Origin of the sequence: Flavobacterium sp. N502536, from assembly GCF_025947345.1 — a bacterium.
Lineage (GTDB): Bacteria > Bacteroidota > Bacteroidia > Flavobacteriales > Flavobacteriaceae > Flavobacterium.
Map to the genome: position 1 here is coordinate 4,094,672 of NZ_CP110011.1, position 875,329 is coordinate 4,970,000.

Below are 875,329 nucleotides of genomic sequence, written 5' to 3' on the forward strand. Positions count from 1 at the left end.
AGATTTCGGGTATTTGCTTTACAGGCATCCAGATCAGCTTGCAAAGACAACGCAAGTGAATCATCACCTTTAGAATTCATTTTTCCCAGTAAGTAACCCAAAATTCCACAGATTAATCCCACTAGGGCCGGTATTAAGATACAAGGTATATTCATGATAGTATATTTTGATTAGTTATTTAATTGTGATAACAGTTCTTCTATTGGTTGCTTTGCCTTCAGCAGTGGTATTTTCGCCTATAGGTTCATCAGGGCCTTTTGATTCGGTGGTAATGCGGTTCCCGTCAACTCCTTTTTTAGACAAATAACTCTTAGAAAACTCTGCTCTTTTTTGACCAAGAGTTACGTTCGAATCCCGATTTCCAACATTATCGCTATGGCCAACGACCAGAATAACGGCTTCTTTTACGTGTTCCATATACTTCACTAAATCGGCTACTTTTTGTTCTTCGGCAGCTGTTAAGTGATCACTGGATTTATTGGTGTTGAAATGCAAAATGAGCGGATCGCCATTGATTTTTTCTTTCAAAATCACCCATTCATCGGTTACTGCTGGAGCAGCTTCGGGAGCATCAAATGCATATTCAGCAGGTCCTATTAGCGTGTCTTTTATCGTTTTCCATTTGTCGATCACTTCACCTTTTGTATTTAACTGTGCCTCAGCGATGCCTTGTGATACAAAATACTTTTTGATTTCATTCGCTCGTGCCAGACCCAGATTTTCCGCAGCAGTTGTGTTGGTTTCATCTGAAGTTGCATAACCTGTTATCGTAATTTTTTGCTTCGGATTAGCGATCAAAAAGGTTTTAAGGTTTTGAACTCCAATTGATACAGAATCACTCACAGGCAGTACGACTGCAAAACTGTTTTTAAGGAACTTGAGGTTATCATTGGTATGATAGTCAATTCCCGAACCATTTAGAATAAAAGGGACAGAAGTATCGTCCTGAGCCACAACTGTCGATACTTTTTCGGTATCAACCGCAGGTGTTTTCATAGTACAATTGCAGCAAAATTTCAAATATAAAAAGGTACCTAAAATAATGGTTATTGCAATGCCTAGTAGATAAAGTGCTTTTTTAGACATAAGTGATGAAGTTAAGATTCTATCAAATTTAACAAAAAAATAAATACATAACCGATTAATAATCAGTTATTTTAAAGTTATTTCTCTAATTATGAGGGCGTTGTATCAATGAAGATCAAAACATAACGATTCCTGTAATTTCAATTCTCAGGCCAGATTAAATTGAGTAACTTGCATAAAAATTAAATTCAGGCATCAAAATGGTCGAAATAGAAAGAAAGTTTCTTGTAAAATCAGCTGATTTTAAAGAGCAGGCTTTTGCACACAATAAAATTGCCCAGGGATACTTAAGTGCTGTTCCTGAAAGAACGGTTCGTGTGCGTATTAAAGGGGAAAGAGGTTTTATTACCATAAAAGGAATCAGCCATCAGGGCGGAATGTCCCGTTTTGAATGGGAAAATGAAATCCCGCTGGATGAAGCACTAGAATTGCTTAAATTATGTGAAAAAGGAAAGATTGAAAAGACACGTTACGAGATAAAATCAGGCAAACACATTTTTGAAGTAGACGAATTTTACGGAGAAAATGAAGGCTTGGTGATGGCCGAAGTAGAACTGGAATCGGAAACAGAACTTTTTGAAAAACCGGATTGGCTGGGGGAAGAGGTAACGGATGATCCACGATACTACAATGCTTATTTGAGTAAGAATCCTTTTAAAGAATGGAAGAAGTAAAGTTTATGGAAGTATATGATTTGATCATTGTAGGGGGCGGTCCAATTGGTCTGGCCTGTGCAATCGAAGCTCAGAAAAAAGGTTTGCGTTATCTGATTATTGAAAAAGGCGCTCTTGTGAATAGTATTTTCAATTATCCTTTGTACATGACTTTTTTCTCCACTGCTGAAAGACTTGAAATTGGAGATATTCCGTTCAGTTGTCTGGCACCAAAGCCAGGCCGTCAGGAAGCATTGGAATATTACCGAAACATTCACCGATACTTTAATTTTTCGATTCAATTGTTTGAAAGGGTGACACAGGTTGAAAAACAGGCTGATGCTTCTTTTAAAATTACCACCGACAAGACGGTTTATGAAGCCAGGAATGTCGTGATTGCAACCGGTTTTTATGATATTCCGATTGAAATGAATGTAAAAGGGGAGCGGTTGCCAAAAGTGCGTCACTATTATAAAGAAGCGCACGAATATGCTTTCAGGAATGTTCTGGTTGTAGGAGCAAATAACTCTTCGGTAGATGCAGCATTGGAATGTTGGCGAAAAGGAGCAAATGTGACGATGGTTATCCGAAAAAACGTGATCAACAGCAGGGTTAAATACTGGGCGAAGCCCGATATTGAAAACCGAATTGCCGAAGGCAGTATCAAGGCTTATTTTGAATCGAATATTACTGAAATTCGTGAAAATGAAGTCGAAATAGAAACTCCTACGGGGAAAATTACACTCGAGAATGATTTTGTACTTGCGTTAACCGGTTACAAGCCAGATTTGACTTTTCTGGAAAAAATGGGGATACAATTAGCGGAAGACGAACTAAGAACTCCAACCTACCATCCGGAAACGATGGAAACGAATGTAGAGGGTTTGTTTTTGGCTGGTGTAATTTGTGGAGGCATGTACACACACAAATGGTTTATCGAAAACTCCCGTGTTCATGCTAATATGATTGTGGATTATATTACTTCAAAATAAATTTATAGTCCCGAATTCACGAATTTTACTTTTGTCAACTTATGAAAGTAAAATTCGTGAATTCGCGGCTATAAAAACTAAGAGCTACAGGAAAGCATAGAACAACCCACTTTAGACCTGGCCCAATCCGGGCGCTTAGCGAACCATTTTTGGTATTCCGGCTGTTCGTCATAAGGCTTCTGCAAAAGAGTATAAAGCTCATCGATTAGTGAATAATCTTCTTGGTCGGCTGCATCAATCGCCAGTTGCGCCATATAGTTTCGCAGTACATACTTCGGATTTATGGTATTCATTTTTGCAGCGCGCTCCTGGTCAGTGAGTAATTCAGTTTGAAGCCTTTCAAGATAGGTCGTAAACCAGTTTTGCCATGATTCTAAAACAGTACCTGAAATTTGTTCCGGAATATAAAATGCCTCCTTAATTTTTTCTATTGCTTTTTCTGCAGCATCTGATTTTTGAACGTTGCTCAAATTTCGGAAGAAAATAGTCATATCCGTCTCCGATAATTGCAGCGTACTTTCTAAAGCAGTAATTAGCTCGCTATCAGTTTCGGTTGAAGTGAATAATCCTAATTTACTTAAAAACATGGTTTTGTAATCGGAATCAAAATCAATTATAAACGATTCCAGTATTTTTTCTAAAGGTTCGGCTTCATTGATTAACGGATAAATAGCATTGGCCAATTGGTACAAATTCCATTGTGCAATCTGTGGCTGATTCCCAAAACGATACCTTCTGTATTGACTGTCGGTTGTATTGGGTGTCCAGTTTGGATCATAGTTTTCTAGCCAGCCGTAAGGGCCATAATCAATTGTGATGCCGTGAATCGACATATTATCGGTATTCATCACACCGTGTACAAAACCTACACGCTGCCAGTGCAGAATCATTTCACGAGTTGTATCGGCTACGGTTTTAAAGAATTGTAAATACTGTTCTTTAGGTTCTCCCTTAATTTCAGGGAAATAATGTTTGATGTTATATTCGACAAATTGTTTTAGATTTCGAAGTTCATTTCGGGCTGTCAGCATTTCGAAGCTGCCAAAACGGATAAACGAGGGAGCAACACGGCAAACAATCGCTCCTTTTTCATAAGCTGAATTTCCGTTGTATAAGATATCGCGTAAAACCTGATCCCCCGAGGTTATAAGCGAAAGCGATCGGGTAGTGGGAACTCCTAAATGAAACATGGCTTCGGCACACAGATACTCCCTTACAGACGAGCGCAAAACAGCCAAACCATCAGCGGTTCGCGAATAGGGCGTTTTTCCTGCGCCTTTTAATTGTAGTGTAAATGATTCGCCATTGTGTTCGACTTCTGTTAAATTAATGGCACGACCATCACCCAATTGTCCGGCCCAGTTTCCAAACTGATGCCCCGCATAACACATGGCGAACGGACACGTTTCCGGAAGAATTTCTTTTCCCGAAAAGACATTCAAAAACGATTCAGACTGAATTTCAGTAGTCGAAATTCCAACCGATTCTGCTACTTCTGCGGAAGCATGAATAAGTTTAGGATTTGATGGTTTTGTTGGATTTACATAAGAGAAAAGCGCATTGGAGACCTGACGAACTTCATTGGTTTCGTTTGGATCTGCAGGCAGTTCAGCGGTAAATCGATTATTTATTTTTAAATTTTTCATTAGGATTGTTTTCTTTGCCACAGCTTGGAATGACTTAAACTCTCTTTTTAAGCTGTAGAAAAAAGGTTTATTTAGTCAACTAGTCTGTCAGCGTACATTTTTTTCAGTTTGTGCACTTTAGGATCAATTACGATTTGACAGTAACGCGCTTCCTGATTGTTGTTGTAATAATTTTGATGATCGGCTTCGGCTTCATAGAAAACTTCAAACGGAATGAGCTGTGTCACAATCGGATCCTCGTAGAAAGCTTTTACTTCCTCAAAAACCTGTTCTGCCACCGCTTTTTGTTCGTCATCGTGATATAAAACGATCGAGCGGTATTGTGTTCCGCTATCCGCGCCCTGACGGTTTAAAGTGGTTGGGTCGTGGCTTGTCATGAATATAAAAATCAAATCGTGGTATGAAATTATGTCAGGATTAAAGGTTACTTGTATGACTTCTGCGTGACCGGTTCTGCCAGTACAAACTTCACGATAGGGCGGGTTTTTAATAAAACCTCCTGAATACCCTGATTTTAAGGATTCTACTCCCTTTAAACGCTGAATTACAGCTTCAATACACCAAAAACATCCTCCACCAAAAGTGGCAACTGATAAATTTCCCATAAAATAGTATTGTTAAAATTTTTAATGCCTATTAATCCGATAGAATATTGTGATAAATTATTAGTAAAAAGATAATTTAAATAAAGAAACTAAGCAGTTATTTATCTTTTGAAGTTTACAATTGATAAATTCGCAATTCTATAAAAAAGCAATATATTTGCAATCAAACTCAGGCACACTAATGAACAGCAAAAATAGTACCATCACTTTAGAAACCTATTTTCAGGATTTTAGAAAGAATATTGTAGGAATTAATCAGGAATTTACCTCTCCTTACGGCAAAAAACAGATTATTTATACCGATTGGACTGCCAGCGGAAGGTTATACCGACCTATTGAAGAGAAAATTCTCAATGAATTCGGGCCTTTTGTTGCCAATACGCATACCGAAACTACCGTGTCAGGTACTGCCATGACAAAAGCGTATCATCATGCCAGATCGATCATCAAACGTCATACAAATGCCAGTAACGACGATGTATTGATCACAGATGGTACCGGAATGACAGGTGTTGTTAATAAATTTCAACGTATTTTAGGTTTAAAAATCCCTGAGAATTTAAAAGATTGTACGGTTGTTCCTGCTGAAAAACGTCCTGTTGTTTTTATTTCTCATATGGAACACCATTCCAATCAAACGTCGTGGTTAGAAACGATTGCCGATGTTGAAATTATTCCATCTTGCGAAAAAGGACTTTTTTGTCTGGATAATTTAGAGCAATTACTGGAGAAATATAAAGACAGAACGATCAAGATTGCTTCTATCACCTCCTGTTCGAATGTTACAGGTTTAAAAACACCGTTTCATGAGGCTGCAAAGTTAATGCACAAGCACAATGGCGTTTGTTTTGTTGATTTTGCCTGTTCGGGTCCATATGTAGAAATCGACATGCATCCCGAAGATCCGGAAGCGTATTTGGATGCTATTTTCTTTTCACCGCACAAATTTTTAGGAGGCCCAGGAACTTCGGGTGTTCTAATTTTTAATAAAAAGTTATACAACAATATGATCCCGGATTGTCCCGGAGGAGGAACAGTGAGCTGGACCAATCCGTGGGGCGAACATAAATATATAGATAACATTGAGGATCGTGAAGATGGCGGTACTCCCGGGTTTCTTCAGGTTATTAAAACCGCACTGGCTATTGAGCTAAAAGAGGAAATGGGAATCGAAAACATCCTGCAACGCGAGCATGAGATTGTTGACTACGTTTTTAATGAATTAGATTCTGTTTCCAATATTAAAATCCTGGCGGGACAGCATAAAAACCGTTTGGGAGTTGTTTCGTTTTTTATCGAAAATCTTCATTTTAATTTAGGAGTGAAATTACTGAACGATAAATTCGGAATTCAAACCAGAGGAGGATGCAGTTGTGCCGGAACTTACGGACACTTTTTATTGCACGTAGATCAGGAAACTTCCAATAAACTGGTAAACGAAATTACTATTGGCGATTTAATCAAAAAACCGGGATGGATCAGAATGTCAATTCACCCAACTACTACTGATAAAGAAATTGCTTTTGTTTGCGAAAGCATCAAAGATTTGGCTAAAAACCATACAGAATGGGCTTTGGACTATACTTATAACAAAAATACCAATGAGTTTGTTCACAAGGATGCCACTTCGTTTGAAGACGAGTTAGTAGCCGGCTGGTTCAAATCGTAAAACTTATATTCGTAATGAATACTAAACCCGACAGGTTTCAAAAACCTGTCGGGTTTGTTGTTTAGTAAATGTTTTTAAAAAGGACGTCACTTCGTTTGAAGACGAGTTAGTGGCCGGCTGGTTCAAATCGTAAAACTTTTATTCGTAATGAATACTAAACCCGACAGGTTTCAAAAACCTGTCGGGTTTGTTATTTTTAAATTACATAATCAAGCGAACTCCACCCAGATCTGAAATACGGTAAGAGAATTTGTTTCCGGGTGAACCAATGAACATAAAGTTTTTAGGGATATTCCATTTTATAGAAAGCTCATCGATAATTTCAGGGCCAAAAACTCCTTGTATTTCAAGGTATTCAATGTCAATATCATCGTAGGCACGATCCAAAACTTCCAGGTCTTTGATTAATTCTTCGTTATTGGAAGGGCCATTTTTGACGTAAACGATTTTAAGTTTTTTGGTCGTTTCGTTGTTTTCAACATATTGTAAAACTTTGTTCAGGATGGCAATATCGTCTCCTTTGGTAAAAAAGACAAATTCCTGCGAGTTGATCTGTACACTCATTTTTTGTAAATACCGATTGCTGATGATTACCATTCGTCGTAAGGGCTGATAAAAATACTCCAGAGCTTCGATTAAAAGTCTTATCAGAATGACACGATTTAACATGATGCCAATGAAGAGCAGCGAGGGAACCATGTATTTCAAAAAGGTATAGAAAGCATTGATGTTGAGTTCCATGTTTCCAATAAAAGCAGCGATAATGAAAGAAACGGCAATAACTACAGATATGCCCCGTGCACGCTCTGGTCGGGGTAGTTTTCGACGTTTGAATTTGAGTAGTAAATTCCCGATTCCAAATAAAGCCATTACCGCCAGAAAAGAGAACGTATAAACTCCTGCTAAGGACTCTAAATGCCCATTGGTTGCAAAAAGTACCGAAATGCACAGTACTAAAAAGCTAATCACAATGCGATAGTGAGAACCTCGTTGGTTTTGTTTCAGGAAATAATTGGGTAGAATCCGGTCTAAAGTCATTCGATTTAATAAACCTGAAACTCCCACGAAGGAAGTTAACACGGCTCCGCATAAAACTAAAACGGCATCAATAGAAATAAGCCATGCCAGCCAGGAACCTCCTGTAGTTTGCCCTAAATGAGCCAGTAGTGATTCTTTATTGGCACCCACCTCGGTTAACGGAATGATACTGATTAACAAAATGGCAATTACCGGGTTGAAAAAACTAACAATGGCCCACATGTTGCGCAACGTCTTCGGGAAAACTCCCGATTGCTGTTCTTCTACAAAGTTGGCGGAACTCTCAAAACCCGAGATCCCAAGCATAGCGGCTGAGAAACCTAAAAACAAAGCTGTTTTAATGTTTCCGTAAGCGATGGGAGTCTGCCAGTTGATGTGAAAAGTTTCTAAACCGTTATTCAGGATAAACCAAAGCGAAGCTAGTACTAGTAGGCTTAAAGTGGCTAAATGGGTAATAAAGATAATTACGGCTACAAAAGCCGATTCTCCAATTCCCAATATGGCGAGCCCTGTAAAAAGAACCAAAACAATGATGGTTGCCACAGTCACATTTAAACTTTCAAAAATCCCGTGTAAATAGTGCATGCCTTCTGAAGCCGAAATCACGGCTGTTGCCATATAAGACAAGACAGTTAAGGTAGCAGCCAAAGAAGCCAAACGTTTGGTAGAAGTGTTGAGCAGAACGTTGTATGCTCCTCCGTTTAGCGGAATTGCGCCTACAACTTCCCCGTAAATTTTTCGGAATAAGAATAAAACAACCGCAACAATTAAAAGAGAAATCCAGGCGTACTGCCCGGCATATAAAATGGTAAGCGCTGAAACGTATAAACAGGAAGAACTGATGTCATTTCCGCAAATTGCTGTTGCCTGTAATTGATTTAATTTTTTGTGTACAATTTCTTTCATAGAGATTCAAGATTTACAACACGATTAACTCCAAAAAATAGTAACAGACAAGCGAATTCTAATAAAAGAGGCGGGTAGTTGAATAGAAACTAAAAGGAAATTTTAGCTAATGTGCATATTTGAATTTTCAATTTAAGAAAATTATTTGGATTCCTGAAACTTTTTTAGGGACAACAGCGCCTGTTCCTGAATTTTGCTTTGAAAAAATCCTGTCCAGCCCATTAAATATCCGGTTAAACCAAAAGCCTGTTTCGACCATTTCCAGACGTCAAAACTGTCTGTATGCTTGATGATTAAACCGTCCTGAAAAGCAAATTCAGCCGAAATACGATTGATTACTTTTCTGTTGGTTTTACTAAAATTATAAGTCGCAACCCATTTGGCAGTACCCGAAAAATCGTCTGCTTTAATAGCTGAAAATTCAATTTTGATGTTGCCTTTGCTTTTCAAAAGCAGCATTTCCCACATTTTAGAAACCTGATCTTCTTTTAGTAAACCAAAAGCAGGGTCAATAAAATGAATTTTAGGATGGTAACATTCGCTCATGGTTTTAGCATCGGCATTGGCAAAAGCGGTATAGAATTTTGTAATTAAGGCTTCATTCGGATTCATGGAGGATACTATTTAGATTATAAATATAAGATTTATTATACTAATATAAAGCAGTGGGGGCTAATTAACAAAAAATGATTTAACAGATTTTAAGTCTGTAAAGAGTGTGAAAAAAGAAGTCTATTTGTTTTGCCTCAAAGGATGTGTTTAAATGAAATACAATCATTGGTTAACATAAGAACCTATAAAGCGCTAATTGCGGCTGCGGTATCAAAGGTTTTTTTTGATTTATCAAATGCTGTCGAAAAGTACGCCATCCTGTTCAGCGCCGTAAAATAGCCGGTTTGATCTCCAAACGTTGTAGCATTACCTTTGATGATAAAACGGATCGCTTTAATATCCGTTTTTTTCAATTTATTCATTTCGGCAGGAGTGAAATAGTAATAAGAAGTGGTTTTTCCGTCAAGGGTTTCTTTGCTGTTTTTGTCCACGCAGGCAATCACATCTCCATTGACTAAATCAACGTATACACCTCCTGAGATTTGAGTTTTGTCGTTAGAAATTCCTATACTTAGTTTTAAAACCCCTCCTTTATCTGTTTTGGCAATCTGAACTTCAGTTTCTCCGGTAAAAACATACTTTTCACAAATAAAAGTATAAGCTGTTGTTGCCGGAAATGGTTTTGAGCCCTTTATACTTATGGTTTGCTGTGCGTTTACGAAACCGGTAATTAACAGTACTATTAAAAGAGGCAGTTTTAAATTCATAGTTTTTACTTTATTGTTCGGTTATTTTGGCATCAAATTTCTCGTCCCAATCCATTGATTTTATAGCCGAAATCAAATTGTCTTCGTTTACAAAAATGCGCAACTCTTTATTGGCCACTTTTTTGGAATACAGTGCATGATAGCGATAAATGACCTCCTGTTTGGCTCTGTAAACACCATCAAGTTTTAAATCGATAAAACTTCCGTAGTATTGTCTGAATCTCTGACAGGTTTTGGTCAAACGTTCTTCAGTCGTATTTTCCATAACCGACTTGGTAACTTCAGTTTCATTAAAAGGCTTAAATTTTGAGGAATTACAGGTTTCTAATACCCTTTTCCCCAATTCGTACGCTTTTTTCTGCTGATTGGAATTTATTTCGGCAGCAGTGACTCTTTTAATTTTTAAATCTTCAGTGTCTCTATTGATCGTTTTCGATTTACATCCAATTAACAATAACAAACATATAATCAATCCTGCTTTCTTCATAACTATTTAAGTAATTTTTAATAATAAGTTGGGGTCAGGGCAGTTTTCGATGTAAAAATTCAGGTCATTTGTATTGCAGACGCCGGGATAATCGCCGGAATACGTTTCGATGTTTCGTATAATCTGAAAGTGTACATGTGGAGCGTAATCTCCATTAACAGAGGAGCTTCCTAAAGTTCCAATTTTTTGGCCTTTATGAAAAAATGTCCCAACACTAAGGTTTTCTATACTTTCTAACGATAAATGTCCGTATAAAGTATAAAATTTTTCATTTTCTATACGATGCTCTAAAATTATAGTCGGACCATAATCGCCCAAACCTATATTATTTTTAAAGCTGTGCACTTTTCCGTCTAGAGGCGCCAGTACTGGGGTATTTACTTTTGTCCATAGATCTAATCCGATATGGATGTTGCGTTCCGGTATCGAACTGTTTTTAAAAATGGTACTGCGCTGGTAGATTGTTCGGCCTTCGATATAACCGCCATAGGCTACTTCGGCATCATTTTTTTCTAAGTAGGCAGTAATAAAATCTTCAAATTCTTCGGTGTTAGCAGGTTTACATTCGGCAAGTTCCTGATTGGTTACGGACAGGTCTAAAGGAATGTATTTTGAAATGTCAATGTTGGAATCAATTACTTTAGTAGGTGGTAAGGCTTTTAAGATAGAGGCAAGAGGTTTCATAGGTTTAAACTACTTTTTCAATAATTATTAATTCGTTGTGAACTTCTACTCGTGGGAGCATTTTGGAAGCAAACAGTTTGGGGTTAATTTCAGAAATGTATTTTCGGTTTCGAACATTGTGCGCTTCGTCTAAAATCATGGTGTTAAACAAAACAAATCCATGACTTTGCAAAAGCGAACAAACCCGTTCGCTAAAAAAGCTTTCAAACAGAAAATTGGGCATCTTGATGTCTTCAAAAATATCAATAATAATTAGATTATATTTATTTTTTGTTTTTAAAACAAATTCGAAAGCATCATCAATTACAACTTCCAGTTGTTTAATCTGGTCAAGATTGAAGTATTCGTTGGCAATCTTAATAATATCGGGGTCAATCTCTACACCGGTAATTTTTCCTTTGTACTGAATTTCATCTACCAGTGTTTTAATGACGCTTCCGCCGGCAACACCTAACAGTAAGATATGATCCATTTTAAGAATGTTGTCATAACCGATATTTCGAAGTCCGTATCTTAAAATACGCTGTAAACTTCCGTAGGAATAATTGGTGTTTTCAGAATCAAGAACTAATTCGCCATTAGCCCAGGTAACTTCGATGATTTTGCTTCTTTGTGATTTTTTTTTGAATATTTTTATAGGAACAATATAACTGAACAATTTTTGGATCATTTTAAATGCTTTTACTCAAAAATACCACTTTAAATCTTTTATTTTGCAGGAAAAAACAAATTAATGAAAAAGCGATTGTACAAATTCATCTTTTTTAAGCTAATGGGCTGGAAAATTGTGGGAATCGAAAATGCTGAAGTAAAAAAATGCGTGATGATGGTGATGCCGCATACCAGCAACCATGATTTTTATTTGGGAATTTTTACGCGCGGCATTTCCGGTTTGGAAATGAACTGGGTAGGAAAGAAAGAATTATTCCGTTTTCCTTTTGGCTATTATTTCAGAAGCGTAGGAGGAGAACCTATAGACCGAACTGGCGGATTGAATAAAGTAGAGTCGATTGCTGCAATTTTTGAAAGAAAAGAAGTTTTTCGCTTAGCCGTAGCAGCTGAAGGAACCCGTAAAGGAGTAAAAGAATTAAAAAGCGGTTTTTATTACATCGCTCTTAAAGCAAATGTGCCAATTGTGCCGGTCGCTTTTGACTGGGGCAAAAAAGAAGTCAACTTAGGGAAACCATTTTCTCCAACCGGAGATTATGAGGCTGATTTGAATGTTTTAAAAAAACACTATGACGGGGTCGTGGGTAAAATTCCGGAAAACGGATTTCAGTTGTAATTTTTTGCTGTTGCCCCGGTTGTCCAGAAATCGCTTAAATGAAAAATAATTTTAAAAATTTTCAAATACGCGAAATTTCAAATTTAAGGAACGTAAGTCTTAAAGGTTCCGTTTTTATAAAAGACCACTATTTTTTCAATTTCATTTTCTGCAGGACTTAAACTTTGAGTTTTAATTTCTGCAGAAGATGTGTTTTTGGATTTTTCATTTTCTGAAACAAAATTTTCTTCTGATGGAATAGGAGTAAGAGGTTTTGCAAATTCAGAGAGCGATTCGTTTTTTTTTAGATCAATGGTATCTTCCGTTTTTGGAAAACTCCCTTTACCATTTAAGATCCAGTACAAATCAATATCGGGAAAAACCTCCAGAATTTTTAGTACAAAATCCAAACTGGGTTTGTTTCTGCCAGAAAGCAGGTGAGACATACTGGAACGCTGCACCCCAATTTTATCCGCAAAAGAAGAGGCGTTTAAAGCATAATAATCCAATATAATTTCAAGTCGTTTTACAAAATCATCTATGTTTACCATTGTAAATTACTGTTTAGAAAATTGCTGTTTACAAATGTAATCAAAAGCAGACTCTAAAACAATTTTACAGTTGTAAATCGTAAAATTAATCTTTAAATTGTGTATTTAAGACTTTAGATGATTGGTTTTAACTTGTTGAAATATATAAAATTATATTTTAGTATTTCAACTAATAACAAATGTCAATTAGTAATGAGCAAAATCAATTCTATTACCAGTAAAAACTGTTTACAATTCTAAATTTATTACTTTACAATTTATTTACAATTGTAAAAATAAAGATGTTTACTTTTGTAAACTAATCAAAACACGATGAATTTAGAAGAATTATTCAGCCAGCACAAAGAGCAATCAATAGAGGGACGTTATTTGACTTTGGATCATATTCAGCCCTTATTAGATAAATTAAATACAGACAATCAGGTATCGATTATTGGTCATTCAGTCTTAGGAGAACCGATCTATAGTTATCAAATCGGAACCGGACCAACGCGTATTTATCTATGGTCTCAAATGCATGGAAATGAAAGTACGACTACAAAAGCACTTTTTGATTTTATAAATGTCTTAAACAGCGGTTCTGAGTTTGCACAGAAAATGCTTAAAACGTTTACCTTTTATAGTATTCCGATATTAAATCCTGACGGAGCAAGGCTTTACACGCGTGAGAACGCTAATAAAGTAGATTTAAATCGTGATTCTCAAAATTTAACCCAACCGGAAAGTACTATTTTGAGATCGGTATTTGAAGCTTTTAAACCGCATTTTTGTTTTAATCTTCACGATCAGCGTACTATTTTTGGGGCTGGTTCAACCGGAAAACCGGCAACACTTTCCTTTTTAGCGCCTTCGTACAACGAAGAAAGAGAGGTAAATGAAAACCGTTTAAAAGCGATAAATGTCATTGCCGGGATCAATGATGTTTTGCAAAAATACATTCCGGGACAGGTGGGGCGTTTTGATGACTCGTTTAATATCAACTGTATAGGAGACACCTTTCAATTCCTGGGAGCTCCTACAATCTTATTTGAAGCAGGTCATTACCCGAATGATTACGAACGCGAAATCACACGAAAGTTTCTGTTTTTCTCATTGGTTTCAAGTTTCGACCTGATTAGCGAAAACGATTTAGTTGATAACAGAATTAATGATTATTTGAATATTTCACAAAATAAAGTGGTTTTTTATGATTTTATGTGGAAAAATATCAAAATAAATTATGATGGTATCGAAATTATTACGAATTTTGTCGCACAATACAAAGAAGAATTGATTGAAAATAAGATTCACTTTAATGCCTACATAGTTGAAGTAGGCGATTTGGAAAATTATTTTGGACATTACGAATACGATGCAAAAGGGGCTAGTTATTCGGATGACTTTGGTACTTTTCCGAAATTGAATCAAAAAGTAGATTTTTATTTAGATAAAAATGTTAAATTTGTTAACGGATTGATAAAAAGTTAATTTTTATGTGAATTTGTTGTTTTTTATATATATTTTTATACTTTGTAATAGCAATTAGTAATATTAATTAAAGAATTATGAGTAAATTTCGTTTAGATGAAGTAGATCACCAGATTTTAGATATGTTAATAGACAATACGAGAGTTCCGTTTACTGACATTGCTAAAAAACTATTGATATCTGCTGGTACAGTGCATGTTAGAGTAAAAAAGATGGAGGACGCAGGAATAATAATGGGATCTTCATTGGCCTTAGATTACGATAAGCTAGGGTATTCGTTTATTGCTTATGTGGGTGTCTTCCTTAATAATACGTCTCAAACAAAATTTGTATTAGAGCGAATCAATCAAATTCCATTCGTAACAGTAGCTTCTGTAACGACAGGTAAATTCAATATTTTTTGCAAAATCAGAGCAAAAGATACTAAACACGCAAAAGAAGTAATCTTCATGATCGATGATATCGATGGTGTTTACAGAACTGAAACTATGATTTCATTAGAAGAAAGTATAAACGATAAGAAGCGTTTGATGCATACTATTTTTAAAAATATGTAATATCTTCTTGAATGCTATATCAAAATATAACCTCAAGTTTATTCTTGGGGTTTTTTTATGACCAATTAACCAACCAACTACAAATAGATTATGTACACGTTACCAAAAATTGAACGTTTTAATCAGGATGTTCTTTCAAAATACCATATTTATAATAGTGTTTTTATAACACTGCCTTTTGATTCCATTGACAATACAGGAGTGTTACTTCCTTTGTTTACAGAGACTTGTGAAACGGGATTTAAAAAACAGGAAACACCTAAGGAAATTGTCAATTTCTTCTCCAACAAATACCTGAATGATGCTTCTGAAAAGGATAAAATCGATCTTATGTTTCGATTCATTCAATACATTGAACGTCAGATCGTATTGTTTGACGCGATCGAGGATGCAGCATTTCCGGAAGTCAATAATATGGAAGGACGCGGTTCGTTACGCGATATTAAAGAAAAATCAGATGCAAAGGAAAAGAATGATGAGCTGATTGAATTTTTGGAAAGCTTTAATGTCAGAACAGTCTTAACGGCGCATCCAACGCAATTTTATCCGGGTCCGGTTTTAGGGATTATCAATGATTTGACAGATGCTATTCGTTTAAATGATTTGTTGAAAATCAAACAATTGCTGGCGCAGCTTGGAAAAACTCCTTTTATTCAGAACGAAAAGCCAAATCCGTATGATGAAGCAGTAAGTTTGATCTGGTATTTAGAGAATGTGTTCTATGCAACTTCGGGTGAAATTGTTCATTATTTACAGAAAAATATCCTTCAGGGGAATGCGATTCAGAACCAATTGATCAAATTAGGTTTCTGGCCAGGAGGGGATCGTGACGGAAATCCTTTTGTTACTACCGAGATTACTTTAAAAGTAGCGGAACGTTTGCGTACGTCAATTTTGAAGTGTTACTATGTTGAAATGAGAAACTTAAAACGTAAGTTAACATTCTCAGGTGTAGATACTTTGGTGTCAGAACTTGAACATAAACTTTATCGTTCGGTGTTCTATTCGAAAGGAGAAATTTACATTACTTTAGAGGAGTTATTGACGCAGTTAAATAAAATCAGAACCATTATTATTGAAAAACATCAGTCTCTTTATTTAGATGAACTGGAAGCTTTTTTAGTAAAAATTAATTTGTTTGGTTTTCACTTTGCCACTTTAGATATTCGTCAGAATAGTAAAATTCACAATGCTGTATTTAAGGATGTGGTGAATTATTATTTGAAGTCTGGTTCGCAGATATTTCCGCAGAATTATTTTGATTTGTCGGAAGAAGAGAAACTGGGAGTTTTGTCAAAAGTAAAAGGAGACTTGAATCCTGCTGACTTTGAAGATGAAATTACAAGATCTACTCTGGAATCAGTTCAGACGATTAAAACAATTCAGCAAGGAAACGGTGAGTTTGGCGCCAATCGTTACATTATCAGTAACAATGAAAGTGCTCTGAATGTCATGGAAACTTTCGCAATGATTCGTTTGAACAATTGGGAAAACCCAACGGTTGACATAATTCCGCTTTTTGAATCGGTTGATGATTTACAGAATGCGCATCAAATTATGGAACAATTGTACAACAATCCGGAGTACTCTAAACACCTTGAATCCAGAGGAAATAAGCAAACTATTATGTTAGGTTTCTCTGATGGAACGAAAGACGGTGGTTATTTAATGGCTAACTGGAGTATTTATCAGGCAAAAATATCGCTGACCGAAATTTCAAGACAATACGGTATAAAAGTAATTTTCTTTGATGGTCGTGGTGGACCTCCGGCTCGCGGAGGTGGAAAAACACATAAGTTTTATGCTTCTTTAGGTCCAAAAATTGAGAATAACGAAATTCAGATTACCGTTCAGGGACAAACGATCAGTTCTAATTTTGGAACTTTGGATTCCTGTCGTTATAATATTGAGAACTTATTGAGTGCCGGAGTCACCAATCAGGTTTTTAGCAAAGAAAAAAATGAGCTGAGTGTGGAGGAAACGAAAATTCTAACGCAACTGGCTGATTTAGGGTATGAAAAATACCTAAGTTTTAAGAATCACCCTAAGTTTATTCCATATTTGGAAAAAATGAGTACGTTAAAATATTACTCTAAAACCAATATCGGAAGCCGTCCGTCTAAAAGAAGTAAGTCAGAATCATTAGATTTTGCTGACTTAAGAGCGATTCCTTTTGTGGGGTCCTGGAGTCAGTTGAAGCAAAACGTACCAGGATTCTTCGGAGTTGGATCGGCTTTAAAATATTTTGAAGAAAGTGGACAATGGGATAAAGTACATGACCTGTATCAAAATTCTTTATTTTTCAAAACACTGTTGGAGAACAGTATGATGTCATTGGCAAAATCATTTTTACCATTGACGGCTTATATGAAAAATGATCCTGAGTTTGGAGAATTCTGGCAGATTATCTACGATGAATTTTCAGAAACCAAACGTCTTTTACTGAAAATTGCAGGACATAAAACCCTGATGGAAAATTATCCTGATGGTATAGCATCGATTCAGATAAGAGAGCGTATTGTGTTGCCATTGTTGACAATACAACAATATGCTTTATTGAGAATTAACGAATTGAACAAAGAAAACATTGTAGACGAAGAGCTGATTAAAGTTTACGAAAAAATCGTAACAAGATCCCTTTTCGGAAATACCAATGCCAGTAGAAACTCAGCTTAAAAACTATAAAAAATGAACGTAGCCCTATTAACAGAAAACGAATATTCAGGCGGATATGCCAATTATATCAAAGCAGTTGGAAATGGAGATTTGTTTGAAGAACTCGAAATTTCATTGCACGAGTTTATCAAATTTGTGCAAAATATTCCAATGGATAAATTTGACTATCGTTACGCAGAAGGAAAGTGGACGATAAAAGATATTATTCAGCACATTCTGGATTGTGAGCGAATTTTTGCTTACCGCGCTTTGCGATTTTCGAGAAATGATTTAACGCCTTTGCCAAGTTTTGAGGAAGATGATTACGCAAACAGCACCGATTCAAATAGCAGAAGTATTCAGGGTTTACTAACAGAATTGTCTGCATTAAGACATTCTAATTTGTTGTTTTTTAAGAGTTTATCTGAAGAGCAGCTTAAAAGAATCGGGACAGCTTCAAATATTCAGATTTCTGTTCGCGCTTTGGGATTTGTAATTATCGGCCATCAAAAACACCATCAAAAAGTTTTTGAAGAGCGTTATTTGTAAATTTCTTTTCATTATAAACAAAAATCCTGTGGAGTAAATTTCAGAGGATTTTTTTATTGATGTCATTTCGACCGTAGGGAGAAATCACATACGCTGAATCCAAACTGAATTTCTACACCGTTTGTCATTTCGACCGAAGGGAGAAATTACACGCGCTGAATCCAAACTGAATTTCTACACCGTTTGTCATTTCGACCGAAGGGAGAAATCGCATGCGCTGAATCCGAATTGAATTTCTACACCGTTTGTCATTTCGACCAAAGGGAGAAATCACATGCAGAATTTGACAAAGATTGAGATTGTAGGAGCGGAGTTTCTTGTGTGATTTCTCCCTACGGTCGAAATGACAAAGTAGCGGGTTTTACTTGTTCTTCTCAACAATAGCAAGACCCAGGCGAATTTTATCATACGATATTTTTTCATCAAAATAGTCAAAATACGGTTTTAAGCCAGAGGGGTATTCGAGTTCGATCTGAGCTTTGTGCAATTGTTTGACTTCGTCATTTGTTACAAACGAACTTAAATCAATCTCCTCACCATCAAGATAAAGTTTGGCTAAGTGTGATATAATGGTGGTATATCCTAAATTTCTTTTTCCGGCGATTTCTGTTACCGTTTTGCCATTTTTAAAAAGTTCTAAAGTAGTCTTATACGTATTACTTTCTTTTTTGGCTTTTGCATTTGTTTTTTTTGCTTTCTGAAATGCTATAATGGCATTTATAAATTCGGAACCGTATTTTTCAAGTTTTGCATTTCCAACGCCATCGATGGCAAGAAATTCTTCATCGCTCATTGGTCGTAAGGTTTCCATTTGCCTTAAGGCTGCATCACTGAAAATTACATAAGCCGGAACTTCTTCTTCCTGGGCAATTTCGTAACGCAGTTTTCGAAGAAGTTCAAAAAGTGAATTTTTTGCGGTTTTTGTTTTGGTCTCTGCAATTTCGTTTTTGTCGATTGCTTTTTTAACGACCGTATTTAGTTTTACTTTCTCTCCTTCAAACAGTACTTTTTTTGCAAAAGACGTTAGCAAAATTTTATTGTGCTGATGGAAGGCAATTTCAAGATAGCCCAAATTAATGAGCTGAATTAAGTACTGATTCCAATCGTACCACGAAATGTCGGAGCCAATTCCGTACGTTTTTAAGCTTTGATAATTTTTTTCGTAGATATACGCGTTTCTCGAGCCTCTTAAAAAATCAACAATTACAGCCAATGGCTCTGATTGCTGTAAACGGACAATTGCTGAGAGTGCTTTTTGCGCTAAAATAGTTCCGTCAAAAAAAGTGGGAGGATTTTTGCAGATATCACAGTTGCCACAATTTTCTTTTACGAGTTCACCAAAATACGAAAGCAGAATTTTTCGGCGACAGCTTAAGGCATCGGCGTATTGTTTCATTCTTTCTAATTTGGCCAGCTGAACATCAGAGTTTAATCCTTCGGAGGCAAATTTCTGAAGTTGAATGACATCGGCATAACTTTCAAACAAAACGGTTTCGGCTGCCAATCCATCCCGACCGGCACGTCCAATTTCCTGATAATAACCTTCGATGTTTTTCGGTAAATTGTAATGAATGACCCAGCGGACATTGGATTTGTCAATTCCCATACCAAAAGCAATGGTAGCGCAAACGACCTGACAGTCGTCGTTGATAAATTCATCCTGAGTTTTTGCTCTCACTTTATTATCGAGTCCGGCATGGTAGGCTTTGGCGGTGATTCCGTTTTTCTTTAATTTTTCAGCCAGTTCTTCTGTGGTCTTTCGGCTTAAGCAGTAAACAATTCCGGATTCATTGGGTTTATTGGCAATGAAATCAATTATTTGTTTTACTCTGTCAAGAGCCGGGCGAACTTCGAGACTTAGATTTTTTCGGTCAAACGAAGCAACGAATGTTTTTGGATTTCTAAGTTTTAACTGTTTGACGATATCGGTTCGGGTCGCTTTATCAGCAGTAGCCGTTAAAGCCAGGACCGGAGTAGAAGGGAAGCGACTCTTTAAATATCCCAAATTGGTATAGGCCGGACGAAAGTCATGACCCCAGGAAGAAATACAATGTGCTTCGTCGATCGCAATCAGGCTGATGGTCAGTTCGTTAAAGACAACATCCAGATAAGACAGGCTCTCCGGTGCGATGTAGACTAATTTGAAAGTATTTGATTTTAAATTGTCAATATAAAATTGCTGTTCCTGACTGGTTTGGCTGCTGTTGATGTAACAGGCATTAATACCATTTGTTTTTAAGCTGTCGACCTGATCTTTCATTAAGGCAATCAAAGGCGAAATGACAATGGTGATTCCGGGCAAGACTAAGGCCGGTAATTGAAAACAGATTGACTTTCCTCCTCCGGTGGGCATAATAGCTAAAGTATCCTGACCCGAAAGTATCGTATTAATGATGGTTTCTTGGTTGGGTCTGAATTTTTCAAATCCAAAATTTTCTTTTAGTTTGGCGTGTAGGATTTCTGAGGTCATGGCGTTGGCAATTACGGAAAAAGAATAAAAACAAATATATAGTATTTTTCCTATATTTAGATGAAGTGATTAGGGAATAATAAAAAAAGGAACCCGCATAGAGTTCCTTTTATTTATTTTGAAAAAGATTGCTTAATCTTCGTCTTCATCATCTTCGTCGTCAGCAATATCTTCTTTGTCTTCGTCATCGTCGTCGTCATCTCCACCGTCAACATCTGGTTTGTCCTGATTGTCATCGTCGTCGTCATCGTCGATATCATCATCAAGATCAAGACCTTTAACCGGTTCGATTGTATCCACGTCTACGTCGATATCGTCATCTTCATCATAATTTTCGATTCTGTCTGCAAGTTTAGTACTAATTTTTACCAAATAAATAGTGTCTTCAGTACGAACTTCAACGGCTTCTACTAATTCGTTTTTAGCATTTCTAAAACGGATTACATCCGAATCATCATAACCATCAGGAAATTTCTCTACCAAAAGGTTTAAAATTTCGTTGGTAAGTTTAGCGTAGTCTACTATAACTCTTTTCATAAATATCCTATAAATCTAATAAATAAGCAAAAATTAATGGAGCAACAATTGTAGCGTCCGACTCAATAATAAATTTAGGGGTTTTAATATCTAATTTACCCCAAGTGATTTTTTCGTTTGGAACTGCTCCAGAGTACGAACCGTAACTGGTTGTTGAATCTGAAATTTGACAGAAATAGCTCCAGAATGGAACATCGTGCATTTCCATATCCTGGTACAACATTGGTACCACACAAATAGGGAAATCTCCTGCAATACCACCACCAATTTGGAAGAATCCAATTCCGTTAGTGCTATTTTTTGGATACCAGTCTGCAAGGAAAGTCATGTACTCAATACCTGATTTCATCGTAGAGGCTTTTAATTCGCCTTTGATTACATATGAAGCAAAGATATTTCCCATTGTACTGTCTTCCCAACCCGGAACAATAATAGGTAAATTTTTCTCGGCAGCGGCATACATCCAGCTGTCTTTTAAATCAATTTCGTAGTATTCTTCTAAAACGCCTGATAACAACATTTTGTACATGAATTCATGAGGAAAATAACGTTCTCCTTTATCATCGGCATCTTTCCAGATTTTGTAAATGTGTTTTTGTAAACGACGGAATGCTTCATGTTCTGGGATACAAGTGTCAGTAACACGGTTTAATCCTCTTTCTAATAAAGCCCATTCGTCTTCAGGTGTTAAATCACGATAGTTTGGCACTCTTTCGTAGTGTGAGTGTGCCACTAAGTTCATGATGTCTTCTTCTAGATTGGCTCCAGTACAAGAAATAATTTGTACTTTATCTTGTCTAATAATTTCGGCAAAAATTTTACCAATTTCTGCTGTACTCATAGCGCCAGCCATACTTACCATCATTTTAGCTCCGTTTGCCAATTGTTGCTCGTATGCTTTTGCAGCATCGACTAAAGAGGCAGAGTTGAAGTGTAAATAATGTTTTTCAATAAACTGACTGATTGGTCCTTTCATTTGTTCTTGTTTTTTTATTTTTTTTTGAATTAAAAGTTTAACCTTTTAGTGGTACTGCAAATTAATAATTTTATATTTATTAACTTTTATTTGGCAGGTTTTTTTTTATACTTTTTTAGTGTATCCTAAAATCTTTAACACATCGTCAGAAGTTTGCTGTTCTGAGAAAACTTCAGTGGCTAAAATACCATTTTCGTCACGATCTATTAAGATATGTTTAGGTTGTGGAATCAGACAGTGGTGTAAACCGCCATAACCTCCAATGGTTTCCTGATACGCACCAGTATTAAAGAAACCAATATACAAAGGTTTTTCTTTGTTATATTTAGGCAAATAAATGGCGTTCATGTTTTGCTCTGAGTTGTAATAATCGTCACTATCACAAGTCAAACCGCCCAATAAAACCCGCTCGTAAGTATCGTTCCAGCGGTTTACGGCCAGCATGATAAAACGTTTGTTTATAGCCCAGGTATCTGGTAAAGTGGTAATGAATGAAGAATCAATCATGTTCCATTTTTCCCTGTCATTTTGTTGTTTTTGATATAAAATCTGATAGATCGCACCACCGCTTTCACCTACTGTAAAAGATCCAAATTCTGTAAAGATATTCGGTACATCTACTTCAGCCTCATCACATGCAATTTTAATCTGATTGATGATTTCATCAATCATATATTGATAATCATATTCAAAGGCAAGAGAGTTTTTAATTGGGAAACCGCCTCCGATGTTTAATCCGTCAAGGGTAGGGCATTCCTTTTTAAGTGCAATGTATACTTTGATACATTTCACCAACTCATTCCAGTAATATGAGGTATCATTTATTCCGGTATTGATGAAAAAGTGAAGCATTTTAAGCTCTAGTTTATCATTCTCCTGAATTTGTTTTTTATAGAACGAAACGATGTTTTTATATCCAATTCCTAATCTTGATGTATAGAATTCAAATTTAGGCTCTTCTTCCGCTGCAATACGAATTCCGATTTTGAATTTCCCTTTGATTTCCGCCTGAAGTAAATCTAATTCTTCGTAGTTATCAATGATTGGAATAGTGTTTTTATGTCCGCTGTTGATTAATCTTGCAATATTGGTAATGTATTCGTCTCTTTTGAAACCGTTGCAGATAACATAAGTACTTTTGTTGATTTTGCCATTTTCAAGTAAATTCTCTACGATATTAACATCAAAAGCTGATGATGTTTCGATGTGAATGTTGTTCTTGAAAGCTTCATTCATGATATATTCAAAATGAGAGCTTTTTGTGCAATAACAGTAGTAGTACTTTGCATCGTACTTATTTTTTTCCATTGATTTTCTGAACCAGGCTTTTGCCTTGTTGATGTTCTCTGAAATCTGCGGCAAATATGTAAACTTTAATGGCGTGCCATATTGCTCTACCAATTTCATCAAATCGATGTTGTGAAATTGAAGATTGTCTTTGTTTAATTTGAATTCCGCTTGTGGAAAGTAATAGGTTTGATTGATTAGATCTGAATATTTTGTATTCATTTATTTTTTAATATTAAGGATGTGAATTTTATTTTATAGATGACAAATGTTTAATCTATAATTCAAACCCTAATATTAGCAAATACAATTTGCAGTTTTTCGTGTTCCGCTTTTGAGCACAAAAAAACATCAAAACAAAACGGACTTTTACTATTATAAAAACGATTCAACATTCTTAATAAAGAACTATTGAGCCGGTTTCTATAGGAGTTAAAATGTCTTTGTTTACTGTTTGTTTTCATCGTGGCAAATGTAAAAAATAATATATACCTAAAGCAAAGCTTTTTTATTAAAAAAAGTTTAATACTTATAATCCTGAAACGCGTCTAGAATTAATTTATTTTCAACCGATTGGTTAATTTTTATTTTTCCGATTCCTTCGATTAACGCAAATTGAATTAAACCGTACTCATTTTTTTTGTCGTGAATTAGCAATTCAAGGATCGGATCGATATCATTTTCTTCGATTTCTACATCGTCATAAATGCTTTTAAGATTGCTTTTAATTTCGGCATACTCTGTTTCCGTAATTAGTCCTTTTTGCAGGGATATGTAGCTTTCAAGGATCATTCCAATCGCTATGGCTTCACCGTGCAACAAGGTTGTTTTGGTTTCACTTTCCAAAAAGTAACTTTCAATAGCATGTCCTAACGTATGTCCGAAATTCAATGCTTTACGAATGTTTTTTTCAGTTGGATCCTGAATTACAATGTCGTTTTTAATTTCAACAGAGCGATAAATCAACGCATCAAGACCGTCATATTCAATTGCTTTTAAATCTAAAAACTGTCTCCAGTAGGCTGCATCGTAAATCAAACCGTGTTTTAGCATTTCGGCAAGTCCTGAACGCATTTCGCCTTGCGATAATGTTTCAAGATAGTTTATATCAATCAATACCATTTGAGGTACGTTAATTACACCGATCTGGTTTTTTAAATTGCCTAAATCTACTCCGGTTTTTCCTCCAACAGAAGCATCCACCATAGATAATAAGGTAGTAGGGATATTGATAAAATCAACTCCGCGTTTAAAGGTCGAAGCGACAAAACCTCCTAAATCTGTTACAACACCACCACCCAGATTAATGATAAGCGACTTTCTGTCGGCACCAAGCTCTGTCAATACTTTCCAGATTTCGATACAGGTTTCAATGTTTTTATTGATTTCTCCGGCTTCAAATTCAATAATTTCTATTGTCAAATCAGTTTCAAGCAAAGGCAGGAACTTTGGCAAACAATACTCATTGGTTTGGGTATCAACGATGATAAACAAATTAGAATATTTATTTTCTTTTAAGTGATTGTTTAAAGCTTCGTATGCAGTTTGGTTAAAATGCACAAGATAATTATTGGCTTGGATGGATTGCATATGTCTGTAGTTAATTGAAAGCGCAAAATAAGGCATTTTTCACTAAATAATATCCAAAGTTTTACTCTTATTTGTTTTAAAATGAATCATTCTAGATAAGGACCAACGCGTTTGTTTCGAATTTTCTTTCAAAAAAAAGGAATCGACTAGGCTTCTAATGTTATAATTTACAGAAATGTAACAATGTTGTTGCCGATACTGAAAAATTGGGTATCGATTAGTGAAGAATATTCAAAACTCTATCTATATTTGCATAAAAAACTGACCTTAATGGAAAAAATATTTGATAACACTCAGGTTGCATTTTCACTAAAAAGTGATACGGAACTTGACAGAGCTTATTTTCTTTTTAAAATGATCGACAGCCAGCCCTTGGTGAGGATAGGAACCGCTGTTACCAATTTTGCAATTAAAGCAAATCTTCCGGTAGAAGGATTGATTCGCGCAACTGTTTTTGACCATTTTTGTGGTGGTGTAAACGAAGACGATTGTATTACAGTGGTAGACAAAATGTTTACCAAAGGTGTTTCATCAGTGTTGGATTATTCAGTTGAAGGAAAAGAAGAAGAAGAGCAGTTTGATGCTGCTTTAGAAATGACTTTAAAAACCATTGAATTTGCTAAAGAGCGTTTGGCGATTCCGTTTGCTGTATTTAAGCCAACAGGTTTTGGTCGTTTTGAATTGTATGAAAAACTAGGAGAAAAACAAACGTTGACTCCAACAGAACAAGCAGAGTGGGATAGAGTAGTAGCCCGTTTTGATAAGGTTTGTGGTGAAGCTCACAAAAAAGATGTGGCTTTATTAATTGACGGTGAAGAAAGCTGGATGCAGGATGCAGCCGATGATTTGGTTACAGATATGATGCGTAAATACAACAAAGAGAAAGCGATTGTTTTTAATACTTTGCAAATGTACCGTTGGGATCGTTTGGATTATTTGAAAAAATTGCATGAAGTAGCTAAAAATGAAGGTTTCTTTATTGGAATGAAATTGGTACGTGGTGCCTATATGGAGAAAGAAAATAAGCGTGCAGAAGAGAAAAATTATGTTTCGCCAATTTGTGTCTCTAAAGAAGCTACAGATATTAATTATGATGCTGCTGTACATTATATGGCAGAACACCTGGATATTATGTCGATTTTCGCAGGGACTCACAACGAATTGAGCTCTTATAAATTGATGGAAATGATGCAGGAAAAAGGAGTTGCCAAAAACGATACTAAAATCTGGTTTGGACAATTGTACGGAATGAGTGATAATATTAGTTATAATTTAGCTGAGAATGGCTATAATGTGGCGAAGTATTTACCATTTGGACCTGTGAAAGACGTGATGCCGTATTTAATTCGTCGTGCAGAAGAAAATACTTCTGTTGCGGGGCAAACAAGCCGCGAATTGTCTATGATTAAAGCAGAACGCAAGAGAAGAAAAGGAAAATAGTAGTAAAAATTCCAATAAATTTAAAAATCCCAAATCCCAATTGTTATGATTGGAATTTGGGATTTTTTGTATTTGGAATTTAGGATCTCCTAATCGATCGCTTAAATCGGATAGGTTTTTAAAACCTGTCGGGTTTAAATCTTCAATAAAAAAAATCCAAATCCCAACTGTTACGATTGGAATTTGGAATTTGTATATTGGAATTTCATTTTTTTAAAAAGAGACCTGGCATTGCAACACGACCATGCCCAATCGATCGTTTTGTTTGTAAGCGCCTAGTAGTGTTTTATCAAACACCGCTCTGTTTTGATAGTTTAAACTGAATTTTGGTCCCAAAGTACCTGTAGTGTAATAATTTACGCCTAATTCGTACATAGTCATTGGTGTGTCTAAAGCTTCTAAATCGGCAATTTGTGTAGCGGCATAAGGCTGAAAACGGCCTTTCTGGGCTGGATTGTCTGATTTCCCAAAAAGATACCCTAGCTGTGCGTAATAAATATTTCCGGTACCTACACCAATAAACCCTGCGCCTGAACCATTTATTAAAGTATTGTCTCCAATAGCGGGATTCGGGGTGTTAACGGACTGAATGTAGTTTTTACCATAATTATTGTTGTTGAAAGCGGCGTAAGCTGTTATAGCAGCTCCTTTGTTATTAATCTGACTGTCGTAAAAAACATCAAGACCTAAGATTTTCATGTCGTCATACGCAACTGTTGCATCGGGTGTTAGACGCCACATGGCTTTGGCCTGGGTCATATAACCTAAGGCAACATTCAGGATTTTCTTTGTGCCTAAGTAAGTTCCTTTATGGTAGGCATCTTCAAGCGATTCTTTATCGAAGAAAGAATAAGTTAGAATCCCCGAGTATTGTGCTCTTGGTGTTTGCGTGCTTACCGAAGAATTTATTCCCAGATTGTCTGCTGTATTTCGATACGGATTTGTGATAGCCGCACGGTAATTAAACTTGCCCAAATATCCTTTAGCATAAATGCTTAAATTTCGATTTCCGAAGGTTGATGATATGTTTGTAAACTGCTGGTACATTGGAGTGTCCAGCGTAAGGTGTGATGAAGAACTGTTTGCCGAATAACGCGTGGTTCCTGCTCCCCAGGCTGTCAATCCACCACCGATATGAAGTTTTTCGTTGAAATGGTACTCTCCCAATGCGTCCATAACCGAAAGAGGTGCATTTGAAGGACCGTTATTTTGAGTAAAATTAATATTGTTCTGACCTAACTGAAGATGAAAGAAAATATTCTCAGTCAGCATTCCCATAGCCTGCAAACGCAAACGTCTGATTACAACATCATAAGTATCGCTAACTTCATTTGTGCCAATTTTACTGCCTTCGTTCAATTCTGCATATCTTCCCCAAACCTGAAGGTTCATTCCGAATTTGATGTATTGCGCTCCGTCTTTGGAAATGTTAACTACGTTAAAAGGTTTTTCCTGAGCCAGAACACTGATGGTATTTAAAACAATAAACAATAAAATTAAAACGATTCTTAAATGTGGCATTACTTTAAAATTAAAATGAGTTAGTACTATTTACATTTCGGTTAAGAGTTGCTGAATTGAAGATTACTTAAGTTTTTATAAGTTCCGTTCTCCAAATTGATTAATTCCTGGTGTGTACCTTCTTCTGTAATTTTTCCATTATCGAGAACCAAAATTTTATCAGCATTTCTAATAGTCGAAAGACGGTGAGCAATAATAATACTGGTTCTTCCTTCCATTAAAACTTCTAAAGCTTCCTGAACCAGTTTTTCACTTTCACTATCCAAAGAAGACGTGGCTTCATCTAAAATTAAGATACTTGGATTTTTAAGCAATGCTCTGGCTATAGCGATACGCTGACGCTGTCCGCCAGACAATTTAACACCGCGTTCTCCTACCAGAGTCTCGAATTTTTCAGGGAAACCTTCAACAAAATTAAAGGCATTGGCTTGTTTTGCAGCTGCTATAATTTCTTCGTTGGTAGCATCCGGTTTTCCGTATGCGATATTTTCTTTAATCGTTCCTCCAAACAGAATAACATCCTGAGGAACAATACTCATATTGCCGCGTAGATCTTCCAAATCGTAATCATAGATGCTTTTTCCATCCACAATTATTTCGCCTGAAGTTATGTCGTAAAAACGTAAAAGTAAGGAAGATATAGTCGATTTTCCGGCACCACTTGGGCCTACAATCGCAATTTTCTGACCGAATTCGGCTGTAAAATTCACATCTTTTAAAACCTCAATTTCCTTTCTTGAAGGATAGCTGAAGGCAACATTTTTGAAGGCAACATTTCCTTTGATTTTTTCGATAGGAGTAGTTCTCGCTTTTGCATTGATCTCTTCCGGAGTTTCTTCCAGTAATTCAAAAACACGTTCGGTTGCACCTACTGCTTTTTGAATCTGAGCATACATCTCGGCAATACCTCCAAAAGAGGCTCCGATAAATGTAGTATAAAGTACAAACGAAATTAAATCTCCAACACCTTCAACTTCGCCTTTAATGGTTAGGGTGATTCCGTACCAAACTACAGCAACCACGCAGCCAAAAAGACAAAGGATAATAAACGAAGCAAAGTAACCTCTGTACTGTCCGCCTTTAATAGCGATTTTTACAATTTCTTTGATTTTATTTTTATAACGCTGGATTTCGTACCATTCGTTGGCAAAAGCTTTTACATTGCTGATTCCTTGCAGCGTTTCTTCAACAATTACCTGACTTTCGGCTACTTTATCCTGTGTTTTCTTTCCGTATTTACGAATGAATCTTCCAAAAACAACGGCTGCTACCGCTACAATTGGCACGATGGCCAACATCATCAGGGTTAGTTTTGGACTGATGTTTCCTAAAATAACAAATCCACCAATAATTAAAATCAGCTGGCGTAAAAACTCAGCAATGGTAGTGGTGAAGGTGTCTTGCAGTTGAGAAATGTCAGCGCTGATTCGGCTGTTTAATTCCCCAATACGTTTTTGGGAATAAAAAGACATCGGTAATTTTACTAAATTCTCATATAACGCAAAACGAATATTAGAAAGCGAATTTTCGGTAAAATTTACAAAAAGTGAAATTCTGAAAAAAGAGAAGATCGCCTGTAGTGTCAGGATAACCATAAGACCAACGGCAATTTCGTTGGCTCTGTTCAGGTTTTTATTTGTCACACAATCCACCAGCATTCCCATTAATTTTGGAAAGGCGAGGGCAGTGGCACTGGTTAACAAGAGAAAAACCAAACCCAGGAAAAATTTCCATTTGTGGTTTTTACCGTATTTAAAAATTCGAAGTGCTTTTTGAAGTGAATTAGAGTCTAATTTAGCTTTAGGTAAATCGTTTTCTTGATATCTAGGCATTTGAGTATACTATTAAGGTATGCAAATGTATGATTCTAGCCAGTGAATACAAAAGAATATTCGAAATTACCCCTTGAGATTTCATTTTTTAACTAAATGGGAAAGAAAGCTAAAAAATATTTGTTTTTTAAGGGGTTGATAAATAGATTGCTAAGAATTATTTTGAAAAACTATTTCATTTTTTTTCAAAATAAGCTTGTAAATGCAAAATCTAACTGTATATTTGCACTCGCAATCACAAACGATAGCAACCTAGTAAAATAGGGCGATTAGCTCAGCTGGTTCAGAGCACCTCGTTTACACCGAGGGGGTCGGGGGTTCGAACCCCTCATCGCCCACAAAAATACAACCTTCAAAGTCATATGATTTTGGAGGTTTTTTGTTTTATGGAAGATCTATGGTGTTGTTGTTTGTATTTTATTTAGCGAAAGCGGGTAGGGGTTTAAATCCTTGGTCGCCTACAAATAACACCACCTCTAAAGTCGTTTGATTTTGGAGGTTTTTTATTTTATGAGGACCTATGAGTTGTTGGTTACATTCTATTCGGTGAAAGAAGGAATAAATTAATCATTAACTTAGCTTGTTCAGATCAAGTAAATTAAAGTAGGAAAATATAGTTTATAAATCAATAAAAAAAGATAATATGAGTGCACATAACAATGCAAAAAAAGGTGATATAGCAGATTTTGTTTTACTTCCTGGTGATCCAAAAAGAGCAAAGTTGATAGCGGAAACGTTTTTAACAGATGTAATATGTTATAATGAGGTGAGAGGAATGTTGGGCTATACTGGTTATTATAATGGTAAGAGAGTTAGCGTGCAGGGTACAGGTATGGGGATGCCATCAATTTCTATTTATATTACAGAATTGATCGAAGAGTATGGTGTAGAAACATTGGTTAGAATTGGGTCTTGCGGTTCTATTCAGGAAGATGTAAACATGATGGATATTGTTTTGGCCATGAGTGCGTGCACGGATTCCGGATGAATAAGCTTCGATTTAATGGGAGTGATTTTGCTCCGACAGCCAATTTTGAATTATTAAAAAAGGCTAATGAAATTGCAGAGAAAAGTACGGTAAAAACCCATATAGGGTCGGTATTGACCTCTGATTTTTTCTATACTGAAAGTCATTTAGGTGATCCTTTTTTAAATTGGAAAACTTACGGCGTATTGGGTGTTGATATGGAAACAGCTGCGTTGTATTCTATTGCTGCTAAATACAGAAAAAAGGCGCTGTCTATTTTGACGGTATCCGATCATATTCTTAGAAAAGAGTCTTTATCGGCAGATGACAGGCAAAATTCTTTTAAAGAAATGATGGATTTAGCGTTGCAGTTAGCTTAGTTAAATTGTGTTGAAATATTAGGTTGCAGAGGTTTTGTTTTAATCCCTCATCAACCATCAAGTAACTCCTTAAGAAATTAAGGAGTTTTTTTATGCGTTGCATTTTTTAATTTTCTTTGGACGAATAGGTAAATGGAATTACTTTAAAATAGACTTTACTTAATTACCATTTCAAAAAAAACGATTTCTCTAAAAAGCCAATTCCGGTATTGTTTTTTTGTGTAGTATTGTAAAATCGTATGCTTGATAGAAGTGAGTTACCGCTTCGGTTAAGGAGCAGCTGTACACAGAAAATAAGTGAATTGCAAGTAGATCAAAACCTATGGCAGACAGGAAATGAAAGAAATTATCGAACTTTCGGAGAAGACAATAACTATCGACAGAAACGAATTTCTGAAGGTGAAAGGCAGCATTGATACCAATATGTATTTTATAGTAAGCGGAAGTCTGAGGATTTTTGTTTTAGACGAATATGAAGAACGAACAATCCGATTTGGTTATAAAGAAAATTTGATCGTTTCATTGGATTCATTCTTGACAGGTAAACCTTCTGATTTGTTTATTCAGGCGATCAAAAAAACGGTGCTAAAAGTGGTGGACAAACAACAAATTGACCGATTTTTAGAAACAGAAAGCAATAGAAATCTATGGATAAAAATTCTGGAAAATTTGGTAGTGCAGCAAATGGAACGCGAGATTGATATTCTGACCAATTCGCCAAAAGAAAGATATGAAAGGGTTTTAAAAAGAAGTCCACAGCTTTTTCAGGAAGTTCCAAACCGGCATATTGCCAATTATTTAAGAATGAGTGCCGAAACTTTATCCCGGCTAAAAAAGTCTTGACTTCGATCAAGATTTATTGAAAATGCTTTTTACAATTTTGCATAAAGAAAAATAAAACTATGCAATCAGAGAAATTAATACAGACGCTTTTAGAGCAGACAAGGCAAATTATCAATCAGGCAGAAAAATTAAAAAATTATGACTTGAATGCTTTAACTTGGAGGGAAAACGAAACTTCCTGGAGCATTCTGGAATGTTTGGAACATTTGAATTTGTATGGTGACTTTTATTTACCGCAAATAGAAAGCGAGATAAAACAATCAACCACCAAAGCTGATGTTGAATTTAAAAGTGGATTTTTAGGGAGTTACTTTGCAAAAAGCATGTTGCCAAAAGAAAAGCCAAACAAAATGAGAACTTTTAAAGACAAAAATCCGTTGAATACTAAACTGGATCAATCGGTAATTGACAGGTTTGTAAATCAGCAAATCAAACTTTTAGACTTGTTAAATCAATCGGGAAAAGTGAGTTTAAACAAAGTGAAGATTAAGATTTCAATTTCAAACTTTATTAAGTTAAAACTGGGAGACACTTTTCAATTTTTGATCAATCACATGATTAGACATTTCAATCAGATTGACAAAATACAGATTGCGATGAAAAATGCCTGACAGCCAATTGCAGAATTAACAAAAAGATTAGACACCACTTTTGAACACTATAGGATCATGGACAGATATAAAGAAACATTTGAAACCTGGAACAAAATTGCTTTGCCCTATCAGGATAAGTTTATGGATTTGGATCTGTATAACGACACCTATGACTTTGTTTGCCATTCACTTGATAAAGCAAATCCCAAAATTTTGGAGATTGGTTGTGGTCCCGGAAACATTACAAAATACCTGTTATCAAAACGACCTGACTTTGATATTTTTGGGATCGACATCGCCCCAAATATGATAGAACTTGCAGCTAAGAACAATCCAACGGCGAGTTTTACTGTGATGGACAGCAGGCAAATCGATGAAATTAAAGTAAAATACGATGGGATAGTTTGTGGTTTTTGTTTGCCATATCTGTCTGAGGCAGATAGTAGGAAGCTTATTAAGGACTGTTTTAATTTACTGAATGAAAATGGATTGGTTTATATGAGTTTTGTAGAAGGTGACTCCAGTAAATCCGGTTTCCAGGTGGGTAGTAGTGGTGCCAGGAGTTATTTCTATTATCATAATTTAAATGATTTAAAAGAACTTTTTGCCGAGAATCAATTTGGAGAATTTCAAATATTTAAAGTAAAATATAAAAAATCAGAGACCGAAATGGATGTTCATACCATAGTAACGGCCAGAAAAAAATGGAGCACTTAAACCGATTTGACTTATTTTTAAAGTTTATAAGCATTCCTGAAATGCCTTCAAACTCTAGCAACTTTGCACAGAAGGCTTGTAGAGGGGATTGGCTAAAATTATTTGATTTTTTTTCAAAATAAACTTGCAAATACAAAATCTAGCTGTATATTTGCACTCGCAATCACAAACGATAGCAACCTAGTAAAATAGGGCGATTAGCTCAGCTGGTTCAGAGCACCTCGTTTACACCGAGGGGGTCGGGGGTTCGAACCCCTCATCGCCCACAATAACTCCTTATTTTTCTAAGGAGTTTTTTTATGGCTTACCGAACTACCACGGATTTCAAATCTGTGTTAACGGACTAGGGGAGATACTCAAGCGGCCAACGAGGGCAGACTGTAAATCTGCTGTGTGAACTTCGCAGGTTCGAATCCTGCTCTCCCCACAAAAGGGTAAAAGAAGTAAAAGGAAACTTTTCAATCTTTTAAAAACCGAAAAATTTCAAAAACCTGTAAATCGAAAGATTCACAGGTTTTTTGTTTTTAAGGCTATTTGAAACTTAATAAAATAGGATTAGGTTCAAAAAACTGCAGGTTTCCAGCTTGTTTTTTGCGGCTACAGCCAATCAAAATTTTATTTACCCTTAAGAGTATTGTGAATTGATAAAATTTTATATTTTTGCACTTTTTTTATTCATTCTAAATAAGAATAGTTCGTAATTCTAAGTTTATTTCATGAAGCTCAAAATAGTATTGCTCTTTATATTCTCGACGACATTTTTAATCGCACAAAACACAATCTCTGGTAAAGTAAATGATGAATACGGAATTCCGTTAAGCGGGGTTAATATTCAGCTTTTAGGTACAGAAACAAATGTAAAAACTAATGCTGACGGACTTTATCAGATAGAGAATCTGGCAAAGGGCAGCTATACCATTGAAGCGAGCTTAGATGGATATGTCTCCAGGAAACATAAAATTGTTTTAGAAGATTCTTTCAATTCTTCGGTTGCCATAACTTTAGAAAAGGTTCATAAAACGCCGAAAGAGGCAGAGAAGTTAAATGATGTAGTAGTAAAGGGGGTATCTGAAAAAAAGAAAAAAGAACAATCGGCACAAGCAGTTTCCGTAATAGAAATGCGGGAAGCCAAGTTTAAAACTGCTGATTTAGGTGAAGTACTTGCTCAAACGCAGGGTATCAGTGTTAGACGCAGCGGTGGTTTAGGTTCCAGAACAAATTTTTCGATGAATGGACTTACAGGAAATCAAATCAGGTTTTTCTTAGAGGGTATTCCATTAGAGTATCACGGTTATACTTTCGGGATTTCAACAATTCCTGTTAATTTGATTGATCGAGTTGAAGTTTATAAGGGAGTTGTTCCTATCGAATTTGGAGCAGATGCTCTTGGTGGTGCTGTCAATTTAATCACTCCAAAAATAAAGCCTGGTTTTAGTGGATCTTTCTCAGCTCAGGCTGGCTCTTTTGGAACTTACCGAACATCACTAATACTTAACAATTATAATGAAAAGACGGGCTTTTTTATAAGAGGAAGTGCATTTTACGACAGCTCTCAAAACAACTATAAAGTAGATGTTGATGTTCCGGATAATGCCGGGAAAATCAAAAAAGTAACCGTGCCGCGATTTCATGATGCATACAAAGGCATTGGAGTGCAGTTAAAAACGGGTATAAAAGACAGAATCTGGGCAAAGGAATTGAGTATTGAAGGATTTTATACCGATTATACAAAAGAAATTCAGCACAATCAGTTAATGGTTGGAGTTCCTTACGGGGAGGTGATGACTTATCGAAAAGCAGCCGGATCGGTTCTTACCTACCGCAATGATTTTGGTGAAAACTTTACACTCGATTTTATTTCGGGATATAATTATAGGGAGCGCCAGTTTACCGATGTATCTGATTTTGTATACAATTGGTATGGCGAGCGTATTGAGGGGTCTGCAGGGAATATCAGCGGCGAAATTTCAGAATCTACTGGTCCGAGTGACACGTATACCTGGAACAATGATGTTTTTTCACGACTGAAAGCTTCATGGAAAATTAACGATCGATATGCTTTGAGTTTTACTTCAGCGCCTACCTATTCGAAACAAACCGGAGACGACCGACTTATTAACGGTTATGATCCGGCCAGTGCTGCAAGGCAAATGTTTACGTGGATTAATGGTGCAGACTTTAAAATAAATGCTTTTAATGAAAAATTAGAGAATGTTTTTTTTGCTAAAAATTATTTGCAAAAAATCAGTTCTGAGGAGAAAATTCCCTCTAATAATTCCGTAATAAAAGAAAAGAATAGTGTGAACTATTTTGGTTTTGGAAATGGATTTCGTTTTAAATTCAACGAGCAGTTTTCTACCAAATTAACGTATGAATATGCTACCCGTCTGCCTCAAACCGATGAGTTGTTTGGAGACGGACAATTCATACAAGGGAATATAAACTTAAAACCCGAACGCAGTCATAATGTCAATTTTGAGCTTTTTTTCAAGTCAAAAGGAAATTATGAAAGCAGCAACTGGCAAGTGCAAACCAATGTCTTTTTGAGAAAGATAGACAATCAGATCTTATTTGTGCCGAGTGTGGATCGCAATAATGTTTATCAAAATGTATTTGCAGCCACTTCTAAAGGAATTGAAGTTTCGGGCAGCTGGACTTCAAAAGACGACAAACTCTCTTTTCATGCGAATAGTACGTATCAGCATTTTTATAATGACTCAAACGAAGGAATATTTGCAGCTTACAAAGGAGACAGAGTGCCTAATCAGCCTTATTTTTTTGCCAACGGCGGGGCTAATTATTCTTTTCACAACATAATTGGCAAGACAGATAAATTATCTCTTTTTCTCGATGTTAGATATGTATATGAATTTTTCAGAAGCTGGGAAAGTGCTTCAGTAAATCCGTTTGTTATCCCGAGCCAGAAGACTTTTGATTTTGGTACAACCTATCACAATAGCATAAAGGGAGCCAAGTATGCTATTACAGCAGAAATACAAAACTTAAGCAATGAAAAAAATTATGACTTCTTTGGAGTGCAAAAGCCGGGAAGATCATTTAATATCAAACTAGTAACTCAATTTTAATTATATAACCAAACAGCAATGAAAACAAATCGATTTTTTATAAAACATGCAGTATTAGCCCTAATGTGTTCGGTATTTGCCTTAACATCATGCAGTTCAGAGGATACCAAAACAGATGAAGGTCAAGGTAAGAATCCTGCGGTTATTGCATCAGTTCGTGTAAATACGCCTGGCGGCAGAGTTTTTTATTTAGGAGCATACGATAAATTTCCTTCGACTCTTGATTATAAAACAATGACAGAGATAGGCCCGGGGCAACAGTGTATTCGTATGGTGAACATCCTTATGTTTGGAATGGTACAGCTTCAACCTTAACCAAGTATAATGTAAGTACTGAAATGAAAATTTCGAAGGCAGACGCTTTAAGTCTTGCAGGTACCGGAGTTAGTGGTACATTTGGTCCTCCTGCTTTCGTGTCTGAAACAGAGGCTTATTTTTTCGCCTTAAATGATGGGAAAATTATTAAGTTCAATCCGGCAACGATGACCATCACCGAAACTATTTCAGTGACTCCATTGCCGTTGAGTAACGATGCTGGTATAAAAACATCTACTTACATGAGTTATGTTACCTCTGCAAAAAAAATCATTTTACCGGTTGCCGCAACGCCTACAGATTTTAATAAATTTCCACAATACGCACAAATTGCAGTTTTTGACATCGCTTCAAAAGCGGTTTCTTATGTTAAAGATTCTCGTATGTCAATGGGATACGATACGTTTGCTAAAGGAAATGACGGTACTTTGTACTACAGACCTTCACGCGCTACATCTTTGTCATTAGATTACAGCACTGTAAAAGATGCTCCTCCGGCTGGTGGATTGTTAAAGGTAAATCCTAACGGGACATTCGACCCTAACTTTTTTGTGGATTTAAAAGTTGCTTTAAAGGCACATTCGGTAAATGTAGTTGCTTATGTTCACGGAGATAAAGCCCTTGCTCAGTATCTGGACAATACGTTTACTCCACCAGCAAAGCCTGCTGACTGGTACAATGCTCCAACAAAATTTGCTCTTGTAGATTTAAAAACACTAAAGGTAGAGCCTTTTACTTCTTTTGAAAAATACGGAACCGTTTATACGGTAGGTACAATTGACGGTGTAGAATATTATGGTAACATCACTGCTCCTGATGGAAAATTCAGTCTTTTGAAGCAAAAAGGAGCTGCTGATTTTGAAGCCGTTTCCGAAGCGATTGGCGGTAGTGTGATATTCGTTGGAAAACTAAGATAGTCACTGTATTAAACCAATAATACCACCTCCAAAGTCATTTGATTTTGGAGGTTTTTTAATTTACATCTATTTCTATTTTAGACTTCAATTTTCAATTCATACAAGTCGAAACTTCCAAAATGCTATAATAATTTTTAACTATATTTGGCAGAGATATTGATTGAGGTATTGCGTTAAATAAGTTTAATTTCAGTGTTTTAATCCGTATTTAAATGATCTTTTTTTGCGTCCTACCGCTAAAAAAGAAATCAAATCATTAATCCCAAATTTTAAAAATGAAAAAAAAGCTCATCACTCTTTTGTTTGTAAGTACTGTTGTAAATATGTTTGGACAGCTACCAACCTTAGCACAACCTGATAAAACTTCTTATGCTACTGATAAGGTTTCTAATAAAGTCTTAAAACCGCTAACAAAAGTTCCATTAGACAAAGAGTCAATTCTAATCTATGATTACGACGGTTCACTTTTTTCTTTTAATCTGGAATCTGAAAAAATCAATTGGACGGTAAAAGCTACTGATTCGAATACGGAAATGTGTGCAAACGCCATCACTATGCAAGATGGAGTGGTGTACATTCCGTTTATTAACGGTGAAATTTTTGCCATAAACAACCAAACCGGTGCCATTTTTTGGAAGTCAAGATTAGGTAATACTACAGATCAGATTGTAATAAAGAACCAAATTCCAACTATAAATGGAGGAAAACTGTATCTAACTACACAAAGTCCCAATAATAGTATTTATGCCCTTGATATAAAAGATGGTAGTTTAGTATGGAACTACAAGCTGGAGTCCACAAATAATGATAGTCCGGTTCTTGTTTTCGACAATAAAGTTTTTACTCAAAGTGCAACTAATTTATATAGTTTTGAAGCCAATACAGGGAAACTTCTTGCTCAAAAAAGCTTTGAGGGCGTTATGTCCGGAAAAGTGGTGACGGATGGTGAATATGTGTTTATAGCAAATGAAAAAAACGAGCTTTATGCTTTAAGTGCCAATAAACTTGATATACTTTGGCTGTTTAAATTAGATGAAAATCAACAGAATATCAAGGAGCGCATATTTTGCAAAGACAACAAAGTTTATGTAGGTGCACAAGGACCGGAAGTTTCTTCGATATATGCTCTGGAATCAAAAACGGGAACTCAGATTTGGAAAAGGGATTTTAAAGACGACAATGTCGAGTATATGGTTGAAGAAAGTGATAATATTTGGGGATATACCCGTAAAGGAAAGCTTTTTCAAATAGACATCACAAATGGGGAAATAGCATTTGAAACAAAATTGACGACCAGACCCATTTCAAATTTTGAATTTGGAGGCGATGATTACTTCTTTTATTATTCGGATGCTGCTTTGATTCAGTTTGAGTTTAAAAGTAAAGACGAAAACGAAGTTTATCTGCGAACCACCATTAAAGACGACGCTTATAGTGCTTATATAAAGATAATTAGATAGCAACTTCAACTATAAACTCCTTAAGCAATTAAGGAGTTTTTTTTATGTCTTTTTTGAAATATTTGTGCTTCCTCTAAAATTTTAGATTTTTTTTATTGAATGATTTGTAACAAATTAATTAAAACACTACAAATACTACTAGTATCATAGGTCGCTTGATGTTAATTGTAGTTTTATTTGTTAAAAATATAAATTAATTAACAGGTTGCTTCTCAGTACCTATAAGCCCAATTAGCCCTCAAAAAAAGTATAAAAAACAACTAAAAATCAAAAGTATGAATGTATTAGAATGGCTCTTTTTTATTTTAATTATGCAAATTATTCATGGTGTGTCTACCTGGAGGTTTTATGTAAAAGCGGGGAGAAGAGCGGTAGAATCCTTTATACCAATTTATAATTTAGTAATTCTATTGAAAATTATACATCGCCCTGTTTGGTGGATTTTGATGCTTTTTGTTCCTATTATCAATCTTTTAATGATTCCCGTAGTTTGGATCGAAACTATTAGAAGTTTTAGGAAAGATACTACGCGAGATGTTGTATTGGTTGTACTAACATTAGGGTTTTATATCACTTTTTTAAATTATTTTTCTAAGGATCTAACCTATGTTGAAAACAGAGATTTGGGGCCAAAAACCAAAGCAGAAGATACTGTACGATCTCTTTTATTTGCTGTTATTATAGCAACATTGGTGCATACTTATCTTATACAGCCATTTACCATTCCATCTTCATCATTGGAGAAAACATTGTACATCGGAGATTTTTTATTTGTTAGTAAGCTTAACTATGGAGCAAGAACGCCAATGACTTCGGTTGCATTGCCCATGGTACATGATTCAATTCCTTTTTTGGGTACAAAATCATATTTATTTAGCGATGATTTTACTAAAAAAGGAACGTCAATACTAAACAAATTTCAATTACCCTATTTTAGATTTCCTGCACTAGAAAAGATCAAACGCAATGAAATTGTAGTTTTTAATCAGCCTGCTGATACGTTGCGTGACATGGATAATTTTCATCCGGATAGAAATTATTACAAACCAATAGATAAAAAAACAAATTTGATAAAACGATGCGTCGGAATGCCGGGGACTTTCTGGAAATTCGCGAAGGGGATGTTTATATCAATGGTAAAATAGAAAAACTGCCGCAAAGTGCTAAAGTTCAGTATAACTTTTTAATTGATACCAAAGGACAACCAATTAACCAAGATGTCCTTGTAAATCATTATGGAGCCAGAGAAGGCATGAAGTATGGAAATGGGAATTTTGCCTTAACCGATACTGGACAATATTTCCTGACATTGACAAATGAAGAAGCTGCATTAATAGCCCGTAATCCGGTTGTAAAAGGAGTTAAGAAACATTTAATGGCAAAAGGAGAAGGGGAAGGCGTGTTTCCTCAGGATCTTTCTTTGGGTTGGAACATAGACAATTTTGGACCTATTTACATTCCCAAAAAAGGAAAAACTATAGAATTGAATAGTAAAACACTTCCATTTTATAAACGAGTTATTGAAGAATACGAACACAACAGTTTAAAAGTTATTGGTAATCAGATTCTAATCAATAGAAAAATAAGTACAACCTATACTTTTAGACAAGATTATTATTGGATGATGGGAGATAATCGTCAAAACTCTTTAGACGCAAGATTTTGGGGATTTGTTCCTTTTGATCATGTAGTTGGTAAACCCGTATTTATCTGGTTCAGTTGGGATAAAGACGGAAAAGGATTCAACAAGGTAAGATGGAATCGTGTTTTTTCTTTTGTAAATGAAAAAGGAGAATCTAAGTCTTATTTACTGCATTTTTTAGCGTTAGTTGCAATTTATATGATCGTAAGCAATGTATTAAAGAAACGAAAAAAAGTGTAGATTCAAATTCCAAATCTCAAATTCCAAATTCCAGTGCTCGATTAAGAAGTATTGGAATTTGGAATTTACAGTTTGGAATTTAATTATTGTTTTACCAGTCGCGGCTATCGTTAGTATTAATTCCCCATCTGATGCCAAACAAAGAAACAGATTCATCATTTAAGGCAGATTCAAAATTCTTTCCAAATCCACCCGTTACATAAAGGTTATCAGATACTTTATATTGAACAAAACCAACTGATCTGTAATTTTTGCCCTCTCCATTTCGTTTGATATATTCATAGCCTACAGCGATTTTGTTCCAGTCAAACTGTGCTTTTGATCCTACGTCAAAAAAGTTAGTATGGTTGGTGAATCGGTTGTTTTTTGCATCGTAGTCCGTATTATCCTGTATGTATCTGCAAAAACCATATAGTTTTAAAGATTGGTCTCCTTTGCCTATTGTAAAGGTAAGTGTAGACCACGCACCAAAGCGGCCAGATTGGGACTTGTTGAAATCTTTAGCAGGCATTAACATGCTGTAAGCCGATGCTATGTCTAATGTTAGTAAGGGCGCTTTTAGAATGTCTGCGAAATTTTTTGCTGCAACTTCTTTGTTTGTGGTCTCTTTTTCAGTTAATTCCCTTAATACTTGTGCATAACGCGTATAGTAGTTTCCTGTTGTGTCCCTTACGTAACCTTCCTGCTGTAACTGGGCACGAGCCATCGCACTCAAATCTTGCATGTCCGCCCGCATTGAACTATATTTTTTTCTCATGTCTTCAGATGAGGAATTATACAGCGTAAAAACATTAAACTTAATTCCGATGGCTACTTTAGAAATTGAATCATTTTTATTGTATGCTCCCGAAACGGTTGGCATTTGTATTTTTTGCATCGTAAAAGACTTGATGTTATCTGTTCCGCTTCCTAAGCCATAGTATTCAAGACCTTTCATATTCGCTGAAAATAAATTCCCGTCAAACGAGATACTTTCAAGGCTTTCTGTATTAATATTGAATTCTTTAACATTTGGATTCGACGTGATAATGGCTGCAGAATTATCTAATAGAGACAAAGCAGACGAGTTAAGTAATTCTACTTTTTTTAAATCAGTCTTGTCATACGATTGGGCCAGAACAGAAGAGGTGACTAGCAATGCGAGTAGGTGTAATGTTCTCATACGATATCGATTAAAGTAACGAAAAAAACAATTTTTCTACTTTCTATAAAAGTTGGGCCAAGGTCAATTCCTTTAAATTTATTGTCTTTGCCATCACAGTTGTTGATGATGGTGTAGTTAAACAAAAGTTTTTTTGCGGCCGTCTTTGCTTGTTCAAGTCCTCCATCCATGGCTTCATAAGACAAATAATGCTCAAAAAAGAGTAGTCCGCCATGATGTTGAAAGCCCGGTGTTAAAGGAATGGAAGCGTCAGTTAAATATTTTGGAGTAGTAAAGATAGGTTTGTCTTCGTTCCTGCCATTTTGCAAATCCAGAAAAACTTCAGTATAAAGCGGTATAAAACCAAAGTTGTTCAGAATAGACGATTCTAGTTTTATTTCTGGATATCCATTAGATTGAAATATTTTTTTCATAATATAAAAAATTAAGCACTGCCTATTTTTTTCGGCTGTTTTGGTTATAATTCATTTTTAGATTTAAGTTTTTCGGTATGGTTTAGAATCGTGAAAGGATCCTGAATTCTGGTATAAAAATAGGGATTTGACACTGCTGATTTTAGCGTACAACTACGCGATTTAAACGGGAAATGCTAAGAAAAAGAATAAGAAAAATCCTCATTTTTAAAGCTGTGATTTTGGAGTGACTCATAAATTCTAAATCCCGGTAATGTTGTGAGCCGTATTTGAAACTTGAAACTTGGAATTTGAAACTTGGAATTTGAAACTTGGAATTTGAGATTTGGAATTTTTTATTTAGAATTACTCTATTGTAAAAGATAGTTATATATTTGCGCCAGATTTTGGTCTGTTTTTTCTTAAGAAAAAACAGTTAAAAGGGAATCAGGTGCAAATCCTGAACAGACCCGCTACTGTAAGTTCTATTCAAGTCTTTAAACGTTACTCATGCCATTGTTCGCCGCGGCGGATGAGAAGGTTGTTTTAAAGATGGAACAAGTCAGGAGACCTGCCACAATCACATAGTTTAAGACTTTCGTGGAATAAAGTTGAACAACAATAAACAGACCTGTCATTTTTTATGACGGGATTCTCTCTTATTGCTTTTTTAATTATTACATCCCGGAGTTTACTTAATTCATTTAGTGATGTATAATACAGAAAAAGGACTCTTATTTATTGTTGCATTTGTTTCTACTTTACTTCAGTCGCGAGTATTACATCGTTGTTCTCCCATTTTAAAAGCATTTCGCCCGGAAAGTGAATGTTATAAAAAATCAATCCTGGCACAATGCTCTTTCGTAAAACTATGGGATGCATTCGGTACGGCATCCGGTTGAAGATTAAAAATGAAAACCTCATTGCAATTACTTCAATTTTAATTGCCTTATCAACTCCCAACTTAAATAATACCACATGTTTTACAACACTTCCCAATATTTCCGGTTCTTATTCTTTTGTATTCTGGCACTCTGCTTAAGCAACTGTTCTGAGGATAATGCTGCCAAAGAGGATAACAATCCGCCACCGGTAAGCTCTGATTTGGCTCTTAACACGCAGCGATTTGCAATCTTGGCTATAAATTCTACTATCAATACAGCTACAGAAGCTACCTACAGTTGGAGTGTTACAAAAGCGACATCAGAAAACTATGCTCTAACTAATACTACAGAAAAAGAAGTGCTGTTTGCAGCAGCAGAAAGCGGGGTTTATGAATTAACAGTAGCGGTAAATAACAAAGGGAGTATACAAACACAAAAAGCAGTTATTACAGTAACAAAAGAAACGAAGGAGTATAAAACCTATATCGCAAAGGTATTTGAGTTTAGACCCGCTCCGGGACAGTTTATAAATGATCTACCGGCTGCCAATGACGGGGATACTGCCGAAAGAATTTTATCAAGAGCCAATACCTATCTGGCTAAGAAAAATGGAGACCTGGTTTCGCTTGGAGCCTTTGGAGGTTATATTGTTTTTGGGTTTGATCATACTATTGTTAACGTCAAAGGCAAACGCGATTTTAGAGTGCTGGGCAATGCATTTTGGGCAGAAGCCAATCCTAATTCGAACAGTACAATGCGAGGCGGAAGCAGTGAGGCAGGGGTTATAATGGTGGCTTACGATAAAAATAAAAACGGACTTCCGGACGATGAATGGTACGAAATAGAAGGAGGCGGGCATAAAATACCTAAAACGATTCAGCATTATGAAATTACGTATTATCGTCCAGATCCAAACAAAAAACCGGTACCGGGAGGAACTACAGGTACGGTAGGTTTTGTTGATATGGAATACATTTATTGGAAAGACAATCAGGGTAAAAGCGGTTATCTGATACAAAATAACGCTTACAATCATTCTTTAGATTACTGGCCAAAATGGCTTAGAGATCAGGCTTCTATTACTTTTAAAGGAACAAGGTTGCCGGATAATGCAGTGGATGAAAGCGGAACCGGAAGTTACTTTGTGCAATATGCCTTTTTATACGGATATGCTGATAATGCTCCAAACGGCGATGACGATTCAGCCATAGACATCAACTGGGCTATAGATAAAAACGGAAACAAAGTAATGCTTCCGGGGATCGATTTTGTTAAAGTATACAACGGTCTTAATCAGCAGGCGGGGTGGCTGGGAGAAACTTCGACTGAAATCATGGGAGCAACCGATTTGCACCTGTCAGGAGAAAGTATTCCAACGCGATAACGCCAATCAAAAATGTATTAAACTAAATTATTATACCAGAATTATGAAAAAAAACTTTGCCCATTTATTATTATTTGCTTTGGCATCGGTATTTACCGCATGCAGCGATGACGATAAAAATGATGCCAACTCAGGAGAAGGACTAGTTATACCAATAGCAGTAAAACTTCAGGGGAAATTTGAAGTAGCTACCTTTAATGTTTTGAATATTACCGCTTCTGCCGAAACGACTAACCCTAGTTATGAGTGGGTACTTAAAAAAAATCCTTACAACCAAACCAAAGATTCTGTAGTAGGGACTGCCAAAGATTTGCGATTTATTGCCCTGTATCCGGGAGCTTATGAACTAACGTTAAATGTTACCGAAGGAGATAAAAAAGGAACAAGTGCGACTACCGTGAATGTAATAAATGAAGCTCAGAATTACAATCCGTACATCACAAGCATTTTCGATTTTAGCCCGGCACCGGGTATGTTTGCCAATGATTTGTACAAAGACGGATTTGCGAAAGCTGATGTTATGAAGTTAGCATTGGGAAGGATAAATGAAACCAGTGTAGGATATCCAATTGACTTGGGAGGCTTTGGAGGCTCGATCGCTGTTGGATTTGATCATATGGTGATTAATATTCCCGGAAAGAAAGATTTCAGAGTTTACGGGGCAGATTTGACCGATAAAGCCAATCCACCGGCTCCCGGATTAATTTATGTAGCCTATGACAAAAATGCAAACGGGAAACCGGATGATGACGAATGGTACGAGATTATAGGAAGTCAGCACGCCAAAGAAAATACCATTAAGAATTTTAAAATAACCTATCAGAAACCAGCAGCAGGCAAAAAAGTTGTGGTAAGCGGACCAAATGATCCCTTTTTAGATCGTGAGCACCTTTATTGTGAGAACAACCAGTCCCAGACTTACTTTTTGCCAAGATCAAAAACTAAAAAAGAATACTATCCTGCCTGGGTAACGCAAACTACCGCTGTTTATGAAGGAACAAAGTTGAATGTAAATTTCGCGGCAGTACGCCCCGGACAAACTACTTTGTGGAATTTCGATGCTCCGGAATGGGGGTATGTCAATGCTAAAAATCCGGATATTGATATTGACTGGGCGGTTGATAAAAACGGCAACAAAGCCAATCTTCCGGGAATTCATTTTATAAAAGTGGTGAACTGTGTGAGTGAGCCAATGGGACTTTGCCACCAGCAATCGTCAATGGCTACCCGATTTTCGGGAGCTGCCGATCTTCAGATCATAAAAAAATACAATCTAAAAAAGTAAGAGAATAAGAATATGAAAAAGTTTATCAAATATACTTTATGCCTAATGGCCATTAGCGTTTTTTACAATTGTAGTAGCGATGATGCAAAACCGGATCCTGTAGTAGAAGAACCTAAACCCGAACCGGTTAAAGATCCGTCACTTACTTTAAAACTGCAAGCCGATTTTAAGACAGAACGATACAATGTGGTAGCTATTGACCCGGAGGTGGTTATTGAGAATGCCAACGGTGCCGCTGCACAGTACAAATGGACTGTAAAAGTAACAGGAAAAGACGGTGTTGCTAAAGACTCTGTTATTGGCGATACTAAGACTTTAAAATTTATAGCACCAAAAGCTTTGAGTTATGCTGTAGATCTTACGGTAACCCTGAACAAAGTAGTAAAACAGGCATCGACAAAAGTAACCGTTGCCGAAACGGGGAAGTCTATACGTCAAAAGCCTTTTCGATTATCGATTATGTACCGGCTCCGCATTACAATAATGACAGCTTTGAATTTGCAACAAAAGCAGAAGCGATAGAGAATGCACAAACCAATCTTGCCGACGGAAATCTGGTTGATCTGGGGACTTTTGGAGGGTATATCGTAACAAAATTTGACCATACAGTAATTAATGCTTATGGCAAAAGAGATTTTACAGTTCAGATGAACGCGATCTCTAACGTTTCAAAATTCTCTCCTGTAAGTATCGCTGTTGCGTACGATGCAAATAAAAATGGCATTGCGGAAGACAATGAGTGGTATGAAATAGCAGGAAGTGAGTATTATAAATCGTCTACAGTAAAAAATTACGAGATTACGTATTACAAGCCAGATGTCAACAAAACTGCTGTAGCAGGAAAATCGGATTGGCAGTTTGACAAGGAATATCTTAAATGGACCAATAATAAAAAGGAGACTGGTTTTATTACCAGGACAAAAAAATGGAGACGTTACAACTATTACCCGCAATGGCTTGGAGATTCTTATACACTGAAAGGAACAAAAATCAATTTACCAACAAAAGACATAAGTGACGGAGAAGGTACAGCCTTCAATGTAGGGACTTTTGAATGGGGTTACGGTGGTATCAAAGATCCTTCTATAGATATCAGCTGGGCTGTAGACAGCAATGGCGTTAAAGTACAACTGCCGGGAATAGACTTCGTAAAAGTATATGTACCTACATTCACAGAGATCGGGGCGTTAGACCTGGTAACGAATTCTTTCAAACAAGCTGAAGATTTAAATTTTGCTACTGGCAAATAATCAAAAAGTTTGAATAACACTGTTTTATTAATTAACCAAGTATATTAATCCTAAATTTTATAAATAATGAAAAAAGTACTTTATTTTTTGACAGTAGGTTTGATGCTGGGACTTTCGTCTTGTAGCAATGAAGAAAACCTTTCAAACAACGAAAACGGCAACGCAGCAGTAAAAAGCTCAGGCTCAACTTCTAAAAGTGCAGTGACCGATCCTTCGATAGGAACAACTTCTACGCTTAACCTGACCAGTTCTTTGTTGACTAGCGGAACATCAACAACAGGAGGGAAGTATTGGCAAAATACCTATGTGGCAAATACCAATTTAACAGTTGACATATTTAAATTTTCACATAGCGGAACATCATCAGGTTACAACTACTGGGACGGTTTTATTGTATCAAATGTAAATGATATTACAAATTATGGTTCAGGAGCAGGTTCTGGCGGATCTAACGGATGGGTTGCCAATCAGTGGGGAACTATGGCAGGAAGTGGTTTTGGTACTTCATCGACCATTGCTGCTGGAACTCCGGGAACAACAGGAGATCCCTATATTGTAGCGTATTGGTCAAGCTACACCGACCCAAAAAATCCACAGGGAACTACTTTTACAGAAGCAGGTTTCTCTAACTGGATTAAAATTGGAAACACAGGATTGTATCAGATAAAAGGACTTAAAATCAACAATCATCCGTGGCCATATTACGGCTGTTTATACGGAGACGGTTTTGCTCAGGCATTTTCTTCAGGAGATCATTTCGAATTGTTGATCTACGGTGTAGATGCCAGCGGAACAATTAGCGCTCCAATCACACAATCATTGGCAGATTACACAGGAGGTTCTTTGGTAATGCCAACAGGATGGATCAATGTAAACACTACAGCACTTCAAGGTTTAGGAGATGTAAAATACCTTGTTTTCCAAATGGCTTCAACAGATTCACACCCGGTTTACGGAATGAATACTGCGGCTTATTTCTGTTTGGATAAACTGTCTGTAAAAAGAATTCAATAAACAAACACATCAGTTAAAAAAAAGGAGCCATTTTTCGATGGTTCCTTTTTGTATATATGCGGTAAATAAAAATCTGCCAGATCCACAAAATCTGCGAGAAAAAAAATCAATAAACGATCATCACTTATTTTTTCTTTAAACACCTTCCTCTTGGTTCATCGCCTTCATGAAGCACTATTTCCGAATGCAGGAACTCCGCTGCATCAGCAGAATCTTTTACCTTTTTAGCGCTTCGCTTCAACATTTCCGATTCATATTCCGTAAGCACACTTTCCCGTATTCCACTTTTTCTCCACTGCGATAACGGTCGGCATCCTTTTACGATTCCACGTGCCAAAGAAAGTGCATCCAGTAAGGCCTGATTTGCCCCCTGACCTTTAAAAGGACTCATAGGGTGGGCTGCATCGCCTATTAAAGTCGCTTGCCCGTTTTTAGACAATAATTCGGAATGAAGCAACTCGCGATCGTACACCGGATAACCGGAAATTTGAGTGGACAAAGTTGCCGATAATATTTCAGGAATAGGAGTATGCCATTGTGTTCTGCGGCATGCTTCTTCTTTTAATGCCTGTGGTCCCTGAGCACTAAGCGCTTTGGCTTCTTCTTCTGACATTGGAAAGCTCAGCTGCCACATTACAGCATCAGAAGAGTAAGGCATCATATAAATGCGTTCATTGCCATTGGCAGTTTGAAACACAGTTGCCGAATCCAGTAAAGAACTGTCAAGACCTTCAAGAGCAGACAAAGGACAAATCCCCAATATTACAATACATCCCAAATAACGCAAAGGAGTAATTTCATCACCAATCAATAGTTTTCGTACTGAACTTCGAATACCATCGGCTCCAACCACTAAATCGGCTGTAGCGTTTTTTATTTTACCATCTACTTCAAATTTCAAAGTAACCTTTTGATCATCAGATTCCTTAAAATCGATTAGTTGATGTCCCCATTGTACCACCGCATGTTCGCCTAATTGTTTTAGTAGTGCCGAGCGCAAATATTGTCGGGCAATGTGCATATTGGTTCGTTTTGGAGCTGTTTTTGTATCGGATGGAATCCATTTTCGGATTCCCCATTCGCCAATTACTTTTCCTTCTGTAGTATGCACCAAATGTCTTGTTGAAATCACTTTTTCTTCCAAAGAAAAAATACCAAAACCTTCGATTGCTTTACTGGCCTGCTGTAAAGTAAGCCCATAGCCTTGTGATCGGGCGTCAAAGTTGGTATCGCGCTCGTATAGTGTAAAAGGAATCCCACGGTGCAGGCAGGCGACAGCCAGGGCTACACCTCCAATACCGGCACCAATAATCGCAACATGCGGATAGTTTTCGGTATCCACAACTGTAGGGGTGACAGAAGGAACCAATCCCGACCCGTTACAGTTGTTGCAGCTGTTAAGATGCGCTTTAGGACGAGGCGGGGGAGTTCCTGAGCCCGCTGCTTTTTCAAATTCCTCAAGTGCGATCTGATAACGGAGTCGTACTTTTTTGCTGAGCCTTTGGCTTTTTTTGCCGCGTCCCAGACATTCCGGACAAATCGTCCAGTTTCCTGCTGTATTTTCTACCGTATTCACTTTCACTTTTTTCACTTGATTTATATTCTTCATTAATAGAAGAACTTTGCTATGCGGGTAGCAAGGGTACAAATTTAAGACAAAAGATGGCCAGTGCAAAATGATTGGGCTTTAGATACTAAAAACGGTTTATAAGAGTTATTAAGGATTGTATCAAGCGAGTTGATTTTTATGTAGGGTGTAGGTATTTGTTACCGGGTTATTTTGTTACTTCTAATGCTAATCTAAACCAATCTTAATTCATAAATGATAAAAATTACAATGAAAATCAAAGTTTTAGTCTTGATGCTGTGCGCGGTAACACATTTATCCTTTGCTCAAAAACCAGCATTTAATATTAAGTATTCCGAACAATTGGCTGTTTTTGTTTTTCTTCAGAATTTATCTGAGAACTATCCGGATAATGTTTTTAAAACGGAATTTCAAAAATCAAAATACAATACGGAAGAGTTTCAGAAATTAGTAACAGCGTTTGACCAGCTGGCATTAGACTACAGTTACAAATTTGAGGAATTTCCGGAAGGTTCTAAAAAGCCAATGCAATCCATTGATTTTTTGAGAAAAAACTTAATTGAGACGCAGAATCTGAAAGACTTTAAAATACGCTCTATCGGAATTGTCACAAACAAAACACTGAACGATCTTACCAGCATCATTGCTGTTTTTACTCCAGTTTACAACGAACTGATATACAATCCCAATAAAGAAAAATTCGAGAAACAGCTTGTTGAAATCACCAGATATGCCAACGAAAATGACATGGAGAAGTATTTTGAAACAGGTTTGGTTTTCTATAATTCGAGTTGGGACGCTACAATTCCCTTTGAAATCGCATTTTATCCGTTGCCCAATTCCAAAGGCTTTACAGCACAGTCGTTTGATAACAATTTTATCAGTGCCATTCAGACCGATTTAACAGATTACAAGGATCTTTTTAGTGTAATGCTGCATGAAACGTATCATATTATTTACAACGAACAGTCCTTGGAGCTTAAAAAAACTATTGACAAGAGTTTTAAAGAAAGTAAATCAAAATGCAGCAATTATGCCTATCATTTACTCAATGAGGCGCTGGCAACTTCCTTAGCTAATGGTTATGTATATGAAAAACTGAACGGAAAAGCAGATAGCGGTGATTGGTACAACAAAAAATACATCAATCTTATGGCAAAGGAAATTTACCCCATGCTTAACGAGTATCTTTCTCAAAAGAAAGCAATAGACGGAAACTTTATCGATCGTTATATTGAAATTTATGAAACAAAATTTCCAAACTGGATCGATGAGATGGATAACCTTATGGCTTACAGATATGTTATTTCTGAAAATGAAAAAGATTTTGATGTCATCAAACAAAAGTACCGTTACCGTTCCAGATCAGAGGATGAAACCGAAATAAGCATAAATGCACTTGAAAAGATGCAAAAATCAAACCTTACCAAAATGATCATTGTATCGAAAAATAATGCTGAACATCTAAAACTAATCAAGAGTAGTTTTAAGGAGCTGAAAAACTGGAAGTTTAATGCTGCTAAAGAATTTAAGTATAAAATTTTATTAGAAGATAAAAGCCAACTGTTCATCATCAATCAAAAAGATTCTACGTTAAAAGCGCTGCTTGATTAGATAAGAAAACATAAAGTCCGCAAAGCTTTCTCTTAAACTTTGCGGACTTTGTATCAACTTTTGCGGTAAAAAAAGGAATTTACTTGTTCACTCTTTTTAGATCCAGATCCTGAAAATCAAAACTGAAATCAATATTAGGCGAGATGCCTTTCATTTTAATGGATTGTGCTTTACCGGTTTCATCTAATGAAAACATGGCAAAAGCATCACAATTCATTGCCTGATATTCCCATTTTATAGCAAATGTATTAGCGTTGTAAAAAGCCATAGGACCGTTTAACTTTGGTGAGCGATAGGATCTGAACCATAACTGCTTGTTTTTTTCAAATACTTCGATTTCTCCAAACCAATTGTCAGCGTAAACACCAATAAAATCTTCGTTTTTTACTTTCACGTTTTTTGCCGACTTTACTTTTTCCCAAACATTCTTGGTAACATCATCTCCGGTATTTCTGCCTTGTTTCATCCATTCCACAAATTTATTGGTCCAGTCAAAATCGTCCAGTCCTAAATAACTGTCAGAAATAGTATTACTAACGGCAGTAAAAAGTCCGCCACCGCCATTCTCTGTGTTGGTCAAAATCACGATGCCCAGGTTTAGATCCGGATACATGATCACAACGGATAACATTCCTGGTAAACCTCCTGTATGAGATACTTTTAAATTTCCTTTCACATCAGTTAATCCCCAGCCCAAGCCGTAACCGCTAAAATGCGAATTGTACCTTGGATTACGATCTACCTCTTCAACCGTATGGATACGCCACATTTCGTTGTGATTTTTCTCCGAAAACAATGTTGATTTCAAATCACTTCCATACTGCCCTTTGTTTAGGCATAAAGTCATCCATTTTGCCATATCGGCTGCGTTTGAAATGATTCCTCCCGCAGCACCGTTTATCTGTACTCCAAATCCATCAATTCGTTTTATAGTTCCGGATTCTGATGAATGTGATACCGCCAGATTGCTTTTATCTTTTATCCTGTCGCTTTGTGCAAAAGAATTGCTCATTTGCAAAGGATCAATAATTCGTGTTTGTATAAAATCTTCATAAGTCATACCACTTACTTTGGCAATTAATTCGCCTGCTACTAAATACAGTAAATTGTCATAATCAAACTTAGTTCGAAAAGCAGATACCGGTTTAAAATGCTGAAAACCTGTCAGAACATCATTTATTGTAAAATTGGAACCGTCAGGAAAAAACATCAAATCACCCACACCTAATCCAAGTCCGCTGCGATGCGTTAGTAAATCCTGTATGTTAAAATTCTCCGTAACATAATCGTTATACATTTTAAATTTTGGAAGATGGTCTTTCACTTTATCCGTCCATTTCAATTTGCCTTCGTCTTCTAGTATTGACAATGCTGCGGTAGTGAAAGCTTTACTGTTGGAGGCTATCTGAAAATTGGTGTTTTCATTTACGGCTTTTTTGGTTTCGATAGAGGCGACACCATATCCTTTTTGATGAATTACTTTCCCGTCTTTAACAACCGCAATTGAGGCGCCTGCCACTTTAAATTTCTCTAAAGCATCCTGCATTAAAAGATCGATTTTTTCAGATGTAATTTGTGAATAGAGAGGGGGAGAAGCGTAACAAATAAAGAGCATTAATGTAAACAGACGGGTTACTTTTTTCATAATTTTTTTTTAAGGTTAGGGTATTTTTTGATAGTTAGTTAGAAGTGTTAAAAATTAACTTCCCTGTCGACGAATATAGGAATTATCTTTGTAATTAAAGCATTGTTTAGTGGGCTAAACAATGCTTTGGCTGCATCTTTTATAAGTTTCTTTAATTTTGAGAAGATTGGTTTTTCAAAGAGCTATGCAATGGATATTTTTCATGAAACTGAATTGCATGTTTATAACGCCCCTATGTCTGTCAAAATAGTTTTTAAGCTATTTCAGCCTAGAGGCAATTGGATACTTCGATCGAATATCATTACTAAGAAAAATTTTCAGCATAAAAAATCTGCCAAATCTGCGAGATCTGTGTGAAAAAAACGAAACACATAGAAACATAGTTTTTCTATGTGCTGAGAAGGACAAATAAAAGGAACACATTCCTTCCGCATAGCTAAGAACTATTTCAGCATAAAAAATCTGCTAAATCTGCAAGATCTGCGTGAAAAAAAAACACATAGAAACATAATTTTTCTATGTGCTGAGAAGGATAAATAAAAAGGAACACATTCCTTCCGCATAGCTAAGAACTATTTCAGCATAAAAAGTCTGCTAAATCTTCGTGAGAAAAAAAATAGTTTATTTGTGCTGAGAAGGCTAATACACCCTATGACGGCTCCCAAAGCTCAATTTTATTGCCTTCGGTATCCATAATGTGTACAAACTTTCCATAATCGTAGGTGGCAATATCATCAAGTACAGTTACTCCGTTTTCTTTAAGCTGAGCGACAAGAGCTTCGATATGCTGTACCCGATAATTAATCATAAACTCTTTTTTGGAAGGCAAAAAATAAGCATCATCTTTTTTAAATGGGCTCCATTGAAGTGATTCTACAACGTCGGGCGCATCTATTTTACGCGATTCAAAAGTAGATCCCCAATCGTTGACTTCAATCCCTAAATTTTTGGCATACCATTCTCTGGTTTCCTTCGGATTGTCTGAAAAAAAGAATATACCTCCAACTCCGGTTACTTTCGGAGTTTGGTCAGCAGAGGAGTGGTCGGTTTGATTTTTTTGGTCTTCCATAAGATTTGTTTTTAATACTAAGATAAAACTAATTTCTTTTGGTAAAGTCAAAATTTAGTCCCTTTCTCGAGCATCCCTTCTGTCAAAAAAAATGGAAAGCAGAGATTAGTCAACGGATTTAATAAATCTGACACTATCATTCCTGATTGAATTCCAATCCCAAAGTTGTATTTGATCTAACAGAAAATCTTTTGTAAAAAAGGCATCCGCTTGTTCAAAACCAATCCAATCGTAGCCGTCGTGTTCCTCTGATATTTTAATTTGATTTGTAAGGAGCTCACTATAGTAAATAATCCCTGTAATCTGACAATTGTCGGTAGGCCTATAATTCCAGGTGTCGATTACCTTAACGGGTCTGATCTCGAGATTTAATTCTTCTTTAATTTCTCTTTTCAATGTTTCCCCGGCTGTCTCTCCAAATTCCATTCTGCCACCAGGTAAATCCCATATTTTAATTCCCTCTACAAGGTTGTAAACAGCTAAAAAAGCATCGTTTTTTATAATCAAAGTCTTCACTGAAAAGAACATTTCTTTCTTCATATCAATTTATTTTCGACAACATCAGTAGTTGTTTTCCCAAAGAGATCAGTCTTTTAGTCCCTTTCCTTCAAGAATCTGATCGATGACTTTTTCAACTCTTGACGCTCTTGTTGTGGAGTTTTTAGGAGCTGAAAAATACAGTAAATAAGCACGTTGACGACCCGGACTTAAAGCTTTAAAAGCAGTTTCTAAAGCCTTGTTTTCGTCTAACTTCTCTTGAAATTCTTCGGCCATCTTAAACTCGTCAGTTTTCTTTAGTTTAACTTTTAAACCTGCTCTTTCTACTTCAATAGCCTGATAAATATAGGTTTTTAAGATTGATCTTTGAGTAATAATCTCTTCAAGACTTGTAAAGCGAATTTGTCGCGCGGCCTGCACATTTTCACTTTGATGTACTAGAATCTGATCGGTATCTTTTAGTAAAGCTCCCTTAAAAAACAGAAACGCGCAATACTCCTTAAAAGAATGGATTAAAACGATATTGCTGTTATGAAGGGTATAGCAGGCAGTACCCCATTTTAACTCTTCGGTCAACTGGCAATCCAAAGCGATTTTTCGCAATTCTTGCAGCTCTGCCTGCCATTTCTCGGCATTCTCAAAATAAAAATCAACTTTTGGATTCATAAGCACAGTTGTTAAAATTCATTAAACGTTCAAAGCCCTCTAAAACCTCTTGCAGCATAATAAGACTCTGCACCATTGTGATACACAAATACGGTATTGTAACGAAAATCAGAGAATAGCGCGCCTCCCAGTTTGCGAATTTCAGCAGGTGTCGCGATCCAGCTTGAGGTTTTAGCATCAAACTTACCGAGTTTTTGAAGCTGTTTGTATTGTGCTTCATTCAAAAGTTCAATTCCCATCTCTTCGGCCATGTTTATAGCGCTTCCGGCTGGTTTGTGTTCTTTTCTTTTTTCTAAGGCTTCATGGTCAAAACACAAACTTCTGCGGCCTTTAGGGCTTTCGGCTGAACAATCGAAGAAAATATACTCGTTTGTTTTTGAATCAAACCCCACAACATCCGGTTCTCCTTCTGTTCTTTCCATCTCATCGAGGGACCAGAGTTTCCCCGGATTTGCTTCCAGTTTTTTCTGAACGTCGTCCCAATCCAGGCCTTCGTGTCGGTTCATGTTGTTCTCAAAACGAATTCTTAATACTTTCAATAATTCCTCGCTTTGTTCTGCTGAGAGTTTGTTTTTCATTTCTTTATATTTTAGGGGATAAATATTTTAATAAATGTTTTTGTTTCGTGCTTACCAAGTCTTAAAAAATTACGCACTCACTAAAGCCGTTTTTCTTTCTGTAGGTCTGTAGTACCAGGAAACAATCGTAAGAACGATAAGCAATACCGGGCCGAATAATTCTTTTGGATGATCTCCAACAGCAAAATGAGAAAAAACAGCTCCGCTCATGGCAAAAAAGAACCCGGCATAAGCCCATTCTTTTAGTAAAGGAAATTTAGGTATCAAAATAGCGATAGTACCCAATATTTTCCAAACTCCAAGTAGTGTTAAAAAATACAGCGGATAACCCAAACGTTCTATCATACTGGCTTCTTCTTTTATTTGTAACAATTGTACAACTCCTGTTGATACCATTCCTAATGCCAACCATACTGTGGCAACCCAATAAATAATTTTGTCTCTTTTTTTCATGATTTTTAGTTTAAGTTAGTTTAGTCTATTGATGTAATTATTTTAAACACATAGAAACATAGATTTAATATTCTTAAAAAGGCGTTTCACTTATTCAAAGCACACAAAGATTGCTATGTGTTAGAAACTTGTATCTTTTTATGTTCTTTAAATACACAAAACCTATGTTTCTATGTGTTAAATGGTTTTTTATTAATTACTTGCATCCAATGGTTTTAGTTTATTAGCAGTTTCCTGTAATCTGTTGTGCGCCATATTGATTCCTTGGGCAAAAGGCAGTTTTAACATCTGATCTCTGAGTGCAGCAGATTTATAAATGATATGCATTCTTAAGAGGCTGGTTTCAGCGGTTACGGCTTCAAATTCAAGAAACTCAAGCTGCGGCGGAAAAGGGGAGCCCTCCATTTCAAAGGTTCGTGTGATTTTCTGCTCGGGAAAAAATTCGTGAATCACTCCGTTGGCTTTAAAAACAACATTTCCTTTGTTATCTGAAGTTTCAAACTGCCAGCTGCCGTACTTTTTATTCTCAAGCTTCAGTACTTTAGTTCCCATCCATTGTTCGACAATCTCGGGTTCGACATAAGCCATAAACAATAATTTCAGCGGAAGATCAAATTCCCTTGTAATCACCAGGTCCTGTTGGCCGTCCTCGGCACTAATTTTTGTTTTTCGTTCCATAAATAAGGTTATTCTTTTGGTTTATAGTTTTTCATGATGGTTTCCAGTTTGTTAAAACGATCGTCCCACATCTGGCGGAAAGGTTCTATAAAATCTGCTACTTCTTTCATTTTTTTAGCATTAGTGAGGTAATGGATTTCTCTTCCGTTTTGTGTTTGCTCTAATAATTCACATTCGGTTAGTATTTGAATGTGTTTTGATATCGTTTGCCGTGAAGAATCAAAATTTGCAGCAATAACACCCGGTGTCATTGACTGAATCGCCACTAAGCTTAAGATTGCCCTGCGGGTAGGGTCGGCAATTGCCTGAAATACATCTCTTCGAATTTCCATTGTGCAGTTATTTGACTGCGAATATAATGCAGTTATTTGACTGCACAAAATTTTTAGAGATATTTTTTTTAACTATTTTTTTTGCAATCAGAAGATTATCAGTGATTTCAGGGTTTCCGAACGGAAAGTCTGTAAGGAAGAAATGGTGTCGATGGCGCTAACGACTTGCAATTTTTAGTTCGGTTCTGGCCAGAAAAAGTATAATTGCAATTTCTGCCAGAAAATAAAATACCGCTAAGGAGGTGATATGGGTATAAAGATATAGCAACAGACCTGCCGTGAAACCACAATATAACAGGTTGGCAAAGGCAATAATTTTAAGACAGCCGCGCCAGTTTTCTTTTGCAAGCCAATAACTCGCAAACGAAGAAGCCATAAGCAGGCAGGCTAAGGCAGCAAGAAGATAGAGTGTTTTTTGGGGAACCCCAAAGTAGATTTCCAATTCAACCAATACGACGCCCAACAAAAGGGTAGAGAATAAGGCTCCTAAACCGTCGATTAGAAATATTTTTTTCGAATTTAAAGACATAGGTTCAATTAAGGTTTAATGATTTGGGTGCATTAAAGTTAGCCTTAAAATGCTAATTCACAAAAGCTAAGCAAAATAAAAACCACTCTTTGCGGTTAAAAAAGAGTGGTTTGATTGTTTTAAAGTATAAAACATTATATTTTTTTGAGGGTAATTTTCATTTCTTTACTGTCCAGAGTCAGTTGATCTTCTGTAATAGTACTTTCGCAAGGATAAGGAGTGCCGGTTTCATCTTTAATTACTAAATTTTTTCCACCTTTTGTCAGCGCATAAGTACCATCGTTGATTTCTTGAGTCAGAAATCCGGTCACGTGCCCATCCTCCGTAAAAGTTAGTGTGCCCTGAGTTAGAATTACATTTTTCAGAGAATCTGAAAGCGGCTCTTTAGGCTCTACAGCAGTAATTTTCCAGGAGTTCACTAATCTATTTCGACCTTTGTGACAAGAAACCATTAGCACTGTCAGTAATGCAATTCCGAAGATAAGTAATTTAGATTTTTTCATGATTTTGTGATTAGATGTTAAACTACAGAAAATTACAAAATTTATTTTAATTAAAAATCTAAAAATCAAATATTTATAAAAAATGAGATGTCAAACACCCGACTGTACGCTAAAAGCTTTTAAACAGTACGATTGTAGGAAAGTGTCAGTGTATGAATGGCTTATGATTTTGACGAGTTTTTGGTAACTAGTTTAGTGTCAAAGCTCCCAGAATTTCTTCATACATAAATGGGCCGCCAGGGTATTTGGCAGTATAATCCAGATTCATCCAAACCTGACCACGCTCGTCCATATGGTAATGAATTTTTTTACCGTAACTCTCTTTAACAAAAAGTACGTTTTTAATCAGGTAGTTGACTTTTTCTAAGTCGATGGCTGAACCAATAAGGATTTCAGGGTAAATGTGTCCTTTGGTATGAATTAATCTCGGAGTTCCGCCAATAGACCGAATGGCTGCTGCCATCAAAATGGAATGATCGTCGCAATCGCCCGAGAAATATTCTAAAGATTCACTGGCTGTTGCAATGTAATCGCCTTCTTTAGGATCGTTGACATAGTTCCAACGACTGTTGATTTCCTTAAACACAGCAAAACACTGAATGATAGTTCTGTAGTCGGAATATCCTTTTAAACCTTTGAAATGTTTGGTAGTAGCCATTATAGCAAAGTTTCGAACCTTTGGATTCTGATACTCTATCGCATTGATGATTTTTGACTTATTGGGAAAAGGCAACAGCTTAGCCACGATAATATCCTGCGGAAACGGATTATCAGACATGGTATAAACCATTGAATTGTAATCTTCGGAGATTTCACTAAAACCATAATTTCCAATAACACTTCCGTAGAACAAAACCAATAAATACACCGCGATACAAAGGATGATGATCGTTCTGAGTAACATTAAAAGAAAGAAAACAGCAGCAAAAACAAATAAAAAGATAAAAACACGATCCAGATTGAATTTCCATTCTAAATCGATCAGGTTTTGATGTAATATGATAAAGATCGGAATCGTTATTAAAAGACTCAACAGCATAATAATAATCCTATCCCAAGGTGATTTCACCTGTAATTTGGATTTTAATTGCGGAAAGTCAATTTTAGGAAAATTTATCATAAGAATCAAAAGCAGTTTTTACAGCGCTTTTACGGTTTCAACAAAAGTACTTTTTTTATCAATAATTCCGAGATCAAATAACTGATTTTGAATTTTATCAAAAGCTTTCTCTGTTAGTTGCTTCTGAGACCATTGTGTTAGTTTTAACCATTCCTGAATGTCTTCGGGTTTTTGATTGAAAAGTTCCGACAAGGTTTTGTCAATATTTGGAATCTCAGCAAAATCCTGAGTTGTTCTATTGATGATCTCCAGTATTTTTTCGACAATTTTCGGATTCTTTTTCAAAAATTCGTCTCTAACCGTTATGACAAAAGAAGGCCATGGAGTAGGGCAGTCACCAACTCTTCTGAAGATACCCTTATCAACCAGTGGTTTGGTCATAAAACGTTCCCACATAAAATAATCGGCAGTTTCGTTGGTCAAAGCTTCAACGGCACCATCAATGGTATTGATAATTTCAAACTCTAAATCATTGGTTTTCCAGCCTTGTTCGTGTGCGTTTACATACGCCATCAGCTGCGACCCCGAACCTAGTCTCGAAATGGCTGCTTTTTTCCCTTTAAGGTCCTTCACCGTTTCAAAGTTTGACTTTGCAGCGACGTGAATTCCCCAAATCAAAGGAGATTGTACGTATATCTGAACTATTTTGCTGGGGTTTCCTGCGATAATGTCTTTTATGATTCCTTCGGTTAAAATAACAGCAATGTCAGCTTCATCATTTCGCAGCATCTGACACATTTTGCCGGTGCCTTCCGGAATATCTTTCCATTGCAAATCTATGTTTTCGGCTTCAAATTCACCACTTTCAATGCAAAGTTGCCATGGTAAATTGAAGTGTTCAGGAACACCTACAATTTTTACAGTTTTCATTCTGATATAAGTTTAAGTTGGTTAAGCGTATTCTAAGTTTATTCGGGGAATTAATTTTTTAACAAATCTGTTCTGTGTTTATCAGAGAGACAAGGCTCGGCAAATTCAATTATAGCATTCGATTCATACTCCGATAATACATTTTTCACAAGCGAATAATCGGTGTTTTTTGCGATTTCAACAGCCAGAAAGGTGTCGTTTAGTCCTTCTGACAGACAGTTTATCGCTTTTAATTTTTCACGTATAATTTCCTTGTCAAATCCTTTTTCTAAAATCAGAACCTGAACGATCGAGTTTCCTGAATGCTCTATGGTTTCTTTGTGAATAAAACACTTTTCATTTTCATCATATTCTGCCCGAAAAGTGTCATCCGTTGCAATTAAAGGCCCAAAAAAGGGAATATTATCCAGTTTGAAATACCCTTTTTCTAAATCTATAATTTCAGCCCACATGGTTTCTGAAACTATTTCTTCGAGATAAGTGCTGTAGTATTTAAACAGGATTTTTTTATGCGTTTCTGCCATGGTTTAATTTTGTAATTGTGTTGTATCAAGCTAGTTAATTTCGCTGATTACTGCTTTTAAGGGCGATAATACAATGCGATAACCATCAGGATCTAAGAACATTTTTCCATTCTCATTCCAAAAAGGATTGGTTGCAGTTAAGATTGAGATGTTGTTGCGTTCTACTCTGTCTACCAGCTCGTTGTAATCTATGATTGTTTTTGGATAAAGCACAATAACATCATCCTCGTCAAACGTATGATTTGCTTTTGTTTTAGATTGTGTAAATTCAAAATGCCAGTCCAATCCGAGCATTCCAAGAAAAACACCATCGTAATTCTTATGATTCTGAAAGCTGCCCAAAACTTCAAAGCCAAGGATATTGACATAAAAATCAACCATTTTTTCAATATTATCGGTATGTCGGGCAACTCTTAAAAACATAAGCTAGGATCTTATTTGATGAATATGATGTTCTAAATGTTCTACATAATCGGTCATTAAAAATTTTAAATCAATCTCAGACCCATCACTTAAAATGATTGCATACTCTAAAGCCTTTTCATCAACCGATTTCATGATTCTTACGATTTGTCGGTTGATAGAAAGCCAAAGCTGTGTCAGATCATAAATGTCCATGGTCTGATACTGATTTAAATTTACCAAATCCATTTGGTTATAAGGTCTGTGATGGTAAGGTTTTTCCAAATAATTAATTTCTGTAAACCGAACCAGATTATGAATTCCTGAATCAACCAAATGTCCAATAACTTCTTTCTTAGACCATTTTCCCGGGATTTTCGCCTCTAAAATTTCACTTGCCAAAGAAGGGAAATAAGTAGCATTTTCATTCAGTAATAGTTCAAATTTTATAATAGCGTTTTCCATGAAGTACCCAATAGTGGACTAAGTTATTGAATTAGTTTGTTGCTAGTTTATCTAAAGTATAAGCAATAAGCGCATCTACCGCTTTATAAGGATCTTCGCTGAAAGTTCCTGAAGCACGATTGGCGATAATAGCATTTAAAGACAAGGCATTATGTCCTAAAAGTGCTGAAAGCCCATAGATAGCAGCAGTTTCCATCTCTAAATTGGTAATTCTTTGCTCGTCAAAATTAAAATTATCCATTTTACTGTTTAATTCCTCATCCTGGATGTTCAAGCGTAAAACACGTCCTTGTGGTCCGTAGAACCCTCCGGCTGTAGCAGTGATTCCTTTAAACATTTGATCCGATTCGATAATTTTTTCCAGCTTTTCAGAGCAGGCAATTGCATACGGTTTTCCTTTTTTAATGTCCCAGTTGGTATGCGTGATAAAAGCATCCTCGATGGCAGCATTCGAAACTTCGTCAATTAAATAAGAGCGAAGCATATTATCTAATCCCAGTCCAAATTTAGACATAACAAAACTGTCTACCGGAATATCAGCCTGTAATGAACCTGAAGTTCCAATTCGGATAATATTCAAAGAAGTTAAGTTTTCTTTTGGTTGGCGTGTTTCCAAATCGATATTCACCAAAGCATCAAGCTCGTTTATCACAATATCAATGTTGTCAGGACCAATTCCGGTTGACATTACAGAGATTCTTTTTCCTTTGTAAATCCCGGTTTGGGTTTTAAATTCTCTTTTTTGTGTTGAATATTCAATAGAATCAAAAAACTGAGTGATTTTTTCTACTCTGTTTTGGTCTCCTACGAAAATAATATCGTGTGCTATATGTTCAGGACGAAGGTTTAAATGGTAAACACTCCCGTCTGGATTAAGTATTAATTCTGAATTATGTATCATGTTTTTTAATGTTTCTTAGTTTTTTTTTAAGGTTCTGAGGGGCTAAGGTTCTGAGATTTTTTTTAAATTCGGTAATCTAAAATCTACAATCTGCAATCAGAAATCATCATCCGCCGACTCTTTTCGTTTTGAATCCTTTAGCTTTAAGGATTTCCATTATTTTGTCGCGATAATCGCCCTGAATGATTATAGCCGCGTCTTTAAAAGTGCCGCCAACGCTAAGTTTGGTTTTGATTTCTTTGGCCAAAACTTTAAAATCTTCATCAGATCCTTCGTAGCCTTCGATTACGGTGGTGGCTTTTCCTTTTCGTTTTTCGAATTTGCAGATCATAGGCTCTTTTTGAATGAAAAGAACATGATCCTGCTCCTGAATTTCTTCAGGTTCGTTGGATTCGACATGATCCGGAAACAAATTTTTTAATTGATCTTGTAAGTCCATGGGTTTTATGCTTCAAATAAATTCCAATAAATATAGGATGTAAAAATTAAATTCCAAATCCCAATGATGAGTTTGGAATTTGGAATTTAAAGATTGGAATTTAATTTATGTTTATTTTTTGATTAAACCTAAATCTACCAAGCGTTCGTATAAATAATCTCCCGCTGTAATATCTTCGAATTTCTTAGGATTCTCGTCATCAATACAGTTTTCCAAACAATCCAGCTTCATATCGCTTACCGGGTGCATAAAAAACGGGATAGAATAACGTGAAGTTCCCCATAATTCTCTTGGCGGATTAACTACCTGATGAATCGTCGATTTTAATTTGTTGTTGGTATGTCTAGACAACATATCTCCAACATTAATCACCAACTGATCGTCTTCTGCGATAGCATCAATCCACTCGCCATCATGATTTTGTACCTGTAGACCTTTACCCTGAGCACCCATCAATAATGTGATAAGGTTGATGTCTCCGTGAGCAGCTGCGCGAATCGCATTTTCCGGCTCAGTAGTAATAGGAGGGTAGTGAATTGGTCTTAAAATAGAGTTTCCTTCTTGCGCATACTGGTCAAAATAAAACTCATCTAAACCTAAATGTAAAGCCAGGGCTCTTAATACATAAACACCTGTTTTTTCAAGCATCTGATACGCTTCTTTACCTACAACATTAAAACGAGGTAATTCGGCAACATTTACATTTTCAGGGTACTCTGCCGCATACTTAGAAGAGGCGTCCACATACTGGCCAAAGTGCCAGAATTCTTTTAAATCTCCCTCTTTGCGTCCTTTAGCATGTTCTTTTCCAAAAGATACATAACCTCTTTGTCCGCCAATACCGGGAATTTCATAATTATGCTTAGTTTCTATTGGCAAAGCGAAAAATTTTCTAATTTCGCTATAAAGCTCGTCTACTAACTGGTCGTCTAAGAAGTGACCTTTTAGGGCTACGAAGCCAATGTTTTCAAATGCACTGCCGATTTCATTTACAAATTTTTGTTTACGTTTCGGGTCGTCCGAAAGGAAATCACGTAAGTCTACACTAGGAATGTTTTGCATACTTTACATTTTTATTTAAAGATAAAAGGCGTTGTAAGACCTTTCAATAACAAAGGTAGAGAATATTTTAGAATTGAATTTTAAAAGTTATACTAAAATTAAATTTTTCTAACAAAAAGAAATAAAATTGTTATATTTTTCTATATTTGAAATACTTAAAACAACGCGCTAATGATCTTTTACAGACAAAACCTAACTGACGCTCAATTATTAGACTTATATAAAAAAATTCTCAAGCCCCGACTCATCGAAGAAAAGATGCTCATCTTAATTCGTCAGGGGAAAGTTTCTAAATGGTTCTCCGGAATCGGGCAGGAGGCAATTGCAGTAGGGGTGACCTCTGTTTTAGATGACTCCGAGTATGTGTTGCCCATGCATCGGAATCTAGGGGTGTTTACCAGCAGAAACATTCCGTTACACCGTTTGTTCTCGCAATGGCAGGGAAAAGCAAATGGTTTTACAAAAGGAAGAGATCGTAGTTTTCATTTTGGTACTCAGGAATACAATATTATTGGAATGATTTCGCATTTAGGCCCTCAATTAGGGATAGCAGACGGAATTGCTCTGGCACATAAACTTCAAAAGGACAATAAAATAACAGCTGTTTTTACAGGTGAAGGCGCTACCAGTGAAGGTGATTTTCATGAGGCATTGAATATCGCTGCCGTTTGGAAATTACCCGTAATGTTTGTGATTGAAAATAATGGTTACGGATTGTCGACACCAACAAACGAGCAGTATTATTGTGAGAACCTGGCCGATAAAGGCATTGGGTATGGTATTGAAAGTTATATTATTGATGGAAATAACATACTGGAAATCTATAATAAGCTGGCGCAACTGAAAGAGGAGATGCAGAAAGATCCGCATCCTGTGCTGTTGGAGTTTAAAACGTTCAGAATGCGTGGTCATGAAGAGGCGAGTGGTACAAAATATGTTCCGCAGGAGTTAATGGACGAGTGGGCGGCAAAAGACCCTGTTGTGAATTACAAAAAATATCTGATCGAAACAGGAGTACTTACTCCCGAATTGGATGAAGAACTACATAGTGCTATTAAACAGGAAATTGATGAGAATTGGGCAATTGCAAATGCAGAGCCGGAAATTGTTCCCAGTTATAGTGGTGAATTAAACGACGTTTACAAACCCTATACTTATGAAGAAGTTAAACCGGATTCAGAAGTAGAGAATATTCGATTTATTGATGCCATAAGCAGCAGTTTGAAGCAATCTATGGAACGACATGAGAATCTTGTTTTAATGGGACAGGATATAGCCGAATATGGTGGGGCGTTTAAAATTACAGATGGTTTTGTAAAGGCGTTTGGAAAAGAGCGTGTGCGGAACACTCCAATTTGTGAGAGCGCAGTAGTTTCGGCCGCGATGGGATTGTCGATCAACGGTTTCAAAGCGATTGTCGAAATGCAGTTTGCCGATTTTGTTTCTACAGGTTTCAATCCTATTGTTAACTTACTGGCAAAATCGCATTACCGCTGGGGTGAAAAGGCTGATGTTGTCGTGCGAATGCCTTGCGGAGGCGGAACTCAGGCAGGACCTTTTCATTCGCAGACCAATGAAGCTTGGTTTACCAAAACACCAGGTTTAAAAGTTGTTTATCCGGCCTTTCCGTATGATGCAAAAGGCTTATTGAATACTTCTATAAACGATCCCAATCCGGTATTGTTTTTCGAGCACAAACAATTGTACCGAAGCGTATATCAGGATGTCCCGGCAGGTTATTATACCATTCCGTTAGGAAAAGCAGCTCTATTAAAAGAAGGAGAATCAGTTACCATCATTGCTTTTGGTGCCGCGGTTCACTGGGCATTGGAAACCTTAGGGAAAAATCCTGAAATAAAAGCCGATTTAATTGATTTGCGAACCTTACAGCCATTGGATACTGAAACTATTTTTAATTCGGTTAAAAAGACAGGGAAAGTGATTATTTATCAGGAAGACACTATGTTTGGCGGCATTGCCAGCGATATTTCGGCTCTGATTATGGAGGAATGTTTTGAATATCTGGATGGTCCAGTAAAAAGAGTAGCCAGTTTAGATTCGCCAATTCCGTTTACAAAAGCACTGGAGGATCAGTTTTTATCAAAAAATCGTTTTGAAGATGTTTTATTAGAATTATTGAAATATTAATTACAAATAGCAAATTGTTTTGCAAAAAGAACATTTTTTTTATCTTTAAACCATAAAAAAATAACTTATGAAAAAACTGTTTGCTTCAATTTTTGCAATTACCTTACTTTTTTCCTGTAATAAAAATGGCAAGTCTAACGGAGATAAAGCGTTAGATGTAAAATTCGATACCTACAAGGATCGTTTTGTTACCGATTTGTGGAAGGTTAACCCAGGCTGGGCTTCTGGTGTTGGTTACCATAAACTGGACAGCGTTTTGGTTGTTCCCGATGCTGCTGAGGAAAAAAGACAACTTGATTTTGCTAATGCACAATTGGATTCCTTAAAACAATTTAATCCTGAAGATTTGTCTGATAACAATAAGACCGATTTTCAAATGATTAAAAATCAACTGGAGGCTACTATTTTTAGTGTAATAGAACTAAAGTCTTCTCAGTGGAATCCTTCTGATTATAATGTCTGCGGATCATTTGCAGAAATTTTGAATGGCAAATACGATACTCCGGAAATTCGTTTGCGTGCTTTTAATGCAAAAATGAATAATGTTCCGGCTTATTATGAAGCGGCAAAAAAGAACATTAAAAATCCAACTGTAGAGCATACAGAACTTGCTATAGCGCAAAATCTTGGCGGTTCTACTGTTTTTGACGTTGATTTGGCTGCAGCTTTGGAGAAAAGTAAACTAAGTGCTGCCGAGAAAAAAGAAATGCTGGATAAAGGTATCGTTGCTAAAAAAGCAATTACTGATTATGTGGACTGGTTGAAAAAACTATCCAATAAAACACCTCGTTCTTTTAGACTTGGGGCGGAATTGTACGCTAAAAAATTCAATTTTGATATTCAATCGGGTTATACAGCGGATGAAATTTTTAAAATTGCAGTAGATCACAAAAAAGATTTGCACGAAAAAATGTTTGTTCTGGCAGACAAACTTTGGAAAAAATACAAAGGAAACGAGCCAAAACCTGCCAATAAACTGGATTTGATCAAACAGGTAATTGATAAAATCTCTTTACAGCACACTACACCGGAAAAATTCCAGTCGGAAATTGAAAAACAAATTCCGGAATTAACGGCTTACGTAAAAGCAAAAGATTTATTGTATATTGACCCTTCAAAACCGTTGGTAGTTCGTAAAGAACCTGCATATATGGCGGGAGTTGCAGGAGCTTCTATTTCAGCACCGGGTCCTTATGATAAAAATGCCAATACGTATTATAATGTTGGAAGTATGACAGGCTGGACAGCTGAGAACGCAGAAAGCTACTTACGTGAATACAACGATTATATTTTACAGATTTTAAACATTCATGAAGCTGTTCCGGGGCATTACACCCAATTGGTATACAGTAATCAATCGCCAAGTATCATTAAGTCTATTTTAGGAAATGGCGCTATGGTAGAAGGCTGGGCAGTTTATGCGGAGAAAATGATGTTGGAAAGCGGTTATAAAAATTCGGATGAAATGTGGTTGATGTACTACAAATGGAATTTAAGAGCGACTTGTAATACCATTTTAGATATTAGTGTTCATACTAAAAACATGTCTAAAGAAGCGGCTTTGGATTTATTGATCAAAGAAGCATTCCAGCAACAGGCTGAGGCAGATGGAAAATGGAAACGTGTTACTTTATCGCAAGTACAGTTGTGTTCTTATTTTACGGGATATACTGAAATCTACAATTTAAGAGAAGAACTTAAAAAGAAAGAAGGAGACAAATTCAATTTGAAGAAGTTTCATGAGAAATTCTTAAGCTTCGGAAGTGCTCCGGTAAAATACATTAAGGAATTAATGTTATCTGAAGAATAAAAATAACGATGATTCTGAATGTATAGAATCATCGTTTATAAGGTTTTGTTTTATCTGTGTGTAAAACATTTTTTTTGAGAACTGCGTCCTAACGGATGCAAAGTAAAAAGACTAACAGGTTATTGCAACCGTTAGTCTTTTTTATTTTAAACAGTAATTTATATTTATTTAAACCCGACAGGTTTTTAAAACCTGTCGGGTTTGTTTTAAGTTATGACTCTTTTTCAATGAATTTTGCAATTCTAAAACTGTTTGTCATTAATAAATAACCAATTACAGCCTTGCAAAAATAGAAGATAATCCAACCAGATTTTGGGTAATCTTTAAATAAAGTTTTATCTTGAAAGAACATGAAAAACTGCTGTAATAATATGGGTACGTTCTGAATAAGCATATAGCCACCTATCACAATAATAGCTATTGAAATTATTTTATTCTGACTTGAATTCAGCTCTATTGTATTGTTTTCAAAACCTTTATCAAGTTTTAGTTTGTCAATTATCCAATTAGCTTTAAAAAGAAAAAATCGAGAGATTAAGTAAAAAATAAAAAGAACAAGCAAAATACAAAAAATGAGAATAAGTAAGTCTTTATTATCTTCATTTTCATATATAAAATAAATTGAAGAAATCCATTCCGGGATTATACTTACAGCTTGAAGAATTAAAATTAGGCCTAAAATCTTAATTAAGATGATCCAAAAGGTTTTTATTGACATTGAAAAATATATTTAATCATTAGGGTCAGCAGTTCTTGTTGACAAAATATTTAAACCCGACAGGTTTTTAAAACCTGTCGGGTTTGTATTTTTTATTGGTAGTAATTAATTCGAATTCGACTCCAATTCAAACAATTGCACCTGACTTTTCAAGCGATCGATCAATAAATTCATCATTCGTTTGTTTAAACTCGAGGAGTTTTTAATATAAGTATCGTATTCTTCAATGGTAAAAAGAGCGATTACAATTCCCTTTAGAGAATTTCGAAATTTGATGTCTTTTTGAATGGAGTTTTCGATGGTTTGGAGTTTTTTCTCGACTGTGTAGGAGTAAAAATCAGCTTTGTTTTTATTGACATAGTTGATAAAAACTGCGATAAATAAATCGTTTTGAAGTTTTAAAATAGGTCTAATAGTCTGATTTTGAAACAACTCATCTGCTGAAGATTGAGCACTGATTGTTCCTAAAGTTTCGCCTCTGAATTCTTTTAAAAAAGTGTCTCTCGCTTCCATGTTTTTTCTTTAAATTTAGAAAAAAATCCGATACAAAATTTTTTATTCAAACTAATATTATGCGATTCCACACCAGAAAATGGGTAAAACCCGAAGATTTAAATCCAAACGGAACATTATTTGGCGGAAAGCTACTCGCCTGGATCGATGAAGAGCTGGCGCTGTACACGATCATTCAATTGGAGAACACCAGAGTCGTGACCAAGTACATGTCGGAAATTGATTTTAAAAGTTCTGCCCGACAAGGCGATATCGTCGAGATTGGAATTGATGTTGTAAAATTCGGAAACACTTCACTCATTTTAAAATGTGCGGTACGCAATATGATGACCCGCGAAATCATCATTACCATAGACAAAACTACAATGGTGAATCTCGATGAAGACGGAAAACCTAAAGCCCACGGAAAAACTCAAATTGAATTCGTAAAAGACCGTTTATAATTCTTTATATTATGTACCGGTTTAAAACTTCAAAAATGACTAAAAAAAATATACTTGTTTCTTTATTGTTTGTTCTGCTGTTGTCCTGTAATTCAAAAGAAAATAAAGACAGTTATAACCATGCTGTTTATCGTGCGGTTCACAAAGGAGATACCGCTGTTCTCGACATTCATATCAACGACAAAAGGTTTTTCGGTCGTTATGAAGTGTTTTATCATAAAATAGGTAAAGATTCCGGCGATGTAAGGGGAGATATTAAAGGAGATACTTTTAGAGGTGATTTTCATTTTATCTCTAATGGAGGCAGCTGGAAAAGGGTTCCTTTGGCTTTACTTAAGAAAGACAACAAACTGTTTTTAGGAAAAGGAGTAATTGGTACCTATTTCAATCTTCCGCTTTTTTTACCCGAAGTACCCATTGAGTATGACAATTCGCAATTTGTTTTTGAAAAAATTAAAGAATAGTTTTCAGTCGCAGTCGCAGTTTCCAGTTTTAAACTGCGACTGAATACTGAGACTGCGACTGAATACTGAGACTGAAAACTACTCAAATCGCCCAATCTTCGAAGGCAATTCAAATATTTCAAGATCAAAATATTCTACTGAAGCCATCACATGGTCAAAAATATCGGCCATAATATATTCGTAGTTGGCCCAGCGTTTATCGCTCGAGAAAGCATAAATCTCTAAAGGAACTCCATTTGCGGTCGACTGCAACTGACGGCACATCATGTGCATGTCCTTGTTTAGGCCTGGGTGTGTTATTAAATACTGCATGATATACTTACGGAACAATCCTAAATTGGTCATATTACGGCCATTGAGTGCCAAAGTTTTGTCAACACCACGCAGATCGTTGTATTTATCGATTTCGGACTGTCTGGTTTCGATATAGGAAGCAATCAATTGTACTTTTTTCATCTGATTCAAATCTTCATCATTCAGAAAACGAATACTGCTGCTTTTAATCAAAACGTGTCTTTTGATGCGTCGTCCATCAGACTTCTGCATACCGCGCCAGTTCTGGAAAGAATCAGAGCTTAGAGCATAAGTAGGTATTGTGGTAATCGTGTTATCAAAATTTCGAACCTTAACAGTCGTCAGGTTAATCTCGATTACATCCCCGTCTGCGCCAAATTTATCCATGGTAATCCAGTCACCAATACGAACCATGTCGTTGATGGCCACCTGAACGCTCGATACAAATCCGAGGATTGTATCCCTGAAAATTAAGATAATAATAGCCGAAAGCGTTCCTAAAATAGTCAGCAGTTCGCCTTGCTTGATTCCAAACAACTTGGAGATAATAATCGCAACCCCAAAAATCCAGAGCACAATCATAATAACCTGAACGAAGCTGTCGATTGGTTTGTCGCTGTATTCCGGTTTTTGTTTTAAATAATCGCGTAAGGCATTAAAAATAGTCCTGGTAATCCACAATCCGAGCAAAACGATATAAACCCCAACTATTTTTCCAAAAACCGACTCCCAGTACTCGTATTTGTCGAGAATAATTGGAACGGCTTTGTAAATAAAGAAAAACGGAATTAAGTATGCCGTGTATTTGGTCGTTTTATTGTGAATCAGATAATCGTCAAATTTTGTTTTGGTACGCTGCGCAAAAACGGCAGTCAGCGTAACCAAAACAAACTTTGCCAGATAATAAATGGCGTAGGCCAGTATCACCATGATGGCGATATTAAAGATCAAGCTGACATAAGACGCTATGTTACGACTCATGCCCCAATCTCTAAAAATAGGGTATAAAAAATTAAATATTTTATCCAAAAGTCTAGGCATTATTCTCCAGGTATTTTTTCTCTACATAAAAAGTTCCAAACGGAATAAGTGACGCGATCTGTATAATGGCAAAGGTTTTTAAATCCCAATTTTGAGGTTTTTTAAGTAAAAACGCCAGTAATACATAACCAATAAATAAAACACCATGAGTCATTCCCAGCGGACGTAACAGGGTGTGATAAAGTTCGGGATTATTGGTTTTGATGAAAAGCATATTGGTAAATAATACTAGGTAAGAGATTCCCTCTAAAATTGCAGTAACTTTGAAAATCTTGAGCATATTCTATTTTTTGAGTTTAATACCAGCAAAATTAAGTATTATCGTTGGTATTTGAAGTATGAATCAGGAAAGTAATTTACTTTTGTAATCTTAAACTTTGATAATGAGTAAACGCGATTTAAAAAAATATCTTGCCGAATTAAACAAAGAGCAGCTCGAAGAGCAGATTGTCGAATTGTATGAAAAGTTTAGTCCGGTTAAAGTGTATTACGATTTTGTTTTCAATCCAAAAGAAGATAAGCTGCTGCAGGAATGTAAGGTGAAGATTTCGCACGAATACTTTCCAATTAAAAAAGCAGGAGCCAAAAGACGTCCCAAAGCAAAACTGCGTCGCTCAGTGGCACAGAAATACATCAAACATTTTATTTTATTGGGAGTTGATCCGTTTGTTGTCGCCGACATTATGCATTACAACATAGAGATCGCGCAAACGTATTCATCACAAAATCCGGTTAAGCAGGAATTGTTTTACAAAAGCATCCTGAATTCATTTGAGCAGGCCGTAAATTTTTCTATTTCCAATGGAATTTTAGCTGATTTTAAAGAAAGAATTATAGCCATTCAACAAGAAACTCTTCAACAAAAATGGAAAAACAAGTATGATTTTGAGGCAATTTTAGAGAAAATCGATTAATAAAAGCAGTTCTCATAAAAAATCTTATTTAAAAAAAACATTTATTTTAGGTTAAAATAAAGTGAAAAACTGTTTTTTCGGTGTATTTTTGCAAAAATCCAAAAAATAACAATGTCTCAAAACACTTTAGAAATAGAAAGAGAAGAGAAAAAAGAACTTTATGCATATCAGAAAGGCGACATCGATGCCATTTTTGAACGTTTAGACAATGCTCCTCAGAAACATCATTTATTATATCAATTGCCTACTGGTGGTGGAAAAACAGTGATTTTTTCCGAAATCGTTCGTCGTTATTTAGCTAATAATGATAAAAAAGTGGTTGTTCTAACACACCGTATCGAACTTTGTAAGCAAACCTCTAAAATGCTGAAAGGGTTTGGTGTTTCTAACAAAATCATTAATAGTAAAGTAAAGGAATTACCGGATCAAAACGATTTTTCATGTTTCGTAGCGATGGTAGAGACCTTAAAAAACCGTATCAATGACGAAAAGTTACATTTAGACAATATTGGTTTGGTTATTATTGATGAGGCGCATTACAACTCATTCCGAAAACTATTAAACTCATTCAAAAACGCTTTTATTCTTGGAGTAACAGCAACACCTTTGAGTTCAAACATAAAATTACCAATGCACCAGAGTTACAATGAACTTATTGTGGGAGACACCATCAGTTCATTGATTGACAAAGGATTCCTGGCACGTGCCACTACTTATAGTTATGATGTTGGATTAACCTCTCTTAAAGTAGGTATCAATGGAGATTATACCGTAAAATCATCAGATGATTTATATACGAATACCATTATGCAGGAAAAATTACTGCATGCCTATACCGAGCGTTCATTAGGTAAAAAGACTCTGATTTTCAATAATGGTATCCACACTTCGTTATACGTATATGAAACGTTTAGAGAAGCGGGGTATGACATCAGACACCTTGATAACACCAGTAGTTCTGAAGAACGTAAAGACATCTTACAGTGGTTCAAAAAGACACCTGATGCGATTTTGACTTCTGTGGGAATCTTAACAACCGGTTTTGATGAACCAACAGTTGAAACAATTATTCTAAACAGAGCAACAAAATCATTAACTTTATACTACCAGATGATTGGGCGTGGTTCTCGTAAATTACCTGGAAAAGATGAATTTACAGTAATTGATTTGGGTAACAATGCCGCACGTTTTGGTTTGTGGAGTGAGCCGGTAAACTGGCAGCACATCTTTAAATCACCTGAATTTTATTTGGAGAATTTACGTGATGATACCGAGATTGAAATGTACTTCAAATACAGTATGCCACCGGAGTTGCGTGCTAAATTTAGCAAAACGGCCGATGTTACTTTTGATGTAGATGAAGAGCATAAATTAATCATCAAACAAAATTTACGTTCTAAGGTTGTATTGGATAAATCATTAGAGCAGCATGCTTCAATGTGTGTTGACAATACCGAAACTTTACAAGAAGCAAAATCATTAGGCAGAGAATTGGATGACGATATAGATTGCCGTATCAAGCGTTATGCAAAATGTTTGAGCCAATGTAGTAAAAACTACCGCGAATGGCTGGTTGAAGACTATAAAAAGAACCTGACCTTATTAATAGGCAAGAAGTATCGTGAAAAAATCATGAACGAGCCGGACGAATAGAGATATTTTGTTTCAGCTTGTCGCGCTGAGCGAAATAAATGTTACAATATGTCATTTCGACGAAGGAGAAATCGCACTGGTATTACACAAAGTTTGTCGAATATTGGATGCGATTTCTCCTTTGCAACTTACTAGAAACTCATTTTTAAGTTCTCAAAGCAACCTGAAACTTGAAACAAATAAAAACAAAATAAACAAAATAAAAAGTATGTCTAAACAATTCTCATCATTAGGAATTTCAGCACCAATTTTAAAAGCGTTAAGCGAATTGAATATTGTTGAACCTACGGAAATCCAACAAAAAACAATTCCGTTACTTTTAGCTGAAACTCACGATGTAGTTGGTTTAGCCAAAACCGGAACCGGTAAAACAGCTGCCTTCGGATTGCCATTGCTGCAATTAATCGATACAGAATCTCCTGTAGTTCAGGCCGTCATTTTGGTTCCAACAAGAGAGCTTGGACAACAAATATTCAGAAATTTAGAAGGTTTCGGAAAACACCTTCCAAACGTTTCTATCGCTTCCACTTGTGGAGGAATTCCAATAAAACCACAAATCGAACGCTTGACTCAGCCTACCCATATTGTAGTAGCAACACCGGGACGTTTGATCGATTTGATTCAGCGCAAAGCCATTGATTTAAAACAAACAGCCTATTTAGTACTGGATGAAGCCGATGAAATGGTCTCTATCCTTAAAGAGAGTTTGGACGAAATTGTTGCTGAACTTCCTAAAAAACACCGTACTTTATTGTTCTCCGCTACTTTACCGGGAACAATCAAGCAGTTGATTCAGAATTACTTAAATAAAAATGTTGTTCAGGTTAGCGCAAGCATGGAAACTGTTGGGAACCAAGGGATTGATCACGAATATATTGTAGTAGATCCCATTGAAAAACTGGATGTTTTGATGCATTTTTTAAATTCAAGAGAAGGCGAACGCGGTATTATTTTCTGTAAAACCAAAGCAGCAGTCAATAAACTGGCCAAGAATCTGGCCATCAATCGTTTTTCTTCTGGAGCGCTTCACGGTAGTTTGTCACAGGGAATTCGTGACAGGATTATGGAGCAGTTTCGTGAGGGGCACATCAACATACTGGTCGCTACCGATTTAGCTGCAAGAGGAATCGACGTAAAAGAAATTTCTTATGTAGTCAACTATCATCTTCCTGACACCTACGAAAACTATGTTCACCGTAGCGGAAGAACCGCGAGAGCAGGAGCAAAAGGGCTATCATTAACCGTTTTGCAGGAAGAAGAAGTAGTAGAAATTCCTGAATTTGAACAAGAACTGGGGATTAAATTTACTAAATTTCAAAAACCTTCGGTAGCAAGTCTTGAAGAAAACAATACGCTTTTATGGGCCAAACAAATTTTCAAAACAAAACCGAATCATGATATTTCAACAGAATTAAAAACTAAGGTAAAAACAGTTTTTCATCATCTGACTAAAGACGAACTGATTGAGAAATTGTTAGCCAATTATGTTTTACAGAACAAAGTTGAAGTGGCCGAAAAACCTGTTAAAAAATTCAAAAAGTAATATTTGCGGCAATTAACTTTGCTAATTTATGTTGTATATTTATAAGGTAATTTTAGTATAATCTTACTTAATAAACAGCATATATGAAGATAGTCATCATAGGAGGTGGTTTTGCAGGAATCAATCTTGCAAAAGAGCTTGTACACCATCCTCAAATACAGGTAACCCTTGTAGACAAGAACAATTATAACTTTTTTCCACCACTTATATATCAGGTTGCAACCGCATTTTTAGAACCTTCGAGTATCAGTTATCCTTTCAGAAAATTCTTTGCAGGCAAAAAAAACCTGCAATTTCGTCTGGGGGAATTGCTTTCAGTAGTTCCGGCTGAGAATAAAATTATCCTGAATAACGGAGAATTAACATACGATCATTTGGTTTTTGCAACCGGTGCAGAAACGAGTTATTTTGGAATGGAAAACGTTATGAAAAACGCCATTCCGATGAAAACATTAAACGATGCCATCGAAATGCGTAATGCACTGCTTAAAAACCTTGAAAAAGCAGCAATTACCAAAGATATCCGTAAACGACGCAAACTGCTAACCATTGTGGTAGCAGGAGGAGGGCCAACAGGAGTGGAGGTATCCGGGATGTTTGCCGAAATGCGAAAAAGCATTCTTTTAAAAGAGTATCCGGAACTGGAAACCTCTGCGAGTAATGTTTATTTGGTCGATGGGGGAGACGCACTCCTCTCGCCTATGAGCAAAGCTTCTCAGGAAGATACTCTGGATGCACTTACCAAACTTGGTGTTGTGGTAAAACTTCAAACACGCGTTGTTGACTATGTTGATGATACTGTTCATTTTGCAAATGGAGAAACAATTAAAACCAAAAATCTGATTTGGGCAGCCGGAGTTTCTGCCAAAACTTTTGAAGGAATCCCAACAGAAAGTTATGGCCGCGGAAAACGCATGGCAACAGATCAATACAATAAAGTAAATGGACTCGTAAATATTTACGCTATCGGTGACACGGCCATCACAGCCGGTGATAAAAATTTCCCTGACGGACATCCGCAGGTAGCGCAGGTTGCCATTCAACAAGGATTGAATTTAGCCAAAAACTTTAAAGCAATGATACAGAACAAACCTTTAAAGGCATTCCTGTACAATGACAAAGGTTCAATGGCTATTATTGGAAAAAATAAGGCAGTTGTAGATTTACCTAGTCCGAAATGGCATTTTAAAGGATTTTTTGCGTGGATTATCTGGCTGTTTATCCACCTGATATCCCTGATTACTTATAGAAACAGATTAAATACATTCTGGAACTGGATGGTGGCTTATTTTGCAAGAGATCAGTCTTTGAGAATGATTATCAGACCAGATAAAAGACAACAAAGAGAATAGATAAAATTCAATTTTTAAATTCCAAATTCCAATGAACTGGGAGTATTTAATTGAACATAAAAAAGCCAGAATTATTAAATTCTGGCTTTTTTTTATACAATCTTGTCATTTCGACTGAAAGGAGAAATCACACAAAAATTCCGCAAAGTGAATCTCCAATCTTTGTCGAGCTACTAGTGTGATTTCTCCTTTCAGTCGAAATGACAAAGCGGAGTATCTTTGTTAATGACCAATCATAACATCATCTTCCTTAGTCAATTCTACTTTTTGCTTAATAAAACGTTTTCCAATATTTAAAACAATAAAAGCGGTAATCGTAGTTGTTGTCATGATCGCCACCATTGGCGCAACAGAATCTTTTACAAAAATTCCAACCGCAAATGAAGCTAAAGCCCCAATTCCAAGCTGAATAGCGCCCATTAATGCTGAGGCACTTCCTGTATTCTTAGCAAAAGGCGCCAGAGTAAGACCTGCGGTATTTGGATTTGAGATTCCAAGACAAGCCAGGAATAAAAACAACATTCCAATAGTTTCATACAATCCTAAAAGGTTGTTTAAAGCCAAAATCAGGAAAACAATACTAATAACGGACTGCGAAATCAACGCACCAAAAATCATTTGTTCGCTGGAGTATTTTTTCAATAAAGCTGAATTTAACTGACTTGAACCAATAAAACTAACCGACATAAAAGCAAAAATCCAACCGTAGGTTTTAGCGTCAACATGGTAAATATCCATAAAAATTATAGGAGAGGCCGCAACGTACGAAAACAGCCCTGAAAAAGCAATTGCCCCTGTAAAAGCATACGTATAAAACTGAGGCTCTCTAAGTACTTTTAAGAAATTGGTAATAATAGGTTTTGGCTTCAAAGATATTGAAGTGTCTGGTTTATAAGTATTAGGCAAACCAAGCTGTGATGCTATGAGAATTGCAATTCCCATACACATTAAAATAAAAAATACAGTATGCCAGCCGTAATCTTCTGTAACATAACCTCCAATTGTAGGCGCCAGCATAGGAGAAAGTCCAACCACAAGCATTAATAAGGAGAATACTTTCGGAATATCTTTTACAGGAAATAAATCTCTTACCATAGCAACAGAAGCTACTGTTGCAGCGCAACTTCCAACGGCCTGAACAAATCTTAAAAGGATAAACGAATCAATTGTAGTTACATAAATACAGCCCAAAGAAGCCAAAATATAGACCATTAACCCAATAAATAAAGGTTTTTTTCGACCAAAACGATCCAATAGCGGTCCGTAAAGTAATTGTCCGGCTGAAATTCCAATAAAATAACTCGATAAACTCATCGAAACTTTGGCGACTGAAGTGTGTAAATCCTTTGCTATACCTGAGAAACCAGGCAGATACATATCAATTGAAAAAGGGCCAAGTGCTGTTAAAGAACCTAAGATAAGGATGAGCTTAATGTATTTTTTTGTTGTCATTTTCTTAAAAAATTGCTTTTCATTTTTTGCAAAGGTAAAGATTTCATATCTTGTAGTGTAATTTAAACCTTTTTTAATAAAAGTTTGGGTGTATTACGCATGAATGGATTGCCAAAAATCATTTTAATATTAATCTTAAAAATTTAAAATTATGAGAAATTACATTGTACTATTTACACTTATTTTTACCACAATTTCATTTGCACAAACGATTACTTCTAAAAAAGAAGATGCAACTCCGGCACAATATGCCTTGCTGGAAAAAGTCAATCAGTATTATCCGGATATTACTTTAAGTAAAACGGTTACTAATTTTTATGCCGACGGTAATATCATTGACACGCATCAGGAATTTGATTTAACAAATTCTAAATTCACGAGTTACAAAATTGGACTTGAACCGGATAATAAAAAACTCCTGTTTGAGTATGTTTCTGACGCAACCGGAAAAGTTTACGGTGACGTTACCATTTTTAAAGGAAATGCGCTGAGAACAACTTTTACAGAAAAGAACAATGAGATCAGTGTCGCATTGAACGGAAAATCGGTTTATTTGAAAAAATTAAAATAATTTTTCAAATACGGGAAATATGAAGCACCACATATTTTGTGGTGCTTTTTTTCGTTTATATTTGATTCATAAATTTCACATATTTTAAAACGCATGAAAAAAATTCTCTTATTATTGATTCTCGTAAGCTTTCAATCGTATGCACAGGCCAATAAATTTACCGGAACCTGGAGCACTGAAAATTGTAAAAGTTGCAGCAAGGAATATGTACTGAAATTAAACCTGGCGCAATCCAATAACAAAATTTTCGGAACGGCCGAAATTACAAGCAGCAATGAAAAATTTGTTAGCGGTGTTATGGAGGTTGACGGTAATGTGTATGCACTTGGTGAAAAAGCTCAAATTAGCATCAAAGGCAAAGACGGTTCTGCAAGTGCAGTTTTATTTGTAAAGGAAGATCTTTTACAATTTGCCAAAAGAGGCGGTGATGATTTAGTTCCCAAAGAAACAGTTCTAACGAAGTTATACTAGAGAAATCAAGGCAAAAGACGCAAATTTGCCCTATTTTAGTATAGTATATTTTGAACTATAATTTATATTATGTAAAATAGAGAATTCAGGAAACTTCTCGGCTCTCTGTAGATTCTTTATAAAATATTTTTTTATAGATGCTCTCAAATACTTAAAAATGAACGGTTTGTATTGTATCAAACCTATCTCGGTTTAAATCGTCTGTCAAAAACAAACCAAAATTGTGTTTTTGAATCGTAATAAATCATTTTAAAGGCTTTAAAATGACAATATTTAACATTTCTTTAAAATAATTAGATTCTGTGTAAGATGCTTTCATTGTACCACATTATTTTATTATTTTTACATTCGATACTTTAAAAAAATTATCAAACATATGAATACAATTGCTGAGCATATTGCAGATTTTTTAAAAGAATACCCGCCATTTGATAATTTAACTTTCCAGGAATTATCTGATATTGCAACGAACATTCGTGTTATCAATTTAGAAAAACATGCAGTATTGTTTCAAAACAATGACCTGCTTCACGACAGCTTTTATGTTGTGGCTTCGGGTATTGTAAATCTGACTACAATTGCTGATGCTGAAGAAACGATTATAAACAAATGTCATGAAGGTGATATTTTTGGTCTACGCCCGTTTTTTGCCAAAAATAACTATATGATGACGGCTAAAGCGCGTGAAGAAAGTATTATTTATGCTATTCCAATCGCGGTTTTCAGACCATTTGTAGCGAATAATTCAGACGTTTTGAACTTTTTACTCGAAAATTTCGCAGTAAATTCAAGACATGCGAAAGACAATGTACATTCTAATGGAAAATTGATTTCTGATACTGCGTTTTATGTTGATCAGCAATCAGAAATGCAGTACATTCAGTCTTTAGCGTACAACAATTCGCCTTTAACAACTGAATCGAACCATATTATTAAGGATGTCGCTATTTTGATGACCGAATCAATGGTCGACAATATCGTGATTTGTGAAAAGAATAATCCGATTGGTATAGTAACCAATGCCGATTTATCTTCAAAAATTGCTACAGGCCGCTATCCTATTACCGAAACGATTGATAAGATTATGTCTTCGCCGGTAGTTACTGTTATTGAAAATGTATCGTTGGCTGAAGCACAATTGCTGATGTTAAAACATAATGTTACCCATTTATGTGTTACCAAAGACGGTACCAGTAAATCTGCGGTAAAAGGAATTATTTCTGAGCACGATTTAATTGTGGCACAGGCCAGTAACCCTGGTGTTTTAATTAAAGAAGTGAAACGTTCGCAGTTGCCAAAAGATCTAAAACAAATACGAGATCGTTTGTCTGATTTGATTCAGAATTCGATTCAGAAGAATATTCCAATTTCACATGTCAGTAATATTGCGAGCGAAATTAACCTGGCCATTATTAAGCGTGCGGTAGAGCTTTCTATTTTAGATTTAGGCTCCCCTCCTGCTCGTTTTGCATGGTTAAGTATTGGTAGTCAAGGGCGTAAAGAACAGCTTTTGCTCACCGATCAGGACAGCATTCTGATTTTTGAAGATGTGGCACCGGATAAATACAGAGAGGTTAAAGATTACTTTTTGAGATTGGCCAAAAGAACCACTTCGATCCTTGAAAAAGTAGGTTACGAACTTTGTCCAAACGGACATATGGGAAGTAATATGCTTTGGTGTAAGTCATTGACCGACTGGACAAAACAGTACAACAGCTGGATGAATACTCCAGGTGAAAACAGTAACGATCTGAGCAGTATTTTCTTTGATTATGAAATTGTTTTTGGAGAACCAAAAATTGAAGAAGTCATCGAAAATGTGATCTTTAAAAATGCGGTGAACAATACTTTGTTTTTTGACTTTTTAGGAAACGACGCTTTAAAACGTAATTCTCCTTTAAGTTTTTTCAAAAAGTTTATTGTTGAAGAAGAAGGACCACATAAAACAAAATTTGATATTAAGACCCGCGCATTAATGCCTTTGATTGATTCAGCTCGTTTGCTGATTTTGAATGCTAATATAAAGGGGATTAAAAATACTTATTTGAGATTCAAACAATTGGCTATTACAGATTCTAAAAATGCCGAAATTTATTTAAGCTGTGCCGAGGCCTTTCTGACCTTGTCAAAGTTTAGAACTGTTGAAGGTTTGAAGAATGATGATTCCGGACAATATATTAATTTAAGGGAATTGTCTAAGACAGACAAAGAAAAGTTAAAAAATGCCTTAACCCCAATGAAAGACCTTGAGGAATTAATTAAGAGTAAATTTCAACTTACACAATTCTCATAAAGTATGCTAGACTGGATTAAAAATATCAACAAAGAGTATCCGGACTTTTGGAAGGAGTACTTGACGAAATTTGAAGTTAAACCCAACAGGTTTGTGGTGTTGTCTACAGAGACTTCCGGATTAAATCCCAATAAAGATGTTATTTTGTCTTTGGGGGCTTTTTCGGTTATTGATGACAGCATTGTGATTAAAGACAATTTTGAAGCTGTTTTACTACAATACAAATTTTTGCAGGATAACGGACTTTCGAATGAGTTTATCATTGAGAGCAAAATGATGAAGATGCCGGAACCTGATGCAATGGAAGCTTTGATTAATTTTATAGGAAATTCGATCTTGGTTGGACATCATATTAATTTTGACATTGAAATGCTGAATGCGGCATTAGAACGTCTGGATTGTGGAAGATTAAAAAACGAAGCTTTGGATGTTGATATGATGTATCGAAAATTAATGGATATTAACGACAAGCAATTTTCTTTGGACGATTTAAGTGAGATTTACAAAATTCCAAAAAGTGACAGAAATTCTTCTGCAGAAGACGCGTATAAAATTGCCCTATTGTTTCTTAAACTGAAATCCAGATTGGGAATTAAATAGGAAGTTTGATTCATCATATAAAAAGAAGTAAGGAAATCACTGAAAAGTATTTCCTTTTTTTTTGGCTAAACATATTTGGTGTATTCGAAATAAAGGATAATTAATAAGTATTGTAAATCCGACAATCCCGAGGCTTTGGGATTGTCGGATTTGTTATTTTAAAGATTTTTTGATAGATCCATAGCTGTGAGGCTAAGCGTAATCAACGTTTTTTAGTTTTGCAAGCTTTTGATTTTGCTTGTTTTTCGTGGTGGTAAAAAGAAATGACGTAAATCCCCCCTATTGTTGTCATTTACGTACAGTATTGTCTTTTGTAAGTAATCGCATCTTTGTCTTGTTAGTTTAATTAAAAATTAACAGAAAAAGTAGAACAAAATGACAACTATAAATTCTCATCTGGCTTTCAACGGTAATTGTCTTAAAATAAAGACGTTCTGTAGAAAATGTCTGAACAGTCAGATTATATTTCAAGTGATTGGTGAATCCCCTGGATGTTTGACTTCGCCGCAAATCAAAATTACCAATAAATACAAAGACTTTTTTAATTAACCAATTTAACAAAAATGAAAATGATATTCGTAAAAATAATAACGGTATTGGTAGCTATAGTTTCAATAGCTTTAGTAGTAGCCATGTTTACTAAAAATAAATACACTATAAGAAGAGAAATAATCATCGATAAACCCAAAACGGAAGTTTTTGATTTTATAAAACTGAATCGCAACCAAAAATTGTACAGTAAATGGCTGTTGCTGGATCCTGCTACAAAAATTGAGATAACAGGTACTGACGGAACTGCGGGTTCTGTTCTGACTTTTGAAAGCAAACACCATAAGACTGGTAAAGGAGAATGGGAAATAAAAAAATCTGAAAATGACAGAATCGATTTTGAACTTCGTTTTCTGGCGCCTTATGTATTTACGGCAAATGGGCATATGGAAACAAAAAGTTTAGCTGGAAATCAAACAAAGCTTATCTGGATTTATAATAGCGGAATGAACTGGCCTAAGAATTTTATGCTTATTTTCTTTGATATGGATAAAATAATTGGAGCTGATGTAGAAGAAAGCCTAACGAATATAAAAACGATTGTAGAAAAATAAACGATAACCTTTAAAATTACAAAATTATGTCATTTCAAGCTTATTTAACCAATATTAAAACAAAGACAGGAAAAGGTCCTGATGATTTTAAAAAACTTTCAGATGAAAAAGGTTTTTCAGTCAGTGGAGAATTAAAACCTGAAGTAAAAGCAACCGAAATTGTGAGCTGGCTAAAAACAGATTTTGATTTAGGTCACGGACACGCAATGGCTATTTATGCGCTTCTTAAAGGATTAAGGAAGTAAAAAAATAATTGTTATAAAAAAAAGCTGTCGAATGGACAGCTTTTTTTTATTTTGTGAAGATACTAGATCTTACCTTTTGTAATCTCTTCTACAATTTCAGGGTTCAATAGCGTTGACGTATCTCCAAAATTAGAAAGATCGCCTTCAGCTATTTTACGTAAAATTCTACGCATAATTTTTCCGGAACGTGTTTTTGGTAAACCGGAAACGAACTGAATTTTATCAAGTTTTGCAATTGGTCCGATGTGATCAGAAATATACTGATTGATCTCTTTACTAAGATTCGATCTGTCTCTAACTTCTCCTGTCTCCTTCAGAATTACAAAACCATATAGTGCATTTCCTTTGATATCGTGTGGGAATCCAACAATAGCAGATTCGGCTACAGCAGGATGCTCGTTGATCGCGTCTTCAATAGGAGCTGTTCCTAAATTATGACCGGATACAATCACAACATCATCTACTCTACCGGTGATTCGGTAGTAACCTACTTCGTCTCTTAAAGCACCGTCTCCTGTGAAATATTTTCCTGGGAAAGCAGAGAAATAAGTGTCTTTGTAACGTTGGTGATCTCCCCAAATGGTTCTGGCGATTCCAGGCCATGGAAATTTGATACACAAACTACCAACAACCTGATTTCCTTCGATTTCATTGCGTTTTTCGTCCATCAATACAGGCTGAATTCCAGGTAATGGCAAGGTTGCGTAGGTTGGTTTTGTTGGCGTTACAAATGCAATTGGCGAAATCATAATTCCACCCGTTTCCGTTTGCCACCAGGTATCGACCACCGGACATCTTTTGTCTCCAACGTGATCGTTGAACCAGTGCCAGGCTTCTTCGTTGATTGGTTCTCCAACGGATCCAATTACTTTAAGTGATTTTAGAGGATATTTTTGGATATAATCTAAACTTTCTTTGGCAAGCGAACGAATTGCTGTTGGTGCGGTATAAAATTGTGTGATTTTATGTTTTTCGATAATGTCCCAAAAACGACTGAAATCAGGATAAGATGGAACTCCTTCAAAAATTACGGTAGTTCCTCCATTTAATAAAGGTCCGTATAAAATATAAGAGTGTCCCGTAATCCATCCAATGTCAGCGGTACACCAGAAAATATCATTTTCTTCGTGATTGAAAACATTTTTGAAGGTATAGGCAGTATAAACCATATATCCGGCTGTGGTATGTACCATACCTTTTGGTTTACCTGTTGAACCAGAAGTGTACAGAATAAATAACGGATCCTCAGCGTCCATTATTTCAGCTACACTATTGTCCATTGCGCTATTCAATAAAGGTTGTAACCATTCGTCACGACCTTCTTTCATTTTAATTTGAGTATTGGTTCTTTTTACGACCAAAACTTTAGTAACTGACGGACAGGTATCTAATGCCTCATCAACAATACCTTTAAGGTCGATGGTTTTATTACCTCTATATCCTCCATCAGCTGTAATAACCATTTTACATTCGCAATCATTTATTCTGGCAGATACAGCTGAAGCTGAAAATCCTGCAAAAACAACTGAGTGAATGGCTCCAATTCTGGCGCAGGCCAATACTGCCACAGCCAGTTCAGGAATCATTGGTAAGTAAATACAAACTCTGTCTCCTTTACGAACACCCTGCTCACGCAAAACATTCGCCATTTTTGAAACTCTTTCGTATAGTTCATTATACGTTATATGTAAGGCACTTTCAGACGGATCGTTCGGTTCAAAAATGATAGCCGTTTTTTCTCCTCTTTTGCTTAAATGCCTGTCAATGCAATTTTTGGTAATGTTAACTTTTGCCTCCGTAAACCACTTTACTTCTGCATCCCCCATATTAAAGTCAACTACTTTTTCCCATTGTTGGTACCAGGTAAAATTTTCCTCAGCTATCTTTCCCCAAAATTTCCTGGGTTCCCTTATTGACTTATTGTAATGTTTAAAATATTGTTCTAAATTTTCAATTTTATAATAACTCATACGTTTTTGGAATTTTTTTATAAATGTATTAAATATCAGTCTATTCTTAAAATTATTTAATTCATAAATAATAGCAAAAAAAAACACATATAGAAAAAAATATCGCGTTTTAATGGCTATAATTTAAAAAATAGCTTTTTGAAGAAAAAAAGCATATTTGCGAAAAAGGCACGATAAATGAATACCATGCCTTTTCAATTTTAACAATTTCAATAACAATTAATTTTGTAATTCTGTACCAAAGTACACTGTCATATTTTGAAAATAGTAGCAGCTTTATTAATTAAAATGAAACTTTCAACAGGTATATTTAGTGCTAAATATACTCCCCTTCATTAGGGATTAGCTTCACTTAACTTACATGTGCTTACTCACAGAAGTTAAGTGAACGCAATTTGCATCTATATCCATTTTTCTTAATAAGTGCTTACTAATTCAAAATATTACATAGAACAGAGATACAGTGCAGATTCCACAAGCGAATATGTGGTAATTCCCAATTTATTATCCAATTTTTTTCATTGCCGTCATTGACTCTCTCAACCATGCCCCTACTTCTTCGATAGGATGTTGACGAACTTCTTTGTTTACAGCAATTAAGGTCGCATTGTCTACTCCATTTGTGGTAGAGAATGGTTTTCCTATTACATTTGTTTCAACAGTTTTCATGAACTCGGTCAATAACGGTTTGCAGGCATGATCAAATAAATAACAACCGTATTCTGCTGTGTCTGAAATCACGCGGTTCATTTCAAATAATTTTTTTCTTGCTATAGTGTTGGCAATTAAAGGTAATTCGTGTAATGATTCGTAATAAGCTGATTCTTCGATGATTCCTGCCTCTGTCATGGTTTCGAAAGCTAGTTCAACACCGGCTTTTACCATAGCGATCATCAAAACTCCGTTGTCAAAGTACTCCTGCTCTGAAATTGGCGCTTCCTGAGGAGCTGTTTTCTCAAAGTTAGTTTCACCAGTTGCAGCTCTCCATTTCAATAAGTTAACATCATCATTCGCCCAGTCGATCATCATGGTTCTGGAGAATTCACCCGAGATAATATCATCCTGGTGTTTCTGGAACAATGGTCTCATGATATCTTTTAATTCTTCAGCAATTTCGTAAGCTTCAATTTTTGCAGGATTCGAAAGACGGTCCATCATATTGGTGATACCACCATGTTTCAAAGCTTCTGTGATGGTTTCCCATCCGTATTGAATTAATTTTGAAGCATATGCTTTATCGATTCCTTTCTCCACCATTTTATCAAAACATAAAATAGAACCGGTTTGCAATAATCCGCAAAGGATGGTTTGCTCTCCCATTAGATCTGATTTTACTTCAGCAACAAATGACGATTTTAATACTCCTGCTTTATGACCTCCAGTGGCTACAGCGTAAGCTTTTGCCTGATCTAGACCAAAACCGTTTGGGTCATTCTCCGGGTGAACAGCGATAAGTGTTGGTACACCAAATCCTCTTTTGTATTCTTCACGAACCTCAGAACCCGGGCATTTTGGAGCGCACATAATTACAGTGATGTCTTTACGAATCTGCATTCCTTCTTCAACAATATTGAATCCGTGAGAATACGATAAAGTTGATCCGTTTTTCATTAAAGGCATAATGGCAGTAACTACAGCAGTGTGTTGTTTGTCTGGTGTTAAATTACAAACTAAGTCAGCAGTTGGAATTAATTCTTCATAAGTACCTACTTTAAATCCGTTTTCAGTAGCATTTTTATAAGATGCTCTTTTTTCAGCAATTGCATCTGCGCGCAATGCATATGAAATGTCTAAACCAGAATCTCTCATGTTTAAACCCTGATTCAAACCTTGTGCACCACAGCCCACAATGACAACTTTTTTTCCTGCTAATGCCGAAATTCCGTCTGCAAATTCTGATTGCTCCATAAATTCGCAAACTCCTAATTGTTCTAATTGTAATCTAAGTGGTAATGTGTTGAAATAATTTGCCATTTTTTTTAAAAATATTTAATGAATGTTGTAATTTAATAATTGGTTAATAGATCAGATAATACTATTTGAATGTTTCTAATAGTGTTGAAATTTCCATTTTTTCTTTTGAGACCGATATTCTGCCGGAACGTACAAACTGCATAATGCCGTAAGGTTTGAATTTTGCGTACAATTCTTCAATTTCAGAGCGTCTTCCCGATTTTGAAATCACGAAGAAGTCACGGGATACCGTAACAATTGTAGCCTGACTGTCTTTGATGATGTTTTGAATTTGTTTTTCATCAAATAACAGACTTGAAGCAATTTTAAACAAAGCATTTTCAAGATAAATGGTTTCTTCATCGGTATGATAAAACGCTTTTATAACTTCGATTTGTTTTTCAATTTGTCCTACGATATTTTGAACCCACTTCTCTGTTGTTTCCACTACGATAATGAATCGCGAAACACTGTCAATTTCTGATTCAGAAACGTTTAGACTTAATATGTTGATGTGACGCTTTAAGAATATTCCGGATATCCTGTTTAACAGCCCCACATTATTTTCTGAGTATACCGATATGGTAAATGTTCTGTTTTCCATTTGTTTTTTAGTTTATTTTGTTTCAGGTTTCATGTTACACGTTCTCAGGAGAACTTGAAACTTGAAACCTGAAACCTGAAACTTTTTTTTTAGCTTAATCTAATTTCAGAAACACATGCTCCTGTTGGAATCATTGGGAATACGTTGTTTTCTTTTTCTACCATAACTTCCAGGAAGTAAGAATCTTTTGAAGCCAGCATTTCTGCAACGGCAGCGTCTAAATCTTCTCTTTGTGTTACTTTTTTAGATTTAATATGATACCCTTCAGCAATAGCAACAAAATTTGGATTGATCATTTTTGTGGATGCATATCGGTTGTCAAAAAACAATTCCTGCCACTGACGTACCATTCCTAAAAATTCATTGTTTAAGATGACAATCTTTACGGGCACCTTAGTCTGAAAAATTGTTCCCAATTCCTGAATGTTCATTTGGAAACCGCCATCACCAATAATAGCCACTACTTCGCGATCTGGTTTTCCCATTTTAGCACCAATGGCCGCAGGTAAAGCAAATCCCATAGTTCCTAATCCTCCCGAAGTAATATTACTTTTGGTCGAATTAAATTTAGCATAACGACAGGCAAACATTTGGTGCTGTCCAACATCCGAAACGATAATAGCATCTCCTTTTGAGTGCTTGTTAATCATTTCTACGGTCTCCCCCATTGAGATTCCTTTATTATTGGTCGGGTTTAATTCTTCTTTAATGACAGTATCGTACTCGATTTGCTGTAGTTCTTTAAATTCGTTGTGCCATGAATCATGTGTTTTTGCTTCGAGTAAAGGCAATAAAGCGGTTAATGACTCTTTTACATCTCCAAGAACTGCGATTTCGGTTTTTACGTTTTTGTCAACTTCCGCAGGGTCAATTTCGAAGTGAATTACTTTTGCCTGTTTGGCATACGTATTTAGGTTTCCGGTAACACGGTCGTCAAAACGCATTCCAAGAGCGATTAAAACATCACATTCGTTTGTTAGTAAATTGGGTCCGTAGTTTCCGTGCATTCCTAACATTCCTACGTTTAAAGGGTGATCTGTTGGTAAAGCCGAAAGTCCTAAAATGGTCCAGGCAGCAGGGATTCCTGATTTTTCAAGTACAGCTTTAAATTCAGCTTCCGCCTGACCTAGTATGATTCCTTGACCAAAAACGATAAATGGTTTTTTGGCGCTATTGATTAAAGCGGCAGCTTCGGCAACTTTGTCTAATTTCAATTTTGGAACCGGTGTATAACTTCTGATTCCGGTGCATTTTTCATAACTAAAATCAAGTTTGTCAAACTGTGCATTTTTAGTAATGTCGATCAGTACAGGTCCCGGACGTCCGGAACGTGCAATGTAGAATGCTTTTGCAATTACTTCAGGAATCTCTGAAGCTTCGGTAACCTGATAATTCCATTTGGTAACCGGAGTCGAAATTCCGATGATATCGGTTTCCTGAAAAGCATCAGATCCTAACAAATGTTTCCCCACCTGGCCTGTAATACAAACCATTGGTGTCGAATCGATCTGCGCATCTGCGATCCCGGTAATCAAATTAGTGGCTCCCGGTCCTGAGGTTGCGATGGCTACCCCTACTTTTCCTGTCGCTCTGGCATATCCCTGAGCGGCATGTGTAGCACCTTGTTCATGGCGTACCAAAACGTGGTGCAGTTGATCCTGAAATTTATATAATTCATCGTAAACTGGCATGATTGCTCCTCCCGGATAACCATATAGCAAGTCTACTCCTTCTTCTAACAAACATCTTATAACGGCTTCAGCCCCTGATATTTTCATAGTATCTTTTTTTTCAAAAATCAATTTCAAGTTTCAATTTTAAAAATCCATGGCAAGTATCAAATCACAGTTGATCTGTTTCTACTTTTTGTTGCTTTTGATTTTTAGTATTGTCATTGCTATTGTAATTGAGATTGTTATTTTTTAATTTATTTATCGGTAACGCAACCTGTCGAAGCGCTTGAGACTGATCTGGCGTACTTTAGCAAAACTCCTTTGTTTACTTTTAAAGGAGGCTGAATCCAACTCTCTTTACGAGTGGCAAATTCTTCGTCAGATATTTTGAGGTTGATTGTATTTTTTACGGCATCAATAGCGATTAAATCACCATCTTTTACCAGTGCAATACCTCCACCATCATAAGCCTCTGGTGTAATGTGTCCTACCACAAAGCCATGTGAACCTCCAGAGAACCTGCCGTCAGTAATAAGAGCACAGCTGCTTCCTAATCCGGCTCCAATAATGGCCGATGTTGGTTTTAGCATCTCAGGCATCCCCGGACCACCTTTTGGTCCACAATACCTAATGACGACTACATTACCGGGTTTTATTTTTCCGGCTTCAAGACCAGGAATTACCTCAAACTCACCTTCAAAAACTACAGCCGGACCTTCAAAATATTCTCCTTCTTTTCCGCTGATTTTGGCTACAGCACCTTCAGAAGCAAGGTTTCCGTATAATACCTGAATGTTTCCGGTTGGTTTTAAAGCTTTTTGTATTTCATGAATTACTTGTTGTCCATCTTGTAAATCGGGTGTGGAAGCTAAGTTTTCAGCAACTGTTTTTCCGGTTACGGTTAAACAATCTCCATGAATAAGTCCAACTTTCAGTAAATATTTCATAACCGAAGGAATACCTCCTGCTTCATGAATATCTTCCATCATATATTTACCGCTTGGTTTCATGTCCGCAAGTACAGGAGTTCTGTCGTTAATGGCCTGAAAATCGTCTAGTGTAATTTCAATATCCACGGCATGTGCCATCGCAATTAAATGCATCACGGCATTTGTTGAACCTCCTAAAACGGCAACAATTGTAATGGCATTTTCAAAAGCCTTACGAGTCATAATGTCTCTCGGCTTAATATCTTTTTCCAATAATGTTTTAATGGCTTTACCTGCCGCAAGACATTCATCTCTTTTTTCCTGACTCAAAGCCGGATTTGAAGAACTGTAAGGCAAACTCATTCCTAAGGCTTCGATTGCCGAAGACATGGTATTGGCTGTATACATACCGCCGCAGGCACCAGCACCCGGGCAGGCATTTTGAATAACTCCTTTAAAATCTTCGGGAGTAATTTCATTTTTTACTTTTTTTCCTAAGGCTTCAAAAGCCGAAACAATATTGAGAGATTCTCCTTTCCATTTTCCGGAGTGGATTGATCCTCCGTACACCATAAGTGACGGGCGGTTTAATCTTCCCATTGCGATTAACGCTCCGGGCATATTTTTGTCACAACCGGGAATTGCGATGATACTATCGTACCATTGTGCTCCGGCAACGGTTTCGATAGAATCAGCAATTACATCACGGGAAACCAATGAGTAACGCATTCCTTCAGTACCGTTTGAAATACCGTCACTAACACCAATGGTATTAAAAATAAGTCCGACCAGATCTGCATCCCAAACACCTTTTTTAACATCTTTTGCTAAATCATTCAGGTGCATGTTGCAGGTGTTACCATCGTAACCCATGCTCACAATACCCACCTGTGCTTTTTTCAAATCTTCTTCAGTTAAACCAATACCGTACAACATGGCTTGCGCCGCAGGTTGTGTTTGATCTTGAGTGATGGTTTTGCTGTACTTATTTAATTCCATTATTGTGTTATTTGTTTTAATTTTTGTTCAAAAAAAAACCTTCCAGTATTTGGAAGGTTTGTAATATAGTTTTTCAATTATATTTATACCATTCCCCGTGCAGATGTGATAATCACATTTACAGTAATGACAGAAATAATAATAATTGAGTTTTGCACTTTCTTTTTTTTTAGTTTGACAAAAGTATGAAAACTTAAAGGACTAAAAAAACAAAATCTCAACATTTTACATACTTCTTGTTATTTATTCTAGTTTTTAACAGAAAACCTTAAACAATTGTCGATTGTCCGATATGAACGTTGTCATTATTAAAATATAGTAAATCGTCTTTGCTGAAGATAAAATTAGAAACAAACTCCCCTACTTCGTTTGTACCGAACTTTGAATCTGGTTTTAAATCAACCGTAACGACTTTAAATTCGATGGCTTTTTCAACGGCTTTATATATCATATTGGCTTCTTTAAACAGACCAAAATGTTCCAGCAACATGGCTGCTGATAAAATTGACGCAATCGGATTGGCAATATTTTTTCCTTTTGCCAGAGGATAGGAACCGTGAATAGGTTCAAAAAGGGCATTTTTTTCTCCTAAAGAGGCAGAGGCCAATAAACCGATAGATCCTGTTATGACGCTCGCTTCATCAGAAAGAATATCTCCAAAAAGGTTTTCCGTCAAAATCACGTCAAATTGCTTTGGATTTAAAATCAACTGCATGGCTGCATTATCGACAAACAAAAAGTCTAAAGCTACATCGGGATAATTTTGACCTACTTTTTGAACCACTTTTCTCCATAATCTGGAAGTTTCCAAAACGTTGGCTTTGTCTACCATGGTTAGTTTCTTGCGTCGGTTTTGTGCCGATTTGAAAGCTAAATGTGCTATTCGGGTAATTTCTTCTTCTGAATATTCACATAAGTCTGAAGCGTGTGTTCCTTCTTCGTTTAGAGTTTTTGCTCCAAAATAAGCTCCTCCTGTTAATTCTCTGAAAATAGTAAAATCAGCACCGTCGATAATTTCTCTTTTTAAGGGAGAAGCATCGATGAGAGATTTATAAGGTTTTATAGGTCGAATGTTGGCAAACAAACCCAATTCTTTACGCAGTTTTAATAATCCCTGCTCCGGACGAACCTTTGCCGACGGATTATTATCATATTTAGGATCTCCAATGGCTCCAAACAATACAGCATCTGTGTTTAAACAAAGGTTTAAAGTCTGTTCTGGCAGTGGATTTCCTGTTTTGTCGATGGCAATTGCTCCCATGAGCGCCTCTTCAAAAACAAATTCATGATTGTATACCTCACCAATAGCATATAAAGCTTTCTTGGCTTGTAAAATTACCTCTGGTCCAATTCCGTCTCCTGGTAAAACTGCTATTTTCAAATTCATAACGTCTCGTTCTTTATGTATTTAAATCCTTTTTTTTCTCTTTTTGTTCTATTCTCTTTATTCTATTGAACTAGTTTCTGATTAATTCTCCCTGAATTTTAGAAGCTTCAATGATTTGATGAATATCAGCATCGATTACTTCTTTTTTAATATCAGCGAATTTCAAAAATTCAATGTAAACCAAATCCAGTTGTACTTTTGTAAGTTCATAACCTACTTTTTTAGCACGGTAGGCCAATGCTGCTCTTCCGCTTCTGGCTGTCAGGATAATCGAAGATTCATTTACTCCGACATCAAGCGGATCCATGATTTCATAGGTTGCTCTGTTTTTGATTACACCATCCTGATGAATTCCTGAGCTGTGTGCAAAAGCATTTGCTCCAACAATAGCTTTATTAGGCTGTACAATCATTCCCATGCTTTCAGAAACCAAACGGCTCATTTCGTTCAGTTCTCTTGTGTTGATGTTGGTATCTAAGTTTAGGTACGGATGTTGTTTGAAAATCATTACTACTTCTTCAAGTGCTGTGTTTCCGGCTCTTTCTCCAATACCATTGATCGTACATTCTATTTGTCTTGCTCCGTTTATAGCTCCTGCGATCGAATTGGCAGTAGCCATTCCTAAATCGTTATGACAGTGGCAGGAAAGGGTCACATTTTCGATACCTTTTACGTTTTCTTTTAGGTATTTGATTTTTGCTCCGTATTCTTCCGGCAGGCAGTATCCTGTTGTATCGGGTATGTTTAATACGGTTGCTCCTGATTTGATGACTTCTTCGCAAACTTTTGCCAAGAAAGCATTATCGGTTCTTCCGGCATCTTCTGCATAAAATTCTACATCTTCTACATAGGATTTTGCATGAGCTACAGCAAATTTTGCTCTGGCAATAATATCTTCTCTGGTCGTATTTAGTTTATGGAGTATATGAGATTCAGATGTTCCGATTCCGGTGTGGATTCTAGGTTTCTTAGCATGCTTGAGGGCAGCTGCAGCAACATCAATGTCGTTTTTTACGGCTCTTGTTAGTCCGCAGACGGTTGCATTTTCTACAATTTTACAAATCTCAGAGACCGATAAAAAATCGCCGGGACTTGACACAGGAAAACCTGCTTCGATAATGTCAACTCCCATTTTATCAAGTCGTTCTGCGATAACTAATTTTTGTTTCGTATCTAACTTACATCCTGGAACCTGCTCACCATCGCGCAAAGTGGTGTCAAAAATTTGAACTTTCTCTCTATTCATATTCGTTTATTTAATGTAATTTCACATCTCGATAACAAATATATATTGTACTTTGCCGGCACCAAATTCATTTTACTGAAATTATACTGTTCATAAAACAATTTAAAGCAGGTTAATTAACTAAAAATCAATAAGTTATATTATTATATTTTACAATGGCTAACCATCAAAAAGATTTCTTATTTGTATTAATAAAATCACTTTCTAAATCCGAAAAAAGACAGTTTAAGATTTTTGCAAGCCGTTTAGAGACGAGTTCGAATACTAAATTCATCGAGTTATTTAACATCTTAGATAAATCTGAAACCTATGACGAAAAGCTCATTTTAAAGAGCGGAATCATCAAAAAAGTGCAGTTATCTAACTTGAAATCATACTTATACAAACAAATTTTAGTAAGTATACGTTTGAATATTCCGAGTCAGAATATTCGGTACCAGTTGCGGGAGCAAATAGATTTTGCCGTTATTTTATACAATAAGGGTTTGTACAAACAGAGTTTAAAAATTCTGGACAAAACAAAACTTCTGGCTCTTGAAAATGACGAGAAATATATGGCTTATGAGATTGTAGAGTTCGAAAAACTAATCGAATCACAATACATTACCCGAAGTATTCAGGGCCGTGCCGACGAATTGGTGATTCAGGCCAAAGAGCTGAATTATCGCAATACCATTTCGAGTAAATTATCCAATTTATCGTTGCAGTTGTATGGAATTATGCTAAAAACCGGCTATGTCAAAAGCGATGAAGAGTACAAATATATTGACGATTATTTCAACAAACATATTGCAAAATTAGACGAAAGTAAGTTTGGTTTTAGAGAAAAATACTGGTTTTACAATGCCAATCTTTGGAGAAGTTTTCTGGTTCAGGACTTCTTAGCGAGTTACAAATATGCTTATAAATGGGTGAGATTGTTTTATGACAATCCTAATATGATTTATTTGAATCCGGTTTTTTTCTTAAAAGGGAACCATTATTTCCTAGAGTCCTTATATATGCTGAAGTATCAGTCGAATTTCAGAAAGTATCTGACGCTTTTAGAAGAGACGATTGCAGATCCTAAGTTTCCGGTGAATGACAACATTGCCTCGCTGTCTTTTTTATATGTGTATAACAATAAATTAAACCTGCACATACTGGAAGGTACGTTTGCCGAAAGCGAATATTTGATTCCGGAGATTTTAGAAAGGATAAAACTTCACAGTGAGCATCTTGACGAGCATCACGAGATGTTGTTTTACTATAAAATTGCCTCTATCTATTTTGGAGTTGAAAAGTACAACGAGTGCATTAATTATTTAGATAAGATCATTAACAATAAGAATCTATCGATGCGTGAGGATTTGATGTGTTTTGCAAGACTTTTGTCATTGATCGCACATTATGAATTGGGCAAGGATTATTACCTCGAAAATCATTTAAAGAATACGTATAAGTTCTTATTGAAAATGAATGATTTACACGAAGTTCAGAAGGAGATTATCAAGTTCCTGAAGAACCTGAACAACTTCTACCCTGCCGATATTAAAAAAGAGTTCATCAAGATGCGTGCGCGTTTCATCGAACTCGAGAAAAATACGTATGAGAAACGAGCTTTCCTCTATCTGGATATTATTTCATGGCTGGAAAGTAAAATCGATAATAAAAAGATTGCTGATATTATTAAAGAAAAAGCAAAGCTGAATAGTCGATGATAATTAGGGAATTAGTCAATTAGATAATTGTTTTACACTCATTTTAAACTAACAAACCCGACAGGTTTCAAAAACCTGTCGGGTTTACTTTTTTTATTAGATACAAAAAATCCCAAATTTCATAGATTGGAATTTGGGATTTTTGTATTGAATTTTATCGATTTTTATTCGACAATATTAGAGGTTGTTACATAGAAATTCTTATCCACTTCAACCTTTCTGTTTTCATTAATTGTTTTCTCTGACTGCCATTCTGTGGTAGGTTTAAGCCAAATTTCCTCACCGTTTAAGGTTACTTTTACCGGCATATCAAACTTCGCTACACAATTGGTCCAATGGTATCCAAAAGTTCCGTTTTTAAACATATATTCAAAAACCGGAATTTGAGTTGTTGTCAAATATTGAGCATATACTCTATTAAAGTTAATTCCCGATTGTGTATTGATATAATCTTCAATCTGCTTGCTTGTTACCGTTTGATGGTAGAAAGTTTTATTTAATCCTCTCAAAATCGATTTCCATTTCGCATCATCGTTTATAACCTGACGCATCATGTGCAGCATATTTGCTCCTTTTGGATACATATCGCCTGACCCTTCGTTGTTTACGTCGTAATTACCAATGATAGGTTTGTCGTTGCTAATCCCTCTTCTGCAGCCGATTACATATTCTGCTGCGGCATCTTTTCCATAATAATACTCCAAAAATAAACTCTCAGAATAGTTGGTAAAGCTCTCGTGAATCCACATATCAGCAATATCCTTGTAGGTAATATTGTTGGCAAACCACTCATGACCAGATTCGTGAATAATGATAAAATCAAACTTTAATCCCCAGCCTGTTCCGCTTAAATCACGGCCCAAATAGCCATTTTTATATTGATTCCCGTATGTTACAGAACTTTGATGCTCCATTCCTAAATACGGAACTTCCACCAGCTTGTAACTGTCTTCGTAAAAAGGATACGGTCCGAACCAATTTTCAAACGCTTTTAGCATTTTAGGTACGTCTTTAAACTGTTCTTTTGCCAAAGCCAGATTGTCTCTTAAAACATAGTAATTACAATCTAAATCTCCTTTTTCACCTTTGTATACCTCTGAGAAATTAACATAATCCCCAATATTGATATTTACCCCATAATTGTTGATTGGGTTTGAAACGTACCAATTGAATGTTTTTGTACCGTCTTTTTCCTTTTTAACGCTTTTTAATCTTCCGTTGGAAACTTCCGTAAGATCTCCCGGAACATTAACGCTGATCAACATGTTTTCGACTTCATCATACATATGATCCTTGTTTGGCCACCACACACTAGCACCCAATCCCTGGCAGGAAGAAGCAATAAAATCTTTTCCGTTTTTATCTTTTTTCCAGCTGATTCCGCCATCCCACGGTGCCTTAACCGCTTCTCTCGGTTTTCCTCCAAAAGAAATTACAATTTCCTTAGTATCGCCAACTTTCTGTTTTTCAATTAAAGTGATAAAAAAAGCATTTCCATCTCTTTTAAATTTCAATTCCTTTCCGTTTTGCGTTACTTTCGAAATCTGCATCGGCTCCTGCAAATCAATCTGCATGGTATTGTATTCCGTTAAAACGGTATAACGAACTGTGTTTGAACCTGCAATAGTTCGTTCCTTAGGGTCAACTTTTACATCCAGGTGATAGTATTTTAAATCCCACCAGGCTCTTTCTTTTGTGATGCTTCCGCGTAAAGTGTCCTGATGTGTAAAAACAGTTTCTGACTTATTTAAAAGTCCTTGAGCGTTGGCCGTAAAACCAAATAAAAAGGCGATAAAAACGCCACCGAAGTATTTTTTCATACGTAGTAGATATTTTCTTTTGTCGAAATAAAGAAGGCTTATAAAGCCGCTTATACTTTAACAAATGTAAACATTCGAATCAAGTTTTGACTGATTTTATATGGGTGATTGCGAAAATTTAATGTTAAAATTTGCTTATTCTTCTGTATTTTAGCGAATCAAATTCAGATCTGCTATTTATGAGAATCCTTAAAATCACCGTTCTACTCTGTTTGATGTGCTCGATCACAACTTATTCGCAAAATATTCTCATCCCGAAAACAACTCAAAAATTAACTATTGATGGTAATTTATCCGACTGGAAAACTCCTTTTATAGGCCCCTTTGTCATTCACGATTCTGGAAAAAAAGCAACTCAGAATACGTATGTTTCTTTTTCATGGAATGAGGAAAACCTGTATGTGGCCTATCGTGTAGCAGATTCTAAAATCGTTGGTAAAGCACAACAAAAAGATAGCGAGATTTTTAGCACAGATGATTTGGTTGAAATTTTTATAGATCCTGATGGCGATGGCCAGAATTACCTCGAAATAGGAGTCAATGCCTATTCTTCGTATTACGATTTACTGCTAAAATGCATCTCTCCGCTTTGTGGTGGCTGGAATACTAGTATGGCTTTTGATGTTTTGGGAATAGAAGCAAAAAGCCAAATAACTGCCGAAGGTTTCAACACCGAAATTAAAATCCCATTCTCCAGTCTGAATACCATCAAAAATGGCAACTTTTTAGCTCCAAAAGAAGGTACAAAATGGAAAGGAAATGCTTTTAGAATTGATTACGGTACCACAACTGAATTCCTTGCCTTACAGCCTTATAAAAGTCTCAGGTTTGGATTCCATCAACCCGAAGAGTTTGCAGTTTTTGAGTTTGTAGAATAGAGGGATTTTCGATTCCATCCATTTTAATTCCGTTAGGAATGAAATAATTATAGTAAATTTTAATGCATTTTGAGAAAGCTCCATCGGAGCGTTATATCTGATGATCTATAGGTAATATACATGTCGCCCCGCTGGGGCTCTCGTGAGAGGGATAGTTTTTTTTAGAAATATTTCGCCCCGTTGGGACTTTTGTTTCAAGTTTCAAGTTGTGTGCGGTAACCTGAAACTTGAAACCTGAAACTAAACTTTTTACTTCTGACGTTTTTTTAAAACATCAACAACATCTTTTAGTTCAAAACCTTTTGCTTGTAGTAGAATTAAATAATGAAACAACAAATCAGCACTTTCACTTAAAAACAGATCATCGTTGTCATCTTTGGCTTCAATAACCACTTCTACTGCCTCCTCGCCTACCTTTTGGGCAATTTTATTGATGCCTTTTTCGAACAAAGAGGCTACATAACTTTTTTCAGAATCAGCATTTTCACGTCGCGTTTTAATGGTGTTTTCTAATTGAGAAATAAAGCCAAAATTGTCTTTATTTTCTTCCTGCCAGCAGGTATCAGCACCTGTATGACAGGTTGGTCCCACAGGTTTTGCCTGAATTAGAAGGGTGTCCCCGTCACAGTCGTTTTTAATACTCACGAGTTCTAAAAAGTTACCACTCTCCTCACCTTTCGTCCAAAGTCTTTGCTTGGATCGGCTAAAAAAAGTTACTTTTTGAGTTTCTACTGTTTTCTGAAGCGATTCTTCGTTCATATACCCCAGCATCAGAACATTTTTGGTCTCTGAATCCTGAATGATTGCCGGAATTAATCCGTGTGCGCTTTTTATATCTACGTTCATAGTTATTTTAGATTTTAGATTGCAGAGTTCAGATTGTAGAACTCTTTACTCTTACGTTTATTTTTAAATTCTGACTTCAACACCATTAGTCCTAAGCTCTTCCTTCAAAGTTTTGATCTCAATCTCTTTAAAGTGAAAAACACTTGCCGCCAGTGCTGCATCAGCTTTTCCAATTTTAAAGGAATCCACAAAATGCTGAATATTACCTGCACCACCCGAAGCAATAATCGGAATATTGATAAGTTCGGAAAGCCTCGCTAAAGCTTCATTGGCAAAACCATTTTTTGTACCGTCATTGTCCATCGAAGTGAATAGTATTTCGCCTGCCCCGCGTTCCGCTACTTCAATTGCCCAATCGAATAAGTTCAGTTCGGTTGGTACTTTTCCGCCGACCAGATGAACAATCCATTGTCCGTTAATTTGTTTGGCATCGATAGCAACTACAACGCACTGACTCCCGAACTTCTGAGCCAAATCATTAATAAGCTGCGGATTCTTGACTGCCGACGAGTTGATTGAAACTTTATCTGCTCCATTGTTCAGTAATATTTCAACATCTTCGACACTCGAAATCCCGCCTCCCACGGTAAAGGGAATGTTGATTTTCTCCGCAACACTGCGTACCATATTAACCAATGTCTTACGGCGTTCTTCGGTAGCCGAAATATCGAGAAAAACCAGTTCATCTGCTCCTTCCGCTGAATAAATTTCTGCCAGTTCCACAGGATCACCCGCATCGCGTAGATCAACGAAATTCACTCCTTTTACCGTTCTTCCGTTTTTTATATCCAAACAGGGTATGATTCTTTTTGCTAACATTTTATTAATGTGTTAATTGGGTAATTAGGCAATTAGATAATTAGTCAATTTTATACTATTCGAATACAGGGCGAAGAAAAGTTCTCTCGTAACTTAGTATACAACGGGAATCTTCCGCAATTTTAAAAGTTTCAATACATTCCTGATCTTCCAAAATTAATCTTCTATAGTTTTCATATTCAGCTAAACTCGGGAAAGAAAACATTGCGAACGCAATATTATTAGCTCCTTCAGAAGGCATGAAGTAACCATGATGCTGACCGCCAAATCGGTTTACGAGTTTAATCCATCTTTTTCCATAATCTTCGAAAACAGCCAGTTGGAAAGGATCTATTATGTATTTTAAATGACAAGTAATCATATGTTTTTATTTTCTAATTATATAATTTTCTAATTGTTTTAAGCTAATTCTTCCTTCGTAAATTGCCTTTCCGATAATAGTTCCTTCGCAGCCCAATTCAGCCAGTTTAGGCAATTCGTCGAACGTTGAAATACCTCCGGAGGCAATTAGTTTTACACCATTGGCTTCACTTAGTATTTTTTCATACAAATCAAAACTTGGACCTTCCAGCATCCCGTCTTTTGCAATATCCGTGCAAATAACGTACTGAATTCCTTTGGTTTGATATTGCTGAATAAACGGAATCAAATCTTCATCAGAATCTTCTAACCAGCCCGAAACGGCTATTTTCTCTTCTTTGGCGTCTGCGCCCAGGATGATCTTCTCAGAACCATATTCCGAGATCCATTTTTCAAAAATGGTCCTGTTTTTCACGGCTATACTTCCACCTGTAATCTGACTCGCACCGCTTTCAAAAGCAATTCTTAAATCATCGTCTGATTTTAAGCCGCCTCCGAAATCAATTTGCAGACTGGTTTGTGTCGCGATTTGCTCCAGAATTTTATAGTTTACAATTTTACTTGATTTTGCACCGTCTAAATCAACTAAATGCAAATATTCGATTCCATGTGCTTCGAAGGATTTGGCTACTTCCAGTGGATTCTCGTTGTAAATTATTTTGGTATTATAATCGCCCTTCGACAAGCGAACACATTTTCCGTCGATGATATCTATGGCTGGTATTATTCTCATTTGATTTTTGATTGTAAATTAACAATTTTAGATTTGTGATTTTTTAAAATTGATATTGTCGTCCTAATTGGAATTTGGAATTTATTCTTTGTGATTTAACTTAAGAAAGTTTTCTAATATTTTCTCCCCAACAGCTCCACTTTTCTCAGGATGAAACTGTGTTCCGTAAAAATTATCCTTTTGCAAAGCCGATGCGTATTCTGCTTCATAATTGGTTGTTGCAATAGCCTGCAAACAATCAGGAGCATAAAAACTATGAACCAGATACATGAATTCGTTTTCAGGAATCCCTTTAAACAAGTCCGATTTTAAGTTGTAAATCTGATTCCAGCCCATTTGAGGAACTTTTACTTTTGATGTAAATTTAAGGACATCGACATCAAAAATCCCTAAGCCTTTGGTGTTTCCCTCTTCTGTTGATTTGCACATTAATTGCATGCCCAGACAAATGCCTAAAACGGGTTGTTTTAATTTCGGAATCAAGCGATCCAAACCGCTTTCCTTTAGTTTTTGCATTGCTGAGCTTGCTTCTCCCACTCCCGGGAAGATTACCCTGTCGGCCTTTTGAATTTCATCTGGATTATTGCTCAAAATGGCTTTATAACCAAGTCTTTCAATGGCAAACATGATGCTCTGAATATTTCCTGCTCCGTAGTTTATGATTACTATTTTCATTTGTTTTTGTTTGTTTTGTTTCAGGCTTCAGGTTTCAAGTTCTGTAGCGTAACTTGAAACTTTAAACTTGAAACAATTTTAACCTTGTTAAAGCATTCCTTTCGTTGAAGGCAAAATCATTTTTTCAGTGTCTCTTTTTACCGCTACTTTTATGGCTTTTGCGAAAGCTTTAAAGATCGCTTCGATTTTGTGGTGCTCATTGGTGCCTTCTGCTTTGATGTTGATGTTTGCTTTTGCTCCATCTGAGAAGGATTTAAAGAAGTGGAAAAACATTTCTGTTGGCATTTTGCCGACCATTTCACGTTTAAATTCTGTTTCCCAAACCAACCAATTTCTTCCGCCAAAATCTATTGCTACCTGTGCCAGGCAATCATCCATAGGCAAACAGAAGCCATAGCGTTCGATTCCGAGTTTATTCCCTAAGGCTTTTGCAAAAACTTCTCCCAACGCAATTGCCGTGTCTTCAATGGTGTGGTGTTCATCTACTTCCAGATCCCCTTTTACCAGAATTTCTAAATCCATTTGTCCATGACGCGAAATTTGGTCTAACATATGATCAAAAAAAGCAATTCCGGTTTCGATTTTACTTTTCCCTGTTCCGTCCAGATTTAAGTTAATAAAAATGTCGGTTTCATTGGTTTTACGCGTAATCGAAGCTGAACGGGCTTCCAGTTTTAGAAACTCGTAAATCGTTTTCCAGCTCATGGTTTGAAGAATGATGGTTTTATCTAACTCCTCACGTTTCAATGAGATTTCATTGCTTCCGATGCCGTCATTGTCATTGATAAAAATTGCTTTTGCTCCCAGGTTTTTGGCCAGTTCAACATCCGTCAAACGATCTCCTAAAACAAAAGAATTGGTCAGATCATACTCCGGATTATCAATATATTTGGTCAACATTCCGGTTCTTGGCTTTCTCGTGGGAGCATTATCTTCCGGAAATGACCTGTCAATAAAAATTTCATCAAACAAAACTCCTTCATTTTCAAAGGCTTTTAGAATAAAATTTTGTGTTGGCCAGAATGTATCTTCAGGAAAACTATCCGTTCCTAATCCATCCTGATTGGTAACCATTGCCAGTTCATAGTCTAATTCATTGGCAATTTTAGCCAGATACTGAAACGCTTTCGGATAAAATTCTACTTTTTCTAAAGCATCTAACTGGTAATTTTCAGGTTCTAAAACAATCGTTCCGTCGCGATCGATAAAAAGTACTTTTTTCATATTTTATATTTTTTAGACCCGACAGGTTTCAAAAACCTGTCGGGTCTGCTGACTTTATAATAATTTCAATTCTTTAATTAAAACAGCATTCTCTTCCGGAATACCAATAGTCAGACGCAGACAATTTTCGCATAGTGGCTGGCTGGTTCTGTTTCGAATTACGATTCCTTTCTCAATAAGCTGATTGTATCTTTTATTGGCGTTATCTACTTTTACCAAAACAAAATTAGCTTCGGTAGGATATACTTTCTCAACAAAACTAACCTGAAGTAAAACTTTAAGTAATTCTTCTCTTTGTTCAATAATTGAAGCTATTTCTTCTTTTATTTTAGCGGAATCATTCAAACGACTTACAGCTCTTTGCTGTGTTAGTTCGTTTACATTATAAGGAGGTTTTATTTTGTTCAAAACTGAAATTACAGCTTCAGAACCATAACAAATTCCGAGACGGATTCCGGCTAATCCATACGCCTTTGAAAGGGTTTGTGTGATGATTAAGTTTGGATATTCGTCAATCTCTGTCAGCCAGCTTTCTTTTTGGGAGAAGTCAATATAAGCTTCATCAATCACCACCAGACCTTTAAAGTTTTGCAATAATTTTACGACACTCTCGTCTGAAAAAGAATTCCCGGTAGGATTGTTTGGCGAACATAAAAAGATAATTTTTGTTTGCTCATCGACGGCATCTAAAATCTGATCTACTTGAGGCTGAAAATCGGCTGAAAGCAACACTTCTCTGTTCTCAACAGCATTGATATTGGCCAGTACGCTGTACATTCCGTATGTGGGTGGCAACGAAATAATATTGTCGATTTTGGGCTCACAGAAGGCTCTGAAAAGTAAATCCAGGACTTCATCGCTCCCGTTTCCTAGTAAAATCTGACTCGTTTTTACTTTATTATTCTTTGCCAATATGGCTTTAACGGAGTTCTGTTGTGGATCCGGATACCGATTCACTCCATTTTGAAACGGATTTTCATTCGCATCGAGAAAAATCATTTCGGCAGTATCAAAATCTTCAAACTCATCACGTGCCGATGAATAAGGCTTCAAAGATTTTACGTTTTCTCTTGTTATTGTGTTGATATCGAATTTCATTTCTTTCTTTTTTTTCTAGAGAATAGAGTCAAGAGCCAAGAGAATAGACTTTTTGTCTGATCTGTATGTTGTACTCTTGCTTCTATGTTCTTTGCTCTACTGTCTTTCTTCTATTCTCTTGGTTCTATCCCCTCTTCCCTCCAAACTCTTTAATCGCAGCGTCACTGCATTCTTATGCGCTTGCAACCCTTCGGCTTCGGCCATAATTTCGATCGCATTGCCAATGTTTTGAATTCCTTTTTCAGAAATTTTCTGAAAGGTCATTGCTTTCATGAAACTATCCAGATTTACTCCGCTGTAATTTTTAGCGTAGCCATTTGTCGGCAAGGTGTGATTCGTTCCGGAAGCGTAATCTCCGGCACTTTCAGGAGTATAATTCCCAATAAAAACAGAACCTGCATTTACAATTCCATTGCAATAAAAATCATCGTATTGGGAACAGATTATAAAGTGTTCCGGCCCATATTCATTGATTAAATCCAAAGCAATTTGATCGTTTTCGACATAGATTAGTTTTGAGTTTTCGATGGCTTTTACGGCAATCGCTTTTCTCGGAAGCTCTTCAATCTGAATTTGTATTTCTTTTTCAACGGCTTCAATTAGTTTTTTTGAAGTGGAAACTAAAATTACCTGACTGTCCGTTCCGTGTTCTGCCTGTGACAATAAATCTGAAGCTACAAAGGCTGGAACCGCGGTATCATCAGCTACTACAAGCAATTCTGAAGGTCCTGCAGGCATATCGATTGCTACTCCAAATTGAGTAGCGAGTTGTTTTGCCACGGTTACAAATTGATTTCCAGGTCCGAAGATTTTATACACTTTAGGAATTGATTTTGTTCCGAATGTCATTCCGGCGATGGCCTGGATTCCGCCTACTTTTAATATTTTGGTTACGCCGCATAAATTAGCCGCATATAAAATAGCCGGATTTATCTTTCCAGATTTGTCTGGTGGAGAGCATAATACAATTTCTTTGCAGCCTGCAATTTCAGCCGGAACGGCCAACATCAGCACAGTTGAGAATAAAGGTGCTGTTCCGCCCGGTATGTATAAGCCAATTTTCTGAATCGGTCTTTTTTCCTGCCAACAATTCACGCCTTCCGTGGTTTCAATTAGAATTTTTTCTGTTTTTTGAGCGCTGTGAAATTTATAAATGTTCTCTTTTGCTAACTGAACAGCTGATTTTAATTCACTTGAAACAGAGTCAATAGCTTCCTGAATTTCTTCCGGTGAAACTTCGTAATTCTCTAGAGCGATTCCGTCAAAAATTGAAGTATATTTTGATACGGCTTCGTCTCCTTTTTTCTGTACTTCTTTAAAGATTTCTTTCACTGTGACTTCGATATCATCGATCGTTTTAGTGGGTCTCTTTAGTATTTCGGACCAGGTATCTGGTTTTGGATTGTTTATTTTATTCATTTTTTTTATGCTTTATGCTTTAAGCTGTAGGCTATAAGCAAGTTTATTGTATGTGTTTTTAGCTTAAAGCGTATTGCCTAAAGCCTAAAGCGAGCAAAGCTCTAAAGAACCATTTTTTCGATTGGGCAAACTAAAATTCCTTCGGCTCCGGCATCTTTTAATTTGTCAATGACATCCCAAAAAGTATCTTTGTCAATTACTGAGTGAACACTGCTCCATCCTTCCTGAGCCAACGGCAGTACGGTAAGGCTTCGCAAAACAGGCAGGATTTTTCCAATTTCATCGATCTTGTCATTTGGAACGTTCATCAGTATGTATTTTGAATTACGCGCTCTTAAAACGGACTGAATTCTAAATTTTAAGGTGTCGATGTGTTTTTGGATTTCCGGAGATACTTTTGGAGAAACAGCCAAAACGGCTTCACTTTTCAGAATTACCTCTACCTCTTTTAGATTATTTTTGAACAAAGTACTTCCGCTCGAAACGATATCTACAATGGCATCGGCCAACCCAATATTTGGGGCAATTTCGACAGAACCTGAAATTTGGTGAATATCGACTGTAAGGCCAAAAGAATTAAAATATTCGTTTACGGTATTGGGATACGAGGTGGCAACGCGTAGGCCTGCCAAATCTTGTATCGAATTGTATTCAAAGGCTTTAGGGACGGCTACAGAGACCTTGCATTTAGAGAATCCGAGTTTTTGAATCACTTCGATGTGTTTGGCTTTTTCAACAAGCAGGTTGTCACCAACGATGGCTAAATCTACGACTCCGTCAATGAGATATTGCGGAATGTCTGAATTTCGAAGGTATAAAACTTCTAGAGGAAAATTGGAAGCCTCGGCTTTCAACTGATCGTTTCCGTTGTTGATTGAAATACCACAATCTTTAAGGATTTGAATACTGTCTTCGTTTAATCGACCCGATTTTTGAATTGCAATTTTTAATGTACTCATTTTTTAGTTTTTTATAAATTAATAGTCTGAGTACAAAGAAGTGGTATAAAAAAACCCGTTTGATGTACTCAAACGGGTTTTAAAATATGATGATTTACACACATACCATTAACACATCGCCTGAGAGCAATAATGAAAATGATGATGATGTAATTGAATAGAAATCATGACTTGTTTTGTTTTTTAATTCTTTGATTCGGTTGCAAATATAATAGTTATTTTCATAAAAAAGCATTTTTTAATTTAACTTAACGATAGTTTATTGTTAAATAAATGTCCAAGCCTTGGTTTTATTGGATTTTTAGAATTTACGGCAGCGTATTTTTATTTTGATTGAAATACAAAATAACCGTTGTTCCCACCCCTATTTCGCTTTCAATTTTAAACTTAATATGAAGTAATTCTGTTATTCTTCGTACAATTGAAAGTCCTAATCCTGTTCCTTTGATTTCCGGATGTTCTGTAGAATTTGATCTGAAAAACGGACTAAAAATAGCATCTAAATCCTGTTTTGCTATGCCGATTCCATTATCCGAAATGGAGCAGACTACTTTTTCATTCTGTTCCGAAAGTAAAACGGTCACTTCGCCTCCGCTATGTGAATATTTGATTGCATTCGAGATAATGTTTCTAAGTATGGTAATCACTAAAAAATTATCCGATTCGATATAATAATCCTGTGAAACATCAAATTTGACTTTGATTTTTTGGCTGTTAATCTTCTCCGAATTTAATCTGAAAACATCTAAAATGACTGAATTTAGGTATACTGATTCTGTGTTGATGTTTTTTTTCTGGTTTTCAAAACGTGCCATTAACAAAAGCTGGTCGACAAGCATATTTAGATGGTCAACTTCTTTGATGCAATAGTTTATTTTATCTTCATATTCCTTGTTATCACGAGGTTTACGAATTAAAACTTCAAGTGTTCCTTTAATAACAGTAAGAGGTGTTCTGAGTTCATGAGAAGCATCAGAGGTAAACTCTTTCTCACGCTCAATTGCATCTTCAATTCGGTTTAAAAGGTTGTTTATCGTTTTTGAAAGCGTGTACAATTCGTCCTTTGTTTTGGGCAGCGCAATACGTGTTTTCAGATTGTCTTTGGTGATGACCTTTGAGGTATTAATTATGGCATTAATGGGTTTGATACTCCTTCCGGCAAAGAATCGGGCAATGAAAAACAGCAATATTAAAATCCCTAGAAAAGAAAGACACATGATGTCGAACAGGTTGTTGAGCACCATTTTGGAATCAGCCAATGACATGGCTACAATGACATATCCTATTTTCTTGCCTTTGAGGTGAAGGGGAACCTGAGTTTGTCTAATGGCATGGTCTCCCATTTTGGCGTCAAACAGTTCAAAATCTTCAACGGAATCATTAAACTTGAGCGTTTGCGTTTTTAGATTCGGTGCTTTTTCAATGATTTTTTTGTTCAGATCCAAAAACTCAACAAATACGGGGTTTACATCTACCGTATTATGCTCTCTTTCGTTCCATTCTTCTTCGTCTATTAGTATAACTTTGCCGTTGACCTCTTTGATTTCTTCGAGATGATTCTGAATTTCAACTTTAATTTTTTCATCAATATGGCTGTAAACGGTGTGTTTTACAATAGAATAGATAACAGAAAAAACGGCTACGATTAATAGACCGGTGGTAATAATATAGTTTAATGCAATTCTGTTTTTAAAAGAAAGCTGTGTCATTTATAGATCGTTAGCGATATAGCCGATACCGCGAATTGTTTTAATATAATCTTCTTCAATTTTTAAATTGAGTTTCTTTCTGATGGCGTTCATAAAAACATCAATTACGCCTGTGTCGTATTCGAAATTAATTTCCCAAACATCCTTTAGAATTTGATTTCGCGTGCAGACTTTTCCTTTGTTCTGAATTAAATATTTTAAGAGCTCAAATTCTCTTTGGGTCAATGCAATTTCTTCATTGTTTTTAAGGACAATATGTTTCAATAAATCGATTTTGATTGTTCCCAGCGCAAGGTTTTCCGGGCCTTTCTGATTTCTAAAGTGAACTTTAATGCGTTCTACCAGTTCTTCAAAGCTAAATGGTTTTTTGATGTAGTCATTGGCTCCGGCCTTTAAGCCTTCAATCGTTTCCTGAACGGTATCTTTCGCCGTTAGAAAAATGATTGGCGTTTTCTGATCCTTAACTCTAATGGCTTTACATAAATCCAATCCGTTAATTTTAGGCAGCATCCAATCTAATAAAATTAAATCAAACTGCTGGCTGTGTATCAACTCAAAGCCTTTAGAACCATCATTGGCGGTCGTAATTTGATATCCCTCTTCCTGTAGGCCCTGTTGCAAAAACTGAACAATACCTAACTCATCTTCAACTATTAGAATGTGCATTTTACTGATGAAATTTAGATTAAACGGTGATTTTCTAACCTCAAAGATAAAACTTTTGAAGTCAGAAAAGCTTTAAAACCATGAGAATAGGCGAAAAAAGTCACACTTAAGGAAACCTTAAGTTAACACTAAGCAAGGCAAAAGCATAACTTCATCCCGAATTAATTTAATGGAATTAATTTTGCCATAAAAGAAACAGTATTTTCATAATATGTGTTAAAACAGCTTAAATATTGCGTAAAGACAAGAAAAATTATACTATTTTCGCCAATTTTATAATCTTATTAAATGTTTTGGTATTTAAAATTTATAGTTATTTAAATTAAAAAAAGAATTAATGACCCTTTCAAAAAAGTTTTCCCCATTCTACAACCTTGGTCTGTTTTATTTTATTGTTAGCTTTCTGTTAAGAATTATCTTGTTTTTTCATCCCATAACACAAAGTTCATTTACCATTTTGCAGAGTTTAAAAATCTTCGTCTTAGGACTTGTATCTGATTTTTTTGTCTTTATTCCCGCCTGTATTTTTTTATGGCTGTATTTGATTTTTATATCCAATTCTAAATACAATAAACCTTCCGGTTATATCATTTTAGGCATTTTTGCTTTACTTTTTATTTATGTGGCTTCCGGAAAAAGTATTTTTGACGAATACGGTGGCGCATTGCCGCTAATTGCCCTGATTTTTATCGGAATCAAGATGGCCCTTTTTGCAGTTTTACTATTTCTTCCCAAACTAAGAGCTAAAATTAGATACTGGTTGTTTGCATTTGTGATTTTCTTATATGTTTTACTAATTCTGCAAAACGGATTAAGCGAGTATTTCTTTTGGAACGAGTTTGGTGTAAAGTACAATTTCATTGCGGTAAATTATTTAATTTATACCAATGAGGTTATAGGTAACATTATGGAGTCCTACCCTGTTATTCCGATATTTTCTGCATTGTTTTTGGTGACCGGAACCGTTACTTACTTTCTTCTGAAGAGATCCAGAAACTATATCGATGCTATTCCAACATTAAGTGAAAAAGTAAAAATTACGGCTATTTACCTTGGTTTATTGGCTGTTTCTTTAATTGCGATTCCAACGTTGGCAAAAACAGAAAATTCAAAGAACGTGTTTGTTAATGAATTGCAGGCAAACGGATTATATAAATTTTACCTCGCGTTTGAGAACAGCAAACTGGATTATTTTAAATTCTACAAAACACTTCCGAATGAAGAGGCTTTTGCACTTTTGAAACAACAGTTTCCAACTATTAAAGGGCAAACAACACAAAGAACTATAACCGGTGATTCCACAGAAATTCATAAGAATGTGGTACTGATTACCATTGAAAGTTATAGTGCTGATTTCATGAAGATGTATGGAAATGAGCAGAACATTACTCCTTTTCTGGACAGCTTGGCTCAAAAGAGTCTTCTTTTTACCAATTTGTACGCTACAGGAAACAGAACGGTTCGCGGATTGGAAGCCGTAACCCTGTGCTTGCCTCCTACTGCCGGGGAAAGTGTGGTCAAAAGAGAAGACAACAAAAATAAATTTTCGACCGGAGCTATTTTTAAGAAAAAGGGCTACAATGTGAAGTATTTGTATGGGGGAGATGCTTTCTTTGATAATATGCAGGATTTCTATTCCGGAAATGGTTATGAGATTGTAGACAAATCGAGTTTTTCTCCGGAAGAGATTGCCTTTTCAAACGTTTGGGGTGTTTGTGATGAAGACATGTACAACAAAGCCATAAAGGTGATGAATGCGGAAGAAAAGCAAAACAAACCATTCTTTAATCACATCATGACGGTAAGTAACCACAGGCCTTTTACGTATCCGAATAATAAAATTGATATTCCGGGTGATGCTAAATCCCGTGAGGGCGGTGTAAAATATACCGATTATGCCATGAAGAAGTTTTTTGAAATGGCCAGCAAACAATCCTGGTTTAAAAATACGATTTTTGTGATTGTTGCCGATCACTGCGCGTCAAGTGCCGGAAAAACACAGCTTCCGTTAGACAAGTACAGGATTCCGGGATTTATTTATGATCCGAGTGCAAAACCTCAAAAATACAATCAGTTGATGTCGCAGATCGATGTGATGCCTACTCTTTTTGGATTATTAAACTTTAGTTATGAAAGTAAGTTTTTTGGTCAGGATGTTTTAACACCGGATTACAAACCAAGAGCTTTTATAGCAACTTATCAGGATATGGGACTGATTAAAGACAATGTTTTAACGATACTGTCGCCTAAGCAACAAGTAAAACAATTTGATCTGCAAATCAATACAAAACCAGGCATTGCTCCGGAATTTCAGATTGATTACAATGAAATACCTATGAAAACAGAAAGAACTGACCTGGTAAAGGAGACTATTTCTTTTTATCAGACGGCTTCAGATATGTTGAAAAATAAGAAGTATCAGCGTTAGTCTTCAGTCTCGGTCTCAGTTTTCAGTTACAAAGTAAGACCTAAAAATAAAACTCTAAATAGGAAACTAAAAAAGCCTCAAATTCTATGGAATCTGAGGCTTTTTTAGTTTTGAAAAGGACTGAATTATTTAGTCATTTTGATTTTTCATTCCAAATAAGTCACCTTGTTGAAACAATTTTAAATCGTCTCTTAAAGGCTGGTAGTTTCTTTGTGTAACTGCCGGTGCATCTAACTCGCTTAAATCAGGTTTTCCTGCATTTACCCATGCCGTGTACCAAAAACTTGCTGTTGCTGTAATGGCTTTTCTCATTTGACTTTCAACCATTCCGTTTAACTCTTTGTGCAGTTTCTTAGCGTAATCATCAGAGAAAACAGAAGTGTTGTATTTGCTTTTTAGTACTTTTCCTTCTGCATCCATTTTAAATACCTGATTCTCCGGTGTTGCAGTTCTAAGTTTTTTATCTACATCCAATAACGGCTGAACTAAACTATGTGTATCGTTAATCATGTCCCAGGTTGCTTTATGAACATCTTCATAATATTGTGCCTGCGGAACATTTAACTTGTAGTTTTTAGCAAATAACTCCGGAAGTCTGCTTTCCCAAAGAGAGTGAATCCCTTTTTGATCCGTCAACTGTCCGTCATGATTGGAAGAGGTATGCAACGGCATGTGTGCGTCACCGATATAATGACCTAAATCAGCTGCAAGAAACAAGATTTCTGCTCTGTTTTTGTCTTTAAAAGCTTTGGTTAATTTTACCATCATATCTTCGATATACCAAGGCAAGATTCCGTTTTCGTTTAAAAATTTAGCATCGTATTTTTTCTTTGCTGCCTCTAAAGTTTGTGGAATGCTGTCTACTCTGCCAAAACTCTCCATGTCAAAATAATGTCTTGGATTTTCGTCTTTGTAATTCAGGGCATATTTTCGGATATCTGGTACAGAAGCTTCTTGAGTAATAAAATCAATGTGGTTGTAAAAGAAAATTAAAAGCGGCTGTGGCAAAGCCATAACTGCAGCTTTATTAATACGTTCGTGACCAACAATCCCCCAGGATAGTGTCAAAAAACCAATTGCTATTGCAAACAATGCAATTAGTCTTGGTTTCATTCTTAAGTTTTTCATTTTTATTTTTGTTAGAGGTGCAAATTTATTTTATTTATGTACATTTCAAAGGGAATAGCAGTAAAGATTATGAAATTAAGTTTGTTTTATTTTTTTGATGCTGAAATCATAGAAGTTACAATTAAAAGTTTCTTTGTAAATTCGTTCCGTTTTACCCTAATTTCTAAAATATGCGCCTGATCCGACTTAGCCTTCTTTTCTTTTTCTTTGTTTCCGTTTGTTCCGCTCAGGAAGATATAGTAGAATTAAAGAATGTTTCCGATACTATTCTTAACTCCAAAAGAACGTTGCAGGTATCTGATCCGTTGGAGGCCGTTAAAACCATGCAAAAGCTGTTTCCGGGAAAAGTATACAATCTTTCGGATCACAATACTTTTATAAGCTGGAAATGCAAAACCTGCAAACCAGCTCCCTACAATGATGTTAATGGTCTCGAAGGCGATCAATTGTTTCCCTACGAGGATGGTGTTGCGACACGTGTTCTGGGGAACCTTGATTATACCGATTCTAAAGGAAATCAGTTTAAATTATTGCTTTTCAATCACTCTTTTTATGACGCGGACGGATTGCAGACCGGAAGATTTTCGGGAGGACTCGCCGGAGTCGCCAAGTTTGCAAAAAATGGTACAGTCTGGCAAATGAGATCGTTTCAGCCTGCCATTGAAGCCTTTGGTTCTTTTGCTCAGGCGCCCTCGCCTAAATTAGTACAAATTGGAGAAGATCAGTATGCCTTTACCTTCACCCATGTCAATGGTGGTGCCGGAGGTCCGTTTGAAGGAATTCTTTATCTGGTTGCCGGATTTGATGGTAAATACCAGCCTATCCTGGAGGTTTACAACTACAAACTTACCAATGTTGCCAGTGTGGAATGGTCGGGTTCCTATGCGGTCGTAAACGATACAACGAAGAAACACTTTAGAGATATTATTGTCAAAACAACTGGTTCTTTTAATAAAGCTGAAAAAGCCAATGATGAATTTGAAGTGAATTTACCCGAAGAAATAGCGGCTATGGCCAAAACAAAAAAACAGTTTGATTTTGTAATTGAGAGACGTTTTTCATTTAAAGGCAACCGCTATAAGATGATTGATAAGCCAACTGTTAAATTTTCTAAGGTAAAATAGCCATTTTCTTTAACCTAAGTACAAAATTGAGGCAAGACCCAGGACAGCGATAAATATCCAAAGTAGAATTCCCTGTAACAGAGGCATCACTCCTACTGATTTTAAAGTGTTCACATTCAAAGTAGCACCGATCAGGAATAAAGTTATCGTTAAACCCACTTTAGCGATAGCCACAATATGTGGTGCAACGATAGCCGTTTGTGGCACATAGGTATTGAAAAGCATTGCCAGAATAAATAAACCGATAAAGTACGGAATCTTAATTTTAGAATTTTTGTTCTTGAAAAGCACCGCTGTTAAAAGTGATATTGGAATGATCCATAGTGCTCTGGCAAGTTTTACGGTAGTAGCAATCTGTAAAGCTTCAGCACCGTATTTATTGGCCGCTCCTACTACAGAACTAGTGTCGTGAATGGCAATAGCGCACCACAATCCAAAATCTTTTTGTGACAAATCAAGTTGGTGACCAATATAAGGGAACACAAACAAGGCTATCGAATTGAGTATAAAGATAACGCCCAAAGCAATTGAAGTCTGGTTTTCGTTTGATTTAATTACCGGTGAAATGGCTGCAATGGCACTTCCCCCGCAAATTGCAGTTCCACAAGAGATTAGGTGTGATGTTTTCTTTTCGGTTTTGAACCATTTCCCTAAAAAAGTCCCAAGAATTAAGGTGCTGAAAATAGAAAAGATAGTAAGTACAAAACCTTCTTTTCCGGCAGATAACGCTGCCGTGGCATTCATTCCAAAACCTAAACCTACAACCGAGAATTGAAGTAAAAAAGTTATGGCTAGAGCATTGAATTTTACAAAAGGATTTCCAAAAACATTAACAAGCACTACCCCCAGTAATAAAGCTATTGGAGGTGAAATGATCGATAATACACACAATACAATTATAAAAGCAAATAGTGCCTGTTGCAGGTGTTGATTGATTTCAAATAAATGAGCCGAGGTATGTTGTGTTGTTTTCAAAATAAGTAATTTGATATTTCTTGTACAAAGGTCAGTCGTTTATATCATAATTACCAATCGTAAAACACGATAGGCTATAACTCTAAGTTATAGTAAGAGGAGATGTTTTGAATAAAAAGCTCTGATAGTGCGTTTGGTTTTCCAAGTAAAGTAATGATGTAGAAGTAACGTTCTACTGTTAAACCAGCTACATCCAGAACCATTAATTCGTTATTTTTAAGCTCTTTATCTACGGCGTGTATGGACATAAAAGCCAGACAGTCTGAATTTAATAAGTAGGATTTAATGCTTTCGGTGCTACCCAATTGCATTTCGATTTGTAAATCACTTATTTTTACATCGAGCTGCTTTAAAGCATATTCTATAACTTCAAGTGTTCCTGATCCTCGTTCCCTGGTGATGAATTTCATCGATTTCAGATCTTCCAATGAAATTTCATTTTGTCTGATCAAAGGATTCTTGGTGTTGCACACTAAAACGAGTTCGTCTTTTAAAAACGGAGTATATTTAATAGACTGGTTTTTAGATTGTCCCTCAACAATTCCAATTTCTATTTCTTTATTGATCAGCGCATTCTCAATTTGCTCTGTATTTCCATTCAGCAAATTGACTTTGATGTCTTTCTGTTTTTGATGAAAACGCGCCAAAACAGGAGAAATAATGTACTGAGAAATCGTTGTACTCGCTCCTAGCCTCAGTAAACCCTGGCGCTCGCTGATAAAAGAGCTCATTTCAAAGTCTATTTCGCGATAGATTTCAAAAATGCTTTTGGTGTGTTTCAGCAGGATTTCGCCGGCCGGAGTTAAAGCAATTTTGGAGCCGTTACGTTCAAAAAGTTTGGTTTTATAGGTTTCTTCGAGTTCCTGAATGTGTTTGGAAACTGCTGGCTGGGAAATATACAATTCTGTTGCCGCTTTAGTAAAGTTAAGGCGGATCGCTACAGTGTAGAATACTTTTAGCCTGAAATCCATTGTATTAGTTAGTTTTGTTTCATGTTTAAAGTTTCAAGTTACGTAAAAAAAATGTTTTTTTCTGCGTTGCGAAACTTTTCGACTATTTAAAGTAATCCATTGTATTTACGGATGAACCATTCTGCGGTTAATACTAAAGCAATTAAAATCAATAGCCAAACCCAATCAATCAAAGGCGTTTTGGTGGAAACATTCTTTTCAATTGATTTGTATTCTTTATTCTCTAAAAGCTGTTGAATTAAGTCGTCTGCCTGGTTTTCAAAGAAGGCTTTTCCATTGGTTTGAAGTGCCAATTGTTTTAATTTCTGAACATCCGGATTTACAAATTGTTTTTCGATATCAAAATCTAAAATTTCAAAATGTCCTGAATAAGCCGTGTTTGTATTGAGTTCTTTTACGGTAAAGTTATACTTCCCAGTTGATAATCCGTCCAGATTGACCGAGAAGGAATTGTTTCCTTTTAGTAAATCATAGTTTTTTGCTTGTTTCGTTTCGGCATTTGTTACGGTAATCGTTAGTCTTGCCTTTTCGTCAAACTCATAGTTTTTATTAAAGTACTGAGCGTTGATGACAATGGCTTCGCCAGAATTGTAAAAGCTTTCGTGCGTAACAACCAACGATTTTTTGGTGGTTGTGGAAGCCAGGTACTGAATGATTTTATCGATAAAGACATCGTATTTTTCAAACGATTGGTTGTCGATATGGCTTTGTAATCGCCACTTCCAGCTGTTTTCTCCTAAAAGAAAAGCGGTTCTTTTTCCATGATCTTCAGTAAAAGCCAGTAAGGGGGCATTTGTAGAAACGTTTCTAATTTTTGAAGAAAGCAAAACAGATACATTTCCGCTGGTTGTAATTGTTCCGAATAAATTTTGCAGCGGTGGATAGTTTTCAAAACCAATATTGTCTACCGCAAATAGATTAAATTGTGATTGAAATTCGCAGAGATAATCTTCTCTTTGTCCGCTCATTTTAAACAGCAGATTTTTTTGCTGTTGGTTCAGATAGTTGAAATCGGTGTTGTTACCGGTTATGATAAAGGTATTTGTTGCTGCCAGTTTGTTGTTGTCGAATATTGCTTTAAAGGCAGTTGTCGGCTGGTACAAAACTAAAACAGATACTTCCTGTAACTGATTGACATCATTCGGTTTAACTAGAATCACTTTACGTTGTGCATTCACTTCAATAGCGCGTTTCAGAGCTGCAATATCAGGATGATTTATAGCCGAAACGATTGCAATGGTCGATTTTTGATCGATGATTTCAACGGCAAAATTTTTGATGTTATTGTAGCTGTTCTTCTCTTTGGTATTGGAAGTAACCGCTGCTTTAAAAACCTGAAGTCCTACTTTATCGGCCGGTAAAAGCAAGTTTAAGGTTGCTGTTTTCTTAGCAGGAGAGAAAGAAACTTTCTCTTTTGCAATAACTTTACCGCCCTGCGAAATGGTGAAATCGGCATTTGTGGTTTTATCCCCTGCGTACTGAAGAAATACTTCGACCGGGAATTTGTTTTTGTGAAATGCGTATTTGTTTACGTTGAGCTGATTGATTTTCAGGTCTAAAAAAGTAGTTGTATCTCCCACAACCAAAGGATAAACTTTATTGACAGGATCAAAACGATATACATAATCGTTTCCTGTAGTCTGATTTCCATCTGTAATAATTACGGTTGGAAAGATCAGGTTTTTGTTGATGCTTTTTAAATTTTTAGCAACTTCATCAAGATTGGTTTGTTTTCCTTTAAAGTCAAATTTCTCTGAAGGCTTAAAATCGGCATCAAACTGATAGGACTGAATTTCAAACTTTTCGCGTAACGCAGGATTTGAAATTAATTTCTGATGCAGTTCGACCGCTTTTTGATCTGATTTCAAAGCGGTAATTGAACTTGAATTGTCAACAGCAATTGCAAGCGGTGTTTTGGTAATCTCAAGCGAGTTTTTGGTCATGATTGGGTTTATCAATAAAACCAGCAGTCCAAAAATGGCTAAAAAACGTAAAAAAGCCAAAAACCAAATCACATTGGATTTGCTTTTGGCTTTAAAAAAATATTGAAAATACGACAAACCAACTGCGATTACTAAAGAAAGTAATATTAATAGAATCGTGCTTGTAGTCATATTTAGTTTGGTTTATGGTTTGTAGTTTTTTGTTTATAGTTTATGGCTGCAGAACAATAAACAACAAACCATCAACAATCAACTTATTAGGTAAGCATTCCTCCGCAAACATTAAGTACTTGTCCTGTAACGTAAGAACTTAGGTCTGAAGCTAAGAAAAGACAAGCATTAGCAACATCTTCTGCACTTCCACCTCTTTTTAATGGAATACCTTCTCTCCATCCTTTTACTACATCTTCATTTAATTTTGCAGTCATCTCCGTTTCAATAAAACCAGGAGCAATTGCATTACAACGAATATTACGTGATCCTAACTCTAATGCTACAGATTTAGTAAAACCAATTGCACCTGCTTTTGAAGCTGCATAATTCGTTTGTCCTGCATTTCCTGAAACTCCTACTACTGAACTAATATTGATAATAGAACCTGAACGTTGTTTCAAAAAGGTTTTTTGAATTGCTTTTGTCATATTAAATACAGATTTCAGGTTTACATCGATAACCTGATCAAAATCTGCTTCAGACATACGCATTAACAGGTTGTCTTTTGTAATTCCGGCATTGTTAATTAAGATATCTACTGTTCCGAAATCAGCCAAAACAGCATCCACAAAAGTTTGCGCTTCATTAAAATCGGCCGCATTAGACTGGTATCCTTTTGCTTTAATTCCTAAACCGTTCAATTCAGCCTCTAAAGCTTCTGCAGAAGCTACAGATGAACTGTATGTAAAAGCAACATTTGCGCCATGTTTAGCAAAAACTTCAGCAATTCCTCTTCCAATTCCACGACTAGCGCCCGTAATAATGGCAACTTTTCCTTCTAGTAATTTCATAATCAAAAATAATGTTAATATTTATTTGTAGCTAAGCTGTTCTTTAGGTCTCTTTTTTTGTGAAAAATGACGTAAAAAACAGGGCTATGAATGACTTGTCAAATATATGATAATTCCCTTTTTAAAAAAATTACTCTTGGTATAATTTATGATTTAAGCGGATTGTTTAGAAATAATCATAAAAAAACCGTTTCAAAATTATGAAACGGTTTTCCGTATTTATAGCTATTTAAAGTAAGATTTAAAGAGCATTACAACATCATTTTATTAAGAAATAGACCTACTCACAAACCACGCCGTCTATTGTTGCTCTGCAGATTGGTTCTACCGGTTGTTCAGGGGAAGCATGATACAAGGTCCGTTATAAGGAAAAGGTGTCCAGGGAATAGTACATCTCGTTCCACCGCTACCGTTTACTCCTTTTAGTTCTTCTTTACTTAGTACTTCCACTCTTGAGAAGTTTAAAATGGTTTTTAACATAATAAAATTGGTTATTTAATAGGTTTTGTTGTCTCAATCGTTTTTTGTCCGTTGAGTTTCAGACATAAAATCAGTATTAAATTACGTATATTTTTTTTGCTTAAAAAAGCAGCCCAAATTTGAGCTGCTTCCTTCAAAATAAAAAAAAACTAATAAAAAAACTTATATGGGCAACTTTGTTCACTTGCTCTAAATCGTAAACTCTTTTGTTGTAATTTATAGTCCCCAAAAGCTTTTTCTATTCAAAATAATATTATTAATGTTTACTGGAATGCCCAGGTTGTGAATCTAAATGGTCCTGATGCCGATGTAAACGTAAATACAGGATTTGTGGCTCCCACAGTAAAACTTTCTCTTTTAAAGTATAATCCTCCCGGGTTCATGATCTGATCGTCGAGATCCTTTAAATAAGCCGGTGCAGGAATATCAACTGCTGCTGCAAAAGTACTGCCTGAAGTCCACTTAGTTGTTGGCGTTAAGTATATAATTTTCTTTGTTTGATCTGCCGATAAGGTAAAGAAGTGATATACTCTTGTTATGACTCCTGTAGCGCTTGTAAATCGGTATTCCACATAACTTCCGTTAGGAGTGTTAAACCAAGGTTGTACTCTGCTTAATGTTGTACCGGCTGGTCTGGAAGCCTCAACAGCTCTGAATAATGCAAGAAATGAAGCTGAATTTGTGGATGCAAGCGTTAATATCGACCTGTCATGACCGTATACTAAATTTGAGTTTGCTGGTAGCAATATCTTGTAATCATCAGTCAATGCTAAAGGTTGGTTACCGTATTTAATGGTTGCAGTAACGCCACCAGTTCCGGTTGCGGTAAAACTGCCATCTGTATCATTATAAGTAAAGGCTGATAATTTCTGACCAGCTACGGTTACTGCAGGACTTACTACAATACCTGTAGGCGTATACCCTACTCCCATACTAATAACTGATTCAGAACCATCAACAGCTCTTGAAACTGCATATCGGGTAGCTGTTGTAAATGAAAAATCATATCTGGTAACTTTTGCACCATCATTAACCTCCAATGATCTGAATAATGGTCTGGTTGAAGCTCCTATAACATTTTTTTCTGTTGCAAGATTTTTAGGTAAGTCAGTCCAGTCCTGAGCAGTTGCTTTTACAAAACGTACTTCTCTTACCAATCTGTTGCTTCTAAAAACAAGATCTCCGTTTTCCTGCCCGTAATACAAAAACTGAAAATCTCCTAAATATCCTTTTCCTCTCAAAGCGGGAATTGGAAAGCTGTTTGAATCCGATAAAAGGTGAATTCTGTTGTACGTATTAAACAATAAACTCATGGTGCTCCCCAAAACAACAGAATATTCACTGGTATAAACTTTAGTATCGCTATTAAAATCGGATGCCATTTCTACTTTATTGTTTGGAAGAAACTTAATCAAATGGGTATATCCGCCCAATTGAGTATCGTCTGTAAAATACACTGCTTTCCATCCAAATTCTGACGAAAGTAATGCGGTGTTTAATTCACTTTTCTGCTCATTCAAACGTTCTGCCGGTGTTTTATCAAACTTTGGTTCCGCATCGGTATCGTTTGCGCAGGCACTGAATAACTGTATGGTCAGGAATCCAATTATCAGATACTGTACTATATTTTTTAATTTCATAATTTGCGATTTAAATGAATGGCTTAATTATTTATAACATTGGTCGTGTTTACTTGTGCTGCATCTCTCAAAGCATAGAAGTCCATATTAAAAGCGTCTTTGTAATACTGAACGACCATGGCTTCTTTTTGTTTGATTTTTGCTCTTCCGCTATCACTTGCGCTGGCAAGCAATGCATCGTATTCTGCTTTAGAACTGATCAGTATTACCGAAGCAGTTTCTGCAAAATCTTCAATAATATTACTTCTGGCATAATTCGTCACAAACCCAAGATTTTTAGAGGTTTGGAGATTTTCTAAGTGCCAGGTTGCCGTATAATCTGCAGGAGTAACTTTTTGCCACGCTTTTTCGTCAAAAGGTTTATTCTGGTTCAAAATATGTACATATTCGTGCTGAATGGTGTGAATGAATTCGGTAACACTTGCACGGTTTTTTCTATTCAGGTAGTCTACCTCGAACAATGTAATTCTTTGTCCTGAATCTGCAATCCCTAAAGTTCTGGTTCCATTAGTATTAGAGTTTACCCCTCCTACCAGAACAATTTCTCTTGGAGCCACTTTTTTTACAAAATCAGCACCACCAATGGTAGAATAACTGTTGATCCAGATTTGTTTCACTACCTCCAATGCCGGTTGCACACTATTGACAGCCGGAGGAAAAAGAAATCGGTTATTGTCTACTGTATTCTGATTCCATTTGTATTGCGCGTTGATATTATACGGATTTAGGTAATTGGTATCAATCCAGGTGTCTAAAGCCGTTTTCACAGGCTGCTTATAATCTAATTGACTGTCACCTGGCCTGTCTTCATGCGTACAGGCTCCTAAAGTTAAAACTCCGGCTAGTAGTACTATTGCTTTATATTGTTTTATTGTTTTCATATTTCTAAAATTTTGATTCGAAATTTTATCTCGGATTTTTTACTACTCCGTAGTTAGATGCGCTTAACGGTATTTGCAATGCGCGACGCTTATCATCTTTAGTTAATGTAATTGTCGGCTTACCAAAAGTCGCATGGCTTACAACAATATTAAAGCGTTTTACATCAAGCCATCTTAATCCTTCATGAACAAAATCTCTTCTACGCGTCTCTGCAATTGCTTTTACATAAGAAGTCTGTACAGGGGTCATTGTATAAAACGGAGTAAGTTCGTCTGCTATTACAGGATATAATGTCGTTATTCTTGCTTCAGTCAGTTTATCTGTTGTAGCGTTATAACCTGTTGTTCTGGTACCTAAAAAGAACTCCAATTCTGTATTTGCTTCTGCTGTTCTGCCTTTCATTACTAATGCTTCGATACGATTCAGATAAAATTCGTCGTTAGATAAAAGCACTATTCCCGCGTAAGCAATTCCAATATTGGCTGTTAAATTGGTGTATTTAAAGTATTCTTCAAATTTTGGTGTAAACAATGTTCTACTGCTATTGTAGCTATAAAAGTCATATACCCATGCCTTTCCAAAAGGATTTGTACCTCTAAAAAGCTCTGTCTGTTTAGGATCAGTTAGGTAAAAGTTGCTTCCACCAGCAGATCTTCCAATTAGTGTATTTGGAGAGGCTACTAATAAATTGGATGTTAATGACGATCTGGAATACTCTATAAATTGTACATCCGGAGCCAAATTTGCTAAGGTTGCATAATCTTTAATTTTTGTTACCGGTTTAGAACCAAGACCTTCTGAAATTTTGATAACATTGTCCCAGTCTCCCTTTACCAAATAAAAACGGCTCGCAAATGCTTTAGCAGCTTCTATGTTAAAGTGAAATTTTGGTTCTTTGTAGTTGTTTGTTACCAATGGAAGACCTTCTTCTATATCTCTCTGAATAAAATCAAATACTTCCTGTACCGTATTTCTGGTGTAATTTTTTAATAAGGAAGTTTCCGGTTCTTTAACATAAGGAATTCCCAGGTCAGTTCCAGCGGTAGCCGGATTGTATCGCTGCGACCAAAAAGTAACCAGCATAAAGTGAGCATAAGCTCTGGCAATTAAAGCCTCGCCTTTTTGTGGATTTAAAGTTGCAGGGCTTCCTAATTCCTCAATCGATTTTAGAGCCTGATTAGCATGTGCGACAGCTCTGTAACAAGCGTCCCAATAAAACGCCTGAGTATCTATGTTGGTCTCGTCCTGCATTTCCCAATTGTAACTTTGCGTGCTTTTTACACTTGCGTTGTTCAATTCGGCATCTGCTACGTTATCCGACATTGTTTCTGCCAAATCCATATAAGAAGCCTGAGGGTAAGCATTTACTAATAGTTCTGAAATTTTTTCAGGTGTATTAATTTGTGTTCTGTTATCAGGTACTTCAGACAGGAATTCATCACAACTACTAAGACTGATCAGTAATAGTAAAGCAAAAAGCACCTTTATATTTTTTATATTGTTCATAATCAACTGTATTAGAATGAAAGGTTTAGTGAAAAACTGTATTGTGTTGTGATTGGAAAAGCAACACCTCCCGTATTACGGAACTCAGGATCTTGTCCGTTTAATTTCTTATCTGAATAAATTAACCAAGGGTTAACCGCAGAAGCTTTTAAGGTAAAATTGCTTACTCCTAATTTTCTTTGAAAATCTTTAGGAAATTCCCAGCTTAACGATACGTTTTTCAATCGTACAAAATCTCCATCAGCAATTCTCACATCAGAATAATTATACGTATTGTAAGCACGTCCTAAAGTGTTAATTCCGCCATAATTTGTAATTAAACGTTGATCAGCAATTACAGGTACATCTGTATATTGTTCGTCACCCGGATTGATCCAACGGTTGGTAAAATCTTTTGTAAATACTGTTAAATCATCGTATTGGCTGCTATAAGAAGGATTTAAACGAACTTTGTTTCCTCCTGATCCCACGATAAATACATACAATGACCATCTTTTGTAAGTAAAGGTGTTGGCTAAACCAACTGATTTGTTTGGTTCGATAGATCCTTCATATTTCAAATAATCCGTAACATTTTCGGTATCCTGAAAATTAGATCCTGTAACATTACTTGTTGCTCCATCCTGTAAAAGAAAGGTTGGAAGTCCCTGATTGTTTAATCCTGTAAACTGGTAAGAAAAGATTGAATTTCTTGGGTGTCCAATAGCGTTTCCACCGTTTCCGTCTACTAAATCAAATGCCGATGGTTTGTTCTCTAATTTTGTAATTTCCTGGTTGAACACAGAGAAGTTAAGTGTAGTCGACCATTTGAAATCTTTTGAAACGATGTTTTGAGTGGTAATACCCAATTCAAGACCTTTGGTTTCCATGTTGGCATTGTTACCTTGTTTAACTCGCTGCCCTCCGATTCCGGAAGTCACCACATAATCAACTAAATCAAATGCTTTACGGCTGTATACATCTGCAACAAACTGAACTCTGTTGTTAAACATTCCTAAATCAACTCCGATGTTTGTTTCAAATTGTTTTTCCCAGGTTAAATCGCCATTCTGCAATTCATCAATATTAATTCCGTTTTCTCTGTCAGGAATTCCTAAACGATCTGTAATAAAACTTCTGTAAATGGCTAATGAATTGGTTGCAGGACCCGCAGTTGCAGTTAAACCGTACGACGCTCTCAAAGCCAGGTTGTTAATTTTTGGAAGGTTTTTCATGAACTGCTCTTCAGTAACATTCCATTTACCACTAAAAGTATAGGTTGGCAGCCATCTTGAAGACCCGCTGTTTCCTTGTCTGTTAGATCCGTCATAACGTCCGGTAATAGACCCCGTATAACGACGATCGTAAGTATATCCTACTTTTCCAAAGAAACCAACAGTACGCTCTCTTTCTGCATTAAATCCGTAGTAAGAGTTTCCTTCGTTGATGATTTTTTCAATCAATTTTGGATCTGTAAAAGCTGTTAAGCCTTTATCGTACTGAAGTCCGGCTGCAGTAAAATTGTCACTGTTTCTGTCCAATGAACGCAATTCGGTACCAAAGAAACCTTCTAACTCATGTTTTTCGTTTAGTGTATTTCTGTACGTTATGCTGTTTCGGATATTATAAGAAGTAAGTCCGTTTGTAAATTTTCTTAAGAATCCTCCATGAGGCAATACCGAAATTGGCGGTGCAGTCAAATCTTCAGGATCTTTGTATAAAAAGATATTGGCATTTCTAACCGTTGTATTTACTCCGTCAGCTCCGTATTCTGTACCGGCTTTATAAGCACCCACTACGTTAGAGTTTTCATAAATCTTATGCTCTCTTGTTGTATTGGCATAACGGGCAGATCCTGTAAGGTTATAACTCAGGTTTTTGTTGATTTTATAATCTAAATCCAATTGAAAACGAATGTCTTTTACTTTAATATCCAGAATATTATTTTGAAGTTCATTGATAATATTCATCGGAGCCCAGTTGTTTCTGTAGTACTCCAGATTACGATTTTCATCATAAGGTCTTAAAGTTCTGCTGGTGCTTAAAACATAGTTAAACGGGTTGATATCAAAATCTCTCGTTACATTTCCAAACACCACATCCTGTTGGCTCTCATAGGTTCCGGGAGCTTGCTGATCACGCACAGATGCCAGTGTTGACATCGTAATATTTAAATTGTCATTAATGTAAAATGTCCCTTTAATGTTTGATGACAATTGTTTAACGTTATCAGCAATAGTCCATCCCGGATCGGTATAATAACCTAATGAGGCATAAAAAGTATTGTTTTTTCCTCCACCCGAAAAGCTCAAAGAGTGATTTTGGGTAATAGAAGGTCTGAACAAAACTTTAAACCAGTCTGTATTAGCTAATTCATATTTTCTTAAGAAATTATTTCTGCTTACCGGATCGTTGTTTACTAAATAACCTCCTGTTTCAGGCACATAAGTATTAATAGCACGGCTTAAAATGTTGTACACTCCTCCGTATCTTCCCTGTAAGGTTGATGGCACATCCAGAAATCCTTTTTGTTCCATTTCTTTTAAGATACTCATAGATTCCTGAGAATTTAGAATATCGTACTGGGAATAATTAGGAACTGTTCTTACCGTGTTTTCAACAGAATAAGCCACTTTTAAAGGAGAATCTCTACGTCCTTGTTTTGTTGTTACTACTACAACACCATTTAACGATCTTGATCCGTAGATAGAAGTTGCAGAAGCATCTTTTAAGATTTCTATACTTTGAATATCATTTGAATTCAGTCCTGCAACAGATGAACTTAACAAGGTTTCTGAATTTCCGGAAGCCAAATCTGCAAAAGAGATGTTGATAATATCTTCCTGAACAACACCATCAATTACCCATAAAGGTTTTGTATCTCCAAAAATAGAAGAAGATCCACGCACAGTAATTTTAGGAGCAGTACCAAATGTTCCCGTAACGTTTTGTACGGTAACTCCGGCAGCCTTTCCTTCAATCATTCTGCTGATATCTACAACTCCGTCTACTTTTAATTCAGCTCCTGAAATTTTACTTATTGCTCCTGTAAAAGTCCTTTTTGATGTTTTTTCATAACCTGTAGTCACTACAACTTCTTTTAGATTTTGTCCTGCTTCATTCAGAACAACTGTTGGTGTAGTATTCCCGATTCCTATTTCTTTTGTCTCCATTCCCACATAAGAAATAACCAAAGCAGTACTGTTTGTTGGCATTTCGATCGAGAACTTACCATCAAAATCCGTCAGCACCGCTATTTTTGTTCCTTTTACCAGTACAGTAGCTCCCGGAAGCGGACTTCCGCTCACATCAGTAACAGTACCTTTGATAATTGGACCCGCAGCCGTTAAAATTTCAAACAAAGAATTTCCTGCTTCAGTACCCGCAAAAGGATCTGCTGCTGTGCTTTTTTGCAGGATAATTTGGTTACTAACTTCGGTATAAGTAATATTAAATGGTAATAAAATTCGATTCAGGACACTTGATAATGTTTCATCATTAGCGTCTATACTCACTTTTTGATTTAGTTGTGGTAGTCTTGAATTGTACGAAAATTTTACGTTTGCCGATTTCTGTAATTTAGACAAAGTGTTATCTAAAGTTAAATTTGTAACATTAATAGTAACTTTAGTATCTAGTTTTTTTTGCCCATTTACATCATTTGCCATGGCAACACTTGAAAACACAAGTGCCAGAATAAACTGAAATAGTGTTATTTTCATGATTCGATGGAGTAATCGTTGTTTAACAACTGGTTTTTTCATAATTTTGGTTTGTTTTGATTAATACTGTTCGAGTGTATTTTAAGAAACGTACTCAGTTGCTCTTTACAGAGAGCAATTTGATTCCTTTAAGTGTCGATAATGTTACAGCATTTCGGCACTTTTTTTCTGCATTCTCTTTTACATAGGCATAATTTTGGTTTTGGTTATTTTTGGTTGTTTTTATTTTTAAAATCCAACTTTACAATTACAGTTGCAAAGCAGGATTAGTTACATCCGTCAGATGTTATAATGATTTGATTTCCATTCATTTCAAAAGTGGTGTTGTTGCCAATACTATTACAAACAATTTTCAGTTTTTCCATCAAAGGCTGATCGCTAAGAGAAGTTGTAAGGTGACAGTCTTTTAGTTTGTTTTTTGGATAATCAATATCCACGAGATAAGCCTGTTCTATCGTTTCAAAAATTTGCGATACCGGAATATCCGTAAATTCAAAACTCAGCTGTTCGATATTCCCTACGCTACGGGTAAGAACTATATCCTGAGTGATATCTGTAATTTTATTGAAGCTCAGATCTTTTCTTTGAAAACGAAGTGCCTGATTGGGTAATAGAACAACTTCGTCCTGATCTGATTTAGAAATTAAATCATTTGATTTTACCCTTACTTTACCGGTGCGAACAAGAACTTCAACATCAGGTTGATCGGAATACGCCTTGACTCTAAAACTAGTTCCGACTACCTTCGTTACAATTTCGTTTGCATAAACGAAAAAAGGCTTTTTAGGATTTTTACTAATTTCAAAGAAACCTTCGCCGGATAAATACACCTTTCTTTCGTTTCCGGTAAAGATCTTAGGATAACTTAATTTACTTTTAGGCTGGAGCAAAACAGAACTACCGTCAGATAAAGTAATAATTTGTGCTTTGTCTGAATTGTTCGTTTGTTCTACTAATCCTTCATTATTTTCATTAATCAATTCGTTGTAGGTTACAACTTTACTTTCAGGAGTAATAATTGGGTTGTTAAAAATCCAAAGTGATCCTAAAGCGATCACTAAAGCCGCAGCAATACCGCTAAGAAAATATTTTTTAAGGAATCTTATCTTTGAGTTTTGGCTCGAATTGATTTCGTTTTCTTTCTCTTCAATTTTAATCCAGGTAGTCTGTAAGGCTTTATAAAGTTCTGGTTGAGTTATGGTTTGCTCAGGCACTTTCATGGCCAATAACAATACTCTCGCATCTTGTACCAACTTAGCGCGTCGGCGGCTCTCTAATGTCCATTCCTCCCAGCCATCATTGTCAATTTTAGACAAAATCCATGACTGGAATGATTCATCAGATAAGAAATCTTCAATTTCGGTATATTTATTACGTTTTTGCATCTAGAAATAGGGTTACAAAAACAATAGAGGACAGGTTCTTTATTATATACTCACTAAATTGTGATTTTTTTTAATTCTATATAAATAAAATTAAAAAGTAGTTGAATAAAGCAGAAGAATTAACGAAATACTACCCTTCCATTCTTTGCGAAGCGTAAGTAAACCGCGGTGTAACAAGTTACTTGCCGACTGATAATTGACATCGAGCATTTCGGCGATCTGATCTACCGTTAAGCCCTGATGGTATCTTAAATACAAAGCTTCTTTTTGTCGTGCAGGTAAATTGTTTAATAATTTATTCAAATGAATCACTTTTTCTTTTGTAGCATAATCGTCATCTATAAGATCATGTTCTACAGAGAATTCCAAAAGAAAAGCAATTGAATCTGTGCTGGCCGATTTACGAAAAATGTGATCACGCTCGTACAAACGTGCAATTCGTTTGCGCACACTCGAAAGCAAATAGGCTTTTACAACAACCGAGCTTTGCAGCCCGTGTCTGTAAACCCAGATATCTGTAAAAACATCCTGAATACAATCCTGTACTTTTTCGGCATTAGGAGAGAGAGAATTTCCATAATTTACCAGACTGGCGTAGTATTTTTCAAATAAAAGAGAAAATGATTTTTCATCTCCATTTTTCAAGTTAGTCCAAAGCGTAAGGTCGTCAGAAGTACTGAATGGTAGAGTTTTGGTATTCATATAAATCGCAATAGAATTCTTGAAAATAAGCAGTTGTTTTTAACATAAAGAATACGATTATTTAACATAATTCTTTACATCGATGCGATAAATATATAAAAGCAAATATATAAAACAAATTTTTTAACTAAAAAAAGACCGCTATTCCTATAATGAAAACGGCCTTTTTTATTGACTTCACGGGGTTTAGCTTAATTTTTTTTAAATGTACGGGTTCAAATGTTTTTGCAAATTGTCAGATTTTATTGCTACAGTTTCTTAGCTTTTTTTAACATTTATTTATGACTGAGTTTACCCTGTGATTTCATTTAAGATTGTTTTGCGAGACAAACTGTTAACTCTTTTGGCGTTTAAAAATGTCATCAATCCTAAATAATTGAAGCGCTAAGAACAGGTTTGAATCTGACTTTAAAATAAAAAAGCCCTGCTAAAGTATAGCAAGGCTTTTCCTAATATTTACGTTAGGAAGCAGCTACTAGAAAGCTACATTCCATCTTGGTAATTTTGCGTTTTCATCTAAGAAGTTTTGCAAAACCTGTCCTTCTACAGTGGTTGGAATTCCTTTTACATCTGCGGTAAAAGTTTCGTACCAAACTACTTCAAGAGCACTAATATTTTCAAGCTTCATTTGTGCTGGCCATGAATATTTTCTTCCGGTTTTAGCAAATTGGTGTCCGTTTACGATTTTATCATATAAACCACCGTTTTTACTTTTTAAAGTACCGTCGTTTTGAACAGTTCCTGTAGAACCAACCATGATTAATTCTTTTGCATCTCCCTCAACTGCATAGACTACAAAAACACCTGCACCTGCTTCAGGAGCATTGCAAACTTGTTCTAAACTGTCTTCAATCGTAAAAGTAAAACTGTTGCTTACTTTAAATTTTTCTAATTCTTTGTACATATTTCTTTTTTTAGCTTCTAAGGTACTGAGGTTCTTAGCCGCTAAGTTTTTTCTATTTATACCCCAGCATTTTAAAATGTAAAAAAGTCTCAAGTAATATTGAGACTTTTTTTGGAATTTATTATTTCAAATATTGGAGATTATCCAAGTACTTCTTTTACTTTTTTACCAATTTCAGCTGGTGAATCAACAACGTGGATTCCGTTGTCTCTCATGATTTGTTTTTTAGCAGCAGCTGTATCGTCAGAACCACCAACAATAGCACCTGCGTGACCCATTGTTCTACCAGCAGGAGCAGTTTCTCCAGCGATAAAACCAACAACTGGCTTACGGTTACCATCAGCTCTTACCCATTTAGCAGCATCAGCTTCTAATTGTCCTCCGATTTCACCAATCATAATGATGATTTCAGTTTCAGGGTCGTTCATTAATAATTCAACAGCTTCTTTAGTTGTAGTTCCAATAATTGGATCTCCACCAATACCAATAGCTGTAGTAATTCCTAAACCTTGTTTTACAACCTGGTCAGCAGCTTCATAAGTTAAAGTTCCAGATTTAGATACGATACCAACTGTTCCTTTTTTGAAAACGAAACCTGGCATAATACCAACTTTAGCTTCACCCGGAGTAATTACTCCCGGACAGTTTGGTCCGATTAATCTTGAATTTCTTTCTTTAACATAGTTATTAGCTTTAATCATATCTGCTACAGGAATTCCTTCTGTAATAGCAATAATTACTTTAATTCCAGCGTCAGCAGCTTCCATAATTGCATCAGCAGCAAAAGCTGGCGGAACAAAAATGATAGATGTATCAGCTCCGGCTTGCTCTACAGCATCTTTTACTGTGTTAAAAACCGGACGATCTAAATGGCTTGTTCCCCCTTTTCCAGGAGTTACACCACCAACAACATTAGTACCGTACTCAATCATTTGAGAAGCGTGGAAAGTTCCTTCGCTTCCTGTAAATCCTTGAACAATTATTTTGGAATCTTTATTAACTAAAACACTCATGATATATATTTTATGTAGTTTTTAAAATTGTGATGCAAAAGTAAGGTTTTGTAACGTATTTTAACCTTTTTGTCTTCAAAAAAATTAAGAAAATTGACTCATTTGATAACCGCGATATAATTTATCATCTTTTATTTGCCAAATTGTCGCAAAATGAGCTAATAACATCTCTTCTCTTGGGTTTTCAATCGTTTTCACAAAATGAGAATATCGGATTGAAACCAAGTCATCTTCTGCAATAATGTGACTAATTCTGACCTTAGAACGAACATAAGCACGGCTTAGTTCGTTTGCCATAGCGGTCATTGACTCATAATCCATCTCGATCAGTCCTTTAGTGCTGTTCCAATCCAACTTTACATCGGGATGTAGGTAAGTTTTCATGATTTCGCTATCAATTAAGGCATCTGATTTGTAAAATTTTTGAACAAACTCTTTTATAGACATATTACTTCAATTTATTTAGAATTTCAGGAATCTTTTTGATATTGGCCAATTGTTTTAACTTTTCTCTTGATTCTTCGATTGGAGTTCCGAAATAAGACTTTCCTCCTTCAACCGATTTGGTAACCCCCGTTTGTCCCATAATAACAGCTTTCGCTCCTATAGTGATGCCACTGGTTGTTCCTACTTGTCCCCAAATTGTAACTTCATCTTCGATTACAACACAACCCGCAATACCCGTTTGTGATGCAATTAAACACTTTTTACCAATGACAGTATCGTGTCCAACATGTACCTGATTGTCCAATTTTGTACCTTCACCGATAGTAGTGTCGCCGGTAACCCCTTTGTCAATCGTACAAAGCGCTCCAATACCTACATTGTCTTCAATTACCACACGTCCACCTGAAATCAACTGATCAAAGCCATCCGGACGTTTTTTATAATAAAACGCGTCGGCTCCTAAAATGGTTCCGGCGTGAATCATTACATTATCTCCAATTACGGTATGATCGTAAATCGTAACATTTGGATGTATCAAACAGTTTTTTCCAATTGTTACATGATTCCCAATAAAACAATTGGGCTGAATCACGGTACCTTCGCCGATAGTTGCAGAAAGTGCAATCGATACGCTGGTGCCTTGAAAAGGTCTGAAATGTTTAGTTAGGGTATTGAAATCTCTGAAAGGATCATCAGAAATTAAAAGTGCTTTACCTTCGGGGCATTCTACTTTTTTATTGATTAAAATTATAGTAGCTGCCGATTGTAAGGCTTTGTCGTAATATTTGGGATGGTCAACAAAAACAATGTCTCCAGATTCAACGACATGAATTTCGTTCATGCCTAAAACTGGAAAGTTTTGGTCACCTATAAATTCGCAATCCAGCAAATTTGCAATTTCTTGTAAAGAGTGAATCTTTGGAAATTTCATATATTTATTTAGTTTTCAGTCTCAGTTTTCAGTCTCAGTTTTCAATCTGCATTAACAAACTGATAACTGCGACTGAAAACTGAAAACTTATAAAAACTACTCTTTTACACGCTCCATGTAAGAACCTGAAGCCGTATCAATTTTAATTTTATCACCTTCGTTGATGAATAACGGAACGTTTACAGTTGCTCCGGTCTCTACTGTAGCAGATTTTGTGGCATTTGTAGCAGTGTTTCCTTTTACTCCCGGTTCAGCATAAGTAATTTCAAGAATTACAGATGTTGGCATATCCACAGATAAAGGAAGATCAGTCTCTGTATTAATCTGAACCATTACGTTAGTTCCTTCTTTCAACAATCCCGGATTGTCCAAGATGTTTTTATTCAAAGAAATTTGCTCAAAAGTTTCAGCATTCATGAAGTGAAATTCGTCACCTTCAGCATATAAAAACTGAAAAGTATGTGTTTCAACACGAACGTCTTCGATTTTATGTCCTGCAGAAAATGTATTGTCCAATACTTTTCCTGTAGTTAAGCTTTTTAATTTCGTTCTTACGAAAGCAGGACCTTTTCCTGGTTTTACGTGAAGAAATTCAATAATTTTATAAATATCGTGGTTGTATTTAATACATAACCCGTTTCTAATATCTGATGTAGATGCCATTTGTTTTTATTTTTTTATTTTTTGTTGAATCGTTAAACCGTTTATTCGATTAAACGATTAAACAAATAAACAGTTAAACTTATTTTAATAATTTCCTGAATAACCTTTCATGATTCCTCGTGATGAATTTCGGATAAAATCTAAAATTTCATCTCTCTCAGGAGTAGCTTCCATTTCGGCTTCAATAATACTTAAAGCTTGCGTTGTATTGTAATTTTTCTGGTATAAGATTCTGTAAATTTCCTGAATTTCTCTAATTTTTTCAGTGCTAAAACCTCTTCTTCTTAAACCAACTGAATTGATACCTACATACGATAACGGCTCTTTTGCCGCTTTTGTATATGGCGGAACGTCTTTTCTAACCAAAGATCCACCAGAAATCATAGCGTGATCTCCGATATGGATGAATTGATGAATCGCTGCCAAACCACCAATTACTGCGTGATTTCCAACTACAACGTGACCTGCCAATGCAACTCCGTTTACGATAATGGCGTTATTCCCAATTTCGCAGTCGTGCGCAATGTGAGCATATGCCATAACCAGACAGTTGTTTCCAAGAATCGTTTGTCCAGAGGCAACTGTACCTCTGTTGATGGTAACACATTCTCTAATCGTACAATTATCGCCTATGATAGCAAGAGAATCTTCTCCTCCGAATTTTAAGTCTTGTGGTACCGCAGAGATAACCGCACCTGGAAAAATATTGCAATTTTTACCAATACGAGCTCCTTCCATGATCGTCACATTTGAACCAATCCAGGTACCATCACCAATAATTACATTATTGTGAATTGTTGTAAAAGGCTCAATTACAACATTTTTAGCGATTTTAGCGCCAGGATGAACATATGCTAATGGTTGATTCATATGTATTTTTTATATTTTAAATTAAAATAATCTAATTTGGGCAACAAACCTAAACAATAAAATTGATTAATTATTATTGTTTTCTTGCAATTTGAGCCATTAATTCTGCCTCGGTCACTAATTTCCCATTTGCGTAAGCATTTGCCTGCATATGACAGATTCCTCTTCTGATTGGAGAAATCAACTCACATTTGAAAATTAACGTATCACCTGGCAATACTTTGTGTTTGAACTTAACATTGTCAATTTTCATGAAATAAGTCAAGTAATTCTCTGGATCCGGAACGGTACTTAAAACTAAGATCCCTCCCGTTTGCGCCATCGCTTCAACAATAAGAACTCCGGGCATAACTGGTGCTTCCGGGAAATGTCCAACGAAGAAATTTTCATTCATTGTAACATTTTTCAAACCAACCACATGACGATCCGACATTTCGATGATTCTGTCAATCAACAAAAATGGAGGTCTGTGAGGAAGCATCGCCATAATTTTATGAATATCCATCAAAGGCTCCTGGTTTAAATCGTAAACAGGAACATGATTTCTTTGCTCTATTTTAATGATTTTTGCCAATTTTTTAGCAAACTGAGTATTTACAAAATGCCCCGGTTTATTCGCTATAATTTTACCCTGAATACGAACTCCAATAAGAGATAAATCTCCAATTACATCAAGAAGTTTGTGTCTTGCTGCTTCGTTTGGATAGTGTAAAGTAAGGTTGTCTAAAACGCCGTTTGGTTTTACAGATATTTCATCTTTTCCAAAAGCTTTCTTTAAATTCGCCATTGTAGCTTCAGAAATCTCTTTGTCTACATAAACAATTGCATTATTTAAATCACCTCCTTTAATTAAACCATGCTCTAATAAAGATTCCAATTCATGTAAAAAACTAAAAGTTCTTGAACTCGCAATTTCTGTTTTAAAATCGGCAATACTTTTTAAGGTAGCATTTTGAGTACCTAAAACTTTAGTCCCAAAATCTACCATTGTAGTTACTTGATAATCATCACTTGGCATTACAAGAATCTCGCTGCCAGTTGCTTCATCGGTAAACGAAATTACTTCTTTCACTACATAAACATTACGGCTTGCGTCTTGTTCTTCTATCTCCGCTTTTTCAATTGCTTCAACAAAATATTTTGAAGAACCATCCATAATAGGAAGTTCTGAAGCATCTAATTCTATAATAACATTGTCCAGATCACATCCAACTAATGCCGCCAAAACATGTTCTGGAGTTTGAATTTTTACGCCTAGTTTTTCTAAATTAGTACCTCTTTGCGTATTCACAACATAATTAGCATCAGCCTCAATGACTGGCTGGCCTTGCAAATCTACTCTTACAAAAGTGAAACCGTTATTAATTGGAGCTGGTTTAAAAGTCATTGTAACTTCTTTCCCAGTGTGTAATCCAACGCCTGTTAGTGAAATTTCATTTTTGATGGTCTTCTGTTTAACCATTATTTCCATTTTTTGGGTTTATTATTTGTTTTTTTAATTCTTCTACTTCGGCAACTATTTTAGGCAGATTTTTGAAATGAACATACGATTTATTAAAATCGGTATATCCAAGAGACGGTGTCCCTTGTAATATTTCATCATCCTTAATGTTTCTTGCTACTCCTGACTGAGCCTGCAATCTCACATTATTCCCTATTGTCAAGTGTCCTGCGATACCTACTTGCCCGCCAATCATACAGTTTTCGCCAATTTTTGTAGAACCGGCCACACCAGATTGCGCTGCAATTACGGTGTTTTTGCCAATTTCAACATTATGTGCAATCTGAATCTGATTGTCTAATTTAACTCCTTGTCTTATGATTGTCGAACCAAGAGTTGCTCTGTCTATTGTTGTATTGGCACCGATATCAACGTTATCTTCGATAATAACATTACCAATTTGTGGTACCTTACTGTAAACTCCTTCTTCATTCGGAACAAAACCAAAACCATCCGCACCAATGATAGTACCGGAATGAATAGTACAATTGTTACCAATTATAGTTTCAGAGTAAATTTTAGCGCCTGCAAAAATATACACATTATCGCCAATAACAACATTATCGCCAATAAAACTGTTTGGGTAAATTTTTACATTATTACCTAAAATCACGTTTTGTCCAATATAACTAAAGCTTCCTAAGTACAAATTGTCTCCGTATTTAGTGCCTTCTGTTATATAAGACTGCGGTTCTATGCCGTTTTTGTTTAATTTAACCTGATTGTAAAACTCTAAAAGCTTAGAAAAAGAAGCGTAGGCATCTTCTACTTTTATTAAAGTTGTGGTAATTTCCTGCTCAGGCACAAAGCTATCATTAACAATAGTTACAGATGCTTTAGTCGTATATATGTGGTTGATATATTTTGGATTGGCCAAAAAAGTAAGCGATCCCTCCTCACCTTCTTCTATTTTAGATAATCGAGAAACTTCTACATTGGGATTCCCAACAACTTCTCCTTCTAAAATTCCCGCTATTTGTTCTGCTGTAAATTTCATTGCGACAAAAATATAAAAAATAGATTTTAAATGTTAATTTTAGATAAGTTGTTTTGGGAAACAGATGTAATATTTTGTCACCAATTTAGATAAAGACCTTAAATTCAACTGATCAGATGCTTCTACAACATCTTCAATTGTTTTGTCTTTTTTCAAAATTCGTATCGGTTCAGCTTCTTTACTGTAGGCCTGATTTTTAATTTTTCCGCCAAAAATAAAATAACCCGCTTCTAATTGTGTAATATGGTGCTCGTTAGCGAATTCTTCTTTCAGAGATTGTAATTCTTCGGCCGGTATTTTTTCTGCAGTAAGCTTAATTTTAAGCAAATCTCTGTTAATAAGCATTTTGCTTAAAGTGGAAAGAATAAAATCATCCTGTTTCTGCCAGGCTTTTAAGGCGCTGATAATATCAAAATCATCAAGTTGAGAGAATAAATCTAATTTTTCGGCGTCAAAGTCCTCTAAAGTTACCCTGTTCTTCATAAAATACATAAGAGGCTCGCTGCAAGGCAAAGACACTCCTTTTAAAGTCAGTTCTCTTGCTCTTTTCAGTACCCTCATCAAAATCAATTCAGCCACCAGACTTGTTTTATGCAAATAAGCCTGCCAGTACATCAGCCTTCTTGAAAGCAAAAACTTTTCGACTGAATAAATCCCCTTTTCTTCAATTACCAAAATACCATCGACTACATTCATCATCTGAATCAAACGTTCAGAGTTGACATTTCCTTCCGCTACACCAGTATAAAAACTATCTCTTTTCAAATAATCCATTCGGTCCATATCCAACTGACTGGAAATCAATTGCAGCATGAATTTTCGATGATAATCCCCTTTAAAAACCTGAATGGCGAGACTCAGTCTTCCTTCAAATTCTTCATTTAACTGGTTCATAAACAACAATGAAATAGCTTCATGGTTCACATCTTCCACAATACTCTTCTCCATCGCGTGTGAAAAAGGGCCGTGACCAATGTCATGCAGTAAAATTGCAATGTACAACGCATTCTCTTCTTCAGCTGAAATTGCTACTCCTTTAAAACGAAGTGTGTCTACAGCCTTCTGCATGAGATGCATACAGCCCAAAGCATGATGAAAACGTGTATGATTAGCACCGGGATAAACCAAATACGACAATCCCATTTGCGAAATGCGGCGTAAACGCTGAAAATACGGGTGCTGAATTAGGTCGTAAATAAGTTCGTTCGGAATGGAAATAAACCCGTAAATGGGATCATTAAATATTTTTAACTTATTGATATGAGTCACTATTTGGTTATTTTTAAGTCAACAAATATAAGTAATTAACTATAACGAAGTTTGCGTTTTTTGCTTAAAAATTGCTAAACCTTTAGTCTGAATATCAATTTAATAGCGATACCTTAAAAACTTATTCTGTAAAAATTACCATTCTCAATTCTGAAATTTATACTATTTTTAATACTTTTTAAGTTCTATACTTCTAAATTGCATTAAAATAAAAATCGTTTATGGACAAGATAAAAATACTTTGGGTCGATGATGAAATCGATCTTTTAAAGCCACATATATTATTTCTGGAGAAAAAAAACTACACCGTAACAACTTCTAACAACGGCTTAGATGCTATTGCTTTGTTTGAAGAAGACAATTTTGATATTGTTTTTTTAGATGAAAATATGCCCGGAATGAGTGGTCTGGAGACGCTTTCTGAAATGAAAGAGAAAAAATCGGCAATCCCGATGATTATGATTACCAAAAGTGAAGAAGAATACATCATGGAAGAAGCCATTGGTTCTAAAATCGCTGATTATCTGATCAAACGGTTAATCCAAATCAGATTTTACTGAGTTTGAAGAAAAACCTGGACCATTCGAGGTTGATTTCTGAAAAAACAACCTTAGATTATCAAAAAGAGTTCAGAAAGATCTCTATGGAATTGGCGATGGTAAATTCTTTTGAAGACTGGATAGAACTGTATAAAAAATTGATTTTCTGGGAACTGGAACTTGAGAATATTAACGATCAGGCGATGATTGAAATTCTTGAATCTCAAAAGGTTGAAGCCAATTCGCAATTCGGAAAATACATCGAAAGAAACTACGAAGACTGGTTTGCTCCAAAAGCTGATAAACCTATTCAGTCACACAATTTGTTTAAAGAATTAGTGGTTCCCGAAATCAAAAAGAAAGATAAACCAATTTTGTTTGTCGTAATTGATAATCTTCGTTACGATCAATGGAAATCTTTTGAAACTGTGGTTTCTAATTATTACAAACTGGAAAAAGAAGTGCCTTATTTCTCTATACTTCCAACAGCTACCCAGTATGCACGTAATGCTATTTTCTCTGGTCTTTTACCAATAGAAATGGAAAAACAATTTCCACAATACTGGAAAAACGACGTCGAAGATGGCGGTAAAAACCTGTATGAAGCCGAATTTCTTTCAGCACAATTAAAACGTTTGGGTCTAAACATTAAGGAAGATTACTTTAAAATTACCAACTACGCTGGTGGAAAAAAACTGGCAGAAAATTTCAAAGCCCTAAAAGGCAACGATTTGGTAACTGTTGTGTATAATTTCGTCGACATGTTATCGCATGCTAAGACCGAAATGGAAGTCGTAAAAGAATTAGCTTCTGACGATAAAGCGTATCGTTCGCTCACGTTAAGCTGGTTTAAAAACTCCCCTCTTCTGGAAATTATTCAGCAAGCACAGTTGTTAGGATTCAAACTAATTCTAACCACCGATCACGGTACTATTAATGTAAAAAATCCTTCGAAAGTTGTTGGAGATAAAAATACAAGCTTAAATTTGCGCTACAAAACCGGGCGTAGTTTAACGTACGAACAAAAGGATGTTTATGTCGTAAAAGAACCTAAAGTGATTGGTTTGCCTGCCATAAACATGAGCAGTTCGTTTATTTTTGCTAAAAATGATTATTTTTTAGCTTACGTAAACAACTACAATCATTATGTGAGTTATTACAAAAATACCTATCAGCACGGAGGAATTTCATTAGAAGAAATGATTATTCCGTTTTTAGTATTTAATCCGAAGTAAAAAGATTTCGGTCGCAGTTTTCAGCAGAGACTGTAAACTGCGACTGAGACTAATCAAAATAAACAAGAAATGAATATCGTTTTTTCATTAGATCAAATCAAAGAAGTAGCAGAGCAAATTTTAGCCTCAAATCCAAAAAAAATCATCCTTTTTAATGGAGAAATGGGCGTTGGAAAAACTACTTTAATCAAGCAATTGTGTAAAAGCCTGGGAGTTCAGGACGCGACCAGCAGTCCAACTTTTTCTTTAGTTAACGAATACTATACTGCTAATAATCAAATTGTTTATCATTTTGACTTTTACCGATTAAACAAAGAAACCGAAGCTCTGGATATGGGCGTTGATGATTATTTGTACTCTGGAAACTGGTGTTTTATAGAATGGTCTGAAAAAATTGCGAATCTGCTTCCGGAAGAAACTTCTGTGATTTCAATTGAGTTACAGGCAGATGGACAAAGAAAACTTGAATTAAATTAATTACACAAAGATTCGCATAAGCAGCAATAAAAATGCTTAAAGAATTTTTGAGAAACAAGATTGAAAATGAATACCCAGGACACAGTCGAAATAATTCCTTTCTCTTCCGATCTGAAAGAGCATGTAAAGATCTTAAATATAGAATGGCTTCAAAAGTATTTTAGAGTTGAAGAAAGAGACGAAGTCGTGCTTTCCAATCCACAGGAAGAAATTATAGACAAAGGAGGGTTGATTTTTTATGCCAGATACAAAGGCGAAATCATTGGAACGGTCTCTTTGATGAAAATTAATGATACCACATTTGAATTGAGTAAAATGGCGGTTTCAGATAAAGCACAAGGTCTGGGAGTTGGAAATAAACTATTAGAACACTGCATGACCGTTGCCGAAAACAATAATATTAAAAAGTTATTCCTGTATTCCAATCGCATACTGCTTCCCGCGCTTCATTTATATGAGAAATTTGGTTTTATAGAGGTTCCTTTAGAAGATGTAAGTTATGAAAGAGCAGATATAAAGATGGAGAAAATTCTGTCTTAATTCTTAAACAAGTATTAGCAGAATTTTTACATTGATTTTAAAACTTTTTACGTAATTTGTACTCTTAATTTTTCGCACCACCCATGTCAATTACCTTAACCCCATTTACGAAACAGCAATTGTTGCCACAAGAAGAAAAACTTGAAATTGGCCGATTCAAAAGCGAGCTTTTTATAGGAATTCCTAAAGAAACGAGTTATCAGGAACGTCGTATTTGCCTGACACCGGATGCAGTAAACTCTTTGACTTATGAAGGTCACAGAGTAATGATTGAGGCCGGAGCGGGAGAAAGTTCAAGTTATACCGATAAAGAATACTCAGATGCCGGGGCTGAAGTAACAAAAGATACTAAAAAAGTTTTTGGATGTCCGTTGTTGCTTAAAGTTGAACCCCCGACAATAGCTGAAATCGAAATGATTAATCCGGAAACGATTATAATTTCGGCCATTCAGTTAAAAACGAAGAAAAAGGGATACTTTGAAGCTTTGGCTCAAAAAAAGATCACAGCACTTGCTTTTGAATATATTAAGGACGAAGACGGATCCTATCCTGCGGTGAAATCATTGAGTGAGATTGCCGGAACAGCTTCTATTTTGATTGCTGCTGAATTAATGATCACAGATGAATTTGGAAAAGGTCTTTTGTTTGGAAACATTACCGGAGTCCCTCCTACTGATGTTGTCATATTAGGAGCCGGAACTGTTGGTGAATTTGCTGCCAAAACGGCTATAGGTCTTGGAGCGAATGTTAAAGTTTTCGACAATTCGATTACCAAATTACGTCGTTTACAAAACAATCTGAACCAACGCATTTTTACATCAACCGTTCAGCAAAAAGCCTTATTAAAAGCATTAAGACGTTGTGATGTTGCGATTGGTGCTATGCGTGGCAAAGAACGTTGCCCGATTATTGTTACGGAAACCATGGTGGAACACATGAAAAAAGGAGCAGTAATTGTCGACGTGAGTATTGATACCGGCGGATGCTTTGAAACTTCGGAAGTTACCACTCATGAGAAACCAACTTTTATTAAAAGCAATGTGCTTCATTATTGCGTACCTAATATACCTTCACGATACTCTAAAACAGCTTCGTTGTCTATAAGTAACATTCTGACTCCCTACTTGCTTCAAATAGCGGAAGACGGTGGCTTGGAAAGCGCGATCAGATGTAATAAAGGTTTAAAAAACGGAATTTACCTGTACCACGGAATCCTTACTAACAAAGCAATTGGCGAATGGTTCGATTTACCGGATAACGATATTAATTTACTTGTATTTTAAGGGAACTTTAGTGTACCTTTGCAAAAAAAATATTTCATGAAGTTCGTACATCGTTTTGCTTATTATTTGATTGGTTTGGTTATAGGATGTTTTTTTGTAGCCCTTGTGTTCAGTGGAAAAGATACACGTTGCAATTACTTTCCAAACGCCAGAGTTTTAAACAATTTACGTACGAAGCCTTTTCAGTATTCTGATAAAGCAATTCAGACTTTAAATGAAAAATGGGTTGACACTGCTGATATTAAAAGTACACTAACCTATGGAGATGTTGATTTTGATAAAAGTAATGTACCAGTAAATAAAGGAAAGCTTTATATCATTGAAGGTAAAACTGCGAAAAACCAAGAGATTATCTTAAAAGTAGTTAACTACGAGGATAAAGCGATTTTAGAGGAGATTATCAAAAAAGATAAAGAGTAATCACTGTTATCTCCAATAAAACTTTATTGGTTATTGTTTTTTTTTACAACCATTCAATGGCTGTTATTCCTTTAGATTTCAGGAATTCATTTGTTTTACTAAAATGCTTGTTTCCGAACCATTTTCCCTGGTTAGCACTCATTGGTGAAGGATGTCCGGATTCTAAAATGCAATGTTTCGAACGATCTATTTTAGCCCCTTTTTTCTGAGCAAAGCTTCCCCATAATAGAAAAACAACATTTTCTTTCTGATCAGAAATGGCTTGAATTACGGCATCCGTAAACAAATTCCATTTCAGGTGTTTATGACTATTTGGACTGTCTTTACGAACGGTTAATGAAGCATTTAAAAGCAAAACACCTTGCTCTGCCCATTTCTCAAGATTCCCTGAAGTTGGCATAAAAATAGAATCGAGATCATCATTTAATTCCCGATAAATATTGCGTAGTGATGGTGGAATTTTGACCGAATCATTTACAGAAAAGCTTAAGCCATTGGCCTCTCCTTCTCCATGGTAAGGATCCTGTCCAATAATAACTACTTTTAAGTCTTCAAAAGCACAGCTGTTAAATGCTGAAAAAATCAATTCTTCTGGTGGGTAACAGGTATGTGTCTGGTATTCTGTTTCCAGAGCTGCTGTTAAGGCTGTAAAATAGCTTTTTGAGTTTTCTTCTTTAAGTACCGCTTCCCAGCCTAGAGAAAGATTGATTTTCATTTTTTGATTTTTATTACAAATTACGCAAAGTTTTCTTCAAAGTACTAATTAATAGTGCTATTTCGTTTTAAAACTTTGTAACTTTGAACCTTTACAACTTACGATATATAATGATATCTATTACCGAAAAAACATTACAAGATTTACAATTTCCAACAGTACTCGAAACCATTTCTGCAGGCTGTAATACTGATATTGGAAAAGAAAAAGCTTTACAAATAACTCCTTTTAGAGATAAAGAAACATTGATGCAGGCTTTAATGCAAACATCAGAATATGTTTCCTCCTTTCAAAATAACAACGCCATTCCCAATCATGGGTTTGACGCGATCACGCACGAAATTAAGTTTCTGGCTATCGAAGATAGTTTTCTGGAAGTGGGCAGCTTTAGAAAAATTGCAACCCTTTCTTCAACCTCCAACTTTTTATTAAATTTCCTTAAAAAGTTTGATGATTATTATCCGAATCTAAACGCCAGAGCTTCACGTGTTGAATATACCAAAGATATCGTAACGACCATTGATGCAATTGTAGACAAATACGGAGAGATCAAAGACAATGCTTCGCCGGCTTTGCTGAGCATACGACAAAATATGAATCTGGTTCGTGGTAAAGTAAACCAGAGTTTTGGAGTAGCCCTGACACAATACAATAGCCTTGGTTATTTGGATGATATTAAGGAAAGTTTTGTACAAAACCGTAGAGTTTTAGCTGTTTTGGCCATGTACCGCCGAAAAGTGAAAGGTTCTATTTTAGGAAGCTCAAAAACCGGAAGTATTGCTTATATCGAACCTGAAGCTACTTTAAAATACTCGAGAGAACTGGCAAATCTGGAATACGAAGAGAAAGAAGAGATTACCCGAATTTTAAAGCAATTGTCGAACGCGATTCGACCGCACTTACCTTTGTTAATCGAGTATCAGGAATTTTTAAGTGATATTGACGTTGTTGCCGGAAAAGCAAAATACGCCAATAGAATTAACGGAATTTTACCTGCCATTACCGAAGAGAGAAGATTGTTTTTCAGAGAGGCTTATCATCCTATTTTATACCTGAACAACAAGCAGAAAAACGAAGTTACGCATCCTCAGACCATTGAATTAAAGCAAGATAACCGAATTATTGTCATTTCGGGACCAAATGCGGGTGGAAAAACAATTTCTTTAAAAACGGTTGGTTTGCTGCAACTGATGTTACAATCAGGAATGTTGATTCCGGTTCATGAACGAAGTGAAACATTCTTGTTTGACCGAATTTTAACGGACATTGGAGATAATCAATCCATTGAAAATCACCTAAGTACCTATAGTTACCGTTTGAAGAATATGAATTACTTCCTGAAGAAGTGCAACAAGAAAACCATGTTTTTGATTGACGAATTTGGTACAGGTTCTGATCCTGAATTAGGAGGTGCTTTAGCAGAAATATTTCTTGAAGAATTTTACCACCGTGAAGCTTTTGGAATTATTACCACGCATTATTCCAACCTAAAAATTCTGGCCAACGAATTGCCTTATGCAACCAATGCGAATATGATGTTTGATGAAAAAACATTAGAACCGATGTACAAGTTGGCATTAGGACAGGCCGGAAGTTCATTTACTTTTGAAGTCGCGCTGAAAAATGGAATCCCTTTTGGATTGATTAATCGTGCCAAAAAGAAAATTGAAGTGGGTAAAGTTCGTTTCGACAAAACCATTGCAACACTTCAGAAAGAACGTTCTAAGCTTGAAAAGACATCTCTTAATTTAAAAGAGGAAGAAACCAGAGCTCGTGAGGAAAGCAAGAAGATGGAAAACATCAATGTAAAAATCAAGCAAAAACTAGAAAGCTATCAGGAATTGTACGACAGCAACCAAAAGACGATTTACATTGGCCAAAAAATAGAAGATATTTCAGAGAAATACTTTAACAATAAAAATAAAAAAGAGCTTATTGGAGAGTTTTTGAAAATTATAGAAATTGAGAATTCAAAACGCAAAAAAGCAACCCCGAAAGAAGTCAAGGCCATAATCGAAAAGAAAAAAGAAGTAATTGCCGAGATTACGGTAAAAGTAGAGGAAATTCGAAAAGAGAAAAAAGAAAAGAAACTTAAGCCTGTAATCGAAAAACCAAAACCAATTTTAAAAGTGGGTGACAGAGTCAGAATGCTTGACGGAAGATCTGTTGGAAGTATTGATGCCATCGAAAAAAATAAGGCAACAGTCAACTACGGAATTTTTACTTCAAAAGTAAGTTTGGATGAATTGGAATTGGTGGAAGCTGTTAAAAAGTAAATTTTAAGCTCTAACCCTGTTTTTGAACCTTTAAAAGTTTAAAAAAGAAGCAAAAATTAAAATAAAGCGATTTACGCAACGATTTCTTGAAAGACAGTTGTGAAGATGGATATTTTTCAAAAACAGCTTATATTTAATTTATGTAAGCTGTTTTTGATGTGTAAAATTTATTGATTTTGTCATTTTAATAAACAAAACTAATACGGAGTGATTGTCATCATTTTTGATATTCCCTGAAACTTAAAACCTGAAATTTTTCGTCAAATGCAAAATCTTCCAAAAAACAAAAAAATAATCCTCTTTGACGGTGTTTGCAATTTATGCAACGGTGCTGTTCAGTTTATCATCAAACATGATAAAAAAGATAATTTTCGTTTTGTGGCTTTGCAATCTGAGTTGGGAATTGAAATTTGTCAATATATTGGTGTGGATCCGAATAAAATCGACAGCATTATTTTATACGATCCCGGTGTTGCCTATTATCTTAAATCATCTGCTGCAATTGAAATTGCCGATAACCTGGGTGGAATTTACAGTTTACTTTCTGTTTTTAAAATTTTACCAGAAAAACTTCGAAATTACCTTTATGACTATGTTGCGAAAAACCGTTACAAATGGTATGGCAAAAAAGAAAGCTGCATGATTCCAACTGTGGAATTGAAAGCTAAGTTTCTTTAAATAATAAAAATTCCAATATTTTAAATTCCAATGCTTAGTGTAATACTTGTCATTTCGAGGAACGAGAAGTCACATTCGCAAAGCAACAAAGATTGGAGAAATACTTTATGGAGTTTCTAATGTGATTTCTCGTTCCTCGAAATGACATACTTTGTCAAGATAAAAAATCCCAATAGTTAACGCAATATTTGTCACTTCGACGGAGGAGAAGTCACATGTGCAAATCGACAAAGATTTACTGTAATAAAAAATCCCAAATTCACTATAGTTGGAATTTGGGATTTTTTTATTGAAAATTCAGATCTTATTATCTAATCAATTTTCTGTATTTCAAACGTTTTGGAGTTAAATCACCACCTAAACGTTTCTTTTTGTTTTCTTCATAATCAGAGAAACTTCCTTCAAAGAAATATACTTCTGAATCACCTTCGAAAGCTAATATGTGTGTACAGATTCTGTCCAGGAACCATCTGTCGTGTGAAATAATTACAGCACAACCAGCAAAATTCTCTAAACCTTCTTCAAGTGCACGTAGTGTATTTACGTCCAGGTCATTCGTAGGCTCATCCAGTAAAAGAACATTTCCTTCTTCTTTCAACGTCATGGCTAGGTGCAAACGGTTACGTTCTCCACCAGACAACATTGATACTTTTTTGTTTTGCTCACCACCTCCAAAATTGAAACGTGATAAGTATGCTCTTGAATTTACCTGCTTACCTCCCATCATCACCAATTCCTGACCGTCGGCAAAATTCTCCCAAATCGATTTGTTTGGATCAATGTTTGAGTGTGACTGATCAACATAAGCAATTTTTACCGTTTCACCAACTGAAAATTCCCCACTGTCGGTAGCCTGCTCTCCCATAATCATTTTGAAAATGGTCGATTTACCAGCACCGTTTGGTCCAATGATTCCAACAATACCCGCTTGTGGCAAAGTAAAGTTCAGATTGTCATATAATAATTTGTCTCCAAAAGCTTTGGCTACATTTTTTGCTTCTATAACATTCGTTCCTAAACGCGGACCATTTGGAATGTAGATTTCCAAGTTTTCATCCAGTTGTTTTTGGTCTTCATTTAATAATTTGTCGTAGTTCTGTAAACGGGCTTTTTGTTTGGTCTGACGACCTTTTGCTCCCTGACGAACCCATTCCAACTCGCGCTCTAAAGTTTTTCTGCGTTTAGAAGCAACTTTTTCTTCCTGAGCCATACGGCTTGATTTTTGATCCAACCAAGAAGAATAGTTTCCTTTCCATGGAATACCTTCACCTCTGTCTAACTCTAAAATCCAACCCGCAACATTGTCTAAGAAATATCTATCGTGCGTTACTGCAATTACAGTTCCTGCATATTGAGCTAAATGCTGCTCTAACCAAAGAACTGATTCAGCATCAAGGTGGTTGGTAGGCTCATCCAATAATAATACATCAGGCTGTTGCAACAACAAACGACATAAAGCTACACGACGACGCTCACCCCTGAAAGGTTTTTGATAGGTGTATCTCCCTCCGGAGTACGCAAAGCATCCATCGCGATTTCAAGTTTGGTGTCAATTTCCCAAGCCCCAAGAGCATCAATTTTATCTTGTAAAGCCGCCTGACGATCCATTAACTTGTCCATTTTGTCCTGATCTTCGTAGTTTTCAGGTAAACCAAACAAATCATTAATCTGATTGTACTCTTCAAGAACAGCCATAGTTTCAGCAGCTCCTTCACGAACAATTTCGATTACAGTTTTAGAATCATCAAGAATTGGTTCCTGCTCTAAATAACCAACGGTATAACCCGGTTGAAAAACAACATCACCCTGATAGTTTTTATCAACTCCGGCAATAATTTTTAAAAGTGATGATTTTCCGGAACCATTAAGACCTAAAATACCAATTTTAGCTCCGTAAAAGAAACTCAGGTATATATTTTTAAGTACTGGTTTGTCTGCTCCCTGATAGGTTTTACTCAATTTTTGCATTGAGAAAATTACTTTCTTATCGTCTGACATATTATGTTTATTGTTATTAGTTTATTTTTTAATTTGATAGTGCAATTGACGGTGAATTAAACTCTTCCTTTCAAAGCGTTAAAAACCCAGGCGATAGAGAAAAAACCAACTCCAACTGCAACAAATCCCCAACCGGAAACGTCTCTGTATCTAAAAGCGCCAAGACCTATAAGTAACAATCCCATAAGTACCATTATAAAAGTAGCCCATCCTAAAATGGTATTTTTATTCATTCCCATAATTGCGTTATTAGTATTTTAAATGTAGTATTTTTTTAGAGATGCAAATATCGTGAATTTTCGTAAATCTTAGAGCGTTTTTAGTGCAACATATTTTAAAATTGTTTTGCACAAAATATCAGGATTTATTGGCTTGTCTAGTTTTTCTAAAATTTTAGCTTTTTGAAAATTATTACTACATATATTTTCTGAAATGGCTGTCAAAGCTACAATTGGTATTTCAGGTTTTAAACCGCTAATAATTTCTGAGGCTTCAAACCCATCCATAATAGGCATCATAATGTCCATCAGTATTATGGCGTATTCTTTTTCTTTTACTTTCTCTATTGCTTCAAGACCGTTATTGGCCACATCACAATTAAAACCTTTGCTGATTAAAATTTTACTAGTTAACAACTGATTTATTTTATTGTCTTCCACTAGCAAAACTTCAATATTTGAGAGCTCCTCTTTTTGTTCCTGATGATTTGCAAAACAGGATTCATTTTGAATTTCTTTACAGATGTCAAAATCGATTACAAACGAAAAAGTAGTTCCTTTATCCTTTTTAGATTTAACTTCAATCGTGCTATTAAAAAGTTCTAAGGTTTTTTTGATAATCGACAACCCTAATCCGCTCCCGCCATAATTAATATTGATTTCTGTAGATTCCTGTATAAAAGGTTCGAATATTTTATTTTGAACGTTTTCTGAAATTCCAATTCCTGTATCAGAAATGTCAAATTTAACACTGGCTTTATCGTTGTTAACGTTAATCAGTGCTGCTTTTAAAGTTACTGTTCCATTTTTCGTAAATTTTGTAGCATTTGTCATCAGCTCCATGATAACCTGAGTGAATCTTATCTCATCACTCTTTAAAGTCTGTGGAATTCTGTCATCAAAATCAAGTAATATGGTATTGTTATTCGTCGTATTTATTTTAAACATTTCAATAACAGCGGTCAATATCTCTTTAAGATTAACATCTTTAAACTGTAAATTAATCCTATCGTCTCGTTTTAGATTTTTAAAATCTACTATATTATTGATAAAGCCTAAAAGGTAATCGGAAGAAAAGTTTAAATTTTTGATATAGTCTTTCTTCAGTTGTTCCGATTCTTCGTTTTCGAGTAAATAGGCTGTTCCTCTTATCGTATTTAAAGGAGTTTTTAATTCGTGTGTTACGACATCGAGAAAATTATCTTTTATTTTTGAGGCTTCGTTCAACTCTTTGTTTATTTTTTCCAACTCCGAATTTTTCCTTTCCAGAATCAAATTAACCTTCATTTTATACTGATAGGCTCTAAATTGAATCATAAATAATACGATGAGTATTGTAACTAGCAGCAATGAAAAAAATAGCAGATAATTTTTATAAGACTCACTTACGCTTTCAAGTCTGGCTTCATTAATTTTTCTCCTATTTTCAATATTTTTTATTTTCAAAGTATTATTCAATTTGTTTGACTTTTGAATAAGCCTCATTCTGTATTGATTGAGTCTGATATACTTTGATACTGAGATTTGATAAAATTTTGTTGCAGTCGCCAAATCGCCCGTATTGTAATAATACATTGCCTTTAATTCATTCAGCTTTGCGTCATAAGGAACTCTTCCATCAGCATAGGGTACCTGAGTTTTCTCTACAAGTTGCAGATACTTATAAACGCTATCATTTTCTTTCAGGTGGTAATAATCTTCGGAAATGAAGAGGTATAAATTAGGAATTTTAAAATTATTCTTCTTCGAGGTATTGCTTTTTCTAATGTTTTCAAGTGAAATCATAGCAAAATCTATCGATTTCTTGTAGTCTTTATGAGACTTATAGTACGCCGAGAGGTTGTAGTTTATGTTTATATTGTCCTCATGGTTGCCGTATTTTTTTATTAATCGTTGCGCTTTCAAATCATACTGGTGAGACAATGACTTGCTGCCTTCGTAATATCTTAAATCGCCAAGGGCTTCGTACAATAGCGCCAACTCCCGCTTGTTATGGTGTTTCTTTAAGATCTGAAAATTTTCAAAGAGATACGCATTCGGGGTTCCAAAACTTCGTAAATAAGAGATCAGCTTGATACTTTCTCTGTGAAAAAGCAAAAGACCTGCAGTATCTTTTCTTGACTTTAAGGAAGCTTCTGTTGCATTTAAGAGTTTAAGCCCCAAAAGATGATTTTGAACATTCTCCGTTCGGATTAGTTTTTTGATACTATCAATCTTTGACACTATAGCATCCGGGTTTGTTTTTAAGAGTATTTGAGACTGGGCATAACTCTTAAAAACAGTAGATAGGCAGACAAATAACACAAGAATGACTTTTATTCTTGTGTTGCATAGGTTTAAGGTAGATGGGGTCACCGAATTGTTTTATGTAAATAATATTCAGGAAATATAATAAAATTACATTGTCTTTGCTATAATTATAGTTAATTAATTATATGTTATTTTGATAAATCAGTTAAAGAACTCTGTTAGTTTTGAGTATTTAACAACAAAGGACTAAATATATCTCATTAAGTAAGATTTTAAACAATACTATTTCAGCCTAATAAATCAGGATAAAAGGATACATTCGCTTCAAACGAAGACACTTGCAGCAGTATGTTATCTTAAAATTATTTAATTAAATATTTTATACAGCATTTCTTTTAATAAATCAGATTGTGGCAATGCATTGGCTCCTACTCCTTTGCTTTTAATATCAACATCACGCAAGGCTCCTACAATCTGACTTACTTTACGCATAGGATAATTTTTTATGGCCAAATCATACTCCTTTAAAAAATAAGGATTTACACCAATTGCTGCCGCGACATTTTTAGGGTTTTTATCTTTCAGTCCGTGATATTTTAGAAGCTGAACAAAGAATCCAAATACTAATCCAGTTGTCATTACCAGTGGATATTCCTTCGGATTGTGTGCAAAATTCTCTGCAATTTTATAGGCTTTCAGCTGGTTTCGCTCCCCTATGGCTTTTCGAAGCTCAAAAACATTATAATCTTTACTAAAACCAATATTCTCCTCAATATGCTGTGGAGTTATCATGGTGCCTTGCGGTAAAATAATCTGAAGCTTTTCGAGTTCGTTATTAATCTTACTCAAATCGGTTCCTAAAAATTCAACCAGCATGGCATTGGCTTTTGGATCAATGGTGTATTTTTTTCCTGCAAGAACACGCTTTATCCAGTCACCAACCTGGTTTTCATATAATTTTTTACTTTCGTAAACGACTCCTTTCTGAGCGAGTAGTTTGGTTACTTTTTTTCGTTTGTCGAGTGTTTTGTATTTGTAACAAAAAACCAATACGGTTGTTTGCATTGGATTGGCGACATAAGATTCAATTTTATCAATTGTTCTGGATAAATCCTGTGCTTCTTTTACAATAACAACCTGACGATCAGCCATCATCGGATAGCGCTTGGCCGTTGCTACGATATCTTCAACAGAGACATCTCTTCCGTACAAAACGGTTTGATTGAATCCCTTTTCTTCTTCAGCAAGCACATTTTGTTCGATATACTCCGATAATTTATCAATATAATAAGGTTCCTCCCCCATTAAAAAGTAAATTGGTTTTATATCTCCCGCTTTTATCTCATTAACAATTTTTACAACTTCGTCCATTAAAATTTTGTTTCAAGTTTCAGATTTCTGCTTATGGTTTCAAAACTTGAAACTTTAAATCAGAAACCTAAAACTATTTTATATTTTTGTCTTATGTTAAAACTTAATTTTCCAACATATACTTTCCGATTCAAAAATAGCGAAAATAAAGTGTCTATTTTTGATGAAATCAGGAAAAAATTTATCATTCTTACTCCTGAAGAATGGGTTCGCCAACATGTTGTTCGGTTTCTGATGATTGAAAAAAAGTACCCAAAATCGTTAATAAACGTTGAAAAAGTACTTACGGTCAATGGCTTGCGAAAAAGATACGATGTAGTTGTTTTTAATTCTGATGGCTCTATACATATATTGGTAGAATGCAAAGCACCCGAAGTTAAAATCTCGCAGACAACTTTTGATCAGATTGCGCGTTACAATATGACAATGCAGGCACGGTTTTTGAACGTCACAAACGGACTTAGTCATTTTTACTGTCAGATGGACTTTGAAAATGAAAAGTATCAGTTTTTAAGAGGCTTACCGGATTATAACGAATAAAATAATATTAAAATAAATAAAAATTACTTTTGGATAAAATAGCTGTTGTAATTTTAAATTGGAATGGAGTAAAATTGCTGGAACAATTTTTACCTTCCATTATTCAATTTTCTGAGGGAGCTCAAATATATGTAGCTGATAATGCTTCAACAGATGATTCTATAAGTTTCGTTAAGAACAATTTTCCCACCATCAAGATCGTTCAAAACAATGGCAATCATGGCTTTGCAAAAGGTTATAATGATGCTTTAAAACATATTGATGCTGAGTTTTATGCTTTGGTGAATTCAGATATAGAAGTAACTCAAAATTGGCTTAATCCTATTATTGAAACTTTTGAAAATGAAAAGTTAACCGCTATTATTCAGCCGAAGATTCTGGACTATAAAAACAAAGAATACTTTGAATACGCAGGTGGAGCCGGTGGTTTCATTGATAAATATGGATTTCCATTTTGTCGCGGACGTATTTTTGATACTATCGAAAAGGATAACGGACAATACGATGACAACTGTGAGTTGTTCTGGGCGTCAGGGGCTTGTTTTTTTATCAGAAGTGAAGTCTATCATGACCTGGGAGGTTTTGATGAAAGCTTTTTTGCGCATCAGGAAGAAATTGATTTGTGCTGGCGTGCTGCAAATGAAGGACACATCATTAAGTACAATTCGGCTTCAATTGTCTATCATGTAGGAGGGGCTACTTTGCAACAGGGAAATCCGAAAAAGACCTTTTTAAATTTTAGAAATTCATTATTAATGCTTGTCAAAAATTTACCAAAAAAGGGATTGTTCTTTGTGATTTTCTTCCGAATGGTTTTAGATGGTATCGCCGGTATTCGTTTTCTTACACAAGGAAAGTTCGGGCATACTTTTGCCATTTTGAAAGCGCATTTCTCTTTTTATTGCATATCTTTAAGATACCTTAGGAAACGTAAAGATTTCCAGATACAACAATACTATACCGTGAAAAGTATCGTTTACTTGTATTACATAAAGAAATTACTTGTATTTAAAGAAATCTTTAACAGTAATCAAAATATTAAGAACTAAATTTGTAATCAACGTTTAATTAAATATAATACCTATGAGAAAAATAGTTATCGCACTATCAGTATTAATGGCCTTAACTTCGTGTGTATCGAAAAAGCAATATGCTGCTTTAGAAGCTAAGAACAAAGAGATACAAGATTTATTAAACTCTTGCACAGTTAAATTAAATACTTGTCTCGAAGAAAAAGCAGGATTGGCAGCAACTGCTGAAAGCTATAAACAACACAATCAGGACTTGATCAGTACTTCTAAGGATTTAACTGTTTTAACTACTAAAGGAGCTGAGAACCTTGAAAAATCTTTAGAAAGCTTAAAAGAAAAAGATTTAAAAATATCTAGACTTCAGGATGCTTTAACTAAAAAAGACAGTGTAACATTGGCTTTAGTTACAAGCTTAAAAGGAGCTGTTGGAATTAATGATCCGGATATCGAAATCAACGTAGAAAAAGGAGTTGTATTTATTTCTATCGCAGATAAATTATTATTTAAAAGCGGAAGTTATGACGTAAGCGACAAAGCAAAATCTGTTTTAGCTAAAGTTGCAAAAGTTGTAAACGACAAACCAGATTTCGAATGTATGGTTGAAGGTCATACAGATGACGTTCCATACAAAAGCAACGGAATTATCTTAGACAACTGGGATTTAAGTGTTAAACGTTCTACTTCAATCGTTCGTGTATTAACTAATGATCTTGGTGTAAACCCTGCAAAATTAATCGCAGCTGGTAGAAGTTCTTACGTACCATTAGTAGCTAATGATACTCCGGACAACAAAGCTCGTAACAGAAGAACTCGTATTGTGGTTATGCCAAAAATCGATCAGTTCTATGATATGATTGAAAAAGAAATGAAAAAACAAGCGAAATAATCTCGTTTTTACATAGTTCATTAAACAGAAAAAGCAGGTCAATCGACCTGCTTTTATGTATTCCTAATTTTTTAATAACCAATTAAATATAAATCAAGAATAGCATTATCTTTAAATTAACTAACTAAATTTTAACTAATCTAAAGTTAGTTAATTATTTTAGATTATTATATCATTTAAGTTTTTTTTTACAAATAGCCCGATTGGCTATTTTTTTTGCCTTTTAACGACTCTATATCGTAATTAAGAGGCAACATATCAGCCACTTTCTTTTCTTTAATTTTCCCTAAATATCACGTTATTTAAAGAACATCTCAGAATTTCTATTTTATCGCATAATTTAAAGGTAACATTTCTGCTACTCTTTCTTCTCCAATTTGACCTAAAAATACAATATCAGATATGTTAGAGTTATTTCCATATTTATAAACGTAAAAAGTATCTGTCTCAAAAATAACACTTGATTCTTCTTTATTTTTAAATAAAAGATCGTAGGATGCAATATAACTTTCATTCTTATTTTTCTCTTTTGGCTGCTTTACCACTTCTACCTTTGTATAAAATTCACCTTTGGATATTTTGAAACAATTTTCAGAAAAAACTTTATCGTAATTTTTAGACATTAAAAACTCATCTTTACTCCATACGTTATTGACTAAATTTCTAAAGAAGTTAATTTGGGAGCCTTTGAATGCTTCTTCCCTTTTTTTAGAAATAACTTCTGAATTGGCAGTTTCTTCAAAAAGACTCATACCAACGTAAAAATTTTTGATTACATCCCTCGAAAATATACTTAGATTGCTAAAGGTAATTTCAAACTTTTGCAATTGATAACTAATTTTATAGCCTAAAGAAGGATTTAAAATTATTAATGGTTTATCAGAAAAAGCTTTTAAAATAAAATTTTGCTTATCATATTTAAAATAAATATCATTTTCATTTTGAATGACAACTTTTTCACTGTTTACTGTTTTTCCAATAAAATACTCTCTGAATATTTTTAATTTCTGACTTCTTGAAAACTTATCTTTTCTACTTACCACTACTTCGTTAAGCGAATTTTTAGCAGCATGCAAGTGTATGTTAAAATTTTCCGGGGAATCAAAATCCGATATATACTCATTTTCGTATCCGTCGATACTTACTACCAGAATACGATTGGCACTAGGCTCGAATTCAATGGTATAATTTCCTTCTGCATCGGAAATCGTTGAAATGGTTGTTCCGTCAAAGTAAATATTTGCGCCTTTAAGCGGAATATCGTCTTTTCCAGTGATCTTCCCTTTGAGGGTGTTTTGCGAAATTACACTGATTGAAACCAATAAGAATAAAAATAGAAAGTGGTTTTTCATAAAATAATAAAGGTTTGATTAATTATTAGCTAATTACTCAAACCTTTATCTATAAACCTAAAAAATATTTAGTTTTTTCTTATAAAATATCAACATCTCCTTTTCCTTCTCTCACAATTACCGGCTCATGTTCAGACAGGTCTATGATTGTTGACCCTATATTATCGCCATATCCGCCATCAATGACCAAATCTACGAGATTCTGCCATTTTTCAAAAATCAATTCCGGATCTGTTGTGTACTCAATTACATCATCTTCATCTCGAATAGAAGTCGATACCACGGGATTTCCCAACTGACGTACAATTTCAAGGATGATGTTGTTGTCAGGTACACGAATACCAACGGTTGTCTTCTTTTTAAACTCCTTAGGCAGGTTATTATTTCCTGGCAAAATAAAGGTATAAGGCCCCGGCAACGCTCTCTTTAGAATTTTAAAAGTTGACGTATCGATTTGGCGCACATAATCGGATAAATTGCTTAGATCGTGGCAGATGAACGAGAAATTTGCTTTCTCCAGCTTAACCCCTTTTATTTTTGCAATTTTTTCCAAAGCACGCGAATTGGTAATATCACAACCTAAACCATAAACAGTATCGGTTGGGTAAATTACCAAGCCTCCATTCTGAAGTACTTTTACCACTTTGGCTATTGCAGCTTCACTGGGTTTATCCGGGTATATTTTTATGAACTCAGCCATTTTTTTAGTTTAAAGTTTGTTTTTTTTAGGCTACACTTTTTTTGTTTCAAGTTTCAGGTTTCAGGTTTCAAGTTTCAGGTTGCTGTGGAGTAACTTGAAACATGAAACTTGAAACAAAAGATTTCCTATCCTACAACATCTAATTTAGCAAATCTTAGCAACAATTTCTTGATTCCGCCTACCTCAAATTTTATTTCGGCTTTTTTATCGGCACCAACACCTTCCAAATTCACCACTTCTCCTTTTCCAAAGCGTTCGTGCATCACCACATTTCCGATTGTTAGTTTGTTATCAAACAAATTCGGAGCAGCACCATTTGGATTGACACCCCCAACGGGTTTTAATTTTCTAATATTCAAATCCGGTTTTGGATCATTGCCTGTAACATGTTTGGGCGGAGTACTTCCGATCGGTTTTGCCAAACGCAATTTGGATTTATCGATATCTCCAAAAATATCTCCGTCGATTGGTGACTTATAACGATAATTGGTTTCTGAGGGTGTTAAATACTCCAGATATTGACCGTCAATTTCTTCAATAAAACGTGATGGTTCACTATCCGTCAGTTTTCCCCAACGGTAACGCGACTGCGCATAAGTTAGATAAGCCTGATGCTCTGCACGGGTTAAAGCTACGTAAAATAAACGACGTTCTTCCTCTAATTCGCTACGGGTGCTCATACTCATGGCGCTCGGAAACAAGTCCTCTTCCATCCCCACCACAAAAACATGAGGAAATTCAAGTCCTTTAGCCAGGTGAATGGTCATCAACGCTACACGATCTTCATCAGAAGTATCTTTATCCAAATCTGTAGCCAGTGCCACATCTTCCATAAATTCTGATAAAGCTCCTCTTGCACCGTCAATTTCTTTTTGTCCTTCAGTAAAATCTTTCAGACCGTTTAAAAGCTCTTCAATGTTCTGAATCTTTGCCATTCCTTCCGGCGTAGCATCTTTCTTCAATTCCTGAACAAGTCCTGTTTTTTTGGCTACATAATCTGTAATATAAAAAGCATCCTGATTCTGGTCGATCACTTGAAAACTCTGGATCATGGTAACAAAGTCTTTTACTTTATTCTTTGTACCGGCATTTAATTTCAAATCGATTTTGTCAATATTAACCATCACTTCCCAAATCGAACGTTTGTAATGATTGGCTGCAATGGTCAGTTTTTCAACCGTTGTATCTCCAATTCCACGCGCAGGATAATTGATTACACGAACCAAAGCCTCTTCGTCTTTTGGATTGATTACCAGACGCAGGTAACACAATACATCTTTAATTTCTTTACGTTGATAGAAAGACAATCCTCCGTAAATTCTGTATGGGATATCGCGTTTCCTTAAGGCATCCTCCATCGCACGGGACTGTGCATTGGTACGGTACAAAATTGCAAATGAACCGTTATGCAGCTGGTTTTGCATTTTCTGTTCAAAAATGGTACTGGCAACAAAACGCCCTTCTTCGGCATCCGTAATGCTTCTGTGGACTTTAATTTTTGCACCAAAATCATTTGCCGTCCAAACTACTTTATCCAGTTTGGTCTTATTGTGCTCCATTACCGTATTTGCGGCTTCTACTATGTTTCGGGTAGAACGGTAATTTTGCTCCAAACGAAACATTATTACGCCTTCATAATCCTTCTGGAAGTTCAAAATATTATTGATATTCGCTCCACGGAAGGCATAAATACTCTGCGCATCGTCTCCAACCACGCAAATATTCTGGAATTTATCCGATAACGCTCTTACAATCAAATATTGAGAATGGTTTGTATCCTGGTACTCATCAACCAAAATATAACGAAAACGATTTTGATATTTCGCTAAAACTTCCGGAAAACGAGTTAGTAATTCATTGGTTTTAAGCAGTAAATCATCAAAATCCATGGCACCTGCTTTAAAACAGCGCTCTACATACTGCTGATAGATTTCACCTAAACGTGGTCTTTTGGCCATTGCATCGGCTTCGACTAGTTCAGGGTTATTAAAATAGGCTTTTACTGTAATCAAACTGTTTTTGTAGTTTGAAATACGACCTAAAATCTGCTTTGGTTTATAGATGTCACGATCCAGCTGCATTTCTTTTATAATAGAAGAAATCAATCTGGCAGAATCCTGAGAATCGTAAATAGTAAAATTTGAAGGATACCCTAAATGATCCGATTCTGCACGAAGAATACGCGCAAAGATGGAGTGGAAAGTTCCCATCCAAAGATTCTTAGCTTCGCTGGCTCCTACGATATCTGAAATCCTGTGTTTCATTTCGCGGGCCGCTTTGTTGGTAAAAGTTAGTGATAAAATATTGAAGGCATCAATCCCCTGAGCCATCAAATAAGCAATTCTAATGGTTAAAACACGAGTTTTTCCTGAACCTGCACCAGCAATAATAATCATTGGCCCGTCTTTCTTTAAAACCGGCTGTCTTTGTGCTTCATTGAGCTGGTCAATGTACTTTTGCATGAAATTTTTCTCCATAATGATGCAAAAATAGCAATTATAGATGTAAAAAGAAATTAGTTCGTGAGTAAGTTATTAAGGTTTCAAGTTAGTTATAGTTTATAGTAAAAACTCTATATTTTTCTGATTGCCCCTCTTTTAAATAGCGAAAAAACGAAGATCAGATATTGAACCTAGTTCTTAGTTTTTCTTTAAATTCTGAATAGTCAATAGTACGACCTGCTTTAATGTTTTCTTCGCTTTTTTGAAACTCTTGGATTAATATTTCTTCTGGAAATAATATTGCTGTAATAAGCTTTACTTCCTGATGTGTGAAATTTTTAGATTTCAATTTCCGATAATAAGTCGCATGTTTTAAGCCCAGTTTTTGCATGAAAAACTCTGCTTTATAATAGGATTTGCCAATTAACTCGGGTAGGCTATTGATGTAATTCTCATAATTTTCAACTATTTCTATCATATTATGATCTTTTAAAATAATAAAGTATGATACAAAAATAGCATTTGTCGCTACAACAACATCATAATCTGCTAATTATAACTTATTAGCCTCAGAAACTTAGTGCCTTAGTATCTTAGAGCCTTACTTATAAAATACATCGTACGAGAATCGGATTAAAGTACCGATTACCACAATTAGAAAGAATACCCGAATAAAGCCATTACCTTTATTTATGGCAAGTTTTGCTCCAAGCCATCCCCCTAGTCCGTTGCTTACTGCCATAGGAATAGCGATTGTCCAAATGATTTTTCCTTTAATTGCAAACAAACAGATCGAGCCAAAGTTGGTTGCCAGATTCACCATTTTTGCATTTGCGGAAGCATGTAAAAAATCAAATCCCATCAAAGCAATAAAGGCTACGACAAAAAAACTTCCGGTACCCGGACCAATAAATCCGTCGTAAAAACCAACAATTATACTGATGAGAACTGCATACAAGATTTGTGTTGCAAAGGAATGATCTTTGGCTTCATGTTGTCCAAAGTTTTTCTTGGCGTAGGTATAAATCAACAACAGCGATAAAACCACCAATAAAAGCGGTTTCATAAAATCGTTGCTTACATAAGTCAGTAAAGTAGAACCCAAAAATGCCGACGGGACCGCCAAACACATCATAATTAAAAGGAGCTTCCACTGAATCACCACTTTTTTGAGATATTGAAAGGCCGCAAAAGCAGTTCCTGTAAAAGCGGGCAATTTTAAAGTACCTATCACAGTAGAAACGGGCAAATTGGGCAATAGTATCAGTCCCATTGGGGTTTGAATTAATCCGCCGCCACCTACTATAGCGTCGATAAATCCTGCTGCAAAAGCTGCTAAACAAAGTAAAATGATGATGTAGGTTTCCATTATGATTGTATTTGAAGTCGTTTTAAGTAGACTGCACAAAAGTAAACTTCCAGATTGTTTATTACAATAATTTTAAAGTGGATTTCTCCTCAAAAAGTATATTTTTGCTGAAAATTTAAACCCAATGGATTTTACAAAAATTATAGAATTAGCCAGTTATACTTTACCTGCTGTTGTTACCGGATTTGTAGCCTACAGTTTTTTTGAATTGCACATTAAAAACTTCGATAAAAAACGCAATTTTTTATTGAACAAAGAGGCTCATAAAGAATCATTGCCGATACGTTTACAAGCTTATGAGCGCATGACTTTATACTTAGAGCGTATCAACTTGACTAAATTATTAATCCGTGTTGCGCCTATTTCAAACGAGAAGCACGACTATGAAAATTTTGTAATCGACCAAATCGAACAGGAATTTGAGCATAATTTAACGCAACAAATTTATATGTCGGATGAATGCTGGACGATTATTACAACAGCCAAAAATTCAACGATACAAATTATTCGCAAAGCTGCTATGAGTGACCGTGTTGACAGCGCAGACAAGTTACGTGAAGTAATTTTGAATGATTTACTGGAGAAACAATCCCCTAGTAATGCTGCTCTGGCGTATATCAAAAACGAAGTAGCGGATCTTTTCTAGATTTTTAGACTGACTTAGACTTCTTAGATTGTTAGACAATTGGATCATTCGATTCTTAGATCTTTAGATTTAAGAATCGAATGATTTTTTTTTGATTTTTCCCTTCCAAATAATCCAAAAAAGTATAAACCAGTCTAAAAATCTAAGAAGTCTAAGTAAGTCTAAACTATCTATTATCACTCATAACTTCCGATTTGTTCTGAGCGTATTCATACCCTTGCTCCCACCACTCTTTCATGACTTCCTGATTAAAAATTAGGGCGTTGTCGGTTAGTTTTGTTGGGGTGTAGTAAAGATTTAGTTTTACATTTTTATTGTTTGCCAGCAGTTTGCCTATGGTAATATCATGTTTTTCAACCTGATCTAAAGCAATTCGGAACAAATCAATCATAAGGGAGAATGGGTTTTTACCAATAACCGTTTTATCCATATTAACTTCTGTTTCCAGAATGATGACGTCGATTTCTGTTGCCCCGCGGTTGATTGCTTCCCGAATTGGCACTAAACTTGCAAATCCGCCATCGCCATATTCGTAGTTGTTTTTCTCAACCAAACTCATAAACGGAACATAATTGCTCGAAATCCAGGACCATTCGCAAAACTCCTCGTAAGTACAGTCCTTTACAGATTTATACTCGGCTTCATTTTTAGTAAAATTGGTTACGGTTATTACCACGTCACTGTCCAACTTTTTGAGTTTGTTAAAATCTGAAAGGGAGAAATTGTTCTTAATGTATCGCTTGAGTCCTTTGCTTTCGCCAAAAGTTCTCTTGCCCTTAAAAAACTGACGTAATACGTTAAAGTGATTGATGGTTACAATATCTACCCCATCTTTAGTTTTGACCACAAATGGACATATATTAAAAATACTGGCCATGGTAACATTGGTGTAAACGGAGTGAATTTTTTTAATATGCCCCAATGCCAAATGGGGTATCAGCAAGCTTCCAGTCGAAGTTCCTATAAACAAATCATATTCATGATTCTTTTCTTCGATTAGATATTGTGCTACACCGCCGGCAAATGCCCCTTTACTTCCTCCACCAGAAATAACCAATGCTCTCATATTTTTAAATTGTGCTTTTGGAGTTATGAATTAAATGTATCTGCAAGTACTGCTTTTACACGTATTATCACTCAGTTTTCTATTCTTTTATTTCCAATAATTAACTATTATTTCTTTACTTCCTCAGCCAGTAAACGCTTTAGTTGAAATTGCTCGTCGGGGTTTAAATTAATCAAAATTCTTTCAAACGAAGTACGCATCTCCTGATTTTTTAATAATAATCGGATGGTATCTCTTCCAAACTTTGAAAATTGCCACATATGATGGGTGGTTGCCGAAACTAAATTGCTTAAAACAGCATCGTTGATAATCTTAAATGCGACTAGTTTTTCAAGAGCATTTTGTCTGGTTGTTGCTTCGTATTTTGTAGAAGAAAAGGCAATCAGTTCAGTAATTAGAGCTTCTGAGTTTTCTGTATAATTTGGCGTTGACAGTGCTAACGAAAGCCATAATGTTCTCAGATTGTAGTCATTAAAACCAATCCAGTTTATTGTTTTGTTTAAATATCGGGTACGGTGCTCCGGAAAATTTCTCCACAGCCAATACAAAGCAACTTCCTGTGTTTGATACGATTTATCATCGAGCAAGGTTTCATATTCCGTTCTAAAATCTTCCGGAATTTTACTTAAACTACCGGCAACTGCTTGTCGAACCTGAATATCATTGGTTTGCATCGCAAGTAATAAAAGTGCTTTTTTGGTTTCGTATTTTTCGTTCTCCAATTGATTTACAATGGCTTCTTTTACAGTATAATAAACATCCGATTTTAAAGTTTTACTTAAGAAATTTTCTTTCTCCGTTAAAGCTGTCTTTTTTAATTTATCTACCTCCAAACGAACCTGAATTGATTTGTTTTTACTCAATAAAGTATTTGCGGTCGGCGTATCAAAAATGGTAGATTCCAACCAGGTTTTCTGAAATTTCTCCAGATCAAAATCGGCTACTTTTTTAATTTCATCAAAGAAATTCTGCGTATTTACGGTTTGGTAAGCATATTTCTTGAGATAGTTTTTTATCGCTTTTTTGAATGCTTTATCGCCAATGGATTCATGTAATACAAACAGTGCCCAGGCCCCTTTCTCGTAAAAAGTCAACGAACTTGCTTTGGCATTTAAAACCGGAATAGAATCGGTTCTGGAAGCAAATTTAAGCTGTTGCGCCGTATCGTATAATTTGGAATAAAAGAAATCATCGCCGTAAATCTCTCTTTCTGCCAAGGCTGCAAAATAAGTCGCAAAACCTTCCTGAAGCCAATGATGCGTGCTGCTTTCAGCTGTAATTAAATCGCCAAACCAATGATGGGCCAATTCGTGTGCGTCTACATTGGTGTAATTACGGTCTTCAAAACCTATTGAATCTACCACATAACGTGTAGCAAAAAGCGTTGAAGTTGTATTTTCCATCCCGGCATATAAAAAATCACGAACCGGAATCTCTCGGTAGACTTCCCACGGGTATTTAACGCCTATTTCTTTCTCCATAAAATCAAAAATACGCTTAGAATAACGATAGGTCGGTTCAAAACGATTGGCATCTTTATGTTCTAAATAATATTCTAATGGGATCTTAGATTTTGCACGGAATTCTTTTTTGTCATACTTTCCTATCGCAAGCATTAAAAGATAGGAACTCATTGGCTTTTCCATTTTGTACTGCCAATAGGTCTGTGTATCTGTTGTTGTTTTATTTTCGAGAATTCCATTCGAAACTACCTGATAAGCGGCATCGTAGGTTATTCCTAAGCTGAATACAATTTTCTCGTTCACGTCATCAAAACTGGGAAACCAGTTGCTGGTATATCTTCCCTGCCCCTGTGTCCAGATTTGAACTTCAGAATGCTCCATATTTACAAAATACAAAGCCTGTTTTGGTTTGGCGGTGTATTGAAAAGTCAGGTGATTTTCTCCTTTCTGAAAATTACCAATAATTTGCAGTTCTTTCCCGGTGTTTACAAAAATAGCTTCTTTGTTATCGACCTGGACATGAAAAAAATCCATGTTTTTCGCATCAATCTTAATCGTATCAATAGGTTTCAGGACTTCAAATTGATAATCAACCGTACCGGAAATTGATTTTTCTATGGCATTTAAGGACAGTTTTCCTGAAACGGTTTTAAAATCAACAAATTGCGTTTGCTGTGCAAAAGTAAAAGTGGTAAAAAACAGTAGGATATATTTCATGGAAACAAAATTGAAGGCGAAATCCCAAAGTTACAAAGGTTTGATCAACAAATCGAATGAAATTTGTAAGTTTACGACACAAAATTACAGCAGCGTGTCAATATCTAAAAAAGCCTTATTTAACTGGAGTAGCGGAAAAGATTCTGCTCTTGCTTTATACAAAATTCTACAAAATCCTGATTTTAAAATTGAGTGTTTACTCACAAGCGTCAATCAAAAATACCAGCGTATTTCGATGCATGGTGTTCGTGTTGAACTGCTCGAAGCGCAGGCGAAAAGTATTGGTTTGCCGCTGAAGGTTATGGAGATTCCGGAAATGCCTACAATGGAAGCTTACGAGAGTGTTATGACGGAAACCCTGACGGAATTAAAAGAGCAGGGAATCACACATTCTGTTTTTGGGGATATTTTTCTGGAAGATTTGCGCAAGTATCGCGAAAGTCAATTGGAAAAGATTGGGTTTAAAGGAGTTTTTCCCCTTTGGAAGATCCCTACGAGTGATTTAATACAGGAATTCATTTCTCTGGGTTTTAAAACGATTGTAGTTTGTGTTAACGAACGTTATTTGGACAAAAGTTTTGTGGGCCGAATTATCGATGCCGATTTTATCAGGGATTTACCTGAAAATGTCGACGTCTGTGGTGAAAACGGCGAGTTTCATACTTTTACTTTTGACGGGCCGATTTTCTCAACACCTGTACCTTTTGAGATTGGCGAAATTGTTTACCGCAAATATGAAAAACCTAAAACACAAGAGTCCTCAGACACTGCTTGTGATACGAGTTCCAGCGATGCTTTTGATTATGGGTTTTGGTATTGCGATTTGATTTAAAATGAGAATATGTTCACGAAAGAAAATTCAGAAGTAAAGAAAATTTTATCTTTTCTTAATGAAATTGGGATAGATGTAATTGAAAAGGAACTGAATGACACTTTTCTTCCCGGTTTGGATTTGGGCCCCAATTGTATCTTTATTGATTACGGCAAATTATTATATCCGGGTGATATTTTACACGAAGCCGGACATCTGGCTGTTGCCTCTCCTGCTGATAGACAAATTGTGGGTACCGACAAAATAGCTTCTAACTGGCCCACTGAAGCCGAAGAAATGGCTGCAATTTTATGGTCGTTTGCGGCATGTACTCATTTAGAGTTGCCTCTCGAACTGGTATTCCATCCTAACGGTTATAAGAACGATTCCGAATGGCTGATTTCCAGTTTTAAGGCTAAAAACTACATCGGACTGCCTTTTCTCGAATGGATCGGACTTACTTTAGGAAATGATCGCGCTCGTGAAGAAGAAAAACCTCCGTTTCCGGCTATGCTAAAATGGCTAAGAGGTTAATGAAATAATTAGATAATGTGGCAATTAGTCAATTAGAAAATTACTTCATTGACACATTATCTCATTGGCACATTATCTAATTGACTAATTAAGAATACATGTTCAGTAAGTTAGTAACGGTGTTCCAGTTTCTAATTGTGGCTGTTACATTTAGTTTTTTCTCTATATATTTTTGATCAAATCTCGTTTTTCCGGCTCCAACGGCATACTTAATAAAAATTTTATTCCCGTCGATACTTGCTTCATCCGGCTTGAACTGGCTAATTTTAAGATCGTTTATATTTTCGTTTTTTAAGGCAACTGAAACAAAAGCGACATAGAGTTTTTTGGTATCAATATCTTTTTCTTTCAAAAATGGGTTGTTTTCAAAACACAATTCTAAATCTTTTTTAGTAATAACGACCACAGGAACTTCGTGTCCGAAAACCTTAAAAATTTCCTGTTTGATCATGAAACCTACTTTAGAAGCGCTTTCTTCTTCTGTATCAACAAATACATTGCCGGACTGTAAATACGTACGTACATTTTGAAAGCCGATATTTTCTAACATCGCTTTCAAAGCCTCCATTTTCATCATGTTGTGACCGGAAACATTAATACCACGCAAAAGTGCTAAATGTGTTATCATTCTTTTTGTTTTTTGTTCAAAGATAAAGATTTCAATTCTTTTCTGCTCTTTCCAGGAAGACTTAGATCTATCTCAACTATTCGTCCTCTTCGCCTACTTCGATACCAAATCGTACTAAAAAATCATTTAGTTGTGTTTTGTACTTCTCTTTTGCCTGGTTTACAATTTCATCCGTTTCTTCGGTTGATGTTATGGTGTCAAGATTAAATTCTTTTTTAACCCATTGTTCAAAAGCTTCTTTATTCTCACTTTCTTCATAATATTCTTCATCCTTATAAAAATAAGCCGAATCAAAATCAACTGAAATTTCGGTATCAAAAGTTAACAGATGAATTAATTCACGAGTGTTTTCTGCCACGACATGAATTCCGCCTTCGTCACCAAAAACCACTATCGGACACTTATTTAAATCATCGTCTATGAGCCAGTACGCATACGAACTTCCTGATCCGTTTGCTCCTGCAAATTCAATAAAACTGTTGTAAAATTCTTCTTCTTCCGACCATGTTTTGATACCGGTCTTGTCCTCAGTTATGGTCAAACCAAAACATTCTGAATAGCTTTCTACACCATATTCCTGCTCGAATTTATATAATTTCACTAAATCTGCAGGTAAAACATACTTACCAAACTGAGCTGAGTATTCTTCTAATGAAAAACTGCCGTCGTATTCAGCATATTCGGTTTCGTCGCTTTCTTCTTCTTCAACGGGTTCTTCCACAAGCACTTCAAAAGCTTTTAAGACTCCACGTTTTATACCGTAAAACTCAATTCCGACCGCAGTTTCGTCGTTCATCCATTGGTATTTTGGATCTCCCTCTTCATCAAGATATTCCAAAAGGAGTGTAATTTTCTCCGTATCATGACACCACAAACCGCGCATTCTGATATTAAAACCATTTTCAATTTCTTCTGAAATCTGACTGTATTTCATTCCTTCATAATCAAAAGAAATAAACAAGTACGTGGTACCATCGATGTGGCGATAAAGCCTTTCGTCGTTTTTAAACTCTTCTTTTTCGGATAAAACTTCAATTAAATTTACAAATTGATTGCGGAAATCACTGTACTGATACTTTTCAGTTTTGTCATAATCAATAATGGATAGCCCTTTTTTAAAGGCTTCCTCATAATAATTATTTCCTAGAATCTCTGTATCATATTGGGTTTGCTCTATAAGAGAATCGTTTGCAATATCGCTTAGTTTATGCGTTGATGGCAGATAATTTTCTACTGTTATAATTGAACCTTCAGCTGTAGTTAGATTGCTGCAAATTAACACATCAGGTCGGCTTACATTAACAATTGCCTGAACATTGGTAAACCGTTCAAAATGCATCCACATATCATCGCTGTAGATAAGCCAGGCTGTAACATCGCCTTTAACAAAGAGCTCTCCATGGTTGTATTCGCCTATAAGCGAATCGCATTTTAAGCCACCACCCAAATAATGAACACTTCCAAACAAAGTAATATTTACAGTAGTTGTTTCTCCTAAAACAATTAAGGCCGGTGAGTTATCAGTATCATAAGAGCTTATACATTTCCCCACTGTTAGATTTCCTTTGAAAATAAATCCAAGTATAAAAACATCCGAATGTTCTTCTGTACTATAATCCATCTCAAACGAATCCATTTCTACATTTTCTTCAGCTAGTAGAAATATCGAATTTTCTTCGTAGTCGGGAAAACGCCAGCTGTCTTCAAAAACGTTGTATATTTTCTGATTGTTAAAATCGGTAAGATCTCCAATAATAGTATGTGCTTCGTGTCGATTGATCACTTTGAATGCAACACCTGCAAAGGTCATGGTTTCAAAAGGAACTTTTTCTTCGTTAGTCATAATAAGGGCAAATTGTCTTAAACATCTTAACAAATCTACTTATTATCTTTGTTTTTCAAAATAGCAAACCGACAATTTCGACTTTCAAATTTCCCAATTAAAATATATCTTCGCAGTTAGGAAAGAAAATAGATCAAAAAAATAGAATCAAGAACAAAGAAGATAGAGTAAATTCTACATCTTGTAGTCTTTGTTCTATAATCTTGAATCTTGGCTCTATTTTCTTGACTCTACAATCTAAAATCTAAAATCACTACATGTCTAATAATCTCCTTGAAACCCCAATCGAATACTTAAAAGGCGTTGGTCCGAGTCGTGGACAGCTGCTTCGTAAGGAATTGGGAATTCATAAGTATGGAGATTTAGTTAATTTTTACCCCAACAGGTATATCGACCGGACGCGTTATTATAAAATTAATGAACTTCAAAATACCGGTTCTGAGGTGCAGATTATTGGAAAGATAATCAACATTAAAACGGTTGAATTTGCGAAGAATAAAAAACGTCTGGTGGCTACTTTTGTAGATGATACAGGGCAAATTGACTTGAATTGGTTTCAGGGACACAAATGGGTTCGCGAGAGTTTGAAACTGAATGAAGTTTGTGTGATTTTTGGAAAATGTTCGTTGTATGGAAGCCAGTTCAGTATGGCGCATCCCGAAATCGAATTGTGGAGCGAGCACGAAAGAAGCCTTCGCTCGGCCATGCAACCGGTTTATCCTTCAACAGAAACTCTGGCCAATAAAGGCATCTCAAACCGAACCATTAACAAATTAATGGAGCAATTGTTTCTGGAGACTCAGGCTTTGTTTACAGAGACTTTTCCAGCCTATTTAATCGAAGAACTAAGACTTATTTCAAAGAGAGCGGCTCTGTTTAACATTCATTTTCCAAAAAGTACCGATGCTTTGGCTAAAGCCCAATATCGCTTAAAATTTGAAGAGCTGTTTTTTATACAACTGCAGTTAATAACCAAAAATCTAATTCGGAAACACAAAATCAAAGGACATCCTTTTGTAAAAGTGGGTGAATTTTTCAATGAATTTTACCAGCATCACCTGCCCTTTCAGCTAACAAACGCTCAAAAAAGAGTGGTGAAAGAAATTCGCTCCGACATGGGAAGTAATGCCCAAATGAATCGATTGTTACAGGGAGACGTAGGTTCCGGAAAAACGATTGTCGCTTTTATGAGTATGCTTTTGGCCATAGACAACGGTTTCCAAGCCTGTCTGATGGCTCCGACAGAAATCCTTGCCAATCAGCATTTTATCGGATTGTCGGAATTAGCTAAAACACTAAATATCAACATAAAACTCCTAACTGGTTCAAGTAAAACTGCAGCCAGAAAGATCATTCATGAAGAACTCGAAAACGGAAGTTTACAGATCTTAATTGGTACACATGCACTTTTGGAAGACAAGGTAAAGTTTCAAAATTTAGGTCTTGCTGTAATTGACGAGCAGCATCGTTTTGGTGTAGAACAACGTTCGAAATTGTGGAAGAAGAATGAAATTCCGCCGCACGTTTTGGTGATGACCGCGACCCCTATTCCGCGAACTTTAGCGATGAGTTTGTACGGTGATCTGGACATTTCGGTAATTGACGAATTACCTCCGGGACGAAAACCCATTCAAACCGTTCATCGCTACGACAGCAATCGTCTGAAAGTATGGAAATTCCTGCGCGACGAAATTGCCCTGGGAAGACAAATTTATATCGTTTATCCGTTGATTCAGGAATCGGAAAAAATGGATTTCAAAGATCTGATGGACGGTTACGAAAGTATTTCCCGTGATTTTCCATTGCCGCAGTATTCGATTTCGATCTTACATGGAAAAATGAAACCTGCCGATAAAGATGCTGAAATGAAACGCTTTTCGGAAGGTAAAACCAATATTATGGTCGCAACAACCGTAATTGAGGTGGGTGTTAATGTGCCTAACGCGAGTGTAATGATTATCGAAAGTGCCGAACGTTTCGGATTGTCTCAGCTGCATCAGCTGCGAGGACGTGTGGGACGTGGAGCAGAACAAAGTTATTGCATACTTATGACGAGTTTCAAGTTGAGCTCTGACAGTAAAACCCGAATGGAAACAATGGTTCAGACTAACGATGGGTTCGAAATTGCCGAAGTAGATCTTAAGCTGCGCGGCCCGGGCGATTTAATGGGGACTCAGCAAAGCGGTGTTTTAAACCTTCAGATAGCCGATATAGTCCGTGACAGGGATATTTTAAGTACGGCTCGTAATTATGCCATGAAGATTTTAAAAGAAGACGGCCCGCTTCAAAAACCGGAACATGCCATCCTTAAAGCTGTTTTTATCGAGCTGACTAAAAAGAAGAATATTTGGAATTATATTAGTTAGCAAGGTACTGAGGTGCTAAGATGCTAAGGTTCTGAGGTTCTGAGGTTTTTTTTTTCTTTTTTTATACCTGATTACTAGTGTTTTACTGCATTTGGGTAAAAAAAAATACTTCACTGTAATAAAGAGTAAAAATTCAACGACTGATGTTTTTGGTGATTTAAATTCGTTGGGGGACAAATTTTTGGAAGTCGAATATGTTAATCTCTTACAATGAAGTATATAATTCTGCTAAAGCTTATTTTTTAGGGGCTGATTTCTTTTCGAAAAGACCACTAAAAAGCCCTTTGCTTATTTTGTTTTTATCGTCTTTGCCTGTAGCGATCAAATGATCTACATACTCGGTGTATGTTTTTTTGCGCTCTTCTAAAAAGCCAATCAAATAGTCTTCGGCAGCGCCCATTCCGCTTGCTTCTTCGATATGCAGCAATTTTTTGTACAAAGGCTCAATAAACTTTGTAATGATTTCGTCCGGTACCGCCTTTCTGGTTCCGAAATAGCCAACAATTTCTCCGTCACCATCAGCTATAATTTTAAAATCGGTTACAACCCAATAATAGCGCCCTGTTTTAGACATATTTTTGATAATGACATGGATATTCTGACTCGATTTAATACTGTCCCATAAGAATTTAAAAATCACTTTGGGCATATCAGGATGTCGCACTATATTATGAGCGTGACCGATTAATTCATGCTCATCATATCCCGAAACGTCAATAAACGCTTCGTTTGCATATAAAATAGTTCCTTTTGTATCGGTTTTACTTAATAATACTTTGGTTCTGATCCAGTCGACCTCTCTGTCTGATGGAATCGGGCGGGTAATTCTGTTGTCCATAAGTCCTGTATTTAAAATTAATAAGCAATCATCCTTTTGCCTTGGGCCTGTATTTTTTCTTAAGTGTATTTAATAAATAAGTAACTGACTTTTAACACACTAGCTATCTTTATTTTAACTTCTGGTATCGGTCGATTTCACATGAATATCGTTTACCAGGTCGTCTATTTTCTTGGCACTTTCACGCATCATTTCAAGATAACTCAACAATTTATCATTGTCTGTATGTCCTTTCGAAACATCAATAAGTTTAAGCACTGAGCTTACCGGTAGTTTTAAATCGAGCGTAGTTCTGTGAATAAAATCGTTGTAATCTTTAGTAGCGGTTAACGAACTGTATTTTGCCGAAGCCAGCTTCATGTTCTCTAATTCGTATTCGTCTGATATTTTAGAGATGTGATTCTGGCTGTGTTCTTTAAAATAATACGCCCAGTAGCCGTTCATAAAAAATACAACTGCCGCCAGAACAACGTGGATCAAGAAGGTTTCCAAATCAAAATTAACCTGCGAAAAGTACAGCTGTAGTCCTTTTGGATCGTTGAAAACCGTATTTTGCATATAGGCCAAAGCCCCGTGATGCAATACCACTAAAAGCGTTAAGGGAATCTGCAATTTCCAGTTTTGATAGATAATCAAAATTGTACTGGCGATAAAAACGGTAAAATGCATTTCGAACAAACCGTGCATCTGATAAATATACTGCGCCATAAATATAGCCAAAACAATGGCCAGCACATATTGATAAAAGTTGGATTTTTTGAAGAAAAACTTTGCCGAATAATACAGTAATAAATTCAGAAGACCTACTCCCACTCCAACCTCAAACGTATCGTATTTAAAGGCCAAAGCAATTCCGAGAAGAAAATAAATCGCTAATACATAATTGATAATGGTGTCTGATCTTTGTGTCATTGTCGACATAAAATTGTGCAAATAATCTTGTTCATTCAAACTGGCTCTTGTTTTCATAAATTAAAATGATTTAGGTTAAGAATTTGGTTTATTTATTGCATTTTGGTAGCGAACATCCGTAGGCTCTCAGAGCCAAAGCATCAAACGAGGGGGAGTGATTTTGTTTTAATAGAGCATCAATTGCCATTTGAGCATAATTACTGTCGGCATTCGTGCAGTACCTGGTTTTATTGTAGTTTCCGCGGTAATACAACTGCTGTGAACCGTCCAGTAGCACAGCCTGCGGAGTAGAGAATACACCACAGTTTTTGGCGATACTCTGATCAAAGTAAACCGGAATCTTAGCGTCAAACTTATCCTGAATTTCTTCTATGGTAAATGTTTTTTCTTTGTTGAGTACTACGATTTTAAAATTAATCTGATCACCATATTTCTTAATGAGCTCGCTTACATGAGGAATGTTAAAACGCGAACAAGGACAATCGGGATTAAAAAAGTGGATAAAAATAGGTTTTCGGTCTGCGACGCAGCACTTTAAGTCAACTCTACTTCCTACGGCTATCTCTTTGTAGTTTTTAGGAACCGGTGTAGGTAAACTGTATTTAAATTCGTTTTGCCAAAACAAAAACGATATAGCGGCAACTAACAATGCCATCCATAAACCAACTAGTAATTTTTTTAGCATAAACAGGTGAATTTGGGGTGAAAACTTAAAAAATGTCTAAACAATTGTTAACTAACTGCTTTACTATTTAACTATTTTAACTTTGAATAAAATAAAAAATCTACATATTTTAACGCTTAACCCTCAAAAACATTAGCCGTCAGATAAAAAACATGTCATTTTGTTTAAGCTTATCAATGTTACAAATAAAATCGATAAACTGCAAATAAAATCGGACAAAATACACAAAATTGTAGCTTTGTGCGTTTTTTTCTATTTTTGAAACCCGTAGTTCTACGTCTTTTGTGCGTAAAACCATAAAAAAGACTTTTGCGAACCTTATTTTACTCCCATGTAATTTATTTTCATTTTTTTTCACTTCTACATTAAACCATTGTAAAGGAAAACAGTCTAATCAGGGCCTTGTTTAAAATTTGTACGTACAAATGTTAAATAAAAGCTAAGCTCTTCAGATTTCACAACAAAAAGTTAAATTTGTGAGCTTACTAAAAACATACACCAAAAATACATTTACCTCAAGTTTATGAAAGTAAAAAACCTTGTTTACGCCCTTTTAATCATTGTATTGGGAGGATTTATTGCCTACAGAGTCGTATCGAACAAAAAGAAGAACGACGAATCAAAAAAGTTTGGAGACAAAGACACTCCTACGACTGTAACCGGAATTATTGTTAAAACTTCCACTTTCGATAATAATTTATCGTTATCAGGGTCTATTGAGGCAAACGAGCAAATCGAAATTCGGAGCGAGGTTTCGGGAATTGTGGAAGGAATTTATTTCACAGAAGGTACTTTTGTAAACAAAGGTCAGGTGCTTTTTAAAGTAAATGATATTGAACTGAAAGCGCAACTAAGACAAGCGGTAACCAGAGAAGGTCTGGCTGCTGAGAATGAAAGAAGAGCCAAACTGTTACTTCAAAAAGAAGCAATCAGTCAGGAAGAATTTGATGTTGCCAGAGCCGATCATGCGTCTGCACAGGCACAAAGTCAGTTAATCAGAGCTCAGATTGCAAAAACTTCGGTTAAAGCTCCTTTCTCAGGAAAAATCGGTTTGCGTTCTATTTCGCCGGGAACTTACATCACCCCTACTATTTTGGTGGCTAAACTGGTAAACACCGGTAAACTAAAAATTACATTTTCTATTCCTGAAAAGTACGCTTCACAAGTAAAAACAGGATCATCGATTGATTTTACCGTTTCAGGTTCTGACAAAGTCTATTCAGCAAAAACATACGCTATCGAACCGGAAGTTGAAGTAGCTACACGTACACTGCAAGTTCGCGCTATTGCTGATAATATTGACGGAAAACTTTTTCCAGGAACTTTTGCCGATGTAAAATTGCCTTTAAACATTATAAAAGACGCTATCGTAGTGCCTTCAGAAGCAATTATTCCGGTACAAAGCGGTAAAAAAGTATACATCGCCAATAATGGTAAGGCCAAAGAAGTTATGGTGGATGCTACTACAAGAACGGACTCTTCTATTTTAATTTTATCGGGATTAAAAGCCGGAGATACTTTAATTACAAGTGGTGTGATGTCGTTAAAAAATGAAGCTCCCGTAAAAGTTAACGTAAAAAAGTCGTAAAGCCGAAAGTTCAAAGTCTTACAGTCATAGGTTTAAAAATTAGAAAACTAAAATTTAAACGCTAAAACCCAAAAATCTCATATGAGTTTATCAACCACAAGTATAAAAAGACCTGTTTTAACCATCGTACTGAATCTTTTAATCATTCTGTTCGGTTTTATTGGTTATACGTTTTTAGGGGTGAGGGAGTTTCCTTCGATCGACCCTGCGCAGGTTTCTATCCGAACCAATTATACAGGAGCCAATTCTGATATTATTGAGTCGCAAATTACAGAACCTCTCGAAAAGGCAGTAAATGCGATCGACGGAATCCGAAACATCACTTCCTCCAGTAATCAGGGAAGCAGTAACATCACCATCGAGTTCAACCTTGATAAAAATTTAGAAGAAGCCGCAAACGACGTTCGTGATAAGGTTTCTCAGGCTATCAGAAGTTTACCGCAGGATATCGATGCTCCTCCGGTAGTCTCGAAAGCAGATGCTGATAGTGATGCTATTATTTCGATGACGGTACAAAGTGATACCCGAAATTCACTGGAATTGAGTGATTATGCCGAAAATGTCATTTCACAACGTCTGGAAACCATTCCGGGAGTCAGCGGAGTTCAAATCTGGGGACAAAAACGTTATGCTATGCGTTTGTGGATTGATCCTGTAAAGCTAACAGCCTATAAATGTACCGTATCTGATGTTCGTAATGCGTTAAACGCCCAGAATGTCGAATTGCCTTCAGGAAAACTAACCGGAAACAATACCGAATTAACCGTAAAAACGGTCGGAAATCTTTCAAAACCCGAAGAATTCAACAACATTATCATTCGTACTAACGGTGATAAAATTGTTCGTTTAAGCGATATTGGAGGAGCTGAATTAGGGCCGGAAAACATTGAAACGAAACTAAGTCAATCCGGTCTTCCAATGATTGGTTTGGCTATAGTACCGATGCCTGGAGCCAACTATCTTGACATTTCTACAGAATTCTACAAAAAATACGAAGCCTTAAAAAAGGATCTTCCAAAAGACATCAAGCTGAATATTGCACTTGACAATACCATCTTCGTAAAAAAATCAGTACTCGAAGTTGCCGAAACTTTAGGGATTTCGATCATACTGGTAATCATCATTATTTACTTATTTTTTAGAGACTGGGCCATCGCGTTCCGACCTTTAATTGACATTCCGGTTTCGTTAATCGCTACGTTTTTTATCATGTGGCTTTTCGGATTCTCGATCAACGTATTAACCCTGTTGGCAATTGTACTGGCAACCGGTCTGGTGGTGGATGATGGAATTGTGGTTACCGAGAATATCTTTAAAAAAGTGGAAGAAGGAATGTCGCCAATTGAAGCGGCAATCAAAGGATCTAATGAGATATTTTATGCGGTAATTTCGATTTCCGTAACGCTTGCAGCAGTGTTCCTTCCGGTAATATTCTTAGAAGGTTTCGTAGGCCGACTCTTTCGGGAATTTGGGGTCGTCATCGGGGCAGCTGTATTAATTTCAGCCTTTGTATCCCTGACATTAACACCAATGCTAAACGCCTATCTGATGAAAGGCGGAGAACAGAAAAAATCTAAGTTTTATGTCAGAACTGAACCTTTCTTCGAAAAACTAAACAGTGGTTATGCAGACTCTTTGAATCGTTTTATTGCCAAAAAATGGCTTAGTTTCCCAATTCTGATCGCGTGTTTTGGATTGATTTATCTATTCTTTACCATTTTGCCAAAAGAAACCGCTCCGTATGACGACCGTAGTTCTGTAACCATGCGTATGACCACTCCTGAGGGATCGACTTACGAATACACAGACCGTTTTATGCAGGAAATTTCAAGATTAGTAGACGATTCGATTCCGGAGAAAAAAGTGAGTTTGGTGATTACCGCACCCGGTTTTGGTGCTTCGGCGACCAACTCGGGTTTTATACGACTTTCATTGGTTGAACCTGATCAGAGAAAAAGATCTCAGAAAGATATCGCCGATCAATTGACCAAAATGACGAAACGATATCCTGATGCAAAAACATCTGTCATTCAACAACCTACAATTGCTGTAAACCGACGTGGTGGTTTGCCGATTCAATATATCATTCAGGCTCCGAATTTTGAAAAACTGAGAGAAAAAATTCCAGTTTTTATGGAAGAAGTGGGTAAAAGTGATGTATTCTCGGTTACCGATGTCAATTTAAAATTCAACAAACCGGAAATCAACGTTAGTATCGACCGTGAAAAAGCAGAAAGTCTTGGTATATCCATTATTGATATCGCTCAGACTTTACAGCTTTCTTTAAGTGGACAGCGTTTTGGCTATTTCATTAAAAACGGAAAACAATACCAGGTAATTGGTCAGTTTGATCAAAAAGACCGTTCAAAACCGCTGGATCTGACTTCGATGTTTGTCAAAAACAAAAGCGGAGAATTGATTCAGATGGATAACGTGGTTAAAATTGAAGAACAAAGTAATCCACCGCAATTGTACCACAATAACCGTTACATGTCTGCAACCGTTTCTGCAGGTTTGGCTCCGGGAAAAAGTATCAGCGACGGTATTCAGGAAATGGACAGAATCAAAGAGAAAGTGCTGAACGATACTTTTACCACTGATTTAAGTGGAGAATCGAGAGATTTTGTTGAAAGTAGCTCAAACACTTCTTTTGCTTTTGGATTAGCTTTATTATTGATCTTTTTAATTCTTGCTGCACAGTTTGAAAGCTTTATCGATCCGCTTATTATTATTCTAACGGTACCTATGGCGGTTGCGGGAGCTTTATTTTCGCTATGGCTTTTCAATCAGACCTGGAATATTTTTAGCCAGATTGGAACGGTAATGCTTATCGGACTGGTGACCAAAAACGGGATTCTGATTGTTGAATTTGCGAATCAGCTGCGCGAACAGGGAAAACCAAAATTAGAAGCTATTTTAGAAGCCTCAGAAGCACGTTTGCGTCCTATTTTAATGACGAGTTTGGCGATTGCTTTAGGTGCTTTACCAATTGCAATGTCGCTTGGAGCAGCTTCCACAAGTAGAATTGGTATGGGAGTTGTAATTGTTGGAGGTACTATTTTCTCATTGGCCCTGACCCTATTTGTAATTCCTGCTATCTACTTAATGTGGTCTAAAGCCAGAAAACATTATCCTGAATTTGACCATATTGAAGAATATGAAAGAGATACAAAATAATTGATATAAATTTTGAAACCTATAGAAGCTGCGGTCTTCTTTTTAAAGAACCAACCGCAGCTAATCCTTCATCACATGAAAGCTAAAATAATAGTAACAAGTCTCGTTTTATTTTTGTTTTGCACAGCAAAAACGCGCGCGCAGGAAGTCTTAACGATCGAAGACGCCATGAAGATCGCCTTAGAGAATAATTTCGAAATTAAGATTGCCAAAAACAACTCTAAAATAAGCGAAACCAATGTAACCATTGGAAATGCCGGAATGCTGCCATCGGCTACTGCTTCGGTAACAGACAACAACAGTGTTACCAACTCCTCACAAACACGTCAGGACGGAACTTCTACCTCCTTAAAAAATGCCAAAAACAACAGTTTGGCCTATGGAGTAAGTCTGGGATGGACGGTTTTTGACGGAATGAAAATGTTTGCCCGACTGGATCAGCTTAAAGAATTACAAAAGCTGGGCGATTCTGAATTAAAAAGAACCATATTGGTAAAAATTGGTCAGGTAAACACCGCTTATTTTGATCTGGTACAGCAACAACAGCAATTATCGGCACTCGATACTACAATCGTAATTTCGAAACAGCGACTAACACTGGCGCAAAATCGCTTTAGCATTGGAAAAGCTTCCAAACTGGAAGTTTTGAACGCTCAGGTGGATTTAAACTCCGATCAGGTTGCTTTACTGAGACAAAAAGAATCTTATGCTAATGCTAAAATATTACTGAATCAGTATTTAGCCCGTGATGCCAAAATAAACTTTACCGTAACCGATGTAGTTACTGTAGACAATAAACTGGTTTTGGTTGATTTAATCGATTTGGCACAGAAACAAAATCCTGCTTTGGAAGCACAAATTATCAACAAACGCATTGCCGAACTTCAGTTAAAACAGGTCAAAGCAGATCGTTATCCGGTGGTAAATCTGACTTCGGGCTACAACTTTAACGAAAGTCAGTCGAGTCTTGGATTTACGAGTCAAGCTTCTTCCAAAGGTTTTAATTACGGTTTTAATGCTACTTTAAACCTGTTTGATGGTCTAAATCAGCACCGAAATGAAAAAGTAGCCAAACTGCAGATCGAAAATTCGCAGATTGCCATAGAACAGCAAAACATGATTTTAAGTACGCAATTAAGCACTGCTTTTCAAACCTACTTAACCAATCTGGAACTGATTGGATTAGAGGAAGACAACGTAACCATTGCAAAGCAGAATTTAGATATTACTTTAGACAAGTTTAAAATAGGAACCATTACCACTATTGATTTCAGAACAGCTCAGCTGAATTATGTGAATGCAAAAGTACGCTACAGCAACGCGCAATTTCAGGCAAAATTATCTGAAATTGCCCTGAAAGAATTAGCCGGAAATATTAATTTTTAAAGTAAATTTGTTTCAAAACAGATTCAAATGATTTCATACAACACCAAAGATTGGTTTACTTTTATCTTTCATTTTCATAAATCGGATACCGTTAGAAAACTGCTGCCGATCATGATTGCTATCGGAGTTTACTCCTCAATAGTTGGGTATCTTGAAGTCTCTTATTTTAAAATTGGTAAAAACGATTATATTCCCAACATCCCGATCATGCACGGGATGTTGGGTTTTGTTATATCCTTGTTATTGGTTTTCAGAACCAACACGGCGTACGATCGCTGGTGGGAAGGCCGCAAACTTTGGGGAGCCCTTGTTAATAATAGTCGAAATCTGGCTATTAAACTTTCGGCCATGCTCAAAGAGGAAAACGATCGTAAATTCTTTCGAAAGTTTATCCCTGCCTATGCCTCTGTTTTGCACAAACATCTGCACGATGCTGATACCGGCAAACAGCTTTTTGAAGATGTCGATTTAGAAATTGACCATCACAAACACAAACCAAATCAGGTAAAAAAAATAATTTTTCAAAAAGTAAACGACCTGTACGAAGCTAAAAAAATTAGCGGAGAGCAACTCATTATCCTAAACGAGGAATTACAGTCTTTTACAGACATCTGTGGTGCGTGCGAGAGAATCAAAAACACCCCTATTCCCTACTCTTACAGTGCTTTTATTAAAAAGTTCATCTTCTTTTATACCATGACATTACCCTTTGGTTATTCTGTAAGTCTAGGATATTATGTGGCACCAGTCGTGGTTTTTATTTTTTATGTATTGGCAAGTTTAGAGCTTATTGCCGAAGAAATTGAAGATCCGTTTGGTGATGATGAAAACGATCTGCCAACAAAAAAGATCTCGGAAAACATCAAAAAACACATTGAAGAACTGATTTAACTAAAATGAGTTGTTTGCTCATTTTTCTCGCAGATTTAGCAGATTTAGCAGATTCTTTTTCCTTGGATTGTGTTTCTTTTGATAGCTTCAATTAATACGAAGCAAAAGTTTTATATGTTTAGAATAATAATGTTTTAAGTGAACAACTATAAAACAGTCTGAAAAAAGCAAATAAATTGTTTCTTACTACAATGTGCAATCCTTATATTTGTAACCTCATACAAGAACAAAAAAAGTCAAAATGAAAATATCTTACAATTGGTTAAAACAATTTATAAAAACGGACTGGCCATCTGATCAAACTTCAGAATTACTAACAGATTTAGGGCTTGAAGTAGAAGTTGTCGAAAAATACCAATCGATCAAAGGCGGTTTGCAAGGTGTTGTTGTAGGACATGTATTGACTTGCGAAAAACATCCTGATGCCGACAGATTAAAAGTTACAACTGTAAATATTGGTTTAGAAGCGCCTATACAAATTGTTTGTGGTGCTGCTAACGTTGCCGCAGGACAAAAAGTACCTGTTGCTACGATAGGAACCGTTTTATATGACAAAGAAGGTTCTGAGTTTACCATTAAAAAAGGAAAAATCCGCGGAATGGAAAGCCATGGAATGATTTGTGCCGAAGACGAATTAGGCTTAGGAACAGGTCATGACGGAATTATGGTTTTGGCTGAGAATCTGGTTCCAGGAACTGCAGCTTCAGAAGTTTTTAAGGTTGTTAATGACGAAGTTTTCGAAATCGGATTGACTCCAAACCGTGCTGATGCCATGAGTCACCTGGGTACTGCCCGTGATTTAAGAGCGGGTATGCTACAACGCGGTGTAAATATTGAGTTGATCACTCCTTCTGTAAGCAATTTCAGAGTAGACATGCGTACGCTGAAAATTGACGTTAATGTTGAAGAACCACTTTTAGCACCAAGATACTGCGGAGTAACGATTTCAGGAATTACAGTTCAAGAGTCTCCGGCATGGTTACAAGACCGTCTAAAAGCGATCGGACTGACTCCAAAAAATAATATTGTCGATGTTACTAATTATGTTTTACACGAATTAGGACAGCCTTTACATGCATTTGATGCAGCAAAAATCAACGGAAAAGTAATTGTAAAAACACTTCCTGAAGGAACTAAATTTGTGACTTTAGACGATGTGGAAAGAACTTTACACAAAGAAGATCTGATGATTTGCGATGAAAAAGGACCACTTTGCATCGCAGGGGTTTTTGGAGGTAAAAAATCGGGAGTAACAGAAGGAACTACCGCTATATTCCTTGAAAGTGCTTATTTTGATGCTGTAAGCGTGCGTAAAACTGCTAAAAGACATCAACTGAATACCGATGCTTCTTTCAGATTTGAAAGAGGTATTGACCCAACGATTACCGAATATGCTTTAAAACGTGCTGCACTTTTAATTCAGGAAGTAGCCGGAGGAAAAATCACTTCTGACGTTATTGAGGTTTATCCTAAAAAAGTAGAAGATTTTTCAGTTTTATTGAATTTCAGCCACGTTTCGAAAATTATCGGTCAGGAAATTCCAAAAGATACCATCAAAAAAATCCTGGTTTCATTGGACATAAAAGTAAATAGTGTTTCAGATTCAGGTTTAGGTTTAACGATTCCTGCTTACCGTGTAGACGTACAGCGTGAAATTGACGTAATCGAGGAAATTTTGAGAGTTTACGGATACAACAACATTAATTTTTCTAAAAAATTCAATGCTACGGTAGCTAACGCCCCAAGAACCGAAGATTATAAAGTGCAAAATGTAATTGCCTCACAACTGAACTCACAAGGGTTTCACGAAATGATGGCGAACTCTTTAACTACAGCCGCCTATGCAAAATTATCGACTGCATTAAAAGAAGAGCACAATGTTACGATGCTAAATCCTTTAAGCAGTGATTTATCGACCATGCGTCAGTCTTTATTGTTTTCAGGATTGGAAGCGATCTCCTATAACATCAACAGAAAGAACTCGGATTTAAAATTGTTTGAATTCGGAAAGTCGTATCACAAATATCTTAACGGATATGAGGAGCACAAACACCTTACTTTGTTGATTTCAGGAAACCGAAACAAAGAAAGCTGGACCAACCCTCAAAAAGCTACTGATTTCTTTTTACTAAAAGGATATGTAAAAGGAGTGTTGTCGCGTTTGGGAATTGATAAAATCACCAATGCGCCTGTGCAATCTGATGTTTTCTCAGAAGGAACGGCAATTTGCTACAATAACGAAACTTTAGTAGAAACCGGAGTGATCAAAAAGTCGATATTGAAACATTTCGGAATCAAGCAGGATGTTTATTTTGCTGATTTCAACTGGGATCTGATTTTAAAAATCATTACCGGAAAAATTAAGTATACCGAAATTCCAAAATACCCTGAAGTTCGCAGAGATTTGGCCTTATTGATTGATAAAAGCACGACGTACGAAAGTATTTTTAATCTTGCCAGACAAACCGAAAAGTCTCTTTTAAAAGACATCAACCTATTTGATGTTTACGAAGGAAACAAGCTTCCGGAAGGTAAAAAATCATATGCGTTGAGTTTCACCATTCAGGACAATACCAAAACGCTTACAGATGCTCAAATTGACAAAATCATGTCGAAACTACAGCAAACGTTTGAAACTGAACTTGGAGCAACTTTAAGATAAGTTTTTAAATATCAAATTCCAAATCCCAATTCTGAATATACTTTAGAATTGGGATTTTTTTTATCTGTTTTTAGATTCTAGCTCCTAAGATTTTTGATTAACTATTGATGGTTTCTGATGTGAAATGTTAGATGTTAGAGACAATATAAAATCGGAAATCAAAAATCGTTAATCTACATTCTAAAATCAAATTAATAGGTGATAGCGGCAAAGATGGGATGTTTGCTTATTTTTTCTCTTCCGTTAAGGAAACCAAGCTCCATTAGGAAGTTGCATTGCACGATCTCCCCTCCTAGTTGCTCCACCAATTCACAAACGGCTTTTGCGGTTCCGCCTGTTGCCAAAACATCATCGTGAATCAAAACCCTGTCTCCTTTCTTTATCGCGTCTGTGTGCATCTCTAAACTGTCTGTACCGTATTCGAGTTCGTAAGAAGCCGAAATCGTGTCGTAAGGCAGCTTATTTGGTTTTCTTACGGGAACAAAGCCCGCATTCAGTTCCTGCGCCAGTAAAATCCCAAAAAAGAAGCCCCTGCTTTCAGCTCCGACTACTTTATCGATTTTTTGCCCTTTTAAAGATTCTGCCAGAATAGAAACTGCCTCTTTTCGGGCAATGGGGTCATTTAGCAGCGGAGTGATGTCTTTGAATAAAATTTCTTTTTTTGGAAATCCCTGAATATCACGTATGTAATTTTTAATCTGCATTTATTTTTACTTTTATGTTATTTTATGCTTGTATATCTCACATTTATGTCTATCTTTGCACCCGCAAACAGCAATCAACAAAGCTACTAAAAAATAGCTTATTGATAATAAAAAAAAGGCCTCGTGGCGCAACTGAATAGCGCATCTGATTACGGCTCAGAAGGTTACTGGTTTGAATCCAGTCGAGGTCACGAAAATCCCATTTCTTTCGAAGTGGGATTTTTTTTTTTGCCCTTTAGAAAATAATTGTCCTAAACAGTAACGGTCCAGATTAAGCGTAGCACTTAAATTCTTTGAGTAAAAATTGGCATCTAATCTCTCCCTCTCTTCAGATCTTTCCCCGAATGCATATAAACACTTTAACTTGTAATTATTTTTATTTAGAATAGTTAAATATTATCTTGTTTCTCAATAGTTTTAATAATAGTTTTGCAGACCAATTAAATCTTTTGAAGCTGAAACAACTTACGTGGTTTCCTTCTTAATATAATTGTACTTAATGCTTTTATATAACTAAATGAGAAAATTTCTAAATAAAATACATTTATGGCTCGGGCTTGTAACCGGATTAGTTGTATTTGTAAGTATGCTGGCGGCCAGTATTTTTGTCTGGGAAGAAGAATTATCTGCCTGGTATCATAAAGATAAAATTTTTGTTCCTGAAGTGAAGAGTACTGTTCTACCCCTTGACAGTCTTTATGCTACTATAAAACTAAAATATCCATTTGCAGATTATGCTACAATTAGCCATAATCCAAAAAAAAGTTATGTATTTAACAGCTACGAAGAAAATACAGCACCGCATTGGACAGCAGCTTCAGATTGCAAAAGCTACAGTAACATTTATATTGATCAATATACAGGTAAAGAATTAGGGGAAGTTGATTTAAGATACGATTGGATCTTTAATCTCAGAGTACTGCATCAAAATTTGCTGCTTACTTATGATGTAGGTCATTATATAGTTGGATTTTCGACCTTATTTATTTTCGTTTTAATTTTAACCGGAATCTATTTATGGTGGCCAAAAAATAAAGCAGCTTTAAAACAAAGGGTCTGGTTTCGTTGGAAAAGCACCACAAAGTGGAAACGCAAAAATTATGATTTCCACAATATAGGCGGTATTTATACTTTTATATTTATTCTGATTTTTGCCATTACTGGATTGGTCTGGACATTTGACTGGTGGACCAACGGAATATATAGAATTCTGGGTAATGATCCTGAAAAGGTATGGGCCAAAACCCCTGAAATTTCCAAAGTAAACACTGTGAATACACAAAATCCTTTTGAGTACATGGTTCAGGACATTAAGGTTAAAATTCCTAAATGGACTTCTATTGGTTTATCACTACCTGAAAAACCTACTAAAGAAGCTGTTCCGGTTGCGACTTTTATCAAACACGAAGGAAGTTCGGGCTGGGACGAATCTGATATTTATACTTATAACAGTGTCTCAGCAAAAAATTATTATACCGTTAAGCATAAAGACAAAACGCTGGGAGCAAAATGGAGAAACAGCAATTATGCAATTCATACGGGAAGTATTTATGGCTTTCCCACTAAATTGTTAGCTTCTTTAGTTTCTTTGTTTTGCGCTTTACTTCCAGTCAGTGGTTTTTTGATTTGGTGGGGAAGAAATAAGAAAAACAATCGAAAATCAAATTAGAATGGTTTGTAAACTGTTCAGTAACGGTCACAAAAAATCCCACTTCTTTCGAAATGGGATTTTTTTTTATCCTTCTTCTTCTATAACTGCATTTTAAAGTTTGAAAGATCTGCAAAGTCAAAAGGCATAAACCATTAACTACTTTAAGCATTTGAATTTTGTAAATTCAGGGGATAAAAATGTGGCAGAACCTCTTGTCCAATCAATTTTAAGGCTTCTTCCAACGGAACTTCTGATTTTCTTAAATGAAGTGCCATGTGGTTTACCCCTGCCAATTCATATAAACGCAGTAATTTCGTTAATCCATTAATACCAACAGCGCCACCAAAACGATGCGGTGTAAAAGGAGCATCAGGATTCTTTAAAAGATTTAAGTGGAAAGCTGATATATAAGGTTTCGATGCCTGATTGTTATCATAAAGTGCATTTTTCCATTCTCTTACCAAAACTTCCGTGTCTGCAACATTTCTTGGATAATTGAACCAGCCCTGCATGTTTTGAGCGATCCAATCCATACTTTGTTTTGCTCTTCCGGCTAAAATCCACGGAATTTCATTTTTAGGTTTTGGGTAAACTTGAATTTCATTGGATAAACCTTCATAATATTGATTCAGCTCGCTTTGCTCTTTCCATGCTTCTTTGATTATCTCATGGTTTAAAGCAAATCTTTCTGCTCTGGTTTCAAAATCAAATCCAAACAAAGGAAATTCTACAGGACGATCGCCTAAACCAACACCAAAAAGATAACGGCTTTCAGATAAATTTTCGATAGTTGCAATTGCTTTTGCCAATTGAAGCGGATCATGCAAAGGCAGTACAACCGCCGCAGTCCCAATGGCAATAGAATCGGTAATGGCAGCAACATACCCCAGATACGATAAGGTGTCAAAAATTTGAGCGCCATCTCCAAAACCCGGATCATATACCGGAACTTCGCGCATCCATAAAGCAGCAAATCCAAGTTTGTCTGCCAGTTTAATAAGTTCTGTGTGTTTGCTTATATCAGGAATCCCAAAAGGACGTGCTTGTTTTTTTCTTTTTTTCTCTCCTTCAAGAGACCAGTCGTTGTCTAATGGAAATTCTAGTCCAAGAGTCATTCGGCCGGGTATATGTATTTTACAAATTGTTTTCATTTTTAAATTAAATTAACGGTTAACAGATTACGAGTTATTTTAATTATTTGCTTTCTTTTTTACTTGATATTTTTGAGCTCAGTAAGGTTGCACCTATCGCAAGTACTACAAACAAAGCACCAACCCAAGGAGTAGATTCGAGTCCTAAAGTAGATTCTACTACTAATCCGCCTACATAGGCCCCAATGGCAATCCCCACATTAAAAGCTGCGATGTTAAAGGCAGATGCCACGTCTTCGGTTCCGGGCAGGTAACGTTCTGCCAGTTGAACCACGTACAATTGTAATCCCGGAACATTTGAAAATGATAAAGCTCCCATGATAAACAAAGTAATAATTCCAAAAAGAGAATCACTTGCCGTGAATGTAAAAACCAGCAATGCAATCGCCTGTAAAACAAACATCCACAATAATGCTTTCAGCGGATTTTTATTTGCTGCTTTCCCTCCTATAAGATTCCCGAAAGCGATCGCTATTCCGTACAATACAAGCACTACATTCACCATTGATTCAGAAAGCCCCATGATTTTTTGAAGTATTGGAGACAAATAAGTAAAGGCAACAAAAGTTCCTCCATACCCCAGCGTAGTCATTAAAAAAGCCAACAGCAATCGACCGTTTGCTATTACTTTAAACTGGTCTTTTATTGCGATTGTTTTTTCATTTTCGATTTTATTTGGGAGTAAAATCCAACCCGAAATCAAGCCAATCAGTCCTAAAACAGCAACTCCAATAAAAGTAGCACGCCATCCAAATTCTTGTCCAATAAAGGTTCCGAAAGGTACTCCGGTAACAATAGCAACCGTTAAACCTGTAAACATAATAGAAATTGCCGATGCTCTTTTATCAGGTGATACTAATGAAGCGGCAATGGTAGAACCTATCGAAAAGAAAACCCCATGAGCCAATCCTGTAATGATTCTTGCCATAACCAAGGTATAAAAACCAGGTGCTATTGAAGCAAGACCATTTCCTATAATAAATACAATCATTAACCAGATGAGTAATTTTTTTCTTGGAATACTTCCTGTTAAGGCTGTTAGTATTGGTGCTCCAATGGCAACACCAATGGCATATAAACTCACCAGTAATCCTGCTGATGGAATACTAATATTTAAATCTGTGGCAACTGTTGGCAATAAACCCACAATAACAAACTCTGTGGTACCAATTCCAAATGCGCTTATTGTTAATGCCCATAGCGCTGCAGGCAGTCTTTTTCGTGTAGTGGCAGTTTGTGCTATAACTGCTGTTTCATTTGTTTTCATATCGTTGTTTCAAATAAAATTATAAATGATTTAGGAGGGGAAAGGTTTAAAAAGGCAAGAGAAATAAGAGAATGCCCCGAAGGACATCCTCCTATCCTACAACCAGTTTAATCAATCTTAATGTGTCCTATAGGGTAAAGGAGAATGTTATTATTTAATCCCGCTGGATTATGAATTTCAATGCCGGCTATAAATGAGGAATGTTTCCAGGAATTGCTTCCAGAACTATTGACATTCTTTCTGATTTATTTTGTGCATTATTTGCAGTACCTAAAAAAGCGGTAACTGCCTGCATAAAATAGTGGATCGTTTTCATAATTGCATTGTTTAAAATTAACAGTACAAAGTTCTAACGATAACACAAGATATGCGAGGAGGAACATCACAGTTTTGAAGTGATGTAGATCACACTTTTTATCCCTTAAAGCGGCTGAGGGTTTCGCGGGTAACACCTAAATAAGAAGCCAAAAGCTTTTTAGGAACACGCTGAATTAGCAAAGGAAGTTTTTTGATAAGATTATTATAGCGTTCTTCGGCTGTTTGCGTCAGTAAAGACATGATGCGTTGCTGCAGAGCGATATAACCATAATGCGATTTAATTCTGAAGAAATTAGTCATTTTTGGAATTTCACTACACAGTTTTTCCCTGTTTTCTAATCGAAGACAAAAGAATTCTGAATCTTCAATACAATCAATAAACAAAGTGGCTGGAACCTGATTCTGAAAAGCATGAAAATCGCTTGTCCAGTATTGTTCCATTGCAAACTGCAGGATATGCTCCTTACCTTCATTATCAATAGCATATGTTTTCAACAAACCGCTTATAATCCAGTATTCAGAAGGAACAAGTTCATCTTTTTGCACTAAAAACTGATGCTTTCTTAATTTCTTATAAGTAAAACAAGCTGCGACAGTTTCCCATTCTTCATCAGTTAATGGACTTATTTCTTCTATATGTTTTCTTAATTGTAAATAATGGTTCTCCATAAACTGCAAATTCTTTTAGAACTACCTGATTTAATCCTTACGAAAGTAACAAAAAACTTTTTACTGATGATGAAACAAAACTCACACGATTGGTGTGAGTTTTGAAAAACCAATTACTGCCCTCCTCCCAAAGCTCTGTAAAACTCTATATAAGCCAAAGCTTCCTGCCTTTTTAAACTCGATAAATTCAGTTCGTTTTCTATTAAATTTTGCTCTACCAGAATTACTTCTAAATAATTGGCCTGTCCATTTGTAAACAAAAGACCGGCATTGTTTATCGCTGTTTGCAACAATTCATTTTTTGATGCCGTAATTATAATTTTCTCTTTCAGTTTTTCGACTTTAACCATCGCATCCGAAACTTCTTTTGTAGCCTGCAAAACTGTTTTTCTAAATTCTTCGGTCTTTTGTTCGTAGGCAATTTTACTAACGTTAAAAGCCGTTTTTAGTTTTCGTTTGTTAAAAATAGGTTCGGTAAGTCCGCCTGCTAAAGTTCCAAATAGCGAACCCGGAATGTTTAACCAATTAGAAGATTGAAAAGAATTGAGACCGCCCGCAGCTGTTATATTCAGGGCCGGATACAAACCCGCCTGAGCAACACCTATTCGCGCCGAAGCTGCCCGTAACTCAAATTCTTTCTGACGCACATCCGGACGATTCGACATCAATGAGGCCGGAACTCCCGATGTTAATTGTTCTGGAGCCGTAAAATTAGCTTTACTTTCTGATAGTACAATTGGATCAGGCTGATTGCCCATTAAGACATTTAAAGCATTTTCCTGAATGAATTTTTCCTGTTCTAAATCGGGAATAAAGGCTTGTGTCGATTTGTATTGAACTTCGGCTTGCTGTACCGCCAGTGCAGTCGCTTCGCCGTTTTCAAACTGAACCCGGATTAGTTTAACTGTATTGTCGCTTAAAGCTAAATTTTTACGCGTTATGGCTAATTGTTCGTCGAGCATTAATAAAGTGTAATAAGACGAAGCGGCCGATGCAATCAATCTGGTCTGCAATATTTTTCTGCTTTCAAGACTTTGCAGCCATTCGTTCAGCGCCGCTTTTTTCTGATTTTTTACTTTTCCCCAGATATCAATTTCCCAGCTTAAACCTGCATTTAAGGTGTAATCTTCTACCCTTTTTGTTCCAATGGTATTGCTTAAATTAAAACCGTTCAGACCGTTTAGACTATTATCAGAATAGTAATTTCTCGAAGTTCCAATTCCTGCAGAAACTGATGGAAGCCAGGCTGCTTTTGATTCTTTCAGGTATTCCTCATTAATCTGAATCGTATTCAGCGCTATTTTCATATCATAGTTGCGCTGTAAAACATTATCAATAATATTTTGCAAAGCAGGATCTGTAAAAAAGCTTTTCCATGGCAGTAAAGTACTGTCCTTACTTTGCTGCAGTGCATTATTCCCTCGAAATTCCTGAGGCATTGCAAGGGTTGGGCGCACATAATCTTTCCCAATCTGACAGCCGGAAAACACGGCCAGAATAAGTATGTAATATAGTAGTTTCGTCATTTTAATGATTGGATTGAATTAAATGTTGATCGGTTGCAGGCGTAATTTTTAAACCAAAAAAACGTTCGTGTAAAGATTGGAATACGATAAATAAAACTGGTATTATAAAAATTCCCAGTACCACACCAAAGAACATTCCTCCTATCGTTCCCGATGCAATAGAACGGTTTCCCTGCTCTGTAGCACCTCCGGCAAAAAGCAACGGCAGTAATCCCGCAATAAAAGCAAAAGAAGTCATTAAGATTGGGCGCAATCGCAATGCCGAAGCCTGTACGGCAGATTCTACCAAAGATTTTCCTTTATGTCTCATTTGTACCGCAAACTCAACAATAAGAATGGCATTCTTGGCCAAAAGACCAATAAGCATAATCATCCCAATCTGCACATAAATATTATTAGTTACGCCTATTAAATTGATAAAAACAAAGACTCCAAATATTCCGGTTGGCAAAGACAAAATTACGGCCAGTGGTAAAAGATAACTTTCATACTGCGCTGATAACAAAAAATAGACAAACAGAATACAGATTCCGAATATAAAAATGGTTTGGTTTCCGGCCTGCTGCTCTTCTCTTGCCATTCCGGTATATTCATGCGAATAACCTAATGGAAGCGTCTCGGCAACCTCATTTATGGCTTTCATGGCATCTCCGGTTGAATACCCTTTTTTAGCCTGAACATTCAAATTAATAGAAGTCGACTGGTTCAAATGCGTAACCACTTCGGGACCAAAAACACGTTTTAATTGCACAACAGATTTAAGTGGCACCATTTTGCCCAGATCATTTTTAGCATATACTTCATTCAATGCATTTTCATCTACTCTAAAAGGCGCTTCGGCTTGTACTACCACACGATAATATTTTCCAAATCGGTTAAAATCAGAAGAATATATACTTCCAAAATAAGCCTGCATAGTTTCTAAAATCGTACTAACATCAAGTCCCAGCTGTTTGGCTTTAACCGCATCAACATCAAGCATGTATTGAGGGAATTTTGCATTAAAAGAGGTAAAAGCCGCTGCAATTTCCTTTCTTTCTTTTAACGATTTTATGAACTCATCATTTACCTGAGCCAGTTTATCGATCGAGCCTCCGGCATTGTCTTTAAGCACAACATCTAAGGCATCCACATTTCCGAACCCCGGAACGGTTGGCATCGAATACGTAAACGAAGATCCTTCGGGCAAACCATCAAATACAGTTTTGATAGAATCCATAATTTTATTGATGTCCTTAACTTTTCCCCTGTCTTCCGGCTGTTTTAAAATGGTATAAGAAGCAGCGTAGGATGGTGAAACCGTATTGGCCAATAAATTACTACCGTTCACTATCGCATTAAAATATACGCCTTCAAATTTACTCAGCTTTTTACTTGCCTGTGTGGTTACTGTCTTGGTACGTTCCAAAGAAGTTCCCGCCGGCATGCTTAAAGCGGTCATTACAAAACTTTGGTCTTCTGTAGGAATAAATGCTTGTGGCGTGCTACGTGCCAATACTATTGTTAAAATAGTGACCAAAACTAATCCGCCCAAGGCAAGCCATTTTCTTTTAATCAGAAAAAGAACAGCACTGGTATATCTTTTTGTAGCGGCATGAAAACCAATATTAAAGAGCTCGTAGAAGCGCTGTAATCCTTTTTTGTGTTTGTCCTGATACAATTCGGCATGCTTGTTTTTAAGCAAAACAGCGCATAAAGCAGGACTTAAGGTTAAAGCATTTACTGCCGAAATTACAATAGCAATAGCAAGTGTAAAAGCAAATTGTCTGTAAAACACACCAACCGGACCTTCGATTAAACCAATAGGTAAAAATACCGCCGACATTACCAAAGTAATAGATAAAATGGCTCCTGTAATTTCGCCCATAGCACTGATTGTCGCTTTTTTAGCATCGGTTGAATGGTGTTCTAATTTATGATGAACCGCCTCGACGACGACAATCGCATCATCGACCACCACTCCAATGGCCAGAACGAGCGCAAAAAGCGTCAACAAATTGATGGTGATGCCAAAAACTCCCATAAAAAAGAAGGTTCCGATAATCGCCACTGGTACTGATATGGCCGGAATCAGTGTAGAACGGAAATCCTGAAGGAAAATAAAAACAACAATAAATACCAGTATAAAAGCTTCAACCAAAGTATGCTCTACCTGATTGATAGAAGCATCCAGAAAGCGTTTTGTACTATAAGTGGTTCGATAACTAATTCCCTTTGGAAAACTCTTTTTGGCTTCTTCCATAAACTTCAGAATTTCAATCTGAATATCATTGGCATTAGAACCCGGAGTCTGGAAAATAGCCACTCCAATTCCAGGATGCCCGTCCAGTGTTTGTGCCGATGCATACACATGATCTAATGATCCTAATTCAATCTTGGCAACATCTTTTAAACGCAGCACAGAACCATCCGGATTTGCCCTGATTACAATATCTTCATAATCCGGTTCTTTGTTCAGTTTTCCTTTGTATTTAATAGTGTATTCAAAAGCCGTTGCGCTTCCTTCTCCTAATTTACCAGGAGCGGCTTCGATATTTTGATGGTCAATAGCCTTCATGACTTCCTGTGCTGTCATTTGATAACTTGCCAATTTTCCCGGATTCAGCCAGACACGCATGGCGTAATCCTTGCTTCCAAATACCTGTGCTTTTCCAACTCCCTGAATACGCTGAATTCCCGGAACAATATTAATAAGATCGTAATTGTTCAGGAAAGCCGAATCGTAATTGGGATTGGTGCTTTCGAGATCAATAATCATGATCATACTGTTGTTTTGTTTCGAAGTATTAATACCGGTTTTTACTACTTCCTGAGGCAGTTGATTGGTGGCCTGCGAAACTCTGTTCTGCACATTAATTGCCGCCTGATCCGGATTGGTTCCCAGTTTAAAATAAACAGTAATCGTTAAAGTACCATCGTTTGAAGAAGACGATGTCATGTAGATCATATTTTCTACTCCGTTAATTACCTGTTCTAAGGGCGTGGCTACAGAACGGGCAACGGCTTCGGCGCTGGCTCCGGGGTAACGTGCGGTAACCACCACAGACGGTGGTGCAATTTCCGGAAAGGTTTCCATAGGTAATTTTTCCAGAGCCAAAAAGCCTAAAATTACCAATATAAGTGAGATGACAGTAGCCGTAACCGGCCTGTCGATTATTTTCTTTAACATAATTTAAAAAGGCTAGATTATTATTTTGAAACTTTTACCTGTATGCCTTCATGCAAGCGTTCAAGTCCTTTGGATACCAATATATCTCCAGGTTTTAATCCTTCGGAAATGATATAATTTAAAGCTGTTTTTTGTCCTATTTTTAAGGAGACACTTTTCAGTTTATTGTTTTTTTCGACCACATAAGCCATTACTTTGTTCTGCAATTCATAAGTAGCCGACTGTGGAATTTGAATTACATTTTTGTTGTATTGTGACATGATAATTTTGCCTGTATTTCCGGAACGTAAAAGCCCTCCGACATTAGGGAATGAAGCTCTAAACGTAATTGAACCTGTAGATTTATCAAATTGTCCCTGAACAATATCAACTTTGCCCTGCTCCTCGTAAACTGAATTATCAGGAAGCATTAAACGAACAGAAGGAATTCTTTTAATTTTTTCCTCTATGGTTTTTCCCGGATACTGCTGTTTAAACTGAAGAAAAGCTTCTTCACTCATCGAAAAATAGGCATACATGGTATTGATGTCTGAAACCACAGATAAGGGTTCCGGTTCGTTATGCCCTACAAGGCTTCCAACTCTATAAGGCAGTTTCCCGATATATCCGTTTACAGGAGCTTTTATCAGTGTAAACCCTTTGCTTATGGCAGCGCTTTTCTTTGCTGCCTCTGCTTGTCGAACAGCTGAATTTGCTGCGCTGAGTTCGGCTTGGGCATTTTTAAGCTGTACATCTGAAACTACTTTTCCGTCCACCAGTTTTTGGATTCTTGTGGTTTCAATTCTGGCTTTTTCCCTGTTCGCCAATGCGGTTTGCAAAGATGCTGTTGACTGATTTAACTTTTCGCTGTAAGGCGTATCGTTAATAAGAAATAACGATTGTCCTTTTCGTACATACGCCCCTTCGTCTACAAATATCTTTTCGAGATATCCTTCTGCCTGAGGTCTTATTTCAATATTGCTGATTCCTTCGAGCATACCCGAAAACTCTAATTCTGTTGTAACCGATGTGGTATCAACTGTAACGGTTGTCACTAAAGGCGCTACTGTTTTTTCTTTTTCTGCTTTGGATGTACACCCTTGTAAAACCAATAAGCAATAACCGACCATGGACGTTCGGAATATAGTACTAAGCAAAGCTTTTAAATGTTGCTGCATGACAATAAATAATTTTTAATGGATTAATAATGAATTGGATGGAAACCTCAATCTTGTTCTTTTAAATTAAAGTTTCACAAATTGCATGCAAAGGTGTATCGGAATTAATTATAAAGGAAATAGCATAATTTATAGATATCTATAAATCAATTTATACTTAATATGATAAGGAAAATAAAAAACAAGTAACTTTGCAACATGGTAGACATGGAATGGTACAGAACGTTTAAAACGATATATCAGGTGGGCACTCTGACAGGTGCTGCACAGGAACTGCTTATTTCACAACCCAATGTAAGTCAGCATTTATCGGCTCTTGAAGCTCATGTGGGCAAGCAGTTATTCGAACGTAAACCACGCCGAATGGTGCCAACAGATTATGGCAAATTATTTTATACTCAGGTAATTGATGCCATTGAGAAATTGGAATATATTGAAGCTGAATTTAGATATACACGTTCTTCCAATATTCCGCTAACTTGTATTGGTACCTCCAAAGAGTTTTTCTACAGCATGCTGTCTTCAAAAATCAGTCAGGCTCCTGCAAATCTTGTTTTTGAATTTTGTCCCTCCAAAGAATTAATGCAAAAACTAAACTCAGGAAAACTGTATTTTGTGATTACTTCGAATCGGAATGATGAAAAAGATATTGTTTATGAACCTATTCGTACTGCCAATTTGCTTCTTGTTGGCAATAAGGAATTTGACACAACCGAATTTGATCATTTTATAACCAATTCTGAATTTGATAAAGCCGAAAAATGGCTTTGCGATAAAGATTGGTATGCTTACAGCAGTGATTTGGCCATCATTAGACGATTTTGGCTGGAAAATTTTAAAAAACGCCCCACCATAAAACCCCGATTTGTTATTCCTGATTATAATTCGATTCTGAAAGGAATTCGTTTTGGTTCGGGTATTACCATAGCATCCGATTATTTAGTGCAGGATGATATAACACAAAATCATATTAAAGAAATCTGGAAAGGCCACCACCCTACTCATAATACAATTTACCTTGCTTACAATAAAAATAATGTCACAACAGATCAAATCGAAATGGTCAAAAAACTATTGAAATAATCGTTTATTTTTCAAAGATTTATTCTAAAATACATTCGTCTTTAAAACAGATATAGTTTCATTGAAAAAAAACTTTCTGTAGCATTATAAAAATCAATACATTTGTCGCACATCAAAAACACAAAATGAAAAACTTAATTAACATCTCTATTATTAGCAGCATTATTATCATTAGATAATGATCAGGGATGTTATATAAATAAGTACACAGATACCATTTAAAACCTCCCACTTCGGGAGGTTTTTTTATTTAAAATATACATGAAAAATTCAGTACAAATTATCATTATCGCAATTATCATTATTCGTCTACTCTGACGAGACAGGATTCTATTGCATAATAAAAACCTTTCTCAGTCATAAATGAGAAAGGTTTTTTTATTTCTAAAAAACACTAACTATAAATAATTGAAACAATACAGACACCCCTTTCAAATGAAACAAGAATATACTTTAACTGCGTACACAGAAGATCAAATGGGATTACTAAACAAAATAACTATCATACTTACGAGAAGAAAAATCAGTATAGAAAGTATCAATATCTCTACTTGTGAAATTGACAAAATGTACAGATGTACTCTCGTTATAAAAGAAACTTCAGAAACCGTTAGAAATATTGCGCTTCAAATCGAAAAAATTATAGAGGTTTTCAAATGCTACTACCACACCAACGAAGAAATCGCATGGAAACAAATGGGATTATTTAAAGTAATGACTTCTAGTTTCATCAACGACGCAAATATGAATCATTTACTTAAAAAATATAACGCCAGATCTATAATCATTGAGAAAGATTTTACTGTTTTTGAAGCAACAGGACAAGAAGACACCATCAATGATTTGGCGGTCGAATTAACTAATTTTGGATTAATCGAATTTATAAAAAGTGCCCGAATTGCCGTAACTCTGAATACGGAATCTTTTCATGTATAGTTTTGTTTAGAGGTATATATCGAAAACAGAGGATAACTGGCTACATCGGTGCTTATTTCAACAACATTCGTTCCGTAATTGTTTTATTGGAGGAGGCATCGATTCCGGTAACTTCGGCATACTTTACATTGGGTAACCAAAAAGAACCTCCTTCAATGCGTACAAATATTTTTTCTACTTGTATTTTCTTCTGATTTACACTTGCAAAAACACGGTACTTTTGATCGGACTCTACCTTTTTCAAGGTTAAGGGTAACTTCTTATAGGACACAAATTGAAGCTCAAACTCTTCATTATTTAAAGTTTTACTTTCGATTCCGTATGCAAATTTACGCTGTAAGTAGCTAAGATCCTTTTTTTCTCCTTTCTCAGCATATCGAATCCAATATGCTTTTACAGGATTACTTTTGTCTATTTTTCCATTCTCCTGATAGTTTATGGCATAAATAGCAGTGTTTATATTGGGGTCACGCTGAATATAAAATAGCATATTATCTATATTTTTTGGCGTTGGAAAATTTAAAGGCGATGGATTTTTGGATTGCGCCAATAGATTTTCAGAATTTATAGTGACTAAGAGCGTTATAACGATTAGTGATTTTATAAAATTTTTAAATGATAATTTATTCATAACAAAATATTTATGTAACCTGATAGCTACAATTACTTTAATATATTTCAATATAGATTTGGTGGCTAAAAAAAAGCGTTTCACTTGTTTATTGGCTATGCGTTGAATAGAGAAAACACGACCTGAACGAAGTGAACAGACAAAGTAATTACACCAAACTAGTTATTTAAATACTAATTTGACTCGACTGCATTCTTTTTTTCGTTTGTCTTAAAAACCCAATATTTAATCAGAGGATAATTAAAACCATAGGAAACAAAACTATCGGTGATTAATCTCCCGATTCTATAATCGATTTGAAATCCTTTTTGCAAAATAAGCGTACCAAATGATTTTAGGGAGATGCTTCCCAATACAACCAACGCAAATTTAAAAAGCTGACTGTTGATGCGGTTCCTGTAACCCGATTGATTTTTAAATACCCAAAATCTATTGATGCTGAAATTGATAATGGCGCCAACGGCTCCCGAGATTAGAATAGAAAAGGTAAAATGCAATTTGAATACTTCTGTCAATAAAATCATTAAACCATAATCGGTAATACCTCCTAAAAATGCCGCAACTTGTGCTTGTAGAAAAGTTAGAATGGATTTTTTCCTGAGCATATCAGTCCTGGTTTTTATCTCTTAAATCTCCTAATTTTAAAAGTTTCAAACTATCCATAGTATTGATTACAAATAGAATAATAGAGATTAAGACCGCCAGATATGTAATTGATCCATCAAATAAAACTTCAATAATTAAAATTAAAGCAATAATAAATCTAAGTTCTGTTGGACCAACAAAGCCGGAATCGATACTGTATTCATTGGTGATTTTGTAGCGCAACTGACTGATGATAATAGACCAGCCATACAGCGCGACAAAAGCAAAAGCTACTACTTGTGTACCATTTTTAGCATAAATGTAGTAGCCAAAGCCTATCAGTACAATACCGATCCAATCGGCAATAATATCGAGTGCAAAACCATACCAACGACGTGGAATGTTTCTATAATAAGCCAATCTTCCATCTAAAGAATCGCCTAACCAATTTATAACCAAACCAATAATACCAAAAAGCAAATACCAATCTGTTAAATAGGTACCTAAAACAAAAGCCAGAAAAATGAATCCCGAACCAAGTGTACCAATTAAAGTGAGTACGTTTGGCGAAATAAATCCAGGCACTTTTGGAAGTAAAAATACAATGGTTAACTGTTCTGCTCTTTTTAAAATATTAGTTCGCTTACGGTCAGAAAATGTTCTTTGTGCAATTGCACTATAATCTTCAACCTCTGTTTCTCTTCCCATTAATAGCCCAATGTTTGTAAACCAGATTGTATAACCAATTCTAGTTTAGTAATTTTTAATTTTATTTTTCCTTGGGTATTTCTAAAAAAATCGGTGGTTCTTTTTAGCTTACCTGATCTAACCAGATAACTAAATGCGATAATAAACAGCATACTATTTAACAATTCCCGCAAAACGTTGATAGAAAACCGTTGGGCTATTCTCATTTTTAGGAGCATATTTTCCAGCTATAATTGGAATATAGATAACCCTCCTTCTACTCTCTTCGCCACGGATAGTTGATTCTGCAACTCTGTGCCACAAACGGCCGTCGTGAATGGTTAAATCTCCGGCTTCCGGAATGATGGAAACTTCCTCTGGATCGGCGTTATGATCTAAAAAGTATTTTTTACGGAAGAGCATTTGATAAATGCTTTGTTTGTGCGTACCCGGAATGATTTTAAGGCCGCCATTTTCAGGTTTTAAAGTACTTAAATGGATACCCACATTGAGCATAGGGTTTAATTTTGCTCCATAAAAAATATCTCGCAAACCATCTGTATGCCAGCCCATCTTACTAAACTTACTTTCCGGACCATTGATATAATGATTGAAAACCATTCCGTCTTTTTCTTCAGTGCCTAGTCTTGCGTCATCGCCTGCCAACTGTAACAAACTATTAAATCTCGGATCAAGTAAAAGACCGCTTAAGGTTTGATGATGCTGATTGATAAAAGCAAAACGCTGTACAATCGGAGAGCCATCTAAATCTTTTCCGTATTTAATTGGAACACCATTTATTTTTTTAAGGTCATTGTCAATCCATTTTTGCTCCACTTGTTTGGAGGCATCAATGATAGATGAAACCGTTTCCGGATTTATAAATTTTTTGAAGTGGATGAAGCCGTATTGGTTAAAAAAGTTTATTTGCTCATCAGTTAATTGCTCAGTAAGGGTAAAAGTTTTATAAGAAGATATCATAATAAATAGATTTAATAAATGAAAGATTTAAGTTTTTAATTTTATCTGAAAGATTTGCAACAGCAACAACAGCAACACATTCGCATGTTGTCGTGCATTCGGTCTTTAGGAAAATTAAATTTATTTCTTTTATTATACATACTCTATAGAATTAGTCGATATTTAAAACGAAGATAATATAAATTCTCTTTTACAAAGATTTTTTTTTTATTTTTTTTTGAAAAAAAGTTAAATTTTATAGATCCCGGCTGCCGTTTTTTCGATGAATGCCTTTGGTAGTAAGCGGTTGGCATAGACCGAAATGATATTTGTAAAACCCGGAATAACTTCCGATTTTTTGCTAAACATGGCTTTTACGGCAAGTTTTGCAACTTCATCAGGCTGCATATTAAACTTTTCGGCCATTTTGCTAAAGGCATTTAAACCAGCTCTTGCAGCAAAACCGGTATCAACCGGACCCGGACTAAAACAGCTTACCGAAATTGAAGTTTGGGCAAGTTCGAAACGCAAGGCACGCGTAAACGATAAAACAAAAGCCTTTGTAGCCGAATAAACTGCCAGCGTAGGTACAGCCTGGTATGCAGCAGTACTAGATATGTTTAAAATGTAAGCTTGTTTTTGTTGTGAAAGAATGGGAACTAATAAATGGGAAAGCTCTACCACTACATTCATGTTAAGCTGCATCATGCCAAGCTGATCGGTTAGCAAAGACTGACTAAAATCGCCCCATACACCATAACCGGCATTGTTTACTAAAAGGCCAACCGGATAGTTGTTTCTTTTTATCCAATCGGCTACTTTTAACGATGCATCATTTATCGAAAGATCAATCGATAAAACAGCAGTGTTGATGCCGTATTTAACCTGAAGATCCTCAGATAGTGCTTTTAATTCTGCTTCACTTCTTGCAACAAGTAACAATGAATACCCCTGCTTAGCCAATTCATAAGCAATAGATTTCCCAATGCCTTTGCTGGCGCCAGTTATTAAGGCATACGGTTTCGTTTTTTCGCTCATTTTATTAGTTTAAGCACCAAATATAAAAATTAATTGCAAACGGTTTACTGTACAACGTACATAATGGTCTCCCTCTTCTTCCCTACCCTCTGGGACTTATTGCACTGCGCATTCTTTAAGCAGGCCATTATAAAGAATAAAAAAAAGAGACACAAAGTCTCTTTTTTTATACAACTTGGCTATTGTTTCAACAGGAACTCGGTTAAAAAACAGCTTCTTATTTTCTTATTTAAAAATGTTCATTTGCTCATTATAAACAGGGCTTTGAATGTTTAAAAAATTTAAAACACTATGAAACACATGATTTTGTGATACAGTCTTATTTGCCTTGAGCTGTTTTGAATTGTCCGATACCCAAACGATGAAAGGGATCTCATACTGCTCTTTTGGAGCAAAACTTATGGGCACTCCATGCATGTACAAATTCTTTTCTCCTAAGGATTCTCCATGATCTGAAACAAAGATCATAGCACTTTTATACTCTTTTAACTCCTTTAGGTCTTCGATTACTTTTGATAAAATATAATCGGTATAGACAATGGTATTATCATAAGCATTAAAGAGTTCTTCCTGCGAACATTTTCCGAGTTCAACACTATTACAAACCGGTTTAAAAGTTTCAAACGCAGCCGGGTACTTCTTGCTGTAAGTAGGTCCGTGGCTTGTACTGGTGTGCAATACAATTAATATTTTATTTTTTTTGCTGGATAAAATCTGCTCTTTTAATCCTTTTAAAAGAACTTCGTCATAATTGCATTCTTCCCCTTTACAATCCTTCTTTAAAATATCTCTGTTTTGATATTTCTCTATATGCACCGGAGGTTCTCCCCAGTTTGTTGTTCTCCAGACAACCTCTACATTGTTTCTGTAAAGGTAATTTGGCAAGATTTCATATAAATCATCTGAATTGGTATGCTCCAAAATACATTTTACACCAGCTGTTGTATAAGTAGCACAGGAATTGGCGTTAAAATGAAATAGATTCTTTGTTTTGGAAAGCAGTGGATTGGTATTTTTCTTATAGCCGTACAGAGAAAAGTTCTGACTTCTGGCAGACTCTCCAATAACTAAAACAACAACCGACTTCTGATTGTCTTTTATTACAGCATTTGGCAATAAAATTTCCTTTTCATTCTTCTTGTATTTATGAATATAAAAAAGTGATGTGTTTACCGAATAAGACCACGGCATTGCAAGACCTCCCAACTGTTTCGAGTTTTTATCAATCCACAGCCAATTGCTTGCATTGGCGAATACCAAAACGATAATGAACAATAAAGCTAAAGAAGAAAGAGTTAAAAATTTCTTCAAAGCAACTTTTATGATATTGACTTTTATAATATAAATACTGGGAATAATCCCAAGAAAGATTAAGTACAGTATTAATTTAAAAGAAAAAAAACTGCTGGACTCTTCAAAATTGGTATTGAGTACATTGCCAATCATGCTTTCATCTATTATTACACTATAAGTATTAACAAAATAAACAGCAACTGCATTGATCATAAAGAATAAAACCAATAAAAACTTTCCAACATACCGGGACAGCGAAAATATCAGGTAGAAAACAAAGGCGTTTAAAACCAGCATGAGAATGATGAGGCTAAAAATCAAAACAATACCATTCAGACTTTTATAATCGACATGATTAAAAACATAGGTATAAAAAGGCAAATGAAAGAACACAAAATTCAGAAAACTCATAAGCAAAACAAAATGAGTCAGTCTTAAGTTACTTTTTAACATAAACGGCGGTAATTTCATAGAATGAAAGGCTAATAATTTTAAATAATGAAACAGCTAAACTAATGAATGCTAGATAAAATATGATTAAATCCTCATCAATTATTCTGTAGACTAAGCAAATACTGCAAATAAGAAACAAGGCAATAATTATTGGATAATACTTTTTATTATTAATCCAACCGAAGATTCTATATTTTCGGCTTATAAAAATACCTAATAATCCCGCAATATATCCTAAAGTTCCTCCTATAATTACATCAAGAGGATAATGTGCTCCTACTCCTACTCTGGTAAAACCTATAATCAATCCGGTAATTAAGATTGCAGAAAACCATAAAATTTTCATTTTTAACCCCTTAGGCATAAAAGAAAAAAGCAAGACAGTAACTATGGTGAAAAGCACAATGGAATGTCCTGATGGCAGACTATTGTGCCCGCATAATGCTTTGCCAACAATAAAGAAACTATCATTGTTGAATGTTGCTGCCGGTCTTGGGACAGAAAATATATTTTTTAACGGACAAGAAAATAAAAGAGAAAATAGTAAGCCTGATAGTAAAGCTTCCCACAATTTAGGAGCGTAAACAATTAAAATACTTAGAAATGATAAAAAAATAGAAGCATCTCCTAACTGAGTAAGATTGTATTCAAAACTTGGATAATGCCCCAAATGATGATTAATAAAATAGAAACTGTCCTTTTGAATTTGTATATACCGCTCTGTATTTAAAGCATCTAAATTGTACAAGAACAAAACTATAATTGCCAGAAAAAGTATAGGGAGAGAAAACAAAAAAGGTTTAAGTCTTGAATAATTAGCGATAATATAGGCATTCATAGTGTTTTCTTTTTAATTTTTTTTTACTCTATTTAGGTTCTCAAATAATTTTCATATCACAATACTGTTCTTCTTTACCTTAAGAAGAAAATGACGAAGAACGATCTAAAAGCACTAAAAATGATAATTCTTCTTACCTATAAATTTACTCGGCTGCAAGATTAACTAATCTCATTTTACTGCTTGTGTTCTACACATTAATAAAAAGTAAATTAATTGGTCAATTTTGAATAAATTTAGAATTTCTGCCGAATTAGGATTTTTTTTACATAATTTCTTCTTAAAAAAAATCAGTTCATTGTATCAGCTTGACATATGTTTAATTTACAACACCATATAACGCAAGATTACACTGGTGTTCATAGCAATTATATAAGCTAAAAACACTATCTTAGATTTTACTAGAAAAGAAACACAATGCATTTTAAATTCAACTTTTCTTCAAAATTTGTATCTAAACTTGCAGCATGAAGATTTTAATTATAGAAGATGAGCTGGAAATTGCTCAAAGCATTAAAAATTATTTTAAAACGAATGGAGTCCAATGCGAGACGGCCGAAAACTATAGTTTGGCCCTTAGCAAAATTGATTCCTATGATTATGATTGTATACTTCTGGACCTAATGCTGCCTGATGGTGACGGATTTGATATATTAAGACAACTAAAAAGAAAAAACAAAACAGACGGAGTTATCGTGATTTCAGCCAAAGAAACGCTCGAAACACGTCTGGAAGGATTCAATCTTGGCGCTGATGATTACCTCACCAAGCCTTTTCATCTCTCAGAACTTTTGGTGCGAATGCAGGCTCTCATCAGACGAAAGAATTTCAAGGGATGTAATAGTGTAATCTTTAATGAAATCGTAATTGATCTGTTTTCTAAATCTGTAGCGGTAAACGATATCAAATTAGATCTGACCAAAAAAGAAATAGATTTGCTTCTTTTTTTAATTGGTAATGAAAATAAAGTGTTGTCCAAAGGGGCTATTGCGGAGTATCTTTCCGGAGATATGGCTGATATGCTCGACAACCATGATTTTGTATATGCACATATTAAAAATCTGAAAAAGAAACTCCAACAAGCAGGAAGCGGCGATTATATTAAAACAGTTTACGGCTTGGGATATAAATGGGAAAATGAATAAAAAAAAACTGCTTAATAAAACAACCAATAGCTTTCTTACTTTTGCTATCCTTATTCTATTGATAGCAGCTCCCTTATTCTACTACATAAGCGAGCAGCTTTACATTTATGAAACTGATGAAGTACTTCACTTTCATAAAGGTGCCTTTATCAAGGAAAGTCATAAGGATTTTACCCAAAAAGATATCGACTTATGGAACAAATACAATCATGACGTAATGATTGTACCCGATATGGGCGTTAGCAGTGATTCTATTGTTGGAAAAATGCTCTATGATCCTATTGCAAAAGAAAAAGAACCTTTTCGTGTACTTTATGCGCCTCTGAACATAAATGGAAAAAAGTACACCTATACCGAGAAGATTAATCTATTGGAAATGGAAGGAATGGTTTTGAGTATTGCCGTCATGTTTCTATTTATCATTATCGTACTTATGATCGGAATTATCTGGATCTCAAAAACTACCGCGGCTAAAGTATGGAGTCCATTTTACGATACTTTAAAACAGATTCAGTATTTTGAAATTGACAAAAACAAACCACCGCATTTTATTCCTACTGATATTGATGAATTTGATCGTCTTAACAAAAGTCTGGAATGGCTGATTGAAAAAAATACAGTCATTTATAAAAATCAGAGAGAGTTTGTCGAAAATGCCGCACATGAACTTCAGACACCATTAGCTTTATTTCAAACTAAAATTGATACACTGACGCAACTTGATCTCACCAAAGAACAATCGGATCTTGTTACTTCATTAAATAAGGACGTTTCAAGGCTCAACCGACTTAACAAAAATTTATTGTTGCTTTCTAGAATTGACAACGAGTGTTTTCTTGAAAAAGACACAATTGTTCTTAACGATTATATTAAAAAACATCTGGACTTTTTTACAGAACAGGCAAATGCTAAAAACCTGACTATCAAAACTGAATTTAGTGCCACTTTAACTGTTACTGGAAATCAAGCCCTTATTGAGGTTTTGATCAATAACTTGTTTTTGAATGCTATTCGGCACAATGAAAAAAATGGCAAGATCATTATTACGACTCTCAAAGATGAATTGATATTTCGCAACAGTGGTCAAACAACAGCTTTGCAAAAAGAGAAACTCTTTAACCGTTTTTCAAAATCTAACCCTTCTTCTCAGGGCAATGGACTTGGTTTGGCAATCGTTAAAAAGATTACAAAACTTAACCATTGGAAAATAAGCTATAGTTTTTATAATAATTTGCACTGTTTTAGCGTCAAATTTTAGAAAATTCAAACTTCCTACAGATTCGTATTTCAACTTTGCACTATGTTTTTTATCAATTAAAAGAATAGTACAAATGAAACATTCAATCCTGACATGCTTAGTTCTGCTTTTTTCTTCCTTTGCCATAGCGCAGCGTGTAAGTGAGAAAGAGATTCCTAATAGTGTAAAATCAAAGTTTTTAATTTCCCATCCTGGCCAGGCCCATGTGAAATGGGAAAAGGAAAAAGAAAATTATGAAGCTAGTTTTACAAGTGGCAAAACAAAACATTCGACACTTTTAGATCCTAATGGAAATATTCTCGAAACTGAAGAAGAAATCAGTGTGAAGCAACTTCCGGCCAATGCTCTGGCCTATATTCAAAAGACATATAAAAACAAGAAAATCAAAGAAGCTGCAAGGATAACCGATGCTCATGGTACGGTTACATTTGAAGCTCAGGTCACTTCAATTGACCTCATTTTCGACAAACAAGGAACTTATATTAAAAGCATAGCAGATTAAACCCATAAAAATGAAATTAAAGATAATTTTAGTATTGTCGTTTCTTGTAATGAAAATTTACAGCGTAACGGCACAAAACAACCCCGCTACAATCTCAGGATTAATTAAAGATAAAACCTCAGGAATCACACTTCCTTATATTAATGTAGTTCTAAAAACGGCAAAAGATCAAAAAATGCTTGCCGGCACAGTAACCAATGAAGAAGGTCGTTTTACGATACCCGCTGTGCCATCCGGAAATTATATTCTTGAAATTACTTCGATAGGTTATAAAACCAAATCCCAAAAAATCTTCGTTGGCTCACTATCCGATTTTCTGGATCTTAATAGCATCGAACTCGAAGAAGATATCAATACCTTATCTGAAGTAGTTGTGACTTCAAAAACCTCAGAAGTAAGCGCCAAAATGGACAAAAAAGTCTTTTCTGTGGCCGATAATATTGCCCAAAGCGGAGGCTCCGTGCTTCAATCTATGCAGAGTCTTCCTGGTGTGACGCTTCACGAAGGAAAAGTACAGCTGCGAGGCAATGATAAAGTAATGGTGCTTATTGACGGAAAACAAACCGCGCTGACTGGTTTTGGAAACCAGTCAGGTCTTGACAATATACCAGCATCGGCCATTGAGAAAATTGAAATCATAAACAATCCCTCTGCAAAATTTGATGCCAACGGAAATGCTGGGATCATCAATATCATTTACAAGAAAAACAAACAAGAAGGATTCAACGGAAAGGTAGGAATTAGTTCCGGATATGGTGCGCTTTGGGAGCGCAAAGCCAACCTTCCCGGCATTCGCCCGCAGTATCAGATGACACCAAAAATGAATCCATCGCTCTCACTGAATTACCGCAAAAATAAAATCAACACTTATGTTCAGGCAGATTATTTATATACTGAGACACTCAACAAAAATGAATTTGTAACACGAATATATGACGATGGTACTGTTATCAATCAGCAGACGGTCAGAAATCGTGATACCCACTATACCACCATCAAATCAGGAATCGACTGGAATTATAACGAGCAAAATAGTTTCTCTTTTTCGGGGCTTTTTGGGAGTGAAAAAATTATAGATAATGGAGACGAGCCCTTCTTTAATCAGGATTATTCCCAACGCTTGCGTCTTTGGTCATTTCTGGAAGATGAACTAAAAACTACAGTGATGGCCAGCGCTTCGTACGAACATAAATTCAGACAGCCGGGACATAAATTAAATGCTGGAATCAACTACACCTATCATCGTGAAGATGAAAAGTACTTTTTTACCAATACCCTGCCCGCTTCTGTTGGACAGGATTCTTTTAAACTTTTATCAGATGAAAAAGTAGTTGATATAAATCTTGATTACATTAAACCTTTAAAATATGGCCGATTTGAAACCGGATTTAAATTCCGAAACAGGGAAATCCCAACCAACATGCAATTTTTTCCGGGGCAAAATTCTCCTATTGATGCCAATGCCGGAGGCTGGGCCAATTATAAAGAAATAATTCCTGCCCTGTATTCGAATTATGTCTTTGAATCCGATAAAATTGAAGCCGAACTTGGACTGCGTCTTGAATATGTCAAACTGCAATACGATGTTAATCCGAATCATCCAACCTATAAAAGCAACGGTTATAATTATACAGAGCCTTTTCCTAATGTTCGTTTTGGTTATAAAATCGATGACAAAAACAAAATCACGGCTTTTTATAACCGCAGGGTCGACAGACCGGCAGAAGTTGATATTCGTATCTTTCCGAAATATGATGATGCCGAAATTATAAAAGTTGGAAATCCTGCGCTTCGTCCGCAATTTACCAGCGCCTTTGAAGTAGGCTATAAAAAGACAATGCCAAAAGGATATTTGACCACAGCTGCCTATTATAGAATTATAAACGGAACCATAGCACGTATTGCGACTACTGTTCCCGGAAGCAGTTTGATTTACAATGTATTCCAGAATGCCGACAAGAGTACTTCACTTGGAATCGAAGCAATATACTCACAAGAAGTAACTCCCTGGTATTCTTTTAATATCAATGGAAACCTGTATCAAAATACTATTGATGCTTTTACGGTTACCAACCTGTACCCTGTTCCAAGCCTCTATAACGGCAATCGTCAGCAGCTGGTTTCAGGAAATTTAAAATGGAACAATACCCTGCAACTCGATAAGACATTAAAAGCACAAGTTTCTGCTATTTATCTGGCTCCTGATGTTGTTCCGCAGGGAAAAATAGACTCGAGATTCTCTGTTGATTTGGGAATTAAAAAAACAGTTCAGAAAGAAAAAGGTGAAGTATTTTTAAATGCTACAGATATTTTTAATACACTGGTGCTACAAAAAGAAATAACAGCAGATGGTTTTAGGTATAACAGTAAAGATTATTACGAAACGCAAGTAGTACGATTTGGCTATAGTTATAAATTTTAATCAAAGATCAAAACCAACCATATTTGTAATTTTTACATACCACTTTCTGCCTAGAAGCAAAATACTCCCGTAAACAGGGGATTTTATATTTGCATATCTCACATTTATGTCTATCTTTGCACCCTCAAACAACAATCAACAAAGCTACTAAAATAGCTTATTGAAAGTGAAAAAAAGGCCTCGTGGCGCAACTGAATAGCGCATCTGATTACGGCTCAGAAGGTTACTGGTTTGAATCCAGTCGAGGTCACTTAAGGAGACAACTATGTAATAGTTGTCTCTTTTTTTATACACAAACATGCAGGTTTTTCAAGCCTTGACGACCTAAAATTTGTGGTTCGATTTTTTCAAAAGGAATTCTTCGTCTGTTTGAAATAAACAGTCTAAAAGTGGCTTTATTTGAGATTTATTGGGAACTGAACGATGGTTCGAAGTCCCGTTAAGGATATAGGATTTTTTTCTCTTTTGGTTTATCGTAATTTTTTGATACTAAATACAGTAATTCCAAAATAATTTTAGCTTCCTTCACATCTACCTGAATGCCGTTTTTGGAAAGAATAATAACGGCTTTTTCTACTGAAACATTCTTCTCAATGAAATTCATTTTTTCTATTAATTTTTCGATTACTTTTTTTTGATAATATTTTTAAAAATGCTTCATTTAAATCTAAAGATAGATCTCCTGTTTTAAAATTAATATCAGTCGGCGGAATAAGATTTACAAGATGTCTTTTATCTGAAGTCTCAAATTCAGAAAATCTTTGAAAGATTTCAACTAATGCTTTTTCTTCTATTTGATTTTTTCTATCAATAGTTTTTAATTTAACAGCAATATCACGCGCTTCCTTTTTAAGATTTTTGATACTGACTTGATTCTCTTTTTTTAATTCGTTGTAGTCATCAATTTTAAATATTCCAGCTATATATAATTTTCTACCTCGAGAAAGTGTCAACTCCTCCTCATTTATTTTCCTCTCTAACACTTTTTGAGCGTATAAATAACTTGCTTTCTGCGTCTTTATATTCCTGTCTTCCAAAATGCCCTTAAATAATTCTATCGCATTATTTGAAAGTATCATTTGTTGAAGCTTATTTTCGTAGCAAGCATTAAGAAATCTTGCATTTATCCTTGTTCTGCAGCCATTATGGCAATGATAATATGGATATTTTTTCGATCTCCCATTTGATAAACTTCCGCCAAGCTTTCGATCACAAACAGGACAGGTTAAAAAAACTCTAAGAAAAAATAATGATTGTAAATCATCTCTTTTTGAAGTAGTTTTTCTTCTTTTATTAATAACAGACTGAATCTGATTAAACAAAGACTCTGATATCAATGGCTCGTGTAATGCTTTTACGACCCCCTCTTCACCAGAGTCAAGTGTGACCGGTATAAGCCCGCAATAAACAGGATTATGTAAAATCCTAAAAAAGTGTGACCTTGAACATACTAAGCCTTTATCATTAACTATTTTAATGATTTCGGATATTTTATGATCGTTCTTGGCAACTTGATAAAAAGCCCATTTTATAATTTCGGCTTCAGGCTCTTTAGGAGCGATACCCTTTTTACCATCCATTAATGTCAAATTAATAAATCCTAATGGTGCCTTACTAGGATGTCTGCCCATCAACTTCGCTCTACGAATGCCATTTGCCGTGTTTTGAGCTCTCCGGGTATTTTCTGCCTCAGGAACAGCTAAATATACAGCCAGCATAACAGTGCTTTCCGGCACAGTGAAGTCAATTGGCTGATCAATAGACTTTGCTGTCGTCTTGTATTTCCGAAGTTTTCCAATCATTTCATAAGCATACTCAACATTACGACTGAATCGATCCCATTTTATAAATAAAATATTTTTATCTTCTCCTGATGATTTCTTTTTTATTTCTGAAAATAATCGGTTCCATTCTGGCCTATTAAAATTCTTCGCAGAGAAATCTTCCCGATAAATTCCTTTGACTTCGATATCGTAGTATTTACAATATTTCAATAATCTGTCCTCCTGCTCCGGCAAGGAGTAACCTTTTCTTTTTTGTTCGTCCGTACTTACACGAACGTATAAATAGGCTGATTTCATATTATTAATGTATTTGTTATTTCAGCTGTATTTGATGCTGCAAAACCAAAAAACATAAGATAATTTTTATGTTAACTTCAGAAGCGGCGATCATAAACCGCATTTTGGAATTCGCTACGTTTCAGATTTGTCTTGCTCATAAGTGACATTAAGCTTGAGATTATTGATGGTTTCATGCTTTACAAACGCCTCCACACGCTCGATAAGCATCAGATTGAAGCGGTCTGCACTTCCCCTTGCGTGCCCCACATACTGCATGAATTCAGCAAGATCCATCACATTGAGATAAATTCTGTTCTCTACCATGGCGCTGCATATTTCTACTATTGTCTTCGTCCAGTCCCCGAATGCGAAAAGCTCGGACACTAGCACTATACAGTGCGGAAACTCCCTCTTTTCATACTTGATCTCCTGCAGTTTTTTATCGTATATTTTTGCCCCTTCATTGATTTTCCTTACCGCCCCCGCCACTTGCGCAATGCCTGAGGATATCTGCTTCTGGAGTCCGCTGACTTTCTTTCCTATGCTCTTACCAGCCACCCTGTCTATAACTCCCAATGCTTTGCTTTCGATCAGAAAAAGGCCGTTGCCATAAAATGCAAAAATATCGGTAAGCTCCCTGTAGCCCTTTGCACAGGCAATCTGGGGATTCAAATAAAGATTTTCTTTGAAAAGTCCATCCAGGACAGTAGCCACTTCCTTTTCAAGGATACCTCCCTCATCCCTGTCGTCGATCCTAAAATGATTAGTATCCCCATGGGTGATCACCGAATTTTTCCATATTTTCCATTCGCTCAGCTCAGTCTGAACCGCAAAGGTCTCAATTTCATATACGGCATCATTTTTGGTTTCCAGCTTGATACTATGCACAAAACAGTCTATGGAATCAAGAACCTTCTGATCCATCCTGCCGCAATATAGCTTTTCAGTGGCGCCCAACATATTAAGTACCCTCAGCTGGGTCGCCGTGGTAAAGGCTAGTTTTGCAGTTGCCATGGAGAAGCCAAGCTCGTTATGAAAATGGATATAGGTATAGCTCCTGTTCATGATCCCCTGCAGCGAGACATGCTGGTCGTCCATGCAGTCGGTTCCAAGAACCGCTGTATAATTTACAGGATCGTCATGGATCTTCAACCCGTAATGGAATATAGCAGGATCCTTGGAGCTGTCCTTGCCGAAAAGAAATTCCACGGGACAACCCTTCATTATCTCTTTGATTACTGGCGAGGTCAGCTTCACCATTATTTTGGCTCCAAACTCATCGTTGATGAACCATACTGATGCCTGTTCATGCCGAAGCTCTTTGGCAATTCTCTCTGCAATTGTCATAGTCCACTATTAGTTTAACAGTTCTATAATCATATTGGTCACGCATGTAAGGAATTATCCAATACAAGATTTTTGATTTTGTGGGTATTTATTACAACAGCAACTTAAATGTTGTATTAGCTCAATTTAACGAGTAGAATACAAAAGCTCTTTAGGCAAAATAATTTAAAATGCTGGAAGAACATAACATAATATTACTTGTATTATTTATGTTATTTATATTATTTTTTTGAAGTGCTAAAACACAGTTTTGTTCCTCTGGTGGGAACAAAATCAAATTTTTAAAAAATTGACATGTTGTCTTCATATCCAAATTGCAAAATGAAAATATTCCCAAAATGGAAGATGCCGCGCCGATTATCTCAATTATGTTCATAGAGCTAATGTAGAAAAATAATTGCAAAAGCGCAAAAAATCCAAATCTGTCTTTTCCTTCAGTTTATTCTTCCAATTTGTAAAGCCTTTTGACTTTCAGCAGCTCCTGCTTTTGCTCATCAAGCAACTTTTCCATTTCATCAAACATGAATTTTAATTTCTCCCTGTTGTTTTCCGATAATTCATAATTTGTCAAATCCACAACGCTGCCTCTATCAGTCTTGTATTTGTTAAGAATATCAATGACTTTAAGAAATTCCCCCTCTTGCCTGCTTAGGAACGCCTTGTTTTCCTTCATCCATTCTTCGTCCATTCTTAGTCCCTGATAAGAATCTCTTCATGCAGGTTCATCCGGATGATTTTTTCGAAAATTTCCTCCGAATTGACTACTACTGCATCGGCAAAATTGGCCCATTGATTATCACCGTTATGCAGTCTTCCCAGCCATTTTGGAAATTCTCCCCGCACTTTCTATCTCCCGCCTGTTAACCCCGTACTTTCCACTTTCTTTCCCATCCTGCTTTATTTCTTTTTCCCTTCCCCGCCCCGCCTTTCCGCTTCCCGCCCCGCGCTTTTATTTTTTATTTTTTTCGAAATTTATTCGGCAATGAGAGCCGGCGCTTGTTTTGTTTCATCATGTGTTTTTCCAATATTTCAATTCCCGTTTCTGACATTTTTTTTATTCGTCTAAAGAGCCGCCATATGCTGTGTTTTGTTTCATGAGCATAAAAAGGTTAGTGTCCGCCAAAAGCAAGGCTCTGCTTGAAAATACTACCCGAAGGCGTGGAGATTTTCAGGACAGACCAAAGGCCCGGCCTTGCTTTGGGGATAAGGCACGGAGTACCTTTGCTCCTGAAAAAAAACAGAAGCATACCGGTCTTTGATCAAAAGCAAAAGGGAAGCAATCGGGATGCTGTTGATGAATAGCTGCTATGGAAAAAAGAAGCAGACAGCGGGATGAATTCGAAAAACGGTCCTCTGACAATGGTTACTAGCGCAGAAACCGCCCGCTGGAATTCATTAGTGAAACAACTGCAGCACAGCTTAAAAGATTTGGCAATTATTGTTATATTCGCTTAAAAATCTTACTAATTGACTAACCCGTTAAAAAGCTGCGCTGAACCAATTTTATCGCAGGCATAACTTGATAAGCAGTGAGCGTACAAAGACAAATAACCAATAAAAAACCATGAGCGAATTATTCAGAAAATATCATTTAGGTCATTTTGTAGGGGAATACAGAAATAATCTTTTCGAGCGAATTGATAAATTGGAAATAACTGACAGTACGAATATTTCCGAACTTGCCGCAAGGCTAAAAACTGAATTTACTATCTATCCCATTGTCATCGGGCAGCCAGAACCTTCACAGCCAAAAGAAACAACAAAAAAAATGCACGACCACTGGGGACGATTGATCAACCAGGGTGTTCTTGAGATTATTGTGACAATTCCATTTGAGGGCAACCATAAGTTATTTTACTGTATGGCTTCGCGATCCACTATTGTTTACCTAGAGGATAATGTTGTCATCGGCAATTCTGATATTAAGGCGACAATCACATTAACGCAGTTTGACGAGAAGGCTTATTTTTCAGAAGTAAACGAAATTATCAGCACTGTAAGCGTAAACTTACCTGCAATACATGATGAAATTAAACCTTGGAATGACAGACTTGAAAATTTAATCCAGCAGGCATTGGAAAACAGAAGAGGAATTGTATCAAAGAAGTTTGATTTTATGGAAAAAATCGGACTGAAAGTCAATCCAAAATCTACAGAATATTTAGTTCCTCCGACTATTACAAAAAAAGCGATTCCAACTCCGGCAACAGAAACAAGTAAAACAGTATCAAAAGAAAAGGTGCCAATACTTCAAGAAGAGGTTTATAAGGATATTAGAGAAGTTTTGTATAATGTGGGAAAAGCAATTGAACGGAAACCCTCATTATACAAGGATAAACATGAAGAAGATCTGCGGGATATTTTCCTGCTGTTTCTTGAAACAAGATATGAGGCGACAACCGGTATAGGCGAAGCGTTTAATAAAAAAGGAAAGACAGACATTCTTCTAAAATATGCAAAAGACGGAAGCAATCTCTTTGTAGCCGAATGCAAGTTCTGGAAAGGACAAAAAAAATTAACTGAAGGCATTGACCAATTATTAGGTTATTTGACGCATAGAGACACTAAAACAGCACTGCTATTTTTTGTGGACCAAAAAGAAATGACTAGTGTTGTAAGGACAATAAAAACTGAAATCAGCAGCCATAAAAATTACAGCAGACATATCAGGGACACATATGAACATTCAATAAACTACGAATTCACTTTACCTGACGACAGCGACAAGAAAATTCAGGTTGAAGTAATGCTTTTTCACTTTCCGAAAATATAGTAATTAAAACTTCATATAGTTACCAGTGGTTAAAGCAGATGTGTCCTTTGGTATAACGGGAAGCAGGTTTTGTATTCTTAATAAATTGCTAAACCTATTGGAGAAAAGTCTTAATTTAGTAACAACCGCACTTTGGCATTAAAACGTCCGCAGAAATAAAAAAAAATGATATTGAATATGAAACAATTAATTGAAAAAATTGAACTTGCAAACAACCAGCTAAATATAGCAAAAGCTAAAGTTGCATATCCTCAACTTTATCCGTATTCCGAAACCGAGGTTGAACTTTTAAAATTTACAAATGAATTCCTTGATTTAAAAAAAGAAGCTGTCCAGCAAACAAATATAGAAAATCAGAAAAGTTTAATATTCCAGCAGCTTTCCGAATATATCAGAGTAATAGAAAAAGAACACATACATGCATTTTCTAAAAAACAGGGATTGAGTTTTGATTTATTTTATATTGCTCCCTTAATGAACATAAGGGACATTGTTTTTTTTTCTCAAAATGGCCTAGCAGGCGTCATCTATAACTTAACTTTAAACGAGGAAGATGCAGTAAATAATAAAGAACAGTTTTTAGACTTTTTAAAAAATAAAAAATTAGAAGTCCAAAAATTAAATAATTTATCTGAACTGTATGATTTTTATACGGTATTTAGAGATACTATTAAAAAAGATTTCAGCTAACAGATTTTAGCCGAAATCAAAAAAAAAAAAACTATATGGAATGGTTAAACGCAGTTTTAAAAGCTATAAATGATTTACAAACTTTATATAAAGCAGAAAAAGGCTTAATCCTTACCGAAGGAGATTTAGATGCCAGCTCTTTCTAAAACTTTCTCAATCGGACCTATTCTCAAAGACTAAGCCCACAAAATCTGATGGATGGAAAAGTGGATTCATCCATTCTCAGGTTACCTGGTTTAAACCAAACCAGAATAGTGGATTTGAAGTTGATTTGACAATTTGCGGTCCTTCTAACATTGATATAAATACTTTGGAAATGGTAAAAGATTATCCCAACAAAGGTTTTTTCCAAGATGGACCGGCAATAGCGATTGAATTAAAGTTCATTAGAGACCAATATAAAGCCAGTAAAGTGTCTAATGATGCTCAGATGGATTATATTAAAATAGTAGACAGTCTAAAAATTGCCAAGGAAACAGCAATAGTTGATGGGAGATATAAAAATGTCAGCAAAGACGATATCTGGTATGTTCAGCTAGTAGTATGCAAAAACAGATAAAATATTCGAATATGCTGTTGAAAAACTCAAAAAAGCAATTGAAAAAAGGCCATGTCCAGAAAATGTTATTTCAATTATGTTTAGCCACAATCATTTCGAAAAAATAACTTCAGAGAAATAATTTATTCTATTACCTGCACTAAAATATTGTATGTAAACTAGAGTAGAATAGCTTACAATAAATTGGAGCAAAGATTAAACCATTTTCTAATTTAATAATTTATATTGAATACTTATGAATAGAAAAACACTTCGCATGAATAATTTTGGAGAAAGCATAATAAGTGAGTTTGACCAATTTTACATTTGGGTTACTCAAATTCAACCGGCATATCCTAAAGTTGCAAATAGTTCTAATATTAATAAAGTTGAATTTAATTGGTATTGGAACGGATACAATGGTATTGGTGAAATATATTATTTCACTGCTACCAAAACCGTTTGTAATGTAATTGGTGAAAACTTTTCCAATATGACTGTTAATTCTAACTCAAAAAGAAAACAGCCTAACGGGCGTTCAAACTGTGCCTTATACAACGATGAATCTTTGGATGAATTATTTACCAGAATACTGGATATCATTAAGTTATAAATCATCTAAAAATAAATAACAGTTATAATGATAAAAGCATTACTAAAAAAACTGCTACAACGGATTAGGGTACCAGGCTAATGGAAAGATGTTTTTACATCCTAAGACTTTTTGCGTTTAATCAAAAAAATAAACGAATTTAATCTCAAAATATAGTAAAGCGCCAGAATACTAACTATAATATTAAAGAACAATGGAAATAATTGAAACAACCAGAGCAAAAGTTATTGAAAAAGCAGTTGGATTTGAAGAGTTAATATCCCAGCTGCTTTCAATGCTGTTAGAGGTTGATAAAAATGAATCATTGTCTTTTGGACATAAAAATATTGCTCTTAGTTTTAACGCTAAAATCAACTTGTTGATTGACTTGAAATTTATTCCAAAAGAAACAGCTAAAGATTTTCAGCTTTTCGCTGAAATTAGAAACAAATTTGCGCATGTTTTATATTTTGACTCTTTTGTAAAATGTTTTGAAATAATAGAAAGAAGAGATTACTTTCTAAAAAAAGCTTCCGATAATATTTCGCAAATCGATAAAAATGACGAAGCAGTTTATTTAACAGCTTTTGAGCTTCTAAGTTTTGAACTTAGCACTTGGTTAAGAGTTACCCTGAAAATGATATCAAATAAAAAATCACAGGATTTAAACAAGACCGGAGCAATAGAAATGATTAGGGGCTTTATGCAATATGATCCTGCAAAGAGAAAAAAAGAATTAGAGAGCTTTTTAAAAACAATACAGCCGGTAATTGACAAAATCATTCCTGATGAAGAGTTTTTAGAAGAGTATCAAAGATTATTGAAGGAAGCCCGAACATCAAGCAAAAGAAAAATGAGTAGCACAGCTAACAGAGGTGTCGCGCACTAGCTCATTTATCTTTCTTAAAAAATACTCTGAAAATCAGACTTTCTTATTTTAGCTTTTAAAATCATCTAAAGCGCAAAGCAGCAACTCAGTAGCTGCAATAAATTTAAAACTGCATATAATGGACGAAATTTTTAAAAACGAAAACTTCAAATCACTAAGAGAATTTGAAAATGTCAATCTTGATTTTTTTGGAGTTTATGCAATTAAAGTTAAAGATATTTCAGTTCTTCCTAAGAAGCTTAATGAAGAAATCGAAAATCAAGATTCAGCAATAATTTATATTGGTAAAGCAGAAAGAAGCAGTTTAAAAAAGCGTTTAAAGCAAGAATGCAGAGGAAAAGGACATGGAACATTTTTCAGAGCAATTGGTTCGCTAATCGGCTTTAGGCCGCCTATAGGTTCATTAAATGGAAAATCAAATTCTAATAATTACAAGTTCAGTGAAAGCGACTCAATTAAAATCGTTGATTGGATAAATGAAAATCTGTTATTCGATTATTTAAAAGCTGAAAAAAACATTGATTTTGCAGAACAGGATTTAATAAAACATTTCCAGCCAATTTTAAATACAACTCATAATCCTAAAAAATCAAAGTACTTAGCATTGCTCAGAAAAGAGTGCAGAGATTTTGCGCTTGAATAAAAAAAACGTTACAGTAGCTAAACAAAAGAATTTAAATTTGGAAATAATACATGGCAAAACATTTCAAATGCTTATTTTACAAAGCCTTTTGGCGAGATTGGGGTTTTAGTCTTAATTTAAAATTGGTTTGTATCTGGAAGATTGAATCATAATGAAAAAATTACGCTTCTTTACTTTCCAACCTTAGCAAGTGCCAGAACATAATGTACAAGTGTAAAAAAAAGTATAAAAACAAGCGAAAGAAATATAAATGGAAAAAATAATGTTGAATGATGTTTTACGAATTAAAAATTTAGAAAATGTAAAAATCCGACTTAACCTTTCTAATAATTCCTGGAATGCCCTAAACCTTTATCATGATGACCCAAATAAATTATTGATTGGAAATTTTCACAACAGCACAAAAAAAAGATGGTTTAAGGAAAATGAAATTGTAATAGGATTAGCCCAAATTAAAAATAACGATTGGTTATTAATCGATATTTCTAGGATAGTAAAAAGTCATAATAAATTTTGGGACGGTATAACACATTCAAATGTATACACTTTTTACGAACACGAGAGGCTGCCAGAGTTTGAAAAGTTTTTCGGCAGGATAATCGTTCAGTTTCATAAAAATAACGCTTTTGTAACTTTAAGCGGTAATAGAATTGGTGATTTTGTTTTGAAAGAAATATTACCAAACTTATTAGACAGTGATTTATTTCCCGGTTACGAAAAAGTGAACATTTCTTGGAATGAATTAAAACGTGTCATTGAAAAAGACGCTTGGAAGACCGTTTTGCAAAATCAAAAAGGAGTTTATCTCCTTACAGATATTTCTAATGGGAACAAATATGTTGGTTCTGCGTACGGAGAAAATATGATTTTAGGACGTTGGATTTCTTATGTAAAAACAGGACATGGCGGAAACGCTGGATTAAAAAGGCTGACTTTTGAACACATACAAAAGAATTTTAGATATTCAATCCTTGACATTTACAAATCAACAACGGATGATCAGATCATAATAGACAGAGAAGGCTGGTGGAAAGAGGTTTTGCAAAGCAGAAAATTTGGATATAATGAAAACTAATTAAGAATTCCAGCCTATAAATGCTGTTTTGCGATAATGAGGATTTAAAGTTAATGGTAAGTTCGTTTTGTATTTTCAAAATTTGTGTTTAACAGAAAAATCCCGCATCTTTATTGCACAACCGCGCCAAGCGCCTGAAGGTTATAAAAAATATTCTCTGAACACCTTTTAAAAAATCAAAAACTTATAAATGAATCAAAATTTCTCATCTGATAAACCTGTTGAAAATGAAAACCAAGATAGATTTCAACGATACAATTTTTCAAAAAGAATAGCAGAAACAATTAAAAAACGTGAAAATCCCGACGGATTAGTAATTGGTATTTATGGTGCTTGGGGGGAAGGAAAAACATCTGTTCAAAATTTCATAGAACAGGAACTAAAAACGGATGATACTATTTTAATACTTAAATTAAATCCATGGAGGTATAAAGACGAAGACACCTTAATTCGAAATTTTTTTAAGAAAATAGCTGAATTATTAGGTAAAGAATTAGAAAAAAGAAAAAACAAATTAGGCAATTTCATTGAAAAGTATGGTGCTTTGGGAGGTTTTATGGGGGCTGATCTTACCCAAATCGGAAAGTCATTATCTGAAATTGATTTAGAGGACTGGAAAAATAAAATTGATGATTTTTTAAGAGAAAGCACCAGTAAACTTGTCATATTTGTGGATGATATAGACAGATTAGACAAACAGGAAATCTATACTTTATTCAGGTTAGTCAAGCTAACAGGTGATTTTGCAAATACGACCTATATACTTTCATTTGATGAAAAGATGGTTGCATCTGCAATTGGAGAACGATTTGGTTCTGGAAATGAATTATCAGGCCAAAATTTTTTAGAAAAAATAATCCAAGTTCCGCTTAAAATTCCACAAGCACAAACTAGTGCATTAAGAACATATTGTTTTGAACTCATCAACAAAGCAATTGATGAAAGTGAAATTAAATTGAGTCAAAATGAAGAACAAAGATTTGCTTATCAATTTACTGAGCATATTTTACTATGCCTGAAAACTCCAAGATCAGCAGTTAGATATGGAAATTCTTTGTCTTTTGCTCTGCCATTGCTAAAGGGCGAAGTTAATCATGTAGATTTAATGCTAATAGAAGCTTTAAAAATATTCTATCCCAGACATTATGAATTCGTAAAGTCAAATCCGTATTATTTTATTACATCATACTCGACAAAAGATACTTTTGGAGTTCAGCAAAATGCAACAGATAAAAAGAATGAACTAAGCTCACATTTAGATGAAATAGGATCAGATTTATCAAAAAAAGAAAAATCTGCTGTATTTTCATTACTTACATTTATGTTTCCAAGATTAAATGAAGCATTCTACAATACATTTCAGCACGAAGGCGAAAAAAATTGGTTCAAAGAAAAAAGAATTGTTTCGAAAGATTATTTTAAAAGATATTTTTCATACACAGTCATTGACGGAGAACTTTCTGATGTAGCATTTGAAGATTTTGTAAACTCAATAAAAACATGGGAAACTGAGGAGATTGCAGATAAATTGAATAACATTTTAGCAGAAACTACAGCAGATACTTTTATTTTTAAATTAAGATCATATGAGGAGGATTTAGACTGGACAACCTCAAAAAAATTGTCATTAGCATTATGCATAAAAAGCAAATCTTTCCCTACAAGCGATTCCTTTTTTGGTTTTGGGTCTGGCGATGCAAGATCACAAGCTTCAATTTTTATTTTTCAGCTATTAAAAAAACATAATGCAATTGAAGAAACACTTGAGTTTGCAAAATCTCTTATGGTAGATCCTGTTCCGTTGGAGTTTTCATTTTTACTAAATAAATGGTATAGAAGCGGCAGAACTGAAACTGAAAATATTTTTTCGGAAGAGCAGAATATTGAAATAGCGAGAATATTAAGAAAGCGAGCAGTAGATGAGAGTGGAGAATCTTCAATTTTTGAAAAATATCCTAGACATATTGCTTTTTTACTTTCATCCTGGTTAAAATCTGATGAAAAAGAATATAAAGAATACATAAATCAAACCTTCAGCACACAGCCAGATAAAGTCAAAGAATTGCTTGTAGCTTTTACTCCATCAGCAACCAGCACAAGTAATCCAGAAATTCATAAATCAAATTTCACCAAAGAACAGTATGATTACCTTAAAACCTTAATTAGTAAAGAATTAATTCATGAAAAAATCAGAGAAGTTTATGGTAACGATATTGATGAAAAAGAAGTAGAATATATTGAGTTTGAGAACAAACAAACTGATATCAATATTATGAGGCAATTTGAAGATTGGTTTAAAAAAGATTCGGAAGAAGATATAGAGACAACCGAATAAATATATTCTACAACACATCTTGGGTAACATCAGGGTTTCAATTTTAATTTAAAGATAGTTTTTGTTTTTGTATTCATTTTTAACCAAATAAATACATTTTTTTAAAATCACCGATCTGGCCAAGATCCAGAACGGTATGTAGCATTTTTGAGACGACTTGCCAATGGACAATCAGCATTTATCAAACATCAATTTAAAAATTAGCCAATCTGTTGCCGGTAAGATAAAAATTTATTTGGACACTAATTATTGGCTTAAAATTAGAGACTGCAGAACAGATAAGGATAAACTTTTATATAATCAGCTATTCAAACTTGTAGAGGCTGAAAAAGTAATTTTACCGATTAGTGAAATTACTTTTTGGGAAATTTTAAAACAGAGTGATTTAAGTTCATTAAAACAATCAGCTTTAATAATTGACAAGCTATCAAAAGGAATTTCAATTGCAGCCGAAAAAGATCGTCAAAGATTAGAATTTTTGGATTTCGTAAAAGGTAAATCAGGAAAGCCGCATAACAATCTAAACGACATGGTTTGGACTAAAATTTCCTTGATTATACTGCTGCCATTTTTTCTAAAAAATGATCCTGAAATGCTTAAAGCTGGATTCATTTATTTTCTCAGCAATATTTCTTTTGAAAATATAATAAATCAACTCGAAGCGACTTATAATTTAAAGCCCTTTTATCATAAAGATGATATTGACGCATTAAATTTTGGAAAAGAAAAACACAAACATGAAAATAATAGTTTTCATGAAATGTACCTTTCTGAATTAGGCGGCTATTTAGATGAATTTGAAAAAGATCTTAATATTTACTTTGAAGAATTTTATTTTAATGAAACAGGAAATAAAGTTACAGATCAAGAACGTCAAAGAATAAATTACAAAAGCTATAAAAATATGATTTATAATTTATCTAAGCTGAAAAAACTTGATGACGAACTGCCTTCCTACCGAATATTTCCAGAGATGAACGCTGCCGCCAGATGGAATAAAGATCGGAAATATAAAGATGGAAATGATACAATGGATTTCTTACACGTTTCATCAGCTTTACCATACTTTGATTATTTTTTCACAGAGCGGGAATTGAGTACAATGATTAAGCAGCGAAAATTAGACGAAATTTATAATTGTAAAGTATCAAGCAATATAGACGAAATTCTTGAATTCTTGAAAGTCTAAATTATAGCTTCAGGTAAGCAGCATTAGAAAGATTTGCTCAATAAATTTTATGGAAAATGATTTTGTTATTGTACGATTTACTAATATTAATCAGTTCCTTTATTTTTAAACTTATATTATGGATATACAGCCTTTGTTTACGGAAAACTTTCTCTCAAATTATATTCCAGAATTCAAATTATCTAATGTTCCCAATATTAGACTGGCCAGAAATATTATTGACAGTTTGATCGAGGAACTGCATTCAGGAAAAATAGAAAGTGCAAAGGAGGAGGAATTTAAATCCAGATTCTTGAATGAATTTTTCGGCGATGTTTTAGGTTTTAATTACGGCAACTCAAACTACTGGACAATAAGAGAAGAAGCAAAGACAAATTTAGACGGCACCAAACCGGACGGGGTACTGGGCTTTTTTTCCAAAGACAAGGCCCTTAATGATGTCAGGGCGGTAATTGAAATTAAAGATGCTGATACAGATCTGGATAAAAAGCAAAAGAGAGCCGACTCCAAATCTGCTGTTGCCCAAGCATTTGAGTATGCAACAAAAATGGGGTTAAACTGCAGGTGGGTGATCGTTTCTAATTTTAAAGAAATACGGTTTTATTCTTCCAAATTTCAAGGCAGCTATCAGGTATTTTTTCTTGACGATCTAAGAAATGAAAATAAGCTTAAAGAAATTTTATTTTTATTTCATAAAGACCGTTTTATAACCAAACAGGAAAAGTCAAGCACAGATAAGCTTTATAAAATCAGCCTTAAAAAACTAAAAGAAAATGAAAAGCCCAGACATATTGTAGATGAGATATACTCTGCGTTAATCCCGTTCAAAGGGCTGCGGTATATTGATCCTACTTACCTGGCGGGAATAAAACCTTTCAATATTCTTAATGAAAATGTATGGCATTATAGAGATAATATCCTGCTTACCCTGAATCCAAAGATGTATGAATTGTTTAAAGGCCTGGATTTTAGTGAAGGCACTATAACAATTACTGATGAACTGAAACAAGAATTAGAACATTGTAAAGTAATTGAATACAATGACAAAATAAATGAGTTTATAAAGATTCTAAACCACTCCCAAATAAACAAAATAAGCTGTATCAAGGATTATAAAAATGTAATAAGAGCAAGATCTAACGGACTTGGTTTTTCATATAAACAGCATTTTCATTTTTCTAAGGAAGAAGGCTTCACCAAAAACATCGATATAGTAAAATATGCGTCCTGCGATTGTGTCTGCTGCAATTTAGAAACCCTTGATTTTAAATATCTTTTAAGCAAGCTTAAAACCGCCAAAAATAAAGAAGAGTATCTGACTCTTGAGTATGCCTATGGCAATTATCTTGTTTCGGCAAATAACTATAAGGACGCTTTTACTATTTATAAGGCTTTCAGTGAAAAAATCAAAGGAAAAGAAGGTTTTGAAGTGCAATACTTTTTAGCTAAGCTGAATATGAAATATCTGCTCAATCTAATATGGGAAGATGAAACGCTGAAGGATAGTTTTGAAATTAAGCAGGAAATACGGAGTATTGATTTAAACAAAATCCTGTACCAGGAAATAGAATACAGCATTAGTGACGACGTTAGGAATTACCTCCATAATATAAAAGACAATAAACTGTTCTTATCCGTAAAAGATAAAGTCGATACATTAGCACAAAACATAACCAATTTAAAAACCTATTATGAAAAGGGGGAACATCAGAGTGCTTTTGGCTCAGATCATATCAATGAACTGGCAGCTGAATTTAACCGCCTCCACTTATTTTTAAACACCAATAGAATTATCTACAATGCTTTTGGCGATTATAAAGTTCTCACTGCCAAAATTTTTAACGGTTTTTTAGAAAGCTACCTGACAAAAGGAGCGGGACTGACTTCTTTCAATTCCTAATTATTTAAAAAAGTTCCTGATCAATGTAAATCCTGATGAGTTTAAAAAAATACTTTCAAAAACTGAATCAATAAAAATTGATCAACAATGCGAAATTGTAATCGTTGCCAGCATAACAAACTTATGAAAATCATATTATGAAAATGGTATATTTGCCAATTCGCCTTATAAATGCAGCGTTACCGAGGAGTACTTGATTGACTTTCATTTCGTGGGAAGATATGCAGGATTAGTTTCAAATTCATTCAAACTTTTATCAAAAATTAATATTTCCAAAAATTCCTTCCACTCATTGAGCCCCGTTATTATTAATTATTTACTTATCGAGGATCATCTGGCATGGTATCATCTGCAGGAGTTAGGCAGCTTTATTGCCATAAAGGGAGATTGTTTTTTACCGGAACAGTTAATTCAAATATTAGAAATTGCTGTTGACAGGGATAAACCCAACAATAATAAGTATGAACGATTATTAAAAGAAATCTCAATAGCACTGAATAAATTCTTTCCCAAAACAAAAATTACCAAAAAACGGTTAATAAATAAAGTAATCGGCAACATAGACGGCATCCATAAATGGAGATATGTACCATATTTATTGAATATCGCTGATGAGCAGTGTAAAGAGATTCTAAATTCAGAAATTGAAGAAATGCTGGATGAAAAGTTCCATAGTCAACTTTATGATAATCTGATTAGAGAAAAATTATATGACTACAGAAAGAAGGATTATTTTAAAAGATATGTTGAAGAAATAAAACTCAACAGAGAAAAAGGTTTTAAAAATGAGTTTAAAAAAGGCAGACCTGTTTTTGATGGAAATACGTTTTATAACTTTATCATTTTATTAAACATCCTCCAAATTGACAAGAAATCAGAATTATTAAACGGATTTGATCATATTTCAGATTTTGAAAGATGGCTGTTGAATCCTTATGAATATGATTACACAAACTTTAATGCGAAATGGATATTGGCCGCAGACAATGTCTATGTTTTGAAAAGTCTCAAAGGTATAAAACCTTTAATTAATGCGGTGGAAACAGAACTTAAAGGAAATTATAATGCTACGATTTCAGAGATATTTTATAAAAATTTATTGTGATTTAAAAATGCATTAAAGAATAATTTAAAGCATTCTAAGAGGATTTTCCCAGTACAGCAAGCAGTCAGCAAAAAATGAAATCCGGCTTGCAGCAAAAAAATGGCACAGGCAGCATGATAAAGAAAAGATAGACTGTTAAATGGATTTATATTTACTCCTTCCTCCGCTGGTTGTAACTTCTGCGGAGGTATCAGGCTTTTAATTTCATTTACAAATCGCCTTTTGCTTTTGTCTTGATGATGCTGCTGTTTATTTTGTCCGAATAGGATAATAGAACATAACAGCGTGTCATGCCTTCATGCTGGATTGACAGTTGAATTTCCCCCTTGCCGGTTTTCCAGATGGAAAAATATTTACAATTGTCAAATTTAACCTTGTACATCCTTGCACTGTCGTCGTGCGGCTGTGAAGAAGAATCAAACTTTTCAACTACTTCTCCAGGTGTCCCATATTTTTCAGTAAGCATTTCTTTCAAATCAAAGTAATTTCCTGAAAGTGAAGACCATACATCCTTTTCAGGAAATATAACGGCTATTTTGTAAACCAGATCTTTCTGTTTCAATGTTGAGACACCGACAATACAGTCTTTATAGCCAGCAAACTCTCCACTCAGCACTGCAGTCCCATTTTCAGTTCCCAAATTCTTAAACCCATACTGCTCCATTTTCAAAACATATTCATTAAGTGTTCCGTCTAAAGAAACTCCTTTAAAAACCAGATGTTCTGACGATTGGGAATAGCTTAAAATGAAAACTGCCAGATTAGAAAGTAACAGTAAAAAAAATTTTGTCTTCATATTTTAAAACTTAAAGGTTTCTGTTAGCTGCAGTTTTCAAATTCAGCCTCCTTACGCCCCCCTTGTGAGGGTAAAAGACTGTATTAAGACCTATTTTGGAATCTGCCGGCTTACATACTTGTCCAACTAATTGTGTAAAGTCACAGTCACACCCTCATTCTCTGGGTACGTTGTTGTATAGCCGTACCTATCCTGGAGTGATAACAATTCCCATATGCGATTGTCTTGGGATTTATAATTGAAGGTGATATTAATATTTGACTTTAAAGTTAGCAGTCTTGCAATTGTAACCGCATCAGGGTGATGGTACATGGTACCGCTGGTAGATATAACAAAATTTCGACAGTCAACCTGCTTCATTAAATCAGGGCTGGTATTGCTTTTACTGCCGTGATGGGAGAGCTTTACCAAATCAAATTCTATACTTTCTTCAAGTCTGTTAAGCGAGCTGCTGATTATTCCCGGAAATGAATCACCGGTAAAAAGAACCGCTTTTCCTTGATAAGCCGCAGCAAAAGCTATGCTGCTCCCATTGGCAGAGGAAGTATCCTCTTTAAATTTTTGGTTTTTAAGCGTTTCGACATCTGGTATTTCGGGCACTCCAAATGCCTCCGCATTTCCTGTATTTATAGCAGCTGGAATTTCTCCAAATCCAGGATCAAGTCCTGCCTTCCTGACTTCATTTTCCCAGTCTCTTCGAAGATTCATTAAGTTCTGCTTCATTGGCGAAAGCAATGTAAGTTCCATACCTCCGTCAAGCCTGATCATTGGCAAGGATCCTTCTTTTGGAACCACTACGGCACCGCCGCCAAAATGAGAATTCCACGGAATTCTGTGTTTTAGTATCGCCGCGGTTAGACGCTCTCCCTGAACGGCACCAAAAGGCTCTACAGAAGGATTTGGCTGAAGATGTTTCCATCCGTTAAACCAAACCGACTTTATTTCACAAATCAATAATTCCTCTTCCAGCAGATTTAAAACGCCTTCGATGTGATCCCTGTCAATATGGGTGATAACCAGCAATTCGATCACACGCTTCTCTTTTGGAATTTTTTCGAAAAACTCCTCAATATGTGCTTTTGTTCCGCCGGTTCCGCCATCAATAAGAATGTAGCTGTTTTTATCAGCTGTCCCGTATTCAACCACGATGCAGTCACCGTAACGGGCAGGTAAAAAATTAATATTATATTTCATGGCGAACGGATTCATTTAATTTTTGCATAATATCATAACTTAGTGCATTACCCAGCAAACCGCTGCCTGTAATTAAGGGCGGAAGAATTGGATTGCCAAACAATTTCTTATCAGGCAGTTCCGGATACGAACCATAATAGGTTGTTGTTTCTTTTGAGCTGTCTGAATTGGCCAAAAAAGCCCTCACTTCTTTTAATGCTTTTTCAATAGGCTCATCTTTCAGCTCAAAGGTATAAGAGCACATCACCAGACCATCGTAAAGCAGGCGAACACCTTCACTGAACACAGGCATTCCAGCTTCCATCGAGCTTAAAAAAGCGTTTCTGATCCTGCGGTCATTTTTTTCAAGTGCTGTTTTGGTATCATTTTCCAAGATCATCTGCCACGCATAGATAATATGGCCATCAGGAAGCCACTTAAACCATCGTGATAAATTCTCTGCCCAGTTGTGCATGCGCAATAATTCACCTGTCTTAAGCAGATAATACCCGCCAATAGCAGCAGCTGCAGGATCACTGATTTTTTCCTGTAAAAGATCTTCCGCATCATCAAGGTTCCACAATGACTTTGCTCTGGCCATATCACCTGAGTTCATCAGTGAAAGCAATGCCTGCGCTTTTTGATTGGACAGCTTAAGTGTCACGTCATAGAACGCAGTGCTGTAAGGATTTAGCGATTTTCTTATCACGCATTTTACAGCATTTGCTTTGGGTATCGAGATAAACTGTGATACACGATTTGGATTCTGGATCTCTAGGAGATGGAACTGCCCTGCAGGTCTTATAGAAACGGTTAATTCGCCGCTGATTAATTTCTCCTGCTTAATCTGGGGCAGTAATTTTGTAGTCCATACACCATTCTGCCTTGTCCATAAACGTGCTACGGTTATACCTAATTCCAAGTTGCCATTTATGGGATCGCCATTCACTAAAATCTTGTGTACAAAAATGGAATCCGGCAATCTATTCAGGGGAGTCAGCTCTGAAGGCAAAATCGAGATCTGCTCGGAAAGGCGCTTTTCATCGCGCAGATCAAAAATAATTTTGACTGCGCCTTTTCTAACTGCTGCAGCAATCATATCATATCGCCTACCAGAAACTAAATTTAGCCTGATGGTATATAATTGATCGGGCAAAGAAAAAGTGTAATTGCTTTGTGAGATCCAATGCTCTTCAATTACGGCGAAATTGGCATCAAGTGCCTGAAGCTGCATAGGCTCCTTATTCCGCCTTCCAAGAATCTGTACTTTTATATCCATATCTATTTTATATGCAGTTTATTTCTTCCTTGCAAAAAGGCGGTGCTACAGATTTGACTTTGGATCTGCCAACATATCCTCCCTGCGTGAAACTGGCGCCCAGCTGATAAATTCCCGCCGTAACATTTACATTCCATGGCTCCATCGCAGGTGCTCTGCTATCGCCTGTATTGCTATTTAATTCAATGTACGATAATGAGGCGTGCGGTAAAGCCTGTTCGGGATTGCATGTGATAAGCAGTGGAACTGTTGGCGGGGTGGAAAAACGCAGTATTGGCCTCACATCACTTGTAGAAGTTATACATCGCTGGTCATAACCCTGCTCAATGGCTATATCCCGAAGAAATTCTGTCATTTTTGAGGAAAGTTTCCCCATTGAAACCATCCAGGATTCGCCAGCATCATTATCAGCTGCATTTCCTTTAAGAGCACCAATAAGTGCCTTAGTGTAGAAAGATACATCATTGGTAATGCCGTACGCAGCCTCATTTGGTGCCGCGGCCTTCTGCACCAGGCTATATCTGCATTCCCTGTTGAAACGATTAGGCGGTTCAATAGGATTTCTCGGAAGTTCGGTAGACAGCATATCAGGTGTCAGCTGTCGGCAGGAATCAATCAAAAATATTTGCGTCTGCGCCTGACAAGACAAAAAAGCACGGCGTGTCATATCGAATGCAAAAGATCCTTCCCAAGCATTATCAGGGTATTCGCCAAAATCTTCGGCAAGAAGATACTGCTCTCCATTATCCAAACCATGCCCGCAAAAAAAGAAAATGGCAGTATTCCCTTCATGCTCATTACAGCGATTCTTCCAGTTCCTATAAGCCGTTTTAATGTTTCTAAGTGTTGCCGCATCATGCTCCTTGCCAACAAATACCTGGGAAGCATCTGCCGGTGCAGAGACAAGCACTTCAACGCTGCCCAAAGGAGTTATCCAAGAGTTATTGTTTTCCAATTCTATAACACAATTGTAAAATGCCTCAGCTGAAACCGCTGGCGATCCCAACTGCCCCATTAGCTGAGCGCCATCAAAACTCTGCTGGACAGCATTGGCTCCCCCTTTCAAAAAAGGATATGCTCCTATACCAATAATCAATATATGGGTGGATGGTTCTTGACGAGGGCTATTAAAATATAAAGCCATAATTTAATTGTTTTTTTACAAAATTCAAATATTTATTTTGGGATCGGTAAGTACATCATATAAAAACATCGGGGCTCTTTCGAAGTTTAACATCATATCTTTTAATTGCTCTAGAACCATTTCTATTCGCTGCCTTGATTCTTTGCTTAAAGCAGAAAAGTTTCTGCTATGCCTCAATGATAAAGTATAGCGAAGAAGACTCGTGCAGGTGCTGAACTGTCCTGTAGCGATAATGGCCTTGCGCACATTCTCTGTTCCTTCCGTTTCCTCTTCAGATGAAAACCATAATGTCGTGGGAGCGCTGTAGGCAATCTCTGCCAGGTCCTGCATTTGAGAAGTTAATCTGCAGTAAGTGAGGATATCTTTTTCAAAGTCTTCTTTTCGTCTGGTGTATTTTTCTTTGTCTTCATCTTCAGCGAAAACCTCAAAATCAGCATCTCTGCGATTTTTATCATTGGTATACGAGAGTCTGTAAATAGGATTATTTACATGTCGATACTTATAGTGCTCATTGCTGAAAAACTGATCGTAAATAAGACGGCGCACCTGTTTTAAGAAAACATCGCTAATCATGGTCTGAGCTGATTCTACCCTGGTATAAATCATATTTAAAATCTGCTCTGTTTTAACCCCTTTAAGGTATGCAATCATTCTTAAAATCGTTTTATTTCTAAAATTAGGTTCTGGGAAATAATGTGAATAAAGATCTTCCAAGGTATCACTGCTTAAAACCTGCGTAAACAATCTTGACCTGATTATACCCCTTATTTTATATTTTACATATACTATTGCGGCCAGAAGAAGCAGCAATACTGCTTCAGACAAAACTGATCCAAAGGAAATACCTTCAAGAAAAAGAATTAATATGGAAGCTATATTGAATGCAATAACACCATAAAATACAAATGAGAACCATTTTTGGGTATTCTTTTGGTACAGTTTTAAAGTATTCCAATAGCTTTCAATGCTCTTTTGGTTCCAGATTTCCCCTTTTACTGCAGGTTCACTAAAGGGCTTCATATAAAAACTGGCAACGTCGCTTACCATCATTAAATCAAATCTGCTCTTAAAGGTCTTTTCCTCTTTTAGCGAATTCATTTTTTTTCTTTTATTGGCAAGCATTAAACTAATAAGTCCCTGATTATCACAGATTCCTCCATCCATCAAACCAAATTCACCCTTATCTACAAATTTTTTTTCATCAAAAGCCCTGCTGCTTTTAGAATTGGTGAGCTTGTACTGCTCTCCTTCCCTCCAGCTGTTTGTCTTTAATTCAACTGCCTGTTTTAAGTCTTCTATCTGCGGTCCATTGAAATAAGAAAAATCCCGGGGAAAGATAATCGGTTCAAAACCTAGCGGAAAACAGGAAGAAGATGCCAAAATATCGCCCAGACGGATCTGTCTTAATGTTTTAAAAGAATTTTCAGAGTCTTTCCAATTAATGCCCATATTGCGGTTTCCCAGCTTACCGCCTTTTTTCTCTTTCCAGTTCTTTTGAGAGCCTTGAAAACGAAAAGAAAGTCCAGTATAAAATTCTGTGGCATTAAAACAAAATTCCTTTAAATGAGTTGTTTGATTACCTTGATCTTCAGACATAATAAAATCAAGGCATTTTTCATCTTCATTTAAAAAATCGAGCAGCGAAATATGATAAGCCCTTGCAAAAGCATTTATTGGATTGCGTTTTTTTTCTCCATCCTTCCAATAACTGTCTTGTTTTAAAATATCCAATGCCTGATGAATTAAAAATTCGCCAGTAAGCTTCTTGTTTAAATCTCCAAAAAAATCTCCGAATGATTTACCCTTCCGAAGTGCTGCCGTATACACCAGTAAGGTAATGGTTCCTCCTGAAGCTGATGAAATGAATTCAACTTTATCAAGAAGACGCAAAGTCTTCCCTCCCGGGTTATTGATTTTAAGAGCATCAAAAACGCTTAAAACTCCTAAACCGTATGCTGCTGCACGGAAACCTCCTCCCGATAAAGCAAATCCAATTGACTCAAAGGGATGCTGAGGAAAGGTGCATATATGATCGCCATCAAAAAATGTTTCTTCAGTAGTACTAGCTTCTTTCATAAAAGATTATTAAAGTGTTCAAAGCTATTTTAAGAATGTCATTCCGATACTTGAAAATCATTCAGACTAAATAATCCAAAATAAAATAACAGTGGAATTATAATGCTACTACAAATCTAATATTAAAAAAAATAAGGCATACACGCAAAAATACCCCTTTTAATTTTAGAAACGTATTGATAACAAATAATCTTCTTATCTAAAGAGAAATAAGTCGATTTTTAACCTCAATCGAACGACAATTAATGAATTAAATTAAATATTTTTATTTGTCCAGAAAATTAGCAAATCAAATGTCTAACAAAATTTCTTTTTATGAGATTAAAACCAGATGGATCTCTAATATCCTCACCAAATATTGATTTGAATAATCTTCGATTTATTGTATAATTTTACTAATAACCAAATCGTTTTCTTTAACAGTAATAAATTTTATTTTCAAGTTCTTATAAAAACAATTACACTTCAACAAGTTTAAATATAAATGTGTTTTAACATTTTTTAACGTTTAACCTCTACAGGACAAGCAAACCGTTTCTAAATGAAAAATTAAAATAATTATCTTACAAATTAACTTAAAAGTAAGCCAATTTCTTTAAATCTTGCATAAAATGATTTGGATTTTGTATCGTAGGGGTCACAAAAATCCCATTTCTTACGAAGTGGGATTTTTTTTGCTCTTTAGTTCTGTATGACGCAAAGTATATAGTCTTTAAAAAAAATTAAATTTCGAATCGTTCTATCCTCTCAAAAAAATCATTTCTGTAGGTATCACCAATTGGAAGGCATTTCCCTGAAACCCAGACTTCATTATTGTCTGTTTTTTCAATTTTGCCGATGGCGACGATAAATGATTTATGAATCTTTACAAACTGGTTACTAGGCAGGTTTTCTTCAAAATATTTTAAAGTATTGTAGGTTACCACCTGTTCGGATGAAGTATGCAGTACTACATAATTTTTTATGCTCTCTAAATAATTGATAGCTCTGACCTCAATACGCTGATAGCGTTTTTTCCCATCGGTTTTGACAAAAAAGTAATCGTCAATGTTCGTTTGCACAGGTGTATTTACAACGGTATGTTCTATTTGCTGTTTGCGAACTTTTTCTACAGCTACAATAAAACGTTCAAATGCTATGGGTTTGAGAAGATAATCTATTGCATTCACTTCAAAACCTTCTATTGCAAATTGTGGGTAAGCAGTAGTAAATACGATTTTTACCTTGTCCTTAATAATTGCTGAAAGCTGTATACCGTTAAGATCAGGCATTTGTATATCGAGAAACACCACATCAGGTTTGTGTTTTTCTATGAGCACAAGTGCATCTAAAGCCCGCGTGCAGCTGGCAATACATTTTATTCCCTGAAGCTGCTCGAAATATTTTTGAAGCAGACGTATCGCAGGAGGTTCGTCATCTACAATTATAGCAGTAAGGTAATCGCTCATCAACTCAAAGGCATATTTAGGGTTACTTTGTGGCAGCTATCATCTTTTAAAATAATAAGAGTATGGTTATCAGGATACATTAAACGCAGTCGCTGGCTTATGTTTTTGTTTCCTACACCGTGCTCATCATAGCTTTTAGTAATTCGGTATTTATTGTCTGATGTAAATATAAGTCTTCCGTTTTCAATTTTCAGCTTTATCGTTACGGGATTTTCAAAATCATCGCTGACGCCATGCTTAAGCGCATTTTCAAGAAAATGAATCAGCATTAACGACGGTATTCTGTAATTACCCAAATTATCAGGATGTATAAAATCTATGGCCACCATACCATCAAAACGTCTTTTAAACAGATCGATATAATTTTGCAGGAACATCGTTTCGTCTTTGAGCAGCACCATATCATTTTCGCTTTCATACGTAACATAACGCAGCATTTCCGATAGTTTCATTATATCGGCGGCTACTTCCGGGTTAGTGTCATACAAATCGGAGTAGAAACCATTCAGCGAGTTAAATAAAAAGTGCGGACTGAGCTGGTTTTTTAAAGCCTGTAGTTCAGCGTATTTCTTTTCTAAAGTCAGCTGGTTCACCTGGGCACTGGTATTCCAAAGATATTTCAAAAAGTAACCTACCAGACTAAACAACAGCACTCTTATAGAAAAATACGAATTATCATAAATATAGTACAGCGGCGTCAAGGTTCTCATATTGTAATTGTGCCTGCCTGTTATTTCAAAAAGCAACATTTCCTCATAAGCAAAACGCAATAAGGGAAAAAGAATAATTAGGCTGAATTGCGCCAGGATCAATAGATACCATTTTTTAAAGGGAATTGTTCTGGGGCAGATAATAAGATAGTTGAGATAAAAAATCAGCAGTTCTAACGACACAAAACCAATGTTTTGCAACATACTCCATGGATTGTCTAAATCCTTATATATTGTTATGCTTTTTAGCAGTTGGTCCAGCCCCACAAATAAGGTCCAGAACAAAATGTGATACAGTATTTCCTTTTTTCTGCTCATACTGCTAAAGTAATTCTTTTCGATCATAAAGGCAACTTCACTGGCTTAACAGGATTAATTGCAGGATAAACAATAGAGATTGCACAACGAAATACAAAACGAGATGCAGCTTAGGTTTTGTTTTATAAAATAAGCAATTGGTACTGAATCAATTTTGAAGAAAAATAAACAGAGTAACATTACAGCGTAAATCAATCCAACATGAAAAAACTACTGTTTATAACCGCCACGCTTTTATTACCTTTGATTAATCTGGCACAAACAACGATTAAAGGTACTGTAAAAGATCAAAATAACACCACCCCCATTCCCTTTGCATCAGTATCTGTTACTGACGAAAATCAAAAAAAAATAGCTGCCACAGAAACGGATAAAACTGGTCATTACGCTTTACCCCTTCCCGCTTCCTTTACATATGGCAGTCTCTTAGTAACTTGCCTTGGTTATACCAAATACAGTCAAGAAATTAAAGCTCCCAGCCTGCCAGATATCCTGGATATTATGTTGGTACAGGATCACAACCAACTTAAGGAAGTGGTTGTGGATACCCGTAAAAATGCAATTACCATAAAAGGGGATAAAACAATATTTGATGTTGATGCCTCTGGTGTAGGAAATGGGAACAACGGACTTGAAACCATAGCCAGGGTGCCGGGTATGCGTCTTGACAAAGACCAAAACCTTGTTTACCGCGGCAGTAAGGACATACAGGTTATGATTAACGGTCGAAAAAGTCTGCTTTCGGGAGATGCCCTGCGAGAATATATACGCTCCTTAAAGGGCTCGGACCTAAAATCAATTGAGATAATAGCACAGCCCTCTTCAAGGTATGAAGCAGCAGGGACAGCAGGAATAATAAACATTGCTCTGAAGAAAAGCAGTGCCACAGGTTTATCGGGGAGTATTTATTCTTCAGCTTACAAAGGCGACTATTTTAAAAGCAGACAAGGTAGAAGATTGTTTTATAACGATTCTCTTTGGACGTTTACTGCAAATGGATCTTACTACAATGGAAAATCTGTCAATTACAGGCATATCAAACAGAACATTAACACCGAAGGAACTGAAAAGATCATAGACCAATACAACACCTGGCTGCCGGTTACTACATTGTCCAGTATGAACTTCGCTGTAGAGAGAAAACTAACTAAAAACCAGATTATAAGCACCGAATGGCAGTTTTACAACGAAAAAAGTAAAGAAACGACCAAGGGCTATACCAATGAATATCTTAACAGCACTTTGCAGAACACGGTTGATCTCAGTCAGTTTTTTAAAGTTCCGGAGAAACGCGTTTCCGGGAATGTGTTTTATAATTTTACCTCCGACAGCCTTACGACAAAACTTGATGTGCAGGCCAACTTTTTACAGTTTAGTAAGAAGAAAAACGGAGTACAGCTTAATGATTATGCAGATGGTGCTTTTATGGAGCTTGCTGGTGAGAACAAAACCTCTTACACTATCGCTAATCTGCAGGCTGATTTTCGTCACAAGCTCTCAAAAAAAATCAATTTTGAAGTTGGTGCCAAGTACTCTTATGTAAAAATGGACTATTACAACCGCTATACGACCAACAATACAGCACTATTGTTTATACCCGACAGTTTACTGGTCAATGACTTTAAATATGATGAAAAACTGCTTTCCGGATATGCCCAGGCGTCCGGTGAATTTGGTAGATGGAACCTGCAGGCAGGAATGCGCACGGAATATTACAACTTTACAGCAGTCTCTCAAATAAATTCGAAAGTAAACAAAGGTAATTACGTTAATTTATTCCCGTCTTTTTCCTTTGGTTACAAGCAGGAAAACAATCAGTATCAGTTTAGCTACAGTAAACGTATCGGCCGACCGAATTACCTGTCGCTGAACCCGTATTACGAATATATAGATGCTTATACCCTGAACATTGGAAATCCGGCACTAAAACCGCAATATTACGACAGTTTTGAACTGAGTTACATCTACAAGAGTAAGCTGAATCTGAGTCTTTACGGCTATCTTTATAAAGACGGCTTTATTCAGGTTATAGACTACCAGCGTGACCAAAACTATAATATTACCTATGATGCCAATGCGACCAAAGGCAGCAGGTTTGGCTTTTCAGCATCTACGCCCTTCCAACCTGCCGACTGGTGGTCAATGCAGTTGAGTTTAGACACCTATTTGACCGGGGAGAAATCGGAAATAAAAAACTTCTCCTATAGCGGAACAGGTTTCGGCTACGATCTTAATTTTTATCAGAGTGCAGACTTAAAAGGCAACTGGAAACTAACCATGAACTGTTTCTACAATGGGCGCTCTACCACGCCAAGCGGTTTTTCAAAAGCTACCTATGACATGAGCTTTACCGCTAAAAAAAGTTTGATGGACAAAAAACTGGTAGTAGAAGGTGGCTGTACAAACCTATTAAAAAGAAGTCTCTACAACGAAACCACTAGAATTAACCATGTATCAACCGACTGGACGAATCGTTGGGAAACACGCAATTTTTATGTGCAACTCACCTACTATTTTGGTTCAGGAAAAAATAAAGAAGTGAAAGCTACCTCACTAAAAGAGGAAACTAAAAGAATGTAAAACGAGAGCACACGTTTAATATTAATCCAATAGGCAAATTTATCCAACTTCAAGAAAAAAAAATTACAATAAGACAAGTATACGTTAAAAGAAAAAGATAAAATGACATTAAGACTTTAAAAAATGAATTAGTTAATAAAAAAATCATTTATAAAAACATATAAATTCAGAATAAAGAGATTCTAAAGTTTTTTTTGTGCTAACTACTTTTTTGAGTAAATAATTCCTTTCCATCACTAAAAATTACTATACCATAATCCTTACTAATAACTATTGTATAGATAACATTCGGCAAAAGCGAACCATATAATGCAGTTCTATATCTACTGCCATAGTTATTTTTAACTTTTAGCTCTTTTTTTATAGGTGTCGAAAAATACTGAGAAATATGAGTTAATGAAAGATCTTCTGATAATAGATGAAATCCATCTTGATAGATGCTTTCAGAAGATGAAACTTCAATTAGTACTTTCAAAATATTTTCATAATTCACTACCGGTAATGTAAATGGTATTTTTTTTTCATTTAACGGTATAACAGGTAAATCATCAAAATCATTATATACTACTAATCCAATACCTTCAAACTTTGCACTCTTTTGACCATTAAAATCAGTACAAAGTTTTATTATTTTTTCTATCATAAAAATTTAAATTAACCTACCTAATAACTTTTTTTGAGCGTATGTAACTTTAATTGTACCGTTATTATTTCTTTGATTATAATACACTCCATCTAAAGTTTTTATATCTTTAAAATATTTTAATTGAGCTGTACCAAGATGATTATTAAGATCAAATAAAGGGGCCGTTTCATTAGAAAAAATATAAAAAACACTAAAAATATCATTGTCCTCACATTTAATTTGTTCAACTTTACTTTCGGAACTGGAGGTATTGAGATTCGTACCAATATCGCCAAAATATGAATATATATGTAATCTTGATGCGGTTTGCTTAATTTCCATAACGCATGTTTTTCTCACTGGAATGCCTGAAATTTGAAAGCTAGATATAACTTCACCAACATAACGCCCATTTAAGTTTGGTATATTAATAAGCCATTCAAATATTTTATACTTCCAGCCAAACTTATCTATTAGTATTATTGTTGACGTAATTAATGTAATTGTCGAAAAAACCCCTACATATGCATAGGCATCATTCAGAATTTTATATTTAATAATAAAATTTTCTATATATTTTGAAATCCAATTATAAAAAACTGAAAGTACTAATATGGTGGCTACTAAATAATTTGTTTTGTAATATTTTAAATTCAAAATAGAAGTATTTAAAGTTCGTCAAATTTAACCTTTTTTTTAGTCTTAATTCCATTTTCATCAACAGATGAGATGTAAATTCCCTTTCTTCCAATTATCATCATAAAAATTATTTGAGAGTTAAGAATATTTCCCGTCATCTGTTGTAATATAGATTTTTCATCGAGACTGGATGGTATAGGAAAGTCTTCGGGATGTGTATGCCATTCACCCAAATAAATCTTTTTACCATTACTTTCTTTAAAAAATTGATTTAATACATTTTGGGCATTTTTTATAGATCTAGTAAAGTTATAACGACTAGACTTATCATAGCTACTAGGAAATGAAACATCAGTAATTGAATAAGTATTATCTTCTATATAGAAACCAATTAATATACCACCCGATTCAGGCTTTTGTAAATCATCTTGTATAAATTTTTTCAAATCTTCCAATACATTTCTAGATATTTTTACAAAAAGATTTCCTAAAATAAATTCAATCATAAACTTTTTATTATAAGTTGAAACGAATTATATTGTATTGCAAAATCAGTTATTAGCAATTCTTTTTCCGCCAGCAACTCTTTATCCCCAATCCATGAGTATACTTTAGAAGTTACATTCTTTCCATTTAAATGATCCTTTACGTAAGGAAAAATTGCAGACAAGAATTGGATTAAATAACTTGATGAGTACGGCGAATAACCAGTTTGACAACTCCCTTCAATTAGATAAGTCTTTTCTGATTGATTTTTTAAAGCTAATAATGTGCCGAAAGGGTAATTTTCAGTTTGGATCAGCTCAATCGCTTTTGCTGCATCGTCAGGCATAATAAAAAGCATTTGTCCACTTGCTAAAAAAGGCTCAACCCAAAAAAGAAATACGGGTTTGGTTAATTTTCCTTCTACTACATTCTTCAAAATAAACTTCTCTATCATTGTTTTACCAATTGCAACAAAATGAAAATCACAAGTGTTAATAAATCCAATTTCATTTTCGATTATTGTTGTAACAGATTCATTGCGTATCTGGACATCAATTAGTGGATTGGAATTTTTTATTTCTTTTTTTATTCCTTCAATTTTATTATTCCAGACAGCGGAAAATCCTAATAAGTGCCTGTTTATATTTTCTGATGACAAGATTTCTTTATCAATTAAATAAAATTTGTTTATAGACAAGTTTTTAAGAAAGAAAACTAAATTTGAGCCAACACTACCTAATCCAGTAATGGCGACACTTTTTTGATTTTCTTCATAACCAGCTGTTCTAATTTGCAATCTGCTTAAATTCATATTATCGAATGATAATCTTGTTACATTTTTTTTTGCATAAATACTATTAGTTAGATGCTGAATTTTAGAGATAATATGTCTGCTTCCTCCTTTCTTGCGTGCGAGAATTTGTACATTTTGATATGTCCAACCAAAATATTCAGTGATAGAATTATAATTATTAGCAAAAACAATTAGTATACTATCAAACTTGAAATTATTGCATAAATTTTGAAATTGCCTATATTTCTCTTCATCACTTTTAATTATTTCAATACTTGCTTCAAAAGTTAATTCAAAAGGTGGTTCAGAAAAATTACCATCAATTTTTATAATTCCTATTTCTTCAACTAAACATTTACATTCTTTGGCATAATCTTTTATTTTCTTTATATCAAGATCACTATTACTAATGAAATAACGATAATTTCCAAGATAATTATTTGTGAATTTTAAACCTACCAACTCATCATTTTCGTTAGAGATAGAATGAAACACTTGATTAGATATTAAATCATTTTCAGAATAGCTTAACTCCCAATATGCCTTAAATTCTCTTTTGAACTCATTTTTTCTATATTCAATATTTTCAGCATCACGAATTATTCTTTTTGCTCTCGCCAAAATCAATTCAACGAAGTCTGAAAAATTATTATTAGGCAAAATTAAATTTAATCCCTCGTCAAAAATACAAATACTATAATCTTGACTTATATGTGGAATATATTTCAATTCTTTATAGCTTTCTTTGCTAATAAAAATTTTAGGCACATTAAATGGAAAATCAATTGGGAAGTTTAAAAAAAAAGTAACATCAAGGGATTTATGAATAGTTGCTATTTCAGTCTTAATTTCCCAAACAATACTGTCTCTGTAAAATTTGTATTTGAGCTCTTTTAATTCCTCGCTATTTATTTTTTTACAAGTTTCAGTCTTCCTGATCTCTTCTAGAAGTAAATTATATTCAATCATTAAGCAGATTTATTATCATATCTCAACTGATCAGATGATGAAAATGTTTTTGCTACATCTTCATCCTTCTCTTCGATACTTGAACAAGGAAATCTATCTCCTAAATGTTTTTGCCATTTAGCGCAAGCATCTTTTTTGCTTTTTGTATTTATAGCTTGTCTTCCAGAAGTAATTAAACTATCTAAGGCATCAAGAAAATTTTTCTTACGAGTTTCTGAAGAATATTTTACTAATAAATTTTCGGCATCATCTATAGTTGGCCTTTTACATTCATAAATTGCTGTCCATGTAAATCTTGTATCATCAATTGATTTTTGAATTTCCTCTAAAGTGTCCAAAAAAGCCATATCATCTTTATCATTTGAAATGTAATTATTAACAGCTAAAATAGTAAATACCATTCCGCTAGGTAATTTCAAATGACTTTTATTATCTGTCCAAGCTTTTAAATACCTTACAATTCTTTTTAATTGGCTTCTATCTTTAGATTTGTCATCAAACCACTTCTTGAAAGCGTAAGGGTCACTTTGAATCCATCCCTTTGATTTATGAGCCAATTCTGGAATATCCTCACTGTCATAAAAACTTTCGTTTTCGTTATCTGTTATCTTATAATAAATAGGCAAATCAACATGGTATTTTTTTGCATACTGAACACGTACGCAAGTATTTTTATCAATTGTATTTTGGTCAGTTCTATTTTCCACTGCTTTAACAATCCAACTATGGGCTGTTTCAGGCAATGGTTTATCCTCTTCCTTACCGAAAATATAAACTCCGTCATCGACATCGTATTCCCCACTTAATGGTAAAATTGTTGTATTCATTGAAAAAGAACCTTGTCCTTTAAATTTGACAGTATGTTTATCTCTTTTTAAATCAAAATAAGATTCAATATCGGATCTAATTGCATTTCGAGAAGTTCTTAATTCACTTTTTTTTGTCGAACTAAGAGCAATGATCCCGTTAAATTCTGTAAAAGTTTCGTGTAAGTCAGCCATGTTAAATATTAAAAGTTTTTTTAGTTGTAAATATTCGCTTTATATCTTCTTTTTTCTCAAAAACTAATGCTTGATCTTTTGCTTTAATTTTCATTAAATCATATGCTTGTTTATTAGCAACATCCAGCTGAATCAGACTTTCTTGTTCAGTTGATATTGATACACTGGGAATTCGTAAATATTTAATTTCAACATTATATATCTCAGTTATTTTTGACAAAAAAAAGTCTGTAAAATAACTTTGTCCATTCATTGATGTTTCAAATAAATCTGCCCCCCAATCTCTAAACGAACGTTCTCTTTTTAGCCCTGTTTTCTTACCACCTGTGATGGTAAGACTACTAAGAGATAAGATTTCAATAGAGTTATACTCTTTGTCTTTCTCACTACCCACAAAATAATTTAAAGCTTCTAAAAGACCAACTAAAGTCGGATTATTAGCCCAGACACCTCCATCAATAAATTGTTCATTCTCATAAAATTTTGACTCTGCTAATGGAAAATATGTTGGAGCAGCAGATGTTGCTAAAGCAATATCAATAATTGGCGCTTCATTATCTCGAGATAATTCTCCATGTTTATGATCGTATTTAAATACTTTCGGTTTAGCTTCTGTAATTGAGTAACTAGGAATACATAATAGATTGTTACAATCTTTGATCTGCTTACTTCCGAAAATTTCAATTAATGCTTCTTTTAATCCTTTATCTGAATACTTTCCACCTTTAGCTATTTGCTTTAAGAATCCATAATCAATAGTTCCAAAATATGGAATTTTTCTTTTTTTATGTTTTGGAAATATTATTTCTCCTTTATTTTCATAAAAATCACATATTTCCTTTGCAGATATTTTTAATGATAAAGCCAATGCAATTAAACCGCCAGTTGATGTACCACAAATCATATCAAAATGATCACTTGTTTGACAATTAAATGTTTCTTCAAACTTCTTTAATATAGATGCCGAATATAGTCCTTTAATCCCTCCACCATCAATGGATAAAATTTTAAATGCTTGCGCCATATTTTTTTTAATTATTTAGATAGATAAGTTGTACAGAGCACATTTTAAAGATAGGTATATACTTAAACTTTAAATAAAATTCTTATTAACAATAATCCGTTACTTACAAACTTCTTTTTTTAAACTTGCAAGTGCAACAAATAAAATTATTGAAAAATTTTTGAAAAAGTAAATATTATAATTTATTTAAGTTCAATATTACGGAAAACCATAAAGTATACTTTTTTTATACTACAAGAATAATAATAATAATGTATCATTAATCGTTAGGTATTTTTACTTGATTAATATTTTATGCTATTTAAATTATAAAGTTCTTTTAGCTTGACTCGGATTCCTACTCTACAAAGTTTCTATCAAGGATCTAATCTAAAGTAATAGCAAATGTCTCCCACTTTGCGCTACCTACTCAAGTCTTCAACTGAAAATAAATAAGTCATAAAAGAGATTTCAATCGAAATCTCTTTTACTTTTGCCAAATGTTAGAAATTCTTTACCAGGACGAATATATTATAGCCATTAATAAACCAAGTGGTTTGTTGGTTCATAAATCATTTTATGCACGCGATGCAAAAGTGTATGCTATTCAGGAATTGAGAAATCAAATAGGACGACACGTCTATCCTATTCATCGGTTAGACAGGAAAACATCCGGTGTCTTGTTATTTGCATTGGATAAAGAAGTTTTGAAAATTATGAACGATCGTTTTGCTACACGTGAAGTCGAAAAAAAATATTTAGCCATTTTACGTGGTTGGTCACCCGAAGAACTAACGATTGATTATGACTTAACCAATGATGATGACATTAAACAAAATGCAATCACCTACTTTCACCGTTTGCAAAATGCCGAAGTTGATTTAGAATTTAACAATAAACCAACCTCACGGTATTGTTTGGTAGAAGCGATTCCCGAAACTGGACGTATGCATCAATTGCGAAAACATTTCAAACATATTTTTCATCCCATTTTAGGAAGCCGTCCACATGGTTGTAACAAACAAAATAAATTATGGCTGGATAATTTTGACCTGAAAGGAATGATGCTTCATGCACATCAGTTAATTTTTAATCATCCAATAACCAATAAAGAACTCATCCTGAATGCAAAGATTAATGATGAGTTTAGCAAAGTAGGTGCTATTCTTAATCTGGATTTAAGTAAGTACAAATAAAACCTTCTTAACAAATCAACAATAACCAATATTTCCTCGCCCTATGAAGTGTCCAATAAGCGTCTAGTCACGCTGCGCAAAGTCAGAGACATTTGCATAGCTTTTCTTAAGGAACTTTTTCGGTGAGCGGAGTTGAATACTATTTTTATCATAGAAACATGTTCTTCTATTTCAAAATTTTGGTGTAAATTTACACCAATCTAAAAATTGGTATTATCATGACACGACAAAGTATATCATTAACTGCCCCTAATGAAGAGTGGTTAAAAAATCAGGTTAATACAGAAGAGTTTAGCAGTAAAAGTGAAGCTATTAACTATTTGATTAAACAAGCGCGCTCAAAAGAAGAATACCATGAGTTTGTGAGGACTAAAATTGATAAGGGAGAAAAAAGCGGTTTTGCTAAAAAACAAACCAGAGAAGAAATGTTAGCTGAATTTAAAAAAGATCTGCCTGATAATGTATAGCTATTATTTAAGTAGCGAAGCTAAAGAAGATTTAAAAAGAATTTATTATTATGGTGTTAGTAAGTTTGGCATTAATCAAGCTGACAGCTATTTTAATATGTTTTATGATTGTTTTGAAAAAATAGAGGAAAATCCTTTTTTATTTCCATCTGCTGACCACATTAAAACAGGATATCGTTATTGTGTTTGTGGCGTTGATACTATTTACTATCAAATTAGCGGAGATAAACGGGTAGAAATTATTACCATCATCGGAAGACAAGACTTCTAGAGCAGTTGACTCTATTGGCAATACCTTTTATTCGTAGAAATTTAACGTAACCAATCGCGTGAATTTGCACCTCACGCTATCAATTCAAGTCTTCATTAGAAATTATAGCAACTAAAAAAAAAAGCGCAAAGTCAAAAACATTTGCGCAGCTTTTCATAAGAAACTCTTTGGGAAGTGGAGATTTCTATCCTATAGTATACTTTTTTTCTGTAACCGTAGTGGTCGTTTCAGTGGTTATACTGTCTACAAATCGCCATTCGGCTTCAGAACCGGATGCAGTAAATTTAAGATAGGTATATCCTCGTTTATACAAATTTGCATATTCTAAATCATCTATCAGTACCGTAAATGCCTGTGCCAGTTCTATCGCTTTTGAAGGGTCTGAGGTAATTCCAAGATAACCTTCCAATCCTGGTGATGAGACAGAACTACACGCGATTTCGGTTCCTATATGTTTTCCCTGCATATCGGTAAGTTTACCCATCCATGCATTATGAGTATCTCCGGCCAAAACCACAACATTTTTTCCGGAAAGGATCGCATACAATTGTTCTCTTTCTGCAAAGTAACCGTCCCAGGCATCCAGATTATAAGGTAAAGTTGTCTTAACTCTCGCAATTTCCTGAGCCGTTAAAGAAGGATCGTTTTGTTTGTATCTCATTTTGATAACAACAAGTTGAGAGATTGTAGTAGTAAGAGCCTTCATGGTCGCCGGAGTTGCACTTCCGAGTTTACCCACTTCTGCTAAAATTTGATTCAAAAGCATTAGTAGCTCTGCCGGAATCAGCATTTTTGTCATCAGAATCTGCTGGCCTAGTACTTTCCATTTAGCGGTATCGGCATTGATCTGTGATCCCAGCCATGTCATTTGTTCGCTTCCAATTAATCTTCTGCTTGGACTTAGTAAATCTGTTTTAAATTTTGTCTGGTCAAAATTCCCGCCATTGTCAATATAATCGGTATAACTTAACTGCTTATCTCTTGCAATGACTCTGGTATCCATCATATAAAGCGAAAGAATATTACCGAAATTAAAACTTCTGTAAATTCTAAGATCTTTTCCTGTTTTAAGCGGAATATACTCGCTATACGCCTGAAAAGCAGCCATTTTTCTCATCTGAAAATCTCCTTCGGCCGGCTGATGGTTTTCTGCTCCCGATTTATAAGTATCGTTAGCAAACTCATGGTCGTCCCACACACATATAAAAGGTTTTTTCTGATGAAGAAGCTGAAGATTTTTATCTCCTCTATATTGTCTGTATCGTTCTCTGTAATCGCTAAGGTTTGTAATCTCCTTTGCTGGTTTGTGTTCTCTGCCCAGCGGGTTGGTAAAAGGATTTGTTCCATACTGTCCCGGTGCATATTCGTAGATATAATCACCAAGATGAACCACTACATCGGCATCTGAAGAAGCAATCGCTCCATACACATTGAAAAGTCCTGCCGGAAAATTTGAACAGGAAACAACGGCCATTTTTACCTCGTTTACACTATCAGTTTTAGACGGCAGCGTACGTGTTTCTCCGGTAACCGTTACTTGTTTGGTTTTGGCATTATAAAATCGGTAATAATATTTTGTATTGGAAGAAATATTCTGAACGTCTACCGCTATTGTAAAATCATTTGCAGAAGATGCTCCGGCCTGCCCTTTTCTTGTTACTTCTTTAAATAAGGCGTCTTTACTTATTTCCCAGGTAATTTCGGCATCTGAGCCTGTTGAATATCTTGTCCAGATAATGACTCCGGTTTCAGTAGGGTCAAAACTGGCTACTCCTGTCTCAAACCCTTCATTTTTCATTCCATCTGGTGCACCGCTGTTATCCGTTTTATCATCGTTACTACAGCTTTCAATAAGAGGCGCGATAAAAACTCCTCCGGCAACCAATAATGAATTTCTAAGAAACCTTCTTCTGCCTAAATCCTTGTTATTTTCCATAAAATATTTTTAAATCAAAAAAACAATTTAATCTGAAAACCCAAGTTATGGCATATTTAAAATTACCTTACATTACTATTAAGAATCCCTTTACTAAAATTAATCCTCAATTGGTTTAAAATCTTTAATCTGGAACTTCTAATAACGAAGGCTTTAGCGGGCCTACAGTATGATTAAGAAATACATAGCTTGCTGTAACTGCTTATTTTCTGCTACTACACGGATCAGAGGAAAGGAAAAGTAAGAGATGCCTGTAATAAATTATTGTAAACCTTACATTATGATACATGCTGATTTAAAAACAAAGCATTAAAAAAGGCATTAAACATCAACCGGATGTTGATGTTCAATGCCTCCTAATGAATAATAGTAAAAGCTACTATTTTTTTGTTTTAAAAACTTTATAACAGATAAAAAGAACCCCCAGCCAAATCGGAATTAATTCTACGGATAATTTCATATCAGTCATCCACATGATGGACAGAATACCCAATAAAAACACCAGACAGATGTAATTACTTATTGGATAGAATATTGAAGGAAACTTCGTTATAGTGTTTTCCTTGTTTTTCGCAAGTCTGAATTGTAGATGTGTATACGAAATCATGACCCAGTTAATAATTAAAGAAGACACCACCAAAGACATTAAAATACTAAAAGCCTCTTCCGGAATTACTTTATTGATTAAAATACAGATCGCTGCAAAACAGGAAGAAATTAAAATAGCATTAATCGGCACCGATTGTTTGTTTAGCTTCATTAAAAACTTAGGCGCATTGCCCTGATCTGCTAAACCGTACAACATGCGTGAGTTACTGTATACACTGCTATTGTATACTGATAAAGCCGCGGTTAATACGATTAAATTAAGCACATTGGCAATAAGACGTGTAAAATATATTTTGCTGCCAAACAGCTCAAACTCCATTCCGTTTAAGTTTTGAAAAACCATTACAAATGGACTGCTGTCTGTTGTAATTTTCTGCCAAGGCGACAAAGCAAATAAAATGACTAATGCACCAACATAAAAGATAAGGATTCTATAAATAACCTGATTGGTTGCTTTTGGGATGTTTTTTTCCGGATTTTCTGCCTCAGCAGCGGTAATTCCGATTAGTTCTAAACCACCAAAGGAGAACATAATCAAAGCCATTGCAGATAATAAGCCCTGAAAACTACCTGAAGATGTTTTTTCAAAGAAACCTTTTGGAAAGAAACCTCCATCGTTGTATAAATTGTGAATGGTAGCATGCTCCCCTCCTGTACCGCTTATTAGCAAGTAGGTACCAAAGAGAATCATTGCAATAATGGCAACCACTTTTATGATGGAGAACCAAAACTCAGTCTCGCCGTAAACTTTTACAGAAGCAAAATTCAAAGCATTAATAACCAGAAAGAAGAATAAACTGGAAGCCCACAATGGAATCTCAGGCCACCAAAACTGTACATAAACACCAATGGCTGTAAGCTCAGCCATACTAACCAGTATATATAAAATCCAATAATTCCAACCAGACGCAAAACCTGCAAAAGAACCGCAATATTTATAGGCAAAGTGGCTAAAGCTTCCTGATACAGGTTCTTCAACAACCATTTCTCCAAGTTGTCTCATAATAAAAAAAGCGATTATTCCGGCAATAGCATATCCTAAAATAACAGATGGTCCTGCTAATACAGCCGCTGGGCCAATGCCGAGGAAAAGACCTGTTCCTATAGATCCCCCTAGGGCAATTAACTGAATGTGTCGGTTTGTCAATCCACGTTTAAGCTGATTGTCATTTACGTCTTCCTGTTTTTGTTTCACAAATTAGATTTTTAAATAAGTTAGATGTACTCACAAATGTATGAACAGCGAATATAAGTTAAAAAAGGAATTGCACAAAGCATGCACCGCACTAAAACTTCAATTAGGGGGTCAGTTTCCATTTCCGTTAACAAATCAGCAACAACCGATATTCTCCCTCGTTTTCTACTGGTGCTCTATGAATGCACGGCAGCACTCGTTGTTTGGGATGGTCTACAGCCAATCGCCAAAGATGTCCTAACCCTAGATTAACAGGTTCTGCATCCGGATGTAGCTGATAATGCAAATCAAAATAATTCTCCTTCAGGAAGTTTTCGAATTCTTCTTCTGGTCCGTCATACAGCTCTTTTAACTTTGATCGGATTTCCGGAATCAGAATTTTTTGTTCTGCCTGTGTATTCGGAATAATATCACTTGCCGCTCCGTGATAGGTGCATAAAAAAGTATCCGTTGCTATGGGCGAACGATCTACATGAAACGAATATACATCCGTCGATATGAAATCAAACTCATCATCGCGTTCGTAACACTTTAGTAAATTAAGAGCCGGAGAAGCTCCAAAATCAGTTAATAATTGTAAATCTTTTAGGATTATTTCCCTGGCTATATTCCCCTTTTCTGAGAGTTGAAGCGCCAATAGATCTTCCTTATGCACTTCGGTTATATTCTCTTCCAAAGACAACTGAGCTACAATCTCCTTAAAATCGCCATCCAAGTTTCTGTACCAGCATAGCGCATTCTTTTCTCCTTCGAAATCGGTATGTATAAGCTCAGAGAAAGTAGCGACCGTTCCAATTTGGCTGCTGTCGGAAAATGTATTGTTCATGGTGTAATAATAAGTAGCTAATTACTTTATGCGTTACAAAATTATGCAATAGTCGTCACACTTATGCTAAAGACGCTTCACTATTGTACAACTAATTTTCCCGCGGCTTTCTTCCAATCCAGCCATGACACGATCAATTCCTGCTGAAGTTTATTAGCGACTAATTCTAAATTTTGCAATTGAATCTCTTTATCATTTAGTTCATTAAACGATACCTGGTCAAACTTATAGCGTTCCTGATAAACCGCTACAATCTCCTGAGTGAGTCTGGTATTTTCATGCACCGTTTTTAGCTGTTGCAAGACATTGTGATAAACAACAGTCGCATTCAACGCATTGTATTTGATTTTATGAAGATCCTCTTCGATTTGGTTATTATTTTGCTCCTGCTCCAGTTTTAACTGATTTATTCTCTTTGCTGTGTTTTCACCAAAAAGAAGGGGCAATTTTAAGGAGACTCCAATATAACTATTGCCATACCAACTGTCTTGCTGAAAGGGATTCATACTGGCTGTAAACTGATCTGCTCCTAAATAACCGTTGAGATTAATCGTCGGACTGTGTTTGGCTCTTTGCTGTTTCTTTTTATTTTCTAACACTTCATTCTGTGTCTTCAAAATTTGGATTTGAGGTAATGCATAGATTAAATTTTCATCGAGATCAGTAATATTTCCATCCATAGTATACTTTTCCAATACGATTGAAGCAGCAAGTGAAGATTCATTTCCGGTAACATACACAAGGTATTGCTTTAAAACCAAAACGTTATTTACAGCATTATGATATTTTTGGATTGCGTTATTGTGCGTTACTTTGGCATCGTTTACAGCAACTTTTAAAGCCCTGTTGTTACTGTATTTTTGATTTATGGTACTCCAACTTAAAGCTGTGCGGGTAGTATCACCAATAGCTTCTTTCACTTGCTGTTGCGCTACCAATGTATTAAAATAGGCCTTTGAAACTTCGTACGTAAGCTCTATTCTGGCCTCTTTTTCATTTAAGCTTGCCAATTTTTCCTGTAACCTGGACTCCGTAATTAACTTTGAAATCGAAATATCCAACAAAGGCTGTTGCAGTAAAACACCGGCATTTTGGGTATAATTGGCTCCTAGTTTTACCGGTATCATTCCGTCTGAATAGGTTCCCGAATTAAATGCACTCGCAGGTAATACACTTGTAGCAATAATGGGATTGTATTGATAATTGTAGTTCAAAGAAACTTTGGGTAAATATTTTGCATTTAATTCTTTTGTTTTTAAGCTGCTGATCTTAGATGCGGTTTCCAAAGAAGCCAGTAATTTTCTATTTTTTTGCGCTTCTTCAATTGCTTTATTTAAGGTCCATACCGTGCTTTGTGCATTCATTTTACAAAGGCATAACAGCATAAGACACCCGATAAAACGGATATTCATTAAATTATTTTTCATTATAACGATTTTTAGCCTCTGAATACGGAAGCAGGTTCTACATTTTTTATTCTTCTAATGGCAAACACAGCTCCAAAAAGCGAAATAGAAAAGGTGATGGTTAGAATTGAGAAGAGTATAATTGGACTAAAATCGATCAGTATTCCTGTTTGATACATTCCATTTTTAAACCCCATTAAGAAAACGAGCGCTACCATAAATCCAACAATAGCAAATAAAGTAGCCTGGGTAAGTATCAAATTCCGAATGTAGGAATCGGTTGCTCCGATTGCTTTTAAAGTTCCGTAATCCTTGATCCTGTCAAGTGCCGACGAATACATGGTAAGGCCAATAATAAAGAAACCCGCGATAATTGCAAAGCCTACTAAAGATCCTGTGCTGGCACCTAAACCCGTCGAAGCCAAAACACTCTTTACCGTTGATGTACTTAAAGATGACGTACGCCAGGCTCTGACTCCGTAAATAGAATTATTGATCTGATCGACGACACCATCTACATCTTCCCCATCTTTTACATTTACCATCAAGGCACTTATATTGGTCGAGGGTATATTACCATAAAACCTTGCCCTGTCTGCTGTAGTATACATTAAATAACCGCCCCAGCCTCTTATTCCTTTCGTTTGCAGCGTAATGACGGCTCTTTTTCCATTAATCTCAAAAAAGGTTCCAACATCCGACGAGCCTCCAAAATTGCCGCGGTCAAAATAATCGGCAGATACACCTGCTTCCTGCAGCAGATCCGGAAGTTCCCCTTGTATGATCTTAGTACTATCCGGACCTACTTTAAAATGGGGGTATTCGCTTCCAATAATGTTTACAATAGCGCTGGTACCGTTAGGAAATTTTGCTTTTCCACTGGTTACAATGATCGGAAATGCTTCTTTAACCCCTGTCAGACTCTTGATTTCCTTTTCTTTTCTCGTGTCAATCAAACTAAGCTGATTGGCATCAGTCGTTTTGTCATCAACAACCCAAATGTCTGTTGTTGTATTTTTTACCAAAACACTCATTAATCCTGTCAAAAAATTGAATGTTCCTATTTGCTGACCTATAAGGAAAGTGCTTATCACTATGCCCACCACTACTCCTATGCTTTTAGTTTTATCAAAACGAATAAACTTCCAGGCTGTTTTTATCATCGGTTTCATAGGGAGGTTTGAACTACACATTCAATTCGGGAATTAATCAGATACTTGGTTTGGTTTGCCAGAAGTATTTTTATTTCCCGAACTCTTCTGTCTTCCTGATCACCTGCTTTTTCAGAAAAAAGTGACTTGCGTTTGAGCGCCGATGAAGCAAAAATGACAGTTCCCGTTCCGATCGTTTTATTGGAACCTATTTGACGGATAATGGCTTTTTGTCCTTCTTTAATTTGAGCTGCAAACAACTCATCAATTTCACAAGTAGCCACTAATTTACTTTTTGGAATAAAATCTGCAAAGGCCTGATTGGGTGACAATGCCGCGCCTTTTGTAGCATTCATAGTCATAATTTGTCCATCACCCAGTGCTTTTACTGCATATTGCTGTAATTCTCTATTGGAAACTTCCAATTCTTGTTGCATTTCCTGAAGTCGGGAGCTTGCCATCAGCACCTTGTTTTGTAATTGCGCTACATTGGTCAGAGAAATCTTTGTTTCTGTTTCCAGATTATCAACATTCTGTCTGGTTTCTGCACCATTTTTATGCAAGTTTTTCAAGCGTTGCAGTTCCGTTTGTTTGTTTAACAGATTTATTTCCTGCTCTTTTAAGTTTAACTGAGTTACTTTAATTTCTATTTTTTGCGTTTCAATTCTACTTTTGATTTGAGCTTTCTTGGCGTCCTGAACGGCGTGATCCAATTCAATAATTAAGTCCCCTTTGGTAATTAGGTCGTTTTCTTTTTTATGAATACCTACCACAATGCCCCCTACTTCTGTTGCTAATGCGGATAGTTTTTCATTAGGCTCTATCCGTCCGAGTCCTACAATTTCTGCTGAAGCAACTTCTTTATGGACAGCTACCTGCTCTGATTTATTGGCTTCTTTCTTGCTGCAACAGCTAAGAAAAAAGGCTATTAGAAAAATTAAGATATATTTCATTCTGTATAATTTGATTAATGATTTTTTATACGGTTTCCATTTGGTTCTCGGTTGCGATTCCGTTATCTACATAAATAATTCGATCGGCAAATGCTTTGAGTCGCATATCGTGTGTAACTACAATTACACTTTTGCCGTTTTTAGCAAGTGCTTTTAATTCACCCATAACGACACCAACACTTTTGACATCCAAGGCAGCCGTTGGTTCGTCACAAAGCACAATTGGCGGATTAGTGACCAACGCCCGTGCAATAGAAACTCTTTGCTGCTGGCCTCCACTTAGCATTTTTGGCAAGTTTTTCATTCTTTCCTGCATGCCTACTAATTCCAGCGCTTTTTCGGCTTTTTTCTTTGCTTCAGCATCGCTATAATTCATAAGTTGCAACGGAACCATTACATTTTCTAAGGAACTGAGTGGTGCCAAAAGATTGAAACTTTGAAAAACGAATCCAATTTTATTCAATCTCAAAGTCGATAATTGTTTCGCTGAAAGCATATTTACCTGTTGCCCCTCTATAAAAACATCTCCCCTTGTTGGATAAATAACACAGCCTAATAATGACAACAATGTCGTTTTCCCCGAACCCGAAGGACCAATGATTAAGGTTAGTTCTCCTGTTTTAAATTGAACATTTGTTGGTTTCAAGGCCGTAATCAAGGTGTCACCGGTTTGATACTCCTTGCACGCGCCTTTTATTTCTGCAATAACTCTGTTCTTTGAAATGATCTCCTCCATATTTTACTATTATAATTTGGTTCTTTTTTTAACATTCTATCCTTGTAATAGTATTCAGTCGCAGTCGCAGTTTCCAACCCGTTACCTACCTGTTACAAACACTGAATACTGCCACTGCAAACTGAGACTGAGACTAAAACTCCTAATAAAGCTCAATAGCTATCGCAGAGTCATTTTTTAAAACATAAATAGAACAATCATTGAATGTTGGTGCTCCGCCGTCCGGTTTAAAATTAGTGCTGTTTCCTACCGGTTCTTTTGGCATTCCGAACCAATTGCTGTTTAATTTTCCATTACTATCCAAATCCTGAAAAACGGTAATGGCGTAAGTCCCTCTTGGCAATTCAACTTGAAATTTCATCGTTTCCTGATTGGCTTTCTGAACTTTTGTAAAGCAGGCCGTTTTAAGGAAATTTTGTTTTTTATCGTAAACATTCAGTACAACTGTGCCCTTTCCTTTTTGGATATTGGTGACATCAACATTCATTTTTACCTGTTGCGCATTAGTCAAATACGAGGCTCCTAATACCAGTATACTCAGCATTGTTTTTTTCATTTTCTTCTTTTAAATTATTGTGATTAAATTTGTTTGATTTGTGTTCTTAATTTCCAAAACGATAGGTCAGCATCATTTTCGCATATGGAATTTCTTTTGTCTTATAGTCGGTAATACTGTTGTTATTTGAATCGTATAAGGTGTATTTATTGGCAAATCCCACACCTCCTTGCAGCTGAAGCCAAAAACCATCAAAAAGCCGCTGATTAATCTGCAAACCGCCATGAACAGCCGAGAACTGAGCATAGTCAATCTCCTGGCCTTCATTATTCTTATAGTTTTGTAAATTGTGAAGCGTCCAATCTATAGATCCCGCCACACCAACTTGTGTAGAATTACCCAGATTCCTAAACACATTTACCCTTGGCCAGTACAACTGAGCAAACCATTTACCATCATTACTCTTGTAATCAACAGATATGGCAGGTGTTATCAGGAATTTATCAAAAGCATACATAATATGGGGTCCTATACCAATTTCAAGATTCGATTTTTCTCCAAACTTTCTTGAAACCCCAAAAATCCCATCCAAAACCATATCATTGATTGAAAACGAATCCTTAAAATCGGAAGCCATAGTAGGAATTAAAACTCCAAAAGCAGCCCATCTTTTTCCAAAAGGATGTCGCACTACAACGGTAGGTTTGATTTCTTGTATTTTTGAGATAGTATTCGGACTATCCTTGAAGTCCTTATCGAATGTAAAATCTAAAACACGATAGTTAACGATGCCAAGAATGCGTGTTTTTCCAATTTTAAAAGAAGGTATTGGCAGCCAAAAATCATACGTATTGTATCTGAATTTATTTCCGTAATAAGGATCTACAGCTGATAAATTCCCGAAGCTACTTTTTCCGTTTACAGTGACGCTAACCCCTGCGCCATCTGTGATTAATTGAGCATAAAATTTATTTGGAAGACAAATAAATAAGGTTAATAAAACTAATGACAGTACTTTTTTCAAAATAACACTTATTAAATTTAAACACATGAGCCCTATTAGCCCCTAAGATTTTCTTGGGACAAAGGTGTGTTTAAAACAATAATTGTTGTTAGGATTTAGTTTGCCGTTACTCGGACAAATCGTGCATCAATGAGTTTCGGTACTGAGAAGGGGTTGTACCGGTTATTTTTTTGAAAAGACGTCCAAAGTAAGACGGATCTTCGTAATTCAATTCAAAAGCGATTTCTGAAATATCTTTAGTCAAATCTTGCAAAAGAATCTGACTTTGCAGGATACTGACATTGTTGATCCATTCTTTTGGGGCAATTCCGGTGGTTTGCTTAATGCATCTGTTGAGATAGTTTACAGAAATTTTTAACTTATCGGCATAAAAGGAGACGGATTTGTCCTGACTGTGGTATTTGTACACCAGTTCTTTGAAAGAAAAAGTGATCTCATTACCACGATGTACCGCTTTATTCAGCTCTCTATTGGAAGAAATGATTTTTTGAAAGGCAGCCTGCATAAGCGAATAACAAATTTCGATATTGGAATTTTCGTCGCGAAATTCTTGTCCTAACAAGCAAAACAAGGAATTAAGCCATACACTCGTTTCTTTTGGCAGTTTAACAACTGAGTTTGTGGCAAAAATTTGTATCAATTCCTGTTTAGACAGAATGTGATTCAGAACGCTTTCTTCAAATAAAATAAAATGACCGGTTATCTCCGAATCAATTTCTTTCATTGCTGTAATGTGCCCTTGTTTTACAAATAAAATATCATCTTTTGTTAGTGCTATTGTCTCATTATCGACCTGTTGTATGGCATTACCATTGGTAACATGAACCATAAAATTGTAATCAGGTCGGAAAAGCGGAGTCGGAATTTGAATGTACTCCGTTGTGGCATTCAGGTCATAAATCTGCAATGGAGTTTTTAAAAAATCAAAATCTAAAGAAGCATCCGACATAAATTGTCTTGGGAATTCCTCCGAGGATATAATCTTAATCGTCTTACTCATGTTACAAACTTAAGTATTAAATTGTAAATGACAGCTGCCTACTTCGTATATGGGCAACACTATTAGTATGACACAAAATAAGCAGTTGTAAACACCAGATATTAAGTCTTTTACATTTTTGATTTGCCTTTAAATTTTAGATCTTAATGGAAAGAAAATTTAATGACCTGATTTTAATTAGACGTAATTCTTCTAACAAAGCCTTATCCTGCACTACAGCATTTTTTGTATTCTGGTCAACAACTGCCAAATGATGTTTTGGCTCATAAAGCATCGCGGTACACAAGCAGGTTTTTCTTTCCTTATTCGTTACTACAGGGCAGTTTACACATGATTTACAGCTCTTCCAAAACAATTCATCTGAGGGCAGCTCTGAGAAGGTCAGTTGTTTAAAACCGAGTTCATGGTACATTTTTATTACGGCAAGATCTGACGTTAAACTGAAGATACGTGCATTCGGGTACTTCTCGCGGCTCAGTTCAAAAATTTTCATTTTTATCTTTTTCGCAAGTTCAGTATGTCTAAATTCAGATGCTACAACTAGTCCTGAATTAGAAACATAACTTTCGTTCTCCCAAGAATTGATAAAAGAAAAACCTGCCCATCTTCCGTCTGATGTAAATGCTATGACAGCATCTCCTTTTTTCATTTTCGCTTCCAACAACTCTGGAGCACATTCTGAAATACCAATTCCACGAGCTTTTGCAGCTAACAATGTGGCTTCACAGATTTCTTTGATCCAATAGGTATGACTGCATCTGGCTTTTTCAATAATAAAATCAACCGCTTCTTCCGTGTCTTTAACAGCTGAAGATGTTGCCTTGTTACGGGATGAATCAGAAGAGGAGAAAAAATTCTTAGTTAGATTTATTCTGGGATCTATAATAGGATTTATAATTTTCATAATTGTTTAGGTATAGGATGGGACTTATGATATCTAATGTGGTTTTTAAAAAAAATCTTAACAGCTTATTAAAGTTTTTATTGAGATGAAAGGCTTTTATGATCTTAAATTAAATACTTTCTACATCAATTGAGAAATTAGAAAAACAGTAAGGAATAAAACTAAAGCAAAAACTATTAGGTTGATGATTCTGTCTTTGCTCTGCATGGATTTATTTGATGCGTATAGTTTCGCAATCTCCCTATCTCTTGTTTTATTTGCTCTCATATTTTTTTTGTTTGATACTGTTTGGGGTATATGAATGTTGATACAACTGTCATGAAAAGTTTAATAATGATCAAAATCAATCCTGTACTATTGATTTTTACAAAAACTTTTGAGTTGATTTTCACCCATAAAGACAAACGATATGCCAAAACAACTCGAAAAACCATAACCGATTGAATAACAAACAAATGCAAAGGTTAAGCTTTTATATCATTTATAAATCCTTATCAAACTGATAGAATAAGCCATTCAAAATGAAAGGCTTTATGATCTTGTAGGGTATTTTATCCTGCGTCTTTTCACTACTACTCCTTTTAAAAGCCAAAAAATAACAAGAAAAATAACTAAACGGGATTATTGCGTACCTAAAATCGTACTTTTTTAATCCTCTTACAAATTGTTATTAATCAACTTTACAGTGTCAATTACCTGATACTGATTTTGATACTTTTTTTCAAGGTCAATGATGTAATTACAATCTATGCTTTACTAACCATTAATTATTTATTAACCTTAAAGTTTTAAAAATGAAAAAAATCTTAAAATTAGCAAGTTTGTTATTTATTACAGTAGTGGTGTTTAATTCCTGCGAAAAGGAACAAGAGGTCAATGCCCCGCAAAGCGTTACCAAAGACGAGTCACAAATCGTCAACAATGAGATACAAGAAAACACCAAAAAAGAGGCCCTTTCAGCTGCTGCGGCATTAGCAGGTAGTGCCGGTGCCAGAACGATCACATTACAAACCAACACCTTATCCTGTCCGGGTGGATTGTGTACCTCGTACGGCGTTTGGTCAGAAGGGGTTTATACGGTTTGGTTCCAGATGAGATTTAATTCCGGATTTTATTGGAGCAGAGGCGGTAAATGCGGCTATGGGATTCTAATTGGTGACCAGAATACCGGCGGTGACCCGGGATGGGATGGTAATGGCGGTAGTGCCCGATTTATGTGGTATTGTCCAAATGGATCAAATTCTGCTATAGGAAGCGGTGCTTATCTTCAGCCTTATGTATATTACAAAGATCAGCCTGGACAGTTTGGAAATGATTTTGGGAAAAAATACTTCATACAGGAAGGCGTTACCTACAACTGTCAGATTTCTGTTAAGTTAAATACCGGGTCCAATACGAACGGATACGTGAAATACTATGTAAACGGTACGGAGTTATTGAATCAAACCATTCGTTGGGTGACAAACGATTCAAAACGAAATGTGAATGCCGTAAGTCTTCACACCTTCCGTGGCGGCAGTCAGGAATACTGGAAAGCTCCGGTAACAAGTTCTATCTACTATCCTACTGCCACCTGGGATGCTCAATAGTAACTGTAAACTAGCTGTTTAAACCATAATAGAATCAAAAGCTCTCATTTCTTATGAAGTGAGAGCTTTTTTGTATTTGATACTATTAGTCCGAAAAGATAAATTAAAGTTTATTTACTTCCTGCCCAGTACCTCTTTAGGATCTACTTGTATTAGGTTTTCTTTCATTCTTCTAATATTATAATCGGAAATGACCCAGTTCATTGGATACGGAATTATATTGTCAGTACTATCTTTTGGCAAATTCTCTTTACGGAATGACTCGTGATTCATTCTAAAAGAACTGCGCTCTATATAATCCTGTAATTTTTTATTAGACAATTCTGTCTGATTGCCGTACGTCCCCAAAACGGTTATAAGCGGAGCTGCGAGATCGTTTACTAATGGGTGTAATGTTTTAGGTTCCTCCTTTTTAACTGTGCCATTGGATATGTATATTATTTTGAATTTTAGTTTGTTGCGTAATTGATAAAAAATGTCATCCTTATTGCCGCTTTCCATTCGGATCTCAATGCGCTGTAGAAGTTCTGAGGTAATTCCGCCTCCACTGTTATCGTAATAACCGCCGTCCACAAAATACTTATTGTTTATTTCTCCTGCTGGTGACAGGTAAGGAAAACGAGCTCCGAGAACGGCTGCGGTACTCAATTTTATATTTTTGTATCCCCCATCGGTATCTGCATCCAGCTGCGAAAGCACATCCAGACGGTGTGTAAAAGGAGGGTTAATTTTCACATTACTAATAACACCGGATGAACCGCTTTCAATATTGGTTGTATTAACAAAGACAATAGGCAGACGTCCGCTATAATCAAAAACAGTGTCCAGGGTCCCTTTAAAATACTGTCCAATTTGAGAGTTGTAATCCGACTTTTCCATTGCGGTTGCCAATGCCTCTGCCCTGTCGTCCTGCAATAAATAAGGGACTAGATGACGTAATAAATCCGGGCCTAAAAATCGGGCTAAAGGATAGGTCAGAAAATCAGCTTCAAAAAAACCAGCAGCAGGATAATCGCTTATCACCTTTGTGGTATCTTTAATTGTGATTGACGGATCGACCAGCGTGGTATAAAATGCGAGATTACCGACAGAACCTCCGGAAGCCCCCGCTAAACTGAGAAGATGATCTGAGAATTTATCTTCAGGATAAGCGGCCTCCAATTTTGACAATACAGAAGCTACCCAATAACCTGACTTAGAAGCACCTCCATCTGCGATAACCAAATATATCGGATAAGATGTAGAGTCTTTTTTTAGGACATTTGAACGAATCGGATTCTGAATCCATGCGTCGAGATACTTATCAATTTCAAGTCTATCGGCGTACAAATGTTCAGTTTTAGTCTCCTCTAGATTTACATCGTACGGATCGTAAAAATAACCTAGTAATATCGCCCACGAAACAATTAACATTGTAAACCGAAAATTATACTTGACAGCGTAAGATTTGATCTTGCAGACAAAAGCCACCCATAATCCCATTGCCAATAGTAGACAGCCCAGGGAACCATATCGGATGGCGAAATCTGGTGAAAAAAGAATTAATAAATACAATATAAACGACAAATATAATGCCCCGTAAAAAATCCTTTTCCATCCCGTGCTTACCGTAACACCAACAGTTGTTTTTCTTTTTTGAACAGCGACAAACACAAACAGAATTTGCAACAAAAAGTAAAAAATAGAAAGAAACATCCAATACCGGATATGGAGTGGAAATTTAGGATCATCCATTTTAAATAGTTTCTCAAAACTTGTGGAAGCGAATAAATAAATGAGAAGTATAATATAGCTGATGCCTGTAACAATACTGATCGTAATGAGTCGTCTGGTTTTTAAGTTAAAAGTTCTATTCAGTAAAAAATAATAGGCATTATGAAATAACAACAGTGCCCAAAAAAGCCAAATCGTTTTATTCTCAAAATCAATAGCTGGCAGATTTAATGCCGCAAGTTGCAAGCCGACCGCTACATTATACCCTAACAAACGAGGAAAATGATTGTAAATTCGAGGTGTCGCAGCACCATACATGGTTATAAACAAATTTGAAATTTGTCTGGAACTTAGCCAGGACAATAACATCCATAAAATTACGCTCAAATTTGTAAATACAAACGGTCCCAAATATTCGACAGTCTGCATCAACATATCTTGTCCCATTGGTAATTTAACTATGACAAAATAATAGAGTATCAAAAAAATAAGACCGGGTGAGAACAAGTAAATACCTCGTATTAAATTGCTTGCGTTTATTATAAAAAATCGAAATAGAGTCATGTGAATTTAGAGTTTGTTATTCGACATTAAGCTGTTAACCTATTCTTTTACTTGTATCCTAATTGATATAATGCAGGGTCCGAACTAGCTAAGCGTATGCCTCTTTACGGATTGCTATTCCGTAGAAATTTAGCATCACAGCTTTATCAAGCTAATTTAGGAATTAACACAGAATCCCAAGCAAGTATATACACCTGTTTACCAAACTCTTAAATCACATTCAGAAATAAATACCCCTAAAACTGGTCTGCTATCGCTCTGACAAAATCATGAGACAGCTGTGGTACTCTATACCATAGTGCTAAGTCCTTAAAATTCTTAAATTTGTAGCGCTAGCCTAAATATAGAGACCCAAAATGCAGGAAACCAAAGGACTAATTCAGCAAATAAAATTACACAGCAAAATTGCCATTAGAGTAAGTACGAACTCCGATAATCAATTGCCTGAGGATGTAATGAAAATGCTTACCCGTCCTCACCGTAAAGCCAACTTTTTCTTTGTGTTTATTGAAAACGGTTCGCTTACTCATAAAGTTGATTTAAAAGATCTGACCATTTCCAACGGACAATTATTTTTTATCCTGCCCAATCAAATCCATACAGCACCCAAAGAGGTTAAGGATGGTCTTAAATATTTCAAAATGAGTTTTGATCAAAACTGTTTGTCGTTGCTTCCTCAGCAGTTTTCTTTCTTACTCAATCCCTTAAACTCACAAATCGTTTCCTTTGATAACGATTCAAAACAACGGGTAAAAATGCTTTTTGAACTTTTGAACAGCATTCTAAATACAGCGGGAAATGAAATAGACGGAGCTATTATTCTGGCGCATCTTAATTCGATACTGACAGAAATTAACACTGCCTATTTTAAAAATGTAGTGAAAGAAAACGCAATGCCAGCGCGGCTTTCAAAATACATTGATTTTAAAATTGCCGTTGAAACCCATCTCACCGAACAACTTCCCATAAATACTATGGCAGACCATCTGGCCGTAACGACGAACCACCTTTACAACATTGTGAAAGAGTTTTCGGGTGTTTCACCAAAAGAATTTATTACCAATCGTTTGATATTGGAAGCACAGCGAAAACTGCACTACTCCAAATCTTCTGCTAAAGAAATCGCGTACGAACTGGGCTTTAACGACCCCGACTATTTTTCACGGCTTTTTAAAAAGACCACGGGAAAAAGTATTAGTAATTATATCACTGACATTCAGGATTTGTCAGGCAGTTAAAACGAATTGTCCAACCCATTTCAATTTGCTCCGTCTACTTTTACAGCTCACTAATTTATTAAAAAATGAAGTCAGCACTTATAACAGGAGCCAATAGAGGAATCGGTTTTGAAACCGCAAAACAATTAGCAGCACTCGGATATTTTGTTTACATCGGCAGTCGGGAAAAAGCAAAAGGACTTGAGGCAGTTGCAACACTTAAAGCATTAGGTTTTTCAAATGCAGACTGTGTCGAATTAGACGTTACCAACATTTTGTCTGTCAAAGCGGCACGGCAAGCCATAAAAAGCAAAACACCCCAATTAGATGTTTTAATAAACAATGCCGGCATTAGCGGTGGCTTTCCACAACCGGCACTTACAGTTCCGTTAGAACAAGTAAAAACCGTTTTTGAAACCAATTTCTTTGCTCCAATTCAGGTGATACAAGAATTTATTGATTTACTGAAAAAATCAAACGAACCAAGAATTGTAAATGTAACTACCGAACTTTCTTCGATTACCAAACATCAGGACCCTGACTGGGAATTTTACGCCTATAATCCTTCGGCTTACGGAGCTTCAAAGTCGGCCTTAAATGCCTACACCGTCATGTTAGCCAAAGAACTTAAAGACAGTAATTTTAAAGTGAATTGTGTTTGCCCTGGTTTTACCAAAACGGCGTTTAATAACTACATGGGTGTAAGGCCCGTCGAGCATGGAGCAAGAGCAATTGTAAAATATGCAACCCTTACTTCGGAAGGTGCAACAGGAAAATTCTTCAATGAAGATGGTGAAATGCCCTGGTAAACACAAAACACCAGCCGATTTGCTCATTTCAAGGTCGTTATCCTTAAACTCAGAACTTTTTATATCTGTTTTTTTATTAAATTTACGTGTCAACTTTTAATGCGTTTATATGGAAATGAAGGATCCGGAATTAGTTTCTATTAAAGAGGTGTTCATTAGAAAGGTAGACGGGATCGAAAGTTCGTCCTTCCCGGATATTGTCTCTGTCGAAGAGCCTCTCGAAATAAGGATCAGTTATGGTTCTGAGGCTGAAAGAACACAAAAAAACATCTCAGTGACCATGCGTACACCCGGGAATGATCTGGATCTTGCGGTTGGTTTCTTATTCACCGAAGGCATTATTTCTTTTTATCAAAACATCAAAAAAGTGTATCATATCGAAACGAATTGTGCAGCACAAAAGAAGAATGTAGTCCAGGTCGATCTTATCGAAAATTTTATTCCACATTTGGTACAAACAGATCGGAATTTTTATACGACTTCAAGTTGTGGGGTTTGCGGGAAAAGTGCCATTGAATCCATCAGAACGGTTAGCGCTTTTAAAGCTATCCCAAGTTCTAAACTAAAATTGTCAACAGCTGTACTTTACCAATTACCCGACAAATTAAGAACCGGCCAAAGTAGTTTTGCTCTTACAGGAGGTATTCATGCGGCGGGACTTTTTACTATTGAGGGAGAATTAGTGCTTTTGCAGGAAGATGTTGGACGACACAATGCTTTAGACAAGCTAATTGGTAAGGCTCTGGCTGAAAACCTATTGCCCTTAAACAACTATATCCTGCTTCTGAGTGGCAGAATCAGTTTTGAGTTAATTCAGAAAGCAGCGATGGCTGGAATATCAATTGTAGCGGCTATTGGCGCGCCCTCTAGTCTGGCAGTTGAATTGGCGGTAGAATTTAACATTACCCTACTGGGGTTTCTTAAAAAAGAGAGATTCAATATCTACCATTCTACTGATCAGGTATTCATTCCGACCTCCAGTAAAAATTAGAATACATTTTGAACCGCTACGATATAAAATTATAATTATTCCGGTTTTTTACGAGTATACTACTTAAATGCAAAAGTTATGAAAGAAGATCAATCTAAAAAAAGCACCGACCGTAAAGTTACAGAAGAACCAAACGCCGAAAATCCATATCGTCTTTTAGATCTTAAGCTAACAAAAGTAGAAAAGTGGGCCGCTGGCGTACCCGCAGTCATAGCGGCTTTTAGCGATCTCATTGAAGAAAAAACACTTGTTCGGGGTACAAAAGCTTTATTTAAGATGAATCAGGCTGGTGGTTTTGACTGTCCAAGCTGTGCGTGGCCCGATCCCGATGACGAGCGATCTCCTCTGGGTGAATATTGTGAAAACGGCGCTAAAGCACTGGCGGAAGAAGCTACAACCAAAAAAGTTACAGCTGACTTTTTTAAAGAAAATTCGGTCTACGAACTTGCCAAACTTGACGATTATCAAATTGGCAAAATGGGCCGACTGACGGACCCCATGTATTTACCCAAAAATGCTACTCATTACCAGCCTATCAGTTGGGACGCTGCCTTTACAAAAATAGCCGATCATCTCAATGCATTGGAATCTCCCGATGAGGCTGCTTTTTATACCTCGGGAAGAACAAGCAATGAAGCGTCCTTTCTCTACCAGCTTTTTGCAAAAGAATTTGGTACAAACAATATGCCTGACTGCTCCAATATGTGTCATGAAACATCGGGATCGGCTTTACGGCCAACCATTGGCATCGGGAAAGGCACTGTAACGCTGGATGATTTTTATGATACAGATGTCATTGTGATCATTGGTCAGAATCCCGGAACCAATGCGCCCCGAATGATGAGCGCTTTGTCAAAAGGTAAAAAAAACGGAGCAAAGATCATTGCGATAAACCCTTTACCCGAAGCAGGTTTAATGGGGTTTCACAATCCACAGGAAGTGAATGGAATTATTGGAAGCGGTATTAAACTGGCCGATCTTTTTTTGCCTGTAAAAATAAATGGCGATATGGCTTTGCTTAAAGCGATCGAAATTATATTAATTGAATTTGAAAAGAAAAACCCCGGAGAAGTCTTTGATTATGATTTTATCAAAGAAAAAACGACAGGATACGATGCTTTTTTAAAACAATTTGACGCTTACAACCTTGATGAACTCGCCCTACAATCCGGTGTTTCTAAGGAGCTGTTGTATGAAGCTGCGGAAATTTTAGCCTTCAAAAAGCGAATTATTGTTTGCTGGGGAATGGGGCTTACCCAACAGCCTAACGGTGTCGAGATGATCAGAGAAATTCTTAATATATTGCTGCTCAAAGGAAGCATCGGTAAACCCGGAGCGGGCGTTTGTCCGGTACGTGGTCACAGCAACGTTCAGGGAAACCGGACGATGATGATTGACGAAAAACCGACTGACGAACAACTCGATCGGTTACAGGCCTATTTCGGCTTCAATCCTCCCCGTAAACACGGCTATGATGTTGTTCGCGCCATTAAAGCTATGCAGGAAGAAAAAGTGAAATTGCTGTTTTGTATGGGGGGTAATTTTTTATCTGCAACACCTGATACCACTTATACCGCCGGTGCCTTAAGAAAACTAAATTTAACCGTTTGCGTATCTACCAAGTTAAACCGAACTCACCTGATTCACGGACAGGAAGCGCTCATACTGCCAACATTGTCGCGAAGTGATAAGGACATTGTCAATGGTGAAATACAGATTGTAACTACCGAGAATTCAATGGGCGTGGTACAATCATCTAAAGGAATGCTAAAACCTGTCTCCGATAATTTAATTAATGAAACACAGATTGTCTGTAGAATGGCAATGGCAACATTAGGAAGCAAATCGGTTGTTGACTGGCAAGGCTACCATGATAACTATGATGCCGTAAGAGATGCTATTGAAAAGTGCATACCGGGTTTTGAAAATTACAATGTCAGAGCGCGTCACAAAGGAGGTTTCTACCTGCCGAACGCAGCGCGTGACGGACAATTTATCACAAAAGAATTTGGGAACCGTGCTCCTTTTACCTTAACTACGGTACCGGATAATGCCCTTGCTCCCGATGAGTACATGATGGCTACAACCCGAACCCATGATCAGTTTAACACCACAATCTATGGTCTTAACGATCGCTATCGCGGTATAAAAAACGAACGCCGTGTTGTATTTATGAATCCAAAAGACATTGAAAAAGCAGGATTAAAAGCGGGCGACAAGGTTGATTTATTTAATTATGATGATGGTATCGAACGAATTGCGCCTTTGTTCGTTATTGTTTCGTATCAGATACCCGAGAAAAATACTGTTACCTATTTTCCCGAAACCAACGTACTGGTTTCGGTGAACAATGTTGTAAAAGACAGCAATATGCCCGCATCAAAGTATGTGAAAATTAAAATTAAAAGACACAATCCTAAAATATACGAAAGCATAAAGGAACTGTAAACCGCAACCGTTTAGGTCTGGCCGTCAGTTTTGTCAAATGCTGACGGCATCAGTTCGATATGGTATTTATCGGCCACTTTTATCAGTATTGGTAATAAGATCGAAGCGCCCGGAAGCAGTAAAAAAGGAATACCGATGCCAATTATTTTTAACGAATCGGAAAGCTGGATTTTAAGCGTGTTCTCTTCGTCTTCGCTTATGCTGCCTTCTTTTATGTACTTCTGAATAATTAAAGCTGCCTCCTTTTCTCCTTCTCCTTCTTTTTTCAGGTCGAACAAAAAGTGATGTACATTCTCTTCAATAGTTTTTTCAATTTCCATAAAATTTGGATTGTCAATTGGTATTCGGTTTAGCATTTATAGTCAAAATAATCTTATTCATCAGCGTATTGATCTAAGACATCAAAACTTGGTGCAAAAAATAATGTTCCGGTTGCTGCAGTGCTAAAATCCAGTATGCGGTCATAGTTTCCGGGTGGATTACCAATGAACATATTCTCTAACATTTTTCTTGTGGTGCTGAATGTACTGGCATACGAAATAAAATAGGTACCCACTTCTCCCTTAGAAGGATTTCCGAAAGGCATATTGTCTCGTACAATTTTAAGTTCCTCACCATTTTCATCTGTAATTGCGGTTAGCGCGCTGTGTGAGTTTGCAGGTTTCACTTCGTCATCCAATTCAATATCATTCATTTTAGTTCTTCCAATTACTTTCTCCTGCTCCTCGGTAGTTAGATTTTCCCAATTTTTCATGTTATGGAAGTATTTCTGTACAAACAAATAGCTTCCACCCTTATAGTCAGCATCTTCCTCACCTACTATTGCAAAAAAATCTCTCTCATCACCTATCGGGTTTTCGGTGCCGTCCACAAAACCAATAATAGACCGACCGTCCCAATATCTGAATCCGTGGATCTCTTCCAAACATTCCGCGACTGGCTCGAGAACCTTTGAAATTGCCATAGCCATATCAAAACAAATGGCTGCGTTTTGTGCTCTTAAATGAAAATGAAGATCACCTGCGGTAGCTTTTGCGGTGTGTTTTGCTCCTGTTATTGGTTCAAAATTCACCAGTTCTTTCGGTAAAGGTTTCGGTAATCCCAGTGTAATCCAGGCGTCATGTCCAACCCCCATTACGCAGCTGCTTCGTCCGTCGGGAATTCTTATGGTAAAGGAATTGTTTAAATTACTGATCAACGAACACACTTTCTTAAATGCCGATTTTATATCGGTCTGATTTTTAAATTTCCAAACCATAAAAATGGTGTTGTTGTTTGGATAATCGGTAACATTTTGTGATTGACTCATACTGGTAGCTATACGTTATATGCGATTCTGATTTTATTATTAGGCAATGGTATACAGGACCAAATCCTAACTGTACTCTAAAATTAGTAATAAAATATAAGGTGTTCAAACAAAAAGCAAACTGTCTTTTTTTGAAATCGTAAAAAAAATAGTATACAAACAGTCCTGAAAAGCATATAAAATAAAGATCTCCTTTCTTACGAATCGGAATTGCTTCTATATAGCCTTTACTCTATATAAATAGCATTCAAAAAGATTGTGTTCTATTCGATGCCTTACAAAAATTAAATCTTCTGCCTAAATTATTCTGTTAAATCTCTCTCTTTTTTACGCTATTTATATTTAGTCTAAATAATAACAGTATATTTGTGACCTAATTTTTAAATCATAATATAAATAACCGCCATGAAATTCAATTATTTACTTTTGCTGCTGGCCTTTTCTAGCCTTGGTCAGGCGCAAAATGCCAGAATTACGGGAAAGATCGTTTCCCAAAACAATGAAGCTGTATCGTATGCTTCTGTGTTTCTTAAAAGCCTCAAAAAAAACACTACTTCTGATGACAAAGGAAACTTTGAATTCAACAATCTGACACCAGGAACGTATACCCTTCATTTTTCGGCAATGGGTTTTTCTGCACAGGAAAAAAGAGTTGAGCTCCAACTCAATGAAAACCTTGAACTTTCGATCGTTTTACAGGAAAACATCAATACTTTACAGACGGTCGAGATCACAGGCCGAAAGGAGAAATCGTATAAAAACACCAAATCGTTTATTGGAGCCAAAACAGAAATAGCTTTAAAAGATCTTCCACAAGCTGTTTCTTATGCTACCAAAGAGTTAATCGCCGATCAGGGTTCGATTCGCGTAGGCGAAGTGGTAAAAAACTTCAGCGGGGTGAGTCAGTTTACCTTTTATGACGATATTTCGATTCGTGGTTTTAGAATTAACGGAGGAAGCAATACACAATTATTAAACGGAATGCGAACTTCTACCGGATTCTGGAAGCAGCCACTTGCCAATTACCTCGAACGTGTTGAAGTTTTAAAAGGACCTTCCTCTGCTTTGTTTGGGAACGCTTCGCCGGGAGGAGTTTTGAACCGCGTGACTAAAAAACCGCTGGATCAGGCCGCAAACAGTGTCAGTTTCTCCACAGGAAGTTTTAATACGCTAAGAGCCTTAGCCGATTTTACAGGGCCTCTGACAGAAGACAAGTCGCTTTTATACCGTTTGAATGTAGGGTATGAAAATGCGAATTCTTTCAGAGATCTGCAATTCGACAAAAATATTGTCATTGCTCCTTCTCTTTCCTTTCTTCCAAATGATAAAACAAGCGTGAACTTTGACCTGATTTATACGGGTTCGAAAAGTATACTGGATCGTGGACAATCTACTTACGAGAATAATTTATATTCGACAAAAACCTCGAATTCGTTAAATTCTACAAACGATTATTTAAACGAAGAAACTTATATTGTTACTACTTCATTAAACCATCAGTTTACCGATCGTTTGTCGTTTTCTGCTTCTTACATCCGTACGGGTTATACCGAGGATCTTTTGGAGCATCGTGGTGCCAACAAATATGCTTCAGCTGGTGATGGAACGACCATTCCGACCGCAATCGAAATGCAGGTTTTCCAACGCAAGCGCAAGCGTTATATTGATAATCTTTCTGCCTTTTTTAAATATCAGGCAAAAACCGGTGCTTTAGATCACAATTTGATTGCCGGCTATGATTATGCACAGGAACAGGTACCGGCAGGAGGTTCTCAACTTCAGGCAACAGGGTACCGAAACGCAGCCAATACGGGTTCAATTGCAACCTACGACCCTAAAAAGAAGAATCTTTATTTGTTAGATTCTAAAGGGAATCCGGTTCCCAATGTGGCGCATTTTGATTTGACCAATCCGTCGACATCACAACAGTTAAAAGACATGAGCAAATATTTCTATGCCGCTCGTCCGTTTGACCCGACTTATTATTCCTTATATGGAATTTATGTTCAGGATCACATTAAATTTGGCGCTTTTCAGGCTTTAATCGGGGTTCGTTACGACGAATATACCGATAAAGAAAACTACAAAAAAACAACCGAAAAGAAGGTAAAACAGCATTCGTTCCTGCCTCGTTTTGGACTTACGTATACTCTTAATCCCAATATTAATTTATACGGAACTTACGTAAAGGGATACAATCCACAAACGGCTTCTTCTTTATCCAATCCGAATGCAGGTGGGCCATTTGATCCGTTAGAAAGCAATATGATTGAATTTGGAGGAAAATCTTCCTGGTTTAAAGAGAAACTTTTTGTGACGGTGGCTTTGTTTAAAATTCAGCAAAAAAACACTTTATATCCTGCCAACGATCCTGTAAATCCAGATTTGATGCGATCCATTGGAGAGGAAGAGTCAAAAGGTATCGAAATTGATGTGAACGGAAGTATTACCAAAAACTGGAGTATTTCTGCGGCTTATTCGTATAATGAAGCTGCAATTACCGAAAGCCCTGTAGGTACAGAAATTGGAAGACAAAAACCAAATACGCCAAAACAGCAAGGGAATGTTTGGACACGTTACAACTTTACTGATGGTGCTTTAAAAGATTTTGGTCTGGCTTTCGGAACTAATTTTGTGACCACCCGCAACTTAAGTCAAACGGTTACACAAACTATTCCGGGCTATACCTTGTTTAATGCGGCATTATATTACAGCATCAATAAATTTAAAATTCAGGTGAATGCCAACAACATCACCAATAAAACCTACTGGGTTGGAGGTTACGACTATATTCGTTTGTTCCCTGGTGCGCCTTCGAACTGGCTGTTAACACTAGGATATTCCTTTTAATAAGTGCTTTCAGAAGACACTTTGGATTATTTATCCTATGCATAAAACATTTAAAGAAATATATGCCTGTTGCTCCTCTGGCTTGGACTTTTGTCCGGGCTGGAGGTTTTTATTCACTCCCTAAAAAGTAAATCCCATCTCTTGCGAAATGGGATTTTTTTATGCGTTATCTACCTTGGTATCTGTGGTCTTTCCATTTTATACTGTCTTCCTGACAATGTTTTTATAAAAGAAACTAAAGCCACAATTTCCTCATCATTAAGATGTAACGGCTGCATTAAAACATCCGTTTTAGGAAATAACGGGTCGGCTGTTTTTTCCGATTCGTCGGGGTCGATCATGTGCATACCGCTGTTGTACATGTTTACAATTCCGGTGATATTGTCAAACAAACCATTGTGCATCCACGGGCCGGTAAACGTTACATCGCGCAGAGAAGGGGTCCTGAATTTCCCAACATCTTCTGCTTTTTTAGTAACATTATAAAGTCCTAAGTCTTCGTATTCTCTTTTGTAATAAGTGAGTCCAATATTGTGAAAGGATTCATCGGTCAGGTATTTCCCGGAATGGCAATTCATGCATCTTGCTTTGGTACGAAAAAGATGCAGCCCATATATTTCCTGATCGGATAACTGCGTATAATCGCCATCGATAAAAGCATCAAATCGGCTTCTTTTACTGAGAATTGTTTTTTGAAACACCGCCAGAGACTGAAGGATTTTTTCATAGGTAACCTCCGAACTCCCAAAGGCATTTTGAAACCAAACAGGATAAGCTTTGATTTTCTTTAGCTTTTTGGCCAAACTTTTAGCTTCCATATTCATTTCGTGATGTGCCGTAATGGGCCCTTGCGCCTGCTCTTCTAAAGTTGCTGCACGACCGTCCCAAAAAAAGGATTTCCGGGCTCCAATGTTATATAACGATGGCGTGTTTCTTTTTCCCTGCAAATGGTCATGGCCTAAAGATTTTTCTCTTGCGTCTCCCCACGCAAGCTCCGGATCATGACAACTGCTGCAGGAAACCTGATTGGACCCGGAAAGTTTGGGATCAAAAAATAGCATTTGACCTAAAATTACTTTAGGATCTTCCAATCTGTCGTAGTAACTGCTATCTATCGCCAGGGATTCAAATTCCTGCCAAAGAACATCTTTGTCAACGGTAGGTTTTGGCCATTGATGAGTGGGTTTGCTATAAATTTCACGCCAGTTGGAGTTTGCTATTTTTTCACTAAATGCAGCACTAAAACTTAGCAATGCATAAATAATACCTGTAAAAAAGGCAAAAAAAGAGGTTTTTACTATCAGAGACTTCATTGTGAGTAGATAAAGATTTTATAATCTGTGTTAAAATGTCAACCCCAATGACATTTGATAAAAAGTATTGTTTAAGTTTTTGGAATAGTTGTAATAATCAAAGCTCGTTTTTACAAAAAAGTTAAGATCGGGTTTGTATTTATAGTCCCACCTTGCCGCGAGATTTACCTTGGAATACCCCGCTGATAAGTAGGCAAAATTAGAATCGAGCAGGTCGAAAATTTGATTTGTTTTTCGGTCACTCAGTGCCATCTCCGAACTTAAAATCCAGTTATGCTCCAACGAAGCCGAAAGATTGATTAAGGATTGAGACAGGATTTTTGAAACGGCAAAATCCAGTCGGCCAATACCCTGCTGTATGTCTACAGTTCGCAGAGGATCACTATACTTTTCTGCTGTATTTTTTAGATTAAAACTTGGTGCAACCGACCAGGTTAATGCAGGTTTTGGAATAACATACAATCCCGAAAACACAACGGATGTTACCTGATTGCTGTATTTCGTATGTTCGGCTATTTTAATGTAAGAGGTTGTACTTTGATTGTCGAATATGTTTTCGGTTCCCGCTCTGTTGGTATAAAAAAGTCCAATTTTTGTGCCCCAAAACTTTTCTTCTGATTTTTTAGAATAAGAAACGGCTGCTTCATAACTATTTTCTAAAATAGCAGACGCAACAAGATTTTGAAACTCGGTCATTATTTTTTCATACTCAAACCGATTGTATCCTGCCGTTAATCCAAAACCACTTCGATCTTTTGGGAAAAACTGCAAGCTTCCGCCGTATCCTCTTCCGTCGTAATAAGAGCTGAGTTTATTTCCGGTAAGCAGCTTATTGTACACACCAAGTCCTACCATATGATAAACCGCCGGAGCACCCAATTCGCTAAAGAATTTCAAATTATCAGATTGAGTATATTTTTGCAGATTTAGCGCTGATCCTAAAACATAATGATCACCAACGTTTACCGAAATACCAGCCAAAACCTTAAGATCTGAAACGGTATTTTTTGGTCTCGGATCAATATCTCTATACTCCATTAAAGCCCTGTAATTGGCTGAAATACCGAGGTTCATTTTACTAAAAGCTTTAGTATAACCACCGCTAAAAGAATACTCCTCATACGAAAGATCACCTCCAATAGAATCGGCCGTTACATACGGATAAATGATTTGATAATCTGAGCTTTCGTTCCAATGCACCTTTTTGCGCTTGCCATTCTTGTAATACGCGTTTCCAAAAACTGTATTTTCAGAATTCATCTTATAGTACGATTTGGCGTTGATTAGAAACTGGCTAATTCCATTCCCCAATTGCTTTATATTGGTTTGCTGTGAAGCCGAACTATAATTGGCACTCAGTTCTGATAATGAATAACGACGGGCATAACGCTGATTGGCAGGATTACTATAGAAAGCGCCGACAAAATTTTGCTCAGGAGATAAGTCTTCCTGGACGCGAACCAGCACCGAAGTACTGTCCTGCGCATACAGCATACCCGAACTCAAAATAAGAAATAGAAACAGGGAACGAAAGCTCATGATTACATTCATTAATTCATTAAAGAGGGTTTAACCTCAGGACTAAAATCTAAAGTAGAATTGTTAGTATCCTTTAATATTTTTTTACCGTTTGCCGTAGTTGAAAGCGCTTTACGACGAACACTTTTTCCGTAACGGGTTGCATCAGAATCTACTTTTCCGCAATACGTCCAACCCTTATCCAATGATGGCGCTGTTACAATCCATTGAAATTCAGACTCAACACCTAGGTTAACAGCGTCTATAATCCATGTGTTTGGAATCGAATAAACACTTTCTCCCATTGGGTAACTTTCTCCACCAACTACCAAATTGTACTCGTAGTCATAGGTGTAATCCGTAAGGTATTTTGCTTTGGTTATTGGCAAACGAGCGATAACAAAACTTTTAAATCCTCTGTTGTGGATCACCATAGAAGAGAATAAGCTTTCCATATTCGGAACGGCAGGATTATCAACATCATCGGCATCTTCGGTATAAAATTCAAAATTGGCTTTTCTCAAATCCATCGAGGCCGAGTTGTATTCTTTATGATCGATCGCGTCTTCGGCAATAACAAAAAATTCACCCGGAGCGATTGGATAAGTAGTTCCGTTACCCGGAACAATCGCAACAGCTGATGCAGCAAACGATTGTGCCATAATATTTGGGGTATACTCCTGTTTATCGGTAGTCATAAATTCTGACTGCGCGATCATTAAACCGTCTGCATACAATACCTTGTCCGTATTATTGTGAATTTTAAAGTATTTGTCTCCTAAATACTGTTTGCCCTGAGGAGTTCTTGTTCCGGTAAAAAATACCTCTTCGATCACAAAATCAGACTGGGTTGTTTTCAGGAACAGATTCAAAGAAACAGCTGCACTTCCACCGGTAACCACCACCGATTCTTTATAACTACTTACCGTAGCTTCAACCGTATTTCCATCTATGGTATATTTAATTTTTCCATCAACAGAAATTTCATAAGAACCTTCGCTTAACGCAACCGAAAGGGTGTTCGATACCGCTTTGCTTTGTGTGATTTTACCGGTATTGCGCTCTTTAAAAGAAACCGAAATTTCAGAAAAGGCAACACTGCTTAAATCATCGGGATTTACAAGTGTTAAAGTTAAAGCCGTTTCCTTACTGCTGTTATCATCGTCTTTAGAACAGGATTGTAAGAGTGCCACTAAGGCTATTGTTAGATAAATGGGTAGTAATTTAATTCTCATAATTGGGTAATTTATTTAATATTAAAAGTTAAAAATTCAAGTTTAATTCCATCCCGAAATAAGGTGAAGTAAGCCCTCTACGTTCAATCTTCTGACCATTGATTTCATAGTTTTGATAGTAGCTGAAGAGTCGGTTAACGAACATGGAAATTCTAAATCGCTTATAAAAATCTTTAGACACTTTCAGGTTCATGTTCATCGACATCGGAACGGTCTTTTTTTGAAACAAAGCCTCATTGTACTTGATGTCCAGCCATTGTAAAACAGGATCTGATTTGTCTTTTTCAAGATAAGGATGTTGTTTGCCCGAAGGATCGATATAAGCAACAGGCGTTCCGTTCATAGGGGTAGACTGATCGTTTCTAAACCATAAAAACTGGAAGGAGCCCGAAAACTCTAATCCAAGAGAAGGAACATAGGTGTCTGCAATTATATTGGTATTGAACTGCTGTTTTTCAGAGCCATCATCAAACTGGTAAAGCCCTAAATAAGGAAGCCTTTTTCCGTCGATGATAATGTCTTTCTGCCCTCTTTTATAAACCGGACTGCTGTTGGTATAGGTTGTTTTAAACCAGGCGCCATTCAGCGTAAATCGGGTGTTGATTGCGGTAAAACGCTTTGAAGAGAATTGAAACTCGACACCGCTTTTAAGCAGTTTGCTTCCGTTATTGGTGATGTTGTAAGACGTTAATAAAGTATCCATAACAAAACGCAGCTGTGCCAGATCAGGCGGTGCGGTTAAAGTTGAAGGATCGATAGAATTATTGTCGTACTTTTTATACGAAAGCGCCTGGTATCTCGAATTGTTTCTAAATCCGGAATCCATGCGTTCGTTAAAAAGAGTCACCGAAAACCGATTGCTGTCGTACGAAAAATCAGCACGAAGCTCCCATTTTTTATTAATTGCCGGTGTCAGCTCGTAATTTACCGGAGACGTTTTGTAGGTCATCAGGTTAATTCTTCGGTACTCCGGTGTATTGTGATAATAGTTGAGCTGCACCAAATCGTTATAGATAAAATCAGGGTAAAGCTGTGCCAGCGTTGGAAATTTAGTATACTGCCCGAAACCCGCTGTAAACTCTGCTTTCATTACATGTTCGCCCATTTTAAAAGACGGAAGCACCCATTGAGTATTAATTCTGGGATCGAAATAGTATTTTCCGTGAATGGAGTAAGCCGATGGCACATTCAATAACGACATTGCCCGGATACCTCCGGCCATGTTTAACCGATGTTTACCAAGCGGAACTGTAATCGCGTCTTCGGCAAAAAAAGACAGATCTGTACTCGCAGGAATATCTTTGTATGCTCTCGGACGTGTAGACATTTCAGGCGATGGCGGATGTGTGGTATCATACACCTGCCCTTTTCCGTTGTTTTTAGAATAGGTCCACTCCGAGCCCGCTTTTAAAGCATGTGTAATTCCAAACAAACGAACTTCAAAATCTCCCATAGCTTTTAAGAACGCATCAAATGGTTTTCCGTCTACAGTAAGATTAGAAACATACTGCGGTGTTAGAAAAATCCCGTCAGATTCACCCTGTTGTGTCGTATTGGGGATGGCCTTTGCACTGGATACCTGTACCCATTTGGTCTGTTCTATTTTATCGTATTGCTGACTAAGCGATGCCGATGTATGAAGCGCTTTTAAAAACGAGGATGTTTTAAAGTTTAAATTGAAGGAGTTGGCCAGTGAAAATCGATTGTAACTCGAACTATATCGGTCAATTTTAGTATAACCCACATCGGGATCTGCCCTTTCATTGTCGACAGACCCACTGTAATCTAAACTGGAATCCCATTGAAGCTGATGAGCATCATTTTCCCATGTTTTTTGTGCCCGTATGGATGTCGTGATTCTCTTATAGTTTTCAAAACTATTTCGCGGATCTGATTTTGCATTCAGATAATCCAATCCAACGTTCAGTACCAATCGTTTCTCTTCCGATTCAAAGCCTTTTCCTATATAATACAACTTGCTAAATTCATCTGCTTTAAAGCGCGATTCCCAGTTACTGCGTCCTCTTTTTCGCTGAATTTTAATCAATCCGCTCGTTAAATCACCATACTCGACAGAGGGAATTCCTCTGATGATTTCAACTCTCTCAATTTGATCTGTAGAAATAGAGCGCATGTCTACCCCTTTTGAGGTGGTATTTCGGCTTGTATTGGCGTATCCTGATCCCGGCGTTATCGTCAGGTTGGGTCCGGTGGTGTATTGAAGGTTCGCATCGGTGTTTAAAGGAATCCCGTCAATTACAAAAGAAGTTCCTAGAGAGGAAATATCATAGTTCGAGTCGGCTATACCCACTTCTCGTAGTTTGATATGATTGGAAGCATTAAATACAGGGTCCTTCGAGCGTCCGCCAGGCAGTAATTCCAATAAGTCGGTAAAACTCGATGGCTGTAAATGCTGCATTGCTTTTTTATCGATAATCGAGGTACTGGTCATTCCGCGCGACTCTACGGCAGTTATAACCACTTCGTTTAACTGAACGCTAGACGGAATTAATTCGAATGACAGCTTCTCATTGGCTTTCAATTCCAGATTTTTCTCGATCGTTTCATAACCCGGGCACGTCAATTTTAGTTTGTAGCGGCCACTTTCAATAGTATTTAAAAGGATATGACCAAAATCATCTGACAGGGTTTCAAACTTGCGGGTTCCTTCTAGAGAAAGCACAACTCCTTTTAACGGAACTTTACTTTCGGCATCTTTAAGGGTAATCTGAAGTGTAACTTTAGGGATATTTTGAGCAAAAACTGGGTTAAAAAGCAACAGAAATGCTACAGAAAGGACAGTTGCAATCCTTTTAAACAGGAATGCCGTAAGACTATTAAAAAGAAACATGGTATTAAATTTCTAGCAGCTGCGGAAGCTATATCACAAAAAGGCGGTTAATCGTTGCAAATATAACCTAATTTAGACTCAATAAAAATAATATTTTAAAACACTAAGATCCAAACCACTTCTTTCTTTCTTAAATTTTAGCTTAAAACGCTGATTATCAAAAATATTTACCGAAATTTGTTCATACGCTTACTCTTTGTATACTATTTAAAAATTAAACACTTTTAATAGCAATTAAACTGTAATTGACAGTGTCCTGTTGCCATCTGTAACCGTTCTTCTGCCAACTTACTACCAAATCTTCAATTTTCCAGTTTCAGGAGTAACCGAACGAATAAAGTTCGAAAATCCTAATTACCGTTCCCAAAACCTACTGTAAAAAGCAAATGCAGGGAACCTAAACTCAATAGCAACAAGCTGCTGTTTTTCTTTTTTGATAAACAGAATCAGCTCTTAAACGCATTGTCTGTGATGAAAATAACGAAGCACTCCGGGCACAAAGTCCCATTCGACAAAGAAAAACTAAAGCTTTCTCTCAAAAAATCGGGAGCTGCACCCGATCTTATCCAGGAATCTCTGGGTGAAATCGAAAAGCAAATCTATGAGGGTATTACCACCAAAGAAATCTACAAAATGGCCTTTGTGATTCTAAAAAAAGCGGCCAATGGACATGCAGGACGTTACAATATCAGACTGGCGTTGCAAATGCTTGGTCCAGCTGGTTTTTTCTTTGAAAAATTCATTGCCAGACTGTATGCCGCAGACGGTTACAAAGCCAAAATAAATTTAACGCTACAAGGAAAATGTGTGTCACATGAAGTGGATGTGGCTATTATGAAGGAGAATTTGATTACCATGATTGAATGTAAGTTTCACGGCAGCAAAGAAGGTTCTTCGGATGTAAAAGTCCCGATGTACATCCTTTCCCGTTTTAATGACCTTAAGGCAAACCGACACACTATTTTTACCAATAACGAAAGTATTAATTCCTGTATTATTGTGACCAACAATCGTTTTACCAAAGACGCGCAGGATTTTGCCAGTTGCAGCGGAATCTCGTTGGTAAGCTGGGATTATCCGCAAGACAATAGTCTTAAAAATAAAATTGACAAAGGAGCGCTCTACCCTATTACCTGTCTCACTACCTTGTCACTAGTTGAAAAAGAAAAGCTGCTTTTTCTGGATCAGATCTTGGTTAAAGACCTTATTGATGATCCACAAAGCCTGTCAAAAATAGGACTTAGCCAAAACCGAATCAAAAATATACTACACGAAGCTTCGCAAATTTGTAAACTTATTTGACATGAAAGTAAAATTTATAGGAGGTGCGGGAACTGTAACCGGTTCTAAAACGCTGATCGAAACAAAAAGTAACAGAATACTGATTGATTGTGGTCTTTTTCAGGGGATAAAATCGCTTCGGGAACTCAACTGGGATCCTTTACCTGTTTTACCCTCCAGTATCGATTTTGTCCTGCTTACCCACGGTCATCTGGATCATTGTGGCTGGCTTCCGCGATTGGTAGCTCAGGGTTTTACGGGTAAGATATACTGTACCGGTCCGACCAAATCGATTGCGAAATTGGTCCTTTTGGACAGTGCTAAAATTCAGGAGGAAGAAGCCGAAAGGGCCAACAAGGAACAATATTCGAAACACACGCACGCGGAGCCGCTTTATACCGTAGAACAGGCTGAGGCTGTGATGTCATTTTTTAAAGTCATCCCTCCTGATACAGTCGTAACGATTGCAGAGGATACCACCGCCGTTTTTGAAAATGCAGGACATATCATAGGAGCCTGTAGCATTACGCTGACTGCCGAGGGTAAAACTCTAGTGTTTTCGGGGGATATAGGCCGTGATGACGATGTACTGATGTTTCCGCCAACCAAACCCCTAAAGGCCGATTATATCTTTCTGGAAAGCACCTATGGCAACAAACTGCATCCCAATTTAGATGTAAAGAAAGAACTGGAAACACTCATCAATGCTGCTATAGCACAAAATGAAACCGTCATCATTCCGGGCTTTGCTGTAGAGCGGGCGCAATCGGTCATGTTTTTGCTGTGGCAGCTCAAACGGGAAGGCAGAATTCCTGACGTTCCTTACATACTCGATACTCCAATGGGGGCCAATGCCCTGCACGTATTTTTAGAGAATTTAAAATGGCACAAACTGTCTGTTGAGGACTGTCATGAGATGGCAAAAATGTTTAGGATTGTTTCCGAGTACGAGGAAACGCAGCGTATTATTGCAAATCCTCAGCCCAAAGTAGTTCTTGCTGCAAGCGGTATGGCAACAGGCGGGCGGGTATTATCCTATTTTGAACATTATATCAGTCTTGAAAAAACAACTGTTATTTTTGTCGGTTACCAGGCAGAAGGTACTCGCGGAAGAAAACTTCTTGAAGGTGATAAAGAAATTAAAATTTATGGAAATTACTATACGGTGCGAGCCAAAATCTTTCAGATAGAAGGTCTCTCTGCACACGGAGACCAAAATGATCTTTTAAACTGGCTGTCTGCTCTTACCAACACTCCAAAATGTGTTTTTTTAGTGCATGGCGAAAATTTGCCGGCTGATGAACTGCGAATTAAAATTCACCATCGCTATCATTTTAAATGTACTGTTCCGTTAATGGGAAATGAAATAGAAATTTAGGTTTTGTTTTTAGCTGACTGACCTTCAAAGCCATAAAACAAACAGCCCCGCACCATTGTTTTAGTGCAGGGCTGTTTCTCAAAAAAAACATTTTTTATAAATCAATTATTTCCAAATAGGATTTAATTGGCGTCAAACCATAGTTTTGTAGTCAGCAAATCTTTTCCCTGAGCGGATACTGCGGCTTGGTAGCTCGTTCCGTTCAATGACTGCTCTGTTCCCGGATAAAAGAAACGCGAAGGAATCTGTCCGTTCAAAACCGTAGCCGGACCAGCTTTTAGTACCGGATAATCAAGTCTTCTCCATTCCACAAAAGCATCAAGACCTTGTCCGTAGAATGCAATCCATTTTTGTGTACCTATCGATTTGGCATAATTAGTCGCATCATATTTTACAGTAGCCTGATTCAGATATTTATTGATTGTTGTTGCATCTGTGATTCCAAATTGATTGAACGAAGCAGTAATTGCATTTTTGTACAATTGCTCAGCATCTCCGCCAATATAACCACGTGCTACCGCTTCAGAAAGGTTAAACAGTACTTCAGAATAGGAAACAATTACAGCCGGTGACGATGAAGTCAGGAAGTAAGTTCCCGGTTTTGAGGTCTTAGCAAAACCTTGACTATTCGCATCACTGTTTGATAATCCGTTTGCACCACCCACATACTTACCAACAGTTTGATCTGTAGGCAGCTGAGCATAAACCGGCAAACGCGGATCGGATAATTCGTTTAACTTGTCTACCAAAGTTTTCGAAATACGAAAATCATCACGGGTTTCAAACCAGGCCGAAGCAGGATTTTGCTGAGGTGAACTGGTAAAAGTAAACTTAAAGGTTTCGTTATTGTTGCCAATGACTCCCGCAGCATCGCTTGTTGCTTCAATCGCTGCTTGTTTGGCCAATGCAGGCTCTTTATCTGAGATTCTCAATGCGATACGCAAACGAAGTGAATTTACAAGCTTCTTCCATTTTGTGATATCTCCTTTATACGCCAAGTCTCCCGTTACGCTTCCACTTGCCGGATTTAATAAAGACTGTGCCTGTTTTAAATCTTCCAGTAATCCTGTATACACTTCTTTTTGCGTATTGTAGGCCGGTGTTACTTTTAAGCCTGCTTCTTTGTACGGAATGCTTCCGTAGGCATCTGTTAACAATAAAAATGTCCACGAGCGCAATGTTAGTGCAATTCCTTTATAGTTTGGGTTGGCCTGCTGATCCGGAAATTTCAGAATGGTGTTCAAATCTGTAATTAAGGTGGCGTAACCTGTATTCCACAAAGTAGTGAAAGAGGTGTTTGATACATCGTACCTGTCCGGCTCTGTGTACTGAACCTTAGCCCAATGCTGGACAAATAATAAAGAGGCATTAAAGTTATTATCAGATCCCCAATACAAATCGGCTCCCTGTTTTAGTGTTCCGGTTAACAGATAAGGTGCCAGTGGTGTTTCGGTTGCATTTGGATTTTTATTAAGATCATCCAGCGTATCCCCACAAGAAGTAAGCGACACCGCAAATAGAGTTATATAGGCTAATTTTTTTAGCATGATTTCTTTTTTTTAAAATTTAAGATTAACATTCAGACTGAAATTTCTAGTCGTTGGCAAAGCTAAGCTCTCCAATCCCTGAGCATTTCCGGTAGTGAAAGCCGTTTCAGGATCAATATTTGGTGCATCTTTATAGATAAATAACAGGTTACGGCCTACAGCTGTAATACTTGCTCCTTCTAATCCAAGTTTTCTAACAAATTTCTTATTGAAATTGTAAGCCAGTTTTACCTCTCTTAGTTTTACAAAAGTCGAACTGTAAATGTAGGCTTCGTTAATGTTGTAAGATGCTTTGTGAAACTCCTGTGCACTAATCACCTGAGAGTTTGGGGTTCCGTCAGCATACACTCCGTTAAAAATAACACCATCATCATATACCGTTGCTCCATTTGGAGCTGTGCCACCTGTTAACAATGTTTTCGGATTGGCCGAGTTGTTATTTGGATAATAGTAATTTAAACCTCCATTTGCGGCATCACGGCCTGCTAATGTCTCCGCCAGTACACCGGTATAAGTACCTGTTCTGTTGGTTCCCGAATAAATGTCACCCCCAACACTGGCGTCAATAAGGAATGAAAATTCAAGATTTTTATACGTCAATGTATTGGTTACACCCGCTAAATAATCCGGAGTATAATGTCCTAATACTTTCTTTTGCGGATCGGCCTTAGGCAATCCGTTAGCACCTACTACTATATTTCCGTTGGCATCACGCTGATACGCTGTGCCATAAAGAGCACCGTAAGCCTGCCCTACTGAAGCCAATACATCAACACCTCCTGAAGAACCAATGGTATAGTTTTGAATCTGTTTGTCGTAGTCCAAAATCTTTACTTCGCTTATATTCTTCGAGTAATTTACGCCTACATTCCATTTGAAGTCCTCCGTTTGAACAGGAGTTCCGTCCAACTGAACTTCGATACCGCGGTTGTTCACTTTACCTGCGTTGATCAATTGCGAATTGTAACCGCTCGAAGCTGTGGTTTTTATTTCTAAGATCTGATCAAAACTATTGGTGTTGTAATACGCCACATCCAAATGCAGTCTGTTTTTCCAGAAAGAAGATTCTATACCTAATTCCGTAGAACGCGTAGTTTCAGGTTTCAGGTTCTCATTCAGTTTTTTCTTAGCCGAAGTTTGAATCGGGTTTCCGTCAAAGGCAGTTTGAAAATCGTAAACAGTAGACAGTTGGTAAGGATCTGCATCGTTACCTACTTCCGACCAGCCTCCACGAAGTTTTAAGAAATCAAGTGTATTGCTTTTCAGATTAAAGGCGTCAGAAACTACAAAACTACCGTTAAAGGAAGGATAAAAATAAGAACGGTTGCTGCTTGGCAATGTAGACGACCAGTCGTTACGGGCAGTTACGTTCAGATAAGCATAATTTCTATACCCAAATTGTGCCGACGCATAAGCACTGTATACTCTTAATCTCGAAATTGAGTTTGACGAAGTCAACGGGTCTCTCGAATTCGTCAGGGTATACAAGTCCGGTACAGCCAAACGTGGTGCTTTTTGATAATTGTTGGCATCACTGTGGTTACGAATATTGAATCCGGCAAGGGCATCCACACTAAAATCGTCGTTTACTTTTTTAGTATAAGTAAAAATCCCCTCCGTGTTTCTTTCGTTTACGGTGTAAGCATCTTCTGCATACGATCCGAAAGGCGTTCCGTTTGTACCGTATTTAATCGTGTACTTTCTGCGATCGTTGTAATAATCAACTCCGGTACGGAATTTGAAATTAAGGCCCTCGATAATTTTGGCATCCAAATGAATGTCTCCAATAATACGATTACGCTGTTGGCTGGTGGTGTTGTAATACGCGTTCCAGTACGGATTGCTGTAATAACTGTTGTTCCAGTTCACGTCTCTGTTCTTCTGAAGTTCGTCGATGTCTACCTGACGTCCGAACCAAAGAAACTGAAGCATTACACCAGCAGCACGGTTACCCTGAGGACCGCCCGGTAAAGCCGGAGCATCGGTCACAATATAGTTGGCCGTAACCCCTACTTTTATATTTTTAGAGATTTGGTAATTGGTATTAACCGTAAAGTTCGTTTTGTTTACTTCACTGTTAGGTACTGTTCCCAGTTGTTTTTGATTGTTTATTCCCAAACGAAAATCTGATTTTTCATCTGATTTCGCGATAGAAACGCTATTGTCATAAGTAACACCGGTATTAAAAAAGTCCTTTACATTATTCGGATGTGCTACGAAAGGTACAGCAACACCATTGGAGTAAAATTGAGGGATAAGTCTGCCGTCCAGTTTAGGTCCCCAGCTTTCATCCACTCCGTCATTGATACCGCCCCCTTTACCGTCTACAAAGCTGAACTTTCCGTTTGATCCTTGCCCAAATGAATTTTGAAATTTAGGCAAAGTCGCCACCTGAGAGATGGTAATTCCTGAATTGACGCTAATCCCCAATCCTTTTTGACTTTTTCCTGATTTTGTTGTAATCAAAACTACCCCATGTGCCGCACGAGATCCGTAAAGAGCTGCCGCGTTAGGTCCTTTCAGTACACTTAATGACTCAATATCCTGCGGGTTTAAATCGGCAATCGCATTTTTAAAATCGCGGGTGGTTCCTCCAGTGCTACCCAACTGTGAGTTGTCTACCGGAACTCCATCGACCACAAACAACGGCTGATTGTTTCCGGATATAGAAGTTTCACCACGAATAACAATACGTGAAGATCCCATATCTCCCTGTGAATTGGTAATACGAACACCCGCCAATTTACCACTAAGGCTGTTTAAAAAGTTGGTTTCTTTTGTATCCGACACTTCTTTTCCTTTAAGCGCCTGCGTAGTGTATCCTAACGATTTTTTCTCTTTCGTAATACCTAATGCGGTAACTACTACTTCCGACAGTGCGTTTTGTTCCTGTGTAAGGCCAACGGTAACCGAATTTTCACTGGCTACAACTTCTGCTTTTTTATACCCCAAATAGCTTACGATTAAAGTATAAGGAAGTTTTTGCCCGGTTTGGAAATGAAATCTTCCATCAAAATCAGTTACCACCCCATGAGTAGTCCCTTTAATGTTCACCGAAGCACCAATAATAGGTTCCTTTGTCGCAGCATCGATTACTGTTCCTTCAAGTTTGGACTGGATAAGCGGTTTGGTTTCCTGTGCTTTAATTCCAGTGGAAATCAACAAAATACATAATGCTATATATCTATTTATTTTTTTTTTCATTACTTTGTTTTAGTTTAATAAATAAGGTGACCGGTGCCGGATATACTCCGCCCGTCCTTATAGAGATGTACAATTTCTTTAAGCTTCGCCATTTCTGTTCCCGCAGAAATGGTTTTTTATTAGCTACACATTCGCTTTTTCATTTTCTTTTTATTTTGGGTTATTATTATTTGAATTGGATCACTGCTCCCGATGCCCTATCGAAAAGGGCCTTTCTATTGGGCTCCCGTTCGTTCAAAAGTGAACAAATTCGGCGATTCTTATATTCTACTAATTTGATAGAACAAAAGTATATTAAAAATACGAATGCCAAAATTTTAACTCTTTTTTTTATATAAAAAATGTTAAAAAAATAACTCCAAAAGGGTAAACTACTAAAAACAAAATAGTTAACAACCAATTGATTTTCCTTTGCTGTGTAAGATTTTTTCTAAAATGAGAGAATGAAATGTCTTTTAATTTGCTTTTCTTTAAAAAAGGGTATCCATTACAGTATTTTGTAATCCAACTAAAGTTATTATTGATATAAATAAACCTAATAAACTATTATACAAATAATTAATATTATAAAAACATAAAATACAGCGCCCTTCCCCTAACTCCGAATCAAAGAATTGAAGAGGTAAAAAAGAACCGTTTTTCACCGATTCTTAACTTCGCAAAAAACAAAAAAACCGTCTGGATCAGACGGCCTTTTTAGGGGTAAAATTCTATTTATATACTTATCGGCTTTAAAGATTTTCTAAAATTAAAAACTCTTTTTTCTGATCCTGATCCAATCCTTAGGCAGCAATTATTAAGTTTTGTATCAATTCAAATCTGATCTTGTTCACTAATGTCTCATTGAATTTTGAGTCTTTCAGAACTTCCTCCGGTGATGCCGCATGGACAAAAACTGACGTAATCAGCAATCGGTTAAGTTCTTCATGAGACAGATGATCACTTATTTTATCTATTTCAACCTCAAAAGAGTGTCGTTTTTCGGCATCAGTTCCGGCTTTTGCATAACCTTCTAATAACCATTTGAATGCTAAAGATTTAATTTTATTACTGTTGGAGTTTAACCAAACCTCTTTTTCATCGTCATCGTCCGGTTCTCCACGGTAAGGGTACTTATCATCTATGATTCTTTTGGACTTAATCAGTACCAAAGAGGCAAGTCCATCGGCATTCGCCATATCCAAAAACAATTGCTTTTCCTGTATCAATCTCTCGTTAAACGATCCGATGTACAGTTTAAAAATATTACAAACCTGATCTCCATTATTTACAGGCAGATCATTCTGTTTCAAACTATTTGCAAGCGATTGGAAATCGATCCAGTTTTCATCAAAAAGCCTTTTTGAGTAGCTCAGTTGCCCGTACAGCTCATTGAGATTTTTAGTTGTTTCGTCTAATTTTTTCTGTGTATTCTCGTACCAATCCATTAAATCGTTGGCCGCAGAAATACTGTTAATGATATAATCTATCGAGCCAATAATTAAAAGTATGGCCGCTAAGCCCGCAACAATCCAGCCTAATGGTCCAAGCGCGGCTCCTAACATGCCAACAGTAGCTACACCGGCAAAAAAATTGGTCCCTAAAGTAATCCAGCCAAAAAGATAAAATTCTTTTTCAGTAAGTGTTTGCAGGTTAAAGGATGAATCAATTTTTAAATCGGGAAGTCTGGAACTTACCAGGTCTATAAAATTACTGTACTCTGCTATTACAGGCAGAATATTATCCAGTACTTCCAAATAATTCTTAGCCATAGCGCGAGTCAGACCCAGCATTCTCAGACACTCATTCAGTGAGCCTCGAACATTGTCATATCGCTTTGGATTGTCAGGTCGCCAGAAGGAACCGGCATCCCTGTCCATCTTTCTAAAGTCGGTATCAAAACTGGCCAGACTATCATTGAGTACCGACAGCTTTGTTATCACTTCCTGTGCCGAATCCCTTCCGTCTTTTATAGCATTCAGCGAATAAAATTTATAAAAATTATTACTCATCTCCACAAAAACCTCACTATAATAATCATTCGTGGTTTGGTCTTTCTTAGTAACAAGCGGGATTCTTACTTCTTTTCCATCAAGGAAAAGGCTTAGTATTTTGGAAACATTGTCTTTCACTTCCTGCTCCGTAAAATACGCTTTTTGATCTGCAACAGCTGCAGAACGAATCTTGATGTTTTCCGGATTTCTTAAAATTTGAGTCCATTGATCAACCGTATATTGTGCCTGAGGAGTTAGCTGTTCTGCTATGGTCGTAACATCAAATACCAGTAGCTTTTCTAACTTATCATCGGTGTACTTTACCATTTTTGAAGTGGCAGTAGCCGTTGTTTTTGCTCCCTTTGCCATGAAGTTCTGTAATACTTCCTGCTTAACGATTTCTTTAATTTCCATAATTTAAATTTGCATTTGCCCTACTCATAGGCTTTTCGGATTCCGCCCTAACTTGAACTCAATGAAGCAGCTTTATACGGTACTGTTTTCTAAGATTGTCTTTTACTTTTAGTTTGGAAGTCTTAGCCGGACGTTACGTTTGGTTGCTTTTGAAGTAAAGCTAGTGCTTGATTCTAATAGAGATGAAAAAGATGCAACGAACGCGGAATTTACTGTCATGTGTCAACTATTTTCTGTTGCAAAGCCTTATAATTACAAGGAAATGAAGTAAAATGTGTCGTTCCGCTGGAACTTTTTTTGAACATGCTTTATTTTCAACGGATTAAAATCCGTTGCTACAAATTTTATCGTTCCTTCGGAACTTAATTATGCGGTTGTTTTTATTGTTGACCGATTAAATTGAAAATCGTTGTCCTGCTTTAAAATTGTTGTGAAATGTATCGTTCCTCCGGAACTTTTTTTGAATACGTTTTATTTTCAACGGATTAAAATCCGTTGCTACAAAATTTGTTGTTGCCTATTAAATTGAAAATCGTTGTCCTGGTTTAAAAATTGTTGCGAAATGTATCGTTCTTCCGGAACATTTTTGAACACGTTTTATTTTCAACGAATTAAAATCCGTTGCTACAAAATTTGTCGTTCCTTCGGAACTTAATTATACGGTTGTTTTTGTTGTTGCCTATTAAATTGAAAATCGTTGTTCTGGTTTAAAAATTGTTGCGAAATGTATCGTTCTTCCGGAACTTTTTTTGAACACACCTTATTTCCAACGGATTAAAATCCGTTGTTACAAAATTTGTTGTTCCTTCGGAACTTAATCATGCGGGTGTTTTTTGTTGTTAGACGGATTACGATCCATGCACCTAAAATAGAAACAGGCGATATAAACCGAAATAGGTTTAAATAAGATAAAGATTAACTTCATAAAAGAGCCATAGGCTCGAATGATAATCTAGAGACAGATTTTAATCCGTCACAAAAAATTTAGGTACAACCATAAAGAGCCATCGGCTCGATTCATATTGTAGCGACGGATTTTAATCCGTCATAAAAAACAGGCACAACCATAAAAGAGCCGTAGGCTCGGCATATATAGTTTTTTAGATGAATTTACCCCCGTTAAGTACAATTGATTCAACACACCCAAACATAGATATTAGGCGTAAAAAAATACCAGCTCTTAATGGTATAAAAGTAAAAGAGACGACCTGCATAGTCGTCTCTTTTACTTTTTAAAGCTTATCTCTACCGTTTTTAACAGATCTAATAAGCTGCTGAAACTGCATATTCCTTTTGATACAATTTTTGATACAATTTGTATGAAATCACTAATATACCAAGGAAAACCAAAGGCAGTATCGCCTGAAACCCGAATCCATCAACAGCAAAATGACTGATGCTGGCAAATATAAACACAAAGCCAAAACCGGTGTACGCCCACTCTTTCGCAAATTTTGGCGCTTGCGGGATAATCACGGTAAGTGCTCCAATCACTTTGAAAACTACTAATGCGTTACCAAAATAAGCCGGATATTGCATATGGCTGATCCCTTGTTTGGCAAGTTCAGTTTGTGAAGTTAGGGCCGGGATAATGCCCTCCATAATAAAAATGATAATTGTTGTGGTCCAGAATAGTATTTTATCTTTTTTCATAGCTGTAAAGGTTGTTGGTTAAAAATAATTTGTCATTAGCTCCTGATTCATAGCGTTTTCTAAAGGAGCTTATCCAATTGGGTATAATTATCAAAACTAATTACACCCAACGGCTAAGGGTTTGTTTTCTTCTGACGAATAACAGAGCATCCACTGATGTCCAAATTTATCCGTAAGGTGTCCGAAGAGGACTCCAAAGAAAGTTTTTTCTAACGGATGGGTAGCCTGACCGTCTTTCGATAAGTCGGTATAAGCCTTTCGGGTTTCTTCTTCACTGTCAAAAGTGAGCATCATCGAAAAGGCATTCCCTTTTGTCAGGTTTTCCGGAGCCATATCCGATCCCATAATCACAAGAGTATCGCTTTTAAGCGTGGCGTGCAAAATACATCTTTTCATTCTCTCCGGCAGGCGCTCCCCTATTGGCGAATCGGCTATCGTTTGCAGCTCGAGTTCACCACCAAGACATGCTTTGTAAAATAACATTGCATCCTTGCAGTTACCGTTAAATGTTAAATAAGAATTAAGCTGTGCCATTTGAATACTGTTATTGTTGTGGGATTTTGGCCAGGTCCATGTATAAAACCTCCCAAAGATGTCCGTCTAAATCTTCAAAGCTTCGTTGTTGCATAAAACCGTAGTCTTTCGCTTCAGCAGTTTCTTTTCCGCCCGCTTTTAATGCATTATTTTGCATGGTATCCACCTCATCGATACTGTCTACCGACAATGAATTAATTACCGCCGCTTTTTGAAAAGCATTTCCAATTTCTTTGTTGGTAAATTCATTGAACTTACTGTGTGTTAATAACATCACATAAATTTCTTCGGTTAAAACCATACAGGCTGCTGTTGCATCTGTAAATTGAGGATTGTTTGTAAATCCAATTGCTGTGTAAAAAGACATTGCTTTTTGTAAATCTGCTACCGGCAGATTGATGAAAATTTTTGTTGCCATTTGTTCTATTTTTTTAGTTGTTAATTGATAATACAAAGATGGAGCAGAAATAACAGAATGCGGATATGCAAAAACGACAACAAAAAGGGCATTTACGACAAACTATCTTTATCTTTGAAATTGCAAAATGGCAAACGATGTGATTTTTAGGGGCTTTGCACAACAAATAAGCCCTTAGAGCCAGTTCTAAAAATAAAGAAGATGATAAAAAAAGTAAGTATCCTTGTTCCTGAAAGCTCCGTTCTGCAGGCTATAGCAGATCCTCAATATTTATTTTCAGCAGTCAATCAGTTTATGACTGCATCGGGCAAACCCGTATTGTTTGATGTGCAGCTCGTTGGTTTAGAAAAAGAAGTCAAACTCAATAACGGACTATATTCAGTTAATACGTCTCAGCTTACAAAAGAAGTCACAAACACAGATTTGATTGTTATTCCTGCCTTATTTGGAGATATGAAAAGCGCGATTGCTCAAAATCAGGAGCTTTTGCCCTGGATAAACGAACACTATCATAAAGGAGCTGAAGTAGCTTCGCTTTGCGTTGGTGCATTTTTACTTGCCTCTACCGGTTTATTGGATGGCAAAAAATGCTCTACACATTGGGGTTTTCAAAATGAGTTCCGCGAAATGTTCCCTGAAGTAGAAGTCATAGACGGCAGCATTATCACCGAAGAACACCGAATATACTCCAGTGGCGGTGCACATTCATACTGGAATCTACTACTGCATTTAGTTGAGAAGTATACCGACAGACAAACGGCAATATTGGCTTCCAAATATTTTGCGATCGATATTGACAGAGACAGTCAGGCCGCTTTTGCGATGTTTCAAGGACAGAAAAATCACAACGACGAAGCAATCAAACAGGTACAGGACTTTATTGAAGATAATATACAGGAGAAAATCACTATCGATGAATTGGCTGATCTGGTGCTATTGGGAAGAAGAAGTTTTGAAAGACGGTTTAAAGCCGCTACCAACAATTCTGTTTTAGAATACATCAACCGTGTGAAAATTGAGTTTGCCAAAAAAAGCTTCGAAACCAGCCGCAAAAATATTAATGAGGTAATGTACGATGTAGGTTATACCGACACCAAAGCATTTCGTACCATTTTTAAAAAGGTAACAGGTCTAAATCCGATCGAATACCGCAATAAGTACAACAAAATGGCTGTGAACTAGTTTATTCTCTAAACCCATTTAGTAAAATAAAAAACTCGTTTCATATAAAATAGTGTAATAGAAATCTTAAAACAGGCGATTTAAAAAATGAAACCAAGTATTGATCTTCGGTCAAAAAAAATCACTATTTTTAACAAACCATGATACTTATACTATGACCGATAAATCACAATTACGAAGTTCTATTTTCAGACATCTTGACGGCTTAGCCGTTGCTCCCGTAGCAATAGCACTAAAAAACAATGCTGTTTTAGAGTATATACTAAACAAAAAACAAGTCCAATTATCAGAGCTGGTAACGGTTTCTAAAGCAAATGAAGGTTATCTGAATGTCGGTTTAAGAATTCTGGCTTCCCAGGGCTTTTTAGATTATGAAGTCGATAACGGTACACAGGAAATTACGATCGCTGTCAACGAAAAAACCGAAACGGCTTTTTCATTGTTTTATCTCTATCAGGATGTTGTCGATCTGCTTCAATTTTCGGTACAGTTTCATCCACGGCTTTTTGAAGATGTACCTTTTGAAAGACTCAATGTCATCTTTGAAAAATATAAAAAAAGATACGGAATTCTCCCTTCTGACAATCCGTTAAAAAATAGTATTCAGGAGCAGATTTTAAAACATATCGAAGGCCATTTGATTGGTCCAACAATTGTTCGTCTGGCCATGAAAGGGATGTTTCACAAATATTTCATGGAAACTTCCTTCCAGCCCGAAGAGTTTCATAAATCTCCTGAAAATTTTAAAAAAATACTGGACTTTTTTGTACATCTTGGATGGTTTTTGGAAAAAAATGGCAACTACCAATTTACCGAAACGGGTCTCTTTTATGCCAAAAGAGCCAGTGCCTATGGTGTAACGGTTTCTTACTTGCCAACATTTGCCAAAATCGAAGAATTAATATTTGGTGATCCTGCTGTACTAAGAATGATTACCGATGGCGAAAACGAAATTCATGTTGACCGCGAAATGAACGTTTGGGGAAGCGGCGGTGCTCACGACACTTATTTTAAAGTGGTAGATGAAATTATCGTTACGCTTTTTAATCTGCCAATCGAACAACAGCCTAAGGGAATTCTTGATATGGGCTGCGGTAATGGTGCTTTTCTTCAGCATATTTTTGAAGTAATCGACCGACAAACCTTACGCGGAAAAATGCTCGACGATTATCCCTTATTTTTAGTTGGAGCCGATTATAATCAGGCCGCATTAAAAGTAACCAGAGCCAATTTGATCAAGGCCGACATTTGGGCAAAGGTCATTTGGGGGGATATCGGACGCCCACAACTGCTTTCGGAAAATCTGAAAGAGAATTACAATATTGATTTGAAGGATTTGCTTAACGTAAGGACCTTCTTAGATCACAATCGAATTTGGAAAGATCCGGAACACATTAACAAAGACAGAATCAGTACATCTACCGGTGCATTTGCCTACAGAGGAAAAAGAATCAGTAACAATCTGGTCGAAGACAATCTGCTGGAACATTTGCAAAAATGGTCGCCTTATGTGCGTAAATTTGGCTTGCTGCTGATTGAACTGCATACCATAGATCCGAAGCTTGCTGCCGACAATATCGGAAAAACTCCTGCAACAGCCTATGATGCTACTCATGGCTTTTCGGACCAGTATATTGTTGAGATAGATGTTTTTAATAAAGTTGCCGCAGAGGCAGGATTATTTCCGGACAAATCAATTTTTAAACGATTCCCCGATGCTGATATCGCGACCGTAAGTATCAATTTACTAAAAGGAAATTAAATCGATAATCCCATTAACAACTGCTGTTGTTTAGCACCAGTTGAAATCAAGAAACCTTCAAAGCTACCAGACTTTGAAGGTTTTTTTTTAGACCTTTCACGTTTCTACTTGTGGAATTTTGTTTTCTGCAAATGATAATATCAAATCCTACTTCTCTATAAAACAGGTATTTATACGTAATTCAAATCTGCTCAGTTATTGTAATTTTATTCTTATTAATCAAGTCAACAACTTGATTACAATACTGTATATAAGCCTTTTGCGATTTACTCCACACCAGTATCTTAACATACTCTCTTCGCGCCCGGATTCTATAAAGTACCCAAAGCATCTCCTTTTTTAGATTGTTTCAAACTCACATAACATTATTGACTACCCATCAATATCAACAATTGTATATTCTATTAACCCCTTAAACCATAAACAATGAACTTAAAAGAAAAACTTAACGAAATTGGCCAAAAGCCGGACATGATTTTAATTATTACCGACGAGCAGCGTGCTACGCAACATTTCCCGCCGGGATGGGAAGAGGAAAACCTTCCTACATTGACTTTTCTGAAACAAAATGGTTTTAGTTTTGACCGCGCCTTCTGCAACACCTGCATGTGTTCTCCTAGCCGCTCGACCTTATTTACTGGTTTATATCCTGCGAAACATGGTGTAAGCCAAACCCTTACCGAAGGCGGTCTGTTGTCACCTCAGGAACCTACGCTTAGCAATGCACTGCCTAATATTATGAATACACTTTGGGCTGATGGATATGATGTGCAATACCGCGGAAAATGGCACATGAGTAAAGGTGTTGCCCCTAATGGTACTAAAACAAATTATGAAGATCTAACCGCTGCTGATATTGCATTGTATGGGGCTATGGGCTGGATTGCTCCCGATGCCGGTGAAGATGTCAATCCGCTTAATTTTGGGGGCGGATATGCCAACCATGATGCAAGGTATACGGCTGAAGCGATTCAATATCTAAAGGAAGTAAGAGCCCAAAGAGCCGCCGGAAACCATAAACCTTATTGTTTGATTCTGTCTCTCGTAAATCCACACGATGTATTAGCTTATCCGAATACAGCAGGTACATCAGGATATCATCCCGACAGTTGGCTAGACAGAGAGATCGGCCTTCCTGCTACCGTAAATGAGAATCTGCTCGAGAATAAAAAACCAATGGCACAGGAACAAATCCTGATCAATATGGCTTTAACCCTCGGAGCAATCAATAGCACCGAAGACAAACTGAATTATATCAATTTCTACGGTTATTTATTAAGTCTTGCTGATAAACAATATGGTTATCTGATTGACGAACTGTATAAGGAAGATGAAAATGGGCATAAACTGGCCGATTCTGCCATAGTTACCATGACATCCGATCATGGCGAAATGGGTCTCGCTCATGGCGGATTACGTCAGAAAACTTTTGTTGCGTATGAAGAGGCTTTAAGAGTACCACTTGTCATTTCAAATCCGATACTGTTTAAGAACCATCCTGTCAAACATTCGATGAACTTAGCAACATTAGCCGATATCTTCCCTACTTTTATTGAGATGGCCAATGTTTCCAATCCGCCAACAGGGCTTGCCGGTACGAGTTTGTTGCCTACAATGGAGGACAATACACCGGTTCAGCATAGCCTTCTGTTTACTTATGATGATATCAAAGCCGGATCTAATAGTACCTGGACCATCGTAAGAGCTGCCAATCGCATCCGTTGTATCAGAACCGAAAAATGGAAATTTGATTACTATTTTGATGCCGCTACAGCCTATTTCAAACAATATGAACTGTATGATTTAGTGAATGACCCATTGGAAATCACAAATCTGGCCTATGATCCGGCTTACAGTGAAATCAGGCATGAGTTAGAAGAGCAATTGCATCAGCTGGAAGTAGAAAAACTTTGGGTAAATGCGCCAAAAGATGTCTATAGTACCACAACGTTCAACTAAAAACAACTTTTGGGCACAGTGCTAAAAAAGTATAAAGCAATAATCAAAAAAAAAAATTATGTCAGAAAATATAAATCTGGAAGTCAATACTGCAAAGTATACCGATTTCAATTATCCTGCTGGCGGAGAAACCAGCATACAAGGCGTAAGAGGTGTCACAGGATCTGAAAATGTATACATTTCAGGCAGTTTAATAGGCCTTGATAATATTGTTCAGGGCTTAATCTATGAAGGGCCAATTAATGGAAGTGGTAATCAAGGCAAATGGAACATTGTAAATTTTCCAAGTACACCAACAGCAACGGTTATCAATACCTCTTGTTACGGTCCTAATAACGGGCATGATGGCAAAGTACAATTGGTTGGTTCCTATAAAATCTCGGCCTCTACCGGTAAAGCTCCGAGCGGAAATCTTGGTTTTTATTACGAAGGACCAGTAGACGGTTCAGGAACCTGGATTCAGGTGTCGCCAAATGGCGGTAATACCAATAATGTATTTGTTCATAGCATAATGGGCGGAATCGCTGTTGGGAATTATGATGTAGAGAACGACAAGAATGGATATGCGTTTCTATATGATGTTGTCACTAAAGAATATATTGATTTTAAAGTTTCCAATTCCTTAACGACTACTTTGTACGGGATTTGGCACAATGGCGGTGATCATTATACTATGGCTGGCGGTTATTCGAGCGCTAAACTGGGGGAAATAAGCCAGGCTTTTCTCGTTGATTACAATTCCAAAACGAAGGAAACAAGTAATTTAAAATCGTTTAGTTATAAGAATGAAACTGCTCTGTCTGTAGTCACACATTTTGAAGGTATTACTGCTGCCAAAGGTAATGGTTATCATATGCCCTCTGACTGGATCAGTATTAACGGAAAAGATATAGGAGCTTCCTTTGTTGCTGTCAATCGAAATTCAGATGGCTCATTTGGAGAAGCCAACTGGATAGATATTGATTTTCCGGAAGCTGACAGTACAAGCGCCAATACGGCTTATGAAAATAGTATCTTAGGCGTTTATACCGTTAAAAATGATTCGGATACCGTAACAGTGTCTTCGTATGTTGCAAAAGTTCATCCGTGAAAATAAAGCAAGATTCCTTTAAACGATTATAGATTTTTAATAAGCGGTTAAGTTGAAAATCTTTCAGCTTAACCGCTTCTGTTTTTCCCACAGATAACCTGACTACCAATGCTGATCCTTAATTGATGGCTATAAAAAAGAAATCGTCTCAACTTTTACATTGAGACGACTTTCTTCATTTTCATACATTCCCTAAAGGAATATGCAGTTCAATAGAAAAATATTAGTTTTTAATTATTTTTCTCGTCACTACTTTTCCGTTATCAGAAATAAACTGAACGATATAAATTCCGGGAGCTTGTTTGGAGATGTTCACATTAAACTCTTTTTGTTTATTCGTTTTTTCTTCAAAAACAACGCTATTGAAAACACTTGTTATTCTTAAAGTTCCCTGCTCCTCGTTATTGATTCCTATTTTAAAGATTCCGTTTGTAGGATTCGGATAAATAGTAACAATACGCGATTCAGCTGCTTCAGTAAGCGCTATAGCACCCGGTTTAGTATTGGCCTTAGCTCTTACCAGTGCAAAACGCTCTCCTCCTTCAAGTTCACCCGTTCTGGCATCTTCCTGAACAAGATCTATGGTAATTTGCTCTTCAGCCGGGAAATCTTTTGCTACCTTGAAATCAAAGGTTATTCCGAAAGTTTCATCAATATCAATTGGCAGGTTAGCAATTGCTCCTTCTCTTGACGTGATCAGGATTTTATTTTTATCTAAAATCTGTACTCCTTTCAAGCTTCCATTGGCCTGTGCTCTTTCAAATAATTTCGGATCCAGTGTCGCTTCGATGGTACCGCCTAACTCAAAGAAATTATTCTTAAGCTGTTCGTTAAATCCTTTGTCTACAAATCTTACATTGATGTTTTTAGATCTGATTCCTCTAATAAATACGGCTGTTGGAGGAACAAAATCGGTCGTATTCAGGTTGTAAACACTTAAATTTTTCCAGGCAATATTGTTGTTGTTTTTGGTATTAACCGCAATACTAACATTGTTTTGCTCATTAAACATAGGATCTTCTGATGATTCTATTCTTGCAGCTAAACAAAAATGATGTACATCGTAAGTGAAATCAGCAGGATTTGGCGGATACCACGGAATAACCACCGTAGCGTTTCCACCTGCAGCAATTGCCGGGATAGCTACCTCTCCAATATAATCACCATGCAATACAGGTCCAACATAAAAATTAACAAAGTTGGTAGGCCATGTTAATCCTGAAGAAGCTTTTGCAAAATACAGTTTCACTTTTCCGGAAGCGCTGGCAACGGTTCCTTTATTAGTAACTTTAACGTAAACTCCGTTTGGTGAACTTAATTTAAATTCAGGGTTTTCATGTACAGTTCCTCCGTCAATCGTTTGTCTTACCCAGATATCATCACTGATCCACATAGGCCCTGAATCCGGATTAGGTTGTAATCCAACATCAAACGGTCTGTCTTTTACGTACAAATCCGGTACTGTAATTCCGGTTACAACAGTCGAAAAGTTCTGACTGCCATTAACCAAACTTCCTTTATGAGTTACTGTAATGGTATAGGTTCCGGCTGCTCCAACAATTCTGATACGCTCGAATGGATCTCTGGTATTATCACCCAATCCATTTGTTGTTGCGGTTAATAATCGATATGGAAAATTAGTACCGGCACCATTGGTTACACGAATGTCTAAATCATTTATCAATTTTGCTGTGCCAATATTTGGTGTACTGCCTGAGTAAGCAACACCTGCAGGATCTGTCCAGGAAATAGATGCGATTAACGGATTAACACCGTCTGAGGTTACGGACAATGTATAAGTACCTCCATTAACCAGTGTACTTTCCTGAACGATAGACGCAGTTCCGTTTTTGGTAATGGTTTCTGCGGCAAATTTTGCATTCAACAGTCCCCATCCAAATATAGCATCCGGTCCAACTGCTCCGGCATCGTCTGCGGTATGCAGCGCCAATCCTTTAAGAGTGGCTGCACGCATAAAGTTTCCGGTCAGGTTTTTATAATGCTGTTGCAGCAAAAGTAAAGTACCTGTCACGTTTGGAGCGGCCATAGAAGTTCCGCTGGCATTACCATAACTACTGTTCGTTAATGGTGTTATCGGATTTGTAAGTGTGGCTGTCGAATAAACGGAGGCTCCGTTTCCGGCAAGATCCGGTTTGATTCTCAAATCGTCTGTAGGTCCCTGACTGCTGGATCCGCTAATGGTAACACTTGTTAAAGCTCCTGTTGCACTGATAACGGCATCATTAGCATTAGCAATCACCAGATTGTTTTTAGAAGTCGAAAATCCTGTCAGTTTATCATAAGCAGTAAAACCACCTAACGGACTTGTGTTTGCCGTGTTATCACCGCCATCATTTCCGGCTGATTTCACTTGCAGGTAGTAAGGAGCATTAAACATCAGAATGTCCCAGTCTCTGGCAGTGGTTTGATACGCACCAAACTGCCAAGGGGCAATCAAAACCGTTCCGGCCGAATTTCTTGTAGCCCATCCATAGGAATGATTGGAGATCAACATTCCGTTTGCTGCCGCAGTAGTCGCTTCAGTCAAATCGTTGGTCCATTCATTTGTTCTGGCATTTCCCTGAAAGGCCATTCCTTTAGAGGCCGCTACAGTACCTGCCGCAACAATGGTACCTGTTACGTGATTGGCGTGCTGGCTGTTATTATTGGTAGTAACAATAGTAGTAACGCCATCCCCAATTGACACTCTTCCGCCAAACTCATTATGCGTAGGAAGTGTGGCACCTCCATCCCAAACATAAGCGGTCATCGTTTGTCCGTTAAGGTTCAATCCCAAGCCACCACCAGAATTCAGAAAGTTTGCCCGCGTTGATTTTGCGGCATTTACATTTTCTGTAACATAGTAAATGGGCGTTTTTCCATCTGCGCTCACATCTACTAATTCACTTGAGGTTCCGTTTTTATTCAAAAATGAGGTTTTCCAGCCGTTTGCCTTGGCCAGACTAGTTACTCTTTGCTTGCTTTTGTCGGCTTCGGCTTGGTAGCGTACACTTAAAGACTGAAGCTCAGACAAGTTACTGCCCGATCGAATTTTGGTAATATCATTTTGGGTTTGTGCATAAGTAGCTCCGCAGACGCAAAGCAGCATAATTTTGTATAAATTTTTCATATAATCTGATTTAAGGGGTTAATCATTTTTTATATCTCAAAAATCTTTACAAACAAAAGGGGGGCTTCTGGTTTCCATAATTTGAATTGTTTAAAGGTTAAATAATTGGTAGAATATTGTAAGAGTTGATTCAATCATAAACACTAATACATCGCTATTATTTACCTACAAAACCTAGCGCATTTGTAGGATTTTATTTTAAACACAACAAAACTCGTTAAACTAAATTAAGCAAAAAAGAGTACAAATACCTGATTTTAAGATAATTAAATAAAAATAACTTTTACACCACAAAACATAAAAGACTCGATTTTAATTGTAAGAATAACAGTTCCGGCTTCTGTACAGCCTGCCGCAAAAAAAACCTCCAAAGTCAATCGACTTTGGAGGTTAAGATTTTACCTGCTCTTTTAATAAATGCAAAAAATCTCAGCTTTTTTTTTAGAATCAAACTATGGTAGTATCTGAATTCCAACCGTTACTTTGTTACTTCTAACTTTCTCGTCGCTTCCAAATGCACTTATAATTGCCGAAAGACGGAATTTGTTTAAAATAGTAACCCCGGTTATCACTTTACCGTTTAAAAAGGGTTTTTCGTAATTTAATCCCAAATTTTGGTAAAAACCCCTATTACCAACCGTAAAATTCCCATTACCCTGAGCAAAGAAATTGAATTTTTTGTTGTCTGATGAAACCGCCATATATATATTTAATCCGGCACTACCGTTACCTGTTGAGGTATCTACATTATTGTTAAGATCTTTTAAATCCATTGCACCTCTAAGATTAGCGTAGGCATAAAATGTAAACTGATCCCCATTGCTTTGGTTGGTAGAAGCAAGAGGTAGAATTGCTTCCAGATAAAAATTTCCTCCTCCGTTTACCAGTCTGCTCAATGCTTCCTGCTCTGCTTTGTATTTGTCTTGTTCCTCCTTCTCTTCTGGTGTTTCTCCATCTTTTTTAGAACCTGAAGATACCGAGAGTACACTTCCGAAAGTAAGACGAACCGCCAATAAATTATCGGTAACAATTTCATTCTGAACAGACGCCGCATCAGTATTACTGTTTAAGGCAAATGAGTTTAAGAAAATGAGCTTTTCTATCTTGTTATTGTACATGTCTTCAAAAAACTTTCTTCGATTTGCTCTTTCCCATGTAGGCAGTACCCAGTCAAATTTGTCCAGCGCAGAAAGTCTTTCATTTTTTTCCTGTATTGTCTGCTGTTCTTCTCCCTGCTTTTTTTTAACTAATCCTGCAATCGAGTCTAACTTTTTCAGAGTTAACTTGTCTCCTCTGTCCGCTATAACTTTTTTATATCCCGCAATACTATCTCTTTTTTGTTTTATTATTCGTGTATACAAACTATCATATTCATGGTATAAAATATCTCTTGCCGGATTTTTCAGTTTATTTTTTAATACTTCAATTTCCTTGTTTTTTTCAGCAATTGTTTTAGAAATTTTTGTCTTCTCATCTTCCGAGATTATAGAGGTAACTTTTTCTTTGAGTAACTTTTTCTCTGCTTCAATAATTTTTAGATCGTCTTCAATAATCTTTTTATACACCTTTTGATACGATAGGCTATTCTCGAATACTTTTTTCTTGGTTTCGTTGATTGAAGGAGTCTGCGCCTGAACTTTTAAGAGAATTAAAAGAAAAGCAAGTGTTAAAGTAATTTTCAATTTCATAATGTTTGGTTTTGAGGGTTAGTATTTATTTTGGTTTTATTGTTGATTATCGACAAATGACAGACTGCCTCTCTTACTTTGAAGTTAAAAGGAGGATCTTATAGTATTCAAATGTATTTCGGCTATTTCTTCATTAATAGTACTTACTCTTTAAGTAAGTGTTGATATTATCTCGGGCCATTTGATCCCATAAAGAGTTTCCACTACTAAGCATCTTATCTGAAGCGTAGTTTCTAAAACCTTTGACAGCATCTTGTTCCAAACTGTCTTTCTCGGTCATAAAATAATCTGTTCCAAACAGTATTTGCTTTCCGTACGATTTATTGGCTTCCTCAAGAAATATCCCATAAAGATCACTGTTCTTTTTATCCAGACATTCGGCAACATCATATGATATATCGGTATAAACGTTGGGGTACTGAGTCATCAGGTTTTGTATCTGATTGAACCAGTTCTTTCTTAATACCCCATACGGATTAACCTGCTCACTTTCTTTATTGTCTCCACTCGATGCTTTTATCTGACCTACACCGCCAAAATGTGCAAAACATATTTTAAGGTTTTTAATTTTGTCGAGCATCGATTCATACGAATGTGGTTCCAAGAAATAAGAACAGCTGCTCCTACAGCTTCTGCGGGTTTGTCCGTTAAAGACATTTCCAAAAAAACCTCCCTTCTCTTCTATAAATTTGGGTATGCCGTATACGTTTCCGGTATACGGATCAACAGGGTTAAGATTTCGGGTAATATATTCCCTGCTGTAATTGTAAATTCCGCCCAGATAATAAGTGTGCGTCATTACCGGAACACCATTATCGGCGGCCCATTCCATGGTTTTTTTTAGTTTAACATCAAAAGCATAATGACCGGTACTCGGATATAATTTTAATCCCTGAAAAGGATAAATATAAGTTCCTCCCACTTCGATTTGGGTCTCAAAATAACGTTCTACCGTTTTCTGAATTTCATCTCCGCTGCTTTTCCATCTCGGATCAAGTCCGAAGAAGGGTAAAATATTTGCAGGGTATTTTCTTTTGATATCGATTATTTCTTCAATTTGTCCTTCAAATCCACTAACCGATCTGCCAACACTCAAATATTCTAAGTTCTGACATAAGGTAACAAACTGAAATGTCTCGTTGGGATATCGGGACATTAGATCTTCAAAAATATCGGTCTGGTATTTACTTTTACCAATTTGCAGGAACGTAGCATATCGTTTAGCCATTCCTTTATTCTTGCTGGCCAAAAGCCTGATGGTCCAGGCGCCAAGATCAGTATTGGTAAAATTGTCAACTCCTTTTGCTAAAAACGGAGGCAGATACAGATCCAGAAAATTTTGGGGCGCATTATTCATGGTGAATATGTGTGTGTGCGCATTTTTATAATTGTTATTCATGACTATACTACTTTAGTTACTGTTTGAGCTGTTGAGGTTGCTTTTTTCAAAACATCAAACCAAAATGGAGCTCCTAAACTCGCTACAAAAGCCGAAATGATAATCCCCAATATTTTTAGCAAAATACAAGACAGCGTAAAACAATCTTTTCCCGAAGGGTCTTTCTTTTCCTTACAAACCGCTTTCTTCCAGCCAATAGGTAAATCAATATTCGTTCTCAGGCTATCAATTTGTTTTGTTAATTTTTCAGTATCCTTTTTAATCAGGGCGAGAGAGGCCTGATCTACGACCACACTTTGTCCAGTTGGGTTATATTTTGCGCTTAGTGCTTCTAATTGTTCCTTGTTCTTTGTGTAATAATCAACCATGGCAGCTCTTGCCGTTGGATTACTATCATAATACTTAAACAAAGCAATACTATCTATATTCACAATGCCGCTCACCAGAAGCCCGATGATAAACAAACGTTTTCTGGAGAGTTTTTTGTACCAGGCGCTGGTTCGGTCGTTAAACTGATCGAACCAGGTCGTAACTTCTTTAACCAGCTCTTCATAAAGCCTTTTTTCTACAACAGCAGCATCAGAACTGGAGGATTTGATTTTTGCTTTGTTCATGGAATTTCTCAGCATCATAATCAAATCGCTCTGCCCCAGATAGGTAATGGCAAATTCGAAATTATTGAGCAGGTCATTGTTATACTTATTGTTAAGATCTTCTTTTTTTTCCTGCAAAAGTATTTTGGCTGCCTGAGCATTAGCAACCGTATCAATTAACACTTCTGCCATAGTTTTGGAATTAATTTCGGCGGGTGGAGCTTTTTCTGACTTGGTCAACAATCTAATGTTGCTGTTGTTGTACATCAACAATCCCCAATTGATCTGATTCGAAAAATCAAACAGTTTTTCTACAATTTTATTTCTGAAAAACCGGCCTCTTTCGCTTTTTATCTGCACTGTTGCTTCAAGGATCATGCTACACAATAGTGCAAACAAAGCCCAGCTAATAACTAATGAAATTGCAACCTGAACAATCGTCGAGGAAAAAAAACTAATTTCCATCATCTCTTAATTTAAAGTTTCGCTTACTCTTTAAAGGATTTTTAGCTTTCTCCTAAAATTCAAATTTCAAATTCTAAAAATTCCAAATTCCAAAAATCTAATTATCTAATTATCTAATTAACTAGCCTCTTATAATCAATCGTTTACTCACGCAAACCTATCACAAGTATAGGTAAATTTTCAACATTATTAATAAGTAAATACACCTGATTTTAACACTTTTTGATTAGCTGAGATTGAAAGAAAATCATACTGGGAATCTACTTTAAAACAATAAAAACGCGTATTTATACTTTAAGCAGGCAACTTGAAATGTCTTATTTTTGAAACTATTGATTCTTAAATTATAAAACCTCCCCAAATGAAAGACTCCCTGACTGTTCTTGAAAAGTTATGGAAACGAACTTTACACCCTGACAGCACTACCGATCTAAGTAATGACGCAACCTGGAATGCAGAAATTAAAGTCTTATTCCAAATGGGTATTGGTATGGAAGACACCTTACAGTACTTGTATTTTGAAAAACCCGATTTTGAGGCATTTAAAAACTGGATCGACAAAAGAATGCGAAACGCAAATCATGAATCCGAAGATGTGATTAGCGATGTTCTCTCGCAAGAGGATCTTAGGTTTTGGAATGAAAATGGTTATGTTATTCTAAAAAATGCCATCTCAGAAGAAGATTGTCAGGCAACGCAAAAGGCCATTTGGGATTTTCTAAAAATGGATCCCGACAAAAAAGAAAGCTGGTATGAAAGACATGAGGATCAAAAGGGACTGATGCTTAACTTTTCCGATCATGAAACTTTGAATCACAATCGGTTTTCGGTAAAAATTAAAAAGGCCTACGAGCAGCTTTACAACACCGATGAAATATACAAAACGATTGATAAGGTAAGTTTTAATCCTCCCGAAACTAAAGATTTTACTTTTCTGGGAAGTCCGCTACATTGGGATACCAGCTTAAAACAACCCATGAAATTCGAACTGCAGGGACTACTCTACCTCACCGATTGTGGTGTCGAGGATGGTGCTTTTCATTGTGTTGCGGGCTTTCACAACAAAATAGACGATTGGCTGAATAACCTTGATCCAAATGTTAACCCTAGGGAAGAAGCTGTAAAAACACTGAAACCAGAACCCATACTTGGGAATGCAGGTGATTTTATCATTTGGAATAGTGCACTGCCCCATTGCGCGACACCCAACAAAGGTCAAAGCCCAAGAATGGTGCAGTACCTTACTTATTTACCAAACGATCATAACATCGCAGGAGAATGGATATAAAACTGTATCCTAATACCTTGCCCTATGCAGTTCAACTCGCCACAGATTAAAAAAATTAAAAATTTACTTCAAGAATCCCATTTCAATTCGAAATGGGATTTTGTTGTTCTTTTAAGGATCAAATCGCATAGAATTTAGAGCAATACGAGCATCAAAATTATAGCGCATTAAATAAAAAAAGCATCGTTTTCTTTCTTTTTAGAAACCATTTTAAAGTAATTAAGTGTTAAATAACTCAAAAAACGGCCCATATTTTCAACACTTTTACTGCTTTTTTATTGTTAATTTTTTCTTAAATACAAAACAAGCTTATTACATCTCATTAGCATTTAAAAACCTAGTAAACAATCAAGTAAAACACGCCAATTCAAGTTTAAATTCATATTCATAATCTTTTACCTACTTAATTTTTGCTCATTCTGTAAAAAAAGTACTATTACTACTGTATTAATTATTATTTTTACCAAGTCTAAATAAGAATAGTGCGCGATTAATCTTTGATCACTATAGACAATGGATAACAATAAGAATGAAAAACAAAAACATTTACGGTCCTGCCAGGAAAACAATCATCACTTGTTTTTTTGTATTGTATATAACGTTAACTCAGGCTCAAAACGGCACCAGCATCAACGGTTTTGTCTCTCATGCCGGAAATCCGCTGCCGCAAGCATTGGTCATATTAGAGTCTTCCGGTAAATCCGTGGTATCCGATCCTACAGGCTTTTTTTCATTTAAAGGACTATCAAATGGAACTTACACTATCAGAATCACAACCATGGGATATAAAGATTACATCCAACAGCTTGTTTTAAATGGAAAAGCAATACGTCCCTTGCAGGTGAACATGGAGCGAGGTATCGATCTGAATGAAGTGAGTATAAAAGGCCGCTCAAAGAAAAACAATCCTGAAACTCTTATTAATGCTCAATATAGCGCTATGCCTGTTACAGTCATAGACCGTAAAACCATTGAACTGATGGGCAGCAGAAGACTTGACGAGGTTTTAAAAGAGCAAACCGGTATCGCTATTGTCAACAACATTAGTGGCGGTGCCCGATCTGTAGGAGTGCAAATGCAGGGCTTTGGCAGCGAATATATCATGGTGCTCATCGATGGTCAGCCTATGGTTGGACGGAATAACGGCAACTTCGATCTTTCGAGAATCAGTGTATCCAATATAGAACGCATTGAAATCATTAAAGGAGCTTCTTCAAGTCTTTACGGCAGTGAAGCTTTGGGCGGAACGATTAATATTATTACACGCCATGGCGTAATTGATCCACAGCTGCAAGCTTCTTTAAGTTATGGTTCTCTGGATATTATTGACGCTACTTTGGAAGGCGAAACACCCTTTTTGCAGAACAAAGGAACCGTAAATCTGGCGGCGAATTATTACCGAACCGATGGTTATAATACCAACTCCAAATACATAAAAGGCACCACATCCCCACCCTATGACAATTATAGTTTACAGGGAAGATCCCGTTATCAAACCGGCGCCAACAGTTATTTAAATTTAAGCGGTCGTTACGGTCTGCGTCGTTCTTTTATGCAGAAGGATTTTGGCCTTGGCCATATTTCCGGAGACCATCAGGACGAGCAGGATCTCAATCTTTCACTTTCGTTTGATCATCGTTTTACTAGCAATCTAAGAAGTATCTCCCGATATTACCTCACCCATTATACGGCCGACATGAGTGTAGCCTGGCAGCAAAGCAACAGTTCAGTAAGTCAGGATGTGTTTAAACAAACGTTACACCGTTTGGAACAGCAATTTTCGTACAGCAACAACAATTCCTACCAGCTTGTGGGTGGTCTTGGCGGAAGTCTGGAGCACATGAACGACAAATCGCTTAATGGTGTCAATTCTCTTCAAACTTTCTTCTCCTATATTCAGGGCGAATGGACTCCCTTTCAAAAATTAAAAGCGGTTGGCGGGTTGCGTTACGATCATACCAATAATTTTGGAGGAAGACTCAATCCAAGTTTTGGATTACAATACTACATTACACCAAAATTAACTTTTAAAACCGGTATTGGAACCGGATTTAAAGCTCCCGATTTTAAAACAAACTATCTGGTATTTTTTAATCCGAACGGAAATTATCTGGTTATTGGTAATGCAGTCCTGGCTCCTACGCTTCAGCAATTAAAAGAGGACGGTCAAATAAGCGAAATCAGACAGTATGTACTGAATCAGACCGCCGGTAATCTTCAGGCCGAAAAGAGTATTTCGTACAATGCGGGATTAGTCTTCGAACCTGCCAAAAGTTTTAAAATAGAAGGAAGTGCTTTTTATCATAAAATCACCAATCAAATCAATAGCATACAGGTGGCTACCGGAACCAATAGCCAAATTATTTATACCTATCAAAACCTGCCCGAAGCCGTTAACAAAGGATTTGAATTTGCTTTAAAATTCAGTCCGATCAAAAATATGGAAGTAAGTGCCGGTTATCAATACCTCATTGCCAAAGATCTCAGCGTTAAAGACAGCATTAGTGCAGGAAAATGGCCGTACAGTCAAAACATACATGATCCGGCAACCGGCAACTCTTATAAACCAAGGCCATCCGATTATTGGGGAATCGAAAACCGCTCGCGTCACATGGCCAATACTTCTATTTTTTATCGGTACGAACCATGGAAACTCAACGCCAATATCAGAATTAATTTCAGAGGCAAATATCCGTTCGGAGATCGCAACGGGAATCAATTCATCGACAAATACGACATTTTTGTGAAGGACTATTGGCTGACCAATGCGAGTTTTGAAAAACAACTTTTAAAAGATCACCTCAGTATCCGATTCACGGCCGATAATATTTTTGACTATACAGATCCGCTAATACCGGGGCAGCCAGGACGAATTTTGCTTCTTGGTGTAAGCTACCGCTTCTTTAAAAATCAATAAAACTAATCTACTTTAAATATTTCACAATGATAACAAACCATATACTCAAAAAAGGACTTTTAGCATTACTACTCATTATAACACTACAGGCTGTTTCGTGCAGCAGTAACGAAGAAAATACGGTAACCACTCTTGCCGATGGCAAAAGCACTGTCGTTTCAGATCTTGCCGGAGATACCGGAGCTGCAATGGGAGGTGAAACAAAAGGCAAAGAAAAAAGGAACTTTCATACTTTTCTTTTTCGCTTTAGTGATCAGAAACAAATCTGGCTGCATACAAAAGCAGATTCGTTGCAGTTTATGAAAACAAACGACTGGGACATTGCCTTTACCGGACCTTACAACAGTGAGGTTTTTATAAACAACAGCAAATACCAGTACAATCCGGGTTACGGTGGCCCTGCCAAAAATACAGCAGTGGTTTTAGTCAAAGAGGCTTACAAAAATGTAAACCAGGCCGCTGCTGATGCTGATTTTAACAATAGTGAAATCACTAAAATCGGGTGGTCTTCTTCTGAAAGCTCTGCTGGCTGGTTTTATTACAGTCTGAGCAGTCATATTATGCAGGCCATTCCGGATCGCACTTATGTTCTGCGATTGCCGAATGGAAAATATGCAAAACTACAGCTCGTAAATGCCTACAAAGGCAATCCCCCGGCAGTAACCGACCTTAACTGGCCTGCACCCTATTTTACTTTTAAATATTACGTGCAACAGGACGGAAGTAAAAATTTAAATACCAATTAATTTAATAACATGACAAAATTCAAAACCCTAACCGAAAAACTGTCCAGCCCCCTACTGACCGTTTTTCTTCTCACTGTATTGCTTACAGCCTGCTCTGGAGATGATTCCAAAGTGACCGATCCCGAAAACGGAAATGGTGGTAATCCCCAAACTGAAGTGCCTGCAACAGGCTTATTCTATAAAGTAATACATGTAAAAAATTATCAGGGAAGCACCTCTGATGCCAATCCTACCGCTCCATCGGCAACACTTTATTATAGCCTTGAAGAGAATAAAGCCGTAGAGGGATCTTATAAAAAAACCCGTAAATGGGACTTAGCTTTCGGTGGACTTTATGCCAGCTTTTTATCCGGAAACAACGGCAGCAACTCGCAGAATAACGGATCGCTTGCAGGTGGTATAGGCGGAATCACGATTGTAGCCAAGCCTTTTAACGAGGTAGTTGATATCCCGGCCGACAATCAGTTTAAAACCGGAATTGACCTTATTGGCACCGATGATGCCGGCTCTTTCGGAAATGGAACTGGCTGGTACTTGTACGACTTTGGTGGCGATGTGGTATCGGACGGAAAGAATCCACAGAAAGCACATGTTGCTTATGCACTTGGAGAATCTCTTAAAATTACAAACGGTACTGTGATTCCAGCCAGAACGGTTATCCTTAAGACTGCCAACGGTAGTTATGCCAAAATCAAAATGATCTCCGTTTATAAAGACGTATACAATTCTAAGGACTGGTACAAAGACACTCCACACATGTATTACACTTTTGACTATGTAATGGTACCTGCCGGTAGCACCAAATTTGAAATCAAATAACCTAATCAATTCACATGAATACCAAAATTACTCCATTAAAATCAAACCTTCTTTTTTCTGCTTTTGCGCTACTTGCCCTTCTGACAGGTTGTAGCAACGAAGAAGAAAGATGGACAGATGTAAAAGAAAAGCCCATTACAGAAATAGTTACAACTCTGGATGCCAAAAGAATTATCTCTTTTCGCGTAACAAATCCGGGGACTACACAGGTGATCCATAGTGCCGTAAACAATTTAAAGAAAACAGTTACGGTATACCTGCCTTCTTATTATGAATACCAATATCTTGAAGCAGCCATAACAGTACCCGCCAATACTACTATTTCGCCTGCTGCTAAGGAGCTTATACCTGTTTTCAGCAAAACTCCGGTAACCTATACCACCAAAGCTACCGACGGTACCACTGCTGTTTACACGGTGAATGTGGTGATACAACAGCCTAAATTAGTGGTAAATGAGGTTTCAAATGCAACCGATCCTTTTTTGATTAGTACAGACAGTCCGCTTACTGTAAAAGGGCAAAACTTCCTGCCGTCGTATGAGGTTACAAAAATATTTGTAGTAGATGCACAGGGCAATAAAAAATGGCAGATGAAACAATACAATGAAGGTCTGGACATTGGAAGTTTTTATGCAATGTATGTATTTGCAGACAATGCCAATACTGTTGTCCCTCTTAAATCGGATACCGATTACTGGTTCATGATGGAAAGTTACAATCTGTCGGCCACAATGAAATATCCGTTCCGAATAACAAACTAAATTTCAGAAACATAAAAATGCCTGTTTATACTGCCGAGGTAATAAAAGAAGCCACTTAATCTATCAAATATAAATCATTATGAAAAAAATAATTCTATCAATTTTAGCAGTGGCTGCTATTTCATTTACATCTTGTAGTACTGACGAACAAAATGCAGAAACACAAGCAGTAGCAAACGAACAATCGCAAGGAACCAATTTAACTAAGAAATCGGCTTTAGCCCTTTGCACGGTTACTTCAACTTCTGTTACTGTAAACAGAACTGCAGCCCCTTCGTCTACTTACACAAACTGGACTCCTGTTGCTGCCGCAATTGGAGGTGTTAATGTTCAATGGGAAGGAATCTACGGTGGTTCAATCCGTCCGGTAGGTAATACCGGTAAATGGTATGTTGGTACTGTGAACTTAAACCAGACTTGTGATGACTGGGACAGCTGGAATGCAAACATCGTAGTTAAAAACGCATCAGGTAATGTTGGAACTTCTCCGGCAGATCCTTACAATGTATTGGGATACAACGGAACTATATCCGGAGCAAACTATGGTTTGGGATATTACTCTTACAACATCCTGACACACGTTATGACTCCTGCGAAAGCTATTGTGATCTGGAGAACCAATTCAGGAACAAATTCACAATCAGTTACCAGCCCTGCATCAGCTCTAGAAGCTTATTTGGTTAAAGTAACAAGCATTACACCGGGATCTTCTAACAGTACAGTAAACTATAACTGGACACAGGTAAAATAATTAATAACAGCGTAAAAAAAGAACATGGGAGCACGAAATAGATAAAGGTAACTGCAGCAAAAGCTGACCGGCGATCCACTGCAAAATACCCCCTGCCCTATATCATTCCCCCATGACCACAAACGGCTTTATAAAATTACCGTAAGCATTGTAAAACAGGCATTTTAAAAAATAAAAGCCTACTTATCCAATAAGTGGCAAAACTAATAAATAAAATCAATTAAAAATTAAATAGACAATACAATCATGAATAAAAGAATCCATTATCCTGTCTTTTTATATAAGATTGCCCTTCTTTTTATAACACTGCTGTGCCTTTCGTGCGATACAGAATATATAGACAAAGTCAATACTATCCCTGCAGATGTTATAAAAGTGCCGGGATATACCCATATTGAATCCTTTACCATTAAAGATGCTGATAATAATTCGATAAGCGCAGCACTAACAGAAGAGAATATTGTAATTACCTGGAGCAACCACCTGCTACTTCCGGAAACCGTTAAACCCGAAATTATCTTGGGCACAGAAGCTGTCATTTCTCCTGCATCAGGTGCAGAAGTGGCTTTTAAGGACGGTACCGTTTATACTGTAACTTCAAAAGCAGGTACTACAAAAAAGTACACACTGAAAATAGATTTCAGGCAAAAAGAGCCGAGAACATGGACTTCGACCGCCGAAGAACCTATAACCAAAGGTTTTATGGCAAAAATGACCAATCGCGGTACCAGTGATCCGGCCATCATCAATGATTTATGGATGAGCCTTAAAGATACCAGAGTCTATTTTGTGTCTGCTGCCGACCAAAAAATAGAGTATACCGCAGAAATTGCTTACTTAGGTAGTGGCGAAACTACCGCTCCGTTTCTGGAATATGGAGTGTATTACTTTCTTTCCGAAAATATGCCATTGGGAATGTATGATCTGCGCATCAAAAACGGAGCCTACACCCTTCAGAATGCCAGTGTAGAAAACAGGTTTAAAGTCGAAGTGGTCGAGCCCGATTATTTTAAAACCGAAAGATTTGGTTTTCCAACTACCAAACGTTCCGGCGAAACACTTGAAGTACGAGGCGGTTTATTGGATTTACTGACTTCCGTAGAAATTTACAACACCGCTAATACAGCTGTAACTTATCCTTTAGAAATTGTAAAACTTACTTCTTATAAAGCCACCTTAAAAATTCCGGCCGGAGTTCCTGCCGGAGTGTATGACCGAATGAGATTTAAAAGAGAGTCTGGCACTTCCAATCTAAGTTATGCCGTAACAGTTCAATAATTTCAATCTTTTGCTAGACAAAGAATCAAGAGCCTTTAGCATGCTGCTAAAGGCTCTTTTTTGTTTCAATGTTTCTTTTTCAAATACAATGCTGCCGATTCACTCATGGTAATTAGTGAAGCTCCCAGAATAACAATATCTTTTAAAACCAGACGTCCCCTGCCGGACAAATAAGGAAATCCGTATTGATCGTCAGTTAAATGCGGTACCCAGCTTTCGGGTGTGGTTACCAAAAAAGAAAGTGTGCCAATGGTTAGTATAAAAACCAATATACTGCCAATCATACTGGCCAAAGGTGCCCATTGATGAAGGGCTACCAGAATCCCGATTCCAATTAATAAAATTCCAAGAGCGTTGGCAAACCCGTAGGTATTGTTCTCAAGGTGCCATTCGTGATTTTTGGCAATTAACTCTCCTTCTTTATTCCCATACTCTTTGTATTCAGAAGGGTGCTCGTAAAAGAAAGACATAAACGGACTGTTGGCCACAAACGGCACAATTCCATCTGCTTCGTAGGTAAAAAATTTAAGTCCGCCAATCCATAGAAAAACAACTACAATTCCGGCACGTACTGCTTTTTTTCCGAGTTGATCTAAATTGGCGATGGCATTTAAGAGGGTATTTTTCATTGCTGCTGTTTTTAAATTAATTGTTTAAAAGTTACAGCGCAAAACTACGTCCGCATACCACCGCAAAGAATGGACGAAAAAGGATATTACCTAGACAAATCTGCCACAACAGAGATTCCGGTTGTTTTTCTGAAAGTTTGTGGAGAAACCTTAGTCATTTTTTTGAAGACCCTGCTAAAATAGTATTCGTCCTGAAATTTTAAAGCAAAAGCAATTTCTTTAATGCTCATTCTGGTAAGGTGCAGGTGTTTTTTGGCTTCCAAAATCAATCGCTCCTGAATCATTTGTGTCGGAGTTTTATTGAAACGTTTGTTGCATTGTTTGGTTAAACTATTAGAAGTCATTGCTAATAAAGAAGCATAATCACTTGGTTTGTGAAGGTCTAAAAAATGTTCTTCGAGCAGCAGTTTAAACTGATCCATTTTTTCATCTTTTTGAAGCTCTTGTTTTTCGATACAACTCATTTTGATACTGCTCGATTTCGCCAGAAAAAGCTGAATATAGGCTCTCAATACAATTTCCGAAGGTGTTTCCTGCCTGAGCTCATCTCTGATCTGATTCATTAACTGCGCATACAGCTCATGTTGTTCGGCAGACAGTTGTATAGACGGTTCTATATAAATATTATTAAAGAGTAAGCCGTTACAGGCAACTTCATTTCTATGGTATTCAATGCAATAAAAATCACCATGAAATTGTAAAACACTATACTCAACAGCTTTCATTTCTTTTATGTGAATAGATTGTTGAGGTGTCGAAAACAATAAAACGGGACCCGAAAAATGAAACGAAGCAAAATCGGCATGATAGATCCCTTCCCCTTCACTAACAAACAAAACCGTGTATTCGCTAAACTGAACGGGCTTATCTAAGGCAAACTGTTCTGAGTTGGCTATTCCTAATAAAAAAGTACCCTGTTCTGAATATACTTTGTTCATTTTATCTTTTTAATGCATCTCTGCTTTTCTACAAAATTAAGAATGAATTGTTCTTTTACTGCATCCAATCCTCACAAAACAATACTAAAAAAGAGGATCTCGTTTAACGGAATGTTATCCTATCCTGAATTTTTAATATTTTCTAAAAATTTTAAGAATTCATTATTTTGCAATTGACTATATTTGGTCCCTTATCAAATACAAGCCTGTCTTTTCAGACTACAAGCTACAATTCTTTACGGCATACATGAAATCATTTAAGTTCATAGGTATATTTTTGCTATTCTTGCTTCCTCTTGTGGGTGGAGCAGAAATGGGCAAAACCCCTGTACAACTTACTATTTGCCAGGCACAGGAAAACTTTTTAGCTTCTGAAGTACCTCAATATTCTTCTTCCTCTCTGGTTACACCCAAAGATCTTGACATTCATTTTATCGTCAAAAAGAAGATCAAACATCGTGCGACAACTTCTGACAGCAGCACTCTAAAAACACCGTACTTTACCAAACTAGTACATTTTAAGATCTTTGAGAATGGCTTAATCTATGGCATTGCGACTATATATCAGATTCAGCGACACACTCATCTGCATCTTTACCAACTTTTCTAGATCAACAATTTTATTTTTTTTATAGGTAGAAATCTTCTGCCCTGCACTCTTTTGTTTTCACATAAAGGAGCTGTTGTACTATAAAAATATTTCTTCCAAACGATACTGTTTTCTAAAAGCAGCTGTCGTTGCATTTTTCATGTTTAACATTTAAGTAATTCACAACTCCCTACAAATCAATATCAGGGAGCCCCTCCATTTATATACCTATTTTAAAAATTCATTATGAACACTACAAAAAATCAATTCTTGTTAATTGTTTTATCTGTTTTATTCCTGACCTCTTGTGGGGATAAAACCAAAAAAGATGTTTCGAAAATTAAAACGCTGCCTGTTTACAAGGTTACGCTGCAGGACACCATTGTCTCCAACCGGTTTGTTGCTGACGTACACGCCAAAAATAATGTAGAAATACATGTTCGCATCCCCGGATTACTGGATAAAGTTTTTGTGAGCGAAGGACAAAAAGTACAAAAAGGGCAATTGTTGTTTAAAATCAGTGATGTCGAATTGCAAATACAATTATTAAAAGCCCAGGCCGTGTACAAAAGCACCTTGGCAGATCTCCGAATTGCAACAGTTGAATTGGAGCAGGCCCAAACACTTTTCAATAAAAAAGTAATCGCCGACAAGGAACTTGAACTTTCTAAAGCCAAACACGAAGCCGCTTCCGCCAAAGTTGCGCATGCGGTTGCAGAACGAAAAGCAATCAACCAGCAAATTAGTTTCACCACCATCAGAGCTCCTTTTGATGGAACAATCGACCGTATTCCGTTCAAAGAAGGAAGTCTTGTTGAAAATGGTTCTCTGCTGACAACGGTTTCGCAATTGGATGATGTTTACGCTTATTTCTCCATTCCGGAAAACATTTATTTTCAAATGATGGCCGACAAAAGTTTAAACAAAGCCGGAGGTGATATCAAACTGGTTTTACCCAACGGTGCCGTTTACAACCAAAAAGGCGAATTAAGAACTGCCGATGGCGAAATCGACCGCCAAACGGGTTCTATTCAATACAAAGCTAAATTTCACAATCCACAAGGTTTTATCAAACACGGAACATCCGGAAAACTGATCATTTCGGAACCTAAGAAAAATGTGATCCTAATTCCACAAAAAGCTGTTTTCTCGATACAGGACAAACAGTTTGTATTTCTTGTGAACAAAGAAGGAATTGTAAAAATGACCAACATTACGATTGGCAGTACGCTCGACGATGTATTTATCCTGAACAAAGGACTGAAAAGCAATGACCTGATTGTAGAAGAAGGCACTCAGTCGTTGCGCGACGGTGACAAGATTAACATCAAAGACATGCAAAACGTAAGCTTATAGTTTCAAATTAGTATCAAAAAAAACATAAAATGATAGAGTTATTTATCAAAAGAAAAATACTGTCGTTAATCATTTCGGTTATGATAGTACTCCTGGGTATACTGGCCTTGTTTCAGCTGCCTATCACACAATTTCCTGATATTGTTCCGCCATCTGTAACGGTAACGGCCAAATATACGGGAGCCAATGCCGAAGTTTCGGCCAATGCAGTCGCACTGCCTTTAGAACGTGCCATCAACGGTGTTCCGGGAATGACCTACATGTCGACTGTTACTTCCAATGACGGTCTGACGCTGATACAAGTCTTTTTTGAAGTAGGAACCGATCCGGATTTGGCAGCTGTAAACGTCCAAAACCGTGTGACAACCATACTGGATGAATTGCCCGAAGAGGTAATTCGTGCCGGAGTAACCACCGAAAAAGAAGTGAACAGTATGCTGATGTATCTGAACATTACCAGTACCGATAAAACACAGGACGAACAATTTATTTTCAACTTCACCGATATCAATATTCTTCAGGAACTGAAAAGGATTGACGGTGTCGGACGTGCTGAAATCATGGGACAGAAAGAATATTCCATGAGGGTTTGGCTCGATCCGCAAAAAATGCTTTCGTATGCCATTTCGGCAAATGAAGTGATTGCTTCCCTTCAAAAACAGAATATATCAGCTGCTCCTGGGAAAGTGGGTGAAGGTTCGGGACAGCTCGACAATCAGCTTCAGTATGTTATCAAATACGGAGGGAAATTCTACGAACCCAAACAGTACGAAGAAATTCCGCTTCGGGCAAACTCAGACGGGACGATCCTCAGATTAAAGGACATCTCTAAAATCGAATTTGGATCGATGAGTTACGGAATGGTTTCTAAAACCGACGGTAAACCTTCTGCTTCGATCATGTTAAAACAACGACCGGGTTCTAATGCTTCTGAAGTAATTGCCAGCGTAAAAGAAAAAATGGCCGAACTTCAAAAAACGTCCTTCCCTCCCGGTATGGATTACAATATTGCCTACGATGTATCGCGTTTTCTGGATGCTTCGATTGATGAAGTGCTAAAAACACTTATCGAAGCCTTTATTCTGGTGGCCTTTGTTGTTTTTATCTTCCTTCAGGACTGGCGTTCTACCTTAATCCCTGTTTTAGCGGTACCTGTAGCCCTTATTGGTTCGTTTGCCTTCATGTCGATGATGGGCTTTTCAATCAACCTTCTTACGTTGTTTGCCCTTGTACTATCGATAGGAATTGTGGTCGACAATGCCATTGTGGTCGTCGAAGCCGTTCACGTTAAAATCTCCGAAGAGCATATGGCACCGCTACCGGCTACGATTAGTGCCATGAAAGAAATTACCGGAGCTGTAATTGCCATTACCATCGTCATGAGTGCCGTGTTTATTCCGGTTGCCTTTTTAAGTGGTCCGGTTGGAGTTTTCTACCGACAGTTCTCTTTGACCATGGCTATTAGTATCGTCATCTCCGGAATCAATGCCCTTACTTTAACCCCCGCCCTTTGTGCTATTTTACTAAAACCACATAATCCAGAGGAGAAAAAGAATTCTTTGATCAATCGTTTCTTTAACAGCTTTAATACATGGTTTGATAAAGTTACGGCCGGTTACATCCGAATACTGTCAAAATTTGCAGACCGTACCACTGTTACAGCCGGTTTATTGGTTTTATTCTGTTTACTCACCTGGGGAACCAGTAAATTTGTTCCTGCCGGATTTATTCCTTCAGAAGATCAAGGGATGGTTTATGTGAGTGTGACTACTCCCCAAGGAGCCACCGTAGAACGTACCGAAAAAGTACTGGATGAAGTGACTCGTCTGGCCAAAGAAATTAAAGGTGTCGACAATGTGACAACGCTTGCCGGATACAGTATTGTGACTGAAATTGCGGGAGCGTCTTATGGTATGGGAATGATCAATTTGAAAGACTGGAGTGATCGTGATATCTCGGTAAATGAATTCATCGCCAAATTGGGTGAGAAAACAAAAAACATTTCTGATGCACAGATTGAGATTTTTGCACCGCCAACCGTTCCCGGTTTCGGAAATACAAGCGGATTTGAACTTCGATTACTCGATAAATCCGGTGGAACGATCACTAACACGGATGCCGTGACCAAAAACTTCATTAAGGAACTAAATGCGGCACCGGAAATACAAAACTCTTTTAGTAGTTTTGATGCTACTTTCCCTCAGTATTTAATCCATATTGATTATGATCTGGCTGCCAAAAAAGGAATCTCGGTAGACAATGCCATGTCTACACTGCAAACGATGCTGGGTTCATTTTATGCAACAAATTTTATACGTTTCTCCCAAATGTATAAAGTAATGGTTCAGGCCAGTCCACAGTTCAGAAAAAATCCCGAAAGTATTCTGGATATGTATCTTAAGAATGATGCCGGAGAAATGGTTCCGTTCTCGACCTTCATTAAACTGGAACGTGTTTATGGTCCCGAAGTTTTAACGCGTTACAACATGTACATGTCGGCTATGATCAATGGAGAGCCTGCTGAAGGATACAGCTCAGGAGAAGCAATCGCAGCCGTAGAGAAAATCGCAGCCGAAAAACTCCCAAGCAGGTTTGAATTGGAATGGTCGGGTATGACACGTGAAGAAATTCTATCCGGAAATCAGACCATTTACATTTTTGCCTTGTGTATACTGTTTGTCTATCTACTTCTTGCCGCTCAATACGAAAGTTTACTACTGCCCTTTCCGGTGCTTTTAAGTCTGCCGGTAGGTGTTTTTGGTTCGTATCTCGCCTTGTTAATGGTTGGACTGGACAATAATATTTATGCTCAGGTGGCACTCGTCATGCTTATTGGGTTACTCGCCAAAAATGCCATTCTGATTGTAGAGTTTGCGATGGCCCAAAACAAAATAGGACGCGATATTACCGAGGCTGCGATCGAAGGAGCCCGATTACGTTTCAGACCCATTTTAATGACTTCTTTCGCTTTTATTTCAGGCTTAATTCCTTTGTGTATCGCCTCAGGTGCCGGTGCTATTGGTAACCGTTCGATAGGTACTGCAGCCGCCGGAGGAATGCTTATAGGAACGGTCTTCGGGCTTGTAATCATTCCGGGACTTTATATCCTGTTTGCCAAATTTGAAAAAGCATTGAAAAAATAATATATAATGAAAAATACACTAAATCAATATAAAATAGCTCTTCATCTCAACTATAAGTTTAAGATGTTCGCGCTCATTCTGGTAACCGGAATGCTGCTGCTGACTGCCTGTTCTGCTCCAAAAGTGAACGACAACCTGGCCGCTAAACCCTTGCCAAAGAATTTTGATGTGATCTCAAAAAAAACTGCTGACAGCGGAACACCATTTGTTCCGCTGCAAACAGCCGCTTATTTCAAAGATGATAAATTAGAAAAATTACTAGATAAAGCTGTCGCTCAGAATCCGGATTATTTAGTAATGGAGCAGCGCATTTTAATCGCCAACTCTCATTTGAAAGTAGCCAAACTTGCTTTACGGCCTTCTTTTGATCTTCAGACAGATGCTTCCGGAACACGTTACGGGAAGTACACTATGGAAGGTGTTGGAAACTTTGATACCAATTTGTCTCAAAACATATCCGAAAGACAGCGAATTGCAACGGGCGCTACTCCTAACCTATTTTTAGGAGGAAAAGTGTCTTGGGAAGCCGATATATGGGGTAAACTAAGCAACCGAAAAAAAGCAGCACGTCAAAGATACTTTGCTTCACAACAAGGAATGCGATTACTGAAAACCAAACTCCTAAGTGATATAGCTGAACTTTATTACGAGCTGGTAGCTTTAGACAAACAGGCTGTAATTTACAAGAGAAACTTAGATACACAGCAGCATGCCCTTGATATTATTTCGGCACAGCGATCTGTTGGAAAAGCAACAGAACTAGCTGTACAGCAGTTTAATGCTCAAAACAATAATATACTTGCAGAAGCAGAACAACTCAATCTGAAAATTAACCAAACCGAAAAGGCACTGCTTACACTGCTTGGAGAGTACGGAGGAAAAGTCGAAAGAAGTGCTGAGTTTTTATCCGGTCATCTTAAAGTTTTAAATCAAAAAATAAGTGTAGACTCTATCATTCACCAAAGACCTGATGTTTCTGAAGCTTACTTTGAATTAATGGCCACAAATGCTGATGCAAAATCTGCACGTGCTGCCTTTTTTCCCACTTTAAACTTAGGCGGATATGTGGGTATGAACTCTTTTTCGTTTTCTACTTTTTTTGACAGCGGTTCGTTTGCCTGGCAATTGCTTGGCGGAATCACTGCTCCGGTATTCAACAAAGGACAAATCAAACAGGAGTTTTTTACGGCTAACCGAAGACAGGAGATTTCTTTTTTGCAGTATCAAAACACCATCACAACAGCCTATAATGAGCTAAGTGCTTTGCTGCACCGAACCGAAGCTTTTGAAGATGTGTTGAAGTACAAGTCCAAAGAAATTGAACATCTGGAGATTGCAGTCAATGTTTCAAATGATTTATACCTTAACGGATATGCCAATTATCTCGAAATCATCAGTGCCCAAAAAAACAAACTGCAGGCCGAACTCGATTTTGTTGACATTCAGCTGAAAAATGCAAACGCACAGATTTTACTTTATAAAGCCTTAGGTGGAGGAATGGAGTAAGACTTCGTATTTCAGAGTTTCTGTTAAATGTTAAATGTGAGATGTGAAACTTTAAATCTGCTTAAACAAAGAACCCCGTTTCTATACTGAAACGGGGTTCTTGTTTTATTTTATAACTGTTGAAAAACCTTATTTGAAAAACGATATGGTATCGGTTAGGTTTTCTCTATGGATAAAAGCTGTAATAAACTCCTGAACTTCATTAGTACTTTCAGATGGAGTTTCAAAAGAGTTGATGTGAAATTCATCATCCTGATCCAGGATATGTATGATTTCTGTGTACCCTTTAGAAATCAAACTTCCTTTAAGTTTAATGATATTCAACTGTTGGCGACCATCTAATTCCTTGCGAACTTTTAGTTTTATAGCTTTTTCCATAGTAGATGTTTTTAAATTGATAAACCTTTAGCCTACTATCAAATTTAATTATTATTCTTTTGACTAGTTGTTAAAAAAATATTCATCTGTCATTATTTATTAACAAACTATAAACAATCGTCCAAAAAGCCTATCCATATCTATCACCGAAAATCCAAAAACTCGTTCGCTGCGGCCTATTGAAGAAACTAAAAACTCATCAGCTTCAGGCTATTTTAATGCTTTAAACAAAATCTCCACAGGATGCTGTGCTTTTCGGCCTGTACCGTCTGCAATCTGGTGTCTGCAGCTGGTTCCCGAAGCAGAGATTAAGGTAGCTTCTTCCTCAGAACGGATTGTTGGAAACAAAACCAGCTCACCTATTTGCATCGATAGCTCATAGTGCTCTTTTTCATATCCGAAAGATCCCGCCATACCACAACAGCCACTCGGAATGTTCAATACCGTGTAATTCTCGGGCAAGCTTAGGATTTTTTTGAGCGGTACTAATGATGATAAGGCTTTCTGAAAACAATGTCCATGCATACGCACACGCTCTGACTTCGCTGTAAAGCTGTCTGACGAAATTCTTCCTTCTTCGAGTTCTTTGGCTAAAAATTCCTCAATTAGAAACGTTCTTGCTGCGAATGTTTTTGCTTTTGTTTTTAATTCCCCACGGCACAAATCAGGATATTCGTCACGAAAAGTTAATATCGCCGACGGTTCTATTCCGATCAGAATACCACCCTCAGGAATCGCCAATTCGAAGTTTCTGATGTTCTGTTCGGCTATTTCACGCGCTTCTTTTAACATTCCTTTCGAAAGATAGGTTCTCCCGCTAATCCCTATATTTGGTATTCCAACCTCGTATCCTAAACGATTCAATAACTGAACAGCCGTCTGCCCTATTTCAACATCATAAAAGTTCAAAAATTCATCATTGTACAGGTAAACTTTACCATTTACAAAATCTCCTTTCTGGCTGTAGGCTTTCATCCATTTGGCGAAAGTAATTTTATGCATGAGAGGGAGTTTTCGTTCTGTAGCAAAGCCCGTTGCCCTTTTAATCACATTTCCAAAAGCTCCTTTGGCCGATAAGTTGTATGCCCAAGGCATCGCAGCAAACCATTGGTTAATTCTAGGGGTATTTCCAATAAGTCTGGAACGGAACTTTACTCCGTTTTTATCATGATATTGTTGTAATGTTTCGGCCTTTAGCTTTGCCATATCAACATTTGAAGGGCATTCTGATTTACATCCTTTACAGCTTAAGCACAAATCGAGTACCTCCAAAAGATTGTCGTCATCAAACTTATTTGCTTTTGTCGAGTTGCTTATGGTTTCTCTCAGCATATTTGCTCTCGCACGCGTGGTATGTTTTTCATCCCTAGTAGCCATATAACTCGGACACATGGTACCCCCGCTTTTTTCGGTTTTTCTACAATCTCCCGATCCGTTGCACATCTCAGCTGCCCGTAGAATTCCGTTATGCTCCGAAAAATCAAAATAGGTTTCCGGCATTGGAGTGTCCTGTCCGGGAGTATACCTCAAACTGGTATCCATTGGTGGTGTATTGACAATTTTCCCGGGATTAAAAACGCCCCACGGGTCCCAAACTTGTTTAATTTGGAGAAACAATTGGTAAATTTCCTCCCCTAACATCAACGGAATAAATTCGCCTCTAAGTCTTCCATCACCATGCTCACCGCTTAAGGAACCTTTGTATTTTTTTACCAGATGGGCAATATCAGTTGCAATGGTCCTGAAAATGGCAGTCCCTTCTTTGGTTTTTAAATCAATAATCGGACGCAAGTGCAATTCACCAGTTGCCGCATGTGCATAATGTACACAGTTAAGATTTCGCTCTTTTAGAATTGCGTTAAATTCTTCGATAAACTCCGGTAAATCATTTACGTCTACTGCTGTATCTTCGATTACCGCAACAGCTTTGGCGTCACCGGGAATGTTAGACAACAAGCCCAATCCCGCTTTTCGCAAGGCCCAGACTTTATTGGTATCCTCTCCGTAAACCACCGGAAAATGATAGCCCAGATTTTTAGAGCGCATCAAAGCTTCCATTTCTTTGGCAATACTGTCGATTTCTTCGGGAGTATCCCTTAAAAACTCGACCGCTAAAATGGCCTGTGGGTCTCCTTTTACAAAAAAACGATTCTTACTTTGTTCAATATTTTCTTTTGTACATTCCAGAATATAATGGTCGATTAACTCTACACTATCAGGGTTGAATTTTAAAGCTTCGATATTGGCTTTAAGGGATTCATTAATGCTTTCAAAATGCACGCAAACCAGAGCCGAATAAGGTTTTAATGCCTCAACCAGATTCAATTTTATCGCTGTCGAAAAGAATAAAGTTCCTTCTGATCCTGCAATTAACTTGCAGAAATTAAACTTCTCTTCTGAATCTGTAAACGGCATTGTATCTGCCAGTAAATCTAAAGCATAACCGGTGTTTCTTCTTGGAATGGATTTTTTAGGAAAATTATCTTCAAACAAAATTCGGTTTGATGTTGCCGATAAAATTTCTTTTGCCTGAACATAAATAGCCTGTTCCAAAGGGCTTACTACATTAATTCCGTTGCATTTATCTTCAAATTCGGCATTCGTCAAGGCGCCAAAAGTAACTTCGTGACCATCGGCCAAAAAACCTTTGATTTCAAGTAAATGTTCGCGTGTCGATCCATAAATAACCGATCTTGCACCGCAGGCATTGTTTCCTACCATCCCGCCAATCATACAGCGATTGCTGGTGGAAGTTTCGGGTCCGAAAAACAGTTTGTACGGCTTCAAATGAAGATTGAGCTCATCGCGAATGACACCCGGTTCTACCCAAGCAGTTTTTTCCTCCTGATCAACCGATATAATTTTGGTAAACTCCTGCGAAATGTCGACAATAATTCCGTTACCCACTACCTGTCCGGCAAGTGATGTTCCGGCAGCACGTGGAATTACACTGCTTTTGTGTTCTCTTGCAAAAGCGATTATTTTCTGAATATCCTCCTTTGTTTTGGGAATCGCAACTGCCAGAGGCATTTCTTTGTAAGCGCTGGCATCAGTCGCATAAAGCAAGCGCATGGTATGATCGTAGAATAATTTACCTTCTAATTGTTTTTCTAAACTTTCAAGAGGAACAGTACCTTTAGAAAGGATATTATTGTGATTCATTTTAATACTTTAAATTAAGTAAGCTGTCATTTCGACCGAAGAGAGAAATCACACGAGAAACTCGACAAAGAAGCTTCCATTCTGCATGGAATCCCGCTTGTGATTTCTCCCTTCGGTCGAAATGACAACATTGTGTTTAAACTTCAGGGCTATGTGTTAAACGTTTTTTACAATTCGCTCAAAGCGATATCTAAAAATTTCACCATTTCATCAGCATTCTGTTTGTTGAATGTCATGGGTGGCTTTATTTTCAAAACATTGTGTAAAGGTCCGTCGGTACTTAATAAATATCCCTGAGCTTTCATTTTTTCTACTACAATATCAATTTCAGGAACAGCGGGCTCCATCGTGCTTTTATCTTTTACCATTTCGGCACCAATAAACAATCCATGTCCGCGCACATCACTGATAATTGGGTATTTGGCCATTAAACCTCTTAACCCATTCATTAAATGATTCCCTGTTTCCAAAGCATGCTGCTGCATTTCTTCTTCCTGAATTACATCCAGTACCGCCAAACCTGTGGTCATGGATACGGGATTACCTCCAAAAGTGTTGAAATATTCCATACCGTTGTTGAAAGAATCAGCAATTTCCTCTGTTACAATCACAGCCGCTAATGGATGTCCATTACCAATTGGTTTTCCTAAAACAACTATATCCGGAACTACATTTTGCAATTCAAAGCCCCAAAAATGGTCGCCTATTCTTCCAAATCCAACCTGAACTTCGTCGGCAATACAAACTCCACCGGCAGCTCTGACATGGTCATACACTGTTTTTAGATAATTTTCCGGTAACGGAATCTGTCCTCCAACTCCCAATAAAGTTTCACAAATAAATACAGCCGGAGCCTTGTCTTCTTTTTTTAGTTCTTCTATAATTCGTTGTACATCGGCTGCGTATTTTTCTCCCGCATTGGTATCTCCATATTTATAAGGTCCACGATATAAATCGGGATTGATTGCTTTGTGTATCCAAGGCATCTGACCAAATCCGCCTTTGCTGTCAAATTTATACGGACTCATTTCCATCGCCACAGTAGAGGTTCCGTGGTAGGCATGATCCAGTACAATAATATCTTTTTGTTTGGTAAAATGACGGCTCATTCGAATGGCCAGATCGTTGGCTTCACTACCCGAATTCACAAAGTAACAAACACTCAGTTTAGCCGGCAATGTTGCGGTAAGTTTCTCTGCATAAGCTGTTATAGCGTCATTTAAATATCGGGTATTGGTATTTAAAGTAGCGATTTGTTTTTGCATTTTTCGAACGACTACCGGATGACAATGCCCTACATGCGAAGGATTATTAACACAATCCACAAAGGTTCTCCCCTTATCATCGTATAGATATTGCAAAGCTCCTTTTACTATTTTTAATTTATCCTGATACCCAATGCTTAGATTACGTCCAATTCTTTTTTTACGAACCTCCAATAAATCGCTATAATCATCGGCAGTAATCAATCCTTCAAAACCACAGGCTTTTCTAAAAGCATCCTGAGCCTTGATAGGGTTAATTTGAATGAGTTTGAACAACAAATCCCAGGCTGGTTTTTCGGTAATAAAATGGTGCTCGTTGTTGCTGTCTAATGAGGCATTGTACGCCGATTGTGTTACACTGATGCAAAGTCTTCCGGCAATCAGATAATACAACAAATCGACTTCCTGCTCTGTTAAGGCATATGATTTATGATATCCCGCTACTAGCAATGCCGCAACTGCCAAAGGATCTTCCTCGTCCAACATGGCATAAGTACAGGCGATAGCCAGATTGTTGATTAAAGCGGTATAGACCATATCGCCAAAATCGATTAACCCACTCACGCGATTGCCCTGTACCAATACATTGTAATCGTTGGCATCGTTATGAATGTAAGCATGACGCAGGCGATGCAGCTGTGGTACAACTTCGGTATCAAATTGCAGCAGAAAATAGCCTGCAATACGTCTTTTCTCGTGATTTAATATGTGTTTCAAATTATCAGCTGCTTCACTTGCGTGGCTGATGTCCCAGGTATAATTGCGGTGCATGGCAGGATGTGAGAAGTCCTGTAACGCATGATCCATCTTACCTAAAAAGCTTCCCAAATCATACTGCAATTCACTTGTTTTGGCTTTCTCATCAACCCAAAAAACACCCTCTAAAAAATTTAAAATTCTGATATAATAGGTTTGGGAACCGCTAACAATTTTGGTTAGCTCTTCCCCGTGTTTGTTGATGCTGAAATGCTGAAAACAATCTGAAATATTGCTCTTTTTAAGATGCTGAATAATGTTAATCTGCGCTTCTAAAAAAGGAAACGGGTGACTTTCGTTTGATACTTTTAGAATGTACTTTTCATTCTTCTCATTCGATAAAAGAAAGTTCAGTTCGTCATATCCATTTAATGCTTTTACGGTAACGATTAATCCGTAATGTTCTTTTACTAAATCCTGAATAGCTGCTTCTGAAAAAATCATTGGTACTATATTAAATTGTTTTTGTCTGTTTTATTTTTTTTCGCCACGAATTTCACGAATGCGCACAAATTTCTTTAAATAGCATGAGCATAATAATTCGTGAATTTGTGGCGAACTTTTTATTTCCAAATAATCGCCTGAGCCGGTTGTAATGGGTTTTGCCCCACTAGTACTTTGCTTCCCTGAGGAATAGGCAATTGGATTGGTTCATTGGTATAATTTACACCTACATAAAAACCATCTCTCCATTCTACAAATACACCTTTTGGCAAATCATCAATCGTTACTTTGGCACGTTCGTAAACCGATCTTACCACTTGTCTTTCTAAATCTCCGTCTTTACTTTCCGCTCCAATATAAGTTACGGTTCCTTTTCCTAATTTTCTGGTAATTGCTGCGGCTTTTCCTTTGTAAAACTGATCCGCATAAGTAGCCAAAACTTCTGTTCCTGGTTTCGGATCTAATACATCAGCCCAGGTATTCCACTTATAGGTATTGTTTCCGGCATTTATCGTTCCGTTTACATCTGCAACAAGCATGTCAAAGAAATCTACATCAGCACCTATTAACGGCACAATCGGTGCGCTCCATTTGGCTTCAAAGAAATGGCCGTTTTTATCTTTCTGACCAGTTCGGCAGGACAAGATCAAATTACCACCGTTTTCTACATATTTAGTCCATTTATCCACCAGTTTCTGATCGATAAGCTGGTAAGCCGGAGCTACAATAAAAGGATAAGCAGAGAAATCGTCATCTTCAGTAATAAAATCCATTGGCGCAGCAGTCGATTTTACAGCAGATGTATAAGTATTTCTATGTCTCCACGTGCTCCAGAATTCCGTTTGTTTCTGATTTTCTAAATCCCAAAGATTTTCATGACTCCATAAAAAACCTGTTTTTCTTTTGGCAAGATCCGCCGGAAGTACTGCTTTTGGGTTGTATTCTTTTCGAAGCAGTTTCATGTCTTCGATGGATTGTACAAACTCTTTTCCACCTGTTGTCAGGGTTACACCATCCGTACCTACAATTCCGTCGTGATACATTTCGCTGCTTCCTAACGGATGTCTGTATCGGTACGTACAAGTAAACGAACAGCCACCACCGAAGGCCTGCGAGATCCACATATGAACCGTTCCCGGAAGTAATTGCGGATTTATACTTGCCCAGTTTACCTGTCCTGGCTGCATTTCCATAACACCAGTTACCCCGTTTATGGATCTGTAATAATCATTGGCTTCTGATATTTTGTTTGGATGTCCCATTCTAAAATTCTGACCGCCCAATTGGTTTCTTCCGCTTACCGGATACATGGTATAGGTAGCAAAATCCATTTTATCAGTTCTTCTCGGATCAGCTCCATACACTACGTTGGTGTAATTGGTCGTAATCCATTGTTTCGGATCAACGTATTTTCGAAGTGTTTCAGCTTGTAAATTCAAGTATTCCGCCTGAGAATCTGCTGTAAATCTTTTGAAATCTAATATAGCATGTGGACTTAGTTTGTCTTCAAAATAGATTTCGGCATTAGGAATCGCAATTTGCTCGAAGTTGTTGTAGCGAATGCTCCAAAAACTTCCGAGCCACTCGGCATTTAATTTCTCGATCGTACCGTACTTCGCTTTTAGCCATTTCTGAAATCCTTTTTGTGCAGAGGGACTAAAGTCATCCGGAGCTCCCGGCTCGTTATCTACTTGCCAGCCCATAATGTTTTTATTCTTCCCGTATCTTTTTCCTAGTTCAGTAACTATTTTCTCTACAAATGCTCTGTACTTTTCATTCGATACCGATTGATTGGCTCTGTTGCCATGTTCCCTGCGGCGTCCGCTTGCATCAACCAGATAGATTTCAGGATATTTTTCACCCATCCATGCCGGTGGTGTTGGTGTTGGCGTACAAAGAATAACTTTTAAACCTTCTTTCTCTGCGATCGCAAGAGCATCATCGAGCCATTTGAAATCGTACTTTCCTTCTTCAGGCTCCATATATGTCCAGGCAAATTCGGCAAAATGAGTAAACTCGAATCCCAGTTTTTTAATGTTCTTTAAATCACGCTCCCATTGTTCTCTTGGCCATTGTTCTGGATAATAATAAACCCCAATCTGCATTAAATCGGGCTTCGAGAAAAAACGCTGCGGATCTTTTTTTTCTGTCGTCGTAGTTTTTTTCGTTTGAGCAAAAACAGGCGTCGAATTGCAATTCGCAATAAGCAAGCCTGTTGCTACTATTTTTGTGAATGATATTTTGTGGTTGAACATACTTTGTACTATTGTTGTGTTAATCAAATTTAGATAGTTATTTTTAAGCTGTTGGATGTAATTTGCAAAATTTTATTAAACGCATAGAAACATAGATTTTATTCTTAAAAAGACATTCTCAAAAGAAACACATTTCTTTCACATTGCTTAGCCTTTTCCTACCATTCTGAATCTTTGTTTCTATGTGTTAAAATTTTATAAACAACAGCTTGTTTCACTATTTATCTTCTAAAAGCAGCATTAAATAATGAGAAGCCGACCAGCTAAAGTTGTAGGCTTCCAGTCCTTTTCCTGTAACTGGCTGATAATTTTCTCTGATAGAAGTTCCTTTGTCCAAAACTCCTTCTGCATTATAAATCAGTTTGTGTGCCAGTTCATTGGCTTCCTTCGTGTATCCGTATTTTTCCAGTCCGTTTATCCCAAAATAACTTTGATCGAGCCAAACCGGCCCTCTCCAGTACCCATTATTCGGTTTAAACTTTGGATGATTGGCGGCCAATGTTGGTAACGGAACAAAGGTGTTGAATCTGGCGGTATCCATCATGTTCTTTTTTGCCAATTGAACCTGCTCTGCAGTCGCTACTTCTGCCCAAATAGGCAAATATCCTTCACAACCCATTGCTTTTACTAAGGTTTTGCCATCAATTGTCGTGTCGTAAAACCAACCCGTCGCAGCATCCCAAAACTGATTTTGAATTCTAACTTTCAAAGCGCTGCTTTCTTCCTTCCATTTCTTTGCTTCTTCCGTTAGTTTTAAAACTTCTGCCATCTTTTGCAAATAGTTTTTTTCGGCATACAAAAAGGAGTTTAAATCAACACTTTCCTGATCTAAGGAATAGGCTTTCTCTCCATTTTTAAGGATTTTACTATCATCAAAACGAACGGCATTGTCCATTCCGCTTTCCCATTTTGCGGCAATCACAGTTCCGTCGGTCGAACCAAATTCACATAAACCATCCTGATCGTGGTCGCGTTCTTTGTACCACCAGTTGTGATATGATTTTAACTTCGGATAGAATTCTTTTATAAAATTGGCATCTTTTGTTTTTTCATAAATTTTCCAGATTGCCCAAGCCGCAAGCGGTGCTTTGGTGTTTCGGTAGTTGTTTTCTTCAAGAAGATTATTTCTGTAAATACAATCCGGAATAAAACCGTTTGGCTCCTGATAATCAAACAAAGCACGCATTTGATCTTTTGCCAGTTCCGAATTGTAATTGGCTACTGCAACGGCATGTTTCCAGCTGTCCCATGCCCAAAAGCCATGAAACCACTCGTAGTTGTAACTCGGAAAAAGACCTCCGTGTTTTAAACCTTCTGCTGCAATTCGGGTATTGTTTTGTAAAGTCAATGCCAGTTTGGCTACCAAATCAGAGTAAACGACGTCTTTGTAAATGTTTTTCTTTCTGGCAATTAATTGCGCCAATTGATTTTCTTTTTCTTTTTGTGTGTTGTTCAACAGTGTAGTGAATACTGTTTTGGCAATGTTTTCGTTCTCATTTTTCCAGGAGTACTGCGAAAAAATAAAGGTTTGTGAAACGACTATTTCTTTGGTTTCATTTGGTTTTAGAACCAATTTCTCTGTTTGGACATTGTATCCCTGTTTGGTAATTTCAATTTGGGGAGTACTGTTCAAAAACTGAATATACCCTGTTGCTGTACTTTTGGTCGAAACAATTTTTAATGTTTTACCTTCTTTTGACAGTTGTAAATCAGTTAAAAAAAGTGTGGAGCTGTATGAAGGAAAAAGTGTTATCGCTTTTCCTGATGTATTGGTAATGCTTGTTTTTTGTAAAGCTGAATGTCCTGATAAATACACCAACTGCTGTTTTACCGTTAGTTTATCATTTTTAAACTCTTGTTCTAGATGGCTGTTGTAGCTGTTTTGACTCACCAGAGTGTTTTTCCACTCGATTACTTCTTTTTTGTTTTCATCCTGAAGCTGTAACGAAACAAACGAAGGACTTAACCAAACGCCATTTTGCTCCGTCATTAAAAATGGTCCCGAGAATCCCGCCTGAATGACTGAGGGCTCTAAAAATCCAAATGCAAACCACGCTCCTTTGTCTGAAAAGGCTAGTGATTTTCGGTCCGTGGCATTGGTTGGGTTTCCTTTATAGTTCAGACTGTTTTTACCCGATTCTAAGTTTGGATAGCTCTTTTGTGTCCAACCGGATTGTACTATAAAAAAGGAGGCAAGAATAAAAAGTATTTCCTTTTTGCTCATGTTGTTTTGTTTTTATGGTGTGTTTTTTAATTAGATAATGTAGTAAATCTTTCTTTAACTTAAGTATTTTGCTTTAGATTTAGGGGCTTTTTTTTAATCCTTTAATCTGCGGCTTTATTACAGTATCTATTTAATCTTTGCGTTCAATATTCTCCCGCAGATTGAGCAGATTGAGCAGATTTTTTCTAATCTTTCTAATCCCTATAATCTGTGGCTGTATTTCAGTAACTACTTAAGCTTTGCGTTCAATATTCTCCCGCAGATTGGGCAGATTTTTTCTAATCATTCTAATCCTTTAATCTGTGGCTTTATTTTGGCGTGTAGTTAATTTCTTCTAAATATGTGAGGCTTCTGGATATAAAAATTAAACCTACAAGGTCCGAAAAAGACCTCGTAGGATTAAAATCTCTATTGAAAATCAATTTTTAGGAATTGACCTCTTTGCTTAAATAATTAATTCGCTTGTAATTCCGTTAAAGGAATTGGGTAAAAGCTGTTTTTTGCTGTATCAAAACCAGTGCGTCCCACTGCATCGAGTGCTGCTTTAGTTTTTCCCCAACGACGTAAATCATAAAAACGATAGTTTTCTAATGGGAATTCTATAATTCTTTCGTGTTCAATCTGCGCTTTAACAGCTGCTGCAGTTGTTCCGGTCATGGCTGGCATATCGGCTCTTTCGCGAACTTTGTTGATGTACGGAATAGCTTCTCCGGTACGTCCCAACTCATTCAATGCCTCGGCTTGCATCAACAATACATTCGCATATCTCATCAAAGGAATGTTGATCGCTGTAAATTCCTGATTCATCTTTTCCTGAGTATTTGGAATGTATCTGCGATACACCGGTTTGTCAGTACCTTCAAATTTTTCATCATAAGTAGCGCCTAATACCATTGGATTATTTGCATCATTAAAATAAGGATCTTTAAAGAAAATTGTGCTGTACAAACGGGTATCATAATTTCCGGTAGTAGCAATTTTTCCTTCTTTTTTGAATTCGTTTATCAGCATTGCACTCGGAAGAATCTCATCCCATCCGCCCAATTCTGCAGCCGCCATCCAATAGTGAAGGGCATTACGATAGAAAGCACCATTGGCAGTGGTTTCTGAAAATTGCAATTCAAAAATAGACTCCTTGCTGTTTTTTGTCGTTCCGTCAAACATAGAAACATAATCTTTAACTAACTCATACCCCTGTACTTTGTTCAGTGCAGTAAGTGCTTCGGTTAAGAAGCTTTGTTTTTGAGCTGTTTCTTCGTACGCTCGGGTTAAATAAGCAAAACCAAGGTAACTATTTGCTGCACCACTTGTCGCACGTCCTGTTTTATCTGTAGATTGTTTTGCAGGCAATATATCTGCAACCGCTTTAAATTCTTTTGTGATAAAATCCCACGCTTCAGCACGTGTAGAAAGCGGAATGTTCAAATCGCCTTCTTTGGTTACATATTTATCTCTAACATAAATTTTTTCCCAGTTCAAAAGCAATTTCATATGGTAATAAGCGCGTAAAAAACGAGCCTCGGCTTCAATTTGTTTGCGATCCCCATCTGTTAATTTAGAACCCGGAACCTGTGGTAATTTATCAATAACCTGATTGGCATTACTGATTCCTCTGTAATTAATTCTCCAATAACTGGTAAACTGGCTGTTTCCATTGGTATAAGTAAAAGTCGAAAGTTCTACCCAGTTTTGGTAATTCAAAGCATCGCTTCCTAGTTCGTTTATATCTTCACGGTATGCTTCTACCGGCCATTTTATCTCGGCAAAAGACCATTCGTTAGTGGCGCATTCAAGCTGTCCGTAAGTTGCCGCCAAAGCAGATTCGGCATCAGCCTTATTTCTCCAGAAATTCTCTGAGGTAAGTTCGTCCGGAGATTGTTGCTCCAGATAATCACTACAACTTGTAATGGTCAACAGACCTATAGTGGATAATAATAAAAATATCTTTTTCATGATGGTGTCTTTTATAAAATAGAATTAAAATATATACTGAATACCCGATACAAACGATCTTGTAAATGGATACACAAAACGATCAACGCCAGTATTAAGCACAGAAGCACGTGAAAACTCAGGATCAATACCAGAATAATCGGTGATCGTAAATAAATTCTCTACACTCACATAAAATCTAAGTTTGTCCATTTTTGCTTTGCCTAACATACTGCTTGGGATCGTATATCCTAATTGCAATTGACGCATTCTTATAAAATTTCCATTTTCCAGAAAACGATCTGACTCACGGCTGTTTCCATTAGGATCCTGCAATACGGCTCTTGGAATATCGCTGCGGTTATCCGGTGTCCATGAATTTAAAGTTGAAACCAGCATATTGGTTCCTGAGTTCATAGACTCATAAAAATAACGGTTTCCGTTGTACAATTTATTCCCCCAACCGCTTCCAATCAAAGCTGAGAAATCAAAGCCTTTATAGCTTGCTCCTAAAGTAAGGTTCACTTCTACTTTTGGTAATCCGGTTCCGGAGTACGCCTTATCTTTATCATCAATAACACCATCATCATTTAAATCTTTAAAACGAATATCTCCCGGCTGAGCATTTGGCTGTAATAAAACACCATTTTTATTATGAGCTGCTACCTCTTGAGTACTTTGGAAAATACCATCCGTTTTGTAAAGATAGAATCCACTAATAGGGCTTCCTACACGTGCCTGAGTTGGAAAATGCTCGTCTCCGAATTTTAATCCTTCTCCATAAATAGTCTGTCCTTCGTTGGCTAGTGCTATTACTTTGTTTTTAAGTGTCGTAAAGTTTAAACCTGCATTGTATTTGAATTCATTAACCTGATCGCGGTAATTTACCTCAAACTCAAATCCGCTGTTACTAATTTTACCTACGTTCAAAATTGGATCATCAACTCCGGCAGATGGAGCCAGTCTTTTTGTAATTAATAATTTGTCGGTCACATTGTGGTAGTAGTTCATCGAACCGCTAATTTTTCCTTTTAAAAGGGTATAATCGATACCAATATTTTTAGAATCTGTAGTTTCCCATTGTAGGTTTCTGTTTTCTAAAGCTTTTGCAATGCTTCCAGGCCAAGGGTTGCTTCCTATTCCTTGTACATAACCTGAACCCAAGCTATTACCGGTATTAATCAGTGTATTTGCAGAGTAATATCCTAAAGCTGCCTCATTACCCAATTGTCCCCAGCTCGCACGTAGTTTCAACGTAGAAATAAAAATATCTTTCGGGAAAAAATCTTCTTGTTCTATTTTCCATCCTAATGCAATAGACGGGAAAGTTCCCCAACGGCTGTCTTTTCCAAACTTAGAAGAACCGTCTCTTCTAACCGTCATTTGCAACAAATAGCGATCGTTGTAAGAGTAGTTTAATCTGCTGAAAAAAGAAACACGATTGTACTGAAATTTTGATCCGTCGGCAGTATATGTTCCACCTCTTCCGGCACCAATAGTTTCAAATCCCGGATCAAGAAATCCTGATGGACGGTCTATAGAAACCAATTGTCCATTTTCTACTGTATAATCGGTTGTTTTACCTTCTACAATTACCTCGTTCCAGTTAGAGGCCTGACTGTTAAAAGTGTTACCAATCATTAAACCAAAAACATGTTTCCCAAAAGTTTTATCAATTGTGATAATGTTGTCTAAGATTTGCTCGTTCCAGGTTGTTCTCAACTCCCTTTGCAACGGATATAAATGTACCTCTTTTGGATTAGCAATGTATGGAGGAAAATGCTCCATTTGCTGATTGTTCTTCACACGGTAAGAATACGCTAATTTATATTTTAACCAAGGCGCAATATTAGCAGTTGCCGCAATATTGGCTGTAATATCCTGTCCTACATCATTGCTTTTCTTAAAATGTTCCTCAGCAACCGGATTTGTTCCGGCAGGCAGACCATTTTTGCTGGTTAATCCATAACCGTATTCTTCATTATCGTCATAAACCGGAACCAAAGGTGACATGGTGTATACCTCTCTCAATTGGAAGTTAGGCAATGCATTTTGTGTTCCGATATAGGCCATTTTTCCGTCTATATCAAAAATAGATTTTTTAAAACTTACTCTTGCACTAGCTGTTTGAGAACCAAATTGATTGTCAATTACAATTCCTTTTTGTTTTACGAAGTTACCATACAAAGCAAATTTAAAATCGCCTTGTCTTCCCTGAATTCCCAAACCGTAGTTTTGTGTAAATCCGGAACGGAAAACCTGATCCTGCCAATCTGTATTGATGTCAGACGGAGCATTTATATATGCCGGAAGTGCCTTTGGCGAAGTCGCATATTTATTGTACTCATCGTACATTCTTTTGTGAACGGTACGATATCCGTCAGCATCTAATAAATCTAATGTTTTAGATGGATTTGTGATGCTTAAAAAAGAGCTGAAATCTACTTTTACACCTTCTTTTTGTCCGTTTTTAGTCGTTACGATAATTACACCATTCGCAGCAACAGATCCGTAAATTGCAGCTGCAGCACCATCTTTCAACACCTCCATTGATTCAATATTGGTTGGATTTATGGTATTAATAGATCCTTGAAAACCGTCAATAATATACAGTGGTTCTGTAGCTCCAAAGGTATTTACCCCACGAATTTTTACGCTTACACCAGCTCCTGCCACACCACCGCTTTTTTGCACGTTTACCCCTGCGACTAAGCCCTGAAGTGCTTCGGCCGGGCTCGTGGTAGCTCTGGTTTCGAGGCTCTCTTTTTTAACCGTAGAAATAGCTCCTGTTACGTTACTTTTTTTCTGAGAACCATAACCAATGACCACTACTTCATTCAGTTTATTGGTTTCTTCCTGCATGCTAACTGAAAGTTCAGCGCGGTTATTTACAGCCTCGCTTTTCTCAATAAATCCCATGTATGAAAAGACAATAACCGGATTGACAAGGCTTGATGAATATACTAAGGTATAATTTCCGTCAATATCAGTTGCAGCATTGTATTTAGAGTCTTTAATAGAAATACTCACACCCGGCAATGTATTGTTTTTGTCATCAGTGACTTTTCCAGAAATGGTCTTTTGTGCCTGATTTGCTTGCGCAAAGTTGATGTTTGGCAACCACAAGCATAACAGTAAAGGAATAAAATTTAATTTCCTAATGAGTAGTTTTTTCATTTTGGTAATGGTTTTGGTTAATTAAAATTTCGTTTTTTGTTTTTTTTATTTGTAAGCGGGCACCTTATAAGACAGCCTTTTGCAAAACTGTCTTATTCAATGCAGTATTCTCTTGATTGTGATTTTAGTATAGGCTTTAGTTCTAACTCGGCTTATAAATCAAATTTAATTCCTTGTGCCAATGGCAGACTAGTCGTGTAATTAATAGTATTGGTTTGTCTGCGCATATACACTTTCCAGGCATCGGAGCCGGATTCTCTCCCTCCGCCTGTTTCTTTTTCTCCGCCAAATGCACCGCCAATTTCGGCACCGGATGTACCAATATTGACATTTGCAATACCACAATCAGATCCTGTAACAGATAAGAACAATTCGGCCTCTCTTAAATTATTAGTCATGATTGCAGAAGATAAACCTTGTCCGACACCGTTTTGAATTGCAATTGCGTTTTCGACAGTTCCAGAGTATTTTAGTAAGTACAAGACTGGGGCAAAAGTTTCGTGCTGTACAATTTCAAATGAGTTCTCAGCCTCAGCAATAGCAGGTTTTACATAACATCCGCTTTCGTATCCGGAGCCTGAAAGTACGCCTCCTTCAACCAGAATTTTTCCACCTTCAGCTACCACTTTATCTAAAGCCTGTTGGTACATTTCAACCGCCTGAGTATCGATTAAAGGACCAACATGGTTATTCTCATCCAACGGATTTCCGATGCGCAATTGCTTGTAGGCAGCCACTATCGCATCTTTTACTTTATCGTAAATACTTTCGTGAATGATTAAACGACGGGTGGATGTGCATCTTTGTCCCGCTGTTCCAACGGCACCAAAAACGGCACCAATCACAGTCATTTTAATATCGGCATCAGGTGTTACAATAATCGCATTGTTACCGCCTAATTCCAGTAATGATCTTCCCAAACGTCCTGCAACTACCTGCGCTACGATTTTCCCCATACGGGTAGAACCGGTAGCCGAAATTAAAGGAATACGATTATCGTTGGTTAGCAACTCTCCTATCTTATAATCACCATTAATTAAACCTGAAATACCTTCCGGTAAATTATTTTCTTTGATGACTTCACTTATAATATTCTGACAGGCAATCGCACAGATAGGTGTTTTTTCTGAAGGTTTCCAAACACAAACGTCTCCACAAATCCAGGCCAGTGCAGTATTCCATGCCCAGACAGCCACCGGAAAATTGAAAGCTGAAATAATTCCTACCACTCCCAAAGAATGATATTGCTCGTACATACGATGACCCGGACGCTCTGAATGCATTGTTAATCCATGCAACTGACGTGAAAGACCTACTGCAAAATCGCAGATATCAATCATTTCCTGCACTTCGCCATAACCTTCCTGCAACGACTTCCCCATTTCGTAAGAAACCAGTTTTCCTAATGCCTCTTTATGCACGCGTAACTTTTCCCCAAACTGACGTACGATTTCTCCTCGTTGTGGCGCCGGCATCAGCCTGAACTGTTTAAAAGCAGTTGTTGCTGCCTCCATAACCTTCTCATAATCTGCAGCGGTTGATGTTTTAACTTTTGCTATCAATTGTCCATCTACAGGAGAATAGCTCTCCAGAATTTCTCCGCCTGAAAAATGATTCAATCCGGTTGAAGTTCCCTCATTTATATCTTTTATGCCCAGTTGGCTTAAAGCTTCTTTTATTCCGAATTGTAATTCTGTTACTGCCATTACGACTTTTTTAATATTGATTATCCAACTTTTTAGTACTAGAAACATAGAAGAGTAATAGGTTCAAAAACTACCCTCTTTTACACTATTAATACATCATTAAAAAGTTGATTGTAATAAAGATGATTGTACTTACTTCAGGTAATTATTTAGCTTCCTGCAACTTTACATCCGTGCTCTCGAATATCTTATCGGCAGATGATGCCACAAACCCCTGGTACAATTCTCCGTTGGCCATTGGGTAACGAAGTGCAAACTCGTAATAACAAGAAGGAATTTCTACAGCACCTTCTTCAAAATCGACTACATACAAATCAGCCAGTGTACTGGATTGTTCCAATAATTGCTCTGGAGTACCTTTGATTTTTCCACCTGATGCGTTCAGTTTCCATCCGCTCTCTTCCAGGAAAGTATTAAGTTCTTCTAAGGTTGTAAATCCTTTTAAAGCATTGGTACTGATGGTAAAGTGATTGGCTCTGAATCCGTATACATACATCCACGCAGCATACTCCGATTCCTCCAGTAACGATTTGTACACGGCCTGTGAATTTCCTTTCCACACAGAACCACTTAAAACTAACTCGGGATTATTAAATAAATTCGAATCACAGCTGTTCAGAATATCCTGTACAGTTGCCTGCAATTCAGGGGAGCATTTTTCTAATTCTAACTCCGAAATAAAAATTCGTGGAGCATCTTTATCTGTAGTATGTTCGTAATGCTTAGCAAACAATTTTTTACTTTCAAAATTATACTCTCCTCTTGCTTCATATCCAACATTCAAAAAAGGTTTTTCCAAAACCTCAATATTTACACGTTTATCATTGAAGGTACGTATAGCAATATGATCATTTTTTATCTCTTCTCCTCTTTCTTCGAGTAATTCATGTATTTTTTTTGCAGATGGGGTAATATTAGCATATTGCTCCCATAATTTCATAAGTAATTGATTTTTATCCATTTCAGTTTTGTTAAAATAGTGTGATTATGACACAAATTTATATATAATAGTGTTATTATAACACCATAGACTTACGTTTATTTAAAATTCGACACTTCGTGCGGTTTTTTTTGTAATTTTGACATTTATAAAACCTGTTTTAACTAAAGAATTGTCAAAATAATAGAAATCACTAAACTTCCCCCTGCCATGCCAAGTATCAAGAAGAATGAAAATACTGACTATTTAGACCGCGAAATCATACAAATGTTAAGCAAAAATGGAAGAATCTCTTTTTCAGATTTAGCCAAAGAATTAAACATATCCAATTCATTGGTTCATTTAAGAGTCAGAAAGTTACAGGAATCGGGAGTGATTACTGGTTTTTCGGTAAAGCTAAACCCGAAAGAAATTGGTTTTGAGACGACTACGTATACCGGAATTGTAACCAAAGAAGCACGTTTTTCCTACTCGATTGCCGAAAAATTAAAAGAAATACCGGAGGTTGTAGAGTGCCATTGGGTTTCCGGAAAGTATGCTTTATTCATAAAGATTGTTGCCATCAATAACGAAGAACTTCGTAAAATTTTATACGAACAAATTCATCAGATTGAAGGTGTTGGAAGTACAGATTCGTTTTTCTCTTTTGGCTCGGCATTTGAGAAGAATCTTCCGGTTTAATTCGATTTTGGTTCAATCGGAAGGTGTAGTAGTTTCCTCTTTTTTTGTTTGTGAAGAGGGATAATGCGGTTTTCTTGATATTCTAAACTTATATGTGCCGTTCTTATGGAACTTCTTTGGCCAACGGATTAAAATCCGTTGTTACAGAATGGATCGTTTCTACGAAACTTAATATCCATATACTAAATTTATACGGGACGTTCTTATGGAACTTCTTTGGCATGTTGCTCTATTACCAACGGATTAAAATCCGTCGTTACAAAATTGGTCGTTTCTACGAAACTATAGTAACTTAATTATGCAATTAGATATACTACTCTATGAACAACTGCTTAAAATCCAGTGTTACAAGATTTATTATTTCTCAGAAACTATTCTGGCTTGTTTTTAACAACCAGATCCTCAGCAGGGCTTCTTCCTAAAAATTTAAAGTACTCTTTCGAGAAATGGTCTATTCTGGTAAAATTCAGGTCGTAACCTAACTGAACAACAGAGCTGTAAGAGCCGCTGCAAAGTAATTTATGAGCTAGTACTATTTTTTCTCTTTTAAAAAAATCATTTGGTGTAACTCCTTCTATCTCCTTAAAAAGTCTTTTATATTTACTTGCCGACATACTGGCGATTTCCGACAGCTTCAAAATTCCCGGAAACTTGTTTTTTAGATTTTTGACCAGAAATTTTTTAGAAATATCTAAGGCTTCCAGGTCAATCTTTTTGATTCCCTGAGACAGAGGGACAACATCCGAATAGCGATGAATAAAGTTTCCCAATAATTTTAAAGCGAGCCCTTTTAGATAAAAATTAAAATGCTCGTCTAAAACTGTTTTTCGCATTACCGAATCAATCAGTATTCTGCTGTTACTGTCAATTAAATCTTGAAAATACAGGTCTTTTCTATCGAATCTGTCGTTGTTTTTTGAGGACGGATTCTGGTCTGTTGTTTTTATGAATAAAGGATGTAGTAGTTTTTGATCTACTATCAAACGTATCGTAAATATTCTTTTTCCGGCTGGATGTTCGCATGTATTTCCGATCGTATTTTTCCAGACAAATAGCCCCAGATTGACCTTAGACCCTACCTGATAACTAATATCACGAATCTGAATCATATTGACTTCTTCACTAAGATCAAAATTTATAATGTATAAATCATCCTTATTTGCCAAATGCTGTACTCGTACAGGCGCTGATAATACAAAATCCAGTAATAAAGCAGACATACCCGGAATGACCTCAACAAAAAAGGAGTATCCTTTTCCGATAGTATCCGGTAAAACCAAAATTTTATCGTTTTCTAAAGTTACTTCTAATTTTGCCGCCAGCTCTTTATACCATAAGGATGATAATCCGTTACAATATTTAAGTTCTTTCATGATAATTGTTGTGTAAATACTCTCGGTGACATATTATACCTTTTTTTAAAAGCTGATCCAAAATACGCAGCATTGCAAAAACCAAACTTCTCTGAAATTTCAGTTACTGTTAACTGCTGTTCTTCCAGAAGTTCTTTTGCTCTGTAAAGCTTAGTATTCATATAATAAGATTGCGGACTTGTTTTTAGTACTTTTTTGAAAACATACTTAAATTTAGAAGGAGACATATTCACCTGATCACAAAGCACATCAATTCCCGGAAAAGCTCCTTTTAAATTTTGACTCAGCATTTTTTCGGTGTCTTTTATTTTCATTAAATCATACTCACTAATTTCCGAATTAGTAGTTTTAGTTGTGGACATAGGATCCAAAAGTTCTGAGATAAGCAAATAAGCTGTAGCGATCAAATCCAGATCAAAACAACTGCTTCCAACTTCTTTGCGTCGTAAATCTGTAAGATAGGTAAGGCTTTCAGAACTCATTCTGCCAAATTTTGCCAAAACAGTATGATCAGATTGAAAAAGATTGTGCAGTATTTTATCTTTTTTATTAAAGGAGTAAAACAAATCTTTTCTAACAAACAGGTACAAAGCAAATCTTCGACTTCCACTTTTACTGATACGTTCTATTTCTAATGTACCATCGATAACGGCAAGATTATATCCTCCTTTTTTAAGAACTTTAGAATTATTCTCAGAAGAAAACTTAATTTCACCCTCCTCTGTCAAATCATAATAAATGCCTACAAAGTCCTTCTTTTTACTTTTCTGAACCATCAGCAGGTCAGTTTTGTATTCAATATCGAGATATAGTGCCGATATTCCTTCTCCGCAATCTAAAAAATAGCGGCTGCCTGTATGTACTTCTGGCGAAGCTGCAATAAAATTGCCTTCTACTTTTCCTCCGAGTTCTTTGGCCACAGGCTCAGCCCAATCCAAACCAGATTCATAATGACAGATAATTTTTTCCATAAAAGAATAAATATTATAGATAGCTACGTATTCAAATCTAAATTGTTAAGACATTCCGTAAAGCTTTACGGATCGAAACCGTCAATTTACAGCGCCAAGTCGATACAAAGTCCTAACTCTAATCTCATTTCTGCTTTGACTTTGGTACAATCAAAAAGATAAACACCTTTCATCCTCTTCAGCTTTGATTTCATTGTCTGGTCTAAATAAGATGCTATAATCGGTACACCTCTTTTATGCAACCGCATCAGATCGGTTATCTCATTATCACTATACAACATGAAAATAACTACATCATATCCTTCTAACGAGTTGTCGAAATGAGTAATATCTTTATAAGAGTCAAATACAAAATCATCTCTGAATTCATATTTTAAGAACCTGGCAAAATACCTTTGACTGTCAAACACCAAACCTTTTTTCTTTTCCATAATCAATAACTTTACATTTCTAATCCTTCTGATAATGCGCCTTTTTCTACTTATCTTATGCTACAATTTCAAGATTTGAACTTTCCGAATAAAATAATAATTATCACTATCAACTTATAAAACTAACTTTCAACACCTTAGCTTTAAACACAAATTTAATAACAAGTTAAACCACCCACTTTCCATTTGTAATAACGAGTAGTAATGAAGAAATAACTGGTAAATTGAATGTAAAAACCGAATTGTTTTGAAGGAAAAAACACCAGTATTGTTCTTAAAAAACAACTTAGAAAGCTGGCAAATACTTTACTTTTATCTGTTTTTCAGTGTATCCTATCTCTTAGTAAGGTTATAGAAACAAGGTTCGTTCTGTAGCTATATTACTGCTACTCTTGCAACAGACTATGCCTTAGAACTGCTCATTTGTCTGCGAAACGGACGGTTAAAGGAGTTTACTGTTTTTGTAAACAGACATGATCATGAGAACAATGACCAGGAAGAAAAAAACTTAACAATGGCCACACATAGAAACAGCACTTTTTGAGCTGAAAAACAGCTGCAGTATGCTACCTCTGCCCCACAGATGCTATAAACCCTATGTGTTAACTAAATATACTTTTAAACTACTCCTAAACGGAGTTTACAGTAATTTACGCAACAAAATTTTATTGATTTTTAAGTTCCTTAATAATAGAATCAATTAGTGCGATATTTTCTTTATAAACAGTATCGCATTGGAGCCCGGCTTGTCTTGCTAAATCAAACATCACTTTTGACCGGCGGGTTAAAAACATTTCTTTTTTATCCTTTGCAGTTGTTGCATAATCATTTAGTATTCTGATTTGATTATTGTACCTGTTTTCAACTTCAATAGTCAATGGTACTCTTTGTTCATAAAATCGAAGGATTAACTTTTTTATCTCTCTGTTTTTTATAAAACCAATTTTGCCACTCGATTTAAATCCTTCATAGTTCCCACTATCAAACTGATGTGTTAAAAAATTAAGTACAAAAACAACATCATCTCCACTTTTATCTATACTGTCAATGAGTTTTTGATCTATTTTTAGTAATTCAACAAACATTTCTGTTGCTGTACTTACATTAGCAATATGTTTCACCTGACTGTTTCTTTCTTCCTTTAAGTCTTCTTTAAGATCCGTTAAAAACTCCTCTACTTCATTTTGATGGTGTCTGTTTTCACTCCAGCTATGCAACGAAATTGAGAGCATTACCGCAAAAACAATTATGATAACTTCCGAAACAAAGTGTTTTATTTTCTCTACAAAGTTCTTTCCCTGATACATTTCAGCGGCTGCTACTTTATTCAAATGTTTTCTTAATTCCTCTTCCATAGTTATTACTATTAATTATTGCAAAAAATAAAAAATCTCTTTTGGTGAAATAATCAAAACGATTGTAAATTTTATTCAGTAGTACTCACAATTAAAAATTCGCTTCTTCGATTAATAGCATGTTCTTGTTCGGTACAAGGAACCCCGTCTACACATTTATTTAAAATCATCATTTCTCCGTAGCCCTTTCCTGTTAATCTTGCCACATCAACTCCTCCTGTCTTTACCAACCAGTCAATTGTTGCTTTGGCTCTCAGATTTGAAAGCTTCAAATTATAAGCATTACTATTACGGCTGTCGGTATGTGCCCTGACATCTATTTTAAGATTAGGTCTTAATTTCATTAGCTCCGCTATTTTGGCAAGCTCTACCAACGCATCTTCCCTAATTACCGATTTGTCCAGATCAAAATAAATGTCACGAAAATTAAACAGTTTAGCCAAATCAACACCTACTTCTAATTTTCGCACTTTCTCCTGCATCGAAAATTCCTGTGGTTTCTTGTCACTATCAAAATTGGTAAAAAAGCTTTTCTCAATCGTTTCATAATTTTCTCTTTCTGCTTTGATGTAATATTTTTTGCCTGCAGTAAGATTTTCAAATTTGTATGTCCCCAAAGGACTTGAAGGGACCTTAACCAAAAGGTTCATTTTTTCATCATACAATGAAACCTCGGCATCTGAAATAGGAAGATTGGTTTCTGTATCAATTAGGTTTACAAGAATTTCTTTACTATAATCGGTATCTAAAGGCCGATCTTCCGTGAATTTATAAATATCATCAAAACCCAGTCCCATGTTCCGGTTAGAAGAAAAAAATCCGGTTTTGGTTTTAGAATTGATATAGTAACAAAAATCATCAAAAGGGCTATTTATGGGTTCTCCGAGGTTGGTTACTTTGGATATGGAGCCGTCCGGATTAATTTTGGCAACAAAAACATCCAAACCTCCCAACCCTAATTGCCCGCTTGAAGCAAAATACAGTTCATTGTTTTCTGATACAAACGGAAAAGTCTCACGACCTTCTGTATTCACAGTTACTCCTAAATTTTCTGGTTTCCCATAGTTCCCATCATCGAAAATTTCTACTTTAAACAAATCAGACTGGCCAACGGTACCCGGCATATTTGAAACAAAATATAACGTTTTTTCGTCAGGGCTTAAGGCGGGATGTGCAACACTATATTCATTACTATTAAAAGGAAGTTCTGTAATATTATACCAGTCTCCATTTTTATAGGTTGCCTTATAAATTTTAAGCAACGCTACACCTTCGCTATTTGTACTTAATTTTCCATTTAAATAATTATTACGAGTAAAATAAACCGTTTTACCATCCTTCGTAAATACCGGAGTTGATTCACTGAATTTAGAATTTAATTTTTCAGAAAATAAATGCGGTTCCCCCAGAGTGCCGTTTTTGTCCATTTTACTAATCAATAAACTACTATAAGGCTGATTGTCCCACTTATTTACTTTATTAGCTCCTTTAAAATTAAGTCTCGACGACGCAAAAACTAAGTTCGTTTTATAAATAGCAGCTCCATATTCTGAATAAGAAGTATTAATTCCGGTATGCTGTAAAGTACATCTGCCGGAATTCATCTTTATTTCTTCCAAATAGTCTTTATTACTAACATATAATTTTGCTCTAATCTCATTTTCTGAATGCTGAGCAAAAAAGTTAAGATATTCTTTTGCTTTCTCATAATTTTCTTCAGACTTTAAAGTTTGAGAATAGCGATAATAATATTCCGGATTAACGAAGTTATCGTCATTTTCTTTCTTCATTTTAAATAATTCGGCATACCATTTATTTGCCTCCAATAATTGTCCATTGAAATAGTAAGAGTTTCCTAATTTTTGAAACAATTCTTTTGATTTATATCCTTTTTCTGCAACTCTTTTATAAATCTCTATTGCATCAATATAGGCCAGGTCATCGTATTTTTTATTTCCCTTTTTTATCTTGTTTTCCTGAGAAAAAGCAAAGAATGTAGTTACTAAAAATAGCACTACCAGAGCGTATATTTTTCTTTTCATAAATTATTTTTTTAAGTGTAAAAACTATATTGACTTTTTTAGACAAAGCAAATGGAAGAAAAATTTGATGTGATAAACAAATTTGAAAATCTTAGAGTCGGCTATGATAAAACCAATTAGGTTCCTGCCTGAAACCTGTCGGCTTTGTAAATTGAATTAACAACTTAAAAAAAACGCGCCGATGAACAAGAGCAATCTCTCATAATTCTTATAGGTAAATCAAATCGAAAAAAAAGTTCATGGGATCCCGAGTTGTACTTTCCTAACTTCGTTGTGTCGGCATCATAGGTATATCCGACAAACAGTCCCTTTGTTAGCTGAACTCCAATCAAAGCACTAACAGCAGCATTCCACCTGTATGCTGTTCCAAGTGTCAACTTATTGTAAACTAAAAAATTAGCCGAGAGATTAATTTGTAACGCATTTCCATTGACATAGTCTAATAGAACAGTCGGTTTGAATTTTACATTATCTGACATTTCAAAAACATGTCCGGCCATCCCGTAATAATGAATTCTTCTACGGGCTACTATATCTTTTCGCTCGTCAAAATCGCTCGTATCGATTAATATAGGAGTCGAAATTCCCACATAGGTATTCTCAGACATTAAAAAAATCCCTGCACCGATATTGGGCGAAAAATCATGTACGTTATTTTGAAAAACTAAATCATTTGTATTGTAGGGATTTAGTTTCGTATAATCAATATTCAATAGCGCAGCAGATGCTTTAAGACCAAAGAACAGCCAGTAATCATAATTCAATCTTGCATTATAAGATATATCGGCAGCAATTAAAGTTTCATTTGAAGGACCAATTTGATCATAAACAACAGATGCACCTAAACCTATTTTTTCTGAAATGGGGCCACTTACTGATAAATTCATTGTTCTTGGAGCTCCGTCAATTCCTGACCACTGCGTTCGGTTTAATCCAGTAATACTAATCGCTTCACGAGTTCCCACGTAGGCAGGGTTTATTGCTAAAGTATTATACATATACTGTGTATACTGGGCACCCTGCTGTGCATTTGCACTGAATTTACTCAACAGTAACCCTAATATTAAAACATGTAGTTTTCTCTCCATTTCTGTAAAATAATTATGATTTTATTAAATATCCTGCGAACGTAAATACGTCCTTTGCTTGTTCTATTTTCTTTTTTATTGTGACCTAAACGATCACCCTACAGTTTTAAATTGCATTCTTAATCTCCCGTTTTACCGAATCAGAATAACTGTGTATTCTAATTTTGTACTTCTATTGATAATGATTCGTACTCCAACAAAAGCGCTTATTTTTTCTAAAAAAAACATTTCATAAGACATCCCGTAATTTTATGTAAAGGCCTTATGTATTGCGCTTTTCCCATAGACTTAAGACAAAAATAACTGCGTTCCCGATATCAATATGCCCACTTGTAACAAACGGTTTAAACCAAGAAATAACTGGCAAATTAAAGTCTATAACTGCTTTTATTAGTGGAGTTTGGAGTTTGGAGTTTGGAGTTTGGAGTTTGGAGTTTGGAGTTTGGAGTTTGGAGTTTGGAGTTTGGAGTTTGGAGTTTGGAGTTTGGAGTTTGGAGTTTGGAGTTTGGAGTTTGGAGTTTGGAGTTGGTAAACCCGACAGGTTTCAAAAACCTGTCGGGTTTAAAACCTGTTCGTTTATCCTTTTAAAACAAAATTTGAAAGGGGTAAAAAATAACAAACCCGGCAGGTTTAAAAAACTGCCGGGTTCAAGTTATCTGATTAAAACATTATTCAGAGGAGCCGTCAAATTCGAAATAATAAAGTGGTACTGTTATGATAACTCTTGTGCCACAAGCTACACCATCTTTCTCTAAGTCTTTAATTTCTAAAGTGTGACTTCTTTTTCTGAGTTTGGTTAAAATCCGGAATCTTTCTTGTATGATTAAAGATGCCAATGGCTTATGATCAAGGCTCTGAGTGCTGCCGGACTTTCTCCTTCCAACTCCATTGTCTTCAATGATGATTTTTAAACTGTTATTCAATGAATAAATTTCGATCAGCAGCTCTTTCCTGTTTTTACTGGCATTTAATCCATGCATGATCGCATTTTCTACAATGGTCTGCACTACCATGACAGGAATTTCAATGCTTTTTAGATCTAGTGTTTCCTCTATCTTATAAGTAACAAACAATTCGTTATTGCTTCTAAGCTGTTCAAAGTCCAAATAGGTTTTGATATATGCCATTTCTTCCTCTAAAGAGGTGATTTTGTCCCGTGTCACTTCTAAAGTAGACCGCAACAATTGAGCAAATTTGTTTAAAAATAAATTGGCCTCCTCTATTCCTTTTGTAAATAATATACCTTGCAAATTGTTTAGGGCATTAAACAAAAAGTGCGGCTTCATTTGATTTTTCAACGATTTAAGCTCGAGGGTAATCAATTCTAATTTTAACTTGTTTCTTTGATTAATTTTTTTTCTAAAATAGCGCAAAAAGTAAAAAACCATCGTAAGGTACATCGCCATGACCGCGATAAAAAAGGAATTGGTTTCCCAAAAATAAGGTTCGACTTTAAAACTGACTTCTTTAAAAGATTTCTGACTGGTGTCTCTTAAATTACGCGCACAAACTTCAAAAATGTAGTTTCCGTGAGGCAAGTCATTAAAAAGCACATTTCTGTTCTGTAGTCGGCTCCAGGAAGTATCATCATAATTTCCATTTTTTACCAATCGATAGAAAATTTCGAAGCAGTCTTTATTATCAAATGTACGAAGCGAAGTCCTGATCATAATATTGCCATACTTACCTTGCTTTATACTTCTGTCTTTTGCATTTAAAATTGATTTTTCACCCACAAGAAAATCAAGGATCTGAACTTCTGCTGAAGCGGTTTTTTCTAAATAGCTGTTTTTAATCACCGAAATACCATTGTCAGTAATGACGATAAACTTATCTTTTTGAAAGGCCATATCTAAAATACGTCCACGCAATATTCCTTCGTCAAAATTTATTCTATTAAAAAAATGCCATTTTCCATTCGTTCTATTATAGACTGTAATATCGTTATAGGTGGCCAAGTATACTTTATCGTCATAGTATTTTATAAAATAACAATTGTCTTTAAGTCTTATTTTCTGCTGTATTTTTAAATTATTATCTAAAAAGAACACCATTCTGCTGCCGGTTCCCACTATAACACCATCTTTCATTTTTCGGATAAAACTGGTTTGTTTAATGGCTGTATTCTTGTTCTTTTCTTTGGTGGCAAAATTATAAGAAGCCACCATCTCTTCGTTACCAACCACTCCTAAGTTGTTGTTCAGGCAGAAATATTTAAAACGTATATCCGTAAAATCAAATGTGATTCTTTCGTTGTGCTCACTTTCAATAAAGTTTTTTTCAATGGCATATAGATTGTTGTCATTGTCTATGAAACTTTTTTCCAGATTAAGCTTGGCGTTAATCTCCTTAAAACTAAAATCGTTTGTTTTTTTATTATAGAAGTATTTGCCTTTGTTACTAATAAGACATATATCATCTCCTGAGAAAAACAAATTAAAAAGTTTTCCTTCAAACTTTCTAATGATTTTTACCTCGAAATTTGTGACATCCACCACTCCAAATAAATTGGTACTGGCAATAAAATAAAGTTTGTCACCCTCTAAACGACTCTTTTCGATAAAAATATCGTTGGAACCAAACAGCTTATAATTGACATTGTTTTGAATTTCCAGACCGCTGTATTTCACAAAATACAATCGATTCTTTTCATCAATAAGCCAGAAGTTTTTACCCGAATCCACAAAAACCGATTTGAACTCCTTACCGTTAAGCCTGATCAAATCACCAATATTTTTAAACTCCGTACCCTTAGTTTTCTGGCCAGCAGCTGTAAGAGAATGTAGTTTTAGCGTATCTTTTGCAGTATATAAAGGAGTAATTTGCTTTAAATCATCAATAAGATGGTCCACTTTATTGTAATAAAAATTGTAAAGCAATTTTTGATTACTGGAGTCTATTTTTGCAGATTGGGTGTACAAACCAAAACGATGCAAATCAATATTACTCTGCCGGGCTTTGTAAAAAGGTTTTAGCCTGAATTTGTTACCGGGTTCTATAACAAAATGTCTTTTAAAAAAGCGATCGTAACCGTAATAGGTTTTTGTCTTTTGATCGTATCTATGGATTTCAGTATCTTTCTTTTTAGGTTTGTAGGGAATAAAAGAATTCCCAGGAGTTAATAAATAACATTCACCATTAGTTACCGAACTGAAATAAATACTTCCTTTATTCTCAAAACAAAAAAAAAGCCCTGGAATTTTTCTGGCTACTTTTATGTAAAAAACCTGATGTTCCTTTATGTATTTAAGTCCATAGTAGTAATCGCACACCCAGATTCTGTTTTTAGAATCAATTTGAGAATATACAATATCATTGGAATCAAGTCCATTTTCGATCGAGAAATTTTTAAAAGTACTTCCATTAAAACGCGTCATACCATTGTTTGTCGCAATCCAGATGTTGTGCTGCAAACCTTCGCTTACGCTATATACGAAATCTGACTTCAATCCGTTTCGCGAATCCACAATCACAAACTGATTGCGAAATTGCGACTGTACGCTTTGAAAAACTAATAAAATTAAAACGATCAAAAATTGTTTCATGTTATTATTTTTTTTGTAATATTATATGATCAAAAAAAACTTACCAAAAATAATTTATTATAAAGATATGATATCTAAAATCAATGCCATACTAGTTGACGATGATTTTCAAAATCTGGAATTATTAAAATATTTCCTGACTAAATTCTGTCCTTTAATTAATATTATTGGAGAAGCGAGTAATGTTGAAGATTCTATTGAACTAATTAACAAACTATCACCTCAGGTGGTATATCTGGACATACAGCTTCATGAAAAAAATGCCTTTGAAATTTTAGACTGTATTGATTTTTCAGAAATTGAAATCATTTTTGTAACCGCCTATAATGATTATGCCCTAAAAGCATTTAAATACAATGCGATTGATTATATCGTAAAACCAATCATTATTGATGACATTGTAGTGGCTACCAATAAGGTGATTATGAAATTGAATGAAAAAGAACAATTTAATCATTTTTTAAAACAGGAAACCGAACCAGTTCGTAAAGTAGTAACGCTGCCATCACAATCTAAATCTATAGCAGATCCACCATCAGCTGCGGTCAACACTGATCATATTACGATCAATTCGTTAGACAAAATAGTCATCATGAAGAAAGAGGATATTTTATTTTGTAAGTCTGATGGAAGGTACACCACCTTCTTTCTGGAAAATAACATGGAACATGTCTCAAGCAAAAATTTAGGGGAATACAGCTCACTACTTGATCCGGTCATTTTTTTTAGAGTCCATCATTCCTATATTGTCAATATAAACCATATCACAAAAATTAATAAAAAACAGGGCTATTATTGTGAAATGTCTAATGGAGCTAAACTTCCTATTGCCAGAAGAAGAATTGATAGTTTAAAAAAAGTGCTACAGATATAAATTTAATTTCACTCTTCTGTTACAACTAAAAATTAGCAGTTCAAGAAGCTCTGATAATCTTACTCCTAAAAAAAATTGTACAGGCTGAGATAATGCAAGGTAGCTATTGTTTACTACTATTGCATTACCTCACTTATGTCCCGCACGTTTTTTATCTTCTTGATGTGTACAAAAGGAATATCAAACAGGCTAAAGGAACAACACAAAAAAATCTTCCAAAAACACTTCTACAATTCAAAATTTAACAAAAAAAAGCAACTAACTTAGAGCCTCAAAAAAAATACTTTCCATTTTAGATTGTTTATCCACTTACTTAAATAAACAGCTTTTTCATCATTTCCTTTATAACCTGTTTAATAAAACCTTTCGTTTTCTGATTACAAATTTAAGATCAAGTTATGAGATGTGAAGGCCGTTTTCAATAACTGCGTCGTTTATGAAATAAACGGTTACTATTCTCTAAAATTCGCATTAAAAACAAAAAAAGAGGAGATTTACTCCCCTCTCAAAAATGGTTAAAATATTAAAAAATGGTTGGTCTGCTAATTCTTATTCTACTTATTTAAATCTATAATTAAATCCTCCTGTCGCGATTCCTTTATATCCATAGCCTAATTCTATAAATGCACCAAATGCTTTTCCAACTCTTAAACCCACCGGATTAATCTGAAAAGCAAATCCAAGTGCATTATCTTTATAAGAACCTCCTACCTGATCCTTTGTAGATAAGCCAATAAACCCCACGCCGCCAGAACCGTAAAAATCTAATCGGGAGGTTTTAATATAACTGTACTGCCCCATTACCATTCCCATAAAATAATTACTTGTTCTTTTTACTGTTTTAGGATTTGTTCTGCTCTTTTCAAATTTATCCTCCGTTCTCATGTAGCTTATATCTCCTCCAATCTTAAGTCTCTCCCCTATGTTGTAACGATAACCCATTTCGTACATTCCGAACACGGTAGACTTGGCATCCTTGTATTTGACTCCAGTTATACCCGAAACAATGGTATTACTCAAGGAGTTAGCAAACGACTCAGTAAGAAGAATATACGATGCATCACTATATGCCAATCTTACTTCGCTTTTACCTTTTTCTTGTGCAGTTACCACAATCGCGCACAATAACAGCGCTGTAATCATTACTTTTTTCATTAACTTTTCGTTTTAAAATTTAAATTAGACTATTCCTCTTATTTCTTAAGCGGAATCATATGCAAAAATTACATATTTATCTTACAAATATAAAACAAGTACTATACGAAGCTTATGCTTTTAAATAACTTAACTATTCCTGCAATAAGTGGATATAATAAGGTTATATATGGCAGAATATGAAGTCCAAAAACAAAAAAAACACATTATACGCTTACTGTATAATGTGTTTTTGTAATGTTAAACGGGTAATCTGCTTAGAAAACTTCTTTTAATTTAGCCGTACAAAGCCATTCCATCCCGCATTCGCTCCACCAGACCTATGCAAAGTATGACTGAAAATAGTGTTGTTATCCATGCAATAAAACCAAAGACCAATAACAGCTTTTGAACAGAAGTCCGGGCAAAATGCTGCTGCTCTTCTTTTGAAACATGCTGCCAAATGTTTTTAAAGTTCTTATAAATCATGATTCCCACAAGTCCCATAGCTGCAAAAATAAAAGCCGTTATCAGAGTCAGCATGTAGAAAAAGGGCTGATTGTCATGAAGAAAAACATCACTTCCTACAACTAAGCTAAGTGCAAATAACGCTGCTATGGCTATACTGACGGAGAACCTGAAAAATTTGAACATTTTATTTTTGAATTAAATTTAATAGCATGCTTTTAATGCTTAAAACGATAAATGTAATAAGGTGGTTTTCCCTGATCATCGGCGCCAGTAAAGGCAGGAGTACTATTAAGCTGATTTACCGAAATATACATCCAACCATCCGGACCTTTATAAACATTATCCGGCCACTGCAATTTTTGAGCATCTTGTACAATAGTAGTCAATTTACCCGCAGTATCCAATTTTGTTATGGCATGTTCCTGGAGATTGGTAAAGTAATGATTTCCTGCTTCGTCTGTCAAAGCACCGTCACTAAAAGGTTTGTTGCCTATTTTTTTGATGGCATTACTAATTTCGGCATCACTTTTTTCTTCTCTGAACAATCTGGCTGGTACACTATACCATGAAGTACCATTCATTGCTCCAAAAAAGATGGTTTCTCTGTCATTCGAAAGTGTAATGGGATCAATAGCAACACGAGCCGATTTCCCTCCAAAATAGGTCACTTTTCCATCAATAATCATGTCTTTATCTTCTGCTTGTAAAGAAAGGTGCCCGCTAAATCGACGTACTTTTTTTGTTTTCAAATTCAATACAATGATTCCCGGATTGGCAATATCCGCCAGATAAGCAAAACCATTCTTCTCGTCAATAGCAACGTCTTGTGTAAAAGTGCCTTTTGGAGCCACTGCTTCAGGCAGTTCAATTTTTTCCACTACCTTATTTTTACTGATGTCAAAGGCCCAAAGTCTGGATTTTCCGAGTTCAAGTCCCATATCAGTTACCCAAAGTCGATTGTTTTTATCAAAGATTAATCCCAGCATTGCATCAAATTTAGCATCGCTTGGTTTTGCACCATTCTTCTGATAAGCGGCAGAGGGATACGGAACGACCTTTCCGTTGACTATCTCAACCAATTGCATTTTTTGGCTTCCCAGTGGATGTATGGTAGCAAAAACCCGACCCTCAGCCGATACGGCCACATCACCCGGGCGTATGTCCATGGCTGCAACCACTTCAAGTGCAGTTGCCGTCTTGTCTGTGTTTCCAAAATAACTGGCAGTTCCTTCAATCCAGTCTTTGCGTGGCGGTGCAAAAAAATCAATATCTAATGTTCCGTCTTCCAAACATTCGAACTGATGGGGTATATTGCCCGGAATAATCAAAACCTCACCGGCACTCACAATATAATCTTTACCCTGCATGCTTACTTTCACACTGCCTTTTGTAATGTAAGTGGTTTGTTCATTTGGATGCTGATGCAGCGGTACTTTGGCTCCCTTGTCCATCTTAAACAGTGCGAGCATGCCTTGTTCTCCATATACATATTTGCGTTGTAATTTATCACCCAGTTGTTCCCATCCCAAGTTATCGAATTTTAGATGCTGGATTTCTTTTGTCTGCTGTGCTGTCATAGCAGTAGCGAGCAAAATCATTGTAGAGATTGCTAGTTTAAATTTTGTCATGTTTTGTAGAATTTTAAATGATAAAAGCGATTTATACCGGCACTCTTTTAATAAGAGCTTTTAACGCCGTTTTGCTTTGTCCAGGGTTTGTTAAAGGCTTTGCTCTGCTGCGGCAAAATAATCTCACAACCCGGTTTTTCGTCTATGCTGACTTTTATTGTTGCTGTAGTTAATTTTCCAGACATTAGATGTCCACCATACTTACGATCTCTGGAGATAAAATGAAAATGAAACGGAGATAAATCGATAGCGGAGAAATAAGGCGGATTGTAAAAACCAACCATAGTGCCCGAAATATGTTCTTTTGGATACAAAGGCCTTGTCTTCATGAGTTCGGCCAGCCCGGTAGTCTCATTTTCATCGAGACGCCTGGCGCCACCGACTGTAATGTTTTCAAATTCACATTCGATATGAACGGCATAAGGTTTATTGACAGAAGGGAGTCTTTTTATCACTTCATTCTGGAGTTTTTCGATGTCTTTTATATTGTTGAGTTCAAATGTTGTATCGGCTTTAAAGAAAGCGACAGAGCCAAACGGTATTTTACGGCTGTTTGCTGCAATCCCGATCAGTCCGGAAGCATCTACCCGATAAAAAACACCATCGAGTACGATCATTTCACCGTCTAAATAATTGTAAGTCCCAATTCCGAAATTCCCTTTTTTGGCGAGTTCTCCAATCGTAAGTTCACCTGTATAAACACCATTGCGAAGCGCATCCATAACCGAGTAATGAAAAAGCGGTTTCTCTTCATGAACCTGTGCTTTTACAGATAACAAACCTAATGTAGCAATAAAAAAAGCGGTCAATCCGGTGGTATTATTTCTCATGGTTTTACGTATTAGAGGACTGTGTTCCATTCTTATACCAGCAAAGATATCCCTAAAGAAAGTAAGACAAATTGTACATGTAAACAATTTTCCTGTACAATTTTATCAAGGGCTTAAAAATAATTTTCTATCAGCAGAAAGTTGCAATAAACTCTATGTTGTACCCCTGTCTTGAAACCAAACATCATTAAGAGCAAAAGACATGTTAGAATTAGTTGTCTCAACGGGTTAACATAGTACCGATTTACGATAATAAACCGGCATGTAAACTTTTGTAAAGCAATGATATTTGTTGTACTTTACTTCTAAAAATATGATAAAATTAATTCCTTTCAGATTTCAAAAATATTACTGTTCAGCAAGTTGTTTTTTAGTATTCGCCGCATGCAAAACCACTAATCAGGATGTTATCCAGCACAATTATATCGCCGGAGAAAAAAACAAAGGCGATTTGTTTTACAACAATCTACTGGATGTTTCTATTGACATCCCTCAAAATGCAACCTATGAAGATCTTTCTAAGATTCATAAAAATACATTAAGGAAAAGAGTTGGGAATTATAAAGATCTTTCTTCTGCTCAGGCAATACTTAGCTATAAAACAGACCAAAATTTAGAAAGTTTCTATTTTTTTGAAAAGATTGAAAAGCCAATTGACACCCTTACGCATGAAAAACTACTGCAAAATGACAGTACAAATGGGATTGTAATTTTTGAAAAACAAAAGGGGGCAAAAAAAATCATTTCACTTACACGAATGTCAGGGAGCATGAATGATTTAGAAAAAGCCAAAGAAAATATTCGAAGAGTTCATTTAGACAGTACCTCTTTGAATAAACTGTCTTATATGCATCTCTTTAATTATTATACCGCCGAACCTCATAAAAATTACCTACAGGGAAGGGAAAAAATAAGGCTGGCTCCAATAAAAGATCCCAAAAAAATAATGTTCAAAGATCCTTTGTATTTAACCATCAATTCTTTTATCGGTACTAATAAAGAGTACAATTTACTGATCAAACATTACGAAAGTGATAAACGCGATTTTAATCGTACTGTTCTCAATTCACTATCCAATAATGAAGTCAAAAAAGAAGAAGCTGTACTTGCAGCAATTGCAGATCTGGCAGAAAACAATCAGATTATTATGCTCAACGAGGATCATTTTTACCCAAAACATCGTTTGTTTGCTATGAATCTTCTTGACGTTTTGAAACAAAAAGGATTCACTGTGATTTCCATGGAAACCTTTATGCCAAATCTAAGTACTACCACTGCACCCGTTCCAAATACCAAAAATGGTTTTTATATCAAAGACCCTTATTTTGGTCACTTTGTAAGAAAAGCAAATGCTATGGGATTTACATTGGTAGGACATGAGAATTCTGATCAGAAAACAAACCGGGAAATAGGTCAGGCAAAGAATATTATGAAAATATTAGAGAAAGATCCAAAGGCTAAAATTTTTGTTTATGTGGGACATGGTCATCTGGAAGAAGATGGAAAACAACGTTTTATGGGCAGTTATTTAAAAGAGTACTCCAACATAAATCCTATTACGATCAATCAGGAGACTGTTATGATGAAGACTAAAGAAAAGTTGATTTTGCTTCCTAGATCGGTATTTGCAAAAGATACTTTAATGAAATCAAGTGCCGATTATTTTTTAATCAATAACCTCGAAGCCAATCTTCAATCTGTTTACCCGAATCAGGTTTTTAAAAAAGTTAGTCTGAAAGATCAAAAATTCACGCAGTTTAAAAACCAAGAACTTTTGGTTGACGTTTTCTTGTCAGAAGAATACAATTCCACTAAAAATGCAGATGTACTAATTCCGATTCAATCTACCCTAATTACTCCAAAGAATGGCACAATTGAAACGGATTTGCCGGTTGGCAGCTATTATATTACGGTAAAATCGTCCGATAATGATCTGTTTCAATTTAACCGCATCGAAGTCAATTAATGATATAACTTATGCCAAAAAAAATCCCGTTTTCTTAAATTGAAAACGGGATTCCAGAAAATGTTTTATGTTTTTAATGACTCAAATTTTCTATTTCTTTTGGGTCATGTTTGTGTTTGAATAAAATAGCAAAAGCAATCGCAATTACTAAGGCATATGCTGCAAATGACAGCCATATATTATGCCAGTCTTTCATTAAAATTGGATTTGTAAAAATTCCGTCAGTCGAAATCGAATTGCCTTGTCCTTTCACAAATTCCAGCATTCTTGAATTTGTGCTTTCGGTTTGTAAAAATCCGGCTAACTCAGTAGTATTTGTGAATGATTTGGTAAAGAAACGATCAATAGCCCAACCGGAAGTCAAACTTCCCAGAACGGCACCTACACCATTGGTCATCATCATGAATAATCCCTGCGCAGACGAACGTATTTTTGAATCGGTATTGCTTTCAACGAATAAAGAACCTGAGATGTTAAAGAAATCAAATGCCATTCCGTAAACGATACACGATAAAATAATCATCCATAAACCACCTACAGGATCTCCAAATCCAAATAATCCAAAACGCAGTACCCAAGCCAGCATGCTGATCAACATTACCTGTTTGATTCCGAAACGTCTTAAGAAAAACGGTATTGCCAAAATAAATAAGGTTTCAGAAACCTGAGAGATCGACATGATGATCGTCGAATATTGGATTACAAAAGAATCGGCATATTTAGGGAAATGTTTGAATTCGTCTAAAAATACGTCTCCGTAAGCATTGGTCAATTGCAAAGCACCTCCTAAAAACATAGAGAATACAAAGAACAAAGCCATTTTATAGTTTCCAAATAATTTAAAGGCTTCCAATCCTAAAGTTTCTACCATTGAAGCATCTTCTTTAGTCAGACGCTGAGGCTCACATTTAGGCAATGTAAAAGCATATATTCCAAGAATTAATGCACCAACTCCGGCGATATAAAACTGGTATTCTGTTGCTTTGCTTCCACTTAAATTAGTGATCCACATGGCAGCAATAAAACCAATAGTTCCCCAAACACGGATTGGTGGAAAATCTTTTACTATGTTTTTATTGTTTAGTTTAAGCGAAGTATACGAAATAGAGTTACTCAAAGCAATTGTAGGCATGTAGCAACACATTGCGATAAACATAACGTATATAAAATTATCCGGTGTCGTAACATGTGCAATACCAAATAAAACAACTGCATAGACAATGTGCAGGGCTCCATACAGTTTTTCTGCATTAATCCATCTGTCTGCAATAATTCCGGTTAAAGTGGGCATGAATAAAGAAGCAATTCCCATGGTTCCGAAAACAAGACCAAATTGGGTTCCTTCCCAATTTTTAGTTCCAAACCAATAATTTCCAATTGTTATAAGCCAGGCTCCCCAAACAAAAAATTGAAGAAAGCTCATTATAATCAACCTATTTTTAATTCCCATATGATGAAATTGTCTTTAAATAAATAAAGCGGTAAAACTACCATTAAAAATGATATCTACAAAAAATTAAACTGTTTTAACAACATCCTTTACTAATTCGAGAACTGCATCAAACTGTTCTTCCCTGTTTAAGTAAGAATTATCTATTTCTATCGCATCATCGGCAATGATTAAAGGGGAATCTTCGCGGTGTGTATCGATATAATCTCTTTCGACTACATTTTTCAGCACGTCTTCATAAGAAACGTTATCGCCTTTCTGCTGTAATTCATCGAAACGTCTTTGTGCACGGGTTTCGGCACTGGCAGTCATGAAAATTTTAAGTTCGGCATTAGGAAAAACTACGGTACCAATGTCTCTTCCGTCCATCACTATCGCTTTGTTTTTTCCCATTTCCTGTTGCTGCTCGACTAGTTTAGAACGCACTTCGGAAACCTCGGCTACTTTACTCACAAAGCTGGAAACCTCGATGGTTCTGATTTGTTTCTCTACATTTTCACCATTGAGATACATTTCGGCAAAACCCAGATCAGGATTAAATTTAAACTCTAACTGAATGTTAGGCAAAGCTGTTATAAGAGCTGCTTTATCAAAAAAATCTGATGCAATAAGCTGATGCTGCATGGCAAAGTAAGCCACCGCCCGGTACATTGCTCCGGTATCTACATAAACATATTCTAACTCTTTCGCTAATTGTTTGGCCAAAGTGCTCTTTCCTGTTGAGGAGAATCCATCAATTGCAATGGTAATTTTTTTCAATTTTTTTATATTTAAGTTTAAACTTGTTTACTGTGCTGGTCCGGATTTAATAGTAAATACTCATCACAATATCGGATCCGGAATTGTCTATTATTTTTGCTACTCTTTCAAAATACTTTTTGTTCACCATCGGGCATCCATAACTGTTGCAAATATATCCTTTTTGCTCTTCATACGGAACATCAAAATAATAATGAAAAACAATATCTCGATCAAATGCATTCGAATTTGTAGCATCCAATCCGTATAATTTATAGGCTTTGCCAAACTTTCCGTTATAATGCTCACCAACAGTATATTTCCCTAATGAAGTACTGAGTGAATTGGGAATATTACTAAATTTTAGTTTGCCTTTTGTTTTGGTCTCAGACCCCAAACCATGAGCTACTAAACCTTTGTCAATAATTTTGTTGGTTTTTAGATCGTATACAAAAAAACGATTTTTACCGGAAGGTATTTTCATATCGATAAAAAAGGCAAATCTGTCGTTGTATTTTGGATTGCTTTTTATGATATCGCGGACTTCATTGATTTTTTGGGTATCAATTGTTTTTGCTACTACTGGAGGAGCTTTACTGTCTTTTCTGACTATCTTATACCCCACAAAAATCAGGAGTACCACAAGAAAAATAAAAAGGATTTTCTTCATCTGAAAATAGTAATGTAATGGAATAAGGTTGAAAAGGAAACAAAAAAAATGCTGTTGAAGGAAAACAACAGCAATATACGGTTTAAGTCTATTGAAATTATATTCTAAGTTTTCTAATAATAAACATCGAGAATGATATTTGACTTAGAACAATCGATATATTTTTCAAGTCGTTTGAAGAATTGCTCGTTTACCATTGGACAGCCGTGACTGTTGCTGATGTAATAGTCCTGTTCTTCATAAGGAACTGCTGAGTAATAATGCAATACAATCGCTCTTTTTAAAGCATTGTTATTGGTTTCATCCAGACCGTTTAATTTATAGGCTTTGCCAAAAATTCCTTTGTAACATTTTTGAATCACATAACGTCCCAATGCAGTACAATTGGAATTAGGGGTATTACTGAATCTCAGACTTCCTTTTATACCGGTTTCAGATCCCGAGCCATGTGCTACAAGGCCCTGATCTATGATTTTGTTGTTTGCCAGATCGTAAACAAAAAAACGATTTTTACCTGATGGTATTCTCATATCAACAAAAAAAGCAATTTTAGTATTGTACTTAGAGTCAATACTAATCATGTTTTTAATTTCGCTTACTCTGGTATTCATGCGCTCTACTTCCATGCTGGAAATAGTAGTCTCATTTTTATAGTAGTGTTTCGCACCCGTTAAAACGCCTACGGTTAAAAACAAAAACAAACTAAGTATTTTCATATCATTACTGAAAATTTAAAATTAGACCAAAAAGACTTGTATTTGCTGCCAATGTATATCTGGAATACGAATAATTAAACTTTAATCTATTCATTTTTAAACCAAATCCCACCGAAACTCCTGAAAAATTACGCTGTTCATTCACCCGTAATTCTTCTCCCCTTCTAAAGTTATATCCTAAACGCAAATTAAATGCTTTTTTTGGAAAAAGTTCTACTCCTAAAACCACATGTCTCAAAGCGTTATTGACAAACGACACTTTCTCTTTACTTACTGATCCATCGATGCCGGTTTCTCCACGAACGGGATTTGAAAAAGAGATATTCCACTGTTGCAAATTTTCTAATGAAAGATGCCAGCGAAGGGGCACATGCTCTAATTCCTGCGAAACTCCTGCCACGATTTCAAATGGTAAATTTTCCTTAATTCCTGAATACGTGGTAAATTGTGTACCAATATTGCGTATTACTAAAGCCAAATTTACGTCATTTTTTTCAATTACATACAAAAATCCTAAATCAATTGCACCTCCAATTGAATTATAACTCTCTAACGTTGAAGTCACTAACTTCATGTTTGCACCAATATGCAAATCGGTAAACGGAACATTGTAAGCATAGCCTAATGAAAGTGCGCCCTCACTCCCCGTAAAATCTGAGGTAGCCTGTCCATTTTCATCATAACCTTCAAATGAACCATAATTAACATAACTTACTCCTGCATAAAACGTCTGCACATGCCTGTCATAAGTATAAGCGTAGGAAGCGGTTCCATAAGAAGCTTCTCCATAATAACTTCCATAATTCATCGCAAGATGATTGTCCATGTCTTCATTCAAAGCTGCCGGGTTAGACATAACCTGATTGACATCTTCATCGTAAATGGTTATCGTTTTTCCTCCTAATGCTGCCTGTCTTGGCGAGGTTGTTAAATTCAAGAACTGATAGGTGTAGCGCCCTCCTATTTGCCCATAACTAATGGAGCAAATCGATACTAATAAAAATAAAACAAATTGTTTTAACATCCTTTTGGGGCGATCCTATAGTGGGATAACGCAAGTGCGAAGATAAAATTATATCATTGATAAAAATAAATTAGAATAAAAAAATTCCAAATCCCAAATTCTAAATTCCAAACTCCAAAATTCCAAACTCCAAAACTGATACAATTAGATTAAATTCCAATAAAAAAAATCCCAAATTCCAAAGCGGATCGCTCCTATTAAATTCCAAATTTTCAAATCCCAAATTCCAATAAAAAAAACCAAAATTCCAAAGCTGGTAGCTTAGATTAAACTGTAATAAAAAAATCCAAATTCCAAAACTGATCGCTCAGATTGGAATTTGGAATTTATATTTTGGAATTTAAAGTTTAAAACTTTATTTCAATGTTTTCGCGTTCTTAACGTTCTGATCGGTCAGGGCCAAAGCCAGCACTTCGCTCATTTCTTTTACGTAGTGAAAAGTAAGTCCTTCTAAATACTCTTCTTTAATTTCATCAATATCACTTTTGTTTTCATGACATAAGATGATTTCTTTAATGTTGGCTCTTTTGGCCGCCAGGATTTTTTCTTTAATTCCACCTACCGGTAAAACCTTACCACGTAGCGTAATTTCTCCTGTCATTGCCATACTTTTCTTTACTTTCTTTTGTGTCAGTAATGAAACTAAAGACGTCAACATGGCAATACCGGCACTTGGTCCGTCTTTTGGCGTTGCTCCTTCCGGTACGTGCAAGTGGATGTTGTATTTTTGGAACAATTCAACATTCAGCCCTAGTTTTTTAGCATTGGCTTTGATGTATTCCAAAGCAATTGTAGCCGATTCTTTCATGACATTACCAAGGTTTCCGGTAATGGTCAAAGCGCCTTTTCCTTCAGAAATTAACGATTCGATAAACAAAATATCTCCTCCAACACTTGTCCAGGCCAAACCTGTAACAACTCCGGCAATATCATTGTTTTCATATTTATCACGCTCCAGTCTTGGTACTCCCAAAACTTTCACGATATCTTCATCGGTTACTTTTTTATTGTACTCCTCTTCCATTGCAACTGATTTTGCCGCATTACGTATTACCTGAGCAATTTTAGTTTCAAGGTTACGAACTCCGGATTCGCGTGTATATCCTTCTACGATTTTTTCCAATTGTTTTTTACCAATGCTCAAATCTTTAGTAGTCAATCCGTGCGCTTCCAATTGTTTTGGAAAAAGGTGTCTTTTGGCAATTTCCACTTTTTCTTCAATGGTGTAACCAGACATTTTAATGACTTCCATTCTGTCGCGCAAGGCAGGCTGAATGGCCGACATATTGTTTGAAGTTGCAATAAACATTACTTTAGATAAGTCGTATCCCATTTCAAGGAAGTTGTCATAAAAAGCATTGTTTTGTTCCGGATCTAATACTTCCAATAAAGCAGAAGAAGGATCGCCGCTGTTACCACTTGACAATTTATCAATCTCATCCAGAATAAAAACAGGATTTGAAGTTCCGGCTTTTTTCAAACTTTGAATGATTCGTCCCGGCATAGCACCGATATAGGTTTTTCTGTGTCCGCGAATTTCGGCTTCATCACGTAAACCTCCTAAAGAGATACGTACATATTCACGCCCTAAAGCTTCAGCAACAGAACGTCCGATAGAAGTTTTACCAACTCCCGGAGGCCCCGTTAAACATATAATTGGCGATCTCATATCGTTACGAAGTTTCAATACAGCCAAATGTTCGATCATTCTTTTCTTTACTTCTTCAAGTCCAAAATGATCTTTATCTAATACTTTCTGTGCGTGTTTTAAATCGAATTTATCTTTAGAATATTCGCCCCAAGGCAATTCTAAAAATAACTCTAAATAGTTGCGCTGAATGCCAAAATCAGGTGATTGTGGGTTCATTCTTCGCATTTTAGACAGTTCTTTCTCGAAATGTTTCTGCGTTTTCTCGTCCCACTTTTTAGCTTTTGCCTTCTGCCCCATTTCGTCCATTTCTTCCTCCTGCGAAACGCCTCCCAATTCTTCCTGAATGGTTTTCATTTGCTGGTGCAAGAAATATTCACGCTGCTGCTGGTCTAAATCAAAACGTACTTTGGACTGGATGTCGTTTTTCAGTTCTAATTTTTGCAGCTCTACGTTCATATAACGCAAGGTTTCAAGCGCACGATCTTTTAATCCGTTTATAGACAACAAACCTTGTTTCTCTTTTACAGATAAGTTCATGTTAGAAGAAACAAAGTTGATTAAAAACGACTGGCTTTCAATGTTTTTAATCGCAAAAGTAGCTTCTGACGGAATGTTTGGACTCTCTTTAATAATTTGAATCGCCAATTCTTTTACAGAATCCAAAATTGCTTTAAATTCCGTATCGTCTTCTTCCGGACGCTCTTCCGAAACTTCTTTGATTGTGGCAGTGATATAAGGCTCTTCCGAAACCACTTCGTCAATTTCAAAGCGTTTTTTTCCTTGCAGGATAACAGTTACGTTCCCGTCAGGCATTTTTAAAACGCGAAGAATTCTGGCTACGGTTCCAATTTTATGAATATCATCTTTAGACGGATCTTCGTCTTCTTCATTAATCTGAGAAACTACCCCAATAATTTTTCCGCCGGCATTGGCATCATTAATTAGTTTGATTGATTTATCTCTTCCTGCTGAAATTGGAATCACAACTCCCGGAAATAACACGGTATTGCGCAATGGCAAAATAGGTAACGAAAGCGGAAGCTCCTCGTTGTTCATTTCCTCTTCGTCTTCCGGAGTTAATAATGGAATCAAATCTGCCTCCGAGTCAAATTCCTGAAGTGACAGATTGTCAATTGTGAGTATTTTATGGTTTGACATAATAGTATATAAGTCGTTTTGTCATTAAATATTTTATACTAGCCGTAAATATAACTGTATATACGATAGTTTCTGCTATAAGTATGTAAAGTGTTTCATTTACATGATAAGCCGTAAAAATAGACAATCATTATGCCAAAACCAAAAAAGACAGTTTTGAAATTAAACTTCGAGGGCCAAATAATACCAGAAAGAGAACAATTTTGAAAAAAAATAAAATTAATTTTATCAAAAGTGTAACAAACCAAAAAAAGCAAAGTCATTATTAAAAACTAGCAACAATTACTTGAGTATAAATAACCAGAATATCGAAGAATTAATCGCGCTTTGTAAGGAGAACAACCAAAAAGCTCAGTTCGAAATTTACAATCGTTATTGTAAAGCTATGTACAATGTGGCCTTCCGCATTGTGAAAGATGAACATTTTGCACAAGACGTCATGCAGGAAGGTTTTCTAAAAGCTTTTACAAAAATTAACGACTATAAACAAGAAGTAGCATTTGGTGCGTGGTTAAAAAGAATAATTATCAATTACAGTATTGATTTTTATAAAAAGAATAATGCTTTCCAGGCAGAAGATTTAAGCAAGACCCTTTATAAAATAGAGGAAAATGACAGTGTATTAAGTGACAGCATTGACATGAATTCGCTTAAAGTGAAACAGGTCTTAGATACGATTTCGAACCTGAAAGACAATTACCGGATGGTGTTGACCCTATTTTATATCGAGGGTTACGATCAGGAGGAAATTAGCGAAATTTTAAACATTAGTTACGCTAATTGCCGGACAACGCTAAGCAGAGCAAAAGAAAGTTTACGAAAAAAATTAGAGGAGATATGAAAAAGGAAAATGACAATTTAGATCAGTTATTTAAAAAATTTGAAAATCAATGGGATGTTGAGGAACTAAGTTCGGATCATCAGCTGAATTTCTTAAATAAATTAAACCAAAAACAACCTAAAAAGAAAAATCATACGGTTTGGGCAATTGCTGCTTCAATTGTGGTACTGTTGAGTGTGTCTCTATTTTACAACAGCTACCAGGAACCTAAACAGTATAAGTTTGCTTCGAAGGAAGCGCAAAGAACCGATTCGATATTCAGCATTTTAATCGATAATGAGCTAGTTAAATTAAAAGAAAAAAGTTCTCCTGAAAATGAGCAGATTATTAGCGATGCCTTAAAACAAATGAAGGTGTTCGATGCCGATTATGCAAAAATTATAAACGAATTGCAGAAAAATGGCGAAAACAAACAAATTATTTATGCCATGATCAGTAATCTGGAAACCCGAATTTCCTTTTTACAAACTGTTTTAAAACGAATTGAAGAAAATGAAAATTTTAAAAATAATACCACACATGAAAAGACATTATAAAATACTCATCCTGTTTCTTTTGCTTCCTTTTTTAGGATTCTCAAATGACGATAATTACAGCACTAAGCAAAAGAACATTAAAAAAACCTACATCGTAAATTCGAACGCAGGTATTGATATTGATAACAAATACGGTGACATCACAGTCAGTACCTGGAACGAGGATAAAATTGACATTGACATTACCATTAAGGTTACCAGCAACAATGAAGATTGGGTTAACGCAAAGCTCAACAGTATTGACGTCGACATTACCGCTCTTAAATCAATGGTTACTGCCGTTACAAACATTGGTAATTCGTCTTTAAAAAGTAAAGGAAGCGCTAATTTTTTCGAAATTAATTATGTGATTAAAATTCCGAAAAACGGGACAGTAAAGCTTAATAATAAGTACGGAAATATTACCGCTTTGACCCTGGAATCTACCACTGATATTACCTGCAAATACGGTAAAATAGTGTTAGGAAAACTAAATGGTTCAAACAATCGAATTGAACTGGGGTATTGCCAGAACTCTACAATTGATTACATCAAAAACGGAGGTATTGAAGCGCGTTATTCGAACTTAAAGATAAACGAGTCCGGAAATTTAACGATAGATGCCAATTATACTGATTTATATATCCTTCAGGAAGGCCAAAACATCAAATACGATAGTAATTATTGTACTTTTAAGCTGCAAAAAATCAACTCGTTGACAGGTTCCGGAAATTATTTAAGTGTTTCGGTTGGAGATTTATTAGGCAATCTGAATGTCGACACTGCTTATTCGAAAATAAATGTGGAAACGCTTACTGAAAAACAAAAAAATGTAAACATCAACAGCAGTTATACCAATGTATCACTAGGATACAGTGCTAATCTTGCTTTTGATTTTGATATCAATACCAAATACGGAAGTATTAAATATGACAATTCATTAGATACTTCGGTAGCAGAAACTAAGAGCAATTCTAAAAGGATAAGCGGTTTCAACAAGAAAAAAGGGCAAAGCAAGATAGCAGTAACCACCAGCTATGGCAATGCAGCATTAATTAAAAAATAACAATCTTAAAACAACCAAAAAATGAAAAAATCAGTTCAATTATTAGTTTGCAGTGCGCTTTTATTCAGTTCTATTGCAAATGCACAATGGTCTAACAAAAAAATAAAAGGTAATGGCAATGTCGTTACCGAAACCAGAACGACTTCTGATTATAATGCTATAAAAGTTTCCGGTTTTTTTGATGTTGATTTAGTCGCAGGAAAAGAGGGAAAAATTATAGTAAAAGGAGAGCAAAACTTGCTGGCTTCCATAAAAGTGGAAGTCGAAGATAATGTTTTAAAAGTTTATACTGAAAAGGGGGTTAACCTCTCACCAAGCCTTGGCAAAAAGATTGAAGTAACAGTTCCTTTTGAAACCATATCGGCATTGACGCTATCCGGTTCAGGAGATGTTCAATCCAAAGATCCTATCAAAAGCGACAAGTTCCTGGCTAAATTGTCAGGTTCAGGGAACTTTAATCTGGCGGTAAACTCTACTGATCTTGAGTTAAATTTAAGCGGATCAGGAGATGTAAGCTTAAAAGGAAATACGGCTAACTTTGTTACTAAATTATCAGGCTCGGGAGATATCGATGCAGCGAATCTTAAATCAAAAAATACAGATGTAACCATTTCGGGTTCGGGCGACATTCGCGTGAACTGTACTGAAAGTTTAACCGGGAGAGTTTCGGGTTCAGGGGATATTAAATACACAGGGAATCCTGAAAAACGTGATGTAAAAGTTTCGGGTTCAGGAAGCATCTCAAAAGCATAATTTCAAAAAAGCTCAATAATAAAAGAACTTTATCATCATCAAATCAAAGAACAAACAGCACTATTCTTCTTTTATTATTGAGCTTTATCTTTTAAAACCAGTATTCATCCAAAATTAAAACTAATGAAACAAACTCTTTTAGTTTCGCTTCTGGTTTTCTCCTGTAACTTCTCTTTTGCTCAAATAACAACAACTTCAAAAATCAAATCTCTGGACAGCTTAAAAAATAGCACCTCAGAAATGATGTCAAAATACAATCTTAAAGGCTTAAGTGTTGCTGTTTTTGAGAACTATCAAATAATCTGGACCGGTCAATGGGGTGTGAAAGCTGCAAATGCTGAAGAAAAAATCGATCAGTATACTGCTTTCTCTACGGCCTCAATCTCAAAACCTATAGTGGCCATCGTTTGTGCTATGCTGGAAGAAAAAGGATTAATCAACCTTGACGCTCCCGTCTCAAAGTACCTCAAAACATGGCAATTGCCAAACAGTACTTTCACCAAAGATAGTCCGGTTACCTGGAAGCAGCTTTTATCGCATACTGCCGGAACAAGTCAGAATGGTTTTGAGGATTATTATCAGGGAGATTCGATCCCTACTATTGAACAGAGTCTGCAAGGCAAATTATTGCCTCGTTCTAAAAAACCTATTGAATTTCTTTTTAAACCGGGAACCGACTGGCAATACAGCGGTGGCGGTTATGTAATTGTGCAGTGCGCTCTCGAAAATCATTTCAAAAAGCCATTGGCGCAACTTGTAAAAGAAAATCTGCTTGATCCGTTACAGCTGCAAAATTCAACGATGCTTCAGCCTAATGAAAATGGCTTTCTAACCAATGTTGCCAAAGTACACAACCATAACGGAAAAATAATCCGAACAGGGATCCCTATAACTCCTCAGGTCGCGCCTTCGGGATTGTGGTCTACCCCTGCTGATTTGGCCTTAATTGCGATCGAAATGCAAAAAGCATTAGCAGGAAAAGGCAATAAAGTAATTTCGAAAGCTGTGGCCACTAAGGTTACAAACATTGTTACGATGAAAGGTCCGCGTGGCTGGAGTTACGGCTGGCAGAGAAGTTTGGGATACGGAAATCTTGACTGGTTCTCGCATGATGGTTCTAATACCGGGACCGGAGGCGATTTGCTCGCCACAATGAAAAATGGTAACGGGATTGCCGTTTTAGCCAATGGTGATAAACCCAACAGGCTTCCTGTAATGTCTTATATCGAAAAAGAAGTGATCACAAGACTAGGCTGGTCAAAACCAATCAAAACGCATCCTATTGCAATTCCATCCCACTTAAAAGAAGCTATAAAAGGTTATTATACTGAAATTCTCTATGGATATGACGGATTGGGGACGTCTAAAATAATTGAAGAAGATAATTTACTTTATCTCTGCTCTCCGTTTTTAAAAGAAAATTTTGATACTGAGAAAACAAGAATGTACTATCTGGGAAATAATACTTTTAAAATCGACAATTACCCCAACCAGATCCATTTTAACTTACTCAATACTAAATTACAAGCCATAACCATCACCCGTTCAACGGATACAACCCGATTTTTACAGCTTACGCTGGAACAAATCAGAACGCCGCAAACGCAGTTGATCGAACTATTCAGTGAGCATACGTTTGAAACTGCCTTAGCTGAATTTAAAAAGTTAAGATTAAGATACCCTGCTTATAATTTTGAAGATGATCTCAATACTTTAGGATACACTTTATTCAGTAAAAAACTAACGGATCTTTCGGTTCAGATCTTTACACTTAATTGCACTGAACATCCAAATTCTGCAAATGCTTTTGACAGTTTGGGTGAAATTTATGAAGCAATTGGTCAATTAGGTCCTGCTAAAGAAAATTATTTAAAATCGCTGGAGCTAAATCCTAAAAATGAGAATGCTGCGCAAATGCTTTCAAAAATCAATACGCAGCTTAAATCTAAATAATATTGAAGTAAAACACAAATTCCACGAATTGGTACTAATGTGTGTCAATTCGTGGAATTCGTGTTATTTTTTTATACTTCTATCTACACAATAGCTTTTTAAAGTGCCTTTTTTGGTACTCTTCTTAAAAGGAAAATTGCAGTAACAAAAAAGACGGCTAAAATTACAATTGCAGCACGCGGACTTCCTGTTATCTGATCAATGATTCCATAAACACACATTCCGATTACAATTCCAATCTTCTCAGCTACATCATAAAAACTAAAGAAGGAAGCTGTATCCTCGGTCTCGGGTAATAGTTTTGAATAAGTAGAACGGGACAGTGCCTGAATACCACCCATCACAAATCCGGCAACGGTAGCCATAACATAAAAATGCATAGGCAAAATGATAAAATAGGCCAAAGCACAAAATACAGCCCAAATACTATTGATAAAAATTAGGGTTGGAATATTTCCAAATTTAGCAGAAGCTCTGGAAGTCAGAACAGCTCCTACAACAGCAACTAACTGAATAATTAAAATACATTTTATTAATCCGATCGTACTGTCTTCTTTAGTTGCCCACTGAATTTCCTGCGCTCCAAAATAAGTAGCCACAAGCATTACGGTTTGTACCGCCATACTTGAAACAAAAAATCCGCTTAAATATCTTCTTAAAGGAATGTTTTCTTTTAACAGTGCCCAAACCTTCTTTAGCTCTTTAAAGCCGTTGAAAACAACTGCACTCGTTAATTTTTGTCCGCTGGCTTTACTTCCCTTTGGCAAATAAAAATAGGTATACTGACTGAATAAGATCCACCAAACCCCTACCATTATAAACGAATAACGCATGGCTTTCATCGCTGCCTCTCCATCAGTTCCGGTAATACCAAAAAGTTTGGGTTTCATAATCATCAACAAATTGATGATCAACAAAATTACACTACCAATGTATCCCATTGAATATCCTTTGGCACTAATTTTATCCTGCTGTTCTTCAAAAGCGATATCCGGTAAATAGGAATTGTAAAAAACCAAACTCCCCCAATACCCCAGCAGTCCAAAAAAGTAAAAAGCCAGTCCAACATAAATATTTCCAAGATCAAACCAGTATAATCCCATACAGGATAAGGCTCCCATATAACAGAAGAATTTCATGAATGCTTTTTTGTTTCCAACATAATCCGCAATCCCGGATAACAAAGGAGATATAAACGACACTACTAAAAAGGCCGCTGCAGTAATAAAACTAATTAAGGCAGAGTTTTTAAGGTGCATCCCAAATACATCAATATAATGGTCACGGTCTGAGAATAAAGCTTCATAAAATATCGGAAATACTGCCGATGCGATCGTTAGTGTATAAACGGAGTTTGCCCAATCGTAAAATGCCCAGGCATTCAATAGTTTCTTATCTCCTTTTTGTAGGTTTTTCATAGTAATGGTTTTGTTAACAGGCTACGAATTTATCTTTTTTTTATCATAATCAAATCAATTTTCACTAATTCGTGTATTAATAAATTATCACCAAAAAAAAAGCTACTCTAAAAAGAATAGCTTTATAATATTTACGGTAAAAAATTTATTTAATTATTCCAACTTTAAGTGCTGTCGCTCTTGCTTCGGGAATTAAAGCTCTAATATTGGCAATCCTTGTAGCATCAGACGGGTGCGTACTCATAAATTCCGGCGTGCTTCCTCCTCCTGATTTGGCTGACATTCTGCTCCAGAACGAAATGGCATCATCCGGGTTGTAACCTGCAATTGCCATCAGAGTAAGTCCAATTTTATCTGCTTCGGTTTCATTGCCTCGACTGAAAGGCAGCATTACACCAACCTGAGTACCAAGTCCGTAGGCCTGTGCAAATATCTCCTTCGTTTGTTGCGTTTTACCGCTTGTAGCAGCTCCCAAAGCAACACTTCCGATTTGCTGTAATTGTGCAGCGCTCATTCTTTGTGCACCATGATTGGCTAAGGCATGTGAAACCTCATGTCCCATAACAGTGGCTAAACCGGAATCGTTTTGTGTTACGGGTAAAATTCCCGAATACACTACAATTTTCCCTCCCGGCATACACCAGGCATTAACCTCTTTATTGTCTACCAGTTTATATTCCCAGCGGTAATCTTTCAAATATTGTGATTGCCCCAGATAAATCAGGTATTTTTCGGCTGCCGCTTTAATTCTTGTTCCTACAGCTTCTACTTTTTTGGCATCTGCTGTTCCTGTAATCACTTTGTTTTCGGCTATAAAAGTATTGTATTGCTGAAACGAGGAAGGAAACAATTCGCTATTGGAAACAAAATTCAAGTTTTGTTTTCCTGTAATTGGATTTGTCGCACAACTGCCTGCCAGAATTACGACAAAAAGGCCTAATACTAAATGTTTTTTCATGATGGTGGTATTATAACAACATACAAAAATACAATTATTATTTTTTTCAGGATTTATATAATTATCAAAAAAAGTATCAGGATTTCTTTATTCGCCAATAATATGAAGTTCATTGAACTCTTTGTCGACGATTAGAAAATGATTTTGTTCAAAACCAATTTTATCAAAAGTTACTTTTTCATTGTCTATTTCAATCTCCTTCACCGTAAAAGGCAATCCGATTAAATTGATTTTATACTTGCTGTACGGTGTATCGTATTTACCTTCTTTGTGCAATTGAACAATCAGTTCCTTTTCTTTTCCGATAGTCCTGAAAGACAAGAAGCTGTAACGCCCTTTTTTGTAATCGTATCCGTCTTGTGCATCTTCGTACACTACTGATTTTTCTTTCCCCAGTTTGAAATACAAATCCAATGTTAAATCATCAAATTCAAGTTCGCCAACATATTGCTGTACCGGATATTTCGGAATAATAGCTCCCGCCTTTACAAAAACCGGAATTTCATCAAATTTGGTATCAATCCACACTTCTCTTCCTCCTACACTAAATTCGTTGGTCCAATAGTTGTACCATTCGCCTCTTGGAATATACATACGTCTGCCCACCGCATTCGGTTCAAGGATCGGACATACTAAGATCTGATTTCCAAAGATAAATTCATCATTGCGGTAATGTGTTTGTGTGTCTTCCTGATCGTAATACACCAATGGTTTTAACATCGGAACGCCTTCTTCAATGTACTGCCAGAACATGGTGTACAAATACGGAAGCAACTGATAACGCAGGCTCACAAACTTACGGGTAATGTTAATGACTTCTTCATCAAAAGCCCAGGGCTCCTGATTGCCATGATCTCCGGAAGAATGCGTTCGGCAAAACGGATGAAATACGCCTAACTGTATCCAGCGCCCGTACAATTCACCCGTAGGCTGTTCGGCAAAACCACCAATATCAGAACCGGTAAAACCCATCCCCGAAATACTCATTCGTTGCACCTGAATGTTGGCAATCCATAAATGCTCCCAGGTCGCTACATTGTCGCCTGTCCACGAAGAGGTATAACGCTGTGCTCCCGAATAGGCCGATCTTGTAATGACAAACGGACGTTTCGGGTAGGCAAAACGTTTGACACCATGATAGGTGGCTCTGGCCATTTGTGTACCGTAAATATTGTGTGCTTTTCTATGACTACACGGATTTCCGTCGTAAACGTGACGTACATCCATAGGGAATGTTTTATTTGGGACTTCCATAACAGCCGGCTCGTTCATATCGTTCCAGACCCCTTTAACTCCAATCTCTGAAACTAGTTCTTTAAATAAACCTGCCCACCATTCTCTTACTGCAGGATTTGTATAATCAGGAAAATTACATTCACCCGGCCATACTTTACCTTTCATATACGGGCCATCGGCTCTTTTACAGAAATAATCTTTCTCTAAAGCTTCCTGATACACCCAATAATCCTTGTCTATTTTGATTCCCGGATCAATGATGACGACTGTTTTAAAGCCATCCTCGGCCAATTCGGCAACCATTCTTTTGGGATCGGGAAAATAGTCTTTGTTCCAGGTAAAACATCGAAATCCTTCCATATAATCAATGTCAAGATAGATGGCGTCACAGGGGATTTTTAGTTCTCTGAATTTTGAGGTGATTTCTTTTACTTTGCTTTCGGGATAATAACTCCATTTGCATTGGTGGTAACCCAATACCCAAAGCGGTGGTAGTTCCGGTTTCCCGGTTAAATCTGTATAATTGGTCACTACGTCCTGCATTTGCGGACCGTAGATAAAATAATAATTCATTTCTCCGCCTTCTGCCCAAAAGCTGGTAACGTTTCTTCTTTCCTGACAAAAATCAAAAAAGGTCCTGAAAGTATTGTCAAAAAAGATTCCGTAAGACTGTTTGTTGTGTAAACCGATATAAAATGGCACTACTTTATATAATGGATCCTGTTCTTTTTGATACGCATATTGATCTGTGGCAAAGTTCTCAAGTCGCTTGCCTTTTAGATTCATTTGTGTTGCTTTATCTCCTAAACCGTAAAAACACTCTCCATCTTTAGAAGATTTGCTCATTTTTACAATATTGCCTCCGTATTCGTAACTTTCTTCCCAATGAAAACCAAGTTCGTCTTCCAGAATCAGGAAATCATTCAAATCATAAATCGCCAGACGTAAATCTGCCTTCTGGATTTTGCATTTTACTTTACTGGTCCTGATCTGAAAATACGTTTCTTCTTCGGTAAGTTCCAGAAAATTGTAACCGTGAAGCTGTGTTCTGTCAATAGCATACGAAAAATCGTTGCTGAAATATCCTTTTGTTGTAAAACGGAACCGGATTAAACTGTCTCTAAGAATAGTGACTTTTAAGATTACTTTGTTATTGGTATGAAAAAAAATAGAGTCCCCTTCATGTTGATGCGAAATAATTTTTGATGGGTATAAATCGCCTTTATATTCTAATGCTGTATTTGTAATCATATCAATTTTGTATTAATTATATAACGCTAATCTCTCTTTCAAACATACAAAAAAACTCGATAACCCTCTATGAATAAAAGGATTATTCACGAAAACGTTTTTTCTGAATGGCTGTTAAATATCCTCTTAAAAAATAAACAAATCGATAATTTAAGAACGTGAAACTGATAAAACGGTATTCCGGAAATAACCAATTGTTTATACAAATGAATAAACCGTTACGCTTAAAGGCGGCAAATTTAATGCTATCGAAAAATCCCTGCCGTCATAAGGCGATGCTTCTATTTTTAGGGCTTCCGAATTTCCAACACCGCTTCCTCCATACACAATGGCATCACTATTAAAAATCTCCTGTAGTTGACCTTTTTGTGAAATACCTATTCTGTAATTTTCGCGTACGACCTGCGTAAAATTGCAAACGACAACCAGATTTTCTTTGGGGTTATTCCCTTTTCGGATGTAAGACAAAATAGCATTTTGATGGTCTGAATAGTTAATCCATTCAAAACCTTCTCCTGTAAATTGCTTTTCATACAGTGCCGGATGGGTTTTATACAATTGATTTAATGCTGTAATTACTTTTTTTACTCCGGAATGATAATCGTATTGCAGCAAATGCCAATCGAGACTTTTCTCAAAATTCCATTCATCGCTTTGCCCAAACTCCGATCCCATAAACAATAACTTGGTTCCGGGATGTGTGAACATATAACCGTACAGCAATCTTAAATTGGCAAATTTCTGCCATTCGTCGCCCGGCATTTTATTGGCAATTGATTTTTTTCCATACACCACTTCGTCATGCGAAAAAGGCAGCATAAAATTCTCGGTAAAAGCGTAGGTCATCGAAAAAGTCAAATCGTTCTGATGGTATTTTCGATAGACGGTTTCTTTCTGAAAATATTTTAAAGTATCATGCATCCAGCCCATCATCCATTTCATTCCAAAGCCTAAACCTCCTGTAAACGTTGGCCTGGACACCATTGGAAATGATGTACTTTCTTCTGCAATGGTTTGAACTCCATCAAAATTAGCATAGATAACCTCATTAAATTCTTTAAGAAAACTGATTGTATCCAGATTTTCTCTTCCTCCATAAATATTCGGTTCCCACTCGCCTTCGTTTCTGGAATAATCAAGGTACAACATCGAAGCAACGGCATCTACCCGCAAACCATCGGCGTGGTAGTGTTGTAGCCAGAAAACCGCATTACTGATTAAAAAAGCACGAACCTCATTGCGTCCGTAATTAAACACCAGGCTTTTCCAGTCGGGATGATAGCCTTTTCGACGATCCGGATGTTCGTACAAATGCGATCCGTCAAAGAAACCTAAACCGTGTGCATCGTCAGGAAAATGTGAGGGTACCCAGTCTAAAATAACCCCAATTCCGGCCTGATGCAGCTTGTCTACCAACACCATAAAATCCTGTGGTTTTCCGAAACGCGAAGTCGGTGCAAAATATCCTGTAAGCTGATAACCCCATGAAGGATCATAAGGATACTCCATCACCGGCATAAATTCGACATGCGTAAAACCGGTTTCTTTTACATAGGCTACCAGATCATCGGCCAGTTCCAAATAGGTTAAAAAACGGTTGTTCTCGCCACGTTTCCAGGAACCCAGATGCACTTCGTACACCGAATGAGGTTTTTCTAATGCATTATTCTCCGGCGCGATTGCATCCATGTTTCATCCTTCCAGTTGTAATCCAAATCCCAGACCACCGAAGCAGTATGAGGCGGTTTTTCACAATATAAGGCAAAGGGATCTGCCTTTTCGGTTACAATTCCGTCAATATTCGATTGTATTTTATATTTGTACAAAGCTCCTTTTGAAACTTCGGGAATAAATCCTTCCCAAATGCCCGAAGAATCCCAGCGCACCTGCAAAAGATGCTCACCTTGTGTCCAGTAATTAAAATCCCCCACAACAGAAACCGATTGAGCTGTAGGAGCCCAAACGGCAAAGTACACTCCTTTTACGCCATCAACTTCAATTAAATGTGCTCCTAATTTTTCGTACAATTGGAAGTGTTTTCCCGCTTTGAATAAATCAATATCAAAATCCGTAAAGAGAGAATGCGTGATTACTTTAGACATATTTGGTTTTTAAGGCAATAATTAATTTTAAGTCTTTTATTCAATTCTAAAATTATCAGAGAGAACCGCTCCTTTTTTAATCACAACAATACCGTCTTTGATACTGTACAGCTCATTCGTAAAATTATCTAAATGTTTACCGCCGCTGATATGAACGTTATTTCCAATTCTAACATTCTTATCGATCAGCGCATTTTGTATAAAACAATTTTCGCCAATACCCACATGTATTTTATTAATGGTTGCTTCATGATTGAGCTCGTCTAAATCCTGATAGAAATCGTTACCCATCACATAACAGTTCTCCAGTATGGTTCCTGCTCCTATTCTGGAACGGATTCCAATGACCGAACTTTTAATTTCTTTAGCGTTTATAATACATCCCTCAGAAATCAAAGATTGATTGATGGTTGAATTTCTAAATTTAGACGGTGGTAATAATCGGGGTCTTGTAAAAATCTTATTGTCGTTATCAAACAAATTAAATTCCGGAATATCGGTTGTTAAGCCAATATTTGCTTCAAAAAAGGATTCAATATTTCCGATATCCGTCCAATATCCTTCGTATTGATAACTCAATATTTTATGTTTTCCAACAGCCTGCGGAATGATTTCTTTTCCAAAATCCTTTGTTTCCGGATCTGCCATCAGCTCTTCGAGTAATTGACGGTTAAAAATATAGATTCCCATCGAAGCCAGGTATTTTTTACCTTTTTCCTTCATATGCTCACTCACATCCGATTCCCATTCCGGTAATAGCGAAGCATCGGGTTTCTCTATAAAAGCCTCTATACAACTCTCATGATTCGTTTTAAGAATTCCAAATTCAGGTGCATCTTTAGCATTTACAGGCAATGTCGCGATCGAAATGGCAGCATCTGCCGCAATATGAGCTTCGAGCATTTCGTTAAAATCCATTTGGTACAATTGATCTCCCGACAAAATCAAAGCATGATCAAATTCGTGCTTCAAAAAGTGAGACATACATTGTCTAACGGCATCAGCTGTTCCCTGAAACCAGGTTGGATTATCAGGCGTTTGCTCTGCCGCTAGTATATCTACAAAGGACTGGCTGAAAATACTAAAATTAAAAGTGTTTTTGATATGGGCGTTTAATGATGCCGAGTTGAACTGTGTCAGAACAAATATTTTAAAAATATCAGAATTAATACAATTGGAAATAGGGATATCTACTAATCGGTATTTTCCTCCAATCGGAACTGCGGGTTTTGATCGGGTTTCTGTTAACGGGAACAAACGTGATCCTTGTCCTCCTCCTAAAATAATGGCAACTACATTTTTCTTCTTAAATTTCATTTTTCTCAATTATTAGGTTGTATATCTCGATGTATTCTTGGCAAACACGCTCCCAGGAATGATCTGTAGCCATTCCTTTCGCTCTTATCTTCTTAAAATTAGTCTGATCTTCGTACAATTTCACGGCACGATTTATCGAATAGCAAATATCTCCCACCGAGGCCTGATCATGGCATACACCGTTCCCATCGTCTCCAAAGTCAATAACAGTATCCTTCAGTCCACCCGTTCTTCTCACAATCGGAACTGTCCCGTAACGCAGTGCATACATCTGATTTAAACCGCAAGGTTCTACTCTCGAAGGCATTAAAATATAATCGGATCCGGCATAAATTAAATGTGCCAGTTCTTCATTATAACCAATAAAAACATTGTAATTTCCTGTGTAATCATTTCGCAATTGAACCAGCTGTTCTTCGATTACCGAAATTCCAGATCCCAGAATCAGTATATTGATGCTTTCAAAATTCTCTGATAACGCCAGTGCAGAGGCCTGTGGAAGTAGATCTCCCCCTTTTTCCTCAAACAAACGGCCAATAAAACTAAATAAGGGTTTTGTTGCATCGAGTTCAAACTGCTCACACAATTTTTCTTTGTTCTTTTGCTTCCCGGTCACAAAAGTTTCAATCGAGTAATTACTCTCAATCATTTGATCTTTCGCAGGATCCCAAACTTCAAAATCAATTCCATTCAAAATTCCTTTTGATTTATAGCGAACGGATTTAAACAATGCCTCTAAACCATTGGCAGCGTTATTAATCTCGTCCAGATAACTTGGAGAAACTGTAGTTACGGCATGAGCACATTTGATGCCCACCGCCAGTGAATTAATCGAATGATCCCATTCTAAGAAACCAACATGTTTTAAGTCAAATTCAGGCAGATAATGTAGTTTATCAAAACCAAACCAGCCCTGATACAAACCATTGTGTATGGTAATTACAGTTCGTACCTTACTCAGACTTTCATATTTAAAGGCATATTTTATTAAAAACGGAATCAATCCCGTGTGGTGATCGTGACAATTTAAAACATCTGGAACTTTGCTTCTAGCTGCAATCCAATCTAAGGTTGCAATCTGAAACGATACAAATCTTTCTATATCATCTTCATACCCGTAAACATTAGGCCGATCGAACAACTCCTTAATTTCAATCAGGTACAATTCATAACCCAACTTGTCCGTCGTCTCTTTTAGGACACTGAACGGAAAATCGAAATTCCCCAGCTTCACATTCCCCCAATGAACACATTCAAAATCATTTTCTTTCCTAAATTTTGTGTCATAACAAGGGACTACAACACGAACGTCATGACCTGCATTGGTCTGATATTTAGGCAATGCGCCAACCACATCCGCCAACCCTCCAACCTTTGCCATTGGATAACACTCTGCACTGATGTGAAATATTTCCATTCTTAAGATTTATATGCGTATTAAATACTATTTTGTGAATTATTTTTTTCGGTAAACATCTATTAATGTGCTACTTTTATGTTTTTTAAATTTAGGAAAAAATAAACAAAGTCCAGCCCCCAAAAAAATTTATTGATATGACAAAAAAGGAAAATAATCCTACTAAATCTCTAAAAATTCCCCAGTTTATTATTGTATCCGCTAAAATTTGTGCCTTTTTTTCAACAAAACTGGTTACCTCATATGCGGCAAAACTCTTCACAACCCCTATAAAACATAAGGTTCCAAAACGTGAACTGGAGATGGAGCAAAAAAGTATTCAAAAAACCATCCCTATTCCTGCAATTGATAAAAGTGTTGTTACCTACGAATATGGAAAAAGTGACCGCAAAATTTTACTGGTACACGGCTGGTCAGGAAGAGGTACACAATTGTTTAAAATAGCTGATGAACTTTTAAAAAATGGCTATTCGACAGTAAGTTTCGACGCTCCGGCACATGGAAAATCCGAAGGAAAAAGTACCATCATGTCTGAGTTTATTGCTTCTATTTTAGAAATTGAAAAACAATTTGGTCCTTTTGAATTTGCTATAGGTCACTCCTTAGGCGGAATGTCGGTTCTAAATGCAATAAAAGACGGCTTACAGGTAAAAAAAGCGGTAATAATTGGCAGTGGCGATATCGTACAGGACATACTGGATGATTTTGTGGCAAAACTCGAATTAAAACAAGAAATCAGTGAGCGTATGCGTGCCCATTTTGAAGACAAATACCAGGTAAAAATGGATGATTACTCTGCTTATAAAGCTGCTCAAAAAGTCAAAATACCTGTACTGGTCATTCACGATCATGATGATCCCGAAGTTTCAGTAAAAGCCGGAATCCATATTCACAAACAGTTAGAAAATGGTACTTTGTATCTCACAGAAGGTTTAGGACACCGAAAAATACTAGGCAATCAAAATGTCATCAAAAAAACGCTGGATTTCATCAAAACATCTTAATTTTGTGATGGTTACATTTTATATTGTTTAATTCTAAAGAAAACAAAAATGGACTTATTTGGAGAGACAACCGACTGGGAAACAAAACTTGAACCTATTTTAAGTAAATATAAAGGAAAGAGACATCCTTTAGAATATCAAAATACCTATCAATTATTGGTAATGGTGGTTTTATCTGCTCAGGATTCTGACGCTAATATCAATAAAATTGCACCGGCTCTATTTGAAAAGTATCCCACCTTAAAAAGTCTCTCCGAAACTGATTCAGAAACTTTCATTCCTTATATCAGCAAGGTTCGAAACTACCCTACCAAAGCGCAGTGGCTTTTAGAAATTGCAAAAACGGTTCAAGATGACGATAATATCCCACTGAACATGAAAGAGCTAACTGCTTTAAAAGGAATCGGAAGAAAATCTGCCAATGTAATTCTGAGAGAAACCCATCAGCCGGCAGAAGGTATTATTGCCGATTTACATGTCATTCGTGTTGCTCCAAGAATTGGAATTATCAAAGAAAGTAAAGATGGAAATAAAACAGAAAAAGACCTGATGCAGGTTTTACCTAAAACCATCTGGTCTGAAATTGGCATGGCCATCTCCTTTCTGGGAAGAGAAACGTGCAGACCTAAACCTAAGTGCGAAGAATGTTTAATTGTAGATTACTGTCATTACTTTGCAACTGAAATAGCGTAAAAAGCTACTATTTTCTTCGGGTATCGATCAGATAAATAATTTTCCAGGCCTCTTTTTCTTTAAACAAAGTAAAAGTATTTACCCCCGAATGACTCAGTTTATCATTCACATAAAACTGATAAGGCGCCCATACATGTGCCATTGTCCCGTCAATCTGAATCGTATAGCTCAGTATTTTCTCCGTAAATTTAATGTTAGAAGGAATTGTAGCAATTGATTTGTAAAATGCGCTGGCTTTTTCATCTGTAAGCTTGTTTCCTTTAGCCGCACTCTCACTAATAGATTGCAGGATTAGCTTATCCGCGCAAACCGCTTTCATTTTTAGAGTATCCCTTTGGTGAAATCCTTCAAAAAAGGTTTCGATACTCTTCTGAACCTCTTGTTGCTGTGCATTTACAGACAATCCCAAAAACAACAAACTCACGATACAAAATAGCTTCATAGACTAAGTATAAAATTAAACACCAAACTGACTCAAATGATGCTCCAAATGTTTTGCAAACATATTATTCCATTCTACAGCTTTTAATTTGCCAAAAGAATGAGATTCTTTGCCATCAAACTCTTTTTCACCCAACAGCTGCGTTTTATTAATATAGCCGATCAATCTCTCTCTTTCAAGATTAAAATCCCTGTTGCCTTTAATAATAAACTGAGGTGCAGTCTGATTATTGTGAAGATAAGGCGTCTCGCTTACCACCTTACTCTTAACAAGTGTCTTCATAATAAATTTTAAAAAGAAACCCGGTTTAGGATGAATGTCGTCATAAACCATCTCATAGGAAACATTACAATGTGCCAGCATCTGCGCCACATCCATTTTTCCCCAAAGACCTTTTGATTCCGGTTCAAGCAAATTGATACGCTTTACAAACTCATCACAATCTTCCTTTAAAAAAACATTCTTCATGGTATCTCGATTCTAAAAAATTAAACACTGAAGTAAAAATAGGATTTTTATCTGAAATATTACAAAGATTCTCAAACGGTTTTAAGCTATTGGATGCACTGCACCATCCAGATTATTTTACGATATAATTGTATTACGGGCGTTCCCCTCCGGGTCGGGCTGTCCGCTAAATCTTTTGCGATAAAAGTTTTCGGAGATCATTAGAAGATTAAGGTATCGCAAAAGAAAACAAAAAACCCTGTTTCGATTAGAAACAGGGTTTTTAAAAAGAAAGGCGACGACATACTCTCCCACATAACTGCAGTACCATCTGCGCAGGCGGGCTTAACTACTCTGTTCGGGATGGGAAGAGGTGAGCCCCGCCGCAATAACCACCTTAAGGTTGTTAGTTATTTTGTTTGTTGTTTATAGTTTAGCGTTTTTCAACTCCTAACTTATAACTCAAAACTCATAACTGCTCGCGTCGAGCTAATATTTTAACATACTGAGATAAAGAAACATAAATTGTTTAGAAAGTTTCTTCCTCCGGGTTGCCCGGAGGAAAAGGGTGTACATAAGCTTACGGATTATTAGTACTACTCGACTATGACATTACTGCCTTTACATCTATAGCCTATCAACGTGGTCATCTTCCACGATCCTTAAAAGAAATCTCATCTTGTGGTGGGTTTCGCGCTTATATGCTTTCAGCGCTTATCCCTTCCAAACGTAGCTACTCTGCGGTGCCCCTGGCGGGACAACAGATACACTAGAGGTTTGTCCAATTCGGTCCTCTCGTACTAGAATCAGATCCACTCAAATTTCTAACGCCCACAGTAGATAGAGACCGAACTGTCTCACGACGTTCTGAACCCAGCTCGCGTGCCACTTTAATGGGCGAACAGCCCAACCCTTGGGACCTTCTCCAGCCCCAGGATGTGACGAGCCGACATCGAGGTGCCAAACCCCCCGTCGATATGAGCTCTTGGGGGAGATCAGCCTGTTATCCCCGGCGTACCTTTTATCCTTTGAGCGATGGCCCTTCCATGCGGAACCACCGGATCACTATGCTCTACTTTCGTACCTGATCGACCTGTATGTCTCTCAGTCAAGCTCCCTTATGCCATTGCACTCTACGCACGGTTACCAAGCGTACTGAGGGAACCTTTAGAAGCCTCCGTTACTCTTTTGGAGGCGACCACCCCAGTCAAACTACCCACCAAGCAATGTCCCCCGCAATACGGGGTTAGGCCTCAGATAAACAAAGGGTTGTATTTCAACAATGACTCCACAACGCCTGGCGACGCCACTTCACAGTCTCCAACCTATCCTACACATCATTTATCCAAGGTCAATACTAAGCTATAGTAAAGGTGCACAGGGTCTTTTCGTCCCACTGCGGGTAAACGGCATCTTCACCGTTACTACAATTTCACCGAGCTCATGGCTGAGACAGTGTCCAGATCGTTACACCATTCGTGCAGGTCGGAACTTACCCGACAAGGAATTTCGCTACCTTAGGACCGTTATAGTTACGGCCGCCGTTTACTGGGGCTTCAATTCAATGCTTCTCCGAAGATAACATCTCCTCTTAACCTTCCAGCACCGGGCAGGTGTCAGGCCCTATACTTCATCTTACGATTTTGCAGAGCCCTGTGTTTTTGATAAACAGTCGCCTGGACCTCTTCACTGCGGCCCCGATTGCTCGGGGCGACCTTTCTCCCGAAGTTACAGGTCTATTTTGCCTAATTCCTTAGCCATGAATCTCTCGAGCACCTTAGGATTCTCTCCTCAACTACCTGTGTCGGTTTACGGTACTGGTACTAATTACCTGAAGTTTAGAGGTTTTTCTTGGAAGCCCTTAGGCGCACTATCTCTTTGTCCGAAGACTCCGAGTACTATCGTATTTCCCCAAAAGATGTGGATTTGCCTGCATCTCTTATAGGTAGGTACTTCAACGAACTATTCCGTCAGTTCGCGGCGCTTTCATCACTCCGTCACCCCATCACAGTAATTAGTAGTACGGGAATATTAACCCGTTAGCCATCGACTGTCCCTTTCGGGTTCGCCTTAGGACCAGACTAACCCACAGCTGATTAGCATAGCTGTGGAAACCTTAGTTTTTCGGTGTGCGGGTTTCTCGCCCGCATTATCGTTACTTATGCCTACATTTTCTTTTCTAACCAGTCCAGCATACCTGACGATACACCTTCAACCCTGTTAGAATGCTCCCCTACCACTTACAATTGCTTGTAAATCCATAGCTTCGGTAATACGCTTATGCCCGATTATTATCCATGCTCGTCCGCTCGACTAGTGAGCTGTTACGCACTCTTTAAATGAATGGCTGCTTCCAAGCCAACATCCTAGCTGTCTGGGCAGACAAACCTCGTTCTTTCAACTTAGCGTATATTTGGGGACCTTAGCTGATGGTCTGGGTTCTTTCCCTCTCGGACTTGGACCTTAGCACCCAAGCCCTCACTGCTGAGAAACATTATATAGCATTCGGAGTTTGTCAGGAATTGGTAGGCGGTGAAGCCCCCGCATCCAATCAGTAGCTCTACCTCTATATAACTTTACGCTCAGCGCTGCACCTAAATGCATTTCGGGGAGTACGAGCTATTTCCGAGTTTGATTGGCCTTTCACCCCTACCCACAGGTCATCCGAAGACTTTTCAACGTCAACCGGTTCGGTCCTCCACTGTGTGTTACCACAGCTTCAACCTGCCCATGGGTAGATCACACGGTTTCGCGTCTAACACTACTGACTAAAGCGCCCTATTCAGACTCGCTTTCGCTACGGATCCGTGACTTAATCACTTAACCTTGCCAGCAACGTTAACTCGTAGGCTCATTATGCAAAAGGCACGCCGTCACCCCACGAAAGGGCTCCGACCGCTTGTAAGCGTATGGTTTCAGGATCTATTTCACTCCGTTATTCACGGTTCTTTTCACCTTTCCCTCACGGTACTGGTTCACTATCGGTCTCTCAGGAGTATTTAGCCTTAGCGGATGGTCCCGCCAAATTCAGACAGGGTTTCACGTGCCCCGCCCTACTCAGGATACCACTATCTATTATACTCGTTACCCATACGGGGCTATCACCCTCTATGGCGTCACTTTCCAGTAACTTCCGGTTCCTTGTACATAAAATGTCGTGGTCCTACAACCCCAACAATGCCGTAACATCATTGGTTTGGGCTAATCCGCGTTCGCTCGCCACTACTTACGGAATCACTTTTGTTTTCTTCTCCTCCGCCTACTTAGATGTTTCAGTTCAGCGGGTTTGCCCACCTATCGGTGTACTATGTCTTCAACATAGTGGGTTGCCCCATTCAGGTATCTACGGATCAATCGGTGTGTGCCCGTCCCCGTAGCTTTTCGCAGCTTATCACGCCTTTCATCGCCTCTGAGAGCCTAGGCATCCCCCATACGCCCTTATTTTGCTTATTGTACCAATCATAAATTTAATTATGACCGTTTTTTTTTGTCTTTTGTTATTAAATAACAAAAAACGCTTTCTACTTTTTATTATTTTCTTATCTCAATATGTCAATGAACTTTTATCCTTTCGGATCTGTGGAGAATAACGGAGTCGAACCGTTGACCTCCTGCGTGCAAGGCAGGCGCTCTAGCCAGCTGAGCTAATCCCCCATTTTTCAATCTTAGATTGTAGAATTCAGATTTTAGATTTCTAATTCTTCTCTAATTTCCTTTGGTGAATTCCAACTTCTAGAATTTCCTTATTTAAGTATTTCAGTCTTTTTTAGTTTGTTGTTATTGTTGTTGTTTTTTATTAATAATTAATAATTAACAATCAACAATTCTAAAAAAGTAGTCCCGGGCAGACTCGAACTGCCGACCCCTACATTATCAGTGTAGTACTCTAACCAGCTGAGCTACGAGACTCTGTTTTACTTAATTTTCATTTTTTTTTAAATTAACAGCAAGAGTAATTGAATTTAGCGATTCAGATCCTTTAAATAAACATCTTTTTTCCTTAACGTGCATTACTGCTAACATTTAAGGCTCTAGAAAGGAGGTGTTCCAGCCGCACCTTCCGGTACGGCTACCTTGTTACGACTTAGCCCTAGTTACCAGTTTTACCCTAGGCAGCTCCTTGCGGTCACCGACTTCAGGCACCCCCAGCTTCCATGGCTTGACGGGCGGTGTGTACAAGGCCCGGGAACGTATTCACCGGATCATGGCTGATATCCGATTACTAGCGATTCCAGCTTCACGGAGTCGAGTTGCAGACTCCGATCCGAACTGTGACCGGTTTTATAGATTCGCTCCTGGTCGCCCAGTGGCTGCTCTCTGTACCGGCCATTGTAGCACGTGTGTAGCCCAAGGCGTAAGGGCCGTGATGATTTGACGTCATCCCCACCTTCCTCACAGTTTGCACTGGCAGTCTTGTTAGAGTTCCCGACATGACTCGCTGGCAACTAACAACAGGGGTTGCGCTCGTTATAGGACTTAACCTGACACCTCACGGCACGAGCTGACGACAACCATGCAGCACCTTGTAAATTGTCTTGCGAAAGATCTGTTTCCAAACCGGTCAATCTACATTTAAGCCTTGGTAAGGTTCCTCGCGTATCATCGAATTAAACCACATGCTCCACCGCTTGTGCGGGCCCCCGTCAATTCCTTTGAGTTTCATTCTTGCGAACGTACTCCCCAGGTGGGATACTTATCACTTTCGCTTAGCCACTGAAATTGCTTCCAACAGCTAGTATCCATCGTTTACGGCGTGGACTACCAGGGTATCTAATCCTGTTCGCTACCCACGCTTTCGTCCATCAGCGTCAATCCATTAGTAGTAACCTGCCTTCGCAATTGGTATTCCATGTAATCTCTAAGCATTTCACCGCTACACTACATATTCTAGTTACTTCCTAATAATTCAAGTTTAGCAGTATCAATGGCCGTTCCACCGTTGAGCGATGGGCTTTCACCACTGACTTACTAAACCGCCTACGGACCCTTTAAACCCAATGATTCCGGATAACGCTTGGATCCTCCGTATTACCGCGGCTGCTGGCACGGAGTTAGCCGATCCTTATTCTTACGATACCGTCAAGCTCCGACACGTCGGAGTGTTTCTTCTCGTATAAAAGCAGTTTACAATCCATAGGACCGTCATCCTGCACGCGGCATGGCTGGATCAGGCTTGCGCCCATTGTCCAATATTCCTCACTGCTGCCTCCCGTAGGAGTCTGGTCCGTGTCTCAGTACCAGTGTGGGGGATCTCCCTCTCAGGACCCCTACCCATCGTAGCCTTGGTAAGCCGTTACCTTACCAACTAGCTAATGGGACGCATGCTCATCTTTTACCGTTGTGACTTTAATAGTGATCTCATGCGAGATTGCTATGCTATGAGGTATTAATCCAAATTTCTCTGGGCTATCCCTCTGTAAAAGGTAGATTGCATACGCGTTACGCACCCGTGCGCCGGTCTCTAGTTCCGAAGAACTATACCCCTCGACTTGCATGTGTTAAGCCTGCCGCTAGCGTTCATCCTGAGCCAGGATCAAACTCTTCATCGTATATTTTTATATTATATTGCGATGTCGTCTCTATCGGTTCTTTTCGAATCTCTCGATTCCATTACTCTTATTCTTTTGTTTTAACATCTCTGTTAAAACGGCTGTCAATTCAATATGTCTACGAACGTGTCTTCTTGTGTTTGGCTTGTGTTTCAAAGCGGGTGCAAAAGTAGAAAACTTATTTCTAAATGGCAAGAGTTTTTTGAAGTTTTTTTTAGAAAATTTACTTTCCTTTTTTCTTCTTTCTCCTTCCAATCTTTCAATGAGCTTCGCATATTTTGCGGGGTGCAAATGTAATATCCGTTTTCCATTCTCGCAAGCTTTTTTGAATTTTTATTTGAAATTTTATTTTCGTTTTGATTCCTTTTCTTGCCAGTATTTCGGTGAACGTCTGTCGCTGTTGCGGGTGCAAAAGTAGTCACTTTATTCACTTTTACAAGCTTTTTACACAAGTATTTTTGATGTTTTTGAAAACTTTTTGTTAACACTCTGATAACACCCCTTTTAGAATTTAATCTATTTTTAGTTTTGAAAGGTTTTTCTTTAGTGAATCTCTTTCAGGATAATCCCATCTTTCCAAACGCCCCGATTTTACTGGTCTCGCAAAACAAACCCGACAGGTTTTGAAAACCTGTCGGGTTTAAAAGGACGCTGCGTTTTTGTTTTTTGGGTTGTTTTCTTTTGAAAACCTATCCCCTAGCCCCGATAGAAGTGGAAATCCTTTTGCTTTTTCCTTTAAAAAGCAAAAGATTGTAGCGGATAGCGGGAGATGGCTTCTAAAAACTTTAAATTCCAAATTCTAAACTTGATGGCTTCGACTTCGCTCAGCCGGGCAAAAACTACTCTTATATATAGGTAGACAAAAACAAACCCGACAGGTTTTGGAAACCTGTCGGGTTGTTGTTGTCATTATGGAAGAATAACTTCCTGTCGAAACGGCTCTGCAACCGTTATCTATTGATTAATGCTTATTTAATTATCAGTTTTTGCACAGTGGTGTTTCCGTCCTGTTCTACTTTAATGATGTATACGCCACTTGGCAAACCTGAAACATTGATTTCTGTTTTCTCTGTTTTAACGGAATATACTTTTTTACCGGACATATCAGAGATCAGAATGTTTTTAACACTAGCGGATGCCGATTCTATATGTACTTTTCCTTCGGTAACCGGATTTGGATACATTACAAAACCTTCTATCACATTAACCGGTACTCCTAACGTACAGGCGGTGGACGATACCGTTACAGTACGCGTTACTTTGGATTCATTTTGAGCAGCATCTTTAACCGTATAGGTGATTACATACTGACCCGGACTGTTTACATCAACAGTACCTGACACTACTACCGATGTCGTTATATCTGTATTTAAGTTGTCTTTGGCCGCATAACCGGCATCTTTGTACACACATCCTTTGTCTATGGATACCGCGGCCTCACCTGAAAGTGTAATTACTGGTTTGGCCGCTTCTATAGTGACAGTCCAGTTTTCAATAGCTCTGTTTTGCGCTAACACGTTATACACAACCGGTTGGGTATAATTCAGGGGAGTTACACCGCTATTCTGAATATAGGTTCCGATACGCAATGTGGCGAAATCCGACACCTGAACAACAGGTACCAGAGCGCTTAAATTGGCATTATTATTCACTACAACCTTAACGGTTTTTAAAACCGGATCGATCGTACTTTTTCCAATCTGATTGGCTACGGAATAGCTAATGATACTGGTCTGAGCATTTTTCGCATTAATATCAACTGTATAGTTGATTTGAGAAAGTTTATTCTCTGCAACTACTGTTACCAGGAAGCTATTGCTGTAATCTGATGCCGTTACTTTTGAATTCATTTGTTTTACACCGTCTACGAAAAGCTCCGCTCCCGGAGAAACCGTAAAGTCTGCTACTAAATTGGTTACATTATAACCAAACGGTACCGTTTTGGTCACATTATTCCCGGCAATATTGGTATTAATTTCTTTTGTCAAACCAGGGTTTGAAGTAGTTTTAAAATCATACGAAAGCAATTTACTTTCGTCACCTAAACCTTTAATTAATTTCACCGTATAGGTTTGAGTAATTCCGGTATTAAAACCAACACCTTCAACTGTTAAAGTAACCGGATTACTAAAATCGTTTGGCGTTACTCCATTCACTTGTGTAACACCACCTATTTTTGCAATACTATTCATTCCTAAGCTATACTTGGCGATAGCAGCTGTTACATCCGCTCCATCTTTTAGAAATACCGAAAACGTTTTGGTTGCCGCATCATAACTTGATCCTTGTTGGTTGGCAAACTCTACTTTTTGCAACAGCACCGGCACGTTCCAGAATTTCCCCTCGCCCATGCCATTGGTATCGGCATTGCTTACAACAGCCGTGTTATCACTTGGTGAACTATCAAATACAAACGGTTTGTCGCTTTCCGAAAAACTATAGTACGCCAGTAATCCAGCCTCGTTTCCAATGTATTTAGTGGTTGCATTGGCTGCAATTGTAGGCTGATCGCGAACTCCCGACCAAAAGCGAACTTCATCAATACTACCGTTTAAACCACGAGCCAATCCTGCGTTATTGCCAATATAAATCGGGCTACTAAAAAATAAGCTTGAAGTTACTGCCGCTGCTGCAGTACCTTCACTGGTAAAAGGAACTGAAACTCCGTCAATATAAACCGTGTATTCATTAGTATCACTTACAGAATACGCAATATGGTGCCAGGTATTTGGTTTGATAGAATTCAATCCTGTATTCATTACATAAGAACCTTTGGCTGTTGTAATATAAATAACCAAACTATTCTCTTTATAAAGTGGCGAACTACTGTTATTATGTATGAATACCACTACTGTGCTTTTATCTAAAAGTCTGCCTAAAACAGAAGGTTTCTTTTGATTGACCCAAAGCTCACAGGTGTAATTGTTCTTAAGATTCAGCGCTGGTGTATCATCAATTTCAACAAAATCATCTACACCATCAAAAGTCCCTGTAACGTTAGTTGCATAATTTGCCCCACGTGAAAACGTTACCGACTTCCCATCATTTCTTGGATTTGTATCTCCAGGCAGTTTGGTGTAGACTTCAATGGTATAATCGCCGGGAGCTACTAAATCAGCCTTTGTTTTAAACGTAAATGTAGTCGATTTCCCTTTTGCAATTGATTTTGTAAAATTCTCTACTATCTCTGTACCCCCATTAACTTTATAAGCCACCGGGAAATTCGAAATGGCTATATCCGATAAACTACCTATTTTAGCAGAAACCGCCACTGGTGCATTACCCGGTTTAACAGGTCCCAAAATTGATACAACACCTGCGTCAGCATCTGTAGGTGGCGCAATAATAAGGGTATACTCTTCTACTTCAAAATCGTCTCTTGAGCTTGTCAGACCATCAATAGTAGGTCCCAAATTAACATTGTACGACTCTGATGGGGCATGAAACATATGCAGCACACGCATTAATTTTTCGCCGGGAGTTGTACCTTTCGGAATCTTTATACCATCTGAGCGGGTAGCATTGTCTCTAAAATAATGAGTAGTTGGGGTGGATGAAGTACCAAATACTGAAACTGGTGGAGTATTTACCCAAAAAGTTCCGGCATAAAATTCATCTGTTAAATTTCCATCCCCATTTAAATCGATCACTATCATGGTAAACACCCCTCCACTTTTTGGTTTTTCTTTATCAAAAGCTAATTCCGGTTTCGCAATGGATACTTCAACCTTATTAGGGACGTCCGCAAGAGTCCTAATTTTTATATTTTTAAAATCAGAATAGGCTGTAGTTCCCGAAGTATTGACCACATTATTCCATTTAAATTCCGAAATTGCATATCCATTGGTGTTGGTGTGAACCGGCAATTCGTTTTTATGGTATACCACTTTTTCAAAGCTATCGTTAGCAGGGTTATCATCCGGTACATCAACACCGGCTTTAATGGTGTAAGTAGCCCCTACAGTAGATAAATCGGCTTTTGTGGCAAAAGTGAAACTTGCCGTTTCATAGGCAGCTATCGTAGGAACAACGTCCGTTACTTTTGGTCCGCCATTAACCTGATAAAACACAGCATAGTTCGTCAAAGCGGTTGCCCCTAAATTACTCACTCTGATAGTTATATCATTTGTACTGCTCTTTTTTCCTAAAACTTCAGGTGTTGTAATCGAAGCTACTGACACGTCATTTACAATAGGTTTTACCACACAGCTAATATCCGCAATCCATCCCAATTCGTTTTTATATTTATCTGAAGTGAATTTAAAAGTCAATTCTCCTCCGGCAGCTGTTGAAGTTAAAGATGGCGGCAGCGTATTCCCAGTAAAGGTACCCAATAAAGGAGCTGATTCATCTTTCCCATTATAAACATACAAATAATCATAGTCCTGCTCTACATTAAAAGCAGAAAAAGTCACTTTTACACTGTTTCCTACTCCATCAGGTTTAAAAGTTATCGTCTGTGAAAGATCATTTTCATAATTCCCATAACGTGTACCGTCATCTGTAAATACAGCTGCACAAGTAGCTGCCGGTGTACCTGACCCCATCAAAACATCAGCACCGATATTAGCGACACTATTTTGAATGGTGTTGTTATCAGCAACAACATCACCTGTATAATTTACTTTTCCAACCACGGTATGCAATTTAGGGATTGAAAAATCTGCTTTTTGCACAAAGTCATAAGCTACCTCGCTTAAAGGACTGATAGGTCCTGGGATCGTTTCAATTACTTCTGCTCCTGCGTTAATTTGATACGATACCGGAACATTACTTACTGCAACAGCAGAATTGTTCAATACTTTTATTTTTACCGTTTCAGCAGTTGTAAGTCCTGTATTCGGAACCAATGAAGTCACTTCTAAATCGGTTGCCTTCGCTTCAAAAATAGAAACATTATCAATAAAGACATCACTGTATTCCCTTCCACTCTTATCGTTATCCATAACCGATTCAAAAGCGATACTAAAGGTAGTCCCTGCATAAGCCGATAAATCGTAGATCAATTGGGAATCTCCGCTTAAGACTGTCCCCCCGTAAACCTCAATGTTTTCAGCACTCTTAACGGGTTTGCCATTTACAACCAGCCTGAAAAAGTTTTTGTTTTCTGTGCCAACACTATTCCAAAGTAAATTAAATTTCAAACCAAGCGTTTTTCCAGCCAAACTTGAGGCATCCATATCGCAAAAAGACACTTTTTTAGTAAAGTCCGGATTATTGGTAAAAGCATCTGCCGACGTACTGGCTACCCACTTAGTAGCAGATGCATCTGCTGATCCGGCCATTTTTGCTCCGTCCAGAAAGCTTGCATCAATATATTCGTATTTAACAGTACCCGTTTTACCTTTAGAAAATACATAGTTAGACGCTTTTCTGGAATTAAAATTTTCAGTAAAAGGAAGTGTTAACGCGCTAACAACAGCTCCGGAAACAGGTTCTACATTTACTGCTCTTACACGCTCAGAAACTAGTCCTGTTGCAATATCGATGCTTCTTACTGAAAACCAATTTTCTTCTCCTGCAGCAAGTGTAAAAGTATAAGTAGGGTCGGTTACGGTTGTTACAGGGTCGAACTTATAACCGTTCATTTTTAAAACTTCGTATTTTGCGCCTTCAATCGCGTCCCAATCCATTTTATAAGACGAAACACCGCAGGCTGAAGGGGCGATCACCAGGTTTTTAGGCTCAGTCATAATCGTAAATACCTCTGTTGATGTAGCTACTTTACTACCCGCAATCACTCTTACTTTTGCATTGGCCACAATTCCCGCAGGAACTTTCCAAGCAAAATTTCGGGCAGCTGACGGAATATCTTTGGCGATGAGCTGATAGTTCATTCCTCCATCAACAGAATATTCAAGCGTAAATGTTTTGGGTTCTCCTTCATACTCCCAACGAATGAACTCCGTAGTATCGGTATTGATTTTTTCCCCTCCTATCGGATACGTCAACGTTAACTCGGGAGCTACATAATCGTACACTACCGAGAATTCCTGTGTCCCCATAGGCACTCTGGTACCGCTAACGATAATTTTATACGTTCCCGCTGCAGGATGGTCTAAAGTAATCTGTTCGATGTTGTTCATAGTATCAACTCCACGAACAGCATTCACATTTGGTGTTGCCGGGTTTAATACCCATGGTAAAGTCGTTACACCGTCCTTTACTATTTTAACATCCAAATCGTTTACTAAAACCAAAGATGCTCCCGGTGTTCCTTCTAAATCGCTATAAGCGAGCATCACTTTTAAGCTCACTAAGCCTGCCGGTATTACAATTTCTTTCTCATAGCTCTGTCCGTTGGATACGCTCTCCGAATAAAACATTTTATTGTCTAAGGCTCTAACCGCTCTAAGACTATTTATATGTCCAAAACCATACTTATAATCCGGTCCGGGATTACCGGCATCATTGGCGGTATTGGTTACCAATGCTTTCATGAAAGAAGCCAATGGTTTTGTACCGTAGATGTTCTTGTATCTTTCATAAAGCAAAGCTACTGTACCTGTAACGCCCGGAGTAGCCATAGAAGTACCGCTCATAAACTGGTACGAGTTACTGTAGTCCAATGAATATACCTTACTTCCTACCGCAGCAATCTGAGGTATCAATCGACCGTCAATCGTTGGTCCGAAACTACTCGTACCCTCAATCAAACCATCCGGCTGAACATTTGCCACATTCAATGTGTTTTTTGCACATTGGGTTGTTGTATTAAATCCACCCGGGTATGCCGTTTGTGAATTTCCAGCTGCAAAAATGGTTAATAAATAAGGAAATTTTACTGTAATGTGATCGTCTCCACGATCTACACTAGTGTATCTGAATGTATTATAACCTGAAGCTAAATTTGCTCCGTAAGAGTTTGACGTGATCTCAACACCATCCTTCTCTATCGCTATTACTCTTTCCTGCTGTACCGTCAAACCATTAGACTGCGTATTAAAGTTCCATCCGTACATTTGTACTTCCGGAGCCATTCCTCTCGCCTTTGGATCTAATAAACCGGCACCACCAAGAGTTCCCGAAACGTGAGCTCCGTGTGACGAATTATATTCATATTCTCTGTTAATCACTCTTCCGGTGTGGTCTTTATGCGGCTCGAGGTTACCGTCCCAAATACCCACTTTTACACCTTTACCCGTTAGTCCGTAACCCAAAGCCGGAATAGTCGATCCCAAAACATTTGCTTTGTGCAAAGTTACCCCCGGTTTATTGTTGCTTTCGACCGGCGGCGCGGCCAATTCGATATTTTGCACCCAATTGAATTTTACTATTTCTTCGAGTTTCTCTTTAGAAGCCTGAGCATAGATTTCATTAAAAGTGCTATCATTTTTAATGTCTTTCAAAAACAAACCTGCCAAGTCCCGTTGGATACGATTGTCATCAACCCCTTTAAAATAACTGATGACCACTTTAATTCCGTTATTCCCTTCTAAAGCATAATCCGGAATCGCATTGTTTGCAATCATTGGATCCAGTTTGTATTTTGGATCTACGGCAATCACAGCTCTTATATTGTCGGAAACACTGCTTTTATTGTAAAACTTGGGAGTAATTTCGGCATAATAAGCATTGTTGGATAAATAACTCAATAAGGTTATTCCTTTCGATTTTAACTTTTGCTGCTCTTCTACAGAAGGAATTTTGGTAAACTGCACTAACCTGTACTCTGTTTCAGGATTTTGTTTGGCAATACTCTTTTTACTTTTAAACTGCTGTTTAAAATTAGAGGTCGTCGTGATTTTATTTCCGTTTACAGAAATGGTAAAATCATTGTCAGTCGTCTTTTGTGACCATAATGGCAGAGCCACTAATAACACCAATAGTGCAAGTAATTTTAATCTCATCGCTTCATTGATTTTGGTTAATAAATTGGTTTTTACAGAGTAAACCTACAAATTAAATAAAAACATACAAATTTTATTTGCATTAATTTTAGCAAAAACGCAACACAATAGCACTTTAACCAAAAAATACGCAATATAACCGGTTTTATTTTACAAAATCTACCATAAAAATTAAAATTTCGCTTTAAACCTTTTTTTACTTCCGATTTGCTCCGCAATCTAAAAGTTGAAAACAAAAAAAGAGGAAGTCTCCGTGTTATGAGATTTCCTCTTTTTGTTTTTCTATAAAAAAACCCGACAGATTTTGAAAACCTGTCGGGTTGTTATTATAATTTATGGAAGACTACTTCCATAACAAAATGGATGTTTATTTAACAATCAGTTTTTGCACGGCGGTGTTTCCGTCCTGCTCTACTTTAATGATGTATACACCACTTGGTAAACCTGAAACATTGATTTCTGTTTTCTCTGTTTTAACAGCATGTACTTTTTTACCAGACATGTCAGAGATCAAAATGTTTTTAGCGCTAGCTGATGCCGATTCTATATGTACTTTTCCTTCGGTAACCGGATTTGGATACAATACAAAACCTTCAATCTTATTAACCGGTAATCCTAAAGTACAGGTAGTAGACGATACGTTTACCGTACGTGTTACTGTTGATTGATTTTGCAAAGCGTCTTTAACGGTATAGGTAATTACATACTGACCCGGAGTGTTTACGTCGACAGTACCCGATACTACTACTGACGCAGTTATATCTGTATTAAGGTTGTCTTTAGCCGTATAACCTGCATCTGTAAACACACATCCTTTGTCTATTGAAACTACAGCATCACCTAACAATGTAATTGTAGGTTTAGCCACCTCAATCGTTACAGTCCAGTTTTCAATAGATCTGTTTTGTGCAGTCACATTATACACTACTGGTCCTGTATAATTTAGAGTAGTTACACCGCTAGTTTGAATATAGGTTCCAATACGCAATGTAGCAAAATCCGACACCTGAACAACAGGTACCAAAGCACTCAAATTAGCATTATTATTCACCACAACCTTAACGGTTTTCAAAACCGGATCAATGATACTTGTTCCAATCTGATTGGCTACAGAATAGCTAAGAATACCAGCCTGAGAATTTTTCGCATTAATATCTATCGTATAGTTCGTTTGAGCAAGTTTGTTCTCTGAAACTACCGTTACCAGGAAGCTATTGCTGTAATCTGAAGCAACTACTTTTGAGTTCAATTGTTTTACTCCGTCTACGAAAAGCTCAGCTCCCGCAGAAATAGTAAAGTCTGCTACTAAATTGGTTACATTATAACCAAACGGTACCGTTTTAGTTACATTGTTTCCTGCAATATCAGTGATGATTTCTTGTGGTAAACCAGGGTTTGAAACGGTTTTAAAGTCATAAGAAAGCAGTTTACTTTGATCACTTAAACCTGTTACAAGTTTAATAGTATAGGTTTCAGTGATTCCGGTATTAAAACCAACACCTTCCACTGTTAAAGTAACCGGATTGCTAAAATCGTTTGGCGTTACTCCGTTAACTTGTGTAACTCCACCAATTTTTGCAATACTCTTCATTCCTAAAGTATAATTGGCAATTGCAGTTGTTAAATCTGATCCATTGCTTAATAATATAGAGAACGTTTTGGTTGCTGCATCATAACTTGATGATAGTTGGTTGGCAAACTCGATTTTTTGTAATAGTACTGGTACATTCCAGAATTTCCCCTCACCTACACCATTGGTATCGGCATTGGTTACAACAGCTGTATTATCGCTTATTGTACTATCAAACACAAACGGTTTATCACCTTCTGAGAAGCTGTAATACGCCAATAATCCAGGTTCGTTTCCAATATATTTAGTGGTTGAATTGGCTGCAATTGTTGCCTGATTGCGAACTCCTGCCCAAATACGAACTTCATCGATATTACCAATTAAACCACGAGCCAATCCTGCATTATTACCTATATAAGCAGCTACAGCAGCATTTGAATTTGATGCTCCTGCAGTACCTGTACTGGTATACGGAACTGAAACTCCGTCAATATAAACCGTATATACGTTGGCAGCACTTACCGTATACGCAATATGGTGCCATGTATTTGGTTTAATCGTATTTACACCTGTATTAATTACATACGAACCTACAGATGTTGTAATCGAAATTACTAAACTATTCTCTTTATAAAGCGACAAGCTATTGTTGTTATGTATAAATACCAATGCTGTACCTTTATCTAAAAGTCTACCAAAAACTGAAGGCTGCTTTTGATTCACCCAAAGTTCATACGTATAATTATTCGTAAGATCAAGAGTTGAAACATCAGTTTTAATAAAATCATTTACACCATCAAAGGTTCCCGTAACGTTAGTCGCATAATTTGCAGCATGCGAAAGTGTTACTGACTTCCCATCATTTGTTGGATCTGTATCTGCAGGCAGTTTGGTGTATACGTCAATAGTATAATCGCCAGGAGCTCCTAAATTAGCTTTTGCAGCAAATGTAAAAGTAGCTGTTGCCCCTGCAAGAATTGCAGGTACATGAGTCTCAACTACTTCTGTCATTCCATTAACTTTATAAGCCACCGGGAAATTCGAAATTGCTACTGTTGAATAGTTACGAATTACAGCTGTAACCGCCACTGGTGCATTACCTGGTTTAATAGGCGCTGCAATTCTTTCTACACTTGCATCAGCAGCTGTAAATGGCAATACATTAATGGTGTATTCTTCTACTTCAAAATCAGCTCTTGAACTTGTTAATCCATCAAAAGTTGGTCCCAGATTAACATTGAAATATTCTGATGGCGAACGGAACATATGAACGACACGCATCAATTTTTCACCCGCTGTTGTGTTAGCAGGAATCGTTAAACCTCCTGTCAGTGTAGCATTATGTCTGAAATAATGAGTACTTGTTGTAGATGGAATAGCAGGTGCCGCAGAAGTTGGTGTAGTATTTACCCAAAAATTTCCTGCATAAAATTCATCTGTTAAATTTCCATCCCCATTTAAATCGATAACAACCATGGTAAATACCCCTGTTGCACTCGCAGACAAGTCTCTGGTGATTGGTGTTTCCGGTTTTGTTATTGTCGCTTCTGGCTGATAGCTGAAACCAGCATAAACCGGGATTTTTATATTTTTAAAATCCGAATAAGCGGTAGTTCCTGAATTGTTTACCACAGCATCCCATTTCAGGCGAGAAATTGCATATCCATTTGTATTGGTGTGAACCGGCAATTCGTTTTTATTGTATACCACTTTTTCGACTGCATCATTAGCGGCATTTGCATCTGGCAAATCAGCTCCGGCTTTAATGGTATATGTAGCATCCACAACTGATAAATCGGCTTTAGTAGCAAAAGTGAAATTTACTGTTGCATTAGCTGCTATTGCAGGAACAACATCTGTTACTTTGGCTGCACCATTTATCTGATAATATACTGGATGATTGACTAAAGCAGTCGTTCCTAAATTACTTACTCTAATGGTTATATTATTTGTACTTGTTTTTTTTCCTAAAACTTCAGGTGTTGTAATCGAAACTACAGAAACATCTGTTACCGTTGGTTTTACAACACAGCTAATATCAGCAATCCATCCTAATTCGTTGGTATTACTATCTGAAGTAAATCTAAAAGTTAGCTCTCCTCCAGCCGCTGTTGATGTTAAAGAAGGAGGCAAAGTATTCCCTGTAAAGGTACCTAATAAAGGCGCTGCCGTAGTTGTACCATTATAAACATACAGATAATCAAAATCCTGCTCTACATTAAAAGCAGAAAAAGTCACTTTTACACTGTTTCCTGTTCCTGTAGGTTTGAAAGTTATCGTCTGTGAAAGATTATCACCATAATTGGCAAAACGTGTACCGCTATCTGTAAATACAGCTGCACAAGTAGCTGGCGGTGTCCCTGACCCCATCAAAACATCAGCACCGATATTAGCGACACTTTTTTGAATGGTGTTGTTATCAGCAACAACATCACCCGTATAATTCACTTTTCCAACTACTGTATAAATTTTAGGAGTTGAAAAATCTGCTTTTTGTACAAAGTCGTAAGATACCTCGCTTAAAGGACTGATAGGTCCTGCGATAGTTTCAATTACTTCTGCTCCTCCGTCAATTTGATACGATACTGGAACATTACTTACTGCAACAGGAGAATTGTTCAATACTTTTACTTTTATCGTTTCAGTAGCTGTAAGCCCTGTATTGGTAACCAATGAAGTCAATTTCAAATCGGTTGTAGTCGCTTCATAAATAGATACGTTATCAATAAAAACATGACTGTATACATTATCATTACTTACTACAATTACATCGTTATCAATAACCGATTCGAAAGCGATACTAAAGGTAGTCCCGGCATAAGCCGATAAGTCGTAAGTCAATTCAGTACTTCCGCTTAAGACAGTTCCTCCATAAACACCTACATTTTCAGAACTATTAACAGGTGTACCATTTACAACCAGTCTGAAAAAGTTTTTGTTTTGTACTCCAACACTATTCCAAATTAAATTGAATTTCAAACGAAGTGCTTTTCCAGCCAAACTTGAGGCATCAATATCGCAGAAAGATACTTTCTTAACAAAGTTTGGATTATTTGCGAAAGCATTTGCCGATGTACTGGCTACCCACGGTGAAGCAGATACATCACCAGATCCCGCCATTTTTGCTCCGTCTACAAAGCTTGCATTAACGTATTCGTATTTCACAGTACCGGTTGTACCTTTAGAAAACACATAATTTGATGCTTTTCTGGAGTTAAAATTTTCAGTAAAAGGAAGTGTTACCGCGCTAACAACAGCTCCGGAAACAGGTTCTACATTTACTGCTCTTACTCGCTCAGAAACTAGTCCTGTTGCAATATCTATGCTTCTTACTGAAAACCAGTTATCGTTTCCAGGGGCAACTACGAAAGTATAAGTAGGATCGGTAACGGTTGCTACAACGTCAAACTTATAACCGTTCATTTTTAAAACTTCGTATTTTGCTCCTGCAATAGGATCCCAATCCATTTTATAAGAAGAAGTCCCACATGCTGAAGGTGCGATCACTAAGTTTTTAGGCTCGGTAATAATCGTAAATCCCTCTCTTGATGTATCCACTTTACTACCGGCAATCACTCTTACTTTTGCATTAGCAACAATTCCCGCAGGAACTTTCCAGGCAAAATTTCTGGCAGCTGATGGAATATCTTTGGCGATTACCTGATAGTTAACTCCTCCATCAACAGAATATTCAAGAGTAAACGTTTTTGGCTCTCCTTCATAATCCCAACGGATGTATTCTGTAGTATCAGTATTGATTTTTTCTCCTCCTATCGGATAAGTCAAAGTTAATTCCGGAGCTACATAATCGTATACTACTGAGAATTCCTGTGTACCAATAGGCACTCTTGTACCACTAACAATAATTTTATACGTTCCCGGTGCAGGATTGTCTAAAGTAACTTGTTCGATGTTGTTCATATTATCAACTCCACGAACAGCATTCGCATTTGGTGTTGTCGGATTTAATACCCATGGTAAAGTGGTTACACCGTCCTTTACAATTTTAACATCTAAATCGTTTACCAAAATAGAAGACGCTCCCGGTGTTCCTTGCAAATCGGTATAAGCAAGCATCACTTTTAAGCTCACTAATCCAGCTGGTACGACAATTTCTTTCTCATAACTTTGTCCATTGGATACGCTCTCAGAATAAAACAATTTGTTGTCTAACGCTCTAATCGCTCTAAGACCATTTAAATTTCCAAAACCGTATTTATAATCCGGCCCAGGATTTCCTGCGTCTTTAGAAGTACCTGTTACCAATGCTTTCATTAAAGAAGCCAGTGGTTTTGTACCGTAAATGTTCTTGTATCTTTCGTAAAGCAAAGTTACTATACCTGTAGTTCCGGGTGTCGCCATAGAAGTACCACTCATAATTTGATACGAGTTACTGTAGTCTAATGAATACACATTTGTACCTACAGCGGCAATCTGAGGCACCAAACGACCGTCGATCGTCGGTCCGAAACTACTATAACTACTAATTAAATCATCCGGATTATTAGCAGCCACGTGCAGTGCGTTTTTTGAATTTTTGGTTGAAGTATTAAATCCACCCGGGTATGCGGTTTGTGCATTTCCGTTTGAATAAATGTTTAATAAATAAGGGAATACTACCGTAACGTTGTCATCACCACGATCTCCACTATCGTATCTGCGGGTATTATAACCCGAAGTTAAATTTACTCCGTACGAGTTTGATGTTATCTCAATACCATCCTCGTTCGCGGCTTTCACTCTTTCTGCCTGAACAGTCAGACCATTAGACTGTGTATTAAAATTCCATCCGTACATTTGTACTTCAGGAGCCATTCCTCTTGCTTTTGGATCTAATAAACCAGCACCACCAATAGTTCCGGAAACGTGATCACCATGCGACGAGTTATATTCGTACTCTCTGTTAATTACTCTTCCGGTATGGTCTTTATGTGGTTCCAAATTACCATCCCAAACACCAACTTTTACTCCTTTACCGGTTAATCCGTAACCAAAGCCCGGAATTGTAGATCCCAAAACATTTGCTTTGTGCGAAGTTACACCCGGCTTGTTGTCGCTTTCTACCGGCGGAGCAGCCAATTCGATATTTTGTACCCAATTGAATTTTGCCAATTCTTCCAGTTTCTCTTTTGAAGCCTGAACATAGATTTCATTAAAGGTCGTGTCATTTTTGCTGTTTTTCAAAAACAAACCTGCCAAGTCCTGTTGGATACGTTTGTTATCAACCCCTTTAAAATAACTGATGACCACTTTAATTCCGCTATTACCTTCTAAAGCGTAATCCGGAATTGCATTGTCTACAATCATTTGATCCAGTTTGAATTTTGGATCTACGGCAATCACAGCTCTTATATTGTCGGAAACACTGCTCTTGTTATAAAATTCAGGAGCAATTTCCGCATAATAAGCGTTGTTCGATAAATAACTAAGTAATGTTATCCCTTGCGATTTTAACTTTTGTTGCTCTTCTACAGAAGGGATTTTTGTAAACTGCAACAGTGTGTACTCAGTTTTAAGGTTTTGTTTACTGGTACTTTTTTTGTCTTTAAACTGCTGTTTAAAATTGGAAGTGGTCGTGATTTTATTTCCGTTGACGGAAATGGCAAAATCACTGTCAGATGTCTTTTGTGACCATAAGGACATAGTCACTAATAACACAAATAGTGTAAGTAGTTTTATTCTCATAGATTAAATTGGTTTTGGTTAACATAGTGGTTGTTAATCAGTAAACCTACAAATTAAACTATAATTGACAAATTATATTTGTAATTAATTTGTTAAAAAACAAAGCAAAAACTCTTTTAACTACAAAAATTATAACAAAAACGCTTATTTTGCGGGGCTTCAGCGAAAAATCAAAAAATCGCAATTTAAGTAAGTAAATTCTTTTGATTAAAACTTACTTTGTAATCCGAAACCAAAAACCATAAAAAAAGACTTACAAAATTACTTGTAAGTCTTTTTTGAAATATTTTAAATAAAATGCGGTTATTTTTCTGCTTTTGTCTCTTTTGCTTTCGCCTCCCATTGGCTCATTAAATCATCATAATTTACAGGATTTGCTGCTTTTTGATTGACGAGTTTTCCGGAATCAAATGCCCGCACCAAAATCGTTTCAATTAAATAATCCTCATTAGATTCAAAGGGCTTGTATTCGGTTTTTAAACTAATGTCAAATAAATTGGCTGTGGTATTGGATACAAAAGCTTTAAAGCCACTTTTTAAAGTTCGGATTAACTCGTAAGTGGTTATTCCGGTTTGCCTGTGAATAAGTTTGACCAGAATCTGACCTTGTTTACGGGACAGTTTTTTAAGTCTCGCTTCAAATTCGTTATTAAGATAGTCTTCCACAATCTTAAAATACTTTTTCTTTTCACGGTTGGTCTTCAAACGTGCCATTCCGTTATTCAATGCTGTCAATCGATCTGCAGCAAGCCTTGCATACGGATATACCTTGTACACACGGTTTTGCAGAATCGTGAATTGCTTTTGCGCTTCGGGATCCAGTTTTTCTTTAGAAATGATAATTTCAGGCAATTCGATTGTATCATTCAAAATCGAATCCTGCTCGGTTAATATGTAGCCCATTTGCTCATTCTCTTTGGGTTTAACCTGAGCCTGACTAGTTAACGAAATCAATATAAAAAATAAAATAGGGGCAGTAAATCTCATCGAGTCATAATTTAAATGTAAAATTATATATTTATATACAACTCTGATACCAAATTTATAAATTAGCAAAAAAATATTTTTATGAGCACAAAATCGATCTTAAAAGATACCTCAATTGCTTTCCTAGAAAGCTATCTCAATAACGCCTCCCCTACAGGCTACGAAAGCGAAGGGCAAAAACTTTGGATGAATTATTTGAAACCTTATGTAGATACTTTTATTACGGATACTTACGGAACGGCTGTAGGAGTTATAAATCCCGATGCGCCGTTTAAAGTCGTTATTGAAGGGCATGCTGATGAAATTTCATGGTATGTGAACTACATTACAGATGATGGTTTGTTGTATGTAATTCGAAATGGTGGTTCCGATCATCAAATCGCCCCTTCCAAAAGAGTTCACATTCATACTAAAAAGGGAATTGTAAAAGGTGTTTTCGGATGGCCGGCTATTCATACCCGTTTGCGCGATAAAGAAGAAACACCAAAAATCAGTAATATTTTTATCGACTTAGGCTGTGAAACCAAAGAAGAGGTTGAAGCCATGGGCGTACATGTAGGCTGTGTGATTACTTATCCGGACGAATTTATGATCTTGAACGAGAATAAATTTGTATGTCGTGCTATCGATAACCGAATGGGTGGTTTTATGATTGCCGAAGTAGCGCGTTTGTTAAAAGAGAATAAAAAAACACTTCCTTTTGGTTTGTATATCGTAAACTCTGTTCAGGAAGAAATTGGACTTCGTGGAGCCGAAATGATCGCTCAAACGATTAAACCAAATGTTGCTATTGTAACGGATGTTTGCCACGATACCACTACTCCAATGATCGACAAAAAGGTAGAAGGAGATTTAAAAATGGGTAAAGGACCGGTTATTGCCTATGCACCAGCTGTACAAAATAAACTTCGTGATCTGATCGTTGATACCGCAGAAAAAAAGAAAATCCCGTTTCAGCGTCATGCGACTTCACGTGCTACAGGAACCGATACCGATGCTTTTGCTTACAGTAATGGCGGTGTGGCTTCGGCATTGATTTCCCTGCCTTTGCGTTATATGCACACTACTGTAGAAATGGTTCAAAGAGAAGATGTTGAAAATGTAATTCAATTGATTTACGAATCACTACTTAAAATTGAAAACAACGAAACTTTTTCTTATTTTAATTAGTGCTTAGTCCTTAGTGGTTAATTCCTAGTCCTTAGCTCTAAGCTTAGATTTCATGAACATAAGTTATAATTTTGAAGTAATTAGTCCCTAGCTACTAATCGTAATAACAAATCTCCAGGAACTAGGGACTAAGCGCTAAGGACTAAGGACTAAGAACTAAAAAACCAACCAGAATACTATGAAAATACTGCTACTCGAAGACGATTTTACCTTATCTAAAGAAATCTCTGCATTCTTTACTTCAAAAGAGTTTGAGTGTTTTCCCTATTATGATGGCTCGTTATTGCTGAAAAAATATTTTCCTTACGAATATGATTTAATCATTCTGGATATTAATGTTCCGGGCAGTAATGGTATTGAAGTTTGTAAAGGCATTCGCGAAGTCGATAAAAAGACACCAATTATCATGCTTACTGCTTTTAGCGAAATTGAGGATAAGCTGGCTTCTTTTGATAGTGGTGCCGATGATTATCTGGTTAAACCCTTTCATTTTGAGGAACTCTATGCCCGAAGCTCCTCCCTTTTACGTCGAAAAGAAATTCCACAACAGACAGAAACAAAAATAGTTATTTCCGATTTGGAAATTCTCGAAAGCGATATGAGAGTATTTCGTTCCGGTGAAGAAATCAAACTGACTCCTAAAGAATTTAAACTGATTCTGATTCTCGCTCATGCAAAAGGTAAAGTATTATCGAAACAATTCATTGCAGAGAAACTCTGGGATTATCACATCGAAACCAATCAGAATACGATTGAAGTTTACATTAATTTTTTAAGAAAAAAAATCGACAAGGACCATGTTGTTAAACTGATTCGAACCAAAGTTGGCTACGGATATTATCTAAGCGATCAGGAATGACTTTAAAAAACCGGATATCACTTTTAGTAAGCTTATTATTTACAATCCTTTTTGGATTGGCTTCTACATTGATATTTGTTTTGTATTCTAATTTTAGGAAAGAAGAATTTCGCGATAGACTGGAAATTAAAGCCCTTTCGAACATCAAGCTCTTAGTCAACGTTAAAGAAGTGGACGATCAGCTTTTAAAAATGATCGACCAAAATTCGATCAACCGATTGTATGATGAAAAAACACTGGTCTTTGATTCTAATTTTAAACTCATCTACAGCAGTATTGACGATGCAAAAATTAACTGGTCGGTTGACGATTTAAAATACCTCAAAAAACATAAAACTTTTTTTAAACAACAAGGCGATTACGAAGTTTATGGTGTTTTTTATGATACTAAAGACAGGGATTTTTATGCTTTAATATCGGCCACCGACGATTATGGCAAACGAAAATTACTTTTTCTTCGCTATACCTTAGTCATTTCTTATATTTTTTTCACCTGTATTTGCTGGGTTTTAACCTCATTTATGGTCAAAAAAGCCATGAGTCCGCTAAGCATTTTTCATCAAAAAATAAAAAATATAAACGAGAACAATCTCGATACCCGCGTTGCTTCCAAAAACAACAAAAATGAAATTGATCTGATTGCCAATGAGTTTAATTTCATGATGGACCGGATTGAAGTTTCGTACCAAAAACAAAAAGAATTTACGGCTAATGCCTCTCATGAACTAAGAACTCCCCTATCGAGAATTACTTCACAAATTGAGAACACTATTGCCGATCCCGCAACATCTGATAAAGGCAAAAGCTTTTTAAAAACCATTTTGTCCGATATCAATCAACTGACGGAATTGATTAACTCGCTGTTGATTCTTTCTAAAATTGACAATAAGAAAAACGAAAACACAGAACTGCATCGTATGGATGAAATTTTGTTTTCGGCCATAGAAAATCTGAATAAAAGCTATCCCGAATTTCTAATTTTATTTGAAATAGAGGAAAACAACAATCTGGATACTGCTTTAGAAGTAAATGGTAATAAAAATTTACTGGAAATTGCCCTGACCAATATCCTGAAAAATGCCTGCGTTTACTCCGATAACAAACAGGCAAAAGTGATTATCAGTACTCAGGACGATCAATTAGTGCTCTCCATTTCTAACACGGGAGAGACTTTAAATGAGGAAGAACAAAAAAATCTTTTTCAACCTTTTATGCGCGGTAAAAATTCGAAAGGGACTTCGGGTTTTGGTCTAGGATTACGTATTGTTCAACGTATTCTAACCCTTCATAACGCATCTATAACCTACAGTGTTCCAGATATTAACACGAATTTATTTCAGTTATTTTTTCATTCGTAATTTATTTTAAGTTATTTTTAAGGTAGATTTTAAGGTGTCTTAAAGTCCGGTGATAGCATATTTGTATAAATTAAAAATGATACAATGAGAAAACTCTGTGCATTCCTACTTGTACTTTTCGGTCCGGTAGTTTTGGCTCAAAAAACAGTCACCCTTCAGGACTGTGAAAGCCAATTTCTTAAAAACAACCTCTTTTTGTTGGCATCACAATACAATATCGATGCTTCTAAAGCACTAACCATTCAGGCCCGAATTTGGGACAATCCCTCAGTAACGGCAGAACTTAATGCCTACAACCCCGAAAGAAATCAGTATTTTGATATCGGAAAGCAAGGGCAAAAAGCATTTGGTATAGAGCAGTTAATTTACTTAGGCGGAAAAAAACGCAATGAAGTTAAGCTGGCTCAAACCAATGAACAATTGGCCGAATTACAGTTTAATGATTTGTTAAGAACTTTAAAACTGCAATTAAGAAAGAGTTTCTACACGGTGTACTACAACAAAAAAAGTCTTGAAACTACCGACAATCAGCTTGCTCATATCGAAGATTTGATCAGTTCATATACGGTGCAGGTACAAAAAGGCAATCTTCCTTTACGAGATCTTGTGCGTTTGCAATCGCTGTATTTGAATTTCAAAAATGAGCGTATGGAAGTGGTCAATGAGAACATTGAAGAACAGGCCAACTTAAAATTGCTTTTAAATTCAGCCGAAAACGTAATTCCGGAAGTCTCTAAAGAAGAGTTTAATAAATACCTGAAAACCGTTCCTTTTGATCTTAAAACCTTTCAGGATGAAGCTATTGCAAATCGTCCGGATTATTTAGCCAAACAAAAGGATATTGAAGCCAATGAAATAAATGTAAAATGGCAAAAAGCACTTGCTGTTCCTGATATTACTGTTGGCGCCACTTACGATCAGCGCAGTGGAGCTTTTAACAGAGAAGCCAATCTGACCCTTGGAATTCCATTGCCTCTTTGGAACAAAAACAAGGGAAATATTAAATATGCGAAAACAATTTTAGAGCAATCAAAAGTTGAAAAGCAAAATTTTGACCTGCAACTGCAAACCGAAATTACATCGGCATGGAACAAATGGGAAGAATCCCGTAAAAACTATGTGGTCATCAAACCAACTGTAAATTCAGACTTTGAGGCCGTTTACAATGGAATCCTGACCAACTTTCAGAAAAGAAATATCAGTTTATTAGAATTTACCGATTTTATGGAAAGTTACAATCAGGCCGCTATTCAGGTAAACGAACTAAAGAAAAAAGTAATTCTTTCAGGCGAAGAATTAAACAGTACCATCAACAAAGACTTATTCTAAAACTAAATAAAATGAAATATAAACTACTAATAGGAATTGCTCTCGTGAGTTTATCCCTCGTAAGCTGCAAAAAAGAAGTTGAAAATCCGGAAACAAATACCTCTTTTGCTTTAAGCGAATCGATGCTAAAAACTACTACAACAGCGGAGGCAGTTACACAACCGGTAAAAAATGTATTGAGTTTTTACGGAAAAATTACTGCCGATAATAACAAAATGATTGATGTTTACCCTCTTGTGGGTGGAAATGTCATTAAAGTAAATGTCGAACTTGGAGATTATGTACGCAAAGGACAAGTTCTGGCTACTATAAAAAGTACCGATATTGCCGATTTTGAAAAGCAATCTATCGATGCCAAGAATGATTTACTGGTGGCTAAAAATCATTTAAAAGTAGCACAGGAATTATTTGACGGAAAATTAAATTCTGAAAGCGATGTACTTCAGGCAAAATCAGAAGTAAATAAAGCGCAATCACAATTGAGTAAAGTTCAGGAAACCTATAAAATTTACAATATAAAAGCAGGTTCTATTTATGAAGTTACGGCACCAATTAGCGGTTTTATCATTCAAAAAAGCATCAATCAGGATATGCTTTTGCGAAATGACCGCTCTGAGAACATCTTTGACATTGCCGAGATCAGCGAAGTTTGGGCATTGGCAAACATCAATGAAATTGATATCAACAAAGTAAAACTGGGTATTGATGCCGATGTAACTACACTAAGTTATCCTGATAAAGTTTTTAAAGGAAAAGTAGATAAAATCTTCAATGTGATTGACCCTGAGACCAAAGCCATGCAGGCACGTATAAAACTGGAAAATCCAGGTTATATGCTGAAACCCGATATGAATGCGAACATTAAGTTATCGTATAGCGAAGCTCAATCTATGATAGCCGTACCCAGTAAAGCGATTGTTTTTGATAAAAGTAAAAACTTTGTCATGATTTTTAAAGATCGTCATAACATTGAGACCCGACAAGTAGACATTTACAGAGTCGTAGGCGATGTAACCTATATTTCGAAAGGCCTGAAAGAAAATGAAAAAGTAATTACCAACAATCAGTTATTTATCTATCGTGCCTTAAACGAATAATGAGATGGAAAAGTCTGTAAAAATATTGGGTTTTGCCACGTTATTTATTTCAACACTATCCTTTTCGCAAGAAACTGATTCGATACGAAAATATAGTCTGGGATTTCAAATGACGTCTATCTATCAATACCATCCGGCTTTTCATGCTAATTATTCCGGGACCAACAGTATGTCGCCCGAAGCCGAAGGTGCTCTGTCCTTAACATCAACCTTGTATCTCGATGTTCCGCTTTGGAAAGGCGCTACCCTAACTTTTAATCCTGAAATGTCAGGAGGCGAAGGTTTGTCTCAGGCCAGAGGTTTGGGCGGTTTTCCTAACGGCGAAACTTTTAGAATTGGAGATACTAAACCAGTTGTTTATGTGGCCAGAATGCTTTTGGAACAAAAATTTCAATTTAAAAACAACCAATCCTTACAATTGGTTTTTGGAAAATTTGGACTATCCGACTATTTTGATACCAATCGCTACTCGCACGATCCCAGAACACAATTTTTAAATTGGGCCCTAATGACACATGGAGCGTGGGATTATGCTGCAAACACCCGCGGATATACCGATGGATTATATGCGAATTACCAATTGGACTCCTGGCAGCTAAGAGCTTCATGGTCGGCTTTGCCTACCAATGCTAACGGTCCAAATGTTGAGTTTCGTTTTAAAGATTCTAACGCCATAAACGTAGAAATTGAAAAGCAGCTGACCTTTCAAAATAAAGATACCGGAACCATTAAATTGTTAGGTTTTAGAAATACAGCCGGGATGGGGAATTACAACGAAGCCAATTCAAACTTCACCACAATTCCGGATATAAAAAGTACCAGACAAAATGGACGCACCAAGTATGGCATTGGTTTAAACATGGATTATACACACGGAGATAGTTGGGGACTGTTTGCCCGAATGAGTTATAACGACGGTAAAAATGAAACCTGGGCTTTTACAGAGATTGACCGATCGGCACAGTTGGGAATGAACCTGAACGGAAAAATGTGGAACCGAACCAATGATTTTGCCGGTATTGCCATAGTCGCCAACGGATTATCGAATCCACACAAACAGTATCAAAAGCTCGGGGGAAATGGTTTTATGATTGGTGACAGTACGCTGAATTATGGTGTCGAACAAATTGTGGAGGTGTACTATTCGTTTTTAGTTCCTAATACTCATATTACACTTTCGCCGGATTACCAGTTTGCCATGAATCCTGCCTATAATAAAGACAGAGGCCCGGTTCAGTTTTTTGCCTTGCGTTTTCATACCGAATTCTAATTAAGAAATACAGATTATAAAAAATGCTCCGCACAGCAGCATCAAAAACAAAAATTCATCATTAAAAATACTTTTTAAAATGAACAAATTCATAAGAAACATTATAGCTTTTTCCCTGAAAAACAAGGCATTTACCTTTTTCTGGGTGGGAATATTGGCCGTTGCAGGATTCATTTCTTTCAAGAACATGCCCATCGATGCTTTTCCGGATGTAACCAATACTCAAATTATTATCATTACACAGTGGAATGGAAAAAGTGCTGAAGAAGTAGAACGTTTCGTTACCTCGCCTATCGAGATCTCTATGAACTCGGTACAAAAGAAAACCAGTGTTCGCAGTATCACCATGTTTGGTCTGTCCGTCATCAAAATTATCTTTGACGATGGTGTCGATGATACTTTTGCGCGTCTTCAGGTCAATAATCTATTAAAAAATGTTTCGCTACCGGATGATGTAGAACCGGATGTTCAGCCTCCTTACGGGCCAACGGGTGAAATTTTCAGATACATTGTAAAAAGCGACAGCAGAGACAGCAGGGAATTACTAACCTACCAAAACTGGGTGATTGACAAACAATTACGCTCTGTTCCCGGTGTTGCCGACCTGAATGTTTTTGGTGGACAAACTAAAACTTATGAAGTTGGGGTTGATCCTATAAAACTAGCCAAATACAACATTACCCCGCTTCAGGTTTACAATGCTGTAAACGGAGGAAATCTGAATGTTGGTGGAGATATCATTGAAAAAAATGGTCAGGCCTTTGTTGTTCGTGGAGTTGGACTTTTAAAATCGATTCAGGATATCGAAAATATTATCGTAGACGATGCCAATGGAAATCCAATCCTGGTCAAAAATTTAGCAACCGTTTATGAAAGTGCGATGCCAAGAGTCGGGCAAACCGGTCTGGCTAAAAATGATGATGTTGTTGAAGGTATTATTGTAATGCGAAAAGGCGAGAATCCACAGGAAACACTAGCCTTAATCAAAGCCAAAATACAAGATCTGAACGATAATGTTCTTCCAAAAGACATCAAATTGGTAACCTTTTACGATCGTGACAATTTAATGAATTTCACGACCGAAACGGTTATGCATAATTTATTTGAAGGAATTATACTGGTTACTTGTGTAGTATTTCTTTTCATGGCCGACTGGAGGACTACTTTTACGGTTTCGATTGTGATTCCGTTATCCTTATTATTCGCCTTCCTGTGCCTTAAAATGATGGGAATGAGTGCCAACTTACTGAGTTTAGGGCGGTCGATTTTGGGATTATCATTGACGGTGCAGTTGTAATGGTCGAAGGATTATTTGTCGTATTAGACCATCGAGCCCATCAATTAGGAATGACCGCCTACAATAAAATTGCAAAAGGAAGTTTGATTAAAAAAACGGGAGCAGAAATGGGTAAAGCCATATTCTTTTCTAAGTTAATTATCATTACAGCCTTACTGCCGATATTCTCTTTTCAGAAAGTAGAAGGAAAAATGTTCTCACCTCTGGCCTACACCCTTGGTTTTGCTTTAATGGGAGCCTTACTTTTTACACTGACGCTGGTACCGGTTTTATCACATATTTTATTAAACAAAAATGTAAAGGAAAAAAACAACCCGTTTGTCAATTTCTGGGATCGCATTGTAGGCAAAAGTTTTGCCTGGACTTTTAAGCATAAAGTAAAAGCACTTATTGGTTCTATAGCCCTTTTAGTAACGGTTTTCTTCTCGGCTACATTTTTAGGAACCGAATTTTTACCGCAGTTAAATGAAGGCGCTTTATGGGTAACGGCCGAATTACCTATGAGTACTTCCCTGCCTGAAAGTGTCAAAACAGCCGCTATCATCCGAAAAGATTTGGAGAGCTTTCCGGAAGTTAAAAATGTTTTATCGCAAACCGGAAGAAGTAACGATGGAACAGATCCCAATGGTTTTGGTTTTATACAGCTTCAGGTAGATTTGAAACCAAAATCGGAATGGAAACGAAAAATTACAATGGATGAATTAATTAACGAAATGGACGAAAAACTGAGAGTTCATCAGGGAATTACCTATAATTATTCGCAGCCTGTAATTGATAACGTAGCCGAATCTGTTGCGGGTTTTAAAGCTTCAAACGCCGTAAAAATTTACGGAGATGATCTCGATAAACTGGACGAACTTTCTAATGAAGTTTTGGCTCAAATAAAAAACATCCCGGGTATAAAAGATGCCGGAATACTAAGAAATGTTGGGCAGCCTGAGATTAGTGTTGTTCTCGACAGAGATAAAATGGCGGCTTATGGTGTAACCTTAAGTGATGCACAAGCTGTTTTAGAATTGGCTTTTGGAGGAAAAACAGCTACTCAAAAATATGAAGATGACAAAAAATTTGATGTCAGAGTCCGTTTTTCAAAAGAATATCGTAAAGATGAAAATGATATTGCCGAACTTAAAGTTCCAACCATTAGCGGAATTAAAATTCCGTTAAAAGAAATATCCGATTTAAAAACCATAACGGGTCCCGCTTTTATCTACAGAGACAATACCAAACGTTTTATTGGAGTCAAGTTCTCTGTTCGTGATCGTGATTTAGGAAGTACCATTGCGGAAGCACAGGCAAAAGTGGCCAAAATGAAACTCCCAACAGGCTATACCGTTGGCTGGACCGGGGAATTTGAAAACCAGGTTCGTGCGAGTGCCCGATTGGCTCAGGTTGTACCGATTAGTTTGATAGGAATTTTTGTACTGTTGTTTATACTGTTCGGAAATATTAAAGATTCTCTGCTGGTTTTAGCGAATGTACCTTTTGCCATTATTGGTGGAATTATTGCACTGCATCTTACCCGAATGAATTTTGGAATCTCAGCAGGTGTTGGTTTCATTGCATTACTTGGAATATGTATTCAAAACGGGGTAATTCTGATCTCCGAGTTTCATCACAATCTAAAGGCAAAGTTCTCACTCGAAGAATCCATTTTTATGGGAGTAAAAGCCCGAACTAGAGCTGTGGTTATGACTGCCCTGATGGCTTCGATAGGTTTAATGCCGGCCGCTATTTCTACGGGAATTGGTTCTGAATCACAAAAACCATTAGCAATTGTTATCATTGGAGGTTTAATTACGGCAACGATTCTGACTCTTTTGGTTTTCCCAATCATCTTCTGGGTATTCAACCGCAAAAAACACGTTCCAATTGAATAAAGAGTTTTAAAATATTAATTGGTTAAATTAATTTGATTCCGTTTTAACGAAAAAGCACCATTAAAAATAATGGTGCTTTTTTTATATCATTTCAGGAAAAGAAATGCTCCTGCTTTCTTTAAGATCATTTTAAATCTTTATGATTCTCTGTATGTGTTTTGTGCGGCTTTGTGAAATAATAATCCAAAAAAGACAGCGCTATATAAAATGAAAAACGACCTTCTGCTCAAGGAAGGTCGTTTCATATACTAACTCAAAAACTCGATTTAAACTTTTATTTTAAATCTTTTAAAATGGCTATAGCTTCTGCAGCATTTGATAATTGTGCATATTTTAAAGCGGTAAAACCTTTTTCATTTCTAGCAGAAGCATCAGCTCCTTTTGCTAATAACACTTTCAAAATATCCACTTTGTTATAACGTGCGGCGATCATTAAAGGCGATAAACCTTCTGACATCTCGTTTACGTCAGCTCCATATTCTAATAATTTTTTAACGAAATCTAAATCTCCTTTACTAACTGCGACATTTAGCGGTGTTGAAAAACTATTTACAATTTCCAATTGTGGTTTCACAACTGATGTTTGATTTGATGCCATTGAGACATTTGCAAATGCTACTAAAGCAACTCCTAAATAAATGATTGAATTTTTCATAATGATTGATTGTTAACTGATTGATTGATGATTTTTAAATTCTATGTAAATGTAATTCTATTTTTCGTATTATGTATAACAAAGTACCATGTTTTAACTAATTCTTAACATTCAATTAATAAAAGCCTTTTAAAGTAATTTGAATGTTAATTGTTAGCTTTCTTAATAGACGCTTGAAAAGTGGATATGTTACACTTTACAATAAAAAAATGTATAAAATCTTATTATTTTTTTTCGTCGTGACAAAAACGAGGCGTAACTTTAATAACTTTACAGTACAAAAAACGTTATCAATAAAGGAGTTACACTTTAACCAGGTGAGCAAAAAAAAATAACAACCTAAAACCAAGAACTATGAAAATCCTAAAAAAAATTCTGATCCTTTTAATTCTTATTGTTGCTGTCGTTTTGATTGCAGCTTATTTTATGCCTAAAAATTATGCTATAGAAAGAGAGATTACCATCAACAAACCTGTTGACAGTGTTTTTAATTATGTGAGATCTCTTAAAAATCAAAATGAATTTAGCGTTTGGGCCAACCTCGATCCCAAAATGAAATCGACTTATAAAGGAACTGATGGTAGCGTTGGTTCAATCTCGGCTTGGGAAAGTCAGGTAAAAGAAGTTGGTGAAGGCGAACAGGAAATTACCAAGATTACAGAAGGCAAACGCATTGACTTTGCCCTGCGTTTCAAAAAACCAATGGATGATACTGCGATAGGTTTTATGTCGACAGAAACCGCACCGGGAAATCAAACCAAAGTAAAATGGGGCATCAGTGGCGTTATTCCTTACCCAATGAATATTATGCTGCCTATGATGAAAATGGACCAAATGATTGGTAACGACCTGCAAAAAGGTTTGGAAAACTTAAAAACCAAAATGGAAGAATAAAATCTATCGAATCCTTTTTATATAACAAACCCGACAGGTTTTAAAAAACTGTCGGGTTTAATAATAAGGTAGGTATAAAAATTATTATTTACCTGAAAGGTTTAGAAAATTGAATAACCTAAATCTAAAAATAAAATTTATCGAATCCTTTTTATATGACAAACCCGACAGGTTTTAAAAACCTGTCGGGTTTACTATAAGGTAAGTATAAAAATTATTATTTTCCTGAAAGATACTCTAATACATTTTTATCGATACGTTGGTCAATATTATCGATATCAGCTTTTACAAACTTTTCTCCTAAAATATTCTCGTACAATTCGATGTATCGCTCTGAAACGGATTGGATATATTCGTCTGTCATATCCGGAATTTGTTGTCCTTCCTGACCTTGAAATCCATTTTCGATCAACCAGCGACGCACAAACTCTTTTGACAATTGTTTTTGCTCCTCTCCTTTTTCCTGTCTTTCCTGATATCCATCAGCATAGAAATAACGAGAAGAATCAGGTGTATGGATTTCATCAATTAAAACAATAACCCCTTCTTTTGTTTTTCCAAACTCATATTTAGTATCTACCAAAATTAAGCCACGGCTTGCTGCTATTTCAGTTCCTCTTTGAAACAAAGCACGGGTGTATTTTTCTAAAACAAGGTAATCTTCTTCAGAAACAATTCCTTTTGATAAAATATCTTCACGCGAAATATCTTCGTCGTGAGAGCCATTATCTGCTTTTGTAGTTGGTGTAATAATAGGTTCCGGAAATTTATCGTTCTCCTTTAAACCTTCTGCCATTGTAACGCCGCAGATTTGTCTTTTTCCGGCAGCATATTCACGAGCAGCGTGTCCTGAAACATATCCACGAATCACCATTTCTACTTTAAAAGGTTCACATAAATGTCCCACAGCTACATTAGGATCCGGAGTTGCGATCAACCAGTTTGGTACAATATCCTGTGTTAACTCCATAAATTTTGTTGCAATCTGATTCAGGATTTGTCCTTTGTACGGAATTCCCTTTGGCAAAACCACATCAAAAGCCGAAAGTCTGTCGGTTGCTACCATTACTAAAAGATCGTCATTGATATTGTAAACCTCTCTTACTTTTCCGCGGTAAACCGATTTCTGATTTGGGAAACTGAAGTTTGTAGTTGTGATTGTATTACTCATTATTCTAGTGTTGTGTTGTTTTTTATGAATGCAAATTTAAAACTAATTAAAAGAAAAAAAGAACCTATTCAGATTCTTTTTTTTAGTCACGGTCACAGTTGCAGTTTACCGTTTGCAAATTGCGATTGTTATTATCTTATGCATTTGTTAATTCCATATGTAAAATCGGATATGGTTTTCCGCAACCGTCTACATCAGAAACAGATTTTACTTCAAAACCAAAATGCTGATAGAATTCCAAAGCTTGTATATTATCTTTATTAACATCAACTTTTGTCACGTTTAAATTTTGAATAGCATGCAGTAAAAGTTCTTTTCCAATACCTTTTCCAATCTCATTTGCCGAAACAAATAACATTTCCAGATTTTCGTCATTTGTTCCCATAAAAGCAATAATCTCCCCTGCCTCATTTTTTACGCCATGCAATGTTACGTGCTCAAAGAAGCCCGGAATCAACTTTTTATAAAATTCAAAATCTTCGTTCGTTAAAAAATCGTGTGTAGCCTTCACAGAAGATTCCCAAACACGCATTAATGCCGTATAATCGCTATTTTCTACTTTGTAAATCAGTTTATCCAAAACTTTAAATGTCTATTTCTAATTATTCGTTTTTCTACGTATAGCCGCAGTCGCAGTATACAGTCGCAGTCTCAGTTTGCAGTTTACAAACTGCGACTGTGACTGCGACTGAAAACTGAACACTACTTTTTCAATAATGTCGAATTAAACAAATTCAGGATTCTGCTGTATTCGTCAATCCAGGAATAGGTTTCTTTAAATCCGTGTGCTTCAACAGGAAATGAAGCCAGACTCCAGTTCTTCTTTTGAAGTTCGATAAAACGCTGTGACAAACGAACAATGTCTTTATATTCTACATTATCGTCTACCATTCCGTGTAACATTACCAGATTTCCTTTTAAATTATCCGCAAAATAAATTGGAGAGCTTTTTTTGTAGGCTTCCGGATCTGTTTCAGGGAAGTTCAGAATGTTTCCGGTATATCCGTGATTGTAATGCGCCCAATCCGTAACAGAACGTAAGGCTGCACCCGAAGCAAATTCACCAGGAGTGGTTAACATTCCCATTAAAGTAATAAAGCCACCGTATGATCCACCATAAATACCCACTCTGTTGGCATCGATTCCGTATTTTTCAACTAAGTATTTTTTACCATCTAGATGATCTGACAAATCTTTTCCTCCCATAAAACGGTAAATTCCGGTTCTGAAATCGCGTCCGTAACCATCACTTCCTCTGTAATCTATATCCAGAACCGTGTAACCTAAATCAGTTAGTAAATTATGAAACATATACTCTCTGTAATAGTTGCTCCAATAATTGTGTGCATTTTGCAGGTAACCCGCACCGTGAACAAAAATGATGGCCGCTTTGTTGGCATTTTCCGTTTTTGGTGTATACAATCTCGCGTTTACAGGAGTTCCGTCCTGTGCTTTGAAAGTAATTACCTCCGGTTCTCTCCATTTGTATTCTTTGAAACTTTCAGAAACAGAAGATGAAATTTGTTGTAAACTAGTATTCTTTTTATTGTCAGCGATATAAAAGTCCCAAGGAATATTTTTATACGAATAACGTACTAAAAGTGATTTTTCATCAGGAGAAACCACCACTTCATGAGCACCGTCTTTGGTTAAAATAGGCTCCAAAGTACCACCGGCAGCAGGTAATTTATAAAAATTTCTGTTTCCCGGATGTGTAGTGTTGGTTGTTACATAAAATGTCTTTTTATCATTGGACAGGGTCACATCACGAACTTCCCAATTTCCACTGGTTAATTGCGTCTTCTTTCCCGTTTTTAGGTTGTACGTATACAAATGTGAATAACCTGTAGCCTCTGACTGGAAATAAATGGTTTCATTATCTGCTAAAAAGCCTAGAACTCCCGAATCGAATGAATAAGATGGGATTCCGGGACCGGCAATCCAGGCATCGTCATGCTGATGCTCAATTTCTTTAAACGATCCGTTCTCCGGATTCAAACTTACCAGCCATCTGTCTTTGTTATCCTGACTTCTAAGTTCAACAATTGCCAAAGAGCCATTTTCATTATACACAGGAGCCTGTGCTGTAATTAAACGGTCTTCCTTAGCTTTATTTTTTAAATTGTCGTAAGATTCATAGTACTTCGGATGATCCTGAATATGGCTCAAAGTTGAGAAATTAACAAAGTAAACACTGTCTTTTGCAACAGAGTAAATTCCGAATTTCGTTTTTACCAAATTTGCCGTCGAAACCTTGTCCTTTGTATTCGGAGTTTGATTATAACCGTCATCCGTTATAAAAACTTCCATTTTTTCTTTTTTAGTGTCCGCTTCCTCGGCCAGGCTAAAAGTGGCAAAATTTCCGTTTGGATTGGCTTTTAAATTGTAAAAGTTATCTTTTCCATAAAAATATTCTTTTGCAAAATCAGATTTAACCGCTTTGTTTTTCGCAAGATTCCATTGTTTCTTAGCCGCTGCATCTCTGATAAACTGAAAGAGTTCTTTTTGTTGGGTCTTTAAAAAAGAATCTTTATCAGGAGCTTTTTCTTTTTTGTTCCTTTAATAAAGTTCGTTATTTGTAAAACAGTCCCTTCTTTTGCATTGTACTTAAAAATATTATCGTTCTGCTCGAAAAATACCGTTTCTGCTGCCGCACCAAGTTCTACATTTGAGATCGGAGTACTTTGCTGAATAATTTTTTTAACCGTTTTGGTACTGATTGAATACGAATACAAACCTCCTTTATCGCTGTAATACACTACATCTGAAGTTGGTTTTCTTTTAAAATCTAACTTTGAGAAAGCAGCTTCTTTGGGTTCCACCAAAACAGGCTTTACTGCTCCTTTTTGCCAGGAATACGTATTTGCACCCAAATCATTGGTTGGATTCCACTCAAAATATACTTTTTTCCCATCTAAAGACCAGCGTCCGTAAGTAGGTTGATTTCCGATAAAAGATTCGCCTTTCATTATTTCTTCCAATTTCAGGGTTTGGCTATTGCCCGAAATCGCAAGCGTAAAAAAGGCAAGCATAAAAATGTTTTTTGTCATGGTATAGTTTTTTGATCAAACAAAAATACACTTTGAAAATTATTAAAAAAATGTTTTTACAACTTCACACGCTCAATCACTTATCATTAACAAAAAAAATCCCCAAAGTGATCTTCGGGGATTCGTAAAATTTATGATACTCTAACGGCCTATAAGACGTAAACCGTCTGTACGCTATCTGTTTTAATGAATTGCTAAGTCGTAAAAATGCTTAAAATTAAGGACTAAAAAAATTAATTCACAGCCAATTCTTTATTCAGAATCTTTGAAGCGATATAGCTGGCAACTCCATCTTCGGCATTGGTTTTAATTACTTCCAGTTCCGGTAACGTTTCTTTTAACAAAGCCGGGGCATTTCCCATAATTAAACCTTTTCCGGTTGACGCTAACATTTGTACATCATTAAAGCCATCACCAAACGAAACTGCTTCTTCCAGAGAAAATCCTTCTTTTTCTAAAACACGCTGGATCGCAACGGCTTTATCAACCGATTTATCCATGAATTCCAAACAGGTTGGTAAACTAAAAGCATGGTGCAAATCACTGGATGAATTGGCCAAAATAGCATCTTTTAAGGCTACTAATTTTTCGTGATTCTCATGAGAAAAGAATATTTTAATGGCTCCAAAATCTTCCAGCGTCTTATAATCTACTAATTCCGGACGGTATTTTAATTCGGCTTGAAAAGCATTTAGTCTTTCATTTACCCTATTGGTTTGCCAAACATTTTCTTTGAACAAAACTACTGTAATTTCCGGGTCAATATCCACATTTAAAGCTGCCTTTACCACGTCGCTTTTTAAATCGAACGCAAAAAGTTCTTCTTTTTCAGGAGAATGAATCCTTGCTCCATTTGAGCTTACGAGATAAACCGGAACTTCAAGCGTTGCAACAATAGCCATCGCATCAAGATGATGACGACCTGTAGCTACTACGATAAGATAATTTTGATGGTGTAGTTCCTGAAAAATTGATTTGGTGTAATCTGATATTCGGTGTTGAGGGTTGAGTAAAGTTCCGTCTAAGTCACTTACTACAACTTTTATATTTTTAAGCTTTGTCATATTAAAATTCAGGTATTTATCCATTGCAAAAATACTGCTTTGTATGCAGAAGAGCAAAGATTTCAGGCTCTGAAAGCGCCAAATACGACAAGTTTATTATATATTTAACTATTTCGTTAAATACTGCATTTTAAACATTTAAACTTTAACAATTCCGCTTTTATATAAATTTAAAGCTTGTTGCAGAATCCTTTCAATCCTTTCTATGGGCAAATCTTCCTCAGCATCGAGCAGCATAATTTTCATTCTGGATCGGGCTTCCTGAAGTAAAAACGGTTCCTCAAAATGTTTTCCTTCTACAATTCCGATATAAGGCTGTTTGTATTTTTTGTGCGTCCATAAATAACAAAACATTTTTCCTTTGTAACAAAAAAAAGGCATTCCGTATTTTAAAACGTTGGTAATATCAGGGTCTTGTTTGAGAATAATTTCTTTTACAGCAAGAAAGATCCCTTTTATAGGTTCTTCTTGTTTTAGGTAGAAATCATCCAGTTGTTTCATCTTCTGATTTTTTCAGTTTTTGCAAAAATAATTTTCAAAGTGTCCGGACAACTGGAACTTGGCTTTAACTTATACACTAAAGAATCATTTTTGATGTAAAATTTTTCTTTGGCGAAAATTGCGAATGATTCATTATTCGCAGGTTCACAGTTGGGTATTGTCAAAATGTCTTTTCTATCAAATTTACCAAAAGGAATGCATTCTACAAATGGAAACATCTTGTAACAAGTATCACTACTTGTACTATTTAGTTCTATCGAATCTCCAACTATTTTCCAATTCCCTTTAGAAATTACTCTCCAATCACAACCTGCACTTTGATATTTAAAAGTACTGTCTTTGTTTATCTTCAAGATTGATTTGTTCGGAATTATATATTCAGTATCATACCAGGTCCCAACAAATTTATTTGGCAAGCTTTCTGATTTCTTGCATGAAATCAAACTAACGAGAACTAAAATAGGGATAATTCTAGATTTCATTAATTCTACTTTTTTAAACTTCTAACAAAAAAATATTCGTTTTACGCCTCTCTACTCAAAGATAGGTATAAAACGAATATTAATAAATGTCAAAACACATTTTACGATTTACATTTGACATTTTATAAAAAAATTAATCGTGATTTTCTATTTGTTTGTAAGCGTCAATTACCTTTTTGACTAATCTGTGACGTACAATATCTTTATCGTCGAGATAAATAATTCCAATTCCGTCAACGTCTTTTAAAACCAGAATAGCTTCTTTCAAACCTGAAATAGTCCTGCGTGGCAAATCGACCTGTCCGGATCACCTGTTATCATAAATTTGGCGTTTTTTCCCATACGGGTCAAAAACATTTTCATTTGCGAATGCGTGGTGTTTTGTGCCTCATCCAGAATTACAAAGGCATTATCAAGTGTACGTCCGCGCATAAAAGCTAAAGGCGCAATCTGAATAATTCCTTTTAAAATGTAATCTTCGAGCTTTTCATTGGGAAGCATATCTCGTAAAGCATCGTAAAGAGGCTGCATATAAGGATCCAGTTTTTCTTTCATATCGCCAGGTAAAAAACCCAGATTTTCTCCTGCTTCTACCGCTGGTCGCGTCAATATGATCCTTTTTACTTCTTTCTCTTTAAGTGCTTTTACCGCCATTGCAACACCCGTATACGTCTTTCCGGTTCCGGCAGGTCCTACAGCAAATACCATATCATTTTTTTTGATGGTATCTACCAGTAACTGCTGGTTAGGCGTCATGGCTTTAATAATTTTACCGCCAACACCATGAACTAGTATTTTGTCATGATCGTATGCTTTTTTTTCATCCTGACCATCACTCATGATTACACGTTCAATTACATTATCGTCAATGTTGTTGTATCGGGTAAAATGAAGCATAAGCCTCTGAAACCTTTTTTCGAATTCATCCAAAACTTCTTTTTCGCCAAACGCTTTCAAAGTGGTACCTCTCGCTACTATTTTAAGCTTTGGGTAATACTTTTTAATGATTTCAAGATGAGTGTCTTGAGCGCCCCAAAAGTCTTTTGGAGCGATGTCTATGAGCTCGATAATTCTTTCGTTCAAATGAGATAGTTTTTAATTAAAAATAAATCAGTTTTTATAAATCAGTAGTTGTCGGGTCTTTTTTAGTCGCAGCTTTAGCAGTAGTTTTCAGTTAAGGTGACTGAGACTGAAAACTCAGACTAATAATTGCAATTTATCATTTCATTTTTTCGTTTTTGCAATTACTATTACTAGCTTTGCATTTCTCAAATTTAATGAAAATTAGATTTAAATACTACCAATAGTTATAAACAAAATTATGTCAATAATTACCCTCACTACCGATTACGGCTTAAAGGACCACTTTGTTGGTTCGCTAAAGGGTAAAATACTATCTGAGTATCCAGAGGTTACACTTGTTGACATTTCGCATGACATTGACCCATTTAACACAGCCGAAGCAAGTTACGTTATCGGCGCAGCCTATTTAAGCTTTCCCAAAGGAACTGTTCACCTGATTGGAGTGGATATCGAACGCAATAAAGAAAACCAGCATATTGCCATGCAATGGAACGATCACTACTTTATTTGTGCCGATAATGGTATTTTGAGCATGCTTACGCAAAAGATTGTTCCGCAAAAAATTGTTGCTGTCAACATCCACGACCGATTCCCAAGTGAATTTAGTGATTTGGATATTTTTATAAAAGTAGCCTGCCACATTTCCAAAGGAGGTTTACTTAATGTTATTGGTAAAGAAATTAAAGAAATCAAGCAAATCACAGAGCTACAGCCTGTAGTGGCCAGTGACAACAACTCTATAAAAGGATATGTAATCTATATCGATCATTTTGGAAATGTGGTCACCAATATTTCTAAAAGACAATTTACAGAAGTTGCAAAAGGCCGATCCTATGAAATTGTAATGAAGCCCAAAAGCATCAAGACTATTTTACCCAATTATTCTGCAATTGCGAGTTCGGAAAAGTATCCGATAAAAACTTATGAAGGCGAAAAGCTAGCGATTTTTAACGAAGCCGGCTTTCTTGAAATTGCCATTTTCAGAAGCAATCCTTCCAAGGTGGGCTCTGCCAAAAGTTTGTTAGGATTGAATTACAGAGATGTGATTACGATTAAATTTTTGTAATCGTTTTTGACATTCTGTTTTAGATTTAAAACACTGAAAAACTGGAGTTTGGATTTTCATTATTGGAATTTATTTTTTTTCATCAAAAGAACAATCAATTTTGGTATTTTTGCGCACCTGTAACAGATTTTCAATCTAAAATCTAAAAACAGCAATCAAAAATTACAACTATGTTTGTTCGAATAGTAAAAATGAGTTTTCACGAAGAAAAAATTCCTGATTTTCTGGAGAATTTCGAAAGTGTGAAAGACAAAATACGAAAAGCAGATGGAAATCGGTTCTTAGAGCTGTATCAGGATAAAAATGACAAATGCATTTTTTTTACCTATAGTTACTGGGAAACCGAAGAGGATTTGGAAAATTACAGACAATCTGAACTTTTTAATACGGTTTGGGACTTTACCAAAAAACTTTTTAATGCCAAACCTGAAGCGTGGAGCGTGGATAAGCTGGTGAGTTTAAATTAGTTTCAGGTTTGAAGTTTCAGGTTTCAGGTTTCAGGTTATATACTGGATTTGAAAATTGGAACCCTTTAACGCAAAGAACGCAAAGATCATATTTAAAAGGTTTGATAAAACGCAAAGTTCGCAAAGGAAAGCAACCTGAAACTTGAAACTTGAAACCTGAAACAAAAAAAAAACAATTACACGATTAAACAAATAAACGAATAAACCTTATACATGAAATCAATCATTTTAAGAGAAATAAAATCCTTTTTTGGTTCTCCTATTGGCTATCTGGTCATTGCCATTTTCTTAATCAGCAATGGATTATTCTTATGGGTATTTGAAGGAGATTACAATATATTAAACACCGGTTATGCCGATTTAACTCCGTTTTTCACCTTAGCTCCGTGGATTTTAATTTTCCTGATTCCGGCGGTTACCATGAGAAGCTTTTCTGATGAAAAAAAACAAGGAACCCTTGAACTGTTATTGACGAAACCCTTATCGATTTGGGAAATCGTAAACGGAAAATTCCTGGGCTCATTCCTGTTAATTGTTTTAGCCATTATCCCAACACTTATTTACGTAAAAGTAATTTCGAACTTAGGATCTCCTGAAGGAAATATCGACATGGGAAGCACTATTGGTTCTTACTTCGGATTATTGTTTCTGATTGCTGCTTATTCTGCAATCGGGATCTTTACCTCTACCCTGTCCGAGAATCAGATCGTTGCTTTTATTCTTTCGGTTTTTCTATGTTTTATTCTTTATTTTGGTTTTGAAGGTCTGGCTTCGTTGATTCCGGGATCTTCTGCTATTGTTTCGACACTTGGCATGCAGGATCATTTTAAAAGTATGAGTCGGGGCGTAATCGATACCCGTGATGTGGTTTATTTTTTAAGCATCACTGTATTGTTTCTGTCATTTACTGTTTATCAATTAAAATCTTTTAAAGCGTAATGAAGTCATCTACTCAACAAAATATTAAAACATTAGGGATTACTGTTTTTGTTTTAATCGTTTTAAATGTATTGGGAAGTTTATTTTTCCACCGATTCGATTTAACCAAAGACAAACGATACACCTTATCCGAAACTTCTTTACAGATCGTAAAACAAGTTAAAAATCCATTATCGATCAAGATTTATATGCAGGGTGAACTGCCGGCAGATTTTAGACGTCTTCAACAGGAAACACGTCAGCTGCTGGAGGAATTTCAGGCCTATAATCACAATATTGTTTTTGAATTCGTAAATCCTCTAGAAAACGAAGACGAGAGCATGGATGTCATAAAATCGCTTTATCAAAAAGGTCTTACACCCATAAACATTACTGTCGACGACAAAGGAAAACAATCTCAGGCTATGGTTTTCCCGTGGGCTGTTGCCGTTTACAACAATAAGGAAGTTAATATTCCGCTGTTAAAAAATATCATGGGAGCTTCAACTACCCAAAAAGTAATCGGATCGATTCAGCATTTAGAATATTCGATTGCAGATGCGATCAATAAAATTAGTAAAGACAGACAAAAGAAGGTTGCTATTATAAAAGGAAATGGAGAATTGAACGAGATTCACATTGCCAAAATGCTACAGCAAATTCGCGAAAGTTATTATATCGGTCCCTTTACCTTAGACTCTGTAGCCAAAAGTCCGACTGAAACTTTAGCCGCACTTAAAAAATACGACTTAGCCATTATTTCAAAACCAACAGAAACTTTCTCTGACGAGGAAAAACAGGTTTTGGATCAGTTTATCATGAACGGAGGTAAAACCTTATGGTTAATCGATCAGGTGGCTGCCGACATGGACAGTCTTTACAACCAGGCTGGAGCAACTCTGGCGTACCCGAGAGACCTGAATCTGAACGATATGTTTTTTAAATACGGCTTCAGAATCAATCCTGATTTGATCAAAGACGAACAAGGAAGCCCTATTAAACTGGCTACCGGCGAACAAGGAAGTGCTACACAATATCAAGACTTTATTTGGAAATATGCCCCGCAGGTGTACCCAACCAGCGAGCACCCGATTGTAAAAAACTTAGGCGGAATCCGATTTGATTTTGCGAGTCCGATTGACACCTTAAAAAACGGAATCAAAAAAACAGTTCTACTGCAATCTTCTCCTTATTCAAAAGCAATTGGAACTCCTGCTCCAATCAATCTAAACAGTGTAACCGAAAAAGCTTCTCCTCAGGAATATGCAAACAAAGGAAACATTCCACTTTCCGTTTTACTGGAAGGATCCTTCCATTCCGCTTTTGAAAATCGCGTTTTACCTTTCAAAGAAAATTCATTCTTGGCAAAGGGAAAACCAAACAAAATGATTGTAATAGCCGATGGTGATTTGGCCAGAAATCAGTTGGACAAAAACATGATGCCTGTAGAACTGGGCTATGATCAGCGTACCGGAAACCTATACGACAACAAAGATTTCATGATGAATTGCATCAATTATTTGCTGGATGATACCGGACTTATTAACATTAGAAGTAAAGATGTCAGCCTGCCCCTATTGGACAAAGAGAAAGTTTATGAAAATTATACACTCACACAGTTCATAACTATCGGACTTCCAATTCTAATTTTGTTGATTTTTGGATTGGTATTTACCTATATGCGAAGAAGAAAGTACAGCAAGTAGATGTTAATAAAAAAATTGCTTAAATTAAGATTGTTTACGATATATTTGTAAAACCTATCTTAGTTGAAGAAAAACTAAAGAAAAGAGCAAAAAAATAAAATAATAGAGATGAAATTTATAGTATCGAGTTCGTACTTATTAAAACAATTACAAGTTTTAGGTAGTGTAATTAACAGCAACAATACGTTGCCTATTTTAGACAACTTTTTATTTGAACTAGACAACAGCGAGCTGACAGTTTCGGCTTCGGATCTTGAGACTACGATGTCTGCTACATTATCAATCGATTCTACAAGCAAAGGAAGTGTTGCTGTGCCAGCTAAACTTTTGCTTGAAATTTTAAAAACGTTTCCGGAACAACCTTTAACTTTTACGGTTGAAGAAAACAATACCGTTGAAATTAGTTCTAACTCTGGAAAATATGCTTTAGCATACGCTGCCGGTGAAGAATTTCCAAAATCGGTAAGTCTTGAAGAACCGTCTGTAACACTTGTTCCTGCTGATGTTTTAGCAACTGCTGTAAGTAAAACTATTTTTGCTGCCGGAAATGACGATTTACGTCCGGTAATGTCCGGAGTTTTCTTCCAATTCTCACCTGAAGGATTAACTTTTGTAGCAACAGATGCACATAAATTAGTAAAATATGCCCGTACAGACGTAAAAGCGTCTCAGGTAGCTGATTTTATTATGCCTAAGAAACCTTTGAATATTTTAAAAAGTATTTTAGGAACTTCTGATGCCGAAGTAAAAATTGAATACAACGATTCAAATGCGACTTTCTCATTTGACAATTATATTTTAACGTGTCGTTTGATCGATGGAAAATACCCTAATTACGAAGCGGTAATTCCAAAGGAAAATCCAAACAAATTAATGATTGACCGTTCTTTATTTTTAAGTTCAGTTAAGCGTGTGGCCATTTTCTCTAACAAAACTACACACCAAATTCGTTTGAAAATTGCCGGAGCTGAATTAAATGTTTCTGCAGAAGATATCGATTACTCTAACAAAGCTGAAGAAAGATTAACTTGTGATTATCAAGGAGATGATCTTCAAATTGGTTTCAACTCTCGTTTCTTAACTGAAATGCTGACGAACCTGCAATCGGATATGATTATGCTGGAGATGTCATTGCCTAACAGAGCTGGAATTCTTACGCCGGTTGACGGTTTAGAGGAAGGAGAAACTGTAACAATGCTGGTAATGCCTGTAATGTTAAATAGTTAACATCAAAACTTCTTTTTGTTACAGAGATTTTTTTTAGTTTGAAATTAAAGACATATCATTGTAAAAAAAAATAACATCGCTATTAACCAACCATTTTTTATACCTAGAAACCGCAATTCTTTTTTTAAGATTTGCGGTTTTTTATTTTTGGTGATTTTTTGTTTCAAGTTTCAAGTTTCAAGTTTTCGGGTTTCAAGTTTCAGGTTTCAGGTTTCAGATTGAAATACGAGTTCTTTCTAAAAAAGAATAAAATTCCAATAAATAAAAATCCCAAATTCCAATTATTGATCATTGGAATTTGGGATTTATTTTATTGAACATTTAGACCCGACAGGTTTTAAAAACCTGTCGGGTCTATATCGATTATGTCAAACCTGAAACTTTTTTTTCTTTAACTTTGCAAAATGAAAATAGAAATTTGGTCGGACATCATGTGTCCGTTTTGTTATATCGGAAAAAGACAACTGGAAACAGCTTTAGCTGAATTTCCAAATGATGAATTTGAAATTGAATGGAAAAGCTTTCAGCTCGACCCAACGATCACACCGCAATCAGGTAAAGATGTTTATAGGTTTCTGGCGGAACGAAAAGGTTTTTCCGTTGAGCAATCCATCGAAATGCACAAAGATGTGACAGAACGCGCAAAAAGCGTAGGTTTGGACTATCATTTTGATAAAGCGATCATTTCAAATTCACTAACAGCACACCGTATCATTCATTTGGCTAAAACGAAAGGTCTTGGCGATCAAATGGAGGAAATTTTCTTCAGAGCTTATTTTACCGAAGGAAAAGATCTAAACGATTCCCAAACCCTTATCGAATTAGGTACTCAGGCTGGTTTAAATGCAAAAGAGGTGCAAGAAGTCGTAGAAGATGAAAAGCTTTACTTAAACGACGTTCATTCCGACATACACGAAGCCAATCAGATTGGTGTACAAGGAGTTCCGTTTTTTGTTTTTGATCGAAAATATGCCGTTTCCGGAGCTCAGCCTGTCGAAGCTTTTGTAAACACCATTAAAGAAATGCAGAAATAGATTGTAGCTTTTAGATTTTAGATTGTAGATTGTAGATTTTTCTGTTCGATTACTTTGCAAATATATTATTTGTTGATTGCATCAACAATTTTACTGGTAAAAAACAAATATCAACAATCTAAAATCTCCTAAATAACTCCCATTTTTTGCATCAGGAAAGTGGCGCTCTTATTTTTACAAATTCCGCTTCGAAGTTTGTAATCAAAATGAAGATCGTTGTTTTTAATTTCGACTTCAAAACACTGGTTGGTTAAAACATCAGGATATTCATTTGTTGTCAAACAAACCTCAATATCGTGTGTTGCAATCGCCCCAATTGCTTTCCTTGCAATTATTTTTTTAACGACTTCGATCGTTCCGTTTCGTTTATCATCGGAGTTTGTTCCTCTTAAAATTTCATCCAGTAAAACAAAAGCAGGGCGTTCTTCCAGCGCATCCATAATTTGTTTTAAACGCTTAATTTCGGCAAAAAAGTAGGATTCGCTATCTGCTAACGAATCAGACAATCGCATTGAAACTAATACTGGAAGTGGATGCAGCTCCGCTTTTGAAGCACAAACAACTGAACCAATTCCACCTAAAACCATATTGATTCCCAAGCTTCTCAAAAAAGTACTTTTTCCCGACATATTAGAACCTGTTAGAATCATAAAAGATTCAGGGTAAAAATGAGTATCATTCCCTACTCTCGTTTCCGGATTTAGCAAAGGATGGCCCAGATTTGAAAACCCAATTTTATAGTCTGAGTTGATCTCCGGGAAAACAAAGTCCGGATTGTTGTAAGCCAAATTCGCTAAACTATTCAACGTTTCAAATTCACCAATAATAGCAATCCATTTTTCAAGTTCAGCCGAATAGTTTTGTTTCCATTTTAAAAGTGCTTTCAAAACGTGCAAATTGAACAAAAACATTCCATTAAAGACAGTAGCAGTTACAAAATTGTTAATGGTATCCATTCTCGAAAACAACTCGGAAAGATCTTTCAGGTGTTTACTTGCGGTTGCATTTCTAAAAATAAGCTGCTGCTGCAAATCGATTAATCGTTTAGACTGAAAAGATTCAGTTTCAATTTTCTGAACCAATAAACTATACTGTTTGATAATTTTGTCCACATTATCCGCTTTGGCAATCTCCGACTGAATCCGTTTAAAAGAACTCCCCAAAACAATCATATTGGCAATAAAAATATAGCTCAGATAAGATAGTAAAATTGTTTTTGAGGTAATAAAATAGGCTGCCAAAATGCCCAAAAACAAGCTTGGAAAAATAACCGATATCGCAATTAATACTTTAGGTAAAATATTATTTTTAAATGAATTCCAATGAACTAAAGATTGGTAAGATTCTTTTGTGTCATAACTAATCATCGCTAAAGCCATGAAATCCTGACGCCAATCGATTTTTGTTTTTAATTCATTGATCGCTTCCTGATTTTCGAGAATCGTTTCATTCGGAGACAGCTTCAATAATTGATCTGCCAATGTTTTTTTACCAATATAAGTTGCCGTTCGGTTTAAATTTTGAAACAGCGAATGATCTCCAAAAATATCCAGATCGTAAGCATAAGGATGACTAAAATCATTGAATTCTACTCCGTTCTCAAAAGGGATTTTTTCTCTTTTTAAATACGCAATTTCATTTTGATTTAGTTTCAAAATTGCTTTAGTAAGTTCTCTCTGAAAAGACAGAGCAGAGTGAATTCGCATTAAAAAAAGAAAACCAACAAAAGACAGAAAAGCAAAAACTGCATAAAGTATTTCGTTGGTTTTGATGTAATAAAACAATAAGAACAAACATAGAAATACGCTTAAAAGACGCAGTATACTAATGCTATTGTATTTTTTGTTGATTTTATTAAAACGTCCTGTATAGTGCTCAACTTTATTCTGATATGCTTCCATTCTTCTAATTTAATGAAACACAAATATAGGTTTTACACTTACATTCCCGCAGTAATTTTCTAATAGATTTTAGGTCTCGTGCATGACCAAAACAGGTATCGAAACTTCTTTGGCTATCTTTTTTGAGAAACTGGATTCAAAAATGCTTTCGAAGAAAGATCTTTTATGTGTAATAACCGTTAAAACATCCAGATCTTTGTAAAGTACAAAATCAAGAATGGTTTCTTTTACTTCGTCACTTGGCAGAACCAAAAATTCTACATTTTCATTCGCAAATTCTTTATCCCACTCTTTAATTGTGGCATCAGAAACATCTGTATTAGACGCTCTGACATACAAACTTTTTACCTTCGCATTTGTTTTCTTTGCAATTGCCAAAACTTTACGAAGCTCGGCTTTGTCTTTTTCACGGTAACGGGTCGTAAAACCAATTGTTTTTATTTTTTTAAATTTCGCAGCTGCCGGAACACATAAAACAGGAACTTTAACCTCTGAAATTACAGAGCTGGTGTTTGATCCGAGAAAAAATTTCGTCCAGTCCGAAACTCCTGAAGTTCCCATGATTACAAAATCGATATGGTCCTCTTCTACCGCATTTTTCAGATTGTAAATTAAATCTCCATCCATCAAGCGGTGTTTGATCACAATTGAATCCAGTTTTCGCTCGGCAGCAATGGCTCTGAGTTTTGGAATTTCGTCTTTAAACATTTCAAATTTTGCCAATTCGATCGAACTGTAGATCGAAGCGTAATTTTCGGGGAAAAACTGACTGTCGTAAACCGGAATCTCAAAAGTATGTAACAAAACAAGCTCGGCATTTACAATTTTAGCAAATTCTAAGGCGTGAACAAAAGCATTTGTTGCCGCTTCAGAAAAATCTGTTGGAAATAATATCTTTTTCATTTTGTTTGAGATTAAAGGTTTGTTTCTCAAATTTAATCATTCTAGGCTCAAAACAAACTGATAATTATCAGTATTTTAACATTTGACAATTTATTAAAAATCGACATTTTAAAAAACTCAAAACCCCATTTTCAAGTCTGCTTTCAGTTCGTAATTTTGTGCCTTTTTTTATACCTTTGCAACATGATAAATCAAGATTCTATAGTTGCATTGGCTACCCCATCAGGGGCTGGAGCTATTGCTATCATACGTATTTCAGGTTCTGACGCTATAACGATCGGAAATTCGGTTTTTAAATCCATAAAAAACAAGGACTTAACCACTCAAAAAACACATACTTTACATTTAGGGCATATTGTTGATGGTTCTAAAACGCTCGATGAAGTATTGGTTTCTGTTTTTAAAGGACCTAATTCTTATACAGGCGAGAATACGATTGAAATTTCGTGTCACGGCTCTACTTATATCCAACAGCAAATTATTCAGCTGCTGTTAAGAAAAGGATGCCGAATGGCCGATCCGGGAGAATTTACGCTTAGAGCTTTTCTAAACGGAAAACTTGATTTGTCGCAGGCAGAGGCTGTTGCCGACTTGATTTCATCAGATAACGAAGCTTCGCACCAAATCGCCATGCAGCAAATGCGCGGTGGCTTTAGTAATGAGATTGCCAAACTCCGTGAAGAACTTTTAAATTTTGCTTCTCTAATTGAACTGGAACTGGATTTTGCCGAAGAAGACGTAGAATTTGCAGACCGTACGCAATTTCATGAGTTATTAAACCGAATTGAATTTGTTTTAAAACGTCTGATTGATTCGTTTGCTGTTGGAAATGTAATTAAAAACGGTATTCCGGTTGCTATTGTGGGAGAGCCTAATGTGGGGAAATCTACTTTGCTGAATGCTTTGTTAAACGAAGAGCGTGCCATTGTTTCTGACATTGCCGGAACCACACGCGACACCATCGAAGATGAATTAGTGATTGGCGGAATTGGTTTTAGGTTTATTGATACAGCCGGGATTCGTGAAACCAAAGACGTTGTAGAAAGCATCGGAATCAAAAAAACATTTGAGAAAATCGACCAGGCGCAGGTTGTGATTTATTTATTCGACGGTTTCAAGTTTCAGATTTCAAGCTCTGAGTTTGTTTCTGAAATTGAACAAATCAAAAATAAATACCCGTTAAAACCTCTGCTAATTGTTGTCAATAAAAAAGATATATTGTCTGCTGATGAAGTTGCAAACATCACCAATAAACTTGAAAATTTAAACGCAAAATTATTATTGATTTCAGCTAAAGAGAAAATTGGTGTTGATGATTTAAAAAATGAATTACTTTCTTTTGTCAATACCGGAGCCCTCCGAAACAATGAAACGATAGTAACGAATACAAGACATTACGATTCTTTACTTAAAGCATTAGATGAAATTCAGAAAGTAAAATTTGGTTTGGAAACTAATCTTTCCAGTGACCTGATTGCACTCGATATTCGCGAAGCTTTATACCAATTTGGTCTTATCACGGGTCAGGTTTCCAATGATGAGTTACTAGGGAATATTTTTGCTAATTTCTGTATCGGGAAGTAGCTTTCATAAAAGATTACAAAACAAAGAATCCCTTTTAAAATGTTATCCCATAGCATTTTAAAAGGGATTCTTTAATTATATATTTTTTTAATTAGACTATAAATGTTTTGTTAGCTTGTTTATTACTTTAGCAATTATGATTATAAGGTAAACTTTAAGTTACTATATTTTAAATCCTGCTTCGGTAGTTTTTTTTATGTTCTAACTTTTAGATCAAATCTTTTTCGGGCTTTTCATAAATATTTTTTTACCATTTCCCTGTTGGTTTTACCTCTATCCCATCTAAAAAAATGAAGCTTAATTTAAAAATATACTGTATAAATAATTAGTGTAATTTATCTTTGCAAGATTAATAATAATTAACTTTGAGAAAAATTGAAAATAATGGAAGCCATAATATTACATCCTAAGAACAAAGCACAGTTATCTCTTTTGAAAAATTTAGCAAAAGAAATGGGAATGATGTTTGAAACAAAAAATGAAGATGAAATAATAGCTGGATATACTCCAAATGGTAAAGCTTTTTCTGTTTCTGAATATAAAGAAAACATACAAAATCGTATTGATGATGTAAAAGATGGAACTGCTAAAACGTTTACTTCTGAAGAAGTATTAAATCATATTATTAAAAGATGATCGTTTGGGAATCTAGAGCAAAACAAGAGCTACAAGAGATTTATGATTATATTTTCTTAAACAGTCCTCAAAATGCAGAAAACGTCATTACTGAATTAGTTTCAACTGCCGAAAATATTTCAAATATGCCTTTTAAGCATCCAATAGAACCCTATTTTAATGATGAAAACATTCGTTTTGTTCCAAAATGGAGTTACAAAATAATCTATTTGATTGGCGATATTGACATTACTATCTTATCTGTTTTTAATACTTCTCAAAGCTCACTAAGAATTAGTCGATAATTAAAAGAAAGCATAAATTATTTTTACTCCTATCAAAAACTTCTTTTTATACTAAACAACTACATCTTTTGTACTCCTTACCACTCTTACCCTTCTGTAAACAAAGAGAAGTTAGATATTGCATCTGAAAATAACGTAGCAAAACAACACTAAACAATTCTTCTCTATTCCATCGTAAGATATTCTTTTTAAACACAACTTATTGAAGTAGTCACTTTAAACCGGAATCAATTGATCTTTTCTACCACAATACGATAGTCACTTTTACCCTAATTTTCAGGCAATCCTATAACGCTATCAGCGAGTTGTAGCATGGCTCATTTTTGCCTTTTAGCCTTAGCAGAATATTACATGAAGCATTACTGTTTTGACTAAATATATGTGTATTGTAAGCTGTTGGTTAGCCCTGCAAACAAAAAAAATGCTAATTTATTTAAAATCAAGTATTTATACGCTATCTCATAATTTTGTAATAAAGTAATTTTGCAGAGTAATATTACAAAAGCAAAAACTATCAGTAAGCTAATTTTTACAATACCAAGCGTAATTTAGAATACGATATTCTAAAAAGTAACATAAAAAATACGGATTTATGGTCTTGCTTAATTCGTTTACTAGTAGAAAAAAAACAATGCTGCAGCACCAATTTAAACAAACCTTCCTGTAAAGGTTTTTATTACAGGGGCGGAAACTGAAAAGCCTTATGAGTAGGACAAATACTTTAGAAGCATCAGAAAGTCTGGTGGTCTAAGGTTAGTTGTTACAGGTAGTTATAAATTCTTGTAGCAATGATTACAACCCCAAAAACAAATAAACAATGAGCACTATTATTGACAATTTTGAGAAACATGATTATGTTATACTTGAAACACGTGGCGTTACTAATGATGGCACATGGATACATACGGAAGGAAATGATTACATCTTTTATTATAAACTAGACATCTGGTCCGAGGAGCAAAACCGAATAATGGGAAATGCCTTCTTAAGAGCCTTACAAGTTCCTAACAAAATAAAAGATGCTGTACTGGCAACTTCAGGACAACAAGTGGTGGATGGTCTTTATACACTAGATCAACCTGCTATGGTGAAAGCTTTGAATTCTATAAGAGGAATGTCACAAACTAATGTAGTCCAAAGAACATTAATTGGTAATGGTACTATACAGCAAGCAAATGAGCAGTTGTTTAACGATATCCTATCAGGTGTGGGCGGTTCAGTAAACCCAATGCGGGACTATCTTAATAGAGCGATGGCGGCGACTCAGGCTGCAGCTGCGGGTAACACAACAGCTCAAAACCTTGGTACAACTATTACGTTACTGTCTTTAGTACCTGGTCTGAACATACCTACAACGTCTGTTGTATATGCAGTTTCAAAAGCTTCTTCTGCTGCTGTACTGATCAAGCATAAATGCTCTAGCGATTCAACTAAATTTTCTTATAATGTAGACTATACAAAAGTTGGTTATTCCTACATAGAACCATCTTAGTTCAACAACAACACTTTTTCGAAACTCAAACATTTCGTAAAAAGTAACTAATTTGTGTCAGTTTATGCATTCCTTTGAAATGAATACTTACTCTATTCAATGAAAAAGAGTGCATAAAATGACCAAATTTGTTTTATCCGTAATAGAAAAAACAGTTTTCGAACACGTTTTTTAAACTACAATTTTATACACAACAAAAAAACACACCCCATGAACAAATCTATACCATATTGCATTACGCCTGCTCTGGATCAGGCGTGGCTGCACACCTGTAATGAAAATTTATTACTGGCATTACTACCAAAGGATGCAGATAACAAAGTAGAAACAGCACTTTTGGAAGCTTTTAAAAATGCACTTGCATTATTCGTTGATATAAGAGTCGCTCTAAAAAAAACCTACAATACAACACCTTTTGTTGGAGGATTGTATCTGGTAGACGGCCCCGAAATGCAACGCGCTATGAACACTATAAATGGGATGGGAGAAACATCAGCATACCCCAGCACAAAATTGTATTGTGGTACCCCCTCTGCCGTGAATTTACAATTCTTTGAAGATGTACTAGGGATTTCAAATGACAAACTAAAATACATGGAATCCAATCTATTACGATATATGAAAATTATACAAGCAGATGCAAAAGTCACAACAGCTAAAACTATTGGCCTTTTAACTTGCGTTGTAGGTTATGTTGAAATAACAGGAACAACCGTGACCACCTTTACTTATGTTACTGCCACCACAACGACCAAAGATCAATTTGAAGAAATAGACTGTGAGTGTGGTGAATTAGACAAATTTAACTATGAATATAACATTGTAAAATTTAATTATTCGCCGAGCAATTCTGTCGCAAATAAAGTAATTGCCAACGAAAGTAACTAATTGATTCTATTCCAAAACTGTTAAAGCGTAGTATTGTTTTTACCATGCTAACCAACAGAAATATCTTTTTTTAGATAAAACCATGAGTCTCCTACACAAACACTCCAGCTGTGCAAAATCTCATAGCTTTTGTTTTTGATTTCTAGTGGAACTACCCGGACCAGCTGGGGAATATTTTTGCTAATTTCTGTATTGACAAATAAATGACTACACAAGATTTAACTGGTAATATTTCCATTTTCGGAAGCAATCGTATTTACACTTTTCCGTTAAAAAAACACAGCTGAATTATTTCTTTGCCATTTACGCTTTCCCGTAATGTTAAAAATCATTTTTTTCAATATCTTAGCAAAAATTATTACTCTCGAGAAAACTTAATGAGTTAAAAAAGGTTAAATAAAACAGCATTTTATTTAACCTTTTTTTATAGCTCGCATAAGGTAAGTTTTCAGCGATTAAACTAAAAATTATGAGCCTAAAACATTTAATGCCCTTCTTGATTTTTGCCTTAATTGGCTGCAAAAGTAAACAGCAAAGCGATAAACAAAATATTGAAAATGCGATTACAAAAAATGTCAATCAGTTATTAGAGGACAAAAGATTTCATTCTGTTTCAGTAGCAGTGCTCAAAGATGGAGAATCGACAATAAAATATTTTGGAGAATTATCTATTGGAAAAGGAAACAAACCAAACGATTCTACACTTTATGAAATAGCTTCTGTAACTAAAACTTTTACAGGTTATGTAGCCGCAAAAGCCGTACTTGATAAAAAAATAAATTTAGATGATGATGTCAGAATCTATCTTAACGAACCTTATCCCAATTTAGAGTTTAAAGGCGAACCTATAAAAATTAAACATTTGCTCACGCATACAAGCGGGTTTCCAAATTTTCCCCCAAAAAGTGAAAATAAAACGGCTTTTTTAGAAGGATTGAAATTAATCAAAATCGAAACGATACCCGAGAAACATACTCTTATTCCAACACGGCTCCAGAGTTAACTGCCTATATACTTGAAAAAGTGTATCAAAAGCCTTATGAGGAATTGGTAAATGAATTTGTTTTGAAACCAAATAAAATGAACCAAACCAAATTTACACTAAATGATAATGACAGACTAAGATTAGTAAAAGGGTACAATGATAAAAATGAGTTAATGCCAAACTTCAATCGAACTTTATGGGGAGGAATTTCAGGATTGCATTCTACTACTACAGATTTAGTAAAATACATGAAATTGCAACTTGACGAGTCAAATCTTATCGTAAATGAATCTCATAAAAAATTATATAAAGAAGGTTCTGATTTTTGGGAAGGCTACCATTGGTACATATTAGAAAATGGCAATGAATTAATTTACAGACATCACGGAGGTATCTACGGAATGCAAAATTGGTTTGTCATTTATCCTAAACAAAATATAGGGATATCTATATTGACCAATACGAGCTTTAATGAAACCGGAGAAATCTTGGAAAAAGTAGTGGATAAATTGTACGACGACCTAAATAAGCAGAAGTAACTTTCACAAAAGATCGCAAACAATAAAATCCCGTTTAAAGTGTCATTCAAGAACACTTTAAACGGGATTTTTAATTATATCTTTCTAATTAAACTATGAACACGAAGTCAGAGACACTCCCCTTTCAATACTAACTCTTCTCAATGTAGGTACTACTTTTTCCAGCTGATATTATTGGAATCTTTTGATAAACTCCATCATATCACCTATGGTTTGTATGTCTTCTCTTTGAGTATTGCCAAGACCTTTCATCTTCTCAATATGCAGCAAACTGGTTAACATGGTCTTTTGTAAGCCGTTTAACGGATCCTTGCTGGTATCGGGCTCAGGAAGCAACTCTTTTAAATCGATATGGAAGGGAATATCAGGCCAATCCGTTCTTTTCTGATCGGAAAAGACTTCTGTAAACGGTAAAACTTCAGGATCGCTATCCCTTTCGGTCAACGCATCCAGGTCCCATTTCTGACAGGCCGTTTTGATAAAGGAAGTATGCTCGAACTGCCCGTTGATTATGGTATTGGGCTGAATATAAGACGATACCATTATCATCGGAACACGAACTCCCAGACGGTCAAAAGTAAAATCGCACTCTCCTATCATATCGGCAACAGGCGGTACTGTAGCAGGCGGGATCACATGATCAAAACAACCGCCATGTTCATCGTGCGTAATGATAAAAAGTATTTGGTCTCTTAGCGGACTGTCTTTGATAGCGTTATATACTTCGCGGATCAGTTCATCTCCTAATTTTACTGTTCCGGTTCCTAAATTATGTTTTACAGCCGACGGATGCTGATCGTTGTGCTTATGAAGAAATTGAGGTTCTACAAATGAATATTGCGGTAAATCCCCCTTTCTAAGATCATCAAGAAAATCATCATATCCATGTGTATGGTCCAGCCCTCTCTCATGCCCGTTGACAACATAGGTCAGGCTCAGTGGTGCTATAGGCGAATAGATTTTCCAGGAAACATCCTTATCATACATGCGGTCAAAAATAGTAGGCAACGACCATACTTCTTCGACCCACGAATCCATTCCTTTTAGATCACCATCAAGCCCCGGAAAACCGTTCCCATCCTCACCAATCGGATTAATCACTTTACCTCCCGAACTGGCGGCATGCCAGAACGCCCTATTACAATAAGTTTGACTCGGCACTGAACAATACCAATGATCAAAAACTGCAAATTGTTTTGCCAAAGTAGCCATCGCAGGAATCTGATCCGGCTGAAAGCACTCCATAATTACCTTATAATCGTCGAACGAGGGCTTTGCAATACCATAGGTCGACATCAGATTACTTTCATAATCGTTAACAAAGCCATTCATGGTGGGTTCCTGTGCAGAATTAGGTAAGTTGTATGGTTTGACCATATCATGATCGAGAACACCTACATTGCAATCAGGATTAATGGTATCAAAAAGTTGTGTATTAACATGGGGATATTCTTCACCCGGATCCGGATAAGGTGTCCAATAATCGGCTGCACGTGAAGGAGAAATACTCGTTTCACCTGACGGACTTGTAGCCCTGCCGGGAATAGGATTCGCATAGTCTACTTCCGGATTGTAAAGTCCTTCAAAAGATTTCCCATCCGGCACTTCATTCGGCTCATAGAGATAGCCTAATAAATTATCGAAAGAACGATTTTCGAGCATCAGTACCACGATATGGTCAAAAGTATCCAGACCGTTAAATTGCTTTTCATTTTCCATACAAAACTGTTTTATCATACTAGATAACAGTAAATTAAAATGATTAAAACCAAAGTTGTACACGTAGTTTTACGTGTTTTTCGAAATGTAGTTTCTTTATCGTTCTAATCTTTTACCATACAATATAAATATAGTAAATTTCTTTCATGTTTGTGAAACAACTGAAATCAAAAATCAGCAATCATTTTTCTGTAATTCAAAAAAAACGGTTTAATCCACCAAAATCTCATCAACAAACAGCCATGAGCTTCCTCCTGTTGGAGCCTTTTTCAAGTTGGATACAATTACTTTTACAAATCGGACCTCTTGTTGTACAAAATTGATTTTAAAATCTTTCAACTCTGAATTCACGTTCACCGCAAACGGACGTTTTATTTTCCCTACTTCTTTATAGTTAATGCTGTCCTTTGATACTAAAACTTTTAATTGTGTTGGGAAATAAATCCCGGCACCCTGACTTTCTAAAGTTCCAATTGCTACCTTTTCGATACTTTGTACTTTTTCAAGATCGATTACAATTTCCATATCATTGACCAGCCATGCCTGCCATTGACCATCATGGAAATTTTTAGATCCTCTGATTGCATTTACCATTCCAAAAGGACCATCTCCTTTATAACTTTCACTATAAGGCGTTAAATAACTCACCTTATGACCAAACCCCTTATGAAATACGATCGTATCTGTAAATATTCTCCCAACCGGTTTATTGTCCTGAAACAAAGCCGCTTTTAACACTGTTGTTTGATTAAACGGAATCGGATTTGTATATTGTATGGCCTGATGTTCTATGTTTTTGTCCCCCAGAACATAACGAATGTCCGAATTTGGAAATTCATTTTTAAGGGTAACCTGAATCACTTTTTGGCGCAAATCAGCCACAGCCGAAGCCGTAACCAAATAAGCGCTTTTGGCATAATTGATCCCTAAAAAATCGTATCGTTTCAACAAAGAAGGCAATCGGGAAGTAAAATTATTCCAATTGCGATTTTCTTTTGAACTCCATAAAACCTCAGACAAAGCAGCCAGTCTCGGAAAAATCATATACTCCGAAGCTTTTGGATTTGTGATAAATTCAGCCCATAAATTTGCTTGTCCGCCCAGAACATGATTGGCTTCCTGTGGCGTCATGGTAGCCACAACGGGATCAAATTCATAAACCTTATTCAATGGATTATAGGCATCAAAAGCTAGCGGTTCTACGTTTTGAGGTCCCTGATAAAAATTAAAATAACAAGGAGATTCCGGCGACATGATGACGTCATGCCCCTGTCTTGCTGCTTCTGTCCCTCCTTTTGTACCTCTCCAACTCATCACAGTAGCTTCGGGAGCCAAACCGCCTTCCAGTATTTCGTCCCAGCCGATTAATTTTTTGCCTTTAGAATTGATGTATTTCTCTATTCTTTTCACAAAATAGCTTTGCAATTCATGGGCGTCTTTCAATCCGTTATCTGTCATTCTTTTTTGACAATTCGGACATTTGTCCCAATTGGTTTTAGTTGCTTCGTCGCCGCCAATATGAATGTATTTCGAAGGAAAAATGACAATGACTTCATCTATTACATCCTGCAAAAATTCAAAAGTAGTCTCTTTTCCGGCACAATAAATATCCGTAATAGGCCATAATCCACCTGACGGAACTCCAATTCTCTGATTAAAACAAGCCAATTCAGGATAAGCCGCTATAGCCGAACTCACATGCGCCGGCATCTCGATTTCGGGAATAATTTCTATATTTTTTGCAGCTGCATATTTTACAATTTCTTTTAGTTCTTCCTGAGTCAAAAAACCACCGTAAGTTCCTTTTTCATCCGGATTGGTAACCAGTCTTGCATTCCAGGCTGCATTTTCCTGATCGACTCTCCAGGCTCCAACTTCGGTAAGTTTTGGATATTTTTTTATTTCAATTCTCCAACCCTGATCGTCAACCAAATGCAAATGCAAAACATTCATTTTTAGCATTGCCAACCGATCGATAGTCTCAATGATGTAATTTTTATCAAAAAAATGACGTGACAAATCCAACATCAATCCTCGCCATTGAAAACGAGGTTCGTCTGTAATGGTAAGATTCGGAATCTCCCATTTTGCAGCTGTTATCACGTTTTTACTTTCAATACTTTCAGGAAGTAATTGTCGGATGCTTTCTAAACCGTAAATAAAACCTGCATTTCCTTTTGCCGTAATGGTTACGTTTTCTTTATTTACCTCCAATACGTAAGCTTCGTTCTTTAAAGTGGGATCGACTTTAAACTGAACATAATTTCTTTTTGGAAGGGCACTTGAAATTTCAGGACGAAATCCTGCTGCAGTTTGAAATTTGTTTATTAAAACCGTAGCAATTTCCTTTTGAGCGTCGCCGCTTACCACAAATTTAGTCGTTGCAGAAAACTGAAAACTCCCTTGTTTAAGGACCAATTGCTTTGGTTTCGGAATGATTTGAATGTCTTTTTCTACAGATATTTTTTGGCTGTAAGCCTTGCTTAAAAACGTCAGAAGAAGTACAACAAAGATTGGTTTTAGTATTTTCATACTTTATTATTTTAAAAAGGGTAAAATTTTAAACTGATACTGATCACTTTTGGCTCTTAGCAAAGACCCTTAACAAAACCGCTAAAGGCAGCAGACCACTTTTAATGGTGTTAAGAGCGTGGTTTCGGTAAGTTTCTGTCGTACATAATAATAGTTCCGGCGACAGCCACATTTAAACTCTTAACCGATTTAAATTTTACTAAATGATGGCACTTCTCCATTACTTTTTTGGACAGACCATGATCTTCTGCTCCCAATAAATAGACACAGCGTCTTGGATGTTCATAGGTTTCCAGATCAGAAGCATTTTCGTTTAGCTCAACTCCAACCAATCTTGCTCCTTTTGGTAAGTTTTCAAGAAAAGCTTCAAAGGTATCATAATGGAAATAAGGAATTGCTTTAACCGCATCATGTGTGTCGCAGGCTTGCTTGGCATATCGATTTCCGATCGTAAATATAAAAGTAGCACCCAAATTTTGAGCGGATCGCCACAAAACACCCAAATTCTCAGGTGTTTTACCATTTTGAATCCCTATCCCAAAATATTCATTTGTAAAATTATCATTCATAAGGGCAAAAATACAAACTGTACCCAGATAAATCAATATTTTATTGAGAGGAAACGAAGACTTTATAGGAGTTATTTGATCGAACAAAGTCAGAAAGTGTAACAGAATCAATTTATTGACGTCTTATTTTAAACCCAAAACAAAATGACAACACCAAAAAAAGCAGCCCGAATTACAGGCCTACTCTACTTAGCAGTAGTCCTGACAGGAATATTCAGTTTGGCATATGTACCTTCCAAACTTATTGTATGGGATAATTTAACCGCAACTTACGACAATATCAAAGCAGCTGAATCGCTTTTTAGATTTGGAATTGTAGCCGGATTATCCTGTTATCTCTTCTTCTTTTTCTTAGTGCTGCGATTGTACAAACTGTTCGAACCGGTCAATAAAGGCTATGCCAAAACAATGGCGATCTTAGCCATTTTAAGTGTACCCGTTTACTTTTTGAATGCTCAGAATCAATTCAATGTGCTTTCTCTCATAACAGATACTAATCTTGGTTTATCATTAGAGCAAACCAAATTACAGGTTATGCTATATCTTAATCAATACGATAACGGTATGCGAATGGTACACATCTTCTCGGGACTTTGGCTATTCCCTTTTGGCTACTTGGTCTACAAATCTGGTTTTTTGCCTAAATTTTTCGGTATTTTATTGATGATGGGATGTTTTGGATATCTGATCAACTTTTTAGGCAATACTTTGCTTTCAGATTATTCAAGCCTCGGAATTTCAAAATACATCAGCATGCCGGCCACAATTGGAGAAATTGGAATTTGTTTGTGGTTATTGGCTTTTGGTATAAAAGAGAAATAATCTGATCGATGAAATATAGGAAACATTATTAAAAGAAGTCTTTTATACATACTACATCCTCAACTTTAAAATAGTTGGGGATTTTCTTTATTTCAAAAGCATTGATTTTACTGGACTTTAGAAATATTTTTCTTGAAATTGATTATTTTTCAGTATAAATTTATTGTTTATCAATAAATATTTATTAATATTACATAGAATTTTTAAACCAAATACTATGGAAATTAAAATTAGTACCCAAACCATACTGAAAGTATTACACGTGCTTTCATGGATTATTTTTGTTGGATTGTGTATCGAAGCAGTTGGAATACTGACAAAAACAATCGCAACGCTAACCCTGAATCCTGATGATGCCGCTAAATTCTGGAAATCAGTTGATTTAACGGACCTGTACCGCTTCAATCAGAGTCAGTACATCACCCTTAGCAGTGTTATCATTATTGTTGCAACGTTAAAAGCAATATTGTTTTATTGTATTATAAAAGTTTTCCTGAACAAAAAGTTAAACATTGCAGCGCCATTCAACAGCTTATTCAAGGATTTTATACTGACTCTGGCTTATCTATCCTTTGGAATTGGCTTATTTTCTTCATGGGGAATAGAACTCGTAAACAATTTGTCTAATAGTGGTCTGAAACTACAAGACATTCAACAATTACAAATTGCCGGTGCAGATGTTTGGTTATTTATGGGTGTCATATTGCTTGTTGTAACTTATATCTTCAAAAAAGGAATCGAATTACAAGAAGAAAACGAACTAACAATATAAGCTATGGCAATTATCGTAAACCTGGATGTGATGATGGCAAAACGAAAAATGTCATTAAACGAACTTTCCGAAAAAGTAGATTTAACTTTATCGAACCTATCCATATTAAAAACCGGAAAAGCAAAGGCCATTAGGTTCAGTACGCTGGAAGCCATTTGCAAAGTATTAGAATGTCAGCCTGGAGATATTTTGGAGTACAGAAATTAAGAAAGTCAATTCGAAAATCATAGAAAATTACCCCCTCAATAAGTAAAGATATTTCCTATATTCGCCGAAAAAAAACTAAGCAGTGGTCTAAAACCAACTGGTCTAATTTGACTGTATCCAATCATAATTAGCATAAATATGTAGTGGAATATTGTACCAAGATGATGCTTAAAATATAAACAATTTAAAATAAATGAAAATGAAAAAAAAAATTTTACTAAGCTTGATTATAATTAGTTCATGTGTGAAGATGAACGCCCAATGGAACGGTACAAATCCTGTTTGGACTACATCAAACGTAGGAATTGGAACGGGTTATGCCGGAGTTGGGATTATTTCACCTGTAGAAAAATTTACAATTGGAGAAATGGGGGGTAATATTGCGGTTCAAGATCGCAGAACCTCAACAACTGAAAAATTCACAAGTGGATATAAATTTTATGATTATAATGGTGAATCCGCTTCAATTTTGCTTGAGCATAATAGCTACCTTGGAAATGGTATCCGTACTCTTAAATTTAGCGTTAACGGAAGTGAAGCCATGCGGATTAATCCAATTGGTTCCCTAGGAATTGGCACTACTAATCCAACTTCAAAATTATATGTCAATGCAAATGATGCCGGAGATGGTATTACTTTAACTCATCCTAATTCAAGAGCCAAAATCTGGAAACTAACATCGGGAGTAGAGAATTATGATCATCATCAATTCTCGATCAAAAATCAAAATGGAACTTATTTTGTGATTGACGGCAATAACGGTAATACTGGAATTGGAACTATAACACCAGCTTATAAACTTGATGTTTGTGGAACAATTCGAGCTAAAGAAATTAAAGTCGAATTATTTTCAGGTTGTGATTTTGTGTTCAAAAAAGATTATAAATTAATGAATTTAAACGACCTCGAAAAGTTTGTAACCACTAAACAACATCTTCCTGAAATAGCATCAGAAAAAGAAATGATTGAAAATGGAGTCAATATGAAAGAATTTCAAATGAAATTGTTACAGAAAATTGAAGAATTGACCTTATATGTAATTGAACAAAACAAACAAATAAAACTGCAAAATCAAGAAATCAAAAAGCTGAAAGCAATCAAAAAACGAAATTAATTTAAGTACAAAATGAGAGATTCCTATACCCTTTTTTTTGAACATTTTAATATCAAATTCGAAGACATCATAAAATTTGGAGTTGAAATTGACACTATTTATCCGGAATCTGATAAAATTAAAACCCAATGGAAAGATCTAATTGATTCAGTTACCCATGGTGAACAGGTTTATATTCGCGGTTACGGAAGGAATGCACATGCTACCGATTTATACAAAGAATTATATGAAATCTTATTAGGAAATAAAGAAATAACAAAGGATTCAACCAACAATGCAAAACCAACACAATTACTACAAAAAATTACCAGTTTTTCTAAAACAATAAAAAAGGATAATGAGGTAAGTAAAAAAATAAGTAATTATCAGGTTACTCATATATTTGGACGTACCAAAAATCCATTTCTTTTTACGGCTCCGTGGAATTTGGTATGGAAATCGAAAATACTGGATCCCTTTACAGGCCATGAATCAAAAGGAAAAAATACGGAAGAGTATAAAACCGCTTTCTTAAAAAAATCGAAAGAGAAGTACGCTGAATTTATAGAAGAATATAATGTTTTGGTTGATCAATATTTTTCCCCCGAAAAAATTGATAGTGCCTTTAACCAAATGAAATCAAAGTCGAAAGTAAGTCAAAAGGCATTTAAGAAGTTTAAAAATGACGCAAGAAACGAATTAAAAAAAATAGAATAAACCAGCACCGGTTATTTTGCTTAATAAAGAAATTCTAAAACATTCTAAAGTTTATAATTCCTATTCCCGCAGCCAACCCAAAAGCTCCTGATCGACCGAAAGATTTATAAATTTTGCAAAATTCAGCCAAAATTTTACAACAGTTTTGTGACATAATCACGCCACCTTTGCAACTGATTATGAAAAAAGCACTCATACTACTTCTTTCGGTTTTTTATCTGGTATTGTCGTCAGGCTTTACCACGATAACTCATTTTTGTAAAGGGGTGCAACAGGAAACCAATCTGTTTGGTGATATTCCGGTTGGAAAAGTTTGCCCAAAATGCGTTGCGAAAAAACAGCAAAAAAGCAAAGATTGCTGTAAACATAAGGCACAATTTCATAAAGCTACCGAAAAGGTACACCAAACAGCTCCCGCTGATCTGGTTCCTAAGTTTATTGCGATTGCGCTTCCTTTTCATTTTTACGAAGTAGTATTTGGCTCTTATTCGCCTAAGGTGAGTAAAACTGAATATGCATTCTCTACATTTATTCCGATACGGAATACCCCTCTGTATATTTTCTACTGCGTTTACCGTATTTGATTTTAGACAATTGAACGAACTGTAGCATTTATCCCAAATGTTATACAATTTCTATTGTTTAATTTTTAAATACATACTATGAAAATGCAATATTTTGCATTGGCTATGTTCTGTATGGTTTCCGGAAATCTCTGGGCACAAACGGTAACATTGCCCAATGCTCTTGAACGCTCTATTCAAAATTTTGAAAAAATAAAAGCCAAAGAAGCAATTGTCAATGCTTCAAAAGAAAATACTATTTATCAAAAAAGCCAGTACTTACCTGACTTTACGGTAATGGCACAACAAAGTTATGGTACCATTAATGCACAAAACGGTCCTTTGTACGGCTATGGCGGATTAGGCAGCGCCGCAACCTCAATGCCTTTACAAGATCAAAACTGGAATGCCGCTTTTGGATCACTGTATCTTGCCAACGTCAATTGGAATCTTTTTACTTTTGGCAAAATTAAAACGCAGGTTGCCATTGCCAAAGCCGATGAAAATGTGGCGCAAAAGGATCTGGAACAGCTAAAATTTCAACATCAGGTAAAAGTGGGTGCTGCCTATTTGAACCTGCTCGCTGCCCAGCGCATTAAATTTGTACAGGACAAAAACCTGGAGCGTGCCCAAGTGGTAGAAACCACTACAAAAAGCCGCGCAGAAAGCGGTCTGATACCTGAAGTAGATTATTCTTTGGCAAAGGCCGAAGTTGCTAATGCAAAATCGGCTGTAATAAAGGCGTATGATATGGAACTGGATCATTCAAAATCACTCGCCGTAATGCTGGGTGAAGAATATCAGATCTATAAACTCGATAGTGTGTTCACTACTAAAACACCGATCCTTCTTTCAGAGATCTCTGTAGAAACAAGTAAACATCCCTTACTGGAATGGCGAAGCAGTGATATCCTGAAAAGTGAGCAACAGGAAAAACTACAAAGCGCACTCGCTTTACCAAATATTTCGGCATTTGGAGTCCTGCAGGGTCGTGGCTCGGGGTTTGACTGGAATTATGTACAGGACAATACCGCTTACTCCCAATCCTATGGTAATGGTGTCGGGATAGATCGCAGCAATTATATTGTTGGAGTCAATTTAAGCTGGAACCTGACCAATATTTACCGTCAGTCCTCTAAAAAGCGCGAACAAAAGCTGCTTACCCAATCGCTTCGAAACGAATACGAGTACATGAATCAGGAGCTTATCGCCCAGCAAAAACTTGCCGGGGATAAACTGAAAAATGCCTACGAAAATTTTGAAGAAACAAAGATACAGGTAACCGCTGCTACAGATGCTTACCGTCAGCATACCGCTTTGTACCATAATGGTCTTACTACAATTGTCGATTTAACCCAGTCCTTTTACACCCTCAACAGGGCTGAAATTGAGTACGAAATTGCCCAGAACAACATTTGGCAGGCCTTATGGATTGAAGCTGCCGCTACAGGCGATTTAAACATTTTACTAAACGCGATACAATAAACCCGAAATTATGAATCTAATACGTTTTGCCTTGCGCAAGCCCATCTCTGTTATGGTGATGGTGCTGGGGCTTTTGTTCTTCGGGATTAAAGCTTCTAAAGAAATAAAGGTCGACATCTTACCTGATATGAATCTTCCTGTGGTGTACATAGCCCATTCTTTTAATGGATATACACCTCAGCAAATGGAAGGTTACTTTACAAAAATGTATGTAAACATGATGCTGTTTACCAATGGTATCGAAAGCATTGAAACGAAAAATACGCAGGGACTTACCTTAATGAAAATTAACTTTTATGAAGGTACCGATATGGGTCAGGCCATTGCCGAAATCAATGCGCTCTCTAACCGTTCGCAGGTATTTTTACCTCCAGGAGCCCCGCCTCCGTTTATTATTCGTTTTGATGCTTCCTCCCAGCCAGTTGGTCAGCTGGTGTTTAAAAGTAAATCAAAAACAAACAACGAGTTACAGGATATCGCCAATTTTACCGCATGTCCGTTTTTGATTAAAATTCCGGGATTAACAACTGCTCCGCCTTTTGGAGGAAGTCCAAGAACGATCGAAATCAATATCGATCCGAATAAACTACGCACGCATCAGCTAACGCCTGAACAGATTGTTGAATCGATTAGCCGAAACAATATTACATCGCCTTCCGGTAATATATATGTTGACGATATTAATTATCTGACTCCTACCAACAATACGATAAAGGAGGTAGCCGATTTTGAAAATATTCCAATTTTTAAAAACGGGGTCGATAATATCTATATCCGCGATGTGGCCACTATAAAAGACGGAGCCGATATTACAACAGGTTATGCTCTTATTAACGGTACCCGATCAGTTTACATTAACATTGCAAAATCGGGTAATGCCTCGACCTGGGATGTGGTAAAAAACCTTAAAAAGGCGATTCCCGCCATTCAGAATAATTTACCGGACGATGTTACCATTTCATACGAATTTGATCAGTCTCTATATGTAATCAATGCTGTAAAAAGCTTAATTGTCGAAGGTGTTTTAGGAGCGATGTTAACCGGATTAATGGTGCTTTTATTTTTACGCGACCGCAGAGCTGCTTTAATTGTGGTGCTTACCATTCCGATCTCTATTATTTCAGGCGTATTATTCCTTAAATTATTTGGACAAAGTATCAATATCATGTCGTTGTCAGGACTGGCATTGGCTATTGGAATTTTGGTTGACGAGAGTACCGTTACCATCGAAAATATCCACCAGCATTTTGCCATGGGTAAAACGAAGGCCAAAGCGATCTTAGATGCCTGTAGGGAAATCGCATTTCCCAAACTTTTAATTCTGTTGTGTATTCTTGCCGTTTTTGCACCTGCCTTTATGATGACGGGCATACCGGGATCGTTATTTATGCCTCTGGCACTGGCCATCGGATTCTCGATGTTATTGTCCTTTGTACTATCGCAAACCTTTGTTCCTGTGATGGCCAACTGGTTAATGAAAAACAAGGAAAACCACGAACCTACAGAAGATAGATTCGACAGGTTCAAAAATCGTTTTGTACAATTTTTACAATCGATAATGGGCAAACGCGGGCCTATCTTAATCGTAAGTTTTGTTGTAGTGGCAATAGGCGCCTTTTTAATGTACAACAGTACCGGGAAAGATGTATTGCCTACCGTAAATTCAAGTCAGTTTCAGGTGCGTATTAAAGCTCCCGAAGGAACTCGTATAGAGAAAACAGAACTAAAAATAAAACAGGTTTTACGCGAACTGGAATCTATTATTGGCAAGGATCATATTGCGATATCATCGGTATTTATTGGTCAGCACCCCTCCTCTTTTGCGGTAAGTCCAATTTATTTGTACAATGCTGGTCCGCATGAAGCTTTAATGCAAATTGCTCTGAAAGATTTTTACGGAAATACCAATGAACTGAAAGAAACGATCCGTAAGCATATGAAAGAAAAAATGCCGGAATTGCATTTTTCCTTCGAACCTATCGAACTTACAGAAAAGATTCTGAGCCAGGGAACCAATACGCCTATTGAGGTTCGTTTCTCCGGTATGATGAAAAAGATGAATGTGATGTATGCCAACAAGCTTTTGGCTAAACTAAAAGAAATTGATTATTTAAGAGATCAGCAAATTCCGCAATCCTTAAATTATCCGGCATTCGAGATCAATATTGACCGGGTAAGAGCTGCACAACTGGGGATCGACGCTCAGGATATCGCTCGTTCTTTAATACCGATAACAGCTTCTTCCCGCTACACCAGTAAAAACATGTGGGTAGGCGGAATGATGGGAATTGCTTACGATGTTCAGGTGCAAACCCCTCAAAACATTCTAAACAGTAAGGATGAGTTAATGAATGTCCCGTTAGGAAAGAATTCAGATCGGCCTGTTTTGGGCGATGTTGCAACGATCACCCCAACTAAGGTAGTTGGTGAAAGTTACAATCTGGGCACCATGGGTTACACACCCGTTACAGCAAACATTCATAATGCCGATTTAGGAAGAGCACAAAAAGACGTACAGGCTGCTATAGATTCGCTTGGCGAATTGCCTAAAGGTGTTAATGTTCAGGTGTCGGGAATGGTTCCTGTCTTAGAAGAAACCATGAACAGTCTGGCCACAGGATTATTGATTGCAGTGATCGTTATTTTCTTAATGTTAACGGCCAATTTCCAATCCTTTAAAGTATCCTTAGTCATCTTAACGACCGTGCCTTTTGTAATTCTGGGTTCTTTGATTTTAATGAAACTCACAGGCTCTACGCTGAATTTACAATCTTATATGGGAATTATTATGTCTGTAGGCGTTTCTATTGCCAATGCCGTTTTACTGATTAGTAATGCCGAGTCGCTGCGTTTGCAAAATGGCGATGCACTTAGTTCGGCAGTTCAGGCGGCTGCCTTGCGTATACGTCCGATCATTATGACCACATTAGCAATGATCGCCGGTATGCTTCCAATGGCGATCGGACATGGAGAAGGCGGTGATCAGGTAGCGCCATTAGGAAGAGCTGTAATTGGCGGATTAATCGCTTCTTCGTTTAGTGTATTAATCCTATTACCCTTGGTTTTTGTATGGATCCAAAACAAAACCTCAACCAAATCACCTTCACTAGATCCTGAAGACGAAAACAGTATTCATTATATAACGTTAGAAAAATAAACCATGAAATTAGTCTATTATATCCTTATCGGAATTGTATTTGCATCCTGCAATTCAGAAAATAAAAAAGAAGAGAAACCGGCAGCAATGCCCATGATGATGATGCAGAATTTTGAAACGGTATCGCTGAAAAAAAGCAATCCTTTAGTTCCTTTAAAACTTGCCGGAGAACTGGTCTCCGACAAGGAAACTGCTATTTATGCAAAAGTAAACAGCTATGTAAAAAAACTCTATGTCGACATTGGCTCTCCCGTCACTAGCGGACAGATCATCATGGTTTTGGAAGCCCCTGAAATACAAGCGCAACTGGCCGCTGCAAAATCCAAATGGAAAGCACAGGAAGCCATATACATTGCAACCAAATCCAATTACGACCGAATGTTTAAGGCCAATGAAACTAAAGGAGCTATCGCCAAAGATGCCTTAGACCAGATTACCGCCAGAAAACTATCCGATCAGTCGCAACTAGAGGCTGCAAAATCCGCCTATCAGGAAATACAGGTTATGAATGATTATTTGGTCATTCGGGCGCCTTTCAACGGAATCGTTGCCGAAAGAAATGTAGATCCGGGCTCTTATGTGGGTCCAATGGGAAAAGGATCTGACAAACCTTTATTGGTGCTTCAGGACAATAAAAAACTACGTGTTTCGCTCTCCATTCCGGAGGCCAATACACCTTATTTAAACTTAGGAGATTCGATACATTTTAAAGTAACGTCGCTTCCTCAGAAAAAATACATGGCTAAAATTTCGCGTAAATCAGGAGTACTGGATTTCAAACTACGTTCGGAACGCATAGAAGCCGATCTTCTGAAAACTCAGCCCGAACTAAAACCTTTAATGGTGGTAGAAGCCATGCTTTCGTTACAAGCTAAGGAAGCTACATTTTTTGTGCCTAAAACAGCCCTGGTGGAGAGCAATATGGGCATGTATGTCATTCAGGTTATAGCAGGAAAAACTAAAAATATACCTGTAGCCAAAGGACGTGTCTTACCGGATCAGCTTGAAGTATTTGGCGAACTAAACGAGGGTGATGCAATTTTAATGAAAGCGACTGAAGAAATAATAGAAGGAACAAAAATTAAAAAATAAAACGATGAAAACAATTGGCAACTATTTCCTTATTACTGCAATGGCAATCGTAATGATTTCGTGTAAGGATCAGGAAAACAAAAAAGAAAATGGGGTTTCTGACCAACAGGAAGTAACCGCAAAAGACGTAGCTGTTGTTGCAAAAGGAAATCCCGTGCCTAGCGATGAAGTCTGTATGGTCAATGATCTTCATATGGGTAAAAAACAAATGGAAGTTCCGTTTGACGGCAAAATATACTACGGTTGCTGCAATATGTGTGTCGAACGCATTCCGAGTGACGAAAGTGTCCGCAAAGCAGTTGATCCGCATACCGGAGCAAAAGTCGATAAAGCAACGGCTTATATTGTTTCGTTGAACAAACAGGGAAATGTGGCTTACTTTGAATCGGAAGAGAATTACCAAAGTTTTCTTCAAGCCGGTAAGGAAATGAAAAAGTAGCCTCCGAAAAATAGCTTTATTTTCCAATGAGCATGCAAAAAGGGCAGTCCAAAAATGATTCGGACTGCCCTTTTTTATAATTAAACAAAAGCTTTAGATATTATGCTATTAAAGGTTCTGCTTTAAAACCTTTTGATTTTATAATAGCAATTATTTCTTCTTCGGTAGCACCCTCCGATTGAACAGTCAGTATTTTATCGTTAGTCGTAGTGTCTACATTCCATTCGCATATACCTGCTGCCTGATCCAGATCTGATTGCACTTTCGCTACACATCCACCGCAATTAAGGTTTGTTTTAAATTGAAAATCTTTCTTTTCCATTGTATTGATATTTTAATCGTTATTTAATACTGTAAATTTCGGTTAATTAAAGCTCAACTGTTATACACTATTTCTGGTTTGATTTATGAGATTTACTGATTCTAAAAACCAAATTCCAAAAACCAAACTCCAAATTCCAAATTTTAAAACTGTCGCTTTAAGTTTACATTATAAATTTTACATTTATCCATATTACTGTTAACCATTAGACCAAATCAATTCTTTTCAACCATTACTTTAATTATATTTTTACGGGTCCTAAAGCTAGAATCACAACCCACCGACTGACATTAGCCATGTTTCGGGTGTTACCATTAACTAAAAATGACCTCAATTTAACCCGCTCCAAAATGCTTTGGAAGGGGAAAAATGAGGTCATTACTACAAATCAATTATAAAAAAATATAAAAACGGCGGCCTTTAAATTTGGAAACCGCCGTTGGGCAAACGCATCAAGAGTTTACTTTTTCCATTTTAAGCGAAGGCTGTTACTCACCACACTTACGCTGCTTAAAGCCATTGCAGCACCGGCTATCATTGGATTCAGCAAGAACCCGTTTATCGGATACAGTATCCCCGCAGCAAGCGGAATACCGATAAGATTATAAATAAATGCCCAGAATAAGTTTTGTTTGATCGTCGCTACCGTTTGTTTAGACAAACGAATGGCTTGTGGTATCTTCGTCAGATCTGAAGAGATGATGGTCATTTTGGCCACATCCATTGCAATATCACTCCCCTTACCCATTGCGATACTTACATCGGCGGTTGCCAGGGCTGTACTGTCATTGATACCATCACCTACCATTGCCACCGTTTTACCTTGTTGCTGCAATTCTTTTACAAAGTCGGCTTTGTGTTGTGGCAGTACTTCTGCTTTATAATGTTTGATTCCGGTTTGGGCAGCGATCGCTTTTGCAGTAGCTTCGTTATCCCCTGTGAGCATATACAGTTCAATATTCATGTCTTGCAATTCTTTAATGGCTTGAACTGAGGTCTCTTTGATCTTATCTGAAATTGCAATAACCGAAAGTGCCTGCTGACTATTGGCAAACCAAATCACAGTCTTCGATTCTTTGCCCCATTCCTCTGCCTGATTCAACAGTGAATCCGGAATCACAATAGTGTTCTCTGCCAACAACTTTTTGTTCCCTACATAATAGGTTTGCTCCTGGTAAGTGGCTTTTGCTCCTTTACCGGTAATACTGTCAAAATCTGATAAAACGACAGTTGTTACGCCTTCCAGGTTCTTTACCACGGCTTCTGCCAACGGATGTTCGGATTGCTTTTCGATGCTTAGCAGAACCTCTTTAGTTGTAGCGTCATCGTTGAACCATTTTATACCGGTTACCTGTGGTCTTCCTTCGGTAATGGTTCCGGTTTTATCCAATACGATGGCGGTTACTTTTCTTGCCAGCTCTAAACTTTCGGCATCTTTGATTAATATTCCGTTTTCGGCACCTTTACCTACTCCTACCATGATCGCTGTTGGTGTAGCCAGTCCCAAAGCACAAGGACAGGCAATAACCAATACCGTAACGGCAGCCAATAGCGCTTGTGCAACAGCATTATCTCCCCCCAGAACAATCCAGGCAATAAAAGTTAGAATTGCTATACCAATTACTATCGGAACAAATATACCGGCAATTTTATCGACTAATTTCTGCACAGGGGCTTTACTTCCCTGAGCGTCCTGCACCATTCTGATAATTTGGGCCAGCATGGTCTCTTTACCTACTTTAACCGCCTGAAACTGAAAACTTCCTTTTTGATTGATCGTTCCGGCAAATACTTTTTCATTTTCTTTTTTCAATACCGGAACCGGTTCACCGCTTAACATACTTTCATCTACATAAGATTGACCGGAAAGAACCATACCGTCAACAGCGATTTTTTCACCTGGTTTTACCAGAATAATAGCTCCGGCATTTACCTCCTCAATAGCCACTTGTTTTTCTGTTCCGTCGGGTTGAATCACGATCACCGTTTTGGGCTGTAAACCCATTAATTTTTTAATAGCTGATGAAGTATTTCCTTTGGCTTTTTCTTCCAACAATTTACCCAACAGAATAAAGGCAATAACAACTGCCGCTGCTTCAAAATATACGTGGGCATGCAATCCGCGTTGGTGCCAGAAATCCATGAATAACATGTTAAAAACACTAAACAAATAGGCAATTCCGGTGCTCAAAGCGACCAATGTATCCATATTGGCCGAACCATGCTTCGTTTGTTTCCATGCATTTATAAAGAAATCTTTACCGAGCCACAGAATTACGGGTGTCGAAAACAGCCACATGATCTCATTGGCATAAGGCATATCCATAAAGAACATCCCTATCACTACTACGGGTAGCGACAGCAGAACGGCCCAGATGGTCTTGTTTTTTAGTTTTTTAAATTTCTCTGCATGAATAGCCTCCAGAGACTCCTGTTGTTTCGATTCGTCTAAAATTAGCAAGTCGTAACCAACGGCCTGAACGGCTTTTTGCAGTGTAGAAGCATTGGTGAGATTCGGAAGATACTCTACGGTAAGATTTCCTGTTGCAAAGTTTACCGATGCATCCACTACTCCCAGTTCATAAGATACGATGCTTTCTGCACTTCCGGCACAAGAGGCACAAGTCATTCCTAAAACAGGAAATGTATTTTTGACAGTTGGCACACCATATCCCAGGTCTTTTATCGCCTTTACGGCATTACCAACCGTTTCATTGTTTTTAACGGTAATAGCAGCTCTGCGGTTATTGACTTCTACTTTGTGGGTTTCAACGTCTTTAACTTCTGCTAATCCTTTCTCAACGATTAATGCACAGTGCTCGCTCTCTACATCTTCCAGCGGAATGTAAATTGTTTCCTTAGTATTATAATTTGTTGCCATAATTCGCTTGTTCTTTTATAACTGCAAAGTTGGCAACAATACCGCTGTTTTTTATTGTGGAATTATGGATTTGATTTGTAAAATTTACTTAAACCTCATCCAAAGGTTTTCTTTTCTCTTCCGGATTTGCTTGAAATGGCTTGGTGTTAATCCGGTTACTTTTTTAAACTGATTGCTCAGATAGGCAACACTGGAATAGTTTAAGCGCAAAGCGATCTCACTAAGCGATAACTCATCATAAACCAAAAGCTCTTTAATTTTCTCAATTTTTTGTGCTATGAAATACTTTTCTATGGTAGTACCTTCTACCTCCGAAAACAAATTTGAAAGATAGTTGTAGTCATGATTGATTTTCTCGCTCAGGATATCCGACAGGTTATTTTTGGTATCATTATCCTGATGGTGCACCAGTTCGATAATGATGTTTTTTATCTTTTCGATGATTCTGCTCTTTTTATCATCTATGACTTCAAATCCAAGCGGAACCAGTACTTCCTCCAGCGCGTTTCTTTCTTCAGAGTTGAGTTCTCTTGTTAGCGTAACTTCACCCAGCTTAATATTGGTAAAATCCAACCCGAGTTTTTCTAGTTCGTTTTGAACGACCATAATACAACGGTTGCAAACCATGTTTTTAACAAATAATGTACTCATATCCTTATTTGATCAGATTTTTTGATTCAATATACCTTTACAAACTTAGCACTAAAATTCAATTAATCCTCCATCAGCAAATTATTCAGAGGAAACAAAAAGTGATCCATTCCTTTTTTTTGGTAAAGAAAAAACAGCCGAAATACAGGGGTTTCTTTTTCTGTTTTACTAAAATAAACAGGTGTTTTTACCTGTTAGTACTCGTGTTTTTATTTTTAAATTTACGTTATCATTTTATCATTGCTCACTTAATCAGTAGCGTTAACCATTGACCTGACCATTATCAATAAAAACTATCTTTTAATACCAGCTAAAGTCTGTTGCCCTTACCGTAAGTATGGGTAAAGCAAAGTATCCCTTATACGCTGAAGAAATTGATTTAAAGATAAAGATCACACTCCAAAATAAGTATTGATAACCGAAAAGAACTTTAGAATTTGCTCTCTTTTTCTGCAAATCCAGATCACCTGCACAAGCCTTTTGTTGTTACAAAAAGGCTGGCTCACTGAGAATACTACCAACCAGAAACAAACCAAAAAATAAACCAAAATCCATGACAAATCTTGAAAAAATCTATTATGTAAACGCCGGACCGGGCGGAACATTTCAAAAATCCGGAGACTATTATACTACACCTGCCGATGTCGACAACCTGTTCAAACATCTGGAAGATCACGACATCGAAAGATTGCTCGTTTATTTCCATGGCGGACTCGTAAATGAAGCCAGCGGAATGGAAGCGGCTGAAGTTATGCGTACCAATTTCGTTGATGCTCCATCCAAAACACATGCGGTTACCTTTGTATGGGAAACAGGTCTTTGGGAAATCATAGTCGAAAATCTTAGTGCCAAAAGCTCAGACAATCAATTCCAGAAAGTACTTAATTATGTGATTAAAATTGTAGGCAAAAAGCTGGGCGTTGGTGCACGTGGTGGTGGAGTAACACTTGACAACCCGACAATTGAAGCAGAAAAACTAAAAGTTTATCCCTTTGCTCAACTAAACAATCAACTCGGAAATAGCCGAAGCGGAAGCGTTATGTTTGATGAAGATGATGAAGAAGGCTTCCTGGCCAGACTTGAACAGGAAAGTAATACCATGATCCGCGCAGAAGATGAAATGGCTACAGAAGAAATTGAAGTGGCAGAACCTGATCCCGATGCAGGAGATTCAAGAGGATTATTACTGACGCTAGGGAAACTTGTAGCCAAAATTGCGTTTGCAGTGCTGAAACGTTACGCGCAAGAGACCCATCACGATTTTTACCCAACTATTGTAGAAGAAACTTTTAGAAAGATTTATATCGACCGTGTAGGCAAATGGGGCTGGTCTGAAATGAAAGAAAAGGCCCAAAAAATGTTTGATGATAATCAAGGACGCTCGGGTGACGATTTACATGCCGGAACCTATTTTCTTTCCTTATTAGAAAAACATTATCAAAAAAGACAAAATGCAGGTAAAAAATTCGCTATCGAACTCGTAGGTCATAGCGCGGGCTCTATCGCAATTTGTAACATGCTGGCCGCAACATCCGAAAATTTCAAACAATTAAAATACAACAATGTTGTTTTTCTGGCGCCTGCCTGCAGAACCGACCTCTTTATCGCAAAAGGAATTCCTGCTAAACAGAATGGGGTTTACAAAAAATTCAAGATGTTTACCATGAAGGAAGAGAATGAGAAAAAAGATTACTGCGTTAAATACCTGTACACCTACTCCCTGCTCTATCTGGTATCAGGCTTGTTCGAAGACGAAACCGATGCAAAGATAATGGGGCTTCATGAGCAGTTTAAGGCTAAAAAACGTTATGAAAATTTCGCCGAATTGAAAACGATCAATAGCTTTATTATGAGCAATAAGCTGGCACTGTCAGATGATATCACCAATACGGATAACAGCATGTGGACCGATTCTTTCCGCCATGGTGATTTTGACAACAACCCTGCCACTCTGAAATCAATCCTTTCAACTATCAATATCGTTTAATTATGGATTATGCTATTGTAATAGGAATCGACCATTACGAGAAAAAACCATTGTCGGGTGCTGTAGCTGACGCGAAAGCTTTTGCCAATTGGCTGGAAACAAAAGGAGGTGTTAAAAAAGAAAACCTCAAACTCTTTGTTTCCAACAGCGCAGACCTGCTCGTTAGTGGTCCCGAAATTGACATTGCCATCAACGAAATGAATCGTGTTGCCAGACCGAAAAATGAAATAAACAGATTGTATTTTTATTTCTCCGGGCATGGTATAGGCGTCACTTTTGAGAATACGGCACTGTGCCTTCGTCTTTGGCCGTCACTAATCAACCATTGTATCTCGGGTATGGATTACCGCACCTGGTTTACCAATGCGGGAGCGTTTGATGAGATCCTAATTTTCTTTGATTGCTGCCGTGAACATGATACGCTAATTAAAGGGAATTCCCCTATGGGTCCCTGGAATCTTCCGGTGGGTAACCGGAATCCAAAAGTGCTCATTTGTAATTCTACCGCCTACGGCAAACTGAGTTATGAGGTGACTATTGATCCGGTAATAAACAATCCTTCAGACGGTGGAGCAGCGAACGACGAACAACCAAAAGAATCAGAGTCTGATAAAAAAAGAGGGGCTTTTACCACTTTCCTTATCGACAGTCTCAATGGTGATGCCGATAGTGATGCAACCGGGCAAATTACGGCAATGAATCTTACGAATCATATTCGGAACAATTTTAAAAGTCATGCCGAAAAATTCAAAAAAATACAGGATGCTTCAGCCGATTTCCTAAATGGCGGAGATCAGATTCTGATTTGCAAAGTTCCTGTGAGACTGCCAAAATACAATTGCGAAATTACCTTCGAACGAAACTCCAATGTGACCCTCTACGGTCCTAACCTCGAAGAAGTCTGGCACGGTGATGTTACCATAGGGCAGGTTTTGCAACTAAAAAGGCTGGCCAAAGGCTTCCATCAGTTAAAAGACAATACTGATACTGCAGCACCACCCAAAACTTTTATCAATTACTCTCCAAAAACAATCAGTTATGAACGATTCTGATCCTAAATATTCCATTCATATTTCTTTCAGACAACCTCTGGAAGGGCTGCAACTTGTACTTGTTGATGGCACACTGAACAAAATTGTAGAGGAAGAGACCCAAAAACTTGAACTTTCACTGCTAAAAGGAATCTACCAATTAAAAGCTTCTTTTATAGACTATTTTGAGGAATACTTTCTGACTGTAAGCCAGGATGAGCATTTCGTTTTGGATTACCATTACCCAATGACTTCTCCCAGTATGGAATTTGCAACAACGCATGAGTATTTTTCGAACCCTGCTGAAACGTGGAGTCGAAAATGTACATCAAGTGACAATAATAAGATTCCTAATTTCTTTTTCTTTGCTGCGGCCTATGACAGGGATTTTCCAAATAAAGAGCAAACCGTTATAGAGCTGCTGACGAGCTTTTCTCTATTTGATCCTAACGGTAAACTATATATTCGTTTCAGGGATAAAAACTCGTTTATCGATCCGGATGCTTCCGTACTGGTTTTTTCTGCCCGACTCAAAAAAGGGATGTATTTCCTTCAATATGAAAAAGAAAAGGAACGCAGAATTTTTCCCTTTTATATCTATGACCGGTTTCAAACCCAGTTTTTGCTGCGCTACAAACAAACTCCCGATTTTTCGAACAGTTTTTTCTACTATGACAATAAATTTGGATTTAACAGAACGGACGACAAATACTTGTTACTGGACAAAATTCAATATGTTTATAAAGACTACAGCAATTATAAACTGCTGACTCCTTCGGATCGCTCTGCTATAAAAGCCCATCCCTATCTGGTCGCCCTTTTGCATGTTCTTCATCTGGTTACGGAAAACGAACAGGACAGTTTAGAATTTGCCAATGTACCAATATTATACCTTCCCGACATTGCATTACTCACAGCCTTAAAAGACAGCAAGCAGCAGATCAATTCAGATCAATTACCAATCGTCTCGGCGATAATGGCCAAATGTATGGTAACTGCCGGAAAAAAAATGGAATTCAGACCCGGGTCTATAATGGATCGTGTGCTGGACAGTCTGAGTTTTGATATCTTCTGGAACAATTTTTCAGCGGTAGAAGACCTCTTAATTATGGAAAAACTGTACAATGAGCTGCTGGATAAATCAAAAATTTTCAGTAAAAATATCAAAAGAAAAGCGACACAAATCCTTGCGAATTCAATCGCACCCGAATTGCTAAAAGAGGAGCGTCTCAACACGCTATTGGGAAATAACCCCATTGACACGCCGGAAAGTGATCTCAAATTTATAGAAGCTATTAAGAGTGTAGGCGACGTATCGAAGATCTCCAATAAACTCAATCTCCCTCCTACAACTATTCTTCGCAACTATGAAAAGTATGATGATATCTACAAAAAAATGAATCTCAAATAATCTAAAGTAAAAAACTAATTTACCCCATAGAAACATAGGATGTTTTTTGAAAATACTCTATGTTTCTATGTTTTAAGATAACTCACAATCATACAGCTTTAATACCATTATAAATTGCGATAAAGAAAAAAATCACCCCCAATCCAAAAGAAAATTCGCTGAGAATTAAGAAGATTCTCGAAAACAGTAATGTTCGATGCAAACCCTTTTTTTGTTTACTCGCTTTAGCCGCATTTCCATTGTTCTGAGCGCGCAATAAACAAATATACCAACTCATTGCGTCTGTGGCAAAATACCTGTGACACAGACAAGCGCCTGAACAAATAACAAAAAATACTAAGGCTACAATAAATTCAGAGTAATCTAATTTAGGAGCTAATCCTTCATTTTTTATTTTCGCAACGAAAAGTGCACCAAACCCTGCAATGGCCAATAAAGAAAGCCGAAGCAACTCAGCGGTAAATTTGATATAATTTTCAGAAATTATAAAGTCAGCCTGATAATCTGCTTCGTCAACTGTGTAAGGTGTTGCCATGATATGTAACGGTTAATTGGTTAATGCCTTGCTATCAAGACTGGAATTCATAACTAAAAAAGCTCCTCAAATATACCAATCCTAAAAACATAAAAATCAAGTGTTTCTACTTGATTTTCGTAACCTAAAAAAATCAAGGAAATTATTTACTAATTACGGTTTTCCTTTTTATTCTTCCATATATATTCAATATTTTAGCATGAAACCCAAATCTAGTTTCATCGGATTTCAATAACGCAAAAATAAAAAGGCTTGCAGTTCTTTTTTCTTAAGAAATGATCCCTTAATCAATAAGAATTTAATCTTTATAATAAAAAACAATACAGTTTATGAACTTTTTAGTTATTTCAGGCGCACCCAAAACGGGTAAAACAACTTCAATCAATATTATTGCAGAATGGTTGACCACTGGTCTTACAGCGGATATAAACGGAAATCCATTTCCTTCTTTTTTGCCAAATTCTGAGGAAGAATACAATGACTTTTCTATTGTCATTCACCGACTTGGAAAAAAGATTATTATTCACTCTGCCACAGACGATAAAAAATGTATGAATGGTTTGATCAAAAAATTAAAACAGAATTCAGATGCCGATGTTGTTATAACCTCTTGCAGAGATATTGATTGGCAAAGAGATTATTTTACTGCTCGCATCAAACCTTTTGCGACTTTCTTTTTAGAGTCTCCTTTAGGTAAAATTCCCCGAAAAAATGAAGAGAGACTTGCTGCTGCTAAAAAGTGGCACAAAGAAACGTTACTTCTTCTACACCAACATATTCTATCAAATACCCCATATCATTTATAGTTTCTGCACTTGTCAAAACTGGTATAACCACTATATATAATTTAACATAAGACCCTTATGAAAATTGAAGAGCTTAGAATTGGAAGTATCGTAGTAAACAGTACTACTGATAAAATCATCAGAGTTAAAGGCATCTCCGATGATGGCTTTATAACCGTAAGAAAAGATGCATTGTCTGATGAAAATATCGATATTGAAAATATAATACCACTTTATATAAATGATCCTATGCTCGGACAAATCGTCGATCATAGGGTTATTACGAAAGCCCCCCGCAAAAAAAACATTTATTATTTCCCAAATCAAACAGCAACCTTTTTCCTTGTCAAACTTAAAGAATCTAATTTTGTAATTGGAATGATTGATGTGAAATTACCTGAAAAATATAGAAGACTTACAAAATCTTTCAGTGAATATCATAAGCTACAAAATGCACATAAAACAATTTTCGATACTGAACTTCCTTGGTTGAACATTTAAAAATTGAAAAAGCATATAATTGCTTCTAAGAAATTTAGCAAAAATAAAATCTATGACTAGTAAAATAATCGAACCGATAGTACAACAATATAATGAGAATAATTGGGAATTTATTTACCCTTCATCTATTGATAATGAAAAAATAAGTGATGAATTTTGGCATGCAGTAAAACTTTTAGACAATGATGATCAAATGGCCGAAAAGGTTTTTAAAAAACTGATTACAAAACATCCATACTATATCGATGCATACAATCACTTAAGTATATCTTTCAGAAATCAGGGGAAAAAGTTTGAAAGTTTCTTAACGGCTGAAAAATCATTTAATTTAGGTAAGAATTGTTTGCCAAAATCCTTCAATTTAAAAAAAGACAAGTTGCCTTGGTCTAATATAAATAATCGCCCTTTTTTAAGAGCTTGCCAATCTTTTGGATTAGAATGTCAATATCATCAAAATTATTCTCAAGCAATCGAAATATATAAACTTAATTTAGCTTTAAATGAAAATGATAACCAAGGAATTCGATATTTATTACTTGAAACATTATTTGCGGCAAAAGATTATAAACAAGCTCAACAATTACTAAATAAGTATTCTGATGATTTTTCAATAGAATTCAAATTTGGTTTAGTTGCGATAAGTATTCTGCAAGATAATTATAAACGAGCGGATAAATATTTAGAGGAAGCAATACAAACAAATAAGTTCTTTATAGAAGAAGTTATTAAAGACAGACATTTAAAGCCTTCCCCATTTAGAATTCCAGGTATGCCAAACTTCGATGCCGGTATTCCAGACCGTTCTATTCAGCAAGCATTCGAATACTGGGAAAGGAATAAACAATTATATAAGACAAATAAAATAATTGACTATATTAAAGCTAGACAAAAACTAACTCTCAAATAACTCATTTTATTCCCATTACAATCAATCTATTACAAAATAAAACAACAACCCGAGGTTGTTGTTTTATTTTCTTGTTTACTCTTTTTTATAAGGACATTCTGAAGCGGGCCCTGATGATGCCGATGATCCGGCTTTATAAGTACCCGGGAATTGTTCCTCGATTAAACGTTTTTGTTCAGGGGAAACATCTTCCATTTTACGAAGTGTATTCACTTGAATGTGCGGCCAGCTTGTGGTACCTCCGTCGTCTCCGAAATCAAATTCGAAAAATATAACCTGCTCGTATTGCAACTGAAGAATTTCTTTATCATTTTCAAAAATTGTTTCTAACCACATTCTCATGTTCATTTCGACCGTAGGAACAAAACGATTTACAAACGGAACATTTAATATCCCTCCTTGTGCTCCTGTTTTATTTTTGGACGACAATTCGAGCAATACATGGTTTCTTACGTCTTCACCTTTCAACGTATCACGAAGGCGTAAATCTGGCCGTACCGAATAAGGATATAAATGATGCGCTAATATTCGTTGAGTATAAATTTTATTCTCGCCTTCATCGTTTTTATCATCCAATGTCTCAAATACCCAAGGTGGTGGCGGTGCATCAAGATTTATAGGCTCATTGCTCGTATCTGCTCCTCCCATTGTTTGCGAAATAGCAAGATGTTTATAGTCCCAGGCCGCAAACCCTTCCGCGTACTTTGGAGCACCATTAATCAAATAACCTGATTTATTTGGCTTTAAATCTCCCAGCAATGTAATTGTACTTCCATGTGGAATTACGCCACTTCGGGAAATCGAGTAATCAGGTATAAAGTAAGGTCCGGTTTGGCCCGCTCCCGCTTTTAGTTCTTTAGAAGCGATAATCTCATAATACTTACGTCCGTTTAAGTTTTCGAGTGTTACATATTCTTTATTGCCCTGATCGTCCTTGATTAGAAAAAGGGTTTCGTCCTGATATCCGCTTTTGTATAAATCTTTGTGCGGGTTATTTGGCGATACTGCATGTACACCGCGGTCTTCTTTAATCGTTTTATCCGTTGCCGCATAATTAAAGATATCACTCAACCATAAATACATACCATTCTCTTCGTGAATTGGGGTATATAATAAAGAATCCTGCCCAGGTATGCTGTTTACACTTTTAATACTTTGCTCGTATTTTACTGCTCCACAAAACTGCTCATTTGCTCCTCCACGGTTGCGAACGCCTCCGGGTACCAGGTTAAAAGTCAGTTTTTCGATATATTCTTCACATTCAAAGCTGTATTTTCCCGGAATGGTTCCTGCACCTGTACCAGGCGAAGGCATGATGGTGGTATGAATACCGCTGCCTACTAATTTTTTCTGAGACTGGTTGTCATTGTTATTGTTGTAGCTTACCCAGGTGCCTTCTAATACTCTTAAAATACCGTAATCTACATTTTTTACAATGGTTTGAAGGTTCTCTTCATAAAAAGGTCGGATAGGATCTTCAATCAGAACTTTTTGATACTTGGACAGCAGCTTGTGTAATATTCCTTCTTCTTCCTGAAGAGCTTCAAATACCGCTTCATTTGCCTTTTGAGCAAAATCAGCCGTGAGCTGATTTAAATTTCCTCCTTCTTCGAGGTCTTTGCGTTTTAACATAATATTCTTTTTTTAGCGTTAATAAGTTGTGTATTCAAAAATCCGCCTCTCATTCTCCTTCCCGCTCAAAGCTTTTTATTCCTGTAAAAACCCTTTCAAACCCATCTTTTTTTTGATGCAAAATACGGGGCAATTTACTGTTCGATCAATACCAAATCATCCTGTTCAAAAGGTGTTCAGAGCGATTTCTAAGACTCTAAATCTTTATCAGTTAATTTCTTACAAGATTGTAAAGTAACCTAATTTATAGCGATTGAAGACAAGTAGTAATACCTGTTTTGTGGGTAAAAAACATAGAAATAATAGAACATCAATCTTATCGTAGTACTAGAAGAATTACTCTAGTAAAGGCAAAGGAATTACCCAATCCTTCCAAATGTAGCAGCTCTATAAATCAGATACTACAAATAAAGATTCTTTTATTACACTAACATTCAGTCAAATAAAAAGAACAGTAACTTTATTCGATTTCAGTTAGCTCTTATTAATTTGTTCGTTTATCGTTCATCTTTTTAAAGTATTTGACATTGGACTTTTATCAAAATAGAATCACCTTAAAAATCGAAAAAACATAAAAATGAAGTTAAATTTTAGTAAACGATTAGAAAAATTCAGGAAAAAATGTAGTTGGAATTATAAATATGCCATAGGCAAATGGGACTACATGAAAGATGAAAAAGAGAGATACGAAAAAATCATTGAATTTATCAAAGCCTCTACTATAAAACAACCCAAAATATTAGATCTGGGTTGCGGGTACGGAGCACTTAACTCCTATCTCAAGGAATCTGATTATTCAACAATACTGGGTGTTGATTTATCTTTCACTGCCATTAATAGAGCCAAAGCGCAAAATTTTACAAACTCCTCTTTTCAAGTTGCCGATCTTACCCAATTCAATACCAATGAACCCTACGACATCATTATCTTTAATGAAGTGCTCTATTATTTGGAAAACCCAAAAGATCTGGTGTCCAGATTTATTACGAATACGGATAGCGACTATCTTATTGTTTCTCTTTATAGTAATTCAATTAGTAATGATATTATAAGCCTGTTATGCAATCAATATGAATTAGTACAAAATGAACTCGTACTACAGTCAGACAAAATTTCCTGGCACCTTTATCTCTTCAAAGTAAAATCTAACCTGTGACTCAACTATTTCAAATAAAAAAACCTCCAAAATCAAATGACTTTGGAGGTTTTTATTTTTTTTTGTGGAATGAATCCCTATTTACACTAGTTAATGTCGTTAAACTCGTGTAATGATTTTAATGTGCTTTCGTAAAATAAAATTGCAGCAATTAAATTTCCTTTATCTGAGTAAGGCATCATTTTTCTTTGGAAATCTACAGTTGTATCCAAAAATGTTGTTGTTCCTTCGGCTTGACCGTCTAATACTTTTTTGTGTTCACTATCGTCCGGAATACCTAAGTCAGCCATTGTTACACCTGGTTTTGTAACCAAAGCGATGTACGGAAGTGTTTTTACTAAAACTTTAATACGCTCAATGTATAATTCCAAAAGTTCTCCTTTTTGCATACCACTCAATTCTTTTTGATCATGGTACTTGCGGATAATAGCTGTTGTACTGATTATACTTCTTGGAGCATTCTTCGCCTGTGCTGAAATAGCGCCAGTTGCAAGAAAGAAAAAGAAACTTACTAAAATAATACTATTTTTCATTTTGTTAATGTAATTGGTTGTTGAGGAAAACAAAAGTATACAATTTAACTTAAGCCGCAAGTTTAATGATTCCTTTTTTTTTAAAAATTTTAACAATTTGCATTATATCAATCTATAAGACAATTCTGAGGTGCTGTAAGCCCTGTTTTACTGGGGTAACGATCTGTTGTAATTTTGAAAAATGCTGAAATTTTACAGCAATTTGTCTCTCGTTTTATGATTTAATTACCCTAAAACGTCCCGGATACTTGATCCAGATACTTTTTTTATTGCCGTAATAGTCCATAAAATCTTCACAAACAAAAACGGCATGAGCCGTAGACCAGGCAACAACTCCGCAAAATTCACTTCCCGACTGTCGCTTTAACTTTTGAACTTGTTTGCCTTCTTTAAATCCTAAATATTTATAAATTGTAGGAGTGTGTACCGAACCATCTTCTAAATCCTCCAATGCTTCATCAAAAGTTGAGATCTTATCTATAATTTGCTTGTATTTTGCCATTACAGCATAAGTCAGTACGGCGTAATCTGTAATTTGTTCGCTCTCGCAATTGTCTTTGATATAAATAAAACCGGCTGATACTGTGGCTTTCGTTAGTTCATCCTCTTTGAGATAAAAGGATGCATTATTTTTTAAGGTAATTTTATGTGAATTGTCCGCCATCTTTTCATTTACAAACAAATTGTCCAGTCCGTAAACATTTAGAGAAGCTTTAATAAAGGCAATCGATGAACAATTGGTGCGCTCTCCCTGCTTAAAACTTTCGAATATTTTATCTGAACTTAGTTGTGAATAAGAATTTGGACTGGCAAATATTAAAAGTAAAAATAGTGAAGTAACAGCTTTCATTGTCTTAAAGTTTTATAATTGCTCCCCAATCCATTTTTGGGAATAAATTGATTCTACAAATCTATAAAAATCAACCCATAATTGTTTTTTACTTCTCACTTTTTATCAAAAAATGTTACGAATACACTAACTAAATCCTTTTGAAAGGGTTACGATTCTATTAGCCCAAAGCTTTCCCACTTTTGAAAAATACAAGAGACTAATTCCTTTTTATTTTGCACAATTTTATATCATTTTTTATGCAGACTAATTCTCCTAACTGCCCAATCGCATTTTTGCGTTGAAAGATTCTATCCCGCGGCTACTATTTCGTCTCCAAATTAGCCTTCCAAAGAAACCGTATAAATACCTGTTTTTTAATACGTTAAAAGCAGCAATACTTTTTTTAACTAATTTTACAGTATCGAAATTTAACTCCCTGATTGTCACCAAAAACAATGCTAGGCTTACACGCGGAAAATAAATTTTACGCCTCATAACAAAACGCATTTATTTAACCTTCACCTTACCCTTTTAAATGCCTTAGTCAAAAAACCGAACTACCTATTTGTTACCACGAATTGAATCCAACTGGTTGAATAGAAGCTTATACATTTTTGAAAAGTACACCAAATTAATTCCTAATTATAACAAACTATCATGGCAACAACAGTACCCGAAGACAAAAAGACCAATTACGAGAAACTATTTGCCAGCTGTATCATAAAAGCAGCTAAGTATCCTGAAATTGATGCACTTGTAGCAAAAATAGTAGACAATAAAACCAGGTATCAATCCGTAGGCAATCCCCTGAATATTCCCTGGTATATCATCGCAATTATACATTGTATGGAAGGAAGTTTGAGGTTCGACAGGCACCTGCACAACGGTGATCCGCTTACCAATCGTACCGTTCAGGTTCCTGCAGGACGCCCGAAAGTAGGAAAACCACCCTTTACCTGGGAAGTAAGTGCAAATGATGCTTTGATTTACGACAAACTAAACACATGGACCGATTGGAGCATTTCCGGAATTCTCTACAGACTTGAATTGTTTAACGGATTGGGATATTACAAACAAGGAATTAATTCGCCTTACTTATGGAGTTACTCCAACCATTATACCAAAGGCAAGTATGTTCAGGATGGTAAGTATGATCCAAACGCCGTTTCTAAACAATGTGGCGCTGCCGTTTTGTTGCGACGTATGATGGAGCAGCATTTGATTACCCTGCCCAATCCACACATCGTGGAACGCATACTACTTCAGGGAAACAAAACAAGCTATTTCTCCGGAACGGCTACCGCCGAAGCTACCGAACTGCAAAAACTTCTTAATAGCGCCGGAAGCGTCTTAAGAGTTGATGGCAAAGCAGGAGAAAGAACCTCGACCGAGTATTTTAAATATAGTAAAACCTATCTAAAAGGAGATCCCAGAAAGGTTTAATGCCTACAGTCATCGGCCGTAAAATACTCAAACTCTCAAGCAAGACAAACGGCAAACTTTGGGTTTGCCGTACCAATACTTAAGCTTCGTCTTTAATTAATACCTAATTTTTTTCCCATTCTACATTCAATCGTATAACTTTGTAGAGATGAAAATTTTAGTAGTAGAAGACGACCAAAGAGTGGCTGAGTTGATTCAGCGCGGACTTACTGAACACGGATTTTTCCCAACAGTGGCTTATGACGGTCTCTCTGCGAAAAAACTGGTGTTACATAACCCTTTCGATCTGGTTATTACCGATATCATCCTGCCTAAAATGGACGGACTTGATTTGTGTAAAGAGATTCGTTTGATCAAACCTGATCTTCCTATCATAATGTTAACCGCTTTGGGCTCGACAGATGATAAAGTGGAAGGTTTTGATGCGGGAGCCGATGACTACCTCACAAAGCCTTTTGAAATGAGGGAATTATTAGTTCGTATCAGAGCTTTGTTAAAAAGAAGCGGTAGCAATTCCATTCATACCACTGGCTTTATTTTGAAGTATGATGAACTTGAAATGAACCTTCAAACCAAAAGTATCCGAAGAAATGAAACTGAAATTAGCCTTACTCCAAAAGAATTTAAACTTTTAGAGTATATGCTCCAAAACCCCGAGCGGGTGCTTTCGCGCGTAGAAATAGCCGAAAAAGTGTGGGACACTCATTTTGATACCGGTACCAATTTTATTGATGTCTATATCAACTATCTGAGAAAAAAAATTGACAGGGATTATGATAAAAAACTCATTCATACAAAATCGGGGATGGGATTTATTTTGAAAACAGAATGAAAACAAGAACCCGGCTAACCCTATTGTTTACCCTTGTCACGGCCACTATTTTATTAGTGTTTGCTGCTATTATTCTAATTTCTGCAAAAGAAAACAGAGAAAAAGAATTCTATGCTTTGTTAAAGAAAGAGGCCGTCACCAAAGCCAATTTATTTTTGAATGCTGAAGTCGACAGTAAAACACTACAAGACATTTACAAAAACAACAGAGCCACCTTAAACGAGGTTGAAGTTGCCATTTATACCCCTGCTTTCCACCTACTCTATCACGATGCTGTTGATATTGATGTGGTGAAAGAAACCAAGTCGATGATTAATGAAATTGCCCGTAAAGGCGAAATAAAATTTTATCAAAAAGAATGGCAGGTTATAGGCATGACCTATCGATTTCAGGGAAAAGAGTACATTATCACGGCCGCAGCATATGACGGATTTGGCTACATCAAATTCTACAACCTCCTTGAAACCTGTATCCTTGTTTTTATCTTATCGATTCTGCTGCTGTACGTTGCCGGACGTTTTTTTTCAAAAAAAGCATTTGAACCTATTGTTAAAATGACGAACAAAGCCAAAACCATTTCGGCTACAAATCTTGATCTGCGTCTGGACACTTCGAAAAACAAAGATGAAATTACCGAACTGGCTACCACGTTCAATAAAATGCTGAACCGTCTCGAAAGTTCCTTCGACTCTCAGAAACAATTTGTTTCAAACATCTCGCACGAGCTTCGAACACCACTTTCAGCAATTATTGCCGAATTAGAGCTCTCAGGTCATAAAGAACGCAATACGGAAGAATATAAAATAGTCATTCAAAACACTTTACAGGATGCCAAAAAACTAGCCAAACTTTCGAACAGTTTGCTCGATCTTGCGAAAGCCAATTACGATCCTTCGGAAATTGCTTTTAAACAGCTTCGTATTGATGAAGTACTGTTAGATGCCCGCCAACAAGTTCAAAAGTCAAATCCGGACTATAACATTAGCATCCACTTTGAGAACGATTTTGAAGAGGACAGTCAGATCTCCATCTATGGAAACGAGTATCTTCTAAAAGTTGCTTTTGCCAATTTATTTGAAAATGGCTGTAAATTTTCTGCCGATCAGCAAAGCATGGTTTCCATTTCCTTTCTCAGCAATACAATAGAACTTCGTTTTTCGGACAATGGGATTGGTATTTTACCCGAAGAACTGGAGTCTATTTTTACTCCATTTTACAGAGGTTCCAATAAAACTCACGCCGATGGAAATGGTATTGGTCTTTCCTTAACAAAGAAGATCATTCTGCTCCACAAAGGGGTTATCACCGTTACCTCCCAAAAAAATCAGGGAACAACTTTTACCGTAACCTTCAACTTACAATAGCATTCTTTCAATGCTAGACCTTCTGTTATTCAGAGTCGAACTGCTGTCATAAAAAAGTATGACAAGCCAGGTTATACCATTACGCAAAACCACTCTATTTCAACACCTTAAACACTTACGATTCATTCTTAACTTAAAGAAGTGTCAGCTTGTTTTTTCTTCCTATACGTACTCCAAACAGCGGTACATTCTCTTTATTTTACCGGGTTATTTTCTAAAACCCAAAAGCGGTTTTGCCCCATTTTCTAATAGAATTCTAATTTTTTTCTAAAAGGTCTCTAATGGCTCTTTCGGGATTGCCAGTCTAATTTTGCGCCAGATTTAAGGATCATGATTTGTTGTTGTGACACACGATGTGTTACCCTACCAATACTACTGTTCCCAAATTTTCTGCGGTAATGCTTTATCCATAGCGAACCGCAAAATTTAATTAATGCGTAAAAATCAAAATGACATGACATTAAAGACTACAAAACTTTTCAGACTTCAACGATCAAAAACCTGCCCTCGAAATCCCGAATGTAAAAACCTTCTACTTGTTATAATGACAGCTTCAATGCTGTTAGCCTGCCAGAACAAAACCGAAAAAAAAGAGGTTGAAAGCTTTTCTTTAAAGGGAGATACGATCCTCGTTCCGCAAAAATCAAATATTGCCGTCAAACTAAAATTAGAAACCGTTAAAACCGAGCCGTATCAATTCGAATTACAAACTGCCGGAACTGTCAAAGCAATTCCGAATTCGTATGCCGAAATTGCTCCTCCTTTTTCCGGAAGAGTTACCAAAGTACATGCAAGACTAGGAATGAAAACACTGCCGGGAACCCCTTTATTTGAAATGGTTTCTCCCGATTTTACAGCCGCTCAGAAAAACTTCTTTCAGGCTAAATCGGCTTATCAGGTTGCTGGTCTTTCGTTAAAACGTCAAAAAGATCTGAAAACGCATGGTGTTGGTTCACAGAAAGATCTCGAAGAAGCCGAAACCAATTTCGAAATCAATGAAAAAGAATACCAAAATGCGATGGCCAGCCTTAAAGTTTTTGGAATAAACACCAACAAACTGGTTTTCGGTCAGCCCTTAGTGATCACCTCACCCATAGCCGGAGAAGTGATAACCAATGAACTGGTATTGGGACAGTATTTAAAAGAAGATGCCGGGCCAAAAGCAAAGGTTGCCGATCTCAAAAATGTATGGGTTGCGGGGCAGATTAAGGAAAAAGACATTCATTTTTTGCAAGAACTACAAGGGGCCGAAATCAGTTCCGGCGCTTATCCGAACACGAAAATTTCGGGTAAAATCTATCATGTCGACGAAATAATAGATGAGGATACCCGAAGCGTACAGGTATTAATAGCCTGTAACAACACCGATCATATCCTTAAACCGGGAATGTTTGTCTCTGTAAAATTTACAGACAAGCCCGTAAATACCTTGTTCATACCCGCCAAGGCAGTATTGCAAGTCAATGACAGAAGCTTTGTCTTCGTCCAATCAGAGCCGGGCAAATATGTCCGTCGTTACATCGAGACCGGAATATCACAAAATGGAAAAATAGCCGTGTTCTCCGGATTAAAAACAAATGAAACAATTATCAGTGAAGGAGCTTTTTATATCCTTGAAGCGAAATAAATGACTTTATGAAACAAAATATATTTGAAACAACAATAGCAAAACGCTGGTTAATACTGGCATTATTCTTACTCCTTTCTTTGTTTGGATACTATTCCTGGACACAACTTTCTGTTGAGGCTTATCCCGATATCGGCGATGTCACCTCACAAGTCGTAACACAGGTTCCGGGTCTGGCAGCGGAAGAAGTCGAGCAACAGATCACCATTCCGATAGAACGGGCTATAAACGGTTTGCCGGGCTTACATGTCATGCGAAGCAAAAGTACTTTTGGTTTATCGATGGTAACGATCGTTTTTGATGACGGTATTGAAGATTACTTTGCCCGCACCAGAATTCAGGAGCGCTTAAATGATGTCGAATTGCCTTATGGTGCTGTACCGGGTTTAGATCCGCTGACCTCTCCTACAGGCGAAATTTATCGCTATATCATCGAAAGCAGCAACCACGAACTAAGAGAGCTGAGCGAATTACAGGAATACACCATTATTCCCCGTATCAAACAGGTCTCAGGAGTGGCTGATGTTACCAATTTTGGAGGAATTACAACACAATACCAGGTAGAGCTCGATCCCGCTAAATTGGAGCAGTACGGTTTATCCTTAAATGAAGTAACGGAAACCATCGTAAAAAATAATGCAAATACTGGGGGAAGCGTTATCAATCGCGGAGATCAGTCGTATGTGGTACGCGGAATTGGTTTGGTAAAAAATCTGGAGGATATTGGACGCATTGTTGTAAAATCGGTAAATGGAGTCTCTATTTATCTGAGTGATATCGGGAAGTTAAAATATGGCAATCTGGAGCGCAAAGGAGCTTTAGGATACACCGACAAACGCGGGGTTGATTATTCGGACAATATCGAAGGGATTGTATTATTGCTCAAAAACCAAAACCCCTCTGTGGTTTTAAAAGGAGTCAATGAAGCCGTGGACGACCTCAATAAAAATTACCTTCCTGAAGGCGTTAAAATCCACGCTTTTCTGGACCGCACGAGTCTGGTAGACACCACACTTACTACGGTCTCTCATACATTATTGGAAGGAATGGCGCTTGTAATTATTGTTTTAATTGTTTTTCTGGGCAGCTGGAGAGGCGCTTTATTGGTAGCGATTACCATTCCGATCTCACTTTTGATTGCTTTTATCCTAATGAAATTCACGCACATTCCTGCCAATTTGCTTTCGCTTGGGGCAATTGATTTTGGTATTATTGTCGACGGAGCCATAGTGATGATGGAAACCATTCTAAAAAAGCGGGAAGACAACGAAGGGGAAGAACTCACTGAAAATAAGGTTGCCGCCAGTGTAAAAAGTGTAGCACGCCCCATCATTTTTGCTACCCTGATTATCATAACCGCGTACTTGCCATTGTTTGCTTTTGAGCGTGTCGAGAAAAAACTATTCACTCCAATGGCTTTTACCGTAGGATATGCTCTTTTTGGCGCTTTATTGGTTGCTTTACTGCTGATACCCGGATTGGCTTATTTCATCTATCGCAAGCCGCAGAAAATGCATCACAACAAATGGCTGGAAAAATTAACCAATGCTTACCATCATCGCATACAGCAAATCATGCAGGTCCCTAAAAAGGTATTTGCCCCTCTGATTGCAGTATTGGTTCTCGCCTTTATACTTACTGCCGTGGTCGGAAAAGATTTTTTACCGCCATTGGATGAAGGATCGATCTGGCTGCAGGTGACCTTGCCTCCGGGTATTACTTTAGAAAAATCGAAGGAAATGAGCGATACACTGCGTCATCGTACTTTAAAACACGAAGAAGTAACTTACATGATGGTGCAGGCAGGCCGTAACGATGACGGGACCGATGCCTGGACGCCCTCGCATTACGAATGCAGTGTGGGTTTAAAACCTTACAACCAATGGAAATCAGGAAAAACAAAAGACGATTTAATAAAAGAATTAGCCGCCGAATATGCCACTATGCCAGGTTATAACATTGGGTTTTCACAACCCATGATCGACGGGGTGATGGACAAAATATCAGGTGCTCACAGCGAACTGGTGGTAAAAATATATGGCGAGGATTATAAAGAAACCCGACGAATTGCAGAAGATGTCATTAAAACCCTTCAGGAGGTAAAAGGTGCCGTTGATCTTGCTATCGATCAGGAACCGCCATTGCCTCAGGTGCAAATCATTGCAGACCGCCAGAAAATAGCACAATACGGATTAAATGTCGATGCTGTTTCGGAATTAATCGAAGTGGCTATGGGTGGAAAAGCCATTTCGCAAATTTTTGTCGGCAATAAGGTATATGACATTACGGCTCGCTACAATGAAGAAAGCCGAAATGATCCTGAAAAAATAAGCAACCTGATGCTTACCAATTCTGAAGGTGTCAAAATTCCGTTGTCACAAGTATGCGATGTCAAACTTAATACCGGCGAAAGTACCATTGCCCGGGAAATGAACAAACGCCATCTGACGGTTCGCCTGAATTTGAGAGGCGCCGATTTAAGTTCTTTCTTAAAGGAAGCACAATCAAAAATTGAAGAAAAAGTAAAATACGACCACGCAAAATTTAAATTAAAATGGGGAGGACAATTTGAAAACCAGGAGCGGGCTTATAGTCATTTGGCCATTATTGTCCCTCTTGCATTGGCCTTAATGTTTGTGCTGCTCTACGGTGCATTTGGAAAATTCCGTCAGGCAGGACTGTTAATGAGTATTGTACCATTGGCTTTATTTGGCGGTATGTTAGCCCTCACCGTCCGTGGCATGACGCTGAATGTATCCTCAGCGGTAGGTTTCATTGCTTTGTTTGGCGTGGCCATACAAAATGGAGTTATTATGATTTCGCACATTAATCAGCTTCGTAAAAACGGAATGGCATTGCTCGAAGCCGTATGCAATGGTGCCAAACAACGCTTCCGTCCTGTTTTAATGACAGCGACCGTCGCGGTACTTGGTTTGCTGCCCGCCTCTTTGGCCACAGGAATAGGCAGTGATGTACAAAGACCTTTAGCAACTGTTATTGTTTACGGGCTATTGTTCTCAACCATACTAACGCTTTTTGCCTTACCCTCTCTTTATTATCTGATCGAGAAAAAGTTTGATTTGCCCAAAGAGGAAATACAACACAAAATCGACAATCCATAAAATGAAACCTTATGATGAAAAAGAACATACAAAACTGGATAATCCTCCTGCTATTGCTACTTATTTCGACAGTATCCAATGCTCAGGTTGATACTACTTTCACAAAAATAAAAATGAATTACACTGATTTTTTGACCTTAGTCAGCAAAAATAATCTCGAGTACAGCTCCCAAAAATTCAATGTAAATATAGCTGAAGCCAATGTCGCAGCCTCAAAAGTTTTTCCTGATCCCGAACTGGCTATAGGAGCGAGTGATAATGGCCAGCGCCGAATGCAGATGGGCTACGGTTTTTCATCAGAACTTAGCTGGACGCTCGAACTTGGCGGAAAGCGAAAAGCGCGAATCAATATGGCCAAAAGCACGGCAGAACTCACCAAAGCTTTATTGGAAGATTATTTTCGAAACCTGCGTGCAGCCGCTACTTTGAGTTTTCTGGAGAGCTTAAAACAAAAAGAGATTTTTTTAGTACAATTAAACTCTTACCAAATTTTAAAGAATATCGCTGCGACCGACAGCATCCGGTTTAAGCTTGGGAGTATTGCTGAAATTGATGCCCGTCAAAGTAAGCTTGAAGCGAATTCGATGTTAAATGAGGTATACCAAAGTGAAGCCGACTGGAGAACCGCTTTATTGGATTTAGGAAGTTATATTGGAGAGCAAAAAAAGGATAGTTTAAATTCTCCTTCCGGGGATCTAACAAAATTTGACCGATCGTTTGATTTAAATGAACTGATCACTACTGCTCAAAACAACAGAGCGGATGTGCTGGCCGCCTTAAAGAATAAAAATGTATCGCAGGATATTTTAAAGCTGACAAAAGCCAATAGAGTTTTGGATTTGGGAGTACATTTTGGAGTAGAAACTGCATCGGTGGTGAGTAATGTTGTTGCTCCTACTCCATCAACAACTGCTGTATCGGCGGGTATATCCATTCCTTTAAAGTTCTCCAACCAAAATAAAGGAGAATTAAAAGCCGCTGAATACGGTTTGTTTCAAGCCGATGTATTGTACCAACAGACGGAGTTAGTGGTTCAGACCGAAGTAAGAAAAGCATGGTTTAATTACCTCACCGCACAAAAACAGGTACAGCAATTCAATACAGGTTTGTTAACCGATGCCGAGAAACTGCTCAACGGCAAAATATACAGTTACAAACGCGGAGAAACTCTATTGCTGGATGTCCTGAATGCACAGCAAACGTACAATGCAACACAACTCAATTACTTTGAAGCGGTATATCGTTATGCTGCTTCCTTAGTCGAACTCGAAAAAGCGGCAGGAATTTGGGATATTAATTTTTAAAACAAGAAGAAATAATGAAAAAAACATATACAATTTGCCTGATACTCCTTTTCACGATGCGAATGAGCGCGCAACAGGAAGGCATTACTTTTGGTATCAGCGCCGGTACAAACTGGTCATTGCTAAAAGGGAGAGATTTAGACAGTCTGTCTACTAACGGAGCTTCAAAAGGTTTGAACGGCCTGACTATCGGAATCACTTTAGACAACAAAATTTCACAATATTTCGGTTTAAAACACGAACTGTTTTACAGCAGAAAACAAACAGCTCTTCAAATCGCGGATACCATAAACGGAGGATTCACCAGCAAGCTGAAACACCAGTATGTTGATTTGTTTCCCGTTAGTCCTGCTTTTTACTATAAAGGCTTACAAGTCTATGCTGGTCCTTACCTCGGTTTTTTACTGAACGCTTCTGTGCAGCGCAAAGATGCCGATGGAAATTTATATACCGATACTGCATTCTACGGAACTGGCAAAGCTTCCCATGGCTACAGCCAGAAAATGGATGCGGGTTTTGTGACCGGTTTAACGTATGAGTTTCCGAATGGTTTTACTCTTGGCGCAAGATATCTTCGCGGTTTTGTTCCTCTTATCGAAAATGCAAATACAATCCGGCAATGGAAAATTTACAACGAGAACTTTTTCGTAACTATTGGTTACAGCTTTAAAAAGGGATGATTTCAGCTCTTAAAGCTAAAATTATTAGACAACAGATTTAGAAATTTAGAATGATTCAATATTTTAAAAATTTACCTTAAGTTCTCTTTGAAAAACGATCATGATAACCTAAAACTTGTTAATTTTATATCCTAAAACTTTTCCTATGAAAAAATACTTCACCCTAATGTTGGCAGCTGTTGCCTTAGTTTTCACTTCTTGCAACTGCACGAAAAATACCACGCAAAATACCGCTCTTTATGACACCACCTGGGAACTGGAATATATTTCCGGTCCTCGTATTGCTTTTGAAGGTTTATTTCCCACTAAAAAACCTTTTATAAAGTTTGATCAAAGTACGGGTCAGGTTTCCGGAAATGCCGGCTGCAATGGCTATAGCGCTCCTTATACTTTAAAAGGGCAAACCATCAGCTTTGGCGAACAAGGTCCGACAACCATGATGTTCTGCGAAGGCGGCGGAGAGCAAACTTTTACCGAAATGATTAGAAAAATCAATACCTATTCTATTGATAAAGAGGGCAAACTGAACTTATTACTGAACGATGTTCCAATGATGCGCTTTAAAAAAGTGGCGAAATAATTTTACTATTCTCAAAATAATACAAAAAATGGACTTTCTTACAAGTCCATTTTTTGTGTTCTATAATCAATGTAATTCATAAATTGAATTGCGTACGGCTTTAGCCGGAGGCTCCAATAGAAGCCAATAAAAGGCTTTAGCCGAATGAGTACCAAAATATTCATAGCTTAAAAACCTAATAATTTATTTGGCTAAAGCCTCTTACTTTATTCCATTTTTACCTCCAGCTAAAGCTGGAGCCAATCAAAAACAATCTATATCGATCGTTCTTATGGAACTTCCTATAAAACCAAATCTATTCTCAACGGATTAAAATCTGTTGCTACGATAGGAACATTTCTAAGGAATTCCAAAAAAGAGCCATCTACTCGTCTCGCTTTGTAAGACTGAATTAAAATCCGATTAAATAAAAAAAAACATCTGACATAAATAATTATATGCCAGATGCCGTTACAAATCAACCTTCAATTAAAATCTTACTTGCCCGGATAGACAATAGTATCGTTCTCTTTTACTACATAGGAAAAGGTATCTGCTTCGCAAAGCCTGAAATAACCAAAAGCAAAATTATTGGCATTCGTAGTATTCACGATATTCCCTCTGATATTTCCCGGAGGAACAGAAAAAGGATTCCCACCATAGATCTCTAAAAGCAGACTCATATAGTTATAAAAATTCTTAGAAACACCACGATTTATAACCGCAACACTTTTTCCCGGTTTCAATTTGGTGTCAGAAAATCGCGGATTTATTTCATTTCCATTAAACAATTCATCGTCCAATAAAGTGTAGGTTGGAAAAAGAAGAACATCAGTTTTATAATCAGTCAGATAAAAATTTACCTGATCGATCGGATCTTTAAAGAAGAACCCAATTTCATACAGGTCCTCTCCTCCTACATCCGGAACAAGTTTTTGCTCTATTCTGTCAATTGGCGTTACCGACATTAATTTCTCAGCCGCAGTAAAAACCTGCCCTTCTGCCTCAACCGTAAGCACATAATCCATGTTGATCACAGGCACAAAATTAGTACATACATATAAGCCCGGTTCTTTTTCATTAAAAGTAAAGATATCCCCTTTGCTGTTCGTCACTTTTACTTTTGCTCCCGAAACTTTTGGGGTTTTGTTGTCGTAATAAGGCGCCGTTTTGCTAATCTTGATCAGCTGTTCATTACCGGATGTTCCTTTTTTCCAGAGAATTTCAGCGTCAACCACGATTCTCGTTTCACCGGTTTCTAAATCAAGCTTTACTGCTTCATCACAAGAAGAGAAAAACAGTACCAAAACAAGGCTTAAAACGGCTAGTGTTTTCTTTTTAATCATTTTTATATCAATCCTTTGCATATTCATTAAAATTTAAAATTATAAGAAACTCCGGGTACTATTCCAAAAATAGACAGTCTTCTGGTTTCATTTAGTCCTGTATCTTCATTTGTATTAAAGGTCATCGAAGCTGCATTTTGTCGGTTGTAAATGTTGTAAAGACTAAATACCCAATAGCTCTGCCATCCTTTCTTTTTGTCCGGTTTTGGCGTATAAGTAGCGCCCACATCCAGGTGATGGAAAAGTGGAAGTCTGTTTTCGTTTCTTAAGGAGAAGTTCGGAATATTAATTCCTCCAAATTCATAATACCCATTCGCATAAGTTACCGGCTGCCCAGACTGTAAGCTAAAGTTGGCATTAAAAGACCATTTTTTATTGTATTCATAATTCCCAACAACGCTCAAATTGTGCAGTTTGTCGTATCCTGATAAGTACCATCCGCCATTTGCGATTCCAGGTTCTTCGGGTGTTCTGCCGGGTGTTTTTTGTTCGGCTCTTGATAAAGTATAAGAAACCCATCCGGAAAATCTTCCAGTATTTTTTCTCAACATTAACTCCAAACCGTATGATCTGGCTTTACCATTCAAAATCACCTGTTCGATATTGTCATTGGCTAAGATGTCTGCTCCGTCAATATAATCGATACGATTTTGGATTTTTTTGTAGAACAACTCTCCCTCAAAAGAGTACTCCTTGTCCTTAAAGTTCTGAAAATATCCTACAGCATACTGATCCAATAACTGTGGTTTTGTAAAAGGTCCGCTTGGTGTCCAGATTGTCGTTGGCAAAGGAAACTGGGTATTGGATAACATGTGAATGTACTGTGCCATTCGGTTGTAACTGGCTTTTACCGAAGTATTTTCATCGAAAGCGTACGATAATGCAGCGCGTGGTTCAAAATTATCAAACTTACTGATGGTCGATCCGCTTTTATAGGTTTTACTTCCTGTTGGCGTACCTTTTTCATAAATTTTGTACAAAGGATTATACACTACTGCTTTTCCATCCTCATACGTACTGATTTCCTCACCTCCTAAACGGTAAAACATGCTGTAACGAAGACCGTATCGAAGATTCAGTTTCTCGGTAAGCTGATGTTCGAAGTCCAAATAAACAGAAGATTCAAAAGCATACTTTTTAGCCAGCTGTTTGTAATTGAACTGCGAAGTTGAATTGGTAGGCTTTACGGTTCCGGGATTAAAATCATAATACTGGCCGTCTATTCCATAGTTCAGTTTTAATTTTTCGGATAAAGTCTGACTCCAGCCGTATTTTAGACCATACGTCTGAATGTTATTGTTCCATTTAAAACCTTCTCTTTCTAAGCCCAGATTAAATTTATAATCACTGAAGTAAACAGATAAATTGGTGTTTAAATTCTCCGAAAACTTGTGTTTCCAGCTTAAGATTCCCATTGTATTTCCGTAGGTACTGTCAAAAAGATTGTTCAAATCAAAAAGATCGTTTCCAAAATATCCTGAAAAAGACAGGGTGTTATTGGCGCCAAAACGGTAATTGAACTTTGCATTCAAATCATAAAACATAGCGGAGTTCTTGTTATCGGCCAGTTTCATAAATAAGTGCGCATATGAAGCACGTCCTGCAACAATAAAAGATCCTTTTTCTTTCTGAATAGGTCCCTGCACCAATAAACGGCTTGAGATTAAACCAATCCCTCCATTTACTTTGTAGGTTTCGAAGTCTCCGGTTTGCTGTGAGATATCTAAAACAGAAGAAACACGTCCTCCATATTTAGAAGGAATTCCTCCTTTGTATAAATCTAACCCGCTTACAATATCGGCGTTAAAAATAGAGAAAAAACCAAACATGTGTGAATCGGCATAAACCGGACCACCATCTATCAAAATCAAATTCTGATCGGCAGCACCTCCACGAACGTTAAAACCCGATGAAAGTTCTCCGGCATTGGTCACCCCCGGTAATGTCAATATCGATTTTAAAGGATCGGCCTCCCCCATTGCAACGGGAATTCTTTTAATCTCGGCCATCGAAAGTTTGTTGACACTCATCTGAGTATTTTTAACATCAACGGCTTTATTGGAGGTGATCACTACCTGCTCGAGTTCGTGACTGTCGGCATCCATGTAAAAATTGATTCTCGAATCGTCAGCAACTTCAATTTGCTTCTCTTTGTTTTTTAGACCGAGATACGTAATGAGTACGGTATAATTTCCTTTCTCTACCTCTATCGCAAATTTTCCATCTGCATCAGTTGTAGCACCGGTAGAAAGTTCTTTAATAAAAATATTCGCACCAATAACCGGCTCTTTGTTCTCGTCAAATACCTGACCGGTCAGCTTATTTTTTTTTTAGGTGCTTTGGTTACTTTTTGCTTTACAAAAATATTATTCCCTACGATGGAGAACTGAACCGATGCGCTCTTATTGAGTTCATTGACAAGTTCTTTTACGCTGATATTTTTGTAAGTCCTGGTTTGAGTAAAATACTTTTGACCTGTATTAATCTGATCTGTGTGGGCAAACTTGAAATCGGTTTGGCTTTCAATTTGCTTAAAGAATTCTTTTAAGGTTACTGATTTATCAACAGTTACGGTTACGTTTTGAGAAAACACCGCCCAACTGAATAAAAAAAAGCATGCTGAAATTATATGCTTCATGAAATTTTGTATTTTTGAAAATTATTAAATGAGATAGTTTCGTACTATCTTGACCATGAGGAGGATGTTTAGTTTCGCGGCTAGTGCATCCTTTTTCTTTTCTACTGAAAAGTAATTACTTTTAATTCTTCATTTATTTCAAAGTTTAGGTTATACATTTCGGATATTAATTGGATAAATCTTTTAAAATCTTCTTTTTTATTAATTCGCATTGTAATACGATGGTCATAGTACTCCTGCGGAAATTTTAACGTATAACAAAAACAGGCTGAAATTATATGTTTCATAAAATTTTGTATTTTTGAATATTATTAAACAGGATAGTTTCCTATTATCCTGACCATGAGAAGGATGTTTAGTTTCGCGGCTAGTGCATCCTTTTTCTTTTCTATTGAAAAGTAACTTCTTTCAATTTTTCATTTATTTCAAAATTTAGGTTATACATTTCGGATATGAGTTGGATAATTATTTTTAAATCTTCTTTTTTATTGATTCTCAATGTAATGCGCTGCTCGTAATACTCCTTCGGAAAGGTCATCGTGTAGCCGTAATTGGTTTTAATGTAGGTGGTTAAAACCGTTATCTTTTCATTTTCAAAATCGGTAAATCTTTCAAACTCCGTTACCTCAACCGTATTGTTGGCATAGGTAAACTTCTCCCCCGGAACAAGGATCCATTTTTTGTCCTGATCTTTCACGCTCATTTCAACGCTTCCTTCAAAAAGTTCCACCGTTACCTCTTTCTGTGTATATCCTTTTACTAAAAAAGAAGTTCCTAAAACCGTGGTTGTGGTTTCATTGCAAAAAACCTGAAAAGGGTGTTTTTTATCTTTCTTTACATGAAAATACGCCTCTCCTTTGATTTCAATTTTACGATTGGTTGTAAAATTATTGGCATACTCAATTCTGGAATTAGGACTTAATTCAACCTTCGAACTGTCCGGTAAAAAAACTGTTTTTACAATGGAAGTGGTGTTTTCAATTACATTCGAAGCCAATTTAACTTCTGATTGTTCCTGATTTTTATTAAAGAACAAGCCCGAACCAATAAACCCGAAAAGCAAAACAGCTGCCGCTGCGGCATAATGCCATGCTTTAAATTTCGATTTATTCGAAGGGAAGGTTTTAGATTGAAACGCTTCCCACGAAGCTTCTTTCTCCTCGTCGGAATGCGAAATGGGAATATCATCCCAGATCTTATTTAATTCTTCTTCTACTTTTTTATCATTCATATCTTTGGAGCGTTAAAGTTTCTGACAATAAAATCCCTGCTTATTAAAAACACCGTAAACCATTTCCTTAATCTCCCTGTTGGTTTCGATTCTCAGAATGTGATTTGTATCTTCTACATCAAAATTCATGATACAATCAGAAATAACAAATTGAAGAAGCGCTACAACAAATCTTGCATCTTCTTTAGTTGTAACGTCCGTTTTATAAGTTTCAATATTCATTTTATGTTCCCATTTTTATAGATAACAAATGAGAACAAAAAAGTTCCTAATGGTTTTCGACTTTTTTTCGAATAAATTTACTGGCGAGATAAATATGATTGGCTATGGTCTTTTCAGAAAGATCCGTTAGCGCTGCAATCTCCTTATAGCTAAGGTTTTCCAGTTTATGTAAGGTGTAAATTTTTTGTTGCTGTTCCGGAAGCAGATTTATGAAAGTATTTAGCTTTTCCTGTCTTTCCTCAAAAATTTCAGTATCAACATCCTCCTCGTCCATTACCACATGCAACGGATCGAGCTGTACGATTTTATTTTCTCTGTTGAGATGATTAAGGATGATGTTTTTGCAAATGACAAATATTTGCTTGTCTAATAGGACATCTTCGTGCAGCAATTCTCTTTTATTATACAATCTTAAAAAAGTCTCCTGAACAAAGTCCTGTGGGGTAAGTACTGTAAAGTTAAAGCGTTTGGCTATGTTTATCAGTTTATCATAGTAATTGAGATAAGCTTCTTTGAAAGTGGCTTCATTACCTTTTTTTAAACTTAATATAAACTTCCTGTTGTCCATAACGCAAATATGATAATTAGTCTAAACTCAATGTCTAAAATAATATTGTGCCCGAAAGCGAATCCACTAAGACTTCCTTAATCTTTTTCTTAAGCAATCTTAAGGTACAAAGAACAGAAATTTTCTTGTAAAAGTTTTTAACAGAAAAAGAAATTAATCTTAAAAAAAACACAATTTTACAATCACTAATTTAATCATAATTTTCTTATTTAATTTATTCTCAGATTTAAAAACCCCAGTAAAATAAAGCCATTCGGCGTTTTTTGAAAAGCAGTTTTTTCTAAAAACATCTCCTTTATTTAAAAGTATTTAAGACACTTATTACAAAACAAAAGCAGTAACAAAAAAATCGTTACTGCTTATTTTTAAAGAAGAAAATTAAATGATCTCTACTGCTTCGCAAAAAGCGCTTCGAGTATTTTGGTATAAATTTGGGTATTTTGATACACTCCCATGAAATTCGACGCACCGGGTCCGTAGGCAAAAACCGGAACTGGCACTGCTGTATGGTCGTTGGTACTGAAACTTCCCTGTACATATCCTTTTGCGATACTGCCATCAATTAAGGAGAGTCCTCCCGTTTCATGGTCGGCTGTTACAATCAAAAGTGTTTCCTGATTCTGGTCGACAAATTCCATAGCCTGTCCAACCAGTTTATCAAAATCGAGCATTTCGCGAACGACATATTCCAGGTCATTTTTATGTCCGCCATAGTCAATTTGTGCTCCTTCGGCCATTATGAAAAATGGATTCTTTGTTTTTGAAAAAACAGTTGTCGTTTTTGATAAAGATTTGGTTAAAAAATCGCCTCTGCCCTCTTTCATCGAAACCACCGCAGCATCTTCTAAAATCACAAATCGGCTATTCTTGATGGTGTCCAGTGTTTTAAACTGATCCGAAAAAGTATATCCTTTTTCCTTCAATACCTTAGACAGGTCTTTACCGTCTTTTCTGTTTTTAAATTCTTTTGCTCCTCCTCCAATCAAAATATCGGAAGGGTTTGTGATAAAATCGGCAGCAATTGGTTCGCTAAAACTTCTTTCAGGCTGATGTGCATAAAAAGCGGCCGGAGTAGCATCTGTAATATTTCCGGCAGAAATAATGGCTGTTTTGTACTTTTTCTGCGCCAGCTGCTGCGTGATTAATTCCAGTGCTTTTCCGTTTTCGTCTACGCTAATAAAGCGGTTGTTGGTTTTATGTCCGGTTGCCATTGCCGTAGCACCCGCAGCCGAATCGGTAATATAACTGTCTGACGATTTAGTGATCGACAATCCCTGAGTGGGTATATTAAAAAGACTCAACTGTCCTTTATTGGCCGTATAACCCGCATAAATCTGGGTAAGTCCCATTCCGTCACCAATCAGCAGAATTACATTTTTCGGACGTTTGTTTTTAGCAAACAAAGCGGCATTCTTAGGTACATAGGCCTGATGGAATTCTGTATTCTGATAAAAAGTGCTTTTTATTTTCTGAATGAATTCGGTCAGTGCCGGCACATTATCGGTTCCAATAAAATCGACTTTTAAATTCATTAAAGTCATCCAGGTGTTCACATTATCTTGCGTCGACCAAAATCGGATCTTTTTATTCTGACCGTGAACTTTTTTAATGATGGCTTGTATTTTTTCTAAATCGACCTGTGTCATCACACCTTTACCGTTCCAGACTGTGTGTTCTTTTAAATCATCGCTAATCATTTCGACACGCGCCAATTGCTCTGCACTGTAATTTTCATTCAGTCTGCCATCAAAAGAGATAAAGTCGGGATAATCTTTCCAACTTGCCGGTGAAGGTCGGCTTCCTGAAATGACTACTTTTAGGTTTTTATTAGAAATCAGCTCCGGATACGTTTTTAACTGCTGAACAATCGCTTTAAGGGTTGCCGCAGCTTCCGATTTGATGTCGATCATCAAAATTAAAGGTTTGTTGTCAGGGTATGCTTTGCCTTCTAAGGTTTTTAGCTTTTTGGACAAAGGGTCTAAATAAAGACTTCGCAATGTGTTGTAAGTCTTGATTTCTTCTGACGTATGGGCGACCAGCAATTCGTTATTTACCAGAAAAACATCGGCTTCGATAACACCTGCTTCATTGGAGTAGGCTTCATAAAATGGTAATTTCCCTGCATAATCATTGTGCGAATGAATATTGACAGAGCTGTATTCCTGCGCTTGTGCCAACATAAAGAAATGAAGACACAAAAGGATTATTGTTTTTTTCATGGAAATATACTTTATATAAAAATTAACCCGTTAGGTTGAATCTATTTCAACACTTCGTTACATCAATTTTGTATTCCTAAAAAAGAGGTCTCAGTTCGTTTTAATACACCCAACGGCTTAAAAATCATTTGTTTTTTTACTACTGCAAGCTTCACAACTAAGCTTGCAGCGTAAAAAAAAACAAACAAAATGAAACTACTAAACTACCAGCCTTTATTCTGGAAAAGGGCTCCTTTGCTCACTGCAATTTCATCCGGTGGTATTGGCCACACATGGTGAATAGCAGGATTGAAATTACGGGCAGGATAAATCACCGTCCCGTTATAGTGGTGTAAAGGTTTTGCATAGGTTGCCTGAGCGTCGCCCCAGCGTACTAAATCGAAATGACGGTCTGTCCATTCTCCGGCCAGCTCACAACGTCTTTCTCTTTTCAGATCGGTTAAAGTTGCTCCTCCAATGCTTGGTAAACCTGCACGATTACGAATCATATTTATCTCGGTATCAGCGCTCAGTCCTTTCATTAATTTTGCTTCGGCCAACATTAAAATGACATCGGCATAGCGTAAAAGAGGTACATTTAAGGCTGTTGAAGGCTTGTCTCCGTTAGCATTTACATAACGAATGTCAATTCCACCCGAAGTTGTTTTTGGATAACCAAACGGCTCCATGTATTTTTTAAACTGATAACCGGTTCTATTACTTGAACTTACGATGTATTTCCCTTCATTAAAAGTCACTAATTCGCCAAAATACATAAACTTATCTCCTTTTTGTAAAATGGTAGCGCTACGTCTTTTATCAGCCGCATCATAGGTATCAAACAGCTCTTTGGTAGGGTAGAAATTTCCCCAGCCATTGTAAACTCCCCAGCCTTTATCTTCGAGACATACTCCCGGAAAAATTGACCCCAGACTTGTATTTTCGGCACTGGAAGTTACAGACCAGATGTATTCTGATGACCAGTTGTTTTTAATTTTAAAGACATCTTCAAAATTATCCAGCAATTTGTGCTTTCCACTGTTCACAACCATATTGGCGTACTTAATAGCATTGTCCCAGTCTTTTGCATACAAGTAGGTACGTACCAAATAGGCCCAGGCAGCAGTTTTGTGAGCACGTCCGTAATTGTCAGTCGTTAGCTCATTAAAGTAAGGCAATAAATCAGCGGCTTTCACCAAATCGGCAGCAATGTAAGCATAGTTTTCGGCTACGTTTTTAGCACGTGGTACATATACATTGGTTGGATTTTCTCTGTCCTGAATCGGAATCCCGGCACGCTCGTCTCCGTAGTGATAGGCCAGTTCCAGGTGCATCACAGCATGATTGAAATAAGCCTCTCCCAACATCATGTTTTTTGTTTTATCGTCTAAAGCGATCTTCGGAATGTTGCGAATCACATCGTTGCAACGTTTCATTACCTCATAATGCAGTCTCCAGATGTCTTTGGTATCCGACTCTGCTCCGTCTACAATAAAGTTCTTGATTCGTTCTGCATTTTGCCTTGGCTTGGTCCCAATGTCATCACTCGCATTGTTGAGCCAGAAAAATCCACGACCGTACATATTGTCATCAGAATAAAGCGCATAGATTGCATTTACTCCTGCTTTTGCATCGGCAGGTGTTTTCCAGAAATTACCACTTGAAGGTGCTCCCTGAGGCACTAAATCAAGTTCATTTTCACAAGCCGAGCTGCCTATTAAAAGCATAAAACTCAATACTAAAAGACTTAATTTTTTCATTTTATTTGTATATTTTTTAAAAAGTTGCGTTTACACCCGTCATATAAATACGGGAAAGAGGGTACTTCCCTAAGTCCATACCAAAATTCTTAAGCCCTACTTCCGGATCCATTCCTGAATACTTGGTAATGGTAAACAGGTTTTGCGCAGAGATAAAAAATCTAAGTTTTGCTTTTCCATTCAACCATTGTTCTTTTGCGGTATAGCCTATTGACAGGTTTCTCAATCTTACGAAAGAAGCGTCTTCGATATAAAAATCAGAGATTCGTCCAAAGTTATTATTGTTGTCTGTTGACGAAAGAACCGGAATATTGGTATTGGTGTTTGTTGGTGACCAGGCATTTTTAGAATCAGCCAGTAAGTTGTAACCCGGGAAAGAAGCATTCAAACCAGTATGTTTTACGGCATTAAAAACGCTGTTTCCGGCTGCTCCGCTAAAAAAGATGTTCATGTCAAACCCTTTGTATCTGAAATTGGTATTCAAACTGAAAGTGGTTTTCGGAAATGGATTTCCAAGTACTACTCTATCACTGTTATTGATCACTCCATCACCATTTATATCTTTGAATTTAATATCTCCGGCAACTGCATTTGGCTGATATACAACTCCTTTATCGTTTACATACGCTTTTACTTCGGCAGCACTTTGAAACAATCCGTCAGTCGAGTAACCGTAAAAAGCACCTACAGGACTTCCTACCTGATAAATGTTAGCCAAAGGCAAACTACGCACTCTGCTTAAATTCAATGGTTCAAGAGAGGTTAAATCATCTTTGATCGAAGAAATTTTGTTGCTAAGGAAAGCTGCATTTGCTGTTACATCAAATTTAAACTCACCCTGTGTTTTCTGATAGGTTAAACTCGCTTCTAATCCTCTGTTTTCAACATTTCCTGAATTTACGATTCTTCCTAACGGAGTTCCCGAAACACCCGGCAACTGATCGCGAACCAACATGTCTTTATTGGTTTTGATGTAGGCATCCACAGAACCTGTCAAAGCATTGTTAAACATGGTGAAATCCAATCCAACGTTGGTTTGTTCGGAGCTTTCCCATCTCAAATCAGGATTAGACAATTCGGCCTCCGAATAACCGTAGCTGATTACCGGACTGCTTCCGATTAAGGCTTGTGTTTGTTTTAAAGGCACACTAAACTGATACGGTCCAAGGTTTCCTAAGTTTCCAATTTGTCCCCAGCTTGCACGTAGTTTTAAGTTGCTTACAATTGGATTTATATTTTTCATAAATCCTTCTTCAGAGATCAACCATCCGGCAGAAACAGAAGGATATACTTTCCAACGATTATCAGAAATCAGTTTTGAAGTACCGTCGCGACGTACAATTCCGGAAATTAAATATTTTTGATTGAAGTCGTAGTTCAGCCTTCCCACATAAGAAGAAATGATCTCTTCAGACATTCCTGCATCCAATTGCTGTACTAGTTTAGCATTCAATAAATAACGCTGTGAAGCATCTTCATTATCAAAACCAGTTCCCTGTACCGTATAAAAATCTCTTTTGGTTTGTTGGTAGGTGTATCCTGCCAATGCTTTAAAATTGTGTTTCCCTAATGATTTTTCATAAGAAAGCGTCTGCTCACTTAACAAATCAGTTGTGGTAGAAGCCGTTTGTGTCAATCGGTTAAAATCGAATATTTTACCCGGTTCTGTTATTTTAACCGCAAAGTCGGTTGCATTGTTCTGAATTCTGGTATAACCCCAGTTGGATTTGAATTTTAAACCCGATACAATTTCCCACTCCGCATAAGGATTAATTAAAACGGTAGAAACCGGATTGCGGTTGTCCAGTCTTTTTAAATAAGCCACCGGATTGATTACGTCTCCATACGAACCGATATATTTTTCAGGAACTCCTCCAAAACTTCCGGAACCGTCTTCTCTGTAAATAGTAGCATTGGGCGGATAAAAAATGGCTGCTAAAATAGCTCCTGTATACCCACTAGAGGTATTGGCTGCCTGACCGTCGGTTAAGGAATACGACAAGTTTTCACCTATTGTAAAATTGGGCGCGAGTTTAAATGATGAATTGGCTCTTGCGGTATAACGGGTTCCGAAAGTATTAAGTAGTATCCCTTCGTTTTTGCGATAACTTCCTGAGATAAAGAAATTAGATTTTTCGGTTTTACCATTTACAGAAATGGAAAGATCCTGAATTTCTCCTGTACGGAAAATTTCATCCATCCAGTTGGTTTTAGTGGTTCTGGCCGTTGGTTCAAATGCCGGATCAAAAGCAGGAATTCTTGGCATACCTGCATTGTCTCTGGCTGTATTCATAGCATCAGCATATTCGGCCGCATTTAAAACGTCTAACTTTTTGGCTACACTTTGAAAACCTCCCTGGTAGTTTACATTGATGTTAATACGCTCTGAAACTCCTTTTTTAGAGGTAATTAAAATTACTCCACCTGAGGCTCTCGCTCCGTAGATTGCTGCAGAAGCCGCATCTTTTAAAACACTGATCGAAGCAATATCATTCGGGTTTAAGGTATTCAAAGAACCGCTGTAAATAATTCCGTCCAAAACAATCAAAGGAGTTTCGGCATTCAAAGATCCAATACCACGAATGTTGATTGTTGGCTCAGCCGTTGGGTCTCCTCCATTGTTAATTACGGTAACACCAGCCACAGTACCCTGCAATAATTCTGCTGCACTGTTATAAGTTCTGCTCGAAGTTTCCTTCATCGAAACGGTACCTACAGCTCCCAAAACTTCATTCTTTTTTACACTTCCGTATCCCATTACAACCACTTCCTGCAGTTGTTTCATATCGGCTACTAATTTGATCTTTATATTTTTGTCCGATTGGGTTACTTTTACTTCTTGTGTCACATAACCCACGTAAGAAAAAACAAGTACGGCCACAGACGAATTGATTTCCATCTTAAAGGTACCGTCAAAATCTGTTGTTGCGGCTGCGTCCGAATCTTTGTCTTTGATTCCGACACCCGGCAACGGCATTCCGTCATCCCCTCCAAAAACAGTTCCCGAAATGCTTATTTTGCCCTGAGCGGCATCTGAAATTTTCAAATTTTTCTTGATGACAATATTGTTGCTCACAATTTCGTACCTCAACAATAAATTGCTGCATATTTTATCCAGTGCCTGTTCTAAGGGTACATTGTTGAGTTTTAAGCTAATCTTTTGATTGGTATTCACCTGATTGGTTTCGTACATAAAATGCACGTCAATTTGTTTTTCAATTTTCTGAAAAACATTTTTGATGCTTTCGTTTTCTACTTTTAAGGTTACTCTCTTATTTATATCAAAACTGCCCGCTTTCACGGTTAATCCGATAAAAAATAGAGCTGTAAAAAGCAGCGCTCTCGTTAGTACCGATTTTTTAATGCTCTCGCGGTTTGGAACATACCGCATTTGCTTTCTAGTCATGTTTGTGATTTTTTAATTGTTTTTGATTATGGATCAGTTTTCTACGTAGATTTTTTTTTAATTGGATTGGTAACGAATTGTTTTATGGCGGATAGCTACAGTTACTCTCACTAAATCGCATAGCGCTATACGAATGGTGTTACTGTATGTTTCTTTTCCCGTTCTGTGGCTTAGCGTATCACATAAGTCCCTGCTTCTACTTTGTACTCGGCATTGATGATGTTGCACACCAAAGCAACGACCTGCCCTACCGGAAGCTCTTTGAAATAGGCACTGATTTTTAAATTGTTTAAATTCTTATTTCCAATTTCGACGGTTACATTATAATTCCGATTGATGGTTGCAATGACTTCGGGTAAGGGAGCGTCTTCAAAAACGATAATGTTTTTTCGCCATAACGAAATTGAATTGACCGGAATATCCTTGAAAGCCTGCAATTTGTTATCACGTGATTTAAAAATCACTTTTTGACCCGGGGTGACATAGACGTTCTCTTCGGTGACGGTTGATTTTACATTTACTCTTCCGGTCAAAACCGAAACTTCCTGCGTGGTCTGATCCGGATAGGCCTGTACGTTAAAGCTGGTTCCCAGTACTTTTGTATCCATTTTATCAGTATGAATGATAAAAGGGTGTTTTTTGTCTTTGGCTACATCAAAAAAAGCTTCTCCGGTTAGATAAACTTCTCTTGTATCCCCTTTAAAAGCAACAGGGTATTTTACGCGACTTCCCGCGTTAAGCCATATTTGAGTACCATCGCTTAAAACTATTTTGGCATGTTCTCCTGCCTTGGTAGCATATTGCCTGCTAATGGTTTTTACCGTTGATAAATAAAAGAAACAGGAAAGGCCCAGTAAAACAAATAGAGAAGCTGCCATTGTCCAGTTTCTGTAAGCAATGGAAATAACCTTACCGGATTTTTTGATCTGCTGAATCTCTTTTTTTAGTTTTGAACGATCGGAGGTGATCGTTGCTATGGTATCAAAGATTTCTTCCGGATGATTGTACCAGTTATTCCATAATTCTTCTCCATTTAGAGAAGGCTTACCTTCTAAAAAATGTTTTATATCTTGGTGTAATTTTTCAGGCATTATAATTTGTTTAATAGTATGTCTTAGAAATAGTATTTTCAGGTAGGTGGCTAAGGTTACGCTTTTGTTAAGAAAAGAAAGCGCAACCTTACATTAGAAATCGGCTGTTAGTTAAACTCGCCCAGATAGCTTCGCATAAACTTTAAAGCATACGCAATGTGATACTTTACGGTTTCGTGCGAAACATTAAGTTCTTCGGCTATTTCTTTGTTGGTATAATGCTTAATCCTGCTGAGAATAAAAACTTCTTTGGATTTTTTGGGAAGTAATAAAGTAGCTTTGTCCACTGCGTCCTGCAGTTCTTCGTAGTAAATGGAATCTTCAGTAGTGTTACTGCTGTTATAGTCATTTGTATTTCGATCGGTCACCTCTTTTACATATTGGTCTGTAATGGTGTGCGATTTGATGTAGTCTAAAGTCACGTATCGAACGGATGTGTAGATGTAAGCCGAAAATTTCTTTTGAATAACCAGCACCTTTCTCCTTTCCCAAATTGCAGTAAAAACTTCCTGAACAATTTCTTCAGAAACCGGAACCGATTTCATTCTGATGTAAACAAACCGCACCAAAACATCGCGATAACGAAAATACAACTCATCAAACGCCTTATCTTTCCCTTGTCTTAACAATTCAACAAGTTCTTCATCCGTGAACTTTTTATACATAATACTCCACTTTTGAATGATTCGGCGAACAAATCGCTGTTACTAAAACTTCCATTCCCATTATCCTGCTGCGATGTATTCTTATTTTAAAAAATGACATATACTACAATTGTGTTGTTTTATAATATGTCTCCAAAATTAAAGCTGAGGGTAGGTCTGCAAGGTTACGTTTACATTAATAAAATGCCTTCTTTATAAAACATTGTATTAACATCTGACGTGTTATGTTATGAAGATATTGGGAGGATCTGTTGTGGGGTACTATTTTCTAAGATGCTGAAGGTGCAACAGAAAGGCAAAGTTGTATTATACTTCCTACAGCTATCACCTGTGCTGATTGAAAGCTACAAACACCCCTAAATAGAAGAGATATAGTCTGTTTTTTAGGTGTCATATGGTTTTTCTCGCTCTGCTCGATACTTTTTCCAACACGAATAAGATATTTCATGACAATAAAAACCTGCCTCATGACATATTTTTCAGTATCGGTGCAGAAGATGTTTAGTTTTAACCTGTTTTAGAAGATAAAATCAGGTAGAAACACCTGTTTTTGAGAGTTTTATATTTTATACCTTAGTTGAAATATAAAAATTGCCCTTTTATTTCTTAGTAAAAAAACAAGTAATATCAAAAACAAATATAAACACTAACCTATTAAAACTAAACACTATGGAAGAATTCATTGGAGTTGTAAAACTTTTTGCGGGAAATTTTGCCCCAAGAGGCTGGGCCTTTTGTAACGGACAAATATTGTCAATTGCACAAAATACGGCATTATTCTCAATCCTTGGTACAACCTATGGAGGAAATGGTCAGACTACTTTCGCTTTACCAAATCTACAAGGTGCAACAGCTATTGGACAAGGAACTTCACCAGGAGGAACTTACGTTCTTGGACAAGCTGCAGGTACACCAAACGTTTCAATTTTAACAAGCAACTTACCAGCTCACGTTCACGCAGGACCAGGTAAAATATCGGTAAGTGCTGCAAATTCAACAGATATACTACCTGTGGCAGGTGCTTCAATAGCTGTGCCGGGATCAATTGTATCTAGAGTTTTTACACCAACATTAGGCTTTACAACAGCAACACCAAGTGTTGATTTATTAAGCAATGTAACAACAGGTGCAACAGGTAGTAATCTCCCTATCTCAGTAATGCAGCCTTACGTAGCATTGTCTTATATCATTTGTTTAGAAGGAATTTTTCCTTCCAGAAATTAAGCTATTCATTAAGAGCGGTTTTTACGTTATAAGACCATTTTGGTATATCGCTAAAGTCGTATAAAAATTGAATTTCAGAATAGCTGGTCAGGCTGTATATAGAAGCTACACAATATGGGTTTGTAATATAGGACTCTGCAGTTTTTAATTCAATGTCTTCAAATATTCTGATTTCAGTAAAAATACACACATCGGGATGATTGCTAAAATCATCGGGCAGCTTATAAAAGTCACTTTTAAAACTTAAAAACTGACTTTTAGTGCCAAAAAGTTCTTTGTTTATTGTAAATAATCTATCTACAAATACACTATGAGGATAGGGCTGCAATTCATCGCGGCCCTTTACTTCACTGTTCCCATTTTTAAGCGATGGCTCGTAATCAAAAAAAGAAAAAGTCAGATCAATTCTGATCTCTTCCGGAATTAAAATTCCATGCGAAGGCAATTGTGAAACAATGTTTTGTGTAATAGCCACTTGTGGTTCACGAGTAAGAGCGTAATGCATCGTTTCTGAAATCGCCAAATCGATTGTAAAATCCTGAGGTTTAGTATAGGTGATGGCATCCGTTTCAATTAAGTCAACTGAATAGTCACTAAGGCCAATAACCGATAAAATATGGTGTACCGATGTTATTGAAGCTGTATTGATATCTAGTAAAATGGCTTTAATTCTATCTTTATTAAACAAAGGAAGTAAAGGAAGAATTAAAGTTGCATAAGGGCCACAACCCGCATAAAGGATATGAATACTTCTCTCGGGAAAATCATTGCACAATTTTATCAAAGCCTTATAAACGCCTTTTATGAAATAAACGGTACGTAAATAATCATCAACACAGTCTGCGGCGCCAGAACTGGATAAAGCAACTCCACCTTTTACAAAAGTTTCGTTGTTTTCAAAGTGATTAATTGTAGCAATTTTTTCATAAAATTCTGAAAGGTTTCGCGCACATTTTGTGTGTTCATCAACAGTATTTGACGCAATGATAGATTGAACAATAATCGTAAGCTCTTGTTTATACATGATACTTTTATTTTAGTTAAGGCTTTGAAGTTAAAACTAAAAAACAAATGCAAGAATACAAAATGATAAATCTAATATCAGCAAATTATGAAAAAATTCTACTTATTACTACTTCTACTATTTTTTACGATGCAGCAACTTGCTTCGCAAACAGTAGAAACCTTTGAAGGGGCAACAAATGACCTACCCAATTTTACCAGTAATGGTAAGACCTTTAATTTGACCAGTAATTATGTTAGCTTTAAAGTTTACACATTGACAGGTCTGGGTTACAATAACTCAAATAAATTTCTACAGGTTCAGGACTCCCCAGGACCTGAAGCTATGGGGCAAATTGCTACTATTAGTGCCGCAACTGGTAACATTAAAGTAAACAATTTATGGCTATTTGTAACCGGTAATGCTGCTTATACTCCTGGTGGTACCAGCAATACACTGCCTGGATCGATTACTTTTAGAGGAAAACTTGGCGGGGTTACAGTATTTACCCTTGTTAAAAATACTACTGGTGCCAATACACCTAACGTCTCTCCTAACAATGGCTTTATCCCCATTAACTTTGCTACTGACGGAGCTTCCGATTACACCAACATCAATATTGACCAGCTTGAAATCCAGCTAAGCAGTAATTATGATTATATAGCTGTTGACAATTTTACCTGGGTTGATGGCGTAAGTTTACCAACAGTAACTACAACAACCGCTACAAATGTTGGTTCAACCAAAGCAATTATTGGTGGTAACGTAACTACAGATGGTGGAGATGCTAACGTAGAAAGAGGAATAGTTTGGGCGACTACAGCAAGCCCGACTATCGCAAACAATAAATTTCAGATTGGAACCGGAGCGGGAATTTTTAGCAATACCGTAACAGGGCTTACCCCTGGTTCGACTATTCATTACAGAGCTTATGCAAAGAATAGTGCCGGAACAGCTTATGGTGCTGAATCAACATTCGCTACCTCAGCAGCTTTAAGTACTTCTTCGACCTCATTTACCAATATAAGCTGTAATGGTGGTACAAATGGTAGCGCTACAGTGGTTGCAACAGGAGGTGTTCCTCCTTATACCTATTCTTGGTCACCAGCTGGTGGTACCGGAGCATCAGCTACCGGGTTGTCAGCCGGATCTTATACGGCCACTATTACAGATGCCGAATTAACACAAATTACAAGACCTTTTACCTTAATAGCACCTCCTGTACTAAATGGGACTCCCTCGGTTATTAATGTAGCTTGTTTTGGAGGTACCACTGGTTCAGCTACTATTGCTCCAACAGGAGGAACTCCGGGTTATACCTACAGCTGGTCTAACGGAGCCACGACTGCTATTGCAACCGGACTTGCCGCAGGAACTTATAGTGTTACCATCACAGATGCTAATGCATGTTCCAGAACGATCAATAATATTTCAGTAGGGCAACCACCTGCAGTTTTAAACGGGACAACTTCTACTACTTCAGCTTCTTGTTTTGGAGGAGCTAATGGTACCGCTACTGTTACTGCAACGGGCGGTATACCAGCTTATACTTATGCCTGGTCTCCATCAGGAGGTACTGCAGCAACAGCTACAGGATTACAGGCAGGAACTTACAGTGTTACCATTACAGATGCTAACGGCTGTACTAAAACCATAACCGGTATTTCTGTAGGACAACCAGCAGCCGCTCTTGATGGAACGGCTTCCAGCACAGCAGTTTCCTGCTTTGGAGGAAATAACGGTACAGCTACTGTTGTTGCATCTGGAGGAACTCCAGGTTATACGTATTCCTGGTCTCCATCAGGGGGTACTGCAGCAACTGCATCAGGGCTTCAGGCAGGAACTTACAGTGTAACCATTACAGATGCCAATGGTTGTACTAAAACGATAGGTGGTATTTCTGTTGGGCAACCGGCCGCATCACTTAACGGATCTATTAGTACAACTTCTGTTTCTTGCTTTGGAGCTGCGACTGGTTCTGCAACCGTAAGTGCTTTTGGAGGAACTCCGGGTTATACTTACTCTTGGTCTCCATCGGGAGGTACTGCAGCAACTGCATCAGGTCTTACAGCAGGAACTTATAGTGTTACCATTACCGACGCTAATTCTTGTATGCGTACGATCAGTAATATTGTAATAAGTACGGCTACCGCTATTAATCCACATGCAACACAAATTAATGTAAGTTGTAATGGTGGCAGTAACGGTTCAGCAACAGTTGCGCCTACGGGAGGAGCTGGTTCTTATACTTATCTTTGGTCCAATACTGCTACAACAGCATCCATAAATGGTCTTTCGCAAGGAACTTACAGTGTAGCTATAAAAGACGCTAACAACTGTACCGTTACACAAAACTTTACTATTACCCAGCCTCCGGTTCTGGTAGCTTCTCAGGGTGCATACACTAGTCCGTCTTGTAATAACGGGACTAACGGTAGTGCAACTGTAGTCGCTTCAGGCGGAACACCCGGATATACCTACTCATGGTCTCCATCAGGAGGTACTGCAGCAACAGCAACAGGTTTAGCAGCCGGTACTTATACCGCTACTGTTACAGATGCAAATGGTTGTAGTACTACTCAGGCTTTCACTCTTAGCAACCCTGCTGCATTTGCCGTAACAACTTCACAAACTGATGTTTTATGTAATGGAAGTGCAACCGGAAGCGCAGGTGTAGTCGTAACCGGAGGAACTCCAGGTTATACGTATTCATGGTCTCCATCAGGAGGTACTGCTGCAACAGCAACAGGATTAATAGCCGGTACTTATACCGTAACAATTACAGATGCAAATGGTTGTTTTACAACCAGAACATTCACCATCATACAACCTACAAACCCATTGGTAGCTACACAAGGTACAATTACTCATGTGAATTGCTTTGGAAATTCAACCGGAGCTGCTACTGTAAATGTAACAGGAGGAACAGGAGCTTATACCTATTCATGGGCACCATCAGGAGGTACTGCAGCAACCGCTTCAGGTTTAGCATCCGGTACCTATGTAGTAACGGTTACAGATGCAAATGCCTGTACCACTACACAAAGTTTTACTATCAATCAGCCGGCAGCATCTCTTAGTGCTTCTACCGCTGTCTTAGATGTAAGTTGTTTTGGAGGTGCAAATGGTAGTGCAACGGTAACGCCAAGCGGAGGAACACCTGGATATACGTATTCTTGGTCTCCATCAGGAGGTACTGCTGCAACAGCAACAGGATTATCAGCAGGAACTTATATCTGTACCATTACAGATAGTAAAGGCTGTACTTTAAACAGAACAGCTGTAATAGGTTCGCCAACAGCATTAACAGCTACAATATCAAAAACTGATGTAAGCTGTAATGGAGGTACTAATGGTACTGCTACTGTAAATGCAACCGGAGGTACAGCTGGATATACCTATTCATGGTCTCCAACAGGAGGTACTGCTGCAACAGCATCAGGATTAGCAGCCGCAACTTATACAGTAACAATTACAGATGCAAATGGTTGTTCGACTACTAAAAGTATCGCTGTAGGTTCACCAGCTGCATTAACTGTTACAAAATCACAAACAGATGTTTTATGTAATGGTTCAGCAACCGGAACCGCTACTGTAACTGTAACAGGTGGAACTACACCTTATACTTATGCATGGTCTCCAACAGGAGGTACTGCAGCAACAGCAACAGGATTGGCAACCGGAAACTACAGCTGTTTAATTACAGATGCTAACGGTTGTTTTATTACCGCAACATTCTTTATCGATCAGCCGGCAGTATTGGCGGCAACAACATCTAAAATAGATGCCACTTGTTCAACAACAGGTCAGGCTACCGTAAATCCAACTGGAGGAGTACTTCCGTACACTTACCAATGGTCATCAGGGGCAACAACAGCCACTGCTACAGGATTATCAGCCGGAAGCTATACTTGTATCATTACAGATGGAAACGGATGTACCAACACTCAAAGTGTAACCATTAATACAACCAACACTTTAGTCGCTACTGTTAGCCAAACAGCTGTTTTATGTAATGGAGGTAACACAGGTTCAGCAACGGTAACACCATCAGGTGCTCCGGGTCCGTTTACCTATGTATGGGCTCCTACAGGAGGTTCTGCTGCTACAGCCAGCAATCTTACTGCAGGTAACTATGCTGTAACGATTACTTCAGCTAATGGTTGTTCAATTATTAAAAATATTACTATTGGCGAACCTACTGCTTTGGTAGTAGTACCATCACAAACCAATGTTTCCTGTAATGGAGGTGCTAACGGAACGGCTACTGTAGCTGTATCGGGCGGAATTACACCTTATACTTACTCATGGTCTCCATCAGGAGGTACTGCAGCTACAGCTACAGGATTAAGTGCGGGTACTTATATTGTAACAATTACAGATGACAATGGTTGTACCATAACACAAAGTTTCAATATTATACAACCAACTGCGATTACTGGTACTATAGCAGCAACAAATGTTAGTTGTAATGGAGCAAACAATGGTTCGGCTACTGTAACTGCAACAGGAGGAACAGGTGCTTATACGTATTCATGGTCTCCTACCGGAGGTACTGCTGCAACAGCTACAGGATTAGCTCCTGGTAATTACACTGTTACAATTACCGACGCAAATTCTTGTACTACAACAGTAAGCACTGTTATAAGCGAACCTGCCGTATTAGCAGCAAGCATAGCAACGCAAACGAATATTTCTTGCAGCGGATTAAGCGACGGCGCCGTTACGATTAATGTAACCGGTGGTACACTTCCTTACACCTACTTATGGTCTAATGCTAGTACAACTAAAGATCTAAGCGGATTAACAGCAGGAACTTATACGTTAACAGTTACTGATGCCAAAGGTTGTATTGCTACTAAATCTGTGACTTTAATTACAACTCCGGATGTAACAGCACCAGTACCAAATGTGGCAACTCTTCCTGTAATTACAAACTCTTGCGCTGTTTTATCAGCTCAAATTCCGGTTCCAACTGCAACTGATAATTGCAGCGGTACGATCACGGCAACAACAACAAGTCCGTTGAACTACAATACACCGGGAACTTATACCATTACATGGAAGTATACTGATGTAAGTGGAAACATAAGTACACAAACACAAACGGTACAAGTATTAAACTCAGCACTTCAACAAGTAACTTTTACTAATGCAACTGTTACTTACAATAAAAACCCTCAAGCACTGCAAGTGGCCAATTTACCGGCAGGAGCGACTGTTAGTTATTCTATCACGCCTTCAGGTACAGGAAACTCAGCAACAAATGCGGGAACTTATACCGTTACTGCCGTAGTATCGCCTGCAGCAAGCGCGCCAAATTGTTCACCAATTACGCTTACTGCACAGCTTACAATTCAAAAAGCTCCACAGCTAATTACTTTCCCAATATTGGGAATCAAAACGCTTGGAGGATCAAATACTTTCAATCTGGGGGCTACTGCCAATTCAGGTTTAGCAGTAAACTATACCTTTACTTATAAAACTGCGTTACCTCCTGCTACTGTTGCTCCATTAACTGGTGTAGTAACGATGTTAAGACCTGGAGAAGTAACAATTGTAGCATCTCAGGCTGGTGATAGCAATTACTTAGCTGCTCCGGATGTTACACAACTATTGGTAATCAAAAACAACGACATTACGGTTACTCAAATTACCATTGGAACTAAAGTATATCCGAATCCGGCTAAAACGCTTAACTACCTGATGGCATGTGGCGAGAACAACGTAAATGTGACATTGACTAATACAACCAATGCTACCTTTACTCCTTCGGCTAATTTTACTATAAATACTCCTAAACCGGGAATTTATAACCAAAATGTAACGATTACTTCTGAAGATGGAAGTGCAAGTGCTACTTATGCTATAACAGTTGAAAAACCATTTGGATTCTATGATATCGTACACCAAAAATTCAACAATGTACTTATCGTAAACAACAATCCGCAAACCAATGGAGGTTACGAATTTGTTTCTTACCAATGGTTTAAAAATGGACAGTTAATTGGTACAGGCCAATACTTTTCAGCAGGAGACGATCTGGCAAATAAATTAGATCTAACTGCCGACTATAGTGTAAAAATGACGACTAAAGATGGTAAGGTGTTGCAAACATGTACTAGTAAAATTAAGTCACAGAAATCACTTGAGGTTAAATTGTATCCAAATCCGGTGGAGACAGGAAAAATGCTTACTGTAGACGCTGATTTACCAGAAGGTGATTTGGAAAACATGCAAATAAGCCTTTACTCTGTGACAGGTCAACTGATTACAACAGTGAAATCGTCTACTGCTCAGACACAAATACAATTACCTTCAACTACCGAAAGTAATATGGTTCTTGTAGTTGTTGAGTCAGGCAATATCAAGAAATCATTCAAAGTACTTGTAAAATAAACAAAATCACGCCGGTACCACTTCAAAATGGTACTGGCTAATACAACTTTAAGATGAAAAAATATATCAGTACCTCTATAAAATCTATAGCTACAATGACGGCAATTCTGGCGATTTGTCTGCAGGGTTATAGTCAGGATAAAAAACAGGAACTATCGATCTCTGTCGCAGGACCGGGTTCTTTTCTAAAATATGGTTTTGCCGGTGAGCTGGTACCCGGAAACGGAATTAGTGCAGGAATTCGATATTCTTATTATCTAAATGAAGGATTGAGTATCGGAATCGGCGCTGAGTATCAAACCTACAGCTCTGATGCAAAATTTGCATTTGTTAGCGGGCAATACGCAACAACCGATGCTGAACAGGAAAACTTTCAATTCCGATATAAGGCTACTAATTTGAGAGAAGAACAAAACTTAGGTTATGTAAATGTTCCGATCGGAATTCAGTATGAAACTTCAGGAACAAGCAAATTATATATTGCTGCCGGAGCCAAAGTAGGATTTGCTGTTAAAGGATGTTACCAAACTACCATCCAGAACCTTACTACCAGCGGTTACTATCCGCAATACAATGTAGAATTGTTTAACCCGGCATTTGCAGGCTTTGCCAGTACCAATGATGTAAAAACCGAAGAACAGGATTTAGACACCAAAGTATCTTATTCGGCTACGATTGAAACAGGTTTAAAACAAAGCATTGGAAAAAGAAGCTCGATTTATATCGGACTTTATTTAGACTATGGTTTGAATAATATCTACGATAGAACTAGCGGTAAAAATCTGGTTCAGTACAATCCGGAACTTCCTGTAAAGCTGCAACACAACAGCGTACTTGATTCTCCGTTGGCAAACAATGTCAGATTGGTCTCTTACGGACTTAAGTTGAGATATGCTTTGCGTTAATCAATTAAATACAAAATCTTAAACAAATACTTTCCTCGTAAGGGGAAAATTAAAAAAGTCGGTTTCTTGGGGGAAATCGGCTTTTTTTTATGGATTAAAACCCATCTTCAAAAAAATTACCGTTATCCGCAAAAGAATAATAACCTTCCAAAGTAATAATTAAATGATCTACCAATTTAATATCTAAAAGAATTGCTGCTTCGTTAACTTTTTTTGTAAATAATCGATCAGCAATTGAAGGCAGCGTTTTACCCGAAGGATGATTATGAATCATAATAAAAGCAGATGCATTTGCCTTAATTAGTGAAGCAAACAATAATTTAAGATCTACCGAAATTCCTGATGTACCTCCGGAAGATACTTCATAAACCCCTAACACCTTATTTGAACGATTGAGTAAAAAAACTTTACACTGTTCGAAGAACTCAATTTTACCCATGTCCCAAACTTTCAAAGCTAGTTCGTAAGCCGTTTTAGAGGATGAAAGATGAGGTCGTTCCGAAACTCTTACTTTATTTTTATAAATCAATTCAATTTCGGATGCAATTTTCCAATCCTGTTTTTCTTTCTTCGATTTCATAATTATTCATATATGTAATTTTCAAAATGCATCTCTAGACGATCGCCATTGAAAGAATAAAACAAATGTAAGAAAACATATCAAAAGCGCGCACTTTCGTACGCATTTTAATTTACTGAATTGCCTTACTTTGCTATGATGACTGAAATTAATATCAAAATTTGTTTTTATATTTACGAGAACTGGATTAAAACTTATAAATCCCAGAGGTCATTTGCATTAGATCACAATATAGAAGAAAGTATAGTTAGAAAAATAAAAAGTACAGCTCTTCAACTAAATAATTCAAACTACAATATTCCAGTAAATACTTTAGATAAAATTTGTAACGGTAGAAATATTAAACTTTCTGAATTTTTCAAACTGATTTCTGAATGACAAAGTCCTAGTAAGGGAGAAAGATTAATCTTCAACTTTACATTAGTCCCAATTATACCACATATATTTCAATCATTTTTTGTTTGAGGCCACACTTTTAATTACTTTTATAGTATTAAATCTGAAGCCCGCTAATGATTATAAAGAAAAAGAATACCTGGTTCAAAATGCTCTTTGAGTGGAGAGGTTCCGTTTTACCACAACTGCTTCCGAGGCTTTTACTGCTGCTGTTATTCTCCTTCGCCGTTGTTTATTTTAAACCCTGGCTGATTCAATACGATCTGCACATCAATCCTGCTATTTTTACCCTATTCGGTATTGCTCTGGCAATCTTCCTCGGTTTTAGAAACAGTGTGAGTTACGATCGTTTCTGGGAAGGCAGAAAACTATGGGGCGCTTTGCTCAACGACACCCGATCTCTCGCACGCCAAAGCATCACGCTTATCCCCGATCAGGAATACGAAGCCAAACGCGAAAAGTTTACTAATTTGCTTATTGCTTTTGTATACAGTCTCAAACACCAACTTAGAGAAACTGACCCTACTACCGATATGAAACGACTGCTTCCACAAGAACTCGAAGAACAGTTACAGGAAGCTCGGTACAAACCAATCATCCTTTTAAGAGAACTGGGACTTTGGGTTAAAAACGCCAAATCAGAAAACAAAATCGACAGTGTCACACAATTGGCTTTTGAAGAAAACCTAAACAAACTGTCTGACATTGTTGGCGGATGCGAACGAATTGCCGGTACTCCTATCCCCTACACCTATAGTGTATTGTTGCACAGAACGGTTTATATTTATTGCTTTTTATTGTCCTTTGGCTTTGTCGAAACTATGGGCTGGATTACGCCCTTCATCATTGTTTTTATTGCCTATACTTTTGTGGCCCTAGAAGCAATTGCAGACGAACTCGAAAACCCTTTCGGATTACAGCCTAACGATCTGGCACTCGATGCAATGTCGGAAATGATTGAAAACACCTTATTAGAATTAAACAATAAAAAGATAAACCCGGTACGTCAGCAAAAGAATTACTTTATTACCTAAAAAAGAAGCCCATACCCCAATTATTTTTCGAATATGAACAGAGTATTATTAGTCGAAGACGATCCCAGAGTTGCCTCTTTTATTACAAGAGGACTTGAAGAACATTTGTATGAAGTAAAAACCATCACCAAAGGTTTTGAAGCCATTAAGGAGGTCATGGAAAATGAGTACAATATCATCATTCTCGATATCATGCTGCCGGACATCACCGGATTTGAAGTTTGTGAAGTTTTACGAAGCCGAAAAATAATAGTGCCCATCCTAATTTTAAGTGCACTCGATACGCCTCAGGAAAAAGTAAAAGGCCTCCAATCCGGCGCCGATGATTATCTAGCGAAACCTTTTATGTTTGAAGAACTCTTGGCCCGAATCAATGCCCAGCTGCGTCGCGCCGAATTCAGCACCGGAATTCTCGATTTTCAATCCTATGCCGGAATCGAAATCAATATGAAAGAACAAAGTGCAACAAGAGACGGAAAAGAACTCAACCTTTCGTCAAGAGAACTCAAACTCTTAATTTTCTTTATGAAAAACCGCGAAACCGCATTATCAAGAGTCGCAATCGCGCAAGCCGTCTGGAATATTGATTTTGACAGTACCTCAAACACAGTCGACGTTTACATTAACTATTTGCGCAATAAAGTCGACAAAAACTTCCCTACTCCACTCATTCATACGATAAAAGGAACCGGGTATATGTTGAAGCAGAAGAGTTGAAGATGTTATATGTGAGATGTTATATGTGAGATGTGGGATGTGAGATGTGAGATGTGGAAAGAGTAAAGAAGAAAGACTATAGATTGAAAATCTGCTAACCCGAGCGATAGCGAACAGGCGAAGCAATCTGCTACATCTGCGAGAGAAAAAAAACTGCGATACAACTTATTTTGAGTAAAGTTCCTATTGTATTAAAAACCGAATTAAAGCGTTATGAATCTTAAAAATAAGTTAGCTGTAAATTCTACTTTGCTTTTTGCTTTTATTGTCGGGTTGCTCATGGCCGGATCTTTTCTTCTTTTCAGAAGCCACATGAAAGATCTTTACTATGACAATCTGGAAGATCATGCGATGACAGCTGCCTTATTTTATTTCAAAAAAGACGAAATAAAAGAATTCACCAACGAACGTTATCACCAAATTGAAGTTCAATACAACCGAATCAACAACGAATCGATACGGGTTTACGATGCCAAAACAAAAAAATTATACCTAAAGGATTCTGTTGACATTCCGCTAACCGATCACGATCTGAATAGTATTGTAAAAAACAAAATGGAATCGTTTTCGATAAACGACAGGCAGTTTGTGGGGTTATTTTACAAAGACAATCAGGGCGATTTTATAATTGTAGTCTCGGGTATCGATCGTGCCGGTAACCGACAGCTGGATATTCTGGGCTTTATGTTTATTCTTTTCTATCTGGCCGGTATTCCGCTAAACTATCTTATGGGAACCTTTTTAGCCCGACAAACCTTCCGTCCTTTCTCGGAAGTCATTGCAAAAGTAAATACCATCACCACCGAGAACCTGCATTCGAGATTAGAAGTTCAGCAGGCTCATGGGAAAGACGAAATCAAAGAACTGGTTACCACTTTCAACTATCTTTTAGAAAGGCTCGAAACCGGTATTATGACGCAAAAAAATTTCCTCAAAAACGCGTCACACGAACTTAAGACTCCCCTAACCATTATCATTGGAGATATCGATGTATCCCTGCAACAGCCCAGAACAAACGAGCAATATGAAGAGATCTTAAAATCGCTTCGAAAAGACACCCTGCACTTAAAATCAACTTTAGAAGGACTTCTGGTATTATCGGGACTTGAACTGTCTGAACCTCAGCAAATGGAAACAGTAAGGATCGACGAAATACTATGGAATGTTCTGGAAAAGAAAGCAATCGAATATCCCGAATCAAAAGTATCGGTAGATTTGAGTGCACTGGCAGAACACGAAAATTTACTTTCGGTCTATGCCAATAAACACATGCTTTTTATAGCGCTGTACAATATTCTGGACAATGCCATTAAATTCTCATTTCCTGAGCCGGTAACTGTTTTTACGCTTGCAGAAAAAAACAAACTTTTGATACAAATTACCGATCAGGGGCCCGGAATTGCAGAGCAGGACAAGGAAGCTATTTTTGATCTTTTTTTCAGAAGCGATCATACCCGTCACATACAAGGACAAGGATTGGGGCTTTTTATTACCATGCAGATACTCAAACTGCATCACATTACCGTTAACGTCGATTCTGAAGTCGGAAAAAGCACTTCTATCACTTTGCAATTTCCATAAATTGTTTCGTTTTTTCATCGTCGCATTCCAATTTAACAAAGCCTGTTTTTACATTTGGTAACCTTGGCTTAACACTCTAATCTTTCTCTAATCTACTTTAAATACAACTCTAATCTTTTTATTTTTAACCACTTACACAAATCATTGATTTTAAAGGCTTAGAAAATTTTAAAAGGATAACCACTTGATAATTTTAAGGTAACACTATATTTTTTTATCATTTTAAGTTAACAAAAGCGTTAAATCCGATCCGAACAAACAGAGTTTCTTTGTCAAATAAAAACTAAAAATCAATGACAAAACTAAAACTCTTTTTTTCGGCTGTGATGCTCCTTGTTATGGGAAACATTTTTGCCCAAATTACGACCTCTTCATTATCTGCAAAGGTAAATGACGGCACTAGCCCACTTACCGACGCTGAAGTTACTTTAACCCATTTACCTACTAACGCAGTGTACAAAGCTACAACTGACAAACAAGGTAGGTTTAGTTTCGAAAATTTAAATGCCGGCGGACCTTACGAATTAGAAATTAAAAGTGCTTCCACCAAAGATTACTCTAACGCACAAATACACTTAGCCCTTGGCGATAATGATCTGCCAACGATCGTGGTTAGCAAAGGAGATAATAATGTATTAGAAGAAGTGGTCATTACAAGCTCTAAACCTTCTTCTAAAAATAACGGAACCAATATTAATGAAAAACAGGTGAATGGCCTTCCGTTAATCAACAGAGGAATTCAGGATGTGACCAAACTAGTACCACAGAGTTCTAATAACTCTTTTGCCAGTACCAATTTCAGATACAACAACGTTACTATTGACGGTTCGATCAACAATGATGCTATTGGTTTTAGCCCGTCATTAGGAGGACAATCAGGGACTTCAGGGATGCCGGGAAGCAGTACGCGTTCCAATTCGATAAGTCTTGATGCAATACAGGATATTCAGGTTTATATTGCTCCTTACAATATTAAACTAGGAAACTTTTTAGGCGGAAGCGTAAATGCCGTTACCCGCAGCGGTACCAACAATGTGAGCGGATCGATTTACAGTTATGGCAGAAACGCAGCCATTACAGGACGCAACAATGCCGGTGATGGTTCAAAAATGCCAAATTCGTTTGGTGATTATCAAATTGGATTCCGTCTAGGTTTACCAATCGTTAAAGATAAATTGTTCTTCTTTACCAATATGGAGTATGCCGAAAGAACAGATCCTTTATTTTACAATGCAGGACAAACCGATTCTAATGGTAAATTGACTTCATTGGTAGACAACACTACCTCGCAACAAATCTCGGACTTCGTAAAAACAAACTACGGGTTTGACGCAGGAACTTTCGGTGGATACAACAACTTTGCAAAAAGTCAAAAATTCTTCAACAAATTAGATTGGAAAATTAATGAAAAACACGCGCTGTCGTTAAGAAACAATACGGTTATCTCTCAGGCTTCCAACTTAGAGCGCGACGCTGCTAACTTCAGGTTCTCCAGCATGGATTTTACGCAGAAAAACCAATCCATCAGTACCGTTTTAGAACTTAAAAGTCACTTTAACAGCCAGTGGTCCAACTCGTTCATTGCCAGTTACTCGGCTATCAAAGATTATCGCGATCCAAAATCAAGCAATATCATGTTTCCCCAAACAGAAATTGGTTATAACGGAGGAACAATCTTTTTAGGAAACGATCGTGAGGCAACAGTATTCAATATGAAACAAAACACGGCCGAAATCACCGACAATCTTACCTATAAAACCGGAAACCACACTTTGTTGTTTGGTACACACAATGAGTTCTACGACATCAATTACGGATTTGTAAACGCTCTTAACGGAAGAGTATCATACAAATCTTTGGCCGATTTCTACGGCAAACTTCCTACCCGTGTTCGCGGTACCTACCCTTTTGACGGTTCAACAAGAGATCAGATTTTCAACAATCCATATGCGCAGTTTAAAGTAAACCTTTACAGTGTTTATGTACAGGACGAAATTAGAATTGGAAATAAATTAAAACTTACTCCAGGCGTAAGAATTGACTATACAGACTTGCCTACTAAGCCAAAATTGAGTTCACAAGTACAAAACTCTCCGGCTGATCCTAATTATGGCAACACCTATTCGTACACGCCATTGAGCCAGATTAAAAACAACTTCTTCAGCACAGCATTGGTGTCACCAAGAATTGGATTTACTTATAATGTAGACGAAGACAAAACACTTGTTATTAGAGGTGGATCAGGAGTATTTACCGGAAGAATTCCATTTGCATGGCTGGGATATGCTTACTACAATGATGGTGTAGGTTACGGAAGTTATGACAAAAACAATCTTACTCCGGCACAGGTTGCAGCAGCGGGAGATCCTTTGGCAAACAATGGATTAAACGGTTATCACGATGCAACGCCAAAAGTACAGGCCGATTTAGTTGACAATAAATTTAAAATGCCGGCAGTTTTAAGGAACTCTCTTGCGATCGATAAAATCATCGATGGGTACAAATTTACAACCGAAGGGATGTATACCAAAGTAATTCGTGATCTTGAATTTCAACAGGTAAATAAAACCGACAACCCTACTTACTTTTCGTATGATACCAATCACCAGATGCCAATTTATGCAGCCAATATAAATCCGGCGTTCTCTAATGCGTATTTATTGTCGAATACCAACAAAGGATACCGATACAGCATTACCGAGATGATCTCTAAAACGTACGATTTCGGTCTTAACTTTATGGTGGCTTATACCTACGGAAATTCGAAAGACATTACCAACGGAATCCGTAACTCGATGGAGAGTAACTTTCAGATGAACCAGTCGTTAACACCAAACAATCCGCAATTGGCAACATCCAACTTTAATATCAAACACCGAATTGTTTCGAATGTTGGATATGCTGTAAAAGTAGCCGATAACAATATCTTCTCAGCAAATGTATATTTCAATGCTCAGTCCGGAAATCCGTTTTCATGGGGATTTGTAAACTCCACTATTGCAGGAACAGGTCAGGCAGCAGGATTGGCTTATATCTTTAAAGATGCCACAGAAGCAGCGAAATACATTGGTGTAAATGCAGCAGGCGTTCCATCGGCTACAGCAGCACAGCAGGTAGCAGATTACGAAGCTTTCATTAACGGAAACGATTATTTGAAAAGCAGAAGAGGAAATTTCACCGAAAGAAATGGTGCTACAACACCATGGAACATCCAGGCCGATTTGAAATTAATGGATGAAATCAAAATTACAAAAGTAGGTACTTTACAACTTTCGTTCAGTGTAGCAAATATTGGAAACCTGATCAATAAAGATTGGGGAAGAAGTTATTTCGTTCCAAACACTTACAATTCAACAGCAAATCTTGGGTTAACAAAATCAGGAAATTTAGGCGGAGTAGCTACTGGCGATCCAACCTATACGTTCCAAAAACCTTCGACATCACCTTATACTGTAGATCAGTTAGCCTCAAGATTCCAGGGACAATTTGGAGTGAGGTATACGTTCTAAAGATTGTGTTTTATTTTTTTTATGATCCCCCAGTTCCAATCCCTATGGAGCTGGGGGATTTCTTTTAACTTAAAACTACTGCTCTCCTCCGTTCCTGAAAGCCATCAGCAACGTATAGGCATTTTTGATTACAATTGCCGAAGAAGCATCGATAACCGAAGACTTGATCTGACGGTATCCTTCACTGGTAGTACCCAATTCAATCGGGACCATTTTAAAATTATGGCCGCCAGTCTTCACAAAAACAAAAAACTTACCCTGCCATCTTACCACAGCATCTTCGGGAACTGTAAGCGCTTTTTGATTATCAAACTCAGCCTCAGCATTAATAAAAAGTCCCGGTATTAACGAACTTTCATAGTGATTCACTTTGCAAATTACTTCTGCTGCACGATCGTCGTTCAGGCTTTGATTGATATAAGCAATTTTTGCTTTGTATTTTTTTGACGGATTGGCATTGGTATAAGCCGTAACCGTCTGCCCAACCGAAAGCAGGTGTACGTCTTTCTCAAAAGCATTGATTACCAAAACAATGTCACTCATTTCGATCAGCTCAAAAAGCATATCGGTTGGCGAAATGTATTTGCCGACATTCACATTAATCTTCGCAACCAAACCATTGATTGGAGAATGAATTGCGACCGTTTTGCTTATCGTTGAAGCTGTGAGTGTTTTAACATTAATCCCCAGCAATCCCAGTTTTTGTGCCAGCGATGCCATGTAAATGCGTTGTGTTTGCATTTCTGTTGATGTCTGCTCGAACAACTTATCACTGCTGGCCTTCTTCGCATTAAGCTCTTTCTGGCGGTTAAACTCACTTTGAGCCAACTGAAACTTTTCTTTTGCGGTCAAATAATCCTGTTGCAGCTGTATGTACTGCATGTCTTCGACTACCGCCAGCAATTGCCCTTTTCGAACATGCATTCCGGCCATTAAATCGGTCTTTTTGATATAACCTCCCAAAGGAATACTTACCGTTACCACACTTTTTGGCGGTACGGTAACCGTTCCTTGAAGCTGTAATATTCCTTTCACCGTTCGTTCTTCCGGAGAACCCACCACCAGTCCTGCATTTTTAACCTGTGCCTCGCTGAACTGAATACTGTTTTCGGCTGTTATTTCTTTTTTAGTCTGTTGTTCTTTTTTATCGCCCTGGCAGGAAACTAAGCCTAAAAAAACTAAAATGATGCTGCTATATGTTTTCATTCTTTTATAAATTATTAAGGGTTTGCCAATTAATCACGGCCTTATTGTAATCGTTAATTCTGTCGAAATATTCATTTTTTATGGTTATCGCCTGATTGACGACTAACACCCATTGCAGGTAATCAATATCTCCGTTCTCCAACTGACTATTCGCAGCGTCAATAATTACCGTTGCATTCTTTAGTCCTTCGTTTTCATAATAAGCAAGGCTCTCTTTGTACTTTTCGATCTCGCTTTCGGCATTACTAATCTCCGTCAGCATTTCAATCTTTGTCGTTTCTGCCCGCATCTTATAGGTTTCATACTCCGCTTTGGCAGCTTTGTTACGCGCCGACTGACTGCTGAAAAATAACGGAACTGACAGCCCCAAATTGACATAACTAAACCTCTGACTGCTATTGTAATAAATATCCTGACCTGAAGCACTGGTTTGTGTCCCTACTATGCTTAAATTATTGTACCCAATGGTAACATCAGGCAGTATTTTGGCCTGTTCAGTTTTCCATTTCCACTTTGCTGCTTCAGCTTCGTACAGCGAAAGTTGCACCTGAGGAAGTGCTGCCGTATTTTTATTCTGATTTAAGGAAACAGCAAAATCATTCTTGATCGTTTCAGAAAAAGGCACATGAACCTTACTGTCCTGAAGAACGGTATTGAACATTTTAAGCGTAATAGCAATATCCTTATTGACCATTGTAAGCTGGTTGGTATAAAATTGCCGTGCCGATTGAGAAGCGCTTTTTTCCAGTACATTCGTCTCCCCTGTCTTATACCGCAATTCTGATTTCTGCTCCATTAACCTGTAAATCGAATCGGCATAAACCAATAAATCCTTTTTGCTGTTCAGCCAGATGTAGTAATAAAACAAATTCCTCACATTCGATTTAATCTGCTGTACCGTTAGCTGCGATTCTGCTTTGGCTGCATTGTAATTTTCCCTCAAAACTTTTTTCTGATGGGTATACAATGTCGGAAATGCAAAAGTCTGGCTAATGCCAAAACGCGTATCGTTTACCGCACTGTTAAACTGGCCATAATCGGCACTCAGAGCTGTTTTGGGAAGATCAAAAGCCGTTTTTTCCAACTGTTCTTTTGATCTTTCATTCAATTGCGAAGATTTAATTCTTCTGTTATGCTGAAGTGCTATTGATAGCGATTCTTCAAGAGATATTGGCGTTTCCTGTGCCTGTACCGAAACGGTGAGGAACAAAGCCAGCACCAGTAAAGTCAGCTTATTCATCTTGTGTTTTTTAATTTTTCTCGAAAAAACTTTGGTATGATACGTCATTAAATAAATAGCCGGAAGTACAAAAAGCGTAAGCAAAGTGGCCGTAATCAGTCCGCCGATCACAACAGTTGCAAGCGGACGTTGTACCTCTGCTCCTGCACCATTGCTTAAAGCCATTGGTAAAAACCCTAAAGAGGCTACCGCGGCGGTCATCAATACAGGACGTAATCTGTTTTTGGTTCCGTTAATAATGATTTGAAGCGGATCGGTAATTTCTCCTTGTTTTTGGATTCGGTTGAACTCGGAGATTAAAACAATTCCATTCAAAACAGCCACACCAAACAGTGCTATAAAACCAACACCGGCCGAAATACTAAACGGCATATCGCGCAAAGCCAGTCCAAACACACCGCCAATTGCCGATAACGGGATGGCTGTAAAAATGATAATTCCTTCTTTAAACGATCTGAACGCAAAATACAGCAACGCCAAAATCATAAACAAAGCTGCCGGAACCGCAACTCCCAGACGGGATTTTGCCTGTTGCAGGTTTTCAAAAGTACCGCCATAGGTAATATAATAACCGGGCTCAAATTTGATCTGAATGTTTACTTTCTTTTGCAATTCTTCGACTATCGATTCTACATCTCTCCCTCTTACATTAAAACCAACGATAATCCTTCTTTTAGCATTCTCACGCTGAATCTGATTCGGACCCTCCACTTCTTTTACGGAAGCCACCTGATACAGCGGAATCTGCATTCCGGAACGGGTTGCAATCAATAAATTGCGCACATCGGCTATGTCTTTTCGTCCACTAGCCTCCACGCGCACCACCATATCAAACTTTTTCTCTCCTTCGTAAATGCTTCCCGCTACAGCTCCCGCAAAAGCGGCATTTACCGTTTGATTGATATCCGAAACATAAATCCCGTACTTCGCCATTTCGGCCCAATCATAATCAATAACGATCTGTGGCATTCCGGTAACTTTCTCTACATAAAGATCCGTAGCTCCTTCTACTGTGCTGCTAATCGAGCCTAACTGTTCGGCATATTTTGCCAGTTTATCGAGATCTTCACCATAAATTTTACAAACCAAATCCTGCTTTGCTCCTGTCATCAATTCGTTAAAACGCATCTGTACCGGAAACTGAAAACCGGTTGTAACTCCGGGTGCGACCTCTTTTACTGTCTGCGTCATTTTATCGGCCAGTTCAGGAAACGAAGAAGCACTTGTCCATTCTGACTTGTCTTTCAGTACAATAATCATGTCTCCTCCTTCTATAGGCATCGGATCTGTTGGGATCTCGGCACTTCCAATTCTCGAAACTACTTTTTCTACCTCGGGATACCTGTTTTTCAATGCGGTCGAAATTTTCTCAATAGTGGTTGTTGTCGTCGACAGATTTGTCCCCAACAGTAAACGGGTTTCTACTGCAAAATCACCTTCTTCAAGCTGTGGGATAAATTCTCCTCCCATTCGGCTAAAAATGAATAAGGCAATCCCAAACAGCACAAATGCCGAAATCACAATTCCTTTTCTCACTTGCAACGCTTTCGACAATCCAATTTCATAGTAAAACTCCAGTTTTGCCATTATGCGATCCGACAAATTGGGTTTGTGGCTGACTTTCTTACTGATAAACAAAGCACTCACCATCGGAACATAAGTAAGCGATAATATAAAAGCACCCAAAATGGCAAAGGCTACGGTTTGTGCCATTGGTTTGAACATTTTTCCTTCAATCCCTTCCAAAGACAATATCGGTAGATAAACAATCAAAATAATAATCTGTCCGAATACGGCGGCATTCATCATGCGTCCTGCCGAACCTGTCACCTCTTTGTCCATCTCCTCCTGTGAAATAGTATCGATTGCTTTGTATTTTTTAGCCGAATGAATGTGATGCAAAATGGCTTCTACAATAATCACCGCACCATCGACAATTAAACCGAAATCAAGCGCTCCGAGACTCATTAAATTACCACTCACGCCAAAGGTGTTCATCATGATAATGGCAAAAAGCATCGCTAACGGAATTACTGAAGCCACAATAAAACCTGCTCTTAAATTGCCCAGGAAAAGCACCAGTACCAGCACCACAATCAATGCTCCTTCGATAAGGTTCTTCTGAACCGTACCAATCGCATTGTCGACCATTTTGGTACGATCTAAAAAAGGCTCAATTTTCAACCCTTTCGGTAAGATTTTCTCAATTTCGGCAACACGTTTTTTGATATTTACGATCACATTATTGGCGTTCTCCCCTTTTAGCATCATCACAATTCCACCTACCGATTCGCCAATATCAGCTGTTGTTAATGCTCCGTAACGTATGGCCGAAGACATTTTTACCTCTGCAATATCTTTGATCAGAATAGGAGTTCCGGCCTGTGTGTTTTTGACAATAATATTCTGAATGTCCCTGATATTTCGGGTCAGTCCGACACTTCGGATGTAAAGTACGGTTGGGCCTTTTTCAATATAAGCGCCGCCAGTGTTTTCGTTATTACTGTTCAGTGCTGTAAAAACATCTTTTATCGTCAGGTTCTGTGCTTTTAGGCGAGACGGATTAACGGCAATTTCATATTGTTTTAACTTTCCACCAAAAGTAGCGACATCAGCAATTCCGGGAGTTCCCAAAAGCTGTCTTCTAACTGTCCAGTCCTGTAGGGTACGTAAATCTTCCAAAGAATATTTGGTTTCGTAACCGGGTTGCGGTTTCAGTACATACTGGTAAATTTCGCCCAAACCTGTTGTTGCCGGTGCCATTTCAGGAATGTTGGCATTCTCGGCGATCTCTACTTTTTGCAATCGTTCTGCAACCTGCTGACGCGCCCAATACACATCGGTATCGTCTGCAAAAACAATCGTGACCAGCGAAAGTCCGAAACGCGAAATACTGCGGCTTTCTTTGAGCTGCGGGATGTTGCTAATCGCCTGCTCGATTGGAAATGTAATTAAACGCTCTACATCTTCCGCTCCCAAAGAAGGGGCTGTCGTAATAATTTGTACCTGATTGTTGGTGATGTCAGGAACGGCATCAATAGGTAAACGGGTAACTTCAAACACGCCATAGATAATCCATAGCAAGGTGAAGACCCCAATTACCAGTTTATTTTTAACTGAGAATTGTATGATCTTATTAAGCATAATTTGATTTAATTTTTTTGAAATACTAATGCCATGGCCAAAACATCAAAATGTTTTCACCACAATAAAAATTCCGGAAAATTAAATTAAGCTACAGGAGGGCGGAATACCGAAAACAAAGCGGGATTCGAATATAAATCTGAGGTATAAGGAATCGCAACAGCTTGCGAAAATCCGATGGTAAATGGAATATAAAATAGGGGTTTATCCTGCGGAACAAATACCAGCTGCACATAAGGGCCGGATATGTTTTTAAACGGAAGCTGCATGTCTCGGTCGGAATCATTGTCTTTTAAATCTTCTCCCCAATAATGCATTTCTAAAAAATCAAAAAAGCTAATCTCATGTCTTTCCTGGTGCTCTCTAAAGTGTTCCAACAATATCGGCAGTTTATAGAACTGCTGAAAGAACCCAATATTGGATACAATTAAAAAGATGAACAGGTATATAATGAGTTTTCGCACTTCACAAATTTAAACGATGTCGCAAAATAATTCCCCACTAAGTACAAGAAGGAATAAACTTTTACCATTTTATAACCATAAGCCAACAAAAAATCGATTTATGTTATTAAAAATTTAAATGTTTTGCGTTTTTATGATTTTAGAATCAATTTTCAACCGTTATCTGCAAACGAAAATTAAGCGGTTCGCTATTAAAAATTGTGTCTTTCGGACGTTGATAAGCTACTAGGCAATCCGGTTTTTGTAACGGAAAAGACTTTTGCCAAAAGAGCTCCAAATTGGATAAAACAGGTCTTTAGAGCGGGTTGCTTCTGCAAATAATCATTTTGTAAGAAAACAAAAATTTAAAGTTTTATTTACAATCATTTCACCAGAAATATATCGATTATTATTTCATTTTTCCTTATTCAGCAGTATTGTTAAAAAGCAGGAAAAACCAGCATTTACAAGGCTTAAAAGCATTAAAATGTAAAAAATTACACCTAATTTAATCACAAACAAGTACGGACATTCTCATAAATTTTTAAAATTTATTTTTTTTGTTGGGATTAATTTATACTTTTGTCAAGTACTATTCTTATTTATTCTAAATAAGAATTACTTACAAATATATTTTTTTAACCCCAAATAAAAAAGAAATTTCTTAGAAAAATTTCAAAAATATATGAAAATCAAGAACAACCCCAGTAAAACCAAGCTGTCAGACTCTTCTTATAAACTCAATAAAATTTCAAAAAATATCCGCAACCGAAGAAGCATCTACGCCAATCAATTTATCAAAGGAGAATTGCCTGAACCGCTGCTGGAAGAAATTTTGATTAATGCGACCTGGGCACCCAATCACAAAATGACAGAACCCTGGAGGTTTGTCGTTTTCCGCGGCAAATACCTGAAGAAGTATGGCGAATATATGGCCCACTATTACAAAGATTTTTATAATGAATTGTCGCCCGAAGATCAAAGAGATAAACTTTCTTATCTCGAAAACTACCCATTAAATGCAGCCTGTATGATTGGGGTAATTATGGTTCGAAACACCAAAATTGCCTTGCCTGAATGGGAAGAAATTGCAGCTGTCTCTTCTGCTGTACAAAATATAGCGCTTAGCTGCAGTGCTCATAAAATTGGCAGTTACTGGAGTACCAAAGGAGTAGCCATCGATTATGTTGCCAAATTTGGCCTCGCTGAAAATGAAAAATCATTAGGACTTCTTTATCTCGGTTATTATCCCGAAGCCTTAAAACCCTCCAAGAAAAAGAGAACCCCACTATCTAAAAAAGTCGTCTACCTCGACTGAAAAATAACTTAAACCCCTTAAAACAACTATTTTATGAATACCACATTGATCCGTAAGGAAGCATTCGACAGAGAGGTCCAGCAGGACCAGGATTTTTACAAAGACATTTTCCATCAGAATTCCGGCCCGGAATATGCACAGGCAATGAAATTGGCACAGGAACGCGTTTCGAATTTCTTAAAAAACAATAAAAAACCGTTCAGTGGCATCAGACCGGAAGAAATAAGGGCTAAAGTGGAAGAAATAGATTTTGAAACACCCCTACCCGATTACGAAAGTCTGCTGAACGAAGTAGACGAACTTTATGTGAACCACGCCACTGCTTTTCACCTTCCGGAATATATTGCACACCTAAATTGCCCTGTGGTGATACCTGCACTGGCAGCAGAAATTCTGATAAGTGCCATCAATTCATCACAAGATACTTATGATCAAAGCGCCGGCGGAACTTTTATCGAAAGAAAGTTAATTGACTGGACCAGCGAGCAGGTGGGTTATACACAAGGCGATGGTGTTTTTACAGCAGGAGGATCTCAAAGCAATTTAATGGGGCTGCTCCTGGCGAGAGATTACTATGCCATGCAGTATCAAAAATGGAATATTAAAATGGAAGGACTTCCTCCTGATGCGCACAAGTACAGGATTTTTGTTTCGGATAAAGCGCACTTCAGCAATCATAAAACCACCTGGGTTTTAGGTCTTGGAGAACAAGCCATCGTAAATGTGGGTGTCGACAAAAGATACCGTATGGATCCGGAAAAACTCGAAAAGGCGATCGCTGACGAAATTAAGAAAGGAAACATTCCAATTGCCATTACCGCTACTGCCGGTACAACCGATTTTGGTAACATCGATCCGTTAAAAACAATCGCCGCTATTGCCAGCCAGCACAATTTATGGCTTCACGTAGATGCTGCCTATGGATGCGGATTGCTTTTAACAGAGAAACAAAGGTATTTATTAAACGGCATAGAACTGGCCGACTCTGTAACCGTCGATTACCACAAATCATTCTTCCAGCCGGTAAGCAGCAGTGCCTTTATTGTTAAAAATAAACTTCACCTCAATTTGATCAAGCATCACGCTGATTATCTGAATCCTAAAGAGCAAAATTACGATGCACTTCCGGCTCAGGTCAATAAATCGATTGTTCAGACTACACGTCGTTTTGATGCTTTGAAACTTTGGTTTACCCTTCGTTATATGGGCAAGAAAAAGCTCGGGCAATTTACGGAGACCCTGATCGAAACTACCCAACAAACCGCTGCCTATATAGAAGCCGATCCTAATTTTGAACTGTTATGCCACTCAGATATCGGTATTTTACTCTTCCGTTATCTCGACGGACCAGCTGAATCTAATTCTTGCGAAGTCAACAAATACATCAAAGAGAAGCTGTTTTTTGGCGGCGAAGTTCTGGTAGCCAGCACCAAAGTAGATGGAGAATTCTATTTGAAATTCACCATTTTAAATCCCCTTACCACCCTAAATGATATTAAAAACATTCTTAACCTCATAAAACAAAACGGAGATGAATACCACAGACTTAACTAATTTTAAACAACTTGCCGAACAAGTAAATTACAAATCCCTCCTCAACTGTTATTGCAGAGAATTCAGCAACTGGAGCCAATACGAAGGTGTTCCGAAATACGACCCTGCTTTGGCTGAATTTATGCAGACTATCGATCACAGCTCTTTTCTTCGATTTGACTTTAGCACTGTTGGCCAGGAAGTTTTTGCTCCTTTGGTTTACTTTTCCGAAAGTGGCGTTCATGCTTTTGGCTTTCCGATAGTGTCCCGTACTATTGCAACGGATGAATTCAGAGAAATAAATCCTATCGCGTTTACAGAAATTGTTGCGGGCTATTGCAAAGCAGAATATCCGGATATTGACCCGCTTCCTACCCAAAAACGTATGGAAAACAGTATTGACAATCTGGCACTTTACCTGGAGCATTATAAAAATAGCGGCCGTAACGCCAGCAACCCGGAACAAACTTTTATATCAGCTGAACAATCTTTGATTTTAGGACATACGGTACATCCGCTGCCAAAAAGCAGAGAAGGATTTACCAAAGACGAGTTGCTTAAATATTCTCCTGAAACCGAGGGACAGTTTCCGTTACACTTTTTCCTGGTGCACCCGGAAAATGTTATCGAAAAAAGTGCCGAAGACTATCTGATCACCAATTATCTGAGAAATGAAATTTCAAAATATGCCAATAAAAATGCCAAAGAATTACTGGATTTTTATTCACAATACAAAGTAGTACCGGCACACCCTTGGGAAGCCAATTATCTATTAGAGCAAAAAGAGGTGAAAGAAATGCAGTCCAGACAACTGCTTTTCAGTCTGGGGCAATTTGGTCCTTCCTATGCGGCAACCTCATCGGTTCGTACGGTGTACAATGACGAAAGCGAATGGATGTATAAATTCTCACTGCATGTGAAAATCACCAATTCGTTCCGTGTCAATTATCCACATGAGCTTAATCGTGGTTATGATGCAGCGCAGTTGATGAAAACTGATTGGGGAAAAGGCATTCAGAAAGACTATCCGCAAATTCAGCTCGTTACCGATCCTGCGTTCATCACAGTGGTTTTTGAAGATAAAATTATCGACGGTTTCAGTACCAGTATTCGTCAAAATCCTTTTCATGGAGCCAACGCCAATAAAAATGTAACGCTGGTAGCTGCTTTGTCTCAAGATAACATTTTGAATGAACTGCCAAGAATCGTAACCCTGATTGAGGAATCGGCCAAAAGACAAGATGCAACAGTAGCTGACACCGCCATTGCCTGGTTCAAACAATACCTGAACATCAGTCTTACTCCTTTGATTGGCGTTTTTAATAAATACGGATTTGGATCAGAATTTCACCAACAGAATGTAATGGTTGAATTTGATGAAAATCTTTTCCCGTCAAAACTTTATTTCAGAGACAATCAGGGATATTTTTTCCGCGAAGGAATCGTACCGGAACTGGAACGTTTAATCCCTGATTTTGGAAAAGAAAGCCGCTCTTTTATTGCCGAAAAAAGAATTATTGACTTCTGGGGCTATTACCTGTTAATCAATCATTTGTTAGGAATTGTGAGCGCTTTGGGCAAAAACAAACTTGCAGATGAAACGGTATTACTGGACTTAATATACGATGCTTTAAAAAAAGAAGAAGATTCAGATGTAACAGGTTTGGTTTCTCATTTTACGAACAGTGTCAAACTAATCGTAAAAGGAAATTTACTGACCAGTTTAAACAATATGGACGAAGCCAGTGCGCCACGAACCAATCCGGCGGTGTACAAAACATATCCTAATCCGTTAAACAAACACTTTTTCTCCAAAAAATTGATTCAGCCAAAACCAAACACTACAGTTTTCAGCCGTTTTTTTGAGAAAGACAACGTAACGATCAGCCTGCGTCCGGTAGATGTAGACAACGATCTGGAGATGCTTCACGAGTGGTTTCACCGCGAACATGCATTGAAAATCTGGCAAATGAACTGGCCGTTACGTGAGTTAGAGGTATTTTACCGCACCATGCTTCCTGGTGGTCATTCGCACAGTTATATCGGAGAGGCCAACGGGGTTCCGACTTTTAATATTGAAGTGTACTGGCCATGCCGTGACATTGTTGGAGAATACTATGACGTACTTCCCTCCGATTATGGAACGCACCAATTTATCGCACCAACCGATCCAAAACTAAAATACGGTTCTCCGGCAACACAATCAATGATGGATTTTGTTTTGAGCGAAGCCAAAGTAGGCAAAATGGTGGGTGAAGGTTCTGTAGACTCTATCGCTTCAATGATGAACAAGGCTCACGTTGGATTTAAGATTCAGAAAGTCATTGAAATGCCGCACAAAAAAGCCAATCTGAACTTCTGTTACAGAGAATGGTATTGGGCTAAATTCCCGGCTGCCGAAGCCTTTCAAAAAAATACCGTTTCAGCCTCACAAGTTTAATTCGTAATACAACCACAATGAATACAGAAAAAATATATTCGGTAATCGGAATCGGGATTGGTCCTTTCAATCTTGGACTTGCCGCACTTATCGAACCCATAGAAGATTTATCAGCACTGTTTTTTGATCAGTCCGAAAGCTTTGACTGGCATCCGGGCTTAATGCTGAATAATGCAACATTACAGGTTCCGTTTTTAGCCGATTTGGTTACTATGGCCGATCCAACTAACAAATACAGCTTTTTAAATTACATCAAACAAAGCGGACGTGCTTATAAATTTTACATCCGTGAAAACTTCTTTATTTACAGAAGAGAGTACAATGAATATTGCAAATGGGCCGCTGCTCAGCTTAGCAATTGCAAATTTTCGCACAAGGTTCTTTCGGTCGATCCTGTTGACGATGTTTATAAAGTTACAGTAATCAATACTCAGACTTGTGTTACGGCTGTTTATTATGCACATAAAATAGTTCTGGGTACGGGAACTTCACCCTATATCCCTGAATTTATTGATGCGGAAGCATTGCCAAATGTAATTCACGCCTCTCAGTATTTGTATTTCAAGCCACACATTCAAAAAAATACAGCTGTAACGATTATTGGTTCCGGGCAGAGTGCTGCTGAAGTATTCCGTGATCTTTTGCCGGATACCGAAGACGGATTGCAACTGAAATGGTTGACCCGTTCGTCCCACTTTTTCCCGCTCGACAATAAATCAAAGCTGACTTTAGAATTGACTTCTCCAGAATATGTAGATCATTTTCATAGTCTTTCGGCACAAAAGCGCAAACAGCTTTTAGACAGTCAACATGGGCTTTACAAAGGAATCGACACCGAATTGATTAATGAGATTTTCGACAGTCTCTATGAAATGAGTTTAGAAGACAAACCGCTGAATGTGGAGTTGCGTTCGAATATGCGTCTTACTTCGGTAAATGAAGCGGCTGATGGTTCGTATACGCTTGATTTCGTTCAAACGGAACTCGAGCAGCCGTTCGAGGATCAAACTGATTATGTGATTCTGGCAACAGGTTATCGATACAAAGAACCTGCTTTTCTTTCGGGACTTGAAAACAAAATTGGTCGTTTGGAAAATGGCTTGTTTAAGGTGCACCGTAATTATACCATAGATAAAAACGGGACAGATATTTTTGTTCAGAATGCAGAATTGCATACACACGGTCTTTCGACTCCTGATTTAGGAATGGGTGCTTATCGAAATTCGTACATCATCAACCAGATTGCCAATCGTGAAGTGTATAAGGTCGAAAAACGAATTGCATTTCAACAATTTGGAGTTCAAAAAGCAACTCCGGAGTTTTCGACAACGAATGTTATGGAATTAATAGACGAGCAATTAAACAATTAGATTTTAGCCCATTGGTGTAATTAAAAAAATATTGAACACTTAGAAACATCGTTTTTTAGTGATAAAACAATTACACCCAATCGGCAGATCTTACTAAAAATCAACTAAAATGACAACCCCAGAAAATACCTTTAAAGACGCCCAACACCTCAACGCCGAGATCTGGAACCAGGTAAATCGCAATTTACTGGCCAAAAGTATTTCGGAATTGATGCGTGAAGATGTCGCAAATCCCCAAATAACGGGTAAAGACGAAGATGGTCTTACCCATTTTATTCTAGAAACCGATTCAGAGCATATTTACTATATCTTTTCGGCCTATCCAAGATTTTTAAATTACTGGCACATCGTCAGAGACAGTATCTGCAAAGTCGAGCATGAAGTAAAATTAGATCACATTGACGTACCTAATTTCTTTATCGAACTTAAGGAAACTTTTGGTATCAACGATTTTACTCTTGCCCATTATATCGAAGAGTTGCTGCACACCTTATATGCCGATGCCTACATCCATTCCAACCGTCGTGTGCCTTCGTCAACCTTAGTCGATGCTGATTTTCAAACCATCGAACACAGTCTGGACGGCCACCCATGGGTAATTGTCAACAAAGGCCGAATTGGTTTTAACTCTGGAGATTACAATAATTTCACGCCGGAGTCGGACCAAAGAACCCGTTTGATTTGGATTGCTGCTCATAAAAACAGAGCCGCTTTGCGTTTACAAACCGATATGGAACATCAGGCTTTCTACGAAAGTGAAATCGGAAAAGAAAAACTGGATGTTTTTAAAAACAAGTTAACAGGACTAAATGTAAATGCAGACGATTATGTTTTTATCCCTGTGCATTTATGGCAATGGCAAAACAAATTGGTTATGCAGTTTGCTAATGATATCGCTTCCAAACATCTTGTTCCTTTAGAATTAACCGAAGATATTTACAGCCCTCAGCAAAGCATCCGTACTTTTTTTAACGAAAGTGCGCCAAATAAACATTATGTAAAAACATCGATGTCTATTTTAAATACCAGTCACGTTAGAGGTTTGTCGCCCAAACAATTATTAATAGCGCCACGTTTGACAGAATATCTGAAAGACGTTCTTAAAAAAGACGAGCACTTGCAAAAAATGGGGGTTGTTCTTTTGGGCGAAGTGGTATCTGTTACCTACACCCACCCTAGTTACAGCAAAATTGCCAATCCTCCGTACCAGTACAACGAATATCTGGGTGCCATGTGGCGTGAAAGCCCGGTAAATTCGCTTAGAGAAGGTGAAAAATTAATGACGATGGCGGCCTTGTTATATGTAGACCAAACCGGTAAAAGTTTGGTAGAAGAACTGATCGAAAAATCAGGTCTTTCTACAGAACAATGGCTCAAGGCTTATATGACAGCCTATCTTAAACCTGTGCTTCAAATTTATTACCAGCATTCTTTATCTATTGATCCACACGGACAAAATGTGATTCTTATTCTAAAAGATTATGTACCAACACGTATTGCTTTGCAGGACTTCGTAGGCGATATTCTGATCAATGAAGAAGCGAAGAAAAAATTGCCACAGGAATTTATTGAGAACTTGTTTAATGCTTCTCCAAATCCTGAAAATGCACCCTTAACGATACTGATTGCCATTTTTGATGCCTTCTTCAGATACCTGAGCGATGTGATGATTACAACGGCAAACTATACCGAAACGGAATTCTGGAATTGTGTTTACGACATTGTTACCGAATATCAGGCAGAACATCCTGAACTTCAGGAAATCTTTGACAAGTACAATATGTTTATCCCTGAATTCAAACGTCTTATTTTCAATAGTCGACGTTTGTATAACGGGTATGAAGAAACAGCTGGTTTTCCACACATGAAAAAAAGTGGTTTTATTCCGAATCCACTGCATCAGTTAATCAATGAAGAAGTACTAACGGCAAAAGAAAACTAATGAAAGAAGCCCTTTTAAAAACACGCTCTTTCTTTGGTTTGTTAAGGCGTTCACTAGCCGGCAGCGAAAGCAATTTCACTTCGGGCAGTATCAACAAAACCATTATTTTGCTGTCTGTTCCCATGGTAGCAGAGCTGCTGATGGAATCTTTATTTGTGTGCTCCAATCTGTTCTTTGTTAGCCGATTGGGAACAAATGCCATTTCTATTGCGGGAGCGACCACTACTTTTATCACCTTTTGTTATTCGGTTTCTATTGGTCTCGGAATTGCGGCCTCCGCTATGATTTCCAGAAGAATTGGAGAGAAAAAATTCAAGGCGGCAGGTCAAACAGCCATGCAGGTTATTTATGCTACAGTGCCCATTGCGGCGCTGATCAGTATTGTCTGTACCATCTGGACCACCGATATTATGAGTGCAATGGGACTTTCTGCTGCGATGGTTGAAGAAGGAACTACTTACGGAATCGTCATGTTTGCTTCCAGCGGGTTTTTAATTCTTCGTATCGTCGTAAACGGAATCTTCAGAGGTACCGGAGACGCTTCCACTGCCATGAGAATACTTTGGCTTTCGAATGCCTTAAACATAGTGTTGTGCCCAATATTTATTTTCGGCTGGGGTCCAATTCCGGCTTACGGTTTGTTGGGAGTTGGCTTGGCGACTTTAATTGCGAGAGTGATTGGGGTACTTTATCAGGCCTGGTATCTGATCAACGGCAAAACCCTGTTGAAAATTGGTCTCGCACAATTGGTCTTTAATCTCGCTATTTTCAAAAGAGTCTTAAAACTGGCTTTTGGCGGTACGGTACAATTTATCATTCCTGCTTCAAGCTGGGTGTTCATGATCAAAATTATGTCCCATTTTGGCGAAAATGCCCTTGCAGGTTACATACTGGCGCAAAGAGTTACCTCTATCGCTACGATGCCAGCCTGGGGTCTTGGAAATGCCGCAGGAATTCTAACCGGACAAAATCTGGGAGCCAAACGTCCAGACAGGGCTGAAAAATCGGTTTGGAGGGCGGGAATGCTGAACATGGGGTTTCTGGTTTTAATTGGAGTATGCTGGATTTTCCTTGCCGTTCCGGTGGTGAAAATCTTTACCGATAATCCCGAAGTAATCTCTTTTAGCACTATGTACATTCATCTTATTTCGATGGCTTATATACTGTTGGGCTATACGATGGTTATTTCGAGAGCCCTTAACGCGGCTGGCGAAGTAAAAGTAGTGACCTGGCTTTACATCCTGATGTTTTATGTCGTACAGATTCCGCTAGCCTATGCCTTAGGAATTTCTTTTGACCTGGGATCAAATGGTGTATTTACAGCCATTCTTATTTCGGAAATCATATTGGCTGTAGCCTGTATTGTGGTCTTTCGAAAGGGAAAATGGAAGCACACAAGAGTTTAAAAACAAACAAATTTGAAGAGATTTCACCCCGCTGGGGTTCAACAAAACGGATTATAGGAATGTTATAAATATTAATGTCCCGATGGAACATAATAGCTATTAAAAGCTCCGTAGGAGCTACATATCTATAGAAAATTAATGATACCATTTTTGTCAAAGCTCCAGCGGAGCGCCATCTCTTTAGCAATTTAAACATTACACAAAATAAAAATATCAATTTAATATTAAATCATAAAAAAATGAGTACAGTAGAACAATTACACGGAGTATTTGCAAGAGCTTTTGAAATTCCTGTTGAGGCAGTAAACGACGGACTGGAATATCAGGCTATCGCCGAATGGGATTCAATGAGTCATCTGGTATTGGTAGAAGAACTTGAAAGCACGTATAAGATCTCTATCGAAATGGAAGATATCCTTGAAATGGGAAGTGTAGCAAAAATAAAAGACATCCTTAAAAAATACGGATTTGAAATTAATTAGAATAGACCACTAAACTTATGGAACTATACGATTTAATCAGGAAAAACGAAAAACTGACTTTTACCGATTCCACCACTGGCCTTTCAAAATCTATTGCAGAAATGGATCAGTCACTGGACATCGAAAACATTCGTTCGGTTGTTTTTATTTACAATGACAATCAGTTACCCGCTATTGAAACCCTGCTCAACTTTTATCAGAGCAGGTTTACTATCGCTTTGCTGGGAATGGGATTACACGAGCATTTTAAAGAAAATTTAGAACAAAAATATACGCCTTATTATATCTTTGACCCTACTCGTACCGAGATAGAAGGTTATACAACGGTAAATGCATCGGACACTATAGTATTGTTCAAACGAAATGTAAATTTAATTTACCCGATACACGCCAAAATCAAACTTTTGCTCAGCACTTCCGGAACTACCGGATCACCGAAATTCGTGAGGCTTTCCGATGAAAATTTGGTGCACAATGCAAAGTCGATTATGGAGTATATGCCTATTCGAACGGACGATGTAGTGCCTTTAAATGTGCCTATTAATTTTGTTTACGGCTTATCGATTTTTACGACCAATTGCATCAAAGCCAGTCAAATTGTATGTACGGATAAGGATGCTTTTCAAAAAGAATTTTGGGCCGATTTCAAAAAATACGGATACTCTACCCTGGGTGGCGTTCCGTACTTTTATGAAATGTTATACAGTATCGGATTTTTCAAAAAAGACCATCCCTCACTGCGTTACCTGACGCATACGGGCGGAATGCTGAATCACAAACTGATCGAAGCAATTTCCGACTTTAGCGAGAAATTTGGCAAACAGTTCTTTGCACAATACGGTCAGACAGAAGCTTCAGGCCGTATGGCTTATCTGCCTCCTAAAGACTTGTTGCGAAAAGGAACCTCTATTGGTTTACCAGTCAAAAACGGACGTTTTGAGATCGATAACGAAACGGATGAGCTGATTTATATTGGTCCTAACGTTTATGGCGGTTATGCCAATGTCAGAGCCGATTTACAGTTTTTTGAACAGCAGGAAAGACTTCATACCGGAGACAAAGCCCGTAAAGACGACGAAGGCTACTACTACATTGTGGGCCGAATCAAACGAATTGTAAAATTGTTTGGCGTACGTTTGAATCTTGACGAAACAGAATTACTGTTAAAAGATGCACTGGGCGGACAAACTTTTATCTGTTTGGGAATAAACGATAAACACCTGGCCGTTATGTACACCGACAAGAATATGAACAAAGAATTGATTCTAAAAATCTTAAAAGCCAAGCTGAATCTTCATGCCAATTCTTTAAAAGTAATGCATATAGAAGATGTTCCGCTTACACCAAACGGAAAGGTAAACTATCCATTGCTTAAAGAAGCACTCGAATTGGAGGGAGCTTTGTAGGTATTCAGTATTCAGTCGCAGTTTTCAGTCACAGTCGCAGTCACGGTAATCGGTAAACATTAAAACTGAGCACTGCGACTGAATACTGCGACTTTTTTTTCATCCTTCAAAATAAAAAAGACTCCTGACAAAATGCGTCAGAAGCCTTTTCATAAAAAAAACAAAATAATACTATTGCTGAAAAGCTATTTTTTTAGAAACTGTATCCAAGTGCTAAGTTAAATCTTGTACCGTTTCCTCTTGTATAATTGGCATTTGTACCAAAGAACTGAGAAGTTGTCGGGTAATAATCGGTATTGAAGATGTTTTCTATTCCAAGTTTTACTCTGATGCTGTCCGTTACTTTGTATGCTGTAGCCAGATTCCATAAGTTGAATGAATGAATTGGTCCTTCACCAATAGCGTAAGCTCCTTTGGCATTTGGTTTAAAAACATCGCGATCACCTACATACATCCAGTACAATTCAACATTTAATCTCTCACCGCCATATTTTGCATAACCTGTAATTTTAACCGGAGGGATTCTGTTTGATTTCAGATAAATATCGGTCGGACCATAAAAATGACCGTCAGAATCTTTATCCCCTCTTCCCTGTACATTCGCATAGTTTCCTCCTACTGTCAATTGTTTCAAAATTTGGTAATCGGCCTGAACTTCATATCCCCAAACTCTTTCCGGTAAACGTTCCGCTACCAGGAATCCATCTACCTGAATCAAATTGGTTCCTAGTTTTGAAGTACTCAAATAATAGGAAGCACTCAAATTGAATTTCCCTAACTGACTGCTAAAACCACCTTCATAATTATTAACGATAATAGGTTCAGTTTCTAATTTAGATATTGCATCCTGTTTGGCGTTTGTTAAAACTCGTCCTAAATCAAATACAGAGAAAGCCTGAGAAAAACTCACAAATGGATTAAAGAATTTAAATCTTGAATATCGGATACCCGTGTTAAAAACAAAGGCATCGTAAGTAAGATCACCGCCTTTTACAGCGATACTTCCCGCTCCGTTTGCACCGGTAGCAAGGGTATTGTAATCGTCGATATTGATTTTAATGTTTTCGGCACGTAAACCGGCTTTTACATTCCAGTCGCTAAACAATTGTGTCGATATTTGTGCATAAGGAGCCAGATTGACCATGTTGATATTTGGAACCCAAACACGTCCGTCAACCAATTTTTGGTTCGTTTTGTCATTCAGTAAATCAAAACCATAAGTTACATCACCTGTAAAATTAGAAGAGATTGTAAATGGAGAATTCAAATATACTCTAAGACCTTTTTTGGTTGATGCTGTTTGTGACTGCCCGCTTCCGTAGAAAAAAGTAGAGTTGGAAAATATCGTTAAGAAGTCCTGAAAATAAAGGTTTGCTGTAAGCGAAGTATTTCCAAAAATTTCTTTGTTTACATACTGCAAATTGGCGTTGTGATTGTAACGATTTCCTTCGTCTACCCCAGGTCTGTTGCCTAATACTCCAATTGCCGGACTTACTCCGTACACCCCATTTTTTAGAACAAAATCAGAATCCTGATTGGAACTGAAGTAATTGTACATCAAATCAATTCTCTGTTTGGCGGTTAAATCGTAACCTAATTTTGTAAAAACGTTGTACGCTTTAGTTTCTCCTAATCCGTATTCAGGAGAAATAACCTTCCCTGCTCCATCACGAAAAACACCTGTTTTTTCATAAGTTCCGCCTACCATATAGTTGAACTTATTGATTTTTCCGTAAAACTGCTGATTAAATCGGTATCCTGCTGTACTGTCTCCTTTAATATTACCTGTCGTTCCGGCCTCGCTGTATCCGGCAAATTTCTTTTGTGTTTTCCCCGATTTGGTGATATAATTGATCAAACCTCCATCGGCACCATTCCCATAAATAGCTGTAGCTCCTTTGATTACTTCAATACGTTCAATTACCGAAGGATCTATTGAACGAAGTTCACGTCCTGCCGATTTTAATGGTGTCGATTGCGGAATTCCGTCAATAAGAACCAATGGGTTTCTTCCTCTAAGAGTCTGACCGTAATTCCCAGTATTGTTTGTTGCCGATCCTAAACCTGGAACTGCAAATGCCACAGCATTGGCAATATTTGAACTCACGATCGATAAGTTGTCAATATCCTTAGCGTTGATTACGGTTACAGAAGAAGGTGTTTTAGATAAGGTTTCTACCTTTCGGCTGGCCGAAACGATAATTTCATCCAGTTGATCGCCATTTTCTTTTGAAATCTCGCTTTCTTTTCCGGTAAACTTCAATTGTAAAGTTACGGTGGCAGTTTCATTGTTTGCAACGGTAACTTCCTGCTCGATCGTTTCATAACCGGCTAATGAAGCCTGAAGCGTATAAATGTTTTCAACTATTTTATTGAATTTAAAACTACCATCGCTATTAGAAGTGGTTTTGTATTTTGAATTTTTAAGTATGATTGTTGCTCCGTAGGCTGATTTACCATCAGAAGTTGTGATCTCTCCTTTAATTTTTCCATTATTTTGTTGTGCAAAAGAAGAAACCACAGAAAATAAAAGGCTAATAATAAATAAAAACTTTGATGTTCTTAAACTAAGATATTTCATTGATTTTTAAGTTTTGGTTAGTGATTTTATTCTTATTTAGAATTAATAAAAACAGTGCAAAAGTAAAGATTAATAATTGTTTAACAAGTACTATTTCGATTTATTCTATAGAATTTTTACTAATCTTCTTGTTATTGTCAGAAAATAAATCTATTTTCTGACAATTTATTAGTCGCAAATATTTTTAACTCCATCTCTTTTCTTTTCTCGCAGATTTTGCAGATTAAGCAGATTTTTTTAATCTCTCTATCTGTATCAATTATTTAAACACATACCAAACGCCTTTGATTAATACATGGAACAATATGGGCCGAGCCTATGGCTCTTTTTATTATGATCTTTATTCTCTACGACGGATTAAAATCCGTCGCTACAATATATACGAGCCTATGGCTCTTTTACAAGGCAAACCGCTTAGTTTATCAAAATCGATTGTGCTAAACCTACCACAGTCATTATGGTTCCATTTGGTTTATATGCATGGATTATGATCCGTTGACAACAAAAAACATCTAATAATTAAGTTCCGGAGGAACAACGCATTTAGCAACAGCTTTACACCATGACAATGATATTCACCTCTTTTTGAAATTAAGTTCCGAAGGAACGCCAAATTTGTAGCAACGGATTTTAATCCGTTGAAAATAAAGCACCTTCAAGATAAGTTCCAGAGGAACGACACATTTCTCAACAATTTTAAACCACAACAATGATGTTCTCTCAGGCATTCTTTTCCTACCCATAAAGTACATGCCTGTATGTTGTATTTTTTTCTCGCAGATTAAGCAGATTAAGCAGATTTTTTAATCTTTCTAGCTGTACCAATCCTTTGAGCATATAGAACATTCATTTTCTTGCTAAAAATAAAACGTCTTCAAAATAAGTTCCGAAGGAACGCCAAATTTGTAGCAACGGATTTTAATCCGTTGAAAGTAAAGCGTCATCAAAATAAGTTCCAGAGGAACGACATATTTCACAACAATTTTAAATCACCACAATGATTTTCTCTCAGGCATTCTTTCCCTACCCATAAAGTACATGCCTGCATGTTGTAATTCTTTCTCGCAGATCTTGCAGATTAAGCAGATTTTTTAATCTTTCTAGCTGTAGTAATCATTTTAACACGTAGAACATTTATTTTCTTGCCGAAAATAAAACGTTTCACATTTCTCAGTTAACATCTCACATTTCACACATAAAACCAAGCTGTAAGTTTTCACTGTAAAAAGCATTACTCTGTTGTCTTCGAAGTGTAATTCTTAAGTATTTTTAAGAGATTCTCCTTTATTTTTTCCTTTAAACTGAAAAGATTTAGTCTAAATAAGTATAAATTTGCGACGGATTTTTGGTTGGAAAGAATTTACGTCCAACGAAAAACTGACACTGTTAGGGTGTGAACTCCAATGCCATAAACCAAAATAAAACTATTAATGAAGAAAGGAATAAAGAAAACCATCGGACAATTACATTTATGGCTGGGACTTGGCTCAGGTTTAATCGTTTTTATTGCTGCATTAACAGGGAGTATTTTAGTTTTTGAAAAAGAGATTGACCAATTGGTAAATCCACAATATTACCACGTTTCTTCTATAGGGAAAACCAAAAAGACAATCGATTACTGTACAGATATTCTTCAGAAAGAATATGGCATCAAAAAGATTAGCCGAATTTCTACTTTTAATGATCCTTCACGTACGATACAAATTCTGGGAAAAGATTCAGATAAAAAAGCACATTTTTTTTCTATTGATCCCTATTCCGGAAAAGTGCTGGCAACAACGCCTCAGGAAAGCAGATTTTTTGTGGTAGTCCTTTCACTGCACAGGCAATTGTTACTGGGAGATGCGGGGCAACTTATTATGGGATCTTCTTGTCTTATTTTTGTTTTTATGCTGATCTCGGGTATCGTTTTGTGGTTGCCCAAAAAAATGAAACATCTAAAGCAGCGTCTGACTGTAAAATGGAGCGGCTCTTTCAAAAGGGTCAATTGGGATTTCCATTCGACTTTTGGTTTTTACAGTTTTTTAGTTTTACTTCTTATTTCGCTAACTGGTCTGACATTTGCTTTTGACTGGTTTCAAAGTGGTCTTTACCTGGTGACCGAAGGAACGACAAAGAAAACCTCTTTAAAAGTAGAAAATCCAACCAAAATAGATCCTAAACTCAATAACACTGCTTTCTACCAAAGCATTTACAATGCTACGGACAGCATTTTTCCTTATAACGGAAATATTCAAATCAGAATGCCTGTGGATACCATTAACAGTATTACGGTTCTTAAAGAAGATGTAGAAAGAATCATTCCGCACCAATCCAGTTCTGCGTATTTTGATAAGTATACTGCCAAAAATATTGAGAACAGACACTTTGCATCCTATTCCAAAGGAGATAAACTGAGACGTTTGATGTATCCTATTCATACCGGAAGTGTCTACGGTTTACCAACCAAAATAATTGCTTTTTTGGTCTGCCTTTTTGCTGCAACATTACCTATTACTGGTTTGCTGATTTGGCTGGGTAGAAAGAAAAAGTAGGTTTTGTTTGCTATTCTATTTCTTTAAAGAGCATCCATTTTTATAGGATTTCGCGACACTTTTGAAGCATTTTGCAAAATAAGAACTATCATAAGTTGCTATATTTCAAAAAATTAATTAATTTTAGTCCCCCCATTCTAATAAATCTTTTTATTATTTGTTTAATCTGTCGGCTAAAATCTAATAAGCATGAAATGGTTCAACACTTTAACAATAAAAAAGTTTACGGAAAGACTTTCAAAATCCCATTCTAATGAAGGGTCGGCTCATCTTGAAAGAGGAAGACAATTCTATTTGTCGAACCAGTTTCAGGATGCTTTATTACATTTGAACATCGCCATCAATTCAGGATTTGATCAGGGCGTTTATGCTTTGAGAGGAAATTGTCTTCAAAAACTCGATTACCATTATAATGCCATTGAAGATTTTGACAAAGCCATCGAAACCGATCCTTTGGAGTTTTCTATCTATTACAATCGGGCGGTATCCAAAAGAGCGATTTTAGATTTTACAGGGCATATCGAAGATCTGCACAATGCAATCTATTACTACAAAAAACATTCGAATATCGAAAACCAGGTGCTCAAAGCTTTTGAAACCGATTTACAGGCAGCTAAAATGGACATAGAAGGCCCGGTACAAAGCAGATACGAAGGACGAAAAGCTCCATCCCTGGAAATAAAATCGCTGATCAGAGATTCTCTAAATCTCATTAAAAAAGCGAGGGTACGAAATCTAAAGGTAAATTGACTATCCGCAAAAACTTTATCTTATTCCACATAAGAAAAATAAAATCCGTGCGAATCCGCGTTTTCGCATAGCGAATCTGTGTTATCCGCGTACAATCCTTTCAACAGAACACAAAGTTTATGCAAAGGCTTCCCTGCTTTTGCAACTGACCCGCTAATTGTGTTATATTTACCATTTAAACCGAAGTTTTTATTATGGAAGATTTTTTAATTGGTATTGGAAAAAGATTAAAAGAGATCAGGAAGAAAAATGCATTAACCATACACGAAGTAGCCAACAGAGCCGGGGTTAGCAACGGTTTGATATCCAGAATTGAAAATGGCAGAACCATACCTTCTCTACCCGTTTTAATTGAATTGATACAATCCTTAAATACCGATGTGAGTTACTTTTTTGAAGGAGTTGAGAATACCAAAAATGCCAAATACCTCCATATTAAAAAAGAAGACTATCAAAAAATAGAAAAAGAAGACCGTGCCGAAACGACTGGTTTTAACTACTATCATATTTTTAGCAAAAGTATTAATTCTATTGGTTTTGAAGCCGTAATCCTTGACGTAGAACCAAATTGCAAACGCGAAAAAGTAATTACTGATGCCTGGGAGTTCAAGTATATTATCAAAGGAAGTGTAACCTACATTATCGATGACGTAGAAGTAGTGGTCAGTGAGGGTGATTCTTTATGTTTCAACGGAAGGCATCCACATGTGCCTCAAAACAGAACAACCGAAAACTGTTTGATGCTGGTGCTTTACTTTTATTCGGAGAGTAATAGTTAGTTTTTTTTTAACCGCAAGGAGCGCAAAGTTTCACGCAAAGTTCGCTATGCTTTTTTGGCTCGCAAAGGCGTAAATAAATATTTTAATTTGTCTCCAGCTTTAGCTGGAGGATCTTAATTTAATACAGATTGGGCTTTAGCCAAATACTACTGATTTAGGCTAAAGCCAATACTCCTGCACTCTATAATGCCAACAGCTAAAGCTGGTTGACAATTCATAAAAAATATAAATCTTTACGCTCCTTGCGGTTAAACAATGCATTTTTGTACTTAAACAATAAAGCTACCTCCATAAATGAAGATAGCCTTATAAAAACAAAAAACACAAATTTTTTAATTCCCTGCCGGAAGCCATGAACGGCCATCTAATGCCCATCCACTATTAATGGGTACACCAAACCATTGCAGAGAAGAATAAGCGATATCCACCATTTTAGGAACTTCTCCCGTCGCAGTGCCACATTTTAAAGTAGCCGTGCTGGTTGTCCAACTTGGTGTGCTTGGAAAAGTAAGCGCCACTTGCTGGCTACTGGAATCGGTGAAACTGTTTCCTGATCCGTTATCTCCTTTCCAATATCCGATAAGATTTGAATAATCCGGATGAGAGGCAGTAACTGATGAACAGGTATAACTCAAGATGGAAGCTTCGGATAAGGCTTTGTTCCAAACACGAACCTCAGCAATATTTCCGTTTACATTTGCACCATACGTCAGCGTTCCGTCCTGTCCGATAGCGAAAGGCAAGCCCGAAGTCAGACTTCCAAAACTGGCTCCAATCGCCGCCTGTCCGACAAAAGCACCATCCTGATACGTTTTAACCAATTTTTGGGTACGATCAACTACCAACGTCAAATGATGCCATTTCCCGTCATTGATTGTACCTCCTGAAATATCAACACGATTTTGTGTATCACCAATATTTACCTTCCATTTCCCACCAGTATTGGCACAAATTACAAATCCGCGGTTTTTACCACTCACCCAGTTTTTATTCGAAACCAATGACGGATCACTGCTGTAACCTGATGTTTTCACCCGGCATTCCACCGTAAAACTAGAACTTCCGAAATTGTAAAGTGCATTGGCTGTTGAAGCATAAACACTATTTGAATTAAAATTGACGAATTTACCGGTAATCGTTGTGGTTGGATCTATAGGTTTTTCGATCTTAGTCGAAGTGAAGTTTTTGTTGTTGAAAATGGTAAAAATATTTCGCTCTTCGTAGGATGTCCCTCCATGAGAACCGCTGGAACCTGTAACGATACCACCATGATCCGGTGCAACTACAACCAGCCAGTCTTCATTGGAATAGTTGGGTCTGTTTTTTAAAGCTGCTAAAATTTCTCCAATATAACCGTCTGTTGTTTCAATTGAAGCTTTGTATTGCGCTACATTGAGCGAAAATCCGTAACTGTGCCCGGCGTGATCAACATCATCAAAATGCAAAAACAAAGCATCCGGATTATCGTTTGTAAGCGCGGCAACCACCTCATTTTTAACAGCCACGTCAGTCGTGAGTGTTTTCTCTACATCAATCCCGTCCACAATGTTGGTATTGATCGGTGCCCAGTGCACGATTGACATGGTTTTTAAGGCCGCATTATAAGTCTCCAATCGTTTTAAAAAATTCGGATATGCCGTAAAATTCGGACTCGAAAATGAGTTGTCCGTTACACCATGTTTCAAATGGGTAACACCGGTAAGCATCGTCGACCAGCCGTTTCCACTCCACGTCGGTGCTTCAGTCAAAGCATCCAGACTATAGACAGCATTGGGTAATAAAGCATGAACATTAGGGGTATTGGCTCCCATTAAAGCATCTCCACGGCAGCCGTCAATTCCAATAATCAGTAATTTTCTGGTTCCGCTGCTTAAAGCAGATTTACCTGTTTTAGCGTTTGTTTTAGCATTTACGGCCTGTTCGTTATCCTTAAATGCGGAATCATTGGTACAGGATGTGACTAAAAGCACACTTGCAAGAATTGTAATGTAACTTAATCTAAAAATCTTTTTCATTGGGTTGAATTGTTTTATGGTTACTATTTATTTACTTGTTTGAAACTTTTCCTGCAGGGATATTGTTTTAACTAATTAGCGAATTTTTTAATGTATAGCGGAGATACTCTAATTACATACAAAAGATATTTTTACTCTAAATAAATGATGTTGGTTTTGTATTTTTCTCTCGCAGATTTTTACTTTTTACTCTTTATTCTATAATCTCTCAATTCTTTTTTAACACATAGAAACATAGCTCGAAATACTTGTAAAAGACGCTTTGCTCAAAATAAACCGCAGAGCGATGTGCCCACTTTTCACAACTAACATCTCACATCTCACATCTCACATCTTACATCTTACATCTTACATTTCACATCTCACACCTAACACTTCACCCCAATAACTCCATAAAGTGATGCCAGCGAATCTAATATGTAATCGGGTTGGGCTTCTTCGAGCTGCTGTCTGGTTTGTGCGCCTGACAAAACTCCTATGGTCACTCCGCATTTAGCGTTTTTACCCTCTTCAATATCTATTGCCGAATCACCTGCTTTTAGTACTTTAGAAGCGTCTTCAATGGCAAACAATTGCATGGCTTTGTGTATCATATCCGGAAAAGGACGTCCCAGCACTACATCATCGGCTGTGATTAGGGCATCGTATTGATTTCCTTCTTTCCAATTTAGCTTTTCTAATAAAGTATTGGCAACATGACTGCTGTATCCTGTGTTTAAGACTACTTTTATACCGTCATTTTTAAGGTTTTTCAAAACCTTCTCGACACCTTCTATGGGTGAAACCTGAGCCGAAAGATATTCTTTGTCCAGTGTTTCTTTAAAGTAGTCAAATATTAAAGCCGACTTGTTCAGATCTGTAATGTTCAGGTGTTTTAAAATATCTTTTATCGCCTGATGCTTTTCTTTTCCTGCTCCTAAAGACAATACCAGTTCAAGAGAAACATCAATACCGAAGTGATTGATCGATTTATGTAATGTTTTGTAAACTATGTTTTGCTCATTTATTGTTGTTCCGGCCATGTCAAAAACAACCATTTCAATTTCATTAATTTTCATTTTGTGTATTTATTTTTATAGCCCAAGAGGCTGTATATTTAGAATTAGAATTGTTTCAGGTTTCAAGTTTCAGGTTTCAGGTTTCAGGTTACCTCCATAACTCATATCCACATTTAAAACCTCACAATCCCTAAGTATTAAAGATAGTATCAATATTATGTTTGGCAAATCCTGCGCTGCCGGTCATTCCTTTACCTCCTATTCCGGTTATGATGTGAATGTTTTGGTCAACAGTATATTCAAAGATGTCCTTTGTTTTGCATTGCGAATACATTCCAAACCATCTGTTTTGGATTTCATACGTTGGAAGATCGATTATCTTTTTGGCTTCTTCAATCATAAAATGGTCGATATCCATATTCAGGTCAAAACCTAAAGAGTCTATTTCTTTTGCGGGAGCATATTCATGAGAATCTCCAAGAATTACTGAACCATCAAGGGCCTGCTTGAACAGGATGTGAATGCCGTATTTTTTCTCGAAACTATCCTGATTTTCCTTTGCTTTAATGGCCTGATATGATTTGCATTCTTCAAAAGATTCGTATCTTCTGATCGTCAATCCGGTTAAGATAGAACCGTCCAGTTTATAATTTTTCTGAGGTTTGGTTTGCAACATCTGAAGTTTGGAAACAATCAGATCGCTGTTGTTGTAAATCTCAGGATATAAAATTTTGAAATCACTTCCATTGCAAATAATGATTTTTGAAGCTTTGTATTCTAATCCTGCGGCAGTGGTGGCTACAACCTCATCATTTCGCTCTTCCGTTTGCACGATGGTAGTATTCATAAACAAATCAAGTCCCATACTGGTGGTCATAAACTGATGCAACTTATGAATCATCGTATTAGGTTCAACAGTTACTTCCTGCGGGAAAAATAATCCCCCTTTGCAATAATCAGCACGCAACCCATCATATTTAACCAGACATTGTTCTTTTGTCAGCAAATTAGATTCGTAATCATTTGAAACATTTATCTGATGTAACTCTTCAATCAGCTGCATTTCTTCTTCGTTGGATGCCAAATAAATAGTTCCGTTTTGACGCAGGTTGATATCAAACTGCGACTGAATATCTTTATAAATCTTTAAACTTTCTTTTCCGAAATTTTGCCATTTCTGGTCCATTCCGGACGGTACTACTTGTCCAAAATTTCTAACAGTTGCACCTTCCGGTTTGCTGTTTTTTTCCAGAATGGCTACGGATAATCCTTTTTGCAGGGCGTGATAGGCGTGAAATGTTCCTAAAACTCCGGATCCTACAATTATTAAATCATACTTCTCTTTCATTTTGTGTTTGTGTTTTTATGTGTTTTACTGCTTAATTATTTGTTTGTTTTTGGTTTGTTGTTTCAAGTTTGAAGTTTCAGGTTTCAGGTTTCACCTGCGTCTCACATTTCACATTTTACATCTCATAACTCATAGCCGTGGGAATTTCGACAGTCTTTCTAAACTTCCTTTTAAAATAATTAAAGGACATTATAGTGGTGATGATCCCTACAAAAGAAAGCAGGTAAATACAAGTGGTAAAAAAGTTCAATAAAGAAATTTTTCGGTCTCCGAAATTTTTGAAAAATAATACCAAAACACTTCCTAAATATCCAAAGGCATCGGCGATGTAGATTAAAAATCCTGTATTTCCTTTTATTTTATAGGTAGCGATCATTCGGTCAAAAAATAAACCGTTGAACGGAATATAACAAACGTACATTCCAAATCCTGAAATCATCATCCACGGAAATGCCGACATCAGCTGTTTTTGAAACAGGAAAGTTGTAGTACTAATGAGTACTGAACCTAACAGCAATACGAGGTGATAATTCCGGAAAGCTTTGTAATTGTTTTTCATGCTTCCCAGAAACCCTAAAATAACCAAAACGGATATCGCAATGGGAATTTCTGAGTACATATAAATCGAAATACTTTCTTTGTATCCTAAAGAATCCCATAGTTCCCGCGCAAAATTGTCTCTGAACTCACGCATGGCCGTTAGCATCGCATAAAAGATAATGAGTATGGTGAGCGGAAAAGCGAATTGTCGGAATAACGAAGCGCGTTCTTTTTTGCTTAATGGTTTACGCTCCGATCGCAGGGCTAAATCCTCGCTATCCGGATTTGGGATTTTTTCCAAAAACAATGAAAATACGATTAGCGGAACAATAAAGAGCAATCCCGAAACAAAAGGCATCCAAAATTCATTGCATCCCAAAACCTTCAAGACAAATATTCCTACCGATTTTGCAGCTCCCGAGGAAACGATAAAACTCGAACATAAAATCACCCCTAATAACTCGGTTGTTTTCCGGCCTTCGATATAAGAAAAAACAATTCCCCAAATCATTCCGAGAGGCAATCCGTTAATGAATAAAAACAGAATGTTGTAGGGTGCCGGTACCAAAGCAAAGCCTAATAAAGCCAGCTCTGAAATGGCAATAAAAGTGATTAGGTATAAAATTCTCCTAGCCGATTTCAATTCAGATATGATCTTGATTCCCAAAAATTTTGAAAAAGTATATCCTAAAACCTGCGCCAGAATCAGGAGAATTTTATAATCGATTCCCCAAAAAGAAAGCTGATCGAATGTGGCTACCGTAAAGGGTTTTCGGAAAGCATACATACAAAAATAGGTGCCAAATGCCGCTATAGATGTTTGGAGTATGAACCTGAAATTAGATGCTTTTTTAGACATTAGTTCCTGAAATTTAGCGTGATAGTTGTCGTGTAACTAAGAATCGTTTATTGTTGTTTTTAAAAACCCGTTGCCTGCAGTAGATTGAAAAAAAAATAAACTGTAAAAATAAAACCTACCAGCATCCAACGGGTTAACTTATAGTTGTCTATAAATTATATTTTAAACCAAGATTAAACTTCATTCCGTAATATTCTACTTGCTTCGGACGATTTGGTGTTTCTCCAAAGTGGTACATCAAAGGCTCATTCAACACGTTATTTACATCACTGAAAAGGGTAAAATGATCGCCTATTTTATACGAAGCTGAAAAATCAAGTGAGTTGTATTTACCGTAATAAATATCGTTCATGTCTGTGTTTTTGGCATTGGCATCAAAACTTGTAGCATAAGCCCCTTTGTGGTTGAAGGCAGCTCTCACATTCAGTTTACCATTCTCGTAAAACAATTGAAGATTATAAAGTTCTTTTGCCTGGTACGGGGTAGATACTTTTCTTCCGTTCGGATTGTTAGCATTTTGCCCCAATGTCATTTCAGAATTCATAAGTGTTGCATTGATCTGAGTTCCGAAATATTTCAGGAAGCCCGGCAAGAAGCTGAATCTTTTGGTGATTCCAAATTCAACTCCGCCAATCCATGCATTTCCACCATTGGCAGGTGAACTGATTTCGATGTCCGGAATTCCGTTGATCGTACCCTGATACGTATCGTCAAAAATTGGATCGGTAATCGATTTGTAAAATACTCCGGCATTAATGATTCCGACTTCATCAAGGAAATACTCTCCCAGTAAATCAAAATTCCACGAATAGGTTGGATTTAAATTTGGGTTTCCTCCTGCATATTCCCCGTCAATCGTGTTTAGTGAACCGGCTGGTGAAATATCTCCAAAGTTGGGTCTTGCAAATGTTCTGGTGGTAGCAAAACGAAGGTTTAAATTGTCAATCGGGGTATATTTTACATGCATCATTGGAAGTACCGATGTATAGGTTTTGGTATTTTCAGCATCAACTACTACATTATTCTCTACTGTTTTACCGGTTACCTGTGTTATGGTATTGGTTACGCGCAAACCTCCTAAAATAGTCCATTTGTCAGATAAGCTGTAGGTTGACATGGCATAAACCGAAGAAGTTGTTTCGCCTACATTAAAGTTTCTTCCTAAACCTTTTCCTAATTCCGGAATCTGAGAATCCGTAGGGTTTAAAACCAAATTTCCTTTTGAAGTATTGAATAATTTTGACATACCATCTGCCGATAAAACCGGACCAAAGCTATTTCCGATCGAAGAACCCGTTTCTTTTCTCATATAATCTGTACCGCCAGGCTGATTGATTAAATCGGGGCCATAGTTAGACAAATAAGGTGTTGGCGAACCTGTCCAGTTGTAATATTCGTCTCTGAAAGTAGCAATACGGTCTTTGTCGGTTAATTTTGCACCGAACTTCATTTTCAAATTTTCATTAAAGTTGTGCTCGTAATTTACGGCAGCAATTATATTGTCTCTTTCAACGATGTTGATTTTGTAAAGTTCTAAAGTAGAAAACTTCATTTTTGCCGGATCTGTTTTAAAATTTGGATCTGAATAAAAATCAAATATTGACTTCGGATTGTTCGGGTCCAGCATTCCGCCATCTGCAGCCCAATACGCTCTTGGTCCTCCCGCTCCACCATTGGCAAGCGGCACTGTGTCTAAATATTCCGGCTTAACCCCTACTCCGGTTTGATTGAACTGAATTAAAAAGTAACTGTTGTCTTCTGCATTTGGAATGTTGCCGTATTTGAACCTGTTTCGGTAAGATGCGACGCTCCAGTCTAAATTTCCATTCGCTAATTGGTGTTTCCCTCCTAAATCAATACCTATAAATTGTGTCATTAACTGATTGTGGATGTCTTGTTGCTCAACAGTCAACGCATTTGTTGCTCCATTGAATTTGTCAAATCTAATACGGTGTTTGTAATGCGTTTCTTCATCCGTAAGTCCGCCATAAGTAGCTTTCAGGAAAATTTTATCTCTCGACGAAGGATTGAATTCCATCGCTCCATTCAAACCTGTGGTTTTTCTAACTCCTGTATAGTCACGAAGCTCTAATCGGTAAACTCCCTGATCTCCCTGTCTTCTGGCCTCGTAATTGTCGGTTGCCCAATTTCTGTCCCAGTACGTACCATTGATGATGTATCCGAACTTTCCGTTTTTACTTTTGTCGCCAATAGTAAGCGATCCGCTATAAATTCCTTTATCAGATTTTTGGTTGTATCCGCTAAAAACAGTGGCTTTAATGGTTCTTTTGGTTGGAGCGGTTTGTGTGGTAAAGTTTACGCTTCCACCAATTGCATCCCCATCCATATCCGGCGTAAGGGCTTTGGTAGCCTCTACATATGCAATAAGATCTGAAGGAAAAAAATCAAATGCCGTAGCTCTCGAAGTCGTTTCTTCTTCGGCTGTTGGAATTCGGTTTCCGTTGATTGTAGTGGATGACCAAAAAGGCGGTAATCCTCTCACCGATACAAAACGTCCTTCACCCTGATCGCGTTCGATCGAAACTCCCGGCATACGCTGTACGGTTTCGGCAGCATTACGATCCGGAAGTTTTCCGATCCCGTCGGCTGCAATTACGTTTACGATGCTCATTGCTTTTTTCTGCATGTTCAGCGCTCTGGCTTCACTATTTCTTTGTGTCATTCCGCTCACCACAACTTCATTCAGTTCTTTAGAATTGGTTTGCAGCTGAATGATTCCTAATTTAAGCTGTTGATTGTCTTTAATATCAATTTTTATATTTTTTACTTCGTATCCGATATAGGAAATCTCCAATTCGAAACTACCTGCTGCAACATCCTGAATGGTAAAATAACCACTAAAATCAGTTGTTGCTTTTTGATTATTAGACAGAACAATAGTCGCCCCTGGAAGTGGCGATTGCGTATCGGTTATTGTTCCGCTAATGCTTGCCTTTTGGGCGGTCATGTTTTGAGTAAAAAGTGCAACCGAAAAAATTAAAATTGCCTTGTAAATTGTTTTCATGGTTAATTTGTTTACAAATATTAAATTTATGCAAGCAAATAAACAATGAATTTTATAAATAGTAAATAATTGAAAATTATCTAATTGTTAAAGAAAAGAAAATTCAGCAGCCTGATTTGTTAAGTATTTGTAAAAAAACTGTACTATAATGTTTTGATTATCGGTACACTATTATTGCATTTAGGGCTTTAAGTGCAGTAATTAAAAGGAAGTATGATAAAAAATACTTCATCGGACTTAAGTTAAGTCCTGATTAAGTTCTGATTTTTTGAAAAATCATTTTTTTACTATTTGTAAAATATTTGTTTGATTTTTTACAAATAATGCCCCTTATAAAAGTTTTGAACTGACATAAATTATTCCATTTGTCAGCTTCGGTACAACTATTTCAAAAGGGCTGAAAGGGCGAAAACAGCTTACACTATATTCTACAAACAAAAAAGACCGCAAAAAAGCGATCTTAAGTGTGTAAATACCAATTAAATTATCTAAAAAACGGCTCCGTTATTACAATCCGGAAACGGCAAAGTTTACTGTTTTATTAAAATAGCACCGATCTGCCAATACGGTTTTGATTTCATTCTTTACTACGCAACGCTTTCCAATATAGCATTAGACTGATCTTCTACTATAGCCTCCGGCGCGTATTTTCTAAATTCCAGGATTTCCGCATCACGGGAATCTCTGTCTTTAAACATTTTACTTGTTCCGATAATCTTACCGTTAAAAGCCTTAAGGTTAAAATATCGCTCTTCTTTTGAATTTGTTTTTTTGAAGAATTTTGTGCTGTCCTGTGAATTGTTCTTTACGGATTCAATCCCTTTTATACACATAAATTTTCGGGTATACCCTCCACTGCTCAAAATAACTTCGCCATTTTTATTTACAAAATCAAATTGAAATTCTCCATTAGCCTTTCTATTAACTACAAATTTTTCCATTCTTAAATTAATTATTTATATAATTTGATATCTTTTATCATGCTGAAAACAGCATCTTTAGTCTTTAAAAACAATTTTAAATGTGGTTCCTTCTCCCACTGTGCTATCTACCGTAATCTTCCCATTCATAGATTCGATCTGGTTTTTTGTGATGTACAGCCCTAAACCGTTTGCTTTTTCGTGTTTATGAAATGTTTTATACATTCCGAAAATTAGATCTCCATGTTTCGCCAGATCAATCCCTAAACCGTTGTCTTTTACAGTCAGTACTTTCTTTCCGTTTTCGATGAAAAAATCAAACTCAACGATAAGGGGTTTAGCAGGATTTGCATACTTTATAGCATTGGTGCTCAGGTTTTGCAATACGCTTTCGAGATAGGCCGGATTAAAACGAACAACTGCTTCTGGAGAAACGTTGTTGATTACTGTCATCTGACTGCTATCGCTATAAGCATTAACAATGTTGAGTACTCTGTTCAGATAGCTGTTTACATTGAGAGGCTCAACATTAATTTCGGCGTTGTTCTGAATGTTTACAATCTGAGACAAATCTTCAATTGTTTTACTAAGATCTCCGGAAACCGCACGCAGGTATTTTATGGTTTCGATTTTTTCATCAAAACCCTCTTCTGAATCGATCAAGTCCAAAAGAACTTTAAAATTACCTGCGTGCGAGTTTAGGTTATGAGATACGATGTGCGAAAAATTCAACAATCTGTTGTTTTTCTCTTTATACACTTCCATTTCTCTTTTTAACTCCAGCTCTTTTTCTTTTTGAAAAGAAACATCACTGTGAGTTCCTATTACTTTTAAAGGTCTCCCTGCTGCGTCACGCTCTATCACCATTCCTTTGCTAATAATCCACTTGTATTCCTTGTTTGAAGTCAGTACACGCTGAAAACTTTCGTAAGAAGGAGTTTTGTTGTCCAAATGATTCTGCAATACGCTTAAATATCCTTCAAGATCTTCCGGATGTACCATTTTATTCCAGCCATCACGGGTGCTTGGAGTATCTGAAGCTTTCAATTCTAATATTTTCAGGGATTGCGTGGAGTAGTAAACTCTGTTCGCTCTTAAATCCCAGTCCCAGATACCTGCATTTGAAGTCTCCATCATCACTTTAAAACGCTGTTCTGTTCTTTTCAGTTTTAGCTCTTGTTCTTTTAACTCGGTAATATCTGTTATGCGACCATAAAATTCTGTGCTTCCATCTTTATTAACCAGTCTTTTTGACGTGACCTTAAACCAGCTTAATCCGTTCAAAGGCAATTCTGCTCTGAACACTACACTCCATTTTCTTCTTTTTTTAATGGCGTTTAATAATGATTTCTTTACGTGTTTTTTGTCTTCCTCATGGATTCGGTTGTAGATAGAAAGTACCGTGGTGGTAAACATTTTATTGGATAAAACTTCAAACATTTCATAAGTAGCATCATTTATAAATGGCATCTCATACTCGTTAACTGCCGAAATCGTAAATACGAAAAGCGCATCCTGAATCTCATCAAATGATTTAGATTTAAAAACATTCACATTTGCTTTCTTCTTTGTATTATAAAAATCGAATTCCATAACCTTACTTTTTTACATTCTAATTCTGTTAACTGTCGTTTTCCCTAATGCTAAGTTTGCATTAGATTTCGAAAACCATATTTGTTGATCAGACGGCCATATCAAAAAAAAATAACCTGACTTGTATAAACCCAAAAACACAAACAAAAAAGCCGTCCGCAACAACAAAAAAATATCTTTTAATACAGGAAGCTAGATGCTGAAAAAAAATAATCCTTTTCTACTACAAATCCATCCTTTTTATAGACTTCCAGCAACTGCATCTTCCTGACACAACAAAAATACATGCAATAAAATCAATACTTTATAGTACATCGAACGTGCTGTTGTAGAATTATTTCTACAGAAAATACATCTTAAAACAACACATCCTGTCCAAAAAAAAACAGGAACGCAAAAGTTCCTGTTTTTAAGATGCAGATTCTACTCTATCGGTGCTCTGCAATTCCTTTTTATACTGTATCTGTTTATTAATCAGAATACAACTGAAAAAACTTAATCAAATCGGCCAGATTATCGATTTCCAGTTTTTCAAAAATCCTGTTTTTATAAGTACTTACCGTTGTTTTTTTGATGTTCAGATGTTCTATAATTTCCAGATTGCCATACCCTTTAATTAAAAGCTGTGCCACTTCAATTTCTCTGTTCGACAATACATCCAATGGGTTGGTAGGCTTTTTTGAAATATACGAATCCAGAATCCTGTCTTTCACATTCTGAGTAATATATTTTCCGGAAGAGATCATTGCGCTGATGGCATTTTTCATTTCTTCCTCAGAAGTCTCTTTGTTCAGATATCCGGATGCTCCTGCATTTAAATACCGCATCGCATAAATATTCTCATCATAAGCCGAGAAGATTAATATTTTAACTTCCGGCTGGATTGCTTTTATTTCTGCTATAATATTGATGCTGTTTCCGTCAGGGAAGTTCACATCTAATATCAATAAATCTATATATTCCTCTTTTAAAAGATTAAGTGTATCCTTAAAATTTCCTGCTTTATGAATTATAGCATTCGAAAATAATTCTTTTATCATCAAAGAAACGCCTTGTCGAACCACACTATGGTCATCGGCCACTAGAAAACAATAGTTGTTGGATGGTGATTTCATTTTCATTTACCTAATTTAGGGTTATTTCAGCGCTTTTTTGTAACTAATTACCACTTTAACATAATTAATTTGGTCTTATTTTAAACTAAGCTTATAAGGAGATTAAAAATTATTTTAGTCCCTTTACCTTCCTCACTCTGAACATCTATTTTTCCATCAAACAATTCTACTATTTCTTTACACAAATTAAGCCCTAAACCTACTCCAAGATCGTTTACTTTTCCTGAAACGGTTCCCTGGTAATACAGCTCAAATATGTTTTTCAGGTCGTTTTTGGCAATTCCAATTCCGCTGTCCTGAATTTCAATTTTTAAATTCACCATCTTATCCGAAGTCTTTTCAAGATCCATATTGATCTTTATGAGGCCATTCTCTGTAAACTTATTTGCATTACCGATAATGTTATAAAAAAGCTGGTGAATTTTTGCCGCATCAGAATTAACTTCAAGCTCTGAAATCAGATTAGAATTAACCTCAATTTTATTTCCCTTACTTTCTACCAGTGAAGTCATCGAATTTACAATCTGATGCACCTCTTCCTTAAGGTAAAAATGTTTCTTGTTTAGTTTAGGCTCGTAAATTCCATCTTTAGAATACTCCAAAATCTGATTGGCCAACAGCAGCAAGGAATTTGTGGTAAACTGAATCGATTTAAAAGTGTCTTTTATTTCGGGATCCTTTATCGAAGAGCTGATCATTTTACTGTAAATAGAAATGATGCTTAGAGGCGATCTGATTTCATGACTGATCATTCCCATAATTCTATTCTTAAAATTCAAACTCTCTCTAATTTGCATCTGCGCTGTCGTAAGTCTTTTTTCATATTGAAAAGCCAGTCGTGTAAAACCGAAAAGTACAAGCGATACAATAAACATTAACAAGATCAGAATCGCAATGGTGTAGCTTCTTACTACTTTATTGGATTCGTACTGCTTTTGCAACTGTTTTTGCGTATTGTCCTGAAGCACTTTCAGCGAATTGTTGTAGTTTGGCATTATCTCCGCTTCTAGATTTAACAAATCATTATTAAACCCTTTTAGTTTAGCATCCTGATCTTTTAAATTGGCGAATGACTTTTTTAAGTTTTTAAACTGATCTTCGTAGTACTTGTTGGTGGTATTAAACAGGTTGGCAAATTGTTCTTCGATACTACCCGAAACCACTTTATTGTCATATTTCATGGTAACGGTAATCTTCAACTGCTCTTTTTGCACATCCACTTTCCCGGCCAAAGCAGCTCCCAGTCTCGAGAATAATCCTTTTTTAGATACACTGTCGACTTTTATATAAGAATCAGTTTTGATACTGTCTAAGATCTTTTTATAAGCAAATTTGTTCAACTTAAAAGGCTGGTTCAAAGTGGTTTTATCCGGATTGATCTGTGACTCAATAATGGAGTCGATACTGGATTTTAACGATTCAACAGAATGTTCAGACTGATTCTTCTCTTCCAGAATCCTCATAAACTCCTTATTGTCTTTGGTAATTAAGCTCAAACTGTCAATCAAACGGCTGATTTCGTTTAATGAAGCGGTGTATTTATCGAGTGATTCCTTGTCTTTATAGTAGGTATAATTACTAAAACTTTTTTGAGAATCGACAAAGGAGTTGTTTATGTTGCTGGTAAAGTGTGTTATTTTATTTAATGAATCCATCGAACTCAGCGTTTTCGACATTTCGGCTTCATTAGAAGATTCGTTGTACCAAATAATTATTGCAACTATCTGTAAAAAAATGACACAGGCTATTAAAGTGTAGTGAATTATTTTTCTGTGTTTGAACTTTAGCTTTAAAAAACTAAAGGTACTATTTAAGGAATGTTTTCTAATCAAAATTTATATTTTAAAATGATAAATAAAATAAAGAGCCATAGAATTTAATCTGTAACTCTTGCAACTTTTTTAATTAGGTATCGAAAGAACATCCTGAATGATGTACTACATTTTGAATAAATATTGTTCTATAGTTAAAATTAGCCACCGCTAATTCAATTTTAATGCCAACATCAGCTGTTATTCCTCTAAGATACAGCTTTTTGCTTAAAAAACAGCAAAGCCACAGCAGTTGTCGATCATTATTAACCATAGCACAACAGATATTTAAAAGAGATTTGGGGATCTTTTTAATAGAATAAATAGGTTTTATACGAAAAACATACTTTTATTCTATTTTTTAAATATACTTGTTTCTATTTTCTTAATAAGAAGCAAAAATAGCATGCAGGGATTAAACCGACTGTAGAACATTCTCTAACAGTCTGTAGAACTTGTTCTACAATTTAATCATTACTTATTACTACAATTTTCTTGCTGCAAAGATACTATTTTTGGAAAAATACGTCAGATTATTTACGAAATCGTTTGATCCGAAGGTTAATTTTGACTCAAAAATAAAGAGTTTATTTTTTTTCCAGCAAAGGGTCTAAATCAGATAAGGTATAGAATTTAAGATCGTTTAACTTCATGTATCTGCAAATGAACTCCAGTGTTTCTATTTTGGTCTGATAGTTTTCGGTCACATTTCGCACCGGTTTATGCCCACATAAAAGCAGAATTTTATTGTGCTTTTTTGCGTAGTCTAATAATTCAAGAAGATACGGGATGCTAAAATGAATGTGGCTGTTGTCGATATCAAAGGCAAATACAATTTTAGAATTGTTAAAATAGCTGTCCTGTTTTTCCGGAAGTTCTCCTCCAAAAGCCCTTCCTCTGATGATTTTAAATTTGGGAGATAACGCTTTATCCAAGGCGTCAGAGCGTTCTCCGTACGGATAAGCAAATGTAGTGACTTTAAAATTGAGTCTTTTCATGGAAGCGATCATAGGGGTAATTTCCTGATCGATGTAGGCATCCATTCCGTGTTGCTTCACAAATTTAACGGCGTTGTAATGATGGTAACCGTGACCGGCAATTTCATGTCCATCTTTTTGCATTTGCAGCAGTTTTTCGATTTGTGGCTTTCCGATCGAATCAATTCGGCACACATTAAAAGTGGCTTTCCAGGAGTACTTTTTCAATGCCCGATCCGCCTCCGCCCATTCGTCGACATAGGCATCATCAAAAGATAAAATAACACCTGCTTTATATGCTTTGGCAACCGGATTTTGCCGTTTGCTTTCACAGGAAAATAGGGCCAGACAGGAAAAAAACAATACGGATTTAAGGAAAAACATCTTCATAAATGATCCCGGTTATTAAAGATTGAAATAAAGTTTTTATGCAAATAGAATCGTATTCTCTCAAAGATAATTCTTTTTTTCAATTTTTCTGAAATTAAAAAAACCTTCAAAATGTGCTCACTTTGAAGGTTTTAATTTTACGGTTTATTCATATTTTAAATATTTCAAAACATCTATTTTTGTTACCTGATAGGCTTTTGCCAGTACGATTGATAATGTTAAAAACAGCAGCAATACAAAAGCAATTATAAAAGGAAGTAAGGGAATCTCGATCCGGAACGCAAAGTCCTCCAGCCACTTTCGCAATAAAAGATAGGCCGGAATTATTCCGATTGCAAAACCGATCATACAAAAAACCACGTATTGTTTGGATAATTCCCGGAGTAAGACAGTCGTGTCTGCTCCCAGTGTTTTTCTGATTGCAATTTCCCGTACTCTTCTTTCCATCGAAAAGGAAGCTAAAGCAAATAATCCAAAAACGGCAATGAGAATCACAACTCCGTTTAAGAGTGAAAACAATTGGCTTTGGCTTTCATACACCTTATAGGTTCGGGCAAAGCTTCTGTCTACAAAATTATACTCGAAAGGATATTCTGCATCTACTTTTGTTATCCAGAACTTATTTATAGCCGCTATTGTTTCGGGCATATCCTGGGGTGCAATTTTAACCGAAATATTAAGCAAATCCTTTTCCATCCATTCGAAAGCTTTGATGTGCATGAAAATCATGGGAGAAATATTGTTTTCAAGTCCAAAATAATTGAAATCTTTTACCACACCAACAATTTTCAATTTTCGATCTTCCCAGATGATTTCTTTGTTTATAGGATCTTTTTCCATTAATGTTTTAGCCGCAGCTTCATTTAACAAAACATTACTGCTACTGTCTGAGGCAATTTTGTTGTTTAAATCCCTGCCTTTAACGATACGAATCCCTAAAACGTTCATCATCCCAAAATCAATCGCCATTTGCTGTGTGATCACTTCTTTATTGTCCTTGTAATGCATACCAGACCATGAATTAACATTGTTTCCGATCGAAAATACACCTGCCGAAACTGCCTGAACGCCTTTTATTTTTAAAAGTTCCTGCTGTATTGTTTTGTATCTCTCAAATTGGTTTCTCCCTTTCTTAGGTTTAAAAGAAATGTCCATCACCTGAGCCCCTTTAAACCCAAGGTCTTTATGAGCCATATAGTTAACCTGCTGGTATACTATAAATGAACCAATGATAAAAAATGTGGCAATTGCAAATTGCAAAACCAGCATCCCGTTTCTAAGCCAGATTCCGTTTTTACTGCGGGAAAAATTTCCTTTTAAAACCTTCAAAGGATCGAAGTTAGAAACATATATCGCAGGTAAAACTCCCGAAACCACAATGACCATTATAAAAATGAAAATTAGCTGCAAATAAAACTGAGAGCCTTCAAGAATCAGATCTTTGTGTAAAAGTGAATTGTAAAAAGGCAATGAAAGCTCCACAATTACCAATGCCAACAAGAGTGAAAAAAGCGTAATTAAAGTCGTTTCAAATACAAACTGGGTTATAATTTGCAATTTTGTGGCGCCAACTATTTTTCTTACTCCCACTTCTTTAGCCCGCTTTACAGCATTTGCCGTGGCAAGGTTAACATAATTGACAATGGACAACAGCAAAATGAGAATTGACAATCCCATTAAAATTTTTAAAAACCGCAGATTGGTAATTCCTTCCGGAAAAGGGGTATTTCCCTGATACAATCTCGCGCCTGAAAACGGAAGCAACTTGGCTTTTTCTACCTCTCCATACTTCTTCAAATAACCTTCATAAGTGATTCCTTCCGCTTTTGCCTGTTTTTTAACTTTCTTTTCGATATAAATTGTATTCAGGTTTTTGAGTACCGCTGTCGTATCACTTTGCTTTTTTAACTTCAACATTAATCCATAACGCAGCCCCCAGCTTTCTCTGTTTTTAGCTATTTCGTATTCAATGTTGGAAGTCACTACATTGGGCATTATCGAAGCTTTTTTAGACAGTCGGTAGACGCCCCGAACAATAAAAATTTTGTCGGCATACTTAACCTGTTTTCCTATTGGGTTTTCATTCTGAAACAAACGCGAAGCGGTCTCTTCAGAAAAAGCAATACTGTTGCGATCGTGAAGTGCGCTTTTTCCACTGCCGTGAATAAATTCAAAAGGGAAAAAAGAAAAAAAATTCTCCTGCCCTGAAAAAATTTTATCTATTACTTCAATTTTGCCATTGTACTGTATCGTTTCCCGGGCATAATTGTTTGTGAAATAACAATAACGCTCTAAAGTCGGGCTCATTCTTTTTAAAAGAGGTCCCGGAATAGGCGAATTTACAGCCCAAATATTACCCCCTCCTATATTGTTCAGTACCGCGTAAATTTTATCTTTTTCAGGATTCCACTCGTCATAAGAATGTTCATCATTCCAATACAAAATGGCAAAAATTAATCCTGCAATTCCAATACTTAAACCCAAAACATTCAAAGCTGTAAAAAACTTATTGTTTTTGATCTGGTAAATAAATAGGTTGGTCCAGTTTTTTAGCATGTTACTCGTACTTTAAGTATTTCAAAACATCTATTTTGGTTGCCTGATATGCTCTTGTAAGTACCACCACCAACGTTAATGTCAATAAAGCAGTAAATCCAATTAAAAAAGGATAAATGGAAATTGTAATTCTGTAGGCAAAATTCTCTAACCATTTGTTGAGTAAATAATAAGCCGGAAACAGTGCTATTAAAAACCCGATGACACTGAAAACAACATACTGTTTACAAAGTTCTTTTAGCAAAACATTGGTTTCGGCACCCAGCGTTTTTCGAATCGCGATTTCTTTCATGCGGCGTTCAATAGAGTACGAAGCAAGGGCAAACAACCCAAAAAGTGCAATTATGATAACGATGATGTTTAGTAAGGAGAACAGATTTTTTTGCTTTACATAATTACTATAGGATCTTTTGTATTCTTTATCGACAAAATCATAAGAAAACGGGTATTCTGTATCCACTTTTTTAGTCCAGAGATTTTCGATATCCGTCATAGTCTGCTGCATTGTTTTGGGGTCGACCGTGATATAAATGTTGTTCAAAAGTTCTGTAAACCAAGGCACTGTTTTAAAATGTAAAAATGACATGGGAGGAATAGCTTCACCGGGATTCATCAGATTAAAATCTTTTACCACTCCTGCAATTATTACTTGTTGACCATTCCAGTTTAGTTTTTTACCTATCGGATCTTTTTCGTTTAGTAACTTTAATGCAGTCTCGTTGATCAACATACTATTGACCGTATCCTGAGCAAATTTTGGATTGAGATAACGTCCTTTGACCATTTTTATTTTCAGCATTTCCAACAATCCAAAATCTATGGGTATATTGTTTCCGTCTACATTTTTATCTTTATAATGATACGATATAACCGATTTCGGGCCATTTCCCAAAATAAAACCACCTCCCGAAACTTCTTGCACTCCTTTTATATGCAGTAATTGATTTCTGATGGTATTGTATCGGTTCAGTCGGTCTTTATTGGTAATATTCTCACCATAGATATTCTTATAGGAAATGTTCAACACCTGCTTTCCACTAAAACCCAAATCCTTCGAATTCATATGTTCTATTTGCTGATAAACAATGTACGAACCAATAATGAAAAAAGCAGCTATCCCAAATTGAAAGATCAGCATTCCGTTTCTAAGCCAGATCCCGTTTTTACTTCGTCCAAAATTTCCTTTCAACACTTTTAACGGCTCAAAATTAGAAACGTAAACCGCCGGAAGTATACCTGCCAGTACAACCGTGATAAAAAATATTGCCACCAGCTGCAGGTAAAACTGACCGTTTTGCAAAACGAGCGATTTTTCTAAAAAGGCATTGTAATACGGTAACGAAATCTCGACAATAACCAATGATACCAGAATGGCAAATAACGAGATTATAGCTGTTTCAAAAACAAACTGCTGAATTATATCATACTTTGAAGCCCCGATAATTTTTCGAACCCCAACCTCCTTAGCTCTCTTCACCGCATTTGCCGTAGCGGAATTAACATAATTTACAATAGACAGCAGCAGAATTAAAACTGACAATCCCACCATAGTAAGCAAAAACTGGAAATTACCTTTCCCTTCTGTCAAACCTCCGGTTTTGGTATGCAGCCGTACTGACGATAAGGGTTCTAAAACAGGTTTTACTTCACCATATTTACGAATAAATTCCTTAGGACTAATCCCCTGTTCTTTGGCAAAACGAAACGTCAGGTTTTCTAAATACAACTTTTCCAGATTGCTTGTTACTTGTTTTTGATGCTCCGGATTTTTCAGTTTCAGTAATAAAACATACTGAAAATTTCCCCAAAACTGAATGTTTGCCTTAATTTGTTCCTCCATAAAATTAACCACACAGGCAGGATTATAGGCCGATTTTTGATCCAGTTTATAAACGCCTCTCACAATTAAGGCTTTTTTTCGCAAAACAACTTTTTTACCCAAAGCCGTTTCGTTTCCAAAAAGTTTAAAAGCCAAATCTTCTGACAAGCAGATACTGTTTACATCCGGCAATGCTCCTTTTTGACTGCCTTCTGTAAACTCAAAAGGAAAATATTCAAAAAAGTTTTTTTGAGCTATGGTAATCCTGTCCGACTGCACTTTTTTACCATTAAAATAAAGTATATCATCATCATAGTCTCCGCTCAAATAACAAAAAGATTCTATCTCAGGACTTACAGTCTGTATCGCCGACCCTACCGCTGCCGAGCTTGAAGACCAGTAGGTTGTAGGATTCATTTTATTGGCTACTAAAAATATCTCGTCTTTATTGGGATTCCACTGATCGTACGATTGCTCATCGTTCCAATACAAAATAGCAAAAATTAATCCTGCAATTCCAATGCTCAACCCCAAAACATTCAAAGCTGTAAAAACTTTGTTGTTTTTGATGTGATAAATAAATATGTTGATCCAGTTCTTTAGCATGATTTAGTTGATTGAATTGTTTACTAAAACATCTACATTTCTATGATTCATTTTCTCAGAAAGAATCACTCCGTCTTTCATCACAATTGTTTTTTGCGAAAACGAAGCATCATAATCCGAATGTGTTACCATCAAAATTGTAGCACCGCTCGCATGAAGATCCGTCAATAACTCCATTACTTCGTTACCATTTTTACTGTCCAGATTTCCCGTAGGCTCATCGGCCAAAATAATTTTCGGGTCGTTAATTAAGGCTCTTGCAACGGCCACACGCTGCTGCTGTCCTCCCGAAAGTTGTTGCGGATAATGTTTCAAACGATGTGCAATGCCCAATATAGTGGCAATTTCCTGTACTTTTTTCTTTCGCTCTGCCGAAGGAACATTATTATAAATCAGTGGCAATTCGATATTGTCAAAAACGGATAATTCATCAATTAAATTAAAATTCTGAAAAATGAATCCGATATTTTCTTTTCTGGCTTTCGATTTAAATTTCTCTTTCAGCCCAATCATTTCCTGTCCTAACAATTCGTAACTTCCGCCGGAAGCGCTGTCTAATAATCCGATAATGTTCAATAACGTTGATTTTCCGCTTCCGGATGGTCCCATGATCGACACAAAATCGCCTTCGTTAATGGTTAATGAAATTTCGCTTAAAGCTTTTGTCTCTACTTCTTCGGTTCTGAAAATTTTTGAAAGCTCTTTAATCCTGATCATAATAATTTCTTTTTGATGTTTGTTTTTCTCTCTGAGAATTTTATTGCCGAAGTAAAAAACAGATCCTAAATTAAGATAATAGATAACATAATCTATAAATATCTATTTTTGTTACATTTACCAGCAATAATGATTCTACTATTTGATGATTTGTTAATGGTAATGTGATTTTCATGCCAAAAACTTAAAATTTGTAACTGCCTAATTTTAAATTTTTTATTATTTAAAAGAATTCAAAAGTGTCCAATAATGGACAGCTTTCGTCCAAAACCGAACAAAAATGAAAAAGACAAATGCTGCAATATTAATCATAGACGATCAGGAAGACATCCTTTTTGCGTCGAAAGTGTTCCTCAAAAAGTATTTTGAAGACATTTATACGCTCAATAATCCGAAAAAAATTGTCGAATTATTGGCAAAAAACAGCATTGATGTGGTCTTATTGGATATGAATTACAGAATAGGTTTTGAAGACGGAAAAGAAGGTTTGTATTTATTGAAGGAAATTAAAACGCTTTCACCAAAAACCGTTGTGATTTTGATGACTGCTTTTGGCAAAGTCGAAACCGCTGTTGAAGGCTTAAAATCAGGTGCTTTTGATTATATCTTAAAACCCTGGGAAAATAAAAAACTGCTGGAATCTGTCAAACAGGCTGTCGACAAATCCCGAAAAGAACAAAAGAAAACCAGAAATATCGAAGTTGAAAATGACTTTTTTATAGGTACTTCCGAAATCATCAAAAAATCTTATTCTCTGGCCGACAAAGTGGCGAAAACGGATGCCAACGTGCTTATTTTAGGTGAAAACGGAACCGGTAAATTTGTTTTGGCGCACCACATTTTTAGCCAGTCTGAAAGGAAAAACAATCCTTTTGTAGCGGTTGACCTCGGAGCCTTAAACGCGAACATTTTTGAAAGCGAACTGTTTGGTTATGCCAAAGGTGCTTTTACAGATGCTAAAACGGATACACCCGGACGTTTTGAAATGGCTCAGAACGGAACTATATTTTTGGACGAAATTGGAAATGTACCCTTGCATTTACAATCGAAATTGCTGCAGGTGATTCAAACAAAAACGGTGACAAGGCTGGGAGAAACCAAAGCACGTCCTTTAAATGTGCGCATCATCACAGCAACCAATCTCAACCTGAAGCTGGAAGTTGCCGATAAAAACTTTAGAGAAGATTTGTACTATCGTATCAATACGATGGAAATCGTTCTGCCTCCTTTGCGGGAACGCAACGAAGATAAAATTCCGCTGGCCCATTACCTGCTCGATAAAATGATTGCCAAATACGACCGAACAGCCATTCAGTTTGATAAAAAAGTACTCGAACAAATTGAAAAGCACGCCTGGAATGGAAATATCAGGGAAATGGAGAATAAAATTGAACGTGCCGTTATTCTGTGTGAAAACAATAAAATAACTACGTCCGATTTAGATTTAGAGATCATAACCCCATACGATGAAAATCCAGACGATATTCAGCTTTCTTCCGTCGAAAAAGCTGCAGTCGAAAAAGCTCTACTCAAAAACAACAATAATATCAGCAAAACGGCCGAAGAATTGGGCTTGTCCAGAGGTTCTTTGTACCGTCGTTTAGAAAAGTACAACATCAATATCAACTAATATGTTTAGAACCTTCCAAACCTATAAACTGCTGTTTTTAAGATTGATTCTGATTGTTGCCATGATCGAAATCTCTCTGTATTTTTTTAAGAAAGAGTTGCTCTTTACGGGAATATTTGGTCTTTTTGTTGTCTTTCTGCTCGTCCGCGAAATGTACTTTTATGTTCGTAATTTTGTTTTGCTCTACAACAGAACGATCTCTTCTATACTACAAAATGATTTCGGATCAGACTTTTCGCAGCATAAGTACAATAAAAACTACCACGAATTATTTCTCTTGTACGATACCTTAAAAAGCAAACAGAATGAGCAGATTTCCAAAGACATTGTCTATCGTTCGATCTTAAACAATATTGAAACCGGGATTGTAATTCTGCAAAAAGAAGAAAAGGAATGGGATATTTTTTTGATGAACGATTATTTTTCTTCCCATTTTAGCGTTCCAAAAGTGTCCAAATGGAAATACCTCAAAGATCAGCTACCCTCGTTGTGCGAGATTATTGAAGCAGATGATTTTCAGGAAATCAAAACTTCCTTAGAAATTCGAGTAAGAGAACAAAACATGCAGACCTTTGTTTTACAGGCTTCGCGAACAGAAATTTTCGGGAAAGATTATTTTATCGTTTTACTGGATTCGATTCAGAATGTTGTAGAGAAAAAAGAGAAAGATGCCTGGGTCAATTTAATGAAAGTCATTTCGCATGAGCTTCTAAATTCGATCACGCCAATTCGCTCGATCTGCCAAAACTTACAAGATCTGGTCGATCAGGATACCATGTCGGCGGAAGATTTAGAAGATGTCAAAAATAGCGTTGAAACCATGCTCAGACGAAGCGATCATCTGCAAAAGTTTGTTGAAGGCTATCGAAAACTGGCGATGCTGCCAAGCCCCAAAAAAGAGAAAGCTGATTTACAACTTCTGATGTACAATTGTCTTCAAATTATGGCTCCTCTGTTCAAAGAAAAAGACATTGAAGTGGTCAACACCATTACTTCCAAACACTGGATTACGATCGATTCGCAACAAATCGAACAGGTTTTTATTAACCTTTTGACCAACTGTATCTATGCTCTAAAAGATGCCACAAAAAAGACCGTAGCTGTGTCAGCAGAAATCAAAGAAAACAGAGTCTTCATTAAAATTACCGATACCGGAAACGGAATTGAAAAAGAGATTGAAAACAAAGTATTCCTTCCTTTTTTCACCACCCGAACTGAAGGCGCCGGCATTGGTTTAACGCTCTCCAAAAACATCATTGAGGCACATGGCGGCTATATCACCCATCGGAACGAAAATGGCAAAACTACTTTTGAAATTTGTTTGCTTGAATAACAATTCAATAGTTAAAAAGGGAAAGTCTTTAACTATCATCATCAACTCCGGAGCACTAACCTATCCTTGTAAGCCAAAAGCATATGGAATTTTAATGTTTTATTACTAAATCAATTAATGTTCCAACAATCATAATGGCCAATGAAAATGTTATCATCCCTAAAATGTAGGCAAAAAAGGCTTTAATATAAGAAGATGCTTTTCCTCTGTCATAAAAATTTCCAATAGCCCAAGTGAAGTAAATAAATGCCGCAATTCCGGCAAATTGCATTATATTTAAATGTGTCAGACCATAAACAAGACCAAAAATGGCGTAAATTAACATCCCTATTCCCATTACGAAACATAGAAGAATTAATATTTCAAATATGTTATAATCTCGTTTTTTGAAAAATAGTTTTGTCCACAATGCGATGAATATCCCCATCATTATATTGGAATAACCTAAATTCACCTGAACCCATTTTAAAATAGTACTTGTTGTCGTTTTCTGACTGTCAAGGTAATTCATATAACCATCCTGGAAATGAAAAAAATGATTACTTACGGAATAAATTAAGGAAGTAACAATAATAAAAATGATAGGCTTAACCAATCGGCTTCTGTTTTCAGTAAGATAATTTCTGATATTTTGCCCCGGGTTTATTATAAGTTCTTTAATGGTATATAATATTCCACGTTCAAAATGCAAAACGTGTTCAATTTCGTGAACGATATAGTGTCCGTTGATCCTTTTGAGTGTTTTGGGCTGTCCACAATCTGGACAAAAATTAGAATTTAATTCGGTGTTACAGTTTAGGCAGTTCATTTTTTTGGTTAAATATTTTGGTCTTTTTTTTATTTGTAGTCAGTTCGATAAAATTGTCACTAACTAGTTTATCCCCCTTATAAAATGTCATCAATACAACTAAATAGGGTTGTATTTTCGCAATTGATATGAGTGTTTGCTTTTATACAAGGCTAAAATACAAAAAAAGCCAATACTCATAACATTGACATTTGTTGATTACTTTATCGGTTTTAGCATTGCGAAACAAAAGACTATTTGGGTATTAAATTCTAGATATTACATTTTTTTTCATTGTCTCATTTGATTCGTCAAGATATAGCAGAAATATTTTAAGCTTATTAGGAATAAAAAAAAGAAGAGACGACCAACATGTCGTCTCTTCTTTTTTTTAAAATTTACAATTTCATATCCTTTTTTAAGTGGTTGTATCTCTATTTTGTAAAAACACCTAAATAAGAAACAATACCAATCTGGTACATTATCAATTCTTCAAGACATTTCTAAAGAATTAACAATAACAATCCTATACAAATTATAACACATGTGATATAGCGATTCTGCAGTTTATATCTTCAGTTTCATAAACTGAAAAAAGATGAAACTAAATCCAGAAAATTAATCTTCGACCTAAAAGGTTTGGAGTTGCTTGCAAAACGACTAAAAGAAATACACTCTGAAAAGGATATATCTCAGGAAGAACTGGCTTATCGTTCTGAAATAACGTTATCTCAAATTGCTAGAATTGAGACTGTCAAAATAAATCCAACTGTTAGTACAATATTAAAAATCGCCAGAGCCTTAGAAGTTCAACCTAGCGAATTATTTAATTTTGAATTACCTCCAGTCAAAAATGAATAAGTAAAAAAATATTAAAACTAAAAAGCCATTCATAAAGAATGGCTTTTTCAATCATTTTGTAATTAAAAATATAAAAAAGTTCAAAATACTTTTAAAATTTATATTCCTTGAATTATTTTAAAATCATCAATCTCAATTTTATTAGATTCAGGGTCAAACATTTTAACTTTAATACTACGATTTTTTAAAATTAAATAATTATCATATTCCTTTACAAATTTATTATCATTGTTTTTTTTATGGTATTTGATTGAAATCACCGCTAATCCATAACCTTCACTGTCCAATTTAATATTTTTGTCTGTTATTAAACTTTGCCATAGCATAGATTTATTTGTGTGTCTCAAAACAAGCCCATTTTCAATGTTAAATTTGTTAATATCTGTAAAATCAATTTTACTATTTTCAATTGATAAAGGATAAAATTCCAAATATCTTATAGAGCCTGTTGAATTAGGAGTAAATCGAATAATTCCATACCCCTCATAGATCTCTAGTAAGTCTATTAAGTTAATGACTTCTTTTGAATCTTTTTTATTCGAACATCCTATCAGTAACATACTGATTGTTATAAAAAAATAGCTAGTCTCATAATCCTGTTTTAATTTCCTATCTGCCTGTAAAGTTCCTATCACTCTATCAGTACTAGGTTTAGCTCTTGTAAGTGCATGTTGCAACCATGCTCTATATTGAGTTTTATTAAGATTCGTATAACTTGCATCTCCCATTACATTCTTTTCGTATCCCTTATGAGGGAAAGTTATTTGATTCTCAGAAAGTACTCTGTGGTCTCCTCTATAATCAGTATATCTATCACTCAAGCCCAGAAGGTGCAATGTTTCATGAAATACCGTATTATTATCTTTACCACTATCAAATACTGTCCCAGTGTTACCAGCTAAAAACATATAACGTCCAGCTTTATTTCTTTGTTCGCCAGCATTAACATGAGAAATATTATCATCATCTTCTGGAGCAGAATCAAAGCTTAAAATATTTTCACCGCTTTTCAAATTCTTCTCGTTTTTACTTTCATCATATTTATATGTCATGGTAACTCCAATAGTTATACCGTCAACAATTTTAGATTGTAAATTTTTCTTAGCAAATGAATTTAACTCTCCCGCTCTTTTTTTATTTGCACCTTGTCCTTGAATATAAATAGTCCCACTAATATTTATTCCTGTAATATTTCCTTTTTTATCTCTAACAATATCTATAAGATAGTCCTTTCCATCAAAATCGGCATATCCCATTGGGTCGTTATTAACATAGGCATATGGTGATTCACTAATAAACTTTTCAGCCAATGGGTCAATGTTCATCCAGCGACCAAGTGCCGGGTCATAATTTCTCGCTCCATAATCATACATGTTAAGCCCCAGCTCGTCTTGAAGCTCCTTTCCGTTGTACTTATAATTATTACTATTATCTACATAATCATTATATCCCTTGTGTTTCAATCCAAAAGGATAATAATTATTTTCTTCAATAATTTCAAGAACCTGAGTCACCGAATTTTTAGCATAACTCAATCTTATGTTCCCCAAATGGTCTTTGTATTGGTACACATATTTTTGATGTATGTTATCATAATAGCCTTCTGCTGTAGGGAAAAATTGCAACGTTGGTTGTGATGGAACCTGCTGACTTGCCAACGCACTACTACGACTATTCTCCACTGGCGGATCGGTTGGAGCAGGATCCTCACCATCAACAGGAGGGTCCGTATCTCCCGGATCATCCGGTACATGACCGTCACTAATAACATAACTGTACTGAAAACCTCCCAAATAATCCGTATGAGTAGTACCGCTTGCCTCTTTTACAATTTTCCCCAGTTTCTGCCCCGTTGCATTGTAAATATACTCAATCGTCTCACTTGTTCCAAATGTAATTATCTTGGGTAAATTCAGCTGATTGTACAATATTTCAGTAATATTTTTGTTTTCGTCTTTAATTAAATTTCCATTTAAATCGTAGGCATAATCATCTGCCGAATCATTATAACCGTTACTATCGTCTTTAAATCCCTGCGGTTGGTTAGAGGTATCTGTTACTTTCATCAATCGATTGGAATTAGCAGTGTAAAAATATCCCAGATTATCCATATCTCCAACATAAGGATTGGTTAGTACACCAGCCATATGTTGTCGCTGTAGTCTAATAATATTTCCATTTTTATCATAATCCATATTTTCACCAAAGTAATTTTTATTATCGGCTAAATCTGGAGTCTGATAAGTCGCCTCCGACAAACGATTCAATTGATCGTATTGATAACCATATGAACGCTTGGCCGGATCAGCATTAGTTTTCCAATAGGTTTCTGAAATATTTCCATTATAAAGTGCTTTTGCATAGTTAGCATTTGCTTCCACTTTGTCATAATTAATCTTAAAGGCAAACAGATCTATCGGGTCTGTATTTTGCTGTAAACTTGCAACATTGTTGATTCCGGTCAACCAGCCTCTGATGTTGTAACTATAGTGTACTTTCTGCAAAGGGTTTGATGAGTTGTTACCCACTAGTTTAGTACTCAATTGTCCGAGATCATCATAGGTATTGTAGGCCAGAACCTCTACTAGTCCACCATTGACCTGATGGGTATGGGCCAGCAAACGATCCTGGGGTGAATAGGTATATCCCTCACTTATGATCAGTTCTGAATCTCCGGACGTGCGTTTGTGCATGGTGTCTGTATAAAGCGATTTTCCGGTAAAATCTAAACTACTGTCGGTGTTGGTATAACCGCCTAAATAATTTTGTAGTCGTGTACTCACTGCTCTGGCTCTGCTATCGTAAAAGGTACTGGTGATTTCTCCAAATGTTTCGGATGCCATAGTCAGCGCTCTTGTCCAGCTTCCGGTAAGCAAACCTTTAACATTGTCTAAAACCAACTGCCCCCCGGCAACTGTAGGTTTGACAGCTGCACCGGGATAATTATAATCGTCATAATAGGTAACAGTTAAAAGTTTAAAATTTATGGGAGCAATAGTGTTGCTATAGTATACTGGGATATTGTCTATCGTTCCAGAGGTTTGTTTGGTTTCAAACAAAACAGTAGCGCTATTTTGTTCGTCCTGCAATGTTTTTCTTATGGTTGAACCTACGGGTTGACCATTCCATCCGGTATAAATGGGTCTGCTAAAGGCATCGTATTTAGTAATGTGCCAACCTTCGGTCGTTTCGTCTTTAAAAGGCGAAAAAACCGGTCCGGTAGCTACTACCCGATCGAGTTTATCGTAGACAATAAATTCCATTGTTTCCCAGGCAGCTTTTTCTCGACCAAACGATTGCGCTGGTCGTATTTGTACTGGTAACATAAACCGTTTAAAATCTCATCATTAATCGTACCTGTAACTTTTGGCGGCAGTACATAGCTCAGATTACCGTATAAATCATAAACGTAATAGGTATCATGTCGCTCTCCGGAATCGTAGGCTCTTTTGAGGACAACCTGTCCTTCTTTGTTTTTAAATTCTACTGTAGAACCGTTACTTTCGCTTGGGTTTCCACCCGAATTCTCATCGTAGGTTACCGTTTTGTATAGCTTTCCTTCAGCATAACTTCCGGCTCTGGAAGACTGGTATTATACAGTCCTAAACCTGCCTGCCAATTGGCATCGGCCTTATACAATTTTACCGCATCGGCATCCGTATTGGTCTGATACTCGATTTTAATTTCATGACCACTATTCATCTTCCAGGAAACTCCAGGAGCTGCTTGTTTTAAAACACGGTTCAAAGGCGATTGTTCAAATGCTTTTTCGGAGAAAGGATTTGGAGTATTGTCATACTTTACAGCACTATAAACCCCTATTGCGGCAGTTATGGCCGTATTTGGGTCAATTCTGGGATAACTATTACTTCCATTGGCAGCTGGATAAGGTAGATATTCTATGGCTTGTCGGCCAAAGCCATCATACTCCATAGGAGTTATAACATCCTGTCCCGTTCCTCCCTGACCAATGGCAATGGATTGTATCGGACGCCCCAATCCGTCGAAATAAGTTATATTCTGACTCATTTCGTCTTTGGTTAAAGTATTAAAATTAGCTGCCTTAACCTTTATTTTGGGTGCCGTAGTGTATACAAAGTTATCATCACTGAAGGTTTGGGCTTTTAAGCCCAAACCTGCAAATGCGAATAAAATTATTAAAAGAATATATTTTTTCATAACGTATTGAGTATTACAAAATGACTTTTATGGTCCTTTCTTTATTTTTTTACTGTTTTAATTCTCTTCTTCTCCCGGGTTCAAACAATATCCCTCACTATTAGCATAATTTTGTCCATTTGCTCCCGAATCCATCACAGCCTTGTTTGTTGCATCAGCCTCTGAAATAAAGGATTTGTATGTTCCATATGGTATATGATAATAAACTGTGGATCCTCTCATACCAGGAGGGCAATTGTTTTTATAATATATATCATTAATCTCCAAACTATAAAAAGTGCATTTTCCGGCTGAATTAGCATAATTCTGTCCATATCTATTAATTTCATCAAGAGCCCGATCATCAGCTGTCCCTTGAGAAGTATTGGAATTGTATGTTCCCGCGGAAACAGTATACCAAACACTTTCAGGAGTACCACCAGCAGCACAGTTGTTACGGGCGATTAATCTACTTTGGGCAGAATTCCAAAAAATACATTTTGCATTATTATTGTCGTTTGCATAGGCCTGACCATTGGCAGTGATATCATTTTGCGCCTTTATATCTGCTGCTTCCTGCGACACATCAGAACTATAACGTCCTGCAGGAACACTATAAGTTACACTTTCCGGAGTTCCTCCGGCAGCACAGTTGTTTCTGGTAAACACAGCACTTTTTGCAGTATTGGCAAAAATGCATTTTGCATTATTATTATCATTTGCATAGGCCTGACCATTGCTATTAAATAAAGCTAGTCCTTTTGAATCAGCATCAGCTTGTGAATCCGTTGAAGTCTTGGCTCCTGCAACCTGACTAAAGAAAACAATTGATCCAACACCACCAGAAGCACAATTATTTCTTGTAAACCAACCACTAAGGGCAACACTATTAAAAGTACAAGAGCCATTAGTATTAGCATAGACCTCCCCCCTTGTATTGAATAAGCGAAGTCCTTCTGAATCAGCATCTGCCTGCGAAATTATTGAAGTCTTCGCTCCTGCTACCTGACTAAAAGGCACACTCGAACCAACACCACCAGCAGGACAATTATTTTTAGTAAATGAACCATTTAGAGCAATACTCTTGAAAGTACATTTACCATTAGCATTGGCATTAGCCAGTCCATTAGCATTGACTTCATCTCGCGCCAGATTGTCTGCAGCAGCCTGAGAACTATAAGAATCATACCTTCCTGCAGGAACTGTATACACAACAGCCTCAGGAATTCCGCCTACAGCACAGTTGCTTCTTGTAAATGACCCACTTTGGGCTGTATTCCAAAATCTACATCTACCATTAGCATTGGCATTAACCAGTCCATTGGCGTTGACTTCATCTCGCGCCAGATTGTCTGCAGCAGCCTGAGAACTATAAGAATCATACCTTCCTGCGGGAACTGTATACACAACAGTCTCAGGTACTCCGCCTACAGCACAGTTGCTTCTTGTAAATGACCCGCTTTGGGCTGTATTCCAAAATCTACATCTACCATTAGCATTGGCATAGGCATATCCGTTTATATTGACATCATTCTGGGCCTGAGTATCAGCTTCAGCCTGAGAATTATCAGAACTGTAAATTCCTGCTGCAACAGTATACAAAACACTTTCGGGTGTTCCACCGGCAGCACAATTATTTCTCGTAAACAAACCACTTTTGGCAGTATTTTTAAAAACACACTTAACAGCAGCGTTATTGTCTGCATAAGCCTGTCCATCTGTATTGAATTTAGCAAGTCCCAAATCGTCTGCATCTGCCTGTGAAATGGTCGAGGTATAGGCTCCCGCCGGCTGACTGTAACTTACACTTTGTCCCATCCCCCGGCAGGACAGTTCTTTTTAGTAAACGACCCGCTTCTTGCTGCACTTTTATAGATGTACTCACTAGTTGAAGTATTATTACTGCAATCGGTCTGCTGTCCCTTATAATTATAACAGTATTTTTGAAGTACATTTAATTCATAATCCTTTACAAATTTTAACCTGCCAGAGGAATCATATTCATAATAAGAAGGTACTCCTTTTGGATCTGTTATACTTGTTACACCAACTAAGGGATTATAAGTATAAGTGGTAATAAAAGCATTTGGAAATGCAGCTCGAAATGCATTTAAATCATTTCTTAGTAATTGTTCCGTACAATTTCCTGACATACAGTTATCATTGTCGGCATTTGAAAGACTCTGCAAGTTTGCAATGGTTCCTACCGGAATTGCGTTGTAAGCAACATTTTCAATTTTAGCAATAGGCAATGTTTTATTGTACCCCCAGATGATCGAAACGGGAATTCCGTTTTCGACCGTATACTGTAAAACGTTACCTTTTTCATCGTATTGGTTATAGGTAATTTTCTTTTCGAGATTCCCTATATTGCTCAATGAAGGTAACGAATTGGGAAATTTTGCCCCATAAATTTCTTTAGGCTGCAGCAAATTACCCGTTAAGGCATCCTTCGCAAATACTATTTTATCTTTTGAAAAAAGCGTTCCTGATTTGTACTTCTCCGTAATTATTGGTGTACTGATTCTGTTAGCTGTTTTTAATTCAGCCATAAAGGGCTCACTCAATAAATCATCAGGATAAAAGTATTTTGTTTCTATGGTTTCTTCATTAGAGTTTTTAGTGATCTGCGAGGTCAATTGTGCACTTCCCGGATTGTCATACTTAAATTCTTCTTCTGTTTTTAAAACCTTTCCATTAAAATATTCCTCCGTCGTTTTTTTATCCATATAATACCAGGCCGATATAAGTCTCGAGTTGGTGTACTGGTATAGGTTATAAAAATTTGGACTGCGTCTAAAGACACTTAGAGCGATACTCCTTTTATAAAACTCGTTTGGAGCTGTAGCATTTACTAAAGGAAAACCAGGATCATTAACGGAACTTTTATTCCCGGGAGCTGTTTCGCTAAAATGATACGAAAAAGTCGTTTTTCTGGCGATATCGTTTTTATTATATTCATTAATAAGCAAAGGCAAACCTCGTTTCCAATTGTATGAAATTTTAGAAAAATGCGAATCTTCACCATACCTCAGGTCATCATAAAAAGTAAAGTACTTTTCAACTTTAATCGCTTTGGAAATATCATTATTATCTATATTCTTTTCAGTTACTTTCTGATAGAAAACATGATAACCGTTAAATCCAAATATATCTGAGGGAATTCTGGAATACTGAACAGCAAATTCCTGCACGCCTTTATTAATATTATTATCTTCCGGATTCGTAATTTCTGCAAAATAAGAATAGGTTCCGTAATAATAGGGTACTTCATACAATATACCTGAAGACTTGCCATCGATACTGTAATCAAAAAAACGACGAGTAGCCACATTTCCCGACTCTTTTGTCTCTATGCTTTTAATTCGTAACCCTCCCACTGAAGTGATCGGTTCCTGAACTGTGGTGCCCATTAGATAACTAATTGTTATAAATTTGTTCGAATTTTCCATGGTATCATAGCATTTTAAACTAAGTATATACGTTTTACCTCTCTGCAAAGGCTCTCCAACATAGGGTTTAAAATTTATTCCTACTGTACCTATGGCTTCAAAATTCATAAGACGCGCTTGCCCGTTACTCAATTCATGCAATTCTGCTATTGCATAATTTGAAGTTGTAGCTTCCCCTGGGCTAATTAAATCAAACTGAACATAGGGTATACCTGTCATTCTTTCCGAAATTGTGATTGTATCAGTCACTGTGATCCATTCGCCGGTGGGCACCTTCTCAGAGTTAGCAAATGCTTTTAAGACAGGTTCCCAATTATAGGTTGTATAAGAAAGATCACTGTCAGAACAGGTATTAAGTTCATAACTAAAATCTACTTCTCCTTTCGTTGGAAGAACGATATTTTTTAAAATATTGGTCTGGGTGTATGCTAAACTTGGAGCCTTGGAGCCTCCTAAGTCATTAAAAAGGGTATTCATGGTGTATCTTGAGCAGTTACCACTAAAATATCCCCAATGGTCCAAGCATGATGAATTTCTATCTAAGGCCATTTCGTTGTTATAAGAAAAAACATATGGATTCTCCCCCGTCTTTTGAAAACTTTTTAATTTCAGTCGGTATGTTGTATTTTCATTTGAAATGATAGATTCAAAAAGATCCGGATTGTACTGATTATCAGGAGTACCAAAATAGCCATAATCAAACTGGTAGGTTTCTATTTCATTTTTATAATTAACTGTAATTTTATCGAGTGTCTTAGGAGCCGTAGCCTGAGCTTTACCTTTTATATCTTTTCGATATTTACTGTATAAAAAATTGATTTCGTAATCCTGATTGACTTTGATTTTGGTTAAAACTTTAGTAGTGATTTCTGAATAGTAAGAGGTAATTTTTTCTCCTCCTCCAAAAATCCAATGATAATATCTGGTATAGTCTTTATCGTTCTCCAGATTGTATTGGACTGTATCATAAACAAAATCTACTGTTTCATTATTAGGTGTTATAATCTGAACTAAATAATAGGTATAAGAATTACTTCGTGAAGTTCCGGCTAGGGCCTGAAATGCGTAACAAATACTACTTACGAGATTTAAATTTTCTGTTCTTATATTGTAAATGTACCTCACACCATCTGTATCTGTAATTTCAAAATTATTGGTACTGCTGTTAAAAGCTATTTTTTCTTTCCCAAAAGGAATCTGTTTGGTTTCGAAATTGTTCCCAAAGAAAAATTTACCAGACTTATTGGGTATTGAATAGTAAAATACATCGGGTTGTGTTTCTAAATTGTATGCATCTATATTACTAAACAAAGTATAGTCTGTTCCTGCTCCATGTATACTGTCTAATTGACTTGGACTATAGGGTCCTGAACCTGGGACAAAACTATTAGATGGCAATGGGAGTTTGAAATCTCTGTTATTAGGTAAATTCCATGCAGGATTTGCCGGTCCCGGAACATCAATATCATTTTGGCCAACCACATTTTGTGTGATCTTTCCTCCTGCATTTAATTCCCAACCCAAACCAGTATTTCCCGCTACTTCTGAAGGTTTTAATCCCGAAGACTGATAGGTTAAAGTAATCGGAATTGTCAGGTTCTTTAATTTTATAGTGTGCACCGGGATCGAATAATTGGTAACCCCAGTTGAATAATTAACCGGAACATCTACATATTTGATTAGTGAATTTGCCTCAGGTGCTACCGGAAAAAAATTGTCCTTAGCATTTTGAGACAGTAACCATACACAATTCAATAAGCATAGTATCAAAAATTTACTTTTCATCTTCCTAAATTTATTTAACAGATTTAATCACTTTTATAGACTCAGTTTTGACATCTGTTCTGATTTTAACGATGTAGATTCCTTCGGAATAACTACTCAGATTAACCGGTACAGTCCTGTTGTTGATGTCAAATTCCTGTAAAGTACGTCCGCTGATGTCTATCAAAGAGGCGGTACCTTCTTTAAAATCATAACCAATAATGATGTTGGTGTAAGTTGATGCAGGATTAGGAATGGCTTCGATACTGGATTTTACTTTTTCAACCTTTGTTTTGTCTTTTAGTTTCACTACCCAAAAATCATTACCTCCAATGCTGCCATTTTTATCTCTTGATGCAGCCGAGTTGGAAGTTCCTGCCATCAGATAGCCTCCATCTCTGGTCTCGATTAACTTTCTGAGAATATCTTCTCCGGCACTGCCTACAATTTTGTTCCAGATTTCTTCTCCTTTGTCGTCTATTTTCATGGCGATATAGTCGTTGATGCCTTCTTTTTCTTTACTGACGGAGTTAAGCGCTTTGGCCGCGATCCCTTCGCGCGGGCGTCTGCTTTCACTTTGTGCGTAACCGCCAATGAGGTAACTTTGATCTTTGTTTTCTACCAAAGAGGTTAGGATGTCAACTTTTCCAAAATCATAGGTTTTACTCCATAAAACACCTCCGTCCTTATCCAGTTTAAGAATCCAGTAATCAGTTCCATTGCCAACAATCCCTCCCATAGTGGTCAGGGCGTTTTTACTGTTGGAATTTCCTCCTGCAATATAACCGCCATCGATCGTTTGGTGGATGACATAAGGCTGATCGTCTCCCTCACCGCCATAAGTACTTTGCCATTGAATTTCACCGGTATCCGTTATTTTGATAATCCAAAAATCTCCTACTCCTTTATTGTTCTCTGTTTTATCACCTGAAACCGGAGAGTTAGAATAACCCGCCAAAATATAGCCATTGTCTGAGGTTTGTTCCATACTTCTCAGTACATCAGCATAAGTTCCTCCATAGGTCTTTTGCCATTCCACATCACCTTGTTTGTCCAGTTTGACAATCCAATAGTCCATGTTGCCATGGCTTTTTTCTGATTTGTTAAACTGATCTGCTTTTGTGGTTGGCTTGGAGATTCCGTTTGCTGCTGCAAGTGCATTACCCGAAGGATCTGAGCTCGATGAGCCTCCTAACATATAACCTCCGTCTTTGGTTTGAAAAGCACATAAGAGTTCGTCCTTCCCTGCACCTCCAATCGTTCTTTGCCATTGTTCAGTACCTGAAGCATCTAATTTGATCACCCAAAAATCAGTGATTCCTTTGCAATTTTCCTTTTTTTGGAAGCCTCTTCCTGAACTTGAAGTTCCTGCAAGAATAAATCCGCCATCTCTGGTGTTTTTAATACTCTGAAGCAAATCAAACCCCCTTCCTCCAATGCTTTTCTGCCAGACCAGATCTCCTTTCTCACTCATTTTCCAGATCCAGTAATCGAGATCACCATGATTGTCGTCGTCTTTGTTTCCGGTTTTGTTAGACAAGGAACTCCCCGCCAGAATAAAGCCGTAATCGGCCGTTGGCTGCGCGTCAAACAAATAATCAGCATGCTGTCCGCCATATGATTTTTCCCAGAGAATGTCCTGGGAATAGGCAAAAATGGGCAATAGAAATAAAAATAACAGGTAGTTTTTTTTCATAAAATATTCTGTTTTAATCTTTTGACGAATTAAATTATGAGGCCAAAACTAATACACTATTTTCTATTTCTTTTACGGCTTCCCACATTTGACTAAACTTTAATTAAAAATTTAACAATTAAAATAAACAACCAACACAAAAAACAATAATTACATTAGTAAATTACAAATACACCCCTAGTAAAAATAAGCTCTACCAGAGGATTGAGTTCTGAATGACTACGAAAAGCAAAAACTCCTTTACTAAAATCTTAATCCAAAAAAAAAATGCACAACGATTCTTGATCATTGCGCATTATTAAACTTTTACCCTATTTCGGGTTTAAAGAAAGTAACTACCAGCCCTTCACCGCTCCGCCTTTAAATTCACGAACAGCGGCCTGTTCTACTGCAGCAGATTGGAAAGCCTGTACAAATTGTTTTATTTTTACACAAGGTTAAAATACAAAAAAAGCCAATACTCATAACATTGACATTTGTTGATTATTTTATAGGTTTTAGCACTACAAAACAAAAGACTATTTGGGTATTAAATTCCCCACTCTGCTAAGTGTTCTCAATTATGCAAGAACTCTGTTCACGCTGTGCAAATGTCTCTGACTTTAAATCAATTTTGAAACAAGTCTTATAACTAATTACCTCAAGAAGGATAATTAAAAAAGTCAGGGACTTTCAAGACACCTACAATTTCTAAAAACAAAAAAAGCGCAAAGTCAGAGACATTTGCGCAACTTTTCAATTGAACTCTTCGGAGAGCGGAGGGTTTTAAAATCTAAATAATCATTATTTAAAACTCTAAAATATTAATCATCTGGCAAGCATTCGTATTTTCTTAATTTCAAAATCTCGTTACTAATTTTTTTTATCCATTGATTTTGATTGATATTATTCCCAAATACCTCATTATCATACAGTTTATTTAAATCATGACTTTTCACAATATTAGAGTTATATATTGAAGTATAATTTTCCTCGTTATAATTTTTTCTCATTCTTAAACTGTCAAAAGATTTCCTAATTTTCCTAGCATACAGTTCTGTAATATCAAAATGCAATTGCTCATGAGCTAAAAGCTGAATGCTATTTGTTATAGTCCACGATTTACTTTTTATGAAAATAGATTGTAATTTATAATTAGTAATCATATTTTTTGTAGTGCTATACTCGAATTTTATTGTTGAAGTAGTTCCTGCTACAGTTAATGAGTCAGTTCGGTCAGGAATCCCTTTAAAATCTTCCCAAGTCAGCTTTCTGTTTTTAGACCATAAAATTTCATCCTTTTCGTCATTAAACTTTTTGCCTACAGAAAAGCTTGTCATTGAACAACAGACAATAATAATCAACGGCACTATTAATATTATTCTTTTTATTTTTACTTCCATTTTTAAATCTTTTAACGGCTTACAGCACTTGCACTTTTAGTATCTTTCCCTAATACACCCGCCCCAACTGACAACCTATTTGGGTCTATTCCTCTTTTAACCAAAAATTGTTTTATCGCTTTGGCTCTCAATAATTGTAAATCTCGTACAGTTCCTCGACCACCATTTATTGCTATATCTGTATCTGATTTCCAGTCTGGGTTATTTGCGATACTTACATTACCTTTTATTAATAACAAAATTTGAGGGTAATCGGTCAAAGTCTTTAATAAATCATTCAATGTTTTGTCTGATGCACTTGAATTTAATATTGATGAATTAGGATTAAAACGAACGTTTATATTAATAATTTTACCCGCTTTATACAAAGGTGGTGTCACACTTTTTGTAAAACTCGGAACTGGAGGAGTAGGAATATCAAATTCTGAGGTTTTTGGTTCAGGATTATCTCCTATAACTAATCCAGTAGAGCCTAATGTCAACTCAGGTATTTTACCTGGAGTTTCTCTTGATTCTTCAGTTTTTTTTACGTAAACTGGTTTACTTCTGCCACCTCCACTGCTTGGAAAATCAGGGTCTATCCATGACTTATATAATGAATCTTCCTTAACTACGCAACTGCAATCTTTACCATTTATTACTTGTTTGATTCCATTACCTATTCTTCTAAATATATTTCCTAGTACATTTAAAATTCCTAAACCATATTCATCAACATTGTATATTGGATTATTATCACTTACTACATACGGAGATTGATAATTTACAAAATCAGCCATTGGGTCTATAACTGAAAATCTTCCTAAATCTGGCATATACATACGAGCTCCAAAGTCATACATATTAAGCCCTAGCTCGTCTTGTAGCTCTTTTTCGTTGAACTTGAATTTATTACTATTATCTACATAATCATTATATCCCTTGTGTTTCAATCCAAAAGGATAATAATTATTTTCTTCAATAATTTCAAGAACTTGGGTAACAGGATTTTTAGCATAACTCAATCTAATGTTACCCAAATGATCTTTGTATTGGTACACATATTTTTGATTTATAGCATCATAATACCCTTCTGCTGTAGGGAAAAATTGCAAAGTTGGTCGCGATGGAACCTGCTGACTTGTCAATTGCATTCCTACCAGATTCGAACGATTCGCCTCTACCGGTGGATCTTTTGGAGCGGGATCCTCACCATCAATAGGAGGATCCGTATTTCCCGGATCATCCGGCGCCGGACCATCATTAACAACATAACTATACTGGAAACCTCCCAGATAATCTGTATGAGTTGTACCGTTTGCCTCTTTTACAATTTTCTCCAGTTTCTGCCCCGTTGCGTTGTAAATATACTCAATTGACCCCGTTGTTCCAAATGTAATTTTCTTAGGTAAATTCAGCTGATTGTACAGTATTTCAGTAATGTTTTTGTTTTCGTCTCTGATTAAATTTCCATTTAAATCATAGGCATAATCATCTGCCGAATCATTATAACCGTTACTATCATCTTTAAATCCTTGCGGTTGGTTAGAGGTATCTGTTACTTTCATCAATTGATTGGAATTAGCTGTGTAGAAATACCCCAGATTATCCATATCTCCAACATATGGACTGGTTAGTACACCAGCCATATATTGTCGCTGTAGTCTAATTATATTTCCGTTTTTATCATAATCCATATTTTCGCCAAAGTAATTTTTATTATCGGCTAAATTTGGAGTCTGATAAGTCGCCTCCGACAAACGATTCAATTGATCATATCGATATCCATAAGAACGCTTGGCCGGATCGGTATTAGTTTTCCAATAGGTTTCTGAAATATTTCCATTATATAGTGCTTTTGCATAGTTAGCATTTGCTTCTACTTTGTCATAATTAATCTTAAAGGCAAACAGATCTACAGGGTCTGTATCTTGCTGCAGATTTTCAACATTGTTGATTCCAGTCAACCAGCCTCTGATGTTGTAACTGTAATTGATCTTCTGCAAAGGAGCCCCTGTGCTGTTCCCTATACTTTTAGTGCTCAATTGTCCCAGATCATCATACGTATTATTTGTAAAAAAAAAATCTAGATTAATCCCATTGATCATATGAATATAGTTCAGCAAACGATCTTGTGGCGAATAACCGTATTGCTCATTTACGCCTAATTCAGTATCTCCCGAAGTACGTTTGTGCCAGATCTTTGTTTGAAGTGTTTTTCCTATAAAATCAAATTCGGTATTGGTATGAGTATATCCTCCTAAATGATTTTGGGTTTGGGTACTCACAACACGGAACCTGTTATCATAAAAGATACTAGTGGTTTCTCCCAATTTGGCTGATGCGGTACTCACAGCTCTTATCCAGCTTCCAGTAACCAAACCTTTGGCCTTGTTTAAAACGATCTGTGTCATAATGACAAAGGGGTTGGTCGCTGCATTGGGATAATTATAATCATCATAATAGGTAACGGTTAAGAGTTTAAAATTTATTGGAGCAATCGTATTGCTATAGTATACCGGGATATTGTCTATCGTTCCAGAGGTTTGTTTGGTTTCAAACAAAACAGTAGCGCTATTTTGTTCGTCCTGCAATGTTTTTCTTATAGTTAAACCTACGGGTTGAGCATTCCATCCGGTATAAATGGGTCTACTAAAGGCATCGTATTTGGTAATGAGCCAGCCTTCGGTCGTTTCGTCATTAAAAGGCGAAAAAGCAGGTCCTGTTGCCACAGGACGATCAAGTTTGTCATAGACAATAAATTCCCATTGTTTTCCGGGCAGTTTTTTCTCCACCAGACGATTGCGGTTGTCGTATTTATACTGGTAACACAAACCGTTTAAAACCAAGTCACTAACTGTACCCGATACTTTTGGTGGCAATACATAAGTCAGATTACCGTACAGGTCGTAAACGTAGTAAGTATCGTGTCGGCTTCCTGACTCGTAGGTTCTTTTTAAAACGACTTGTCCTTCTTTGTTTTTAAATTCAACGGTTGATCCGGAAGATTCACTTAGATTTGCAGTCGTATTCTCGTCGTAAGTTATCGTTTTGTACAACTCCTTCTCAGGATAGGTTCCTAAGTCTGAAAAACCGATTTCGTATAAACCCTGACTGGCTTCCCAAGTTGCGGTAGCTTTGTATGATTTTACAGCATCCGCAGAAATATTGGTTCCATAATCCAATTTTATTTCATGGCCGCTCCCTAAAGCCCAGGAAGCTCCCGGCGCGGCTTGTTTGACCACGCGGTTCAAAGGTGAGCGTTCAAACGACTTTTCAGAAAAAGGATTTGTAGTATTGTCGTATTTGCTGGTACCGTAAACTCCATTTAAAGTTGTTATGGCCGTACTTGGGTCAATTCTCTGATAACTGCTGCTTGCATTGGCAGCTGGATAAGGCAGGTATTCTTTGGCTTGTCTCCCAAAACCATCATATTCCATAGGGGTTATGATATCTTTTCCGCCTTCTCCCTGACCAATGGCAATAGTTTGTATGGGGCGCCCCAAACCATCAAAATAAGTCACATTCTGGCTCATTTCCTCTTTAGTCAGGGTATTAAAATTAGCCGCCTTAACCTTTTTTTGGGTGCAACTGTATATACAAAGTTATCATCGCTAAAAGTCTGAGCTCTTACGCCCGAGACTGTAAAGAACAATAAAATTAATAATGTTATATATTTTTTCATTACGTTATTCTTACTGATTAAAAAATAGATCTAAATATTCACTTTAATATTAGCGATTGTCATGCGTACAGGTTCCATGAGTATTGGCGTAATTTTTTCCATTTTGTCTTAAATCATTAAATGCCTTAAGATTAGCATCCTTTTGACTAATTGTAGAAAAATATATATGAGCGGGAACCGTATACGTCTCAGTTGATCCAATAAATCCAATTCCGCAATTGTCTCTGGTAAAATCTTCACTTGTTTGTGCATTGTAAAATCCGCATTCCCCTCTTGCATTGGCGTAATTCTGCCCGTTTTGAGCAACATCCTCCTGGGCTTTTATATCGGCTTCAGCCTGTGATGATTCTGACCAATGAATACCGGCAGCAACAGTATACGTTACAGGAGCGCCCCATTGACCCGCAGGGCAATTATTTTTTGTAAAAATGCCGCTTTTGGCTGTATTGTAAAAACGACAGGCCCCACTAGTATTGACATTGATTCGACCCAATACATCACACTTTTTAGCTGCCCGATCATCTGCATCAAATTGTGACTCCCTCGACGTAACTTCTCTCGCTGGTATTGTATAATCTAAAGAAGTCCCTACACTGCCTGAAGGGCAATTATTTTTAGTATAGGATCTGGTAATCGCTACATTCCAAAATGTACAATAGCCCTTTGAATTAGCATTTTCCAGACCGTTATTATTAACATCTCTTTGCGCCAAATCATCTGCAGCCACTTGCGACTCTCTTGAGAAATGACTTCCAGCGGGAACGGTATAGACTTCCGTTGAACCTACTCCACCCGGTGCACAATTATTTTTAGTAAACGAACCACTTTTTTCAGTATTGGTGAAAGTACAATACCCTTCTGTATTTGCATTGGCCCTACCATTTGAATTAAATAAAGCCAATCCTTTTGAATCAGCATCAGCCTGTGAATCTTTTGAGGTTTCGGCACCTGCAACCTGACTAAAGAATTCGTCTGAACCAACACCACCAACAGGACAATTATTTTTGGTAAATGAACCACTTAGAGCGATACTGCTATAGGTACACTCTCCTTTACTATTGGCATTGGCCTGACCATTTGTATTGAATAAAGTCAGTCCTTTTGAATCTGCATGAGCCTGTGAATCATTTGAAGTCTCGGCACCTGCAACCTGATTAAAAGGGACACTTGATCCTACTCCTCCAGCAGCGCAATTATTTTTGGCAAATGAACCACTTAGGGCTATGCTTTTGAATGTACAATACCCATTAGCATCGGCATTGATCTGACCGTTTGTGTTGAATAAGGCCAATCCTTTTGAATCGGCATCAGCCTGCGAAATGGTCGAAGTATAGGCCCCTGCCACCTGACTATAAGTAAAACTCTGACCTGTTCCTCCGGCAGGACAATTACTTTTGGTAAACAATCCGCTTCTTGCTGCACTTTTATAGATGTACTCACTGGTTGAAGTATTATCGCTACAATCAGTCTGTTTCCCCTTATAATTATAACAGTATTTTTGAAGTACATTTAATTCATAATCCTTTACAAATTTTAATCTGCCAAAGGAGTCATATTCATAGTAAGAAGGTATTCCTTTTGGATCTGTTACACTTGTTACGCCAATCAATGGATTATAAGTATAGGAAGAAATAAAAGCGTTTGGCAATGAACTTCTAAATGTCCTTAGACCTTCTCTCAGTTTTTGTTCTGTACAATTATCTGACAAACAATTATCGATATCAGCGTTAGAGAGTGTTTGTAAATTTGTTATTGTTGCTGACGGAATCAGGTTATACACAACATTTTCGATTTTGGCAATAGGCTGTGTTTTATTATATCCCCAAATAATAGATACCGGTATACCACTCTCTAAAGTATATTGTAAAATATTTCCTTTGTCATCATACTGATCATACGTCATTTTTTTATCTAGACTTAAATCAATAGAAGATCCTCCTTTATTTGCGTAAACAGATCTTGGCAACAATAAATTACCTGTCGCTGCACTTTTGTCATAAACTGTCTTTTGTTCTGATAATTTAACCCCTTGTTTAAAAACTTGTGTATCCAAAACTTTTCCAATCATATTCTTAGCCATTAACTCATTTCTAAATGGTTCTGATGCCATATCAGAGTCTGAAGGATAAAAGTATTTGGTCTCAATAGTGGCCTTGGTATCTGTTACCTCTTGTTTAGAAATTGTAACGGTTTGTGAACTTAATTTTAAATGAGACGGATTGTTGTACTTATAGGTCGTTATTGTAGTTACAGGATTTGAACCCTGTACATCATATTGAGTGTTTGATTCAGATTCCAGATAAAACCAGTACGAATTGGTCGTATACTTATTGATATTCAAATGTTCAATATTTCTATAGTTTGGACTAGTGAAATGATATAATGCATTGTATTTGATCTCAGTAGCCACTCCAGGAATTTTGCGCGTATATTGATCCTCCAGTTTATATTGGTTTTCAACTATGTTTAAATTATCTAAATTCTTATTGAAAATCCTTTTTATATGTAACAAACCATTTTTCCAGCTCAGATTGGTCCAGGGAGCAGAGGTCAGATAACTGTCAAGGCACAGATAAGGAGGGATATCCGCAGAGATATAGTACTGAAATTCTTCACCTCCATTTTCAAAATTTGTCCCTCCATGACTCACCGTTACATATTCATAAGTGGTGGAATTGTTTCCCATTGATCGGTACAAAGGATAAATACTGTTGGCATTAATATTCATGAATGTAGCCCGTGTCTCTACATTCCAATAATTTGGAAGGCCTGTATTTTTGTCACAAAATGCCCTCTGTTCAGTAAAGTTTATCAAGTTTATCGGAATTCCTTCTACACCGGTTGACGTAAAACGACTTTCTTTTTTACCATAATAATAGTGTTTAACATCAGTACTGTTAGATGCAGTATCGAAACTGGTAATTTTTGCAATTCTTAATCCTGCCACAGGAATGTTAGCTTTAGATTCCACTCCGCCGCCTTTACAATAAGTAAAATTTACATTTCCTGTGGTTTTAGCATCAGGAGAGAATGTAACAGATATTTTATAACTATTGTTTTTAAGAAACGTATAGGGTATTTTTTTAGGTTTATTGTGCTCATCAGCAGTAATAGGAAAAGAACTAAGCAGTGGGTTTGTTAAATTTTCAACTTTAAAAGTAAGCCATAATTCTCCTACCGGAAATGTACCCTCTGTGAATTCATAATCATTATAGAAAACTCTTGCCAGTATTTCGGTCTCGTGATCTGCTTTACTTTCAAAGACAAATTCTTCAGTTTTTTGCTCCCGATTATAATCCGGTTATAAAACGGGATATTTTTCGGTTCAATTTCACAGGAACTTATGACAGTTCCCCATACAGAATTAGCTTCGTATTCAAAATCATTGTAGCCTTTAGTAGGGTATACGACTCTTTTTAATATTCCCTTTTTAGCAAAGTCCATATAAGGGCGTTTATCTCCATATGATCTCCCACTAAGCCCATTTTTTACAAGATCAGTTTGTGGATAAAGACTTTTATGAATAACAGCATCAGGATAAGTACCTGGCTTACCGTTATAGTATCCCCACAAGTCTCTCTGATCAGATAAGCGGGCAACCAGACCTTTAGGATCTTCATATTCAAAACCATACTTCTTTGAAGCATCCTTAAAAATACATTCTGTTAGAAAAATCCTTTTATCGGCTGTAAAAAGATACTTAAAATCAGCTTTTTCAATTACATTTAGTTGTCCTGCATCAAAGACCTGAATCCCTTCTATTAAAAAGTTCCCCGTCACGTTCGGATTTCCCGTCAGTTGAAAAGACACGCTGCCATACTGAGATTCAGTACTACTGATGCTTTCTATTATTTTCCCCATAACATTTAAGTGGTTTTCACTACGATTTGTTCGACCTCGAAAAGGATTGCTTAAACAATTTAGCTCTTCACTCATCTTTATTTCAAATGACTCACTAATATTAGAAATAAAACTATAGTTTGAATCTTTATAAGTAAAATTAACTATATCTCCTTCGGGATGAATGATCTTAGTCAGATACCATCCCGTAGCAACAGTCTGTGGAGCTTCTACATTTCCCCAGGTACTATACTCGGTATTGGTAAATTGATACTCAACTCCATCCTCCGTTGTTATCTTAAAACCGGATATAACACTGGTTCCCAGTTTTTCAATTTTTAAATTATTCTGCGAAACTAATACTGCTTTACCACTATTGTCAAAAACAAACTGTCCGGATTGTCCCTGAAAATTATAGGAATACATATCGGGCTGTGTATCACTAAACTGGTTATTCTCTATGTAGGTAAAGAAACTGTCTGTACAATGCATATCTTCAGAAATGGGAACTATTCGTTCATCATCATCCTTCCCCCTCACTATTCGATTGATAATTCCTCCGGTATTCAGATTCCATCCTAATCCAACATTCGTTTCCATTTGATCTACCTGTATACCGTTTGAATTATAGTTCAAACTAATAGGAATTGCTATATTTTTAGTTTTATAAGTATATATAGGCACACTTATATTTGGAGTCCCTGTAAAAGTTCCAACATCGGCCTGTCCGTATCTACCCAATTCATAAGCTGTAGGCGAGGGTGGTATAATTTGTGGCACTGACTGAGCATTACCTTGTGCAAACACTTCGAGTGAAAAGAGCAAAAAAAACAGACCGCTTTTTATTTTTAAATTGTACATTTTTACTTTAACTTATTTTATTGATTTAATCACTTTTACTGACTCGGTTTTGACATCTGTTCTGATTTTAATGATATAGATTCCTTCAGAATAGTTGCTCAGATTAACCAGTACAGTTCTGTTGTTGATATCAAACTCTTGTAAAGTACGTCCGCTGATGTCTATCAAAGAGGCGGTACCTTCTTTAAAATCATAACCAATAATGATGTTGGTGTAAGTTGATGCAGGATTTGGAATGGCTTCGATACTGGCTTTTACTTTTTCAACCTTTGTTTTGTCTTTTAATTTTACTACCCAAAAATCATTGCCTCCAATGCTGCCGTTTCGGTCTCTTGATGCAGCTGAGTTCGAGGTTCCTGCCATCAGATAGCCTCCATCTCTGGTCTCGATTAACTTTCTGAGAATATCTTCTCCGGCGCTGCCTACAGTTTTGTTCCAGATTTCTTCTCCTTTGTCATCTATTTTCATGGCGATGTAGTCATTGATACCTTCTTTTTCTTTGCTGACGGAGTTAAGTGCTTTGGCTACGATCCCTTCACGCGGGCGTCTGCTTTCACTTTGTGCATAACCGCCAATGAGGTAACTTTGATCTTTGTTTTCTACCAGAGAAGTCAGGATGTCAACCTTTCCAAAATCATAGGTTTTACTCCATAAAACACCACCGTCCTTATCCAGTTTAAGAATCCAGTAGTCAGTTCCATTGCCTACAATTCCTCCCATAGTTGTCAAAGCATTTTTACTATTGGAATTTCCTCCTGCAATATAACCACCATCGATGGTTTGGTGGATAACATAAGGTTGATCGTCACCCTCAGCACCATAGGTACTTTGCCATTGAATTTCACCGGTATCCGTTATTTTGATGATCCAAAAATCTCCTACTCCTTTATTGTTCTCTGTTTTATCCCCTGAAACCGGAGAGTTAGAATAACCCGCCAAAATATAGCCATTGTCTGAGGTTTGTTCCATGCTTCTCAGTACGTCCGCATAAGCTCCTCCATAAGTCTTTTGCCACTCGACATCGCCTTGTTTGTCCAGTTTGACAATCCAATAGTCCATATTACCACGGCTTTTTTCTGATTTGTTAAACTGATCTGCTTTTGTGGTTGGTTTGGAAATTCCGTTTGGTACAGCAAGTGCATTACCCGAAGGATCTGAACTCGATGAGCCTCCTAACATATAACCTCCGTCTTTGGTTTGAAAAGCACATAAAAGTTCGTCCTTCCCTGCACCTCCAATCGTTCTTTGCCATTGTTCACTGCCTGAAGCATCTAATTTTATCACCCAAAAATCAGTGATTCCTTTGCAATTTTCCTTTTTTTGAAAGCCTCTCCCTGAACTTGAAGTTCCTGCAAGAATAAATCCGCCATCTCTGGTATTTTTAATACTCTGAAGCAAATCAAACCCCCTTCCTCCAATGCTTTTCTGCCAGACCAGATCTCCTTTTTCACTCATTTTCCAGATCCAGTAATCGAGATCCCCATGATTATCGTCGTCTTTGTTTCCGGTTTTGTTAGACAAGGAACTGCCCGCCAGAATAAAGCCATAATCGGCCGTGGGTTGGGCGTCAAACAGGTAATCGGCATGCTGTCCACCATATGATTTTTCCCAGAGAATGTCCTGGGAATAGGTAAAAATGGGTAACAATAATAAAAGTAACAGGTAATTTTTTTTCATAAAATATTCTGGTTTAATCTCTTGAGGAATTAAATTATGAGGCCAAAACTAATACACTATCTTCTATTTCTTTTACGGCTTTCCACAATAGACCAACTTTTAGTCAAAAATTTAACAATTAAAATAAAAAACCAACAGAAAAACCGATATAAGACTAAAAAACACGGATATATTCCTAATAAAAATAAGCTTTACCAGAAGATTGACTTTTGAATAAATACGAAAAGCAAAAACTCCTTTACTAAAATTCTTAATCCAAAAAAAATGCGCAACGATCCTTGATCATTGCGCATTATAAAACTTCTACCCTATGTCGGATTTAAAGAAAGTAACTACCAGCCCTTTACCGCTCCGCCTTTAAACTCGCGAACAGCGGCCTGTTCTACTTCAGCAGATTGGAAAGCCTGTACAAATTGTTTTATTTTTTCTTCTTTTTTATTGTCATCACGGCTTACGATTAAGTTGACGTAAGGAGAATCTTTATCTTCTACAAATAGGGCATCACGAGCCGGAACCAATCCTGCCTGCGAAGCAAAAGTATTATTGATAATCGCAATGGCAACATTCTGATCGTCTAAAGCACGTGGCAATTGTGGCGCTTCCAATTCTAATATTTTCAGGTTCTTCGGATTCTCCGTGATATCCGTCACTTTAGGCAATAAACCTACATTCGGACGAAGTTTCAATAATCCGTTTTTCTCCAAAAGCAACAAAGAACGACCTCCGTTTGTCGGGTCATTCGGAATAATAATGGTGCTTTCATTTTTCAATTCCGCAAGACTTTTGATCTTTTTAGAATAAGCCGCAATTGGATAAATAAAGGTCTTTGCAATAATGGCCAGTTTGTATCCGCGTTGTTTCGATTGCTCGTCCAGATAAGGTTTGTGCTGAAAAGCATTAACATCAATATCTCCCTGACTCAAAGCTTCATTTGGAATCACATAATCGTTAAAAGAAACCAGTTCTACTTCAAGACCGTATTTGTCTTTGGCAACTTTTTGGGCAGCTTGTGCTACCACATATTCCGGACCGGCCGCTACACCAACTTTAATATGGTGTGGGTCGTTAGTTTTACTTTTTCCGCAATTGGTCACAACAATTGATAATGCCACAATTCCGGCTGTTTTTAAAAAATTTATCTTCGTAATCATTCTTTTTATTTTTTACTATTTACTATTTATTTTTCACATTTAATATCTCACATCAAACATCTCACTTTTCACTCCATTCATTACCTATGATCAAATCGCTTAGACAATGCATCACCTGCAAACTGAATCAGGAATACCAGAACCACCAGTAAAGCCAAAACCGAGTTCATTGTTACAGCATCATAACCAATATAACCGTACTGATATCCCACCTGTCCTAATCCTCCTGCTCCAACAGCCCCACCCATTGCAGAATATCCTACAAGTGTGATTAAAGTAATCGATGCCGCATTAATTAAGGAAGGCAAAGCTTCCGGAAGCAATACTTTAAATACAATTTGCAAAGGCGTAGCCCCCAAGGCACGTGCTGCTTCAATTAATCCTGAAGGAAGTCCCAAAAGACTATTCTCTACCAATCGTGCAATAAAAGGAGCCGCTCCAATACTAAGCGGAACCAATGCCGCACTTACACCTATAGAAGTTCCTACTAACCCACGGGTAAACGGAATCATCCATACAATTAAAATGATAAACGGAATCGAACGAAAAACATTCACCAAAACCGATAAAAAGCGATTCAATACCGGCTGTTCTAAAATTTGATTTTTTCGTGTCAAAAAAAGCAAAACACCCGTTGGAAGTCCCAACAGAAAGCCAAAAAAACCGGATACAAAAGTCATCACTATCGTTTCCCAGGTACCTTTCAATAATAATTCAATAATGGATTCAGACATAACCTATGATTTCTGTTTTAATATGTTTTGAAATAAAATACTGGATCGCAGCATCGTAATTTTCACGTTTACCCGACAATTCAATCAGCATCACACCAAAATTAACTTCTCCTGCCTGATCCATTTGCGCGCTGACAATCTTAAAATTCGTATCAAACAAACGCGAAACCTCAGAAATAACAGGCTCATTAACCGATTTCCCCGTCATTTCAAGTCTAAGTAACGGATTCAACCCCTCACCATCTTCCTTTTGCAGTCTTTCCTGATAGACCTGCGGAACATCAAGATGCAACGACGAAGCAATAAATTCTTTTGTCAGTTCGTGCTTCGGATCTGCAAAAATTTCCCCGACACTTCCCTGCTCTATTAATTTTCCATGACTGATTACCGCTACTTCATCACAAATCGATTTTACTACTTCCATTTGGTGTGTAATGAGCAGAACCGTAATGTTCAAACGTCGATTAATATCTTTCAGCAAGTTTAAAATTGATCTTGTTGTTGCGGGATCCAGCGCACTTGTCGCCTCATCGCATAACAGTACTTTCGGATTATTGGCCAGCGTTCGCGCAATCGCAACTCTTTGTTTCTGACCACCCGAAAGACTGGCGGGATAATCGTTTGCCTTTTCTTTTAAGCCTACCAATTCCAATAATTCTAAAACACGAACCTTTATTTCTGATTTTGAAGCACCCACAAGTTCCAGCGGAAAAGCTACATTTTCAAAAACCGTACGCGATGAAAGTAAATTGAAATGTTGAAAAATCATTCCAATTTGCCTTCTTTCAATTGCCAGCTGGGCGTTTGATAATAACATTAGTGATTTTCCATCCACAATAATTTCTCCCGAAGTGGGTCTTTCCAATAAATTCACACATCGAATTAAGGTGCTTTTTCCCGCTCCCGACGTTCCTATTACTCCAAAGATTTTCCCCGGTGGAACTCTAAGCGAAACATCTGACAAAGCCGAAACTACCCGGTCTTTCTGATGAAAATTCTTAGTGACATTTTTTAATTCAATCATTCCGTAATTCAAGTTTAAAAACAAAAAAGCCTCTCAAAAAAATCATGAAAGGCTTCTCAAATAAATAATATCATTTTATATACAAGCCAGATCAGTTAACCTCATAACAGCATCACAACACATCATCATGTTGCAGTTATCATAGTTCATATTCTGGTCTTTTTTTCTCATTGCTGCGGCAAATTTAATGAGTTATTTTTAATTTTAAAGCATAAACACGTAAAACTTTTATTAACCTATCAAAATAATAGACTATAAACATGCTTGCCTGTGATTAACAAAATGATTAAACCCATAAAAACATCGATTTTAGGTATAAAAAGAGAACGAAAGAATGATTGTTGATTTCAGATCTACAAAACCTAAAAAAACAGATAATACTCAGTACTTACTAATACCAAATCAGAAATCAAAAATCTGCAATCGTTAATCTAAAATCTTAAGGCATCCAATAAGATCGCCAACTGAATACAAGGCAAATCCGAACGATTGCTCCAGGCATGATTTGTTCCTCTTTGCACCACTATATCCCCAGCCTGTAATAATGTTTCACCTTCATCAACAATCAGATAAATTTCTCCCGAAAGGATAACGATATAATCCAGCGTATCCGTTTGATGCATTAAAGGATGTGGTTCACCTTCAGCTGCCACAATACCCAGAGAAGCATCCGGCGGAATCTGAACATAACGAAAGTAACTTCCGTTTTGAGGCGTATGAGGAAAAGCCGTATTCTCAATAACCTTCTCCTCATTTAAGCGAACAGGCATACTGTCCGTTGACCAGATATCTGATATGATAAGTCCCGGAAAATGTTCTGAAACATTAGACACCAGGGCATCCTTTTCTATTATCGATTTGCCATTTCGTATTCCTGTAACGATCCTCCTCGGAATTGTTTTCATAGTGGGTTGATTTGCATGATTAATTTCTTTCCATTCGTTCTGTTTTCGCGAAGCACAGCGTGTGCTTTCAAAACTGTTGTAACTTCTAAATTGCCCATTACTTCAATATTTGGCGGTGCAATTAACTGCTGTTCCAACAGGGAAGCCAACTGCTCCAGTCCATTTTTATAATAATCATACCTTTTTTCAAGGCCGTAGGCATAGTTTGAAATATTGAGAATCGTTGCACCTTTATTAAAAAGCACTTCACGCGATTCCGAAGTCAAAAAATTCGTTACATCTGCATAAACGCCATTTGTTTTTAGCAGTCGGGCTGCTGTAAGAGCAATAGCATTTCCCACCAAATCAACTACAAAATCAAACTTCTGATTGTTATGGAGCATCAAAGCCGTTTCGTAGACATCCTCTTCTTTGTAATTAATGATTTGTTTTTTAGTCAAACCAATTGCCAGCAATGCTTCAACACTATTTTCATTTCCGGCCATAACAATAACATTTTGATATCCCTTCGCCAAAAGCAGTTTTATAAACATTGCACCTACTCCGCCTGCTGCTCCGGTTACGAATATAAAATCTGTAGTTTGAGCTTTCATACGATTCAAACATTGTAGCGCAGTAAGTCCTGCCGAAGGAATTGCAGCAGCCTGTTCAAACGAAACATTCTTGGGTAAGTGCATCAAAATTTCCGAAGGAATACAAATAAACTCGGCATAGGTACCATTTGATCCCATACTTCCCGAACCACAAAAAACGGCATCCCCAATTGCAAAATCTGTCACGTTCTTTCCAATTTCCGTTACGATCCCCGAAAACTCCCGTCCTAATACCGGCGAATGCACTAATTTACGTTCCATAACATTTTCGGTCATCTGATAATCGATTGGATTAAAACCCGCAGCGGCAATTTTTACCTGAACCTGATTTTCGGATGGCTGTGGAGTACTGATTTCCTCCAACCGGAATTCTCCTTTTTGATCTAAAACAATTGCTTTCATTTTTATACATTTATCCTACGAAATTAGTATACAAATGACTTATTTTTGCTACTAGTTAACTCCGGGTAACCGGTTACTTAAGAGAAACTAGTATGGCAAAAATTAAGGATAACGGAACGCTTCGCGAAGCCAATTGCTCAGAAGAACTAATGGCAATGCGCGATAGTCTCGATGTACTGGGCGGAAAATGGAAACTGATGATTTTACGTTTTTTAACCAACCGTACCCATCAGATTATTCATTTTAAAAAAATGCAACGCGAAATTGAAGGTATCTCGGCCAAAATGTTAAGCAAAGAGCTAAAAGAGCTCGAAACCAATTTGCTTATTTCCAGAACTGAACAGCAAACCAAGCCCGCTATGGTCGTATACGCTGTTACAGAATATGGAAAATCTGTGCTGCCAGTTACTGAAACTTTGGTGCAATGGGGTTTAAATCACCGTGAAAAAATAATTGAAACCATAAGTAAATAAAACCAACACCCTATTGGTAGCTTGTTTTAGGGAAATTAAAAAAAAGCACATAGAAACATCGATACTGTATCTCTGTTTCTATGTGCTCATTCTATTTTATGAATCAGAATTACTACAGACTATCACAAGACAGCACTTTCTTATTCCAATTCCAACTAAAGTTTATTTTTTATCAATTTTATACAGTCTACCGCCATCCGTAACCGCATACAAAGCACCATCATTTCCTTGGGTAATATCTCTGAATCGCTGATTTTCTGATACTAATAGTCTTTCTTCACCCACAACCTTATTATTGTCTATGGCAAGACGAACAATATGCATACCGCTTAAAGCCCCAATAAAAAGATTATTCTGCCATTCAGGAACCCGATTCCCCGTGTAAAATGTCATACCACTTGGTGAAACTACCGGATCCCAATAATAAACCGGCTGTTCCATGCCGTCTTGCTGCTGGATTCCGGCTCCAATTTTATCTCCTCCATATTCAATTCCGTATGTAATGGTAGGCCATCCGTAATTTGCTCCAGCCTTTAAGCGGTTGATTTCGTCACCCCCACGTGGCCCGTGTTCCGACAGCCAAATTTCTCCACTAACCGGGTGTAGTGCCAGTCCCTGTGGATTTCTGTGTCCGTAGGAATACAATTCAGCTAGTGCTCCGGCCTGAGTAAATACAGGATTTCCGGATGCTGCCTGCCCCTCTTTTGTAATTCTCAGCACCTTACCAAGGCCTGAGGTAAGAGATTGCGCCAAAGGTCGTGTCTCTAAAACCGAACGTTCGCCGGTACTAACCACCAAATTACCTGTTTTATCAAATAAAATACGTCCACCGTAATGAAGCGTGCTTGCATTGGCTGGTTTTGCTCTATAAATGACTGTCACCCCTTCGATTGTTTTTTCATTGGCAGATAATTTTCCTTTGGCTACCGCTGTGTTGTTTCCTCCTCCTGTTGCTTCCGAGAAAACCCAGTAAATCATTCGATTGGTTGCAAATTCAGGATCTAAACACAATCCTAGCAAACCTCCCTGCCCTCCGGCATTAACCGCAGGAATACCCGTAATCGGATCACTCACTACTCCCGCAGTAGTAACAATACGCATCGTACCTGTTTTTTGCGTGATCAGCAAACGGCCGTCCGGAAGACTTTTAACGCCCCACGGACTTGTAAGTGCACTCGTAATTACCTTTGCCTCATAAGGCGTGTTTGTTTGAACACCATTGGTACGGGTTTGTCCCGCAAAAGCAGGTTTATAAGTCGTATTGGCAGGATTCCCCTCGACAGGATTTGTAATAGTGCCCGGATCGGTTACAACTTCTTTGTCATTTGAACAGCTCAGAAAAGTGAACAAAAGTGCCGAAAGAACCGCAATAGATTTTGTATTTTTCATAAGAAATAGATTTAGTTAAAAAAGGTTTGGGGGTAATTGTATCAAATATCTACAATTCAAATCAAGAAACTTTATATAATTCACCCGAAAAGTTATACAATTATATTGTTAAAGCTTTCTAATTAAAATCGAACTACATCTCAACATAATAAACTGAAAAGCAATACTTCACCCCCTGAAATCGCTTTGTTTTACCGGCATCAGCCCAACAATTAAATCTTAAAAAAGGGTTAATAATGGTCGATTCTACAATTATTCTTTTATTTTTGCAATCATCAGATGATGTGATACATACATGAAAACTCTTATCCAAAAAAAATCGCTTGCAGAAGAAGTTGCTTCAAAAATTCAGGAGCAAATTACCATGGGTCATTATAAAATTAATGAAAAATTACCCATTGAGGCTGAGTTGATGAAAAGTTTTGGTGTTGGTCGTTCGTCTATACGAGAAGCCATGAAAATCCTTGCCAACTCGGGCTTTTTGCGCATTCAGCAAGGTGTGGGTACTTTTGTAGAACAACTTACGAGCAATCGCGAACCAATGGATCAGCGTATCATGCGCGCCAATGTTCAGGATCTTGATGAAGTGAGACAAATACTGGAAATGAAAATTGCTGAAAAAGCGGCCATTAACAGAACGAATGACGATATCGCAGCCATGCAAGAACATTTACACAACAGATTGATTGCCGCTAAACAAGGTAATTTAGAAGAATGTGTTGAAGCCGACATCCAATTTCATATTGCCATCGCCAAAGCTTCAAAAAATGAAATTCTTGCCGACTTGTATAAATCAGCGTCCGTACATCTTAAAAAAGGTTTTTTACACCTTTATACCGACACCAAAATATTCGAGGAAACGTCGGCTGTACACCATCAACTTTTAGAAAATATTATTGCACAGGATCCTAAAAAAGCCTGGAACACTGTTGCAAAAATTATCGGACATATCAATTACTAATTTTTTACTCATAATCATCAGATGATCTGATCTATTATTCTTTATGAAAACAGAAACTACTTTTACCAATACATTAGCCGGATCGAAGCAATTGGCCCAGCAAACCGTTTTCTCTATTTTATTTACCATCAGTTTTACGCATTTTATCAACGATATGCTTCAGGCTGTTATTCCTGCGGTATATCCTATTTTAAAAACCAAATTCAGTCTGACCTTTACCGAGGTGGGGCTTATCACGCTGACTTATCAGCTTACCGCCTCTATCCTACAGCCTTTTATTGGTTTTTATACCGACAAAAAACCACGCCCCTATTCCTTAGCAATTGGTATGGGGTTTACTCTTGTGGGTCTGGCAGCAGTAGCTGTGGCTTCAAGTTTTGTTAATATTTTACTTGCCGTAAGTTTAATTGGTATCGGCTCTTCTATATTTCATCCTGAATCTTCACGTGTTGCCCATTTGGCTTCGGGAGGAAAAAAAGGTCTTGCCCAATCGATTTTTCAACTGGGAGGAAATGCCGGAAGTGCCATCGGACCTTTGCTGGCTGCTATAATCGTGGTTCCTTACGGGCAGTTTAACATTATCTGGTTTTGCTTAGCCGCGATTGTGGGTATTGTAATCCTTTCCGGTATTGCCAAATGGTATCAGGAACATTTGAATCTTAAAGCTTTAAACAAATCGGCTGTTACAGAAGAAAAACCTCATTCGCTTTCCAAACAAAAAGTTATATTTTCTTTAGGGATTTTACTGGTTCTAATCTTTTCAAAGTACTTTTATATGGCCAGTATGACAAGCTATTATACCTTTTATCTGATCGATAAATTTCACTTGTCTGTTCAGGAATCACAAATTTATCTTTTTGCTTTTCTTGGTGCAGTAGCTGCAGGAACGCTGTTTGGCGGGGCATTAGGAGACCGTTTTGGGCGAAAATATATTATTTGGATTTCTATTTTAGGAGTTGCGCCTTTCACGCTATTATTGCCTTATGTTTCGCTTTTCTGGACTGGAATTTTATCGGTGATTATTGGTTTAATTATCTCATCCGCTTTCTCAGCCATTCTGGTTTACGCGACAGAACTTGTTCCGGGTAAAGTAGGTTTAATTGCCGGGCTTTTCTTTGGACTGGCCTTTGGTATGGGAGGATTAGGTTCTGCTGTACTGGGAAAATTAGCCGATACTACAAGCATTGAATATGTGTTTAAAATTTGTGCTTTTTTACCCCTGATAGGAGTTTTGACCAGTTTACTTCCTAACATCGAAGGAAAAAAAGGAAAACAGTAGTTTATTGGCGATAAGTCACTAAGAACGTGCTCAACTTTACAGTTATTTTTTACCACAGCTTAAAAGGATTTGATGGATTTTTTATAATCTTCAAAATCGTTTAAGCTGTGGTTTTCTTTTTGTGAAAAATCCGGTTCTCAATCCTTAAAAAAAGATTAAAATTGGAGTTTCTTCAGCAAATACATTGCTTTACTAATATTAATTTTTACATTTGTGTTATTTTTAACTATTCTAAATAGATTGTTCTTCGCAAGCTGTTTTAGTAGTATACCAAAACTAACTTATTTTAGAAAAAATAGTAAATCTTTAAATATGAAAAAGAATTTCTTTATCTCTTTCGCATTGGTCACTTCCTTATTTGTAAGTGCTCAGCAAAAAAACATATTATTAGAGCAATCTTTTTGGAAAACGGCACCGGATGTCAATGCGGTTAAAGCTGAAATTGCAAAAGGGAACAGTCCCGTAGCACCCAATGCCAATGCTTTTGACGCTACGGTTATTGCAATCAACAACGATGCTCCTATAGCCAGTATAAAATTCTTATTGGACCAACCTGGTAATACAGTAACTAAATTGACTCACGACAACCGTATTTACCTGCACTGGGCTGCTTATAGAGGAAATCTTGAATTGGTAAATTACCTTATTGCTAAAGGGTCAGACATTAACCTTGAAGACAGCCACGCTACTACTCCAATTGCTTTTGCTGCTTCAAACGGTCAGACCAATACTGCTTTATACGATGCTTTTTTCAAAGCCGGAATTGATCCGAAGAAAAAATATGCTGATGGTTCCAACCTGTTGCTAATGGCTGTTGCAGCTGATAAAGATCTTGTTTTAACAGATTATTTAGTAGCTAAAGGATTGTCTCTAAAAGATGTTGACGCTAATGGAAGTACTGCTTTTGACTATGCGGCAAGAACAGGAAACATTGCGCTTTTGAAAAAACTTTTAGACCGAAAAGTAAAACCTACTGATAATGCGCTTCTAATCGCAGCGCAGGGATCACGCAGAGAAACTAATACGCTTGAAACGTATAAATATTTAGTGGAAGAAGTAAAGTTAAAAGCTACTGCTACCGGTAAATCTGGAGAAAATGTATTGCATTTATTGGCAAACAAACCAAATCAGGGTGAAATAATCGCTTACTTCTTAGCCAAAGGTGTTGATGCCAACAAAATCGACAAAGACGGAAATACTCCGTTAATGATCGCTGCCGGAGCAAGAGAAACTGTTGCCTTAGACAAATTATTACCGGTATCAAAAAACATCAACTTACAAAATACAAAAGGTGAATCGGCATTGACATTTGCAGTAAAATCAGGAGCTCCTGAAGCAGTTGCAACCTTATTAAACAAAGGTGCCAATGTAAATGTAAAAGATAAAGACGGAAACAATCTGGGTGTTTACTTAGTACAATCTTACCGTCCGGCAGGCCGTGAAGCCAATGCTGCTCAGGATCCATTCGAAGCAAAAGCAAAATTACTTCAGGAAAAAGGACTTAATTTAGCTGCAGCTCAAAAAGACGGAAGTACGTTGTATCACTCTGCTATTGCAAAAAATGACCTGACTTTAGTAAAAAAATTAGCTTCTTTAAACATTGATATTAATGCTAAAAATAAAGATGGTTTAACAGCTTTACACAAAGCAGCGATGGTTGCAAAAGACGATTCAATCTTAAAATACCTTCTTTCAATTGGTGCCAAAAAAGACATCAACACTGAATTTGACGAAACTGCTTATGCTTTAGCAAAAGAAAACGAATCTTTAACTAAAAACAACATCTCAGTTGATTTTTTAAAATAATCGCTAGAAAGATCGAAATTCCAAATTTCAAATTCCAAATTCCAAAAATATAAAGATCTAAGATCTGAAAAAAGTAATAATTCATATGAAATCAATATTTAAAATAGCGCTTACAGCTGCGTTAATCTGCTTAATCTCTTTCCAATCTACAGCACAAAGCAAATACAAATGTATGCTTCAAATGGCTAATTATATGGGAGAAGGTGCTTACATCGTTGTTTCGCTTATCAATCCAAAAGGAGAATACGAGAAAACCCTTTATGTAATGGGTGACGATAAAAAATGGTACAAATCATTGAAAGAGTGGAATAAGTTTCAAACTGCAAAACCTGCTGATATCAGTGCTAAAACCGGAGCTTCTGTTACCGGTGGAGACCGCAGCATTACCACAATTGAAATCGAAGATTCTAAAATAAACAAAGGATATAAACTAAGATTTGAATCGGCAGTAGAAGATCAGAAGTACTATGTAAGCGATTTAGAAATTCCGCTTACTACTGAAGGATTGGCTGACAAAACTGAAGGAAAAGGTTATATCAGATATGTGAGATTAAACAAAATTTAATTGTAGCAGTCACAAATCGGGCGAAAGCAAACAGGCGAAGCAATCGCACGAACTAACTCTAATTAAATTCTTTGAAAAAAAGATAACCACAGATTCAAAAGGTCTAAACAAATTAAAATTCCTTTTAATCTGTGGTAAAAAAAACGCTTACATTTGATTATACTATAGATTACACCTCCATGACTCTTTCTTTTTGGCGTTACGCACACCTGGCTCTTGCTTTATGCTCTTCTTTATTTTTGATCCTCGCTTCGGCAACAGGTATTGTTCTGGCTGTTGATGCAATGCAGGAAAAAACACTTCCGTACCGTGCCGAAAATTTTGATGCTATAACACTCGAAGAAGCCTTAACCGTTCTCAAAAAGAATTATTCTGAAATCACAACCGTCAGTATTGATCACAATCAGTTTGTAACCGTGCAGGCTATTGATGAAGACGGCAATGACATTAATGCTTATATTGATCCTAAAACCGGTAAACAACTAGGAACACCTCTGAAAAAAAGCGAATTTATTCAATGGGTAACCGGATTCCATCGTTCTTTGTTTCTTCATGAAACGGGACGATTTTTTGTTGGTATTATTTCCTTTTTACTCGTTTTAATTGCAATCTCAGGTTTTGCTTTGGTACTAAACCGACAAAGAGGCATCCGTAACTTTTTCTCTAAAGTAGTCAAGGAATATTTCGCACAATATTACCACGTAGTTTTAGGAAGACTGGCTTTAATCCCTATTCTGATTATTGCGCTTACCGGAACTTATTTATCGCTCGAAAAATTTAATTTTTTCATGAATAAAAAAGATTCCGAAAAGGTTAAAATGGTCAAAGCTGATATTACCAAAGAAGAAAAAGAAACCTCCGTTTTCAAAAAGACGCTTTTAGCGGATGTCAACAAAATTGAATTTCCTTTTACAGACGATCCTGAGGAATATTACATCATCGATTTAAAAGACCGCGAAATCGAAGTCAATCAGGTTACAGGGGCTATTGTCACAAAAAAACTATCTCCCGTGACCGCTCAATTGTCTGATTTAAGTCTTGATCTGCATACCGGAAGGGCTAATGGAATCTGGGCTTTTGTACTTGCGATTGCCAGTATCAACATTCTCTTTTTCATCTATTCAGGTTTTGCTATTACCTTAAAAAGAAGGTCCAGCCGAATTAAAAACAAATACAAAGCCGCCGAAAGTGAATTTATACTTTTGGTTGGTTCAGAAAACGGAAGTTCTTTGCGATTTGCCAATGCCGTTCTCAAACAATTGATCGATCAGGGCAAAAAAGCGTTTGTTACTGAACTGAACAGTTATACGATTTTTCCAAAGGCAGAACATCTTATCGTCTTCTCCTCCACTCACGGATTAGGTGATGCACCTTCTAACGCAAATAAATTTATATCGCTTGTAAAAAAGCATCCTCAGCAGCAAAAAATCACATATTCAGTCGTTGGATTCGGTTCAAAAGCCTATCCTGATTTTTGTGGTTTTGCTTTTGAAATAGACAAACAGCTCGAAAATCAAAATTGGACGGAACGTTTTCTGGAAGTTCAGACGGTTAATGATAAATCGGCAGTTGAATTTGTAAACTGGATCAGATTGTGGGGTGCTAAAATGGGAATTCCGTTGTCGACCACACCTTCTTTGTACAATCACGTACCAAAAGGATTGCAAAAGTTGATGGTTTTAGACAAAACGCTTATTTCCGAAACCGAGCAAACTTTCCTGATTACATTACGTGTCAATAGCAGAGTTAAATTTACTTCGGGAGACTTACTGGCTATTTACCCGGCCAACGACAGCAGGGAGCGCCTCTACTCGATCGGAAGTCATTCCGGAAACATCCAATTAGTGGTAAAATTACATGCACACGGATTAGGCTCTGGTTTTCTAAATGCGCTGGTTCCCGGAAATGTAATCAAAGCCAGAATCATCAACAATAAAGCTTTTCATTTTCCTAAAAAAGCACCTCAGGTTGCCCTTATTTCAAACGGAACGGGTATTGCCCCTTTCCTAGGAATGATCGAACAAAACAAAACGAAGACAGCAACACGCCTGTACTCAGGATTCCGAATGGAAACCGAAACCGTTTCAGGATATAAAAAATTTACGGCTGAAATGATTCAGAAGCAAAAACTGCAAAGTTTTCATCTCGCATTGTCCCGCGAAAATGAACATTTTTATGTAATGGATCTGATCAAACGCGATGCCGATTTTTTCATTAATTTACTGCAGCAAGGCGGTGTAATTATGATTTGCGGCTCACTTGCCATGCAACAGGATGTAGAATCGATTCTGGACCAATTGTGTCTGGAAAGAAATGTAAAGAATCTTTCAGAATACAAGAAAAATGGTCAGTTACTAAGCGATTGTTACTAGTGAAATACTACTTTTAATTCATCGCTAGATTAATTTTATGCTGCTGTAAAAACATAAAAAATAAACTTCAATGTCTATCAAAAAAGTAATCCGTACTTCCTGTTTACTCCTACTGGTACTGTTTTGCAGCCTAAGCACTACTGCTCAGGTGTTGCGAAAAAGAACCACACTGCTTATGGGAGGACGTTTTGACATTTCGATTGTGGCTAAAGATTCGCTTACAGCAGAACAGAATATCGATGCGGTAATTGCAGAAATTACACGAATAGAAAATCTTATATCCGACTGGAAGCCCGATTCTCAGGTTTCTCAAGTCAATCAAAATGCAGGAATCCGACCTGTAAAAGTAGATCGTGAAGTTTTTGAACTCACACAAAGAGCCATACAATTTTCGGAAGCGACCCGAGGCGGTTTTGATGTAAGTTTTGCCGCTATGGACAGAATCTGGAAGTTTGACGGATCAATGACTGAAATGCCTTCACCCGAAGCCATCAAAAAATCAGTAGAAAAAGTAGGCTACAAAAACATTATTCTCGACAGCGTTCAATCGACCATATTCCTGAAATTAAAAGGAATGAAAATTGGTTTTGGTGCGTTGGGCGAAGGTTATGCAACCGATAAATGCCGAAATATGATGCTCGAAAAAGGCATTAAAGCCGGAATTGTAAACGGCTCAGGCGACATGACTGCCTGGGGAAGACAACCCAACGGTAAAGACTGGAACATCGGAATGACCAATCCTTTTCACCCTGATACACTGTTTGCAGTGGTTCCGTTAAATAATGGCGCTGTGACCACTTCCGGAAGCTATGAGAAGTTTGTAGTTTTTGATGGCAAGCGTTATTCTCATATCATTAATCCCGCAACCGGATATCCTGCTACCGGTTTATGTAGTGTTTCCGTTTTTGGACCTAATGCCGAAACCGCAAATGGTTTAAGCACTTCGCTTATGGTTTTAGGACAAAAAGAAGGTCTGCTTTTATTAAAAAAATACCCCGACTACAGCTGTGTGATGATTACAGATAACGGTAAACTGGTCAAATCCAAAAACTTTAAAATCAAAAAATTCAGGGCTAAACTTTAATCTGTTGCGAGTTTTTTTTCACGCAGATTTTTGTTTCTCGCAAAGTCGCTAAGACGCTAAGATTTTTCTCTGTAAAGCTTTTAAAACTTTGCGCCTTTGCGTCTCTGCGAGAGTTTTTATTACTCATAAAATTTCAGGAAAGAAAAATCAGGACTTAGCATCGCTATTTCGTTAACCGCCGTCTCGAGTTGTGCTTGTGTGGCATAAACAAACATCTGTTGTTCGTAATCGCTGATAGCGTCTTCAATTGTTTCAAATGCTCCATTGGTCAGATTATCTGATAAAATTAAGGCGTCTAATAATCCAATATTTGCTCCCTGGCCCGCAAATGGCGGCATGATATGCGCGGCATCTCCGATGAGTGTTATGGGTAAAGGGCGATCTTTTTTCCAATCACAATCCAAGGCTATTTTTCGCGTGGTCCATAAAATAAAAGAAGATGAGGCTTGAAATAACTCCTTGTAAGATTCATCCCATTCCGAAAATCGGGTTAAGAGGTATTTGCGAATTTCATCCGTACTCTGAAATGCTTTCTCTATTTTGACAGCTCCTTCAGGGCTTTTAAAAATAACATTATAACTCAAAACTTTACCGTTTTTGGGGTTCGCCACCAACAAGCCTTCTTTTCCCGCAGTCATGAGTATGGTACCATTGCAGAGCTGACTAAACTTTTTGCAAGTCGTTTCAGGACAAAGCACCTCGCCTTGTATCATAAGTGTGCCGGTATATTCAATTTTGGCTGCGGTAATAAATTCTCTGGCACCAGACATTCCGCCATTTGCTCCAATTACAAAATCGGCAATAGCACTTGTTTCATTCTCAAATTCCAAAAGCCATTTTCCGTTAACTACTTTAAGATTTGTAAACTTGCTGTCCCAGACTACAGTATCTTTTTTCAGACTATTAAGCAGCAGCAGCCTTAAATCGTTTCTGTTAATTTCAGGATTATCATAACGTTCTTCTGGCGCTATTGTTTTAGAGAACAAAATATTACCTTGTCGATCTGCTACAGTTCTCCCCATTGGTATAGCCAAATCAAAATAACGATCCAGTAATCCTGCCTTTTTTAAGGCTTCCTGTCCCGAACCTTTATGCAAATCAAGCGTCCCGCCCGAAATTCTGGTCTGCGCATTTTCATCTCTTTCATAAACCGTAACTTCAACACCGTTTTGCTGTAATAATTTTGCCATGGTAAGACCAACTGGCCCCGCACCTATAATGGTTACTTTTTTATCTTTCAATAACATAATTTTACATTCTAAATTAGAAAGACAAAATTCCGCAATACGACAGTTTCAGGATTGTATAAATGCGACAAAATCATTGTTTATCGTCTGTTGCTTTGCTTTTCGCGCAAATACAGCGGGTGTAGTACCACTGTAACGTTTAAATTCCCGACTAAGATGCGACTGATCAGTGTAACCCAGTTCCTGAGCCAAACCTGCAATATTTAAATTCGGTTCATGCCATAATCGATTGCGTACCTGTTCAAAACGCATTAAACCTGAAACATCTTTAACCGTGTAACCAGATGATTGTTTAAAATTTCTTTCCAAAGTACGAACTGTAGTATGAGACGTAGCTGCTATCCGGCTTACGGGCATATTTCCTCCCCGGCTGTCATTGCAGTTCCGGCTTTAAACAATAAACTATCTTCACTACTTTGCGATTGCATTTTCAAAAAATAATCTTCGACTTTGGCAATTGCCTCTTCTATTTTATGCAAACGAATCAGATCACACAAAGCAGACTGAAGTTCGGCAATAGGATGGGCAAAAACCTGTACTCCATTCTTTCCTTTTGCAGCAGATAATTCAAGCATATCAAAAATCGTCCACGGATAACACCTTATACCAATAATTTCAAATGAATCGATCGAATTGAAAACAGCAGGCTGATTGAGTAGTCCCATTATAAAAGGCGACGGCAAAACTTTCAAACTATCCTGATAAGAAATACTAAGTTCACTCCCAAAATAAAAAATAATTTCAGCATAACCATCCGGTACTACTTCAAAACCGGATTGCTCTTTTTTGCACTCGATCTTGTCATACCAAAAGCATTTTATATTTCGCTGTAATTCTTCGGAAGGAACAAATTCCTGATGGTTGGTTTGAAATGAAAGCATAATTTAGAAGAAATTAGAGACAAGCGATTATTCCACTAACAAAAATCATCTCGCAGAACTGACCTTGTTTCGGATAGTAATCACTTTCAAAATTAAGCAATTATCAGACACCATTTTAGTATCTCATAAAAAACTACCTATCAACACTATACTACAAACCACCATAGCTCAACACTATTTTACTTTGTTCAGTCTCGGGTAATTTAAAAAGTATTATAGTACAAAAAACGTTGTATTCTCTCTCTTCAGATTTCAAATTAATCTCAACATTAGAATTTCTAATGTAATTCTAATGATCTTCTAATTCCTTTATTTAGATTAAATATAAACAATGATTTAAGTTTGCATTCCTATTTAAGAAGTACATAAATCATGAGATTTTTATTGTTATTGTTGACGTTCATTCATTTTTCAGGTTGGTCCCAAAATGGAAATATTAAAGGAAAGGTTACTTTTGGAAACGCTGAATCTGCATTTGGTGCATCGGTTACCATAACCGGAACTCAAAAGTTTGCCCTAGTAGGTAATGACGGTCAATTTGAAATTAAAAACGTTGCGTACGGGAATTATACCCTTGAAATAACTTCACTTGAAGCGAAAACAAAAACAATAAAAGTTGTTGTAAATAGCCCTTCTGTTCCCGTAAACATCTTATTGGAAAAATCAAATGATCCAAAAGCCTTAAAAGAGGTTGTGATCAAAAAGAACTCGGTAAAAAAAGAGATCATGAACAAAGGTTTCTCCGTAAATGTCATCGAAACTAAAGAAGCCGCTACCAGAAATCTGCAAACAAACGAATTGCTTGACCGCTCTGCCGGTGTAAGAATCAGACAAAACGGAGGATTAGGATCGAGCGTTAATTATAACCTGAATGGAATGTCAGGAAACGCTATCCGAATTTTTATTGACGGAATTCCATTAGATACATACGGCTCTTCTTTTAGTCTTAACAGTATCCCCCTGCCTTAATCGAGCGCATCGAAGTTTACAAAGGAGTCACTCCTGCGGAACTGGCCGATGATGCCTTGGGCGGAGCTATAAATGTGATTCTAAAAAAAGGAGCTAAAAACACGCTGAATGCTTCCCTTTCTTATGGTTCTTTTAATACCATTCAATCTAACTTTAGCACTACCTATCGTGCAAAATCAGGTTTTACGGTAAAAGGATCGGGCTTTTATAATTATTCTGACAACGATTATGAAGTATGGGGAAGATTTATTTACAACATAGCACCGGACGGAACTCGTGAACCTGTAAGAGTTAAACGTTTTGAGAACCGATACCGATCTTATGGAGGAAGATTTGAGGCCGGTTTTACCAATGTTAAATGGGCAGACAACTTCTTAATCGGTCTGAATGTCTCTGAAGATCACAATCAGATTCAGCATGGTCAATACATGACAAAACCTTATAAGGGGCGTTTTTCCGAAGCTGATGCTAGCGTAATAAGTCTGAATTACTCCAAAAAAGATTTTCTATTTAAAAAACTTGATTTTTCAACCAATACTGTTTTTAGTAATAAACATGAAGTGGTAAACGATACTGTCAAATGGACTTACAACTGGTTTGGTGAAAAAGTAATTGATTTAAGGACTGGCAAACCCCTTTTATCATACACAGGAGCACAACAAGGCGCACCAACAATCAATACCATCTCAGAGAATATACTTAGCTCCCGAAGCGTATTTACTTATAATCTAAATGAAAAAAACAGATTTATATTCAGTAATTTATTCTATACACTGGATAGAAATGAGGACGATTTAATCAAACCTGAATTTCAAAGAGATTTTGAAGCAACATTTGATTTGCAAAAAACAGTTACTTCCCTAGCCTATGAAATGCAGGCTTTTGAATCACGTCTGAGAACCAATATCTTCGGTAAATTTTATGAACAAAAAGTAAATCACAGAAAACCGGAATTGGTCACACAAAACGGACAAACTACGGTAGTGGAAAGGATTACTAAAAGTTCAACTCCATTATTTGGATACGGACTGGCCGCTTCCTACTTTGTTACTCCTGAATTAATGATTACGGCATCGGCAGAAAAAGCCGTCAGATTAGCAACTGCAAATGAAATGTTTGGAAGACCTAGTGAAAATGTACTGGCAAATCCAAATCTAAAACCAGAACAAAGTAACAATTTCAATGTTGGATTACAGTTTGGCCCTTACGCCATAAACACACACAAAATTTCGGTTGCGGCAACAGGTTTTTCAAGAAATACTAAAGATCGAATAGTTCGTGTCTCCAATGACAGGGTAAATGATGCTATACAAGTTTTACCATTTGACAATCTGGGACGTGCGCAATCCATTGGCTATGAAGCATCGTTTAATTATAGTTTTAAAGACCGATTGTTTGTATCGATGAACATGTCAAAATTTAACTCTTTGTACAAAAAGAAATACGATGATAATGGGAAGGAACTAGATATTTACAACAGACAAATCCCAAATGAACCTTTCTTTACGGTAAATGGAAATATTCAATACAACTTTAAAGAACTGATCCAAAAAAATTCACAGCTGAATTTGTACTACAACTTTGGTTATGTAGATCCTTTTCCAACAATTTGGAATGACCTGCCAGACTACAGAACACCGGCACAATTTGCACAGGATTTAGGCTTGAGTTATGTTTTTCCAAATAAACAATTTGTATTAAGTCTTGACGCCAAAAACATATTTGACAAACAAGTTTTCGATAATTATGCTGTTCAAAAACCCGGACGTGCCTTTTATCTGAAACTGAATTATACCCTAAATAACTTTTAATATCTAATTTTTTAAAACAATGAATATGAGAAAAAATATGTTCAAACTATTTGCATTTGGTTTAGTTTTAGGCGGATTGTCATTGACTACAAGCTGCAGCAGCAATGATGAGAAAGCTGCAGATCCGATAAATCCGGAAACAACTGATCGTTGGATCACCGTTTCAGGAGCATTAATGCAGGAAAACCCGGGTGACGGAAACGGAGGAACTATGGTTTATGCCGTTACGAAAAAAAACGCCAAAGATCCAAACTATTCAATTAATGTTTACGCAGACGGAATGCCGGTACAATCGAACAGAACGGCTCGTTTACAATCCTCTGTAGACGGAAAAACTCTTTTCAACATTACCTACACAGGAGCTAACGGAGGAGAGTTTATGACCTATACCGTAAATGGAGCTAAAAACTTCACACAATCAGGTACAACTGTAAACATTTCTCAATATGCCGGAACATCTCCAAGATGGAACAAACTTTTTGACGGAGATAAAACCGGTGTAGCTGTAAATGTAACTACTCCCGTAATTAAAACAAATCCGGACAAAACTTACATGCATACAAGAGGTACTGCTACTGTCCTTGCTTTAGACCTTAAAGGCATTCGTATTTCAAAATACGATCAGTATGAACTTCCATTAAGCCCTCAGGAAGAAGCTCAGGGACACCATATTTTCCGTTTAGATGCTCCTACGATCAACAAAGCAGGAAATAAAGTAATTATCGGAACATGGTTGCGTAAAACGAATCCAACTACAGGACAAATCGAAACAACATATGACCGTTTAGGTGCTAAATCTGTTGTAGTCGATTATCCATCATTAGCGAATCCACAAGTCATTACTTCTAAAGTTGGTTTTGGAGATACAAGCGGTTTCCGTAGCTTCAATAGTTTCTTAGGAACTGATGGTAACATCTATCAGGCAACTCAAAGAGATACAAACAAAGGTTCATTTATTGTAAGAATCAACCAAAATAATCAATATGATGACTCATTTGTTATCAGTCTTGATGCTGCATTAGGCATAAAAGGATCTTATATTGATGCGTGGAGATATGCAGGAAACGGAATTGCATATGTACTTTACACGCAAACTGCAACCGGTAAACAGGGATTTGTTGCCAGAGTAGATTTGAATGCCAAAACGGCTAAAAAAGTTGAAGGTATTGCTTACGATACTGCTATAGATTTTGGGCAATACCAAGGTTTTGTTGTTGACGGTAACGAACTTTACCTTGCTGTTACACCAGTTGGAAAAGACGGAAACATTTATGTTATCGATATTCCAACAGGAGCCGTAACCAAAGGAGCAAAACTGGTTAACAAACCAGGAAACCATTATATTGGAGTATTCTAAAAAAAGCTGCAAAAGCAGTAAAAGCACTCATAACAATTGTTATTACTTGAGTTTTTTTTTAATTAAAACATTCCGTTTCAGATTTCTGGAACGGAATGTTTGTTTTTAGGACTAATTTTTATTCCTTATTTGGAAATATAAAAGCAAACTACAGCAATCCAATTCATCACTTTTAACTTTTATTTTCCGTAAACGATTCGGTAACTACTTTTTATAAAATATTTTTCATAGATTTGTGTAATCGATTACATTTAAATTTTACCATTTATTGAAATTACTTTTTAAAGTTTTCGAAAAAAGCACTAACGAATAAGGTGATTTTGTAACAATAGATCCTAATTTATAATTAAATTTCAAACCAAATTCATACCCATGAATACTAACCCAAACCAACTTTTGCGTATTGCTCTGATACTTGTGATCCTCTGTTTCTTTCCGGAGAGTTTTGCTCAGGGTAACAAGCCCTATGACACCTATAAAAACATAGAGTTTAAAATGGTAAAAGTCAGCGAGCCGCTAATCCCTCAAAATACCGTAAATCTGAAAGATTTTGGTGCGGTCAATGGCGGATATGTTTTAAATACTAAAGCTTTTTCCGATGCCATAGATGCAGTATCCAAAAAAGGAGGCGGAAAAGTAATTATCCCTCCGGGAATCTGGCTTACAGGTCCAATTATTTTAAAAAGTAATCTTGAACTTCATGCCGAAGCCGGGGCCCTGATTAAATTCTCTACTGATAAAAGTTTATATCCAATTATCGAAACCAGCTTTGAAGGCCTTAACACTTGGCGCTGCCTCTCTCCTATTTATGGTAAGAACCTTGTCAATGTAGCATTTACCGGAAAAGGGGTCTGGGATGGCTCGGGAGAAGCCTGGAGACAGGTTAAAAAAAACAAACTCACAGACGAACAATGGAAGAAATTTGTAGCTTCCGGTGGTGTTTTAAACGAGAAGAAGGACAGTTGGTATCCTTCTGAGCAATATCTAAAAGGGGCTAAAGGTGCGAATCAAAATGTGCGTCACGATCTAAAAACCAAGGAAGAATTTGAAGCCATTCACGATTTTCTACGTCCGGTTTTGGTAAGCATTCAAAATAGTAAAAGAGTAATGTTTGATGGTCCTGTATTTCAAAACTCTCCTGCCTGGAACCTGCATCCATTTATGGTTGAAGATTTAATTGTTAGAAATATAACTGTTCGCAATCCGTGGTTTTCTCAAAATGGCGACGGTCTTGATGTGGAATCCTGCAAAAATGTAATCATCGAAAATTCAAGTTTTGATGTGGGCGACGACGCAATCTGCATCAAATCCGGGAAAGACAAAGACGGTCGTGATCGTGCTGTTGCCTGTGAAAATATTATCGTTAAAAACAACATCGTTTATCACGGACACGGCGGTGTAACGGTAGGAAGTGAAATGTCGGGTGGTGTAAAAAATTTGCATGTCTCTAATTGTACTTTTATGGGAACCGATGTCGGGCTACGCTTTAAAAGCACTCGCGGACGAGGAGGAATTGTTGAAAACATTTACATCTCGGATATTTTCATGACCGATATTCCGTCACAGGCCATCTCATTTGATTTGTACTATGGAGGAAAATCAATTGCTGAAACTTTGGCTGAAGGAGGAAACACCTTAACTACAAAAGCTGTCCCCGTAAACGAAGAAACACCACAGTTTAAAAACATTTCGATCAAAAATATCACGATTAGAGGTGCGTCACAGGCGGTATTTCTTCAAGGTTTACCCGAGATGAACCTCCAAAACATCGAAATCTCTAATTTGATCGCCAAAGCAGAAAAGGGCTTTACAATCATTGATGCCAACGGAATCAAAATCAACAATGCAACATTAGACATCGAAAATAGTACCGTACTTGAAATCTACAATACCCAAAATATGTCTTTAAAAAATGTTGAATTTAATTCGGCCTCGACAAAAGCAATTTCTGTAAACGGAGAAGCGTGCCAGAATATCGAATTGGTTTCCTCTCAAAAATTAGATTTATCTAAAAGAACTACTCTGGGAGAAAAAGTTTCTAAAGGTGCTGTAAAGTTTTAAGATTGTAACCAAAAAAAATAGTTTAGAAAAATCCAGTCATCATAAAAAAAAGCGCCTCATCAACTGAGGCGCTTTTCGTTTCAAAATTTAAAATAATAGGAGCCGCGAAGACTATTTCCATCCGCCACCTAAAGCGCGATACAAATCGACCACTGCTTGCAATTTTTGCAGGTTATCAGTGATTCCGCTTAATTGGGCGGCCAAGAGGTTTTGCTCGGAAGTTAGTACATCGGTATAATTGGTAGCCGAGCTATATTCTAGAAGCTGTTGTGTAAAATCAACTGATTTTTCCAGGGCTTTAATTTGTTTTTCTCTTGAATCTTCTTTTTCAACTGCCATTTCATAAGCATATAAAGCGTTCGAGACTTCCTGTCCTGCTTTTAAAAGACTTTGCTGAAAGTTATTCAGTGCCTGCACTTGTTTGGATTGTGCTGTTGTAAGTCTTGCTTTATTCAGTCCCTGATTGAAAATAGGCTGTGTCAACCCTCCTATCAAAGAGTAAAAAACAGAATTAGTAAAGAAATCTGTCAATTGCAGGTTCGAGAATCCGCCACTTGCGGTAAGAGTCAAACTTGGATAAAAATACGTCTTAGCCATATTGGTTGTTTCGAACGCTGTTCTGAAATCAAACTCGGCCTGACGAACATCAGGACGGTTCTCCAGCAATTGTGCAGGTAAACCCACGGCCAGATTTTCGGGAACCGTCTGATTTCCCAATGTACCTCTTTCGATTGCTCCTGGGCCTTGTCCCAACAAAATATTAAGTGCATTCTCGGTTTCGCGAATACTTCTTTTTAAATCCGGAATTAAAACTTCAGCTGCATGCTGATTGGCTTCACTCTGTACTACTGCAGCCCCGGTTACGATGGCACCTTCTTTTAAAGCTTTAATCGTTTCCACATTTTTAATACGACTTTCTAAGGTTGCTTTGGTTATTTCTAATTGCTTGTCATAGGCCAGCAATAAAAAATAGTTGTTAGCAATATCGGCAACCAATTGTGTCTGAATGGCCTGTTTTGCCGCATCAGTAGAAAGATAGGTTGCCAAAGCCGCTCTTTTTGAACTGCTTAATTTCCCCCAAATATCGGCTTCCCAAGAGGTACTCAAACCTAATTTAGAAGTTGTTGTCAAAGTATTGATGTTAATTCCCGGCGGAAAGTTTAATCCGGCCTTTGATTGTTTGTTATGCGTTACATTGGCATCAATATTCAGCGTCGGATAATAGGCAAGTTTTGCCTGTTGCAAAGAGGCTCTGGACTGTACTATATTTTCGATCGCATTCTTTAAATTGAGGTTCTGATCCAATCCCTTCTGAATTAAAGCATTCAGCTTTTCATCTTTAAAAACGGTTTGCCAAGGCATACTCGCCATAGTGGTCGAATCGGCAGCAGCCTGATCCCGATACAACTTATCCGTCGAAATGGTCGATGGACGTTCGTATTTCTTAGTAATCGAGCACGCACTCAGCAGCGCGGCTGCCAGTACCACAAGAATATATTTATTTGAACTATGAGTCATTTTTTTTGAATTAAATTATTACTCTTTATGAGTTTCTGCCAACTGTACTTCCTCGTCATCGTCACCTTCATCGTCATAATTTTCTTTTGGCGGACCACTCACACGCTCCTGTAAACTCTGGAAAATGATAAACAATACCGGAATAACAAATACTCCCAAAATGGTTCCGATTAACATCCCTCCTACGGCTCCTGTTCCAATGGATTTGTTTCCAACTGCACCGGCTCCCGAAGCAAACATTAAAGGAACAAGTCCTAAAATAAAGGCGAAAGAGGTCATTAAAATCGGACGTAAACGTGCTACCGCTCCTTCAATGGCAGACTGAACAATCGGCAATCCTTTTCGGCGTCTCTCGAGGGCAAACTCCACTATCAGAATACCGTTCTTCGCTAAAAGTCCAATTAACATAATCAGCGAAATCTGTAAATAAATGTTACTGTTCAGTTTGAAAATAATCGAGAACAAATAAGCTCCTGCCAATCCAAACGGAATCGAAAACAATACGGCAAAAGGCAAGATATAGCTCTCGTACTGTGCACTTAACAAAAAGTAAACAAACACCAGACATAATATAAAAATAAAGACGGTCTCGCTTCCTGAAGCTAATTCTTCACGTGTTAAACCTGAAAATTCATAACCATAACCCGCAGGCAAACTTTCGGCAGCCACTTCCTGAATGGCTTTAATGGCATCTCCGGAACTATAACCCGGTTTTGGTGCTCCCGTGATCGAGATAGACGTAAACAAGTTAAATCTTGAAATCGATTCTGGTCCAAATACTCTGGTCATTTTTACAAATTCAGTAATGGGTGCCATGGTTCCTGCGCTGTTGCGGACAAATATTTTGTTCAATCCTTCGGTATTGGTTCTGAACTCCGGAGAAGCCTGAATCATTACACGATATTGTTTCCCGAATTTATTGAAATTGGAAGCATACAATCCACCATAATACCCCTGCATGGTTGACAAAATGGTATTGACAGAAACTCCTGCATCTTTTGCTTTTGCCAGATTAATGTCCATCATATATTGAGGGAATCCCGGATTAAAAGGCGTCGTTGCATATTGTATTTCCGGACGTGCAGAAAGCTTGGCCAGAAATTCATTGTTTACTTTATAAAATTCAGCTGTACTGTGTCCTCCTTTGTCCTGTAACTGGAATTCAAATCCTCCACTTTGTCCGAATCCCTGAATGGTTGGCGGTGAAATAAAGAAGATATTGGCTTCGCGAATTCCACTCGTTTTTGCAAACAGCTGTCCAATTACATCATCGACGCTCAGTTTGCGGTCTTCCCAGCTTTTCAGCCTCACAATTACCATACTGTAGGCACTACCCGCACCTGCTGTAAAGTTCTGACCAACGATACGAAGCGTGTTTTCAACTCCCGGAATGGTGTGCGCTATACTGTCTACTTTTTTCGCCACTACATCCGAACGTTCCATAGAGGCTGAAGGCGGTAAGCTGATGTTTGCAAAAACTACTCCCTGATCTTCTGCCGGAACGAAGGCTGACGGCGTTGTTTTCATCATATAAAACAAGGCTCCCGCAGCAATAAGTATAGAGGCTAGTACAATCCATTTTTTGATGGAAAGGAACTGAACGGAACGTTTGTATTTTTCGGTTACATTGTCAAACGCAACGTTGAATGAGGTGTAAAAACGCTGAATAAAACTTTGATGTTTGTGATCGTCAGCATGTGGTTTTAAAAGCAAAGCACATAAAGCCGGACTCAAAGTAAGCGCATTTACTGCCGACAGTATAATCGCAACCGCCAGTGTAATACCAAACTGCTTGTAGAAAACCCCGGTCGAACCCGTAATAAAGGTTACCGGAATAAATACCGCCGCCATTACCAGTGTGATCGAAATAATCGCTCCCGAAATCTCGTTCATGGCGTGAATCGTTGCTTTCTTAGAAGATTTATACCCATTGTCGAGTTTGGCATGTACCGCCTCGACGACTACAATCGCATCATCGACCACAATACCAATGGCCAGAACCATTGCAAATAGCGTCAGCAGGTTAATGGTAAACCCGAATAAATTCAGGAAGAAAAATGTTCCCACAATCGCAACCGGAACGGCAATCGCCGGAATTAAAGTCGATCGGAAATCCTGAAGGAAAATAAATACTACGATGAAAACTAAAATAAAGGCTTCTACCAAAGTATGGATTACTTTTTCGATTGAGGCATCCAGATTCTCATTAACATTGATCAGAACCGTATATTTTACGCCTTTAGGGAAAGTTTTTACGGCTTCATCAATAAGCTTTTTAGAATTGTTAATTACGTCACGCGCATTCGAACCGGGCGTCTGGCTAATCGCAACCCCTACAGACGGACGTCCGTTTGTTGTACTAGTAGAAGAATAACTTAGCGAACCCAATTCTACTTTTGCCACATCTCTTAATCGCAGCAATTGCCCGTTCCCAGCCGATTTGATGACGATATCTTCAAATTCTTTTGCACTTGTTAAACGGCCTTTGTATTTGATTACATATTGAAAAGCCTGATTTCCGTTTTCTCCAAATTTACCGGGTGCGGCCTCAATGTTTTGTTCTGCCAAAGCTGCCGAAATATCACTCGGAATCAATTTGTACTGCTGCATCACATCCGGTTTCAGCCAGATACGCATCGAATAATCTCTTGAACCAAAAACAGTAACATCTCCTACCCCTACTACACGCTGAATTTGTGGTACCAGGTTGATCTTGGCATAATTTTGGAGAAACGTTTGATCATAAGCTTTATCATCACTGTATAAAGAGAAGATCAATAAGTTACTGCTTTGGCTTTTGGTTACGGTTACCCCTGCCTGAGTTACCTCAACAGGCAATAAACTTGTAGCTCTGGAAACCCTGTTTTGTACGTTTACCGCAGCTAAATCAGGGTCTGTACCTACTTTAAAGAAAATTTTAATAGAGGCATTACCGTCGTTAGTCGCTGTAGAGGTCATGTAAGTCATGTTTTCTACACCGTTAATTTGTTCTTCAAGCGGAATTACGATACTTTTTAGTACCACATCTGCATTGGCTCCGGTATAACTTGCCGCCACATTTACGGTTGGCGGTGCAATGTCCGGATACTGCGCAATAGGAAGTGCTGCCAGTCCCAGTATACCCAGGATTACGATAATAACCGATATTACCGTAGAAAGTACTGGTCGTTGTATGAATATTTTAAACATTTGTTTTTATTTTAAGTCCGCGTAAACAGTTTCTGCATTTTGGTTCTGAGCTTTAATCGTTGTTCCGTCTTTAAGTGCTGCCACTCCTTCCAGAACAATCTGATCTCCGGTTTGCAAACCGCTTTTTACGACATAATAATTTCCTGCGGTATTTTCTAAAACTGTAATATTTGCATTTTTTGTTTTCCCGTCTTTTCCAACCACTACAGCAAACAATTTATCCTGAAGTTCGAAAGTAGCACTCTGAGGAACGATTATCGCTTCGTTAACTTCATTCGGGATTCTGACAGTAGTACTGTTCCCGCTTCTGATGATGCTTTTCGGATTGGGAAAACGTGCTCTGAAAGTAACCGAACCCGTTTCCGTATTGATTAATCCGTTTACCGTTTCGATATGTCCTTTATCGCCATAAGCGGTACCGTCAGAAAGAAGTAATGAAACCGCAGGCATTTTTTTGATTTTAGCTGCCAGTGAAATTCCCGGATCTGTGTTTTGTGTAAAATTTAAAAGCTTTTTTTCATTCACCGCAAAATACGCATACACGTTTCCGATACTTGAAACAGTGGTCAAAGGATCTGCTGTATTGGAACTCACTAAACTTCCCAGACGAAACGGAATGGAACCCACAACGCCATCAACTGGACTGGTTACTGTGGTGTACCCTAAATTGGTTTTCGCATTTACCAGACTGGCATTCGCCTGCGCCAGTGTTGCCAAAGCCGATTCATAGGTGTATTGTGCCGATTCTAAATCGTACTTGCTGATGATTCCTTTTTCAACCAAAGGCTTTACTTTATTGACCGCTAGTTTTGCTGCGCTTAAATTTGCCTGCGCGCTTTTAATACTTGCAGCCGCTGTGCGAACTTCCTGCTCGTACTCGGGAGCACTAATTTTAAACAAAGGCTGTCCGGCCCGAACCACAGCACCTTCATCAACAAAAATCTTATCAATGTACCCTTCAACGCGAGGGCGAATTTCTATATTTTGCTGTCCCTGAATGCTGGCAGGATAATCTGTATATAAAGTCGCCGATTTAGGTTCTAAAGTCAGCGTTTTATATTCTTTAACTTGTGGTGCACCTCCGGCCTGAGCGGTTTTATCATTTTTGTTTCCACACGAAGTGATGATAATAGATGCTGCTAGAATACTTAAAAAAGATTGCTTGTTCATTTTTATCGAATGTATGATTATCTATTTATTAAGGAACAAAAGAACTGAAATAGTACATGCAAAAATTTTACAATAGACGAAAAGCCTGCTGCAATCGATAAAGATTAGATGAGAGCCGATGGAAGATGTTCCCTCATAAATAAGTATTTTTGTAATAGTCTCGTCGGCTCTAAAATGGTTTTTACGGATTGTGAATCTGTTTTGGGCGATTGGTTTTATAAACTGTTCAAATAAAATGTAATATTGTCCTTAAAATCAAAACTTATAATGGCAACCCACTTTTTTAAACCCTTTATGTCTACCGGATTACACATCCTGGCCTGGATACTATTAGGTTACATTCAACTCTTTTATATACCCCTTACCTGGAATATCGTACTTCCTTACATTTTTTGGTTGTGGCAAACTGTTGTCTTAGTTTTTATGATTGTGATTTTTTACTACAATGCCAAAATCATTGTTCCGAAAACAATCATTAAAGACAAAATAGGCCCGTTTTTATTGTGGATTCTCTGGATCATTTTTGCCATGCAGTTACTGTCTTATTTCTATAATTTAAATACCGATTTACATAATAAACTGGCTGCACTTATTGGATTTAAAAAATACAGGAATGATTATTTCGACAACTATATTTTTAGCTTAACCTTACTAGTTTTAGGAATCAGTACCAGTTATGCCATGTTGCAACACTGGCAAAGAGCGGCACAGCACAAACAAAAACTGGAACAGGACAAAACAATGGCCGAGCTGGCAATGCTGAAAGCGCAAATCAATCCGCACTTTTTCTTCAATTCACTTAACAGTATTTACTCGCTTACCTATACCAATATTGAAGATTCCCGCAGTGCATTACACACTTTGAGCCGAATGATGCGCTATCTGCTTTACAGTACCGAAGGCGAAAGAACGACCTTATTAAAAGAAGTCGAGTTCATGAAAGATTTCATTGCTTTGATGAAACTCCGTGCCAACAGTAAATTAACCGTTACAGCGGATATTCCGGAAAAAATTCACGATTACCCGATTGTTCCGATGCTGTTATTGCCTTTGGTCGAAAATGCCTTTAAACACGGCGTACATGCTACCGACAAAAGTGAAATTCATTTTGTACTGAGGCAAAAAGAAACCCATCTTGAATTTGAAGTCGAAAATACTTTTTTCGAAAAAACAGCCACAACAGAACCGGGAGGAATTGGCTTAACCAATACCAAACGCCGCTTGCATCTGATCTATCCCAACAAACATACTTTGACCGCCGGTGTCGATCAAAACGGAAAATATAAAGTAAACCTGCAAATAACGTTAGAACAATGATTGTATTAAAATGTATCGCAGTAGATGACGAACCGCTAGCTTTAAAACTGGTGGAGACCTTTATAGAACAAACTCCTTTTTTACAACTGGCCTGCAGCTGTGATAATGCCGTAGAAGCCATGAGCAAAATACGGGAACAGCAGCCGGACATTGTTTTTCTGGATATCAATATGCCGAATTTAACCGGTATGGAACTCGCCCGCCTTTTACAGGAACAGCCGGGGCCCTTACCCAAAATTATTTTCACGACAGCTTACAATCATTATGCTATTGAAGGTTACCGTGTAAATGCTGTCGATTATCTTCTGAAGCCCTTTAGTTATGAAGAGTTTTTAAGGGCCACTAACAAAGTTTTACAATTGTCAGAAGAAGCATCCAATCAATTTCAGTCGGTTACAGCCGACGATGAATTTATTTTCCTGAAAGTGGAATACCAGTGGGTTCGAATTTCATTAAAAGACATCCTCTATATCGAAAGTCTGAAAGATTATGTAAAAGTACATCTTGAAGATTCTCAAAAAGGATTAATGTCTTTGATTTCCTTAAAAGCACTCGAAGAAAAATTACCTGCCTTAAAATTTATGCGAATCAATCGTTCTTTTATTGTTGCGCTGGATAAAATAAATGCAATAAGCAAGAATTCAATATTTATCAATAAAAATGAAATAACGGTTGGCGAACAATACAAAGAAACCTTTAAAACCATCGTAGACAAATGGTTGAAGTAAATTAAAAAAAATAATATCATGCAAAAAAGATCCAACAAATATTATCTGACTTTAAGCTTAAAAGAGTACGCAAACGGCGAAACAGCACCTGCAAAAGAACTGGGAATAGAATTTGACAATCACGATGAAATATTTGGCATCATCGAAAAAATAAAAGAAAAAAACATATTTGAAAACCCATATGAAGCCACGCAATTTGCACTTGGTTTAAAACTATTCAGCGAGATCAAACTGAAGCACCGCAACAATCCGCTCTTTGAAGAACTCAATGAAGTATTTCCGGTTTTTATGAAGAAACTAAAAAGCTTATAATCTTAAATTCATTTTAACACATAGAGCTATAAAAAAGGCTGAAACGTTATGGTTTCAGCCTTTTTTATACAAAACTAAAGAATCCGTTAATTGCAATTCTCCATTTCGATAATCGAGAACCCATCCTTAAGAATCTGACTTTCAACAGCAGCAGGAGCTTTATCAATATGACAAAATTTACATTCCTTCGAAGTCAGCGGCTGACCTTCCTGCGCTACTGTTTTAAGATACCTTTTGCCATATTCAAAAATCTGGCGCTCATCAACGGTAGCTTCGTCAACTAGTATATCAAAATGCATTACTGTTCCGTCTTTTCGGGTCACATAAGTATCCCACACCGCTATCTTCATACTTTTTACATTTTACAGATCACATTTCACATTTTACAGCAAACATTTCACAATAAACCTACCCAATTACGTCTGCTATAGAAGCTCCAAAATTAATATGAAGCACATTTCCATTGGGTGTTACCAAAGCCGGAACCGATTGCAATCCCGCTTTTTGAGCTTCCGGAATTCTCAATTTATCAACCCCCAGATCGACAACTTCAACCTCCGAAGGGTTAATTAAACTTAAAAGATCCTGTTCTGCACTAATACAAACCGGACAACCGGCATGATAAAAAATTGATTTACTCATTTTAATTTGTTTTTAATTTGACTTTATTGTCTGTACAAAATTAGTGCGATTCCAGGCCTGCTAAATAATCCAGTTTTTTCATTTATAGCGATAATCTGGTCCAGTTTAACCCGAAACTGGACTATTACTTATACTCAAAACTGGATCTTTTCAATCACCTTCCTTGCGATTACTTTTGTCCTCATGAAAGAAGAAGTCCTATTTAACTTGAAACAGGTACATCAGCGTATTGAAAATGCCTGTAAAAATTCCGGCAGAAATGTGTCGGATGTCAGGCTGTTACTGGCTACTAAAACCGTTACAGCCAATAACATTCAAATTGCAATCGAAGCAGGCGAAACGCTCATTGGCGAAAATAAGATGCAGGAATTGCGCGATAAAAATCCGATATTAAAAGATTTGAAAGTAGAACGTCATTTTATTGGTCATCTTCAGACCAATAAAGTAAAAGACGTTCTTAAGTACGTCACTTGCATTCAGTCTCTTGACCGATTGAGTTTAGCCAATGAATTAGACAAACAATTGCAAAAAGAAGGGCGAACACTGGATGTTTTTATACAGGTAAACACCTCGTTTGAAGAAAGTAAATTTGGCTTGCCTCCAACGGAAGTGCTTTCATTTATTCAAAAAATAAAACGCTACGAAACGCTAAAAATCAAAGGACTCATGACGATCGGATTGTTAGATGTGGAAAAGGAAAAAATGCGTCCGTCTTTGCGTTTACTCCGAAAAATCAGAGATGAAATTTATGCCGCTGAACCGGAAGGGATCCCTAATTTACAACTTTCAATGGGAATGTCACAGGATTTGGAACTGGCTATTGCCGAAGGTTCCAATTTAATACGGGTTGGAACTGCCATTTTCGGGAATCGCTTTTTAGGAAAAGAAATCTGGAACGAAAATATTGCAGAATAAAGTCTAATTTTGCACCAAACAAAATCTCAAATGAATCTGTACGAACTTGTTGTAAACGATACTGAAAAGATAGCACTGGATGATTTACTTTTCAGCGCAGAGAATAAAGCTGCACTGCTTCAGACGATAAAGGAACATAAATATATTGAGGAGTTAAAAAAGTACAAGCTGAAAGTAGATCATAAAATACTACTTCACGGGCATTCGGGCTGTGGGAAAACGACGACTGCAAAAGCCATAGCAAATGCTTTAAACAAGAACATTGTTATTGTGAACCTTAGTACGATAATCGATGCCAAAATTGGCGAAACTTCCAAAAATGTAAAGGCCCTGTTTGATAAAGCCATTCGCGAAAAAGCGGTTTTATTTTTGGATGAATTTGATCAGATTGGCAAAAGCCGGGACAATCAGGACAAAGATGTTGCCGAAATGAAACGCCTCGTTAATACTATTATTCAACTGATTGATTATTTCCCTTCAGACTGTTTACTCCTTTGTGCTACCAATTATTACAGCAGTATTGACACGGCTTTGCTTAGAAGATTTCAAATCAAACTACAATTTGAGATGCCAAATGAAAAAGAACTGGACCGCTATTATGATAAAGTATTGGCTGATTTTCCGGTTCATCTTCAGGAAATTCCACTGAAATACAACATATCCTATGCCGAAGCCAAAGACTATGTTCACACTACCATGAAAAAACAAATCATTGCCGAACTGGAGCTTCAGGAGCAACAAGAACTTATTAAAACACTCTGATAAAAAAGAGGCTGTCCGAAAAGTAAGGACAGCCTTGTTTTTATAAATAATTTAAATTGAATTATAATCCAAAAGTAGTTTATTTGGTCGGCAAAAATTATACGTCTTAATTCAACGCTGATTTGACAGATTCGCTATCGCGAAGACACTGATAAAAACGGATTCTAAAAATTAAAAAAACTTTTAAATGAGGAAAAAATCTGTTTTTATTCGCGTTTTTACGAAGTAAATCTGTTTTATCCGCGTCGAACTAAAGTAGAGATTTTAAACAATAACATAATAAGAGGAAGTTCATACTTTTCGGACAGCCCCTTCTCTTTTACGATAGTTGCTTAAAAATTAAGCTTTCACTTTTCTTTTTACCGTACAACCAATTTCTTTGGTTTGCGTGATTGCCGGCTTTTGATTGCTTTTTAATGCTGCAATTACATCTTCGGCATATTTTGTTTTTTCTGTTTTCGTTCCTTCCGGATCATTATCGATTGCTCCAACATACTCTACCACATTTCCTTTGGCGGTTTTAGAAACAATGAAAAGATGTGGCGTGCGCTTTGCACCGTACTGGTCGGTAATTTTCTGTCCGTCATCAAACAAATAAGGAAATGGGTATTTTTTATCCTTCGCAAGCTCCTGCATTTTCTCAAAAGTATCCGCTTTAGAAGCTTCCGGATCATTCGGGTTAATTGCAATTACGGGATAACCCTGTGCTTTGAATTTTTTATCCAATTCAATTATTCTTTGCTCATACGCCACTGCATAAGGGCACGTATTACAGGTAAAAACAACGATGTATCCTTTGGCTTTTGGAAAACTGGCAAAAGAAACTTCTTTTCCGTCTACATTCTTTAATTTGAAATCCGGAGCAGTCTCCCCGGCTTTAAGCGTTGTCGTCTGAGCCTGAGAAAGCAAAAGACTAAACAAAAACAAAGTTACAGTGATAATAAACTTATTCATAATTTACAGTTTTTTATATTCAGTTAATAATTGGTCATAGGTAAACTCAGATTCTATAAATTTTCTTTTATCCTCTTTAATGAATAATGTTGCCGGAATACTTCCCGACCAGTTCGGATCAATGCGGTCAATATACTCCTGCGGGCTGCTCTCATTTAATAGAAAAACTTCATTTTTCAGGCCTTTCCTTTTGACAAACGGAACTACAGCCGACTTTAATTTCGATTTAAAATCGACACTTACCAGTAAAACAGCTAATTTATCTGACTTATAATCGGCCTTTAACTTCTCAAAATGAGGTAGTTCTTTAATGCAGGGTGCACACCAGGTAGCCCAGAAATTAACGACATAAGTACTGTCTTTTCCATTCTTAATTCTTTCGTTTAGCTGATCTATATTTAACAGCTTTACGTTTTGACTGTAACCACTTACGGAGAAAGCAAATAAAACAAGAATTCTTAAGAAGTTGGTTTTCATATTCATTAGTGCTGTTTACATTTTTGCCTTACAAATATAAACCAATGAGAATTTACTTTTTGTTAATAAAAGTTTAATGATTACAGCAAAATTTTATTTTGGTCAAATTTACAAAGCTGTAAATTGTAACAAAATACTGAAAATTTCGTCATACCAAAAAAACAAAATCCTATGGATACCAATCAGAATACCAGTGATTTAAAAGATTTCGAAGTCAATATCAGAATAAAACTTGCCTTTCTTTGGGCGGCGGTAACGTTGTGTTATTTGTATGGTGATTATTTTGAATTGTACCTGCCCGGAAAAACAGCCGGACTTGTAAGTGGTGACAATCTATTAAACAGTCCAATGAAACTACTTTCTGCAGCTATTCTACTCGCTCTGCCTCCTCTAATGGTACTGTTCTCTATTTTTTTAAAGCCAAAAATAAACAGATTGCTCCATATTTTGTTTGGGATATTTTTTACTCTAATCATGCTGCTCATTGCGATTGGCTCGCTAACAGTATGGAAAAGTTTTTATGTTTTTCTGGCGCTGTTCGAAAGTGTCATTACGACAATAATTGTAGTTCTGGCGTGGAAGTGGCCCAGAAAAAACTAATCGCAAAAAATTTTCTTAGCAGTACTACTTTGCTGTTGTTATGTTTATATCGTTCACAAACAAAAGCGCTTCCATATTACTCATATTCGTCATCGATAATATGCCATTTTTATTTTCATTTACGCCATTCAATCTAAAACAAAACTCATCACCGTCCTTATCCATTAAGGTCAAAAATTCAGCACTATCATCTGAGTTATTCTGACAGCTGTTTGAAATCGTATAGCGGTACATCACTTTGAAGGTATTTTTGTCGTAGTTAAACACTTTTCCGTCTGCGGTAAATACCCATCTTGTATTTCTGTTTGCATCGGCAAACCAGGTTCCTACAATTCTTTTAGCCGAAGAATCCTGACTTGGGTTACTCCCGGAGATTACAGGGATTTGCAATAACAACAAAAAAATTAGTACTAACTTTTTCATAATGTATAGGTTTTAGTCGTTTACTTTGCTGTCAAAATCACCCCGAACCCCTTACTTATCCCTGAGAAAAAAACTCCAGTTGTTTAAAAACCGGAATTAAAGACGCCCCTTTCTCCGATAGATTATATTCGATATGCAATGGTTTTAACTGGATCACCTTTTTATCTAAAATTCCAAAATCCTCCAGTTCACGAAGTGCTGTCGCGATAGATTGTTTGTTGGCTCCTTTTATATCCCTTAAAAGTCCGTTGAAACGTAAAGGACCGCTAACCGCCAGTAAAAAAATCTGTGGTTTCCATTTGCCGGAGAGTAGTTTTAGAAGCCCCTGTGCAGGACATTCGGTCTCTGTTTCTGCTTTATTTTGTGTAGTCATATTTTTTAGACTAATTGACTTGTGATTATAGATGGACGAACTTTACAGTAAAATTATAAAAATTTAAAATTGAAGCGTAAATTTAAAACAGTTATTTATGAAAAGGCTGTCGCTATTACTAATTCTGATTTGCAGTACAAACTGTCAATCGCAAATAAATTCAAAAATGAGTACAAGCAAAACAAATCCCCTATTATGTGATCCCGAAACCGGAACCTGCGAAATGCCCGCTAATGAAAAAACATATGAAAATAGCACCATTCCAACAGAGAATAAACCTGTAAAAATTATTTATTACACAGATCCGATCTGTTCTTCCTGCTGGGGAATTGAGCCTCAATTGAGAAAATTAAAACTCGAATACGGTGCCTATATTGATATTGATTACAGAATGGGCGGCTTACTTCCGGATTGGTCCTACAATAGCGGTGGAATAAATAAACCTGCAGATGTGGCCCATCACTGGGATGCCGCAAGTATACATTACGAAATGCCGATCGACGGAAATGTATGGATTGAAGATCCGCTTGATTCTTCTTATCCCTCCTGTATTGCAATGAAAGCTGCACAAATTCAGGACAAAGACAAAGCTGTAAAGTTCATGCGAATTTTAAGAGAACAGTTGTATCTCGAAAAGAAAAACATCGCGAAATGGGAAAACATTTCTGAAGCTGCCAGTCTTGTCGGACTCGATACAAAAAAGTTAAAATCAGACTATGAAGGGGATGCCCAAATTCTTTTTCAGGAAGACCTGAATTATGCAAGAACCCTTGGCGTAAGAGGCTTTCCTACCCTGTTTTTCTCTGACGGAACGAACAACCAGTTAACGGTTTACGGCTCTAAACCTTATGCTTCTTATGAAAATGCGCTGTTAGCCTTGTATCCTGAAGCCAAAAAGAAAAAAATTGCAAGTGAAAATCCATTATCTCTTTTTGAAATTTATCCAACTCTTGCTCCAAAGGAATATGCCGTTCTATTAGACATTTCGCTTTCCGAAGCAAAAGAAATCTTAGAAAATTTATTTGAAAAAGGAGCATTGAATAAGAAATCTATCAAAAACGGTGTTCTCTACAGTCCCAATAAAAACTAATAATCCGGATGAGGACGATGATCGGAATAAACACTTAAGACAGATCTCACAGGCTTTTCTTTTCCGACCTAAATCGTGAAAAACTCTAAAAATTTTGCCAAATATATCCCATAACCGTTAAGAAATTAAACTTAACGGTTATTTTTGTAAATTAACAACTGGAATGAAATTGTATAATAAAAAAACAAAACTATATAATTGTAGTAAACAGAATTGCAGTAATTTTAAAACATTGGTTATTGTCATATAAAATAGACTTGAGCGCACTATTTTAGCCATTATGTCACAATTTCCTTATGGTTCTTGTATAATTATAAAATTTTGCTAAATGATGGTCACGCTTATAATCTGGCAGGATTTTCGCTTGTTTTTTGAACAAGTATTTGCAGGAGTCTTTTTTGACGGCAATTGAAATAAAAACAAAACGGATAGTGAAATCTATCTGAATAAATAATAAACAAGTTTAATTAAATAAATTAGTATAATCATGGAAAAATTAAATTTTATAGATCCTCTATTACACGGAATTACCCCAAAACCAGCCTCTAAGCTTTCTGTAAAAAATTTGATTTTCGCAGGTGTAGGAACACTTATAGCTGGTGCCCTTTTAAAAAAAGCAGGACAGAATAAAACCGCTGCCGTTGTGGGAAGCCTTGCCGTACCCTTATTAGCAACAGCTTGTTACAAACAAATATCAAAAACTACAAAAGCTAAAAGAGACCGCAACGTAAGCAGCGGTATCGAATACAATCATTAGGTCTTTTTTGTTTCAGGTTTCAATCCTGAAAACGAGCGGACTTATTTCAAAATTGATCAAAAATAGTTTAGCCTCAAATTTATGAATATGGTACTGCACCCTCAGACCATTCTTCATGAATTTGAGGCTTTTTTTTTCCTTAGAAATTCTAATGCAAATTAATATTCCCTTCCACCCAGTTTAGTGCTTTATTGAAGGATTCTCTTTTAAAACCCTGAAATTCGCCCGGAACGATAGCACTAAATCCATTAGCAAAGGAAATAACCACTTCCGAATCTGAAATGATGGCGGCTCTATTCCACTTTCCAAGAGGTTTTAAGCCTAGTAAAGCATTTTCCAGCCATGTACCCGATGAAAAAATTTCGCTATCCGTATCCAGTACCAGCAAAAAATTAATTTCGTTGGTTTGTTTTACTAATTGCTCCACGGCTGGAATCACTACATTTAAAAAATCTTCTGTTGTGAGCTCCGCCAAGGCCCGAAAAGCAACTATATTGTCTGTTGTATCAATTTGATGTATCATAATATTTTATTTGAATAGTTATTAATCCTGACTTATTATCTTTCCCACATCTGAATAAGAGATCTTTCCAAAAATACGTATAGCTTACACTTCAAATGGTATCTTCTTTCCTTGCTTTTATATCGTTTCCAAAAGACGAAAACATCCTAAACAACAAAGATACAAAGGTTTACAAATCGAATTACAATTTAAACCCCAAAACCTTCATGGCTCATATCCTTAATATTTAGCATCCGCAAAACTTTGCACTTTGCAATTAAAATTCATTAAATTTATAATCATTTTCAATGCTAAACTTATGGAAACAAAAGACGGAAGAATAGCAGTCTATGCCAAAACCCGAAAAGAATGGCGTGATTGGCTGCAGGAAAACAGTCAGATCGAAAAATCAGTCTGGTTGATTTTATACCACAAAAAAAGTAAAACGGAAAGTGTAAATCTGATCGAAGCTACTGAAGAAGCTTTGTGTTTTGGCTGGATTGACAGTTTGTGCAAAAAAAGGGATCCCGAGAGTTATTATTTGACATTTACACCGAGAAATCCTAAAAAAAGCAAATGGAGTCAGCCCAATAAAGACCGGGCAGAAAGAATGATCGCAGAAGGTTTAATGACCCAATACGGTCAGCTTTGCATTGATCTCGCCAAGCAAAATGGGAAGTGGGAATCGGTTTAAAAAGATAAATACTCCATTAAATTATGATTAACAAAATTAGGTCTTAAAACCTAATAAACAACTGTACAACAATACCTTGTACATTATTACTCCTAATCCGTATTTTTAAATTCAATTTCATTTGTAAATTTATAATTCACAAAAAACAATGCCATTTCAGAACATTAAAAAATTGAATTTTGAAAAAACACCTTGTATTCACTGCGATTCTGGCCAGTAGTTTTGCCGCCCATGCCCAAAATAAAATCATCACGGTTACCAACCCTCTGCCCCTGGACCGTGAATTTGAAACAATCGAACTGACCCCAAAAATCCTCGGTTTCCCTACCGGAACCAAACTCGAAAATTACATTATTAAAGAGATCGGCAGCAATACACTCTTAACCACTCAGGCGGTCGACAACGACGGTGACGGGACAATGGATCTTTTGTTGTTTCAGCCCGAAATAAAGGCTTCCTCTCATAAAGATTTTGAAATTTTAGTATCGGAGAATCCTCCAAAAGAAACAACAGTCAATTGTTACTCGAGATTTGTTCCGGAACGAACAGATGATTATGCCTGGGAAAATAACAAAGTCGCTTTCAGAACGTATGGTCCGGTCGCCCAAAAAATGGTGGAAGACCAAATTCCCGGTGGAACGCTGACCAGCGGAATCGATGCCTGGCTCAAAAGGGTTGACTACCCCATTATTAACAAATGGTACGAAAAAGCAACTAACGGAACCGGAACGTATCACAAAGATACTGGCGAAGGTTTAGACAATTTTCACGTAGGTGACAGCCGTGGTGTAGGCGGAATTGCAGTTAAAGTTGATGACAAATACTATTTTTCTAAAAACTTCATCCGCTGGAAAACCATTACTACCGGCCCCATCAGAACCAGTTTTACACTGACTTATGCCAATTGGGATGCAAAAGGCAACAAAATTACCGAATCGAAACTCATTAGTCTGGATTACGGAAGTTATCTTTCCCGCTTTGAAATTAGTATTACAGGAACAAAATCTGTGGCAGCAGGACTAACGCTACACGACAAAAAAGGAACAATAGGAACCAATATTAAAGAAGGCTGGATAAGCTATTGGGAGCCCATTGACGATTCTGAAATCGGAACCGGAATTGTGGCACCAAAAAATACTTTATTAAGTTTTGACCACTATGTTACCGATAAAAAAGATCTGAGTAATCTTTACGGAAATATCCAAGTAAAAAACAACAAAACGATTTACTACACAGGTTTTGGATGGAAAAAAGGAAGCCCCTTTCAGACTAAAAAAGACTGGGAAGCTTATTTAACTTCGTTCGCTAAAAAAATAAATAACCCTCTTTTGGTAAAGATCAAAAAGTAATTTTTGGTTAAGCCTTTAACCTTTTTTTCAAACCCGACAGGTTTCAAAAACCTGTCGGGTTTATTAATTAAAAAATCTACAGAACCGATTTTAAAAACCTCTCCTATTTGCCGGAAAATAGTTTTCTTTTAAAATAACATCCAGCGGAATATAATGCATATCTTCTACCGTTTCCTGCAAAACTAATTTTTTATACAAATAGTGAATCCCCATATAACCCTGCTCTTCCGGTCTTTGATTGATTAAAAAATCAATTACCCCTTTGTTCAGGTATTCGATATTTTCTTTCAGTAAATCATAACCAATAATACGGATGCCTTTTATATGGTTCTCTTCTAAAAATCGGGCAACGATATAGGCTCTTGAATTTGGTACAAAAACACTGTTAACACCTGCAAACATTTCCAAATTCAATTGATCGATTCCGGAATCTTTAATGGTTACTTCTGAAAATTTAAAATTCTTAAGATGCTCCTGATCTTTAAAAAACGAATGAAATCCGGCAATACGCTGCAAATAAACCGAGGTACTTTCAATCTCTCTGGTAATCTTAAAGACCAAAACCTGTCTTTCATTTTTTACCGCAAAACTAATCAGTCTTCCTGCTAGATAACCACTCTGAAAAGCATGCTGCCCAATATAAGCATGAGCGGTATCCGAATCAATATTAGAGTCAATCATCACCAAGGGAATATTGGTTCTTTTATATTCTTTCAGGAACTGAACAGACTCTTCATAGAAAATAGGCGCAAACAATAATCCGTCGCATTCAAAATCAAGTACTTTTTTGACAGCCTCTTTGAAAGAGGCTGTATTAAAATCATAAAAGAAATAATCCAGCACAATGCCGAATTTACCAAACTCTATTGCTGCCTTTTCGATACCTTCAATCTGGCTTTTCCAGTATTCTAAATTTTCATACTGAGGTAAAAATACTGCAAAATGAAACTTTTTATTCAACGCCAGATTACTGGCCAGAATGTTTCGTTTGTAGCCATACTCCTCGATAATAGCATTTACTTTATCTACATTTTCCTGAGCTACCTGCCCACGATTATGGATAATTCTGTCAACAGTTCCGGGGGAAACGTTAGCCAGTTCCGCGATTTTTTTTATAGTTATGATATTGCTGATTTTTAAGTTAAATGATTTTACGAATCACTTTAAATTATTATTTTTTTTATCAAAAACGAGTTGTTTTACTTAACTTTTTATATACATTTGTAAAACACCGTGTGCGCACACGCAAATATACACAGGTCGATCAAATAATCATAACATTTGGTAAAAATAATAGTACGATTTTCGCTTTTAAAGGATTTAAGAGCCTTTTTTCGAGCTGTAAGGGAGCTAAATCAATTTATTAAAAACACATAACAAACTAACAAACAACAAAATAAACCATTTTATATCAACAACTAATATAAGCATACAAAGAGTAAAACAACTGGTTTTCGTTAAACTGACAGTCAAAAAACAAATTTTTGACCTGTACTGACATCAGAACACAAAAAGCACTCAACAAACTAATTACCAGTATTTTACAATTAAACACATAAAGTAAAAAGCAAATTATCAACCTGCTCTAAAACTGTTAATCAAGACAGCTTAAAGCCTTTAAAAAACATAAAAAACAACTCACAATGATTGTAGATTCATTACCAAACGCAGCCAAATATTACAGCCTGCATCCTAGTTTTAAAAAAGCATTTGATTATGTAAACCAAAATGACATCAGCACTCTCGAAGAAGGTGTTTTTGAAATTGACGAGAACTTAAAAGTAATCGTAATTGTGGGCGAAGGCACCACTAAAGAAGAAAGTATAAAAGGGTTTGAATGTCACGATAAAAATATTGACATCCAAATTTCGATCAAAGGTCCGGAGATTTTTGCTTGGAAACCCCGAGAAAAATGCTTTAGTCCAAACGGAGATTATAATGACGAACGCGATGTTCGTTTCTTTTATGACAAACCGGATATGTATTTTGAATTACAAGAAAAACAGTTTGCGATTTTATTTCCCGAAGATGTTCATGCAGCAATGATTGGCGAAGGAGCACTTAAAAAAATTGTGATTAAAGTAAAAATTTAAAATAGGTCATGAGACAAGAACAGTCTAAATTATAAAAACTTTACATGGATTCAATATTTAATCTAAAAGGAAAAATTGCATTAATTACAGGTGGTGCCGGAGTACTAGGAAGTAATTTTGCCAACGTTTTGGCTAAACAGGGCGTTATTACGGGAATTGTTTCCCAATCTATCGAAAAAGCCAATGCGACCGTAGCTGCCATAGAAAACAATGGCGGAAAAGCTTTTGCCATTCAGGCGAATGTTTTAAACCAGGAAGAACTGGAAAAAGCCAGAGATTTTATTGTCGAAAAATACGGCCGTCTCGACATTCTCATCAATGCTGCCGGAGGAAATATGCCGGGAGCAACCATCAGACCAGATCAGGCGATCTACGATTTACAGTCCGAAGATTTACAAAAAGTAATCGACCTGAACATAATTGGAACGATGTTGCCATCACAAGTGTTTTCAGAACTTTTTGCCCGACAGAAAGAAGGAAATATCATTAATATCTCATCGGCATCCGCACAGCGGCCTTTAACGAGAGTAGTGGGATACTCCGCTTCAAAAGCTGCGATCGACAATTTCACGCAGTGGATGGCAGTCGAACTGGCGTCAAAATATGGTGAAGGAATACGCGTCAATGCTATTTCACCCGGTTTTTTTATAGGCGAACAAAACCGATCTCTCTTACTAACTCCGGAAGGAAAACTGACTCCACGAGGCGAAAAAATAATCGAACACACTCCAATGGGAAGATTTGGAACACCCGAAGACATCGATGGAGCGCTTTTGTTTTTGTGCAGCGACATGTCAAAATTTGTGACAGGAACGATTTTAAAAGTTGATGGAGGATTTGCCGCTACCAGTATTTAAAACAAAATTTAAACTCCTGCCTGGTTTTCAAAATCATACAGAATCTATTAAAACACTTAAAGAATGGAACAAACGTTAAGATGGTTCGGCCCAAATGACCCGGTTTCTTTACAAGATATTAAACAAACCGGAGCCACCGGAATTGTAACTGCATTACATCATATTCCCAACGGAGAAGTTTGGAGTATTGAAGAAATTTTAAAACGAAAAGTCGAAATTGAACATGAAAACGGTGATCCCAAAAAAGGAGCATCCGGATTAATCTGGTCAGTAGTCGAAAGTATTCCGGTACATGAAGACATCAAAAAACAAAGTGGAAATTACCTGCAATACATTGAAAACTATAAGGAAAGCATTCTAAATCTGGCTTTGTGCGGCATCAAATGCATTTGTTACAATTTCATGCCCGTTTTAGACTGGTCCAGAACCGACTTGGCCTATGAAGTTGCTGATGGCTCTAAAGCATTACGATTTGATATTAATGCCTTCGCAGCTTTTGAACTGTTTATTCTGAAAAAACCCGGAGCTCAAAAAGAATACTCCGCAGATCAAATTAAAAAAGCGACAAAATACTTTGAAACCATGACAGCGGCTGATAAAGTAAAACTACAGCAAAACATCCTGGCAGGGCTTCCGGGAGCCGAAGAAGCTTATAGCATAGAAGATTTTCTGATTACGTTAAGCGCTTATAATGAAATCGACCGAAAAACGCTAAAACAGAATCTTTTCTTCTTTTTAAAACAAATTATTCCAATCGCCGAAAGCAAAGGTGTTCTCATGGCCATACATCCTGACGACCCTCCCTACCCGATTCTCGGATTACCCAGAGTGGTAAGTACCGAAGAAGATTTAATCGATCTAATGGCTGCTGCCGATTCAAAATCAAATGGGTTTACGATGTGCACCGGTTCTTATGGAGTGAGGGCTGAGAATGATTTGCCCGGTATCGTAAGACGTCATGGTGATAAAATGAACTTTATTCATCTCAGAAGCACCCAGAGAGATGCCGAGGGCAGCTTTTATGAAGCCAACCATCTGGAAGGTGATGTAGACATGTATGAAGTTGTAAAAGCGATTCTGGAAGTTGAAAAAAGAAACAACAGCCAGTTGCCCATGCGTCCGGATCACGGACATCAAATGCTGGACGATTTAAACAAAAAAACAAACCCGGGATATTCTGCTATTGGCCGATTAAGGGGATTAGCCGAATTGAGAGGATTAGAAATGGGGATTGTGAAATCTTTATAAAATAATCACGCGAAGGCGCAAAGACGCAAAGTTTTTTATACATGTCTAAAAAGAATTTAATTAGTAAAAACCGGTACATAAACGCTACATCCTACAAAACAGAAACCTTTACGCCCTCGCGACTTTGCGAGAAACTACCTAACCAAAATAACCACAACCATGAATACCCAAACCATCCTGATTTGCTGCAGTTTTTTTGTGTCTGGCTTTGCATTTAGTCAACAGACTCCTAAAATACTAACCGATTCAAAAAACAATTACCTTCCTGACTTCAGTTATGCAGGATATCATTTCGGCGAAAGCCCAATTCCGGAAACATCAGGAAAAGTCATTAACGCCACAGATTATGGCGTAAAAGCAAATGATGCGCTAGACGATTCAAAAGCCTTATTAAAAGCCATACAAGCAGCAAATGACGTTCAGGGCAATGTCATTTTACAACTGCCTGCCGGAAGAATTATTCTGAGTGCCGTTTTATACCTCGAAAGAAGCAATTTTATACTTCGCGGTATGGGGTCAGGTGAAAAAGGAACCGAAATTTACTGTCCGAGACCCATGATGTATTTCAAAGATCCGGAGTCTTTGGCAGAACTTCGTGAATATTTAACCACATTTGATAAAAGACAACGCGAACCCGAAAACAACGTCGACCTCCCCTTCTCTCAATATGCATGGTCTGGTGGATTTATCTGGACCCAGATTCCGAATGAACGCGTTAAATCTTATCTCGATAAATATGAACCCATTTCGACCCCTTTGGCAAAGGTAAATTCCGGAACAATGGGCCAGCATATCATCACCGTTTCGGAAGTAAAAGGAATTAAAGTGGGCGACATACTCGAGTTGCAGCTGTTCAATAAAGACGGTGAAAATGGCGAAATCATAAAAGACTTATATCAGGGAGCTCCTGTAAAACCGGGCTCTCATCACTGGAAATTCCCAAAACTGCCGATTGTCAGGCAACAGGTTGAAATCACTAAAATAGCAGGTTCGAAAATTACCCTCAAAACACCACTTACGATCAGCATAAAACCAAGCTATCAGGCGCAATTAGTGGAGTGGAAACATTTGAGCGAAGTGGGTATCGAACAGCTGCGCTTCACCTTTCCGGATATTCCGAGAGTCGCACATCATGTAGAACCCGGAAACAATGCCCTATTCTTAACACGACTTTTCAACAGCTGGGTCAAAGATGTCGTCATAACGAATGCCGACAGCGGGATTCTGGCCGAAGAAATTGCCAGTGTTACCATTCAGGACATTGTTACCGATGGGCCTCATTTGTCGCATTATACCGTTACTTTGGGCGGTGTGCATAATGTATTGGTCAGGAATCTTAAAATTTATAACAAAGCGGTTCATCCTTTAAGTTTCAACACTTTTGCAACAAAAAATGTCTATCAAAACTGTGAGATTTTTGCCGATGCCCTTTTAGACCAGCATTCGGGAGCCAATCATCAAAACTTATTTGATCAGATCACGGTACATATACGACCGGACAAAAACAACAGTTATTATTTGTTTGGCGGTGGAGGCGCCGATTACTGGAAACCTTCACATGCCCCGTTTAGTACATTTTGGAATCTGAATGTTCAGGTTGAAAATCCGATCGAAACGACGCAACCCATTTTATTATACGGCATGAAAGATGGCCCATTTGCCCGAATTATAGGTGTAAATGGTAACGCTAAATTTGAGGTAAAATATGAACCCGAGGCTTATATGGAGTTTCTGAATACGGCGATGGATAAAGTTCCTTCGTTATATGATTATCAATTGCAAAAGCGCTTGAAGAAATAATCTCGCAAAGTCGCAGAGTCGCAAGTTTTTTTAATGACATACAGTGAGGAAAGCCTTTGAACCTCTGCACCTTTGCACCTTTGAGTCTGTGAACCTTTGCACCTAAAAAAAACCGCTATGAAATACAAAATAGCCTTTCTACTACTCCTTTTTATTTCCGGAAACATGCTTTCCCAAAATAAATACCGTCTCAAAAACATCTCGACTACTGACGGGCTTTCGCAGAGTTCTGTTATTGTAATTCATCAGGATAAACTGGGACAAATGTGGTTGGGTACCCGTGACGGACTCAATAAATACGATGGCAGTAAATTCACCATTTTCAGGAATGATGTCACCAACAAACATTCGATCAGCAACAATGACATTTTATCCATTGAAGAAGACAATACAGGAAAAATCTGGGTGGGGACCTACAACGGACTCAACTGTTACGATCCTGTCAATAATCGCTTTACCCGATATTTGCACACCAAAACCAATCATACCATAAGCAGTAATGCCATTTGGTCGATTAAAGAAATTGGTGACGAAATGTGGTTTGGAACTTCAAAAGGAATCACTCTTTACAATAAAAAAACCAAGCTGTTCACTTCTCTTTTTCACTCAGACACAGACGATACAACAGTACCCAGCAACAATATCATCACCATTTTAAAAAGCAAAAAAGGCGAAATCTGGATTGGAACCACCAAAGGTTTGTGCAAACTTATCAGCAGAAAAAAAGGAAAATATATCTTTAAAAACTATCCTTTAAATTCCATAGACCTTCTGAATGTTGTGGCCCTTACAGAAGATGTTTCGGGCAATTTGTGGGTGGGAACAAAAAACAAAGGTCTTTTAAAACTAGACCAAAACTCCAACGCATTTGTCTCCTTTTTACCTGATGAAAAATACAGCGAAATCAATACGGATATCCGTTCTCTGGCAATCGACAAACAAGGTTCGTTATGGATTGGTGCCTACGACGGAATCTATATTTTAGGAAAAGACAAAAGCATTCAAAAAATAAACAGCACGAACAATAGCAACGGAATTGATAAGGTAAAATCGATATTTATTGACCGAAAAGGTTCCGTTTGGATTGGCTGTTACTACAAAGGCGTCAACATCTGGGACATTTCAAATGTTAATTTTTCCAACTACAATCAGAATTCTAAAAAAATCCCCATGAGTTTTGATGTTGTGAGTTCGATTGTGGCCGATAAAAATCACAATGTCTATTTTGGAACAGAAGGCGGCGGCATCACGGTTTTTAACCGAAATACCGAAGCGGTAGGTTATATCAACAGTCAAAGCGGCAAAAACGTCAAAAACGATATCAAATCCATGTGTCTTTCTGCTGATGTTTTGTGGATAGGAACTTTCTCGAAAGGGCTGTCTGCTTACAACATTAATTCAAAAAAAATAGAAGACCATCGAATTGCGCCCGCGTTAAACACTTTACTCAAAGAATCCGGTGTCTATTCGATCAAAGCTGAGGGCAACGGTATCCTTTGGATTGGGACTTTTGGAAAAGGCCTGATTCGGTACGACACCTTTTCTAAAACCTTTGAAGTCATCGGAAATGATACTGCCCAGCCTGAATATTTAACCAACAACATTGTGCGAACGATGCTGGTGGATGAAAAAAAAGGAATCTGGGTTGGAACTCAAAACGGATTGAATTACATTCCATTGCAACATTCCACTTCAAAAAAATACAGCATCAAACATTACTTTTTTGATTCTTCTTCCCTGTCCGGAGACGATATCCTAACCTTATTCCAAGACAGTCAAAAGAAAATCTGGGTAGGAACAAAAGCCAAAGGCCTTCATTATTTTGATGGAAAAAAATTCTCTAAAATCAATTTAAGAGTTGGAAACACCATCATTACTTCCATACATTCCATCCTTGAAGACGATGACAAAAACCTATGGATCAGTACCAATCAGGGCATCATAAAATACAATACCGTTCAGAAAACAGTTGTAATCTACGATCAGAAAGACGGTTTGGCTAGCAATGAATTTAATGATAACTCGGCCTTAAAACTCGATTCTAATAAATTCTATTTCGGGAGCCCATCGGGTGTAACCTTTTTTGATGCCAAAAAAATCTCTCTGAACCGCTATGCACCTCAGGTATTAATTACCAATTTGAAAATCAAAAACGAAACCATACATCCCAATGATACTCTTGGTATCCTCGAAAAAAGCATTACCTACACCAAAACCATAACGCTCGATTACGACAAAGCCAATTTCTCCATTGATTTTGCGATTCCCAACTACATTCGATCCAAAAACAATCAATACAGCTATCGTCTGTTGGGACTGGAAAACAACTGGACCACAACCAAAAGTTCCGAAGCTATTTTTGCCATTCAGAACCCAGGAACCTATGTTTTTGAAGTTCGTGGGGCCAACAATGATGGTGTCTGGAATAAAACTCCAACGACCTTAACAGTTATCGTAAAACCGGCTCCCTGGCGCAGTATCTGGGCATTTTTACTCTACGGAATTTTAATCGGACTGGGAATATACGGCTTAATCTGGATCATGAAATCTAAAGCTGCACTAAAACAAAAACTGGAGCTAGAATATCTCGAAACCAAACGCATCGAGGAAAACAACCTTGCCAAACTCGATTTCTTCACCAATATTTCGCATGAGTTCAGAACACCTTTGACCTTAATTTTGGGCCCTTTACAGCAAATTCTGTCCAACTATAACGGTACAAATGAAATGTATAAAAAGTTACTGGTTATTGAAGGAAGTGCCAATCATCTTCTGAGCCTGATCAATCGCCTGATGGATTTTAGAAAACTCGAAAATCATCAGGTAACACTCGAATCAGCGGAAGGAAATATTGTAAAATTCACCAAAGAGATCTTTCTATCATTTATCGAATATGCAAAAGACGGCGGTTACCACTACACCTTCGAAGCAGCAGATGAAGAAATCCTTCTGTACTTTGACCGCTATAAACTGGAACGTGTTTTTTACAATCTAATTTCCAATGCCTTTCGATACACCCCAAAAGGTGGAAACATCCATCTTAAAATAACACACGACCATGAAAACCTTTTTATAGCCGTAGAAGATTCGGGAGTTGGCATCGCAGCCGAACATATTGATAAAATTTTTGATCTGTTTTACGAAGTTCCGATCCACAACAACGTACAGAAAAACTACAACAAAGGAACCGGAATTGGTCTTTCAATTGTAAAAAACATCGTAAAACTCCACAAAGGAAATATTGAGGTAGAAAACCAACCAACCGGAGGTGTCGTATTTAAAATAACACTTCCCTTAGGCCGATCTCATCTTCTGGACCATGAAATTATAGAAAACTTCCAAATCAGTGATGCGATCGAGCAGTACAGTTCGCAACTCGAAGCTTCTGAAACAACTGAACGCGAAGACATTGCCGGTCTTGTAATGAACAATGAAAAACCAACCATTTTACTTGTCGAAGATCATAAAATTCTTCGATCGTTTATGAAAAATCTACTTAAAGAAGAGTACAATATCATTGAAGCTGAAAATGGAAAGGCCGCGTTTGAAAAAGCCCAGCAGTATGTTCCGAATTTAATCATCAGTGACGTCATTATGCCCGAAATGGTAGGCACAGAACTTTGCTCAAAAATCAAAGAGAACTTAAAAACCAGTCATATTCCTGTAATCCTGCTGACTTCAAGAACTTCACTGGTCTATAAATTTGAAGGACTGGAAAGCGGCGCCGATGATTATATCAGTAAACCTTTTAATCTAACCGAATTTAAACTTCGCATTAAAAACCTGCTGAATTCCACCGAACGTCTGAAAAACAAATTCTCAAATGAAGACAGTTTTGTTCCTTCAGAGATTACCGTTTCTTCACTGGACGAGGAACTGCTGAAAAAAGCCTTTAAAATTGTAGAAGAAAATATTTCAAACGAGCAATTTGATATTCCGTTTTTCTGTACCGAATTAGGCGTCAGCCGGACCATGTTGTTTTTGAAAATTAAAGCCTGGACCAATTATACACCCAACGAATTTATCCACGAAATACGAATGAAACGTGCGGCCCAACTGTTAGAACAAAACAAATTAAATGTCTCCGAAGTGAGTTACAAAGTAGGTTTTAATAATCCGAAATACTTTAGCAAATGTTTCCAGAAAAAATACGGCGAAACCCCGACACAGTTTGCGGATAAGTTTTTCAGCTCGTCTGTCATTTATTAGGAAATCCATTATTTTAAAGGCATAAAAGAAGGGTATCTGTATTTTTAGATACCCTTTTTTGTATTTCTATATCCTTTGTGCCTCCTACATTTGTCCTTATGAAAGCCCAAAAAACAAAATTCATATTGCTGCAAATTGTGTTTATATTGCTGATAATCGGAATGAGTTTATTGCTTTTTTATTTTATCTAACACTAACCTAAAACCTAAAATGAATGTTTACAAACCAAAATTTAAAATCGCTTAAATGGTGTTTGCTGGTCTATTTTTTACTGGCGAATATTGTGATGAACGCACAGGAAAGAAAAGTCACAGGAAAAGTTACTTCCGCTGAAGACTTGCTTGGACTTCCGGGTGCTAATGTGTATATCAAAGGATCTTCAGTGGGTGCATCAGCAGATATGGATGGAAACTATACTGTTATCGTTTCTGAGAAAAATGCCGTATTAGTCTTCAACTTCATAGGATATCAAACTGTCGAAATTCCAGTAGGCAATAAAACCGTAGTCAATGTCAGCTTAAAACCGGATACTAAAAATCTCGATGAAGTAGTCGTTGTGGGTTATGGTACCCGTAAAAAGAGCGACATCACGGGTTCCGTATCTTCGGTGACAGCCAAAGAACTAACCGCTTATCCGTTATTAAATGCAGAACAGGCATTACAAGGCCGTGCTGCGGGAGTATCGGTACAATCCAATAATGGTGGCGAACCGGGTGCTCCCGTAAAAATCAGGGTTCGTGGCGGTACTTCTATCAATGCTAGTGGAGATGCGCTTATCGTGGTAGACGGTTTTGCCGGTGCATCGATGCCCGCCCCTCAGGATATTGCTTCGATCGAGATTTTAAAAGATGCTTCGGCTACTGCCATTTACGGATCTAGAGGTTCAAATGGAGTTATCATGGTTACCACAAAAAAAGGAAAACCAGGAGCTCCTGTTATCGAATTCAGTAATTCTACCTCCGTGCAGTCTGTCAACAATAAATTGCATCTGCTAAATGCAGATCAATTTGTAGCCTACCGAAAAAGTTTCACCACACACACTGCGGCAGGTTCGGATACAGACTGGCAGGACGTTATTTATCGTAACGGATTAATTTCTAACTCCCAATTGTCATTTTCAGGCGGGTCAGACAAAATCAAATACTATGTTTCTGGAAATTATTTCAATCAAAATGGAGTTGTAATTAACTCCGGAATTGACAAATACACCATTGTAAGTAATCTGGAAGCCGATTTGAGCGACAAGTTTAAAGTGGGTCTGAATTTATTTCAAAGCAAACAAAATAAAGAAGGAATCATCAGCCAGACCAGTGCGGGAGGAACAGGAGCCGCAGGTGTAATTGCCGCTGCTTACCGTTTTATGCCCGACAAAGGAATTTATAATGCCGACGGAACTTTTACCACCACAGCACCTATTGGAGATGATATCGACAATCCGTACGCGACAGCTATGGAAAACATACTGGAGGTAATCAACATTACCAACAGAAGTAACTTCTTTGCATCGTATCAACTTACCAAAGATCTGAACTTCAAAACCACTTTAGGGTTGACCGAATCCAATTCACAAACCGGAAGATATACTCCATCCACTTTAATTGCGGGAAAAAACATCAAAGGAGAAGCTTCTGTAAACAATACCAGATTCTCTTCTTTCTTAACTGAAAATTACCTGACTTTCAAACGTGAAATCGTCGAAAAAGGAATCCTTACGGTACTTGGAGGTTACTCCTATCAAAAAAACAGAAACGAAAACTCCTATGCCGCTGCAAGAGGTTTTTTAACAAACACCAACTCCTATCATAACTTAGGTGCCGGAACCGTATTCTTAAAACCCGATTCGGGATTGTCAGAGACAGAACTGATCTCGGCTTTCGGAAGGTTAAACTTTGATTATGCCGATAAATACCTGTTCACTTTTACAGCCCGTAGAGACGGTTCGTCAAGCTTTAGTAAAAATTACAAGTACGGAACCTTCCCTTCTGGAGCAATTGGCTGGAATATCGGTAAGGAAAACTTTCTGAAAGACAGCAAAACGGTTTCAAACTTTAAATTGAGAGCCAGTTACGGAGCCACCGGAAACCCATCGATCGGAGCTTATTCGACACTTTCCCGATTTTCTGAAATTTATGATGTAAGTGGAGACGTGATTGTCAATGCGGTTCAGCTGACTTCTTTAGACAATCCGAACTTAAAATGGGAGACCTCCTACCAACAGGATTACGGAATTGATCTCGGTTTATTTGATAACCGAATCAGTATCACAGCCGATTATTACAAAACAATTACCAAAGATCTATTGTTCAACCGACCTTTACCGGGCGTTTCAGGAATTGCTTCTCAACTTCAAAATGTTGGAGAATTAGAAAATAAAGGATGGGAATTAGGCATCAATACCAAAAACTTTACCGGAGCTGATTTTACATGGTCAACGAGTTTTAATATCTCTTCCAACAAAAACAAAGTACTGAAATTAGCCGACGACAAAGATCTTTTAATCAACTCTACGCCGGGTCACTTCCTTGCGACCGATTCTCAAATTTTAAGAGTCGGACAACCTGTTGGTTCTTTCTTCGGATTTGTTTACGACGGTGTAATTCAGCAGGGAGAAACCGTTCTGCCTGGGAATTTTGAGACAATAGCCGGAGGAGAAAAATTCAGAGATGTAAACGGTGACGGCAAACTGGATTCAAGCGACAAAACCATCATAGGAAACCCAAATCCTGATTTCATCTTCGGACTTAATAACGATTTCACGTATAAAAATCTTGATCTTAATATTTTCTTTCAGGGTTCAGAAGGGAATCAGATTTTAAACTATACGCTGATGGAACTGGCCTCAGGAAACAATAATGCTACAACCGAAGTTTTGGATGCCTGGACACCAACTCACACCGATACTAATGTGCCTATTAATGCGGCAAGAACGAAAAGAGTTACTTCAAGATTTGTGTACGATGCAAGCTACATTCGTTTGAAAAACATCTCTTTAGGTTATAGTCTGGATGATAAAATTGTATCCAAAATGGGATTGAGTAAAGTTCGTTTTTACATCAGTGCTCAAAACTTATGGACGATTACCAATTACCCGGGTTCTGATCCGGAAGTAAACTACCTGAACGATACCAACGCCAGAAGCAACACCAACTTAGGATTGGATTATGGAAGCTATCCGAATGTGAGAACGTTTACACTGGGCTTTAATTTAAAATTTTAGTTTAAAAATGATCTTAAACACATCGAAAAATAGATTTTATGCTCACAATTATAGAACATTCCAAAAAGCTATGCTTCTATGTGTTAAAATTAGTACACCAAATACCTAAAAAAATAATAGTATGAAAAAATATATAGCTTTTCTTTTTCTGGGAATATTCGCTTTTGGATGTTCCGACTTAGAAGAAAAACCGGTGGGAATCATTCGTCCGGAAAACTTCTTCAGCAATACAGATGACCTGCAGGCTGCTGTAAACGGAGCTTTTGCCAACATTGCCCATAATAATTATTGGGGAAGAGAATTTACAATCGCTTTAATGTTGCGCGATGACATGGCCGATATTGGCGACAGAACCACTCAGGCTGCCCGTATCGATGTGAACGATTTTTCGATGAACGACACCAATGCACTGGTGGCCAACTTCTGGCCGCAATCGTACATCATTATCACCGCAGCCAATCAGGCAATCGAAGGCGCTAAAAAAACACCAGGTGATCCCGCCAAAGTAAACGCCATTGTGGCTCAGGCTTATTTTGCAAGAGCTTTTGCCTACTATCATTTAGTTCGCATCTTTGGAGATATTCCCTACATCGACTTTGTGGTAAATGACGTATCGCAGGTAAATTCCCTAAGCAGAACCAAACAAGCCGATGTATATCCGAAAATTATTGCCGATCTGGAATTTGCCAAACAATGGCTGGAAGACAAACCAAAAGTAAAAGCTGTTCCCGGAAAAGGTACTGCTGCGGGTTATCTGGCCTCTGTTTATTTGACCCTTGGAAACTATCAAAAAGCCTACGACGAGTCCAAATATGTTATAACCAACGAAGCTAAGTTTGGTTTAGGACTGGACGCTGATTTTCAGGATTTGTTTAATGCCACAAAAACAGCGGCACTTAAAGAACCTTTATTTACAGTTGATTTCAACAACTTAACTTCCGGAAATTACGGTCAGGATTATACTGCATTTTTCACCGGTTCTCTAAAAGACGAAACCTACAGCTACGGACAAGGATTTTCGGTAGCCGTTCCTTCTTTAAAAGTATTCAACGACTGGGACAAAAGAGATTACCGAAGAGCGGTAAGTTTTGACACCATCATCAGAAAAAAAGTGGGCAATAATTTGCAAATTTTTCCTTCGAGTGATAACGAAAAAGCGCCACGTCCGCATATTGCCAAATACTATCGTTTTCCCGGAAAAGCGGGTGCCAACGGAAGAACTTCACAGCACAATTACATCACGATGCGTTTTGCCGAGGTACTCCTGACAGCAGCCGAAGCCTTAAATGAAATTACTCCCGGAACCGCAGAAGCAGACGGATATGTAAACCGCGTACGCGCCAGAGCCAGAAACAAAGCCGGAAAACTGGTTTCCTTTCCTGCCAATGTAACACCGGGTTTATCTCAATCTGCTTTCAGAAAAATGGTTATCGATGAACGCAGACTAGAATTGGCTTTTGAATATGTAAGATGGTACGACATCAAAAGACTCCAAAATGGTCCGGAAGTATTTGGTCCGACTGGTTTTGAACCGCATGCTAATTTTGATCCCAACAAGGATTATTTATTTCCATTACCGGGCACTGAGTTAGCGATCAACCCGAACTTAAAACCAAACAATCCCGGTTACTAAAAACAAGATTTAACCATATTCTTATCATTATGACGCGAGAAGAATCACACTAGAAACCTGGCCAAGATTGGTCGATTTTGCATGCGGAGTTTCTAGTGTGATTTACTTCGTCAGTCGCTATCGCTCGAGTCTCCTTCGTCGAAATGATAAAACAATCGTATCTTTTTCTTCGCATAGCTTTACGACATTACTATGAGGTACTTTAAAAGTGAAATGCCTTTTAAACGCCCTTATAAACTATGTTCCTATGTGTTAAAAATAAATACAACAGATTAAAAAAATAAAAATAAAAATCTGCCAGATCTGCCAGATCTGCGAGAAAAAAATAGAATCTTGTATTAACACCAGATCTCTATATCAAAACCAAAATAAAACTTACATATGAATAGAGTTAGTTTCTTTACTTTAATCCTTGGGTTTGCATTGCTCACAACCGCATGCAAATCCGGGATTAATTCGCAACCAAAAAATACCTCAGCAGTAGACCACCTTCTCGAAACCCGATACAAAATGCTGCTGGATTATCCGGTTGATTCGATGGCGATGCCCAGAAGCATGACCCTCAAAACCAATCTCATTAGAAAAGTTCCTTCAAGAGACTGGACAAGCGCATTCTTTGCCGGAAATCTTTGGCAATTGTATCGCTTAACAGGAAATACAGACTATAAAAAACAAGCCGAAAAATGGACGCCTTTCAGTAAAAAAGAAAGCGTAAACAGAGGTTCCCACGATGTTGGTTTTAAAGTCTATTGCAGTTATGGAGAAGCGCTAAAAGTGGAAAACAAACAAGAATACAAAGATGTAATTGTTAAAGGTGCTGAAACTTTATGCAGCCGTTTTGACCCAAAAGTCGGAGCAATTCGTTCCTGGGATTTCAACAAAGAAATTTGGGACTATCCAGTGATCATTGACAATATGATGAACCTTGAATTGCTTTTTGAAGCCAGCAGATTATCCGGCAATAAAAAGTATCAGGACATCGCCATCCAACACGCCAATACCACTTTAAAAAATCAGTTTAGAGCAGACAACAGCTGTTATCATGTTATTGATTACAATCCGGTTTCGGGAGCCGTAAGAAAAAAAACGACCCTGCAGGGATATAACGACGATTCTGTTTGGGCACGCGGACAAGGCTGGGCCGTTTACGGATTCACCATGTCGTATCGTTATACACAAGATCCGGCCTACCTCAAACAGGCCGAAGCCACAGCACAATTTTTTATGCCCCATAAAAACCTGCCGGAAGACGGTATTCCGTATTGGGATTTTAAAGATCCGGGCATTCCAAATTCGGCACGTGATGTTTCTGCGGCAACCATTATGGCTTCAGCTTTATATGAATTGTATGGTTATACTAAAAACGACCGTTATCTGGCTTTCGCCAACAAAATAATCGCGTCTTTACATTCCGAAAAATACCTGTTAGATGCCAAAATAAACGCCCCTTTCCTATTGAATCACAGCACCGGAAACTGGCCAAAACACGACGAAATCGACGAACCTATTATCTATGCCGACTATTATTTCCTGGAAGCATTGTTAAGACAAAAAGCCTTATAAACTATGAAAAAACTACTGTATCACTACAAGTCTTTTCCGGTTATGACTTTTCTGGTTTGTTGCTTGTTTTCTCACAATTATACTTTTGCTCAAACGAAAACCAACCTCAACGAAAACTGGCTGTATCTAGAAAACAATACCTCTAGTCCTGATCAGGCTAAAAAAGCAGACCACTGGAGCAAACTTAACTTACCGCACACCTGGAACGCCGAAGATGCAACCGATTTAAATCCGGGGTACCGACGTGATGCCAGCTGGTATCAAAAGAAACTGAATCTTCCTAAAATCGACCAGAATCAACGTTATTATTTATATTTTGAAGGATCGAATGTAACCACAAAAGTATATGTAAACGGTACCGAAGCCGGCGGACATATTGGTGGCTACATTGGATTTACAATCGAAATTACTCCCTTTATCAAAGAAGGAAACAACGAAATTCTTGTTCGTGTAGACAACAGTTATGATATCGAAATCATCCCGTCTCAAAAAAGCGATTTCTTTATTTATGGTGGTATAACACGTGATGTCTGGTTATTGTCGAAATACAAAAACCACATTGAGGATCTGAAAATTACCACTCCTGAAGTTTCTGCCAAAAAAGCATCCTTGAATATTGTTGCTAAAACCAACCATTCTGATCCCTCAAAAGAACTCACCTTAACCGTGATTCTTAAAAATCCAAAGGGAAAAAAAGTAGCCACTAAAACCATTCCGGTTACAGCCAATAGTTCAACAATAGCGTTCGACAATATTAAAAACCCGGAGCTTTGGGATATTGACACCCCAAATCTATACTCGGTTACCGCGATTTTAGCAGAGAAAAATCAAATCAGAGACAGTGTAAATGAAAAAACAGGTTTCAGATGGTTTGAATTTAAAGATCATGGACCTTTTTATCTCAATGGAAAACGACTGCTCCTTCGGGGTACACACCGCCATGAAGAAGAAGCTGGTGTGGGAGCTGCCATGAGCAATGCACAGCATCGAGCCGATATGCAATCCATCAAAAAAATGGGAGCCAACTTTGTTCGTCTTGCCCATTACCCGCAGGACCCCGAAGTTTATAAGGCTTGTGATGAACTTGGCCTTTTAGTTTGGGACGAATTGCCATGGTGCCGCGGCGGAATTGGCGGCAAACTTTGGCAAACCAACACTAAAAACATGCTCGCAGAAATCATCAATCAAAACTACAACCATCCGAGTATCATTATCTGGTCGTTGGGGAATGAGATGAACTGGCTGCCGGATTTTCCTGATGGAGATAATACAGACCGAACAAATGTATTCCTGAAAGAATTAAACGACATCGCCCACAAAATGGATCCCACCCGAAAAACAGCGATTCGAAAATACTATGAAGGTTCTCAAATAGTCGATGTCTTCTCCCCTTCGATCTGGTCGGGCTGGTATTCCGGAAGCTACAAAAGCTATCAAAAAGCAATCGATGTTTACAAAAAAGAATACAAACATTTCATTCATGCCGAATATGGCGGTGACAGTCATGTGGGCCGTCACAGTGAAAATCCGGTCACAGGCGAGAATATCATAAAAGCCGAGGGCTGGGAAGAAGCCATAGTGCAAACCAAAGTAGCTAATATTGCACAAATTGGCGACTGGAGCGAAAATTATATCGTTGATTTATTTGACTGGCATCTGCATATATCCGAGAATGACCCATCGTTTGTGGGCAATATTCAGTGGGCATTCAAGGATTTTGCGACGCCTTTGCGACCGGAAGACGATATTCCGTATATGAATCAAAAAGGACTGACAGACCGAAACGGAAACCCAAAAGATGCCTACTATGTTTTTAAAAGCTACTGGGGCAAGGAACCTTTTGCCTACATCGAGTCGCACACCTGGACCGAGCGTCAGGGCCCTGAAAATACCCCTCGCACAATTAGTGTTTTTAGCAATTGTGAAAAAGTAACTTTATTTCATCAGCAAAAATCACTGGGTGAAAAGAAAAGAAATCTTTCACTGTATCCTGCCAATGGTTTAACCTGGGACGTAAATTTTTTAAAAGGAGAAAACATCCTGATTGCCGTTGGAGAAACAAAAGACGGAAAAAAGGTCACAGATACTTTAAAAGTGAATTACCGTTTCAATAAAAATGATACGGCTACGGCACTGCAATTGTCCAGCGAAAAATTAAAAAACGGTAACTATCTCGTGACGGCAATTGCAATCGACCACAATAACTTACGCTGTCTGGATTACGAAGAAAGCGTTTATTTTCAATGCCTGAAAGGAGGAAAAACCATGAAAAATCAGGGAACGCCCACCGGAAGCGAGTCTATAAAAATGGCTAATGGAAAAGCTTCTATTGAAGTGGTTCCGGACGGTTCCGGGATTCCGATTGAAATGACCGCATTGAACCAGAGTTTTAAAGGAGAATATTTGAAGATTGCCAATTAGATAAATCTCGCAAAGGCGCGAAGGCGCAAAGTTTTTTATGCCACTGATTACACAGATTAAAATGATTTTTGAAGATTAAATTTAAAACTCTGTCTAAAACAAAAAATACGCATTACATTGAAATAGAACAAAATTGCAAACTAAAAACTCAATTATGAAAAATACACTATTTTACAAAATTGCCTTAGTACTAATCAGTTTTGCGGGCCATGCACAAGTCACTTTAAATGCCGATGGTCCGGGTGGCGTTGGAACTTATGAACTCATAACAAATGCACTGGCTCCCGGTACAGCAAATGGAGCTATCGAGGCACCCGATGCTATACATCCCGGTTTTGGACCTCATATTACCGAAGTTTTTGATGCGGATCTGAATAAAAATGTTTTTGTATTTCACGCACATGTGAGTAACACTCCTCCAGACAATGAACCCGTAGCCGGGAAAACGGACAGACAGCGTGTAGAAATTAAATCGTACAACCCCTCACTCGATAATTTAAAAGGAATAATCGGTGAAACCGTGCGATACAAATGGCGGTTTAAAATTCCTGTTGGATTTAAACCAACCACCAGTTTTACGCACATCCATCAGGTTAAAGCTGTAGATGGTGACGACGACGATCCGCTTTTTACGATTACCCTCAGAAAACTTTCAACCGGGGCAACACGTTTAGAATTACTTTATGACGAAAATGCTGCAACGGCAACCACTAAATACGCTTTACCTGCCTTATCTTTATTTGAGGGTGTGTGGGTGGAAGCTACCGAAACGATCAAAATTGGCAGCAATGGAACCTATGCTATGGTCATCAAAAAAGTCAGCGATGGAACTGTGTTGGTCGACTACAGCAATTCAAATGTGCAAACGATCCGCCCTGCTTATACGGCCGCCAACGGAACTGTTTATGCAGCCAACTCTTTTATCAGACCCAAATGGGGAATTTACCGCAGCCTCACTGATATTGCCAACATGAGAGACGAAACCCTTCTTTTCTCCGATTTCAGTATTGAGGAATTGACTACTTTATCCGCCAAAGAGCAGTCAAAAGCAACAGTTGATATCCAATTCCCCAATCCGGTAGGCGACAAACTCGAACTTTCAGAAGCTGTTGTAAATCAGTATAGCGGAATAAGGATTTATGACAATACCGGTAAACAGGTCGTTTCTTACGACACAATTCCCGAAACCATTAATGTCTCGTCTCTACCATCAGGACTTTACCTTATAAAATTCAAAAAAGAAAATACCTTTTCAAAAGGTGTAAAAATGATTAAAAAATAAAATAGTATCAATGAAAAAGCTAATCACTTTAGTGCTACTCACCTCATCCTTTTTTGGAGTAGCACAAAACCTGATCTCCAATGTTCCAAACCGAAATACGACCTCGTTAAACGGAGTCTGGAATTATATTGTCGATCCATACGAAACGGGCTATTACAGCTTTCATCACGACGAATACGACAAACAGACCAAACCTTCCAATGCGGCTTTTTTTAATAACTATCATGTCGTAAACAAACAGGAACTAATTGAATATGATTTCGACAAATCCCCCAAAATCAACATTCCGGGAGACTGGACTTCACAGGTTCCGGAATTGAAATATTACGAAGGAAATGTCTGGTTCAAGAAATCTTTCGATTATAATTTACAGGCCAAAAAACGTCTTTTTCTGTATTTTGGAGCCATTAATTACAAAGCCGATGTTTATTTAAACGGGAAGAAATTAGGAAGACACGAAGGAGGTTTTACGCCATTTAATTATGAAATCACTTCGATTGTAAAACCAAAAGACAACTATTTAGTCGTTAAAGTCGACAATACACGCCACAAAGAAGATGTTCCGACAATCAATACCGATTGGTGGAATTACGGCGGAATCACCCGTGACGTAACGTTAATCGAAGAGAATGAATCGTTTGTAGAAGATTACCACATTCAGCTCAAAAAGGGCAATGCTGCTTTGATTTCCGGTTTTGTAAAGATCAACAACTTCAATTCGGCACAAAATAACATAAGCCTTTCGATTCCCGAATTAAAGATTCATTATAAAGGAAAAATTGGTGCTGACGGAATCCTAAACTTTGAAATTCCGGCAAAAAAAATCTCGTACTGGGCTCCTGAAAACCCAAAATTATACGAAGTAACAATCGATTATAACGGCCAGCAATTAAAAGATACCATTGGTTTCAGAACCATTGAAACTGAGGGAGACAAAATCCTCCTGAATGGAAAACCAATCTTTCTGCGCGGAATTTCGATTCATGAAGAAAATGCAAAAGGTGGTCGTGCCCATTCGGAAGAAGATGCTTTACGTCTTTTAAACTGGGCAAAAGAACTGGGCTGCAACTATGTACGTCTCGCCCATTATCCACACAACGAAAATATCATCAGAGTAGCCGATAAAATGGGAATCATGGTTTGGGAGGAAATTCCGGTGTACTGGACAGTTGAATTCACCAATACAAACACCTACAAAAATGCCGAAGAGCAGTTGACAGCAGCCATTACGAGAGATAAAAACAGAGCCTGCATCATCATCTGGTCGATGGCCAATGAAACTCCAATTTCGGATGCCCGAAATACATTTATCAAAAATCTGGTGGATCACACCAAATCTTTAGACAATACCCGACTCATCAGTGCGGCTTTACTGACGCAAACCGGAGCAGACGGTTTTGGAACAATCAATGACGAAATTGGTCAATATCTGGATCTTATTTCCTTCAATCAGTATTTAGGCTGGTATGGCGGAAAACTGGAAAACGCCGAAAAGATTTTCTGGAAAACCAAATACAACAAACCCGTGATTGTCTCTGAATTTGGAGGTGATGCCAAACAAGGTCTGCACGGTGAAAAAAACGAACGATGGACAGAGGAGTATCAGGAATACCTGTACATTCAAAATCTGAAAATGATCGAAAAAATACCACATCTGAGCGGCTTAAGTCCGTGGATTCTGGTTGATTTCAGATCGCCAAAACGACTTTTACCCGGAATTCAGGACGGATACAACCGAAAAGGATTGATCTCCAATGATGGAAATAAAAAGAAAGCCTTTTATATTATGCAGGATTGGTATGCAAAGAAGAAAAAAGAATATTAAAAAAATTTCCTTATAAAATGATAATTTAAGAGAAAAAACAGCTGCATTCTATATCATTCTAAATGAAACAGAAGAACCGTTAGCAATTCATTAACAAAAAACAAACCTTAATTATATGATTTTTATTCATTATTAACTTACTTTGTAGATATTCTAAAAATTGTAATTCTATGAAAAAATTAAGTTTAATGGCAGTTACTTTATTTGCTGCCTTTACAGTTCAAGCACAGGATTTAGTAAAATTTGCTCCGTTAGACGCAAGTCCGGTCGACATTTCGTATTTCCCGAATAAAGCGGTAAAATTCAAAAAAACCGATAATCCTGCTCCGGCGATTAAGGTTATTTACGCAAGACCTTCTGCTAAAGGACGTGCTATTTTTGGTGATTTAATTAAATTTGGTGAAGTTTGGCGTGTAGGTGCTAACGAAAATACCGAAATCAAGTTTTACAAACCGGTTACTATTGGCGGAGTAAATATTCCTGCCGGAACTTACAGTTTGTTTGCCATTCCTGAAAAAGACAAATGGACGATCATTATCAATAAAGAAATTGATTTGTGGGGTGCCTATGCATACGATGAAAGTAAAGATATTGCAAGGGTAAGCGTTCCGGTGAAACCGGTATCCAATACAATCGAAGCCTTATCGATTGCTTTTACCGCTCAGGGCGCTGTAGCGAATTTAGTAATTGGCTGGGACAAAACAACTGTTGAAGTTCCAATAACCATTAAGTAATTGTTTAGCGGCAGAACGATATACCAAAAGAGACACTAGTTTTAAATTAGTGTCTCTTTTTTTTTCACTCATTAACATCAACCTCAAAACCAAAAAAGATGAAAAACACCTATTTATTCTTGTTTTTTTTAGGGGCAATTTGTGTCGGGCATTCCCAGCAAAAGTTCAAAATTACCTATGAACAGCTAAAAGAATACGAAGGCCTTTATGAGTACCAAAACAATACCACACTGCAAATCGCGGCTTCACCAAAAGATACGCTATTGTATGCGATCATCAACGAAAGCAAATATCCACTGACGCCTTCGGAGAAAGACATTTTTCTAAACACCTCTAATGAAAAAGTAACTTTTGTACGCGATAAAACTGCTATTCTCAACGGCTATACGACGGATGAAAAGACGTTTAAACTAATCAATAAAAAGGTCATTTTCCTCAAAGAAATGTGGTACCCCAGACTCAACGTACCGAAAGATTACGTATACCTGTACCAGCAACCCAAAAAAGAGAATGATGGCCTCGTGACCGGAACTATTGACAATACCGGGCTGGACAAGGCATTATTGGGCGAAATGATGCGAAAAATTGTCAACGGATCGTACCCAAACGTCCACAGTGTGCTGATTATTAAAGATGGGAAATTAGTTTTTGAAGAGTATTTTTATGACTACAACAAAACCAAACTGCACGAACTGCGTTCGGCAACCAAAAGTTTTGTTTCGGCACTTACCGGAATCGCGATTGACAAAGGATACATTAAAAGTAAAAAAGAAACGGTACTCTCCTATTTCCCTGGTTACACTTTTAAAAACCTCAACGAAGACAAAAGACAAATTACAATTGAAAACCTGCTTACCAACCAAAGCGGACTCGATTGTGATATAAGCAATCCGAAATCTGCGGGTGATGAAACGAGCATGAACTCTTCTGACGACTGGGTTCAGTATACACTTGATTTGCCCATGATTGATGTACCCGGAGGCAAAGGAATGTACTGCTCCGGAAACCCGATTACACTTGGTAAAATAATCGAAAAAGCATCCAAAATGCCTTTGCCCGATTTTGCAAAAGAAACGCTTTTTAAAGAGCTCGGCATTAAAAACTTTAAATGGAATTTTAAACCTGATGCTTCAAGTGCCGAAACCTTCTGTCAGCTGTATTTAAGCTCCAGAGATATGGCTAAACTGGGTTTGCTGTATCTCAATAAAGGCGTCTGGAACAGCAAACAGCTCATCTCTAAGGAATGGATTCAGGAATCCTTAACCAAACATACCGAAATTCAGGGGATTAATTATGGTTATTTGTGGTGGCTCAAATATCTGCAAGTCGATGGCGTGAAATATTACGGCGCAGCGGCACAGGGAAACGGTGGCCAGAAAATCTATATTTGGGAACAGCAAAACATGATTACCATTATTACAGGAGGAAATTACAACTCGCAATCCCCAAGTGACGAATTGATTCAAAAATACATTTTAAAAGCTTTTAATAAAAAATAAGTACAAATTACAATACTGTAATTGGAGTGTAAAGCCCTGTTGCAATTGGCACAGCTGTATTTGCTTAAGTATTTGATTTATTTTTTCATCCGGTTATGCTTTATACGATGAAGTTTTGTAATTTTATGAATATCAAAGAATTTAATTTTTAACTTAATCAAAAAATAGATGGGAAAATTTGTAATTACTAAAAGAGCCAATGGTGAATTTCAATTTAATTTAAAAGCTGGTAATGGGCAAACGATTCTAACAAGTGAAGGTTATACTACGAAAGCGGCCTGCTTAAACGGAATTGAGTCTGTTAAAACAAATTCGCAAGATGATGGTAGATTTGACAAACTGGAATCTAAAAGTGGAAAACCTTATTTCAACTTAAAAGCTAGTAACGGTCAGATTATCGGAGCAAGCGAAATGTATGAGAGTACAGCCGCGAGAGATAACGGAATTGCATCGGTAAAAACAAATGCACCTGAAGCTGATACAGACGATCAAACTGCATAAATACGATACAAAATAGAAAAAGATGGGGTCTTGTAACCCCATTTTTTTTGTTCCAAACTTTACCCTAAAGCTCTCCAAATTTTTCTTTGTAACGACGTAATTCTTCTTCGGTTTTACTTAATAATTTTTCCAGCAGTCCAATTTTATCTTCATACAAAACCTTTAATGCGGCACTATTGTCTGAATTGATCTGAATACTTCCATTATTGTTCCCTCTCACTTTATTAAAACTGTTGAAGTATCTCTGACTGTCAAAGCTGATTACATCTTCGACACTAACTTCTAAAATTCGGGCAATCTCGACCAGTTTTTCATAAGAAAGAATGGTTTTTCCCTTCTCAATTTTACTATATCCTGCCTGCGTAACACCTAACTGATCTGCCATATATTCCTGCGTATAATTTTTTAATTCTCTTATGCTTTTTATTTTACTTTTTATTGAAGTGGAAGCGGTCATAATTTTATTTGGGGGTATTTTGTATCGCTAAAAACCGACCGGTATGAAACTTTTAGTATTACCGCGATACTTTTTTAGTATACTATCTATCCTACTACTTCAACTGGTAGGTTTATGAAGTAGCCGATTTTCATTTTTTTCTGGTGGTAATAACAAAACCATACAATAGGGCAAGCACTATCACCAGCAGATCATTTTGAGAGATTTCATCTAATAACATTATAGATTTGTTTTTGTTTTTTGCAAAAGCCTGTTAAAATTCAGGTTTAGAAACTGATCAATCTGTTTCCCTATTTCGTGACGATCTAAGACTTTGATTTTCACTTTTGTTTCTTTTTTATAAACATCTCTGACAATAACATAATAGTCAAATTCAATGGTATTATGAAATCTTAAAATGATAAGAATGGTATAAACTAATATTGTGGGGCCGATATAATACAGCTCATTTAAATTTGAAAAAACCATCGCATAATAAGCCAAAGCGGTAGCCAGAATAAAAGCTCCGTTTTCAAGAAGATAAGTCTTCTTTTTTTTGAGTAAACCAAGTTCTGCAATTTCATTAAAACAGTATTGCCATCGTTTTGAACCATACTGAAACTGGACCTGATCCTGAGTAAGGGTAATGAACATAGTAATTAAAGGTTATTAATAAAGACAAGAAATAATTATGCTGAATGCTTAAACATAGCGACAATTAAAAATGAATTTTGCGCTTCAAAAAGAGGCAGACTGTTGCTCTTTTTTTTGAATAAAACTCTCATTCGCAATATTACGCATTCTATGCATTTTCTTTCTTACAAACCTCCTTATAGAATATAACTAAATGTTGTAATTAAATCTAAAATATCAATTTTTACTGATATTCAGGCGCAACTGCCGATGATTTTACCTTCACCGGTCTACCCCCTCTTTTCTGTCCTTACTGTTACCAAAAACGAAAAACCCCTCAATCAAAATTTTGTTTAAGGGCTTACTATTTATGGCTATTGGAGATTATTCTTCCCCTCTCAGGAGGCTTTCAATTTTTGAAGTTGAAATTTTAGGATTGGCTCCCGGTGAAGCAGCAACTAAAGCTCCTGTCGCACACGCAAAATCGATTGCATATTGAGGTGTTTTTCCGGTAAGCAATGTCGTAATCAAAGCGGCTAAAAAAGAATCACCTGCTCCTACTGTATCGACAACTTTTACAGCATATCCGTTGTTCTCATACAATTGATTTTCCCAAAGCAATACAGCCCCATGTTGTCCTCTGGTGACGCAAATGGCATTGGTATTGGTTTTTCCGGCAATAAAATGAATATTTTCTTCCAGTGTAGTAAAAGGCGAATGCAATGCGAGAGCAATTTCTGCTAATTCTTCGTCATTGAATTTAATAAAACTAGCGGAATGCATCAAACGCTCTAAAATCTCATAGGTATAATGAGGTTTTCTTAGATTGACATCAAAAACTTTGTACACATTGGTCTGCAATAATTCTTCAAGCGACTTCCTTGATACGGCATCCCGACAAACCAGACTTCCAAAAATCAAGACATCGGCATTAACTGCCAAATTTCTGGCAAAATCACTCAATATAATCTTGTCCCATGCCGCCGGATACTGGATAGTATAACTCGCCGAACCTTTATCGTTTAAGCTTACTTCGACCAAACCGGTTGAAAAATCTTCTGACCTGATAATCGCATCCGTTTCAAGTCCGAAACTTTTTATATGATTGATGAGAGCGGAACCGTCTTCATCATTGCCTACACTACTAATCATAGCCGCTTCGCAACCTAACGATTGCATTCGCAAGGCAACGTTTAGTGGTGCGCCGCCAATCTTTTTTTCAGTAGCAAAAACATCCCAAAGTACTTCTCCATAGGCTACTGCCTTAAGGTTATTTCCGTCACTCATTCTAAAAACATTTTTATATTAACAGGCTTGTTTAGTACAGTTTAGCATCGATTTTTTTTCTAAAAATGGAGTAGTCAAAAAAACACTTCTCCACACATTCGACGTTATTGCAATATAATGATAAAAAGCTTTGGATATAATTAGAATCAGGTACAAAAGTTGTGGAGTCCTAAAAAATATTTTCCATAAAAAAACCTCGTTTAAAATTCATTAAACGAGGTCTTTTTTTGAAATAAAAATATTATTTTTTAGATTCTTCGATAGAAACTTTTCTAAACTCTTTTAAAAGTTTTTCAATTTCTAAAGTTGATTTACGCGCTCTTGGACCAGCAGCTTTAACACCTTTTTCCGTTAATGATTCAGCCTCTGCTTTAAATGTTTCAATTTCGGCGTTGATTTTTACTAATAGATCGTTCATGCTTATAATTATTAAATTAAGACGCAAAAATAAAAGTTTGCATGGGAGTTACAACACTTTTGCTGTTAAATTTATCCCCATTTTTCGGGCCTTAGCTTAACAATAAATTTACTTCTTCTTTTTTCAGCATCCCGTTTTACACAATAAACTAATAGTCAATATCTTATTTTTCTAACCCGATAATTCCTGCCTTGTAGCGCATTCAAAAGTATTTTTTATAAAATTTCATTTTCTCTCTTCAAAACGTCAAAAAAGTAACTTTTTGCTCCATCCAGCAACTGCAATTTGCTGTTTTATTGGAGAAAATCTACCCAAAAAGTACCTGATTGAACTAAAACCGCTTCAAAAGTGATTGTATTTAGAAGGAACGTAGAGAACAAAGAAAAGTTTATTTCTCTATTTCAATTTTTACTTTTCCAAAAAGCTATTCCTCCAAATCAGATTCTTTCTACAGGAGTTACATTACCATCTATAAATGCAATTAACTCGGCTATTTTATGACAGCAATTGTCTTTAGTAGAAATTGAAATGATGTAGGCATTTTTATCTCTAATGTATAATAGAAAGAAGTCTTTGGTGAGAATAGCCTTTTCGATCTGGCACCAGCGATGGGTGAACCCGCCTAATGGCGAATGTACTCCAATAAATGAATTGGTAAAACTAAATTTATACCTGCGTAAAAGACGGTCAAATTTCAATAATTTTTTGATTACCCGAAAGGTTACTTTACAAATTGTGTTTACAATTAAACAGTGAAAAAGTAAAAAGAAAATCACCAGAATTAAATCTCTTAAAATCCATTGGAAAAAATCGTGGTTATGATCCCCGCCCAAAAAAACAATTCCTAACAAGACGATCGCCAAAAAAAACGTTACTCTTTTTTTGTACAAATCTTTGAAATACATTTTATTCATAGTACGTATTTCCGCATTATTCAGATCAAACTCTAAAGAAAAGGTAGAGGTGCTCATATGCTGTTGTTCTAATTATTTTTTAATAATTAATTTTCCTTTATTCCAATCTTGTTTTCCTGAAAAAACGATCCTTTCATAAAGTTCTGAGCAAATTTAGACGCAACTTTTTTTTTCGGGCACCGCTAGAAGCCATTAAACTATCGTGATAAGACAAATCTGCAATTGGTACACATAAAGAACTTCTATACCTGTTTAACAGCCACTTAAAAGTGGTTCTGAGTCACTTTCAAAATAGCTCTAAACAAAAAAGAGAGAACCTCCGTTCTCTCTTTTTTGAAAATATCATTCTTAAACTGTTTTATCTAATTCCTTTTCTAAGTAAAGCTAAAGCAGGATCTGTACTTATTTTTATCTGGTTGATTACAAGCTGAGCTATTGCTGTAGCTCCTTTTAATGACAAATGGGTATCATCACTTTTATCTTTGTCGTAATAGGCATTTTCACCGGCTTTAAAATGCAAATGCAGCTGTTTCGATTGTTCGGGTCCATAAGTTTGTTCCAGTATTTCTGTATAGTATTCCAGGTCAATAAAAGGAACTTTATACTCCTGGGCTACCCATCTGGTTTCTAAAGGATAATCGCCGTGTGTAGGTACTAAAACACCTTTCTCATTAAAATTGCGTCTCACTATAGAGGTCAATAATACAGGGATTGCTCCTTTTTCCCGACTTTCTTTTACAAACTTAATCAAGTTGTAGCGGTAGCTTGTATGAGGATTTGTATAACGGTTGAATCTTCTATTTTTTCATCATTATGTCCAAACTCAATAAAAACGTAGTCTCCTTTTTTAAGCTTTTTATAAATAGAATCCCATCGCTTTTCGTTGATAAAACTTTTTGTACTTCGTCCGTTTACAGCTTTATTCTCCACTTTTACATCTTTGTTAAAAAAAGGCTGTAACACCTGTGCCCATCCATGTTCCGGATTACGTTCAGGGTCTTTTTTATTGGCCATTGTAGAATCTCCAATCGTATAAAGTGTTGTTTTCTGAGCGAAACAAGCCGTCGAAAGCAAACACATAAGTAACAGATAGTATTTCATCATTTGATTTATAATTAATGCGTTGGGGTAAATATTCAACACCTAGAAACATATTTTCGTACTACAAAAAAACTCAGCACCTTAGTACCTCAGCATCTTAGACCCTCAAAAAAAAATCTACTTCGCTGCTGTTGGCACCGTTGCTTTTTCTCCGATAACCACTTCATTGAGCAGCACATTTTCGGCATTCTCACTCGAAATGGCATTTTTTGCCCATTTGATATTAATATGGTTTAAAGAGATGTTACGAACTTTTTTATCCGGAAACCCCTGAATTACGATTCCCGATTCCGTGGCTTTATTACACGTAATATTTGAGAAAAAAATATTGAACAGGTCAGACTGAAAACCACTTCCTTCCCCATGATAATTGGCGGTGATGTACAAACAATCTTCTACTTCATCCAGTGTTAGATTGCGGACAAATACATTTCTGATGAAACCACCGCGGTCAGCATTAGTCTTCAAATAAATACCTCTTTTTAAATAGCCTGCTGTTTTACAGTTCTCTACAAATACATTTTGAACTCCAGCCGACATTTCACTGCCAATTACAACGCCGTGAAGTCCTTTGAAATTACAGTTTCTGATCACAATATTTTCACTTGGTGTAGCCGAATTAGCTCTTCCCTCATGATCTCTTCCGGCTTTGATCGCCACATTATCGTCACCATTGTCAAAGGTTACATTTTCAATTAAAACATCTTTTGCATACTCGGGATCAATTCCGTCGTTATTATAATTCAGTGATTTATAACGAAGCCCGCGTACCGTAATGCTTTGTGATTTCAATAAATGCAGACACCAAAAAGGAGAATTTTCAATTCGAATATTCTCGACTAAAATGTTCCTGCAATTAAAAAACTGAATCATTTGCGGACGTAAAAAATAGCCTTCTCCAAATTTCCTGTCTTTCAAAGCTACGTTATTATGATTCATGTCACGGCTTCTGTTTTTTCCCGGGCCTTCCTTCGCTTTAAAACTTTTCCAGTTTTTTGCTCCTTCTCCGTCCAGCGTTCCCTCACCAGTTATGGCAATATTCGAGCAGTCATAAGCATAAATCAACGGACTGTAATTGTAGAGCATGGTCCCTTCCCAACTCGTTAAAATCATTGGTAAATAATCTTCCGGGCGATCACTGAACTTAATTTTTGCTCCTTTTTCCAGTTTAAGATTGACATTACTCACAAAATGAATCGGGCCGTTTATTTTATAGATTCCTTTGGGAACAACAATCGTCCCGCCATTGTTCTTTTTACACAGCGCCATTGCTTTGTCAAAAAAGGTTTTGTTATTGCTAATGGAATCTCCCTTTGCACCCAATTTCACAACATTAATTTGATACGAAGGAAATACAGGAAGCTGAATTCGATTCACAATTGAATCTACTTTTGCTGACGGAAATTCGGTATGCTGCGCTACAGAAATCCAGGTGATGAAGAGGAAAATAACGTATTTAAAGTTCATGATTTTTTGAGGTTCTGAGGTGCTAAGGTTCTAAGTTTTTTTTCTATTGCTTTACAGTTGGCAGGCCTGAATACCAGTTGACAATTGAATCTTTCAGAATGTTGTCTATCGTATATTTTTCTGCCTCTTTTTTCTCAAGCTGATGCGACCACGAAACTCTTTTTGCAGACGAAGCTCCCTCGCCTTTGCAATTGTATTCGGCATAAAAAGCTGTTTTTTCCGCTTCGGGTTTCGACCAGTTTTCCCATCCTTCCGGTCTGATATGTTTTGCCATATCGCAATCGATATACACCGTTTTGGCATAAATACGCCAGGGTCTGCCGAGATAAACTGCCGTTGCTGATGACGCTGCTGTAAGTCTGCAATTTTTAAAAACAAATCCAAAAGCAGTTCCTTCGGGCGTTGAAGCAGCAGTAATATAGGAGTTTTTAATACTGTGGATTTCGCAATTTTCAAATAAGGCAGTTGCGCTTCCAAAAATAAAATCAGTGGTTCCTTCAATGTAACAATCTTTGATATACTGTTTGGCTTCTTTCCCTGACAGGTATAAGGTATCCTGATTTCCCAGAATATTACAGTTTAAAATCTGTACCCGATTGGCTACAACAGACAGTGCAATCGCCTGACCATTGTCGCCCGAAGCATTTTTGATCGTTAAATTTGATGCCGAAAAATCATCCCCTTCCACCAAGACCGTGTAGGTATAAAAAGTACTGTTTCTCCCCGTATTAATTTTGGAAAAATTATCATCAAAAACGATCACTGTGTTCTCTTTACTTTCACCAATTAGTGCCAGCTGTGTATTCCATTCCGGGATTCTGATTTTTTCATTGTACGTTCCGTTTTTCACAAAAACAGTGATTTTCTCATAGGGAAATGACGGGGCAGCATTTATAGCGTCCTGGATTTTTGTGAAATCACCTGAACCGTCTTGAGCGACCGTAATGAAGTTATTCTTTTTTTTTTCCAACGGTTCTTTAGCTGAAACTTTCAGTCCGTTTTTTGCCGCCCAGGCCGGATATTTTTTAAGTACTTCTTTGGGTGCATCAGAATACCAGGAATAACCGTTTCGTCTTTCAGCACCAATCTCTTCTAAAGATTTTTTCCTGATTCCGTCACGATCGCAGAAAAAGGGTACGTTGGTCGAAAGATCCATAAATCTTGCCCAAATTGGAGCCGCATTTTGTGCTACGATCATTTTTTTGTCAATGATTTTTCCATCCTCATTTAAAATACGTTTTTCTTCAAGATTGGTGATTTTTGTTTTTTCAAACCAGGCCTGCGCGCTTTGCACAGCCGTTATAATTTGCGGTGAAGGCTTTTCTACTGCCATTAAAAGCAATACAATCTTTGCCGATTCAGAACCACTTAACGACGCCAATTCGAATGCTCTTGCATTTGCTGGCGCAAGAGTAACTTCATCGTGCTGTGCACACCAGGCAGTTAAAACACCATTTTGCCTGTACTGTGTTTTTAAAATACAGTCGATTCCTTTTTCGAAAGCTGCTTTCGCTTTTTCAACAATTGCTTTAGCCGGTTTTATACTAAAATAATTCGTTTCCTCACTCACTTGTTTTATGGTGTTCAGGATGTTTACCATAGAGTCGTCATTGTAGGTGATGTGCGTGTAATAGCCTTTTTTTAAAGGATAAAACTGAGGCCATCCTCCATTTTTGTATTGCGCATCCAGCAGGTACTGCAATCCCTTTAAAAAAGATTCCTGGTAGCGATCGTCTTTTACCTGCGCGTACATTTTCGACATGAAAAGCATTTCCTGACAAGTCGCTCCGTTGTCTGTCGTTGTTTCTGCAGTTGTTTTTTTAAGTGCAAGCAACTCCTTTTTCTGCTCCGGCGTTAACTCTTTCTGCATCTGAATGTTCTTAGGCCAGCCGCCTATATCCCTTTGATACAGTAAAACATTCTCTGCTATTTTTTTTGCTTCATCGGTACCAAACCAGGCTGCATCGCTTTTCCGAATAATATCCGGCCAGTTTTTATAGCTGTTCTGTGCCTGAATACCAAAGCTCAGAACCATACCAAAAAACAATAGGATATTTTTTAACTTAATCATTTTAAAATTTTATTTGTTACTATCATCCCATTAAACCCGACAGGTTTTAGAAACCTGTCGGGTGGTTTTATATTATCTGTTTAATTCGACAGCTGCCAGAATAAACGGTCCGGTCGCTTTAGGATCGTTGTCTTTTTTCTTTTCGTTCACATAGTAGTTGTACGAACCATCACGATATGGATTACCACCTAAACCTGCCACCTGACAGGCTTGTGTAAGTGTAATTCCACCATCAGCATCTACCTTTATCAATTGTTTGGTCAAACCGTCAAAAGCTTTATTGGCCAGACTTTTGTATTTTGCAGGCAGGTATCCTTTATTGGCTCCTTTTGCAAAAGCATAAGCAAACATGGAAGATCCGGAAGCTTCAAGATAGTTTCCTTCTGCACCGCCTTTGTCTGTAACCTGATACCATAAACCGGATTTGTCCTGATATTTAGCCAAAGCTGCCGAAACACTATTGAAGTATTTTACCAGTTCTTTTTGTTTTGGATGATTTTTAGGGAAATAATCAAGCGCATCAACCAATGCCATCGCGTACCAGCCTAAAGCTCTGGACCAAAAGTTTGGAGAAGTTCCGTTTTCTTTATTCGCCCATGGCATTGCTTTGCTTTCATCCCAACCGTGGTACAACAATCCCGTTTTAGGATCTGTGGCATGCAATTGAATTAACTCAAATTGTTTCGCAACATCATCAAGATTTTTTCCTCCTTCAAAAGTAACGGTGTATTGCGCATAAAATGGTTCTCCCATATACAAACCGTCCAGCCACATTTGGTTGGGATAGATTTGTTTGTGCCAAAATCCGCCACTTGCTGTTCTGGGCTGTTCTGCCAATTGTTTGCGTAATAATTGAAGTGCTTTTAAATATTTTTCTTCCTTAGTAGCAGCATAAGTTTGAAACAGCAAACGTCCCGGCACAATTAAGTCAATATTGTACTTGTCTAACTCATAGGTTTTAATGGTTCCATCGTTCTGAACCAAAGTATCCACATAACTTTTTACATAAGCCGCGTACCTTGGATCCGGATTCTTTTTGTACAATTCTGCAATAGCATGTAAAACCAATCCATGAACATAATCCCATTTTGGTGTTTTCGAATCATCAATTTTATAACTTTCAGGATGGCGTTTCATTAAAGTCAAAGTCATTTTATCGGACCATTTTAAATCTTTACCAATGACAATTTCTTTTTTTGACGTTTCCTGAGAAGTCACTTTACAGCTTGTAAAGGCCATCAGACAAACTAAAGCCACTGCTGTAAAACAACCTTTCGTTCTATTATTTTTCATTTTTAAACTATATTTTAGATTCTACTATTTCTCCAATTCTAATGCACTGAGCAAAAAGGCTGCAAGTGCTGGTGAGCTATTATCCTTTGTTTTGCTTTTGATGTAATACTCATTTGTTCCGTCCCGAAATGGTTTTCCTCCTAAACCAACATTCGAAGATACCTTTGAAATAATGATTTGTCCCTGACTGTCTTTGCTTACAAATTCTTTCAGATAGGCCTCGAATGATTCTTCTGCCGTCTTTTTATATATCGGTTTCAGGTATCCTTTATTCGCTCCTTTCGCTAAAGCATAAATAATCATAGCCGAGGCCGAAGATTCTAAAAAATTCCCATTCATTTCAGGCTTATCTACAACCTGATACCACAAACCTGACGCACTTTTATGCTGCCCGACACTTTTTGCAATTTGATTCAGATCTTCTGTCAGCGCTTTATATTTTGGATGTGTTTTTGGATAATACTCCAAGGTTTCAACCAAAGCCATCATATACCAGCCAATGCCACGTCCCCAAATGGTTGGTGAAGTTCCTGTTTGTGGGTTTGCCCAAGCAATTTCTTTGCTTTCATCCCAAGCCTGATAAACCAATCCTGTTTTTTGATCCACTAAATGTGTCTGTACCAATTCAAATTGCTTTGCAATATCGTTTAAAGCTTTACCATTTTCAAATCTAACCGTATACTGGGTGTAAAAAGGTTCGGCCATGTACAAACCGTCAATCCACATTTGATTGGGATAAATTTGTTTGTGCCAGAATCCGCCACTGGCTGTTCTGGGCTGGCTTTCAAGCTGTTTTCTTAATTCCTGCAATACTTTCAAATAACGTTTGTCTTTTGTTTCGTCGTACAGCTTAAACAGTAATTTTCCGGGATTGGCACAATCGATATTGTACTCATCCCACTCATATTTACTATTATTTCCATCGGCATCAATCAGTTCGTCTGCATATTCTTTGATGTAATTAAAGTATTTTTTATCGTTTGTTTTTTGATATAATTTTTCAAAAGCCGATAATACCAATCCCATTTTATAATCCCATTTGGGCTTTTCGGTGCCATCGATCTGCCAGGCTTTCGGGTATTTATCTAAAATAGTAAGTGCTGTTCTTTCCGACCATTTTAGATTATTGGGCAAGGCGCTATTTTCATGTGTCTGTGCTATTGTTTTAATACTGATTATCAGCAACAAAACAATAAAGTTATTCTTTATAAAAGTCGGTTTAAGCATAAAATTATATTCTTGCAGTTGATGTTTTTTTGCCACAGATTACAACGATTAAAATGGATTAAGCTAACTTGTGTTTTAAATTGCGAATATTTTTCTCTCGCAGATTATGCAGATCATGCAGATTTTTTAATCTCTAATCCTTTAATCTGTGGCTTATTTTTTAACACATAGAAACATAGTTTATAAGGGCTAAAAAAGGTGTTTTACTTTTATCTCAAAACACATTAGCTATGTATGTGGATGCTACTGTGTTTAATTTTTTCTCTCGCAGATCTTGCAGATTATGCAGATTTTTTAATCTCTAATCCTTTAATCTGTGGCCTATTTTTTAACTACATTTTACATTCCACATTTCACATATCACATCTTATATTCTACATCTTCCCCTTTCTATTCAGCACCTCTAGCTTTTCATCTAAATATTTTACAAATTCTTCTTTCGATTTAACTCCGTTTTGTTCTTGTTCCCAGGCGCCTAAAAGGTAAAAAGAAGTCGCTTTTGTTGTTGGTTTGAATACCAAAAGATAATCTAAATCTGTATCCGGGGCACTCTCAATTGTGTTAATTTCATAAAAAATAGCCATTCCTAACTTATCCGGAACTAACGACTGCTGCCCGTATGTTGCCAAATAAGCCCATTTTTTATTTTTGCTTTCTTTTTTAAGAAGTTCTGTGTTTTTCTGCTTTACAATTCCGGTGCAAATTCCCTTAATTTCTTTGGATGCCTGAATGGTATGTTTTGTATACAGTTCGTTTGGTTTGATGGTCAAAACAGATGTGAAATCGATTTTATCAGAGGCGGTTTTCCAACCATAGTATTGCACTTTTACACCCGATTCATTGGTTTTGTTTACTACTGTTGCAATGGTAGAATCCACTTCATGGAAATGTAATTTTTCATTGTTTAAATAGCGGTCTATTGAACCAATTCCGATTCCCTTTCCGGCTTTCAGAATATCAGCACCCCAATCGCTCATCTCGTGATACGAATCAAAGTTATCCTGTCCCACTTTTGGCAGAATAATTTCTGCTGTTTTTTTTCCAAAAATGTCAATCGCATTTCTCCAATCTAAATACAAACGATATCCAATGCGGTTATTTTCCCAACCCGGTCCTTCGTAACGAATATCAAATGAGTGATCGGTATGTTCCGGTGACAATTTGAGTCTGTCAACATTTTTAAATGCTGTTCCGCCAATGTATTTACGACCTTCCCACTTTCCGTCTGTTTTAGCAGATATTTCGGCATAGGTTTTAGCGGTTTTTAGATCCTGTTTCTGCGCATTAACTGCTGTAATACCAACTAAAAGTAAGGTCGCTAAGGTGATTTTCGTTTTCATTTTTATTGTAATTATTTAAATACTTTGTTTAAAAATTGTGTGGCATAATAAACCGTTTCATCCAACCACGGCTGAAAAAACCAAAAGGAATGAGGTGAATTCTGAATTGTTCTGACCTCATTGTAAATTTTATGCTGATTCAAAATCGCAATCATATCGTCTCTGCCGGCATGAAACCGATCAAAACTACTGTTGATGAACAGTATTGGCGGTGTATTTTTATCCGTATGCCTTAACGCTGATGCCTGCTCCCAATTCTCAGGATTCTCCTGATAGGTTCCATTTAACCAAAAAGCTGCCATTTCTCCTTCTTCCGACTCGGGATGTTTAAATGCTAAAATTCCGTCTACATCAAGTATTGCCTGTACTTTTGACGAAGATGTACTCTTGTTCCGAGGATCTTCAAAAGCCAGATTCTCATTTGTTGTACCAATCAAAGCTGCCATCTGACCTCCTGAGGAGCATCCTAAAACGGCAATTTTATCCGGATCTACATGGAATTTTTTCGCATTGTCTTTTACAAATTTAATTGCATTTTTTACATCATAAATCGCTTGCGGATACTTTGCTTCCGGTGATAATCTGTATTCGATTGCAAAACACGAATATCCTTTTGCGCTTATTGTCTGTCCTAAAACCTCCAGCTGCTTTTTATTCCCGGATTTCCAGCCTCCCCCGTGAATCAGTATGACTCCCGGATTTGCCTCTTCACCTTTATTCCAATAGGCGTCCAGATGTAACTCTTTCTTTTCAATTTTATCATAGACTATATCCTCTATTTGAAGAACATTTGCCTTTTTGACTGCTTCCGCTATTTTTATAAACGGATATTTCTTAATTAGTTTGGCATAAGTACTTTTTATGGTATAGGAGCTATCAACAGCATAGTGATTTTGTGCCAGCATGACCTTCGAAAAAAGCAATAAAACAATCCCTATTCTTTTCATTTACCTGCTCTGGTTTTTAGTTAAAAGGAGTCCGATTCCGGGTCGAACCCCTTTTTAACTGCCTCAAAAAAAAAAAAACGAACCTCAAAATTTTTAAACTACTAATTATAAAAACCTGTTAATAAGCCGGGTTTTGAGGGTAGTTTTTACTTCTGTTCAAATCTAATGCTGACTGAGGGATTGGTCTTAATATTTTAAGATTGCCATTTTGTCCGCTAAAGACGTTTGCATTTGTGATTTTAGGATTGTATAAAACGGCTCTTTGCACTAAGGTACCGGTACGTTTCAAATCGAACCAACGGTGGTACTCGCCTAATAATTCTCTTCCTCTTTCATCTAATATGGTGTTGATATCGATGGTGGTCATTACCGGAATTGCTCCGACTACTCCACCACCCGCTCTTCTTCTTACTTCGTTTAAACGTGCTAAAGCTGTCGCAGGCTGACCGGCTTTAAAGTAAGCTTCGGCGGCTACTAAATAGGTTTCTCCAAGTCTTGCTACAATAAAATCACGGCTACTGCTTCTGTTGGTTGCCGGTGTGATCGGTGTGGTGTTGTAGTTTGCGCTGGTTGCACCGCTATAAGGAGCATTTGGATCGTCAAATTTACGAACCGGAATCAGGTTGTAGTCACCACCTGAAGCTGCTGCTGAAGAATAGGTTCCCCAATTGTGATATCTGAAAGTTGCTGCATTTGCTTTTCTTGAAGCATTAGCAGTATTCCAGGCTGCTCTATCGGCCAAAGTAAACCAACGAGGCTCGTAAAAATCTGTAATTTTTAATGCCGTTTTATCGGTTACCGTATAAAAATCATAGTATCTGCTATAGATTTCTGTCATGAAGGTATTCTCCCAACGTTTATCGCCCTGCTCATACAACGATAATGCGTAAACTGTAGGGCAAAGTGTGTAACTTCTGTTTGGATAAGGATTGCCTGCCGCCGCTGCTCCTAAATACGAGCTAAACCAGTAGTTTTGTGAACTTCCCAAAGCTGTTGGACCAGTAGCATTTGAGGCTACAGAAAACTGAACAGAGAAGATCGTTTCGGCATTCATTTCGTTTCCTGGTTTTACTACGTCGGCAAAAGAAATATTAAGTGGCTGTCCCGCAATTACCTGATCGGCTAAATTGGCCGCAGTTGTAAAATCTGCCGCAGTTCCAAAAGTTTCATAACCTTTGGTCAAATATACTTTTGCCAGTAAATCCTGAACAGCTCTTTTATTAATTCTTCCTGTGTAGGCGCCAGTAGCCACTGCAGGTAAGGCTTCGTTAAGATCTTTTAAAATTTGAGTGTATACTTCTTCTGCCGAATTTCTGTCGAAAGAAGTCACAGCAGTGTTGATATTTTCCAATACAACAGGAACACCTCCGTAAGTCTGAACCAAAAGAAAATAAGCGTTTGCTCTTAAAAATTTAAGTTCTCCCACTCTTGTATCTACGGTACTTGCTTTTTCAGTAAGGGTAGAATAGTACAGTCCTTTGTTAGCTTGCTGAATGGCCATGTAACAGGTTCTGTATAACAAATCTACACCCGCAGAAGACGAAGAAAGGGTTAAATATTTAGCCAGTCCTTCCGGTTCCTGATTTCTTCCTTCAGAGTACATATCGGTACCTGCTTCAAACAGCCACGGATCACCACCATAAATGTCTTTTAAAGTTGCATAATTGGTGTTTACCAAAGACTCAAACCCGGGTGCCGTAAGAAAATATTGTTCTGCCGAGCCGAAGGCACGATTGTCTTCCTCTATAAAATTGGAGCACGAATTTAATGTCGTCACCAGTATTCCTAAAACTATTAGTATTTTTTTCATTTTTCTTACTTTAAAATTTTAAACTTAATCCCATCTGAACCGTCATTGTTGCTACGCGATTTACCGCTAAAGCTGCAGTTGCCCATTCAGGGTCATATCCTTCATAATTTGTAAATACAAAAGGATTCAACACATTCACATAAAGTCTTAAACTTTTAATTTTTAATTTACTCACCAAATCCTGATCAAAACTATAACCTAAAGCAATGTTTTGCACTTTTACAAAGGATGCGTCTTTATAAAATGCTACGTTATTGGTATCGTAGTAAACACCCGCTCCACGCGGTAACGGATTTGTGTTTGAATACTGGGCAGGCAGACCTGCACCATTAGCCGGAACATACCAATCGCCAAGATCAAACTTCTGACGTCCTCTATCGGTAACATCGGCAAAGTTGTCGTGGAATCCGCTAAATACAGTCATTCCCTGATTGGTGATCAAAGACATCGACAAGTCAAATTGTTTTACTTTTAAAGTGGTAGAAAAACTTCCGGACCATTTAGGATCGTAGTTTCCTAAAATAGCTCTGTCGTTATTGGCATCAATTTTACCGTCGTTGTTCAGGTCTTTTACTTTTGCTTCTCCCGGTTTCTGACCGTAAGTAAGTGCCTGTGCTGCTTCGCTCTCCTGCCATACACCATCAAAAACATAGTTGTAATAAGAGTGAACATTTTCTCCGATAAATAAGTTATTTCCAACATCACTTACCTGATCTTGTCCGTAAATCGATTCGAGTTTGTTTACGTTTTTAGTAAAAGTAAAACTCGTTTCCCAACTCACATTTTTAGTCTGAACATTTTTAGTAACCAAGGCAACCTCAATACCTTTATTTCTGATCGAACCTACGTTAGAGGTAATAGTTGGCACTCCAATTTCCAATGGAAGTGCTTGTTGAAACAATAAATCTTTTGACAAACGATTGTACACATCCACACTACCAGAGATTCTGTTATGAGCAAATCCGAAATCTAAACCTAAATTCACCTCTTTTGTTTTTTCCCAGGTCAGATTTGTATTTCCTAAACTTGAAGCCGTGTAACCATTTGCGATGGTACCGTTGAAATCATAATAAGTAGGATTTTTTAAAACACTTAAACTTGAATACGGGCTTACGTTATCGTTTCCTGTGTACCCAATACTTCCTCTTAGTTTGAAATTAGAAACAAAATCTAATTTTTTCATAAATCCTTCTTCATGAACATTCCATCCTAAAGCTACAGAAGGGAAAGCCGTCCATTTATTATTTTCTGCTAAAACTGATGATCCGTCATAACGTACCGAAGCGGTTAACAAATAACGTCCCTTGTACGCATAATTGAAACGGGCGGCATACGATTCTAAAGTGTTTTTAGAGTACGGTGTGAATACTCCCGAAGGAATTAATGCGATCGTCCCGGTTGATGGTGTCAAGGAGTAAGTAGACTGAACTCCTGAACCTAAATTGTAAAAACTGGTTTCAAAAGGGTTTTCTCTTGAGGCTGCAAAGTAAGTTTCGGTAGTATTAGAGTAGAAACTCTGAAGTCCTAAAAAGCTAAAAACGTGGTCTTTGTTTAAAGTATAGTTAATGTTAAACTGGTTGTCCCAGGTATAATTAAAATTGTTCAGATTCGTTACGTCACCGGATGGTAAACTTTTGTTTTTAAGACCAAAATCGGTTTGAGCGCCAAATGATCTTCCTTCTCTGGCATCCATTTTTCCTGCTGAAAAAGTAGATCGGAACGATAACCAGCTGTTGATTTTATATTCTCCAAAAATATTCCCGATAGTGGTGAATCTTTCTATTTCATCTGCCGAATTTGCAATTTCTAAAAGCGGATTATAAGAACCCGTTTTGTTAATCGCCAAATTTCCGTTAGGATATCTTAATGTCCCCGGTTGCTGCGCATAAGTTCCCACAATTTCATTACCGGCAGCATCTATAGCCCAAGGCGACGTATACGGATTTTGTCTGAACGCTTCCTGCATGGCCGTTGGACTCCCTAACTGTTCGGAAGTTTTAGAAATGGTAAGGTTTACTCCAAATGAAATTTTATCGTTTACCTTATGATTTAAACCCGCTTTAAAATTGTACTTATCAATTCCCTCATTGTCAATTACTCCGGTTTCTTTCTGAGCTCCCAGACCAATGTTGTAAGACAGTCCGTTATCAGCACGACCCGAAACATTCAGATAATTGTTTTGTGTCATTCCGCCTTTAAGAACTGTATCCTGCCAGTTATAGCTTTGATTTTTAGCTACTCTCTGAAACAAAACAGGGTTTGTACCTGCCTGACCTACAGCTGCATTCAATTCTGAAGCATCAATATCATTATAGGTTGGATTTGTAGCTGAAATAGTGGTTGCCAAAAATGCCGATTGATGGTAATACCACCATTTTTCAGGACTCATTAGTTTTGGTAATCGTACGGCCTGTTTGTTACCGTAAGAGCTATCAAATGTAACAGTTACACCCGACTTAGCACTTGTTCCGCTTTTGGTGGTTACAATGATAACCCCGCTTCCTCCTCTTGAACCATAAATTGCAGCAGAAGAAGCATCTTTCAATACATCCATTCTTGCAATATCCTGCGGATTCAGGAAGTCAATATTGTCACTAGGTACACCATCAACCACAAAAAGCGGTTTAGAACCATCTTTATTGATCGAGTTTGTTCCTCTGATCACCACATTAAAACCGTCTCCGATTCGCCCACTGTTTGAAGTTACCTGAACTCCGGCAATACCCCCCTGAATGGCTTCCATTGGGTTCGTCACGTTTCTTTCGGTTATTTTAGCTGCCGATAAGGTATTGACAGCCCCTGTAAGATCTGTCTTTTTTGCTGTACCATACCCTACAACCACCACTTCATTAAGTGAGTTCGATTGTTCGGCAAGGCTAACATTTACTTTCGATTTTCCGGCAACACTCACTTCCTGCGTCTGAAAGCCTAAGTAGCTCACAATTAAAATAGCTTTGTTACTGGTGACATTTATTTTAAAACTTCCTTCAAAATCTGTAGAAGTTCCATTTTTAGTTCCTTTTTCCTGAATGTTTACACCTGGCAATGATAAACCCGCAGCATCTGTAATTTTCCCCTCTATTGTAGTCGACTGCCCATAAGTGGCGGTGCTCAACAGAAAATTCAGGAAAAATAAAAATACAAGACTGTATTTTATTTTTTTCTTTAATAATGGTCTGATATTCATAATTTTTTAAAATGGTTTGGTTAATTGATAGTTTTTGTTTTATAAGTTATTCTACTTTTTTTTCATTGATATAGGTATTCATAAATTTGATGTTCTTTACATTTTTGAGCAGGTGTACGGAGTCTACTTTTTGAATGACTACGTTTTTAAGCGTGATATTTTCAACGGGAGATTGTGCATAACCTTCTGCCCAGACTCCATATTTTCCCCCATTTTTCACTTTTACATTTTCAAGGCTTATGTTTCGGATGGTCGGAATAAAGTTGCCCGTTTGTGATCCGTAGACGTTGTAAAACATGTTTAATTTTAAAACACATTCTTTTACAGTTCCGACTTCAAGATTTCGGACGTATACATTTTCAATAATGCCGCCTCTTTTTGAATTGGTTTTGATCCGGATGGCGCGATCCAGATTGGGGCTGTCCATGACACAGTCTTCTACAAAAACATTGTTGACACCGGCCGATATTTCACTGCCAATTACAACTCCGCCATGCCCGTCGATCATTTTACAGTTCTGAACAATAATATTCTTACTCGGAATGGCAATGCGTCGGCCATCGGCATCTCTTCCTGCTTTGATTGCGATACAATCATCACCGGTATTAAACGTGCAGTTTTTGATGAGTATGTTTTGCGAATATTCGGGATCACAACCGTCATTATTAGGTCCATGACTGTTTACGGTAACGCCGTCAATAATGATGTTCATGGATTTTAGAGGATGTAAAATCCAAAAAGGAGCGTTTATAATCGTAATGTCTTTTACCAGGACGGTATTGCATTCAAAAAACTCAATAAAATTAGGACGCAGGTAACGTCCCTCTCCAAAAATTCTTTCGGGAACCGGAACTCCTTTTTCCGCCATATCTACCAAAACCTCACGGTTCTGCGGGTCATTTTGCGATGGAATTCCTTTTTTCCAGCCGTAATCCTTACCTCCTGACCAAATCCACCAATTGGTGTGATCAGCTTGTCCGTTTAAAGTTCCTTTACCGGTTATGGCAATATTGGTTTTGTTCTTTGCATAAATAAGAGGGGAATAATTCATCAGCTCGGTTCCTTCAAATGAGGTATGAACTATAGGATATTCATTTGGATGGATACTAAAAAGAATTTCAGCATGATCGTCCAGATGCAGGTTTACATTGCTTTCTAAATGAATGGCACCCGTTAGATACTTCCCGTCAGGAACCAGTACTTTTCCACCTCCATTCTGAGCACATGTTTTTATCGCTTTTTCAAAGGCTAAGGTATTTGATGTTCTTCCGTCGGCCACCGCTCCAAAGTCTTTAATATTATAAGTCTTATCCGGAAAACGGGTTTCGGGAATGCTGTTAACGATGGCCTCTTTCTCTTTCCAGCGATCCGATTCAGAAACTGCCAAAACCTGCTTCCCACAAGACAGCATAATGATTCCTGCTGCCGCCGCCATTAAAACTGATTTAAATACTAAAACTTTCCCTGTAGTCATTTGTATGATATTTTTGGTTTGATTTCCAAAACAATGCAATTATGTAATCGATTACACGAAAGTAAAAAATAAGTTCCAATGCACCAAATTTATTTGAAAATTAATTATATATTTAATTTTTATTCCGAATTATAATTACACTTAATGTAAAAAAACATATAATTTATTAGCATTGTGCAACCGAAATCGTTTTAACTATAAATTATGGTAATCGATAACAATTTGTGTAACGTTATAAAAAAATATGTATTTTTGTCAGAGATTAATTTGAAAAAACATTTTTCATGAGCGAAAAAATAACCATTTACGATATTGCCGAAAAATTAAATATCACCGCTGCTACTGTTTCCCGGGCGTTAAACAACAATCCGAAAATAAAAGAGAGCACACGTGAGTTGGTTATTAAAACTGCGGCTTCAATGAATTACAAGCAGAATAAGCTGGCGCTCGCCTTAAAAAGCGGCCGTAGTAATAATATTGGCGTTATCGTTCCGCGTATCGACAGCAACTTTTTTGCTTCGGTAATCAGAGGAATCGAAGAAGAACTTCATCCGCATGGCTATCAGGTTATTATTTGCCAGACGCACGAAAGTCCGAAAAGAGAAAACGAAAATCTATATACTTTAATAGACGCTCAGGTGGATGGCATCATCATGTCGGTTACCGATGTCACGGGAGAAAACGACGGTGCTTTTCAATATGTCTTAGAAAAAAATGTTCCGTTAATCTTTTTTGACAGAAGCAAACATATTGACGGTGTAAGTTCCGTAACGATCAATGATTTTAGAGGCGGTTATTTGACAACCAAACATTTGATCGACGAAGGCTGCAGGCAAATTGCACATTTGTCCGGAGATCAGTCGCTTGAAATTTTCAAGAACAGGTTCCTCGGTTACAAGCAGGCCTTACTGGATAGTGGAATCCCTTTTAATGAAGCGTACGTTATTCCGGTTAAAAGTACGGTTGATCACGGAAAAGAGGCTGTTGATCTTTTGCTTCAGCTGGAAACTCCTCCTGATGCGATATTCTCATCAAGTGATTTTGCTGCTTTAGGCGCTATTCAGGAGTTAAAAGAAAGAAACATCAATATCCCGAAAGAATTTTGTGTAGCCGGTTTCAGTAACGAACCTTTTACCAAATTCATGGAGTTATCGATTACCTCTGTAGATCAGTCTCCTTTAGAAATGGGGAAAATGTCTGCACGTGTTTTTCTGGAACAGGTTGATAAAACCGAGACTATTAAAATCGAAAAAAAGGTCGTTCTTGCTCCGGAATTACACATTCGTAAATCATCGTCAAGAACAAGCTTTTAATTTTTTATTTTACCATTAAGACATTAAGGCAAATTAAGTTTTTGCCTTTTTTCATCTAAAGATTAAGTGAATTAAGCTCTGTAATTAACCGGCTTGCTATAACTACCATACTACTTAATGAAACTTAATGTCTTAATGGTTCAAACAAAAAAAACTCACTGTTAAGTGAGCTTTTTTTTTACAATACCTTCTTTTATTAAAGTGAAACTCCTCTTTTCCAGGGAATAAAATCGTTTTGATTTAAGATTGCTGCTTTGGTTTTAATGATACCACTGGCAACATCGATGATAAATTCCAACATTTCGTCGGCCATTTCGTCGATCGTTTTTTCTCCGGTGATAATTCCGCCGGTATCAATATCAATGATGTCGGACATTTTTTTAGCCAGATCTGTGTTGGATGAAATTTTCACTACCGGTGCGATCGGGTTTCCTGTTGGAGTTCCCAAACCTGTCGTAAACAATACCATATTAGCTCCTGAACCTACCATTGCTGTGGTACATTCAACATCATTTCCAGGTGTACAAAGCAAAGTTAATCCCGGTTTTGAAATGTATTCACCATAGTCAAAAACACCCGTAATTGGTGATGTACCGCCTTTTTTAGCTGCTCCTGCCGATTTCATCGCATCGGTAATCAATCCGTCTTTAATATTTCCCGGAGAGGGGTTCATATCAAATCCTGAACCGGCATCTACCACCGTTTTTTCGTACCATTTCATCAATTCCAGAAAACGCTCTCCTCCTTCATCTTCCACGCAACGATTTACTAGTTCCTGTTCTACCCCGCACAATTCAGGAAATTCCGAAAGAATGGTAGTTCCTCCTAAAGCAGCCAGTAAATCTGAGGTTACTCCTAAAGTCGGGTTAGCCGAAATTCCGGAGAATCCGTCTGAACCACCACATTCCAAACCAATTTTTAGTTTTGACAAAGGTGCCGGAGCTCTTTGTACTTCATTGGCTTTTTTAATTGCTTCAAAGGTATCTTTTACCACACTGCTCAACATGGTTTCGATGGTTCCGATTTGCTGTTGATCGTAAATCAAAACCGGTTTTTTACTGTTTGGATTTATGGCATCTAAAGCATCTTTAAAAATCTGAATCTGCAGGTTCTGACAGCCCAAACTCAAAACCGTTGCCCCCGCCACGTTTGGATTGTTTACATAACCCGCCAACAATTTGGCCAGACTATGCGAATCCTGACGAATACCGCCACAACCACCTTGATGCGTGATAAATTTTACTTCGATGTTGTTGAATAAATTGGCTTCATTTGAAGCGGCTTCATTTCCCGCACCACCCGTTTCTGATTTGACCAAAGAACGAAGCAACAATTGATAATCGTTTTCCTTCGGTTTCATTAGTTCTTTCTCGAAAATATCTTTTAAAATTTCGATGTTTCGGTTCTCACAAAATACCAATGGAAAAAACAACCATACATTCTCTGTTCCAACTTGTCCGTCTTCTCTGTGATAGCCCATGAAAGTTCTGTCTTTCCATTTGTCAATATTAGGAGCTGTCCAGCCAATCGTTTCTGTTTTTCCGGTTACCTTATCACTTTCATGTTTGACATTTGCTGTAGAAAGCAAACCTCCTTTTTCAATTTTGGCACTGGCTTTCCCCACCAAAACACCGTACATAATAATCCTGTCTCCTATATTAAAAGGAACCATCGCGATTTTATGTTTCATTTTCACATCACTCTCCACAGTAACAGCCGAACCTTCAAAATCAATCACCTCACCAGCTGAAAGATTCACTAAAGCTACCGCTACGTTGTCAGTAGGATGAACTTTTATTAGTTTTTTTTGCGTTGCCATAACTAAACTTTCTGAGTTATCTTGTTTATTTGTTTTTGAAAATTGGCGAAACCATTTTCAACTCCATTTGCATCAATTTCTTCCAATGCCACTGCAATTGCATTTGTTAATCCCGGCAGCAGGGTTAAATCCTCGTCCCAGAAATTTTTATTTTGCAAAGTCAGTCGCGCTATTTTTTCATAATCATCCGATTTCCAAAGACTTTCAAAAAAAGAAACAATATCCTCACTGTCATTAACCGGCAAGACCTCTCCTTTCCATGTTCCTTTGTAGAAACGAATTAAAGCCGCAAATGCAAATGTTAAATGAACCGGAAGTGTCTGATGAATCGCTACATAACCTGTCAAACTAGGTAATACCCTTACTTTGAATTTTGAAACTGAATTTAATGCAATGGACGAGAGTAAATGCTTGATAAACGGGTTTCTGAAACGATCCAGAATTTCTTCAGAGAAACTGGCCAATTCTGCTTTGTCCATGTTCAAGGTCTCATTAATCTCCTCAAAAACAGCTTTGTTTACAAAAGCTCCCGTAAAGGCATTATCAACCGTTTCTTTAACTGTTTCGTTGCCATAAAGCATTGAAAAAGGAACCATAGCGGTGTGTGCTCCATTCAGAATTCTAACCTTGCGCGTACGATACGGCTGCATGTCTGCCACGATTTTCACATCTAAAGCGGTTTGATCAAACGGAAGTTTTGCTTTTAGCTGATCATCTCCTTCAATCACCCATAAAAAGAAGCTTTCGGCACTTACAATCAAATCGTCTTTATAAGTTAACTGGCTGTTGTATTCTTCGATCTGGTCTTTAGGATAACCCGGTACAATTCGGTCTACCAAGGTATTATGAAAAGAACAGCTGTTGGTTAACCACGAAACAAATTCTTCTTCCAGTTTCCAATCGGCGCAATATTTTAAAATAATTTCTTTTAAAGTCTCTGAATTGTAATTGATTAATTCGCAAGGAATAATCGTTAAAGCTTTATCTGCCGCACCGCTAAAATGTTTGAATCTTTCATACAAAAGCACTGTTAATTTAGCCGGAAATGAAACCGGTGGCTGCATCGTCAACTGATCGGATTCGATGTACTCGATACCTGCTTCGGTTGTATTTGAAATGATAAAAGTCAATTCTTCTTCTTTGGCTAAAGCCAGATATTCCTGAAAAGAAGTGTAAGGATCCACTGCTTTCACGATATTGGTAATCAATTCTTTCTCCTGAATTTCTTCTCCTTTTTTAACGCCCTTCATAAACAGGGTATATAGTCCGTCCTGAGCATTAATCATGTTCACCAAACCTCTGTCGATAGGCTGTACTACGGCAATTCCCGCATTAAAACCAGCTTCCTGATTTAATTTTTGAAAAGCGTATTCGACAAAGGCTCTTAAAAAGTTACCTTCTCCAAACTGAACTATTTTTATAGGAAGTTTTTCTGAAAAACCTGAGTTTACTCTGTTTATTTTTTCCATTACTTTTCTCTTAAAGTGTTATAAATAACCACATTTAATCTCTTACTTTCGCTCCTTCACTCGTCTTGTAAAAGAAACATTACGCTTGTGTGAGGAAAACAAATCTTGCTGTGAGGATTCACAAAATTTATTTATCAAGCGTAATGCTCAATTACAATTTCTAAAATCTAAAAAAACGCATGTTAAATAAGGATTGGCATGATTACTCCTTATTTATTTTTAATATTTTTTATGATCTCAAGAACCTGACTGACTTTTGTTTTTAGTCCGTCAAAATCATTGTTATCCAATATGTCTTTTGAAATTAACTGTGACCCGATCCCAACACAGGTTGCTCCTGCATTAAACCACGAAGTCAGACTCTCTACTGTTGGCAAAACTCCGCCGGTAGGCATAATGTTCGTCCACGGGCAAGGGCCTTTTATAGCCTTTATAAATTCCGGTCCGTAAATATCCCCTGGGAACAGTTTTACGATTTCGCATCCTAATTCTTCGGCTCTTGCTATTTCCGTCAAAGTTCCGCAGCCCGGAGACCAAAGCACTTTTCGGCGATTACAGGCGATTGCTATATCTTCTCTAAAAACGGGTGTTACGATAAAATTTGCTCCTAAACTCATGTACAACGAAGCCGCAGCCGCATCTGTAACAGAACCCACACCAAGCATCATTCCCGGTAATTCTGCCAAAGCATATTTGTTTAAAGCGCCAAAAACTTCATGAGCAAAATCTCCCCGGCTTGTAAACTCCATTAATCGTGCGCCTCCATCATAACAGGCTTTTAATACTTTCTTGCTTATTTCGATATCTGAATGAAAAAATAGCGGAACCATTCCATTCTCTTTCATCGTTAAAGCCACTTCAATTCTTGAATATTTTGCCATATTTAAATCAATTATCTGGATACTAATCCGGCAGAATCACCATCTATTATATTTTCAACTTCTTTTAAGGTTACCAGATTATAATCTCCGGCTATGGTATGCTTTAAACAGCAGGCTGCCACTGCAAAATCTAAGGCCCGCTGATGGTTATTCTCATATTGTTGCAATCCGTAAATTAGACCTCCCATAAAAGCATCTCCGCTTCCTACCCGGTCTACAACTGAAGTCACTTCTTTTACGGCTGCCTGATAAATGGCTTTTCCGTCAAACAAAATTCCGCCAATTCTCTGGTGTGAAGCGCTTACAGAATAACGCAGGGTTGTTGCTACTGTTTTTAAATTCGGAATCAAATCAAACAATTTGCGATACAAAACCGGAAGCGATTTCTCCTCCTGATAATCCGGATTGACTTTCGGAATTCCAAGCATAAAATAAGCGGTATCAATATCTCCTAAAATAACATTGCAGTATTGCAAAAGCTCCGGCATTACATCGGCTGGCGTTTTTCCATATTGCCATAATTTTGATCTGTAATTCAAATCACAGGAAATTGTAATTCCCAACTTATGAGCCGCTTTCACTGCTTCTAAACAGGCTTCGGCAGCACTTTGGGAAATTGCCGGCGTAATTCCGCTCCAATGAAACCAGCTTGCCCCTTCGAGCACTTTCTCCCAGTCAATCATTCCTTTTTCAATAGTTGCCATGGAGCTGTGTGCACGATCATAAACGACATTACTGCCGCGTGTTCCTGCACCGGTTTCCAGAAAATAAATCCCTAAACGTTCGCCTCCATACACTACGTTACGGGACTCTACATTCATTTTTCGCATTTCTTTTAAGGCCGAAACCCCAATTTCATTCTCGGGTAATCTTGTTACAAATTCTGCATTGATACCATAGTTTGCCAAAGACACACAAACGTTAAATTCGCCGCCTCCATATGTAGCACCAAATGCTGTAGCTTGTGAAAAACGCAAATGCCTTTCGGTCGACAAACGCAACATGATTTCCCCAAATGCAACTACTTTATTCATATTTATTATTATTTTTTTTGCCACAGATTATTATGATTAGAAAGGTTTTAAGCCTTGATGCTAAAACTCTTTCTTCTCACACTTCACATTTCACTAAAAACCGAAATATTCTTTTGCGTTGTTATACGAAATATCAGCCACTAATTTTCCAATCCATTCCATATCGTTTGGAAGCTCACCGCGTTGAATTTCATCTCCCAGAAGATTGCATAAAATACGTCTGAAATACTCATGTCTCGGGAAGGACAGAAAGCTTCTCGAATCTGTCAGCATCCCTACGAAACAGCTGATTAACCCCATATTGGAAAGAGCATTTAATTGTTTCGTCATTCCGTCTTTCTGATCTAAAAACCACCAGCCTGATCCAAACTGCACTTTTCCTCTGACACTTCCGTCATTGAAATTCCCAATCATGGTTGCCATGACCTCATTATCAGCCGGATTTAGGTTGTAAATAATGGTTTTGGTCAATTTATCCTGACTGTCCAGGGCATTTAAAAAACCGGATAGTTTTTGTGCCTGCGGATAATCTCCTATAGAATCCCAACCGGTGTCCGGTCCTAAAATTCGGTGCATACGGGCGTTGTTATTTCGCAATGCTCCTAAGTGAAACTGCTGTACCCATCCAAACTCATGATAGGTTTCGGACAAGAATAACAATACAGCGCTTTGAAATTTTAAAATTTCTTCGGGGCTTAAAATTCTGTTTTCTCTTTTCTTTTTGAAAATGGTGTTGATTTCACTTTCTGTAAAATCTTCAAAGTAAATCTGATCCAGACCATGATCGCTCAGTTTACAGCCATTTTGATTGAAAAACTCAATTCGGTTTCTTAAGGCACTGCACAAATCTGTGTAGGTGTGTATTGCAACTCCGGACACATCCCCTAATGTGTCCAGATATGCATTATAGCCATCATTAGAAATTAAGATCGCTTTATCAGGTCTGAATGCTGTACTCATTTTGGTTCCGATTGGATTTTTGGCCAGTTTCTGATGAAACTCCAGGTTATCAATAGGATCTTCGGTGGTACAAACCAATTCAGCGTTTACTTTTTTAAGCAGGTTTTGTGTGCTGTAGGCTGGAGAATTAATTTTCTCCGTGGTTTCGATGTATATTTTCTCCGCCGATTTTTCATTCAGCAAATCATAAATGTCAAAATAACGGGCCAGTTCTAAGTGTGTCCAATGATACAAAGGATTACGCATGGTATACGGAACTGTTTTCGCCCAGTTTAAGAACTTATCTTTGTCGGAAGCAGTTCCGGTTACAAACTGCTCGTTAATTCCTAATGTACGCATCGCGCGCCATTTGTAGTGATCTCCGTTGATCCACACCTTTGTAATGGTATCAAAAATTTTATCTTCGGCAATAAACTGCGGGTTCAAATGGTTGTGGTAATCTATGATGGGCTGATTTTTAGCGTAAGCGTGATACAACTCTTCAGCAAATTTATTTTCAAGTAAAAAATTATCGTTAATGAAGGTATTTAAACTCATGTCTGTTTAATATAATTGAACTAATTATTCGTTTGACGGCTTGCCAATTGTTGCCAAAATTCCACCATCGACATACAAAATATGACCGTTGACAAAGTCACTGGCTTTTGAAGATAAAAATATAGCTGCTCCTGCTAAGTCACTGGCTTCTCCCCATTTTGCGGCCGGCGTTCTGCTGATGATAAAATCGTTAAACGGATGCCCGTCAACGCGGATCGGTTTGGTTTGCTCGGTAGCAAAATAACCCGGGCCAATACCGTTGATCTGAACATTGTGTTTGGCCCATTCGGTAGCCATATTTTTGGTTAGCATTTTCAAACCGCCTTTTGCAGCAGCATAAGCTCCTACTGTACTGCGGCCTAACTCACTCATCATCGAACAAATGTTGATTATCTTGCCTCGTCTTCTTTCAATCATTCCTCTCACCACGTGCTTTGATACAATAAACGTACTTACCAGATCGATATCGATAACTTCCCTAAAATCGGCGACTTCCATTTCGATCAGCGGAATCCTTTTGATGATTCCGGCATTATTGATCAGGATATCAATGGGACCCACCTCATTTTCAATTTGTCGAACGGCGGCAATCACTTCCATCTCATCGGTTACATTAAATTTATAACCCACTGCATGAATTCCCTCTTTTTCAAGTTCGGCTACAGCAGCATCAATTTTTTGTTGAGAAGAGTTACCGTTTATTACAATTGTTGCACCTGCCTCACCCAATCCTTTTGCCATTGCCATTCCCAGTCCGTGTGTACTTCCTGTGATAAGGGCAACTTTTCCTTTAATATCAAACAATGAGTTTACCATATTTTTTATCTTAAATCGGTGATTTTACACACATCCATATCTCCATAATCTAAATTCTCACCGGCCATTCCCCAGATAAAAGTATAATTACTCGTTCCGGAACCGGAGTGGATGGACCAGGGCGGTGAAATAACGGCCTGATGATTGTTCATCCAAATATGTCTTGTTTCCTGAGGCTGTCCCATAAAGTGGCAAACGGCCTGATTTTCGGGAATGTCGAGATAAAAATACACTTCCATTCTGCGATCGTGTACGTGCGCCGGCATGGTATTCCAAACACTTCCGGGTCTTAACTCGGTCATTCCCATCTGCAACTGGCAGGTGGTTACAACACCTCCAATGATCATTTGGTTTACGGTACGGTGATTGGCGGTTTCCATAGTACCCAATTCCAGTTTATTGGCTTCCGCCAAACTTACTTTTACCGTTGGATAGGTAGTGTGGGCCGGAGCCGAATTGATATAAAACTTTGCAGGGTTCTTACTGTCATCGCTTTTAAAGATTACTTCTTTGTTACCACTTCCGATATACAAAGCATCTTTAAAATCCAATTCAAAAGAAACTCCTTCTACTACTACAGCTCCCTTACCTCCTACATTGATGATGCCTATTTCTCTTCTTTCCAGAAAATAACCTGCTTTAAGCGGATCGATACTTTCTAAAGTCAGATCCTTTAACGGAACTGCCGATCCGGCTATGTATCTGTCATAATGAGAATAGGTTAATACAATCTCATCTTCCTGCATCAGGTCATCAATTAAAAATTCATTTCTCAATTCCTGAGTATCATACTTTTTTACCGCTTCGGGGCTTGACGCGTATCTTGAGCTATATTTTGTCATAATTTTATTTTAATGTAATCGATTGCACAAAATTAGATTTTTATCCTTAAAAACCATAATTGAAACTATAAATTTATTTTATTTTTTATTAAAACTTCTCTTTTCTATCCTGATAATGACCACAGTTTACCGGACTTCCGAAAATCTTAAAGATTGGTTATCGGGCTGTATTTTGGTACTAACGTTTTCATTACAGACCAGCCTGTTAAGTAACAAACGGCACAAATGGAGAAAATGATAAAGTAGCCGGCCTCAATACCCTGAAAGCCCATAAACGACATATTATTTTCTTTGGCATAGTCAAACAGCATTCCCGATCCCTTGTTGATAAAAGTTGAACCAACACCTCCTGCTAAACCACCAATTCCGGTAATCGTTGCAATGGCTTTTTTAGGAAACATATCTCCTACAGTGGTAAAAATATTAGCCGACCATGATTGGTGAGCCGCTCCTGCAATACCAATAATAACTACAGGAATCCAATAACTTATGTACCCTAAAGGCTGTGCAATTAAAGCCAGTAACGGAAAAAATGCGAAAATCAGCATGGCTCTCATTCTGCCTTCGTACGGGTTCATTCCTTTTTTCTCCACAAAATAGGTTGGCAGCCATCCCCCAATAATAGACAGCAGGGTGATCATATACAAAACAAATAACGGCAAAGCAGCCTGTGTAGAATCCATTCCGTAAACAGAGCTCAAGTAAGCCGGCGTCCAGAATAAGAAAAACCACCATACACCATCGGTCATGAATTTTCCAAAAGCGAATGCCCAGGTTTGTTTGTATTTAAAGCAATCTACAAAAGATACTTTGTCTTTGGTTTCCGGAACATATCCTTCTAACTTACTGTCGGCCACATCATCCTGCTGGATATATTCTAACTCTGCAGCACTTACTTTTGGGTGTTTTTCGGGTTTATCATACATAAAAATCCAGAATCCCATCCAGATAAAGCCTAAAGCTCCAATAATGATAAACGCCATTTCCCATCCGAACGATTTTGCTATAAACGGAATGGATATTGGAGCTGCTAGTGCCCCAACAGTGGCACCTGCATTAAAAATACTGGTTGAAAATGCCCTGTCTTTTTTAGGAAAATATTCGGCTGTTGTTTTAATAGCTGCCGGAAAATTTCCTGCTTCTCCTACGGCCAGAACAAAACGGGCGAAGATGAACAAGGTTACACTTACATTGATTACCAATCCGGTATCTTTCACAAGATGAATCGCTTCCTTCGCTCCTTCAAAACCTACCAACCAGTTTCCTGTAATGATTCCGGCCGTGGCAATACCACAAAAGGCATGCAAACAAGCTCCAAAAGACCAGATTCCAATCGCCCAGAGAAATCCTTTTTTAGTATCCATCCAATCCACAAATCTTCCTGCAAACAGCAGCGAAACAGCATAAAATATAGAAAACAAGGCGGTTATATTTCCATAGTCATTATTCGTCCAATGAAACTCCGGCGCAATAAAATCGCTCCAGGTTAAGGAAAGTACCTGTCTGTCTAAGTAATTAATGGTTGTAGCAAAAAATAGCAACGCACATATACTCCAACGATAACTTCCTGTAATTTTTTTGGTTTGGCTCATAATAACTGCATCTGTTTGGTTCATGGTAATGGTTTATTATAAAATTGATATTTTTTCGGGTAGTTTAATCTGTAGTTAACACACGATACAAAAACAGCAGCACCTTTGAATTTAATCTAGCAAAATTAAACAAATGTAATCGATTGCACAAATATAGTTTTAAATCTTTATATTCCAAATAAATTATAGAAAAAATTAATTTAAACTCATAATTAAACATATCAATCAAAAAAAAGAACTCAAAATTACATATTAAACAATATATTTGTTAAAAGCTATTGTGTGAAATTTGTCCGTTTTATGTATCAAAATTGTCCAGAAAACTTTCACTTTTGATGAATCCCCAGTAATTCTGCAATCTACAAGGCAAAAGTCATTTGTTACATTTTTACCGGAACTAAAATCTGATCTAAAATTTTGCGATTAAAACACCCATTCCATTCACTTAAAAATTCAAATAATTCATGAAAAAATTGCCTTTTTTTAAATACTATACCATCAAAGAAGTACTTCTAACGCTATTTTTACTCACCATAATGCAGTCTAAATTACACGCACAAGATCAAATCATACCACTGTGGAATACGATTCCAGGAGCTATAAAAGCTTCTAATTATATAGAAAACGAATCTCTTAAAGACGGAAAAGTGCAAAGCACCAGTTTGGTCAGCATTCCAACTCTGAGTATTTTTTTACCGAAAAATCCTAAACCCAATCAGACTGCTGTTCTTATTTTCCCAGGCGGAGGATATCAGCATTTAGCAATAGACAAAGAAGGTACGAAAGTTGCCAACTGGCTGAATCGTTTAGGAATTGCCGCTTTTGTGGTCAAATACAGATTGCCCAGTGATCAGATCATGAAAAATAAGAATACCGGGCCATTACAGGATGCGCAGGAAGCTATGCGTTATGTGAGGCAAAATGCAGCCAAATACGGCATAGACAGCAACAAAATTGGTGTTATAGGCTTCTCAGCGGGAGGACATTTGGCCTCGACCTTAGCCACTCATTACGACGATGTGACCTATGAAACAAATTCTACAATAAGTGCCCGTCCGGATTTTACGCTATTGATCTATCCGGTAATTTCGATGCAAAATGATATTACGCACAAGGGCTCACAAACGAGTCTGCTCGGCAATCATCCTTCTCAGGAGTTACTGGATTTTTATTCAAACGAGAAGAAAGTTACTTCAAAGACTCCTGCAGCTTTTTTAATTCACGCTACCGATGATAAAGTGGTTTTAGCTGAGAATAGTATCAATTACTACCTTGCACTCAAAAAAAATGGCGTTCCGGCTGAGTTACATCTTTATGAAAAAGGTGGGCATGGTTTTGGTCTGGGAGTAAACGATACCAGTAAATTCTGGACCAAAGACTGTGAAGAATGGCTAAAAGTTAAGGGTTACGCCAAATTCTAACGAAAAATAAAAGCAAAAAAAAGGGTCTTTAGACTCGGTTAACCAACCAACCAAATCTAAAAACCCTATAAAAATAAGACTCTTTTGTACTCTTGCAAATTCATACAAAGCTTATACCCACGATCAAATGAATAAGTCAAATTTTCATTGTAATTAAAAAAATTGTTTCTCCAAAAACAGTTAATTATAGCAACCTACATGCCGCACAAAAGGTAAACACGACATAACCCACGGTTTCTACGGCGCAAAAGTACATGCAACTTTAGAGAAATCATTACGCCTTTCCACATTCCAAAAATCTTTTTCGCTCTACTACCGCTAAGTCACTGACTGTCTGAATCAGCAGGGGGTGAAAATCTTTTATTTTTTTTCTGAGGTGCTGAGGTGCTAAGGTTTTGAAAACTTTGTGGTTTTCTTATTCTAGATTAAGTTGAAACAAATTCTTTACTAGTAAATTTGTCAAACACATGTCTTTTTCTAAGGTACTAAGATTGTGGAATCTAAAACCTTAGAACCTTAGTACCTCAAAAAAACTCTACTAGCTATGAAAACATACGAATTTATAATACTTGGAAAAAACCAGGCGATACTGGAAATTTTGCTGCGACTGGTCAATGCTTATGAAAACTGGAATGCAGTTGGTTTCAGTGACGAAAAATCAGCACAGGAGTATTTTCTGAACCACAAAATAGATATTGTTCTTTTGAGTTCGGGAATTGAAGATCATATCGAGAAGGAATTTACCTCTTTCTGCCTGAAAGAGCAGCCAAATGTCGAAGTTATTGAACATTTTGGAGGGGGAAGCGGATTGTTAAAATCAGAAATAGAGCATCGACTACATCTTAAAGGAAATTTATAGACCGCAGCATTTCTTCGCGTGTGGCCTCGCGTTTTAAAGGGACTGATCTTAAACCGTCCGAATCCAAACGGTTTATTTAAATTTGCACCAAACCAAACGCCAAAAATGGAAAAGAAATATTCAGTTGTTATTCATCCGTCACAAGAAATAATTGAGGCTATCAAAGTAATGAAAGAACTTTTAGCTGCTGAAATTGGCTGGTACAATAGTAAGAATTCAATAGCGCATATTACGATTTGTGAATTTTCAATTGACGATTCTCAAATAGATAAATTCAAACAAAGGCTTTTAAAAGTTTGTGATAGCTTTACTCCTTTTCAGGTGCTTTTGGATCATTTTGGTTCGTATGAAAACGGTGCTTTTTTCATTGCTCCAAACGAAGAATCAAAGAAGGATTTAAAACCGATTATGAAAAAAACACAGGAGGCATTACTGCTTTCTAATCTTAAAAAAAGCAGCGATCCTCATATTTCTATTGGTAGAAAACTGACTCCTGAGCATCTTAAAACAGCATCACAGCTTTTTACCACAATTGCAATGGATTTTTTATGCGAAGCAATCATTTTACGCGAATTCGACCCTATAAAAAAACAGTTTTTTATGATTGATTCGATCCCTTTTGGCAGTAATCCTCAACCGGAATTAATTCAGGGAAGTTTGTTTTAAATGTGAAGTGTGAGATTTCCCGTTCCTCGAAATGACAAGATTGCGCAAACCTGAAACTTGAAACTTGAAACTTGGAATTTGGAATTTGGAATTTGATATTTAGAATTTCCGTATATTTGAATTTTACAATTCGCTACTATGAAATCACTAGATTCCTTTTACAAAGATATTACTGAAGGCTCATCGGTTGAACCGAGTTCTTTATTGCCTAATGACATTCAAAAAGAAATAGGTCATTTTAATGTGTTTGATATTAAGGAACTTCTGGAACGGCTTCAGGGAAAGGCGATCATGCCTTATGACCGACGTGCTTATTACAAAATCAGTTTGATTAAAGGCCGAAACCGTGCTGAATATGCTGATAAAATAATCGAAATCGAAAAACAAGGTTTTCTGTTTGCTACGCCAAAAATCCCATACAATTATTTGCCTCAGGACACTAATCAGTCGGGACAATTTTGTGTGTTTACCAGTGAGTTTTTATCAAAAACGAAAAGCGGAATTGATTTAGATGAACTTCCGATTTTTGCTTCTGACGGTTATCCTGTTTTTCAGCTAACGGACGAAGAAGTGATCGAAGTAGAATTGATTTTCAACAAAATACAAAAAGAAATCAACTCCGATTATATTTACAAATACGATCTGATTCGGAATTATGTTGCTGAGTTAATTCACTTCGGACAGAAATTACAGCCTATAACGGCCTTGTATTCGAAGCACAATTCGGCAGCCAGAGTTTCCTCTTTATTTGCTGAACTGTTAGAACGACAATTTCCGATAGAATCTCCAAATCAGCGATTACAGCTCAGAACCGCCAAAGATTTTGCAGAAAGATTATCGGTTCATGTGAATCATCTCAATAAGGTTCTAAAAGAAAATACCGGGAAAACTACGACCGAATTAATCAGCAGCCGTTTGACCAGTGAAGCCAAAATTCTTTTAAAACAAACAGACTGGAACATCTCCGAAATTGCTTTTTCTTTGGGTTTTGAAGAATTAGCTCATTTCTCTAATTTCTTTAAAAAACAAACCTCTTTTACACCTTTAGCCTTCCGTACTTAATTTCATGATTTGAATTTCGCAAACTTCGGTTTGATATTTACAACTCCCCACACCTGCTTCGCTCCTACCTTTGTATTATGAATTGAAAGAATGATTTCAACACAAACAATCATAATAAAAACAAATATAAAATGGCAGTAAACACAAAAATTGCTCTGGTTACCGGTGGTAGCAGAGGTTTAGGGAAAAATATGGCAATCGCAATTGCCAAAAAAGGAATCGACGTAATCATTACCTATAACAGTAAAAAAGACGAAGCCGATTCGGTTGTAAAAGAAATTGAGGGTTTAGGGCAAAAAGCAGCCGCTCTTCAATTAAATGTGGCCGATTCCGGTACATTTGATCCCTTTTTTAACTCTATTTCAGAAACTCTAAAAAATACTTTTAAAACGGATACGTTTGACTTTTTAGTAAACAATGCCGGAATTGGACTCCACAATTCATTTATAGGAACAACAGAAGCCGAATTCGACCAATTGACTAATATACAGTTTAAAGGGCCTTTTTTCTTAACACAAAAAGCGCTAAAGCTCATGAATGACGGTGGCGGAATTGTAAATATCTCAACCGGTCTGGCAAGATTTTCTTTTCCGGGTTATGCAGCCTATGCCTCTATGAAAGGTGCTATTGAAACGCTAACAAAATATCAGGCCAAAGAATTGGGCGAACGAAAAATCAGAGCTAATGTAGTTGCTCCGGGCGCTATCGAAACCGATTTTGGTGGCGGAGTGGTACGCGACAACGAACAGTTAAACAAAAACTTAGCTGCAGTTACCGCCCTTGGAAGAGTAGGTTTACCGGACGATATTGGCGGTGTAGTTGCCTTTTTATGTACCGAAGATGCACGCTGGGTAAACGCACAACGCATCGAAGTTTCAGGCGGAATGAATTTGTAATTTTTATTTTGCGAATCTATAATTAAACCCGACAGGTTTTTGAAACCTGTCGGGTTTGGTATGCGGAATTCAACTATTTCGTTTTAAACATTTTATAGCAGTACTAAAAAACTAAACCCGACAGATCTTTAAAATCAGTCGGGTTTGTCCTTTTTAATATATTGAGTTAGTAAGAATGCTTTTTAATCTTTTTCGATGATTACATCAAAACCTCCATTTTTATCAAACACCACATCGTAGAATTTAGAGTTTTTTTGTACTCCAACCTCGTAGGTGGTTTTATTTTTATCGTCAACTACAACCGCTAGTTCTTTGATAGCACTGGCAGGGTAATTTTTCTTCAGATAGGCTTGTGCTTTTAGTGGTAGCTGACTTAACGGAATTTGTAACTCCAAGGCTTTCAGAACTCCTAAATTATCATAAACCGCCAACGCATTAGTATTTATGTCCTTTTTGAATTTGGCCTCATATCGAATTTCGTCATCATCATCTCCAACGTATTTCAAAGTCCATACCGGAACTTTACCTGGATATTCTTTCTGAAAAGTAAACACTACTTTTTCGGGTGGAGTCACCACTTTGTTGGGATAAACTTCATTTTGCCCTATTAAAAAGCTGCTATACAAAAAGAGAATCATTATGAATAGGTTTTTCATGTGCCCCAATTTTAAATTAACAATCCTTTCAATCACGTATTAAAATTACTACTTTATTTTGAAGAAAAAATGATCTTATAAAAAAATGTTAAAATAAACGGTAACAATGTTCTTTCTCAGGCGTCTTACGAGAAACCAAAACCACAAAAATGAATGCTAACCTGAAAAATTTTGAAACCTCACCACAATTTTATGCCCGTATAGCAGGTGCCTTATATCTGGTGATTATTGTCATGGGATTCTTCGCCGAGACCTTTGTCAGAAACAAATTGTTTGTGCCCGGAGATGCTAACGCAACGGCCAATAACATTATACATTCGCAATTTTTATGGAAAATTGGCATTACGGCAGATCTCATCATGCAAATTTGCGATTTACCCGTAATGATTATTCTCTATTACCTGCTAAAACCCGTAAACCGGAAACTGGCTCTTTTAAATTTATCGTTTAATTTAATTCAGACTGCCGTTTTAGTAGCCAATAAACTCAATCTTCTCGCAGCTTTGTTCTTTTTGGGTGATGCTGCCTACTTAAAATCTTTCGATCCGGATCAATTGCACACCCTGTCGTATCTTTCGATCAAACTGCATGATTTTGGTTTCGGAATCGGATTGATCTTTTTTGGATTTGTATGTCTGCTGGAAGGCTATATGATCTTTAAATCGGGCTACTTTCCAAAAGCAATCGGGGTGTTAATGGCCATTGCCGGGATCTGTTATCTCACCAATAGTTTTGCCTTAATTCTGGCTCCGCAACTTTCGAGCATCCTTTTATTGATGCCTTGTTTAATTGCCGAATTGTCACTTAGTTTATGGCTTGTCTTTAAAGGCGTAAATCTTCCTGTCTGGAAAGAAAAAATACTATCCTGAACTTGTAACTAATACGAACACATCAAAAAAGCCTGCCGGAAATTACTCCTGAGCAGGCTTCTTCTTTGAAATAATTGAATTAGTAAGCTTCCTTATTTCCAGTTTTTTATGAACTTTATTATAGTTCAACCCAATATTACATGGATATTATTTTTTCAATCGATCCGACAATTCTCTCTTGTACGTAATACCAATTGGCAGTCTTTCATTTTTAATCACTACAAAATCTTTGTCCGTTGCTTCAATTTTATCCAGTGCTACGATATAGGATTTATGGATGCGCATGAAATTCTTCTCAGGCAGGCATTTCTCAAATTCACTGGTTGTGATAGAAGCCAGATACGTTCTTTTTATCGTATGCAGTTTCACATAATTGCCAAAACTCTGTGCAAACAAAAGCTGATCTAATTCGATATCAATAAAATAACCATCAACCTTAACAGTAACGGCACTCGCAACAGCTTCTTCGGTTTTCATTTTACCATTTTCCGTCGCAAAAAAACGATCGATCGCTTTCAGGAATCTCGGAAAATAAATGGGTTTGAGAAGATAATCTATAACACCGTAATCATAACTTTCAAGGGCATATTCCGAATAAGCCGTCGTCAAAATTGTACTGGGATGTGTTGGAATAATCTTCAGCAATTCCATCCCCGAAATCTCCGGCATATTGATATCCAAAAACATCAGATCAACAGGGTTTTCCCTCAAATAATCCATTGCCTCAATACCGTTATACCCCTGAAAAACCAATTCTAATTGTGGATTTTGTTTGATATAATTTGCCAGCACATAATGCGCTGCCGGTTCATCGTCGACAATTATACATTTTTTAGGCTCTCTCATTCGACAAACTTTTTCAATTGCACTTTCAAATCTACAATGTAAGTATTTTTATCGTCCTGAATGTCTAACTTATAGGCTTTACCATAAATCAGATTCAAACGCTCAATGGTATTTTTTAAACCAATCTTAGTCGAAACCACATCGGTTTTTTTCTTTGGAATGGAGTTCACCACATGCAAATGCAGCAAACCGTTCTCGACCGTAATAATGATTCTCACAAAACACTTCTCGATCGCACAAGTTCCGTGTTTGAACGCATTTTCGATGAATGCAATCAACAGCATAGGCGATACTTTATAGGCGTTTTCGTTGTCAATTTTACAATCATAAGTAATCTCACAGCGATAGCCTACCCTTTCTTTTTCCAGCTGCACATAACTGTTTATAAATTCCAGTTCGTCTTCCAAAGAAACACATTGTTTGTTATTGCTTTCAAGCTGATAACGCATCAGTTGTGATACTTTCATGATCAAATCCGGGGTCCGGTCCGGAAACTCCAGACTAATTCCGTACAGCGTATTAAAGGTATTGAATAAAAAGTGCGGATTCAATTGCCCCTTTAACGAATTCAATTGCATTTGATTGAACAAAAGCGTCTCATCCGTCTGTTTTCTATGGATTCGGTAAAATTTAAATACAATTATCGGACTTAATATACAAACCAAAGTCCCCAAAACACTGGCCAGCTGATACACATAACTGCGTTGATGAGAGTTTTGATACAAACGGCAGTTACTAAACATTTCCAGGCTGGTAATCTCATACAAAACAATCGAAAAGAGGAATACTCCTGCCAGTGTCAGAAAAATATAAGTTATAGGGCGCTGTTGTTTAAAAAGTATAGGAAGCAAAAAGAAACGGTTGAATTGGGCGTGCAGGTACAAAACCAAATAGAAAAAAATGCCCATTAATATGGATGTAAAAGAACTGAACAACATCCAGTCGTTTTTTAAAGTATAAATTGTAAATGAAAACGCAACCACGGCAATTTCCTGCCACCATTTGTGATCCAATATGTTTTCGAGTTGTCTCTTCATTCTTAAAACTTAAATAGTTTACAAATTAACCACATTTTTTTAGTTTTTATTTCCATTAAATGACAAATTGAATTGGTCATTTATAATCGTATTACATCATTTAAGAAGGCTTTTATCCGTGCAAGTAAAATAATTTTGAGAGATCAAATTCATACCCATTAACTTTATGTATTTCAAAAAAATTACTTTGTTAGTTTTCTTGATTTTTGCTTGTGGTAGTTATGCGCAAACCCTGTCTTTAAAAGAAGCCATAAAAACAGGTTTGGAAAACTACGGTTCCATCAAAGCAAAAAGCAATTACACCAATGCGTCACGCGAAAGCCTCAAACAGTCCAAACGTGATTACCTGCCTAATCTTAACCTATCGGCGCAACAGGATTACGGAACTGTAAACGGACAAAACGGACCTCTTTATGGCTTTGGAGGTTTAGGAGTTGCTTCGTCAGGATTGCCGTTACCACAACAAAACTGGAACTCCGCTTTTGGCGCTTTGTATCTGGTGAACATGAACTGGGATTTTTTCACTTTCGGAAAAACGCAGGAAAGGATCAATTTGGCTAAAATCGATGTTCAGGCCAAAGAAAAAGATCTAAAGCAAGAACAGTTTCAGCAGGAGATCAAGATTTCGGCAGCCTATCTGAACTTACTGGCAAGTCAAAGATTACTTATTTCACAGCAAAAGAACCTGAGCCGTGCCGAGATTTTTAAGAAAACAGCCGTTGCCCGTGTTAAAAACGGATTATTGGCTGGAGTTGACTCGACTTTGGCCACTGCCGAAGTTTCAAAAGCCAAAATCGCTTTGAATCTGGCTAAAAATTTCGTCAAAGAACAAAACAGCAAATTAGTCGATTTGATGGGGGTTGCTCCTCAGGATTTTATTACAGACACTTTATTTGTGAATCAAATTCCAAAACAACTATTAACCGGAGTCGCTTCAGATAGTTTGCATCCTTTATTGCAATTATACAAAACAAAAATCGATTACAGCAACCAGCAGGTTAACGTATACAAACGTTTTTACTACCCAACGATGACTGCATTTGGGGTACTGCAAACCAGAGCTTCAGGGTTTGATTCGGCTTATGCATCCGATCAGACAGCTTTTACCCGAAACTACTGGGACGGCGTAAACCCGGATCGTACCAATTATTTGGTTGGAATTGGAATCACCTGGAACCTGACCACTCCGTTCCGAATGAGCAGACAGGTAAGTGCCCAGAAATATGTTTCGCAAGGTTTACAGGAAGAATACAACCAGGCCGACAGGGAATTGAAATCGCAGCTGGCACTAGCCGATGATAAAATAAAAATTACGCTGGATAACTATGCCGAAGCACCAATTCAGGTCAATGCAGCACAGAAAGCCTATCTGCAAAAATCGACTTTGTACAAAAATGGGTTAACCGATTTAACCGATATTACCCAAACGCTCTACACCTTAAATCGTGCCGAAATTGACCGTGATATCGTCAACAACAATGTATGGCAGTCGTTTTTGCTGAAAGTAGCAGCTACTGGCAATTTTGACTTATTTATAAATGAATTTTAATTACAGATCCTAATGAATTTAATCCGTTTTGCACTCCGCAAACCCATCTCCATCTTAGTATTGGTTGCGGGTTTATTTTTCTTCGGAATTGGTGCCATCAAGGACATTAAGGTAGATATTCTGCCAAAAATGAACCTTCCGGTTATCTATATCGCCCATCCGTTTGGAGGTTATACACCTGACCAGATGGAGGCTTACTTTGCTAAAAACTATGTCAACATTTTACCCTTTGCCAATGGAGTAAAATCAGTTGAAACCAAGAATACACAAGGGTTAATGATCATGAAATTAACCTACTATGAGAACACCAATATGGCACAGGCAGCAGCCGAACTGAGTGCTTTATCCAATAGAATTCAGGCGGCCTTTCCTCCGGGAACGCAGCCTCCGTTTATCATTCGTTTTGATGCTTCTTCCCTGCCTATCGGACAATTGGTTTTAAGCAGTAAAATACGTTCTAATAACGAATTGCAGGATTTGGCCAACGTTTATGTGCGTGCCTCGTTTACCTCCATTCCCGGTTTATTATCTCCGGCACCATTTGGCGGAAGCCCAAGAACTGTAGAGGTAAATGTCGATCCCGATTTACTGCGTTCGCACAATATGACACCGGATCAGGTGGTTGAAGCCATTCGGGTAAACAATCAGACTGCACCTTCAGGAAATGTTAGAATTGGAGACAAAAACTATATTACGCCAACGAATAACACCATCAAAGAAATTAAGGATTTTGAAAAAATTCCATTATTCAAAGGTGGCGTACAAAACCTGACCTTAGGCGATGTGGCAACCGTAAAAGATGGTGCCGATATTACAAACGGTTACGCTTTAGTGAATGGTAAACGTTCCGTATACATCAGTATTGCGAAAGCGGGAGATGCTTCGACCTGGGATGTTGTTCAGAAACTGAAAGCCGAATTGCCAAAAATTCAGAGTACCTTACCTGAAGACGTAAAATTGTCTTATGAGTTTGACCAGTCTGTTTATGTAATCAACTCCGTTAAAAGTTTGATTACCGAAGGAATTATCGGAGCCGTTTTAACCGGTTTGATGGTTTTACTTTTCCTGGGAGACAAACGTGCTGCCTTAATTGTAATTCTAACCATTCCGATTTCGATTATTTCAGGAGTTTTATTTCTGAAACTCTTTGGACAAACCATCAACTTAATGTCTTTAAGCGGATTGGCTTTGGCAATTGGAATTTTAGTAGACGAAAGTACCGTAACGATCGAAAATATCCATCAGCATCTCGACATGGGCAAACCCAAGGCACTCGCTATCTGGGACGCTTGTCAGGAAATTGCATTGCCTAAGTTATTAATCCTGCTTTGTATACTCGCGGTTTTTGCACCGGCCTTTACAATGGTCGGAATTCCGGGAGCCCTGTTCCTTCCTTTAGCTTTAGCGATTGGATTCTCTATGGTAATTTCGTTTTTACTGTCTCAGACTTTTGTGCCTGTAATGGCCAACTGGCTGATGAAAGGACACGCCAAACACGAACATGGTCCTGAAATTACAGACGATGAAGCCGAATTTAATGATTGCGGTTTAACTCCCGAATCTGAAAAAGACCTCATCACACAGAAAAAAGCCTACGTTGAAAGAGAAGATACCGACAACAACGGGAAAATTAGCGCTTTCGAACGTTTTAGAATTCGTTTTATGCGAACGCTGGATCGTTTATTTCCTTATAAAAAAGCAACAAGTTTGATTTACCTGATTGCCATAAGCTGTCTTGCCGCCATAATGATCACTTTTATCGGAAAAGATGTTTTTCCGAAAGTAAATTCAAGTCAGTTTCAATTAAGAATGAGGGCTGCCGACGGAACCCGTATCGAGCGAACCGAGGAAAAATCAATATTGGTTTTAAAAGAAATTAATAAAATGGTTGGCAAAGAACATGTCGGAATTACCTCTGTATATGTAGGACAGCACCCTTCATTGTTCTCCATCAACCCTATTTATCTTTTTACAGCAGGACCGCATGAAGCTGTTTTTCAGGTGAGTTTAAAAGACTACCATGTTGACATGGATGAATTTAAAGACGATCTGAGAGCCCGTATCAAAAAAATCCTTCCGGATGTGAAGCTTTCTTTTGAACCTATCGAACTTACTGATAAAGTATTGAGTCAGGGATCACCTACTCCTATTGAAATCAGAATTGCCGGAAAAGACAAAAAACGAAACGAGCTGTATGCCAATCAGATTGTTGAAAAGCTTCAAAAAATACACTATTTCAGAGATGTTCAAATCGGACAGCCTATTCACTATCCGGCCTTAAATATAGACATCGACCGAACCCGTGCTGCCGAATTAGGTGTAGACATGAACGACATTTCGCGTTCGTTGATTGCTTCCACCTCATCGTCAAGATATACCGAAAAAAATACCTGGATTGATGAAAAAACTGGTTTATCGGTTGCTGTGCAGGTACAGGTACCGCTGAATCAGATGAAAAACAAAACCGATATCGGAGAAATTCCGGTACTAAAAAATTCGCTTCGTCCGGTATTAAGCGATGTTGCGAAAATTACACCTACCACAGTCAATGGTGAAAATGACAATTTAGGGGCTATGCCATACATTACCGTTACAGCAAACATCAACCAGACCGATTTGGGGACGGCTTCTAAAGATGTGGCTGCAACCATAAACGCATTGGGAGAACTACCGCGTGGTTTGTTCATCAATCCAATTGGTTTGAGTAAAGTATTGGAAGAAACATTAAGCAGTTTACAAGTAGGGTTATTGGTTGCCATTATTGTAATCTTCTTAATGTTAGCCGCTAATTTTCAGTCCTTCAAAGTTTCATTGGTCATTTTAACCACCGTTCCGGCAGTAGTTTTAGGTGCCTTATTGATGCTGACGATCACAGGTTCAACCTTAAACTTACAGTCCTACATGGGAATCATTATGTCCGTTGGAGTTTCGATTGCCAATGCCGTTTTATTGGTCACCAATGCCGAACAGCTGCGCAAGCGAAATGGCAATGCTTTAGAATCGGCTCGTGAAGCTGCGGCACTGCGTCTGCGTCCGATTATCATGACCTCTGTGGCGATGATCGCGGGAATGCTTCCAATGGCGATTGGTCATGGCGAAGGTGGCGATCAGGTTTCTCCATTAGGAAGAGCCGTGATTGGCGGATTGTTATTCTCGACCGTCACCGTTTTATTAATTTTGCCATTAATATTTGCCTGGGCACAGGAGCATACCACGACACAATCGGTTTCTTTAGATCCCGAAGACGAAGAAAGTATTCACTATATTTCATCATTAAATCCAAAAAGCGGAATCGCCAAAAAACACTAGTTAAAAGCGACAACCTAAATGACCCATAAAAAAATAAATTTCACCTTTTATGAAAAATAAATTCATACAATCGACCGCATTACTTTTTGTAGCCGTATTTCTTCTAACCGCCTGTAATTCGAAGAAAGAAGAAACCGTTGCAGCCGAAATTGAACCTAAAACAGAAACCTTTCTTTTACAAAAAGAAAAACTGACTACAGCCTTGCGCCTGCCAGCCGAGTTAACCGGTTTCCAGCAAGTAGACTTGTACGCCAAAGTAAGCAGTTTTGTAAAATTGCTGAAAGTAGACATTGGTTCGAAAGTAAAAAAAGGACAGCTTTTAATCATTCTCGAAGCTCCCGAGATCAGTTCTCAACTGGCGGCTGCCGAATCAAGATTAAAATCGATGGAAGCCATTTATGCGACCAGCAAAAGCACCTACAACCGCCTGTACGAAACCAGTAAAGTTGAAGGAACAATTTCTAAAAATGATCTAGAAATGGCCAACGGAAAGAAAAACTCCGACTACGCGCAATATCAGGCCGCAATTGCAGCCCACAAAGAAGTGTCGATCATGAGAGGCTACCTTGAAATCCGTGCTCCTTTTGACGGAGTTGTAGCCGCCAGAAATGTAAATTTAGGAACCTTTGTAGGTCCAGCAGGAAAAGGTTCTGACTTGCCTTTACTTACCATTCAGCAGCAGGACAAATTGCGTTTGGCCGTTTCTGTTCCTGAATTGTATACGGGATATCTACACAATGGCGACGAAATGAGTTTTAATGTAAAATCATTACCAGACACTTTTAAGGCGACTATTCAGAGAATGTCGGGAGCACTCGATTTAAAACTGCGTTCTGAACGTGTCGAAATGGACGTTCACAACACCAAAGCAAATTTATTACCCGGAATGGTAGCCGAAGTGTTATTACCGCTAAATGCGAAAGATAGCACCTTTGTCATTCCGAAATCAGCTTTGGTAAGTTCCGCTGAAGGTTTGTTTGTGATTAAAGTTGTCAACCACAAAGCCACCAGAGTCGACGTTAAAAAAGGAAGAGAAATCGATGATAAAATTGAAGTCTTTGGGGATCTAAACCTCCAGGACAAACTGGTAAAAATTGCCAGCGAAGAAACTAAAGAAGGTGATGTTATAAACGAATAACCTGCGTTTTACTTTCTATAGTAGTTTATTACAAACTGTACGCATTCTTTAGGAGTGTAAATTTAAAAAATCGCCTTAAAGACAGTTCCTCTTTTTGGAGGGACTGTTTTTTTTTGTTTAGGCACTTTCCAATATTATCATAATTTTTACTATTTGTAAGAAAAAATGATATATTTGAAAAAAGCTATATATTATGAATCAAGATTTTTCCGCTGACAGACCCATTTCAAAACAAATCGAAGACAAATTTCAGCGTTTTGAGTTTGCTAAAAGAGTGGCAACTACAATAAATAATAGAAAAAATGAAGATTGTATTGTAATTGGATTATATGGAGCTTGGGGAGAAGGTAAAACCTCTTTGCTAAATTTTATAGAATCAGAATTATTAAAAAATGAAAACATACTTTGTGTTAAATTTAATCCTTGGCGCTACACAGATGAAAATGCACTCTTAAATCAGTTCTTCCAAAAGCTAGCTGACACTTTAGATTCTAATCTAAAAACTAAAAAAGAGAAAGCGGGAGAAGTCTTAAAAAAATATGGGAAGTTAATTAACTTAGAATTACCTGTAGTTGGTAACATTGGTGAAACACTAGCAAACACTGGAAATATTTTAGATAGCGCAGATATAGAAGAGTTGAAAAGCCGACTTGAGGAAATTCTAAAAAAAACAAATAGTAAAATTGTCATTTTTATAGATGATATCGATCGATTAGATAAAATTGAAATTCATTCTATTTTTAGATTAGTTAAATTAACTGCTGATTTTACAAACACAACATATATTCTATCTTTCGATGAAGAAATGGTATCTGCTGCAATTGGAGAACGCTTTGGTCAAGGTGACCAAAGATCAGGACAAAATTTCCTTGAAAAAATAATTCAAGTTCCTTTAAAAATACCTTCAGCACAACCCGAATCACTAAAAGATTTTTGCTTTGAAATAGTAGATAATGCTATAAATTCAAACAACATAAAAATTACAGAGGAAGAAATACGACGATTTGTTTATCAATTTACAACAAATGTATTAGTTCGTCTAGATACTCCTCGACTGGCAATTAGATATGGAAACACAATTTCATTTTCAATGCCACTTTTATATAAGGAGGTAAATATTGTTGACTTATTATTAATTGAAGCACTTAAAATATTTTACTCTGAATATTACTTATTTGTAAAAACTAACTCAGAGTTATTCATTGCATCATCAAATACAGTTTTAGGAAAAGATAGTATAGAATCAAGGCAACAACTGCTAGATAATTTAGGGAAAGAATATACTTCTAGCCAAAAAACTGGTGCTTTAAGACTAATACAAGAATTATTTCCTATTAGGCAAGATGATACAATATTTTCATCATTTGATAAAAATATTATTGATACATGGTTTAAAAATAAAAATATAGTTTCTCCAAAATATTTTAATAAATATTTTAGCTATTCAGTTATGAAAGGAGAAATATCTGATATTGTATTTCAAAACTTTATGGATGAAACTATTTTATTAAAACCAGATGAAGTTACTCATGCTTTAAAAACTCTAATTGAACAAAGCACTCCAGATAATGTTTTGTATAAATTTAGAAGTATCGAACGAGAAATAGATTGGGGCAAATCAAAGAAAATCTCAAATTCTATTTGCGATATTTCGGATCTTTTTCCATCCTCGCAGAGGAATTTGTTTTTATCTTTTGGGGCTCCAAAAAGTCAGGCTGCGCTTTTTATATATCATCTTATTAGAAAACATAATAATAAAGAAGAACAATATCAATTTTCAAAAGAACTATTATCTAGAAAATCAAAATTTGATTTTGCATATGATCTGTATGCATGGCTTAAAGGAGAAGATAACGACAAACAAGAATTCTTTACTGATAAAGAGATAATAGAATTAGAAAATATCTTATTAGACAAAGCTCTCGAAGAATCCAAAAACAATTCTATTTTTCAACAATTTCCAGATTATGCACATGATTTATTTATCATATGGATAAAGAAAGAAAAAAAAGGCTTAAATAAATATATCAAAAATATATTAAATAAAAGTCCAAATGCCCTTTTAGATCTTATTAAAATATATGTGCCAACTGCTACAAGTACGGCCGTAAAAGGTCCTTATAAATCAGATTTTTCAGAAGACAATTACAAATATTTCATTTCGTTATTCGATAAAAATTATATTAACAAAATAACAAATAAAATATTTAGCAAAAATGAATTAGATTCTGAAGAAGTTAAATGGAGAAGAAGACATGAAAGCAAGCAGGATGATATCAATATTATTAGACAATTCAAATACTGGTATAAAAAAGACATATCCTCAAAAGATTCAAATGTAAATCTTTTATAACTTATTTTAATAAAAATTTAAATTTGAAAAAACCTCGATCCTAAAAAAAATCGAGGTTTTTTCCATTTCATTAACTTTACTCCTCACTCAAATAAGGATTCAAAATCTCAGCCAGTAAAAGCTGTTTTCTAAATTGGTACTTTCTTGTTGAAGCAACTCTTATCCTCTGATAACTTCTAAAGCAATTTCAGCAAGTATTTACCGCATTTTTGTCATTTCGACCGAAGGGAGAAATCACATACGTGGAGCCACAAAGATTGACAACTTACTTTGCGGAGTTTCTTGTGTGATTTCTCCCTTCGGTCGAAATGACAAGATTGCGCAAACCTGAAACTTGAAACTTGAAACCACAAACCACCACCAAACAGCCACAAAACTTTGCACCTCAGCGCCTTTACGAGAGCATTTCTAAAAAATAACTCTTAAAAAAATTGCGAAACCGAATAGTTGCACGTATATTTGCAACTGATTGGTTTCTTAATTAAAATCGAAACATCATGAGACGAGACATTTTTCAGGCCATAGCCGACCCGACAAGACGGTCCATTATCGCTTTGATTGCACTGCAGGCAATGACACCAAACGCCATTGCAGAGAATTTTAACACTACGCGACAATCCATTTCTAAACACCTGCGCATACTTGTAGAATGCAACCTGCTTAAGCAGGAACAGCAAGGCAGAGAAATTTACTATTCACTTGAAATTGAAAAAATGAAAGAGATTGATCAATGGTTAGTCCAATTCAGAGCGATTTGGGAAACCAAGTTCAATCAGCTTGACGAACTACTAGTAACACTTAAAGAACAGAAAAAATGAAAAACGATTTGCAATTTGATTTTACCGTAGACAAAGCCACAAAAACGGTAATCATTAACAGAGAATTTAACGCTGAACTTCCGTTGGTTTGGGATGCTTTTACCAAACCGGAACTTCTAGACCAATGGGTGGCACCAAAACCCTGGTCATCTAAAACAAAACATATGAACTTTGAAGTTGGCGGACGAAGATTTTATGCCATGGTAAGTCCGGAAGGTCTGGAACGCTGGGCGGTTCAGGAATACACTTCAATTACTCCAAAAACCAATTTCAAGATGTTCAATACTTTTGCAGACCAGGATGAAAATCGCGAACTGCCTGGTTCCGATTGGGATCATACCTTCAGCGAGCAAAACGGTATAACAAAAGTGAGTATCTCAATTTTCAATGAATCTTTGGAACGTCTGGAAAAAATGATCGAAATGGGCTTCGAACAAGGCTTTAAAATGAGCATTGACAACTTAGACCAATTACTAAAAACGTTATCAGAATAATAAATAGAAACGCTAATGACACGGATTCGTTTCACGAAAACGCGGATCTACGCGGATTTTTACGATAGAAATACTTTGAAGACATCAATTAACTTCTACCCAAATAATATAAAAAATCTGTGTTGATCCGCGTTTTCGCTTAGCGAATCGGCGTGATCTGCGTATTGGTTTTTCCAACTACAAAGAGCGTAAAAAATTATGCGTAGTACCCCGGAATTAATGACAGATCCAACGGCAAAACAAATCAACGGGTAATGTCTGATCAACTTCATAAAATAAATCTTATTTTTGATTAAGAATTATCTCGATATGGTTGCTATAAAAACATTTGACGAAGCCGTAGATCTGGAACAACCCAGACGTGTTTTAAAATACGTACTGGTATACTGTACTTCGGGTTCAACTGTTATTTCTGTAGATGAAAACGAATTTACCTTAACCGAAAATGCTGTAATCACCATCACTTCGGGGCAGATTCATTATTTTAAAAACATCCGCAATGCAACTGGATTTATTTTAGAGTTTACCTATAATTTTTTCTGCAAGGATGATACCGATATGGAATTGATTTTCCACAACGGACTGTTTTGCCATTTTGCCATGAATGAAATGATTGTTGTCGACAACAGCCCATTTATTATTGGGGAATTAGAAGCCATCAGCAAAGAAGTCAAACAAATGCCTTATCAATACCTCATCTCTATTCACAGCCGAATTGAGTTGATACTGGTTGAAATCAACCGAACCAAAATTAATCGCGGCGATGAAATCTATAAACCCGACGCGCTGTTTCTTCATTTTCTGGAAGCTATTTTACAAAACTTCGACAAGAACCTTTCTGTAAACGAAATCGCTGTTCTGATTGGTACAACAGAATCAAAACTAAACGAACTTTCGAAGCTGCACACCAATAAAACAGCTCAAAGTGTAATTTTTGGATTAATTATTTCCGAGGCCAAACGTCTTTTTACGTATGAGAAACTATCCGTAAAAGAAGTCGCTTATGCATTAGGTTTTAATGATCCTTTTTACTTTTCTAATTTCTTTAAAAAACACACCCAGATTTCTCCAAAATCGTATAAAGAAAAAGCAGTTAATTTCTAATGTGGCTTTGATTTTAAATACATAGAAAGATAGGCTTTTAGTACCCTAAAAAAGAAGGCAAAAGAAAAACTAGTTTCTCAACACATAGAAAACTGTCTTTGCCTGAATAAATGAAGTACTCTTGCTTTGATTGTAATTCTCTGTTTCCCCTATATTAATAAAAACACCGAAAAAGCTTAGTTACATGCTTTTTCCAAGATTGTCTATTCTTTAGCGTAACCCTTTGCCAGATCTTTGTATCACTAATAATTACTAATAAAATAGTTTATGAAAAGATATCAGGATCATGCCGTCTTGCTGTTGCGAATGGCCTTAGCAGCAGGATTTTTATCTGCCGTTTCTAGTCGGTTAGGTTTGTGGGGAGAACAGTCTTCAGGTTGGGAAAACTTTTTAGCTTATACCGAAAAAGTAAATTCTTTTGCTCCAAAAAACTGCATTCCTGCCCTTGCCATTCTATCCACCGTTATAGAGTCCCTTTTGGCTTTACTCCTATTGCTTGGCTATCAAACGAAATATGCGGCTGTTGCGGCGGCTATACTAACTTTAGTATTTGCGCTCGCCATGACCTATTCTTTTGGAATTAAAGATCCTTTAGATTATTCTGTATTTACATTTTCAATGGCCGCGCTTCTTTTGTCGACTATGGAAAAATACCACTGGAGTTTAGATCAAATCATTTCGAAAAATAAAACAAACTAAAAAATAAGCAAAATGGAAAAACAAATCACAAGAAGCAGCGAAACAGATTGGAAAATTCTTATTGAAGAAGGTGTAAAAACGGACGGTATTTTTGCCAAGTCGTTACACTTTGACGCCACTACAAACAGACCCACTGTTTTTTTACTAAAATTCGAAGCGGGCGCCTCCTACCCCAATCATGTGCATCCTGCCGGAGAAGAAATTTATGTACTTGAAGGTGAAGTCCGCTCCGGAAAAGACGAGTTAAAAACAGGAGATTATATGTATATGCCGCCGGGAAGCAGTCACTCTGTGTTTTCTAAAACCGGTTGTGTATTATTATTTAAAGTTCCTGAAGAAGTCGTGATACTAAAATAACCAACATTTCACATCTCACATTCCACATTTCACATTTCACAAAAAAACACCAACCCCAACCATTTTGCAGGACCCCTTTTTTATCCGGTCCTGCAAATTGTTTTTTTACAGCTTTGCTACAGTCACAAAATATAAAAAAATCTTAAAATTTAATTTCCTTTTTGAATATATGTAGTTAACTACGTAAATTTGAATATAAATTATATTTATGGTATTAGAAAAATCAAAATCATTGGTATTAGGCAATCTTTTGCAGCGTTTGAATGAAAACCTGAGAAAGGAAGCGCAGTTATTTTACAAAAGTCAGAACATCGATTTTGAGCCCAAATGGTTTCCGGTGGTGTATGTGCTTTCGCAGAAAAAAGCCATAAGCGTTGTCGAACTTGCACAGGAAGTTGGTTACTCTCATCCTACTACTATTTCGTTACTCAAAGAACTGGAAAAAAAAGAATTGATTGGCTCTGCCAAAGACGCCAAAGACGAAAGAAAACGCCTGATTACTCTTACTGACAAAGCCAACGAGATGATCGATCAATTGCAGCCATTGTGGCAAATTATGACCGAAGCTTTGATTGAACTAACCGATACCGAAAATAATTTATTTAAAGCCATAAACGAAGTAAATCAGAATCTGAAAACAAAAAATCTTTTTGACCGAATGACAACAATTAAAGAAATGAAGAGCGACACTGCTCAAAAAACAACAGAAAATACCATAAAAGTCGAGAAGATTGACGATAACAAATTAGTAGAAATTGCCTTTGCCATTCGCCGACAAGTATTTGTAGAGGAACAAAATGTTTCGCAGGAACGCGAATCTATGGATGATGAAGGCGCCGTTCACTACCTCGCGACTGTTAATGGCTTACCGGCCGGGGCAGCACGATACCGAAAAATGGAAAAAGGTTTCAAAATCGAAAGAATTGCTGTTTTGAATTCCTACCGCGGGCAGCGAATTGGTGAAGCAATCCTGCAAAAAATCTTGTCTGACTTAAAAGGCGAAGAGAAAATTTATTTGTACGCACAGGTCAATGCAAGTCGCTTTTACATCAAAAACGGATTCAAACAAACCGATAATTTTTTCCTTGATGCCGGAATTGAGCACGTGGAAATGGATTATGTGAAGATGTAAAATGTGAGATGTGAGATGTGAAATGAAATAACAACGAGTCTTTTTTAGCAGGTAACCGCAATACTACTAAGAAAGACTCAATGACTTTTTAAATTCTGAAGGAGACATTCCGGTACTTCGCATCATAAATTTATTGAAATGACTGCTATCTATAAATCCTAAATCGTTACTAATTTCCGAAAAAGTCAAAGTACTTCTGCTCAATTTCTCACTGACAACCTTGAGTTTCGTTTGCTCGATATAATCCCGCAAAGTAATGTTTAAATGGGTTTTAAAATATTCGCCGATGTAATTGACGGAAACATTAAAATGATTGGCCATTTCTTTTTTCTTCAGCAAATGGGGATTAGCGATATTAAAACGAATGTAATTTAAAATCGTATCAATTTTTAAAACCTCGCTGGTATTGGCATGCAGGTTACTTTCGTGCATGTTCGCATCTCTTCGGATGATCTGAATTAATGACATCATCAGACTTTTGATGATAACTTCGCTCTTCAGCTTTTGTTGGTCAACTTCTTCCAGTATTTTTACAATCACCATTTCGCAAAACGTTTTATCCTCTTCAAGAAAAACCAGATTCCCATGAGTTTGATTGTGGTAATAAAACAACTTTTCGATTTCTTCGATTTCTTTCTTATTTGAGAAAAAATTAGGCAGAAAACGCAGGCAATGAAATTTGGTAGGCTCAAGTGTCTTAAAAGAATGATAATCTCTAGGTGTAAGCAAATAAATATCACGCTCTTTATAGTGATGATGAATCGAATTTAAGATGTGGTTGCCTGTCCCGTATTCAATATATAGTAATTCGAAAAAGTTGTGTCTGTGCACCTCTTTCTTCCAGGTTAATTCTTCGACCGAGTAAATTTCGAAATCTTTGTATATAAAAAAGGTCTTTTCCATAATCCTTAATTTTTACAAATATAACCTATATTTTTACATCATTTACTAAGTTCGAACCCATTTACTTTGTAGTATACCCATTGGGTGTAATTTAAAATCTTAAACCATACAGTATGAAATCAGATATAACAAAAATAGGAGTTCTTGGGATTGGCGGAATTGGCGGATTTGTTGGTGCTCCTTTGGCAAAAAAATATAAAGACAGTGCTGTCAAAATCATATTCATCTGCAGAGGTGAAACCAAAAACCAAATACAACATGAGGGTTTACGGTTTGAATCTAAAGGCACAACAGAAACTGTATTTCCGGATCTGGTATCTGATAATCCAATAGAAATTGGAATCCTGGATGTGTTAATTCTCAGCTGTAAATCCTATTCTATAAGCGCGATACTACAAAGCTACAAAGAGTGTATAGGTCCCGAAACCACAATAATCACCCTGCAAAATGTAGTAAATGCTGGCGAAATTATTCGGGAAGCTTTACCAGAAGCTGGTCAGATTATGGAAGGGTGTATCTATGTGGCTTCCAATGTTAAGAAACCCGGATATGTTCAGCATATTGGAGGACCCGGGAAAATTTTTATTGGTGGAAAAGAAAATAACTTTCTAATCAATCTCTTAACCGATGGAGGTTTAGACATTACTTATGTTGCCCATATCAATGAAATTTTATGGAAGAAATATTTGTTTGTTGCGCCTGTTGCCGCAATAACTTCAGCATACAAAGTTACTTTTGGGCAATTATTACAAGATCCGGATTTGATGCACATTCTTGAAAATATGATGCTCGAAATTCAGTCACTGGCAGGCAGAAGTAACATTCGTTTAACCGTTCAGGACATTGAAACTTCTAAAGATTTATTGACTAAATTTCCGTTTGAGTCCAAATCATCGTTACAATTGGATTTTGAAAATAAGAACCAGACCGAAAAACGTTTTCTGGTAGATTATGTTATTGAAAATTCAAATAAACATCAACTTGAAACTCCTTATTACCATCGTGTAAACGAAAAAATAGAAGCTGCTTATGGGATCTCATCCTCAAGTGAAGTGTCTTGAAAATAATGCATCGCTAAAGGAGCTTAAAAAGAAGCTTTGTTTTTGTCAATTTTGCAGAGTTGGATTTTTCAATCCGGCTCTGTAAAATTGATCCTTCTTTCGGAATTTTACTTCTAATTAAAATTGTTAATCTTATAAAAATGACTCGTCTTATCTAGCCCTGATTGCAGCGGTATCCTTTTTCTGGCTTCTTTAGACAGAAAAAGATATAGCGAAAAGCAGGACATCCGGTCTTAAAAACGCAAAAACCTGCTGCTCCTTAAAAAAAATATATCTTTAAAAATCGAGTAAAATAAAGCCTTAACGAGTTTTTCAGAGCATATCTATGACACGATAAGAAAATATTATGACAAAATTATTTCATAATCAGAAAAACCGTCCTACATTTGCCTAACGGTGTTAAACAATTTAATACTCAAATAAAATGGCTAGTAAAGATCGAATTTTAAGACAAAAAGAAGAGACAAGAAATAACATTCTTGGCGCTGCTTATGATATCGTAAAAGAAGAAGGCTGGAATGGTTTGAGTATGCGTAAAATTGCCGACAGAATTGAATATACTGCTCCAATTATTTACGAATACTTTTCGAATAAAGAAGCAATACTTGAAGAACTTACCGGTAAAGGTTTTTTAAAACTAACGAAGGAGTTGCAAACTGCAAAAGATAAGTTTGAAAACCCCGAAGATCAGTTAGAAGCCATGTGGATGACTTACTGGGATTTTGCTTTCAGTAATACTGAAATGTACCAATTAATGTTTGGTGTTCAAATGACCTGCTGTGCACAACGATGTTCGGCTCAGGAAGCACCTTACAAACTGTTTACTTCGGTAATTGCTGAAGTAATGAAGAACAGTAATCCGAGTGAAGATATTATCAAACAAAAATATTTTACTTTCTTTTCTGTTATTCATGGTCTGATTGCCATTAATATCATTAACAAAAGTGACATCCTCGAAACCATTAACGCTCAGATCCTGAAAGATGCGATTGGTGGTATCATAAAATCAATACAATAAAAAAAATTTCATTTTTACTTAACAGTGATAAATGATTTAATAGCTGATAAAAAAATACCTTTGCCTTGTTACTTAACAGTGATAAATAATTTAATAGAGTAATTTAGAAACCTTTTTTTCTCATTTTACTTAACAGTGATAAATAATTTAATACCAGTTTTTAGAATAGAACTGGAAGGGCTTACTGTATAGAATTTCAGGCTTAATTGCTTAACGACGTTAGATAATTTAATATAATTAAATATGAATTCCCGGAATGCCAGAATACCGCATCAATTAATCTCAAAAAATGTTCAACAAATTAAAACCAATAGTAAAATGAAAAATGTTATCATAACCAGTTTTATTCTGGCACTCGTACTAAGTAGTTGTGCAGATAAATCGCAAGCCCCGGCAGCTCCTGCTGCACCTTTATTACCTGTTTTGGCCGTTAGAAGCGAAAACACCACTACAGATGCTGAATATCCTGCCTCTATACAAGGAACCGTAGATGTTGAAATTCGCCCTCAGGTGAGTGGAAATCTGGAAAGAGTTTATGTAGACGAAGGTGCTTACGTTAATAAAGGTCAGACTTTATTCAAAATAAACGAACGTCCTTTCCGCGAACAATTAAACAATGCGCTGGCTAATCTTCACGCTGCCGAAGCTGCTTTAATCAACGCTCAGTTAGAAGTAGATAAATTAACGCCTTTGGTACAAAACAAAGTAGTTTCTGATTATCAGTTAAAAACAGCCAAAGCGACTCAAAAAATTGCAGCTGCCAATATCGAACAGGCTAAAGCAATGGTGGGTTCGGCCAGAATCAATTTAGGATATACCAATGTTACAGCTCCTGTAAGCGGGTACATTGGAAGATTGCCTAAAAAACAAGGAAGTTTAGTTTCGGCAACTGATGTTGAACCTTTAACGAACTTATCAGATGTACATGAAGTTTTTGCTTATTTCTCTTTGGGTGAAACCGATTTCATCAATTTTAAAGCGCAATACGCCGGCAGCAGTCTTGGTGATAAAATTAAGAAACTGCCTCCTGTAACTTTGATTTTAGCAGATAATAACGCTTATCCTCAAACCGGAAAAATCGATATGGTAGACGGTCAGTTTGATAAAACAACCGGAGCCATTACACTAAGAGCTACTTTTCCTAATACAGGTGGGACTTTACGCTCAGGAAATACAGGAAAAATTCGTTTAGGCCTTCACCATGACGATGCGGTTTTGATACCACAATCGGCTACTGTTGAAATGCAGGATAAAATTTTTGTTTTCACTGTTAACAAAGAAAACAAAGTAAACAAAATGCCAATCACGGTTGTTGGCAAAAGCGGTACCAACTACCTGATCAAAGATGGTGTAAAATCAGGTGATCAGATTGTGTTAAGCGGTATCGACAAACTTCAGGAAGGACAACTAATTCAGCCTGAAAAACCGGCCACAAAAGTTGCCCAAGTAATTACTAAAAAATAATTTTCACGCAAATGTTCAAAATATTTATACAAAGACCTGTACTGGCAACCGTAATCTCCATTTTATTGGTGATCCTGGGGGTACTTGGACTTACGAAATTGCCCTTACAACAATTTCCTGATATTGCGCCGCCATCGGTTTTGGTAACGGCGGTCTATCCCGGAGCTAATGCCGAAACGGTTTTACGTTCGGTGGCACCCTCTTTAGAAGAATCTATCAACGGTGTTGAGAACATGACCTATATGAGTTCGACAGCCAGTAACGACGGATCTTTGGCTATTACCGTTTTCTTTAAATTAGGAACCGATGCCGATCAGGCAGCTGTAAACGTACAAAACAGAGTCGCTCAGGCCACCAGTCAATTGCCAGCCGAAGTTGTACAGCAAGGGGTAACCACTGCCAAACAACAAAACAGTTTTATCATGGCAATTGGTATGTACACCGACGACGAATCAAAGTACGATCAAACGTTTGTGGCCAATTATGCGCAGATCAATATTATTCCGGAGATCAAACGTATTCCCGGTGTTGGATCGGCCAGTATTTTTGGAGGGGTAAAAGATTACTCCATGCGTGTTTGGTTAAATCCAACGCAAATGTCAACTTACAAAGTGACTCCAAACGAAATCATGAGCGCGATTCAGGACAAAAGTTTGGAAGCGGCTCCGGGTAAATTTGGAGAAAGAAGTACAGAGGTTTTCGAATACGTAATCAAATATAAAGGGAAACTAACCAAACCGGAAGAATATGAAAATATTGCTATTCGATCCAACGCAGATGGTTCAGTACTGCGTTTAAAAGATGTTGCCCGAGTTGAGCTTGGTGCTTATTCCTATAACAGTTTAACGCGTTTGAACGGTAAAAAAGGGGTTGTAATTGGTATCATTCAGTTGGCGGGTTCTAACTCCAACGATATTCAGGTGGCGATCAATAAATTGATGGTGAAAGCCTCTAAAGATTTCCCTAAGGGAATCAAACACAATATTTTCTATAGTACAAAAGTTTCGCTGGATCAATCGATTGAACAGGTGGAACATACTTTAATCGAAGCATTTATATTAGTATTCATTGTAGTATTTATATTCCTGCAAGATTTTAGATCGACATTAATCCCGGCTATTGCTGTACCTGTAGCAATTTTAGGAACGTTCTTCTTCATGCAGTTATTCGGATTTTCGATCAACCTGCTAACGCTATTCGCTTTAATTCTGGCGATTGGTATTGTGGTCGATGATGCCATTGTGGTCGTCGAAGCCGTGCATGCCAAAATGGAGCACAAACATTTGTCTCCAAAAGTAGCCACACATGAAGCAATGCACGAAATAACGGGTGCTATTATCTCAATTACGCTGGTAATGGCTGCTGTATTCCTGCCGGTTGGTTTTATGGAAGGCTCTACGGGAGTTTTCTATCGTCAGTTTGCTTTTACGATGGCAATTGCAATTGTAATTTCGGCGGTAAACGCTTTAACTTTAAGTCCGGCACTTGCTGCCTTATTCTTAAAAGACAATCACGGTGCTTCCGGAGATGCTGCTTATGAGAAAAAAGGATTTAAAGAGAAATTCTTCAGCGCATTCAACAAAAGTTTTGATTCCTTAACCAATCGTTACGTTGGAGGGTTGAAATTTTTAATTCGCAGAAAATGGTTGAGCTTAGGTGGTTTAGCATTAATTACAGTGGCAACAATTGTAATGGTAAAAACGACTCCGACAGGATTTATACCTACAGAAGATCAAGGATTCATTGCGATTGCAGTGAACACTCCTTCGGGAACCTCTCTTGACGGAACACAAAAAGTAATGACTCAGGCGGAGAATTTACTAAGAAACGACGAATCATCACGATTTGTAACAGCGATTTCAGGATTCAATTTATTAACGAATTCTACCAGTCCATCCTCTGCCGTTATTTTTGTCTTGCTTAAGCCGGATGAAGAGCGTGGAAAAATCAAAGGAATCAACGAAATAATGGCCGATGTTCAGGGAAAATTAGGAAGTATTAGCGGCGGAAGTTTCTTTGTATTCAGCTTCCCTACTGTTCCCGGATTTAGTAACGTTGAAGCTTTAGATTTGGTTCTTCAGGATAAAACCGGAGGCAAATTGGATAAGTTTAGCGGTGTCTCTCAAAGCTTCATCGGAGAATTGATGAAACGTCCGGAAATTGCGGTAGCTTTTACAAGTTTCAAAGCCGATTATCCGCAGCTTCAACTGGATATTAATGACGAAAAAGCCAATCAATTGGGTGTGAACGTAAAAGACATTTTACAAACCATGCAAACTTATTTTGGTAGTGCACAGGCCTCTGATTTTAACCGATTTGGTAAATATTACAGAGTGGTCGTTCAGGCTGATATTGCCGACAGAGCTGACCCCTCCTCTATTGACAGAGTTTTTGTAAAAAACAAAACCGGCGAAATGGTGCCTATAAATACTTTGGTAAAACTAAGCCGTATTTATGGGTCTGAAACCGCTTCGCGATACAATTTGTTTAATTCAATTTCGATTAATGCCATTCCGAAACCAGGATTTAGTTCAGGAGATGCCATTAAAGCAATCGAAGAAGTGGCCGCACAACAATTACCTGCAGGTTATAGTTTTGAGTTTTCAGGACAAACCCGTGAAGAGATTTCTTCCGGAGGACAATCCGCAACGATATTCTTACTGTGTTTGATATTCATCTATTTCTTACTTGCTGCACAGTACGAAAGTTACATTTTGCCTTTGGCCGTAATCTTTTCAATCCCTGCAGGTATTTTTGGAGTATTTGTAGCCATTGGTTTAACCGGAATTCAAAACAACATTTATGTACAGGTTGCACTGGTAATGTTAATTGGATTGCTCGCTAAAAATGCGATTCTGATTGTAGAGTTTGCCGTTCAGAAGAGAAAATCAGGTCAGCCCCTGATCAGAGCTTCAATCGATGCTGCAAAACTGCGTTTGCGACCAATTATCATGACGTCACTGGCTTTTGTTGTGGGATTAATCCCGATGATGAGTGCCAAAGGCCCATCAGCACAAGGTAACCATTCGATTAGTATTGGTGCCGCCGGAGGTATGATTTCAGGGGTAATTCTAGGATTGTTTATCATCCCGGTTTTATTCATCATCTTCCAACATTTACAAGAAAAGGTTTCCGGAAAACCGGTAGCCGTAATTCATAACGAAGAAAAATAAAAATGGAAAACTATATCACAACAGTACTCGTAGCCATAATCATTGGCATCGGATACATCTCCTATAAAATTTCAAGAGATCTTGAAAACAGAAAAGATACTTGTACAGAAATTTAATGACAGCATTTAAAATGAAAAATCATATAACCAAAATCGTAATGATCGCTATTTTGATCACTACCTTAATATCCTGTAAGGTTTCGAAGGATATTGAAACTCCAAAAGATGCATTTCCTGAAAATTTCAGGAATGCATCGGTTTCAAAAGATACGGCCAGTATCGGAGACACGGAGTGGAAAAACTTCTTTACCGAGAAAGATGTTATTCAGTTAATCGACAGTGCGGTTGCCCGAAATAACGATCTGCAAATTGCTACTAAAAACATCGAGATCGCACATTACCGATTTACACAATCGAAATGGGGAAATGTTCCTGAGGTGAATTTATCGGTAGCGGCTAGCAGCAGCAATCCGTCAGACAATAGTTTTACCGGAAAGAATTTAGGTCAGGCATTGGGTCAGAACCACATTAACGATTTTACAGCCGGTGCCACACTTTCTTGGGAAGCTGATATTTGGGGGAGAATAAAGAACCAGAAAAAAGGGGCTTTTGCCGGTTATCTTCAATCAGAAGAAGTTAAAAAAGCTTTGCAGACCACTATTGTTGCCAATGTTTCGAAAGGATATTACAATCTTTTAATGTTGGATGCCCAATTGGATATTGCCAGACAAAATCTAAAATTAAACGATAGTACCACCAACATTATCAAATTAAAATACGATGCAGGTCAGGTCACTTCCTTAGCGATTCAGCAATCAGAAGCACAAAAATTAAACGCTGCACAATTGATTCCGTTATTGGAACAAAACATAGCGATTCAGGAAAATGCTTTGAGTGTTTTAACAGGCTCTTTTCCTAACTCAAAACAAAGAAGTCTTCGTTTGAGTGCGATGGAAGTTAAAACCAATAATGCGATCGGAATTCCGTCTTCATTAGTAAGCCGCAGACCGGACGTAAAAAGCGCCGAACTGGCTCTTCAAGCAGCCAATGCGAACGTGGGAGTCACAAAAGCCAATTTGTATCCTGCCCTTAGAATTACTGCTCAGGGTGGCGTAAATTCTTTCGAAACCAGCAATTGGTTCAACATTCCGGCCTCTTTGTTCGGAACTGTTGCAGGAGGATTAACACAGCCTTTACTGAACAATAAAAAGGTGAAAACTCAATACAATATTGCCGTTGCCGAAAGAGAAAAAGCTGTTTTTGTTTTCAGACAAGCTGTTTTAGTAGCCGTTAGTGAGGTTTCTGATGCTTTGGTAAAAGTAGAGAAACTGCAGCAACAGGAATCGTTTTTGCAACAACGTGTAAAAACATTACAGCAGGCTATAAAAAATGCCAATCTGTTATTCAAAAATGGTATGGCGGAATACCTTGAAGTGCTTTCTGCGCAATCGAATTTATTGCAAAGCGAACTGGAACTCGCCAACATAAAAAGAGAACAACTATCTGCCAATACCGAGTTGTATCGCGCCTTAGGCGGTGGTTGGAAATAATACCCGTTAATTATTTATTTTTTGAGATGAAAACGCTGTGAGACTTTTAGTTTCATGGTGTTTTTTTATGGGGCTAATTGATGGCTCGCGGATGACGCGGATTCGCTTTTCGAAAAACGCAGATTGACGCGGATTTTTTTATTCGCAATCTTTTATGTGCAATCTTGTCATCCTGGCGAAGGAAGGATCACACAAGTAACTCCGCAAGATATTTCACTAACCTTTGTCGATACACACTTGTGATTTGCTTCGCCTGTTCGCTATCGCTCGAGCCTCGTTCCTCGAAATGACAAGATTGCGCATAAAAAAATCAGTAAAAATCCGTGTCTTCGCGGTAGCGAATCCGCGTCATCCGCGTACCCTTTAATCCGTAATATTTCCTTACTTTTGATATCGTCATGTCTTCAAAAAATGGCTCCAGACAATGAATATCGCATCGAATAGTAATAAAAAATAAAACAAACCTCTTAATCAATACATTAAAACCCATGAAAAGAATCGCATGCATTGCAATTTTAGCATTACTATTTACAAACTGTAAAGAAAACAATTCGGAAAAAGAAGTAAAAGCGACAAAAGAACCGGTAAAGACAAATTCTACTGTAAAAAAAGTAGAAGAGAAAAAAGAAGATTGTAAAGACATCGAAGTAGAAATGGGTTCCGGAAAAGAATGCATCCTAAAAAACACGGATCTTGCTCAGGTCTATCAAAACATTATTCAGAATAAAGAGGTTGAAGAATCTGCTAATTTTTTAAGTACAATCCCCAACGAAAGCAAATCTGTACCCGTAAATAAAAACGGATTGATCTCCATTGATTACGAAATCACTAAAGAAAAAGTCATCATTACTATGAATTATGAAGGTGGTGTGACCGAAGTTACGCTTGAAAAAATAAAAGATACGATTAAAAAAAGTATTTATCATTATGCCGATTAAATTTCAAGACAAAGAGATTTAGACCTAAACGGTAAAGAGCTATTCATATTAAACCGCTATAAAACGTAAAAGTTTTTTGGCGGTTTTTTTTACTATGGTTGAGCCTTCCTCCGTCAGGATGACAAGATTACGCATAAAAAAATCCGCATCAATCCGTGTCTTCGCGATAGCGAATCCGCGTCATCCGCGTACCCAATAATCCGTAATATTTCCTTATTTTTGATAGGTAAAATTTCACTAAAAATGTCAATCCATCAAGATCAATACCTCAATGATTTAAAACTAAAATTCGAAAGCTACGCTCCGATTTCAGCAGCTTCCTGGCAGTTAATCGAGGACATCACCGAAATTCAATCCATTAAAAAAGGAGAGGTTTTATTAGAGAGCGGACAAATTGCAAAAGAGATTTATTTTGTAGTCCAAGGTGCTTTACGGTCTTTTATTACTGATGCCGCGGGTAATCTCTATAATAAAAACATTTTCCTCGAAGGCCATTTTGCCGGTTCGAAGGCTTCATTGTTACAGCAAACTCCCTCTCATTTTACCCTTGAAGCACTTGAAGATTCTATTTTGATTCAGCTTGACTACAAAAAATACAGAGCGCTCATCGACCAGCACAATGATCTGAAAAATTATTACATCGCCTACTTAGAAAAAAACTGGGTGATCGAAAAAGAACAGCGCGAGATAGCACTGGTCATGCAGAATGCTACTGAAAGATACCTGCATCTTTTGTCGAACCATCCCGATCTTTCAGAGCGCATTCCGCTGCTTCATATCGCCTCACACTTAGGAATTACGCCTACCCAGCTAAGCCGTATCCGAAAAAATCTCGAAAAAGATTTGTAAATCAACATATGTAAAGGTTTCCCATAAAAGCCGGAAGTATCTTTGTCTTATATTCTTATAACAAGTATCAAAATGAAAAATGTAAACTTAATCGAGGACAACATAAACAATCTTACTGAATTGTGGAAAACCGTTAGCGGCTCTTTCCTATCCTATCATACCACTGCTCTTTTTGAATATAGCAAAATCGAAAATTCAGGCTGGCCCAATAAATTGTGGTTTCGAAATGACATCTCTAAAAAGGATGTTACCGAAATTAGTACAATCCTGCAGGCCAATTCAGAACTGGCTTTTGCTTATTGGGACATCTTCGGAACCAAATCGTACGAAATACTGGATGCCTACGGTTTCCAATTAAAAAGCGAGCAGGTAGCGATGGCTTTAAAATTAGATCAGAAATTTTCACTGCAACACCAGCTGACTTTTAAAAGAGTTTCCACAGAACAGGATGCTAAAATTTGGTCCGATTTGTATCCCCATGCTTTTGGTTATGTGATCAGCAAAGAAATTCTGATTCATAATCATCAGGATGTTCAGTTCTATCTGGTTTCTTTAGACCAACAGCCCATCGGGACTTTTATGCTGTTTCAGACTCAAAACACAGTCGGAATTCATGGTCTTGGAGTCATTCCGGAAATGCGCCGAAAAGGTTTCGCCGAAGAAATCATGAAATATGCACTCAATCTTTCTATCGATTTAAAGGCAGATTATGCCTTACTACAAGCCTCTGCCATGGGAAAAGACATTTACACCAGATTAGGTTTTGAAGATTTGTTTGTTATTAAAAATTATGTTTTAAACGCGAATTAAATATCCTTTGGGGTTAAATTAAAAATTACAAGTTTCAGGTTTCAGGTTTCAGGTTTCAAGTTTACGCAATCTTGTCATTTCGAGGAACGAGAAATCACATACAGAAATCACATACGAGGAGCAACAGAGATTATCGACTTAGTTTGCGGAGTTTCTGGTGTGATTTCTCCCTTTGGTCGAAATGACAAAACTGTGTATGAAGTGAGGAGACCAGGCTGAGCGAGAGTTTTCAGGTTCCAAGTTCCAAGTTCCAAGGTTCAAGTTTCAAGTTTCAGGCTCCAAAAATCTAATTATCTAATTGTCTAATTACCTAATTACCCTCTCTCTGTCCCAAATGCCCCTAAAATAGTCGTAAATGTGTATTCCAACCAAAAGATAAGAATCGTAAGTTTGTAATGAATTAATTAACAACCTTTTAAAAACAACCCCATGAAAAAAGCGAAAATTATTTTTTGGATTACTACTACCATTATCTTTTTATTCGAAGGCGTTATGCCGGCTTTAACTTCACAAACCGAATTGGCTAAAGAAGGAATCAAACATTTAGGCTATCCTGAGTATTTCGGAAATGCCTTAGTCGTTTTTAAAATCCTTGGAGTTCTGGTGCTCGTGATACCGTCAATTCCAAAAAACGTAAAAGAATGGGCTTATGCCGGTTTTGGTTTCGACTTCATATTTGCCTCCATAAGCCATGCTGCGGTCGACGGAATCAATTTTCAGGCCTTTTTCCCTTTGATCTTTTTAGTAATTCTGGCGATCTCTTACGTCTATTATCATAAAATAGAACGTTACAAAAACATCGCTTTGTAAACGTTTGGCGTGATGATAGAAGTTTATAAAACAAATGTTCAGGAAGTGGAGCAATCGCTTTTGATTGTGAGGAAACTTCTTGAACATTTTCCTGATAGTCTTATTAATTTTGATTTAGAAGACTGTGATAAAATTTTACGCATACATGCATCGTCAATTTCGAATCAAAAAATAATAGAACTTCTTGGCTCCTACGGCTATCACTGTGAAGTTCTGTTATAAATCTTTAGAAATAATACAAACAACTGATTTATAAAGTTTTGTAAATAAAATTTGTAAATTTGAAACACTATCAACCTTCAAACCATACCAAATGAATCTACCGGCTGGACATCAGACCATTATGCCTTATTTAATCTTAAATGGCGCGTCACAATTTATAGAATTTACTAAAAAAGTATTTAATGCAACAACTTCTTCCGATCATGTACTGCGCGAAGACGGAACGGTTATGCATGCCGAAATTATCATAACCGGAAGTACTATCATGGTTACAGACGTAGTGGAAGACTGGCCCAGACAAACCGCTAACCTATTTGTTTATGTCCCGAATGTCGATGAAACCTATAAAAAAGCATTAGAAAATGGTGCTACCAGCATAATGGGAGTCAGCGATAAAGAGTATGGCAGAACTTGCGGCGTTACCGATCCGTTTGGGAATGTCTGGTGGATCACTACAATTCTTTCTTAAAAACAAAAAACACTTATGAAAACGGAATTAAAACAAGACATTACCACTACTATCGGACAATTTTACGATACGCTTTCTCTTTTTACGCAGAACGAAGTAAATCAAGTACCGTTTGAAGGAAGCTGGACTGGCGGACAGGTTGCCCGTCATATTATAAAATCGACCTCAGGGCTGCGTCAGGTTTGCGAAGCGAATACACAAAAACTTCCCGCCAACTACGACGAAAAAATTCCTCTAATCAAAGAGATATTTCTCAATTTCAGCACCAAATACAACTCCCCTGATTTTATATATCCCGAAGACCGCGAATATGATAAAACCGAGTTGCTTTCGAGTCTTCAAAGAATTGAAAAGGAAATGCAGGATATTGCCGAAAATTATGATTTAACACTCACCTGTATGGATTTTGAAATACCGGGTATTGGAAATTTAACAATCTACGAGTTATTAAACTTCTGTGTCATGCACTCCAAAAGACATTTAAATCAATTGCAAAACGTTTATAATGTTGTAAAAAACTAAATATGAGATCCAAAACCAAAACCATTTTAACCTCCTGGCTCGTTGCCGGGACATTAGACCTGACGGCAGCCATTACAGTTTATGCTTTTATACTCCAAAAAACCACTGCAATAAAACTGTTGCAATCCATTGCAAGCGGCGTTTTTAAAAAAGAAGCCTACAGTGGAGGCTCATTAATGGCACTCTTCGGTGTTGGATTCCATTACTTAATTGCACTAAGCTTCGCCTGGTTTTATTTTATCATTTATCCTTATTTGCCATTTCTCAAAAAAAGTGCAGTTGTTTCAGGATTCCTCTATGGAATATTCGTCTGGATCATTATGAATCTAATTGTATTGCCAATTACCTTTCCTGTGCTTCCCGAAAAACACTTAGATTTCCCGTTATTCCTGTCCATGTTGATTCTGATGTTCTGCATCGGACTTCCCATTGCACTTATAACGCGAAAATATTATAGTTTTCAGACGCAGTCCTAACGGTAAACCTGAAATACAAAACGTCAAAAATCCCTTTTCATACAAAGGGATTTTTTTGTTTTTAGCCCCTTAACGTAACTTTTCTACTTTTATTTTGCTCATACAATGTTAATTATATAAACTTCCAAAAAAGTTGTGTAAGATTTATACTTCAGTAATCAGGTAACTTTAATCTTTGATACTAAGAAGGAAATCCGCCTTTTAAAAATTCGTATCAGCCGATTTTTGATTTAATTCTTAAAACACAACATTTTGATTCTCACTATAAAAAATACATTCACCGAAATAGGAAATGCAACGTTGTTTGCCAAGCAGTTTTTTAAGGAGGTTTTTGTGCCTCCTTATGAGGCCAGAGAGTTTATCAAACAATGTTATGCCATTGGCTATAAATCATTGCCTTTGGTGGCCATAACCGGTTTCATTATGGGGCTGGTCCTCACGCTGCAATCACGTCCGACACTTGTTAATTTTGGGGCAGAATCCTGGTTGCCCGGAATGGTAGCCCTTTCGCTCATAAGAGAAATTGCTCCTGTAATTACGGCTTTGATCTGCGCCGGAAAAATTTCCTCCGGAATTGGTGCCGAACTGGGCTCGATGAAAGTAACAGAGCAAATTGATGCGATGGAAGTCTCCGCCATTAATCCGTACAATTATCTGGTAGTGACCCGAATTTTAGCCTGCACGCTAATGGTTCCTATCTTAGTCATTTTTGCAGATGCGGTAGGGATACTAGGTGGTTATGTTGGAATTAATATTCATGGGGATGTTAATTTTTATCGTTATCTGACTCAGATTCTACAGTCATTGGAGTATTTAGACCTCATTCCCGCCACGATTAAAACTTTCTTTTTTGGATTCTTTATCGGAATGATAGGATGTTTTAAAGGGTTTAATGCCTCTAACGGAACTGAAAGTGTAGGTAAAGCAGCCAATTCAGCAGTGGTAACGGCTTCCCTCAGCATTTTTATTATCGATATGGTTGCCGTTCAAATAACCGATTTATTCTTTTAACCATGATTAAAGAAAAAGAAAATAAAGCCACTACAAAAGAAAAAAGCAAAACTCCAATCATAGAGATCAGGGATTTGCACAAAACTTTTGGTACCGATAATACCGTTTTACAGGGTGTAAATCTGACCGTCAATAAAGGAGAAGATTTAGTGATTCTGGGACGTTCGGGTTCCGGAAAATCGGTCACCATAAAATGCATCGTAGGACTAATAACTCCGGATCAGGGCGAAATAAGAGTGTTTGACGAAAATGTGCTGAACCTAACCAAACCGGAGCTCAATAAAATCAGAGTCCGAATTGGTTTTTTGTTTCAAAGTGGCGCTTTGTACGATTCAATGTCGGTACGCGAAAATCTGGCTTTCACTTTACAAAAACACAATAGGGATTTAACGCCAGAAGAAGTCGAGCATGAAGTGATGGAAGCGCTGGACAACGTAGGTTTGAGTGATGCCATCGATAAAATGCCAGCCGAATTATCGGGTGGGATGCAAAAAAGAATTGGCTTGGCCAGAACCTTGATCTTACAACCGGAAATCATTTTATACGACGAGCCTACAACTGGCTTAGACACTATAACCTCCCGGGAAATAAGCGAATTAATTCTGGACATTAAGCACAAGCGCAAAACGACCTCGATCATTATTACCCACGATATGGCCTGCGCAAAATTGACTGCTGACCGGATTATGGTTTTGAAAGATGGCGTCATACATGCCGAAGGAACTTATGAAGAACTGGAAAAAAACGAAGACGAATGGGTACGCTCATTCTTTGAATAAAGCAAAATAAATAGTAGAAATCATGGATAAACAATCTGGATATACCTGGAAATTAGGAATGTTTGTAGCAATTGGATTGCTACTTTTTATAATGGCCATATACTTTATAGGGAAACAAAAAAACCTCTTTGGCTCCACCTTTCACATTAGCTCCCGATTTAAAACTGTGAGCGGTTTAGAAGTGGGCAATAATGTTCGCTTTTCGGGAATCAATATCGGTACGGTCGAAGAAATCAGACTGATTAACGACTCGTCTGTAGTGGTTTCAATGGTCATTAAAGACGATGTTCGGGAATTTATCAAAACAGATGCCCGCGCCAGTATTGGTTCGGACGGATTGATGGGAGACAAAGTCCTGACTATTTCTCCCGGTGTAAAGTCACAAAAGGCAATTGAAAACAATGGTGCCATAGCTTCAATCGACGGAATCGAAATGCAGGACATCATGAAAAGTGTCAAGAAAAGTGTTGACAATGTAGGGGTTATTTCAAACGAACTGGCCATTTTCAGTCATAGCATGAACAACGGAAACGGTGCTCTGGCCAGACTGGTTCGCGATGATAAGATGGCGAATAGCGTTTCGAATACCCTTTCGAATCTGGAAAGTGGTACCAAAGGTTTTAGTGATAATATGGAAGCTGCCAAAAGTAATTTCCTGTTGAGAGGATACTTTAGAAAAAAAGAGAAAGAAAAGGAAAAACAGAAAGAGGAAGCCAAAGAGAAAAAGGAAGAGCAGCAGGAAAAAGCCAACAAAGAGAAAGAAGAAAAAGCGAAAGACGAGAAACAAAAACAGGAAAAGCAAAAGGAAGAAGAGGCTAAAAAAGCAGCTGCCGGAAAAGAAAAATCATAGTTGTTTTTGCCAACAAATAAAAACACAAACTACACATTATTAGGTATTTACAAACAAAAATATAACATAACAAAACTACAATGAAAACGAAGAAACAAAATAAAAGCAGTACCTTTGAGAAATTCGCCACCCATGTTTCTAAGGCGGCAGGAAGTACTCCTGCTTTTATTAGTGCCTTTTTAATTGTGGTCATCTGGGCAATTTCGGGACCCTTTTTCGGTTATTCGGAAACCTGGCAACTGGTGATTAATACCGGAACTACTATTATTACTTTTCTGATGGTTTTTTTAATTCAGAAAGCGCAAAATAAAGATTCACTTGCCATTCAGTTAAAACTAAACGAGCTGGTTGCTTCCAACGAATACTCAAGCAACAGTTTGGTAGATATCGAAAGTATGACGGAAGAAGAAATGATTATTGTGCAGAAATACTACCAGCATCTTAGTGCGCTTGCCAAAAAAGATGAGAGCATCAGAAACTCACATTCGATTGCAGAAGCCCACGAGCAGCACCAGCGAAAAGACAAAACCCGAACAAAATCCCGTACCCCAAATCGCACTAAAAAATGAAACTACGATCGACCGAAACTTTCTGGCTCCTGAGGAATGCTATGAAAACCAGCTATCCTTCTATCGATTCCGACAAAAACACAGCAATTTTAATCATCGGCGGCGGAATAACCGGAGCCCTGATCGCCTACAAATTAATTGCTGAAGGAAAAAAAATTATATTGGTGGATCGTCGTGATATTTGCAACGGAAGTACCGCGGCAAGTACAGCTTTACTGCAATATGAAATTGATGTTTCCTTACACGAACTCATCGAAATGAGAGGGTTAAACTGTGCCCTTGACAGTTATAGAAACGGTAAAAAGGCAATTTTTGACCTTCGTACGATAATCGATACCATAAAAAGCGACTGTCAGTTTGAATTCAAAAAAAGCATTTATTATTGTTCGTTAAAAAAAGATCTTCCCTTTCTGAAAGCTGAATTCAACACCCGAAAAGAACATGGATTTGATGTGAACTGGCTGGAAAAATGGGATCTCGAAAAACTGGGTTTAAATGCCCTCGCAGCAATCGAATCTAAAACTGCGGCCGTGATGGATCCTTTTAAACTCGCCAATGATTTGCTGATCTACTGTCAAAAAAAAGGCATGGAAATTCTGGATAGAACCAACATTACTGCTATAGAAAAGCAAAACGGGAAACTGATTGCCAGTACTGAAAACAACTACAACATTACCGCAGATCATATCATACATTGTAGTGGTTACGAAAGCACCGAAACACTCAAAGAAAAAGTCGTAGACCTAAAAAGCACTTATGTCATTGCCTCCGAAAGCCTGCCCGTTCTGCCGGCAGCGTTCCGAAATGCAATTTTTTGGGATACCTCCTCTCCCTATCTCTATTTTAGAGCGACTTCCGACAATCGCATCATTATGGGCGGTGGTGATGAAGAGTTTAAAAACCCTGTAAAGCGTGATAAATTATTACCCAAAAAAGAGCAGCTTTTATTGAAGAAGTTCCAGCGAAAATTTCCGGATATTGATTTCAAAATCGATTATTCGTGGGCCGGAACTTTTGGAGAAACAAAAGACGGACTTCCCTATTTTGGGAAACCCGATCCCCATAAAAATGAGCATTATGTACTGGGTTTTGGCGGAAACGGAATTACTTTTAGCGTCATAGGTATGAACTCGATACTGGACTCGATTAACAATACCAAAAATCAGGATTTAGATTATTATCGGTTTGGGAGATAGCTTTTTTTTGAGGGGCAAAGAGGCAAAGTGGCAGAGGTTCAAAGGTTTTTTGTTGTATTCTAAAAGCTGGTTATTGAAGCTAAACTGCAAATAATACGAACATCACTTTCTTCTCAAAGTTTTAATGAAACGCTTTAAAATTAACGTTTAAAGTCTTTACTTTACTGCGGTACAAACGCACTATTCATGAAAAGTTTTTCATTCTCTCCTTTATCCGACAAAGAGGCTACTATTTTGATTTTAGGGACAATGCCCGGAACAAAATCACTGGAATTAAACCAATATTACGGACATAATCAGAATAATTTCTGGAAATTTATGTTTGCCATTTTGAAAGAGGATTTCTCGAACGATTATGAAATTCGAAAAACGCTGCTGCAAAAAAATAATATTGCTGTATGGGATGTTTTACAGCATTGCGAAAGAGTGGGAAGTTTGGATAGCGCTATAAAAAATGAAACCGCAAATGATTTTGAAACGTTTTTGCAACAGCATCCCAAGATCACCACTATTCTTTTTAACGGACAAAAAGCGGCAGCATTCTTCAAAAAATATGTTCAACTGAAAAAAACGTATCAACTCATCACCTTACCCTCCACAAGTCCTGCAAACGCTGGTAAAACCTATCAGTCTAAACTGGAAGAATGGAGATTTTCTCTTGGCGCACAACACCGTAATCCGGACACCCTTCACACCGATTAAAGTACTTCCTTAAAAGTATCGAAAACCTCTAAAATCTTCTCAGCTTTAAATTAGAGAAGAAACATTTGTTGGCTTAGTCATTTTTTGGAAAAAGTTATTCTATTTTAGGGTAGCTTTGTTATATCATTCAAAACCAAAACGATATCATTATGAAAATTCAAACCTATTACAATCATATCCGGTTTTATACTCCACATCATTTTGTTTATTATCCGGTTTTAGTCTTATTTTTAGGAAGCAGTATTTATTTTGCTTTCACTACCGAAAACACCCTTATCTGGTGCTTTATCAGTGTTTGTTTTGTGTTTTTATTCTGCCTTGCGTATATGCTGCGCCAGCATTATGCCCTTACGCTTCAAAACCGAATTGTACGATTGGAACTTCGCTATCGCTATTTTACACTGACCGGAAAAAGGCTCGAAGAATTTGAATACAAACTAACCGACGATCAGATCTTTGCTTTAAGATTTGCTCCCGATAATGAAATTCTGCCTCTGCTTCAGGATGCCCTTAAAAACAACCTCAGCGGAGACGCTATTAAAAAAGCCATCGTACACTGGAGAGCCGATTACAACAGGGTATAAAAAGCAATTCATCTCTCGTTCACCTGACTTAGAACCGTTACAACTCAGCTCTTCTTTTCTTATTGAATAAAATATAAATTAGAAAAAGAATCACCCAAACCGTTGCAATCACACCAAAAAAGATCGCTATAATTGACGGATGCAGATAGTTGGGTTCGTAAAACAGCCTCTCGAGGGTTGAAAATTTCTCCGTTAATGCTTTTCGGTCAAAATTGTTTCTGATCGCATTCAGCATCTCATCCTTATGGTCTCTAAAGTAAAAAGCATCTGCCGCAAGCTGCTTCGGAACGATATTACTTTCGATCTTATACTTTTTCAGAAGTGTATCTAACTTTTGAAAATGCAACTGCAGCGAATCTTTCCCGTATTTGTACAATAGCTTATATCGTTGCACGGCAGCATCCAACTGTTGTTTTTCAGGTGTAACTCCTGCTACGGGTTTAAAAAGTGACTTGTTTTCGAGAAAAATGCAAATGCTGTCATCGTACTGAGGACGTACTTCCTGGCCTTTAAAAATAATTTCGGTACTGTCGTTAATGGTCTTTTTGGTTATAATTCTTCCGGTAAGTTCTTTTTTATCAAAACCTAATTCATCCAGAACGCTACTGGTCACTGTCGAAGCTTTATCAAAATCTTTGGTCAGTACTTTTAAAGTGTCGATACTATAATACCTGCTTTCTGTATTGTAATACCCATTTGAGATCAAAACACTATCCACTTCCTCCACCACCGGATATGGTTTTGGACATAAAATATGAACCGGATTAAATAATTTCTCCGAACTGTATGAGGTATAATTGTATAAAAACGGATTCAAAACATTCAGTAACGTTTTGTCTTCATTCAATTTATGCTCTGACAGTTCGCTTCGTAATTTGGCATTCAGTCCAAAACTGTAACTGATAAAAAAGGAGAAACTCAAGAAACAAATCAGCAGCAATAAAAGACCGATTTTAAGCAAGTTGCCAAAAGCATAGTCCTTTCGGGAATGTTTTTTAACTAAAAAAATCAGGAAGAAAAATAAAAATAAACCGCTGATAAAAAAATGGGAAATGGAAACATCATCATAAAATTTGAATCTGTAAAATTCAAAATAAGTATTGATAGCGGCAAGACCTTCAAACTTAAAAAAGCCATATAAAAAATAACCTAAATGAATCAACAACAGTACTACAAGTGATTTTACGAAGAATTGCTTTAATTTTTTATCCATATTGTATTTGAGAATTTACTCTCAAATATAGCCAATCCGATTTAAAAATGAAATTTTTCTACGCTGCCGCGAAAAAAATAGTTGCGGCTCTGCTCTGTCCATCCAACATACAAAAAAACAGAGCCTCTAACTCAGGTCAAAAGCTCTGTTTTTTTCATAAAAAGAGTCTTTTCGTAAACTCCTCTGACGAAAACTTTATTATTCTGATCGTTCCAATTGAAGAACAACGTTTTGATAATGGGTACTTAACGAGAATAACTGTTCAGCAAAAATCATAATGGCCAACGGAATAAAGAAAAAGGACAGTAAATTTTCCTGATATAAAAAATAGGTCGTTACCATAAATATTCTCAGGTATTCCAGATAGTAAATCCATCTTCTTTGTTCCAATAGCGCACCGCAATTGACCAGGGTTACCAGAATAATTAAAAGCACAAAAACTTTATCCGGCAGGTACAGCCAGTCAAAATAATACGTAAAAACGGTTAGAAATAAAGTACAGATTCCAAGCTGTATATAAAGATAGTTCTTAAACCGAAGTCTTTGATGCGGATTTGCCTTATCCTGTAAAAAACGTTTCTCCAGGGTTGGCCGAATGTCCTGATCCATATGCGCGGGACTGCCAAACACCGCCTTCCATTTTGCTTTAAATCCTGTAGAGCGTTTCCACAATTCATAGATTTCAAAATAATAGTGAAAATGCTGCCACAAAAAGCTATAGCTCTTGAGCGGATGCGTTAAACCGTACTTTGGTTTTTCTTCTTCTTCCTGAAAAGTTCCAAACAGACGATCCCAAAAAGTAAACATATCACCATAGTTTTTATCCAGATACTTCTCGTCAGAAGCATGGTGTATGCCATGAACAGAGGGTGTTACAAAAACATACTCCAGCCATTTTATTCTGCCTATAAGCTGCGTATGCGTAAAAAACGAATAGGCTCCGTGCACAATCAGCATGGTAATGACCATTGACGGATGAAAACCAAGCAGCGGCAGTACACACCAAAATCCCGTTCTGATTACTGCCTGAAAGGTTGTAATTCTGGCTGCTGCCGTAAAATTAAACTCTTCGCTATGATGATGCACGATATGTGCGGCCCAGAAAAAATTGACTTCATGCCCCAATCGATGGTACCAATACCAGACAAAATCGGTCGCAAGAATTAAGGTAATCCAAACAAAAGCATTGCTTGGAATGTCAAAAATTCGATAGTTATCATAAATCAAATAATACAGTTGGTAAAAACTGGCCGCGATAAACAAATTGATTAAACGCTCTGCAATACCAATGCTGATATTTGAAACTGAACTTTCATAATTAAAAATTTCCGGTCTCTTTCGGCGCTGTGCAAGCTTGTACTCTAAAAAGAGGAAAAGAAAAAAAGCAGGCATCGCGAAGGCTAGAAAATTAATATGTTCCATTCTAAAAATTACTTTATTAATTCATAAAAAACTTAAAAAAAACACTTCAACCTGTCGAACAAGATTAGTAAACAGCTTACTACTCCTCTTAAACAAAGATATTTTCATCAATTAGTACCTTCTCTTTTGAAAATACTATTAATCAATGAAAACAATCTTTATAGGTAAAAATCTAATTTTTAATTCTGCTTAAATTTTGGAGTATCCAGTGCCACTTCTTTTACGGATTGCGTGTCGGCCACTTTTTGCAACGCAATAATATAAGCTGCAATACGCGGCGTAACATTGTGTTTGGAAGCGATTCTAAACACAGTTTCAAATCCCTTTTCCAAGATGTCTTCTAAACGGGTATTGATCTGGTGAATTCTCCAGGACTCCAAAAGCGAATTCTGAAGCCATTCAAAATACGACACTGTAACACCACCTGCATTGGCCAAAATATCCGGGACTACCAAAACATTATTGTCGTGCAGTATTTTATCGGCATCTGAAGAAACCGGTCCGTTGGCGCCCTCCACAATAATTTTTGCACGAATATCGTGAGCATTCTTTTGTGTGATTACATCTTCTTTGGCGGCAGGAATCAGTACGTCAACATCTAACAACAACAAATCTTCGTGTTTAATGGCAACCGAATTCGGATATCCTTTAATGCTCTTGTTGTTCAGGTTGTAATACAAAATCAATTCCGGAATATTAAGTCCTTCAGGATTGTAAAATGCTTCAGAAACATCACTAACCGCAACAACTTTTAGTCCTTTTTCAAACAAAAACAAAGCCGAATGCAATCCCACATTTCCAAAACCCTGAATGGCTACGCTAGATCTCGCAGGTCTTAGTTTTAATTTTTCAAGTGCCAGTAAAGTTATAATACTAACTCCTCTCCCCGTTGCTTCTACTCTGCCCAATGAGCCTCCGGAATGCAAATGTTTTCCGGTCACTACGGCGTGAATTGTTTTACCATGAACAATAGAAAATTCATCCATCAACCAGCCCATTTCATCGGGTCCTGTTCCCATGTCCGGTGCCGGTACGTCCTTTTCAGGTCCAAAAATATCCGACAGGGCTTTGGTGTAAGCTCTTGTAATTTTTTCCAATTCACCTTTAGAAAGCGTTCTGGGATCGCAAATAATTCCGCCTTTTGCTCCTCCAAACGGAATGCCTGTTACAGCCGATTTCCAGGTCATCCAGGCTGCGAGTGCCTTTACTTCATCGAGATTTACTGCTGTATCGTATCGAATGCCTCCTTTTGAAGGCCCTAAAGCCGTATTGTGAATAACGCGATAGCCTTCAAAGTTTTTTTCGGAGCCATTGTCTAGTGTAATCGAAAAGTTAACGACAATTTGTTTTTCCGGACGCTGAAGTTTTTGTCTGATCGCTTCATCTAATTTAAGAATATCAGCCGCAACGTTAAAACGATCAATCATCGATTGAAAGGGATTCTGTTTTATTAATTCTGCACTCATAACTATATATCTTTTAATTGGGGATTTAATTTTGAACTTTATGTTTTAAAAAGTGTTTTTACTATTGGTAAACTCCTGCACTAGCAAGGGATTTTCCTGAGACAGCATCGCATCATAATGTTGGTATTTCTATTAGACCTCATTTCTTTAATTTTTTGACCGTTCTAAAAAAAGCCTTTCATGGTGCATGAAAGGCTAAAAAAAAAAAATAACAAGTACTTTTCTATTAACGCCATTTCATCGCATAGTCCTGCATGCGGCACATCGTGAAGCTGCATAAAAATGTGATGATATATTGACTATAGTTTCTCATTGTTATTGCAAATCTATAAAAATATTTTATAAATTCTATAGAATTAGTAGAGTTTATTTTCAAATAGTAACCTGCAACCGAAAAAACAGCTGTAAACTAACAATTTAGCGCCGTAAAATTTTTATTTGAATTGAGAAAAAACAATAAAAACAATCGCTATTAGCGCCAGAAAGATTCCGATAAAGTTAATTTTGGATAGTTTTTCTTTAAAAAAAAGCAAGCCGACAAGACTTCCTAAAATGATAACTCCCATGTTCATTCCTGCAAAAACGGTTGAAGGATTTTCGGCGAAAGCCTTATGTGCTTTTAAATAGAACAGTATGTTTCCGAAGTTAAAGATTCCGACCAAAGCACCAAAAAGAATGTTTTTAGACTCCAGCTTTACTTTTTTAACACCAATTTCATAGATCGAAATCAAACATGCAACCCCCAAAGCGATACAAAAAACAACAAATAAAGACGTTGGATACGGCAAAGTGGTATAAAGTGCAATTTGCTTAAAAAGGATATCAATGATCCCGAAACCTACTAACACAACAGCAGGGAATATCCATTTATTTTCTGTGTTTTCCGATTGCTTTTTCAAAATGAGCAAAAGGGCCAAAAAACCAATGATCAGCCCAATGACTTTATAAGAATTAAATTCTTCCCTAAAAATCAGCCAGGCCGCCAGAATGGGTATGAATAACGATAATCGTTGGGCTGCGTCAGTTTTTACGATTCCCATATTTTTGATGGATGCCACCAGGAATAAAAAAACAACCGGCAACAAAACTCCAATCGCAATATAAATGCTCCAGGGCGCTGTTGCGTCGACTTCATTCAGATTCGGACTAAAGGTAAAATAACACAATGCAAGCGCCACAACATAATTAAACGCTATAATTTGGGTGGGTTGTGTATGGTATTTTCGGGTAATTTTAAAAATTACGCCCACAATTACACTGCACAATATACTGAGAACAAGAAACAACATAGGATTATATTTTGATTGCAAAAATAACGCTTAAACTCCTTTTGTTCTATTTTTTATTTCTTTTATTCCGGCCTTTCTGATTTCTACTTGTATAATTTTTCCTTTACCGTTTTTAACAAATTCCAATGTTATATCGTTATTGTCTGAGCGAAAGAATTTTGTTGGTGATTCCGGCAGCAATTCAATGGTATAACCCGCATAATACAGCTTGTTTTCTTTTTTTACAATTTTGATATTTTCATATTCGCCTATATACTGATCGTAAACCTTAGCATCTGCAGCTACCTGAATGTGTTTGTACGGAAGCTCTGTCTCTTTCCCAAAACATATTCCGGCCAGACCATAAGAGATATAATACGATTTTGATTGATTGTTAGATAAAACAGTAATGAAAACTTTATCCTCAGTAAATTTATTAAAAGAGGTCATTGCCCCATAAAAACCTCCATCGTGCGCAATTAACGGATGCCCCTGATTGTAAACCGGATTGATCATTAGGCCAAACCCAAAATTTTGCGCATTATACGATGTAAACATCTTTTTCTTAAATTCTTCCGACAGCAAAGTCTCACCATCAAAAAGCGCTTTATTCCACAAATTTAAATCGTCAACAGTTGAATATATACCGTCATGCCCCAGATTAAAATTCCAGTTGATGTATGGGTTTTTAGTTAATTTGTTGTCCTTAAAATAATACAGCTGAGTCATTTTATCGACAACAGCATCATTAGTCGAAACTCCGGAATTGTACATTTTAGCTTTATCGAATAAATTTTGCTTTAAATACTCCGCATAAGATTGTCCGGATACTTTCTCAACAATGCGCGCTAATAAGTGATATCCAATGTTACTGTAGGCTGTACCGGCTCCCGGTTCAAACAGCAAAGGCTTTTTTGCCAGATACGTACAAACAGAATCTTTATTGAGATCTGTTCTGATCAAGTACAATTCGTCAAAATCCATTTGAAAACCCGCATTGTGGGATAACATCATTTTCAACGTAATCTTATCTCCTTTAGGGAAATCGGCAAAGTATTTACTCAATTGATCGTCTAGTGACAGTTTTTTATGCTCTGCCAATTGCAAAATCGCGACAGCGGTAAATTGTTTTGAAACCGAAGCCAAACTAAATTTTGAATCTGTTTCATTTTTTACTTTCCATTCATAATTTGCAAAACCATATGCTTTTTTTAACAGTACAGAATCGTTTTTAGAAACCAATACCGTACCGCTAAAACCATTAACAGCAAATTGTGCATCCATGTATTGTTCTAACGCTTTGCTAAGCTCTTTTTGTGAATATCCGAAAGTAAATACCAACAATACGATTAGTGTTAATCTTGATTTCATGCTACTTATTTTTACAATTAATGATAATTTTATGGAGTGTTTTATCCAGTAATGCTATTTCTTCTAAAGACAGCCCCTGAAGTGCCGTTTGCCGATTGATCTCAATAACCGGTTGTATTTCCTGAAGTGTTTTGATACCTTTTTTAGTGATCTCCAGATTAAATTTTCTTCGATCCTCGAGATGAATGGTTCGGGTGATGTATTCTTTTTTAACCATTAATTCGATCATTCTCGTAATTGAAGCACTGTCTTTAAATACCAGATTTGCCAGTTCGTTTTGGGAAATGTCCGGATTGTCATTTAGTATAATTAAAACCAGGCATTGATCTACCGTGATATCTTTTACAACCTTTGTAATGTTTTTTTGCGCCAGTCTTCGATACTCTTTAATTGCTTTCTCTAAGGAGTACAGCGCTGTTCCGGTTGGATTTTCAAGTTTCATGTTTTTTTTATTTGATACAAATATAATTGATATATCAATATAATTTCAAAAAACTTTAAACCCGACAAGTTTTTTTTAACCTGTCGGGTTTAATGATTCAAATTTTAGTCGCTTTTTAACCAGCCTGTGATACTCATTCTGGTGTTTTGGGTAACCAGAACTTCATGTACCAATTCATTACTTTTAAAGAAAACAGTTTTCCCCTGAGTGGGTGCAATTTTTTGATTGTTATTTTCCTGATGAATCATTAATTCTCCACCATCACTTTCCTGCCAATTGCTGTTCAGATAGCTGATCATCGAGTATTTTCGGCCGGGATTGTTTTTAAACTGATCCAAATGCTTCAGATAAAAATCTCCGGTTTCGTATAACGAATAATGAAATTCATAGCCCGTAATTCCGGTATAACAACTTCTATTCAAATACAATATGAAAGCATCTATTTTATCAAAGAACTCATTTTCAAAAACATTGTTGTGCTTTTTATCCAGCCAGTAAATAGAATCGCTGCGTATAGCACCATCATAGGACAGTTTTTCTGAGTTTCCGATTCCTGCAGCCAGCAATAAGCTTTTACGATTTAAATCTATCAGATTTTGTTTTAAATGATTGGCCAGTTCGGGACTTAAAAAATGCTCCGATATTCCAACTTTGTTTTCTATATAACTCGCAATCAAATCTTCAAAACTATCTTCCATTTCTATTTTGGGAAACTGCAAATACAGTCAACGGAGCAAGGTAGCCGAAATAAAACTGGTAATGGGCTTTTTACAAAATAATAAACCCGACAGGTTTTAATTATCAAAAAAATATCGTTTTTTTCTTAAACAACAAACCCGACAGGTTTTAAAAACCTGTCGGGTTTAATTTAAAAAAATAGATTATAAACTACAATTTACTGATATAACTTCCGTACATATCTTTAAACTGATGTCCTTTTGCAAAACGGTCTTTGCTCAGTTTTCGGTATTCGACCAATCCCCACAGAATAAATTCTTTCATGAAATACAAATCTTTTTTATCCAATTGAGGCTGGTATTTCTTTATTAAAGTATCTAAAGGCGTCACTTCATCTAAAATGCTCTGATACTCGGCATCTGAAGCATCGTCTAACAATTCGAAACCGCTTTCGGCAAAAAACCACTCGATTACATCTGAATAAGGTGTTTTTTCCCCGGGTTTTTCCAGCTTTTCAATTTTAGGCAGAAGTGTTGGAAATAAAGTTCTGATGGCTAAACCAATTAAGTTTTGTGCCACGACAGCAGCTCCCTCCTGCTCTCCTTCATAAACCAATTCTACTTTTCCGGTTATTGCAGGAATGATCCCAACAAAGTCAGACAAACGCAAAGTTGTTTTTTCTAGCCCCGCTTTCAAGGCACGACGCTCGGCGGTACTCATTAAATTTTCGAAAGCAGTAATGCTCATTCTCGCGCTTACACCACTTTTATTGTCGATGTATTCGCTTTCCCTCGCTTCAAAACTAATTTGCTCTAAAATATCTTTGGCCAGACCCGGTACATAAACGGATCTGTGCTGTGTTTCATCCAATTTTGCTTCCTGCTCTGTAATGGCTCTTGCAATGGCAATATTTTCAGGATAATGCGTCAGGATCTGCGAACCAATTCTGTCTTTTAAAGGGGTAACTATACTTCCCCTGTTGGTATAATCTTCCGGATTTGCCGTAAAAATAAACTGCATGTCCAGTGGCATTCTCAATTTAAATCCCCTAATCTGAATGTCACCTTCCTGCAAAATATTAAAGAGCGCTACCTGAATTCTGGCCTGTAAGTCCGGCAATTCGTTAATCACAAAAATGCAGCGGTTTGCTCTTGGAATCATTCCGAAATGTATCACGCGGTCATCTGCATAAGACAGCTTTAAATTGGCTGCTTTTATAGGGTCAACGTCGCCAATTAAATCGGCTACCGTAACATCTGGTGTGGCTAATTTTTCGAAAAAACGCTCGTTTCTGTGCAACCATGAAATCGGAGTATCATCGCCTTTTTCGGCAATTAAATCTTTTGCAAAACGTGAAATTGGGTTTAACGGATCATCGTTAATTTCAGAACCTGTAACAAACGGAATGTACTCGTCGAGCAATTCAACCAGCTTACGCGCCAGACGTGTTTTGGCCTGACCGCGAAGTCCTAATAAATTGATGTTGTGGCGGGATAAAATAGCGCGTTCCAGTTCCGGAATCACCGTATTTTCAAAACCGTGAACGCCTTCAAAAACAGGCTTCCCCGATTTGATTTTCTCCCTAAGGTTATTTCGCAATTCATCTTTGATGCTAATACTTTTATATCCTGCGGCTTTTAACTGACCTAATGTGTTTGTATTTTTTATTTCCATTTTTACTGATTGAAAAATTTCTAATTTGCTTCTTTTTTTAAACTTTTAATAGCCTTTTGTTTCTCTCACACTCCGACTTCCCTTAGCAGGACAACAGTGACTGAAACTGAGACTGAGACTAAACACTACCTCACTCTCTTCTTCCTATTCGTTTCGTAATCTTCAAAAATCATCTCTCCCAAACCTTTTAATCCGGTGTAAAATGCTTTTCCCTGATTGGCTTCGGTAAAATGGTTGACAAAACGCTGCAAATACGGATCGTTTGCAATCATAAAGGTGGTAATCGGAATGTGCAGTTTTCGGGCTTGTTGTGCCTGTGTGTAACATTTATCAACGATGTACTCGTCGAGTCCGTTACTATTCATATAATACGAACCGTCGCGCTCGCGCACGCAGCTTGGCTTTCCGTCGGTAATCATAAAAATCTGTTTGTTGGTATTTCGCTTTCTGCGCAAAATATCCATAGCCAATTGAAGTCCGGCAACCGTATTGGTATGATAAGGGCCAACTTGCAGATAAGGCAGATCTTTAATCGGAATGGTCCAGGCGTCATTTCCAAAAACCAAAATATCAAGTGTGTCTTTAGGGTAACGTGTTGTGATTAATTCGGCCAAAGCCATGGCCACTTTTTTTGCCGGTGTAATTCGGTCTTCTCCATACAAAATCATGCTGTGACTGATATCGATCATCAAAACAGTACTCATTTGGGCTTTGTATTGCGTTTCTTCTACAACCAAATCATTTTCGGTCAGCATGAAACTTTCAACACCATTATTAATCTGAGCGTTTCGCAGACTTTCGGTTAACGAAATTCGTTCTAAACCATCCCCAAAACTAAACTCCCGAAATTCTCCTGTATGTTCGTCACCATTTCCGGCATGTTTTGTTTTATGATTTCCGTTTCCGGACCGTTTCAGATTGCCAAAAATCTGATCCAAAGCTTGTTGTCTGATGGCGCGTTCTGTTTTGGCGGTAATTCCAAAACCACCACTTCCATCAGGTTTCACTTCGTCTTTTATATAACCTTTCTTTTTTAAATCTTCGATAAAATCATCGATCGTGTAGTTTTCGTCCGTTAGCTTGTATTCTTTGTCTAACTCCCGAAGCCAGTTGATAGCTTCGTCAAAATCACCCGAAGTATGGGTAATCAGCTCTTTGAAAATACCAAAAAGCTTTTCAAAAGGAGACTGAAACGGGGCTTCATACGTCTTAAAATAAAAACCCTTTTTAATTTCATTTTTCATAATTCTAAAATTACGCTATTTTAGAATTATGAAAAAAGAAACAGTTATTAATTTTTAGTTAAAAATTTTGAATAAAATCAGCTAAATTTAGCGTGAAGCTTAGTAATTATTCAAACTTTCCATCCAGATAATACCAAGCATTATTTTCGAATTTAAAGGTCGAAAATTCATAATGTATCTGAGGTTTATGATCTGAATCAAGAAAATAGGCTTTAAACTCAACCGTATTTTCCGAATGGCTTAAAATTTCCAGTTTTTGCCAGCTGTTACTGGTCGCCCATTTTAAAATCTCTGCTTTTGAATAATACTTTCTTTCTGAAACAGCGGTAGTTTCTAAAAGATAATCCACATTATGCGTAGCATAGGCAGAGTAGCGCGAACGCATTAATGCTAAAGCTGTCGGGGCTTCCTGGTTGTTTTCCAGATACAAACCACAACAGTCCTCAAATCTTAATCCGGTGTCGCAAAAGCAGTTTTTACTCTCCATCAACCTGCTCTTCTCCATTAATTTTTACATGCAGCTGATTCAGAAGTACCTGATATCTGCTGATTTCTCTCAGATCCTCATCTTCTTCAGCATGGTCCAGCATCTCATCTAAAACTTCATTTACTTCCAGTAATTTGTTGTTAGCTTCTCTGTTGTTTTTTGCAGCAATTAAATCTATGATTTCCTGTACACTTATTTTTAAATCTTCGAATTTACTCATGTCTGTTGTTCTGTTTTTTTGTTTCAAGTTTCAGGTTTCAAGTTTCAAGTTTCAGGTTCCTATAAAAACTTGAAACCTGAAACCTGAAACTTTTTTACTCCTCTTTACTCTCGTTAAACTTTTTAATAATTTCTTTTAGCTTTTCTTTACGTGCAATTTCAGCCTGTTTTACTTTGTTTTGGGCTTTGTGCAATTTGTCGTTGTGCTTTTTGATGTTCCTTTCGTTGTTGCGTCCCATTATATTTCTCTTTTAATTTCTTCTAAAGTTTTCTCGGTGTAAATCAACTCGTTGATGATTTGTTTTCTCAACTCGTCTATGTCGTCATAATCAAAATGTTTCGCCCATGAAGTGAGTTGTTGCAGATTCCGAACCTGTTTGATGCGTTTGGTGGTTTCAAAACTGGTTCTTAAAACAGGTTTCCCGTCGTATTTTGGGTTTTTCTTATGCTGATACGTTACTTTGTTCTGCTCAAAATCGGCTTCAATATAATAAAGCTTTTCTTCGGCATTATCAGGGTAAAATTCGCTCCAGGCAGCAAAACCTATTTTTGTTTTCGAAGGCGTTTCCGGCTCCATCGCAAGCAAACGCCATTTGCTATTGGCCAATCGCCCCCAGTGATTGGACACTCTGTACATCCCGGCTTCTGTATAATAATAGGTACTCCCGGCTTTGCTTTCAAACTGTTTCTTTAAACCTTCAATTTCATTTGAAAGTACTTCGTGAAAAACACAAAAGGTATTTTTGAACGAATTAGGATGTGGCTTGAAGTTTTTTTGCATGTGCAAATATACTGAGATTGTCACGAACTCCCTAAAACAAACATAAATTGATTAACTTTGTACCTTCAATTTTAAAATAAAAAAGTCATGTCTAAAGATTCACACGAAAAAATGTTGCAAAAAGGAGTTTATACGGGCATCATAGAAAAAGATGAAAACAACAACTATTTTTGTGGTGAGTACCTTTTAGATTATAAAATAGCACATTCGAACTTCAACATTGGCGATTGGATTACGATTAAATCTATTATCGAAAATCCGAGCGATATCAGTTATGATAAGTACCCTAAGAAGTCTAAGAACTTTGATAAAGCCAATAACAAACCTGAGAATAAATAAGAGAAGCTTCCATCGGAAGAGGGAAAAAGCTACTCGCTCACGTTACTATTTTATAAAACGCAAGGTCCGCAAAGCTTTTAGCTTGGTTAACCTTGCGTTTTTTTATATCATTTGCCGCAAAATGAATCTATTTTCGGTCTTCCCATTTCATTTATTCGCTAATACTTAACCGCTAACCTTTTATTTTTTTGATTATTTTTTCGATCAAATCTAAAAAGTTAAAAAAAAGTGTACCTTTGCAAAAAATTTGTCGTTTTGAAGTAAAAAACACTCATTTCAAACTAATAGACAAGAAGTTACCTTTTATTTATGAAAAAAATAGTTGAATACCGCAAGTTACTAAATGTAGACAAAACTGCTGAATTAAAAGATTTAAAAACAATCTATCGTAATGCGATGAAAGAATCTCATCCTGATAAATTTCAAGGTGATGATGCTGGTTTAAAAGCGGCAGAAGAAAAAAGTAAAGCTATTATTGAGGCTTATCACTTCTTGGTAAGTATTAATCCTGAAACGATTAAACTTAATTTACCAGAATATACTGAAACAATTTCGACTTGTTCAATTACTGATTATAAATTTGTTGAAGGTCGTTTGATTATCGATTTCTCTAACGGAAGTGTTTACGAATACATCAGTGTTCCTAAAGCAACTTACGTTAAAATGGTAAATGCTGATTCTCCTGGAAGATTTGCAAAAAGACACATTTTGAATTCTTTCACATGGAGAAAGAAAACAAATCAGGAATAGATTTATACCAAAATATTTACAAAAGCACTCTCTCACAAGAGTGCTTTTTTTATGCATAAAAATTAAAAAAAGCGTTATTTATTTTCATAATAACAATATAATTAAGAGTTTTAAATCAAATCAGGCCAGCAAACAAGCTGATTCTATGCGAATTAAACTCAAAAAAACTATAACAAAATTTTAGGTTCCAAAATTCTTTAAGTTTTATAATTTTAGATACTTTTGTTGCACAAATCAATTAACTAATTAATTTTTTATAATGAAAAAAATACTTTTTTTACTAACCGCTTCTGTAGCGATTATTTCATGCAGCAAAGTTAAAGACGGAGAATACCTAATCACAGGAACTGCAACAGGTATCGAAAACGGAAAAACCATCATTCTTCAGGGTCAGGACCCAACAACAAAAATGGCTGTATCTCTTGACACAGTAAAAGTTGAAAACGGAAAATTTGAAATAAAAGGAAAAGTAACTGAACCAGCTTTCCATACTTTAATTGTTCAGGGAGCTAACGGTCCTATTCCTTTCATCTTAGAAACTGGAGAAATCACTATTGCAGTTGACAAAGACAGTATCCACAAATCTAAAATTTCTGGAACTTACAACAATGACGAGTATGTAAAATTCAATGAGGATATGACTAAAACTCAAAAAAGTTTAGTTGACTTCCAAAAGAAAAACACTCAAAAAATGCAACAAGCTCAACAAGCACAAGATACAGCAACGATCAATGGCTTGATGAAACAATACATGACACTTCAAACAGAAGTTCAGGAAAATTCTAAAAAGAAATATTTAGCTTACGCTGAAACTCACCCAAAAGCTTTTATCTCTGCTTTAATCATTCAAAGTATGATTAACGATCCAAGCACTGATGTTAAAAAAGCAGAAGGTTTATACAACTCTTTAGACGAGTCTTTAAAAAACTCTGCTCCAGGTAAAGAAATCAAAACAAAATTAGGACAAATGAAAAATCCTGCAGTTGGTGCATCAGCAGCTCCTGTTGGAAGCCCTAAATGAAGAGCAGATTTTTCAGCTCCCAATCCGGAAGGAAAAGTAGTTTCGCTTAAAGAAAGCTTAGGCAAAGTAACTATCGTTGATTTCTGGGCATCATGGTGCGGACCGTGCAGAAAAGAAAACCCTAATGTTGTAGCGATTTATAAAGAATTACACGCAAAAGGTTTAAATATTATTGGAGTCTCTTTAGACAAAGAAGCTGCTGCCTGGAAAGAAGCTATCGCAAAAGATGGATTAGTCTGGACACAAGTTTCGAATCTGAAATTTTGGGATGAACCAATTGCAAAACAATACGGAGTAGAATCTATTCCGGCAACTTTTATCCTTGACGCGTCAGGAAAAGTAGTTGCTCAGGACTTAAGAGGTCCTGAATTAAAAGCAAAAATAGTAGAGCTTTTAGCCAAATAATAGCCCTACTCTGCATAAACAAAAAAATCTCCCTAGTGGAGATTTTTTTGTTTTTACTCCACCCCCAAGAATCAAACCTTCATTCACAAAGACAAATATTGAAGAAAAGAAATTAAGCGAAGTCTATAAAGGGAAATTACCCGCATTTGCTACAACAACTCCTTTTTTTGGCATCTCAACTAAAATTCACATTTTTTAGCGCTTAAATCCGGGAAAAACAATGTTGATAAAGAAACTTAACCTAAAAACAGGAACAAGCTTATTTTTCTTAACAGATAGTAATTACTAAAGAATATGAGATAGATTTATTTCGTATTGTTTCCCCCGATACCTCAGGAAAAACGCCTGCTAAACACTTAATCGCTCTAAATGCAAGGTTAAAAAACCACAACAAAACCAAAAGAATAATCCTACTTTTAAAAACAAATCCTAAAAACATCTAAAAAAGGTGTTTTTTATTTTATTCAATTCCAACGAATTAAAAAATAACTTTAAGATAACTTAAAATTAAGTTCCTTTTTTGTTTGCAAACATCGAAAACGTTCCTATATTTGCAACCGCTTAGAACAACAAAGCGCAACAATACAAGCTTCGGGGAGATACTCAAGCGGCCAACGAGGGCAGACTGTAAATCTGCTGTGTGAACTTCGCAGGTTCGAATCCTGCTCTCCCCACTAAAAAAGTCCTGAAATATTTCAGGACTTTTTTTTTACCTAAGAAAACATAGTAAAACCTGCAAATCTTAAGATTCGCAGGTTTTTTTTTGCATTTATGGCAGTTTTCAATCTTTGTAAAAACACTCAAAAGTTGTGTGGCAAAATTGTGGCAAAACTTAGATGGTGGGGATACTTTTTTATATTTTAATCTTCTTTATAAAACCGCATTCATACAATAACCCTAAGTAATTTATCTTATTGGAATAAATCAATTTTATTCACAACAAAAAAACATCCATTCACGACAGAAAAACCTTCATTAACGACATCTTTTTCATTTTTTTTATTTTCAATCATTAATTTCATTTCAGAAAATAAAATCTAGAGTTAGAAAGCGTTTTCGAGATTACCCCAAAAAAAATACGAATACCATAGAAATCCAAATTTTTTATTTTTTAACATAAAATTTATACAAAATGGGACAGTACAAAAGTCGTCAGGAATTTTTAAAAAACAATCCGAGATCAATTGCATTCGCCGCATTGGCTGAAGCAACAAAAATGCAAAACAAGATCACCAATCAAGCGATTAAACTTAGTCCAAATCAACTAGAAGGAAAGGAGGTTATAATCATCGGGTCTGGTGTTGCGGGACTTACCACCGCGTATGAACTACTCGCTCAAGAGTCTGGTGCAAAAGTAACCATTCTGGAAGCATCTCATAAAACGGGAGGACGCTGCATGAGCTTACGTACAGGGGATACACTCATCGAAGATGCAAACAGTGATTTGTTCGATTCAAAACCTGGAAAACCACAAGTTGTTCGATTTAAACGCCCAGTGGGAGACTCAGAACCTTATCTTAATGCAGGTCCTGGTCGTATTCCAAGCAGTCACAAACGACTCCTTTCTTACTTAAAACGTTTTTCGGTAGACGTTGAAATATATGTGATGAACTCTGAATCTAATTTGGTTCAAAAGAACGAAAGTTTTGGAGGTGAACCTATGGTTTACCGTCGTTTGGATCATAATACAAGAGGTTGGTTGGCGCAAATGGTATACAAAAATGCAGAAGAATTACTTCGCAATTCAAAAGTGGGAATTAGTGACAGTAATCTTAAAACACGCGTTGAAGAATTACAAAGTTTGATGATCAGTTTCGGAGAGCTTGATGTAGATGGAACCTATAGCGCAACGGCTGGATCACCTGGCTTCGAGGATGGAAAAACACGCGCTGGATATGAAGTTTTACCTGGTGTTGCGGCTGGAATTGTAGCCGATGTTTTGAGTTTTGATACATTGCTCGAATCAAAATTTTGGGAAGGCACGAAATTCTATCAACCTTCAGATTTTCTTTGGCAACCTACTTTATTTCAACCCGTTGGAGGAATGGATCAGGTGCAACACGCTTTTGCTCAACAAGTGGCAGCTTTGGGAGGAAACATTCTTTTGAATAGTCCTGTAAAAAAAATAAAATGGGACTCAACTAAAGAGAAGTACATCATTTCGGTTGGACAAGTTGGAACAGAAGAACCGATCTATTACGAAGCTGATTATTGTGTTTGCAACCTTGCGATGCCTTTTTTGAAAAACATTCTAGATTCTGATCTCCTAAAATCGGGACTTGAACCTGAATTTAAAGATGCATTAGAAGCCGTTTTTGTGGCACAATTTGAACCAACACAAGCTCCAGGTTATACACCGCGAGAAGACGGATACGTTCCGCGTTTTTTAGCTTGTACCTCCAAAGTGGGTTGGCAAGCAAATCGATCCTTATGGCAAGGAAGCCCAATAAATCTTAAGACAATGGCAGTTGAAAAATCCGAAGTGGGAGTTGTACCTATTTTTGGAGGAATCTCTTGGACAGACAATGAAATTCAGCAAATTTGGTATCCATCTACGGCGTATCAAGACGAAAAAGGCGTGCTCACAGGCGCTTATAATTTTGATAAAGTAGCACACGATTGGGGAAAATTACCCGTTGAAGAGCGACTTACCAAAGCACGAAATGATGCCAGTAAATTCGGTACGAAATTTGCCGAAGGCTTGGAAGAAGGCGTTGCCATAGCTTGGCAAAATATGCCAAATATCAAGGGTGGCTGGGCATATTGGCAAGCCGTTGGAGATGCGAACTACTCAACGAAACAATTTAACGCTATTGCACAAGGATCTGGAATTATAGATCCGATAACAAAAAATGCGAGCAATGCTAACTTTTTTATTGTTGGTGATCAAATTTCCTCCCTTCCTGGTTGGCAGGAAGGCGCTATTGCAGCTGCAATAAATGCAATTTCGAGAATGGCAGAACCAGAGGTTAAAATACAGCCATTGAAAAATTTACCAGACACTCGTTTGATGGTCGAAGGTATCTAAATCAATTAAATAGAAATGAATGGAACGACGTGGAAGGTATTCTGCGTCGTTTTTTTTATTTCGCAGGTTTTTTTACTTTAGACCTCTATACGTTTTCAAGATACACGCTGCTCCACCTCTACTCCTTTTAAGAGAGCCGTTTGCTATTTTTTTGTGTCTCCCTTAATTTTTTTATGTTTGCATCCCAATACATTTATTTAAGACATGAACGAAGAGATTACTGAATATATCAATGGTGCACCCGAGGTGCAGAAAAACATCATGGAACTGATTCGTTCCCTTATACATCAGAGTGTTGATTGTGTAGTTGAGGAATACAAGTGGAGTAGACCCGTTTTTAAGTCAACTAAAGACTTTGCTTACCTACAGACCAACAAGAACCATGTCAATCTTGGTTTTAGCAGAAATATTGAAAAACTCAATGACCCTAATGGGGTTTTGGAGGGTACCGGAAAAACGATGCGCCATGTCAAAATTAGAGCTGTTTCAGACATAGATGTCCAACTCTTTAGTCAATGGTTTGTGGCGGTGACTAAAGATTAAGCTGCTAATCAAAAGCAAACTATTATAAAAAAAAGTAGCTGTCTCAATTTTGAGGCAGCTACTTGTCCATAAAAACATAATCTTCCAAATAAATGTTTCTATATGATTATATTTTTTTGATTACACTTCTGGTAAATTATAAAGCAACAATGATAAATTCGCTGCGTCTATTAGCCTGATGCTCTTCTTCTGTACATTTTACACCATCAGAGCATCCGTTTATCAGTTGTGTTTCTCCATATCCTTTGCCTCCTAATCTGTTCGGATTTATTCCATTTTGAACTAACCATTTAATAGTCGATTTCGCCCTTCTATCAGATAATCCCTCGTTATATTTGTGAGTCTGACGGCTATCGGTATGAGAACGTATATCCAGTTTCATTTCCGGATACTGCTTTAAAACATCTAGAATTTTCTCAAGATCCAGGACTGCCTCTGCTCTGATGTCTGATTTATCTAAGGCAAAGTAGATCATTTTTATACCAAAACATTTCGCTAAATCATCCCCAATTGTTACCGTACATCCTAATTTTTCAAGGGTAATTGGCAAATTTGTTTTCCCTGTTTCATTTGATACCGTAACGCTTAATTCTTTAGTCAAATATTTCTCTTTTTCAGCTCTTACATGGTATATTTTCATACATTCGACAGAGAAAGTATAATTACCGGATTCATCTGAATAAGTTGTTCCTACAACATTAAACTGACTATCAAATAAGGTTAATTTGGTATTCGGTAAAATTTCGCCGGTTCCAACATCAGTTATTATACCGTACAATTCCTGAGTGCAAGTTACCTTTTTTGTTCTCAAAAATTCATAAATATCATCCGAGCCCTTCCCTCCTTCTCTATTGGAAGAGAAAAAACCTCTTTGAGATTTGGTGTCGATTATAAAAGCAAAATCATCTCGCACGGAATTGATATCAGCACCAATGTTTTGAATATCACTTACACCAGTTTCATTGATTTTTCCACTAAAAACATCCAATCCTCCCAGACCGGGATGTCCGTCTGAAGCAAAATAAATTTCATTTTCATCTGTAATATAAGGGAACGTTTCTTTTCCCTCCGTATTGATACTTTTTCCCAGATTAACCGGAGTACCAAATCCTCCATTACTATTGATGCTAACTTTAAAAATATCCGATTGTCCAAATGTTCCGGGCATATCTGATGCAAAATATAATGTTTTCTCATCAGGGCTCAATGCGGGATGTGCTGTACTATAGTCATTACTGTCGAATGGGAGTTCTGTGATATTTACCCAATCTCCATTTTCAAACGTGGCCTTATATATTTTAATTAAGGTCGTGTTAGTTCCATCTTTTCCTTTTTTATCATTAATGTAGTTGTTTCGTGTAAAATACACTGTCTTTCCATCTTTTGTAAACACAGGTGTAGATTCATGATACTTCGAATTTATTTTGGACTGAATCTTTTTTGGCTTCTCCACTTTAAAATCCTGATCTATATCCGATTCATACAGATTAGTAAAACTTTCGTTGGTCCATTTGTGTTTGCGTTGTCCCAAACTACCGGTATCTCTTGCCGAAGTAAAAACAATCTTGTTTTTATAAAATGCAGTCCCGTAATCAGAGTATTTACTATTTATTCCGGGGTCATTAATTTTATAAATGCCTATATTGGCTTTAATTTCATCAATATAATTCTTATCCTCTTTATAAAGTTTACCTCGTCTGTCATTTCCTGCTTTTTGATTGAACAAATCAAGCATCTGATTGGCTTTGACCACATCACCGGTAGATTTTAATGATTGTGCATAACGATAGTAGTATTCCGGTTCTATTTCCAAATTCATGGCAAATAATTTACCATACCATTTTGCAGCTTTTTCAAATTCTGAATTGAAATACAAGGAGTTCCCCAGTTTCTTAAGCATGTCCTCAGAGCTGTATCCTTTTTCAGCTAAACGCTCATATGTTTTAATGGCATCGATATAAGCATAGCTATTGTATTTTTTATCCGCAGCGATTACTTTCTTCTGTTGCGAATAAGTGTTTGATGGCAAAAAACATAGTATTGTGAGGCAAAAGAGTATAAATTTTTTCATGTTTTACTATTTTTTAGGGTAATATTTATGAGTGGTCTCTATTGTTCAATCTGACTTATTCTCTGGCAGTATTCCCGGATAATTCATTAAATTTTTTAAGCATTTCATTTGCTTTATCGTTTTCTCCAATTGATCGTAATGAAAGCGAAAAACGATAATAATATTCAGGCTCTAAGTCAGAAGTCATTTTGAACAAATCTGCATAGCTTTTGGCGGCGCTATCCATGTCTCCATTAAAAAAATAAGCATTTCCTGTTTTTTTCAGCATATCCACCGATCTATAACCTTTATCATACATTCTTTCATATGTTTTTATCACATCGATATAAACAGAAACATTCTTCTTTTTCTTAATCTCCGTTGTTGCAATAGCAGATGAATCTTCGATTACCCTTGATTTGGCAGCTTTTAATTTTGAAGTATTATTTTCTGCATTGGCAAACTTTGGCGTTATAATCCGAGTGTTGTTAGGTCCAAGATTGCTTGTGTTTATTAATTCAGGATCCGTTACATCGTATGTCGTTTTATGTCCTCCAAATTTCACATTAATGATTTCTTCAACGTGATAATATGCAACCTTTTTCCCCGGATAATTTTTGTCCGTCATGGCCAGGACATTCGTTTTTGAATCTCCAATTTTCTTTTGGTTCAAATAAAGATTACTGGCATTTTGCGCAAAACAATTGAATGAAAACATACTAACTATTGTTGTATAATAAAGGAGTGAATGATTTTTCATAATATCGTTTTTAAATGAATATTCCCTACTTATTGAAGTACCACTACTATTTAAATGCTATATTTTTTCTTTCTGTACAACCTTTGGAGTTACAGCATTAGAAGAATCTCGGTGTCGTTATTCTATCATTCTTTCTCAAAAATTCGTAACGCAGAAAGATTTCATGTGATCCTGAGTTGTAATTGTTTAAGTTGGTGGTTTCGTAATCATAACCATAGCCAATATACATTCCGTCACTAATTTGAAAGCCCACCATTGCACTCATTGCAGCACTCCATCTGTAAGCAACTCCGGCTACAAACTTATCCATAAACATAAAATTGGCAGAAACATCTACTTGCAGAGGGGCACCTTCTACTACTTTAGTCAGTACGGCAGGTTTAAACTTTAAGTATTGATAATGGTCTAAATCAAATACATAACCGGCCATTAAATAATAATTCATTTTATCTTTATAAATCGCTACATCGTTATCATCATATCGATTGGTTTCAATAAATCCGGGTACAGATAAACCGACATAAGCTTTATCGGAATGCCAGTAAACCCCTGCTCCTACATTTGGATAAAACTTATTGGTCAAGTTTTGAAATTTTGGATCTCCCTGGCTGGCGGGATGTAATCGGTTAACATCCAGGTTAAACAAATTGGCTGTTCCTTTGATACCAAACGAGAGCTTAAAATTTGCTGATGTGCGGATAGTGTAAGATATATCAGTTGATATCGCATTTTCATTCGTGGGACCAATCTTATCACTTACAAAGGAAACTCCTACTCCTAAGTTACTGCCATTTATTGGTGTATTAACCGAAAAACTGCTTGTTTCCGGAGCTCCGTCAAGTCCGATCCACTGGGTGCGGTACAGACCGAAAATACTTAAGGCTCCACGTGACCCCGCATAGGCCGGATTAATACTTATGGTGTTGTACATGTATTGTGTGAACTGAGCATCTTGTTGAGCATAACCAGCAAAGGATATAAGCGCTAAAACTATTATTTTAATCTTCATTTTCGTATATTTTAAATTAATAAGTAGGGAAAGAAAATTAACCTGAACTAGTTGTTTAAATATAAATAACCAGACTTATCATGCATTTTAGAAGCGTTATCAACATACTTTATAGTATAGAAATAAGTTCCATCCGGTAATTTCTCATTTCTGGAAATTGTTGTTCTACCATCTGAATAACCTCTAAAAAAATTCTCATTAGAACCATAATTAGTTGTCTCAAATACTTTAACTCCCCAACGGTTATAAATTTCAACTGCATTATTCTGGTAACATGTTAAACCTTTAATGAGAAACTCATCATTAATTCCATCTGAATTTGGAGAAACAGCGTTGAATACTTCAACATTACAGTCTTGTATGTCGAGAATAGTAGGATCATTTTCTAAGAAACTGTTATCATCAGAAAGATCACTAACTTTAGTATTAGTAGGAGTAGTTCCTTCTGCCATAGCCTGATTAACAACTGATCCAAAATCAATATCGGCCTGAGTAATGCGATAAACACCGCTAAAATTTGTAGTGTTTATTTCGCCAATCGCCAAATTAATAGGATTTCCGGACAAAACTAATCCCAATAAATTATCCGTTACCATTACATTGGTTAAAGGTGTGTTACCTGTATTTTTAACTTCAAAACTATATCTTATAGTTTCCCCAACTTGTACATAACCATCTTGATTTTCATCTACAAATTGTGATTTTTTTATGATAGCAATACCCGGGCATTCACTATTACTTATCGTAATGGGTACTGCTTCTGATTGACACCCCAGAACACTTCTTACAATCACAAGATAAGTCCCTGCTGCAAGTCCTCCTTTAACGTTATTTGCGCTAAAAGTATTACCGTTATCAAAACTATAAGTATCGCCTGCATTTTGAATTTTTATTGTAATAGTTCCACTTGTACTTGTACAGTTTGGTTGTATACGTGTTATCTCAAAAGCTCTTGGCGTTATTCTTGGTGCGGCCACTCCCGAACCGGCAAGACTTGTACAACCGTTAACTGTAGCAGTAACGCTATACGTCCCAGCTATAGATACCGTGATACTTGATGTTGTCGCTCCATTGCTCCACAATAAAGAACCTGAAGCTGTAGTTGACAAAATAGATGTACCATCACAATTATCAACAACACTTACCACTGGCATTACTGGTGGAACTGGAACGGCATTGATGGTTAAATTGGTTGGTAACGAAACACAGCCTGTAGAGGTATTGGTTGTTGTTACGGCATAAGTACCCGGAGCCAGATTAGCGAAGCTAGTACCCGACTGCGTTACCGCAGGTCTCACCGGACTGGTACCCGTTACGGTGTACGTTACATTGGCTGCAGGAGCCGGTGCTGTAACTACTATGGTACCCGTAGGGGTTAAACAGTCTGGCTGAGCCGTTACACTTGCGGTTGGCGCTACTGGTGGAACTGGAACGGCATTAATGATCAGATTTGTAGGCAAGGAAACACAGCCTGTGGTGGTATTGGTAGTCGTTACGGCATAAGTACCCGGAGCCAGATTAGCGAAGCTAGTACCCGACTGCGTCACTGCAGGTCTCACCGGACTGGTACCCGTTACGATATACGTTACATTGGCCGCAGGAGCCGGAGCGGTAACTACAATGGTTCCTGTTGGAGTTAAACAGTCAGGTTGAACCGTTACACTGGCCGTTGGCGCTGCAGGGTTAGCCGGAACAGCATTGATGGTTAAATTCGTTGGTAACGAAACACAGCCTGTAGTGGTATTGGTGGTCGTTACGGCATAAGTACCCGGAGCCAAATTGGCAAAGGTAGTCGTAGACTGTGTCACTGCAGGTCTCACCGGAGCGGTACCTGTTACAGTATACGTCACATTGGCCGCAGGAGCCGGAGCAGTAACTACGATAGTTCCTGTTGGAGTCAAGCAGTCTGGTTGAACCGTTACACTGGCTGTTGGTGCTGCAGGGTTACCCGGAACGGCATTGATGGTTAAATTAGTTGGTAACGAAACACAACCCGTGGTGGTATTGATTGTCGTTACAGCATATGTACCCGGAGCCAAATTGGCAAAGGTAGTTGTAGACTGTGTCACTGCAGGGGTTACCGGAGCCGTACCTGTTACAGTATAAGTCACATTGGCTGCAGGAGCCGGAGCGGTAACTACGATAGTTCCTGTTGGAGTCAAGCAGTCAGGTTGAACCGCTACACTGGCCGTTGGCGCAGCCGGATTCCCCGGAACGGCATTGATGGTTAGATTCGTAGGCAATGAAACACAGCCTGTGGTGGTATTGGTCGTTGTTACAGCATAAGTACCCGGAGCCAAATTGGCAAAGGTAGTCGTAGACTGTGTCACAGCAGGAGTCACCGGACTAGTACCTGTTACGCTATACGTCACATTGGCTGCAGGAGCCGGAGCAGTAACTACGATGGTGCCTATTGGAGTTAGACAGTCAGGTTGTACAGTTACACTGGCCGTTGGTGCTGCAGGGTTACCCGGAACGGCATTGATGATCAGATTTGTAGGCAAGGAAACACAGCCTGTAGTGGTATTAGTTGTCGTTACAGCGTACGTACCCGGAGCCAAATTGGCAAAGGTAGTCGTAGACTGTGTCACCGCAGGGGTTACCGGACTGATACCCGTTACGGTATACGTTACATTGGCTGCAGGAGCCGGAGCAGTAACTACGATGGTTCCTGTTGGAGTTAGACAGTCAGGTTGAACCGTTACACTGGCTATTGGCGCTGCAGGGTTACCCGGAACAGCATTGATGGTTAGATTTGTAGGCAATGAAACACAACCTGTAGTGGTGTTCGTAGTCGTTACGGCATAAGTACCCGGAGCCAAATTGGCAAAGGTAGTCGTAGACTGTGTTACCACAGGTCTCACCGGACTGGTACCCGTTACAGTATAAGTCACATTGGCTGCAGGAGCCGGAGCGGTAACTACGATAGTTCCTGTTGGAGTCAAGCAGTCAGGTTGAACCGTTACACTGGCTATTGGCGCTGCAGGATTCCCCGGAACGGCATTGATGGTCAGATTTGTAGGCAAGGAGACACAGCCTGTGGTGGTATTGGTTGTCGTTACGGCATAAGTACCCGGAGCCAGATTAGCAAAGGTAGTCGTAGACTGCGTTACCGCAGGAGTTACCGGACTGATACCCGTTACAGTATACGTCACATTAGCCGCAGGAGCCGGAGCAGTAACTACGATGGTTCCTGTTGGAGTTAGACAGTCTGGTTGTACGGTTACACTGGCCGCTGGTGCTGCCGGGTTACCCGGAACAGCATTGATAGTTAAATTCGTAGGTAACGAAACACAGCCTGTAGTGGTATTGGTGGTCGTTACGGTATAAGTACCCGGAGCCAGATTGGCAAAGGTAGTCGTAGACTGTGTTACCGCGGGTCTCACCGGACTGGTACCTGTTACAGTATACGTTACATTGGCTGCAGGAGCCGGAGCAGTAACTACGATGGTTCCTGTTGGAGTCAAACAGTCAGGTTGTACAGTTACACTCGCAGTTGGTGCTGCCGGATTCCCCGGAACGGCATTGATGGTTAAATTCGTTGGTAAAGAAACACAGCCTGTAGTGGTATTAGTGGTCGTTACGGCATAAGTACCCGGAGCCAGATTGGCAAAGGTAGCAGTAGACTGTGTCACTGCAGGGGTTACCGGACTAGTACCTGTTACAGTATAAGTCACATTAGCCGCAGGAGCCGGAGCAGTAACTACGATGGTTCCTGTTGGAGTCAAACAGTCAGGTTGTACAGTTACACTCGCAGTTGGCGCCGCAGGATTCCCCGGAACGGCATTGATAGTCAGATTTGTAGGCAAGGAGACACAGCCTGTGGTGGTATTGGTGGTCGTTACGGCATAAGTACCCGGAGCCAGATTGGCAAAGGTAGCAGTAGACTGCGTTACCGCAGGTCTCACCGGACTGGTACCCGTTACGGTATACGTTACATTGGCCGCAGGAGCCGGAGCAGTAACTACGATGGTTCCTGTTGGAGTCAAACAGTCAGGTTGTACAGTTACACTCGCAGTTGGCGCCGCAGGATTCCCCGGAACAGCATTGATAGTCAGATTTGTAGGCAATGAAACACAGCCTGTGGTGGTATTGGTGGTCATTACGGCATAAGTACCCGGAGCCAAATTGGCAAAGGTAGTCGTAGACTGCGTTACCGCAGGTCTCACCGGACTGGTACCCGTTACGGTATACGTTACATTGGCCGCAGGAGCCGGAGCGGTAACTACGATGGTGCCCGTTGGAGTTAAACAATCAGGTTGTACGGTTACACTGGCCGTTGGTGCTGCCGGATTCCCCGGAACGGCATTGATGGTTAAATTCGTTGGTAACGAAACACAGCCTGTAGTGGTATTGGTCGTTGTTACAGCATAAGTACCCGGAGCCAGATTGGCAAAGGTAGTTGTAGACTGCGTTACCGCAGGAGTCACCGGACTGGTACCTGTTACGGTATACGTTACATTGGCTGCAGGAGCCGGAGCAGTAACTACGATGGTACCCGTTGGAGTTAAACAATCAGGTTGTACGGTTACACTGGCCGTTGGTGCTGCAGGGTTAGCCGGAACGGCATTGATGGTTAAATTCGTTGGCAAGGAAACACAGCCTGTGGTGGTATTGGTAGTCGTTACGGCATAAGTACCCGGAGCCAGATTAGCAAAGGTAGTAGTAGACTGGGTTACCGCAGGGGTTACCGGAGCGGTACCTGTTACAGTATAAGTCACATTAGCCGCAGGAGCCGGAGCAGTAACTACGATGGTTCCTGTTGGAGTTAAACAGTCAGGTTGTACAGTTACACTGGCCGTTGGTGCTGCCGGGTTACCCGGAACGGCATTGATGGTTAAACTCGTAGGTAATGAAACACAGCCTGTAGTGGTATTAGTTGTCGTTACTGCATAAGTACCCGGAGCCAAATTGGCAAAGGTAGTCGCAGACTGAGTTACCGCAGGAGTCACCGGACTGGTACCGGTTACAGTATAAGTCACATTAGCTGCAGGAGCCGGAGCAGTAACTACGATGGTTCCTGTTGGAGTCAAACAGTCAGGCTGTACGGTTACACTGGCTGTTGGCGCTGCAGGGTTACCCGGAACGGCATTGATGGTCAGATTTGTAGGCAATGAAACACAGCCTGTAGTAGTAGTAGTTGTCGTTACGGCATAAGTACCCGGAGCCAGATTAGCGAAAGTAGTCGTAGACTGTGTCACAGCAGGTCTCACCGGACTGGTACCTGTTACGGTATAAGTCACATTAGCCGCAGGAGCCGGAGCAGTAACTACGATGGTGCCCGTTGGAGTTAAACAATCAGGTTGTACAGTTACACTGGCCGTTGGTGCTGCCGGATTACCCGGAACGGCATTGATGGTTAAATTAGTTGGTAAGGAAACACAGCCTGTGGTAGTATTGGTTGTCGTTACGGCATAAGTACCCGGAGTCAGATTGGCAAAGGTAGTCGTAGACTGCGTTACCGCAGGTCTCACCGGACTTGTACCGGTTACAGTATACGTTACATTGGCTGCAGGAGCCGGAACAGTAACTACGATAGTTCCTGTTGGAGTTAAACAATCAGGTTGTACAGTTACACTGGCCGTTGGTGCTGCCGGATTACCCGGAACGGCATTGATGGTCAGATTTGTAGGCAATGAAACACAGCCTGTAGTGGTATTGGTGGTCGTTACGGCATAAGTACCCGGAGCCAAATTGGCAAAGGTAGTCGTAGACTGTGTTACCGCAGGGGTTACCGGACTGGTACCTGTTACAGTATAAGTCACATTAGCCGCAGGAGCCGGAGCGGTAACTACGATGGTGCCCGTTGGGGTTAGACAATCAGGTTGTACGGTTACACTCGCTGTTGGTGCTGCAGGGTTACCCGGAACGGCATTGATGGTTAAATTTGTAGGCAAGGAAACACAGCCTGTAGTGGTATTAGTTGTCGTTACGGCATAAGTACCCGGAGCCAGATTGACAAAGGTAGTCGTAGACTGTGTCACAGCAGGTCTCACCGGACTGGTACCTGTTACGGTATAAGTCACATTAGCCGCAGGAGCCGGAGCAGTAACTACAATGGTTCCCGTTGGAGTCAAACAATCAGGTTGTACAGTTACACTGGCCGTTGGTGCTGCAGGGTTACCCGGAACAGCATTGATGGTTAAATTGGTTGGCAAGGAAACACAGCCCGTAGTGGTATTGGTGGTCGTTACAGCATAAGTACCCGGAGCCAAATTGGCAAAGGTAGTAGTAGACTGTGTTACCGCAGGAGTCACCGGACTGGTACCCGTTAAAGTATACGTTACATTGGCCGTAGGAGCCGGAGCAGTAACTACGATAGTTCCTGTTGGAATCAAACAATCAGGTTGTACAGTTACACTGGCCGTTGGCGCAGCCGGATTCCCCGGAACGGCATTGATGGTTAGATTTGTAGGCAAGGAAACACAGCCTGTAGTGGTATTGGTGGTCGTTACGGCATAAGTACCCGGAGCCAAATTGGCAAAGGTAGTCGTAGACTGTGTTACCGCAGGAGTCACCGGACTGGTACCCGTTACAGTATACGTTACATTAGCCGCAGGTGCCGGAGCGGTAACTACGATGGTTCCTGTTGGAGTCAAACAATCAGGCTGTACGGTTACACTGGCCGTTGGTGCTGCAGGGTTTGCGTTTGGTGCCGAAACACCGCTTCCAGCTGCACTCACACAACCATTAGCAGCTGTTGTCGTTACAGTATAAGTTGCTGAATCAGTAACTGTAATGCTAGAACCCGTTTGCCCATTACTCCACAACAATGTACCCGGAGCCGTCGTAGATAGTACAGAACTACCACAATTGTTTACTACGGTTACTATCGGAGTTGCCGGCGGAGTTGTATCTACTGTGACAATTACCGTATCCGTTTTAGAACAACCTGATTTCGTAGTCGTTAACTCATAAGTTGTTGTTACCGATGGATTCGCAAATGGATTTGAACTGGAATACGGACTATTAAAATCTAATCCCGTTGTTGGTGACCAGGAATAAGTAACTCCTGGCTCTGCTACCATTCCAATTTGTTTCCCTGCAACATTTGTCGTACAGTTTTTAGTAAAATCGGAACCTGCATCAGCAGTTGGTCCTGTAATGCTTGGAATTGTAAAAACTTCCGACGGGCTCGAAGTATAATCAGCCCCAATAATATATAAAGCTGCAGTATAAGCCTGATTGTAATTTAACCCGCTTATTACTCCCGTCGATGAGATAGTTACACCACTAACCGGAGTTCCACTAGGATATTCATAAAATCTATATTCGTATTCACTTGCATTATTCAGGTAGTTCATTATAGTCGCTGTACCAGGCAGAGAACAAGTACCTCCTATGGCTATAATAGGCGTGAACAAATCGATACTTTCACATCCAAACCCGTCATTATCAGACGAGGTATTGGATGGAAGAACCCAGCTAATATTAGTTGATCCCGGAAGATCTACATCTTTAAGTAAATAAACATTTCCAGTATCATTATTAAAAAACATCATGACACCTTTGGAATCAATCCAAACTGCACCAAAATCATTTCCAATGGTATTCCCAAACCTATGGGAAACATTAGAATCTGTCAGCTTCAATACTCTGCTCTCAAGAGTTTGAGCAACTTCATCAATAATAATTAAAAAACACTCTGTTCGTGGACTAGTTCCTTTTCCTGCAATTCCATAAAATTTTCCGTTATAATACGTATAATCATTGGCCGAATAGGCTCCTCCCATGTTATTCGTAAGTGGTATCTGTTCAACATTAACGCTGAAAACTCCACCGACAAAAGGATGATTGACATTAAATCTTGTTAAGATATTATTCGCCTCATCCCTGAAATAGATATAGTCTCCTTTTGAAAACATATTGGCATAAATATCTTGCGTCCCCATTAAATTAAGGCTAATCTTTCCTACATAGGCAAAGCCATTAGCCGGATCAAAAACCCTAACATCATGTAATGGATCAGTACCATCACCATTAATATACAAATACCCGGTGTTAGAATTATAAGCCGAGGCGGCACCAGACGTAATTCCCGTAGTAACAGAAATACCTACGGAATTGAACCGCTGTAATGGTAAATTGTACTCAAATAAATTTACTGTAGTTCCAGTCCCTCCTCTGGTTTGATAGATGGAATTAAGCCCGGCACAAGTCTGTGCTTCCAGTTGATAAGAAATGCCTAATAAAAAAAGTAAAAAGACAGGCTTAAGAAAATTGAAGCTTTTTGGAGTAAAGTTTTTCATATATCAAATCTGTTTAAATAAAATGGTCATTTCGAAGTTTAATTTCTTTTGCACTGCTCTTAAATTCACAACTTAAAAAATTAGGCAAATGCAATTTTGTATTCCAAAATTAAGGACAGACCAATTTTTTTAACATTTTATTCGCAACAGAGTAGTATCGGTTTATAAAATGAGACTGTTTTGAAATAGGTAAAAAAAGGACAACAGTATTTATTCACCACTTTTACAGATAGTTACAAACACTTTCTTTAAACATTAAATAATTCAAATATGATGCTTCACTTCAAGTTCAAAGTTCTTGTATAAAGAATTAATGCATCTATTTTCACAATAAAAGTGACTTTCACAGGTTAAATATTGAAACTTTTTCTTAAAATAATATTGATTTGAGTACTTGCAATTAATAAAAATAATCATATATATTTGACCCTATAATTGCATAGAATATTTATAATAAACTTGAATAAATTATTTAAAAGATAAATTCTGACAAAACTTTATGCAGTGAAAATATATTCTGACAAAGCCTTATGAAGCGAAGATAAATTCGCAAATTTAAAAGAAGTAAATTCAATAAAAGAGGAGGTGTTTTTAGAATTAACGGGAAAAAAAAGCACAAAATTAGCTGATTCCTTTTCTGGTTTTAAAGACTATTTTACTGAATTTCAAACTCCTCTGGAAATTTTCTCATCATACATTCTTCAAAATTTATAAAATGAAATTGAAAAGTTTTCTTATAAGTAATTCTTCATCTTGCAAAACAGTACGTTCTACGGCTATAAGCTATAGGGATTGCATACTATTTCAAATTGATTTCACTTTATAGCTATAACCAAAAGTAAAGTATATGGTATACACCCTATCAAAAACATTCGGCACCAAACACCTGATTGTTTGCTCCCTGATAAAAAAGTTGTTTATCCTATTCAAAGAAGACATATTCTAAGCATTAAACCAAAAACCAAAATCAAACCATGACAAACAACCCAAAAAAAACGCCACCCCAACCGCACCTTTTTAGTAAGCCACAAAAAAGGATTAAAACATTTTTCCAAAATTCATGGTATCCATTTTATACCGGAAAAAACTACGGAGCCTTTCAATGCCTTTTCAATCCTGACTCTTAGCCAAAATTACAGTACTCCTATTAACCGTTCATAAAAAATACGTTCCACAAACCTATAAAAAACCCCTAACCACCAAACGATTAAATCCGGAATTATGTAAATATTTTCGCTTTTAATTGTTACATCATTAATCAAAAAATGAACACAATACTATTAAACTTATGCTATTTCGCTTGTTTCTTAAGTGCGATATGTTTTCTAATTATTTTCTTTCAGAACAAATTTCATGTCTACTACAAATTTTTGATGCTAATTTGTCTTATTTTTTGCATACTGGTTATTGCGCCCTGGACTTTTTTTCAGGATAAGTTCCCTCTGCTCAATCATGCTTACCTTTGGGTTTTCTGTTTTCCCTTGCATTATCTTCCGGGATGTACTGTTTACTTGTATACAAAATCAATTCTCGAAAAGACAAAAAAAATTACCAAGAAAGATTATCTTCATTTTGTACCGGCATTATTACATTTTCTGGAGCTGGTCCCCTTCTATCTTCTTAATGTTGAAAGAAAACAATATTTGTTAACCAAATATCTCTTAAATCCTAATCACTTCTATCAACTTCCCTATTTTGTTTTACCCATGAATGTCCATGTTTTTTTAAAAATAGGCAGCTATCTTTTCTATATCCTTTTAACAATTCCTCTCTTTATAAAGTTTTACAAAAACAATCCGTTGTGGATTACCCGAAACAATCATATTTGGTTTTGGCTAACGAGACATATCGGGATTCATTTAATATCCATATTTACGCCGATTATTGGAATACTACTTTATAAAAAAGAGATCTACCGGGATCTTCTAATTATGACTCCCGTAATTTTTATACTCACTATTGTGGTATTTCTGTTTTTTAAACCTACTATTTTATATGGACTAAACTACAAGGATAATTACATTAAAGCTAAAGCAGAAAACGAACAGGAAATAGTCAATCCCAAAACGTTTAAATTACCTGATTTAAAAACTAAAGAATACAAGGAAAAAATTGAGTTACTAATTCAAAATGAAAAAATATTTCTCATAAAAAATTACTCTTTAACAGACATGTCTACTGATTTAGACATTCCGCTTCATCATTTGTCACAGGTCATTAATAAAGAATTTGGTACCAATTTCGTCAGTTTCATTAATAATTCCCGTATCGATTATATCATTAAACACCGGTACGATCCAGCCTGGTCACAGTTTTCACTGGAAGGTATCGCAGCTGAGGCCGGTTTTAATTCTAAGAACAGCTTTTTTAAAGCATTTAAAATCGCTACCGGTAAAACTCCTTCCGAATATTTTAAAAACAATCCTGTATAATTGTTTGAAAGCTCTCAAAAAGTTACTGACTATTTGAGGGCTTTTTTTAGGGTACGAAAAGTCAAAATTTCATATTATTATTGGCGATGATTCCTTCTTTCTCACACGATATTAAAAAAGGAAAGTTTTTTTGCTTTCTGAGTTTCTGTATTTCGTGCGTATATCCCACCGAAGAGCTTACTTAACAGTCTCGTTTTATAAATTGAGACTTATTCCGGCGCTCAAAAAACCTTAAAAAATAATCTAGTTGCTACATTTGATATGATAAAGAGAATATTATTCTACTAAAGTTACAATGCTAAAGTTCAGACTAAAAATTTGATGATGTTGAACGATTATTTATAGAATATATTCTTTTGCTTTCCGGAAAACTAACTTTTAAACTTTTTGGAAGCACTTGTTCCGTACACCTATTTTGAAATGATTGACTAATTATGAATTCGTTAGTGCTTCTGATTAGTAGTTAAAATTCTTCAATTCTTTAAAAATCATTAGGCAACAATAATTTACGATAGTTCAATTGAGATTTTAGAATTAAAGAAAGTTTCATATCGTTATTGGGTGTTTATTTTTTATCTATCAAAAGTCCATTCGAATGTGTCGCTATACAGCAACACAAGGGTCATCACTTACAGATGAAAAAAATTTAAAGTCGTTAATTTAATAATAGCAATTTGTTTAGCCTCCTAAATCATACTATGATGAAATCAACGAAAATATTAGTTTATGACAGTCAGCACTATTTTGCCAATTTTTTAAAATATAAATTCGGTAAAAATTTTGACTTCGCAATTCTAAAAAAGAATAAAAAAAATGAAGAATTCAATTTAGTCGAAAAAGATTTTTGCTTCGTTTTTTTTGTCTTTTACTCCGATATGGATTTATATGATTTTATGCAACTTTATATAAAACACATTCCCATAATTGTTGCCTCAGACAATATTGAAGTGCTAAAAAAAATGAGCCGGCTCAATAATGTTTTTGTACTCGATATTTCATTGAAAAAAAATGAAATAGCGGACAATATCAAAAATTTAATATACAACGAATTTCTTGCTGACAGAAAATGCGATAGCGCTTTCTGAAATCACTAATAATGTATGCATTTGAACTAAGATGCAAAAGAATACCCATTTACGCAAACAAGGATACTTATACATTAGAGCAACAGGAACATGATAATTCTAAAATAGAATAATGCAAATACGAAACTGACTCTAATCATCAATTATGATGTAAAAAAAATAAATGAGATAAAAAATCGTCACCTGCACACATTCAATAAATAATGACGATTCAATTTGATAGTGACTTAATTGTTTAAAAATTGACTCTATAATTATGAAAAAATCTATCTTGACCCGATTACTACTGAGAGCATCGAAAGTAATTACAATACCGGATTTGTGGTTCGTAAATAGCAAAAGAAAAAAAATCGTATCAGATAAAAAGCAAATACGTTTTCTTTTCCCTCAGTTTCTTCAAACGCTAATTTTGGTCCTCATTTTTTCAAGTGGTTACGGACAAGAAGGCAAAAAATTTAAGGCAAGATATACCAATCAATCTATTAAAGGAAACCTTGTACTTATTGGCAATACAATGCTCGGTGTAACACGAACAGATGCTGTTATGGTACCGGGATCCCCCATACCCACTAATTTAGCTGTTTTAACCGCTCAGGCCAATTCGAATGCAGTATATACCAATCAGGCCAATGGAAGTCCCTGGAAGATCGATCCTGACTTAGACGGTGAAGATAAGGAAGATGGATTAGCCAATAATCGAAAAAGCATGGAGTATATTGATATCGATAACGATAACAGCACCTTTGCTTCGAGTAGTGCCGAACTCCATATCGAGAGCGCCTGTAAAAAGATTATATATGCGGGTTTATACTGGCAGGCCGTTTATATCAACGACAGGAGCAGGAAATTTAACCCTCATAACGAAAACAACTTTTCAGGAACAAAACGTCTAGACGATTGGGATAAAGTTAAGTTTAAACGTCCTTGGGATACGGTTATCAGGACATAACAGCAGATGAAATCATTTTCGACGGTTTAAATGAAACCAACATACGTGAAAGTTTTAGAAATGCTCCCTACCTATGTTACGCAGACGTTACGAATCGCTTAAAGGAATTTGGAGATCCTAATGGTAATTATTTTGTTGCAAATGTTAAAGCTACCAAAGGAAGAAGGACTTTAGGATCTACTTCCGGTTGGACATTAGTGATTGTGTATGAAGACATCACACAACCCAGTAAAAAGATTGTCACTTTTGATGGTTTTGTCGGAGTTCAGAGAGATGCAAATCAGGGAGAGTTGACGGAACTCAATTTTACCGTTGACGGATTTATCACTCCCGCAGGTCCCGAACCGGTAAAGGCTACTATAGGTATTGTTTCTCAGGAGGGCGAATTGGCTTACCTGGGTGATTATCTGAACATCAAAACGATAGGCAGCAATGGAAAGCCGGTGTTTAAATCTATTTTTAATGAACTTAATGATGTGAGGAATGTTTTTAATTCTTCGATAACCATTCCATCTGCCCCTTTATTTACAGATAGTCCAGTCATACCGGGTGCGGAATACATCACCAAAAGAAGCCCTTCCAGATTAAATACCTTCGGTTTTGATATGGACCTCATCAATATTAATAAAGGGTATTTACGGAACGGTCAAACATCGCTCGATCTTCAGTTAACGACTGCCGGAGATGCTTATGCCGTATCATTAGTCACTTTAGCAATAGATATTGTACAACCAAATATTGTCATTAAGCAAACGGTTACAAATGAAAATAATGTTGAAGTCAAAGACAATGAGGTTGTCAATTTAGGAGAATACTTAAAATATAAAATAACCTTTAACAATAATGGCGATGACAATGCCAGAGAAGTTTTAATTAAAAACATTCTGCCCAAAAATGTAATTTTTAATTATCCGCAAGATCTCACCAGTTTACCCAACGGTGTTACTGTAAGTTCAGTGGTCAATTATGACGCCAATGGCAATCAGATATCGGGTTATAATCCCGAAACGAGAACCATTATTTTTGAAGTCTCAGACAGTTTAGTAAATATTGACGGAGCCCCATCTGTTATCGAATTCAGAGTTAAGGTTGTTTCCTGTATTACTTTAGATTCAGATCCAAATTTTGAACAGAGCTGCGACCTGAACATTACGAATGAGGTTTCTACCAGCTTCACGGGAGTTGTTAATCAAACCCATTTTAATGGTGACTCAGGTTTAATTTATAACTGTGAAAATATAGATGGAAAAACCAATAACATACTAAGTAATTTACTGTTTTGCGACAAACAGTCAGAAGCCCTATTATGTCCGCCCAGTACAGTATTGTCCGCAACAAATGGATTTGAGAGCTACAATTGGTCCAAAAATCCATCAGGGATCCCTGTGCTTCAATCCGGCCAAACCATTACTGTAGATGCTATAGGTACTTATTATGTGGTCTGCACTCCTTTTGCAAACCCCTTACCCAATCAGGCTTGCGCCACACTTAAAGAAATTATCGAAGTCAAGCCTTTCATCATGTCCGATCTGGATCCTCTGGGAGGAGCTTTTGGTGAGAAGGTCATTTGTACCGCTAACAATGCCAAACAGCTTACCAACTTTTATTTGTGTCCCGCTAGCCCTGTTAAAACTATTAACCTGAATATACCTGAAGGGGTTTCATCTATAACATGGGAAAAAAGTAACTGTGCTCTCATTCCGGGCGCAACTTGCCCCGATGAAACCACAGCTTGTCAGTGGGATAATTTAAACAACGATAATAACCGAAATTATGCTATTACTTCAGAAGGACAGTACCGCGTCATACTCAGTTATGGAACTAATTGTTCGGCTCCATTTTATTTCAACGTTTATGACGAAATAGTCCCAACCGCAACTTCTGAGAATATTTTTTGCCAAACAGCAGGTAACATTACAGTCAACAGCCCGGCAATGGGAACTGGTTATGAATATAGTCTGGATAAAATAAATTATCAGGCCAGTACAAATCTACCCGTAAAAATTGCCGGAACTTATACGGTGTACATCAGACCCAATTCAACCAATAAAGCAAAGTGCTCTTATGAGATTCCGAATATCAAAATTGAACATCAAGACTTAAATATTACCCACAAAATATCCAATTCAACTCTAAACTGTTTTGATGATACGGCTTCTATTGAAGTGACGGCAAACAACGTACGTTCCAATTATGTGTTTACTATTTATTCGGGGAATGAGGTTCTAAAAACCTCCGGAACAATTGCGGCTAACACCTATACATTTGACAATTTGAAATCTGGCGACTATGACATTCTGGTTACTACAACAGACGGATGCGAAGCTCATTATCCATTCACCATTACAGGTCCAAAAGCACTTACCGCCAGTACTCAAATTACCAAAGCTCCTACCTGTACACCTGCCGAGATTACGGTGACTGCCATAGGCGGAACACCTCCCTACACTTTTACGGTATTGGGCAATAATGCAAATGGTGAGGAATATCAAAAATATTATACCGGTTCTAGTCCAATGAGTATCCTGCTACCAAATCATAATTCACCTATGAATTATCGATTTTATGTCATAGACGCAAATAATTGCAAAAAAGTTTATGCAGGGTCATTCAACTATAATCCATTAGAGGCTTTGACTTTAAAAATAAATTCATCAAAAGACATCAAATGCAAAGGAAATTTAACGGGTGAGCTTTCGGCCCAGGCAAAAGGTGGTTTAGGCAACTATGTTTTTACGCTACTAGATCATGAAGGGCTTGAACTTCCCTTTAGTCCGACACAAACCACTCCGGGCAATTTTACTCAATTACCGGCCGGTTTGTATCAGGTTAGTGTTACGAGTGGTGACTGCGATCCGGTCATTGTTCCGATAGAAATAAAAGAACCCACACTTTCCCTTACCCACCGCGTAAAATATGATAATGTTACCTGCGCCGGTTTAGCCAATGTAACGATTGAAGTGGAAGCCAGCGGTGGGACCGGAAGAATTAAATATGCAATTTCGTCATTACCCAACCAGTTTTTTGATACAGGTATATTTAGAGGGATAAAAGCAGGAACCTATAATATTACTATTAAAGATGAAAATGATTGCCGCATTAATGACGTAATTACGATTATCGATCCGAAGCCAATACACGCTTCTGTAGTACAGGGCAGTATAAAACAAGAAATATGTATTGGAGAAAAAACAGCCGCTTTTAGTATTGACATATCGGGAGGAATTCCGCCCTATAAAACAAGTTTAGACAATCGCAATGGGACTTACACTCAGGATCAGCTAGATTTCGACAACCTTTCCGGAGGCAAACACACTGTATATATTCTGGATAAAAATAATTGTCAGTTTGAATTAGCAATCCTGCTCGATATTCCAACCATCGTTCTTAAACCCACTGCAAAGGTGAGCTATGATTGCGAAAATAATACTCCGGGAAACAAGGTTACTGTAAAGATCGACGCCAGTAATACCAATCCCTCTTTAATAAAGTATTCATTAAACGGAAAAGAACCTAAGCAGGACAGTAATATATTTCGCAATGTCCCCGCCGGAAATCATTTTGTAAAGGTAGAACATGCAAGTGGATGCAGTGAGGTTTCGCTCCTGTTTGCCGTTGATGAATCAAACCCTCCTTTGACGATTTCATTAAGTCAGGGAGGATTGAATGAAATCATTATAACAATAAAAGGAGGTTCTGGTTTTTATAACAGCCTTACCATCAATGATGAAGTTTTAAAATTTACAACTAAATATATTTATTACAAATCCGGAGATTACACGGCGACAGTTGTCGATAGTAATGGCTGTACCGCAACAGCAACTAAGTATTTTGAATTTATCGATATCATAGTTCCTAACATTTTTACTCCTAATGACAGTGGTATAAATGATGGCTGGAAACCATTAAGACAGGATAACTATCCCGATATCAGAATCCGAATCTACGATCGCTATGGTCGTGAAATATGTGTATTAAAACATGAAGAGTCCTGGGATGGAAAGTATGAAAGCGCCAACCTTCCCACCGGGGATTACTGGTATGTTTTAAAACTTAGAAATACCAGAGATGACCGGGAATTTATTGGAAATGTAACCCTTTACAGATAGTCTGTAATGTAACGTTTAAGTAATAAAAATAAGATGAAGAAAATTATAAACTGCTTCTTTTTGTTGAATGTAATGATCAATTACAGTCAAGAACTTAATGTACCTGTGGCTACTCAATATTTGGCAGATAATCCCTTTATTATTTCTCCTGGTTATGCCGGAATTGGCGATGATCTTAGGATTAATTTAAATGGTTATAAGCAATGGGTAGGTATAGAAAATGCCCCGCAAAATCAATCTTTTTATGCCGATCTTCGAATATTAGACAGATCCGGAATTGGGCTATCGTTGTATAATGATACTAATGGGAATGTCAGACAGGCAGGTGGCAAATTTACTTTTGCCCATCATCTTATTCTGGATTATTACTCAAAACAATATCTTTCTTTTGGTATTTCATACATTTACAATTCATTTAAAATCGATATCAGTAATAGTAAACCTGCTGAACCAGATCCTGATATAACCGATAATAGGTTTACATCCAATAATAATTTTGAGGTAGGTTTTTTGTATCGCAACAAAGGTTTTTATTTCAGCGCCAATATGACCAATATTTTACCAAAAAAATTAGATTCTTTTTCAAGTCCTGAACCCAAAGAACTGACCAACTATCAATTCTACACCGGATATGCTGTTCGTTTAGAAAACGAAACGGAGATCGAGCCCTCTATCTTTTACCAGTTGTATAAAAGTGATGGACGTTCTGTTACCGACCTGAATTTGAAATATCGAAAATTTAATCGGTATGATGATTATTACTGGGCAGGTATATCGTACCGATTTCTGAATGATCAAATAGGAAAACCATTAACGATCGGACCCATGATAGGCTTCAAAAAGGCTTATTTTACTTTAGGTTATTCCTATCAAATCATGATGAATGATTTATCACAATACAATTCTGGTACCCATTCGATATCTATCGGATTAAGGTTCTTTCAATCCATAAGCAATTGCCCTTGTACCCAAAAATATGTGCGCAATTAATAAAAAAAAGGTGAAAATGATACCTTTTTTGTCACAAAAAACTAAGGTTATTAATTTACTAAGGAATTGTCTATTTTTGATACAAACAGAATTATTTTACTCCTTTAAAACAAGATAACGTCCGCGGAAACTGACCATTTAAGTTCCGTGGCAAAATCGTGGCAAAAAAAACACTAAAAAACTTTTGCCACAAAATCGCACCAAAACACCTGTAAACAAAGAGGTTAAAAAGGTTAACGACTTGTTTTTTTGAGGCTATAATTTTACATTTATTAATCTAAAAAGTTGAACTATGTTAGAGAGCTGCTTTGGGTTAATTTTCTTTATGAAAATTGTATTAGGCTATTTATCTTAATTATTTTTAATGGACAGGTTCGAGTCCTGTTCCCGCTACTAAGTAAAAATTAAAATCCGACAAATCTATATTCCTCGGCTTTTTTTGTGGTACAGTTTAGTCTTTTAAAGTGAGTTCTGAGCGTCAAATTTTCCTTTTCAATATGCTGTACCGAAACGTTTTACAGAATCTAATTTCTAATCAAAAAGATATCTGTAGTTTTTTAATCTGTCTGTAAATATCTTTTTAGCTTCAGATAATTTTAAAGTATCCAGAATGTTATGATGTTATGGGTGCTATTTTTAATATTCTTGCAGTGCTTCTTATTCCTAAACTTTCTTTTGTTAATTGAATTATATTTCCATCAATACAAGATTTATAAGCTCGATAAGTATAATTTTCAGCTCTTATTTTCCTGCACACCCTGCAAATATATCTTTGATTATCAGACTTTGTCTTTCCATATTTCATCATGTTTTGAATATTACCAACACATCTGTAACACCTAGTCTGGTTTGCCCCTTTTTTTTCGATTTAGGACAATTCAAAATAAAAAAACAACCCGAAGGTTGTTTTAATTTTTATGCGATATTACTATAAATCCCTTATTATCTACAAATACTTAGATAGAATTATTAACCATCAACACATCTGATACATTACCAAATATACCAAAGGAAAGAAGTAGTGTAATTAATTTTCTTTTGAAAGGAAAGAGATAAAAATTTTCTTCCCCTTCGCAAGACCTAGCTGTTTTTCTCAAAACAAAGTTATTAAACTATTCACAAAGAATAAATGAAAAAAATTATGAATTATTATTTTCTAAAGACATAGTAATCTGGGATTCTTACCCTAATCATTTCAGCATTAAAATAAGATCAAACAAAAGTTCTACAATTATTTTAATCCAGTTTTTCTCCTTTTTTCTTATTTCTTTATTCTCCATTAGAATGTACATTTATTTTATCATTCTTTATTTTAAAAAAAGTAAAAAGAATTACCACAATTAAAATTACTATAACTAAAACAAGCGATATTTTAGATTTAGATAAAAAATTAATCAAATTTGTAAAAGACAAAATATTATTTAAAACATGTAAAAAAATAGTTAGGTAAATGTTTTTCGTTTTCAAATATACCCAAGAAAAAAACACACTTAATAAAAATACATATAGAAGTGATGAGTTCGTCATGAAATGAATAGCAGTAAAGCCCAAAGATAAAATAAGGATGGAACTTAGCTCTGATTTTATTTTAGTTAAACTCAATAATAAATATTTCCTGAAAATTACTTCTTCCAAAATGGGATATAATATTAAGACTTTAATAATATTAAATTTACTTAAATCATCAAACAACAATATCTCACTATTTGTAAAAATGAACGTTGTACATAAAAAATAAAGACAGTAAAAACAAATAACAAATAATAGATAATAAATCAAATTAAAATTAAGGTTAAAATTGATCAAAAAAACTGGTACCGATTTTTTAACTAAAAAATAAAGTATCAAAAGCAAATCACTACTAATTATTAAAAATCCATTTAAGCTATAGTTTAAATCTAAATATGAAATAAACATAAGTAGAATAATTATCAAAAAAAACTGAGTACTTTTCATTATTTATATATTATTAATTAAATCCTACTTCAGCATCACTTAGCTTTGTAATATGTATCAAATCTACTAGGTCCTGAATAAGGATTATAGCCATTAATAAATGCTGGTGTTTGCTGAGGCCCTTGCGGTCTAAAAACATAATCTATCAAAGCATTTCGTGCATTAGATTCACTAAGTGTAAGTAAATCACTTCTAAATGGACGAACAGGCACCTTGGCTAATCCTCCATCACTTAACAAGAGGCCCCCACCCCCTATTAGCCCTTTTATACAAGTTGTTAGCAGTGTTGTAATTCCTTTTTTAGCTGCACTATCAAATGCATCATTCAAATAGTTAGGATTTCCATTACTTTTATTTATATTGACACTTACTCCGCTAATTCCTTCAAATGAAACTATTCCATTCTTGTTAATAAATGGATGCTCATCCAACCATTGTTCAACTTCATCAATATTACCATGTTTATATTTAGCGACAATGTTTTTTGCCATAGTCCTATTTGGATTTTCTCCTTGTATCTCATGGACAAAGTGATTCAATCCCGAAACTACAAGTCCTGTAACTGCTCCTTGCCAAAAATTACCTCCTGTAAGCGCAGCTCCCGCTCCTCCTGAAACAGTACCAAAAGCAATCATACCTATCCCATTGTTAGCTCCCAAAAATCCACTTATTCCTTGATGATTAAATGTCTCTTTAAAACTCGCACCACCAAAACTATGTGTTTCAGGCGCGCTTGAGCCTCCACTCCATGTACTTGCAGCAATACTACTTAAAGCACCTGCTGCAAAACCACTCCAGAATTTACCTCCTGAAATTGCAGTCATTGTACCTTGAAAAGTACCATGAGCTGCCGCCTGAAATGCTGCTTGAGAGTAGAAATTCGTAAATAAACTGCCAGCTGCACTTCCAATACCAAAAGTAACGGCGGAACTAGCTGCACCAATAAAAGTTGATTTGACAAGTCCTCCAACACTGAAAGGGACATCGGCAACCAGTGCCGTAATGGTGTAAGTCAGCGCTGCGATAGCAGCTCCAATGGCTACTGCCACTCCCAATACTATTTCTTCTCCACTTGGATCAGTATATTTCAGCGGGTTATTAAGAACGTAAGCATACTTGTGATAATTCTGGGTATTGTAAGGCTCCTGAATATAATTGTCAGGCTGAAGGAATCGATGCAATTTCGGATCATACAAACGACCGTTCATGTGTATAATACCAATACTTTGTAAATGCTCGTGACCTGTGTAGCCTCTGTCTAAAACAGTTAAACCTGCCAAAATATTGCCTGCACCATCCTGAACTTTTACAATATTCCCCCACGCATCAAACAATCGTTTTTCGACAACTGTACCAGTCTGGTCTGAAATTGCTGTTATAGTACCTTGGTAATCTCTATGTAAATATAAATAATTTTGTGTTGTTCCGTCGCTTTTTAAAACAATAGGTGCTGAATAGCCATCACCTCCAATATAAGTTACAAATTCAACCGCCCCGGTAACAGTATTATGTTTCACCTCCATTGAACCATCTGCAGAATAATGCTTGCGGTAGGTTCTCAAAAGTTTATCAGTCTGCAGTCCCCCATAAAACATACTGCTACGGTCATTGCCGTCATTGTAGGTAAAACTAATTTTATCAATACCTGTTTCTTCGATTTGTATCGGACTTTTAAATGTATTATAGGTTATATTTAATGCTCTTGCTGTTGTAGCAGGATCACTGGTTTTACGTATCTGAACATCATCAAACCAAATGTTCCCCAATCCGTTATTATCCAATCGCAGGCGAAGTTTCTTTACATTGGCTGGAACCAAAAATGTACTTACAATTTGTGTCCAGACACCTTTGGTATTACTTACAACATTTGCCTGAGTGATTGTATTTGCCGCATCTTTCATATATAAAAATACCTGTGCCTGCGGATTATCGCTGTAAAACCAAGCCGAGTAGGTATACTCCGTGGCCACTGTATTGTTTATATCTACCCATTTATCCGAAAACACATACTGCTCTGTAGAGAGTGTATTGGCAAGCTTTAAAGAGTTCTTTCCCGAATGAGCAGCTGTTGTATTGTCATAGCTATAAAAAGCAGTATTTGGATATTTCTCAGTTCCCCAACTTGTCCTGTCTTCCATACTGTCATTAAAAATCCCTTCTCTATTTCCATAATATCCTGAAGCTTCTGGTGTGGGAGTTATTGCTTTATTCTGATAGGTCTTAGTCGTATCATATTCATAAGTTCCAACAGTATTTTGTGTAATTCTTCCTTTATCATCATAAGCCTGCGTTTCCTGTATCCCTAATCCGTTTGTATATTCGGTAAGACGGTCTAATCCGTCATATTTAAAGATTTCATTTCGGCTGAACAAGCTGTTGGTACGGCTGTTCAAGTTTCCTCTCTTGATTTCAAAAGCTGTATTAAGTGTCATGATATTCACAACCGCTGGGCTTGTTTTATCATGCTTTATCTGGGTGACGTAACCATATTGATCATAGGCATTGGTTATCGCTATTCCATTCCCCAAAGTAGCAGTCAAAAGCTGCCCTCTTTCGTTTAAGGTATTAGACTGCCATAAAACCGTCTGCGTTGCATCATCTAAAATTTGCCAGGGAAAACCGTTCTGATAAGTGTTTTTTATTGTTTTTGAACTTGTTTTTCCTGCTGCTGTGGCTGTAGAAGTTTCCTTATCAACTCTTCCCAGACTATCATAAGTTAATTGTTTAACAAAAACTGCATATGGCGTCGTTTCAGTAGTCTTAAACAATTTTTTGAGAGCATCATACTCATAAATATTAGTAGTTGTTTTTGTTTCGACATTGTCTACATAAGTACTGCTTGTAACTTGACTTAATGTATTATAAGCGTAGGTAGTTTTACTATTGGTAACTGGACCTACAATTGTTTTTTCTGTTGGTTTTCCGGCTGCATCATATACAAAAGAGGTAGTCCCGTTTGGTGTAGTTTCTGTTTTCAGTTGGCCAAATGCATCATAACTGTAGGAATAACTTCCCGCACTTGGATCACTCATTGCAATTTTGTTACCCCAGCCATCTATAGTGATAGCAACCTTATTACCCAAGTAGTCGGATTCTTTGAGTTGTCCGTCTGCATAATATTTAAAATTAATAGTCCCCCCGGGGTCTGTACTTTGCACTTTATTACCTAAAGCATCTACAGTAGCTGTAGTTATTTTTCCGTCGTCATTACTTGTCGTCGTTAAAACGGAATACGATAAGGTTTGTATTTTTCCTGTTGGAGCGGTTATTTTGGTAGGTCTCACCAAATAATCATACTCATAACTTGTCCATAAGTTTGGTGCCGAAAGATAAGGTTCGCTTTCCTTTTGCTTTCTGCCTAATCCATCATATACAACTTGTTTAGATATCATAGAATTAGTCGTAAATCCTTTTGTAGAATTTTTTACCACTCTTCCTAAAACATCATATTCTACAACTGTTTTTGCCTCTAAGTTATTAGTGGAGGTTGTAACGTAGCCCCCTGTTGCCAATTTTGCATAAACAATGGTTGTAGTTAATGGCACTGTTGAAGCATTTGTAACGGTGGAATTAATTAATTTTCCCCAGTTATCATAAGTAAAATCATTGATCACACCCATATAATTTGTAGACTTTGTTACCTGACCTAGTGTATTATAAGCATAAGTAGTAATAAAGCCTTGATGATCTGTTTTCTTGACTACAAAACGCTTAGTAGTATCGTATTCATCCTTAATTATTCGGGCTGTTGGGGCTGTTGGGGCTGGAACCGCAGCTGGTGCAGAAACTGTTTTTGTCAATAAATTACCTAGTAGGTCATAGGTCATGTCCTCGATTATAGCATAGGTATTATGACCTTTTTTCTCAGTTTTAGTTAAATTTGATCCTGTATAGGTGTACACTTCTTCTGTGGTTCGAGTATCTCCTGAGCCAACGTTGTTTGCCGAGGTGTTTACTTTTTTAGGTCTTCCAATATAGTAGGCGCTACCGACACCGGTTGGGTCATTATCATACTGCGAATCTGTTGTAACAGAACCTTGTAAAGAGGCACCAGTATATTGTTTCACCACGCTTTTAGTTTCTAAACCATAATACAGGGTTGCATTGACAAGCCCATCATAGGTATAGGTACTTTCAGATTTCACACCAGACAAAGCATCAACATTGGTCTGCGAATCGAGCAATACGTTATAGACTTTTGAGGTTGGATTGATATAAGTTGAAAAAACATTTGTTTTTGTACTTAACAAATTCGTAGGCACAGCATCAAAAACTGTAGAAGAATTTGTACTAGACCATGTAATAGTATTAGCACCTCTAAGAGCTACGTCATTATATAGAGTTTTCCATATTTTAGTATCAGAGGCTGATAAATACCAACTGCTTCTGGTTGTTCTGGTAAAACCAACTGTTCCATAGTCAAAATTTGATACAAACCCTCTATATCTAAAATCTTGGTATTTAGAAACACCATTTATAGTAGCTGTCAATTTAGATACCAAATAACTTCCAGAATTTCTAATAATTTCAATATTAGGATAAGTTGCTGTACCACTGGACGAATAAAAGTCAGTTGCAGCTGTACCCAAACCGCCACCGATAGCTTCCATTGGTTTATACTCAATAGTTTGTTTAACATTTCCATTTGATTCTGTCACAGAAATTAATCTGTTCTCGGCATCTACGTTTTTATTGAACTGGTAGTATTCAATTTTATTATAGTGTCCTCTAATTAAGACAAGATCAGTATTAGCACCATCGTATTTATAATTAGATGGAACAGGGATCGGAATATCGGGTGAATTAGAAGTGAACACTCCTGAATTATAACCATATGTAAAACCTGCAACGCCCACCTTTCCAATATTATTTATAAATCCTGTTACTTGCCACTGCGTATCATGATTGTTAATACTCCAGTCATCTTTATAATATTTTCTCCATACACGTACAAGGTCTGATTTACCATCGCCATTTATATCCATAGCATAATAATTACTAAAATGCACTTGGGTTTTATAGTCCGCACTTTTACTCGTATCGGGACGATATTCTACAATATTATGGGATTCTTTTGTAAAAAATTCTCCACCTGCAGGATTAGCATTGCTATAATAAATATGCCATTGTACAGCTCCTTCGGCTCCTTCAGAATCAGGCAACATGATGTCAGTTTTACCATCTCCATTGTAATCGCCAAAAAGGATTTGTTTGGTTGCTGAAAATTTATCTAGTGTACCAGTTCCAATAGTCTCCAACTCAATCCATGGCGCTACAGCCAATTGTTTGAAACTATAAATAGTATAACCTGTACCTATAACAGATAAAATATCTGATTTCCCATCACCATTAAAATCCATGACATAATTTTTACTATTTGTCAATTTGTAAGTAGCGTTGGGTGGCAATTTTACAAATCCTTTATCTCCCATAATTGTTGAAGAATTTGGATTTAAATCACCAACATACATATCCTCCCCATTACCCGTAATAACAGTATGAATAAGAGAGCCTGCCTTTGTACCATCAGGAAACCAATAGACTATTTTTTCATTACGATATTTTATCTTTGGAATAATAATGAAAATCTCACTAATTCCATCCCCATTAAAATCTCCTTCCAAATTTATGTTCTCTATAGTGGGAACATATGATTCATCCCTATGACCCAAATCTATATCAGTATCTAAATTAACCGGAATACCTTGCGATAATAAAAGTGGTACTGTATTAGTTATAAAGGATTTTGCATAACCTAATTGCACAGCCCCATTAATCAAATTATACACTTTAAATGTTTTGTCGGTGTTAGAAGATGCACTCACCCGGCTTTGATGGACTATAGATTGAAATGTATTAAGCCTATTAGCGGTCAATGTTGTTACTACATATTTAAACCCTGCAGATAATTCGGTTGGTAAACCAATAGGCGCATTTCCACTACTACCATTAAATAAATTAGTAAATAACTGATTATTTGCTACAAAATCTAACCTTCCGTCTCCATCAAAATCGCCAGCCAACTCTGTTTTATCAAAAGCAAGATTATTAGTATATCCCCTCTCAATTCTTTCCTCACCATTACGAATTGGTGCATAAGTAAAAAAAATAGGATTTGATTCTTCATTTTGAGCATTTATTTCCTTTATACTTTCAACTCTTTCATAGCCCAAAATTGTGTCCTCAATGTGTGAAATTTTATAGGTTCTAAAAACACTATTATTGGCATAGACCATAATATTATCCAGTATCTGGGTGGCATAAACCGGTACACCCTTCAAATAATCCCTTTCAATACGTTTTGAATCTCTATAATTAAACTTAATCTTATTTTGGGCAGCAATTCCTGCTGTTGTGTTTCCACTGAAAACAATTGTATCAATATATAGTTGATTGATGCTGTTGTAAGTAACCGTTTTATAATTATAATCTATAAAATTGCCATTTACATCTTCAAAACGAACAATATACCAAGCATTTAATGAAACAAAGTTTTGTAAACTTCCTGAACCTTTTGAGCCGTACCAACTTCTTGACCCATCAGGAGCAGTAACGATAAAATAAGTTGTCGTACCCTCAATTTTCAGTTCAATTCTAGTATTACTTTTATACTCCGTTTCATAAGTTGAACCACTAGCCCAGTAGGTTCCTGTTTTTACTAACAAACGCTGACCGTCTAACGCTAATTTATCATCTGCGTCAAAATCAACACCATCTACAAAGCCGTCTATATCACGACGGGTTGCAATGCGACTAATAGTAGAAATGCTATTAATATTCCATCCTTGCCCAGCTATACCGCCTCGTATACCGCTACTATAATTAAGATTTATAACTGGAGCAACTCCTTTTATACTTGGAGGAACTGCAATAGGTAGACTATAGGTAGCTGTGCCTGAAGCAGAAATTTGTAATTCTCCTTTTGTATCTGTAAAATTTTGAGAAAAAGACAGAGAAGTAAATAATATCGAAATAAAAAAGTAAAATTGTTTCATAAGACCTTATTGCTTAATAATTTTAATTGTTTTCTGATCGCCGTTTGAATAGTTTAAAACCACTAGGTATACGCCAATTGAATAATCATGAAAGGAGATATTTTGGGTATTATTCCTTTCAATATTAGAATAACTCTTCAAGATTTGTCCATTAAATCCATAAACTATTATAGACGAAATTGCGTTATTATCTATTAATTCCCATTTAAGATAAAGCTCTTCTTTTACAGGATTAGGATAATAAGAGATTTGGTCTTCAGGAAAGAATTTTTCTAAATCTTCATCAACAATAGCTTCGATTTCTTTTATTTCCCTTACTTGTTTTGCCGTACAGCCACTCAAACATAAAGATCTAGAGGTTTGATTACCTGCATTATCATATCCAAAATTAATTTTCTGCTGGGCATTCGAAATAAAAGAAATTAAGAATATTACAAATAGTATTGTTTTTCTCATATCAAATTAAAATTAGTTTTTAAGCAAAGAAAAAACATAATAGAATAATATTCTTACGGGTTTCCACATTTTACCCTCGATTTTTTTAAGTTGCCAGAAAACACAAGGAAAGATTTATTTTATTGGATAAAAAAAAACCAAAATCTAAAGACTTTGGAGATCGATTTTGTAGTTTCTTATAAAATTGACTACTATTTTAATATATAATTAAATGTAAAATTTTTAGATCATCTACAAAATGGTTCGAGAATTGTGCCGTTAGACTACAATGAGAAAAGCTTCAGAGAAATCTGGAGCTTTTTTTTTTACTATAGTATAAATCTAACTGCGAAGTCAGGAGACATTCGTCTTTCCATATTTACGCTTCAAAGAGCAGGCTTTCAAGGTAAAAATTTTCAATAAACTACAAATATAAATTAGAATTACTAATCTTTTAATTTAGTACTTCTGCCGCAATTTCACAAAACCATAGCAAGCAGTTAGTTACTCTTCATGCCCCTATCATACTTGTCTGTATATTACAGGACGTGAAAGCGCTATAAGCAATAATATTTCAATTATTATCATCAAAATTGGCCTATGCCAAGAAACTGTTATCCAAAGACTAGTCTGCTGTTGAAAGTCAATACTGTTTGTAATATTTTTAAATATTTCCAATTTTTTCGCAAAGAATATACTTATTACTGTGATATACATGTAGCAGATAAATGCTGATAGGACTAACTTTTTTCGACTTGGGATTTTCCAATTAAAAATTAATGACAGCACAAGTATAATAAGATTAAAAGATGAACGGGTATCCAAAACTTTATGGCTTGCCCTAAGTTGTTATTACTTTTGGTTATCATTGTTGACGGGCTTTTTAGCATTTCCGGAATGCCAAATAAATGTTCGTAAAGTCCTGCTGATGCCCTTGTACCCAAAAATATGCCCGCAATTAATAAAAAAAGGTGAAAATGATACCTTTTTTGTCACAAAAACCTAATGTTGCTAATTTTCTAAATTTATCAAAAAGAATTGCCTGTTTTTGATACAAATAGAATTATTTTACTCATTTAAAACAAGATAATGTTCTCAGAAATTTATCATTCTAAGTTTCGTGGCAACATCGTGGCACATGGTGTTTTTGAAAACAAGAAATACAGCAAAATAATGTGCTAAGAAGCCTAGAGTCAAATATATTAAAAGATCATATCCTGTTTAGTTAGTTCTTTTTTATAAACTAACTGTTACAAATGAATAGATCTAAACACCTTACAATCAAGCATAGTTCTTATATTTTACTTTCTAATGCAGCATCTAACATTAAATAGTGAAGATCTATATTCTTTACAAAAGGTTTTAACAATTCGCTTCCAGGTCCATATGCTGCCAATTCTACATAATCTCCTGAATGATCCATACTAATCCACCCTATACCGTTATGTTTTTTCTGGATTTCAGAAAGAGCTTTAAAGGGTAATTTTTTATAATTATACAGACCACTTTCCTGTTTTTCAATCCCGGAATAGAAATTTAGCAAATGAACAGCTTCTTCATCTGTTAAATTTATTTTATTGGTTTCGTATATCCAATCTTTGATCTGTTTTTGATTAAAATCACTATGAATAGCATTTAAAATATATTCATTGGTATACTTATACTCCGCAATACTGTTAAAGTTTTTTGTAGCATCTGTTCCATATATTAGCCCGGATTTGCATTACCATGATCTGTCGTAATGATAACAAGCGTTTCTTTATCTTTTTCAGCAAAATCAATTGCAGTTTTTACAGCTTCATCAAAAGCCAGCTGATCATGAATCAGAGCAGCGATATCATTGGCATGAGCAGCCCAGTCAACTTTCCCCGCTTCAATTAATAAAACAAAACCATTTTCGTGATCCTTCATCTGATCAATTGCCGCCGCACTCATCTCTGCCAAAGAAGGCGTCTGTTGTAAATCCAAAATATTAGCTCTATCAATCGAATAAGGAAGTGCTCCGGAAGCAAAAACCCCCAATACCTTTTTCCCTTTTTTTATTTTTTCTAAATCTGATTTTTCCTTTAAAATTTGATATCCTTTCTGCTCATAAATTTTATAGATATCCTTTTTATCTGGTCTTTTTGAGGCATTAAAAAAATCATCCCCACCCCCTAGCAGCACATCTAAACCAAGATCAGAATACATTTCTGCTATCTCATTTTCAGCATTTCTCTTTTCTGAGTTAACACAGAAACCAGCTGGAGTAGCGTGCGTAATGGTAACAGTTGTAACACAACCCGCCTTTTTACCCGCTTTTTTGAATTTCTGCCAGATTGGAAGATGTTTCTCTCCATTACTACCAACATTCAGAACGCCATTTTTAACACGCTGACCACCACCAAAGGCAGAACTTGCGGCTGCAGAGTCGGTAACAGATGAACTGGCAGATGCGGTATCCATTAAAGCTCTTGAAACCTTATTTTCAGCATAAAGACTCATCCAATTTCCATTTTTTCCCAAAATGTTCTGAGCATAAAGATTTGCCATCTGAAGCGTCCCGGAACTCATTCCGTCACTTATTAAAAAAATTATGTTTTTGGCTTTTTTATTCTTTTTTTCTATTTTTTCTAAATCATTAGAAAAAATAACTGAAGGGCTAAGGGTGAAAAGCCCCGCTATTACACTTGATCCTTTTAAAAATTTACGTCTGTTCATTATCAGTTTTAATTTATTTTTAATACGTTCGACATCGTATATTTTTGTTTAGATCGATTAATCCTTTTTTTATTTCTAAAATATTGTTCTACATCTCCAATTCCGTTCTTGATTAATTCTGAGTCAGAAATATAGAATAACTAACGAAAAAACGACAAATCTGTAATTCTTTTTCAGAAATATGTACTACAGTTTCAGAAAATCGATCTGTTCTTGACGCAATAAAAATACAAATAAATATCTCTAACGCAATATTGTTGCGTTAATTTTTTATTAGTTAATCAAATAAAGATAGCAGCTGTGAAATCAGGAGACATTTGTCTTTCCATATTTACTCCTCAAAGAGCGGGCTTTCAAGATGAAAATTATCAACAAACTACAAATGTAAATTAGAATTACTAATGTTTTAATTTAGTACTTCTGCCCTATTTTTATAAAATACTCGTTAGCAATCAATTACTCTTCATATCCCTATCGTACTTGTCTGTATAGTATTAGGACGTGAAAGCGCTATAAGCAATAATATTTCAATTATTATCATCAAAATTGGTCTATGCCAAGAAACTGTAATCCAAAGACTAGTCTGCTGTTGAAAGTCAATACTGTCTGTAATATTTTTAAATATTTCCAATTTTTTCGCAAAGAATATACTTATTACTGTGATATACATATAGCAGATGAATGCTGATAGGACTAATTTTTTTCGACTTGGGATTTTCCAATTAAAAATTAATGACAACACAAGTGTAAGTAAGATTAAAAGATGAACGGGTATCCAAAACTTTATGGCTTGCCCTAAGTTGTTATTACTTTTGGTTATCATTGTTGACGGACTTTTTAGCATTTCCGGAATGCCAAATAAATGTTCGTAAAGTCCTGCTGATGCACTGATACTTAAAAAGATAATACAGGCAATTAAAATCGGGTTTGTCAATTTCGTTTTCATACTATTTTATGTTTGATAATTTGTTGATTAAAGATTTTACTATTGCTTTTTGCCCATCAATAGTAAGATGTATACCATCATACTGAACGAATTCAGGATTTACAGGATTTCCAAATTCTTCTGTTAAATCAATTACGGGTTCTGGCTGGGCTTTCAAATATTTACTAATTTCATTTAAATCTAAATTTTTCAAACTCAGTTGTTGCGTTTTGAATGGCTGAAAATTTTCTGCTTTTTTCTCGTCAATTGATGCTGGTGTAAGCCAAACAATATTTGCTTTTGCGTCTTTATTAATTATTTCTTTTATAGTACTGAGATTTGCAATCGTCTCTGCTAAAGAAACGGATGTTTTTTGATTTCCATAACGAATACAATCATTTGTGCCCAAATGACAAATTACCCAATCGGGACTTAATTTTACTTGTGCTGTTATTTTACGAAGTGCTTCTGTTGTAGTTTGTCCTGAAATCGCAGCATTAATGATGCGAATATTATCTTGTGGTCGTCTTTGATCTAAAAGATATTGCAAAATATAAACCCAGGAGTTTAAAGCATCTGCTGTACTTTCGCCAATTACTAAAACAGTCTGATTTTTCTTGAAAGGAAGTTTATCAATTTTAAATATAAAGTCTGAATTTGTCAAAAGTTCTGATGCTGTATTTTGGCCTGGTCATCATAAACTTTTTTAGCTAATCGATATTCTTCTATTGACATACTGTATAGCTGTGCAATTTGATCATCATTTAAGTTTGGTAAAAAATTCAAGAACTTTTCCGGGTGCATATGAAGCAATATTTTGTCTGCATATGCTATTTTTTTTGTTTCCATTTTATTAATTGTTTTTTCTTGTGCGTTTATGTTTCCTATACTAGTTAAAAAGAGCAGCGTGAGAAATACGTTGTTTATTGTTTTCATAATAATTAACTATTTTTAGTTTATAAATAATTCTAGTTTGCAATACAAACTAAAAAAGCAAAAAAATTAGAGATGCAAATATTTTTTTATTTTTTCCACATAATTTTCAAAGGCATTTTTCCCTGTTTTTGTTAGTTTACAAATTGTTTGCGGATAGTTTCCTTTAAATGTTTTTTCTACTTCAATATATTTTGCTTCATTTAGTTTCTTAATCTGATGGCTTAAATTGCCTTGTGTTGTTTTGGTAATCTCTTGTAGATAACCAAAATCAGCTTGTTTCATTTTTACAAGAGCAGAAACAATAGCCAAACGAACAGGTGCATTCAAAACAGGGTCTAATTCATCAAAAGTCTCCGCCATTCGATTATAATTTTGAATTTTTAAGTATATATCCCGGAATTAAATAACCTACAATAATTGCAAAACCGTGAAGCAAAACTTTGAATTCGCCTCTAATAAAAACACAACAAACAGATGCAATAAGAAAACAAACACCACCAAGCATCAACGGTTTAAACTTCAGTACCATTCCCGAAACTGTTGTGCCAATTGCAGCTAATATCAATGTATAAGTAAAGGGTTCAATTTTTTGATAAACACTTACAAATACTATGGCAATAAATCCAAAAGCCAAAGCCATCCAAAGTTTTTTAAGGAAAAAATTCAAATGAGTTTCCGATGTTTTATTTCGGTTGTAATTAATTGTTATTAGCAGCGCGATAGCAACCAAAATAGGGAATGGCAAAAAATAGTATTTAAAATCCGTTTTCGTCTCAAGCAAAAATTGAAGAATACTTGCCGTAGCCAAAGTCCAACCCCAAAGCAAAAATATAAAGCTATGTGACCTGATGTTTTCTTTTGTTTGATTAATTACTTCTGTAATAAGCTTCAAACTCTGTTGTGGTGTCAATTTGATTTCTTTTTCCATAAAGAAGATATTAATTTACTCTGTAAATGTAAAGTAGTTTGCGTTACAAACCAAATTTTATGATAATTTTTTTAGCTTGTTTTGGAGTTCCCATAGTGGATTTAATATTTTTTATGTCCTAAAAGCTTCCTTTGTACGAATAACATTCTAAATTAAGTATTTTGAAGACTGACTTTTTATTTAACCAAAAGAGGTTAATTATTTAATCCAAATTTAAAATTAGGATAATCTGAAGAAATTACTTTTGCAAATAAAAACATGAAATCTTTTTCGTTTCTTATTCTACTTTTTATAGGTTTTGTAATAATGTCTTTCAACCCTGGTTATAATGAATACACAACTACAAATGCTATAATTAGTCAAGGATTAAAAAATTTCAAAGATCAATTGGTAGTTTTAAAATCGGATGCGCATCTTTTTCAGGAAAATAAAATTTCCAAAGAAGGTTTGCAGGAGTCGTTAAAAAAAGCCAGAAATTCATATAAGGAAATAGAATTTTATATTGCGTATCATTACCCTGAATTCTCCAAAACTAATATTAATGCCGCACCATTATTTCATATAGAAAGCACAGGGACAGCAGCAAATACATTGCCTCCTGAAGGGTTACAGGTGTTAGATGAACTTATCTTTTCGGAAGAAGCCGATATCCAAAAAGATAAAATAGTTGAACTATCAGATTTCCTTTATAATAGTTATAATGATTTTTATCTGAGTTCGGTAAAAAACGGTTTATCGGAAGAAAAAAATAAAACGTTACTATTGCGTATCGAACTAATCAGGATCTATACCATGGGCGTTACGGGGTTTGATACACCAGGATCACTCAATGTTTTTGAAGAATCCATTCATGCTTTGAGGGGAATTGAGAACTACATAAAAAACGATGATTATTTTAAAAAGATAGACACTCAAAAAGCCGAAAAAATATTGGGGACTAGTATTGAATACCTTTCTAAAAGCACCAATTTTGAAACTTTTGACCGAATAGAATTTTATAAAACTTACCTTCAGCCTTTGTATGAAGAATTAGGAAATTGGGATAATTCTCCAGATGATTTAAAAGAAATCTCGGGTTGGAATGTCAATAATAAAAATTTCTTCAGTGATGATTTTCTGAATCCCTATTTTTATACGCTCTTAAAACCAGCTGAAGATAATGCCAATTTAAGATCTTTAGGTAAAGAAATTTTCTTTGATGAAAGCTTAAGTAACAATACAAAAATGAGCTGTGCTTCCTGTCATTTACCCGAAAATGCTTTTACCGATTTAAAAGCAAAGTCATTAAGCAATGTCGAAGGCAAAACAGTTTTAAGAAATTCTCCATCGTTATATAATGCTGTTTTTGCCAAAAGATTCTTCTATGATATGCGTGCTTACTATTTGGAACAACAAGTTGAACATGTAATTTACAATGAACAGGAGTTTAATACCAGCTACCAAAGTATCATCAAAAAACTAAAGACAAATCCTGAATATAAAAAAGCTTTCAAAAAGGCCTTTAAAAATGGTAACATAGACAAACAAAATTTCTCAAAAGCCCTGAGTTCTTACGTTGCATCACTGTATTCTTTCAACAGTGATTTTGATAAATTTATGAGAAATGAAAAAGAAATTTCTGAAGATGCAAAAAAAGGTTTTAATCTTTTTATGGGAAAAGCGGCCTGCGCAACCTGTCATTTTGCTCCTAATTTTTCAGGATTAGTTCCTCCGTTTTATAATGAAAATGAATCCGAAGTTCTGGGAGTAACCAAGAATCCATTGCAATTTCTGCCCATTGAAATAGACACTGATAAAGGCCGAATAAACAGCAATGTAAAAAAAGAGAGTTCATGGATTTATGAAAATTCCTTTAAAACAATGACAGTAAGAAATGCTGCTCTTACAAAACCCTATTTTCATAATGGAGCCTTTTCAACTTTAGAAGAAGTGATCGCCTTTTATAATGAAGGAGGTGCCGAAGGAATGGGTTTAGAAATTAAAAATCAAACCTTGTCTCCTAATAAACTTAATCTTGACGAAAAAGAAATAAAACAGCTTGTCGCTTTTATTAACTCCCTGACGGATACGAGTAAAGCACAATACTAACTTAATATTAATCTGTTAACATTAATCTTAAGATTTGCTAACGTATTAATGTGTTTATTTAAAGTAAGCGTAATACAAAGCTCGGAACAGAAAAATAACTTCGCATGGTATAACAAAACATACTAGACCGTGAAAAAAAAATTACTTTCAATTACAGCTCTTTTATTAATAACAAATTCGGTAATTCAGGCTCAGACTATCGTTTTTGATAAAGGTTCATCATGGAGCTATGATGACAAAGGTGTACAGTTAGCCGATCAATGGAAAAATACCGATTTTGATATTTCGGCCTGGAAATCAGGAAATGGACCATTAGGATATGGGGATCCTGTGACAACTACGATCACAAAGCCTTTAAATGCAGCTTATTTCACTAAAGATTTTACCGTTAATTTGTCCGATTTGAGTGCCACTATGGAGCTCGGAGTAATGAGAGATGACGGAATTATTGTCTTTTTAAATGGTGTCGAGGTCGTAAGAGATAATATGCCTGCAGGTGCCATTGACTATAATACACTTTCAAGTACAACAGTAGATGGAGCGAATGAAAGTATTTATAATATTTTCTCCATTCCAAAATCAAAGTTTGTACAAGGAGTTAACAGAATTTCGATCGAACTACACAACAGAGGAGCAAGCAGTTCTGATTTAAGAGTGGATGCCTACCTTAAAACAGTTGCTGATAATGGTTTTGAAAAAGAATCGCCATGGCGTTTTAATGACAATGGTGTACAGTTAGCTGACCAATGGAAAAATCCCGGTTTTGATATTTCAGCCTGGAAATCAGGAAATGGGCCATTAGGCTATGGAGATCCTGTAACCACTACGATCGCAAAACCTTTAAATGCAGCTTATTTCAATAAAGATTTTACCGTTAATTTATCAGATTTGAGTGCCACTATGGAGCTTGGAGTAATGAGAGATGACGGAATTATTGTCTATTTGAATGGTGTTGAAGTAGTACGAGATAATATGCCGGCGGGCGCAATTTTGTACGATACTTTTTCAACTACAACAGTCGATGGAGCAAATGAGAGCATTTATAATATTTTCTCTATTCCAAAAGCTAATTTTGTACAAGGAGTTAACAGAATTTCGATTGAACTGCATAACAGGAGTGCAAGCAGTTCTGATTTAAGAATGGACGCCTATCTTAAAAAAGCCGTTCCGCCAGTAGTTATACCTCCTGATACCTCTTGCAACGACGGAAATCATATTAGCTGTTTTACCTCTATTGTGCCTACAGTACAAACGTCTAAATTAATTATTTCTAAACAGCACAAATACCAATTGATTCTTAAAGAAGGGGACAATTACACTGAAGGTGGAGGATTTGTAGGAGGCCTAAATGACTTTACTGGTTATGTAGCTAAAAAAACAAGCGGTGTATCCAGCAGTACAGATGGCTATCTTTCGGTAAACCACGAAACAAATCCGGGTGGAGTTACAATGGCAGAAATTAATTACAATGCAACAACAAAACTTTGGCAATTAACAAAATCAAGAGCAGTAGATTTTTCATCAGCGAGTTTGGTGCAAACGATCAGAAACTGTTCCGGAGGAGTTACACCTTGGGGAACTATCGTTACTGCAGAGGAATCTGTAGCAGGCAATGACACAAATGGTGATGGTTATAAAGATTATGGCTGGTTGGTAGAAATTGATCCGGTTACAGCTCAGGTTTCTTCTAAAAACACTAATGGAACAAAAGGAAAACTTTGGCAAATGGGAATCATGAATCACGAAAATGTTGTGATTAATAATGCCGGAACTATAGCATATTATGGTGAAGATGGAGGAACGCACATGGTATACAAATACACCATGGATACTCCAAATAACCTTTCTTCAGGAAATTTATATGTTTTGAAATTAGACCAAGGCATAACAAATGGAAATCCAGTAGCTACAACAGCAACCTGGATTCAGGTTCCTAACAAAACGCAAGCAGATCAAAACAATACGACTTCATTGGCAGAATCTTTAGGTGGAACGAAATTCAACGGGGTAGAAGATGTTGAAATAAGTCCTTTGGATGGTAAAATATATTTTACAGCAAAAGGCTTAGACAAAGTTTATCGCATGAAAGATAACGGAACGACCGCATCAGAAGTGGAAGTTTTTGTCGGTGGAGGATCAACAGTTTATACTTTAAATACAACAGAAGGAGTTAAAACGGAATCTTGGGGAGATGGCAATGATAATTTAACTTTTGATGAGTTAGGAAATCTTTGGGTTCTTCAGGATGGTGGAAAAAAATTATATTTGGGTAATAGCACCAGATCATACTCAGGCAAATCCAAAAGTAAAACTTTTTGCTTCTATGCCAGCTGGATCTGAGCCTACAGGTCTCACTTTTACACCCGATCATAAATTCGGATTCTTCTCTATTCAACATCCTGGTTCAGGTATCGATAAGGATGTTGATGCTACAGGAAATACGATTGATTACAGAGGAAAATCAGCTACAATCGTTATTGCTTTAAAGCAAAATTTAGGGGTAGATAATTCATTGGGGGTTATTGATCACAATCAAAATGAGATTGTAGTATCTCCTAATCCTACTTCAGGTGTGGTACAGATTACTTCTGGCAACCTTAACAACCTGCAAGTTACCGCTTATAACCTGTTAGGGCAAATTGTTTATAAAAAGGCTTTTTTACAAAATCCGGTGACGGAATTAGATTTGACAACACAACTTCAATATTCAAATATGTTGATTTTAAATATAGAAGCTGACGGTTTTCAAAAAACTGTAAAACTTCTAAAAAAATAAGCCTTAATTTTATTTTTTAGCTGCCAATAGAAATGTTGGCAGCTTTTATTATTTATGAAAAAATTACTTTTATTTATTGTTATTGTTTTTTCGGTCTGTAATGCTAAAGCACAAATTGACCCGGTTAAATATCCCACTTATACCGATATTAATGCAGCGCTTTTGAGTAAAAAAACCGTTTACAGCATGAGCTTCAGAGATAAAGGATTATACAACCTTCCTCCGGATATTACAAAAATGGATTCTCTCTTTTTTTTAAATGTAATGGGAAATCATTTAGAGAAAATGGATAAAGCAATATTTTCGCTAAAACAACTTGAAATTTTGAATGTTAATAAAAACAGTATTAAATTCATTCCTGATGAAATAAGTGAATTAAAAAAACTAAAATCTTTTTCGATAAACCTCAACAGTCTGACCGCTATAAATTCAAACATTTCAAAACTTCAAGACTTACGCATGGTGAGTTTTGAATCAAATAATTTAAGTGTTTTTCCGGAAGCTCTTTTAGATATCCCTTCCCTTGAAGAAATAAATCTCCACAGTAATCAGATAAGTACTGTTTCAGAACGTTTGGATAAAATAAAAAACTTAAAATACCTAAATCTCTCTTCGAATCAAATTAATGATTTAGGAGAAATGAAATTGCCAAAAAAACTGAAATACCTTGAATTACAAAAAAACAGCATTGTAGAAGTTCCCGGGACATTATTTCAATCTCAAAATATAGAATACTTAAATTTGAGTGATAATGCGATATCTTCGATTTCTCCAAAAATTATGAAATTAAAAAATGCTGTAAGTGTAAATTTAGCCAATAATAAACTAAAAAGTCTACCCAACGAAATTCAATACATGAAAAAGCTTAAAACACTAATTTTAGTTGGAAATCCTATGAACAAAGAAACTATAGGTAAACTTAAAGCACTGATGCCTAATACAGCTATTTATTTTTAATCATACCCTAACTTAGGTTCGAAAATACTAAACATCTGAAAATACAAACTTTTACACTATGTAATTAAATTTTATATAGTTAAGTTTATAGGCAGGCTGTTAATGCTAAAGAAATATAGAATACTTTTGTTAACGATAAGATTTTAAATACAGTTATTATTATTATTGAATTTTACAAAAAATGTCATACTCCAAATACAGACTTATTGCATTTTTAACCAGCGTTTTTATCTGCTGTATCATCGTTAATGGTAAAGCACAGGTAATACCTTTTTATACTGTCATTCCTTTTGAGGAAGAAATTTATTTCACCAAAACAGTCTTCCCTTTCAATTCCTCTTTTATGAAGAACCATAAGGTAAAAAGTATTGTTGTAAAAAATAATGACGAAAATGGGATCAATTCTATTTACGATTTTAACCCGGATGGTCAGGTAGTGAGTATAACTAATATACATCGCACGAAAGAGAAAACAGACACCACTTTCTATACAAGAAATTACTACAGTCCAAAAGGGCTGCTCGATAAAAAAGCAAACATTGATTATAATAATGGCGTTGTAAAAATCAGTTCTTACCAATACGATGAAAAAAACAGAATTGATAAAATCCGAATCTTTTCATTGAATTCCGAAATGCCCAATAGACCCCAAAATAGTGCCTGGCTGGCAGAATCATATCCAGGTGTAGATAAAATAGTGACACTTGGTACTTTACCAGATGAAAACCTACTCAATAAAATGATCGAGGAAAACTCTTTTTCTTCATGGCACTATCGCTATTATACCGAAAATAAATTTGAAGTCGAAGAGTGTACGGAATACTATGATTTTTTAAAGAAGTATGACAATCAAGAGACTTGTAAGCAGAAAAAAACGTATTATTATTTAAACGAACGCCCTGTTGCTTTGTTTCTTCATAACGGCTGCGCCGATAAAACCACTCCATCTAAACTATACCAATTTAAAGAAGGATTTCTTTCATCTCTGGCTGATACTCCAAACAGCTTTGAGCCCCGAAGCGAAAAATACACCTATAATAAAAACAAAAATCTGGTACTGATGGAGGATATATGGAGTGCGCAAAAAGTAAGTGAATTGGTGATGACTTATGATAAAAAAGGCTTTCTCACCACCATACAAAGAAAATCAGATACCGCAAAGATGAGTCACTATTTTGAGGACCGTATTCTAAACCTAACCTACAGCTTTTACTAATTGTCGAACTTAAATTTATCTTTCTTAAATTAGCTTCAACAGCTATAATCTTTAATTTCTAACGCCTAACAAGAAATGGATTCTCAGAATAATGAATTTTCAAAAATAGAATCATTAGAATCAAAGAAAATAACTTTTATAGTAAAGTTGTTAGGGACAGCTATTTTTGCAGGTACCGTTTTAGGAATAATTTACTTAGAGCTAATTATTATCGAATCTAAACTATCTGCTGAATTTAAAATTTCTTCTGCAGCACTATCCGTGCTTCTTTTATCTTTTTTGGTGTATTTTGGAATAAAGGATATGATTATTCACCAAAAAAACAAAATCACAAAAGTTATAGTAGATCAAAATGGTTTGCACCATTATCAAGATGAAATAGTTGTTGAATCCCTAACTTTTGAATCTTTATGTCCAACTCCTGATCTGAAAAATTATGATATCGTTTTATCAGTGGGAGAAGATCTCGCTCATGATATTTGTGTGTATTATTTCGATAACTCCGCAAACGCAATAATTTATAAAGCCATTACATTCAACACTCCGTTCTCCATACGCAATTCAAAAGAATTAAAAAGACATTTCATAAAGGGAGTTCTAAGGTTCCGATCCGATTTGAAAGTTTCACCAAAGGTGTTGGATTTTTTAAATTTAAAGAACTGATAAAATTAAAAAATGGTCTCGTCCTGAATCTTGTAGTTTACAACTCGTTGCAAAGAAACTACAACAACTTTCTTCTAATCTTGCTTAAAAACTCATGCGAAATACCTAAATAAGCAGCAATTTGATGCTGTGGAATTCTTTGCTCTAATGTTGGATATTTATTCTTAAAATCTAAATAACGTTTATCAGCTGTTTTATTCAACATGCTAATCATTCGCAACTGAATTGATTCTAAGGCTTTTTGATTCATCAAACGAAAAAGTCGTTCTGCCTTAGGCATTTCGACATATAATTTTTCCTTATCCTCTTTATTAATGGTCATAATTACGGAATCTTCCAGAGCCTGAATGTTTAATTTCGAAGCTTTACCAGATACAAAACTTCCAATATCCAACACCCACCAATCTTCTATTGCAAAATAGAGAACATGATCTTTTATGTTATCTTCTTTATAGAAAATTTTAAAACAACCTTCTAATACGTATCCTTCAAAATCACAAATTTCACCTTCAGAAAGTATCATTTGATTTCGCTCTATCTTTTCAATATGATAAAACGAACTCAATTTTTCAAACTCAGCTTCCGTTAAATCAGCATACTTTTTTATATTTTCATAAAATAGATTTTTCTCCATCACTTGTTTCATCAAATTCGATTATCCGCTTTTCTCAGTTCTTATACATTGTACAAAACTTCGCTAGTAATCATTTTTCATAGTAAAACTAAAATAAAAAAATCTTCCTGCTGCAACAACTTACTTACATCTTTCATTTATACCTCAAAAAATTACTTTTTAAGTATTTGGTGAACTAGTTCAACATACGCTTCTTTTCTCTCGTAATACCTTTGAAAAAAATTAAACATGGAAAATAAAACACAAAAGAAAGAAGCTTTACTCCTTATCGATATTCAAAATGATTATTTTGAAGGTGGGGCTTACGCACTAGTTCATCCGGAAAAAGCATCAAAAAATGCCAAAGCCGTGCTTGAAAAATTCAGATTAGAGCATAAAACAATTGTTCATGTACAGCATATCGCTGAAGAAGGATTCTTCTTGCCCAATACTGAGGGAGTAAAAATACACCAAGATGTACTGCCTATAAAAGGAGAAAAAATTATCACAAAACATGTACCCAACAGTTTTCAAAGAACCGATTTATTGTCCTATCTGCACGAGAACAAAATTACTGATTTGGTTATTTGCGGCATGATGACACAAATTTGTGTTGACTCAGCGGTTAGAGCTGCTAAGGACTATGGTTTTACTGTCACACTGTTAGCAGATGCCTGTGCAACCTTAGATCTTGAGTTTCAGGGAAAAATCATCGAGGCCGAACAGGTTCAAGCCTCATTCATCAGTGCATTGCAGTTTTACTATGCGGATGTAACCACTACAAATCAATTTTTAAACCTGTAAAACACTATAATTAAGTGATGCTGTTGCTACCAGAGATCTTGAATTAAACGAAAAACCTGCTCCTGCCGCTTAAGTCAGCATCACTTATTTAACCAGATGAAATGCTCTTGAATGTTTATACGCTAAAGCGGTTATCAAGTGATGAATTTCTGTTGCTAAAATTCAAGAAATTATTTTCGGATAATTTAGTATTAAAACCTGCATCTTTTTAAATAAGTTCTTAAAAATACAACCGATACTTTTGGAAAACATTATTCTAAATAAAGTAAATTAATGAGGTTGTCTTTTAATAAAAAATATGGATTATTAATCAATAGATGTATTCCATTGTTACTTATCTTGTTTGGTAATTTACAATTAGCCCAGAGCCAAAATATCGATTCAACCATATTAGACGAGACTAAAACAGCAAACTTATATACTCTTTGTAAAGTATGGGGATTTCTTAAATATTATCACCCAAATGTTGCGAAAGGACGTTTTAACTGGGACGAACAATTATTAAACATTATTCCTAAAATTGAAAAAGCTACAAGTAACGAAGCTATCTCTAAAATCTATATGGAGTGGATTGCCTCTCTAGGAGATATCAGCACGTGTCGTTCTTGTAAAGATGTGAAGTCTGATGAATATTTTGATAAAAATTTCAACCTTTCCTGGACGCAAAATACTGAATTGTTTTCTAGTGAGCTTTCAAAAAAATTAAAACAAATAGAAGACAACCGATTTCAGGGAAAGAATCATTATGTTTCTGCCACAAACGCTGGTAATGTAAAAATAACCAATGAACCACAATATGAAAATTTAGAGTTTCCAGATGAAAGCCATCGATTGTTAAGTTTGTTTAGATATTGGAATGTTGTTGAATATTTTTATCCCTACAAGTACATGACTGATGAAAATTGGGATGAAGTTTTAAAACAAATGATTCCTAAGTTCTTAAATTCAAAAAACAAAACAAAATATCATTTAGCAATGCTGGAAACAGTTGTTAAACTTAACGACTCACATGCAACTTTATACACAGATCCTATCGATGATTACTTTGGAAGAAAATACAGTCCTGTATATTTTAATATGGTGGAAGATCAATTGGTAATTACTGGTTTTTATAATGATTCATTAGCAAAATTAAATGATTTAAAAATTGGAGATGTTGTAGAAAAGTCAGAAGGAATAGCCGCAAAGAAAATAACTACAGCCAATGAAATCTATAATAGAGGATCTAATAATAAAGTAAAAGATTCTCACAATGGCTTTTTTGTAACAGCCGGAGCAACAGATTCTATAAAACTAAACATTAAACGTGGGGAGGACGAAATTGTTAAAAATTTCGGGCGTTATGATCTAAAACATATAAAAAGTCAATTCCCCACAAATAAAGAAAAATATAAAATTCTAGACAAAAATATTGGATATGTGGATATGAGTTACTTAGAAATGAAAGATGTTGACAAAATGATGTTAGATCTTAAAGCAACAAAAGCAATTATTATTGATTATAGAGCGTACATGAATTTCACTCCTTTTATGATAGCACGAAGATTGATTCGAACTAAAAAAGAGTTTGCAAAAGTGATAAAACCAGATCTTTCTTATCCCGGGAGATTTATTTGGAAACAAAGCGAAACAATTCCACCTAAAAACAATGACTATTACACTGGTAAAGTCATTGTCTTAGTTAATGAAAACACTCAAAGTGCATCCGAATTTGCAACTATGTTATTACAGACAGGTGACAATGTTACTACAATAGGTACCCAAACTTCCGGAGCAGATGGCAACGTTTCATATAATGATTTTTTAGGCTATAAATCAATCATTACAGGACTAGGTGTGTTTTACCCAGATAGAAGCGAAACTCAAAGGGTGGGCATAAAAATTAACGTTGTTGTTCATCCCACTATTAAAGGTATTCGGGAAGGAAGAGACGAAATTCTTGAAAAAGCACTAGAGTTTGCAAAAAAATAAAAATAGAAATCTAGGGGTTCAGGTTTAAGATACTAATCCTACTCTCCTCAAAAAAAGAGTGAAAAAAGTAAAAAGATTGCTTTTTCAATCTTTTCAAAAACCTAAAATAACAGTGGTCAAACCTGCAAATCTTAAGATTCGCAGGTTTTTTTATTTTCTGCACTTCTTAATCTCTATAAAACAACTCGAAAGTTTCTATTCCCAACGGAGCTGTCAATTACTTTGGCCAACTGATTTCGGTTTTCATTCCAATAACCGTAAGTTTTCATGTAAAATGCCGTAGATTTTTACAATTACAAAGAGCTAAATTTAAGTTTTAATTGGCTGTAATTGAAACACTGAACAATATTTTAGAAATAAAATCTCCCTTTTCGTTATCAAAAAATGAAACAAATACATTAGATAACCGTTCGGACGAATCAAAAAAAACTATAAGAATCATAAAAAAAGAAGTTTTTTTTTACACACAAGCTAATAATAAACCCATATTTAAAGTTTTTGTAAAAAAATCATTATAAAATTAATGTTAATACTTAAAAATTAGCAGAAATTTATTACTTTTATTCCACTATACCACATTAACTAAATTGTACCATAAAGGCCATGATTATAGTTATTAGCATTTCCAAATCTCATTTCAATCTTATCAACCTATGAAAAATTTAACCCTTATAGGATTAACGCCTTTTGAAAAGCCTGATGTCAACCTGATGTCTAAACTATATCAGGCTGGAGCATTCCCCGTATTAAGTTTGGGATATGATAAAGCAATCGCTCAGGAAGCATTAAAACAACTTGAACTGATCAATATACCTTCCTATGGTATACATCTCACCAATGACAAGTTAACCTCACTTCAACTGTCGGGGCAGGTAAGTCACCTTATCCTTCCTTTTGGGATCTCAACAAACGCCTATCCGAACGTATCACGTATTTATCAGGTAAACAGTCTGGAGCAAGCCAAAAAAGCCGAACAGCTGGGAGCTATTGGAATTATTGTGAAAGGAAATGAAGCTGGAGGATTAGTTGGTTATGAATCGACATTTGTTTTGTTTCAGCGTGTCATACAAGAAATCAAAACTATACCTGTATGGGTACAAGGAGGAATAGGTCTTCATACCGCCGCCGCTGTAAAAGCACTTGGCGCAAATGGTATTGTATTAGACAGTCAATTGGCACTATATCCCGAAAGTACCATTCCTCAGGACCTCAAAAATTTATGTTCCAAATTAAATGGGACAGAAACTAAGATCATCGCCGACCATCGCGTATTGGTGAGACCTAATTCACCTGTTTTATCTGAGAATGTTTCTATCGAAGAGTTAGAACACTATTATAATGACCTTGACCCGAGCAAAAGTTACATTCCAATGGGACAAGACATTGCTTTGGCAACAGAGCTGTATGAAAATTTCAAAACGCTAAAAAAATTGGTTTTTGGATTTAAAGAAGCTATGTATGGTCATCTAAAACAAGCAAAAGCCTCTCCAATCATTGATCAAAACAATCCGTTAGCCAAACAACTTGGCCTGCGCTACCCTATTGCACAAGGGCCAATGACCCGCGTGAGCGACGTTGCGGCATTTGCCAATGCTGTAGCAGAAACAGGAGCCTTACCTTTTATAGCCCTTTCTTTACTCAAAGGAGAGCAAGCAAGAACATTAGTTCTCGAAACTCAAAAACTTGCCGGTAATAAAACCTGGGGTGTCGGTATATTAGGTTTTGCACCACAGGAGTTGCGGGAAGAGCAAACCACTTATATCCTTGAAGCCAAACCTCCGGTAGTATTAATCGCGGGAGGTCGGCCTGCACAGGCTAAAGTATTTGAAAAAGCGGGCATAACTACCTTTTTACATGTCCCTTCCCCTGCTTTATTGGATATTTTCCTAAAAGAAGGTGCCAAAAATTTCATCTTTGAAGGTAGGGAATGTGGCGGACATGTTGGCCCACTATCCAGCACCGTACTTTGGGAAAAACAAATCGAACGTATTTTAAAAGAAGATCATCCGGAAAATATAAGTGTATTTTTTGCCGGTGGAATTCATGATGCTTTTTCCACAGCCTTTGTGGCTATCATGGCCGCTCCTCTGGCTGCCCGGGGTGTAAAAGTTGGGGTACTGATGGGAACTGCCTATTTGTACACACAGGAAGCGGTGAGTACAGGTGCGATTCAGCAAGAGTTTCAGCAACAAGCGATGCAGGCCAAAGATACTGTGCTCCTGGAAACCGCGCCAGGTCATGAAACACGTTGTTTAAATACAGCATTCGCCTCACATTTCGACAATGAAAAGAAAAAACTGCTGGCCATTGGAATGGACAAAAAGGAAATTTGGGAACAGCTTGAAAAACTGAATGTAGGACGTCTCAGGATTGCTGCAAAAGGCATTGACCGTCAAGGCGACGCCCTTGTTACTATACCTAAAAACCAACAGCTTGATTTAGGTATGTACATGATCGGACAAGTAGCAACCATGCACAACCAGGTAATTACGCTTGAATCACTCCACCATGACGTTGCGATCGAGAATCAAAAACATATTACACAGGCAGCATTACCAGAAAAACCTATATCAACCGAAAAAGCATTGGACATCGCTATTATAGGTATGGAATGCGTGTTTCCGGGTGCCAAAAATTTAGCAGAATACTGGCGCAATATCATTCTTGGAAAAGACTGCGTTACCGAAGTACCGGACGAGCGATGGAATAAAGAGATTTATTATCAACCCGACTCCAATGCTTCAGATGTATCCCATTCCAAATGGGGAGGTTTTATTCCGAAAATAGATTTTGACCCCATAGAATTTGGTATTCCGCCACAATCACTTGCGGCGATAGAACCCACTCAGCTTCTAACTTTACTCGTTGCCAAACGTGCAATGGAAGATGCCGGTTATGGTGAAAAACAAATTAATAGAGAAAATATATCGGTTATCATCGGGGCTGAAGGCGGAAATGATCTTGCCAATAGTTATAGTTTCAGAGGTTATTACAAACAAGTTTTTGGAGAACTTCATGAAGAAGTCGAAAAAGCATTTCCACACACCACCGAGGATTCGTTCCCGGGTATATTAGCCAATGTTATTGCCGGAAGAATCACAAACCGTCTGGATTTGGGTGGAAGAAATTTTACTGTAGACGCGGCCTGTGCCTCATCGATGGCTGCCATTGATCTGGCCTGCCAGGAACTGATACTGGGCAAATCGGATATGGTACTAACCGGAGGAGTCGATTTACATAATGGTATCAACGATTATCTGATGTTTTCCAGCACACATGCCCTCTCCCGCAAAGGACGCTGCGCAACATTTGACAGCACTGCCGACGGTATTGCTCTTGGCGAAGGGGTTGCCATATTGGTCTTAAAACGATATGAAGATGCCCTGCGCGACGGTGATCGTATTTATTCTGTTATTAAAGGTGTCGGAGGATCCAGCGACGGTAAAGCTCTTGGTCTTACTGCTCCGCGAAAAATTGGTCAGGTACGCGCCTTAGAACGCGCCTACGATCAGGCAGGTATCAGTGCAGCAGCAGTTGGTTTAGTGGAAGCTCATGGCACTGGAACGGTAGTTGGAGACAAAACAGAACTTAGCGCGCTCACCAATTTATTCAGCAGGTCCGGAGCTTTACCGGCTCAGACACATCTCGGATCTGTAAAAACTCAAATTGGGCACACCAAATGTGCGGCAGGTTTGGCCGGACTTATCAAAGCCTCTATGGCGGTATACCATGGCGTAAAACCTCCTACGCTTCATCTTCAACAGCCCAATGCCTATTACAATGTACATACAAGTCCTTTTGCTTTTCATTCCATAACAGGATTATGGTCTGAAGAAAAACGGTATGCCGGAATTAGTGCCTTCGGTTTTGGCGGTACCAATTTTCATATGGTAATCGAAAATCACCCGCAAAAAGAAGAGACTGTCACACTTCAATCCTGGGCGTCTGAGCTATTCGTCTTCCGTGGTGATAATTATGATCAGGCCAAAATTCAATTGGAACAGGTAAAAACGCTATTGGAAATCAATGACAGTTTATCCCTAAAAGACATTGCCTACAGTTTAGTCGCCGGTTCCGAAAAACCGATCCAACTAAGTATTGTTGCCGATACAACCGAAGATTTGATGATGAAAATCGAACTCTTGTTAACGGGTATTGAAAGTAAAGATATCTTTATTGTCAACCAACAAGCCGGTAAAACTGCATTTCTGTTCCCCGGTCAAGGCAGCCAAAACATTCATATGGCACAAGACCTGTTTGTGCTGTTTCCGGTCCTGCGCAAACTTATAGCACAATATCCTGATTTAGAAAAAGTTGTTTTTCCTGCAGCCACATTTGATACCGCGGCATTAAAAAAACAAAAGGAAACCATTAAGGATACGCGTCTGGCACAACCTCTTTTAGGTATCGTAGACCTTGCCTTAGCTCAATTGTTACAGTCATTTGGCATCCTGCCTGATATGTTGGCAGGACATAGTTATGGAGAATTACCTGCATTGTGTTTCGCCGGTGTATTTGACGAACAACAGTTGGTTGAACTCAGCAGCAAACGTGCACAAAGCATTTTAGAGGCTGTTGAAGATGGTGATCCCGGAACTATGGTAGCCGTAAACATCGATGCAGATCGCCTGAAAGCGATTCTTGAACAGCATCCGGACTGCTATCCTGTCAATTATAATTCACCAACTCAATGTGTTGTGGCCGGAAGTACCGCGGCCATTGACAAATTTATGGAACACCTTAAAAACGAGCGTATCTCTTCCAAAAAACTGGAAGTTGCTTGCGCCTTTCACAGTCCGTTGGTAAGCAAATCCAAAGATTTGTATGCTGATGTTCTGAAAGAAATTCCTTTTCAGGAAATGCAAATTCCAGTCTGGTCAAACACTACCGCAAACTTATACCCAAGCCCGGTATCTGATATCAAAGTACAATTGACCGATCACTTGGTTCAACCCGTACGTTTTGTTGACGAAATCCAGGCGATGTATGCCGATGGAGCGAGAATATTTATTGAAGTAGGTCCCGGAAAAGTATTGACCGGTTTAACAAAATCCTGCCTCAACCAAGATGCGATAACCCTGCATGTCGAGGACAACAACCGTAACAGTCTCACCCATTTACTTTGTATGCTTGCGCAATACCTTGGAACCGGCCGAACCCTTAATTTAAACAAACTTTTTGAAGGCAGACACACGACTTTAATCCAGATCGATCAACCCGACCTTTACAAAAAAAGCCCAACCATTTGGCGTATAAATGGACAAGCCGCTCATCCAACAACAGGAACATTACCTACTCATGGTGCCTTACCCATAATAACTCCCCTTCATATGACAAACTCGACGATCATCCAGAAAACAGAGACACAACCAGTCGCAGAACACGTATTACAGGAGTATTTAAACAGTATGAAACTGTTGATTCAGGCGCAGCGAGATGTCATGCTTTCCTTCTTAGGACAGCAGGGACACATCAATCCTATCCCGGTTTATGCTACAACAACAGCAAATACCACCGCTGATCAATTCGTACCCACACGAATTGCCAACGATAAACCGATAGCTACAGTGACCCTCCCAATACCATCAACAGATATCAAATCCTTGTTGTTAAACGTAGTCTGCGAAAAAACGGGTTATCCGCATGAAATGTTAGGTATGGAAATGGATCTGGAAGCTGACCTCAGCATAGATTCTATTAAAAGAGTTGAAATCATCGGAACGCTCCGCAATGAGTTGGGTATTCTTAACAGTGATCATGAAAATGAAGACACCGTCATGGAACAACTGGCGGCAATAAAGACTTTAAATGGACTCGTAATCTGGCTTACGGAATACACAGGCACTGTTGCTTCTCCTGTCGCAACGGTTGAATTATCACTCGAATCGCCTGTAATAGCTGCTAAAGCTATCCGTACACTTGCAGAACTGCAAACGGCCATTTTAGATATTGTCAGCGAAAAGACCGGCTATCCAAAAGAGATGTTAGGACTGGATCTGGATCTGGAAGCCGATTTAAGTATCGATTCTATCAAACGAATGGAAATTATCAGCGATCTAAAATTCAAAATCGGATTTGGTGATGACAAGGAGCAAGCTGATGATCTTATGGAAAACTTAGCAGCCATAAAAACGCTAAATGGCTTAGCAACCTGGATAAGTGAAATGAGTACAATTGAACCTGTACAAAGTTTACTAACACGCCTGCGATTTGATTTGATACCAACCGCTATTTTCGAAGCACAAAATACCGAAACACTTAAAGGAAAACGATTTGCAATAGCCCCGGACAATGGCACACAAACAGCGGCAATTAAAACGATATTGGAACAACATGGTGCAATTGCACAATTGGTTCATACAGATCAGGATTTGACGCTCTTTGATGGACTGATTATTTCCGATATAGGCTCCGCTGCTGTCAAACATAGTATCATCGACCACGTTGCTTTGATTAAAAAAATGGATCTTGAAAAAGCACAATGGATTTATTTGATCTCAGATATCCCGGCACATATTGAAAAATTAGAAGACACCCGTGCACTGCGCCACTATCAGGGCTATTCCGGCTTATTCAAAAGTTTAGCCCGTGAGTATGAACAAACCAACTGCAGGCTTATCACTCTCAATACCCCGCAGGAAATAGAGCAAATAGCCGAAATTACATTACGCGAAATCCTGACCGCAGACCAATCAGCGGAAGTCATTTACAAACACGATCAACGACATAAAGTCGACATCATACCTTCACCAATGTTAACGGCTCTTGACCAGGCACACATTCACCTTGATCAAAAATCGGTTGTTTTAGTTCTTGGCGGAGGACAGGGTATTACTGCTGAACTCGTAAAACATATGTCAGCAGCTTATCCGTGTACCTATATCCTTGTCGGCAGATCAACAGATCCGAGAGAAGTTAATACCGATTCAAAAGAATTAGAGTTGATGAAATCGCGAGAAGAAATCAGAAGCTACCTCATCAAGACCGGTAATTTTACCACGCCGCCTCAAATTGAAAAAGAGACCTCGCGAATTTTCAAAAACAATCAGATCCTGCGTACCATTCACGACATGGAACAATTGGGAAATAAAGTTGTCTATCAATCCTTAGATGTTTGTGATGAAGAAGGATTGACTCAGCTTCTCCATGATATTTATGAACAATACGGCCAATTAGATGGTGTCATTCATGGTGCAGGTCTTTTGGAGGACAAACTTTTCAAACAGAAAACAACCAGTTCTTTTGAACGTGTTTTTGACACAAAAGTAAAACCCTTACGTGTCCTGGCCGAGCAATTGCGCTCAGATTGCCAATTTGTAGTTCTGTTTTCAAGCATCGCTTCTGTCTATGGCAACAAAGGCCAAACCGATTATGCAGCAGCAAATAGTGTGTTGGACGATTATGCCAATGCATTAAACAAAAGGTTAAAAGGAAAAGTAATCTCGATCAACTGGGGGCCATGGAAAGGGGCAGGAATGGTTTCTACCTCATTGGAAAATGAGTACGAACGCCGCGGAATTTCACTGATCCCATTAGAGGAAGGAAAAGAGCTATTTCTTAACGAAATCAAATATGGAACAGAAAGTCAGGTATTAATCATGTCCGGTAAAAATTGGTAAAAACCGCTGTATTCGTCTATTATGAAAAAAACAGATATCGCTATTATAGGTTTATCCTGCCTGTTTCCCGGAGCAAAAGACGCGGAAGCATTTTGGCAGAATATCATCAATAAAGTCGACTCGACGCAAGCAGCTCCGGCTGAACGTATCGATCCTATCCACTTTAGCGATAGCAAGCAAACTATGGATCGCTTTTATTGCAATCGGGGCGGGTTTATTCCTGATTATGAATTTGACCCTACCGCCTTTGGTATTTTACCTCTTGCCGTTGAAGGTACTGAACCCGATCATCTGTTAACACTTGATCTCGTTCAGAAAGCCTTAGAAGATGCAGGAGTATTCCAAAAAAAAAATTCATTGGAACGAACCGGAATTGTCATCGGAAAAGGAAATTATACAGGCCCTGGAGCTACACGGGCCATTGAAATTGTACGTACAGGCGAACAGATCTCTTCCCTATTACAAGAACTATTGCCGGAGGTATCTTCAGCCGATATTGAAAAAGTAAAACAGGCCTTTCAGGAACGTAAAGGACGATTCTCTGCAGATACAGCCATGGGATTAATTCCCAACCTTGTGGCCTCATTAGTCTCCAATCGATTCAATCTTGGAGGTGTTGCTTTCACCGTTGATGCAGCCTGTGCAAGTGCTCTTCTGGCCGTAGACCATGCCGTACAGGAGTTACAGCGTGGCCGTAGCGATATGATGATTGCAGGAGGTGTACATACAGGTCAGAATGCTGCATTTTGGAGTATTTTTAGCCAATTGGGGGCCTTATCGCATCAGCAGCAAATCAAGCCCTTTAGCGAAGATGCAGACGGATTGCTCATTGGAGAAGGCTGCGGTTTCGTTGTTTTGAAGCGACTGGAAGAAGCGGTACGTGATCAGGATAAAATTTATGCCGTCATTAAAGGTGTAGGCGTAAGCAGCGATGGCAATGGAACAAGTGTCATGAGTCCTTCCGTAAAAGGTCAGTTAAAAGCTTTAGATCAAGCATGGTCGCATGCCAATTTAGATAAAGAACAAATCGGTTACCTCGAAGCTCATGGCACCGGAACTCCGTTGGGAGATAAAACGGAACTGCAAACTCTGGCGCAATTTTTCGGTAAAGACGAAACAGTTGTACGTGCCGGTATCGGATCTGTCAAATCCAATATAGGTCACGCCATGCCAGCTGCAGGAATCGCAGGTTTAATCAAGACCTGTCTGGCCTTGCATCACGACATATTACCCCCTACCTTATATTGCGAAAAACCTACTGCCGCCCTGCAACTCACCCGATTTACTCCTATACAGGAAGCTAAAAACTGGTCGCAAACCGGTTTACCAAAGATCGCAGCAGTAAATGCATTTGGCTTTGGAGGTATCAACGCCCACGTAGTTTTGGAAGGGTATGCCATCCCTAAAAAAGACGAAGTATTGTTACTTGCGAGACCGACACGTGAAGCTTTGCTTTCGGCACTTCAGGATAATGATACTGCCGCAGGAGAGGGTGATTACCGTATTGCACTCTTTGATCCAACACCCGAACGCATCCAAAAAGCAATCAAAATTGTGTCTAAAAATAATGCCTGGCGCAACAAACAAGATATATGGTACACCTCCACTCCCCTTTTACAGGATGGTGGTAAAGTAGCCTTTGTATTCCCGGGACTCGATGGTTTAGCAAAAGGCGAAGTCGCAACAGTCAGTCAATATTTTGGATTGACAGCTCCTATAGAAACAACTGGTGAAGGACTGTTGAACGAAGCATTTGGTGTTTTTAACAATTGTGGTATACTCGACAGTGCTTTAAAAAAACTGGGGATCTATCCGGATATGAATGCCGGACATAGTTTGGGAGAATGGTTGGCGGGCTATGCCTCAGATCTGGCCGAAGCAGGTACTGTCAAGGATCTGATCGATGTACTTGATCCAAAAACATTTGAACTAAAGGACTCTAAATTCATTGCCATTGGAGCAGGTCTGGAAGATGTAGCACCTTTGATTGAACAAATTCCGAACCTCTATGTTTCAAATGATAATTGTCCACATCAGGTAATCCTTTGTGGTACCCTTGCGGCACTCGAAGAATTAACGCCTTTATTGAAATCAAAACAGATCTTTCATCAAATTTTACCCTTTCAATCCGGGTTTCATTCTCCTTTTGTTGCCGATAAACTGGAGGTAATTTTAGCAGGGATGGAAAAAGTTCAATTCCAAAAAACAAAAATCCCGTTGTGGTCGGCCACTACACTCCTGCCTTATCCAGCAGATTTGCAGTCCATCCGTCAACTAAGCGCCGAACATCTTGTTCAGCCTGTACGATTCCGGGAACTGACCGAAAAACTTTATGACGAAGGAGTCCGTGTTTTTATCCAGATCGGTACGGGAGGGTTAATTGGGTTTATTGATGATACCTTAAAAGGGAAAGCCTTCAGCACACTTGCTTCAAGTGTAGCCACCCGAACTGCACTTGCCCAGTTGCAACGGGTAGTTGCCGCATTATTTGTAGAAGGAAAAGTTCTGGCACTCGATTTTTTAGACATCCAAAATCACAGAAAAGCAGTACCCAAAAAAGGTATCAAATTGCAATTAGGATCACCTATTGTCCGTGATTTTGAAGCTATAAAAAACTTGCGAAAATCTATCGATACCGTACGCCCAAAAGAGGTTTTTACCAAAACGGCAGCAAAAGTAAGTCACCCATTAGTTCAGGCCTTTCAGGACAATATCGCCGATATGATCCGAATGCAGGAAGAAGTATTGGACGTCTTTCAAAATCATACACAAACGGCTGTTGCTGCACCTGTTTTAGCAAAAAAACAACTGATCGACAGTCGTTTTTCAAAAACACTACAGGTCAATTTGGTTACACATCCCTATCTGATTGACCACAGCCTTTTACGACAACCCAAAGGCTGGTCGGAGGTTGCCGATATGGAACCTGTGATTCCAATGACCATGATCTTTGAAGTACTGGCCGAAACAGCACTGGCAGAACAACCGGAAACAAAAATTCACAAGATCATGCACGTCAGTGTATTTCAGTGGATGAACGTTGCCACGCCTTTTGAAAAAACAATAAAAGGCGTTTGGCGCTCCAACCATCACGCCTATCTGGACATCGAGAATTTTGCCAACGCCGAAGTATTTTTAGCAGCCTCACATCCGCAACCAGCTGTGTTTGACCTATCAATCGGCAAACGATTACCGATTGAGCGGACTCCTTTAGAAATCTATGAGAAGCATATGTTTCATGGGGACGCCTATCAAGGTATTACAGCCATATCGGCTGTTGGTGAGAAAGGTATTATCGGAAAGATAAAAGGGAATGGCGGTAAGGGTTCCTTATTGGACAATGCAGGACAGTTATTTGGATTATGGTTACAACTCACCTTAACCAAAGACCGCATTGCTTTTCCGGTAAAAATCAAACAAATTGAATTTTTCGAAGACATGCACGATCAAGATGGCGAATTTGAATGTACCTGTATACTGACGGAATTAAACGATGAATTTGCAATTGCCGACATTGTATTGGAGAGAAACGGAAAAGTATGGTGTGCGATAAAAGGATGGCAAAACCGCAGATTAGAAATTGACGAAGCGTTGTGGAATGTTTCCATGTCGCCACTCCATAACCGTCTGTCAGAAGAAATTGCCCCGGAAGTCTTTTTCTTTCATCAGGCCTATTCCCGCGTATCTTCCTGGGATTTTATACTGAAACGTTATTTCAATCAAAGGGAAAAACAGTACTATCAGGAACTCCTGCCCAACCGCAGAAAGAACTGGATGGTAAGTCGTGTAGCGGTAAAAGATGCTGTACGCCATGTATTGAGTGAACAGAAAAATCAACCCAGTTACCCCATAACCTTTGAAATATATTCTGATAAAGCGGGCAAACCTTATCTTAAAGGGAATGCCACAGAACAGATCGAGATTTCATTGGCCCATAAAGGAAAAGATGCGGTAGCCATTGCACGGCAGGATAAAGCTGTTGGTATCGATATGGAAATCATTGCCGAACGCAGCTCTGAATTCTATCAATTGGTCTTCACCGATGCAGAATCAGTCTTATTAAAAGAACGCGATCAGGCGGAATGGACCACCCGCTTTTGGGTAGCCAAAGAAGCTTATAGCAAATTATTAGGCACAGGGCTACAAGGAAACCCAAAAAAATACGAAGTAACACGCATACAAGGCGATCATCTGTGGATCGATCAAATAGAAATCAAAACAGTCAAACACCAAAACTATATCATCGGATGGACACTTTAAACACGACATTAAAAAGGAATCATGAGGAGTTATTTACCCTTTTAAAGGGTTTTATTACAGAAATTATCGGTGAAGAATTTGTAGAAGAGATGGATATCACGCCAAACAGTTCGTTCACTAAAGATCTGGAAATGGACAGTATAGAGATTGTTTCTTTTTCAGAAAAAATCAAAACACACTTTGGTGATCAAATTGATTTCACGGGTTGGCTGTCTGCTATGGATTTGGATCAACTGATCAATCTTGATCTGAATAACATCATCAATTATATCTACGAATGCCAGTAATTACGGTTAATCATAAAAAAGTTCACGTACAGGAACTAAATAAAGATGCCGAAGATACCGTGGTACTGATCCACGGTATGTTCAGTAATCTTTCTATTTATTATTTCAATATTGCTCCCATTTTGGCGCAGCATTTTCATGTGGTCATGTACGATCTAAAAAGTCATGGCAGGAGTGAGCGCGTATTAGAAGGATACGATTTAAAAACTATGGCATCCGATTTAATCGCCATGATGGATTACCTCCAAATCAAAAAAGCAAAACTTGTGGGTTATAGTTTTGGGGGACTTATTGCGCTCCAAACGGCATTGATAGCCCCTGACCGCTTAGAGCAATTGGTGGTCATCGAAGCACCGGATCCACAAGATGAAAAAGCGCGAGATGTTATCGAAGCGTATAGCAAGGAATTTCTCGAACATTACGTAGCCAATTTTACAGACACCACAAAAGTAAAGATGGGAAAAAGACAGCTGGAAAAAAACCATCGGTTGTACGAGTTTTTATTTAACCAAACCAGCATCAAAGCGGATATGGTTAAAGAAAAGCATTTTCTGCATCAGCTTGCTATTTCCAACTTACCCCTATCCACCCTGTTGTTATATGGATCGACTTCCAATTGCAAACCAACAGGAGAATGGTTGCAATCTAAAATCGGTACAGCCGAGCTAAAACTCATTGATGGAGATCACAATATTCCCATTCAGGACCCCATTCAGATAGCAGAAATTATTGTTCAATTTTTAACTAACCCTTTATTACAAAACTATGGCTAAATTTGTATTTGTTGTTCCCCCGCTAACAGGTCATGTCAATCCAACCTTGAGCATTGGCGCCGAACTTTTAGAAAGAGGACATGAAGTAGCGTGGATCAGTCTTGACCAAAATTTAAACGCCAAACTTCCTGAAGGCGGACAACTGTTGCTTATTCAATACGATCAGACAGACGAAGAAAAAAGAGAGAGCGAACAATACCTGGATATCATTTCAAAAAAGATTGTTTACGGCATTGATAGCATCAAGTTTTTATACGAAGAAGTACTGATTCCTTTAAACAGACATTGTTACAGAGGAATCGTTAAGCTCCTCGAAGCTTATGAACCCGATTTAGTCATTGGCGATCATCAATTATTTGCTGCGGCAATTGCAGCAAAAAAAGTGAATCGCCCGTATGCGACCACTGTAACAGCCCCCGCAGCAATCAAAATTGTCAGTGAGCTGCCGAAGGTACATGAATGGGAAGAAAAGCAGATCATAGCGCTGCAGGAAGAACTTGGTGTACAGGAAAACCGATCACTGGATTGTTCGGAGCTACTCACTTTGGTGTTAACCTCCCCCTATTTCTTTGGAGAAATGGATCTCGCTTCCAACTATAAATTTACGGGTCCGGTAATAACAGAACGCCGTTTAGCCTGTTCTTTCGATTGGGAGCAACTGAAAAGTAATCCAGGGAAAAAAATCTTAGTCAGTATTGGTACCACATTCGACCACGAACATAAAAAAGCATTTTTTCAAAAGGTAATCGACGCTTTTCAGGACGAAGAACTGACGGTTGTCGTTGTTTCAGATCCGGCTCTATTTGATCAATGGCCCGAGAATTTTATGGTCTATTCGCAAATCCCACAATTGGATTTGCTGCCACATTTAGATGCTGTCGTATGCCATGGCGGACACAATACGGTCTCAGAAGCCCTTTCACAGGGTCTGCCGCTCGTTGTTATTCCAATTGCATATGATCAATCACATGTTGCGGGACGTGTTGTACGTACCGGTGCAGGTGAACGTCTCAATTTTAACCGATTTAAAGCCAATCACCTCAGAAATAGCGTTCATACTATCCTGAATCAGCCACAATACCGTGAAGCTGCCCTCAAAGTTCGTCAATCTTTTATAGAAGCAGGCGGAACGAAAACCGCAGCAGATCTATTGGAACAGGCCATAGCTCCTGCCCAGTCGGCTGTTGAAACTCCGGCCAAATTTCTCGTTGTTGTCCCTCCCTTTTTTGGACATATCAGTCCAACATTAAGTATAGGTGCCAGTTTATTGGCCCGTGGTCACGAAGTCAAATGGTTTGGTATTACGCCATTGGCGGACGAACATATTCCAACGGGAGGAAGTTATATCTATCCCGAGAAGGATCTTATCCCCTTTCAGGACGAACTTAAGCGCATCTTAAAACGACAAGATGACGGCCCTTCTTGTTCCGGACCGGAAGTCATGAAATTAGCCCTCGAAGAAACCTATGTTCCCTTTGCCAAAATGATGATGCCGGGATTGGAAACACTACTTGGTCACTGGCAACCTGATGTCATCATCAATGATTGTATCACTTTTGGCGGAGCTTTATTTGCCCATAAACATCGTATACCCGTTGTCACCACAACCCCTGTACCACCGGATGTGATGGGGGACACAGAGAAAAGTTCGCCTAAAATATTTGAATGGCAGCAAAACCTAATCAAAGGGTTACAAAAAGAAGTGGGTATTTTTGATGAGGGTATCTTTATACATTCTCATCAATTAAATCTGGTGTTCACCTCGCAGGCCTTTGCAGGTTTTGAAACCGTTCCCTCACACATGAAATTTGTAGGGCCGGTAAAAGGCCGTCCCAACAATAGTCCTTTTGACTGGGAACGATTGGCAGCCAGCACAACGCCCAAAATATTTGTGTCATTGGGTACTTTATTAGTAGATATCCGTAAAGCATTTTTCGGTAAACTCATTGAAGCCTTTGCAGACCAACCCGTTACTATAATTGCCGCGACACCGCCCGAAATATTTGAAAAATGGCCCGATAACTTTATCGTAAATGGTTTTGTCCCACAGTCAACTTTGATGCCTCATATGGATATGGTGATCTGTCACGGCGGTTTTAATACTGTGAACGACACCTTTACCAATGGTTTGCCTATGTTGATTACCCCGATTGCTTACGATCACTTCCATACCGCGAAGCTGATCGAACAGGCCGGCTGTGGAATCAGCATCCGATACAAACGACTTCGAATAGAAGCGCTGAGAGAGACCGTCTTTGAACTGTTGGAAAACCCTAAATACAGAAATGCCGCCAAAGAAGTTCAGACCGCTTTCCTAACCGCAGGTGGTAATGATCAGGCGGTTGCCTTATTGGAAGATTTTGTAAAACAAGAACGTTCTGTACTAGCTACACTATAAAATATGAAAAGAAGATTGTTATTTGGAGAGCGCATGTTATTGGGCGAAGGAAAAGATCCCTTCCATGTCGTTATTCCTTTTCGACTACGCGGTGTATTTGCCGAAAAAGACATTCAGTATGCTTTAGGCAGACTTCAGGAAAAACATCCCTGGTTACGGGCATGCATCCATCTCGATGAGCAGAATGTTCCATGGTTTGAAGTGTCCAAACGAACCAATCCCATTCCGATCCGTATAGTGGATCAAAAAAGCGAAGAGGACTGGCAACAAGAAGCTATGCAGGAATGGCAGACACCCTTTGATTATAAAAATAAACCTTTGATCCGCCTGGTGTGGATCAAAGGAAACGATTGCTCCGATATGTTGCTTGTCTTCCATCACTGTCTTTGTGATGGCGGCGCTGCGATGACTTTAATTCATGAATTTTTAAAAGTATTGGATGATCCGACAGCAGAGATAGGCACCGAAAATCCGATTCTAGGTATTCATGACGTTGTTCCTGCCCCAATTTTAACAAATAACAGGCAAAGGTTTAAAGCAAAAATGATTGGCCGATTGGCAACATTTGCGATCAAATGCATTCCCGTTGGCAAAAAAGCAATTGATCGACAAACCGACTATTTGATTCATTGGAAACTAGACCCTGGCACGAGTCAGCAGCTAATTTCTCACTGCAAATCACTAGAAATTACGGTCAATACTTTTTTAAGTGCTATCGTACTGGACACCTTTAAAAAAGTACGAGGAAACAAAGCCTTTAATAAGATTTCCTGTCCGGTAGATATCAGACGTTTCGCTCCACAGGTCAAAGACGATCATATTTTCGCCTTCGGTTTGATGATCGTCATGTCATCCAATCCCAAACTCGATTTCTTAGACAATTTACGTGTGATGCAAAATGATGTAGACCGCAAAACAGCCAAACTTAATCCCTATATCGTCCTGATGGTTATGGAATCTGCCCATAATGCATTAAACAATTTTACAAAGCTTCTAAAACGGGGCAAGTCGTCCAATGATTGTATGTTTTCCAACCTCGGCCGTATTCAGATACCTCATCAATACCAATCCTTTACCGTGGAAGCTATTATAAGTCCAACCGTCATTGGACCATTGGGCAATACAACAACCATACTCACCTCTACTTATCAAGGTGTTATGGACTTCACCTTTATGGGAAGCGAAGGGTATTTGCCTTATCACGAAGCCTTAGCCATTCGTGATGAAATAATTGATTCTATTAAACGCCGACTAAATTATCAAGCAGCCTCATGATCAAACGAAAACTCTTATTAGTGGAACGAATCATGTATATTGATGCCACTACACCTTTAAACTGTGTATTTACTGCAAAAATCAAAGGTGAAATTTCGAAGGAACAAATCGAAATTGCCTTAGCAAAAATCCAAAAGAAACACCCGCTGCTTCGTGCAGCAATTGACTTACAGGATAAGCAACATCCTGTTTTTGTCGTCAAAGAAAACATAAAACCGATTCCGCTTCGGATCGTAAAACGTCAAACCGATACCCATTGGCTGGAGGAATCTGAGCAGGAATGGTACAGGCCGTTTAAAGAGGAAGACTCCCCTTTGGCACAATTGGTATGGATCAAAGGAGAAGAATTGTCCGAACTGTTATGGGTATCGCCACATTGCATCTGCGATGGAACGAGCATGGTAAGTTTGATGCAGGAATTACTTGCTTTAATAGATGATCCGACTCTTGATTTAGAACCTTATCCATTGTTCCAATCGGTAAATCATTTTTTATCGCCACAGTTTGATCTTCAAAAAAAAGAACGCAAAGCAAAGCTATTTTTACTGCTGGGAAAATGCTTCTTTTTGCTGCAGCGGAAAAATAAAAAAAGAAATCTCGGAAAAAATTATGCCATTCACTGGAAATTAGATCCGGCAGACTCAGCTGTTGTCACGCAGAAATGTAAAGACAATGGTATTTCGGTACATGCCATTCTGTGCACAGCATTTATGCAGGCTTTTCAGGACGTGCAAGGTAAATCAGCAAAAGAAAAAGTAATTAGTCCGATAGATATCCGCCATTTTATTCCTGAAATCAAAAAGGATCATATGTTTGCCTTTGCCCCAACCATAGAACTGTCCTTAAAAAAGAAAACTCCTCAGGCACTGGATCAGGCGAAACAAATCAAAAAGGAGCTTACTCAAAAAATAGAAAAAATGGACGCCCGGGAATTGTTATGGATGGGAGAACAAATGCACCCGCTAGCCCATCGTATGATTGCGCTGCTAAAATCAAGTCGGGGCGCACACGATCTGACGCTTTCTAATATGGGGAACCTTCAAATTCAAAATACTTACAACAATTTCATTCTGGAAGATATTTTTAGTCCGACAGTAGCATTTCCGTGGTTAAATTCAAACACTTTAGTTACGACCAGCTATCGCAATCAAATGGACTTTACGTTGATGTCTAATCAGGATTTCCTGCCGAAACAAGAAGCCTTAAAAATTAAAGATAAGGCCATCGAGTTGTTGACTTTATCCCTATAAATTACGTATGACAAAAGCTGCTCAGCCCAAAAAAACAACCCTCAAACGCTTTCTTCGAAAACGGGCGATTTACTATATTCTTCCCAATGTAGGTTTCAATTTTATTATTGCTTATGCCAGTTTTCAGGAATTAGGGTATACTCATTTTTTTGCCGGTCCTCAAAGCTTAGCGCGTTTAACATTGCCAATGGCGCTGTTTTTACCTGTAATCCTGACAATGGATATCATCAAACGGGTTATTGTCGCTGCCGAACAAAAAGCAATCGAAGTGGCAATAGACCCTAAGCTGAATAAAAACAAGTTTATAGCCAAATTATGTCTGGTACACGGCATTATAACCAGTTTACTGGTATTAGCGGTATTACTCGCTGCGCAGCAGAGCCTAACGGTTCAGCATAAATTAGATCCTACCCTTATGGCCCTACTGGATGCTGTTCTTGCAGGTGTGCTTTCGATATTGTTTACCTATCTTCCCATATACAGGCTGAAAAAACATTTACACGCCCCTTTACCAAAGGTGCAGCTAAAAGAGGCTGAACATTACCAGGAAGCTTAATATCGGCGCAGATGATCTGCAACATTGGAAGCAACTTTACAAAGATGGACAGTGGCTATTTTACTGTTTATGCTTTAAAATTACTATTGCCCTTATTAATTGGGGCCATCTATTATTGGCTTCGGATCTAATTTAAATTTATTGGTTTTTGCATTAAATGTTATGGTTAAATAACCGCCCATTCTTCCAACATCATTCCAGACAATCAACTCTTTTTTCTTATTATCGGTTATTTCGACGTTATCGAAAATGATAGTTCTTATGTTACCGGTTAAGGTTTTTATTCTTGAAAAATCAATTGTTTGAAAAACAGTATTGTCTTTTTTATGGATAATTTTCAGTTTGTCCATTTGTGCTTTATCGTGATTGCTCTTTTTGGAATATACACCAATAAAATAGAATTCTTTTAAAGAACCGGCTTGCAAAATTTCAATATCGTTAAATTCATTTTCTTCTATTTGATCAATTAAAATAGAAGTATTGGTTAATTGTAACGGCAAATGCTGATTTGTCGAAAGATTCGTCCAAACTCCAACACATTTCTCCTTAGAGAATTCAAACTCAAATGTAGCCGTGTATTTTTCATTACTGATTTCATATAATAAAATTTTATTCTTTTTAAAATCAATTACACCTTCAAGTCTGATTGGATTGTTATGGCTGTCATATTTATAAACTCCAATAAGATTGAAGTCTTTTTTCTTTTTTTCTCCAAAATAGCCATCCTTAATTTGGAAAGAAAGGGAAATAGGATATTTATCAATTTTACCTTTGTAGCTAAAACATTCGTACCAGCCTGCATAAGTTTTTGTTACGGCCATTATAACTATCAAAATTGCAAATATCGATTTCTTCATATTCATTTTTTTATTTTCTTTGACTTTGCAGATTAGTACGTAATGCTTAGTTCCACTTAGCAGTGATTTTTCTTAATCTTATCTATATTTCTATTGAAATCAAACATCCCAATAGCATTCTTAATGACGATTGTCACATTGAATAAAAATCTCTTCATTTGATTTGTCAATAATTGAAATTTCCGGACATCCAAAAGAAAAATATTCAAACCCAAAAACAACAGCTGGTTTATTTTTAAAAAGCTTTCCGGCCCACTGATTAACTTCGTTGTCCCCCTCTTCATAATTCAAAGGAGCGGGAGAAGTACCTTCACTTTGACTGTAAAGCTTTTCAATGATGATGGCTTTCGTTTTAGCATCAGCCACTAAAAGACGTCTGCCATAAATTGTTTTATTAGTATCTAAATAGTCTTGCAAAAAATACTGATAATCGGCTGTTTTAAACGCGTAAGTATTACCTGTTAACTTGTTTTTCAACAAAGCACGATCTTCACTTTTCATTGGTTTTGACGGATATTCTTTACTGCTAACTTTTTTCCAGTCCATTGGCTTTAAACCTTCTTTCGAAAATGGATTTTCTTTACCCACATATACGACTGCACCTCTAAAATAGTCACTGAATCCGTTTAAATATTTCTTATTGATTTCAAATCCGATCATAAAATCATAGTTGTGATACGGCCAATCTCCCTCTGAAGAATACCCATTTAACATAGCAGCAGTTTTCAGGTTTTTCACAACAAACGAAACCAATTTACGCTTCGCATAATCGAATATAAAAACAGAATCAGTTTCGGATATATTGGTTTTAGATAAAAATCTTTTTCGGTAGCTTTTATCAAAGGTAAAATACTGAGCGTCGTACTTTCCTAGTTTTTCGATGTTAGGTAAAACAAGCGTGTCTTTTTCATCATTCACAGGATAAATATCCGAAAGCGAAACAAAAGCAACATCACTGCTGTCTTTCGGAGTTAAAGTGAATAAATTAATATTTTCCTTTTTGAGCCCTGCTTCTTCTCCTTTTGGTATGGAATCGGTTTCAACCTGAGTATTTTCAGCTAAACCCGATTGGGCACTTTTAAGGTTTTCTTTTTTATTGCAAGTAAAAAGTAAAAGCAGTAAGGAGGCAGACAAGAGGTGGGTTATTTTCATTTCTAATGCTGTTTAGGTATTTTATAAGATGGATTAATTTAAGTGTGTATTTGAGATTGGTCACCAGCCTACTTTATGGTTTAGCAGGATATAAATCCTTTAAAGGAATGACAATGCCATTTTTAGAAATCTCGCATTGGGGATAAGCATTTTTATGCACTTTCAATGTCAAAATTATAGCGTCAGATGCATCGGTTTCATTTAGTTTTCGGAAAGCATTTAAAATTTCAATTGGTCTCAATTCGTACTGAATATTGTATTCTCTTTTGTTTTTATTTTTCCAATAAATATAAAATACTTTCGGAATATTTCGAACTACTGCTGTATCATTTTCTTCTAAAATTTCAACTCTTTCCTCTTTAAAAGAATACGCATCAACGCTCGTTACTACATCCTGTTCTTCCTTTTCGATCTTCACAGCCCATTTGTACTGATTTTGAAGCAAGTCTGAATAATCGGTAATATTCTCAATACTTTCATAGCGATTGTACTTTTCTCCTAACGATTTTTCATAAACCAGCATATCTAAATCTCCGGTAGTTTCTTTAGCAGTAAATGTTTCTATAAGTTGCGATTCAGCATTTTCTTTATCATCCTCTACTATTTTCAAAAGGATTTTACCTTTAGGCTGTATTTCTAAGATTAAAATGGGAGTCACCTTCTTTTCATCCGCCCAATCTTTTATTTTTTTATAGGGAACCGGGCTGGTAAGCCGATAAAATTTACGTTCGTCTATCGAAAAATATTTCAGGCTTAAAGAATCGGGTAAAAGTTCTTTGTACCAAATTTTGAAATGAACGTAATCTTCACTTTTAGCACTTGTTAGCAGTTTCGATTCGGAATCAATACCGCTTTCAGAATCGTTGAAATTATTAAAAAAAACGGCTTCTATAATTCTGATACCATTGGAATTTTCTGCTAAAGAATCGCCTGCTGTACTGTGAATTTCTGCTTTCCACAATAGCTTATCCTGTTCTTTATTTTTAAATCTTACACCAAAATTGAGGATCACTAATGCTCCTAAAATTATAGCTAAGAAAATGTTGATATAATCTAATCTTGTTGTTTTCATGTGCTTTTAATGTTGATATGCTCCTCCTAAAGCCATAAAAAAAGACAATGCTCCAAATATGATAATGGAAGCAATCAGAAGAAATATTGAAAAGTATCGAAATGCCTTTTTATAGGCAATATCTTTAACAAAAGCCAAAATCAAAAGCGCAATTACAGGAACTATAAAACAAAAAACAAGCATAACCAGCTCTGAATATCCGGACGATGGCACTATCAAATTGGTATAATCTATATAAGAATAGACTAGTATTTCTATGGCAAACAATAGGAAAACGGTAATAAAAGGGTTGCTTCTCATTGATGAATTGTGTTTAGATTTAAAATTTTTACTCTTCCAATTTTACAAATGATAAATATTTTTCGTCGCATTGTGTAAAGTGTTCGTATTCATTCATGGCGTTTCCATAATTCTGAATTTGGATTTTATTTGCGCTGTACATCCCTCCCATCTCTCCAAAAGTGAGATAAACAACATGATCACTTTCTTCCTTTTTAAGTTTTCCTTTCGAAATCACCTTATTCTTATCCAAAACTAAAAAGAAATACACGCCCGCTTTCTTTTCGATTTTAATTTTAAATCTCGAATTTTCGCAGGAGGTCAAAACATAAACGCCTGTAATTTCCTGATCGGTGTTATCTCTAAATTTGTATTCGATCCGATAAATACTTTTAAAGCTGACTAATGATAAAAACACCACCATTAGTAGGGCACTGAAGGCTATTTTTTTCTTTTTCATTTATTATTATTTTTTAAGCTTTCCTAATAAGTTCGAAAACCAAACTATCTTTTAGCGGTTGCGTTTATTTTATTCTGGTATAGATTTTTCCCTTCCAAAACATTATTTTTTCCGGATTTTCAGGATGGTCAAATTTCATATCAAATTGGGCTTTTAAGATTCCTTTTTGCATGGCTTTTTTGTCCATCTTTATACTGCCATCCTTACACAAATAGGTTCGTTTTCCATCAACAATACTATTCAGTTCAATTCTTGGATTACTAATGACATTATTGATCACATAAAAGTGCAACGCAGAATGGGTAGCCGCATTGGCCAGTGTATAACACTCAATCGTATCTTTATTCAATCGTTTTGCAATTATTTCGGTAGCGCCAGCATACTCATAACACCAGGCTTCACATTTTAAGCTCTGTTTTCGTGAAAAAGAAAAATCACCATCGAGATTCTCAAACCACTGTATCTCGAAATCTTTGAAAGGAAACAGGCAAAAAGCAAGGCTGAATAAAAGAGCTGTGTATTTCATAAGAATTTTGAGTTAGTATGATACGAATTTAAAAAACAGACCAATCCCGATTTGATGTTGATCATTAACACTTGCCTATCGGTCGCTTTTACTTAAATTCATTAAGCTTATCATTTGGCAAATCATATTCGTAAAGTTTATCCGTATCGCCGTCATAATACAGCCATTGCATAATCGTAAAACGATTTTCAAAATCGTAACCAATTCCCATAACTGTAAAATCCTTGTTTTCTCTTTTTTGATTTTCTATGGAATAACTAATTTGCTCTTTATTTTTGAGATGTAGCAACAGAAGTTCATTTTTGGAATTGGCTATGTAATATTCCGTCAGTAAATAAATCTTATCTAAAAAACCTCTTGAATAATCATTCTCTTTACCCCAATGGTATTTAAATTCCTTTTTGTACTCTTTTCTCATTTTAGAAACATTTCCATCTTTGATTTTCCTAACCGAAATCAACCAATCCTCAAGCATTGGAGTTTCTCCATCACCCGCAACATAAATGGTGTCTTTCTTCCATTGAATTTCACAAACATCTCCTCTTAATAAACTCCTGTCCTGATTTTTATCATTGACAAAACCGTACAATTCATCTCCTTTTTTTGCAGAGAGAGAAGTGTAATCTGCATCGTCATTGTAATCTGAAAACTCAAAAATATCTTTAAAAACTTCTTCTTTTGCCTGAGCAATTTTAGAATCCGTTTGTTTCGTATCCGATTTATGCTGATCTGTATTTTTTGTCTCGTCTGTATTTTTTGCTTTATTTTCACAAGATTGCAGAGCAAAACTTAAGAAGATGATGATGTATAAAAATAAGCTCTGGTTATTTCTCATTGTTTTTCTTTTGGTTGTTGACGGAAGGTTTTTTTATTTTACTATTTCGTATTTGAGTTAAAGTACTGTCTGACAGCCTTGGATTTTAAGGAGTTATTATTTTACAAAAATTCCTGAGAACAGCTTGTCTTTGTCAAAATTCAAGGTCGTTTTGTATGCTCCATTTTTAATTTCAATATAGTTTGCAAATTTTAATTCTTCATAGTCAATTATTGATTTTTTGTCAAATAATTTGACTACGTCATCGAATTTCATACCAACTTCCAATCCATTTTCAAATGAAATTTCAACTTTTCTGAAGTCGTTTATAGCATATCCTACAATTCGGTTTTCTTTTTTATTCTCAGGATTAACTTTACTGGCGGATAAATAAAAATAAAAGTCATGGTATTCATCCTGATACATAATCTCATTTACATTTCCGGTACTTCCATCAATTTCTTCCATTCGTTCAAAATTTTTGTTCGTCTGAGATTTTGCAAAATCGTCTTCGGTTGATTTTCCCGTAATTAGATTATTTACATTCCAGTTTTTATCAATTTTTATAATGGGTTTGTTTTTAGTATCCTCCGGTTTGGTGCTGTTTTTTATTAGTTCTTTGGTGTATTTTTCGCTATCGCAACCACCAAAATCAATGAGTCCGTTGAAAGTATCCCAATAACAAGTAGTAGATAAATTGGTGTTGTTTAAGATAATCAGTCTATCATAATCGGGTGCGAAAAAAATATATTTGTTTTCCTTTTTCAGATTCCAATACAAACCATTGGCCGTATTGGTATTTTTTGTACCCTTACCGTATTTTAACGTTATCTTCTTTAAAATTTCCGATTTTAAACCCTGAGTTTTCATTTCTATTCTCAGTCCGTAAATTTTATTTTCTGCATTAAAATTGAGTAAAGTATTCTTTAATTCGTCTTCATTTTTGATTGGTTTTAAATCAATATGACCACCGCCAAATCTTGAAATACTATCTGTTTTGAGTTTTTCGGAGTTTATTTGAAAAAAGACTTTTTGGCCTTCCAGATCAATTCCTTCAAAACTATATTTTTCAGATTCTTTTACTTCAATCAACAAACAAAACGGATATTCAACAGTTTCAACGCCAATAAGCAACTTGTCATTGAAGTTTATTACATCTTTGATGGGTTCGTTTAGATTTAATTTTAGTAAATCCATCTTCTTTTGTCCCTTGCAAGAAATCATAAATGGTAAAATTAAGAGCAATAATAAAAGTTTTTTCATTTTTAATTGGGTTAATCATTGGGTTAAAAAATTCCATTAATGTAAAATAAAGCAATAACCAAAAGGGTTATGAACCCACTAAAAATTAGTGCTGCTTTACGTAATTTATATTGTTGTCGTTTGTTAAACAGATAGATTTCAGCGAATAGAAATAGTAAAAATACAATTGAAAAAATCAAACTTAATTCAAAAATTCGATCAATTTCAGCAACAAAACTAAACCTGTCTTCTTGTAAAGATTCTGATAAAGTATAATAAGCTCCATTGTAAATTATTAGGAAAGCAATCAATACTATCGCAATTCTAATCAATATGAATTTGTGTATGCTCATAGGTTGCTATTTATCATTCTTTATCGATTCCGATTCGTTTGTTTCGTTTTTAGTATTACTGCAATAGATGTTGGAACACAAATTTTAAAAAAAAGATAACGCGAATGTAAGTTGATATAAATTCGTATCAAACAATTGAATATTCGTAAATATTCTTTATAAATCCGTATTAATCTCTTTAGCTCTTACCTGTAATTTGGATACAAAACTTTATTACGCTGCTTTTTTTCCTCCGGTTCAATAATGAAGGTTTCTGACTCGTAGAATTAAAAATTCTCAATTCTACACTATAAAAACAGGTAGAATTACGCTTAAAAATCCGGATTTTACTGAGTTTATTTGTTACAGAATTTCATTCACCAAATGAATAAACCAAAAACTAAACTACCTGATTATGGAAAACTATTTACACGGCTTACTCGACGAAGACAACGACCCTATTATCAAGAAATACTTAGAATACATTGACGAGGGAATCCCGCATACGGGTAAATCGAAAAATGTACTGATCATTGGTGCCGGAATGGCCGGAATGGTAGCCGCAAGTCTTTTAAAACAAGCCGGTCATAAGGTTACGATAGTCGAATCAAACACCCGCGTTGGCGGCAGGATCAAGACTTTCAGGAATTCTAAACACAAAAAATATTTTGAAGACGACAATGTTTATGGTGAAGCTGGTGCGATGCGTATCCCAACCATACACAAGATGGTGCTCAAATACATTGATAAACTCGGACTCAAAACCGAGCCTTTTTATTATAAGTCTGTCGATAAAGAACAGGCAATCGCCTATCAGGCAGACCCCACTAAACCGGAGCCGGAGACTACTAGAAATTCCCTTTTGTACGTCAACCGCAAACGTGTTGTTCAAAATGAATACATCCGAAAAGATGAAGCAAAGGTTGATATAAACAAGCTACTGGGCTTTGATCTGGGGACTAGCGAAAACAGACGTGCCGACGAGTTAATGGCTGATCTCATTGATCCGCTTAAGGCTTTTATTGCCGAAGATCCTGAGAAAAACTGGCCTTTGCTGATCGATCGTTACGGAGAATATTCGATGCGTCGTTTCTTAAAGGAAAATTCGATGTATTCAGAGAATGCCATCGAGATGATTGGGGTTTTACAAAATCTGGAGTCCAGAATGGCTTATGATTTTATCCAGAGTTTTATTGAGCAAAATATCATCAAAGATTCTACCACTTTTCTGGAAATTGTTGGTGGAAGCGACTTACTGCCAAATGCCTTCTTTAAAGCGCATCAGCTCGAAGAAAACACCTATTTTGATTGCAGAATGACCAAAATGAAGCTCGTTAACAACAAGGTAAAGATAGAAGTGGATATTGAAGTAGAGCGTGACTTTCAGTTTTATGAAGACGCGGGATTCAAAGCCTTAAAAACACCTGTCGGTGATCTGGAATTTGATGAAGTGATTGTTACCATACCTTTTTCCGCATTAAGACATGTGTACGTAACACCTCAATTCGATCAGCCTAAACGAAAAGCAATCCGCGAACTGCACTATGATTCTGCTACTAAAATATTGCTCGAATTTCGTGAGAAATGGTGGCAGGAAGCGCCTTATAATATTGTTGGTGGCGGTACGATTACAGATTTTTCGAACCGTTTTACCTATTATCCAAGCAATGATTTGGGAAGCAAAGGACATGGTCTCATACTGGCCTCCTATTGCTGGTCTGACGAAGCAAGCCGCTGGGATTCTATGGACGATGACGACAGGTATTTTTATGCGCTTAAAAACCTGGCCATCATGCACTCCGATGACGAGAAGGAACAGCAGCGCATTATCAACCTTGCCGTAATTACCTCAAGCATCAAGGACTATAAAAAGAAAGGCGGAAAATTAATTGGCGGTGCAACACAAAGCTGGATGCGCGACCCATATGCTTATGGTGAAGCGGCTATCTTTAATCCCGGACAGTTACAATTATTGCAACGTCACATCATCTCGACCGAATGGGAAGGAAAGGCACATTTTGCCGGAGAGCATACTTCGCTGAAACATGCCTGGATTGAAGGCGCTATCGAGTCCGGAATCCGTACCGCGCTAGAAGTCAACGAAAATACCGGTAACCTGAATAACCCTATTTAAGATGTCACAGCAAAAAATAACCGTTGCAAAATACCTGCAGATACGTCTGGAACAATTAGGACTCACGCATTTATTTGGCATTGCAGGCAATTATACTGCACCGTTTTTAAATACGATTCACGAAGACAAAAATGCAAAAATTACAATCGTTAACGACACGAATGAAATAAACGCCGGACATTGCACCGATGCCTATGCACGTCAAAACGGTTTCGCCGCAGTAGCGGTAACCTATGGCGTGGGAGCTTTTACGCTGCTCAATTCGGTTGCAGGTTCGTATGTAGAGCACTGTCCCGTGCTTGTCATAAATGGCGCTCCGACGAACAAAGACCAACAACGAAGCCTCGTTCAGGGCATGCTGGCATCGCATATGACGGGTGATATGTACAGCAACATCAATGTGTTTCGAAACGTTACGGTTGCGGCAGAGCAAATCACAGGTTCATCGGATGCTCCTTATAAAATTGATGCAGTGCTGAATGCCTGTATTTTATATGGAAGACCCGTTTATCTTGAGGTTTTTGAAGATGCATGGCGAATGGAATGCGATCCGCCTGTCGCTCCATTGGTAGAAAGAGAGTCCTCTAAATGTCAAACAAGTGCACGCAAGGCTGCTCAAAGAGTAGCGGCAATGGCACGTGGAAAAGAAATTATTTTCTGGGGCGGTATCGAAATCCAGCGTTACGGTATTCAAGACGAATTCCTTGATCTGATTGAAACTACCGATACTGAATTTGTGACCTCTATACTAGGAAAATCAATCGTATCCGAAAACCATCCGAAATTCAAAGGCGTTTTTAATGGCAAGGCATCACCAAAAGATGTGAAGGAACAATTTGAAAAAGCCCAGCTAAAAATTGGTCTTGGCGTATGGACCACGGGCAAAAACCTGGGTGGTTTTGACGTTTGGAAAGAAGATACTGTACTTGCCAATCACAGCGGTGTAAGAATTGGTGCTTCTTATGTGGCCAATGTATCGCTAAGAGATTTTATCCTATTTCTGAAAGAAGAACTTACCAAAGTTACCTTTAGCGCTTACGAAATGTATGCTGCAAAGGAACTGTCGGAATCCTTTTTTCTAGCAGATGACAGCATGACGAAAAGAGGGAAGCCGGCGCTTACTTATGATACCTTTTTCAAGCGAATCAATACTTTTATAGACGATAGGCATATAGTGGTTGCCGATGCGGGTTTTCCTTTACTGGGGGCCCAGGGTATCCGTATTGCAGAACCTAACGGGTTCGTAGCGCAGGCATCATGGCTTTCGATAGGCTATTCTGTTCCTGCGGCTACCGGAATAAAATGTGCCAGACCTGATAAAAGACCGGTAGTATTTGTTGGGGACGGTGCTTTTCAGGAAACCTGTCAGGCCATATCTACACAGAATAAACTGAAACACGACACTATTGTTTTTGTTTTGGACAATGGTATTTATGGTATTGAACAAATGCTTGTTAATCCAAATCCGTTTCGTGGTGCAGACAAGGTAGAATACAGTATTCCCGATTTAAACAACGTTTATGATTACAACGAAATGCACCGTTGGAAATATGCAAAACTCGTTGATGTATTTGGAGGCAGAGGTTTTGAAGTCAACACTCTCGACGAACTCGAGGAGGTTTTGAACCAGCTTGAGAGCATTACCGAAAATACCATTGTACATGTAAACATACCTAAGACCTCTATTCCCGAAGCCATTGCTTATAAAACAGAGGAACCCGGAGAGGATGAATTTCTGGATAAAAACTGGAGTTTATGTTAGGTTTAAAATGGGTTATTTTGTAAAACATTTCGTTGGGATAAACAAAATAAAGCCAATTGTAGAACAACAAAGCACGGCAAAATGGACATTGTAAAATATAACAAAGCAGCTTGGGACAATTATGTTGACAAAAAAGATCGTTGGACAATTCCCGTTTCCGAACAAGAATTAGAAAATGGAAAAAATGGAAACTGGAATGTTCTTTTGACACCGAAAAAAAGCGTCCCTCACCATTGGTTTCCCAAACTGAAAGGTTTGAAAATTTTAGGACTTGCATCTGGTGGCGGACAACAAGGGCCCATTTTTGCTAGTTTGGGGGCAGAAGTTACTATTTTTGACAATTCTGAAAAACAGTTGCTGCAAGACAAAACTTTAAGCGACAGATTTAACCTTAACATAAAAACAGTTCAGGGAGATATGAAAGATCTTTCTGTATTTGCAGACAATTCGTTTGACCTGATTTTTAACCCTTGTTCAATAGTTTTTGTTGACAATATTTTACCCGTTTGGAAAGAATGTTTCCGGGTTTTAAAACCAAACGGAATTCTAATGACAGGCCTAATCAATCCTATTTCATTCCAAATTGACGAAGAAAGTTTGAAGCTAATTTACAAACAGCCATTTTCAGACCTGCACTCATTGCCGGCTGAAAAATTAGAAGAATTGAAAAAAGATAAGGAGGCTTTGGTATTTGGCCATAGTCTGACCGACCAAATTAATGGGCAATTAGAGGCCGGTTTTAGCTTGACTAATCTGTATGAGGACAATTGGGGCGAAGAAAACAAACTAGACGATTTTTTTCCCTCCTTCATAGCAACCAGAGCTGTAAAACGACTATAATAACAGACGCTACAAGGGTTTATACGTCAAACTAGCTGACGTAAAACCCTTGTGTGCGAAAGTTATGGTCTAATCTTTATATTCTAAAACGAGCGTTTCAAAGCTTATAGATCCTTTTTGAAAAGCCCTGCTTTTAGGTTTGAACCTATTGAACCTTCTGCTAATTGCAGGTAATTGCGTTTACTCTGATCTTTTTCAATTTTTACAGTTCCGGTAGTTTGTACGTTTTCCATCTTTAAAAAGTCTGTTGATGTTGCATCGTTACCACTCAATGGACCACTTCCATATCCCGCCAGATTGGTATAATCTGCAAAAAGGCAATCCGATGCTTTGTACTGACGTGTGCTTCCCTTTTCTCTTATCCATACTGTACTGCTGTTTGCTATTATGTTATGGTGAAAGTCGAAGTTGTCTCCATTTGTACTTTGTGTAGTCCAGACACCACTAAAATAACAACCATATACCAGTGAATAACGCATGACATTAGGACTGCCGGTGCCTCCGTCAGTTTTCCAAAAAACGACCGGATTTTTGCAGTTGAAAAAAACACAATGATCGATAACCAGACCATAACCATTGGCTATAACACCCACATGCAAGGGCAATACATCAACATTCCCTGCAAACAGGCATTGGGTAACGAGCAAATCGTCTAAACTTTTTCCATTACGCCATATCGGATAAGAACGACGCAGGTTGTTACCATCTATATAAGAGTAATCCGGACTGCCTGTAAATCGCAGACCTTCAATGGTTACATGACTTACCTCGGGCTGTATGCCTTTTGCTTCTTCCCCTCCCACGCCTGGTAAAAGCGGCACTGCCGTTACTACGACCGGCATTTTTTGAGGAGTCCAGTCGGCATCATCAGGCATAACAACCGCACGGATCACAAGGCGGTTTTTAAAGCTATACTTGTCGTTTGTGAATACTACTGTTTCGGTTAACAGATGTATCCCTTCTGAAAGAAAGATTGTGGTTGCGCCCTGTTCTTTGTTTGAGTTTACGCGTCTGGCTGCCTCTGCAAGTGTTTTTAAAGGATGGGTTTTCAATCCGGAATTTGCATCGTGGCCCGTCTGAGGATTAACGTATAACTGTTCTGCCTGTAAGCACAATACGCTCGTAAAAAACAATAGGAAACTAAGTGTGAATTTTATCATATTCTTTTTTTTTTGTAAAATTAGAATATTCTCATCCCGCCAAAATGGTCATTTTATCTTAAAAAAGGTCATTTACATTTTCTTTCGATATTGTTGCGGTGTAGTCCCCGTAAATTTTTTAAAGAAACGGTTAAAATTGGATGGATCTGAAAATCCAAACTCATAGGAAATCTCTTTTACCGATTTGTTCTGGCAAAGTTGTTTCTTTATTTCTGAAATAAGCTTGTAGTGAATCATTTGCTGGGCCGACAATCCGCTAAATTTCTTGCAAATTTTATTAAGAAATCCCGAACTGACATTAAGCATTTTTGAATAGGCTTCGGTACCATGATTGTCTGCAAATTTCTTTTCCAATAAAGATCGAAATCTATAAAAATCTAAATGCACATAAGTATCTCTTTGAACATTGTGAACCTCTGCATAATATCGATTGAGAAGGACCAGTAATTGGTATAGAAGTGATCGAATCAAATGACTGCTATCGTTCTGAAGCTGACCAAATTCCTGTTCAATTCCATACAACAGTTCGAGACATTTTTTAAATGAGGTCGCGGATAGCTGCATCTCGGTTGGACGTGAATATTGATGGAAATATTGAAAGCGATATAGAAATAGTTCGTCCGAGAAAAAAAGATGAAGAAAATCTTTTTCAAAGAAAAGGGTATAACCTCTTACCTCCTTCTCAATCTCCCAACAACGCACTTGTCCCGGACTTGTAAAAATAATAGTTCGGGGGTTTATTAAAATCTTATTTTCGTTCAGTGTAATAGTACCCGCTCCCTCTTCAATGAAAATAACTTCATAAAAACTAAGTTGGTGTAACGTATTGTCTAAAACATAATTATCCAATGTTTCGATACGCCCAATATCTAACAACAATTCTGAACCATATTTGTATGGAAGAAAATGATACGTTTTGATTTTGGGTACTACTGTCATTCCTTATATAATTTCCTGTTGTTTTGCAGGCGAGCTAAAAATATAACTTTTCATGGTTAAAGACAATACCTTTTTTGATGCAAAACCTTAAGACTACTTTTTTCTGCTTTTTCCATCCTTTCAAAAACTCATAAAACAAAAAACCTGTGAATCCAAAGACTCACAGGTTTTTACTTTATGGCAGTTATGCAATTTTTTAAAATCAAACAACTCTGCGTGACAGTATCGTGGTGCATTTGGATACCCCCTGAATTCCTGCAACTATTTTTTTATATTAGGAATGACGATGCTTTATTTATTGAAGTTTTCAGCAAAAAAACCTAACATGCATTTATAAAGCTCAATTCTGTTTTTTTCTTTTTTAAACCCATGTCCTTCGTCATATTTTACCATATAAGGCGTTTCAAACCCTTTGCTTCTAAGCGCTTTCACAATTTGATCCGATTCATTAATGTTGACTCTTGGGTCGTTTGCACCCTGAACAACAAATAATGGTTTTTTAATTTTATCTGTTTGAAATACCGGTGATACTTCTTTCGCTATTTTTGCTTCTTCCGGATCATCTAAATTATACCATATTTCTTTAACCTGTTCTCTTAAAGGTTTCCAATATTCAGGGAACGAGTCAAAAAAGGTAAAGATATTTGAAACTCCAACATAATCTACCCCACAAACGTATAAATCGGGAGTTTTAATAAGCCCCATTAAGGTAGCATAACCACCATGGCTGCCACCGTAAATGGCAATTTTACTTTTATCTACCCAACCTTGTTCAATTACATATTTTACTCCATCTTCAACATCATCCATCACTTTTCTCCCAATTTGTTTATAACCAATTTCCTGGAATTTTTTTCCATAACCTCCAGAAATTCTAAAGTTAACTTGTAAGGTCGCATAACCTCTACTTGCAAATAATTGGGCCTCCTTATTATATCCCCAAGTATCTCTTATTCCTTGTGGACCACCATGTGGATTAACAATAAGCGGGACCTTTTCACCATTAAGTGCCGATTTTGGCAAGGTAATATATCCATATATCGTCAAACCATCTCTACTAGTGAATTGTATTGGACGCATTTCTGCCATATCTTCTTCTTTCAACTGCGGCATTAGGTCGTATAATAGTTTTATTTTTGTTGTTGCAACATCGTATGTATAATACCTGCCAAACAATTTATCACTGTTTACCAGTATTAAAAATGTTTTTTCATTTTTATCATGTGAAACTACTGAGAATTCTTTATCGTTAAACTCTTTTTTCAAATTGTTGTACATCTTTGTATAAAACTTACTTATAGGAATTATTTCATGCTTAATTCCTTCGTAACCAACAAAATCAAGTTCATAATTTCGTTTTTTTCCCCCTATGCCCATTTCACTTAAATCAAATATAGGATTGCTATAGATCTCTTTTATAATGCTATTTTTTTTAAGATCATATAAAACAATTCTTGTCTTGTCACTGTTAAGATTTGTAGAAACATAGACTTCATCTTTATTAGCAGAATTATAATTAAATTTTATAATATTAAAATTGCTTTTCCAATCTGTTTCTTTCACAAGATTAAACTTGTTTGAATCTAAATCTTTGTAATACAATTGATCGACAACTCCATCTTTCAACTTGTAATATCCCCTTATATTACCGTCTCTGTCGAAAATATAGCTGCTGATAGGATCTTTAAGATCCTTGTTTTCCATCAGCAGTGTTAACGCTCCGGTTTTATAGTTAATTTTAAATGGTTCGTTAATTTGTTTATTGTTTTTGTTCATTACAACAATTACATAATCCGAATCCTTCAGCATCTCAAAATGGCTCACCTTAACACCATCAAAAGGGGTGATATCCTTAACAGTTCCGTTTTTAATGTCTGCCACATTCACGTGCATGTTTTCATCTCCTCCTTTATCTTTGAAAAAATAAAGATGCTCATTATCAAACCAGTCATAAGAATGAATTAATTCATCCTTTTCTTCAATTACACGGGACACTTTCTCTGTTTTTAAATTTTTCACATAAATATGATTTTTACCATCCTTATCTCTTTCTTTATAAGATAGAAATTTTCCATCAGGCGAAATTTTAAACGCAGATGCTTTGGGGTTTGCAAAATAATCTTCTACCTGATATTTAAAACTACCCTTATCAAAAGCAGTAATTTTTTGAAGCTCAGTTTTTGAAGAGGGCAACTCTGGATTACCGCGAACTGTTTCGGTATTGTTTTGGGCATTCATTGCTGCCACTATAAGCAAAATGCCAATCGAGAAAATTTTTGATTTTAGTATCATGTTTTACATATTTTATTGCGCAAATTTCAGCATACTTTAAACCATAATGGGTTATCACAGGGTTACATAATGTTAAATAGTGTTAACCGATTTTATTTAGCCTGTTTTAGTCCGTAATTTTATACCTCACCAAATACAAATTATGCGAAGTTTCTTTTTCCGTTTCGATAAATACTTACTTGTTCTGACAATAGTAATTGTTTTAGCCTTTCAATGGTATTGGCTGCAAAACAGTTATCTCAATAAAAAAACGGAGATTCTTGAACAGACAAAACTAGAAATACGACAAGTTTTAGTAAATCAGTTTGTAAATAATTTATCCTTAAATCCGAAAATAGATTCTCTCTTAAATCACGTAAAAGTAGATTATGACAAAATAACTCAATCTCAGTCAGGTGCTACAGTATTAACTACAACCCCCTATAAAGGAGAGAAGTTTCAAGAAGTAAGTAAAAAAATATTGCTCTCCTACAATAAAGCAGATAGTCTGATTTACCATTCATTGAAAAAATTACATCCCGAGTTATTCAGCGAAAATGGAGTAACCATCTACCGACAAAACAGTAAAGGAACCACGACGTATCCTAAAAAACGTACTGTTCAGAATAAAAATACCACAGAACCTGTCGCTAGTCTTATTATGAAAGAAAACATCACTTTCAGGGCTCATATAGACAACCTTTCCGGTATTATCATTTCGCAAATATGGAAATCTATCGCTTTTTCAATATTCTATATAATTCTTTTTATAGGTACTATAAGTTTATTTATCCATAACATCACAATCAATCGAAAGCTTCTTAAGAACAAGGAAATCTTCACGCAAAATATGACTCACGAGCTTAAAATTCCTATTTCGACTATAATGGTTGCCACAGATGGGCTCGTAAAATATGATATTGCGAGTGAGCCTGAAGCAGCAAAAAAGTATGCGGGTATTATTCAACGAGCTGCGACCCAACTATATTCTCTGGTTGAAACGATTCTGCAACATGCAAAAGCGGACAGCAATTATCAAAAACAAATTCTCAGCCAGGTCAATTTAGTAACTTTGATCGAAAAAGTAGTCGAAACAATATCAGGTATTATTCTGAAAAATGAAGCTAAAATTATATTCAATGAAGTTGATGAAAAAATAAATTTAAAAGGAAACTCAGATCAGTTGAAACAAATTTTTCTAAACCTGATCGATAACTCATTAAAATATTCAGACAAAGCGCCAATTGTTATGATTTCTGCGAAACAAATTCAAAATAGAGTTTTAATCTACATTAAAGACAATGGAATCGGAATTCCGGATAAGTATGCCGAAGAAATTTTTGAACCTTATTTCAGAATCTCCGAAAACGACCTCCATGATAGGAAAGGCTTTGGTCTTGGACTTAGCTTTGCAAGAAATTCATTAAAAAATCAGGGAGGATCCATTAAAGTAATAAAATCTCATCTTGAAACTGGTACATTAATTGAAATCAATATGCCTTCTTATGAATCGTAAACCTAAAATATTATATCTTGAGGATGATCCGAACTTGGGCGAAATTACAACTGATATGCTCTCCCGGGCAGGCTTTAAAGTACAGTGGGTAACTAACGGTGAAGAAGGTTTAGAAGCACTAAACAATCAAATCTTTGATATTACTGTTGCCGATATTATGATGCCAAAGTTAGATGGATACACCTTCATAAAAACGCTTCGCGAAAAAGGGAATCAAATGCCAATTATACTTCTTTCGGCTAGAGTTTTAACCGAAGATGTCTTAAAAGGTTTTGAAATAGGAGCTGACGATTACGTAAGGAAACCGTTCAGCATAGAGGAATTGATTGCGAGAGTAAACAGATTATTAAAAGATAAATCTTCTCAAACAAATGAAAATAATTTTCAATTGGGCGATTACAAATACAATCACCACAATTATGAACTAAATTATAATGGCGAATCAATTTATCTGTCTTCAAGATCGGGACAAATTCTTTATCAATTTTTAACAAATAAAGACGGTATCCTTTCCAGAAAAGAAGTGCTTCTGGATCTTTGGGGTGATGACAGTTTTTTCAATGGAAGAAGTTTAGATGTTTTTATTTCAAAACTGCGACGTCATCTTGCCTCCGATCCCAAAATTTCGATCATAAATATGAGAGGAGTTGGCTATCGCTTAATCATTGTCTAATTGCCCCTTAAACAAATGTTCGGACGGAGTGCCTTGTACCGAAGAAGAGCACCAAATAAACAGACGTAGTAAGCTTATTATTAAGACTTTATAATAAAAATATTTCAATCAATTAATTTTAGGTTCGATTTTTGTTTTACCTTAGATTCTTAATAATTTAATACTATTTAAAATTATGAAATCACTAAAATACTTCTTTATCGCAATGACATTCATTGCTGTAAGCTCTTTACAGGCACAGGTATCTGTTAATGTAAATATTGGAACACCTCCGGCATGGGGTCCGGTGGGTTATACAGATGTCCGTTACTATTATTTACCGGATCTCGAAATGTACTACGACATCAATGCATCCAATTACATTTACATCAGTAATGGAAAATGGATCAGAGCCAGAAATCTTCCGCGAAACTATAGAAATTATGACCTTTATAATGAATACAAAGTGGTACTAACCGATTACAGAGGCAATTCTCCTTATGATAATTATAAAACTCATAAAGTAAAATACGGTAAGGGATACAAAGGAAAACCACAAAAAACTATCGGTCAAAAACCCGGTAAAGGAAACAATAAAGAATATAAAGAGAATGGACATGGACATGGAAAAGGACATGGGAATGGTAAACATTAAAACGCAAAAAAGGGGGCACTTAGTAAGTTCCCCCTTTTTCATACAAGTAATTATTCTCTTTTAAACTTCCGCTAAATGTAAAAGTGAATGTTCTGGAAATGCAGCTAAAAAACTAGTCTTCTGCTTTCTTCAAATTGTCGTCCGGAACTCTATCAATCAAATAGTTGTAGGGATCGATACCTGCTTCAAAAGGTTTTTCTTTAGTCTTGAAAACATAAACATTGTTCTTTTTTGTTATTTTCAGCCTTTTGTAAACCAAAACCTTACCCAAACCTGAACCGTCTTTTGGTTCTGCAAAAACGGCAATATCAATATAGTCGGCAACAGGAATTTGAGTTTCTTTTCCTAATGCATCCGATCTGAATTTTTCGGAAGTCGTTTTTAAAGTGATTTCATACTCAGAACCTACTTTTTTGTATTTGGCTTCCAGCATTCGGTTTGAAAATAACGTGATGTTTTCAAACATATCAGAAATCAAATACTGTAAACTATCCGGAGTTACTTTTCGTAATTCATTTACTACGCCTATCGAAGTTGGAAATGGCGGGTTTTTATAAGCATAAGTGTCAACCAAATTTTTCAAAGCCTGATTTACCTTTTTCTCCCCAATCATTTCTTTTAAATAATACATCACTACACTTGCTTTTTGATAGTGTATGTACTGTTGGTGCTCGGTTTTCATTAAAGACTGCTCTCCTTCAAGCTCAGAACTACGGCCTCTTAAATAACCATCCATTTCATATTTCAGGAATTTTTTCATTTTGTCCTTTCCATATTCTTTTTCCATGACCATCAAAGCAGAATATTGGGCAAAACCTTCACTAAACATTTCACTTCCCTGCATATTGGCACCACAAACCTGATGTGCCCAATACTGATGTGCCATCTCGTGCGCTGTAACATAGTAAACCTGGTCAATATCATCTTTCTTTACATCACGTAAATCAGTAATAAAACCGATACCTTCACTAAAAGGCATAGTGCCCGGGAAAGCCTGTGCAAAACTTTGATATCTTGGAAACTCAATAATTCTGCATTGTTTATGGTAATAGGGCCCGAAGTTTTTAGTATAATATTCCAATGATTTCTGCATGCTTTTTAGCATATTCGGAACATTATAGGCGTGTTCTTTGTCGTAGTAAACTTCCAGATCTATACCATTCCATTTTTTACGGGCTATTTCATATTTTCCAGAAACAAAAGAATAAAAATTCAATGATTTTTGATCCAATTTGTAGTTGAAATACTTTCTTCCGTTGGCCTCCCAAGTTTTTAGCAATGATCCCGGAGCAATAGCCGTTTGATCCGGCGATGTGCTTATCGTAGTATTCACCTCAACCCAGTCCGAATCATTTCCAAGGTACGAATTGGCCCTGGCCGAAAGATTGTTCTCGTCCAGTTTTGGCATTCGCTCTCTCTTTGGTAATTTCAGTTTGATTCGTTTGTTTTTATCCGAAATTTCCATGCCATTAATGTATCCCAAAGAAGGTAAAATATCAGAATTATTGAAGAAGGTCCCGTTTTGGGTCAGTTGTGTAAAGCTGACTTCATTTTCGAATCCTTTTGTCAATTTCCATAAATCGATATTAATTTTGATGGAATCATTCGGCAATAAAGGTTTGTTTAATTGATAAATCTGATAATTTAAGCGGGAATCATTTAATTTTAATTTTGCTCCGGCAATATTCATTTTTAAACTATCCGATAGTTCCGGCATCGTAAAATGGAGTTCTTTTATCGCTACATTAGATTTGTTTTTTGCCCAGGCTTCTATCTTTGCCGTCATGTTTCGTTCTTCGGGCACAAGATCAATAGTATAATTGAATTTATAAAAACGTGGCTGTACTAAATTTTCGAATTTTTTATACTTTTTCTCATAATCCATCTGCTTGTTCTCTTGCTCTTTTGAAGAATCGTAAGTGTTTAAGACTTTGGTATTATAATAAACAAAACCACTGCAAAGTGCAAATGCGACTACGGTGATGGCTATAGAAACCTTATTTTCTCCAAATTGTTTTTTTGCATTTACCAATCTGTATTTAAATTGCTGTTCTTTACCACGAATGTAAAATGCGTTAATGACAAAACACAAGATCAAACAAAACAGCGTCCAGTATACATTGAACCAAATGGTAGAGGAGACAAAAGGACCAAACCCATTCATGTCCGAATAAGTAATGGCTGGTATGTTGCCAAAATTCAACATATTACTATTGATTTCGAGTAGTCCCCAAATGAAACTATTGACGATAACTAAAGTGACGAAAGCAAAATAGGCAATATATCGGTTGTTGATTAAATAATGGAATAACAAAGAAATCACCGCCATAAAAGAATAGCCCAACAAAGACACTACCATTATTGATTTTAGATAAACATCCAATTTGTAATTGTAATATCCATAAGCTGTTTGTGAAGCAATCCCCACGATTATCGTTAAAGCAAAAACAATGGCTAAAGCAATAATGAGGGCCACCAATTTAGAAGAGAATAAAACACCTGTTTTGATAGGTGTAGCATCTTGAATTTCATTGATTTTGGCATCACGTTCTTTCCAAACTAAAACACCCGTATAAAAAGTAATAAAGCCAATCATAAAAATGCTAAAAGCCCCTTTTATAGTATCGATTACATCATAAGTTACAGGATACTGAGCAGTTCCGTAGCGGCCTGTAAAACTCGTAAGGCTTGCAATCAGATTAATCATTCCAATGGCAACAATGATAATAAAGGTTGGGTTTTTGATGATGGATTTGGTTTCAAATTTCACTAAACTCCAAAAGGTACTTATCGAAAAGACATTCGCTTTTGTTGTTTCGAATACTCTGTTTGAAACAAGGATCGGGGCTTCAACTACTTTTGATTTTTTAGTCTCTTTACTCTTTTCTTTTTTAGCATTAAAAGAAAATTTAAAGTAAACTGCCACTAAAATAACCAAACTGATTCCTATCCAAATCAAACGATTGGTCAATAAATCGCCATGTAAAGAGACTGCACTTAGATTTTTTTCAGCAACAGTGGCGTATTTGGTCATAATCTTAAAAGGACGAAGTCCAAAAGGATCAAGCAAATTGGCTAACCATTCTTTCTGAATATCTTTGGTAAATCCGGAGGAGACCGCATAGAATACCAAAATAAGCATAGCTCCTATGAAAGACACTATATTACTTCTGAAAATAATCGCTAAAGCAAATAGTAATACCCCTGAGATAATCACATTTGGAATCCCAAAAACCAAGAGACCCTGCAGGTGTCCTGACCAAATGATTTCGCCAAATCTTTCCGCGGGACACATATCAAAAATGGGCGCTAATACCGGAGCAATCAGGGCACCTAAAGAAATTCCAAGTAAAGGAATTACCGAAACGATCGCTGCTCCAATGAATTTTCCGAAATAATAATCCCTTTTTTTGATTGGGGAGGAGAATATAAACTGATACATTCCACTTTGAAAATCACGGTTGGCCGTGGCATTCATAAAGGCTGTAGTCATCAGTAAACAAATTACCGAAAGTATGCCATAGAATTGTTCTACAACAAAAGGTGCGTTTTTGTTTATGTTACCGATACTTTGGCCAACGGTAACCTGCTCAGATCCGACCGCAAAAAAAACGATCAGGGTATTAATGAATAAAAAGATCCATATCATTGGTGTCTGCAACCAATATTTTAATTCGTATCGTATAAATTTCCACATAATTTTTTATTTAAAAAGAGCTAAGAGATTGACGTATTTAATACCGAGGTTTTATCACTATAAGTTTCTAAAACCTTAGCAGTTCAGTCTCTTTTTTCTTAAACTAATTCGTTTAATTTCGCAAAAAACACATCTTCGAGATTTTCCTCAGCCGGAATGAATCCGTTATTCAAATGAGTATTCGAAAAAACGTGAATCAAAGGTTGTCCACCCACTAATTTATTCGAGATTACTTTGTAGTCTTTTTGATATTCGGGTAATTCCAGTTTGGTTACTTTTTTCTCCCAAACTTTGCTTTTCACTTGCAGTAAAGCATCATCAGTATTACCACTAAACAACACTTTCCCCTGGTTCATTATCGCCATTTCTGTGCAAAGTTCACGAACATCCTGAACAATATGAGTAGAAAGAATCACCACGGTGTTCTCTCCTATTTCACTCAAAATATTATAAAAACGATTTCTTTCACCTGGATCCAATCCTGCAGTCGGTTCATCTACAATAACCAATTGCGGGTTTCCGATTAAACATTGTGCAATTCCAAAACGTTGGCGCATCCCTCCACTGTAACTGCCCACAGCATTTTTTCGATGTTCCCAAAGATTAACTTTGACTAGTAATTGTTCTATGATTTGTTTACGGTCTGATTTTTTATCAAATCCTTTCAGCAGTGCTAAATGATCCAGAAGTTCTACAGCTGACGTTCTTGGATATACACCAAATTCTTGTGGCAAATACCCCAGAACTTTACGAACCGCTTCTTTGTTATTCAAAACGTCAATATCTCCAAGGGTTACTGAACCACTGTCGACATCCTGCAAAGTCGCAAGTGTACGCATCAAAGAAGATTTTCCGGCTCCGTTTGGTCCAAGTAACCCAAACATTCCTTTTTTAATATGAAGCGAAACATCGTTCAATGCATGCACGCCATTACTGTACTTTTTGTCCAGGTTTTTAATGATTAATTCCATTTTGTATTGGTCTTTTAATTAGTTGATAATAAACACATCAGACGATGGTTCTATTTATTTGTTACAGCATTACTTTTTATTGGAGATAAATGCCGTTTCATTTCTTTATTCCAATCGGAATACTCTTTTGTTTGCTGTTCCATAGATTTTGCGCCGATCCTGAGTCATTTTGGTACCTCGCGACGGCTTCTGCTTCTTGTAATTTTGTAATTTTTTGGAATAAATATAATTACAAGTGAGAATCATTATAGATAAATTGTAATAATTGGGTGGTATAATGTAATAAGTGGTTACACATCCCCGATCCTCTCTATCCAGCTGAGTTATGTGTCCAATATTTTAGAACTTTCTTTGCTGTCTTTTTTTTACCCCTTAAAAACAAGAGGGCATTCTCCGAAATTGATCCCTTGAGTTTTGTGATAAAATCGTGACTTGCCAGGTAGAAATTTAAGAAATATGAAGGTTTCAGGCTTGAGGTTCGAATCCAGTTTTTTCCAATAAAAAAGTCCTGAAATACTTCAGGACTTTCTTTTATTCTAAATCAATTCATTATCTCAGTATAAAGCCATTCTTCATAGGATCTTTTGGATCTATTAAAAACGTATTTACTCCTGTTACAAAAGCTGTTCCTTCAACCTGGGGAATTACAGCCTTGAAGGGGCCAAATTTTTCTTCTCTGACAAGTGATCCTGTAAACGTACTTCCGGTTATACTTTCTATCGTAATAAACTCTTTTAAATTTATGGAGTTTTTCGCTTTTTCAATCGCAATTCTTCCCGAAACACCTGAACCTGTTGGAGAACGATCGACTTCTCCATCAGCAAAAACACAAACATTTCGACTGTGATTAGCACTATTCAGTGGTTCATCAATAAAAATAGTTCCGTATAAAAAACTCAGATCCTTTTCAAACGGATGATGAATTTCGGTATCATGATTCATTACGGCATGTTTTATAGCAACTCCATTTTGAATAATGCCGCGGTAATTTTCCTCGGTTAATCCAAAATTCAAATGCGTATTTTTTCTCAAGTCAACATAAGCATAAAAAGCGCCGCCATAAGCCAAATCATAAACAACGTTGCCAATACCCGGAACATTTACAATACGATCTAAACCTACAGCAAAACTTGGTACACAATGAAACCTCACTCCTGTTACCTCGCCCTTTAACACGGTAACAAACGAAAGAATTCGGCCGCAGGGAGCATCTATTTTCAATTCATTCTCACCTTCTTTTACCGTTATCCAATTCATTTTTGCCGCCAGTGTGCTTATCGCAATAATAGCATGACCACACATACTGCTGTATCCTTCGTTGTGCATGAAAAGAATACCAAAATCTGCATCCTCATCATTTGGCGGTAGTAAAATACAACCGTACATATCAGCATGACCGCGAGGTTCAAACATCAATGCCGTTCTTAAATAATCGTAGTTTTCTTTTATATCTCGTCGGTATTCTAAAACGGTATTCCCTTTAAGTTTTGGAAAACCAGAAACAATTACACGCAAAGGCTCCCCACCCGTATGCATATCAATTGTTTTGATCTGTAGTACAGCATCGTCTGCTATATAAGTCGTATTGTTACAAATATTTTGGTAGGTATCAGACATTTTTCTGTGTTTTTAAATTATACTCTTCATAAAAATATCCCGCTGCAACAAGGTCTTCTAAAGCATGTCCAACGGATTTAAAATAAGTGATTTCGGTATCAGATGTTCTGCCTGATTTTGTATTGCTGCACAGTTCAAACAAATCTGCTTTAATAGTTTCTTTTGTAATAATTCCATTGGTGAGCGGGATCAAAATATCGCCGCTTTCTTTTAGCCCACCCTGATACGTATCAAGAAACAGACTTGATTTTAAAACGGCTTCATCATCTGCCTCCCGCATATCTTTTTTATATGCCCCAACAAGATCCAAATGCTGTCCTTCTTTCAGCCATTTCCCAAAAACAAGCGGAACGGGTGATAACGTTGCCGAGGAAATAATAGCAACCTGAGAAATTACTTCTTCAATAGTTGAAACTGGTTTGCAGCTAAACGAAGAATTTTGAAATGCATCACAAACCAATTGTGCTTTTTCTATAGTTCGCCCCCAAACATAAACCTCTTTTATAGGCCTTACGCTTGCATGTGCCTGAATTAAATTAATAGCCAATGCTCCTGTGCCAATCATTAGCATAGTCGAGGCATCTTTTCGCGAAAGATAACTGCTTGCCAAAGCAGATGTTGCTGCAGTACGTTTCGCTGTTAGTGATTTTGCATCAAGAATTGCCTTTATATTTCCTTTGTGCCCGTCTAAATAAATATAAGTTCCCTGAATGGAAGGCAGATCATAGTTACCATTATTCGGACTTACCGTAACTATTTTTACTCCTAAATCTTTGCCTGCCTGAAATGCCGGCATGAGCAGCAGTGTCGAATCTTTGCCTTCTTCCGGATTAGAATAATCATGATGATGACGCATAGGCACTTTGATCGCCGAGGTCGAAAACCCGGCACGAAGTCTTTCTATAAGTTCTTTAAAATTACATTTTTCTTCAATGAAATGATCTGAAATAAGTTGTATTGGTTTCATGTATGGTGTTGAAATTTTATTAAAAATAGAAGTTTATTGTATGATAATACTATTTCACCTTTAATCAGATAACATATACCAATTTAAGGTTAATATAGTACAAATTAGTAAAAAGGTAATAAGGCACATAATCTATAACAAAAGAAGAAGCCGCCTCAAATTTTGTATTGAGACGGCTTCTTCTTTTCTATTCTTTTTCCAATTTCTTTACTTTCACAGATAAGGTCCTTGTGTCAGCTGGAAGATTAAATACATACAAACTGATTTTGTTTTTTAAGCTACTTAATCAATTCTATATTTTTTTATGGTACTATTTTCTTCTTTATGGGCATAGATCATACATTTGAACTACTAAATTCTTCTAGAAAATAATTTATATTACTTGTTGACAAAAATTGCTTACAAAACTCAAGTTCATTATTCTTTTTATTTTCATCAAGCATTATTTCCTCATTAGGTTCTGCTGTGTTCTGTATGATACCTAAAGCCCAATGATAAGGCATCTCATGCATTAAAAAATAAACATCTCCGGCATCTTCTAATGTTTCTAAAAAGCTTATAAATCGTAAATGAGTATCATTATACTCTAATTTAGCATTAAAAAAATCTGTTATAAGATTTCTTATATAAGAATAAAATATACTTCTGTAAAAAATTCTTTCTTTTCCATCTGTTTCATCATCCATAAAAATAAAATCTTTTTCCATAATTTAATGACATATTATATGTTGTGATGCTAGTTTAGGACCGGTAAACACTGTAATAGTTTGTTCTTATCTCTAATTTTAAGTAATTAATCTTCTAAATATTTTAAATAGAAAAATGCTTTTTCAGAATTCATATCAAAACGATAAACAAAAAACTGCCTCGGTATTGAGGCAGTTTTTTTATGTTCACGAGCAAGATACCCACTTCAACCTGAAAATTAACCATGTGCCAACACATTTGGAATATTATAAATTCAGGTTAACAAGATATTTGGATTCTGGCTACAATAAAGCCCTGATTCAGAATTATAATACCTAAACCTGTTATAATACAAACCAGTCTCTATATCCTCATATTGGCCCAACTGCCTAAAAGGAATAAAATCTCGATCGCCTTTTAGATTACGGAGATCTCCATAAATGTCATAATCTGTTTCCCAGACTAACTTACCTTTTTCAGTATAAGCCTGTACAGGACGACCAATATAATCATTAATAATATAGGACTTCCCATCTCCTATAATCTTAGCACTTGGTACAAAAGAACCTCCTTCATACACCCAAGTAATTAAATTGTAAATTGGTTCAGACTTGTCGTAAACTAAGTCATCCTCAGTAGCAACTAATTTAGGACGATCTTTTAAATCGTATTTCCACATTTGCGTAGCGTTTGTAAAGTACACTTCGTAGAGCGGGGACCTGTATTGCAAAGTACTCGGACGAGATGGATGGCTACCTTTTTAATTTTTGAATTCTATATTTTTATATTATCTCTCTAATTTCCATTAAAATGTTTCCGAGCAAGTTGAGGCCTCTCCATTTTGAATTATCGAATCTTTCTAGATCATTTGTAGAAAAACCAATACCCCATATTAGATCAACTGGGCTTGTTTCTGCTAAGATCATTTTTTTAGTTTCTTTTAGTAAAAAATTTAATTCTTTATTTTGAGTAAATTTTTTCAAATTTCCAATTCGTACAATTTCCTCTCTTTTCTTAATCCATATATCTTCTTTGAAACCGTTCACTTGTCTTCCTAATTTTCGTTGACGACTTTGATTAGGTTCTTTAATGATTTCATTCATTTTTTCATAATCATTAAATAATTTGGCTTTCGAATACATCATCCATTGTTCAGCTGAATTGAAATTCAAATCATCTATTATAAAAGTAGAATTGTACCATTGAGATAAAGGATTATTGTATCCATAGAAAAAATAATATTTAAAAAAAAGACGTTTTTCATAAATTATTCTTATTTTTTTTAGCTCATTTATTTTGTTTAAAATTAATTTTTTATAATCTTCATTATTGAGGTCTATTAGATTATTTTGTGTAAAAATAGGATTTGATAAAATTCCAATAATTCTATCTATTGTGTTTGTAAAAAAGTAATCAAACTCTTTTGGAATTTCATTTTCTTTTTTACAAATCTCAAAAAATGACATCAAAATATTAAAAAGTTTATTGTAACTCTCTTCATTCCATTCGGCATTAATTCTTAAACAGTATTCTAATTCAATATCGCTATCATTATATTCTAAATATTCATTTAAGTAATCTATTTGCATGGGGTATATCTTTTAACAATTGCATTTTTACTAATTTCTCCCTCAACTAAAAGTTCGTTAGCATTTTTTGCAAATTTATTTACTTTTCTTAACTCTTCTGTTGGATTTTTACTGACATCTCCTAAATGATTTTTTCTTCCTTCTGGTGTGTTTAAATCAACTTTATTGTTAGATACTTTATCTAAATCAATCTCAACAACATCAGTACCCGATTTTTTTGCCCATCTTTCGGCAAAACCACGATCCTTGGTTAATGAAATATATTGATCTTTATAGCCATCAGTTGATCCATTTAAAACGTGATCATATGCACTTCTCGTTGCTGTAGGATCCTTGGGAATAATATTTCCTCCAGAATCTAAGCTACCCATGTCATTTGGACTTAATGCTCTAAACCATATGTCTTCCCAACCAAAAATATCAACATACTGGTTACAATCTTTGACAAATGAATATAAATTTAATCCACCCCAATACTTTATCGGATCCTGACTAATATATATTCCAGTATCAGGAGAGTAATACCTAAACCTGTTGTAATACAATCCTGTCTCTAAATCTTCGTATTGCCCCAACTGTCTAAAAGGAATAAAATCTCGATCGCCTTTCAGATTGCGTAAATCTCCATAAATATCATAATCAGTCTCCCAAACGAGCTCACCTGCTTCTGAATAAGCTTGAATAGGACGACCAATATAATCGTTGATGATCGAGAACTTTTCTTCTCCAATAATCTTGGCACTTGGTACAAAACTTCCTTCTTGATATATCCAAGTTATAAGATTCTCAATCGGTTCGGGTTTATCATAGACTAAGTCATCTTCAGTAGCAACTAATTTAGGTCGATCTTTTAAATCGTATTTCCATTCATGAATAAGAACGTTTCCATCCCAAACATAACGATTTATTTTTTGGTTTGCAATTTTTGAAGTGCGTCGACCCAGAGCATCGTACTCAAAATATATTTTCTTTCCATCGGGGTTGGTGATGCTCTCGAGCATACCGTTAGCCAGCCAGCTATAAGTGGTATCGCCGTCCTGCCATTGCTCGTGTTCTTGCTGTAATCTGGCTTCTTCCGTTTCGTTGCCCGTCAGTTTATCGATCCAGTTGGTTGGCTCTTCGAATTTTAGTTCTTCGTTGATGTTTCTGGAACTTTTATGTATCAGGTTACCCAGTTCGTCGTATTTGTAATGGTACTTTTCGTCTTTCAACAATTTCCCGCCTTTACCGTACTTACGATCGCTTCGATCTGGAGTTTTATAAAGATTCCCTACGGCATCTGGGGTTTTGTAAAGCTGTTCTTTGCCATTATAGTCGGCTTTGGCCAAATTACCAAAATCATCATAGTCAAAGTAGGTGATACTGGAAGTCATTTGATTTACCGCGCTGCGCAATTGCTGGTTGGTATCCCAGTTGTAATAACGTGATCCAGTGCGTTTGCCATTGGCAAATACTTCTTGTTCTTTTTGTTTTCCGTTGTTGTTGTAACTGGTTTTAATGTGGAGTCCACCTGTGGTAAAGCGTTCTATTTCTCTTCCCAGTTCGTCGCGTTTCAGGGTGGTTTCCCACTTCTGGTGCTGTTCTTTGAGTTCGTTGCTTTGTGCCTCTATGCGTTCCAACTGTCCTTTTGAGTCATACTGCGTACTGATCTCTGCTCCTAAACTAGTGTTTATATGGGTGCGTTGTCCCAGTTTATTGTAAGTCGAGGTAAGTGTAATGGCATTTTCGGTGTCATCGAGCTGTTGTTTCTGGGTTTCTTTTACGATACGTCCCATTTCATCACGGTCCAGAAGGATACTTACATTTTGATTTACAGCTTCTGTTAAAAGTCCGTTTTTGTTGTAAGTGTAGGTTTCCCAGGTACCGTCATGATAGTCGGCTCTGGTGATGCGTCCCAGTGCATCCTGCTCGTACTCAGTAAATTTTCCATTGCCATGATCTATTCTGGTCACTTCTCCTGCGAGATTACGCTGGTATTTTTTGACCATACCGTCAAAGGCAGTTTCTTTGATTATTTGTCCGGCTTTGTTGCGGGCAAAATAGTAGACTTCGTTGTCTTCGTTTTTGATGGCTTGCAATTGCTCCATCTTGTCGTAATCAAAACGAACTTTCACGCCATTTTGTTCGCGCGTAGCTAGGCTTCCCAGTGGGGTATAACTGAACTTAATCTTGTTTTTATTGTCTTTTAGAGCTATGACTTCATCGTAATTGTTGTAGGTAAACTGTATGACATTGCTGTCTTTCTCTACAATTTGTCTTACGCGGTCCAATGCATCGTAGCTAAAATAATCGGCCATTTGCATTGGAGTGTAAATCGCTTGTACGCGTCCACGATGGTCGTACTCCCATGATTTTAGTTTTTGGTTGTTCTCACGCCATTCTGTAAGATTGTATTGATCGTCATAAATCAGTTCGAGTTTGTTGTTGTTTTTGGCCACTGTCGCCAATAGTCCATTATCGTGATAACTAAAGTGGGTGGTGGTTTTATCGGGAGCAATAATCGTTTTAAGCTGATCCTCTCTATCTTCTTTGTACAAATAAACGGTTTTGTTCCCTTCGGGATCTATGGCTATCGACGGGCGGTTTTCCTCATCGTAAATCATGATTTCTTCGGTACCATCCGGGTAAACCGTGCCGGTTTTGTTTCCTCTGTCATCGTAGTTAAAGCCTAATACACGTCCTTCGGGATCAATCTCGCGATAGAGTTCCATAAACTCGGTATAATCGTAAAAGGTACTGTTGCCCATTGGGTCTTTTACTTGTGTAATCAGCTGGCTTGGTTCGTAATAATAAGTGGTTACAGTTAGGTTGGAGTCTGTTATCAGATTATAACCTTCCTCGGGGTGGTATTCCATCCAGCCTTCCTGCCAGCCGCCGTCACCCCAGGTGTGTATACAGCGGTTTTGGGTGTCATATTCCCAGTAAAAAGCTTGTCCGTTACGGTCGGTTTTTTTAACCATTAAATGATTTTCATATTCAATGGCTGTCGGTTTTTGCAGTGCATCAATAATAGCACTTATGTTACCTTCGGGATCGTACTCATACGCTACTAAAAGTTCGTCCTGTTCCGGTCCGACAAGCTCCAGCTTTTGAATAAATCCGTCCTTGGTGCTTACTTTGATCACTCTGCCTGCAGCATCGATGATTTTTTTCAAACGGTTTGCTGTAAATTCGAAAATTAAGCAAAGTCCGTTTGGATTGCTAATTTTTGTAAGCTGGTATTTTTTGCTATCAAAATGGGTAAACTCATAAAAGAGTTTACTTTGATGATTGTAAGCCTGATAACCATCGGGAGTTCTTTTGAGGGTAGTTTTTTCTTCACGTAAGTAAAACTCTTCTTCAGGTAGCAGTATTGGAAAAACAGCAAGTCGCCCGTCCTCCATTCGAAGTCCTAAGGCATCATCTTCGGGGTATAATTCTACGGCTCTGTCGTAGACACAGTGTGTTCCATGACCGAGCCAGCCCACGTAATTAGAATCGGAGTACCAGCTGCGTTTCCAATTTAGAGGAATCGGACTGGTCAAATCAAAATCACTGCCTTCATAAATCACCACGCCATTGACCACATTTACGGGGTCATTAACACATTTTCGGAGTCCATCTTTGAGCCCATTAGGACCTTTTGATCCCTTAAGGTTAATCTTTTTAACAAGACCTCTAACTTTTTTCATCAGAGTACTAAAGCCAATACTAGCTAATAATCCTGTAAGAACCCCGCCCCAATCGGGCGGATAAGGGCCTCCAACCATAACCGGTTTCCCGGTAGGAATAGGCAAGGAAAATGAAGTTGGGGCAAAAAGGGTTGGGGCAAACGGTAACATTTTCTTGCCTATTTTAGTCTTACCAAGGGATAATGATAACGGAATACCGATATCATTACAAGTCATTAACATATGACCTTTGGGACTCATTCGGGTGCTGTCTGAAAATACGGTTTGAGAAGCAAAAAAGTTCATGCTTTCGTGGCCAATAATAGGCGTCATCAACCAGGGTGGTGTAAAAAGCGGAATGTGTACCAATGGAATGATGATACCACTGGTGTCTGAGTTCCCTCGTTTAAAACCATTTACATGCACGCTGGTGCCTAAAAATGGAACATAATCAAAAGGGTCAATGACAATACCTATGTAAGGGTGAAAAGGGTTAAAAGGAGGCAAAGTGGTGAAATGGATGTCTATTCCCACCACAATGGTTAAATGGTTATCGGTTAATAACATGGTTTAGTAGGTGTTGCTTAATTGATATTCTTCCCGGATTTGTTTGGCGATTTGTTTTGGGGTGTCTTTCCAGTTTTCTCCAAAAATACTTATCATTCTGTCGGCTATAGCTTCTTTTTCTGCGTACTCTATTTTGGGATCATTCTCTAAATAACTGTTTGCGATAAAGGTAAAATTGATGATTTTAAGATCACTGTCTGTTAACGCATAGCCGTACTCAAATGCATCGTCTAAAATTGCAGTATATTGTCCGTCTTTCTTTTTTGCAGCGAGTAACAATGCATAATTATAACCGTTAATGACTTGCATCTCCTGCCCTATTTCTTTGGCAATAGCCACTTGTTTTAAAAAGTGATGTATCGCCAAATCCGTATTTCCGGTAATGCTGTAATGTGAGCCTTTGTAAACTAAAAGCTGCATCAAGATTCCTGCAATATCTTCTTTCTCTTTATAAAATGGGGTCGTTATTTTTATTCCCTTATCCAGCAATTCATGAATCAGTTCTTTTTCATCTTTAAACTGAAATAAAAAACTGGCGTAAATAAGATAGGATGAAGCCCAAAAACTGGTTTCTCCGGTACTCTTGCTTATATCAATAAGCTCATTACCAAGTCTTTTTACTTTTTCTTGTTTTTTATCCTTTGCGGCTTCTCCAATTTCAAACAGGCATTTTCGATAACGCACCTGCGGATCATTTGGATTCCCCTGTGTGGCTATTTCTTTATAGGCTTTGTTAATCTCCTGCTTTGGAATTTCAATGAGGATTCCTTTGTCTTTTAGCTGCCCCATCATCTGGCTGTACAACTGCCTTTCCTGATAGTCAATACATAAGAATCCGACATTCTCAGGTAATAAAGCAATCAGTTCTTTTATACTCTCCAATAAAACCTCAGGATCACTAACTTTTTTTATTAAAAAACTAACGATTAAAAGGTTTCCCGTTTTTGCCTCAAAATTTTTAAAACTAATGAGCATTCGGATATAAAAATCTTTTAGATCCTGAATGCTTAATTGTTCTATCTCCGGCAATGTATCTTTAAAAGAATTAAATTCTTCCCAGTTCCAATTTGGATTTTTCTTGAGGTCTTCTTCAAAACCTAACAGCCATTGTTCAATAATGGTGGTGTAAAAATCTTTTTTATCGTAAAAATCAATAGCAAAAGCGACAAACGAATCAACCGATTGTCCGTATGCTGAAGATTCTAAACGAATAAATCCATCTACTAAAGGATAATCCTCTGTAAAACAAACCATGTTGAATATTTGTACCTTGGGATTATCTTTTCTGGTTTTGATCCAAATTTTCTGAATGTTTTCGACCCTTATAGCAATAGGATTGTGTGCGTTATTCATTTTCGGCTTTAATTTAAATTTACAACTCCTCCTTTAACATTAGTCATCGTTTTTCCGTCTATGTCAACAATTTTCCCTTCTGCCAAAATGGTATTTTTACCTTTTATATTAATACTTGGTGCTTCGTTACCGATTTGTGTATCACTTTTCACACTAACTTCATCCGTACCTACAGCTACTATTTTTTTACTGTCTACATTTACTTCATTTACTCCATTTATATTCACCTTTTCATCGGCAATAATGTTTATTTCTTTAGACAGTACGTCTATTTTATTTGGTGCATAAATAGTCATTGTACCATCTCCGTTAAGTTTTATCATGTTACCACTTGGATCGGTAGCTGTAAAGGTGTTTTTTTCTTCGTCAAGAACAAGTGAGGTTCCTCCGCGGGTTGCAAAACTTCTTTTGTTGTTGTCGGTTCCACCACCTCCACCACTTTTTCCGTGAAAAACACTCCCCAGAATAAAAGGTCTGTTTGGGTCACCATAACGGAAATGTACCATTACGTGGTCGCCTACATCCGGTATAAATACCATTCCTCTATTGGTTCCTACTTTGTCGCTGCTTCCTGCATCCGGGGTCATAACACGAAGCCAGGCCGTTTTCATCGAAGTACCTTGCTGCCAAAGCATTTGTACTCTAATTCTTCCCTTGTTTTTCGGATCGGTATTACTTTCTACCAAAGCTTGCTGTGTTTGTGCAATTGGATAAGCAACATCCGGTTCAGGTAAACTAAGCACTTTTGAAGGAATCGCTTTGAAATTGTTCTCATACTCTCCCAAATGGTTGGCATAATGGCTAATTTCTGTAATGAAATAAGAACCTATTTCTTGTGTAATCGCATTTGTGTTTTCTAAAACACTTGATTTTATATTAACGATGCTTCCAATTTTTAATTTTAAATTTTTAGTAGTCGCGGTAACATAGTTGGTATTTGCGGCAGCACTTTCCTGCTTTTTTTTCAGGAAGGATTCCAATACCAAATCATCACCTGTACTCACGATTCCGTGCGTAAAAGCTGGCGTGGCAAAAACTTCTTTTGAAGCTGCAAATGCCTCGTTGCCCAATTTAGGCAAACCTCCTACTGTGTCTTTAGATTTTGCAGTATAACGTTTATCGGCACTTTCGTTGTAGGTAAAGGCACTGAACTTATTCGGGACTGCCTGTACCGCTATTTGCAGTCTTGAAATATCACTATTATAGGTCAATGATATAGGAGCATCGAAGCTTTTTGGCTTTCCGAAGTTTAATTTTTCTCCGTCATAATACAGCCATTCATTGTATTGTTTAGCCAATCGCTGGATGAACTGAAAATCGGTTTCCAGATATTGATTCTGATAATCCATTTTACTGCTGTACTCCGGATTAATATCATTTTGAAGCTGTTCTCCCGCTCCATTTTTTATCACTTCTTTTATAATATCTTTTAAGTTTAATTCTTCCCAGGAATATAATTTTTCACCCGATTCCAACAAGATCGTTTTAGAGTAACCTGAAACGATAATTTGATTTCCGGAATGTCCCATTTCCTGATCAAAAGCGATATTGGTCACCACACCCAAAAAATTATTTTTCTCTTCAAGTATGATGTGTACCACTTTACCCAGCCATGCCTGTGCATTCTCCAGAGTGTAAGCCAAAGGGCTCTCAATTGCAGCATGCGGAACAAGAATTTCAAATCTATGGTGATCGTTTATCACCTGTACCAGCTCAATACTGGTAAAATGACTTATTTTTTTAGAATCTATTCCAAAAATTATTGATGGTGGTGTCATAGTTTATTTTTTTGTATTAGTAGCTATTTATTGGGGAATATTATTGTTGTTTTCATTTAAATATCTCGAAAACAAATCGTTGCTTTCGAGCATTTCAGGCGTTAAATTTAAATCTTTAGTCCCTTGATGAGTTATCAGGCTTTTACCCATTTTATAATAATGAACGGTTGTTTTTCCTTCATAATTCAGACTATTGGTACTTATAATTATATTGCTTTTTTCATTAAAATAAAAAGAATTAATAGCCGTTGTAATTACATCAGATTTTTGCTTAAACTGAAAGTTAATTTCCTTTTTATTCCTTAAATCAATTGCCATTAGGTTTATCCTGTTGTTAACCTCATTTAATGGTAATAAAAGAACATGGTCACTTGTGATAAAACAAGCTGCAGATTTATCGTTCACGATCAGTCCGTTGACTGGAAATGCCTTATCGAACCGGTTTGGGTAATTTATTTTTATAATATTTATGCTCCCCTGACTAATATGAAGACTATCCTTGTCATATTTAATGGTGTATAAAACGCCTTCTTTGTCTTTAACTTTTAGGCTGTCGATAGTACTTATTTCCGCTTCCTTTTTTTCGTCCTGTTTTACTACAAGTTTTTCATTACTTTTTAAGTTACATCCCAGAAGAATAAAAACAATTGCAATTATTTTTATTTTAAAAAAGTTAGTTAATCTCATTTGAAATAGCATTAAATTTTTCATTCTGATTGATAAGCACTCTTTTCTCTTCTTCTAATTTAGTTTTCACCGGATCTGTGAATAAAAGGGAATTGGTTGTCAAAACCGTATTTATTTCCTTTAACCTTTCTTTGTTGACTTCTAACTGATAGTCTAAACTATTTTTGAAACGCTTTTTTACACTGCCTATTTGTTTTTCCAGATGCTCTCCATAATGATTATTACCGGCGCTGTCCATATCAGCATTATAGGCATATTTCCCACCATGTCTTTCTTTAGCTGTCGGATAATATGTTCCGGTATTAAAAGCCTTGTCAATATCATCTGCTGTTATAGTGTCTTTTGCTATTATCTCCGAAAAATGACTCCAGTTTTTATTGATCTTATTGAAATAATCCGTCAGTGCAGCCTGATAACCTCCTAAGGTAGAATAATCCTTAACAGTACCGTGGCTGGTGCTTCTTTTAGAAGGCTGCCCCATTACTCCAAATAAATTATAATCACCGTTTTTTAATGCCGATGCTCCATATCCACTTTCTAAACTTGCCTGTGCCAGCACTAATAAGGCTCCTTTGGAAGATGCTCCTTTCGCTTTAGCAAAATCATATATATCAACAGCAATTGTTGTCAAAAACAGATGATGAACAGGTTTCTCTTTTTTAGGTGCCGAACTTACTTGTTTAGCTTTAACATCTTCAGCGACACGATAAGCTTGTGCACTTCGTCTTTGCATCATCGCCCCTAACTGATCTGTATTTTCCCATTGACCACTTTTTTGGTTGTATTGAGCGCCTTTAACTCCCAAAGAGTTGGCGTTTTTCTGTTTTGCTGAGGATGAAGATCTACCCATAGTCCGTTTTGTATCTAATTATTTAACTTCACAATTAAAATGATTTACACTTTTAGAATCTATTTCATGAGATTATTGCTGGTGGTGACATAATGGCTATTTATTATTGTGATTCCTTAAAATCTAAATCCTTTTTTACTCGAAAAAACCAATCGCTTCGGAGAGTCAAAAGACCTTGTGTCCCAATCGGTTAGTTGTTTGTATATTGTTTTAGTAAATGTCTTAGATTGGCTTAAATTATTAGGCGTCGGGCCATTGGTATAACCATGATCCACAGGATTATAATTATAGACCAATTTTTCATCGATTACCAATTCATAAGCTGGAAAATGATTGTGTTCACCATTAATCGTAATTAACAGTGACTTTCCATTTCTATACATTGTCACTTTTATTGTAAAATCAATATTTGGCGTTGCAAAACCAGGTGTAAATGGATATCCCGCAGAAGCTGATGCTTCAATAATACTGGTATTATTAGGAATCTTTGTACCAACCCGGCTTATATGAGTACCGCTTACAACATTTTGTATACTCGTTTCTAACGGCACTTCTTCAGACGTTTCTACGAGGACTTTTTCGCAAACCCCTCTGTATTCAAAACTAGTTGCTATACTGCCCGTTGCTGCACGGCCATAATAAACAGGGACTTTTTGAATATATACCTCAACTCTGTGCGAAGCATCAGAATGCTGTCCCGATTTATATGCAGTTCCACATTTATGTCTAAAAAGAGCACTTTTGTCAAATAAAGTATATTTTCCCGTTTTAGCCCCATCAAGATTCATCACAAGACTTAAGCGATTATGATGATCGTTGTGTTTATTATGAAAATCAATTTTATCGGTAGAAAAATAATAATCTGATACAAAGTTCCCGGGTTCCGGTAACCAAGCGTATCCCTGACTATCAATTTCCTGCAATTTTTGTTTAAACTGATAATAGTTGGTCATTTTACTTGGATTAAATCGAGAATCCTTCTCAAAATAACTCAACAATGTTTTACCTAGATTTTTTGGAATATAGGCATTGAATTTTATTGTAATCGGTATCATAGATGGGTATTATTTATAATAGTGATCTCTTAAAATATTAGACCAGGAATCTATAAAAATACCTTGTTCTTCCATTTTTTTTATTTCGTTTTGCGTATAGAAATAATTTTTGTAATCATTCACTTTACACACCACGACTATGTTTTTTTGCTTGTTTACTGCTGTTGTATAAGCAATTGGCAAGTTTTTGTTTTTTAATTTTTCATACTGAATATCTTCAGTACCTGCGCTTTCATTATAAGTATATTGGGGAATTTCTTCTTTTAGATTATTTTCATAATAAATTTTCAGTCCCTCCAAAGAAACTTGTGAATGCGTTCCAATAAGTGGTATGTATTTATCTTCATACGCAAATTGAGTTTTTGCCTTACCATTACGGTCTACTTTTATAACTCTGGAACCTCCCATGCCTAAAGACTCACCAATCCATTCCTTAGGTTGTCCGTCCTTTTGGTTGTATTCTATTTTAACAATACCTTCATACCCTTTTGGCAACACAATAACCTGATTAAAAGGTCTTGTCAAATACCAAAATGAAAAAGCGATAAATAAAATGGGGAATAGATACAGAAAACAATCCCAAACAATAAACTGATTTTTTGAGGCACTAAAAGAAATCTTTTTAACCTTAAAAACAAACCGAAAAAGAAAGTAGATTATCAATAAAACAACTCCTATTATTGCGAGTTTCCAAAAGCCGTAAAGCCAAAAAGAACAGAAACACAGTATTCCCAAAACAATATAATAGATAGCGATATTCCTTAATCTTTTCATTCAGTTTTGAAATTGTATTGTATGTTTTAAATTCTATAAAAACAAGAAGCGGTGTTTTACCGCTTCTTGTCAAATGGGAAAAATTAAATTTTAGCCCAGTTGTTATCTAATGTAGCATTTCCTAATGTGATTTTTTCTGCTGAGAAAGTGATCTCAGTAGTCATAGGAGTTTCAGCTAAAGCATCTAATTGCTCACTGAAGAATACGATAAACGCATTTTCAAAAGCAAGTTCTTTCATTACTTGCTCAGAATCAGCTTTAAAGTATTTAATTTTTCCGCTTACCGGTTTGTGTTGGCTGTTTACTGCCTGCTCAATAACTGTAGTGTTATCTGTAGATTTTACTCTAAGATTTAATCTACCTCCTTTAATTTCAGATGAAACTGCTCCTTTACCGTCAGTATGTCTTAACATATCAACTTTTGAAAATAATACTTGGTACTCGTTTCCTTCGAATTCTAAAACTGCTTTAAATGCCATAATAAAAATAATTAAGTTGTTAAAAAATGTTTTTTTTTAGAATCCTCTTTATTTTGTCTGACTAGTATAAACAAAAAAAAGAGGTATTCTACATGATTTTAGAATACCTCTTTTTTGTACTAACGTACTTTTTTTTAATTGCTTCTTGTAGGAAGATGAGGGTGATTCGCAATCAATAACTTGTACGAATATACAAATACAATTTTAAAAAACAAGTCAATTCGTAATCTTTTTCATAAAAATATTCAAAAAAAAGTCAAGCCTGATCATTCAAAATTGTAAGAATTCAGCATTCACGGGGGCTGACAGAAAATTCATCTGTTTTAAAAAATAAATATTCCGTTGTAAAAACAATTCAATTGTCAAAAAGACACTTTTTTTTGAACATTCATTTTGTTTTTCACCTGCCCTTTACGAACAAAAAAAAGAGGTATTCTACATGATTTTAGAATACCTCTTTCTATTATTTTTTATTGATCTTCTGTTATAAAATAAACAGACCAAAAATACACACTATTTAATCTCTAATATTTTTCATAAAAAACAACAGAATAAATCCTAACAACACAGCTGCTATGTGAAGGAATATTGAGTTTACTTGTGGCTGTAAAGAATTTACCTGATTTCTTATGTCCAAAGTTGCGGTGGTATGAATTTCATTTATCTTGTTTACCTGTTTCTGTAGCGAATCAATTGTTTTATTTAAATATAAAATGTTCTGATGCTGATTGGAAAACAATCGCTTTACTTCTTTATCGGATAAGGCTGCTTTTTTCCTGATCACTCCTGTTCTCGGTTCTTTCAGTGTCAGCTCGCTTACATCTTCTACTTTAGTATTATTGATTTCAAAGCTATTGTTCAGTTTGTTAATCAGAAAAAAGATAAACAGTATATAGGACAGTAAAAATGTTGGCAAAATATACTGAATAATAATATCCATAGGTTTTAGTCTTGTCGCACTATGAATATTGTTGATGGTGCTATAATTGGTAAAAAAAATAGGCTCTTGTTTTTTCTCTCTGTTCAATCTTTCGTTTTTATATTTTACTTCTAAATCAATCAATTCAAAACGGTCCAGGCTATAAAGTCCCAGTGTTTCGTTTAGTTTTTTATGGTGTACCATCCAATTGAGGACTTCTTCCATTTGATACTCGGTAATAGCCGGGTCTTTTAATCTCCACAAAATTTCATTCTTTGTAAGTTCAAAGGGTTTTCCTTTGCTTTCAAAATAAAACAACTCTAAAATTATTTCATGCAAAGGTTTTGTTATGTCTACTGTATTGATAATTTCCATAGTCGTTAATTTATAATAGAAGTTTTTTTGGTATGTAATAGTATTTTAGCTGTGCTTCGTCATCAAAAACCTCAAAAGCATTGTTGCGCAGCATTTTTTCTAAAACCTCAACCTTCGCATTTAATGTGATAAAAAGTGCCCGAAATTCATTCCGCTTTTTCTTAAACTTTCTAATATCCTTGATTCTTATTTCATGCAATTGCGAACTATTTACAAAGACTCTCGTTTTGTAATAAAGCAGATCCGCAAGGGAACTTCTGGCTCTTAAGGGCTCTGTTTGTCTAATGTTTTGAGCAAACGTTTTACATTTGTCCTTAAAGTTTAAAATCTCTACTTTGTCAATATTCTGATTGGTATACTCTTTACTGATTAACTCTCTGTAGTTTTCAATAAGCAGTTTGATTTCTGCCTCCGTAAATAAAAGATGTACACTACTTTCTAAACTTTCAGTCAGTGTGTCTTTTGCCGTTATGGCAAAGGATTCACTTTTATAGTTTTTCGGTATATCGGTGTCGACACTATCTTTATGCGAGAAGTTTTCAAGAAGACTGTTTATGGTTTCACTTGGCTGACTTCTCAAAAAACTAAATTCATTTTTATACTGCGTGAGTGATTTTAAAAGTCGGTTATTCGTTTTTATGGTCTTACTGATCACACTGTCAATCGCTTTATTAATGGTTTCAGGAGTAAGCCCTCCATTTAGTTTCGGAAAAACAATTCCTCCATTAAAATTACTCTTTAAAGGAGCATCGTAGATGTAATCATTATCGTATTCACCAGTATACACAAACTCATCGTTCTTGGTGATCAATTTTGGATCTACGTAATAATTTTGAATGTTCTTTTTATTGGCATTACTGGCATCGCTCAAATGCATTTTGCTTTGCAGAATAAAATCCTGATTGTCTCCATTGTTCTCATTCCCAAAAAGAATAAACAGTAACTTACCATTATTTTTGGCTAACTGAGTAAAACTATCGTTGAGTACCGAATTTACAGAGCCGTCTAGACCTGCCAGAATGAAGAAGTTATTTTCAAAATTCACATCTGAATCGAGAAACTGACTGATCGTCGTATTGTTGTTAGGCAAAATATTTTCTGCCGGAACCTCTTCGGGTGTTTTGATGCTTTTTTCGATTAAATCAAACCATTTTGAAAAAGAGGCTGATTTTTTCAGATAATAACTCTTCGATCTTCCTTTAGCAATAAAAGAGTACGTAAAATTATAGTTTGCGTACAAATCACTACTGATCGTTAATTTAATATTTTGCAGTGCTGAAAGTGTTTTCTTTAAGTGCGTTTTGGTTCCATTGTTATTCTCAAAAACGTAAAAGAAGTTAATGTTTTTGCTTTGTAAAGCAATTTGTTCAATCGTTTTGATCGAAATATCATCTCCTTTTAGATTGGTAATTTTGTTTTTATCATGATTCCATATGTTAGCCGGCAATAAAATTTTGCTGGCATTGTCAAACTGAACCGGTACACTGGTTTGATTTTCGTTTACAAAAAAAGTGTTCTTATACAATTCACTCGCGTGAAAGTTAATTTTTCCGGACGAAAACTTTAACGTATCGGTAGGTTTCAGTTTTACGACCATGTTATCTTCAAGAGGATTCAGATATTGCAAAGGAACCCAGCCGTATTTAAGATTAGTCGTGTCTTTTGGCATCACATCATCAAAGTTGGATACAAAAGCCGAATTGATTGTTTTATCTATTTTATAGACATATACAAAATCATTTAGTTTTATACTTTTCTTTGATACCGCTTCTAAATTGGGATCGCTTTTCAGCAAAAGGGTACTCTTTTTAACGTTTATTTTGCTCGAAAATAAGTTGTCTAAAGTGTTGCAGGCCACAAAATACTTTACATATTTTAAATTGACCTGATTTTGCATTGCCCTGCTGTATTCAATCACATTGTCTTTTTTAATCCAGCCCAGATACTGAACTTCTTTTGCATTAGAAAAGTGATTTGTTTTACTTCGAAAGACCGAAAATGTCCCTTTGGGTTTACCAATCAGTTTTTTATCGGCAACCACCACTTCGTAATAATTCTTATCCTGATTGATCACATACATCGGCGACAAAATATTCACCTTGTTTTTTACCTTGGCCCCATAAGGTTCTTCATAGATTTTATTTTCATTTCTATCTGAAAGCACTAATTTAAGCTGTGATTTTTCGTCTTCTTTTTGCCTTTCATTGTCGTACGTATTCACAATTTTTTCTGTTTTTTTGAGAACACTTGTACTATTACTAACCTGCGAAAAAATTGGACTTATAACCAACAAGAACATCAAAGAAGTATATCGAAGTAAAATACTAATTTTCATCTGTTGCTTTATTTTTTTTGGTTTTTTGGGTAATATTGATTTGCTTAAAGCATTTGATTGTATCTAGTTTTACTTCCTGAATAATGGTAGATTTTCCGTCTAAATAATGCAGTCCCTGACAATAACTCAAAAAGTCATTGTATTTTTCTTCATTAACCACCACTACTACATCCGACAAATTATTACAGATGTATTTGTTTTTCAAATAATTGACCTGTTCTTTGTAGGTTCTTGTATCCCTTGCTCCCAGATTGGCAATAATTTGCAGTCGTTTTTTAATATCATTTATGACAATACCTGCCGAATCAATTTTTTCCGGTTCTTTAAAGGGTTCGTACAATGGATAAATCTCAATCTCTTTTCTTACCGGATATCCCGTTTTATCTGTCTCCAATTTTACGGTGTAAACACCCGGTTTGGTGAAAATGTAAATAGCCTGTTTTTCATAAGAATCGATAGTCCCCGTTTCTCCAAAATCCCAATACCAGTTGCTCGAACTTGGCGAGTATCCGGTAAATACAATTTCTTCGCCCACATAACCAAAATCCGGGGCAAATATTTTTGAAATAGAGTCTCTTGCAGTCAAAGCTCTTCCGTTAACGATATTGATTTGCTTCGAAAAATCAAACTTATTGTCAATTTTTAGCGTTACCAGATATTTACCTGCTTTTTCATAGGTATAATTTACACTTCCTTTGCTCACAATTGAATCACCGTTTCCAAAATACCAGACCGCTTTTTTATCTTCTATTAAAGTGCTGTCGTTTATTTTAAAATTCAACTCCTCATCTAATTCGTACTGATGATTATCATTCTCATCTAATATCGAAAAATCAAGATTATTTAATCTTTTATTGTACGGAAATAGCAATGCCACGATCACTAAAATTACCGCAAGGCAGAACAAAAGGATAACTACTGTTTTATTTTTAATGTTCATTTTTAAAATTCGCTTTACATTCGTTTAGACTTCTTTGAACAAGAGTATCATTTTTCCTGACCGTACTTTCTTCCAGATTGATCTCTAAAAAAACATTTAACAGGTTCCCGCCAATCACACAAAAATTATACGACGAATGAAATTCATTGTCCTTATACAATTGTTTGTATTCGGATATGTTTCTTTTTACTTCATCTATTCGCTGTACCTGATTAATATCGTATTTGATCGTATCAATGGTTTTGAAAATCAGTTTTGATTTATTAGCATAATCTACTTTAATCTCCTGCATCTTTTCATAGTCATTAATTCTGTTGAGCATATCCGTATTATTAAAATTTGGAGTTTTTAATAAAAATTTGGTAACACCAATGTATATTACACAAGCACTTATAATAAATAACAAATTGAATTTTAGCTTTTTCCAATATGTTTCATCAAATTCTATTGCCTTTTTCATGATTATAGGATTATTTCTTTTTATTTTCCTGGTTGTGTTTTTCGATACAATTTTTAAGCTGATTTTTGTTAATCCCGTAACCTGTCTCGGCTTCTTTCAAAACATCAATTTTAGTCTGTATTCGTTGCAGTTCAACCAAAAACTCTTCGTATAACCCAAAAGAATTTGTCAGATTCGTTTTTGATTTTCGAATTTCATTATTGATCGCGAATCTTTTTTCATTGATTAAAGACTGAAGATTCTTGCGTTCGTTTAAGGTTCTGTCTTTAAATCTCAGGTCGTTAATTTCGATTAGGATTTCGTCAAACAGCAGGTTCATTTCTCCCTGTTTTACCGCAATATCATTATAGTACTTATGCTTTTGCTCTAATTCGGCAACACCCTTATTGGCGGTAGTTAACGTGATATACAGACAGCCAAAAATAAAAGCAAACGTGATAAAAAACATGCTATAGAACTTACGCTTTTTAGCCTTTATTTTAATGTGATTAAGTGGTTCCATTGTTTTGTTTTTAATCTAGTATTGACCATGTATTGCTTTTTGGTGCAGAGACTTTGGTTTCTTCACTAATAACAATATTTTCTTTTCTGATTCCGATATATTCCAATTCGCTTAATTTTTGCCATAAGCGTTTTAAAATCCCTAAAAACTGGTTTAGTTTTTCGAGCGTTTGAGCGATATCGTTATGGTCGTAAACCGCATTTTTTGCTTCAAACAATACCGTTAGCAGCTCTGATGGTTTAACATCAATCCACTCGTAGTAATATTGTAACAAAACCTCTTTCTCTTTGTCGTCCATTAAAGTCAGAGCCGAAAGAAGGTGATTGGCCAACACGATTATTTTGTCAAACATATAAACCGGAGACTCTTCAGAAGCAATGTTTTTTAGATAAAAACAGTTCTCCGCATAATAGTTCAATATCTTGTTACACAAACTAAATGTGTTAGACACCAGTTTGTTATTGATTGCGCTTTGGGCATTCTTTTTATGAATCTTTATTGAAAAATCATTTAACTGATACAATTCCGTATTCACTTTCGTCAGAAATTGATTTAAAATCTCGCTGTTTTTGGTCTTTACTACAGGAGCGATGTACTTTCCGTCTTCGATAAAAGTTCCGTTCTGGAAGGCTATTTTCTTAACAATTATAAAGTAGCCTGACAAAAAGTTATCGTTTACTTCTTTTTTATTGACAATATGCAATTTTATATCGGGAAGCACATGGGGATGGTGCAACGGAATGCTCTCAGGATCCGGAATACCTACAGGAATTAAATCATAAGGATTTATAGAAACAATAACATAATATTGCTCAAAAGAATTGCGATCTAAATCATTTGCATTGATACTTACCTCAGGAAGTTTAGTACCATAAATATCCTGATTAAAAGAAATGATGTGCCCGTTCTTAGCAATTAATTCGCATTTTTTTAAATAGGCAACTAATTGACCGCCTTCAATTTTTATTTCAATCTCAATAGATTTATTGCCTGCAGGCTGGATACAGCCATAATTGAAATTGTTTAACTGAACTTTATTATAATCGCTTACAATTGTTATAAAGTTGAAATAATTATTGATAAAATGGTCTTTGGTTAGTTTTACACCATCTGTCCAGTTAATGGGTAAATGTATGTTTGATTTCATAATTCGAAGTTGTTTTATGGTGGTATTCGTTAGTTTTTTTTATTTCCATTTCTTTTAAATCCATCTGGTTTCAAAAGAAGTCAAAGTTTTAATTATTCCTCTAGTTCATCCTGCTGCCTGTTTAAAGCAACTCTTTTAGCAAAAATGATTTGTTTGTTTTTCAATTTACTCTGAGAGATGGTCTGATACGGACTCAGATTTCTGATAAACAAGGGAAATCTAAAATATTTTGCCGTGTAAAAAATCCAACCGGTATCTTCGTTCTCAGCACTGGATTCGATAGCATCGTTTGGAAATCTATAATTTTGGTCTTCAATAAATTTATCAAACCAGCTGCCCAGATTGACATCCTGAGCAATTTTTACATCAAATTTTGAAAAGAATTCAGAGTCTATTTTCTTCTTAATATTAATAGAAACCTGCATCAGGCGGAATTTGTCAATATTGTCCCAATAGTCAAAATCCTTGCGCTCTTTACCCACTCTCCAGTATTCATAAAAGGGTTCAGGGATTTGTAAATATTTTTTCTTTGATTCCTCAAAAAAGATTGGCGCATATAACCACAGAATGTTAAGCATACTGATGTGTGCATAACTTGATATGGCAATATAATTAAAGACGAGGTAGTAGATCCAGGAAGAAAGAATGGCTACAATTAAAAAAAGAAAAAGTTTTGCGGGAGCACTATTTTGTATGCCTATCTTCTGAAATAAAGCCGTTTTCATGAAATACAATAAGGCAACTCCAAGCAGTAAGTAGTAAAAGATTGAAAAAAATAAGCCAAACCAAATGAACTCGTTGTTAAAGAAAGCAAACAAACAGGGTAAAGCCGCGATAAGTGAAAAGCATAAAACAAATACGATCGCTGATTTTGTTTTTATTTTTATGCTTGCAAATTGATTCATTACAAGCGTAATAATTAAAATTAAAAACGGTGCCAGGAGGTATTTCAGAAAAAAGGGCAATATTGTATTCATAATTGAAGTGGTATTATTATGATGCTTTAAAAAATTATAAAATGGTATTTATGCCTAAATAGTTTTCGTTTAATTTTATTCCCAATTGATAGTTGTTAAAAAAAACAATGTCAACTCTCCGGTTACTGATAATAAAATACTCGAGTACTTTCCGGGTAAGAGTCATCTTCCGCTCGAGTATCGAATAGTCGATATTTCCCTCAAAATATAGTGTTACCTCAACATTATCAACTTCGCTTTCTACAGCTCCGCAAAGGCCCAAATTAAAGCCGAGTAAACCATCGCTTAATTTTAAAAATGGAGATTCTGTAAAAACATGTTTTTTGTATTTTAGTTTTACCGTGTCACCCAGTAACATTTCCAACACTTTTTCCAATTCAGGAAGGTTCTCTTTTAATTTTTCTGCCTCACATAAATAGATGAATAGATTCTTCTTTTGTGTATTAGACAGATCAAAATCAATTGCAATTAACTCATCTACAATCCTTAGAAACAAATCAATCTTATCGCTAAACAAGTGAAGGCTTCTTACGGCAAAATTTGAACTTGCCGAAAAAATCTCATTGTCAAAAGGCATAAAGAAATCAAGCGCATTCTTTTCTACTTTTTTATTTTCCTTTACCGCTTCTACAATCTCTTTATTAGACATGGTAGAATTACTAACTGATAACGGATGAAACAGTAATTCGGGTAAATTATGGTAAATGCTATTTTTAGCCAAATGCAATAACAGCGCTTCCTTTGTATATTTTGAATCTTCCTGATACAACATTGAAGAAAGATCAATAGCATCTCTGGAATTGTTTCTTTTAGAAAGGCCTTTGTGTCTGACAAAAACTTCAGTTTCATTTTTTAAAAGGTTCTGCAATTCATAAAAAAGAATTTCGCCCTTTAGATTAAAATTAAGCTGTTGTTTTAAAACTGCAATATCCTGCTCCATAGCTTATTTTTTTTCCCAGATAAATTCATCCTCTTTGATATCCAGCATTATACTTTCATTCTCCAGAATCGCCTCTGAAATGATTAATTTCGAAATGGTTTTCTTCAGATAGGTTCTTACGATTCCGGCAATAGGTCTCGCTCCGTATTTTTTAGAAAACCCTTTATTGGTCAAATATTCCAGCGCAGCCTCCGATATATCAAACGAAATATTCTTAATACTTTTTAATTGCTCCTGCAAACGGGCCAAATGCAGCCTGAAAATTGCTTTGGCAATTTCGATATTGATTGGGGCAAACGGAACCACTTCAGTCAAACGTCCCAAAAACTCGGGTCTGAAGTGCTCACTCATAATTTCAATTAATTGATTAGAGGTAGGCAAATGACCATTTTCGATTTGTTCCTGTATCCATTGACTACCAATATTCGAGGTAAAAATGATGATGGCATTCGAAAAATCTCCTTCTCGTCCTAACTTATCATGCACTTTTCCTTCGTCCATAATTTGTAAAAACACATCGTAAACCGAACTGTGTGCCTTTTCGATCTCATCAAAAAGTACTACCGAATAGGGTTTTTGTCTAATTTTATTCACCAGCATCCCTCCTTCTTCGTAACCTACGTATCCTGGAGGCGCACCATACAATAAAGCCGCTGAATGCTCTTCTTTAAATTCCGACATGTCAAATCGGATCATGGCATTTTCATCATCGAATAATAGTTCCGCCAGTGTTTTGGTCAATTCAGTCTTACCGGTTCCTGTTGGTCCAAGAAAAAAGAAGGATCCAATAGGCTGTTTTGGATTACTCAAACCACTTCGGGATTCAATAATAGCTTCCGACAAGGTTTTTATCGCATGTGCCTGCCCTTTTACTCTTTCCTGCAGTTTGTCTTCAATAGTCAAAAGTTTTTCTTTTTCTCCGGCACTTATTTTCCCTAAAGGAATTCCGGTTGCATTTGAAACAACTGCCAAAAGCTCCGATTTTGTAACGGTGGTCACTTTTTCTTTGGCCAGATTTTCAATATCGGTCGATAATTGTTCTATCGCTTCAAAAGTGACAGCTTCATTTTTAGAATTATTCGAATTTTCGACTACACTCACTTTACTGGTTACGATGCAGCTTATGCGGTTGTAAATCTCTTTTTTCAGCAAACTCATCCTTGATTCGTCGGCAGGATCAGACTCTTTTATCTGCTCTTTTATTTTTACAATCTCTACCAATGAGTTGGCATTTGATACGATAACTGATGAAGCGGTACGATCTAATAAATCGATCGCTCCGTAGGGTAATTTTTTTTCTTTATAAAATCTTTTTGATAAATGAATGGCTTCCTGAATGACTTCATCCTGAATAGTTACTTTATAATGCTTTTCTAATTTGGCTTTGTACAGACTCAAACATTCAAGCAGCAAAGAATAGTCTAATTCTTCAATAAAAATGTTTTCAAACTTTCCGTTAATGGTTGTTCCTTCAATTGATTTACGATAAGAATCGGAATCAATTGAAGCAATAATATTAATAGTACCCTCAGTCAATTGGGTGTTGATGATATTGATTACGGCATTTGATTTTGAATTGGACGAATTCAATAAAACCTGTATATCATCAATAAAAAGGATGCTTTTCGAGTTTCTGGCTAATTTTTCAAAGATTTCAATCAGTTTCTTCGAAATCTCATTTTCACCACTGCAATTGGCTACCAGTTTGGCTACATTTAGAGACAACACGAGAGTTTCTTCAAAAAAATCAGGATCTGTTTCGTGTAACGAAGAAATTAGATTTTTTATAATACTCGTTTTTCCAATACCCGATTCTCCAATTAATAAAATACCGTGATTTTCGTATCGCTCGATATTTTCAAGAATCAGCCTAACCTCTTTGTTTCTGCCAATAACACTGCTTCCCTCTTCAATTATGTTTTTTTTGTATAAGGTATCGCAATAGTTAATATTGACCGTTTCTTCTTCATCAGTAGTATCTGCGAGATTAAAACTCTTTTGATTGTTGCGAAGTCCAAAATGTTTTAGCAGTTCTTTATCGCTTAAGTTCAAACCGTCAATTTGTTTGTCGCTATACACCAAACCAGGTTTGATAATGGCAATAAAAACGGAAAATGCATCAATAGAATCTGATCCCAGTCTAATTTTATTAAAATTTGATTCTGTAAAAACATGTTCTACTTCAGTATCCGCTGTGATTGTATTGTCATTGTTTTGAGCAGAAGTATATACTTCCTTCCTTACATCAAACCATTCTTTGATGTACTCAATGTCTTTTGATAATGTTCTTAAAACTTCGACTAATCCGGTTGGTTCAAACAATAGCGCATAAGCTAAATGAGCAACACCGTAAGTACTGTGTCCATCCTGAATTGCTAACGATTTGGCAGATTTAATGGCAGATAATAAGCTTGGACTGTAATCTAGTTCATTCATAGGTTTAGTTAATTGTAATTTGAAATGGAATGTTCATAACAGACTGTTTTTCTAAGGTCTCTTTTAAAAACAACCCAATTTTCTGCTTGTTTTCGATCTGCATAGCATACTTATCCTGTAAAACAACTTCTATATCAATAGTTCTGAATAAGCCTTTTTTTCTTTGATCGCTAATACCAACTCCATCTTTAATAAATACCTCTTTGGTAATATTTCTTAAATGGTAGTGTACGGCCGATTTTATGTCTTGTTTGGTTACTAATCTTTCTTTAGACAGAAAGCCGTATCTCAAATTGATCAGTTTTTCTGCTTTGTTGTTTCTGTAAATTCCTCCAACCGAACTTGTTTCAAAAACAGTGGCATCCTGAACCAATTCAGACAAAGCGGTTTGTTTTAAAATAGTTCCTTTTTTTAAGTTGTTGGCCGACTGCCCATTTGAAGTCCAGTATGAGCAATACAGAATTTTAGATTTATCGGTTTCGTGAATTAAAGCATATACCTCCTCTTCGCTAACTTTGTTGTAACTGCTATTAATTTTACTTTCAATTGAATTAATTTCCTCATTAATTCTGGTCATCGTAGCATCAATATAATCGGCATTAATGTTTGAGAAAGAACTAATATCTTCTCTCAGTGCACGGGCTAATTTTTTAAGGAAAAACTTTGCGGTTCGTGAATCATAATTCTCCAATCCACCATAAAAAATAGTGAATACATTAGAACTAAGATGATTCGGTTGTTTTATACCGTTGGTGAATTCAACATTTTTTTCGTTAAAAATTCTGGCCACATCCAAAAAATGGGTATTACTCTCGGCTTTCATTGCAAAAAGCCTTCCCTCTAGCTTGGCATTGTGTACTCTGTTGTTTAACTTTCGATTGATAACGGGAAAAGTATTTATTTTGATCTGAATTTTATCCAGCTCTGCTTTAGAGAAAATTTCAGGAAATATAAATTCCAGCCAAATTAATCCCGTATTTTTTTTACCCGACTTCAGGCTTTCTTTTTCAATTTTAAACTTATCTACTATCGATTCGTAGACCAAATTTTCAGGGTTCAGCTTTAATCTGTAAATAAAATTTTTATAGAATGATTTTATCGTTTCTGTATAATGTTTGTTGTCCTGAACTTCATCAAAAGTTTCTCTTTCAATTTCAAGAGTATTTCCTAAAGTGTCCTTTACTACGATAAATTGCAGAAAAGAATCTAAGGACGAATCTTCTGTTATAAAAGTAAATTTCAACGAATTAAGCTTCTCCAGATTCTCTTTGGAGGCATCCAGACCAATCCAAATACGATGATCTGAAATTCTGTGCGGCGCAGGTAAATGCTTCACATGTTTTGAAGAGTCAATTAAAAAAGAGTCGTGCAATTGAAAGCTAATTTCGCCTTCAATGACACTTTCGTTTGCAAATGGAGTAAAATGAATATCGGCATCGACACTGGTTACCATATTCGATTTTACAACAAATTCGGTATCGTCGTTTAAGAGGACAATTCCATTAGTGACACTTGTACTGGCCAGAGTATGCGCAGGCATGGGCAGATTCCACTGACTTGGTACAATTTCCTGAGCAATGCGCTCAATAATTTTGTTGTCGGATTCAACTCCTTCGTGATGCAGGTAATAAAGTTCATGGACAAAAACGTCTAACAACATCATTACCAGAGGATCTGCCATGTTGATGTCCTCAATACCCCAGATTTCTAAACACTTTTTCTGTATTCTATTTTTTATTTCAACAAACTTAACGTCTTTCATATTGTGGTATTATTGAGAAATTGGGCTGATATTCAATTTAGTATGAAAATTAAACGGAACTAAGCTTTCTATAATCGAACCTTTTACAACTATATTCGCTTTTCTCCTGATGCTTGAGGCTAACTCCTTATCATCAATCTCATCTAAAGAAATCGTAATTTCACTTAGCAATAGTCTTTTTTCAAATTCGGTAATCGATTCCTGCAATGATTTTCGTACCAAATCTTCCCAATCTCTTTTTTTTATATGTTGATTAAATTCTAAATCCCAAATAATAGTCCCGTATCCCGGCGTCTCTGGTATCTCTCCAAAAGAGGTCGTAATGATCATCATAATGTTGTACGCAATTGATTCTTCAATCTTACAAAAATTTTCTTGAGAGCCTCTTAATAACGACTTAAAATTAACGGGATATTTCAGATATTTCATTTTTTAACACAAATTTAATTGAATTATGATAATTTTATAACATTACAAAAATCCCGGCAGGATACGACAAAAATCCAAATAAAATACTTACAAATCAATAATAATTTAAAGTTTTTTTTTACTAGTTTTACACACTTAACTAATAATCCTATTAAATTATGAGCATGTTCAATTATGGTATTGGTGGCAATGAAGTAAAGATTGACGCCAATGAATCTATTTTAGAAATTCCTTCAAACAGAACATTACTAATTCAAAAACTTACAAATGAGCAGCCGGTTGGACCGGAAGCTGTGTATGATTTGCAGACGGTAGAAGCTGTTTTTGAAAAGTACAAACCGAGTGTAGATTTTGAATTTTCTACGGAAGAAGGTTCAGATTTAAATGAATCCATGGTATTTCAAAACCTGGGAGATTTTGGAGCCAAATCGATTAAAGAGAATAGTCCTTTTTTAAATAAACTAAATACCGAAAAAGAACAGGCTTATAAAATTGTACGCCAACTTTCGAGTAACAGAGGTTTAATAAAAGCTATTCAGGACCCAGCTGTTAAAGAGGCTATAATCGAATTACTTGAAAACGCGAAGAACGAAATTAACACCAACAAACAATAAATATGGCAACTCAAACCAAAGAACAAAAAAGTCATGGTTCTTCAGTAGAACAATTGGTTCAGGAACAAGGCAGTAAAATAAATTTATTAAATGAATACGGCGGTTTTGCCTTTTTAGAAAACGTAATTGACGGATTATCAAATCTAAACCCTACCAGAAAAGCCAGAAAAAATATTTTTCTTAACGATGCGCAATGGGAAAGTGAGAGAACAACTCTTACCAACAGACTGGATTTGTGGCTGGATTTGCTAAAAAGCAATCAATCAGTAGAATCTATGATCGAAGTAGCTAATGCTAAAGCGACATCAGCAGATTCAACTTTAAACAAAAATTTAAAATACGCTTTAAATGTTTCAAGAGAATTAGAAACATCTTATAGAAGTGTTGCTTTATTTTATAAAAATGCAGAAAGTGACAAAATCAAAAATGTTACGATCGTTAATGCAGATATCTCTCAATTAAAAGATCTTGACAATAGTTTGTTTATTGATTATGTTTCAAACGAATTAAAACAAAATTTTGACAGATTAGACTTGAGAAAAAACTACTCTATCCTTTCAGTACCAGGTTATTTAGGTTCAAATGCAGTATTAGACAAATGGTCTAAAATCGCACACGAGAACAAAACAGTACTGTTAACTGACTTCCAGGATCTTGAAACACCGGATGATGTTATCGATATTTTCTTTAATGCCAACCATACCGGAGGTGATGTATACAAATCAAATACGATCATGACTTGTAACTATTTACTTGGAAGAAGTAAATATGATGAAGTTGGAGAAGAAGACAACTTATATGTACCGCCATCCACTTCATTAGCAGGTAAAATCTACAAAACTTTAATGTCTCAGGTTGTTGCCGGTAAAAAGTTTGGAGGTTTGAATGAAGTAGAAAGCGTTCGTTTTGACTTGAAGAAAAGCGAAATCTCTGAAATCGAAAAAATGGGATTAGTTCCTATGGTAAATGAATACAGCAAAATTATGGCTTTCTCTGCTAAAACTTTATTCAACGGAGATAACTTAGGTTTACAAACTTATTCAGTAGTTAGAGTATTTGACCACATTACAAAAGTACTTTTTGATTTCTTAAACAGAAGAGCCTTTGAAAACTGGACAACCAGAACTGAAGCTGACTTAAGAAGCCAAATCATTAAATTTTTGGATGGAATTAAAGGACCTGCTAATCTTATCGAGAAGTTTACGGTAATGAAAATTGAGCAGGATAAAACTCAAAAGGACAGAATTTTACTGGACATCCACATTACACCTTATTTCCCTGCTAAAAGCTTTGTAATTCAATTAGATGGACACAAAGGAGATGGTCCGGAAGAAGCAGTATGGCATAGCGATTACAAACAAGTTTAATCGCATCCTGAATTAGTATAAGCCTCAAAAAGTTTAAAATCTTTTTGAGGTTTTTTTTGGTCTCTTTTTAAAATACTTTGGTGTATCGGTTTTAATTAAGCATCATTTAATTAACAATAAAAAAACAAACAATTAAAGACTAAAGTAATTTAAACATTGTTATCAGCGGATAAAATATCCCTGAGCGCATCTTTTGAATCAATGTTAACCATGTAATACATAAATCCAATTACGAAACAACAGCAACAAATGATTTAAACCCGACGGTTTCCAATAAAAAAGAGGCTGTTTCAAATGATGAAACAGCCTCTGTTATTTTGTAAAGAGAGCCCTTAGTTAAATTCTAGTATAAATAGTTAAGAGCTGTAACATCGTTAGCATTGAAAGCTCCAGTTTCATTTGAACTGAAACATGCTCTCATGTAAGATGTTGAGTCATATCCTGTAGGTGTTCCCGGGATATGAATTGCTCCAACACCAGCTGCTCCTTCGTTTGAATTTTGACCACAGCTTTGACGGCTGAAATAATCTGTATGGCGTAAACCAATACAGTGACCAATTTCGTGTGCAGCTACGTGCGCATTTACATTAACTGAATAAGTATCTAATCCAGAATACAATGTAACAGAGTTAAAAGGATTCCCTCCTGAAGGGAAACCAGCTACTCCACCGGCACCTCCGGATTGTCTTCTTACTACAATGTTTGCACCTGTAGTACTTGAACTAAAAGTTAGTGTAAAGTTGATAGACAGTCCTAAACTATTGTATCTGTTTACTGCCGCTTGCAATCCAGCACGCATATTTGTGCTTAAAGCTGTTGTTCCAGTCCCGGATAATCCAACAATTTTAATCGTTTTTGGAGTAGATACTAAATTAGTAGTGCGGTATTGTTCTGTGGTAATACCTCCATGAATATTCATTTTATTTAATTGTTCTTCCGTCATAATGATATCACCTTCAATAAGGAACGCATCCTCAGTGGTACCATCTAACTTCGTGTTTTTAATCACTTGAACATCCTTATTATTTAGCGCAAGTGCACTAATTTTATTCAACACCTCTTGTGTTACTTGAAGAGATCCGTCTTTTGGTTGATCAGCTTGATCATCTTTGTTACAAGACAACACCATTAGCGCCATAAATGACAAGGCTAAAATTGATTTCATTTTTTTCATAAACAGGTTTTTTTTGGTTGTTAAAAAAGTTTGGTAATGTGGGGATCTTTACAAAATATTAATACTATTTATCTCCAAACTTAAATATTTTTTATATTAAAATACTTATAAAACAGTAATTTAACAATTTTAACAGTTTTTGTTATGAAATTAATTTAAGAATTTTTAATCATAATTATCTGATTATTGCGCTGAGCCCAGTAAAACCAATAATTAAATACAAATCAGAATGTTATCTATAAAAATACGTTTTTAATATTCAATCTTAGGTTACTCCTGCTAAAAAATGAATTTGCAAATTGACATCACATTTAAAGTAGAATATGGAAACTAAAATGCGATTAGTAGACGTAACTATTTTGAAGATACTGTAGGAAATAAAAACTCGTATTTTTTTTACAAATATTTTAATAACTTTGATTTTCTCACAATGGATAAATATTTCACTTAGAAATCATTAAACATAAATTTCTCTCTTGCATTGTCTAAATCTAGAAGCGATCAACCGCTGCAAGCGTATTTTTTATGTGAATTGGAGTAAATCCTTATAACTGCCCTAACCCCCATAGTAAATGAAGACACCAATTATTTTCCTCCTTTTTTTGATTACGACAATTAGTCTCGCACAAAGTCCCGAAAAATGGAAACACTACATAAAAAAGGAAAATGAAAGAAAATTGGAGCCATACTATCTTACCTCTTTAGAAAATGCACGCCACTTTCAGTACAAGATTGTAAAAAAACTGGACGACACTTTTTGTATTGTTGCAAATAAAACCTCAAAAACTAATCGTACTTTAAACAACATTAGTCCGGTTAATAATTTATGGAAACTACCAGCCGACTTTTCAAATCATACAGCAGACAAGCCGTATATCATCGCAACAGATACCCTCAAAACCTTAATTGCCGACCTGAAATCAATAAACATTTCTGACGTCAAAATACTCAACAACCATCTTGTAGTTCTAAAAAGTGATTCCAAAAAGATCATAGATGCCATTATCAATTTGAGCAGTGTAACTTCTGTTTCTCAGGAATCACTGCAGCCAAAAACTGAATCTAAAATAGTAGATCAAAACTTTACGATCAATTCTATCAATAAAGCCAATATTAATTTTCCTCTTCTAACGGGCGAAAATCAGGTTGTAGCCATCAAAGACGACCTTTTTGATGTAAATGATGTTGATTTATTAAACAAACTCATTCCTTCTACGGGGCAATCCACTACCGTAACCGTCCATTCCACCGCAATGGCGACTATAACTTCGGGATCAGGAAACGGTTCTGTACTAGGAAAAGGAGTTGCTCCAAAGTCTAAAATACACTCCTCTGACTTATCGAATATCTTTCCTGATGACGTAGCCAATTTACAGGGTGCCACCACTCAGAATCATTCGTACGGCACCGTGATTGAGAATTTTTATGGCTCCCTTGCCAATGCTTATGACGCGCAATTGTACTCCAATACCAATTTGACCCACTGTTTTTCCTCCGGAAATATAGGCCTTCAGGGATACAAATCGATTACTGGTAATTTCAAGCAATCCAAAAACAGTATTGTAGTGGGGTGTATTGACCAAAACGGAGTAGTTATGCCTTTTTCTTCAAAAGGTCCGGCCTATGACGGTCGTATAAAACCAGAGCTGGTAGCCTATAGCATGCAGGGAACTTCAAATTCGACAGCCTTGGCCACAGGTATTATCACACTTATGAAACAACATTACAAAACGACATACAATACCCCTTTGAATAATGCGCTGGCAAAGGCAATTTTAATTAATAGTGCAAAGGATTTAGGCAATCCGGGTCCCGATTTTACTTATGGTTATGGCAATATCAATGCGGACAAAAGTTTAAAAACAATCAGTGAAAATAGAATGCTATCCGGTAATCTCGCATCCGGGCAAACCACTTCACACACTATTACCCTGCCGGTAAATGCAAAAAACTTAAAAATTACATTAGTCTGGAATGATTTGCCTGCCGCAATAAACAGCAATATAAGTCTGGTAAACGATTTAGACCTGGAAGTTGTTTCGGCTGACAACACTACTACTTTGCCCTGGATTCTTAATCCTGATATCCCTCAGCAGCAAGCCGTAAGAGGAAAAGACAAAATAAATACCATCGAACAGGTGACAATTGAAAATCCCGCATCCGGATCCTATACGATCAATGTTATGGGTTCCTATGTTTCGAATGCCTCTCAGGAATACAGCATCGCTTACGAGTACGAACTTCAAAATCGATTTGAATGGAACTACCCCATTCAAAATGATAATTTCCCTTATGATGGCCGGATTATTTCTCCTTTCAAATGGAATTCGTCCTTTTCCGGCACCTCCGGGCAATTATCTATTAGTTACAATAATGGGCAAACCTGGGAGGTTATTGCAAATGATATCCCTTTAAACAATGAGCAGTTTACGTATACTCCAAAAGAGCAAAAATTTTCAAGGGCAAAATTAAAGATGATCATTGGTACTACCGATTATATCTCTGATAGCTTTACGATTTCATACGATTTAAACATCCGTTCCAGTTTAGTCTGCGACGGTACGACCGAGATTAATTGGGACCAGCCTGCTGCTGTTACCTCCTTTAACATCTATCAACTCACTAACAATGGTTTCGAATTTAAACAACAAACCACAAACGCAACTTACGCCTATACGGACGGGAAAATTTATACTGTTGTTCCTGTTTTTGACACTAATGAAGGAATAAAAAGTGAGTCGACATTGCAGTATGCCCAAAACTCAAATTGCTATTTTGAGTTTGCTTTGGCAGAAGTTTTTGAGGAGGATAAAATAAAAATTAACACCAGTCTTTTTAGCTTATACAATATCAAAAGAATTGAACTGGTCAAAATAAGCGACGATGCCGAAACTGTTATTAGTACAACAAGTGATATCGGTTCAAAAACATTTTCATTTTTAGATCCCGCTCCGACAAAGGGACGAAATAAATATAAAATAAACCTTATTCTGGCCAACAATACGGTAATAAGTTCTCTAATCGTTGATGCCAATTATTTAGGGGATGCTTTATTTTTGATACACCCTACCTTATTAAGCAAAAATGAAGACTTAAGTATTGAAGCCAAAAAAGAGGGAAGCGCCACTCTTTACTTGTATAATGTCAGCGGACAAATGACTAATACTTTCCCATTACTTTCTAAAACCAATACTGTTACGCTGAAAAATATTGCCTCCGGAATTTATCTCTATAAAATAATTACAAGCTCAGGCGAAATACAATCAGGAAAAATTGCCGTTTTTTAAACTACTGTCGGCTCTTTAAGTAACGATACGTCTATAAACAAACAAGCCTGACGAATATCGTCAGGCTTGTTTATTCTTATAGGCAGTGAAAGTTTTACTTTGTAATTCCAAACATCATTACCAATTTGTCATTCAAATAAAAATTCAGTGTCTGATCTGCTACATCAAAACGCAGCTCTTTACTGTTTAAATAAGATATTATCTTTTGCTCTGTTTTATTCCCTTCTTCACCAATACATGCCATTGCAGTAGTTCTTACATTATTAAAAACAACACGGTCTCCTTTACTTTCGTAAGTTCCTCCAAAATTGTTACAACCTGTATTTCCACTCACTTGTTTTTTTGCTGTATCAAATTTAATAGAAGCACGGCCATAATCCATCCCCACATTTTCAAGCATAATTAATTTCCAGTTGTTCTTACCAATAAAACTCCAAAGTTCATTTTGAGTTGGAATGGCAAACTCCATAACAGTCTTGTTCTTTAAGTTTTTAAACTGTACTTTATTGTTTTTCTTTACAATTTTAAACTTTTTATCTTTTATTGCTTCGCTAAATTCATGCTCTAATTTCATGCTCTTGTCGTCACAAGCCATTAAAGTTCCAAAAGGAGCATCGGTTTTGATCTGATTTTTTGCAGCAAGCTTTGTATATTTTACATTAAAGTTATTGCAGCCGTTTTTACCGCTGATTGTACCTGTTTCCTGGTTTATGGTGATAAATGCTTTACCATTATTTATCTTTTTTCCATTCAACTGAGTCAGGATCATTTTTGTATTGTAAATCCCTTTCTGCTCTTTTACAGCCGTTTTCGAAATAATACTTTTCAGTTTGTATTCGTATAAAGAAGCATCAGCAGGAACAACACCCTGTCTTTTTGTTCTGGTCACCATAAGCTCATATCGGTTTCCTTGTTCAAAATTGAAACCGTCAATATGATTATAAAAAAACTGCCAGTCTTTATCATTGTCATACTTTACCTGTAAACATTCCATTGGAGCAACACCCTGACATGGTACTTTATTCTCTCTTACAAACATTCTTAAATTCTCCTGACCATATGTAATTGATGATAATAACACGATCATAAAAACATACATACCTTTAAATCTTCTCATTCTTTTTAAATTTTGTAATACTTCATTAAGTATTCTGATTATACTATATTTCCTTGGTTAGCATTAACTGTGCCATTTGAACAAAGCAGTTTGTTTTTAACTTTTTTTTATACCTCCGGCAAAGCCTTATTTTACGGGAGTTTTTATCTTTTACATCCTTCTTTTTAGGGCTACGCAACTACTAACTATACTGCAAACCGACTAGTTACCCCATACTCCGGCCTTCTTTTTTCTGCTACAATTGCAATGCAATTTCGGCTGTTGTAAGTTTCATGACACTGCCATTACTTTCATATTTGATTTAAAAATGATCGATCCGGAATATTTTTAGATGCTTTTTTGGATCGAAAAATTTCGAAAGAGCGAATTCTGTATTAAAAGTACAAAATTTTTAATGCTAATAAACTGACAATCAATTTCTTTTTTTATAAGAAGTATAAAAAGAAACTCGAACAGTTGCGGTTTTACCCTATAATTTAATAAAAACACCAAAATATCTATAATTCAGCAATTTACCAATATAAAAATAGGATTTTTTTGAATAAAACTTAATTAATTTTCTAATTTTGCGCCTCAATTTTATTTGACTATCAAACGATTAAAGAATGACACAATTTAGTAAAACAGTATTTATTGGTGACTTATTATTGTCGTCAATTTATACTTATGCTGATGAAAATACACGCGATTACACTTTGACTATAGCGACCGGAGATCAAAAAGTAATAAACTTTACACTGGATGCTGCCGAAAGTTCCTCTTTCAATATTTATGATGAAAATCGAAATTTAATTTACTCCAGAGAGTCTGAAACAAACAAATTAGAAATATCAACAACAATAAGTTTAGAAGGCAGTTCGTCCGATTTTTACTTTTTAGAGATAATAGAAAATGGTAAGGTGATGACGCACAAAATCGAAGTTACAGCAAAAAAAATAACAGCCAAAGCTGTAAGTGAGAGCCTTTCTTTACAAGATTAACCTTTTTGCCCCCACAATCAAAGGACGACTCTATTTTGAGTTGAATAAGAGCAGCTCCATGAGCTGTTTTTTTTATGATAAACACGCTATGTATTACTACTGGTTTTGGCTATTTTAGCCGCTAGGGGTTCGATTTCTTAAATCTCGGCTTTATAATAAAAATAAGCTCTCAGCTCTTTTCCGTTTGAATCAAAGCCAGATGACTGATACGCTTTTATGTAAATTACAGTATTGCTTTTCCATTTAATCTCCTCTATTGTATAATCACTTTCTGAAAGACAGCTTTTATACTCTGTTAAGAACTTCGTTGGATCGGTTTTATCATTCACTTTCAAAATTACTATAGCCTGATTTTTTGACTCATACTCTGGATTTTGAAAATAGATCATAAACTTATGATCCGGTGAAAGCTCCGGAATTGAAACGCTTGCATCGCCCAAAGAAATGATTTTAAACAGTACATCGTTGGAAGTATCTAACAATTGCATTTCCGAAAATCCCAGATAATCGGCAGTACTGGACTCTTGTAGGGCCGCTAAATTTAAAACGGCACAATGTCCAAGATACTCATAACCACTCCAGCTTAATTCTCCTTTATAATCTTTATACTTTTTAAATTCAAACTTTTGTTTTGCTCCCTGGATATAAAAAAAATCATTTTGTCTCTCTATTTCTGTAATTTCAAAACTTTTTTTCGCTGCAATCTTATTATAATCAGCTTCTTCAATACTGTCCAGTTGAAGATGAGAAAGGCCTTCTAATTTTTCATAGTATCCCACTTCGATAATTTTGCTATATTTCGGAGCTTTTGATTCTTCCGCCGTATCTAAATTCTTCTTCTGCTGTGAATTTTTGATGATGTTTGATCTTAATAAGACTGATTTACTTTTTCCAGGTTCTTTACAGGAAACAAGCAACACTACTACAAAAATGAAATATCTTACATTCATAAATTATTAGGTAAAAAACACGGATTACTATTTTAAAAACTTTGAGGAACATTGTAAACTATCCATACCAACACTCCAATTAGCGGATAGCTAAAGACTATTATTTTTTTCAAAAAAACCATTTTATCTGATTGCCGAAACAAGCTTATTAAGCAGATCAGCCAAAGGATTGGCATTAAAAAAGGAAACGGAAATAAAACCAATGAAAAAGGTATCCAGAATTTATTGCTTCCATAATTATCATCGTACCAGCGAACGATAAAAAAAGGGGTTAGTTCTTTTTCTTTTAAGGTTTTCTCAAAGTCCTGTTTGCTGTGAAAGACTTCTATCTTATCCTTTTTTTCATCAATAATATAAAAAGCAGCATCCCCTTTTGCAACCGTATAGTTTTTGTAGAAATAAAATTCTTTAAACCACACCTCCTTCTCTTTAAGAGTTAATTCTACGAGCCGCTCACTTCCTCCATCATAATAAAGTTTATTGCCATAAGGAGTAGCATCCTCCCAGGCAGAAAGCCCTCCCGCATAACACATATTAGAAAATGCGACAAACAATACCATATACTTCAATACAACAGCAGGCTTAATTAATCGCATTTTTCCAGATGGTTATAATTTTTTCAGAATAGTAATAATTCCCCGTTTGTATTAATGAATTTAATGTTGTCGGACTAATTGGAATTTCCGGAAATTGTGATTTTGCATCCGCAATAAATAAATTCTTTTTCTTCGTATCTCCAAGCAAATAAGCTGTAAGTATAAGTCCTATATGTGTATCAATGTTTTTTTTATCAATTTTAAAAGACACTTCAAACTTTGCCTGTGCATTCTGGTAATGTCCCTGATCCAGCAAAAGGTAGCCATAGTTACTAATTTGTACACTATCCCCTTTATTTTTATACAAATATTCTTTATAAGCTGCTTCGGCCTTTTTGTACTCCTTAATTTCCTGATATATTTGTGCAAGGTTAACCAATAAAATACTTTCTTTCGGATCGAGTTTTAATGCTGATGTCAAATCATTAATTGCGGCCAAAAAATCTCCCTTCTCCTGAAAAAGCCTTCCTCTTTGGGCACGATATCCATAAACATCAGGATACATCACAATCAATCTGTCGTAAATATCAAGAGCATTTTGCCAGTCCTTTAGCTGCTGGTAAGCTTGTCCGCTATAAAATTCCAAATCGCTTTCAAAATTCCCTAAGTAATCTGCATATCGGGTTAAATTATCTGTTCGATATTGATAAAGCTTATAAACTTCTATAGCTCTTTGCGGATTAGGAATTTCGATCAGGCATCGTATGTAGTTGTGGTAAATCCTCGTGATGTTTTCTCTTTCATATTGAATTGCTTTTTCAAAGTTCTGAACCGCATTTGCATAATCTTTTAAAAAATAATAATTGTTCGCTATTACTTCGTACAATTCCGCATTGCCGCTATCCATTGTAAGTGCAAACTTCGCTTCGTCTGAAGACTGTTTGTATTGCATCAAGTTGCCTAAACACAATGCTTTTAACCTGTGATAGTCAGGGTTTTGAGTGTTTATCACAATTGCTTCATTGATTACAGAAATTGAAGCTTCGTATTGTTTTTTGTTAAAAAGCTCCAGTGCTTTAGTATATATTTTTTCAGGTAATTCACTTGTTGAAACTGCGGCAACAGCACCTGAAAAATTAGGTTTAAGAGATCCAAACTTTGAACTCTCGCTTGTACTCAATGGTTTTATCGATCTTATATTGCCACTTATCTTTTCAATTTCTATCTCAAACAAACTTTGATTATCAAAATACCCTTCTTGCTCATTTTGCTTTAATAATGCATCACTTTTAGTATAATTGATATTGTTTTTTACCTGTAGATAGCATAATTGCGGATTATTGCCTAATTCTACTGTAATTTTATCCGGTTCTCTGCGAATGCTTCGAATGTAATTGATTTCTTTCTGAACTTTTTCTTGCCCTAAACCTTTTAGGGTAAAGAGTATAAATAACGAAAAACATAAAACTCTCCTCTTTATAAATTGTTTTTTCGGCAAATTATTAGTGTTCAAAATCAAAAGTTTATTTTATTAATTCTCATAAAAATATTCATATACATTGATCAGTTTATTGTCCATACTATAGATATTAACTTTTTTAATACAGCCTCTGGAATCAGTAAACGAGATGGTTTTCGAAAGGATCTTGTCTTTACTTTTGGATATAAAAATGATCTTGTCTTGTTCTTCGTTTCTTATATTTTCACTAACCAATGTATGGTCTGTGTTGTTGTAGATTTTCATTGTGGAATAAAAATCTTCTTTTTGATTTTTATACTCATATTTTATCGTCTGATTTCCCGAGGTTTCCTCAATAGTTCGTCCAAAGTCATCATACTTTAAAGAAGCAGTTAAAACGACATCTCCGCTCTCGTTTAGAGTTTCAATATTGATACACTGAAATTTGTCGTTAAAACGATACACTTTTGAAACCATTGTATTTTTCTGATCCACAGAAATGACATTAAAATGATTCTTTGCGTACTTAAAAACACTTTTGCTTTTCAATCCTTTTTGATCCTTCCGCACAATACTATCAATTAAATCATTTGCATTTCTATAATAGACATCTTCCGAAAATAAGGCTTCATTCATAAAAGTAGAATACTTTTTCAATAGTCCTTTTTGATCATACAAGCTCTCTTCCTGCATAATACTCTTTTTGTTATTCGTATTCCCTTCAAAGATGTTTGCCCTTACTTTCCCATTGGAGCAGGTTAAAGAGGCTGCTTTTCTGGGGTAATAGGAAATATTAGCGTATTTTATCAAACGATCTGCATAGTTTACGTCAATTTTAAATTTTGCTTTCAATATTTCCTGTGATTCTTTCTGACGTACTGCTATTTCAGCTTTTCTTAATGCACCGTAATACACTTTATCATCAAATGGAACTCCGAAATAAGATTCGTATGCCTTGATATATTTATCAGGATTGGTCACCACAACGGGCTTATCAACACCGTTAGACAGTATCATCCCGGATTTAGAACCATTGTCATTATTACTAAAATAATAGTAACCATAATTCTTGAATTCAATTACACAATTCTGAGTGACATGAACCACATGCACCTCCTGAATAGTATCAAAAGCTTCAGCAAATCTTTTATGCAAATTCAAGTGCTTTTCTAAACCATCTTGGTTATGATCAAAAAAAACTAAGCTCACCTCCTCTTTATGGTCAATTGCATAAAGTTCAGTCTCCGGTTCCGGATTATACGTCAATACCTTTTTTGAACAGGCCGACAATACCAGCAAACACAATGCAATACCGATTACATTACTCTTAATTTTTTTTTTCAACCTTTCCATTTTTATAAACGATATAATCTTGTGCGTCTGCCTTTTGCAAAATCAATTTTCCATTATGTGTAAATTCAGATTTTACAATCATTTCATTCTATTTCCTGTTTTCCACACAAATGTGAAAAATAAAAGCATATCAATTTAAACGGATATAAATTCGGCTGCAAAAATCAGTTATGCGCACTGATCCTTTTTAAATCCGCACTAATATCTTTGGTTTTTGACAGGAAGTGTCAGTAATATGACAGTACCATTTTCGCCAGAACTAATTTCTATACTTGTTTTTATTTTATTCTCTCTGGCCAGAATATCCAAACGCTCTTTGGCTATAGTACCCGATAAAGACTGATGATCAGCTTCTGCGTTTGATGTATTTTGATACCCTTTTCCATTGTCCGTAATTTTTACCAGTAACTGATCTTTTTCCAACTCAATTTCTAACACTATACTTCCTTTATCAGAATGATTCCCAATACCATGTATAATTGCATTTTCAACAAAAGGCTGAATAAGCATCGGTGGAATTAATACGGCAGAAGTATCCATCTCAGGCAGCAGTATTTCATAGGTAAACGTATACTCGAAACGCATTTGCTGCAAACTCAGATAATTTTCCAAGGCTTCAATCTCCTGGTCAAGAGAAACATAATTTTTACGGCTCAATTCTAAACTGCTTCGGAGTAATCTGCTAAATTGACTTAAGTATTTGATTGATTTCTCTTTTTCATCAAATCTGATAAAACTTTGCAGCGCAGACAAAGTATTGAAAATAAAATGAGGTTCCATTTGTGTTCGGAGCAATTGCTGCTGCAACAAAATTTTCTCCTTTTCCTGCTTTTGTCTTTTTTGTCTCTGGAAAAAATAAAGCAGAAACACCCATGAAATCGCTAATAGCGCCAATAATCCAACAATAAACAACAGCAGTTTATTACGTTCCAAGCGATCTGTTTTATCATCAATAGTTCGGTTAAGTCCGTAAATCGATCTGTCTTTGGCCTGCAGCTGATAAATAGTAGCCATTTCTTCTGTAGCCTGAATACCTGAATTTTTTAGAATATTGTCTTTCAGTTCCAATACCTGATTGGCCAGATTTTGTGCTTTAGTGCTATCTCCCTTAGCAAAGTAATAATGCATTTTGGCCTGCTTATTAAGACATAATTCATAAAAAGATAGAATATGAAAATGCTGCTCCTCAATTTTATCTGCCTGTTTAATTAAGTCTTCGGCATTTGCAAATTGTTTGGTTAGAACATTTAAATCAATAAGATTGGCTAAAGTAGTATACAGATTTTTTACGGCAACAGGTTTCTCCGGGTCTGCCAGCAAAATTTCCGCGTCATATTGTTTTACAAAGTCATAATAATGAATCGCGTCCTTGTACCGATCACTCAATGTATAGTAATGTGCCGTATGCTCATTTGCAAATCTGATTTGCATCGGATCATTTGTTTCCATTGAGATATGTTTCAGCTTTTGGAGGTAAAAAAGAAGCGAATCTGCCTTATAAACTTTACTCTCTTCACAAGCTGTAAATAACTGCGAATAGGCCCTGAAATTGTACTTATAATTAGCATCAGGCAGTTTTTTCAGAATTCGCAAAGCAAGCTGATTTTGCTCTACAGACTTTGGATACTGGCTAATTTTATTGTTATCCTGAGCAGCATTAAGCAAACAGATCACTTTTGCCAAAGGTTTGCTTTGCAGCGAATCATCATTCATTATGATGGCTGCTGACTTATTGAAATAATATACGGACTGATAAAATTTCCCATCAAGTTCTGCCAGTAAACCAGCTCCGTTATAAATAGTAAATTTAAGATCATTAAACTCTTTTTCCTTTTCAATCAAAGTCAAAGCTATATTGATGTGTTTTTTAGCACTATCGATATCAGTCTTTGCTAAGCCCTTAGCAAGATTGTAATGTATAAAAGCCAAACTTGAGGTCGACTTTGAAAAATCTTTTTGTTTGAGTTTACCAGTCCAAAAAGCAAATTTATCTATTGATGGATTTTGATCCAAACTATCACTGGTCTGCTGTAATTTTTCTACTAATTTTTCCGAATTGAGGAGTGAATGTTCCGATTTCTGCTGACAGGAAATTAGTAGCAACAACAAAAAAAGTACTATTTTGTTCATTATCTCAAAGGATTTAGGTGATCCATAACAAAATCTTTTCTGCGGGTCGCCACGGGAACTTCGGCCAAATTTTTCATAATGATTACACCCGTTTTCATGTATTTATCAATAAAATTTTTATTCACAATATAAGATTGGTGTGTCTTAATGAAAAAATGATCCGGCAGAATGTCTTCGAAGTATTTTAAAGGTTTAGAAGCGGTTATCTTTTTCTTATCACCCAAATGAAATTGCGTGTAAGATCCTTCGCCTGACAGGTATATAATTTCATCCAGCCGCACGATCTGCATGCAGTCCACAGAAGTGATACAAATACTCGAACTCATTTCAATAGTTTTAACGGAGCTGTATTCTTTTACAACATTAATCTGACTCAAATAATCAGTGCGTTTAACTTTCCTAACTTTCTGTATTGCTGTTGAAAATTCACCCTCATCTATTGGTTTTAGCAAATAATCCAATGCTCCATACTTAATGGCTTTTATCGCAAAATGATTGTAAGCTGTAATAAAAATGATAGAAAAAGAGGGCTCTTCCAACTGATTCAATATATCGAAAGCGGTACCGTCTGACAGCTGAATATCCATCAACACCAAGTCTGGTTTCACATCTTTTATGATTTGCAATGCTTCTTCTACCGAACCCGCCATTGCTTCAAGCTTTAGAGACTCTTCTTGTAAAACTAACCATTGCAATTCTTTTCTTATCGCAGGTTCATCTTCAATAATTACTGTTTTTATTTTGTCCATATATGAAACAACAATTTTAATAAATTTAGATTGTACTACTTACGATTTCCTCTTAAACGAAATTTTTTCAACCAACAAATCAAACAGAAAAAGAAACAATGCTCCTACAGTTAAAATTGGAATAACAGCCAATCTGAAACCAACTTCCCAAACATTCGTGTAAGTACTCCATGATGCTTCTCTTTCTATAAAAATTTCAGTATCTATTATCCACCATGAAGATAAGAGAATCAAAGCTGTAATTAGTATCCTAAAAATCTTTTTTGACGAAAACTTAAACAAGAAAACATGACTAATCGCAATTAAAAATACAGGTAGTATCGAAGAAAACAGTAAGTCTAAAAAAATATCACACTCCAAACAGGAAGAAGACGGTTGAGTTTTATAGTCCCACAAAGCCCAGTATCCCTGCGCTATAGTAGCCATAATTATAAGGAATAATATACCTGTTAATAGTACCACATTGCTAAAGAATCGGTTGTTCATTGAAATAAATTTTATAATGCGAATATATACTATTTTACTTCTATGCAAGTCCGTAGCCCTCATTTTAGCGGTTCCAACAGTAAGAAATCATGTATACCACCGTTAGTTGTTAAATAGCGATCAAAAGTAGCCTAAATACAACTATAAGTTTTCGCTTTTTTTTGATTCTCGAAATACATCCAAATACCTTTGTAAGATCTAAAAATAAAAAAACAATACCATGTTAAATACTAAAATGATAGGCAATAAAATTGCTGTAGCGCGAAAAAAAACAAACTTGTCTCAGGCACAGCTTGCCGAGCAATTATTTATCAGTTCACAAGCCGTTGGAAAGTGGGAACGCGGAGAATCTATGCCCGACATCACCACTTTTAATCGTTTGGCGGAAATTCTGGGCGTTGATCTTAACTATTTCTCTGAAAATTTTCAATCTGAAACTACTAAAACGGCAGCCGTTGAACCATTGACAAAACAACCTGATGAATTACCCGCAACAAAGCCAAAGAAAAAACTTAGCTGGGATATGTCATATGGAAACTGGACAGACGCTGACTTTTCGGGGTTAAAAAATCTAAACGAAAAATTTAGTTCCTCCAATATGCAGCGCTGCTTGTTTATCGGATCGGACATATCAGATCT

At 36.7% G+C, this 875,329-nt stretch carries 666 protein-coding genes, 8 tRNA genes, 3 rRNA genes, 12 pseudogenes and 1 riboswitch (2 of these 690 cut by a window edge); of the genes and pseudogenes, 301 read left to right on the top strand and 388 right to left on the bottom strand.

Translation table 11 applies throughout. From position 1 onward, the window contains the following. Both OLM61_RS17250 and OLM61_RS17255 read right to left on the bottom strand, forming a co-directional pair. On the bottom strand, positions 1-155 hold the beginning of the coding sequence (locus OLM61_RS17250) for a hypothetical protein (protein WP_264523846.1). Its footprint begins 400 nt before the window's first position; 155 of the gene's 555 nt are visible here — the first part of the coding sequence; its start codon is at positions 153-155; its stop codon lies beyond the left edge, outside the window. Between the two features lie 19 nt (positions 156-174). Further along, on the bottom strand, positions 175-1,086 hold the full coding sequence (locus OLM61_RS17255) for an OmpA family protein (RefSeq protein ID WP_264523847.1): 912 nt from the start codon (positions 1,084-1,086) through the stop codon (positions 175-177). A gap of 200 nt (positions 1,087-1,286) precedes the next feature. Between OLM61_RS17255 and OLM61_RS17260 the strand changes: the two genes are divergently transcribed. Both OLM61_RS17260 and OLM61_RS17265 read left to right on the top strand, forming a co-directional pair. Further along, entirely contained in the window at positions 1,287-1,760 is a 474-nt protein-coding gene (locus tag OLM61_RS17260) for a CYTH domain-containing protein (RefSeq protein WP_264523848.1), read from the top strand. Continuing rightward, complete coding sequence (locus OLM61_RS17265; protein ID WP_264523849.1) at positions 1,748-2,731, top strand: YpdA family putative bacillithiol disulfide reductase; 984 nt, start codon at positions 1,748-1,750, stop codon at positions 2,729-2,731. Before OLM61_RS17260 ends, OLM61_RS17265 begins: the two co-directional genes overlap by 13 nt. Before the next feature lie 77 nt (positions 2,732-2,808). Here OLM61_RS17265 and OLM61_RS17270 read toward each other — a convergent pair whose 3' ends face one another. Then, entirely contained in the window at positions 2,809-4,377 is a 1,569-nt protein-coding gene (locus OLM61_RS17270; RefSeq protein ID WP_264523850.1) for a protein adenylyltransferase SelO, read from the bottom strand. Between the two features lie 71 nt (positions 4,378-4,448). Next, positions 4,449-4,982, bottom strand: coding sequence for a peptide-methionine (S)-S-oxide reductase MsrA (gene msrA / locus OLM61_RS17275; RefSeq protein WP_264523851.1), 534 nt, complete (start codon positions 4,980-4,982; stop codon positions 4,449-4,451). Between the two features lie 181 nt (positions 4,983-5,163). Between msrA and OLM61_RS17280 the strand changes: the two genes are divergently transcribed. Beyond that, complete coding sequence (locus tag OLM61_RS17280; RefSeq protein WP_264523852.1) at positions 5,164-6,651, top strand: aminotransferase class V-fold PLP-dependent enzyme; 1,488 nt, start codon at positions 5,164-5,166, stop codon at positions 6,649-6,651. 201 nt (positions 6,652-6,852) lie between these two features. On the opposite strand, the gene OLM61_RS17285 is transcribed toward OLM61_RS17280, so the two are convergent. The 6 genes from OLM61_RS17285 to OLM61_RS17310 form a co-directional block, all read right to left on the bottom strand. Further along, on the bottom strand, positions 6,853-8,595 hold the full coding sequence (locus OLM61_RS17285) for an APC family permease (protein ID WP_264523853.1): 1,743 nt from the start codon (positions 8,593-8,595) through the stop codon (positions 6,853-6,855). A 141-nt stretch (positions 8,596-8,736) separates the two neighbouring features. Next, positions 8,737-9,207, bottom strand: a complete 471-nt coding sequence (locus OLM61_RS17290) for a nuclear transport factor 2 family protein (RefSeq protein WP_264523854.1) — start codon at positions 9,205-9,207, stop codon at positions 8,737-8,739. A gap of 182 nt (positions 9,208-9,389) precedes the next feature. Then, entirely contained in the window at positions 9,390-9,914 is a 525-nt protein-coding gene (locus OLM61_RS17295) for a hypothetical protein (protein WP_264523855.1), read from the bottom strand. Positions 9,915-9,924: 10 nt separating this feature from the next. Then, entirely contained in the window at positions 9,925-10,401 is a 477-nt protein-coding gene (locus tag OLM61_RS17300; protein ID WP_264523856.1) for a hypothetical protein, read from the bottom strand. A 6-nt stretch (positions 10,402-10,407) separates the two neighbouring features. Beyond that, positions 10,408-11,085 (bottom strand): peptidoglycan DD-metalloendopeptidase family protein, encoded by a 678-nt coding sequence (locus tag OLM61_RS17305; protein ID WP_264523857.1) that lies wholly within the window; start codon positions 11,083-11,085, stop codon positions 10,408-10,410. Between the two features lie 4 nt (positions 11,086-11,089). After that, positions 11,090-11,755, bottom strand: coding sequence for a spermidine synthase (locus OLM61_RS17310; protein WP_264523858.1), 666 nt, complete (start codon positions 11,753-11,755; stop codon positions 11,090-11,092). A gap of 63 nt (positions 11,756-11,818) precedes the next feature. On the opposite strand from OLM61_RS17310, the gene OLM61_RS17315 reads away from it, so the two are divergent. Next, entirely contained in the window at positions 11,819-12,370 is a 552-nt protein-coding gene (locus OLM61_RS17315) for a 1-acyl-sn-glycerol-3-phosphate acyltransferase (protein ID WP_264523859.1), read from the top strand. 83 nt (positions 12,371-12,453) lie between these two features. Here the strand turns inward: OLM61_RS17315 and OLM61_RS17320 are convergent, their stop codons facing one another. Beyond that, entirely contained in the window at positions 12,454-12,900 is a 447-nt protein-coding gene (locus tag OLM61_RS17320; RefSeq protein ID WP_264523860.1) for a helix-turn-helix transcriptional regulator, read from the bottom strand. Positions 12,901-13,212: 312 nt separating this feature from the next. On the opposite strand from OLM61_RS17320, the gene OLM61_RS17325 reads away from it, so the two are divergent. From OLM61_RS17325 to OLM61_RS17340, 4 genes are all read left to right on the top strand, one after another. Continuing rightward, positions 13,213-14,367, top strand: a complete 1,155-nt coding sequence (locus OLM61_RS17325) for a M14 metallopeptidase family protein (RefSeq protein WP_264523861.1) — start codon at positions 13,213-13,215, stop codon at positions 14,365-14,367. A gap of 77 nt (positions 14,368-14,444) precedes the next feature. Further along, on the top strand, positions 14,445-14,924 hold the full coding sequence (locus OLM61_RS17330; RefSeq protein WP_008468989.1) for an Lrp/AsnC family transcriptional regulator: 480 nt from the start codon (positions 14,445-14,447) through the stop codon (positions 14,922-14,924). 90 nt (positions 14,925-15,014) lie between these two features. Beyond that, entirely contained in the window at positions 15,015-17,600 is a 2,586-nt protein-coding gene (locus OLM61_RS17335; protein WP_264523862.1) for a phosphoenolpyruvate carboxylase, read from the top strand. Between the two features lie 12 nt (positions 17,601-17,612). After that, complete coding sequence (locus OLM61_RS17340) at positions 17,613-18,128, top strand: DinB family protein (protein WP_264523863.1); 516 nt, start codon at positions 17,613-17,615, stop codon at positions 18,126-18,128. Between the two features lie 361 nt (positions 18,129-18,489). On the opposite strand, the gene recQ is transcribed toward OLM61_RS17340, so the two are convergent. The 5 genes from recQ to aroB form a co-directional block, all read right to left on the bottom strand. Next, positions 18,490-20,598: a DNA helicase RecQ gene (gene recQ / locus OLM61_RS17345; protein ID WP_264523864.1), complete on the bottom strand. Its 2,109-nt coding sequence runs from the start codon at positions 20,596-20,598 to the stop codon at positions 18,490-18,492. A gap of 132 nt (positions 20,599-20,730) precedes the next feature. Continuing rightward, positions 20,731-21,135 carry a DNA primase gene (locus tag OLM61_RS17350; protein ID WP_264523865.1) on the bottom strand — a complete coding sequence of 135 codons (405 nt, stop codon included), beginning with the start codon at positions 21,133-21,135 and terminating at the stop codon, positions 20,731-20,733. A gap of 7 nt (positions 21,136-21,142) precedes the next feature. Further along, a complete protein-coding gene (locus OLM61_RS17355; protein WP_173966619.1) occupies positions 21,143-22,111 on the bottom strand; it encodes a deoxyhypusine synthase family protein in 969 nt (322 codons plus the stop codon). A gap of 105 nt (positions 22,112-22,216) precedes the next feature. Next, entirely contained in the window at positions 22,217-23,620 is a 1,404-nt protein-coding gene (locus OLM61_RS17360) for an arginine decarboxylase (RefSeq protein ID WP_264523866.1), read from the bottom strand. Between the two features lie 300 nt (positions 23,621-23,920). Then, positions 23,921-24,988, bottom strand: coding sequence for a 3-dehydroquinate synthase (aroB, locus tag OLM61_RS17365; RefSeq protein ID WP_264523867.1), 1,068 nt, complete (start codon positions 24,986-24,988; stop codon positions 23,921-23,923). Positions 24,989-25,258: 270 nt separating this feature from the next. Here aroB and OLM61_RS17370 point away from each other — a divergent pair, with 270 nt between their 5' ends. Next, on the top strand, positions 25,259-26,428 hold the full coding sequence (locus tag OLM61_RS17370) for a proline dehydrogenase family protein (protein WP_264523868.1): 1,170 nt from the start codon (positions 25,259-25,261) through the stop codon (positions 26,426-26,428). Between the two features lie 213 nt (positions 26,429-26,641). On the opposite strand, the gene OLM61_RS17375 is transcribed toward OLM61_RS17370, so the two are convergent. Both OLM61_RS17375 and OLM61_RS17380 read right to left on the bottom strand, forming a co-directional pair. Continuing rightward, the gene (locus OLM61_RS17375; protein ID WP_264523869.1) at positions 26,642-27,949 is read right to left on the bottom strand and encodes an OprO/OprP family phosphate-selective porin; all 1,308 of its coding nucleotides are present in this window, start codon (positions 27,947-27,949) and stop codon (positions 26,642-26,644) included. A 41-nt stretch (positions 27,950-27,990) separates the two neighbouring features. After that, entirely contained in the window at positions 27,991-29,781 is a 1,791-nt protein-coding gene (locus tag OLM61_RS17380; protein WP_264523870.1) for an ABC transporter ATP-binding protein, read from the bottom strand. Positions 29,782-30,044: 263 nt separating this feature from the next. Here OLM61_RS17380 and OLM61_RS17385 point away from each other — a divergent pair. The 13 genes and pseudogenes from OLM61_RS17385 to OLM61_RS20925 all read left to right on the top strand — a co-directional run bounded on the left by OLM61_RS17385 (position 30,045) and on the right by OLM61_RS20925 (position 40,941). Further along, a tRNA-Val gene (locus tag OLM61_RS17385) sits at positions 30,045-30,119 on the top strand. A 305-nt stretch (positions 30,120-30,424) separates the two neighbouring features. Continuing rightward, positions 30,425-31,128, top strand: a pseudogene (gene deoD / locus OLM61_RS17390) (purine-nucleoside phosphorylase). A gap of 336 nt (positions 31,129-31,464) precedes the next feature. Continuing rightward, on the top strand, positions 31,465-31,971 hold the full coding sequence (locus tag OLM61_RS17395) for a Crp/Fnr family transcriptional regulator (RefSeq protein ID WP_264523871.1): 507 nt from the start codon (positions 31,465-31,467) through the stop codon (positions 31,969-31,971). Positions 31,972-32,030: 59 nt separating this feature from the next. Further along, positions 32,031-32,582, top strand: a complete 552-nt coding sequence (locus tag OLM61_RS17400) for a DinB family protein (RefSeq protein ID WP_264523872.1) — start codon at positions 32,031-32,033, stop codon at positions 32,580-32,582. A 57-nt stretch (positions 32,583-32,639) separates the two neighbouring features. After that, on the top strand, positions 32,640-33,281 hold the full coding sequence (locus OLM61_RS17405; protein ID WP_264523873.1) for a class I SAM-dependent methyltransferase: 642 nt from the start codon (positions 32,640-32,642) through the stop codon (positions 33,279-33,281). Between the two features lie 191 nt (positions 33,282-33,472). Continuing rightward, positions 33,473-33,547, top strand: a tRNA-Val gene (locus tag OLM61_RS17410). Positions 33,548-33,627: 80 nt separating this feature from the next. Further along, a tRNA-Tyr gene (locus OLM61_RS17415) sits at positions 33,628-33,708 on the top strand. A gap of 289 nt (positions 33,709-33,997) precedes the next feature. After that, a complete protein-coding gene (locus OLM61_RS17420; RefSeq protein WP_264523874.1) occupies positions 33,998-36,367 on the top strand; it encodes a TonB-dependent receptor in 2,370 nt (789 codons plus the stop codon). 18 nt (positions 36,368-36,385) lie between these two features. After that, positions 36,386-36,682: a hypothetical protein gene (locus tag OLM61_RS17425; protein ID WP_264523875.1), complete on the top strand. Its 297-nt coding sequence runs from the start codon at positions 36,386-36,388 to the stop codon at positions 36,680-36,682. Positions 36,683-36,705: 23 nt separating this feature from the next. Next, complete coding sequence (locus tag OLM61_RS17430; protein ID WP_264523876.1) at positions 36,706-37,599, top strand: hypothetical protein; 894 nt, start codon at positions 36,706-36,708, stop codon at positions 37,597-37,599. Positions 37,600-37,874: 275 nt separating this feature from the next. Continuing rightward, the gene (locus tag OLM61_RS17435; protein ID WP_264523877.1) at positions 37,875-39,059 is read left to right on the top strand and encodes a PQQ-binding-like beta-propeller repeat protein; all 1,185 of its coding nucleotides are present in this window, start codon (positions 37,875-37,877) and stop codon (positions 39,057-39,059) included. Between the two features lie 275 nt (positions 39,060-39,334). Beyond that, on the top strand, positions 39,335-40,204 hold the full coding sequence (gene lepB / locus OLM61_RS20920) for a signal peptidase I (RefSeq protein ID WP_319800531.1): 870 nt from the start codon (positions 39,335-39,337) through the stop codon (positions 40,202-40,204). After that, complete coding sequence (locus tag OLM61_RS20925) at positions 40,138-40,941, top strand: S26 family signal peptidase (protein ID WP_319800532.1); 804 nt, start codon at positions 40,138-40,140, stop codon at positions 40,939-40,941. The genes lepB and OLM61_RS20925 overlap by 67 nt, the downstream gene beginning before the upstream one ends. Positions 40,942-41,032: 91 nt before the next feature. On the opposite strand, the gene OLM61_RS17445 is transcribed toward OLM61_RS20925, so the two are convergent. Further along, positions 41,033-42,103, bottom strand: coding sequence for a hypothetical protein (locus tag OLM61_RS17445; protein WP_264523878.1), 1,071 nt, complete (start codon positions 42,101-42,103; stop codon positions 41,033-41,035). Beyond that, a complete protein-coding gene (locus OLM61_RS17450; protein WP_264523879.1) occupies positions 42,100-42,516 on the bottom strand; it encodes a hypothetical protein in 417 nt (138 codons plus the stop codon). Before OLM61_RS17450 ends, OLM61_RS17445 begins: the two co-directional genes overlap by 4 nt. Before the next feature lie 370 nt (positions 42,517-42,886). Next, positions 42,887-43,089: riboswitch (cobalamin riboswitch) on the top strand. 384 nt (positions 43,090-43,473) lie between these two features. Here OLM61_RS17450 and OLM61_RS17455 point away from each other — a divergent pair. From OLM61_RS17455 to OLM61_RS17475, 5 genes are all read left to right on the top strand, one after another. After that, positions 43,474-44,763 carry a cell surface protein gene (locus tag OLM61_RS17455; protein ID WP_264523880.1) on the top strand — a complete coding sequence of 430 codons (1,290 nt, stop codon included), beginning with the start codon at positions 43,474-43,476 and terminating at the stop codon, positions 44,761-44,763. Between the two features lie 43 nt (positions 44,764-44,806). Then, positions 44,807-46,048: a hypothetical protein gene (locus tag OLM61_RS17460; RefSeq protein WP_264523881.1), complete on the top strand. Its 1,242-nt coding sequence runs from the start codon at positions 44,807-44,809 to the stop codon at positions 46,046-46,048. A 12-nt stretch (positions 46,049-46,060) separates the two neighbouring features. Further along, positions 46,061-46,570 carry a hypothetical protein gene (locus OLM61_RS17465; RefSeq protein ID WP_264523882.1) on the top strand — a complete coding sequence of 170 codons (510 nt, stop codon included), beginning with the start codon at positions 46,061-46,063 and terminating at the stop codon, positions 46,568-46,570. Positions 46,571-46,695: 125 nt separating this feature from the next. Continuing rightward, entirely contained in the window at positions 46,696-47,298 is a 603-nt protein-coding gene (locus tag OLM61_RS17470; protein ID WP_264523883.1) for a hypothetical protein, read from the top strand. A gap of 66 nt (positions 47,299-47,364) precedes the next feature. Further along, positions 47,365-48,312 (top strand): DUF4465 domain-containing protein, encoded by a 948-nt coding sequence (locus tag OLM61_RS17475; protein ID WP_264523884.1) that lies wholly within the window; start codon positions 47,365-47,367, stop codon positions 48,310-48,312. Positions 48,313-48,436: 124 nt separating this feature from the next. On the opposite strand, the gene OLM61_RS17480 is transcribed toward OLM61_RS17475, so the two are convergent. Next, positions 48,437-49,921 (bottom strand): FAD-dependent oxidoreductase, encoded by a 1,485-nt coding sequence (locus tag OLM61_RS17480; RefSeq protein WP_264523885.1) that lies wholly within the window; start codon positions 49,919-49,921, stop codon positions 48,437-48,439. A gap of 228 nt (positions 49,922-50,149) precedes the next feature. Here OLM61_RS17480 and OLM61_RS17485 point away from each other — a divergent pair, with 228 nt between their 5' ends. Continuing rightward, positions 50,150-51,514, top strand: a complete 1,365-nt coding sequence (locus OLM61_RS17485) for a hypothetical protein (RefSeq protein WP_264523886.1) — start codon at positions 50,150-50,152, stop codon at positions 51,512-51,514. Positions 51,515-51,593: 79 nt separating this feature from the next. On the opposite strand, the gene OLM61_RS17490 is transcribed toward OLM61_RS17485, so the two are convergent. From OLM61_RS17490 to OLM61_RS17575, 18 genes are all read right to left on the bottom strand, one after another. Beyond that, positions 51,594-53,159 carry a serine hydrolase gene (locus OLM61_RS17490; RefSeq protein WP_264523887.1) on the bottom strand — a complete coding sequence of 522 codons (1,566 nt, stop codon included), beginning with the start codon at positions 53,157-53,159 and terminating at the stop codon, positions 51,594-51,596. Between the two features lie 649 nt (positions 53,160-53,808). Beyond that, complete coding sequence (locus tag OLM61_RS17495; RefSeq protein WP_264523888.1) at positions 53,809-54,228, bottom strand: VOC family protein; 420 nt, start codon at positions 54,226-54,228, stop codon at positions 53,809-53,811. 105 nt (positions 54,229-54,333) lie between these two features. Further along, positions 54,334-54,768, bottom strand: coding sequence for an NUDIX hydrolase (locus tag OLM61_RS17500; RefSeq protein WP_264523889.1), 435 nt, complete (start codon positions 54,766-54,768; stop codon positions 54,334-54,336). 45 nt (positions 54,769-54,813) lie between these two features. Beyond that, a complete protein-coding gene (locus tag OLM61_RS17505; RefSeq protein ID WP_264523890.1) occupies positions 54,814-55,392 on the bottom strand; it encodes a YdeI/OmpD-associated family protein in 579 nt (192 codons plus the stop codon). A 29-nt stretch (positions 55,393-55,421) separates the two neighbouring features. Continuing rightward, positions 55,422-55,970, bottom strand: a complete 549-nt coding sequence (locus tag OLM61_RS17510; protein WP_264523891.1) for a DUF4256 domain-containing protein — start codon at positions 55,968-55,970, stop codon at positions 55,422-55,424. A gap of 69 nt (positions 55,971-56,039) precedes the next feature. Beyond that, positions 56,040-56,423, bottom strand: coding sequence for a DoxX family protein (locus tag OLM61_RS17515; protein ID WP_264523892.1), 384 nt, complete (start codon positions 56,421-56,423; stop codon positions 56,040-56,042). Between the two features lie 192 nt (positions 56,424-56,615). Next, the gene (locus tag OLM61_RS17520; RefSeq protein ID WP_264523893.1) at positions 56,616-57,101 is read right to left on the bottom strand and encodes an SRPBCC family protein; all 486 of its coding nucleotides are present in this window, start codon (positions 57,099-57,101) and stop codon (positions 56,616-56,618) included. 8 nt (positions 57,102-57,109) lie between these two features. Continuing rightward, the gene (locus OLM61_RS17525; protein WP_264523894.1) at positions 57,110-57,433 is read right to left on the bottom strand and encodes an ArsR/SmtB family transcription factor; all 324 of its coding nucleotides are present in this window, start codon (positions 57,431-57,433) and stop codon (positions 57,110-57,112) included. Positions 57,434-57,590: 157 nt separating this feature from the next. Continuing rightward, a complete protein-coding gene (locus tag OLM61_RS17530) occupies positions 57,591-57,962 on the bottom strand; it encodes a hypothetical protein (protein ID WP_264523895.1) in 372 nt (123 codons plus the stop codon). A 134-nt stretch (positions 57,963-58,096) separates the two neighbouring features. Beyond that, a complete protein-coding gene (locus OLM61_RS17535) occupies positions 58,097-58,465 on the bottom strand; it encodes a hypothetical protein (RefSeq protein ID WP_264523896.1) in 369 nt (122 codons plus the stop codon). A gap of 187 nt (positions 58,466-58,652) precedes the next feature. Further along, entirely contained in the window at positions 58,653-59,585 is a 933-nt protein-coding gene (locus OLM61_RS17540) for a transglutaminase (protein ID WP_264523897.1), read from the bottom strand. Between the two features lie 18 nt (positions 59,586-59,603). Next, the gene (locus tag OLM61_RS17545) at positions 59,604-60,455 is read right to left on the bottom strand and encodes a substrate-binding domain-containing protein (protein ID WP_264523898.1); all 852 of its coding nucleotides are present in this window, start codon (positions 60,453-60,455) and stop codon (positions 59,604-59,606) included. Between the two features lie 50 nt (positions 60,456-60,505). Further along, positions 60,506-60,979: a DUF4265 domain-containing protein gene (locus tag OLM61_RS17550; protein ID WP_264523899.1), complete on the bottom strand. Its 474-nt coding sequence runs from the start codon at positions 60,977-60,979 to the stop codon at positions 60,506-60,508. Between the two features lie 30 nt (positions 60,980-61,009). Continuing rightward, entirely contained in the window at positions 61,010-61,402 is a 393-nt protein-coding gene (locus OLM61_RS17555; RefSeq protein WP_264523900.1) for a VOC family protein, read from the bottom strand. 3 nt (positions 61,403-61,405) lie between these two features. Continuing rightward, positions 61,406-61,846, bottom strand: a complete 441-nt coding sequence (locus OLM61_RS17560) for a DinB family protein (RefSeq protein ID WP_264523901.1) — start codon at positions 61,844-61,846, stop codon at positions 61,406-61,408. Between the two features lie 31 nt (positions 61,847-61,877). Next, positions 61,878-62,747: a nucleoside phosphorylase gene (locus OLM61_RS17565; RefSeq protein WP_264523902.1), complete on the bottom strand. Its 870-nt coding sequence runs from the start codon at positions 62,745-62,747 to the stop codon at positions 61,878-61,880. A 106-nt stretch (positions 62,748-62,853) separates the two neighbouring features. Next, positions 62,854-63,186 carry a translation initiation factor gene (locus OLM61_RS17570; RefSeq protein ID WP_264523903.1) on the bottom strand — a complete coding sequence of 111 codons (333 nt, stop codon included), beginning with the start codon at positions 63,184-63,186 and terminating at the stop codon, positions 62,854-62,856. A 111-nt stretch (positions 63,187-63,297) separates the two neighbouring features. After that, complete coding sequence (locus OLM61_RS17575) at positions 63,298-64,248, bottom strand: isopenicillin N synthase family dioxygenase (protein ID WP_264523904.1); 951 nt, start codon at positions 64,246-64,248, stop codon at positions 63,298-63,300. Positions 64,249-64,419: 171 nt separating this feature from the next. Between OLM61_RS17575 and OLM61_RS17580 the strand changes: the two genes are divergently transcribed. Next, the gene (locus OLM61_RS17580; protein WP_264523905.1) at positions 64,420-66,396 is read left to right on the top strand and encodes a dehydrogenase E1 component subunit alpha/beta; all 1,977 of its coding nucleotides are present in this window, start codon (positions 64,420-64,422) and stop codon (positions 66,394-66,396) included. 67 nt (positions 66,397-66,463) lie between these two features. Next, positions 66,464-68,206 carry a DUF885 domain-containing protein gene (locus OLM61_RS17585; RefSeq protein WP_264523906.1) on the top strand — a complete coding sequence of 581 codons (1,743 nt, stop codon included), beginning with the start codon at positions 66,464-66,466 and terminating at the stop codon, positions 68,204-68,206. 211 nt (positions 68,207-68,417) lie between these two features. On the opposite strand, the gene OLM61_RS17590 is transcribed toward OLM61_RS17585, so the two are convergent. Beyond that, on the bottom strand, positions 68,418-68,924 hold the full coding sequence (locus OLM61_RS17590; RefSeq protein ID WP_264523907.1) for a hypothetical protein: 507 nt from the start codon (positions 68,922-68,924) through the stop codon (positions 68,418-68,420). A gap of 105 nt (positions 68,925-69,029) precedes the next feature. After that, on the bottom strand, positions 69,030-69,437 hold the full coding sequence (locus tag OLM61_RS17595; protein WP_264523908.1) for a glyoxalase: 408 nt from the start codon (positions 69,435-69,437) through the stop codon (positions 69,030-69,032). A 59-nt stretch (positions 69,438-69,496) separates the two neighbouring features. Between OLM61_RS17595 and OLM61_RS17600 the strand changes: the two genes are divergently transcribed. Then, positions 69,497-69,880, top strand: a complete 384-nt coding sequence (locus OLM61_RS17600) for an acyl-CoA thioesterase (protein ID WP_263360764.1) — start codon at positions 69,497-69,499, stop codon at positions 69,878-69,880. Between the two features lie 35 nt (positions 69,881-69,915). After that, positions 69,916-70,344, top strand: coding sequence for a hypothetical protein (locus tag OLM61_RS17605; protein WP_264523909.1), 429 nt, complete (start codon positions 69,916-69,918; stop codon positions 70,342-70,344). Between the two features lie 78 nt (positions 70,345-70,422). Here the strand turns inward: OLM61_RS17605 and OLM61_RS17610 are convergent, their stop codons facing one another. Next, positions 70,423-71,679: a mechanosensitive ion channel family protein gene (locus tag OLM61_RS17610; protein WP_264523910.1), complete on the bottom strand. Its 1,257-nt coding sequence runs from the start codon at positions 71,677-71,679 to the stop codon at positions 70,423-70,425. Further along, positions 71,672-71,959, bottom strand: a complete 288-nt coding sequence (locus OLM61_RS17615) for a DUF3817 domain-containing protein (RefSeq protein WP_173967873.1) — start codon at positions 71,957-71,959, stop codon at positions 71,672-71,674. Before OLM61_RS17615 ends, OLM61_RS17610 begins: the two co-directional genes overlap by 8 nt. A gap of 103 nt (positions 71,960-72,062) precedes the next feature. Here OLM61_RS17615 and OLM61_RS17620 point away from each other — a divergent pair, with 103 nt between their 5' ends. The 4 genes from OLM61_RS17620 (at position 72,063) to OLM61_RS17635 (ending at position 77,141) form a co-directional block, all read left to right on the top strand. Beyond that, the gene (locus OLM61_RS17620; protein ID WP_264523911.1) at positions 72,063-72,593 is read left to right on the top strand and encodes a DUF6155 family protein; all 531 of its coding nucleotides are present in this window, start codon (positions 72,063-72,065) and stop codon (positions 72,591-72,593) included. 111 nt (positions 72,594-72,704) lie between these two features. Beyond that, entirely contained in the window at positions 72,705-74,246 is a 1,542-nt protein-coding gene (locus OLM61_RS17625) for a DEAD/DEAH box helicase (protein WP_264523912.1), read from the top strand. A gap of 208 nt (positions 74,247-74,454) precedes the next feature. Then, positions 74,455-75,789, top strand: coding sequence for a DEAD/DEAH box helicase (locus OLM61_RS17630; protein WP_264523913.1), 1,335 nt, complete (start codon positions 74,455-74,457; stop codon positions 75,787-75,789). Between the two features lie 83 nt (positions 75,790-75,872). Continuing rightward, a complete protein-coding gene (locus tag OLM61_RS17635) occupies positions 75,873-77,141 on the top strand; it encodes an NAD(P)/FAD-dependent oxidoreductase (RefSeq protein ID WP_264523914.1) in 1,269 nt (422 codons plus the stop codon). 222 nt (positions 77,142-77,363) lie between these two features. Here the strand turns inward: OLM61_RS17635 and OLM61_RS17640 are convergent, their stop codons facing one another. Continuing rightward, positions 77,364-78,593, bottom strand: coding sequence for a multidrug effflux MFS transporter (locus tag OLM61_RS17640; RefSeq protein WP_264523915.1), 1,230 nt, complete (start codon positions 78,591-78,593; stop codon positions 77,364-77,366). A gap of 151 nt (positions 78,594-78,744) precedes the next feature. Here OLM61_RS17640 and OLM61_RS17645 point away from each other — a divergent pair, with 151 nt between their 5' ends. From OLM61_RS17645 to OLM61_RS17670, 6 genes are all read left to right on the top strand, one after another. Then, positions 78,745-79,164 carry a hypothetical protein gene (locus tag OLM61_RS17645; RefSeq protein ID WP_264523916.1) on the top strand — a complete coding sequence of 140 codons (420 nt, stop codon included), beginning with the start codon at positions 78,745-78,747 and terminating at the stop codon, positions 79,162-79,164. A 93-nt stretch (positions 79,165-79,257) separates the two neighbouring features. Continuing rightward, the gene (locus OLM61_RS17650; protein WP_264523917.1) at positions 79,258-79,635 is read left to right on the top strand and encodes a hypothetical protein; all 378 of its coding nucleotides are present in this window, start codon (positions 79,258-79,260) and stop codon (positions 79,633-79,635) included. A gap of 376 nt (positions 79,636-80,011) precedes the next feature. Continuing rightward, a complete protein-coding gene (locus OLM61_RS17655; protein ID WP_264523918.1) occupies positions 80,012-81,928 on the top strand; it encodes a DUF294 nucleotidyltransferase-like domain-containing protein in 1,917 nt (638 codons plus the stop codon). Between the two features lie 3 nt (positions 81,929-81,931). Next, the gene (locus OLM61_RS17660) at positions 81,932-82,528 is read left to right on the top strand and encodes a 3'-5' exonuclease (protein ID WP_173967721.1); all 597 of its coding nucleotides are present in this window, start codon (positions 81,932-81,934) and stop codon (positions 82,526-82,528) included. A gap of 563 nt (positions 82,529-83,091) precedes the next feature. After that, positions 83,092-83,631 (top strand): SRPBCC family protein, encoded by a 540-nt coding sequence (locus OLM61_RS17665; RefSeq protein WP_264523919.1) that lies wholly within the window; start codon positions 83,092-83,094, stop codon positions 83,629-83,631. Between the two features lie 26 nt (positions 83,632-83,657). Next, on the top strand, positions 83,658-83,876 hold the full coding sequence (locus OLM61_RS17670; RefSeq protein WP_070908068.1) for a DUF4287 domain-containing protein: 219 nt from the start codon (positions 83,658-83,660) through the stop codon (positions 83,874-83,876). A 62-nt stretch (positions 83,877-83,938) separates the two neighbouring features. Here the strand turns inward: OLM61_RS17670 and acs are convergent, their stop codons facing one another. The 7 genes from acs to OLM61_RS17705 all read right to left on the bottom strand — a co-directional run bounded on the left by acs (position 83,939) and on the right by OLM61_RS17705 (position 94,637). Continuing rightward, positions 83,939-85,846: an acetate--CoA ligase gene (gene acs, locus OLM61_RS17675; RefSeq protein WP_264523920.1), complete on the bottom strand. Its 1,908-nt coding sequence runs from the start codon at positions 85,844-85,846 to the stop codon at positions 83,939-83,941. Between the two features lie 504 nt (positions 85,847-86,350). Further along, a complete protein-coding gene (gene ilvC / locus OLM61_RS17680) occupies positions 86,351-87,820 on the bottom strand; it encodes a ketol-acid reductoisomerase (protein ID WP_264523921.1) in 1,470 nt (489 codons plus the stop codon). Positions 87,821-87,881: 61 nt separating this feature from the next. Then, positions 87,882-88,403, bottom strand: a complete 522-nt coding sequence (gene ilvN / locus OLM61_RS17685) for an acetolactate synthase small subunit (protein WP_264523922.1) — start codon at positions 88,401-88,403, stop codon at positions 87,882-87,884. Positions 88,404-88,492: 89 nt separating this feature from the next. Next, positions 88,493-90,181 (bottom strand): biosynthetic-type acetolactate synthase large subunit, encoded by a 1,689-nt coding sequence (ilvB, locus tag OLM61_RS17690; RefSeq protein ID WP_264523923.1) that lies wholly within the window; start codon positions 90,179-90,181, stop codon positions 88,493-88,495. A 149-nt stretch (positions 90,182-90,330) separates the two neighbouring features. Then, entirely contained in the window at positions 90,331-92,004 is a 1,674-nt protein-coding gene (gene ilvD, locus OLM61_RS17695; protein ID WP_264523924.1) for a dihydroxy-acid dehydratase, read from the bottom strand. Positions 92,005-92,272: 268 nt separating this feature from the next. Beyond that, entirely contained in the window at positions 92,273-93,391 is a 1,119-nt protein-coding gene (gene leuB, locus OLM61_RS17700; protein WP_264523925.1) for a 3-isopropylmalate dehydrogenase, read from the bottom strand. Positions 93,392-93,461: 70 nt separating this feature from the next. After that, positions 93,462-94,637 (bottom strand): 2-isopropylmalate synthase, encoded by a 1,176-nt coding sequence (locus OLM61_RS17705; RefSeq protein WP_264523926.1) that lies wholly within the window; start codon positions 94,635-94,637, stop codon positions 93,462-93,464. A 155-nt stretch (positions 94,638-94,792) separates the two neighbouring features. Between OLM61_RS17705 and OLM61_RS17710 the strand changes: the two genes are divergently transcribed. Then, entirely contained in the window at positions 94,793-96,337 is a 1,545-nt protein-coding gene (locus OLM61_RS17710) for a hypothetical protein (RefSeq protein ID WP_264523927.1), read from the top strand. A gap of 164 nt (positions 96,338-96,501) precedes the next feature. On the opposite strand, the gene OLM61_RS17715 is transcribed toward OLM61_RS17710, so the two are convergent. Then, on the bottom strand, positions 96,502-98,157 hold the full coding sequence (locus OLM61_RS17715; protein WP_264523928.1) for a M1 family metallopeptidase: 1,656 nt from the start codon (positions 98,155-98,157) through the stop codon (positions 96,502-96,504). A gap of 179 nt (positions 98,158-98,336) precedes the next feature. Between OLM61_RS17715 and OLM61_RS17720 the strand changes: the two genes are divergently transcribed. Continuing rightward, entirely contained in the window at positions 98,337-99,035 is a 699-nt protein-coding gene (locus tag OLM61_RS17720; RefSeq protein WP_264523929.1) for a carbohydrate-binding family 9-like protein, read from the top strand. Between the two features lie 249 nt (positions 99,036-99,284). Here OLM61_RS17720 and hisIE read toward each other — a convergent pair. The 11 genes and pseudogenes from hisIE to OLM61_RS17775 all read right to left on the bottom strand — a co-directional run. After that, positions 99,285-99,890, bottom strand: a pseudogene (gene hisIE, locus OLM61_RS17725) (bifunctional phosphoribosyl-AMP cyclohydrolase/phosphoribosyl-ATP diphosphatase HisIE); the annotation flags it as partial. Positions 99,891-99,944: 54 nt separating this feature from the next. Further along, positions 99,945-100,700, bottom strand: coding sequence for an imidazole glycerol phosphate synthase subunit HisF (gene hisF, locus OLM61_RS17730; RefSeq protein WP_264523930.1), 756 nt, complete (start codon positions 100,698-100,700; stop codon positions 99,945-99,947). Between the two features lie 55 nt (positions 100,701-100,755). After that, positions 100,756-101,061 (bottom strand): NIPSNAP family protein, encoded by a 306-nt coding sequence (locus OLM61_RS17735; protein ID WP_264523931.1) that lies wholly within the window; start codon positions 101,059-101,061, stop codon positions 100,756-100,758. Between the two features lie 6 nt (positions 101,062-101,067). Continuing rightward, positions 101,068-101,793, bottom strand: a complete 726-nt coding sequence (hisA, locus tag OLM61_RS17740; RefSeq protein ID WP_264523932.1) for a 1-(5-phosphoribosyl)-5-[(5-phosphoribosylamino)methylideneamino]imidazole-4-carboxamide isomerase — start codon at positions 101,791-101,793, stop codon at positions 101,068-101,070. Between the two features lie 81 nt (positions 101,794-101,874). Next, on the bottom strand, positions 101,875-102,468 hold the full coding sequence (gene hisH, locus OLM61_RS17745; RefSeq protein WP_264523933.1) for an imidazole glycerol phosphate synthase subunit HisH: 594 nt from the start codon (positions 102,466-102,468) through the stop codon (positions 101,875-101,877). Between the two features lie 87 nt (positions 102,469-102,555). Continuing rightward, positions 102,556-103,692 (bottom strand): bifunctional histidinol-phosphatase/imidazoleglycerol-phosphate dehydratase HisB, encoded by a 1,137-nt coding sequence (hisB, locus tag OLM61_RS17750; RefSeq protein ID WP_264523934.1) that lies wholly within the window; start codon positions 103,690-103,692, stop codon positions 102,556-102,558. A gap of 54 nt (positions 103,693-103,746) precedes the next feature. Next, positions 103,747-104,790, bottom strand: a complete 1,044-nt coding sequence (gene hisC / locus OLM61_RS17755) for a histidinol-phosphate transaminase (protein WP_264523935.1) — start codon at positions 104,788-104,790, stop codon at positions 103,747-103,749. A 96-nt stretch (positions 104,791-104,886) separates the two neighbouring features. Beyond that, a complete protein-coding gene (gene hisD, locus OLM61_RS17760; protein ID WP_264523936.1) occupies positions 104,887-106,209 on the bottom strand; it encodes a histidinol dehydrogenase in 1,323 nt (440 codons plus the stop codon). A gap of 101 nt (positions 106,210-106,310) precedes the next feature. Next, positions 106,311-107,168: an ATP phosphoribosyltransferase gene (hisG, locus tag OLM61_RS17765; RefSeq protein ID WP_264523937.1), complete on the bottom strand. Its 858-nt coding sequence runs from the start codon at positions 107,166-107,168 to the stop codon at positions 106,311-106,313. A gap of 308 nt (positions 107,169-107,476) precedes the next feature. Then, on the bottom strand, positions 107,477-108,877 hold the full coding sequence (locus OLM61_RS17770) for a sensor histidine kinase (protein ID WP_264523938.1): 1,401 nt from the start codon (positions 108,875-108,877) through the stop codon (positions 107,477-107,479). Next, the gene (locus tag OLM61_RS17775) at positions 108,878-109,543 is read right to left on the bottom strand and encodes a response regulator transcription factor (protein ID WP_264523939.1); all 666 of its coding nucleotides are present in this window, start codon (positions 109,541-109,543) and stop codon (positions 108,878-108,880) included. A 337-nt stretch (positions 109,544-109,880) separates the two neighbouring features. Between OLM61_RS17775 and OLM61_RS17780 the strand changes: the two genes are divergently transcribed. Beyond that, positions 109,881-111,971, top strand: a complete 2,091-nt coding sequence (locus OLM61_RS17780; protein ID WP_264523940.1) for an LTA synthase family protein — start codon at positions 109,881-109,883, stop codon at positions 111,969-111,971. Between the two features lie 129 nt (positions 111,972-112,100). Here the strand turns inward: OLM61_RS17780 and OLM61_RS17785 are convergent, their stop codons facing one another. Then, positions 112,101-113,099 carry a zinc dependent phospholipase C family protein gene (locus OLM61_RS17785; protein WP_264523941.1) on the bottom strand — a complete coding sequence of 333 codons (999 nt, stop codon included), beginning with the start codon at positions 113,097-113,099 and terminating at the stop codon, positions 112,101-112,103. A 170-nt stretch (positions 113,100-113,269) separates the two neighbouring features. Between OLM61_RS17785 and OLM61_RS17790 the strand changes: the two genes are divergently transcribed. Beyond that, positions 113,270-114,223 (top strand): hypothetical protein, encoded by a 954-nt coding sequence (locus OLM61_RS17790; protein WP_264523942.1) that lies wholly within the window; start codon positions 113,270-113,272, stop codon positions 114,221-114,223. Between the two features lie 9 nt (positions 114,224-114,232). On the opposite strand, the gene OLM61_RS17795 is transcribed toward OLM61_RS17790, so the two are convergent. From OLM61_RS17795 to OLM61_RS17890, 20 genes are all read right to left on the bottom strand, one after another. Further along, positions 114,233-115,198, bottom strand: a complete 966-nt coding sequence (locus OLM61_RS17795; RefSeq protein ID WP_264523943.1) for a YeiH family protein — start codon at positions 115,196-115,198, stop codon at positions 114,233-114,235. Between the two features lie 74 nt (positions 115,199-115,272). Then, a complete protein-coding gene (locus OLM61_RS17800; protein ID WP_264523944.1) occupies positions 115,273-116,169 on the bottom strand; it encodes a LysR family transcriptional regulator in 897 nt (298 codons plus the stop codon). Between the two features lie 86 nt (positions 116,170-116,255). After that, positions 116,256-118,283, bottom strand: coding sequence for a hypothetical protein (locus OLM61_RS17805; protein ID WP_264523945.1), 2,028 nt, complete (start codon positions 118,281-118,283; stop codon positions 116,256-116,258). Positions 118,284-118,369: 86 nt separating this feature from the next. Beyond that, complete coding sequence (fabG, locus tag OLM61_RS17810; RefSeq protein WP_264523946.1) at positions 118,370-119,116, bottom strand: 3-oxoacyl-[acyl-carrier-protein] reductase; 747 nt, start codon at positions 119,114-119,116, stop codon at positions 118,370-118,372. 324 nt (positions 119,117-119,440) lie between these two features. Continuing rightward, positions 119,441-119,596 carry a hypothetical protein gene (locus OLM61_RS17815; RefSeq protein ID WP_264523947.1) on the bottom strand — a complete coding sequence of 52 codons (156 nt, stop codon included), beginning with the start codon at positions 119,594-119,596 and terminating at the stop codon, positions 119,441-119,443. A 263-nt stretch (positions 119,597-119,859) separates the two neighbouring features. Continuing rightward, the gene (locus OLM61_RS17820) at positions 119,860-121,236 is read right to left on the bottom strand and encodes a DUF4302 domain-containing protein (protein ID WP_264523948.1); all 1,377 of its coding nucleotides are present in this window, start codon (positions 121,234-121,236) and stop codon (positions 119,860-119,862) included. A gap of 23 nt (positions 121,237-121,259) precedes the next feature. Next, a complete protein-coding gene (locus OLM61_RS17825) occupies positions 121,260-122,117 on the bottom strand; it encodes a putative zinc-binding metallopeptidase (protein WP_264523949.1) in 858 nt (285 codons plus the stop codon). A gap of 25 nt (positions 122,118-122,142) precedes the next feature. After that, the gene (locus OLM61_RS17830; RefSeq protein ID WP_264523950.1) at positions 122,143-123,624 is read right to left on the bottom strand and encodes a RagB/SusD family nutrient uptake outer membrane protein; all 1,482 of its coding nucleotides are present in this window, start codon (positions 123,622-123,624) and stop codon (positions 122,143-122,145) included. An 11-nt stretch (positions 123,625-123,635) separates the two neighbouring features. After that, on the bottom strand, positions 123,636-127,367 hold the full coding sequence (locus OLM61_RS17835) for a SusC/RagA family TonB-linked outer membrane protein (protein WP_264523951.1): 3,732 nt from the start codon (positions 127,365-127,367) through the stop codon (positions 123,636-123,638). Between the two features lie 224 nt (positions 127,368-127,591). Then, positions 127,592-128,710, bottom strand: coding sequence for a FecR family protein (locus tag OLM61_RS17840; RefSeq protein ID WP_264523952.1), 1,119 nt, complete (start codon positions 128,708-128,710; stop codon positions 127,592-127,594). 90 nt (positions 128,711-128,800) lie between these two features. Continuing rightward, positions 128,801-129,412 (bottom strand): RNA polymerase sigma factor, encoded by a 612-nt coding sequence (locus tag OLM61_RS17845; protein WP_264523953.1) that lies wholly within the window; start codon positions 129,410-129,412, stop codon positions 128,801-128,803. Between the two features lie 475 nt (positions 129,413-129,887). Next, positions 129,888-130,316 carry a hypothetical protein gene (locus OLM61_RS17850; RefSeq protein ID WP_263360797.1) on the bottom strand — a complete coding sequence of 143 codons (429 nt, stop codon included), beginning with the start codon at positions 130,314-130,316 and terminating at the stop codon, positions 129,888-129,890. 140 nt (positions 130,317-130,456) lie between these two features. Continuing rightward, entirely contained in the window at positions 130,457-131,329 is an 873-nt protein-coding gene (sucD, locus tag OLM61_RS17855) for a succinate--CoA ligase subunit alpha (protein WP_017497509.1), read from the bottom strand. Between the two features lie 84 nt (positions 131,330-131,413). Then, positions 131,414-131,776, bottom strand: coding sequence for a nuclear transport factor 2 family protein (locus tag OLM61_RS17860; protein WP_319800533.1), 363 nt, complete (start codon positions 131,774-131,776; stop codon positions 131,414-131,416). 1 nt (position 131,777) lies between these two features. Then, the gene (locus OLM61_RS17865) at positions 131,778-132,707 is read right to left on the bottom strand and encodes a UDP-3-O-(3-hydroxymyristoyl)glucosamine N-acyltransferase (RefSeq protein ID WP_264523955.1); all 930 of its coding nucleotides are present in this window, start codon (positions 132,705-132,707) and stop codon (positions 131,778-131,780) included. Positions 132,708-132,803: 96 nt separating this feature from the next. After that, positions 132,804-133,370 carry an elongation factor P gene (gene efp / locus OLM61_RS17870; protein WP_264523956.1) on the bottom strand — a complete coding sequence of 189 codons (567 nt, stop codon included), beginning with the start codon at positions 133,368-133,370 and terminating at the stop codon, positions 132,804-132,806. Between the two features lie 84 nt (positions 133,371-133,454). Next, a complete protein-coding gene (lpxA, locus tag OLM61_RS17875) occupies positions 133,455-134,240 on the bottom strand; it encodes an acyl-ACP--UDP-N-acetylglucosamine O-acyltransferase (RefSeq protein WP_017497513.1) in 786 nt (261 codons plus the stop codon). A gap of 73 nt (positions 134,241-134,313) precedes the next feature. Further along, positions 134,314-135,702 (bottom strand): bifunctional UDP-3-O-[3-hydroxymyristoyl] N-acetylglucosamine deacetylase/3-hydroxyacyl-ACP dehydratase, encoded by a 1,389-nt coding sequence (locus OLM61_RS17880; protein ID WP_264523957.1) that lies wholly within the window; start codon positions 135,700-135,702, stop codon positions 134,314-134,316. Next, positions 135,695-136,738, bottom strand: a complete 1,044-nt coding sequence (lpxD, locus tag OLM61_RS17885; protein WP_264523958.1) for a UDP-3-O-(3-hydroxymyristoyl)glucosamine N-acyltransferase — start codon at positions 136,736-136,738, stop codon at positions 135,695-135,697. The genes OLM61_RS17880 and lpxD overlap by 8 nt, the downstream gene beginning before the upstream one ends. Before the next feature lie 39 nt (positions 136,739-136,777). Next, entirely contained in the window at positions 136,778-138,007 is a 1,230-nt protein-coding gene (locus OLM61_RS17890) for an HD domain-containing protein (protein WP_264523959.1), read from the bottom strand. A gap of 221 nt (positions 138,008-138,228) precedes the next feature. Between OLM61_RS17890 and OLM61_RS17895 the strand changes: the two are divergent. The 5 genes and pseudogenes from OLM61_RS17895 to OLM61_RS17915 all read left to right on the top strand — a co-directional run bounded on the left by OLM61_RS17895 (position 138,229) and on the right by OLM61_RS17915 (position 142,501). Continuing rightward, positions 138,229-139,781 (top strand): annotated as a pseudogene (locus OLM61_RS17895) (PglZ domain-containing protein). A gap of 69 nt (positions 139,782-139,850) precedes the next feature. Then, positions 139,851-140,258: a tRNA (adenosine(37)-N6)-threonylcarbamoyltransferase complex ATPase subunit type 1 TsaE gene (gene tsaE, locus OLM61_RS17900; RefSeq protein ID WP_264523960.1), complete on the top strand. Its 408-nt coding sequence runs from the start codon at positions 139,851-139,853 to the stop codon at positions 140,256-140,258. A 66-nt stretch (positions 140,259-140,324) separates the two neighbouring features. After that, a complete protein-coding gene (locus OLM61_RS17905; protein ID WP_264523961.1) occupies positions 140,325-140,798 on the top strand; it encodes a GNAT family N-acetyltransferase in 474 nt (157 codons plus the stop codon). Between the two features lie 83 nt (positions 140,799-140,881). Next, entirely contained in the window at positions 140,882-142,081 is a 1,200-nt protein-coding gene (locus tag OLM61_RS17910; protein ID WP_264523962.1) for an alanine dehydrogenase, read from the top strand. Between the two features lie 36 nt (positions 142,082-142,117). Further along, on the top strand, positions 142,118-142,501 hold the full coding sequence (locus OLM61_RS17915; RefSeq protein WP_264523963.1) for a DUF4258 domain-containing protein: 384 nt from the start codon (positions 142,118-142,120) through the stop codon (positions 142,499-142,501). 43 nt (positions 142,502-142,544) lie between these two features. Here OLM61_RS17915 and OLM61_RS17920 read toward each other — a convergent pair whose 3' ends face one another. After that, the gene (locus tag OLM61_RS17920) at positions 142,545-143,216 is read right to left on the bottom strand and encodes a uracil-DNA glycosylase (RefSeq protein ID WP_264523964.1); all 672 of its coding nucleotides are present in this window, start codon (positions 143,214-143,216) and stop codon (positions 142,545-142,547) included. A gap of 110 nt (positions 143,217-143,326) precedes the next feature. Between OLM61_RS17920 and OLM61_RS17925 the strand changes: the two genes are divergently transcribed. Beyond that, the gene (locus OLM61_RS17925) at positions 143,327-145,492 is read left to right on the top strand and encodes an endonuclease MutS2 (RefSeq protein ID WP_264523965.1); all 2,166 of its coding nucleotides are present in this window, start codon (positions 143,327-143,329) and stop codon (positions 145,490-145,492) included. 264 nt (positions 145,493-145,756) lie between these two features. Next, entirely contained in the window at positions 145,757-146,170 is a 414-nt protein-coding gene (locus tag OLM61_RS17930; RefSeq protein ID WP_264523966.1) for a thiol-disulfide oxidoreductase DCC family protein, read from the top strand. A 307-nt stretch (positions 146,171-146,477) separates the two neighbouring features. Here the strand turns inward: OLM61_RS17930 and ettA are convergent. The 4 genes and pseudogenes from ettA to holA all read right to left on the bottom strand — a co-directional run bounded on the left by ettA (position 146,478) and on the right by holA (position 152,007). After that, positions 146,478-148,168 (bottom strand): annotated as a pseudogene (gene ettA / locus OLM61_RS17935) (energy-dependent translational throttle protein EttA). Between the two features lie 56 nt (positions 148,169-148,224). Beyond that, entirely contained in the window at positions 148,225-148,407 is a 183-nt protein-coding gene (locus tag OLM61_RS17940; protein ID WP_173968319.1) for a CAL67264 family membrane protein, read from the bottom strand. Between the two features lie 69 nt (positions 148,408-148,476). Further along, positions 148,477-150,690: a hybrid sensor histidine kinase/response regulator gene (locus tag OLM61_RS17945; protein ID WP_264523967.1), complete on the bottom strand. Its 2,214-nt coding sequence runs from the start codon at positions 150,688-150,690 to the stop codon at positions 148,477-148,479. 312 nt (positions 150,691-151,002) lie between these two features. Then, a complete protein-coding gene (gene holA / locus OLM61_RS17950; protein ID WP_264523968.1) occupies positions 151,003-152,007 on the bottom strand; it encodes a DNA polymerase III subunit delta in 1,005 nt (334 codons plus the stop codon). Between the two features lie 93 nt (positions 152,008-152,100). Here holA and OLM61_RS17955 point away from each other — a divergent pair, with 93 nt between their 5' ends. Genes OLM61_RS17955 through OLM61_RS17965 form a run of 3 tightly spaced genes read left to right on the top strand, consistent with a single transcriptional unit; the run spans position 152,101 to position 154,464 of the window. Next, positions 152,101-152,547 carry a type I restriction enzyme HsdR N-terminal domain-containing protein gene (locus OLM61_RS17955; RefSeq protein ID WP_264523969.1) on the top strand — a complete coding sequence of 149 codons (447 nt, stop codon included), beginning with the start codon at positions 152,101-152,103 and terminating at the stop codon, positions 152,545-152,547. A gap of 29 nt (positions 152,548-152,576) precedes the next feature. Continuing rightward, positions 152,577-153,596: a glycosyltransferase family 2 protein gene (locus tag OLM61_RS17960; RefSeq protein ID WP_264523970.1), complete on the top strand. Its 1,020-nt coding sequence runs from the start codon at positions 152,577-152,579 to the stop codon at positions 153,594-153,596. A gap of 34 nt (positions 153,597-153,630) precedes the next feature. After that, positions 153,631-154,464 carry a flagellar motor protein MotB gene (locus tag OLM61_RS17965; protein WP_173968421.1) on the top strand — a complete coding sequence of 278 codons (834 nt, stop codon included), beginning with the start codon at positions 153,631-153,633 and terminating at the stop codon, positions 154,462-154,464. A 323-nt stretch (positions 154,465-154,787) separates the two neighbouring features. On the opposite strand, the gene OLM61_RS17970 is transcribed toward OLM61_RS17965, so the two are convergent. The 5 genes from OLM61_RS17970 to OLM61_RS17990 form a co-directional block, all read right to left on the bottom strand. Then, on the bottom strand, positions 154,788-155,816 hold the full coding sequence (locus OLM61_RS17970; RefSeq protein ID WP_264523971.1) for a carboxypeptidase-like regulatory domain-containing protein: 1,029 nt from the start codon (positions 155,814-155,816) through the stop codon (positions 154,788-154,790). Positions 155,817-155,895: 79 nt separating this feature from the next. Further along, positions 155,896-156,516 carry an L-threonylcarbamoyladenylate synthase gene (locus OLM61_RS17975; RefSeq protein ID WP_264523972.1) on the bottom strand — a complete coding sequence of 207 codons (621 nt, stop codon included), beginning with the start codon at positions 156,514-156,516 and terminating at the stop codon, positions 155,896-155,898. A 125-nt stretch (positions 156,517-156,641) separates the two neighbouring features. Then, positions 156,642-158,978, bottom strand: coding sequence for an ATP-dependent helicase (locus tag OLM61_RS17980; RefSeq protein WP_264523973.1), 2,337 nt, complete (start codon positions 158,976-158,978; stop codon positions 156,642-156,644). Positions 158,979-159,135: 157 nt separating this feature from the next. After that, the gene (locus OLM61_RS17985) at positions 159,136-159,435 is read right to left on the bottom strand and encodes a hypothetical protein (protein ID WP_264523974.1); all 300 of its coding nucleotides are present in this window, start codon (positions 159,433-159,435) and stop codon (positions 159,136-159,138) included. Positions 159,436-159,558: 123 nt separating this feature from the next. Next, entirely contained in the window at positions 159,559-160,326 is a 768-nt protein-coding gene (locus tag OLM61_RS17990; RefSeq protein WP_264523975.1) for a sulfite exporter TauE/SafE family protein, read from the bottom strand. Between the two features lie 124 nt (positions 160,327-160,450). On the opposite strand from OLM61_RS17990, the gene OLM61_RS17995 reads away from it, so the two are divergent. Continuing rightward, complete coding sequence (locus OLM61_RS17995) at positions 160,451-160,972, top strand: hypothetical protein (protein WP_264523976.1); 522 nt, start codon at positions 160,451-160,453, stop codon at positions 160,970-160,972. A gap of 166 nt (positions 160,973-161,138) precedes the next feature. On the opposite strand, the gene OLM61_RS18000 is transcribed toward OLM61_RS17995, so the two are convergent. Then, entirely contained in the window at positions 161,139-162,038 is a 900-nt protein-coding gene (locus OLM61_RS18000; RefSeq protein ID WP_264523977.1) for a patatin family protein, read from the bottom strand. 107 nt (positions 162,039-162,145) lie between these two features. Beyond that, positions 162,146-164,218, bottom strand: coding sequence for a M1 family metallopeptidase (locus tag OLM61_RS18005; protein WP_264523978.1), 2,073 nt, complete (start codon positions 164,216-164,218; stop codon positions 162,146-162,148). Positions 164,219-164,318: 100 nt separating this feature from the next. Here OLM61_RS18005 and OLM61_RS18010 point away from each other — a divergent pair, with 100 nt between their 5' ends. After that, positions 164,319-165,050 carry a diphthine--ammonia ligase gene (locus OLM61_RS18010; protein ID WP_264526396.1) on the top strand — a complete coding sequence of 244 codons (732 nt, stop codon included), beginning with the start codon at positions 164,319-164,321 and terminating at the stop codon, positions 165,048-165,050. Between the two features lie 9 nt (positions 165,051-165,059). After that, complete coding sequence (locus OLM61_RS18015) at positions 165,060-165,563, top strand: hypothetical protein (protein WP_264523979.1); 504 nt, start codon at positions 165,060-165,062, stop codon at positions 165,561-165,563. An 88-nt stretch (positions 165,564-165,651) separates the two neighbouring features. Here OLM61_RS18015 and OLM61_RS18020 read toward each other — a convergent pair whose 3' ends face one another. Together OLM61_RS18020 and OLM61_RS18025 are read right to left on the bottom strand one after the other, a co-directional pair. Continuing rightward, positions 165,652-166,191 (bottom strand): DUF1697 domain-containing protein, encoded by a 540-nt coding sequence (locus tag OLM61_RS18020; RefSeq protein ID WP_173966074.1) that lies wholly within the window; start codon positions 166,189-166,191, stop codon positions 165,652-165,654. A gap of 76 nt (positions 166,192-166,267) precedes the next feature. Next, positions 166,268-168,034 carry a hypothetical protein gene (locus tag OLM61_RS18025; protein ID WP_264523980.1) on the bottom strand — a complete coding sequence of 589 codons (1,767 nt, stop codon included), beginning with the start codon at positions 168,032-168,034 and terminating at the stop codon, positions 166,268-166,270. A gap of 257 nt (positions 168,035-168,291) precedes the next feature. Between OLM61_RS18025 and recG the strand changes: the two genes are divergently transcribed. Beyond that, positions 168,292-170,400, top strand: coding sequence for an ATP-dependent DNA helicase RecG (gene recG / locus OLM61_RS18030; RefSeq protein ID WP_264523981.1), 2,109 nt, complete (start codon positions 168,292-168,294; stop codon positions 170,398-170,400). 235 nt (positions 170,401-170,635) lie between these two features. Here recG and OLM61_RS18035 read toward each other — a convergent pair whose 3' ends face one another. The 3 genes from OLM61_RS18035 to OLM61_RS18045 form a co-directional block, all read right to left on the bottom strand. Continuing rightward, positions 170,636-171,238, bottom strand: a complete 603-nt coding sequence (locus tag OLM61_RS18035; RefSeq protein ID WP_264523982.1) for a PAS domain-containing protein — start codon at positions 171,236-171,238, stop codon at positions 170,636-170,638. Between the two features lie 114 nt (positions 171,239-171,352). Beyond that, on the bottom strand, positions 171,353-172,207 hold the full coding sequence (locus OLM61_RS18040; protein ID WP_264523983.1) for a hypothetical protein: 855 nt from the start codon (positions 172,205-172,207) through the stop codon (positions 171,353-171,355). A 31-nt stretch (positions 172,208-172,238) separates the two neighbouring features. Beyond that, complete coding sequence (locus OLM61_RS18045; RefSeq protein WP_264523984.1) at positions 172,239-172,835, bottom strand: TlpA family protein disulfide reductase; 597 nt, start codon at positions 172,833-172,835, stop codon at positions 172,239-172,241. A gap of 523 nt (positions 172,836-173,358) precedes the next feature. On the opposite strand from OLM61_RS18045, the gene OLM61_RS18050 reads away from it, so the two are divergent. From OLM61_RS18050 to pheT, 5 genes are all read left to right on the top strand, one after another. Next, the gene (locus tag OLM61_RS18050; RefSeq protein WP_264523985.1) at positions 173,359-174,423 is read left to right on the top strand and encodes an efflux RND transporter periplasmic adaptor subunit; all 1,065 of its coding nucleotides are present in this window, start codon (positions 173,359-173,361) and stop codon (positions 174,421-174,423) included. Positions 174,424-174,504: 81 nt separating this feature from the next. After that, the gene (locus OLM61_RS18055) at positions 174,505-177,600 is read left to right on the top strand and encodes an efflux RND transporter permease subunit (RefSeq protein ID WP_264523986.1); all 3,096 of its coding nucleotides are present in this window, start codon (positions 174,505-174,507) and stop codon (positions 177,598-177,600) included. 75 nt (positions 177,601-177,675) lie between these two features. Then, positions 177,676-178,986, top strand: a complete 1,311-nt coding sequence (locus tag OLM61_RS18060; RefSeq protein WP_264523987.1) for a TolC family protein — start codon at positions 177,676-177,678, stop codon at positions 178,984-178,986. Between the two features lie 27 nt (positions 178,987-179,013). Next, positions 179,014-179,877 (top strand): bestrophin family protein, encoded by an 864-nt coding sequence (locus OLM61_RS18065; protein ID WP_264523988.1) that lies wholly within the window; start codon positions 179,014-179,016, stop codon positions 179,875-179,877. A gap of 241 nt (positions 179,878-180,118) precedes the next feature. Continuing rightward, positions 180,119-182,539: a phenylalanine--tRNA ligase subunit beta gene (gene pheT / locus OLM61_RS18070; protein ID WP_264523989.1), complete on the top strand. Its 2,421-nt coding sequence runs from the start codon at positions 180,119-180,121 to the stop codon at positions 182,537-182,539. Between the two features lie 191 nt (positions 182,540-182,730). On the opposite strand, the gene OLM61_RS18075 is transcribed toward pheT, so the two are convergent. After that, a complete protein-coding gene (locus OLM61_RS18075; protein WP_264523990.1) occupies positions 182,731-183,243 on the bottom strand; it encodes an adenine phosphoribosyltransferase in 513 nt (170 codons plus the stop codon). 117 nt (positions 183,244-183,360) lie between these two features. Here OLM61_RS18075 and OLM61_RS18080 point away from each other — a divergent pair. Continuing rightward, positions 183,361-183,434, top strand: a tRNA-Arg gene (locus OLM61_RS18080). A 326-nt stretch (positions 183,435-183,760) separates the two neighbouring features. Beyond that, on the top strand, positions 183,761-184,912 hold the full coding sequence (locus tag OLM61_RS18085; RefSeq protein WP_264523991.1) for a PepSY-associated TM helix domain-containing protein: 1,152 nt from the start codon (positions 183,761-183,763) through the stop codon (positions 184,910-184,912). A 143-nt stretch (positions 184,913-185,055) separates the two neighbouring features. Here OLM61_RS18085 and OLM61_RS18090 read toward each other — a convergent pair whose 3' ends face one another. The 7 genes from OLM61_RS18090 to OLM61_RS18120 all read right to left on the bottom strand — a co-directional run bounded on the left by OLM61_RS18090 (position 185,056) and on the right by OLM61_RS18120 (position 194,151). Next, positions 185,056-186,045: a TIGR03571 family LLM class oxidoreductase gene (locus OLM61_RS18090; RefSeq protein WP_264523992.1), complete on the bottom strand. Its 990-nt coding sequence runs from the start codon at positions 186,043-186,045 to the stop codon at positions 185,056-185,058. Positions 186,046-186,088: 43 nt separating this feature from the next. Beyond that, a complete protein-coding gene (locus tag OLM61_RS18095) occupies positions 186,089-187,312 on the bottom strand; it encodes an MFS transporter (protein WP_264523993.1) in 1,224 nt (407 codons plus the stop codon). A gap of 187 nt (positions 187,313-187,499) precedes the next feature. Then, positions 187,500-187,628: a hypothetical protein gene (locus tag OLM61_RS18100; protein WP_264523994.1), complete on the bottom strand. Its 129-nt coding sequence runs from the start codon at positions 187,626-187,628 to the stop codon at positions 187,500-187,502. A 98-nt stretch (positions 187,629-187,726) separates the two neighbouring features. Then, positions 187,727-188,299, bottom strand: coding sequence for a Crp/Fnr family transcriptional regulator (locus OLM61_RS18105; protein ID WP_264523995.1), 573 nt, complete (start codon positions 188,297-188,299; stop codon positions 187,727-187,729). A gap of 113 nt (positions 188,300-188,412) precedes the next feature. Then, positions 188,413-189,825, bottom strand: coding sequence for a TolC family protein (locus OLM61_RS18110; RefSeq protein ID WP_264523996.1), 1,413 nt, complete (start codon positions 189,823-189,825; stop codon positions 188,413-188,415). A gap of 1 nt (position 189,826) precedes the next feature. Continuing rightward, entirely contained in the window at positions 189,827-192,994 is a 3,168-nt protein-coding gene (locus tag OLM61_RS18115) for an efflux RND transporter permease subunit (RefSeq protein WP_264523997.1), read from the bottom strand. 20 nt (positions 192,995-193,014) lie between these two features. Continuing rightward, positions 193,015-194,151 (bottom strand): efflux RND transporter periplasmic adaptor subunit, encoded by a 1,137-nt coding sequence (locus OLM61_RS18120; protein WP_264523998.1) that lies wholly within the window; start codon positions 194,149-194,151, stop codon positions 193,015-193,017. Between the two features lie 198 nt (positions 194,152-194,349). Here OLM61_RS18120 and OLM61_RS18125 point away from each other — a divergent pair, with 198 nt between their 5' ends. Further along, positions 194,350-195,234, top strand: coding sequence for a LysR family transcriptional regulator (locus OLM61_RS18125; RefSeq protein WP_264523999.1), 885 nt, complete (start codon positions 194,350-194,352; stop codon positions 195,232-195,234). A gap of 435 nt (positions 195,235-195,669) precedes the next feature. Beyond that, on the top strand, positions 195,670-196,170 hold the full coding sequence (ilvN, locus tag OLM61_RS18130; RefSeq protein WP_264524000.1) for an acetolactate synthase small subunit: 501 nt from the start codon (positions 195,670-195,672) through the stop codon (positions 196,168-196,170). A 52-nt stretch (positions 196,171-196,222) separates the two neighbouring features. Here ilvN (OLM61_RS18130) and OLM61_RS18135 read toward each other — a convergent pair whose 3' ends face one another. The 7 genes from OLM61_RS18135 to OLM61_RS18165 form a co-directional block, all read right to left on the bottom strand. Next, positions 196,223-196,801 carry a DUF4833 domain-containing protein gene (locus OLM61_RS18135; protein ID WP_264524001.1) on the bottom strand — a complete coding sequence of 193 codons (579 nt, stop codon included), beginning with the start codon at positions 196,799-196,801 and terminating at the stop codon, positions 196,223-196,225. 173 nt (positions 196,802-196,974) lie between these two features. Further along, positions 196,975-197,406 carry a GtrA family protein gene (locus OLM61_RS18140; RefSeq protein WP_264524002.1) on the bottom strand — a complete coding sequence of 144 codons (432 nt, stop codon included), beginning with the start codon at positions 197,404-197,406 and terminating at the stop codon, positions 196,975-196,977. A gap of 1 nt (position 197,407) precedes the next feature. Beyond that, positions 197,408-198,094, bottom strand: coding sequence for a CDP-alcohol phosphatidyltransferase family protein (locus tag OLM61_RS18145; RefSeq protein ID WP_264524003.1), 687 nt, complete (start codon positions 198,092-198,094; stop codon positions 197,408-197,410). A gap of 153 nt (positions 198,095-198,247) precedes the next feature. Then, positions 198,248-199,054: a phytanoyl-CoA dioxygenase family protein gene (locus tag OLM61_RS18150; RefSeq protein ID WP_264524004.1), complete on the bottom strand. Its 807-nt coding sequence runs from the start codon at positions 199,052-199,054 to the stop codon at positions 198,248-198,250. 228 nt (positions 199,055-199,282) lie between these two features. Then, a complete protein-coding gene (locus OLM61_RS18155) occupies positions 199,283-200,071 on the bottom strand; it encodes an SDR family NAD(P)-dependent oxidoreductase (protein ID WP_264524005.1) in 789 nt (262 codons plus the stop codon). A 225-nt stretch (positions 200,072-200,296) separates the two neighbouring features. Further along, on the bottom strand, positions 200,297-201,817 hold the full coding sequence (eptA, locus tag OLM61_RS18160; RefSeq protein ID WP_264524006.1) for a phosphoethanolamine--lipid A transferase EptA: 1,521 nt from the start codon (positions 201,815-201,817) through the stop codon (positions 200,297-200,299). After that, positions 201,804-202,655 (bottom strand): phosphatase PAP2 family protein, encoded by an 852-nt coding sequence (locus OLM61_RS18165; protein WP_264524007.1) that lies wholly within the window; start codon positions 202,653-202,655, stop codon positions 201,804-201,806. Before OLM61_RS18165 ends, eptA begins: the two co-directional genes overlap by 14 nt. Before the next feature lie 467 nt (positions 202,656-203,122). Between OLM61_RS18165 and OLM61_RS18170 the strand changes: the two genes are divergently transcribed. From OLM61_RS18170 to OLM61_RS18190, 5 genes are all read left to right on the top strand, one after another. Further along, positions 203,123-203,800: a response regulator transcription factor gene (locus OLM61_RS18170; RefSeq protein ID WP_264524008.1), complete on the top strand. Its 678-nt coding sequence runs from the start codon at positions 203,123-203,125 to the stop codon at positions 203,798-203,800. Then, a complete protein-coding gene (locus OLM61_RS18175; protein ID WP_264524009.1) occupies positions 203,793-205,058 on the top strand; it encodes a sensor histidine kinase in 1,266 nt (421 codons plus the stop codon). The genes OLM61_RS18170 and OLM61_RS18175 overlap by 8 nt, the downstream gene beginning before the upstream one ends. A 73-nt stretch (positions 205,059-205,131) precedes the next feature. Continuing rightward, positions 205,132-205,560 carry a PepSY-like domain-containing protein gene (locus tag OLM61_RS18180; RefSeq protein ID WP_264524010.1) on the top strand — a complete coding sequence of 143 codons (429 nt, stop codon included), beginning with the start codon at positions 205,132-205,134 and terminating at the stop codon, positions 205,558-205,560. Between the two features lie 10 nt (positions 205,561-205,570). Then, positions 205,571-207,982 (top strand): TonB-dependent receptor domain-containing protein, encoded by a 2,412-nt coding sequence (locus OLM61_RS18185; RefSeq protein ID WP_264524011.1) that lies wholly within the window; start codon positions 205,571-205,573, stop codon positions 207,980-207,982. Positions 207,983-208,158: 176 nt separating this feature from the next. Then, positions 208,159-208,232: transfer RNA gene (locus tag OLM61_RS18190), tRNA-Arg, on the top strand. A gap of 189 nt (positions 208,233-208,421) precedes the next feature. Here OLM61_RS18190 and OLM61_RS18195 read toward each other — a convergent pair. The 4 genes from OLM61_RS18195 to OLM61_RS18210 form a co-directional block, all read right to left on the bottom strand. Next, complete coding sequence (locus OLM61_RS18195) at positions 208,422-208,586, bottom strand: PTS sugar transporter subunit IIBC (protein WP_264524012.1); 165 nt, start codon at positions 208,584-208,586, stop codon at positions 208,422-208,424. Further along, positions 208,573-210,063: a recombinase family protein gene (locus tag OLM61_RS18200; protein ID WP_264524013.1), complete on the bottom strand. Its 1,491-nt coding sequence runs from the start codon at positions 210,061-210,063 to the stop codon at positions 208,573-208,575. Before OLM61_RS18200 ends, OLM61_RS18195 begins: the two co-directional genes overlap by 14 nt. 114 nt (positions 210,064-210,177) lie before the next feature. Continuing rightward, on the bottom strand, positions 210,178-211,392 hold the full coding sequence (locus OLM61_RS18205) for a hypothetical protein (RefSeq protein WP_264524014.1): 1,215 nt from the start codon (positions 211,390-211,392) through the stop codon (positions 210,178-210,180). 439 nt (positions 211,393-211,831) lie between these two features. Then, a complete protein-coding gene (locus OLM61_RS18210) occupies positions 211,832-212,080 on the bottom strand; it encodes a hypothetical protein (RefSeq protein WP_264524015.1) in 249 nt (82 codons plus the stop codon). An 876-nt stretch (positions 212,081-212,956) separates the two neighbouring features. Between OLM61_RS18210 and OLM61_RS18215 the strand changes: the two genes are divergently transcribed. The 11 genes from OLM61_RS18215 to OLM61_RS18265 all read left to right on the top strand — a co-directional run bounded on the left by OLM61_RS18215 (position 212,957) and on the right by OLM61_RS18265 (position 225,121). Then, a complete protein-coding gene (locus OLM61_RS18215) occupies positions 212,957-214,165 on the top strand; it encodes a hypothetical protein (protein WP_264524016.1) in 1,209 nt (402 codons plus the stop codon). A 177-nt stretch (positions 214,166-214,342) separates the two neighbouring features. Further along, the gene (locus tag OLM61_RS18220) at positions 214,343-214,855 is read left to right on the top strand and encodes a hypothetical protein (RefSeq protein WP_264524017.1); all 513 of its coding nucleotides are present in this window, start codon (positions 214,343-214,345) and stop codon (positions 214,853-214,855) included. Between the two features lie 316 nt (positions 214,856-215,171). Then, positions 215,172-215,414 carry a hypothetical protein gene (locus tag OLM61_RS18225; protein WP_264524018.1) on the top strand — a complete coding sequence of 81 codons (243 nt, stop codon included), beginning with the start codon at positions 215,172-215,174 and terminating at the stop codon, positions 215,412-215,414. Between the two features lie 235 nt (positions 215,415-215,649). Further along, complete coding sequence (locus tag OLM61_RS18230; RefSeq protein ID WP_264524019.1) at positions 215,650-216,006, top strand: hypothetical protein; 357 nt, start codon at positions 215,650-215,652, stop codon at positions 216,004-216,006. 193 nt (positions 216,007-216,199) lie between these two features. Next, a complete protein-coding gene (locus OLM61_RS18235; RefSeq protein WP_264524020.1) occupies positions 216,200-216,874 on the top strand; it encodes a hypothetical protein in 675 nt (224 codons plus the stop codon). 118 nt (positions 216,875-216,992) lie between these two features. Further along, positions 216,993-217,517 carry a GIY-YIG nuclease family protein gene (locus OLM61_RS18240; protein WP_264524021.1) on the top strand — a complete coding sequence of 175 codons (525 nt, stop codon included), beginning with the start codon at positions 216,993-216,995 and terminating at the stop codon, positions 217,515-217,517. Between the two features lie 250 nt (positions 217,518-217,767). Next, the gene (locus tag OLM61_RS18245; RefSeq protein WP_264524022.1) at positions 217,768-218,592 is read left to right on the top strand and encodes a GIY-YIG nuclease family protein; all 825 of its coding nucleotides are present in this window, start codon (positions 217,768-217,770) and stop codon (positions 218,590-218,592) included. Positions 218,593-218,782: 190 nt separating this feature from the next. Next, a complete protein-coding gene (locus OLM61_RS18250) occupies positions 218,783-220,927 on the top strand; it encodes a KAP family NTPase (protein WP_264524023.1) in 2,145 nt (714 codons plus the stop codon). A gap of 163 nt (positions 220,928-221,090) precedes the next feature. After that, positions 221,091-222,116: a hypothetical protein gene (locus OLM61_RS18255; protein WP_264524024.1), complete on the top strand. Its 1,026-nt coding sequence runs from the start codon at positions 221,091-221,093 to the stop codon at positions 222,114-222,116. Positions 222,117-222,234: 118 nt separating this feature from the next. Then, entirely contained in the window at positions 222,235-224,016 is a 1,782-nt protein-coding gene (locus OLM61_RS18260; protein WP_264524025.1) for a type IIL restriction-modification enzyme MmeI, read from the top strand. Between the two features lie 211 nt (positions 224,017-224,227). Continuing rightward, positions 224,228-225,121 carry a hypothetical protein gene (locus OLM61_RS18265; RefSeq protein ID WP_264524026.1) on the top strand — a complete coding sequence of 298 codons (894 nt, stop codon included), beginning with the start codon at positions 224,228-224,230 and terminating at the stop codon, positions 225,119-225,121. Positions 225,122-225,329: 208 nt separating this feature from the next. Here the strand turns inward: OLM61_RS18265 and OLM61_RS18270 are convergent, their stop codons facing one another. The 7 genes from OLM61_RS18270 to OLM61_RS18300 all read right to left on the bottom strand — a co-directional run bounded on the left by OLM61_RS18270 (position 225,330) and on the right by OLM61_RS18300 (position 234,065). Beyond that, the gene (locus OLM61_RS18270) at positions 225,330-225,917 is read right to left on the bottom strand and encodes a hypothetical protein (protein WP_264524027.1); all 588 of its coding nucleotides are present in this window, start codon (positions 225,915-225,917) and stop codon (positions 225,330-225,332) included. Between the two features lie 126 nt (positions 225,918-226,043). Further along, a complete protein-coding gene (locus OLM61_RS18275) occupies positions 226,044-227,111 on the bottom strand; it encodes an MBL fold metallo-hydrolase (protein WP_264524028.1) in 1,068 nt (355 codons plus the stop codon). Next, positions 227,101-228,369: a hypothetical protein gene (locus OLM61_RS18280; RefSeq protein ID WP_264524029.1), complete on the bottom strand. Its 1,269-nt coding sequence runs from the start codon at positions 228,367-228,369 to the stop codon at positions 227,101-227,103. Before OLM61_RS18280 ends, OLM61_RS18275 begins: the two co-directional genes overlap by 11 nt. A gap of 7 nt (positions 228,370-228,376) precedes the next feature. After that, the gene (locus OLM61_RS18285) at positions 228,377-229,513 is read right to left on the bottom strand and encodes a caspase family protein (RefSeq protein WP_264524030.1); all 1,137 of its coding nucleotides are present in this window, start codon (positions 229,511-229,513) and stop codon (positions 228,377-228,379) included. 24 nt (positions 229,514-229,537) lie between these two features. Further along, a complete protein-coding gene (locus OLM61_RS18290; RefSeq protein WP_264524031.1) occupies positions 229,538-231,589 on the bottom strand; it encodes a patatin-like phospholipase family protein in 2,052 nt (683 codons plus the stop codon). 722 nt (positions 231,590-232,311) lie between these two features. After that, the gene (locus OLM61_RS18295; protein ID WP_264524032.1) at positions 232,312-233,037 is read right to left on the bottom strand and encodes a LytR/AlgR family response regulator transcription factor; all 726 of its coding nucleotides are present in this window, start codon (positions 233,035-233,037) and stop codon (positions 232,312-232,314) included. After that, positions 233,037-234,065 (bottom strand): sensor histidine kinase, encoded by a 1,029-nt coding sequence (locus OLM61_RS18300; RefSeq protein WP_264524033.1) that lies wholly within the window; start codon positions 234,063-234,065, stop codon positions 233,037-233,039. The genes OLM61_RS18295 and OLM61_RS18300 overlap by 1 nt, the downstream gene beginning before the upstream one ends. A gap of 201 nt (positions 234,066-234,266) precedes the next feature. On the opposite strand from OLM61_RS18300, the gene OLM61_RS18305 reads away from it, so the two are divergent. Then, entirely contained in the window at positions 234,267-236,645 is a 2,379-nt protein-coding gene (locus OLM61_RS18305) for an outer membrane beta-barrel protein (RefSeq protein WP_264524034.1), read from the top strand. 199 nt (positions 236,646-236,844) lie between these two features. On the opposite strand, the gene OLM61_RS18310 is transcribed toward OLM61_RS18305, so the two are convergent. From OLM61_RS18310 to OLM61_RS18335, 6 genes are read right to left on the bottom strand one after another with little or no spacing between them, the layout of a single operon-like run. Continuing rightward, a complete protein-coding gene (locus OLM61_RS18310; protein WP_264524035.1) occupies positions 236,845-237,288 on the bottom strand; it encodes a hypothetical protein in 444 nt (147 codons plus the stop codon). 6 nt (positions 237,289-237,294) lie between these two features. Next, the gene (locus OLM61_RS18315) at positions 237,295-237,927 is read right to left on the bottom strand and encodes a hypothetical protein (RefSeq protein WP_264524036.1); all 633 of its coding nucleotides are present in this window, start codon (positions 237,925-237,927) and stop codon (positions 237,295-237,297) included. An 11-nt stretch (positions 237,928-237,938) separates the two neighbouring features. Beyond that, positions 237,939-238,415, bottom strand: coding sequence for a Mov34/MPN/PAD-1 family protein (locus tag OLM61_RS18320; RefSeq protein ID WP_264524037.1), 477 nt, complete (start codon positions 238,413-238,415; stop codon positions 237,939-237,941). Beyond that, positions 238,412-240,157, bottom strand: a complete 1,746-nt coding sequence (locus tag OLM61_RS18325; protein ID WP_264524038.1) for a ThiF family adenylyltransferase — start codon at positions 240,155-240,157, stop codon at positions 238,412-238,414. The genes OLM61_RS18320 and OLM61_RS18325 overlap by 4 nt, the downstream gene beginning before the upstream one ends. Then, on the bottom strand, positions 240,157-241,158 hold the full coding sequence (locus tag OLM61_RS18330) for a CBASS cGAMP synthase (protein ID WP_264524039.1): 1,002 nt from the start codon (positions 241,156-241,158) through the stop codon (positions 240,157-240,159). The genes OLM61_RS18325 and OLM61_RS18330 overlap by 1 nt, the downstream gene beginning before the upstream one ends. Before the next feature lies 1 nt (position 241,159). Further along, positions 241,160-242,182, bottom strand: coding sequence for a CBASS cGAMP-activated phospholipase (locus tag OLM61_RS18335; protein ID WP_264524040.1), 1,023 nt, complete (start codon positions 242,180-242,182; stop codon positions 241,160-241,162). Between the two features lie 479 nt (positions 242,183-242,661). Here OLM61_RS18335 and OLM61_RS18340 point away from each other — a divergent pair, with 479 nt between their 5' ends. The 3 genes from OLM61_RS18340 to OLM61_RS18350 all read left to right on the top strand — a co-directional run bounded on the left by OLM61_RS18340 (position 242,662) and on the right by OLM61_RS18350 (position 244,095). After that, entirely contained in the window at positions 242,662-243,357 is a 696-nt protein-coding gene (locus OLM61_RS18340; RefSeq protein WP_264524041.1) for a pseudouridine synthase, read from the top strand. A 218-nt stretch (positions 243,358-243,575) separates the two neighbouring features. After that, entirely contained in the window at positions 243,576-243,824 is a 249-nt protein-coding gene (locus OLM61_RS18345) for a type II toxin-antitoxin system ParD family antitoxin (protein WP_264524042.1), read from the top strand. Then, positions 243,817-244,095, top strand: coding sequence for a type II toxin-antitoxin system RelE/ParE family toxin (locus OLM61_RS18350; RefSeq protein WP_264524043.1), 279 nt, complete (start codon positions 243,817-243,819; stop codon positions 244,093-244,095). Before OLM61_RS18345 ends, OLM61_RS18350 begins: the two co-directional genes overlap by 8 nt. Positions 244,096-244,279: 184 nt before the next feature. Here the strand turns inward: OLM61_RS18350 and OLM61_RS18355 are convergent, their stop codons facing one another. The 11 genes from OLM61_RS18355 to OLM61_RS18405 form a co-directional block, all read right to left on the bottom strand. Beyond that, positions 244,280-246,031: an alkaline phosphatase D family protein gene (locus OLM61_RS18355; protein ID WP_264524044.1), complete on the bottom strand. Its 1,752-nt coding sequence runs from the start codon at positions 246,029-246,031 to the stop codon at positions 244,280-244,282. Between the two features lie 379 nt (positions 246,032-246,410). After that, the gene (locus OLM61_RS18360; RefSeq protein ID WP_264524045.1) at positions 246,411-247,835 is read right to left on the bottom strand and encodes an amino acid permease; all 1,425 of its coding nucleotides are present in this window, start codon (positions 247,833-247,835) and stop codon (positions 246,411-246,413) included. A gap of 127 nt (positions 247,836-247,962) precedes the next feature. After that, positions 247,963-248,661: a DUF1826 domain-containing protein gene (locus OLM61_RS18365; protein ID WP_264524046.1), complete on the bottom strand. Its 699-nt coding sequence runs from the start codon at positions 248,659-248,661 to the stop codon at positions 247,963-247,965. Positions 248,662-248,741: 80 nt separating this feature from the next. Then, positions 248,742-250,088, bottom strand: a complete 1,347-nt coding sequence (locus OLM61_RS18370; protein ID WP_264524047.1) for a TolC family protein — start codon at positions 250,086-250,088, stop codon at positions 248,742-248,744. Between the two features lie 11 nt (positions 250,089-250,099). Further along, positions 250,100-251,239: an ABC transporter permease gene (locus OLM61_RS18375; protein WP_264524048.1), complete on the bottom strand. Its 1,140-nt coding sequence runs from the start codon at positions 251,237-251,239 to the stop codon at positions 250,100-250,102. Continuing rightward, entirely contained in the window at positions 251,236-252,171 is a 936-nt protein-coding gene (locus tag OLM61_RS18380; protein WP_264524049.1) for an HlyD family secretion protein, read from the bottom strand. Before OLM61_RS18380 ends, OLM61_RS18375 begins: the two co-directional genes overlap by 4 nt. A gap of 25 nt (positions 252,172-252,196) precedes the next feature. After that, complete coding sequence (locus OLM61_RS18385) at positions 252,197-252,907, bottom strand: ABC transporter ATP-binding protein (protein ID WP_264524050.1); 711 nt, start codon at positions 252,905-252,907, stop codon at positions 252,197-252,199. 142 nt (positions 252,908-253,049) lie between these two features. Then, positions 253,050-253,463: a DUF2141 domain-containing protein gene (locus tag OLM61_RS18390; RefSeq protein ID WP_264524051.1), complete on the bottom strand. Its 414-nt coding sequence runs from the start codon at positions 253,461-253,463 to the stop codon at positions 253,050-253,052. Between the two features lie 46 nt (positions 253,464-253,509). Next, positions 253,510-254,427, bottom strand: coding sequence for a DUF6268 family outer membrane beta-barrel protein (locus OLM61_RS18395; protein ID WP_264524052.1), 918 nt, complete (start codon positions 254,425-254,427; stop codon positions 253,510-253,512). A gap of 106 nt (positions 254,428-254,533) precedes the next feature. Further along, positions 254,534-255,427 carry a helix-turn-helix domain-containing protein gene (locus OLM61_RS18400; protein WP_264524053.1) on the bottom strand — a complete coding sequence of 298 codons (894 nt, stop codon included), beginning with the start codon at positions 255,425-255,427 and terminating at the stop codon, positions 254,534-254,536. A 136-nt stretch (positions 255,428-255,563) separates the two neighbouring features. Beyond that, on the bottom strand, positions 255,564-256,331 hold the full coding sequence (locus OLM61_RS18405) for a GNAT family N-acetyltransferase (protein ID WP_264524054.1): 768 nt from the start codon (positions 256,329-256,331) through the stop codon (positions 255,564-255,566). A 318-nt stretch (positions 256,332-256,649) separates the two neighbouring features. Here OLM61_RS18405 and OLM61_RS18410 point away from each other — a divergent pair, with 318 nt between their 5' ends. Beyond that, the gene (locus OLM61_RS18410; RefSeq protein WP_264524055.1) at positions 256,650-256,775 is read left to right on the top strand and encodes a hypothetical protein; all 126 of its coding nucleotides are present in this window, start codon (positions 256,650-256,652) and stop codon (positions 256,773-256,775) included. A 350-nt stretch (positions 256,776-257,125) separates the two neighbouring features. Beyond that, a complete protein-coding gene (locus OLM61_RS18415) occupies positions 257,126-257,920 on the top strand; it encodes a polysaccharide lyase (protein ID WP_264524056.1) in 795 nt (264 codons plus the stop codon). Positions 257,921-258,034: 114 nt separating this feature from the next. On the opposite strand, the gene OLM61_RS18420 is transcribed toward OLM61_RS18415, so the two are convergent. Beyond that, a complete protein-coding gene (locus OLM61_RS18420; protein WP_264524057.1) occupies positions 258,035-260,080 on the bottom strand; it encodes a patatin-like phospholipase family protein in 2,046 nt (681 codons plus the stop codon). 473 nt (positions 260,081-260,553) lie between these two features. Here OLM61_RS18420 and OLM61_RS18425 point away from each other — a divergent pair, with 473 nt between their 5' ends. From OLM61_RS18425 to OLM61_RS18440, 4 genes are all read left to right on the top strand, one after another. Continuing rightward, complete coding sequence (locus OLM61_RS18425; RefSeq protein WP_264524058.1) at positions 260,554-261,435, top strand: AraC family transcriptional regulator; 882 nt, start codon at positions 260,554-260,556, stop codon at positions 261,433-261,435. Positions 261,436-261,500: 65 nt separating this feature from the next. Next, on the top strand, positions 261,501-262,223 hold the full coding sequence (locus tag OLM61_RS18430) for an SDR family oxidoreductase (RefSeq protein ID WP_264524059.1): 723 nt from the start codon (positions 261,501-261,503) through the stop codon (positions 262,221-262,223). A gap of 109 nt (positions 262,224-262,332) precedes the next feature. Next, entirely contained in the window at positions 262,333-263,214 is an 882-nt protein-coding gene (fdhD, locus tag OLM61_RS18435; protein ID WP_264524060.1) for a formate dehydrogenase accessory sulfurtransferase FdhD, read from the top strand. A 78-nt stretch (positions 263,215-263,292) separates the two neighbouring features. Next, positions 263,293-265,662, top strand: coding sequence for an FdhF/YdeP family oxidoreductase (locus OLM61_RS18440; RefSeq protein ID WP_264524061.1), 2,370 nt, complete (start codon positions 263,293-263,295; stop codon positions 265,660-265,662). 11 nt (positions 265,663-265,673) lie between these two features. Here OLM61_RS18440 and OLM61_RS18445 read toward each other — a convergent pair whose 3' ends face one another. Both OLM61_RS18445 and OLM61_RS18450 read right to left on the bottom strand, forming a co-directional pair. Beyond that, complete coding sequence (locus OLM61_RS18445) at positions 265,674-265,982, bottom strand: hypothetical protein (protein WP_264524062.1); 309 nt, start codon at positions 265,980-265,982, stop codon at positions 265,674-265,676. A 53-nt stretch (positions 265,983-266,035) separates the two neighbouring features. After that, positions 266,036-266,971 (bottom strand): Dyp-type peroxidase, encoded by a 936-nt coding sequence (locus OLM61_RS18450; RefSeq protein ID WP_264524063.1) that lies wholly within the window; start codon positions 266,969-266,971, stop codon positions 266,036-266,038. A 405-nt stretch (positions 266,972-267,376) separates the two neighbouring features. Between OLM61_RS18450 and OLM61_RS18455 the strand changes: the two genes are divergently transcribed. Further along, on the top strand, positions 267,377-269,821 hold the full coding sequence (locus tag OLM61_RS18455) for a TonB-dependent receptor (RefSeq protein WP_264524064.1): 2,445 nt from the start codon (positions 267,377-267,379) through the stop codon (positions 269,819-269,821). 170 nt (positions 269,822-269,991) lie between these two features. Here the strand turns inward: OLM61_RS18455 and OLM61_RS18460 are convergent, their stop codons facing one another. Genes OLM61_RS18460 through OLM61_RS18475 form a run of 4 tightly spaced genes read right to left on the bottom strand, consistent with a single transcriptional unit; the run spans position 269,992 to position 276,738 of the window. Beyond that, on the bottom strand, positions 269,992-271,134 hold the full coding sequence (locus tag OLM61_RS18460; RefSeq protein ID WP_264524065.1) for a cytochrome-c peroxidase: 1,143 nt from the start codon (positions 271,132-271,134) through the stop codon (positions 269,992-269,994). A gap of 30 nt (positions 271,135-271,164) precedes the next feature. After that, on the bottom strand, positions 271,165-272,673 hold the full coding sequence (locus tag OLM61_RS18465) for a DUF6850 family outer membrane beta-barrel protein (RefSeq protein ID WP_264524066.1): 1,509 nt from the start codon (positions 272,671-272,673) through the stop codon (positions 271,165-271,167). Between the two features lie 11 nt (positions 272,674-272,684). After that, positions 272,685-273,887: a DUF4876 domain-containing protein gene (locus tag OLM61_RS18470; protein WP_264524067.1), complete on the bottom strand. Its 1,203-nt coding sequence runs from the start codon at positions 273,885-273,887 to the stop codon at positions 272,685-272,687. A gap of 28 nt (positions 273,888-273,915) precedes the next feature. Next, positions 273,916-276,738: a TonB-dependent receptor plug domain-containing protein gene (locus OLM61_RS18475; protein ID WP_264524068.1), complete on the bottom strand. Its 2,823-nt coding sequence runs from the start codon at positions 276,736-276,738 to the stop codon at positions 273,916-273,918. Between the two features lie 471 nt (positions 276,739-277,209). On the opposite strand from OLM61_RS18475, the gene OLM61_RS18480 reads away from it, so the two are divergent. Both OLM61_RS18480 and OLM61_RS18485 read left to right on the top strand, forming a co-directional pair. After that, a complete protein-coding gene (locus OLM61_RS18480) occupies positions 277,210-278,040 on the top strand; it encodes a restriction endonuclease (protein ID WP_264524069.1) in 831 nt (276 codons plus the stop codon). A gap of 1 nt (position 278,041) precedes the next feature. Next, complete coding sequence (locus tag OLM61_RS18485) at positions 278,042-279,397, top strand: MBL fold metallo-hydrolase (RefSeq protein WP_264524070.1); 1,356 nt, start codon at positions 278,042-278,044, stop codon at positions 279,395-279,397. A gap of 122 nt (positions 279,398-279,519) precedes the next feature. Here OLM61_RS18485 and OLM61_RS18490 read toward each other — a convergent pair whose 3' ends face one another. From OLM61_RS18490 to OLM61_RS18515, 6 genes are all read right to left on the bottom strand, one after another. After that, complete coding sequence (locus tag OLM61_RS18490; protein ID WP_264524071.1) at positions 279,520-280,944, bottom strand: SusD/RagB family nutrient-binding outer membrane lipoprotein; 1,425 nt, start codon at positions 280,942-280,944, stop codon at positions 279,520-279,522. Between the two features lie 12 nt (positions 280,945-280,956). Next, positions 280,957-284,148, bottom strand: a complete 3,192-nt coding sequence (locus OLM61_RS18495) for a SusC/RagA family TonB-linked outer membrane protein (RefSeq protein WP_264524072.1) — start codon at positions 284,146-284,148, stop codon at positions 280,957-280,959. A gap of 782 nt (positions 284,149-284,930) precedes the next feature. Continuing rightward, complete coding sequence (locus OLM61_RS18500) at positions 284,931-286,535, bottom strand: hypothetical protein (protein ID WP_264524073.1); 1,605 nt, start codon at positions 286,533-286,535, stop codon at positions 284,931-284,933. Positions 286,536-287,798: 1,263 nt separating this feature from the next. Continuing rightward, positions 287,799-288,188: a DoxX family protein gene (locus OLM61_RS18505; RefSeq protein WP_264524074.1), complete on the bottom strand. Its 390-nt coding sequence runs from the start codon at positions 288,186-288,188 to the stop codon at positions 287,799-287,801. A gap of 96 nt (positions 288,189-288,284) precedes the next feature. Beyond that, a complete protein-coding gene (locus tag OLM61_RS18510; protein WP_264524075.1) occupies positions 288,285-288,722 on the bottom strand; it encodes a VOC family protein in 438 nt (145 codons plus the stop codon). 10 nt (positions 288,723-288,732) lie between these two features. Beyond that, a complete protein-coding gene (locus tag OLM61_RS18515) occupies positions 288,733-289,140 on the bottom strand; it encodes a VOC family protein (RefSeq protein WP_263360901.1) in 408 nt (135 codons plus the stop codon). A gap of 201 nt (positions 289,141-289,341) precedes the next feature. Between OLM61_RS18515 and OLM61_RS18520 the strand changes: the two genes are divergently transcribed. The 4 genes from OLM61_RS18520 to OLM61_RS18535 all read left to right on the top strand — a co-directional run bounded on the left by OLM61_RS18520 (position 289,342) and on the right by OLM61_RS18535 (position 295,133). Next, positions 289,342-290,322: a GlxA family transcriptional regulator gene (locus OLM61_RS18520; protein ID WP_264524076.1), complete on the top strand. Its 981-nt coding sequence runs from the start codon at positions 289,342-289,344 to the stop codon at positions 290,320-290,322. A 154-nt stretch (positions 290,323-290,476) separates the two neighbouring features. Further along, positions 290,477-292,084 (top strand): class I SAM-dependent methyltransferase, encoded by a 1,608-nt coding sequence (locus OLM61_RS18525; protein ID WP_264524077.1) that lies wholly within the window; start codon positions 290,477-290,479, stop codon positions 292,082-292,084. Between the two features lie 426 nt (positions 292,085-292,510). Next, the gene (locus OLM61_RS18530) at positions 292,511-294,043 is read left to right on the top strand and encodes a sulfatase-like hydrolase/transferase (protein ID WP_264524078.1); all 1,533 of its coding nucleotides are present in this window, start codon (positions 292,511-292,513) and stop codon (positions 294,041-294,043) included. 58 nt (positions 294,044-294,101) lie between these two features. Further along, positions 294,102-295,133 carry a hypothetical protein gene (locus tag OLM61_RS18535; protein WP_264524079.1) on the top strand — a complete coding sequence of 344 codons (1,032 nt, stop codon included), beginning with the start codon at positions 294,102-294,104 and terminating at the stop codon, positions 295,131-295,133. A gap of 223 nt (positions 295,134-295,356) precedes the next feature. On the opposite strand, the gene OLM61_RS18540 is transcribed toward OLM61_RS18535, so the two are convergent. From OLM61_RS18540 to OLM61_RS18555, 4 genes are all read right to left on the bottom strand, one after another. Then, entirely contained in the window at positions 295,357-298,263 is a 2,907-nt protein-coding gene (locus OLM61_RS18540) for a S8 family serine peptidase (protein WP_264524080.1), read from the bottom strand. A gap of 452 nt (positions 298,264-298,715) precedes the next feature. After that, positions 298,716-299,951, bottom strand: coding sequence for a hypothetical protein (locus tag OLM61_RS18545; protein WP_264524081.1), 1,236 nt, complete (start codon positions 299,949-299,951; stop codon positions 298,716-298,718). Positions 299,952-300,084: 133 nt separating this feature from the next. After that, on the bottom strand, positions 300,085-301,350 hold the full coding sequence (locus OLM61_RS18550; RefSeq protein WP_264524082.1) for an amidohydrolase family protein: 1,266 nt from the start codon (positions 301,348-301,350) through the stop codon (positions 300,085-300,087). Between the two features lie 2 nt (positions 301,351-301,352). Beyond that, entirely contained in the window at positions 301,353-302,411 is a 1,059-nt protein-coding gene (locus tag OLM61_RS18555; RefSeq protein ID WP_264524083.1) for a hypothetical protein, read from the bottom strand. Between the two features lie 358 nt (positions 302,412-302,769). On the opposite strand from OLM61_RS18555, the gene OLM61_RS18560 reads away from it, so the two are divergent. The 7 genes from OLM61_RS18560 to OLM61_RS18590 all read left to right on the top strand — a co-directional run bounded on the left by OLM61_RS18560 (position 302,770) and on the right by OLM61_RS18590 (position 310,968). Next, on the top strand, positions 302,770-303,696 hold the full coding sequence (locus OLM61_RS18560; protein ID WP_264524084.1) for a phytanoyl-CoA dioxygenase family protein: 927 nt from the start codon (positions 302,770-302,772) through the stop codon (positions 303,694-303,696). A 529-nt stretch (positions 303,697-304,225) separates the two neighbouring features. After that, positions 304,226-306,613: a TonB-dependent receptor gene (locus OLM61_RS18565; RefSeq protein ID WP_264524085.1), complete on the top strand. Its 2,388-nt coding sequence runs from the start codon at positions 304,226-304,228 to the stop codon at positions 306,611-306,613. Positions 306,614-306,639: 26 nt separating this feature from the next. Continuing rightward, complete coding sequence (locus OLM61_RS18570; protein ID WP_264524086.1) at positions 306,640-307,359, top strand: HmuY family protein; 720 nt, start codon at positions 306,640-306,642, stop codon at positions 307,357-307,359. 9 nt (positions 307,360-307,368) lie between these two features. Continuing rightward, entirely contained in the window at positions 307,369-308,178 is an 810-nt protein-coding gene (locus OLM61_RS18575; protein ID WP_264524087.1) for an HmuY family protein, read from the top strand. Positions 308,179-308,192: 14 nt separating this feature from the next. Next, positions 308,193-308,939 (top strand): DUF5018 domain-containing protein, encoded by a 747-nt coding sequence (locus OLM61_RS18580; protein WP_264524088.1) that lies wholly within the window; start codon positions 308,193-308,195, stop codon positions 308,937-308,939. Positions 308,940-309,018: 79 nt separating this feature from the next. Then, on the top strand, positions 309,019-309,690 hold the full coding sequence (locus tag OLM61_RS18585; RefSeq protein ID WP_264524089.1) for a hypothetical protein: 672 nt from the start codon (positions 309,019-309,021) through the stop codon (positions 309,688-309,690). 246 nt (positions 309,691-309,936) lie between these two features. After that, positions 309,937-310,968: a hypothetical protein gene (locus OLM61_RS18590; RefSeq protein WP_264524090.1), complete on the top strand. Its 1,032-nt coding sequence runs from the start codon at positions 309,937-309,939 to the stop codon at positions 310,966-310,968. 65 nt (positions 310,969-311,033) lie between these two features. Here OLM61_RS18590 and OLM61_RS18595 read toward each other — a convergent pair whose 3' ends face one another. Both OLM61_RS18595 and OLM61_RS18600 read right to left on the bottom strand, forming a co-directional pair. Beyond that, a complete protein-coding gene (locus OLM61_RS18595) occupies positions 311,034-311,597 on the bottom strand; it encodes a YkgB family protein (RefSeq protein ID WP_264524091.1) in 564 nt (187 codons plus the stop codon). A gap of 86 nt (positions 311,598-311,683) precedes the next feature. Continuing rightward, a complete protein-coding gene (locus OLM61_RS18600; protein WP_264524092.1) occupies positions 311,684-312,535 on the bottom strand; it encodes a helix-turn-helix domain-containing protein in 852 nt (283 codons plus the stop codon). Positions 312,536-312,782: 247 nt separating this feature from the next. Here OLM61_RS18600 and OLM61_RS18605 point away from each other — a divergent pair, with 247 nt between their 5' ends. The 4 genes from OLM61_RS18605 (at position 312,783) to OLM61_RS18620 (ending at position 319,129) form a co-directional block, all read left to right on the top strand. Next, a complete protein-coding gene (locus OLM61_RS18605; RefSeq protein WP_264524093.1) occupies positions 312,783-313,145 on the top strand; it encodes a hypothetical protein in 363 nt (120 codons plus the stop codon). Positions 313,146-313,370: 225 nt separating this feature from the next. Beyond that, positions 313,371-314,480 (top strand): efflux RND transporter periplasmic adaptor subunit, encoded by a 1,110-nt coding sequence (locus OLM61_RS18610; RefSeq protein WP_264524094.1) that lies wholly within the window; start codon positions 313,371-313,373, stop codon positions 314,478-314,480. A 29-nt stretch (positions 314,481-314,509) separates the two neighbouring features. Beyond that, entirely contained in the window at positions 314,510-317,623 is a 3,114-nt protein-coding gene (locus tag OLM61_RS18615; protein ID WP_264524095.1) for an efflux RND transporter permease subunit, read from the top strand. Between the two features lie 6 nt (positions 317,624-317,629). Continuing rightward, positions 317,630-319,129: an efflux transporter outer membrane subunit gene (locus OLM61_RS18620; protein ID WP_264524096.1), complete on the top strand. Its 1,500-nt coding sequence runs from the start codon at positions 317,630-317,632 to the stop codon at positions 319,127-319,129. 129 nt (positions 319,130-319,258) lie between these two features. Here the strand turns inward: OLM61_RS18620 and OLM61_RS18625 are convergent, their stop codons facing one another. From OLM61_RS18625 to OLM61_RS18665, 9 genes are all read right to left on the bottom strand, one after another. Then, a complete protein-coding gene (locus OLM61_RS18625; protein ID WP_173966228.1) occupies positions 319,259-319,507 on the bottom strand; it encodes a hypothetical protein in 249 nt (82 codons plus the stop codon). A 210-nt stretch (positions 319,508-319,717) separates the two neighbouring features. Next, a complete protein-coding gene (locus tag OLM61_RS18630; protein WP_264524097.1) occupies positions 319,718-322,669 on the bottom strand; it encodes an FAD-binding and (Fe-S)-binding domain-containing protein in 2,952 nt (983 codons plus the stop codon). A 167-nt stretch (positions 322,670-322,836) separates the two neighbouring features. Next, positions 322,837-325,134, bottom strand: a complete 2,298-nt coding sequence (locus tag OLM61_RS18635; RefSeq protein ID WP_264524098.1) for an aminotransferase class III-fold pyridoxal phosphate-dependent enzyme — start codon at positions 325,132-325,134, stop codon at positions 322,837-322,839. Between the two features lie 119 nt (positions 325,135-325,253). Then, positions 325,254-327,389: a beta-galactosidase gene (locus OLM61_RS18640; RefSeq protein WP_264524099.1), complete on the bottom strand. Its 2,136-nt coding sequence runs from the start codon at positions 327,387-327,389 to the stop codon at positions 325,254-325,256. A 217-nt stretch (positions 327,390-327,606) separates the two neighbouring features. Then, positions 327,607-329,613 (bottom strand): MGH1-like glycoside hydrolase domain-containing protein, encoded by a 2,007-nt coding sequence (locus OLM61_RS18645; RefSeq protein ID WP_264524100.1) that lies wholly within the window; start codon positions 329,611-329,613, stop codon positions 327,607-327,609. A 453-nt stretch (positions 329,614-330,066) separates the two neighbouring features. Further along, positions 330,067-331,566 (bottom strand): RagB/SusD family nutrient uptake outer membrane protein, encoded by a 1,500-nt coding sequence (locus OLM61_RS18650; protein WP_264524101.1) that lies wholly within the window; start codon positions 331,564-331,566, stop codon positions 330,067-330,069. 24 nt (positions 331,567-331,590) lie between these two features. Further along, complete coding sequence (locus OLM61_RS18655) at positions 331,591-334,722, bottom strand: SusC/RagA family TonB-linked outer membrane protein (RefSeq protein WP_264524102.1); 3,132 nt, start codon at positions 334,720-334,722, stop codon at positions 331,591-331,593. Positions 334,723-334,874: 152 nt separating this feature from the next. Then, entirely contained in the window at positions 334,875-336,428 is a 1,554-nt protein-coding gene (locus tag OLM61_RS18660) for an aldehyde dehydrogenase family protein (protein WP_264524103.1), read from the bottom strand. Between the two features lie 145 nt (positions 336,429-336,573). Then, the gene (locus OLM61_RS18665; RefSeq protein WP_264524104.1) at positions 336,574-337,368 is read right to left on the bottom strand and encodes a DUF1338 domain-containing protein; all 795 of its coding nucleotides are present in this window, start codon (positions 337,366-337,368) and stop codon (positions 336,574-336,576) included. A gap of 210 nt (positions 337,369-337,578) precedes the next feature. On the opposite strand from OLM61_RS18665, the gene OLM61_RS18670 reads away from it, so the two are divergent. Further along, positions 337,579-338,049: an Lrp/AsnC family transcriptional regulator gene (locus tag OLM61_RS18670; protein ID WP_264524105.1), complete on the top strand. Its 471-nt coding sequence runs from the start codon at positions 337,579-337,581 to the stop codon at positions 338,047-338,049. A 371-nt stretch (positions 338,050-338,420) separates the two neighbouring features. Here the strand turns inward: OLM61_RS18670 and OLM61_RS18675 are convergent, their stop codons facing one another. From OLM61_RS18675 to OLM61_RS18700, 6 genes are all read right to left on the bottom strand, one after another. After that, positions 338,421-339,422: a helix-turn-helix domain-containing protein gene (locus OLM61_RS18675; RefSeq protein ID WP_264524106.1), complete on the bottom strand. Its 1,002-nt coding sequence runs from the start codon at positions 339,420-339,422 to the stop codon at positions 338,421-338,423. Beyond that, entirely contained in the window at positions 339,419-340,393 is a 975-nt protein-coding gene (locus OLM61_RS18680) for a helix-turn-helix domain-containing protein (RefSeq protein ID WP_264524107.1), read from the bottom strand. Before OLM61_RS18680 ends, OLM61_RS18675 begins: the two co-directional genes overlap by 4 nt. Positions 340,394-340,479: 86 nt before the next feature. Next, positions 340,480-340,824, bottom strand: coding sequence for a hypothetical protein (locus OLM61_RS18685; protein ID WP_264524108.1), 345 nt, complete (start codon positions 340,822-340,824; stop codon positions 340,480-340,482). A 665-nt stretch (positions 340,825-341,489) separates the two neighbouring features. Continuing rightward, on the bottom strand, positions 341,490-342,179 hold the full coding sequence (locus OLM61_RS18690; RefSeq protein WP_264524109.1) for a DUF6090 family protein: 690 nt from the start codon (positions 342,177-342,179) through the stop codon (positions 341,490-341,492). Positions 342,180-342,250: 71 nt separating this feature from the next. Then, positions 342,251-344,221, bottom strand: coding sequence for an OmpA family protein (locus tag OLM61_RS18695; RefSeq protein ID WP_264524110.1), 1,971 nt, complete (start codon positions 344,219-344,221; stop codon positions 342,251-342,253). A 164-nt stretch (positions 344,222-344,385) separates the two neighbouring features. Beyond that, entirely contained in the window at positions 344,386-345,309 is a 924-nt protein-coding gene (locus OLM61_RS18700; RefSeq protein WP_264524111.1) for a type IX secretion system membrane protein PorP/SprF, read from the bottom strand. Positions 345,310-345,702: 393 nt separating this feature from the next. Here OLM61_RS18700 and OLM61_RS18705 point away from each other — a divergent pair, with 393 nt between their 5' ends. Continuing rightward, on the top strand, positions 345,703-345,897 hold the full coding sequence (locus OLM61_RS18705; protein ID WP_264524112.1) for a hypothetical protein: 195 nt from the start codon (positions 345,703-345,705) through the stop codon (positions 345,895-345,897). Between the two features lie 80 nt (positions 345,898-345,977). Here the strand turns inward: OLM61_RS18705 and OLM61_RS18710 are convergent, their stop codons facing one another. Beyond that, positions 345,978-348,854: a histidine kinase gene (locus OLM61_RS18710; RefSeq protein ID WP_264524113.1), complete on the bottom strand. Its 2,877-nt coding sequence runs from the start codon at positions 348,852-348,854 to the stop codon at positions 345,978-345,980. A 67-nt stretch (positions 348,855-348,921) separates the two neighbouring features. Between OLM61_RS18710 and OLM61_RS18715 the strand changes: the two genes are divergently transcribed. Beyond that, positions 348,922-349,728: a LytR/AlgR family response regulator transcription factor gene (locus tag OLM61_RS18715; RefSeq protein ID WP_264524114.1), complete on the top strand. Its 807-nt coding sequence runs from the start codon at positions 348,922-348,924 to the stop codon at positions 349,726-349,728. 558 nt (positions 349,729-350,286) lie between these two features. Here the strand turns inward: OLM61_RS18715 and OLM61_RS18720 are convergent. The 4 genes from OLM61_RS18720 to OLM61_RS18735 all read right to left on the bottom strand — a co-directional run bounded on the left by OLM61_RS18720 (position 350,287) and on the right by OLM61_RS18735 (position 353,791). Further along, positions 350,287-350,883, bottom strand: a complete 597-nt coding sequence (locus OLM61_RS18720) for a PorT family protein (protein WP_264524115.1) — start codon at positions 350,881-350,883, stop codon at positions 350,287-350,289. A 276-nt stretch (positions 350,884-351,159) separates the two neighbouring features. Further along, positions 351,160-351,516, bottom strand: a complete 357-nt coding sequence (locus OLM61_RS18725) for a hypothetical protein (RefSeq protein ID WP_264524116.1) — start codon at positions 351,514-351,516, stop codon at positions 351,160-351,162. Between the two features lie 32 nt (positions 351,517-351,548). Continuing rightward, positions 351,549-352,961 carry an L-dopachrome tautomerase-related protein gene (locus OLM61_RS18730; RefSeq protein WP_264524117.1) on the bottom strand — a complete coding sequence of 471 codons (1,413 nt, stop codon included), beginning with the start codon at positions 352,959-352,961 and terminating at the stop codon, positions 351,549-351,551. A 47-nt stretch (positions 352,962-353,008) separates the two neighbouring features. Continuing rightward, positions 353,009-353,791, bottom strand: coding sequence for an acetolactate decarboxylase (locus tag OLM61_RS18735; protein ID WP_264524118.1), 783 nt, complete (start codon positions 353,789-353,791; stop codon positions 353,009-353,011). A gap of 313 nt (positions 353,792-354,104) precedes the next feature. Here OLM61_RS18735 and OLM61_RS18740 point away from each other — a divergent pair, with 313 nt between their 5' ends. Further along, positions 354,105-355,757 (top strand): hypothetical protein, encoded by a 1,653-nt coding sequence (locus OLM61_RS18740; protein WP_264524119.1) that lies wholly within the window; start codon positions 354,105-354,107, stop codon positions 355,755-355,757. A gap of 73 nt (positions 355,758-355,830) precedes the next feature. Here OLM61_RS18740 and OLM61_RS18745 read toward each other — a convergent pair whose 3' ends face one another. The 6 genes from OLM61_RS18745 to lon form a co-directional block, all read right to left on the bottom strand. Next, positions 355,831-357,207, bottom strand: a complete 1,377-nt coding sequence (locus OLM61_RS18745) for a nucleoside permease (RefSeq protein ID WP_264524120.1) — start codon at positions 357,205-357,207, stop codon at positions 355,831-355,833. A gap of 66 nt (positions 357,208-357,273) precedes the next feature. Continuing rightward, entirely contained in the window at positions 357,274-357,966 is a 693-nt protein-coding gene (cmk, locus tag OLM61_RS18750; RefSeq protein WP_264524121.1) for a (d)CMP kinase, read from the bottom strand. Between the two features lie 46 nt (positions 357,967-358,012). After that, on the bottom strand, positions 358,013-358,615 hold the full coding sequence (locus tag OLM61_RS18755; protein WP_264524122.1) for a murein L,D-transpeptidase catalytic domain family protein: 603 nt from the start codon (positions 358,613-358,615) through the stop codon (positions 358,013-358,015). 113 nt (positions 358,616-358,728) lie between these two features. Next, positions 358,729-359,331: a murein L,D-transpeptidase catalytic domain family protein gene (locus OLM61_RS18760; protein WP_264524123.1), complete on the bottom strand. Its 603-nt coding sequence runs from the start codon at positions 359,329-359,331 to the stop codon at positions 358,729-358,731. A 4-nt stretch (positions 359,332-359,335) separates the two neighbouring features. Further along, entirely contained in the window at positions 359,336-360,355 is a 1,020-nt protein-coding gene (gene porQ, locus OLM61_RS18765) for a type IX secretion system protein PorQ (RefSeq protein ID WP_264524124.1), read from the bottom strand. Between the two features lie 355 nt (positions 360,356-360,710). After that, the gene (gene lon, locus OLM61_RS18770) at positions 360,711-363,164 is read right to left on the bottom strand and encodes an endopeptidase La (RefSeq protein ID WP_264524125.1); all 2,454 of its coding nucleotides are present in this window, start codon (positions 363,162-363,164) and stop codon (positions 360,711-360,713) included. Between the two features lie 286 nt (positions 363,165-363,450). Here lon and OLM61_RS18775 point away from each other — a divergent pair, with 286 nt between their 5' ends. The 5 genes from OLM61_RS18775 to OLM61_RS18795 all read left to right on the top strand — a co-directional run bounded on the left by OLM61_RS18775 (position 363,451) and on the right by OLM61_RS18795 (position 368,292). After that, complete coding sequence (locus OLM61_RS18775; RefSeq protein WP_264524126.1) at positions 363,451-364,005, top strand: RNA polymerase sigma factor; 555 nt, start codon at positions 363,451-363,453, stop codon at positions 364,003-364,005. Further along, a complete protein-coding gene (locus OLM61_RS18780) occupies positions 364,002-364,541 on the top strand; it encodes an anti-sigma factor (protein ID WP_264524127.1) in 540 nt (179 codons plus the stop codon). The genes OLM61_RS18775 and OLM61_RS18780 overlap by 4 nt, the downstream gene beginning before the upstream one ends. Beyond that, positions 364,525-365,586, top strand: a complete 1,062-nt coding sequence (locus tag OLM61_RS18785) for a hypothetical protein (RefSeq protein ID WP_264524128.1) — start codon at positions 364,525-364,527, stop codon at positions 365,584-365,586. The genes OLM61_RS18780 and OLM61_RS18785 overlap by 17 nt, the downstream gene beginning before the upstream one ends. Before the next feature lie 21 nt (positions 365,587-365,607). Then, positions 365,608-366,339, top strand: coding sequence for a head GIN domain-containing protein (locus tag OLM61_RS18790; RefSeq protein ID WP_264524129.1), 732 nt, complete (start codon positions 365,608-365,610; stop codon positions 366,337-366,339). Between the two features lie 123 nt (positions 366,340-366,462). Further along, positions 366,463-368,292, top strand: a complete 1,830-nt coding sequence (locus OLM61_RS18795) for a serine hydrolase domain-containing protein (RefSeq protein ID WP_264524130.1) — start codon at positions 366,463-366,465, stop codon at positions 368,290-368,292. Between the two features lie 98 nt (positions 368,293-368,390). Here the strand turns inward: OLM61_RS18795 and OLM61_RS18800 are convergent, their stop codons facing one another. The 6 genes and pseudogenes from OLM61_RS18800 to OLM61_RS18825 all read right to left on the bottom strand — a co-directional run bounded on the left by OLM61_RS18800 (position 368,391) and on the right by OLM61_RS18825 (position 377,991). Continuing rightward, on the bottom strand, positions 368,391-369,710 hold the full coding sequence (locus OLM61_RS18800) for an MFS transporter (protein WP_264524131.1): 1,320 nt from the start codon (positions 369,708-369,710) through the stop codon (positions 368,391-368,393). 145 nt (positions 369,711-369,855) lie between these two features. Beyond that, positions 369,856-370,668 carry a M48 family metallopeptidase gene (locus OLM61_RS18805; RefSeq protein ID WP_264524132.1) on the bottom strand — a complete coding sequence of 271 codons (813 nt, stop codon included), beginning with the start codon at positions 370,666-370,668 and terminating at the stop codon, positions 369,856-369,858. A gap of 87 nt (positions 370,669-370,755) precedes the next feature. After that, complete coding sequence (locus tag OLM61_RS18810; RefSeq protein ID WP_264524133.1) at positions 370,756-373,155, bottom strand: glycoside hydrolase family 31 protein; 2,400 nt, start codon at positions 373,153-373,155, stop codon at positions 370,756-370,758. Positions 373,156-373,353: 198 nt separating this feature from the next. Then, a pseudogene (gene glgB, locus OLM61_RS18815) lies at positions 373,354-375,257 on the bottom strand (1,4-alpha-glucan branching protein GlgB). 36 nt (positions 375,258-375,293) lie between these two features. Beyond that, positions 375,294-376,574 (bottom strand): glucose-1-phosphate adenylyltransferase, encoded by a 1,281-nt coding sequence (locus OLM61_RS18820; protein ID WP_264524134.1) that lies wholly within the window; start codon positions 376,572-376,574, stop codon positions 375,294-375,296. Beyond that, positions 376,564-377,991 (bottom strand): glycogen synthase, encoded by a 1,428-nt coding sequence (locus OLM61_RS18825; protein ID WP_264524135.1) that lies wholly within the window; start codon positions 377,989-377,991, stop codon positions 376,564-376,566. The genes OLM61_RS18820 and OLM61_RS18825 overlap by 11 nt, the downstream gene beginning before the upstream one ends. Positions 377,992-378,128: 137 nt before the next feature. Here OLM61_RS18825 and OLM61_RS18830 point away from each other — a divergent pair, with 137 nt between their 5' ends. Continuing rightward, positions 378,129-378,995 carry an alpha/beta hydrolase gene (locus OLM61_RS18830; protein ID WP_264524136.1) on the top strand — a complete coding sequence of 289 codons (867 nt, stop codon included), beginning with the start codon at positions 378,129-378,131 and terminating at the stop codon, positions 378,993-378,995. 48 nt (positions 378,996-379,043) lie between these two features. Then, on the top strand, positions 379,044-379,688 hold the full coding sequence (locus OLM61_RS18835) for an endonuclease III domain-containing protein (RefSeq protein ID WP_264524137.1): 645 nt from the start codon (positions 379,044-379,046) through the stop codon (positions 379,686-379,688). A 7-nt stretch (positions 379,689-379,695) separates the two neighbouring features. Here the strand turns inward: OLM61_RS18835 and OLM61_RS18840 are convergent, their stop codons facing one another. The 10 genes from OLM61_RS18840 to OLM61_RS18885 form a co-directional block, all read right to left on the bottom strand. Next, positions 379,696-380,130, bottom strand: coding sequence for a nuclear transport factor 2 family protein (locus OLM61_RS18840; RefSeq protein WP_264524138.1), 435 nt, complete (start codon positions 380,128-380,130; stop codon positions 379,696-379,698). A 15-nt stretch (positions 380,131-380,145) separates the two neighbouring features. Further along, positions 380,146-380,598, bottom strand: coding sequence for a DUF1569 domain-containing protein (locus tag OLM61_RS18845; protein WP_264524139.1), 453 nt, complete (start codon positions 380,596-380,598; stop codon positions 380,146-380,148). 269 nt (positions 380,599-380,867) lie between these two features. Then, positions 380,868-380,977, bottom strand: a 5S ribosomal RNA gene (gene rrf / locus OLM61_RS18850). 170 nt (positions 380,978-381,147) lie between these two features. Then, a 23S ribosomal RNA gene (locus OLM61_RS18855) occupies positions 381,148-384,030 on the bottom strand. A 127-nt stretch (positions 384,031-384,157) separates the two neighbouring features. After that, a tRNA-Ala gene (locus OLM61_RS18860) sits at positions 384,158-384,231 on the bottom strand. A 181-nt stretch (positions 384,232-384,412) separates the two neighbouring features. Beyond that, positions 384,413-384,486: transfer RNA gene (locus tag OLM61_RS18865), tRNA-Ile, on the bottom strand. Between the two features lie 126 nt (positions 384,487-384,612). Then, a 16S ribosomal RNA gene (locus OLM61_RS18870) occupies positions 384,613-386,126 on the bottom strand. Together the 16S, 23S and 5S rRNA genes with 2 tRNA genes alongside form the textbook arrangement of a ribosomal RNA operon. 968 nt (positions 386,127-387,094) lie before the next feature. Beyond that, a complete protein-coding gene (locus OLM61_RS18875) occupies positions 387,095-393,976 on the bottom strand; it encodes a S8 family serine peptidase (protein ID WP_264524140.1) in 6,882 nt (2,293 codons plus the stop codon). Between the two features lie 367 nt (positions 393,977-394,343). Then, positions 394,344-401,231 (bottom strand): S8 family serine peptidase, encoded by a 6,888-nt coding sequence (locus OLM61_RS18880; protein ID WP_264524141.1) that lies wholly within the window; start codon positions 401,229-401,231, stop codon positions 394,344-394,346. Between the two features lie 303 nt (positions 401,232-401,534). After that, on the bottom strand, positions 401,535-402,218 hold the full coding sequence (locus OLM61_RS18885; RefSeq protein WP_264524142.1) for a DUF4294 domain-containing protein: 684 nt from the start codon (positions 402,216-402,218) through the stop codon (positions 401,535-401,537). 81 nt (positions 402,219-402,299) lie between these two features. Between OLM61_RS18885 and OLM61_RS18890 the strand changes: the two genes are divergently transcribed. The 7 genes and pseudogenes from OLM61_RS18890 to OLM61_RS18920 all read left to right on the top strand — a co-directional run bounded on the left by OLM61_RS18890 (position 402,300) and on the right by OLM61_RS18920 (position 412,478). Next, positions 402,300-403,388, top strand: a complete 1,089-nt coding sequence (locus OLM61_RS18890) for a M42 family metallopeptidase (RefSeq protein WP_264524143.1) — start codon at positions 402,300-402,302, stop codon at positions 403,386-403,388. Positions 403,389-403,566: 178 nt separating this feature from the next. Continuing rightward, complete coding sequence (locus tag OLM61_RS18895) at positions 403,567-404,247, top strand: response regulator transcription factor (RefSeq protein WP_264524144.1); 681 nt, start codon at positions 403,567-403,569, stop codon at positions 404,245-404,247. Continuing rightward, positions 404,244-405,605, top strand: a complete 1,362-nt coding sequence (locus OLM61_RS18900) for a sensor histidine kinase (protein WP_264524145.1) — start codon at positions 404,244-404,246, stop codon at positions 405,603-405,605. The genes OLM61_RS18895 and OLM61_RS18900 overlap by 4 nt, the downstream gene beginning before the upstream one ends. Before the next feature lie 84 nt (positions 405,606-405,689). After that, positions 405,690-406,934, top strand: a complete 1,245-nt coding sequence (locus OLM61_RS18905; protein WP_264524146.1) for a TolC family protein — start codon at positions 405,690-405,692, stop codon at positions 406,932-406,934. An 11-nt stretch (positions 406,935-406,945) separates the two neighbouring features. After that, complete coding sequence (locus OLM61_RS18910; RefSeq protein ID WP_264524147.1) at positions 406,946-408,031, top strand: efflux RND transporter periplasmic adaptor subunit; 1,086 nt, start codon at positions 406,946-406,948, stop codon at positions 408,029-408,031. Positions 408,032-408,035: 4 nt separating this feature from the next. Further along, the gene (locus OLM61_RS18915) at positions 408,036-409,301 is read left to right on the top strand and encodes a carbohydrate porin (RefSeq protein WP_264524148.1); all 1,266 of its coding nucleotides are present in this window, start codon (positions 408,036-408,038) and stop codon (positions 409,299-409,301) included. A gap of 79 nt (positions 409,302-409,380) precedes the next feature. Further along, a pseudogene (locus OLM61_RS18920) lies at positions 409,381-412,478 on the top strand (efflux RND transporter permease subunit). A gap of 274 nt (positions 412,479-412,752) precedes the next feature. Here OLM61_RS18920 and OLM61_RS18925 read toward each other — a convergent pair. After that, positions 412,753-413,133, bottom strand: a complete 381-nt coding sequence (locus OLM61_RS18925; RefSeq protein ID WP_264524149.1) for an ankyrin repeat domain-containing protein — start codon at positions 413,131-413,133, stop codon at positions 412,753-412,755. A 354-nt stretch (positions 413,134-413,487) separates the two neighbouring features. Here OLM61_RS18925 and OLM61_RS18930 point away from each other — a divergent pair, with 354 nt between their 5' ends. Beyond that, entirely contained in the window at positions 413,488-414,027 is a 540-nt protein-coding gene (locus tag OLM61_RS18930) for an SRPBCC family protein (protein WP_264524150.1), read from the top strand. Between the two features lie 217 nt (positions 414,028-414,244). Here OLM61_RS18930 and OLM61_RS18935 read toward each other — a convergent pair whose 3' ends face one another. From OLM61_RS18935 to OLM61_RS18970, 8 genes and pseudogenes are all read right to left on the bottom strand, one after another. Then, positions 414,245-415,198, bottom strand: a complete 954-nt coding sequence (locus tag OLM61_RS18935) for a phosphoribosylaminoimidazolesuccinocarboxamide synthase (RefSeq protein ID WP_264524151.1) — start codon at positions 415,196-415,198, stop codon at positions 414,245-414,247. A 136-nt stretch (positions 415,199-415,334) separates the two neighbouring features. Further along, positions 415,335-415,778, bottom strand: coding sequence for a GNAT family N-acetyltransferase (locus OLM61_RS18940; RefSeq protein ID WP_319800534.1), 444 nt, complete (start codon positions 415,776-415,778; stop codon positions 415,335-415,337). 122 nt (positions 415,779-415,900) lie between these two features. Continuing rightward, on the bottom strand, positions 415,901-417,508 hold the full coding sequence (locus tag OLM61_RS18945) for a S9 family peptidase (protein ID WP_264524152.1): 1,608 nt from the start codon (positions 417,506-417,508) through the stop codon (positions 415,901-415,903). A gap of 206 nt (positions 417,509-417,714) precedes the next feature. Next, positions 417,715-418,248: a hypothetical protein gene (locus OLM61_RS18950; RefSeq protein WP_264524153.1), complete on the bottom strand. Its 534-nt coding sequence runs from the start codon at positions 418,246-418,248 to the stop codon at positions 417,715-417,717. A 233-nt stretch (positions 418,249-418,481) separates the two neighbouring features. Further along, positions 418,482-419,312: a Cof-type HAD-IIB family hydrolase gene (locus OLM61_RS18955; RefSeq protein WP_264524154.1), complete on the bottom strand. Its 831-nt coding sequence runs from the start codon at positions 419,310-419,312 to the stop codon at positions 418,482-418,484. Between the two features lie 138 nt (positions 419,313-419,450). Next, positions 419,451-419,813: a DUF1801 domain-containing protein gene (locus tag OLM61_RS18960; RefSeq protein ID WP_264524155.1), complete on the bottom strand. Its 363-nt coding sequence runs from the start codon at positions 419,811-419,813 to the stop codon at positions 419,451-419,453. Next, a complete protein-coding gene (locus OLM61_RS18965; protein WP_264524156.1) occupies positions 419,810-420,295 on the bottom strand; it encodes a hypothetical protein in 486 nt (161 codons plus the stop codon). Before OLM61_RS18965 ends, OLM61_RS18960 begins: the two co-directional genes overlap by 4 nt. 133 nt (positions 420,296-420,428) lie before the next feature. Next, positions 420,429-421,378 (bottom strand): annotated as a pseudogene (locus tag OLM61_RS18970) (PhoH family protein). 238 nt (positions 421,379-421,616) lie between these two features. Here OLM61_RS18970 and OLM61_RS18975 point away from each other — a divergent pair. From OLM61_RS18975 to OLM61_RS19000, 6 genes are all read left to right on the top strand, one after another. After that, complete coding sequence (locus tag OLM61_RS18975) at positions 421,617-422,444, top strand: S-adenosyl-l-methionine hydroxide adenosyltransferase family protein (RefSeq protein WP_264524157.1); 828 nt, start codon at positions 421,617-421,619, stop codon at positions 422,442-422,444. A gap of 170 nt (positions 422,445-422,614) precedes the next feature. Next, positions 422,615-422,911, top strand: coding sequence for a putative quinol monooxygenase (locus OLM61_RS18980; protein WP_264524158.1), 297 nt, complete (start codon positions 422,615-422,617; stop codon positions 422,909-422,911). Positions 422,912-423,124: 213 nt separating this feature from the next. Then, positions 423,125-423,850 carry a gliding motility-associated ABC transporter permease subunit GldF gene (gldF, locus tag OLM61_RS18985; RefSeq protein WP_264524159.1) on the top strand — a complete coding sequence of 242 codons (726 nt, stop codon included), beginning with the start codon at positions 423,125-423,127 and terminating at the stop codon, positions 423,848-423,850. Further along, the gene (gene gldG, locus OLM61_RS18990) at positions 423,850-425,535 is read left to right on the top strand and encodes a gliding motility-associated ABC transporter substrate-binding protein GldG (protein ID WP_264524160.1); all 1,686 of its coding nucleotides are present in this window, start codon (positions 423,850-423,852) and stop codon (positions 425,533-425,535) included. Before gldF ends, gldG begins: the two co-directional genes overlap by 1 nt. A gap of 108 nt (positions 425,536-425,643) precedes the next feature. After that, on the top strand, positions 425,644-426,762 hold the full coding sequence (gene dnaN / locus OLM61_RS18995; protein ID WP_173967501.1) for a DNA polymerase III subunit beta: 1,119 nt from the start codon (positions 425,644-425,646) through the stop codon (positions 426,760-426,762). Between the two features lie 404 nt (positions 426,763-427,166). Further along, the gene (locus tag OLM61_RS19000) at positions 427,167-427,796 is read left to right on the top strand and encodes a DsbA family oxidoreductase (protein WP_264524161.1); all 630 of its coding nucleotides are present in this window, start codon (positions 427,167-427,169) and stop codon (positions 427,794-427,796) included. 128 nt (positions 427,797-427,924) lie between these two features. On the opposite strand, the gene OLM61_RS19005 is transcribed toward OLM61_RS19000, so the two are convergent. After that, on the bottom strand, positions 427,925-429,697 hold the full coding sequence (locus OLM61_RS19005; protein WP_264524162.1) for a MutS-related protein: 1,773 nt from the start codon (positions 429,695-429,697) through the stop codon (positions 427,925-427,927). A 69-nt stretch (positions 429,698-429,766) separates the two neighbouring features. After that, positions 429,767-430,600, bottom strand: a complete 834-nt coding sequence (locus tag OLM61_RS19010) for a universal stress protein (RefSeq protein WP_264524163.1) — start codon at positions 430,598-430,600, stop codon at positions 429,767-429,769. 183 nt (positions 430,601-430,783) lie between these two features. On the opposite strand from OLM61_RS19010, the gene mnmE reads away from it, so the two are divergent. The 7 genes from mnmE to OLM61_RS19045 all read left to right on the top strand — a co-directional run bounded on the left by mnmE (position 430,784) and on the right by OLM61_RS19045 (position 437,008). After that, positions 430,784-432,184, top strand: coding sequence for a tRNA uridine-5-carboxymethylaminomethyl(34) synthesis GTPase MnmE (mnmE, locus tag OLM61_RS19015; protein ID WP_264524164.1), 1,401 nt, complete (start codon positions 430,784-430,786; stop codon positions 432,182-432,184). Between the two features lie 384 nt (positions 432,185-432,568). Then, positions 432,569-432,820, top strand: a complete 252-nt coding sequence (locus OLM61_RS19020) for a DUF2683 family protein (RefSeq protein ID WP_264524165.1) — start codon at positions 432,569-432,571, stop codon at positions 432,818-432,820. Beyond that, positions 432,817-433,104 (top strand): type II toxin-antitoxin system RelE/ParE family toxin, encoded by a 288-nt coding sequence (locus tag OLM61_RS19025; RefSeq protein ID WP_264524166.1) that lies wholly within the window; start codon positions 432,817-432,819, stop codon positions 433,102-433,104. Before OLM61_RS19020 ends, OLM61_RS19025 begins: the two co-directional genes overlap by 4 nt. Positions 433,105-433,921: 817 nt before the next feature. Continuing rightward, positions 433,922-434,596, top strand: a complete 675-nt coding sequence (locus tag OLM61_RS19030) for a hypothetical protein (protein WP_264524167.1) — start codon at positions 433,922-433,924, stop codon at positions 434,594-434,596. A 210-nt stretch (positions 434,597-434,806) separates the two neighbouring features. Beyond that, on the top strand, positions 434,807-435,484 hold the full coding sequence (locus OLM61_RS19035; RefSeq protein WP_264524168.1) for a hypothetical protein: 678 nt from the start codon (positions 434,807-434,809) through the stop codon (positions 435,482-435,484). Between the two features lie 469 nt (positions 435,485-435,953). Next, a complete protein-coding gene (locus tag OLM61_RS19040) occupies positions 435,954-436,487 on the top strand; it encodes a serine hydrolase domain-containing protein (protein ID WP_264524169.1) in 534 nt (177 codons plus the stop codon). 8 nt (positions 436,488-436,495) lie between these two features. Further along, on the top strand, positions 436,496-437,008 hold the full coding sequence (locus OLM61_RS19045; protein WP_413614380.1) for a serine hydrolase domain-containing protein: 513 nt from the start codon (positions 436,496-436,498) through the stop codon (positions 437,006-437,008). A 171-nt stretch (positions 437,009-437,179) separates the two neighbouring features. Here OLM61_RS19045 and OLM61_RS19050 read toward each other — a convergent pair whose 3' ends face one another. The 3 genes from OLM61_RS19050 to OLM61_RS19060 form a co-directional block, all read right to left on the bottom strand. Then, positions 437,180-438,727, bottom strand: coding sequence for an alkaline phosphatase family protein (locus OLM61_RS19050; protein WP_264524170.1), 1,548 nt, complete (start codon positions 438,725-438,727; stop codon positions 437,180-437,182). A 210-nt stretch (positions 438,728-438,937) separates the two neighbouring features. Next, positions 438,938-441,259 carry a beta-N-acetylhexosaminidase gene (locus tag OLM61_RS19055; RefSeq protein WP_264524171.1) on the bottom strand — a complete coding sequence of 774 codons (2,322 nt, stop codon included), beginning with the start codon at positions 441,257-441,259 and terminating at the stop codon, positions 438,938-438,940. Between the two features lie 110 nt (positions 441,260-441,369). Then, positions 441,370-441,828, bottom strand: coding sequence for an RNA methyltransferase (locus OLM61_RS19060; RefSeq protein WP_017496800.1), 459 nt, complete (start codon positions 441,826-441,828; stop codon positions 441,370-441,372). 144 nt (positions 441,829-441,972) lie between these two features. Here OLM61_RS19060 and OLM61_RS19065 point away from each other — a divergent pair, with 144 nt between their 5' ends. The 10 genes from OLM61_RS19065 to OLM61_RS19110 all read left to right on the top strand — a co-directional run bounded on the left by OLM61_RS19065 (position 441,973) and on the right by OLM61_RS19110 (position 452,175). Next, positions 441,973-442,650: a DUF4386 domain-containing protein gene (locus tag OLM61_RS19065; RefSeq protein ID WP_264524172.1), complete on the top strand. Its 678-nt coding sequence runs from the start codon at positions 441,973-441,975 to the stop codon at positions 442,648-442,650. Positions 442,651-442,867: 217 nt separating this feature from the next. Beyond that, complete coding sequence (locus OLM61_RS19070; RefSeq protein WP_264524173.1) at positions 442,868-443,422, top strand: DUF2975 domain-containing protein; 555 nt, start codon at positions 442,868-442,870, stop codon at positions 443,420-443,422. A 3-nt stretch (positions 443,423-443,425) separates the two neighbouring features. Beyond that, positions 443,426-443,629, top strand: a complete 204-nt coding sequence (locus OLM61_RS19075) for a helix-turn-helix domain-containing protein (RefSeq protein WP_264524174.1) — start codon at positions 443,426-443,428, stop codon at positions 443,627-443,629. Between the two features lie 199 nt (positions 443,630-443,828). Then, positions 443,829-444,743, top strand: a complete 915-nt coding sequence (locus OLM61_RS19080) for a hypothetical protein (RefSeq protein WP_264524175.1) — start codon at positions 443,829-443,831, stop codon at positions 444,741-444,743. A gap of 12 nt (positions 444,744-444,755) precedes the next feature. Further along, positions 444,756-445,439 carry a hypothetical protein gene (locus OLM61_RS19085; RefSeq protein ID WP_264524176.1) on the top strand — a complete coding sequence of 228 codons (684 nt, stop codon included), beginning with the start codon at positions 444,756-444,758 and terminating at the stop codon, positions 445,437-445,439. A gap of 179 nt (positions 445,440-445,618) precedes the next feature. Further along, entirely contained in the window at positions 445,619-446,023 is a 405-nt protein-coding gene (locus tag OLM61_RS19090; protein ID WP_264524177.1) for an HYC_CC_PP family protein, read from the top strand. Between the two features lie 78 nt (positions 446,024-446,101). Next, positions 446,102-447,487, top strand: coding sequence for a TolC family protein (locus tag OLM61_RS19095; RefSeq protein ID WP_264524178.1), 1,386 nt, complete (start codon positions 446,102-446,104; stop codon positions 447,485-447,487). A gap of 10 nt (positions 447,488-447,497) precedes the next feature. Next, positions 447,498-450,644 carry an efflux RND transporter permease subunit gene (locus tag OLM61_RS19100; protein WP_264524179.1) on the top strand — a complete coding sequence of 1,049 codons (3,147 nt, stop codon included), beginning with the start codon at positions 447,498-447,500 and terminating at the stop codon, positions 450,642-450,644. A gap of 3 nt (positions 450,645-450,647) precedes the next feature. Further along, positions 450,648-451,736 (top strand): efflux RND transporter periplasmic adaptor subunit, encoded by a 1,089-nt coding sequence (locus OLM61_RS19105; protein WP_264524180.1) that lies wholly within the window; start codon positions 450,648-450,650, stop codon positions 451,734-451,736. 4 nt (positions 451,737-451,740) lie between these two features. Then, positions 451,741-452,175, top strand: a complete 435-nt coding sequence (locus OLM61_RS19110; RefSeq protein WP_264524181.1) for a hypothetical protein — start codon at positions 451,741-451,743, stop codon at positions 452,173-452,175. 100 nt (positions 452,176-452,275) lie between these two features. On the opposite strand, the gene OLM61_RS19115 is transcribed toward OLM61_RS19110, so the two are convergent. The 3 genes and pseudogenes from OLM61_RS19115 to OLM61_RS19125 all read right to left on the bottom strand — a co-directional run bounded on the left by OLM61_RS19115 (position 452,276) and on the right by OLM61_RS19125 (position 456,029). Beyond that, the gene (locus tag OLM61_RS19115) at positions 452,276-452,497 is read right to left on the bottom strand and encodes a heavy-metal-associated domain-containing protein (RefSeq protein ID WP_264524182.1); all 222 of its coding nucleotides are present in this window, start codon (positions 452,495-452,497) and stop codon (positions 452,276-452,278) included. A gap of 460 nt (positions 452,498-452,957) precedes the next feature. Continuing rightward, positions 452,958-455,378, bottom strand: a complete 2,421-nt coding sequence (locus OLM61_RS19120; RefSeq protein ID WP_264524183.1) for a heavy metal translocating P-type ATPase — start codon at positions 455,376-455,378, stop codon at positions 452,958-452,960. Between the two features lie 88 nt (positions 455,379-455,466). Further along, a pseudogene (locus OLM61_RS19125) lies at positions 455,467-456,029 on the bottom strand (helix-turn-helix domain-containing protein). Positions 456,030-456,582: 553 nt separating this feature from the next. Between OLM61_RS19125 and OLM61_RS19130 the strand changes: the two are divergent. Genes OLM61_RS19130 through OLM61_RS19140 form a run of 3 tightly spaced genes read left to right on the top strand, consistent with a single transcriptional unit; the run spans position 456,583 to position 460,458 of the window. Next, positions 456,583-458,016, top strand: a complete 1,434-nt coding sequence (locus OLM61_RS19130; protein WP_264524184.1) for a hypothetical protein — start codon at positions 456,583-456,585, stop codon at positions 458,014-458,016. A 2-nt stretch (positions 458,017-458,018) separates the two neighbouring features. Next, on the top strand, positions 458,019-459,068 hold the full coding sequence (locus tag OLM61_RS19135) for a caspase family protein (protein WP_264524185.1): 1,050 nt from the start codon (positions 458,019-458,021) through the stop codon (positions 459,066-459,068). Then, positions 459,055-460,458 carry a hypothetical protein gene (locus OLM61_RS19140; protein WP_264524186.1) on the top strand — a complete coding sequence of 468 codons (1,404 nt, stop codon included), beginning with the start codon at positions 459,055-459,057 and terminating at the stop codon, positions 460,456-460,458. Before OLM61_RS19135 ends, OLM61_RS19140 begins: the two co-directional genes overlap by 14 nt. Positions 460,459-460,546: 88 nt before the next feature. On the opposite strand, the gene OLM61_RS19145 is transcribed toward OLM61_RS19140, so the two are convergent. Then, positions 460,547-460,993 (bottom strand): hypothetical protein, encoded by a 447-nt coding sequence (locus tag OLM61_RS19145; protein WP_264524187.1) that lies wholly within the window; start codon positions 460,991-460,993, stop codon positions 460,547-460,549. Between the two features lie 329 nt (positions 460,994-461,322). Between OLM61_RS19145 and OLM61_RS19150 the strand changes: the two genes are divergently transcribed. The 3 genes from OLM61_RS19150 to OLM61_RS19160 are packed head-to-tail and all read left to right on the top strand — an operon-like array spanning position 461,323 to position 463,186. After that, the gene (locus OLM61_RS19150; protein WP_264524188.1) at positions 461,323-461,799 is read left to right on the top strand and encodes a hypothetical protein; all 477 of its coding nucleotides are present in this window, start codon (positions 461,323-461,325) and stop codon (positions 461,797-461,799) included. Positions 461,800-461,856: 57 nt separating this feature from the next. Continuing rightward, positions 461,857-462,279 (top strand): hypothetical protein, encoded by a 423-nt coding sequence (locus tag OLM61_RS19155; protein WP_264524189.1) that lies wholly within the window; start codon positions 461,857-461,859, stop codon positions 462,277-462,279. A gap of 52 nt (positions 462,280-462,331) precedes the next feature. Next, the gene (locus tag OLM61_RS19160; protein ID WP_264524190.1) at positions 462,332-463,186 is read left to right on the top strand and encodes a tetratricopeptide repeat protein; all 855 of its coding nucleotides are present in this window, start codon (positions 462,332-462,334) and stop codon (positions 463,184-463,186) included. 75 nt (positions 463,187-463,261) lie between these two features. Here OLM61_RS19160 and OLM61_RS19165 read toward each other — a convergent pair whose 3' ends face one another. Next, positions 463,262-464,818 carry a peroxidase, FMP-type gene (locus OLM61_RS19165; RefSeq protein WP_264524191.1) on the bottom strand — a complete coding sequence of 519 codons (1,557 nt, stop codon included), beginning with the start codon at positions 464,816-464,818 and terminating at the stop codon, positions 463,262-463,264. A gap of 577 nt (positions 464,819-465,395) precedes the next feature. Here OLM61_RS19165 and OLM61_RS19170 point away from each other — a divergent pair. Continuing rightward, complete coding sequence (locus tag OLM61_RS19170) at positions 465,396-465,974, top strand: class I SAM-dependent methyltransferase (RefSeq protein ID WP_264524192.1); 579 nt, start codon at positions 465,396-465,398, stop codon at positions 465,972-465,974. An 86-nt stretch (positions 465,975-466,060) separates the two neighbouring features. On the opposite strand, the gene OLM61_RS19175 is transcribed toward OLM61_RS19170, so the two are convergent. Continuing rightward, a complete protein-coding gene (locus OLM61_RS19175) occupies positions 466,061-466,507 on the bottom strand; it encodes a hypothetical protein (protein ID WP_264524193.1) in 447 nt (148 codons plus the stop codon). 214 nt (positions 466,508-466,721) lie between these two features. Then, positions 466,722-467,357, bottom strand: a complete 636-nt coding sequence (locus tag OLM61_RS19180; RefSeq protein ID WP_264524194.1) for a hypothetical protein — start codon at positions 467,355-467,357, stop codon at positions 466,722-466,724. Between the two features lie 639 nt (positions 467,358-467,996). On the opposite strand from OLM61_RS19180, the gene OLM61_RS19185 reads away from it, so the two are divergent. The 8 genes from OLM61_RS19185 (at position 467,997) to OLM61_RS19220 (ending at position 478,291) form a co-directional block, all read left to right on the top strand. Continuing rightward, the gene (locus OLM61_RS19185) at positions 467,997-468,782 is read left to right on the top strand and encodes a hypothetical protein (protein ID WP_264524195.1); all 786 of its coding nucleotides are present in this window, start codon (positions 467,997-467,999) and stop codon (positions 468,780-468,782) included. A 148-nt stretch (positions 468,783-468,930) separates the two neighbouring features. Further along, positions 468,931-469,614 carry a response regulator transcription factor gene (locus OLM61_RS19190; protein WP_264524196.1) on the top strand — a complete coding sequence of 228 codons (684 nt, stop codon included), beginning with the start codon at positions 468,931-468,933 and terminating at the stop codon, positions 469,612-469,614. After that, positions 469,611-470,978: an ATP-binding protein gene (locus tag OLM61_RS19195; RefSeq protein WP_264524197.1), complete on the top strand. Its 1,368-nt coding sequence runs from the start codon at positions 469,611-469,613 to the stop codon at positions 470,976-470,978. The genes OLM61_RS19190 and OLM61_RS19195 overlap by 4 nt, the downstream gene beginning before the upstream one ends. Positions 470,979-471,432: 454 nt before the next feature. Continuing rightward, positions 471,433-472,605 (top strand): efflux RND transporter periplasmic adaptor subunit, encoded by a 1,173-nt coding sequence (locus tag OLM61_RS19200; protein WP_264524198.1) that lies wholly within the window; start codon positions 471,433-471,435, stop codon positions 472,603-472,605. An 8-nt stretch (positions 472,606-472,613) separates the two neighbouring features. Then, positions 472,614-475,727, top strand: a complete 3,114-nt coding sequence (locus OLM61_RS19205; RefSeq protein WP_264524199.1) for an efflux RND transporter permease subunit — start codon at positions 472,614-472,616, stop codon at positions 475,725-475,727. 11 nt (positions 475,728-475,738) lie between these two features. Then, positions 475,739-477,031 (top strand): TolC family protein, encoded by a 1,293-nt coding sequence (locus OLM61_RS19210; protein WP_264524200.1) that lies wholly within the window; start codon positions 475,739-475,741, stop codon positions 477,029-477,031. A 14-nt stretch (positions 477,032-477,045) separates the two neighbouring features. Beyond that, entirely contained in the window at positions 477,046-477,711 is a 666-nt protein-coding gene (locus OLM61_RS19215) for a PorT family protein (protein WP_264524201.1), read from the top strand. A 145-nt stretch (positions 477,712-477,856) separates the two neighbouring features. Next, positions 477,857-478,291: an META domain-containing protein gene (locus OLM61_RS19220; protein ID WP_264524202.1), complete on the top strand. Its 435-nt coding sequence runs from the start codon at positions 477,857-477,859 to the stop codon at positions 478,289-478,291. A gap of 476 nt (positions 478,292-478,767) precedes the next feature. Here the strand turns inward: OLM61_RS19220 and OLM61_RS19225 are convergent, their stop codons facing one another. The 12 genes and pseudogenes from OLM61_RS19225 to OLM61_RS19280 all read right to left on the bottom strand — a co-directional run bounded on the left by OLM61_RS19225 (position 478,768) and on the right by OLM61_RS19280 (position 493,395). Beyond that, the gene (locus tag OLM61_RS19225) at positions 478,768-479,637 is read right to left on the bottom strand and encodes a DUF4249 domain-containing protein (protein ID WP_264524203.1); all 870 of its coding nucleotides are present in this window, start codon (positions 479,635-479,637) and stop codon (positions 478,768-478,770) included. A gap of 5 nt (positions 479,638-479,642) precedes the next feature. Continuing rightward, a complete protein-coding gene (locus OLM61_RS19230) occupies positions 479,643-481,721 on the bottom strand; it encodes a TonB-dependent receptor plug domain-containing protein (protein WP_264524204.1) in 2,079 nt (692 codons plus the stop codon). 21 nt (positions 481,722-481,742) lie between these two features. Further along, a pseudogene (locus OLM61_RS19235) lies at positions 481,743-481,934 on the bottom strand (carboxypeptidase-like regulatory domain-containing protein); the annotation flags it as partial. Continuing rightward, positions 481,931-482,254, bottom strand: a complete 324-nt coding sequence (locus OLM61_RS19240; RefSeq protein ID WP_264524205.1) for a hypothetical protein — start codon at positions 482,252-482,254, stop codon at positions 481,931-481,933. The pseudogene OLM61_RS19235 and the gene OLM61_RS19240, both read right to left, overlap by 4 nt. A 388-nt stretch (positions 482,255-482,642) precedes the next feature. Beyond that, positions 482,643-483,485: a FecR family protein gene (locus OLM61_RS19245; RefSeq protein WP_264524206.1), complete on the bottom strand. Its 843-nt coding sequence runs from the start codon at positions 483,483-483,485 to the stop codon at positions 482,643-482,645. 12 nt (positions 483,486-483,497) lie between these two features. Next, the gene (locus OLM61_RS19250; RefSeq protein ID WP_264524207.1) at positions 483,498-483,707 is read right to left on the bottom strand and encodes a hypothetical protein; all 210 of its coding nucleotides are present in this window, start codon (positions 483,705-483,707) and stop codon (positions 483,498-483,500) included. A gap of 46 nt (positions 483,708-483,753) precedes the next feature. Next, positions 483,754-484,275: an RNA polymerase sigma factor gene (locus OLM61_RS19255; protein WP_264524208.1), complete on the bottom strand. Its 522-nt coding sequence runs from the start codon at positions 484,273-484,275 to the stop codon at positions 483,754-483,756. A 389-nt stretch (positions 484,276-484,664) separates the two neighbouring features. After that, the gene (locus OLM61_RS19260; protein WP_264524209.1) at positions 484,665-486,494 is read right to left on the bottom strand and encodes an alkaline phosphatase; all 1,830 of its coding nucleotides are present in this window, start codon (positions 486,492-486,494) and stop codon (positions 484,665-484,667) included. Between the two features lie 203 nt (positions 486,495-486,697). Continuing rightward, on the bottom strand, positions 486,698-488,233 hold the full coding sequence (locus OLM61_RS19265; protein ID WP_264524210.1) for a RagB/SusD family nutrient uptake outer membrane protein: 1,536 nt from the start codon (positions 488,231-488,233) through the stop codon (positions 486,698-486,700). 16 nt (positions 488,234-488,249) lie between these two features. Further along, positions 488,250-491,639, bottom strand: a complete 3,390-nt coding sequence (locus OLM61_RS19270) for a SusC/RagA family TonB-linked outer membrane protein (RefSeq protein WP_264524211.1) — start codon at positions 491,637-491,639, stop codon at positions 488,250-488,252. A gap of 170 nt (positions 491,640-491,809) precedes the next feature. After that, a complete protein-coding gene (locus OLM61_RS19275; protein WP_264524212.1) occupies positions 491,810-492,730 on the bottom strand; it encodes a FecR family protein in 921 nt (306 codons plus the stop codon). Between the two features lie 107 nt (positions 492,731-492,837). Next, positions 492,838-493,395: an RNA polymerase sigma-70 factor gene (locus tag OLM61_RS19280; RefSeq protein WP_264524213.1), complete on the bottom strand. Its 558-nt coding sequence runs from the start codon at positions 493,393-493,395 to the stop codon at positions 492,838-492,840. A gap of 669 nt (positions 493,396-494,064) precedes the next feature. Here OLM61_RS19280 and OLM61_RS19285 point away from each other — a divergent pair. Next, the gene (locus OLM61_RS19285; RefSeq protein WP_264524214.1) at positions 494,065-494,619 is read left to right on the top strand and encodes a phage tail protein; all 555 of its coding nucleotides are present in this window, start codon (positions 494,065-494,067) and stop codon (positions 494,617-494,619) included. A 1-nt stretch (position 494,620) separates the two neighbouring features. Here OLM61_RS19285 and OLM61_RS19290 read toward each other — a convergent pair whose 3' ends face one another. Next, the gene (locus OLM61_RS19290; protein WP_264524215.1) at positions 494,621-495,643 is read right to left on the bottom strand and encodes a hypothetical protein; all 1,023 of its coding nucleotides are present in this window, start codon (positions 495,641-495,643) and stop codon (positions 494,621-494,623) included. 87 nt (positions 495,644-495,730) lie between these two features. Between OLM61_RS19290 and OLM61_RS19295 the strand changes: the two genes are divergently transcribed. After that, entirely contained in the window at positions 495,731-502,021 is a 6,291-nt protein-coding gene (locus OLM61_RS19295) for a T9SS type A sorting domain-containing protein (RefSeq protein WP_264524216.1), read from the top strand. Positions 502,022-502,074: 53 nt separating this feature from the next. Beyond that, a complete protein-coding gene (locus OLM61_RS19300; RefSeq protein ID WP_264524217.1) occupies positions 502,075-502,926 on the top strand; it encodes a PorT family protein in 852 nt (283 codons plus the stop codon). 94 nt (positions 502,927-503,020) lie between these two features. Here OLM61_RS19300 and OLM61_RS19305 read toward each other — a convergent pair whose 3' ends face one another. Beyond that, positions 503,021-503,506, bottom strand: a complete 486-nt coding sequence (locus tag OLM61_RS19305) for a JAB domain-containing protein (RefSeq protein ID WP_264524218.1) — start codon at positions 503,504-503,506, stop codon at positions 503,021-503,023. A 512-nt stretch (positions 503,507-504,018) separates the two neighbouring features. Between OLM61_RS19305 and OLM61_RS19310 the strand changes: the two genes are divergently transcribed. From OLM61_RS19310 to OLM61_RS19325, 4 genes are all read left to right on the top strand, one after another. Continuing rightward, positions 504,019-504,936: a bestrophin family protein gene (locus tag OLM61_RS19310; RefSeq protein ID WP_264524219.1), complete on the top strand. Its 918-nt coding sequence runs from the start codon at positions 504,019-504,021 to the stop codon at positions 504,934-504,936. Positions 504,937-504,969: 33 nt separating this feature from the next. Further along, a complete protein-coding gene (locus OLM61_RS19315; protein WP_264524220.1) occupies positions 504,970-505,653 on the top strand; it encodes a response regulator transcription factor in 684 nt (227 codons plus the stop codon). Between the two features lie 213 nt (positions 505,654-505,866). After that, complete coding sequence (locus OLM61_RS19320) at positions 505,867-507,234, top strand: HAMP domain-containing histidine kinase (protein ID WP_264524221.1); 1,368 nt, start codon at positions 505,867-505,869, stop codon at positions 507,232-507,234. A 293-nt stretch (positions 507,235-507,527) separates the two neighbouring features. Further along, positions 507,528-510,743: a TonB-dependent receptor gene (locus OLM61_RS19325; RefSeq protein WP_264524222.1), complete on the top strand. Its 3,216-nt coding sequence runs from the start codon at positions 507,528-507,530 to the stop codon at positions 510,741-510,743. A gap of 75 nt (positions 510,744-510,818) precedes the next feature. Here the strand turns inward: OLM61_RS19325 and OLM61_RS19330 are convergent, their stop codons facing one another. From OLM61_RS19330 to OLM61_RS19340, 3 genes are all read right to left on the bottom strand, one after another. Continuing rightward, positions 510,819-511,949: an efflux RND transporter periplasmic adaptor subunit gene (locus OLM61_RS19330; protein WP_264524223.1), complete on the bottom strand. Its 1,131-nt coding sequence runs from the start codon at positions 511,947-511,949 to the stop codon at positions 510,819-510,821. A 4-nt stretch (positions 511,950-511,953) separates the two neighbouring features. Beyond that, positions 511,954-516,333 carry a CusA/CzcA family heavy metal efflux RND transporter gene (locus tag OLM61_RS19335; RefSeq protein WP_264524224.1) on the bottom strand — a complete coding sequence of 1,460 codons (4,380 nt, stop codon included), beginning with the start codon at positions 516,331-516,333 and terminating at the stop codon, positions 511,954-511,956. 86 nt (positions 516,334-516,419) lie between these two features. After that, positions 516,420-516,797 carry a hypothetical protein gene (locus OLM61_RS19340; protein WP_264524225.1) on the bottom strand — a complete coding sequence of 126 codons (378 nt, stop codon included), beginning with the start codon at positions 516,795-516,797 and terminating at the stop codon, positions 516,420-516,422. A gap of 664 nt (positions 516,798-517,461) precedes the next feature. Here OLM61_RS19340 and OLM61_RS19345 point away from each other — a divergent pair. From OLM61_RS19345 to OLM61_RS19380, 8 genes are all read left to right on the top strand, one after another. Continuing rightward, a complete protein-coding gene (locus tag OLM61_RS19345; protein ID WP_264524226.1) occupies positions 517,462-518,094 on the top strand; it encodes a nitroreductase in 633 nt (210 codons plus the stop codon). A 33-nt stretch (positions 518,095-518,127) separates the two neighbouring features. Beyond that, entirely contained in the window at positions 518,128-519,648 is a 1,521-nt protein-coding gene (locus OLM61_RS19350; RefSeq protein ID WP_264524227.1) for a pyridoxal phosphate-dependent decarboxylase family protein, read from the top strand. After that, on the top strand, positions 519,626-522,067 hold the full coding sequence (locus OLM61_RS19355; protein ID WP_264524228.1) for a GNAT family N-acetyltransferase: 2,442 nt from the start codon (positions 519,626-519,628) through the stop codon (positions 522,065-522,067). Before OLM61_RS19350 ends, OLM61_RS19355 begins: the two co-directional genes overlap by 23 nt. Positions 522,068-522,084: 17 nt before the next feature. Beyond that, positions 522,085-523,437, top strand: coding sequence for a lysine N(6)-hydroxylase/L-ornithine N(5)-oxygenase family protein (locus OLM61_RS19360; RefSeq protein WP_264524229.1), 1,353 nt, complete (start codon positions 522,085-522,087; stop codon positions 523,435-523,437). Between the two features lie 109 nt (positions 523,438-523,546). Continuing rightward, positions 523,547-525,379 carry an IucA/IucC family protein gene (locus OLM61_RS19365; protein ID WP_264524230.1) on the top strand — a complete coding sequence of 611 codons (1,833 nt, stop codon included), beginning with the start codon at positions 523,547-523,549 and terminating at the stop codon, positions 525,377-525,379. Further along, a complete protein-coding gene (locus OLM61_RS19370) occupies positions 525,379-526,785 on the top strand; it encodes an MATE family efflux transporter (RefSeq protein WP_264524231.1) in 1,407 nt (468 codons plus the stop codon). Before OLM61_RS19365 ends, OLM61_RS19370 begins: the two co-directional genes overlap by 1 nt. A 239-nt stretch (positions 526,786-527,024) precedes the next feature. Beyond that, positions 527,025-527,267, top strand: a complete 243-nt coding sequence (locus tag OLM61_RS19375) for an acyl carrier protein (protein ID WP_264524232.1) — start codon at positions 527,025-527,027, stop codon at positions 527,265-527,267. 17 nt (positions 527,268-527,284) lie between these two features. Next, positions 527,285-528,673, top strand: a complete 1,389-nt coding sequence (locus OLM61_RS19380) for an AMP-binding protein (RefSeq protein ID WP_264524233.1) — start codon at positions 527,285-527,287, stop codon at positions 528,671-528,673. 193 nt (positions 528,674-528,866) lie between these two features. Here OLM61_RS19380 and OLM61_RS19385 read toward each other — a convergent pair whose 3' ends face one another. Further along, positions 528,867-531,254, bottom strand: coding sequence for a TonB-dependent receptor (locus OLM61_RS19385; RefSeq protein ID WP_264524234.1), 2,388 nt, complete (start codon positions 531,252-531,254; stop codon positions 528,867-528,869). A gap of 1,430 nt (positions 531,255-532,684) precedes the next feature. Here OLM61_RS19385 and OLM61_RS19390 point away from each other — a divergent pair. The 3 genes from OLM61_RS19390 to OLM61_RS19400 all read left to right on the top strand — a co-directional run bounded on the left by OLM61_RS19390 (position 532,685) and on the right by OLM61_RS19400 (position 535,317). After that, entirely contained in the window at positions 532,685-533,788 is a 1,104-nt protein-coding gene (locus OLM61_RS19390; protein ID WP_264524235.1) for a PepSY-associated TM helix domain-containing protein, read from the top strand. 189 nt (positions 533,789-533,977) lie between these two features. Next, positions 533,978-534,538: a tetratricopeptide repeat protein gene (locus OLM61_RS19395; protein WP_264524236.1), complete on the top strand. Its 561-nt coding sequence runs from the start codon at positions 533,978-533,980 to the stop codon at positions 534,536-534,538. A gap of 194 nt (positions 534,539-534,732) precedes the next feature. Next, the gene (locus tag OLM61_RS19400; RefSeq protein WP_264524237.1) at positions 534,733-535,317 is read left to right on the top strand and encodes a helix-turn-helix domain-containing protein; all 585 of its coding nucleotides are present in this window, start codon (positions 534,733-534,735) and stop codon (positions 535,315-535,317) included. A gap of 332 nt (positions 535,318-535,649) precedes the next feature. Here OLM61_RS19400 and OLM61_RS19405 read toward each other — a convergent pair whose 3' ends face one another. The 13 genes from OLM61_RS19405 to OLM61_RS19465 all read right to left on the bottom strand — a co-directional run bounded on the left by OLM61_RS19405 (position 535,650) and on the right by OLM61_RS19465 (position 556,606). Then, positions 535,650-537,332 carry a DUF4983 domain-containing protein gene (locus OLM61_RS19405; RefSeq protein WP_264524238.1) on the bottom strand — a complete coding sequence of 561 codons (1,683 nt, stop codon included), beginning with the start codon at positions 537,330-537,332 and terminating at the stop codon, positions 535,650-535,652. A 368-nt stretch (positions 537,333-537,700) separates the two neighbouring features. Then, positions 537,701-538,390, bottom strand: coding sequence for a phosphonatase-like hydrolase (locus OLM61_RS19410; protein WP_264524239.1), 690 nt, complete (start codon positions 538,388-538,390; stop codon positions 537,701-537,703). A gap of 130 nt (positions 538,391-538,520) precedes the next feature. Beyond that, on the bottom strand, positions 538,521-539,678 hold the full coding sequence (locus OLM61_RS19415; protein WP_264524240.1) for a TIGR03364 family FAD-dependent oxidoreductase: 1,158 nt from the start codon (positions 539,676-539,678) through the stop codon (positions 538,521-538,523). 115 nt (positions 539,679-539,793) lie between these two features. Beyond that, the gene (locus OLM61_RS19420) at positions 539,794-541,077 is read right to left on the bottom strand and encodes a DUF5690 family protein (RefSeq protein WP_413614362.1); all 1,284 of its coding nucleotides are present in this window, start codon (positions 541,075-541,077) and stop codon (positions 539,794-539,796) included. Positions 541,078-541,225: 148 nt separating this feature from the next. Next, positions 541,226-544,102, bottom strand: a complete 2,877-nt coding sequence (locus OLM61_RS19425; protein WP_264524241.1) for a TonB-dependent receptor — start codon at positions 544,100-544,102, stop codon at positions 541,226-541,228. Between the two features lie 587 nt (positions 544,103-544,689). After that, the gene (locus OLM61_RS19430; RefSeq protein ID WP_264524242.1) at positions 544,690-545,043 is read right to left on the bottom strand and encodes a YegP family protein; all 354 of its coding nucleotides are present in this window, start codon (positions 545,041-545,043) and stop codon (positions 544,690-544,692) included. A gap of 57 nt (positions 545,044-545,100) precedes the next feature. Further along, positions 545,101-546,615 carry a sensor histidine kinase gene (locus OLM61_RS19435; protein ID WP_264524243.1) on the bottom strand — a complete coding sequence of 505 codons (1,515 nt, stop codon included), beginning with the start codon at positions 546,613-546,615 and terminating at the stop codon, positions 545,101-545,103. 470 nt (positions 546,616-547,085) lie between these two features. Further along, positions 547,086-547,736: a response regulator transcription factor gene (locus tag OLM61_RS19440; protein ID WP_264524244.1), complete on the bottom strand. Its 651-nt coding sequence runs from the start codon at positions 547,734-547,736 to the stop codon at positions 547,086-547,088. 74 nt (positions 547,737-547,810) lie between these two features. Further along, a complete protein-coding gene (locus OLM61_RS19445) occupies positions 547,811-549,385 on the bottom strand; it encodes a sensor histidine kinase (RefSeq protein WP_264524245.1) in 1,575 nt (524 codons plus the stop codon). 743 nt (positions 549,386-550,128) lie between these two features. Beyond that, on the bottom strand, positions 550,129-550,908 hold the full coding sequence (locus tag OLM61_RS19450; protein ID WP_264524246.1) for a polysaccharide deacetylase family protein: 780 nt from the start codon (positions 550,906-550,908) through the stop codon (positions 550,129-550,131). Positions 550,909-551,052: 144 nt separating this feature from the next. Next, positions 551,053-553,464 (bottom strand): ABC transporter permease, encoded by a 2,412-nt coding sequence (locus OLM61_RS19455; protein WP_264524247.1) that lies wholly within the window; start codon positions 553,462-553,464, stop codon positions 551,053-551,055. A gap of 1 nt (position 553,465) precedes the next feature. Beyond that, a complete protein-coding gene (locus OLM61_RS19460) occupies positions 553,466-555,889 on the bottom strand; it encodes an ABC transporter permease (RefSeq protein WP_264524248.1) in 2,424 nt (807 codons plus the stop codon). Between the two features lie 3 nt (positions 555,890-555,892). Further along, positions 555,893-556,606 (bottom strand): ABC transporter ATP-binding protein, encoded by a 714-nt coding sequence (locus OLM61_RS19465; protein WP_264524249.1) that lies wholly within the window; start codon positions 556,604-556,606, stop codon positions 555,893-555,895. A gap of 280 nt (positions 556,607-556,886) precedes the next feature. On the opposite strand from OLM61_RS19465, the gene OLM61_RS19470 reads away from it, so the two are divergent. Together OLM61_RS19470 and OLM61_RS19475 are read left to right on the top strand one after the other, a co-directional pair. Continuing rightward, complete coding sequence (locus tag OLM61_RS19470; RefSeq protein ID WP_264524250.1) at positions 556,887-558,236, top strand: sigma-54-dependent transcriptional regulator; 1,350 nt, start codon at positions 556,887-556,889, stop codon at positions 558,234-558,236. Position 558,237: 1 nt separating this feature from the next. Then, positions 558,238-559,569 carry a sensor histidine kinase gene (locus tag OLM61_RS19475; RefSeq protein WP_264524251.1) on the top strand — a complete coding sequence of 444 codons (1,332 nt, stop codon included), beginning with the start codon at positions 558,238-558,240 and terminating at the stop codon, positions 559,567-559,569. A 91-nt stretch (positions 559,570-559,660) separates the two neighbouring features. Here the strand turns inward: OLM61_RS19475 and OLM61_RS19480 are convergent, their stop codons facing one another. After that, positions 559,661-560,377, bottom strand: a complete 717-nt coding sequence (locus OLM61_RS19480) for a DUF3667 domain-containing protein (protein ID WP_264524252.1) — start codon at positions 560,375-560,377, stop codon at positions 559,661-559,663. A gap of 624 nt (positions 560,378-561,001) precedes the next feature. On the opposite strand from OLM61_RS19480, the gene OLM61_RS19485 reads away from it, so the two are divergent. Continuing rightward, positions 561,002-561,217, top strand: coding sequence for a helix-turn-helix transcriptional regulator (locus OLM61_RS19485; RefSeq protein WP_264524253.1), 216 nt, complete (start codon positions 561,002-561,004; stop codon positions 561,215-561,217). Positions 561,218-561,315: 98 nt separating this feature from the next. Here the strand turns inward: OLM61_RS19485 and OLM61_RS19490 are convergent, their stop codons facing one another. The 15 genes from OLM61_RS19490 to OLM61_RS19560 all read right to left on the bottom strand — a co-directional run bounded on the left by OLM61_RS19490 (position 561,316) and on the right by OLM61_RS19560 (position 588,520). Then, positions 561,316-564,543, bottom strand: a complete 3,228-nt coding sequence (locus tag OLM61_RS19490) for an RHS repeat domain-containing protein (RefSeq protein WP_264524254.1) — start codon at positions 564,541-564,543, stop codon at positions 561,316-561,318. A gap of 211 nt (positions 564,544-564,754) precedes the next feature. Then, positions 564,755-565,396, bottom strand: coding sequence for a DUF6443 domain-containing protein (locus tag OLM61_RS19495; protein ID WP_264524255.1), 642 nt, complete (start codon positions 565,394-565,396; stop codon positions 564,755-564,757). A gap of 57 nt (positions 565,397-565,453) precedes the next feature. After that, on the bottom strand, positions 565,454-567,193 hold the full coding sequence (locus OLM61_RS19500) for a DUF5977 domain-containing protein (protein WP_264524256.1): 1,740 nt from the start codon (positions 567,191-567,193) through the stop codon (positions 565,454-565,456). After that, complete coding sequence (locus tag OLM61_RS19505) at positions 567,178-570,612, bottom strand: hypothetical protein (protein ID WP_264524257.1); 3,435 nt, start codon at positions 570,610-570,612, stop codon at positions 567,178-567,180. The genes OLM61_RS19500 and OLM61_RS19505 overlap by 16 nt, the downstream gene beginning before the upstream one ends. 10 nt (positions 570,613-570,622) lie before the next feature. After that, positions 570,623-572,287 (bottom strand): T9SS type A sorting domain-containing protein, encoded by a 1,665-nt coding sequence (locus OLM61_RS19510; protein ID WP_264524258.1) that lies wholly within the window; start codon positions 572,285-572,287, stop codon positions 570,623-570,625. An 803-nt stretch (positions 572,288-573,090) separates the two neighbouring features. Next, positions 573,091-573,669, bottom strand: coding sequence for a hypothetical protein (locus OLM61_RS19515; RefSeq protein WP_264524259.1), 579 nt, complete (start codon positions 573,667-573,669; stop codon positions 573,091-573,093). Positions 573,670-573,680: 11 nt separating this feature from the next. Continuing rightward, positions 573,681-577,184 (bottom strand): DUF6443 domain-containing protein, encoded by a 3,504-nt coding sequence (locus OLM61_RS19520; RefSeq protein WP_264524260.1) that lies wholly within the window; start codon positions 577,182-577,184, stop codon positions 573,681-573,683. Between the two features lie 198 nt (positions 577,185-577,382). Continuing rightward, positions 577,383-580,304 (bottom strand): DUF5977 domain-containing protein, encoded by a 2,922-nt coding sequence (locus OLM61_RS19525; RefSeq protein ID WP_264524261.1) that lies wholly within the window; start codon positions 580,302-580,304, stop codon positions 577,383-577,385. Positions 580,305-580,507: 203 nt separating this feature from the next. Further along, the gene (locus OLM61_RS19530) at positions 580,508-582,034 is read right to left on the bottom strand and encodes a SpvB/TcaC N-terminal domain-containing protein (RefSeq protein WP_264524262.1); all 1,527 of its coding nucleotides are present in this window, start codon (positions 582,032-582,034) and stop codon (positions 580,508-580,510) included. A 12-nt stretch (positions 582,035-582,046) separates the two neighbouring features. Next, positions 582,047-583,711, bottom strand: coding sequence for a T9SS type A sorting domain-containing protein (locus tag OLM61_RS19535; protein WP_264524263.1), 1,665 nt, complete (start codon positions 583,709-583,711; stop codon positions 582,047-582,049). 332 nt (positions 583,712-584,043) lie between these two features. Beyond that, positions 584,044-584,862: a methionine ABC transporter substrate-binding lipoprotein MetQ gene (metQ, locus tag OLM61_RS19540; RefSeq protein WP_264524264.1), complete on the bottom strand. Its 819-nt coding sequence runs from the start codon at positions 584,860-584,862 to the stop codon at positions 584,044-584,046. Positions 584,863-584,942: 80 nt separating this feature from the next. Further along, positions 584,943-585,596, bottom strand: a complete 654-nt coding sequence (metI, locus tag OLM61_RS19545; RefSeq protein WP_264524265.1) for a methionine ABC transporter permease MetI — start codon at positions 585,594-585,596, stop codon at positions 584,943-584,945. Beyond that, positions 585,589-586,620 carry a methionine ABC transporter ATP-binding protein MetN gene (gene metN, locus OLM61_RS19550; protein WP_264524266.1) on the bottom strand — a complete coding sequence of 344 codons (1,032 nt, stop codon included), beginning with the start codon at positions 586,618-586,620 and terminating at the stop codon, positions 585,589-585,591. Before metN ends, metI begins: the two co-directional genes overlap by 8 nt. A 431-nt stretch (positions 586,621-587,051) precedes the next feature. Beyond that, positions 587,052-587,525, bottom strand: coding sequence for a cupin domain-containing protein (locus OLM61_RS19555; RefSeq protein WP_264524267.1), 474 nt, complete (start codon positions 587,523-587,525; stop codon positions 587,052-587,054). Continuing rightward, positions 587,522-588,520, bottom strand: coding sequence for a quinone oxidoreductase family protein (locus OLM61_RS19560; protein ID WP_264524268.1), 999 nt, complete (start codon positions 588,518-588,520; stop codon positions 587,522-587,524). Before OLM61_RS19560 ends, OLM61_RS19555 begins: the two co-directional genes overlap by 4 nt. Positions 588,521-588,612: 92 nt before the next feature. Between OLM61_RS19560 and OLM61_RS19565 the strand changes: the two genes are divergently transcribed. Further along, the gene (locus OLM61_RS19565; RefSeq protein ID WP_264524269.1) at positions 588,613-588,993 is read left to right on the top strand and encodes a winged helix-turn-helix transcriptional regulator; all 381 of its coding nucleotides are present in this window, start codon (positions 588,613-588,615) and stop codon (positions 588,991-588,993) included. A 162-nt stretch (positions 588,994-589,155) separates the two neighbouring features. Here the strand turns inward: OLM61_RS19565 and OLM61_RS19570 are convergent, their stop codons facing one another. After that, positions 589,156-590,382: a PQQ-dependent sugar dehydrogenase gene (locus OLM61_RS19570; protein WP_264524270.1), complete on the bottom strand. Its 1,227-nt coding sequence runs from the start codon at positions 590,380-590,382 to the stop codon at positions 589,156-589,158. Between the two features lie 295 nt (positions 590,383-590,677). On the opposite strand from OLM61_RS19570, the gene OLM61_RS19575 reads away from it, so the two are divergent. From OLM61_RS19575 to OLM61_RS19600, 6 genes are all read left to right on the top strand, one after another. Beyond that, positions 590,678-591,343 (top strand): FadR/GntR family transcriptional regulator, encoded by a 666-nt coding sequence (locus tag OLM61_RS19575; RefSeq protein WP_264524271.1) that lies wholly within the window; start codon positions 590,678-590,680, stop codon positions 591,341-591,343. 43 nt (positions 591,344-591,386) lie between these two features. After that, entirely contained in the window at positions 591,387-592,622 is a 1,236-nt protein-coding gene (locus OLM61_RS19580) for an MFS transporter (RefSeq protein ID WP_264524272.1), read from the top strand. A 312-nt stretch (positions 592,623-592,934) separates the two neighbouring features. After that, entirely contained in the window at positions 592,935-594,428 is a 1,494-nt protein-coding gene (locus tag OLM61_RS19585) for an ankyrin repeat domain-containing protein (protein WP_264524273.1), read from the top strand. An 85-nt stretch (positions 594,429-594,513) separates the two neighbouring features. Next, a complete protein-coding gene (locus OLM61_RS19590; protein ID WP_264524274.1) occupies positions 594,514-594,993 on the top strand; it encodes a DUF2271 domain-containing protein in 480 nt (159 codons plus the stop codon). Positions 594,994-595,172: 179 nt separating this feature from the next. After that, complete coding sequence (locus tag OLM61_RS19595) at positions 595,173-597,365, top strand: PepSY domain-containing protein (protein WP_264526400.1); 2,193 nt, start codon at positions 595,173-595,175, stop codon at positions 597,363-597,365. 70 nt (positions 597,366-597,435) lie between these two features. Next, positions 597,436-598,449: an FAD:protein FMN transferase gene (locus OLM61_RS19600; RefSeq protein WP_264524275.1), complete on the top strand. Its 1,014-nt coding sequence runs from the start codon at positions 597,436-597,438 to the stop codon at positions 598,447-598,449. A 119-nt stretch (positions 598,450-598,568) separates the two neighbouring features. Here the strand turns inward: OLM61_RS19600 and OLM61_RS19605 are convergent, their stop codons facing one another. The 3 genes from OLM61_RS19605 to OLM61_RS19615 are packed head-to-tail and all read right to left on the bottom strand — an operon-like array spanning position 598,569 to position 600,577. Beyond that, positions 598,569-599,696 (bottom strand): FAD-dependent oxidoreductase, encoded by a 1,128-nt coding sequence (locus OLM61_RS19605; RefSeq protein WP_264524276.1) that lies wholly within the window; start codon positions 599,694-599,696, stop codon positions 598,569-598,571. Positions 599,697-599,744: 48 nt separating this feature from the next. Continuing rightward, complete coding sequence (locus OLM61_RS19610) at positions 599,745-600,005, bottom strand: helix-turn-helix domain-containing protein (RefSeq protein ID WP_264524277.1); 261 nt, start codon at positions 600,003-600,005, stop codon at positions 599,745-599,747. A 38-nt stretch (positions 600,006-600,043) separates the two neighbouring features. Beyond that, complete coding sequence (locus tag OLM61_RS19615; RefSeq protein ID WP_264524278.1) at positions 600,044-600,577, bottom strand: DUF6597 domain-containing transcriptional factor; 534 nt, start codon at positions 600,575-600,577, stop codon at positions 600,044-600,046. Between the two features lie 372 nt (positions 600,578-600,949). On the opposite strand from OLM61_RS19615, the gene OLM61_RS19620 reads away from it, so the two are divergent. From OLM61_RS19620 to OLM61_RS19635, 4 genes are all read left to right on the top strand, one after another. Next, entirely contained in the window at positions 600,950-601,546 is a 597-nt protein-coding gene (locus OLM61_RS19620; protein ID WP_264524279.1) for a beta-sandwich domain-containing protein, read from the top strand. A 74-nt stretch (positions 601,547-601,620) separates the two neighbouring features. After that, positions 601,621-603,357, top strand: coding sequence for a TonB-dependent receptor (locus OLM61_RS19625; RefSeq protein ID WP_264524280.1), 1,737 nt, complete (start codon positions 601,621-601,623; stop codon positions 603,355-603,357). 25 nt (positions 603,358-603,382) lie between these two features. Beyond that, on the top strand, positions 603,383-604,714 hold the full coding sequence (locus OLM61_RS19630) for a hypothetical protein (RefSeq protein WP_264524281.1): 1,332 nt from the start codon (positions 603,383-603,385) through the stop codon (positions 604,712-604,714). Positions 604,715-605,086: 372 nt separating this feature from the next. Beyond that, positions 605,087-606,775 carry a glycoside hydrolase family 28 protein gene (locus OLM61_RS19635; RefSeq protein WP_264524282.1) on the top strand — a complete coding sequence of 563 codons (1,689 nt, stop codon included), beginning with the start codon at positions 605,087-605,089 and terminating at the stop codon, positions 606,773-606,775. Between the two features lie 111 nt (positions 606,776-606,886). Here OLM61_RS19635 and OLM61_RS19640 read toward each other — a convergent pair whose 3' ends face one another. Genes OLM61_RS19640 through OLM61_RS19650 form a run of 3 tightly spaced genes read right to left on the bottom strand, consistent with a single transcriptional unit; the run spans position 606,887 to position 612,652 of the window. After that, positions 606,887-608,293: an efflux transporter outer membrane subunit gene (locus OLM61_RS19640; RefSeq protein WP_264524283.1), complete on the bottom strand. Its 1,407-nt coding sequence runs from the start codon at positions 608,291-608,293 to the stop codon at positions 606,887-606,889. A gap of 18 nt (positions 608,294-608,311) precedes the next feature. Continuing rightward, positions 608,312-611,482, bottom strand: coding sequence for an efflux RND transporter permease subunit (locus tag OLM61_RS19645; RefSeq protein ID WP_264524284.1), 3,171 nt, complete (start codon positions 611,480-611,482; stop codon positions 608,312-608,314). Positions 611,483-611,488: 6 nt separating this feature from the next. Then, positions 611,489-612,652 (bottom strand): efflux RND transporter periplasmic adaptor subunit, encoded by a 1,164-nt coding sequence (locus OLM61_RS19650; protein WP_264524285.1) that lies wholly within the window; start codon positions 612,650-612,652, stop codon positions 611,489-611,491. A gap of 267 nt (positions 612,653-612,919) precedes the next feature. Between OLM61_RS19650 and OLM61_RS19655 the strand changes: the two genes are divergently transcribed. From OLM61_RS19655 to OLM61_RS19665, 3 genes are read left to right on the top strand one after another with little or no spacing between them, the layout of a single operon-like run. Then, a complete protein-coding gene (locus OLM61_RS19655; RefSeq protein WP_264524286.1) occupies positions 612,920-613,969 on the top strand; it encodes a sensor histidine kinase in 1,050 nt (349 codons plus the stop codon). Next, the gene (locus tag OLM61_RS19660; RefSeq protein ID WP_264524287.1) at positions 613,966-614,697 is read left to right on the top strand and encodes a LytR/AlgR family response regulator transcription factor; all 732 of its coding nucleotides are present in this window, start codon (positions 613,966-613,968) and stop codon (positions 614,695-614,697) included. Before OLM61_RS19655 ends, OLM61_RS19660 begins: the two co-directional genes overlap by 4 nt. Positions 614,698-614,715: 18 nt before the next feature. Next, on the top strand, positions 614,716-615,009 hold the full coding sequence (locus tag OLM61_RS19665; protein WP_264524288.1) for a DUF3861 domain-containing protein: 294 nt from the start codon (positions 614,716-614,718) through the stop codon (positions 615,007-615,009). A gap of 86 nt (positions 615,010-615,095) precedes the next feature. Here OLM61_RS19665 and OLM61_RS19670 read toward each other — a convergent pair whose 3' ends face one another. After that, complete coding sequence (locus OLM61_RS19670) at positions 615,096-615,359, bottom strand: DUF2024 family protein (protein WP_264524289.1); 264 nt, start codon at positions 615,357-615,359, stop codon at positions 615,096-615,098. Positions 615,360-615,417: 58 nt separating this feature from the next. Further along, positions 615,418-615,651, bottom strand: coding sequence for a thioredoxin family protein (locus tag OLM61_RS19675; RefSeq protein WP_264524290.1), 234 nt, complete (start codon positions 615,649-615,651; stop codon positions 615,418-615,420). 183 nt (positions 615,652-615,834) lie between these two features. On the opposite strand from OLM61_RS19675, the gene OLM61_RS19680 reads away from it, so the two are divergent. Next, a complete protein-coding gene (locus tag OLM61_RS19680; protein ID WP_264524291.1) occupies positions 615,835-616,566 on the top strand; it encodes a YggS family pyridoxal phosphate-dependent enzyme in 732 nt (243 codons plus the stop codon). A gap of 30 nt (positions 616,567-616,596) precedes the next feature. After that, a complete protein-coding gene (locus OLM61_RS19685; RefSeq protein ID WP_264524292.1) occupies positions 616,597-617,328 on the top strand; it encodes an AAA family ATPase in 732 nt (243 codons plus the stop codon). 339 nt (positions 617,329-617,667) lie between these two features. Here OLM61_RS19685 and OLM61_RS19690 read toward each other — a convergent pair whose 3' ends face one another. Both OLM61_RS19690 and OLM61_RS19695 read right to left on the bottom strand, forming a co-directional pair. Next, positions 617,668-618,282 carry a thioredoxin family protein gene (locus tag OLM61_RS19690; RefSeq protein WP_264524293.1) on the bottom strand — a complete coding sequence of 205 codons (615 nt, stop codon included), beginning with the start codon at positions 618,280-618,282 and terminating at the stop codon, positions 617,668-617,670. Between the two features lie 3 nt (positions 618,283-618,285). Beyond that, positions 618,286-618,759, bottom strand: coding sequence for a TlpA family protein disulfide reductase (locus tag OLM61_RS19695; RefSeq protein ID WP_264524294.1), 474 nt, complete (start codon positions 618,757-618,759; stop codon positions 618,286-618,288). Positions 618,760-618,930: 171 nt separating this feature from the next. Here OLM61_RS19695 and OLM61_RS19700 point away from each other — a divergent pair, with 171 nt between their 5' ends. Beyond that, positions 618,931-619,359, top strand: a complete 429-nt coding sequence (locus OLM61_RS19700; RefSeq protein WP_264524295.1) for a DUF6326 family protein — start codon at positions 618,931-618,933, stop codon at positions 619,357-619,359. Positions 619,360-619,383: 24 nt separating this feature from the next. Here the strand turns inward: OLM61_RS19700 and OLM61_RS19705 are convergent, their stop codons facing one another. Then, positions 619,384-619,782, bottom strand: coding sequence for a hypothetical protein (locus OLM61_RS19705; RefSeq protein WP_264524296.1), 399 nt, complete (start codon positions 619,780-619,782; stop codon positions 619,384-619,386). Between the two features lie 55 nt (positions 619,783-619,837). Next, positions 619,838-620,155: a winged helix-turn-helix transcriptional regulator gene (locus OLM61_RS19710; protein ID WP_264524297.1), complete on the bottom strand. Its 318-nt coding sequence runs from the start codon at positions 620,153-620,155 to the stop codon at positions 619,838-619,840. 166 nt (positions 620,156-620,321) lie between these two features. On the opposite strand from OLM61_RS19710, the gene OLM61_RS19715 reads away from it, so the two are divergent. Further along, on the top strand, positions 620,322-621,245 hold the full coding sequence (locus OLM61_RS19715) for a DsbA family protein (protein WP_264524298.1): 924 nt from the start codon (positions 620,322-620,324) through the stop codon (positions 621,243-621,245). Positions 621,246-621,732: 487 nt separating this feature from the next. Then, a complete protein-coding gene (locus OLM61_RS19720) occupies positions 621,733-622,002 on the top strand; it encodes a PrgI family protein (protein WP_264524299.1) in 270 nt (89 codons plus the stop codon). A 148-nt stretch (positions 622,003-622,150) separates the two neighbouring features. Here the strand turns inward: OLM61_RS19720 and OLM61_RS19725 are convergent, their stop codons facing one another. Continuing rightward, the gene (locus OLM61_RS19725; protein WP_264524300.1) at positions 622,151-622,525 is read right to left on the bottom strand and encodes an STAS/SEC14 domain-containing protein; all 375 of its coding nucleotides are present in this window, start codon (positions 622,523-622,525) and stop codon (positions 622,151-622,153) included. Between the two features lie 298 nt (positions 622,526-622,823). Here OLM61_RS19725 and OLM61_RS19730 point away from each other — a divergent pair, with 298 nt between their 5' ends. Together OLM61_RS19730 and OLM61_RS19735 are read left to right on the top strand one after the other, a co-directional pair. Continuing rightward, the gene (locus tag OLM61_RS19730; protein WP_264524301.1) at positions 622,824-623,198 is read left to right on the top strand and encodes a YdeI/OmpD-associated family protein; all 375 of its coding nucleotides are present in this window, start codon (positions 622,824-622,826) and stop codon (positions 623,196-623,198) included. A 179-nt stretch (positions 623,199-623,377) separates the two neighbouring features. Beyond that, complete coding sequence (locus tag OLM61_RS19735; protein WP_264524302.1) at positions 623,378-624,547, top strand: DUF4861 domain-containing protein; 1,170 nt, start codon at positions 623,378-623,380, stop codon at positions 624,545-624,547. Between the two features lie 90 nt (positions 624,548-624,637). On the opposite strand, the gene OLM61_RS19740 is transcribed toward OLM61_RS19735, so the two are convergent. Next, positions 624,638-625,681, bottom strand: coding sequence for a substrate-binding domain-containing protein (locus OLM61_RS19740; protein ID WP_319800554.1), 1,044 nt, complete (start codon positions 625,679-625,681; stop codon positions 624,638-624,640). 509 nt (positions 625,682-626,190) lie between these two features. Between OLM61_RS19740 and OLM61_RS19745 the strand changes: the two genes are divergently transcribed. From OLM61_RS19745 to OLM61_RS19810, 14 genes are all read left to right on the top strand, one after another. Beyond that, positions 626,191-626,640, top strand: a complete 450-nt coding sequence (locus tag OLM61_RS19745) for a YhcH/YjgK/YiaL family protein (protein WP_264524303.1) — start codon at positions 626,191-626,193, stop codon at positions 626,638-626,640. 44 nt (positions 626,641-626,684) lie between these two features. After that, positions 626,685-627,497 carry an SDR family oxidoreductase gene (locus OLM61_RS19750; protein ID WP_264524304.1) on the top strand — a complete coding sequence of 271 codons (813 nt, stop codon included), beginning with the start codon at positions 626,685-626,687 and terminating at the stop codon, positions 627,495-627,497. Positions 627,498-627,560: 63 nt separating this feature from the next. Next, on the top strand, positions 627,561-628,745 hold the full coding sequence (gene uxuA / locus OLM61_RS19755) for a mannonate dehydratase (protein ID WP_264524305.1): 1,185 nt from the start codon (positions 627,561-627,563) through the stop codon (positions 628,743-628,745). A 159-nt stretch (positions 628,746-628,904) separates the two neighbouring features. Next, positions 628,905-630,545, top strand: a complete 1,641-nt coding sequence (locus OLM61_RS19760; RefSeq protein ID WP_264524306.1) for a hypothetical protein — start codon at positions 628,905-628,907, stop codon at positions 630,543-630,545. A gap of 117 nt (positions 630,546-630,662) precedes the next feature. Continuing rightward, positions 630,663-634,754: a two-component regulator propeller domain-containing protein gene (locus tag OLM61_RS19765; protein ID WP_264524307.1), complete on the top strand. Its 4,092-nt coding sequence runs from the start codon at positions 630,663-630,665 to the stop codon at positions 634,752-634,754. Between the two features lie 214 nt (positions 634,755-634,968). Next, positions 634,969-637,971 (top strand): SusC/RagA family TonB-linked outer membrane protein, encoded by a 3,003-nt coding sequence (locus OLM61_RS19770; protein ID WP_264524308.1) that lies wholly within the window; start codon positions 634,969-634,971, stop codon positions 637,969-637,971. A gap of 121 nt (positions 637,972-638,092) precedes the next feature. Next, positions 638,093-639,604, top strand: coding sequence for a RagB/SusD family nutrient uptake outer membrane protein (locus tag OLM61_RS19775; RefSeq protein WP_264524309.1), 1,512 nt, complete (start codon positions 638,093-638,095; stop codon positions 639,602-639,604). Between the two features lie 381 nt (positions 639,605-639,985). Next, positions 639,986-641,167, top strand: a complete 1,182-nt coding sequence (locus OLM61_RS19780) for a glycoside hydrolase family 88 protein (RefSeq protein ID WP_264524310.1) — start codon at positions 639,986-639,988, stop codon at positions 641,165-641,167. 3 nt (positions 641,168-641,170) lie between these two features. Continuing rightward, positions 641,171-643,588, top strand: coding sequence for a glycoside hydrolase family 2 protein (locus tag OLM61_RS19785; RefSeq protein WP_264524311.1), 2,418 nt, complete (start codon positions 641,171-641,173; stop codon positions 643,586-643,588). 154 nt (positions 643,589-643,742) lie between these two features. Then, positions 643,743-644,870: a T9SS type A sorting domain-containing protein gene (locus OLM61_RS19790; protein ID WP_264524312.1), complete on the top strand. Its 1,128-nt coding sequence runs from the start codon at positions 643,743-643,745 to the stop codon at positions 644,868-644,870. Between the two features lie 10 nt (positions 644,871-644,880). Next, the gene (locus OLM61_RS19795; protein ID WP_264524313.1) at positions 644,881-646,695 is read left to right on the top strand and encodes a glycoside hydrolase family 2 protein; all 1,815 of its coding nucleotides are present in this window, start codon (positions 644,881-644,883) and stop codon (positions 646,693-646,695) included. A gap of 170 nt (positions 646,696-646,865) precedes the next feature. Next, positions 646,866-647,429: a DUF2911 domain-containing protein gene (locus OLM61_RS19800; protein ID WP_264524314.1), complete on the top strand. Its 564-nt coding sequence runs from the start codon at positions 646,866-646,868 to the stop codon at positions 647,427-647,429. 98 nt (positions 647,430-647,527) lie between these two features. Further along, entirely contained in the window at positions 647,528-648,928 is a 1,401-nt protein-coding gene (locus tag OLM61_RS19805; protein WP_264524315.1) for a serine hydrolase domain-containing protein, read from the top strand. A 168-nt stretch (positions 648,929-649,096) separates the two neighbouring features. Beyond that, positions 649,097-649,429, top strand: a complete 333-nt coding sequence (locus OLM61_RS19810; protein WP_264524316.1) for a YegP family protein — start codon at positions 649,097-649,099, stop codon at positions 649,427-649,429. 64 nt (positions 649,430-649,493) lie between these two features. Here OLM61_RS19810 and OLM61_RS19815 read toward each other — a convergent pair whose 3' ends face one another. The 15 genes and pseudogenes from OLM61_RS19815 to OLM61_RS19885 form a co-directional block, all read right to left on the bottom strand. Next, entirely contained in the window at positions 649,494-649,886 is a 393-nt protein-coding gene (locus OLM61_RS19815; RefSeq protein ID WP_264524317.1) for a helix-turn-helix transcriptional regulator, read from the bottom strand. Positions 649,887-650,105: 219 nt separating this feature from the next. Next, positions 650,106-650,519 (bottom strand): hypothetical protein, encoded by a 414-nt coding sequence (locus OLM61_RS19820; protein ID WP_264524318.1) that lies wholly within the window; start codon positions 650,517-650,519, stop codon positions 650,106-650,108. 363 nt (positions 650,520-650,882) lie between these two features. Further along, positions 650,883-651,785 carry a carbohydrate kinase family protein gene (locus OLM61_RS19825; protein ID WP_264524319.1) on the bottom strand — a complete coding sequence of 301 codons (903 nt, stop codon included), beginning with the start codon at positions 651,783-651,785 and terminating at the stop codon, positions 650,883-650,885. Positions 651,786-652,026: 241 nt separating this feature from the next. After that, the gene (locus OLM61_RS19830) at positions 652,027-652,203 is read right to left on the bottom strand and encodes a histone H1-like protein Hc1 (protein ID WP_017495627.1); all 177 of its coding nucleotides are present in this window, start codon (positions 652,201-652,203) and stop codon (positions 652,027-652,029) included. 437 nt (positions 652,204-652,640) lie between these two features. Then, positions 652,641-653,174, bottom strand: a complete 534-nt coding sequence (locus OLM61_RS19835; protein WP_264524320.1) for a hypothetical protein — start codon at positions 653,172-653,174, stop codon at positions 652,641-652,643. A 301-nt stretch (positions 653,175-653,475) separates the two neighbouring features. Beyond that, positions 653,476-654,221 (bottom strand): annotated as a pseudogene (locus tag OLM61_RS19840) (rhamnogalacturonan acetylesterase). A gap of 114 nt (positions 654,222-654,335) precedes the next feature. After that, positions 654,336-655,685 (bottom strand): glycoside hydrolase family 28 protein, encoded by a 1,350-nt coding sequence (locus OLM61_RS19845; RefSeq protein ID WP_264524321.1) that lies wholly within the window; start codon positions 655,683-655,685, stop codon positions 654,336-654,338. A 43-nt stretch (positions 655,686-655,728) separates the two neighbouring features. Continuing rightward, positions 655,729-657,756, bottom strand: a complete 2,028-nt coding sequence (gene pelA / locus OLM61_RS19850) for a pectate lyase (RefSeq protein WP_264524322.1) — start codon at positions 657,754-657,756, stop codon at positions 655,729-655,731. 72 nt (positions 657,757-657,828) lie between these two features. Continuing rightward, positions 657,829-659,049 carry a glycoside hydrolase family 105 protein gene (locus OLM61_RS19855; protein WP_264524323.1) on the bottom strand — a complete coding sequence of 407 codons (1,221 nt, stop codon included), beginning with the start codon at positions 659,047-659,049 and terminating at the stop codon, positions 657,829-657,831. Between the two features lie 24 nt (positions 659,050-659,073). Next, positions 659,074-660,276, bottom strand: a complete 1,203-nt coding sequence (locus tag OLM61_RS19860; RefSeq protein ID WP_264524324.1) for a glycoside hydrolase family 105 protein — start codon at positions 660,274-660,276, stop codon at positions 659,074-659,076. 374 nt (positions 660,277-660,650) lie between these two features. Further along, the gene (locus OLM61_RS19865) at positions 660,651-661,616 is read right to left on the bottom strand and encodes a DUF4861 domain-containing protein (protein ID WP_264524325.1); all 966 of its coding nucleotides are present in this window, start codon (positions 661,614-661,616) and stop codon (positions 660,651-660,653) included. 11 nt (positions 661,617-661,627) lie between these two features. Beyond that, a complete protein-coding gene (locus tag OLM61_RS19870; RefSeq protein WP_264524326.1) occupies positions 661,628-662,563 on the bottom strand; it encodes an alpha/beta hydrolase in 936 nt (311 codons plus the stop codon). A 118-nt stretch (positions 662,564-662,681) separates the two neighbouring features. Beyond that, positions 662,682-664,373 (bottom strand): RagB/SusD family nutrient uptake outer membrane protein, encoded by a 1,692-nt coding sequence (locus OLM61_RS19875; RefSeq protein ID WP_264524327.1) that lies wholly within the window; start codon positions 664,371-664,373, stop codon positions 662,682-662,684. 10 nt (positions 664,374-664,383) lie between these two features. Further along, on the bottom strand, positions 664,384-667,560 hold the full coding sequence (locus OLM61_RS19880) for a SusC/RagA family TonB-linked outer membrane protein (protein ID WP_264524328.1): 3,177 nt from the start codon (positions 667,558-667,560) through the stop codon (positions 664,384-664,386). Between the two features lie 46 nt (positions 667,561-667,606). Then, positions 667,607-669,034, bottom strand: a complete 1,428-nt coding sequence (locus OLM61_RS19885; RefSeq protein WP_264524329.1) for a glycoside hydrolase family 28 protein — start codon at positions 669,032-669,034, stop codon at positions 667,607-667,609. 284 nt (positions 669,035-669,318) lie between these two features. Here OLM61_RS19885 and OLM61_RS19890 point away from each other — a divergent pair, with 284 nt between their 5' ends. Further along, entirely contained in the window at positions 669,319-670,347 is a 1,029-nt protein-coding gene (locus OLM61_RS19890) for a LacI family DNA-binding transcriptional regulator (RefSeq protein ID WP_264524330.1), read from the top strand. Between the two features lie 196 nt (positions 670,348-670,543). Here the strand turns inward: OLM61_RS19890 and OLM61_RS19895 are convergent, their stop codons facing one another. The 8 genes from OLM61_RS19895 to OLM61_RS19930 form a co-directional block, all read right to left on the bottom strand. After that, positions 670,544-672,166: a UxaA family hydrolase gene (locus OLM61_RS19895; RefSeq protein WP_264524331.1), complete on the bottom strand. Its 1,623-nt coding sequence runs from the start codon at positions 672,164-672,166 to the stop codon at positions 670,544-670,546. Positions 672,167-672,168: 2 nt separating this feature from the next. Then, a complete protein-coding gene (locus OLM61_RS19900) occupies positions 672,169-673,635 on the bottom strand; it encodes a tagaturonate reductase (protein WP_264524332.1) in 1,467 nt (488 codons plus the stop codon). A gap of 209 nt (positions 673,636-673,844) precedes the next feature. Continuing rightward, a complete protein-coding gene (locus OLM61_RS19905; RefSeq protein ID WP_264524333.1) occupies positions 673,845-674,516 on the bottom strand; it encodes a bifunctional 4-hydroxy-2-oxoglutarate aldolase/2-dehydro-3-deoxy-phosphogluconate aldolase in 672 nt (223 codons plus the stop codon). A gap of 11 nt (positions 674,517-674,527) precedes the next feature. After that, positions 674,528-675,550, bottom strand: coding sequence for a sugar kinase (locus OLM61_RS19910; protein ID WP_264524334.1), 1,023 nt, complete (start codon positions 675,548-675,550; stop codon positions 674,528-674,530). 93 nt (positions 675,551-675,643) lie between these two features. Next, positions 675,644-677,047: a glucuronate isomerase gene (gene uxaC / locus OLM61_RS19915; protein ID WP_264524335.1), complete on the bottom strand. Its 1,404-nt coding sequence runs from the start codon at positions 677,045-677,047 to the stop codon at positions 675,644-675,646. A gap of 24 nt (positions 677,048-677,071) precedes the next feature. After that, complete coding sequence (locus OLM61_RS19920) at positions 677,072-677,863, bottom strand: gluconate 5-dehydrogenase (RefSeq protein ID WP_264524336.1); 792 nt, start codon at positions 677,861-677,863, stop codon at positions 677,072-677,074. Positions 677,864-677,868: 5 nt separating this feature from the next. Then, positions 677,869-678,705 carry a 5-dehydro-4-deoxy-D-glucuronate isomerase gene (gene kduI, locus OLM61_RS19925; protein ID WP_264524337.1) on the bottom strand — a complete coding sequence of 279 codons (837 nt, stop codon included), beginning with the start codon at positions 678,703-678,705 and terminating at the stop codon, positions 677,869-677,871. 146 nt (positions 678,706-678,851) lie between these two features. Continuing rightward, the gene (locus OLM61_RS19930; protein ID WP_264524338.1) at positions 678,852-680,321 is read right to left on the bottom strand and encodes an MFS transporter; all 1,470 of its coding nucleotides are present in this window, start codon (positions 680,319-680,321) and stop codon (positions 678,852-678,854) included. A 440-nt stretch (positions 680,322-680,761) separates the two neighbouring features. Here OLM61_RS19930 and OLM61_RS19935 point away from each other — a divergent pair, with 440 nt between their 5' ends. The 5 genes from OLM61_RS19935 to OLM61_RS19955 all read left to right on the top strand — a co-directional run bounded on the left by OLM61_RS19935 (position 680,762) and on the right by OLM61_RS19955 (position 685,201). Beyond that, positions 680,762-681,718, top strand: coding sequence for an alpha/beta hydrolase (locus OLM61_RS19935; protein ID WP_264524339.1), 957 nt, complete (start codon positions 680,762-680,764; stop codon positions 681,716-681,718). A gap of 544 nt (positions 681,719-682,262) precedes the next feature. Continuing rightward, the gene (locus tag OLM61_RS19940) at positions 682,263-682,577 is read left to right on the top strand and encodes a hypothetical protein (protein ID WP_264524340.1); all 315 of its coding nucleotides are present in this window, start codon (positions 682,263-682,265) and stop codon (positions 682,575-682,577) included. Positions 682,578-682,682: 105 nt separating this feature from the next. After that, positions 682,683-683,243, top strand: a complete 561-nt coding sequence (locus tag OLM61_RS19945) for a 2'-5' RNA ligase family protein (RefSeq protein WP_264524341.1) — start codon at positions 682,683-682,685, stop codon at positions 683,241-683,243. Between the two features lie 138 nt (positions 683,244-683,381). Further along, complete coding sequence (locus OLM61_RS19950) at positions 683,382-684,305, top strand: helix-turn-helix domain-containing protein (protein WP_264524342.1); 924 nt, start codon at positions 683,382-683,384, stop codon at positions 684,303-684,305. Positions 684,306-684,436: 131 nt separating this feature from the next. Then, positions 684,437-685,201: an SDR family NAD(P)-dependent oxidoreductase gene (locus OLM61_RS19955; RefSeq protein WP_264524343.1), complete on the top strand. Its 765-nt coding sequence runs from the start codon at positions 684,437-684,439 to the stop codon at positions 685,199-685,201. A gap of 182 nt (positions 685,202-685,383) precedes the next feature. On the opposite strand, the gene OLM61_RS19960 is transcribed toward OLM61_RS19955, so the two are convergent. Next, positions 685,384-685,857, bottom strand: a complete 474-nt coding sequence (locus OLM61_RS19960; protein WP_264524344.1) for a hypothetical protein — start codon at positions 685,855-685,857, stop codon at positions 685,384-685,386. Positions 685,858-686,006: 149 nt separating this feature from the next. Between OLM61_RS19960 and OLM61_RS19965 the strand changes: the two genes are divergently transcribed. Further along, the gene (locus tag OLM61_RS19965) at positions 686,007-686,726 is read left to right on the top strand and encodes a DUF4386 domain-containing protein (RefSeq protein ID WP_264524345.1); all 720 of its coding nucleotides are present in this window, start codon (positions 686,007-686,009) and stop codon (positions 686,724-686,726) included. A 147-nt stretch (positions 686,727-686,873) separates the two neighbouring features. Here OLM61_RS19965 and OLM61_RS19970 read toward each other — a convergent pair whose 3' ends face one another. Continuing rightward, on the bottom strand, positions 686,874-687,572 hold the full coding sequence (locus OLM61_RS19970; protein ID WP_264524346.1) for a LytR/AlgR family response regulator transcription factor: 699 nt from the start codon (positions 687,570-687,572) through the stop codon (positions 686,874-686,876). After that, positions 687,569-688,609, bottom strand: a complete 1,041-nt coding sequence (locus OLM61_RS19975; RefSeq protein ID WP_264524347.1) for a sensor histidine kinase — start codon at positions 688,607-688,609, stop codon at positions 687,569-687,571. The genes OLM61_RS19970 and OLM61_RS19975 overlap by 4 nt, the downstream gene beginning before the upstream one ends. Positions 688,610-688,775: 166 nt before the next feature. Between OLM61_RS19975 and OLM61_RS19980 the strand changes: the two genes are divergently transcribed. The 10 genes from OLM61_RS19980 (at position 688,776) to OLM61_RS20025 (ending at position 701,562) form a co-directional block, all read left to right on the top strand. After that, positions 688,776-690,158: a TolC family protein gene (locus OLM61_RS19980; RefSeq protein WP_264524348.1), complete on the top strand. Its 1,383-nt coding sequence runs from the start codon at positions 688,776-688,778 to the stop codon at positions 690,156-690,158. A 12-nt stretch (positions 690,159-690,170) separates the two neighbouring features. Further along, positions 690,171-693,467 (top strand): efflux RND transporter permease subunit, encoded by a 3,297-nt coding sequence (locus OLM61_RS19985; protein ID WP_264524349.1) that lies wholly within the window; start codon positions 690,171-690,173, stop codon positions 693,465-693,467. 49 nt (positions 693,468-693,516) lie between these two features. Next, a complete protein-coding gene (locus OLM61_RS19990; RefSeq protein ID WP_264524350.1) occupies positions 693,517-694,605 on the top strand; it encodes an efflux RND transporter periplasmic adaptor subunit in 1,089 nt (362 codons plus the stop codon). Positions 694,606-694,798: 193 nt separating this feature from the next. Continuing rightward, positions 694,799-696,958, top strand: coding sequence for a KAP family NTPase (locus OLM61_RS19995; RefSeq protein ID WP_264524351.1), 2,160 nt, complete (start codon positions 694,799-694,801; stop codon positions 696,956-696,958). Positions 696,959-697,455: 497 nt separating this feature from the next. Beyond that, entirely contained in the window at positions 697,456-697,776 is a 321-nt protein-coding gene (locus OLM61_RS20000) for an ArsR/SmtB family transcription factor (protein WP_264524352.1), read from the top strand. Next, on the top strand, positions 697,773-698,270 hold the full coding sequence (locus OLM61_RS20005) for an SRPBCC family protein (protein ID WP_264524353.1): 498 nt from the start codon (positions 697,773-697,775) through the stop codon (positions 698,268-698,270). The genes OLM61_RS20000 and OLM61_RS20005 overlap by 4 nt, the downstream gene beginning before the upstream one ends. Before the next feature lie 288 nt (positions 698,271-698,558). Further along, positions 698,559-699,374 (top strand): AraC family transcriptional regulator, encoded by an 816-nt coding sequence (locus tag OLM61_RS20010; protein WP_264524354.1) that lies wholly within the window; start codon positions 698,559-698,561, stop codon positions 699,372-699,374. Between the two features lie 267 nt (positions 699,375-699,641). Next, the gene (locus OLM61_RS20015; protein ID WP_264524355.1) at positions 699,642-700,073 is read left to right on the top strand and encodes a DoxX family membrane protein; all 432 of its coding nucleotides are present in this window, start codon (positions 699,642-699,644) and stop codon (positions 700,071-700,073) included. 12 nt (positions 700,074-700,085) lie between these two features. After that, on the top strand, positions 700,086-700,430 hold the full coding sequence (locus OLM61_RS20020) for a cupin domain-containing protein (RefSeq protein ID WP_264524356.1): 345 nt from the start codon (positions 700,086-700,088) through the stop codon (positions 700,428-700,430). Positions 700,431-700,638: 208 nt separating this feature from the next. Next, on the top strand, positions 700,639-701,562 hold the full coding sequence (locus OLM61_RS20025) for a bifunctional helix-turn-helix transcriptional regulator/GNAT family N-acetyltransferase (RefSeq protein ID WP_264524357.1): 924 nt from the start codon (positions 700,639-700,641) through the stop codon (positions 701,560-701,562). Between the two features lie 66 nt (positions 701,563-701,628). Here OLM61_RS20025 and OLM61_RS20030 read toward each other — a convergent pair whose 3' ends face one another. Then, positions 701,629-702,465 carry a helix-turn-helix domain-containing protein gene (locus OLM61_RS20030; protein ID WP_264524358.1) on the bottom strand — a complete coding sequence of 279 codons (837 nt, stop codon included), beginning with the start codon at positions 702,463-702,465 and terminating at the stop codon, positions 701,629-701,631. 113 nt (positions 702,466-702,578) lie between these two features. Between OLM61_RS20030 and OLM61_RS20035 the strand changes: the two genes are divergently transcribed. From OLM61_RS20035 to OLM61_RS20125, 19 genes are all read left to right on the top strand, one after another. Further along, the gene (locus OLM61_RS20035) at positions 702,579-703,526 is read left to right on the top strand and encodes a ketopantoate reductase family protein (protein WP_264524359.1); all 948 of its coding nucleotides are present in this window, start codon (positions 702,579-702,581) and stop codon (positions 703,524-703,526) included. Between the two features lie 424 nt (positions 703,527-703,950). Beyond that, on the top strand, positions 703,951-704,544 hold the full coding sequence (locus tag OLM61_RS20040; RefSeq protein ID WP_264524360.1) for a TetR/AcrR family transcriptional regulator: 594 nt from the start codon (positions 703,951-703,953) through the stop codon (positions 704,542-704,544). Positions 704,545-704,787: 243 nt separating this feature from the next. Next, positions 704,788-706,008: an efflux RND transporter periplasmic adaptor subunit gene (locus OLM61_RS20045; RefSeq protein WP_264524361.1), complete on the top strand. Its 1,221-nt coding sequence runs from the start codon at positions 704,788-704,790 to the stop codon at positions 706,006-706,008. Between the two features lie 11 nt (positions 706,009-706,019). Next, a complete protein-coding gene (locus tag OLM61_RS20050) occupies positions 706,020-709,181 on the top strand; it encodes an efflux RND transporter permease subunit (protein WP_264524362.1) in 3,162 nt (1,053 codons plus the stop codon). Positions 709,182-709,311: 130 nt separating this feature from the next. Further along, the gene (locus OLM61_RS20055; RefSeq protein WP_264524363.1) at positions 709,312-710,730 is read left to right on the top strand and encodes a TolC family protein; all 1,419 of its coding nucleotides are present in this window, start codon (positions 709,312-709,314) and stop codon (positions 710,728-710,730) included. A gap of 488 nt (positions 710,731-711,218) precedes the next feature. Continuing rightward, positions 711,219-711,668 carry a hypothetical protein gene (locus tag OLM61_RS20060; protein WP_264524364.1) on the top strand — a complete coding sequence of 150 codons (450 nt, stop codon included), beginning with the start codon at positions 711,219-711,221 and terminating at the stop codon, positions 711,666-711,668. Positions 711,669-711,911: 243 nt separating this feature from the next. Then, positions 711,912-712,517 carry a Crp/Fnr family transcriptional regulator gene (locus tag OLM61_RS20065; RefSeq protein ID WP_264524365.1) on the top strand — a complete coding sequence of 202 codons (606 nt, stop codon included), beginning with the start codon at positions 711,912-711,914 and terminating at the stop codon, positions 712,515-712,517. Positions 712,518-712,589: 72 nt separating this feature from the next. Beyond that, the gene (locus OLM61_RS20070; RefSeq protein ID WP_264524366.1) at positions 712,590-713,327 is read left to right on the top strand and encodes a GNAT family N-acetyltransferase; all 738 of its coding nucleotides are present in this window, start codon (positions 712,590-712,592) and stop codon (positions 713,325-713,327) included. 429 nt (positions 713,328-713,756) lie between these two features. Then, a complete protein-coding gene (locus OLM61_RS20075; RefSeq protein ID WP_264524367.1) occupies positions 713,757-714,137 on the top strand; it encodes a DoxX family protein in 381 nt (126 codons plus the stop codon). A 313-nt stretch (positions 714,138-714,450) separates the two neighbouring features. Then, positions 714,451-714,828 carry a VOC family protein gene (locus OLM61_RS20080; RefSeq protein WP_264524368.1) on the top strand — a complete coding sequence of 126 codons (378 nt, stop codon included), beginning with the start codon at positions 714,451-714,453 and terminating at the stop codon, positions 714,826-714,828. Positions 714,829-714,843: 15 nt separating this feature from the next. Further along, positions 714,844-715,350, top strand: a complete 507-nt coding sequence (locus OLM61_RS20085) for a DinB family protein (RefSeq protein WP_264524369.1) — start codon at positions 714,844-714,846, stop codon at positions 715,348-715,350. A gap of 2 nt (positions 715,351-715,352) precedes the next feature. Then, complete coding sequence (locus OLM61_RS20090; RefSeq protein ID WP_264524370.1) at positions 715,353-715,826, top strand: DUF1440 domain-containing protein; 474 nt, start codon at positions 715,353-715,355, stop codon at positions 715,824-715,826. A gap of 252 nt (positions 715,827-716,078) precedes the next feature. Then, complete coding sequence (locus OLM61_RS20095) at positions 716,079-716,837, top strand: MlaE family ABC transporter permease (RefSeq protein WP_264524371.1); 759 nt, start codon at positions 716,079-716,081, stop codon at positions 716,835-716,837. Positions 716,838-716,839: 2 nt separating this feature from the next. Beyond that, a complete protein-coding gene (locus OLM61_RS20100) occupies positions 716,840-717,616 on the top strand; it encodes an ABC transporter ATP-binding protein (protein ID WP_264524372.1) in 777 nt (258 codons plus the stop codon). 22 nt (positions 717,617-717,638) lie between these two features. After that, the gene (locus tag OLM61_RS20105) at positions 717,639-718,466 is read left to right on the top strand and encodes an MlaD family protein (protein ID WP_264524373.1); all 828 of its coding nucleotides are present in this window, start codon (positions 717,639-717,641) and stop codon (positions 718,464-718,466) included. An 80-nt stretch (positions 718,467-718,546) separates the two neighbouring features. After that, positions 718,547-719,035: a low affinity iron permease family protein gene (locus tag OLM61_RS20110; protein ID WP_264524374.1), complete on the top strand. Its 489-nt coding sequence runs from the start codon at positions 718,547-718,549 to the stop codon at positions 719,033-719,035. Beyond that, on the top strand, positions 719,032-720,231 hold the full coding sequence (locus OLM61_RS20115; RefSeq protein ID WP_264524375.1) for an NAD(P)/FAD-dependent oxidoreductase: 1,200 nt from the start codon (positions 719,032-719,034) through the stop codon (positions 720,229-720,231). The genes OLM61_RS20110 and OLM61_RS20115 overlap by 4 nt, the downstream gene beginning before the upstream one ends. A 186-nt stretch (positions 720,232-720,417) precedes the next feature. Then, entirely contained in the window at positions 720,418-720,933 is a 516-nt protein-coding gene (locus tag OLM61_RS20120) for a DNA-deoxyinosine glycosylase (protein WP_264524376.1), read from the top strand. A gap of 149 nt (positions 720,934-721,082) precedes the next feature. Next, the gene (locus tag OLM61_RS20125; RefSeq protein WP_264524377.1) at positions 721,083-721,517 is read left to right on the top strand and encodes a DUF6526 family protein; all 435 of its coding nucleotides are present in this window, start codon (positions 721,083-721,085) and stop codon (positions 721,515-721,517) included. A 37-nt stretch (positions 721,518-721,554) separates the two neighbouring features. Here OLM61_RS20125 and OLM61_RS20130 read toward each other — a convergent pair whose 3' ends face one another. From OLM61_RS20130 to OLM61_RS20190, 13 genes are all read right to left on the bottom strand, one after another. Then, positions 721,555-722,730 (bottom strand): hypothetical protein, encoded by a 1,176-nt coding sequence (locus OLM61_RS20130; protein ID WP_264524378.1) that lies wholly within the window; start codon positions 722,728-722,730, stop codon positions 721,555-721,557. Between the two features lie 198 nt (positions 722,731-722,928). Then, positions 722,929-724,152, bottom strand: a complete 1,224-nt coding sequence (locus OLM61_RS20135; protein ID WP_264524379.1) for a sterol desaturase family protein — start codon at positions 724,150-724,152, stop codon at positions 722,929-722,931. A 179-nt stretch (positions 724,153-724,331) separates the two neighbouring features. After that, complete coding sequence (locus OLM61_RS20140) at positions 724,332-725,618, bottom strand: Glu/Leu/Phe/Val family dehydrogenase (RefSeq protein ID WP_264524380.1); 1,287 nt, start codon at positions 725,616-725,618, stop codon at positions 724,332-724,334. 434 nt (positions 725,619-726,052) lie between these two features. Next, on the bottom strand, positions 726,053-726,907 hold the full coding sequence (locus OLM61_RS20145; protein ID WP_264524381.1) for an EamA family transporter: 855 nt from the start codon (positions 726,905-726,907) through the stop codon (positions 726,053-726,055). 30 nt (positions 726,908-726,937) lie between these two features. Then, the gene (locus tag OLM61_RS20150; protein ID WP_264524382.1) at positions 726,938-728,257 is read right to left on the bottom strand and encodes a serine hydrolase domain-containing protein; all 1,320 of its coding nucleotides are present in this window, start codon (positions 728,255-728,257) and stop codon (positions 726,938-726,940) included. 1 nt (position 728,258) lies between these two features. Next, positions 728,259-728,699, bottom strand: coding sequence for a MarR family winged helix-turn-helix transcriptional regulator (locus OLM61_RS20155; RefSeq protein ID WP_264524383.1), 441 nt, complete (start codon positions 728,697-728,699; stop codon positions 728,259-728,261). 104 nt (positions 728,700-728,803) lie between these two features. Beyond that, complete coding sequence (locus tag OLM61_RS20160; protein WP_264524384.1) at positions 728,804-729,397, bottom strand: 2OG-Fe(II) oxygenase; 594 nt, start codon at positions 729,395-729,397, stop codon at positions 728,804-728,806. A gap of 190 nt (positions 729,398-729,587) precedes the next feature. Next, the gene (locus OLM61_RS20165) at positions 729,588-731,051 is read right to left on the bottom strand and encodes an AAA family ATPase (protein ID WP_264524385.1); all 1,464 of its coding nucleotides are present in this window, start codon (positions 731,049-731,051) and stop codon (positions 729,588-729,590) included. 125 nt (positions 731,052-731,176) lie between these two features. Continuing rightward, a complete protein-coding gene (locus tag OLM61_RS20170; protein ID WP_264524386.1) occupies positions 731,177-732,295 on the bottom strand; it encodes a vWA domain-containing protein in 1,119 nt (372 codons plus the stop codon). A gap of 106 nt (positions 732,296-732,401) precedes the next feature. Continuing rightward, positions 732,402-732,800, bottom strand: a complete 399-nt coding sequence (locus OLM61_RS20175) for a YchJ family protein (RefSeq protein WP_264524387.1) — start codon at positions 732,798-732,800, stop codon at positions 732,402-732,404. Continuing rightward, positions 732,772-733,002 (bottom strand): hypothetical protein, encoded by a 231-nt coding sequence (locus OLM61_RS20180; protein WP_173967418.1) that lies wholly within the window; start codon positions 733,000-733,002, stop codon positions 732,772-732,774. Before OLM61_RS20180 ends, OLM61_RS20175 begins: the two co-directional genes overlap by 29 nt. A 94-nt stretch (positions 733,003-733,096) precedes the next feature. Then, positions 733,097-733,240 (bottom strand): hypothetical protein, encoded by a 144-nt coding sequence (locus OLM61_RS20185; protein ID WP_173967417.1) that lies wholly within the window; start codon positions 733,238-733,240, stop codon positions 733,097-733,099. Beyond that, entirely contained in the window at positions 733,240-733,782 is a 543-nt protein-coding gene (locus OLM61_RS20190) for a hypothetical protein (protein ID WP_264524388.1), read from the bottom strand. The genes OLM61_RS20185 and OLM61_RS20190 overlap by 1 nt, the downstream gene beginning before the upstream one ends. A gap of 87 nt (positions 733,783-733,869) precedes the next feature. Here OLM61_RS20190 and OLM61_RS20195 point away from each other — a divergent pair, with 87 nt between their 5' ends. From OLM61_RS20195 to OLM61_RS20225, 7 genes and pseudogenes are all read left to right on the top strand, one after another. Further along, positions 733,870-734,121 carry a hypothetical protein gene (locus OLM61_RS20195; protein ID WP_173967415.1) on the top strand — a complete coding sequence of 84 codons (252 nt, stop codon included), beginning with the start codon at positions 733,870-733,872 and terminating at the stop codon, positions 734,119-734,121. A 309-nt stretch (positions 734,122-734,430) separates the two neighbouring features. Next, on the top strand, positions 734,431-734,871 hold the full coding sequence (locus tag OLM61_RS20200) for a KTSC domain-containing protein (RefSeq protein ID WP_017495548.1): 441 nt from the start codon (positions 734,431-734,433) through the stop codon (positions 734,869-734,871). 259 nt (positions 734,872-735,130) lie between these two features. Further along, positions 735,131-735,892, top strand: coding sequence for a DUF4369 domain-containing protein (locus OLM61_RS20205; protein ID WP_264524389.1), 762 nt, complete (start codon positions 735,131-735,133; stop codon positions 735,890-735,892). Between the two features lie 18 nt (positions 735,893-735,910). Beyond that, a pseudogene (locus OLM61_RS20210) lies at positions 735,911-736,297 on the top strand (peroxiredoxin family protein); the annotation flags it as partial. Between the two features lie 593 nt (positions 736,298-736,890). Beyond that, a tRNA-Tyr gene (locus tag OLM61_RS20215) sits at positions 736,891-736,971 on the top strand. 458 nt (positions 736,972-737,429) lie between these two features. Then, the gene (locus OLM61_RS20220; RefSeq protein WP_264524390.1) at positions 737,430-739,325 is read left to right on the top strand and encodes a flavin monoamine oxidase family protein; all 1,896 of its coding nucleotides are present in this window, start codon (positions 737,430-737,432) and stop codon (positions 739,323-739,325) included. 204 nt (positions 739,326-739,529) lie between these two features. After that, positions 739,530-739,868, top strand: coding sequence for a DUF1801 domain-containing protein (locus OLM61_RS20225; protein WP_264524391.1), 339 nt, complete (start codon positions 739,530-739,532; stop codon positions 739,866-739,868). A 136-nt stretch (positions 739,869-740,004) separates the two neighbouring features. On the opposite strand, the gene OLM61_RS20230 is transcribed toward OLM61_RS20225, so the two are convergent. From OLM61_RS20230 to OLM61_RS20245, 4 genes are all read right to left on the bottom strand, one after another. Next, the gene (locus OLM61_RS20230) at positions 740,005-741,939 is read right to left on the bottom strand and encodes an OmpA family protein (RefSeq protein WP_264524392.1); all 1,935 of its coding nucleotides are present in this window, start codon (positions 741,937-741,939) and stop codon (positions 740,005-740,007) included. 55 nt (positions 741,940-741,994) lie between these two features. After that, complete coding sequence (locus OLM61_RS20235) at positions 741,995-742,678, bottom strand: tetratricopeptide repeat protein (RefSeq protein ID WP_264524393.1); 684 nt, start codon at positions 742,676-742,678, stop codon at positions 741,995-741,997. 97 nt (positions 742,679-742,775) lie between these two features. Next, positions 742,776-743,687: a type IX secretion system membrane protein PorP/SprF gene (locus OLM61_RS20240; RefSeq protein WP_264524394.1), complete on the bottom strand. Its 912-nt coding sequence runs from the start codon at positions 743,685-743,687 to the stop codon at positions 742,776-742,778. Positions 743,688-743,734: 47 nt separating this feature from the next. Continuing rightward, a complete protein-coding gene (locus OLM61_RS20245) occupies positions 743,735-751,936 on the bottom strand; it encodes a gliding motility-associated C-terminal domain-containing protein (RefSeq protein WP_264524395.1) in 8,202 nt (2,733 codons plus the stop codon). A gap of 1,931 nt (positions 751,937-753,867) precedes the next feature. Here OLM61_RS20245 and OLM61_RS20250 point away from each other — a divergent pair. The 5 genes from OLM61_RS20250 (at position 753,868) to OLM61_RS20270 (ending at position 761,501) form a co-directional block, all read left to right on the top strand. Then, positions 753,868-754,368, top strand: coding sequence for a helix-turn-helix domain-containing protein (locus tag OLM61_RS20250; RefSeq protein WP_264524396.1), 501 nt, complete (start codon positions 753,868-753,870; stop codon positions 754,366-754,368). 701 nt (positions 754,369-755,069) lie between these two features. Beyond that, a complete protein-coding gene (locus OLM61_RS20255; protein ID WP_264524397.1) occupies positions 755,070-755,453 on the top strand; it encodes a hypothetical protein in 384 nt (127 codons plus the stop codon). A 256-nt stretch (positions 755,454-755,709) separates the two neighbouring features. Next, the gene (locus tag OLM61_RS20260) at positions 755,710-756,402 is read left to right on the top strand and encodes a hypothetical protein (RefSeq protein ID WP_264524398.1); all 693 of its coding nucleotides are present in this window, start codon (positions 755,710-755,712) and stop codon (positions 756,400-756,402) included. Further along, on the top strand, positions 756,378-760,511 hold the full coding sequence (locus tag OLM61_RS20265) for a T9SS type B sorting domain-containing protein (RefSeq protein ID WP_264524399.1): 4,134 nt from the start codon (positions 756,378-756,380) through the stop codon (positions 760,509-760,511). The genes OLM61_RS20260 and OLM61_RS20265 overlap by 25 nt, the downstream gene beginning before the upstream one ends. Before the next feature lie 33 nt (positions 760,512-760,544). Next, positions 760,545-761,501, top strand: a complete 957-nt coding sequence (locus tag OLM61_RS20270) for a type IX secretion system membrane protein PorP/SprF (protein WP_264524400.1) — start codon at positions 760,545-760,547, stop codon at positions 761,499-761,501. A 1,269-nt stretch (positions 761,502-762,770) separates the two neighbouring features. Here the strand turns inward: OLM61_RS20270 and OLM61_RS20990 are convergent. The 9 genes and pseudogenes from OLM61_RS20990 to OLM61_RS20310 all read right to left on the bottom strand — a co-directional run bounded on the left by OLM61_RS20990 (position 762,771) and on the right by OLM61_RS20310 (position 776,376). Further along, positions 762,771-763,457 carry a CPBP family intramembrane glutamic endopeptidase gene (locus OLM61_RS20990; RefSeq protein ID WP_413614363.1) on the bottom strand — a complete coding sequence of 229 codons (687 nt, stop codon included), beginning with the start codon at positions 763,455-763,457 and terminating at the stop codon, positions 762,771-762,773. A gap of 35 nt (positions 763,458-763,492) precedes the next feature. Next, entirely contained in the window at positions 763,493-770,452 is a 6,960-nt protein-coding gene (locus OLM61_RS20275; protein WP_264524401.1) for an RHS repeat-associated core domain-containing protein, read from the bottom strand. Positions 770,453-770,458: 6 nt separating this feature from the next. Next, the gene (locus OLM61_RS20280; protein WP_264524402.1) at positions 770,459-770,908 is read right to left on the bottom strand and encodes a T9SS type A sorting domain-containing protein; all 450 of its coding nucleotides are present in this window, start codon (positions 770,906-770,908) and stop codon (positions 770,459-770,461) included. Positions 770,909-772,181: 1,273 nt separating this feature from the next. Then, a pseudogene (locus OLM61_RS20285) lies at positions 772,182-773,587 on the bottom strand (alkaline phosphatase). A 463-nt stretch (positions 773,588-774,050) separates the two neighbouring features. After that, entirely contained in the window at positions 774,051-774,533 is a 483-nt protein-coding gene (locus OLM61_RS20290) for a hypothetical protein (protein ID WP_264524403.1), read from the bottom strand. A gap of 1 nt (position 774,534) precedes the next feature. Continuing rightward, complete coding sequence (locus OLM61_RS20295; RefSeq protein ID WP_264524404.1) at positions 774,535-775,176, bottom strand: SGNH/GDSL hydrolase family protein; 642 nt, start codon at positions 775,174-775,176, stop codon at positions 774,535-774,537. Further along, positions 775,173-775,448 (bottom strand): hypothetical protein, encoded by a 276-nt coding sequence (locus tag OLM61_RS20300; RefSeq protein ID WP_264524405.1) that lies wholly within the window; start codon positions 775,446-775,448, stop codon positions 775,173-775,175. The genes OLM61_RS20295 and OLM61_RS20300 overlap by 4 nt, the downstream gene beginning before the upstream one ends. A gap of 66 nt (positions 775,449-775,514) precedes the next feature. Beyond that, a complete protein-coding gene (locus OLM61_RS20305) occupies positions 775,515-775,808 on the bottom strand; it encodes a winged helix-turn-helix domain-containing protein (protein ID WP_264524406.1) in 294 nt (97 codons plus the stop codon). A gap of 4 nt (positions 775,809-775,812) precedes the next feature. Next, positions 775,813-776,376 carry a hypothetical protein gene (locus tag OLM61_RS20310; protein WP_264524407.1) on the bottom strand — a complete coding sequence of 188 codons (564 nt, stop codon included), beginning with the start codon at positions 776,374-776,376 and terminating at the stop codon, positions 775,813-775,815. A gap of 306 nt (positions 776,377-776,682) precedes the next feature. On the opposite strand from OLM61_RS20310, the gene OLM61_RS20315 reads away from it, so the two are divergent. From OLM61_RS20315 to OLM61_RS20340, 6 genes are all read left to right on the top strand, one after another. After that, on the top strand, positions 776,683-778,464 hold the full coding sequence (locus OLM61_RS20315; RefSeq protein WP_264524408.1) for a cytochrome-c peroxidase: 1,782 nt from the start codon (positions 776,683-776,685) through the stop codon (positions 778,462-778,464). Positions 778,465-778,593: 129 nt separating this feature from the next. Next, on the top strand, positions 778,594-780,804 hold the full coding sequence (locus tag OLM61_RS20320; protein WP_264524409.1) for a PhoX family protein: 2,211 nt from the start codon (positions 778,594-778,596) through the stop codon (positions 780,802-780,804). Further along, positions 780,788-781,240: a T9SS type A sorting domain-containing protein gene (locus OLM61_RS20325; RefSeq protein WP_264524410.1), complete on the top strand. Its 453-nt coding sequence runs from the start codon at positions 780,788-780,790 to the stop codon at positions 781,238-781,240. The genes OLM61_RS20320 and OLM61_RS20325 overlap by 17 nt, the downstream gene beginning before the upstream one ends. Positions 781,241-781,294: 54 nt before the next feature. Next, positions 781,295-782,197, top strand: coding sequence for a leucine-rich repeat domain-containing protein (locus OLM61_RS20330; protein WP_264524411.1), 903 nt, complete (start codon positions 781,295-781,297; stop codon positions 782,195-782,197). 181 nt (positions 782,198-782,378) lie between these two features. Next, on the top strand, positions 782,379-783,413 hold the full coding sequence (locus OLM61_RS20335; RefSeq protein WP_264524412.1) for a hypothetical protein: 1,035 nt from the start codon (positions 782,379-782,381) through the stop codon (positions 783,411-783,413). 75 nt (positions 783,414-783,488) lie between these two features. Beyond that, positions 783,489-784,076 carry a hypothetical protein gene (locus OLM61_RS20340; protein ID WP_264524413.1) on the top strand — a complete coding sequence of 196 codons (588 nt, stop codon included), beginning with the start codon at positions 783,489-783,491 and terminating at the stop codon, positions 784,074-784,076. A gap of 58 nt (positions 784,077-784,134) precedes the next feature. Here the strand turns inward: OLM61_RS20340 and OLM61_RS20345 are convergent, their stop codons facing one another. Continuing rightward, positions 784,135-784,710, bottom strand: coding sequence for a Crp/Fnr family transcriptional regulator (locus OLM61_RS20345; RefSeq protein ID WP_264524414.1), 576 nt, complete (start codon positions 784,708-784,710; stop codon positions 784,135-784,137). 228 nt (positions 784,711-784,938) lie between these two features. On the opposite strand from OLM61_RS20345, the gene OLM61_RS20350 reads away from it, so the two are divergent. From OLM61_RS20350 to OLM61_RS20395, 10 genes are all read left to right on the top strand, one after another. Then, positions 784,939-785,493, top strand: coding sequence for a cysteine hydrolase family protein (locus OLM61_RS20350; protein ID WP_264524415.1), 555 nt, complete (start codon positions 784,939-784,941; stop codon positions 785,491-785,493). Positions 785,494-785,772: 279 nt separating this feature from the next. After that, the gene (locus tag OLM61_RS20355) at positions 785,773-787,464 is read left to right on the top strand and encodes a S41 family peptidase (RefSeq protein ID WP_264524416.1); all 1,692 of its coding nucleotides are present in this window, start codon (positions 785,773-785,775) and stop codon (positions 787,462-787,464) included. A gap of 653 nt (positions 787,465-788,117) precedes the next feature. After that, the gene (locus OLM61_RS20360) at positions 788,118-795,083 is read left to right on the top strand and encodes a type I polyketide synthase (RefSeq protein ID WP_264524417.1); all 6,966 of its coding nucleotides are present in this window, start codon (positions 788,118-788,120) and stop codon (positions 795,081-795,083) included. Between the two features lie 21 nt (positions 795,084-795,104). Next, positions 795,105-799,343 carry a beta-ketoacyl synthase N-terminal-like domain-containing protein gene (locus OLM61_RS20365; protein WP_264524418.1) on the top strand — a complete coding sequence of 1,413 codons (4,239 nt, stop codon included), beginning with the start codon at positions 795,105-795,107 and terminating at the stop codon, positions 799,341-799,343. Further along, the gene (locus OLM61_RS20370; RefSeq protein WP_264524419.1) at positions 799,331-799,630 is read left to right on the top strand and encodes an acyl carrier protein; all 300 of its coding nucleotides are present in this window, start codon (positions 799,331-799,333) and stop codon (positions 799,628-799,630) included. The genes OLM61_RS20365 and OLM61_RS20370 overlap by 13 nt, the downstream gene beginning before the upstream one ends. Next, positions 799,621-800,403, top strand: coding sequence for an alpha/beta fold hydrolase (locus OLM61_RS20375; RefSeq protein ID WP_264524420.1), 783 nt, complete (start codon positions 799,621-799,623; stop codon positions 800,401-800,403). Before OLM61_RS20370 ends, OLM61_RS20375 begins: the two co-directional genes overlap by 10 nt. Before the next feature lie 46 nt (positions 800,404-800,449). Further along, entirely contained in the window at positions 800,450-802,801 is a 2,352-nt protein-coding gene (locus OLM61_RS20380) for a glycosyltransferase (RefSeq protein ID WP_319800535.1), read from the top strand. A gap of 3 nt (positions 802,802-802,804) precedes the next feature. Next, entirely contained in the window at positions 802,805-804,076 is a 1,272-nt protein-coding gene (locus OLM61_RS20385) for a condensation domain-containing protein (protein ID WP_264524422.1), read from the top strand. Then, positions 804,073-805,326 carry a condensation domain-containing protein gene (locus OLM61_RS20390; RefSeq protein ID WP_264524423.1) on the top strand — a complete coding sequence of 418 codons (1,254 nt, stop codon included), beginning with the start codon at positions 804,073-804,075 and terminating at the stop codon, positions 805,324-805,326. Before OLM61_RS20385 ends, OLM61_RS20390 begins: the two co-directional genes overlap by 4 nt. A gap of 7 nt (positions 805,327-805,333) precedes the next feature. Next, complete coding sequence (locus OLM61_RS20395) at positions 805,334-805,882, top strand: hypothetical protein (RefSeq protein ID WP_264524424.1); 549 nt, start codon at positions 805,334-805,336, stop codon at positions 805,880-805,882. Between the two features lie 95 nt (positions 805,883-805,977). On the opposite strand, the gene OLM61_RS20400 is transcribed toward OLM61_RS20395, so the two are convergent. The 8 genes from OLM61_RS20400 to OLM61_RS20435 all read right to left on the bottom strand — a co-directional run bounded on the left by OLM61_RS20400 (position 805,978) and on the right by OLM61_RS20435 (position 812,305). Further along, on the bottom strand, positions 805,978-806,739 hold the full coding sequence (locus OLM61_RS20400) for a hypothetical protein (RefSeq protein WP_264524425.1): 762 nt from the start codon (positions 806,737-806,739) through the stop codon (positions 805,978-805,980). Between the two features lie 120 nt (positions 806,740-806,859). After that, complete coding sequence (locus tag OLM61_RS20405) at positions 806,860-807,891, bottom strand: oxidoreductase (RefSeq protein WP_264524426.1); 1,032 nt, start codon at positions 807,889-807,891, stop codon at positions 806,860-806,862. A gap of 73 nt (positions 807,892-807,964) precedes the next feature. Further along, complete coding sequence (locus OLM61_RS20410) at positions 807,965-808,963, bottom strand: hypothetical protein (protein WP_264524427.1); 999 nt, start codon at positions 808,961-808,963, stop codon at positions 807,965-807,967. Between the two features lie 6 nt (positions 808,964-808,969). Continuing rightward, on the bottom strand, positions 808,970-809,263 hold the full coding sequence (locus tag OLM61_RS20415; RefSeq protein WP_264524428.1) for a hypothetical protein: 294 nt from the start codon (positions 809,261-809,263) through the stop codon (positions 808,970-808,972). A gap of 28 nt (positions 809,264-809,291) precedes the next feature. After that, on the bottom strand, positions 809,292-809,702 hold the full coding sequence (locus OLM61_RS20420; protein ID WP_264524429.1) for a hypothetical protein: 411 nt from the start codon (positions 809,700-809,702) through the stop codon (positions 809,292-809,294). A 64-nt stretch (positions 809,703-809,766) separates the two neighbouring features. Beyond that, positions 809,767-810,228: a hypothetical protein gene (locus tag OLM61_RS20425; RefSeq protein ID WP_264524430.1), complete on the bottom strand. Its 462-nt coding sequence runs from the start codon at positions 810,226-810,228 to the stop codon at positions 809,767-809,769. 88 nt (positions 810,229-810,316) lie between these two features. Next, the gene (locus OLM61_RS20430) at positions 810,317-811,063 is read right to left on the bottom strand and encodes a hypothetical protein (protein ID WP_264524431.1); all 747 of its coding nucleotides are present in this window, start codon (positions 811,061-811,063) and stop codon (positions 810,317-810,319) included. 96 nt (positions 811,064-811,159) lie between these two features. Continuing rightward, positions 811,160-812,305 carry a hypothetical protein gene (locus OLM61_RS20435; protein WP_264524432.1) on the bottom strand — a complete coding sequence of 382 codons (1,146 nt, stop codon included), beginning with the start codon at positions 812,303-812,305 and terminating at the stop codon, positions 811,160-811,162. Positions 812,306-813,031: 726 nt separating this feature from the next. Between OLM61_RS20435 and OLM61_RS20440 the strand changes: the two genes are divergently transcribed. From OLM61_RS20440 to OLM61_RS20450, 3 genes are all read left to right on the top strand, one after another. Beyond that, complete coding sequence (locus OLM61_RS20440; protein ID WP_264524433.1) at positions 813,032-814,750, top strand: flavin monoamine oxidase family protein; 1,719 nt, start codon at positions 813,032-813,034, stop codon at positions 814,748-814,750. 1 nt (position 814,751) lies between these two features. Further along, positions 814,752-816,512 carry an alpha-keto acid decarboxylase family protein gene (locus OLM61_RS20445; RefSeq protein WP_264524434.1) on the top strand — a complete coding sequence of 587 codons (1,761 nt, stop codon included), beginning with the start codon at positions 814,752-814,754 and terminating at the stop codon, positions 816,510-816,512. Positions 816,513-816,593: 81 nt separating this feature from the next. Continuing rightward, positions 816,594-817,352, top strand: a complete 759-nt coding sequence (locus OLM61_RS20450) for a class I SAM-dependent methyltransferase (RefSeq protein WP_264524435.1) — start codon at positions 816,594-816,596, stop codon at positions 817,350-817,352. A gap of 104 nt (positions 817,353-817,456) precedes the next feature. Here OLM61_RS20450 and OLM61_RS20455 read toward each other — a convergent pair whose 3' ends face one another. The 3 genes from OLM61_RS20455 to OLM61_RS20465 form a co-directional block, all read right to left on the bottom strand. Beyond that, positions 817,457-818,512: a hypothetical protein gene (locus tag OLM61_RS20455; RefSeq protein ID WP_264524436.1), complete on the bottom strand. Its 1,056-nt coding sequence runs from the start codon at positions 818,510-818,512 to the stop codon at positions 817,457-817,459. Positions 818,513-818,584: 72 nt separating this feature from the next. Beyond that, a complete protein-coding gene (locus OLM61_RS20460; RefSeq protein WP_264524437.1) occupies positions 818,585-819,451 on the bottom strand; it encodes a helix-turn-helix domain-containing protein in 867 nt (288 codons plus the stop codon). 291 nt (positions 819,452-819,742) lie between these two features. Continuing rightward, on the bottom strand, positions 819,743-821,743 hold the full coding sequence (locus OLM61_RS20465; RefSeq protein ID WP_264524438.1) for an alpha/beta hydrolase family protein: 2,001 nt from the start codon (positions 821,741-821,743) through the stop codon (positions 819,743-819,745). Positions 821,744-821,885: 142 nt separating this feature from the next. Between OLM61_RS20465 and OLM61_RS20470 the strand changes: the two genes are divergently transcribed. The 3 genes from OLM61_RS20470 (at position 821,886) to OLM61_RS20480 (ending at position 824,545) form a co-directional block, all read left to right on the top strand. Further along, positions 821,886-823,238 carry a sensor histidine kinase gene (locus OLM61_RS20470; protein WP_264524439.1) on the top strand — a complete coding sequence of 451 codons (1,353 nt, stop codon included), beginning with the start codon at positions 821,886-821,888 and terminating at the stop codon, positions 823,236-823,238. After that, on the top strand, positions 823,228-823,911 hold the full coding sequence (locus OLM61_RS20475) for a response regulator transcription factor (RefSeq protein ID WP_264524440.1): 684 nt from the start codon (positions 823,228-823,230) through the stop codon (positions 823,909-823,911). Before OLM61_RS20470 ends, OLM61_RS20475 begins: the two co-directional genes overlap by 11 nt. Before the next feature lie 175 nt (positions 823,912-824,086). After that, the gene (locus OLM61_RS20480; RefSeq protein ID WP_264524441.1) at positions 824,087-824,545 is read left to right on the top strand and encodes a hypothetical protein; all 459 of its coding nucleotides are present in this window, start codon (positions 824,087-824,089) and stop codon (positions 824,543-824,545) included. Between the two features lie 112 nt (positions 824,546-824,657). On the opposite strand, the gene OLM61_RS20485 is transcribed toward OLM61_RS20480, so the two are convergent. The 26 genes from OLM61_RS20485 to OLM61_RS20610 all read right to left on the bottom strand — a co-directional run bounded on the left by OLM61_RS20485 (position 824,658) and on the right by OLM61_RS20610 (position 858,488). Then, positions 824,658-828,242 carry an ABC transporter permease/M1 family aminopeptidase gene (locus tag OLM61_RS20485; protein WP_264524442.1) on the bottom strand — a complete coding sequence of 1,195 codons (3,585 nt, stop codon included), beginning with the start codon at positions 828,240-828,242 and terminating at the stop codon, positions 824,658-824,660. 98 nt (positions 828,243-828,340) lie between these two features. After that, the gene (locus OLM61_RS20490; RefSeq protein WP_264524443.1) at positions 828,341-829,213 is read right to left on the bottom strand and encodes an ABC transporter ATP-binding protein; all 873 of its coding nucleotides are present in this window, start codon (positions 829,211-829,213) and stop codon (positions 828,341-828,343) included. A gap of 549 nt (positions 829,214-829,762) precedes the next feature. After that, positions 829,763-830,830 (bottom strand): proline racemase family protein, encoded by a 1,068-nt coding sequence (locus tag OLM61_RS20495; RefSeq protein WP_264524444.1) that lies wholly within the window; start codon positions 830,828-830,830, stop codon positions 829,763-829,765. Then, positions 830,823-831,797 carry an ornithine cyclodeaminase family protein gene (locus tag OLM61_RS20500; RefSeq protein WP_264524445.1) on the bottom strand — a complete coding sequence of 325 codons (975 nt, stop codon included), beginning with the start codon at positions 831,795-831,797 and terminating at the stop codon, positions 830,823-830,825. Before OLM61_RS20500 ends, OLM61_RS20495 begins: the two co-directional genes overlap by 8 nt. A 335-nt stretch (positions 831,798-832,132) precedes the next feature. Beyond that, entirely contained in the window at positions 832,133-832,504 is a 372-nt protein-coding gene (locus OLM61_RS20505; protein WP_264524446.1) for a hypothetical protein, read from the bottom strand. Positions 832,505-832,758: 254 nt separating this feature from the next. Beyond that, positions 832,759-833,163, bottom strand: a complete 405-nt coding sequence (locus tag OLM61_RS20510; RefSeq protein WP_264524447.1) for an RHS repeat domain-containing protein — start codon at positions 833,161-833,163, stop codon at positions 832,759-832,761. Between the two features lie 103 nt (positions 833,164-833,266). Next, the gene (locus tag OLM61_RS20515) at positions 833,267-834,073 is read right to left on the bottom strand and encodes an NADAR family protein (RefSeq protein ID WP_264524448.1); all 807 of its coding nucleotides are present in this window, start codon (positions 834,071-834,073) and stop codon (positions 833,267-833,269) included. Further along, entirely contained in the window at positions 834,064-838,290 is a 4,227-nt protein-coding gene (locus OLM61_RS20520; protein ID WP_264524449.1) for a DUF6531 domain-containing protein, read from the bottom strand. Before OLM61_RS20520 ends, OLM61_RS20515 begins: the two co-directional genes overlap by 10 nt. Before the next feature lie 3 nt (positions 838,291-838,293). Then, on the bottom strand, positions 838,294-839,643 hold the full coding sequence (locus tag OLM61_RS20525) for a hypothetical protein (RefSeq protein WP_264524450.1): 1,350 nt from the start codon (positions 839,641-839,643) through the stop codon (positions 838,294-838,296). 8 nt (positions 839,644-839,651) lie between these two features. After that, entirely contained in the window at positions 839,652-841,421 is a 1,770-nt protein-coding gene (locus OLM61_RS20530; RefSeq protein ID WP_264524451.1) for a type VI secretion system Vgr family protein, read from the bottom strand. Between the two features lie 27 nt (positions 841,422-841,448). Further along, entirely contained in the window at positions 841,449-842,108 is a 660-nt protein-coding gene (locus OLM61_RS20535) for a hypothetical protein (RefSeq protein WP_264524452.1), read from the bottom strand. Next, the gene (locus OLM61_RS20540; protein WP_264524453.1) at positions 842,095-842,958 is read right to left on the bottom strand and encodes a glucosaminidase domain-containing protein; all 864 of its coding nucleotides are present in this window, start codon (positions 842,956-842,958) and stop codon (positions 842,095-842,097) included. The genes OLM61_RS20535 and OLM61_RS20540 overlap by 14 nt, the downstream gene beginning before the upstream one ends. Positions 842,959-843,074: 116 nt before the next feature. Next, entirely contained in the window at positions 843,075-844,013 is a 939-nt protein-coding gene (locus OLM61_RS20545) for a hypothetical protein (protein WP_264524454.1), read from the bottom strand. Between the two features lie 9 nt (positions 844,014-844,022). After that, positions 844,023-844,538, bottom strand: coding sequence for a hypothetical protein (locus OLM61_RS20550; RefSeq protein ID WP_264524455.1), 516 nt, complete (start codon positions 844,536-844,538; stop codon positions 844,023-844,025). A 332-nt stretch (positions 844,539-844,870) separates the two neighbouring features. Next, the gene (tssD, locus tag OLM61_RS20555) at positions 844,871-845,266 is read right to left on the bottom strand and encodes a type VI secretion system tube protein TssD (protein ID WP_264524456.1); all 396 of its coding nucleotides are present in this window, start codon (positions 845,264-845,266) and stop codon (positions 844,871-844,873) included. A gap of 517 nt (positions 845,267-845,783) precedes the next feature. After that, positions 845,784-846,560, bottom strand: a complete 777-nt coding sequence (locus OLM61_RS20560) for a DUF5457 domain-containing protein (protein ID WP_264524457.1) — start codon at positions 846,558-846,560, stop codon at positions 845,784-845,786. Positions 846,561-846,570: 10 nt separating this feature from the next. Beyond that, the gene (gene tssR, locus OLM61_RS20565; protein ID WP_264524458.1) at positions 846,571-848,895 is read right to left on the bottom strand and encodes a type VI secretion system protein TssR domain-containing protein; all 2,325 of its coding nucleotides are present in this window, start codon (positions 848,893-848,895) and stop codon (positions 846,571-846,573) included. Further along, a complete protein-coding gene (locus OLM61_RS20570; RefSeq protein WP_264524459.1) occupies positions 848,885-849,835 on the bottom strand; it encodes a PKD domain-containing protein in 951 nt (316 codons plus the stop codon). Before OLM61_RS20570 ends, tssR begins: the two co-directional genes overlap by 11 nt. Next, on the bottom strand, positions 849,825-850,295 hold the full coding sequence (locus OLM61_RS20575; RefSeq protein ID WP_264524460.1) for a type VI secretion system transmembrane protein TssO: 471 nt from the start codon (positions 850,293-850,295) through the stop codon (positions 849,825-849,827). Before OLM61_RS20575 ends, OLM61_RS20570 begins: the two co-directional genes overlap by 11 nt. Positions 850,296-850,305: 10 nt before the next feature. Further along, positions 850,306-850,797: a hypothetical protein gene (locus OLM61_RS20580; protein WP_264524461.1), complete on the bottom strand. Its 492-nt coding sequence runs from the start codon at positions 850,795-850,797 to the stop codon at positions 850,306-850,308. A gap of 10 nt (positions 850,798-850,807) precedes the next feature. Continuing rightward, the gene (locus tag OLM61_RS20585) at positions 850,808-851,944 is read right to left on the bottom strand and encodes a hypothetical protein (RefSeq protein WP_264524462.1); all 1,137 of its coding nucleotides are present in this window, start codon (positions 851,942-851,944) and stop codon (positions 850,808-850,810) included. Positions 851,945-852,036: 92 nt separating this feature from the next. Next, entirely contained in the window at positions 852,037-852,921 is an 885-nt protein-coding gene (locus tag OLM61_RS20590; RefSeq protein ID WP_264524463.1) for a TssN family type VI secretion system protein, read from the bottom strand. Positions 852,922-852,955: 34 nt separating this feature from the next. Next, positions 852,956-853,861 carry a hypothetical protein gene (locus OLM61_RS20595; protein ID WP_264524464.1) on the bottom strand — a complete coding sequence of 302 codons (906 nt, stop codon included), beginning with the start codon at positions 853,859-853,861 and terminating at the stop codon, positions 852,956-852,958. Between the two features lie 3 nt (positions 853,862-853,864). Then, positions 853,865-856,297, bottom strand: coding sequence for an AAA family ATPase (locus OLM61_RS20600; RefSeq protein ID WP_264524465.1), 2,433 nt, complete (start codon positions 856,295-856,297; stop codon positions 853,865-853,867). A gap of 4 nt (positions 856,298-856,301) precedes the next feature. Beyond that, entirely contained in the window at positions 856,302-858,059 is a 1,758-nt protein-coding gene (locus OLM61_RS20605) for a hypothetical protein (protein ID WP_264524466.1), read from the bottom strand. A 9-nt stretch (positions 858,060-858,068) separates the two neighbouring features. Next, on the bottom strand, positions 858,069-858,488 hold the full coding sequence (locus OLM61_RS20610; protein WP_264524467.1) for a GPW/gp25 family protein: 420 nt from the start codon (positions 858,486-858,488) through the stop codon (positions 858,069-858,071). Positions 858,489-858,646: 158 nt separating this feature from the next. Here OLM61_RS20610 and OLM61_RS20615 point away from each other — a divergent pair, with 158 nt between their 5' ends. Together OLM61_RS20615 and OLM61_RS20620 are read left to right on the top strand one after the other, a co-directional pair. Further along, the gene (locus OLM61_RS20615; protein ID WP_319800536.1) at positions 858,647-859,102 is read left to right on the top strand and encodes a hypothetical protein; all 456 of its coding nucleotides are present in this window, start codon (positions 858,647-858,649) and stop codon (positions 859,100-859,102) included. Positions 859,103-859,104: 2 nt separating this feature from the next. Then, complete coding sequence (locus OLM61_RS20620) at positions 859,105-860,469, top strand: DUF5458 family protein (protein WP_264524468.1); 1,365 nt, start codon at positions 859,105-859,107, stop codon at positions 860,467-860,469. A 343-nt stretch (positions 860,470-860,812) separates the two neighbouring features. Here OLM61_RS20620 and OLM61_RS20625 read toward each other — a convergent pair whose 3' ends face one another. Continuing rightward, complete coding sequence (locus OLM61_RS20625) at positions 860,813-861,526, bottom strand: zinc-dependent metalloprotease (protein ID WP_264526403.1); 714 nt, start codon at positions 861,524-861,526, stop codon at positions 860,813-860,815. A gap of 689 nt (positions 861,527-862,215) precedes the next feature. Between OLM61_RS20625 and OLM61_RS20630 the strand changes: the two genes are divergently transcribed. Continuing rightward, positions 862,216-864,930 (top strand): S8 family serine peptidase, encoded by a 2,715-nt coding sequence (locus OLM61_RS20630; RefSeq protein WP_264524469.1) that lies wholly within the window; start codon positions 862,216-862,218, stop codon positions 864,928-864,930. Positions 864,931-865,024: 94 nt separating this feature from the next. Here the strand turns inward: OLM61_RS20630 and OLM61_RS20635 are convergent, their stop codons facing one another. Continuing rightward, positions 865,025-866,047 (bottom strand): META domain-containing protein, encoded by a 1,023-nt coding sequence (locus OLM61_RS20635; RefSeq protein WP_264524470.1) that lies wholly within the window; start codon positions 866,045-866,047, stop codon positions 865,025-865,027. A 605-nt stretch (positions 866,048-866,652) separates the two neighbouring features. On the opposite strand from OLM61_RS20635, the gene OLM61_RS20640 reads away from it, so the two are divergent. After that, positions 866,653-867,027, top strand: coding sequence for a secretion protein (locus OLM61_RS20640; protein WP_264524471.1), 375 nt, complete (start codon positions 866,653-866,655; stop codon positions 867,025-867,027). A 137-nt stretch (positions 867,028-867,164) separates the two neighbouring features. Here the strand turns inward: OLM61_RS20640 and OLM61_RS20645 are convergent, their stop codons facing one another. The 7 genes from OLM61_RS20645 to OLM61_RS20675 all read right to left on the bottom strand — a co-directional run bounded on the left by OLM61_RS20645 (position 867,165) and on the right by OLM61_RS20675 (position 874,690). After that, a complete protein-coding gene (locus OLM61_RS20645) occupies positions 867,165-867,977 on the bottom strand; it encodes a hypothetical protein (RefSeq protein ID WP_264524472.1) in 813 nt (270 codons plus the stop codon). 32 nt (positions 867,978-868,009) lie between these two features. Beyond that, positions 868,010-868,573 (bottom strand): hypothetical protein, encoded by a 564-nt coding sequence (locus OLM61_RS20650; protein WP_264524473.1) that lies wholly within the window; start codon positions 868,571-868,573, stop codon positions 868,010-868,012. Further along, positions 868,560-870,026 (bottom strand): tetratricopeptide repeat protein, encoded by a 1,467-nt coding sequence (locus OLM61_RS20655; protein WP_264524474.1) that lies wholly within the window; start codon positions 870,024-870,026, stop codon positions 868,560-868,562. Before OLM61_RS20655 ends, OLM61_RS20650 begins: the two co-directional genes overlap by 14 nt. Before the next feature lie 18 nt (positions 870,027-870,044). Beyond that, positions 870,045-871,316, bottom strand: coding sequence for a hypothetical protein (locus tag OLM61_RS20660; protein WP_264524475.1), 1,272 nt, complete (start codon positions 871,314-871,316; stop codon positions 870,045-870,047). Positions 871,317-871,523: 207 nt separating this feature from the next. Continuing rightward, the gene (locus tag OLM61_RS20665) at positions 871,524-873,455 is read right to left on the bottom strand and encodes a sensor histidine kinase (protein WP_264524476.1); all 1,932 of its coding nucleotides are present in this window, start codon (positions 873,453-873,455) and stop codon (positions 871,524-871,526) included. After that, positions 873,455-874,204 (bottom strand): LytR/AlgR family response regulator transcription factor, encoded by a 750-nt coding sequence (locus tag OLM61_RS20670; RefSeq protein WP_264524477.1) that lies wholly within the window; start codon positions 874,202-874,204, stop codon positions 873,455-873,457. Before OLM61_RS20670 ends, OLM61_RS20665 begins: the two co-directional genes overlap by 1 nt. 39 nt (positions 874,205-874,243) lie before the next feature. Further along, positions 874,244-874,690, bottom strand: a complete 447-nt coding sequence (locus tag OLM61_RS20675) for a hypothetical protein (protein WP_264524478.1) — start codon at positions 874,688-874,690, stop codon at positions 874,244-874,246. Positions 874,691-874,910: 220 nt separating this feature from the next. Between OLM61_RS20675 and OLM61_RS20680 the strand changes: the two genes are divergently transcribed. Continuing rightward, positions 874,911-875,329: the start of a pentapeptide repeat-containing protein gene (locus OLM61_RS20680; protein ID WP_264524479.1), read on the top strand. Its footprint extends 661 nt past the window's final position; 419 of the gene's 1,080 nt are visible here — the first part of the coding sequence; its start codon is at positions 874,911-874,913; its stop codon lies beyond the right edge, outside the window.

Bases quoted from the DNA above. Each gene is read 5' to 3' on its own strand.
- OLM61_RS17255 (WP_264523847.1), bottom strand. From the start codon at position 1,086: ATGTCTAAAAAAGCACTTTATCTACTAGGCATTGCAATAACCATTATT.
- OLM61_RS17260 (WP_264523848.1), top strand. From the start codon at position 1,287: ATGGTCGAAATAGAAAGAAAGTTTCTTGTAAAATCAGCTGATTTTAAA.
- OLM61_RS17265 (WP_264523849.1), top strand. From the start codon at position 1,748: ATGGAAGAAGTAAAGTTTATGGAAGTATATGATTTGATCATTGTAGGG.
- OLM61_RS17270 (WP_264523850.1), bottom strand. From the start codon at position 4,377: ATGAAAAATTTAAAAATAAATAATCGATTTACCGCTGAACTGCCTGCA.
- msrA (WP_264523851.1), bottom strand. From the start codon at position 4,982: ATGGGAAATTTATCAGTTGCCACTTTTGGTGGAGGATGTTTTTGGTGT.
- OLM61_RS17280 (WP_264523852.1), top strand. From the start codon at position 5,164: ATGAACAGCAAAAATAGTACCATCACTTTAGAAACCTATTTTCAGGAT.
- OLM61_RS17285 (WP_264523853.1), bottom strand. From the start codon at position 8,595: ATGAAAGAAATTGTACACAAAAAATTAAATCAATTACAGGCAACAGCA.
- OLM61_RS17290 (WP_264523854.1), bottom strand. From the start codon at position 9,207: ATGAATCCGAATGAAGCCTTAATTACAAAATTCTATACCGCTTTTGCC.
- OLM61_RS17295 (WP_264523855.1), bottom strand. From the start codon at position 9,914: ATGAATTTAAAACTGCCTCTTTTAATAGTACTGTTAATTACCGGTTTC.
- OLM61_RS17300 (WP_264523856.1), bottom strand. From the start codon at position 10,401: ATGAAGAAAGCAGGATTGATTATATGTTTGTTATTGTTAATTGGATGT.
- OLM61_RS17305 (WP_264523857.1), bottom strand. From the start codon at position 11,085: ATGAAACCTCTTGCCTCTATCTTAAAAGCCTTACCACCTACTAAAGTA.
- OLM61_RS17310 (WP_264523858.1), bottom strand. From the start codon at position 11,755: ATGATCCAAAAATTGTTCAGTTATATTGTTCCTATAAAAATATTCAAA.
- OLM61_RS17315 (WP_264523859.1), top strand. From the start codon at position 11,819: ATGAAAAAGCGATTGTACAAATTCATCTTTTTTAAGCTAATGGGCTGG.
- OLM61_RS17320 (WP_264523860.1), bottom strand. From the start codon at position 12,900: ATGGTAAACATAGATGATTTTGTAAAACGACTTGAAATTATATTGGAT.
- OLM61_RS17325 (WP_264523861.1), top strand. From the start codon at position 13,213: ATGAATTTAGAAGAATTATTCAGCCAGCACAAAGAGCAATCAATAGAG.
- OLM61_RS17330 (WP_008468989.1), top strand. From the start codon at position 14,445: ATGAGTAAATTTCGTTTAGATGAAGTAGATCACCAGATTTTAGATATG.
- OLM61_RS17335 (WP_264523862.1), top strand. From the start codon at position 15,015: ATGTACACGTTACCAAAAATTGAACGTTTTAATCAGGATGTTCTTTCA.
- OLM61_RS17340 (WP_264523863.1), top strand. From the start codon at position 17,613: ATGAACGTAGCCCTATTAACAGAAAACGAATATTCAGGCGGATATGCC.
- recQ (WP_264523864.1), bottom strand. From the start codon at position 20,598: ATGACCTCAGAAATCCTACACGCCAAACTAAAAGAAAATTTTGGATTT.
- OLM61_RS17350 (WP_264523865.1), bottom strand. From the start codon at position 21,135: ATGAAAAGAGTTATAGTAGACTACGCTAAACTTACCAACGAAATTTTA.
- OLM61_RS17355 (WP_173966619.1), bottom strand. From the start codon at position 22,111: ATGAAAGGACCAATCAGTCAGTTTATTGAAAAACATTATTTACACTTC.
- OLM61_RS17360 (WP_264523866.1), bottom strand. From the start codon at position 23,620: ATGAATACAAAATATTCAGATCTAATCAATCAAACCTATTACTTTCCA.
- aroB (WP_264523867.1), bottom strand. From the start codon at position 24,988: ATGCAATCCATCCAAGCCAATAATTATCTTGTGCATTTTAACCAAACT.
- OLM61_RS17370 (WP_264523868.1), top strand. From the start codon at position 25,259: ATGGAAAAAATATTTGATAACACTCAGGTTGCATTTTCACTAAAAAGT.
- OLM61_RS17375 (WP_264523869.1), bottom strand. From the start codon at position 27,949: ATGCCACATTTAAGAATCGTTTTAATTTTATTGTTTATTGTTTTAAAT.
- OLM61_RS17380 (WP_264523870.1), bottom strand. From the start codon at position 29,781: ATGCCTAGATATCAAGAAAACGATTTACCTAAAGCTAAATTAGACTCT.
- OLM61_RS17395 (WP_264523871.1), top strand. From the start codon at position 31,465: ATGAAAGAAATTATCGAACTTTCGGAGAAGACAATAACTATCGACAGA.
- OLM61_RS17400 (WP_264523872.1), top strand. From the start codon at position 32,031: ATGCAATCAGAGAAATTAATACAGACGCTTTTAGAGCAGACAAGGCAA.
- OLM61_RS17405 (WP_264523873.1), top strand. From the start codon at position 32,640: ATGGACAGATATAAAGAAACATTTGAAACCTGGAACAAAATTGCTTTG.
- OLM61_RS17420 (WP_264523874.1), top strand. From the start codon at position 33,998: ATGAAGCTCAAAATAGTATTGCTCTTTATATTCTCGACGACATTTTTA.
- OLM61_RS17425 (WP_264523875.1), top strand. From the start codon at position 36,386: ATGAAAACAAATCGATTTTTTATAAAACATGCAGTATTAGCCCTAATG.
- OLM61_RS17430 (WP_264523876.1), top strand. From the start codon at position 36,706: ATGAAAATTTCGAAGGCAGACGCTTTAAGTCTTGCAGGTACCGGAGTT.
- OLM61_RS17435 (WP_264523877.1), top strand. From the start codon at position 37,875: ATGAAAAAAAAGCTCATCACTCTTTTGTTTGTAAGTACTGTTGTAAAT.
- lepB (WP_319800531.1), top strand. From the start codon at position 39,335: ATGAATGTATTAGAATGGCTCTTTTTTATTTTAATTATGCAAATTATT.
- OLM61_RS20925 (WP_319800532.1), top strand. From the start codon at position 40,138: ATGCGTCGGAATGCCGGGGACTTTCTGGAAATTCGCGAAGGGGATGTT.
- OLM61_RS17445 (WP_264523878.1), bottom strand. From the start codon at position 42,103: ATGAGAACATTACACCTACTCGCATTGCTAGTCACCTCTTCTGTTCTG.
- OLM61_RS17450 (WP_264523879.1), bottom strand. From the start codon at position 42,516: ATGAAAAAAATATTTCAATCTAATGGATATCCAGAAATAAAACTAGAA.
- OLM61_RS17455 (WP_264523880.1), top strand. From the start codon at position 43,474: ATGTTTTACAACACTTCCCAATATTTCCGGTTCTTATTCTTTTGTATT.
- OLM61_RS17460 (WP_264523881.1), top strand. From the start codon at position 44,807: ATGAAAAAAAACTTTGCCCATTTATTATTATTTGCTTTGGCATCGGTA.
- OLM61_RS17465 (WP_264523882.1), top strand. From the start codon at position 46,061: ATGAAAAAGTTTATCAAATATACTTTATGCCTAATGGCCATTAGCGTT.
- OLM61_RS17470 (WP_264523883.1), top strand. From the start codon at position 46,696: ATGAACGCGATCTCTAACGTTTCAAAATTCTCTCCTGTAAGTATCGCT.
- OLM61_RS17475 (WP_264523884.1), top strand. From the start codon at position 47,365: ATGAAAAAAGTACTTTATTTTTTGACAGTAGGTTTGATGCTGGGACTT.
- OLM61_RS17480 (WP_264523885.1), bottom strand. From the start codon at position 49,921: ATGAAGAATATAAATCAAGTGAAAAAAGTGAAAGTGAATACGGTAGAA.
- OLM61_RS17485 (WP_264523886.1), top strand. From the start codon at position 50,150: ATGAAAATCAAAGTTTTAGTCTTGATGCTGTGCGCGGTAACACATTTA.
- OLM61_RS17490 (WP_264523887.1), bottom strand. From the start codon at position 53,159: ATGAAAAAAGTAACCCGTCTGTTTACATTAATGCTCTTTATTTGTTAC.
- OLM61_RS17495 (WP_264523888.1), bottom strand. From the start codon at position 54,228: ATGGAAGACCAAAAAAATCAAACCGACCACTCCTCTGCTGACCAAACT.
- OLM61_RS17500 (WP_264523889.1), bottom strand. From the start codon at position 54,768: ATGAAGAAAGAAATGTTCTTTTCAGTGAAGACTTTGATTATAAAAAAC.
- OLM61_RS17505 (WP_264523890.1), bottom strand. From the start codon at position 55,392: ATGAATCCAAAAGTTGATTTTTATTTTGAGAATGCCGAGAAATGGCAG.
- OLM61_RS17510 (WP_264523891.1), bottom strand. From the start codon at position 55,970: ATGAAAAACAAACTCTCAGCAGAACAAAGCGAGGAATTATTGAAAGTA.
- OLM61_RS17515 (WP_264523892.1), bottom strand. From the start codon at position 56,423: ATGAAAAAAAGAGACAAAATTATTTATTGGGTTGCCACAGTATGGTTG.
- OLM61_RS17520 (WP_264523893.1), bottom strand. From the start codon at position 57,101: ATGGAACGAAAAACAAAAATTAGTGCCGAGGACGGCCAACAGGACCTG.
- OLM61_RS17525 (WP_264523894.1), bottom strand. From the start codon at position 57,433: ATGGAAATTCGAAGAGATGTATTTCAGGCAATTGCCGACCCTACCCGC.
- OLM61_RS17530 (WP_264523895.1), bottom strand. From the start codon at position 57,962: ATGTCTTTAAATTCGAAAAAAATATTTCTAATCGACGGTTTAGGAGCC.
- OLM61_RS17535 (WP_264523896.1), bottom strand. From the start codon at position 58,465: ATGAAAAAATCTAAATTACTTATCTTCGGAATTGCATTACTGACAGTG.
- OLM61_RS17540 (WP_264523897.1), bottom strand. From the start codon at position 59,585: ATGATAAATTTTCCTAAAATTGACTTTCCGCAATTAAAATCCAAATTA.
- OLM61_RS17545 (WP_264523898.1), bottom strand. From the start codon at position 60,455: ATGAAAACTGTAAAAATTGTAGGTGTTCCTGAACACTTCAATTTACCA.
- OLM61_RS17550 (WP_264523899.1), bottom strand. From the start codon at position 60,979: ATGGCAGAAACGCATAAAAAAATCCTGTTTAAATACTACAGCACTTAT.
- OLM61_RS17555 (WP_264523900.1), bottom strand. From the start codon at position 61,402: ATGTTTTTAAGAGTTGCCCGACATACCGATAATATTGAAAAAATGGTT.
- OLM61_RS17560 (WP_264523901.1), bottom strand. From the start codon at position 61,846: ATGGAAAACGCTATTATAAAATTTGAACTATTACTGAATGAAAATGCT.
- OLM61_RS17565 (WP_264523902.1), bottom strand. From the start codon at position 62,747: ATGATACATAATTCAGAATTAATACTTAATCCAGACGGGAGTGTTTAC.
- OLM61_RS17570 (WP_264523903.1), bottom strand. From the start codon at position 63,186: ATGGACTTACAAGATCAATTAAAAAATTTGTTTCCGGATCATGTCGAA.
- OLM61_RS17575 (WP_264523904.1), bottom strand. From the start codon at position 64,248: ATGCAAAACATTCCTAGTGTAGACTTACGTGATTTCCTTTCGGACGAC.
- OLM61_RS17580 (WP_264523905.1), top strand. From the start codon at position 64,420: ATGATCTTTTACAGACAAAACCTAACTGACGCTCAATTATTAGACTTA.
- OLM61_RS17585 (WP_264523906.1), top strand. From the start codon at position 66,464: ATGAAAAAACTGTTTGCTTCAATTTTTGCAATTACCTTACTTTTTTCC.
- OLM61_RS17590 (WP_264523907.1), bottom strand. From the start codon at position 68,924: ATGTCAATAAAAACCTTTTGGATCATCTTAATTAAGATTTTAGGCCTA.
- OLM61_RS17595 (WP_264523908.1), bottom strand. From the start codon at position 69,437: ATGGAAGCGAGAGACACTTTTTTAAAAGAATTCAGAGGCGAAACTTTA.
- OLM61_RS17600 (WP_263360764.1), top strand. From the start codon at position 69,497: ATGCGATTCCACACCAGAAAATGGGTAAAACCCGAAGATTTAAATCCA.
- OLM61_RS17605 (WP_264523909.1), top strand. From the start codon at position 69,916: ATGACTAAAAAAAATATACTTGTTTCTTTATTGTTTGTTCTGCTGTTG.
- OLM61_RS17610 (WP_264523910.1), bottom strand. From the start codon at position 71,679: ATGCCTAGACTTTTGGATAAAATATTTAATTTTTTATACCCTATTTTT.
- OLM61_RS17615 (WP_173967873.1), bottom strand. From the start codon at position 71,959: ATGCTCAAGATTTTCAAAGTTACTGCAATTTTAGAGGGAATCTCTTAC.
- OLM61_RS17620 (WP_264523911.1), top strand. From the start codon at position 72,063: ATGAGTAAACGCGATTTAAAAAAATATCTTGCCGAATTAAACAAAGAG.
- OLM61_RS17625 (WP_264523912.1), top strand. From the start codon at position 72,705: ATGTCTCAAAACACTTTAGAAATAGAAAGAGAAGAGAAAAAAGAACTT.
- OLM61_RS17630 (WP_264523913.1), top strand. From the start codon at position 74,455: ATGTCTAAACAATTCTCATCATTAGGAATTTCAGCACCAATTTTAAAA.
- OLM61_RS17635 (WP_264523914.1), top strand. From the start codon at position 75,873: ATGAAGATAGTCATCATAGGAGGTGGTTTTGCAGGAATCAATCTTGCA.
- OLM61_RS17640 (WP_264523915.1), bottom strand. From the start codon at position 78,593: ATGACAACAAAAAAATACATTAAGCTCATCCTTATCTTAGGTTCTTTA.
- OLM61_RS17645 (WP_264523916.1), top strand. From the start codon at position 78,745: ATGAGAAATTACATTGTACTATTTACACTTATTTTTACCACAATTTCA.
- OLM61_RS17650 (WP_264523917.1), top strand. From the start codon at position 79,258: ATGAAAAAAATTCTCTTATTATTGATTCTCGTAAGCTTTCAATCGTAT.
- OLM61_RS17655 (WP_264523918.1), top strand. From the start codon at position 80,012: ATGAATACAATTGCTGAGCATATTGCAGATTTTTTAAAAGAATACCCG.
- OLM61_RS17660 (WP_173967721.1), top strand. From the start codon at position 81,932: ATGCTAGACTGGATTAAAAATATCAACAAAGAGTATCCGGACTTTTGG.
- OLM61_RS17665 (WP_264523919.1), top strand. From the start codon at position 83,092: ATGAAAATGATATTCGTAAAAATAATAACGGTATTGGTAGCTATAGTT.
- OLM61_RS17670 (WP_070908068.1), top strand. From the start codon at position 83,658: ATGTCATTTCAAGCTTATTTAACCAATATTAAAACAAAGACAGGAAAA.
- acs (WP_264523920.1), bottom strand. From the start codon at position 85,846: ATGAGTTATTATAAAATTGAAAATTTAGAACAATATTTTAAACATTAC.
- ilvC (WP_264523921.1), bottom strand. From the start codon at position 87,820: ATGGCAAATTATTTCAACACATTACCACTTAGATTACAATTAGAACAA.
- ilvN (WP_264523922.1), bottom strand. From the start codon at position 88,403: ATGGAAAACAGAACATTTACCATATCGGTATACTCAGAAAATAATGTG.
- ilvB (WP_264523923.1), bottom strand. From the start codon at position 90,181: ATGAAAATATCAGGGGCTGAAGCCGTTATAAGATGTTTGTTAGAAGAA.
- ilvD (WP_264523924.1), bottom strand. From the start codon at position 92,004: ATGGAATTAAATAAGTACAGCAAAACCATCACTCAAGATCAAACACAA.
- leuB (WP_264523925.1), bottom strand. From the start codon at position 93,391: ATGAATTTGAAAATAGCAGTTTTACCAGGAGACGGAATTGGACCAGAG.
- OLM61_RS17705 (WP_264523926.1), bottom strand. From the start codon at position 94,637: ATGAATAGAGAGAAAGTTCAAATTTTTGACACCACTTTGCGCGATGGT.
- OLM61_RS17710 (WP_264523927.1), top strand. From the start codon at position 94,793: ATGGCTAACCATCAAAAAGATTTCTTATTTGTATTAATAAAATCACTT.
- OLM61_RS17715 (WP_264523928.1), bottom strand. From the start codon at position 98,157: ATGAAAAAATACTTCGGTGGCGTTTTTATCGCCTTTTTATTTGGTTTT.
- OLM61_RS17720 (WP_264523929.1), top strand. From the start codon at position 98,337: ATGAGAATCCTTAAAATCACCGTTCTACTCTGTTTGATGTGCTCGATC.
- hisF (WP_264523930.1), bottom strand. From the start codon at position 100,700: ATGTTAGCAAAAAGAATCATACCCTGTTTGGATATAAAAAACGGAAGA.
- OLM61_RS17735 (WP_264523931.1), bottom strand. From the start codon at position 101,061: ATGATTACTTGTCATTTAAAATACATAATAGATCCTTTCCAACTGGCT.
- hisA (WP_264523932.1), bottom strand. From the start codon at position 101,793: ATGAGAATAATACCAGCCATAGATATCATCGACGGAAAATGTGTTCGC.
- hisH (WP_264523933.1), bottom strand. From the start codon at position 102,468: ATGAAAATAGTAATCATAAACTACGGAGCAGGAAATATTCAGAGCATC.
- hisB (WP_264523934.1), bottom strand. From the start codon at position 103,692: ATGAAAAAAGTACTTTTTATCGATCGCGACGGAACGATTGTTTTAGAA.
- hisC (WP_264523935.1), bottom strand. From the start codon at position 104,790: ATGAAATTCGATATCAACACAATAACAAGAGAAAACGTAAAATCTTTG.
- hisD (WP_264523936.1), bottom strand. From the start codon at position 106,209: ATGAATAAAATAAACAATCCAAAACCAGATACCTGGTCCGAAATACTA.
- hisG (WP_264523937.1), bottom strand. From the start codon at position 107,168: ATGAGTACATTAAAAATTGCAATTCAAAAATCGGGTCGATTAAACGAA.
- OLM61_RS17770 (WP_264523938.1), bottom strand. From the start codon at position 108,877: ATGACACAGCTTTCTTTTAAAAACAGAATTGCATTAAACTATATTATT.
- OLM61_RS17775 (WP_264523939.1), bottom strand. From the start codon at position 109,543: ATGCACATTCTAATAGTTGAAGATGAGTTAGGTATTGTTCAGTTTTTG.
- OLM61_RS17780 (WP_264523940.1), top strand. From the start codon at position 109,881: ATGACCCTTTCAAAAAAGTTTTCCCCATTCTACAACCTTGGTCTGTTT.
- OLM61_RS17785 (WP_264523941.1), bottom strand. From the start codon at position 113,099: ATGAAAAACTTAAGAATGAAACCAAGACTAATTGCATTGTTTGCAATA.
- OLM61_RS17790 (WP_264523942.1), top strand. From the start codon at position 113,270: ATGCGCCTGATCCGACTTAGCCTTCTTTTCTTTTTCTTTGTTTCCGTT.
- OLM61_RS17800 (WP_264523944.1), bottom strand. From the start codon at position 116,169: ATGGATTTCAGGCTAAAAGTATTCTACACTGTAGCGATCCGCCTTAAC.
- OLM61_RS17805 (WP_264523945.1), bottom strand. From the start codon at position 118,283: ATGACTACAAGCACGATTCTATTAATATTACTTTCTTTAGTAATCGCA.
- fabG (WP_264523946.1), bottom strand. From the start codon at position 119,116: ATGAAATTACTAGAAGGAAAAGTTGCCATTATTACGGGCGCTAGTCGT.
- OLM61_RS17815 (WP_264523947.1), bottom strand. From the start codon at position 119,596: ATGTTAAAAACCATTTTAAACTTCTCAAGAGTGGAAGTACTAAGTAAA.
- OLM61_RS17820 (WP_264523948.1), bottom strand. From the start codon at position 121,236: ATGAAATTAAAAAATATAGTACAGTATCTGATAATTGGATTCCTGACC.
- OLM61_RS17825 (WP_264523949.1), bottom strand. From the start codon at position 122,117: ATGAAAACAATAAAACAATATAAAGCAATAGTACTACTAGCCGGAGTT.
- OLM61_RS17830 (WP_264523950.1), bottom strand. From the start codon at position 123,624: ATGAACAATATAAAAAATATAAAGGTGCTTTTTGCTTTACTATTACTG.
- OLM61_RS17835 (WP_264523951.1), bottom strand. From the start codon at position 127,367: ATGAAAAAACCAGTTGTTAAACAACGATTACTCCATCGAATCATGAAA.
- OLM61_RS17840 (WP_264523952.1), bottom strand. From the start codon at position 128,710: ATGCAAAAACGTAATAAATATACCGAAATTGAAGATTTCTTATCTGAT.
- OLM61_RS17845 (WP_264523953.1), bottom strand. From the start codon at position 129,412: ATGAATACCAAAACTCTACCATTCAGTACTTCTGACGACCTTACGCTT.
- OLM61_RS17850 (WP_263360797.1), bottom strand. From the start codon at position 130,316: ATGTACAAAGAATTAGAAAAATTTAAAGTAAGCAACAGTTTTACTTTT.
- sucD (WP_017497509.1), bottom strand. From the start codon at position 131,329: ATGAGTGTTTTAGTTAATAAAGATTCCAAAATAATTGTTCAAGGATTT.
- OLM61_RS17860 (WP_319800533.1), bottom strand. From the start codon at position 131,776: ATGTCTATAAAAGAGTTTGTTCAAAAATTTTACAAATCAGATGCCTTA.
- OLM61_RS17865 (WP_264523955.1), bottom strand. From the start codon at position 132,707: ATGAAATTTCCAAAGATTCACTCTTTACAAGAAATTGCAAATTTGCTG.
- efp (WP_264523956.1), bottom strand. From the start codon at position 133,370: ATGGCATCTACATCAGATATTAGAAACGGGTTATGTATTAAATACAAC.
- lpxA (WP_017497513.1), bottom strand. From the start codon at position 134,240: ATGAATCAACCATTAGCATATGTTCATCCTGGCGCTAAAATCGCTAAA.
- OLM61_RS17880 (WP_264523957.1), bottom strand. From the start codon at position 135,702: ATGGTTAAACAGAAGACCATCAAAAATGAAATTTCACTAACAGGCGTT.
- lpxD (WP_264523958.1), bottom strand. From the start codon at position 136,738: ATGAAATTTACAGCAGAACAAATAGCGGGAATTTTAGAAGGAGAAGTT.
- tsaE (WP_264523960.1), top strand. From the start codon at position 139,851: ATGAATATCGTTTTTTCATTAGATCAAATCAAAGAAGTAGCAGAGCAA.
- OLM61_RS17905 (WP_264523961.1), top strand. From the start codon at position 140,325: ATGAATACCCAGGACACAGTCGAAATAATTCCTTTCTCTTCCGATCTG.
- OLM61_RS17910 (WP_264523962.1), top strand. From the start codon at position 140,882: ATGTCAATTACCTTAACCCCATTTACGAAACAGCAATTGTTGCCACAA.
- OLM61_RS17915 (WP_264523963.1), top strand. From the start codon at position 142,118: ATGAAGTTCGTACATCGTTTTGCTTATTATTTGATTGGTTTGGTTATA.
- OLM61_RS17920 (WP_264523964.1), bottom strand. From the start codon at position 143,216: ATGAAAATCAATCTTTCTCTAGGCTGGGAAGCGGTACTTAAAGAAGAA.
- OLM61_RS17925 (WP_264523965.1), top strand. From the start codon at position 143,327: ATGATATCTATTACCGAAAAAACATTACAAGATTTACAATTTCCAACA.
- OLM61_RS17930 (WP_264523966.1), top strand. From the start codon at position 145,757: ATGCAAAATCTTCCAAAAAACAAAAAAATAATCCTCTTTGACGGTGTT.
- OLM61_RS17940 (WP_173968319.1), bottom strand. From the start codon at position 148,407: ATGGGAATGAATAAAAATACCATTTTAGGATGGGCTACTTTTATAATG.
- holA (WP_264523968.1), bottom strand. From the start codon at position 152,007: ATGGACGAAGTTGTAAAAATTGTTAATGAGATAAAAGCGGGAGATATA.
- OLM61_RS17955 (WP_264523969.1), top strand. From the start codon at position 152,101: ATGTTAAAACTTAATTTTCCAACATATACTTTCCGATTCAAAAATAGC.
- OLM61_RS17965 (WP_173968421.1), top strand. From the start codon at position 153,631: ATGAGAAAAATAGTTATCGCACTATCAGTATTAATGGCCTTAACTTCG.
- OLM61_RS17970 (WP_264523971.1), bottom strand. From the start codon at position 155,816: ATGAAAAACCACTTTCTATTTTTATTCTTATTGGTTTCAATCAGTGTA.
- OLM61_RS17975 (WP_264523972.1), bottom strand. From the start codon at position 156,516: ATGGCTGAGTTCATAAAAATATACCCGGATAAACCCAGTGAAGCTGCA.
- OLM61_RS17980 (WP_264523973.1), bottom strand. From the start codon at position 158,978: ATGCAAAAGTACATTGACCAGCTCAATGAAGCACAAAGACAGCCGGTT.
- OLM61_RS17985 (WP_264523974.1), bottom strand. From the start codon at position 159,435: ATGATAGAAATAGTTGAAAATTATGAGAATTACATCAATAGCCTACCC.
- OLM61_RS17990 (WP_264523975.1), bottom strand. From the start codon at position 160,326: ATGGAAACCTACATCATCATTTTACTTTGTTTAGCAGCTTTTGCAGCA.
- OLM61_RS17995 (WP_264523976.1), top strand. From the start codon at position 160,451: ATGGATTTTACAAAAATTATAGAATTAGCCAGTTATACTTTACCTGCT.
- OLM61_RS18000 (WP_264523977.1), bottom strand. From the start codon at position 162,038: ATGAGAGCATTGGTTATTTCTGGTGGAGGAAGTAAAGGGGCATTTGCC.
- OLM61_RS18005 (WP_264523978.1), bottom strand. From the start codon at position 164,218: ATGAAATATATCCTACTGTTTTTTACCACTTTTACTTTTGCACAGCAA.
- OLM61_RS18015 (WP_264523979.1), top strand. From the start codon at position 165,060: ATGTTCACGAAAGAAAATTCAGAAGTAAAGAAAATTTTATCTTTTCTT.
- OLM61_RS18020 (WP_173966074.1), bottom strand. From the start codon at position 166,191: ATGATAACACATTTAGCACTTTTGCGTGGTATTAATGTTTCCGGTCAC.
- OLM61_RS18025 (WP_264523980.1), bottom strand. From the start codon at position 168,034: ATGACTAACGAAGAAAAAGTTCCTTTTGAAACCATGACCTTTGCAGGT.
- recG (WP_264523981.1), top strand. From the start codon at position 168,292: ATGTCTAATAATCTCCTTGAAACCCCAATCGAATACTTAAAAGGCGTT.
- OLM61_RS18035 (WP_264523982.1), bottom strand. From the start codon at position 171,238: ATGGACAACAGAATTACCCGCCCGATTCCATCAGACAGAGAGGTCGAC.
- OLM61_RS18040 (WP_264523983.1), bottom strand. From the start codon at position 172,207: ATGAAAACAAGAGCCAGTTTGAATGAACAAGATTATTTGCACAATTTT.
- OLM61_RS18045 (WP_264523984.1), bottom strand. From the start codon at position 172,835: ATGCTAAAAAAATTACTAGTTGGTTTATGGATGGCATTGTTAGTTGCC.
- OLM61_RS18050 (WP_264523985.1), top strand. From the start codon at position 173,359: ATGAAAGTAAAAAACCTTGTTTACGCCCTTTTAATCATTGTATTGGGA.
- OLM61_RS18055 (WP_264523986.1), top strand. From the start codon at position 174,505: ATGAGTTTATCAACCACAAGTATAAAAAGACCTGTTTTAACCATCGTA.
- OLM61_RS18060 (WP_264523987.1), top strand. From the start codon at position 177,676: ATGAAAGCTAAAATAATAGTAACAAGTCTCGTTTTATTTTTGTTTTGC.
- OLM61_RS18065 (WP_264523988.1), top strand. From the start codon at position 179,014: ATGATTTCATACAACACCAAAGATTGGTTTACTTTTATCTTTCATTTT.
- pheT (WP_264523989.1), top strand. From the start codon at position 180,119: ATGAAAATATCTTACAATTGGTTAAAACAATTTATAAAAACGGACTGG.
- OLM61_RS18075 (WP_264523990.1), bottom strand. From the start codon at position 183,243: ATGCAGATTAAAAATTACATACGTGATATTCAGGGATTTCCAAAAAAA.
- OLM61_RS18085 (WP_264523991.1), top strand. From the start codon at position 183,761: ATGAGAAAATTTCTAAATAAAATACATTTATGGCTCGGGCTTGTAACC.
- OLM61_RS18090 (WP_264523992.1), bottom strand. From the start codon at position 186,045: ATGAAAACAATTTGTAAAATACATATACCCGGCCGAATGACTCTTGGA.
- OLM61_RS18095 (WP_264523993.1), bottom strand. From the start codon at position 187,312: ATGAAAACAAATGAAACAGCAGTTATAGCACAAACTGCCACTACACGA.
- OLM61_RS18100 (WP_264523994.1), bottom strand. From the start codon at position 187,628: ATGAAAACGATCCACTATTTTATGCAGGCAGTTACCGCTTTTTTAGGT.
- OLM61_RS18105 (WP_264523995.1), bottom strand. From the start codon at position 188,299: ATGGAGAACCATTATTTACAATTAAGAAAACATATAGAAGAAATAAGT.
- OLM61_RS18110 (WP_264523996.1), bottom strand. From the start codon at position 189,825: ATGACGAAACTACTATATTACATACTTATTCTGGCCGTGTTTTCCGGC.
- OLM61_RS18115 (WP_264523997.1), bottom strand. From the start codon at position 192,994: ATGTTAAAGAAAATAATCGACAGGCCGGTTACGGCTACTGTCATCTCA.
- OLM61_RS18120 (WP_264523998.1), bottom strand. From the start codon at position 194,151: ATGCAGCAACATTTAAAAGCTTTGCTTAGTACTATATTCCGAACGTCC.
- OLM61_RS18125 (WP_264523999.1), top strand. From the start codon at position 194,350: ATGGTAGACATGGAATGGTACAGAACGTTTAAAACGATATATCAGGTG.
- ilvN (WP_264524000.1), top strand. From the start codon at position 195,670: ATGAAACAAGAATATACTTTAACTGCGTACACAGAAGATCAAATGGGA.
- OLM61_RS18135 (WP_264524001.1), bottom strand. From the start codon at position 196,801: ATGAATAAATTATCATTTAAAAATTTTATAAAATCACTAATCGTTATA.
- OLM61_RS18140 (WP_264524002.1), bottom strand. From the start codon at position 197,406: ATGCTCAGGAAAAAATCCATTCTAACTTTTCTACAAGCACAAGTTGCG.
- OLM61_RS18145 (WP_264524003.1), bottom strand. From the start codon at position 198,094: ATGGGAAGAGAAACAGAGGTTGAAGATTATAGTGCAATTGCACAAAGA.
- OLM61_RS18150 (WP_264524004.1), bottom strand. From the start codon at position 199,054: ATGATATCTTCTTATAAAACTTTTACCCTTACTGAGCAATTAACTGAT.
- OLM61_RS18155 (WP_264524005.1), bottom strand. From the start codon at position 200,071: ATGAGCGAAAAAACGAAACCGTATGCCTTAATAACTGGCGCCAGCAAA.
- eptA (WP_264524006.1), bottom strand. From the start codon at position 201,817: ATGTTAAAAAGTAACTTAAGACTGACTCATTTTGTTTTGCTTATGAGT.
- OLM61_RS18165 (WP_264524007.1), bottom strand. From the start codon at position 202,655: ATGAATGCCTATATTATCGCTAATTATTCAAGACTTAAACCTTTTTTG.
- OLM61_RS18170 (WP_264524008.1), top strand. From the start codon at position 203,123: ATGAAGATTTTAATTATAGAAGATGAGCTGGAAATTGCTCAAAGCATT.
- OLM61_RS18175 (WP_264524009.1), top strand. From the start codon at position 203,793: ATGAATAAAAAAAAACTGCTTAATAAAACAACCAATAGCTTTCTTACT.
- OLM61_RS18180 (WP_264524010.1), top strand. From the start codon at position 205,132: ATGAAACATTCAATCCTGACATGCTTAGTTCTGCTTTTTTCTTCCTTT.
- OLM61_RS18185 (WP_264524011.1), top strand. From the start codon at position 205,571: ATGAAATTAAAGATAATTTTAGTATTGTCGTTTCTTGTAATGAAAATT.
- OLM61_RS18195 (WP_264524012.1), bottom strand. From the start codon at position 208,586: ATGAATTTCATTGAGAAGAATGTTTCAGTAGAAAAAGCCGTTATTATT.
- OLM61_RS18200 (WP_264524013.1), bottom strand. From the start codon at position 210,063: ATGAAATCAGCCTATTTATACGTTCGTGTAAGTACGGACGAACAAAAA.
- OLM61_RS18205 (WP_264524014.1), bottom strand. From the start codon at position 211,392: ATGACAATTGCAGAGAGAATTGCCAAAGAGCTTCGGCATGAACAGGCA.
- OLM61_RS18210 (WP_264524015.1), bottom strand. From the start codon at position 212,080: ATGGACGAAGAATGGATGAAGGAAAACAAGGCGTTCCTAAGCAGGCAA.
- OLM61_RS18215 (WP_264524016.1), top strand. From the start codon at position 212,957: ATGAGCGAATTATTCAGAAAATATCATTTAGGTCATTTTGTAGGGGAA.
- OLM61_RS18220 (WP_264524017.1), top strand. From the start codon at position 214,343: ATGAAACAATTAATTGAAAAAATTGAACTTGCAAACAACCAGCTAAAT.
- OLM61_RS18225 (WP_264524018.1), top strand. From the start codon at position 215,172: ATGGTAAAAGATTATCCCAACAAAGGTTTTTTCCAAGATGGACCGGCA.
- OLM61_RS18230 (WP_264524019.1), top strand. From the start codon at position 215,650: ATGAATAGAAAAACACTTCGCATGAATAATTTTGGAGAAAGCATAATA.
- OLM61_RS18235 (WP_264524020.1), top strand. From the start codon at position 216,200: ATGGAAATAATTGAAACAACCAGAGCAAAAGTTATTGAAAAAGCAGTT.
- OLM61_RS18240 (WP_264524021.1), top strand. From the start codon at position 216,993: ATGGACGAAATTTTTAAAAACGAAAACTTCAAATCACTAAGAGAATTT.
- OLM61_RS18245 (WP_264524022.1), top strand. From the start codon at position 217,768: ATGGAAAAAATAATGTTGAATGATGTTTTACGAATTAAAAATTTAGAA.
- OLM61_RS18250 (WP_264524023.1), top strand. From the start codon at position 218,783: ATGAATCAAAATTTCTCATCTGATAAACCTGTTGAAAATGAAAACCAA.
- OLM61_RS18255 (WP_264524024.1), top strand. From the start codon at position 221,091: ATGGACAATCAGCATTTATCAAACATCAATTTAAAAATTAGCCAATCT.
- OLM61_RS18260 (WP_264524025.1), top strand. From the start codon at position 222,235: ATGGATATACAGCCTTTGTTTACGGAAAACTTTCTCTCAAATTATATT.
- OLM61_RS18270 (WP_264524027.1), bottom strand. From the start codon at position 225,917: ATGAAGACAAAATTTTTTTTACTGTTACTTTCTAATCTGGCAGTTTTC.
- OLM61_RS18275 (WP_264524028.1), bottom strand. From the start codon at position 227,111: ATGAAATATAATATTAATTTTTTACCTGCCCGTTACGGTGACTGCATC.
- OLM61_RS18280 (WP_264524029.1), bottom strand. From the start codon at position 228,369: ATGGATATAAAAGTACAGATTCTTGGAAGGCGGAATAAGGAGCCTATG.
- OLM61_RS18285 (WP_264524030.1), bottom strand. From the start codon at position 229,513: ATGGCTTTATATTTTAATAGCCCTCGTCAAGAACCATCCACCCATATA.
- OLM61_RS18290 (WP_264524031.1), bottom strand. From the start codon at position 231,589: ATGAAAGAAGCTAGTACTACTGAAGAAACATTTTTTGATGGCGATCAT.
- OLM61_RS18295 (WP_264524032.1), bottom strand. From the start codon at position 233,037: ATGAGCGATTACCTTACTGCTATAATTGTAGATGACGAACCTCCTGCG.
- OLM61_RS18300 (WP_264524033.1), bottom strand. From the start codon at position 234,065: ATGAGCAGAAAAAAGGAAATACTGTATCACATTTTGTTCTGGACCTTA.
- OLM61_RS18305 (WP_264524034.1), top strand. From the start codon at position 234,267: ATGAAAAAACTACTGTTTATAACCGCCACGCTTTTATTACCTTTGATT.
- OLM61_RS18310 (WP_264524035.1), bottom strand. From the start codon at position 237,288: ATGATAGAAAAAATAATAAAACTTTGTACTGATTTTAATGGTCAAAAG.
- OLM61_RS18320 (WP_264524037.1), bottom strand. From the start codon at position 238,415: ATGATTGAATTTATTTTAGGAAATCTTTTTGTAAAAATATCTAGAAAT.
- OLM61_RS18325 (WP_264524038.1), bottom strand. From the start codon at position 240,157: ATGATTGAATATAATTTACTTCTAGAAGAGATCAGGAAGACTGAAACT.
- OLM61_RS18330 (WP_264524039.1), bottom strand. From the start codon at position 241,158: ATGGCTGACTTACACGAAACTTTTACAGAATTTAACGGGATCATTGCT.
- OLM61_RS18335 (WP_264524040.1), bottom strand. From the start codon at position 242,182: ATGGCGCAAGCATTTAAAATTTTATCCATTGATGGTGGAGGGATTAAA.
- OLM61_RS18340 (WP_264524041.1), top strand. From the start codon at position 242,662: ATGTTAGAAATTCTTTACCAGGACGAATATATTATAGCCATTAATAAA.
- OLM61_RS18345 (WP_264524042.1), top strand. From the start codon at position 243,576: ATGACACGACAAAGTATATCATTAACTGCCCCTAATGAAGAGTGGTTA.
- OLM61_RS18350 (WP_264524043.1), top strand. From the start codon at position 243,817: ATGTATAGCTATTATTTAAGTAGCGAAGCTAAAGAAGATTTAAAAAGA.
- OLM61_RS18355 (WP_264524044.1), bottom strand. From the start codon at position 246,031: ATGGAAAATAACAAGGATTTAGGCAGAAGAAGGTTTCTTAGAAATTCA.
- OLM61_RS18365 (WP_264524046.1), bottom strand. From the start codon at position 248,661: ATGAACAATACATTTTCCGACAGCAGCCAAATTGGAACGGTCGCTACT.
- OLM61_RS18370 (WP_264524047.1), bottom strand. From the start codon at position 250,088: ATGAAAAATAATTTAATGAATATCCGTTTTATCGGGTGTCTTATGCTG.
- OLM61_RS18375 (WP_264524048.1), bottom strand. From the start codon at position 251,239: ATGAAACCGATGATAAAAACAGCCTGGAAGTTTATTCGTTTTGATAAA.
- OLM61_RS18380 (WP_264524049.1), bottom strand. From the start codon at position 252,171: ATGAAATATATCTTAATTTTTCTAATAGCCTTTTTTCTTAGCTGTTGC.
- OLM61_RS18385 (WP_264524050.1), bottom strand. From the start codon at position 252,907: ATGGAGGAGATCATTTCAAAGAACAGAGTTATTGCAGAAATAAAAGGC.
- OLM61_RS18390 (WP_264524051.1), bottom strand. From the start codon at position 253,463: ATGAAAAAAACAATGCTGAGTATACTGGTATTAGGAGCCTCGTATTTG.
- OLM61_RS18400 (WP_264524053.1), bottom strand. From the start codon at position 255,427: ATGAGTAAGACGATTAAGATTATATCCTCGGAGGAATTCCCAAGACAA.
- OLM61_RS18405 (WP_264524054.1), bottom strand. From the start codon at position 256,331: ATGAAAATTATAAATCCTATTATAGATCCCAGAATAAATCTAACTAAG.
- OLM61_RS18410 (WP_264524055.1), top strand. From the start codon at position 256,650: ATGAAAAGTTTAATAATGATCAAAATCAATCCTGTACTATTGATTTTT.
- OLM61_RS18415 (WP_264524056.1), top strand. From the start codon at position 257,126: ATGAAAAAAATCTTAAAATTAGCAAGTTTGTTATTTATTACAGTAGTG.
- OLM61_RS18420 (WP_264524057.1), bottom strand. From the start codon at position 260,080: ATGGGACAAGATATGTTGATGCAGACTGTCGAATATTTGGGACCGTTT.
- OLM61_RS18425 (WP_264524058.1), top strand. From the start codon at position 260,554: ATGCAGGAAACCAAAGGACTAATTCAGCAAATAAAATTACACAGCAAA.
- OLM61_RS18430 (WP_264524059.1), top strand. From the start codon at position 261,501: ATGAAGTCAGCACTTATAACAGGAGCCAATAGAGGAATCGGTTTTGAA.
- fdhD (WP_264524060.1), top strand. From the start codon at position 262,333: ATGGAAATGAAGGATCCGGAATTAGTTTCTATTAAAGAGGTGTTCATT.
- OLM61_RS18440 (WP_264524061.1), top strand. From the start codon at position 263,293: ATGAAAGAAGATCAATCTAAAAAAAGCACCGACCGTAAAGTTACAGAA.
- OLM61_RS18445 (WP_264524062.1), bottom strand. From the start codon at position 265,982: ATGGAAATTGAAAAAACTATTGAAGAGAATGTACATCACTTTTTGTTC.
- OLM61_RS18450 (WP_264524063.1), bottom strand. From the start codon at position 266,971: ATGAGTCAATCACAAAATGTTACCGATTATCCAAACAACAACACCATT.
- OLM61_RS18455 (WP_264524064.1), top strand. From the start codon at position 267,377: ATGAAATTCAATTATTTACTTTTGCTGCTGGCCTTTTCTAGCCTTGGT.
- OLM61_RS18460 (WP_264524065.1), bottom strand. From the start codon at position 271,134: ATGAAGTCTCTGATAGTAAAAACCTCTTTTTTTGCCTTTTTTACAGGT.
- OLM61_RS18465 (WP_264524066.1), bottom strand. From the start codon at position 272,673: ATGAGCTTTCGTTCCCTGTTTCTATTTCTTATTTTGAGTTCGGGTATG.
- OLM61_RS18470 (WP_264524067.1), bottom strand. From the start codon at position 273,887: ATGAGAATTAAATTACTACCCATTTATCTAACAATAGCCTTAGTGGCA.
- OLM61_RS18475 (WP_264524068.1), bottom strand. From the start codon at position 276,738: ATGTTTCTTTTTAATAGTCTTACGGCATTCCTGTTTAAAAGGATTGCA.
- OLM61_RS18480 (WP_264524069.1), top strand. From the start codon at position 277,210: ATGAAAATAACGAAGCACTCCGGGCACAAAGTCCCATTCGACAAAGAA.
- OLM61_RS18485 (WP_264524070.1), top strand. From the start codon at position 278,042: ATGAAAGTAAAATTTATAGGAGGTGCGGGAACTGTAACCGGTTCTAAA.
- OLM61_RS18490 (WP_264524071.1), bottom strand. From the start codon at position 280,944: ATGCTAAAAAAATTAGCCTATATAACTCTATTTGCGGTGTCGCTTACT.
- OLM61_RS18495 (WP_264524072.1), bottom strand. From the start codon at position 284,148: ATGAAAAAAAAAATAAATAGATATATAGCATTATGTATTTTGTTGATT.
- OLM61_RS18500 (WP_264524073.1), bottom strand. From the start codon at position 286,535: ATGGAAATTAAAGAAATCGTTAAGCAGGAAGTATTACAGAACTTCATG.
- OLM61_RS18505 (WP_264524074.1), bottom strand. From the start codon at position 288,188: ATGAAAAAAGATAAAATACTATTCTGGACCACAACAATTATCATTTTT.
- OLM61_RS18510 (WP_264524075.1), bottom strand. From the start codon at position 288,722: ATGGCACAGCTTAATTCTTATTTAACATTTAACGGTAACTGCAAGGAT.
- OLM61_RS18515 (WP_263360901.1), bottom strand. From the start codon at position 289,140: ATGGCAACAAAAATTTTCATCAATCTGCCGGTAGCAGATTTACAAAAA.
- OLM61_RS18520 (WP_264524076.1), top strand. From the start codon at position 289,342: ATGATAAAAAAAGTAAGTATCCTTGTTCCTGAAAGCTCCGTTCTGCAG.
- OLM61_RS18525 (WP_264524077.1), top strand. From the start codon at position 290,477: ATGACCGATAAATCACAATTACGAAGTTCTATTTTCAGACATCTTGAC.
- OLM61_RS18530 (WP_264524078.1), top strand. From the start codon at position 292,511: ATGAACTTAAAAGAAAAACTTAACGAAATTGGCCAAAAGCCGGACATG.
- OLM61_RS18535 (WP_264524079.1), top strand. From the start codon at position 294,102: ATGTCAGAAAATATAAATCTGGAAGTCAATACTGCAAAGTATACCGAT.
- OLM61_RS18540 (WP_264524080.1), bottom strand. From the start codon at position 298,263: ATGAAAAATTTATACAAAATTATGCTGCTTTGCGTCTGCGGAGCTACT.
- OLM61_RS18545 (WP_264524081.1), bottom strand. From the start codon at position 299,951: ATGAAATTGAAAATTACTTTAACACTTGCTTTTCTTTTAATTCTCTTA.
- OLM61_RS18550 (WP_264524082.1), bottom strand. From the start codon at position 301,350: ATGAATAACAATTATAAAAATGCGCACACACACATATTCACCATGAAT.
- OLM61_RS18555 (WP_264524083.1), bottom strand. From the start codon at position 302,411: ATGATGGAAATTAGTTTTTTTTCCTCGACGATTGTTCAGGTTGCAATT.
- OLM61_RS18560 (WP_264524084.1), top strand. From the start codon at position 302,770: ATGAAAGACTCCCTGACTGTTCTTGAAAAGTTATGGAAACGAACTTTA.
- OLM61_RS18565 (WP_264524085.1), top strand. From the start codon at position 304,226: ATGAAAAACAAAAACATTTACGGTCCTGCCAGGAAAACAATCATCACT.
- OLM61_RS18570 (WP_264524086.1), top strand. From the start codon at position 306,640: ATGATAACAAACCATATACTCAAAAAAGGACTTTTAGCATTACTACTC.
- OLM61_RS18575 (WP_264524087.1), top strand. From the start codon at position 307,369: ATGACAAAATTCAAAACCCTAACCGAAAAACTGTCCAGCCCCCTACTG.
- OLM61_RS18580 (WP_264524088.1), top strand. From the start codon at position 308,193: ATGAATACCAAAATTACTCCATTAAAATCAAACCTTCTTTTTTCTGCT.
- OLM61_RS18585 (WP_264524089.1), top strand. From the start codon at position 309,019: ATGAAAAAAATAATTCTATCAATTTTAGCAGTGGCTGCTATTTCATTT.
- OLM61_RS18590 (WP_264524090.1), top strand. From the start codon at position 309,937: ATGAATAAAAGAATCCATTATCCTGTCTTTTTATATAAGATTGCCCTT.
- OLM61_RS18595 (WP_264524091.1), bottom strand. From the start codon at position 311,597: ATGAAAAATACCCTCTTAAATGCCATCGCCAATTTAGATCAACTCGGA.
- OLM61_RS18600 (WP_264524092.1), bottom strand. From the start codon at position 312,535: ATGAACAAAGTATATTCAGAACAGGGTACTTTTTTATTAGGAATAGCC.
- OLM61_RS18605 (WP_264524093.1), top strand. From the start codon at position 312,783: ATGAAATCATTTAAGTTCATAGGTATATTTTTGCTATTCTTGCTTCCT.
- OLM61_RS18610 (WP_264524094.1), top strand. From the start codon at position 313,371: ATGAACACTACAAAAAATCAATTCTTGTTAATTGTTTTATCTGTTTTA.
- OLM61_RS18615 (WP_264524095.1), top strand. From the start codon at position 314,510: ATGATAGAGTTATTTATCAAAAGAAAAATACTGTCGTTAATCATTTCG.
- OLM61_RS18620 (WP_264524096.1), top strand. From the start codon at position 317,630: ATGAAAAATACACTAAATCAATATAAAATAGCTCTTCATCTCAACTAT.
- OLM61_RS18625 (WP_173966228.1), bottom strand. From the start codon at position 319,507: ATGGAAAAAGCTATAAAACTAAAAGTTCGCAAGGAATTAGATGGTCGC.
- OLM61_RS18630 (WP_264524097.1), bottom strand. From the start codon at position 322,669: ATGAATCACAATAATATCCTTTCTAAAGGTACTGTTCCTCTTGAAAGT.
- OLM61_RS18635 (WP_264524098.1), bottom strand. From the start codon at position 325,134: ATGATTTTTTCAGAAGCAGCTATTCAGGATTTAGTAAAAGAACATTAC.
- OLM61_RS18640 (WP_264524099.1), bottom strand. From the start codon at position 327,389: ATGTTCAACCACAAAATATCATTCACAAAAATAGTAGCAACAGGCTTG.
- OLM61_RS18645 (WP_264524100.1), bottom strand. From the start codon at position 329,613: ATGAGCAAAAAGGAAATACTTTTTATTCTTGCCTCCTTTTTTATAGTA.
- OLM61_RS18650 (WP_264524101.1), bottom strand. From the start codon at position 331,566: ATGAAAAAGATATTTTTATTATTATCCACTATAGGTCTGTTGACCATT.
- OLM61_RS18655 (WP_264524102.1), bottom strand. From the start codon at position 334,722: ATGAAAAAACTACTCATTAGGAAATTAAATTTTATTCCTTTACTGTTA.
- OLM61_RS18660 (WP_264524103.1), bottom strand. From the start codon at position 336,428: ATGGCAGTAACAGAATTACAATTCGGAATAAAAGAAGCTTTAAGCCAA.
- OLM61_RS18665 (WP_264524104.1), bottom strand. From the start codon at position 337,368: ATGAAATTATGGGAGCAATATGCTAATATTACCCCATCTGCAAAAAAA.
- OLM61_RS18670 (WP_264524105.1), top strand. From the start codon at position 337,579: ATGCCAAGTATCAAGAAGAATGAAAATACTGACTATTTAGACCGCGAA.
- OLM61_RS18675 (WP_264524106.1), bottom strand. From the start codon at position 339,422: ATGAAAGAACTTAAATATTGTAACGGATTATCATCCTTATGGTATAAA.
- OLM61_RS18680 (WP_264524107.1), bottom strand. From the start codon at position 340,393: ATGGAAAAAATTATCTGTCATTATGAATCTGGTTTGGATTGGGCTGAG.
- OLM61_RS18685 (WP_264524108.1), bottom strand. From the start codon at position 340,824: ATGGAAAAGAAAAAAGGTTTGGTGTTTGACAGTCAAAGGTATTTTGCC.
- OLM61_RS18690 (WP_264524109.1), bottom strand. From the start codon at position 342,179: ATGGAAGAGGAATTAAGAAAACATTTGAATAAAGTAGCAGCCGCTGAA.
- OLM61_RS18695 (WP_264524110.1), bottom strand. From the start codon at position 344,221: ATGAAAAGAAAAATATACGCTCTGGTAGTGCTATTTTTAGTAACTACA.
- OLM61_RS18700 (WP_264524111.1), bottom strand. From the start codon at position 345,309: ATGGAGAGAAAACTACATGTTTTAATATTAGGGTTACTGTTGAGTAAA.
- OLM61_RS18710 (WP_264524113.1), bottom strand. From the start codon at position 348,854: ATGAAACAATTTTTGATCGTTTTAATTTTATTAGTTTTTCAAAGCGTA.
- OLM61_RS18715 (WP_264524114.1), top strand. From the start codon at position 348,922: ATGATATCTAAAATCAATGCCATACTAGTTGACGATGATTTTCAAAAT.
- OLM61_RS18720 (WP_264524115.1), bottom strand. From the start codon at position 350,883: ATGAAAAAAGTAATGATTACAGCGCTGTTATTGTGCGCGATTGTGGTA.
- OLM61_RS18725 (WP_264524116.1), bottom strand. From the start codon at position 351,516: ATGTTCAAATTTTTCAGGTTCTCCGTCAGTATAGCCATAGCAGCGTTA.
- OLM61_RS18730 (WP_264524117.1), bottom strand. From the start codon at position 352,961: ATGACAAAATTTAAACTAGCAATCTCTACAATGATTTTGCTCGCTACT.
- OLM61_RS18735 (WP_264524118.1), bottom strand. From the start codon at position 353,791: ATGAGAAATAATACCACCGGATTGACCGCTTTTTTTATTGCTACATTA.
- OLM61_RS18740 (WP_264524119.1), top strand. From the start codon at position 354,105: ATGATAAAATTAATTCCTTTCAGATTTCAAAAATATTACTGTTCAGCA.
- OLM61_RS18745 (WP_264524120.1), bottom strand. From the start codon at position 357,207: ATGGGAATTAAAAATAGGTTGATTATAATGAGCTTTCTTCAATTTTTT.
- OLM61_RS18755 (WP_264524122.1), bottom strand. From the start codon at position 358,615: ATGAAGAAAATCCTTTTTATTTTTCTTGTGGTACTCCTGATTTTTGTG.
- OLM61_RS18760 (WP_264524123.1), bottom strand. From the start codon at position 359,331: ATGAAAATACTTAGTTTGTTTTTGTTTTTAACCGTAGGCGTTTTAACG.
- porQ (WP_264524124.1), bottom strand. From the start codon at position 360,355: ATGTTAAAACAATTTGTTTTATTTTTATTAGTATCGATTTGCTCCATT.
- lon (WP_264524125.1), bottom strand. From the start codon at position 363,164: ATGTCAAACCATAAAATACTCACAATTGACAATCTGTCACTTCAGGAA.
- OLM61_RS18780 (WP_264524127.1), top strand. From the start codon at position 364,002: ATGAAAAAGGAAAATGACAATTTAGATCAGTTATTTAAAAAATTTGAA.
- OLM61_RS18785 (WP_264524128.1), top strand. From the start codon at position 364,525: ATGAAAAGACATTATAAAATACTCATCCTGTTTCTTTTGCTTCCTTTT.
- OLM61_RS18790 (WP_264524129.1), top strand. From the start codon at position 365,608: ATGAAAAAATCAGTTCAATTATTAGTTTGCAGTGCGCTTTTATTCAGT.
- OLM61_RS18795 (WP_264524130.1), top strand. From the start codon at position 366,463: ATGAAACAAACTCTTTTAGTTTCGCTTCTGGTTTTCTCCTGTAACTTC.
- OLM61_RS18800 (WP_264524131.1), bottom strand. From the start codon at position 369,710: ATGAAAAACCTACAAAAAGGAGATAAGAAACTATTGAATGCCTGGGCA.
- OLM61_RS18805 (WP_264524132.1), bottom strand. From the start codon at position 370,668: ATGAAAAAACATTTAGTATTAGGCCTTTTTGTCGTAATTCTGGCAGGC.
- OLM61_RS18810 (WP_264524133.1), bottom strand. From the start codon at position 373,155: ATGATTACAAATACAGCATTAGAATATAAAGGCGATTTATACCCATCA.
- OLM61_RS18820 (WP_264524134.1), bottom strand. From the start codon at position 376,574: ATGAAATTTAAGAAGAAAAATGTAGTTGCCATTATTTTAGGAGGAGGA.
- OLM61_RS18825 (WP_264524135.1), bottom strand. From the start codon at position 377,991: ATGGAAATATTTCACATCAGTGCAGAGTGTTATCCAATGGCAAAGGTT.
- OLM61_RS18830 (WP_264524136.1), top strand. From the start codon at position 378,129: ATGACAAAAAAGGAAAATAATCCTACTAAATCTCTAAAAATTCCCCAG.
- OLM61_RS18835 (WP_264524137.1), top strand. From the start codon at position 379,044: ATGGACTTATTTGGAGAGACAACCGACTGGGAAACAAAACTTGAACCT.
- OLM61_RS18840 (WP_264524138.1), bottom strand. From the start codon at position 380,130: ATGAAGCTATTTTGTATCGTGAGTTTGTTGTTTTTGGGATTGTCTGTA.
- OLM61_RS18845 (WP_264524139.1), bottom strand. From the start codon at position 380,598: ATGAAGAATGTTTTTTTAAAGGAAGATTGTGATGAGTTTGTAAAGCGT.
- OLM61_RS18875 (WP_264524140.1), bottom strand. From the start codon at position 393,976: ATGAGATTAAAATTACTTGCACTATTGGTGTTATTAGTGGCTCTGCCA.
- OLM61_RS18880 (WP_264524141.1), bottom strand. From the start codon at position 401,231: ATGAGAATAAAACTACTTACACTATTTGTGTTATTAGTGACTATGTCC.
- OLM61_RS18885 (WP_264524142.1), bottom strand. From the start codon at position 402,218: ATGAGATTTACTGCCCCTATTTTATTTTTTATATTGATTTCGTTAACT.
- OLM61_RS18890 (WP_264524143.1), top strand. From the start codon at position 402,300: ATGAGCACAAAATCGATCTTAAAAGATACCTCAATTGCTTTCCTAGAA.
- OLM61_RS18895 (WP_264524144.1), top strand. From the start codon at position 403,567: ATGAAAATACTGCTACTCGAAGACGATTTTACCTTATCTAAAGAAATC.
- OLM61_RS18900 (WP_264524145.1), top strand. From the start codon at position 404,244: ATGACTTTAAAAAACCGGATATCACTTTTAGTAAGCTTATTATTTACA.
- OLM61_RS18905 (WP_264524146.1), top strand. From the start codon at position 405,690: ATGAGAAAACTCTGTGCATTCCTACTTGTACTTTTCGGTCCGGTAGTT.
- OLM61_RS18910 (WP_264524147.1), top strand. From the start codon at position 406,946: ATGAAATATAAACTACTAATAGGAATTGCTCTCGTGAGTTTATCCCTC.
- OLM61_RS18915 (WP_264524148.1), top strand. From the start codon at position 408,036: ATGGAAAAGTCTGTAAAAATATTGGGTTTTGCCACGTTATTTATTTCA.
- OLM61_RS18925 (WP_264524149.1), bottom strand. From the start codon at position 413,133: ATGAAAAATTCAATCATTTATTTAGGAGTTGCTTTAGTAGCATTTGCA.
- OLM61_RS18930 (WP_264524150.1), top strand. From the start codon at position 413,488: ATGAAAATCCTAAAAAAAATTCTGATCCTTTTAATTCTTATTGTTGCT.
- OLM61_RS18935 (WP_264524151.1), bottom strand. From the start codon at position 415,198: ATGAGTAATACAATCACAACTACAAACTTCAGTTTCCCAAATCAGAAA.
- OLM61_RS18945 (WP_264524152.1), bottom strand. From the start codon at position 417,508: ATGGAAGTTTTTATAACGGATGACGGTTATAATCAAACTCCGAATACA.
- OLM61_RS18950 (WP_264524153.1), bottom strand. From the start codon at position 418,248: ATGACAAAAAACATTTTTATGCTTGCCTTTTTTACGCTTGCGATTTCG.
- OLM61_RS18955 (WP_264524154.1), bottom strand. From the start codon at position 419,312: ATGACAAAGCTTAAAAATATAAAAGTTGTAGTAAGTGACTTAGACGGA.
- OLM61_RS18960 (WP_264524155.1), bottom strand. From the start codon at position 419,813: ATGAAACAACTGGATGATTTCTACCTAAAACAAGAAGAACCTATAAAA.
- OLM61_RS18965 (WP_264524156.1), bottom strand. From the start codon at position 420,295: ATGAAATCTAGAATTATCCCTATTTTAGTTCTCGTTAGTTTGATTTCA.
- OLM61_RS18975 (WP_264524157.1), top strand. From the start codon at position 421,617: ATGTCAATAATTACCCTCACTACCGATTACGGCTTAAAGGACCACTTT.
- OLM61_RS18980 (WP_264524158.1), top strand. From the start codon at position 422,615: ATGTTTGTTCGAATAGTAAAAATGAGTTTTCACGAAGAAAAAATTCCT.
- gldF (WP_264524159.1), top strand. From the start codon at position 423,125: ATGAAATCAATCATTTTAAGAGAAATAAAATCCTTTTTTGGTTCTCCT.
- gldG (WP_264524160.1), top strand. From the start codon at position 423,850: ATGAAGTCATCTACTCAACAAAATATTAAAACATTAGGGATTACTGTT.
- dnaN (WP_173967501.1), top strand. From the start codon at position 425,644: ATGAAATTTATAGTATCGAGTTCGTACTTATTAAAACAATTACAAGTT.
- OLM61_RS19000 (WP_264524161.1), top strand. From the start codon at position 427,167: ATGAAAATAGAAATTTGGTCGGACATCATGTGTCCGTTTTGTTATATC.
- OLM61_RS19005 (WP_264524162.1), bottom strand. From the start codon at position 429,697: ATGGAAGCATATCAGAATAAAGTTGAGCACTATACAGGACGTTTTAAT.
- OLM61_RS19010 (WP_264524163.1), bottom strand. From the start codon at position 430,600: ATGAAAAAGATATTATTTCCAACAGATTTTTCTGAAGCGGCAACAAAT.
- mnmE (WP_264524164.1), top strand. From the start codon at position 430,784: ATGATAAATCAAGATTCTATAGTTGCATTGGCTACCCCATCAGGGGCT.
- OLM61_RS19020 (WP_264524165.1), top strand. From the start codon at position 432,569: ATGGAAGCCATAATATTACATCCTAAGAACAAAGCACAGTTATCTCTT.
- OLM61_RS19025 (WP_264524166.1), top strand. From the start codon at position 432,817: ATGATCGTTTGGGAATCTAGAGCAAAACAAGAGCTACAAGAGATTTAT.
- OLM61_RS19030 (WP_264524167.1), top strand. From the start codon at position 433,922: ATGAGCACTATTATTGACAATTTTGAGAAACATGATTATGTTATACTT.
- OLM61_RS19035 (WP_264524168.1), top strand. From the start codon at position 434,807: ATGAACAAATCTATACCATATTGCATTACGCCTGCTCTGGATCAGGCG.
- OLM61_RS19040 (WP_264524169.1), top strand. From the start codon at position 435,954: ATGAGCCTAAAACATTTAATGCCCTTCTTGATTTTTGCCTTAATTGGC.
- OLM61_RS19050 (WP_264524170.1), bottom strand. From the start codon at position 438,727: ATGGAAAATGAAAAGCAATTTAACGGTCTGGATACTTTTGACCATATC.
- OLM61_RS19055 (WP_264524171.1), bottom strand. From the start codon at position 441,259: ATGAAAATACTAAAACCAATCTTTGTTGTACTTCTTCTGACGTTTTTA.
- OLM61_RS19060 (WP_017496800.1), bottom strand. From the start codon at position 441,828: ATGAATGATAATTTTACAAATGAATATTTTGGGATAGGGATTCAAAAT.
- OLM61_RS19065 (WP_264524172.1), top strand. From the start codon at position 441,973: ATGACAACACCAAAAAAAGCAGCCCGAATTACAGGCCTACTCTACTTA.
- OLM61_RS19070 (WP_264524173.1), top strand. From the start codon at position 442,868: ATGGAAATTAAAATTAGTACCCAAACCATACTGAAAGTATTACACGTG.
- OLM61_RS19075 (WP_264524174.1), top strand. From the start codon at position 443,426: ATGGCAATTATCGTAAACCTGGATGTGATGATGGCAAAACGAAAAATG.
- OLM61_RS19080 (WP_264524175.1), top strand. From the start codon at position 443,829: ATGAAAAAAAAAATTTTACTAAGCTTGATTATAATTAGTTCATGTGTG.
- OLM61_RS19085 (WP_264524176.1), top strand. From the start codon at position 444,756: ATGAGAGATTCCTATACCCTTTTTTTTGAACATTTTAATATCAAATTC.
- OLM61_RS19090 (WP_264524177.1), top strand. From the start codon at position 445,619: ATGAAAAAAGCACTCATACTACTTCTTTCGGTTTTTTATCTGGTATTG.
- OLM61_RS19095 (WP_264524178.1), top strand. From the start codon at position 446,102: ATGAAAATGCAATATTTTGCATTGGCTATGTTCTGTATGGTTTCCGGA.
- OLM61_RS19100 (WP_264524179.1), top strand. From the start codon at position 447,498: ATGAATCTAATACGTTTTGCCTTGCGCAAGCCCATCTCTGTTATGGTG.
- OLM61_RS19105 (WP_264524180.1), top strand. From the start codon at position 450,648: ATGAAATTAGTCTATTATATCCTTATCGGAATTGTATTTGCATCCTGC.
- OLM61_RS19110 (WP_264524181.1), top strand. From the start codon at position 451,741: ATGAAAACAATTGGCAACTATTTCCTTATTACTGCAATGGCAATCGTA.
- OLM61_RS19115 (WP_264524182.1), bottom strand. From the start codon at position 452,497: ATGGAAAAGAAAGATTTTCAATTTAAAACAAACCTTAATTGCGGTGGA.
- OLM61_RS19120 (WP_264524183.1), bottom strand. From the start codon at position 455,378: ATGGCAACAAATTATAATACTAAGGAAACAATTTACATTCCGCTGGAA.
- OLM61_RS19130 (WP_264524184.1), top strand. From the start codon at position 456,583: ATGACAAATCTTGAAAAAATCTATTATGTAAACGCCGGACCGGGCGGA.
- OLM61_RS19135 (WP_264524185.1), top strand. From the start codon at position 458,019: ATGGATTATGCTATTGTAATAGGAATCGACCATTACGAGAAAAAACCA.
- OLM61_RS19140 (WP_264524186.1), top strand. From the start codon at position 459,055: ATGAACGATTCTGATCCTAAATATTCCATTCATATTTCTTTCAGACAA.
- OLM61_RS19145 (WP_264524187.1), bottom strand. From the start codon at position 460,993: ATGGCAACACCTTACACAGTTGACGAAGCAGATTATCAGGCTGACTTT.
- OLM61_RS19150 (WP_264524188.1), top strand. From the start codon at position 461,323: ATGAACTTTTTAGTTATTTCAGGCGCACCCAAAACGGGTAAAACAACT.
- OLM61_RS19155 (WP_264524189.1), top strand. From the start codon at position 461,857: ATGAAAATTGAAGAGCTTAGAATTGGAAGTATCGTAGTAAACAGTACT.
- OLM61_RS19160 (WP_264524190.1), top strand. From the start codon at position 462,332: ATGACTAGTAAAATAATCGAACCGATAGTACAACAATATAATGAGAAT.
- OLM61_RS19165 (WP_264524191.1), bottom strand. From the start codon at position 464,818: ATGTTAAAACGCAAAGACCTCGAAGAAGGAGGAAATTTAAATCAGCTC.
- OLM61_RS19170 (WP_264524192.1), top strand. From the start codon at position 465,396: ATGAAGTTAAATTTTAGTAAACGATTAGAAAAATTCAGGAAAAAATGT.
- OLM61_RS19175 (WP_264524193.1), bottom strand. From the start codon at position 466,507: ATGAAAAATAGTATTATTTTAGTAAGTTTCTTTTTCTTTCTTGCAACT.
- OLM61_RS19180 (WP_264524194.1), bottom strand. From the start codon at position 467,357: ATGAAAGCTGTTACTTCACTATTTTTACTTTTAATATTTGCCAGTCCA.
- OLM61_RS19185 (WP_264524195.1), top strand. From the start codon at position 467,997: ATGGCAACAACAGTACCCGAAGACAAAAAGACCAATTACGAGAAACTA.
- OLM61_RS19190 (WP_264524196.1), top strand. From the start codon at position 468,931: ATGAAAATTTTAGTAGTAGAAGACGACCAAAGAGTGGCTGAGTTGATT.
- OLM61_RS19195 (WP_264524197.1), top strand. From the start codon at position 469,611: ATGAAAACAAGAACCCGGCTAACCCTATTGTTTACCCTTGTCACGGCC.
- OLM61_RS19200 (WP_264524198.1), top strand. From the start codon at position 471,433: ATGACATTAAAGACTACAAAACTTTTCAGACTTCAACGATCAAAAACC.
- OLM61_RS19205 (WP_264524199.1), top strand. From the start codon at position 472,614: ATGAAACAAAATATATTTGAAACAACAATAGCAAAACGCTGGTTAATA.
- OLM61_RS19210 (WP_264524200.1), top strand. From the start codon at position 475,739: ATGATGAAAAAGAACATACAAAACTGGATAATCCTCCTGCTATTGCTA.
- OLM61_RS19215 (WP_264524201.1), top strand. From the start codon at position 477,046: ATGAAAAAAACATATACAATTTGCCTGATACTCCTTTTCACGATGCGA.
- OLM61_RS19220 (WP_264524202.1), top strand. From the start codon at position 477,857: ATGAAAAAATACTTCACCCTAATGTTGGCAGCTGTTGCCTTAGTTTTC.
- OLM61_RS19225 (WP_264524203.1), bottom strand. From the start codon at position 479,637: ATGCAAAGGATTGATATAAAAATGATTAAAAAGAAAACACTAGCCGTT.
- OLM61_RS19230 (WP_264524204.1), bottom strand. From the start codon at position 481,721: ATGGATGCCGACAGTCACGAACTCGAGCAGGTAGTGATCACCTCCAAT.
- OLM61_RS19240 (WP_264524205.1), bottom strand. From the start codon at position 482,254: ATGAAGCATATAATTTCAGCATGCTTTTTTTTATTCAGTTGGGCGGTG.
- OLM61_RS19245 (WP_264524206.1), bottom strand. From the start codon at position 483,485: ATGAATGATAAAAAAGTAGAAGAAGAATTAAATAAGATCTGGGATGAT.
- OLM61_RS19250 (WP_264524207.1), bottom strand. From the start codon at position 483,707: ATGAATATTGAAACTTATAAAACGGACGTTACAACTAAAGAAGATGCA.
- OLM61_RS19255 (WP_264524208.1), bottom strand. From the start codon at position 484,275: ATGGACAACAGGAAGTTTATATTAAGTTTAAAAAAAGGTAATGAAGCC.
- OLM61_RS19260 (WP_264524209.1), bottom strand. From the start codon at position 486,494: ATGAAAAAAACAATAATCCTTTTGTGTCTTCATTTCTTTATGTTGGCA.
- OLM61_RS19265 (WP_264524210.1), bottom strand. From the start codon at position 488,233: ATGAAAAAATTAAGTCTTTTAGTATTGAGTTTTATGCTTTTAATAGGC.
- OLM61_RS19270 (WP_264524211.1), bottom strand. From the start codon at position 491,639: ATGACTAGAAAGCAAATGCGGTATGTTCCAAACCGCGAGAGCATTAAA.
- OLM61_RS19275 (WP_264524212.1), bottom strand. From the start codon at position 492,730: ATGCCTGAAAAATTACACCAAGATATAAAACATTTTTTAGAAGGTAAG.
- OLM61_RS19280 (WP_264524213.1), bottom strand. From the start codon at position 493,395: ATGTATAAAAAGTTCACGGATGAAGAACTTGTTGAATTGTTAAGACAA.
- OLM61_RS19285 (WP_264524214.1), top strand. From the start codon at position 494,065: ATGGAAGAATTCATTGGAGTTGTAAAACTTTTTGCGGGAAATTTTGCC.
- OLM61_RS19290 (WP_264524215.1), bottom strand. From the start codon at position 495,643: ATGTATAAACAAGAGCTTACGATTATTGTTCAATCTATCATTGCGTCA.
- OLM61_RS19295 (WP_264524216.1), top strand. From the start codon at position 495,731: ATGAAAAAATTCTACTTATTACTACTTCTACTATTTTTTACGATGCAG.
- OLM61_RS19300 (WP_264524217.1), top strand. From the start codon at position 502,075: ATGAAAAAATATATCAGTACCTCTATAAAATCTATAGCTACAATGACG.
- OLM61_RS19305 (WP_264524218.1), bottom strand. From the start codon at position 503,506: ATGAAATCGAAGAAAGAAAAACAGGATTGGAAAATTGCATCCGAAATT.
- OLM61_RS19310 (WP_264524219.1), top strand. From the start codon at position 504,019: ATGATTATAAAGAAAAAGAATACCTGGTTCAAAATGCTCTTTGAGTGG.
- OLM61_RS19315 (WP_264524220.1), top strand. From the start codon at position 504,970: ATGAACAGAGTATTATTAGTCGAAGACGATCCCAGAGTTGCCTCTTTT.
- OLM61_RS19320 (WP_264524221.1), top strand. From the start codon at position 505,867: ATGAATCTTAAAAATAAGTTAGCTGTAAATTCTACTTTGCTTTTTGCT.
- OLM61_RS19325 (WP_264524222.1), top strand. From the start codon at position 507,528: ATGACAAAACTAAAACTCTTTTTTTCGGCTGTGATGCTCCTTGTTATG.
- OLM61_RS19330 (WP_264524223.1), bottom strand. From the start codon at position 511,949: ATGAAAACATATAGCAGCATCATTTTAGTTTTTTTAGGCTTAGTTTCC.
- OLM61_RS19335 (WP_264524224.1), bottom strand. From the start codon at position 516,333: ATGCTTAATAAGATCATACAATTCTCAGTTAAAAATAAACTGGTAATT.
- OLM61_RS19345 (WP_264524226.1), top strand. From the start codon at position 517,462: ATGAAAATCAAGAACAACCCCAGTAAAACCAAGCTGTCAGACTCTTCT.
- OLM61_RS19350 (WP_264524227.1), top strand. From the start codon at position 518,128: ATGAATACCACATTGATCCGTAAGGAAGCATTCGACAGAGAGGTCCAG.
- OLM61_RS19355 (WP_264524228.1), top strand. From the start codon at position 519,626: ATGAATACCACAGACTTAACTAATTTTAAACAACTTGCCGAACAAGTA.
- OLM61_RS19360 (WP_264524229.1), top strand. From the start codon at position 522,085: ATGAATACAGAAAAAATATATTCGGTAATCGGAATCGGGATTGGTCCT.
- OLM61_RS19365 (WP_264524230.1), top strand. From the start codon at position 523,547: ATGACAACCCCAGAAAATACCTTTAAAGACGCCCAACACCTCAACGCC.
- OLM61_RS19370 (WP_264524231.1), top strand. From the start codon at position 525,379: ATGAAAGAAGCCCTTTTAAAAACACGCTCTTTCTTTGGTTTGTTAAGG.
- OLM61_RS19375 (WP_264524232.1), top strand. From the start codon at position 527,025: ATGAGTACAGTAGAACAATTACACGGAGTATTTGCAAGAGCTTTTGAA.
- OLM61_RS19380 (WP_264524233.1), top strand. From the start codon at position 527,285: ATGGAACTATACGATTTAATCAGGAAAAACGAAAAACTGACTTTTACC.
- OLM61_RS19385 (WP_264524234.1), bottom strand. From the start codon at position 531,254: ATGAAATATCTTAGTTTAAGAACATCAAAGTTTTTATTTATTATTAGC.
- OLM61_RS19390 (WP_264524235.1), top strand. From the start codon at position 532,685: ATGAAGAAAGGAATAAAGAAAACCATCGGACAATTACATTTATGGCTG.
- OLM61_RS19395 (WP_264524236.1), top strand. From the start codon at position 533,978: ATGAAATGGTTCAACACTTTAACAATAAAAAAGTTTACGGAAAGACTT.
- OLM61_RS19400 (WP_264524237.1), top strand. From the start codon at position 534,733: ATGGAAGATTTTTTAATTGGTATTGGAAAAAGATTAAAAGAGATCAGG.
- OLM61_RS19405 (WP_264524238.1), bottom strand. From the start codon at position 537,332: ATGAAAAAGATTTTTAGATTAAGTTACATTACAATTCTTGCAAGTGTG.
- OLM61_RS19410 (WP_264524239.1), bottom strand. From the start codon at position 538,390: ATGAAAATTAATGAAATTGAAATGGTTGTTTTTGACATGGCCGGAACA.
- OLM61_RS19415 (WP_264524240.1), bottom strand. From the start codon at position 539,678: ATGAAAGAGAAGTATGATTTAATAATTGTAGGATCCGGAGTTTTAGGA.
- OLM61_RS19420 (WP_413614362.1), bottom strand. From the start codon at position 541,077: ATGTCTAAAAAAGCATCTAATTTCAGGTTCATACTCCAAACATCTATA.
- OLM61_RS19425 (WP_264524241.1), bottom strand. From the start codon at position 544,102: ATGAAAACAATTTACAAGGCAATTTTAATTTTTTCGGTTGCACTTTTT.
- OLM61_RS19430 (WP_264524242.1), bottom strand. From the start codon at position 545,043: ATGGAAAAATTTGTAGTTAATAGAAAGGCTAATGGAGAATTTCAATTT.
- OLM61_RS19435 (WP_264524243.1), bottom strand. From the start codon at position 546,615: ATGGAATTCGATTTTTATAATACAAAGAAGAAAGCAAATGTGAATGTT.
- OLM61_RS19440 (WP_264524244.1), bottom strand. From the start codon at position 547,736: ATGAAAATGAAATCACCATCCAACAACTATTGTTTTCTAGTGGCCGAT.
- OLM61_RS19445 (WP_264524245.1), bottom strand. From the start codon at position 549,385: ATGGATTCATTAAATAAAATAACACACTTTACCAGCAACATAAACAAC.
- OLM61_RS19450 (WP_264524246.1), bottom strand. From the start codon at position 550,908: ATGAAGATGTTTTTCCTTAAATCCGTATTGTTTTTTTCCTGTCTGGCC.
- OLM61_RS19455 (WP_264524247.1), bottom strand. From the start codon at position 553,464: ATGCTAAAAAACTGGACCAACCTATTTATTTACCAGATCAAAAACAAT.
- OLM61_RS19460 (WP_264524248.1), bottom strand. From the start codon at position 555,889: ATGCTAAAGAACTGGATCAACATATTTATTTATCACATCAAAAACAAC.
- OLM61_RS19465 (WP_264524249.1), bottom strand. From the start codon at position 556,606: ATGATCAGGATTAAAGAGCTTTCAAAAATTTTCAGAACCGAAGAAGTA.
- OLM61_RS19470 (WP_264524250.1), top strand. From the start codon at position 556,887: ATGAAAAAGACAAATGCTGCAATATTAATCATAGACGATCAGGAAGAC.
- OLM61_RS19475 (WP_264524251.1), top strand. From the start codon at position 558,238: ATGTTTAGAACCTTCCAAACCTATAAACTGCTGTTTTTAAGATTGATT.
- OLM61_RS19480 (WP_264524252.1), bottom strand. From the start codon at position 560,377: ATGAACTGCCTAAACTGTAACACCGAATTAAATTCTAATTTTTGTCCA.
- OLM61_RS19490 (WP_264524254.1), bottom strand. From the start codon at position 564,543: ATGTTACCAGTACAAATACGACCAGCGCAATCGTTTGGTCGAGAAAAA.
- OLM61_RS19495 (WP_264524255.1), bottom strand. From the start codon at position 565,396: ATGAAAAAATATATTCTTTTAATAATTTTATTCGCATTTGCAGGTTTG.
- OLM61_RS19500 (WP_264524256.1), bottom strand. From the start codon at position 567,193: ATGGGACAAAGTGTAAGTTACAGTCAGCCGGCGGGAGCCTATACCTCG.
- OLM61_RS19505 (WP_264524257.1), bottom strand. From the start codon at position 570,612: ATGAAAAGTAAATTTTTGATACTATGCTTATTGAATTGTGTATGGTTA.
- OLM61_RS19510 (WP_264524258.1), bottom strand. From the start codon at position 572,287: ATGAAAAAAAACTACCTGTTATTTTTATTTCTATTGCCCATTTTTGCC.
- OLM61_RS19515 (WP_264524259.1), bottom strand. From the start codon at position 573,669: ATGGAAGTAAAAATAAAAAGAATAATATTAATAGTGCCGTTGATTATT.
- OLM61_RS19520 (WP_264524260.1), bottom strand. From the start codon at position 577,184: ATGAGCCAGAATGTGACTTATTTTGATGGTTTGGGGCGCCCCATACAA.
- OLM61_RS19530 (WP_264524262.1), bottom strand. From the start codon at position 582,034: ATGTACAATTTAAAAATAAAAAGCGGTCTGTTTTTTTTGCTCTTTTCA.
- OLM61_RS19535 (WP_264524263.1), bottom strand. From the start codon at position 583,711: ATGAAAAAAAATTACCTGTTACTTTTATTATTGTTACCCATTTTTACC.
- metQ (WP_264524264.1), bottom strand. From the start codon at position 584,862: ATGATTACGAAGATAAATTTTTTAAAAACAGCCGGAATTGTGGCATTA.
- metI (WP_264524265.1), bottom strand. From the start codon at position 585,596: ATGTCTGAATCCATTATTGAATTATTATTGAAAGGTACCTGGGAAACG.
- metN (WP_264524266.1), bottom strand. From the start codon at position 586,620: ATGATTGAATTAAAAAATGTCACTAAGAATTTTCATCAGAAAGACCGG.
- OLM61_RS19555 (WP_264524267.1), bottom strand. From the start codon at position 587,525: ATGAAAACAATTCCGAGGAGGATCGTTACAGGAATACGAAATGGCAAA.
- OLM61_RS19560 (WP_264524268.1), bottom strand. From the start codon at position 588,520: ATGAAAGCAATTGTTTTAGATCAAAAAGGAGAATTCCGGTTGGAGGAA.
- OLM61_RS19565 (WP_264524269.1), top strand. From the start codon at position 588,613: ATGGCAAAAATTAAGGATAACGGAACGCTTCGCGAAGCCAATTGCTCA.
- OLM61_RS19570 (WP_264524270.1), bottom strand. From the start codon at position 590,382: ATGAAAAATACAAAATCTATTGCGGTTCTTTCGGCACTTTTGTTCACT.
- OLM61_RS19575 (WP_264524271.1), top strand. From the start codon at position 590,678: ATGAAAACTCTTATCCAAAAAAAATCGCTTGCAGAAGAAGTTGCTTCA.
- OLM61_RS19580 (WP_264524272.1), top strand. From the start codon at position 591,387: ATGAAAACAGAAACTACTTTTACCAATACATTAGCCGGATCGAAGCAA.
- OLM61_RS19585 (WP_264524273.1), top strand. From the start codon at position 592,935: ATGAAAAAGAATTTCTTTATCTCTTTCGCATTGGTCACTTCCTTATTT.
- OLM61_RS19590 (WP_264524274.1), top strand. From the start codon at position 594,514: ATGAAATCAATATTTAAAATAGCGCTTACAGCTGCGTTAATCTGCTTA.
- OLM61_RS19595 (WP_264526400.1), top strand. From the start codon at position 595,173: ATGACTCTTTCTTTTTGGCGTTACGCACACCTGGCTCTTGCTTTATGC.
- OLM61_RS19600 (WP_264524275.1), top strand. From the start codon at position 597,436: ATGTCTATCAAAAAAGTAATCCGTACTTCCTGTTTACTCCTACTGGTA.
- OLM61_RS19605 (WP_264524276.1), bottom strand. From the start codon at position 599,696: ATGTTATTGAAAGATAAAAAAGTAACCATTATAGGTGCGGGGCCAGTT.
- OLM61_RS19615 (WP_264524278.1), bottom strand. From the start codon at position 600,577: ATGCTTTCATTTCAAACCAACCATCAGGAATTTGTTCCTTCCGAAGAA.
- OLM61_RS19620 (WP_264524279.1), top strand. From the start codon at position 600,950: ATGAGATTTTTATTGTTATTGTTGACGTTCATTCATTTTTCAGGTTGG.
- OLM61_RS19630 (WP_264524281.1), top strand. From the start codon at position 603,383: ATGAGAAAAAATATGTTCAAACTATTTGCATTTGGTTTAGTTTTAGGC.
- OLM61_RS19635 (WP_264524282.1), top strand. From the start codon at position 605,087: ATGAATACTAACCCAAACCAACTTTTGCGTATTGCTCTGATACTTGTG.
- OLM61_RS19640 (WP_264524283.1), bottom strand. From the start codon at position 608,293: ATGACTCATAGTTCAAATAAATATATTCTTGTGGTACTGGCAGCCGCG.
- OLM61_RS19645 (WP_264524284.1), bottom strand. From the start codon at position 611,482: ATGTTTAAAATATTCATACAACGACCAGTACTTTCTACGGTAATATCG.
- OLM61_RS19650 (WP_264524285.1), bottom strand. From the start codon at position 612,652: ATGAACAAGCAATCTTTTTTAAGTATTCTAGCAGCATCTATTATCATC.
- OLM61_RS19655 (WP_264524286.1), top strand. From the start codon at position 612,920: ATGGCAACCCACTTTTTTAAACCCTTTATGTCTACCGGATTACACATC.
- OLM61_RS19660 (WP_264524287.1), top strand. From the start codon at position 613,966: ATGATTGTATTAAAATGTATCGCAGTAGATGACGAACCGCTAGCTTTA.
- OLM61_RS19665 (WP_264524288.1), top strand. From the start codon at position 614,716: ATGCAAAAAAGATCCAACAAATATTATCTGACTTTAAGCTTAAAAGAG.
- OLM61_RS19670 (WP_264524289.1), bottom strand. From the start codon at position 615,359: ATGAAGATAGCGGTGTGGGATACTTATGTGACCCGAAAAGACGGAACA.
- OLM61_RS19675 (WP_264524290.1), bottom strand. From the start codon at position 615,651: ATGAGTAAATCAATTTTTTATCATGCCGGTTGTCCGGTTTGTATTAGT.
- OLM61_RS19680 (WP_264524291.1), top strand. From the start codon at position 615,835: ATGAAAGAAGAAGTCCTATTTAACTTGAAACAGGTACATCAGCGTATT.
- OLM61_RS19685 (WP_264524292.1), top strand. From the start codon at position 616,597: ATGAATCTGTACGAACTTGTTGTAAACGATACTGAAAAGATAGCACTG.
- OLM61_RS19690 (WP_264524293.1), bottom strand. From the start codon at position 618,282: ATGAATAAGTTTATTATCACTGTAACTTTGTTTTTGTTTAGTCTTTTG.
- OLM61_RS19695 (WP_264524294.1), bottom strand. From the start codon at position 618,759: ATGAAAACCAACTTCTTAAGAATTCTTGTTTTATTTGCTTTCTCCGTA.
- OLM61_RS19700 (WP_264524295.1), top strand. From the start codon at position 618,931: ATGGATACCAATCAGAATACCAGTGATTTAAAAGATTTCGAAGTCAAT.
- OLM61_RS19705 (WP_264524296.1), bottom strand. From the start codon at position 619,782: ATGAAAAAGTTAGTACTAATTTTTTTGTTGTTATTGCAAATCCCTGTA.
- OLM61_RS19710 (WP_264524297.1), bottom strand. From the start codon at position 620,155: ATGACTACACAAAATAAAGCAGAAACAGAGACCGAATGTCCTGCACAG.
- OLM61_RS19715 (WP_264524298.1), top strand. From the start codon at position 620,322: ATGAGTACAAGCAAAACAAATCCCCTATTATGTGATCCCGAAACCGGA.
- OLM61_RS19720 (WP_264524299.1), top strand. From the start codon at position 621,733: ATGGAAAAATTAAATTTTATAGATCCTCTATTACACGGAATTACCCCA.
- OLM61_RS19725 (WP_264524300.1), bottom strand. From the start codon at position 622,525: ATGATACATCAAATTGATACAACAGACAATATAGTTGCTTTTCGGGCC.
- OLM61_RS19730 (WP_264524301.1), top strand. From the start codon at position 622,824: ATGGAAACAAAAGACGGAAGAATAGCAGTCTATGCCAAAACCCGAAAA.
- OLM61_RS19745 (WP_264524303.1), top strand. From the start codon at position 626,191: ATGATTGTAGATTCATTACCAAACGCAGCCAAATATTACAGCCTGCAT.
- OLM61_RS19750 (WP_264524304.1), top strand. From the start codon at position 626,685: ATGGATTCAATATTTAATCTAAAAGGAAAAATTGCATTAATTACAGGT.
- uxuA (WP_264524305.1), top strand. From the start codon at position 627,561: ATGGAACAAACGTTAAGATGGTTCGGCCCAAATGACCCGGTTTCTTTA.
- OLM61_RS19760 (WP_264524306.1), top strand. From the start codon at position 628,905: ATGAATACCCAAACCATCCTGATTTGCTGCAGTTTTTTTGTGTCTGGC.
- OLM61_RS19765 (WP_264524307.1), top strand. From the start codon at position 630,663: ATGAAATACAAAATAGCCTTTCTACTACTCCTTTTTATTTCCGGAAAC.
- OLM61_RS19770 (WP_264524308.1), top strand. From the start codon at position 634,969: ATGTTTACAAACCAAAATTTAAAATCGCTTAAATGGTGTTTGCTGGTC.
- OLM61_RS19775 (WP_264524309.1), top strand. From the start codon at position 638,093: ATGAAAAAATATATAGCTTTTCTTTTTCTGGGAATATTCGCTTTTGGA.
- OLM61_RS19780 (WP_264524310.1), top strand. From the start codon at position 639,986: ATGAATAGAGTTAGTTTCTTTACTTTAATCCTTGGGTTTGCATTGCTC.
- OLM61_RS19785 (WP_264524311.1), top strand. From the start codon at position 641,171: ATGAAAAAACTACTGTATCACTACAAGTCTTTTCCGGTTATGACTTTT.
- OLM61_RS19790 (WP_264524312.1), top strand. From the start codon at position 643,743: ATGAAAAATACACTATTTTACAAAATTGCCTTAGTACTAATCAGTTTT.
- OLM61_RS19795 (WP_264524313.1), top strand. From the start codon at position 644,881: ATGAAAAAGCTAATCACTTTAGTGCTACTCACCTCATCCTTTTTTGGA.
- OLM61_RS19800 (WP_264524314.1), top strand. From the start codon at position 646,866: ATGAAAAAATTAAGTTTAATGGCAGTTACTTTATTTGCTGCCTTTACA.
- OLM61_RS19805 (WP_264524315.1), top strand. From the start codon at position 647,528: ATGAAAAACACCTATTTATTCTTGTTTTTTTTAGGGGCAATTTGTGTC.
- OLM61_RS19810 (WP_264524316.1), top strand. From the start codon at position 649,097: ATGGGAAAATTTGTAATTACTAAAAGAGCCAATGGTGAATTTCAATTT.
- OLM61_RS19815 (WP_264524317.1), bottom strand. From the start codon at position 649,886: ATGACCGCTTCCACTTCAATAAAAAGTAAAATAAAAAGCATAAGAGAA.
- OLM61_RS19820 (WP_264524318.1), bottom strand. From the start codon at position 650,519: ATGTTCATTACCCTTACTCAGGATCAGGTCCAGTTTCAGTATGGTTCA.
- OLM61_RS19825 (WP_264524319.1), bottom strand. From the start codon at position 651,785: ATGAGTGACGGAAATAACCTTAAGGCAGTAGCCTATGGAGAAGTACTT.
- OLM61_RS19830 (WP_017495627.1), bottom strand. From the start codon at position 652,203: ATGAACGATCTATTAGTAAAAATCAACGCCGAAATTGAAACATTTAAA.
- OLM61_RS19835 (WP_264524320.1), bottom strand. From the start codon at position 653,174: ATGAGCACCTCTACCTTTTCTTTAGAGTTTGATCTGAATAATGCGGAA.
- OLM61_RS19845 (WP_264524321.1), bottom strand. From the start codon at position 655,685: ATGAACTTTAAATACGTTATTTTCCTCTTCATCACCTGGATTTCTGTA.
- pelA (WP_264524322.1), bottom strand. From the start codon at position 657,756: ATGATTAAGTTAAAAAATATCCTATTGTTTTTTGGTATGGTTCTGAGC.
- OLM61_RS19855 (WP_264524323.1), bottom strand. From the start codon at position 659,049: ATGAAAAATAATAGAACGAAAGGTTGTTTTACAGCAGTGGCTTTAGTT.
- OLM61_RS19860 (WP_264524324.1), bottom strand. From the start codon at position 660,276: ATGCTTAAACCGACTTTTATAAAGAATAACTTTATTGTTTTGTTGCTG.
- OLM61_RS19865 (WP_264524325.1), bottom strand. From the start codon at position 661,616: ATGAAAACGAAAATCACCTTAGCGACCTTACTTTTAGTTGGTATTACA.
- OLM61_RS19870 (WP_264524326.1), bottom strand. From the start codon at position 662,563: ATGAAAAGAATAGGGATTGTTTTATTGCTTTTTTCGAAGGTCATGCTG.
- OLM61_RS19875 (WP_264524327.1), bottom strand. From the start codon at position 664,373: ATGAAAAAAATACTAATAGTTTTAGGAATACTGGTGACGACATTAAAT.
- OLM61_RS19880 (WP_264524328.1), bottom strand. From the start codon at position 667,560: ATGAATATCAGACCATTATTAAAGAAAAAAATAAAATACAGTCTTGTA.
- OLM61_RS19885 (WP_264524329.1), bottom strand. From the start codon at position 669,034: ATGACTACAGGGAAAGTTTTAGTATTTAAATCAGTTTTAATGGCGGCG.
- OLM61_RS19890 (WP_264524330.1), top strand. From the start codon at position 669,319: ATGAGCGAAAAAATAACCATTTACGATATTGCCGAAAAATTAAATATC.
- OLM61_RS19895 (WP_264524331.1), bottom strand. From the start codon at position 672,166: ATGGCAACGCAAAAAAAACTAATAAAAGTTCATCCTACTGACAACGTA.
- OLM61_RS19900 (WP_264524332.1), bottom strand. From the start codon at position 673,635: ATGGAAAAAATAAACAGAGTAAACTCAGGTTTTTCAGAAAAACTTCCT.
- OLM61_RS19905 (WP_264524333.1), bottom strand. From the start codon at position 674,516: ATGGCAAAATATTCAAGAATTGAAGTGGCTTTAACGATGAAAGAGAAT.
- OLM61_RS19910 (WP_264524334.1), bottom strand. From the start codon at position 675,550: ATGAATAAAGTAGTTGCATTTGGGGAAATCATGTTGCGTTTGTCGACC.
- uxaC (WP_264524335.1), bottom strand. From the start codon at position 677,047: ATGAGTTTAAATACCTTCATTAACGATAATTTTTTACTTGAAAATAAA.
- OLM61_RS19920 (WP_264524336.1), bottom strand. From the start codon at position 677,863: ATGGTAAACTCATTGTTTGATATTAAAGGAAAAGTTGCCCTTATCACA.
- kduI (WP_264524337.1), bottom strand. From the start codon at position 678,705: ATGACAAAATATAGCTCAAGATACGCGTCAAGCCCCGAAGCGGTAAAA.
- OLM61_RS19930 (WP_264524338.1), bottom strand. From the start codon at position 680,321: ATGAACCAAACAGATGCAGTTATTATGAGCCAAACCAAAAAAATTACA.
- OLM61_RS19935 (WP_264524339.1), top strand. From the start codon at position 680,762: ATGAAAAAATTGCCTTTTTTTAAATACTATACCATCAAAGAAGTACTT.
- OLM61_RS19940 (WP_264524340.1), top strand. From the start codon at position 682,263: ATGAAAACATACGAATTTATAATACTTGGAAAAAACCAGGCGATACTG.
- OLM61_RS19945 (WP_264524341.1), top strand. From the start codon at position 682,683: ATGGAAAAGAAATATTCAGTTGTTATTCATCCGTCACAAGAAATAATT.
- OLM61_RS19950 (WP_264524342.1), top strand. From the start codon at position 683,382: ATGAAATCACTAGATTCCTTTTACAAAGATATTACTGAAGGCTCATCG.
- OLM61_RS19955 (WP_264524343.1), top strand. From the start codon at position 684,437: ATGGCAGTAAACACAAAAATTGCTCTGGTTACCGGTGGTAGCAGAGGT.
- OLM61_RS19960 (WP_264524344.1), bottom strand. From the start codon at position 685,857: ATGAAAAACCTATTCATAATGATTCTCTTTTTGTATAGCAGCTTTTTA.
- OLM61_RS19965 (WP_264524345.1), top strand. From the start codon at position 686,007: ATGAATGCTAACCTGAAAAATTTTGAAACCTCACCACAATTTTATGCC.
- OLM61_RS19970 (WP_264524346.1), bottom strand. From the start codon at position 687,572: ATGAGAGAGCCTAAAAAATGTATAATTGTCGACGATGAACCGGCAGCG.
- OLM61_RS19975 (WP_264524347.1), bottom strand. From the start codon at position 688,609: ATGAAGAGACAACTCGAAAACATATTGGATCACAAATGGTGGCAGGAA.
- OLM61_RS19980 (WP_264524348.1), top strand. From the start codon at position 688,776: ATGTATTTCAAAAAAATTACTTTGTTAGTTTTCTTGATTTTTGCTTGT.
- OLM61_RS19985 (WP_264524349.1), top strand. From the start codon at position 690,171: ATGAATTTAATCCGTTTTGCACTCCGCAAACCCATCTCCATCTTAGTA.
- OLM61_RS19990 (WP_264524350.1), top strand. From the start codon at position 693,517: ATGAAAAATAAATTCATACAATCGACCGCATTACTTTTTGTAGCCGTA.
- OLM61_RS19995 (WP_264524351.1), top strand. From the start codon at position 694,799: ATGAATCAAGATTTTTCCGCTGACAGACCCATTTCAAAACAAATCGAA.
- OLM61_RS20000 (WP_264524352.1), top strand. From the start codon at position 697,456: ATGAGACGAGACATTTTTCAGGCCATAGCCGACCCGACAAGACGGTCC.
- OLM61_RS20005 (WP_264524353.1), top strand. From the start codon at position 697,773: ATGAAAAACGATTTGCAATTTGATTTTACCGTAGACAAAGCCACAAAA.
- OLM61_RS20015 (WP_264524355.1), top strand. From the start codon at position 699,642: ATGAAAAGATATCAGGATCATGCCGTCTTGCTGTTGCGAATGGCCTTA.
- OLM61_RS20020 (WP_264524356.1), top strand. From the start codon at position 700,086: ATGGAAAAACAAATCACAAGAAGCAGCGAAACAGATTGGAAAATTCTT.
- OLM61_RS20025 (WP_264524357.1), top strand. From the start codon at position 700,639: ATGGTATTAGAAAAATCAAAATCATTGGTATTAGGCAATCTTTTGCAG.
- OLM61_RS20030 (WP_264524358.1), bottom strand. From the start codon at position 702,465: ATGGAAAAGACCTTTTTTATATACAAAGATTTCGAAATTTACTCGGTC.
- OLM61_RS20035 (WP_264524359.1), top strand. From the start codon at position 702,579: ATGAAATCAGATATAACAAAAATAGGAGTTCTTGGGATTGGCGGAATT.
- OLM61_RS20040 (WP_264524360.1), top strand. From the start codon at position 703,951: ATGGCTAGTAAAGATCGAATTTTAAGACAAAAAGAAGAGACAAGAAAT.
- OLM61_RS20045 (WP_264524361.1), top strand. From the start codon at position 704,788: ATGAATTCCCGGAATGCCAGAATACCGCATCAATTAATCTCAAAAAAT.
- OLM61_RS20050 (WP_264524362.1), top strand. From the start codon at position 706,020: ATGTTCAAAATATTTATACAAAGACCTGTACTGGCAACCGTAATCTCC.
- OLM61_RS20055 (WP_264524363.1), top strand. From the start codon at position 709,312: ATGAAAAATCATATAACCAAAATCGTAATGATCGCTATTTTGATCACT.
- OLM61_RS20060 (WP_264524364.1), top strand. From the start codon at position 711,219: ATGAAAAGAATCGCATGCATTGCAATTTTAGCATTACTATTTACAAAC.
- OLM61_RS20065 (WP_264524365.1), top strand. From the start codon at position 711,912: ATGTCAATCCATCAAGATCAATACCTCAATGATTTAAAACTAAAATTC.
- OLM61_RS20070 (WP_264524366.1), top strand. From the start codon at position 712,590: ATGAAAAATGTAAACTTAATCGAGGACAACATAAACAATCTTACTGAA.
- OLM61_RS20075 (WP_264524367.1), top strand. From the start codon at position 713,757: ATGAAAAAAGCGAAAATTATTTTTTGGATTACTACTACCATTATCTTT.
- OLM61_RS20080 (WP_264524368.1), top strand. From the start codon at position 714,451: ATGAATCTACCGGCTGGACATCAGACCATTATGCCTTATTTAATCTTA.
- OLM61_RS20085 (WP_264524369.1), top strand. From the start codon at position 714,844: ATGAAAACGGAATTAAAACAAGACATTACCACTACTATCGGACAATTT.
- OLM61_RS20090 (WP_264524370.1), top strand. From the start codon at position 715,353: ATGAGATCCAAAACCAAAACCATTTTAACCTCCTGGCTCGTTGCCGGG.
- OLM61_RS20100 (WP_264524372.1), top strand. From the start codon at position 716,840: ATGATTAAAGAAAAAGAAAATAAAGCCACTACAAAAGAAAAAAGCAAA.
- OLM61_RS20105 (WP_264524373.1), top strand. From the start codon at position 717,639: ATGGATAAACAATCTGGATATACCTGGAAATTAGGAATGTTTGTAGCA.
- OLM61_RS20110 (WP_264524374.1), top strand. From the start codon at position 718,547: ATGAAAACGAAGAAACAAAATAAAAGCAGTACCTTTGAGAAATTCGCC.
- OLM61_RS20115 (WP_264524375.1), top strand. From the start codon at position 719,032: ATGAAACTACGATCGACCGAAACTTTCTGGCTCCTGAGGAATGCTATG.
- OLM61_RS20120 (WP_264524376.1), top strand. From the start codon at position 720,418: ATGAAAAGTTTTTCATTCTCTCCTTTATCCGACAAAGAGGCTACTATT.
- OLM61_RS20125 (WP_264524377.1), top strand. From the start codon at position 721,083: ATGAAAATTCAAACCTATTACAATCATATCCGGTTTTATACTCCACAT.
- OLM61_RS20130 (WP_264524378.1), bottom strand. From the start codon at position 722,730: ATGGATAAAAAATTAAAGCAATTCTTCGTAAAATCACTTGTAGTACTG.
- OLM61_RS20135 (WP_264524379.1), bottom strand. From the start codon at position 724,152: ATGGAACATATTAATTTTCTAGCCTTCGCGATGCCTGCTTTTTTTCTT.
- OLM61_RS20140 (WP_264524380.1), bottom strand. From the start codon at position 725,618: ATGAGTGCAGAATTAATAAAACAGAATCCCTTTCAATCGATGATTGAT.
- OLM61_RS20145 (WP_264524381.1), bottom strand. From the start codon at position 726,907: ATGTTGTTTCTTGTTCTCAGTATATTGTGCAGTGTAATTGTGGGCGTA.
- OLM61_RS20150 (WP_264524382.1), bottom strand. From the start codon at position 728,257: ATGAAATCAAGATTAACACTAATCGTATTGTTGGTATTTACTTTCGGA.
- OLM61_RS20155 (WP_264524383.1), bottom strand. From the start codon at position 728,699: ATGAAACTTGAAAATCCAACCGGAACAGCGCTGTACTCCTTAGAGAAA.
- OLM61_RS20160 (WP_264524384.1), bottom strand. From the start codon at position 729,397: ATGGAAGATAGTTTTGAAGATTTGATTGCGAGTTATATAGAAAACAAA.
- OLM61_RS20165 (WP_264524385.1), bottom strand. From the start codon at position 731,051: ATGGAAATAAAAAATACAAACACATTAGGTCAGTTAAAAGCCGCAGGA.
- OLM61_RS20170 (WP_264524386.1), bottom strand. From the start codon at position 732,295: ATGAAAAATGAAATTAAAAAGGGTTTTTATTTTAAGACGTATGAAGCC.
- OLM61_RS20175 (WP_264524387.1), bottom strand. From the start codon at position 732,800: ATGGAGAAGAGCAGGTTGATGGAGAGTAAAAACTGCTTTTGCGACACC.
- OLM61_RS20180 (WP_173967418.1), bottom strand. From the start codon at position 733,002: ATGAGTAAATTCGAAGATTTAAAAATAAGTGTACAGGAAATCATAGAT.
- OLM61_RS20185 (WP_173967417.1), bottom strand. From the start codon at position 733,240: ATGGGACGCAACAACGAAAGGAACATCAAAAAGCACAACGACAAATTG.
- OLM61_RS20190 (WP_264524388.1), bottom strand. From the start codon at position 733,782: ATGCAAAAAAACTTCAAGCCACATCCTAATTCGTTCAAAAATACCTTT.
- OLM61_RS20195 (WP_173967415.1), top strand. From the start codon at position 733,870: ATGTCTAAAGATTCACACGAAAAAATGTTGCAAAAAGGAGTTTATACG.
- OLM61_RS20200 (WP_017495548.1), top strand. From the start codon at position 734,431: ATGAAAAAAATAGTTGAATACCGCAAGTTACTAAATGTAGACAAAACT.
- OLM61_RS20205 (WP_264524389.1), top strand. From the start codon at position 735,131: ATGAAAAAAATACTTTTTTTACTAACCGCTTCTGTAGCGATTATTTCA.
- OLM61_RS20220 (WP_264524390.1), top strand. From the start codon at position 737,430: ATGGGACAGTACAAAAGTCGTCAGGAATTTTTAAAAAACAATCCGAGA.
- OLM61_RS20225 (WP_264524391.1), top strand. From the start codon at position 739,530: ATGAACGAAGAGATTACTGAATATATCAATGGTGCACCCGAGGTGCAG.
- OLM61_RS20230 (WP_264524392.1), bottom strand. From the start codon at position 741,939: ATGAAAAAATTTATACTCTTTTGCCTCACAATACTATGTTTTTTGCCA.
- OLM61_RS20235 (WP_264524393.1), bottom strand. From the start codon at position 742,678: ATGAAAAATCATTCACTCCTTTATTATACAACAATAGTTAGTATGTTT.
- OLM61_RS20240 (WP_264524394.1), bottom strand. From the start codon at position 743,687: ATGAAGATTAAAATAATAGTTTTAGCGCTTATATCCTTTGCTGGTTAT.
- OLM61_RS20245 (WP_264524395.1), bottom strand. From the start codon at position 751,936: ATGAAAAACTTTACTCCAAAAAGCTTCAATTTTCTTAAGCCTGTCTTT.
- OLM61_RS20250 (WP_264524396.1), top strand. From the start codon at position 753,868: ATGACTCCCGTAATTTTTATACTCACTATTGTGGTATTTCTGTTTTTT.
- OLM61_RS20255 (WP_264524397.1), top strand. From the start codon at position 755,070: ATGAAATCAACGAAAATATTAGTTTATGACAGTCAGCACTATTTTGCC.
- OLM61_RS20260 (WP_264524398.1), top strand. From the start codon at position 755,710: ATGAAAAAATCTATCTTGACCCGATTACTACTGAGAGCATCGAAAGTA.
- OLM61_RS20270 (WP_264524400.1), top strand. From the start codon at position 760,545: ATGAAGAAAATTATAAACTGCTTCTTTTTGTTGAATGTAATGATCAAT.
- OLM61_RS20990 (WP_413614363.1), bottom strand. From the start codon at position 763,457: ATGAAAAGTACTCAGTTTTTTTTGATAATTATTCTACTTATGTTTATT.
- OLM61_RS20275 (WP_264524401.1), bottom strand. From the start codon at position 770,452: ATGAAACAATTTTACTTTTTTATTTCGATATTATTTACTTCTCTGTCT.
- OLM61_RS20280 (WP_264524402.1), bottom strand. From the start codon at position 770,908: ATGAGAAAAACAATACTATTTGTAATATTCTTAATTTCTTTTATTTCG.
- OLM61_RS20290 (WP_264524403.1), bottom strand. From the start codon at position 774,533: ATGAAAACGAAATTGACAAACCCGATTTTAATTGCCTGTATTATCTTT.
- OLM61_RS20300 (WP_264524405.1), bottom strand. From the start codon at position 775,448: ATGAAAACAATAAACAACGTATTTCTCACGCTGCTCTTTTTAACTAGT.
- OLM61_RS20305 (WP_264524406.1), bottom strand. From the start codon at position 775,808: ATGGCGGAGACTTTTGATGAATTAGACCCTGTTTTGAATGCACCTGTT.
- OLM61_RS20310 (WP_264524407.1), bottom strand. From the start codon at position 776,376: ATGGAAAAAGAAATCAAATTGACACCACAACAGAGTTTGAAGCTTATT.
- OLM61_RS20315 (WP_264524408.1), top strand. From the start codon at position 776,683: ATGTCTTTCAACCCTGGTTATAATGAATACACAACTACAAATGCTATA.
- OLM61_RS20325 (WP_264524410.1), top strand. From the start codon at position 780,788: ATGCCAGCTGGATCTGAGCCTACAGGTCTCACTTTTACACCCGATCAT.
- OLM61_RS20330 (WP_264524411.1), top strand. From the start codon at position 781,295: ATGAAAAAATTACTTTTATTTATTGTTATTGTTTTTTCGGTCTGTAAT.
- OLM61_RS20335 (WP_264524412.1), top strand. From the start codon at position 782,379: ATGTCATACTCCAAATACAGACTTATTGCATTTTTAACCAGCGTTTTT.
- OLM61_RS20340 (WP_264524413.1), top strand. From the start codon at position 783,489: ATGGATTCTCAGAATAATGAATTTTCAAAAATAGAATCATTAGAATCA.
- OLM61_RS20345 (WP_264524414.1), bottom strand. From the start codon at position 784,710: ATGGAGAAAAATCTATTTTATGAAAATATAAAAAAGTATGCTGATTTA.
- OLM61_RS20350 (WP_264524415.1), top strand. From the start codon at position 784,939: ATGGAAAATAAAACACAAAAGAAAGAAGCTTTACTCCTTATCGATATT.
- OLM61_RS20360 (WP_264524417.1), top strand. From the start codon at position 788,118: ATGAAAAATTTAACCCTTATAGGATTAACGCCTTTTGAAAAGCCTGAT.
- OLM61_RS20365 (WP_264524418.1), top strand. From the start codon at position 795,105: ATGAAAAAAACAGATATCGCTATTATAGGTTTATCCTGCCTGTTTCCC.
- OLM61_RS20370 (WP_264524419.1), top strand. From the start codon at position 799,331: ATGGACACTTTAAACACGACATTAAAAAGGAATCATGAGGAGTTATTT.
- OLM61_RS20375 (WP_264524420.1), top strand. From the start codon at position 799,621: ATGCCAGTAATTACGGTTAATCATAAAAAAGTTCACGTACAGGAACTA.
- OLM61_RS20385 (WP_264524422.1), top strand. From the start codon at position 802,805: ATGAAAAGAAGATTGTTATTTGGAGAGCGCATGTTATTGGGCGAAGGA.
- OLM61_RS20390 (WP_264524423.1), top strand. From the start codon at position 804,073: ATGATCAAACGAAAACTCTTATTAGTGGAACGAATCATGTATATTGAT.
- OLM61_RS20395 (WP_264524424.1), top strand. From the start codon at position 805,334: ATGACAAAAGCTGCTCAGCCCAAAAAAACAACCCTCAAACGCTTTCTT.
- OLM61_RS20400 (WP_264524425.1), bottom strand. From the start codon at position 806,739: ATGAAGAAATCGATATTTGCAATTTTGATAGTTATAATGGCCGTAACA.
- OLM61_RS20405 (WP_264524426.1), bottom strand. From the start codon at position 807,891: ATGAAAATAACCCACCTCTTGTCTGCCTCCTTACTGCTTTTACTTTTT.
- OLM61_RS20410 (WP_264524427.1), bottom strand. From the start codon at position 808,963: ATGAAAACAACAAGATTAGATTATATCAACATTTTCTTAGCTATAATT.
- OLM61_RS20415 (WP_264524428.1), bottom strand. From the start codon at position 809,263: ATGAGAAGCAACCCTTTTATTACCGTTTTCCTATTGTTTGCCATAGAA.
- OLM61_RS20420 (WP_264524429.1), bottom strand. From the start codon at position 809,702: ATGAAAAAGAAAAAAATAGCCTTCAGTGCCCTACTAATGGTGGTGTTT.
- OLM61_RS20425 (WP_264524430.1), bottom strand. From the start codon at position 810,228: ATGAAATACACAGCTCTTTTATTCAGCCTTGCTTTTTGCCTGTTTCCT.
- OLM61_RS20430 (WP_264524431.1), bottom strand. From the start codon at position 811,063: ATGAGAAATAACCAGAGCTTATTTTTATACATCATCATCTTCTTAAGT.
- OLM61_RS20435 (WP_264524432.1), bottom strand. From the start codon at position 812,305: ATGAAAAAACTTTTATTATTGCTCTTAATTTTACCATTTATGATTTCT.
- OLM61_RS20440 (WP_264524433.1), top strand. From the start codon at position 813,032: ATGGAAAACTATTTACACGGCTTACTCGACGAAGACAACGACCCTATT.
- OLM61_RS20445 (WP_264524434.1), top strand. From the start codon at position 814,752: ATGTCACAGCAAAAAATAACCGTTGCAAAATACCTGCAGATACGTCTG.
- OLM61_RS20450 (WP_264524435.1), top strand. From the start codon at position 816,594: ATGGACATTGTAAAATATAACAAAGCAGCTTGGGACAATTATGTTGAC.
- OLM61_RS20455 (WP_264524436.1), bottom strand. From the start codon at position 818,512: ATGATAAAATTCACACTTAGTTTCCTATTGTTTTTTACGAGCGTATTG.
- OLM61_RS20460 (WP_264524437.1), bottom strand. From the start codon at position 819,451: ATGACAGTAGTACCCAAAATCAAAACGTATCATTTTCTTCCATACAAA.
- OLM61_RS20465 (WP_264524438.1), bottom strand. From the start codon at position 821,743: ATGATACTAAAATCAAAAATTTTCTCGATTGGCATTTTGCTTATAGTG.
- OLM61_RS20470 (WP_264524439.1), top strand. From the start codon at position 821,886: ATGCGAAGTTTCTTTTTCCGTTTCGATAAATACTTACTTGTTCTGACA.
- OLM61_RS20475 (WP_264524440.1), top strand. From the start codon at position 823,228: ATGAATCGTAAACCTAAAATATTATATCTTGAGGATGATCCGAACTTG.
- OLM61_RS20480 (WP_264524441.1), top strand. From the start codon at position 824,087: ATGAAATCACTAAAATACTTCTTTATCGCAATGACATTCATTGCTGTA.
- OLM61_RS20485 (WP_264524442.1), bottom strand. From the start codon at position 828,242: ATGTGGAAATTTATACGATACGAATTAAAATATTGGTTGCAGACACCA.
- OLM61_RS20490 (WP_264524443.1), bottom strand. From the start codon at position 829,213: ATGGAATTAATCATTAAAAACCTGGACAAAAAGTACAGTAATGGCGTG.
- OLM61_RS20495 (WP_264524444.1), bottom strand. From the start codon at position 830,830: ATGTCTGATACCTACCAAAATATTTGTAACAATACGACTTATATAGCA.
- OLM61_RS20500 (WP_264524445.1), bottom strand. From the start codon at position 831,797: ATGAAACCAATACAACTTATTTCAGATCATTTCATTGAAGAAAAATGT.
- OLM61_RS20505 (WP_264524446.1), bottom strand. From the start codon at position 832,504: ATGGAAAAAGATTTTATTTTTATGGATGATGAAACAGATGGAAAAGAA.
- OLM61_RS20510 (WP_264524447.1), bottom strand. From the start codon at position 833,163: ATGTGGAAATACGATTTAAAAGATCGTCCTAAATTAGTTGCTACTGAG.
- OLM61_RS20515 (WP_264524448.1), bottom strand. From the start codon at position 834,073: ATGCAAATAGATTACTTAAATGAATATTTAGAATATAATGATAGCGAT.
- OLM61_RS20520 (WP_264524449.1), bottom strand. From the start codon at position 838,290: ATGTTATTAACCGATAACCATTTAACCATTGTGGTGGGAATAGACATC.
- OLM61_RS20525 (WP_264524450.1), bottom strand. From the start codon at position 839,643: ATGAATAACGCACACAATCCTATTGCTATAAGGGTCGAAAACATTCAG.
- OLM61_RS20530 (WP_264524451.1), bottom strand. From the start codon at position 841,421: ATGACACCACCATCAATAATTTTTGGAATAGATTCTAAAAAAATAAGT.
- OLM61_RS20535 (WP_264524452.1), bottom strand. From the start codon at position 842,108: ATGAGATTAACTAACTTTTTTAAAATAAAAATAATTGCAATTGTTTTT.
- OLM61_RS20540 (WP_264524453.1), bottom strand. From the start codon at position 842,958: ATGGGTAGATCTTCATCCTCAGCAAAACAGAAAAACGCCAACTCTTTG.
- OLM61_RS20545 (WP_264524454.1), bottom strand. From the start codon at position 844,013: ATGATACCGATTACAATAAAATTCAATGCCTATATTCCAAAAAATCTA.
- tssD (WP_264524456.1), bottom strand. From the start codon at position 845,266: ATGGCATTTAAAGCAGTTTTAGAATTCGAAGGAAACGAGTACCAAGTA.
- OLM61_RS20560 (WP_264524457.1), bottom strand. From the start codon at position 846,560: ATGGAAATTATCAATACAGTAGACATAACAAAACCTTTGCATGAAATA.
- tssR (WP_264524458.1), bottom strand. From the start codon at position 848,895: ATGAAAATTAGTATTTTACTTCGATATACTTCTTTGATGTTCTTGTTG.
- OLM61_RS20570 (WP_264524459.1), bottom strand. From the start codon at position 849,835: ATGAACATTAAAAATAAAACAGTAGTTATCCTTTTGTTCTGCCTTGCG.
- OLM61_RS20575 (WP_264524460.1), bottom strand. From the start codon at position 850,295: ATGAAAAAGGCAATAGAATTTGATGAAACATATTGGAAAAAGCTAAAA.
- OLM61_RS20580 (WP_264524461.1), bottom strand. From the start codon at position 850,797: ATGGAACCACTTAATCACATTAAAATAAAGGCTAAAAAGCGTAAGTTC.
- OLM61_RS20585 (WP_264524462.1), bottom strand. From the start codon at position 851,944: ATGAAATCAAACATACATTTACCCATTAACTGGACAGATGGTGTAAAA.
- OLM61_RS20590 (WP_264524463.1), bottom strand. From the start codon at position 852,921: ATGAATACAATATTGCCCTTTTTTCTGAAATACCTCCTGGCACCGTTT.
- OLM61_RS20595 (WP_264524464.1), bottom strand. From the start codon at position 853,861: ATGGAGCAGGATATTGCAGTTTTAAAACAACAGCTTAATTTTAATCTA.
- OLM61_RS20600 (WP_264524465.1), bottom strand. From the start codon at position 856,297: ATGAATGAACTAGATTACAGTCCAAGCTTATTATCTGCCATTAAATCT.
- OLM61_RS20605 (WP_264524466.1), bottom strand. From the start codon at position 858,059: ATGAAAGACGTTAAGTTTGTTGAAATAAAAAATAGAATACAGAAAAAG.
- OLM61_RS20610 (WP_264524467.1), bottom strand. From the start codon at position 858,488: ATGAAATATCTGAAATATCCCGTTAATTTTAAGTCGTTATTAAGAGGC.
- OLM61_RS20615 (WP_319800536.1), top strand. From the start codon at position 858,647: ATGAGCATGTTCAATTATGGTATTGGTGGCAATGAAGTAAAGATTGAC.
- OLM61_RS20620 (WP_264524468.1), top strand. From the start codon at position 859,105: ATGGCAACTCAAACCAAAGAACAAAAAAGTCATGGTTCTTCAGTAGAA.
- OLM61_RS20630 (WP_264524469.1), top strand. From the start codon at position 862,216: ATGAAGACACCAATTATTTTCCTCCTTTTTTTGATTACGACAATTAGT.
- OLM61_RS20635 (WP_264524470.1), bottom strand. From the start codon at position 866,047: ATGAGAAGATTTAAAGGTATGTATGTTTTTATGATCGTGTTATTATCA.
- OLM61_RS20640 (WP_264524471.1), top strand. From the start codon at position 866,653: ATGACACAATTTAGTAAAACAGTATTTATTGGTGACTTATTATTGTCG.
- OLM61_RS20645 (WP_264524472.1), bottom strand. From the start codon at position 867,977: ATGAATGTAAGATATTTCATTTTTGTAGTAGTGTTGCTTGTTTCCTGT.
- OLM61_RS20650 (WP_264524473.1), bottom strand. From the start codon at position 868,573: ATGCGATTAATTAAGCCTGCTGTTGTATTGAAGTATATGGTATTGTTT.
- OLM61_RS20665 (WP_264524476.1), bottom strand. From the start codon at position 873,455: ATGAACAAAATAGTACTTTTTTTGTTGTTGCTACTAATTTCCTGTCAG.
- OLM61_RS20670 (WP_264524477.1), bottom strand. From the start codon at position 874,204: ATGGACAAAATAAAAACAGTAATTATTGAAGATGAACCTGCGATAAGA.
- OLM61_RS20675 (WP_264524478.1), bottom strand. From the start codon at position 874,690: ATGAACAACCGATTCTTTAGCAATGTGGTACTATTAACAGGTATATTA.